Source organism: Williamsia sp. CHRR-6, from assembly GCF_018474015.1.
Lineage (GTDB): Bacteria > Actinomycetota > Actinomycetes > Mycobacteriales > Mycobacteriaceae > Williamsia_A.
The window spans coordinates 345,479-1,268,224 of record NZ_JAHCSG010000001.1; the positions used below are offsets into that span (position 1 = coordinate 345,479).

Genomic DNA, 922,746 nt, shown 5'->3' on the forward strand with positions numbered 1-922,746 from the left:
CGACATCGGGTCACTGCAACGGCTGCCTCCGATCATCGGTGAGGGACATCTGCGCGAGCTCGCCTACACCGGCAAGGACATCGACGCCGAGCGTGCCGCGGCGATCAACCTGGTCAACGACGTGGTGACTGATCCGCTGGCCACCGCACACGCCACCGCGCAGGAGATCGCCGCCAACCCGCCGTTGGTGGTCCAAGGTGTCAAAGACGTCCTCGACCGTGAGCGGGCCGCGGTGGTGGCCGACGGGCTCAAGTACGTGTCCGCCTGGAACGCGGCCTTCCTGCCGTCGAAGGATCTCGTCGAGGGGATCGCGGCGGTGTTCGAGAAGCGAGCGCCCACGTTCCGTGGCGAGTAGAGCCCGCGCAGCCTCGGCTCAGGCCTCGAGCTCGCCCGCGACCTTGCGTTCGACGTCGGCGTAGGACGCTGCGGGCAGCGACACCAACCCGTCGAGTTCGGCGCGTGCCTTGCGGTATGCCGTCTGCCGCTCGGCGGGAGTGCCCGCCGAGTCCAGCGCCACCCGCAGCAGCGACTGGGCCCGCACCAGCCGATCCCGTTCGGTCTCACTGAAGTCGCCGCGCTTGCGACGGCGGGCCTCCGATTCCGCCGCGTCGAAGGCGATGGCATAGTCGTGCACCGCTGACCGGTAGGCCGTCAATGCGCCCTCCCGACCGACCAACTCCTCGGCGGTGTCGGGTCTGATCGCGTCGGCCTCACGCTTGGCTCGATGAAAAGCCACCGTCAGCGACTCACGCATGTCGGTCATCATCGGGTACTCCAGCATCGTCACCACGTCGGTCTCGTAGCCGAACCATCTCTCGTCCACCGCATCGTGCTCGGCGAGAACCCTGTTCGCAGTGCGCAGTTGGACCTCGCGATCCATCGACTCGCGCGCTCCTGCCTCCAGCACAGCGGCCTTGGCCGCGTGTTTGATGCGGTATCGCTCGAGTCGACGCTCCTCGCGCCGGTCGTTGGCGGCCATGATCGCCCGACCGCCCCCAGCGATCGAACCACCGAAGACGAACAACAACCACCAGTACGAACTGAGGAATTGCACAACGCTCACTCGGCTACCCAATCATGTGTCCGCCTGCGAGGCGACCCAGTTCGACCGCCGGGATCACCGATCTAGCGAAGCGGCGGGTTACCCGGCGAGGTGAAGGGGTTGGTGCCGTTGAAGACGATCCAGATGGCCACAGGCACCGCGATTCCCACCACCAGGCACGCCACCGAACCCACGCCGGGCCGTCGGGCCCAGCCCCGACCGAAGTCCAACGACCACCGACCTGGCCCCGCCACGATGATCGCTGCCGCGGCCGCGGCGATGAACAGCTCGTATTCGACACCAGCGTGCTGAAAGTCGGGGTCACTGGCGAAGAACCACACGCCACCGGCCAACGTCGCCTTGTACGTGGCGGCGATGATCATCACCCCGAGTACCGCGGATCCAGCGACGGGGGTGAGCAGACCGAGCACCAACATCAGTCCGCCCAGCGACTCCGAGAGGGCACCGACGATGGCCAAGGGCTTGGCGGCGTCGGAGCGGAACCCGATGTCGGTGTTGGCGGGGTTGGTCAAGAAGTCCTCAAAACCGCTCAGACGCGGCCCGTTCCACCACCCGAAGAGCTTCTGCGCGCCGTGCGCCATCGCGATCATCCCGACGGCCACGCGCAACAGCAGCAGACCGAGGTCGGTGGTCCCGCGGCGTGCGGCCAGCGTGGCCGCCGCCAGGTCTTCCTCGAGCTGACCGCGCGTCCGGGCCTGGACGGCAGCGGCGTCGGCGCGGGTGACTGCAGCCTCGTCCGTCGCGCTACGTGCACCTCTGCGGCCACGCTTGTCTATGGTCACCGGGCGGGTGGCCGACTCGTCGATGTCGTCAGGTGCCGTGGTCGAGGATGCCGCGGCCGCGAAATCCTCGTCGAACACCTCGGTCACCGCATCGTCGTCGATCCCGGCGGCATCGCGCCCTGCCTGCTCGGCACGGTCGGACACCGCATACCGGTTGTGCTCACGATGGAAGGCATCGCGATCGACCGGCGCGGCTCGCCCGGCGCGCGGTGCCACGATGGCGGTGGTCTCGGCGTCGGTGTCGTCGTCCCAGTACGGCGGGCGTTTGGCGCGCCCGGCCGAGGCCGTCAGATGACCGGGCTCACCGTCGGCGATGGCTCCGGGGTCGCGGTCATCGCGTGGACCGCGAGCCCCACGCCGGTACGGCTGGTATCCATATACGCCGTCGGGGTCGGTCGATGGTCCTTGATCGGCCGGAGCACCGGCGTCTCGCGCCTCGGCGGCGGGGATGCGAATGGTCCCCGTCGGCTCGTCGTACGGACTGCTGCCCTGCGCGCGGTCGCGATCTCGTTCGCTCACCAGTTCACCATATGCCAGGCCGCCATCGGCCAGGGCCGACCGCGCCCGCGCCAACCGGCCCGGAACGCGAGATCACCTACCCTGGGTTCATGTCCGCACTCGCGCGCCGGATCCGCGCCGCCACCATCGCTGTGGTGGCCTCCAGCTGCCTGCTCGCCGGGTGTGCCGACTTCAGCGCCACCGACCGCAGCCGGTCGGCAGGTGAGTTCTCCCCCGACGACAAGACCGCAGTCCTACCCTCACCGCCGGCGCCGTCGATTCCCAGCGAGACGCCCGACGGACCCCAGCCGACCGGCCCCTGTGTGGATCCCGACCCGGCGGTCATCGCGACCTGCCTCGACAGCACCTCTGCGGTGCTGCCTGGCCAGGACCCGCAGGGCACCGCGACGGTGGTGTCCGAGCGTCGCACCGGCAACATCATCGCCACCCGCCGCAACGGGCCCAAGACCATACTGGCCACCATCCCGGTCGATGCTGGTGGCGACGGTGGTCTGATGGATTTCGCACCGTCTCCTGCCTACCAAGAGGATCGGCTGTTCTACGCCTACATCTCCACGCCCACCGACAACCGGGTGGTGCGCGTGGCGCCGGGCGATGCGCCCAAACCGATCCTCGTCGGCATTCCCAAGGGCCCCACCGGGAACGTGGGTTCCCTCCGGTTCCGGTCTCCCGACGAGTTGCTGGTGGCCACCGGTGACGCCGGGAACCCCGCCGCCGCAGCCGATCCGGCGTCGCTGGCCGGCAAACTGCTCTCGATCACCGACCTCACCTCGGGCAACTCCACCCGACCCAAGATCGTGGCGTCGGGACTCGGCACCAATGCCACCATCTGCAGCAACGTCACCACCGGGCGTCTTTACCTCACCGATCGAGCCCCCACCGAGGACCGACTACAGGTGATCGACACCAGCGGCACCCTGCGGCCGTTGTGGACGTGGCCGGACAAGCCGCAGATCTCCGGGTGCGCCGCGGTGGGTGACACCGTGGCCGTGACCACCGCGCGGACCCAACATGTCGAATTGCTCAGCGAACCCACCCGAGAGAAGCCGACGGTCACCAAACCTGTTGTGGCACTGGAGAAACGCTACGGGGCTCTGGGGCGGATGGCGGCGTTGCCCTCTGGGGTGTTCCAGATCGGCACCGTCAACAAGGACGGTGGCCGACCCGGGCCCACCGACGAGCGCGTGTTCCGCTTCATCCCGCCCACCCAGTCGCAGAGCAACGTCTGATCGAGCGCCATCGCGCTGGGCCTGCGGTTCACCCGCCCTGTGTGACCCGGCCCCGGTTCACGCTCCCCTCGTGACTCGCGCTCCGGGTACACCAGGAGCGCACGGCACAGGGTGGAGCGAGAACCGTTGGGGTCAGGAACGGTGGTGTAAGCTGCAGGCGGCGAGGACGAGTTCTTTTACTCGGGCCGGATCTGCCTGTCCCCGGGTGGCTTTCATCACGTCGCCGACGATCTTGCCGGCGGCAGCCACCTTGCCCGAGCGGATCTTCTCGGCGATGTCGGGGTTGGCGGCGAGTGCCTGATCCACCGCGGCCTGCAGCGCAGAGTCATCACGAACCACCTCCAGGGCGCGGTCGGCGACGATCTGCTCGGGTTCGCCCTCCCCGTCGATAACGGCCAACGCGACCTGCTGGGCCAGCTTGGTGGTCAGCGTGCCCGCCTCGACCAGGCCGATGAGGGTAGCCACCTGAGCCGGCCTGATGGCCAGCTCCGGGAGTTCCACCGAACGCGAGTTGGCCTGCTGGGCAAGGAAGCTCACCCACCAGCTGCGAGCCGCCTCGGGCGGTGCGCCGGCGTCGGCGGTGGCGATGATCAGGTCGACGGCGCCGACGTTGATCAGGTCGCGCATCACCTCGTCGGAGACCCCCCACTCGGTCTGGATGCGCGCGCGCCGCAGCCACGGCAGCTCGGGCAGGGTGGCGCGCAGCTGCTCAACCCACGCCGGGTCCGGTTGCACGGGAGCGAGATCGGGCTCCGGGAAGTACCGGTAGTCATCGGAGGTCTCCTTGCGGCGACCGGCCGAGGTGGTGCCGTCGGCCTCCTGGAAATGCCTTGTCTCCTGGGTGATCTCGCCACCCGCCTGCAGAATCGCCGCCTGCCGACACATCTCGTATCGCACTGCGATCTCCACGCTCTTGAGCGAGTTGACGTTCTTGGTCTCGGTGCGGGTGCCGAATTCGGTTGCGCCCCTGGCCATCAGCGACACGTTGGCATCACACCGCAACGACCCCTGATCCATCCGTGCGTCCGACACACCCAAAGACTTCACCAGGTCGCGCAGCGCACCGACCAGCGCGCGGGCGATCTCGGGGGCACGTTCGCCGGTCCCGGTGATGGGCCGGGTCACGATCTCCACCAAGGGAACTCCGGCGCGGTTGTAGTCCAGCAACGAGTGGCTGGCTCCGTGGATACGTCCGGTTCCGCCGATGTGCAGCGACTTGCCGGTGTCCTCCTCCATGTGGGCGCGCTCGATCTCCACGCGCCAGGTGGTCCCGTCGGTGAGCGGCACGTCGATGTACCCGTCGTAGGCGATCGGATCGTCGTACTGAGAGATCTGGTAGTTCTTGGGCTGATCGGGATAGAAGTAGTTCTTGCGGGCGAACTGGCTCGACGCGCGGATCGAGCAGTTGAGCGCCAACCCGATCCGAACCGCGGACTCGATGGCTGCGGCGTTGGCCACCGGCAACGCCCCAGGCAGCCCGATGCACACCGGGCACACCTGCGTGTTGGGCTCGGCCCCGAACGCGGTGGGGCATCCGCAGAACATCTTGGTGGCCGTGCCCAACTCGACGTGCACCTCCATACCCATTACGGGGTCGAAGGCGGCGATGACGTCGTCGTAGTCGAGCAACGAGGCGGTGGCGGAAGTCATGCGGATCAGTTTATGCCGGTCACCGCCCACGTCAGTTCCTCGGTCACCATCGGCGGGGTCGGCGATCCCGGACTGAAGACCGCAGCTGCTCAGCGGCAGACGGCTCGAGGGGAACAGGTGGATTTCGCCTGAAAGCGACAAATGGTAGTTACTTGCCCGAGTGAACGATTCCTGTGGTCAACTGGTCGTCACCCACCATGGACTCGGTGGGTCCACCAGGACGAGAGAACACATCTGCCCATGACATTCACCTCACGTGCTGTCGCCGCGATCGCGGTCGGCTGCAGCGTTGCGGCGTTCGCGCTGCCCGCCACCGCCACCGCGGCTCCTGGCCGCAGCATCTTGGCCGACAGTCAGCCCGGCTGGGCGACACCACGTGCCCTGCGCTCGCACCTGGCGGGCACCGAGCCCGTCCACGCTCGCGTGTACCTGCCGTGGCGCAACCGCACCGAGCTGGCCCGGATCTCGCGGGCCGTGAGCACCCCCGGTACCTCGGCCTACGGCCGCCACCTGAGCCCCGCGCAGTTCCGATCAGCGTTCTCGCCGACCTCCGAGTCGGTGGCCGCGGTGCAGAAGTGGTTGCGCGGAGCCGGTTTACGCGTCGTCGACGTTCCCGCCGACCGGCAGTACGTCGCCGTGGAAGGCAGCGCCGCAGCGGCCACCCGGGCCTTCCACACCACCTTCGCCACCTACACGGCGTTCGGTCGTGTTCTACGTGCCGCCGTGTCAGCTCCCAGCGTGCCCGCAGCGCTCGCAGGCACCGTGAGCGCGGTCGTCGGTCTCGACGACGGCAGCGAGGTGGACCCTGCCGCCGGTACCGACACCGAGCCCCCATCGGGAACGAGCCCGGCCAAGGTCGCTGACCCCAGCGTCGGATTCCGAGCCGGCACACCGTGTTCGACCTACTGGGGCGAGAAGACGGTCACCCTGCCCACCGCCGTCGGCGGGAGCACCACCAAGCCACTCGCCCCGTGTGGTTACACCCCTGCGCAGGTGCGCGGCCTGTACGGACTCGGTACCGCCGACACCGGTGCGGGTCAGACGGTCGCGTTCGTCGGAGCCAACGCCAGCCCTACCATCGCCGCCGATCTCACCCAGTACTCCCGCCTGCACAATCTGCCCGACCCGCAGATCCAGCAGATCGTGCCGCCGGGCGTCTACCAGCACCCCACGACTCCCAAGAACGACCCGAGCGCGTTCTTCGGGGAGCAGACCCTCGACGCCGAAGCCATCCACACGACGGCACCGGCAGCAAAGCTGCTCTACGTGGCCTCGTCGAACGCACGCCAGGACTTCGATCGCAGCGTCAAGGCGATCGTGGACAAGCACCTCGCGCCGATCATCTCCATCTCCTACGGCTTCAGCGGCGAGTCGGTGCCGCAGGGATTCGTCAACAGCCTCAACAACATCTTCATCGAGGCAGTGGCGACCGGCATCGGTGTCTTCGTCTCCACCGGCGACGACGGCGACGAGGTGGGCACCCTGAACAAGACCTCGGTGGACTTCTACGCCAACATCCCCAACATCACCGCGGTTGGCGGCACGTCGGCGGCCATCGTGAAGGGTGCGGGCGGGTCGGTGTTCACCACGGCCGGCGCCCCGGCGTCGATCCCCGCCCTCTCCTCGGCGGCCAAGGGCGGGCCCTATGGCATCGACGACCCCGCCAACCCGGTGAACCAGCCGGGCTGGACTCGGGCGTTCGAGGTGGGCTGGCAGACCGGCCGGGTGAGCGCAACCGGCACCCTCACACCGCTGCCCGCCGACACGTCGGTACCGGCCGCGACCACCTACACCTTCACCGGCAGCATCGATTCGGCTCCAGCGGTCTTCGGTGGCGGCGGCGGAGGTGGGATCAGCACAGTCTTCCCGCAACCGAGCTATCAGAAAGGCATCACCGACTCGGCCAAGGACGGCACCTCCGGTGCGCCGGGCACCAGCGGACGTTCGCTGCCCGACATCGCGGCACTCGCTGATCCCAACACCGGATTACTGGTCGGGCAGACCCAGAAGTTCACCGACGGAACCTATTACGACGAGTACCGCATCGGTGGCACATCCTTGGCTGCGCCGCTGATGGCGGGCATGGCCGCGGTGGCGAACCAGAAGGCAGGCAAGGATCTGGGATTCCTGAACCCGCGGATCTACGCTGCCTACCGGCAGGCGTCGTCGACGATCTACGACGTGGACGAGGCCGACCTGAACAGCGCCGCCGAGTTCGGCTCCACTCCTGCGGTGTTCCGGGTGAACTTCACCGACAGCGAGTCGGCCACGGGTGGCCGCGGATACAGCGTCCGCTTGTTGGAGTCACCGCTGCAGAGCCTGCAGTCGGTTCGCGGCTACGACACCGCCACCGGCGTCGGCTCCCCGAAGGACTCCACGTTCCTCACGGCTTTGGGAACGGTCACCCCGCTGTCCTACACCCCCGACCCGAAGTCACCGAACGTCGGCTGAGACAGCAACGCGCGCACCCTCACCCGAAGATGACCCGGACCTCCTGATACTGGGCGTCGGGCACCGTCTTGTGGTTGGCCAACGCATCGTCGAACCCGACGCGCACGATGTCGGTGCCGCGCAACGCCACCATGTGTCCCCACTCGGCGTCGGCCACCACGTCGGTGGCCGCCATCCCCAGCCGCGTCGCGAGCACCCGATCGAAGCCGGTCGGGGAACCGCCGCGCTGGATGTGTCCGAGCACGGTGGCGCGGGTCTCCACACCGGTCCGGGCCTCGATCTCGGGGGCCAGCACCTCTGCTATCCCACCGAGGCGGGGACGGTTGAACCCGTCGAGCCCCTTGGTCGAATGCGCAGAATCCATGTGCGGCAGGGTGAATCCCTCAGCGACGACCACCATCGGTGACCGTCCGCGGTCTCGGACGCTGCTGACCCATTCGCAGATCTGCTCGATGGTCTCGGGTTGCTCAGGGATGAGGATGGCGTGCGCTCCCCCGGCGATCCCGGAGTGCAGCGCAATCCAGCCCGCGTGGCGTCCCATCACCTCGAGCACCATGCAGCGCTTGTGAGAGTTGCCGGTGGTCCGGAGCCGGTCGATGGCCTCGGTCGCGATCTCCACGGCGGTGTCGAATCCGAAGGTGTAGTCGGTGGCGTCGAGATCGTTGTCGATGGTCTTGGGCACCCCGACGATGTCGATCCCGTCGGCGAACAGTCGTTTCGACGCTGATGCGGTTCCCTCGCCGCCGATGGCGATGATGGCGTCGACCCCCAGTTCGGCCATCCGCCCCCGGATCACCTCGGGTCCGCCACGCTCGCAGTAGGGCCCCACCCGGCTGGTCCCCAGGATGGTGCCGCCCTGATGGGACAGGCCACGCACCGAACTGCGGTCCAGGGCCATCACGTCACCGTCCACGAGGCCTCGCCACCCGTCGAGGAATCCCACGAAATCCTGACCGTGCACGGTCTCTCCCTTGAGCACCGCGCCTCTGATCACCGCGTTCAGGCCGGGACAGTCACCGCCCGAGGTGAGGATGCCGATCCTGGTCACGTTGCCATTCCTCTCGCCGCACGAACACCCTGCGGGTCAACGCTGACCGTCGGCCCCAAGACTAGGGAACCGACGCCGCGAGTGCGACCGTCTCTTCTCAGTTCGCCGCGATCGGACCGCGGGCGGCCTCGTACGCAGCGCCCACCCGATAGAGGCGATCGTCGGCCAGCGCCGGCGCCATGATCTGCAGCCCCACCGGCAGACCGTCGTCAGAGGACAACCCCGACGGCACCGACATGGCGCAGTTGCCGGCCAGGTTCACCGGCAGCGTGCACAGGTCGAAGAGGTACATCGCCAGCGGATCATCCACCTTCTCCCCGATCGGGAACGCCGTGGTGGGGGTGGTCGGGGAGACCAGTACGTCGACGCTGCCGAAGGCCGACGCGAAGTCGCCTGCGATCAGGGTGCGCACCTTGAGCGCCTGACCGTAGTACTGATCGTAGTAACCCGAAGACAGGGCGTAGGTGCCGATCATGATGCGGCGCTTGACCTCTGGACCGAAGCCCTGGGCTCGGGTCAACGCCATGACCTCTTCGGCCGAACGGGTGCCGTCGTCGCCGACGCGTAGTCCGTAGCGCATCGCGTCGAAACGCGCGAGGTTGCTCGACACCTCCGACGGCAGGATGAGGTAGTAGGCGCCCAAAGCGTAGGTGAAGTGCGGGCACGACACCTCGACGATCTCGGCGCCGCGCGCCCGCAGCACCTCCACTGCGGCGGTGAACGATTCGAGGACCCCGGCCTGATAGCCATCGCCCTGCAACTCGGTGACGATGCCCACACGCACCCCGGTCAGGTCGCCGGCGGCTCCGGCGCGGGCCGCACCGACCACGTCGGGAACCGGGGCATCGATGGATGTGGAGTCACGCGGGTCGTGCCCGGCGATCACCTCGTGCAGCAGCGCGGTGTCGAGAACCGTTCGCGCACAGGGCCCGCCCTGATCCAGCGACGACGCGCAGGCCACCAGTCCGTAGCGCGACACGGTGCCGTAGGTGGGCTTCACGCCGACGGTGGCGGTGACCGCCGCGGGTTGCCGCACCGATCCGCCGGTGTCGGTGCCGATGGCCAGCGGGGCCTGATATGAGGCCAGCGCCGCGGCACTGCCGCCACCGGAACCACCGGGGATCCTGCTGGTGTCCCACGGGTTTCGGGTGATCTGGTAGGCCGAGTTCTCGGTGGAACTGCCCATCGCGAACTCGTCCATGTTGGTCTTGCCCAGGATCGGGATCCCAGCTGCCCGCAACCGGGTCGTGAGGGTGGCGTCGTAGGGCGGTACCCACCCCTGCAGGATCTTGGAGCCGCAGGTGGTCGGCGCATCGGTGGTGGTGAACACGTCCTTGAGCGCCAACGGGACTCCCGCCAACGCCGACGCCGGAGCATCTCCGGCCGCCAGTGCGGCATCGACCTCGTGGGCCGCAGCCAGCGCCGCCGACCCGTTGACGTGCAAAAAGGCGCCCAGGTCGGAGTCGATCGACTCGATCTGATCGAGGTGGGCCTGGGTGACCTCCACCGAGGAGAGCTCGCGCGCATGGATCTTGGTCGCGAGCTCGGCCGCCGACAACCCGGTGATGGGTCCGGCCGGGCGTAGGGCGGTCACTGGTCCTCCCCCAGGATCTGCGGGACGGCGAAACGGTCCTGTTCCACCGAGGGCGCACCCGAGAGTGCCTCAGACGGGGTGAGCCCGGGCACGATCGCATCGGGACGCAGCACGTTGGACAGCCCCGCCGGATGGGCGGTCGAGGCCACTCCCGTGGTGTCCACCTCGGCGATCGAGGCCACGTGGGTCAGGATCGAGTCGATCTGCCCGGCGTACTGATCGAGCTCGTCGTCGGTCAGGGCCAGGCGCGAGAGCCGCGCCAGATGGGCGACCTCGTCCCGGGAGATGGCAGACACCGGTGGTTCCTCCTGCAGGTGTTGTTCCGTCGCACGCAGACGTACGGCGATGTCGGACCGGCAGCGCTCGGGATGGAGCCGCTCGGCGACTCGGTCAAGCCTAGTGCGTTGACCGGCGGCCACCACCGACCGCACCGACGCCGTCGGCGCCGGCACTGTTGCCGCGGCCTGCGCCGCCGACCCCCGCCCGCAGCGCAGTCGATCGGCGCAGGTGGGACAATTCCGCGCGTGTCCTATCTGTTGCGGGTGTATCTGGCCGACCGACCGGGGAGTCTCGGTCTGCTCGCGGTGTCGCTCGGGTCGGTGGGCGCCGACATCCTGGCCCTCGATGTGGTCGAGCGCGGCGAGGGGTATGCCGTCGACGACATCGTGGTCGACGTGCCGCGGGGGTCGCTGCCCGACACGCTGATCACCGCCGCCGAGAACGTCGACGGGGTCCGCGTCGACTCGATCAGGCCCTACATCGGGATGCTGGAGACCCACCGCGAACTCGAACTCGTCGACCTGATCGCCACGGCCGCCCCCGGCGATCGACTGCAGGTCTTGGTCGACCACGCTCCGCGGGTGCTTCGGGTGTCGTGGGCGACGGTGATCACCCAGGGAGGCGGTGAGGTGATGCAACTCTTCGGCAGCTCCGGTGCACCCGAGACGCAACTGACTGCGGTGGACTGGCTGCCGATCGCCGCGGCGGCCGAACTCGACGCCGACGCCTCGTGGGTGCCGGGCTTCTGGCGCGACACCGACACCCGGATGGCCGCCGCACCCATCGGATCACCGAGCCGGGCCCTGCTGCTCGGGCGATCGGGGGGACCCGACTTCCGGCCGTCGGAGATCGACCGCGTCGGCTACCTCGCCCGCATCGTCACCACTGTGCTCGGCCTGCCCTGACCGCCGCCGCACCCCCAGGGCGGTGCGATCACGGCTCGTCTACCGATTCGTCGTCGGAGCCGGCTGTCCCCTCGGAGTCACCAGCCGGGGGTGGACCGTCTCTCAGCAGCGCCTTGAAGCCGTCCTCGTCGAGGATTCGAACCCCGAGCTGCTGCGCCTTGTCGGCCTTGGTGCCCGGCGCGTCGCCCACCACCACGAAACTGGTCTTCTTCGACACCGAGCCCGACGCCTTGCCGCCGCGCGCCAGGATGGCTTCCTTCGCGCCGTCGCGGGAGAAGTCCTGCAACGACCCGGTGACCACGATGCTCAGCCCCTCCAGGGTGCGGGGGATGGAGTCGTCACGTTCGTCGGCCATGCGGACACCCGCGGCCCGCCACTTGTCGACGATCTCGCGGTGCCAGTCGACGGCAAACCAGTCGATCACGCTGGCCGCCAACGTCTCTCCCAGACCCTCGGTCTGGGCCAAGCGCTGTGCGTCGGCATCCATGATGGCGTCCAGGGTGCCGAACTCGGTGGCCATCGAACGCGCCGCCGACGGCCCGACGTGACGGATCGACAGTGCCACCAGCACCCGCCACAGCGGTACCTCCTTGGCCTTGGCCAGATTGGCCAGCAAGCGCTTGCCGTTGGCCGAGAGCGAGCCCGATTTGGTCGTGAACAGCTCGACCCGCTCGAGGTCATCGGCGGTGAGGGCGAACAGGTCTCCCTCGTTCTCGATGACGCCGGATGACAGCAGGGCGCTCGCCGCCTCGTACCCCAACGCCTCGATGTCGAACGCTCCCCGACCAGCCAGATGGAACAACCGTTCGCGCAACTGCGCCGGACACGAACGCCGGTTGGGGCAACGGATGTCGGCGTCACCCTCTTTTTCCGGAGCGAGTTCGGTACCGCATTCGGGGCAGTGGGTGGGCATCACAAAGGCACGCTCGGTACCGTCACGCAGATCGACCACCGGCCCGAGCACCTCGGGGATCACGTCGCCTGCCTTGCGGATGGTGACGGTGTCGCCGATCAACACACCCTTGCGCACCACTTCCGAGGCGTTGTGCAACGTGGCTCGCGACACCTCGGACCCGGCCACCACAACGGGTTTCATGAACGCGAACGGGGTGACCCGGCCGGTGCGGCCCACGCCCACCCGGATGTCGAGCAACGTGGTGGTGGCCTCCTCGGGCGGGTATTTGTAGGCGATTGCCCAGCGCGGCGCCCGCGAGGTCGAACCCAGCCGACGCTGTAGCGCGGTGGCGTCGACCTTGACCACGATGCCGTCGATCTCGTGTTCCACGTCGTGGCGGTGTTCGCCCCAGTAGGCGATGCGATCCAGGATCGCCTGCGCCCCGGCCAGTTTCATCGTGTGCTGCGACACCGGTAGACCCCAGGCACCCAGCGCGAGGTAGGCATCGTGCAGCGACTCCGGCGACCATCCCTCTATCCGCCCGATGCCGTGACAGATCATCCCGAGCCGGCGCTGGGCGGTGATCTGCGGGTTCTTCTGGCGCAACGATCCAGCCGCCGAGTTACGCGGATTGGCAAACGGCGCCTTGCCCGCCTGCACCAATGAGGCGTTGAGGGCCGCGAAGTCTTCCACCCGGAAGAACACCTCGCCACGCACCTCCAGCAGCGCGGGCATCGGGTGATCCGGCGACGCCGTGAGCCTGCGGGGGATGTCGTCGATGGTCATCGCGTTGAGGGTGACGTCCTCACCGGTTCGACCGTCGCCGCGGGTGGCGCCGCGTACCAGCACCCCGTCCTCGTAGACGAGGCTCAGGGCCACCCCGTCGATTTTCAACTCGCACAGGTACTCCAGGCCCACACCCGCGTCGGCCTCCACCCGATCCACCCAGGCACGCATCTCGTCGGCGTCGAAGACGTTGTCCAACGACATCATTCGCTCCAGGTGGTCGACCGAGGCGAAGCCGGTCTCGAACCCACCGCCGACCAACGCCGTGGGCGAGTCCGGGGTGGCCAACTCGGGGTGATCGGCCTCGAGTTGTTGCAGACGCTTGAGCAGGGCATCGAACTCGCCGTCGGTGATGACGGGGGCATCTTTGACGTAGTAGCGGAACTGATGCTCGCGTACCTCGTCGGCCAGCTCCGCCCACTGCGCACGCACCTGGTTCTCGGTAGAGTCGTCCACCTCCGAGAGGCTAGTGCAGCGGTGTGACGGGGCAGCCACGACGACGACCTCGCCGCCCGCCGCGAGAGAAGGTGGGCCGATGCCTCATCCGTTGATGTTCGACCCCACCGACCCGGTGCTGAGCCGGGTCCGCGAGATCGCCTTGGCGCTGCCGGAGGCGATCGAGAAGGTCGCGCACGGGCAACCGACGTTCCGCAGCAGCAAGGTGTTCGCCTACTACGGCGGGTCGGTTCGTGCCGGTGAGCCGCGCGCCGGGCACCGGCACGGCCAGTCGGTCCTGATCGTCCCCGACCCGAGTGAGCGAACTGCGCTCGAACAAGATCCAAGGACATTCGTGCCGGCCTATCTGGGTCCGTCCGGCTGGCTGGGCATCGACCTGTCCGGGAGCGTCGACTGGACCGAGATCGCCGAGCTGATCGACGCCAGCTTCCGGCAGACCGCGACCGCGCGCCTCATCCGACTACTCGACGACCAGGGACCTGCCATCGACAAGACGCGGTGATCACGCATGTGGACGAGGATCGGAAACTCCACCGAGCTGTGACATCCTGGTGGCATGCCCGGCTTCATCCGCGACTACTGGTGGGCGGCCCTCGTGGTGCCGCTGGCCACAGCGGTCACGGCGGTGTTGGTGGTCGGGCTGGTGTTCTCCGACCAGGGCACCGGTTCGAGCCGGCGCACTCAGGCCGCGGTCCCGGCCGCGGTCACCTCCGGGGTGGCAGGCACCCCGAAAGCGCCCGTCGCGGCACCCGGTCTGCCGCCGTCAGCGCGCGCGATGTGTGCCTCGAACCGGGAACCGCGCGCTGTGGTCGTCAGCATCTCCCAGCAGACGATGTGGATGTGTCAGGGTCCTGAACTCTTCGGCGACAGCCCGGTCACCACAGGTATCGACACCCCCAAGAACCGCACTCCCACCGGCAGCTGGCGCATCGTGGCCCGCGAGACAGACCGCTTCCTCACCGGCCCGGACTACCGGGTGTTCGTGCACTTCTGGATGCCGTTCTTCGGGGACTTCGGTTTCCACGACTCGCCGTGGCAGCGCTTCGCCTACGGCACCGCGATGTACAAGACCGCCGGCTCGCGTGGATGCGTGCACGTGCCCGCGCAGGCGATGGGCGTCCTCTACCGCTGGGCCACCGTCGGCACCCTGGTCACCATCCGCAGCTGATGACCGCCGACAGGGCGAATTCACATCCGCGGTAACTCGGTCGCAACAGCGGTGGCGATCGCCAGTGCGGTGCGCGACCACGACGTGGATGCCTGGGCCAGACCGCAGGTCGGCGTGACGAGCATCGAGTCGCTGAGCACGCGGCGGTCGAGTCCGATGGTGTCGACCATGCGCACGATCTGTGCTGCGACCGCCTCGGCGGTCACCTCGGGACCCGGTTCGGTCGCGGGCACCGCCCCCACTGCGAGGACCGTGGCGCGGTCGAGGAGTTCACCGATCCCGTCCAGGTCGGCCCGACCGACCTGCGCGAGGTCGAAGGCCACTCCCCACACCGAGCTCTGGGCCGCCACCGTCCACGGGATGGTGTCGCTGCACAGATGCAGCAACACCGGTCGACCGACCACGTCGATGAGCCGGTCGTAATGTTCGGCGATGGTCGCAGCCGGGATCGGGTCGATCACGTCGAACCGCGACAGCGGCTTGACCGCACCGTCGATCACCCGGTCCAGCAGCGGCTCGTCGATCTGCACCAGCACCGGGACCCCCAGGCGCCGTTGGAGTTCGGCGGCGTGTACGGCGACACCCTCGGCGAGCGAGTCCACCAGGTCGGCCCAGGCACCGCGGTCACGGACCGCCTTGTGGCCGGCAGAGGTCTCCACCGAAGCCGCCAACGTGAACGGGCCGCACACCTGCGTTTTCACCCACGCGTCTGGGCCCCCGTGCCCACCGGTCTCCCAGATCTCCTCCAGCGCATCGACATCTGTGCGCAACAGATCACGGGCGCGTCGGCTCATCGCCGACGGCCGCGCCGAAAGCCGGTAGCCGGTGGTGGCCACCTCCATCGGCATGTCGGCCAGGACAGCGCACGCGCGACCGATCATGTCCGCACCGAGTCCGCGCCCGGGCAGCTCGGGCAGGTGGATGAGACCGACCTCCCCGGCGATCACCTCGACCGCAGCACGTGGGTCGTCCCCGGGCATCGACCCCACCCCGGTGGCCACGCCCACCGGCGGCACGTTCACGTGGCGGCGATCCGACCGCAGGCGATCACTTCGTCGCCCTCGGCCGCGTCATCGCGGTAGAGCACCGCGGCCTGTCCACGAGCCACTCCGGTGAGCGGTTCGAGAAGCTCGATCTCGATGCCGCGACCGTCATCGACAGCCTGGGCTCGCGCAGGCGCCAGCCCGCCGTGGGCACGTACCTGCACGGTGGCGTCGAACGGCTCGCGCGGCGCATGACCAGATGTCCACACCGCTCGCTCGGTCCGGATCGTCCACACCGTCAGGTCCTCCGCCGGGCCGACGGTGACCGTCGCCGAGTCGGGATCGATACCGGTCACATAGCGCGGTCGGCCATCGGCGGCGGGCGCCTGCACACCGAGGCCCTTGCGCTGTCCGATCGTGAAGCCGTGCACGCCATCGTGTTCGGCCAGCGGGGTGCCGTCGGAGTCGATGACCAATCCGGGCCGCAACCCGATCCGGGCACCGAGGAATGCTCGGGTGTCCCCGGACGGGATGAAGCAGATGTCGTGGGAGTCGGGTTTGTCGGCGACGCTCAGTCCACGGCGTGCCGCCTCGGCACGGATCTGCGCCTTCGGTGTGTCACCCACGGGGAACATGGCTTTCGACAACTGCCCGGCGGTGAGCACCGCCAACACGTAGGACTGGTCCTTGTCGGTGTCCACCGCGCGACGCAGCCGACCCTCGGACAGCCGGGCGTAGTGCCCGGTGGCCACCGCGTCGAACCCCAGCGCCGTGGCCCGATCGGCCAGGGCGGAGAACTTGATCTTCTCGTTGCAGGTGAGACACGGGTTGGGGGTGTCGCCGGCGGCATAGGACGCGACAAACTCGTCGATCACGTCTTCGCGGAATCGTTCGGCGAAATCCCAGACGTAGAAGGGGATCCCGAGTACGTCGGCCGCCCGGCGCGCGTCAGCGGCGTCCTCTTTGGAACAGCAGCCACGGCTACCGGTGCGCAACGCCCCGGGTGCCGTCGACAGGGCGAGGTGGACTCCGACCACATCATGCCCGGCGTCGACGGCACGTGCGGCCGCCACGGCCGAGTCCACCCCCCCGCTCATCGCCGCCAACACCCGCATCAGCGCTCACCCACCGCGACCGAGGCCATGCCGGCACTGCGCGCCCGGTCGACCACCTCGCCGATCACCTGCGCTACTCGGTCGATGTCGGCTGCGGTGGTCGTCGGCGAAAGGCTGAACCGCAGACTGCTACGCGCGTCCGCCGTCGACATCCCCATCGCCAGCAGCACGTGACTGGCGCGAGCGACACCTGCGGTACAGGCCGACCCGGTCGAGCACTCGATGCCGTGGGCGTCGAGCAGCATCAACAGCGAATCACCCTCGCAGCCGGGAAAGGACACGTGTGCGTTGCCGGGCAGCCGCCGAGAATCCCTGGGACCGTTGACGACACATCCATCGATCCGCGACAACGTGTCCAGCAGCCGGTCCCGTAATCCGGTCACCCACCCGACCGTCGAGTCGAGCCGACTCACCGAGACCCGAAGAGCAGCCGCCATTCCCGCGGCCGCGGCCGCATCCGGGGTGCCCGAGCGGACGTCACGCTCGTGACCGCCGCCGTGCAGCAACGGCACACACGCGACGTCGCGACGCAGCAGCAACGCACCCACGCCGTGCGGACCGCCGAACTTGTGGCCGGCGATGCTCAACGCCGAGAGCTCCGAGGACCCGAAGTCGACCGGGAGGTTGCCTGCCACCTGGATGCCGTCGGTGTGCATGGGGACCCCGAACTGCGCTGCGATGGAGGCGAGTTCGGCGATCGGCTGGATCGCGCCCACCTCGTTGTTGGCCCACATGATGGACACCAGCGCGGTGCGCTCGCCGTGATCGGCCAACTCGGTTCGAAGGTCGGCGGGATCGACGAGACCGTCGGAGTCGACCGGCAGGACCACGAGTTCGGCACCCTCGTGTTCGACCAGCCACTGCGCGGGATCGATCACCGCGTGGTGCTCCACGGCCGAGATGACCAGCCGAGTGCGAGCGGGGTCGGCGGCTCGCCGGGCCCAGTAGATGCCTTTGACGGCGAGGTTGTCGCTCTCGGTACCACCGGCAGTGAAGATGACCTCGGAGGGACGAGCCGACAGGGCTGCGGCGATGCTCTCGCGCGCCTCTTCCAGATGGCGGCGGACTCGCCGACCAGATCCGTGCAGCGACGCGGCGTTACCCGCCTCACCCAGCAGTTGCGTCATCGCCTCGACCGCCTCGGGGAGCATCGCGGTGGACGCGGCATTGTCGAGGTAGACCGGCGTCTGACCTGTGTTGGGCATGATCGTCCCAGGATAACGCTCCGGTGACGCCGACCGAATCCATGCCCCACAGGGTCAATGGTGGAAGCGACCGAACCGGCGACAGGTCACCCGGCCAGCCGCAGCTCGGCGTGATCGATCACGACCGACGGGTGCTCGGTCACGGAGCCGACGGTGCGAGTTCCACCGGCGCCGGTATCGGTGGTCACGTGCTCGTTCGCAGATGCGAACACCAACCGTTCACACCGTGCGGCCAGCGCGCGACGATCCTCACCGGGCAGCTGGGTCTCGTGAACCCGCACCCGAACCGTCAGCCCAGCAGATCGGATCACCCTGCGCATCGTGTCCAGTAGATCGTCGCCGCCGATGAAGCTGGCCTGGGTGCACACGTCCCCGTCGGCGCAGTGGTATCCGACGTGCATCGGGATGACCGACGAGCGGGCGGTCACCGCCGCCTCGAAGGTGGCCGGGGTGAACGTCCCCGCAGTCCGCCCGCAGTAGGTGGTGCCCTCTGGGAAGACGCCCACCGCATCGTCGCGATGCAGCCGGTCGACCATCGCCGCGATGGTGTCGGGCAGGTCGCGCAACGATTCCCGACGCAACCCGATCACCCCGACCCGCCGAGCCAGCGTTCCCACGCCCGGCCACGTCAGCAGTTCGGCCTTGGCGACGAATCGAGCCGGTATCACCGCCGCGACGGCCAGGATGTCGAGGAACGAGGTGTGGTTGGCCACGATCAACCCCGCTCCCCGCCCCGCGTAGGGACGTCGGTCGTCGATCTGCAGAGCGATACCCAACGATGCCAGCAGCGCACGCGCAGCCATCCGGGCGAAACGTCGACGAACCGGGCGTGGCGCCACCACCATCGCCGACCCCACGGCCAGCAGGCCGAGCGCGGTCACCCCGAACCGCAGGATCCGCCCCAGCATCCGGACCGGACTCACCGACGGATGAGCGCCGATGCAGCCTGCATCGCAGGTGCTGATGGGAAACCACGGATGCCGCGGTGGCGCCACATCGGCGGCTGAGCCCGAGACTGAGGTCAGTGGGGTCATGTCGGTCCTCTCGATCACGGTGGACACCTGGGCGCTCGGGTGCGAACGAAGCGAGGGTCAGCCGAGCTGGGCGGGGTCGTATCGCTGGGCGGGGTCGTATCGCTGGGCGGCGTCGGCCGCCGAGCGCAGGCGCTGCAGGTAGCGCTGGTTGGCGGCGGTCTTGTCGAGCACGGTGACAAAGTCGCCGACCCCGAAGTCGATGTCGTGGGCGGGTTCACCGCAGATCTGCGCACCCAAGCGGAGGTACCCCCGCAGCAGGCCCGGCACCACCACCGCGGCCGGCGGCTCGATGTCGTCGAGCCGGCGGCCGTCGATGACCACGTGCCGATAGGGGAAGGCCTGCCAGGGTGCACGATGGCGATTACGGACCAGGTCACGTACGCCGCGAATGGTGGCACCGGGGACGTCGTCGACGTCGGCGCACACCGGCACCGAGGTGCAGCCGAGCACGTAGCGATAGCCGGTGGCGTCGAGGTAGCGCAGGATGCCCGCCCACATCAACGCCATCACCGAACCGGACCGGTGAGCCGACTCGACACACGCGCGTCCCATCTCCACGGTCTGCGAGGCGAACCCCGCCAGTTCGCCGAGATCGAACTCGGTGGCCGTGTACAGGCCGCCGGTCGCCGCCGCTCCGGGCGGAGGCAACATGCGGTAGCACCCGACCACCTCCTCGGTGAGGTTGTGTCGCACCAGGATGTGGTCGCAGTGTTCGTCGAACCGATCGGCGTCTCGGCCGTCGGTGACCGCCGACATCGCCGACCCGAAGCCGGGCTCCTCGGCGAACACCCGGTAGCGCAGACGCTGCGCGGCCTCGATGTCGGCAGCGGTGTTCGACACCACGAGGTGATAAACGGGGCCCGCGAGCAGCGGGCGCGCCGGCGCCTGGATCCTGGGTGGGGGTGACACGATCGAGTTGGTCATGGCCACAGGTGTAACGGCCGGATCGAACTATGCCGCGCACGCTGTGTGACGTGTCGATGGAGACCTCGTGAACAGCCCTGAGCTGGGTGAATGACACTCGACACGGGTATGTCGCAGGAACCAACCACAAAAACAACCGACCCCCGGAGAGTGATCTCCGGGGGTCGGTTGGATGAATCGTCCAGTGGGCAGGCCGTGCGGCCTGCGGTCACACGGTAACGGTCACTTGCGCGCCTTGACCGCCTCGGCAAGCTGCGGGGCCACCTCGAACAGGTCACCCACCACCCCGTAGTCGGCGATTTCGAAGATGGGAGCTTCCTCGTCCTTGTTGACTGCGACGATGGTCTTCGAGGTCTGCATACCGGCCCGGTGCTGGATGGCACCGGAGATCCCCAGCGCGACGTACAGCTGCGGCGACACCGTCTTGCCGGTCTGGCCGACCTGGAACTGACCCGGGTAGTAGCCGGAGTCGACCGCGGCACGCGACGCGCCGACGGCGGCACCCAGCGAGTCGGCCAGCTCTTCGACGACCGAGAACTTCTCGGCGCTGCCCACACCGCGGCCGCCGGAGACCACGATCGAGGCCTCGGTCAGCTCGGGGCGGTCACCGCCGACGATGGGCTCGACCTTGGTGACCTTGACGGCGTTGCCGGCCGGAGCCGGAACGGCCACGTCGACACGCTCACCCGCACCGGCCTGCGGCGCTGCCTCCACGCCACCGGGGCGGATCGAGTACACGGGCACCGCACCCTTGGCCTTGGCGTCGACAGTGAATGCGCCGCCGAAGATCGAGTGGATCCCAGTGCCGTCGTCCTTGATGCCGACGATGTCGGTGAGGATGCCCGAACCCAGCCGTACGGCCAGACGGCCGGAGATCTCCTTGCCGTCGGCAGTGGCTGCGACCACCACACCAGCCGGGGACGCCTGCTCGGCGACTGCGGCCAGGATGTCGACCTTCGGGCTGATCAGGTAGCCGTCGACGTCGTCGGATTCGGCCACATAGATCTTCTCGGCGCCGAGTTCGGTGAGGCCACCGATCAACGGGTCGGCCGTCCCGGGCTTGCCCGCGACGACAACCGACGGCGAGCCGATCGCGCGTGCAGCGGTGATGAGCTCGCCGGTGACCTTCTTCAGGCCACCTTCAGCGTCGAGCTCGGCGAGAACCAGTACTTCAGCCATGTTTGTTCGCTCCTTCTCGATGTCTCGTGTGGCCGGGTCAGATGATCTTCTGGCCGACGAGGAACTCGGCGACCTTGGTTCCACCGTCACCCTCGTCGGTGATGCGCTCACCGGCGGTCTTGGGCGGCTTGGGAACCGATGTCAGAACCGAGGAGCCGGCGTTCTCCAAGCCCACATCCGACGGCTCGACTCCGATCTCGGCCAGGGTCACGACCTGGACTTCCTTCTTCTTTGCGGCCATGATGCCCTTGAAGGACGGGAAGCGCGGCTCGTTGATCTTCTCGTTCACGCTCACGATCGCGGGCAGCTGCGACTCCACGTGGGTGATGCCCTCGTCGGTCTCGCGCTCCCCGATCAGACGCTCGCCCTCGATGGTCAGCTTGCGCAGATGGGTCAGGTGCGGCAGCTCCAGGTACTCGGCGATCATCGCCGGGACGGCACCGGAACGACCATCAGTCGCCTCGTTGCCGGCGATGACGAGCTCGACGCCCTCGACGGTGCCCAGCGCACGCGCCAGAACGTAGGAGGTCTGAACGGCATCCGAGCCGTGCATCAGGTCGTCCTTGATGTGGATGGCGCGATCGGCCCCCATCGACAACGCTTTGCGGATGGCGTCGGTGGTGCGCTCGGGACCGGCCGACAGGACGGTCACCTCGCCACCGTTGGCTTCTTTGATCTGCAGCGCTTCCTCGACGGCTCGCTCGTTGATCTCGTCGAGCACGGCGTCAGCCGCCTCACGGTCCAGCGTGTAGTCGCCATCGGAGAGCTTGCGCTCAGACCAGGTGTCCGGAACCTGCTTGATCAGTACGACGATGTTCGTCATGGTCCTCATCGACCTCCGCTCGGAATCTGTGAACCAACCGTAAACTTACCGGCCAGTAAGGTAAACCCTCTCTTCCACTGTAGCTCTCCTCGAGCCTCGGTAGAACCCCACGTCAGACCTGGTGGGCACAGGCCCGATGAGTTGCGTCACACAGTCCCTCGGGGCACCGAGGCGCATGAACGGAATCCCGGCATCACCCCACCCACTAGGCTCTTCGGGATGACCAACGCAACCGACGGTTCGCACCACACCGAGCGGGGTGTGGTGACCGAACCGATCGGCGACTCCGGGCCGGGCTGCGCCTCCGGGCCGGTCGAATCGGTGCCCACCCTCGCACTCACCGGCGAGCGCACGGTGCCCGGGATCGCCGAGGAGAACTACTGGTTTCGTCGGCATGAGGTGGCCTACCACCACGTGCTGCAACGCTGCGTGGGCCGGTCGGTGCTCGAGGCGGGCTCGGGTGAGGGCTACGGCGCCCACCTGATCAGTTCGGTGGCCACCGATGTCGTGTGCGTCGATTACGACGCCACCGCCGTGGCCCACACCCGCGCGCGATACCCGTCGGTGACCGTGCACCAGGGCAACCTCGTCGATCTGCCACTGGCCGACGACAGCGTCGAGGTGGTGGTCAACTTCCAGGTCATCGAGCACCTGTGGGATCAGGCCGCGTTCGTGGCCGAGTGCGCCCGCGTGCTGCGACCGGGCGGGGTGCTGCTGATCAGCACACCCAACCGGATCACCTTCTCTCCGGGCCGCGACACCCCACTCAACCCGTTCCACACCCGCGAGCTCGCAGCATCAGAGCTCCAGCAGTTGTTGACCGACGGCGGTTTCCGGGTCGCCGAGATGCTCGGTATACATCACGGACCGGTGCTGCGTGCGCTGGACAAGCGGTGGGGCGGCTCGTTCATCGACGCGCAGATCCAACGGGCGCTCGACGGTGAGCCGTGGCCGGCGACGTTGACCGCCGACGTGGCGACCATCCGCTCCGACGACTTCGAGATCCACGCCGAGCAGATCGACGCCAGCCTGGACCTGTTGGCCGTGGCGGAGTTGGTGTGAGGTCGCGTGCGCGCATCGGTCGCGACCCAGCCGTGGCAGCGGGCATCGGTTGCCACCCCATCACGGCAATCGGGGCGCGATGACCGTTCGGGCAGTCCCCGGCCAGTTCACCCTCGTCCTGCACTCCCATCTGCCGTGGTTGGCCAACCACGGCAGATGGCCGGTCGGTGAGGAGTGGCTGTACCAATCGTGGGCGGGCTCGTATCAGCCGGTGTTCGAGGTGTTGCGCGGCCTGGCCGACGACGGCTACTCGCACTGCATGAGCCTAGGAGTCACCCCGGTTCTGGCCGCTCAACTCGACGACCCACACTGCGGCGCGTCGATGTTCGAGTGGTTGGCGTCGTGGCAGTTGCGCGCCCAGGAGGCCGCGCTGGCCCGGCGACCGCATTGCGCTGCGCTGGGCGCACGGGAGTTCCGGGCGGCCGAGCACGCGCTGGCCGACTTCGAGACCCATTGGCGCCATGGAGGTTCGGCGGCACTGCGATCCCTCGTGGATTCGGCGACCATCGAGCTGCTCGGCGGGCCGCTGGCCCATTCATTCGGACCACTGCTCGATCCGCGCCTGCGACGGTTCACCCTCACCGAGGGCCTGGCCGACACCGCCTTGCGCATCGGCGATGCGCCCCAGGGCATCTGGGCACCGGAGTGCGCCTACGCCCCGGGCATGGGCGAAGAGTACGCGGCTGCGGGCATCACCCACTTCATGGTCGACGGGCCCGCGCTGCGCGGCGAGACCGCGATGGGGGCGACGGTGTCTGGGGACGTGGTGGCGTTCGGTCGTGATCTGGAGATCAGCTACCGGGTGTGGTCGCCGAGATCGGGGTACCCCGGACACGCGGCCTACCGCGACTTCCACACCTACGATCACGACCACGGGCTCAAACCCGCGCGGGTCACCGGCCGCGGCGTGGCCGGACCCGACAAGGCACCGTATGACCCTGACCGCGCACGGTCCGCGCTGACAAACCATGTCGAAGACTTCGTCGACCGCGTGCGACGACGGCTGATCGAACAGTCCGCCCGTATCGGCCGACCCGCACTGGTCGTCGCAGCGTTCGACACCGAACTGTTCGGCCACTGGTGGTTCGAGGGACCGCAGTGGCTGGACGCGGTGTTGCGTCGACTCCCGGAGGCAGGCGTACAGGTGGGCACCCTGGCCGATGCGCGGGCTGGTGGATTCGTTTCCGGCACAGTCGATCTGGGTCCCTCGTCCTGGGGTTCGGGCAAGGACTGGCGGGTATGGGACGGACCACAGGTGGCCGATCTGGTCGCCGTGAACTCCGAGGTGGTCTCCACGGCACTCGACACCGTCGCCAAACGGCTCGTCCACACCGACGGCGTCCGGGACCCCGTGTCGGATCAGATCATTCGCGAGGCCCTGCTGACGGTGTCCTCGGATTGGGCGTTCATGGTCTCCAAGGAGTCCGCTGCTCAGTACGCCCGCGATCGGGCCTTCACCCATGCCCACGCCACCCGCGAGATCTGCGCCGCGGCCGACCGCGGACGCGACGGCCAGGCCCGCCGACTCGCGCAGGGCTGGCAGCGGGCCGACAACCTGTTCGGCGCTCTCGACGCCCGACGCCTCGATCCCGGGTACACCCGATGAGGATCCTCATCGTGTCGTGGGAGTACCCGCCGGTCGTGGTGGGCGGACTGGGCCGCCACGTGCACCATCTCGCCGTGGCCCTGGCCGCCCGCGCCGACCACGAGGTGGTGGTCCTCAGCCGCCGCCCCACCGGGACCGACGCGCTGACCCACCCCACCGACGATCGCCTCGTCGACGGCGTGCGGGTGATCGCCGTGGCCGAGGATCCACCCGCCTTCGACTTCGGCAGCGACCTGATGGCGTGGACATTGGCCATGGGGCACAGCATGATCCGAGCCGGCTGGCGGATCACCGATCCCACCGGGGTGCCCTGGGTGCCTGACGTTGTGCACGCTCACGACTGGCTGGTGGCACATCCCGCAATCGCCCTGGCCGAGTTCTACGACGTGCCGTTGGTGGCCACCATCCACGCCACCGAAGCCGGTCGCCACAGCGGTTGGGTGAGCGGTGTCATCAACAAGCAGGTCCATTCCGTCGAGTGGTGGTTGGCAGCCGAAGCCGACGCCCTCATCGCGTGCTCGACGTCCATGCACGACGAGGTGAGCCGACTCTTCGGACCCGACATCGCCGAGATCCACACCATCCACAACGGCATCGACCTCTCCACCTGGCCGTTCGCGCAGCGGCGCGGCGGTTCGCAGGCACCGTCACTGCTCTACGCCGGGCGCCTCGAGTACGAGAAGGGCATCCAAGACCTGATCGCCGCCCTACCCCGGATCCGGCGCGATCACCCCGGGACGACTCTCACCATCGCCGGCGACGGCACCCAGGAACAGTGGCTGCGGGAGCTGACGCGAAAGCATCGGGTCGCGCGGGCAGTGCGGTTCGTGGGTGCGGTGGGCCACCACCAGCTCGTCGAGCTCATGCACGGCTGCGACGCGATCGTGCTGCCGAGCCGCTACGAGCCTTTCGGCATCGTGGCGCTGGAGGCGGCGGCGACCGGCGCTCCCCTGGTCACCTCCACCGCGGGCGGTCTGGGCGAGGCGGTCACCGACGGGATCACCGGACTGAACTTCGCCCCCGGCGACGTGGCCGGGCTGACCGCCGCAGTGTGCGGGGTGGTGGGCGATCCGACCGCCGCGGCCAGGCGGGCCCGGCAGGCGCGGGCCCGGTTGACCGAGGAGTTCAGCTGGCCGCTGGTGGCCGAACGCACCGCCGGGGTCTACCTGGCCGCCAAACGCCGGATACGCCATCCCATCGGGCGTCCGCACATCATCGAGCGGCCACTACCCGACCGCGACCTCGCGACCTGAGCTCGCCCGACGCGGGCCGCGGCGCGGCGCGCAGACTAGGTTTGGCTGCATGACCACCGAGATCGACACCTCATCGCCCGTCCTCGTCACCGGCGCCACCGGATATGTGGCGGGTTGGATCATCAAAGAGCTGCTCGATGCAGGCGCCACGGTGCATGCCGCCGTGCGTGATCCTGCCAACGCCGACAAGATCGCCCACCTGGATGCGCTGGCCGCCGACGCCCCCGGCACCATCACCTACTTCAGGTCCGACCTGCTGCGCGACGGTTCCTACGACGAGGCGATGGCCGGCTGCGCGGTGGTGTTCCACACCGCGTCGCCGTTCACCTCCGACTTCACCGACCCGCAGCGCGATCTGATCGACCCCGCCGTCGAGGGCACCCGTACTGTCCTGGAGTCGGCCAACCGCACCCCGTCGGTCCGCCGGGTCGTGCTGACCAGCTCCGTGGCCGCCATCTTCACCGACGCCGCAGACGGCGCCGAGGCACCGGGCGGTGTGCTGACCGAGGACGTCTGGAACACCAGCGCGAGCCTGACCTACGAGCCGTACAACTACTCCAAGACGCTCGCCGAGAAGAAGGCCTGGGAGATCGCCGAGGCCCAGTCCCGCTGGTCGTTGGTGGTCATCAACCCGTCATTGGTGATCGGGCCCGGCATGCAGCGCCGACCCACCTCGGAGAGCTTCGCGATCGTCAAGCAGCTCGGCGACGGCACGATGCGCCTGGGTGCCCCCAAGGTCGCATTGGGCGTCGTCGACGTCCGGGATGTCGCCACCGCCCACATCGCGGCCGCCTTCCGGCCCGACGCAGCGGGCCGCCACATCACCTCAGCTGAGAACACCACGATCCTGGATCTGGGTCTGACCCTGCGCGAACGCTTCGGCTCGAAGTACCCGTTGCCGCGCACCCCACTCCCCAAGTTCCTCATGGTCGTCGCGGCTCCGTTCGTCGGACGCGACCGACGGTTCGTCTCACGCGGCATCGGGGTGCCGCTGCGCCTGGACAACTCCAAGAGCCGATCAGCGTTGGGCGTCACCTACCGCCCGATGAAGGAATCGCTGGAGGAGATGTTCGAGTTCATGATCGAGCAGGGCTACTTCAAGCGCTGATCCGCCCAGCTGGCTCAATCACGGTGCTGGGCAGCCTTTTTGCGTTCGATGTCGGCCAGCGCGCGTTCGAGTTCCGCGCGCTGGGCGGCACCGGCCTCCCAGGCCTGCGCCCGGTTCTTGACCACCTTGGCCGGGGCACCCACGGCGATGGAGAAGTCGGGTATCACCCCACGCACCACCGCATGCGCCCCCAGCACCGATCCGCGTCCGACGATCGTGTTGCGCAGCACGGTCACCTTCGCGGCCACCCACGTGTCCGGGCCGATGCGCACCGGCCCCTTGACGATGCCCTGGTCTTTGATGGGTGTGGTGACGTCGTCCATCTTGTGGTCGAAGTCGCAGATGTAGCACCAGTCCGCGATGAGGGTGGATGCGCCGATCTCCACGTCGAGGTAAGCGTTGACGACGTTGTTCGCCCCGAACACCGCTTTGTCACCGATCTTCAGCGAACCCTCGTGGCAGCGAATCGAGTTGCCGTCCCCGATGTGGACCCAGCGACCGATCTCCATCCGCGACAGCTCGGGGGTTGCGTGGATCTCCACGTTGCGACCGAGGAACACCATGCCGCGCAGCACGATGTGCGGATTGGCCATCCGGAACCGGGCCAGCCGCGCGTAGCGCACCAGATACCAGGGTGTGTACGCGCGGTTGGCCAGCACCCAGCGCAACGAGTCGCGCGTCAGGAAGCGCACCTGCGCCCGATCGCGACGACGACCTGCTCGGACCCGCGACCGCAGGGAGGCGTTCCACATGCTCGTCATGGGATCTCACCCTAGTGGCGAGCGTCGCAGGCGGGCCGGGCGGCGTGGGTGCGGCGCGATAGGCTCGGCGCCAGCAATCGATCCGACCACGTCCCGGAGGAGCACAATGCCGCCCCGTATCCCGCAGTTGCCGACGCGCCCGTCGGGAACCGGTCGGCGACGGCGCGGGGCCGTGCTGTTGCTGGCCGGTGCGGTTCTGGCCACGGCGTGTACCGACGGTCAGATCGACGTGCGTTCGGTGGCCGCGGCGGGGTGGTCGAGCTTCGGCGGCAACGCCCTCAACTCCAACTTCGCCTACCCTGCCAGTCCGAAAGACCTGACGCTGTCGTGGTCTCGGCCCACCGGCGGACCGATCACCGCTCCGGTGACCATCTCGGGTCGTTACAACGTCGGGGTCACGTCGGCAACGGCCAACGGCTGCAACACCTTCATCTTCGACCCTCGGGCCGGGCGCAAGACGATCTGTCGTCGGATGGGTGCCGGGGTCGAGTTGGACTCCATGCTCACCGACCAGTACGACAACACCTATCTGGGCGAGGCAGGCACCTTTTACTCCTACAACGCGGGCGGCACCGTGCGGTGGCGAGTACCCACCATCGGGCTCGCGGTGTCGGCGAAGTTCGCCGCTCCGGAGCTGGTGCTGGTGGCCACCACACAGGGCCAGCTCATGCTGATCAACACCCAGACCGGGCGGCGGGCCGCCCCCGACCTCGTCCTGCGCGCCGAGACCTTTCCCGACCAGCCCAAGGCCGGGTTGGGCGACTGCGTGACCGCCCGACCCAACTGCCCCATCGCGGCCAGTCCCGCCGTCGACGACCGACGGGAACGGTTCTATCTCAACTACTGGCCCCAGAATTCGCTGGCATCGGAGGTGCGGGCCCTGGAGTACGGCACGGTGCGCGGCACCCGCGTCATCCGTTCGGCCTGGACCACGCCGATCGCCGGTGGGGTCATCGGTACCCCCACCCTGTCCGCGGATCGGGCCACCCTTTACGTCTTCGACCGCATCGGCAACATCCACGCCCTGGCCACCGACACCGGAAAGCCGCGCTGGTCCTTTGCCATCGGCTCCTATGGCTTCGGGACGATGTCGGTCTCCCCGGACGGCCTGATCATCCCCACCGGGGTCATCGGGGCCCCGCTGACCGCGATCCGTGACCGCAGCACGAAAGCCGAGATCGCCTGGCAGCGAAACGATCTGCAAATCGTCAGCCTGTCGACGCTCACCTCGGCCGCCACCGCCTGGACGGTGACGCGGGTGGGCCCAGAGCAGCGGCTCGAACTCACCGAGGTCTCGGCGAAGGACGGCTCGACGCGCCGCGCACTGCCGATGCCGGGCGCGGTGGGGTTCGCCACGGGTGTCGCAGTGGCACCCGGCGGTGAGATCGCCACCGCCACCAACCTCGGCGAGGTGTACTACTTCGATCGCCCGGCCAAGAACCGGGACTGAGCACGGCTGGCCCGGTGGCAGTCCGCGTCCGGCGGCACCGCAGGATCAGGGTTTGCGGCCGGTGACGATCACGTTGTAGAAGAACTTCGGGGGGACCACCTTGCACAGCAGAGTCTCGTCCAGCCAGGTGAGGCGCTTCCAACCACCGAACGCGAATCGGGCCCAGCCCCAGCCCAACTTCTCCGGGGGCACGGCCGCCTCGAACGTACGTACCGGCCAGCCCAGCATCGCGGCAGTGAACTCCTCGGTGGTGGTCGACACCTCGCAGGCACCTGCGCTACGCGCCAACCCGGCCAACTCGTCGGGGTCGAAGGTGTGGATGTCGACCACGGCCTCCAATGCGGCCGCGCGCGAGGACTCGTCGAGTTCGGCCTGCGGGCGACGCCACGACTGCAGCGGCCCCAGCTTGGTGACCGTGGTGGTCACCGCCCACGTGGCCCGGCTGAGCCAGCGGGCGTAGAAGTCGCCGATGGTCGACGGCTCGCCGGCGAAGATGAAACGCCCCCCTGGCTTGAGCACGCGCAGCACCTCGCGCAGCGACTGCTCGACGTCGGGGATGTGGTGCAGCACCGCATGTCCCACCACCAGGTCGAAGGTGTTGTCCTCATACGGGATCGTCTCGGCGTCGGCGACGCGACCGTCGACATCGAGGCCGAGGTTCGTGCCGTTGCGCAGCGCGACCTTGACCATCCCCGGCGACAGATCGGTGACCGACCCCCGCGTGGCCACCCCACCCTGCATCAGGTTGAGCAGGAAGAATCCGGTGCCACACCCCAATTCCAGCGCCCGATCGTAGGGCAACGCCTCATGCGCACCGGCAGCGTCGAAACGTCCCCGGGCGTAGTCGATGCAGCGTTGGTCGTAAGAGATCGACCACTTCTCGTCGTAGGTCTCGGCCTCCCAGTCGTGGTAGAGCACCTGCGCGAGCTTCGTGTCGGCGAGGGCGGCCTGCACCTCGTCGGCGGTGGCGTGCGGGTGGGGCGCAGGATCGTCGATCGGGTCGATCGGCTGGGGATCAAACGGGGTCATCGGACGGGTGCTCACTTCCCGGTGAACTGGGCCTTGCCCGGTCCGTTGTCGATGAACGACTGCATCCCGATGCTGCGATCGTCGCTGGCGAACAGTGCGGCGAACTGTTGGGCCTCGATCTTGAGGCCGGTGGCCAGGTCGGTGTCGAGGCCCTGGTCGATGGCGGCCTTGGCCGCGGCCAGCGCCACACTGGCGCCGCCCGAGAACTGCGACGCCCAGGCGACCGCGGCGTTGTAGACCTCGTCGGGGGCGACTACCTGGTCGACCAACCCGATCTCCAGCGCTTCGGCGGCACCGACGAACCGTCCGGTGAACACCATGTCCTTGGCCTTCGACGGGCCGATCAAACGGGCAAGTCGCTGGGTACCACCGCCACCCGGGATGACGCCGAGCAACACCTCGGGCACACCGAGCTTGGCATTGTCGCCGGCAATCCGGCGGTCTGCGCCCAGCGCCACCTCCAGGCCACCGCCGAGCGCGTAGCCGGTCACCGCGGCGACCGTGGGCTTGGGGATGGTGGCGATTGCGCCCAGTCCGTCCTGCAGCTTGGTGGCCACCTTGCTCATCTCGGCGAACGACATCGCGTTCATCTCCTTGATGTCCGCGCCGGCGGCCAGCACCTTGGGACCGCCGTAGACCACGACCGCCTTGACGGAGTCATCCTCGGAGACAGCTGCGGCGGCCTGCAGCAACTCGGCCTGCACCTGCCGGTTGAGGGCGTTCATCGGTGGCCGGCTGATCAGGATGGTGGCCACACCGGGATGCTCGGCGTCGGTCTCGATCGTCACGAATTCAGGCATGTGGGGAGGTTACCGTCTGCCGTCGACTCAGCTCCATCTCGCCTAGGGTCGAGTCCATGTCCTCGACATCTGCCGGTGAACCGGTCGAGCTGAACGTCGGTGAGCGGACGATACGGCTGTCGAGTCCCGATCGCGTGTACTTCCCCGCGCGCGGGGAGACCAAACTCGACCTGGCGCAGTACTACCTGTCGGTCGGCGAGGGCATCGTGCGCTCGCTACGTGACCGGCCCTGCATGCTGCACCGGTATCCCAAGGGCGTTGCGGGCGCGAAGGTGCACCAGAAACGGATTCCGGCCGGGGCGCCGCAATGGCTGCAGACGGTGTCGATCTACTTCCCCCGCTTCGGGCGCACCGCCGACGAGCTGTGCGTCACCGAGCTCGCGTCGGTGATCTGGGGGGTGCAGATGTCCACCGTCGAGTTCCATCCGTGGAACTCCCGCCGGTTGGACACCGAACGGCCCGACGAGTGGCGGATCGATCTCGACCCGATGCCCGACTGCTCCTTCGACCGGGTGCGCCGCACCGCAGCGATCGCCCACGAGGTCCTCGACGAACTGGGAATCCGCGGTTTCCCGAAGACCTCGGGCGGGGCCGGGTTGCACATCTACGTCCGCATCCGCCCGGACTGGGGATTCGGCGAGGTTCGCCGCGCCGCGCTGGCGTTCGCGCGAGAAGTGGAGCGGCGCAACCCATCCGAGGTGACCACCACCTGGTGGCGCAAGGACCGTGACCCCGGCGCCGTGTTCGTCGACTACAACCAGAACACCCGCGATCACACCATCGCCGCGGCCTACTCGGTGCGTGGCAACCCTGAGGCCACGGTGTCCACGCCGGTCAGCTGGGCCGAGATCGACGCGGTCCATCCGCGCGACCTGACCATCGCCACCGTGCCCGCGCGGTTCGCCGCGCTCGGCGACCTACACGCCGAGATCGACGATGTGGCCCATGATCTGAGCCCGCTGCTGGAGTGGGCCGAGCGCGACGGCATCGCCACCGACGACCCCGACGAATGACCGCCGATCAGCGTCGGTGATAGCGGTCGGCGGCGTCGAACTCGATACGAAAGGCGCTGCCGTCGGAAACGATCTCGGGCATGACCGTGCGGATGAGGCGCGGGGCCGTCATCGCCTGCGCGACGGTGTCGAATCGGCTCAGATCATCGAGTTGCGCCCAGGTGGGCGGCAGCAGCAACACCTCGCCGTCCTGCCACTGCTTCAGCAGGGCCGCCACCGGATGCCACTGCCCAGCAACGGCTTCGGTGGTGTGGTCGTCAGCCTGCTGCCCCTCGGGCAAAGCCGCCAGGAAGAATCGGGTGTCGTAGCGGCGACGTTCGCCGATCGGGGTGATCCAATGCGCCATCGGGACCAACAGGTCCGCGCGCAGGCTCAGGTCGTGGGAGGCCAGGAACCCGGCGAGCGACTGCGACTTGTCCACGAGGGCTGCCCGGGCGGGGGCATAGGGCCCGGTGTCGGTGAGTACCCCCTCGGCGCCCCCGGCCAACAACACCCCACACTCCTCGAAAGTCTCCCGCACCGCGGCACACACCAGCGACTGCGCAGTCGCCGTCGGACGCGTCACTCCACCGGCCCGTTCGGCGCTGGGCCCGGCGATGTCGTCGTCCACGCTGAACCGGTGCGCCCACCACCCGGGCTCAGGTCCCACCCAGCTGATGTCGGCGTCACCATCACGGGGGTCCACTCCCCCACCGGGAAACACCGTCATCCCACCCGCGAACGCCATCTGGGCCACCCGCTGCAGGGTGAACACCTCGATGCCCTCGGCGCCGTCACGAATCAGCACCACCGTGGCCGCGTCACGCACCGGCACCGAGTCGGGATCGGCGACCGGCGTGAAGTCCGGGGTGGTCACGGACGGTTCCGACGATGCGACCCGGCTCGCCGCGTCCGGCGGGCGAAGTACCGACCGTCGACACTGTCCAGAGTGATCGACTGACTGAACGCAGTCGACAGGTTCTCCGAGGTCAGCACATCGGGCAGCAGACCCGAGGCCACCGCCACACCTTCAGCCAGCAGCAACGCGTGGGTGAACCCCTCGGGGATCTCCTCGACGTGATGGGTGATGAGCACGATGGCAGGCGCGTCAGGATCGGCCGCCAACTCACCCAGGCGCGCCACCAGTTCCTCGCGTCCACCGAGATCGAGTCCGGCCGCCGGCTCATCGAGCAGCAGCAGTTCCGGGTCGGTCATCAACGCCCGGGCGATGAGCACGCGTTTGCGCTCGCCCTCCGACAGCGTCCCGAACCGCCGGTCGGCGAGGTGTTCGGCGCCCATCGACTCCAGGGTCTCCACGGCTTGGGCGCGATCGACCTCCTCGTACTGCTCACGCCAGCGCCCCAACACCGAATAACCGGCCGAGATGACCAGATCGGTGACCAACTCGTCGTCGGGGATGCGGTCGGCGAGCATGGAGCTGGTCACCCCGATGCGGGTCGAGAGATCCCGAACATCGGTGCTGCCCAACACTTCTCCCAGCAGCACCGCCGACCCTGCCGTGGGGTGGGTCTCGGCGGCAGCCATGCGCATCAGCGACGTCTTGCCCGCGCCGTTGGGTCCCAGGATCACCCACCGTTCGTCGAGTTCCACCTGCCAGGTGATCGGCCCCACCAGAGTGCCCCCGTCGCGCACGAGGTGAACGTCGGTGAAATCGATGAGTAGATCAGGATCGGTGTCGGCCACGCCCCCATGGTGCCCCACAGACTGCCGGTCACCGCCAGCACCCGAGCAGACACGGAGGGCGTGTCGCGACCACGGTGCCGATCCGCGGCCGCGAACTCAGAGCAGCGCGAAGTCGGCGAAATCGAAGCCGGGCACCACGATGCAACTGACCAACGCAGCCTCCTCGGTGGCCCGCGCCCGTTGCCACACCTGTGCGCCCACCACGTGCTGCGGGCGCTGTCCGGCGAGGATGTCGGGCCCGAGTTCGACGGTGGTCTCGTGCCCCGGTGCGCTGCCGTCCCCGCCGAGGGTCAACTCGACCGGTCCACCCCGATGGTGCAACCAGATCTCGGCTCCGCGCACGGTGTGCCAAGCCGATTCCGCACCCGCGGGCAACACGAACAGGATGGCGGTCCCCGCCTTTCGCTCACCCGAATAACCCTGCGGGAGAACACTCTCCGGTAGGACGATGTCACTGGCCCAGGTCTCGCGGTACCACCCACCCTCAGGGTGAGGTTGTAGGTCGAGCCCTGTCGCCCAGTCCGGGAGTTCACTCATCGGCTCAGCCTATCGAGGTCGGTGAGATCGCGACGGCGCGCGATCACGGTCGTCGACCCGGGGGCGACCTCGGTGTATCCGGCATCGCGCACCACCGCCACCGTGGCCGGGTCGGCGGCGCTCAGCCGGCGCCAATGATCCGGCTCGGCCATGGTGACCTGCAGCGGCGCACCGGCCACCCACCACCGGTACGCCTCGTCAGGGTCATAGAGGCCTACCGCCAGCATCGCAGCATGGCCCACCTGCGCCGCCAACTTGCCCACCGTCATCGACAAGCCCGGGTTCACCCACAACGTCAGATCCTCGGCATCGCCGGCTGACGCACCGGACAGGTCACCGTCGACCTCGGTGCCGCTGATCTGCAACTTGGCGATCCGGCGGTCCACCTCTCCCACCGGGCAAGGCACGATGGCCCGGGCCGCAGCGGCGCCGGTGTCCACGGTCACGCCCCAGACCTCTTGGGCCGCAACCCAACCCGCTCCCCGAGCCCGACGGCTGATCTTGCGGATCCGCGCGTCCATCCAGCTGTGCACGGGTTCATGCCAGGGGCCTGGCACCGCGCTGTCGGGGTCGACGTCGACCCGCTCGTCGAGACACAACAGGACCGCGGCACGCGCGGCAGCCTCCAACAGCCCGCGGCGCGGCGGTGGCGTGGCCTTTTCGATCCGCAGCACGATGGGCATCGCCAGTATGCGGGTCGGATCCTCGGGATCGGTCCCGCCACCGACGTAGTCGGCCAGCATGCGGTGTCGGTCGGCAAACACCATGTCCTACCGCTGGATTCGATCGAGGGTCAGGCCAGCGGGACGCGGCGCAGCGTGCCGTCGGTGGCGTCGGCGGCCTCGATCTCGTCGCGGGTGACACCCAGGATGAACAGGACCGCGTCGAGGAACGGATGCGACAGCGCCGCATCGGCCACCTCCTGCAGCGCAGGCTTGGCGTTGAACGCGATCCCCAACCCTGCCGCAGAGAGCATGTCGATGTCGTTGGCGCCGTCCCCCACCGCGACGGTTTGTTCCATCGGCACGCCCACCTCGTCGGCGAAGGCACGCAGGGCGACGGCCTTACCGGCCCGGTCGACGATGTCGCCGATCACCCGCCCGGTCAGCCTCCCGTCGATGATCTCGAGGGTGTTGGCTCGCACGAAGTCGAGTTCGAGTTCATGCGCAAGCCCGTCGATGACCTGGCGAAATCCCCCCGACACCAGACCGCAGCGATAGCCGAGCCGGTGCAGGGTACGAATCGTGGTGCGCGCGCCCGGCGTCAGCTCCAACGACGCTGCCACCTCCTCGATCACCGAGGCGTCGAGTCCGGCGAGGGCCTTGACGCGTTCGTGCAGCGACGCCGCGAAGTCCAGCTCGCCGCGCATGGCGGCCTCGGTCACCGCGGCCACCTCGGCTTCCCGACCGGCCTTGGCCGCCAGCATCTCGATCACCTCGCCCTGGATGAGCGTGGAGTCGACGTCGAAGACGATGAGCCCCTTGGCGCGGCGCGTCAGGCCCGAACGCTCGACGGCCACATCTACCCCGAATCGTCCCGCCACTGCGGCCAGACCCTTGCGCAACGCCCGATCGGCGGCAACGTTGTCGGCTTCGGCGCGCACCGACAGTTCCAGCCCGGTCAAGGGGTAGTCAGCGACACAGCGAATCGAGTCGATGTTGCCGCCCTGCCCGGCCAGCTCGGCGGCGATCGCGCTGAAGGCTTTGGCCGACAGCGGATTTCCCAACAAGACCACCACGTGGGTGGAAACGGTACGGCCACCGTTGTCGGCGCCGATGTCCACCGAGATGTCCATCCCGACCGACGTCATCGCCTGTTCCACGGTGTCCTGCATCCCCTCGGCGTCACCGGTGCATCGCACCAGCACACCCAGCGTCAGCCGACCGTGGATGACCACCTGCTCGACGTCGAGAAGGATCACGTCATGTCGGGAGAGCGCACCCATCACGATCGACGAGACCCCAGGACGGTCCGGCCCGGTGACGGTGATCAACACCGTTACCGGGCCGGCCTCTGACATCGTGTTCGAGTCGTGGGACGAGCTTCCCGACGTGGCGTCGGGAATCGTCATGTCAGCTGGGGTCTGAATCTGCTGACGACTCGTGCGTGCCCACGGTCAGCGGTTCACGACGGGCCTCCTCGGAGGCCTTGCTACCGGGACCAGCATGTGCCTCGGCATGCATCCGCTCGACCATGTGCGGGTAGTGCAGCTCGAACGCAGGACGCTCGGAGCGGATCCGGGGCAGCTCGGTGAAGTTGTGCCGCGGCGGCGGGCAGCTGGTGGCCCACTCCAGCGAGTTGCCGAAGCCCCACGGATCGTCGACGGTCACGACCTCGCCGTAGCGGTAACTCTTGAAGACGTTCCACAGGAACGGCAGCGTCGAGGCACCGAGCACGAAGGCACCCACCGTCGAGATGATGTTGAGGGTGGTGAAACCGTCTGACGGCAGGTAGTCGGCGTAGCGACGCGGCATGCCCTCGTTGCCCAGCCAGTGCTGCACCAGGAACGTGAGGTGGAAACCGATGAAGGTGAGCCAGAAGTGGACCTTGCCCAGCTTCTCGTCCAGCATGCGCCCGGTCATCTTCGGGAACCAGAAGTAGATGCCCGCGTAGGTGGCGAACACGATGGTCCCGAAGAGCACGTAGTGGAAGTGCGCGACGACGAAGTAGCTGTCGGAGAGGTGGAAGTCCAGCGGCGGGCTGGCCAGCAGCACACCGGTGAGACCACCGAAGAGGAAGGTCACGATGAACCCGACCGAGAACAGCATCGGGGACTCAAACGTGATGTGCCCCTTCCACATCGTGCCGATCCAGTTGAAGAACTTCACACCGGTCGGCACCGCGATGAGGAACGTCATGAAGGCGAAGAAAGGCAGCAGCACCGCGCCGGTGGCGTACATGTGGTGCGCCCAGACGGCCACCGACAACGCCGCGATGCCCAGGGTCGCGTAGATCAGTCCGCTGTAGCCGAACAGCGGCTTGCGGCTGAACACCGGGAAGATCTCGGAAACGATGCCGAAGAATGGCAGCGCGATGATGTAGACCTCGGGGTGCCCGAAGAACCAGAACAGGTGCTGCCACAAGATGACGCCGCCGTTGGCCGGATCATAGAGGTGCGCACCGAACTGCCGGTCGACCTCCAAGCCCATCAGGGCGGCAGTCAGCAGCGGGAAGGCGAGCAGGATCAGCACGCTGGTGACGAGAATGTTCCAGGTGAAGATCGGCATGCGGAACATGGTCATGCCGGGCGCGCGCAGGCAGACCACAGTGGTGACCATGTTGACGGCACCGAGGATGGTGCCCAGACCACCGACGGCCAGACCCAGGATCCACAGGTCGGCGCCGGCGCCCGGCGAGTGCACGGCGTCGGTCAGCGGGGTGTAGGCGGTCCACCCGAAGTCGGCGGCACCACCGGGGGTGATGAAACCACCCAGCACGATCAGCGAACCGAACAGGAACAGCCAGTAGCTGAAGGCGTTGAGACGCGGGAACGCGACGTCGGGGGCGCCGATCTGCAGGGGCAGCACCACGTTGGCGAAGCCGATCACGATCGGGGTCGCGTACAGCAGGAGCATCACGGTGCCGTGCATGGTGAACAGCTGGTTGTACTGCTCGGTGGAGAGGAATTGCATGCCCGGGTGGGCCAACTCACCACGGATCAGCAGCGCCATCAGGCCGCCGATCAGGAAGAACGCGAAGCACGTGACCAGGTACATGATGCCGAGCACCTTGTGATCGGTCGTCGTGATCATCTTGTAGATGAACGAACCCTTGGCCCCCGTGCGCTCCGGGTATGGCCGGTCCGGAACAACCTTGAGAGGTTCTTCTACGGCGGTCACATTTCCTCCTACCTGCGTGGCTCACGCCACGGGAACGATTGCGCTGTACCGATCGTAAACCCATCCGGGCCGCCGAGACGAGTGGGTCCTACAGACTGTCGTACAACGCACGTTCCCATCGGCGAGCATCGTCTAGAAGGTGCTCGGGTGAGCAGCGCTCGACCCCGCATTCACGGTGCTAGCGTGGGCGAGTCGCGGCGCCGGTCGGCCCCGTGTCGTCGCCCGACAGTCACGCCTGGTCCACGGTGTGCACGACCCTCGAGGAGCATCGGTGAGATTTGTGTCCCGACGGCGCCGACGACCGCTGTTCGCCATCACTGCCGCGGCGATCGCCGCATCGATGCTGTCCGCGTGCGGGGACTCCCAGAGCCCTCCAGGCGAGGGAACTGTGATCACCACGACCACCAAGATCGGCCCCGCCAACCTGGTGGCACCCGAACGCAACTTCGACCGGGCCTGCGGTGCGCCGTCTGTTGCCGATCCGGGCCGGCCCGACGTCGATCGCATCGCCGTCACCGATCCGGCCCTGCTGGACCCGATCTGCGCGCTCGGGATCGCGCCGCGGGTGGTGGCGGTGGCTGCTGCGACGGGATCGATCGCCCGCAATCTGGGTCGTGCGGTCACCTCGCTTCCCACCATCGGCGTCTCCCCCACCCCGGCTGCGGCTCGGGCCGCACGCGCTCAGGTCGTGCTCGGTTACGACGCGGCGCGGACCGCGGTCTTCGGTGGACGGTCGGTGATCATCGATCGCCGGGCGCGATGGCAGGACCAGTTCCAGGCCGTGGCCGACGCACTGGGCCGCGGCGACGAGGGCAAGAAGCGGCTGGCCACCTTCGCGGAACTGGCCCGCACGACCGGGCTGCGCATCGACGCCGCCCACAGCCAGGTGGGCCTCGTCCGGTTTGGGGAGAACGACGAGACCATCGAGGGCACGGGTTCGTTCGCGGGCTCCATCCTGGCTGCGGTCGGGGTGCAGCGACCGGCCTCGCAGCGTCAACCCGGCCCGGTCGCAGTCACCGAGGGCAACTTCACCGACGCCGACGCGGACCTGATCTATGTCAGCTTTCGGTCCGCAGCGGCGCAAAAGCACGGCGTCTCGGTGATGAAGAGCGATCGCTGGCGCGACATGGGCGCTCCCAGCTGGAATCGAGTCCTCGTCGTCGATGACGACATCTGGTACGGCACCGGCGGTTTGGCGGCAGCAGCAGTTGTGCTCGGTGACATCGGCACATCGCTCAACAGTTTCTCGACCAGCTAGCCGCGGCGCCGGACCACCCGCAACACCTCGCGGACGGTGAGCGGGGCCCACCCTGCGATTCTCGCTCGCAGTGGTCCAGCACGTCCTGCGCATCGACGTAGGAACGTTCGCGTAGCGCCCAGCCGATTGCCTTGGTGATGAAGAACTCTCGTCGACATCGCGGGTCGTCGAGACACGTCGGGCACTTGAACCCCTGCTGAGCTCAACCATGTCCCGGGTCGCATGCATGCATCACCATTCGTGCATGACCGTCACCGATGACCTGCTGAAGAACAACGAGAAGTACGCCGCCACGTTCTCCGGACCTCTGCCACTGCCACCGAGCAAGCAGCTGGCCGTGGTCGCATGCATGGACGCCCGACTCAACGTCTACGACATCCTTGGCCTCAACGACGGTGAGGCGCATGTGATCCGCAACGCCGGCGGTGTGGTCACCGACGACGAGATCCGGTCGCTGGCCATCTCGCAACGACTGTTGGGCACCACCGAGATCATCCTCATCCATCACACCGACTGCGGGATGCTCACCTTCACCGACGACGAGTTCAAGCGCGGTATCCAGGACGAGATCGGCGTGAAGCCGACGTGGTCACCGGAGTCGTTCCCCGATCTCGATGAGGACGTCAAGCAATCCCTCGCCCGCATCACCAACAGCCCCTTCGTCACCAAGACCACCTCGCTGCGTGGCTTCGTGTTCGATGTGGCCACCGGCAAACTCCACGAGGTCAGGCGCTAGTCGCCGACCTCCGCGTGCCGCAACACGCTCCGTTCATGACGAGGCCCTCCGCTGGTGAGCGGAGGGCCTTGTCATGAGCTGGAGCGTGTTGCGGGGGGACGCTAGAAGTCCCAGTCGTCGTCTTCGGTGTTGACGGCCTTTCCGATGACGTAGGAGCTGCCCGATCCGGAGAAGAAGTCGTGGTTCTCGTCGGCGTTGGGTGAAAGCGCCGAGAGGATGGCCGGGTTCACGCCGGTCTCGTCACGCGGGAACATCGCCTCGTAGCCCAGGTTCATCAGGGCCTTGTTGGCGTTGTAGCGCAGGAACTTCTTGACGTCTTCGGTCAGACCGACCTCGTCGTAGAGGGTCTCGGTGTAGTCGGTCTCGTTGTCGTACAGCTCGAAGAGCAGCTCGAAGGTGTAGTCCTTGAGCTCTTGGCGGCGCTCGGGGCTGCACACCTCCAGTGCGCGCTGATACTTGTAGCCGATGTAGTACCCGTGGACGGCCTCGTCGCGGATGATCAAACGGATGAGATCGGCTGTGTTGGTGAGCTTTGCGCGGCTCGACCAGTACATCGGCAGATAGAAGCCCGAGTAGAACAGGAACGACTCGAGCAGCGTCGAGGCGACCTTGCGCTTGAGCGGGTCATCGCCACGGTAGTAGTCCATGACTATGTTGGCCTTGCGCTGCACGTTGACGTTCTCCTCCGACCAGCGGAACGCCTCGTCGATGTCCTTGGTGGAGCACAGCGTGGAGAAGATCGAGCTGTAGCTCTTGGCGTGCACCGACTCCATGAACGCGATGTTGGTGAGCACCGCCTCCTCGTGCGGGGTGGCCGCATCGGGGATCAGCGACACCGCACCGACGGTGCCCTGGATGGTGTCGAGCAGCGTCAGACCGGTGAACACCCGCATCGTGAGTGTCTTCTCGACCTCGGTGAGCGTGCCCCACGACGGGATGTCGTTGGACACCGGCACCTTCTCGGGCAGCCAGAAGTTACCGGTCAGGCGCTCCCACACCTCGGCGTCCTTCTCGTCGGGCACGCGGTTCCAGTTGATGGCCGAGACACGGCTGACCAACTTGATGGGTGCGCCGTCGGCGGGCGAGTGGCTTTCAGTGGTGGTCATCGCATCTCACCTTTGATCGGGGGTGTGTGACGGGAGCGTCGCGGCCGATTTTCACGTCGTCGAACGCTGCCGTGGGGTGCTGCAAACACTACTCGTTGTGCCTGACATATCGATGGAACACAAGAAGCTGTGTCGCGGCGCGTCTTGATCAGTAATGTGATATCACTTTGATATGACTCCGGTCGCGGAGTCTTGTCCCACCCGAAAGGACTCGCCATGACCACCACCGCGCCGGCCGAGCTCGACGCACCCGTCACGTTCCCGTCGCCCGACATCGACGAACACCCCGGCTGGGACAAGTCGGGGTGGGCGATGTTCGGCGTCGGACTCGGCCTGCTCGCTGTGGGTGGCGCCGGGTTGGCCACGGGTGTCGCGACACACTCGGTGTGGCTGGGCATCGTCGGCGGCATCGGCATCGCCATCGCTGTGCTCGTGTTGGCGGGCCTGACGATGGTCCAACCGAATGAAGCCCGGGTGCTGCAACTGCTCGGCAGTTCCTACAGCGGCACCCTGCGAACGCCTGGACTGCGCTGGACCAATCCGCTCACCTCTCGGCGCGCCATCTCCACTCGTCTACGCAACATGGAGACCGGCTTGTCGAAAGTCAATGACGCCGACGGCAATCCGATCGAGATCTCGGCGGTGGTCGTGTGGAAGGTGGCCGACACCGCACTGGCCACCTTCGGCGTCGACGACTACGAGGAGTTCGTCGCCGTACAGACCGAATCGGCGGTCCGCCACATCGCCGGTAGCTACCCCTATGACGCACAGGATCGGATGTCGTTGCGCGAGAACGCCGATGAGATCACTGCGGCCATGAGCGAGCAGGTTCAGGCGCGGGTACAGGCGGCCGGGGTCGACGTCATCGAGACGCGTATCAATCGGCTCGCCTATGCCCCCGAGATCGCCCAGGCGATGCTGCGCCGCCAACAGGCCGGCGCGGTGATCGCTGCGCGCCAGCAGATCGTGGAAGGGGCCGTCGGCATGGTGGACATGGCTTTGCAACGCCTCGACGAGCGTCAGGTCGTGGAACTCGACGAGGAACGCAAGGCTGCGATGGTGTCGAACCTGCTTGTGGTGTTGTGCGGCGACCGCGACACCCAGCCAGTCCTCAACACCGGCTCGCTTTATCAATAGCTGATGGCGGAACGAAAACAGCTCCTCCTACGCCTCGACCCAGCGGTCCACGATGCGCTCGCCCGCTGGGCGGCCGACGAATTGCGCAGCACCAACGCCCAGATCGAGTTCCTGCTGCGCCGCGCACTCGCCGATGCCAACCGTATGCCCAAGGACGCCAACGCTATCCGAAAGCCGGGCCGCCCCAGGCTGCCCCCAGCCCGTGAGTGAATGTGGACGGCCGGCCCTCCACATTCACTCACGGGCACAGGGGTGCATCGAGCCGGTCCAGCCCTCCCTACGGAGCACCTGCGCCACGTCACGCGCGACGGCACACGGATCGGAATCGACATCCTGCCAGCCGAAGACGAGGCGTGGGCGGTCGGCGAGTTCGGCAGCGTTGTCGCGCCGCCGATCACGGAAGACAACACCAGCCGACGAGTGGAACTGTTGGCCATCGAGCCGAACGATCAGCGGCACACCATGCGGGGTGTAGTCGACGTCCTCGTACAACGTGCGACCGTCCACCGCGACTGGGCTCTGCTTCTTTCCCGACGGCAACCCGTGCGCAAGTTCCACATCGAGGACGTAGCGGAGTTCGAGTACGGACTGCACACCGTCGGCGACCCATTGCACGGCGTCGTCAATCTGCTTGCGGTACCGAAACGGGGGTCGCTTCTCGATCCGGTCGCGAATGTCATGAAGCGACACCCTGCGTGAGGTCAGCGAACCCACCAGGCTGGTCATCGCTGCCCGCGGTGTATCCGCTGCGGTAGCTATGTCCAGCGCAGTGTCGGCCAACGACGTTCGCGGCAACACACTCGCATGAACGATGTGGTTCATGGCCCGTGACCGATGGACAGCGACGCCCGGATGGATCACTTCACCCACACCGCTGACCGGATGGCCGCCATGAACAGCTGCGGAGAGTGTGGTGGGTTCGGCGTTCACGGCCGACCGACCGTAGGGAACCGTGATGTGGATCGGATCCGACATCGCCACTCGCCCGTCTACGCGCGTCAGCCCCCACTCCTCTGCGGCGGTGTCGTGGCTCAGTACCGAACTCGAACCCCCGTACAGGAGAGCCGCTCGAAGCAGTCGACCACGAGTGAGTGGGCCGGCCGACGCCGAATACACCCCGTGCAGAACGCGAACCCATCGGCCGGTGTCGATGTGATGGCGAACTCTCGACCACGGGTAGCCCAGTGGTGCGACCTGCTTCTGGGTGAACAGACCGTCCTGGTCATCGAGCAACCGGACCAACCGTGCGTTTCGCGCATCCATGCCGAGCGATTCTGCGACACGACAACGACCAGAACCGCCTGGAGCAACGAGTTATCCACAGACCCGTGCGCGCTTTTGGAGGGCGGACCCTCCAAAAGCACTCACGGGCGGCGAAGCCGCATCACAGCATGCACGAGACGCAGCCTTCGACCTCGGTGCCCTCGAGAGCCAGCTGGCGCAGGCGGATGTAGTACAGCGTCTTGATGCCCTTGCGCCATGCGTAGATCTGGGCCTTGTTGACGTCGCGGGTGGTGGCGGTGTCCTTGAAGAACAGGGTGAGGCTCAGGCCCTGATCGACGTGCTGCGTGGCCGCGGCATAGGTGTCGATGATCTTCTCGAACCCGATCTCATAGGCGTCCTGGTAGTAGTCCAGGTTCTCGTTGGTCATGTACGGCGCCGGGTAATAGACACGCCCGATCTTGCCTTCCTTGCGGATCTCGATCTTCGCGGCCACCGGGTGGATCGAGCTGGTCGAGTGGTTGATGTAGCTGATCGACCCAGTCGGCGGCACCGCCTGCAGGTTCTGGTTGTAGATGCCGTGTTCACGCACCGATGCCCGCAGCTCGCGCCAGTCGGCCTGCGTGGGGATGTGCACGCCAGCCTGCTCGAAAAGCTCACGCACACGGTCGGTCTCGGGCTCCCAAGCACGATCGGTGTACTTGTCGAAGAACTCCCCGCTGGCGTACTTCGACTTCTCGAACCCCGCGAACGCGCGACCCCGCTCCCGAGCGATCGCATTCGACGCCCGCAGTGCGTGGTAGAGCACCGTGTAGAAGTAGATGTTCGTGAAGTCGATGCCCTCGTCGCTGCCGTAGTAGATGAGCTCACGCGCAAGGTACCCGTGCAAATTCATCTGCCCCAGCCCGATGGCGTGGGAATCGTTGTTGCCCTTCTCGATCGAGGGCACTGAGGTGATCGCGGTCTGATCACTCACCGCGGTCAGGCCACGGATCGCGATCTCGATCGACCTGCCGAAATCGGGTGAGTCCATGGTCTTGGCTATGTTGAGCGACCCCAGGTTGCATGAGATGTCCTTGCCGACATGCGAATACGACAGATCATCGTTGAACGTCGACGGCGTGGACACCTGCAGGATCTCCGAGCAGAGGTTGGAGTGGGTGATCTTGCCGTCGATCGGGTTGGCCCGGTTCACCGTGTCCTCGAACATGATGTAGGGGTACCCCGACTCGAACTGTAGCTCGGCCAGAGTCTGGAAGAATTCGCGAGCCTTGATCTTGGTCTTGCGAATCCGCTTGTCCTCCACCATCTCGTGGTACTTGTCGGACACGTTCACATCGGCGAAGGGCACGCCGTACACGCGCTCCACGTCGTAGGGCGAGAACAGATACATGTCGTCGTTGCGCTTGGCCAGCTCGAAGGTGATGTCAGGGATGACCACCCCCAGCGACAGGGTCTTGATGCGGATCTTCTCATCGGCGTTCTCACGCTTGGTGTCGAGGAAGCGATAGATGTCAGGGTGGTGCGCGTGCAGGTACACCGCACCGGCACCCTGACGGGCACCGAGCTGGTTGGCGTAGGAGAACGAGTCCTCGAGTAGCTTCATGATCGGGATGACACCGGAGGACTGGTTCTCGATCTTCTTGATCGGCGCGCCGTGCTCGCGAATGTTGCTCAGCAGCAACGCGACTCCGCCGCCACGCTTGGACAGCTGCAGCGCGGAGTTGATGGAGCGGCCGATCGACTCCATGTTGTCCTCGATGCGCAGCAGGAAGCACGACACCGGCTCGCCGCGCTGCTTCTTGCCCGAGTTCAAGAACGTGGGGGTGGCCGGCTGGAAGCGACCCGAGATGATCTCGTCGACCAACGCCCGTGCCAACTCGGTGTCGCCGTCGGCCAGGGTCAGCGAGACCATGCAGACGCGATCCTCGAAGCGCTCGAGGTAACGCTTGCCGTCGAACGTCTTCAACGTGTACGAGGTGTAGTACTTGAACGCCCCGAGGAAGGTCGGAAACCGGAACTTCTTCGAATACGCGTATCCGAACAGCTCTTTGACGAAGTCGCGGTCGTAGCGGTCGAGGACCTCGGACTCGTAGTAGTTCTCTTCCACGAGGTAGTCCAGCTTCTCGTCGAGGTCGTGGAAGAACACCGTGTTCTGGTTGACGTGCTGCAAGAAGTACTGGTTGGCCGCCTCGCGATCCTTCTCGAACTGGATCTTGCCGTCGGCGTCGTAGAGATTGAGCATGGCGTTGAGCGCGTGGAAGTCCAGCTCGCCCGGATCGTGGCCGGCCGGGCTGGGGTGCGCGCCGGAGACACTCGCCGACACCTCGGTGGTCGACGCTTCGATGGGGGTGACAGTTGGCGACACGGGGACTCCTGGGTGGTGGGGCGCGGCGAAAAGAGGGGAAGTGGTTGGGGCTCAGCAGCTCACGGCGTGCGCCGCAGCGAACTGGGCCAACCCGCGGCGAACACGGTCGACGTCGTCGGCGGTTCCCATCAACTCGAAGCGGTACAGGTAGGGGACCTGGCACTTCGCGGCGATGACGTCACCGGCGTGGGCGAACTCGGCTCCGAAGTTGGTGTTGCCCGCAGCGATGACGCCGCGTAGCAACGAGCGGTTGTCGGGGTTGTTGAGGAACTTGATCACCTGCTTGGGAACGAACCCACCGTTGGCGTGGATGGGGTCGTTGCCGGCTTCCGACGGCTTGCCGCCGCCATAGGTGGGGGTGATCAACACGAACGGCTCGTCGACGGTGAACCCGTCGACGCCTCCGTCGCGATGTGTCACCGGGATCCGCACCGCAGGCAGGTCGAGTTTGCGTACGAAGCGGTGGGTGTTCTCGGAGATGCTCGAGAAGTAGACGATCAGTGGCGCCTGCACCGGTGTGGTCATCGTGGCCGCCTCCGTTCGTCGGTCGGTGGAGTGGAGAGGATCGGGATCGATCAGGCGGCTGCGGTGGCGAGTGCCTTGATGCGGTCGGGGCGGAAACCCGACCAGTGATCGTCACCGACCACGACAACCGGCGCCTGCAGATAACCCAGGGCCATCACATAGTCGCGCGCCTCGTCGTCCAGGCTGATGTCTACGACGTCGTAGTCCAAACCCTGCTTGTCGAGGGCTTTGTAGGTGGCGTTGCACTGCACGCAGGCGGGCTTGGTGTAGACGGTGATGCTCATCGAAGACTCCTCGGGTGGTGCGCGATCACGGCGGTGATCTCAGGTGGCGAACGACGGCCCCGAGCAGATGCCCGAGGGTCGATCCGGTGTCCCGACACCCCACCTCTCAGACCGTCTCGATGTCGATCGGCGTCTTCCCCGGCGCCGTTCTCGAAGCGGTCCGGCGTGGCCTTGCCGGTTCGCAAAACACTACACCTAGTGTCTGACATCTGTCAGCAACACAAGGGGTTGCGAATCACATTCATGAAAGTCGCTGGTCGCGGGTGTGCAGACGAGTCCGACCCGGCGTGTCACCGCTCACAAACGCACCGCTGCGTCACGGGTACCGACCACAACCGAGGCTCACACCACCAGTCCACCCGGAGACCAGCTCACCCGGAGACGACGAACGGCGCCGCCCCGGTTCCGGGACGACGCCGCCGCGTGCGGTCATGCGACCTCGATGTGCCGCTTCGAGCTCACTGCTTGGTCGCGGCCACCAGATCGGCCACGACGCCGCGGACCGAGTCGACGACCTCGGGGACCTCGGCCACCGGGCGTCCGTCCAGACTCGAGATCGGCAACCCGAACTCGATGCCCTCGACGACGCGGGATCCGGCCACGCCCAGCGAGCGGCGGGCGTCGTCCTGCGACCACTTGCCGCCGTACTGACCCAGCGCAGCACCGATGACAGCGGCGGGCTTGTCCTTGAGGGCGCCGGCGCCATATGGCCGCGAGGCCCAGTCGATGATGTTCTTGATGGTCGCCGGGATGGTGCCGTTGTATTCCGGGGTGACGATGAGAACTGCGTCAGCCGCGTCGAGCTGCGCCCGGACCGACTTCACCTGGGAGTCGCCCGGTTCGATGTCGAGTTCCTCGCTGTAGAACGGCAGCTCGTGCAGGCCCTCGATCACCGAGACGGTGGTCGACTCGGGTGCCACGGAGGCGGCCAGCTGGGCGAGTTCGGCGTTGATCGAATCCTTGCGCAGGCTGCCCACCAGGACGGCAACGGTGGTCGTGTCGCTCATGAATGCTCCTCAGGTGTACCGGCAACGTCGACGTGACGTCGATGGATGGTGTTCACGAGGGCACAAACGGACCAGGGTCCAGATCTATTCCCACCTCTGCGGCCCGATACGCTGCCTGCATGCATGAGAGTGGGGACACACCGCGATGTCCGGCGTCGACGCCGGTTTCGACGGCGACGCCCACGCCGCCGTTGGTCTCACTGTCGGTGGGGCCTGCGCACCCCGCTGCCGCTGCCGCTGACACGGGCCGCTCAGACGCCGCCCGCAACCGCGCCCTGCTCCTACTCGCCGCCCAACGACTGATCGACGCTCGCGGAGCGGCCGCGGTCACCATGGACGAGGTGGCCCGCGAAGCGGGGGTCGGAAAAGGCACGGTCTTTCGCCGGTTCGGCAGCCGCGCCGGGCTGATGATGGCCCTGCTCGACCACTCCGAGACCGAGTTGCAGCGGTCCTTCATGAGCGGGCCGCCGCCGTTGGGACCCGGTGCTGCGCCCACCGAACGTCTACTCGCCTACGGGCGCGCACGCCTGGCGATGGTCTACGCCCACCTCGACGTCCTGATGGAGGCAGACGACGCGGCCGGTCGCCACCGACTGACACACCCGGCTCGGGCTGTCGCGGGCATACACGTGCGAAATCTGTTGTCCGAGCTGGGATTCACGGAGAACGTCACCGTGGCGACCATGGCGGTGCTGGGCCCGTTGGAGGCGACTGCAGTGCACCACCTGCTCCACCACGAGCGGCTCACCCTGGCCCAGATCACCCACCAGTGGGAACTGCTGGTGCACACCCTGTGCGACCAGGGCTCAGCCCTGGACCGGTGAGGTCACCGGCACGACAGAGCGGAAGAACACCGCAGACGTCGACGCCGCCCGCACCACCACGTCCGGATCGGAATCGGCCAGCCAGATCGAGGCTCCGGCAGCGACGGAGGTGGGTCGACCACCGTCGGCTCGCCGCACCTCGACCGTCCCACTGATCACGGTGAGGATCTGTGGCCCCGGCGCATCCAGCGAGATCGACGACGCTCGATGGATCCCGGTGCCGTCGAGCTCGACACGCGACAACCGGAACTCGTGTGCGGGCGTGGTGAAGATCCGCTCCGCGCCCAATGTACGAACCGAGGGCAACAGCTGCTCACGGCTGCTGGGGGTGAAATCGAGCACCGCGAGCAGCTCGGGGACATCGATGTGCTTGGGGGTGAGGCCGCCGCGTAACACGTTGTCCGAGTTGGCCATCACCTCCACCGCCACTCCCCGTAGGTAGGCGTGCAGGTTGCCCGCACCCAGGTAGAGACCCTCCCCCGGGGTGAGCCGGATCCGGTTGAGCAGCAGCACCGTCAGCACACCCGGATCCAACGGGTAGGCCTCGCCGAGTTCCAGGACCGTCTGCAGCTCGGGAGCGAAGCGGCGATCCTCGCGACCGAGGTAGGCGATGGCACCGTCGAGAACCGCCGGGACCAACGTGTGCAGGACCGCCTCGGGCAGGGTGATCCAGGTGGTGAACAGGGCTCGCAGCCCGTCTGAATCCGGTTGTCCGGCAAGCAGTCCAAGGTAGGTGTCAAGTTCGGGAACGGCCAGTGCGCGCAACAGGTCGACGGTGGCGACCGGATCCCGAAAGCCGGCCAGCGCATCGAACTCAGTCAGGGCGACCACCAGCTCGGGCTTGCTCGACGGATCCCGATAGTTGCGGTGCGCGGCGTCGATCGGGATCCCGGCCGCGTTCTCCTTCGCGAACCCGATGCGCGCCTGCTCAGAGCTCGGATGTGCCTGCAACGACAGCGGCTCGTCGGCAGCGAGCACCTTGAGCAGAAACGGCAGCCGGTTGTCGTAGCGTCGGGCGCAGTCGGCACCGAGCTGACCGACCGGATCGGCGTCGATCACCGCCAACAGATCGGTCTGCGCTTCGTCTGCGGTCTCGTCGACGCATCGAGCAGGCGCGGCCGGGTGCGCCCCGAACCACAGTTCGGCCTCGGGATGGGTTGATGGCGTGGGCAATCCACGCAATTCCGACAGCGCGGTACGTGAGCCCCACGCATACGGACGAACGATCCCCTCGAGCAGCCTCATCCGGAGGTGCCGATGAGCCGCAGGTAGACCGCGGCGAGTTCGATGCGCAAGGCCACCACCAACAAGGAGGCAAGATCTGCCGGCGAATCGACCGGCTCGGCCACCGTGTCCACCCCTCGCCCGGGTTCATCAACCGGTGTCGCGGTGAGCAGATCGGCGTCGGCCAGCGTCGACATCCGCCGACGTGCAACCCACTCCCAGGCACTCGACGACACCACCTGCACGCGGGTCGGCAGCGTGAGAGCGCCGTCGATCTCCGGGTCGTGAAAGATGGATTCGACTGCCGTCGAACGCATCTCGGGCACCGCCACCGACGCCATCATCGCCTCCGAGAGCGAACCCCCGACTGCGCTGACCCCGGCGATCGCGTAGAACGTGCGCGCCGCGTGCTCGGCCACGACGGTCGCCGCAGGGGTGTCACCCGCCCACGCGGTCGAACGATCGGCCACCCGGGTGGCCAGCGCTTTGGCGGCGTTGTGGAACATCTCGTGACCCGGGTGGTTACGGGCGGCCTCCTCGTCGAGCAGATCGGCCAGCTCGGACAGCTCCGGCACACCCGACGCGGTCCGCACGTGACGCAGCGCGGTGAGTACCGCCAGCAGCGCCACCACGTGTCCGATGAACCGGAACTCACCCGGGACCGGCACCCGCGGCGAGAGATCAAGCGCCGCACCGGAAGCCGCATCAGCCAGCGGCCCCTCCAGTGGGACGTCGACGACCAGCTCGGCACGCCGACGCGCGGCCCGGGCCGCCGCGTCGGCCAGCACCCGTTCGCCGGCGTCGTCGCCGGTCACCACCACCACATCCAGTGGTCCCACCCAACCGGGAAGGGTGGACGCGGTGACGATCGGCACGTCTACCCACGGCGCCATCACCGCGGACACCAGCTGAGCCGCCCGCGACGCCGTGCCCCGCCCGGCCACGACAACCACGGCGCGAGGTCGCAAACGCGCCAGCGGGGCCAACACGTCTTCACGCACCGCCTCACCGATCGCCCGGACCTGCGCACCGGCCAGCGCGGCAAGCCGGAGACGTCCGTCGACGTCGGCCGCCTGTAGGCCCGCGAGATCATCGAGATCGGGTGTTCCGGTCAGCATGGTTGCCAGGGTATCGACCTCAGGCCCGGACGATGGCAAGGATCCGCTCCACCAGCTCGTCGATGCGTTCGGAGGTGGCGGCTTCGGCGTTGAGCCGCAGCAGCGGTTCGGTGTTGGACGCACGTAGGTTGAACCAGGAACCGTCACCGAGGCTGACCGTGACCCCATCGAGACGATCGACCCCGACGGTCTCGGAGGCGTAGGCGTCGAGGACGTCCTGAGTGCGCGCGGCCGCGTCGGCGACGGTCGAGTTGATCTCCCCGCTGGCGTGATAGCGCTCGTATTCGGCCAGCAGTTCTGACGCGGGAGCCTCGGTCTCACCGAGTGCGGCCAGCACGTGTAGCGCGGCCAGCATGCCCGAGTCAGCACCCCAGAAGTCGCGGAAGTAGTAGTGCGCGGAGTGTTCCCCACCGAACACCGCGCCGGTGTCGGCCATCCGTTGTTTGATGAACGAGTGGCCCACCCGCGTACGAACCGGTGTGCCGCCCAGTTCGGTGATCAGCTCCGGCACCGCCCGCGAGGTGATCAGGTTGTGGATGATGGCTGCGCCCGGGTTCTTGGCCAGCTCGCGCTGCGCCACCAGCCCGGTGACCGCCGACGGCGAGACGGGCTCGCCACGCTCGTCGACCACGAAACACCGGTCGGCGTCTCCGTCGAAGGCCAGCCCGATGTCGGCTCCGGTGTCGCGGACCAACTGCTGCAGGTCCACCAGGTTCTTCGGATCCAACGGGTTGGCCTCGTGGTTGGGAAAGGTTCCGTCGAGTTCGAAGTACAAGGGCCGCAACGTGAGTGCCGCCACCCTCCCCAGCACAGCGGGCACGGTGTGCCCACCCATACCGTTCCCGGCGTCCACCGCCACCACCAGCGGCCGGGTACCCGCCAGATTCACCAGCTCGTGCATGTAGTCGGCGTAGGCACCCAGCAGATCCTGCTCGGTGATCGATCCGGGGGCGCCGTCGTAGTTGCCGCACCCGTCGACCAACGCAGCCGAGATGGTCGCCAACCCGGTGTCCTGGCCGACCGGTTTCGCTCCGGCCCGGCACAACTTGATCCCGTTGTAGGCGGCCGGGTTGTGACTGGCGGTGAACATCGCACCTGGATGGTCGAGTCGACCCGAGGCGAAGTACAGCTGGTCGGTCGAGGCGAGTCCGATGGAGATGACGTCGAGACCGCGTTCGATGACACCGGCCGCGAACGCAGCGGACAGGGTGGGCGAGGAATCACGCATGTCGTGACCCACCACGACCGCGGTGGCGCCCTCTGCGCGCATCAAGTCCGCAAACGACCGACCGACGTCGGCGACGAAAGCCTCGTCGATCTGTTCACCCACCAAGCCCCGGACGTCATAGGCCTTGATGACCGCCGCCACAGACTCGGCGGTACGGGCAACTGCACTGGATTCGGTCACGTCAACGCTCCTGGTTTGGCCGGTGGGCGTTCATCACGTGCGCGCCAGGCGATTCGGGCGCACCGATCGACCACCGGTGATCTGGGCAAGCCTAATGCGACAGACACTCTCAGCGTGCACCGAGTGGCAACCACGCCAGCGTCGGGTGAGCCGACCCCGGCGTCAGTCGACCGGATCGGGCAGGACCCGTAGGTGCCCACGCCGACCGGGCCGTGGACGCGCCGCGGTGGCCGAGGGCAGCGTGTCCAACACCGCAGGGCTCGACGACACCGAGCGAGGCGCTTCGACCGTCCGCACCGTCCGCCGCAGCGCGCCTGCCTCACGGACGGCTTCGGCCAACGCCGTGAGATCGTCTTCGTCGGCCCGCGGTGCACTGAATCCGCCTGCGCTGCGCATCATCTCCCACCCGCGAGGCACGGTGATCCGGCTGGCGTGGTCGTGGCACAGGTCCCACGAGTGGGGTTCGTCGGCGGTCGCGAGCGGACCCACCACCGCGATCGACTCGGCATAGACGAACGTCAAGGTGGCCACCGCGGGTTCGGCGCAGCCGGGTCTGCAGCACTGTCGGGGAAGCCTCACGGTGCGAGATTAACCGTCACCAGCGGGTTCGACGGCGCGACACACCGCCGCCCGGGGCGCGTCCCCACCAGATCGGCGGGTCTACACTCAGCGCCCATGGCCAGGCCCATCCCACCGCGGCGCACTCGCGTCAGCGCGCAGCCACGCGCCGGGCGCGGGGGCAGGCGCCGTGATCGGCGGGGCCGCGGTTTGCGATCGACCCTGCTGCCACCGGGACTGCCCGCCGCCAACACCCGGGCAGAATCCTTCGATCTCGTGGTCCTCGAGGCGTTCGCCGAGATCGACGCCCGCTGGCACGAGCAGCTGCGCGACCTCGACCTCGCGGTCGACGAGATACCACGAATGCTGCCGCGCGATCCCGAGACCATCCAGTGGCCCGACGAGGTGACCGCAGACGGGGCGGTGCCGTTGGCCCGGCTGCTGCCGGCTGGGATCGACGCGACGGGTCGGCCGACCCGGGCGCGGATCGTGGTGTTCCGGCGCCCCTTGGAGAGCCGGGCAGACAAAGGGCTCGACCTGCTCGACCTGGTCCACGAAGTGCTGGTGCAGCAGGTGGCCACCCACCTCGGGCTCGACGAGGACACCATCGACCCCTAGCGCAACGGGATCCGACCGGTGACTCAGTGTCGCCCAGAAGTGAAGCGGGACAGCAGGTGTCGAGCGTTCAGACGATCCCGCGCTTGAGGCGCCGGCGTTCCCGCTCGGACAGCCCGCCCCAGATGCCGAAGCGCTCGTCCTTGTGCAGTGCGTATTCCAGGCATTCGGCTTTCACCTCGCAGCCCTGGCAGATGCGCTTGGCCTCACGGGTCGATCCACCCTTCTCGGGGAAGAACGCCTCGGGGTCGGTCTGCGCGCACAGGGCCCGCTCCTGCCAGGAGTCCTCGGTGTCGTCGAAGAGGATGTCGAAGTCGTTGGGCACCAGGCTGAGATGATTCTTCGGCGTTGCGGGCATGGGCGTGGGAAGGCCGTATGCCATCGGATTCTCGAGGGCCATCGCCGGGCCTCCTGTCTGTGGGTCGTGTCGTGTGTCAAGGGTGACGAGCGCCGACCGCCGATGGCCGCCGTGGCGCACCGCCGTCGGACGGAAAACCATGCCCCGACGATGGTTTGCCAGCATCAGTGACGGTTTCGAACGTGTGATCGATTCCGCTGGGACTCAACGCAACTCGCTCACAAACCGGTAATGACACTGATGTGATTAGACACGTACGACCGTACTGGGGTCAAGCGGAACGGGCGAATTGCATTACCACCCGCCACAGACATTTTCGTGGAGTCGACCGCCACGCGTGTCGCCCGGGCGAGTCCCGTCCCCCTCCACCCCGCAGTGGACGGGCACCGCGCGGATCGGTCGAGCCCGCCAGGCGACCCGGCGCGACCACTAGAGTGGGTCGACGTGAAGATCACCGTCCTGGTCGGAGGTGTCGGCGGAGCCCGATTCCTGCAAGGTGTCCGGCATCTGCTGGGTTCCACGCCCTTCCCCGCATCCGGGTCAGACCCGACCGAAAGCGGCAACTCGGTGACTGCTGTGGTCAACGTCGGTGACGACGCCTGGATGCACGGCGTACGCATCTGCCCCGATCTGGACACCTGCATGTACACCCTCGGCGACGGCATCGACACCGAGCGTGGGTGGGGACGGCAAGACGAGACGTGGAACGCCAAGGCCGAGCTGGCCGCCTACGGCGCCGACCCCGACTGGTTCGGCCTCGGCGACCGAGACCTGGCCACCCACCTCATCCGCACCCAGATGCTCGATGCCGGCTACCGGCTGTCCGACATCACCGCCGCGCTGTGCAAGCGGTGGCAGCCCGGTGTGCGCCTGCTACCGGTCACCGACGACCGCCACGAGACCCACGTCGTGGTCACCCGACCCACCGAGGTCGACCGGTCGGCACAGGAACCCGCCGACCCCGAGCAGGCCACGAGCGAGGGCTCAGACACCAAGGTGGCCATCCACTTCCAGGAGTGGTGGGTGCGCTACCGCGCCGGGATCACCACCCACGGATTCGCCCAGGTGGGTTCGGAAGACGCGCGCCCGGCACCCGGGGTCGTCGAGGCGATCGAGGACGCCGACGTGGTGCTGCTCGCGCCCAGCAACCCGGTCGTCAGCATCGGGGCCATCCTCAGCGTGCCAGGTATCCGGGCCGCGCTGCGGGCCACCGCGGCTCCGGTGGTCGGGGTGTCGCCGGTCATCGGCGGCGCGCCCCTGCGTGGCATGGCCGACGAGTGCCTGTCGGTGATCGGCGTCCCCACCACCGCCGAAGCCGTCGGTGCCCACTACGGCGCACGAGCCCACGCGGGCCTCCTCGACGGATGGCTCATCGCCCCCGAGGACACCGCCCACATCCCTGGCGTGGCCACGGGTTGCGCTCCGCTGCTGATGAGTTCACCCGCAGCGACCGCGCAGATGGTGCGCGATGCCTGTGCCCTGGTCGGAGTCGACACACCGGAGGTGGACAACTCGTGACAACTGCACGCGAGTCGCCCCGCGACCATGCCGTCGAGTCGCCCCGCGACCATGCCGTCGAGTCGATCACCATCGTCGCGGTGAACGGCCTGCCGCGGTTCGCCCCGGGCGACGACATCGCCGCTGCGCTCCTCGCCGCCCATCCCGACCTCCGCGACGACGACGTGGTGGTGGTCACCAGCAAGATCATCTCGAAGGTCGAAGGCCGGATGATCACCGCGCCGGATGATCCCGACGAGCGGGATGCGTTGCGCCGCAAGCTTGTCGAACAAGAGTCAGTTCGGGTGCTGGCCCGCAAGAACCGCACGCTCATCACCGAGAACGCGCTGGGCATCGTGCAGGCTGCGGCCGGGATCGACGGCTCCAACGTCGACACCGATCAGCTGGCACTGCTGCCCATCGACCCCGACGCCAGCGCCCGCGCCCTGCGTACGGCTCTGGCCGAGCAGGCGGGCGTGCAGGTGGCGGTCGTGGTCACCGACACGATGGGTCGAGCCTGGCGGAACGGTCAGATCGATGCGGCGATCGGCGCCGCCGGGATCGCGGTGTCGCACCCCTACGAGGGGGCCGTGGACCGACACGGCAACGAGCTGGTGGTCACCGACATCGCCATCGCCGACGAGATCGCCGCAGCCGCCGACCTGGTGAAGGGCAAGTTGGGCGAGACGCCGATCGCGGTGATCAGAGGCCTACGACCCCGCGACAACGGTTCGGCCGCCACCGATCTCGTCCGCGCGGGCGAGGAGGACCTGTTCTGGCTCGGTACCGCCGAGGCCATCGATCTGGGTCGGCGCCAAGCGCTGCTGACCCGACGATCGGTGCGCCGCTTCGCCACCACCCCGGTCGACCCGCAGCTGCTGACCGACGCATTCGCCGAAGCACTCACCGCACCAGCGCCCCACCACACCCACCCGGTGCGGTTCGTCTGGGTCCGCGACTCCACGCGCCGGGTACTACTGCTCGACGCCATGGCGCAACGCTGGCGCGAGCACCTACGCACCGACGGGCGGTCGGCCGATTCCATCGATCGGCGAGTGGCCCGGGGGCGATTGCTCTACGACGCACCCGAATTGGTCATCCCCATGCTCACCCTCGACGGCGCCCACGACTACCCCGACACCGAACGCGCCACCGCCGAGCACACGATGTTCACCGTCGCGGTGGGCGCCGCCGTACAGGGGCTGCTGGTGGCCCTGTCGGTGCGCGGGGTGGGTAGTTGCTGGGTGGGTTCGACCATCTTCGCCCCCCATCAGGTGACCACTCACCTCGACGTACCCGCTGACTGGGAGCCGTTGGGGGCCATCGCCATCGGCTATCCCGACGCTGATGCGGTCAGCAGCGACCGCCCCGCAGATGCATCACTGCGACCACCTGCCGACACCACGGATATGGTCCACATCCGTTGAGCGAGCAGACACTTCACGACTCGGCCGTGGCGCTGCTGTCGCAGTGGGCGGTCCCAGACATCGCCACCGACGCCATCCGGCACACGATGTTGGCGTTCCTGGCCGCGCGCCCGGACGCGTGTCTGCGGTCCTGTACACCGGGGCATCTGACGGCCTCGACGCTCGTCCTCGATCACACCCGCACCCACGCGCTGCTCACCCTGCATCCGCGGGTGGGGTCGTGGATCCAGCTCGGTGGCCACTGCGAGGAATCCGACGCCACCATCGCTGCGGCCGCCCACCGGGAAGCCGTCGAGGAGTCCGGGATCAGCCACCTGACCATGTCGGCTGATCCCGTTGCGCTGCACACACATCCGATCACCTGCTCGTTGGGAGTGCCCACCCGACACCTCGACGTGCGGTTCGTCGCCATCACCGACCCCACCCTCGACGGATCGGTGCCCCCGGTGGTGTGCAGCGACGAGTCGGTGGACCTGCGCTGGTGGCCGGTGCACGCGCTGCCTGATGACGACTGCGCGCCCGAGATGGACGTGCTGGTGCGGGCGGCGCTGCGCGCCACCGAGCCGGCCGGCTGAGGCGTCGTCGCCGGCGTTCGGGGTGGCGCCGGCCCCACTCAACCCAGGCGGATGCCCTTGCCGACGGCCACCACGCCACCGGCGCTGATGGCGAACCGGGCTCGATCCCGCTCGGGTTCCACCCCGAGGATCTCCCCCGGACCCACGACGACGTTCTTGTCCAAGATGGCCTTGCGTACCACCGCACCCCGGCCGATGCGTACGCCGGGCATCAGGACACTGCCCTCCACGGTGGCCCCCTCCTCGATGATCACGTTCGAGCTGAGCACCGAATTGCGCACCGTCGCAGCCGAGATGATCGAGCCCGCACCCACCACCGACTCCTGGGCCAGCCCACCGTGTACGAATTTCGCCGGGGCCAGGTTCTCTGCGGCCCCGCGAATGGGCCAGCGTCGGTTGTAGAGGTTGAACACCGGGTGCACCGACACCAGGTCCATGTGGGCGTCGTAGAAGGCGTCGAGGGTCCCCACGTCGCGCCAGTAGCCTTTGTCGCGTTCGGTGGCCCCGGGGACCTCGTTGTCGGCGAAATCGTAGACAAAGGCCTCGCGACGTGCGACGAAGGCCGGGATGATGTCGCCACCCATGTCGTGGTCGGAGTCGCTGTCCTCGGAGTCGGCGCGGATCGCCTCCACCAGCGCCGAGGTGGTGAACACATAGTTGCCCATCGAGGCGAACGTGGCCTCGGGGTCATCGGGCGTTCCGGGCGGATCCTTCGGCTTCTCCAGAAACCCGGTGATGAGCCCGGATTCGTCGGAGTCGATGCATCCGAACGCGGTGGCCTCGCTGCGGGGCACCCGAATGCCGGCCACGGTGACCGCAGCGCCCGAGGCGATGTGGGCGTCGACCATCTGTTCGGGATCCATGCGGTACACGTGGTCGGCGCCGAAGACGACGATGTAGTCGGGTTCCTCGTCGTAGACGAGATTGAGTGATTGGAAGATCGCATCCGCGCTTCCGGTGTACCAGCGCGGCCCCAGCCGCTGCTGCGCGGGCACCGGGGTGATGTATTCGCCGTTGAAACCCGACATCCGCCAGGTCTGCGAGATGTGTCGGTCCAGTGAATGCGACTTGTACTGGGTCAGGACGCACAGTCGTTGGTATCCGGCGTTGACCAGGTTGCTCAGCACGAAGTCGATCAATCGGTATGCGCCGCCGAACGGCACGGCCGGCTTGGCCCGATCCATCGTCAAGGGGTAGAGGCGTTTTCCCTCGCCGCCGGCGAGCACGATCCCGAGCACGTGCGGCTGTGATCTCACCCTGCCAACCTATCCGCCGCAGGCATTCGTGGCCACAGGTTGGCCACTTTGCTTGGCGCAGAGCATCGCCCGGGACTAGCGTCGAGTGATGCGAGTGGCGATGATGACGCGCGAATACCCGCCGGAGGTGTACGGAGGCGCAGGAGTCCACGTCACCGAGTTGGTTCGACACCTGGCCTCGCTGGCCTCGGTCGATGTCCACTGCATGGGCGCACCGCGTGACGGGGTGGCGGTCTACGTCCCCGATCCGGCCCTCGACGGCGCCAACGCCGCCCTGACCACCTTGTCCAGCGAGCTGCGGATGGTGGCCGGTGCGTCGGCGGCCGACATCGTGCACTCCCACACCTGGTACACGGGGCTGGCCGGACATCTGGCCGCCGAGCTGTACGGGGTGCCGCATGTGCTGACCGCGCATTCGTTGGAACCCCGGCGGCCCTGGAAAGCCGAGCAACTCGGCGGTGGCTATCGCATCTCGAGTTGGTCTGAGCGCACCGCCGTCGAACACGCCGACGCGGTGATCGCGGTCAGCGCCGGGATGCGAGCCGACGTCTGTGACGCCTACCCACGCCTGGACCCGTCTCGAGTCCACGTGGTGCGCAATGGAATCGACACGAATGCCTGGTCCCCCGTCATCGATCCGTTCGGTCCGGAATCGGCGTTGACGACCCTCGGCGTCGATCCTGACCGGCCGGTGGCCGCCTTCGTGGGCCGCATCACCCGGCAAAAAGGCGTGGCGCACCTGGTGGCCGCGGCCCATGGCTTTCACCCCGACCTGCAGCTGGTGTTGTGTGCGGGTGCCCCCGACACCCCGGAGATCGGCGCACAGATCGCGGCTGCCGTTGCCGAGCTGTCAGCGACCCGCGCCGGGGTGCACTGGGTCCAGCAGATGCTCCCACTACCTCGCGTACGCGAGATCCTCAGCGCAGCAACAGTTTTTGTGTGTCCATCCATCTACGAGCCACTCGGTATCGTCAACCTCGAGGCCATGGCGTGCGGCACGGCCGTGGTCGCCTCCGATGTCGGAGGCATCCCCGAGGTCGTCGTCGACGGCGTCACCGGAGCCCTGGTGCACTACGACGAGTCGGACCCGACCGGCTTCGAACGCGATCTCACCGAGGCAGTGAATCGCGTTGTTGCCGAACCAGATTCGGCGAAAGCGATGGGACGGGCGGGCCGTGAACGGGCGATCGCCGAGTTCTCCTGGGAGTCCATCGCCGAGCAGACCATGGCGGTCTACCGCAGCGCACTCGGATCGTCGGCGACTCGGTAGCTGCACACGGTCACCGACGCGGTGACATCCATCGTGTCCTCGAGTTCTGCAGCACGAGCGGTGATCTCGTCCGCCGTGAGATGGTGGGCTGAGGGCCCCATGGCGACCAGATCCTTCGCGGTGTCGCGGTCGACGGAGATGACGAACTCCACCAGGGTGCGTTCGGTGCGCACAAACGTGCCCGCGAAACTGTTGCCGATGCGCTCGGGTTTGCCCGGATCCACCCCGATCATCCCCATCGGGTCGATCAACTCGGCGAGGTGACGCGGGGTCGGTGAGACCACCACCAGCACCCCGCCCGGGGCCAGCACTCGGGCGAACTCGGCCACGTTGCGCGGGGCGAAGACACTCAGGACGGTGTCCACGCAGGAATCGGCGATCGGGAGTCGCTTCCAGGCGTCGGCCACGACCGCCCCGATCCGCGGATGGGCCCGGGCCATAGCTCGCGCGCAGGTCTTCGACAGGTCCAGGCCCACGCCGCGCGCCGACGGAGCACCCGATGAAACGCAGCGCTGCAGGTAGTGACCCGTTCCGGCACCGACGTCGAGGAACACCCGGCCCACCCCGGCCGCCACCACGGCGGCATCGATGTCGCCGTAGTGTCGGGCGCCGAGCACCCGCTCGCGCGCCGACACCATCTCGGAGGTATCCGACCTCAAGGCCGGATTGTGCCCGGAGAGCAACGACACATAGCCCTGCCGGGCGACATCGAACAAATGCCCGCGATCGCACAACAACCCGTGCAGCCCACGGCCCGGCAGCTCGCCCCCGTCGTCCCCGTCGGGATACAGCTGCCCGTGGCAGACGGGACAGGCCAGCAGATCCAGGATCGTCGACAGCATCAGCTGACCGGCGGCGATCCCACGAGGATCCCGATCAGCCGGCTACGACGCCGCGCAGTTCCTCACCGAGGGCTGCGGCCTCGTCGGCAGTCAGTTCCACGACAAGGCGGCCACCGCCTTCGATGGGGATACGCACAACGATCCCGCGACCCTCCTTGGCTGCTTCGAGGGGTCCATCGCCGGTCCGTGGCTTCATCGCCGCCATGTCAAGTGCTCCTTTCAGACCGTCGCCGCATGCGGGCGCCGCCTGATTCTAGTGGTCAGGTGTCAATGCCTCTGGGGACAGCAACGACCAGGACTCGATTCAACAACGACCATGATACGGGTCACCGGACCTCGGGCTGCGTTCCATCCTTTTCCGGAAGCGAGAAGTCGTTCGCATCACGCCCCTGCAGGTCGCCCACCACGGTGCGCAGCTCGTCGATCTCGCGCGCCAACTTCTCCAGCACCCAATCCACCTCGGACTGTTTGTAGCCGCGCAGCACCACCGCCAAGCGCACCGAACGCACATCCGCGCCGGTGATGCCCGCCCGCGGGAGCCGGGTCAACGTGGTTCCGCGCGGTGTCGGCGGCAGTTCTTCGCCGCGGCCGAACACAAACCACGCCACCGTGAAGACCAACGCCACCACGGCGACCATGACCAGCAAGTACAGCAGCAGTGTCAGCACGCCTCGATCATCGCAGATCAGACCGACCGGACAGGTCGGGCACGGCGGCGGCGCACCGTAGACCGACCGCGAGGTGGGTCAGGAAGCGCGCACGGAGGTGGGTACCCGCGGTCGTAGCGTGTCCATCGCCGGACGATCGGTGAGATACACCTCGGTCGTGTGGGGTGTGAACGAGCCGTCGCTCTCGGCGGTGAACTGCGTCAGCCCCACCCCCGAGTCGACGATCCCGCAGCGCCGCATCAGGGTGCCCACGATCTGCCTGCTCATGACGCCGAGCTCGATGAGTGGACGGTTGCGGTGAGTCCGCACGCCCAGGTTGACCTGTCCGATCCCGGCCATCCCGTACCGGTCGAACGTGTCGACCAGCAGACCGATCTCGACGCCGTACCCGGGTGCGAAGGGCACTGCGGCCAGCAGCTCACGGGTCCCTGCGTACTCGCCGCCCAGCGGTTGCAGGACTGCGGTCAGCTCCGGCTTGAGCGAGGCCAACAGGGGTCGGGCGACCAACTCGGTGACGCGGCCGCCGCCGTTGGGATCCTGGGCGCCGCCGGTGCGCAGCGGCCGCCGGTAGTAGCCCTTGACCAGCTGGATCTCGTCGTTGACCAGCAACGGGCCCAGCAGTTTGGGCACGAACATCGGATCAGGATCGATCAGGTCGGAGTCGACGAAGGCGATGAGGTCGCCGGTGGTGGCGGCGATGGAACGCCACAGCACCTCGCCTTTGCCCTTGACCGGTGAGAGTTCCGGTACGGCCTGCTCCCGGCTGACGACCCGGGCGCCGGCCGCGGTGGCCACCTCGGCGGTGGCGTCGGTCGAACCGGAGTCCAACACGATCAGCTCGTCGACGAGGGTGCCCAACAACGGTTTGATCGAGGCGATCACGTCGCCGACGGTCTCTTCCTCGTCAAGGGCGGGCAGCACCACCGACACGGTGCGGCCACGTTTGGCGGCCACCAGCTCGTCGACGGTCCAGGTGGGTTGCTCGAAGGTGTGCGACACCGACCACTGGTCGGCGTCGGTGGCCGCCGGAGCGGGCCAGATCTGCGTGCCGCGTCGGGGTGCCGAGACCGACGGGTTGTGGGCGGACGAGCTGTGACTGGTCATGCGAGTCCCCTGACTGTTCGTTCAGGCGGTCTGGTCCCCGCGATCGCGGCGACCATGTCGACCACCCGACGGGTGGCTGCCACCTGGTGGACGCGGAACACTCGAGCCCCCTGCTGGGCTGCCAGTGCTGTCGCGGCCAAGGTGCCTTCCAACCGTTCTTCCAGGCCTACCCCCAGAGTCTCGCCGATGAAATCCTTGTTGCTCAGCGCCATCAGCACCGGCCAGCCCGTATTAACGAGATTGTTCACGTGGCGTAACAAGGCGAGCCCGTGATGGGTGTTTTTCCCGAAGTCGTGGGTGGGGTCGATGAGGATTGAGTCCGGTGCCACCCCGACCTCGCGGGCCCGCTGCGCGGCTGCGGTGACCTCGCGGACCACCTCGGCGACGACGTCGTGGTAGCGAACCCGATGCGGACGAGTACGCGGCATGGCGCCCCCGGTGTGCGAACACACGATGCCCGCACCGCATTCGGCGGCCGCCACCACCAGCTCGGGGTCGTGTCCGGCCCAGGTGTCGTTCACCAGGTCGGCACCGACACCACACGCCACGCGGGCCACCTCGGCCCGCCAGGTGTCGACGCTGATGATCAGATCCGGGTAGGCGGTACGGACCCACTCGATGAACGGGACCACCCGGTCGATCTCCTCGGCGGTGTCGACCACCACGCCGGGGCCGGCCTTGACCCCGCCCACGTCGACGAGGTCGGCGCCCTCGGCCACCACCTGATGCACCCGCTGCATCGCGGCCTCGTCGGTGAAGCTGGCACCCCGGTCGTAGAACGAGTCGGGCGTGCGGTTGACGATCGCCATGACCAGCGCCCGTCCGGAGTCGACCGGACGTCCGCACAGAGTGGGCAGCCGGCTCGGCAGTGATGTCGTCACACCTCAACCGTAGCGGTCGCCTACAGCACGACCGCTCAGTTGCGCGGCGCCCTGGCCTCGGCGACGTCGCTCGGATACTCGGGGTAGAACGGCACGTATCCCTTGCTCCGCCCAGCCAGTACGTACAGCGGATCGGAGCCCACCGCGGTGTAGCCCTGTTCGCGCAGTTCCACCTTCATGGTCTTGAAGGTGGAGGTCTGCTCGAGTTGGTCGACGATGCGCACGAACAGCGGGACCGCGTAGTTGGGCAGCGATGCATAGAGCTGGGCCGCGAGCTGCTGCCCGTCGAGTTCGGTGCCCTCGGCGATGGTGACCGCCGCCATGCCGGCCTTGCCGTCACACCCGGGTACCTCCACGCCGTAGACCACCGACTGATTGACCGCCGACGCCGAATCCAAGGCGCCCTCGACCTCGGTGGTGGCCACGTTCTCGCCCTTCCAGCGGAACGTGTCGCCGAGCCGGTCGACGAACGCGACATGAGAGAAGCCTTGGTCGCGCACCAGGTCGCCGGTGTTGAACCAGCGATCGCCGTCCTTGAACGCGTTGGTGACGACCTTCTTGGCGGTCGCCTCGGCGTCGGTGTAGCCGTCGAACGGCACGTGCTCATTGATCTCGGAGATCAGCAGGCCCGGCTCGCCTTTGCGCACCACCCGCACCCGGCCGTCGCTGCCGCGCAGCGGGCCACCGGTCTCGCCGTCGTACTCGACGATCTTGTAGGGCAGCGGCGAGAACCCGGCGGTGCGGTCGACGTTGAAGACGTTGATGAACGCGAGGTTGGCCTCACTGGCGGAGTAGAACTCGACAACTCGCTCGATGCCGAATCGCTCGGTGAATTCGTCCCAGATCTCCGCGCGCATCCCGTTGCCCACCGCGATGCGTACATCGTGGGCGCGGTCGGTCGGTTTGGCCGGTTGGGCCAGCAGGTAGCGGCAGATCTCGCCGATGTAGCAGAACGCGGTGGCCCGGTTGGTGATGACCTCGTCCCAGAACCGCGACGCCGAGAACTGTCGTCCGATCGCCATGCAGGCCCCTGACCCGAGGACCGCTCCGAGCGACACCGACAGCGCGTTGTTGTGGTAGAGCGGCAGCGACACGTACATGGTGTCGTCGCGGCGCAACCGCACGCCCATGCCACCGATGCCGGACATGTTGGCCAGCCACCGGAAATGCGACATGACGCTGGCCTTGGGCAACCCGGTGGTGCCGGAGGTGAAGATGTAGAACGCCACCGTCTTCGCGGGCAAGGTCGCGGTGACGGCGGGGTTGTCCTCCGACAGCCCGGTCGACTGCGCATCAAGCGCATCGAAGTCGAGCACCTCGGCCGGCACCGATTCGGGACCCACGGAGTCCAGCGCCTCGCGGGCGCCTGGATCGAGGATCAACACGTTCGAGCCGAGGATCGAGAAGCTGTGCTCGAGCACGTGGCCGCGCTGGTTGTAGTTGATCATCCCGGCCACGGCCCCGAGCTTGACGGTGGCGAGCATGGCCAGCAGCGTCGTCGGATCGTTCTTGGCCAGGATCGCGACCACGTCGCCGGTCCGGATCCCTTTGGACTCCAACAACGACGCGTACCGGTTGACCCGCCGATTGCATTCTCCGTACGAGAGCGAACGACCCTCGAACCGAATGAACGGGCGCTCTGGATGCTTCGCGGCGCGGTGGGCGAACACCGCGCCCATGGTGGTGGTCGCCGTCGGCTTGCGAGTCAGCAGGCCGGGCGCGTGCTTGACGATCGCAGGTAGGTCGGGAGCCAAGCCGATGACGCCCTTCGCGAGTTCGGTCACGCCGACGCTACGTCGGGTTTCAGTAGTCACTCATGCTCCCTTGCCTATGGTTGATCGCGACGGAGGTTACCGCCTTGGGCAATGTCTCCGGGTGACCGCACCGTGTTACCCGCCGGCGGCCAGGGTGACCGCGTGGTCCACCGATTCGACCACCACCAGTCGCTGCAGCGCTGCCGACGACACGAACCCCGCCTCTCGGAGCTGAGCCAACCACTCGAGTAGAGGTCGATAGAACCCGAACGGGTCGAGCAGGATCACCGGCTTGTCGTGCATGCCCAGGTACCCGCCGGTCCAGGTCTCGAACAGTTCCTCGAGGGTGCCGATCCCTCCGGGCAGCGTGATGAAGCCGTCGGCACGGTCGTCCATCTGCTGTTTGCGCTGCCGCATGGTGTCGGTGACCACCAACTCGTCGGCGTCGATGTCGGCCACCTCGCGTTCGACCAGCGCGGTCGGGATGATGCCGACAGTGTGCCCGCCTGCCGATCGAGTCGCTCGCGCCACCGCGCCCATCATCGACACGTTGCCGCCCCCGGAGACCAGGGTGTGTCCCGCCGCTCCAAGCGCCTCGCCGACCTGCTGCGCCAACCTCAGGTAGCGCTCCTCGACCGGACCCGATGCGCAGTAGACGCAGATCGCACTCATCGGGTGCCCTCGACCGCCTCGGCTCGCGCAGCCTCCTCGGCGCGGGCACGCGCGGCTTCGGACTCCACGACGATGGCCACCGCCTCGTCCACGCTGTCGGTCACCTGCACCAGGGCGACGTCGGATCGCGAGACGGTGCCCGCGGCGACCATCGACGTGGAGATCCAGTCGAGAAGTCCCGACCAGAAGTCCACCCCGATGAGCACGATCGGGAACCGGGTCACCTTGCGCGTCTGCACCAGAGTGAGCGCCTCGAAAAGTTCATCCATCGTCCCGAACCCACCGGGCAGACAGATGAAGGCTTGGGCGTACTTGACGAACATCGTCTTGCGGGCGAAGAAGTAGCGGAAGTTGACGCCGAGGTCCACCCATTCGTTGAGGCTCTGCTCGAACGGCAACTCGATTCCCAGTCCGATGGAGTGGCCACCCGCGTCGGCTGCGCCCCGGTTGGCGGCCTCCATGATCCCAGGCCCGCCGCCGGTGATGACCGCGTACCCGGCGCGCACCAGTGCGGCTCCGAGCTCCACGCCCTGGGCGTACACCGGGCTGTCGTGGGGGATGCGCGCTGATCCGAAAACGCTTACGGCCCTTGTCACCTCGGCCATCGCGTCGAATCCGGCCACGAACTCGGACTGGATGCGCAACACCCGCCAGGGATCATGGTCGACATGGTTGGCGTGCCGGCGAGCCTCGGCCTGCGCGGTCACGGCCACCGTGTCGAGCAGTCGCCGATCGGTGGTCAGTTCCATGCGCCGGGGGTCGGCGCGAAACCGGGTGGGCCCGGAGTAGCAAAGCGGGTCGTCATGCGAGGCGTACGTGGCGTTCTGGTGTTCGTCGGAGGACACGCCACGACGGTAGTCGACCGACCCCGGGGCCTCGGCCGGGCGTTCAGGCCGGCGTGGGCGGGGTGGCCAGATAGCGACGCAGCATCTGCGTCACCTCGGTGATCTGTGCTGTGGGCACCCGCTCGTCACGCTTGTGCGCCAGGCTCGGATCACCAGGTCCGAGGTTGACCGCTGGGATCCCGAGAGCGGCGAACCGGGCCACATCAGTCCACCCGAACTTGGCCCGAAATCTGTTGTCGGCCACAGCCACCAGCGCGGCGGCAGCGGGTTGCGTCAGCCCGGGCAGCGCACCGGGCGCCGAGTCGGTGACCTCCATCGTCACCACGCCGCCCTCGAGATGCTCGGCGAACACCTCTCGCAGGTGCGCCTGCGCATCGGCTTCGGACCGATCTGGTGCGTACCGGAAGTTGACGTCGACAGCGGCCTCGTCGGGGATGACGTTGCCGGCCACCCCACCGGCCACCGACACCGCCGAAAGCCCCTCGCGGTACTCACAGCCGTCGATGTCCACCCGGCGTGGTTCGTAGGCGGCCAACGTTGCCAATACGCCGCCGAGTTTGTGGATGGCGTTGTCCCCCATCCACGCTCGCGCCGAGTGCGCCCGCACCCCGGTGGTCGACAGACGAATCCGCATGGTGCCCTGACACCCCGCCTCGATCTGCCCGCCGGTGGGCTCACCGAGGATCGCCACGTCGCCCCGGAGCCACTCGGGACGTTCCCGCTCGATGACGCCGAGACCGTTGTGGACCGCAGCGATCTCCTCGCAGTCGTAGAAGATCAGTGTCAGGTCGTGGGCCACGTCGGTCATCGTGGCGGCCAGGTGCAAGAACACCGCGTCACCGGACTTCATGTCGACGGTGCCGCAGCCGTGCAGCACCTCACCGTCGAGAGGATCGGTGGTGCGATGGCTCGGGACGTTGTCGGCGATGGGGACGGTGTCGAGGTGCCCGGCCAGGATGACCCGGGAGGGCAGTCCGCGATTCGTCCGCGCCAGCACCCGATTGCCGTCGCGCAGTACCTCGAACCCGGTGGTCTGGGTTCGTAGGGCGTGTTCAACGGCATCGGCGATGCGCGCCTCGTCGTGCGACTCGCTGGCGATGTCGACCAGCGCCGCGGTCAGGTCGATCGGATCAGCGCTCAGGTCGAGGACAAGCGGGCTCATGGAATCTCACGCTAGTGCAGCGTGGGAATCCTAGGCTGGCGATCATGCCCCAGCCCCGCGTTGCCGGATTGTCGATCGTGGTCACCGACATGGCCCGTGCCTTGGCCTTCTACCGGATGTGTGGGGTGGACACACCGGCCTCGGCCGATGCCCAGCCGCATGCGGAATCGGTTCTGCCCGGCGGCTTTCGACTGATGTTCGACACGGTCGAGGTGATCCGATCGTTTCAGCCGGGGTGGCAGGCACCCAAGGGCGGCCACCGCGCCGCATTGGCGCTCGACTGCGGCCGGCCCACGGAGGTTGATGCGCTGCACCAGCAGTTGGTCGCCGCCGGACACCACAGCGAGATGGCGCCTTTCGATGCGTTCTGGGGTCAGCGGTACGCAATCGTGGCCGACCCCGATGGCAACCCGGTCGACCTGTTCGCAGCACTGGACTGAGCGACCGGACCATCCCGGTACAGTCGACAACCGTGACTGCCGCATCAGCAATCGGAATCGCCACCATCACCGACACCGGCCAGGTGCTCGACACCTGGTATCCCGCACCCGAACTGACCGGTTCCGGCGCGGCGGGGACCACCCGGCTCGACGGTGACGACATCCCCGCCGAACTCGCCGATCTGGTGGGCAGCGACTCGGCCCGCGCGGTCTCGACGGTGGCGGTACGCACCGAGATCGTTGATCTCGCCGACGCACCGATCGACGCACATGACGCCTACCTGCGGCTGCACCTGCTCTCGCACCGCCTCATCGCCCCGCACGGGGCAAACATGGACGGGGTCTTCGGACTGCTGACCAATGTGGTGTGGACCAATCACGGCCCGTGCGCGGTGGAGGGTTTCGAGACCACCCGTGCGCGACTGCGTTCGCGAGGGCAGGTGACCGTCTACGGGATCGACAAGTTTCCGCGGATGGTGGATTACGTTGTGCCGTCCGGGGTTCGGATCGCCGAGGCCGACCGCGTGCGCCTCGGTGCCCACCTGGCGGTAGGCACCACGGTGATGCATGAGGGTTTCGTCAACTTCAACGCAGGCACCCTGGGGACCTCCATGGTGGAGGGCCGGATCTCGGCGGGCGTGGTGGTGGGCGACGGCTCGGATGTGGGTGGTGGCGCATCGATCATGGGCACGCTCTCCGGCGGTGGCACGCAGGTGATCTCGCTGGGTCAGCGCTGCCTGCTCGGTGCGAACTCCGGCTGCGGCATCTCCCTCGGCGACGACTGCGTGATCGAGGCCGGCCTCTACGTGACCGCAGGCACCAAGGTCACCGCCCCCGACGGCAGTGTGGTCAAGGCCCGCGACCTGTCGGGCACGAACAACCTGTTGTTCCGGCGCAACTCGACCAGCGGCGTGGTGGAGGTGGTGCCGTGGAAGGGCACGGGCGTCGAGCTCAACGCCGCCCTGCACGCCAACGACTGACGCTCGGCGGGCGGTTGGCGCTGGCGTGTCAGTCCAGCGACAGGCGCGCTGCGGCAGCGGCGATACGTTCGTCGGTGGCGGTCAGCGCCATCCGGACATGCTGGGCGCCGACCGGCCCGTAGAACTCGCCCGGTGCGACCAAGATCCCCCGCTGCGCCAACCAGTCGACGGTGTCGCGGCAGGCCTCGTCCCGACTCGCCCACAGGTAGAGCCCGGCCTGCGAGTGGTCGATCCGAAATCCGGCGTGGCTCACCGCCGTGGAAAGCACGACTCGGCGATCGCAGTACCGTTTGCGTTGCGCTGCAAGGTGATTGTCATCGTTGAGCGCCGCAGTCATCGCAGCCTGGATGGGAAACGGGACGATGAGTCCGGCGTGTTTGCGTACGGCCAGCAACTCGCCGATCAACGCCGGGTCACCTGCGAAGAACCCGGCCCGGTAGCTCGCGAGGTTGGAGATCTTCGACAGTGAGTGCACCGCCAACAGTCCGCGGGGGTCTCCTTCGCAGACGCGCGGATCGAGGATGGACACCGCTTCGACGTCCCACGCCAGCCCGAGATAGCACTCGTCGGAGACGACGATGACCCCGCGTTCGCGAGCCCAGCTGACCACCTTGCGCAGATGCTCGACGCCGAGCACCGCTCCGGTCGGGTTGCTCGGCGAGTTGAGAAAGATCAGGGCGGGATTGGCCGGTCCCAGCGCCACGGTCGAGTCCGCCCGCACGATCTGCGCACCGGCCAGCAGCGCGCCCACCTCGTAGGTGGGGTACGCCGCCTCCGGGATGACCACCAGGTCGCCGGATCCGATGCCCAGCATTGCCACCACCGAGGCGATGGCCTCCTTGGTGCCGATGACCGGCAGCACCGCCTCGGCGCCCAGCGCGATCACCCCGTAACGGCGGGTCAACGCCGCCGCGGCAGCTTCTCGCAACGACTCGGTGCCGGCGGTGGTCGGGTAGCCGGAGAAATCCGAGGCGTGCGCCAGTGCCTCGCGAATCAGCGCGTCGACCGGGTCGACGGGGGTTCCCACCGAGAGGTCGACGATGCCGTCGGGGTGCGCAAGCGCGCGAGTCTTGGCGTGCGCCAACGAGTCCCACGGAAAGTCGGGCAGTGCGGCGCTGACCGGACGACGGCCGGAGCGGCCTCGCGCGCCACGGTCGTCCCCCTGCACGGCGACCGGTCGGCTCACTCTTCGTGGTTCATCGGCGGGAGGTTCTTCACGAACTCCGGGTCGTTAGCGGTCTTGCCCACCTTGCCCGCGCCGCCCGGCGAACCCAGCGAGTCGAAGAAGTCGACGTTGGCCTTGACGTAGGGCTCCCACTCGTCGGGCACGTCGTCCTCGTAGAAGATGGCTTCCACCGGGCACACCGGTTCGCAGGCGCCGCAGTCGACACACTCGTCGGGTTGGATGTAGAGCATCCGCTCACCCTCATAGATGCAGTCCACCGGGCATTCCTCGACGCACGCCCGATCGAGCAGGTCCACACACGGCTCAGCGATGATGTACGTCAACTCGGTCTCCTTCACTCCTGCGCGTCGGGGCCGGGCGCGCGCGCTGTCGTGGGCAGATCTCGTTTCCACGGACCCCGAAGGACAAGTATCGGTCCCCGACCTCGATGGGGCCAAACCGGGGCGCACCGAGGTGCAAGGCTGCGCGCCCGCGACACGCCGGGCGACCGAAAATCCGGACTTGCTGAGCAAAAGCAGCGATCACATCCGACACTTCTTGGCATGCACATCGCCGTCGGGATCCTCGGTCTGCTCGTGTTCCTGCTGCTGGCCTGGATTCCCAGCAACAACCGCAAAGCCGCGGTCGGCAAGCTCCCATGGATCGCGCTGATGGTCGTCATCCAGTTCGGGCTCGGGCTGCTGTTCTTGCACACCTCGGTGGGCAAGACCGTGATCAACGGCATAAAGGACGGGTTCGGTCACCTGCTGACCTACGCCGGGGAGGGTACGAAGTTCGTCTTCGGCGACCTCGCCACGATCGGCCCCAACGGCGGTCCGTTCCTACTGACGGTGCTGATGCCGATCGTGTTCATCTCAGCCCTCATCGGAATCCTGCAGTACACGAAGATCCTGCCCATCGTGATCACCATCCTGGGCACTCTGCTGTCAAAGGTGAACGGCTTGGGCAAGCTGGAGTCCTACAACTCGGTGGCCTCTGCCCTACTGGGTCAGTCCGAGGTGTTCATCTCGGTCAAGAAGCTGCTCCCAGTCATCCCGCCTCAGCGCATGTACACCCTCGCCGCCTCGGCCATGTCGACGGTGTCGGCCTCCATCCTCGGCGCCTACATCCAGCTCATCGACGCCAAATTCGTCATCACCGCCATCGTGTTGAACCTGTTCGGCGCCTTCATCGTGGTGTCGCTGATCAACCCGTACACAGTGCCCGCTGACGACGAGATCGACCGCAACCCCGGCGGCGTGGACGCCCCGATCTCCAAGCGCGCCGCCGCCGAGAGTGATGCGACCAAGGGCGACGCAGTCGACTCCGATGACGACTACGTGGCGCCCACCAAACCGTCGTTCTTCGAGGTGCTCGGCGAGTACATCCTCGACGGTTTCCGGGTGGCGTTCACCGTGGCGGCCTTCCTGATCGGTTTCATCGCGTTGATCGCCATGCTCAACGGCATCTTCTCGGGCCTGTTCAACGGGACCACGTTCCAAGACGTGCTCGGCCACGTCTTCGCCCCACTGGCCTGGCTGACCGGCATCCCGTGGGACGAGGCAACCGAGGCAGGCAAGTTCATGGCCACCAAACTGGTCAGCAACGAGGTGGTGGCCATGCTGCAGCTCACCGAAGGCGATCAGGACCTCTCGGCGCGCACCGTTGCCATCGTGTCGACGTTCCTGGTGTCGTTCGCCAACTTCTCCTCGATCGGCATCATCGCCGGCGCCGTGCGCAGCCTCAACCGCAAGCAGGGCGCGGTGGTCGCCCGGTTCGGTCTGCGGCTGCTCTACGGCGCCACCCTGGTCAGCTTCATCAGCGCCACGGTCGTGGGATTCATCTACTGACCGCACCCCACCGGGTGCTCTTTCGATCACTGCGCTCACAACCCTGTTCTGGGCAGTCGGTCGGACGCACCCTGGATGCGTGATCCACCATCCGACCTCGCGGCGCTGTCGCAGCTGAGACCACCTGCTGCCGACGCACCTGCGACCGAAAGTCCGCCATGACCGCCATCCTCGAGCCCGCCACACCGTTGTCGTCTCCACTGCGCGTGCTGCCCACCCGCCTGCGCACCGCCGACCTGCTGCGTATCACCGACCAGACCGCTGCCGAAGTGCTTGACGGACGCCACGATGCGGTGTTGCCGCACGAGTGGGACGAGACCCGTCGATGGTCCACCCGCCTGCACGCCGACGACGACGTGGACGTGTGGTTGATCAGCTGGACCCCCGGCACCTCGACCGAACTACACGATCACGCCGGGTCGCTGGGAGCACTGACTGTACTGTCGGGCTCGCTCACCGAATATCGTTGGACCACTCAGGGTTTGCGCGACCGCGTCCTCGACGCCGGTGATCAGGCGGCGTTTCCCCTGGGCTGGGTTCACGATGTGATGCGCACCCCGAACGCGCCGATCACCGTCGATCCGACGCTGAGCGTGCACGCCTACTCACCGCCGTTGACCGCGATGTCGTACTACGAGGTGACTCCGGCGCAGAACCTGCGGCGCGTGCGTACCGAACTCACCGACGAGCCGGAGTGACTCGGGGCGCACACTCCGGTGCACACTGGGTGACCATGGACACGCCTCGCACCATCGACGACATCCTCGACCAGGCGCGGTCGCGCTTGGACCGGGTCACCGCCGACGCACTGCCTGCCGAAATCGCCGCCGGCGCCGTTGTGGTCGACATCCGGCCGGCCGCACAGCGGGCGCAGGAGGGCGATGTTCCCGGCGCCCTGGTCATCGAGCGCAACGTGCTGGAGTGGCGCTGCGACCCAGCGAGCGACGCCCGCATCCCCGAAGCGCTCGACCACGACGTGCGCTGGATCATCGTGTGCCAGCAGGGATATACGTCGTCGCTGGCGGCGGCGGCCCTGCACGATCTCGGCCTACATCGCGCCACCGATGTGATCGGCGGCCAGGAAGCGTTGCGCAAGAGTGGATTCGCGCCGCCGGCCTGATCTGTCGACGTCGTGTCCTTGCCCGCCGCGCCGCGCCGCGTCATCGTTGCACCCATGACAACCCGAAAGGCCGATCCCGCCACCATCGCGTGAGCGCCGCACCCGTCCAGCCCGCTGGACCCATCTCCCCCGAATTTACTCTGCACCGATTGCATGAACACCTGTGTTGCACAACAGGATCACCGCTTGACGAGGTGGGTCGATGCGCCGGTGGCCGGGAACCCACCGCGAGTGACACATGACAGCCCCGCGACCACGTCCTCGGTCATCCGCACCGGCATCTCAGACTCGCTACGCACCAGCCTGTACGACGGCGAGGCGGCCGCGATCCGCACTCTGCTGCCGCAGCCCCTCGGTGCGGTCACCTGGTACGGACAGCAAGAAGCCCACCACATCGCCTACCGCGACATCGCGCGTCGGGTGAGCTGCGCACGGTTCACACCACAGGACGACGAGATCCTCGACGTCCTGGTCACTCTCGCCGCCGCGACCGGATGGTGGTGGGCCTTCGACGACGTGTGCGTGATGGCGGATGGGGAGCCCGCGAACGGATCCTGCTGGTGGTGAACGGATCTGCCGAACGTGACGGTCATCGTCGTCGCTATGGCCTGCCGGTGCCAGAGTGGACCACCTCAGCTCTGCAGGCGGCGGGGTGGACCTACGGCATCAGTGGCGGCGACTACGCCGCATTGGCGCGTCGGACATGACTTCTTGCCCAACACATTTCATCCTCACGACACACGATCAGGTCGCCCTGGGCCTGTAGTCCATCGATGACGGGGATGGTCACCGAGCGATCGAGGTGATCGAGGACATCGAGGCAGGCAGCGCGAGCGTGGCCGTGGCACCGGTGTCGGCTCGATCCGGCTCGTGGCCGACTGAGTCGTGCCCACTCGACGCGGGTTTTCGGCACGCTCGACGCAGGTTTTCGGCACGCTCGACGGTCAGACGCGGACGGGCGCCTTGAGGGAGGCGACTACCGAATCGGTGGCGCGACGCAACGCCGAACGCTCGCCGAAGTAGCCGGCCACAGCGCCCACCACCGGCAGCTCGCCGAGGAACTTCCACGGCTGCTTGGGGGTGGGGCGGCTGGTCAACACGTCGGAGATCGACCGCAACAGACCCACCGTCTCGCGCACTGCCCGGATCACACCTCGCACCCCACCGGGCCGGGTGCGCCCGGTGGCGGCCACGGCCGCAGCGATCTCGGGCGCGGCCTCCACATCGGCCTTGCCCAGCAGGCGGCGCGAGTCGACGATGCGATCGCACAGCACGGCCACCAGCTGATCAGTCTGCAGGTACCGATCGTGTACCCCGTGCACCCGCTGGACCGCGCAGATGATGAACGCCTGCTGGGCGAAGCCGAGCAGATCGCGTAGCGGCAGCCGGTTGGCCAGCGCCCCGAACACCCCGGGGTAGGCGACCAGCACCGAGGTCAGCGACCCGATCCGCGACACCCACCAGTCGGTGCGCTGATCGAGACTCCACCGTTCCCAGGTGGCCGTGCCCGGCGATCCGGTGTGGTCGACGACGCAGGTCAACACCCCAGCCACCGTGTCCAGCACCGAGTCCCCCGCCTCTGGCCTGGCGAAGGTGGCCTTCTTCAGACCCAGCAGGTCGGTGTCCTCGAGTACGTCCAGCAGCGGGTTGATGACGCCGGTTGCGGTGTAGAGCACCCAGCTGATGTCGTGGTCGCTGATCGTGCGGCGGCCCATCGTTCGTCCTCTCCTGACGCGCGCAGCGTCACAGATCCAACCGATTCGTGTGTCTCAGGCGACCGACTCGCGGTGCGCGTGGACGGTGGTGCGTTCGCGGGCAGGGCGTCCGATGCCGTGGGCGATGGCCTGCAGCTGCGCCACCGATTTGGCCGACCCGTGTTCTGATCCGGCCATGCGCGAAATGGTCTCCTCCATCAACGTGCCACCCAGATCGTTGGCCCCACCTTGCAGCATCACCTGGGTTCCCGCATCACCGAGCTTCACCCAACTGGTCTGGATGTGATCGATCCGACCGTGCAACATCACCCGCGCCAACGCGTGCACCGCCCGATTGTCACGGTGGGTGGGCCCCGGTCGCGAGGCACCCGCCAGGTACAGCGGCGAGGACTGGTGCACGAACGGCAGCGGCACGAACTCGGTGAAACCACCGGTCCGATCCTGGATACCACGCAACACATTCAGGTGTGCCACCCAGTGATGGGGTGCGTCGACGTGGCCGTACATCATCGTCGAGCTCGACCGCAGACCCACCTCGTGCGCCGTGGTCACCACGTCGATCCAGGTTGCGGTGGGCAACTTGCCCTTGGTCAACACCCAGCGCACCTCGTCGTCGAGTATCTCGGCGGCGGTGCCGGGAATGGTGTCCAGCCCGGCTTCGCGCAGCGCGGTCAGCCACTCGCGCACACTCTGTCCCGATCGCGACGCACCGTTGACGATCTCCATGGGGCTGAAGGCATGCACATGCATCGAGGGCACCCGCGCCTTGACCGCTCGCACCAGATCGGCGTAACCGGTCACCGGCAACTCCGGGTCGATGCCGCCCTGCATGCACACCTCGGTCGCCCCGGCCACATGCGCCTCCCACGCACGGTCGGCCACCTCCTGCGCCGAGAGGGTGTAGGCGTCGGCGTCGCCTTTGCGCTGCGCGAACGCACAGAAGCGGCAGCCGGTGTAGCAGATGTTGGTGAAGTTGATGTTCCGGTTCACCACGTAGGTGACGTCGTCACCGACCACGGATGCGCGCAACGAATCAGCCAGCGCCACAAGCGCTTCTAGCTCCGGACCATCGGCCGTGGCCAGCGCCAGGTAGTCGGCATCGCTGCAGCCCGCTGGATCGGATTCGGCGTGCCGCAGCGCGTTCACTACGTCGGAGTCCAACCGTGGGCCCCTACGCGCGGCCGAATCATTGAGCGCCAGAACCTGTTCGCGCACGGTCTCCCAGTTACCGAAGGCGCTCCCGAGGTCACTGCGAGTGTCGGTGGCGCGGCCGTCGGTGTCGATGGCGGTGTGCAGATCCACCCGCCCGCTGGACTGCCAGTCCTCGTCGGGTTCTTGCCACGGTCGGCCCTGCGGGATGACATCGGCGGCCAGCCCGGTGTCGGGATCGGCCAGCGCCCGCACGTGCCCAGCCAGCCGAGGATCGATCCACGGCGAACCCGCCAACACGTACTGCGGCTGGGCCGCAACACGTTCGGTGAGGACATAGCCGGTGGCTGCGGTGATCTCGGCGAGGGCATCGAGGTTGGGCCAGGGCCGCTCGGGGTTGACGTGATCAGGGGTCAGGGGCGACACCCCGCCCCAGTCGTCCACGCCGGCGCCGATCAGCGCCGCACATTCCCTCGCCGACACCAGGTTCGGCGGGGCCTGGATCCGCATGGCCGGGCCGAGCAGGATGCGGGCGACCGCCACCGTGGCCAGGAACTCGTCGATGTCGGCGTCAGGCGTGGCGCTCATCGCGGTGTCAGGCTTGGCCCGGAAATTCTGGACGATCACCTCCTGGATGTGCCCGAACGCCTTGTGTGTGGCGCGAATCTCCAGCAGCGACTCGGCCCGCTCGGTCCGGTTCTCACCGATACCGACCAGGATCCCGGTGGTGAACGGCACCGACAGCCGACCCGCGTCGACCAGTACCCGCTTGCGTACGTCGGGATCCTTGTCGGGGCTGCCGTAATGGCATTCCCCCTTGTCGGTGAACAGCCGAGATGCGGTGGTCTCCAACATCATCCCCATCGACGGGGCCACCGGCTTGAGACGGGCGATCTCCTCCCAGCTCATCACGCCGGGGTTGAGGTGCGGCAGCAGGCCGGTCTCCTCGAGGACCCGAATCGACGCCGCCCGCACGTAGTCCAGAGTGGAGTCGTAGCCACGTTCGTCGAGCCACTGCTGCGCCTGCGGCCACCGATCCTCGGGACGGTCCCCCAGGGTGAACAGCGCTTCTTTGCAACCGAGTTGGGCACCGCGCCGCGCGATGTCGAGTACCTCGTCGATCTCCAGGAACGCACCGGTGCCCTCGCGGGCGAGCTTGCCCGGCACGGTCACGAACGTGCAGTAGTGGCAGCGATCACGACACAGCCGGGTCAGCGGGATGAAAACCTTGCGGGAGTAGGTGATCTGGCGATCGCGCCCGGCGGCGATCAGACCTGCGTCGCGTACCCGGGCGGCACTGACGCACAGGTCGGCCAGGTCGTCACCACGCGCTGCGAGCAGCACTGCGGCCTCGTCGAGGTTGACCGTCGCGCCGTCGCGCGCTCGTCGTAGCGCGCGTCGCATCGCCGACGGGCTGGGAGCAACGTCACCGGGGACTGCGGTGGCGCGAGCGGGGAATGCGGGCTCGGGCAGATCGGTGGGGTAGGCGGTCACCTCTCGATCATGCGCCATCGCAGCCGGCTCCGGGCGCACCTGCCCCCGACCTGGACCGCCGCCCGTCACCGCGGCCCCACCACCGGACGTGGCGGGGTGTCGCGGGTCGGCGTCGGCAGCCGACCCGACCAGGACGCGATCACCGGCACTCCCACCCCGAAACCGATCAACGCCAGAATGCGCCAGTCCTGCAGTACCCCGTCACCGCCGGGCCCGCCGAGAAGCGCCGCGAACACCACGACCGACCAGGCCGCCAGCGGGGCGAAGCGGGCCGCGCCATGCGTGGTCGCCGCTGCCAGCCACACCAACCCCAGGTTCAGCAGTCCGCCGATCACAGTCGCCGCGGGAAAGGGCACCGAACCGACGTAGACGTAGGTGAAGGCGATGCTCAGCACGGCAACGATCGCCCCGTCGAGCGTCAACGCGGCCAGCAGCACCCGATCGATCGATTTCACGTCACCGACCCGAACACGTCCACTTCGCGCCCGTCGATCAGGGGTCCCGACGTTCCGGCCACCAGGATGAGGTGTTCGACGGCGAACACCGGCTGCAGGATGTTGTTGGACAGGGCGTACTCCGTGCGACTGGGGGCCACCGTTATCTGGGTGGCGTGCGCGGCCAGCGCGGCGACCTTGCGGTCGAGCACCGAGCGCACGTCGATCGCGGTGGTGATCTCGGAGTCGGGACAGGACGGCAGCTCACCGGGTTCAGGCATCCGCCACCCTGCGGGCACGCGATCGGCGGCGGCAGCCAGTCCCGCCTGTAGCGCCGAGTCCTCGCTGACCGACCAGTAGTGCTTGGTCACCGACGTCCCACGGCGGGTGGCCTCGGCGATGGCCTCGGCGCAGATGCGGTGCACGGTCACATGATCGGGATGACCGTAGGTGCCTGCGGGGTCGTAACCGATCAACACCTGCGGGGCCCGCTCGACGATGAGGTCGGCCAGCGCCGCAACCGGGGCGGCGCCTGCGTTGCTGAACGCCCGCGGGTGCGCGGCCGCCGGCGAACCGGCCATCCCCGAGTCTCGCCACCGACCGGCGCCTCCGAGGAACAGCGGTTCCAGCGGCCGGTCGTCTGGGCTGAGGGCCGCCAACGCCTGCGTCAGTTCCAACACCCGGTAGCCACCGAGCTGATCGGCACCACCGTCGGCGACCAGGCCCGCCCAGGTGGCCCCGATCACCTCGCCCTCTTCGCCGAGCGTGCAGGTCACGACCGTGACCTCGGCACCCTCGGCGAGATATCGGGCGATGATGCCGCCGGTCATGATCGACTCGTCGTCGGGGTGGGCGTGCACCACCATCAATCGCAGCGGCGCGGGGTCGGCCGCAGCATCGAGATCCGCCGCTGCGGCGTGGGTGGCGCTCACGGGTTCACCAGGCCCCAGGTCGCGGCGTTGCCGAAGATGAGACTGGCCACCGGGCCCTGCAGTCGCACCCCGGTGATCCCGGGACCGACGGCGGTCAGGATCGAGTCCTGATAGATCGGCAGGTCGGTGAACTGGGCCGCCACCAACGGCTCGGCGGTACGCAGCAGATCCAACGGGTCGGCAACGGTCATCGCGCGAGCGGCCAACTCGGCCAGGCGCGGGTCGCACAGACCAGCCGGTGTCGCCGGGAACCTCGCGCGCGGGACCGCCGACTGACCCGGTGCCGGCACCGACGACGAGGCGACGTCGGGCGTGGTGGGACTCGCCTGCGACGGGGCCGGCGTCGGGCTCGGTGGAGTCCCGGCATCGTCGGCGCGCGGGTCGCAGTTCTGCGACGACGCCAATCGGGTGGCCGGCGAGATCGCCGAGCTACGCCACCCCACCACCAGGTCCACCCCGCCGTCGGTGAGCACCGGCCCGTAGAGCTCATCGCTGCGCAGGACCCGCACCCCGGTGCTGATGCCTGCCGCGCGCAACTGGTCGGCCAGGCTGTCGGCTGCCGACCGGGTGCGCAGATCGCCGGCCACCACACCGATCCGCAGGGTCAGGGTCGAACCCGCGCGCTGCAGCGGGACAACGCCTGTGGGGAGTCGGGTCGCCTCGGTGCCCTCCGACCCGGGTTCGACCGACGGTGTGCTCGTCGTGGGGACCGAGGCGGTCGACCCGCTCGATCCGACCGCCGAGGACGGCCCGGTCGGGTTCGGCACGCTGGCAGTGGTGGTCGACGGAGCCGAGATGGGTTGCACCGCTGCAGGTTCCGGCCGGTAGCCGGCAGCCGCGAACAGCTCGGCGCGGCGGGCAGGGTCGGGACGGGGCCGAAGCACCGGGAAGTACCCGGGGTCGGACGGATCGAGAACGGTGTTCGCCGAGGGCGTCACCACCGCGTCGCCGGCGCTGGCGTCGATGATCGTCTGCGGGTTGATCGCACCGAACACGGCCTCCCGCAACCGGATGTCGGCCATCGCCGTGCTGCGGACGTTGGCGGTTATCCCCAGTGAGCGGGCCACGGGCATCCGCGACAGGGTCACTCCGGGGATCGCCGACAGCGTCCCGGCGATGGCGGGTCCTCCGGCGAGGGCGACGACACCGGTGTCACCTGAGCGCACCGACTCGGCGAGCTGACTCTGCGTGCCCACCCGATGCAAGACGATCTTGTCGATCACCGCAGCGGTACGCCAGTAGCGGTCGTTGCGCAGCAACCGCACCTCGTCGCGACTGGTGTCGTTGACGATGACCGTGTACTGCCCACCCGAGGCGGGCAGCCCCGGACTCATCGCGGTACGGAACCCGTTGGGGATGCCGCGCAGGATGTGCGACGGGAGCAGCGCCGAGAAGAGTTCTCGCCAGGCCGGATACGGGCTGGCGAACCGCACGACGGCCTCCTTGCCGCCCGCGCGCGAGGCGACGTCGTCGATCAGCCGATAGCCCGCGGGTGCCACCACCCCGTCGGACTTGCTCATCATCTGCCACAGATAGGCAAAATCGTCGGCGGTCACCGGCAACCCGTCCGACCACTGCGCATCCTGGGTGATCCGATAGGTGACGGTGAACGGCTCCTGGGAGGTGACCTCGGCGCTGATCAACACCGCCGGATCGAGGACCCACGCCATCCCGTTCGGGGTCTGGACCGGGTCGAACGCGCTGGGCAGGGTCAACGCTGCGACGGCGGCGGTCATCGGCGATTGGTCGGAGATCAGATGGGGGTTGAGCCCCACCCCGATGCTGTCGGTGGCCACCGAGATCTTCAGCCCCGTCGCCACGTCGGTGGGCGGGACCGGGGTGGCCGACTGTCGGACCGGCGGCGGCGGATCGGCCGCGCACGCGCCGAGCACGGTCACGGCCGCCAGCGCACCGGCCACCACCCACGCGCGGCGACTGCGCGTGCGGGTCGCCCCAGTGCGGGTCGAGGGAGTGCGGCGCACCCTAGCCATTCACCTACCGATCAGCTGACGCTCTGATTGCGGGCTTTGGCGCGCGACCGCTCACGGCCACGCGCTGTCGCATCGAGTTCCACCTTGCGCACCCGCACCACCTCCGGAGTCACCTCGACGCACTCGTCGGCGGCACAGAACTCCATCGCCGCCTCGAGGTCGAGTTGCATCGGCTTGGCGAGGGTTTCCATCACGTCGGCCGAGGACTGACGCATGTTGGTCAGCTTCTTCTCGCGGGTGACGTTGATGTCGAGGTCCTCCTGGCGCGGGTTGATGCCCACCACCATGCCCTCGTAGGTGTCGGCACCGGGTTCGACGAAGAACGTGCCGCGGTCGGCGAGCTGGATCATCGCAAACGGGGTGACCGAACCGGCCCGGTCGCTGACCAGCGAACCGGTGTGACGCGCCCGGATCTCCCCCGCCCACGGGGCGTAACCGTCGAACACCGCGTTGGCGATGCCGGTTCCGCGGGTCTCGGTGAGGAAGTCGGTGCGGAAACCGATCAGGCCGCGCGAGGGGACGATGAACTCCATACGCACCCAACCGCTTCCGTGATTGTTCATCTCACCCATCCGACCCTTGCGGGCGGCCAGCAGCTGGGTGACCGCACCCAGGTACTCCTCGGGCACGTCAACGGTCAGGTGCTCGAAGGGTTCGTGCAGCTTGCCGTCGACCTGACGGGTGACCACCTGCGGCTTACCGACAGTCAACTCGAACCCCTCGCGCCGCATCTGCTCGACGAGGATGGCCAAGGCGAGCTCGCCTCGACCCTGAACCTCCCAGGCGTCAGGGCGACCGATGTCGAGCACCCGCAGTGACACGTTGCCCACCAGTTCGGAATCCAAGCGCGACTTGACCATTCGCGCAGTCAACTTGTGACCCTTGACGCGACCGACCAGCGGCGAGGTGTTGGTGCCAATGGTCACCGAGATGGCTGGCTCGTCGACGGTGATGCGCGGCAACGCAATTGGGTTGTCCGGGTCGGCGAGGGTGTCGCCGATCATGATCTCGGGCATGCCCGCCACGGCGACGATGTCGCCGGCGACGGCCGTCTCGGCCGGTGCGCGCTCTACGCCCACGGTGGCCAGCAACTCGGTGATCTTGGCGCGTTCGGTGACCGGCTCGCCGTCCACCTCGCGCAGCCACGCCACCGTCTGTCCCTTGCTCAGGGTGCCGTTGTGGATGCGGACCAGCGCCAGTCGACCCAGGAAGGCCGAGGCGTCGAGGTTGGTGACATGCGCCTGCAACGGCGCGGACACATCACCCTTGGGTGCGGGCACGTAGCTGAGCAAGACGTCGAAGAACGGGTCGAGGTTCTCGCCCTCGGGCACGTTGCCGTTCTCGGGGGCGACGGTGCTCGCGATACCCGCACGACCTGAGGCGTAGAGCACCGGCAGGTCCAGGGCCAGCTCGGCGGCCTCGGCGGCTTCGTCGTCGAGATCGGAGGCCAGGTCCAGCAGCAGGTCGTGGCTCTCGGAGACCACCTCCTCGATGCGCGCATCGGGCCGGTCGGTCTTGTTGACCACCAGGATCACCGGCAGCGACGCCGACAGCGCCTTGCGCAGCACGAAACGGGTTTGCGGCAGTGGACCCTCGGAGGCGTCGACCAACAACACCACGCCGTCGACCATCGACAGTCCGCGTTCCACCTCGCCACCGAAGTCGGCGTGGCCAGGGGTGTCGATCACGTTGATGACCACCTCGGTGCCGTCGGGCTGACGACGGTGCACCGCGGTGTTCTTGGCCAGGATGGTGATGCCCTTCTCCCGCTCGAGATCACCGGAGTCCATCACTCGGTCGACCACCTCGGCACGTTCCTCGAATGCACCCGACTGGCGGAGCATCGCATCGACCAGGGTGGTCTTGCCGTGGTCGACGTGCGCGACGATCGCGACGTTGCGGAAGTTCGGAACAGCATTCACTGGAGGAATCTTTCGGGTGGTGGGCATGCGAGAAGAGCCGAGCCTCGCTCGACCGCCATAAGGGTATCGGTAACCACGACCGGCGAGCGCATCGCGTTTGCGCACCGAGGCGCCGCCACCCACAGGTAAGGCTACCCACATTTAGGTTCTGCTAACCTATGGTCCAGTCGTTGCTGCAGAGAGGTTCACATCCGAGATGGCCAAGCTCACCCCGTCGACCTTCACCTCGGTCCGACCGAAGAAGAAGTGCTGCAAATCGTCCACGCGGTGTTCGAGTTGCCCACTGGTGCTGCACCGACTGTCGAAGATGGGTGCCGAGGACTTCTCGAAGAAGGAATTCGCCAAGGCGCTCAAGAAGGTTCGCGCCGCCTGATCACGAGCCGGTCACCGTTACCTCGCAGAGTCTGCCTGCGCATAGTGGGACGTGTAGGACATTCGGTCGATCCGCGGCCCCTGGCGCTGCGGGCGGTGCACTCGACGCCGCTTCGGCTCCAGCGGCCTCGGGACCAGCTGGGACAACGGGTCTGGGCAGACCCTGATGGCCTTCGGCGACGCGATCGGCAACTGCACTGGCGCGCGGCCAACAGTGACGTGATGGCCTCAGCAGGGGCTCGATTCTCCGATCTTGACCACCGAGAGCACGGCCTCACCCTCGCCCACCGGCGAGCCTGGCGCAGGGGTCTGTGCCACCACGATCCAGTTGCGATCCATGAGTTGCCGCCGACCCTGGCCCGTGGCGTCGACGCTGCGCGAGAAGAAGACGCCGTTCTCCTGGATGAGGTCCTGCGCGGACTGAAGGTTCATGCAGACAACCGCAGGCATCACGCCGGAGCCGCCGCTCTGTGTGGACAACGGCGCGGACTCGGGGGCCGATGAGACAGGCGCCGTGACCGCCGGGGCGTCCGCGCTCGCGGGCGGAGAAACAGACGTCGCCACCGCGGTAGACGTTGTCTCATCGGTCGACGCAGACCCACCCGATGACGAAGAATCCCCCGCCGAACAGGCGGTCAGCAGCGACAACGTCACACTTGCCCCGATCGCCACCAGCATCCGGCGGACACGCCGACCGTCGCGCTGCGCGAGCTCTGTGACCTCGACCATCATGGCCTCCTGACCGCTGTGTTCTCTGGAAATGTGACACAGCAGACCACGCCAGATCGATGAAACCGGGCATGAGAGCCCCAGAAGCAACCCAATTCCTACGATCGGACGACAGGTCACCCGGTGAGCAGTGCGATCAGATCCGGCAGCCAGGTGCGGTCGGCCGGGACCAGCGTGCCCTCGGCGGCCATCACCCGTAGCTGATCAGCGTCCACCCAGCGCACGGCGAGATGCTCACCTGCGGTGGGCTCGCCCCCGAGCAGCTCAGCAGCGAGGGCAATGAGAACGAGATCGTCGGCCAGGGGTACGGGGTCGCCGATCACCGAGCCGACTCTGACCTCGATACCGAGTTCCTCGACAAGCTCTCGACCCAAAGCCGCACTTCGAGTCTCCCCCGGCTCGACCTTGCCCCCGGGTAGTTCCCACAGCCCGGCCAGGTGCGCCGGTCGTGCCCGTTGGGCGAGCAACAGTCGCCCTCCACCGAAGACCGCACCGGCCACCACCTCACGGGTCATCCGATCACCGCCACCCGGTCGGGATCGACACGCAACCGCACCTGATCACCCCGCGCCACCGACGCAGCTGACACCGCTTGGGCGCGTTGCCCATCGGCGAACTCCACCTCCACCACCACGTCGTCGGGCAGGACCGTCACCGCGTGCACGCGCGCGGTGATCGCCGAGGAACGACTGTCATCGACCAGCAGCGAGCGGGCTCGCAATCCGACCAGCACCGGCGTGGCGAGGTCGGCGGGCGCACCCGGCAGCGGGATCGGTCCCACCGCGGTGTGTACCGCGCCGTCACGGTAGTCGCCACTGACAACGGTGGTGCATCCGATGAACCGCGCCACCGACTCGTCGATCGGATTGCGCCACACCTGATCCGGCGTTCCCGACTGCACGATGCGCCCGCGATCCATGACCGCGATACGGTCGGCGATCACCGCCGCCTCCTGATGGTCATGGGTCACCAGGATCGTCGGAGTTCCTGCGCGACGCAGGATCTCGGCGATCTCCCCGGCCAGCCGTTCCCGCAACAACCGGTCGAGCGCCGAAAGCGGCTCATCGAGCAACAGCAGTCGTGGGCGCGGGGCCAACGCTCGGGCCAACGCCACCCGCTGCGCCTGCCCACCGGAGAGCGCACCCACCGGCCGATCGGCAAAACCGGCCAGTCCGACCAACTCCAGCAACTCCGCCACCCGCTCGGTCACCGAACGTCTCGACCAGCGCCGAGTTCGTAGGCCATAGGCCACATTCCATCCGACCGAACGTCCCGGCAGCAGGGCGGCGTCCTGGAAGACGATCCCGATGTCGCGTCTGTGCACCGGCACGCCGATTAGATCGACACCGTCGAACGAGATCGCTCCGGCCGCAGGGTGTTCCAGTCCGGCCACGGCTCGGATCAAAGTGGACTTACCGCATCCCGACGCCCCGAGCAGCGCGGTGACCTGCGACCCGGTGCCGCCAAGGATCAGGTCGAACCCGTCGATCACCACCGACGATCCGTACGCGACACGGAGATCCGAGATCACCAGTCCCGCAACATCGTTCGCGGACGCCGTAGCGGTCACAGCGCGCTCGCCTCGACGCCGCGCGCGAGCTCCATCACGGCCACGGCCACCGCGGTGGCGGCGATGAGCAACACCGAGGCGGCCATCGCGGTGGCGAGGTTGTCAGCTCCCGGACGGTTGAGGGCCGATCCGATCAGCACCGGCAGCGTGGTGGTGCCCGGCCGGGCCACGAATCCTGTCGCCCCGAACTCACCGAGCGCGATGATGTAGGCAAACGCCGCACTGGCCACCACGGCCCGCCGGATGATCGGGAAATCGACTGTGCACCACACCCTCCACCCGCTCGCGCCCAGCGTGGCCGCTGCCTCCCGTAGCCGGGTCGGCACTGCTTGGATCGCCGGCCCGAGCACGCGGATGACCACCGGGACGGCCACCACCGCCTGCACCGCCGGCACCACGCCCGGCCAGTCGGCCACCGCCCGCGGCAACGACGCCAGCAGAATTAGGTAGCCAAAGCCCACGGTCACCGCACTCACCCCGAGCGGCACCATCGCGATGACCGAGGCGATGGTGCCGACGAACCCCGACGCGCGATGGAGCGCCACCGCTGCGAGCAGACCGACGGCCACCGCGGCCACTGTGGCCCACACCGCGCTCACCGCGCCGTATCGCAGTGTCGCCAGCGGGGTGTCGCCGTTGATCGATCGAGCCAGCGACCGGTAACCGGCCCACGTGAACGCCCCACCCGTGGTGGGTCGCACCGACCGCACAACCACCACCGCGATCGGGCCCAACACCACCAGGACGAGCCACAGTGTGCTCAGCTCGACCACCACCGCGCGCATCCCGCGCACGGGCGCGACGACACTGTCACGCACCGCGGCGCTCGCGGTCGCGATGGGCACGCGGGTGAGGGCCACCACCACCACGACCAGGAGTATCTGCACCATCGAGACCGCCACGGCCGCAGGCAGATCGAAATAGCCGATCGCCTGGGTGTAGACAGCGGTCTCCAACGTCTGCCAGCCACCGTTGCCCAGGATGAGCACCACACCGAAGCTGGTCGAGCAGAACAGGAACACCAGACCTGCCGCCGACACCAGTGGCACCACCAACCGGGGTGCGACGACCGAGGTGAACGCACGCATCGGCGATGCCCCCAGGGTGCGGGCCACCTGTTCGGGCCGGGGATCGAGGTTGCGCCAGGCCGAGCCCACCACCCGGACCACCACCGCCACGTTGAGGAACGCGTGCGCGGCCAGGATGGTCAGAAGCGAACCATCCCAACCCAATCCACCCAACGGACCACCGGGGGAGAACAGGGCGCGAAAGGCAATCCCCACCACCACGGTCGGCATGACGAACGGGACCGTCACCGCCACCATCACCAGCGAGTACCGTCGCGGACCCGCCACCGCCGCCAACCAGACCAACGGCGCCGCGACCACCATGGTGACCACGGTCGACGCCCCGGCCTGAGCAACGGTCGACCAGAGCAGGCGAGCCACGTCGGCGCGCGCGAGCAGCGACCCGAAACCCTCACCCGCAGAGTCATTCAAAGCACGACGGACCAGCGCTGCCACCGGCGCGAGGAAGAAGATGGCCAGGAACAGCACCGGCAGCAGCGCGATCGCCGCGGTGACGGCCGTCGCGCGCGGGCGCTGCGACCCGGTCGGGCTGAGAACCCCGGCCGGGGCGTCGGACACGGGCGGCCTCAGCGACCCATGATCGAGCGCCACTGCTTCTGCCAGTTCTCCCGGTTCGCCGCGATCGCGTTCGGGGCCAGCTCGACCGTCGAATCAGGCAGGGGAGCACTCTTTTGCCAGGCCGCAGGCAGCGCCACGCCGTCGCGAACCGGGTAGACGTACATCGCGTCGGGCAGGGCCTGCTGCACCTGCGGGCCGAGCATGAAATCGATCAGCTTGCGGGCACGGTCGGGGTGGGCGGCACCCTTGAGTACCCCGATGTACTCCACTTGCCGAAAGCAGCTGTCCAACAATGCTTTCGTTGCCGGGTTGGCGGCCGGCGACGAAGCGTAGGAGACCACGATCGGTGATGGTCCCTTGCCCTGGCCACCGGAGAACTGCTGGTTGTATCCCTCTTCCCAGCCCGAGACGATCTTCACCCCGTTGGCGCGCAGCTTGGTCCAGTAGCTCTGCCAATCGGAAGGGTAGGCGGCGATGGTCGCCAACAGGAATCCCAGACCTGGCGACGAGGTCGATGGATCCATCGCCACCAGCTGGCCTGCGAACCGGGGATCGGTCAGGTCGGCGATCGAGGTCGGCGGCTGCTGATTGCGCGCGGCGTACCACGCGTTGTCGACGTTGACGCAGACGTCACCACGATCGACCGGGGTGAGCAGGTCCGCCCCACCGGGCAGCTTGTAGTCGCGAGCCGACCCGGTCAGCGCCGGGGAGGCGTACCCGTCGAGCGCCTTCGCCGAGATCACCCGCGAGGCAAAGGTGTTGTCGATGCCGTAGACGGCGTCGGCCTTGGGGCGCCCGGGGGTCAGGGCCACCGTGGATGCCACCTGTCCGGCGTCGCCGGAGGAGACCACCTTGATGGTGAGTCCGGTCTGCTTGGTGAACTCGGCTCGGACCGAGTCGGGCAGTGCGAAAGAATCATGAGTGAGCAGGGTGACCGTGTCACCGCCCCCGGAGCTGGAGCTCGAACACGCTGCGCCCGACACCACCATCGTGACGCCCACCGCCAGCACGACCCCGCGTCGAATCAACCGCTGCACCGAGTTTCCGCCTCACCTTCGCGCCCGCACGGGCTCCCTCTGCCGTCCTAGGTGATCTAACCAGTGCCGTGCGCACGCTGTGGGGTGACACCATGGCCCCCATGGCGACATCACTGTTGACGGCCGAGGAGATCGAGCGGGCGCGCGCGGCGGCACCCACCTGGACCTGGCATCAGACTGCGGCCGAGCGGTCGTTTCAGGCGGTGAGTTTTCTCGACGGCGTCGACTTCGTCCGGCGGGTCGCCGAGGTCGCCGAGGCCGCCGATCACCATCCCGACATCGACATCCGCTGGCGAACAGTGCGCCTGGAAGTCAGCACGCACTCGGCCGGCGGACTGACGGCGCTCGACACGAGCCTGATTGCCGCCATCGAGCGCATCGTCGATGAACTGGACGGAAAGATCCGCTGACATGCGGTGACGAAGCGATGTTGACCGCATAACGATGTGATCACCAGTCACTTCCGTCACTCTGGTTTCACGCTATGGTCCCTGGGCGGTGCCGGTGCAGCCATCACCACCTACACTGACCCGCGACGCGAATCGAGAAACGTGCGGCGTCTGCCCTCCTCGGCGCCACGCATCGACCGCACTCGACGTCCGCGTCGGGGGAAGAACAACACGAGCAACACGGATCGGCCATCACGACCGAGGACCACGTCCTGCGGGGCTCGGGGCACTATCCGAACAACGATGGGATGTGATTGTGCGTTTCACTGACGCGCGCACGGGGTCGACGACCCGCCGCCTGATCTGCGCAGCCGCACTGACGGTGCTGGCCATGACCGGCGCGCCGACCGTGGCCCACGCGGCTCCGGCACCGGCGCCGCCCGCAGTCCCCAAGGTCGACCTCACGACGGTCAACTCCGTCGGGTCGCTGGTGCCGGCCCTGCTGGGGTCGCTGGCCACCAAGGGTCCCGACGGCAAGGTCAACACCGACCTGATCAGGGAAGCCACCGCGATGTCGACTGCCCCCGGCATGCCGCCGCAACTGGGCGCAGTGTGGACGCAGATTGCCCGCTTCCTCGAGGGAACCGCCACCCCCACGCAGGTCGCCAAGGTCGCCGACACCAACAACAAGAGCGCCGACCCGACCATCCCGACCGGTCCCAACGCTCCCAAGATCCAGCAGTTCCTCTACCCGACCATCGGACTGGGCTGCATCCCCGGCGGCGGCTCGGTGGGCAAAGCCCTGGTCACCGCAGGTCCGCAAGAGGCGCCCGCGCCAGGACCGAAGCGCGGCCAGGCCGGCTTCGTCTACACCTCGCTCGGTACCGGCCCGGCGGTGAACAACCTACGTGCACCGCTGACCGCGATCTGGATCAACATCGACACCGGGCGCTCGGGACAGCTCTCCCTCAAGCGCAACGAGCGGATCAATGCGACCAACGGACCGGGCACCTTCACCGGCATCGCCACCACCGGCCGGGGCCGCGTCCTCGCCGCGATCTACGGCACCGTCACCACCACCATCAAGAAGGCGCCGGTCGCCTGCACCATCTTCCCCACGGTGGGCCTGGCGTTCATCTGATCGACCCGCACTCCCACGAACAGCCGTCCCGACCGGGGCGGCTGTTCGTAGTTTTCCGGGCAAACCCACTGTGCCCCTTGATGATCGACACCGTCACCGACGAACGCCCGAATCATCCACCCCGGTGACGTCTCAGTTCGGTCACACGACTTGTTCCTGCGCATCAGGTCATGCAACTCTCACATGAGTCACATGCGTCTCATCTGTCACAGCAGGTGGCGCCACCCGAGGAGAACCCATGTCCAGGACCGTCCACCCGACACCGGCCCACCATCGCGTGCGCGCATCGGTCACCGTCGCCGCCGTCTGCGCCGCGCTCGCACTCGGGATCGCCACCCCGGCCACCGCCGCGCCCACCACCACCCAACCCTCGCCGCCGGCGTCCGCCGCACAGTCGGCGCTGAGCCTGGCGACACCGTCGGCCGCATCGGGCCCCGATGTCTTCGCCCTGATCAGCCAGGCCAACGCGGCCCTGCGGGCCTTGGGCATCCAGTCCTTCCTCAACCCATCGGTGTCGTTCAACTGCGTCACCCCTACCGCAAGCAACCCGCTGGGACTCGCCGGTGCGGTAGGCGGAGCCGTCGCCGGACCGTGGTCGGCTCCCGGCCTGGCCCTGCCCACCATCCCGCTGCTCAACATCGACCCCAACGTGGTCAAGGACGGGCAGACTCTCTACGGGTTCGTGCCGGCCGGGATCACCCCGACCGGCGGTGCCACCACAGGGATGCAGGTCGCGTGGTTCAACATCTCCACCGGCAAGGGTGGGTTCGCGGCGATGAGATCGGCGGGCGCCACACTCGTCGACACCTGGCTGGCGGCCGTCCCGGCCGGTCCCCTGAAGGATCTCGCCGCCACCGCCCTGGGCAACCTCGTCACCACCCTGATCCCGCCGGGCACCCGCCTGGCCCCGGTGGACACCGGCAAGGGCACCGTTCTGTCTGCGGTGTTCGGCACCGTGGCCAATGGGTCCCGAAGCTGCTTCTTCCTCCCGATGGTCGGCATCACCAGCGTCTGACTCGATCTCCCGGCGGCGCAGGCCTGAACAGTAGAATCGGGACCATGGTCACGCTCCAGATCGCCCAGGACCCCGCCGCAGACGCTCTGCTGTCGCGCGATTCGTTTGCCCTGTTGGCCGGCATGTTGCTGGATCAGCGGTGTAGTTAGCCGTGAGAGCAACCGTAGGAGCACGAGTATCTGTCCTGACCGGACGCCAGAAGGTCTCACACCAGGCACCGGCAGGAGTGCCGAACGTGGGCTGAGAGCCACGGACACGACGTAGTAGGCGCCTTCGAGGACCCGGGTGTGTGTCAGCGACTGTAGGGCCCGCTAAGTGGCCGTCTCTGGGCCGGTGGCTCACCTAAGCATCAGGCTGTCACTGTCTCGTACGATTAATGATCGGTGGATGCACAGCCACCTGTTCTCATCCAATACTTGGATTAACATCGACGGGATCGACACGGCAGAATCTACAGCAAACAAACCAAACCTCCTGAGGGATATTTCCAGGCTCAACCGGAGGGAACCGCCATATCATGCGGCCAGCCTCGGTCAAGTTGGTGTACTCGTTGACTCGGATAAGCAGATCGGCGTCCGATTCGACCCGCGGCCGATAGGCCCATCCACCGTGCTTGCCGAAGCCTTTAGCGGGCGGGATGTTCGGGTCGAACTCGATCACCAGGTGCTTATCGCGAAGCATCTGGTAGAACGAACGCAAGCGAGAGAGTTTGTTCTCGCTCATACCTATTCCATCGGTAGCGACGTACTCCCCATGGTCGCGTAGCCGTTTGAACTGCGTGCATTGGCCCTGCTCGGTCGAGACGACGAACGGAAAGTGCTGGTTCACCATCTCTCGCGGGCTCAACTTCCCCCCGTAGTGGCGCTTGATCCACGAGATGTACTGCCGCGTCACGCCGTAATGCCTAGCGATGTCGGACTGAGACCAGCCTTGTTCTTTCAACGACTCGACATCTGACAAAGACATGATCGGTTTGGCAGGCAATGCAACTCCTTCGTTGTTAGTTGGCGTGGTGAATCAATCCCTACACTAGACACGTCTCGAACGTCAACCCTTGTATAGCAAGTAGTCGTTAGACAACACCATACAAATGGCCAGAGCGAACACAAAATATGGTGCATCGTCGACAAACCCTAGGGTGTTTGAACCACACCCATCGCTAACTTAGCGAAACCTTCTTCCTGTGCATCTCAAGAATTTGTTGCCCGAGCTGGCAATAGCGGGTAAGTCGCGTATTTTAAACCGGCCGAACCTGCTTGCGGTGCAGTGTCAAACGACACTAATCCTGCTTGGTTAGTCATGCCATGTCAAGCCTCCTTTACACTTTACCGATCAGTCCCACAACTCGCCGTTAAGCCAAAGCTGGGGGAAGTCTCCGATGAGTCGCCCTCGTCTCGCTCCAGCACAACTCGGCCTGAGTCAATACCCACAAATACGGTAATGAATGTCTTGCGGGCGCGGACCACGTCGGGGTGTGAGCGGACCTGCCAGAACGCCCACACCCCAGGTCCGTGATTAGACGAACAAGTCCTGGTTGATCCACTGGAACCGGCCACGGCCCGGGATCTCCAAGAACGTCGTCTTGATTGGTATGCAGGCGTTGGCCTCGGTGATCGTCGAGAAGTACGACGGCGAGACCGCCCGGATCTGGACCGAGGCGACCACCGGTGCCGACCTGGTGGCGCGACTGCAGGAGCTACCCGGCTTCGGTGCACAAAAGGCCAAGATCTTCACCGCCCTGCTGGCCAAGCAACTCGGCGTGACACCACGCGGCTGGACCACTGCGGTCGGCGACTACGGCAAGAAGGGCTATCGATCGGTAGCCGATGTCGTCGACGCCGATTCGCTGGTCAAGGTTCGGGCCTTCAAGAAGGAGCAGAAAGCGAAAGCCGCAGCCGGATAACCGGTTCACGCGAGGTGCTCGGCCAGACACGGTTTGCGCCACCGATGCGGCTTGGGTCACACCGCGATGACATACGCTGTCACCCATGGATGTAAAGCTCGCCTATGAGGTGCCCTTCAAGGTCGGCTTCGCCGTCACCGGGGTGGCGCTCGCAGCCGTCGAATCCAGCGTGACCATCGCCCGCCTCACCTTCGAGAACGTCGCACACGAGGTGAATGCGCTGATCGGCGTCGAAGACGACAACTTCTCGGCCCGCACCCCGCTGCAACTGATCGGTCAGATCGCCGAGCTGCTGGGTCCCGATCGCCCCATCGGCCGCATCCTCGCCGCCGGCGGGCCACTGGATCGACTGTTGCAGCCAGGCGGTGTGGTGGACCGGCTCACCGAGAAAGACGGTTCGCTGGAGAAGCTCACCCAGCGGGGTGGGCTGCTGGATCAGATGGCCGATGACCACGGCATCCTGCAACGGCTGGTGGCCAAGGACGGCCCGCTGGATCGGTTGAGCCGCGAGGGCGGGGTGATCGATCAATTCACCGAGAACGAAGGCATCCTGGAACGGCTGACCAGCAAGGGCGGCATCGTCGACAAGCTGACCGCCGAAGAGGGTCTCCTGAAGAAGATGACCGATCAGGGTGGCATCATCGACCGACTGGTCGACGACGGCGGGCTACTCGACCAGCTCGTGGGCGAGAACGGCGCGGTGGAACGGGCGATCGCGCACGGCGGTCCGATCGACCGGATCACCGAGCTGACCGAGGTGATCACCATGCTGGCGCCCAGCATCATCGCCATCCAGGAAACGGTTCACGAGCTGCGCGACGCGGTCGACATCCTCAACAATGCCGTGACACCGCTGAGCGATCTGGCCGGCCGGCTGCCCAAACGCCTCAGCCGGGGCCGTCCGTCCACTCCCGAGCTCAACGGCTTAGCCCAACACTGAGCTCACCGCGCCGCGCGTGGCGGCCGTCGGCCGTCCGGCTCAGGTGTCGTTGGAGGTGCAGCTGCAGGTGGGGCCGCAGTTGCAATCAGTACAGGTGCAGTTCGGGTTTGCGCAGGCCGTAGCCGATTCATTGTCACTCATGCATACAAGTGTGCCAGATGGCCCCAGCGCTCGACCATGGTCCGACAGTGCCCCCGGTGCGTTGCTGTCATCGGCGTTCGGCGGCTGCGGCGAGCAGAGCTCGATAATGTGCGACGTCGACGACATCGGGGCTGGCACACACCGACAACGCGACCGTGTTGCCGATCCCATGCACCCCGTGGGTCAGCGACTGCATGGGTGACAGGGCGGGGAATCCGGCCGTGAGCTGCACCCGGCCCTCGCCCAGTCGCAGATCGGCCGCGCCCCGATCGACGCTGGAGACCACGGTGTTGCCGGTGACGGTCTCGGGTCGCACCGAAGCGTCGAAACTTCGCACTCCGTGGCGGACCAGCACGGCCGGTAGCGCCCGCAGCACCGCCGCCTCGGCCACCACCGCAGGGTGTGTCCCGCGCCGGCGTGCCGCGTCGAGATCGGCGCGGATCCGGGCGGCTCGACGATCACGGTCTGGTTCGTCGACCGCCAGATCCACCCCGACCATTCGAAAACTGTTGCCCACGTTGCCCTGAGAGCGCGGCGGCAGCGCCATCGCCACCTCGGCCCGCAGGCCCGAGTCCACCTCGAGGTAGCTCGACAGGGCCTCCCCCACGATGACCAGGGCGCCCACGGTGACCGACCCACCGATTCGCCGCAGCCGTGCCGCGGCCACCGGCACCACCGCCAGTCGGCGACGGTCACCAGGGTGCACGTTCACCACACAGGGCGTGGCGCCGCTGTCGGCGGCCGACATCCGCCCGGCGGCGATGTCGGCCTCGCGCCTGCGGTGGGCACGATGGGCGCGTGGCGCACGCGCCAGCACCGATCCCAGCGCCACCGGCGTCCGGAGCACACCCGTCAGCGCCGCAACCACAGCCAGGCCTGGGAGTCGTTCGAGGACAGGCGTGGACACCGAGCGCCCGGTCCCCAAACCTGTTGTGCCCGAACCTGCTGTGCCCGATGCTGTTGTGCCCGAACATGTTGTGGTGGAGAACAGCTCCCGCGCAATCGCAGACGCGCCGGTTCCGTCGGCCAGCGCATGGGCCATCTGCACGACCACCACCGTCGACTGCTGACCGCGCGATCCGGGCACATCACCCACCGGGGTGAACACGTGCAGTCGCCACACCTGGCGACGGGTGTCGAGCTGATCGCCCATGGCCTGTGCGAGCAGACTCAGGCAGTGCGACCAATCATCGGCCGTGTGCACTCGAACCTGCTCGGCCTCCGGCTGTGCCCGAACCCAGTACGGATAGTCCAACGATCCGGGCACCTCGAGAACCCGCAGCCGCAGTTCGGCGAGCCCGGCCGCACGCTGGGCCAGGGTTGATGCCACCTCTGCCGGCGAGAGGTCAACGCCGACAAAGGAGTACAGCAGGAATTGGTCATTGGGGATGACCGCCGACATCCAGTGGGTGGTGACGTCGGTCGACGACATTCGCTGCACGTCGACCGACGCTAACAGGTGCGAGGAACCTCTCGACGGGTCAGGCCGACGGGCGCGCTCCCGCGCTCCACGCGTAGGGCAGGTCCTCGCCGTTGAGCACGTGTGCACCCACCGACTGCAGCTTGTAGATCAGCGGGTTGTGCACCGAGATCGTGCGAGCGTTGCGCCAGTGGCGATCCAGGCGCAGGCGCTCGGAGACGATGGAAGCCCCACCCACCTCGAACAGGTGGCTGGTGGCCGCCACCACCTGATCGATGACGGTTGCCTGGGCACGCGCGGCCGCCAACTCGGCGGTGTCGAGCAGGGCGTCGTCGAAGGAACCACGCGCCTGCGCGTCATCGAGCGCAGCATCCAGGGTGTCGGCGACGGCCAGCACGGTGGCCCGTGCGGTGAACGCCACGCTGGACAGTCGCCCGATCACCTGTTGTACCAACGGATCGTGGCGCGGCAGGTCAGCAACGGCATGGGTATAGCTGCGTGTGCGGTCACGGACCCAGGCTGCGGTGTCATCGGTGGCGCGCTGGGCGATCCCGGCCAGCACGGCGAGTTGTACCAGCTGCAGATAGGACGTCCCGTAGGTGCGGCCGGGCGCACCGTATCCCGGCCCGAGTACCCGATCGGCGGGCACCGCCACATCGCTGAACTCGGTGGTGCCCGAGGCGGTGAGTCGTTGACCGAAGCCGTCCCAGTCATCATGCTGGGTCACCCCGGGCGCATCGCCGTCGACCAGGACACCCACCCGTTCGCCGTCCCGATCAGCGGCGACCAGGATGTGGTCGGCATACAGGCTGCCGGTGCTGTAGTACTTGGTTCCGTTGAGCCGCAACGCATCGTCGGTTCCGGTCAACGTCGTGCGGTAGCGATCCACCGCACCCACGCCGGGTTCGGTGATCGCGTTGCCGACCAGCCGACCCTCGGCGACCGCACGCAACCACTGCTCGCGCGATCGCGAGTCGGTGCTCAGCCGCTGATCCTCGACGAACGACCAGTGCACTCGAAGTGCCTGCGGCAGATTCGATTCCGCCGCCGCCAGATCGATCAGCAGCGAGAACAACTGACGCACCGACGCGCCATACCCACCGAACTCCACCGGCACCCGCAGGGCACCGAACTTGGCTTCGCGGAGAAGCGCCACCTCGTCGAAGGCGAGGCGACGATCGATCTCGCGGTCTACGGCGCCCTGGGCGATCTGCGCGAACACGGGCGCGAAGACCGCGGTGAGATCGGCGTCGGAGTAGGTCTGAGCGGCAGAAGAAGTAGTCACCGCGTCAGTCTGTGCTCGCGACCCGAGACCGACGAGGGTTGCGATCAAGGCAGGTCCAAATGGTCCGAGCACGACACCCGGCCGGACTTCGGCGCACCCCGGCGCCGGGGCGATAGCGTTGCCTCATGCGCTACGGCATCTGCATCCTGCCTGAACACCGCTGGTCGACGGCGCGGCCGAACTGGCAGCGGGCCGAGCAGCTCGGCTTCCACCACGCCTGGACATACGACCATGTCGTGTGGGGCGGTCTGCCCGAGTCGCGCTGGTACGCCGCCACTCCCACGCTGACCGCCGCCGCCTTGGCCACCTCCACGATCAAGCTCGGAATGTTCGTCGCCTCACCCAACTTTCGCCACCCGACGCCGTTCGCGCGTGAATTACAAACCCTCGCCGACGTCTCCGGCGACCGCTTGCTGATCGGGCTCGGCGCCGGCGGCGATCCCGACGCGGCCATCCTCGGCGAGCCCGGTCTGCCTCCCGGTCGCCGGGTGGATCGATTGCAGGAGTTCACCGAGTTGCTCGACCGGGTGTTGCGCGAGGATCACGTCACCGTGGCCGGTGACTACTTCGCCACCACCGACATGCGACTGAATTCTGAGCCCATTCGTCCACAGAACCCGTTTCTACTCGCCGGTAATGGACCACGCTCCGTCCGATTCGCCGCACGCCACGGCGACGGCTGGATCACCACCGGGCCTCGATCGGACACCGCGAGCGAATGGTTCGCGGCGGTGACCGCAGCGAGCACAATCCTCGACGAGGAGCTGGCCGCGGCCCAACGTTCCCGAGCCGACTTCCCCACCTAAGTCAGCCTCGACTCCGGGCCCGCGAATTCCCTTGCCGGCAAACAACAATTCATCGACATGACCGGCCGCGCCGAAGAGCTCGGCTTCAGTGATGTGATCTGCCACTGGCCCCGCGACACCGAGCCGTATCGCGCCAGGCTCGACGTCCTCGACGAGGTGGCCGCTGAGGTCCTCGGGAGCTGAGATCGATCGGGTTGCACCGCAACCCATACTGGAATTCACCCGTGAGCGGGTTGACACGGATCACCGCGACCTGTTGACTGTTCCTCGGTACAAGTTTTTGTGTTCGATTGTCGCTCGCAAGAATTTACACGCGAGCGCGTCGGGACCATTCCAGGATCTCCTTCGCACCCGTTGTGGACGCACCCGAGAAGTCGCACACGGTGACCTCTCGACCATCACGTAACAAAAGGAAATCTCCCATGACTCAGGGAACTGTCAAGTGGTTCAACGCTGACAAGGGCTTCGGCTTCATCACCCCCGACGACGGCGGCAAGGATGTCTTCGTCCACTACAGCGAGATCCAGGGCGGCGGATTCCGCAGCCTCAACGAGAACGATCGCGTGAGCTTCGAGACCGAGCAGGGTGCCAAGGGCCCGCAGGCCGTCGGCGTCAACGCCATCTGAGCCTCGTCTCACCCGTAGCAACCCCGCAGCAGCCGGTGACGGCAGCTGCGGGGTTGTTCGTTTTCATTCGAATGCTGCCGCCGACAAAGGTTTTCGGTCTGCTTGTACGCGACCGGTCGGATCAGGGTCGATGCCGACCATCCCCAGATCCCCGGTGTGCACAGTGACTCGATCACTCGCGTGGACTCCGCTGACATGCGCGGTACGGTCGTGGTGATGAGCAGCCCAGCACCGCAGCCCGCCGCCGACACCGGCGGCGAACCCACCACAGTCACCCCCACCCCCGTCGCGGCCCCCTGCGCCGATGGGGCCGGGCTGCCGGCGTCGTGGACATCGCAGCGAGCGCGGACCGCCGATGCGGTGATCGTCGCGCTGGCCGGTCGCGACGCCGGCCTGCGGGCCGACCAACGGGTCGCCGTGGCGGCGCTCAGCGACCCTGGTGCGCGGGTCCTCGTCGTGCAGGCGACCGGATGGGGCAAGTCTGCGGTCTACTGGGCGGCCACCGCGATCCGGCGGTCCGAGGGGGCCGGGCCCACCCTGATCGTGTCTCCGCTGCTGTCGTTGATGCGCGATCAGGTGGCCGCAGCGCAGCGCGCCGGGCTGCGTGCGGCCACCGTGAACTCGTCGAACATCGATGACTGGTCGGCGATCGAAGCCGATCTACGATCCGGTGACCTCGATGTGCTGCTGGTGTCTCCCGAGCGACTGGCCAACCCTGGTTTCGGACGGCGAGTCCTCGACTCGTTGCGAGACCGGTTGGGCCTGTTGGTGATCGATGAGGCACACGCCATCTCCGACTGGGGCCACGACTTCCGCCCCGACTACCGTCGAGTGGCCGACGTCCTGGCCGGGGTCGACACCTCGCTGTCGGTCCTGGCCACCACCGCGACCGCCAACGCGCGTGTCAGCGCCGATGTGGCCGCGCAACTCGGCTCGGCCACCCTGGTGTTGCGCGGGCCGCTGGCGCGGCGATCGTTGCAGCTCAACGTGATCGAGGCGATGAGCCCCATCCAACGCTACGGCTGGGTGATCGACCATCTGCCGACGCTGCCGGGATCGGGGATCGTCTACGTGCTGACCGTCGCCGATGCGGGACGGCTCGTGGACGCCATCACAGCGGTACACGGCGACCAGGTCTCGGTGGCCGCCTACACCGGCCAGCTCGACGCACAGGTACGCCACGAGCTCGAAGACCGATTGCGCGACAACGACATCAAGGCGTTGGTCGCCACCTCGGCCCTGGGGATGGGCTACGACAAACCTGACCTCGGATTCGTGGTGCACGTCGGTTCGCCCCCCTCGCCGGTGTCCTACTACCAGCAAGTCGGACGTGCCGGACGGGCGATCGACCACGCGGTCGTGGCCTTGCTCCCCTCTCCCGCCGACGCGGGGATCTGGGACCATTTCGCCACCGCAACCATCCCCGATCCCGATCAGATGGCCCGAGTACTAGACCACATCACCGCCGCCGACGAACCGTCGTCGGCGATCGCGATCGAGGCGGCCACCGGCATCCGGCGCACCCGCGTGGAGTTGATGCTCAAACAGTTGGCGGTCGACGGCGCCCTCGATCGGGTCGAGGGCGGCTGGACGTCGACCGGGGTTCCCTGGCATCACGACGCCGAGCACTACGCGGGCATCATCGCCACCCGCAAGCGTGAGGCCGACATCATGCGCGCATACACCCGTGGCGAGCGCTGCCTGATGGCACTGTTGGTCGAATCGCTCGACGACCCCGACGCAGCGCCATGCGGCCGCTGCTCGGTCTGCCGGGGCACGTTGTCCGACGGTATGACCCAACGCCCCCGGGACGACACGGTGCGCACCGCAGCGGCCGCCCTCCGCAGCGGCGCCGTGGTGCTCGAACCGCGAAAGATGTGGCCTGGAGGCACATTCGGGACCAGGGGTCGCATCCCGCCCGATCAGGCCGCCGACCCTGGACGCGTACTCATCCACGCCGACGCCCCCGAATGGATCGACACGCTGACCGCGGCCCGCTCCGGCGACTCCGCCGCGGTCGACGAGATCGCCCGCGCAGCGGTGTCGGTCCTCAGTCAGTGGCGGGCGACCTGGAGCACCCGGCCCGATATCGTGGTCTCACTGACACTCACGCCGAGTCCGCTGGGTCCGGCGGTGGCCGAGCATCTGGCCACGGTCGGCAAACTCGCACGCGCCACCCTCGAAGTGAACACCGAGGGTTCACCAGGACGACAGTCCTCGGGCGCCGACGAAGCCACGTTCTGGCGATCGGCACTGCACGCTTCGCCGGATGTCGCGGGCAGTTGTGTTCTGCTGGTTGTGGATTCGACCTCCACCGGCTGGCCCACCACAATCGCCGCCGCCCTGTTGCGATCGGCAGGTGCACACGCGGTGCTCCCTCTGGTTATCCACCGCCCTGCCTGAGCAAGCTATCGACGCCACGCGCCTCGGCGGTACTGCGGACGGTAGGGCGCATCGTCGGGGTGCAGACCCAGTGTGTGCGCGGCCCGCAGCGGCCAGCCGGGTTCGCGCAGGGCTGCACGTGCGAGCAGCACCGCGTCGGCCAGTCCGGTGGACACGATGGTCTCGGCCTGTGCCGGTTCAGTGATGAGTCCGACTGCCGCCGTGGCGATCTTGGCGTCGCGCCGAATGGTCTCGGCCGCCGCCACCTGATAGCCGGGGCCGATCGGGATGTCAGCCAACACGTTTCCGCCACTGGAGACGTCGACCAGATCCACGCCGTGCTCGCCCAGCACGGTTGCGAGTTCGACACTGTCGGCGACCGTCCACCCGCCATCGGTCCAGTCGGTGGCCGAGATCCGGACGAACAGTGGTTTCTCATCCGGCCACACATCGCGAACCGCATCGACGGTTTCTATGAGTAGTCGGGTACGGCCGGCGAAATCGCCTCCGTAGCCGTCGGTTCGCACGTTCGACAGCGGAGAGTAGAACTGGTGGAACAGATAGCCGTGCGCGGCGTGGATCTCCACCACGTCGAACCCAGCGGAATCGGCACGTCGAGCGGCCTCGGCGAATTCTCCTACCAGCTCGGCGATCTCGGGTTCGGTGAGCTCACGCGGCGGGTCGAAGCCCTCGAAGGCGATGGCTGAGGGTGCCACCGTCGACCAGCCACCTTCGGCCACCGACACAGTTCCGGTTCGCGGGTCGAACGGAGAGTGGTTGGAGGCCTTGCGTCCGGCGTGGGCGAGCTGAATCCCGATGGCCGAGTCCTGGGCGTGGACGAAATCGGTGATCCGCCGCCAGGCCGCGACCTGCTCGTCGTTCCAGATTCCGGTGTCATGCGGGGTGATCCGACCATCGGGGCGTACTGCGGAGGCCTCGGCGATCAGCAGCCCGAACCCGCCGATCGCAAACGAGCCCAGATGAGCCAGATGCCAATCGGTGGCAACGCCGTCGCCGTCGAAGCAGCTGTACTGACACATCGGCGACAGCCAGATGCGGTTGTCGATGGTGAGATCGCGAATCGTGATGGGCTCGAACAGATGTGGTTTGGTCACGCCTATGGGCAACTCGTTACGACGGCACCGCATTCCCGCGTCGGCTGCGCGAGCCGTCGGCGACGGAATCGACATCGCGCGGTGCGGCGATACGCTGAGCCTCGTGCCGACTCCGGATTTCATCCTCGAACTGCGTGCCACCATCGGTCACGCCCCGTTGTGGCTGTCGGGAGTGACCGCAGTGGTCGAGCACGACAATCGGGTACTGCTGGTCCGGCGGGCCGACAACGGCGAATGGACACCGGTCACCGGGATCATCGATCCCGGCGAGCAGCCCGCAGACGCGGCCGTACGCGAGACCGCCGAGGAGACCGGGGTGCGCGCCGTCCCCGTCCGCCTGGCCGGAGTCGGGGTGACCCCGGTGGTCACCTACGACAACGGCGACGTGACCCAATATCTGGATCTCACCTTCCGAATGCGTTGGCTGGCAGGTGATCCCGTCGTCGGCGATGACGAGAACACCGAATGCCGATGGTTCCCAATCGAGACGTTGCCGCCGATGTCTGCCCACATGCGCGACCGGATCGACACCGCGTTGAGTGACGATCCAGCCGCGCACTTCACTGTCACCCGACGGTGACGGTTCAGCAGGTCGGCGCCCCCGAGCTGGGGATGGTGGTGACAGGGACGGTGGTCGGGGGCGTGGTGGCGCACGTCGATGCGCCGACAGAACTTGGCACCACAGTGGCCGACTGACCGGTGGCCGACTGATCGACGCCGGTAGTGGTGGTCGGCACCACGCTGCTGGGTACCGAGCCACTCGGGCTGCCCGGTGACGACGGGGTCGCCCCGGCCGGCGTCGACGCCGGCGAGCCCGAGGACGACGGCAAGCCCGAAGACGACGGCGCGGGCGCACTCGAGGACGCCGACCCGGGCTGACTCGACTGGGCCGAACTCGACGGGCTGGTGCTCGACTGGGCCGACTGGGCCGCGCCGGCGGCAGCGATCTGCTGCGCGGTCAGGACCGTGGTCTTCTGGGTGACCGGCGGAGCCGCTTTCATCGCATCAAGGACCTTGTCACGACCAGCCTGCAGGCCCCGGTTCCAGTTGGCCCAGTTGTGGCCGCCGAAATTGGGCAGCGAGATGGTCGAAACCCCCGCCTGCGCGCTCTGCAGCTGGAACAACACCGTCGACACCGCCGACAACACCTCCAGCAGCACTGCACTGATCCGGTCCTGGGGTGACAGCCGCGCCATGTCCTGCGGGGTGAGAAAGCCGTTGCCCGACGAGACGATGAGCACCTGGCCGTTCTGCTTGAGCTTGTCGAGATTCTGCGACGGGTCGTTCTGCTGCCACTGGGCGCTACCGGGCGTCCCCCACATGTTGGTGATGCCGTTGGTGTAGTTCGACACCAGGCTCTGGGTGGCGAAGACACCGAGCGCCCCGAGGGGGTTGTTGATCTGGTAATACCCCGACATCGCCTGCACCACCTTGAACTGCTCAGGATGCTTCTGCGCCAACGTCACCGCCGGTCCCGCCGACATCGAGATCCCCACGATCGCGTTGCCCGACCTTGCCACCCCGAAATTGCGCTCGAGGTAGTCAGGCAGTTCCGCGGTCAAGAAGGTCTCCTGCTTGATGGTGGTGTTGGCCGCACCCGCCCCGGCGTTCCAGTCGGTGTAGAACGAGGATGCCCCACCGACCGGCATCACCAGGGTGACGTTGGACTTGCCGTCATAGACGCGGCTGGCCTGCACATCTGTCGTCCAGGCGGAACGATCCTCACGAGCCCGCATCCCGTCCAACATGTAGACCCCGCGGGTGCTGTCGTTGGATGCGCGGATCTGCACGATCACGGTCTTGCGCTGCGACGGTGAGTACACCTTGCAGTTCTGTACAAAGTTCCCCGACGAATCCCAGGTGCACCCCGGACGCAGGACCTCGGCATGACCGACGAGGGCGGACGCGCGGTTGCTCGTGGAGAACAACGTGGTCGCGGCGAACAACAGCACACTCAGCGACACCACGATGACCGCTGGACGCAGCACCCGAGGGTTGGACCGGAACAATCGGAACGCTGCAGTACCGCTCGGTTGCGTGTGAATGGTCCAGCTCATGGCGGTGCCCCTTGGTGTCGGATCGGACCCGATGCGTGGTCATGTGATCGGCGACCACGCGGTCTGCCGACTATGTCGGATTCGCGCGCCCTGACGTTACCGGGAGAAGTGTCGCCGTCGCGGCTGTGGTCCGCGCGCATCAGCCGATCACCCCAACCCGGTGTGATACCCATGAACCCATGGACCGCACCGGCACACACATCGTCGAGGTCGGACCCCGCGACGGGCTGCAGAACGAGGCCACGGTGCTGTCTGTGGCGACCCGGGTCGACTTCATCAATCGCGCCGTCGCCGCCGGTCTGCGCCGCATCGAAGCAGTCAGCTTCGTCAATCCGGCCCGAGTTCCGCAGATGGCCGGAGCCGAAGACGTGATGGCCGCACTCCCCCGACGCGACGACGTCTCCTACATCGGACTGGTCCTCAACGAACGCGGCCTCGACCGAGCACTGGCTGCCGGCGTAGACGAGGTGAACGTCGTTGTGGTGTGCAGCGACGAGTTCAGCATGCGAAACCAGGGGTGCGACGCAGCCGAAAGCGTCGCCCGTTGGGAACGGATGGCCACACACACCCGTGCGGCAGGCATCTTCACCACCGTCACCCTGGCCGTGTCATTCGGATGCCCGTTCAGCGGCGAGGTCCCCACCGACCGGGTCGTCGACATCGCTGCGCGCGTCGCAGCAGCCGGCCCCGACGAGATCGCCATCGCCGACACCATCGGCGTAGGAGTGCCCAGGCAGGTCCGGGCCATTGCCACCGGGTTGACGCGCGTCGCCCCCCACACCTCGACCAGGTGGCATTTCCACAACACCCGCAACACCGGCTACGCCAACGCGTTGACTGCGCTGGAGCACGGCGACTGCGCCCTCGACTCCAGCATCGGCGGGTTCGGCGGATGCCCGTTCGCCCCCGCAGCCACCGGCAACATCGCCACTGAAGACCTCACCTACCAGCTCGAACGCTCAGAAGTAGCCACCGGCATCGACGGGGTAGCCGTAACCGACACCGCCCGCTGGATCGGCGAACGACTGGGCTCACCGGTCACCGCGCTACTCGGCCGGGCGGGCGGCTTTCCCTAGTTCCGTGTCCGTCCGGACACGAGCGCGCGCAGGCCACCCCCCTCGCTACCCTCGGTGCAGTGAACACAATCGATCGTGCGCTCGACACGCTGCTCGACACCACCGTGCTGCCCGGTTACACCAAGATCGGTTCCAGCGTCCGCCGACGATTCTGGGCACCCGACCCTCCAGCGTTTGACACCCCGGTCGACGTGGTGATCACAGGTGCCGGTTCGGGCCTGGGGGCAGCCGCCGCTCTCGATCTGGCTCGCCTCGGCGCGCGTGTCCACCTCATCGGCCGCACCGCATCGCGACTCGAGACCACCGCCGCCGACATCCGGTCAACCGTGCCCGGCGCCGAGGTGGTCATCCGTCCAGCCGACCTGAGCGACCTGGATTCGGTGAGTGTCCTCGCCCGCGACCTGCGCGCTGACCTGCCCCGAATACAGGCACTGGTCCACAGCGCGGGCGTGATGCCCGACAGTCGGACTCTGTCGTCCCAGGGGCACGAATCTGCCTACGCAACACACGTTCTCGGACCAGTAGCTCTCACCGCAGCGCTGCGCGGCACCTTCGACCACAGATCGCGGGTGGTGTTCGTCTCCAGCGGAGGCATGTACCCGGTGCCGCTGCGCTTCACCGATTTCAAGTACACCCAGGGCACCTACAAGGGAATGACCGCCTACGCGCGAACCAAACGTATGCAAGTCGTCATCACCGAGCAGCTGGCCGAAAGACTCACCGCACCAGACGATCCGGTCGTCCACAGCATGCATCCGGGTTGGGCGAAGACACCCGGTGTGACAGCGGCAATGCCCGGCTTCAACACGGTGCTGGGGCCACTGCTGCGGACCGCGAGCGACGGGGCCGACACTGCTGTCTGGCTGGCCGCGTCACCGCTCGCACTCGACTCGACGGGCAAGTTCTGGCACGACCGACGGGTCCGACCCACTCACTTCCTGCCCTGGCAATCCGACGATCCCACAGCTCGCCACGCCCTGTGGGACCACGTCGCCGCCGCGACCGGCGTCACCTTCTAGCGACAACGCGTCGACCGCGGTATCCGGATCGGCGGCCGTCGCCACACAACTGCGGCGGACGGGTTGCCCCCATCCGCCGCAGTTGTCAGCGTGAACCGGACGATCAGCTGGTCGCAGCTGCAGTTGCCGGAGCCGGCACCGTCGCGAACGTCGGGTTGTAGACACGCACGCTCAGCGTGTTGCCCCCACCGGCGATGAGGCTGTTGATGATGCCCTGTGCCGCACCGCATCCACCGAACGGCGGGATGGTGTAGGTACCGGTGACCGTGCCGCTGGTGCCCGGCTTCTGGCCGACGAAGTCGGCCGCGTCGAGCTGCCCAGCCAAGCTCGCTGTGATCGGGGTGGTCACGCACTGCCCGTTCGACACCAGGTTGAGGTCAGCCGAACCGGTGCTCAGACCCAACGGCACCACGCTGTCCAAGCGGATCTGGAAGGTCTGCTTGACGTCGAGGTTGATCGCGGGCTTGCCGTTCAGCGTGCCCTGGGTCAGCGTCCCGGTGACCGGCGATGCGTTGATGACCGAGATCTTGAAGCTCGCCGCCTGCAGCGGTCCCAGGTTGAGGCTCGACGAGGTCTGCGCCAGCTTCAGGGTTCCGGTGAGCGTCTTGAGGTCCGTCGTCGACACCAGCTGAGTGGTCGGAAACGTCACTGTCTGTTTGGTTTTCGCGATCACCGTCGAGGTGTCGGCCTGGAAGGTCACCTGCAGGATGTCTGCGGCCTGGGCACCGCCGGCGGCAAACCCACCCACGAGTGCGGATGCTGCGGCCATCGCGGCAGCAACAGCGAACCCTCTACGAAGTCTCATTCAGATTCTCCCGAATTGTGTTGTTGGTCTCAGGCTGAGGCCGACTGGATCGGGACGCTAGCAGCGCGAACTTTCACCTGATGCAGGTTTGTGAAATTTTATTGACTCGCCGGTAACTTTCGGTCCCGTATTCCGGGCAAATCCGACAAAACCGGAGTCTGATTCTGGCGCAATCACTCTCAGCGTCGCGGCGTGCCAGTCTCTCGAGCATCGAGCGACGCCTCGCCACCTCGTCCTCCGCCGAACGCCGGCCGCTACATCTGCGGGCCGGCCTGTGGCCGTCGGTCTATGTCGTACCGATGCACGACACGTCGGGCGCGAAACCGGGCCGCGATCGCGGGTGATCCCAATCCTTGGCTGAATCGCAACCTTGCCGCCGACGCTGAGCGCCATCACGTCGATCCAGCGAAACTCATTGAGACAGCGGGTTTTTCACCGATGAGGCGACCGCCGTTCGTTACCGTTTTGTTATATTGCGCAGTCATGTCCGTCGGACCGGGCGATCTGCACGCTCGACAGGCGCCGACCGGGCGCGAGCGGCGTACTCTGTACGTAGTGACATCCGTCACATGCATGGTCTGCATTGACCGAGGAGAGAACATGACAAACGCGACTACGAATCACCGTTCAGGATCGTCGGTGCCGTTGATGGTCGCCGGGTATCTGTTCGGGATGCTCGGAACAGTGGCCCTGGCCCTGTCACTACTGGCCGGAGCCAGTGGCTACACCACATATGCGCTGGCTGCAGGCGGGCTCAGCCTGCTGTTCTTCGCCAGCGGATACGGCACCTACCGGCTGCTCTTGAGTCGGGTGCACGACGACCACAACCGCGAGACCATCGTCGAAACGCAACGCGAGTCCTACGAGCGTCGCTGGCGCGCCACAGCCTGAGGACGCGACCAGCGCGGTAACCTGCCCGTCACCCTGGCCCAACGGCGCGTCGGGGTGACGGGCAGGCTGCTTGTGTAAGCGAGTCAGCTCACCGGAGTTGTTGAGCGTGAATCAGATCCAGCCAGAACAGGGCCGCACCCTGCACGATCACCGCGCACCCGTGGCCGCGCGCCTGATACCGGGTGACTCGCCCACCAAAATCTGGTGTGCGAACCGCAATGTGGGCACCGGCAGCGACATATCCGGCGTCGAGGCCCGTGTTGATCAGGAGCACGGTGCGCAACCGCCCGGCGGTCGGTGGTGTCGCTGCGGCCGCGCCGACGGCGGCGATACCCAGATCGATCGCGCCCCACACCGCGTTCTGCAGTCCGAACGCGCGGACACCCGCCGAAGTGCCCTTCACCGCGAGTACCGCCCCGCCGAGGGTGCTCACTGCCCCCCACGTTGCGAGTCGGGCGCTCAGTCGACGAGCAACTCTCGGGCCCTGGTCGCCCATCTCCACGATCTCGGTCATGGCGTCCATCGTGCCGTACGGGCCGTGCGACCTCAGCTCAACTCGGGGATGACCTCCTCGGCGAAGAGCTGCATCCCGGTGCGGTCGTAGGCGACATCGACGAAATTGGTGATCGCGTACGTCATGCCCAGCTGCTGCGCCGCCCGTAGGCGCTCGACGATGACCTCCGGAGTGCCGACCAACGGCCCGTTGGCGAGCATGGTGGTGTAGTTCTCCAGCGAATCGGCCGGGATGAGCGGCCGATAGTGCTCGGCGACCCAGGCGAGCTTGTCGCGCACGTCGGCGTCAGTCTCGCCGATGATCACGTTGTAGTTCGAGGAACGCGTGATGGCGTCGAAGTCGGTGCCCAGATCACGGCAGTGCCCAGCGAGGATCTCGGACTTGTGCGCGAACACCTCCGGCGTGCCGTCGAAGTTGGTGTATCGCGCGTACTGCGCGGCGATGCGTAGCGTCTTGCGCTCACCGCCACCGGCGATCCACAGCGGAATGCCGCCGTCCTGCAACGGAAGTGGTCGACCGATGGCGCCGTCGACCTGATAGTGCGTGCCGTCCAGGGTTGCGGTGCCGATGCTCCACAGCTGCGACATGATCTGCACACCCTCGTCCAGCATCGCCAGTCGCTCGCCCGCGCGGGGAAAGCCGTATCCGTAGGCCTTCCACTCGTGTTCGTACCAGCCGGCCCCGATGCCCATCTCCACCCGTCCACCAGAGATGACGTCGCAGGTGGCGGCGATCTTGGCCAGGTACGCCGGATTGCGGTACCCCATGCAGGTACACATCTGACCCAGCCGCACCCGGGAGGTGGATGCGGCGAAGGCAGCCATCAGCGACCACGCCTCCAGCGTGGCTTCCTCGGTGGGCACCGGAACGGTGTGGAAATGGTCGTAGACCCAGATCGATTCCCACGGGCCGCTTTCCGCGGCCGTGGCGATCTCGAGCATGGTCTGCCATTGTGCCGCGGGCTCGATGCCCACCAGATCCAGACGCCATCCCTGAGGTACGAAGATTCCAAATCGCATGTCCCTCAATCTACCTCGCGGCTCGAGTGAAACCTCGACGGTGTGTCCGACGGGCGGGGCCAAACCATGGCGTACTCGGTGGCGTCTGCGGCATGATCGCCACCATGAAGCTGACCGACGAACAGGCCCGGTCACGGCTGGGCGAGCACACCCACGGGGTCTTCTGCACCATCCACCCGCGACGCGGACCCGATCCGATGCCTGTGGTCTACGCGGTGACCGACGACGGCTTCGTCGGCGTACCCATCGACACGGTGAAACCCAAGTCATCCACCCGGCTGCGGCGCGAGGACAACCTGGATCTCGACCCTCGTGGGTCGCTGTTGATCGAACACTGGGAGACCGAGGACTGGTCGAGGTTGTGGTGGGTTCGGGCGCATCTCGAGCACGTAGCCGACCCGGGTGAACGCGTGGTCGAGGAATTGAGCGCGCGCCTAGAACACGCTGTGCCCCAGTACGCCGGCCGCCCGTTCCATCACATCCTGGTGTGTCAGATCGTGAGCATCACGGGGTGGTCGGCGCAGGATCGGTCGGCCACCACCGCGCCTGCGTGACCGCAACGATCCCCCGCCGCGTGGGGGTGTTCTCGGTGATCCAGTGCTGCTGGGCGTCGACCATCAGGTGCGGGGGCAGTGTGCCGTTGGCGCGCACCACCCGCCACCACGTGACCGCCGCGCCCTCGCGGGCCATCACCCCGCCCACACCGCGCGGACCACCCCGCTGCAGGTATTCGGCAATGTCGCCGTAGGTCATCACCCGACCGGGCGGGATGGCATCGACCACGTCGAGCACCATCGCGGTGAACTCTTCGCGCGGCCCGAGCGCCGAGGCATCGATCGCCATGAATTCACGCTAGCCGTACCGCCGACATGGCAACCACCACCCGGGGCATACTGCTGCTGGTGAACATTGCTGCCATCGACAGGCCACGCGTGTGGACGATCATCCGGTTCGTTCAACGCGGCGCGTGGTGGGTCTTCGTGGTCACGGCCCTGACGGCAGGAACGGTGAGCTGGCTCGGCTCCGGTCACCAGGCATTCGTCACCGACACCAACGGCGATCTGTCGAGCACGAGCGCCTTTCAGACTCGCGTCGACATCAGCTACTACGTACTCGGCAGCGACGACCAATTCGCCGGTCCTCTCACGTTCGTCGCTGCGATCGTGGCGGTGGGGGCAGCAGTGGTTGCCGCGCTGCTACTCGGCGCGTTCTCGTGGAGCGTGGCCTGGGGGATTCTCGTCCCGCCGGTGGCGATCACGGCGGTGGCCTTCGCCTTGAACGGCACAGGTACGGTCCGCCTGCGCCTGTCACTGATCGTTCTCGTCGTGCTCGCTGCGGTGGCCCTGTACGAGAGCGCGTTGTGGGCGACCGAGCGGCGCCGGCGATCACGGGTGGGTCCGGTCAGGCGTGGCCCAGCCGAGTGATCTCGGCCGTCAACTGCCCGCGCAACGAATCGTGTTGCGGTCCCAACGCCGTGGCTGGATCAGCCCAGTTCTCCGAGGCGTACAGCCACACTGGCTTACCCACGAGGTCGGTTGGTTCCCAGTCGTACCGAGGCCAGATGTGGCAGTGCAGGAACGCATCTGTGTTGCCCAGGATCTCGATGTTCAGACGCCGGAACTGGGGATCGGCACGGCGACAGACGATTTCGACGGCGCAAGCGATGAGGTCGACATCGGCCAGGAAGGCCAAGCGCTGCGCCCGCGGAAGATCCGACAAGCGGTCCACACCAACGGTTTTCGTCAACGCCAGCGTGTAGCCGGGAAGAAACTGCACATCTCCGATGACCGCGAATGATGCCGGCAGCTCAGCCAGAACGGTCGGGTTGTCGCCCGACAGAGCAGAGCCCACCCGATCAGCGCGCCAGTCGATCCCTTCTCCCATCACAGAGCCCGGAAGTCGCGGAGCGAGCTGTCCACATCATTGGGCCACCCCCGCCGGATGTCAGTGACCAAGTCTGTCGTCCATGGCACGTCCCACGATCGATACTCGTCCCAGTACGTGTGATTCGCGCCCCGAAACGCCTGTCCGACCAACTCCATCCTTGCCCTACGCTCATGCGCATCAAGAAGTCGTTCGATCAGCGCGGCGGCGGACACACCCCGCACCCGCGCATCACGATTGATGCGATGGCGCACCTCTTCGGACACTGTGATCGTCGCACTCATGGCAGAAGTATGCCTTTCGGTATACCTGCGGTGGTCAGCCCGACTGCAACGCTTGGGCGAACATCACGATGATGCCGCTGGGTCCACGTACGTAGGTGAGCCTGAAGATGTCCTGATACGTGGCCACGCCGCGTAGCGGATGACAGCCGTGACGCGCAGCGATCGCCAACGCCGCGTCGATGTCGTCGACCCGAAATGCTATGCGGTGCATACCGATATCGTTCGGCTGCGTCGGGCTGGTCGCGTTCGCCTGCGGGTGGATGTACTCGAACAGTTCGATCATCGCTGCCCCGTCCGGCGCCTGCAGCATCGCGATCTTCGCATGGTTGCCGTCGAGTCCCACTGCAGTGTCGGCCCATTCACCGCTCACCTCGTCGCGCCCGAGGACGGCCAGTCCGAGATCGGTGAAGAACGCGATGGCCGCCTCGATGTCATCAACTGCGATTCCGACATTCTCGAATGCGATCGACATTCCTCAGATCCCTGTGGTGCCGCGCGGAGTTCGGTTCCACAGCTGATGGGTGAGTCCACTTGTGGTTCCGATGGTCTCGACGGTGAACCGGTCCTCGAGGCCGACGAGGTCGTCGAAGAGTCGAACGCCCGCTCCCAGCACCACCGGGACGATGGCGAGGTGGAGGAAGTCGACGAGGTCGGCCTGCAGAAACTGGCGAATCGATGACGGCCCCCCACCGAGACGGACATCGAGCCCGCCGGCAGCGTGTTGCGCCATCGTCACCGCGTCTTGGGCGTTGGCGTCGATGAAGTGGAAGCTGGTGCCGTTGTCGAACTCGATCGGCGGTCGCCGATGGTGGGTCAGCACGAAGACCGGTGTCCGGAAGGGCGGTTCGTCACCCCACCATCCCGCCCAGCCGTCGTCGGGCCACGGTCCGGTCTGCGGACCGAACTTGCGGCGGCCCATGATCTCGGCACCGATGCCCTGGCCCCACATGCTGAACAACGCGCGATCCACCGTCACCGGGTCGTCGATTCCGTTGATTCCGTGGATGACTCGTCCGTCGAACTTGCTGAACAGTGCTCGCGCATCGCCGATCGGCGCGTCGAAGGTGACCCGGTTACCTGCGGCGTACCCGTCCGACGACACGAACAGGTTGTGGACTCGTGTGCGCGACATGTGTTCTCCCCACTCACTACGGACTGCGAACGTTAGTCACTCGCGTTCATGGACTGTGTAGCTACGGCGAATTCCCTGCGTCACCCGACCCCATTCGCTGTCCGCCACCCGCTGTCGGTGCGCCTCGAACGCGGCCGCGTCGAGGAAAGCCTCATCGACGTGCCACACCTGCAGGTCATCGGTCTGGACCCCATCAAACCGCAGGCAACCAGCCTCGCTGCACGTGAGCTCGATGTGGCGTGGAAGGTGTTGGCGCACAACGGCGGCCTGCGCAGCGCTATCGCACTCGAGCCGTCCCCGGACGATGATGGCCGGGCTGTTCACGGACGTGACTGTAGCGCGGCAGACGGCGTGGTGACGGTTGCTGCATCGGCGGTCGCGTTCCCGGCGTCACCAGAGCACGATCAGTCGACGGTGATGCGCGCCTGGATCTCGCGGATCGTGTCGCCGAGGATGCCGCGGCTCAAGAGTCCTGGTCCCAGCGGGCCACCGGATTCGGCGCCGACCGGCGGCAGCAGTCGCAGGATCGCGCGCTCACCTTCGCTGCACTGCGTCACCTGCCAGTCGATCTCGTCGGCGACCGCGCCGTCGTCACCGGGGTGCCAGCGACACCGCCTTCACCGCGTAGGCCGCGGCGCCGAGCGCATGGGCACCCATGTGGGCGACCCCTGACGCCTGGGCCACCGACCGGGCGGCCGCCGCACCGGCGGGGGTTGTGGCAGCCCCGGCCGCCTTCACCGCGATCATCCGTTTCCCGATCTCGACGGCCGCATTGCTCTCCCCCGCACTGAAGGCACGCGTCCGAGCCAGGGCGTCGTGAATCGCGTGTGCTGCCTCGGGCTCGGCGTCAAAGAGCGGGAGCACACGCTCTGCGCACGCGGCCGCCCACCGCGCGATCACACGCCGGTCGGTGTCGTCGAGGGTCTGCGTCGAGGTCACGGGTTCATGCGTAGCAGTTCTTCCCGCTGAGCGGGAAGAACTGCTACGGATCTGTGCAGGGGTGGGTCGCATGGACGCCGAGCGAATCCTGACCGGTGCACGTCGCCTTCGACGGGCGTCGTGGTGGGTGTTCGTGATCGTCGCGCTGGCCGCGGGACGGGTGTCGTGGGTGGACCTCGGCAATGGACGAACGGTCACCTACAGCGGCACGTACGCGCCGCTCGAGGCTGTCGACATGTCGAAGTCCTACTCCACCTCGCTCGAGATCAGCTATGCGGTGCGTGGGGGAATCGAGTGGACGGCGATCGTGACCGTCTGTGCGGCAGCACTTGTCGTCGTCGCAGCTATCGTGCAGGCCGCCTACGCGCGACCGCGACCGATGGTGGCCGTCCTCACCGTGCTCGCGTCACCCGTCGCAATCCTCGCCGTGGCCGCCGCCGTGGACGGCATCGGCGGCATCACCTTCCGTCTGTCCCTGGCCGTGCTCATCGTCCTCGCTGCGGTCGCGGTGCACGGGTGCGCGACCACGGTGGCGGCCGGTCAGCTCGGGACGAGAACAACTTCAGGTCGTCGCCGGAGAAATAGTTCTGAGTGACGCACCGACGCGGACGAGATAGCGACCGCGTCCCTCGTCGATGTGGACCACAGTGCCGACGTTTCCGGTCATCACGCCGCCCGTGATCTGCACGGTGTCGTTCGGGTGCGAGGTTGACGAACAGCATCCGGCCTGCTCGACCTGCGCGGCCGTCCGGTGCGCGGTCTGCCGATCGCGAATGCTGCCATGAGGTTGTCCGATCGATCAGACGTTGAATCTGAACTCGACCACGTCGCCGTCGGCCATGACGTAGTCCTTGCCCTCCATGCGCACCTTGCCTGCGGCCTTCGCCGCGGCCATCGAGCCCGCGGCGTCGAGGTCGTCGAACGACACGATCTCGGCTTTGATGAAGCCCTTCTCGAAGTCGGTGTGGATGACCCCGGCGGCCTTGGGGGCGGTGTCGCCCTTGTGGATCGTCCACGCGCGCGACTCTTTCGGTCCCGCCGTGAGGTAGGTCTGCAGGCCGAGGGTGTGGAAGCCGGCACGGGCCAACGAGTGCAGGCCGGGCTCGGTCTGGCCGATCGAGTCGAGCAGCTCTTGGGCGTCCTCGGCATCGAGCTCGAGCAGCTCGCTCTCGACCTTGGCGTCGAGGAACACCGCATCCGCCGGGGCCACCGCGGCACGCAACTCGTCTTTGCGAGCATCGTCGGTCAGCACCGACTCGTCGGCGTTGAACACGTACAGGAACGGCTTGGTGGTCATCAGATGAAGTTCGCGCAGCGGCGCCAAATCGATCGAATCCTTCTGCGCGAACAGGGTTTTGCCACTGTTGAGCAGGTCGTTGGCCTGCTGGGCCACCGCCAGCGTCTCGGCGAGGTCCTTGTTCTTACGGGCGTCCTTCTCCAACCGGGGAATCGCCTTCTCCAACGTCTGCACGTCGGCCAGGATCAACTCGGTCTCGATCACCTCGATGTCGGCCAACGGGTCCACCCGACCGTCGACGTGCACCACGTCGTCGTCGGCGAACACCCGCACCACCTGACAGATGGCGTCGGCCTCACGGATGTTGGCCAGGAACTGGTTGCCCATCCCCTCGCCCTCCGAGGCGCCTTTGACGATGCCCGCGATGTCGACGAACGACACGGTGGCGGGCAGGATGCGTTCGCTGGAGTGGATCTCGGCCAGCCGACCCAGCCGTGCATCGGGCAACTCCACCACACCCACATTGGGTTCGATGGTGGCGAACGGGTAGTTCGCTGCCAACACATCGTTACGGGTCAGCGCGTTGAACAGGGTGGACTTGCCGACGTTGGGCAGTCCGACGATTCCGAGGGTGAGGCTCACGAGGGATCAGTCTAGGTTTACCCCGCCACCGGTTCTGCATCGCTGGGTCCGGAATCCTGCGCCGGGTCACCCTCGCCGGGAGGGTCGGCGCCGTCGGGTGCCTGCGGCTTACCGCCGGTCTTGCCGTCGACGAACTCTCCGTAGTACCGCGCGATCACCGCCAGCGACGCCGCCGCAGGAACCGCGAGAAACGCTCCGACGATGCCGAACAGACTGCCACCGATCATCACCGCCAACAGCACCAGCACCGGGTGCAGGTTCATCGACTTGGCCTGCAGCCACGGCTGCAGCACGTTGCCCTCCAGCTGCTGCACCGCGACGATGATCGCCAGCACGATCAACGCGGTCACCGGTCCGTTGGCCACCAACGCGACCAGCACGGCCAGCGCGCCCGCGACGAATGCACCGACGATCGGCACAAAGCCACCGATGAAGGTCACCACTGCCAGCGCGTAGGCCAGCGGGACGTCGAGGATCACCAGACCGATCCCGATCAGCACCGCATCGACCAGGCTGACGATGGCCTGGGTGCGGATGAATCCGCCCAGCGTCGTCCACACCCGGTTGAGAACCTCCGCAAGATGGTCGGCCGCGGGGAACCCGGCCGTCCGCTGCAGCCACGGCGTGAAACGTCGACCGTCCTTGAGGAAGAAGAACACCAGCACGACCACGGTGAACGTGGTGACCACCGCCGACCCGGCCGCACTCACCCCGGTGAACACCCCCGCCGCGATCTTCTCGCCGTTGGACTGCAGCCGTTCGGTGATGGAGTCGACCACCGAGTTCAGCTGGTTGTCACTGATGTTCAACGGCGGTCCGGCCAGCCAGTCCTCCACCTTGGTGATGCCGTCAGATGCCTTCTTGGCCAGGTCGTCGGATTGCTCGAGGACCGACGGCGTGATGGCCGCGATCACGCCGGCGAAGATTGCCACACCGCCGAGAACTGCGGTCAGTGCCGCCACCGATGGTGACACTCCTTTGTCGAGCAGCCACCGCACCAGCGGCCACAACACCGTCGAGACGACAACCGCGAGGATGACCGGCAGCACCGCCACCCACAGGCTGCCGACGATCTGGCCGATCAGCCACAGCGCTGCGGCGACCACCACGACCTGCAATCCGACGATGGAGGTGGACCTCAAATGCGCGCCGTACACCGCACCGCGACTGAGAAAAGGCATGGCTAGATGGTCACACATCGCCATCGCCACACCGGTCCGAGCGCCACCATCAGAAGATCACGTACCGGCAACGGATCACGTACCGTCGAACTGTGATCGCTCATGCAGCATCAGCGGTGCCCTCGCCTCGGATGCGGACCCCGATTGCGCTGCTGTGCGCGGCCATCGTGGCGGTGGGCACGGCAGCGTGCGGCTCCGACTCCACGCCCAGATCCCCCTCAGCCGGACCGGCCGCGTCCACCGGCTCGACCGACAGTGTGTCGGTGACAACCCTCATCAGCGATCTGGACCATCCGTGGGACGTGGTCATCGACCCCGCCGGAACGATCGTCACCGACGAACGCGGCGGCCGGATCATGGCGCGCTTCGCCGACGGTCGGGTGGCCCAGGTACGCGCAGACCTCCCCGACCTACAAGCCCGTGGCGAGGGCGGCCTCATGGGGATGGCCCTGGCCCGCGACTTCGCCACCACCCGGTCGGTGTACACCTGCTTCGCCAGCACCGAAGGCGATGTCCGGGTGGTGCGCTGGACCGCGGCGGCGGACTGGTCGGCGATGACGCGGGCCGACAACGTACTGATCGGCATCCCGCTCAACCCGTCGGGTCGCCACAGTGGCTGCCGCATCCTGCCCGCCCCCGACGGCACGTTGTACGTGGCCACTGGTGACACTGCCGATCCCATTGCGCCACAGAGCTTGTCGAATCTGGGCGGCAAGATCTTGCACGTCGACAGCCGTGGCGCCGGGGTGCCCGGCAACATCGGCGACACCGCGATCCACAGCCTGGGTCACCGTAACCCGCAGGGGATGGCGTTTGCGCCCGGAACAGATCGGCTCTACACCAGCGAACACGGTCCCACGATCGACGACGAGATCAACCTCGAAGTGCCCCAGGGCAACTACGGCTGGGACCCCGACACCGCGGCAGCCGGCTACGATGAGGACGTCCCGATGACCGACACCGACCGGCACCCCGGTTCGATACCTGCAGTCTGGTCGTCCGGTCGACCCACCCTCGCCGTGGCCGATATCGATTTCCTGGGGCCGCAGTGGGGACCGCGCGCAGGCATGGCCGTGGTGGCCACCCTCAAGGCCAGCCGCCTGATGCTGTTGCGGCTGCGCCCGGACGGGCGCTCCACCACCGAACGGGTGGACCTGTTGGCCGGGGTGCACGGGCGGCTACGGTCGATCACCACGGCGCCAGACGGCGCACTGCTGGTCACCACCGACAACGGTGACAAGACCGACAGCATCCTGCGGGTCGCACCGCGCAGCTGAGCGGGGCGATCAGCTCCGCCGAGACCTACGCCGCTGACTTCGACTTCCACCACTGGCCGCCGAGTCGGTGTCCGATGACGTCGGGGTGGCCACAGACGCGTCTCGCGGCGCGCGCGGACGCTCGGCTCTTTCGGCCAGAATTGCCTGCTTGACCTGCTCTTCGCCGTAGAGACCCATCATGATCTCCACACCCCACGCGGGTAACTCCGACACCGGACAAAGCTGTTCTCTCCTGCGTTTGGCGCGCATGCAGGACACCATGCCACGCGATCCAACCGGTGTCGGCGAAAACCGCGCGAAACCATGCGAGCGTCGCAGATGCGCCGCGGCCGACGACGGTTAGCGAGGACCACTACCGGAGGTATAGTGACCCACGCCACAACGGCAGCCATGTCGCGAAAGGACACCGGTGACCGCCACCCCTGAAGCCGTCGACGACCCTCATGTCGAGCTGATCAAGACCGATCCAGACCTTCCGCCGGTGGCGATCGTCGACCGGTCCCCGATGACCGTCGGCAAACGCCTGCTCTTCGCGGCCATCGGACTGCTCGGCGCCGTCGCCTGGGCGGTGATCGCGATCGTGCGCGGCGAGAACGTCAACGCGGTCTGGTTCGTGATCGCCGCACTGTGCACCTATGTCATCGCCTACCGGTTCTACGCACGCTTGATCGAGATGAAAGTGGTCATCCCGCGCGACGACCACGCCACCCCGGCGGAGATCCTCGACAACGCCAAGGACTACATGCCCACCGACCGGCGGGTGCTCTTCGGTCACCACTTCGCCGCCATCGCCGGTGCCGGCCCACTGGTGGGACCGGTGCTGGCTGCGCAGATGGGCTACCTGCCGGGCACCATCTGGATCATCGTGGGTGTCGTGTTCGCCGGCGCGGTCCAGGACTACCTGGTGCTCACCATCTCCACCCGACGGAGAGGCCGATCGTTGGGCCAGATGGCGCGTGACGAACTCGGCCCGGTGGGCGGGGTCGCGGCGATCGTCGCCGTGTTCGTCATCATGATCATCCTGATCGCCGTGCTGGGCCTGGTGGTGGTCAACGCGCTGGCCGAAAGCCCCTGGGGCGTCTTCTCGTTGGCGATGACCCTGCCGATCGCGGTGTTCATGGGCATCTATCTGCGCTACCTGCGTCCCGGTGCCATCACCGAGGTGTCCCTGATCGGGTTCGTGCTGTTGATGCTGGCCATCATCTCCGGTCGATGGGTGGGTGAATCCTCGTGGGGCCAGGACTGGTTCAGCCTGTCCCCGGTGTTCCTCAGCTGGGCCATCATCATCTACGGTTTCGCCGCCGCCGTACTGCCCGTCTGGTTGGTCCTGGCACCCCGCGACTACCTGTCGACGTTCATGAAGGTGGGCACCATCGCGCTGCTGGCCGTGGGCATCCTCATCGCACGCCCGGTCATGCAGGCACCCGCGGTCAGCGATTTCGCCCACAACGGGCAGGGTCCGGCGTTCGCAGGATCGTTGTTCCCGTTCCTGTTCATCACCATCGCCTGCGGGGCGCTGTCGGGCTTTCACGCGTTGGTCTCCTCGGGCACCACACCCAAGCTGCTGGAGAAGGAGAGCCAGGCGCGCATCATCGGCTACGGCGGCATGCTCACCGAGTCGTTCGTGGCGGTCATGGCGTTGATCACCGCCTGCATCCTCGATCAGCACCTGTACTTCGCGATGAACGCACCCAAGGGCGTGACCGGCGGAACTGCCGCCGGCGCAGCCGAATACACCAACGGGCTCGGTCTGCGCGGCGACCCGACCACCGCCCAGGAGATCGCCGGCTACGCCGCAGGCGTCGACGAGAAGTCGATCGTCTCGCGCACCGGTGGTGCCCCGACCCTGGCCATGGGCATGTCGGAAACCCTGCAACGGGCCTTCGGCGGAGACTCCCTGCGCTCGTTCTGGTACCACTTCGCGATCATGTTCGAGGCCTTGTTCATCCTGACCACCGTCGACGCCGGCACGCGGGTGGCGCGCTTCATGCTTTCCGACAGCCTCAGCAACATCAAGGGCGGCAAGCGATTCGCCGATCCGTCCTGGCGGGTGGGCGCCTGGCTGTGCACGTTCGTCGTGGTCGCCGGCTGGGGCGGCATCCTGCTGATGGGGGTCACCGATCCCCTCGGTGGCATCAACACGCTGTTCCCGCTGTTCGGCATCGCCAACCAGCTGCTGGCCGCCATCGCGCTGACCGTGGTGCTGGTCGTGGTGGTGAAGAAGGGCCTGCTGAAGTGGGCGTGGATCCCTGGTCTCCCGCTGGCCTGGGACCTCACCGTCACCATGACCGCGTCGTGGCAGAAGATTTTCTCCGACAACCCGGCCATCGGCTACTGGGCGAATCACCGCGCCTTCGTGAACGCGAAAGACCAAGGGCTGCAGACGTTCAAGACTGCCAAGACGCCCGATGAGATCGACGCAGTCATCCGCAACACCTTCATCCAGGGCACCCTGTCGATCGTGTTCGCCGCCCTGGTGCTGATCGTGGTGGCGACCGGTGTGTGGATGTGTGTCCGCTCCATCCGGGCCGGCGGCCTGCCCACCACCGAGGACGAGACCGTGCCGTCGAAGATCTTCGCCCCCAGCGGCATGATCGCCACACCGACCGAGAAGAAGGTGGCCGCCATGTGGGCCGAGCATCACGCCCACGCCGCCGACACACAGGGCACACGAGCACGGGTGCACACGTGATCACCACCTGGGCGGCGCGCGTGGCACGATCGGTGCGGGATTACGTTCGCGCCGTGCTCGGTGAGGACCACTATCAGCGCTACCTCGAGCACCATGCGCGCCGCCATCCCGGTGAGCCGGCGATGACCGTGGGCGAATATTGGCGCACCCGGCATTCCGAGCAGGAGCGCAACCCCGCGACCCGCTGCTGCTGAGATCCCGCGCCGCCGCGATGGCCGATTCCCGCCAGCACACCGCCGGGTGAACCTGCCAGGGTGGACGCCATGACCTCGATGACTCCGCCGAGCCTGGACTTCGACCGCTGCTACGCGGCCGTGTCGGCGCGTGACCGTCGCTTCGACGGGCAGTTCATCGTGGCCGTCCGCAGCACCGGGATCTACTGCAGGCCATCGTGTCCGGCGCGCACCCCCACACCCACCAACGTCGACTTCCTACCCACGGCCGCCGCGGCGCAGCAGCGCGGGTTCCGGGCCTGCCGACGGTGTCGGCCCGATGCGGTGCCGGGATCACCGGCGTGGGATCTGCGTTCAGACGTCGCGGCACGGGCGATGCGACTGATCGGCGACGGGGTGGTCGACCGAGACGGCGTGGCGGGCCTGGCACGCCACCTCGGGTACTCGGCGCGACAACTGAGCAGGGTCCTCACCGAGGAGCTCGGCGCGGGTCCGCTGGCGCTGGCCCGAGCTCGCCGCGCCACCACCGCGAGAACCCTCATCGACAACACCACGCTGAGCATGTCCGAGATAGCGCTGGCCGCAGGGTTTTCCAGCATCCGGCAGTTCAACGACACGATGCGAGCGGTCTACGGCGTGGCGCCGACCGCGTTGCGTTCCACTCGTCGACCCACGCAGCATCCCACTCATGGCCGTATCCGATTGAACCTGCCTGTGCGACAGCCCTTCTCGGTTGCCTGGCTGCACTGGTTTCTCAGTGCACACGCGATCGACGGTCTCGAGGCCGTGCACCACGACGGCGAAGTGCCCGTCTACACGCGCGCGCTGACCCTCCCGCACGGGCCCGCCGCGATCGCCCTGGCGGTGTCCGACGATCATGTGGCCGCCGACATCGCCTGCACCGATCTGCGTGACCTCAGTGCTGCAGTCCAGCGGATCCGCCGCCTCCTCGACCTCGACGCCGACACCGAGTCCATCGACCGCGCCCTGCACGCAGACCCGGTGTTGGCCCCGCTCATCGATCGCTGCCCAGGTATCCGTTCACCAGGCGCGGTGGATCCGTTCGAGACGCTCATCCGCACGATGGTGGGCCAACAGATCAGCCTGGCCGCTGCGCGCACGCACGGCCGGCGGCTCGTCGACGCTCTCGGTGAACCGCTGCCCGTGGCCGCTGATCACATCGGTCCTGCGCCGCGGCTGTTCCCCACCCCTGCGGCGATCGCCGAGCGCGGACACCAGGTGTTGACCGGGCCGCGGCGTCGCGTGGACGCCATCATCGGCGCGGCTCGTGCGGTCGCCGAGGGGACCGTGGACCTGCACGCGGGGCTGACGACCGCGCAGATCCGCGCGCACGTCCTCGCCCTGCCCGGGATCGGTCGCTGGACTGCGGACTATCTGGCGCTGCGGGTCCTCGGTGATCCCGACGTGTTGCTCGACACCGACCTGATCCTGCTGCGCAGCGCCGCTCGGCTGGACATCGATCTCACCGACACCGCGCACTGGGCGCCGTGGCGGTCGTATGTGTCGATGCATCTGTGGCATGACGCGCTGCGCGAGACGGAACCGATCCTCGCCGCAGCCCGTCCATAGAGACAAGGGTTCTGGACAGACCCGAACCCGTCGACCTGTGAAGGAGCATTCATGACCACCTCGACTCCGATCGCCACCTGCGCGACCCTCACGATGGCCACCGGCGAGTTCACCGCCATCGTCGACGCCGACGATCGTGTGCTCGCCTCCGGGTGGACGGCTGACCCCGACCCCCTGCTCGAGTTGATCCATCCCGATCTGCGACCGTCAGGGGTGCGCACGCTGCCCGACCTCGGAGCGATCACCCGTGCGGTGCGCGCCTACGACCGGGGTGACGTCACCGCGATCGACGACATCAGCGTGCACCAGCGTGGCGGCCCGTTCATCGAACATGCCTGGACGGTGCTGCGTACCGTCGCCCCGGGTACCCCGATCACGTACTCGGAGTTCGCGGTTCGCGCAGGCAACGACCTGGCCGTGCGCGCCGCGGCCACCGCCTGCGCACGCAATGCCGCCGCGTTGTTCGTGCCCTGTCACCGCATCCGACGTCGCGACGGCGGACTCGGCGGTTTCCGCTACGGCCTCCACATCAAGCAGGCGCTGATCGATCACGAGAGCAGTCACGGCCTCGCCGCCGCCTGATCGTCGCGGGCCACATCGTCGTTCCCCACGATGTCAGACCCGGTGGGCACCATGAACTCCATGAGTGACATGGGCATTACCGGATGAGCATCGCGACGCTGATCGCACTGGTGGTGGGGCTGGCCGTGGGCTTCGGTGCGGGCTGGTGGGTGTATGCCACCCGCACCGCGGCGATACGGGAGAGTCACGCGCTGGTGTCGCAGGCGTTGGCAGCCGCCAGCGAGGACGCCGCGCGTCGGCAGTCCGGTGCGATCGGGTCGCAGGTGGCGACCATCGTCGGCCCGCTACGTGACACCCTCGACCGCCTCCAGGACGACCTGCGTCGCGCCGAGCACGGCCGGATCACGTCGATGGCCGGACTCGGCGAGCAGGTCAACGGGATACGTACGTCGGCCGCCCAACTCGGTGCGCACACCGCCCGCTTGGCCAACGCCCTGCACACCCCGCAGCTGCGCGGACGGTGGGGTGAGCTGCACCTGCAGAAGGTGGTCGAGGTGGCCGGGCTCAGCCGCCACTGCGACTTCTCCACCCAGCAGACCACCGACTCGGGACGTCGTCCCGATCTGATCGTGCACCTGCCGGGCGAGCGGGAGATCGTCGTCGACGCCAAGGTGCCGCTGCAGTCGTATCTGGAGGCGGTGGCCACCGACGACTCCGTCGCACAGCGGCGCCTACTCGGCGATCACGCCCGCGCGCTACGGGCGCATGTGATAGCACTGTCGGGCAAGGACTACTGGGCCACGGTGGCGCGGTCGCCGGAGTTCACCGTCCTGTTCGTGCCCAGCGACACCATCCTGGAGGCCGCCTGCCGCGCTGATCCCGACCTGATCGAGTTCGCGTTCGCGCGCAACGTGGTGCCGACGACACCGTCATCACTGGTGGCGTTGTTGCGCACGGTAGCTCTCACGTGGCGTCAGGATGCGGTGGCCCGCGATGCCGAACAGATTCACGATCTCGGACGTGAGCTCTACAAACGGCTCGCCACGATGACCGAGCACCTCGACAAGCTGGGGTCCTCCATCGGACGCACGGTAGAACAGTTCAACGCCACCATCGGCACTCTGGAGTCGCGCGTGATGGTCACCGCCCGCACATTCGGCGACCTCGACGCGTTCGCCTCGTCCGGGGAGTCCACGCCGAAGGCGGTACGTGAGGTCTCCGCGCACGTCCGTCCGGTTCGCGAGCACTCGGTCTGATCGACATCTCCCAGGTAGCGCGCCCCCTCTCGCGCCGGGCCGGTCCTACCTGCACACGGCACGCCGCCATACGGGAAAACTCAGGTGCAGCCGGTACCGTCAAGAGGTGCTCTCTGCCCAACAAGCCCGTTCCGGGGTGCCGACTGCCATGCAGTCGGTGTTGCCGACCGTGCGGGGCATCCCGTGGTGGGCGGCAGTGCTGGTCGGGCTGGTGCCTGCGGTCGCGGGTGCGGTGATCGACGCCCAACGCACCGACCACCTCGCCGGATTCTTCAAGATCCTGTACTTCCTCGGGTGCGTCACGGCCGTGCTGGCTGTTCGCCGGCGATCGCTGTTCACCGCGATCGCCCAGCCCCCGCTCATTGCGTTCGGCGTGTCGCTGGCCACCTATTACGCGATCAAAGGCGACACATCGTCGGGTCTGCGGACGTTCATCATCGACGTGATGTTGCCGATCGCCAAAGACTTTCCCCTGATGGCGTGGACATTCGTGATCGTGGCCATTCTTGGCGCGGGACGGTGGGTGTTCACCAACGACAAGAAGTCGGCGCAGTCGCGCCGATCCGCCCGCTCCGGCACTCCCAGCCGGCGCCGATCCTCGGCGACCGGCGACGACCGGCCCCGGTCTTCACGTAGCCGGCGCGCCGCCGGTGCCCGTTCCTCTGAGTCGGCCTCGACCGACGGCGATCGGGTGGCCGCGTCGGCGGTGAGCACCCGCCGGACAGGTTCGTGGCGTGACAGCGGGGACCGTAGCACCCGACGTGCCACGTCCGACCCCGACCGGCCGAGCTCCCGGCGTGCATCTGAGCGCGAGTGGTCGGTGCGGTCGACACCACGCTCGGGGCGGCCCGATGCCGCGCGTGCCGAATCCGGTCGCAGCGAGGTGAGCCGGACTGCGCTGCCGCGAACCGCGTCGGGACGCCGTCGACCCGAGACCACCACCCGTGATTCCGATGCCACCCGTACGCGCAGCACTGGACGGGCACCGCGCCGTTCCGAGGAGCAGCTGCCGCCGATCACCCCGCCCAGCCGACACCCCGGCCGCGACGACGCGCCGCCCATCCCACGCGCCCGCTACCGCGACGCGTGAGAGCGCCGCGTCAGCTCTTGGCCAGGGCGGCGAACCGATCGTTGGCCACCCGCATACCGAACGCGTAGAGCGGCGGACAGACGCGCGACACCCAGAACCCGAAGCGGATGTCACGCGAGGTGTAGACCATGTACCGGTTGCGCAGGACACCCTCGATGATCGCCGCAGCCGCGAACTCTGGTGTCACGGCGCGATTCTCGAAGTGCCGGACGGCGGCCTTGATGCGGGGGTTCTCGCGGTCCACCCCGGCGATGTCGACGGTGCCGACCAGGGGGGTGGCCACGGCGCCCGGGCACACCAGCGACACCCCGATGCGGTGGCGGGCCAGATCGAACCGCAGCACCTCCGAGACGCCGCGGATGCCGAATTTACTTGCGCTGTAGGCGGCGTGCCACGGCAGGCCCAACAGCCCGGCCGCCGAGGAGACGTTCACCAGGTGACCACCGGCGCCGCGCGCCACCATGGCAGGCACGAACGTCTCGATGATGTGGATGGGTCCCATGAGGTTGATGTCGACCATGCGTCGCCACGTCTCGTGGGTGAGGTTCTCCACCGTTCCCCAGGCCGACACACCGGCGATGTTCATGACCACATCGGCCACACCGACCTCGTCGTGGACACGCCGCGCGAACTCGACCACCCAACCGTGATCGGACACGTCTCCGGATGCGCTCAGCGCCACCGTGGCACCGGCCGCCTCGAGATCGGCCACCGTCGACGACAGGGCGGCTGTGCTGATGTCGGTGAGCACCAGGCGCGCGCCGAGGCGCCCCGCCTCGACCGCGGCCGCACGACCGATCCCGCTGGCCGCACCGGTGATGACCACGATGCGATCGGCCAGGGTGGGAACCGGCGGCCGCGAGCGCAGGCGTACCCAGCCGGGGAGTCGAGTCGTCATCCGGGCAAGCCTAGTGGAGCGTTCAGAACGGCAGCTTTCCACCGAACATCGCGTAGATCACCGACAACACCGACTTGAGGACCTGGGCCGAGACATCTGATCCCTGACCGGCCAACAGCGCCTGGATGTCGGCCGGGTCCTTGGTCGCGATCAGCTTGCTGATCAACGGGATCAACGATCCGAGGCCGGTCAGGTCCACACCTGCGCGTGCAGTGGGGCTCGCCGCGTTCGGCACCTCGCCCTGGTTCGCGGTGGCCGCGTTCTGGCTGCCCTGGGGCAGGCTCGGGGTGGCGGCGGGCGCGGCGCCGGGACCGGTGAGCAGGAACTTCACGATCCCGTCCAGCACCGCGCCGGCGTATTTGGCCTGACCGGTCGGCGACGCCAGTTGCGCGGCCTCGGTGGGGTTGGCGAGGTTGCCCATCTCGATGAACACTGCGGGCACCTTGGTCAGGTTCACCGCAGCCACATCCGAGCGCGTCTGGAGGCCGTCGACGACCCCGGCGTAGTTGGCCGTTGGGAATCCGGCGGCCTTGAACGAGTCCCGCATCTGGGTGGCGGCCGCACGGCCGGTGGTCCCCTGCACCGCCGACACCGTGGGATCGGGCACGGGTAACTGCGGCACGATGATGTGGAAACCCTTCTTGCCCGGGTCTGCGGTCAATGCGGTGGAGTCAGCGTGAATGCTGACCGCGAGGTCGGCCTTCGCAGCGTTGGCGGCCGCGGCACGCTCGTCGACGCACCCGCCCCAGCCCACGTCGTCGGGTCGACTGAGCACCACCGTGGCGCCCTGACTCTGCAGTCCGGCCTTGATCAGCTGCACGACATCCCAGTTGACCGTGTGCTCGGTGGCACCGTTGACCCCGGTGGCGCCTGAGGTCTGACAGTCCTTCATACCGCCACGCCCATCGGGGACCTGCCGGGTGAGACTGTGCCCGACCGCTGAGGCCTGATGGCCCGGGTCGAGGAAAACCGTCTTGCCGACCAGCGCGTTCCGGATCGGTGTTGTCGCAGAAGGTGTTGTCGCAGAAGGGGTTGATACCGACGGGGCGGGTGCGGGTGCGGCAGGCGCAGGTGGGGCGGGCACGGCGGCGGCCGGCGAACTCACCGCGCCCAGCATCAGCAGGGCCGAGGTGAGGGCCCCGAGCGCCGGCGCGATTCGGGTCGTGCGGAATGGGCGTCGGGTCATCGTGGGGTGCGCAGCGCCGCCGTCGGCAGTGCTGCGACGCTCCTCTCTCGTCGGAAGACGGCCCGCGCGCCCAGAATCACTCGAGTCACACGTGCCACATGCGTAACAAGTGAACCAGTCGGCCCGCAGACGCAGCAACCCACGCCCACACCATCGGGCTTTCGTGAGGTCACCGTGATCTGGCCGATACACAAACGTGGTGTGACGGGTCAGGTCTCCGGGCGACGTCGCACCCGGCGGATCCGGATCGGGCCGCGAGCCGACGCCGGATCCACCACGTGTCCACGCTGGGTGATCTCCACGACACCCTCCTCGACCAACTCTCGCGCCACCGCACGGACCGCGTCCATCAGCCGACGCCACTGCGCAGGAGCGATGGCGCGGGCCACCTCCGAGGGGCAGATGGTGGCCCCGTCGCGTCGGGCGTCGAGCAGAGCGAGGATCTGCTCACGCAGCCGCTGTGGATCCTCAGGCGTCGACATCGATCTCTCCGTCGTCGGCGTCCACCCAGCCCAGGTCCGTGTCGGCCCACAGCGCGTCCGGGTGCGCGTCGGGTGTCCACGCGAGGTATCGGGTGAGGGCGAGCATCGCCTGCGGCTGCGGCGGTGCCCCGACCACCGGCAGGTCTGCGGCCGCTGCGGTGACTGCATCGGGATCCATTCCCGCACCGATGACCATCATCTGTGAGGTCGTGACCATCGTCGGATGGCGCACGACACCGACGTGACCGCCCACCGCATGCACCTCGAGCGACTCGGAATCATCCTGAACCCCTACCTGCACAACACCTTTGATCCGATACACACCTACCGGAGGTCGTTCGAGAAACGCCGCCACTCGACGCGGGTGCAACGGGCCGTCCCAGCTGAGCACCTGAGATCGATAGTCGGCGTGCAGATGTGGTGCCGCATGCCGTGAATGATCATGCCCATCAGCACAATCGGGATCATGATCGTGGCCAGTGTCTGCCGTCGACTCCCACAGCAGGTCTGCGAGTTCAAGTTGCCGCGGTCCGGCGTCCACTCGATTCGGCAGGTCGACGATCATCGCTGGATCGATCTGCCCGTGCGACACGGCCAGCACCGCGGCTGTCGGATTGTGCTGACGCACATCGTCGATCAGCAGATCGAGGTCGGGCGCCTCCATCCGGTCGGTCTTGGTGACGGCCACCAGGTCAGCCAACGCGATGTGTCGGTCGACCTCGGGGTGCCGCGCCCGGGTCCAGGCGTGCTGCTCACCGTCGAGAAGGTAGATCAGCCCGCCGTAGGCCACCGCAGGCGATGACGCGGAGGTGACCAGACGTACCAGCGCCGACGGTTCGGCCAGGCCGCTGGCCTCGATGACCACCACGTCCAACCCGGCCGCCGGTGCCACGAGATCGGCCAACACCGCTTCCAACGACTCGGCGTCCACCGAGCAGCAGATGCACCCGTTTCCCAGCGTCACCTTCTGATCAACCGCGCCGGCCACCAGCAGTGCGTCTATCGACACCGCACCGAAGTCGTTGACCAGCACGCCGATCCGCGCGCCCCGGGCCGCGCGCAGGAAGTGGTTGAGCACGGTCGTCTTGCCCGCACCGAGAAATCCGGCGAGCACCACCACCGGAACCGAACGCCGCGCCGACATCACGCCGGCCCGTCATCGCATCGTTGGCACCGCACGGTCAGCGCCCGACCTCGATCCTTCGGAAGGTTGATCACCCGCGTACTCGGCGTGGCGCAACGATCACAGGTGGAGATCACCGCAGCGTTGTCGCTGAAGGTGGTGCTCATCCGACGATCGAAGACATACATCGCGCCGCGCCACCGCCCACGGTCACCAAACCGTTTGCCGTAGTTCATGATTCCCCCATCAAGCTGATATACCTCCGAGAATCCGCGGCGGACCATCAGGGCGCTGAGGACCTCACACCGCACTCCCCCGGTGCAGTAGGTGACCACCGGTCGACCCTTGAGATCATCGAAAGCGCCTCCATCGAGCAGGTCGACGAACTCGCGGGTGGTCGTCACGTCGGGACGCACCGCCCCCTGGAAATGACCGAGGCGGGATTCGATCGCGTTGCGGCCGTCGAACATCACCACCTCGTCCCCGCGCTCGTCGAGCAAACGATGCAGCTCGTCGGGAGCCAACCGGATTCCGCCGCCCACCACGCCTCCAGCGTCGACATCGACGACCCCGGGCACCCCGAAGCTGACGATCTCCGGGCGCACCCGCACCTGCAACCTCGGGAAGTCGTCTGCACCTCCGTCGCTCCACTTGACGTCTGCATTCCCGAACGGGGCGTACCCGCGCGTGGCCGACACATAGCGCTTGACCGCGGCGATCGGGCCGCCGACGGCCGCGTTGATGCCGTGGGAGGCCACGATGATCCGTCCGCGCAGGCCCGAGGACTCGGCGAGGACCTGTTGCCACAACCGGATCGCCTCCGGATCGGCCAACGGGGTGAACACGTAAAACAACGCGATCTTCGACTGCGTCACGCGACAAGGATACGGACGCCGACGGCTTCCCCTGCTGCGCGCACACGGGGGCGGGGAGTCGGGCCCGGGGATGGCGGGCCACCGGCGATGGTGGACCCCTAGAATCACCTCGCGCACGATTGCTCCGGTACGGGGCGAGGACGGCCTCGTCGCGCAAGCCCCTTCATCCGGTCCGGATGAGCAGACGATGGGACGACACACATGACCTATCCACCCACGGGCGCGCCCGGTGGCCCCAATCCGCCGGATGAGTGGAAACCCTCGCTACGCAAGGACTCCGGTGCGCCCGGGTCGGACGACCCGACGACCGCCTTCGGATCTGCAGGCAGCGCGTACGGCAGCTACCCGGCCGGATACGGCGACGACACGTCGGTGCCGGGCGCACCGTTGAGTGGATATCCCACCCCGCCCTACCCCCAGCCGCAAGCACCCCGGTCGGGTCCCGGCGAGGCGCCCTATGCCCCAGCCGATTTCGGTGCTCAGCCTGGACCGGGCCAGCCCGGATACGGGCCGGCAGGGTTCGGTCAACCCGGCTACGGACAGCCGGTGGGCCCGGGATACGGCCCCTACGGCGGGTTCCCGGTTCAGCCGGTCACCAACACCAAGGCGATCCTGTCGTTGGTGTTCAGCGTGGGCGGGCTCATCCTGTGCTGCGGGCTCGGGGGCATCCTCGGCGTGGTGTTCGGCACGATGGCGATGAACGAGATCGATCAATCGCAGGGCACCCAGGGTGGCCGCGGCATGGCCAATGCGGGCCGGATCATCGGTTGGATCGGGATCGCCATCGTCGTGGTGGCGCTGGTGTTGTACCTGGTGGCCGCCATAGCCAGCGCGTGAGCTGACGCTGATCGACCCGGGGTGGGCCGATCAGCGGTCACCTCACGCGCGGGGACTCTCGACGCTCAGCGAGAGGTGCGGGCGGGACCGGCGGCGCGGCGAGCGCGCGACGGCTCAGAACGCACCGCCCCGTGCGGAGCCGCAGCCCGCTGGACAGACGAACGCTGGGTGGAAGAGCGCTGGGTCGACGAACGCTGGGTCGACGAACGCTCGGTCGAGTCGGCGCGGGCGCCCGCGCGCGATCCTGAGTTGCGACCTGAACGGCTCCCGTCGGACGCACCGGACTCACTGGTGTGCATCGGGCGCGAACCGCGGCGCGGCGCACCGGCACGCGACCCGGTCGAACGATCACCACGCGGCTGCGCCGAGCGACCGGACCCGCCGCCGCGAGTCGATCGGGCGCCGGCACCGGCCGGGCGACGCCGCGACCCGGAACCGGCGGGCGCGGGCGCCTTCTCGGGAGCCGGGGTGACGTGCGGGGCCCGGTCGCCGACGAGGTCGACAACCTCGGCTGACGCGGCGCTCACCCGGTGCGGGGCCACGTCGATGTCGGCCTTCTTCAACAGCCGACGCAGGTCCGCGCGCTGCTCGGGCAGGGCGATGGTCACCACATCGCCTGCGTTGCCTGCGCGGGCCGTGCGGCCCGAGCGATGCAGGTATGCCTTGTGTTCGGCGGGCGGATCGACGTGGATCACCAACTCCACGTCGTCGACGTGCACGCCGCGCGCGGCCACGTCGGTGGCCACCAGCACCCGGACTGATCCCTCACCGAACGCTGCGAGGTTGCGATCCCGTTGCGGCTGAGAGAGATTGCCGTGCAGATCGACCGCAGGGATACCGGAAGCGGTCAGCTTCTTGGCCAACTTCTTCGCCTGGTGCTTGGTGCGCATGAACAGGATGCGCCTGCCGACGCCCGAGGCGAGGTATTCGACGAGATCATTCTTCGATGCGGTGTCGGCGACCTCGAAGACGTGGTGGGTCATGGCGGCCACCGGCGAGTTCGCCTCGTCCACCGAGTGCATCACCGGCTGCTGCATGAATCGGTGCACCAGCTTGTCGACACCGTTGTCCAACGTGGCCGAGAACAGCAGCCGCTGCCCACCCTGCGGGGTCTTGGTCAGAATGCGGGTGACGGCGGGAAGGAATCCGAGATCGGCCATGTGATCGGCCTCGTCGATGACGGTGATCTCGATCTCGTCGAGGGTCAGGTGCCGCTGATCGAGCAGGTCTTCCAGCCGTCCCGGGCACGCGACGACGATGTCGACACCACCCTGCAGCGCATCGACCTGACGTTTCTGGTTCACGCCGCCGAAGATCGTCGTGGTGCGCAGGGAGTAGGCCGCAGCCAACGGATCGATGACGGCTTGGATCTGCGTGGCCAGTTCACGCGTGGGGGCCAACACCAACGCGCGCGGGCGACCTCGACGGCGGGTCGGGCCACTGCCGTCGGCGATCCGAGCGACCAGCGGAATGGAGAACGCAAGCGTCTTACCCGAGCCGGTCTTGCCTCGTCCGAGAACGTCTCGGCCCGCCAGCGTGTCGGGCAGGGTGTCGACCTGGATGGGGAAGGCGGTGGTCTTGCCGTCGGCGCCCAGCGCGTCGACGAGGGCGGCGGGAACGCCCAGGGTGATGAAGTCAGTGGAGGTCACGGTATGCCTTTCGGGCATCGGACTCCCGGGCCGACATCTGCGTCTGGCCCTCGTGAGGCACACGCCGTCGACCATGGAGTCGGTGGCGAACACGCGGGATTGCGCGTCCGTTCGCCGTACGAAGGAATCGACAGCCGACCTGCTGCGGCAATGAAGAAGCGTTTCTACGACGCGAATCGCCTGCGACGCAGCCGATTTTCATCTCCCACCCTAGCCGAGATCCCGCGCGCGACCGACATCGTGGCCCGTCGGGTACGCCACACCGATTCGGCGTAACGAATCCCGGGCAATTCCGATAGGCGCGCTCAGTGGAGCCGGGCGTTCGCCGGGGGCGCATTTTCCCCACCCCCGCCGAGGCGGCTTTCGCAGCTGAATTCACGGATGCAACCACGCAGGTGACGCATCTGCTTCTCCACAATCACCGGACAATCGCGCGACACGGAAACTACAAAGTGAGAATGTTTGCCGAACTCATCGGTGTGAACTAACCTCAGCGTCAGCACATCATCATTTGATTGAGAGGGCAGTACGAGCATGGCCAAGAAGCAGATCGTTCAGTTCATCGACGACATCGACGGTAAAGTGCTGGACGAATTCGAAACCGTCCGTTGGTCGCTGGACGGTCGGAGCTACGAATTCGACACCTCACCCAAGCATGCGCAGCAGTTCCGCGACCTCGTGGCGAAGTATGTGGAAGCGTCTCGGACCGTCAACGGACGAGGCGCCGGCAAGCGCAAAACCGTTGGCAGCACCGGGGGTACGCGCTCGAAGGAGCAGACGCAGGCCATTCGTGACTGGGCGAACAGCAACGGCTACGAGGTGAGCAACCGCGGGCGTATCCCAATCGAGGTCGTCGAGGCTTTCGAGGCCGCGCACTGAGACCACGCCACCGCGTCTGCGACCGTCTGTCCGCTACTGGACAGGCGGTCGTTTTTGGTTACCGGCCTCCTCCACAGCTAATTCCGGTGCGCGGGCGCGGCGCACCGACACCTCCCGCATTACCCCTCCGGTGACCCATTCCATGGACGTGGGCGGGTGGCTCGCGGGATAACTTCACCTATGCCCGAGGCCGTTTACCGCTCCGATTCCGTCATTCACGGCAGTGGGTACCCCCGGCGACAAATGGGTGTCGCTCCGCACGCGTTGGGCTCCCTCGAGCTGGGTTCTTCCATCGCGTGCGCGGCACCAGCCTCCCGATCGCGTCGGGGGGCTGCTGGCAGGGGGGCCGGTGGGGCATCGAGGCGCGGTCCGGCGCCGATGAAAAACGCCCCGACCCGTATGTCTACGGGGCGGGGCGATCGTCGTTTCGGAGTGGAGCTAAGGGGACTCGAACCCCTGACCCCCACACTGCCAGTGTGGTGCGCTACCAGCTGCGCCATAGCCCCGCAAGCATTGCGATGCACTGCCGGTGAACTCCGGCGGTACGGCAACCTGGTTGAAATTACACCATCGCCTGATACGGCTCCAAATCCCGCGACCGGCTTCGGCGGTGTCGGCAGCGGCCGACCTCAGGAGGCCAGTAGCTTGGTCAGCCACGCGGTGTCGTCGCCGACATCGGACACTGATCGGCCGGCGCTGAGCACCGACGGGGTGGCCACCGAGCCGCCCAGCGCGATGGAGAGCTGATCGTAGGCGAGGGTGGCCGACTGCTTGGCGTTGGGCACCTGCGACCCTGACGAGATGCATTGCTGTACCGACGAATCCGCGCCCACAGCGGCGGCCTTGGCGGCCAGATCGGTGTTGTCGTGATCGGTCTTGCCCTCCTCGGGCTGTTGCCGGTACAGCGTGCCGTGGTAGTCCAGCGCCTTCTCCGGTCCGGCCCCGACCTGTACACACCGCAGCGCTGCTGCGGCCCGCGTCGAGTAGTCACCCGACTTCGACCGCTTGTCGAGGAAGGTCAACATGTGGAAGCGGATACGCAGCTCACCCCTGGTGGCTGCGGCCGTCATCGCCTCGCCGTTGGTGGCCTCGAATTTCCTGCAGGCCGGGCACGAGAAATCCTCGAACACGTCGATGGTGTGCCGCGCCCCGGGCGTGCCGATGATCAGCGCCGCGTTGGTCTCGAGGATCTTCTCGTCGGCAGTGCCCTTCACCCCACCCTTGTCGCGGATCAGCACCGCGACCACGATCGCCACGATCACCGCCACCGCGGCCGCCCCGAGAATGTAGGCAGCCCGACTGGAGGTGGATCGTGGCTGATAGCCCGGCGCCTGCCGGGACCGCGGCTCAGCCACCACACACCGCGCAGGGGGCACGGTCACACATCACAGGGTCCTGAATCAACATGTAGCCCAGCCTATCCAAGGTGGACTCAGGGTTGGCTGACTCAGCTCCCACCTCGCACCGACGAGTAGATTCCCGGCTATGACGTCTTCTAACTCTGAGTCAGCGCAGGGGGCCTCCCCGACCTCCGATTCCGCCGACCTCACCCCGATCGTCGGCGCCCACGACGACGGCAACGGCACCGACGAGGTCGGGCACACCCACGCCGACGTCTCGGGCGGATTCCTGCGGGCCGCCACCTTCGGCGCCATGGACGGACTGGTGACCAACATCAGCCTGGTCGCAGGTGTCGGCGGATCCGGCGCCAGCGGTCACACGGTCATCCTCAGCGGTGTGGCCAGCCTGGTGGCGGGTGCGTTCTCGATGGCTCTGGGTGAGTACACCTCGGTCTCGACCCAGAACGAGCAGGTCGACGCCGAGGTGCGCACCGAGCGGCGCGAGCTGGCCACCAATCCCGAAGCCGAGACCGCCGAGCTCGCCGAGATGTTCATCGACATGGGTCTGACCGAAAAAACCGCTCGGACCGCAGCCGAGGAGGTGCACCGCGACCCAGAGCGAGCGGTGAACCTGCATCTCACCCAGGAACTCGGCCTCGATCCGAACGAGAAGCCCTCACCGATGTTGGCCGCGGTCTCGTCGTTCTTCATGTTCTCCCTCGGCGCGGTGTTCCCACTCATCCCCTACTTCTTCGGCAGCGAGCTCCTGTGGTTGGCGCTGCTGGTCGGCGGGATCGGACTGCTGGGTGCGGGTGCACTGGCGGCACGCTTCACCGACAAGCCGATCTGGTGGGGCGCGGTTCGGCAGTTGCTGTTCGGCGTGATCGCCGCCGGCGCCACCTACCTGGTGGGCTATCTCATCGGGACGCCCACGGCCTAGGCGTGCCCGTCCGCAGAGACCGGTCAGTCGTGTAGGGCTGCGTCGACCACGGACTGGGCCTGCGCCTGCACCTGTGCGAGATGCTCTGCGTCGACGAACGACTCGGCGTAGATCTTGTACAGGTCCTCGGTGCCCGAGGGTCGGGCGGCAAACCAGGCCCGATCGGTGACCACCTTCACGCCACCGATCGGTGCCCCGTTGCCGGGAGCCTCGGTCAGCACGGCGGTGATGGGGTCACCGGCCAGCGAGGTCGCGGTGATCGCCGACGCCGACAACGTCGCCAGCACCGCCTTCTGCTCTCGGGTCGCGGGGGCGTCGATGCGCGCGTAGACCGGATCGCCGTAGGTGGCCGCGAGTTCGCGGTAGCGCTGCGACGGGGTGCTGCCGGTGACGGCGAGGATCTCCGAGGCCAGCAGCGCCATGATGATCCCGTCCTTGTCGGTGGTCCACACCGAACCATCACGCTGCAGGAACGACGCCCCGGCGCTCTCCTCCCCACCGAAGGCGATCTCACCCGAGAGCAGGCCCGGGACGAACCACTTGAAGCCGACCGGCACTTCGACCAGCCGACGCCCGTGCCCGGCGACCACCCGGTCGATCATCGAGGAGCTGACCACCGTCTTGCCGATGGCCGCTGCCGGATCCCACTGCGGCCGGTGGGTCAACAGGTAGTCGATGGCGACGGCGAGAAAGTGATTGGGGTTCATCAGGCCGCCGTCGGGTGTGACGATCCCGTGCCGGTCCGCGTCCGCGTCGTTGCCGGTGGCGATGTCGAAGCTGTCCCGCGCTGAGATCAGCGATGCCATCGCATCGGCCGACGAGCAGTCCATCCGGATCTTGCCGTCGGTGTCGAGGGTCATGAACGCGAACTGTGGATCGGTGAGGGGGTTGACCACCGTCAGGTTCTGCAAGGTGTACATGAACCCGATCTCGGCCCAGTAGCCCACCGACGCCCCGCCCAGCGGGTCGGCGCCGATCCGGATCGCCGAGGTGCGGATCGCATCGGTGTCGATCACGTTCTTGAGACTGTCGATGTAGGTGGCACTGAACGGGTACTCCCGCACCCGATCGGAGGCCTGGGCGTCGGCGAACGGGATGCGAGGCACCTCCTTGACGCCACTGCGCAGCAGGTCGTTGGCCCGCGCCGCGATCGGCGCGGTGATCGTCGAGTCCGCAGGCCCCCCGTTGGGCGGGTTGTACTTGAACCCACCGTCGCGCGGCGGATTGTGCGACGGGGTCACCACGATGCCGTCGGCCCGATCGGGGTCATCGGCCGCCAGACCTGCGTTGTGCTGCAGGATGGCGCGACTGATCACCGGGGTCGGGGTGTGCCGGTCGAGTTGGTCGACGTAGACCAGCACGTCGTGGGCGACGAGCACCTCGATGGCGGTGCGCCACGCGGGCCGCGACAACGCATGCGTGTCGACGCCGATGAACAGTGGGCCGCCGATGCCTGCCGCCTGCCGGTGTTCGACGATGGCCGCGGTGGTGGCGATGATGTGCGATTCGGTGAACGCGGTGTCGAGGCTCGATCCGCGGTGCCCCGACGTACCGAAGACCACCTGCTGTGCGGGGTCGTCGGGGTCGGGAATGTTTCGGTAGTACGCGGCCTCGAGTTCTTCGAGGTCGACGAGATCTTCTGGCCGTGCCGGGGTGCCGGCCCTCTCATGCGCCATGGTGTGTGACCAACCCTTCCGGTGGTGGCGCGGGGTCGGCGCCGTCGACGATTCTGCCAAAGATGACCGGTCGGTATCGTGTGTGGCGTCCGTGTGGTTGTGCTGCGGACCGGCGTTGCGAACAGTTGCACCCCGACCGTCCGCACGCCATCCGACGACCCGTCCGAAAGGCCCTCTCCCGTGGCTCTGTCCTGCCCCGCCTCGAGTTCGAGCCGGGTTCGAGCGGCCGTGCTGGTGCTGCCCGGCGGAACCGATTTCAGCTACCGACCCTTCTCCTGGCGGTCCCCCTCTGCCTTGCGGATGTACCCGTTCACGCTCTCGATCGCCGCGCGCTTCGGCGGTCGGGTGGCTGTGGAGCAGGCCGAGTATCGGGTGTACGGCTGGAACGGCGAGCAGGCCAGCCCGATGCCGTACGCGCGGGCCGCGCTCGACCGGTTGGCTGCCCGTCACCCCGGGGTGCCCATTCATTTGATCGGCCATTCGATGGGCGGACGGGTGGGTGCGCATCTGGCCGGCGATCCCCGTGTACACGGGCTCCTCGCGCTGGCCCCGTGGTGGCAGTACGCGGATTGGCGGTTCATCGGTCGCAGCGTTCGTGTGGTGGCGATGCACGGCACCGCCGACACCCGCACATTTGCTCGCCGCACCGAGCATGGGGTCGCCGAACTGCTCCGGGCAGGAGTGGACGCCACGTACATACCGGTCGCGAACGGGGGACACGCGATGCTCGATCACATCGGCGACTGGCACCGCACCGCGATGGGCTTCGTGTCCACCGCCCTCGCCCGCTCGGCTGCACCGTCGGCCTCGCAGTCCCAGGCTCATCCGGCGGCACCCCGGTGAACGCCGTCCACATCAACCTGTTGACCGGGTGGTTTCCCATCGTGGTGCAGGTGGTGGCCGGGTCGGCGTTGCTCGCCGCGTTGGCCTGGCGACCGCGCCGATGGATCGCGCTGTGGGGCAGCGGATCGCTGGCGGTGGGCACCATCGGTGCCATCGCGATCTACTCGTACTTCAGCACCAACGACATGTCGCCGGACACCGCGCCGAGTGGTTTCTGGATCTGGATCGCCGTGGCCATCGCCGCTCCGGTGTTGCTGCTCGCAGGGGTCCGGAGCCGCCGCGTCACCGATCATCTGGCTGCGGTCATCACCATCCCGCTGGCGTTGCTGTGTGTCGCGGTGTCGGCCAACCTGTGGACCGGCTATTACCCCACCGCCTATCGAGCGTGGCAGGGCCTGACCGACGGCCCGTTGCCCAACCAGATCAGCGCCACCGAACTGCCCGCGCAGCGGGGCGTGCCCACGCCGGTCGGAAAGATCGTCGCGCTACGAGTTCCGCACGCGTTCAGCGGCTTTCATGCACGTACCGAGTTCGCATATCTGCCGCCGGCTTGGTTTCGCGGGCCGATCCCTCCACAGCTGCCGGTGGTCGTGATGCTCGGTGGGGTGATCAACACCCCCGACGACTGGGTACGCAGCGGGAACGCCGCACACACCGTCGACCGCTACGCGCGGACCCATGGCGGCCGGGCACCCATCCTGGTGCTGGCCGATCCGTCGGGCAGCATGAACAACGACACAGAATGCGTGAACAGCGCACGCGGCAACGTCGAGACCCACATCCTCGACGAGGTGCGCCCGGCGGTCATCGCGCAGTTCGGCACCGCCACCGCAGCGCGCGATTGGGCGCTGGCGGGCTGGTCGATGGGCGGTACCTGCGCGGTGACGATGGCGACCCGACACCCCGAGGCGTTCGGTTCGTTCATCGACATCTCCGGCGACATCGCACCCAACCTCGGTGATACCAAGAAGACGATCGCCGGCCTGTTCCACGGCGACGTGGGTGCCTGGGAAAGCTTTGATCCCAGCATCGTCATGCAGCGCCACGGACGCTACGACGATCTGGCCGGATGGTTGCAATCCGAGGGTCATCGCGGACGGCGGGGTCACCTGCACTCCTCGCAGATCACAGCCGCACGACACCTGTCCGAGATCGCCCGGGCGCAGGGCGTCGAGGTGGTCGAGCGTGATCTACCGGGTGCGCACACGTGGGAGTTCGCCGGCCGGGCCTTTGCAGATGCATTGCCGTGGTTGATGTCTCGCCTGGATGTGCCGCACGCGGTCTGATCTTCTAGACGCGCCGACACGGGGCCGCCGACGCGCTGATGCGTCGACGGCCCAGTTCGTTCAGATCATTCGGCGGGCCGAATCATGCAGGGACGTAGTCGAACACATCCGGGTTGGGTCCGGTGCGTCCCGACTCGCCCTGATCGAGGGCGTCGATGGAGGCCATGTCGGCGTCGGTCAGCTCGAAGTCGAAGATCTCGAAGTTCTCCCGCACCCGACTCGCGGTGGTGGACTTCGGAAAGACGATGTACCCGTGCTGGATGTGCCAGCGCAGCGTGACCTGTGCGGTGGTCTTGCCCAGACGCTCGGCGATGGCCGACAGGATCGGATCTCCCAGCACCCCGCCCTGGGCGATCGGAGACCAGGCCTCCACGGCGATGCCACGGCCGGTGCTGTCGGTGCAGACATCGCGGTTGGCGAAGTACGGATGGACCTCGATCTGGTTGATCGCGGGCACCACACCCGTTTCGGCGGCCAGCCGATCGAGGTGCGCGGGCTGGAAGTTGGAGACACCGATAGAGGTTGCGCGGCCGTCCTCGGCGAACTCGATCATCGTCTTCCAGGTCGACACGAAGTCCCCGTCGTACAGGGTGGGCAGCGGCCAGTGGATGAGGAACAGGTCAACGTGGTCGGTGCCCAGCTTGCGCAGGCTCTCATCGAGGGAGCGCCGCGCGTCATCGGGGCGATGGAAGCCGTTGTTGAGTTTGGTGGTCACGTAGATCTCGCTGCGGTCGACACCGCTGTCGGCGATGCCCTGCCCGACACCGGCCTCGTTCTGGTACATCTGCGCGGTGTCGATATGCCGATACCCGATCTCGATCGCCTGCCGGGTGGCCGCGGCCGTCTCCTCCGGCGCGATCTGGAAAACGCCGTAACCGAGCTGGGGAATGGTGGTTCCGTCGTTGAGGGCAATCAAAGGAACTGAGGTCATCTACGTCTCCTCGTTTGGGCTCACGCTGAACCCAATTGCGGGTCCTGTGCTGATGCCAACACGATGGCGGGCGAAGTGATTCCCGTGCGGCGGGCGGTCCCGATGACGGTGGGTTCAGGCGGTGGAAGCATTCTGGCTGGTGATGGCGGGTGAGGATGTGGGTATGCGCAGGATGTTGACGGCTGTGAAGTGCCCCAGGATTAGTTCCTATGTGGTTGCAAGGGCCGGGGTGGCGTGCCCGCGGGGGTGTGAGGCTGATCCTCGTGCGGCGCGCAGCTCTGGGCGGGGGTCTGCGCCGAGCTGGCCAACCGCGGCGTCGCTGATGTATTCGTCGTGTGCTGGGACGGACTGACCGCGCTGCCCAAGGCCATCGAGGCGAACTGGCCCGATTCGCTGGTCCAGACCTGCGTGGTGCACCCGATCCGCACGGCGATACGGTTCGTGACCCACGGGCCACGTACAGCCGTCGTAGCGGCCCCGCGGGCGCTCAACAGGAGTGACGGACAGGTGCCTCGCTTCGGAAGCCTGGTCCTTGCGCTCGGGTTGTCGGTGCCGCAAATATCCGGTTGGGGAACTTCAACGACAGACCTCTATTGACACCGCCATCCCCTTGCTTTACTTTCGCTTTACTAAAGTCCGTTCCAGGCAACAAAAGGCCCAAATGCGACATCACTTAACTATCTTCATCGCACTTATGACCTCACTCGCCATAGCTGGCACCGTCCTCGCGGGTCCGGCAGGCGCGACTCCAGACGCCGCCCCCGCGATCCCTGGAACAGTGACTGTCGATCAGCGCACATTCATTGAGTCCAGCCTGGGTTCACAAGCTGTAGAGGATCTTTCGGACGCGATATCAGAAACTAAGGCACTGCCAGTCGCAGCGGTTGCGATCGCTGCAGCAGCGTGGTGCGCACGCGGAGCGTTGGCAAGCGTGCCGACATCGGTTCTCGACGACATTTCGAACGGCGGCGCTGGAACAGCCTACGCACGCAACGCGATCATCGGCTGCCTAGGCGGCGAGATCGGAGGACTGGTCTGGAAGTTCTTACCCGCTTATCTGAAGAAGAAGGCGATCGAAGCCGTTGCCGCCTTCGTCATTCGGTACATACGCTGACCCGTGGGCTCAGCTATCGCACTGACGCTTGGCGGAGCCGTGGCGTGCGTCGTGCTGATGCTCGCAGCCGACACCGGCCGCCGTGGCGAGGCCACCAATGCGTCGATCGGCTACTCGGTCCCCGAGCACGTGAAGATCGACCCGGAATTGCGAAAAAGGGCAAACCAAATTCTTTTTCGACATTGCGCCACTGCCGCAGTGATCACCGGACTGATCGCCGTATTAGGAGCGCCGTACGCCCTGGGATTGATCGATGCAGACATATCGACAGCTGAGTTGGTGATAGCCGCAGGGATGGCTGGCGTTGCGGCGTTCATAGCGTTGCTGGGATTAGAGAGAATCAAGCAGCTGTAATTGTCTGCACCAAAAAAAGCGTCGCCCCGGCCGATGGCCGGGGCGACGCGGTGGAGCTGCCGGGAATCGAACCCGGGTCCTTCGTCATATCAGCAGGGCTTCTCCGTGTGCAGTTCGCTACGCCTCTACTCGGATCTCTCGGTCACGCGAACAAGCCGAGATGACGATCCCAGTCGCTGTTGGGTGTCCCGTCTGGCTCCGCGACCGAGCCAGACGGTGAGCCCCCTGAATGATGCCGGTACCCGGGGCGGGAGCACACCCGGGCCGACAGACACGCGCTCGCTCAGGCGGCGAGGGCGTAGTCGCGCTGATTGGAATCGGCGCTTAATTGGTTGCAATGACGCTTACGGTGGTCTCTTGCCTGCACCGACACGCTTCCCCTACATCAACGCACGCAGTCGAAACCGTTCAGCCCCGTGTAGGTGCCCGCCCGTATGACTCAGGCGGACACCTCATGGTAACAACCGACACCGACGAGATCATCCGAGTTTCGATCTTCGCGAGGTCACCCGCGAGTCCCTTCACCGCTCGGGGCTCAGCCGGGTATCCCTTTGACACGGCGGCCGAGTTCGCGGACCACCTCGCGGTTGGCGGTGCGTTCGGCGAGAGCACGTCGTTTGTCGTGGGCTTGCTTGCCCTGGGCCAGCGCCAACTCGACCTTCACCTTGCCGTCGTTGAAGTACATCGACAGCGGGACCAGAGTGAGATTGCCGGTCGCGATCTTGCCGGCCAGGGTGTCGATCTCGCGCCGGTGCAGCAGTAACTTGCGATTGCGGCGCACCGCGTGGTTGGTCCACGAGCCGTTGCCGTACTCGGCGATGTGCAGCCCGCGCAGCCACACCTCACCGTCGTCGATGGTGGCGAACGCGTCCACCAGCGAGGCCTTGCCGTCGCGCAGGCTCTTCACCTCGGTGCCCACCAGCGCCACCCCGGCTTCGTAGGTGTCGACGATGCTGTAGTTGTGCCGCGCCTTACGGTTGGTCGCGATGGCTTTGCGACCCTTCTCCTTCGCCATGGGTGTCACCTCTTCTCACTGGTCGTCGGTCATCGGGGGCGCCGGTGTGCCGGGCTGACTCTCCAGCCTACTGACCCGCGTCATCGGTGGGGAAATCGATTTCGGCTCCGACTGCGATGATGTGGTTCATGTCCGAACCCGTCCCCCTTCCCCCGCTCCGGCCGGCGCAGGTCGGCGACGCCGAGGCCATCGCCGACCTCCGCGACGACCTCGCCCGCTGGCTGATCGACTCCGGCGTGCACCAATGGCAACCCGGTGAGGTGACAGTCGCCGAGATCGCCGCAGGCGTGGGCGACGGGCAGTGGCATGTCGCCACCATCGATCACGAAGTGGTGGCCTGCGTGAAGCTGTCGTGGTCCGACCCCGACTTCTGGGGCGCCGACAACGCACCGGCCGGATACATCCACGGGTTGATGGTGCACCGCGATCATGCCGGCTCGGGCTGGGGCCGACAGATCATCGACTGGTGTGCTGACCGAGCCCGCGACGCCGGTCACGACCGTCTCCGGCTCGACACCGCCGCGCACAACACCACGATGGTCGACTACTACCGCGCGCGCGGATTCGACGTGGTCCGCGAGGCCGACCTGCCGCCGATGTACGGCCGCGAGATGCGCATCGTGTTGTTCGAACGCGTCATCGGCTGACCGGCCCGCTCAGATGCGGACGTAGAACCGCAAGGTGGCGTAGCCGGTCACGGTGGCCAGCCCGATTCCACCGAGCAACAGCCACGGCGACACGTACACCACGTCGCCCACGGTGATGCGGGCCAGGATGTTGACCCCATAGAGGTCGGCGAGCGCGCGGTCGAAGAACACCACCTTGGCGGCGAACAATCCGGCCACCGCCAACACCGATCCGATGATCGACGACACCACCGCCTCGAGGAGGAACGGTAGCTGGGTGTACCAGCGGGTGGCCCCGACCAGTCGCATGATGCCCACCTCGGTGCGCCTGGTGTACGCCGCGATCTGAACCGTGTTGGCGATCAACAGGATTGCCGCGATGGCCAGCACTGTGGCGATGGTGAACGCGGCGTTGCGGGTGCCGTCGAGCACGCTGAAGATGCGTTTGACCAACTCGCGTTGGTCGAGCACCCCGTCCACCCCCGCCGCCCCGCGGTACTTGTCCAACACCGTGCCGAAGCGGTCGGGGTCAGACATCCGCACCTTGAACGAGGCAGGCAGCGTGTCCTCCCGGATCATCGAGGCGATGTCGGGGTTGTTGACGAAGGTCTTGGTCTTGGCGTCGCGGAACGCCGCAGCCCGGTCGATGAACTGCACCGACTCGACGCCGTTCTCGTTCTCGATCTGCGAACGCAGCGTGGAACACGGTGCCGCGCGACACTCTGGATCGGCGTTGGCAACCTGATCGGAGATGAAGAACTGCATCTCCACCCGGTCGAGGAAGATGGTGCGGCTCTTGTCCGCCATCTGCACCACCAACAGACCGCCACCGAACATGGCCAGGGTGATGGCGGTGGTCAGCACCATCGCCAACGTCAAGGTGATGTTTCGGCGCAGGCCGGTGAGGACCTCTTTGAGGATGAAGCTCGCGCGCATGCGGTTCGGTGTCCCTTCGAACGCGGTGTCGGTCGGTGCTGGAAGTCGCTGCGGTCCTGGACAGTTCAGCCCACGCCGTACACGCCACTCTCGTCGTCGCGAACGAGGTGACCGAGGTTGAACTCCAACACCCGACGACGCATCGCGTCGACGATGTGGCGGTCGTGGGTGGCCATCACCACCGTGGTGCCGCGCCGGTTCACCCGGTCGAGCACGTCGACGATCTCTTCACTGGTCTCGGGATCGAGGTTTCCGGTCGGCTCGTCGGCCAACAGCAGCAACGGACGGTTGGCGATGGCGCGTGCGATGGCGACCCGCTGCATCTCACCGCCGGACAACTCGTGGGGCATCCGGTCGGATTTTCCGGCCAGCCCCACATAGTCGAGGACCTCGGGCACCACCCGTGCGATGGTGCTCTTGGGTTTCCCGATCACCTCCAGGGCAAAGGCCACGTTGTCGGCCACCGACTTCTGTTGCAACAGACGGAAATCCTGGAAGACACAGCCGATGGACTGACGCAGCAACGGAACTCGCCGACTGGGCAACTTGTTGACGTGGTAGTCGCCCACGTGCACCTCGCCGCGGGTCGGCTTGTCCTCCTTGAGCAGCAGCCGAAAGAACGTCGTCTTGCCTGAGCCCGACGGCCCGATCAAGAACACGAACTCGCCCTTGCCCACGTCGAGGCTCAGGCCGTCGAGGGCCGGGCGGCCGGCGGCCTTGTACTTCATCGTGACGTTGTCCAGGCTGATCACGGTGAGCCAGTGTAGACACGAAAGCTGAGTCCACGGCCCAAGCGCGCGGGGCGTCGGGGGCGGGGCTTGTCGGGAGCGGGGGTTGACCGGAGCGGGGGTTGTCGGCGGGTACCGCAGACCCGGGGTCGGGCTCAGGAGGTCGGGGGCACGGTGACCGTCGTCGTGGGCACCTCACCGGGTGCCGGCCCCGGGGTGATCGCCGACGGTGTGATGCCGGCGGGCGCTGACGATGACGATGACGCAGGGCTACCTGAATCCTGCGGTGGCCGAGCAGCACTCGCCGACGACGGCGTGGAGGTGACCGTGGTGACCGGCGAATTCTGTTGCACGGGTTCGGTGACGACCGGCAGCGTGATGCTCGGCGGCCGGTTCTGCTTGTCGATCTTGTCGTAGTGATCGACGCGCTGCCCGTAGAGCGTGAGCAGGCCGACGAACAACAACACCAGGATGACTGTGCCGGTGCGCGCACGGCCACCGAACAGGTGGCGCGGCAGGAGGCGCCGCAAACGGGTCCCGGATACGGGTGCCGCAGCAGGCCGCGATTGCCCAGACGAGTCCGGCCCCACCGCGGCAGGCGCTTCCCCAGGGGTGGGGCGCGGATCGGGTTCGGCTGTGGGAATGCTCATTCGGCCTGCTCCGTCGATCGTGGCGGGACGGGCACACCCGATCCGGTCAAGGCGACGGTCACCTCGGGGCTGCCGGTGGCCAATGCGATCCCGGCGCGTCCGAAGGTGCGCACGATCCGCGCACGCAGGTCCCGGCTCACCTCGAACTGCTTGCCCGGCAACGTTCGCGCCACGATCCGGACCGTGACCGCGTCGATGTCCATCTCGACGACACCCATCGCGGTCGGCGCGTCGAGCAGCAGCGGACGCATCCGTTGATCGGCGAAGGTCTGTTCACCGATGGTGTGCAGCAGATCGTTCACCCGGCTCAGGTCGGTGCCTGGGGGCAGCGGGATGTCGACCACCGAGCGCGCCCAGTCCTTGGACAGATTGATCGCCTTGACGATCTGGCCGTTGGGCACGGTGATCACCTCACCGTCGATCGAGCGGATCTTGGTGATCCGCAGCGTCACGTCTTCCACCGTGCCCGAGGCGGTCTCGGGTGAACCGATGACCGCGAGCTCCACCACGTCGCCGAACCCGTACTGCTTCTCGGTGATGATGAAAAAGCCCGACAGCAGGTCTTGCACTATGCGCTGCGCACCGAAACCCAACGCGGCCCCGATCACCGTCGCCGGAGCGACGAATCCGGTGATCGGCACGTCGAAGATGCGGATGATGTTGACTGCGGCGAACAGGTACACGATGACGATGGCAACCCAGGAGACGACCTGCGCCATCGAATGCCGGTGCTTCGAGGTCTCCGACCGGACCAACTCGTCGCTGGTGGTGAAGTCGTTGTCGATGCGGGTGGTGATCCGCTTGGACACCCATTGGATGAACCGGGTGGCCAGCAATGCGCCCACGATGAACAACAGGACTTGCAGACCTTCCAGCGAGAGCCATCGGATCAGCCGATCACTGCCCGCAGGACCCGTCGCCAACACGTGCACCATGTCGCGCCTAGCCGTCCTGAGTGGCCATGCGCCACCGGATTCCGGCTTCGATGAAGCCGTCGAGGTCACCGTCGAGCACCGCCGAGGGGTTGTTGACCTCGAACTCGGTCCGCAGGTCCTTCACCATCTGATACGGGTGCAGCACATAGGAACGCATCTGATTGCCCCAGCTCGAGCCGCCGTCACCCTTGAGCGCGTCCATCTCGGCGCGCTCTTCCTTGCGCTTGACCTCCAGCAGCTTGGCCTGCAGCACCTTCATGGCGGCGACCTTGTTCTGCAGCTGGCTCTTCTCGTTCTGGCAGGTCACCACGATGCCGGTGGGGATATGGGTCAGACGCACCGCGGAGTCGGTGGTGTTGACCGACTGTCCGCCGGGACCCGACGAGCGGTACACGTCGACGCGCAGATCGTTCTCGTCGATGTCGATGTGGTCGGTGGTCTCGACCACCGGAAGCACCTCGACCTCGGCGAACGATGTCTGCCGCCGTCCCTGGTTGTCGAACGGGCTGATCCGCACCAGGCGATGAGTGCCCATCTCCACCGACAGCGTTCCGTACATGTAGGGCGCCTTGACCGCGAAGGTCGCGCTCTTGAGCCCGGCCTCCTCGGCGTAGGAGGTGTCGTAGACCTCTACGCCGTAGTCGTGTTTCTCGGCCCACCGGATGTACATGCGCATCAGCATCTCGGCCCAGTCGGCGGCATCGACACCGCCGGCGCCTGAGCGGATGTTGACCAGCGCGTCGCGGGCGTCGTACTCGCCGGCGAGCATGGTCTTGACCTCCATGGCCTCGATGTCGGTACGCAGTGTGCTCCGCTCGGCGTCGGCATCGGCCAGCGCCGCTGTCTGGGCGTCGCCCACTTCGTCCTCGGCGATCTCGTAGAGCACCGGCATGTCGTCGAGCCGCGACCGCAGCTCACGAACCCGACGCAGTTCGCTCTGGGCATGACTGAGCTCGCTGGTCACCTTCTGCGCGTGCTCCTGGTCGTTCCACAGATCAGGGTCGGCGGCCTGGTGTTCGAGTTCGTCGATGCGGCGGGCCAGCTCGTCGAGGTCGAGCACCTTCTCCACGGTGGTCAGAGTGGTGTCGAGGGCCTCGAGGTCTGCCTGTACGTCGGGTTGCACGGTTCACCAGGCTACTGCGCCGGCGCGCCGGACCGAATTCGCGACCGGCCGCAACGGCGCGCGGGGTTCAGAACAGTTCTTTGGGTGGCTGCAGCTGGCCGAAACTCCAGGTGGAATCGACCTTGCCGGGCTTGTAGACCACCGGCAGGTCATCTCCGAGCTGCGGCCAGCGTGCCGCAGCCGCCACCACCATGTGCCCGTAGACATCGGTGGGGTGGGTCTCGGGCCCGATGATGGTGCCCGAGATGGTGCAGAAGACCTCGCCGTTCTTGTCGCCTTCGCCTGGACGATCACTGACCCCGGTCACGGTCAAGGTCCCTTCGCGCAACTGCGCAGCAGCTGCGGCGCTGAGCCCACCACCGGTGCCGCGGGAGCGCTGGAACTGCCGCACCGTCAGCACCAGCAGAGCCGCGAACGCCAGGATGAACAGAAAAGTGATGAACATCGAGCGCTCCTCTCGGTGCGATGCCCGCATCTGAGGCATTGGCGACGGTGTCCTCTACTCTACCGGCATGACCTCCTCCGACCCTGGTGTCGCCGGGTCCTCGTACGCCGCTGACCTCCAGCTCGCCATCGAGCTGGCCGACCACGCCGACGCCATCACCCTGGACCGATTCGGCGCCCTGGACCTGCAGGTGTCGGACAAACCCGATCTCACGCCGGTCTCCGACGCCGACCTCGCCACCGAGACCGCGTTGCGCGGCGCACTGGGCCAGGCCCGCCCCGATGACGCGATCCTGGGTGAGGAGTTCGGCGGCGCGGTGGCCCTGACCGGTCGCCAGTGGGTGATCGATCCCATCGACGGAACCAAGAACTTCGTCCGCGGGGTACCGGTATGGGCCACCCTGATCAGCCTGCTCGTCGACGGCACCCCGGTGGTGGGGGTGGTCTCGGCACCGGCCCTGACCCGCCGCTGGTGGGCGGCCACCGGAGCCGGCGCCTACGCCCGCGACCCGCACGGCGTCAGCCGCGCCATCTCGGTGTCCCGGGTCGATGCGGTGTCCTCGGCGAGCCTGTCGTTCTCCAGCCTCACCGGGTGGGCTGATCGCGGGTCCCGTGAGCAGTTCATCGAGCTGACCGATCGGGTGTGGCGGGTGCGCGCCTACGGCGACTTCTACAGCTACTGCCTGCTCGCCGAAGGAGCGATCGACATCGCGCTGGAGCCAGAGGTGTCGTTGTGGGACCTCGCGCCACTCGATGTCCTGGTGCGCGAAGCCGGTGGACGCTTCACGGATCTGACCGGCCGCGCCGGCCCCCACGGCGGCAGCGCGGTGGCCAGCAACGGCCACCTCCATGAAGCCGTGCTCGCCGGTTTGGCGTGAGCTGGACCTCGGTTCCTCGGCTCAGCTGACCGACGGGAACAGGCCACTGCCGGTCGCGGCAGCCACCGCCCGCACCACGCCGTAGCCGATCCAGACCGCGGCTACGGCGTAGACCAGCGGGTTACTGACCAACCGCCCGACCGGTGCCAGGTCACGACGGGCCAGCAACAACGCACCCGACGCCATCACCAGCACCGCGACGAAGGCCATACTCAACGACCCGAATGCGTTGTAGGAGAAAGCGGCGCCGAGGTCACCGTGGGCGGTGGCGATCCAACTGCGGGTGAGTCCACAGCCCGGACACGGCAGTCCGGTGAGCAATCGGACCGGGCACATGATCGGCCCCGACGAACTGAGTGACTCGGGGATGACGGCGGCGGCGACGAGCGCGGCTGCGCCCGCCGCCGCCGCAGCCGATACGGACGGGTTGTCACGGACCACGTCGACACGCGAAGCACTCACGCAATCCACGGTGCCACGAACCGACGTCATCGGGTGGGGCTTATTTGAGCGGCAGGCCGTTGGAGTCCGGCAGCTTGCGCAGGACGATCAGGATGAAGTCGATGATCGTCCAGATCCCCAACCCACCACACGTCAGCAACTTGGCGATGCCGAGCCCGGTGTATCCGAGGTAGAAGCGGTCGATCCCGAAGCCTCCGAGGAAGAACGACAGCAGCACGGTGGTCAGCCATTCCTTGCCGGAGAAGAGTCCTGGGACCTGGCTGACCGGGAACCAGTTGCTTGAGGCGGTGCGCACCTGGGTCTCGGGTTTGATCTGCCCGGTGCGGGTCAGATTCTGCAGGTCAGTGAAGGTCATGGGCCCTTGCTCCTGGCCCAGGATGGATGCGAAGAAGGTGTCGCCATGCGGGTTGGGCGCCGGCGGCGGACTCATCGGAGGTTGCGTCATGGCGCACACCATATGCGACATATGACCGTTTTAACCAGGGGTGTCGACGCGCGGTTCACCGCATGTTCTCCAGACCGCGGGTGTGACCCTCGTGACATCTTTCTTACTCCCCGGTAAGATGGACCTTACCGCCGAGTAAGGTCGGGACCGTCCGTGGGAAGACCACACCACATCGTCAACGAAAATGCAGGTGCGAAATGTCTACTCAAACCGAGCCTCGCGACACCTCTGCGGTGGGCAAGGCGCTGCCCAAGCAGAACGGCTTGGGCGCGGCCATGCGATTCCTCTCGACCCTCACCGGGTCGGACCTCGCCGAGAAGTTCGGGCTGCGCGAACCCATCAACCGGATCGCCTACCAGGCCACCAAGACCGGATTCCAGACCCTGGGCGCCGCCAACCGCACCTTCAAGTCGGCCCAGGGCGGTAGCCAGCCCAAGCGCCTGCCGTCGGCATCCAAAGACGTTTTCAGTCTCGCCCCCGACGACGAGCAGAAGATGATCGCCGAGACGGTGCGCGAGTTCGCCGAGGAGATCGTGCGCCCTGCGGCTCACGACGCCGACGAGGCCGCCGCTGCCCCCGAGGACCTGCTGGCCCGCGCGGTCGAGCTCGGCATCACCATGATCAACGTGCCCGAGGAGTTCGACGGCGCCGCCGATGAGCGCAATGTGGTGACCAACGGCCTGGTCGCCGAGGCGATGGCATACGGCGACATGGGGCTGGCCCTGCCCCTGCTGGCTCCCAGCGGCGTGGCCTCCACCCTCACCCAGTTCGGCAGCGAAGGTCAGCAGAAGACCTACCTGCCCGACTTCGCCGGCGAGACCGTCCCGCAGGCCTCGGTCGTCATCGCCGAGCCACGCGCGCTGTTCGACGCGTTCGACATCACGACCAAGGCCACCCGCGTGCCCTCGGGCTACAAGCTCGACGGCGTCAAGTCGTTCGTGCCCGCCGCCGGCTCGGCTGAGCTGTTCATCGTCGGCGCCGTGCTCGACGGTCGTCCGGCCCTGTTCATCGTGGAATCCGACTCCGACGGCCTGATCATCGAGGCCGATCCCGGCATGGGAGTGCGCGCTGCGGGCATGGGTCGCCTGCTGCTCAACAACGTGTCGGTGCCCACCTCGGCGCTGCTCGGTGAGCAGGAGGGTGACGCCGCGTTCGCCGCCTACCGCGACGTGGTGCGCCTGGCCCGCCTGGGCTGGTCGTCGCTGGCCGTGGGTACCGCACAGGCCGTTGTCGACTACGTGGTCCCCTACGTCAACACCCGTGAGGCGTTCGGCGAGCCCGTCTCCAACCGCCAGGGCGTGGCGTTCACGGTGGCCGTCATGGCCACCGAGGTCGACGCCTTGCGCATGGTCACCTTGCGCGGCACCTCGCGCGCCGAGCAGGGCCTGTCGTTTGCCCGCGAGGCCGCGCTGGCCCGCAAGCTGGTGTCGGACAAGGGCATGCAGATCGGCTCAGACGGTGTGCAGATGCTCGGTGGCCACGGATTCACCAAGGAACACCCGGTCGAGCGCTGGTACCGCGACCTGCGCGCCGCGTCCATCGGCGAAGGCATCGTCGTCCTGTAGATCTTCGAACGCCCACTGTCACAACCTTTTTGAGAGAGAAACATCATGGCAATCAATCTCGAACTGCCCAAGAAGTTGCAGGTCACCGTAGACCAGGCGCATCAGGCGGCGGCGAACATCTTCCGTCCCATCTCCCGCAAGTACGACCTGCGTGAACACGACTACCCGGTGGAGCTCGACACGCTCGCCAGCCTCTACGACGGCCTCAACGACGCCGGTCAGGCCGGAGCCGGAGCCGACGGCGGGCGCAAGCAGCCGCACAAGGAGGTGCCCGCGGGCACCATCATCAACGGCGGCAACATGCAGTCGGTCCTCAACTCGATGGAGGTCGCCTGGGGCGATCTGGGGCTGATGCTCACGCTGCCCTATCAGGGTCTGGGCAACGCCGCGATCGCCGCGGTGGCCACCGACGAGCAGCTCAAGCGTTTCGGCAAGGTGTGGGCCGCGATGGCCATCACCGAGCCCAGCTTCGGTTCCGATTCGGCCGCGGTGTCGACGACCGCCGTCCTCGACGGCGACGACTACGTCATCAACGGCGAGAAGATCTACGTCACCGCCGGATCGCGGGCCACCCACATCGTCGTGTGGGCCACCGTCGACAAGAGCCTGGGCCGTGCCGCCATCAAGAGCTTCGTGGTGCCCCGGGAGCATCCGGGCGTCACCATCGAGCGCCTGGAGCACAAGCTGGGCATCAAGGTCTCCGACACCGCGCAGATCCGTTTCGAGAACTGCCGCATCCCCAAGGAGAACCTGCTCGGTTCGCCTGAGGTCGACGTGAAGAAGGGCTTTGCCGGCGTCATGCAGACGTTCGACAACACCCGCCCGATGGTGGCCGCGATGGCCGTGGGTGTCGCTCGTGCCGCCTTGGAGGAGCTGCGTCGGCTGCTCGAAGACGCCGGTGTGGAGATCGACTACGACAAGCCCGCCAACAGCCAGCACGCCGCCGCCGCCGAGTTCCTGCGGATGGAGGCCGATTACGAGGCCTCGTACCTGCTGATGTTGCGCGCTGCCTGGATGGCCGACAACAAGGAGCCCAACTCCAAAGAAGCGTCGATGTCCAAGGCCAAGGCTGGACGCAGCGTCGTCGACATCACCACGCGCGCAGTGGAGTTGGCCGGCACGCTGGGTTACTCCGAGCGTCTGCTGCTGGAGAAGTGGGCCCGCGACTCGAAGATCCTCGACATCTTCGAAGGCACCCAGCAGATCCAGAACCTGATCATCGCGCGCCGTGTGCTGAACAAGACCAGCGCCGAACTGAAGTGATCACGATCGATCGGCGACGCTGATCTCGTCGCCCCCATCGAGCCCGGGTGCACCGCACGGTGCACCCGGGCTCGGTGCTTTCCGCCACCACCGGGACGCTCGACCTGCTGTTATGAGCCCGCCGACGGCAGCGGCGACAGGCCGAGAGTCTCAGAAGCGTCTCAAGATCCCGAAACGGGTGGATAATTCCGTGCAGATGGGCGTTTCCCGGCGTGTTTGTGGATCGCCGTTGTTCCATTGGTTACTGTCAAAGCGGGCTGCGGTCCACACGGAGTGCAGCGAGGGTGAGGAACACACATGAAGACACGTCGAGCGACAGTCGCCCGCGGAACCGGTCGCGACGTGCTGCTGGATGCCACGTTGCGCCTGATCGGAGAGCGGGGGCTCCACGCGATCACGCTGCGAGAGGTGGCCGATGCAGCTGGGTTATCGCTGGGATCGACGACCTACCATTTCGCCGACCGCGACGCGCTGCTGACTGCAGCGCTGTCCCGGTACGCCGACTCGGTGGTCGCACACTGTGACGAGATCAGCGGGCGCTACGAAGGCTCCGAGCTCGATCCTGTCGAAGTGCTGCGGTCGGTGGTCAACGACTTCGGCAACTCGTACTGCACGCCGAACCGGATGATGGCGCAGCTGGAGCTCTACACCGAGTCGGGCCGCAATCCGACGGCGTCGGACATCAGCGCACGGTGCCTCAACGCCTACCGTCGCATGTTGGTGTCCGCCTGTGTCCGCGCCGGGATCGATGAAGAGACCGCCCGGACGCGCGTGGGCCGGATCCTGGTCTACGCAGACGGCTTGGCGCTGCAGAGCGCAGCCACCCGCACTCCGTTCGCTCTCGGGGACGAGGCGAACGAGATGCTGCTGTCAGTGGCCACCGCCACGCTCTGAGCGCAGCACCCGACCACGTTCACCGCCCACAGCGCACGTCACGAGCTGATGTGCGCTGTGGGCGATGGCCGATCGGGATGGAGCCGGGTCAGAAGGCGACGCGGGTGATGGTCTCGGCGACCAGCGACGGCTTGGGTGCATCGCGCACCGTCACCGTCACCGTCACCACCAGTTCCAGCATGGCCCCCACCTCCTTGGCATCGGTCAGCGTTGCCGACAGTTGCACGTCGGAGCCGACGAGCACCGGCGCGGGGAAGCGCACCTTGTTCGATCCGTAGTTGATGGCCAGTTTGGTGCCGTCGATGCGGTAGACCTGCGCACCCAGGAAGGGCACCAGGCTCAAGGTCAGATATCCGTGCGCGATGGGCCCACCGAAGGGGCTCTCGGCGGTCGCGCGTTGGGCGTCGATGTGAATCCACTGGTGATCGCCGGTGGCATCGGCGAACTGGTTGACCCGCTCCTGGGTGATGGTGAGCCACTCGCTGGTCCCGAGCTCGTCGCCGACCGCGGCCAGGATGTCTGTTGCTGATGTGAATACTCGCATGGCCTCAAGTTACCGGGGCCCGGCCTGGCGGCAGATGCAGATGTCACATTCGCGCCAGCGTGCGCAGGTCTCCCTGGGATCCGCTGTATCGATTCATGTCGGCGCGTCCGGGGATACCAGGCACCACCGCGGTGCTGGTGTACTGCCAGAAAGTCCAGTTCGGCCATCCGCCGGGCAGCGGGCCGGGCGAGGATGCGCCGTTGTAGTCGGCGATCCACAGCGGGTAGCGCGTGAAACGGGTGGTGTTGGCCATCGCGGTGCGCCAGAAGCTGGGATATGTGTAGATGATCGGCATCCGCCCGGTCAGCGCCTGCACCGTGTCGAGGTACTGCTGGGTCCAGGTGGCCAGGGCTGCCGGGCGCAGACCTCCCGTCTTCTCCAGGTCCAACACCGGCGGCAGATCGCCGTAGCCGTTGATTCCCAGTGTGACCAGAGCGAACAACGCGGCCTGGGGTGCGGCGGGCAGCGCCGGGTCGGCGTAGTGGTAACTGCCGCGGGCCACTCCGGCCAGCCGCATGCCGATCGAGTCGGGCACGAAGTAGGGGTTGACGTAGGTGAGTCCCTCGGTGGCCTTGACCATCGCGAACTGTTGCCCAGACGCCCGCACCGCGAACCAGTTGATCAGGGTGCCGTCGACATGCTGCCACGACGAGACGTCGGGACCGCTCTGCGCGTACGCGGTGGTGCCGCCCGTGATCAGCAGTCCGGACACTCCGATGGACACCACCAATGCTTTGCACGAAACTCGCCATCGTGAACTCATGAGAGAGACGGTAGGTGCTGATGGGGCTGGTGGGGTAATCGAGGTTCGATTGTGACGGTCAGGTTAGCCTTCGCCCATGCACCTGTATCTGTCGTCCTTCGGCATCGGTGACCATCCCGACGCGCTGGTGGAGCTGGTTGGGGTCGGGGCCCGGATCGGGGTGGTGCTCAACGCGATCGACGATCGCAGTGCATCCGATCGCACGTTGGCCGGCCGACTCGAGAGCGACGAGCTGCGGCGACTGGGTCTGGTTCCCACCGAACTCGACCTGCGCGTTGCGACCGACGTGGACCGGCTGGCCGAGGTGGCCGCCGTGTGGGTGCGCGGCGGAAACACCTTCGTGTTGCGCGACGCCCTGGCCGTCGCCGGCGCCGACGAGGTGATCAGCGCGCGGGTGCGTGCGCAGACGATGACGTACGCCGGCTACAGCGCCGGCGGCGCGGTGCTGGCACCAGATCTCGATTGGGTTGCCGAGGTGGACGATTCGCGCGCCGTCGCCTCCCCACGATTCGACGGGCTGGGGCTGATCGATCGGCCCGTCGTCCCGCACGTCGGCGGCCGCTACCCCGAAGCGCTCGAGTGCAGCGCGCTCAGTGCGCGACTGGATGCAGCAGGGCGTGCGCACGTGGCGCTACGTGACGGTGACGTGCTGATCGATCGGGGGGCCGGACCGATGATCCTCCCCCGCCACTGACCCGCGACCAGTGACCTCACACAGGGCGAGAACGGTGACAAACCGGGCAGACGACGAACCGGGGCCGGTCCGTACGGACCGGCCCCGGGGAGTGGGCACCTCAGATCATCAGGCCTTCTCGGGCATGGCCGAGGAGTGGTGCTCCTCGATCTTCCACTGGCCGTCTTCCTTCTCGTAGACGAAGGTGAAGCGCGCCGGCACCACGGACTTGGTGCCGTCGGTGTTGGTCAGCGTGAAGTCGTAGACCCCACTGTGCACCGCGCTGTTCTCGTCCATCACGTTGACGAAGGACTGGACCACCTTGCCCTGCGGCTTCTTGGGCAGGAACTCGTTCTGGAAGTAGTTGACGATCATCTCGCGATCGGTACGCGGGGTGTTGCTGACCGTCGGCAGCAGCACGGCGTCGTCGTCGTACTCGTCGGCGACCTTCTGGGCGTCGAGGGTGGCGAGCTTGCTGTTCCAGCGATCGAAGAGGGCCGCGATCTCAGCCTCGCTCGCCTTACCGTCCGAGGAAGCGTTCTGCACCGCTGCCGTGGTGCCCTTCTTCTCGTCGGACTTGTTGTCGTCCGAGCTGCAGGCCCCGACCATGGCGACTGCGGCGACGGAAGCGGTTGCGACAGCTGCGATTCGGGTGAACTTCCTCATGGGATTTTCCCTCTCCTTCTCATCCGGCGGTGTTGCCGTTTGGTTGATGACTCAAGATTGCGCCTTCGCACGTCAAGAGCCGTCCAACAGTTAGGTCGGAGAACGAAAGCCTTCCGCCAAGATCAGGTAAAGACACTGGGCCGAATGTAAAGCCGCACATCACAGCGCTGCAGTCGGGTCACCGAAACCAAAGCACTTGTCCCACTACGCGGCCAACCGGCACAATCTGCACATCCGAGCAATACAGACCCGCGCTGCGGCGCCGTGAAGGGGGTGGTGGTGAACGGTCAGCCACCGCCGCCGAATCAGCCCGACGGCAGGTATCCGTACGGGCCAGGCCCCGAGAACCACGGTTCACCGGACCATCCCCCGCCCGCAGCTAGCGGCCCGCAGGACTTCTACCAGCTCTATCCGCCGCCGGCGTATCCCGACGCCCCGGTCGCCGTACGCGGTGCCTACACCGACTTCCCAAGCGCCACATCGAAGCCGCGAACGCTGCCCCTCGTGCTGATCACCGCGGCCGCAGCCATTCTGTTGACGATCGTCGTGATCGCGGTGGTCGTGGTCAGCAACCATCGCAGCTCGTCGTCCACCGCCGACGACACCGGACCGGGGCCGGTCGGCAACGGCGCAATGCCCCAGACGACCACCGACGACTCAACGACCACCGATCCGGCGCCGACCACCGATCCGAATGATCCGACCAACCGCCCAGTGGTGGTGCCGCCGTTGATCACCGCGCCCGACGCCTACAACCAGACCTGCGGCGCCGGATACAAGCTGCCCGATCGCACCGGGTGGGCAACGCACTCCGGACGGGCCAGTGAGGCCACGTCGTGTCAGTTCGCAGCCAACGTGCTGCTGGCCTACGCGCGCACCTATCCGCAGCCCTCGGTACAGAGTCGTCCGGTCGTCGCACCCGGGACAGTGCCGTGTGATCCGCAGTACGGGCCCTGTCGCGGAAACGATTTCGTGATGACCTGCGCAGTCCTGGGTTCTGATCCGTGGATCACCTGCATCGGCGGGAACAACGCGCGTGTCTACATCTACTGAGCCGACACGCACCACCTCATCCACCTGGCCGCTCGCTGTGCTGCTCACCAGCGTGCTGCTGCTGGCGGGATGTTTTGCGGCGCCACAGGATTCCGCCGCACCGCCGTCATCGGGCGCCCGTACGACGGGTTCTGGCGCCCCGCCGTCCAGCGATCACTCGACCCCATCGACGGGCGCGTCGACCACGCTGGTCGATCCGACGGCTGCAGGCACATCCTCGGTGCCGGCCCGGGTGGCTGCCTCGTTTCGCACGCTGGATGCCGGCCTGGACGCCGAGGTCGCGGTGGTCGTGGTCAGCGGATCGCGCACCCTCACCTTCGGGGTGCCGATGACCGGTCCGGCGTGGTCGACCATCAAGGCACCCTTGGCGATTGCCGCGATCGGTCACGGCGGCGGCGCGGTGTCGGGTCTGGTGCGACGGGCCCTCACCGCCTCTGACAACGCCGCCGCCGAAGATCTCTGGACCTCGCTGGGGACCCCGACCCAGGCGGCCGCAGCGGTCACCGCGGTGCTGGCGCAGTCCGGCGACACCACCACCTCCGTCCAATCAGCGCGCATACGAACGGGATTCACCGCGTTCGGGCAAACTCGCTGGCCGCTGGCCGCCCAGGCCCGGTTCGCGCGCCAGCTCCCCTGCATCACCGGATCGGCCTCAGTGATCGCGGCCATGCGCGAGATCGAACCAGGACAGCAGTGGGGGTTGGCCGGGACGGGCACTGTCGCAGCCAAGGGCGGCTGGGGCCCCGACCCGGACGGCAAGTATCTGGTGCGCCAGATCGCCCTGGTGTCCGACGCCGCGGGCACTTTCGGGGTCGCTCTGGCCGCACGCCCACGCGACGGCTCGTTCTCCTCCGGTACCGCCACGCTCTCAGCGCTGGCGCAATGGGTGCTGGCCAACCGGGCGGCGTTCGACGGTCCCACCTGCCAACGTTCGGCAGCGGCATCATCTCACCGCGACACCCTCCACGCCCAGACACCGGCGACATCCGCGATCGGAACAACCCCGTAGTCGACGAGCTCGGAGTCGATGGTCGCACGCGAGACCACGTGCGCAGGAAAGCAGACCGAATCCTCGCCCACCAACCGATCAGCCTCGTAGGTGCGGTAGGTCATGCGCCACTGCACCATCGGGCGGCCGGCAGGATCGTCGTGCACCGTTGCTTCACAACAGCTTTCGTAGCGACGCCGACCCAGGATGCGCCCGGGCTGCACCATCGCAGGCACCGGCATAGGCTGCTCTGGCCACAACGGGTCGGCCACGATCAGCCCGCCGTCGACGAGCTGCGGAATCCAGATCGACCACAGTCGAGCGCGAGCCTCGGGCGAGAAGTGGCTGAGTACGTGCAGCAAGACCAGGGTGTCGACTCCACCGATGTCTGGGGGCAACGTCGCGGTAAGCCCATCGGCGTCGATGATCGTCAGGCCATCTGCGCGGGGGTGGTGAGCCAGCCTCGTGGCCAAAGCGGCGCGCATCACCGGAGACGGTTCGACAGCGAACACCTCGGCACCGGCGGACAGACGGTCCAAGATGAGTCGGGTGAACATCCCGGTACCCGCACCAACTTCCACCACAGTTCCGGTGCTGGACAACAATTGGGTCAGCCCTGCGCCCACCGACTCGATCACCTCGTCGGGAAAGATCAGCTCGTAGTACTGGGCATTGGTCGCATAACCCTCTGAGTGCTGGTCGGCGACGTGCGGATCGGCGAATTGCGAACCGGTGGCGATCATGTCGTCAACCATAGTGCGGCGAATCCGTGCAGCCGCATTGATCGCTGAATTGATTGTGTCGCAATATGCAGATCAATTGATAAATTTTCCACGGTTCGCCAACCCGCGAGATGTTGGGTATCGTCCTGCCCCACCCGGGGCAATCGTCCCCGAATACCATGCGCCACAGGCGATATGTCGCGCATGCCGCATCTGAGGTGAGAGTTGTCAGAGTACTGAACATGGATCGTCGTCAATTTCTTCGCATTGCCGCGGCCGCAACTGCGAGCCTCTCGGTCGCCCTCCCAGCCACATCATGTGCTGACGCCGGCAGTTCCGCTCGGTCGTCGTCTGATCGCAGAGTTCGCGTTGCCGCGATCGGTAATCCCGCCGATTCTCTGGATCCGGGTACCGCATCGGCTGTGGCGACCTACATCGCGATGTATGCGATGTACGAGTCGCTGGTCGCGGTACGGCAAGGACGTACCGAGCTGCTCCTCGCCGAGGAGATCACCCCGAACAGCGACGCACGCGTCTGGACGATCAGACTGCGTGACTCCATTCGCTTCAGCGACGGGTCACCGGTGACCGCCACCGATGCGCTGGCCAGCCTCCGACACTTCGCAGCCAGTCCCGTACTGGGCAGCTTCTTCACCGACGTGGACCTCGCCGCGAGCCGCGCTGTTGACCCCACCCGACTCGAGCTGACCCTCACCCGACCACGGGCCGACCTGATCGAGTCGGTCCTCACGCAGGCATCATTGGTGATGAAGGACGGCGATCCCACGGCGACCATCGGGTCCGGGCCGTTTCGGCTCGCCGGAGGAACCGCCGCCGAAGGATGGAGCCTGGATCGTGTCGACGGCGCCCGCCTACGCGCACAGATTCCCGGACTCGATGTTCGCGCCATCAATACCCCAGATACGCGCGCGAATGCGTTGTCAGGCAACCAGGTCGACTATGCCTACGACTTGTCACCGACATCGGCACGAACCCTGTCCAGCCGCCGCGACCTCGCCATCGGATCCTCCGGCCCGGCCAGCTCGAAGGCGCTGGCGGTCATCCTCAACACCAGGGTGGCCCCGTTCGACAACCCGTCTGTACGGCTGGCCGCGAAACTTACCGTGGACCGAGAAGCATTGGTGAAGAATGTTTTTCAGGGCTACGGCACGGTCGGCAACGACCTCTTGGGTCCGGGCCTGCCGACCTATCCGACCGGCCTTCCCGCACGCACTCGCGATGTGAGCAAGGCCAGGGCGCTCTTCGCTGCGGCCGGCGTTCGGAAGATCGAGTTCACCGTGGCCGAGGTCTCTGCCGGTCTCACTGCCGCCGCCGAACTGATGGTGACCCAGTTCGCGCAGGCAGGGGTCGCTCTGACCATCGTCACCGCCGACCCGGCCGGCTTCTACGCCGACACGAAAGCCCTGGCGCGGCTGCCCATGTTCACCACCTACTATCTCAACCGCACCACCAGCTCGGCATTGCCCTTCATGACCGGCAGCGCAGGCTTTTTCAACCTCAGCGGATTCGGCGACGCCGACTACGACAGCCGGCTCACGCGGATGGCGCAAGAAGTGGACCCGGCCACTCGCCAGCGCCTGATCGATGAGACAGCGCAGATCGCAGCCGAACAGGGTGGCGATCTGATCTGGGGCTTCCAAGAGATCATCGACGGACGCGTTCGGGCACTGGGTGAGGTGTCCGTGGGGCAGTCGGCCCCCATGTTCGGTTCCGCCGCGTTCAGCTGACGTCGACCACCACGATGGGCCTGAGTAGGGATCGCAGTCGCGCACTGCTGGCTATCAGCACGCGCTCGGTGGCCGTGGTCGCTCTGGCGGCGCCGACGGTCTACTGGGCGGTCGACCTGTTGCCCGGTGATGCGGCCACGCAGTCGCTGCGCACCTCCTCGGCGAGCGCCCTCGATGCCCGCCGCGACGCGCTGGGCCTCGATCGGCCACGCGTCGACCGATTCCTCGAGTGGCTGGGCGGGCTGGGCTCAGGTCACCTCGGACGCACCCTCGACACCGGAACACCGGTGTCGGAGGTGATCGGGATCCCGATCCGAAACTCGGTGGTGTTGGCGTCGTGCGCGGTCATCCCTGCACTGGTGCTCGGGGTGGGACTGGGGATCTGGACGGGCACGCGGGCGGGCCGCCGGGCCGACCGGGTCATCTCCACAGCCGCCACCGCCGTACTGGCCACCCCGGAGTTCGTGGTGGCCGTGGGCTTGCTGCTGGTGTTCGCCCTGTGGACCCGATTGCTACCGCCGGTGTCACTCACCCAACCGGGCTCACCCCCCTGGGACACCCCCGAGATCCTGGTCTTGCCGACGATGACGGCGGCCATCATGTGCGCGGTGATCGCCACCCGGTTGACCCGCGCGGTGGTGGCGACCGAGAACCTGCGCCCGCATGTCGAGGCGGCACGGCTGGCCGGGGTGCCCGAGCGGGTCGTCGTCTTCCGGCATCTGATGCCTGGTGCCGTGGGCCCTTTGGCGCAGGTGGCCGCTGCAGTGGTCCCCTATCTGGTCGCCGGGACCGTGGTCATCGAGAACGTCTACGGCTACCCCGGGATCGGTAGCCTGCTGGTCTCCCGGATCGCAGCCCGCGACAGTACTGCGGTGGCGTCCATCACGATGATCCTGGTGGTGATCGTGGCGATGGCCTACGCAGTGGCCGACATGGCCGGATCACGCGGCGATCAGGTCCTGGCGCCCCGATGAGGTTTCCGACCCTGCCGGTGGGCGCGTGGCTGTGGAGTTGTCTGAGTCTGGGCATGATCGGGGTCGCCCTGGGGGGCGGGCACCTCGCCGGGTGGCTGGGCCTTCCCGAACGCGATGTGGTCGTCGGGGCACCGTTCACCGACACCGGGGTCCTGGGAACCGACTACCTGGGGCGCGATGTCGCCGCCCGCACGCTCGCAGGTGGCGCGCCGCTTGTCCTCGCTCCGTCAGCAGCTGCGTTGATCGCCGAGATCATCGGCGCCGCAATCGCGTTGCTCACCGCATGGCCCGGGTGGTGGCGGGTCCCCGTCCGCGTGGTGACCGATGTGGCCTTGGTGGTGCCTGCGATGATCGTCATCCTGGTCCTGGTTTCGGGTCCCGGCCTCGGTCCCGCTTCGTTGGTCATCGTGGTGGTCGCCGCCACCGTCGGGTTCACCAGTCGATACCTGGGTCGCGTCGCGGAATCGATCATCAGCCGGGGCTTCGTCGAGACGTCGCTGGCCGCCGGTGATTCCCGACTGCGCGTCAGCATCGCCGACATCGCACCCTGCATGCTGCGACCGATGCTGACCGATGTCGGGATCCGATTCGTCGGGGCGGTGCAGCTGGTGGCCACCGTCGCGTTCCTCGGCGGCGCCACCACCGACGGCGGCGCGAATTGGGCGGTGGCCATCCAACGAAACCTCTCGGGCATCATGCTCAACCCCTGGGCGGTGTGCGCGCCTGCAGCGATGATCGCGCTGCTGTGCGTGCCGGTGAGCATCGTCGCCGATCGCTGGTCGGATCGATGACGCCGGCCATCGTGGTTGACGACCTGTGCATCGACAGCCTGGCCGGAGCGGCGGTCCTGGACTCGATGTCCCTGCGGGTCGACGCCGGGACCACGACAGCTCTGACAGGTCGGTCCGGATCGGGGAAGACCACCGCCGCACTGGCGATGGTTGGTCACATTCGCCCCGGACTTCGTCTGCGGTCGGGTGGGGTCAGCGTCGGTGGTGTCGATCTCATCGTTGACGGGAGACTGGCCGCGCCACGAGTGCGCCGCACGTTGCGACGGACCACCGTCGGGTTCGTCGGGCAGGATCCCGGTGCCGCGCTGACCCCCACGATGACGGTGCGCTCGCTGATCGGCGAGCTGGGCGATTCCGACGACGCCGCCCAGTTCGCCTGCGCCACTCTGGGTTTACCTGGCGACCGCGACTTCCTGGAACGCCGACCGCATCAGCTCTCGGGCGGGCAGCGGCGGCGAGTCGCACTGGCCCGGGCACTGGCGGCGTCGCCGTCGACACTCATCCTCGACGAACCGACAGCCGGTCTCGACTCGCGGGCGATCGCCACGGTCATCACCGAAATACAACGACTGCAATCGATCTCGGGCCTGTCGGTGGTTCTCCTCAGCCACGACCAGCGCGTCTGTGACCAGTTGGCCGATCAGGTGATCGAGTGCCGTGGCGGCCGGGTGGTGTCGGCGCGTGCGGCGACGCCCCGTCCTTCGTCTATGGTCGCGCCACCGGTCCGGCCCCGCCGCCCAGAGCCTGACCGTCGAGTTCGGACTCCCGCGCTGACCGTCACCGGCCTGTCGGTTCGTCATCTGGGGCAGTCATCGGGCTTCGGCACGATCGACCTGACGATCGCGGGCGGGCAGGCCCTGGCCCTGTGCGGACCGTCGGGATGTGGCAAGACGACCATCGCCCGCGGGATCGTCGGGCTGCACCGGCCCGTTGCCGGCCGCATCGAGCTCGCCGGTTGCCGCCTGGCCCCGACTGTCGGCGAACGAACTCGTCTGCAGGCGTTGGCCATTGCGTTGATTCCACAGGATCCGGCCACCACCCTCAATCCCTCGATCACCGTGGGACAGACGCTGCGTCGAGCAATCGTGCGACGCGGAAGAGTTCCGGCGGCGTCGCTGAAGGCGCGGGTGGCGGAGGTGCTTTCCGACGTCGATCTCGATCCCGAGCTCGCGCGGCGGCGACCCGACCAGCTGTCGGGCGGACAACGACAACGGATCGGCCTCGCCCGCGCAATGGCCATGCGGCCGCAGGTGATGATCTGTGATGAGGTGACCGCGTCACTGGACGCCGTCACCACCGACCTGATCCTGACCACACTGGCCCGCCTCCGGGACGACGGGATGGCGTTGTTGATCATCACCCACGACGACGACGTGGTGCGTCGGCTGTGTTCGGCACAAATCGACATGGGCTAACGGGCCCGACGCCCTGCCCAGCTGAGAACACTCACCCCGGAGCGTTGTCGGGGTCGGTTTACCATCGGGTGAGGACCACGAGCGCCTAGGCGAGGAGAATCCGTGACGACGATGCAGGCCGTGTTCAACGATCAGGTGATCGCCGAGAGCGATGCGACCGTGGTGGTGGAGGGCAACCACTACTTTCCCGCCGAGTCGGTGAAGCAGGAGTTCCTGTCCCCCAGCGACACCCACACCGTGTGCGGCTGGAAGGGCACCGCCTCGTACTACTCGGTTGCCGTGGACGGCCAGGTGGCCACCGACGCCGCCTGGTACTACCCCGAACCCAAGCCCGACGCCGCACAGATCAAGGATGCGGTGGCGTTCTGGAAGGGCGTCACCGTCCGAGAGGCCTGACCCGTCCACTGGGCGGAAACCGGCGTCCGCTGGGCGGAAATCCCCATCGAGTGGGCGGTAAACGGCGTCCACTGGGCGGAAATCCCCGTCGAGTGGGCGGTAAGCCCTATCGAGTGGGCGGAAGTTTCGCCTCGCCAGCCTCATTGCGGGCTGATCGCCGCTTAAGTCGGGTAACGTCGCGCAGCCTCTCTCGCTGCGGCTTCGATTCGTGCGCAACGGTTTTGCCAATACAGGCGGTCACGCTCCTCCGGTTCGGGCACCTCCGGGTAAGCCCCGGTCGTACCGTCGAGACCTTCGCGCAGGATGTCGGCGTGGCCGGCGTGACGCAACGTCTCGCCCAGGACATGGACCATCACGTTGAACAGCGTCACGTGTGGGCGCGGCCAGTGGGGCACGAAGCCGGGGGTGTCGATCGGCAGCTCAGCGATCGTGGCGTCAGTGTGTGTGCAGACTCGTGCGCAGCGTTCCAGCACCTCGGATCGTGACTCGTCGGTGGGCACCCACGAGTCCGACCCGGCCTCGGAGTCTGGATGATTCCACGGCAATAGTTCGTCGAGAGGTCGACCGAACACGTCACTGAAATACAGCGCCTCGGTCATCGTGAGATGCCGCACCAGGCCAAGCAGATTGGTGCCTGTGCCGGTCAGCGGGCGCCGAATGTCGCACTCCCCCAACCCGTCGAGCTTCCACACCAGCGCCCTCGAGCATCGCGCAGGTCATCGTGGAGATAGCTCTTGGCGAAGGCGCGAAAATTCTCGGTCATCTGCGCGGACGCTACACCGCAACTCAACAGATGCTGCCGAACTCGACGAGCTCGTACCGGGTGCCGTTGACAGTGAATGCCGCGAGTGCCACCGGCTGAACCTGTCGGGGGTCAGGCGCTGAGGGCCTTACGCCGCACGGCTGCGAGGTCGGTCTCCAGTTTGTCCAGTGCAGACTTGAGGTCATCGGCCGGAGCGATCGCCTGGAGCACGAGAGAGCGCACCACCGTCGAGATCGGCAGGCCACGCTGTTCGGCGTACTGCGTCAGATCATCGAACTCGTCGTCGCGGAAGCGGACCTGGAGGTTGCGTGCGCGCGGATGTCCGCGCGTGACCTTGACGTGGGCAGGCAACGGCTCATTCGGGTCGCTTCCCGCCTCGGCCTCCTCGACCGCCTTTGCCTCGGCGGCGAGCAGGTCGTCGATCTTCTTGCTCATGGGTCTTCTCCTTCCTCGTCGGCGTAGCTGCCTTCGTGGTAGATGCGGCGGTCCTTTTCGCGTTGGCTGACCACCCGTTCACGCCGTAATCGGTTCCCTCGTGGTGAAGCACGATGACCGTGATGATGTCGTCGGCGACGGTCGAGAAGCCGACGATTCGGATGCTTTCGCCGCTTGTGCTGTTGTAGTCGGGATCAATGACGATCCGGTTTGGGTCGCCAAGCGCGTCGTCTGCCACCGTGGCGTGATGCAGTGCTGGCGTTGCATGTAATCGCCGCGCTTCGACCAGTCGACGCGCTCGAACACACGCCAATCGTAATGCATTTCATTACGCAGCGGTAGGGCCATAAGCTCTACTCGGTCTTCTACCGCTTCCTCCTGGTCAGACGGCATCTTGGGACCTTCGACATCGGTGCGGCAGTCGCGAATCGTTGTGACTGGCACGTCGAGATTACTCGGCAAGAGCCTCGATCCTCAGCCGTGGCTCCAGGCCGTTCATGGTGGTGGTGTTGTCCACGACCAACAGGTGTGCTGGCCGTTCCACGCGCCTCCGTGGCGCTTAATCATCCATCCCGTTCGCCGCACGGGGGCTCCTGGAGGGCGCCTCGGCCGAGTTTCTGGCCGGATTTTGGCTGTCGAATCAGATCTCAAATGTTTTCAGGCCCGGAGATCTACGATCTCCGAGCCTGAAAGTGGTAGCGGGGACAGGATTTGAACCTGCGACCTCTGGGTTATGAGCCCAGCGAGCTACCGAGCTGCTCCACCCCGCGTTGGTGAACGCAACGTTACACAGCGGCGCGCACAGACCGCAAATCGCGCCCTGAGCTGCAGTATCAGCGGTGATGGTCGTCCCACCAGGCCAGCACTCGGGTCCCGATGAGTGTGAGCCAGCGGGACGGCTCGCCGGGCGGGACATCGGTCTCGAACCACACCGCGCCTCTATGCCGGCCACCCTGCATCCACCTACCGTCGGCGCGGCGGGCGGCGCGGATGAGAGCGATCGCGTCGGCCATCCGCGGGTCGGGATCGACGCCGTCCACGCAGGCGGCCATCCGCAGGTGATCGGCCGCGCCGAGCACGCTGTAGACCCAACGCGCCGGGTACACGAACCGGGCCGCCCACGGGCCGACGATCTCGCCGGTGCTGGCCCGGCGGAACAGATTGCGCGACAACAGGTATTCCTCGCCTGCTCGGCGGATCGACGCAACGCGAACGTCGCCCGTGGCGATCTCGTAGGACAGCAGACCGCGCAGTGCGTTGAGCGTCGAGTGGAACGAGGAACGCTGCGCGCCCTCAACCCATTCGCAGTTCCATCCCCCGTCGGCGAGTTGGTGATCGACGAACCAGTCCACGAGCGCCGCGACGTCGGCGCCAAGCCACTGCCCGTTGGCGAGCGTCATCGCGTTGATGCACGCATCCACCTCGCCACCCCAGTAGGGCAGATCGTCGTACTCCCACCGGGCGTTCGCGGCGAGAAGCTCTGCGGTCCCGCGCCGTCGCAGCGGTTCGGCATCGACGCCCCACTCCCTCAGGGTGGTCAGGGTCCATGTCGTCGCCGTCCACGGCTGACCGTCATCACCACCATCGACGAACCCGGCCGGGAAGTACGCTCCGCCGGCCCATCGCCCGTCGGGGTCTTGCAGCGACAGCAGCCGGGCCCCGTGGCCAACGACCGTGGTGCGGGCCCGTGTCGCCTCCCAGACGGCCTGTGGCGCACCGATGATGTCGCGTTCGACCTGCCATCGCAGCGTGGGGTCGGCATCGAGCAACCAGTCGACTCCGACGTCGGGTAGCGCCATCAGAGGAACGCTAGTTCCCGGCCGCCGCCTGATCAACGACGGCCGGGACGTCGGTCACTTGGGCAGCGCCTCGTACTTCTGCACCGCCGCGCGCAGCCGATCGAGCGCCTGACCGTAAGCGGTGAAGTTGCCGCTGTTCTGCGCCTGCTGCAGCGCCGTCAGCGAGTCGTTCAGCTCCTTAACCGCGGCATCACGGGCCGGATCGGCTCCACCGGTCGACGGTGGTGCGGTGGTCGAGCTCGGCGGCGCCGTGGTGGTCGGCGGAGTCGTGCCTGCACCCGTCGGCGGTGTCGTGCCACCCTGCCCGGTGGAGCCACCGGTGTCGGCGGGCGGGGTCGCGTTGCCACCGATCGGCGCGGTGGCCGACGCCGGGTCGATCCCCACCTGTTGCAGCGCACCGGCAACCGTTGAGGCATAACCGATTACGGCCACACCCGCCCGCTGGTACTGCACGATCACCTTGAACAACTGCGGGAACGATGCGTCATTGTTCTTGGCCTGGGTGTACACCGGCACCACGTTCAAGATGCCGTTGGTGCCCACCGGCAGCGTCAACAGGTTGCCGAACTGCACGTTGGCGTTGTTCTCCAACGACTTTCGGTCAGCAGCCAGACGACTGTCGCGTTCCATGTTGGAGAACACCTGCGTCGGACCATCACGCTGCGGCCCTCCGCCCACCTCACGAACCGTGATGCGACCGTAGTTGTTCGGGTTCGACGACACCGTCATGTAAGCGGCCAGGAACGGACGACGCAGGGTGTTCATCACCGTGGTCAGCTGGAACGAGGCCCCCTGCCCTGACGGATCACGCGCCACGAAGTAGTACGGCGGCTGATCCAGGCTCTGGGTCACCGCATCCCGGTTGGTCGGATCATTGGGCACCGACCAGAAGTCGTTGCCCTGGAAGAACGTCTGCGGATCCTTCACGTGGTACTTCTCGAGCAATGCCCGCTGGATCTTGAACAAATCCTCGGGGTAGCGCACATGATCGACCAGGCTCTGGTTCTTCAACAGTTCCGAGCGCGGCTTCACCGATCCGGGGAACACCTTCATCCAGGTCTTGAGAACCGGATCCTTGTCGTCGAACTGATACAGCGTCACCTTGCCGGTGTAGGCATCCACAGTCGCCTTCACCGAGTTGCGCACGTAGGCGATCTGCTTGTTCACCTGGGTGCGTCCGGTCTGACCCTGATTGAGCTCCTGGGCGTCGATCGTCGCGTCCTGCAACGACGTCTTCTGCGCGTACGGGTAGGCATCCAGGGTGGTGTACCCGTCGACGATCCACTTGATGGAACCGTCCGCCATCACCGCGGGGTAGGTCTTGGAGTCGACGGTCAACCAGGGCGCCGCCTTCTTCACCCGGTCGCGGGGGTCGCGGTTGTAGATGATCTTCGACTTCGAATTGATGGCGCCCGAGAGCAGGATGTTGCGCTCGGTGTACTTGATCGAATACGCCAGCCGGTTAAACACGTTGCCCAACGACACACCCGCACCACCGGTGTAGGCGTAGTTGGGTGCATTCTCGGTGTCGTACTCCTTCTTCTCACCCTTGTCTGAGCCGACGATGGCGTAGTCGGGGTTGACCTTGGCGATCAACTCTCCGAAATAGATCCGCGGCTGCTTGACCTTGATCGGCGAGTTGGCGTAGCCGGGCGCCTGGATGCTGCTGATGTCACTTACGACGAACACAGGCTGTCCGCCACTGCTGGAACCAGATTCGTCGGTCACGTCCACCTGGTTTGCCGGTGCGGCGATGAAGCCGTTGCCGTGGGTGTAGACGGTGTGCTTGTTCAACCAGTTCTGCTGGTTGGCTGCGAACCGGGTGGGATCGAGCTCACGCACGGCCACCACGTAGTCGCGCAGCACGCCGTCGACCTTGTACCGGTCGATGGCCAACTGCGTGGGGAACCCATAGAAGTTGGGACCCTGTTGCTTCTGGGTGAATGCCGGCGAGATCACGTTCGGGTCCAGCAGACGGATGTTGGACAGGGTGGCCGAATCGTTGTCCACACTGGCCTGATCAACCGGGCCCGATGTCCAGTTCCGTTGGTAGGACACCTGATTGCTGCCGATGTTGTAGGCCGCCTCGGTTGCCCTGATGTTGCGCTGGATGAACTTCGCTTCCTTCTGCGCGGCGTTGGGCTTGACCGAGAACTGTTCGAGCACCAGCGGCCAGCCCACCCCGACCACCATCGCCGAGAGCACCATCAAGGCGGTGGCCATCGCGGGGATCCGCAAGTCACGCAACACGATTCCAGCGAAGAAAGCCAGGCCGCAAATCGCGGCGATGGCCAACAGGATCAGTTTCGAGGGCAGCACCGCATTGATGTCGGTGTAGCTGGCCCCGGTGAACACGTCTTGTTTACGCGTGCTGGACAACAAGGTGTAGCGGTCGAACCAGTAAGCAACTGCCTTGAGCAGCAGGAAGGTTCCTGCAATGACAGCGAGCTGGATGCGCGCCGCCCGGGTGAGGGCGCCGTTGCGACCGGCGAGATGGATCCCGCCGAAAATGTAGTGGGTCACCAGGTTCGCGAGGAAAGCGATCACCACCACCACGAACAGGAAATTCAGCACCAGCCGATAGAACGCGAGATCGAAGGCATAGAAGCCGACATCGAGGTTGAACTGCGGATCGGTGACCCCGAACGGCTGCGAGTGCAGGAACACCTGCACCGTCGACCACGAACCCTGCACCACGAGGCCGGCGATGATGCCCACCAGCAGCGCGGGCACCAGCGAGAACCACCGGATGCGGCTCATCACCACCGTGCGGTACCGGGCGATCGGGTCGCCGGGACCCGAGGTGGGCACGAAGACTGGACGCGCGCGGTACGCCAAGGCCAGACCGCCGAACACGATCCCGCCCGCGATCACCGCGCCGATCAGGAACAGCACCACCCGAGTCCAGATGATGGTCGAGAACACGCTCGAATAGCCGATGTCGTCGAACCACAGCAGGTCGGTGTAGAGGCTGACGAATCGTGGCCCCACCAACAGCAGGAACAACACGAACACCGAGACACCGATCAGAATCTTGCTTCGCCGCGACAGTGTCGGCATCGCTGCCGGACCCCGTACTCCCACGTTCCACGCTCCCATTGGTCGATCCACCGTGGCTGACACGGGGTCTTTGGCCTCACTTTACTGACGTTGGCCCCCGACCCTGCCGCCCTTGCCGTGCGGCCACCGGCCCCGCCACATCGCCGCAGCTCAGCGCGGGTACTTGCACTTGATCACGGCCACGCACGCGATCTCGGGGCACTCGATGCGAGTATGGGCGGGTGTTTGACGACGAGTTGCCGCCCCTGTCCCCCGACGCCCTGGGCATCGCCGTGCGTGAGGTGGTGGAGTTCGTCGACGCCGGCGGGTGGGAGCAACCGCCGACGCTGTTCGCGTTGGTTCCCACAGCACTGCTGATGCAGGCGCGTCCCGACCTCATCGACGACTTGGACGACCGCGAACTGACCCTGATCGAGCAGGATCCGTTGCCGGTGGCCGACGACAGCGAGATGAGCGAGGTGGAGCATCTCCTGGGCACCACCAGTTGGCCGCAGACCGTGGCCGGATGCGTTCTGGTGCAGGAGATCATCGTGCTGCCACCGGAAGCCGAATCCGATCTCGACGACGCGTTGGCGCCTTTGCTGGCCGATCGTGCCGCCGCCGACCGGGCTGCCCGGGCGGTCGCCGTCGACCATCCCGACTCGACCAGCGCACGTCTGGTCGTGGCGGTGACCCGCGACGGCCAGGAGCTCAGCCTGCTGCAGCTACGGCCCGACGATGACGACGAGGGCCCGCTGGAGCTGTTGAGCCATCCCAACCTCGCCCCCAATCTCGTTGCCGCACTGGCCGCCACGATGGAACACGACCACGACGAGTTCTACTGACGGTCGGCCACCCTCCTACCACCGCTTCGGTGGACAAGAAGTGGAGCGTGAATGCAAGCGTCAGCAGCGAGGCGCTGTACCGCTGCCTCGGATGGCAGCCAGCGCTGTGATCGCGTCGTCGAGTTTGTCGACCTTGTAGAGGGTGAGCCCACCGGGCTTGTCGGACAACGCTTCTGGACAGTTGCCCGCAGGGACCAGGAACGCGGTCGCACCGGCGTCCCGCGCTGCCCGCATCTTGTGGGTGATGCCGCCGATCTCGCCCACGTCGCCGTCATCGGCCATGGTCCCGGTCCCGGCGATGAACTTGCCGCCGGTGAGGTCCACACTGCCCAACTTGTCGATGATCGCGAGGGTGAACATCAGTCCCGCTGAAGGACCACCGATCCCGTCGACGTTGAAGTCGATCGTCAACGATGGATCAGCGTTGACGAACTGTGGCGTCACCCCGACGTAGCCCTTGGACTTGTCATCGGGGCGCGCACCCAGGGTCACAGGTACCGACATCGGCGTACCCGCGCGCACGATGTCCACCACGATCACCGCGCCCGGCGTGAGACCGGAGATGGCCGTCCGCAGGTCGTTCGGTGTGCTGACCGCACGACCGTTGACCGCTTTCACCACATCGCCACTTCTCAGCGCCTTGGAGCCCGGGCCTTTCGGGTCCACGCCGACACTCAACGCCACCGGTCGTTTGAGGTAGCGCAACGCCGCAACCGTGGCAGTCGACTCCGAGCCACCCATTTGCTGCAGATCGTTCTCCCGCACTTCCTTGGGGCTCTTGTCCGGCGGAAAGTAGATCTCGCGCGGCTCCACCGCGTCACGACCGGAAAACCAACTGCCCAGCGCCTGGAAAAGGGTCAACTTGCTGGTCACCGACACCGTGGTGAGGTTGAGATGACCGTCGGTCGCCCGCGTGGACGCACCCTTGATCATCACGACGTCTTTCGACCCGTTCTTGGCCAGCGTGTTCAGCGTAGGACCGGGTCCCACGCTGACGTAGGGCACCGTGACGAATGAGCCGACGGTCACCAAGACCACCAGCAACACCAGGGTGAGCGCCAGCGTCACCACACGACGATTGGCCGGATTCACGTACACGGACCCAGCCTACGAGGTGCTCGGACCACGGTCGTGGTGCCCTGCGGTTCAGCCGATCACGACTGCGGGCGCAGGATGACCGTCTGACCCGGTCGCGACAGCACCGTGGTGCGGATAGGGCGTCCCTTTGCCGCTGCGATGATCTGGCCCTCCCACGCGACCAGGCACGCTGCGGCCGGGGTCTGATAGGCCCGGGTGAGCACCGGGGCCAACATCGCCGCGAACTGCCCCTCGGCCTTGAGGAACTGCTCCCGATACGGCCCGTAGAACGGCAGGATCGCCTTGAGGACCACCGCACCGGCGGCCTGCACCCGATCGAGGATCGGCCGGATCCACGGCAGGTTGGCGTGGATGATCGGTTCGAGCTCGGCCAGGAACGGGCCGACCAGCTGCAGCAGTGGCTGCATCACCGGAGCCAGTGCGAACACCTCCGAGGAGAACACCCCGAACATCGGGGCCAGTTCCACGATCGAACCCAGTCCCCCGCTGCGCTCGGGTGCCGGCCAGCCCAGCGGGCACTTGGGCTGGGTGGCCACCGGCACCGACCCGAAAGCACCTGCGCCGGTGTCTGTCCCGATGGCCACCGAGGCACCGGGTACACCTGCGCCCGCGGCGCCGGGTGCCATCGGGGCGGATGTTCCCGGCGCACCTGGGGTGATGGGTGTGGCGCCGGGCAGGGTGACACCCGAGCCCGGGCTGATGGCGACTGCGGCCGCGGGAGCCCCCACCGCGGGTGCTGCGGGCGCTGGGGCTGGGGCGGCGGCGGCCGGGAGTGGCGGTCCCGGCTGCGGCACGCTGGGCACCACGATTCGTGGACTCACCTGGGCCACAGCCTGTTCGGCAGCGGGGACGCTGACCACGCGGTGTCGCCCGGCGTCGGCGTAGAAGGTGGCCGCGATCACCACCGCCAGTACGGTCAGCCCCGACACGGTACGCAGCACAGCCACCGCCGACGGGCCGCGCCGGCGAGCCTGGGCAGGGGGCAGGGTCTCGAAGGAGTCGGTGGGGTGTTCGTCGTTGGTGCTCATGGCTTTTCGTTGCTCCAGAGTCGATGGGTCAGCGTGCGGTGGACGGTGCGGCTGCGGTGGGCTCAAAGACACCCTCGAGATGCCACACCCCGGTGAACCCGTTGAACGGGCCGCCGACGATGGCGCTGGTCCATTCCAGGGTGTACTCGCGCGTCTTGGCGTCGTAGGTGCCGGTGGCCGAGGGACCCGATCCCGGCGTCGCCTTGTCCTGTCCGAACCACCTCTGCGACACCCAATCCCACGCCCGGGTGGCCTGCGCGGCCACCGGGACCTCCGGCCCCTTGGCCGGTGCGACCTTGGGTGCGCCCTGGTTGAACTCCTGGTTGTTCCATGACGCCGCCCACGCGGTGACGTTGGCGGTCAGCTTGCCGCCGGACACGGTGACCGTCGGTGCGACGACGGCGTTGCGGGTCTGCGGGTCCACCGGGTTGGTGGACGCACCGAAGTCGACACCGAAGAACCGGGTCGGCTTCATGATTGCGCCCGCGAGGGAATTGCCGTTGTCGAAACCGGGTTTCGGCTCGGACTGGAACGCGCCCGACCGCAGCCCCCCGTCGGTTCCGGGCGCGAGCAGTGTGATGGTGCCGCCGTTGACCGGCGAGTCACCGTTGGGCATGTACGGGCCGGCCTCGACGGTGCCGCCAGGCTGGACCATCTTGAACCACGATCCGGTCACCTCGCTGCCCTTGGTCGCGCCCGCCTGCAGGCGAAACAATCCCACCAGCGGGCCAGACGCCGACGGGGTCGACTCCGATGAGCCGCAGGCCGTGAGCAGGCCTGCGGCCAGCAGCAGTCCGACGCCTGCGGCCACCGCGGTGCGCCGGGCACGATCGACTCGGCGTGACATGTTGTGCAACTTCATCATTCCCCTCGTGTTCCCGCCGACGCAGCGCGACGTCGAGACGTGACCACGTCCCATACACCCACGCCGGCAACCAGCAGGCTGATGGCGCCGAGGCCACCGAGGGCCCACGGCAGTGCTTCAAACGCCCCGAATCCCACAGCGCGCGTTCGTTTCTCCAGATCGGCGACCCCGTCGAAGTTCGCCACGTTGTCGTTCATCACCCCGACCAAGCCGGCGAAGTCCGACGACATCGGCTGCCACCGGGCGCTCAGCCGTTCGACCGTCGCGAGATCAGAACGATCGATGCGCGAGCCGGGTGCGTCCACGCGCGAGCGGAGGTCGCCGAGGTAACGGCTGTCGATCTCGCCGACCGCGCCCACCATCACCACGAAATAGCCCTGCACCTCACGCACCTTCTGCGTGGTGAGAACAGGTGAGAACCGGTCGACCAACGGCCCGGCCGCACTCGCATTCGCCGCCATCGGCGTGATCACCGGAACCACGGCGAGTACTCCGGCAGTGACCACCGCGAGCAGCGCGGCTCCGATCGGTCGGCGCCTGTTGTGCGCTCGCCAGAAGCCCCAGATGCCCGCACCCAGCAGCAGCAGACCGGTGCCGAGCGGGATGAACGGCACCCAACTCAACGGCTGCAGCCGCTGCAGCCGGTCGTAATCGCCACGCGCTGAATCGATCTGCTTGAGCAGATCGGTCATGTCGGCGTCGATCGCGGGATACCGCTGCGCGAAGGTGGCCAGCTGCGGGTACTGCCCCGGGCTGATGTCGGCGGCCGCATCGATGCGCACCGTCGCCGATCGCACCGACTCGAGCAGACGAAGGTCGTCGTCGAAGCTGCGCAACGTCGACGGCGACATGTAGGGAGCGAAGTCGGAGATCATCGCGTCGCCCTGCGCTGCGGGATAGAACATGGCCCCGGCCACGGGGATGGCGGAGATCACCAACCCCATCACCGCCAGCACGGCCCATGGCCACCGTCGGTGCCGGTGTGACGACGGCCCCGGCGTGAGGCCGACTGAGCCGGAGTCGGCACTCGATTCGGAGTACCGCGGCAGCGTCGCCCTGCCCGAGTACGTGGACAGCCCCGATCCGGCGGAGACCGGATCAGGAGTGGTGGTCATTCGCTACGCCGCCGACGCACGAGGCGATCGGCGTTGGTCAACAACGCCGTCGCGATGGCGGTCACCGCCACCAACACCGGCAGCAGCCAGCGCGGATGGTCGTCGGTGACCTCGATGGTCTGGGCGGCCAGTCGCGGGTCACTCGTGGTCGCATTCGACTGGGCTGCGGCTGCATTCGCCGGCCCAGCCGCGTTCGGGGCCGACGCCTCGCGTGCCGGGGCATTCGGGGCCGGGGCGTTCGGGGCCGACGCCTCGCGTGCCGGGGCGTTGGGGGCCGGGGCATTCGGGGCCGGGGCGGCAGGTGCGGCCGGCGCCGCACCGAGTCCACTGCCGCGGTAGGTACCCGACAGGTGCCACAGCCCGGTGAAGTTGTTGAACGGGCCGCCGACGATCTGGCTGGTCCACTCGATCACGTACGCCCCGGTGGCGCGGTTGATGGTGCCTCGCACCGGGGTGGTCTTGCCCGGCAGTCCACCGCCGGGCTTGGGCGCCCCCTGGTTGAACACCTGACGGTTCCAGGTGACACCGAAGCTGCTGAGGTCGCCGGTGATGGTGGTCCCGTCGACCCGTAGCTGCGGGGACGCTGCGGCCTGGCCAGTCTGCGGATCGGTGCTGTTGGTGGAGGTGGCGAACCCGACGCCGTAGAACTTCACCGGCCGAGTGACGCTACCGGCCACCGCGTTGCCCGAACCATCGAACGGCTGCGCAGGCTGCGGCTGGAACGATCCGCTGCTCAGACCACCGGAGCTGCCGCCGGCCAGCGGCGTCACCGTCTTGTCGCTGCAGGTGGAGTCGCTGTTGGCCAAGAACGGACCCGACGTGGTGCCCGCGGGCAGGATCATCCGGAAGAACGACCCGGTGACCGCCGCACCCGAGCACACCCCGGCGTCGATGGAGAACAGGCCGTTCAGCGGCGCCGGAGCAGCGCAAGCACTGCCTGCGAACGGGACCGACAGGGCGACCAGCGCCGCCGATCCGACGATCGCAGCCCGGCCACGAGCGCCGCCGACGGGGCGGTCACCGGTGCGCAGCGCGCGTAGGAGATGCGTTTTCATGGCGTCGATCAACTCCAGACAGCTGGGCGCGAAGGATCTCGCGCTGGACAAACCACAGCGACGCTATGGATGCGTCCGCCTGAACAGAAGGCTTCGGCGCAGCGTGCGCCGAATGGCCCACCTCACACCCCGCTACGGTTGTTGGTCCGCTGGGAGCGAAAAAAGCGGCCGCCACCACGGCAGAACCGGATTCGACAGCCTCAGCGCCGGTACCGTGGTCGGCATGAATGACCTGCCGTTTGGTTTCAGCTCGTCCAGCGATGACGACCCGAACAAGAAGGATCCCGACAAGAAGGACCGGTCGTCGGACTCGTCTGGTCCCAACGATCCGTTCGGCCTCGGGGCCATGGGCACGGGAGGCTTCGACCCCAACGCGTTGGGTCAGATGCTCTCGCAGTTGGGCTCGATGATCAGCGGCATGGGCGCAGGTGTCGGCTCGGGGGGCGGCGGCCCGGTCAACTATCAGGTGGCCACCTCGTTGGCGCGCAACCAGATAGGCGACTTCACCCCGATCGACGACAACCAGCGCACTGCGGTCGCCGATGCGGTGCGGCTGGTGGAAGTCTGGTTGGACGGCGCCACCACCCTGCCTGCGGGCGTCACCACCACCACGGCGTGGACACCGGTGCAGTGGCTGGAGGAGACCCTGCCCACCTGGAAGACGATGTGCGACCCGGTGGCCAAGCAGATCTCCGGCACCCTGAGCAAGGGTCTACCGGCCGAGGCCGCAGCGCTGGCCGGCCCCATGATGGGGATGATGACCCAGATGGGCAGCATGGCGTTCGGTAGCCAACTGGGCCAAGGCCTGGGCCAGCTGGCCAAAGAGGTGCTCACCTCCACCGACGTCGGGATCCCACTGGCCCCCACCGGGACCGCGGTGTTGCTGCCCGAGGCGATCGCGGCGTTCTCCGACGGGCTCGAGCAGCCTGCGCAGGAGATCATCGTGTTCCTCGCCGCACGCGAAGCCGCCCACGTCCGGTTGTTCGCTCACGTCCCGTGGCTGCGGCAACGCCTGCTGTCCACGGTCGAGGAGTACGCCAATGGGATCTCGGTCGACTTCTCCGGCATCCAGGAGGCCGCCGCGGGTATCGACCCGATGCAGCTGCTGTCGGATCCGTCGAAGATCGAGGAGCTGATGGCCAGCGGAGCCTCGTTCGAACCCACGACGACCCCCGAGCAGCAGGCGGCACTGAATCGCCTCGAGACGCTGCTGGCGCTGATCGAGGGCTGGGTGGAACACGTTGTGGCCCATGCACTCTCTGATCGAATCCCCAGTGCACCGGCCTTGGCGGAGACCATGCGCCGGCGTCGGGCCACCGGCGGACCCGCCGAGCAGACCTTTGCCACCCTGGTCGGTCTGGAGCTACGACCGCGCAAGCTGCGTGAGGCCGCCGACCTGTGGGAGCGGCTGTTGACCGCCGGCGACAGCGCATCGCGGGACGCAGTGTGGGCGCACCCGGACCTGATGCCCGATGGCGAGGATCTCGATGCCCCGGCCGCGTTCGTCGACCGCGTCATCAGCGGCGGTGAGACCGGCCAGTTCGACGACCCCATCGCGGAGCTGGAGAAGACCATCGCCGCCGAAAAAGATGCCGCCCGGAAGAATGTCGCCGAGAAGAATGTCGCCGAGAACGATGGCACCGCCCACGAATCGGCCACCGGTACAGCCGCCACGGGTGACTCGTCGGATGCATCGTCTACCGACTCCGAGGACTCCACCGACGGGTCGACCGACGAACCCGACCCGCCCACCGGGGACCGCTGAGCAACGCTGAGGCGAACAATCTGTCGCGCCGCCCATCGGCCCTGCTCACAGGCGTCTGGGCCTGTGGACAACCTGCTTTGGCGCACTGATCACAGCCGCGACGGGCGGTACATCTGGTCCCCATGACCAGTTCTTCGCGCCGCCGGCCCGTTCTGCGTTCGGGTGTGGCGATCGTGCATCGCGGTGGCGGCCGCATCCAGGTGGGATGCGATCCCGAACGCGGTCTCGTCATCGCGCTGCCCACGCGGGTGCGCGCCGACGAGTTCGTCTCGTTCCTCGGCCTGCTCGCCGACTCGACCAGCCCCCGACACGTGGAGCGACAGGCCCGAGCGATCGGTCTCGACGACGCCGAGGTGGACTCGCTGATCGACCGGCTGTCGACCGTGGACGGACTCACCGCAGCGAGTCCCTCCGCGCGGATGCGAATCCGGGTCCACGGCAACGGACCGTTGGCGCACCGCATCACCCCGATGCTGCGTGAGCTAGGCATGGCGGTCACCGGTTCGGTACAGCGTCCCCGCTGCGGACCGGGGCCCCGACCTACCCCCTTGGAATCGTGGACCGAGGAGTTGGTGGTGCTCACCGATGTGCTGGCTCATGATCCGTCGGTCATTTCCGGGTTGATGCGACGCAAGATCCCCCACCTGCCGGCCGCCATCCGCGACGACGTCGCACTGATCGGGCCGCTGGTGCTGCCGGGGCGCAGCACGTGTCTGCGATGCATCGACCATCACCGCTGCGATCGCGACCCCGGCTGGGCCGCGGTGTCGGGACAACTGGTCGGCCATCTTGGCCACGGCACCCCTGCTGCTGTGAACGTCACCGCCGCACTGGTTCTCGAACAGGTCGAGCAGATCGCCCACGGCCTGGCCGACGCGGCCACGCGCCCGGCCCCACAGACCATCGACCGCACGCTGGAGTTCCGATCGCGTCCTGCGCGACTTCGGACCCGACAGTGGACGCCGCACCCGCTGTGCGGCTGCGGCGACGAGCGGTGAACTACCCTGGAGCCGAGGAAGGGACATCGCCGATGGCTGACATCACCGAGGGACGCGGACGCCGCAACGCCAAACTGGCGACACTCCCGCTGGGCATGGCCGGGCGCGCCGCCAAGGGATTCGGCAAACGTCTCGCCGGTGGTGACAGGGAAGAGATCAACGCCGAGTTCATGGAGAAAGCGGCCGAGCAACTCTTCGCCGTTCTCGGTGAACTCAAGGGCGGCGCGATGAAGGTCGGGCAGGCCATGTCGGTGATGGAAGCCGCGATCCCCGAGGAGTTCGGCGAACCCTTCCGGGAGGCCCTGACCAAACTGCAGGCCGAGGCACCACCCCTGCCGGCGAAAAAGGTCCATCAGGTCCTCGACACCCAACTCGGCACAGCGTGGCGGGAGCGGTTTTCGGAGTTCTCCGACACCCCTGCCGCGTCGGCCAGCATCGGGCAGGTGCACCGCGGTGTCTGGAAAGACGGGCGCGAGGTGGCGGTCAAGATCCAGTACCCCGGCGCCGACCACGCCCTGCGCGCCGACCTCAAGACCTTGTCGCGCATGTCCAGCCTGCTGCAACGCATGTCGCCGGGCACCGACGTGCGGTCGTTGATGGACGAGCTGATCGCACGGACCGAAGACGAGTTGGATTACCAGGGCGAGGCCGCCAACCAGCGGGCCTTCGCCGCCGAGTACGACGGCGACCCCGACTTCGTCATTCCGAAGATCGTGGCGAGCGCACCGAAAGTCGTTGTCAGCGAGTGGATCACGGGCCGACCCTTGTCACAGGTGATCAGCAACGGCACCAAGGCCGAACGTGATTCGGCCGCTGAAAAACTCGCGATCTTCGAGGTGAGCGCCCCGTATCGGGTGGGCCTGCTGCACGGCGATCCACATCCGGGCAACTTCCAGGTCCTCGACGACGGGCGGCTGGCGGTGTTCGACTTCGGCGCCGTGGGCATCTACCCCGACGGCCTGCCCGCCGCGACCGGGCCCATCTTGCGGCTGGCCCGCGACCGGGACTACCCGGCCCTCGTGGACGCCATGATCGACGCCGAGTTCATCCTGGAGCGCAACCGAGATCGAGTGGCTCCCGAGGACATCGAGAGTTACCTACGCACCTACGTCGACCCGTTGATGAGCGAACGGTTCCACTTCACCCGAAAGTGGTTGCAGAAAGCGGCCGGTCGGGCCACCGACATCAAGGGCGACGTGTACAAGACGTCACGGCTGCTCAACGTGCCCGCCGAATACGTGATGGTGTTCCGGGTGCTGGGTGGGTGCGTGGGAATCGCGGCCCAGCTCGACGCCGAGGCCCCCTACCGCGGGATCATCGAGCGGTGGGTCCCCGGCTTCGTCGAGAACTGACCAGTTCGTCGCGCGCACATACGAAACGCCGCCCGCGCCGGATCGGCTCGGGCGGCGTTGCCGTTCCCATGGGCTCGGGTCCCGTGATGGCCGGACCCAATGGTGGTGGTGGACAGTACTTCTCGTGGTCGTCGCTGATCATGCGGCGACGGGGTGCTTACGTGGGCGTCCGCGGGGACGCTTGCGGGCGATGATCACACCCTGATCGAAGATTTCGCCACCCCATACGCCCCACGGCTCGCCGCGTTCCAGTGCGGCGGCCAGACAGGCTGCGCGCAGCGGACATTGAGCGCACAGGGTCTTGGCCGCTTCAAGGTCCGCAGGGCTCTCGGCGAACCACAGGTCCGGGTCAGCCACTCGGCACGGAAGTGTCCGGTCGCGGCTGGCGCGGGCGCAGAAGTCATCCGATACGGGGGTGTCGGTGGGCGTACATCGGTCGTCGATCTGGTCGGTCAGCTTTGTGGCCGGCGCGGTCATGTCAAGTCCTCCACTACAGATGGGTCGGGTTGGTGTGTTTGCGACCCGGGTCTGCGCTGCGAGGATGCTGGTCTCACACAACAGGCCACGGGTTTCGCGTGTGCGATTCGCCGTGGCCTCGTGTGTTCTCGTGGCTGGGACTCAGCCGGTGAGAGGAAGCGGTACGGGAATCGCGGAGCGGGAGCGGTGGGCGGGCAAGCTTGCGGCGATGGCCGATGCCGGGAATCCGGCACCTGCGGTCCACGCCGACGCCTGAGCACCCCGCGCGTACGCCGAGAATGCGCCCATGGGGAGCAGGCCGGCACGCTCACGCACGACTGCGACGCCGGTGGTGGCGTTCGCACTGCGGGTGGTGAAGATTGCGTTGTTCATCGGTCTGCTCCTTCCTTGACTCGAAATCCGCTACGTGAGGATCGAGTTCGACCCATCTCGTACTGACTGGGCAAAGCGTACGAGATCGTTCGCAGATCGCACAACCCATTTTTGACCTGGGTTTTTCCCGACCGCGGCGAGGGATCTCCGCCGCGCTGACGTCGCCACCTCAGTCGGAGGTAGCGGCGACAAGCCCGAGGACCATCTCCCCGTACTGGTCGAGCTTCTTGGGACCGATGCCGGGGATGGCCACCAGCGCAGCGACGTCGGCAGGACGCTGTTCGGCGATGGCGATCAAGGTGTTGTCGGAGAAGATGACGAACGCGGGTACCTTCTGCTCGCGCGCCTGTTCACTGCGCCACTCCTTGAGCGCGAGGAACAGATCCTCATCGAGGTTGCTCGGGCAACTCTCGCACCGCCCCAGCAGCGACGCTGTCTTGCCCAACAACTGTTTTCCGCACACCCGGCACTGTGGCCGTGCGCGGTTGCGCACCGGTTGGGCGATGCGTGAGGCCGGCGAGTCGTCGGGCACCAGACCTATGAGGAATCGAGATCGCCTGCGGCCCTTACGTCCGCCCGCCGCCCGAGCCAACGCCCACGAGATGTGCAGGTGTTCGCGAGCGCGGGTGATGCCGACGTAGAACAGGCGTCGTTCCTCCTCGACCTCCTCCTCGGAACCGTTGATGGCCTGGTTGATCGGAAGCGACCCGTCGGTCACCCCGACGAGGAACACCGCATCCCACTCCAGTCCCTTGGCCGCGTGCAAGGACGACAGCGTGACGCCCTGCACGGTCGGCGGATGACGCGCCTGCGCCCGCATCTCCAACTCGGCCGACAGCGCACCCAACGTCAGATCAGGGGTGTCGGCCAGCAGGTCTTCGGTCAGGGTCACCAACGCGCGCAACGACTCCCACCGTTGTCGGGCCTGGGTACCGGCAGGCGCCTCGTCCGACAGACCCAACGGCACCAGGATCGCGGTCACGATCATCGACAGGTCCCCGTCGGCGGGCAGGTCATCACGGGCGGCGGCCTGGGCGATCGATCGGGTGGCCTGACGGATCTCGGTGCGCTGGAAGAACGCTTCCCCGCCACGCACCTGATACGCGATACCGGCCGCGGTCAGCGCGTCCTCGTGGACCTGAGCCTGAGCGTTGACGCGGTAGAGGATGGCGATCTCGGATGCCGGAACACCTTGGGTGAGAAGCTTTTTGATCTCCTTGGTGACGGCGACGGCCTCACTGGGTTCGTCGTCGAACTCGGCGAACACCGGCTCGGGCCCTGGTGGCCGTTGCCCGATGAGCGCCAGCCGCGTCCCGGCCACCCGGCCGCGGGCCGCTCCGATCGCACGGTTGGCCAGTCCCACCACCTGTGGCGTGGAGCGGTAATCGCGTTCCAGGCGCACCATCTCGGCGTCGGGAAACCGCCGGGTGAAGTCCAGCAGGTACTTCGGGCTGGCGCCGGTGAAGGTGTAGATGGTCTGGTTGGCGTCGCCCACCACGGTCAGGTCGTCGCGCGCGCCCAGCCACGCGTCCAGCAGTCCCTGCTGCGCCGGGGTGACATCCTGGTACTCGTCGACGACAAAGCAGCGGTAGCGGTCGCGGAACTCCTCGGCGAGGGCGTCGTTGTCCCGCAGGATGGCCGTGGTCATCAGCAGCAGGTCGTCGAAGTCGAGCAGTCGGTCGCCGTCGCGGGAGATCTTCGCCTCCTCGTACGCGGCGTAGACCGCCGCGACCTTGGCCGGGGGCTGCGGGGTCTCGCGTCGCCGTGCCGCCACCGCGGTCACGTAGTCCTCGTGACCGATCAGCGACGCCTTGGCCCATTCGATCTCCGAGGCCAAGTCGCGCAGGGTCTCGGTGGAGGTGTCCAGGCCGGCCCGACGCGCGGCACGCGAGACCACGGGGAACTTGTTGTCCAACAGCTCCCACCGGGTGTCGCCGATGGCCTGGGGCCAGAAATAGCGGAGCTGACGCCTGGCCGCAGCGTGAAACGTCATCGCCTGCACGGTGTTACCGGATTCGGCCAGACCCAGCGACCGCAGCCGCCCACGCATCTCGCCCGCCGCCCGTGCGGTGAAGGTGACGGCGAGCACCTGACTGCCGCGCACGTGCCCCTCGGAGACCAGGTGGGCGATGCGCCGGGTGATGGTGCGGGTCTTGCCGGTACCCGCGCCGGCCAGCACACACACCGGCCCGCGTGGCGCGAGGACTGCGGCCTGTTGTTCGGGATCGAGGCCCTCGAGCGTGCGCATGGACTCCAGTATCGCAACGCCGTGTGACACCGCGCCGACGTGGGAACATTTCTGGTGTCTGACGGTGTTGGCCCTGCCATGAGCACTGACACCGCCCTGACCATGTACACCACCTCATGGTGTGGCTTCTGCGCGCGACTCAAGACCGGCCTGCGTAGTGAGGGCATCGAGTGGAACGAGATCGACATCGAGGCCGATCCATCGGCCGCTGAGTTCGTCGGCAGCGTCAACAACGGCAATCACGTGGTCCCGACAGTGCGCTACGCCGACGGCACCACCGCCACCAATCCCTCCGTCGGCGACGTGAAGGCAAAGCTCGGTCTCTGAGGCAGCCCGGTCACGGCGTGGGGGTCAGGGGCAGTGGTACGCCCACGCCGCGATCAGCTGGCGGGCGATCGAGATCGACCCCGGCAGCAACAGCCGCGGGCCGTCCGGGTCGTCCTCGGCGGGTGACTGGCCGCGCAACCACTCCGAACCAGCCTCCAGCGCTTCTCGAATCTCAGCGCGGGAGAACCAGATGGCCTCGACGATCTCACCGTCGATGAAATGCAGCGGCTGGTCGCGATCGGCCCGGGCCTCGAACCCCATCATCAACGACCGCGGGAACGGCCACGGCTGACTGCCCAGGTATCGCGGATTGCTGACGTCGAGCCCGGTTTCCTCGTGTAACTCGCGGATTACACACTGCTCCAACGACTCTCCCGGCTCCACGAATCCGGCGAAGGTGGAGAACCACCGCGCAGGCCAGCCCGACTGCCGACCGAGCAACGCGTGGTCGGCGCCGTCGTGGACGATCGTGATGATCGCGGCATCGGTGCGCGGGAACTCTTCGGCCCCGGTGACCACGTTCTTGCGGGTCCACCCAGCCCGCGCAGGCTCGGTGGGGTGCCCGTCGACCGGCGAGAACTGAGCGGCGTCATGCCAGTTCAGCACCCCCAACGCGGTGCCCACCAAGCCCGCCTCGTCGCCGTCTAGCCCACCGGCCCCGACCCGTGCGTCGACGCTCGACCCGTCGATGGTCGCCACCCGGATCGCCCAGCGGTGCACCCCCTCGTGGATGCCGAGGAACACCGCGTGCGGCGGGATCTCGTCGGCGATGTCGCTGCTCGGTCGCCACTTCAGCCGGTCGCCGTCGACCTCGAACCGGCCGAGGGCATCGAACTCGACCACCTGCGCGCTGGGCCAGTGCGCCGCCAAGGTGTCGGTGTCGTCGCGAAGCTCATCAGCTCGGGCGACCGTGGAACGCGACAGCAGGGGAGGTTCGGGGAACTCGAAGGTGGCCACGCGACGAGCTTAATGACCGACGACGACGATCGTGCCGTCGGCGCTGGGCCGATGTCAGGGTCGATCAGGCGGGGCCCTTGCGCACGTAGAGCAGCCGATCGCCCGATTCGATGGCGTCCACCTCTTTGTCGTCGACGCGGTAGAGCACCCCGCCGCGTGCGACACCGAGAACGATGTCGACGAGGTGGCGCGGGGAAGCACCGAGTTCCTCGGGCTCCACGTCGCGTTCAGCGATGGCGTATCCGGCGTCCGGGGTGAGCAGATCCTCGATCACCTCCACCACGGCAGGGGTCGAGGTGGCCAGCCCCAGCAGACGCCCGGCGGTCTCCGACGACACCACCACCGAATCCGCACCCGACTGTCGGATGAGGTGGGTGTTCTCGGCCTCCCGAATCGAGGCGACGATCTTGGCCTTCGGTGCCAGCTCGCGTGCGGTCAGGGTGGCCAGCACCGCAGTGTCGTCGCGGTTGGCCGCGATGATGATCGCTGCGGCGTGTTGCACCCCCGCCAGCCGCAGGACATCGGATTTGGTGGCGTTGCCGCGCACCGTCACCAACCCCTGCGCTGCGGCGCTCTCCAGCACCGCCGAGTCCACGTCCACGACCACGACCTCGGCCGGCTTCACCCCGTCACCGAGCATCGCCTTGACTGCCGTCTTGCCCTTGGTGCCGTATCCGATGACCACAGTGTGTTTACGCACTTTGCTCCTCCAACGCTGGATCTTGAATGCCTGGCGGGACCGCTCGGTGAGCACCTCGAGGGTGGTCCCGACCAACACGATCAAGAACATCACCCGCAGCGGCGTGATCACCACGACGTTGATCAGCCTCGCCTCCGGGGTGATGGGGGTGATGTCGCCGTAGCCCGTGGTCGACAGCGAGACGGTGGCGTAATAGAAGCAATCCAGGAACGACAGCGGATTCTCCTGGGCGTCGCGGTACCCGTCGCGGTCGAGGTAGACCACCAGCACCGCCGCCAGCAGCGCCGCCATCGCAGCGAACACGCGTTTGGAGATCGCGCGCACCGGACTGGTCTGCATCTCCGGGATCCGCAGCACGCCGACGAGGGCGTGATCAGGTTTGGTGGAGAGATCGTCGGGTCGCAACCGCCGACGCAGTGGTCCAGTCATCACCGCGCAGCGTATACAAGGCGTAAAGATCGACGCACGGTAAGGCAGAGTGGGGGCCATGGCATCTGCACTGATCTCCACGCTCTCCCAGCGACTCGGCACCGGCACCACCCGGCCCGCCCGGATCATGGGTGGTGCACTGATCGGGATGGGCATCCTGCATCTCGCGGTGCCCGCGCCGTTCGACGCGCAGATCCCCGCCGAGATCCCCGGTGATCCGCGCGCCCTCACCTACGCCTCCGGGGTGGCCGAAGCGGCCATCGGGGCCGGATTGTTGGTGCCGGCCACTCGCCGGGCATCCGCACTGAGTGCCGTTGCGCTCTTCGTGGCCGTCTACCCGGCCAACATCAACATGTGTCGGCTGTACTGGCACCAACCGGTGCTGCGCGCGATCACGCTGCTGCGGCTACCCCTACAGATCCCGATGATCACCACTGCGCTGCGCATCTACCGCAACGCCTAGACATCTCGGCTCGCATCGCCACCGGTGGCGATGTCGAGCAGGCGTGCGAGCTGATCGCGGCCGGGAAGCGGCGAGGGCTCGACCGTGGCCCCGTCCCTCACATAGTGAAACGCCGCGCGAACCTTCTCCAGCGGCAGACCGCTGAGCTCGGCCCACGCGATTCGATAGGCCGCCAACTGCACGGTGACCGAATGATGATGCGCCGCAGCCGGTTGCGCGCCGGTCTTCCAGTCGACCACGATGGCACCGCCGTCGGGCTCGGCGAACACCGCGTCCATCCGGCCACGGATCACCGTCGACCCGATCACCGTCTCGAACGGGACCTCCACCTCGATGGGGCTGCGGCTGGCCCACGCGGAGGCCAGGAACGCCTCGCGCAACACGGCGAGGTCGCCGTCGACGTCGGCGCCCTCGTCCGCAGCACCCGGCAACTCGTCCATGTCCAACAGTCGGGTGGCCCCGAACTGCCGTTCCACCCAGGCGTGAAACGCTGTTCCCCGCCGCGCCAACGGATTGGGTTTGAACGGCATCGGTCGCCGCAGCCGTCGGGCGAACGCCCCCTCGTCCTTGTCGAGCTCGACCAAGTCGCTCACCGACAGGTGCTGCGGTAAAGCCACTTCCAGATCAATCGAATGTTCACCAGCCCGCTCGGCCAACAGGGCGTCCACCTCAGCGCGCCACTGCGCCACCTCGTCCGACTCGTGCGGCGACGACGATTCCGACACCTCGAACAGGGACGGCTGGCCACGCTTGCGCATCACCTCGAGCACCCGATCGGCACCGGCACGCACCTGAGCGCGCCTGGTCCCCAACGGATCCGGCGGCCAGATCGCCGAGATCACCCTCTCCGACATCGGATTGGCCGCGTCGTCGACCGGCGTCGGCTCCCAATGCGCAACCGTCAACCCGGCGGCCAGCTCGGGATCGGTGCCGGGATCGGCCAGCATGTCCTCGACGATCGCGTGCAGCTCGGTCATGAACATCGAGGGACCCTTCGGGCGCACACCCCCCGCAGCCCAGTGATGCGCCGAGACCAGCAGGGCGCGTTTGGTTCTCGTCAGCGCGACGTAAAGCAGGCGCCGATCTTCCTCCAGCTTGCGCCGGCGCAGCGCCTCTTTGTGTTCGTCGACAAGGGCGGACAGCTCCTTGCGATCGCCGGCGCCGGTCGGATCGAAGCGGGGGAAGCCTTCGCCGTCGACGTCGGCGAGGTCGCCGCGCAGCTCGGCGGGCAACTCCGCGGCGCTGCCCAGCCAGGTGCTGTCGGACTTTCCGCCGGGAAAGATGTTGGTGGACACGTGCGGGAGCACCACCATGTCCCACTCCAAACCCTTGGCCGCGTGCACGGTGAGGATCTGGACCCGGGCCTCAGCGATCTCCACCTTGCCCGGGGTCAACCCCTTCTCGATGGTGGCCGCCGACTCGAGAAACGCCAACAGCCCCGGCAACGACGGCGCCGACCGTTCGGCGTATTCGGCCACGTACTCAGCGAATGCATCGAGGTGCTCGCGCCCGGTGGTGTCGCCGCGCATCCGACGCGCTCGGATCTGCGCTTCGATCCCCACGCCCAGTACCTCTTCGACGTCGGCCACCAACTCGGTCAGCGGCTGACCGACCCGACGGCGCAGCCCGTCGAGCTGACTCGCGAACTCCTTGATCCGACGCAATCCCTCAGTGCTGTAACGATTCTCATCACCCGGATCGGCGATGGCATCGCCCAGCCCCGCGACGTCGGCAACCTCTGAGGGCACCGCCGCATCCAACGCGGCGTCGAGAGCCTCCGGGGTGGTGACGGTTCCGGAGACGGCATCGAACTCGACGACAGCGAGCGCCCGGGCCCGGCGCCACAATGCGTCGAGGTCGGCCGCCCCCAGCTGCCATCGCGCCCCGGTCAGCAACCGCATGGCCGCGGTTCCGGCCATCGGGTCGACCATCAAGCGCAGCATCGCCACCACGTCGACCACCTCGGGCACGTGCAGCAGCCCACCGATCCCGACCACCTCGACCGGGATGCCTCGAGCCTCCAGCTCAGCCGCCAACGGTGCGGAATCCTCGTTGCGGCGTACCAGGATCGCCACGGTGGGTGGCGTCTGCCCGGCCTGCTCGGCGGCGCGGTACTCGTCGGAGATCTGCTCGGCACACCAGTGTCGCTCGGCGTCGATGGTGTCGAAGAGACCGAGCTCCACCGTTCCCACCGGGGCATCTGATCGCGCGCGCAGCACACTCACCGGCACCCCGACCGCCCGTAGCTCCTCGGAGGCCGTGTTGGCCAGTTCCAGTGCGGTGCGCGGGTTGCGCCAGCTAGTCAGCAGTTCCATCCGGGCCGCGGGGGTACCGTCGGCACACCGGAAGTCGTCGGCGAACCGGGGCAGATTGGCGGCCGAGGCACCGCGCCAGCCGTAGATCGACTGGATCGGGTCGCCGACAGCGGTGACCGCCACCGCAGGTGCGTCGGGCCGGGGCACGCCACCGAACAGCGTGGACAGCAGCACCCGCTGGGAGTGACCGGTGTCCTGATACTCGTCGAGGAGCACTGCTCGGATGCCGGCCCGCTCCCCCGCCGCCACCTCGGGATGATCACGAACGAGCCGCGCCGCCAACGACATCTGGCTGCCGAAGTCGAGCACATTCTGTTCCCGCATGGTGCGGGCGAGCCGACTGACCAGCGGCAACAGCCTGCGGCGTTCGACGATCACGTGCTGGAGCTTGCGCAGCTCACCCGATGGTTCTGCGCGTTGCCCTCTGGCGCGGGGCAGGGTGTCGACGAGGTCGTGCAGCGTCTGCCCGGCGGCGGCGATGTCGTCGATGTCGACGAGGTGTTCGGCAGCCTCGGAGTACAGCGAGAGCACCGCTTCGGTCACCCCCGATGGCGTCTTGGTCACCTCCAGGTCCTCGTCCCAGGCGGCCACCACCCCGAACGCCAACTGCCACAACTCGGTTTCCGACAGCAGTGTCGACGACGGCTCGACCGGCAGCAGCAGGCCATAGTCGGCGATCAGCCGACCGGCATAGGCGTGATACGTGCTCACCTCGGGGTCGGCGCTGCGCAACAGCAACCGCAGCGATCCGTCCGGGTCCCAATGGGTCATCGCTGCCGACGACGCCAGCATCGCCAAGCGGCGCCGGATACGAACGGCCAACTCGGCCGCAGCCTTTCGAGTGAAGGTCAGACCGATCACCTGATCGGGGCTGACGAGTCGGTTGGCCACCAGCCACACCACCCGGGCGGCCATCGTCTCGGTCTTGCCCGCCCCCGCACCGGCCACCACCAGCACCGGATCCATCGGCGCCTCGATCACCGCCACCTGCTCGGCGGTGGGGGCCGGCAGATCCAGCGCCGCCGACAGCGCAATGGCCGAGATCCGCCGATCTGCCGCGCCGAGTTCGCGGTCAGTCATCGGCCACCGACCGTCCCCGCGTCTGCGCCGGGCACGAGGTGTGCAACGGACAGTAGGAACAACTCGGGTTGCGCGTCGCCTCGAAGCGGGGGCCTACCGCAGCACGGGCGGCCGCCCGCACGATGTCGGTCCATTCGTCGATCTGCTCGGGAGTCAGCGGGTCCTGGCTTCGCACAGTGGCGCCGGTGGTCCGCGACGGCGCAGCCACGTAGACCAACTGCGCACCACCGGTGTCCACCGGGCCCAGGGTGGGTTCACCGCCGAGGGTGAGCGCGAGTTGGTAGGTGGCCAGCTGCGGATGCACCTGCGCATCGGCAGCAGGAATGGCCGACTTGGCGGTCTTGACGTCCACCACGACCGGTCGACCCGCCGCGTCGCGCTCCAACCGGTCGATGCGGCCACGCAACCGCACCGGGATGTCGCCGGATTCCGGATCATTCTGCGCTGCAACCGGATCGGCAGGAACGATGACGTCCACCTCCACTTCCACCCCGATCTCGGTCAACTCGTCACGGGTGCGGCGCAACCAGTCCGAGAAGGTGGTCAGCATGGCCTCGGTGCGCTCGAGTTCATGCGCGGAGTACCAATCGGCCCCGAGGTCGACCTGCTCCCACACTCGGCGCAGCGACTCGGTCACCTCGGCCGGCGGGATCTGCCCGGCCACCGCCTGCACCATCGTGTGCACCAGGGTCCCGGCCACCGCCGGCGCCGCGTCCCCGTCGCGGCCGCCGGCGCGCTCGAGCATCCAACGCAATGAGCAGCGTGACAACGACTCCACTCCCGACGGCGACAGGACAAGCGGTCCGCGGTCTGGATTCCACAGCGCGACATCAGTGCTGGGACCGGACAAGCCGTACCACTGGGCCGGATGCGCCCCCTCCACCGCAGCGTCGGCCAAGCGGGCCAGCAGTTCCGCGGCGGCGGCCACCGTGGGCTTGTCCGACGCCGGATCGCACACCGCGGCCCGTAGCGTGGCGGTCAGAGACGGCAGCGACAGCACCCGTTTGATGGCCGGCTGCACCGGCAGCTCGACATCGCCCAGCTCCCGCTCCTCACAGTCGACATCGGGGTCACTGTCAAAGGAATCCGATTGCAGCAGAGCCAGTTCGGAGACGAATCGCGAGGGTGCACTGTCGCCGCTGCCGTCATCGACGGCGGTGACCAACAGCGCTCGGCGGGCCCGCGTGCACGCGACCAGGAACAGTCGGCGCTCCTCGGCCAGCGCCACCGCGCCGCGCGACACGGTGTCCAGTGCATCGGCCGACATGCCGTCGAGGAGGTCGACCAGGGCCGGCGTCGACAAGATGCTCCCGCGGCTACGCAACGACGGCCACAGGCCGTCGACCACCCCAGCAACCGCCACCACGTCCCACTCACGGCCCGCCGCCGAGTGCGCCGAGAGCACCGTCACCGCGTCGGAATCGGCTGTGACACGGCGGGTCTCGGTGGGGATCTGCAACTTCTCGATGTGTTCGACGAAACCGACCACGGTGGCCGCGGGCAGGTTGTCGGTGAAACTGGCTGCGGCGTCGAACAGCGCGACGACCGCGTCGAGGTCCCGGTCGGCCTGATCGGCCCCCGCGCCGCCACGCAAAGCCACTGCAGCCCAACGGCGTTCGAGGCGAGTGGCCTGCCAGGCAGACCACAGCACGTCCTCCACACCACCGCCGCGCTGCACACTGGCGCGCACCGCGGCGATGACGTCGAGCACACGGACCAGGGGCAGGCTTTCGGGGTCGGTGAGCCCGGCCACCACCTCCGACGCCGGGCGCGGGTCGGCGAGCATGGCCGCGATCACCTCGCCCGAATCACGGGGCATCACACCCGTGGCCGCGCGCGCCGCCTCGACGCGACGTACTCCGCGTCGCAGACGTCGAATCGCGGTGGGGTCGGCTGCACCGATGGGACCGGCGAGCAACTCGAACGCCGAATCCGGGTCGATCGGCTCCTCGGCCGCGCGTAACGCCCCCAGCAGGGCGCGCACGGCACGCTGTCGATGCAACGGCAGCTCGGTGGCCGAGGTGGTCACCGGCACCCCCGCCGACCGCAGCGCCCGGCGCAACGGCGTCAGGGCCCGGGGCACCGACCGCACGATGACCGCCATCTGCGACCACGGCACCGCGTCGAACAGGTGCGCGCGACGCATCATGTCGGCGATCGCGGTGGCTTCCTTGGCCGCCGAGGAATGCACCTGCACGCCGAGCCCCGACCCACGCACAGGGTCAGGGCCGGCCGGACGTGATGCGGTGCGACGACCACCGGGCAGTCGCGCCGCGATCGTGGTGCCGACCGCGGTGATCGCCGCGCCAGAGCGGAAGTTGTCGGTCAACCGGATGTCGCGCGCCGAGCCGGGCTCGGCCAGCGAATCGAGGAATCGCGAACTGGCGCCGCGGAATCCGTAGATCGCCTGATCCGGATCACCGGCGATGACCACTGATTGCGCGCCGGTGCCGATCAGTCTGATGAGAGCTGCGGCGTGCGGGTCGAGGTGCTGGGCGTCGTCGACCAGCAGGTGTCGGATACGCGCGCGCTCGCGGTTGCAGAGCACCTCGTCGGTGGACAGGGCGGTGAGCGCTGACCCGATCAGTTCGGCGGCGTCGACGGCTGGGGCACTGGCGTGCGGCGACTCGACCCCGACTGCACCGCGCAGCAGGGTGGTCTGTTCGTACTGCCGGTAGGCCTGTCCGGCCGCAACCCACTCGGGTCGATTGTGCTTGCGCCCCAGAGCGATCAGACCTTCTGGACCAACCCCGCGCTCGGCCGAACGCAACATGAGGTCGCGCAGGGCCTGGGCGAATCCGTCGGTCGGCAGCGCCGGGCGCAGATGCGCAGGCCAGTAGCCTGCGCCGTCGTCGATGTCACCGGCCAACAGTTCGCGGATGACCGCGTCCTGCTCGGAGCCGGTGATCAGTCGCGGGGGCGGGTTGCCCAGCGCCGCCGCCTGCAGTCGCAACACGGCGAAGGCATACGAGTGCACCGTACGCACCAACGGCTCACGGGTGGCCAGTGGGCGGTCAGCTCGATATGCCTGTGCCACGCCGAGGACTCGGGCACTGATCTGCTCACGCAACGCCGCAGCCGCGCGGCGGTTCGCGGCTAGGACCATCACCGACTCGGCAGCGGCGGATGGGTCGGTGAGCCGTGCCACCGCGATGTCGACCAACAGTGCGGTCTTGCCGGTACCCGGCCCACCCGACACGCGATGCGGAGCCCACCCCGCCGGTGTCTCCACCGGGCCGTCGACCAGCGCCTGCACCGGCTGCGGCCAGACTCGGGGCGGCGGCGAGTTCCCAGGCGCAGCCACCAGACGCGCGCGGACCTCGCTGCGCCGACGACCGTCGCGCTCGGGCCGGTCTGGCAACGACACGATGAGAACTCCTCGGCATCTGGACGGGTGGGGCAGTCTCGGATGTGCAGATCAGATCATCTGACCCTGACAGTCCTACCGCAGAGCGCGCGTCGGAGGTCGACAAGCCGGGGCTCAGGGCAGGATGGGGTGATGAGCGCGATGTCGGTGACCACGTTCGGACCGCCCGACGCCCCAACGGTGCTGGCCCTGCACGGGCTGACCGGGCACGGCAAACGGTGGGCTGCGTTGGCGCAGCGTCACCTGCCCGATCTACGGATCGTGGCACCCGACCTGCTTGGCCACGCATATTCGTCGTGGGCGGCACCCTGGCGGATCGAGGACCAGGTGGCCGCCATCGTCGAGGTCCTCGACCGGCACACCGACGGCCCTGTGGTGGTGGTCGGACACTCCTACGGCGGCGCGCTGGCGGTCCACCTGTCGCGCGCGGTGGGTGACCGAGTACCGGGGCTGGTGCTGCTCGATCCGGCGATCGGACTCGATGGCGCCCGGATGGCCGAGGTGGCGGCGGCCAACATCGACACCTTCTACCTGCGCGATGCCAACGATGCCTTCGACCGCAAGCGGTCCGAAGCGTGGTGGGAGGTCCCCGAGGAGCAGCTACGCACCGAGATCGCCGATCATCTGACCACCGACGCCGCCGGTCGGGTCTGCTGGCGTATCCATCTCGGCGCGGTCACCACGTCCTGGAGTGAGCTGGCCCGACCGTTCGTCACCCCCGATCCCGGTGCGGTGGTGCGGATCGTGGTGGCCGACAAGGTTCAACCGCCCTACGCCACACCCCAGTTCATCGATGCGGTGATCGCGGGCGCGCCGGACCGGGTGCAGGTGCACCACGAGGATTGCGACCACATGGTGCCGCAGTCGCGCCCCGAACTCACCGCGCAGATGATCCGCGAGGTGGTGTCGCTACTCTCCCCGTGAGCGAATTTGGAGGGCCGGCCCTCCGAACTCGCGCACGGGTGAAGCGGTGGACCAGCAGGTCGACGATGGCTGGGTCGGCGCCGATCGGTTCGGTGACCGCATCGGCGCCCACCTGTGCCAGCCGAGTGTGAAACAGTCCGGGCGCCAACAGATATGCCGCGATGACCACCCGACGGGCGCCGTTGATGCGCGCGGCGGCCACCGCGCAGGGCACCCGCGGTGAAGCCGAGGTGATGAACGCGGTGTCCACCGGGGAATCGGTGAGCAACGCCAATTGCGCTGCGGCCGTGCGCACATCGTCACACGCCGAAGGGTCCGAGGAGCCCGCCGCCGCCAAGATCACCGCATCCCCAGGCTGCCAACCGGCCGCCACCAACCGCTCGCGCAGCACCGACGCGATCACCGGATCGGGCCCCAGGCTGTCGGTGACCGTCACCTCGGTATGACCGCTGGCGGCAATGTTGTTCGGGATGTCTTGTCGCACATGATATCCGGCAGCGAGGAAGGCCGGCACCACGATCGCGGGCCCGGCGGTCTCGCGCAACACCTGCTCTGGACTGGGCCCCAGCACGTCTACGAACGCCACCCGCAGCGGGCCGATCTGTGTCGCCACCAGGTCGGCCAGCGCGTGGACGGTGTCCACACCGGTCTGCGAGCGAGTGCCGTGCGCCACCAGGATCGGGGTGCCGGGCACGGCACACCGATGGTCAGTCATTCTCGCGCATCCTCGTATTCGAGATCGACCGCGATGCGGTAGCCGCGTTTGACGACGGTTTGGATGATCGTGGGGTCGCCGAGCGCGGTCCGCAGGCGAGCCATCGCGGTCTCCACGGCATGGGTGTCGTCTCCTCCGCCCGGTAACTCCGCCAACAACGCCTGCCGACCGACCACCCGGCCGGGCACCCGGGACAGTCCCTTGAGCAACGCCAGGCTCGCCGCGGTCAGCGTGCGCACCTCGCCGTCGACCACCACGGTACGGCTCAGGATGGCCATGTCGTGTCCGGCCACCCGCAACATCTGGGTGCGACGCGGCAACTCGTCGGCGATCAACCGGGCCAGCGCCCCGAGCCGGAACCGCATCGGTTGCACGGTGGGAACCGCCAGGGCGTGCAACGGACCCGCGGTCACCGCACCCACGCACAGCACCGTCACCGACGTGCGCAGTGCGTGGAGCAGGTCCTCCAGGCGTCCGCTGGTGCGCGCCCGATCCAGCATCGAGGCCACCGCGGGCGCGCTGGTGAAGGTGATGGCGTCGATCTCAGAACAGATTGCGGCCGAGATCATCTGGTCCATCGGCGTGGTGTCGGCGGGCGGGATCCAGCGGTACACCGGGATGGGCACCACCTGCGCACCCGCGGCGCGCAACACCTCACACAGATCCGGCAGTGGTTCCCACTCGGTGGTCGCGCCGTGCAGCTGTACCCCGATCCGCACCCCCTCGACGCCTTCGGTCAGCAGGTGATCGAGCACCTCGCTGGAGGACTCGTTGGGCGGAGACCATTGTTCGTGCAGACCGGCAGCTCGAATCGCGCCCTTGGCCTTGGGACCGCGCGCCAGCAACGCCGACTTCGCCAACGCTTCGAGGAGATCTTCGGCCAGGCCCCACCCGTCGGCGGCCTCCATCCAGCCCCGGAAACCGATCCCGGTGGTGGCCACCACGACCGCGGGCGGATCGGCGATGATCTCGCCGGTCACGCGCTGCAACTCGGCGTCGTCGGCCAGGGGGATGATGCGGATGGCCGGAGCGTGCAGCACCGCAGCGCCTCGTCGGGTCAGCAGCGCCTCGAACTCGTCGGCGCGACGCGCCGCGGTGATCCCGATGGTATATCCGGCCAGGGGTAGATCGGTGCCGACCGAAGGCGCCGCACCGGCGCCGGCGCTCATCGGTGCGACTCGTCACCGGCTATCTCGACCACCCCGTCGATCAGCCGCACCGCGAAGGTGCCCAGCTGAGCGCGGTCATCGTCGAGGCACACCCCGGTGCGCAGCGAGAAGACCTGCTTGAGCAGCGGTGATGCCACCACAGGTTCACCCGCGCGGTCACCGACCAGGCCGCGTGAGATGACTGCGGCCGGCCCGAACGGGTCGATGTTGCCCACGGCATAGAGGGTGTCGTCGGGCATCCGGAACAGCGCCGCCTGCGCGAAGCCGGGTAACAGCACAGCCACTCCCCGACCGGGGATGAGTTCCGACAGCGGGCAGGCCGGCGTCCACTGCGTCGCGGTCTGGCTGCTTGCCTGGTCGATGACGGTCATGGGATCTCCTCGGTTGCACGATCGCGGGGGCGCGATGACCGACGGATTCGCCCGCCGGCCGGTGTTCGGTGGGACCGCACACATTGTTCAACTGCCATGTGAAGTCAACGTTTCGGTTGTGTGGTGCGCGGTAACGCCGCTGCTCACGCCGCGATCACGACCAGCCCGTGGGGCTGATGTCATCGGGGATCCACACGGCCGGGGATCACGTGACCGGAACTGTGGGCATCGACAACATCACCGGCGCCATCCGTTCTCGCGACTCGTCGAACGCGATGGTCGGATCCGGGTGCTCGGGTGCGTTGACAAACGAGACGAACCGTTTGAGTTTCTCCTCGTCGTCGAGCACGGCAGCCCATTCGTCGCGATAGCCGGCCACATGCCGGTCCATCGCCGCCTCCAGTTCCTCGACGATGTGCAGGCTGTCCTCGCAGATCACCTCGCGCAGATGCTCCAGCCCGCCGGGCAACGACTCCAGCCACGGCGCGGTGCGTTGCAGCCGGTCGGCGGTGCGGACGTAGAACATCAGGTAACGGTCGATGTAAGCGATCAGGGTGGCGTCATCGAGGCCGGTGGCCAGCAACACCGCGTGCACGGGTCGTTGTCCACCGTTGCCGCCGACGTAGAGGTTCCAGCCCGCTTCGGTGGCGATCACGCCGACGTCCTTGCCACGCGCCTCAGCACATTCGCGCGCGCACCCCGACACCCCGAACTTGATCTTGTGCGGCGAACGCAGGCCGCGATAACGCTTTTCCAACCGCACAGCCATGCCCACCGCGTCCTGCACCCCGTAGCGACACCAGGTGCTGCCCACACAACTCTTGACCGTGCGCAGGCTCTTGCCGTACGCCTGGCCCGACTCCATGCCCGCCTCGACCAGACGTCGCCAGATCAGCGGCAGCTGCTCCACGCGGGCACCGAACATGTCGATGCGTTGGCCGCCGGTGATCTTGGTGTAGAGCCCGAAGTCCTTGGCCACCTGGCCGATGACGATCAGCTGATCCGGTGTCACCTCGCCACCCGGCATCCGGGGCACCACCGAATACGAGCCGTTGCGTTGCAGATTGGCCAGGAAGTGGTCGTTGGTGTCTTGCAGTGCGGCCTGCTCACCGTCGAGGATGTGATCGCTGGAGGTGGACGCCAGGATGGACGCGACGGTGGGTTTACAGATGTCACAACCGGTTCCGGTACCACACCGTGCGATGAGCCCAGAAAACGTACGGATTCCGGTGGCCGCGATGATCTCGAACAACTCTGCCCGCGACTGCGAAAAGTGCTCACACAGCGCCTTGCTGAGCGTGATGCCCGATTCGGCGAGCAGCGTCTTGACGCTGGGAAGACATCCGCCACAGGTGGTTCCGGCCCCGGTCACGTCTTTGAGCGCGGCGATCTCGCAGGCACCGGCCGCGATCGCCGAACAGATCGACCCCTTGGACACGGCGTTGCACGAGCAGATCTCCGCCTCGTCCGGCAAACACGCCAATCCACCTGCGGCCGAACCCGATCCGACCGGGGCGATCAGCTCACCCGGATCACCGGTGAGCGGCGACCCGACCATCGGCTTGAGCAGCGCGTAGGCGTCGGCGTTGCCGACGAGGATGCCGCCGAGCAACGTTCGGGCGTCATCGGAGACCACGACCTTGGCGTAGGTGCCGGCCACCGGATCGCTGTAAACCACCTCCAGCGCACCGGGGGTGGCGGCCATCGCGTCCCCGAAACTGGCCACGTCCACGCCGAGCAATTTGAGCTTGGTGGACATGTCTGCGCCGGGGAACACACTGTCACCGGCCAACAGTCGGTCGGCGACCACCTCGGCGGTGTGGTAGCCGGGGGCCACCAACCCGTAGCACCGGCCCTCGACCGCGGCCACCTCTCCGATGGCGTACACGCGCGGATCGGTGGTCTGACAACCGGCATCGACCAGCACACCGCCGCGTTCACCGACCGCCAGTCCCGCATCGCGAGCCAGCGCATCACGCGGCCGAACTCCAGCCGAGAACACGAGAAGTCCTGCGGTGATGGTGGATTCATCACTGAGGGTGACGCGCAGGCCCGCATCGATCGACTCGATCGCGGTGGTGGAGACACCGGTGTGCACGGTGAGCCCGAGGTCGGTGACGAGATTCTTCAACAGGGCGCCGCCGCCCTCGTCGACCTGTAGTGGCATCAGTCGCGGCGCGAACTCCACCACGTGCGGGGTGAGGCCGAGCAGCGCGAGGGCGTTGGCTGCCTCCAATCCCAGCAACCCACCACCGACCACCACACCCACCGTGCCGGTGGGCAGCGCCCGGGCCGCCGCACCAATCCTGTCGAGGTCATCGAGCGTGCGGTAGACGAAGCAGCCCGGGGTGTCGTGCCCGGGCACCGGCGGCACGAACGGATACGAGCCGGTGGCCAACACCGCCGCGTCGTAGCCGATCTCGTCGCCGTCGGCGGTGACGACGCACGCGCGGTCCCGATCGATATGCGCAGCAACCACCCCCAGCCGCAGATCGACGCGGGTATCGCCGGGGTAGTCGTTGCCCGCCAACGCCAACGCGGTGCGATCCGGGTTGCTCACGTATGACGACAGCGCGACGCGGTCGTAGGCGGCGTCGGCCTCCTCACCGAGCACCACGATCTGCCATTGATCGGTGGTGTCTCGCGCCCGCAGCGCAGTGACGAACCTATGTCCGACCATTCCGTGGCCGATCACCACGACTGTCTTGTTGCCCACGATGTCTCCTGGTCCGGTCGCGCTTGAGGATGGTTGACGTCGGTGATCAGACGGTGGCCGCAGCCGGAACCGACGACGGTTGCGCAGCAACGGCATTCGCGGCTTTCTCACCGCGGGCGTAGAACCACCAGGTGACCACCGCGGCCAGCACATAGAAAGCGAGGAAGACCCAGAAGGCGGTGGTGGCCGACTTGTCGGCCTTGTAGCTGGCACGCAGCACCAGGTTGATGGCCACGCCGCCCAGACCCCCGAAGGCGCCTGCGATACCGATCAACGCCCCCGACATCGAGCGGGACCACGTGCTGCGACCGAGCGCGCTGAGCCCGACGTTGGCCTGCGCCTTGGCCTCGAACACCGCCGGGATGATCTTGTACACCGATCCGTTGGCAACCCCGGAGATTCCGAACAGCAGGATGAAGCCGACGATGAAGCCCAGCAGCTGACTGTCACCGATCCGGTGGCCGTTGGAGTCTGCCGACATGCCGGCGACCACCAGGATCGACGACGCGGCAACCATGGCCACGAAAGCGTACGTGGTGACCCGTCCGCCGCCTACGCGGTCGGCCAGCTTGCCGCCGATGGGGCGGGCCAACGAGCCCAGAAGCGGTCCGATCCAGGCGATCTGAGCCGCAGCCAGGGCCGGCTTGGCGGCACCGGCGGAGGTGTAGCTGATGTTGAGCACCTGGCTGAACGCGAAACCGAAACCGATGAACGAGCCGAAGGTTCCGACATAGAGCAGCGAGATCAGCCACGTGTCGCGATGCTTGAGGCACTCGATCATCGCCCGACCGCTGGAGGTCTGGTGATCGAGGTTGTCCATGAACAGTGCCGCCCCGATGCCGGCCAGCACCAGCAGGACCAGGTAGACGGCGCACACGATCTCGGGACGATCGGAGGCGACCGCAATCACACCGAGACCGACCAGTTGCACCGCAGGGACGCCGATGTTGCCGCCGCCTGCGTTGAGGCCCAGCGCCCACCCCTTGAGCCGCTGTGGGTAGAAGGCGTTGATGTTGGTCATCGAGGATGCGAAGTTGCCGCCGCCCAGTCCGGTCAGGGCGGCCACAGCGAGGAACCAGCCGAAGCCGAACTCACCGGGGTTGAGCATCAACATCATCGTCAGCCCGGTGGGGATGAGCAGCACGACGGCGGAGAAGATGGCCCAGTTGCGCCCGCCGAAGCGGGCAGTGGCCTGGGTGTAGGGGATGCGCAGGCAGGCGCCCACGAATGTGGCGGTGGCGGCGATGACGAACTTCTGGTCGATGGTGATGCCGTACTGCGGTCCCATGAACAGGGCCAGCACCGAGAACAGCGACCACACCGAGAACCCGACGTGCTCGCAGATCACCGACCAGATGAGGTTGCGCTTGGCGATCGCGGCGTTGCCGTTGTCCCAGGCGTCCCGATCTTCGGGATCCCAGTCGGTGATGTGGTGTTTGCGGTGGCTCTGCGTTGTCGTCACGATCGAGTCCTCTCAGGGCCGACGGGGCTCGGGGCCACATCGGGGTGCGTATCACCCACGGGATCGTCGGTGGATGGGCAAACCATAGGAATCGGTTGTTTCCGCAGCTTGTCGCGGCGTGACCGTCGAATCACAGTGTTCTCACCTGCACTGCCAGCGCCCGGTGAGATCGCAGTTGCCCGGCTTGTGGGTATCTGCTCGCCCGGCCCTCTACAGTCAGCGCGAGGGAATGGGTCATGATGACCACGACGATGATCGATCGCTGATCGAACGTTTGACTGCGTGAGGAGTTCTGGATGTCTCGAGCCAGCAGGCGCGCCACCGCGCTGGGAACCATCGTCATGGCTGCGGCAGCCACGTTCCTGGCCACGCCGACCGCATCGGCGGCGCCGCTGCCCCGCAACTGCACGCAGGCGCTGTTCCAGAAGAGCATCCGCTGCGTCTACACCTTCACCGGGACACCACAGCGGTTCGTGGTCCCCGCCGGCCTGCGCAGCCTGCTGGTCACCGCGGTGGGCGCGGGCGGCGCGCGGCCACCGGGGGCGAAGGTCGAACCGACCCGCGCCAACCTGATCTCGGCCTACATCCCTGCACGCGCCGGTCAGACGCTATGGGTGTTCGTCGGCGGAGCCGGGCAGCCCGGTCGACCCGGGCGAGGTGGCTACAACGGTGGCGCCACCGGCTACCCCAGCGGCGGGGGCGGCAGCAGCGACGTGCGCACCAACCCGGTCGACCCCCGCAGCACCGCATCCCTGGCCACACGCCTGATCGTGGCGGCCGGGGCGGGTGGCACCGCGATCACCCGTGGCGGTGACGGCGGGCGTGGCGCCGACAACAACTTCGTGCGCTCTGGTGGCGGCCCGGCGGGATTCGTGCGGGGCGGCACCGCCGACGGCGACGCCCAGCAGGGCTTCTTCGGTGCCGGTGGCGCCGGATCACCGACCACCGGCGGTGGCGGTGGTGGCGGCGGGTTCTTCGGCGGCGCAGGCGGATACCTCGGCGGCGGGGGCGGCGGCGGGTCGAACCTGCCGACCACCATCCCACCGAAGATCACCTCGAAGGGCGCCAGCGTCACGTTCATCTTCGACGGACGGTGCAACATCATCTGTCTGGGCTGAACCAGTCCGGGTTGAACCGGTCTGGGCTGGATCGGGCTGAATCGGTCTGGGCTGACCAGACCCCGGAAAACGGTCCCGGATCAGTCGATGAGGCCGGCGCGGACTGCGTGCACGGCTGCGTCCACGCGGTTGGCCGACCCGAATTTGGTGTAGATGCTCTGTAGGTGGGCTTTGACGGTGGTCTCCCCCAGATGCAGGGCACGCGCGATGACCGCGGTCGCCTGCCCACGCGCAACCTCGGCCAACACCTCGCGTTCGCGTGTGGTCAATGCGTTCACCAACGTCGCGCTCCGCGCGTCTGCTGCGGCCTTGGTCGGCGATTGCACCGCGACCAGCATCCGTAGGCATTGCTCGCTGAACACCGTGGTGCCTGCGGCCACCGCTGTCACGGCCAGCGCGAAGGTGTGGGGCGGCTCCACCTTTCGCAAGAAGCTATGCGCTCCGGCCCGGATGGCGTCGGCAACCAGGCCATCGACGTCGAGTGCGGTCATCGCGATCACCCGGGGCGGATCGGGGCGGTTCAACACCGCGGTGATGGCCGCGACGCCGCCGACCCGCTTCATCACCAGGTCGACCAACAGCACGTGCGGGCGATGGCGGTCCACGGCGTCGAGCACCTGATCGCCGTCGTCGACGCACGCCACCACCGTCAGATCGCCGGCCGCTTCGAGGATGGCGGTGAGGCCGCGGTGGACGAACGGATCGTCGTCGGCGATGAGCACCGAAAATCGTTCGGCTCGACGGGGCTCGACCACCGCGGTGTCACTTGTCATCATCGCCTTGTCCTCGGTTGTTCGGTCAGCTGTGCCACGGCAGCCAACTTCGGACCACGAATTCGTCAGGGGCGGCGACTACCTCGAGTGTGCCGCCGATCTCGGCGACGGTGCGCCCCAGACCCGACAGACCGGTTCGGGTGCCGTGCTCGGCGCCGACCACTGCGGCGGCCAAACGGTTGCGCACCTCGACGCGTAGCCCGTCGTCGGGTCCACCGTGCACGCTGACCATGAGCGGTGCGCCCGCGGCGTGGCGTTGCGCATTGGTCAACGACTCCCGCACGATCCGATAGGCGGTGGCACCGGCCAACGGTCCCAACGGATCCGGTGCGAGGTCGGTGTGCAGAGCGATCCGCCCGCCGACCGCCCGCGCGGACGCCACCAGGTCAGCGATCCCGTCCAACGACTGCCGGCGACCGCCACCGGACGCCTCACTGCCGTCCCGCAACACCCCGATGATCTGGCGCAGTTCCATCAGTCCGTCGTGGGCGGTGCTGTGGATCAGTGATGCCATGTTGGCGACCTCTTCGCGACTCGAGTTCGCACCCACCTGTAACCCACCGGCCAGCAACGCGATTCGGCTCAGCGTGGCGGCCAGGGTGTCATGCATCTCGCGCGCGATGCGGTCTCGCTCGGCAGCCACGATCAGCTCGGCCGCCACCACCTGGGCCTGCGCCTGCTGGGCGTCGAGCGCCGAAGCCGCCACCCCCAGCGCCGACCGATCCCGCCGAAGCACCGCCGCACCCACCACCACCGTCACCAGCACAATCGCGACAACCCACGGAATCCACAGCGGCAGTGGCCAGTTCGGAACATCCGACCCCACTTGGTGGCGCACTCCGAGGGTGAGCACCGAGTAGTCGCGTCGGCGCAGTGCGTCGTAGGTGAGGGAGACACCGCACGCCACCACCACCGGCAGCGCCGCGAGGAGCAATCGCCGACCGCGCACCGTCGACCCGAGGGCGTACAGCGCGATGAGTGCTGCGGTGGCATCGGTGGCGAAGAACAGCGGACCCGCGAGGGCGCAGCCCCACACCACCCACGGCGCGTGGTGTCGCCAGACGAGTGCGATTGCGGCGATCGCGTTGAGCAGCAACCCCAGGCCGTAGTTCCAGGCCGGGGTGCCCGCGGTGGCGGCGAGTCCCAGTGTCATCAAGGACAGGAACAGCGCAAAACACACCACGGTGACCGACCACGCGGCCCGCCGGACGGCGATGCCGCGGCGTGTGGTGGTGATCAGAGCTGTGGTCATCGGCTCACGGTAGCCAGTGGTTCTGACATATCGGACGAGTGCGCGACGGCCGCGGCGCGACACCGACCGAAGGGAGGAGTCGACTGCGACCGAGTGGAGGAGGCGCGAGCCCATGCGGTCACGGTGTGCTCGCAGTCATTGCCCATCGAAAGGTCCTGCCCGGATGACAGTTCCCCCGCCCCCGTCCGCCCCGCCCCCGCCGACGCCTCCCCCGCCGCCTTATGGCGGCGGTTCGCCGTATCCGCCTCCGCCGCCCAAGAAGAACTTCTTCGTGCGCCACAAGGTGTTCACCGGGTTCCTCGCCGCGATCGCGCTGATCGTCGTGATCTCGGTGGCGGCCGGTGGCGGCTCATCGAAGAAGGACGACACCACTGCCGCCCCCTCCACGGCAGCGGCGGCACCCGCCGCATCAGCTGCCGGCGGTCAGACCGACAAGCCCGCGCCCACCACGAAGGCCAAACCTGCCCGGCCTGGGCTGGGCCAGCCGGCGCGAGATGGCAAGTTCGAGTTCATCGTGCGTGGCGTGCGCGACGGTGGCACCACCATCGGGCCCGACTTCATGGCGGAGACCGCACAGGGTCGCTTCCAGATCTTGGAGGTAACGGTGCGCAATGTGGGCAAAGAATCCAAAGCGCTCGATGTCACGTCGCAGAAGCTGTTGGGCAACAACGGTTCCGAGTACTCAGCGGATACCTCAGCCAGCATCAGTCAGGGCGACAAGGCGATCCTCTACGAACCCATCAACCCGGGCAACACTCTGGAAGCCAGCATCATCTACGACCTTCCCGTCGGGGTGGTGCCGACGGCGGTGGAACTGCACGATTCGATATTCTCCGGCGGCGTGACGGTGAACCTGAAGTAGCCGGCTCCGACGTCCGCCAGAAGTGACAACGCCCCACTCCGCGGTGGGGCGTTGTCGTGCGTGCACGTCAAGGTCAGATCGAGGCGGTCACAGGATGAGCCGCACCACGTCGACCACATGGGACAGCCCCACCAACGCTCCCGCCGACGACCGGGGATGCAGTGCGTGAACCGCGAGCCGGAAAATCAACGCGCGCAGCATCATCTGAGGCCATTCGGGAAGATCGGACCAGCGTTCCACGAGGTCCTCGTCGGCGCCGCCCCAGGCCAACGCGTCGACCACCACCACTGCTGCCGCCCACGGCGCCGGCCGCCAGTAGGGCACGATGTCGGTGATCCCGGGAGCGGCGGCACCGGCGAACAGGACTGTCCCGAACAGGTCGCCGTGCACCAGTTGCGGCTTGGCTTGTACTGGCTTGCGCAGGGTGGCAAGGGTTTTGAGCATTTCGATGCTCTTCGCACCGTCGGGCGAGGTCGGTTCGGCGAAGCCCGCGCCGCGGGCCGAGCGCATGGGCACGTCTTCCCAGGCCGCACGATCGGCGGCGTTGAACACATCCACGTCGGTGAACGGCGGCGCGGGTGGCTGGGTGAGGAAGCGTGGGCGTTCAAGGTCTGCAGTGGCCTGGTGTAGCCGGTTGGCCAGCGACACCACCTCGTCGTGTCGCGGTTCGGGTGACCCGGCGATATAGGTGTCGGCCCGCCATCCGGAGACGACGTAGCGGCCGTCGGTGCCGCGCAAGGGCCGAGCCACCCGCAGGCCGTCGACGTAGAGGTCCTCGCGGATCTTTGCCGACCACGCGGCGCGCGGATGATCTGGCACCAGCGACAACACCACTTCGCCGATGCGCCACCCGCCCTCCCATTCCCGGGTCAGCGCGATGGGCGCCGGGCCGGTGAGACCGAACGCCTTGACGACGTGGTCGGGTGGTTCGGGCGCGTTCACAGCGCTGAGATTACCGAGCAGCGCGCCTGAACTGCGGGAGGCGCGAGGGTCACTCCCGGGCCCCCTGCAGGCCGATTGGTCGTACTTGCGGGCTTTCGGTATGTTGTCCGAGTTTATTAGGGTTGCGAAGCTTCGAAGTACCTGTTAATTTCAGCCGTCCGTACAAGCAACAAGGAAAATTTCTTGAATCTGATCCGAAGCGGGCCATCGCATTACTCTCCGATCACTGAAAAGTACACCGCGTGGAGCACAGCACGGATGAACGCTCTGCCCAAAACAGACCCGGCTCTCAACTCCTGCGACGAATACCCATTCGCTTCAACCGTCGAGGGTGGTGCGTCGGCATCTATCGCCTGGGTACCGCTTGCTGAACAGGTACGAGTTGACGGAGATGATATCGATGTAGCTCAGGGGACGCTTCTCTCGACTTTCTATCGAGAAAACCGTGTCATCGAGGGCGACAAGTTCTTCGTTCAGCCATGAGTACCGTTTCAGTTGATGTCTACGGGTCGCTGATGCCAAATGATTGGACATTCGAGCTGACGCCTTTTGGGCCGGACTCTCCAGGCTATCTTATAGGGTCTGGACCGTATCGTGTCGGAATCAACTGCGTGTGTTCGCCGGTCCTGTGCGGGGTCAGTGAGCAACTCCTGAGCTTCACCGCAATGAGTGATCTCCGGTATGTAGGTGTTCGGTCGCAGTTGCATGACAGTGCGCCCACGCTTGAAATAGAGAACTGGGATGATTCCGGTGAAGTCTCGATAACCTATGACTTCGCCGCGACATTCGGTTTTCAAGAGTTCGCGGGACCCGCCGAGTATGTGGACGGTGTGCTGAAGACGTTTCAGGTCCCACCCGGCACATACCGTGTCCGCGTCTATTCCCGCGGCCGCGGCGAGGTGAGCAGGGATATCCCAGAGGTTCCCGACCAACCCCGCACACCCGACACCCACGTCGAGCAATTCCTCATCCAACTCTGGCCCGACACGACAATCCGACCACCGGAAACCTTCAAGTCACTCAACCAGACGTGACCAACCGAGCAGGTGGACACCCGACCCTTCCGGGTTCAGTACACCGGCAGCGAGGTGTCCACCTGTTTGGCCCAGGCCACTATCCCACCCTGCAGATGCGCTGCATCAGCAAAACCGGCACGTTTGACCGCCGCCAGCGCCTCAGCCGATCGGATGCCGGTCTTGCAGTACAGGACCGGGGTGCGGTCATGCGGGATCTTGGCAAGCGCCTCACCCGATTCGAACTCGCCCTTGGGGATCAATGTGGCACCGTCGATGTGGACGATGTCCCACTCCACCGGCTCGCGCACGTCGATCAATGCGATGGCGTCACCGGCATCGATCTTCTCCTTCAGTTCGATCGCGGTGAGCGTGGAATCGCCTGCGGCAGCGGCCGCTTCGTCGGACACCACGCCGCAGAATACCTCGTAGTCGATGAGTTCGGTGATCGGCTGGGCCTGCGGATCCTTGCGGATGCGGATGGTGCGGTAGTCCATGTCCAGTGCGTCGTAGACCATCAACCGACCCAGCAGCGTCTCCCCCACACCGGTGATCAACTTGATGGCCTCGGTTCCCATGATCGATCCGATGGAGGCGCACAGGATCCCCAACACGCCACCCTCGGCGCACGAGGGCACCATGCCTGGGGGCGGGGCCTGCGGGTAGAGGTCGCGGTAGTTCAACCCGCGACCGTCGGGAGCGTCTTCCCAGAACACCGACGCCTGCCCCTCGAACCGGTAGATCGAGCCCCACACATACGGCTTGTGTGCCAACACCGCAGCATCGTTGACGAGGTAGCGGGTGGCGAAGTTGTCGGTACCGTCCACGATCAGGTCGTAGCGGGAGAACAACTCGATCGCGTTCTCGGGCTCCAACCGGACCTTGTGCAGTTCGACCTTGACCAGTGGATTGATCTCGGCGATCGAGTCGCGGGCGCTGTCAGCCTTGGACCGCCCGATATCGGACTGGCCGTGGATCACCTGCCGCTGCAGATTCGACTCGTCCACCTCATCGAACTCAACGATCCCGATGGTGCCCACCCCGGCGGCGGCAAGGTAGAGCAAGGTAGGCGAACCCAGACCACCGGCACCGATCACCAGCACCCGGGCGTTCTTGATCCGCTTCTGCCCCTCCATGCCGATGTCGGGGATGATCAGATGCCTGCTGTAGCGCGCCACCTCGTCCCGGGTGAGTTCCGCGGCGGGTTCGACAATCGGTGGCAGCGCACTCATCAAGTCCTCCAAGACGACGTTTCGCTCCGCGACGATCAGCGGCGGAGGCTACCCGAGTCAACGGCTCAGCACGGCCCACCATTCCGACATGACGGGCGCGCCCAGCCGGTGGACGCTCACGCGGCGCCGCGCGGCCCCACGCCGCGTCACCAGAGTGGATCCGCTCAGGGATAGGGCCACGGGTTGACCCGACAAACCAGGGTCGGGTCACCCTTGGCGTCGGGGTCGAGCGCCTGGATGTCACGGTTGGCCACCCCGAAGCTCTGCTGCATCATGATCGGCGCCAGCCCACCCTGCTGCGCGCACGGCTCATGCTTCTCGTAGCCGATGGCGTGGCCCACCTCGTGGTTGATCTGGTACTGCCGGTACGACAGGTCATCACCTTGGAACGACACCGCACCCCGCACCCACCGGGCCTCGTTGAGCACCACGCGGGTGTTGGGTGGGTAGTAGCACGACGACTCCAATTTGATCTGGTAGCCGCACAGTTCGCGCGTGGTACCCGACGACGTCAGCGAGATGGTGAAATCGGGTGTGCCGGTGTCGATCCGCCGAAACGACACCGCGCCCCGCCCAATCCAGCTCTTGGGGCTGGCCAGGGTGGCGTCGACGAGTTTGGCGAAAGTCTGGTCTCCGCCGTAGTTCTCGGGTATTAGGCCGTTCTCCACCTCGACGGTGTAGCGGTAGACCTTCTGGGCCGTCCCCACCACCGGCGTGGTTCCCGGGACCACCCGAAAGGTTTTGGCGCCATTGGTCGAGAACGCTCCACCGGCCGGCAGTTGCCCGGCCGGCAGCACCACCGCGTTGGCGGCTCCGGCGGGGGCACCGACGGCGGTGGTGATCTTGTTGACATCGGTGTTGCGCGCCCCGAGATCCTGGACCACCCCGGTCGAGGACGACGACGGGTCGGGCGAACCGCGTTCGCGCACCGTGGCGATGACCAGCAGGACGGTGAGAACCAGCAGCACCGGGATGGCGTAGGCACGCCATCCGTAGGTGCCGATGAACCGACCGACCGCGCTGCGTTTCTTGCGTTCTGGCCGGGGGCCCCGGGGCCGCCGCGGCACCACCGAGGTGGGATCCCAGTGCGCACGCAACGGCTGGTCGTCGGCGGGGCGGGGTCGACGGGGGCGCGGGCTCTCGGTGGCCGGATCTGCGCCCGATGCGGCCGGCGGACCGGCGGACTGGGCGGCGATCGGCTGCGACTGCGGTCCCGACGGTGGGCGCTGACGCGGCGACTCCGGCACTCCTGGACGTGACCGAGGGTCTGGCGGGTAGCCGTCAGGCGGGTTCATCGGACGCTGCCCGGACATACCGGGTCCGCGGGGTCCGCCGCCTGCGGTGCTCACCGACTCACCTTCTCACAACCGACACGCCCAAACGTGGACGCACACGCCCGTCACCACCAGCTCGGTGATCGATGTCGCGCCCCGGATCGGCCGTCTCGGTCCAGAATTGACGATCCGTGATCGCCGATGACGGATCCCGGCGAGTCAGGTGGCGGATGCGGCGTGCGTTTCGACGTGGCGCGCGATCTCGCGCGCGGTCTCCACCGGGATCTCCATCTGACAGACATGTCCGACCGCACCGAACATGACCAGCCGCGACCCGACGATAGCCCGCACCAGGCGTGGAGCGATGGCCGAGCTGACCAGTTTGTCCCGACCACCCCACATGACCAGGGTGGGAACCGAGATCGTCGCCGCCCGGCGCCAGTGATCCCGGCCCGACATCCACAACCAACTGGCCACCAACTCGGTGAGGCTGCCCGACAACGCCGCTGGAGCCCACGGCATGTCGGCGCGGGCCACCGCGTGCTCGACCGCCTGCTCGATTCGGGTGGGACCCAGGACCTGGGGACGTTCCATGATCTCGTTGAGCGTCTGGGCGACCTGAGCGCGTGCGTGCACCCGACCCAAGTAGCCGAACACCGCAGGCCCCACCCGCGGCACGGCGGCAAGAGTGAGCGGGATGAACGAGAGCCGCTTGAGGCGTGGCCGCAAGTCGGGGAACGCCGGGGAGATCAACGTCAGGGTGGTCACCAGATCGGGTCGCTGCGCAGCCACCCGGGCCGCGACCGCACCGCCCAGCGAGTTGCCGACCAGGTGCACCCCGCCAGCGGAATCAGACTGTGCAACAAGGTGTTCCAGGACCGCGATGACCGCATCGGTCATGGTCGTCAGCGAATAGCTGCCGTCGACAGGCGGGTCGGAGAAGCCGAACCCGGGCAGGTCCATCACGTGACCGTCGAGCACCGGCGAGAGCACCTGCGCCAGATCGGTCCAGTTCAGCGACGAACCACCGAGCCCGTGCACGTACAGCGCTCGACCGGTCGACACCTGCCCCCCGGGCGCTGCGGCGCGGGCCGCGGATCGCTCCCGGGCGCGTAGGTGGCGGACGAACACCCGGAACCGGCCGACGACGATGTGCTCACCCGGCCACAGGTCGGTGCTGCGATCCAACGGCGCCAACTGATCGCGCACCGCCGATCCACCCGAGCCCACCGTCGCCTCGGCCGCCTCGGACTCGTCCACCGACGCCCCCTCTGTCATCGACACCTGTCCAGCATGCCCGAACCCGCGACACCGCTGCGAGTAGTGTCGTCGCCATGCCCGGGGCCGCCGATCGTCTGTCCACCGATTCGACGAACCGTCGCAACACCCGGATGCCGCGCAGCGCACGCCGTGTTCAACTCCTCGACGCCGCCAGCGAGATCTTCGTCGAGCGTGGCTACCATTCGGCGGGCATGGACGAGATCGCCGTACACGCAGGTGTGAGCAAACCCGTCCTCTACCAACACTTCCCGGGCAAGTTGGATCTTTATCTGGCGGTGTTGGAATCACATGCCGAACAGTTGGTGACCGGGGTGCGCAAGGCGCTGGAGACCACCACCGACAACCGTCGACGGGTGCACGCCGCCGTCAACGCGTTCTTCGACTTCATCGACCAGGACCACCAGGGTTACCGGCTGATCTTCGAGTCCGACGCCCTGGACCCTGCGGCGTTACGTCGGGTGGAAGGGGCCACCGAAGCCTGTGTGGACGCGGTGTACGGGCTGGTCATGCACGATTCCGGGCTCGATCCGCACCGGTCGCGGATGCTGGCGGCCGGGTTGGTGGGAGCCAGTCAGACCAACGCCCGATACTGGCTCGACGCCAAACGCCCCATCAGCAAGCAGGACGCGGTGAACACCACGGTGGCGCTGCTGTGGGGCGGTCTCTCACATGTGCCACTGACCACCTCGACCGGCGAGGCCGAGCCCCCGAACTGACGGCGACGCTCAGCCGGCGCCGAAGCCGACCTTCGGGCGTTCGGAGGTGCCCACCTCGACGTAGGCGATCTTGGTGACCGGGACGAGGAAACGTGCGCCCTTCTCATCGGTCAGGCGCAGCAACGATTCCCCTCCGGCCAACGCGGTCTCGACCAGGGCGTGCACCGCGTCGCTGCTCTGATCGGTCTGCACCACCAGTTCACGGGGGCTGTCGGTGATCCCGATCTTCACGTCAACCGTCACGGTGGTCCTCCTGGGTTCGGCGCTGGGCGCGAGTGGCGATGTGTGTCATCGAACGCCCTACGCGCGCCGATGCCTCTGGGACAAGGCTAGTGGAGGGCGACCACGACCGGTCGCCCGCTCCGCTGAGGGCGGATCTGACACGGCTTGAGCGCCCGAGCTCTTCCCAGGCGGGTCTCACCACAGGCCGAACTCATCCCAGGCCGAGGTCGGCCATGCGCGCGGCGTGTCGCTCCTGGATGGACTCGAAGAAATCTGAGACCCGCGTGAGGTCGGCGGCCTGCGCGAACAATAGGTCGGTCAGCTCCTCCTCGGCAGCCAGGACGTGCTGGGCCTGGGTGATCGCCTCGCCGAGCAGTCGGCGACCCCACAGGGTCAGCGGCGACCGGACCGCCGGATCGGCGGCAACCGCGGCGCGCACCTCGGTGCGCGCAAAGTCCGAATGCTGGGTCTCCGACATCACCTGACGGACGATCTGCTCGGCCTCGACCGGCAGCGTGCCCGCGATCTCGAGGTAGAAGTCGGCGGCCAGGCCGTCCCCGATGTAGGCCTTGACCATCGATTCCAGCCAGGTGCTGGGCGTGGTCGAGCCGTGGTAGCGATCCAGGACCGGGGCGAAGGTGGCCACGGTGTCGGTCACGTCGCGACCGCGACGTACCAGTTCTCCGGCCAGCAGGTCGAAGTGGTTCATCTCGGCGCCGGCCATCTGCGCCAGCGCCACCCGGCCCCGGATGTCAGGCGCCATGGCCGCCTCGCCGGCCAGCCGGTAGAACGCGGCGAGCTCACCGGCCGCGAGCACACCGAACAGTGCCGTGATCCCCGGGTGATCGGCCGGCAACGATGACGCGACGGGGCCGACGGACGACGAATCGGGGCTCGACATGGGCCTGATGGTACCGGCGCCGGTCACACCCGTGATCCACCGAATGCGGCATCTGCGCCACTGCGCACGTACGATTGCGCGGGTACGGGCAATGCCGTCGGCCTCCGGCCGCCAAGCGTCCGCCCTACACCCGCAATTGTGCGCGCACTTGTTGCCCGATCTCGAGCCGCGAATCACCTTCCGGCTCCCGCCCCCGGTCTCCCGGCCGGTGCAGCGGTTGGTAGAGCCCGTCGTGCGTGCTCGCCACATCGGAAGGCACCACCATCAGTACCGACAACTCCACTCTTGACAGCACCACCCCCGAACCGACAGGTCCCGAACCGACCGGCTCCGAGCAGACCAGCACATTGACGACCAGCACATTGACGACCAGCACGGACGAACCGTTGACCACGGTCCTCGACCCCGACACCCACGTCGCCCCGACGTTCGCCGAGCTCGGTGTCAGCCCGCAGATCGTGGCCGCACTGACCGAGAACGGTAAGACCCACACCTTCGCCATCCAGGAGCTGACCCTTCCGCTGGCCATCGCCGGCGACGACCTGATCGGTCAGGCGCGTACCGGGATGGGGAAGACCTTTGGCTTCGGAATCCCGCTGCTGCACCGCATCTCCCAGGTCGCGGTCGGCTCCGACGGACCACTGCGCCCACTGGACGGGACCCCCCGCGCACTGATCATCGTGCCCACCCGCGAACTGTGCCTGCAGGTGACCGGCGACCTGCAGATGGCCGCCGCCCAGGTCGATGTGGATCCCGCCCCCAAACCCAAGCGCAAACTGTCGATCACCGCGATCTACGGCGGCCGCCCGTACGAGTCACAGATCGCCGAGCTGCAGGCGGGCGTCGACGTGGTCGTGGGCACCCCAGGCCGTCTGTTGGATCTGGCCAACCAGGGCCACCTGATCCTGGGCAAGGTGCAGATCCTGGTCCTCGACGAGGCCGACGAGATGCTGGACCTGGGCTTTCTGCCCGACATCGAGCGCATCATGCGGGCCCTGCCCGAGCAGCGGCAGACGATGCTGTTCTCGGCCACCATGCCCGGTCCGATCGTGACGCTGGCGCGTACGTTCATGACCAAGCCGACCCACATCCGGGCCGAGCACGCTCACGATTCGGCGGTGCACGACCGCACCAAGCAATACGCGTACCGCGCGCACGCGCTGGACAAGGCCGAGTTGGTGGCGCGGGTGCTGCAGGCGGAGGGCCGCGGCGCCACCATGATCTTCACCCGGACTAAGCGGACTGCACAGAAGGTGGCCGACGACCTCGCCGAACGTGGCTTCAAGGTGGGCGCGGTGCATGGCGACCTGGGCCAGGTGGCACGCGAGAAGGCACTGGGCCGATTCCGCGACGGCACCATCGACGTCATCGTGGCCACCGACGTGGCCGCGCGCGGCATCGACATCGACGACGTCACCCACGTCATCAACTACCAGTGCCCCGAGGACGAGAAGGCCTACGTCCATCGCATCGGCCGCACCGGTCGGGCCGGACGCACCGGCATCGCGGTCACCCTGGTCGACTGGGATGAGCTGCACAAGTGGGAACTCATCGACAAAGCGCTGAGCCTGGGCATGCCTGAGCCGGCGGAGACGTACTCCAGTTCTGAGCATCTGCGTGCCGATCTCGGGATCCCCGACACCGCCACCGGCCGGTTGGCCACCGCGCGGCCGACCAGCGACGCCGAGGGGTCGTCGCGGTCGGCCGGCGGCACGCGGGAACCCCGCGAACGTCGTGCCCCGCGCAGTGATCGTCAGCGTCGGCGCACCCGTGGCGCCCGCAGTAGTGGCGCCGATTCGACCCCGGATTCAACTGCGCCGGTGTCGGTCTCGCGGCCGGAGAGCCAAACGTCGGCCTCCACGGCCGACGATGTCGATGCGACCGAGGACGGCGGCGCCGGTACTCGGCCGCGTCGCCGACGTCGCCGCCGGGGCTCGGGGTCGGCCGCAGCCGGCCAGCAGGATTCGGCCGCTCAGTCAGCGCCTGCGAGTTCCACCGGCGAGTGAACGGCGGCGCCGACGTCGAGGTGCCCTCCTCGACGACCGATCGACGTCCCATCCGACCGGAGCGTCGGACGCGGGGCGACCTGATCGCCGTCGGGGTGATCATCGCCATCATCGTCGTGGTGGGCGCTTCCATCGTCTACGTCAGCCCCACCCGACGGACCGTCAGTCAGGCCAGTGGCGTCGCGCTGCCTGCGGTGGCCGAAGTCGCTGAGACACCGACCGGGTTTGTCAACGGATGGCAGGCCGACTCGGCGAACACCGCAGCACCGGTGGTGACCGCCAGCACCGTGGTGACCGGCGACGACGGCGCGGTGCGCGGGCACGACCCGGTCACTGGAGCCGTCCGCTGGTCCTATCGCCGCGATCGTGCACTGTGCGGGGTTGTCGCTGCGTTCAACTCGCTGCCGCGGGTGGTCGCGGTCTACCGGAACTCGCGGGGGTGCAGCGAGACGACTGCGTTGGCGGCCGACAGCGGCCGCCGAGCGTCGGCGCGCAGTAGCGACGCCGACGCCCGCGTCACCCTCTCGGCCGGATCGAACTTCGTCGTCTCTCAGGGTGCCACCCGCTTGGAGTCCTGGGGTTCGTCGCTGGTGCGCGGGGTGGAGTACGGGCGCGTCTCGGCCCCCGTGCAGCCCGGCAGGCAACCCCGCTCGGGATGCGAACTGCTCTCCAGCGCAACGGGTTCCGATCAGATCGCGGTGATCGAGCGGTGCGGCGACGAGCCAGGCTACCGGCTGACGATCTTCGCGGCCAACCAGGACAAGGACGAGAAGGTGGCCCAGTCGGGGTCACGGATCATCACCAGCGGCACCACCGCCCCACCGCCTCGGGTCATCGCCGTCGGTTCGGCCGGCGCGGCGGTGTACGCGGGAACCCAGGGGGCGGTGAACGATACCGCCGGCCCCCGGGTCGAGGTGTACGGCCCTGATGCCGCACTGGTCAGTCGACACGACGTGTTCGGCACACCCGCGCCACCAGCGGACTCCTACCCCACCAGTCCAGATCCCAACCGTCCCGACACCGGGTTGTCGTTCTTCACTGGCAAAGCCACCGTGATCCTGGATCAGACGACGTTGGTGCCGCGGTTCCAGGTGCCTGACACCGTCGGTCCGGCCACCCCGATGGGGGCCGATCTGTTGGTGCCCACGATGGCTGGGATCGATGTCCTCGATCGATCCACCGGCCGCCGAAACCGGTCGATCCCGGTGTCGCGCACCGACTATCGCGGCGGCACCATCGCATTGGCCGCGATCGGCAACACCGTGGTGCAACTGTGGGGCGGACGGGTGCACATGCTGATCGGCACGTCGTCGAGGTGACGGGAGGGGTCAGACAGCGGTCTCGAGGACACTGAGTTTCTTGCCGCCGTCCCAGTGCTGCCACAGGTTGTCGGCCAGTTCCCGGTAGGCCACCGAGCCCTTGTTCTTGCGGCCGGTCATCACGGTGGCGCCCGACGCCGAGGCCTCGGCAAAGCGCACCGTACGTGGGATGGGCGGGCTGAGAACCGGCATGTCGTAGCGATCGGAGACATCAGCCAACACGTCGCGACTGTGGGTGGTGCGCGCGTCGTAGAGCGTGGGGATGACGCCGAGCAGTCGCAGACCCGGGTTGGTGATCTGCTGCACCTCGGTGACCGTGCGTAGCAGCTGACCCACACCGCGGTGGGCCAGCGTCTCGCACTGCAGCGGCACCACCACCTCGTCGGCGGCGGTCAGGCCGTTGAGGGTCAGCACACCCAGTGAGGGCGGACAGTCGATGATGATCACGTCGTAGTCCTGTGCCACCTGCGCCAGCGCTCGCTTGAGGGCGTACTCGCGGCCGGGCCGCATCAGCAGCAGCGCCTCGGCCCCGGCGAGGTCGATGGTGGCGGGAAGCAGCGTGACACCGTCCTCGGTGGAGACGAGAGCATCGACTATGTCGACCTCCCCGAGCAGCACCTCGTGCACCGAGACCGTCAGGTGGTCGGGGTCGTGGCCGAGCGAGAAGGTCAGGCAGCCCTGCGGGTCGAGGTCGACGACGAGCACCGACAGATCCATGGCGGCCAGAGCCGCCCCGATGGATGCGACGGTGGTGGTCTTGGCGACCCCACCCTTCTGGTTGGCGACGGCGAGGGTTTTGCTCATCGCAGGCGGCTTCTCGGTCCGGTCAGGTGCATGCGTGGACTCCTCGTCGGCCGAAGTGGTCGTAGGCCCCTGAGGATAGGCGTCGATACGGCACCATGGATTCAGTGGGCGACAGAATGCACCGACTGATACTCATCCGACACGGCGAGACCGAATGGTCGCGAACCGGACGGCACACCGGCTCGACTGACATCGATCTCACCGACGAGGGCGTGGCGCAGGCTCGCAGCCTTGCCGGGCCCGTCGGCGAGCTCGCGCTGGTGCGCCCGCGGGTGTTCACCTCTCCGCGGGTACGTGCGCGACGGACCGCAGAGTTGGCAGGGCTCACCGTGGACGCGGTGGACGAGCGATTGTGCGAATGGGATTACGGCCGCTACGAGGGGGTGACGTCGCGGCAGATCCACTCCGACGATCCCGGGTGGAACGTGTTCACCCACGGCGCGCCTGATGGCGAGTCACCGCAGCAGATGAGTGCCCGGGTGGACGCGGTGATCGCGACGGTTCGGTCGCTGATGACCGAGGGCGATGTGGTGTTGGTGTCGCATGGCCACTTCTCGCGGGCGGTGCTGGCCCGGTGGACCGACAGCCCGATCACCTTCGGCCAGCACTTCGCAATGCTGCCGGCATCGATGGCGGTGTTGGGCATGGACCGCGGGACATCGCAGGTGATGACGCTGGGACGGACGGGCTACGCCAGCGACTCGTATGTCGACGGGCCCGCACAGGTGTGACGGCCGCCCGGTCTGACCCGCCGGCTCAGCGGCGTCGTTTGGGCTTCTGGGCAGTCGAGGAGGGCGTGCTGGGGTCGGACACCTCGGGTGGCGCGGCGTCGGGGGCGTACTCGGCGGCCAACCAACGCACCGACGACGGGGAGAACAGCAGTGCCAACGCCGCCAGGGCAACCAGCAACAGTGGAACGCCATAGCCGGGCTGACCGGAGTCGACGATCAATGCGTAGGAGACCGGCAGCAGCAAGATCTCGGCCACCACCGCGATGGCTCGTCCCCAGCGGCGGCCGGTGATCAGCGCGATGCCCCCTGCGAGCACTCCGCCACCGAGGATGGCAAACCAGGCGGCGGTGCCGTAGCTGCTGATGAAGGCCTCTCCGGCCCCTTCGAATCCACGGATCACCAGGACCAGCGCGATCACGATGGCCGCGGCACCCTGCACGGCAACGATGGCACCGGCGCGGCGGATCGACTTCGGCGGGCGACGATCAGGGCTGGTCTCGGTCACATGCTCAAGGGTAGTTCGCGATGTGCACGTTGCCTCGCGTCTGAGTCGGCCATCACCGCACCGACGTGCATGGTCGTGGGTGCGGGGGCGCATCTCACCCGTCGGCGTGCCCGTGAGCGTGCGGGCACTAGGCTCGGGTGTCGTGCGCGCCCTGCTGATCACCAACCCGTTCGCGACGTCGACCACCGACGCCGGGCGCGACGCGCTGGCGCAGACCCTGGCAAGCCGAGTCGATCTCACCGTGGAGCTGACCACCCATCGGGGTCATGCTGGTGAACTGGCGGCGGCGGCTCGGGTCGGCGGCACCGACCTGGTCATCGTGCACGGGGGCGACGGGACGGTGAACGAGGCGGTCAACGGCCTGCTCGACGGGCCGGGTCAACCAGAGACCGGGCGTTCTACGCCGACGCTCGCCGTGGTGCCCGGGGGTAGCGCGAACGTGTTCGCCCGATCGTTGGGCATCCATCCTGACCCGTTGCAGGCCACCGGCCAGCTGGTGAATCTGATCACCGACGGCGCCCGGCGCCGGGTCAGCCTCGGTCACGCCGACGGGCGATGGTTCCTGTTCAACGCCGGTATGGGCGTGGACGCCGAGGTGGTGCACGCGGTGGAGCGTCAACGCGTGTCGGGCAAGCCGGCCAGTGATGCCCGCTACGTGTGGACGACCATCCGGCAGTTCATCGCCTCGGCGAAACGCCCCGCGACCTTGACGGTTGCCATCCCCGGGCAGGAGCCGGTCACCGGTGTCCATTTCGTCTTCGTCAGCAACTCCAACCCGTGGACTTTCATCGGTGAGCGTCCGGTGCTGACCAATCCGGGAACCACCTTCGACTCGGGACTGGGCGTGTTCGCGTCACGGTCGATGGCGTTCCTGCGCAATCTGCCGTTGGCCGCGCAACTGCTGACCAATCGCACCCCCACAGCCCGTCACCTGTTCACCGACGATGATGTGGAGTCGGTGCGGGTGGTGGCCGACGAGCCGATCGACATGCAGATGGACGGCGACTTCATCGGACCGCGGTCGGATGTGGCCTTCGCGTACTGCGCCGATCGCCTCGAGGTGGTGGCACCCGCACCGCAGGCCTAGCTGGCCGGGCGGGCCGCTGCTGGACAGACACCCGGGAAAGCGTCACACGGATATCACGAGCGCCAAACGTCTGACTGTAGTAGAACGGTCGTTGGCCGTCGTCACAGGCCCCCCACTCGGGGAGTGACTTTGCCCACGTGTTATCGGAACTCCATTGACTTGTCATGGATTCGTGAAAGCATTCACAAGCAACAGTGCGGAAACATTCGAGCCGCACGGGTTAACCGAAGGTAACGATTCGCGCATCGGTGCGCGCATAGAAGGAGCAGGAATGGACTGGCGTCACAAGGCAATCTGTCGCGATGAGGATCCGGAGCTGTTCTTCCCCGTGGGAACCAGCGGTCCGGCCATCGCGCAGATAGCCGATGCGAAGCTCGTCTGCAACCGCTGCCCGGTCACCGCAGACTGCCTGTCATGGGCGTTGGAGTCGGGTCAGGACGCAGGCGTGTGGGGCGGCATGAGCGAGGACGAGCGTCGCGCACTCAAGCGCCGTAACGCGCGCAACCGCACTCGCAGCACCACTGTCTGACGTCACCCGACGTCTCGAACACCTGACGAAACCCGGCGGCGTACCGCCGGGTTTCGTCGTATCTGGGGTCTCGGCGGCCGGATCACCGCAGCGGGACGGTTAGCACCGCGTCGGTGCCGCCATCGGCGCCGGGCGCCAGCTCCAAAGTCCCCGAGAGTTCGATGGTGACCAGGGTGTGCACGATCTGTAGACCCAATCGTTCCGATGCTCGTAGGTCGAATCCCGCCGGCAGACCCACCCCGTTGTCGGAGACGGTGATCACCAGCCGACGAGTGTTGCGGTCGGCGTGCACCACCACTTCCCCGGCACTGCCCGAGGCGAAGCCGTGTTCCACCGCGTTCTGGATCAGCTCGGTCAGCACCATCACCATCGGCATCGCCAACTCCGATGGCAGCACTCCCAGCTGACCGGCTCGGCGGACCACGGCGTTGCTGTCCCCGGGGGCGACGTCGGCCATCACCGGCACCAGCTGGTCGACCACGACGTCGAGGTCGACCTCTTCGTCGACACTTCCCGACAACAATTCGTGCACCAGCGCGATGGCAGCCACGCGTCGCACCGCCTCGGTCAACGCGCTGCGCGCTTCGGGGTTGTCGGTGCGGCGCGCCTGTAGCCGCAGCAGCGCCGACACACTCTGCAGGTTGTTCTTCACGCGGTGGTGGATTTCGCGGATGGTGGCGTCCTTGCTGATCAACGCACGGTCGCGACGTTTGAGCTCGGTCACGTCGCGCACCAACACCGCTGCACCGGTGCGTTGTCCACGCGGGATGAGCGGCACCGCGCGGATCAGCACGCTGGCCCGCCGCGCGTCGGCTTCGATCCGCATCCCCGACCGGCCGGCCACCGCGTCGGAGATCATCCGTTTGGCGTCCTCGGCGACGAAACGGTCGGTCACCAGTTCGGTCAGCACCGCGTTGAGTTCGTTGCCGGTGAGGTCGGCCGTCCAACCCATCCGGTGCACCGCCGAGAGTGCGTTGGGGCTGGCGAACACGACGGTCCCGGTGTCGTCGATGCGGATGAAGCCGTCACCGGCGCGGGGCGTGGACAGGCTGCGCGGGTTGCCTTCGTGTTGGGGGAACGCGCCGTCGGACATCATCTGGAACAGGTCGTTGGCGCAGTCCTGATACGCCAACTCCAGCGGGGACGGCATGCGTAGCTGCGCAAGGTTGGCGATCCGGCTCATCGTGGCCACCACCACCCCGCCGAACCGCACCGGGATCGCCTCGCGCCGAACCGCGGTGGGCCCAAGCCAGGTCGGGTCTTCCTCGCGGAGGATGCGCCCGCTACCGAACGCGCGGCGGACCTGTGGATTCGATCCGGGCACCGCGCCGCCATCGCGCCCAGACCCCACGGGACGGCCGGAGCGCTCGGCGGGGTCGGTGGACTCCGCCGGTTCGACGAGCAGCTCCCCCACCTGGTCGGCCGGAAAAACCGTGGAGGCGGTGTTGGGGCGACACTGCGCCACACAGATCAACCGATCGGCGTCGGTGCGCACGTACATCAGCAGGTCGGCGAAGGACAGGTCGGACAACAGTTGCCATTCGGCGACCACTCGTTGCAGATGCGCCGCGTCGGCCCCCGACAGCGAGGTGTGTTCGGCCAGCAGGTCGGTCAGCGTGGACATCTGCACCCTGGGATCGAGCGCGCCGGTCCTGCCGAGGGATACACCTGAGGTCAGTCGTCGAGGGTGGCGATGACGTGGCCGGCTTGGATCACGTCGCCCACCGACACCTGCACCTCAGCGATGGTGCCGGGCTCCTCAGCGAGTACCGGGATCTCCATCTTCATCGATTCCAGCAGCACGATGGTGTCGCCCACGTCGACGCGTTGGCCGGGGGTGACACGCACCTCGAGCACGCTCGCCACGATCTCCGCCACGATGTTCTCCGCCATGTGCCGACCTCCGCGTTGTGGATGGACCATCTGGGGGGCCGACGCGATCACCGATCGCGGTGTCCCTCTCTCGCCGATCAACCTATCCCAGAGCGTCGAGGCGTCGACGATGCACCGCTGGGCTGAACACGGATTGGGTGCCAGGCAGGTGGCGTGGGAGTATGGCGGTATGTGCGCACCGATCGCGCACGACAGTCAGAGGAGGAACCATGGGAAAGCGTGGACGCAAAAAGCGCGCTCGTAAGAAGAATGCCGCCAACCACGGCAAGCGCCCCAACGCCTGACGAGCCGAACGACGCTCGTACGCAACATGATCGAAGGGCCGGATTCCCGTTGGGAATCCGGCCCTTCGTCATCACTCGGCTGTGGTGTCAGGCCTCGCGCACGTGCTCGATCACGGTCTGACGGATCTCCAGGGTGAGGCGCTCCTTGAATCCCGCCGGTGCGGTGTCGCCACCGCATTTTCGGCTGATGAGGCTCTTGAGCTTGGCCTCGATCCCGTAGTGCGACAGACATGACGAGCAGTTGTCGAGGTGTTCCTGCAACCGCTCTCGTGCGTGCGGTTCACATTCGTCGTCGAGCAACAGCCAGACGTCGGCGATGACCGCAGAACAGTCGAGCTGCTCGAACTCGGCGGCTTCCTCGGCGGTCTGCTCGATGCGCGGTGGCAGGATCTGGTCGGTCATCGAGTTGCCTCCTGAGCTCGCGATGAACGGTTGAAGCCGCGGTCAGCGGCCACGTCGGCAAGGAGCTCCCGCAGTTGCTTGCGGCCACGGTGCAGACGCGACATCACGGTCCCTATGGGCGTGTCCATGATCTCGGCGATCTCCTTGTAGGGCAGGCCTTCGACGTCCGCGTAGTACACGGCCATGCGGAAGTCCTCGGGTAGTTGTTGCAGCGCGTCTTTGATCTCGTCGTCGGGCAGCGCATCGAGCGCCTCGATCTCCGCCGACCGCAGTCCGGTCGAGGTGTGTTCGGCGGTCGCCGCCAGCTGCCAGTCGGTGATCTCATCGGTCGGGTACTGCGCGGGCTGACGTTGCCGCTTGCGGTAGCCGTTGATGTAGGTGTTGGTGAGGATGCGATACATCCAGGCCTTCAGGTTGGTTCCGGCCTTGAACGAGTGGAATGCCGAGAACGCCTTGACGTAGGTCTCCTGCACCAAATCTTCGGCATCGGCGGGGTTGCGCGTCATCCGCAAGGCCGCCCCGTACATCTGGTCGAGCAGCGGCAACGCGTCGCGCTCGAACCGTTCACCGCGCTGTTCTGGCGTTTCCTGCACCTCGTCGCCGTGGTCGGCGTCTGTGGGCTGCGTATCGGTCACCGCGGCTCCTCCCTGTCGAGCACGAGACGCCGGGATCGGCGAATCGGCATCGGTCAAGCCTACTGACCCGGCGGGTGTGAACAGAGTCGGTGCGGGCGCAGCCGGGGAATCGGGACGTGTCCCGTTTCGTTCCAGCGTGTGCACCGTCATCGGTATCGCTCCTTCGCAGTGTCGCGTTGTCTCGGGCGCGATGTGGGCACGCCCGAGATCTCGATCCGGTCACGACCCCGTAAACGATCACAGCGCCACGACACGAAATGATGTCATCTCATCCCAACACTCGCTATCCGATGATTGTTCCGTTGGCGCCACACCGATCGGAAAACTGAGCAGACATGGCCGCAACAGCTGCGATTCGCGCCCTGCAGAAGGCGGGAGTCGAGTTCACCGAGCATCGCTACCGCAGCACTGGATCAGACTTCGGCGACGAAGCCGTCGAGGTGTTGGTCGAGCGACTGTCGATCGCGCCTACACGCGTGCTCAAGACCCTGGTCATCGCGGTCGACCCTCGGCCAGGGGTTCGCGCCGAGTTCGCCGTCGCGGTGCTACCGGTGGACCAGCGCCTGTCGGTGAAAGCAGCGGCCGCGGCCCTTCATGCCTCGCGAGCTCAGATGGCTGATCCGGCGGCAGTCACCCGGAGCACCGGGTACGTCCTGGGCGGGGTGTCCCCGCTCGGACAGAAGACCACCTGGCCCACGTTGATCGACTCCTCGGCGCTCGACTGGCCGACGGTGTTCTGCTCCGGCGGTCGACGCGGATTGGAGATCGAACTCGCCCCGGGCGATCTGATCAGGCTCACCGCGGCCGTCGCCGCCTCGATCACCGCGTAAGGCCCACGGCGTCGACTGGGCCGACATTCGCCTCGACTGGGCAGAAACCCGCGTCGACTGGGCGTTCATCACATCGGCAGGGTGGGTTTGTGACGTCAGTGACACGCGGTGGAGATGTCGCTCACTCGGCCGAACATCACCGCCCGAAGAGAAACGACCCCACGGTGGGGAGGACCCAAAGACGGCCCGAGGGACGAAGCGCCGCCGCAGCCGCCGCCCTCTGCGCAGCAATCGTCGGCAGAGGGCTGGCGGCTGAAACGGGATCGTGTCGACTCGCTGCGGCGGATAGGTGCCTATAGCAGCGTGCCCTGTTCTGGTTCGGGGTCGACCGGGGCCAGCAACTCGGGGCCGTTGTTGGACACGCGATTGACCAGGGGCGCCACTTCGCGGATCGCGATGGCTGACACCAGATCCGGGGTCGGCGGAGCCAACAGCTCAGCTGGTGCCGGCGCATCGGGGTCCAGCCATTCCTCCCAGCGCTCGGTCGGCATGATCAGCGGCATCCGGTCGTGGATGTCGGTGAGGGCACCGACGGAATCGGTGGTCAGGATGGTGCAGCTGAGCAGCGGCTGGTCGTGATCAGCTGCGGACCGGTCGTGCCACACCGCCCACAGCCCGGCCATGAACAGCCGCGTCCCGTCGGTCGGTGACATGAAGAACGGTCGCTTCAACGGCTTGCCGTCGATGCCAACGTCCTTGCGCCACTCGTACCAACCGTCCATCGGTACCAGGCAGCGCCGTGACTTCAGCGACGACTTGAACGACGACTTCTCTGCGGCGCTCTCGGCACGAGCGTTGAACAACAGCGGCGCCCTGGCCAGCTCCTTGGTCCATGGCGGCACCAGACCCCACCGCATGGCCCGAACCCGCATCGTCGGGTCGTCGTCGGGGGTGTCGCGTCCGTGCCGGCGCACCACGGTCATGACCGTGGTCGTGGGAGCAACGTTGTAGTTCGGTCCGGGTGTGCGACTGGACGAATCAGGTGGCGCCGTGTCGTCGAGCACGGTCACCTCGTCGACTGCGTCGAGCTCTGCGGCCAGCAGGGCCGGGTCGGTTGTCACCGCATAGCGTCCGCACATGTGCTCATCGTCGCATCACCCACCGACGCTGGACGCGAACTCGCCGCCGCCCACGTGGACGCGGGACGACGGCGAGTCGGGCATGGATCAGGAGTCGGCGTTGATGACCTTGGCGATCTGCTTGTTCAGCAGCTCCACCGACTGGGCGTTCTCCTCGTCGGAGATCGTCCCGCCGATCTTGGTCACACTCACCGACACAGTGCTGCCGTTGACGTAGCTACCGATGGTCAGCAACTGCATCGCGGCGGTCTCGGTGCCCAGCTTCGCCGTACCCTCGCTGATCACGGCCAGCGCGGGTTTGTTGGCCCCGCTCACCTCGGCCACCCGGTTCTTGAGGGTGGCGGTCACACCGTTGGAGTCGCCGGGCTTGGGGGTGAAGGTCATCTCCGGGCAGGACGCCACATCGTTGCGCACCTTGTCGAAGGAGTCATCGATGCCCAACTCCACGGTGACCGCGTACTGCACGGCCTCGCCCTCCCACTTGGCCTTTGCCTTGTCGAAGTCACCTTCGTCTTGGTTGCCCACCTTCTCGCAGGCGGCGGGGGTGATGACGGGTTTGTCGTCGGCGGCGTTGTCCTTGTCGATGGCCGCCTTGTCGTCGACGCTGAACTTGCCGCCGGTCGGAAAGTCCGATTCGGCCAACGCCAGCTCGGTGGCGGCGACGTCGGGCGCTGCCTCTGTCGCCGGAGACGCCGGGTCGGAGGCGGCATCCGACGAGGAGTTGTCGGAGTCAGAACATCCGGACAATACGAACGTCAGTGCGGCCCCGACCGCGATGGCAGCGGTCGCGGCGCGCCCGATGCGGTTGGTGGGTCGTGACGAGATGGGTGAAGTGATCATGGCGGGATCATAAGGGGCGTTTTGTCCGTTTTGCGAATATCTCCCTCAGCGAGAGTCTCTGTCCGCTCGTGACAGAATCGAGCTCATGATCCCGTGGCCCGCTCCCCGTCTGACGACGCCGGTGGCGGCGACGGTGGCGATGCCGGGGTCGAAGTCGATCACCAACCGCGCGCTGATCCTCGCGGCGTTGGCGCAGGGCCCCTCGCACTGCCGCGGGGTACTGCGCAGCCGCGACACCGACCTCATGCTCGACGCCCTGTCCGCGCTCGGCGCAACGGTGCACATCGATGCCGCCGATCCGACCACGATCACCGTGATCCCCCGCGCGGCCGACACCCCAGATCTGGGATCGGTATCGGTCGACTGCGGGCTGGCCGGCACCGTGATGCGCTTCGTACCACCGCTGGCCGCGCTGAGCCCCGGCGCGGTCACCGTCGACGGCGACGAACAGATGCGGGCGCGACCGATCCGCGTCATGGTGGATGCGTTGCGCCACCTCGGCGTCGAGATCGATGGCGACACATTGCCGTTCACCATCACCGGACGAGGCGCCGTTGCAGGCGGCAGCGTCACCATCGATGCCTCGTCGTCGTCGCAGTTCGTCTCCGGCCTGCTGCTCTCGGCGGCACGGTTCGACCACGGCGTCACCGTGCACAACGGCGGCACACCGGTCCCCTCGCTTCCACACATCGAGATGACCGTTGACATGCTGCGCACCGCAGGCGTGGTGGTCGACGACGCCACGCCCGAGACCTGGTCTGTCACACCAGGACCCGTTGCTGCGGTGGACTGGGAGATCGAACCAGACCTGTCCAACGCCGCAGCGTTCCTGGCGGCCGCGGCCGCCACCGGTGGCCAGGTCTGCATCCCCCGCTGGCCGGAGCGGACCACCCAACCAGGTGCACAGATCGTCGACATCCTCCTGCAGATGGGTTGCACCGCACAGCGATCCGGCTCGACCCTGACCGTGTCGGGCGGGTCATCACTACCCGGCCTGATCGCAGATCTCTCCGATGTCGGCGAGTTGACCCCGACCATCGCCGCCCTGTGCGCACTGGCCGAGGGCCCCTCGACGCTCTCGGGCGTGGCTCACCTGCGCGGGCACGAGACCGACCGGCTTGCGGCCTTGAGCACCGAGATCAACCGGCTCGGCGGGCAGTGCACCGAGACCGCCGACGGTCTGCACATCACCCCAGCCCCGCTGCACGGGGGAACGTGGCGCGCGTACGCCGATCATCGGATGGCCACCGCGGGCGCGCTGATCGGGTTGCGGGTGGACGGTGTGAAGATCGATGACATCGCCACCACGGCGAAGACATTGCCCGACTTTCCGGCCATGTGGACGGCCATGGTGGCGGGGAGCACCCGCTGACCCGCCGACAGCTCGACGAATCCGACGTCCGAGTGCGCCCGGGCAAGGGGACCCGTCCGCGGACCAAGACCCGCCCCGCCCACGACGACGCCGAGTCGGCGACCGTGGTCTCGGTCGATCGTGGTCGGTGGGGATGTGTGCTCGACGGCCCCGACCGGCGTCGGCTGGTGTGCATGCGGGCACGAGAACTGGGCCGCACCCCGATCGTGGTGGGCGATCGTGTGTCGGTCGTGGGTGACCTGTCCGGGACCACCGACACGTTGGCGCGCATCGTGAAGGTGGAAGAACGGTCGACGGTGTTGCGGCGCACCGCCGATGACACCGACCCCTACGAGCGGGTGGTGGTCGCCAACGCCAGTCAACTGCTGATCGTGACCGCATTGGCTGATCCCCCGCCTCGGACCGGTTTCGTCGAACGCGCACTGGTGGCGGCGTACGTGGGCGGGTTGACCCCGGTGTTGTGCTTGACCAAATCCGATCTGGCCGCACCCGACTCCTTCGCCGCCGCCTTCGCCGACCTCGACCTGCCCGTGGTGGTGGCCGGACGCGACGATCCGCTCGAACCGGTGGTCGAGTTGTTGCGCGGCAAGCTCAGCGCGCTCATCGGCCACTCCGGGGTGGGCAAGTCGACCCTCGTCAATCGCCTTGTCCCCGAGGCACATCGGGCCACCGGCGCTGTGTCAGGAGTTGGCAAGGGGCGCCACACATCCACCCAGTCGGTGGCGTTGGAGCTGCCCGGCGGCGGATGGGTGGTCGACACCCCTGGCATCCGGTCGTTCGGGCTGGCCCATGTCGCCGCCGACGACATCATCGACGCCTTCGACGACCTGCGTGCGGCCATCGCCGAATGTCCGCGTGGCTGTACACATCTGGGCCCACCTAGTGACCCCGAGTGCGCGCTGGACTCCCTGCAGGGCCATACCTACCGACGGGCGATGGCCGCCCGCGCACTGCTGGAGGCGGTGCTGCACAGCGACCCTGCGCCCGAGGAGCAGCCCGACGACTCGGTGTGACCGACGTCGTGGCAGCGCGGGTCAGACGGCGACGCGCCGGCGCGAACGGCGTTCGGCGATGGCCGTTTTCAGGCCACGACGCACCCGCGGACCGAACTCACCCGACCGCAGCCCCTCCATCCGCTGCGCCACCGCATCGACTGCACCCTCGAACTGGGCAGTCACGGCGAACCGACGCTCCGAGGCGGTCTCGGGGGCATCGTCGGCTGTGGCGGTCAGAAAACGATCCGGCAGCGTCAACTTCATGATGGTGCGCAGGGTCTGCCAGTACTGCCGACCCAGCGAACCGGTCGTGTAGGGCAGGTCGTATTCGGCGCACAGCCGCTGGATCTCCACCGACATCTCGGCGTACCGATTACTGGGCAGATCCGGGAACAGGTGGTGTTCGATCTGGTAGCACAGGTTGCCGCTCATGAACGCCATCGCCGTTCCGGCCCGGAAGTTGGCCGTTCCCAACATCTGTCGCAGGTACCACTGACCGGGTGTCTCGTCCTGCAATGACTCGACCGTGAACTTCTCGGCCCCGTCGGGGAAATGTCCGCAGAAGATGACCACGTAGGCCCACAGGTTGCGCGCCACGTTGGCCGCGAGATTGGCCGACATCGTCCGCGCCGCGCGGCGGCCCGACAACGCCGGGAACAGTGCATAGTCCTTGACCAGCTGCTTACCCACCTTGGCCAGGAAATCCTTGAGCTGCGGCTTGGCCACCGACCATGGCTTGTTGCCCATGACCACTTCTTTGAGCTCGAGGTCGTGCAGGGCGATACCCCACTCGAACGTGGCCGCGAGGATCAGGTTGGCCACCGGTTGCGCGATGTGTTTAGGCGTCCACGGCTCGTCGCGGGTGACCCGCAACAGGCGGTAGCCCACATCGTGATCCATCCCGACCACGTTGGTGTATTTGTGATGGACATAGTTGTGCGAGTGCTTCCAGTGCGGCGCCGCACACACCATGTCCCACTCCCAGGACGTCGAATGCACCTCGGGATCGTTCATCCAATCCCATTGCCCGTGCATCACGTTGTGGCCCAGCTCCATGTTCTCGATGATCTTGGCCGTCGAGAGGAGAGCGGTACCCATCACCCATTCCAAGCGCGACCGGTTGTTCCACAACACCAGCCGACCCGCCGCCTCCAGCACCCGCTGGGCCAGGATGGTCCGCCGGAGGTACGTGGCGTCACGCACGCCACGATCGGTCTCGACCCGACGGCGCAGTGCGTCGAGGTCGGCCCCCAAGGCAGCCACGTCGTCGTCGGTGAGGTGTGCGTAAGCGTTGATGTCAGTGATGGCCATAGGCCGGTGACTCCTGTCGAGCGGGCAGCGCACAGTCGTGTGGCGCGAGTGCCTCGTGGGCGTTGCGGCTGCCCGACCACTTCGGAAGAGCACCGACCGCGCAGGACGTCGCGCGGACACTTTTCATTGTCCCGACTCTGGGCTGTGATTGCCAACATCGCCGCACGCGGTGTCGGCGATGTTGGCAATCGGTGACGCTGGCCGCCTCGGGCCGACGATCGCGTCGGTGACGATCACGCCGCCTGACTGGACCTCTCACGGTGGCCACCGACGAGGGGCGTCAGTGTCCGCAGCCCGCGCCGACGACGGTCACGCACGTTTGCGATGGCGGTACGCAGACCCCGGCGGCGACCCGTTCGGGGGTCGATCGTCGCGGCGATCCCGCTGGTGCCGGTCTCGAAACGACGCTCGGAGGCGGTCTCGGGGGCATCGTCGGATGACGCCTTCAGGTACTTGTCGGGCAGCGAGAGCTTGGCGATGGTGCGCCACGCCTTGGCGTACTGGAGCAGGAACGGACCGGTCGTATAGGGCAGATCGTATTCGTCACACAGTGCGCGCACCCGCACCGAGATCTCGCGCAGCCGGTTGCTGGGCAGATCCGGGAAGAGGTGATGTTCGATCTGGTAGCACAGGTTGCCGCTCATGAACTCCATGGGGAAACCCGCGTGGAAGTTGGCGCTGCCCAACATCTGACGCAGGTACCACTGCGCCTGCGACTCGCTGTCGACGTCCTGGCGGGTGAACTTCTCGGCCCCATCGGGAAAGTGTCCACAGAAGATGATCGCGTTGCTCCACACGTTGCGGATCACGTTTGCCATGATCATCGCGGTGAACGCCGCGCGCGCACCCTCGGTCGATCGGGTCGCCACACCGGCGGCCGCAGGCGACAGCACGTAGTCCTTGACCATCTGCTTGCCGACCTTCTCCAGGACCACCGCCGACTTGGCCTTGAACTCGTCTCGATCGACCTTGCCGCGCACTGCCTTGCCCAGCTCGAGGTGCTGCACGGCCACGCCGTACTCGAACGCGGCGGCCAGCAGCGTGTTGTAGACCAGGTTGCCCAGGTAGAACGGGTGCCAGCGCTGGTCGCGGGTGACGCGCAGCAGGCCGTAGCCCACGTCGTCGTCCATCCCGAGAACGTTGGTGTACTTGTGGTGGATGTAGTTGTGAGTCTGCTTCCAGTGCTCGGACGGATCGGTGTTGTCCCATTCCCAGCTGGAGGAGTGCACCTCGGGATCGTTCATCCAGTCCCACTGGCCGTGCATGACGTTGTGGCCGAGTTCCATGTTCTCGACGATCTTCGAGACTCCGAGCGCCGATGCGCCGAGCCACCACAGCCCGCGCTTGCGGGAGCCGAAGGTGATCAGGCTGCGACCGGCGAACTCGAGTCCACGCTGGAAGCGGATGGCGTTGCGGATGTAGCGGGCGTCGCGCTCTCCGCGTGACGCCTCGATGTCGCTGCGGATCTCGTCGAGCTTGCGCCCGAGCTCGGCGACGTCTGCGTCTGTCAGATGTGCATATTCGGGAATGCTGTGGATCGCCACGGGCACCCTCCGTTCCTCGTTGCCCAACCTATACCTACGTAGCCGTAGGTTACGCACCCGTAGGTCGCCCTGTCCACCACGTGGCGACGTGAGTGTTTCGACACCCGCGCGATCGCCTCGCACCATCCCGGTCCGTTCGCACGGTTCCGGTCCGTTCGCACGGTGCCGGTCCGTTCGCACGGTGCATGCGCCGTGCGAACGATCACCAACCATGCGAACTGGCGTCAGGAGTGCGAACGGTCGACAACCATGCGAACGGCAACTAGAGCAGTTCGAGCAGGAACGGCAGTTCCTGGGTGGCGTACCAGCCGAGGTCGTGATCGTCGACGTCACCGACCGCGAGTTCGGCTTCCTCGTCACCGAGATCGGCCTCGTCGATCACGGCCACCGCGGCGCTCACGAACGGTTCGGCGTCGCGCAGGTCGACGTGCACCGACGCGATCGCCTCCAGTGGCACCGCCGGGTCGACCCGCACCACGGCGGTGTCGAGATCAGGACGCAGGGTCGCGTCGAGATCGGCCGCCACCACCACCCGCCGCGCCGGCAGAACGGGCGACTCCGATCCGGACTCCGACTCCGATCCGGACTCGAGCTCGGCGGCCAGCAGTCGCAGCGAGGCACGCGCCGCCTCCCGCATCGCTGCCTCCGCGAGTTCCTCGTCGTCGCCGGAGGTGTAGTGCTCCCGGAGCGCGGGGGTCAACGCGAAACCCGTTCCCCCGACCGCATCGAACTGGCCGGTGTCGTTGAGTCGCATCAGCATCGCCAGCGTGGCCGGCAGGTAGACCCTCACGTGCACTCTCTCCTCATCACATCTCTCAGGGCAGCCGGTCGAGCAACTCGTCGAACGACTCCGCGAGGAACTCCGGCATCGCACCGAGGTCCCACATGATGTCGCGGTCGCCGTTGAAAGCGAAGCACACCGCGCTGTCGTAGGACGTGAGCCCGACGGCCAAGGCACGGTTGGGCACCAGGGTGGGCACCGGGTAGATCGCCGAGATGCGATGTCCGGCAAGATATTGCGCCGCGCCAGGACCGCGCGCGATGCTGACCGGGAGATTGAACGAACGCCCCGACATGGTGGCGGCCGCCCGTGAACTCATCGCGTGGAAGGTGGCAGGCCCCACCTCGGGCAGCCACGACCGTGCACCCATCGACACCCGACGGGTGGAATGGGCGTGCCGTTCGGTGAGATGGGCGACCTGCGACAATCGCACCGTCGGATTCGGTTCTCCGACAGGCAGGTCGGTGACGAACCCACGTAGCCCCTCGGCCATCCATTCGGCGTCGCTGGTCAACTCGTCGAAGCGCCCGTCGTCGGGAAACGCGCTCAGCGGGATCATGGCGCGCACCGTGGCGTCGGAGTCCAGCGCCACGTCACGGGCCAACAACCAGCGTCGCAACGCTCCGGCGATCACCGCGAGCACGACATCGTTGACCGCGCAGTCGAACTCGCGCGCGATCCGGGCGCACCGCTGCGCCGGCACCGAGGCCGTCGTGAACCGTCGGCTGCCGCTGGTCGATCCGTTGAGCGGACTGTCGGGAGCGCCGTCGGCCAACTGCAGCATCGACCCGATGCGCCGGATGGACCCGGTCACCACCGACCCGAGCGCGGTGACCGGCGCCGACACCGCCCGTGCGGTGTCCAACAGCTCCCACGGCCGGGTCACGGCCTCGGTCAGCGCGCCCACCACCAGCTCGGCTCCACTGGGTGCGCGGGCGGGCAACCACAGGTCTTCGGGCATGGTCTCGGCGGTGGCGTCGTCGTCGAGGATCACCTGGTTGATCTCCAGCGCTGCGCGGCCGTCCACCAGTGCCCGATGGGTCTTGGTCAACAGGGCCATCCGGTTGCCGGCCAGCCCCTCGACCAGATACATCTCCCACAGCGGCCGGTGCCGGTCGAGCGGGCGCGACATCAGCCGCGCCACGAGGTCGTTGAGCTGATCGTCGGTGCCGGGTTCGGGTAGTGCAGATCGGCGCACGTGATAAGTGATGTCGAAGTCCTGGTCATCGACCCACACCGGTCGGCCCAGCCCAAGGGTGACCTCCCGGATGCGGCGCCGATACCGCGGCACCAGCGCGAGTCGACTCTCCACGCTCGCCAGCAGACGCTCGTACCTCAGGCGTTGCTCGCCGGGCTCGATCATCAGCAGCGACCCCAGGTGCGTGGTCGATCCCTGCTCGTCGCGGTAGTAGAACGCAGCGTCCTCTGGTGACAGCCGGTTCACCACAGCACAGCCCGCCGTCCCGACGCCCCGGTGCGGTCGGTGCTGCAGATGTCGTCGGGCACGAGTGCGATCGTAGGCCAACGACCGCGCTGACATGGGCGGTCACGACGACGGAGTTGCCGCGACCGCGACGCGCCTGAGGTGTTTTTGATGGGTTGAGCACGTTGATCGACGGCGCGAACCCATCAAGACTGGTGACATCCGAACGACCATCGGTGCCACGTCGGGCGATCGACACAGGCCACGGATGCGGCTGCGGCCGAGACAGGGGTGACATGGGCGTCGCGCTCGGGGTGATCGGGCTGGGCCGCATCGGGGCCTTCCACGCGCACACGCTGACCGAACTGCCCGGCGTGGACCGGCTCGTGGTGTTCGACGAGCGGCCCGAGGTGACCGAACGGGTGGCCGGCGAACTCGCGGCGAGCTCGGCGCCCTCGGTGGCGGCCCTGCTCGACAGCGACATCGACGGGGTGGTGGTGGCCGCCGCCACCCCGGCGCACTCGGAGTTGGTGGTGGCCGCAGTCGGTCGGGGGCTGCCGACGTTCTGCGAGAAGCCGATCGCGGCGACCGCAGCCCAGAGTGCCGCCACCGCAGCCACGGTGACGGCGAGCGGGGTGGCGGTCCAGGTGGGATATCAGCGCCGCTTCGACTCCGCGTTCGCCGCCGCGCGCGCCGCTGTCGAGGCCGGTGAGCTGGGCTGGCTGCACACCGTGCGCTCCACGACCATGGATCCCAGTCCGCCGCCGATGTCCTACATCGCGGGGTCGGGCGGGATCTTCCGCGACTGCGCCGTCCACGACTTCGACGCGCTGCGCTGGATCACCGGCCAGGAGCCGGTCTCGGTCTTCGCCGTCGGCGCCAACCAGGGCGACCCCGGGTTCGCCGCGGCCGACGACGTCGACACCGCTGCGGTGGTGGTCACCATGTCCGGCGGAACCCTGGGGCTGATCTCGAATGCCCGCTACAACGGGCGCGGGTACGACGCGCGTCTGGAGGTGCACGGCGATCGTGACGCAGTGGTGGCCGGATGGGACTGCGGGATCCCGGTGCGAAACACCCATCCGCACAGCACCTTTCCGACAGGGCCCAGCCACGACTTCTTCATGGATCGGTTTCTCGACGCGTACCGAACCGAGCTGGCGGTGTTCTGTGACGTGGTGACCGGAGCCGCCGAGTCGCCATGCACCGTCGCCGACGCGGTGGAGGTGGCCTGGATCGCCGAGGCGGCCACCCTGTCTCGCAAGCAGAGTCGCCCGGTCGCCATCGCCGAGGTACGCCGGTGACCATCCCGACCGTGTCAGCGTCGGCGTGGACACCGCCGGCTGGGACAACTCCGGCAGAGCTACGGCTGGCCGGGGCTCCCATCTCGTGGGGCATCTGCGAGGTGCCTGGGTGGGGACATCAGCTCACCGCGCAGCGGGTGCTGCGTGAGCTCGGCTCGGTCGGCCTCAGGGCGGCCGAGTTCGGCCCCGACGGTTTTCTGTGTCCAGTTGCCATGGTGGCCAACGGCATCACCCCGGTGGGCGGGTTCGCACCGGTGGTGGCCCACCGAGACGACCACGATCCCCTCGAGGCGCTGGCGCCGCAGATCGCTGCGTTCGCCGCGTGCGGGGCCGACGTCCTGGTGGTCGCCGCGGTCAGTGGCTGCGACGGCTACGACCAGCAACCCGTGCTCGACGATGCAGGCGCCGCGACGTTGGTGAACAACCTCGATCGCATCGATGCCGCCGCGGCGCAGGCCGGTGTCCGTGCGGTCCTGCATCCGCATGTGGGCACCATGATCGAGACCACCGGCCAGGTGCAGCAGGTGCTGGACGGGTCGCGGATCGGATTGTGTCTGGACACCGGGCATCTGATGATCGGCGGCACCGATCCGATCGACCTGCTCGATTCCGCGGCGCATCGCATCGCCCATGTTCACCTCAAGGACGTCGACGCCGCAGTGCTGGCCCGGGTCCGCAGCGGCGAGTTGACCTACACCGACGGGGTCCGGGCAGGGATGTACCGGCCGGTCGGGCACGGAGACGTCGACATCGCCGGGGTGGTGGCGCGGCTGCGGGCGGCCGGGTACGCGGGATGGTGGGTGCTGGAACAGGACACCATCCTCGCCGGCGAACCCGACGGGCCCGGACCGGTGACCGACGTGGCCCGTAGCGTGAACTTCCTGCGCGCCCTGCCCTGATCGGCTCACACTGGCCGCCATGCCCCATCCGTATCCGATCCGCGAGATCGCCCGACAGGCCGGGGTGAGCCAGGCAACCGTCGACCGCGTGCTGCATGGACGTCCTGGCGTGCGGGCAGGCACCGTCTTGCGCGTCGAGCAGGCCATCACCGACCTCGACCGCCAGCGGTCGGCGCTGGCGCTGTCCGGGCGCAACTTCATCATCGACGTGGTGATGGATGCGCCGAAACGCTTCTCCACCATGGTTCGTCGCGCGTTGGAGGCCGAACTGCCGGGACTGCGGCCTGCGGTCATGCGCGCCCGTTTCGAACTGCATGACCGCTGGACGGTCGGCGAGATGGTGGCCGTCCTGAACTCGATCGCCCGGCGCGGAAGCAGCGGGGTCCTGCTCAAGGCACCAGATGTCCCCGAGGTGGCCGAAGCGATCAACCGACTCACCGCCGCGCGGGTCCCGGTGCTCACCGTGGCCACCGATGTCCCCGCCAGCACCCGCATCGCCTACGTGGGAATCGACGACCGTGCGGCCGGCGCCACCGCGGCGTATCTGATGCATCATCTGTTGCGCGGCAGCGACGCTCGTGTACTGGTGCTGACCACCCGCGACTTCTTTCGCAACGAGGAGGAACGCGAGATGGGGTTCCGTGCGGCGATGCGCGGCTACGACACCGAGCGCCGCATCGTCGAACTGTCCGACACCGGCGGGTTCGACGACGCCAGTCGCTTGGTGGTCGGTGCTGCGCTGCGTGCCGATCCCCTACTGCGGGCGGCGTATTCGATCGGCGGCGGCAACACCGGCATCGCCGCAGCATTCGCCGACGCCGACCGCACCTGCGAGGCGTTCATCGGCCACGACCTCGGCGAGCAGAACGTGGCGCTGCTGCGCTCGGGGGCGATGACCGCTGTGCTGCACCATGATCTGCGCGCCGACATGCGCGCGGCCACCCGATCGATCATGGCCCACCACGGGGCGCTGCCCGGTCCGGTGTCGGTGCCACGGTCGGCGATCGCGGTCATCACCCCACACAACGTGCCGGGTTGATCACCGCGCGCGGCGCCGCCCGTCGCAATTCGTGTCCGAGCGCTTCGAGTTCGGCACCGCCGGCCATCTGCCGGGTCAGCTCGTCGAGATCGATCTCGTCGTATCGGCAATCGAGTTGTTGGCGGCCACGATTGAGCAGCACGAAGTGATCCCCGACGAGGTGGGCATGGTGCGGGTTGTGGGTGATGAACACGACCCCGAAACCGCGCGCCTTGGCGGCCGCGACGTATCTCAGCACCATGCCCGACTGTTTGACCCCGAGCGCTGCGGTCGGCTCGTCGAGGATGAGCACCCGGGCCCCGAAGTAGATGGCCCGGGCGATGGCCACACACTGTCGCTGCCCACCAGAGAGCGATCCGATGGGCGCGTCCACGTCAGGCAGGTCGATGCCCATCTTGCGCAGTTCGGACAGGGTGCGGGTGCGCATGGTGGCGGTGTCGAGCGATCGCAACACCCCCGATCTCAGTTCCTGACCGAGAAAGAAGTTGCGCCACACCGGCATCAGGTTCACCACGGCGAGGTCCTGGTAGACCGTGGCGATACCCTTGGCCAGCGCGTCCTTGGGTGAGGAGAACCGCACCACCTCGCCGTCGACCAACATCTGCCCGTCGCTGGGCTGGTGCAGCCCGGCCATGATCTTGATGAGCGTGGACTTGCCTGCGCCGTTGTCACCGAGCACGCCGGTCACCTCACCGGCGCAGACCCGAAGGTTGATGTCGGACAGGGCGGTGATGTTGCCGTACCGCTTGCCCACATGGCGCAACTCGATCAGCGCAACCGCCTCCGGGGAGCGGTCAGATGGCGCCGACGCGGTAGCCGGCTGGGGATCGGGGGTGCTCATGGACACATCGCTTTCATACCTCGACCGTTCGGTCACCGGCGCGCCGCGAAGGCGCGGAATCCGTTGTTGGCCAACACCGCGAACAACAACATGGCCCCCAGGAAGAACTTGAACCAGTCGGGGTTCCACCCGGCGTAGACGATGCCCTGGTTGGTCATCCCGAAGATGAAGGCGCCGATGGCCGCGCCCACCGCGGTGCCGTAGCCGCCGGTCAACAGGCAGCCACCGATGACCGCGGCGATGATGTAGAGGAACTCGTTGCCCACGCCCTGCCCAGACTGCACCGTGTTGTACTCGAAGAGCAGGTGCATCCCCAGGAACCAGGCACAGAAGCCGACGAACATGAACAGCCCGATCTTGACCGCGGTCACCGGGACGCCCACCGCACGGGCGCTGTCCTGGTTGCCGCCCACGGCAAAGATCCAGTTGCCCACCCGGGTTCGCATCAGCACGTAGCTGGCCACCAGCGTCAGGATCAGCCACCAGATGATGGTGATGCGCACCGACACACCTGCGATCCGGAAGGTGGACGCGAAGACGCTGTGCGCGGAATCGAAACCCTGGATGTCGGAAATGTTAGGTGTGGCAACCTGTTTGGTGACCAGGCGGGTCACGGCCAGGTTGATCCCGGTGATCATGAGAAACGTCGACAGCGTGATCAAGAACGACGGGATCTTGGTGCGCATCACCAGGTAGCCGTTGGCGAATCCCACCGCCAAGGCCAGCACCAGCGACAGCAGACAGGCCGTCCACACGTTGAGGTTGAACTGAAAAGCCAACAGCGAGGCCGCGATCGAGCTCAGGGTGACCGCGACACCGGTGGACAGGTCGAACTCGCCGCCGATCATCAACAGTGACACCGCGCACGCCATGATCCCGATCGTCGACGAGGCGTAGAGGACGGTGGAGAACGAGTCGAGGCTGCGAAAGGGTGCTGCGACCACACAGAAGAACACGAAGATGGCCACCGCGCCGAGCAGCGCACCCACCTCGGGTCGCAGCAGCATCCGCTGGACCGGGCTACGCCGACGCACTCGCTCGTCGGTGCTGGTGCCCGCCTCCTCGGCGACCGGGGTACTCGTGGTCACCGAGTGCCACGCTTGGCGTACTCGGCGATCGCGGCGATGTTGGACTTGTCGATGAACGATGGTCCGGTCAGGGACGGCTGGCCACCACCCATGGTGTTGCGGTTGGTCAGGTACAGCCACAGCGAGTCGACGGCGAGATAGCCCTGCAGGTAGGGCTGTTGGTCGATGGCCCATTCCACGCTGCCGTTCTCGATGGCGCCGACGAGTTCGGAGTTGGTGTCGAAGGTGGCCACCTTGGCTTTCGATCCGGCTGCACTCACCGACTTGACCGCCGTGAGCGCGAAGGGGGCGCCGAGGGCGATGATGTGATCGATGGATGGGTCCTGCTGAAGTTTCGCGGTGATCGCCGACTCCACCGACGGGATGTCGGTGCCGGCGACGTTGAGGTTCTCCACGCCGGCGCCGGGGGCAGCCGGAGTGCTCCCGCTCCCGGCGAGCAGACCGTCGCGCACTCCGGCGCACCGATCCTCCAGTGCCACCGAGCCCTGCTCGTGCACGATGCAGATCACCTTCTTGGCACCCTCGGACGCCAGCCGCTCGCCAGCCGCCTTGCCCGAGATCTTCTCGTCCTGACCGAAATACGCGAGTGCTCCGGTCGGCTTCCAGGCGTTGATGCCACCGTTGAACACCACGGTCGGGATGCCTGCCTTGACCGCGGAGGTGATCGTCGGGGCGATCGCGTCGGCGAAGGACATGGTGACCGCCAGACCGTCGACCTTGGAGTCGATGGCCGACTGCACCAGCGTGGCCTGATCGGGGCCAGAGTTCTTCGACGAGTACTTCAGGGTGATGTTGTCCTTGGCCGCAGCCGCTTGCGCGCCTTTTCGGATGAGGTCCCAGAAGGTGTCGCCGGGGGCTCCATGGGTGACCATGGCGATGGTGTAGTTCTTGCCGGTGGCCTGGGACTGCGTGGCCTTCTTGCCGCCGGTGCTAGAGCATCCGGCGACCGCGAGCACGATGGCTGCGGTGACCGATGTGCCCACCACGGTGCGCCGCCAGGCGCGCGAGCGCCCGATGCGCCCCGGTGACGTCCACGGCGTTGTGGTGTCCATGTCGTTCCTTTCCCATCGGGACTCCCCTGCGAGATCACCCGAATTGGTGCGAGCCTGTCGTCATGGAGAGCTACGTCACTCTCGAATCCGTCTGATGAAATACCCGCACCCGCCGCCGTGTCAAGGATTTGTCCTTACATGTTGTCGGCGCAACGTGTCCACCTCTCACCGGCTGACCACGGTGGTCTCGAAAAAGTACCGGTTCGCGAGGTAGACGTGCTGGCCCACCTCCACCACTCGACCAGAGTCGTCGAAGGCGGTGCGACTCATCGTCAGCAGCGGGGCCCCGACGGCCACCCCGAGCAACTCGGCCTGCTGAACCTCCGCCGCGCGGGCGCCGATGCGCTGGCGGGCCAGTCGGATGTGTATGCCCCGCGCCCGCAGCGCTCGGTACAGACCGTCGGACTCCAACTCGCCAGGGGCCGGGGAGAGGTCGGCAGGCAGGTGGTTGGTCATCACCGCCAGCGGTTCACCGTCGGCCCGGCGCAGTCGGGTGAAAGACACCACCTCGGTGGTGTCGGCCAACTGAAGTTCCCGACGCAAGTCGGGATCACCCTGGTGCACACGGTATTCCAGCAACTGGGTGGTGGGTGTCAAGCCCGCGTTGGCGAGGTCGTCGTAGAGGCTGGTCAGTTCGACGCAACGCTGCACCGGCGACTGCACGACCTGGGTTCCAACGCCCCGTTTGCGGATCAACACCCCTTTGTCGACCAGCTCGCCGATCGCCTGCCGGATGGTGGGCCGCGACAGACCCAGCCGTTTGGCCAGATCCACCTCGTTCTCCAGGCGATCGCCCGGAGACAACTCGCCGGCCACGATGGCGCTCTCGATCGACCGGGCCAGCTGGTGATACAGCGGCACCGGTGTCGTCCGATCGATCCGGATCGACAGCGGGGCGGCCATGCGCCGACGCTAACACAGCCGCCTCTATACGTCCTGATGTCCTGACAAAGTATTGACAGCGCGGAGCTGCTGGCGCACAGTGGCGGCGTGACCGACCGACCACCCGTTGCGCCGACCTCGCCCTCTGCGCCGGTCTGTGACGTGCTCGCGATCGGGCGGTGCGGGGTGGATCTGTACCCGCATCAGATCGGGGTGGGTCTGGAGGATGTGAGCAGCTTCGGCAAGTTCCTCGGCGGCAGTGCGGCCAACGTGGTGGTGGCCGCAGCCAGACTCGGACACTCGGCCGCGCTCGTCTCCGGCGTCGGCGACGACCCGTTCGGTCGCTACGTGCGTGGCGAGTTGACGCGGCTGGGCGTCTGCGATCGCCACGTGGTCACCGATCCGCACCTGCCGACCCCGGTGACGTTCTGCGAGATGTTCCCACCTGATGATTTCCCGCTGTACTTCTATCGCCGGCCGAGCGCCCCTGATCTGCAGGTGCGAGCCGATCAGATCGACACCCGGGCCGTGGCGGGCGCTCGCCTGCTCTGGTCCACGGTCACCGGATTGAGCCAAGAACCCTCTCGCAGCGCCCATCTCGCGGCATGGGCCGCTCGCGCCGCAGGCCCGTTGACCGTCCTGGATCTCGACTACCGCCCGATGTTCTGGACCTCGGCGCAGGCCGCTACCGACCAGGTCACACGAGCGCTGGAGCAGGTGAGCGTGGTGGTGGGCAATCGCGATGAATGCGCCGTCGCCGTCGGCGAAACCGACCCCCATCGCGCCGCCGACGCTCTCCTCGAGCGCGGCGTGGAACTGGCGATCGTCAAGCAGGGACCACGCGGGGTGTTGGGCAAGACTCGCGAGGAATCGGTGGAGGTGGCTCCGGTCGAGGTCGATGTGGTCAACGGATTGGGCGCAGGCGACGGCTTCGGCGGCAGCCTGTGCCACGGGCTGCTGGCCGGGTGGTCGCTGGACAAGACGTTGCGGCACGCCAACGCGGCGGGGGCCATCGTCGCCGGCCGTCTCGAATGTTCCACGGCCATGCCTACATCCGACGAGATCGCCGCCGCCGTTGCGGCCGGTCGCGTACCCACCAGCCTGCAGGACGGATCAGATGTCCGATAGCACCACCCGCGGCGCGCTGTGCTCGACGTACCGCGAGATCAGCGAGCTGCGCGCCACCGACCCTGGCGCGGTGGCACACGCCTGGGCCACGCGGTGCACCCGCGCCACGGTGCGCGGCGACGGTCGGTTGATGATCGTCGCCGCCGACCATCCCGCCCGCGCGGCACTGCGGGTGGGAGCCAACGCAACCGCGATGAACAGTCGTAGCGAGTTGCTGGACCGGCTGGCCATCGCACTGAACGTGCCCGGGGTGGACGGCGTGCTGGGCACCTCCGACATCCTCGAGGATCTGCTGTTGTTGGGCCTGCTGGAGGACAAGGTGGTGTTCGCGTCGATGAACCGGGGCGGATTGGCCGGGGCCACATTCGAACTCGATGACCGCATGACCGCAGCGACCGCCCGCTGGACCAGCGGGTCACGTCTCAACGGCGCGAAGATGCTGTGCCGCTTCGACTTCCACGACCCCGCCACCGTCGCCACGATGGCCGCCTGCGCCCGCGCCGTCGACGAACTCGCCGCAGGCGAGGTGATCGCGATGCTGGAGCCGTTCGTCTCGGTCCGCACCGATGGCGTGCTGGCCAACGACCTGAGCACCGACGCGGTCATCAAGTCGATCCACATCGCCCAGGCCCTGGGGTCCACCTCGGCCTACACCTGGCTGAAGTTGCCCGTGGTCGAGCACATGGATCGAGTACTCGACGCCACCACCCTGCCCAGCTTGCTGCTCGGCGGCGACCCGTCCACCGGCGCACAAGAGACCTTCGCATCATGGGAACAGGCGCTGGCCTTCCCCGCCGCGCGGGGTCTCATCGTCGGGCGAACCCTGCTGTACCCGGCCGACGACGACGTGGCGGGCGCCGTACGCACCGCGGTCTCGCTGATCCGATGACCGGCGACCTGCACATCCGCGCGGGCAGCGCGCCCGCCCCGTTCAGCATCGCCGTCACGCCGCAGACCGCCGGCTGGACCGAGTCGTCCATGCACATCCTGCATCTGCCACCCGCAGGCGTGCACACCCACCACAGCGGTGACGAGGAGATCATCGTGGTACCGCTGGCGGGATCGGTGACCGTGGCGTCGGCAGGCAGCGAGTTCACCCTCGCCGGGCGGGCATCGGTGTTCACCGGACCCAGCGACTTCGCCTACGTGGGAATCGATTCCGAGTTCACGCTGACCAGCGCCGAAGGCGGACGCTTCGCGCTGCTCGGTGCGCGGGCCACCCGTTCGCACCCGCTGCGCCACATCCCGGCGCACGCCGTGCCGGTGGAGATCCGAGGTGCGGGCCAGTGCACCCGGCAGGTGCACAACTTCGGTACCCCCGAAGCGCTGGAGGCCGACTCCATCATCGCCTGCGAGGTGATCACCCCAGGCGGCAACTGGTCGAGCTACCCCGCGCACAAACACGACGAGGACACCGACGTCGAGTCACGGCTCGAGGAGATCTACTACTTCGAGATCGCCGACGGCCCCACCGGTCCCGGCGTCGGATACCAGCGGGTGTACGGCACCACCGAACGACCGATCGAGGTGTTCGCCGAGGTACGCACCGGCGACGTGGTGTTGATCCCGCACGGATATCACGGGCCCACCATGTCGGCGCCGGGCTACCCGCTGTACTTCCTCAACGTGATGGCCGGACCGGGACCACAGCGCGCCTGGAAGATCTGCGACGACCCCGCCCACACCTGGCTGCGCGAGGCCTGGGCCGATCAACCGATCGATCCACGCGTCCCCATCCGACCGGGGTCACCGCCTCTGTCGGGACCCCACCGCTGAGCCCGACCACCACCACCGCGCTTGCACCGCAACACCGACTGTGTCGTCGCCGACCGGCCAACCGATGGGAGTGCCGCCATGACAGCAGGATCCGACCCGACCGTCCGCCTCACCGTGGCCCAGGCCACGGTGAGGTTTCTGCGCGCGCAGTACGTGCAGCGCGAGCGAGTACGCACCCGGTTCATCGCGGGTTGCTTCGGGATCTTCGGGCACGGCAATGTCGCCGGCCTGGGACAGGCGTTGCTGCAGGACGAGATCGACGACATCGATGCCGGCCGGACACCCCAGCTGCCCTACATTCTCGGCCGCAACGAGCAGGCGATGGTGCACTCGGCGGTGGCCTACGCCCGGATGCGCGACCGGCTGCAGACCTGGGCGGTCACCGCCTCGGTGGGTCCCGGCGCGACCAACATGGTCACCGGCGCAGCCTTGGCCACCATCAATCGGCTGCCGGTCCTGCTGTTGCCCGCCGACACCTTCGCCACCCGCGTCAGCGCACCGGTGCTGCAGGAACTCGAGCGGCCCGACAGCGGGGACGTCACGGTCAACGACGCATTCCGGCCGGTGTCCCGATTCTTCGATCGGGTGGCGCGCCCAGAACAGCTGCCCGCAGCTCTGCTCGGCGCGATGCGGGTGCTCACCGATCCGGTCGAGACCGGCGCGGTCACCATCGCCATGCCCCAGGACGTGCAGACCGAGGCGTTCGACTGGCCCACCACGTTGTTCGAACCGCGCACCTGGCGAGTGGGGCGCCCGGCCCCCGACGCCGACGTCGTGGCCGACGCGGCCCGGCTGATCGCCGCGGCAGCGTCGCCACTGGTGGTCGCGGGCGGCGGGGTGATCTACAGCGGTGCTCAGGATGCGTTGGCCGCGTTCAGTTCTCACACCGGGATTCCGGTGGGACACACCCAGGCCGGAGTGGGTGCACTCGCCCACGACCACCCCGGATGGGTGGGTGGTATCGGGGCCACCGGAACCACTGCGGCCAACGCGTTGGCCGCCGACGCCGACGTCGTGATCGGGATCGGTACCCGCTACAGCGATTTCACCACCGCCTCACGAACTGCGTTCGCCCGCCCCGACGTCCGGTTCGTCAGCCTCAACGTCGCACGGCTCGACGCCGTCAAACAGTCGAGCCTCGCGGTGGTGGCCGACGCCCGCGCCGGCATCGAGGCGTTGCACACCGCGCTGACCGGCCATCGGGTGGATCCGGTGTACGCCGACCGGATCGCGACCCTGAGGTCGCGATGGAATGCACTGGTCGACAACGCGATCCATCCACAGCACCGGGGTGTCACCGTCGGCGACGGCCGGTCGGCGATGACCCAGTCGCAAGTGATCGGGGTGGTCAACCAAGCCATTGACCCTCGGGATGTCGTGGTGTGTGCGGCCGGCTCGATGCCCGGCGATCTGCACAAACTGTGGCGGCCCCGAGACGCGAAGGGTTACCACGTCGAATACGGCTACTCGTGCATGGGGTACGAAATCGCCGGTGGGGTCGGCGTGGCGTTGGCGTGCCCCGACCGCGACGTGGTGGTGCTGGTCGGCGACGGGTCGTACCTGATGATGGCCACCGAGATAGTCACCGCCGTACAGGAAGGCCTCCCGCTGATCATCGTCGTGGTGCAGAACCACGGATTCGCCTCCATCGGCGCCCTGTCGGAATCAGTTGGCTCCCAACGCTTCGGCACGCGATACCGACGCCGCAGCGACTCCGGTCGCCTCGACGGTCCGGTGTTGCCGGTCGACCTCGCCGCCAACGCAGCGTCGCTGGGAGCACACGTGGTGCACGCCGCCGACACCGACGCCCTCGCCGCAGCCCTGCGTGTGGCCAAGACCGCCGAGGGGCCCACCGTCATCCACGTGGAGACCGACCCGCTGATCGGGTCTCCCGACAGCCGATCGTGGTGGGACGTGCCGGTGGCGCAGACGTCCAGCCTGAGCAGCACGCAGGCCGCACGCGTCGCCTACGACGCGGCCAAACGGGCCCAACGCACATACCTGCGTCCGACCGATACCGACGCCTGACCCGCATCCACCGCCGCGAACTCAGGCGGTGGTGAAGTTCACCAGCATCCACCGAAGCTCAGTGCGCCGCGGACCGTCCACCCGAACAGGTCTGACCCGCATGGGAATTCGGCCAACCCGCGCGGCCACGGCATGCACTCGCCCGCCTCGGGTGTAGGTGGCGGCCACCTCGGCCGCATCGGGCCCCACCCACTGCATGTGCACGCGACACAACACGCTGGTGGCCGGGCGACGACCCGGCGAACCCACCAGCGGTGCCTGCATCAACGTGGTGACCTGATCGATGATGTGCGGTAAGACGATCGGGGTGAGATGGGCGACCGGCCTGCGGCGGTCGAGAACCTCGAGGACGGTCGTGACCGTGGCCACCGCGAACGCTCGCGCGGCCGGGTCGGTGCGGGCCGCGATCGAGCACCCCTCCCCGGCGGGGGCCAGCCCACGATGTACCGCCAGCTGCCGAGCCACCTGAGCCACCACCATCGGGTCGGGATCATGCGGCGGAATGGGTTCGAACGCCAGCGAATCCACCACCGAGTCGCCCACCGAGTCGTCGCCCACCGACGCGACATCCTGCACACCCGTTTCCATCGACACTCCCGCTCCCCCACTGCCCGGGAACGAGGCTCCACCTCGACGACGACCCGGCGTGTTCACTTGCCGGTAAGACGCGCTCAACCGGCAAACGGTTCCGTCGTGCGGCGACAGTGCCGACTGCACTGTCAGCGGCGGCGGCGCGGCAGCACTGTCAGCGGCGGCGGCGCGCCTTGGGCGGCTTGGTAGCCGACCCCTTGTTGGCCCGTGCCGCAGCCCGACGCTCGCGCCGACTCGCCGACAATCCGGCGGTGTCGGCACCGTCGGACAGCTCGGTGGTGGTGCCGTCCTCCGCCGGACCGGTGTAGACCAGATCCTTCTGCTCCTCCTCGAAACCTTTGGCGCGCAAGGCTGTCGGAGCGGCAGATCGGCTGGCCGCGCGTTCAGCCGCAGCCTCCTCGGTGGGCAACGGACGGGCCTTCTCCACCGACACCGGCGGGGCCGCGGGCGCCTGCGCGTCCGGGCCCGCCTCGACGACGACGTTGAACAAGAACCCGACCGACTCCTCCTTGAGGCCTTCGAGCATGCCCTGGAACATGTCGTAGCCCTCACGCTGGTACTCCACCACCGGGTCACGCTGGGCCATCGAGCGCAGGTGGATGCCTTCGCGCAGGTAGTCCATCTCGTAGAGATGGTCACGCCACTTGCGGTCGAGCACGCTGAGCAAGATGGTGCGCTCGAGCTGGCGCATGGCACCGAGCCCGGCGATCAACTCGATCTCGGTCTCGCGCTTGTCGTAGGCCTTGTGCGCATCGGCGATGAGCAGCTCGGTCAGTTCCTCGGCGCTGATGTCCTCGCGCTCGCCGAGGTCGTTGACCGGCACCAGGTCGGTGGGGTCGACGGTGATCGGGTACAGCGACTTCAACGCCTTCCACAGCTCATCGAGGTCCCAGTCCTCCACGTACCCCGTCGCCGTGGCGCCCGCGACGTAGGCGGTGATCACGTCGGCGATCATCCGCAGCACCTCGTCGCGGTGGTCCGCGCCCTCGAGGATGGTGCGGCGCTCACCGTAGATGACCTTGCGCTGCTCGTTCATCACCTCGTCGTACTTGAGGACGTTCTTGCGGATCTCGAAGTTCTGCTGCTCGACCTGCGTCTGAGCGCTGCGGATGGCCCGGGTGACCATCTTCGCCTCGATCGGCACGTCGTCGGGCAGGTTCACGCGGTTCATGATCGATTCCAGCGCGGCACCGTTGAAGCGGCGCATCAACTCATCACCCAACGACAGGTAGAACCGCGATTCGCCCGGATCACCCTGGCGGCCCGAACGTCCCCGCAGCTGGTTGTCGATGCGGCGGGACTCGTGGCGCTCGGTGCCCAGCACGTACAGGCCACCGGCCTCCTTCACCTTCTCGGCGTCGGCAGCCACCTCCGACTTGACCGACTCGATCACGTCGTCCCAGGCGGCCTCGTACTCTTCCGGCGTCTCCACCGGGTCGAGGCGTTGCTTGCGCAGCCGCACGTCGGCGATCACGTCGGGGTTGCCGCCCAACACGATGTCGGTGCCACGACCAGCCATGTTGGTGGCCACGGTCACCGCGCCCGAGCGACCGGCCTCGGCGATGATCTGGGCTTCCTGCTCATGGAACTTGGCGTTGAGCACGGTGTGCTTGATGCCGCGCTTGGTCAGCAACCGCGACAGGTACTCCGAGCGCTCCACACTGGTGGTGCCGATGAGGACGGGCTGACCCTTCTCGTGGCGTTCGGTGATGTCGTCGACCACGGCGGCGAACTTGGCCTCCTCGGTCTTGTAGATCAGGTCCGACTGGTCCTTGCGGATCATCGGCTTGTTCGTCGGGATGGGCAGCACACCCAACTTGTAGATCTGATCGAGTTCAGCGGCCTCGGTCTGCGCCGTACCGGTCATGCCGGCCAGCTTGTCGTACATGCGGAAGTAGTTCTGCAGGGTGATGGTGGCCAGGGTCTGGTTCTCGGCCTGGATCTCCACCCCCTCCTTGGCCTCGATGGCCTGGTGCAGGCCTTCGTTGAACCGGCGACCGTCGAGCACACGGCCGGTGAACTCGTCGACGATGAGCACCTCACCGCTGCGCACGATGTAGTCCTTGTCGCGCTCGAAGAGCTCGTTGACCTTGATGGCGTTGTTCAGGTAGCTGACCAGCAGCGAGTTGGTGGCGTCGTAGAGGTTGTCGATGCCGAGCTGGTCCTCGACGAACTCCACACCGGCCTCGTGCACGCCGATGGTCTTCTTGCGGATGTCGACCTCGTAGTGGACGTCCTTCTCGAGCTGCTTGGCGATCCGCGCGAACTCCAGATACCACTTGCTCGACGAGTCGGCGGGGCCGGAGATGATCAGCGGGGTACGCGCCTCGTCGATGAGGATCGAGTCGACCTCGTCGACGATCGCGTAGTGGTGACCACGCTGCACCAGCTCGTCGAGCGAGTGGGCCATGTTGTCACGCAGGTAGTCGAAGCCGAACTCGTTGTTGGTGCCGTAGGTGATGTCGGCGGCGTAGGCCTCGCGCCGCTGATCGGGGCTCATCCCGGTCAAGATCACCTCGGTCTGCAGCCCCATGAAGCGGTGCACACGACCCATCCACTCGGCGTGGAACTTGGCCAGATAGTCGTTGGTGGTCACCACGTGCACGCCGTCGCCGGACAGTGCGTTGAGGTAGGCGGGCAACACGCAGGTGAGGGTCTTGCCCTCGCCGGTCTTCATCTCGGCGATGTTGCCGAAGTGCAGCGCCGCGCCGCCCATGAGCTGGACGTGGAACGGCTTCTGCCCCAGCACCCGCCACGCCGCCTCGCGAACCACCGCGAACGCCTCGGGCAGCAACTCGTCGAGGGTCTCGCCGTCGATGTAGCGCTGCTTGAACTCGTCGGTCTTGGCCTGCAGCTCCTCATCGGAGAGCGCCTCGATGTCGTCGGCGAACGACTCGACATGCGTCGCGATGGCGTCCAGCCGTTTGACCATCCGGCCTTCGCCGACTCGCAGCAACTTGTTGAGCACGTCTGTGACTTCCTGTCGTCGGTGGTGGAGCGTCGTCTGTGGTGAGCGCCGTAAGTGGTGGGCGTCGTTCGCGCGTCGTCGACGCGTGAACGCGTACCTCCCCCGATCGCGGGCAGCACGACACACGATCGGACACGCCGTCTACTGACGTACATGGTAGGTCACCGCAACAGAACGGCCGCCGGGTCCAGCACGTGCGTGCTGGTCGACGGCCGTTCTGCTGTGTTTGCCCGATTGGACTCGGGATCTCTCAGGCCAGGCGGATCAATCCGTAGTCGAAGGCGTGGCGCCGGTACACCACCGACGGGCGGTCGGACTCCACATCGTGGAAGAGGAAGAAGTCGTGCCCGACCAGCTCCATCTCGTAGAGCGCGTCGTCGACGGTCATCGGCTTGGCCGGATGCTCTTTGATCCGGACCACCCGACCGGGGCCGTCGTCGGGGATCGGGGTCTGCACGGCGGACTCGTCGGCGATGGCCTCGTTCACCTCATCAATCTGTGCGGTGGCCCGCGCCACCGAGATCGGTGTGCGGGAGCCGTGGTGGACCTGACGCCGTTCCTTGGAGCGACGAAGACGCGACTCCAACCTGTCCACCGCGGTCTCCAGAGCCGCGTAGAAGTTCTCGGCACGAGCCTCGGCACGCACCACCGGACCGCGGCCTCGCACGGTGATCTCCAGGCGCTGACACACCTTGGCCTGCCGCCGATTGCGTTCGTGATGCAACTCGACGTCGAAGGCGTAGATCGAGGAGTCGTAACGCTCGAGCCGAGCGAGCTTGTCGCTCACGTGAACTCGGAAATGATCAGGCACCTCCACGTTGCGTCCGGTCACCCGCACAGTGGCGGTCGCGGCGGACGATCCCGCCGTGTCCGCCGACTGCAGGTACGCGGAATCACGCGCAAAGGGGTCGGGCTCAGGCGGTTGCGGCTGCCGCACCCGGGGTGGAACCGGGGGCGCCGACGGCGACGGAGCCGAATACTTCGGTGTGGACGGGGATTTCGGCGTGACCGGGGACTTGGCTGATGCATGGACGACGGTCGACATGGGCAGTACCTCCTGGGTTTCGTGGGTCTCCGCGACGATGTCGAGCGATCACCCGGGCCGGGAAGTCACACCGTGATGTCCTGGCGGGAGCGAGGCCGATCGAACGCGCGAATCGGGGTCAGTGCCGCCACGTGATCGTGACCGATGGTCCGCCGATGGAACCAAACCCGGTGCACCGCAACGACACCTCTGTGTGAAGTGGCCTCACCTCCGAGGGTTGCCGGTTGGGATCAACGGTAGTCGCTCCACCGCCCTGTCGCCACGCTTTACGTCATCGAGATTTCACCCACGCGTCACCGGAAACCGCACACCGAATCCGCGCTGCGAGCTGATGTTTCGCCATTCTCACGAACATCGGTCGCTCGTTCACGCACCGGCCAGCACCACCACGGCATCGACCCGCACCCCCACCGACCGCAGCGTGGCGATGGATTCTGCGGCGGTGGCGCCGGTGGTCAACACGTCGTCGATCAACACCACCGCACAATCAGGACCCACGGGCAGATCACTGACCCCGCGTCGCACCGACACCGCGCCGGCGAGGTTGAGCACGCGGTCGTGCGCCGACAACCCGGCCGAGTCCCGCGCCCACATCGACGTGCGCAGCAGCGCCGCCACCCGCACCGACGAACCCAGCTGGGCGGCCGCCGAGCGTGCGATCGCAGTGACCGGATCCCCACCACGCCGACGCGCCGCGACCGACCGGGTGGGCGCCGGGACCAACACCAACGTCGTGGTGTCGGGGAGTTCGCACCACCGCCACAGCGCCACCAGCCCCCGCGCCAGCAGCGTCCCGAACATCGGCGTCAGGTCGGTGCGACCGTGTTCTTTGAGTTCGAGCAGGGCCGATCGTCGAGGACCGCCGTAGGGTCCCATCGCCCACGCGCCGACCGGTAGCTCGACCCGCGGGGCGAGCCGGACGGGGTCGTCGAGCAGCGCCCGCGCGCACCGATCGCACCACCGCGTCCCACCTACCGCACACCCCGCACAGCGCAGCGGGACCACGAGATCGATTGTGGCCATTGCGGTCTGAGCGATCGCGGCGAACACCGAGCTGATGCCGCCGGGCGTTGCCGATCTGCGCTGGGTGCGTTGCATGCGACCAGCGTGCCCCACCCCACCCTCGTCCGAGTCGCCACAGCGCATACGACCGGCGGTACTCCACAGCTCGGCCACCGACGCGTCGAGCTGTGGACAGTACGCGAGCAGAAGACCCCGAACAGGTGCCCCATCCTCGGCGACCCGGCAGCTCAGGTGCTCAGGTGCTCAGGTGCTCAGGGCAGGACGGGTATCGCAGCCGAACCCATCGTCGCGCCGACTTCGTTCCAGTACTGGTCGGGCTCGCCGTTGGTTCTGCCCAACCGCAGGATGCCTCGGCTGTCGGCGACGTAGATGTTGCTCTTGTCGCCCACCACCGCTCGCACCGGCGGGGTGAGGTTGCCGCTGAGCAGACCGACCGCAGGCGTGCCGTCGATGTTCACCTGCAGGATCGGGGTGTCGGCGACGTCACGGGCGATCACCAACGAGTCCGCCGAGATCCAATCCACCGACACTGTTCGCCCGCTGAGTCCGACCGCAGCCTCACGCACTGAAGAGACCAGCTCGCTGCCCTCGGCGTCGGTGCTCAGGGTGCCCACCAGCGCCGTGCCGTCTACGATCGCCGCGATCCGGGCGCCATCAGGTGACACGCGGAACTCGGTGAGCACACCGCGACTGGTCAGCGGGCCGGCATCGACCCGGGCCGGCGCCTGTGGTGCGCCGGTCGCATCGCGCGCCCAGCGCAACACCTGACCGTCGACCACGGCCCACACCGTCATCCGATCTGCCGCCAACGAGGGTCGCGTGATCGACAGACCGGTGGCTGCGGTGACCAGCGGACCGCCGTAGAGACCGATCTGCAGCGTCAACCTCGGATCCGGCAGCGGCGCCGCCACCACCGCCGCGATCCGCGCCGAGGAGTCGGTGGAGATGTCGGCCGAGCGGACGGTGGTGGCCGAGCCGAGTGGCCCGGGAATCGGGCGCAGCGTGTCGCCGTCGACCACCACCAACGAGCCGTCCCGGATGGCGTGCAGGTCCAACGAGGTGGTCGCGTCCGCCTCGGGGTCCAGCGACTCCACGTCGCCTGACCGCCATCCACTGGCGTACCGATCGATCAGTGGGCTCCCGTCGGACTCGATCAGGTAGGGCCCGCCGATGTCGGCGTAGGTCAAGGTCCACACGATCTGCGCGGCCAGCAACGTGCGGTCACGTTCGGACAGCGAGCTGATCCCGGTGAACTGTATCCGCACTCCACCGGAGGCCACATCAGTGATGGACCCGCGCAGCGCTGCGGTGTCAGGGAAAGCCGAGCGCACCGCCCCGGCCAGATCCGACGACGGGCCCGAGACCAGCAGATCGACCAGCTGATCGGAGTGGTCGCCCGACGAGACGAACACCCACCGCGGATCGGGCACCAGCCGGTCGCTGGCCCGCGCCGGGAAGTACAGCGATCGGGCCCGATAGCTGGTGGTGAACTGGGTGCGGTCGATCAACGTTCCGCTGGGCAACGGACTGCTGATCCGCCACTGCCCGTTGACGTTCTCCACCGTCACCGCGATCTCGATGCGCCCGGCCGAGGGCACCAGCTCCCCGTTGGGCTGCAGCGCGCCGGTGGTCTCGGCGATGATCCGCGCCGAGAGCATGGTGTCGGTGCGGGCGTCTCCGAGCACCGAGATCTGCTCGAGGATCATCGCCGACCCGCGATCATCCCAGCGATCGGAGGCCTCGCGGGTGAGGTACTGGCGGGCGGCGAGGTGCCCGGAGGTGGGGTTGGCCGATGCCTTCAAGAAGTCGCGGATCAACGATTCCGGGTCCATGCCCGCGCGCGGCGAGGGAACGCTGGCCGTCGGGGTACGTCGCTCCAGGGTGCCGATGGGTTGTGGGCTCGACGAGTCGGGGATGGACACGCATCCGGTGAGGACGGCGGCCAGCGCGAGAACCAGCGCCAGCGGAGCCAACCACCGCGATGGCGCGCTCACTCGTCCACCGCCTGAGCCGACATCTTGAGCGGCAGCGGACTGCCCAGCACCTTGTGCCCGCGCACCAACGGCAGGGTCAGGCGGAAGATCGCACCCTTGCCCGGTTCACCCGATGCCTCCAGGCGACCGTTGTGCAGGCGTGCGTCTTCGATGCTGATGGCCAAGCCCAGACCCGTTCCACCCGAACGCCGGAACCGCGACGGGTCCGACCGCCAGAACCTGTTGAAGACCAGCTTCTCTTCCCCGGGTTTGAGGCCAACCCCCCGGTCGCGCACGGTGATGGCCACCGCGTCGCCGTCCGAACGCATGGTGAGGGTGACCGGTTTCTGCTCACCGTGATCGATGGCGTTGGCCAACAGGTTGCGCAGGATGCGCTCCACCCGGCGGGGATCGATGTCGGCGATCACCGGTTCGGCGGGCAGATTCACCTCCAGGGTCGTGTCGGTGTCGTCGGCGAGATGTCGCACCGTGGCCAACGCGGCCTCGATCGGCACGGTGAGATCGAGCTTCTCGGTGGACAATTCGGCCACCCCCGCGTCGTGCCGCGAGATCTCCAACAGTTCACCGAGCAGGGTCTCGAACCGGTCGAGTTCCTTGTCCAACAGTTCGACCGAACGCTTGCGCATCGGATCGAGTTCGTCGCGTCTCTCGTAGAGCACGTCGGCGGCCATCCGCACCGTGGTCAACGGTGTGCGCAGTTCGTGGCTGACGTCGGAGGTGAACTGTCGCTGCAGACCCCCGAACTCCTCGAGCTGACTGATCTGTTTGGACAGGCTCTCGGCCATGTCGTTGAACGACATCGCCAGCCGCGCCATGTCGTCCTCGCCACGCACGGGCATGCGTTCCTTGAGTCGACCGTCGGCGAACCGCACGGCGATGCGTGCCGCCGACCGCACCGGGATCACCACCTGCCTGGACACCAGCAGCGAGATGGCCGCGAGCAGACCGAGCAGGACCAGACCGCCGGTGAACAAGATGCCGCGAACCAGCGACAGGGTGTTCTCCTCGCTGGAGAGTGGGAAAACCAGATACAGCTGCAGGTCGCTCACACCCGCCGACGTCGGTGTGCCGATCACCAACACCGGGGTCCGCGTTCCCGAGTCGTTGGTGATCGAGCTGTATTGATACGCGATCCGACCCCCATCGACCGTGCGGCGCAGCGTGGCGGGGATCTCGCTGATCGGCCCCACCGACGCCGTCTCCTGCGGGCCGCCGGCGGGCACCACCAGCACGGTGTCGAAGGTGCCGACGACACCGGAGGCATTCGCATCGACATCACGATCGGTCAGGATCGACCGGGTCTGGCGCAGCCGGTTGGTGATCGAGGCGCTGGTGTCACCCCCGACGAGGTCGCGCTCGACTGCCACCCGCGCTCGATCGACCACCTCGGTGGCCGCGCGAAGTTTGAGGTCCAACAGTCGATCGGTGATCTGGCTGCTCAACACGAACCCGAGGATCAACAGGACCATCAACGAGAGCACCAGAGTGGACACGACGACTCGCAACTGCAGCGAACGACGCCACACACGACCGAGGAACCGCCCCGCCGCGGAGAGCCGACGGAGGATGCGTGGGTGGGCCGGATTGATTCGTCTCCGAGAACGACCGATCACGGCGGGCCGGCCTTGTAGCCGACCCCCCTCACCGTCAACACGACTTCAGGGTTCTCGGGATCGGTCTCCACCTTCGCGCGCAGTCGCTGAACGTGCACGTTGACCAGGCGGGTGTCGGCGGGATGGCGATACCCCCAGACCTGCTCCAGCAGGACGTCGCGGGTGAAGACCTGCCGCGGCTTGCGGGCCAACGCCACCAAAAGGTCGAACTCCAACGGCGTCAACGAGATCGCGGCACCGTCACGGGTCACCTTGTGAGCGGGCACGTCGATCTCGATGGGCCCGATCGAGAGCAACTCGGCGGGCTCGTCGTCAGTGCGGCGTAGACGCGCGCGCACCCGGGCCACGAGTTCCTTGGGTTTGAACGGCTTCACCATGTAGTCGTCGGCACCGGACTCGAGACCGAGCACGATGTCGACGGTGTCGCTCTTGGCGGTCAGCATCACGATCGGCACTCCGGAGTCGGCGCGCAGCACCCGGCAAACGTCGATCCCGTTCATCCCGGGCAGCATGAGATCGAGCAGGACGAGGTCGGGTCTGATTTCCCGCACCGCCCCGAGCGCTTGAGTTCCGTCGCCGACGACGAAGGGTTCGAAACCCTCACCTCGCAAGACGATGGTGAGCATCTCGGCCAGAGCGGCGTCGTCGTCGACGACAAGAATTCTGGGCTTCATGGGCTACATGGTGACATCGAGTCGCCACCGGCGCCAACGCCACGCCGCAGCGTCGGTGTTGTCGAGACCCGGTGGGCTGCCCGCTCGCCGAACTCAGGGCCACCGCCGCACAGGGGTCGCCGATAACATCAGCGGCGTGGGTGAACTCATCGCGGTGGAGGGGCTCGACGGCGCCGGGAAACGAACCTTGGTCGACGCCTTGACCCGACGGTGGCAGGCGCGCGGTGCGCGGGTGTCGACGCTGGCCTTCCCTCGCTACGGCCAGTCGATCCATGCCGACATCGCCGCCGAGGCCCTACGCGGAGGGCATGGCGACCTCACCGACAGCGTGTACGCGATGGCCATGTTGTTCGCCCTCGACCGACGCGCGGCCATCGGTGCCATCGAGTCTGCGCTCACCGGGTGTGACGTCGTGCTGCTCGATCGCTACGTCGCCTCCAACGCCGCCTATTCTGCGGCCCGGATGCATCAGGATGCCGACGGCGCGGTGACGCGGTGGGTGGGTGAGCTCGAGTTCGGCCGGTTCGGCCTGCCGATACCCGATCATCACGTGTTCGTCGACGTCTCCCCTGCGGTCGCCATCGACCGAGCTCGCGCCCGAGCCGACTCCGACACCTCCCGCGCGCGCGACGCCTACGAGCGCGACACTGGGCTACAGGACCGCACCGACGGCGTGTATCGCCAGCTGGCGCAGGCGAACTGGTACTCGCCCTGGGTCCTGCTGGACACCGCCAGCGCCATTGATGTCGCCGACCGCCTACTGGGGTGACAGCGGGCCGAGGACACCGGGGGTACGGACAGCCAAACGCCGCCCGGGGACGGGAAGTCCCCGGGCGGCGTTCGGTGGTCAGGGCCGCTCAGTACCGGATCGGCGATCAGTACCTGTAGTGCTCGGGCTTGTAGGGGCCCTCGACGTCGACGTTGATGTACTCGGCCTGCTCCTTGGTGAGCTTGGTCAAGGTGCCACCGAGCGCTTCGACGTGGATCTTGGCGACCTTCTCGTCGAGGTGCTTGGGCAGGCGGTAGACCTCGTTGTCGTACTCGTCGTTCTTGGTCCACACCTCGATCTGGGCGATGACCTGGTTGGAGAAGCTGTTGCTCATCACGAACGACGGGTGGCCGGTGGCGTTGCCGAGGTTGAGCAGACGACCTTCCGAGAGCACGATGATCGACTTGCCGCTGTCGAAGATCCACTGGTCGACCTGCGGCTTGACGACGACTCGCTTGGCCCCGGAGCTCTCCAGCCCAGCCATGTCGATCTCGTTGTCGAAGTGGCCGATGTTGCCCAGGATGGCGAAGTTCTTCATCTGCTTCATGTGGTCGAGCGTGATGATGTCCTTGTTGCCGGTCGAGGTGATGACGATGTCGGCGTCGGCGATGGCCTGCTCGACGGTGACCACGTCGAACCCGTCCATCAGCGCCTGCAGGGCGTTGATCGGGTCGATCTCGGTGACCTGCACGCGCGCGCCCTGTCCGGCGAGGGACTCCGCGCAGCCCTTGCCCACATCGCCGTAGCCGGTGATGAGCACCTTCTTGCCACCGATGAGGACGTCGGTGGCGCGGTTGATGCCGTCGATCAGCGAGTGGCGGGTGCCGTACTTGTTGTCGAACTTGCTCTTGGTGACCGAGTCGTTGACGTTGATGGCCGGGAAGGCCAGCTCACCGGCGGCGGCGAACTGGTAGAGGCGCAGCACACCGGTGGTGGTCTCCTCGGTGACACCCTTGACCGACTCGGCGATGGTGGTCCACTTGGACTTGTCGGTCTCGAAGCGCTCACGCAGCACGCCGAGGAAGATCTTGTACTCGGCGGAGTCGTTGTCATCGGCGGGCGGCACGACGCCGGCCTTCTCGAACTGGGCACCACGCAGCACCATCATGGTGGCGTCACCGCCGTCGTCGAGGATCATGTTGCAGGGCTCGCCCGGCCAGGTGAGCATCTGCTCGGCACACCACCAGTACTCCTCCAGGCTCTCGCCCTTCCAGGCGAAGACCGGGACGCCCTTGGGCTCCTCCGGGGTGCCGTGCGGACCCACGACGACCGCGGCCGCAGAGTGGTCCTGGGTCGAGAAGATGTTGCACGAGGCCCAACGGACCTCGGCTCCCAGCGCGGTCAGCGTTTCGATGAGCACCGCGGTCTGGGTGGTCATGTGCAGCGATCCCGAGATCCGGGCGCCCTTGAGCGGGGCCACCTCGGAGTACTCCCGACGCAGCGCCATGAGACCCGGCATCTCATGCTCGGCCAGCTCGATCTCTTTGCGGCCGTAGGCGGCGAGCGAGAGGTCTGCCACCTTGTAGTCGATCCCGTTGAGAACGTCTGGGGTGAGGCCCGCCTGCACCGATGTCATTGATAACTCCTGGTTGCCGAATCGATACCCGAACGGGATCGAGAATGTGTCGATGAACAGGCTAACCAATGCAGCCTGGAACCGCGAAGCCGCGGGTGATCGCTCGGGCGCGCTGTGACCTGCGGGTGCGACGTCACACCATGCGCACCGGCCTGCTTGTCACCCCGACGTGGGCCGGGCGGCCGACAGCAGGACCGGGGCGAAGATGCCGGCCAGGTCGTCGGCGACGTCGCGGTCGCCCTCGGGCGGCATCGCGATGTAGCTCAACGCCATTCGCGAGATGGCGCGACCCACCCGCTGGGCGTCGGTGTACTCCAACGCCAGCCAGCTCTGCTGCAGCATCGAGGCGAGGCGTTCGCTGGCGCGCGTGATGAGCGGCGCAGCGTCGGTGGTGATCAGCTTGAGCAGATCCGGAGCGGCATCGCCGGAGAGCAACGATTGGACCAGCGGGTCGCCGGCCGAGGTGAGGAAGAATCCACCGAATCCGTCGCGCAGCGCCTGATGTACGTGCCCGATGTTGTCGGCGATGGCCTCGGAGACCACTCCGACGAACTCGTCGGTCAGTCGTACCGCGTAGGCCTGGGCCAGTCCGGCCCGCGAACCGAACTCGTTGTACACGGTCTGACGGCTGACCCCGGCGGCGGTGGCCACATCGGTCATCGTCACCGACGACCAGGGACGGCCGACCAACAGTTCCCGCACCCCGTCGAGCAGCGACGCCCGCAGCATCGCCTTGGACGCCTGCGCGTAGCCGCCGCGACCAGCCGACCCCCGGCGTGGCGCGGTGGGGCCTGCGGCGTCGGACACCCCGATCACGCTACCGGCTCGTCTCCGCGTGGGGAGACGAGCCGGATCACGCAACCGCTGGTGCGCGCTGGTCAGGATGCCGAGAGTGCGTCGATTCGAGCCAACGCCGCGGCCCGACGGCTCGGCTCGATGTTGATCTTGGTGGCGTCACCGCCGTAGTGCTCCACCACGCGGCGGTCCATCACCTTGCGCCACAGCGGCGGGAAGTAGGCGACGGTGATCATGCTGGCGTACCCGCTGGGCAGGTTCGGCGACTCCTCGAAGCTGCGCAGCGTCTGGTAGCGCCGGGTGGGGTTGGCGTGATGGTCGCTGTGCCGCTGCAGGTGGTAGAGGAAGATGTTGGTCACGATGTGATCGGAGTTCCACGAGTGCTGCGGGGTGGTGCGCTCGTACTTGCCGTTCTCGCGCTTGGCGCGCAACAGCCCGTAGTGCTCGAGGTAGTTGACGGTCTCCAGCAGCGAGAAGCCGTAGATCGCCTGAATGATCAGAAACGGCAGCACACCCCAGCCGAACACCGCAGTCAGGACCGCGAACAGCGCGATGGACATCACCCACGAGTTGAGGACGTCGTTGCTGGGGTGGAAGAACGACCGCTCCAGACGCTTCATCCGGCTGCGCTCGAGTTCGACCGACGACCGCAGGCTGCCCCACACGCTGCGTGGCAGGAACCGCCAGAACGACTCACCGAAACGCGAGCTGGCCGGGTCCTCCGGCGTGGCGACACGCACGTGGTGACCGCGGTTGTGCTCGACGTAGAAGTGGCCGTAGAAGGTCTGCGCGAGGGTGATCTTGGACAACCACCGCTCCAGGGAGTCCTTCTTGTGACCCAGCTCGTGGGCGGTGTTGATGCCGACGCCGCCCATCAGGCCGATCGAGAACGCCAGCCCGATCTTCGAGACCAGTCCCAGGCCACCGTCGATGCCCAGCCAGCTCAGATCCGACGCCGTCCACAGGTAGCAGGCCATCACCAGGCTGGCGATCTGGAACGGGATGAAGGCGTAGGTGCAGTAGCGGTAGTACTTGTCGTTCTCCAGTGCCTCCATGACCTCCTCGGGCGGGTTCTCGCCGTCGGGTCCGAAGAAGCGATCGAGCACCGGCAAGATGCCGAAGATCAGGATCGGACCGATCCACCAGAACACCGGGGAGATGGCGTCGAGCCCGACGGCGTTGAATCCGGCGACCAGACCGATGGCCAAGAACACCGCAGTCGGGGCGACCAGGCCGAACAGCCACAGATGGCGTTTGCGGTCGTGCCACTCCTCCACCGGCACAGGGGTCCGTTCATGCGTCTGACTGCTCATGGCCACTCCTTCGTCGTTGATCAGTGTCCTACGTCACCGCTTTCCTTGACAATATCCGATGACACGTCGAAAAGCTATACAAATCTCGTGGAATGTAAATCAACCAGCGATGTCACATTCGTGACCTGGTCGAACACGAGGACCCGACAGACGACAGCGACCGCCCGCAGCGGCTGCTGCGGACGGTCGGGGTCGGGTCGGTGCGTACGGGTGGCAGGCGGGACGGACCCGATGATCAGGTTGCGGCGGCGCCGGCGCGGTCGATGTCGGGTTCGAGATAGATGATCCGCGCGGCCGGCACCGCATCGCGGATGCGCGCCTCGGCGGCGTCGATGGTCTCGGCGATCTCGATGGCCGTGGCACCCGGCCGCGCGGCGAACTTGGCCGCCACCAACAGCTCGTCGGGTCCTAGGTACTGCGTCCGCATGTGGATGACCCGTTGCACACCCTGCTGCTCGAGGGCCGCGAGCAGGTGCGCCTCCTCGGTCTCGGTGGCGCCCTCGCCGATCAACAGGCTCTGCATCTCCACGATGAGCACCACCGCGATCACACCGAGCAGGACACCGATGGCCACCGTGCCCACCCCGTCCCACACCGGATCACCGGTGATGACCGTCATCCCCACCCCGAACAGCGCGAAGACCAAGCCGATCAGCGCGCCGGTGTCCTCGAGCAACACCACCGGCAGCTCGGGGTTGCGGGAGTTGCGGATGAACCGCCACCACGACGCCCGCCCCTTGAGAGGCCGCGACTCGCGCATCGCCGTGGCGAAGCTGTAGGACTCCAGGGCGATGGCGACGCCGAGGATGACCAGCGCCACGACCGGCGCATCGAGGTCCTCAGGGTGCTCAATCTTGTGGATGCCCTCGTAGATGGCGAACAGCGAACCCAGCGTGAACAGCACCAGGGCGACGACGAACGAGTAGAAGTAGCGACTTCGTCCGAAGCCGAACGGATGCAACTTGGTCGCCGCTTTCGCGGCCTGGCGTTGCCCGATCAGCAACAGACCCTGATTCGAGGTGTCGGCCACCGAGTGCACCGCCTCGGCCAGCATCGACGACGAACCGGTGATGGCGAACCCGACGAACTTCGCCGCCGCGATCCCCGCGTTGGCGGCCAGCGCCGCGAGAATGGCCTTCTTGGAACCCTCGGTCGACATCTTCGCCTCTCGTCGGGCGACGATCGCCGCCTCGCCATCAGTGGGTGCGACTGGCCACGCGCCCGCCAGATTCGCGATGGAACACTAGCGCGGCGCCCTCGACCCGACTCCCACCCAGGTGAAAAGCTCAGCTCAGGAGACCTTTCGCACACGTAACACAGCCGCACTGCTGTGCGATAGTAAACTGACGTTGCCCGGCTGAAAGTCGACCATCGACGCGGCGTCTTGCCGTGCCGGGCGGGGGACGAGCGGATCGAACCAGATCTGCCACCACGAGGTCCTATTCTCGGGGTGACCAATTGATGTGTCAGGGGATTGCCAACCGTGAGCTACGACAACAAGAGTGCGCCGACCACGCCGCCGTGGCTGCAAGGTGCCGCCATCGGCGACGAGCCGTCGCCGGCCGAGAACGGGGGCAAGCACGGGTCGAGCGCACCGCAGGCGCCGGCCTACGATCCTCTGGCAGACGACGCATCAGCACCGTCCTGGTTGCCCGAAAGCGCTGCACCCGCGCCCGCAGACACCTCCGATCCGTCCCGCTGGATTCCCACCGGGGGGCAAGCCGAAAGGGCTGACGCGATGCCCGAGTCCCCGTCCGACGAACGCCCCGAACCCGCAGGCGGCGCGCCGACCCCGCCGCCCCCCGGCCCACCGGTGACACATCAGCCACCGCCGTGGATGACGTCTGGCGACCAGGACGGCCCCGGTGCACCCTCGGCACCGGCGGACGGCGCGCCCTCGTTCACCTCCGGTCCGCCGCCGCAGTTCGGTCCCCGGACCGATGGCCCCAACGCCCAGTTCATGAATCAGGGTCCCGGTGATCGTCCGCCCTTCGATCAGCGCCCGAACACCGGCGGATTCGCGTCCCCCACCTCGGGCCAGTTCGGTGCACCAGGACCACAGACACCGGGTCCGCAGGCGCCCGGACCCCAGACATCCGGACCCCAGACATCCGGACCCCAGGCACCCGGACCCCAGGCGCCGGGTCCGCACGCACCCGGACCCCAGACACCCGGTCCACACGCCCCCGGACCGCAGGGCGGCGGGTTCACCGGCCCACCTCCCAACGATTTCGCCGGCCCACCGGCCGGTTTCGCCCCACCACCGCCCGGGTACGACAACGGTCCGGGCCCCGGTGCCGGACCCGGCGCGCCCTCGGGGCCTCCGATGGGACCCCCCATCAGCCCGATGTCGGATCCTTTCGCCGCGCCCGGCCCACAGTTCGGTGCCCCGGACATGGGCGGCGTCCCCGGTGCATCGCCGGGATCGCTCGACGAGGTGGCGTTGCTGCGCAAGGCGCGCCGCGCACCGCACAGCGGGTGGCGTCGCGCAGTGCACAAGATCTCGGCCGGCGCCATCAACCCTGGCGACTCCCCCGACGACATCTACTACCAGCAGCTCGTCGAGCGGGTGAATCGCCCGGTGCGCGGGGATTACCGCATCGCGGTGCTCTCGCTCAAGGGCGGCGTGGGAAAGACCACCACCACCGTCGGACTCGGCTCGGTGTTCGCATCGCTGCGCGGTGACCGCGTGATCGCTGTCGACGCCAACCCCGATCTGGGCACCCTGGCCCAGCGGGTTCCCCAGCAGACTCGCTCCACCGTGCGCGATCTGCTCGCCGACACCTCGATCTACCGGTACTCCGACGTGCGAGCGCATACCTCACAGGCACCAAGCCGCCTGGAAGTGCTTGCCTCCGAACGGGATCCAGCGGTAGCCGAGGCTTTCAGCGATGAGGACTACCGCGGCGTGATGCGGGTGCTGCAGCGTTTCTACAACATCATCATCACCGATTGCGGCACCGGACTGAGCCATTCGGCGATGAACGGTGTGCTCGACCTGGCCAACGCGCTGATCTTGGTGAGCTCGCCGGCCATCGACGGCGCGCGCAGCGCCGGCGCCACGCTGGACTGGTTGCAGGCGCACGGCTACGGCCACCTGGTGAGCCGGGCCGTGGTGGTGCTCAGCTCATCGCGTTCAGGCGCCTCGACCATCGACACCCAACAGCTCAGCCAGCACTTCCTCACTCGCTGCCGCGCGGTGCAGATGGTGCCGTTCGACGATCACCTGGCCGAGGGCGCCGAGGTCGATCTGGAACTGCTGTCCAAGCAGGCGCACCGCGCACTGGTCGAGCTCGCCGCCGTCGTCGCCGACGACTTCTCGGGCACCACCATGCGCCGCAACGACCCGTTCATGGGCTGAGCGCACCCACCTGATCCCGCTCGGCGCGATCGACTGAGCGCACCACACCGGTTGGATCGCAACCGATCTCAGGCGTCAGATCCTCTCAGTCGCTCAGATCTGCGTCCGCACTGCGAGCTGCGCCGAGCGAGTGCACGCGGCTACCGGTCTCGGCGATGTCTGCGCTGATCGTGGGCTCGCGGTCGGCGCCACGGGCGCGCCGACGGGCCAGACCACGGCGCAGCAGGTGGACACCCAGGGGCACCACGACGGTGGCCACCGAGGCCATGATCATGATGTCGATGTTGTCTGCGATCAGCGGGACGCCGCCCAGAAAGTAACCGAGCACGATGATCCCCGCGCCCCACACCACGCTGCCCAGGATGGAGAAGATCGTGAAGTCGCGATGCCGCATGCCGGTGAAGCCGGCCAGCAACGGCACCAGGGTGCGTACCACGCCGATGAATCGGCCGAAGAACACCGTCAGCGGGCCGTACCGCTCGAAGAACGCGTGGGTACGTGCCACCGGCTCGGCACCGATGAACCGCATCAGCCGACCCTGCATCACACCGACACCCAACTTGCGGCCGATGAAGTACCCGAGCTGGTCGCCCAACGCCGCCGAGATCGGCACCAACAGACACGGCACCCACAACGGCGCGTACGGATCGGGTTGGGCGGCAAGGATGCCCGCGGTGAACAACAACGAATCACCGGGGAAGAGGAACCCGATGAGCAGGCCGGTCTCGATGAAGATCAACACACACAGCCCGACCAGCCCACCCGACGCCATGAACGAACTCACGTCGAACGGATTCACGTCTCCGACGATACGCACGCACCGCGCCGGGTCACGGGCCGTGAGCAGCGTTCATCGACTCCTCGATGAGCGTTCATCGATCCGTCATCGGCGCGGTCGACGTGGCCGGTTGCGTGGCGGCTGGGCTGCAGCTGCGGTTTACTCAGGGGACACCGCTTGTCCACCGTTGGGCGCGCCATGATCCTCAGGAGGGGCCCGATGACGAAGTCGATGGCTCTGCGGTCAGTGCCGACCAACAGCGCGCGGGTGCAATATCGGACGATCCACGGCTACCGGCGCGCGTTCCGGATGGCGGGCTCAGGCCCGGCGCTGTTGCTCATCCACGGCATCGGGGACAACTCGTCGAGCTGGAGCGAGGTCATCGACCTGCTCTCCCCCCACTTCACCGTCATCGCACCAGATCTGTTGGGCCACGGCCTCTCCGACAAACCACGCGCAGACTACTCAGTCGCCGCCTATGCCAACGGAATGCGAGATCTGTTGTCGGTACTGGGGATTCGTCGAGTCACGGTGATCGGCCACTCTCTGGGCGGCGGGGTCGCCATGCAGTTCTGCTACCAGTTCCCCGAGTACGTCGAACGCCTTGCGTTGGTCGCCGCCGGTGGGGTCACCAAAGACGTCAATCCGGTACTGCGGCTGCTGGCGATGCCCGGTTTCAGTCAGGTGCTCGCCGGGCTTCGGGTTCCCGGTGTGTTACCCGCAGGCGAGCGGGCCGCCCGCTACACCACCGCCCTGGCTCGAGCCACCAGAGCCGACCGACTGGCCGGACCGATCGGCCTGCGCGCGGTGATGCACGAGATGCCCGAGATCGGCCGCATCGTCAGCGGTTTGGCCGACCCCACCGCCCATTCGGCGTTCATCCGGACCCTGCGCGCGGTGGTCGACTGGCGCGGCCAGGTGGTCACCATGCTCGACCGCAGCTACCTCACCGCACGGCTTCCGGTTCAGGTCATCTGGGGCACCAGGGACACCGTGATCCCCTACGACCATGCGCTGCTGGCACATTCGGCCATCCCGCATTCGCTGCTGGAGACCTTCGACGACGCCGGCCACTTTCCACACCACGACGACCCGACCCGGTTCGTCACGGTCATCGAATCGTTCATCGCCTCGACGGTGCCACTGGTGCACGATCCGCACGAATGGTCCCGGATGCTGGGCCAGGGTGCGATCGCGGCCGACCTCAGTGGCGACCACGACGTGCAGGCCGCAGTTCTCGACGCAATGGCCGACGAGCGCAGCGCCACCTGAACCGACCCGCGCCCCGGCTGAACCGACCGCCGTCCCGAGCCGCACCGTTGTGCGAGAATCCCCGGCATGACCGACTCACAGCCCGACGACGCGCGCGTCAACCTGGACAAGCCGACCGGCCCCGCCGTGCCTCCCGCTGCCGCACCGCCTGGAGACGCACCACCTGTTCCGCCCACCGCCCCGGGCCCAGTTCCCCCGCCCGGTTACGGTCCGCCGCCGGGAGCATTCCCGCCCCCGGTCACCCACAGGCACAGTCCGCCGCCGGTCCGGCAGTGCTGGTCAGCATCGGCGACATCATCTGCACCCAGACCGAGGTCATCACGCCGTCGGGCACCATCCCGATCGCGGGCAGTCAATGGTGGGTCAGCGACATGTCCTCCACCACGGAGGCGATCTCCACCACCGGCATCGTCCTGACCGTGGTGCTGTTCTTCTTCATCTGCCTGTTCAGCCTGCTGTTCCTACTGCTGAAGGAAACCAAGACCAGCGGCTACCTCCAGGTGACCGTCAGCGGCAACGGGGTGACCCACGTGACCACGATCCCGGCTCTCACGTCGTTCACCGCCGCGGACATCCATGGTCGCGTGGCCTACGCCCGTAACCTCGCGGCCCAGTCCTGACCCATCCCGGTCCGGTAAGGCAGCACGACGTCAGTCGCCGCAGCAGCGGTCGACGCTACGGCTGGCGCGGGTGGCGAGATTGCGCGCCGCCAACTCGTCGTCGTCGGGGTAGTCGACCCGCTGCAGACACAGTCCATGAGCGGGTGCGACAGTGATCGCGCTGGACCGTTGCCTGGTCTGCAACAACTCGGCACACCAACCCACCTGTCGGCGACCCTGTCCCACCGCCAGCACCGCGCCGACCAGTGAGCGCACCATCGACCAGCAGAACGCGTCGGCGCTGACGTGCGCGATCAGCAGGTCCCCGTCGCGTTCCCAGTCGTAGCGTTGTAGCTCGCGCACCGTGGTCGCACCCTCCCGGCGCTTACAGAACGCAGCGAAGTCGTGCAGGCCCACCAGAGTCTGCGACGCTGCCTGCATGGCCGCCAGGTCGACCGGCTTGGACCACGGCACCACGTCGCGGGCCCGCAGCGGATCGGCCCCGTGCGCGGCGGTGGTCAGCCGGTACACGTAGTGCCGCCGCAGCGCCGAGAACCGGGCGTCGAACGCAGCTGGGACGGCCGCGACCCGAAGCACCCGAACGTCGGTGGGCAGGAACCGGGCAAGGCGTCGAACCAGGTCCGCGGGTTGGCGATGGCGTCCACGCGGGTCGATGCGGTGCATCACGGTCACCGGTACATCGACGTGGGCCACCTGACCGGTGGCGTGCACGCCGGCGTCGGTGCGTCCGGCCACGGTCAGCTGCACCGCCACCCCGAAGATCGCCGTCAGTCGGTCCTCGATGACGCCGCAGACCGTGCGTTGATCACGTTGGCGCGCCCAACCGGCGAAATCGGTTCCGTCGTAGGCGATGTCGAGTCGCAAACGAACGAACCCGCCGTCGACATGGTCGGCGGCGGGCTCGTCTGCGGTCATCTCGCTCAGTCGTCAGATCCCTGCTGCGACTTGGGCAGCGAGTATCCGGCGGCCTCGGCGTCGGCCTCGGTCGCGAACCAGATCTCGGCGACGGTCGAGTCGTAGAACCGGGTGCCGGGACGGTGGTACAGCTTGGAGCTCTCGTTGCCCTTGATGGGGAAACCCTCGGGCTGGGAGCCGTCCTCGAGCGGGGCGTGGCTGCCCGCCGGGGCATCGCCGCCGGCGGCTGCGGTCTCGGTCGCCGGAGCAGCGGTCTCGGTCGCGGCGGTCTCGGCCACGGCGTCGGTGGTAGCCGCCTCATCGGCATCAGATGCCTCGGTGACCGCCGGCTTCTCGGCCGCCTTCTTCGATGCGGCGACACGAGTGGCGCGGCTGGCCTCACTGGACGCCGTCGACCCCTTGACCAGCTCGATCACCGCCATGGGGGCGTTGTCGCCCTTGCGCGGCAGCGTCTTGATGATGCGGGTGTAGCCGCCCTCACGCTCGGCGAACGACGGACCGATCTCGGCGAACAGCTTGTGGACGATGTCCTTGTCGCGGATGTCCTTGAGCACCTCACGGCGGTGGGCGAGGTTGCCCGCCTTGGCGTGGGTGATCAGCTTCTCCGCGTACGGGCGCAGTCGCTTGGCCTTGGCCTCGGTGGTGGTGATCCGCTCGTGCTCGAACAGCGAGGTGGCGAGATTCGCCAGGATCGCCTTCTGATGCGACGCCGAACCGCCGAGGCGGGCACCCTTGGTGGGCTTGGGCATTGGTTTCTCCTGTAAGAGCTCACGGCCTCTCGGCCGGGAGAGAAAGGGTGGTTAGAGCTGCTCGGTTTCTGCGTAGTCCTCGCCGGCGTCGTGGTCGCCGAGCGTGGCCGGGTCGGTCCAGGTGCCGGTCGCGGCGTCGTAGCCCGCGACCTGCGAGGGATCGAAGCTGGCCGGGCTGTCCTTGAGTGCGAGGCCCAGCGTGTGCAGCTTGACCTTCACCTCGTCGATCGACTTCTGACCGAAGTTGCGGATGTCCAGGAGGTCGGACTCGGTGCGGGCCACCAGCTCGCCCACGGTGTGCACGCCTTCACGCTTGAGGCAGTTGTACGACCGCACCGTCAGCTCGAGATCCTCGATCGGCAGGCTGAACGACGCGATGTGGTCGGCCTCGGCGGGCGAGGGACCGATCTCGATGCCCTCGGCTTCGACGTTGAGCTCTCGGGCCAGCCCGAACAGCTCCACCAGCGTCTTGCCGGCCGAGGCCAGCGCATCGCGAGCGGTGATGGAGTTCTTGGTCTCCACGTCGAGAACCAGACGATCGAAGTCGGTGCGCTGCTCGACGCGGGTGGCCTCCACCTTGTAGGTCACCTTCAGCACCGGCGAGTAGATCGAGTCGACCGGGATACGGCCGATCTCGGCGCCGGAAGCCTTGTTCTGCACGGCGGGCACATAGCCGCGACCCCGCTCGACGACCAGCTCGATCTCGAGCTTGCCCTTGTCGTTCAGCGTCGCGATGTGCAGGTCCGGGTTGTGCACGGTGACACCGGCCGGGGGCACGATGTCGGCACCGGTGACCGAACCCGGACCCTGCTTGCGCACGTACATGGTGACCGGCTCATCTTCTTCCGAGCTGACCACGAGCCCCTTGAGGTTCAGGATGATGTCGGTGACGTCTTCCTTCACACCGGGGACGGTGGTGAACTCGTGCAGCACGCCGTCGATACGGATGCTGGTGACCGCTGCGCCGGGGATCGACGACAGCAGCGTGCGCCGCAGCGAGTTGCCCAAGGTGTAACCGAATCCCGGCTCGAGGGGTTCGATGACGAACTTCGACCGGTTCTCGGCGACGATCTCCTCGGAGAGTGCGGGTCGCTGTGAGATGAGCATGGGTGGTGATTCCTCCTGTGAGGGCGTCCGCTATTTGACGCCCGTTCGCGCCCAGACCGCTTGTGCGGCTGTGGCTTTGCGCAAACCCCGCCCGGTCACCCGGACGGGGATCGCTGGACTACTTCGAGTAGAACTCGACGATCAGCTGCTCGGTGAGCGGCACGTCGATCTGCGCCCGGGTGGGCAACTGGTGCACCAGGATGCGCAGGGTGGAGGGGACCACCTGCAACCAGCCGGGCACCACGCGATCGCCCTGAATCTCCTTGGCGATCTGGAACGGCACGGTCTGCAGCGACTTGGGACGCACGTCGATGATGTCGTACTGCGCGACGCGGTAGCTGGGCACGTCGACCCGCACGCCGTTGACGGTCAGATGGCCATGGGTGACCATCTGACGCGCCTGGCGCCGGGTACGGGCCAGACCGGCCCGGTAGACGACGTTGTCCAGCCGACTCTCGAGGATGGTCAGCAACTCGTCGCCGGTCTTGCCGTTGCGACGGTTGGCCTCCTCGTAGTAGCGACGGAACTGCTTCTCCATCACGCCGTAGGTGAAGCGAGCCTTCTGCTTCTCCTGCAGCTGCATCAGGTATTCGCTCTCCTTGATCCGCGCGCGACCGTGCTGGCCGGGCGGGTAGGGGCGACGTTCGAATGCCTGGTCTCCGCCGACGAGGTCGACGCGCAGGCGGCGCGACTTCTTGGTCGCGGGTCCGGTGTAACGAGCCATGGTGAGTTCCTTGCCTTCCCGCTAGACCCGACGCCGCTTGGGCGGACGGCAGCCGTTGTGCGGGGCTGGGGTGACGTCGGAGATGGTGCCCACCTCCAGGCCGGCGGCCTGCAGGGAGCGGATCGCGGTCTCGCGGCCGGAGCCGGGACCCTTCACGAACACGTCGACCTTCTTGACGCCGTGCTCCTGGGCCTTGCGGGCAGCGTTCTCCGCGGCGAGCTGCGCGGCGAACGGGGTGCTCTTACGCGAACCCTTGAAGCCGACGTGACCTGAAGACGCCCACGAGATGACGTTGCCGGCCGGATCGGTGATCGAGACGATCGTGTTGTTGAACGTGGACTTGATGTGCGCAGCGCCGAGCGGGACGTTCTTCTTCTCGCGACGACGCGTGCCCTTCTTGGGGCCCGCACTACGTGACTTGGGGGGCATGGATTACTTCTTCTTCCCGGCGATGGTCTTCTTGGGGCCCTTACGAGTGCGGGCGTTGGTCTTGGTGCGCTGTCCACGGACCGGCAGGCCACGGCGGTGCCGCAGCCCCTGGTAGCAGCCGATCTCGATCTTGCGACGGATGTCGCCCTGCACCTCGCGACGCAGGTCACCCTCGACCTTCACCGAGGCTTCGATGTACTCCCGAAGCTTGGCGACGTCGGCGTCGGTCAGGTCCTTGGCGCGCAGATCGGGGCTGATCCCGGTCGCGGCGAGGATCTCCTTGGAGGTGGTACGACCCACCCCGTAGATGTAGGTCAGTGCGATCTCCAAGCGCTTCTCGCGCGGGAGATCGACACCAGAAACACGTGCCATCTGGCATTCCCTTTTCGTTTCGAAGGTCTGCTCCCAGTCCGTCCCCGAGTGGATACCTCTTGGTTGGGGCTCCGGCCTTCGTCCGGAGGTGGGCGTGATCGCGTGTGATCACGCTGGTGCTGGAAGTTTCATGGGTGAAGCTTCACGACGATGTTCAGTTGTGTCTCAAGCGATCTGATGTGGTGCAGATCAGCCCTGGCGCTGCTTGTGGCGCAGGTTCTGGCAGATCACCATGACCCGTCCGTTACGGCGGATCACCTTGCACTTCTCGCAGATCGGCTTGACGCTCGGGTTGACCTTCACGTCAGTGCCTCTCGGTGGTTGGGTGCCTTGGACATGCGAGAGCGTGTCGTCGGCGTGGTGGTGCTCACCCGGATCGCCACGGCGGCCGGGAAAGTCGCTACTTGTACCGGTAGACGATGCGACCGCGGGCCAGGTCATAGGGCGAAAGCTCCACGACCACGCGGTCTTCGGGCAGGATGCGGATGTAGTGCTGCCGCATCTTGCCGCTGATGTGCGCGAGGACCTTGTGCCCGTTCTCCAGCTCAATGCGGAACATCGCATTGGGCAGGGGTTCGACCACACGACCCTCGACCTCGATGGCGCCGTCCTTCTTGGCCATGTCCTCCACAATCTCGTCCCCGCGCGAGCGCGACGACGTTCGTCTACCGTGTCGGTACGCTGATCGTCGCGCCCGGACGTCCACCGCGCATGCGAGCGCAACGGATCCCGGTGCGACAGCGCACCAGCGGTTCAGTCTACGCGCCACCTGACCAGGTGACCAAATCCCTGCTCACAGCCCACGTGGGCCTCCGGCGACGGGCGCCAGCACCTGCCCCGGGACGTGACCTCAGATCACACCGGCGGCAGCTGCAGATCACACCGGCGGCAGCTGCCGCAGCACCCCGACGATGTCGGCGGTACCGAGCACCTGCAGGCACACGTGGTCGGCGCCGGCGGCCAGGTGCTCGTCGACCGCAGCCCGGATGGCAGGGCCGTCGCCGTGAGCGACCAACGCGTCGATCAGATCATCGCTGCCGTCGTCGGCGATGTCGACGTCGGTGTAACCCAGTCGCTTGAGGTTGTTGATGTAGTTGGTCAGCTTCAGATACGGGGTGGCCACCGGTGGGCGGCCGATCTCGCGGGCAGCGACCGGGTCGGTGTCGAGCACGATCTTGTGTTCGGGGGCGAGGAACGCATCTGGGCCCATCGTCTCGCGCGCGATCCGCGTGTGGGCCGGGGTGGTCAGGTAGGGGTGCGCACCCAGCGACCGGTCGGCGGCCAGCCGCAGCATCTTGGGCCCCAGCGCGGCCAGCACCCGGCGATCGGCCGGCACACCGTGGGCGTCGAGCCCGTCGAGGTAGCTGACCATCGACTCGTAGGGCGACGCGTACTCCTGGGTGGCTTCCCGATGACCGACGCCCACACCGAGGAAGAACCGACCCGGGAAGTCGCGCTCGAGGTCGGCGAACTCGGCGGCCACCGCCTGCGGCTCGGTGTTCCAGATGTTGGTGATGCCGGTGGCCACCCGGATGGTCGTGGTCGCCTCCAACAGTCGGCGAGCCGGGTCGAGCGTGGTGGGCGACCCGCCCAGCCAGATGGTCCCGTAGCCCAGCTGCTCTATTTCTCCGGCCTGCTCCGGCGAGATCGCCTTGAACCAGCCCCACACCCCATGCGTTCCGAATCCAGTCATGCCGTGATCAACCGTTTGCCCCCGCCATGTCTTCCACCACCCGACGCCGGAACCGACGCGGGGCGCTGGGAACACAGTGCACCCGCGCCACCAACGCCGGCGTGTGGACACCGAGAGCCCGCTCGAGGTCGCCGCCGCGGGCGGCCGACATCGCCTTGAGCAGCGGGTCACCGTCGTCGTCGGCCAGCACGACGAGGATGTCGTCGGTGTGGGCTCGGATGGCAACCCAGGCGACCAGCGGGTCGACGAAGTCTCCGTCGATGACGCCATCGAGCTCGACGAGCTCGACCAGCGGAAAACGCTCACGCCACCGAATTCGATAGGCGTCCCGATCCTGCGTGGGACCGAACACGTGCACCGCCACCATCATCCGGCCGAACCCGCGCGCCCGCGTCAGCGCCTCAGCACACACCGAGGATGCCTCGCCGACGGGGACGACCACCACTCCGCGGCCCGACATCGACAGGTGTGGTCGCGACCCGATCGCACCCGCCTCGGCGCCGGTCACCCGCTCGGCGCGTGCGGCCGTCCGATAGATGCGGCGGATCTGCGACATCGCCGCCACCAGGATCACACCGATGACCACCACCAGCGGAGATCCCTCGGTGAACTTCATCGAGAAGGTGACCACCGTCGCCGTCGCCGTACATATGGCCCCGAACGCATTGATAGACAATCGAATTCGCCAGCCCGCGCCTCTGGTGAGCCACCAGTGCCGGACCAATCCCGCCTGCGCGATGGTGAAACCGACGAAGACGCCGATCGCGAACAACGGCACCAGGACGTTGGTTCGCCCGTCGGCCAACACCAGCAGGACCCCAGAGGTCACTGCCAGCAGCAGAACGCCGTCGCGGTACACCCCGCGGCGAGTGACGCGACGTAACCGATGGGGCAGGTAGTCGTCCCCGGCCACCACCGTCATCAGCTGCGGTAGGCCACCGAACGAGGTGTTGGCCGCCAACGCCAACAGCACCACCGTGGCGAACTGCACTGTGTAGTAGACGATTCCGCGGCCCACCGACTCCTCGGTCACCTGCGACAGGATGGTGACCCCGTCGCGTGGGCGGATGTCGAACTTTTCGATCAGCGCCGCGATCCCCAGCATCAGCAGGCCCAGGGTCACGCCCAGCGCCACCTCGGCGCGCTGGGCGCGCCGGACCCGGTTCCGCCGGAACTGCGGCGTTGCGTTGGCAATGGCCTCCACCCCGGTCAGCGCCGAGCACCCGGCGGAGAACGCCTTGAGCAACAGCAGCGCACCCACCGTGGACACCGCCGGCGCCGACACCTCCGCCGGCGGTAGCTCATGCCGAGAGCCGAGCAGGCCCGAGACGATGACGCCGAGGATGCAGACCACGAAGATCACGGTGGGAACGATGAACAGTCGCGCCCCGGTGACGATCCCATGCAGGTTGACCCCGGTCACCACGGCGAGGATGCCCAGCGCGATCCACACCGTGTGCGGCGCTGCACCGGGGAAAGCCGAGACCAACGCGGCGGTGCCCGCGGCGATCGACACCGCGACGTTGAGGACGTAGTCGATCACCAGAGACGCTGCCGCCACCAGGGCTGCGCGGTCGCCGAGGCGGGCTTTGGCCACAGCGTAGGCCCCGCCGCCGTCGGGGAATGCCGCGATCAGCTGGCGATAGCTGGCGATCAGCACGGCGAGCAACACGACGATGGTCAGGGTGACCGGGATGGTGAACCCGATGCCTCGGGAGCCTGCGGCGACCAGGACCAGGACGATGGCCTCGGGCCCGTAGGCGACCGAGGCCATCGCGTCCAGGGACAGGGCGGCCAGTCCGCTGATGGTGGTGAGTTTGCGTTTTTCGGCTTCGGCTTCGGCGTCGGGCGGCTCGTCTGCGCCGTCGATCCCTGTGGTCGGCGTCGGGGTCGGAGTCGGGGTGGCAGCCGGACGGGCCGGGTCCGTCGAGTGTGCGGTCATGACGTCGGACTCTCGTCGCCCGCACGGGCGATCGCCCAGTGCGTTCACGCAATCTTGATGCCGCCCGCGCCGATCTTGATACGTTTTCGCCTGCCGCGTGTCCCCGAGTCCGCTGCCACACGCTGGGTACAACCGGGGTCGGGGATCGACCGCGCGCACATCCAGGAGGAGAAGTGATGGCCACCGTCTACTACACCGCGTCGAGTCTGGACGGCTTCATCGTCGACGAACACGACAGCCTGAACTGGTTGATGCGCAACGACATCGATGGCTCGGGGTTCGGCGGCTACAACGACTTCATCGCCACGGTCGGCGCGATCGTGATGGGTGCCGCAACCTACCGATGGCTGATCGACAACCAACCGGACTGGCTGTACACGCAACCGACCTGGGTGGTCACCCATCACCCCGAGACCGTCACCACGCCGCAGGTGCAGACGTTCTCCGGCGACGTCAGCGAACTGCACCCGATGCTGGTGTCGGCAGCCGGCGACCGCGATGTGTGGGTGGTCGGCGGTGGCCGGCTGGCGGCCCAGTTCACCGACGCCGGCCTGGTGGACGAGCTGGTGGTGCATTTCGCCCCGTGCACACTCGGTGCGGGACAACCGGTGCTGCCCACGCAGTCGCGCTGGCGGCTGGCCGACACCGGGCGCAACCGTGACTTCGTCGGCGCCCGCTGGCTGCGTGCCGCCGACTGAGGTCTGCGGCCACTACGGTGATGCCATGCGTGCGGTGGTGACCCGGGTTCGGTCGGCGAGTGTCACGGTCGACGGCGAGGTGGTCGGGCACATCGATCCCGGCACCGGCCGGCAGGGGCTGCTGGCGCTGGTCGGCGTCACCCACGACGACACGCCCCGCAACGCTCGCGCGCTTGCCGACAAACTGTGGCACCTACGCATTCTCGACGGGGAACGCAGCGCCGCCGATCTCGATGCGCCGCTGCTGGTGGTCAGCCAGTTCACCCTCTACGCCGACGTGCGCAAAGGTCGGCGCCCGTCCTGGAACGCCGCCGCGCCCGGCCCGGTGGCCGAGCCGCTGGTCACCAACGTGGTCGAGTCCTTGCAGACGTACGGAGCCACGGTGGCAACCGGCCGATTCGGTGCCCACATGCAGGTGCTCAGCGTCAACGACGGACCCGTCACCATCATCGTCGAGACCTGACGAGGATCACCCCGACGAAGGTCCACCCCCGGCGAGGTCAGACGAACGCGACGTTGTTGCTCAGGTCCGGGTCGGAATCAGATCCCGTCACGTACACCAGCTGTGACGCCGAGGATCCCGACGACGAACAGGTGATCACCGGGACTCCCAGGGGCACGCCCGGGAACACCTCCCCGATGGTCTGATCAGATCCGCCCGCGACGTGCAGGGTGACGTTGACGCTGTCGGCGCCGCTGACCGAGATGGTCACCGTGCACGGCGACGATCCCGGGCGCACGCTCAGATCGGTGACGCCGATCGCCGACGCCGATCCGCTGACGACTCCGACGAGGCCCACCACAACCAGCGCCGACCAGGTGGCGGTGAGCGTTCGGAAGCTCCGCCGTGAACTCAGGTGTTTCATCCGCCCATCCCGACTGTTGCACGAACCAAAATGCGCGACCCCGCCACAGGCAGTTCACGATCGCGCACTGTCAACGTCTCACACACCGGAGGCAGATGTCACCGGAACGGGTTTCAGATCGCAGGAACGCGTGCCGCCGGATCCAGTCAGGGGCGGGTGGTGAGGATGCGAGGTCCGTTGTCGGTGACGGCGACGGTGTGTTCCCAGTGCGAGGCCCGCGATCCGTCGTCGGTGACGATGGTCCAGTCGTCATCGAGTACGGAGGTCTCAACGGTGCCCAGCGTCAGCATCGGCTCGATGGCCAGCGTGCTGCCCACCACCAGCGTCGGGCCCTTGCCGGGTTTGCCTTCGTTGGGCAGGAACGGCTCGAGGTGCATCTGCTGTCCGATGCCGTGGCCGCCGTAGCCGGCGACAATCCCGAAGGACCGTCCCCGCTGCTTTTCCTGTGCACGCGTGGCGGTTTCGATCGCATACGAGACGTCGGAGAGGCGATTACCGGGGACCATGGCGGCGATTCCAGCCTCCATGGCGATCCGGGTCGCCTCGTTGAGGTCGTTGTCGTCGGCGCTGAGCTCTCCCACCCCGAACGTCCAGGCGGAGTCGCCGTGCCATCCGTCGACGATCGCGCCGCAGTCGATGGACACCAGGTCACCGGGCGCCAGGACTGTCTCACGGTTGGGGATGCCGTGCACCACGACGTCGTTCACCGAACTGCAGATCGAACCCGGAAACCCGTGGTAGCCCTTGAACGACGGCACCGCACCGGCGTCGCGGATCACCGTCTCGGCGATCGCGTCGAGTTCCAGGGTGCTGACACCGACGACCGCGGCCGCCCGCACCGCGACCAGCGCCTGCCCCACGATCGCCCCGGCCGCAGCCATCACGTCGAGTTCATCAGCGGTGCGGAAAGGGACCGGTTTCGGTCTGCGCAAGCCCATCGGAGTCGGTGGTCGGATCGGTCAGCTGCGTAGAGCCCGAAGCACCCGCTGGTGCACCTCGCCCACATCACCGATTGCATCGATGACGGTCACCTGCTCGCCGTAGTAGTCGAGCAGCGGCGCGGTCTCGGAGATGTAGACCTGCATGCGGTTGCGGATCACGGCCTCGGTGTCGTCGGCGCGGCCACGAGCCAACATGCGCTCGACGACGACGTCCTCGTCGACCACGAACGACAGCACGGCGTCGAGCGCGGTGCCGTGCTCGGCCAGGATCTCGGCGAGCGCATCGGCCTGCTCGGTCGACCGCGGGAAGCCGTCGAGGATGAAGCCGCCCGTGGCGTCGGGCTCGGCGACTCGGGCCCGGACCATGTCGACGGTGATCTGCGACGGAACCAGATCGCCTGCGTCGAGGTAGCGCTTGGCCTCCAGCCCGATCGCGGTCCCCTCGGAGATGTTCGCGCGGAACAGGTCGCCGGTGGAGATGTGCGGGATGCCGATGCTCTCCGACAACATCTCGGCCTGCGTCCCCTTGCCCGCCCCCGGCGGGCCCAGGATCACCAATCTCACTTCAGGAACCCTTCGTACTTGCGCTGCATCAACTGGCTGTTGATCTGCTTGACGGTGTCAAGGCCGACACCGACCATGATCAGCACTGCGGTGCCACCGAACGGCAGGTTCTGCACGCCGCCGTTGTTACCGATCTCGAGGAACAGGTTGGGCAGCACAGCGATCACGCCGAGATAGATGGACCCGGGCAGGGTGATCCGACTCAACACGAACCCCAGATAGTCCGCTGTGGGCTGTCCAGGACGGATGCCCGGGATGAAGCCGCCGTACTTCTTCATCTCGTCTGCCCGCTCCTGCGGGTTGAAGGTGACCGCCACGTAGAAGTACGTGAAGAAGATGATCATGAAGAAGTACACGGCGATGTAGACCGGGTTCGAGGGATCCACCAGATAGGTCTGGATGAACTGATGCCACGACGGCTGCTCGCCGCTGCTCTTGCGGGTCAGCTGCACGATCAGGTTGGGCAGGTACAGCAGCGACGACGCGAAGATCACCGGGATCACGCCGGCCTGGTTGACCTTCAGCGGAAGGTAGGTCGACGAACCCCCGTACATCTTGCGACCGACCATGCGCTTGGCGTACTGCACCGGGATCCTGCGCTGACCCTGTTCGATGAACACCACGCCGGCCACGATCAGGAGCGCGGCCAGGATCACCAGCGTGAACACCAGCCCGCCGCGCGTGTCGAGGATCTGCTTGCCCTCGGCCGGGATGCGGGCGGCGATGCCGGAGAAAATCATCAGCGACATGCCGTTGCCGATGCCGCGTTCGGTGATCAGCTCGCCGAACCACATGACGATGCACGCACCGGCCGTCATCACCAGCACCACGATGATGAGGCCGAAGATCGACTTGTCGCGCAGGATCTGGTCCCCGCCGTTGCAGCCCTGTAGCAGGTCACCGCGTGAGGCCAGCGCGACGATGCCGGTCGACTGCAACAACGCCAGTGCCACGGTGAGGTAGCGGGTGTACTGCGTCATCTTGGCCTGCCCCGACTGGCCCTCCTTGCGGAGCTGCTCGAACCGCGGGATGACCACGGTGAGCAGCTGCACGATGATGCTGGCGGTGATGTAGGGCATGATGCCGATCGCGAACACCGACAGCTGCAGCAGCGCGCCACCGGAGAACATGTTGATCAGGGAATAGATGCCGGCCGAGTCACCACGGTTGACCTGGTCGATGCAGTCCTTGACCTGGCGGTAGTCGACGCCAGGAGACGGGATGGTCGCGCCGAGGCGGTACAGGATGATGATCCCGATGACGAAGAGGATCTTCCGTCTCAGGTCCTGGGTACGCAAGGCCGAGACAAAGGCGGAACGCACTAACTCCTCCTGTCGAACGGGCCGAAATCTGCGACTGCGATGAGAATGGACTCACGGGAGACCCCGGGGCCGACCCATCGCATCGAGACGTTCCGCCGTTCTGTTCGGTCGTTCCCGTCCGCGTTCGCGGTGCCGGGGGGCGACGATGATCTCGGTGGCCTGGGCTCGGCGAGCGATCCGATCGGACCGATCCCCGCCCCGTGGGCCGGACAACTCTTGAACTCTAACAGCGGCCAACACACCGCCTGATCGCGCGTGGAACGCGCACGCGACCCTTCGGACAAATCGCCCCCACCGACTCGGCGGGCGGTGTACCTGCAGTACACCGCCCGCCGTTTCAGTGACGTCGAATCATGTCCGAGGGTCCCCGGGGAGTCACAGCACCGTGGTGCTGCCACCCGCTGCCGTGATCTTCTCGGTGGCCGACTTGGAGAACTTGTTCGCCGAGATGGACACCGCGACGGTCAGCTCTCCGTCGCCGAGCACCTTGACCAACTCGTTCTTGCGCACCGCCCCCTTGGCGACCAGCTCGGCCACGCCGATGGCACCGCCCTCGGGGAACAGCCGCGCGATGTCGTCGAGGTTGACCACCTGGTACTCGACTCGGTTGCGGTTGGTGAAGCCCTTGAGCTTGGGCAGCCGCATGTGGATGGGCATCTGCCCGCCCTCGAAGGCGGCCGGCACGTTCTTGCGCGCCTTGGTGCCCTTGGTGCCGCGACCTGCGGTCTTACCCTTGGACCCCTCACCGCGACCGACTCGGGTCTTCTCGGTCTTCGCACCCGGGGCGGGGCGAAGGTGATGCAGTTTGATCGTCATGACTTCTCAACCTCTTCGACGGTGACGAGGTGACGGACCACGTTGATGAGACCGCGGTTCGCCGGGGTGTCCTCGCGCACGACGCTCTGGCGGATCTTGCGCAGACCCAGGGTGCGCAGGCTGTCGCGCTGATTGCTCTTGGTGCCGATCGTGCCCTTGATCTGGGTGATCTTCAGCTCTGCCATGTCGCTACGCTCCTTGGCCGGCTCGGGCCCGCAGCATGCCTGCCGGGGCGACGTCTTCGATGGGCAGGCCGCGGCGAGCCGCGACCTCTTCGGGACGCTGCAACATCTTCAGTGCGGCCACGGTGGCGTGGACGACGTTGATGGCGTTGTCACTGCCGAGGCTCTTGGCCAGGACGTCGTGGACGCCTGCGCACTCGAGCACGGCACGCACCGCGCCACCGGCGATGACGCCGGTACCGGGCGAGGCCGGACGCAGCATCACGACACCGGCCGCCGCCTCACCCTGCACGGGGTGGGTCACGGTGGAACCGATCAGCGGGACGCGGAAGAAGTTCTTGCGAGCCTCTTCGACACCCTTCTGGATGGCTGCGGGGACCTCTTTGGCCTTGCCGTAACCGACACCGACCATGCCCTGGCCGTCACCCACGACCACCAATGCGGTGAAGGAGAACCGACGTCCACCCTTGACCACCTTGGACACGCGGTTGATGGTGACGACCCGCTCGAGCTGGTTCTTGTCCTGCTCACGTCCGCCGCGCTGGCCGTCGCGGCCACCGCCACGTCGGTCGCCGCCGCGACGATCGCCGCCACGGTTGTCGGCACCGCCTGCAGCTGCGGCAGTGTTGTTGTCGGTGGTGGCGGGTCCGGTGCCGCCGTCACGCCGTTGACGTCCCGGCATCAGATGGTCCTTCCGTTCGCGCTGAGCGCGGAGATCATGTGTGAGTTGGTCATCAGAACTTCAGGCCTCCCTCGCGGGCGGCGTCGGCCAGGGCCGCGATACGACCGTGGTAGTCGTGCCCACCGCGGTCGAACACGACCGTGTCGACACCGGCGGCCTTGGCACGGGCGGCGATCAGCTCGCCGACCTTGCGGCTCTGCGCCGACTTGTCGCCACCGGCGCTGCGCACGTCGGCCTCGATCGAGGACGCCGCGGCGAGCGTCTTGCCGGCCAGGTCGTCGACGAGCTGCACGTGGATGTGGCGCGAGGAGCGCTTGACCACGAGGCGAGGACGCTGCGGGGTGCCGCTGAGCTTCTTGCGAAGCCGGAAGTGGCGTCGGGTGGTGGAGCGACGGCGACGGGTCGAGACGTCCTTGCCGATCGGCTCACGCTTGACTGTGCTGGTTTCACTCATGTCACTTACCCGTCTTTCCGACCTTGCGGCGGATCTGCTCACCCTCGTAGCGGATGCCTTTGCCCTTGTACGGGTCCGGGCGCCGCAGGCGACGGATGTTGGCCGAGATCTGACCGACCTTCTGCTTGTCGATGCCCGAGACCGAGAACTTCGTCGGGGACTCCACCGCGAAGGTGATGCCCTCGGGAGCCTCGATCGGCACCGGATGGCTGTAGCCGAGGGCGAACTCGAGGTCCTTGCCCTTCAGCGCGACGCGGTAACCGACACCGAAGATCTCCATCTTGGTGGTGTAGCCCTGGGTCACACCGGTGATCAGGTTGGCCACCAGGGTGCGGCTCAGCCCGTGCAGGGCACGGCTGCGGCGTTCGTCGTTGGGACGCGACACCACGACGGTGCCGTCTTCGGCTGCGATGGTGATGGGCTCGGCGACGGTCAGCGACAGCTCACCCTTGGGGCCCTTCACCGAGACGGCCTGGCCGTCGATCTTCACGTCGACTCCGGCCGGGATGGGGACCGGGTTCTTTCCAATACGCGACATTGTTGTTTCGCCCCTTACCAGACGTAGGCGAGGACTTCGCCGCCCACGCCCTGGTTGGCTGCCTGGCGATCGGTCAGCAGGCCCGAGGACGTGGAGATGATGGCCACGCCCAGGCCGCCGAGAACCTTCGGCAGGTTGGTGGACTTTGCGTAGACCCGCAGGCCGGGCTTGGAGACGCGCCGCAGGCCGGCGATGCTCCGCTCACGGCTGGGGCCGTACTTGAGGGTGACGATGAGGTTCTTGCCGACCTCGGCGTCTTCGGTGCGGAAGTCGGTGATGTAGCCCTCGCGCTTGAGGATCTCAGCGATGTTCACCTTGATCTTCGACGACGGGAGCGTCACCTCATCGTGGAACGCCGAGTTGGCGTTGCGCAGACGAGTCAAGAAGTCTGCGATGGGATCAGTCATGGTCATGAGTGACCGTCAACCTTTCTCGTGGCGGTTCCCATGCAGCACGCTCGTGCCGGTTCCGTTGGTGCGAACACCGCGGGCCTGTCACGCCACGTCGTGGGCCTACTACGAAGCGAGTCATGTCCTCACCGGCTTGTGCCGGTGAGGGGCCGTGCCCCGCCAGTGCGATCGGAGGTATCGCGACGCACTGTCGGTCTTTCAAGCTGTGACGCCAGAAATGTGTGGTCCCGAACCGGACGACTGCACGCGGCAGCCCCCGACGAGGTCCGGGCAACCCTGCAAGTGTAAGGAACCGCACGGTAAGGGCCAAATCGTCGCGGCTCGGCACGGACGTCGTCCGAACATGCGGCCACCGTGGACGCTGTGTCCACCGCGCCCCCACAGTCCGACGATCTCAGTAACGCGCGCGGTCAGGATGTCGCATGGCACGGTGGACCGGTGTGCGAACCGGAACCACCCGCATGGCCCACGGTGCCGGTCGGCTCGGTCCGCCGAGTCAGCGAGGCGACCGCGGCCGCCGTCCTGCGTCGCGACCCGGCGCCGGCGGACTGGCCGCTGCTCATCGGCGTCAGCGTCGATTGCGGCCCCGCGCGGCAGCTGGTCACCTCGGTCATCACCGAGCTGCATCAGGTGGCCGTGCGCGTGTTCCCCGCGTGGTTGGACACCGCTGCGACCGTGGACGGCAGCACCGATCTGGACGTGGCGGCAGTTCGCGCGCTGGCGACCCGGTTCTGTCAGGAATCCCTCGACTACGCGCCCTACCTGGGCGAACTGGCCGCCACCGCGGTCACCGGCGCGGACTGGAGGGTGGACTGCGGTCTGGACCTCACCGCCCAGATCCTCGGGGTGGCACGGGTGCTGGCGCGCGCCTACGCACGGGAGTCGATCGTGGTGATCCTCCAATCGAACGAATCGCACGCGGTGTCGATCGCGGATCAGACCGCGCTCGCTCAGGCTGCGAGCTGGCTGGCCGAACACGGGCGGATCGTGGTGTGGCTGACCCAGTCCACCGCACCCGACATCGACCGCTTCAGCTGGCTGAACAGCCTGTCGGCGCATGCTCGCGCCGATCGCCCGGACGTAGCCGACGAGCCGACGGGGTCGGCCGTGTCCATCGCGCCGCTGCGGGGGATGCCTGCACCCAACAGCCCCGCCGAGCAGGCTCTGGAGCGGGCGCTGGCGCGCACCACCTGGGCCGGCGCGCGATGCTGGAACACACTGCTCGACAATCGATCCCACCTGGACGCACCGATGCGCATCGACGTGTTGTGGCGCGACGCCCGGCTGGCGGTAGAGATCGACGGCCCCGATCACCGCGGCGTCGACAAGTACGCCGCGGATCGGCGCCGAGACAATATGCTGCAACGGGTCGGCTACGTGGTGCTGCGGTTCACCAACGAGCAGGTGCTCGACGATGTCGGACTCGTGGTGGCCGAGATCGAGTCGATGGTCGCCGTCCGCACATCCGGCCCGACATCCTGACACCGCATCACCCCGACCACCTGACACCCGATCCCCGACCGACGAGAGGACGACGCCACGTGGTGCACCCGAGGCTGACCGGAAACCAGAGCGCTGTGCTGTTCGTGCTGATGTCACAGGCGCGGGAGGTGCCCAACCCCGACCTCAAGACGCTGGGCCCCGAGCTGAAGAGGACCGACCGCGACAAGCTCGCCGGGTTGGGGCTCATCGAGGTCACCAAGGGCCCGCGCTCGTCGAACATCGTGGCCCTCACCGACGCCGGATGGTCCTGGTGTGCACACGAATTGACCCAGGGTCCCCCCGAGCGCGCCACACCCCAGATCAGAGCGCTCTACTCGGTGCTGGGCGGCTTGGGCCGACACCTGGCTCGCTCGGATGCGCGTCTGTACGAGATCTTCACCGCCGAAGCCGTCGGCGCGGCCACCGCACCGGTGGAAGCGGTCCCCGACTCGGTCGACGAACGTGGCGCCACCGCAGATGCGATCGAACTCGTCCGCGCGACCTATCGGCGCCTGGCGCCGCACGCCGGCGCCTGGGTGCCGCTGGCGCAGGTGCGCGACGTGCTGGGCGAGCTCTCTCGCGACTCGCTCGACGCCGCGCTGCGCGACCTCGAGCGGCAACGCGAGGTCGGACTCATCCCACAGGAGGACCAGGCCCGGCTCACCGCGGCCGACCGCGCCGCCGCGGTGACGGTGGGAACCCAGACCTGCCACCTGCTCTCGATCGCCTGAGGTGTGTCGATGACTGATCCACGCACCGCCCTGGAATCGATCCGACTCAGCTGGGCCCCGACTCCCGACGACGTCTGGGAGCCGCAGTCGGCACTGCATGTCGACGGGCTGCACGACGACGTCATGTTCGATCTCACGCGCGCGGTCGCCGACGCCGAGGCGAGCGCGGCGGGCTCGCCGCTGGGGGTGGTGGTCCAGGGACCAGCCGGGGCGGGCAAGACGCACCTGCTGGGACAGCTACGCGAACACGTACAGACCCGCGGCGGCTACTTCTTCCTCGTCAAACTCCTCGACGGGTCGGACTTCTGGCGGTCGATGGTGGTCGGGATCCTCGAAGACCTCGCCCGACCCACCCCCGCGCACCGCTCACAGCTGGTGGACCTGCTCCACACGCTGGCCGGTGCGGCCGAGCTGGCCCCGACCGAACGCGCGGAGATCACCGGGGACGCGCCACTGACGCGTCCCACGCTGGAGAAGTTCATCACCGCCGTTTATCAACGTCACCCCAAGAATCGCCGCCGGTCGCAGCATGTGCTGCGCGCGTTGGTGTTACGCAATGCGCAGTCCTTCGAGCTGCAAGACCTGGGTGACACCTTCCTGCACCTGGATCCGGGTTTCGAAGACGAGCTGGCGCAATGGGGTATCACGCAGGTGCAGCTGGGGTACGTGGAGATCGTGCAGAACATCTCCCGGTTGCTGGCGTTGGGCGGACCGGCGGTGGTGGCGATAGATCAGATCGACACCCTGATCGCTCTGGGCAACTCGGATCGGCCCGAGGCCCGCCACGCCATCGAAGAGCTGGCCCACGGCCTGATGGCGCTGCGGGAAACCTTCAGTCGCACAGTCTGTGTCGTGTCCTGCATCAGTGCCTCGTGGAGCTATCTGGAATCGCATGTCGCGCGATCGGTGATCGACCGTTTCCGCTTGCCTGCGCCGCTGCAGCGGCCCGACGGCCCCGATTTCGGGCCCCGCATGTTGGCCAAACGCTTTGCCCCCGGCTACGCCTCGGTTGGATTCACACCCCCGCATCCCACCTGGCCGGTGGCCGTCGGAGCCTTCACCCCCGAAGTCCGCTACACCCCTCGGGAACTGCTGATCCGGGTGGACCAGCACATCAACACCTGCCTGCGTACCGGCGTGGTGGAAGAGCTGACGACGCTGGTCGCACCGCAATCGACGGCGCCGGTACCGACCATCGACCAACCCGAATTCGCCGATCTGGAACGACGATTCGACCAACTGCGAGCTGCGGCTGATCCATCGGCGGCACTCTCCGGCGACACCGAGGACGCCGTCGTGCCCGATCTGCTGCGGACGGCCTTCACGGTCTGGCTCGACCAGCTCGGCGGCGGCGACGGCGCCTACCGCCAGGAGCCGACACCGAGCAGCAAACCACCGTTGCACGGCCGGCTACGCACGATCATCGACCCCGACACCGAACGCGAGTTCTTGTGGTCGTTTCGCGCGGTCGCGAGCACCAATGCCGTCGCCACCCAGTCCCGAATCCGTAAGGCCGCCACGGCCGCAGGCATCACGACCGGGGTCACCGATCGGCGCCTGGTCCTGTTGCGCGCCACCGAGTGGCCCACCGGGGCGAAGACCCAGGCAACGCTCGAGGAGGTGAGCGCCGCGGGTGGGGTGCTCGCCCGCTGGACCGAGGAGGACGTGCGTACGCTGATCGCGCTGTCGCACCTGCTGGCCGAGCGATCCGATCATCTGGTCGCGTGGATTGCCCATCGCCGCCCGGTCGATTCCATCGACTTCCTGTCGGTCCTGGACTCGACCGACATCGACTCCCCCGCGCCCGACTCCCCCACCCTCGATCCCCCCGGCACCGTGTCCAGCAGCGTCGAGTCCAGCAGCGTCGAGTCCAACGGCGCCGAGTCCAACAGCGCCACAGCACCACGACCACCGGCACCCTCCCCTGATCCACAGACCGCCACCGCTGCCACGAAAGCCCCAGCGGGAGCATCGATGCCAGCCACTGGACCGGTCTCGGTGTCGACACCGGCGTCGGCTTCCGCTGCCGACGCAGCCGCAGACGCAGAAGCAGAAGCAACGGTCACCGTCGGTCGCACAGCCGCAGGCCCGGTGACGATGGCGCTGGAGGCCTTGCGTAAACACACCGCACTGTTCGCCGGATCGGGTTCGGGCAAGACCGTTCTCATCCGTCACCTGATCGAACAGTGCGCGCTGGCCGGGGTGTCGTCGATCGTGTTGGACGTCAACAACGATCTGGCGCGCATGGGTGAGCAGTGGCCATCCGGTTCCCGGGCGTGGACCGATCTCGAACGGGCACAGGCTGATCGATATTTCGCCGGCACCGAGGTGGTCGTCTACACACCGGGCCGCAGCTCCGGACGGCCACTCTCGTTCCAGCCTCTTCCTGACTTCACCCAGCTCCTCGACGACCCCGACGAGTTCGCTGCCGCTGTGGATTCCGCGGTCGCATCGTTGGCTCCCCGTGTCAACGCCGACGCCTCGACCGATCGAGCCAAACGACGCAAAGCGATGCTCACCCAATCGATGCGCTACTTCGCCCGACGGGGCGGTGGCACCGTGGCCGACTATGCGGCCCTGCTCTCGGCGCTGCCGCCGGAAGTGAGTGACCTTCGTGACCCGGGTCGGCTGGCCCTGGATCTCGCCGACGGGCTACGGGTGGCGATGGCCAACGACACCATGCTCGGCGGTGACGCCGATCCGATGGATCCGGCCGCATTGCTCACGCCGTCACCGGGATTCACCGCGCGGGTGTCGGTGATCAACCTGGCCGGGTTGACCACCGAGGACAAGCGCGACAACTTCGTCAACCAGTTGCAGATGGCGCTGTTCGCCTGGATCAAGAAACACCCCGCCGGCGACCGTCCCCTCGGCGGCCTGTTCGTGATGGACGAGGCCCAGAACTTCGCTCCCGCAGGTCGTTTCACCGCCTGCACGCAGAGCACGTTGGCGTTGGCGTCGCAGGCTCGCAAGTACGGCCTGGGGCTCATCTTCGCCACCCAGGCCCCGAAGGGGTTGAACAACAAGATCCCCGGCAACGCCTCCACCCAGTTCTTCGGCAAGTTGTCCAGCCCCACCCAGATCACCGCCGCCAAAGAGGTCGCGGCGTCCAAGGGCAGCGAGATCGGTGACGTCGGCCGTCTCACCGCCGGGCGGTTCTACGCCTCGTTGGACGGGGCCGGATTCGTCGAGGTCACCACGCCGCTGTGCCTGACGCATCATCCGGCCAGCCCACCCACCGAAGAACAGGTACTCGAGATCGCTCGCGGTCAGCGCTGATCAGGTCGGCCACCACAACGGCGCATCACGAGCCCGGCGACTCCGATGCCCTACGCCCGACCAGGAACACGTAGGCCACCAGCATCGACAGTGCGCATCCGCCGAGCACCATCCGGATGACGTTCGGCAGCCCGCTGGGGGTGACGAACGCTTCGACGGCCGCGGCTATGAAGAAGAACGGGATCAGACCCACAGCCACCAGCAGGCCGCTGCGACCGGCCTCGGTCAACGCCGCACGGCGGGTGCGGTTTCCCGGCGCCAACGCCGCCATACCCATCCGCAGCCCCGCCGCACCGGCCAGGAAGATACAGCTGAGCTCCAACATCCCGTGCGGGAGAATGTAATAGAAGAAGACGTCGAGGCGACCAGCCTCCGACATCACCGCCCCGGACAACCCCAGTTGCATGGCGTTGGTGAACAACACCCACACCGACGGCACGATCAACACTCCGGTGAACAGGGCCAGCACCCCTACCCACGCGTTGTTGGTCCACACATGGGCACCGAAGAAGGTGGCCGGATGTTCGCTGTAGTACCGCTCGAAGTCACCTCCGGGTCCGGCGTACTCCTCGAGCGAGCGATCACCGATGGCCGCCGACCGGGCCCCCGGACTGGTCTCGACCCAAATCGCCATGGACGCGGCGACCAACAAAAACGCCAGCGCCACCCCACCCCACCAGCGGCGCGCCGAGTACATGGCGGCCGGGACATCCCGAATCGCGAAGTCGCGCAACGTGTCCCAGACGCCGGCGCGCACCCGGGTGATCCGCAGCCGCGCCGAGAAGACGAGTGAGGCCAGCATGGCCACCGTCGCGTCGTCGAGATGGGCCTCCTGGGCACGCGCGAGTTGGGCTGAGACGACGCGATAGAGCGCGACCAACTCGTCGACCTGCGACCCGGTCAGCCGCCGCTGGGCGGTCAGCGCCCGCAGCCTCGACCACTGCGCGCCGTGGGCGACGATGAACAAATCCACGTCGAGCATCCGTTGCTACCCTTCTCCTGTGCATGTGACCGGCGATTTCACCACGGGTGAGGCTGTCGATGTCCGCATACCCATCGCGCGGGTCGGCACCCGCGCGATCGCACAGTTCGTCGACGGCTTCCTGCAGATGGTCGGCTTCCTCGGGGCGCTTGCTGTTCTCGTCGCGTTGTCACTCGACCCGGCGCTGGAGGCCGCGCTCGCCATCGTCGTGTTCGTGGCGGTGTTCGTCGGGTACCCGTTGGTGTTCGAGACGGTGACGCGCGGGCGCACGGTCGGCAAGTTCGCACTGGGCCTGCAGGTGGTACGCGACGACGGGGGTCCGATCGGGTTGCGCGAGGCCGCGATTCGTGCGCTGTGCGCGGTGGTGGTGGACATCTGGATCTTCGGGGCCTTCGGCGTCGTCGCCACCATCACATCGCTGAGCTCCGACCGGGGTCGCCGCATCGGCGACGCACTGGCCGGAACCACCGTCGTCGCGCTCGATCGCTCGATCGGCGTTGCGCCTCGCCGGTTCCCGCCGCATCCCATCCTGCATCCCTGGGCGATGTCGCTGGCGCTCGATGTTCTCGACGCGCAGCTGTGCAGCGATCTGCGCACATATCTGCTGCGGCTACCCGACCTCAGTCCGCCTGCACAGTACGAACTCGGCACCGCCCTGACCCATGCGCTACAGCGGTCGTTGCGGGTCCCGATGCCGACCGGATACCCACCCGCGGAGGTGGTCGGCGCGATCCTGGCGGCCCGAGCAGAACAGGCGATCATCGACTCGCACCGAGTCTGACTCGCTGCAACGCCGCCACCAACTCCAGCGGAAGTCGTTGCGGCGCAGCAGAGACGACGGTGACGCCGCTGCGTTGCAGCGTCTTGCGCACCAATTCCAGATCGCGGCCTCCGGCGGCGAGCACCGCTCGTCGTCGAAGGTCGCTCGGCGTCGGCGTCGGATCGGTGGCCGCCACCACAATCACTTGATGGCGACGCGCCAACGTACGCGCTGCGCCCGACAGTGAGACACCCTCCGTCGCAACGCGGTCGGGGCCGGCCGAACCGGGATCGAGACTGGTGAACCAGATGACGATGGCCCGTCGGGCGGGGCGGGCGAACACCTCGCGCACCACAGCACCAGGGTCAGAGGTGATCAGGTGCGGACGCAACGGTGCCACGGCCGCCCCCACCGAGGACAGGGCACGCGCACCGCGGATCCCGCGCACCGATACGCGGATCTCGCGGTCGATGCCGAGCACGTCGACGGTGTCACCGGCTGCAGTCGCCAAGCCGCCCACCACCATCGCGGCCTCGGCGGCGATGTCGAGTTGGGTCTTGTCCCCGATCCGCACCGCCGACCGCCGCCCGGTGTCGATGATCAGCAGCACGTGCCGGTCGTGCTCGGGCCGCCAGATCCGCGTCATCACGTCGTGGCTGCGCGCGGTGGCCCGCCAGTCGATGGACCGCACGTCGTCACCGGGCACGTAGGCACGAACGGAGTCGAAATCGGTTCCGGTACCACGGATCGTCGTCGGGTTGGCACCCTCGAGCCATCGCAATGACGAGACCTTGGTGTGGACGAGTTCACCGTCGCGCACGCTCTCGTTGACCCGGATGACGGTGAGCAGATCGACGCGCCGCTGCACTCCGGCCAGTCGCCACGGCCCGGTGGTGCGCACGATCACCGGGCCAGCGTGACGGTCACCGGCTCGGGTGGGACGCAGCTGGGTGGCGACGGCGACGGTGTCGCCGGGCGGGATGACGAACGCGTGCTCGGCCTCACTCGCGTTCACACTCGGTGGCCAATTGTCGAACACCGTGCCCTGGGCCACCGCGGCGCCGGAGTTGTGCAGTTGCACAATCGATGTCGTGGACTCACCGACGGTCACCGCAGCGGCGGCGGCACGAGTGACCGTCAGCGACGCCCGCGCCGCCACCACGTCGATCGCGGCCAGGGCCACCACCGAGGTCACCCCGATCAACAGGGCCACTGCCATCGGCAGGATCAGCGCGAGGACGACGGCGACGGCGGCGGCGGCCACCGCGACCCACACCAGGCGCAAGGTGACGAACATCGGATGTGCCCGCCGCCTACACCGGAGCCGGGACCGTGCGCAGGATGCCGGTCAGAACGACATCGCTGAGGAGTCCGTCCACTTCGGCCTCGGGCCGCAGGATGAGTCGGTGCCGCAGAGCCGGAATCGCCACGGCCTGCACGTCGTCGGGCGTGACAAAGGACCGACCCAGCAGCCAGGCGTGGGCACGCGCAGCGAACATCAGCATGGTCGCGCCACGCGTGGACGCACCGAACAGCACTGGTGGCGCCATGCGCGTCGCCCGACACAGATCCACCACGTAGGCAAGGACTTCGGGGGCGTAGGTGGTGCTCGCCACCGATTCGCGGGCTGCGGTCAGCTCGGTCGGGCCAGCCACCACGCGAACTCCGGCAGCGTGCAGATCGCGAGGGTTGAACCCGGCCGCGTGGCGCCGCAGGATGGTGAACTCCTCATCCCGGTTGGGCAAAGCCATGTCGATCTTGAACAGGAAACGGTCGAGTTGCGCCTCGGGCAGGGAGTAGGTTCCCTCCTGCTCGACCGGGTTCTGGGTGGCGATCACCATGAACGGCTCGGGTAGTGGGCGCGGGGTGCCGTCCACCGACACCTGCCGCTCCTCCATCGCCTCGAGCAAGGCGGCCTGCGTCTTGGCCGGAGTGCGGTTGATCTCGTCAGCCAACAGCAGGTTGGTGAACACCGGGCCCTCGCGGAACAGGAAGTCGGTCTTGCTGGGGTCATAGATCTGCGAGCCGGTCACGTCGCCAGGCATCAGGTCGGGAGTGAACTGCAGCCGGGCATGATCGACGGCCAGCGCGTCAGCCACCGCGCGCACCAGCAACGTCTTGGCCACGCCCGGAACACCTTCGAGCAACACATGTCCCCGACACAGCAGCGCGATCAGCACCAGCGTGACTGCTCGTTCGTTCCCGATGACCGCCTTGGCCACCTCACCGCGCACCGCCTCGAGCGCCGCCCGCGGATCGGCGTCGGACCGCGATGACCATCCCGGTGGCGCCTTCTCGATGTTCACCTCGGACGGGCGTGACTCTGTCATCGGTTACGGACCCTTTCTTCGATCCAATCCAAGCGGGCTGCCACATCGGACAATTCGTCGTCGGTGTCGGGGACACTCGACAACGCCCACCGCACCCCCTCGACGTCGGTGGCCGCTGCGGTTGCGATCACCTCCACGAGATCGCCTGGTGGTGCGGTGGCGTCGATGCCCAGAACGGGGGCGATACGCCGAATGGTGGCACCGCGCAGCACATCTGCGAGGTGGCCGCGATCGCCTGAGCGTCGGTAGAGCTCCGCGTGTCCTGCGGTCAGCTCGTCGGCGGGGACGACGACCGGAAGGTCCTCGGGTACCGGCACCAGCCCGCGGCGGGCGACCGCGAACACCGAGATCGCCACCGCCAGTGCGAGCACACCGCTGCCCGCCCACACCGGATCAGCGACCTCGTCGAGCAGGCTCCGGCGCTGCGGGGAGGGCGCCCCGGACTCGCGATCACCTGAACGGTCGCCGCTATAGGTGCCGCCGGAGTCGGGGTAGTCGCTCGACACCGACTGTGTCGGCGGCGACGGGGGGCTGCAGGAGGCGGCACCGGCAATCACGGCCCCGACGATGGCGACGAGCATCAGCGCAATCCACAATCGATGCGAGACAAGCCAATCGGGCATTCTCCGGGAGGTCCGCTCGGCACGATAGTCGGCGGGCTCGTCCAGCGGCGGTGGGGCCACCATGGAGAACCGGTCGGCGCGATCCATCGTCGCCAGGTCGGCCTCGGTGGCTGGGCGCGCCCCGTACACCACCTCGTCGAAGGTCTGCGCGGCGGCGGCGAGGGCATCCCGCTCGTCCGGGAGACTCTGCGCAGCAACCGATCCGGTACAGACGGCGGTTCGGGTCCGATCAACCGGAAGGATGCGCGACTGTTCTAGTCCGCGGTTCAACGCCCGGAAACGTTCTCGCACCGCGGTGGGGAAATCCCGCTGCGCGGCCGCCGAATCCGCAGCAGTGCGATGCACCTGCGCCGGTCGAGCCGGCGCCGGAGGCGGCGGGGCCTGTGCGGTTTGGCGCTGATCCTGCGGCGCCCCCGGTTCAGTCACTGCGCAGCCCGCATGATGAGGTCCAATCCCTCACGGCGACATCGGATGTCGAAGTAGGCCGTCACCCGCACGCACGCCATCACGGCGGTGCAGAACTGCAGCAACACCGCAATCAGCACGCTGAGGGTGACGATACCCACCCAGTCGGGATAAAAGCTTGCCGCAACCAGGGGTGGTCCCACACAGCCGGCCAGCACCAGGAAGGCCAGCACCGCCCACTGGGTCAGCAGCAGCCCGACACACCGCATACGCAGGTTGCCCACCAACGCCGCCGATCGTCGACTCGCGGCGCGAGCCCCGGACCCTTCCAGCAGCAGGACCGGTTGCGCCAGAATCTGATTGGCGCCTACGAAAGCGGCTCCCGCGGGTGCGACCACGGAACCGACACACGTGATGGCCAACGCCAGCAAGGCCAACAGTTGCGCAGCCATGATGAGCAGACGGACACCGGCGAGCTGCACCACGTTGCTGCGCAACAGCATCCATGGCTGCGACCACGTGATCGGGCGCCCGGTCACCGCAGCGGCGGCGGTAAGGGTGAGCACCCCGGCGGTGAGCATCCGGAACGGGATGGACACCAGGACTGCCACCACAACCACCCACACCACACTGTCCCACCGGTCGCCGCCGGAGTCGATCCACGAGCTCGCCCACACCGTGGTGGCTGCCGCCGCGGCCATGATGAGCAGCATCGACCATCCACCCGAGCGCACCAACGCATACGGCGCATCGAGTAGTTCGCGGAACTGTAGTGGGCGGATGTCGCGCAGATCCTCCCGCGCACCACTCGCCATGGTCATCGCACTCTCTCTACTCGCCCGCTCGTGCCACCGGAAAACCTCACGGCGACAGGTCTGTACGAGCGTACTAGCTTCACTCGCCTCAGTGGTGGAGTCACCCGCGAGGCGGCGATCACCCCGATCGTGACGCCCCCGCCAACCGAGTTGCCAGAGTCGCGCAGGCACTGCGCAACTCCGCGGGTTCCACCTCGCTGAGATCTGCGTCGAAGGTGGCGAGCAGACCCGCGACTCCCGCCCAGGACCAGGCGCCCAGGATCAGACGTGAGCTCACGTTCGTGACCCATTCCACCACCGAACCGCCCGGGGCGAATTCGGCCACGACGGCGGCCGGAAGCTGCATCAGCACCGACCCCTGACACGGCCATTTCGCGGGCGTGTCCCCACGATCGTGGGAACGCATCACGTAGCGTGCGACATCGCGGTCCGGCAGCGGCCGGCGGACGAACGGCGTACCGGTGGGCGTCGACGGACGAATGCGATCGACGCGCAACACCACCCAACCCGGCGTTCGACCTCTGGGCGGATTCGGTTCGTAGGCAACGAGGTACCAGCGACCCGCCCACACGAGAAGGTGGTGCGGTTCGACGTGGCGCGGGGGTTCGAAGTTCGCCTCCGACGGGTGCGGTCGGCCTCCGTCTGCATCGAGATGTTCGAAACGCAGAACGTGGCCGTTGCGGATGGCACGCCCAACCTCCGTCAGCGTCGCCGCCGCGATGGGAGGGGCCGGGAACTCCCAGTAGTTGCGCACCGTAATCAGGTGCATTGCGTCCACCTCCAGCCGGAGACGGGCAGGCATGGTGGTACGCAGCGCAGCGAGCGCGCCTGCGGCGGCATCATCGATTCCGGCGATGGTGGTCGGTGCGGTCTGCAGCGCCACCGCGATTGCCACGGCCTGGCCATCGTCGAGCAGCAGCGGAGGCAGTTCACGTCCGGCCCCGGATCGACTGGCCGCCGCTGCGCGCAGCGCATACCCACCTCCACGTCCGGAGACGGCAACGACCGGGTATCCGATGTCGCGCAGCGACTCGATGTCTCGTCGCAGCGTTCGCGCGCTGATCCCCAGTCGGTCGGCGAGGTCGGCACCCGACCATTCGGGGCGCGCCGTCAGCAGTGACAGGACGCGAAGCAGTCGAGCAGAGGTGGCGGCCATGAACAGATTGTCGACCACATTCGCGGCCATTCGGTGTCCTCAACTGCTGTGAGTCTTGCGCCCATGACCACAAACAAAGCTCTACCCACCACCCGATCGAGTGACCCCATGACCGGCGGGCCGGCTCGCCTTGCCCTGCTGGTTGTCTTGTTCGCCTCCTTCATGGACCTACTCGACGCGACCATCGTGACGGTCGCGGCGCCATCGATCACACGTGACCTCGGGGCGAGCCCCGCGCAAGCGCAGTGGTGCGTCGCCGCCTACGTTCTCGCACTCGGCAGCGGGTTGATCGTGGGCGGCGCCCTCGGCGACAACCACGGCCGACGGCGTGTCTTCCTCACGGCGCTGCTGGCATTCGGCCTCACCTCGGCGGCGTGTGCGCTCGCCGTCACGCCTGAGATGTTGATCGGATCCCGGGTGCTACAGGGCCTGGCGGCCGGGATGATGGTGCCGCAGGTGTTCGGCATCATCCGAGGTTCGTTCGCGCCCAAGGACATGGCCATGGCTTTCGGCGCCTACGGCGGCGTCCAGGGACTCGCCGCAGTCGCGGGACCGTTGCTCGGCGGGTTCGTCGTCGACGCTGATCTCGCGGGAACCGGATGGCGGGCCATCTTCTGGATCAACGTGCCCATCGCGGGCCTTGCGCTCGTCCTCGGCGCGCGCGCACTCCCTTCGGACGCCCCGCATCGGGTGGACGCGAACAGAGCTCAGTTCGACTGGTGTGGAGCGGTTCTCGCCGGAACCGGGGTGACCTTGGTCCTGCTGCCGCTCATCCAGGGCCGCGACTGGGGATGGCCGTGGTGGGGATGGCTGATCGCAGGTGCAGGCCTGGTCGTGCTCGACCGGTTCCGGGCCCGCCAGGTCGCCGTCGCGGCACACGGTGGCCACCCGCTGGTGCAACCGAGCCTGATGCGGGTCGCCACCTTCGTTACCGGTCTCGCCGCATCGACGGTGTTTTTCGCCGCGATCGGCGGCTTCTTCCTCACCCTGTCGTTTCACCTGCAGATCGTCACCGGGCGCAGCGCCTGGGAGACCGGCCTCGTCATGCTTCCCTACGCGCTCGGGTCAATTGTCACCTCGGGTGTGGGCGTCGCGCTCGCGAACCGATTCGGCCGGGTCCTACTGGTCGCGGGGTCCCTGACCCTCGCCATCTCGCAACTGATCCTGTGGGCGGTGGTGCGCACCGACGACCCGGGGTTCTGGGCGCTGGGTCTGCCGATGTTCGTCGGTGGACTCGGCGTGGGTCTCGCCGCGCCGATCCTGGTGTCGGTGGTGCTCTCCGGGGTGCCCGGCCAGTTCGCCGGGTCGGGTGGTGGGGTTCTCTCGACCGCCAATCAGATCGGTGGGGCGATCGGTGTCGCTGCACTGGGCACTCTGTACTTCGCCCATGGGCTGGCACCGGTCCTGCTCGTGGGGGCAGCCTCGTACGGCGTCGCCGCGGCGCTGATGGCGGCGTTGCCGAAGACCGCTGCCTGACTCCACTGTCACCCAGCCTCATCGGGGTCACGTGCTCCGATCAGGCTGGGTGATTGCTACGCGGACCGGCCTCGTCGATGTCGTGCCGGACCGTTGACAGTTCGCTAGCGTAGCCAAGAATCACTCGTTGAGATTCGCGAACAGGACCAGCCTTCGTTGAGCACCGACACCACTCCTGACTCACCGTCAGACCCCAAGAACTCGGTCTCGGTGGACAGATCGGCCGCCATCTCTCCCTGGCGCAACGGCTCTTATCGCGCCTGGTTTGTCATCGACACCACCTCGGCGCTGGCCGCCTCGCTACGCGGTCTGGCGTTCACGTTGCTGGCCGTCGCGGTCACCGGTTCGACCACCATCGCCGGTCTGTGCGGCTCGCTGACGATCGGATCCGGTGCCATCGCCGCACTCTTCGGCGGGATAGTCGCCGACCGTTTCGATCGGCGCCGGGTGTGGACCCTGGGCCTGGCCACCGGCCCGATCATCTACGGCACACTGGCGATCCTCGTTGCCGGCGGCGCGATCTCGACACCGTTGATCCTGGCTTTCGCCGTGCTGGCAGGTGTCCACGACGGCCTGTTCGGGTTCGTGTCCGAGGTGGTGCTGCGGACCATCGTCGCGCCAAGCCAGTTGGCTGTGGCCACCGCGACAAATCAGGGCCGCGATTCCGCCATCTCGCTGGCCGGCCCGCCCCTGTCGGGAACTCTGTTCGCACTCGGCCACGCCATCCCGTTCGCCGGGCAGGCGATTCTCGATTCGATTGCGGCACTGATGGTTCGGTTCGTCCGCCACGACCTGCGCCACACGCCCGACCGTACAGTCACCGAGGGGACCATCTGGTCGAACATCACTCACGGGTTCCGATGGATCTGGGGTCAGCGGATCATCCGCGCCATCATCTTCCCGGCGTTGTTGCTCAACCTGTTCGTCAATGCACTCATCACCAACCGCATCCTGCAACTCAACGCCGAGCACACCAACCCCACCGTGATCGGTCTGATCGGGGCAGGTGCGGCTGCGGGAACTCTGATCGGTGCTGCGTTGGCGCCCGCGCTGGTGTCACGGCACGGCGACGGCCGCCTGGTGTGCATCGGGTTGGCCTGGACGGCAGTTTTTTTCCTCGGCTTCTCGCTGGTGACCACACCCATTCCGTCTGTCGTCACCATTGTGGTGGCCATGATCACCAACCCGACCGTCAACGGAATCATCCAGGGCTACGCCTACCATCTGATGCCAGCCGGCGAGTTGGGCCGCATCGGCGCGGCGCTGAGCGTCGGCTCCATGTCGCTGACGACGGTTGCACCGGCTCTCGCCGGACTCGCCGCAGGCAGTGGCCTACCACTGTCGGGCGCGCCGATCTTCGGGATCGGGCTCGCGGCCACCGCGGTGTTCGTCATCATCCACCCAGCCATGCGCTCGGTACCACCCGCCTCGACATGGAACTCACCCATTACAAATGAATCTCCTGACACCACAGGCTGATTCGCCATCCCGGTATCCACCGGCCACCACGTGCCTGTGGACCACACCGGATCTGTGGACAACTGCCTCGATCAATGACCTGTGGTCGTCTCGAATTCTGCTGAGATCGTCCGCGTGGCGGGCTGCCGTGGTCACCATGACCACGGCAGCCTTCTCAGCAGACGATCTCGGTTACCGAAGCCGGTGCCGCCTCGCGACGGTGACAGCCCGGATCGCCTCAAGGGTCTCGTCCCAGCCGAACACCACATCGTCGTAGGTCAATCGGATCTTCAACCACCCGTGGACCAGCGCGGCGCGGTCTCGTCGCCGATCGTTGCGGTAGTTCGCGAGGCTGGTGTGGTGGGCCACGCTGTCACACTCGATGAGCAACGCGCCCACGCGCAGGTCAACCCGCCCGACACCCTCGATCTGCGGTTGCACGATCACCGCAAAACCCACGGCACGCAGGCGAACCCGGGCCAGCGACTCGGTTCCCGACTCGGAGCGGGCATCGCAGCGGGCCAGCAGGTCGCGACCACGGGGGCCGAGTTCGGCCACGATGTCACCACCGTGGGCCAGGCCCTGGTTCAGTGCCGAATCGCACGCAGCGATCCAGTCCTCGGGGCGCATACATCGCACCGCGCATCCAAGCGCCACCGCCACCGAGTCGATCGCGCCGGTGGTCGGTCGCGGCGGTCCGACTGCCTGACAACTCCGCTGCCCGTCCCGCAGCGCTTTGCTCCGCCGCACGTGCAGGTCGGAATACCCGGGTGACACCCACACGCCGTGGTGAGCCAGCGCCGACACGCAACTCAACACACCACCAGCGGTCACCGCCGCGACGACACGGGGGTCGGCCCCCACACGCGCATACCAACCGGGCCGTAACCGGATGAGATCGCCGGCGGCCACGGCTCGCCGGATCTGATTGTCGGTCGATCCCCCACGATGCAGCTGCGCGGTGGTGAACACACCGGTCGAGAACACGGCGTCGGCGGGGTGTAGGAGGCTCATACCGATCAGACGTCGACAGGTGCCCAGCCGGATCCACCGACATCGTCCGAATCTGGCGCCAGCGTGGTCACCACGACCACGTCGACCGCCTGCGCGGACGATCTCAGCAGCAAGGCCGACGACAAAGGCCCGAGTCCAGCAGGACTCGGGCCTTTGTGGAGTGATCAGCGGGTCAGGTCACCAGCTGGACTTCTGCACACCGGGCAGCTCGCCGGCGTGGGCCATCTCGCGCAAGCAGATCCGGCACAGGCCGAACTTGCGGAACACCGCGTGCGGACGCCCGCACCGGTTGCACCGGGTGTAGGCGCGCACGGCGAACTTGGGCTTCTTGTTGGCCTTGTTGACCAGAGCCTTCTTTGCCATCTCAGTTGTCCTTCACGCTGTTGTCTTTGAACGGGAACCCGAGGTGACGCAGCAGCGCACGGCCCTCGTCGTCGTTGGTCGCCGTGGTGACCACGGTGATGTCCATACCGCGCGGCCGATCGATGTTGTCGATGTTGATCTCGTGGAACATCGACTGCTCGTTGAGGCCGAAGGTGTAGTTGCCGTGGCCGTCGAACTGACGGTCCGACAGGCCGCGGAAGTCGCGGATACGCGGCAGCGCGATCGACACCAGACGGTCGAGGAACTCCCACATCCGGTCGCCGCGCAGGGTGACCCGAGCACCGATCGGCATGCCCTCACGGAGCTTGAACTGCGCGATCGACTTGCGGGCCTTACGGATCTCGGGCTTCTGGCCGGTGATCAGCGCGAGGTCGGCGACCGCACCGTTGATCAGCTTGGCGTCACGAGCAGCGTCACCGACGCCCATGTTCACCACGACCTTCACGACACCGGGGATCTGCATCACGTTGTCGAACTTGAACTGCTCGTTGAGCGCAGGCTTGATCTCCTCGCGGTAGCGAGTCTTCAGGCGTGGCTGGACCTTGTTCTCAGTGCTGGTCATGTCAGATGTCCTTCCCGTTCTTGCGGGAAATGCGCACGCGCTTGCCGGTCTCTTCGTCCGTGCGGTACCCGACGCGGGTCGGGTTGCCGTCGGAGTCGACGACCATCACGTTGGAGACGTGGATGGGGGCCTCGGTGACGACGATGCCGCCGGCCGAGACGCCGCGCTCGCTCTGCGCTGCGGAGGTGTGCTTCTTGATGCGGTTGACGCCCTCGACGAGGACGCGGTTGCGCGCGGGGTAGGACTCGATGACCTTGCCCTTGGCGCCCTTGTCCTTACCCGAGATGACGATCACGGTGTCGCCCTTGTGGACCTTCATGTCAGAGCACCTCCGGGGCGAGTGAGACGATCTTCATGAAACGCTTGTCGCGCAGCTCGCGCCCGACGGGGCCGAAGATGCGGGTACCGCGCGGATCGCTCTCGTTCTTGAGAATGACCGCAGCGTTCTCGTCGAAACGGATGTAGGAACCATCCGGGCGACGCCGCTCTTTGGTGGTGCGCACGATGACGGCCTTGACCACCTCGCCGCGCTTGATGTTGCCGCCGGGGATGGCGTCTTTGACGGTGGCGACGATGACGTCACCGATGCCGGCGTACCGGCGTGACGAGCCTCCGAGCACGCGGATGCACAAGATTTCCTTGGCTCCGGTGTTGTCGGCGACCCGCAGGCGTGACTCCTGCTGGATCATTCGTAGATCTCCTCAGACCTGGATGGTGTGTACGCCGGATTCCGACCCGACGCACGCGGTCTGCTGCCGCCGTTGCGCGCCTGACCACGGCCGATGAGGGCCGTAGAGGGTTCGCGCTCGGGTGCGCGACACAACTGTGCCGCAGGCAACCGCACAAGAGTAGGCGAAACCGCAGGTCAGAATCAAATTGGTCACCGCCACAAGCTCGCTGTGTACTTTTGACCGGGACGGATCACCGCGACGTCGGACAGAGGAAGGCCCGTGCATCCAGCGCTCGAGACCCGTGAGCTCACGAAAGTCTACGGCGAGAAGACCGCCGTCTACGAGGGGATCCGCGCAGTCTCGGATGTGAGCCTGAGCATCCCGCGCGGCGCGTTGTACGGGCTGGTCGGTGCGAACGGCGCGGGCAAGACCACCTTCCTGTCGATGGCGACCGGCCTGTTGCGGCCGACCACAGGTACCTCACTGATAGACGGCGTGGATGTGTGGGCCGACCCGATCGCCGCCCGCGGCCGGATCGGGTTGCTTCCCGATGGGCCCACCATGTCAGAGGCGCTACCCGGACTCGTCGGGCTGCGCTACGTCGGGGTCCTACAGGGCCTCTCTCCGGATGTCGCCGACCGCCGCGCCCGCCAACTCCTCGCCGTTCTCGACATCGCCGACGCCGCCGAGAAGCCGGTCAGCAACTACTCCGCAGGCATGAGGAAGAAGATCGGATTGGCTGCCGCCCTCATCCACTCGCCTGCGCTGCTGGTGCTCGACGAGCCATTTGAGGCCGTCGACCCGGTCTCGGCGGTGACCATCCGAAATCTGTTGCAGCAGTTCACCTCAACTGGCGGCACCGTCGTGCTGTCGAGTCACTCGATGGGCCTCATCGAGCAGTTGTGCACCCACGTCGCCATCCTGAACCGTGGGGCGCTCTACGCAGCGGGTCCCACCGAGGAGGTGCGCGCGGGCGGCAGCCTGGAATCGGTGTTGATCGACTCGGTCGGCCCTCGCGTCGGCCTCGACACCCCGCACCTGGACTGGTTGGCCGACCGTGCCGCCGCCGATCCCCCGGTGCGCAGCGATTCGCCCGATCCGCGCCAGGTCGATTCGACCGACCACGCGCCATGACCGCCACAGCAACTGCTCCCGACACCGTCGCGACCCTGGTCGAGTTGGATCGCGAGCTGTACCGCAACGCGAACCGGTCGGTGGCGGTCCGCGCGGTGGTCTACGCGTTCCTGGGATTGTTTGTGCTCGGCATGATCGGACTGGTGATCATCGCCGAGGCTGGATCGGCCCGCGTCACCACTGCATGTCTGCTGTCGGCGGTGCTGCTCGGATTCAGCGCGCTGTCGCCGCTGATCGCCGGCCGGGCCACCGGCCTGCAGCCCGAACACGTTCGCACACTGCCGGTCTCAGCCGATCAGTACCGGGCCGCCATCACCCGTCGCGCACTCCGACAACTGTGGGCGGCACTGGTGCCCGCCATGCTCATCGCACTCGCTGTCGCCACCAGCGGTGACTCCCCGGCAGCGATCGCGCTCGCCGTCGTCGGCGGAATCGGCAGTGCCATCCTGCTCGACCTTGCGCCACGGGTCACCGGCCTGCGCTTCGCGGGACTGATACGCACGCAGCTCGGGAAGGTGATCGGGGTGGTCAGCGGCGTCGTCGGCATCGTGACGGTCTACGTCGTGTACGTCTTGACCGCCAACCAGTCCATCGACACCGACAACCGCGCTCTGCAGGCGGTGGTGCGAGTGCTACCCAGCGGGTGGCCTGCGGTCGCCGCGGAGGGCGCCTCGCGCGGCCGATGGTGGCCGGCCGTCCTCGCGCTCGCCGGTCTCGTCGCAGTCATCCTGCTGATGCGCCGCGACTGGTCCCGGCAGATCGACCTCGCCGTTTACAACAACGCGCTGGCCGCACCGAGCACCGGCTCGCGCGCGGACCGCTCCGAAGCCAGACGTTCTTCACCGGTGGCACTGATCATTCGCACCGAGGCGCGCATGCTGGTCGGTGACTCGCAGCGGCTGGGGCTGCTCATCACCCCGGTCGCATTCATCGCGATCGGCATCGTTCTCGTGTTCACCGGCTTCGACAGCTACGGGATGCGATACGGCGCTCCGCTCGTCGTGTTCCTGATGACCTCGACCATGGCCAACAGCTACGGACTCGACCGGTGGGGGTTCGCCACCTTGCTCACGTCCCGGCGAGCGGCCCCCCTGATCATCCGTGCGCGGATGATCCTGTTCGCGTCGGCGGCGTTGCTGGTGGGCTTGGCCGGAACGGTGATCGCGCGCATCGTGCGTGACACCGACCCGGACACGTGGCCGGTCACCGTGGCCGTACTCGTCGGTGGCGTCGTGTCCGGTGCCGCAGCCACCGCGGTCCTCCCGGCGCTGGCGCCCTACCGGGTGCCCACCGGGTCGGGGATGGGATCGATCAACTCGCGCGGCTCGATGTCAGGACGGTCGCTGGGAATGTTGTTCGGCTACCTGGCGGGCTTCGCACTCGTCTGCTCCCCCGGCATCATCATCGGGCTGGCCGTGTCGGGTCCGTTCGCGTGGGCTGCGGTGATCGTCGAGGTCGCGATCGGGATCCCGATCGTGTGGGTGGCCTATCGGTGGGGTGTGCGTCTGGTCCACGAGCACGGACCCGAGATCCTTGCGACGGTGACCGCGACCGCGTGATCGGCGGCCGTCACCGACCCGGCGTGGTTGACGGCCGGATCGCTCATTGACATGCTTCGTGGTGGCGGATTCGCAATTCGGGATCTTCCATACGACGGGGGACGCGACTGCCACCTCGCCACGGAGGAATCGAGGGTCCGCGATGCGCTCAACCATCACCGCACTGACCGGCGCTGTTGCGCTGCTGGCCGCGACGGCAATGACGACCGCAGGCATCGCAGCCGCAGCTCCGACTGCTCCGAGCGCGCCCCCGACCATCGGCAACGGTCCCGCTTCGACCACGTTCCTGCCCGCGTTCGCCTTCAGCCTCACTCAACCCGACGCCGCGCCGGCGGGGACCAACGACTTCTCCTGTCGCCCGACCGCTGCCCACCCGCGTCCGGTCGTGTTGGTCCACGGCACCTGGGTCAATCAGTACAACAGCTTCGCCCGCTTGGCCCCCGCCTTGAAACGGCAGGGTTACTGCGTGTTCGCCGTCGTCCACGGCAAGGAGACTCGGTCGTTGATCGGCAAGATCCCGGCCATTCGCGGTACCGACGACATCGACGTCTCGGGTGAACAGGTCGCCCGGTTCGTCGACACTGTCCTGCTGTCCACCGGCACCACGCAGGTCGACATGATCGGTTACTCACTCGGCGGACCGGTGATCCGCGACTACTTGAGATTCCACGGCGGCGTGGACACAGTGGCACCGGCAAAGAACAAGGTGCGCAACGTGATCACCATCGGCGCCACCAATCACGGCACCACCCTCTCCGGGATTGCAACGTTGGGCAAGCAGATCAATGCACTGGGCATCGATGTCCTCGGGTTCGCACCTGCGATCATCGGAACCTCGCCGATCCAGCAGGTGGTGGGTTCACCGTTCATGACCCGGCTCAACACCGACGGCGACACCGAGGCAGGCGTCCAATACACCGTCATCGGGTCGAAGTACGACGAGATCACCACGCCGTCCGAGCTCACCTACCTCACCGCCGGCAAGGGTGCGGTGACCAATGTCCGCCTGCAACAGGGATGTTCGGCCGACCTGTCCGATCATCTGGCCTTGCCGTACTCGCCACGCACACTCAGCATCGTCAGCAGCACGCTCGCCAACGGCGGTGTCCCGAACGCGAAAGACTTCACCTGCTCACCGGTGCTGCCGATTTTCGGCGGATAGCTCGGCGCGTCTGCGTGCCTCATGCCACACTCCCACCGACGCCACGTTTTTCCGGCGTCGCCGACCTCAGTCGAAAGGCACCTCGTGTCACGCTCGTCCATGATTCACCGGTCCACCATCGCGCTCGGCGCACTGATCCTGGCGATGTCGGGAACGCTCCTGGGCACCGCGACTGCCGACGCTGCCAAGGCGCGAAACTGCGCCGCACTGAACAAGACCTATCCACATGGGGTCGGGCAGCCGGGCGCGCGCGACAAGGTGGCCGCAGGCAAACGACCGGTCACCACCTTTCGCGTCAACCGCGCGGCCTATCTGGAGAACCGAGGCCTCGACCGCGACCGTGACGGCATCGCCTGCGAGAAGAAGTGAGGCCTGCGACCAAGGTCTGAACTGTTCGACCGGTAGCGGTATCGAGCCCTGTCGGATCAGACTTTCTGCAACACTGGGTTGTGTGATCAGCGACATCGTGGCACCGACACCTCACCGAGTTCGGAGATGACCGAGCTGGCCCAGGGCGAGAACCGGCCGTTGCCCGCGCCCAGCGCCGCGGTCACCGTCACCTGTCGCGCGGCGGTCGACGTCTCGGCGTTGCTCCTCGCCGCACACGGCAAGGTACGCACCGACCGCGACCTCATCTTCTTCAACAACCCGGTGGGCCCCGGAGTGTCCTACCTACACGGGGCAGGTGGGCCCGACCGCGTCACCATCGACGTGACGGCACTGCCTCCCGACGTCACCAGCGTGGTGGTGACCGCCAGCCTCGACGGATCTGGTCCGTCGACCTTCGGCGCGGTGGGCGGCGCACTGGCCACGGTCGCGGCCGGAAATGAATCGCTCACCTTCGAGATGACCGGCCTGACCACCGAGACCGCACTGGTCTGTGTCGAGGTCTATCGCCGCAACGACGCCTGGAAGGTCCGCGCGGTCGGGCAGGGTTACGCCAGCGGATTGGCAGGCATCGCAACCGATTACGGCATCGATGTCGACGACGAGCCGGCGCCGGCACCCCCGCCCCCGATTCAGGCCCCACCCACCCAGGTTCGGCCAACCTCCGCACCGCCGATGCCCCCACCTGCGGCTTATACGCCGCCGACTACGCCTCCGCCGGCCACACCTGTTGTCCCCCAATACAATCCGGGAGCCCATGCCATGCAAAGCGAACTGTTCGCCCCTGCCTTCGCCGAGACGACAGGCGCAGGCATCCAAAAGCAGGGCTCGAAGATGGCCAAGGTCGCGCTCAACGGCGAGATCATGGCGCGGTCGGGTTCGATGGTCGCCTACCAGGGCAACATGCGGTTCGAGGCCCTCGGTTCGGGCGGCATCGGCAACATGATCCGTCAGAAACTCAGCGGCGAAGGTGTACCGCTGATGAAGGTGAGCGGCCAGGGTGATCTCTTCCTGGCCAACGCCGCCTCAGATGTCCACCTGATCGACCTCGACGGCAGCGACGGTCTGACCATCAACGGCGCCAACGTGCTGGCGTTCGAGACCGGGCTGAGCTACAAGATCGAGATGGTCCGTGGCGCAGGCGCGTTGAGCAGCGCCGGTTTGTTCAACTGTGTGTTCACCGGGCGGGGTCGCATCGCCATCACCACCGAGGGCACCCCGGTGGTGCTCACCGTCGACCAGCCGACCTACGCCGACCCCCAGGCGGCGGTGGCGTGGTCATCGAGCCTACGAACCGGTGTGCAACAGAATGATTCGTTCAACCTGGGCACCCTGATGGGTCGAAGCACCGGCGAACGCTTCACCCTGTCGTTCTCCGGCCAGGGGTTCGTCATCGTGCAGCCCTCCGAGCAACCGCCGGGCGGGTTCATCGGCGGCACCGGCGGTGGACAACAGTCCGGCGTCGGCGGGGCGTTGGGCGGGCTGCTCGGCGGGCGCTGACGCCTCGCCGCCCGCCCCACCCGACGGGCCCAGGCACCACTGAGCACCCACACCCGTCGACGGCGGCCGCCGGCGGTCAGACCACGGGCACCCAGCAGCCCAGGAACCAGAAACCCCACCCCTGGTGAGCTGCGTCGTAGACCGGCGTCACCGTGTGCCGTGGAAGTCGAACGGTCTGCGATCCGGCCGATCGACCGAGGCCGGGAACGACGTCGGCTTCTGCGTCGCTCTGGGCTGAAGGTGTGGTTACGGCTTCTGGGTCGAAGAGCTGCCGTGCCTGACAGCGCCACCGTGGGCGCCGGCGGCGGTGTCCGCCGCGATCCACACCGGACCGGGTGCATCGCGACTGACCGCCACGCTAGAGACGCTGGTTGCGAGAACACTGTGCGCCGCACTGGGAAAATCCTGTGCACCAACGATTCCCGGCATCTGGCACCGCCCACGACATAAGAGCGGGACCAGGTGGGAGCCGCGCGGATAGAATCGAGGGGTGAACATCGCAGAGCAGTCGGTGGGGACACCGATGACCGTGCGCGCAGGGATCGTGGTGACGGGAACCGAGGTGTTGTCCGGCCGCGTCGCCGACAAGAACGGCCCATATCTCGCCGAGGCACTGCTCGGCCTCGGCGTCGAGTTGGCCCACATCACCATCTGCGGCGATCGCCCCGCCGATCTGCTGGCTCAGATGAGGTTCCTCGCCGACGACGGTGTCGACCTCATCATCACCACCGGTGGCCTCGGGCCCACCGCCGACGATCTCACCGTGCAGATGGTCGCCGAGTTCACCGGCCGCCCGCTGCTCCTCGACGCCGAACTCGAGGTCCACATCACCGCCATCGTCGATCGGTGGCTGGCCGCGCGCGGTCAGACCTCCACACCGGACTCCGTACGTGCGGCCACCCGCAAACAGGCCATGGTCCCTCAAGGTGCGCGCTGGGTGCCCCCAACCGGCACCGCACCGGGTGTGGTGGTGCCGGGCACGCCCGCGGTCGTGGTGCTCCCGGGGCCACCGCGAGAACTGCAGGCAATGTGGCCGGCCGCGATAACCACACCCGAACTCTCGCAATTGCTCTCCGGTGCAAACGATTTTGAGCAGGCCACCATTCGTGCCTTCGGACTTGCCGAGTCGGAACTGGCCGAGAGTCTGCGCATCGCCGAGCAGACCATCCCCGGCTACGCCGACCTGGAGGTGACCACGTGCCTGCGACGTTCGGAGGTGGAGATGGTCACCCGGTTCACCCCCACCACCGCCGACACCTATGCCGCCGTGCTGGAGTTGTTGCTCGCACGCCATGCCGCGCAGATCTTCTCCACCGACGGCACCACCATCGATCAGCAGATCGCCGATCTGCTGCAGGGCCGCACCATCGCCACCGCCGAATCATGCACGGGTGGGATGATCGCCGCCCGGCTCACCGATCTCGCCGGTTCGTCGGCGTATGTGCTCGGCGGAGTGGTCTCGTATGCCGATGAGGCCAAGACCGAGGTGCTCGGCGTCGATGCGACATTGATCGCCGAACACGGGGCGGTCAGTGAACCGGTGGCCGCCGCGATGGCGCGCGGGGCCCTGGCCCGCCTGGGTGCCGACACCGCGGTGTCCACGAGCGGTATCGCCGGACCAGGCGGTGGGAGCGCCGAGAAACCGGTCGGCACGGTCTGCTTTGGAATCGCGCTGGCGGGGCGTCCGGTGGTCACCCACACTCTGCGCCTGCCTGGGGACCGCGCAGATGTGCGTGAGCGGGCCACCAGCATCGCACTGCACCTACTGCGCCGCGAACTGCAGAGGTAGTAGAGGTCGCGCCGGTCGCTGCGCAGTTCTGTGCTGGATCGGCGCCCGCGCACGCTCTGGTACTCACGCACGGCCCGGCACGCCGAAACGTGTCGTGTCGTGTCGTGTCGTGGCAAGAGGTGTTCGATCCGGACATCCACTGTCGACGCGGTCGAGGCCGGTTCCAGGTGAACCAGGTCACAGAATCATCGCGGCGAGATGAACGGCAGGCGTTCGCTGCGTCGGTCGGGCGGCGAAGTCGTCGAATGTCGGATTTGTACCTAATTGAGCTTGTGTGAGTGCTTCCGGAGTGCGAGAGTCTCTCGTGAAGGCAATCGCCTCTCATCCCGTAAAGCAAAGGCTCCCAAATGTTTTCACGATCCATCGCAGCAGCTTCCACCCTCGCCATCGCAGCCGTCATCGGTGGAACGGTGTCCGCGCAAGCCGGAACCGCCTCTGCTGCAGAGGGTTTCACCCTTCTCTGCTTTCAGAAGCAAGGAAACAACGTCGAGCGCTACACCTACACCGGACAGCTTGACCGTCTCGCCGGCGGCGCACTCCAGGTCAACGGAGCCGATCTCCGTTCGGACATCTGGGATGGGAACTCGAACTACGGCCCGTCGACCTTCCGCGGTCATGTCGCCAGTCTCCACATCGCCCAGGGCGACGCCAACGCGTCGTGCTACTACCTGAACCAGGCACTGCGGGTCAGCGACTACCGCTACGGCTACTGGGTCTGATCGTTCACCATCTGATGAATAGGGCTCGGCGCGAGGATGATTGATCCCGCTCGCGCCGAGCGGGGCGCATCACCGATTGGCTGCGCCCCATCGCGCGGCCTGTGGACCAGGCGCGAACGACAGGTCGATCGCTTGCCAATTCATTTCGTGCGCAACGGATCGGATCAGGCTGTGCGCTTCGATGACAAGCGGATCGGTACCGGTCATGTGGGCCACCGAGACGAAAGCGCCTGCGCCCGAACATGATGCAGCATACGGCGGGAGTGCCGACCGCCGTCCAGCAGTAAGCCTCGGCCGAAATCAATCACGACAGCTCGGGCCCTCGAGCCACGCACGCCCGGCCCACATGGGTGATTAGATGCTCGATTCCAAATCGCTAATTCGACTACAGGACAGTAGTATTCACCCGCAACTCAACTAGATCGGCTTGGCCGCAGACTGTTCCGAAATACGTGGTGTACCCAGCCAGGCGCAGACACTCTCGGCCCCCCACCTCCTGCGAAGTGCACCTAGCGGGAGGGCGATGTCGACACCGCGCTGGAGCCTCCTTCACCCCGCGCACCCCGAGACCGCCCAACTGGGTGCGGTTGTTCGCGTCGTCCTGCATCGACGACGTCTCATCAGGCGCGCCGTCGGCATCACGGTGCGCCTGTCCGACGGCATGCTGTAGAGCAGGGTGTGGCCAGTTCTGTCGCCTCCGAGCTGTGCCGGATGTGTCGCGTCCTCGAGTCGTGGCTCGACGTCGAGCTGCGAAGCGCAGCCTCGCAGGTCGCGGAGCAGGTGTCGGATTCCGACATTCTGCGCCACACGGCCCAGGCCTCGGGGCCGCAGATCACGGAACCGACGGGGCTAGGTGAACAACAGGTATCAGCTGCGTCGGTCGGGTCGCGATGCCTCGCAAAAGCCTCTTTGTGCCCAAATCGGGGTTGTGCCACTGCTTACCGAGTGCGACAGTTGCCCCGGAGGCAGACGCCTTCCAGAACCGTAAAGTAAAGGGCCTTTTATGTTTTCACGATCCATCTCAGCAGTGACTACGCTTGCCGTCGCGGCCGCCATCGGTGCAGCGGTGACCGCGCAAGCAGGAACCGCAAGCGCTGCACCGAGTTTCCGACTTCTCTGCTTCCAGAAGCAAGGCAACAACGTCGAGCGCTACACCTATACGGGACAGCGCGAGCATCTGCCCACCGGTGCCTACGTGCTCAGCAACGTGGAACTGCGATCGGACATCTGGGACGGGTACTCGAAGTACGGACCGGCAACCTTCCGTGGCCGGGTGGACAACATCCACATCGCACAGGGCGACGCCAACGCAAGCTGCCACTTCCTGAACCGGGCGCTGGGGGTCAGTGACTACCGCTTCGGGTACTTTGTCTGATCGTCCACACCTGATGGACAGGGCTCGGCGCGAGACGCAGCGAAGGCTCGCGCCGAGCGGAGCGCATCACCATGCTTCTGCGTCACATCGCGCCGGCTCATAGACCGGCCGCGATGTGATGGTAGACAGCGTTCCACTTCAATTCCCGGGCAAACGATTTCGTCGTGGTGTCCCCGTCGATGTCGAGCAGCTCGGTGCGGGTCATGGTGGCGAAGTGATCGAGCGTGCGGGCGTCGACCGCGGTGCTGAGCACCGTGTGATGCGGCCCGCCGGCCATCAGCCAGGCCTCGGTCGAGGTCGACCACGACGGCTCGGGCTCCCATACCGCACACGCCACCGGCAACTCGGGGATCGGCGCGTTCGGGCCGACCACCCGGATCCGGTTGGCCACCAACCGGTTCGGATCATCGGCGCCGACTGCCGCCCGTACCCAGGAACCCACGGCGGTCGCGGTCCGCGGATCGTCGAGGCGACCGGCCACCGTGGCCGTGGCACCGACAGCCGGGTCTGGATGTAGCCGAACTCGCGATCACCGTGCGCGGCCTGGTTGAGGTTCATGACGTCCATGTCGATGCTGTCCCAGGGGATCTGCGCTCCCACCTGGGTGTGCAGGTGCAGCAACGGCTTTCGCAGCAGGTTCAGACCACGGATCCACATCTTGGCCGACGAGAAGGTGTGCATCCACGCCACCACGCCCACGCACTGGGTGGTGGTGTCGGCCTAGGACAGCACGATGGAGATGGCGTCGGCGACGGTGACCACCGGCATCCACCGCACCCGCACCGGCACTTCGGATGCAGCATCGAGTTTGCCGACCAGACAACGTGATTGATCGGCCACCTGATCGAGGATCTCGGGACCGTAAAGTCCCTGGCTTGCAGTGATGAATCAGATCTCCCTCTCGGCGAACGCCGTCGGGGCCACACTGCCGGCCATGTCAGCCTTCCTGTCCGCCAGCGGCGACCCGCTGACCGTAGACGCTCTGATAGCGGTCATTCAGCGCCGTGAAGTCGGCGGGATCGTGAGTGCCGACGTAGCGCAGCACAGGGCACGCGTCCGGCGAAAAACCGATACAGGTCTCAGATTCTGTCGGTCATGACGGAACCGATGCCAACAGCACCGATTGTTAGCATCAACATCGCGGCCGCCGATGCCATCGGCAGGAACTCGACCGATCACATGGGCTGATCGTCGTCGAAAAACGCCCCCGCCGCGTCGCCCGCACACACGTACGATCCATCTGGTCGCCCTGTGGTAGAAGGATCCCATGAGCACACCGACAGGGCCGGGATCGAACGATCCGAACATCTCCCTCAGCAAGCCCGGCCCGCCGATCCCCGGGTCACCACCCGCCTACCCTCCACCGGCGCAGGATCCGTACGTCGAGAACCGGTACGGGTCCAACCCGTACGACCAGACAACGTACGGCCAGCAACCCTTCGGCGCACCCTCCGCCAGCCAACCCGATTACGGTCAACCCGGCTACGCCCAACCCGCTTACGGCGCACCCCAATACGGGCAGCCTGTCTATGGACAGGCGCAGCCCTTCGGTACGCCCGGATACGGACCGGCAGCATTCGGGCCACCCCCGAACAACACTCTCGCATTGGTGTCGCTGGTCCTGGGCATCCTGTCGTTCCCGATGATGCTGGCCTGCTACCTGGGGTTGCCGCTGGCGATCGGGGCGATCGTGTGCGGGTTCATCGGCCGCAGCCAGATCAACGCTGAACCCAACCGCTACCGCGGATCCGGAATGGCGCTGGCCGGAATCATCTGCGGCGCAGTGTGTCTCATCCTGGTCGCGCTGCTGATCGGACTCATCATCGCGTTCGGTCTGAGCTCACCCACCTACTCCTGACCTGGCCCAACGCCACAACGACCCGCCACCGAGGAATCGGTGGCGGGTCGTTGTCGTTGTCGGCGAAAGGCTTACTTGGCCTTCTCGAGCACCTCGACCAGACGCCAGCGCTTGGTGGCGCTCAGCGGGCGGGTCTCCATGAGTCGCACGCGGTCGCCGATGCCGGCGATCTCCTGCTCGTCATGCGCCTTCACCTTGGACGTGGTGCGGATGATCTTGCCGTACAGCGGGTGCTTCACGCGGTCCTCGAGCTCGACCACGATCGTCTTCTGCATCTTGTCGCTGACCACGTAGCCGACACGCACCTTGCGGCTGCCACGCGGCTTCTCGGTCGGCGGGGTCTTGGCCGGACCCTTCTTGGTGTCGGTCACCTTGTCTCCACTCATGCGTTGTCACCGTCCGGTCCAGCAGCCAGACCCAGCTCGCGCTCCCGCAGCACCGTGTAGACACGTGCGATCTCGCGCCGGACCAGCCGCAGGCGGCGGTTGTTGTCGAGCTGTCCGGTCGCCATCTGGAAACGCAGGTTGAACAGCTCTTCCTTCGACTCCTTCAGACGCTCGAGGAGGGCTTCGTCGGTGAGCTCACGCAGCTCGGCTGCGGCGATTCCGATAGCCATCAGAACTTCTCCTCTCGTGTCACGATGCGAGTCTTGATGGGCAGCTTGTGCTGTGCGCGGCGCAGGGCCTCGCGAGCGGTGTGCTCATCGGGGTAGCTCATCTCGAACAGCACGCGACCCGGCTTGACCGGCGCCACCCACCACTCCGGCGAACCCTTACCCGAACCCATGCGGGTCTCGGCAGGCTTCTTGGTCAGCGGACGGTCGGGGAAGATGTTGATCCACACCTTGCCGCCACGCTTGATGTGCCGGTTGATGGCGATACGCGCGGACTCGATCTGACGGTTGGTGATGTAGGCACTCTCCAGAGCCTGGATGCCGTAATCACCGAACGTCACCTTGGTGCCGCCACTGGCCTGCCCCTTGAGGCTGGGGTGGTGCTGCTTGCGGTGCTTGACCCGGCGAGGGATCAGCATGGGTCAGCCCTCCTGATTCTGGGTGGGAGCCGCGGCCACGTCGACGGCCACGGGGGCCTCGGTAGCTGCGGTGTCCGCGGCGGCACGACCCGCCTCGGTGCTGGTGGCGGTGGTGCCCGAGGCGCCGCTACGACGCGGACGCTGCGGACGCTCACGGCGGGGACGGTCGCCGGCGGGGGCCGCGGCGGCGGTCAGCTCACGCTTACCACCGACGATGTCACCCTTGTAGATCCAGACCTTCACGCCGATACGGCCGAAGGTGGTCTTGGCCTCGTACAACCCGTAGTCGATATCAGCGCGCAGCGTGTGCAGGGGCACGCGGCCCTCGCGGTAGAACTCGCTACGGCTCATCTCGGCACCGCCGAGGCGACCCGAGCACTGGACTCGGATGCCCTTGACGTTGGGCTGACGCATGGCCGACTGGATGGCCTTGCGCATGGCGCGACGGAACGCGACACGGTTGGACAGCTGCTCGGCAACACCCTGTGCCACCAGCTGCGCCTCGGACTCGGCGTTCTTGACCTCGAGGATGTTGAGCTGCACCTGCTTGCCGGTCAGCTTCTCCAGGTCGCCACGAATCCGGTCGGCCTCGGCGCCACGGCGACCGATGACGATGCCCGGACGGGCGGTGTGGATGTCGACGCGGACACGATCACGCGTGCGCTCGATCTCCACCTTGGCGATGCCGGCCCGCTCGAGGCCAGTGGCCAGGAGCTTGCGGATGGCAACATCCTCTTTCACGTAGTCCGCGTACTGCTTGTCGGCGTACCACCGCGACTTCCAGTCGGTGGTGATACCCAGACGGAAGCCGTGCGGGTTGATCTTCTGGCCCACTACTGAGCTCCCTTGCTGGTCTTCGCGGTGGCCTTTTGAGCCTCAGCCTTTTTGGGGGTCTTGGCGCGGCTGCGGGCGGCCGGGGCCGCCGAGCTGACGCTCTCCACCACGACGGTGATGTGGCTGGTGCGCTTGCGGATCCGGAACGCACGCCCCTGGGCACGCGGACGGAAGCGCTTCATGGTCGGACCCTCGTCGGCGAACGCCTGGGTGACGACCAGCGTGCGCCGGTCGAGGCCGAGGTTGTTCTCCGCGTTGGCCGCCGCACTGGCGACCACCTTGGCGACGGGTTCGCTGGCCGCCTGCGGGGCGAACAGCAGGATGTCGAGGGCTTCGTCGACGCTCTTGCCGCGCACCAGATCGATGACGCGACGCGCCTTCATCGGGGTGACGCGAACGAACTTCGCGGTGGCCTTGGCCGTCGGGTTCTGGGCGGCCGCCTCGGTCTTGGCTGCGCTCATCGCCTCTTCGCCTTCCGGTCGTCCTTGATGTGGCCCTTGAACGTGCGCGTCGGCGCGAACTCGCCGAGCTTGTGTCCCACCATCGACTCCGAGACGAACACCGGCACGTGCTTGCGCCCGTCGTGGACGGCGAAGGTGTGGCCGATGAAGTCGGGGATGATGGTCGAACGGCGCGACCAGGTCTTGATGACCTGCTTGGTGCCCTTCTCGTTCTGCACGTCCACCTTTTTCAGGAGGTGGTCGTCGACGAACGGGCCCTTCTTGAGACTGCGTGGCATCTGCTAACTCCCTCCTGGGCTATCGCTTGTTCTTGCCGGTGCGGCGGCGGCGGACGATCAGCTTGTCGCTGGCCTTGTTCTTGCGGGTGCGGCCCTCGGGCTTACCCCACGGGCTGACCGGGTGGCGACCACCGGAGGTCTTGCCCTCACCACCACCGTGCGGGTGGTCGACCGGGTTCATCACGACACCACGGACGGTGGGCCGCTTGCCCTTCCAGCGCATACGGCCGGCCTTGCCCCAGTTGATGTTGCTCTGTTCAGCGTTGCCCACCTCGCCGACGGTGGCGCGGCAGCGCACGTCGACACGACGGATCTCGCCTGAGGGCATACGCAGGGTGGCGTAGGCGCCTTCCTTGCCCAACAACTGGATCGAGGCGCCAGCGCTGCGCGCCATCTTGGCCCCACCACCGGGACGCAACTCCACCGCGTGCACCTGGGTACCGGTGGGGATGTTGCGCAACGGCAGGTTGTTGCCCGGCTTGATGTCGGCGTTGGCGCCCGACTCCACGACATCGCCCTGACCGAGGCCCTTGGGCGCGATGATGTAGCGCTTCTCGCCGTCGAGGTAGTGCAGCAGCGCGATGCGTGCGGTGCGGTTGGGGTCGTACTCGATGTGAGCGACCTTGGCGTTGACGCCGTCCTTGTCGTGACGACGGAAATCGATCAACCGGTAGGCGCGCTTGTGGCCGCCGCCCTTGTGACGGGTGGTGATGCGACCGTGGGCGTTGCGTCCACCGCGGCCGTGCAGCGGGCGCACCAGCGACTTCTCCGGGTGGTCACGGGTGACCTCGGCGAAGTCGGCGCCACTGGAGCCACGGCGGCCCGGTGTCGTCGGCTTGTACTTACGAATGGCCATGAGTCTTCTTGTCCTCTACTTCCTCGAAGGGAGTTCCGGTGCGGCGTCAGCCGACCGGTCCTCCGAAGATCTCGATGGGCTTGCTGTCAGCGGTCAGCGTCACGATCGCGCGCTTGGTGTCCTTGCGCTTGCCGTAACCGAACTTGGTCCGCTTGCGCTTGCCCTGTCGGTTGGCGGTGTTCACGCTGACGACCTTGACGTCGAAGATCTTCTCGATCGCGATCTTGATCTGCGTCTTGTTCGAGTCCGGGTGGACGATGAACGTGTAGACGTTGTCCTCGATCAGTCCGTAGGACTTCTCCGAGATCACCGGCGCGAGGATGATGTCGCGCGGATCTGCCTGGATGGTCATGCTCAGGCCTCCTTCTCGGCTGAGTCCGACGCGCCCGTGGCCCGCGCGATGAACGCGGTGAGGGCCTCGAGGCTGAACACCAGTTCGTCGGAGTCCAGCACGTCGTAGGTGTTGAGCTGATCAGGCGTGATCGGCAGGACGTGGGGCAGGTTGGCCACGCTCTTCCATGCGGTGACGTCCTCGCGGGGGATCACCACGAGGAACTTGCGGCGATCGGAGATCGACTCCAGGAAGGTGCGTGCCGACTTGGTCGACGGGGTCTGCCCGGCCACCAGCTCGTCGATCACGTGGATGCGTGCGTTGCGCGCCCGATCCGACAGGGCCCCACGCAGGGCGGCGGCCTTCATCTTCTTGGGGGTGCGCTGGCTGTAGTCACGCGGCTTGGGACCGTGCACCACGCCACCACCGGTGAACTGCGGAGCGCGGGTAGAACCCTGACGGGCGCGACCGGTTCCCTTCTGGCGGTACGGCTTTGCGCCACCACCGGACACCTCGGCGCGGGTCTTGGCCGAGTGGGTGCCCTGACGGGCGGCGGCCTGCTGCGCGATGACGACCTGGTGCATGAGGGCGATGTTGGCCGGGGCGTCGAAGATCTCGGCGGGGAGATCAACGGTGCCTGCGGTCGTGCCCGCAGCGGTCTTGACGTCGAGCGTCAGGTTGGTGACGGCGTCCTTCGTGGTCTTGACACTCATGCGGTCACACCGCCTTTCACAGCGTCGCGGATGATGACGACGCCGCCCTTGCGACCCGGGATGGCTCCCTTGATCAGCAGCAGGCCGTTGTCGGCATCCACCTTGTGCACGGTCAGGTTCTGGGTGGTGACGCGCTCGTTGCCCATCCGGCCGGCCATGCGCATCCCCTTGAACACGCGACCCGGGGTGGCGCAGCCACCGATCGAGCCGGGTGCGCGGTGCACGCGGTGCGCACCGTGGCTGGCGCCGAGACCGGCGAAGCCGTGGCGCTTCATGACGCCGGCGAAGCCTTTGCCCTTGGAGATGCCGGTGACGTCGACGGTCGCGCCGTCGGCGAAGATCTCGGCGGTCAGCTCCTGGCCCACGGTGTAGTCGGAGGCGTCGAGCAGGCGGATCTCGGCGATGTGACGGCGGGGGGTGACCCCAGCCTTCTCGAACTGCCCGGCGACCGGCTTGGTCACCTTGCGGGGATCGATGGCGCCGTAGGCGAGCTGCACGGCGGTGTAGCCGTCGGTCTCGGGGGTTCGGATCTGGGTGACCACGTTGGGTCCGGCCTTGACGACGGTCACCGGGACGACCCGGTTGTTCTCGTCGAAGACCTGGGTCATCCCGAGCTTGGTGCCCAGGATTCCCTTCACGTTCTTCTGAGTCATGTCTGCTGTGTCCCTATTCGCGCTGAAGGCTCGTCTACTGGATGTTGACGTCGACGCTGGCCGGCAGATCGATGCGCATCAGGGCGTCAACGGTCTTCGGCGTCGGGTCGAGGATGTCGATGAGCCGCTTGTGCGTACGCATCTCGAAGTGCTCGCGCGAGTCCTTGTACTTGTGCGGTGAACGAATCACGCAGTACACGTTCTTCTCGGTGGGCAGCGGCACCGGGCCGACCACGCGCGCCCCGGTCCGGGTCACGGTCTCCACGATCTTGCGCGCCGAAGCGTCGATCGCCTCATGGTCATAGGCCTTGAGCCTGATGCGGATCTTTTGTCCCGCCACGCTGTGTCCTCTTCCGTCGGTATCAAGTTCGTCAGACGTCCCGCGGTGCGGGGCACAGATGGACCACCGCGCATGGCTGCATGCGCGTGCCTCACCCGAGGCCGTGATCGACGCTGTTCATCTGACGTTGTTCATGTGGCCCGCCCCCTCGCGGGGAATCGAACCGGTCGTGCGGTATCGGAGCTGGTGGCTCCGGCACCCGAGGTCGGGCGTGTCGGGCGCCGAGGACAAACCTGTGCGCTGCCGAAACTCTCGACTCTGGCGGTCCCCATCACCCTCGCGGGCGAGTAGGACGGTCGTGCGGGTGATCGTGTGGCCGGGGCTCGGGACAGTTCGGTGACCGCTTGTCCCGCCGGTTCGATCTCGCCTCGATCAGCCGTCGGTGGGCGCATGAGCACACTACGACGCCTCTCTGGGCAACCCGAACAGTATGCAACAGATCTGCGGTCGCGCCAAATTGCTGGTCACCGTACTAGCGTGGTCCCCCATGACCAGGTCAGCAGACATCGACCGGGGCTCGGTGAGCGTCGGATCCACCTATGCGTTTCGGCGCCGCCTCCCGCAGAACGCGCTGGGCGCGGCCATCTTCTCCCTCGGCATGGTGGCCAAGGTGCCCTACTTCGGGACCATCCTCCCCTACGTCCGCCGGATGGAGCCCGGTCACTGCGAGGTGGTGGCACCGAACTGGTTCGGGGTGCACAACCATCTGGGCACCTTTCACGCGATCGCCGCGTGCAACCTGGCCGAGACGGCAATGGGGATGCTGATGGAGGCCACCGTGCCGGCCGATCTGCGTTGGATTCCCAAAGCCATGTCCTCGCACTACCTGGCCAAGGCGGCCACCCGGCTGACCGCGGTGGCCCACCTCGACGAGGTGATCACCGCCGCTACGGTGGGCGAGGGTGCCGAGATCGTCGTGCCCATCACCATCACCGACACCCGCGGCATCGAGGTGGTGCACTGCGACATCATCTGCTGGGTCACCCCGAAGTAGATCGGCCTGGCGGGACCGACGGCTAGATCAGTCCTTCCTCGAGCTCGAAGAGCACGTTGTCCCAGTAACTCTCCTCGCCTTGGCCGGTCGAGTCGATGGCCAGCAGGTCGGCGCGCAGCTTCGCGACCACCGGCTCGCGGTCGATCTCGGACGCCGTGGCGCCCTCGGCCAAGGACTCCTGGACTCCGGCGTACGCGGCGAGCGACGCGACGAACGCAGGCAGGCTGGCGTTGATCCGCGCATTGTCGTCGGGTGCGGGGCCGTAGCCGATGAACTCCCCGGTCTCGAGGATCACGCCCAGGCGCAGCTCTTCGGCCCACTTCTCCTCTCCCACGTCGAGCACTGCGACCTCGTCTCGACCATCCCATGAGATGGTGACCGGTCGCGGCGTGACGAAGGTGATGCCCAGCAGCTGCCCGTCCAGCTTTGGCAGACCTGGATCGCTCAGCCAGGCACCGAGGTCGGTGGGCAGTGCGAGGCCGGCGAGCGCGGCCGCATCGATCGGCACGCGGCCGTCTTCGTACAGATCGAAAAACACGGTGCACACTCCCCTTGTTCGCATGGTGGTCATTGATCGAGGCGAGGTTATCGCCGAGCCCTGCAGTTCGCGGCATGAGCTGTCATCATCAGGTGTCGGCTGGTGGGAAGGACTGCGCCATGGTGTCGTCACGACGCAGTGATCGCCTGATGGCCGCACTGACCGAGATCACCAGCGGCACCCCGCCGACCGTGGTCGACGGACTGCGCCAGGTGATCCTCGACGGTGGGGCACCTCCGGGGTCACCGCTACCGGTGGCCACCATCGCCGACAAGTTCAAGGTGAGCCCCATCCCGGTGCGCGAGGCCTTGAAAAGGCTTGTGGGCGAAGGACTTGTCGGCCACCAGACCAACGGTGGCTATTTCGTGGCCCAGCTGACCGCCGACGAGTTGCGTGAGATCTACTTCGTACGTGGCGTTCTCGAGCAGGCCGCTCTGGCCCGAGCCGCCGAGACCGCCGGGCCGGCCGACATCGAAGCCGCGCGCGCCGCCCACGAATCCCTGCTGCGCGCTTCGGAGTTCAGCGATGCCCGCGCATATCACCAACAGTCCCGGGTGTTCCATCGAGCTCTCATCGCCCCGTGCGGTATGCAGCGGTTGCTGCACATGGTCGAATCCACCTGGAACGTGACCGAGCCCTTTCAGCTGATGCGGGTGGCCACCCCGGAGATGGTGGCGCAGTTGCACATCGACCATGAGCAACTACTGACGGCGATGACCGGGCGGGACGCGCAGACCTTGATCGCGGTGGCCAAGTCCCACCATGCCCACCTCGAGTCGATCATCGTCGACTCGGTGACCAAACTGGGGGTGGCCCACCCCGAGACGTGAGCGGTCAGGACCCAGCGGCGAGCTGGCGGGAAAATATATGTTCACCGAAACGCGCGAGTAATAACCCGCTCCTAATCTCCTGTTCACCCCCACACGTCGGACATCACGGACACCGCACGTGCACCGGAACCGACCACCTCACAGGAGAACCCATGACCGACATGTTGAAATCGGGTGCGGCGCCCAGCGACATCGCGGAGCCCACCCGAGCCAGCGCGGCGGGCGAGAGTGTCATCAAGCTCAGCTACGACCAACGGCTGACCAACGAGGACCTTGCCCCGCTCAAAAAGCAGACCTGGACCTGGTACAACATCTTCGCGTTCTGGATGTCCGACATCCACAGCGTGGGCGGCTACGTTTTCGCCGGGAGCCTGTTCGCCCTGGGCATCACGGCCTGGCAGGTGTTGATCGCCCTGCTTGTCGGCATCGTGTTCGTCAACGTCCTGTGCAATCTGGTGGCCCGGCCCTCCCAACAGGCCGGTGTGCCCTACCCGGTGACCACCCGGATCGCTTTCGGTGTGCGCGGGGCAAACCTGCCCGCGATCCTGCGCGGCCTGATCGCTGTGGCCTGGTACGGCATCCAAACCTATTTGGCCTCAGTCGCTTTCGGACTGCTGGCCATCAAGTTCTTCCCCTCGCTGGCAAAGTACGACAGCGTCGGCGACTACGGTTTCCTCGGCCTGTCGGCGCTGGGTTGGGCCGGGTTCATCCTGATGTGGATCCTGCAGGCCATCGTCTTCTGGAACGGCATGGAGACCATCCGCAAGTTCATCGACTTCTGCGGTCCCGCGGTGTACGTGGTCATGATCGCGCTGGCCGGCTACCTGATCTTCAAAGCAGGTTGGAGCAACGTCAGCCTCAACCTGTCCTCCGGTCCCGACAAGTCCGGGTGGGCAGCGGTCTCGGCATCAATCGGTGCGGTCGCGCTGGTGGTCTCCTACTTCTCTGGTCCGATGCTCAACTTCGGTGACTTCTCCCGGTACGGCAAGTCCTACGAGGAGGTCAAGAAGGGCAACTTCCTGGGCCTGCCGGTGAACTTCCTGTTCTTCTCGCTGCTGGTGGTGTGCACGGTCTCAGCCGGGGCCACCGTCATCGGGCGCGACGAAAACGGCAACATCATCACCGACCCGGTGCACATCGTCGACAAGATCGACAACACCACCGCTGCGGTGCTCGGCGTGCTCACCTTCGCCATTGCCACCATCGGCATCAACATCGTGGCCAACTTCGTCTCGCCCGCATTCGACTTCTCCAACGTGGCGCCCACCAAGATCTCCTGGCGCATGGGCGGCATGATCGCCGCCATCGGTTCGGTGCTGATCACCCCGTGGAACCTGTTCAACAACCCCTCGGCGATCCACTACACACTCGACACCCTCGGCGCGGTCATCGGTCCACTGTTCGGGGTGCTGATCGCCGACTTCTACCTGGTGAAGCGCAAGGAGATCGTCGTCGACGACCTGTTCAGCATGTCCCCGACCTCGCGGTACTGGTTCCGCAGCGGGGTGAACCCGGTCGCCGTGGTGGCCACCGTGGTGGCCGGTGCGGTCGGGGTGGCCGTCGTGGTGGGCGGCACCACCTACATGAGCAGCTACACCTGGTTCATCGGCGCCGGACTCGGGTTCGTCCTCTACTGGCTGGGTATGCGTTACGTGCCGCAGTCGCTGATCCACGACAACCCGCCCGCCCCGGCAAACCTCGGACGCAGCACAGCCGACGAATCCGCCACGCGGTGAGGACACCACTGTCCTGATGCGGATCTGTCTGATCAATCCGAACACCACCTCCGCCATGACCGACGTCATGGCGGAGGTGGCGCGTGCGGCGGCGATGCCCGACACCGACCTGGTGGCGCTCACCTCGACCATGGGTCCAGCATCCATCGAGAGCCACTACGACGAGGCCTTGTCGGTCCCCGGGGTGCTGGCTGCCATCGTCGCCGACCGCGCGTGTGACCATCCCAGCGACGGCTACCTGATCGCCTGTTTCGGTGACCCTGGGCTCGACGCCGCCCGGGAAGTGGCCCAAGCGCCGGTGCTGGGCATCGCCCAGGCGTCCATGCATCTCGCCGCACTGATCGGGGGCCGGTTCTCGGTGGTGACCACCCTGACCCGAACCATCGGCCGCGCCGACGAACTGACCCACCGTTACGGCGTCGCCGGACTGTGCGCAGGTCTGCACGCCTGCGAGATCCCCGTCTTGGAACTGGAGACCAACCCGCACACCGAACAGATTCTCACCGAGGCCTGTCGGCAGGCGCTGCACCAGGACCGGTCCGAGTCGATCGTGTTGGGCTGCGGCGGGATGGCCGATCTGGCGCACCGCATCTCCGAGGCGATCGGGGCCCCGGTCATCGACGGGGTGGCCGCGGGGGTTCGCCTGCTGCAGGCTCTGATCCCGATCGGCGGTAGTCCCGGCAAGGCCGGGATCGAGTTCGCCCCGCCGCCGGCCAAGCCCTACACCGGACTGCTGTCGGGGTTCGGCGAACCGACCGCCCGCTGAGCGCCTGGTCGCTACCTGCGCAGGTGACAGCTGTGTGACGATCCGTCCCAGCACTCACCGCCGCCCGTTTCTCAGGCGAACGAAATGATACGTTCGGGTGGTTGGTCCGCATATGCGGAAACGCCTGTCGGGGGCACACGGGGTGATCGGTATGCCGGCTCTGGGAGAGTCGCATTTCGTCCAGGTCGACGACGGCCGACGGTTGCACTTCTGCGTGGCCGGATCAGGTCCGGTGACAGTGTTCTTCGAGGCCGGTATCGGCCGGTCCCGTAACACCTGGGCTGCGGTGGCTCCCCTGGTCGCACGGTTCGCACGCATCGTCACCTACGACCGGGCCGGGCACGGGCTCAGCGACGTCGACCTCTGCGATCGCGGTCTGGACCGACTCATCTCCGACCATCTCGCCGTCCGAAACGCCGCTGTCGACGGCCCCTGCGTGGTGGTCGGCCACAGCTACGGCGGCCCCATCACCCGTGGCGGCGCGGTACGCGACCCCGACGACGTCGCCGGTGTGGTCCTGGTCGACGAGGTCTCCGAGCTGTGCGACGAACTCGTGGGACTCGACGGTGGCCTCACCGACGCGGTCTACCAGTCACGTCTGCTGCTGGCGAGACTACGACTGCTACCCCGCATCGCCCCGCGACTGCACAACCGACTGCTCCGCGACACCGGTGACGAGGCGCTCGATCAGCAGACCGCGCAGGTGCTGGCCGAGGCGATCACCGAGGTGCGTGCCGAAGATGGCGGGGTGACCGCAGCCAAGACATTGGTGGTCGAGTGGGAGCAGTACGGCGAGAGCATCCGCGACTTCGCCGAGACCGGCCCCTGGATCCCGGAGGCACCGCTGGTGGAGATTTCGTCGAACCGGGTGCCAGAGGACAAGCTGGCCGACGACTACATCGCGCAGTCCCACATCGAGACCGCCGAACGCGCCGAACGGGGCAAGCACGTGTTCGCCTCCACCTCCAGCCACTACATCCAGCTCACCGAACCGTCGCTGGTGGTCGACGAGATCCGGCTGCTGGTGGAGTCAGCGTTGGTCGCCTGACCGCGCCTTCCCCGTGCGAAGCCGATCGCTTCAGATCACGGATCGGCCTCTGTTGGATCTCGAATGCCATGGATCGTATTCGTGGCTGGATCGTGCGGCCCGCAGCCCGATAGCGTTCGCCAACGGGTGGGGAACCCACGCACTGGAGGCCACGTCATGCGGTTGCACCGCACTGTGTCTGCCCGCTCGACGTCTGCCCGCTCGACGTCTGCCCGCTCGACGTCTGCCCGCTCGACGTTTGCCCGCTCGCTGATCGCGCTGGGCGCGGCCATCGGAGTGAGTGTGGGCGGGATGGGTGTGGGCGGAGTGGGGATGGCCTCAGCGCAACCGGCCCCGGCCTCGCCGCCCGGGTCCAACGACTTCTCCTGTCGGCCGAGCGCCGCTCATCCGCGCCCGGTGGTGTTGGTGCACGGCACCTGGTCTGACCGCGCGGGTACCTGGAAGACCCTCTCCCCCGCCCTGGCCGACGCCGGCTACTGCGTGTTCGCGGTCTCCTACGGGCAGCACCAGCCCGGCAGCACCGACAACCTGCTGAACATGTTCGGCGGCAACAGCATCGAACGATCCGCTCACGATCTGGCCGCATTCGTCGACCGGGTACGTATGCGCACCGGCGCCCGGCAGGTCGACATCGTCGGCCACTCGCAGGGCGCGGTGGTCACCCGGCAGTACCTGCGATTCGCCGGCGGCACCGACGCGAAGGCGCCGTGGCGCAACATCGTTCACACCGTGGTGAGCCTGGCCGGCACCAACCATGGCACCACCTTCAACCGCAATCAGGCCATCGGGGCGATCGGACAGATGCTGGGCATCCCGGTCATCACCCTGGCCGCCACCGCGGTCGGTCCCTCCTACGTGGAGCAGATGGTCGGCTCGCCGGTGTTGATGCGACTCAACGCCGGTGGCGACACCCGACCCGGGGTGCGCTACGTGGTTGTCGGCACCCGTGACGACAACGTGGTCACCCCTGCGGCCACCACGTTCCTGCGGGCCGGTCCGGGGGCCACCGTGGACAACGTGTGGGTGCAGACCGGATGCCCCAGCGCCCGCGTCAACCACATGGAGGTCACCACCGACCCCCGCGCGGTGGGCCTGGTGTTGCGCGGGCTCGATCCTGCCAACGCCACCGCCATCCCCCTGCCCTGCCGGTGAGCTCGGCCGACGCCCGAATCGAACCTGCCCCTGATCGAACCTGTCCCTGATCGAAGAGGGCCCTGGATCGAACGGGCCCCCCATCAGAGATGGGCTCAGGCTCAGGCGTTCCCGATCGCCTCGAGCCAGCGCAGCCAGCGAGCCAACAGGTCGTCGATCTCGTCGTCGTCGAACGCATCCGGCAGGTAGGAGGCGAAGACCGCGATCGTCGGCCCGTCCGGTCCGGGCATCATCGCCGACTGCAGGTCGATCTCGGCCTGCGGGGGCATCGGGTTCACCAGGTCGATCAGGCGATCGTCGGACACCGGTGCCTGCGTCGCCTGTGAGGTGTCGGGCAACCACGGGGAGTCGGCGGGCAGCTCGGCCACCTCAGTGGCCCCCACCGACCCGATGTAGTTGAACACCACCTGCGGCTCGGGGCGACCCGACAGCGCCGCACGCCCCTCGTCGTCGAGGTAGCGCAGCATCCCGTATCCGATCCCGTTGTCGGCGTTGATCGCTCGCGCCGCGACCGCACGAGCCACCAGCTCATCGATGTGACCGACATCAGCGGCGGCGTCGTCCTCGAGAGCAACGCCGGACAGGTCCACCCGGATGGGGAACATGGTCGTAAACCAGCCGACGGTGCGTGACAGGTCGACGCCGGGCACCACGTGCTCCTCGCGCCCGTGGCCTTCGACGGTCAGCAGCACCGAGTCGTGCACGACTCCGCGATCCGCGCGCCACCCGGCAAGCGCCGCAGCCAATCCCGCGGTCAACACATCGCCGACGGTGACTCCGGCGGCGGTGCCGCTGCCGTGCGATGCCGCCGCACGACGGGTCAAAGCCTCGACCAGCGGTGCCGGCACCCGCACCAGGTGTCGACGATGGGCGTCGGCTCGGTCGGTACTCAGGTCGAGACGGCGCCGCCCGAGGTCGGGATCGGGGTGCGAGGTGATCGCCGCCCAGTGCGGGATCTCGGTGCGCCGCTGTGCGGCTGCCTGCACCAGACCGTCCATCCAGTCGATCCAGGAGGTGCTCGCCGGGGTCAGCTCGGGCGTGGAGCCGCCGTCCACCGCGACACCGGCGGCCACGATGTCGGCGACCAGCACGCGCCAGCCCACGGCGTCGACCACGAGGTGATGCGGCACCAGCAGCAGTCGGTCGGCCACCTCGCCGCCGCAACGCAGCCACACCAGGCGCAGCAACCCGCCACCGTCGAGGTCGAGCTGCGCGGCCGCGGCGTCCAGCGCTGCGCGCGTTGCGTCGTCGAACCCGGCCGTCCCCGGACGCTGATCGGCGGCCAGTTCCACCTCGTCGGTCACGGCGTCGACGTCCAGGGACGTCTCGTCGATCACGAGTTCCTGTGTGCCCGTGTCCAGTCGGGCCCGCAGCACGTCGTGGCAGTCGGTGACCGCCCCGATGACGGTGACGATCTGCTCGCGGGTCACGTTGTGCGGCAACGTGATCAACAGCGGCATCGCGAATCGAGAGTAGTCGCCACCCCGCTGAACCATCTTCGCTGCGATCGGCGACAACGCCGCTCGGCCGGTGCGCCGACCCGGGCTGCGGTCCCCCACCTCGGTGGCCACCGCCGCCAATGCGGCCACCGTGCGTTCGACGATCACGTCGCGGGCGGTGATCATCACGCCCGCCTCGCGGGCCCGGTTCACCAGCACCATCGAGGCGATGCTGTCACCGCCCAGGGAGTGGAACGAGTCGTGGCGGCCCACCTGCTCCGCCCCGGTCAGATCGGCGAACAGCCCGGCCAGCAGCCGCTCGGTGTCGGTCTGCGGGGCTTGGTAGCCCACGGCGACAGCGCCGGCCGGTTCCGGCAACGCGCCCCGGTCCACCTTGCCACTGGCGTTGAGCGGCAACGCATCCAACACCTCGATGCTCTCCGGCACCATGTACTCCGGCAGCCGGTTGCGCACCGCAGCCAACACCTGCGCCGGGTCGCCGGCCCCGTTGCGCCACTCGACGAACGCCACCAAGCGTCCGGTCGGGGTGCGCTCGTCGATCACTGCCGCCGCGTTGCGCACCTCGGGTGCGTCGGTGAGAGCAGCCTCCACCTCGCCGAGTTCGATCCGCAGCCCGCGCAGCTTCACCTGGAAGTCGGCGCGGCCCACATAGTCCAGGCCGCCGTCGCGCCACCGCACCAGGTCGCCGGTGCGGTACATGCGACCACCGCCCATCGGGTCGGCGACGAAACGTTCAGCTGTCAGGGTGGGTGCGCCCACGTATCCGCGCGCCAGTTGTGTTCCGGCCAAGTACAACTCGCCCACCACGCCGGGGGGCACCGGGCGCAGCGCCGTATCGAGGACCCGGATCGCGGTGTTCCACACCGGCACCCCGATCGGGGTGGGCACCGGGGTGTCGGAGGTGACGGTGACCGCGGTCGAGTCGATGGTCACCTCGGTGGGACCGTAGAGGTTGACCACCTGCGCCGAGGTCACCTCACCGACCCGCAGGGCCAGCTCACGCGGCAGCGCCTCACCACCGCTGAACACTGTTCGCAGATCGGGATGCGTTGCGGTGCGCTCACTCGCGGCGGCGAGCTCGTCGACGAAGTAGGCCAGCACCGACGGCACGAACTGCGCCACCGTCACCCCGTGCTCGAGCGTGAGACGCGCCAGCTCGGCCGGGTCGCGGTGGCCCTGAGCCGACGCCAGCACCAGCTCAGCACCCACCGACCCCGGCAGCAGCAGCTCCCACACCGAGGCGTCGAAGGTGAACGCGGTCTTCTGCAACACCACGTCGGTGGCGTCGATGTCGTAGGTATCGGCCAGCCACCGCAGCTGGTTGGTCAACGCGCGGTGACTGATCGCCACACCCTTGGGTTCCCCGGTCGAGCCGGAGGTGAACAACACGTAGGCGAGGTGATCGGGGGTCAGTCGGCCACGACGATCGGCATCGGTGATCGGTGCGGCGTCCTCGCCGCCGGTGGTCAGTTCGGCGTCGACGATCAGGGTGGGCAGCGACACGTCCTCCTGCGGAGCGTGGGCCACCAGCACCGCCACCGGCGCGGCCACCGCCAGCACCCGCTCTCGACGAGCGGTCGGCGCGGCCGGATCCAGCGGCACGTAGGCGGCACCGGCGCGCACCACGGCGTGGATGGCGACAAGCTGCCACGGTGAGCGTTCCATGGCCACGGCCACCAGGTCGTCGGGACCCACCCCGGTGTCGATCAGGCGGCGCGCCAACCGGTTTGCGTATGTATCGAGCTCGGCGAAGGTGAACGTCGATGTCTGCGAACCGCTTTCGAAGCGCAGCGCCACCGCGTCGGGGGTGGCGGCGGCCTGCATGGCGAGCATGGCGGCCACATCTGGTTCGCTGACGACGGCCGGATGTCCGGTGGCCAGATGCGCGATCTCGGCGTGTTCCTCGGCCAGCACCAGATCCACGTCGGCGATGCGGCGACGACCGTCGACCATCGCCCGCAACACCGTCGCCACCCGATCGGCGATCCGACGTGCCTCGTCGGCGGGCACCACCGACGGCTGGTGCTTGACGGCCAGTTCGAGGCCGTGATCGACGATGGCGACCAGACTCAGCGCGTAGTGCGAAGCGTCGGCACCCTGGGCCCCCAGCACGCGCATCCCGTCGATGTCCTCGGCGCGAGCTGCGGCCTCGGTGTCGATCGGATACGACTCGAAGATGGTCAGGGTGTCGAACACCGCGCCGGCACCCACTGCGCGCTGCACCTCGGTGAGGGTGACGTGGTGGTGGTCCAGCAGGTCGGCCTGCTCGTTCTGCACCCGACGAAGCAGGTCGTCGGTGGTCTCCGACAGATCGGTGCGTACGCGCACCGCGATGGTGTTGATGAACAGACCCACCATCTCCTCGACGCCCTCGAGGTCGCCGGGACGGCCCGACACGGTGGCACCGAAGACGACGTCGTCGCGGCCCAGGATCGCCCCGACCACCAGGCCCCACGCCACCTGCACGACAGTGTTGAGGGTGACGTCCAGGCGCGCGGTCACCGTCTCGAGCGCGGCCCGCAGCTCGGTGTCGATCGGCACGGCCACCTCCTCGGGGGTGGCCGAGAGAACGGCGTCGACCGCAGCCGGGACGACGACGGTGGGCTCGGTCAGCCCATCCAACGCCGCCATCCACGCGGTCCGCGAGGCCGTCGCGTCGCGGCGCGCCAACAAGCGCAGATATTCGTCGAAACCGCGGGGCGCCGGCAGACCGGTCAGCGAACCGGAGGTGGCGTAGAGCACCAGCAGATCGCGCATCACCAGCGGCAACGACCACCCGTCGAGCAGGATGTGATGGTTTGACACGGCCAGCTGCGCGCGATCATCGGCGGTGCGCACCAACAGGAACCGCATCAGCGGCGGACGCGTCATGTCGTAGGGAGCGGTGCGGTGCTGCTCCAGCAGGGCGGCCAGCTCGGCGCGCGCCGACTCCTCGTCGCGACCCCGCAGGTCCACCTCAGACCAGTCCGGGCGGGCACCGTCGACGACCACCTGCACCGGCCGCCCGGTCTCGTCGGGCACCACGGCCACACCGAGGTTGCGGTGCCGCCGGATGAGGGCATCGGCGGCGGCGTGCCAGCGCGCCGGGTCGATGACGCCACCGACCTCCAGCGCCACCTGTGCGGTGTAGGCGTCGAGTCCACCCGCACCACCGTCGCCATCACCGGCCACCATGGCGTGGAAGTACATGCCCGACTGCAGCGGTGCCAGCGGCCACACGTCCAGCACGCCGGGGTAGGTTGCCTCCCATCGCGCGAGATCGGCCGCGGTCACCGAGACCAGCTCGACGTCGGACGGGGTGAGGCCACCGGCGTCATCGCTGCGAGCGTGGGTGACCAAGGCGGACAACGCATCCTGCCAATCGGCGGCGATCGCGGCGACCGCCTGCTCATCCAACACTCCGTCGACGTAGGCGAACACCGCGTGCAGACTCTCGCCCGGGGCGGTGTCCGCGTCGGACTCAGCCCCCAGCGCCGCGCGAACGTCGACGTCCAGGGTCAGCGCGGCAGCTGCGCCGATGTCGAGGGTGAGGGTGGCGTCGACGTCGTCGCCGGAGGGCACCCAGCCGTGTCGACGCAGTTGCCGATCCAACTCGCCCCCACCGAAGCGGCCGAGATAGTTGAACGCGACCTGAGCGGGCGCGGCGTCGGCCAGCGCGGCGCCAGCGGTCTCGTCGAGGTACCGCAGCAGCCCCCAACCCAGACCGTTGTCGGGGTGCGCTCGCAGGGATTCCTTGACGCCCTTGAGGATTCGACCCGCCGCGCCGCCACCGGAGAACGCGTCGTCGACATCGTGGGCGGTGGGCACAGGCAGCCGCACCGGGTGCACGGAGGTGAACCAGCCGACGGTGCGCGAGAGATCCGAGCCGGCGATGGCGTCGGTCTCGCGGCCCATCGCCTCGAGATCGACGATCAGGTGATCGGCGGTGGCACCGGAGCGATCAGCCTGCCGGATGCGGTGGCGGGCCACCGCGAGCGCCAGCGCGGCGAGCAGCACGTCGTCGACTCCGGCGCGGAACGTCTCGGCCACCTCACCCAGCACAGCTGCGGTCACCTGCGGCGAGACATCCACCTGCACCCGACGCATCGAGCCGATGGTGTCGCGCGTGGGATCGACGCGACGGGCACCCAGCACCGGCTCATCGCCGGCCACGGTGGCCAGCCAGGTCTCCAGCTCGGCCTGACGGCCTGCGGTGGCTGCCTCGTCGGCCAACGCGTGCAGCCACCGCCGCATCGACGTACCCACCGGGGCCAGCTGCACCGGATCACCTGCGGCGACGGCGGCACCGGCGGTGGCCAGGTCGGTCACCAGGATGCGTAGCGAGACCGCGTCGACCACCAGGTGGTTCGCCACCACGAGCAGGCGGCCGTTGTCGTTCGCATCGGCCGGCTGCAACCAGACGAACTCCACCATGCGCCCGGCCGCCGGGTCCAGGGCGTCGGCGGCACGCAGCATCTCCGCACCCACCACCGATGCCACCGACTCCTCGGCGGCCAGTCGACGCACCGTGACGATCTGCGAGACATCCAGTGCTGCAGGCACTCGCAAGATCTGCTCGTCGACCAGCAGCGCCGCCCGCAGCATGTCGTGTCGCTGCACGACGGCACCGATCACGGTCATCAGGTCGGCCTCGGTGATCCCGACCGGAGTGGTGAGCACCATCGGCATCAGGAAGTTGTGCAGCGATCCGCCCCGACCGAGCATCCAGGCGATGACCGGGGAGATCGGCATGTCGCCCACCCCGCCACCGTCGAGCTCGGCCAGCACCACCTCGGTGCCTGCGTTCACCTCACGGGCGACAGCGGCCAGCGCGGCCACCGTGCGGTGCTCGAAGATGTCGCGGGTGGCGATCGACAGACCTGCGGCTTTGGCGCGGGCCACCAACTGGATGGCCACGATGCTGTCCCCGCCGAGGGCGAAGAAAGAGTCGTCGGCGCCCACCTGCTCCGCCCCGAGCACATCGGCGAACACCGCAGCCAGACGCCGTTCGGTCTCGGTGCGGGGTTCGGTGAACTCGCCGGTCGCGCCGAGCAGGGATTCGTCCACCGGGGGCAGCGCTCGGGCGTCGAGCTTGCCCGATCCGGTCAACGGCACCTCGTCGAGCACCATCAGCGCGGCAGGCACCATGTGCTCGGGCAGTCGGCGAGACACCGAGTCCAACACCGCGGCGGGGTCCAACACCGCGGGGTCCGACACGGCGGGGTCCAGGTCGGGTCCCGGCGCGACGGTGACGTAGGTGACCAGCAGCGTGTTCCCGGCCGCGCCGCGCACGCCCACGGTGTGGGCGAACGACACCGACGGGTGGTCGGCCACGGCGGCGTCGATCTCGCCGAGTTCCACCCGCAGGCCACGGATCTTGATCTGACCGTCGCCACGGCCGACGTACTCGAACTCGCCGGATGCATTGCGGCGCACCAGGTCACCGGTGCGGTACATGCGGGAACCGGATGTGGTGAACGGGTCGGCGACAAACGCCGAGGCGGTCAGGTCCGGCCGGTGGTGGTAGCCCAGTGCCACCGCCGGTCCGGTCAGGTACAGCTCGCCCACCACACCGTCGGCCACCGGGGTGAGCCACTGATCGAGCACCAGCGCCCCGACTCCGTCCAGGGCGGTGCCCATGGTGACGGAGACACCGGTGCGCAGGCGACCCCCGCTGGCCACGATGGTGGCCTCGGTGGGTCCGTAGAGGTTGTACAACGCGACCCGATCGGCCCAGCGCGCCACCAGATCCGGCGAGCAGGCCTCACCGCCCACGTAGAGCGAACGTAGCTGCGGCAGACCATCGGGCTCGATCGTGGCGAGCATCGTCGGCGTCATGAACCCGGCACTGACATCGTGGTCACGCAGGATGGTGGCCAGTTCGTCGCCGCCCACCACACCCGGCGGCACGATCACCGCGGTGGCCCCCTGTCCCAGCGACATCACGAACTCCATCACCGAGGCGTCGAACGACGGCGACGACAGCATCAGTAGGCGATCGGTGGCGGAGATGCTCAGGCGTGCACCCAGTGCCGCCCGCAGTCCGGCCAGGCCGCGATGGCCCACCGCCACACCCTTGGGCGTACCGGTGGAACCGGAGGTGTAGATCATGTACGCCACCGCATCCACGGGCACCGTCGAACCCGGGAACACCGTTGTGGCCCAGTCAAAGTGGCCGTCGATGGCATCGAGGTCCACGCTCATCCACCGCAGCGCACCGGGCAGCGTGTCGGCCACCGCGGCAACGGTGAGCCCCCGCTGCGCGCCGGAGTCGACGATCATGAGCTCCACGCGATCGGCCGGGTAGTTCGGGTCGACCGGCACGAACGTGGCCCCCGTCAGGGTCACCGCGATGGTTGCGACCACCGATTCGACCGAACGCGGGATGGCAACGGCCACCACCGATCCCGGCATCAGCCCGTCGGCGATGAGAGCGCCCGCCAGCCCCGCTGCGCGCGCGAACAACTCCGCGTAGGTCCAGCGCAGGTGACCGGCGATCAGAGCCGTCTCGTCGGCGCGGTCGCGGGCGGGACCCAGCAGCACCTCGGCATAGGTAAGCGGCGAGACCGGTTGCGGGGCAGCATCAATCGCCGCACGCGCCGCCGCAGCCGGATCGCCGACGATGGTCCGCATGGGGGTGTCGGCCCCGTCGGCCACCGCAGCCAACAGCGTGCGCAACCGCCGTTCGATCGCGTCGATCACAGTGTCGCCGTACACGGTTCGCGAGAACTTGAGGTCCACGACCAGCTCGTCACGCAGCGCCACCGACATGGCCAGCATGTAATGGGTGGAGTCGACACCGTCGGCGCCGGTCACCCGCATACCGGCCAGATCCAGTTCGGAGGTCGCCTCGGTCGAGGAGACCGGATAGGACTCGTAGACGGTGATGGTGTCGAACAGTCCCTCCACCCCGGCGGCACGCTGGATCTCGGCCAACCCCACCTGGTGATGGTCGAGCAACGCCGACTGCTCGGTCTGCACACGATCGATCAGATCGGGCAGCGTCTCCTCGGGCCGCAGGGCCACCCGCACCGGGATGGTGTTGATGAACAGACCCACCATCGACTCCACGCCGGCGACCTGTGGGGGTCGGCCCGACACCGTCGAGCCGAACACCACGTCATGGGTTCCGGTCAGCTCGGCGACGACCACCGCCCAGATGACCTGCAGCGCAGTGTTGACGGTGAAACCGCGGGTGCGGGTGAGCTCGAGGAGGCGGTCGGTGACGCCCCGGTCGACCACGATGGACCGGGCGTCGAACTCGTGCTCGCCAAGTGCGGCCGCCGCCGGCGCCACCAGCGTGGGTTCGGTGACGCCGTCGAGCGCACGCGCCCACGCCTGCCGGGACTTCTCGCTGTCCTGGCGCGCCAACCACTGCAGGTGGTCCCGGTAGGGCCGCACACCCGCCAGATGGGTGGCGTCGCCGTCGGTGACGTACAGGGTCAACAGATCTCGGATGAGCAGCGGGGTCGACCACCCATCGAGCAGGATGTGGTGGTTGGACAAGGCGAAGCGGTAATCGTGCTCGGCGAGCCGGATCAACCGGAACCGGATCAGTGGTGGCGCGGCCATCGTGAACGGGCGCCCCACCTCGTCGGCCAGGATCTCGCGGAGCCGCTCGGCGCGGGTGGCCTCGTCGAGGTCGCGAAGGTCGTCGTAGCCCATCGCCAGGGTCGCCGCGGCCGGGATCACCTGCATACGCCGACCGGTCACCTCGTCGAAGACGAATGCGGCCCGCAGGTTGTCGTACCGCGCCAACAGGGCTTGGCCGCTGCGCCGAATCCGTTCCGGATCAACGGTTCCCGCCAGCGACAGCACCACCTGCGCGGTGTAGAGATCGCGACTCTCCCCCGCCAGCGTGGCGTGGAACAGGAACCCGTCCTGCAGCGGCGAGAGCGGCCACACGTCGGTCAGCGGCCCGAACCGGTCCTCGAGGCGCTCGATCCCCGCCTGGTCGATGGTGACCAGCGGCAGATCCGACGGGGTCAACCCGCCGATCTCGACGGTGGCCACATGCGCAGCCATCGCCTCGATCGCCTCGGTCCACAGTTGCGCGACCCTGGCCACCGTGTCCTCGTCGAAGAGCGTGCCGGGGTAGCTGAAGGTGGCCTCGAGTCGATCACCGATCGCGATGCCGGTGAGGTCGAGCGCCGAGATGGGCATGTCGTCGTCCAGGGCACCCCACACCGCGGCCACCGAGTCGTCGGGGGCGAATCCCAGTGCGGCCACGTCGGTGTCGGCGTCGGCGCGCGCCGAGCGGCCGAGGTAGTTCACGGTGACCTGCGGCTGTGTCGGCGCGTCGAACTCCACTCCGGCGAGGTACCGGAGGATGCCGAACCCGATCCCCCGGTCGGGGACCGTCGCCAGGATCTGCTTGACCGTCTTGAGGATCGACGCGTTGGCCGCGCCGCCGGCCAGGGCGTCGTCGAGGTCGATGTCGGCCAGATCGATGGCCACCGGGTAGATCGAGGTGAACCAGCCCACGGTGCGTGACAGGTCGGCGCCGGGCACCACCTGCTCTTCCCGTCCGTGACCTTCGACGTCGACGATCAACGGTGCGACCGCACCGTCGCGTTCACGGCGCAGCCGGGCCACGGCCACGGCCAACGCCGCGATCATCACCACGTCGGTGCCGGTGCGGTAGCCCGCCGGGATCGTCGACAGCGCAGCCGCGCTCAGCGACTCCGACAACACGACCTCGTGGCGGCGCATCGTCGACGCGGTGTCACGGGTGGGGTCGAGAGCCCGATCTCCCAGCGGCGCATGGCCGTTCGCCAGCACCGTGCGCCAGTACTGCACCTCGTCGGTGGCCGCGCGTGCGGCGGCCGACTCGCTGATCGCGTGCGACCAGCGCCGCATGGAGGTGGGAACCGGAGCCAGGCTCGGCTGCGCGCCCGAACTTCGGGTCCACCAGGCGGTGGCCAGATCAGGCAGCAGGATCCGCCACGACACACCATCGACCACCAGGTGATGCGCCACCAGCAGCAGCCGTCGGCCCCAGGGGGCGACGAACAGCACCGCAGTGAACACGGTTCCGGCGTAGGGATCGAGTTCGCCTGCGGCGGTGTCGAGTTCGGCGGCCACCAACGCGGCGAACTCGTCACTGCCCGCCGCGGTGTGGTGCTCGACCACCCGAACGACCGTAGCCGGATCGACGCTGCCCACCGGGGCGACGACGACGGTTGCCGTGCCGTCGGCGGCCACCGCGAGCCGCGCCCGCAACATGTCGTGGTGATCGATGAGGTCGCCGATCGCAGCAATCATCGACGGCCCGTCGGAGCCGTCGGGAGCGGTGATCAGGTTGGCCTGCGAGTACCGCTGATGGGCACCCGGCCGCTGCCGCATCCAGGCGGTGATCGGGGTGATCGGGAACTCTCCCACGCCACCGCCGTCGAACTCGGCAAGCCTGGTCTCCTCGGCTGCGTCGGTGCGGGCCACCTGCGCCAGTCCGGCCACCGTCTTGCGGTCGAAGACGTCCTTCGGGGTGATCACCACCCCCTGTTCGCGAGCCCGGGTGACCAGCTGGATCGAGACGATGCTGTCGCCGCCGAGGGCGAAGAACGAATCGTCGAGGCCCACCTCGTCGAGTCCGAGGACCTCGCAGAAGACCTGCGCCAGTGCGGTTTCCACCGGTGAGCTCGGTGCCCGCAAGCCCGCGCTCGATGCGGCGGCGGACAGATCCGGGGCGGGCAGCGACCGCCGGTCCAGTTTGCCGTTGGGGGTCAGCGGCAGCGCGTCGAGCACCACGACGGCGGTCGGCACCATGTAGCCGGTGAGGAACTGCGCCGCGAAGTCGAGCAGGTGCGCCGGTTGCAGGTCCTCGACACCGGCTTGGGCCACGACGTAACCCACCAGCACCTCGCCGCCCGGACCGTCGTCGCGGACGTGGGCGATGGCGTCGGCGACACCGTCGGCCCGGCGCAGGACCGCGCCGATCTCGCCGAGCTCGATGCGGAAACCACGCAGCTGCACCTGCGAGTCGCTGCGGCCGGCGTACTCGAGTTCCCCGTCTCGGTTCCACCGAGCCACGTCGCCGGTGCGGTACATCCGTGCACCCGGCACGCCGTAGGGATCAGCCACGAAACGGGTGCTCGACAGATCGGCGCGGGCAAGGTATCCGCGGGCCAGTTGTGCACCGGTCACGTAGATCTCACCGGGCACCCCCACCGGCACCGGGCGCAACCGACTGTCCAGGACGTAGGTTGACAGGCCGGGCAGCGCCCGGCCCACCACACTCGACGAGGTGGCGGCCACGGTGTGCGCGTCGAGCGCCTTGAAGCTGACGTGCACCGTGGTCTCGGTGATGCCGTACATGTTCACCAGCCGTGGCGCGCACGGCTCCTGCAGCGCGTAGAAGCGGGTCAGCTGCGAGAAGTCCAACGCCTCGCCACCGAAGACGATGTGGCGCAGGCTCAGCTCGGATGCGTCACCACGATCACGAACGGCCTTGCGGGCCTGGGTGAACTGGTAGAACGCCGACGGCGTCTGGTTGAGCACGGTGACACCTTCGGCGGCCACCAACTCGACGAACGCGATCGGGTTGCGCGAGGTGTCGTAGTCGACCACGACCAGACGACCGCCGTGCAGCAGCGGGCCCCACAGCTCCCACACCGAGAAGTCGAAGGCGTAGGAGTGGAACATCGTCCACACCTCGGCCCCTGCGTCCCCGCCGGTCGCGTCGGTCGCATCGGTGGGCGTGACCCAGCCGAACAGCGGGTCGGCGTTGTCGAACAGCGCCAGCACCTCACGGTGGGTGATGGCCACGCCCTTGGGTCGACCGGTCGACCCCGAGGTGTAGATGACATAGGCCAGGTTCGAATCCCGCAGCGGCGCACGACGATCGGCGTCGGTGACCTCATCGCCGACCGGCGGCGCGGACGGATCGAGGAACACCGTCGGCACCGCGCGGACCGCGGCAGGCAGTTCGACGGCCTGAGCGTGGGTGGTCAGCAACGCCACCGGGCGTGCGTCGGTGACCGTGTACTCGAGGCGCTCGGCCGGGTAGGTGACGTCGATGGGCAGGTACCCGGCACCGGCGACCAGGACCGCCAGCAGCGCCACCACCAGGTCGTCCTCGCGCGCCATGGCGACGGCCACCAGGTCATCGGGGCCAACTCCGGTCGAGATCAGTTGCCGCGCAACGCCATCGACCCGGGCCTGCAGCTGCGCGTAGGTGATGGTCGCGCCTCGGCGACCGAGAGCCTGGGCGTCGGGCCACGACCGGCAGGCCGCGTAGAACCGGTCGACGAGGGTGTCACCGCTGATCGGGGCACCCGGCGTGTTCCAGGCCGCCAAGACCAGGTTCCGCTCGGCGTCGTCGAGGATGCTGATGTCGCCGACCACCCGATCGGCCTGCGCGGCGCGGGTGAGCTGATCGAGCACCGACAGCAGCGCGGCGCCGATCCGGGTGACCGAGGCGGCGTCGAACAGATCTGTCGCGTACGTGATGGCGCCGGTCAGTCCACCGACCGACGAGCCGGCTGCGATGTCCCTGTCGGGACCCAGCGTGAACTGCAGGTCGAACTTGGCCACCTCGACCTGCTCAGGCAACGGTGTCACCGTCACCCCGGGCAGCTCAACGGCAGCCTGTTCGGTGTTCTGCAACACCACCATCCACTGGAACAGCGGCGCGAACGCCGTGGACCGCACCGGCGCCAACTCGTCGATCACCCGCTCGAACGGCAACTCGGTGTGCGACAGCGCGGCGGCATCGGCGGCCCGCACCCGGTCGAGCAACGCAGACACCGACTCCGCGGGGTCCAGCTCGGTGCGCAGCGCGACGGTGCCGACGAACATGCCCACGAGATCGTCGAGATCGGGATGGCCACGACCGGCCACCGGGGTGCCCACGGTCACGTCGTCGCTGCCCGACAACGTCGACAACAGAACGGCGACCGCGGCGTGCAGCACCATGAACGGGGTCATGCCGTGCGCGGTGGCCACCGCCACGATCCGCTCGTGGAGTTCGCTGTCGACCGCCAGCGGCACGGTGGCGCCACGCAGCGACGCCTGCGCCGGGCGCGGGCGATCGAAGGCGACGTCGAGTACCTCGGGTGCGCCGGCCAATGTCGTGCGCCAGAAGTCCATCTCACGTGCGGCCACCGACTCGGGATCGTCGAGGTCTCCGAGCACGTCTCGCTGCCAGCGGGCGAAGTCGGTGTAGGCCACCGGAAGTGGCGTCCACTGCGGGCGGCCACCCGCGGCGCGCGCCAGGTAGGCGGTCATCAGGTCCCGAGCGGCGACCGCGGCCGAGGCGCCGTCGATGGCGATGTGGTGCACCACCATCACCAGCACGACGTCGGTGTCGGCAGTGGTGGTGCTCGAGCTGTCGGGGTGCGCGATCGACAGTGCCGTCACCCGCACGGGAACCGTTGCGGTCACGTCGAATCCGGCCGTCACCAGAGCGCGGACCCGATCAGGCACCTCCTCGATGCCGACCGTCTCGCGCGCCAGCACCACCCCACTGTCGGCCACCGACCGCACCACCTGCATCGGGGTGCCATCGATCGACGGATACACCGTGCGCAGGATGGCCTGACGCTCGAGCAGGTCGGCCATCGCCGCCTCGAGCGCGTCGAGATCGAGGGTCCCGGTCAACCGCAACGCCACCGGCACGTTGTAGGCACCCGAGACGGTGTCGTACTGGTTGATGAACCACATCCGGGTCTGCGCGGACGACAGCGGTTGCGGACCGTCGTGTGGACGGGCGGACAGCTGCGGTGCCGCCGGACCCGACGTGGGCGCGTCGAGACCGCCGAGACCGTCGACCACCCGCGCCAACTGCTCCACGGTCGGGTTGTCGAACACGTCTCGTAGCGGGATACGGTTGCGCGACAACGCGGTTCCCAGTCGACCCGCCACCTTGGTGGCCGACAGCGAGTTGCCACCGAGGTCGAAGAAGCTGTCGTCGACGCCCACCCGCTCGGTGCCCAGCACCTCGGCGAAGATTCGCGCCACCAACTGCTGAGCTGCGGTCTGCGGGGCCCGGTAAGCGCGTTCGAGCGCTGCGAACTCCGGTTCGGGCAGGGCGCGGCGATCCAGTTTGCCGATGGGGGTCAGCGGGATCGAGTCGAGCACCACCACCGCCGCGGGCACCATGTGCGCAGGCAGCCGGGCGGCCACGAACTCCAGCAGCGCGGCCACGTCCAGGCCGGTCGCGTCGCGTTGCGCCTCGTCGGGCAGGGTGACGTAGGCGGCCAGCGCGGTATGACCGGTCGGGTCGGGCACCCCGACGGTGACCGCATAGTTGACGAGTCCGGAGTCGACCAGCGCACGGTCGATCTCGCCGAGCTCCACCCGGAAGCCGCGCACCTTCACCTGAAAGTCACTGCGCCCCAGATATTCCAGCGAGTTGGGCGCCACACTGCGATCCAGGCTGACCCGAACCAGGTCACCGGTCCGGTACATCCGGGACCCGGGTGCACCGAACGGGTCGGCGACGAAACGTTCAGCGGACAGATCGGGGCGGTTGTGGTATCCGCGCGCCAGACCCGGCCCCGACAGGTACAGGTCACCGGGCACCCCGCGCGGCACCAGACGCAACCGGGAGTCCAACACGCGCAACGTCACTGCGCGCAACGGCGAACCGATGGTGATGCGGTCGCCGGCGTTGATCCGCTCGGTGATGGTGTCGATCACGGTCGCCTCGGTGGGGCCGTAGGCGTTGCTGAGCCGTCCGCTCCACCGCTGGGCCAACTCCGGTGGGCACACGTCGCCACCGACGATCACCGTGGTGACGCAGTCGAGGCCCTCGGGGTCCACGGTGAGCAACGCCGTCGGGGTCATCACCACCGTCGACACCTGCTCGGCGCGGATCAGCTCCGCCAGCTCGTCGCCACCGAAGACGTCATGGGGCGCGACCACCACCGTTGCCCCGGCTCCGAATCCGGCCAACAGCTCACCGACAGAGGCGTCGAAACTCGGCGACGCGACATGCAGCACCCGGGCCTGAGGACAGATGCCGTAGTGCTCGTCGACGTCGGCGGCGAGGTTGGCCAAGCCGGCGTGGGTGACCACCACCGCCTTGGGCGTGCCGGTCGAGCCCGAGGTGTAGATGTAGTAGGCCGCATCGGCGATCCGCAGGGGCCGAAGGCGATCGGCGTCGGTGACCGGGGTGCCGGGATGGTCGTCGGCGTGATCGATCAGCTCGTCGATGTCGATCCAGTCGATGTCGTCAGGCAGCGCGACGCGATCGGCTGCGGTGGTCAAACCGACCACCGGAGCGGCGTCGGTGAGCATCGCGGTCACCCGGTCGGCCGGGTAGTCGGGGTTGATCGGCACGTACGCCGCACCGGTCTTGGCCACCACCCAGATGGCCACCACCGACTCCAGTGATCGGCGCATCCCCAGGGCCACAACCGAATCCGGGCCTACCCCGAGTTCGATGAGCTCGCGGGCCGCCTGCGAGGTCAGGGTGTCGAGCTGGTGGTAGGTCAGACTCTGTCCCCCACCGACCACCGCCTCGCCGGCCGGGTTGGCCGCCACGCCTGCGGTGAGCAGGTCGGGCAGCAGGGTGGGCGGCTCGTCGCCGGCACCGGTGAGGCTCAGCAGGTCGTCGCGTTCGGCGTCACTGATGATCTCCACTGCCGCCACCGGGGCGTCGACGTCGATGACGAACGACTCCAGCACGCGCAGATAGCGATCGGCGAACTCGGCCACGGTCGCCTCGTCGTATAGGTCGGTGGCGTAGGTGAGGGTGGCCGGGGCCGGCTCGTCGTCGGCGACGTTGTCGCTGATCGACAGCTGCAGATCGAACTTGGCCACCTCGATGGCCGCCTCGACCGGGGTGACCCGCAGATCCGGGAACTGCACCTCCGGAGATGCGTTGTTGTCGAACGACAACGCCACCTGGAACAGCGGATGGTGAGCGGTGGACCGCGCTACGTCGAGCACCTCCACCAGCCGCTCGAACGGCACGTCCGCGTGCGCCATGGCAGCCACGTCGGTCTCGCGCACCGCGGCGAGCAGCTCGGCGATCGTCTGGTCGGGATCGACGTCCACGCGCAGTACCAGCGTGTTGACGAACATGCCGACGAGGTGGTCGAGTGCCTCGTCACCACGCCCGGCCACCGGGGTGCCGATCGCGATGTCGGTGGACCCGCTCAACCGGCCCAGCAGCACCGACAGCCCGGCGTGCAGCACCATGAACAAACTCACGTCGTGGGCCTGTGCCAGCTCGATCAGCCTGTGCCGCAGATCCGCATCGATCTCGAAGGCCAACGCCGCGCCGCGCAGCGACTGCTCGGCCGGGCGCGGCCGATCGGTCGGCAGATCGAGGAACTCGGGCAGTCCCCGCAACTGGCGCGCCCAGAAGTCGATTTGGTCGTAAGCGATCGACTGCGGATCGTCCTCGTCGCCGAGCAGCGCACGCTGCCAGATGGCGAAGTCGGCGTACTGCACGCTCAACGGCGCCTGCTGCGGCGGATGACCTTCGCGCCGAGCCTGATACGCGATGAAGACGTCGGCGAACAGCGGGGCCAGCGAGGCGCCGTCGGCGGCGATGTGGTGCAGCACGACGATCAGGACGTGGGCCCCAGGGGCGACGGTCAGCAACGTGATCCGGGCCGGCAGGTCGACGGTGACGTCGAAACCTGTTGCCGCCTCGGCGCGTATCACCTCGACGACATCGGCTGCGGCCACTGTCCGTTCGCGGTACATGACGTGTGCGGCGGTCTCGGGATCGGTGATCACCTGCACCGGCGTGCCGTCGACGTCGGGGTAGATGGTGCGCAGCGATTCGTGGCGGGCCACCACGTCGACGACCGCGGCGCGCAGGGCGGCGGTGTCGAGGTCGCCGTCGAGCCGGATGGGCAGCGGCAGGTTGTAGGCCGGTGAGGTGGTGTCGAACTGGTTGATGAACCACATCCGGTTCTGCGCCGGCGACAGCGGGATGGTCTGCGGCCGTGGACCGGCGGTGAGTGCCGGGCGACGTGACACGCTTGCGCCGTCGCTGTCGATCATCGCGGCCAGGGCGGACACGGTGGGGTTGTCGAACACCTCACGCACACCCACCTCGACGCCCACCGCGGCCGACAGGCGCGCAGCCACACGGGTGGCGCCGATGGAGGTGCCGCCGATGTCGAAGAAGGAGTCCGTCGCGCCCACCCGCTCGGTGCGGGCGACGTCGGCGAAGACCTGAGCCACGGTCCGCTCGGTGGGGGTGCTCGGGGCCACGTGATCGCTTGCGGTGGAACCGAACTGCGGCACCGGCAGCGCACGGCGATCGAGTTTGCCGTTGGCGGTCAGCGGCATCTCGGCCAGCTCGATCAGCAGCGCGGGCACCATGTAGGCCGGCAACCGGTCCTGTAGATGTGCGGTGATGGCGGCGGTGTCGAGAACCCGAACATCCCCCGCTGCATCAGATGTGGGGGAATCCGGCCGCGATCCGGAGCCCGAGGTGGGTGTGGGGCGCGACATGGGGACGAGATAGGCCACCAGGTACTGCTCGGACTCACCCGAGGCGGGGTCGGGGGCGTCGTGGACGATCACCACGGCGTCGGCGACATCGGGCCGCTCGGTCAGCGCCGCCTCGATCTCACCGAGCTCGATGCGCAGGCCACGCAGCTTCACCTGGAAGTCGCTGCGTCCGATGTACTCCAACTCACCGTCGGGGCGCCGACGCACCAGATCGCCGGTGCGGTACATGCGTTCGCCGCCGGTCGAGGCGACGTCGGCGACGAACCGCTCGGCGGACAGGTCTGGGCGGCCCACGTAGGCGCGCGCCAACTGCACACCGGTGATGTAGAGCTCGCCCACCACCGTCGGCGGCACCGGGCGCAGCCGGTCGTCGAGAACGTGCAGACCGGTGTTGGCCACCGCGCGACCGATCGGCACCGTTTCGGTGTCGGCGGGGACGTACTGGTGGTAGGTCACGTCGACTGCAGCCTCGGTGGGCCCGTAGAGGTTGTGCAGCTGGGCATCACACAGGGCAGCCAGTCGCGCCGAGGGGGCCGGACCCAGTGCTTCGCCGCTGGCGAAGACCAACCGCAGCGAACCCAGGTCCGACGACTGCGCCGAGGCCACGAAGACCGACAGCATCGACGGGACGAAATGCAGTGTGGTGACGCCGGTCTCGGCAATGACTCGGCCGAGATAGACCGGGTCGCGATGACCGTCGGGGATGGCGATGACCAGTTGCGCACCGACCTGCAACGGCCAGAAGAACTCCCACACCGACACGTCGAAGGTGGCCGGGGTCTTCTGCAACACCACGTCCCGCGCACCGAGCTGGTACTCATCCTGCATCCAGCGCAGCCGATTGACGATGGCGCGGTGGGTGATCGCCACCCCCTTGGGTTTGCCGGTGGAACCGGAGGTGTAGATGACGTAGGCGGTGTTGTCCGCGAGCAGCGGACGGACCCGGTCGGTGTCGGTGATGGGGGCGTCGGAGTATCCGGAGACGTCGACGACGTCGAGTTCCACGACGACGTGGGCCTCGCCGGATTCGGTGGTCGGGGCTAGAAATCCGTCGCCGGTGGTGGTGAGGACCACAGCGGGGCGAGCGCTGTCGAGCACGTAGGCGATGCGCTCAGCCGGGTGGTCGAGGTCGACCGGGACGTAGGCTGCACCGGTCTCGATCACCGCGTACATGCCGATCAACAGGTCGACCGAGCGCCGCATGGCCAGCGCCACATGCACTTCCGGGCCCACCCCGGCGTCGATGAGGTGGCGGGCGAGCCGGTTGACCTGGCTCGCCATGTCGGCGTAGGTGAGGGTGCGCCGCTGGAACACCAGCGCCGTCGCCTCCGGGGTGCGACGGACCTGCTCGTCGAACAGGGTCGCCAGGGTGAGGCTGTCGGCCGCCGGGGCCTCGCCTGACTCGGCGATCACCTTGGCCAGCATCGCCGAGAAGCGTTCGGCGAACGCACCTCCCGAGGAGTCGTCGAGCAGGCCCGGCAGCAGGGTCGACAGTGCCACGGTGACCGCCGCCTCGGGACCGACACCGACGGCGGCCAGCGTGGCGTGCAGTTCCCGGGCCTTGGCCGACAGGGCCCCGTAGGTGACGTCGGTGCCCTCGTGCGACAGTGCCACCCCGTCGGGGTTGATCCGCGCTGCGGTCTCCAACAGCTCGTCCAGCGAGGAGTTCTCCAGCCCGCCGATCCCGACGGTGTCGTTGTCCTCGCCCGATTCCAGTTGCAGCCATTCGGCTTCGGTGAGGATGTCGATGTCGCCGACCACGATGTCGGGATCGGCGGCCACTGCGGAGAGCACGGCCAGGAACCGCTGGGCCATCGCCTCGATCGTGGCCGCGTCGAAGATGTCGACGGCGTAGTCGAAGACGGCCGCGATCCCCCGGCCTCGGCCGTCGGCGCCGAAAGTCTCGGTGATGCCGAGGGTGATGTCGTTCTTGGCCACCCGAATCGACGAATCGAGTTGTCCCACCGTCATACCCGGCAGCTCCACCTCAGGGATGTCGATGTTCTGCATGGTGAGGCTGGCCTGGACCAGCGGGGCGTGGGTGCGGGAGCGCGCGGGCGCGAGCGCCTCGACGACCTGCTCGAACGGCACATCGGCGTTGTTGAACGCCCCCAGGTCGGCCTCGCGGGCGGTGGCCAACACGTCGACGAACCGCTCGCCGCTACCCACCCGCGTGCGCAGGACCAGCGTGTTGACGAACATGCCCACAAGCCCCTCGACGGCCGAGGCGCTACGGCCGGCGATCGGGGTGCCGATGGCGACGTCGTCGGTGCCACCGAGGCGCGCCAGCAGTGTCGCGAACGCGGCGTGCAGGACCATGAACATGGTCGAGTCGTGACTCAGGGCGATCGCGCGCAGGCGATCCTGGGTCGCGGCGGGCACGGTGAACTCGACCTCGCCGCCCACGATCGAGCGCGGCTCGGTGCGCGGCCGATCAGTCGGGATGGCCAACAGCTCGGGCATGCCGCGCAGCTGAGCGCGCCAGAACTCGATCTGCTTGCCCGCCAACGACTCCGGATCCTCCACCGAGCCCATCACCGACTGCTGCCAGATGGCGTAGTCGGCGTACTGCACCGCCAACGGTCGAAACACCGGTTCGACGCCCTCGACACGGGCCCGGTAAGCGGTCATCAGATCGGTGGCCAACGGCATCAACGACGATCCGTCGGCGGCGATGTGGTGGATCACCAACAGCAGCGCGTGATCGTCACCAGCGCCGGCGGCGTCGGCGTCGCCGCCCAGCGAGAACAGGCAGGCCCGCAGCGGCGGTGCGGCGGTCACGTCGAAACCCTGCCCTGCCAACTCGATACAGGCCGCGATCAGTTCGTCGTCGGATGCGACCGATCGTTGTTGCAACGGCAGGTCGAACTCATCGAGAGCCAACACCTTCTGGGTGGGTCCGTCGACCGAGTCGGGATAGATGGTGCGCAGGATCTCCTGGCGCGCAACCACATCGGTGAGCGCGGCGGTCAGCGCGGCGACGTCGAGCCGTCCTCGCAGACGCAGGCCCAGCGGGATGTTGTAGTCGGCGTCGTGCGGGTTGAGCCGGTTGGCGAACCACATCCGTTGCTGGGCCAGCGACAGCGGGATCTGCGCGCCGCGCTCACCTGCGGTCAGCGGCTGCATGGCCAACTGGTCGAGGTCGGGCAGTTCGCCGATCGCCGTCGCCAGCTGCGCCACCGTCGGCGACTCGAACAGCATCCGTACGCCCAGGCGCACGCCCAAAGTCTCGCTGAGTCGGGCGATCACCCGGGTCGCGGCCAGTGAGTTGCCGCCGAGGTCGAAGAACGAGTCGTCGGCGCCGACCTGCGCACGGTCGAGGACCTCGGCGAAGGCCGTGGCCACCGCCCGCTCCATCGGCGTCGCGGGCACCCGATCGGATGCCGCGCTCACCAGGAACTCCGGCGTGGGCAACGCCCGGCGGTCCACCTTGCCCGCCGGGGTCAACGGCACTTCGTCGAGCACCGTGATCGAGCTGGGCACCATGTAGCCGGGCAGGAATCGGGCGGCGTGCGCGGCCAACTCCGCCGGCCCGACCTCGACGGCATCGGATGCATTGTCGGGCACAGCAAGTCGCACGTAAGAGGCCAACGCGGTGTCGCCGGTGGGTCCAGGCACACCGAGAGTGACCGCGAAGTCGACCGCCGGGTGCCCGGCCAACACGGCATCGATCTCCTCGAGTTCGATGCGGAACCCGCGCACCTTCACCTGATGGTCCGACCGACCCATGAACGCGAGAGACAGCGCCTGCGGCGCGTCCGGGTCCAAGCGCACCCACCGCACCACGTCGCCGGTGCGGTACATCCGATCTCCCGGCGCCCCATAGGGATTGGCGACGAACCGCTGCGCGGTCAGCGACGATCGGTTGCGGTAGCCGCGGGCCACACCGGGTCCGCTCACGTACAGCTCGCCGGGCAGCCCCACCGGCACCGGCGCAAGCCGATCGTCGAGCACGAGGGCGCTGACCCCGAGCACTGGCGGTCCGATGGTCACCGGGACGTCGGCGGTCAACGGCGCGCTGACGTTGGTGGCGACCGTGGCCTCGGTGGGCCCGTAGGCGTTGATCAGTCGACGACCGGCCGACCAGCGGGTGATCAACTCGCTCGACGGCGCCTCGCCACCGACCACCACCGCGTCGAGGTCGGGCAAATCGTCGGGGGTCATCAGGGCCAGCGCAGCCGGGGTGATGAAGGCGTGGGTCACCGCGGCGTCGTGCAGCAGCTCCCGCAGCTCCTCACCGCCGTAGACCGACACCGGCGCGATGACCATGGTGGCCGCCGAACCCAGCACGAAGACCAGCTCGAACACCGAGGCATCGAAGCTCGGCGAGGCGAAATGCAATACCCGCGAACTGCTGTCGGTGTTCAGGGCAATCCGCATCGACTCGGTCAGCGCGGCCAGCCCGCGATGGGTCACCTCGGTGCCCTTGGGGAGACCGGTGGTCCCAGAGGTGTAGATCAGGTACGCCAGGTGATCGAGAGCGACCGGCCGCAGACGTTCGTCAGGTTCGATCGCGGTGTCGGCGCGAGTATCGATGACCGGGTCGTCGATGGCGATCCATTCGACGTCGTCGGGCAGCCCTGCACCGGCGTCTGCCGTGGTCGTGATGCCCAGGCGGGCATGAGAATCGGTGAGCATGTGGGCGATGCGATCGGCCGGGTAGGTCGGGTCGACCGGGACGAACGCAGCTCCGGCGCGAGCCACTCCCCACACTCCGAGCACCGACTCGATGCTGCGCGCCATGCCGAGCGCGACCACGTCGTCGGGTCCGACACCTCGCGAGATAAGTTCGCGCGCAAGCTGATTGGATCGACGATCCAACTCGGTGTAGGTGAGCTGGCGATCGCCGGCCACGATCGCCACGGCATCGGGGTGCACGCGCGCAGCCCGGTCGAGCAGATCGGCCAGCGTGCACGCAGGCGGCGGAGTGCCGCCGCGCACCGAGACCAGCGCACGCGCCTGCGCATCGGTCAGCAGCCCGATGTCGCCCACGGTGGCGGCGTCGTCGGCGACGAAGCCGGCCAGCATTCGCAGCAGTCGCTGACCCAGGTCGGCCGCGGTGGAGGCGTCGAAGATGTCGGTGGCGTAGCCGACGAACCCGGTGACCCCGGCCGCGGCACCGGACTCGTCGAAGCTCTCCGCCAGGTCCACGGTGAGGTCGAACTTGGTGTATTCGGTGTCGATGGCACCGATCTTCACGCTGAGCTCGCCGACGTCGTAACCGGTCTGCGGCGCTCCGTTGACCCCCAGCACCACCTGGAAGATCGGGGTGTGCGACGCCGAGCGGGAGGGCGCGATGACGTCGACGATGCGCTCGAAAGGCACGTCGGAGTTGCTGAACGCGTCGAGGTCGACCGCACGCACCGAGGCGAGCAACTCCCCCACCGTGGCCGCGGTGTCCACCCGTGTGCGCAGTGCCAGCGTGTTGACGAACATGCCCACCAGCGCGTCGAGCTCACTGGCCCCACGACCGCCGATCGGCGCGCCCACCACGATGTCGTCGGAGTTGCTGTACCGGGCCAGCAGAGCGGCAAAAGCCGCGTGGTACACCATGAATCGGGTGACGCCGTGCCGGTTGGCCAGCTCGCCGATGGCCGCGTGCAGCGCGGGGTCGATGGTGAAGACCTCGGTGGCACCCACTCCCGGTCGCGTCTGTCCCCGGGGGCGATCAGTGGGCAGACCGATGATCTCCGGCGCCCCCGCCAACACGCCCTTCCAGTGCTCGAGCTGACGGGCGGCCGGCGATCCGGAGTCGGCATCGTCGCCGAAGGTGGCCGACTGCCAGCGGGCGAAATCGGTGTAGTGCGCCGCCAGCGGCGCCCAGTCCGGGCGCTGTCCGGCGACGCGACTGCGATAGGCGGTCAACAGATCTGCGGCCAACGGCTGCATGGACAGACCGTCGGAGGCGATGTGGTGCATGACGAACACCAGGACGTGCTGCGTGGGAGCCGACGAGTCGCCCGCCTCGATCACCGCGTCGTCGAGCACCCCACTGTCGAGCACCCCACTGTCGGTCACTGCGTCGTCGAGAACTGTGCTGTCGGCGGGCACTGTGCTGTCATCCTGCACCACCCGGGTCGACCGGTCGCCGTCGGCGATCCGCGGCGCCGTGGGGTCCAGACGCAGCAGGGCGGTGCGCACCGGGACGGTGGTGGTGACGTCGAATCCGGGGAACACGAACTCACGCAGACGGTTCCACAGATCGTCGGGGTGCACCGAATCGACCCGAACCGGCGGTAGCGCGTCGATGATGGGCACCACGACCTGCTCGGGGCCCTGCGGTCCGCCCGGGTAGATGGTGCGCAGCACCCGCTGACGATCCACCAGGTCGACCAGGGCCGAACTGAGGGCGTCGATGTCCAGCTCGCCGGTGAACACGAACGTCAACGGGATGTTGTAGGCACCGGAGGTGGGTTCGTAGGTGTTGATGAACCACAACCGCTGCTGGGCCAGCGACAACGGGATCCGTTGCGGCTGCGGCCCACTCGGGATCTCGAACCGCGGGACCACCGTCGACCCGGTGGCCTGCGCGGCCCGGATCTCGGCCAGCTCGGTCAGCTGCGCCACCGACTGCGCTTGGAACACATCACGCATGGTGATGTCGACCGACAGCGCGTCGGACAACTCCGAGACCAGCCGCACAGCCGCCAGCGAGTTCCCGCCCCGATCGAAGAACGAGTCGTGGACGCCGACGCGCTCCACGCCGAGGACTGCGGCCATCACCCCGGCCACCATCTCTTCGCGGGCGGTCCGTGGCGCCACGTACTGCGCCACCGGGGCGTCGGGGACCTCGACCTGGGCCAGCGCAGCGCGGTCGAGCTTGCCGTTGGCGTTGGTGGGCAGCTCGGGGATCTCGACCAACGCAGCCGGAACCATGTACTCGGGCAGGGTGTTCGACAACGAGGAACGCAGCGCTGCGACATCGATGGTGTGGCCCGCCGCAGGCACCACGTAGGCGACCAGCCGGGCACCCACCTCCGAATCCGCGAGCAACACCGCAGCAAAGGCGACCGACGGATCGGTCAACAGCGCCGCCTCGATTTCGCCCAGCTCGATGCGCAGACCGTGCAGCTTCACCTGGAAATCGGTGCGGCCCAGGTACTCCAGCTCGCCGTCGGCTCGGGCCCGCACCAGGTCGCCGGTGCGATACATCCGCGCACCGGCCGGCGCACCCACCGCAGGCGGGGCCGCGACGAACCGGTCGGCGGACAGGTCCGGGCGCGATACATAGCCGCGCGCGAGCTGCACACCGAGCAGGTACAGCTCACCGGCGACCCCCACCGGCACCGGACGCAGCCGCCGATCCAGCACCGCCACCGCGGTGTTGGCCACCGGCCGTCCGATCGGGACGCTTGCGGTGTCGGCGGGAACCCACTGGTGGTAGGTGACATCGACCGCGGCCTCGGTCGGCCCGTAGAGGTTGTGGATCTCGGTGTCGCACAGCGCATCGAGGTCACGCGCGTAGTCGGGCACCAACGCCTCACCGCTGGTGAAGACCAGCCGCAGCGACGTCAGGGCATCGCGATCGGCCCCGGCCACGAACACCCCGAGCATCGAGGGGACGAAGTGGATCACCGCGATCGACTCGGCGGCGATCAGTCGGCACAGATAGGCGACGTCGCGGTGCCCGCCCGGGGCGGCCACCACCAGGCGGGCGCCGATCTGCAACGGCCAGAAGAACTCCCACACGGACACGTCGAAGGTGGCCGGGGTCTTCTGGACCACAACATCTGCAGCACCGAGTCGGTACTCGTCTTGCATCCAGCGCAGCCGGTTGACGATGGCACGGTGGCTGACCGCCACACCCTTGGGTTTACCGGTGGAACCCGAGGTGAAGATGACGTAAGCGGTGTTGTCGGGGCGCAACGGGCTGTTGCGGTCGCCGTCGGTGATCGGCGTGCCGTCACGGTCGGAGACGTCCAGCGTCGACAACTCGACGAGGGCATCCACCTGCACCCCATCGGGCAGGTCGCTTCGAGCCCAGGCCAGCACACACACCGGCTCAGCGGTCGCCAGAGTGTGTTCCCAACGGGCCCTGGGGTGTTCAAGGTCCAGCGGAACATACGCGCCGCCGGCGGCGATGATCGCATACATCCCGACCACCAGGTCCAGGCTGCGCTCCATGGCCAGCCCCACCAACGATTCCGGGCCCACGCCACCGGCGATCAGATGACGGGCCAGCCGCGACACGCGCTGCGAGAACTCCCGGTAGGTCAGCGTCTCACCCTCAAAGGTGAGCGCAGGCGCCTCGGGCGTCTGCGCCACCGCATCGGTGAACATCGCCCACAGGTCGGTGTCCGCCGTGTGCGCCGCCGGGCCCGCGGCCGCTGCGGTCCCGACTGAGGCGAGTGACTCGGTGAGACGGGTGATCAACGCGGGCAACGCATCTGCTGAGTCCGGGGCCGCGACAGCGGCGGCGGGGATCAGCGTGGACAACGCAACCGAGACCACGGCGTCTGCGCTCAGGCCACCAGCCGCCATCGGCGCCAGCGGGGCCAGCCGCGCGGCGAGGTCGGCGAAGGTGACGCTGCCGCCGTCCCAGCGCAGCGCCACCCCGTCGGGGTCGGTGGCGGCCGCATGATCGATGTCGGCGAGCAGGTCGCGACGTGGATCCACCACCGGGACAACCAGATTCGGTGCAGGCGCACCTGACCCACCGGAAATCGACACGGCGATGGGTGCCGCCGGTGCCGTCTCGCCCCACACGTCGAGGTCACCGATCGTGGGCCCAGCGGGTCCGGCACCCATCTCCAGGGCCTCGACCAGCGAGCGCAGCGTGGTCACGAAGCGCCGGGCCATCAGGTCTGCGGTGGCCTCGGTGAAAAGGTCGGTGGCGTAGGTCAGCGTGCCGCCCAGCGAGGTGGGGCTCCGGTCGGCACCGGTGACGGCGTCAGCATCGTCGGGGGTGTCGAACCGCTCGGACAGGTTGACCGTGATGTCGAACTGGGCCGAGGCGGTGACGTTGTCGTCGTTGATCTCCGCGCGCAGACCGGCGAGGTCGAACACCACCCGCTCGGTGTTCTGGAACGACAGCAGGACCTGGAACAGCGGGGAGTGTGCCGCGGTGCGCGGTCGACCCAACGCGTCGACCACCGTCTCCAGCGGGACGTCGGCGTGGTCGAAAGCCTCCAGGTCGGCCGCGCGCACAGCGGTGAGATGGTCGATGACCGAGCGTGATTCGTCCACCCGCACCCGCAGGGGCACGGTGTTGACGAACATGCCGACGAGTTCGGCCAGCTCGTCCACCGGGCGACCGGCGACCGGGGTGCCGATCACGATGTCGTCGGTGTCGGTGGTCCGCGCCAACAGCACCGCGAGCGCGGCGTGGGCCACCATGAACACCGATGCCCCCACCGAACCCGCGGCCGAGTTCATCCGGCGGTACAGCTCGGGGTCGATGTCGAAACGTACCGCCGCACCACGGCCGGTGCGAACCGTGGGCCGCGGCAGGTCGGTCGGCAGAGCCAGCAGGTCGGGGCTGCCGTCCAACGCGACTCGCCAGTGATCGAGCTGGCGACCCGACACCGAGGTCGGATCGGAGGGATCACCGAGATGGCGACGGAACCAGGCGGCGTAGTCGACGTAGGACACCGGCAGCGGCGACCACTGTGGCGCACTCCCCTGCGCACGTGCGGCGTAGGCCACCATGATGTCGCGGGCCAGCGGGGCCAACGAGGCGCCGTCGGTGCTGATGTGGTGGATCACCAGGCTCACGTAGACGTCGTCGGACGCCACCTCGAACAGCCCGAATCGGGTGGGCACCTCGGCGGTGAGATCGAAACCACGTGAGGCGAACTCGCCGATGGCGGCGCGCACCGACGACGACGTCACCGACTTCTGGTGCACCTCGATGTCGAGGGTGTCGATCGCGCGGACGTCCTGATAGGGCCCGGACCCGCTATCGGGGAAGACCGTGCGCAGAGTGGCGTGTCGAGCCACCACGTCGCGGGCAGCGGCGACCAACGCGGCGCGGTCCAGCGGACCCTGCAGATGTACCACCAGACCGATGTTGTACGCGGCGCCGGCGGTGTCGAAGCGGTTGAGCAACCACATTTGCTGCTGGGTGGGCGAGAGCACCGGGTGCTCACCGGCCAGTCCGGGGGTCAGCGGCGGGTAAGCCGAATCCTGTTCTCCCACATTCGTGGTGACCCCGTCGATGTGCGCCGCGAGGGCGGCCACGGTGGAGTGGTCGAAGATGTCGCGGACCGGCAGCCGACGCCCGAGGACCGCACCGATCCGCGCTGCGGCCTTGGTGGCGGTCAGCGAGTTGCCGCCGAGATCGAAGAAGGTGGCATCCACACCCACCGAGTTGAGCCCAAGCAGGTCTGCGAACACTCCGGCCACGAGCACCTCGGTGTCCGACTCGGGCATACGCCCCACCTCGGCCAGCCCGGTGAGATCGGGTTGGGGCAGTGCGCGCCGATCCAACTTGCCCGCACTGGTCAACGGGATCTCATGGATGGCAACGATGATCGCGGGCACCATGTGTGCGGGCAATCGTTGCGCCACCCACTCCCGGACCACGTCCATGTCGTCGATCTCAGGCGCCAGGACATAGGTGACCAACGCCGCACTGCCCGAGGGCAGCGTGGCGCCGATGGTCGCCGCGAACTCCACGTCGGGATGGGCGGCGAACGCGGCGTCGATCTCGCCGAGTTCGATCCGGAATCCGCGGATCTTGATTTGGAAGTCTTTGCGTCCCACGTACCGGATCTCGAGGTGATCACCCACCGGGGTCCACGCCACGATGTCGCCGGTCCGGTACATGCGGTCGCCGGGCGCGCCGTGTGGGTCGGCGACGAATCGTTCCGCGGTCAGTCCGTGACGTTCGTGGTACCCGCGTGCCATCGCCGGTCCGCGCAGGTAGAGCTCACCCTGCACCCCGATCGGCACCGGCTGCAGGCGTCGATCGAGGATCTGCGAGGTGAGACCACGGACGGGGTAACCGATGGTGATCGCCTCGCCCACCGTCATCGGGCCGGCCACGTCGGCGAAACACGTTGTCTCGGTGGGCCCGTAGCAGTTGAAGAAAGCGCGACCCGGTGCCCACCGCGCCACCAGCTCGGGCGGGCAGGCCTCGCCGCCGACCGCGACGCAGGCGAACTCGTCGAGGCCGGTCGGATCGACCGAGGCCAGCGCCGCGGGGGTGATGAACCCGTGGGTGACCCGATACGAGATCAACAGATCCCGCAGCTCCTCGCCGCCGTATACCTCGGTCGGCACGATGACCATGGTGGAACCGTGCGCGAACGCCAGCAGCAGCTCGAGTACCGACGCGTCGAAGCTGGGCGACGCGAAGTGCAGCGTGCGGGAGTCGGGGGTCAGTGCGAAACGCTCGGCCTGTTCGGCGCTCAACGCGGCGAGTCCGCCGTGGGTGACCGCGACCCCCTTGGGATTGCCAGTGGTCCCCGAGGTGTAGATCATGTACGCCAGGTTCGAGACCCGCAGTGACGCAATGCGATCGGCGTCGGTCACGGCCTCCGACGACAGCGTGGCGATCGCCACGTCGTACTCCGGCGACCCCTCGGCGGCGGTGGACAGCTCCAACCACTCGACCAAGGCGGGCCGCTGCGCGCGCCACCGCGCGGTCGACAACCCGTACACCGCACCGGAATCGAGGAGCATGTGCTCGATCCGGTCGGCTGGATACCGCATGTCCACCGGCAGGTACGCCGCGCCGGACTTGGCGACCGCCCACACCGCCACCATGAACTCCACCGACCGGCCCATGCCGATGGCCACGACCTGCTCGGGCCCGATACCCCGAGAGATGAGCAAGCGCGCCAACGCATTCGAGCGTCGATCGAGCTCGGCATAGGTGATGGAACCGTCGGGACCGTCGACGGCGAGGCGCTGCGAACCGACCTGCGCGGCGTGCCCCATCAGATCGGCCAGGGTCGCCGGGGTCGGTAGCCACACCTCGTGACCGTCGCGTGCCTCGGTTCCGTCCTGGGCGAGCAGCCGCGACCGGTCGCCGGGATCGAGGACGTCGAGGTCGAGAACACGCGCGCCGGGGTCGGTCCCGATCGCGTCGAGGACTCGCACCAGTGCATCGAGAATGGTTCGGGCCGTAGCCGACTCGACGATCCCGGGCAGGTACTTCACCGAAAGCCGCAGAGTCGGGTCGGTGATCGCGATGACGGTGAGCGGGTAGTGGGTGGCGTCGCGGACGTCGGCGTCGGTGACCGCCATCCCGTCGATGGTGGCGGCTGCGGCCAGCGCTTCGCGGTCCAGCGGGTAGGACTCGTAGACCATCATCGTGTCGAACAACGAATCGGCGTTGGTGGTCGCGATGATCTCCGCCAGACCCACCGTGTGGTGGTCGAGCAGGTCGGCCTGCTCCTGCGACACCCGCTTGAGCAGGCCGATGACGTCGTCGCCGTCCTCCAGCCGCACCCGCACCGGCAGGGTGTTGATGAACAACCCCACCATCGTCTCGATGCCTGCGACCTCGGCGGGCCGACCGGACACAGTGGTGCCGAAGACGACGTCGTCGGTGCCGGTGAATCGCGACACCACCACCGCCCAGGCGCACTGCAGGATGGTGTTGAAGGTGACGCCGGCATCTCGGGCGTGTTCGGTGAGGCGGGTGGCCACGGCGTCGTCGACGGCGACCTCGATCACCTCCGGCACCGCGTCGGCGGCCGCGGCATCGCCGTCGGCGAACATCAGGGTCGGCTCGGTGACCCCGGCCAACGCCGACGACCACGCCTGCAACGAGGCGACCGGCGAGTGAGAGGCCAACCAGGACAAATAGTTCCGATAGGCCGGCGGCGACTGCAGGCCCTCGGCCGCTCCGCCTGCTGCATAGAGTGCGAACAGGTCACCCATCAGCAACGGCATCGACCAGCCGTCAAGGAGTACGTGATGGTTGGTCAGGATCAACCGGAATCGGTTCTCTCCCAGAGTCAACAGCGTGAACCGAAGCAGCGGTGGCGAGTCCATGTCGAACGCCTCGACGCGGTCGGCGTCAACGATGGCCGCCGCTCGGGCATCCCGCTGCTCGACCGGCAGAGCGGTCAGGTCGTGTTCCTGCCAGGGCACCGCGATGCCCGCGATGACCACCTGGGTCGAGGTACCCCGATCGTCGGTGACGAAGGCGACACGCAGCGTGGGGTGACGATCGAGCAGCGCCTGGGCGCTGCGATGCATGCGGTCGGCGTCGACGCCGGTCAACTCGAGCACGGTCTGCGCGGTGTAGAGGTCGACCGACCCGGTGGCCAACTCGGCGTGGAACAGCAGCCCGTTCTGCAGGGGAGCCAGCGGCCAGACGTCCTCGATGTCGTCGTAACGCCCTTCGAGGGCGTCGATCTGGGCCTGATCGATGCTCACCAGGTCTAGATCGGACGGGGTCCACCCACCCGCCTGCGGCGAGACAGCATGCCGGGCAACGGCTTCCAGCGCCGCCAACCACAGGTCGACCAACTCGTCGATTTGATCATCACGCAACAACCCCGCCGGGTAGTCGATGGTGGCGCTCAGCTGTGACCCACCGTCGCCCTCGGTGACCATGGCGTTGACGTCGAGGGCGTGACGCACCGGCACCGCCGCACCCCGGTTGCCGCGCAATGCATCTCGGCCATCGGGGATCCACGGCCCGGTTCCCTCGGTGCCGGCCAACCGACCGAGATAGTTGAAGCTGATGGCGGGATCTGCGTACTGGCCCAGCGCCGCAGATCCTTCGGAGGTGAGGTGGGCCAGCAAACCGAAGCCCACCCCGCGGCGCGGCACCCCGGCGAGCTGCTCCTTGACCGCCTTGAGCAGTTCCCCGGCCGACCTCCCGCCCGACATCGCGTCGGCCCGGTCGATCCCGGCCGTCGACAGCGACACCGGATAAATGGTGGTGAACCACCCCACGGTGCGCGACAGGTCGGCACCGGCGACCAACTCTTCCTCGCGCCCGTGGGCTTCAAGCGACACCAGCACACTGGGATCGCTCAGATCATCGTCGGCGGTGACTCGATGTGCGGCAGCCCATTCGGTGACGGCCAGGGCCAGCGCGGCCAGCAAGCCGTCGTTCACGCCACCGTGGAAGGCCTGCGGGATGCGGGTCAGCAGTGTCTCGGTCAGCTCGGGGGCCAGCGACAGTTCGCGGCGCGACAGGGTGCCTACGGTGTCACGCTCGGGATCGGGCCGCAGATCGAACACCCCGCGCTGCGCAGAGATCGACTCCCAATAGGCCAGCTCGTCGCGCAGACCGTCGGTCCGGGCGAGTTCGGTGAGCGCGTGCGCCCAGCGCCGCATCGAGGTCCCCACCGGGGCGAGGTGGGTGGCCGAGCCCGACGCCACCTGGGTGTAGGCGGTGGCCAAGTCGGGCAGCAGAATGCGCCACGAGACCCCGTCGACCACCAGGTGATGGGCCACGATCAGCAGCCGCGCCGAGGTCTGCGCACTCTCCCACGGGCCACGCGCCACCACCAGCGACAGCACGCGCCCGGCGGCGGGATCAAGGCTTTCAGTGACCGATTTTGCCTGTGCGGCAAGCGCATCGGCGAACGCGACGGTTCCGGGCGCCGCCGCCACCGTCACCTCGACAATGTCGACCCCCGGACGGTCAGCGCTGTCGACCGGGTCGATCAGGTGGGTCACGGTGCCGTCGTCGTCGACGGTGAGCCGCGATCGCAAGACGTCGTGGTGCGCCACCAGCGCGGCAACGGCAGCGTGCAGGGCGGCCGGGTCGTGCGGGTGGGGCAAGGGCAGCTGCACCGACTGGGAGTACGGGCCCACCCCGGCGGGGATCTCGGCCATCCAGGCGACGATCGGCGTCAGTGGCACCGGTCCCACTCCGCCGCCGGGCAGCTCGGCCAGCGCGCCGCCGTCGGCGTCGTCACGCGCAGCTGCGGCCAGCGCACCGATCGTCTTGTGCTCGAACACTTCTCGTGAGGTGAAGTGCACCCCGGCCGCCCGCGCGCGCGAGACCAGCTGGATGGACATGATGCTGTCGCCACCCAGGCCGAAGAACGAGTCGTCGAGCCCGACGCGCTCGTGTCCGAGCAGACTCTCCACCAGGGCGACGATGGTGCGCTCGCGTGGTGTGGTGGGGGGCCGGAAGGCCACCGCATGCGCCGAGAAGTCGGGTTCGGGCAACGCTTTTCGGTCCACCTTGCCGCTGGCACCCAGGGGCATGGCGTCGAGGACCACCACGGCGTCGGGCACCATGTACTCGGGTACGGCGGCTCGCACAGCGGTGATCACCGATGCGGTGTCGATCTGCCGGCCGTCGACAGCCACCGCGTAGGCGACCAAGCGCTGGCCATGCGCGCTCTGGTGCACCGTCACCACGGTCTCGCGCACCGCCGGATCCGACAGGATGGCGGCCTCGATCTCGCCGAGCTCGATCCGCAACCCACGCACCTTGACCTGGAAGTCGGTGCGCCCCACGTACTCCAGGTTCCCGTCCGGGGCCCAGCGGACGAGGTCGCCGGTGCGGTACATGATCGTCCCGGGGGCACCGAACGGCGACGCCACAAACCGCTCGGCAGTCAGATCGGGACGCTGCAGGTAGCCGCGCGCCAGCTGCGCTCCGGCGAGGTAGAGCTCCCCCACCGCGCCGGCGACACATGGCCGCAGCCGTCGGTCGAGCACATAGGCCTGGCAGTTCCACGCCGCCGACCCGATGGGCACCACCTCACCGCGGACGGTGTCGATCGATGCGCCGGTGGCATGGACGGTGAATTCGGTTGGACCGTAAAGGTTCTCGATGGCGACCTGAGGCAGCGCGGCGGCTGCGGTCTGGGCCAGCCGGGCCGGGAACGCCTCACCGGCGATCAGCAACACTCGCAACGTCTGCGGTGCCGCAGTGATCTCGGCGACGAACAACGACAGCATCGCCGGGACGAACGACGTGGCCGTGGCACCCACCCGATCCATTTCCGCCACGAGATAACCGGGATCGAGGTGTCCGTCGGGCCGAGCCATCGCCACCCGCGCGCCCACCGAGGGTGAGAACAGCTCCCACACCGACACGTCGAAGGTGACCGGCGTCTTCTGCAGCACGACATCGTCGGGCCCGATGCCGTATTCACCTGCCACCCAACACAGTTGGTTGGCCACGGCCGAATGCGGCACCGCCACACCCTTGGGCGCTCCGGTCGATCCCGAGGTGAACAAGGCGTAGGCGAGGTGTTCGGGCCGCAGCGGCGCCAGGCGGTCGGTGTCAGACACCGGAGCCTCGGACCGGCTCGAGACGTCGCTCTCCACCGCCATGAACTCGACATCGTGCGGGTTGGCGGTCGCGAAGCGGTCGCGGTCGGCCGCGAAGGCGATCAGCAGTGCCGGTTGGGAGGTGGACAGGACATCGGCGATGCGGCCGGCCGGATGATCGGGATCGATGGGGACGTAGGCACCACCGGCTTTGGCGGTGGCGTAGAGCACGGCGAGCAATTCGGCGCTGCGTCGCACGGCGACGGCCACCCGCACATCCGGCCCCACACCGGCGGCGATGAGGTGGCGGGCCCACCGGTTGGTCCAGGCGTCGAACTCGGCGAAGGTGAAGGTGCGCTCGCCGTCGACGACCGCGATCGTATCCGGGGTGGCCGCCACCTGCCGGGCGAACAACTCCACCACAGTCGGGCCTGCGATCTCGTGATCGGTGGCGTTGTGGTCGACGACGAGCTCGGCGATCTCCGCCGACGAGCCGAGGACCAGTTCGGAGACCGTGCGGGTGGGGTCGGCGAGGGCCTGACCGAGCAGGTCGACGAACCGATCGAGGTGGCGCGCCAGGTCAGCATCGGAGTAGGCCTGTGGGTTGGCCTCGAGCTCGACGCGCAGCCTGCTGCCGTGGGCGCCTGGATAAATGTTGACCGACAGGTCCTCCACCGGTCCGGTGGTCAAGATGTTGGGCACCCCGAGCGCCTCGCCGAGGGTGAGCGAGGACTGGAACATCATCAGGTTCACCGACGGACCGAACAGGCCGCGCTCCCCGGTGCCCTGGCCGATGTCGCGGCGCATGTCCTCGTGCCGGTAGAGCTGACGACGCAACGCGCCGGTCACACCGGTCTGCACCGCGGTGATCAGCTGGGCCACGGTGACGTCGTCGTGTACGGCCACCCGCAACGGCACCACGTTGGACACCATCCCGCCGGCGTTGCGCAGCTTGGCCGTGTTACGAGCACTGACCGGCAGGCTCAACACGACGTCGTCGGTGTCGGCCATGCGGGCCAGGTAGCAGGCGAAGGTGGCGATGACGGCCGGCGCGGCACTGCCTGTTCCGTCGGTCTCGGAGGCTCGGTCGATCAGCTCGACCAGATCGTCGGTGAGCTGCATGGTCGCCAGGCGCGAGAACCGTCCGGGTGTCTCCCGCCGCGCCGAGAGCGAGATCGCCGCCGGCAGGCCCTCATTGCGCTCGGCCCAATAGGTGCGGTCCTTGTCGAACCGAGATGACGTGCGGTACGTCCGCTCCCCGTCGACGACCTCCTGCAGTGACGCGCCCGCCCACGGACCGGGCTCGGTGCCTGCCAACAGTGCGGAGTAGACCTCGGCCGCCCGGGTGAGCAACGTGAACGCCGCGAATCCGTCGAGCACGATGTGGTGGGCGCGGAAATACCAGAGGTGGTGATCGGGCCCGATGGTGAGCAAACTGCTCACGGTGAGTCGATCGGTGAGCACATCGATGGGGCGGCCATAGTCTTCGTGCATCCACCGCAGAGCCGCGGCGCGCGGATCGGCGTCGCCGGTGAAGTCGATGGCTTCGATCGTGTCCTCGACGCCGGTCACGACCTGCTGCATGGGCACGTCGCCGGTGTCGATCAGGCGCAGGAACCCCGACCCGATCTCCGCCGCAGCGATGTTGCACGCCTGTGTCAGGGTGGCGAGATCGATGGGGCTGGTCAGCTCGATGTACTCGGCGATGTTGATCGGGACCGACCCAAGCGCCTGTTGCGCGAACCAGATGCCGCGCTGCGCGGTCGACAACTCGAACGCGTCACCCGGCACTGCTGCTGGTGGCGGCACTGCTGCGGATGCAGGTGAGCGACCGGCAACCAAGTCCTCTTGCTCCAATCCCGAACGTTCGCTCGCCAATCCCCCGGGGACCATGATCGCACGTCGGTACTGCGGCGTGTTCTCCGGACCACAATGGTCTCATCGGGCATCGGTCGCGTCCGATGGACACGCCCAGCCGCCCGATCTCGACAGCGTCTTGGCCGAATATGACCAGCTCACGCCACATGTGGCGAGCTGACACAGCGGGCATCTCCCGCCACTCACGACGCCCCTCGCAAGTGACTTAACGATGTCGAAAAGATGCTTACCGATGCTACACGAGAGTGAGGACCTCAACAGATCTCGTGTAGACACACGGACTCGCCGGACGACGCATGCGACGTCCGGCGAGGTCAGGAGTTGATGTGAAGGGCGCTGCTCACGACGCAGCGAGGCGGCTGGCGATGTCTCGCAAGTCGATCTCGTTGGTCCGCAAGGCCCCCTTCGGCGCGTTCGACGCGTCGTCGAGCTCGGCGAGGTCGGCGAAAACTCGCGCGAACGTGCCGTCGACGACGGCTGCGACCGTCGCCGGGTCGCATTCCGACGACAAAGCAGGCATGCCGGCGAAGACCGCAGCCACCACTGCGGCCCGATCGTCCATGCTCTGGCTGCGAGTGACCGGGACCATCAGATCGATGGCCGACGCCAGCTCTCGATAGGTCAGTGTTCGATGGTGGTAGCGGACCACCACTCGATCCGGACCGGTGTCGGCGATTCGGCGAACCGCGGCCAAGAGATCGGCTGCGTCCACCTCAGTCGACATGGCCCTGATCCCGTTCGTTGATGCTGCGGTCGTTCCCCCCGACCGAACTGCTGCAAATGACATGTTCACCCCTGTGCGTTGCTTCCACCGTGCGTGCGTGGGAAGAGCGTAACTCTCGCCCGTGCCGATCGGATTGAAAGAATGTTACACAACGTAACCGTGACCTACGCCACAACACGAGCTGAATTGCCGTCTACCAGCAGAAAAGGCCCCAACGACCAGTGTTTGCCAGCTCAAAGCGCGTGTGTTCTGACGCACATCCGTGGCCCCGCAGTGTCATGGCCGTTATCAAAGTGGCCAGTGTTACAGGAATGAACGATGTGACTACTGAGACGAGTCGGCTTCCATGGCGTCGATGAGGCTCTGCGGACGCAGATCGGTCCAGTTCTCCGTCACGTAAGCCAGGCAGTCCGCTCGGGATGCCTCGCCGAAGACCTTGTTCCACCCCGCGGGGATGTCGGCGAACGTCGGCCACAGGGAGTGCTGGTTCTCGTCGTTGACGAGAACGAAGAAGCGACCCTCTTCGTCGTCGAATGGATTGCTCATGGTCGAACCATCCCCTCTCGGTTCTCAACAGGGCGGCAGGGCCACCGGTACGCCCCCGATGTGGCCACGTCGATCGTGGTCACACCTCTCGTGCGCCGGCGACGGCCATCGTCGCCTGGACTCGGACAGACGACAGCGTAGCGGCCAGACCGTCGGGTCCGGACACGGCCAGACCGGGAACACACATCATCAGGGCCATGGTCAGCGCCGAGTCGTCGACCACCTGCCCGCCGGACAACGCCAGCGCCGCCCCCTGCGCACGAGCGTGGAGTTCGGCGAAGCTGACCGGTCGGGCCGGTGTGATGACCGACGGGGCATCAGGCGCGACCCGCGCCGCCGCCGAGACCAACGACCCGAGCGAGGTGTCGGCCTCCGAGCGAGTCGCCACGGCGGCCGACGTGCGGTGCAGCGCGTTCGGTGTCTGCCGGTTCACCGGCTGGGAGTTCGAGTTCTGGGGCATCGCGGTGGTGATCCGACGCGATCGATACATCGACGTCACGGAAGCTCTCCTCACTGGCGCTTACAGGTCGGTGAGTCTCCACCGACATGGGCGCGACGAATGCCCCCAGACGTCGCAGCTGTGTTCGGTGCTCACTGTATCCGAGCACGCCGACACCCGGAGGACGTCGGGCGGTTCACCTGTTCGACGGGGATGTCGCATCCGCGTCGACTGACATGTCGCATCCACGCTGCTGAGCGTTACAGGTGTGGCGTCTGAGCTAAGTTCTTCTCATGACCTGGCACAGCGGCGTCGGCGGAGTCCGGGCGGGCGAACGTCGAGGCGGCAGTCGAGTCGGGGGTCACGCGGATGCGTGATGACCCGACGCCCGCGACCACGTACCGTACGCCCGTGGAGTCGAACAGGCCCGTCACCGGCCCGTGGTCCCTGCCGGAGAAGATCGACACCGGTCGGCGATCGGCGCACGCGCAGGGTGTCGATGCGGCGCAGGGTGTCGATGCGGCGCACGCGCACGGGAGCGCCCGCGGACCCGCAGTCGTGGCCGACGGGCTGGTCAAACGCTTCGGTGAGTTCACCGCAGTCGACGGCGTCAGCTTCGAGGTACCCGCCGGAACGGTGCTCGGATTGCTGGGCCCCAACGGCGCAGGCAAGACCACGACGGTGAACATGCTGGCCACGCTGCTGCTGCCGGACGGTGGCAGTGCCCGGATCGCGGGCTACGACGTGGTCTCCCAGCGCAGCGAGGTGCGCAAGTCGATCATGCTGACCGGCCAGTTCGCCGCCCTCGACGAATCGCTGACCGGCCGCGAGAACCTGGTCCTGTTCGGACGACTGCTCGGATTGGACAAGGCTGCGGCCCGGCGGCGAGCCGAGGAACTGCTGGAGGCGTTCAACCTCACCGAGGCCGCGACGCGCCGGGTGGGCAAGTTCTCCGGTGGCATGCGCAGGCGCATCGACATCGCCTGCGGGTTGGTGGTGCGTCCAGAGGTCGTCTTCCTCGACGAACCGACCACCGGCCTCGATCCCCGCAGTCGCCAGGACGTGTGGAACATCGTCACCTCGCTGCGCGATCTGGGCATCACCACCTTGCTGACCACGCAGTACCTCGAGGAAGCCGACCTGCTCAGCGACAACATCGTGGTCATCGATCGCGGGCGGGTGATCGCCGAGGGCACCGCAGACGAGCTCAAGGACCGCGTCTCGGGCACCTTCTGCGAGGTGGTGCCCAGCTACCCCGACGATCTGGTCAAGATCGAAGAACTGCTGGCCGACCTGGCTCCGAAGGGCGAGCTGCGGATCAACCCGACCCGCACTGCCCTGACCGTACCGGCCACCGACGGCACCACGACTCTGGTCGAGATCGTGCGTCGGCTCGACGCGGCCTCCATCGCGCTGACCGACGTGGGGCTGCGCCGACCCTCGCTCGACGACGTTTTCCTCAAATTGACCGACCGGACCGCAGGCGAGGCAACTGATCTCGCCGCATCCGACCAGTCGGGCCCCAGCGACCAGGATCGCGCAGACCTCGCTTTCCGACCCGATCCCGGAGCCGCCCGGTGACGGCGGTGACCTTTGCGCCCGAACTGCACGGCGCCGACCTGCGACCGTCGATCTCGGTGATCGGGCAGGTGGCGGCACTGACCAACCGCTCGATCCGCGGCATGTGGCGCCAGGGCGAGTTCTTCCTCGGCATCGTCGCGCCGATCATGCTGACGATCTGCTTCTACGTGCCGCTGCGCAGCATCTTCGACTCGTTCCCCGGGGTGAACTACGCGCAGTTCCTGATGCCGGTGATCTGCCTGCAATCGGTGGGATTCGTGGCGACCTCGGCCGCCATGCGCTCGGCCAACGACGGCACAGTCGGGATCACCGAGCGGCTTCGCAGCATGCCGGTGAGCCCCGTGGTGCCGATCGTCGCGCGCCTGTTCGCCAACGCGGTGCTGCTGGCCATATCGCTGGGCTGGGCGATGCTCTCCGGCCTGGTCATCGGATGGCGCCCCAACCACGGTCCGCTGAACCTGCTGGGGTTCCTCGCGGTGGCGTTCGCGGTGGGTCTGCTGTTGGCGTTCGGCGCCGACATCATCGGCGTGCTGGCCAAGAACCCCGAGGCGACCAGCCAGGCGTTGGCGTTGCCACAGCTCATCCTGGGCATGCTCTCGACCGGGTTCGTCCCCGAGGCCAGCTTCCCCGAGTGGATCCGACCCTTCGCCCGCAATCAACCGATCTCGCAGTTCACCGAGCTGATGCGTGGTTTCGACAACGGCAACGTCACCGCATCGATGGCGATCGGCCCCCTGGCCTGGGCCGGCGGGATAGCGGTGCTCGCCGTCGGTGGCGGGGTGCTGCTGATCGTGCGGAGTTCGCGCCGATGAGCTGGGAGATCACCGGGACCCCGGAACAACCACCTCGCCGCGGCTCACGTACCCCGCCGCCGAGTGACGACGACTCCGCCGGGCGAGCCGAGTCGGGCCGTAGATCTCGCCACCGCTCGCCGGACTCGACCCCCGACGATCGGTGGTGGAGTACCGATCGCAACGCGGCGTTGCGAGCCGAGAACGCCGGCGAGGCGCTGACCCGGCCCATCATCCGGGTGCGTTCCGATGCGACCCCACCGGGTCCACCGTCCGGGCCGGGCGCGCAGCCACCGTCCGGGCCGGGCGCGCGCACACCGTCCGGGCCGGGCGCGCGCACACCGTCCGGTCGGGTGGTGCGACCGCGTTCCGTGCCGGGTTGGGGACCGCGGCCACCCGGGGCACCTGTCGCAGACCGACCGCTGCGGCCACACCGCGACGGTCCGTACCGGGACGCGGCGTATCGGGAAGGTCCGCCCGAGCGGCAGGTGCTGTTTCCCGGCACGGGCTCGATTCGCGCAGTGGTCGGCCCGTGGACGGTCCTCAACGAACGGATGACCGGCGAGCGCACCGGTCGTGAGCGCGCCCGCACAGACTCCGGTGCGCTGCGGGAGAGCTCCCGGCCCCAGCAGGTCGACACCGATGCGGCCACGGGGGCCGACGACGCACCGACCATCAGACTGACCGCCATCAGCGCGGCCGCGCTCGCTGCGGACACCGCCACCCCTACGACGACCGGCGTCACCACCCGCGCCGCGTGGTCTGCGGTCACGCGGTTCCCCCCGGCGGCTGCCCTCGGTGAACGCGGGTGGACCGCCTACCGCAAGCACACCGCCGCGCTCAGCGGGCGACAGCTGATGGTGGTGGGTCGCGACCGGGTCACTCTCTTGCAGACCCTGTTGTTCCCGGCCTTGAGCATGATCATGTTCAAGGTGGTGCTCGGTGATGCCATCGGTCAGGCCACCGGCCAGAACAGCGCGTTCGGCACCGTCCCACTGGTCGTCCTCGTCGGCGCGATGTTCGGTTCGTTGGCCGGAGGTGTCCGCCTGATGACCGAGCGACGCACCGGCCTGCTGACGCGTCTGTACGTGCTGCCGATCCACCGTGGCGCCGATCTGAGCGCTCGAATCATCGCCGAGTTGGCGCGCATCCTGCTGGGCACGGTCATCCTCACCTCGTTCGGGATGATCATCGGCTGGCGGTTCAACCAGGGCCTGCTACCCGCCCTGGGCATCTTCGCGGTCGCCCTGCTCTATGGGGCCGCGTTCTTCAGCATCGTGCTCACGGTGTCGCTGTCATCGTCGAAAGTGCCCCTGGTGCAGGTGATGTCACTGGTGTCGAGCCTGTTGATGTTCTTCAACTCCGGCTTCTCCCCGGTCAGCGCGTATCCGAAACTGTTGCAGCCGTTGGTGTCCAACCAACCGATGACCACCGCCATCGACACCATGCGCGCCCTGGCTGTCGGTGGCCCGGTCGCCGACAGCCTCGTCAAGACCCTCGCCTGGGCCATCGGCATCATGGTCGTCTTCGCTTACCCGGCCCTGCGCGGCTACCGTAAGGCGGCGGCGTCACCGTCCTGAATCCATAAAGGGGTCAGGCCAACCCGCCCCAGGAACCGCATCTCGTCTGAATTGTCCGACGTGCTGGTCGGTGGATGTGGCGAAGTTCAGATGAACGAGTGACACCGAGCGGTTGCGACCCCCTACGGGCGGTGAGAGCCTCGAACGACCATGAAAATGCACACCCTGTCGGTGGTCATCCCCGTCTACAACGAGGCGCAGAGCATCGAACGCTGCCTGGAGCAGCTGTGTGCGCAGCGCGCACCGATCCACGAGATCGTGGTGGTGGACAACAACTCCACCGATGACACCGCCACCATCGTCAAGGACTTCGCGACCGATCACCCGCAGGTGAACCTGATCTCCGAGCAGCGGCAGGGCGCATTGCACGCAGCTGCGCGCGGGCTGGCCGAAGCCACCGGCGACCTCATCGCCAAGATCGACGCCGACACCCTGGTGCTGCCCGCCTGGTCTGACAACATCGCGGCGTTCTTCGCCGTCGCCCCCGCCGACATGGCCGGCGGAAGCGGGATGTGCACCATGCACGACATGCCCTGGCAGCGGCCCTTCGCCGCCCTGCAACGACGCATGTCCTCGGCGCTGACGGCGAAACTCGCGCGGGGTGAGTTCTCGGAGATGGCCGACTCTTTCGGCGCGAACTTCGTGATGCGCGCCCAGGCGTGGCGCGACATCGCGGACAAGACGAGCACCCGCAACGACATCCAGGACGACCTCGACATCGGGATCACCGTGGTAGCCGCCGGTTGGCGCCTGGCGTTGATCCCCGGCATGGACGCCACCATCTCCGGTCGGCGGCTGTGCACCAGCCCGCGCAGCTACTGGCGCTACAGCGCACGCACGCCGCGCACCTTCCGGATGCACGGTCGCACAGGCGATTTCGTTCGATCGATGATCGGCGTGACTGCCGCCCGCATCGCTCACGCGCTGTGCTGGCCCGCGCTCCGGCTGTGGGACCCGCAGGCACATCGGTTCCGGTTGCGCTCCACCCAGACCGACCGCGTCCTGCCCTGACTCAGCCGGACACGTCCAGCCCGGCGATCACCTTGGTGGGCTCGATCCACACGACCAACTCACCGGGCACCCCGTTGCGGGCCCCGAACTCCTCGGCCCGATCGGCCCCCATGTAGCGGCCCCCGGCCGCGGTCGCGATGCGACGGACCTCGGCGAGGTCGTCATCGAGGGTCGCGATGCCCTGCACCTGGACGAACCCGTACGGCGGCTCGGGCAGATCCACGCTCAGTGCCACCCGCCGATCGCGCCGCAGGGCGCGGCCTTTGGCGCTGTCGGCGCCGGTGTTGAACGCCAGCCGGTTCCCGTCGAGCACGAACCAGATGGGTGCGACCAGGGGCCGTCCGTCGGACGCGGTGAAGGCGAGGTGCCCGGTTCGTGTGCCGGTGGTCAGGAAACGGCGCACGTCGGGATCGTCGAGGCTGCTCATCTGACCAGCGTAAGCGCATTGTGAACCGAGATTCAGGTACTTCGTCGAGGTATGCGATGCTAGCCCGACGGCTTGCCACCGACGGGTGGCGACAGGACACGTCGGCCCTGGTGGGTCGATCCGGTGACAACGAGGTGACCCGTGACAGAACCCGACCCGACCCAGCCCGCCGGCACCGGACCTCTGTCGGGGGTGAGGGTGGTCGAGTTCGCCGGCATCGGACCTGGACCACACGCGGCCATGCTCCTTGCCGACCTGGGTGCGCAGGTGGTGCGGGTGCAGCGGGCGGGGTCGCTCCCGATCGCCGGCGCCCCGGCAGATCAGTTGCTGCGTGGTCGATTCGCGGTCGTGGAAGCCGACCTCAAGTCCCCCGCCGACCGGGAGCAGGTCGTCGGTCTCGTGACTCGGGCCGATGTGATCCTCGAGGGATTCCGCCCCGGGGTGATGGAGCGCCTCGGTCTGGGCCCCGACGATCTGTTGGCGGTCAACCCTGGCCTGATCTACGGCCGGATGACCGGGTGGGGACAAGACGGCCCGCTGGCCCAACGCGCGGGACACGACATGAACTACCTGTCGCTGACCGGCCTGCTGCACGCGATCGGCCGAGCAGGGGAACGGCCCGTCCCCCCGTTGAACCTGGCCGCGGACTTCGGTGGTGGCTCGATGTTCCTCGTCTTCGGGGTGCTCGCGGCGCTGGTGGAGCGCAACCGTTCCGGCGCAGGACAGGTGGTGGACGCGGCCATGGTCGACGGCGCTTCGGTTCTGGGACAGATGATGTGGGCGTTTCGTGGTCTGGGCATGTGGCGCGACACCCGCGGGGTGAACATGCTCGACACCGGCGCCCCCTACTACGACGTGTACGAGACCTCCGACGGCAAATACATGGCGGTGGGTGCGATCGAGCCGCAGTTCTACGCCGCCCTGGTGCACGGGCTCGGGCTCACCGACACCGACCTTCCCGGCCAGAATGACGTGGCCCGCTGGCCCGAACTGCGCCAGATCCTGACCACGACGTTCGCCACCCGCACCCGCGACGAGTGGGCTGCGGTGTTCGACGGCACCGACGCCTGCACCACCCCGGTCCTCACCTTCGCCGAGGCACCGACACATCCACACATGGCTGCACGAGCCAACCTCGTCGAACTCGACGGCGTGACCCAGGCCGCCGTGGCACCACGGTTCTCCCGAACCGTGCCCGGCACTCCGACGCCGCCGGTACGCACGGCCACCGACCCGGCCACCATCTGGGTCTGACCGCACGGCCGAGCGCCGCGTCCCTGACGCGGCCCGTCGGCCCTGTGGCTGTCCGCCGGCCCAGTCGCTACGCGCCGCCCCTGTCGCTACGCTCGGACTCGATGAGCACCACAGCACCGACGCACTCTCGCCGCAGCGCCATCCTGACCGTCACCGATGTCGTCGCCGAGACCCCCCTGGCCACCTCGCTCACCTTCGAGGTACCCACCGAGGCGATCGACCGCTTCGGTTACGCACCCGGACAGTTTTTGACGTTACGGATCCCCAGCGAACGCACGGGATCGGTGGCACGCAGCTATTCGCTGTCGTCGTCGCCGTTCGACGATCCGCGACCGACCGTCACCATCAAGCGCACCGATGGCGGGTATGCGTCGAACTGGTTGTGCGACAACATCTGTGTGGGCGATCAGATCGAGTCGTTGCCGCCCGCAGGGGTGTTCACCCCGCGTGATCTCGACGTGCCGTTGCTGCTGATCGCCGGGGGCAGCGGGGTGACCCCCATCATGTCGATCCTCACCGCCGCCCTGTCCCAGGGCCACGCGCCGATCACGATGGTCTACGCCAACCGCAGCGCCGATGACGTGATCTTCGCCGACCGACTCGATGCGCTGACCGCCGCGAACCCCGACCGGCTGACCGTCGTGCACTGGCCGGCCGATCAGCGGGGCCTGCCCACCGCAGCCGCATTGGCGCCGGTGCTACGGCCTCACCGCGACCGCGAGGTGTTCCTGTGCGGACCGGCCCCGTTCATGGAGGTGACCCGAACGGCGTTGTCCGACATCGGCGTAGAGCGCGCAGCAATCCACACCGAGGTCTACCTGTCACTGACCGGTGACCCGTTCACCGACCCGGCCCCGACGGCATCGGACACGACCGGAACCGGCACTGACACTCCCGGTATCGACACCGCTGACGCCCCCGGGACTGACACGGCCGACGCCGCGAAAGTGGCCGTGGAACTCGACGGCACGGTGCACCAGCTCGACTGGCCGCGCGACCAGACGCTGGTCGAGGTGATGCTCGCCGCAGGGATCGACGTCCCGTATTCCTGCCAGGCCGGCGAGTGCGGATCGTGCACCGCCACCATCAGCGCGGGCACGGTGGAGATGACAGCATGTGAGGCGCTGGACCCCGACGACGTGGCCGACGGTTACATCCTGGGTTGCCAGGCCCGGCCCACCGCCGACCGGATCGAGATCGCGTTCTGAATCAGGCCGGAGGACAGCCTGATCCGGCCACTATCAGAGCAGATCGGCGATCGGTGGTCGCGCGGCCACGGTGGCCCGCATCTTCATCACCGCCCCGGCCCGACCGCCGCCCACCACGCCGGTGAGCACGCCGTCGCGGTGAAAGTAGGCCAGGAACTTGTCCCCGTCGGAATCGACGATATGAACCTCATCGTCGGCCGACGGATCGCCCAGGCTCTGGATCTTCAGATCGAACTGATCGGTCCAAAAGTACGGCACCCCAAGCACACTCGGAGCCAGATCGGTACCCGCGATGGCGTCGGCGACCACCTTGGCCTCCTCGACCACATGGTTCCAGTGCTCCACCCGGCGCACCCGACTGCCGTCGGCGCGGGCCCAGTTGGCCACGTCGCCGAGGGCGTAGATGTGCTTGCGAGACGTGAGACCCTGTGTATCGCAGGCGATCCCACCGGCCAGCGAGGCGTCGGCCAGCTCTAGACCCAGCTTCTCGGCCACCGCGGTCGTCGGAGTGGACCCGATGCCCACGACCACCAGGTCGGTGGCCAGGGTGGTGCCGTTGTCGAGCACCACCGCGGTGACCGCCCCGTCGGACACGTCGATGCGTTCGATGCCCACGCCGGTACGCACCCCCACTCCCCGACTGGTGTGCAGCTGCGCCACCCGGGAACCGATCACCGGACCCAACGCGGCATACAGCGGGGTGGGCGCAGGCTCGACGATGGTGACCTGGGTACCCAACGACTGCAGTGAGGCGGCCACCTCGCAACCGATGAACCCGGCGCCCACGACCACCGCCGACACCCCGGGCCCGGCGGCCTCACGCAGGGCGACGGCGTCGTCCTGGGTGCGCAGCACGTGAACCCCGCGCACCTGCTGCGTGCCGGGGAGATACCGGGCGTCGAGGCCGGTGGCCAGCACCAGGGTGTCGAAGTCGAGGGTCGTCCCGGAGGCGAGAGTGACGGTGCCCGCGTCGGCATCAGCGTCGACGACCTCCGCATCGAGCAGCAACGTCACGTCGTTGTCTGCGTACCACCCCTGCGGCTTGAGCTCGACGATGTCGCGGTCACCGCGCAGCACCGCCTTCGACAGCGGCGGCCGGTCGTATGGTGCATGACGTTCGCGGCTGACCAGCGTGATCGGATCGGAAAACCCTGCCAGCCTGAGGTTCTCGGCCACTCGTGCGCCACCCAGCCCGGCTCCGACGATGACCACGGCGTTACCCATGAGCGCTTCTCCTCACAATCGACTGACCTGCGGCCGACTCTACGCAACCGTCCCGCCTGCGCGAGAACACCTCCGCGTCCACCTCAGCCACCACAGGTCGGCGTCCGCCTCAGCGACGACACGGCGGGTCGTAGGCCTGCCCGGGCAGGTAACGCTGCCATTCGGTCTCGGTGATCGCAGCGGTGCCCGACGAGCACACCGAGGCGGCGATCGCCTCGGCGTCCAGCGCCCACGACTGGATGACCCCGGCGGCACCGGCGGCCAACACGGTGCGGTCGTCGGGCCCGAACATCACGTCGTAGATCCGGCCGGGGTAGGCCTGCAGGCGGTACTTCTCCACCGGATGTCCGCGGCGACTCACGTCCCACACCCACACCTGATTGTCGGCTCCGCCGACGGCGACGAGTCGACCGTCGCGCGAGAACGTGGCGCCGTAGATGGTGCTCGACGGTCCGGTCATCTCGCTGGTGACCACCGGCGTGGTGGGTCTGGAGATGTCGATGATCTTCACCTGCCGGGTGGCCGAGGACACCACCAGCGACCGCTGATCGGGACTGAACCGGGCGGCCAAGGCAAGGGTGGCGAACAGCTGCTGCCGGAACAGGATTCGGGGTCGGCGAGGATCGGAGAGGTCGATCAGCAAGACCGCGCCGCGATCGGTCGTCACGACCGCCCGGCGCCCATCGGCCGACATGGCCGCCCACGCGGGGCCGTTGCCCGTCCCGACGTCGACGGTCGAGACGGTCGTCGGGCGACTGGGATCGGTCACGTCGAGTACCGCGACGCTCGACGAGGCCAGGGTCGCCGCCACCGCAAGATTCGATCGGGTGCTGACGTCGACCGTCTCCACCAGGCCGGGTACCGCGGCCACGCCCGGCCCGGCCAGCACCGGCCGCGTCGGATCGGAGTAGTCACCGAAGTAGACCCGACCGTCGACACCACCGACCACGGCCAGCCGCCCGTCGGCCGAATACGACAGGGACGTGAACTTCGTACCCGCGGGGGCGGAAAGCAATGGCCCGCGCGACTGCAAGTCTGCTCCCGGGCCTACCCGCCACTGCGACAGCGATCCGTCGGTGCGGGCGTTGCCTGTGATCAGCGCGGTGCCGTCGCCGGTGAACGCGAACTGGAAGCTCTGATCGACCGCGGACTGCACGCCTGGTCGCGCGGCCGGCCAGACACGCAGGGCCCCGTCCTCAGACACCGAGGCGATCCGCTCGCCGACATAGACCGCCGAGGTGACCACCGCACCGGCCCGCAGTGCCTGAGGGCCGGCGATGCCCGTGCGGTCGACGACGCGAACGGTGTTGTCCGAGCTGGCCCCCAGTAGGTGGCTACCGTCCGGGCTGTAGTCCACCGCGTTGACGTAGCTGCCGAAATCGGAGTAGTCCTCGACGAGTCGGGGTCGCGCTGGGTCACCGATGTCGTAGACCCTCATGTCTCGCGACTTCAGACCCACCGCGATCTCGGGGCGCTGCGGCGCAAAGGCGATGTCGGTCGCGACGATGTTGCTCGATCCTGGCAACGGAACCGTGGCGAGTACGCGCAGTTGGTCACCGGCGACGTCGTAGAGCTCGAACCGTTGCTTTCCACTGGCCCCGGCCAGCCGTCGCCCGTCGGGTGAGAACGCCACCGCCGAACCGTCACCGGCCACGTCGGCAGGCACCCCCAGCCGAACCCACGGGGCCTGCGCCGTGGCGGGGATGCGGTAGACGACGATGCCGACGGTGTCGGCGGCCACCGCCAGCAGTTGCCCGCTCGGATCGACCTCGAGGTCACGCACTGCCGCCGAGATCGGCGGGGGCCCCGGAAGTTGTTTCGGCGCAGCCGGATCGGAGATGTCCCAGCGTTGCACCTCGGCCTGCCCGGCGACGTAGAGGGTGGCGCCATCGGGTGCAAACGACACCGCGTAGAGCTCCTTGTCCGGTTGCGCGCCGCCGAAGACACTCACCGGCCCGCTGCTGCGCGAGTCGGGACGGAACAGTCGGATCTTGTTGTCGGAGTTGACCACTGCCAGCAACGAATTGTCACGGTTGTGTGCCACGCGACTCGACCCCGGAGCGGTGAGGTGTCGAACCGGCAGTGGACCGGCGCTGCTGTCGACGAGCGCGGATCGGGCTTCCTCCGTCGGCGCGATGCGGTTGGCCACCATGGCCAGCTGCACCGACAGCGCCGGGTCGATGGCACGCTGTTGGTCGGCCACCGCCGCCAGGCGGGCGCTGAGCGCGTTCTTGCGCAACTGTTCGGCGGTGTTGCGTTGGGCGAGGGCATCCGAGCGGGCTGAGACGGCGAACCCTGCGGCCACCAACGCCAGCACCGCCGAGATGGTGGCCAGAAGTGCGATCGCACCCAGCACCCGGTTGCGCCGTTTCCCCTCCTGCTCGCTGCGATCCTGTTGCGCGCGAGCTCGATCCAGGAACCGCCGGTCGGCCGGATGGATGCGGCTGGCGTTCACCGGGTCGTCGGCGAAATCGGTGAAGATGTCCAGGCGTCCACCCCGGGGCAACAGGTCGTCGGTCTCGTCGGCCTCGGTCCACATCTCACGCGCCACCCGCAGACGCCGCAGGATCAGCAGGTTGCCGCGATCGTCGTCGATCCAGGCGGCCAGCCGGGGCCACGCGCTCAGCAGCGCCTCGTGGGTCAGTTCGGCGTGGGTGTCGGACACCGTGACCAGTCGCGCCGAGGCGAACAGGTTCACCACCCGCGCCGCTCGCCGTTGCCGCACGTCGAGCCGTTCGACGTCGACGGCGGCGGTGCCCTCGATGCCCAACTCGGCGAGCTCGGCGCGCCGCCGCGACGCGAAGTCCTCGTCGACGTGGGTCATGGCCAACAGTTGCCGCCGCGCCACCACCTTCTCGGCATAGTCCAACCCCGAGTACACCCGTTCGGCTGTCTGCTCCACCGCGCCGCGAATACCACCGGTGGCGAGGTAGTCGGCCACCGTCAGGCGACGCCGATCCGAACGCGACCAGGTGGCGTGCAGGGCATGCGAGAGCAGCGGCAGCGCTCCGGTGCCGGTACCACGCTCGGCCCCGGGACGTAGATCGGCGAGCATCAGGTCGACCAGGCCGTCGCCCAACTCCAACCCCGCCTTGTGTGCCGGAGCGGTGATCACCTCACGTAACTGCTTCTCCCCCAGCGCAGGCACCAGGACGTGGGCGTTCTGCAGGGCGTAGGTCAGTCGCGGGCTCGACGCGATGGACCCGTAGAAGTCCGCGCGGATCGCGGTCACCACCACCAGCCGCGGCACGGTGTCGGCAAAAGCGATGATGGCCTCGGTCAACGCGCCGCGCACCACCCGATCCGATGTCTGGGTCCACAGCTCCTCGAGCTGATCGATGGCGACGATCACCGGACCCGTGCCCTCCGACAGCGACTCGCGCGCCGCCTCGAACGCCGCCAGCGGGTCACGACCTGGGCTGAACAGCAGGTGCCGCCACTGTTCGAACGGTCCAGGCAGGCCGGTCTGCGACAGCAATCCAGCACGCAGCACCGACGACTTGCCCGCACCGGATGCCCCCACCAGGGTGACCACCGGCACCTTCGGTCCGTCGACCAGGGCGGCGGTCGGGTTCTCGGCCTGTTCGAGCACCGTGGCGGCCACCAGATCCACGATGTCCTCACGTCCGAAGAACCAGTCTCGGTCGCCGATCCCGAAAGCCTCGAAACCACGGTAGGGCGGCGGGGTGACCGTCGGCGAGGGCCTGCGGTTGTTGCGGCGACGAACCCCCTCGGCGGCGAACACCCAGGCGTCCTGCTCCTGCGGATCACTCACCCCACACACCGCGAGGACCCTGCGGAACGGTTCGAGGTTGGCCCCTCCCGGCACGTGATTGCCCGAGAACCACCCCGACACCGTCCCGAAGATCGCATCCGCGTTGGTGGCGACCTGCCGGATGGACAACCCGGCCTCGGTGCGTAGCTCGGTCAGCCCCCGCGCCAGGTCCTCATGTGTGCGGACCTCGTCTGGCCTCATCGCAATGCACTCCTCTGAGCTGCGCAAACAGCGCCGAATGTATGGACCTGTGTATGGACCTGCCGAAAACTTGGCAACTAGCTGGCCGCCGATGGTCCTGCCCGAGATTATGGGCACCACCGCACGAGCGTGCGACGAAGGTCGATGGAGGAATGTCTCATGTCAGTTGCCCGCCCACTCGGGTCGACGTCATCTGCTCGGATCCCGGCCGGCGGCGACCCGCGCGCAGGTGCTCGATCGGGCGCGAATCTGCATCTGGTGTCCACCCGGGTGCCTGCCCTCTCCGATCGTGAGGTGGAGGTCCTGCTGGCCTGGCTGGCCGCCGAGTCCAAATCCGAGGCCGCCGACGCGCTGTTCATCAGCGCCTCGACGGTCAACACCCACCTCACCCGGATCCGAGCCAAGTACAGCGCCGCGGCGCGACCGGCCCGATCGAAGGCCAGCCTGTTCGCCCGGGCCATCCAGGACGGCTACACCACCCTCGACGAATGGTGAGGGCGTAGCCGACCCCGAGCGACGCCGCATCAGACAGCCGCGACGCCCCCCGCACCTGCTCGGTACGGGGGGCGTCGTGGGCTTGTGGGGGCTCGCCCGACGGTGCCGGGGGTGCCGGTGGGATCAGGGCGCGCCGGTGGGTTCCTGCTCGCCGGTGACCCGCTTGAGGTACTCCGCACGTTCGGTCTCGTCGTAGGACATGAACATCGTGTCGGTGCCGGTGAGCTTGAGGGTGGAGCGCTTGAACTTGCGCGGCAGCACCGAGTTGCCGTGCACCCACGCCAGCGAGGCGGGCACAGTTGCATGCATCTTCTTGCCCTCGATGCTGCGCAGCACCTGCGCGGCCACCTGCTCGGGGCTGACGGTCTGGATGAACTTGTTGGTCTTGATGCCCGAGATCAGTCCGGTGCGGGTGAACGTCGGGTTGACGGTCTTGATCGTGACTCCCTGGCCCGACAGTTCGGCGTCGGCGGATTCGGAGAACGCGATCACTCCGGCCTTGGCGCCGTTGTAGATGGTCAGCCCCGGCACGAACAATCGACCCGCCACCGAACCGATGTTGATCACCTGGCCACCTCCGCGCGGGATCATCCGCTTGGCGGCGAGCTGGGTTCCGATGACGACGCCGAGCAGGTCGATGTCGAAGTTGCGCTTGATCACGTTGAGGTCATAGTTGAGCAGCGGGCCGGTGGGCATGATGCCGGCGTTGTTGATCAGCACGTCGATCGGGCCGGCCACCTTCTCCACCTGATCGAGGAACGCCTCGAAGGAGGTGGGGTCGGTGACGTCGACGACGAAACCGTCGCGACCGAGGTCGGCGTTGGCTTTACCCACGGCCTCGCCGTCGATGTCGCCGATGACCACGTTGGCGCCGGCGTCGAGCAGGGTGCGGGCGGTCTGGAACCCGATGCCGCGGGCGGCTCCGGTGATGGCGATGGTCAGGCCGCGGACCTTGTCCTGTCGAACCTTGCCCGCTGCGGTCTTGTTGGCCATGAGTCGTTCTCCTCGATAGGTGTGCGGATCCGATCCGCACGGGGGTGGGCCGGCATGGGCCGGGGTCTGTCGAACACCGGTGGCGACCAGCTGGTCACCACACCATCGGTGCGAAATACCGGGTGGCGTAGCCGCGCACGTACTCCGGCTCCCTGGTCTCGGGATCGCCCGAGGGCACTTCGAGCAGCGAGATGATGAGCCGGATCATCAACTCGACCACCTCACGCAGCTCGTCGTCGGCGCGGGTGGCGCCCAGCGAGCGAAGGGTGGCCACCGTGCGGTCGGTCACCGCGTCGATGAACATCGCTGTCACCGACGAGGAGATCACCGAACGCATCTCCTCGTCGTCGACCACCAGCCGGTGCATCAGCGGATCGGAGGCGATCAGCGCCGCACCCACCGCAAACGCCTCGGCCACAGCCTCTTTCGGCGTCAGGCCCACCATCGCGTTTTCGAGCTGCCGCATCCCACGCAGGTACAGACGGGTGGCCACCGCCAGCAGCAACGACTCGCGGTTGGGGAACCGGCGATACAGGGTGCTGCGACTGACCTGCGCGCGCCGCGCGATGTCGTCGATCGACGCGCGGCGGACACCGAACTCGGTGAACTCCGCTGCGGCCGCGTCGACGATCGCGTCTTCCTGATCCCGTGGACTGGCGGTGTTGCGGATCTTGCGCCCGCTCGCCGAGACCATCGGCCCCGCACTCATCCTGAGATCACCTGTGCCGCAACGTGACCTGGAAGCCACGCTTGGGAATGGGCAGCGACGCGTAGTTCATCGGGAGTACGTAGCCCTCGGGTACCGACCACTCGTAGTCGCGCACGAGGTGATGCATGATGGTCTTGATCTCCATCTGACCGAAGTAGAGGCCGATGCACTTGTGCACGCCACCACCGAACGGCGCAAAGCCCATTCGGAACTTCTTGTCCTCTGCCCGGTCCGGGGCAAATCGGTTGGGATCGAAGACCAGCGGGTCGGTGTAGACGGTCTCGTCGTAGTGGTTGGCGTACACCGGGACGGTGATCATCGTGCCCTTGGGCACGAAGTATCCCGACACCTCGGTGTCCTCGATGGCCATCCGCGGATGCGCAGGCACCGGGGTGCACATGCGCAGCGACTCCTTGAAGATGACGTCGAGGTCGGTCAGCGCGCCGAGGTCGTCGTAGCTCAGCGTCGCGTCGAGCTGCATCGACTGGTCGTGGGCCCGTTGCTGCCACTGCGGATGAGTGGCCATCCGGTAGCACATCTGGGTCATCGAGATGGTCGAGGTGTCATGAGCGGCCATCAGCACGAAGATCATGTGATTGACCACGTCTTCATCGGAAAACGTCTGTCCCTCATCGCTTTCCGCGTGACACAGGACCGAGAAGAGATCATCGGTCTTGGTGGCCCGCTTGGCCGGGATGTGGGCGTAGAAGAACTCCTCGAGGATCTTGCGCGAACGCAGGCCCTTCCACCACCGGGTCCCTGGCACCGGTTTGCGGATCACCGCGACGCCGGCCTGCACCGTCTCCAGGAATGCCTTGTTGATGCGATCCGCCTCGGCCTTGGGCAGTTCGAGACCGAGGAACACCTCCAGGGCCACGTCGAGGGTGAGTGCCTTGAACTCCTTGAACAGGTCTACCTTTCCGGTCGGGAAGGCGGCCATCCGCTCGGCGATCATCGGCTGCATGAGGTCCATGTACTTGCGCAGCACCGCCGGGTTGAATGCTTGCTGCAGGATCAGTCGATGGCTGCGGTGCTCCTCGAAGTCGAGCAGCATGACGCCCCGATTGAAGAACGGCCCGATGAGATAGGTCCAGGCCGGCCCGTTGGCGAAGGTCTTCTTCTTGTTCATCAGGATCTCTTCGGCCGCCTCGGGTCCCGACGGGACCACCCATGTCCGCCCGAATGCGTGATACCCCGACACCGGACCCAGCTGCGCGATCCGCTTGCGTTCAAATGCCAGCGGGTCCCGCCGCGAGCTGAGGACCTCGACGATCCCCGGTTTGCTCGAGATCGGGATTTCCTTGAGCTCGCTGCCGACCGGAATCTGGGAGAAAGCGGTTGTGGTCATCTCGGTTCACCCTCCATTGGAACAGATGCCGGTAACCGTATCTTTGAGGCGCGAAAATGTCTACTACGTCACATGGCGGGCCGCCGGGTGGCCGTCGACCAGCAGGGCGTGGACCCGTTCGAGGCGGTGGACCCACCACCGTCGTCGCGCCCGCGACGCCAGCGGCGCCCGACCGTCGGGACGGACCAGACGCGGGACGAGATGCCCGCTGACCACGGCGAACGGCTCGGCCACATCGGTGACGAACATGCTGCCGGTGCCCAGCCCGCACGCCGGCGGCTGAGCGGGTAGCGCTGCGGCGGTGGCGACGCCCGCCGACAACCCGACCGCGGTGTCGAGGGCACTGGAGACGACGACCGGCAGCCCTGTCTCCTGCGCCAGCCACAACACCCGCCGCATCCCACCCAGCGGTGCCACCTTGAGCACCGCGACGTCGGCCGCGCCTGCTCGCACCACGCGCAGCGGATCCTCGGCGCGGCGGATGCTCTCGTCGGCGGCGATCGGCACCGACACCGCCGCCCGCACCTGCGCCAACTCCGCCACGGTGGCACATGGCTGCTCGACGTACTCCAGCTCGCCGAGTGCGGCGATGGCCCGGATCGCCTGCGCCACAGACCATTTGCCGTTCGCATCCACCCGGACCGTGGGTACCAGCTCGCGCACCGCGGCCACCCGCGCCACCTCGTCGTCGAGGGTGTCGCCGGGTTCAGCCACCTTCACCTTGGCTGTGTGCGCGCCGGGAAACCGCGCCAGGATGGCCGCCACATCGGCGGCCGGGACGGCCGGGACGGTGGCGTTGACCGCCACACTCTCGCGCACGGCCGCGGGCGGTCCGAGGTAGGCGGCCTCGATTCCCGCTGCCAGCCACCAAGCTGCCTCGGCGTCGTCGTATTCGACGAACGGCCCGAACTCGCCCCACCCGGCGGGACCGGCGAAGATCATCGACTCACGCACCGTGATGCCTCGGAACCGTTCGCGCATGGGCAGTGCGACCACGATGGCCGAATCGAGGATCTCCGCGAGTGCGGGCAGTCGCATCGAACCTCCGTGTGGGTTGCCGGCCACCGCGATTGCGGGCTCCGGATGCTCGTGAGACGGTGATCCGCACCGTCTCACACGATTCGGAGGAATCACCGATGTCCGAGAGTATCGAGACCACTCCACCGACTGGGCGACCCGACTTCGACACGCGGATCCGTGAGGCGCAACCGGTCATCGACATGTCCCCGCAAAGGAGCGGAGCACCACTGGGACCAGAATCGTTGACCTGGAAGTTCTTCGGCGACGTACGCGGAATACTGGGATTTCAGCGGGCCGCAGGCACCGAGAACTGCATCGAACAGCTGGGCCAGGGCGTGCTGGACCACTCGGTGATCTTCGACGACTTCATCGGGCGGGCCAAACGCACCGGACCGCCGATCATGAAAACCGTCTATGGGGCCGACGACACCGACTGGGGTCACACCGTGCGCGATTTCCACCGCGACATCAAGGGCACCATCAGCGACGGATCGCGGTATCACGCGCTCAATCCCGAGCTGTACTACTGGGCGCATGCGACTTTCGTCGAAACGCTGATCTTCGTGACCGACACTTTCATCCGGCGGCTGTCGTACGCGGAGAAGTGCCAGATCTTCGACGAGAGCAAGACCTGGTACGCCCGCTACGGCATCAGCGCCCGGGACCAGCCGGCGACCTACGACGAGTTCTGCGACTACTTCGACTCCATGTGTCAGCGCTTCGTCCCGCACAAGACCGTGGTGTATGCCACCGGATACATCCGCAAGGGTGTACCTCGGCCTCGACGGATTCCCGCGCCGGTCTGGGCCGTGCTCTCGGCACCGCTCAACGAGTTCATCCGCACCGTGATCGTGGGCACCGTTCCGCAGGAGATGCGCGATGTCTGCGATCTGCCATGGAATGCCAAGCGCCAGAAACGTTTCGATCGTTTCGCCGCCGCGATGCGACTAGCCAACCCGCTGTTCCACCGGCTACCCCTGGCGGTGTTGTACACCCCGTGGGCGCATGAGGCCTGGGTGGCCGCCGGGGTGGATCCACGCCGATTGCACAATCGCACCACCTGAGTATTCAGGGTCGAGATGGCTTGCAATCACCACGAATTGAACCGTTGAGGTCGACGAGCAGCGGTGGTGTCGTTGAACGCACCGTCGCATGCTGACATCGAAAGGCCCCTGACATGTTCACGCAGACCCCCACCGTCACCAAACTCGGCGCCCATATCGGTGCCCGCGTCGACGGGATCCGGCTCGGTGGCGACCTCGACACCGGATCGGTCGAGTTCATCCGTCGTGCCCTGCTCACCCACGGGGTGATCTTCTTCCGCGATCAGCAGCACCTCGACGACGAGGCCCAGTACGAGTTCGCGGCCCGGCTGGGTACGCCCACCACCCCGCACCCCACGGTCACCTCGCAGGGCACCCGCACCCTGGCCATCGACTCCGAGCACAGCAAAGCCAACAGCTGGCACTCCGATGTCACGTTCGTCGACCGGATTCCCAAGGCGTCCATTCTGCGCTCGGTGGCGCTGCCTGAATACGGTGGCAACACCACGTGGGCATCACAGGTGGCCGCCTACGAGTCGCTGCCGGTGGGCCTGCGTCTGCTGGTGGACAACCTGTGGGCCACCCACACCAACCTCTACGACTACGCCGCCACCGCCGAGGACCACACCAACCCGAAGAACGCGGCCTACCGGCGGGAATTCGAGTCGTCCTACTACGAGGTGCAGCACCCGGTGGTGCGCATCCATCCCGAAACCGGTAAGCGCACACTGCTTCTCGGCCATTTCGTCAAGAACTTCGTCGGCTACTCCACCAAGGAGTCACAGACGCTGTTCAACCTGCTGCAGGATCGCATCACCCGGTTGGAGCACACCGTGCGCTGGCAATGGTCACTGGGCGACGTCGCGATCTGGGACAACCGTGCCACCCAGCACTACGCGATCGCCGACTGGGACGATCAGTACCGACGCCTGGAACGGGTGACTCTGGCCGGCGACGTCCCGGTGAGCCTGCAGGGCGAGTCGAGTCGAGTGATCGCAGGCGACGCCACGCACTACTCCCCCATCGAGACCCCGCACCTCGTCGCCGTCTGACGCGGGGATCGGCCACACCTCAGCGGACCGAACTGAGCCCCAGCTCGTCGGCGCGCGGGTCGATCGCAATCGTGGGCGCACCGGGATCTGGGTCGCCGAACACCCTGACCGGGCGGACCGATCCCACCGGCGCCCAACCGGGTTCTCCGTCGGTGGCGAAACGCACCCACGTCGAGTGCATCTCGTCGGCCAACACCTGCGGTGGGTTCTCGCCGGTGAACTTCGCCGAACCGCCCAGGGTGTCGAATACGAACGGCAGCTCCAGCGCGTGGCAGGACCCCAGATCAGACACCGTTGTGCGCCAGGCAAACTCGTACTGCCAGGCGCGCGCAGTCCGGCTGCGGGCCACCATGTCGACCAACTGCGCGGTGGGTGACCGGAAGGCGTGATCGGTGAGCAACGCGCACAGCACGTCACCCTCGGTGGCGGCGGGTCGATTGCGCCGGTACGTCGCAACAACCGCCGGGTCCACCCCGAAGCGCGCCAGCAGCATCGGCATCATCTCCGCGGTCACCATCCCGGCCAGCCCGGTAGGCACCAGGAAGAAGCGGAACTCCTCACGCGTGGTACCGGCCAGGATGTCCACCGAGGTGGACGTGATCCCGTCGATCGGCACAGTGGGCAGCACATCTGCGTCGATGGTCGGGAACTGACTCATCACTCCCAGACCGCGCGCGATGACCGTGGCACCCCAGCGCGACGGCTCCGGTCCCCCGACCACGGCCAACGCCAACCGGTCCTGCGCCTGCAGCAGGTCGTCATCGGAGACGGCTCCCAGCGCCTCCGCGGTCGGTTCCACGCCCAACACCCGCGCATACTCCGCCGTCACCAGCCGCGCATCGGCCTGCTCGGCAGCGGCAACAGCGTTGCCGCTCTGCAAGATTGCCCGAGCGAACAGTCCCTGCGCGGCAGGTGACGCGAGCAGTGCGGCGATGCTCATCGCGCCGGCCGATTCACCGAACACCGTCACCCGATCGGGGTCACCGCCGAATGCGGCGATGTTGGTCTGCACCCACCGCAGCGCCGCGATCTGGTCGAGCAGACCGCGGTTGTCCGGCGCGCCGTCGACCGAGAGGAACCCGGTGACCCCCAACCGATAGTTGATGCCCACCAACACCACACCGTCACGCGCGAACGCGGTGCCGTCATAGGTGGGCAGCCGATGAGTGCCCCGCACAAAGGCCCCGCCGTGGATCCACACCATCACCGGCAGGCGGTTGGCCCCCGGATCGGGCGTCCACACCGACAGGTTCAACGCGTCCGCGCCGGGCACGATCACGCTGTCCAGCAACGCCGAAGTCGGCCGTGCATAGGGTGATTGGATCGGGGTGGGCCCGTGCTGCACCGCGGGACGCTCGCCGTCCCACGGCGACACCGTGCTCGGCGCGGCGAACCGGCTCGGCCCGCGCAGGCCACCGGCAAACGGGATGCCGAGAAACGCGTGGACCGCGCCGCTGCGCGTGGACACCGTCGTACCCCGCACCAGCCCGCGGTCGGTGCGCACCAGCGCTGACTGATCGTTCATGGCTCCCCGTTCCTGGATTTCCGGTGGTGGACGTCCGGTAGTGGAATCCACTGTGCCACCGACGATCAGGTCGCGGGCGGCGCGACCCGATGCTCGCTGAAACGATCGTCGACGCGGGCCACGCGGTAGTAGACCAGCGCCGTGATCCACACGGCCACGAACACTGCGACCACAACCATGCCGATCCGCTCGAGGTCGATCGCCGCCACCACGTCCCACAGGCCGCCGCTCAGGCCGAGCTCGTCGCTCAGCAGGGACAGCAGCTGCAGGGTGCCGATGACGAAGGCGACGAAGACCGACAGCCCGGTCATGGTGATGTTGTAAAAGATCTTGCGCGCCGGGGTGACGAAGGCCCATCCGTAGGCCTTGGCCATGAACACCCCGTCAACGGTGTCCATCAGCGTCATGCCTGCTGCGAACAGGATCGGCAATGCGATGATCGCTGCGGGCGGTAACCCACCGGCGATGGCCGAGGTCCCGGCGATCGCGAGCAGACCCACCTGGGTGGCGGTATCGAACCCCAACCCGAACAGCAACCCCAACGGGTACATCTGCCAGGAATGGTTGATCACTGCCGCGTAGCGGCCCCGCAACAGCCGGTTCATCAGGCCCCGCTTGGCCAACACCTCGTCCAGGGAGTCGTCGGTGAACTCCCCGCGCGCAGCACGCCGCCACACCCGGATGATCCCGAGCAGCACCGCCACGTTCAGCGCGGCGATCACGTACAGAAACATCCCCGACACCAGCGTCCCGATGATCCCGCCCGGACCGGCGAACACGTCGGCAAACGCGGTGGCTTTCGCGGCGACCAGCGCGATGGCGGCGACGAACACCAGCACCACCGTCGAATGTCCAAGGGAGAAGAACAATCCCACCGACAACGGGCGCTTGCCCTTCTGCAGCAGAAATCGCGTGGTGTCGTCGATGGCGGCGATGTGATCGGCGTCGAACGCGTGTCGCATCCCCAGCGCATACGCCAACGCCCCGGCTCCGGCGTAGACCAGGCTGCCGTCGGGGCCGGTGAGGGAATGGATGCGTGGGATGGAGTTGTAGTGGGTGAACAGTCCCCACCCGAGCACATGCAGCACCACCAACACCGCGGCGATGCCGAGAAGGCGCGGCATCTCGGCACGGCGCACCAGCGCCGTCGGCGAATCGGTTCGATCGGTGAAGGTCACGGCTGTCGACGATATTCGACGCGACCGAGCCATGCGCGTCGGCGACTCCCCGCACGCGAGAACGCCCGACCCCTCGACAGGGATCGGGCGTTCTCGGTGGTGCGTTCCCGCTGGGCGCGGGAGGTGTCACGTGTCGAGCAGCGTCACGTGTTGATCCGTGACTCAGGTCCGCGCTAGCGGACCTGAAGTCACTTGTTGATCTTGGTGACGCGGCCGGCACCGACGGTGCGGCCACCCTCACGGATCGCGAAGCGCAGGCCCTCGTCCATGGCGACCGGCTGGATCAGCTTGACGCTCATCTCGGTGTTGTCGCCCGGCATGACCATCTCGGTGCCCTCGGGCAGGGTCACGACGCCGGTCACGTCCGTGGTGCGGAAGTAGAACTGCGGACGGTAGTTGTTGAAGAACGGGGTGTGACGACCACCCTCGTCCTTGCTCAGGATGTACGCCTGGCCCTCGAACTCGGTGTGCGGGGTGGTGGTGCCGGGCTTCACGATGACCTGGCCACGCTCCACGTCCTCACGCTTGAGGCCACGCAGCAGCAGACCAGCGTTGTCGCCGGCCTCGGCCGAGTCGAGCAGCTTGTGGAACATCTCGATACCGGTGACGGTGGTCTTGGTGGACTTCTCGCGGATGCCGACGATCTCGACGTCCTCGTTCACGTTGACCGAGCCACGCTCCACGCGACCGGTGACCACGGTGCCACGGCCGGTGATGGTGAAGACGTCCTCGACGGGCATCAGGAAGGGCTTCTCGGTCTCGCGGACCGGATCCGGCACCGACTCGTCCACCGCAGCCATCAGCTCGACGATCGACTCGGCCCACTTTTCGTCACCCTCGAGGGCCTTGAGGGCCGACACCTTGACCACCGGGGCGTCCTCGTCGAACTCCTGGGCGGCCAGCAACTCGCGGACCTCCATCTCGACGAGCTCGATGATCTCCTCGTCGTCGACCATGTCGGCCTTGTTCAGCGCGACCAGGATGTAGGGCACGCCGACCTGGCGGGCCAGCAGCACGTGCTCACGAGTCTGGGGCATCGGGCCGTCGGTGGCCGCCACGACCAGGATCGCGCCGTCCATCTGGGCGGCACCGGTGATCATGTTCTTGATGTAGTCGGCGTGACCGGGGGCGTCGACGTGCGCGTAGTGACGCTTCTCGGTCTGGTACTCGACGTGGGAGATGTTGATCGTGATACCACGAGCCTTCTCCTCCGGCGCCTTGTCGATCTGGTCGAACGCGAACGCGGCGTTGAGGTCCGGGTACTTGTCGTGCAGAACCTTGGTGATGGCCGCGGTCAGGGTGGTCTTGCCGTGATCGACGTGACCGATGGTGCCGATGTTGACGTGCGGCTTGGTCCGCTCGAACTTCGCCTTACCCACTTGATGTCCTCCTGGACTGTTGTTGCGCCTGAGGCCTTCTCAGCCGCAAAGTTTGATACTTGCAGTGCCGTTCACGGCAGGCGCCGTGAACGGCGTGATCACTCGCCCGTCGCCTTCGCGATGCAGTTGGCTCGACTCCGGACTCGCTCCGCTCCTCGGACGCTGGCGCGTCCTACGATGCTCACTCGCCCGTCGCCTTCGCGATGATCTCCTTCGAGACGTTCGCCGGAACCTCGGCATACGAATCGAACACCATGGAGTAGTTCGCCCGGCCCTGGGTCTTCGACCGAAGGTCTCCGATGTAGCCGAACATCTCCGACAGCGGGACCTGCGCCTTGACGACACGAGCACCGCTGCGCTCTTCCATGGCCTGGATCTGACCACGGCGTGAGTTCAGGTCACCGATCACATCACCCATGTAGTCCTCGGGGGTGATGACCTCGACGGCCATGATCGGCTCGAGGATGACCGGTCCGGCCATCCGCGCCGACTCCTTGAGGGCCTGCGCACCGGCGATCTTGAACGCCATCTCCGAGGAGTCGACGTCGTGATACTGGCCATCGAGCAGGGTGAACTTCAGGTTCACCAGCGGGTAGCCGGCCAGCACGCCGTACTGCATGGCGTCCTGGGCACCGGCATCCACCGACGGGATGTACTCACGCGGCACGCGACCACCGGTCACGGCATTGGTGAACTCGTAGGTGGCGCCGTCCTCGGCGTCGACCAACGGCTCGAGCTTGACGACGACCTTGGCGAACTGGCCCGATCCACCCGTCTGCTTCTTGTGGGTGTACTCGTGCTTCTCCACCGTCTTGCGGATGGTCTCGCGGTAGGCCACCTGCGGCTTGCCGACGTTGGCCTCGACCTTGAACTCGCGCTTCATCCGGTCGACCAGGATGTCCAGGTGCAGCTCGCCCATACCGCCGATGACGGTCTGGCCGGTGTCCTCGTCCAGCTTCACCGAGAAGGTGGGATCCTCTTCGGCCAGCTTCTGGATCGCGGTGCCCAGCTTTTCCTGGTCGGACTTGGTCTTGGGCTCGATGGAGACCTGGATGACCGGGTCCGGGAAGGTCATCGACTCCAGGATCACCTGATCCTGCGGATCGCACAGGGTGTCGCCGGTGGTGGTGTCCTTGAGCCCGATCACGGCGTAGATGTGACCAGCCGACGCGGTGGGAACCGCGTTCTCCTTGTTGGAGTGCATCTGGAACAGCTTGCCCAGACGCTCCTTCTTGCCCTTCGTCGAGTTGATGACCTGGGCGCCGGAGTCGACCTTGCCCGAGTACACACGCACGTAGGTCAGCTTGCCGAAGAACGGATGCGAGGCGATCTTGAACGCCAACGCCGCGAACGGCTCGTCGGCCGACGGCTTGCGGATGATCTGCTTGTCCTCGTCACCGACGGCGTGGCCGACGGTCTCGGCGACGTCGAGCGGCGAGGGCAGGTAGTCGATCACGGCGTCGAGCATGGGCTGCACGCCCTTGTTCTTGAACGCCGAACCGCACAGGATCGGGTACAGCTCAGAGCCGACCGTCAGCTTGCGGATGGCGCCCTTGATCTCTTCGATCGAGAGCTCCTCGCCACCGAAGAACTTCTCCAGCAGCGCTTCGTCGGACTCGGCGACGGTCTCCATCAGCTCCTGGCGGTACTGCTCGGCCTTCTCGACGAGGTCGGCGGGAATCTCCTTGACCTCGTACTTCTCGCCCAGCTTGGTCTCACCGGTCCAGACCTTGGCCTTCATCTCGACCAGGTCGACGATGCCCTCGAAGCTGTCCTCGGCACCGATCGGCAGCTGGATGACCAGCGGCTTGGCCCCGAGGCGGTCCTTGATGGTCTGCACGGTGAAGTAGAAGTCCGCGCCCAGCTTGTCCATCTTGTTGACGAAGCAGATACGCGGCACGTCGTACTTGTCGGCCTGACGCCACACCTGCTCGGACTGCGGCTCGACGCCTTCCTTGCCGTCGAACACCGCGACCGCGCCGTCGAGGACGCGCAGCGAGCGCTCGACCTCGACGGTGAAGTCGACGTGGCCGGGAGTGTCGATGATGTTGATCTGGTTGTCGTTCCAGAAGCACGTCGTGGCAGCAGAGGTGATGGTGATACCCCGCTCCTGCTCCTGCTCCATCCAGTCCATCGTGGCTGCGCCGTCGTGGACCTCACCGATCTTGTACGAGATACCGGTGTAGAACAGGATTCGCTCGGTGGTGGTGGTCTTGCCGGCGTCGATGTGGGCCATGATGCCGATGTTGCGGACCTTGTTGAGGTCGGTCAGCACGTCCTGTGCCACTTTGTGTGCCTCGCTCTTTCGCGTTGGAACGTCAGGATTGGGGTCGGTCTGCGGGCCGCCGGTCGGGCCGCCCGCAGACCGGGGAGATCACCAGCGGTAGTGCGCGAACGCCCGGTTGGCCTCAGCCATCTTGTGGGTGTCCTCGCGGCGCTTCACGGCAGCACCAAGGCCGTTGCTCGCGTCGAGCAGTTCGTTGGCCAGACGCTCGACCATGGTCTTCTCACGACGCTGACGGCTGAACGTCACCAACCAGCGCAGCGCTAGGGTGTTGGCCCGGTTGGGCTTGACCTCGATCGGCACCTGGTAGGTGGCGCCACCGACGCGGCGGCTCTTCACCTCGAGGGCGGGCTTGACGTTGTCCAGCGCGCGCTTGAGGGTGACGACCGGATCGGTGCCGGTCTTCTCACGCGCCTGCTCGAGTGCCTGGTAGACAATCCGCTCGGCGGTCGACTTCTTGCCGTCGAGGAGGATCTTGTTCACCAGCTGGGTGACCAGCGGCGAACCGTAGACGGGATCGGCGATCAGCGGGCGCTTGGGGGCGGGTCCTTTACGTGGCATCAGCCCTTCTCCTTCTTCGCGCCGTAACGGCTGCGGGCCTGCTTGCGGCCCTTGACGCCCTGGGTGTCCAGGGAGCCACGGATGACCTTGTAGCGCACACCTGGGAGGTCCTTCACACGACCACCGCGCACGAGCACCATCGAGTGCTCCTGCAGGTTGTGACCCTCACCGGGGATGTAGGCGGTCACCTCGACCGAGCTGGTCAGTCGCACACGGGCGACCTTGCGCAGCGCGGAGTTCGGCTTCTTGGGGGTGGTGGTGTACACGCGGGTGCACACGCCACGGCGCTGGGGGCTGCCCTTCAGAGCCGCCGTCTTCTGCTTGGCGGTCTTGTCGTGGCGGCCCTTGCGGACCAGCTGATTGATTGTTGGCACTGAGTGTTTTTCCTTCAGATCGGCGTTCGTCGTTCGGCTCTGTGGTTGGTGCTCCGGGCAGGCCCACCGACCACGTCCGGTCGGCGAATCTCCACAGATCGCCCCACCAGGACGAATGCCCTGGTCAGTAGTGCTATGTTCACCCCACTGTCGGGCGTGTCGCGATTGCCCGCACGAGGATGGGTTCGTCACCCGCACGCTGCCCACACCAGCAGGAACAAGACCGGCGATCGATGGCATACGGATCAGCCCAGCTGTTGCCAGGCACCAGCGGCCAACTGTACCGACCGCCCCAGATGAGGTCAAAAAACGTTGCCGCGTCCGGCTCACCCGGTCGACACTGGTCGACCATGAGCCTCTCTGACACCCAGATCGCCGATTTCGAGCGGGACGGATTCGTCGCGATCCGGGGCGCGGTGGACCGCGCGACCATCGACGACTGCCGTCGGCAGCTGTGGGAACTGCTGGCCGAGGATCCCGCCGACCCGACGACCTGGACCGAACCGGTCCGACGGCTCAGCAGCCCGATGACCAGGCCTTTCACCCGGGCCGCGCACGCGACTGCGCTGAGCGAGGCCTACGACCAGTTGGTGGGCTCGGGTCGATGGCAGCGACGCATCGAACTCGGCAACGTGGCAGTGCGTTTTCCCACCGGCACCGATTCGAGCGACACCGGATGGCACATCGATGCCAGCTACCTGCCCGACGGTGCCCGCCGGTACTTCATCAACGTGTCCTCACGCGATCGTGGCCTGCTGATGCTGTTCTTGCTCTCCGATGTCGACGACGACGACGCGCCCACCCGCATCCGAGCCGGCTCACACCTCGACGTCCCACGCCACCTCGCCCCGTATGGACCCGCCGGTGTCGACATGTTCGAGCTCGCCGACGTCCTCGACCGCATCGGCCGCACCGAGACAGCCGATCGTCGCGAGGTCCTGGCCACCGGATCGGCCGGCGACGTCTTCCTGTGCCACCCGTTCCTCGTCCATGCCGCGCAGCTGCATCGCGGGACGCCTGGGCGCGTCGCGTCCCCTCGATTTCTGGCGCAGCCGGGTCTGATGCTGAGCGAGCAGTTCGATCTCGATCACCCGAGCAGCCCTGTCGAACGGACCATCGCCGCAGGGCTCACATAGCCGGCGCAGAAATCATCGGAAGGTTCGACAGCGCAGCGGCGTTGGTAGGACTGTCGCGTCGCACCCGCAGGCGCCGACGCAAGCCGCTGGCCTCCGACCTCGCCGCAGGCACTGTGGTGTTGTGGGAGCACATCATCCCGATCGTCGTCCTGGCTCCGTTCCTGCCGTCCGCGTTGCGCGCCTTCGCGCGACTCACGCGCCGCGACCAGGCCGCTGTCGTGCTCATCGGCATCGGTTCGTCGGCGGTGGCGACAGCTCTGTTCACCCGAGCATTCGCGATCGCAGGCGCCGACGGCGACTACATCACGCCGCTGGTGCTGCAGAAGCTGCAGCCCGTCCTGGCCATCGCCCTGGCCGTTCTCGTCCTCGGCGAACGGTTGCGTCCCCATTTCGGCCTGTACGTGCTACCTGTCCTCGTCGGTGCGTGGTTGTTGGCCTTCGCCGACCCGATGCAGGTGCGGGTGTCCGAACTGGAGCCTGCCCTGCTGCGCGCTGGTGTTGGGCACCCACCTGAGTGGGTCGCAGTGGGCCGGCCTGGCCGTCATCGCCGCCACGGTCACCGCCATGGGTCTGCGTGAGGCCCGCAGCGCCACCGAGACCTGAGGCGATGGCGTTCACCGAATCGTCATCTCACGCACGGTTCCACGGGGGTAGACGTCTCTAGTCTGTCGGGATGTTCACCGCTGCCGCACCCGGCCTGCTGCCCGATGAATCGACCTCAGAGCTGGGCGGCGTGGCCCTACCGCCGGGGAGCATCGTGCGTTCCGACCCCGGCTTCGACCAGACCGGCGAGAGCCGGCCGGTGGCATGGATCAGCCGCGACATCCTCAGCGAGGATGCGCTGTCGAAGTTGGTGCGGTCGCTGGTCGAGGTGTTCCCCACCACCGGACTGTGGCCGCTGGCAGCCGCCGGCCTCGGCGGCGACTCGCTGGAACGCCCGTGGACCGACGGCGAACTGGCCGGCCCACCGGTCGAGGCCGTCGCCCCTACGCCTGATGACGTGCTGTCCGGACGTGGGGTCACCACGTTTGCCGACGCAGTCACCGGCCCCGACTACACCGCCAGCGATGTCTACACGCCGCACGGGGGCCTGTTGCTGGTCCCGGCCCGACGACCCTCCGATGTCCCCGGCGCCCTGGGATGGATGGGACCGGTCAACCACGACCTGTCCGGCGCCGACATCTCGGCAGTGCTGGCCTCCTGGGAGGACCGATTCGGTGCGGTGCTGGTGCAGATCGGCTTCGCCGAGTTGGCTCTGCTGGTGCGCCGGCCCCCAGCAGCGGAAAATCAGGTGGAGCGGCTGGTCGACGAGCACTATGCCTTCTGCCCAGACAACATCGATCAGGGCCTTGATCGGGAGACCTACACCGACATGCTGACCGTCCGAGACGTCTGGTCCTTCTGGTGGGATTGACCGATGACCCCAGATGACCAACCGCTGACCACCGACCTCGAGGACGCGATCGCCCATGGCCTCGCTGCGCGTGATCGCGCGAACGTAAACGACGCCGCCATCCGCGGCAACGCCGCCTACCTCGCCGGGCTCGACTGACTCGCTTGCGTCTTGCGGTCAGCTCTCCGCCGCGTCGGGGTGCAGGGCACGCTGAACCAGCTCGGCAACCCCGCGACGGTCGATCTTGCCGGTCGCGTTGCGGGGTAGCTCGTCGACGAAGATCACCTCGCGTGGCACCTTGAATCGCGCAAGGTTCGCGCGCACATGATCTTTCACCGTATCGACGTCGAGGTGGGTTCCTGGTTCGACGACCACGATGGCACAGAGGCGCTGTCCGAAGTCCCTGTCGTCCACCCCGATGACCGCGACGTCACAGACGTCGGGGTGGGCGTGCAGCAGGTTCTCGATCTCGAGCGGATACACGTTCTCGCCGCCCGAGACGATCATGTCGTCGTCACGCCCCACCACGAACCACAGACCGTTGTCGTCGACGTAACCCATGTCGCCACTGGACATCAGCCCGTCGATCATCTGCTTGGTTCGCCCGTCGGTGTAGCCGCCGAAGCTCAACGAACTCGACACGAAGATGCGCCCGGTGGTGTGCGGGGTGGTGATCGCCTGTCCGGCATCGTCATACAGAGCCACCCGGCAACCGGCCGGCGGGCGACCCACCGTGCCCGGCGCCAACTTCAGGTCGTCAGGCCCGGCCACTGTGGCCACCGCCACCTCGGTGGACCCATACAGGTTGTGCAGCACGTCGCCGAACTCGACGCGGGCGCGCTCACACAGGTCCGGAGCCAACGCCGACCCCGCCACCAGGATCACCTCCAGCGACGAACAGTCATAGCGCCCCCGGATCTGCGGGTCGAGATCGAGAATGCGTTGCAACATGGTCGGCACCATGACGGCCATGCGGGCCTTGTTGTCGGAGATGAGTCGCAGAGTGCGCTCCGGATCGAAACGTCGCTGCAGCGCAATGGCATTGCCCAACGCCATGCCGATCAGACCCATGGCCAGACCGGTTCCGTGGAAGATGGGGGCCGCCGAGACCACCACCCCACCGCGCGGCACCGGCACCCGATCCACAAGTTGCGCGGTGACCAGCGGGTTCACCCGATCCCGCGGCGCACCCTTCGGGACACCGGTGGTACCGCTGGTCAACAACACCAGCCCGCCCGGCGCAGGGGGTCGGGGCATCGGTGCGCTCGACCGTCCGACCAGCAGATCGTGCACCGACACGTCGCCATCGGTTGCACCCCAGGCGATCACCCGTTCGACCGTGTCGGGCACCACCGACAACAGACCGGTGAACTCGGTGTCGGCGACGATCACCGTCGCGCTCTCCCGGTCCACCACCGCAGCCAGCGCCGGGGCACCGAACCCCGTGTTGAGCAGCAGCGCCCGGGCACCGATCCGGTTGGTGGCCAGCGTGGTGGCCACCAACCACCGATGATCGCGACACATGATGCCTACCACCCCGCCGGCGGTCACGCCGCGCTCGATGAGACCGCGCGCCAACGCATTCGACACCGAATCCAGTTCGCCGTATGTGATGGTGCCGGCGTCGTCGATGACGGCGGGAGTGGACGGGTCGCGGGCCACCGCGTTGGCCACCACCCCCGCGAGCGGGCCGAACTGCTTTGCCGTCCGGAACGAGAGCACCGCCAGATCGGGTCGGGTCAACTCCAACACACCGCGCCGCTGCAGGACCACGATGCTGCGGGCGGTGTCGGTCACGGACCTCAGCAGTGCTGTCGGCATCTCACTCCTCATCGAAGGGCGTCGTATGAACGGTAAGGGCCGCAGCTGTTCTCCCGCGCCTGTTCGGCGACATCGACACCTGATCGGCGGTGGGGTCGACTCTTCGACCGGTATGGCGACGAGGTTTAGCGCAGGGCGGCGGCGAGAACCTCCGACCAAGTCTCGATGACCTGCGCCCGGCGCGCCGAATCGTCGGACAGGGTGTCGGCCAGACCGAGTCCGCGCGCCATGTCGAGGGTCGCCTGCACCAGTCGGTGGATTTGTGGATCAGCGTGATCGCCGGCCAACGACCGCACTGTCATCTTGTGCGCCGCCCGAGCGAATTTCCGTTCCATCGGTAAGATCTCGGCCCGCAGCGTGGCATCGGATGCCGCCGCGCTCCACACCTGTAGCGAAGCCTTGAAGTGCATCCCCGTGTAGATGGCCACCGCATGCTCCACCACCGTCCGGACCCGGTCCGGGCCGGCCGGGAAGTCCTGGTCGATGCCTGAGGCCCGCAGGGTCATCTCCTCGAAGGTCTGTTCCAACGCCGCGGTGATCAGCCGTTCACGGGTGGGGAAATGATGTTGCGCCGCACCGCGAGACACCCCGGCCCGCTCGGCAACCGCCGCCACTGTCGCCGCAGCCCAACCATCAGATGCCAACACCTCGATCGTCGCGGTCAACAGTCGTTCACGGGTGGCCCGAGACCGATCCTGCTGCGGTGCACGCAGAATCGACCGACGGGTCCCCGCCGCCGCTACGGTGCGCTCACCCATCGCGGGGGCCTCTTCTGTAGAAACGACGCCATCCCCTCACGCGCCTCCTCCGAGGAGAACAACGCGGCCGAATGCGCAGCCCGCTCGTCGGCCCACCGGTCGAACTCTTCCCGGATGGCGGCGGTGGCAAGCCTTTTCGACTCTCGAAGCCCCTGCGGCGAGCCCGCCGCCAGATCCGACACCCAGCCCGCCACCCTCGCGTCGAGGTCGGGCGGCGAATCGGCGGCCACGGTGATCACCCCGGCTGCGGCGGCCTCCTGCGCACCGAACTTCTCACCGGTGACGAAGTAGCGACTCACGGCTCGAGACGTCATGCGCGACAGCAGGGTCAACGAGATGACCGACGGCGCCAGCCCCAATCTCGCCTCGGTGAGCGCAAAGGTGCTCGACGGCCCGGCCACCACCATGTCGCAGGCGCCGAGCAACCCGAACCCACCGGCACGGACATGGCCGTCGACGCGTCCGATCACTGGGATCGGCAACTCGAGCATGGCACGCATCAACCTCACCAGGCCCTGCGCTCCCGCCGCCGACGCCTCGTCCGGCGACATACCCGTCTTCAGCGCCCCCGCCAGATCGGCTCCTGCGCAGAAGGTCCCGCCGGTGTGGGTGAGCACCACGCACCGCACCGATGCGGTGGCGGCTGCCGTTTGCAGGTGCCCCAGCAGTCCGGACACCAGGTCGGTCGACAACGCGTTGCGGTTGCTCGGTGAATCCAACGTGATGGTCGCGGTGGTGCCGGCGACGTCGAGGTGGACGAGTTCGTCGGTCATGAGCTGGGTGGTGCCTCTCGCATCGATCGGGCGCGGTGACGGGTTGGTCTCAGTACGACTTGGGTAGGCCCAGGCTGGTCTGCGCCACGAAGTTGAGCACCATCTCCCGACTGACCGGGGCCACCCGCCCGATCCGACACAGATTGAGCAACGGCGCCACCCCGTACTCGGTCGACAAACCGTTGCCACCCATCGAGTGCACAGCCTGATCGACCAGTTTCACCGACGCCTCGGCGGCGGCGTACTTGGCCATGTTCGCCGGTTCAGCGGCACCCCAGTCATCACCCGCGTCGTAGAGAGTGGCGGCTTTCTGCATCATCAACTTGGCCATCTCGAGCGCGATCTTGCCCTCGGCCAACGGATGTGCGATCGCCTGGTGCGCACCGATCGGGGTCTTCCACACCGTCCGGGTGCTCACGTAGTCCACGGCCTTGCCCAACGCGAACCGGCCCATGCCGATGGCCGAGGCCGCGGCCATGATGCGCTCGGGGTTGAGTCCGGCGAACAACTGGCTCAGCGCCGCATCGGCCGAGCCCACCAATGCGTTGGCAGGCAGCCGCACGTCGTCGAGGAACAACTGGAACTGCTTCTCCGGGTTCAACAGTTCCATCGAGATCTGCTTGTACTCGAAGTTGGGACTGTCGGTGGGCACGATGAACAGCGCGGGCTTGAGCTTGCCGGTCCGCGCGTCCTCGGTGCGGGCCACGATCAGCACCGCCTGCGCCTGATCGACACCTGAGATCCACACCTTGCGCCCGGTCAACAGCCAGTCGTCGCCGTCACGACGCGCGGTGGTGATGATGTTGTGCGAGTTGGACCCGGCGTCGGGTTCGGTGATGCCGAACGCCATGGTGATCGAGCCGTCGGCCAGACCCGGCAGCCACGTCTGCTTCTGCTCGTCGGTGCCGAACCGGGCGATGACGGTGCCGCAGATGGCCGGGGACACAACCATCATCAGCAGGCTGGTGCCTGCCGCAGCCAGTTCTTCCATCACGATGGCCAGCTCGTACATCCCGGCACCACCGCCGCCGTACTCCTCCGGGATGTTCACCCCGAGGAACCCGAGCTTGCCTGCCTCACTCCACAACTCGTCGGTCTTCTGGTCGGTGCGGGCACACTCGAGGAAGTACTCCTGGCCGTAGTTCTTGGCCAACGCCGCCACCGACGCACGCAACGCGGCGCGCTCGGGTGTCTCGACGAACGGGTTGACGGTGGCGGGACGTTCCGACGTAGCGGTCATGATGCTCTCCTGTGGCGGACGGTGTGATGGTTGATCGAGTTTCTCGGATGGTCGGGGATCGAGTGGTCGGGGTCAGGTGGCGGCCGGGCTGGGGTGGATCTCGGTCTCCGATTCAGATGCGATGACGGCCAACACATCACCCACGGCGAGCTGTTGACCGGTGGCCACCGAGATCTCGGCCACCACCCCGTCGGCGGGGGCGTGCACGGTGTGTTCCATCTTCATCGCCTCCAACCACAGCAACGGCTGCCCCTGGGTCACCTGATCGCCCACCGCAACCCCGATCCGGATGACCGAACCCGGCATCGGCGCCAGCAACGACCCTGGGCGTCCGACGGTGGACGGATCGGTGAACCGAGGCACCTCACTGAAGGCCACCGAGGCGGTGTCGGAGTCGACGTGGTGAGCCACCGAACCGTCGGGGCCGACATATCGAGCCACCGCGAACCGCCGCAGTACCCCGGCCACCTCGAGAGCGACCTGATCAGCCTGGGCGTCAACCACAGCGATCGCCTCGTCGTCGGGCAATTCCACGTCGGCGCGGCGGTGCCGATAGCGTACCGCCACCTCATCGCCCCCGGCCGTGACGAGCGATCGGGTCTGATACTGCGAGAACAGGTTGCGCCAGCCGGCCGGGATGTCACGGTGCACCGGTGCGGCCTCGCGCTCGGCCGCTGCGGCCGCCAGCGCCGCGGCCACCGCCGCGAGCCGTACCTGGTCGGCGTCGGCCAGTGGGCGCGCCAACACCTCGAGTCCGACCTGATCGAGGTATCCGGTGTCGGTGTCGCCGCCACCGAACACGCGCTCGCGCATGATGTTCACCAACAGATCGCGATTGGTGCCCGGCCCGTGCAGCCGCGCGCGGGTCAGCGCCGCCGCCAACATCGCGGCCGCTCGAGCCCGATCAGGAGCCCAGCTGATCACCTTCGCCAGCATCGGGTCGTAGAACACCGAGATGTCGCTGCCGTCCTCGATCCCCGAATCGACCCGCACCCCAGGACGATCCAGTCGATCGAAGTGCACGTCGGCTGGGATGTCGATGGTGTGCACGTGACCGGACTGCGGCGCCCACCCTGCGGCAGGGTCCTCGGCATAGAGCCGCGCCTCGATGGAATGCCCGACTATCGGCGGCGGATTCGGTGGCAGTTCTTCACCGGCGGCCACCCGCAGTTGCCACTCCACCAGATCGAGGCCGGTGGTGGCCTCGGTCACCGGATGTTCCACCTGCAGACGGGTGTTCATCTCCAGAAAGTAGAACCGACCCTGCCCGTCGGCGAGGAACTCCACGGTGCCCGCACCCACGTAGCCGATGGCGGCGGCCGCCGTGCGGGCCGCTTCGAAGAATCGTTCACGCAGATCACCACCGATCCGCTCCACCAACGGCGACGGAGCCTCTTCGATGATCTTCTGGTGGCGGCGTTGGATGGAGCACTCGCGCTCCCCCACTGCCCACACCCGACCGTGAGTGTCGGCGAGGACCTGTACTTCGATGTGGTGGCCGCGTTCGACATAGGGCTCGCAGAAGACCGTTGCGTCGCCGAAGGCCGACTCCGCCTCGCGTGCAGCACCGTTCACCTCGTCGCTCAGCGCGCCGATGTCGCGCACGATGCGCATGCCGCGACCGCCGCCGCCGGCCGATGCCTTGATGAGGACCGGCAGATCCGAGGCCTGGAGGGTGGCCGGGTCGAGATCACCGAGGATCGGCACTCCCGAGTCGGCCATGATGGCCTTGGCGTTGACCTTCGATCCCATCGAGACGATGGCCTGCGGCGTCGGCCCGATCCACACGAGACCGGCGTCGAGCACCGCCTGAGCGAATTCGGCGTTCTCCGAGAGGAATCCGTAGCCGGGGTGGATGGCATAGGCCCCGGCAGCCCGGGCCGCTGCGATGATCGCCGAACCCGACAGGTAGGTCTGCGCCGAGGTGTCGCCCGGCAGTCGGACCGCGCGATCAGCGGCGGCGACATGCGGGGCACGGGCATCGGGATCGGAGTAGACCGCCACGGTGGCGATCCCCATCCGAGCGCAGGTGGCGAAGACCCGACGTGCGATCTCGCCGCGGTTGGCCACCAACACCGAGCTGATCGGCCTGCGGTGGGGGGTGCTGTTCTGGATTGTCATCTGCCCCATCACATCCGGAAGACGCCGAAGGTGGACGTGCCCTGCACCGGCGCGGTGTCGATCGCCGAGAGGGTGATGCCGAGGACGGCCCGGGTGTCGCGGGGATCGATCACGCCGTCGTCGTAGAGCATCCCGGACAGGAACGCGGGCACCGACTGGGCCTCGATCTGGGCTTCGATGGCTGCGCGCATCTGCTTCTCGGCCTCGGGATCGACTGAACCACCGCGTGCTTCGGTGGCCGCGCGTGAGACCATCGCGATCACCCCGGACAGCTGCGCGGCGCCCATCACCGCCGATTTCGCGCTGGGCCAGGCGAACAGGAATCGCGGGCCGAACGCACGGCCACACATGCCGTAGTGACCCGCGCCGTAACTGGCCCCGATCAGCAGCGAGATGTGCGGCACGGTGGAGTTGGAGACTGCGTTGATCATCATCGAGCCGTGCTTGATGATGCCACCCTGCTCGTACTCCTTGCCCACCATGTAGCCGGTGGTGTTGTGCAAGAACAGCAATGGCGTGTTAGAGCGGTTGGCAAGCTGGATGAACTGGGTGGCTTTCTGCGCCTCGGCGCTGAACAGCACGCCCTGTGCGTTGGCCAGGATGCCTACCGGATAGCCGTGGATGCGGGCCCAGCCGGTGCACAGCGACGATCCGTACTCGGGTTTGAACTCGTCGAAGTCGCTGTCGTCGACCACGCGCGCGATCACCTCGCGCGGATCGAACGGGATCTTCAGATCACCGGGCACGATGCCGAGCAGTTCGTCGGGGTCGAACCTCGGCTCGATCACCCCGGCCACCGGCCCAGGACCTTGCTTGCGCCAGTTCAATCGGGACACGATACGACGCCCGATCCGGATGGCGTCCTGCTCGTCGCGGGCGAAGTAGTCCGCCAGCCCCGACTGACGCGCGTGCATCAACGCTCCACCCAACGACTCGTCGTCGCTCACCTCACCGGTGGCCATCTGCACCAGCGGCGGGCCACCGAGGAACACCTTGGACTGGTTCTCGATCATCACCACGTGATCGGACATGCCCGGGATGTAGGCGCCGCCGGCGGTCGAGTTGCCGAAGACCAATGCGATGGTGGGGATTCCGGCCGCCGAGAGCTGAGTCAGGTCGCGAAACCCACGACCCCCCGGGATGAACACGTCCTTCTGAGTGGGCAGGTCGGCACCACCGGACTCGACCAACGCGATGCAGGGAAGTCGGTTCTCCATGGCGATCTCGTTGGCCCGCAACGTCTTGCGTAACGTCCACGGGTTCGATGTGCCGCCGCGTACGGTCGGATCATTGGCGACGATCATGCACTCGATCCCCGACACCACGCCGATGCCGACCACCACCGACGCACCCACCTGGAAGTCCGAGCCGTAGGCGGCCAACGGACACAGTTCCAAGAACGCACTGTCGCGATCGATCAGCAGCTCGATCCGCTCCCGCGGCAGCATCTTTCCCCGCTTGTGGTGACGAGCCACCTTGTCCGGGCCACCACCGGCCAGGGCGGTGTCGAACTCGGCGGAGAGCGCGGCCAGCTTCTCCTCCATCACCGTCGCCGCGTCGACGAACTCCGGCGACGCGGGGTCGACGGTTGATCGCAATGTCGTCATGCCTGATATCCCAACCGCTTGGCGGCCAGTCCGGTGAGGATCTCGGTGGTGCCGCCGCCGATCCCCAGGATCCGCATGTCGCGGTATTGCCGCTCGATCTCCGACTCACTCATGTATCCCAACCCTCCGAACAGTTGCACGCACTTGTTGGCCACCCACTCGCCCGCCTCGACGGCGGTGTTCTTGGCGAAACACACCTCGGCAATCAGGTCGTCGGCCGGTGTGGTCACCTTCCGTTCCACCACGGCACGGGTGTAGACCCGGGCGACGTCGATGCGCCGCGCCATCTCGGTGATGCTGTCCTGCACCGACTGTCGCGCGATGAGCGGTTTGCCGAAGGTCTCACGACTGCGCACCCAGTCGAGGGTGATGTCCAGGCAGCGCTGGGCGCTAGCGTAAGCCTGCGTGGCCAGACCGGCGCGTTCGGAGACGAATGCCGTTGCGATCTGCGCGAATCCGGTGTTCTCGAACCCGACGAGATTTTCCACCGGCACCCGGGCGTCGACGAAGCTGAGCTCGCCGGTGTCCGAGGAGCGCCAGCCCATCTTGTCCAGCTTGCGGCTGACGCTGAATCCGGGTGTGTCGGTGTCGATGACCAGAAGCGACACCCCGCCTGCTCCGGGACCACCGGTCCGTACGGCGGTGACGATGAAGTCGGCCCGCACCGAGGAGGTGATGTAGGTCTTGGCCCCGTTGACCACGTAGTGATCCCCGTCGCGCACCGCGCTGGTGCTCAGATGGCCGACATCGCTGCCCCCACCGGGTTCGGTGATCGCCAGGCTCCCGATCTTCTCCCCCGCCAGGGTCGGGCGTACCCAGCGGTCGATCTGATCGGTGTCACCGGCCGCGATGATGTGGGGCAACGCGATCCCGTTGGTGAACAGCGAGGCGAACACCCCGCCCGCACCGCCGCGCTGGTGGAACTCCTCACACAGGATGGTCGCGTCGATGTGGTCACCGCCGGCGCCGCCGACCGATTCGGGCACCCCGAGCCCCAGCAGACCGAGTTTGCCTGCCTCGATGTGCAGCTCGCGCGGGATCAGTCCCTCACGCTCCCACTCGCTCTGGAACGGAAGGACGTGGCGCTCCACGAAGCCGACGACGGTGGAACGCAGTTCACGTCGTTCGTCGGTCTCCCAGGCGGGGGTGGCCAAGCTCATGCGGATACCTCGAATCGGGTGGGGACGTCGATGATGCGGGCGCGCAACCACTCCCCGATGCCCTTGGCCTGCGGGTCGAAGCGCACATTGTCGGCCACTCCGCGACCGAGGATGCCCTCGATCACGAAGTTGACAGCCAGCAGGTTGGGCAGGCGGTACCGGTGGACGGCCAGATCGGCGGTCTCGGGCAACAACTCGGCGAGTCGAGCAACCGTCAGCACTTCATCGAGCCACTCGAAGTGCTCCCGATCGCGCACCCAGACACCGACGTTGGCGCTACCGCCCTTGTCGCCGCTACGCGCCCCAGCGATGCGACCCAGCGGCATCGGGGTGCACGGACCCCAGTCCCGTTGTGGCGTAACCGGATCAGCGGGAAGCGCAGGGAGATCAGCCCGGGTCGGACTGGGGTCGATCACGCGCACCGATCCGTCGGGCAGGGTCACGCGGTGCTCCACCGCCTCGGCGGCGACGTAGGCGGGTTCGAACACGCCGTAGGGCCCGCCCGCGCCCGGCGGGCCGGTCATGGTGAACCCCGGGTAGCTGGCCAGTGCCAATTCCACTGCGGTGGAGGAGAAAGCGCGACCCACCGCAGCAGGGTCGGTGCTGCGCGCCACCACCTGCAGCAGTGCACTCCCCTGTGCTTGGGTGCTCGGATCAGGACGGTCGAGTCGCGACAACTCCCAGGTCAGGGAGTCCGGCTTGACTGGCAGCGCACCCTCGAACTGTTCCCGCACCAGAGCTGCCTTGGCTTCGATGTCGAGCCCGGTGAGCACCATCGTCATCTCGTTGCGGAATCCCGCGAGGTGATTCAGCGACACCTTCAGCGTGGTCGGGGGCGCTTCCCCACGAACCCCGGAGATCTGCACCCGATCGGGTCCGACCTGGTGCAGCGCAACCGAATCCAACCGGGCGGTGACGTCGGGGCCGAAGTAGCGGGGTCCGCCCACCTCGTAGAGCAGCTGCGCGGTCACCGTGCCCACGCTCACCGCGCCGCCGGTTCCGGAGTGTTTGGTGATCACCGAGCTCCCGTCGGCGGCCACCTCGGCGATGGGGAACCCGGGGTGGCGCAGGTCTGCGATCTCGGTGAAGAACGCGTAGTTGCCACCGGTGGCCTGCGCCCCGCACTCGATGACGTGACCGGCCACCACTGCGCCGGCGAGAGCGTCGAGATCGTGTGGCGTCCAACCGAAATGGCTGATCGCGGGGCCGACCACCAGCGATGCGTCGGTGATCCGCCCGGTGATCACCACGTCGGCGCCGGCATCGAGCGCGGCCGCGATCCCGAAGCCACCGAGGTAAGCGTTGGCGGTCAACGGTGCGCCCAACCCGAGTTCGTCGGCGCGGGCCATGAGGTCGTCACCGTCGACGTAAGCGATGGCCGCCGTCAGGCCCAACTCCTCGGCGAGGGCCGCCAGCGCGTCGGCCAGACCGCGCGGGTTGACCCCACCGGCGTTGCTGACGATGCGCACCTTGCGTTCCATGGCCAGCCCCAGACAGTCCCGCAGCTGCCGGACGAACGTGGTCGCGTAGCCGCGGGCGGGGTCCTTGAGTCGGTCGCGACCCAGGATCAGCATCGTCAGCTCGGCCAGATAGTCGCCGGTCAGGTAGTCCAGGTCGCCGCCGGTGAGCATCTCCCGCATGGCCGAGAAGCGGTCTCCGTAGAACCCCGACGAATTGCCGATACGCAGCGGCGTGTGTGAGGTGGTCATGCCGGACTCGTCTCGGTTGTGTGGGCAACGCGACCGGCTCCAGGTGGGCCGGCGAAACACTGGGCGATGGTGGACCATTCGATCGCCTCAGGTCCCTCGAAGGTCAACGCCAGGTCGGCCAGAGCGCGACGCTGAGTGACCAGGAGGCAGAAGTCGAGCGCAGGACCGCTCACCCGTTGGGCAGCCTCGACCGGCCCCCAGTCCCAACACTCGCCGCCGGGGCCGATCAACTCGACCCGGAACGGCTCGCCGGGCGGCGTGGCGCCGTTGACGAGGAACGAGAAGTCACGGGTGCGAACACCGATGTGCGCGACTGCCCGCAGCCGCGCGGTCGGCTCCACCGGGACACCCAGGGCGTCGGCGACGTCGAGTCCGTGTGCCCAGGTCTCCATCAGTCGTGCAGTGGCCATCGAGGCCACCGACATCGGGGGGCCGAACCAGGCCAGCGAGGTACCGGCGGCAAGCGCATTCAGCGCGTGCGCCAACGCCTCTCGTCCGGTCCGCCACCGGGCCAACAGCTCGGCCGGCTCCAGCGCCGCGGCCTCCTCGGCCGCGCGATCGACGAAACCATCAGGATCGGTCGCCTGCAGGTCGGCTGCGAACTTCTCCGGTTCGGTGACCGAACGCAGCGCCACCTCGTCGGTCCACATCAGGTGGCCGATCTGGTGGGCGATGGTCCAGCCCGGCGCGGGCGTGGACCGCCGCCACTGATCGGCGTCGAGGTCGGCCACGAGACGATCCAGCGCATCAGCCTCGGCGAGTAGGTCGGCGACCAGGTCGCGCGCGGCACTCATGAGAGCAGCGTCACATCAGGCGTCGAAAAAAGCAAGCGCCATTGATTGTTTCTCCGCCGGCACCGTTGCCCAAGCAGCATCTACCCAGGTGATGGCGTGTGCGCGAGGTACGGGAACCAAACTCGCGTCGGATGCATCCAAGTGTGTGTGCAGTCGCTCGACGGCACACACACCCGATGAGAGGACCGTTCCGGTGAGCCACGCCGAGATCGCCGCGCCCGTTGAACTCCGCTTCGACGCCGTCCACCCCGATGCCGTTCTCGTCATCGATGTCCGTCGCACCCTGCGGCTGGGACCCGGTGCGGTCACGACACGAGCCCTACCCGACCTCGGGCCGTGTGATCGCGTCGACACCGACAGCACGACAGCGGTGGCCGTCTGGCCCACCGACGCCGCCTGGCTCGACCTCACCTCACCGACGGGATATCCCTTCGCGCTCAGCGTCCACCGTGCAGGCAGCAGCTCGGGCGCGTGGGTGCTGGTTCCCGACACCACCTCCATCGACACGGTGGAGGGCCGGCAGATCACCGACGACACGACCGCCCTGCACCTCACGGTCTGCCCGATCCGATCCAGCGAGTGGGAGGCCGATGTCGACGAGGTGGCCGTGCACCCTACTTCCTGGGACGTGGCGGCGAGCCGATCGGTGACACTGCGCTTGACCTCAGCGGTCGGCCATCACCCGGACCGGCTGGGCACCACGCCGCTCACCCGAGCCGACTACGCCGACCATGGAGTGCCGTGGCCGCACAGCCACGACCCGGTGAGGCGCAGCGTCACTCGAAACGAACGCTCGCGCTCGTCTGCGCCAGTGGGGTGCCGTCCTCGGTGGTCATCGTCGCTGCCATGGTCGCCACCCGTCTGCCGACGCGGACGGGGTCGGTGACCACCACGACATCACCGGCATCGAGCGCCGGCGACCGAAAGAAGTCGATGGTCAGGTCTGACACCCGATAGTCGCCGCCGGGTGCGGTGGCCAGCTGCCCGGCGAACGACACCGCCTGGGCGGCCAACGCCGCGATCACACCGCCGTGCATGGTCCCCAACGCGTTGCTCATCCACTGCTGCGGCGTGCACCGCATGGTCAGTTGCTGTTCGGCGCGAGTCAGGCTGCACCCCAACAGCTGCGCAAACGGTCCGATGGACATGCGTTGCGCAGCAATGGCATCGATGATGCTCACACCGTCGAGGACCGGGTCGATGGCAGGCGGCAGCTCGACCGCGTGTGCACCGTCGCGTGTTCGGGCAGCGCCTTGGGGTGCGGCGAGCGTGGCAGCTGGTTCCAGCGCGATCCCAGCGGCACGCAGCAGTTCGGGATCGAACATCCGCCCGGTGCGCACACTGCGCACCTGCACTGCCGCGACCAGCCGATCGGCCGTCGACACCTCCACGGTCGTGCATCCGAAGTCCGCCAGCCGATCCCGCAGAGTGGCGGTGGCCACGATCGCGGCATCGGGCGCGGGCGGGTGACCTGCGGTGGCGAACGACAGTCGCGACTGCACCACCCCGAACCCGGGTTCGATGTGGGCGACAAACGGCATCCCGCCCACCGTGTCCACCAGCACGGCGTAGGAGCCCAGTTCGATCCGACCGCGATGATCGGCGACCCCGTTCGACAATTGCTGGGCCAGTGTCACCGTCGCGAAGTCGTCGCTGTGCGAGGTCAATGCCCGGGCCACCCCGCATGCGTCGAGGGGATTAGTAGCAGTTGTCATCCAATGTTCGTACCCGAGCCCCGGTAGCCACCCACTCAGGGGAAGGCGCAATTGAGATCGGGGCCACAGTTCATCACCGGCGGGGACCCCCGTGTGGATTGGGTGAGGACATGCCACACTGACAGAACCGGCGCTCGACGCGCGGGCCGACGGCAGCAGGAGGAGGCGACGTGCTGCGGACTCTACGGGCAACGCCGCTCTCACCGCTCACCACCCCGATCCTCACCGTCGTCCTCACCCTCGACTGGCTGTTGCTCGACGCATGGAGTACCGCGTTGATGTCGGCGGCTGCGGCCCTGTTCGCAACGGTCGGGATCGGGATCGTCGGGGGCCGCCACACCGCGCAGGCCATCGCCCGCCTCATCGTCAGAGTCGATGGGCGTCGACCTGTCAGCCGATCATCGCGGCCACGACGAACGAGGAACCGGGACAGGCAACTGTTCTCGGCGATTCTCAGCGCACTACATCAACCCCGCGCGCCCGGGTGGTCACCATCGACCGCCCGAACCTGCTGCTGAGCTAAACCCTCGGAGTCGGGTGGTCACATGCCACCCGAAAACTACTCCGACACAAAGGCTTTGCCATGCTCTCAATCAACAAGTTGAGCGTTGAGGTCAACGATCGACCACTGATCGACAACCTGTCGATCGATGCCCATCCCGGGCAGATCGTTTGCGTCACCGGCGCGAACGGCACCGGAAAAACCACTCTGCTGGAGTTCATCTGCGGCCTCCGACAACGCAGCAGTTCGAGCACGGGTTCGATCACGGTCGACGGCATCGTCGCCGATGACACCGACCGCCACTTTCGGCAACTCGTTGCTTTTGACCTGGGCGAAGACGCCACGTTCGCAGAACTGACCGTCGTCGAACACCTTCGCCTCATCGCCCGCCTGTGGTCTCTGTCCGATGATGCTGCCGAGGTCGCGCTCGCCGACTGCGGCCTTGTCGATCACGCAGACCGCCTGCCCCACAACCTGTCCCGCGGCCAACGCCACCGGTTCGACCTCGCCTCAGCGTTCCTACGACCAGCCGCCGTCATCGTTCTGGACGAGCCCGAGTCAGCGCTCGACATCGACGGGCGCGCATGGCTGATCGACTCGCTGCTCACCCGAACTCGACGCCGAACCACAGTTGTCATGGCGTCGCATGCACCAGACCTGCAAGCGATCGCCGACATTCGAATCCCGCTGGGGCCACGGTGAGGTCCCTCCCGCGGCGCAGCGTCCACTCATCAGCCACCAGGACCCGGCTGGTGGGGCTGATCCGAGGGATCGGGATGACTCGACTGGTGGAGCTGATTCGCGCCCATCGCGACGAGGGCGTCGGTCTGATGCTCTGTGCCGCTGTTGCGGTCGGCCTATCCCACAGCGTCCTCACACATCACCCGTTGGCACAGTGGGTCACCTGGTCGCCTGCGGCGAGCACCCACCCAGTCCTGAGTCTGATCTCTGCGGTGTCGGGACTTGTTGTTGCGACGGTGATCCCGCTGGCCGTCTGGTGGGGCCCGGTCCGCGTGCGACCGGCGCAACTACGCTGGCAACTCGGCGGCCCCGACGGCCGACGCACGACATTTCTCCGCGCGCGACGACGTGCCACTGTTGTGCTCACCATCGGCTCGATCGTGGTGGCTGAGTCGTTCGCGATCGTGTTGTCCAGCAACGTCTGCGTTGCCGCAGGCACAGGTGCGGCGGTGGGACTCTTTGGGTTCGCACTCGCCACGGTTGCTCAGCATCGACGGTCGGCACGTTCGATCGGGCGCAGGTGGGTGACGACCGAGCAGCTGTCACGCACCGCGGTGGCACCGCGCGACGGACTGGAACCGTCGCTGCTGCTGGCTGCCACCACCCTGGACCTGGACTGGCTGAGCGACACTCGGACGCTGCGATGGCTGCAGAAGCCCTCGCGCCGAAGGTCGCGCCGGTGGCCGACCGGACGGTGGGCGGCGCTGGTGGCGGCCGACGCCGTTCGACTGCGCCGAAGAACCGATGAGATCTGCAATTGGCTACTGCTTGTGGCGATCAGTCTTGCTGTGCCGCTGGTGATCTCGGCGCCGATCGCCGCACCGACAGTGGCCTGCCTGCTGGCCTATCGCGCCGGGCGGATCGCATCAGGTGGTTTGCGTCGGACGGCCACCAACCGCGCGATCGGGCGCACGCTGGGCATCAGTGACCACGCAGTTGTCGCCGCGTTCGCCGTGCTCCCGGCCGCAAGCATCGGCGCCTGGGCGCTGATCGTCGGTTGGACCTGGCCGCTGTCGCTGCCACAGCTGGGCATCATCTGCGCCGGCGCCGTCGTCGGCACGCTCCGGCGGGCCACGCGCGGACCGGTGCCACTGGATGCCCCGTTCTATCTGACCGGCACCGGTGGCGTGGTGCAACCGCTGCTGTGGGCATCCCTCGTGCGCGGACTCGGTGCGGTGGCGTGCACGGCAATGATCGCAACCGCTCTGCAACCCATCGCCGACGCGTCATCGCAACGCGCGAGCTACGACCGGTACCGAACGCACAGCGCGCGCCACGACGGAATCGGGCGAAATGCCTACCCACAACCGACGTGAACCGTAGTGTGTGGCCCAGGTCACTTGCGGCCTGCTTATCGTGGCCGACCGCGTGCGACACCTGAACCACGTCCATCGCGTTGCGACAGGCCCGCGATGGCCACGCCCGTTTCCGATCGGAAACCATCCACCCCTCGGCCGTTCGGTCCGAGGGGTCGCCAGACCCTCCGGGGACCCTGCGCGCCGCCAGGATCGGCGCGCGGAACGAAAGGATCGACATAGTCATGCGTCGTACACAACTCTCTCGCAGCACCCGACTGCTGAGCATCGCTGCGGTCGCAGCGGTGGGCGCGGCGTCGCTGGCCGCCTGCAGCGATGACAAATCCGACTCGGGTGGCGGAGACAAGGTGGGTGTCATCCTGCCCGACTCCGCGTCGTCGGCACGCTGGGAAACCGCCGATCGACCTTTGTTGGAGAAGGCATTCAAGGACGCCGGGGTGGGCTACGACATCCAGAACGCCGGCGGCGACGTCAACAAGTTCTCCACCATCGCCGACGGGATGATCTCGTCGAAAGTGAAGGTGCTCATGATGGTCAACCTGGACTCCGACTCCGGTGCAGCGGTGATCAAGAAGGCCACCGCCGCAGGCATCCCGGTCATCGACTACGACCGCCTCACCCTCGGTGGCGGCGCCAACTACTACGTCTCGTTCGACAATGTGTTGGTGGGCACCAAGATCGGCGAGGGTTTGGTCAAGGGCATGAAGGCCAACGGAAAGAACAACGGCCCGGTGGTGTTGCTCGACGGCTCACCCACCGACAACAATGCGACCCTGTTCAGCACCGGCTACAAGAAGGCCATCACCGACGCCGGCTACACCGTCGCCGCGCAACAGGCCGTCAAGGACTGGGACAACCAGCAGGCGCTCACCGACTTCGAGCAGATCTTCACCAAACTCGGCGCCGGCGGTATCGACGGTGTGGCCGCTGCCAACGACGGCCTCGCCGGTTCGGTGGCCTCGGTGCTGGCCAAGAACAACCTCACCGGCAAGATCCCGGTCACCGGTCAGGATGCGACCGATGAAGGGCTGCAACGAGTTCTGCTCGGCTCGCAGTACGTGACCATCTACAAGGCAATCAAGAAGGAAGCCGACGCCGCGTCCCAGCTGGCCATCAAGATCATCAAGGGCGACAAGGCCGGAGCCGATGCGCTGGCCACCGCCAAGTCCGATGACACGGTGACCAAGAAGCAGGTGCCCTCGATCCTGCTCACCCCGCAACCGATCTACAAGGAGAACGTCAAGGACGTGGTGGCCGACGGTTTCACCACCAAGGACAAGATCTGCACGACCGCTGAGCTGAAGGCGGCCTGCGCGGCCAACGGCATCAACTGATCCTCCGCTCCGCCCACGGTCGTCTGCCCGGTCCGGGTCTGGTTCCTGCGCAAGCGAATCGACCCGGACCGGGCGCTGTCACGAAAGAAGTCGCGATGAGTCAACCATCAGGTCCCGGGCCGCTGCTGAGCCTGCGCGGGATCCACAAGAGCTTCGGGCCGGTCGACGTGCTCAAGGGCGTCGATCTCGATGTCTTCGCCGGGCAGGTCACCGCGCTGGTCGGTGACAACGGCGCCGGCAAGTCCACCCTGGTGAAGGGCATCGCCGGAATTCACACCTTCGACCGAGGGCAGTACCTGTTCGACGGGACGCCGGCATCGCCGAGCAACCCCAAACAGGCCAACGCGCTCGGCATCGAGGTCGTGTACCAGGACCTCGCGCTGTGCGACAACCTCGACGTGGTGCAGAACCTGTTCCTGGGGCGCGAGACCACTGCCTCGGGGCTGCTCGACGAGATCACCATGGAACGTCGGGCCGCCGAGACATTGGCCGGATTGTCGGTGCGCACCCTGAGTTCGGTACGCATGAAGGTGGCCAGCCTGTCCGGTGGTCAGCGTCAGACGGTGGCCATCGCGCGAGCGGTGCTGTGGAACAGCAAGGTGGTCATCCTCGACGAGCCGACCGCCGCACTCGGGGTGGCGCAGACCGAACAGGTGCTGCAGTTGGTGCGCCGCCTGGCCGACAACGGTCTCGGCGTCATCCTCATCTCGCACAACATGAACGACGTGAAACGGGTGGCCGACACGATCGCCGTGCTCTACCTCGGCCAGATGGCCGCGCAGGTGCGAGCCGCCGATGTCAGTCACGGGCAGATCGTCGAACTGATCACCTCCGGACGCATCGGTTCAGCCGCCGGCGACATCGATTCGCCGGTCCTCACGAAAGGCGTGGTCGAATGACGACCGACTCCGACTCCACCACAACCACACCCTCCGACACTCCGCCGCCGGCCGCGACGTCGCCGAACACCGGGCTCGCCGGCCTGCAGGACGAGTTCAGAGCGTGGGTCGTCCGCATCCGCGGCGGCGACATCGGATCGGTGCCCGCCGTACTGGGCATGCTGGCGCTGGTGGTGTTCTTCACGGTGCTGCGCCCGGATTCGTTCGCCAACAAGGGAAACTTCGCCAACCTGCTCGCACAGTCGGCGCCCTACATCGTGATCGCGATGGGTCTGGTGTTCGTACTGCTGCTCGGCGAGATCGACCTGGCCGCAGGATTCACCGCCGGCACCTGTGCGGCGGTGTTGGCCGTGGTGGTCACCAACAACGGATTCCCCTGGTGGGTGGGCATTCTCGCGGCTGTGCTCACCGGTTCGGTGATCGGGTTGACGATGGGTGCGCTGGTCGCATTCCTGGGTATCCCGTCGTTCATCGTGACCCTGGCCTGGTTCCTGGGGTTGCAGGGTGCGCTGCTGCTGATCATCGGCAACGGCGGCACCATCACCCTGCGTGACAACAAGCAGATCGTGGCCATCGCCAACAACAACATGACGCCGGTGCTGGGCTGGTTGTTCGTGGTGATCCTGGTGGGCGGGTACGCCGCGGTCACGCTGCTGCGCGCGGCAGCTCGCCGCAAAGCAGGGTTGCCCACCCAGTCGGTCACCCTGATCGGACTCAAGATCGCCGGGTTGGCTGTGCTGTTCGGCGTGGCCACCGCCGTGTTGAACACCGAACGCGGCGAGGTCTCGGCGTTCGTGTCCAACTCCCTCAAGGGTGTGCCGATCGTGGTGGCCATCGTGGCCGGCCTGACCGTGCTGATGACGTTCGTGTTGACCCGCACCGCTTTCGGTCGCCATGTCTACGCCGTCGGCGGCAACACCGAGGCCGCCCGCCGAGCCGGCATCAGCGTCACCGGCATCAAGATCAGCTGCTTCGTCATCTGTTCCAGCCTTGCGGCGTTCGGCGGAATCCTGCTGGCGTCGCGGTTGAGTTCGGTGTCGCCGCAGACCGGCGGTTCGTCCATCCTGCTGCTGTCGGTCGCGGCGGCGGTGATCGGCGGGACGTCACTGTTCGGCGGCAAGGGCCGGGTGATCGATGCGGTTCTGGGCGGCTTGGTGATCGCGATCATCCAGAACGGTCTGCCGTTCATCACGCAGGAGGCGGGCATCCAGTTCACGGTGACCGCTGCGGTGCTGCTGCTGGCTGCCGGGGTGGACGCCATCGCTCGCCGCCGCGCGGCAGCCACCGGCCGCTAGCGGCCGCTAGCGGCGTCGAGTGGGCGGTAAACCCCGCCCACTGGGCGGAAACCGGCGTCGATTGGGCGGTAATTCGCGTCCACTGGGCGGAAACCCACGTTCACTGGGCGGTAATTCACATCCATTGGGCGGAACGGATGGCCGCGAGGGACAGAGTGAACCTCTCGATCACCAACTGTGAACTCCACCCGCAGGTGACACGAGACTTCCGCCCAACCGACGCGGGTTTCCGCCCAACCGACGCGGGTTTCCGCCCAACCGACGCGGTCAGTGGGTACCTCGCGCGGCGATGCGGGCCTGGACCTCAGGTCGGCGCAACGGCGGAACCGTACGAGGTGGTTGACGCCGCGGCGGTAGGGCGGCGAGCAGGGTGTGACTGGCCGCGGTCACCGCTGCGACCGCGGCTTCGAATGCCTCGACGTTGGCCGGCGAGGTCTTCTGCACCCCGCTGATCTTGCGCACGTATTGCCGTGCGGCGGCTTCGATCTCGGCGTCAGTGGCTGCGGGCTCGAGTCCGCGCAGCTCGGTGATGTTGCGGCACATGATGATCCTCCCAGATCGCGCGCATCCGGCGCGGGTCAGTCAGCGATGTGGATGACAGCCTTGCCCAGGATCTTGCCCCCGGCAAGGTCGTGCAGCGCCTCTTTCAGCTCGGCGAAGGGGTAGATGACGTTGACCGGCGGGCGCAGGCCCTCGGCGATCATCCGGGTCAGTTCGTCGTGGACGTCGCCGATGACCGTCGGATGCGCTCTGATGTACTCACCCCAGGCCGCACCCACCACCGAGATGTTGCGGAACAGAACACGATTGAGCTTCACCGACGGGATCCCGCCGGCGGCGAACCCGATGACGACGAACCGCCCGTCGACGGCGACCTGGCGCAGCGCCTCGTCGAACACCTCGCCGCCCACCGGATCGAGCAACACGTCGGCGCCGCGACCGTCGGTGAGCTCCTTGACGCGGGTACCCCAGCCGTCGGTCAGAGCCACCACCTCGTCGGCACCCTCGGACCGCAACAGTTCCTCCGCACCGCTGCGATGCACCACCGCGATCACCCGCGCGCCCAGTGCCTTGGCCACCGCGATGCAGGCCACACCCACCCCGCCGGCGCTGCCCAGCACCACCACGTTCTCACCGGCCTGCACCGCGGCCCGCATCTTGACCGCGAACCAGGCGGTCGGGAAGTTGAGACCCATGGCGGCCCCTTCGTCGAAGGTCAGGCTCGGCGGCAGCGGCAACACCATCTCCACCGGCACAGCCACCTTCTCGGCGAAACCGCCCACCATCGACATGGCGACCACCCGGTCGCCCACCGCATACGGCGACCCCGCCGGCGCCGCGCTCACCACCCCGGCCACCTCGGTTCCCGGAGTGAACGGCGGCGGCACCCGCAGCTGGTACTTGCCCTGCGTCATCAACAGGTCTGGGAAACACAGGCCGCACGACTTGACGTCGATCAGCACCTGACCGTCTGCGGGCACCGGGTCGGCGACGTCGGTGAAGGTCAGTGCGTCTGGTCCGGTTTCCTCGCTGAGGACGTGTGCTTTCATGCCCTCACGGTACGTGAGAGTCAGACCGCCGCAGCGCTTTCCAGCTCGTCGATACGCACCAGTTTGACGCGACGGCGCCCGGCATCGCGGCCCGCCGCCTTCTCGGCGTCATCGATGCTCTTCCATCCCGCCCCGTCGATCCTCTTGGCGCCCCGGCCGGCCGCCAGCGCGGGGATCTCGTCGCGGGAGGCGGTGGGATCGGCGATGGTCCCGTCGATGAAGTCGGCGAGCACCGCGCGCGCGGTCTGCTGCCCGTCCCATCGGTTCATCCCGATCCCGCCGGTGGCACCGCGCTTGATCCACCCGGTGACGTACACCCCGGGCAGCGGGGCACCGCCGGCCTCGGCGAGCACGCGACCGTCGGCGTTGGGTACCACCGACCGCGCGTCGTCGAACGGGAGATCAGGGATGGGGACTGCCCGATATCCGATGGCCCGCAACACCATCGGGGTCTCGATGGTGAACGTGTCGTCGGTGGCCGACACCGCCCCGCCCTCGGCACCGGTGAACTCGTTGCGCACACACCGCAGCGCCGAGACCGCGCCGTCGCCGGTCAACTCGGCGGGTGACACCAGATAGCGGAACACCACGCGGCGATGTCCGTCGGTGGGGGTCCGGTCGGCGAACTCGCGCGCGATGCGGATCTTGGTGGCGATGGTCGAGTCCAGAGATCCGGCGGATTGCGCTGCGGCACTGGAGGGGTCGAGGATCAACTCGTCGGGGTCGATGATCACGTCGACACCGGGCAGATCACCCATGGCCAGGAACTCCGGGTTTGTGTAGGCCGCCTGCGCGATGCCGCGCCGACCCAGCAACACCACCTCGCGCACCTGCGATGACCGCAACCGTTCGATGGCGTGGTCGGCGATGTCGGTGCGCGCCAACGTATCCGGTTCGGTGAGCAGGATCCGCGCGACGTCGAGGGCCACGTTGCCATTGCCCACCACCACCGCACGTTCACCCGAGAGGTCGAAGTCGAGGTCGGCGAAGTCGGGGTGGCCGTTGTACCAGGCCACGAACTGGGTCGCGGGGATCGATCCGGGCAGGTCCTCGCCGGGGACGCCGAGCTTCTTGTCGGTGGGCGCGCCCACGGCGTAGATGACGGCCGAGTAGCGCGAGGTGAGTTCGGCGTGGGTGACATGCGTTCCCACCTCTACGTTGAGGAAGTACTCGAACGACTTCTTGCCCGCCACCGCCGCAAAGCTCTTCTCGACGTTCTTGGTCGACGGATGATCGGGGGCCACCCCGGCGCGCACCAATCCGTAGGGGGTGGGCAGCCGGTCGAACATGTCCACCCGCGCCGCGGAATGCCGCAGCAGTTCTTCGGCGGCGTAGAACGCGGCCGGCCCCGCTCCGACGACCGCGACGTGCAGTTCACGCCCGGCAGGCAGCGGCGGCTGTTTGCGCGGTGGCACCAGCCCACCGGAGACGTCGTGATCGAGGTAGTAATCGGCGTTGATCTGCAGGTAGCGCTCCCCGCGTGCGTCGAGCTGATCGTCGGGGAAGATCGCCTCCACCGGGCACTCGTCGATGCAGGCGCCGCAGTCGATACACGTGTCGGGATCGATGTAGAGCATCTCGGCGGTGGCGAACTCCGGCTCGTCCGGCGTGGGATGAATGCAGTTCACCGGGCACACGGCGACGCAGCTGGCATCGTTGCAGCACGGTTGGGTGATCACATGCGCCATAGGGGCTTCGACCTCGGCTCGTCTCTGACGCCCCCGTCGCGGGAACGTGTGGTCGATCTCAACATTAATTGATGTCAGAGTCGACGCCGCGCAGACCCCGCACGCTGAGCCCGTCCACCTGATCGAGACCGAGCACCGCCGATCGTGATGCCTATGCTGAGCACCGACCGAGAGGACACCCGTGACCGAGCAGACCACCCCGCCCGCACCCGACCGGTTCGATCCACCGCTGGCTCCGCGCGCGGAGAAGGCGCAGTACTTCGAGTCGCGCTATCGGGTCCGCACCGGCGACGTGGACCAACACATGCGCCTGCGCCTTGACGGCACCGCGCGCTATCTGCAGGACATCGCCAACGACAACATCGAGGCCACCGAGTTCCACGCCACCGACCCGTTCTGGATCGTGCGACGCACCGTCATCGACGTCATCTCACCCATCAGCTGGCCGGCCAACCTCACGTTGCAGCGGTGGTGCGGGGCGTTGTCGACCCGATGGACCAACATGCGGGTACGGGTCACCGCCGAGCATGAGACCAACCGGTTCAACACCGAACCGCGACCGCCCGGGCTCATCGAGAGCGAGGGATTCTGGATCAACGTCAACGATCAGGGCCTGCCCTCACGGATCACCGACGAGGCATTCGAGATGCTGGCGGCGATGACCGACGAGCACCGGCTGCGGTGGAAGACCATGATCCCCGATCCGCTGCCCGCCGACGACGGCACCGACCGGCCACATGTGTTGCGTAGCACCGACTTCGATCCGTTCAAGCACCTCAACAACGCCGCCTACTGGGCCGCGGTCGAGGACGAGTTGGTCGAGCATCCGGATCTGATCGCCGGACCGTTTCGCGCGGTGATCGAGTACCTGCGACCCATCACACCTGGCGCCACCATCACCATCCGCCGAACCCGCGAGGGCAACAGACTCCTCATGTGGCTGATCGTCGAGGCACAGGTGGCTGCCACCGTCTCAGTACAGCCCCGGGCCTACGCCTGATCCATGATGTGCGCCACGGTGTTCTGGCCGGTCACTGACCTCCGTTGAGCACCAACTCCATCAGCTTGGTGGGCGCGGCGCAGGGATCGCCAGATGCGGTCTGCGTGCGCGGTTCCACCCACCAGGTGTAGGTACCCCGAATGGGCGACTTCGCGGTCACCCCACACATCGCAGGCCGCCGGGGGTCACGACTGGTGAACGCCGCGGTGGAGGCCACCCGTACGTTCTCGGTGGTGTAGCCGAGCTTCTTGGCGGTGTCCTTCTCCACCTGCAGCGTAGACGTCTCGAACCAGTTGAAGGTCACCCCCGTGATCACCGGTCCACTGACCACCCAGCGGCAGATCGCTCCGTTGAAACTGCTCTCGGCGGTGACCCCGCCGACCGCCTTGGCCAGCACGTCCGGCGCCAGCAGCCGACATTCCAGCGTCAGCTTGTCGAACTGGTCGGTGTCGACGTCGCCTTTGCCCGAGGAGCCACCGGCGTCGACCGAACGGGGCTCCCCGGACACCGCACGGCTGCACCCCGATGCGGTCAGGACAACCGCCAGCAACAGCACTAGGGCTGCCAGCGCCCGCCTCATTTCGACCGCTCGATGGTCAAGGTGGACAACGTCTTCGCTGCCTCGCACACTTTTTCGTCCGCGGTCGCCGACGGACTGGGTGCGGTGGAGGTGCGTGCGGTGGTGCCCAGCGAGACCGACCACTCGAAGAAGTCGGCCCCGAAGGCGATCCCGATCTCGCAGATCCCCAGATCGGAGGCGATGAAGCCTGAGTGTCCGTTGATGGTCAGGTTCTCCACCGAGGCCCGCGCGAGTTGTTCGGTGGCGCGTTCACGTCCGATCGGGCTGCCGCGGTACCAGTTGAACGACATCTGTGGACCCAATTGATCGGCGCCGGTCACCCATTCACACGCCGAGGGATTGTTGACGGTGTTGGTCAGCCCGTTGACACCGGTTGCTTTGGACACGTCGCTGACGTCCACGCCGCCGCATTCGCCGAAGAACGGCCCCGATCCGGCCGGTTCGGTGGGCAGGGCGATGGCGGTGCCACCCGAATCAGACCCGCCGCCGGAGTCCGAGCAGCCGACGGTGAGCGCGGCGGCGGCGGCGAGCACGGCGAGCAGACCCACCGCTCGTCGACCGGCGGCGGCGCGGCGATCACGGCATGTGTTCACGCCCGCAAGTGTAGATGCGTACGGCCCCGGCCGGTCCGCGCTGAGCGGACCCGTCGCGACCTCAGGCGTCTCGCCCGAGCAGTCGTTGTATCTCACGCCGATCGCGTTTGGTCGGGCGCCCGGCCCCACGATCGCGGACCGGGACGGCGGCGAGCAGTTCCCGAGGCGGGGGCGGCGGGCTACGGTCGATCAGCGCTGCTGCGGCGACGGGCGGACCGACGCGCTTGCGCAGCAACTCCACCACCTCGACGATGCGATCGCGGCCGCCCGCCCGCAGCCGCACCTCGTCGCCGACGGCCACCTGCTGGGCAGGTTTGGCCGTCACGCCGTTGACCTTGACGTGCCCGCCGCGACACGCGGCAGCGGCCTCTGACCTCGTCTTGGTCAGCCGCACCGCCCAGATCCAGGCGTCTACCCGCACACTCGACACGCTGCCGAATATATCCGGCGACACCGGCGCGATCTGGGTCGATGCACCCGCGCGGCCGCAAGCGGTGCTCTAGCGTCGAAGCAACTCCGACGTACTCGAGGGATGGTGAGGGCGATGACCCAGATCGATGCCCGCGACAGCGTCCCGACCATGAGCGGTTCGCCTCACTCGCCCGATTGGACGGCGATCTCGGCAGCTGTCGCCGACCTCGACGGGCCGGTGGTCGTCGTCGACGTGGACGCGTTGGAGTTCAACATCGCCGACGTGGCGCGCCGCGCGGGCGGCGTGCCGATCCGCGTGGCGTCGAAGTCGCTGCGGGTGCGCGGGATCATCGAGGACATCCTCGCCCGCGACGGGTTCGCCGGGGTGCTGGCCTACGACCTGGCCGAGGCACACTGGCTGGCCACGGCATCGTCGATCACCGATGTCCTCGTCGGCTACCCCACCGCCAACCGCCACGCCATCGCTGCGCTGGCCGCCGATGAGGTGGCCGCAGCGCGTGTCACTCTGCTCGTCGACAGCATCGAAGGCATCGACCTGATCTGTGCGGCAGTGCCTGCACCGGCTCCGCCGATCCGGGTGGCCATCGATGTCGATGCGTCGCTGCGCGCACCGGTGGTCGGACACATCGGGGTGTGGCGTTCCCCGGTGCACGACACCGCGCAAGCGTCCGCATTGGCGCGCGCCATCATCGCGCGTCCACAGCTGCGACTGGTGGGGGCCATGTCGTATGAGGCACAGATCGCCGGGGTGGGCGATGCGGCCGGTAACCTGTTGCACCGCAGCATGATCCGAGTGATGCAACGACGATCAGCGGCGGAGCTGCGCACCCGGCGGGCGAGGGTGATCGCCGCGATCCAGGAGGTGGCCGATCTGGAGTTCGTCAACGCCGGCGGCACCGGTTCAATCGAGTTCACCGCGACTGACCCGTCGGTGACCGACATCGCGGCGGGCAGTGGATTTTTCGGCGGGCACCTGTTCGACACCTACCGCCACTTTCAGCCGGCCCCGGCGATGGCGTTCGGGCTCACCGTGGTTCGCCGACCGGCCACCGACGTCATCACCTGCCATGGTGGCGGCTGGGTCGCTTCTGGCCCGCCGGGACCGGACCGATTACCTCGCCCGGTGTGGCCGGCAGGATTGCGCTACTTCGACCGCGAGGCGGCCGGCGAGGTGCAGACACCGCTACGCGGACCCGCAGCGGCCACCCTGTCCATCGGTGATCGAGTGTGGTTTCGCCACAGCAAATCCGGGGAGACCGCCGAGCACACCGATGAGATCGTGCTGGTCCGCAGCGGACAGATCGTCGGACGCCACCGCACGTACCGAGGCGAAGGGAAGTGTTTTCTGTGACCCACACCGACTCCCCCACAACGGTTCTCGGCGTACCCGGGCGACGCTTACGCAACTGGGGTCGTACCCAGACCATCAGCCCGACCCGCGCGGTCACCCCGCGCGACACCGACGAGGTGGCCGCTGTCGTACGTGCGGCCCTGGCCCGCAACACCACCGTCAAGGCCATCGGTGCAGGACATAGTTTCAGTGCCATCGCCGCCACCGACGCCATGCTGATCGACACCCGCCACCTGCGCGGGCTGATCGCCACCGACGTGCCCCGAGGCCAGGTGACCCTGGGTGCGGGAACACACCTGTACGAGGTTCCCGGCCTGATCGATCCACTGGGCCTGGCCATGCCCAACCTCGGCGACATCGACCGCCAGACCCTGGCCGGCGCCGTCTCCACCTCCACCCACGGCACCGGTGTCGGGTTCGGCGGACTGGCCACCCAGGTGATCGGGGCGACTATGGTCACCGGCACCGGCGACACCCTGCGGATCGGCCGTCACGATGGGCGGCTGCTGGCCGCCATCGCGCCTGGGCTCGGCGCGCTGGGGGTGCTGGTGGACATCACCCTGCAATGCGTGCCCGCATTCGATCTGAGCGCCGTCGAGGAGATCACCGACTTCGATTCGGCCGTAGCCGATTTCGGTACCCGCATCCGGGAGGTCGATCACCACGAGTTCTACTAGTTCCCCCACACCGACGTGGTGCAGAGCAAGTCCAACACCCGCATGACCCCCGATCCCGCGCGGCGCACCGGCGGCGGCGTGAGCGGATTCATCAACGACGAGGTGGTGTCCAACGCGGCGTTCGGGGCGTTGTGCGCAGTGTCGTCGATGATGCCTGCTCTCACCGCACCGCTGGCCCGGGTGGCCGGTCGGGTGGCCTCGGGCCGCGAGTTCACCGACCGATCCGATCGGGTGTTCACCGCACCGCGCCGCGTGCACTTTCGCGAGATGGAGTACGCGCTGCCCCTCGAGCAGGTGCCTGATGCGATCGGCGAGGTGCGCGCGCTCATCGAACGACGCGGGTACCGGGTGTCGTTTCCCATAGAGGTGCGGGCCACCGCAGCCGACGACCGGATGATGTCGACCGCGTACGGACGCGAGACCGGCTACATCGCCGTGCACCGCTACCACCGAGATCGTGACCACGCCTATTTCCGCGACGTCGAAGACGTCATGATCGGTCGCGGCGGTCGTCCGCACTGGGGCAAGATGCACACCTGCGACGCCCGTCAGCTGCGCGCGGTGTATCCACGATTCGACGAGTTCTGTTCCATACGAGAAGAACTCGATCCGCATCGGGTGTTCACCAACCCCCATCTGGCCACGGTGCTCGACGAGGCGTGAACCACCTCCGCGACGCCTGGGGACGAGCTGGCCTGGCCGCACTGTCTGGGCCAGTTCCCGGTCGGGGTGACTGGTCCCGCGCGGGCGTGTTGGCCGGCGCAGTCACCGCGCTACACGAATTCGACTCCGCTGTTGCGGAATTGGATCTGACCGGCGGCCGGTCCGTGGCGGGCGAGGAAAGCCGATCCACTGTTCGAACACGCGTGCATCACGATGCGGCGACTCTGTTCTCCGGACGAGCCGGCCTGACCGGGGCGGTGCGCAGTGGCACGATCTCGGTGGGTGGAGCCACCCGACTGATGTCGGCAGGCGATGGCGCCTGGTGGGCGTTGACGCTGGCCCGTGCCGCCGACCTGGATCTGGTTCCGGCCCTGGTGGAGGCCGAGGTGACACCGGGAGAACAGTGGCAGGCATTGCACCGCACAGTATCCCGACGGAGTGCGGCGCAGTGGGTGGCGCGGGCGCGGCTGTTGGGCCTGCCTGCGGCCGCCCTGGGCGAGGCCCGCCCGCAGGCCCCGAGCCGCACCGAACGGGGCAGCCCTGCGGTGCTGGGCGACTACCTACTGGTGGCCGACCTGTCCTCGATGTGGGCAGGCCCGCTGTGTGGTCATCTGCTGGCAACTGCGGGCGCGACGGTGGTCAAGGTGGAGAGTACCCGCAGACCCGATGGGACCCGCGCGGGCGACAAAGCCTTCTTTCGGTGGCTGAACGCGGGAAAGCTATCCTACGCAGTTGATTTCGATCGCGATCGACATCGGCTGGCGCGCCTGCTGGCGGTCGCCGACGTGGTGATCGAATCGGCGCGACCACGTGCGCTACGCCGGTTGGGACTCGACGCTGCGAGCATCGCACCCCGACCGGGCCAGGTGTGGCTTCGTATCACCGGGCATGGCGCCACCGGGGACGCAGCGAACTGGGTGGGATTCGGCGATGATGCCGCGGTGGCGGGCGGGTTGGTGGTGCCCGCGTCCCAGGCCCACCCGCCGACTTTCTGCGGCGATGCCATCGCCGACCCACTCACCGGAATCGACGCCGCACGCCTGATCGCCCAGCAACTGTCGGTGGGCGGCGGCGGACTGATCGACATCTCGTTGGCCCACATCGCAGCTCGCTACGCAGAGCTCTCAAGCGACCCGGCCGGCGCGCCGGTGCACACCGGTGAAGAACCCGCACCGCCACCGCCTGCACCCACCGACATCCCCGTGAGCACAGTTGAACTCGGAGCCGACACGTCACGGGTCGAGGTGTTGGTCGAGCAGCGGCTGAACCCGGCCAGGTGACCAGGCCGCCGAGGTTCGGGTCAGCCGACGGCCATCCGCCCACCGTCGACCGCGAGCAGCGATCCGGTGGTGTAGGACGAGTGGGATCCGGCGAAATACAGTACAGCGCCGGTGATCTCGTCTGGTCGACCGCCGCGCTGCAGGGGCCAGGTCGCGGCCATTTCGTCGAAGGCCGCCATGTCCCACCCCGCGCTGATGTCGGTGAAGAACGCGCCCGCCATCACCGTGTTCACCCGCACGGTGGGTCCGTAGGCCGCGGCAAGACCCATCGTCAGCGCATTCATGTCTGACACCGGCCGGTGACGGCCACATTGCACCCGCGCGCCCCGTAGGATCTGGCGCATATTCGTGCCGAGGAATCGCTGCGCGCGCCAGTCACGACCGGAGGTCACATGGGCGTTGGATCGAACACCGGGCCCCATGTCGGTCTGCCGATCGTTTATCACCCCACGAGTTCGGCGGCCGCGTCGCTGCCCACCGAGGCCGGAGCGACCCGGTCTCCCAAGGCATCTGAGGGTACGGCCGCTCGTATCGTGGCCGACGTCGTGGCGCGTGGGCTGCAACCGGGTGACCGGCTTCCCGCCGAGTCCGAGATGCTCGAGGACTATCAGGTGAGCCGGGAGACACTGCGGGAAGCGCTGCGAATTCTGGAGGTCCAGGGCTTGATCACCCTCAAGCGCGGCCCCGGCGGCGGACCGTTCGTCGGCGCGCTCAATGCCCGATACCTGGCCCGCACGGCCACCCTGTTCCTGCATTTGGCCGGCGCGACCTACGACGAGGTGTTCGACACCTGGCAGATCCTGGAGCCGCAACTGGCCGCGCAGGTGGCGCGGATCGATGACCGGGCGCTCAAACAGGCGGCGTTCGCGCCGTTCCTCGACTACGACGTCGCCGCCCACGACGAGGACGAGGTGGTCGCCGACCTGAACAACTTTCACGCGGTGATCGCTGATCTCAGCGGGAACCGGGTCCTCACGCTGCTCACGCAGTCCATCACGCACATCGTGGTCGAGCACGTGCTGGCCTCCAGCGAACGAGTGGCCGAGAACGATGAACTCAACCATGCACACGTCGACATCGCCCAGGCGATCATCGCCGGGCAACCCCGCAAGGCCTCCACACTGATGGCCGACCACATAGCCGAGGTGGTGTCCCGGTTCCGGGAGCGCTACCCGCAGCGGTCGACCGAACTGGTCAAGTGGCTCTAGTACGACACCGGGCGGCCGCTTCTGCGTTACCCCGCGTTTGCTGAGCTGTCCTAAGGTTCTCCGCATGCGTAGCCCCCGTTTCTCACGAACGGTCGTCGTCGTCGCGATAACGTTTCTGGCCATGAGTGGCGCCTCGACCGCAGCAGCGGCCCCCGGTTTCGGGTCGTCGGACTTCGGGACCACCGGTGGTTCAACGGTTCGGTTCGCCACCTACAACGCCAGCCTCAACCGCCCCGCTGCCGGCGGGTTGCTCACGGACCTGCAGTCCGGCGACAACGCCCAGGCCAAGGTGATCGCCGAGATCGTGCAACGCAACCATCCAGACGTGTTGCTGCTCAACGAGTTCGACTACTATCCGGATCTGGCTGCGGCACAGGCGTTCTCGAACAATTACCTCAAGCGGTCGCAGCGGGGGGCCACCCCGATCGACTACCCGTACCTCTACACCGCACCGGTGAACACCGGCGTGCCCACCGGGGTCGATCTGAACAAGGACGGCAAGACCGACGGACCAGACGACGCCTACGGCTTCGGGGCGTTCCCCGGCCAGTACGGGATGCTGGTCGCCTCGAAGTTCCCCATCGACACCGCCAACGTGCGCACCTTCCAGAACTTCTTGTGGAAAGACATGCCGGGCAACCTGATTCCGCGGGACTACTACGGGGCGTTCGCCGACAAGCTGCGCCTGTCGAGCAAGTCGCACTGGGATCTGCCCATCGATGTGCACGGCCGCACCATCCACCTGTTGGCCTCCCACCCCACCCCGCCCAGCTTCGACGGGCCCGAGGACCGCAACGGTCGCCGCAACCACGACGAGGTGCGACTGTCGGCGGACTACATCGCCGGCGGTACACGAGCCGACTACATCTACGACGACAAAGGTGTGCGCGGCGGACTACCGCGTGGCGCGAAGTTCGTGATGGTGGGCGACCAGAACAGCGACCCCAACGACGGCGGAGCGCCCGGACCAGGTGTCGGAGCCATCAACCAGGTGCTCTCGCTGCCCCGCGTGCAGGACCCCAAGCCCACCTCACTGGGTGCGGTGATCGACAGCGCCGGCGAGACCGGTCACAAGACCCCGCCGCAATACCGCACCGCCGACTTCTCCGATCCCGAGCCGGGCAACCTGCGCGTGGACTACGTGCTGCCCTCGCGTGGCCTGCAGATCGTCGGGTCGCAGGTGTACTGGCAGGCGCCGGGGCAGCCGCTGCGCGAGTTCATGCCGCCGACGGTCAGCAGCGATCACCGACTGGTGTGGCTCGACCTGCGGCTCTGAGGTGCGTCGCGTCGATCGTCGGGGCCAGCTGACACACTCCTGCTCATGAGCCAGTCTGCCACCGAGCCCGATCCTGTGATGGAGCAGATCACCGCCGCGGTCACCGCGCATCGAGCGGGATCAGGACAGCCCCGCGATGACCTGATCGCGTTGTGGTCGCGGCTCACCCCAGCCGGGGACCCGTTGCACCGATGCGTGCTCGCCCACCACCTCGCCGACAGGGTCGACGACCCCGCACAGGCCCTGATGTGGGACGTGCGTGCACTCGACGCCGCCGACCTCATCGATGACGCACGGGCCGCCGAGCAACGCCTCAGCCTGCAGGTGGCGGCCTTCTACCCGTCGCTGCACCTCAACATCGCCGACAACCTGCGTCGTCTCGGATCATTCGGTGCCGCAGGTGATCACGTCGCCGCCGCCCGCGCCCGCGCCGGAGCCCTGGCCGATCTGGGTCCCGAGCACTCGGACTATGTGACGCTGCTCCGCACCCTCATCGACGAGATCGCCGCGCTGGTCACCGAACGCTCGTCAGCACCGCGCGACACCCGCGCCTGATGACGCGGCGTGCTGGTCGGTATCAGCGGATCTGCACGATCGTGGTGGGAACGGCCAGCTGTGACCACGCACGATCTGCGGTCAGCACCTGCGAGTCAGCGACCCGGAGTGCAACTGCGAGGCAGCAGCGGTCGCCCAGGGACAGTTGGCGCGCCCCATCGAGCACAAGCAGCACCGCCGCAAGCTGAGCGTCGTCGACCGTGATCTCGGTGTAGGCAACCCCTGCGGCAGCCAGCTGGGCCGTGACGGCTCGTGGATCTCCGCCAACGTCAACGACTTTCGTCAAGATCTCCGCCAGATTGACCGTAAAGACCGTCGCCCCGTCGAGTCGTTCTGCGACCATCGACGCACCAGGCTCGTCGTTGAGCAGCGCCAACACTGCCGAGGCGTCGAGGACTCTCATTCGCTGTCGCGTGCAGCCTCGGCTGCGCGCTCGGCCAGCAATTCCTCGACCAGCGACCGCCCATCGGACGAGGCCAGCAGAATCCCGCGGAGACCGGCACCGGCATCCCGCGGAGGTTCGATGACAATTCGGCGCCCTTCCAGGGCGACATGGACGACATCCCCTTCGCCAAGGCCCAGATCGCTGCGCAGCTCCGCTGGGATGACAATCCGACCTTGACGACCCACCGTCGTAGTGCCATGCATTGCGGCACTGATGCACTTCTTGCGCCTTAACATCACTCCCGCACATGGCGGGCCGCTGACCGAAAGGCGGCTGAGCCTTCAGGCTCCGATGGCCGGTCCGATCACCCGCCAGCTGTCGCGCATCTCGGCCTCGAACAGCGACCAGGTGTGCGCGCCCTGCCCGAACACGCGATAGGTGTGTCGCACACCCGCACCGCGCAGCGCGGCCGCGAGCTGATCGGTGCAGAACTTGGTGACCTGCTCCACCTGCGAGGGCCCCAGCGCCAGTTGCGGATTCGCTCCGCCGTCGATGGCTCCGGGCACACCGGTCGTCGAGGCGAGGTACACTGCGACGCCACGCAGTCGAGCAGGGTTGCGCGTGGGGTCATGGTCGACCCAGGCCGGATTGCTGGGAGCACCGAACATGTTCAACGCGTTGCCTCCCCCGAAAGCGGTGGTCGCGGTGACCGCCGCGATACCTGCCGGCGAACTGATGGCCGGGCATCCGCTGTAGGACGCCGCAGCACGGTAGGCACCTCTCGATCGTCCCGCGAGGTCGAGCGCCGGTCCCCCACTCAACGACAGTCCCGCGATCGCCTTGCGACCGGTGGTGGGGAACCGAGCCGCCAGCGCCGACGGGAGCTCGGAGTTCAGGTATGTCTCCCACCGGTTGACACCCAGGCGAGGGTCGGGCCGCTGCCAGTTCGCGTACCAGCTGAACGGACCACCGAGCGGTGACACCACCATTATCTGACGGCCGGCGAAGAACTGCCGATAGCGCGTCTGCTTGACCCAGCTGTCGCCCTCGATCCCACCCGAACGGCCGTTGAGCAGGTAAAACACCGGCGCAGGTCCGGGCCTCGGCGCAAGCAACACCTGGTTGGGGATGACGCGGCCCATCGACGGCGAGAACACCCACACGGTGGCCAAGCCGGCATCGACGCGGTCGATTCGGGTGACCGCAGCCGCCGGCGCCGCGGCGGCCGTGGGCGCCACCACTGCCGCGGTAGCAGCCACCGACAGCAACGCCACGCATCGGCTCAAGGTTCGCAATATCGCCACGACACGTAATGGAACTGTCCCGTACCGGACAAGTCCAGAATGACCGACCGTTCGTTACCCAACCGAGATGTATTGCCCTGCGGGCATCCGTGAGGCAAGGGTGTCGACACCGACCGTTGTCCACGAGACCTCATCCTGACGGTCCGCGTAGCGTCGTCGTATGTCTGCACGTAGTGACCTCGCTGCGCTCGATACGGCGGTGTGTGAGTGCCGGGCGTGTCCCCGGCTGGTGGCCTGGCGCGAGCAGGTGGCCCGAGAGAAGAAGCGCGCCTACGCCGATCACATCTACTGGGGCCGAGGAGTTCCCGGATTCGGTCCAGCGACCGCACGCCTGCTCATCGTCGGGTTGGCCCCAGCCGCGCACGGCGCCAATCGCACCGGGCGGATGTTCACCGGTGACCGCAGCGGCGACGTACTTTTCGCGGCACTACACGCGGTCGGGCTGGCCAACCAACCGAATTCAGATTCCGTCGGCGACGGGATGGCGCTGCACGACGTACGTATCACTGCGCCGGTTCACTGCGCTCCCCCCGCCAACGCACCCACCCCGGCCGAACGGGATGCCTGCGCGCACTGGCTGCAGTCCGAGCTGACGATCCTGGCTCCGCGGCTGCGCGCGGTGGTGGCCCTGGGCGCGTTCGGCTGGCAGGCCGCGTTGACTGCGTTACAGACGCACGGTCGCGTGATCGGCGTGCCCCGGCCACGATTCGGGCACGGCAAGCACGTCGATCTGCCCTACGCCGACCGCCCTCGGGCGCGGCCGCTTCGGCTGTACGGCAGCTACCACGTCTCGCAGCAGAACACCTTCACCGGGCGGCTCACACCGGCGATGCTGGAGTCCGTTCTTGCCGACGCAGCCGAGTTCGCCGGAATCCGCGCCGGCTGAGCCACAGAACCGTCCTTCTGCGCGACAATGAGGACATGCCCGAGCAGCCACGCAAGGTCGACCCGATCGAGAAGGCTCGTGACAACTGGGTGGCCGCGGGGTGGGGCGATGTGGCCGACGGCATGGTGGCCGTCACTTCGGTGATGCGAGCACACCAGATACTGCTGGCGCGGGTGGAGGCCGCGCTGCGACCTTTCGAGCTGACCTTCGCGCGCTTCGAACTCCTGCGCCTGCTGGCTTTCAGCCGCACCGGTTCGCTACCCATCACCCGCGCCAGCGACCGTCTGCAGGTGCACGTCACCAGCGTCACCCACGCCATCCGGCGACTGGAAGCCGCCGGCCTCGTGCGTCGGCTTCCCCATCCGACCGACGGTCGGACCACGCTGGTCGAGATCACCCCGGTGGGACGGTCGACGGTCGAAGAGGCCACCGCCCGACTCAACGACGAGGTGTTCTCCGACATCGGGCTCTCACCGCAACACTCTGCTGCGCTTGTCGATTCGATCGAAGCCTTACGCCGCAACGCCGGCGACTTCTGACCCGTGAGTGAATTGCACCCCCCGGCGGGTGCAATTCACTCACCCGACGCGCAGCGTCTCGATGACCGCGCTGAAATCCTTGCCCGCGTTGTCTTTCGCGAACTCGGCGTAGATCTCGGCCGCGTGAGTGCCAAGTGGCGCGGTGGCGCCGGTGGAGTTCACCGCATCCATCGCCAGCCCGAGATCCTTGTTCATCAGGGCGGTGGCAAATCCCGGCGTGAAGTCGTTGTTGGCCGGTGAGGTGGGCACAGGACCGGGCACCGGACAGTTGGTGTGCACCGACCAGCAGTTGCCGGTGGCCCCGGTGATCACATCGAACAGCGATTGCGCCGACAACCCCAGTTTCTCGGCCAACACGAACGCCTCACCGATGGCGATCTGCTGCACCGCCAACACCATGTTGTTGCACACCTTGGCCGCCTGGCCGCTGCCGGTGGCACCGCAGTGGATGATCTTGCCCGCCATCGGCTCCAACGCCGGCTTGGCCTGCGCGAAGGCCTCGTCGCTGCCCCCGACCATGAAGGCCAAGGTCCCCGCAGCGGCACCCTTCACCCCGCCCGACACCGGCGCATCCACCTGGGCGAAACCATGCTCGTCGGCCAACGCGTTCACCGCGCGCGCATCGTCGACGGAGATGGTGGAACTGTCGATGAACACCGCACCGGCCGGGGTGACGGGCAGGATCTCGGCGTAGGCCGAGCGCACCAGCGCTCCGTTGGGCAGCATCGTGATCACCACGTCGGCATGCGCCACCGCTTCGACCGCCGAACCGACCACCGACACACCGGCTTCGGTGGCCGCAGCCTGCGCGGCCGGGACCGGGTCATAGCCGTCGACCGTGTGACCCGCAGCGACCAGGTTGGCCGCCATCGGCCCGCCCATGTGGCCCAGACCCAGAAATCCGATCCGATTCATCTCGAACGCCCTCCCCCGGTGGCATCGGCGGCAACCGCGCGTCCGATGACCAACCGCATGATCTCGTTGGTGCCCTCGAGGATTCGATTCACCCGCAGATCACGGACGATCTTCTCCACCCCGTAGTCGTGCAGGTATCCGTACCCGCCGTGTAGCTGCAGTGCCTTGTCGGCCACCTCGTAACAGTGCTCGGTCACGAACTTCTTGGCCATCGCGCACAACGCCACCTTGTCGGGGTGATCGTTGTCCAAGGCGGTCGCCGCGCGCTCCAGGATGAGTCGCGACGCCTCGATGTCGGTGGCCATGTCGGCCAACGTGAACCGGATGGTCGGCTCGTCGATGAGGCTGCCGCCGAACGCTTCCCGATCACGCAAATAGGACTTGGCCAGATCCAACGCCTGACGGGCACCGCCCAGCGAGCAGGCCGCGATGTTGAGTCGGCCGCCGTTGAGCCCGTTCATGGCGATCCGGAAACCCGTGCCCTCACCCGCGGGGCCACCCAACATGTTGGCGGCCGGCACCCGCACCCCGTCGAACACGACCTGCGCGGTGGGCTGGGCATTCCAGCCCATCTTCTTCTCCTGGGCACCGAATGACAGTCCAGGCGTTCCGTTCTCGACGATGAACGTAGAGATGCCCTTGGGTCCGTCACCACCGGTGCGGGCCATCACCACGTACACGTCCGACACCCCACCACCGGAGATGAACTGCTTCACCCCGTCGAGAACGTAGTGGTCGCCGTCACGAACGGCCTTGGTGCGCAACGCTGCCGCATCCGACCCGGCCGACGGCTCGGTGAGGCAATAGCTGGCGACGAGCTCCATGGGGGCCAGCTTGGGAATCCACTTGGCGCGCTGCTCCACGGTGCCGAACTGATCGATCATCCAGGTGGCCATGTTGTGGATGGACAGGAACGCCGAAGTGGTCGGATCGGCCACCGCGAGTTCGGTGAAGATCCGCACGCCGTCGAGCCGGGTGAGCCCGCTACCACCGAACTCTTCGTCGCAGTAGATGGCGGCCATCCCCAACTCGGCGGCCTCGCGCAGCTCATCGATCGGAAAGTGCTTGCTCGCATCCCATTCCAACGCGAACGGGGCGATCTTCTTGGCCGCGAACGCGGCGGCGGTCTCGGCGATCACGTCACTGACATCGTCGGTGGCCGATCCGTGGGCGCTTGCGGTGGTTGCGACAGCCATGCTCACTCCATCGTCGGGATGACGAACTCGGCGCCATCCTTGATTCCCGACGGCCACCGCGTGGTGATCGTCTTGACCTTGGTGTAGAACTGGATCGATGCGGTGCCGTGCTGGTTGAGATCGCCGAATCCGGATCGCTTCCAGCCGCCAAATGTGTGGTAGGCCACCGGAACCGGGATCGGGACGTTGACGCCCACCATCCCCACCTGCACGCGTGACACGAAATCCCTTGCGGCGTCACCGTCTTGGGTGAAGATGGCCACGCCGTTGCCGTATTCGTGCTCAGACGGCAGGGCAAGTGCCTCCTCGTAGGTCTTGGCCCGCACGATGCACAGCACCGGGCCGAAGATCTCATCGGTGTAGATCGACATGTCCTTGGTGACATGGTCGAACAGGGTGGGGCCGATGAAGTAACCGCCCTCCAGCGAGGCGTCACCGAACGTGAGGTCGTCGGCGGCCCGCTCGCGACCGTCGATCACGATTTCGGCGCCGGCGTCGACGCCCTGGCGGATGTAGTCGCGCACCCGCTCCAACGCAGCCGAGGTGACCAGCGGACCGTAGTCGGCTTTGGGGTCGTGACTGTGGCCGACGCGCAGCGCCCGGACGCGGTCGACGAGCCTGGCGCGCAGGCGGTTTGCCGTCTCCTCGCCGACCGGCACGGCCACGCTGATGGCCATGCATCGCTCACCGGCGCTGCCGTAGCCGGCGCCGATCAACGCGTCGACCACCTGGTCGAGGTCGGCGTCGGGCAGGATGATCATGTGGTTCTTGGCGCCACCGAAGCACTGGGCGCGCTTCCCGTTGGCGGCCGCGGTCGAGTAGATGTACTGCGCGATGTCGGAGCTTCCGACAAAACCGAAAGCCTGCACGTCGGGGTGGTTGAGCAGCGCGTCGACGGCCACCTTGTCGCCGTGCACAACCTGGAAGGCCCCGGCGGGCAGGCCGGCTTCGAGAAACAGCTCGGCCAGGCGCAGCGGCACCGACGGATCACGCTCGGACGGCTTGAGCACGAACGCATTTCCACACGCGAGCGCCGGACCGGCCTTCCACAGCGGGATCATCGCGGGGAAGTTGAACGGGGTGATGCCGGCGACCACCCCGAGGGGCTGGCGGATGGAGTGGACGTCGATGCCGGTACCGGCACCCTCGGTGAACTCGCCCTTGATGAGGTGCGGGATGCCGATGGCGAACTCGATGACCTCCACGCCGCGCTGGATGTCACCCTTGGCGTCGGCGATGGTCTTGCCGTGCTCGATGGAGAGCAGCTCGGCGAGCTCGTCGACGTTGTCGTTGACGAGCTGGATGAACTTCATCATCACGCGAGCACGTCGCTGCGGGTTGTATGCGGCCCATACCTTCTGGGCGTCGACGGCCACGGCCACGGCGGCGTCGACCTCCTCGACCGACGCGAGCGGCACGGTGGCCTGGACCTCGCCGGTGCTCGGGTTCAACACGTCGGCACTGCGGCCGGAGGTGCCGGCGCGCCGGGCGCCGGAGATGAAGTGCGGAATCTCGTTGGTCATTGCGGTCCCCAAGTTCGGTGTGACGGCGGCCTGCACCGCTTACTTGGATATCCTAGTGACAGAACACTTGCATGTCCAAGTTTCTGATCATGTGACTGCCGTCACGTATCGTTTTCATCAGATGTCGTCGGCCTGCCACCCGGGCCGTTCGGAACCGACGAGAAGAGGCGTCGCAGATGGCAGGCAGCACAGGACCGAGCGGGATCGGCGGCACCGGGACCACACGCTTCCTCGCAGCCCGCAACCTCCTACTGGACCACCCAGAGGACTATCAGCGCGCCGTCACCGACTTCACCTGGCCCGAACTCGACGAATGGAACTGGGCCACCGACTGGTTCGACGTGATGGCCACCGGCGCCGCCGCCGAGGGGCCGCACGGCGTGAGCCCCGACAGCCCGGCGCTGTGGATCGTGGAGGAGGACGGTAGCCAGACGCGGTTCACCTTCGCCGAGATGCGGGAGCGCTCCATCCGCCTGTCGGCCTGGCTGCATCACACGGTCGGCGTACGTCCCGGTGATCGCATCCTGCTGATGCTGTCCAACCAGGTGGAGCTGTGGGACGCGATGCTGGCCGCGATGCGCCTGGGTGCGGTGGTCATCCCGGCCACCACCCTGCTCTCGGAGTCCGACATCGCCGACCGGGTGCAGCGTGGCGGGGTGGCGCATGTGATCGCGCGCAGTGAACTGGCTCCCGCGTTCGACACCGTGGGCTCTGCCCACAACCCGAACACCGTGGGCTCTGCCCACACCCGCATCAGCGTGGGCCCACCGGTGCCCGGTTGGCTCGACATCGCCGACGCCCGTTCGGCCGCAGTCGATTTCGTCCCCACACACCGTACCCACGCCGACGACACGCTGCTGCTCTACTTCACCTCGGGCACCACCTCCAAGCCCAAGCTGGTCGAACACACTCACGCCTCCTATCCCGTGGGGCATCTGTCGACGATGTACTGGATCGGGTTACGTCCTGGCGATGTCCACCTCAACGTGTCGTCGCCGGGCTGGGCCAAGCACGCGTGGTCGAACGTGTTCGCGCCGTGGATCGCCGGCGCGTGCGTCTTCGTCTACAACTACGCCCGCTTCGACCCCGCGGCTCTGCTGCGGGAGATGCAGCGTTGCGGGGTGAGCAGCTTCTGTGCGCCACCGACGGTGTGGCGCATGTTGATCCAACATGATCTGAGCGCGCTGACCACCCCGCCGCGCGTGGTGGTCGGTGCGGGCGAGCCCTTGAACCCCGAGGTGATCGAGCGGGTCCGCGCGGCCTGGGGTGTGACCATCCGCGACGGGTTCGGGCAGACCGAGAGCACGGTGCAGATCGCCAACACCCCCGGACAACCGGTGCGCGACGGCTCTATGGGGCGGCCCTGCCCCGGCTATGTGGTCACCCTCGTCGATCCGGCCACCGGTGCGACTGGAGTCGCGGAGGGCGAGATCTGTCTGGATCTCTCCGCGCGACCGTTGGGGCTGATGGTCGGTTACCACGGTGACCCGCAGCGCACCGCCACGGCGATGGCGGGCGGGGTGTATCACACCGGCGACGTGGGCAGCCGGGATGCCGACGGCTACATCACCTACGTGGGTCGCACCGACGACGTGTTCAAGTCCAGCGATTACCGCATCAGTCCGTTCGAGCTGGAATCGGTTCTGCTGGAACATGATGCGGTGGCCGAGGCAGCCGTGGTGCCTGCTCCCGACGAACTGCGCCTGTCGGTGCCCAAGGCCTACATCGTGTTGGCCGCAGGCCACGAGCCCACCGAGGCGACCGCGGAGTCGATCTTCGAGCACAGCCGCACGCACCTGGCCGCCTACAAACGCATCCGGCGGATCACTTTCGCGGAGTTGCCCAAGACCATCTCCGGCAAGATCCGCCGGGTGGAGTTGCGGCGGATCGAGCAGGGTCGCCTCGAACACGCTCAGACGCACGAGTCGGCGACCGACTCTCCCGAACTCCCGGTCCTTCCCGAGTTCCTCGACACTGCGCGCGCCGACCGGGGTGGCGCGCCATCTGACACGAACGGTAGTCTGAATCAATGACCAGCACTCTCGCCCTCGATGACCTCATCGCCGCGCTCCCCGAGGGGACCGTCGTCACCGATCCCGACATCATCGGTGGATATCGGCAGGACCGAGCCCTCGACCCCGACGCCGGGATGCCGCTGGCGGTGGTGCGCGCCAACTCCACCGATGACGTGGTCGCCGCCGTGAAGTGGGCGGCGGCCCACCGGGTGGCCATCGTGCCGCGTGGCGCGGGCACCGGGCTGTCCGGCGGCTCCAGCGGCGTGGGCGGCGCCATCACGATCAGCACCGAGCGCATGCGCGACATCACCATCGACACGGTCACCCGGGTGGCCGTGGTGCAGCCCGGTCTGCTCAACGTGGAGGTCAAGAAAGCCGCCGCCGAGAACGGACTCTGGTATCCGCCGGACCCGTCGTCGTATGAGATCTGTTCCATCGGCGGCAACGCCGCCACCAACGCCGGCGGACTGTGCTGCGTGAAGTACGGCGTCACCACCGACTACGTGCTGGGCATGCAGGTGGTGCTCGCCGACGGTCGGGTCATCCGCCTGGGCGGGCCGCGGTTGAAGGATTCGGCCGGTCTGTCGCTGACCAAGCTGTTCGTGGGCAGCGAGGGCACGCTGGGCATCATCACCGAGCTGACGCTGCGGCTGCTGCCGCCGCAGCCGGCCAAGTCGACGGTGGTGGCCAGCTTCGCCGACGTCCGCGACGCGACCTCGGCCGTGCTCGACATCGTCAACCAGATCCGACCGGCCATGTTGGAGTTCATGGATTCCGTGGCGATCAACGCCGTGGAGGATGACCTGAAGATGGGTCTCGACCGTGAGGCGGGCGCGCTGATGGTCGCCCAGAGCGACGCACCCGGTGCCGCCGCCGACGAGGAGATCCGCATCATCACCGAAGCGTTCGAGGCCCACAACGCCTCGGAGGTGTTCGCCACCGACGATCCCGACGAGGGTGAGGCGTTCACCGTGGCTCGGCGCGTGGCCATCCCGTGCGTGGAGAAGAAGGGGATGCTACTGCTCGAGGATGTGGGCGTGCCGCTGCCCAAGCTGCCCGACCTGGTGGAGGGCATCGCCGACATCGCAGCTCGCCGCGAGGTGATCATCTCGGTGATCGCCCACGCCGGGGACGGCAACACCCACCCTCTGATCGTGGTCGATCCCGACGACGAGGACCAAAAGCGCCGCGGCGACATCGCTTTCGGTGAGGTGATGGATCTGGCGATCGCGCTGGGCGGAACCATCACCGGCGAGCACGGCGTGGGCCGGATGAAGAAGGCGTGGCTGCCCAATCAGGTGGGCGAAGATGTCATGGACATCACCCGCAAGATCAAGGCTGCACTCGACCCCGACGGTCTGCTCAACCCCGGGTCCATCGTCTGATCGGCACCTCAAGCGGCCCAGCCGGCTCAGTACCCGAAATACTTCTCCAGCAACCGAAGCCAGATCTCGCTGCCTGTGGGGTACGAGGGCACCGCATGCCACAGATCGTCGACGGTGAGCCTGCCGACGATGGCCACCGTGGCGGAGTGGATCAGTTCGCCGGCCTCGGGCCCGACGAAGGTGGCACCGACGATGGTGCGGCTGGCCTCGTCGACGACGATCTGCGCGGTGCCGCCCGCGTCGTCGCGTAGCAGCCCGATCCCCGAGGCCGACCGCATCGGTTGGGTGATGACGCTGTGCGCACGCCCAGACCTGCCGGCCGCGCGCTCGGTGAGCCCGACGCTGCCCACCGGCGGATCGGTGAACACGGCCTGAGGCACCGGCACATCGGGGCGTTGCGGTGGCGGGGTGGCGCCCTCGGCGCGCGCTGCGATGCGCTGACCGACCAGGCGCGCCTGATACTTGCCCCAGTGGGTGAGCATCGGACCGAAGGACACATCACCGACCGCGTACAGCCAGTCGTGGGCGGCCAGATCACGCGGGTCGCCGACACCGATGGTGTCGAGCCCGAGTCCCTCGACCGCCGGGCGCCGACCGGTGGCCACCAGAACTTCTGCGGCGGTGAGGGTTTGCCCATCGGCGAGCGTGATGGTCACCGGGCCGCCGTGCACCCGACCCACCCCGGTGTCGGCGGCCTCCGGACGCGTGGCGGTGTCGATCACGACACCGGTGCGCACCGCTACTCCGGCCGCCCGCAACCCCTCGGCCACCGCGTCGCCGACGAAGTCGTCGAGGGTGGTCAGGACTCGGCTGCGGACCAGCATGGTGACCCGAGAACCCAACGCCGACATCCAGATCGCCGCTTCACAGGCCACCACGCCCCCGCCGATCACGACGAGGGATTGCGGGATCTCGATGACCCCGGTGGCGTCTCGCGACGTCCATGGGTGGGTGGCGGCCAGGGCATCAGGCACAGCCACCACGCTGCCGGTGGCCAGGACCACCGCGAGCCCGGCGGTGAGGACGGTCTGCGCACCGCCGTCGTCGACGACGACCCGACGTTCGCCGTCGATGCGCCCCCGGCCATCGACCACCGTGATGCCCGCACCGGTGGCCCACGTGCGCTGCCCGGCATCGTCGTAGTGGCTCACCCACTGATCGCGGCGCGCCAACAGGGCGGCGGAATCGAGTGCAGACACCTCGAACCCGGCCAACGAGCGGGCTGCGGCGGCCACCTCCAGCGGTCGCAGCAACGCTTTGCTGGGCATGCACGCCCAGTAGGAGCACTCGCCGCCCAACAATTCGGCCTCGACGATGATCGCGGTGCGGTCGGACCCGGAGATGGCGAACTGCGCCGCCACCTCACCGGCGGGCCCACCTCCGATGACGATGATGTCGGCGTCGGGCGTGGCGGTGTCGGTGGTCATGGCACCAGCCTGCAACGATCCCGGGCCCGATCACAGGTGTTCGGGCGAAATGTGGTGTTCAAGCCGGTGGCGGGGACTGCGTGGCCGAGTCGACGGTGTTGCGCGATCCGCGCGCGTCTACGGCGTCGGCCGAGCCCGCATCCGATGCCCAGGGCTCGTTACGCAACGCAGACTGGCGGGCCAGGATCACCACCGCGTACACCATGCCCACCAGCGCGATGATCATCACCGGGGTCTGCCACCAGCCGACCTCCACCGACTCCCCGAGCAGGCTCACCCCGAGCACCATCGACACGGCAGGCTCCATCACCGTCATCGCCGGAAACGAGGTCTGTAGTTCACCGGAGACGAAGCTGCGCTGCTGGGCGATGACGCCGCCGCCGGCTACGAGCACGAAGAGGTACAGCTCAGGGCGCATGGCCAGCGCCAGCGGGTCGTTGAGCGACACATCGACCACCGTCTTGACCAACAGGGCGCTGATACCGAACAACGCACCCGCCACCAGCCCGTAGTACAGCGCCCGATTGTGTCGATCGGCACGTTCGGCCGCGAAGACCAGGCCCACCAGCAGTGCGATGAGGCCACCGATGGTCACCACGATCAACAGGTGATCGGGCCTGCGCGCGACGTCGTGCGGGGACGCGGCGCACAGGAACAGCCCGACGCTGCCGACGAGGACGCCACCCCACATCCACTCACGTCGGGTGGATCTCCGGTGGTCGAAGTAGGCCTCCATCGGCAGTGCGAACAGCACCGCGAGCACCACCAGCGGTTGGACCAGCAGGATTGACCCCAAGCCCAGCGCGGTCGCCTGCAAGGTGAAGCCACAGATCGCGACCATCGCTCCGGTCCACCACATCGCCGCCGCACCCGAACGCATGGAGGCGCGTTGCCGAAGCACGGTGCCGACGGCTATCAGCGCCGCGGCACCGATGGCCAGCAGTGCGGGAAGCCAGGTGTCCACCGACTCGAGGGTAATGGCTGCCGCGGCCGCGCGGCGATGATCCCCGTCGGTGGGGCATTGGTCCGATTCGCCTCACGACACCCCGAACACGATGCTTGGGCGGTGTCGGTACCTGCGCATACGGTGGTGTCATGCATCACGTCCAGCCCGCACTCGCCGTCGAGCTCGAGGCGCTTGCGACGCTGTCGCGCGCTGACATCGACCGTGTGATCGCCGATCCCCGGGTGTGGCAAGAACTCGCGGAGTTCTGCCTCGACGAGGAGATCGACCACCTCGAATCCGCCGACGACGCCGAGTACGCCGGCGACGGCGACCTCGCCCGTCACCACACCCAGGAGGCGGCGGCGTGGCGGCACACCGCGCGGGTGTTGCGGCAGGCGTCGGTGTACGTGACCCCATCGTTGCGCTCGCGTCGCCGCGCCGGGTAGGGCCACCATGACTCGCACCCTCGTCCTGATGCGTCACGGCAAGTCCGGGTATCCCGACGGCGTGTCCGATCACCAACGTCCGCTGGCCGAACGCGGGATCCGGGAGGCGGCCCTGGCCGGCGACTGGATGCGACGCGACGGGATCGTCGTCGATGCGGTCATCTGCTCCACCGCCACGCGAACGCGGGAAACGTTGCTGCGCACAGGCTTCGCAGACGCCGCGGTCGTCGTCTACCTCGATGACATCTACGGCGGTGCGCCCGAGGAGATCCTCGAGGCGATCCGCGTGCATGCGCCCGCCGACGCGCAGACCGTACTGGTGGTAGGTCACGAACCCGGGATGCCCTCCACGGCACTGTATTTGGACCCAGCAGGCGATATCGATCGGTTTCCCACTTCGGCGTATGCGGTGGTCAGCGTCGCCACAGACTGGGCGTCGATCGGACTGTCCCCCAGCCCCCCGGCGAGGGTGAACGGATTGTTCATCCCTCGCTGATCCGGCCGAGGCAGGCGCGACCACGACCAGTCGAGCGGTTACTGCATGGCAGGCAGCCGCACGTCCTCACGCAGCAACGACTGCTCGAGCCAGACCGCTGCCCGCTGCCCGTCTCCCGAGCCGGTTGCCGCGAAGCCAGACGGTCCAGGCGCCGAGTCGACACGCGCACAGTCCCCGGCAGCGTAAACGCCTGCAACACTTGTCATCTGACCGCCATCCACTGAGACCGACCCCTCAGGCGTCATCGCCAGCCCAAGCGCGGCGATCAACGTGCTCTGCTGCACCACATCTGCTTTGTGGAAGACGGAGTCCACTTTCACCTCGCCATCGGAGGTCCGCACCACCATCCCGGATGCGGCCGGCTCGACTGCCGCCACCGGTGCGGGTTCGTGCACCACGCCCACCTCATCGAGGAACCGTTGCATGTCGGGCGCGAGTACGACGCCGTCGTGGGAGAACCATGTCACGTTGTCGCTGAACCGATCACGGATGTAGCCGGCCAGCGTGGCCCCGAAGTAGCCGCCTGCGATGACCGCGATCGAGTGGCCGCTGACCTCGTAGCCGTGGCAGAACGGGCAGTGATACACACCGCGGCCGAAGTTCTCGGCCAGCCCCGGGATGTCGGCGGGGAGGTCCCGGACCCCCGTTGCCAACAACACCCGCCGCACCTCGATCGGGTCAGCACCCAAGGGCTCGACCTGCGCCGTGAAGGCCACGCCCGGCGCGGCCGCGACCACCGACGCCACGCGGCCGGTGACCCGTGTGACCGTCTCCAACGCGTCGATCTCAGCGGCGACGCGGGCCCGAAAATCCGCCGGCGCCATGCCCTCTCGGCCCGGCAACATGTGGATCGCCGATGAGTTGACGTTGCGGGGCGTGTCGGCGTCGACGAGCAGCACTCGTCGACGCTGTCGTCCGAGTACCACCGCGGCAGTGAGTCCGGCGGGACCACCGCCCACGATCAAAGCATCGTAACTGGACAAATCCGTCTCCTTGTGGCGTCGTCGCGTGCTTAATGATAACAATTTTCATTATCAACACCACCGGGAGTTCAACTGTGCCGCTGTCGCCGGGAGAGATCGACGAGTTCCTCACCGAGGGTCGCGCGCTGGACGCGATCGCACTCGACGTGATGACGCTGGCGTTGGCGCGGCGTGTCTCCCCAGATGCGCCGACCTTTCCGCTGACCGTCGACGCACTGCTCGACGGTCTGGGCTGCGCCACCATCCATCGGCCGCTGCTTCGGCGTTGGGTCAGCACCCTGGCGGCAGCGGGTCGAATCACACTGGAGGACAACGTCATCGTGTCCATCACCAATGTCCGCGCTTCTACCGTTGAACGCGCCTGGCGTGGTGTCGACACCACGCGCGCCTACCCCGGCTACCTACGCCGAGCGCTCGCACAAGTGCCAGATCTGCTCACCGGCGAGCTGTCGCCGCACACTCTCATGTTCGGCGGCCCGGAGTCCGCCGGCGGGCTCGACCTGAGCATCGCCTACGCCATCTACCGCGACAACCCGTCGAGCCGGATGGTCAACGAGGCGGCCGGGGAGTGGGTCGCGGGCCACCTGAACAGCCTGCAACGCCGAGGGCGGATCGTGGAGCTCGGCGCGGGAACCGGTGCCACCACCGAGTCTGTTGTGCTTGCCACCCAACACATCTCACCGGCACCGCACTACCTGTTCACCGATGTGTCAGAAGAATTCCTACGGCATGCCCACGCACGGTTCGGGGACCTGGTGGCGACCGCCATCGTCGACATCGCGCGCCCTCTGGGACCACAGGTGCACGCAACCGGGGGCGCCGTAGACGTGGTAGTGGCCGCCAACGTTGCCCATAATGCCAACGACATCAACGCATTCTGCGCCGAGGTCCGCGCGGTACTAGCCGACGACGGACTACTGGTCCTCATCGAGACCAGCGTCGAGCGACCACAACTGCTCGCCTCGGCCGAGTTCCTGATGTCTGGTAACGAGGCCTCGCACCGCCCCCCGACCGACGCACGGCGCACCAGTGGCGCCATGCTTCCCGCCGTCTCGGAATGGACATCTGCATTGCTCTGCGCCGGTTTCACCACCATCGAACGACTACCGCACGATGATCACCCACTCGCCGAGACGGGGCAGTTCGGGTACGCCGCACGCGTGGGATCCGCCCGATGAGCGATCGCCAACAGCGGGCCGAACTCGTCGCGGTGGTCGGCTGCGCAGTTCGATACCCAGGCGCGGCTGACCTCGATGAGTTCTGGGATCTGTTGCGTACGAGCCGAAGCGGACTCAGCAATGTAGACGCAAAGCCTGGGCGGATCGGCGTGGCGGGTCTGCTACCGCATCAGTTGGAGTTCGACCCAGCTCCGTTCGCGATGACCCCGTCCGAGGCGGCACGACTCGATCCACAACACCGCGTCTTCCTCGAATGCGCCTGGCACGCCATCGAACACGCCGGTTACGGGGATCTCACCCAGGCCGGCGAGACAGGCGTGTTCGCCGGGGCGGCCAACCCACATCACCTGTGGCGAGCGCACCCGGACTTCGATCCGTCCGGTGGCGACGATCCAGTCCGTAACCTCGACATCCACGCCAACCACATTGCCGACTACCTGCCCCTGCGGGTGGCGCATCGACTCGGCGCCACCGGCCCGGCACTGTCGGTCGGCGCCACGTGCGCCACATCGTTGGTTGCGGTCCACCTGGCATGCCAATCGCTGCTGTCCGGCGAGACCGACACCGCGCTCGCCGGAGGCGTCAGCCTGCGGCTCCCCGAGGAGCAGGGATACGTCGCCGTGCCCGACGGCCCCTTCGCCCCGGACGGGCGCACCCGCGCGTACTCCGCGCACGCAGCCGGCACCGTGTTCAGCCAGGGCTGCGGCGTGGTGGTGTTGCGGCGCCTACGCGATGCACTCGACGACGGTGACACCGTCCACGCCGTCATCCGCGGGAGCGCCGTGACCAACGACGGCGCCAACCGGATGGGATTCACCGCACCCACGAGCACCGGGCAGGCGCGAGCCATCGCGCAAGCGTTGGCGATGGCCGAGCGTTCCCCGCGAGACATCGAATACGTGGAGGGTCACGGCACCGGCACCGCCCTGGGTGATCGCATCGAGATCGAGGCGTTGCGCACCATCTTCGGTTCGGCGCCGCAACCATGGTGTGCCTTGGGTTCGGTGAAAAGCTCGATCGGCCACGCTGACTCTGCGGCCGGAGTGGCCGGGCTGATCAAAGCGGTACTGGCCGTCGAACACGGCCTCATCCCGGCCACTCTGCACTGCGACCCTGTTGCCGAGGACCTCAACGCACCCGGATCACCGTTCCGCGCGGCGCTCGCCCCCCTCGACTGGACGGCTCCGACGCGCACTGCCGGCGTGAGCTCGTTCGGCTTCGGCGGCGTCAACGCCCATGTCGTGGTGGAGAACTGGCCTCAGACCCCACTTGCGTCGCGTCCGGCTGGGCCGGTCACGCTCATGGTGTCCGCCGCCACGACCCGGGCTGCCGACACCACCTCCGAGGCGATAACGACCTGGTCGCGTGAAAATCCAACCCTGCTCCCACACGCAGCACACTCGCTACGGGTCGGGCGAAAACCACTGCCGCACCGCGTGGCGACCGTGATCGACGGCGACCACCACACGCAGTTCCGGGATCGGTGCGACACCGAGGCCCGGGTGGTGTGGGCGTTCCCCGGTGGCGGCCGAGGCGTCGCGGGAAGTGCCTGCGACCTGTATGGCCAGGACCCCGATTTCGCGCGAACCCTCGACTCCGCAGCAACAGCTCTACGGGCCCACGGTGCTCCTGATGTTCGCGACCTCTTGCTGGCCACAACCGATCTCGACACCTGGCGTCGACGCGAACGCGATCCCGGGCAGGGCCTGCCGGCGATCTTCGCACTGTCTGTGGCCACGGCAGCCGCGCTGACCGGGCGGGGGCTCCGGCCCGACGCCGTGGTGGGCCATTCGCTCGGGGAGTACGCCGCCACGGTGGTGGCCGGGATGGCCGACCTGGCCGATGCCGCGCTGCTGGTCGCCACCCGAGCGGCAGGTATGTCGGCGATGCCACCCGGGTCGATGGTGGCGGTGAACATGCCCGAAGAGCAGGCGCGCGCCGTGGTCGACCGCCATCGCGAGGTGGAGATCGCAGCGGTCAACGCGCCGCGGGCGATCACCTTGAGCGGCCCGCAAGCTGCGGTGGATGCAGTGGTGACCGAACTCGAAGGCCAGGGCGTACACGTCGATCGCCTCGACATAGCCGTAGCCGCGCACAGCGCGGCGGTTGATTCGGTCCGCGCCTCCCTCGACACCGCAGCTCGGCGAATCACATTCCGGCCAGGTCATGTTCAGTTGATCTCCACACTGACATCAGCACCGGCGTGCGCGGCCGAGCTGTCGCGGGACGGACGCTGGGGCGAGCATCTACGCGCGACGGTCCGGTTCGACCAGGCCATCTCCGCCGCCCTGGCCGCCTACGGTGTCGACCGCGCGCCGAGCGCGGCCCGAGCGGTCGTGGTCCAGATGGGTCCAGGCGCCGCGCTACTGTCGGCCGCCCGGGCCGTCGACTCCACAACGGTCACCGTTGCCGCGGTGTCGGCCGACGACCGGACTCACGCGCACGACCTCGACGCAGTGATCGCGCAGGCATGGGTGTCGGGCGCGCCGATACAGCTCGCCCCCGACACCGGGCTACGGCGGATCCCATTGCCTGGCTACCGGTTCGACCGCCGGCGCTTCGATGTGCCCACCACAGCCACGACGAGCGTGGGACCACACCCGAGCCCCCAGCTGTGGCTCCCCACCTGGGTGGTGGCGCCCCTGCCCTCGGTGCCGACGACCGAGGCGTGCGGCCCGGACCGGGTGCGGGTCGTCGTCTGTGACGGGCAGTCGCGCATCGCCGGTCAGGCCGTGCGCCTTGACTTCACGGCAACGTCGGCCGGAGTCGCCGACGCATTCGGCGGCCACGACGCCGCGTCGATCATCATCGACTGCACCGACACCGTGCCCACGGTCATCGACGCCATGCGGGTACTCGGGCGCATCGCAGAAGCCGCCCGCACCTCCGGGACAGCGGTGGAGCTCACGGTGCTGACCGAACGTTGCGAAGCGGTCCAGCCGGGCGAGGTAGCCGAACCCCTCGGCGCGGCCATTCGCGCGTTGCCCCGGGTGGCGGCGCAGGAATGCGACCACATCTGCTGGCTCAGCATCGATCTCGATGACCCCGAGCGGCTCGACGCGGACCTCGTCGAGGAACTGGTCACCACCGAACATCGCGTTCTGCGCGCCGGCGTCGACGGGTCCAACGAAATCGCCTGGCGCGCAGTCGGTGCCACGCGCAGCCGGTTTCGACGGACCTTCACACCGTGGGCCGCAGCGCCCATCCGGTCGGCACGACGCGACTCACCGACCGTGGTCATGACCGGCGGGGTGGGCAACCTGGGTGCAGCACTGATCGCCCACCTGGCCGAGACCGCCGTCCCGGCGCGGGTCGTCGTGACTTCCCGACGCGCACACGCCGGCCTCGTCGGCGACCGCCGCGATCGTTTGGACGATGCGATCAAACGTCTTGCCGACAACGGGGGTTCGGTGGAGGTCAGATCGGTCGACAGCACCGACGCCGACGCGGTGCGCGGGCTGCTCACCGATGTGACCACATCGCACGGAGCCATCGACGTCGTCATTCACGCCCCCGTCACGGTGGAGCCGGCGTTGCTCGCCGAGGACGATCGCGTAGTGACCCAGACACTCTGGGGCACCAAGGTCGACGGTCAGCGTTTCCTCGCCGATGCGTGCGCCACGATGACCACCGAGATGAGGCCCCACCTCGCGGTGGCGATCTCCTCAGTAGGTGCGACGGTGGCCGGCGCCGGACTGGGGGCCTACACCGCAGCCAGCCGCTACCTGGAAGCTGTTCCGGCCCAGACGATGTCACCGGAGAGCACACCGTGGGTCACGATCAGCCTGGATCGTCTCAGAACCGGGACGGCACAGGAGGCCGAAAGCGCCGCCGAGGTATCCATGCGATACGCGATATCACCAGCCGCGGCCGCACAGGCCGTGTGGACGATCGTGGAGACACATCTGGCGGGCCGGCGGCTGGCACCACCCCCGGCGGTTGTGAGCGTCTCACCGGGAAATCTGGAGCAGCGCTCGCGTGCACGTCCCGAGCGCACACCACGACTCACCACCACCGCAGCATCACCTGCTGCGCTCGGGGCGACCGAACGCGTTGTGGCGCGCATCTTCTCCGATAGCCTCGGGGTTGCGGCACAGCACCCCGACGACGACTTCTTCGCGCTCGGCGGCCATTCACTGCTGGCCACGCGAGTGCTGCGCGACCTCGAGCCGATCGTGGTCACCCCGCTACGACTCCGAGACCTGTTGCGCGCCTCCACGGTCGCAGGGGTGGCCGCCCTCATCGACTCCTCCGGCGGACTCCGCTCCGACGCCATCGGCGATGACGTGAGGGAGAACCGACCCGACCCTGGATCGGGTGGACCGTCACCGTCACAAGGCTTTCCCCTGACGTGGGTCCAGCACGCCTACCGCGTCGGCCGCACGCGAGCTCGCGCCGACGGGGGCCAGGTGGGCTGCCATTTCTACGTCGAGCACCTGTACTCGTCAGATGCTGCAGAGCCCTTCGACATCGTTCATTACGAGGCCGCCTGGAATGCGGTCATCGGCGTGCACCCGATGCTGCGTGCGGTGGTGGGGCCAGATGGCACCAATCGCGTCCTGACCGCTGTTCCGCGCTACCGCCTCCCGTTCCGGGACGTCCACACCGAGCCGATCGCCGACCAGGACGCCGCCCTCACCGCTTTCCGCGCGCGGCTGTCCACCCGGGTTGCCGATCCGGCGGTGTGGCCGTTGGTGGTCCCAGAGGTGCTGCGCTGCGCCGACGGCTGGCACATCGGGATCTCGGTGGACGTCATGGTTTGCGACAGCGCCAGTTACCTGATCGTCGACGCCGCGGTTCGTTCCGCCTACACCCAACTGCAGTCCGGCCTCGGTCGCATAGAACTGGCCTCACCGGCATCGGACTTCGCTCAGTGCGTGGCGGCTCTGTCCGCCCGCGAGGCCACCGAGGCCTACCGGCGGGATCGAGCATATTGGCAGGCGCGACTGGACACCCTGCCCGCCGCCCCCGCCCTACCCCGCACCACGCAACCACCACACGCCGATCCGGCCGGGCGGTTCCACCGGCTCGCCGCGCGTGTCAGTGCCCAGGACTGGTCGGCGATCATGCAGCGCTGCGCGCGCGAGAACGTCACGCCGACAGCGGCGTTGCTGTGGTGCTACGGGATGACGCTGGCCCGCTGGAGCGGTGACGAGCATTTCACCGTGACCCTGACCGTCTTCGATCGGCCCACCGACATCGCCGACGCCGACGCGGTGGTCGGCGAGTTCTCCTCCCTCGTCCTGCACGAGATCGATCTGCGCACAGACGAACAGAAGAACCCGCGCATCGGGATGCGTTCGGTGACCGAGCAGCTCTTCGACGATCTCGATCACCGCAGCTATCCCGGCCCCGCCGTGCTCGCCGACCGTGCCCGACGGACCGGGGTCGACGGCTCCATCCCGGTGGTGTTCACCGGGATGCTGGGTCTGCACAAGATTGCAGATCTGGCTCACGACGGTGAGCACGACTCGGAGTGGTTGGGCCCCATCGTCGCCGGGATCAGTCAGACCCCACAGGTGTGGCTCGATCACCAGGCGTACGAGCATCGTGGCGAGCTGGTGCTGCAATGGGATGTCGACACCGACCATCTCGACCCTGCGGTCGCCGCCGAGCACTTCGCCGGCTACCGCGACGCCATCGAGGCACTCGTCGCCGGAGAACCGCCGCACTCACCGGACAACGGTGAGGTGGTGGTGACGGCGGTGCAGCAGATCTGGGCCGAGCTGCTCGACCGCCGGATCGCCGACATTCCCACCACCGAGACCTTTCTGACCCTGGGCGGGGACTCATTGCTGGCGGTTCGGATGGCCTCAGCGATCCGGGAACGCCTCGGCGTGATCCTGCGGATGACCGATGTGCGAACCGACACCACTGTCGAACAGCTGGCTGCCCTGGTGTCGCAGCGGGCGTCGGGGAGCCTTCGCTCCCCTGCGCTCACCCTGACACCGCGTCCGGATCCGACTGCGCCCATTCCCCTCCCACCGCTGGCCCAGGCATACTTCGTCGGCAACCACCCCGGATGGGAGCTGTCCTACCCCACCGTTCACCATCTCACCGACGTCGGCCTCTCCGACGTCGACAGCGACATCATCGCCGACGAGCTCGAAGACGCCCTCGATCGACTGGTGGCTCACCAGGCCGGCCTGCGCATGGCGATCACCGACGACGGCTACGGGGTCATCCGTGATCTCGATGACGCCGATGCCCGGGTGGAGCTCCACGTGCTCGATCTGCGTGCTCTCTCACCCGAGCGACAACGCCTGGTGTGCAAAGAGACTCGTGACGACGCGGCCCGCTGTGGACCCAACCCACGCACCGGCCCTGGAGTCATCGTGCGCCTGATCCTTCTCGGCGAGGGCAGGGCCCGCCTGCTGTGCGCGTTCAGCCTGCTGGTGGTCGACGGTTGGTCGGCCGCGCTGTTCGAACGAGAACTGCTGAGCATGCTGGCCGATCCCAACGCCATCCTCGCGCCACTGTCCGTCGACGCCGCCGACTACGCGGTCGCCCTCAACGCAGTGCGCAGCACCGAGGCCTGGCGCGCAGATCAACTGTGGTGGCGGGCTCGGGTACCCGGTCTTCCGCGCCCGCCCTCGATCCCCCTGCACCCCTTGACTGTCGACGCAGCTCCGGCCGTGATGTCGGGTACCCATCGCACCGTGGCCGGTGAGGTCACCGCCGCCATCGCCACGGAATGCGGAGCTCACGGCGTGAGTCTGTCCAGTGCTGCGTTGACCGCCTATGCCATCGCCCTGGCCGAGGCGGCGGGCCACCGCCGGTTCCTGCTGACCACCCTGCAATCACACCGCCAGCCGCTGCACGCCGATGTCCCACGCATCATCGGCGCCTTTTCCTCCACCACCGTCCTCGACATCGACCTTCCCGCAGCGTCATCGGTCACCGAGGCCTGCCGGGCGGTGCACTCCGAGCTCGCCCAGGCCACCGCACATGACCTCTACGGGGGTGTGGAAGTGCTACGCGACCTGCGCGCACATCGGCGTGCTCACGACGACACCGAGCATCCCGTGTTGTCACCCTTCGTGTTCCAGTCCACCCTCGGGCTGTCTGGCGCATTGGGCCAACGACCCACCGATGCCGGGCCTTTGGGCCGCATCGACCCTGACGACATCGCTCACCACATTCGCACCCCACAGGTGGTGTGCGAGCTCCGGACGTTCGACGGTCCACGTGGCGAGTTGGTGCTCGACCTGGCCTACGTCAGCGAACAACTCGACGATGCCACCGCCGTCACCGTGGTGGAGCGAGTCGAGTCGCTGATGCGCATGCTCGCCAACCCCGAAGGCTGGCAGCAGCAGCTGTCGTCACCGCCGACGCGGACCTCACCCGCTCGCCCCGACCCGATGCCGCTCGTCGCCCCGCCCGCGCCAGAAAATGCCGCGTCCTCGGCCCTGGTGCGCTGGGTGAGCGACCATTTCGCCGGGCAGGTGACCGACGCCGGGACCGGTGAGATCGGCCCCGACACCGACCTCTTCACCGCCGGCGTGGACTCCCTGTCGTTGATCAGACACCTCGGGGTGCTGATCCGAACGGCGCACTGCCCCTGTGCGGTTGCCGACATCGTCGCCGGCCCCACTCCCCGCGCGATCGCAGGCGCGATGGCCGCTCGAGCCGTGTTGGTCCCGTTTGCCGACCCTCCCGACGCAGACGCGACCGTGGTGCTCGTACACCCCTCCGGAGGCGACGTGTCGCTCTATCGCGACCTCGCCACCGCTCTGGGTTCCCGGCTCTGCGTTCTCGGATTGGCCGACAACGGTTTCCGTGACCCGGACCGACCAGACGACCGGCCGGCCCGCTATGCCGACGCGATCGCCGCCCTGGGTGCCACGCGCCCGGTCCTGCTGGGCGGCTGGTCGATGGGCGGCATCGTGGCCCATGACATCGCGCGCCGCCTGCACGAGCGCGGGGCTCAGGTGACCGGCGTAGTGATGATCGATGCCGAGTCGCCGGATCGGATCACCCTCACACCGACTCCAGATCTGGCGCGCACCTTGTATCTGCGTTCAGTCCAGGCCTTCGGCTCGTTGTGCGAACCCGACGCAGCCGCGGTGATCGCCACTCCGAGCGCGAACGACGCGCTGCGACCGCGGGCGGATCTGCTCGGGGAACATCTGCATTTCTTGGCCGGACACCACGCACAGCCACTGCCCTCCGACATACCGGCCGTGCTGATCCGGGCCACAGCGCCCGCGCCACAGAACGCCGGGCTGGGGATGGGAGTGGGCGACTGCACCGATCTCGACGATCACGGCTGGTCTGCCGTGACGCCCTCACTTGGGGTGATCGATGTTGCTGCCCATCATTATTCAATTCTGGATCCGACGCATCACGACGTGATCGTCGCCGCGATGGACCCCATGCTGTCGATGGTGCGCGATGCGATGTGACGACGTGTGGGTGGTCTCGGTGGCCGCGGAGCTGGGCCGGCTGGTGCCGGTGGCCGATGCCGTGGCTGCGGGACAGTACGACGCCGAGGTGGCACGCCGATCCGGGATGATCTCCTCGTCGATCGCCGACGGTCCGGGAATCGAGATGGTGACACGCTGTGGGGCCGCAGCGCTGGATGCGGCCCCCGAGGTGCCGCGGTCGCATGTCCATGCCTCGGGCCTGCCCCAGGGCCCGCCGATGTGGTCGGTGGCGCCATACCTGTGGGGCCGGTTACGTCCCGGTGACCGAACCGGTTTCGCCGGACTGTCGACCAGTGTGTCAGCGGCCTGCGCCGGATCGACGGTGGCCCTGGAGAACGCCATCAGGTCGGTTGCGGTCGGTACGGGGCCGGTGTTGGTGACCGCGGTCGACACCTTCGGCGACCCGGCAGACTACGGCCCGGGTTCCCCAGCCGCGTTGGACCGCTACCGATCTGATCACGGACTCATTCTCGGAGACGCCGCCGCGGCGGCCGTGATCGGTACCGGCGGCGGCCTGTTCCGGGTGGCTGCGGTGTCGGGTTACACCGTCCCCGCGCTGGAGGTCCTGCAGCGCGGCGACGACCGGCCTGACCCGCAGCTGTGGCCGCCGGCCGCGCCGATCTCGCAGCGCACCCGCACCGCATTCGCATCCGGGATGTTGACCGGCGAGCAGGCTCGTCAACTACAACACCGGGGAGTGCAGGGTGCGGTGTTCGCCGTCCTGCGTGACGCGCAGTGGGGCATCGACTCGGTGCGATGCTTCGCGCTGCCATTCGTGGCGCCGTCGGTCGTCTCCGTCGGTTATCTGCAGCCGCTGACCCTCACCCCGGACCGAACTCTCGCCGAACTCGGCTCCCGCACCGGGCATCTGGGTGCCGTGGACCACCTCGTCGCACTCGACCACCTGTGTCGCTCGCGCCTGATCCGACGCGGCGATCGAGTTGTGCTGCTGGGAGTGGGCAGTGGGTTCACCTTCGTGGCGATCGCCCTAGAGGCCACTGACCTCGCCGGTGAGCGCACCGGCAGGCGCAGACGCCGGACCGTACACACCATCACAGATGAGGATGTGACCTGAGCTCGTGGCCGAATCGACAGACACCACCATCCAAGGTCCGATACCGCAGGACACCACCGCGATGCGACGCCTACTCGACACCATCACCACGGCCGTCGGGTCGTCCGATCACCCGAACCCGAGCAACCTCGGCCGGACACCCCCTTCGCCAGCCGACCTCGCCGAGCTCACCCTGGGTGAGCTCGGGCTGGATTCGATGGCCGCGCTGCGCCTTCGTGCCCTGCTGATCGAGACGTTCGGGGTCGAACCGGCCCTGACCGATCTGCTCGGACACCTCACCCTCCGAGAGGTGGCCGACACGCTGGCCTCGAGTCCCCGGCCATCTGCACCGATCAGGCCCGAGAACCGGGGCAGCGGGGACTGCCCGGCGGCACCTGTTCCGACGCTGACACCGGTGCAGCAGGCGTACTGGGCGGGGCGCCAGGACGGGATGGGCGACGGCGGGCTAGCGTCGTGGTGGTACATGGAATACCGACGAACTGCCCCCGGTGACCCACTCGCCGAAATCGAGCGCCTGCGCCGCGCCTTCGCCGTGGTGGTGGGCCGCCATCCGATGTTGCGACTCACCATCACTCGGGACGGTCAGCCCCGCATCAGCGATTCGATGCCCGTGGCCGTCGAGGTGATCGACCTTCGCACCCAGCCACCGGCAGAGGTGGGCGCCACCACCACGCGCACCCGAGAGGAGTGGTCGCATCGTCGATGCTGCACCGAGACCGGGCCCCTGTTCGACCTCCGGGCGGTGGTGGAGTCGACCGACACCATCCGTTTCTGCGTCGGATTCGACGTCCTGGCAATTGATTTCACCAGCTGGCAGTTGATTCATCGGGACTGGGAGAAGGCCTACCGCCAACCCACCGCGGCGTGGCCGGCCTCCCAGCTCAGCTTCTTCGACGCGGTGGCCCGCGCCCATGAACCACACCGACGTATCCGCGCCCAGCGCTACTGGTCGCGGCGAGTACCCACTCTGCCTGGCACCCCGCGACCCGCGGCGATCGCCGCGCCACCGACGACCACCACTCGGCGACGCTTCGCACGGGTCCAGCACCGTCTCGATGCAGCAACATGGTCGGCACTCATCGGTCAGGCACGCGCACACGGAGTCTCACGCACCGCACTGATCGCGGCCGCCTTCGGACTACTCCTCGATCGCTGGGGTGCACGAGAAAGGTTCTGTCTCAACGTCACCCTCCTCGACCGCCCGCTCGATCTCGACGGGGCGGACGAACTGGTCGGCGACTTCACCACCACGGCCCTGCTGGCCATGCCCGAGCAACCCACCGGCAGGACTTTCGCCGAGATCGCCACACTGGTGAACCACGAGTTGTGGGAGGCGATCGATCACCGAGAGTACTGCGGCGTGGAGGTGGCCCGTGATTGCGCTGTGGCACAGGGTGATCCGCTGAGCCCAACGCACACTGTGGTGCTCACGTCTGGAATCGGTCTCGGACGCGACGGCAGCGCAGACGGCACGCGATGCCTCGGACCGGACAGCGATCGATCACCCGGCCCGGTCGGCGGTTGGCTGGGTGAGGAGATCTACGGTGTGTCGCAGACTCCGCAGGTCCACCTCGACCATCTGGTGTGGGAGGAGTCCGGCGAGCTCCGGCTGATCTTCGACCACGCCGTCGATCACTTCGACACCGCAGCGGTGACGGCGATGATGCAGGCCTACCGCAGGCTCCTGGTCCGCCTGGCCACAGATCCGCGAACCTGGGATGACGCCACAGTGGGTTGGGACCCATGTTTCGCCACCCCCCAGACACTGCCCCACCCTCTACCCGCCATCCTCGATGACAGCGATGGGTTGCTCGACGGCCCGGTACGCCGCGCGGCCCAGGTGCACGCCGACAGGACGGCCCTGATCACTCCTGCCGGTCGCCGCAGCCACCGACAACTCGCCGAGCTCGCCGCCGGCGCGGCCTGTCAGCTGCGGTACCACGGTGTACATCCTGGTGATCTCGTCGGGGTCGCCCTCACGAAGTCGATCGAACAGATCATCGCGGTGCGAGCGATCCTGGCCATCGGCGCCGCCTACGTCCCCATCGACCCGGCATGGCCGGCCGAACGAATCTCGCGCGTGTGTCACCGCGCCGACATCACCCACATGGTCATCGACGACCTGGGCACTGACGGCTCATCGGTGCCGGACGCCGTGACCGCAATCCCCGCAAGCGAACTCGCCGACGTCGGTGCCTCTGCCCGCCCAGACATCGACTCGCCGGCAGCCGACCCCACCGAACTTGCCTACGTCATCTTCACCTCGGGCTCAACCGGCGAACCCAAAGGTGTAGCCATCGAGCATCGGCAGGCCCGGGTCACCCTCGATGACGTGGTGACGCGATTCGGGATCCGTCCGCAGGATCGGGTGCTCGGTTTGGCCGCGTTGACCTTCGACCTCTCTGTGTTCGACGTGTTCGGCCTCCCAGGATCAGGCGGCGCCCTCGTCCTGCCCGATCCCGACCGTGCCCGCGACCCTCAACATTGGTTGGACCTGATCGCCACTGAGCAGGTCACGGTCTGGAACACCGCGCCTGCGGTACTGGAGATGCTGATGGAGTACTGCACTCTGGTCCCCGGTGCGGCTCGGCTGTTGCGGTCTCTGCGGTTGGTGATGCTGTCGGGGGACTGGATCCCGGTCACCCTGCCCGATCGGATACGAGCAGTGTTGCCCCACATCGAGTTCCACAGCCTCGGCGGGGCCACCGAGGCGGCCATCTGGTCGATCTCACACCGGGTGGACCGGGTGGACCCGGATGCGCCGAGTATCCCCTACGGCCGCGCGCTGTCACGGCAGCGGTTCTTTGTTCTCGACGATGCACAGGCACCCTGTGCCATGGGCGAGACCGGTGAACTGTTCATCGGGGGCGACGGAGTGGCGCGCGGCTACGTGGGTGCCCCAGACCTGACCGCGCAGCGGTTCGCCATGCACCCCGCCATCGGTCAACGCCTGTACCGCACTGGGGATCTCGGCCAGTGGTGCACCGATGGCACCATTCGCTTCCTCGGTCGTAACGACCGACAGGTCAAGATCCGCGGACATCGGATCGAGCTGGACGAGATCGAAAGCGTTCTCACCCGACACCCCGCCGTCCGGCGCGCCATCGTCGCTGTCACCGGTGCCACGTCATCACAGTCGATCGTTGCCTACTGCTGCCCCACCACGCCGGTCTCGGCCGCCGAGCTCCGAGCCCACATCGCCGCGCACGTCCCAGAATACATGGTGCCCAGCATGATTCGCCGCGTCGCGAACATCCCGCTGACCGCCAACGGAAAGGTGGACCTGACGGCGTTGGCCAACGCGCCGGAGTGGGAGAGCCTGGTCACCGACATCGCCGAACAACCCGACGTCGCATCGGATCACCCAGCTGCGCAGCTGTGCAGCGAGATCGGCTTTGGCAACATCGTGATCGGCGGCGACACCCTCGTCACACAAGGGTTGTCGTCGGTGGACCTGGTGCGACTGGCCAACCGGATCGAGGACACGACCGGGATTCGGCCATCGCTGAGCCAGCTGGCGACCGGATGGGAATGGCTCGACTCGGTCAAGGACACCGACTCCGTCACCACAAGCTTTGCGCACCATCCGATTCCATCGGAAGAGCCGACCACCCCACCCCTCGTGTATGCGGCGACGATGGTCGGGGTGCGGCTGCCCGAAGCCGTGCCCGCCATGCACGCCTCAGCGTTTCTTCGGTCCGCCGCAGCGTGGATCGACGCCAACGTGACCCCCCATTCCCGGCTGCGACTGTGCCCCGACCCAGACACCCTGGTGGTCATCGATCATCCGGTGGGCGGCACCGCTTCCCCATCGGTGGCCACCGCCGCCGCATCGGACGGCTCCCCCTGCGCGGTGCCGGCAGTCGGTGCATCGACTGAACGCCAGACCGACACCTTTGCGCTCACCGAGATGCAGCTCGCCTATCTCGTCGGTCGCGCCGACCGCGAATGGGGGCCTCCGGTGGCCCCGCACTACTACACCGAGATCGAGGTGGACGGCCCGGATCTGGACCTCGACCGGTTGGCCGCAGCGTTCACGACGGTGCAGCGACATCACCCGATGTTGCGAGCCCGAGCCACCGCCGACGCACGCCAGCGCATCGACGCCGAGCCGCGGGCCCACCTGGTGGTGGCCACCGATCCCGGAGCAGCCCAGTCGTTGCGCCGCAGCATGTCTCACCGAGTGGCCAACCCGATGACTGATCCCCTGATCACATTGGCCGCCAGCATCGACGGTGATCGCGCACGCGTCCACGTCAGTCTGGATCTGCTGTTCTGCGACGCGCACAGTGCCGTGATCATCGCTCGCGACCTCGCTACCGCCTACGCCGGGCAGCCACTTCAGGCGCCGCAGCGACACTTCAGGGAATGGATCGGCGACATCGCGCTCGCCGCTGATACCCGATCGCGGCGCCAGAACCTGGCCTTCTGGCGCGACAGCATCGACTCGCTGCGTCCAGGGCCGCGACTTGCGATCGGCACCCGACGTGCTCGCACACCGGAGGTGACTCGGCGCCGGTGGTGCAGTACCCCGCAGCAGCTGCAGTCGATGACCGCGGCGGCGCGTACCGCAGGCGTGTCGTTGGACGCACTGGTGCTGGCGTGCCTCGGTGCCGCCACAGCCGAGTTCGGGGCCGACGGAAACACCCTCGTGGTCACCATGTTCGGCCGCCCGGAGGCCCACGCCGGCGTGGTGGGCGACTACACACAGACCATGCTGATCGAACCCCGGCCCGATCGATCCGCGACGGAGGCCGAGTACCTGAGGGCGGTGGCCGGTGATCTCTTGGCCGGCTGCGATCACAGCACGGGCGCTGCCGGGGTACACGCAAACGAGGTGATGCGGATGGCCCGCGACAGGTTCCCGGCGACAGCCGAAACTCGCTTCCCGGTGGTCTACTCCAGTGGGATCGGCACCACCGACGAGGTGGACGCATCGATGCTGCTCGAGGGGTTCGCCGGCGGCCGCACCGTGCACGCGATCAGCCAGACGCCACAGGTCCTGCTCGACACCCAAGCGTTCGTTGCCGCGGGCACCCTGCGCCTCAACGTGGACGCGCGCAGCGATCTGCTGGATTCAGCAGTGCTGAACCGGCTGTGGAACACGCTGATTCAGCATATCGAGCGGTATGCCGGAGATGCTGGTTCGGTGCCGGAGGACTCGGCGGAGATGGTTGATCGTGCCGCTGCACCAACCACCCCGACCACCAGCGTGCATCGCCGGCGTGCGGCCATCGTCGACCTGCTCGCCCGGCGCCATCCGACTGTCACACCACCGGTGAGTGCACACCACACCTTCTTCGAGGTGGGCGAAACGTCACTGTCGCTGGTCGAGATGCTCGCGGAACTGAGCGAGGTGACTGGATCTGACGTCGGCGTGCTCGACCTGTTCGCCTTTCCCACCGCAGATGCCCTCGCCGCAGAGCTCGATCGACGTAACCCAGCCCACGGCGCCGTCGACCACGCGGCCGCCCAACCGCAACTGTCGGCTCACTCGCCGGCGAGTACGCCACCGACGCTGGACGATCCGATCGCCGCGGCCCGGAGCCGGGGCGCTCGCCGCCGTGCGCTCATCGAAGAGCGCCCGTGAACTGCGGAAAGTCCGGGAGCTAGGAACGTGCGGCGACGATCGCGGCTGCGAGGTCGGTCCCTGAACGCCAGGCGCTCTCGACTCGCGGAGCCCCCTGCGGGCACCATTGATCCCCGGCCAGACCGATCAGACGACCCTCGGCCATGCTCAGGTGATGTGACGACTCATGCTGTGCAACGGGTTTGGCGAACGTCCACCGGTGCACGTGGGTCCAGTCGGGCGTGTCGATGTCGAACAGCTCCGAGACCGCCGAGGTGACCGTGGGGGCCACGTCGTCGGGCGCGGCGAGGTGCGCTGCGGCCAGCTCACCGGTGGTGTGGGCCACCAGCACCGGGGCGCCGTCACCGCGACGCGCGCCATCGTGGGCCACGAACGACAGGTGCGGGTGACCGTTGACGAACGCGGCGTCGGTGAACGGCAGACCGCCGAGATCGCGGTACCCGCAGGCGACTGCGATCACCGGCTGGTAGTCGACGGCGTCGGGCACCGCCAGCAGACGAGCGGCCTGCGGGTCGGGCATGGCCACAACCACGTCACCTGAGGGCAGGGTGTCGCAGGTGCTGCTGGTCACCTCGATGTCGCTCAGCAGTTCGCGGACCAGCGACCGCAACCCGGCCGGGGTGCCCCACCGCGTGGGGCCGCTCGATGTCCGCGGCGGCTCACCGGCGTCGAAGACCGCGAAGGTGTCGGTCCACCGATGCACCAGACCAGCTTTGTCCCACCGCGCCACCAACTCGGCGAATCCTTTGTCGCGCACGGTGAAATAGCCGGCACCGAGATCTACCCGACGATCATGCAGGGCGGGCGACGACATCCGGCCACCGGGCACCCGACCGCGATCGAGAACGCGCACCTCCACCCCGGCAGCGCGCAGCGCCACAGCGCACGCGGCGCCGGCCATCCCGGCCCCCACGATCGTCACGCCACGCTCAGTTCTCATCTGACCACCGTACGTCGACGGGCACTACTTGACCGCGATGCGTTCGAGGACGGGTGTGAGATCTGTTCCAGCGGGCAGGGTTCCGTACGCACCACCCCAATCACGACCCAACCGCGTGGCTGCGAACGCCTCGGCCACCGCCGGATGGCCGTGACGCAGCAGCAACGCCCCCTGCAGCCCGATGCACAGCGACTCGGCCAACCGGCGCGCACCGACGAGCAGATCCTCGGGCCGCGACAACTGCGCTTTGATGGCGGCCAGATGCTGGTCGTAGCGCTGATCCATCCCCGCGGCGGCATCCAACTCGTCGAAGACCGCCTCCACCGACTTCGGCGCGGTGGCCATGGCGCGCAACATGTCCAGGGCGCTGACGTTGCCGCTGCCCTCCCAGATGCCGTACAGCGGCGACTCCCGGAACATCCGGGGCAGCCCGGAGTCCTCCACATACCCGTTTCCGCCCAGACATTCCATCGCCTCGGCGACGAAGCCCGGCGACCGTTTGCACAGCCAGTACTTGGTGGCCGGCAGCCCGATCCGACGGATCAGCCCCTCGCGTTCGTCTCCGCGTTCGGCGGCGTCGGTTGCACCGGCCATCCGCATGGCCACCGCGGTGGCCGCCTCCGCTTCGACGGCCATGTCGGCCAGCACATTGCGCATCAGCGGCTGGTCGATCAGCGTGGAACCGAAAACACTGCGATGACGGGCATGATGCACGGCCTGGGTGAGTGAGGTGTGCATCAGCGCGGCGCCGGCCACCGCACAGTCGAGCCGGGTGAGGTTGACCATCTCGATGATGGTGCGCACCCCACGACCCTCCTCCCCGACCAACCACGCGGTGGCGCCGTCGTATTCGACCTCGGATGAGGCATTGGCGTTGTTGCCCAACTTGTCCTTCAGGCGCTGCAACCGCATCCGGTTACGGGTGCCATCAGGCAGCACCCGAGGTAGGAAGAAACACGACAGGCCGCCGGGGGCCTGGGCCAACACCAAGAACACGTCGCTCATCGGAGCCGAGGTGAACCACTTGTGCCCGGTGATCGTGTAGCTGCCGTCGGAATTCGGTTGCGCCGTGGTGGCATTGGCGCGCACATCCGATCCACCCTGCTTCTCGGTCATCGACATACCCGCGATCAGGCCTGCTTTCTCGGTGGGCACGGCGAGGACGGGATCGTAGGCGCGCGAGGTCAGCAACGGCTCGTAGAGCGCCGACAACTCGGCGTTGTGCCGCAACGACGGGATGACCGCATACGTCATCGAGATGGGGCAGACATGTCCCGCCTCGACGTTCCACACCGACACCTTGGCCGCTCGCACCACGTGCGCCCCGGATCGCGGGTCGGTCCACGGTCCGCTGTGCAGGCCATGTTCGGTGGCCACCGTCATCAGCCGGTGGTACGCCGGGTCGTACTCCACCTCGTCGATACGGTGGCCGTAGCGGTCGTGGGTGCGCAACACAGGTCGGTTGCGGTCGGCCAGGGTGCCCCACCGCTGGGCTTCCTCGGTTGCGGCAACTGCACCGAGCGCATGGACCTCCTCGACGCCCCACTGCCCGCCCTCCCGAGCCAGCGCCTCGAGCAACGCGGGATTGTCGGCCGGGTTGTGGCCGATCAGCGGCGGAACCTGGTTGAACACGGCGTGGGTGTCGGGCATGGCTCCCATACTGGCACCGTCGCGACCCGGGGCAGGCCCGTTTTAGGCTGGCGCCATGCAGACCGTGTTGTTCCTTGCCCACGAACCGTCGGTGGAACGTGGGCGCGACGAGGCGGGCACCCTCGCCGATGCCGCCGCCGACCTCGGGTACGACGTCGCCATCGGGTTGGTGGGTTCCGACGCCCTCCTTCCCGATCCGAGCTCTGTCGATGCGGTGGTGGTGTTGGGATCGCTGGAATCGGCCTACGACGACACCCTGCGGTGGCTTGGCACCGAGATCGACTATTTACGAACAACTCTCGCTGCCGGGACACCAACGCTCGGGGTGTGCTTCGGCGGGCAGCTGCTCAGCCGGATCCTCGGGGGCGTAGTGGCACGCTCACCCCGTCCAGAGGTCGGGTTCGTCTCGATCGACGCCGAGCAGCCTGGCGTGATCGAGTCGGGTCCGTGGATGCAATGGCATTTCGACCACTTCACCCTTCCGCCCGGCGCACGACGGTTGGCCTACAACACCGCCGGCGAGCAAGCCTTCGCGCTCGGCCGCGCGGTGGGTCTGCAGTTTCACCCCGAGATCTCCACCGCCGCCTTCGCCAACTGGCGGCTCAGCGCCACCGTCTAGTCCGAGGCCGCGGTGCACGCGCAGTTCGGGGTGCATCCTGACGAGTTGGCCGCACGGATCGAGGCTGACGCCGACGATCTGGCGGCCCGTAGCGCGCGATTGTTCGCAACCTTCCTGGAGATCACCCACCGGTCCGCCGGGTGAATCCGACGACGTGCTGAGGAGCCGGGGCTCTCAAGTGGGTTTCCTGAGTCAGGGATCGGTGAGTTCGTAACGCACACCCAACAATCGGACCGGGCGACCCTCGGTGCCCGGGTCGGTGGCGAACCGGTCGAGCAACGCGTGCAACGGCGGTTCGATGTCGTCGAACTCGAGTGTCGGGGCCGGAAGCTTCTTGGATTTGGTCCGCGTGTAGAAGGTGGAGGTGCGCAGGGTGACCGCCACCCGGAACACCTCGCGACCCCCATCCCGGATCTGTCGGTGCAGCGCGGCAGCCATCTCACCGAGCCGGGCGTGCAACTCGTCGGAGTCGGTGACGTCGGCGCTGAAGGTCTCAGCCTTCGAATGCGATTTGGGCACATACGGTTCGGCGGTGATCAAGGCGTCGCCACCGCCACGGGCCAACACGTTGAGCCAGTTGCCCTGGTGCGGACCGAACATCGCGATCAGCTCTGCGCGGTCGGTGTCGGCCAGTTCAGCGACGGTGGTGATGCCGGCATCGGCAAGTCGCGCCGAGGTTTTCGCGCCCACACTCCACAGGTCACGGGTGGGTCGCTGGCCCATCACCGGCATCCAGTTGTCGGCGTCGAGGACGAAGATTCGGGGTCCGTCGCCGGTGCGTTGCGCCTTCGCCTCGTTGGTGGCCATCTTGGCCCGCTGCTTGTTGTCGCTGAGCCCCACCGCGCATCGCAGTCGCGTCACCTGCGCCACCCGCTCGATGACCTCGGCGGCGAAGGCGTGCACGTCCGACGGTGGGTCGAGAATCCCGATGAACGCCTCGTCGAAACCCCACACCTCCACGGGGTGTCCGAAGCTGCGCAGGGTATCCATCACCTGGGCCGAGGCAACCGCATAGGTGTCGAGGTCAACGGGTAGGAACGTTGCCTCCGGTGCCTTGCGGTGCGCGGCACGCAACGGCATCCCGGCGCGCACCCCGAGATCGCGTGCCTCATACGATGCGCAGGTCACCACGGTGCGCGGCTGGGTCGGATCGCCGGTACCGCCGACGATCACCGGCCTGCCCTGCAACTGCGGCGTGCGCAGGCGCTCCACCGCCACCTGGAACTGGTCGAGGTCGACGTGGGCGATCAGACGACACGGCAGACTGTCGGTCATGGCAACCATCCAATCCGATGTCGTGGGGTATCTGCGCAGCCGCAACGTGGACGCGCTCGTCGGGACGATCGTCAGCCCGGCGGGGGTGACGCAGGCAAAAGTGGTCGACATCAACCGGGTTCCCGAATTCGCCCGCGACGGCCTGTCCGCGGGACCAGCCTGGCACACCACCGCCGCCGACGGGATCGGAACGGCATCGGCCCCGACCAGTGGAGCGTTCTCGGTGGTGGGCGATCACCACATCCGGATCGACCTCGACGGCCTACGGGTACTCGAGGACGGTCTGGCCTGGGCGCCTGCGGGTTTCCACAATCATGACGGTGAGCCGGTGGCCGCGTGCGCGCGTGGGACCCTCGATCGGGTCACCACTGCGCTGGCCGAGTCGGGTTTCACTGCCGTGGTCGGACACGAGTTGGAGTTCCTCGTCCTCGACGCCGACGCCGAACCGGTGCCGTCACCGGCGTGGGCGCAGTACGGGGTGGCCGGGGTGCTGGATCACGAACGCTTTGTGCGCGACCTGATCACCGCTGCCCGGGCCGCCGAGGTCGACATCGAGGCCGTGCACCCGTCGTATGGGGCCGGCCAGTTCGAGGTGTCGTTGGCGCCACTGTCTCCGGTCGCCGCGGCCGATCAGCTCGTCGCAGCACGACTGGTCGTGGGACGCGTGGCGCGAAACCACGGCCGCCGAGTCAGCATGTCACCCACCCCATTCGCCGGTGGCGTGGGAATCGCTGCGCACCAAAATCTCTCGATCAAGGGCCGCCACGGGCCGCTGTTCTCCGGGGGTGGCTCGACCGCGGGTCTCACCGAGTTGGGGACCGCCGCGCTGGCCGGGATCGTGGGCGGACTCGCGGATCTCCAGGGCGTGTTCGCCGGCTCGATCGTGTCCGGGCTACGGCTGTCCCCGGAGCTGCGCGCCAGCGTCTTCACCTGCTGGGGCAGGGAAAACCGCAGTGCTGCAGTACGTTTCATCCCAAAACAGGACACGCACGGCCACGGGGCCCGGGTGGAGATCCGGGTGATCGACCCGTCGGCCAACCCGTATCTGGCCACCGCCGCGCTGCTCGGATTGGCTGTGGACGGGATCAGTCGCGGGGCCACTCTGCCCCCAGAGACCGCCGTCGATCCGCAGGTGCTGTCAGACGCCCAGCGGCACAGTGCGAAAATCCACCGACTGTCCACCGACCAGTCGACCGTCATCGATGCCCTGGAACACGCGCCGCTGGCGCGATCGGTCCTGGGCGATGATGTGGTCGACGCGGTGGTCGCGGTGCGCCGCTACGAAACCCGCCACTACGGGGAGATGGACACCGACGACCTGACCGAGCGCTTCCGGATGGCCTGGAGCGTGTAGCTCTCACGCACCCCGAGCCGCGTTGGCCGCGCCGATGAACTCCATCTGTTCGCGGGTGGGTCCGGCGAACATCGACTGCGCGGTGTCGGCGTTGTCATCAGCGATCCGTTGCAGACCGGCCGCGATCTGCTGATTGCCACCGTGCGCGGCGGCCAGCAGGCCCATCCATTCGGTGGCCAGCACCTGCGCACGGTCGCCGGTCGGCGGTTCGCCGTCGTCGATGGCCTGTTGCACCTCGGCCATCAGCGTGGGCCACCGGTTCTCCACCGCGGCAATCGCCGCATCGCCCAGTTCGGCTCGGCGCGCTGCGAATTCGGCCAGCACCTCGGGCTCGAAATACGATGCGATCTTGTCGTCCATGGTCACTACCTCTCGTACGATGTCGAGGAGGTCCGGGTCGAGAAGGTTGGGGTCGAGAACCCCTGCGCCCGAATCACGTTCGATCCTGGTCCGCACCGCCGTCAGACGACGTGCCACCGCTTGCAGCGCCGTGATCTGTTGATCGATCCGGTGTGCGTGGTCGGCCAACGCTTTGTCTATCGGTGCGCGCCGGTCCAGGACTGCGGCGATGTCGTCGAGAGCGAAGCCGCACGACCGCAGGGCCACAATCTGATACAGACGTTCCACGTCGCCGCCGGTGTAGCCTCGATATCCGGCTGCGGTGCGGTGCGTGGGTGTCAACAACCCGATTGCATCCCAATGGTGCAGCGTGCGCACGGTCAGACCTGCCATCTGCGCAAGCTGTCCGATTCGATAGGACATCATCGTGCGCTTCCTGCCCGTCGTCTCCTCACCGTCGCGGTTGCGGCGGTACACCTCACGCTAAAGCCTGACGCGACGTGAGGGTCAAGTCCCGTTTCTGATCGGGCTACGGTTGTGCGATACCGGCGCGAAAGGACACTGAACTGTGGGCGATGAACGCGAGATCCTCACCTGGTCGTTGTACGGTACGGCCTGCCGCGAATTGGCTCGAGCGGTGGCCGACAGCGGCTTTCGACCCGACGTGGTGCTGGGTATCGCGCGCGGTGGGCTGATCCCGGCGGGCTCGCTTGCGTATGCGTTGGACTGCAAGAACCTGTTGTCGATCAACGTCGAGTTCTACACCGGTGTGGGCGAGACGCTGGCCGAACCGGTGATGCTGCCGTCACTGCTGGATGCCGGCGAGTTGAATGCGGCGAAAGTGCTTGTGGTGGACGACGTTGCCGACACCGGTAGGACGCTGGAACTGATCGACGGGTTTTGTCGCGAGCAGGGTCAGGTCGCGCAGGTCCGCCACGCGGTGCTCTACCGCAAGTCGCAGTCGATCATCGATCCGACCTATGTCTGGCGACACACCGACCTCTGGATCAATTTTCCCTGGTCGGCGGAGCCGCCGTTGGTGTGACGGTCGGCGGAGCCGCCGTTGGTGTGACCGTTTCGTGGGGCCGGTCGAGGCGCAGCACAAAGTGCAGTGGGTTGTCGATCGGGTTGTCGGGCGCCAGCTCGGTGTCGGCGATGATGCGAAAACCCGCGTTCTGTAGGGCTCGCCACGACCGGCGATTGGCCGCGACCACGGGCACCAACAGGAAGTCTGCGTCGGCGACGGTGGCGAACAGGTCGGCGGCGGCGTGGGCGACGATGGCCGTTCCCAGTCCCCGCCCGATGAGCTCAGGTTCGCCGATCAGGTAATCCATGCTGTAGGCCCCCGGCGGCATGGGGTCGATGACGGCCGCGAGTTCGATGGCGTACTCGGCGTAGTCGACGAGGCGGTATCGCAGGAGCAATCCGATTGCCTGGGAATCGCATTCGACGATAAGGGTCTCCCCTGGTTCGGTTCCATCGACCCCCGCCCCGAAGTCACGTTCCACCGCCTCGGGGGTGACGTCGTGGTTCCACCAGCGTCGCACCTCCGGCGTGGCCAGCCACCGAGACAGATCCGGGAAGTCGTCGCGGGTCAGCGGTCAGAATCGGATGTCCGGCGGATCACTGCTGACCATCTCGTCAGGCTACAAAGACTCGGGTGCGGTCGTGGCCGTTCGTGTGGGATGGTCCAGTTCGGTGTGCACGAACACAGTTCTGATCGCCATCACCGGCGCTCGTAGAGTTCTCGACCCTGTTCGACGCATTCATCCTGTCGACTGCACCGTGGCTGAGCCCATCCGCTTGGTCGGACAAGTTGTTGTGGGTCCACAGATACTTCGGTGCGGAGGAGGGCACCCCTACTCACAAGCGGCTGATCCTGTCGCACAACAGAACCTGAACCACCTGCGACTTCATCGTCAACGACCGGGTTCACAATGGCGTCAAAGACTTCACGCGCGAACACATCCCCTCCGGACAGGGCGGGTTTCGATGTGGTCCGTCGTTCCCGGCGGACACGACGATCTCGGATCAGTAGCCCGTGACGCTCTCCGCAGCAGCCCTCGTCAGTGAAGGCCCGGCAGAACTGTGTCGGCGAGGTAGGAACGCAGCGCGGGCACATCGAGGGTGGCGGTCCGCCACACCCGTTGCGGCTCGAGATCGTCGTACTGGTGGGCGGCGAAGTTCCGCATACCCACGATCTCCCGCCACGGCTGGCCGTCGAACCGCGCAAGAACCCCGTCAGGGACTCGGTTGATCCCCTCGCCGATGCGAATGAGCCCCATCTCGGTGGCCCACTGACTGCGGGTGTCCTGCCGAAAGTACTCGAATCCGACGTCAGTGAGCTCGATCAGCCTGTCGCACACAGCGATCACACCATGCACTGCGTCGCGGGCCTTGGAGTTGTCGCTCACACAGCCACCGCTTCGTTCAGCAGCCGGTCGCGGATCTCACCGCGCAGGGAGTCCGACGCGATGACGTCGACCTTCACGCGTAACAGGTCGGTGAGCGCGAGGCGCATCCCGACCTCGTCGAGCAGAGTCGCTTCGTCGGTGAAGTCGACGAGGATGTCGACATCGGACCCCGGGCGATCGTCCCCCCGAGCGATGGAACCGACGATTCGGGGACGAGTACCGCGGAATCTCTCTACGGTGGCACGGATGTCATCACGATGGTGCTCGACCCGCGCGGACGGTCGGCCCGCCAGCGCAGCCGCAATTCGCGAGAGAACTTCCGGACTGGGGACTCTGCGCCCGTTCTCATAGGCCGACAGATTGGGTTGGGACACATTCGCGGCCCGGGCCAACTGCGACTGGCTCAACCCAGCCGCCAATCGTTCCGCGCGTACGTCCACACCACCAGTTTAGCCACGTGTTATCGAGTGCGATATACGTTCAGATCTGTATCGCCAGTCGTTTCGGCAACGTTGTCCGAGTCCTGCGCTTGTACGTACATGCGAGGGCGTCGACAACCTCTGCGGTGGTCAGGAGCGAGATGGGCCTACTTCGCCGATCCGGACGGCAACACCTGGAAAGTCCAGCAATTGCCGTGTCGAGCGCAGTCCTGACCCGCCTCGGACGGTGGGGGTCGCCTTGCACGGTGCATGCAGCGTGCGACACGCAGTAGACCGTGCGAACGGCCGGTCCGCGTGCGAACCCTGTGGTGCAGCACGCGCCGCGGTTACAGTTCTCGGGTGAGCAGCAGCGACTCCGACCGACGCCTGCATCGGCCACGCACGGTCCTCCGCGACGGCGAGACAGTCACCTTCCTCGAGTTGTTCTTCGATCTCGTCCTCGTGTTGGCCCTCACCCAGGCCACCGCGATCATGGCCGCCGATCCCACCTGGCAGGGCCTGGCCAAAGGGGTGCTCGTGCTCGGTGTCATGTGGTGGGCGTGGGTGGGATATGCGTGGTTGACCAGCGTCGTCGATCCCGAGGAGGGCATCAACCGGCTGGTCATCGCGGGTGCGATGGCAGCCCTGCTCATTGCCGCGATCGCTCTGCCCGAGGCCTTCGACGATCGAGCACTGCTGTTCGCCGGCGCGTACGCCGTGGTGCGGTACTGCCAACTCGGCCTGTTCTGGCTCGCCGCCTCGACAGACGATGCGGCAGCCCTGCGGCGTTCGGTGACCGGACTGTTCGTCAGCACCACCATCGCGGTAGCGATCATCATCGGGGCCGCCTTCGCCGACGGCCCGATCCAGGGCGCGCTCTGGCTGCTGGCGATCGGACTCGACCTGGCTGGTCCCTACGTGTTCGGCAGCGAGGGCTGGCGACTGTCCCCCAAGCACTTCGCCGAGCGGCACGGGCTGATCATCATCATCGCCCTCGGCGAATCGATCGTGGCCATCGGTATCGGCGCCGAGGCCCGACTCGGGTTTCGCGAGGTGGTGGCGGTGATCGTCGGGGTGGGGGTCGCCTTTGCCATGTGGTGGCTGTACTTCGACGTGGTCGAGAAGGTCGCCTCGCACCGCCTACAGAAGGCCACTCCGGGGGCCGAACAGAATCGCATCGCCCGCGACAGCTACTCCTACCTGCACCTGCCCATGGTGACCGGGATCGTGCTGGTCGCACTCGGCATGAAGAAGACCATCGGAGCTGCCGACGATCATCTCAAGCTGGTGGTGGCCGTGGCGATGTTCGGCGGCATGGCCATCTATCTGCTCGCCCACGTGGCCTTTCGGTGGCGCAACGTGCACAGATTGTCCACACAGCGGTTGGTCGCTGCGGTGATCTCCGTGGCCGCCATCCCCGTGGCGCTGGTGATCCCCGCCCTGGCTTCGCTGACGTTGCTCGCCGTGATCGCAGCGACGCTGGTGGTGTACGAGACAGCGCGGTTCCGCGACGCGCGAAACTCCATGCGCGCGCAGCTCGCACACTGACGGTGCCTTCGCACGGGTGACGACCGTTCGCACGGTGCATGCAGCGTGCGAACGAGCGCCGAACGTGCGAACAGCAGCAAAGGGTGCGAAGCGCGACCGGTCCGACGGAGAACAGAACGGCCCCCACCCGAAAGGTGGGGGCCGTTCTGGTTCGAGCTGGTGACTACCGGTAGTCCGACGAGAAGCCGTAGTCGTCCAACGGCACCGCAGCACCGGCGGGGGCCCCGAAGGTGCCGTCCGGGCTGTAGTAGGTGTCGTCGTAGGCGGGCACGGCGTAGGCGGCCGCGCGAGCCTCTTCGGTCGGCTGCACCGTGATGTTGCGGTACTTGTTGATGCCCGTACCAGCGGGGATCAACTTACCGATGATCACGTTCTCCTTCAGACCCACCAGCTTGTCGCTGCGGCTGTTGATGGCCGCATCGGTGAGCACACGGGTGGTCTCCTGGAACGACGCCGCCGACAACCACGACTCGGTGGCCAGCGATGCCTTGGTGATACCCATCAGCACCGGGCGTCCGGCCGCGGGCTCGTTGCCCTCGGCGACGACGCGACGGTTGGCCGCCTCGAACTCGGCGCGCTCGGTCAGCGAACCGGGCAGGAACTCGGTGGCACCGGAGTCGATGATGGTCACGCGACGCAGCATCTGACGGACGATCGTCTCGATGTGCTTGTCGTGGATCGACACACCCTGGCTGCGATAGACCTCCTGGACCTCGTTGACCAGGTGCACCTGCACCTGACGGGGACCCATGATGCGCAGCACCTCGTGCGGGTCGGCGGCACCTTCCATCAGCTGCTGTCCGACCTCGACGTGGTCGCCGTCGGCCAGCAGGCGCTCGGTGCCGTCGTCGTGCTTGAACACACGCAGGCGCTGACGCTTGGAGATCTTGTCGTAGACAACCTCTTCCGAACCGTCGTCGGGGACGATGGTGATCTTGTAGAAGCGGTCGTCGTCTTCGAGCCGAATGCGACCCGAGACCTCGGCGATCGGGGCCTTGCCCTTGGGGACACGGGCCTCGAACAGCTCCTGCACACGCGGCAGACCACCGGTGATGTCGTCGCCGACGCCACCCTGGTGGAAAGTACGCATCGTCAGCTGGGTACCGGGCTCACCGATGGACTGCGCGGCGATGATGCCCACAGCCTCACCGATGTCGACGAGCTTGCCGGTGGCCATCGAACGGCCGTAGCACATCGCGCACACACCGGTGCCCGTGGTGCAGGTCAGCACCGACCGCACCTTCACCTCGGTGATGCCCGCGGCGAGCAGCGCCTCGATGGCCGGATCACCCAGGTCGTGACCACGCTCGACCACCACGTTGCCCTCGGCGTCGACGGCGTCGGAGGCCAGGGTGCGGGCGTACGACGAGGTCTCGACGTGCGCATCACGGATCAGGGTGCCATCGGCAGCCTTCTCCGCCAGCGTGGTGATGATGCCGCGCTCGGTGCCGCAGTCGGTCTCGCGCACGATGACGTCCTGGCTCACGTCGACCAGACGACGGGTCAGGTAGCCCGAGTCGGCGGTGCGAAGTGCGGTGTCGGCCAGACCCTTTCGTGCACCGTGAGTGTTGATGAAGTACTCGGCCACGGTGAGGCCCTCACGGAACGAGGACTTGATGGGACGCGGGATGAACTCACCCTTCGGGTTGGTCACCAGACCCTTCATGCCCGACAGGTTACGAACCTGGGTCATGTTGCCCGTCGCACCCGACTTGGGGATCATCGCGATCGGGTTGTCCTCGGGGTAGTACGCCTCCATGGCCGCACCGACCTCTTCGGTCGCCTGCTTCCACACCTCGACGAGGGCGTCACGACGCTCGTCGGCGGTCAACGCACCGCGCTGGAACTTACGCTCCAGACCGTCGGCCCGCTCCTCGTACTTGTCGAGGATCGCACCCTTGGTCGGAGGCACCAGCACGTCGGCCATCGACACGGTGACACCCGAACGGGTGGCCCAGTAGAAGCCGACGTCCTTGAGCTTGTCGACGGTCTGGGCGACCACGATCATCGGATACCGCTCGGCGAGATCGTTGATGATCGCCGACTGACGCTTCTTGGGCATCTGCTCGTTGACGAACGGGTAGTCCCGCGGCAGCAGCTCGTTGAACAGCACCCGGCCCAGCGTGGTCTCGATGGTCCACGCCTGACCGTGCTTCCACCCGTCGGCGAACTGTGCTTCCTCGATCTCGGCCGGCGGCCGCTGATCGGTCAGACGCACCTTGATCGGGGCCTGCACCGACAGCACGCCACGGTCCATCGCCATGATGGCCTCGGCCGGGGTGGAGTAGACCCCACGCTCGACATCGTCCTTGGTGGCCCCGACGTACGCCCCGACCTTGTCCTGCTTGAGGGTGGTCAGGAAGTACAGGCCGGTGACCATGTCCAGACGCGGCATGGCCAGCGGACGACCCGATGCCGGCGACAGGATGTTGTTCGACGACAGCATCAGGATGCGGGCCTCAGCCTGCGCCTCCGCCGACAGCGGCAGGTGCACGGCCATCTGGTCACCGTCGAAGTCGGCGTTGAACGCCTCACACACCAGCGGGTGCAGCTGGATGGCCTTGCCTTCCACCAGCTGCGGCTCGAAGGCCTGGATACCGAGACGGTGCAGCGTGGGTGCACGGTTGAGCAGCACCGGATGCTCGGCGATGACCTCTTCGAGGACATCCCACACAGCCGGACGCTGACGCTCGACCATGCGCTTGGCCGACTTGATGTTCTGCGCCTGGTTGAGATCGACCAGACGCTTCATCACAAACGGCTTGAACAGCTCGAGTGCCATCAACTTGGGCAGACCACACTGGTGCAGCTTGAGCTGCGGGCCGACGACGATGACCGAACGGCCCGAGTAGTCGACACGCTTGCCCAGCAGGTTCTGACGGAAACGACCCTGCTTGCCCTTGAGCAGATCGCTCAACGACTTCAGCGGGCGGTTGCCCGGCCCGGTGACGGGCCGACCACGACGACCGTTGTCGAACAGGGCGTCGACCGACTCCTGCAGCATCCGCTTCTCGTTGTTGACGATGATCTCGGGCGCCCCGAGATCGATCAGTCGCTTCAACCGGTTGTTGCGGTTGATGACGCGGCGGTACAGGTCATTCAGGTCGGAGGTGGCGAAGCGGCCACCGTCGAGCTGAACCATCGGACGCAGCTCCGGCGGGATCACCGGCACCGCGTCGAGGACCATGCCCAGCGGAGAGTTGCCCGACTGCTGGAACGCCGCGACCACCTTGAGGCGCTTGAGCGCACGCAGCTTCTTCTGGCCCTTGCCGCTGCGGATGGTCTCGCGCAGGATCTCGGCCTCGGCGGCGATGTCGAAGGTCTCGAGCAGCTTCTTGATCGCCTCGGCACCCATCGCACCGGTGAAGTACTCGCCGTAGCGATCCTGCAGCTCACGGTAGAGCTTCTCGTCGATGATCATGTCCTTGGGCGCAAGCTTGGTGAACTTGTCCCAGATCTCTTCCAGATCGTCGAGGGCACGCTGGGCAGTGTCACGGATCTTGCGCATCTCGCGCTCACCGGCGTCCTTGACCTTGCGACGCGCATCGGCCTTGGCGCCTTCGCGTTCCAGCTCAGCGAGATCCTCTTCGAGCTTCTTGGCGCGCTCCTCGAGGTCGGCGTCGCGGGTGTCGGCGACACCCTTCTTCTCGACCTCCATCTCGGCCTGCAGCGTGGACAGCTCGTTGTGACGGAGCTCGTCGTCGACTGCGGTGATGACGTAGGCGGCGAAGTAGATGATCTTCTCGAGATCCTTCGGCGCCAGGTCCAGCAGGTACCCCAGGCGCGAGGGAACGCCCTTGAAGTACCAGATGTGGGTGACCGGCGCGGCCAGCTCGATGTGGCCCATCCGCTCACGGCGCACCTTGGCGCGGGTCACCTCGACGCCACAGCGCTCACAGATGATGCCCTTGAAGCGGACGCGCTTGTACTTGCCGCAGTAGCACTCCCAGTCCCGGGTGGGCCCGAAGATCTTCTCGCAGAACAAGCCGTCCTTCTCGGGCTTGAGCGTGCGGTAGTTGATCGTCTCGGGCTTCTTGACCTCGCCGAAGCTCCAGTTGTGGATGTCGTCGGCGGTGGCCAGACCGATCTTCAGTTCGTCGAAAAAGTTGACGTCGAGCAAGTTAGTACCTTCCCTAGCTCATGGGCCAGATCCGGTGAGGGCCGCTGCGCGGCCCCCACCGGGGGTGAGATCAGTTGGCGAGGTCGTCCACGGTGGCGGATTCGTTGCGGGACAGGTTGATCCCGAGGTTGGCCGCTGCGCGCTCCAAGTCCTCGTCGTCGCCGTCGCGCATCTCGATCGCGGCACCGTCGGAGCTGAGCACCTCGACGTTCAGGCACAGCGACTGCAACTCCTTGAGCAGCACCTTGAACGACTCGGGGATGCCGGGCTCGGGGATGTTCTCGCCCTTGACGATGGCCTCGTAGACCTTCACGCGACCCACCACGTCGTCGGACTTGATGGTCAGCAGCTCCTGCAGCGTGTACGCCGCGCCGTAGGCCTGCATGGCCCAACACTCCATCTCACCGAAGCGCTGGCCACCGAACTGGGCCTTACCGCCGAGCGGCTGCTGGGTGATCATCGAGTACGGCCCGGTGGAGCGAGCGTGGATCTTGTCGTCGACCAGGTGGTGCAGCTTGATGATGTACATGTAGCCCACCGACACCGGGAACGGGAACGGCTCACCGGAGCGACCGTCGAGCAGCATCGCCTTGCCATCGCCGTTGACCATCACCTCGCCGTCACGGTTGGGCAGCGTCGAGGACAGCAGTCCGGTCAGCTCCTCCTCCCGTGCACCGTCGAACACCGGGGTGGCGGTGCGGGTGTCCGGACCGGCCGAGAGCATGTCCTCGGACAAGCCCTGCGCCCACTCCGGGGTTCCGCCTGCGACATCGATGTTCCAGCCGGTTTTGGCGATCCACCCGAGGTGGGTCTCCAGGATCTGGCCGATGTTCATACGACGCGGCACACCGTGGGTGTTGAGGATGATGTCGACCGGGGTGCCATCGGGCAGGAAGGGCATGTCCTCGGCGGGCAGGATCTTGCCGATCACGCCCTTGTTGCCGTGGCGGCCGGCGAGCTTGTCGCCGTCCTGGATCTTGCGCTTCTGCGCCACGTACACCCGGACCAGCTCGTTGACACCCGGCGGCAGATCGTCGTCGTCGTCGCGGCTGAAGACGCGCACGCCGATGACCTTGCCGGTCTCACCGTGCGGCACCTTCAGCGAGGTGTCACGCACCTCGCGGGCCTTCTCACCGAAGATGGCCCGCAGCAGGCGTTCCTCGGGGGTCAGCTCGGTCTCGCCCTTGGGCGTGACCTTGCCGACCAGGATGTCGCCGTCGCGGACCTCGGCGCCGATACGCACGATGCCGCGCTCGTCGAGATCGGCGAGCACCTCGTCGGAGACGTTGGGAATGTCCCGGGTGATCTCCTCGGCACCGAGCTTGGTGTCGCGGGCGTCGATCTCGTGCTCCTCGATGTGAATCGAGGTGAGCACGTCCTCTTCGACGAGGCGCTGGCTCAGGATGATCGCGTCCTCGTAGTTGTGACCCTCCCACGGCATGATCGCCACGAGCAGGTTCTTGCCCAGCGCCATCTCACCGGAATCGGTGCAGGGGCCGTCGGCCAGGACCTGACCCACCTCGACACGCTGGCCCTCGTCCACGATGGGACGCTGGTTGGCACACGTGCCGTGGTTGGAGCGGGCGAACTTGCGCATCCGGAACGTGTCGCGGGTGCCGTCGTCGCCCATCACGGTGATGTAATCGGCCGAGACCTCTTCCACCACACCGGTCTTGGTCGACAGGATCACGTCGCCGGCGTCGACGGCGGCACGCAACTCCATGCCGGTACCGACCAGCGGAGCCTCGCTGCGCACCAGCGGCACCGCCTGACGCTGCATGTTGGCACCCATCAGAGCGCGGTTGGCGTCGTCGTGCTCGAGGAACGGGATCATCGCCGTGGCCACCGACACCATCTGACGCGGTGAGACGTCCATGTAGTCGACCTGGCTCGGCGCGACGAACTCGACCTCGCCGCCCTTCTTGCGGGCCAGGACCTTGTCCTCGGTGAGGCGCAGGTCGTTGTCGAGCACCGCGTTGGCCTGGGCCTTGACGTACCGGTCCTCCTCGTCGGCGGTCAGGTAGTCGATCTGATCGGTGACCTGGCCGTCGACCACCTTGCGGTAGGGGGTCTCGATGAAGCCGAACGGGTTGACCCGCGCGTACACCGACAGCGACCCGATCAGGCCGATGTTCGGGCCTTCGGGGGTCTCGATCGGACACATGCGGCCGTAGTGCGACGGGTGCACGTCACGGACCTCGAGGCCGGCGCGCTCACGGGACAGACCACCGGGGCCCAGCGCCGAGAGGCGACGCTTGTGGGTGAGCCCCGACAGCGGGTTGTTCTGGTCCATGAACTGCGAGAGCTGGGAGGTTCCGAAGAACTCCTTGATCGCGGCGACGACGGGACGGATGTTGATCAGGGTCTGCGGCGTGATGGCCTCGACGTCCTGGGTGGTCATCCGCTCGCGCACCACACGCTCCATGCGGGACAGGCCCACCCGGATCTGGTTCTGGATCAGCTCACCCACGGTGCGCAGACGACGGTTGCCGAAGTGGTCGATGTCGTCGACCTCGACGGGCACCTCGACGCCACCAGGCACAGTCATCGTGGAGGTGATGTTCGGCTCAGCCTCGTGCAGCCGCACCAGGTACTCGACGGTGGCGACGATGTCGTCCTCGGTCAGCACCGACGAGCCGCGCATCGGGTTGTCGGTGAGGCCGAGCTTCTTGTTGAACTTGTAGCGACCCACGCGCGCGAGGTCGTAGCGCTTCTCCTTGAAGAACAGGTTCTCCAACAGGGTCTGCGCCGACTCCTTGGTCGGCGGCTCGCCCGGACGCAGCTTGCGGTAGACCTCCAGCAGGGCCTCGTCGGTGCCTGCGGTGTTGTCCTTCTCCAGGGTCGACATCATGATCTCGGAGAAGCCGAAGCGCTCGGTGATCTGCTCGGTGGACCAACCCAGCGCCTTGAGCAGCACGGTGACCGACTGACGACGCTTGCGGTCGATACGCACGCCCACGGTGTCGCGCTTGTCGATGTCGAACTCCAGCCAGGCGCCACGACCCGGGATGACCTTGACGCTGTGCAGGGTCTTCTCGGTGGTCTTGTCGATGGTGGCGTCGAAGTAGACGCCGGGGCTGCGCACAAGCTGGCTGACCACGACACGCTCGGTGCCGTTGATGATGAAGCTGCCCTTGTCGGTCATGATCGGGAAGTCGCCCATGAACACGGTCTGCGACTTGATCTCACCAGTGTTGTTGTTGATGAACTCTGCGGTGACGAACAGCGGCGCCGCGTAGGTCATGTCCTTGTCCTTGCACTCCTCGACCGACGCCTTCACCTCGTCGAAGCGCGGGTCGGAGAAGGACAGCGACATGGAACCGGAGAAGTCCTCGATCGGGGACAGCTCGGCGAGGATGTCGTCGAGGCCACCGCTGGGGTTCTCTTCGCCGCGCGCGAGAGCGCGGGCGTGCCACTCGGGGGAACCGACGAGCCACTGGAACGACTCCAGCTGGACCTCGAGCAGGCCGGGAACCTCGAGCGGCTCGGAAAGCTTGGCAAATGAAGCACGGTGTGGTGCTCCGGGAATTGTCCGACGGTTCACGTCGTCTGTGGTTGCGGTGGACTGGCGGGAGACTGCCAAGATGCGTCCTTCCAACACGAATCTCTACAAGGGGCCGAACTCTGGCGCGGGTGGCGCACGGTGGCGCTGGTACCGACCCGACGTCGTGCACCAGAGGATCACCAGAACGCAGCACACAGGGGTGGCCGAGCAGGGGAATCGTGATGTGGACAGGAGGCAGCCAGCGCAACGTCCAACTGTATCAGAAATGAGACCGGATGGGAACCGGTTGCACATGCATCGCCAGTGGCTGCCGGAGATGTCGCAGGGACCGAACGCCAGACAGGCCGTTCGTCTGCCGACAAGCTTGCGACCACCTCACGCGCTAGTCAAGAGGAACGCGCGGACAGCGTCCGATCAGTCGGAGTCTGCGCGGCCGCCGCGATCATCTCCGTCGTGCGGCCGACGGTCCCGACAACGACGGTTCCTAGGTCCCTCGATTCGGGCAAAATGGCCCGTGAACAGCACTTTTAATCACGATGACGCTAGGTTTGGAGTGCTCCGAACCACCTTGAGATAGTGACGCCCGTGCTGAACCGACCGCGCCGATCGTGGGCCCCGATCCCGATGTCCACCCTCGTCGCGCTCTCCGTCGTCGCCGTGTTCGTGCTGGTGGCGGTGTTCGCCAAACAGGTGACCGAGTTGTTCGGCGACAGCCCGTACACCTACCACCCGGACACGCTGGGGCCCGACAGCGCACCCAAGGGCAGTTTCGGCGGGATCAGCCTGGCGCATCCGTTCGGGGTCGAGCCGCTGAGCGGCCGCGACATGTTCGCCATCGTCGTCTACGGCGCCCGCACCTCCCTCTTGGTGGGCGCGGCGGCCGCAGTCATCACCACGGTCGTGATCGTGGCGATCGGGGTGAGCGCCGGCTATTTCGGCGGCTGGCCCGATCGGATCATCTCCGCGGTGACCAATGTGTTGTTCGGGTTCCCGACCCTGCTGTTCATGATCGCCGTCGGCGCGGTGATCTCCATCGATGTGCCGCGCGTGGCGATCGTCATCGGCGTGCTGGCGGTGTTCGGGTGGGCCGGTGGCTCGCGAGTGATCCGAGCGCAGACACGCACCATCGCCGGCCGCAACTACGTGCGCTACGCCGCTGCGGTGGGCGCCTCGCGGCGGCACATCATCGTCGGCGAGATCGTGCCGAACCTGCGCGGCACGGTGATCGTCTTCGCGACCACCTACGTTCCGGGTTTCATCGGCACCGAGGCGGCCCTGTCGTTTCTGGGCGTGGGGGTGCCGCCACCCACCCCGTCCTGGGGCCGCAGCATCGGCGACGCCATCAACTGGATCCAGACCGACCCGTGGTATCTCCTGTTCCCCGGCGGTGCACTGGTGTTGATCACGTTGAGCCTCAACGAGATCGGCGAGTTCCTGCGCGCCCGACTGGCCGATGTGTCCACCGTTCGGGTGGCCCCGTGAGCGGCCCGACCCGCGCGGCGGTGTCCTTCGGGCGGGCGGTGGTGGCCTCGGTGGCGGTGCTGTTGGCGGTGGCGTTGCTGACGTACCTGGTGTTCTTCTTGTTGCCGTCGGATCCCGCGCAACTCTCGTGTGGCAAACCGTGCACACCGGAGAACCTGGCCCGCGCCCAGGAGTTCATGGGGTTGAACAAAGGGTGGTTCACCCAGTTCACCGACTTCGTCACCGGCGTCGTCTCCGGCCGCACCTTTGGAACCGGCGGCAACCGAATCCATTGTCCAGCACCATGTCTGGGCTATTCTTTCCAGCAGAACGAGACGGTGCTGCGGTTGATCACCGACCGGATGCCGGTCACCCTGTCGATCACGGTGGGTGCGGCGGTGTTGTGGATGGTGTTCGGTATCGGGGCAGGCCTGGTGGCTGGTGTCCGGCCGGGCTCGGTGACCGATCGGGTGGTCATCGCGGTCACCGCCGTCGGCTCGTCGACGCCGGTGTACCTGACCGGGCTGTTGGCGGTGTACGTGTTCGGCTTTCAACTGAACATGATCCCGGTCAGCGGTTACGTCCCCTTCACCGATGACCCGGTGCAGTGGGCCTGGCACCTCGTCACGCCATGGCTGGTGTTGGCCTGCTCCGGCGCATGTCTGTATGCGCGTTTGATGCGCAGCAACATCATCGATGCCTACGCGCAGAACTACATTCGCACCGCTCAGGCGAACGGGCTACCGGCGCGGCGCGTGTTGCGCCACGCTGCGCGCAACGGTGCGGTGCCGGTGGTGACGTTGTTCGCGATCGAGGTGAGCCTGCTGCTCGGCGGTGCGGTGATCACCGAGACGGTGTTCGGGATGGCCGGGTTGGGCCGCCTGTTGATCGATGCGGTGGCCAAGGTGGATCTGCCGATCGTGGTGGGCCTGACGGTGTTCTCGGCGTTTTTGGTGCTGGTGGCGAATCTGGCGGTGGACGCGGTGACGCGCCTGTTGGATCCCCGCGTCGGAGACGCGCAGTGATACCGCATCGCCAGACGCTCAGTGATGTCGACCTTTCGTTCCTCCTACCAAGAAATCGGAGTCTGATGAACATCTCGCGCACGTTGGCTGTGGCCGCGACCGCGGTGGCGGTGATCGCCACGGCGGGTTGCAACGCAAACTCGAATTCCTCGGGTGGGTCGTCCACCTCGTTCGTCAAGGGCGGCACCTTGACCATCCCGGTGAGCAGCACCGAGCTGGATCTCGATCCGGCGAAGTCGCAGAACTTGGCGATCACCACCCAGTCGTTGATCAACCGTCGGTTGACCACGTGGCAGGCGGTTCCGGGTAAACCTGTTGTGCCGGTTCCTGATCTGGCCACCGACACCGGTACCCCCAGCAACGGCGGCGCCACGTGGAAGTACACGCTGAAGCCGGGGTTGAAGTTCTCCGACGGCACACCGATCACGTCGAAGGATGTGAAGTATGCGGTGGAGCGCAGTTTCGCGCCGCTGCTCTCGGGCGGGTTCACCTATCACAAGCAGCTGCTGGTGGGTGGTGCCGACTACACCGGGCCCTATGACGGTAAGCAGCTGGATTCGATTGCCACACCCGACGATTCGACAATCATCTTCACTCTCAAGCAGCCGTTCGGCGATTGGCCGTGGATCGTGTCGCAGCCGGCCTTCGCCCCGGTGCCCAAGGCCAAGGACAACCCGCAGACCTACGGCAAGTCGCCGGTGGCCAGTGGTCCCTACCAGGTGGTCTCCAACGGCAACGGCAAGATCGTGTTGGATCGCAACCCCAACTGGAGTGCCGCGACCGACAGCAACCGCACCGCCGGGCCTGATCGCATCGAGTTCGCTCTGGGTGTCACGGCCGAAACGGCTGTGCAGCAAGTGATCTCCGACTCCACGGTGGGCCGGTTCTCGTTTGGCGGTCCGGTGCCGTCGTCTCAGGTCGCAGCTCTCAACGCCAATGCGAACGCCAAGAAGCGGTCGGTGACCGTGGGTGGCGGGTCGGTCGATCAGGTGGCCATCAACACCTCGCGCGGTGCGCTGCGTGATCTGCGGGTGCGTCAGGCGCTGAACTACGCCACTGACAAGACCTCGTATCTGGTGGCCAGCGGTGGCAGCGCGCGCGGCACGGTGGCCACCACCAACATCCCGCCCGCCATTCCCGGGTTCACCACGTTCGATGCGCTGCCCGCAGCGCCCACCGGCGATGTGGACAAGGCGAAAGCGCTGCTGGCACAGGCAGGTTTTCCCAACGGAATCGACCTGGTGTTGGTCACTCAGAACGGTGCCCAGCAGGTCGCGCAGAGCGAGAGTCTGCAGGCCGGTTGGAAGCGTGCGGGCATCCGGGTGAAGCTGCGACCACTGGACAGCACCGCCTACGAGGATGTGACCACCCAGCAGGACGGTTCGGGCTACGACTTGGCGTTGGCGAAGTGGCAGGCCGACTTCCCGTCGGCGTACTCGATGTTGCAGCCGTTGTTCGCCGGCACCGAGGTGGGTCGCGGTGGCTACAACATCTCCCGGCTGAGCGATCCGACGGTCGATGCCGCGATCGCGAAGGCCACCGCAGAAGTCGACACTGCGCGTGCGAACGTGTTGTGGGGTGAGGCCGACAAGTTGATCACCGGCTTGTCTCCCACCATCCCGTTGGCCAACACCAACAACACGTGGGTGTACGGCAGTAGGGTGTCGAACTTCTATGCGCCGCCGTTCCCGTCGTACCCGAACTACTTCCGGATCTCGTTGCAGCCGTGAGTGATCCGCTGCTGAGCCTGCGCTCGGTCGGGATCACGGGTCCGCAGGGTCCAATCGTCGGATCGGTGTCGTTCGACGTGTCGCGCGGAGCCACGGTGGCACTGGTGGGCGAATCCGGGGTGGGCAAGTCACTGCTCACCCTCGCCCTGCTGGGCCTGCTGCCGGCTCAGATGACGACCAGCGGTGCGGCGGTGTTCACCGAAACCGGAACAGCGCAGGATGATTCGGCGCCACCGACGCCGATTGACCTGCTGGCGTTGAAACCGGATGCCGCACGCCGCTTTCGACTCGACTCGGTGGGCGTGGTGTTCCAGGAGCCGGGCTCGGCCTTCGATCCGCTGCATCGGATCGGCCGCCAGATCGGCGAGGTACTCGGTGTGCGCACCGGCATCCGAGGGTCGGCTCGGCACGACAAGGTGGTCGATCTGCTGACTCAGGCCCGCCTCGACGAACCGGAACGTATCGCCCGATCCTATCCGCACCAGGTGTCGGGTGGACAGTTGCAGCGGGCGATGGTGGCGATGGCGTTGTCGCACGAGCCGGCCCTGTTGATCGCTGATGAGCCGACCACGGCGCTCGACACCCGGGTGCAGGCCGAGATCCTGGACTTGTTGCGCACGTTGCAGTCTGAGCGGGATCTGACCACGCTGTTGGTCACCCACGACATGGGTGTGGTGGCCGATTGCGCCGACTCGGTGGTGGTTCTCGCCGCCGACAGTGCATCGGGCAGCACCGTGGCCGAATCGGGTCCGGTCGAGCGGGTCCTGTTGTCGCCGCAGCATTCTCGCACCCGCGAGCTGGTCGATGCGGTGGCTCGACTGGACGGCTCGGCGGCTGCGGTCGCGGTGAAGAAGGCGGTTCCGGCGCCGGGGTCGAGCACATCAGTACCAGTCGCCACGCTGACCGACGTCACGGTGCGATACGCCAAAGATGAGGCCCCGGCCTTGGATTCGGTGAGTCTCACCGTCGGCGCAGGTGAGACCGTGGCGCTGGTCGGCGAGTCAGGGGCAGGCAAGTCGACGTTGGGGCGCATCCTGATCGGGTTGCAGCAGGTGAGCTCAGGAACAGCAACGGTGGCCGGGGTGGACGTGCGACGCCTGTCCACGCGTGCCCGCCGATCGTTGGCTCCACACATCGGGGTGGTGTTCCAGGATCCGGGGTCATCACTGAATCCTGAGCATTCTGTGGGTGATTCGCTGGAGCTGCCACTGCGGATCCACACCGACCTCGACCGAGGGCAGCGAGCAGAGCGAGTCGCCGAGTTGCTGGGCGAGGTGGGGCTCGATCCGGCGTTTGCCACCCGCCATCCCCGCGAGCTGTCCGGCGGGCAACGGCAACGGGTGGCGTTGGCGCGGGCGTTGGCCACCGGGCCGTCGCTGCTGGTGGCTGATGAACCCACCAGTGCGCTGGACGCCAAGACGCAGCGCTCGGTCTTGGAGTTGTTGGCCCAGTTGCGAATGCGACATGGGTTCGCATCGGTGATCATCACCCACAACCTGGCTGTGGCCGAGGCTGTCGCCGATCGGATCGTGGTGCTACGCAACGGGGTGGTGGTCGAAGACGGCCGCACCGCCGACGTCCTGACCAACCCGGATTCCTCCTACGCGGCCGACCTCATCGCCGCCACCCCGGTGGCCGACCCGATCGCCCAACGCGAACGGCGAACGGCGCGCCGCTGAGCCCAGCTGCATGAGCGACCTCACCTACCCAGCGGTGCGACGACGGTGTGGGCGCACTCGGAATCCGTGCGGTTTCAGGGTCAGCGATTCGGCAATGCGAAGCCGGTAGTCTGGATCAGGTTCCAGGTCGTACCGATGCACGATGAGCGCAAGGGCAAGCACCGCTTCGTGGATTGCGAACTGTCGACCGATACACGCCCGTAGTCCGCTACCAAAGGGCTTGTACGCGTGCGGCTGTCGCGACCTCGCCGCGCCCGGGGCGAAGCGGTCGGGATCGAACCGGTCTGGTTCGTCCCAGACCGCCGGATCCCGATGCAAGAGCGGTAACAGCACCAATGCCCAATCGCCCGCCCGCATCTGGCGGCCCCCAAGCGTGGTGTCGTCGCGGGCGACGCGCGCGTAACCCGGCGCGGTAGGCCACAGACGAAGCGCTTCGTCGAGCACTGATCGCACGAGTCTCAGTTTGGCGACATCAGCGTAGGCGGGTTGCACTGCGTCGCAGGCACCCCACACGTCATCCACCTCCTGACGCACCCTACTGAGGGTCTCGGGTTGGGAGAGGAGGTAATGGATCGCGAATGCCAAAGCACCAGAGGTCGTTTCGTGTCCAGCAATCAGGAACGTGATCACCTGATTTCGAATGTTGACCGGGTCGAGTCGTTCTGCGTTTACCGGGTTGCCAGCCTTGAGCATCTGTCCCAGCAGATCGGGAGCATCACCCTGCGCACCTGCTCTGCGTGCTGCGATGACCTCGTCGACCGTACGCTCCATCAAAGCGATGTCGGACCGGTTCTGACCCGCCGAGCCCGCGAGAACTCGGCGTATCGGCAGCCAGGGCGGAAGCAATGACAAGTCGGCGTATCGCAGCACCCGAACCATGGCGGCAACGAACGGGTGCGGGCGTTCGTTGCCGAACGAGGTGAAGCGATGGCCGAATCCGGCCCGTCCGATTGTCTCCAAGGTCAGCCGTGTCATGTCCGCAGCGACATCAGTCGAGTGACCGACTGCAGCCAGCGCATCCCACCGATCCAACAGCTCCCACGCCACCTCCAGCATGATCGGGTGATACGCCATCATCGCTTCACGGGTGAATGCAGGTGCCAAAATGTCATGCGCCAGTTGCCAATTTGGTTCATCAGTGTCGGCGGTGAACAGCGCGTCCCCCACGACTCGACGCAGCGGGGGAAGGTGAAAGCCCACGTACTTCGCAAACCTGCGGTCGTCACTCAATTCCGCCACCAGTTCCGCGCCGCCGACAGTGACGATCTCGCTGGCGAACATCTTGCGAACCGAGATCGGCCCGAGCTCACGGACTTGCCTCAGCATCGATTGGATTGGCCGACGCGGATCCATACCCCACACGTCGCCGACAATCGGCACGCGATACGGCGGGTGGGGAAGAAGGGTGGTGTCCACGTGGCCTCCAGCTAATGAATCCGATTCATTAGACTGGAAGTCTGTCTCTTTCCAGGCACGGCGTCAATACACTCGCTGCATGCGGACCCGGATGACCACCGATCAGCGGCGCGCACAACTGCTCAGCATCGGTGCCGAACTGTTCGCTTCCCGACCACACGAGGAGGTTTCGATCGAGGAAGTCGCAGCGGCGGCCGGGGTGTCATGCGGGCTGCTCTATCGCTACTTCCCCAGCAAGCGGGCATTTTTCTTGGCGGTTGTCGAAAACGAGAGCGCGCGCATGCTCGACGCCACAACACCCGACACCACCCTGGATCCGTTCGACCAGATCCGGGCGGGCGTCAGGGTGTACGTCGACTATGCCGCCGCGCACCCCGACGGATTTCGCGTCGCCCACCGCTCCGCCCTCTCCGACCCGGAGCTGCTCGGCATTCATGAGGGCCGTGGAGCAGCACATCTCGACCACATCCTCGCCGGCGTCCGCTCGCTGTCGGAGCCCGATGCCGCCAACGTGATCGCCGTGACGGGATGGCTCGCCTTTGTTCCCGCCGCCATTCTCAGCTGGCTCGACACTCCGACGATCACCCGCGAACAGCTGAGCAACCTCTGCGCTCACACCCTGTGGGCTGCACTCGGCCTGGCTTCACCAGCCGAACACAACCGTTGAAGCCCAACGCATCCGATGTCGTCCTCAGAGGCGGCCGGCGGACGGAGTTCACCGCTCAACCGACCCGGGTCCCGCTTAGCCGGCGAGGATCACCGGCCAGTCGACGGGGTGTTCCGGCACGGTCGACGGGGTGTTTCGGCACGGTCGGTGGGTTTTTTCGGCACGCTCGGCGGGCTGTTTCGGCACGCTCGGCGGGCTGTTTCGGCACGCTCGGCGGGGTGTTTCGGCACGGTCGACGGGGTGTTTCGGCACGGTCGGTGCAGGTCAGTTCAGGTGGCGGGCCAGGAACGCGGCCAGCCGAGGGCTGCGCGGTGCGGGGCCTGCTGGTCCTCAACTCACGTTGATCTCGGGCCGATCCACCGGCACGGTGATCGTCGCCGCGGTCCGCATCGGCGAGTTCGGGGTGCTCACCGAGTCGGTCACCCGGATCTCGGTGCGCCAGTTCGTCGGGCTCAGCGTGGCCCGCGCGTAGCCACGCCGGGCGTTGCCGAACTTCACGTGGGGTGACGCTGCCGCGATCGCCTTTCCCTGCGAGTCGACGTCGGCACCGTCGCCCGCCGAGGAGATGGAGGTGGCGGAGATCTCCACGCCCTGCACCGGCGCGGAGGTGTCGACGTAATCACGCTTGAGTTCGGAGACCACGGTGCGGTGGATGTCGCCGACGATCGAGGCCAGGTTGCTCACGCCGCGTTCCCGTGCCCCGTCGAGGATGCGGTGCCGCGACGCCTCGTAGCCGCCCCACTGGTCGACGTCCACCTTGCGCTCGCCGCCGGTGGTCCGCGCGAGGTCGCTGATCACCGTCTGGTGCGCCAGGAACTTCCACCTCGATCGGGACGTGAACCCGTCGAGGATCCACTTCTCCTGTGCCGCACCGGTGATGGTCCGAGCCGGATCGGCGGTCACCGCATCCTGCTTGTGCACACCGTCTCCATCGGCCTGATCACTGCGGTATTGCCGGGTGTCGAGCACCGAGAAGTCGACCAGGTCACCGAAGGTGAAGCGGCGGTATGCGTTCAGGTCCGGCCCCACCGGGCGCAGGTTGGCGCGCACCGGGGTGTTCTCCCACCAGGCCTTGAACGCGTTGGCCCGCCGCGCCAGGAACACCCGCGGGTCGACGTCGTCCTCGCTGATCTGCCCGGCCCAGTTGTTCTCCACCTCATGGTCGTCGAAGGCAGAGATGAACGGCGACGACGCATGTGCTGCAGCAAGATTCGGGTCAGACTTGTACAGTGCGTAGCGATCGCGGTAGTCCTCCAACGACATCTGCTCGTGGGTCACCGACTCCGGCCGTGGCTGCCCGGCCCGTGGTCCGGTCGCCGGGATCGGGTACTCGTAGATGTAGTCGCCCAGGAAGAACACGACATCAGGGGCGGCTTGGGCCAGGTCGGCCCATGCGGTGAACAGACCCTGATCCCAGCGCTGGCAGGAGGTCCAGGCGAAACTCAGCGAGGACAGTGGCGCACCGAGCCGGGGTGCGGTACGGGTGCGGCCGACGGTGCTGCGATGTGGCCCAGCGATGAAGCGGTAGAAGTAGTCTCGAGCCGGATCGAGCCCGCGTACGTCCACGTGGACCGACCAGCCGTCGAGCTCGGTGGCCAGCTCTTGGCCGTTGCGGACGATCGAGGTGAACCGGGGATCGGTGGCCAGTTCCCAGCGCACCGCCACCGACCCCGGTGTCATGCCGCCGCGTGGTGCGGTCGGGTCGGTGGCCAACCGGGTCCACAACACGATCCCGTCGGGCAGTGGATCGCCGGAGGCCACGCCGAGACGAAACGGGTTGTCCCGGGGCGCTGGAGCGAAGAGGTCGGCTGACCCCTCGGCCGACGCCGTCCCCGGGCACAGCTGTGGGGTCATGGCGATGCCGGCCACCACGGCCGACCAGGTGAGGAAGCGACGGCGCGTGGTGCCCGCACGCAGGGTGCGGTCGGCGCCGACGGTCAGTGCGTGGGGCAGGGTTACACCATCGTGATCGGGCATACGCTGAATCGTTGCCCCGGCTAATTGCGAGCGGTCAGCGCCCGGGTGGCGGGTCGGTGAACGTCTCTTGATCGCCAGATACATTAGTTGGCAACAGGTCTCGACTCCGGCAACCCTGGGTTCATCTCTCACCCGATACGTTCCGTCGGGCTGCGTGGGCCACCGATCGCACGCGGAGTGGTTGCCAGTGAGCTGAGTCACGCCTATCGTGGGAGTCGGGCCAACGATGGCCCACAGGATTGTCACCCGACTCGAGCGGGGCAAGACCTGAGCGGCCTCGCGCTGCTCGGGTCTTTTTTTGTGCCCGCTCGGGGCCGAGCGTATTCGGTTGTCGGGCATGGTCCTTCGGCCGCCACCTGGTCGAACCCACGAGACGGAGGTCGCAATGACGCGAACAGATCTACCGACCCTGGCCGCATCCATCCTCGACAAGGTGGGGGGCGCGGACAACGTGGCGAGCGCTGCCCATTGCGCCACCCGGCTGCGGCTGCAGCTGCACGACGAATCCCGCGCCGACGCCGACGCCGTGGAAAAGCTGCCCGGCGTGCTGACCGTGATGCGGGCCGGCGGACAGTTCCAGGTGGTCATCGGCACGAACGTCGCCGACGTCTACGCGGCGTTCACCCCGCTGCTGGGCCAGGACCACGACGCAAGCACCGCCACTGCGCCTGCCAAACCCACGCCCAGACCCCGCACCATCGGCCAGTTCTTCGGCTCCGCACTGGAAGTCATCGCTGCGTTGCTCTCGCCCATGTTGTGGACTCTGGCCGGTGCCGGTCTGCTGAAAGCGTTCGTCTCGGCAGCCGATCAGTTCAACTGGTTGGAGACGACGAGCTCCACCTACAAGATCCTCGATGCCACCTCGAACTCGCTGTTCTACTTCCTGCCGATCATCCTGGCCGTCACCGCAGCTCGACGATTTCGGGCCGACGAGTTCACCGCGATGGCCATCGGCGGCGCGCTGGTGTACCCCTCGGTGGTCGAATTGGCCTCGGCGAAGGGCGATGTCGACTTCTTCGGCATCCCCGTCGCGACCTTCAACTACACCAGTTCCCTGATCCCCATCATCATCGCGGTGTGGGTGCAGGGCCACCTGGAGCGGTGGCTGCGGCGCTGGGTCCCTGAGGTGGTCAAGAACTTCGCTGTGCCGATGATCGTGTTGATCGTGATGGTCCCGTTGGTGTTGTTGACCATCGGACCCATTGCCAGCCACCTGTCGGACTGGATCTCCTCGGGCATCTCCTCGGCCTTCGACGCCGTGCCCTGGCTGGCTGGAGCGCTGATGGGCGGGCTGTGGCAGTTCTTCGTGTTGTTCGGGCTGCACTGGGCGTTCCTGCCGATCATCGCCGGCGAGGTGACGAGCAACAAATTCTCGCTGCTCGGTGGCCCGTTGCTGCCTGCGGTGTTGGCTCAGGCCGCAGCCACGTTCGCGGTGTTCCTGCGTACCCGCAGCGCCAAGCGCCGCGCGGTGGCCGGCCCGGCCACCTTCTCCGGTTTCCTGGCCGGCATCACCGAGCCCGCCATCTACGGCGTCAACCTGCCGCTGCGCCTGCCCTTCGCCTTCGGCATGCTCGGCGGTGCGGTGGGTGGCGCGATCGTGGCGTCAGGTGGCACGGCGGTGTCCTCGCTGGTGCTGCCATCACTGCTGGCCATCACCGGCTTCACCGCGGTCGGCAACATCGTCACCCTGATCATCGGAACGGTGACCGCCGTCGCGGTGGCCTTCGTCCTGACGTTCATCTTCGTCGACCGTGAGCGCCCCGACCCTGAGTCCACCGAAGCCGACCTGGACGGATCCGGCCAGGCCGACACCGACGCAGCCGACACCGATCACCACGACTCAGTTGCCCTGTCGCCCAGGGTGTCTCAGACCACCCCGTTGACTGTCGAAGCTCCCGTCGCCGGGACGACCGTGGCCATGGCCGATCTGCCCGACCGGGTGTTCGCCTCCGGGGCACTGGGGCCGGGCCTGGCCGTCACGCCCGAGGACGGTCGCATCCTGTCCCCGGTGGACGGCACGGTGGTGGTGGCCACCAACACCGGTCACGCTTTCGGCCTGACCACCGCCGACGGCGTGGAGGTGCTGGTGCACGCGGGGATCGACACCGTTCGACTCGGCGGCTCCGGGTTCACTGCGCTGGTGCAGCGCGGCGACACCGTGCACGCCGGCGACCCACTGGTCGACGTGGACCTCGATGTGGTGCGCGCTGCCGGCTACGACACCTCCGTGATCGTCGCCATCACCAACTCAGCGCGACTCGGTACCGTCGAACCCGCGCCGCCCGGAGTGCACCTCGAAGCCGGTGACCCGCTGCTGAGGGTTGCCGCCGCCAGCATCGATGAGGAGATCAACGCGTGAGCTCCACTGAACCACAACTGTTCCCGAGCGATTTCCTCTGGGGAGGCGCCACCGCGGCCAATCAGATCGAGGGCGCCTACGACGTGGACGGGAAGGGGTTGTCGATCCAGGACGTGATGCCCCACGGCATCACCACCCCACCCACCGACGGCCCCACCCCTGAGAACCTCAAGAACGAGGCGATCGACTTCTACCATCGCTACCCCGAAGACATCGCCCTGTTCGCGGAGATGGGCTTTCGGGTGTTCCGGTTCTCCATCGCCTGGAGCCGCATCTACCCCAATGGTGACGACGCCGAACCCAACGAGGCCGGCCTGGCCTTCTACGATCGCGTACTCGACGAGCTCGAACGGCACGGGATCGAGCCGCTGATCACCATCAGCCACTACGAGACGCCCCTGCATCTGGCGCGAGAGTACGGCGGCTGGACCAACCGGAAACTGATCGGGTTCTACGAAAAGTACTGCCACACACTGTTCACTCGCTACGGGCATCGGGTGAAGTACTGGCTGACGTTCAACGAGATCAACTCGATCATCCACGCCCCGTTCATGTCCGGGGCCATCCCCACGCCCAAGGAGCAGCTGTCACCGACAGATCTGCATCAGGCCATCCACCACGAGCTGGTGGCCTCGGCCCGGGTGACCCGTTTGGCCCACGAGATGATCCCTGGCGTCCAGATCGGTTGCATGCTGATCGCGATCCCGGTCTACCCCCTGACCCCGGACCCCGAGGACGTGGTGGCCGCCATGCACACCGACCGGGCCAACTTCGCATTCGGCGACGTGCACTGTCGAGGCGAATACCCCGGGTACCACCTGCGGTGGTTGCGCGACAACGGTGTCGAACTGCAGATCACCGACGAGGATCGGGCCGACCTGCGCCACACTGTCGACTTCGTGTCGTTGAGCTACTACATGAGCACCTGCGCCACCGCCGATCCCGATGCCACCGCCGGTGCGGGCAACCTGATGGGTGGCGTCGCCAACCCGACCCTGCCCGCATCGGAGTGGGGTTGGCAGATCGACCCGCAGGGGCTGCGCGTCATCCTCAACACCTTCTGGGAACGGTGGGGCAAGCCGCTGTTCGTCGTCGAGAACGGCCTGGGCGCCCGCGACGAGGTGACCGAGGTCGACGGTGTGGCCACGGTGATCGACGACTATCGGATCGACTACCTGGCGGCGCACCTGCGTCAGCTGCGAGAGACCCTCGTCGACGGCGTCGAGGTACTGGGCTACACCAGCTGGGGGTGCATCGATCTGGTGAGCGCATCGACCGCCCAACTGAGCAAGCGCTACGGGTTCATCTACGTCGACCGCAACGACGACGGGAGTGGAACCGGAAACCGATTGCGTAAGAAGTCGTTCGGCTGGTATCGCGACGTGATCGCCTCGCGCGGAGCGCGTCTGGGATGACCGGGGTCACCGGCGGCGTTCCGGCCCGAATTCTGCGTGTGTTCAACAACAACGTGGTGTTGGCCCGGGACCCAGACCGGGGTGAGGTGATCCTGACCGGCCGAGGCGTGGGGTTTGCGGCCCGGCCCGGCGACCTGATCGACGCGGAGAAGATCACGAAGGTCTTTGTGCCCGAACACGGTCGCGACCCGGACACGGTGGCAGCGATGGTGGCGGCCATCCCCGCCGATGTCATCGAGCTGACCACGCAGGCCCTGAGCACAGCCCGACTCGACTCCGTCCCCGCCTCCACGGTGATCGCCATCGCCGATCACCTCGCGGTGGCGATGCGGCGGCGCCGAGAACTCGACGAGCACGAGCCGGCCCACCCGCTGCAGGCCGAGGTGGCGCACCTCTACCCCGCTGAGCTTGACGTCGCACGCAGGGTGGTGGCCGCGGTCAACACCGCCGCCGATTTCGACCTACCCGATGACGAGGCGACGTCGGTGGCCCTGCACCTGGTCAACTCCGGCTTCACCGGCGGTGATCTCACCCTGACCTACCGGATGACGGGACTGTTCACCCAACTGCTGGACATGTTGGAGCAGCTGGTGGGCTGGCCCATCGCCCGTGACTCGATCGATGCGGCCCGATTCATCACCCACATGCGATATTTCGTGGTGCGCGCGCACACCGACCGGCAGCTCGACCGGGGGATGTCGGCCGCCGCGGAGGCCATCCGCACCTCACTGCCGGAGGCCTACCAAGCGGCCACGCGGCTACAGTCTCTGCTGGAGCTGCGGCTGTCGATCACCATGACCGACGACGAGGTCACCTATTTGGCACTGCACGTCGCCCGACTGACCCGTGCGTGAGGTACGTGGGTCCTGACCGATGTGCGTCACGTACGGGTCAGAAGTCGACGAAGTCGGAGATCAACCAGTCTCCGTTGACCCGCGCCACCGAGACCTGATACCGCTTGGTGCCGCTGCCGGCTGCGGTTTGCCCGTCGGTCTGACTGAACAGCAGGTTCACTATCAACACCGCCTTGTCACCGTCGATCGAACGCACACCGACGGTGTCGACCCGACAGTCCACCGCGCCCTGGGTGAGCCCGGCCTGGGTCAACGCATCGCGAACGCTCTTGCTGTACTGGCCGAACCGCTGAGCTGCGGTACCGGTGACGTTGCCGCGGGCGTTGCGCTCCCACTCGTCGAGCTTGTCGTACTTGACGCCGAAGATCGAGCAGATACGCGACTTGGCCTGGCCGCTGATCTCGTTGGTCAACGCGGAGTCGACGAACGCCTTGTTCGACCCGATGGACACGCCCGGCTTACTCGTCGCGATCAATCCGATCACCGCGATCACCGCCGCGGCCACCGCCAGCGCGATGACTGTCTTCCAGGTCGGCCGGCGACGCACGCGACTGGTGGCCGGAACGGGCACGCGTTCGATCGCAGGCCGGGTGGCCGCCGGTTTGATGGTGGACACGCGTGCCGCCGGCGGCCGCTTCTTGCCACGCGGCCCTGCAGGTGGCTTCGCCAGCGAGATGGACCCGGTGGCGGGGGCCGCGTCGAGGGCGGCCGCGTCGGTGTCGGGGGCAGGAGCATCGGCCTCGGTGACAGCAGTGTCGGCCTCGCCGGCGGCGAGACTGATGGCAGCCGTCTCGGCCGTTTCGGCACCCTGGGTGTCGGAGAGATCGTCGGCGGCGGTGGGCGGCGGCGCCTTCTTCGCCGGGGCCGCAGCCTTTTTCGCCGCCGGCATCACCTTCTTCGCCGGGGCCGCAGCCTTCGTGGCCGGAGTCCCAGCCTTTGTGGCCGGGGCGACCTTTTTGCCTGGAGTCCCAGCCTTTGTGGCCGGGACGACCTTCTTGCCTGGAGTCCCAGCCTTCGTGGCCGGGACGACCTTCTTGGCCGGGGTGGGCGCAGTGTGCTCACCTGCGGGTGTGCGTCCGGCGACCTTCGGGGTCCGGCGCGGAGGGGTGGCCTTGCGGGGCGGGCGGGGTCGGGTCATGGTCAGTTGCCTCCCGGCGCGGCCGGCACCTGCGGGGCGGCGGGAACCTGCGGTGCGGCCGGATCGGCGGGCGCAGCCGGTGCCGCCGGATCGGGGGTTGCCGCGGGGGCGGCCGGGTCCGGGCTTGCCGCGGGGGCGGCCGGGTCCGGGCTTGGCGCGGGGGTGCCCGCAGCCGGATCCGTGGTGCCCGGGTTGTCGATGGCCACCGCATCAAGCGGTTGGATGTTGCTGGCCTTCCACGCCGATCCCTGCTTGGTCACCTCCACCTGGAAACCCATGGACTGGGTGGAGGGCTGCTCACCTGGCCGGGCCGCAGTCACCTCGAGGAACACCACGGTCTTGGCGGTCTTGTCTTCGGTGTCGAGTTCGACGACCGCGCTGCGGACCAGCTTGGCCGTCAGCTTGGCCGGGTCGGTACCGGTGGCTGCCTTCTGGATGGCCCCGAACCCGTCGCTGCCGAGCAGCTGGGTGCGCGCGTTGCCGGTCACCGATTCGCGAAGCCGCTTCTGGTAGGCGGCCGAATCTTTCAGATCGATGTTGAGGACGTTGAGCATGGCCTGTTCGGCTCCACTGAGGGCGTCGTCGCGCGCAGTCTGCACGGGCTCCCGGTTGAATGCGGCGTCGTACCAGCGGTAGCCCGACACCGCGGCGAACACCACTGCCGCGACCAACGCCACCACAGCCGCAGCTGTCGCCAAGGGCAGTCCTAGGCGGGACAAGGCGCTGGGCTTCTCATCGGTCTCGGTATCGGTGCTCACCGCTGGGGTGCGCACGGAATCAGATTTCTTCATCGCAGGCCACTGTAACCATCGAAGCTGTGTGCGCCATCACCCGCGCGAACGCAGGTGGTGGGCTCACTTCTGCCGAACGCCCAGCAATGCGGCCAGCTGGGTGGCCAGTGGGTTGAGGTCCAACTTGTCCGGATCACGCTTGGGGAGCGAATCCCACGGCTGTGCGATGTAGGGGTCTGAGTACTTCGCGTTCTGGGCACCGCGCACACTGGTCGGATTGCCCTGGGCCACAGCACACTTCGCGTTGGTGTTGAAGGGGAAGTCGTCGTAGCGGATGTCGAAGTCGGGGTTCTTCTTCTTCATCTCGTCGATCATCTTCTGGGTGCCCTCGTACCCGAGCGTGCACGACGGCGGGTTGTTGGTCTCCAACACGATGCCGAAGTGGATGGTGCCATCTCCCGGGGCGGGAGAATAGCTGCCGGTGGACAACGCCCCCACCATCGCCAGCACCGGCGAGATGCCGCTGTAGGTTCCCTTCACGTTGCGCACGTCGAGCGCGAGGTTGCGCACTGCGGTGGTGATGTCGCCACCGCTGCGCGTCAGCAACGCCGAGAGCTGCGTCGCCGAGGTGGTGCCGGTGGTCAGCAGACGCCGCAGGTCAGGATCGCTGGTGGCCAGCTGCGCGGTGATCAGGCCGAGGTTCTTCGACCAGTCCAGGATCGCATCGGACACGTCGGCCTGCGTACCCAGCACGGTGTCGGCGTTACGGATCAGCGAGATGGTCTGGGGCAGGTTGTCGTTGCCCGATCTCGACAGGTTGACCAGCGAGTCGACGAGGTTCTTCAAGTTCTCCGCGCGGCCGTTGAACGCCTTGCCCAACTCGGTGACCACCGTGTTGAGGTCGTCCAGCGGAACCGACGAGGTGAGGTCGATGGCACTGGAGAGCACGTCTTGCACCGGCACCGGGATGGGCTGGTCGCCGATGCCGACGCTCGAGCCGTCCTTGAGGAAGGGACGTCCCGCCGAGGTGGGGCGCAGGTCCACATACTGTTCACCGATGGCCGACCGGTTGGCCACGACCGCCTTCGCCGACGCCGGGATCTTCGGCCCGCCGGACTCGAGCTTCATGACCACCCGGACCCCGTCACGCTGCAGTTTCAGCGACGACACCCGTCCCACGGGCACACCCTGATAGGTGACCTCGGCGTTGCTGAAGATGCCCCCGGAGTCCGGGAAATCGGCGTTGACCGTGTAGTAGCCGACCCCGACGAGGCGACCGAGCTGCGCGTACTTGGCGCCTACGTAGACCACCGCCAGCACACCAACCACGGTGAACGCGATCAGCTGCCAACGCACCAGCTTGGACATCATCGTCCCGGTGCTCCTGTCTTCGGTGCCGGGGCCTTGGCCGGGGCTTTGGGAGCCGGCTTGGGGCCGAAGAGCATCCCCAGCGGACCGCTCAGCGGCGACTGGTTCTTCTTCGGGGCCGGCAGCACCGGATACCGACCACCCGACGGCGGCGTGTTGGGGCCGGGGCGAGCGTTGAGCAGCGGCAGCAACGTCACCGTCGGCCAACCCGCCCGCGGGCCGTTGCCGTTGGTGTAAGGGTTGCGCGGGTCGAGCACCGGCTGCGGACCTGAGCCCACCGGCTGGTAGCGCGGCTGCGGCTGCCCCACACCGAGCGCCTCGAGCTGATTGAGCAGACGCAGGTCGACCGTGGCGAACAGGTTGGTCGAGTCACCACGCACACCCGGAAGCAGCTGGTCGGGGAACGGATAGGTGGGCAGCAGCGGCAGCGCCGTGATGATGTCGGGCGCCGCCTTTGCCAAGGCCTGCAGCGTCGGCCGCAGCGACCGCAGGTCGGTGATGATCTCCTCGCGCGCCCGCCCGAGGATGTCCACACCCACCTGGCCCAGACCGTCGAGCTTCTGCAGCAGGGTGACGAACTGTGGACGCTGATCCTCGAGCACCTTCACCCCCGCGGGCAGCTGATCGAGGATCCGGTTGATCTGCGTGGTCTGCGCCTGCGCGCGGGTGGACAGCGTGGCCAGACCGTCGATCGCCTTGGTGATGTCGGCCTTCTGGTCGTTGAGGCTCTTGATCAGCTTCTCGGTCTGGTTGAGCAGCGAGTTGACCGTCTTGCTGCGGGACCCGCCGAGCGCGATGTTGAGTTCCTTGACCACCGGCGTCAGCTGGGCGATGCCGCCACCGTTGAGCAGCATCGACAACGCACCCAGCACCTGTTCGATGTCGGTGGCGGTGCCGGTGCGCAGCACCGGGATCGGGGTTGCCGAGTCCTGACGGGGCGCGGAGCTGCGCAGTTCGGGATCGCTCAGCGAGATGAACTTCTCACCCAAGAGGTTGGTCTGGGCGACCTTGGCCTGCGACTTGGTCGACAGGTCGATGGTCCGCTTGACCGACACCTCGATCTGAGCCGACCACCCGTCGGGCGCCACCTCGACCTTGGTCACCTTGCCCACCGTCACGCCGTCGAACTTGACCGCCGACTGCGGCACGAGGTCCAACACGTCGTTGAACTGGATCTTGTAGGAGCGCGGGTTGTCGCCGGTGTCGGCGCCGCCGGGCAGCGGCAACGAGTAGATGCCCCCGGATGAACACCCGGTCACCATCACCGCGGTGGCCACCGAGACCACGCCCAGCGCGACTGCCGCGCGCCGTGGGAGATCGAATCGCGTCATGGTCTACCCACCTGTCAATCCGGGTGACGGCGTTCCGGGAACGGTTCCGGGCACAGGTCCACGCTTCTGCTGGTTCTCGCCGCTCATGATGCCGAACGGCAGGTTCAGAGTTGGGGTCATCGAACCCTTGGTGATCTGGGTGGCGATGGCCGAACACTGGTTGAGCAGCGGGCGCAGCGTCTTGCTGAACTGCTGGAACTGCGGGTCGCCGGGCTTGAGCTTGCCAAGGTCGAGCAGCTTGCAGCCGGCGCCGGCGAGGTCCTGCAACTCCGGCAGCACCACACGCAGGTCGAGGGTGCCCGACTCGGCGTTGTAGGCGTTGATGAGGTTGTTGATCGTCACCGGAAGGACGGTCAACAGTTCCTTCTGCGAGTCGGTGGTGTCGGCCAAGGTCTGGGTGGTGGGGATCAGTTCCTTGACCCGATCGCCGAGGGCGATCCGGTTGTCCTGGACGAACCCGGCCACGTCGCCCAGGGCGATCGACAGCTTGTTCAGCGCCTGACCCAGTTGCTGGCGTTCGCCGGAGAGGAAGCCGGTGAACGACGCGAGCTGGGTGTTGAACTGGCGCACCTGGGCGTCGTTGTCGGCCAACGCCTTGACGAACACGTCGAGGTTCTTGATGGTGTCGACGATGTTGCCGCTGGAGTCGCTGAGCGTGGTGGCGGCCTTCGACAACTGCTCGATGGTCTGACCGAGCTTCTCACCGTTGCCGCCGAGGTTGGCCGCGCCGGTCTTGATGAGCTGGCTCAGCGCTCCGTCCTTGTTGGCGCCGTTGGGCCCGAGTGCGGTCGACAACTTCTGCACGCTCGCATAGAGCTGGTCCACCTCCACGGGGACCATTGCCTTGTCCTCGCCCAAGGTGATCCGGCTACCGGCCTTGGGGCCCTCGGAGTACGTGGGGGTGAGCTGGATGTAGCGGTCTGCTACGAGGGACGGAACCACCTGCACGGCCCCCACATCGGCGGGCAGGTCGTTGTCGCCGTCGATGGTCAACTTCACCCGGACGCGATCACCCTGCGGGGTGACCGAATCGACGGTGCCCACCTTGACCCCGGCGATACGCACGTCGGTGCCCGGGTAGATGCCCACCGAGCTCTTGAAGTAAGCGGTGATCTTGGTCTGGTTGATGGTGCTGAACAACCACCACAGGGAGCCGACCACGACCAGGGCCAGCACCAGACCGATCACCCCGATGACGATGTGGCGCGGGGTGAACCACCGTCCGGGACCGGCCGAGTCGCGCAGATCGTGTTGCGCTGCGGACATCATCCGGTCGCCTCCGTTCCACCGATGTTGAGATTGCGGGTCCGGTTGGGCGGACGCAGCGTGTTCTGCGCGGGCAGACCCGGCGGCAGGATGTTGGTGATCACCGAGTCGAACCAGCGGCCGTTGCCCAGCACGTTGGCGTAGAGCCGGTAGAACGGCGCGAGGTTGATGATCGCCGACCGCAGGTTCTTGTCCTGCTTGCGCAGCAAATCGGTGACGCCCTTGAGCGACTCCAACGCCGGCCCGATCTGCTTCTCGTTGTCACGAACGATCCCGGTCAGCGTGGTCGAGAGCTGGGTGGTGCTGCTCAACAACCGCGAGATCGATTGCTGCCGGTTGTTCAACTCCGCCAACAGATCTCCCGCGCCGGCGATCAACCGGGTGAACTCGACGTTGCGGTCGGCGAGGATCTTCGACGTGCCCTTGGTCGCCTCGAGCAGCTTGCGCACCTCGTCATCGCGACTGGCGATGGTGGAAGACAACCGGGTCAGCCCGTCGAGTGAGTTGCCAAGTTCTGCCGGGGTACCGGCAAACGCGGCGGACAGCGTCCGGAAGCTGGTGGCGAGCTGATCGGAATCGACGTCCTTGATCTGCTTCGACGCGGCGCTGAAGGCATCGATGACGTCGAACGGGGACGTGGTCTTGGTGATCACCTTGTTCGGGTCGGCCTGCTTGTCGCCGCTGGGATCGACGGCCAGGTACTTCTGACCGAGCACGGTCTTGATCTGGATGGACGCCGAGCTGTTGTTGCCGATCCAGGTGTTGGCGACCGAGAACTTCACCCGCACCTTGTTGTCGTGCAGGGCGACGCTGGTCACCGAACCGACCTTGATGCCCGCGACCCGCACCTCACTGCGCGGTTTGAGTCCGGCTGCTTCGCTGAAGTCGGCCGTGTAGATGGTCGAGGCGCCTACCAGGGGAAGGCTGCCGAGATAAAACGACGACACCGCCGCCATCAGCAAGATGAGCACGCCCATCGATCCGATGCTCACCGGGGTACGCCGCGGTGCGTCCGGGCGTTTGTTGACTTTCTGATCAGCCATGGTTGTCCTCCTCCCTCACTTCGGCGGCTTGTCGTCGGCCCAGCACCGTGTGGCCACGTTGGTGTAGAGCACGTAGTTGATGTCGGGCAGCGGGATCAACGGCTGACTCAGCAGCGTGGACTTGCCGTTGCCCGCCGAGATGTCCAGGCCGCAGAGGTAGAACTGGAACCACGAACCGAACGTCGCCGCGCGGCCGATCTTCTGGGCCTTGATGGGCAGGTTGGTCAGTGTCTTCTCCACCTCGCCGCGACGATCGTTGATCGTGTCGCTCAGCTGCTTGAGGCCTGCGATGGAGCCCTGCAGGGACGGTCCGACCGGGGTCAGGATCGAGCTGGTGACCGAGGTCAGGTTCGACACCGAGGTGATGGCCGAACCAACCGAGTTCTTCTGCGCGGCAAGGCCACTGACGAACTTCTCGGTGGTGGTCAACAGGGTGGTCAGCTCGTCGTCGTGCTGGTTGATGTTCTGCAGCACCGCGCCGAGGTTGGTGATCAGTTCCCCGATCACCCGGTCCTTGTCGGCGATGGTGTTGGTCAGCTCGGCGGTGTTGGACAGCAGGCTGGTGATGGTGCCGCCCTCACCCTGGAACACCTGGATGATCTCGTTGGCCAGCTTGTTCACGTCGTCGGCCGACAGGTCCTGAAACAGCGGCTTGAACCCGTTGAACAACTCGGTCAGGTTCACCGCCGGGTGGGTCTGTGACAGCGGGATGGTCGACCCCGCCGAGATGGTGGAGTCGATGTCACCGGGACCCTTCTCCAGGGCGACATATCGCAGACCGGTCAGGTTGCGGAACCGGATGAACGCCTGCACCCCGTCGGGCAACCGTTTGCGGTCGATCGAGAAGGTGACCTTGGCCTTGTTGCGGTCGTAGATCTTCACGTCGCGCACCTCGCCGACGCGTACACCGGAGATGCGCACGTCGTCGCCGGGGTTGAGAAGGGCGGCGTCGGTGAAGATCGCCTTGAAGTCGTTGCCGCCGCCGGTACCGGAGTTGGCGATGGTCACCCCGAGTGTGGCCGTCGCGATCACGGTGATCACCGTGAACACGATCAGTTTGATCAGCGGCGAATAGAAGTTGTTCTTCACTTGATGGTCACCTGCGCTCCCTGCAGGCCCGGCGCCACGATCTGGGCGATCCAGCTGGGCACGTCGCCAGGGTTCACACCGGCCTCGGCCGCCATAATCGCCTGCAGGGCAACCTTGTTCTGCGGATCGTCGTACACGCTGGGCTGGATGACTCCAGCCGGCTTGCCCGAGAAATCCGGGATCGGAAGGGTGGGAAGGTTACGCGGACCGGGGTTGCGCGACGGCGGCTGGTAGGAGCCGTCGTTGAGAGATCCACCCGGGTACTGCGGGAACGGGCGGCCACTCTGGTAGTGCTGCGGGTAGCAGCGCGGTCCGCGGTCGTCGAGCAGACGCGGTTCGTCCTGGTTGGGCAGGTAACGACCACGCGGGTTCGAGAAGCTCAGGTTCACGCGCACACCGGGGTTCTTGGTCCCCACACCCACGATGTTGCCCACCTCGGGGACCAGTCCGGCGAAGTTCTTGAACGTGCACCCGAAGGCCGGCGAATGCGTGGCCAGCGCAGTGAGCAACGGCTCGGAATCGATGGCCAGGGTCAGCAGGTCGCGTCGGTTGGTGCGTAGGAAATCGGTGGTCTGGATCGCGGTGGCGGTGACCGTGGAGATCAGTGTCTTCAGATCGCCCTGCTTCTCCACCAAAGTGTTGGTGGTGGTGCGCAGGGTGTCCAACGAGTCGACGATGTCGGGCAGCGCCTGTGAGTAGGTCTGGGAGAACGTCGCCAACCCACGCAGGGTGCCCTGCAGCTGCGGCATGTTCGCGTTGACCTGGGTGAAGATGTTGTTGAGTTCCTCGAAGCTGGCTCCGAGCTTCTCGCCGTTGCCGTCCAGGGCCTTGGCCAGCGCGCCGAGCGTGACGCTGAGGTCCTGCGGCGGGATGGCCTTGAGCACCGGTAGCAACTTGTCGAAGAACGTCTGCAGCTCCATCGCGTTGCCGGTGGAGTCGGTGGCGATGGTCGCCCCGTTGCGCAGTGGCTCGCCGCTGTCCCCCGCGGGCAGCTGCAACGCCACATAGCGCTCACCGAAGAGCGTCTTGGGCAGGATGCGGGCAGTGGTTCCCGCCGACAGCATCTTGGCCTTGTCCGGGTCGAGACCCAACTTGACCGCAACGGTGCCGTCGGGACGGGTGGTCACCTCACGCACCTGTCCCACCAGCACCCCGCGGACCTTGACGTCGGCGTTGTTGGGCAACGCGTTGCCTGCCGAGTCGGTGGTCAAGGTGACGTCGGTGAAGGTGGAGAACGTCTGGTTGAACTTCAGGATCGACCCGCCGATGACCAGGGCCAGCACCAGGAAGAACACCAGACCCAGCAGACGTCTACGCAGTACGGCCATGGCTCAGCCCGCCACTCGGACAGTCGTGGTGGTGCCCCAGATGGCCAACCCCAGGAAGAAGTCGAGCACCGCGATGAGCACCAGGACAGCTCGCACAGCGCGTCCCACGGCCACGCCCACACCGGCCGGTCCGCCGCTGGCGTAGTAGCCGTAGTAGCAGTGCACGAGGATGGCGACGAACGCGAAGACCAGCACCTTGCCGAAGGACCACAACACGTCCGCCGGTGGCAGGAACAGGTTGAAGTAGTGGTCGTAGGAACCCGTCGACTGCCCGTTGAACGTCGTGTTGATCAATCGGGTGGCCAGGTAGGCCGACAGCAGGCCCAGCACGTAGAGCGGGATGACCGCGATGAATCCGGCGACCACGCGGGTGGTCACCAGGAACGGGACCGACGGCACGGCCATGACCTCGAGGGCGTCGATCTCCTCGGAGATACGCATGGCACCGAGCTGGGCGGTGAAACCGCATCCGACGGTGGCCGACAGGGCCAGACCGGCGACCAGCGGGGCCACCTCACGGGTGTTGACGTAGGCCGACAGGAAGCCGGTCAGTGCCTGCGACCCGATCTGATCGAGGGCGGCGTAGCTCTGCAGGCCCACCACCACACCGGTGAAGCCGGTGAGCAACACCATCACACCGATGGTGCCGCCGATGACGGCCAGTCCGCCGGCGCCGAAGGCCACCTCGGCGAGCAGGCGCAGCAGCTCCTTGGGGTAGGCCACGATGGTGCGCGGCGCCCAGGCGACGGCGCGACCATAGAACGACATCTGCTCGCCGGCGCCGTCGAGCACCTTCAGCGGCGCGTCGACGGTCTTGCGGATGCGGTAGGTGAACAGGTCGGCCCTGCTCTTGGCGATCGTCATTGCTCAGTCCTCCCCTACGAACCCTTGGCCGGGACGATCTGCAGGTACACGGCGGTGATGATCAGGTTCGCGAAGAACAGCAGCAGGAAGGTGATGACGACACTCTGGTTGACCGCCTCGCCCACGCCCTTGGGTCCACCCTTGGGGGTCAGCCCCTTGTAGGAGGCGATGACACCGGCCAGGAGACCGAAGATGGCGGCCTTGACGGTGGCGACGTAGAGGTCGGGCAGCTGCGCCAGCGCACTGAACGAAGCCAGATAGGCGCCCGGGGTGCCGTTCTGCACGACCACGTTGAAGAAGTAGCCGCCGCCGATACCGACCACACAGACCAGTCCGTTGAGCAACGCTGAGACCAAGACCATGGCCAGCACACGCGGGACGACCAGGCGTTGCACAGGGTTGATGCCCAGCACCCGCATCGCGTCGATCTCCTCGCGGATGGTGCGCGAGCCCAGGTCGGCGGCCACGGCCGAGCCGGCCGCGCCTGCGATCAACAATGCGGTGATGACCGGCGCTGCCTGCTGGATGACCACCAGGACGCTGGCCGCGCCGGTGAACGACTCGGCACCGAGCTGCTTGATAAGCGAGCCGGTCTGCAGCGACACGATCGCGCCGAAGGGGATGGCGATCAACGCGGTCGGCAGGATGGTGACGCTGGCGATGAACCAGGCCTGCTGCACGAACTCGCGGAGCTGGAACGGTCGGACGACACTCTGGCGCGCCACATCGACGAAGAGCTGGACGATGTTGCCCGTCTGCGCGAGAGCAGACGTTCCTGCCTGTGTCACCCGATCGACGCCACGTGTGGTGGCTCCGCTCATCTGGTGGCCTCCAAGGATTCTCGTGTCATGTCAGGCGTCTCCACCCGCGCGATAGGCCGGGAACTGCTCGGTCTGGGCCTCGGAGCCGCCGAATCCCTGCCCACCGGCGAACTGGGGCGACTTCGCGAGCTCGGCCCCGCGGGCGAGGTTCGCGTTCTTGATCTCGTCCTCGGCGGCCATGCTCTCGCGGATCGCCTTCTGGGCCCCCTCGGGCAGGGTGTGCAGCAGGTCGTGGACACGCTGACGGTGGCGGATGGCCGCCCGACGCTCAGGCATGCCGGGGTTGGGCTGCACCTGCGGGATGATCTCGGAGAAGTCGTCCTTGGTTCCGCCACCGGAGACGCCGGCCCGTGCCAGCTGCGCCTCCTGGGCAGCGGTGGCGTCGTCCTTCTCCTCGGACATACCGATGGGGCCGAAGCGGTCACCGGAGAGGAACTGCTTGACCGCAGGCTCGTCGGAGGTGAGCAGCACCTCGCGGGGACCGAACATGACCAGCTCCTTGCGGAACAGCATGCCGATGTTGTCGGGGATGGTGCGGGCGATGTTGATGTTGTGGGTGACGATCAGGATCGTCGCGTCGATCTGCGCGTTGATGTCGATCAACAGCTGCGAGATGTAGGCGGTGCGCACCGGGTCGAGACCCGAGTCGGGCTCGTCGCACAGGATGATCTGCGGGTCCAGCACCAGGGCTCGGGCCAGGCCCGCGCGCTTACGCATACCGCCGGAGATCTCGCCGGGCAGCTTCTCGCCCGCATCGGCCAGACCGACGAGGTCCAGCTTCTCCATGACGATCTTGCGGACCTCGGACTCTGACTTCTTCGTGTGCTCGCGCAGCGGGAAGGCGGTGTTGTCGAACAGGGTCATGGAGCCGAACAAGGCGCCGTCCTGGAACAGCACCCCGAAGAGTTTGCGGATCTCGTAGAGCTCCCGTGACGAGCACTTGGTGATGTCGGTGCCGTCGACGATGACCGAGCCCTGTTCGGGATGCAGCAGGCCGATGAGGGCCTTGAGGAACACCGATTTGCCGGTACCCGAGGGCCCCAGCAGAGCGCTGACCTCACCTTCGGGAAGGGTCAGGGTGACGTCGCGCCAGATGTTCTGCGAACCGAAGGACTTGGTGAGCCCTTCGACGCTGACCTCCACACCCACGTTTGACTCCTCATGCTCTGCCGTCTCCGGCCTGTGGTTGGAGTCACTGTAGCCCACAGTCTGCGATCTACGAACTTCAACTCCGCAATTGGGGATCACAAACACAGAAATGCCTTCTAGCTGCAGAAACGACAGAACCACCCTGGTCTCAGGGTGGTTCTGCCGTGTCTGTGTTGCCCGAAATCCGGGCTCGACCTTACTGCGCGGTAAGCACGACGATCCGGGCTCGGCCGCAGGGTGTCACTTGATGGAGATCTTGGCGCCGGCCTCTTCGAGCTTGGCCTTGGCAGCCTCGGCAGCGTCCTTGTCGACCTTCTCCAGGATGGCCTTGGGGGCGCTCTCCACGAGGTCCTTGGCCTCCTTCAGACCCAGACCCGAGACGACCTCACGGACGACCTTGATGACCTGGATCTTCTTGTCTCCGGCACCCTCGAGCACGACGTCGAACTCGTCCTGCTCGGTGGCGGCCTCGGCGGCTGCGGCCGGGGCACCGGCGGCGGCGACGGCAACCGGAGCAGCCGCGGTGACCTCGAAGACCTCTTCGAACTTCTTCACGAAATCGCTGAGCTCCAGCAGGGTCAGTTCCTTGAACTGATCGATGAGCTCGTCAGCGCTGAGCTTCGCCATGATGGCGTCCTTCCTGTTGTCCCCCGTGGGGGGTGTTCATCCGCGCCGGCGCGTGCCGGCGAGTGGATCGGGTGGGGTGCGCGGGTGCGCTATTCGGCAGCGTCGGCGGGTGCGTCGGCGGCGTCCGCCGCGGGCGCCTCGCCTGCGGCAGCCTTCTTCTCCTGCAGGGCCGCGGCAAGACGCGCGACCTGCGATGCGGGCTGGTTGAACAGCCCAGCAGCCTTTGCCAAGTTGCCCTTCATGGCACCGGCGAGCTTGGCCAACAGGACCTCACGGGTCTCGAGGTCGGCGATCTGCTCGATCTCCGCCACGGACAGCGCGCGACCGTCCATGTACCCGCCCTTGATGACGAGGGCCTTGTTGTCCTTGGCGAACTTCTTGATCGCCTTCGCCGCGTTGACCGGCTCGCCCTCGATGAAGGCGATCGCGGTCGGTCCGACGAACAGCTCGTCGAGACCCTGAACGCCCGCATCACTGGCGGCGCGCTTGACCAGGGTGTTCTTGGCGACGGAGTAGGTTGCGCCCTCGCCGAGGGAACGACGCAGCTCACTGATCTGCTTGACCGACAGGCCACGGTATTCCGTGATCACTGTGGCCGTGGAGCCCTTGAACTGCTCGGCGATCTCCGCAACTGCGGCGACCTTCTCGGACTTGGCCATACTTCGCCTCCTCTCATGTCGATTCCAGTGGTGCACAGACCGTCGGAGCTTTCCCGACCCCACTGAATGACAAACGCCCCGGGCGCAGGGCACCGGGGCGTGGAAGCGGTTGCGGGCGAACAGGAATCGCGCGCATGCTCATCTCACCTCGTCCACCCTGCGTGGGCCGCCGACATACGTCGGGCCTTCGAACCCCCACCGGGTGGGAGTCGACCAACGGTCTCTGGTTGAACCGGTAACCAGACCACACGGCCTGATTTCCACTGGCGACGGTACCCGCCGACCCCGCCGGCGACCAAATCCGCCCTGGTCGGACGGCCTGAGCGTCGTGAGATGCCGTCGTTATGAAACACCCCAGCGGGATTCACTCCGGTCACGAAGTCTCGGGCACGGGCATACAGGCGTCATAGGTTGGGTTACATTCTGCGATGGCCCGTGACACAACGCACACGTGTGTAACGCATCACGGCCTGACCACGACGAAGTGGCGGGGTACCGATGTGCCCACCCGACAGGAAGACGAGGAGGTGGGCCACCATGAGCGTCCCAGCAGATCCGCAGGTGGACCGGGGCGACGATCCCCGTTTCGACACCTCCTACGCAGGGTTCCCGCTCCCGGCGCTCGCCAGCTCCGTCGCTGACGGCGACCCCGCCGAGTACACCGTCGGACCCTTCACCCCCGGCCTGCCCGGCCCACGTCGCCGACCGCGCATCGGAGCACTGCCCACGCTGCCGCTCGGTGATCCCACCGGCGGTGCCGATGCGTTGGCGTGGCGCCAGCTCGTCGACGGGCCGTCGCGCTACCCGCACGTGGCCATCGATCGCGACGTCCACATCCGCATGTCCGACGGAATCGTGCTGCGCGCCACGGTGATCCGACCGGCCGGCGTCACCCGCGCGGCCGCGCAGCGCGCCTACCCGGCCGTGGTCAGCATCAACCCGTACAACCGGGCGATACTCGATGTCATCGATCAGCTCACCCACGCCCACGGCCTCGGCCGACTGGTGCGCGGCGTGGCCGGACGGGCCGACCTCTCGGGTACGCCACTGGCCGGGATCACCGATCTCACCCGGATGATCTCCGGTGGCGCACTCGACGTGTTCGGCGTGAACCGCAACCTGGTGCGCAGCGGATACGTGCAGGTGATCGTCGATGTCCGCGGAACCGGTGCCTCCCATGGCAAATGGCAGATCCTGGGCCCCCGCGAACAGCAGGACTCGGTGGAGATCTGCCGGTGGGTGACCGAACAGGACTGGTGCGACGGCACTTTCGGCCTGGCCGGCTGGTCGTATTCGGCCATCACCTCCCTGCAGGCCGCCGACAAGCGTCCACCCGGACTCAAGGCGGTCTTCGCCATCGAGGGCTGCGAGGACATCGTCCGCGACATCTACATCACCGGCGGTCTACCGTCGGCGTTCATCCCGCTGTGGATGTCGGTGGTCAACGGCCTCAAATGGATCCCCAACCCGGCCCACGCTGTTCGCGACTTGATGCGCGGCACCACCGCCAAGTGGCTGCTCGACCGCATCGCCTCCCCCGCCACCGAGGCCGCCTCCCTGGGCTGGGGTTTCCTCACCGGACACGACCCGCGTATCTACGACGACCCGTATTTCCGTGAGCGTAACCCGGTCATCTCGCGGATAGACGCGCCCACCTTCCTGTTCGGCGCCTGGCACGACCTGTTCGGTCGCAGCGCCACCTCGATCTACCAGAACCTGCAGATGGAACCCGGCCGCAAGCAGCTCATCGTGGCCGACGGCTACCACCTCGACGTCGGCTCGGGCTTTGGCGAAGGCAGCGCCCCGCCGCGGGTCGATGTCCTCGAGCGCGCGTGGTTCGACAAGTGGCTCAAGGGAATCGACAACGGGGTGGACGCCTACGGCCCGGTCACCATGCAGCAGCAGGGGGGCTCGTGGACGGCGGGCGAGAGCTTTCCACGCCCAGGCGTCTCGGTGCGCCATCTGCACCTGGGCGCCTCGCGTAGCGGTACCGCCGCCCACTCCACCTTCGACGGGAGTCTGGGGTCGCAACCGTCCCCGGCTGGGCGCACCAACCACACCGTGTCGCCTGACCTGCGTGGTCTGCGATCGCGCGACATGACCCAGGTGACCGCGGGGCTGACGGTGATGTTCGGCCGCGACTTCACCCATGACGCCCGCTATCAGGAGCGGGGCGCCCTGTCGTTCACCACGCCCCCGGCGCTTGCGCGCACCCAGATCAGCGGTGCGTTGAACCTGCACCTGTTCGTCTCCACCTCCGGCCAGGAGGGCATCTGGGCGGTGACGGTCAACGATGTGGCCCCCGACGGCAGTTCACGGGTGGTGACCAACGGCGCCCTGACCGTGTCCAACCGCGCCTTCGACCGGGAACGGTCGCAGTACGCCCCCGACGGCACCCTGCTGGTGGCTCATCACTACCTCTCGCGCAAGCGGAAGTTGCCGGTGCCCAAGGACGTGCCGCTGCCCATCGACGTCGATCTGGTGCCCACCGACGCGGTGATCGAGATCGGCCATCGGCTGCGCGTGGACATCTACGCGGGCAGCGTGCCCCGCTACCTCACCGTGGTGCCCGACCTGATCCGTGCGCATGGCCGTAAGCAAGAGCTGGTGCTCGACCCCGATCACCCCAGCTACCTCACCCTGCAGGCCACCGGCGACCCCGCCTGGTGAGTGCGGCGGCGGGCGTCGCGGGCGATCTGCCCGTTTCGGCCGATACGCCGGAATCTGTTGCTTACCAAGTCTTTACCATCTGGTGAACCCTGAGCACCGCGCGGTGTGCAGACCCTCGGATCGCACTACGTTTCCGGGTGCGCACCCGACCCTCGGGTGTCGATGATCGGTAAGGAAACCTGGTGACGACATCACTCCCCCGCCGTAGCGCCCGGCTCAGCACGTTGCTGTTGGCCTGCGTTCTCACGATGACCTTCGGCTTCGGACAGGCTGGTAGCGCTCTGGCCGAACCACAGACCCCCGGTGTGACCGCGCCGGAGGCGCCGATCGTGGTCGTACCCGACGGCGACCCGCTCAACGCCACCACCACTGCGGACGAGGACGCCCAGATCGCGGAACTGACACCCATCGTGGCCGAGCTCTTCGAGAAGGTGTTGACCCGCAACGCCGATGGCGCATACGTCTACGACTACGACAAGACCACCGCCACCCTCGGGCGCGAGGTGGCCGACGAGATCGCCGCGCAGACCACCGCATTGACCACGGTGGGTGAGTCGAAGCTGTCGGGGTACTTCAAGTGCGTGCTCGAGAAGGCCGGCTACGGCGGTCTGGTCGGACTGTTCGCCGGCGCCTACAAGGAGCTGATCGAGAAGAAACTGTGGTCGGAAGTGGCCAAGGTGATCATCAAGACCGTTGGCAGTTCGGCCGTCAAGGGCGGCGTCGTGGGCCTGGCGGCCGGGCTGTCCGCCGCCGCCATCTGGTGCAAGTTCTGGGGCTGATCGGCGGTGACCGGCGGCGGCGCTCACCCAGCACCGCCGTCGGTCGCAGGTCCACCCGCTCCCGCATCACCCGTGTCATGCTGGAAAACGATCTGCGACAAAGCCTTTCGATAGGCGCGGAACTCACGTTCACCCTGCTTGGTGAGGAACACCGTCACCGGCGCACCGCGCCCGCTGCGCACACTGGAGCGCACCAGACCACGTTCGCGCAGCACCTTGAGATGCTTGGACAGTTCCGGTGCGCTCAGGCCGACGGTCTGGGCCACGACTGCGAAGTCGGACTGGGCGACGGCGAACAGGTACGACATGATCTTGAGTCGTGGCGGCGAGTGCAGCGCGGCATCGAGGTCATCCACCGCTCAGCGCCGGAAGCCGAAGTAGATCGCCAGCGGCACCACCGAGACGACGCCGGCGATGACGGCCGGCACCAGACCAACGGTGGCCGAACGCCATCCGATGGCCAGGACCACCGACACAGCCAGGAAGGCGACCGCCAACGCTGTCGAGCCGTTACCCACCCGGGGACGATCGAGACCGTTGACGTGCACCGCGATCCACGCCGCGAACGCCGCCACCGCCGCGACCGCCGCCACCCACCAGCTCACCACCCCCGTAGCGGCCAGGCCCTGCACGGTGCCACAGCCGAGCACAGTCAGGATGGCCAGCGCACGTTCGACGCTGGAGGACGGTCGGACCGGAACCTGTTGCATGACAATCCACCTCGGGGATCTGGAGTATTTGTTGCCAAGATAGCAACAAATGGCTGCCGCCGGTAGCCGTTCATCAGGTGATCACCCGACCCTCACCCCGGCATCACCGAAGACCACCCGGAACACAAACCCCGCCTCCGGCCCCATCACATCGGTCACCAGATCGATCAGGGTGGCCGCGAACTGCCCGCCGTGGGCGGGTGTGCCCGGTTCGGCGAGGTGGTGCGCCAACTCGTGCAGCACCACCAGCTCGCGCAGCGCCCACCGTCCCGCTGACGATTCCGGGAGCGCTATCACCGCCGGCGGACCCGGCTCGTAGTGGGCGCTGCGGTGCCCTCGGCGCGTCCGCACCGCCACCGGCCGCGTGGCCCGGGGAAACGCCTCGCGCACCGTGGGCCGCTGCAGCACTCGCGCGACGTGGTCGGTCACGGCCTGCACCGATCCGAATCGCGCCTCGGCTGGGCGGGTGATGGTGGTTCCGGCCACCTGCAGCATCGACGTCGGCGCGTCGAACATGCTGTGCACCAACGCCTCTGCCGCATACAGCGCCGCTCGCTGGTGATCGCGCCCGTCCTGACCCATGACCGCGACCCTACCCAGCGCATCCGTCCCACCCCCACCCCTGCCCAGCGGGCCCCTCAGCGCTCGAGCGCACCTCGCGATCCGTCGAGCCCGGGGTTCTCCCCGAGACGTGCCCGGCGACCCGCACGGTCTCCGGCCCGTCGGGCCGCCTCCGAGTAGCCCGCCGACGCGCTCGACCCACGCCACGTCCCACGCGCGGACGACTGCGAACGATGCAGGTCCAGGATGGCCACCTCCTTGTCGCGCAGCGCGATCTGGGTCGAAGACGCTCGATGTCCGGCATCGGCGGTCATCGCCTGCTCGCGCGCCTCGTCCCGGGCGTTCGACAGCCGCACCCCGATCCGCTCGGCGAACGCGGACTGAAAGTTCAACCGGGCGGTGATGGGCGAGAGTGGCGTGGTCTCGACCACTCGCCGAGTCATCCAGCCCGACTGCCGCGTGACCACCTTGCGGGCGGTCTCCTCGCGATAGGCACCGCTCTTGAGGTACGCGTCGCTGGCCGCCACCATCTGCACCACCAGCGAGCTGTACAGCGCCTCCACACTGTCGATGTCGCCGGCAAAGCCGTAAGCGATGACGAACGTGGAGTTGTGCGCCACGTCCACCTTCACGTCGTTGGCGTGCGCGATCGCCGCGAAAAGAGCCACATACGTGCGTAATCCGCGTTTCCCGGCCGTCCCGATCGCAACCTGGCGCACCACCGGGACGCTGCGTGAGCCCACCGGATCGTGCGCCCGCGCCACCGCTAGATCGATCGACGCCGCCGTGGCCAGGCGTTGGGCGGCCGCCATGAACGTGGCCGCCTCGTGCTCGTTGTCGGTCCCCTCGGCTTGGCGCAACAGCCCGGCGATCCGGGTCAGCAACTTGTCGTCTCGCATACACATGAGACTAGGCACACGCGCATTCGGTTCCATCGAGTCGCGACATCGCTTCCCAGGCAGGCGGGGCGGTTAGGTTGGCGCGGTGACATCTGCGTTGCTCGGGCTCGGCGTCGGCCTGTCGCTGATCGTGGCCATCGGCGCACAGAATGCCTTCGTGCTGCGCAGCGGCATCGCCGGTCAGCACGTGGGCGCGGTGGTGAGCGTCTGCATCGTCTCCGATGCGGTGTTGATCGCTGCCGGTGTGGCCGGTGTCGGGGTGGTGGTCAGCCGCTTCCCGTCCGCGGTCACCGTGGTCACCATCCTCGGAGCAGGTTTCCTCGCCGTCTACGGCCTGACCGCGCTACGCCGCGCCCGACACCCCGGGGCGATGACCATCGGCGGTGCCACCGCGGTCACCCGCGCCTGCGCCATCGGCACCTGCCTGGCGCTCACCTGGCTCAACCCACACGTCTATCTCGACACCGTGGTGTTCGTCGGGTCGGTGGCAAACCACGAATCTGGCGCAGGCCGTTGGTGGTTCGCCCTCGGCGCGATGGGCGCCAGTGCCATCTGGTTCACCGCCCTGGGCTACGGCGCACGCCTGCTACGTCCGGTGTTCACACGTCCGTCGGCCTGGCGCGTCCTCGACATCGCCATCGGGGTGCTGATGCTGACTCTGGCCGCCACCCTGGTGGCCCGCCTGCTCTGATGCGACCGCCCAGACACCGCAACCCCCGACCGTTGGTGCGGTCGGGGGTTGCGGGCAAAGATCATCAGGGTGTGATCAGCTCTCGGTCGGCTCCGCGTAGTTGCGGTTGATCGACGGATCGACCGGGATACCGGGACCGGAGGTGGTGGAAACGGTGACCTTCTTCAGGTACCGGCCCTTCGCCGCCGACGGCTTGGACCGCAGGATCTCGTCGAGCGCGGCGCCGTAGTTCTCGGCCAGCTTCTCCGGCGAGAACGACGCCTTCCCGATCACGAAGTGCAGGTTGGCGGCCTTGTCCACGCGGAAGTTGATCTTGCCGCCCTTGATCTCGTTGACCGCCTTGGTGACATCGGGGGTCACGGTGCCGGTCTTCGGGTTGGGCATCAGGCCGCGCGGGCCCAGGACGCGTGCGATACGTCCCACCTTGGCCATCTGATCCGGCGTCGCGATCGCGGCGTCGAACTCCAGCCAGCCGCCCTGGATCTTCTCGATCAGGTCCTCGGCGCCCACCTCGTCGGCACCAGCGGCGGTGGCCTCGGCGGCCTTGTCGCCCACGGCGAACACGATCACACGCGCGGTCTTGCCGGTGCCGTGCGGCAGGTTGACGGTGCCGCGCACCATCTGATCGGCCTTGCGCGGATCGACGCCGAGACGAACTGCGACCTCCACGGTCGCGTCGTACTTGGTCGATCCGGTCGCTTTGGCCAGGGCCGCAGCCTCCAGCGGGCTATACAGCCGGTCGCGGTCCACCTTCTCGGCGGCGGCGCGATAGGTCTTACTGGTCTTGCTCATGTGCTCTTTCCTTCTCTGCAACTCACGCAGATCGGTGGTGTGCGGGCCGAGTCAGGCCCTCCCACGGGGGTTTTTGATTGTCGACGGCTGCGCCGTCGGTCCCTGTCAGCCGTTGGTCGTTGTCAGCCGTCGGTCCCTATCAGCCGTCGACCGTGATGCCCATCGAGCGAGCAGTACCGGCGATGATCTTCGCGGCCTGGTCGATGTCGTTGGCGTTGAGGTCTTCCTGCTTGGTCTTGGCGATCTCACGGATCTGGTCCATGGTCACCTTGCCGACCTTCTTGCTGTGCGGCTCGCCCGAGCCCTTCTGCAGACCAGCCGCCTTGAGCAGCAGCTTGGCCGCGGGCGGGGTCTTCAGCTTGAAATCAAACGAGCGGTCCTCGTACACCGAGATCTCGACCGGCACGACCGTCCCGCGCTGCGACTCGGTCGCGGCGTTGTAGGCCTTGCAGAACTCCATGATGTTCACGCCGTGCTGACCGAGCGCCGGACCCACCGGCGGCGCAGGGTTGGCCTGGCCGGCCTGAATCTGGAGCTTGATGATCCCGGCGAGCTTCTTCTTCTTGGGGGGCATCTTCTTCGTTACCTTTTGTTGTTCGTGTCTGTCCGACCCCGACCCGATCGCACCAGGTCGCGCTCAGACGTTTCCGCGCCCGCTGGAGACGCGAAAGTCTGGGAAAACTCTCGTCAGATCTTCTCGACCTGGGAGAAGGCGAGTTCGACCGGGGTCTCGCGACCGAAGATCGACACCAACACCTTCACCTTGCGCTGCTCGGCGTTGACCTCGCTGATCGACGCAGGCAGCGTGGCGAACGGACCGTCCATGACGGTCACCGACTCGCCCACCTGGAAATCGACCTCGATCGTCGACGCCGCAGCGGCCTCGATTCCCTCGGCGACGCTGCCACCGCGCCCGGCGGCGACCTTCTTGGTCTCCACCCGCGGCGCGAGGAACTTGAGCACCTCGTTCATCGACAACGGCGACGGTCGCGAGGTGAGACCGACGAACCCGGTGACACCCGGGGTGTTGCGCACCGCGCCCCACGACTCGTCGTTGAGCTCCATGCGCACCAGGATGTATCCGGGCAGCACCTTGCGGTTGACCTTCTTGGGCTGACCGTTCTTGATCTCGGTGACCTCTTCGGTCGGGACCTCGACCTGGAAGATGTAGTCACCGACATCGAGGTTCTGCACGCGGGTCTCGAGGTTGGCCTTCACCTTGTTCTCGTACCCGGCGTAGCTGTGGATCACGTACCAGTCACCCGGCGCGCGACGCAGCTCCTTCTTCAACGCCTCGACCGGATCGAGCTCTCCCTCCGGCTCGGCGGGCGCGTCGGGCTCGACGGCGCCGGACTCGTCGGCGTCCTGCGCTCCGGAGTGGTCGTCGTCGGCGGCGGACTCACCGGTGGCGGAATCGTCGGTGGCAACCGCATCCGACGCCTCGTCAACCTCCCCGACAGACGCGTCAAGAGCATCGGTGCCCGGCTCGACGACATCAGTGTCGGTGTCGGTGATGCTCTCGTGTTCGGGGGTGCTCACTGCAGCCCACGCTCCCTTTCGTTGCGGTCACACCCAAGCGGTGCACCGTTGTCGTGCTGGTCCGGGCCGGTGGCCGGGACCGATGTTCGCGGCCTCGATCAGCCGAACATCCAGAGGACCACCTTGGCGAAGCCAAGGTCGATCCCCGAGATGAACGCGGTCATCACGATCACGAAGATCAGCACGATGATCGTGTAGCGGATCATCTCCTGGCGGGTGGGCCAGATGACCTTCTTCAGCTCCGAGACGACCTGCCCGAGGAAAAGCCACAGCCGGGCGAACGGGTTGCGTGAGGCATCCTTCTGGTCCGCCGTCGACTCTGCGGTGCGCTCCTTGAGCGCCACTCCCGAACCGGCTCGCGCGGCCGCCCGCTTACCGCGCGGTGCTGCACGCTTGCCGCTCGGGGTGGACTCGTCGACGTCGTCGGTCAACGCGTCGGCGTCCCGATCGTCATCGACCCCGGCATCGGTGGCGTCGACCCCGGCTGCTCCCTTGGCCCGAGCAGCTCTATCGCGCTTCTCCACCTGCATCCTCTCGTCACGCTGCGTGTGATCGTGTGCGGCGGACCGCCCGCGAAGGAGATCCGCCGACCGACGCGATTACGCCGGCCACGGGCAGGGGCGACAGGACTTGAACCTGCAACCTGCGGTTTTGGAGACCGCTGCTCTGCCAGTTGAGCTACGCCCCTTGGTCGGGCATCACGCCCATCCATCGGACAGTCGTCGTCGATGCCGTCATGCTCTCATCGGCGAGTCGATGCCCGTCTGCGTTCCACAAAACCAACGCGCCACCCTGCAGGGCAGCGCGCAGTATGAGTAACCCCAGACAGTTCAGTGTACGACACGCGGCCAGACGAACTCCAATCACCGATATCGGCCGTCGGCGTGAATTCCCTGCGCACAAAGCCGCAGCTCGGCTGGGCTGTCACGAAAGAATCGAAAAAGGCGGCGCGGGTCAGGAGAACTGGACGTGCGCCAAGGCGCGGCCGAAGATCTTGCGCCCGTCCTGCTTGGCCACCAGCGCGATCTGTCCGGTGCGCGTCTGAGGATCCAGCGACCGCACCTTGCCGGTGAGCTCGAACCGGCCGTAGCCGTCGGCGGGTACGTAGACGGGGCTGGTGAAGCGCACGTTGTATTCGAACACCGCACCCGGGTCACCGACGAACGCCGAGATGTAGCCGGCCGCGATCCCCATCGTCTGCATGCCGTGGGCCACCACGTTCTCCAGACCCACCGCCTTGGCGATCTCCTCGCTGAAGTGGATCGGGTTGGGGTCGCCGGCCACACCCGCGTAGTTCACCAGGTTGCCGCGGGTCAGTCGGACCGTCCGCGGCGCCAACTCCTGGCCCACGGTCAGGCTGTCGAAGCTGACGGCACCGAAGTGTTCGGGACGCACCTCGGAGTCGGGGGTCTCGAACCGGCCAGAGTGCTCGGGGATGGTGCGGCCGGGGTCGAACGACGCGCCCTCGACCAGCATGGTGTGTCGAACCATGTCCATGATCTCGACCGACGGGTCCTCGCCCGCCTTGCCCACCAGGGTCGTCCACGTGGTCAGCACTGGATCGCCGTGCTGATCGGTGATCTGGTTCTTGGTCACCAACATGTCGGCGTCGGCCACCCGACGGAACGAGTCCAGCGAGACCTCTACGACCAGGCGGTCACCGACGGCCAACGGACGATGGAACACCAGCCGCTGATCGGCCTGCAATACCTGCGACACGTCGTAGCCCTGCAGGATCTCGTCGAAGAGGCGGCGCTGGGCGAGCATGCCGAAGATCCCGACGAACGTCAGCGGCGCGATGATGCCGGCGTGGCCGTTGGCTTGCGCGGCCGAGTCGTTCCAATGGCACGGGTGACCGTCCTGCACCGCGCGGGCGTACTCGCGGATCTTCTCGCGACCCACCTCGTAGTAGTCCGCGCAGGTGTAGTGGTAGCCGACCATCTGCGCGGTGCGTACCGCGTTCTCCTCCGGCGTCAGCTTCTGCTCGGTGGCCATCACAGCCAGGCGATCTTCCACCGAGGAGTAAGAGGACTCACTGACGTTGGTCACAGAACCCGACCCTTCGACTACAGACATGTCGTCGCGGTGAGCTCGGGTGAACCATCCGAACGGACTCGGCGTCGTGACGACATCATCTTCTCCGGTCTGGGACGGATGTAGGTGGTCCCGGCCGGACGACTTCTACGATTGGCAAACGCTACCAGCTGGCAGTGGCAAGGATCCCACGCCAAAACGCCCACCGCGCGGCGATGGGCGTTGTCGAGGTCAGCGCGACTCTTTGTGCGCCTGGTGGGTGCCGCAGTTCGGGCAGAACTTCTTGATCTCGAGGCGGTCGGGATCGTTGCGACGGTTCTTCTTGGTGATGTAGTTGCGGTGTTTGCACACCTCGCAAGCCAGGGTGATCTTGGGGCGCACATCTGTTGAGGAAGCCACGGGCTTGCCTTTCGGGTGGGTCTGGTCGTTGCGGGCGGCGAACTCGATCGCAGGTGGCGTTCGCCGACTCACGCCGTCGTTCTCGCTGTAGCGATGGCCGGACTCGAACCGGCGACCTAACGATTATGAGTCGTTCGCTCTAACCAACTGAGCTACACCGCCTTGGCGCCCGGATCAGTGACGACCCGGGAGTCCAGCGAGCCCCCTAACGGAATCGAACCGTTGACCTTTTCCTTACCATGGAAACGCTCTACCGACTGAGCTAAGGGGGCGGGATCCTCGGCTGCGCTGACGCTGCCGGAGAGCCTCGTCGAGGTTACACAGCCGCCCCGAGTGCCGCCAAATCGCTTGCGACCGGCGGCCCCGGAACGGCGTGTGCAACTCCGAAATCCCTGTCCACCGGCGGTTTCACCGACCGTCGTCGGTGATCCCGCAGGTGGAAGGTGGCACGTGTAGGATTCGAACCTACGTAGCTTTCGCGACGGATTTACAGTCCGCTCCCATTGGCCGCTCGGGCAACGTGCCGTGTGCCCAGACCCCGCCGGAGGCGGTGTGTCTGCGCGCAACACAGGTTACAACGACGCCCCCGCGGTTGCGAAAACCCCTGCTCCAGCCCCGTTTCGCACGGTTGTGGCCGCTTCGCACGGCCTGTGTCCGTTCGCACGATCTAGGCCCGTTCGCACGGTCTAGGCCCGTTCGCACACTGCATGCACCGTGCGAAACGATCACAACCGTGCGATATCCCGCTCGCCATGCGAACCGAGGGCAGCCCGATCAGTGCCGACGGGCGGCCAGCGCGTGCGCGACCCGGTCGATGACCACACTCGGGCCGCGCTCCAGGTCCCGAATGTTCCACCGCACGATCCCCAGCCCCAGATCGAGCAACTGCTGGGTACGGATCTTCTCGTCGTTGACGACCTCCTGAGCCGACCGTTGCGTATAGGCGCCGAAGTACTTGCCCATCCCGTCACACTCCCCCACCAGGCCCAACTCCTCCCAGAAGAAGTCGACCCGCGCCATCAGCCGGCCCCACCGATCGAAGAACTCACGTTGCGGCTCCGGCTGCGGCAGCCGCGTCCCGGCGAACACGATGCGACTCCACGACTCCAGCGGACTCTCGGCTCGGTGATCCGCCCGCTCGATGGTTTCCGCCGCCCGCGACGCACCCCACATCCGCGTCATCGACCCGAGCTGTCGAGCCAATTCCGTTCGGGTGCACAGCTTTCGATGCAGGGCGGCGTCCAGCGCAGTCACTGCGCACCGCACCGACGCGGTGCGCGCGAGATCGACCAGAGTGCGTGCCGGGGTGGTGACGGGAACGCCGTCGACGAAGCAGACATCCGACGCCGCGACATTGCGGTGCATCACGCTGATCGACGACGCGCGCGAACCCGACACGGTCCCCGCGACACGGGCCAGATGCACGCGGGACAGGTCGGCGTCGACGATCGGCAGGCCCCAGGCGGCCGCCGCCGTGATCCGCGCCAATGCGCTCGGCGCCGCAGTCGCACCCAGCACCCCGCGCCCCAGCGCCAGATGCCTGTCCTCGGGGAACTCCCCCACCTCGGCAGACGGCAGAAAGTAGCCGGGCGCCAACCTGGTCAAGACCCCCTCTGCCACTGCCCGCTCGACCTCGCCGCGGGTCATACCGAAGTGTCTGAGCTGCGCGGCAGTGCGCGCGGTGGCCGGCCGTACCGTCTCCCGCGCAGTGATGTCGGTGATCAACATGTTCTCGACGATGACCGATCCGCCAGCCGGTCTTACCCCACCTGGGGGTAACAACCCATAGTTGTCCACCGCTCAGACAGATTCCGTGGATCTGTGGATCGCACGGTTCCCGGCAACTCGCACGGTGCGGTCAGGTTCGCACGCCGAAGTCGCGTTCGCACCCTGAAGTCGCGTTCGCACCCCAAAGTCGCGTTCGCACCCTGAAGCGAAGTTCGCACGCTACGTGCAGCGTGCGAACGCAGACAAGTCGTGCGAAAACGACCGACCCATGCGAACGCACACAAGTCGCGCGAAAACGACCGACCCATGCGAACGGGCCTACACCGAGCGAACTGCCTCCAACAGCACGAACGCGACCCGACCGCGCGACAGCGACGCAACCATGCGACCGGCGATGACATCCGCGCGGCGATGGTGGGCCGGTGCCGCCAGGCTGGCTACCCTGATCGCATGGCAGATTCATCGTTCGACGTGGTCAGCAAGGTCGATCGGCAGGAGGTCGACAACGCGCTCAACCAGGCGGCCAAGGAGCTCACGCAGCGCTACGACTTCCGCGGCACCGACACCACCATCGAGTGGTCGGGCGAGGAGGGGATCGTGATCACCTCCAGTTCCGACGAGCGGGCCACAGCCGCGCTCGACGTCTTCAAGGAGAAGTTGATCAAGCGCGACATCTCCCTCAAGGCGTTCGACGCCGGTGAGCCCGTCGCCTCGGGCAAAGGGTTCAAGCTCACCGGAACCATCGTGCAGGGTATCGACACCGAGAAGGCCAAGAAGATCACCAAGGCCATCCGCGACGAGGGACCCAAGGGCGTCAAGGCCCAGATCCAGGGTGACGAACTACGGGTGTCGAGCAAGAAGCGCGATGACCTTCAGGAAGTGATCGCCCTGCTCAAGAGCAAGGATTTCGACGTCGCACTGCAGTTCGTCAACTACCGCTAGCGGTCGGACTCAGCGGTAGTACCCGCCCCCGCGGGCCATCTCCTCCAGCCGCGCCACCCGATCCTCCATCGGGGGGTGGGTGGAGAAGATGCGCCCTATCTTCTCGCCGGCCCGAAACGGGTTGGCGATCATCATGTGTGATGCGCTGGCGATCTGGGTGGTGGGTGGCAGCGGAGCCACCGCCACCCCGCCGGAGATCTTGCGCAACGCGTTGGCCAGGGCCAGCGGGTCGCCGGACAACTCGGCCCCCGACTGGTCGGCCTGATACTCGCGCGACCTCGACACCGCTAGCTTGACCACCGTCGCCGCGATCGGGCCCAGCAGCGAGACCGCCAGCAGCCCAAGGGGACTCGGCCCGCCGTCCCGGTTACCACCGAAGAAGCCGGCGAAGTAGGCCAGGTTGGCCAGCCCACTGACCACTGCGGCCATCGCCCCCGCGATCGACGAGATGAGGATGTCGCGGTTGTAGACGTGTGAGAGTTCATGTCCCAGAACGGCTCTCAACTCACGCTCGTCCAGGATTTGCAGGATGCCCTGGGTGCAGCACACCGCGGCGTTCTTCGGATTCCGCCCGGTGGCAAACGCGTTGGGCGCATCGGTGGGGCTGATGTAAAGGGCGGGCATGGGTTGGCGTGCGGTGGTGGCCAATTCGCGCACGATCCGATACATCGCTGGCGCCTGGACCTCGGTGACCGGCTGGGCGTGCATCGCCTTGAGCGCCATCTTCGCGCTGTTGAAGTAGACGTAGGCGTTCATGCCGACGGCGAACAGCACTGCAAGACCGAGGATCACCGGGCTGCGGAAGATCGCGCCGATGCCCACGATGATGGCTGACATGAACGCCAGCAGCAACACCGTTTTCAGTCCGTTCGCGTGGCCGCGCATGGCAATCGACTCCTCGGCTCGTCACCCTCACGATGGTGGTCTCTACGGTGAACGAACCGACGACCGGCTGTGTTCCGAGGCCCTGCCACCCACCCGCGCCGTGCCCGCACCGGAAGCGAGCATCCTCAGCCCACCGCCGTGACCAGCACCATCGTCCCGAACACCAGTACCACTGCACTGCCGAGCAGCACTGTCACCTGGCGCATCCGCGAGCTCACATTGGCCCCCAGCAACGCACCCACGGCGATCAGACCCATCTGCCAGGTCAGCGAGACGACCGCCACCCCTGCGACGAAAGCCGCGCCCGCGACCGCATCGAGCGACCGGGTGAGCGGCAGCGCGATGGCGGCAAAGTAGACGAAGGTGGCGGGGTTGACCGCGGTCAGACCCAGGAACAGCCCGAACCGGCGATATCCCCGATGATCAACGGGCGCAACCCTTTCCGGGCTGATGCGCATCGACCGGGCGATCGAGACCACGGCCACGACGACCAGCGACAGCCCGCCGATTACCGCAGGCCATCGACCGAGCTGATCGATCACCGGCGCCACGAGTCCGCCGGCGACCACCGCCAGGGTGCAGTAGACGATGTCCACGCTCGCAACCGCGACGGCGGCAGGCACACCACGCCGCACCCCCCGGTGCACCCCTTCGCTCACCACCATCACACCGATGGCGCCCAGCGGAACGACCAGGCCCAATCCCGCCCAGGCGCCCAGCCCCAGCGCCGCGACAATCGAGGTCATCGCAGGTGGAGATGGGTCAGCCGGTGCGTTCCACGGTATAGCGGACCAGCGAGGTGAACGCGTCCTTGGCCGGCGAGTCGGGCAGCTGCGTCAACTCGGCGTCGGCCTTGTCCACGAAGCCCTGCAGCGTGGCACGCGCCTGGTCCATCCCGGCCGAGGCGTTGAGCAACTTCAGCGCCTCGGAGACCTCGGCGTCGGTGACCAACGGGCGCCGCTCACCACCGCCGGTCAACAGCAGCTCACGCAGCCGGTCGGCGTCGGCTCCGGTCTCACGCAACGCGTAGAGCACCGGCAGGGTGTGCACACCCTCCCGCAGGTCAGTGCCTGGTGTCTTGCCGGAATCGCCTGAGTCCGAGGCGATGTCGATGATGTCGTCGGACACCTGGAAGGCGGTCCCCACGGCGTCGCCCAGCCGGGAAAGTCGTTCGATGTCCTCGGCCGCCGCCTGTGAGGTCATGCCACCGAAACGGCCGGCGGCAGCGATCAGGGAGCCGGTCTTCTCCCACACCACCCGCAAGTAGTGATCCACCGGGTCGGTACCCGGCTGCTGGCCGATGGTCTCCCGCATCTGACCGGTGACCAGCTCGGCGAACGTGTCGGCGATGATGCGCACCGACTCCGGCCCCAACGTCGACACCAGGCGCGAGGCGCGGGCGAACAAAAAGTCGCCGGCCAAGATCGCAACGCTGTTGTTCCAGCGGGCGTTGGCACTGGGCGCACCGCGGCGCATCGAGGCTTCGTCCATCACGTCGTCGTGATAGAGCGTGGCCAGGTGGATCAGTTCGACGACGGTGGCCGCGGTGATCACGTCCTGGTGGTGCGGTCGGGGACCGAATTGCGCCGCCAGCAGGGCGAAAAGCGGGCGGAACCGCTTGCCGCCCGCCTTCAGCAGATGGGTGGCGGCCTCGGTCAGGAAGTCCTCGCCCGAGGACAACTCGGACAGCAACAGGTCTTCAACCTGGGCGAGTGACCCACCGATGTCGGCGGAGAACTCGTCCGATCCCAACGCCAGGCCCATGAACGTGGTCTTCACGGCTCGCCCTCGCTCCATCTCTTGGCCGACGCGGCCGGCGGACAGAACCGTTCGGTCTGCCTGGACCCGAGGGTAATCGCACCGGCTTGGCTTCGGTGATACTGGCTGGGTGACCTCCATCGCGCAGCTCCCCCGCCACGCCGACGTGCTGGTCGTCGGTGCAGGTCCAGGCGGTGCGGCGACAGCGGCTCACGCTGCCCGCGCCGGGCATCAGGTGGTCTTGCTCGACTCGGCGGTGTTTCCCCGCGACAAGACGTGTGGCGATGGTCTCACCCCACGCGCGGTGGCCGAGATGTCGCTGCTCGGGCTGGATGCCTACCTGGCCGATCGGCCGAAGATCGTCGGGTTGCAGATGCACGGATGGGGTGCCACCCAACACATCCGGTGGCCGTCGGGACGCTTCCCCGCCCACGGCAGCGCGGTGGCCCGCACCGAGCTCGACGACCGGATCCGCATCGCGGCCCTCGACCGCGGGGCGTCGATGGTCGAGGGTGTGAAAGCCGTCGGGGTGGATGTCTCCGACAACACCGTCCGCTCGGTGCAGGTGGCCGCCGATGACGGCACGGCATCGATCCGGGTCGGACAACTGATCGTGGCCGACGGTGTCCGCTCGCCGCTGGGGCGGATGCTGGGCCGAGAGTGGCACCGCGACACCGCATATGGGGTGGCCGCGCGGGCGTATGCGTCGTCCGGGCGCGCCGACGACTCGTGGATGGGATCAGACCTCGAGCTGCGTGACGCACACGGGACCCTGCTGCCGGGCTACGGCTGGGTGTTCCCGCTGGGTGCTGCCAGCGGGAGGATCAACATCGGCGTGGGCGCATTGGCCACCGGGAAACGTCCGGCGCACATGGCGTTACGCCCCACCCTCGAGCACTACGCCCGCGCACAGACGGCCGACTGGCAACTGTCGGGGCCGCCGGTGGAGATCGCATCGGCGCTGTTGCCCATGGGCGGCGCGGTGTCGGGGGTGGCCGGAGGCAACTGGATGTTGGTGGGCGACAGCGCCGCCTGCGTCAACCCGCTCAACGGCGAGGGAATCGATTATGCGTTGGAGACCGGTCGTTTCGCCGCGGCACGCCTGCAGGACGGCGACCACAGCCACGCCTGGCCCGCGCTGCTCGCCGAGCACTACGGCACCGCATTCTCTGCGGCGCGCCGCCTGGCCGGCCTGCTGACGGTGCCGAAAGCGGTTCCGCTGCTTGGTCGTCCGGGTATCCGATCGACCACCCTGATGTCGATGGTGGTTCGGGTGATGGGCAACCTCATCTCCGAGGAGGACGACGATTTGATCGCCCGCGCCTGGCACACCGCCGGGGTGGCCTCGCAGCGGTTCGACCATCGTCGACCATTCCACTGACCCACCCCTGCTGGGCCAGACCCCTTGTCAGGCTCTCGGTTTGACCGCGTGATGCAGCGCCGCGATGCCGCCGGTCAAGTTCTGCCACCGAACGTTGCGCAGGCCGGCCGCATCGATCTTGCGTGCCAACGCCTCCTGATCCGGCCACGCCCGAATCGATTCGGCCAGATAGACATACGCCTCGGGGTTGCTGGCCACCCGCGTGGCCACCCACGGCAGCGCCTTCATCAGGTACTCCATGTACAGCGTGCGAAAGGGCCCGAAGGTGGGCGTGGAGAACTCGCAGACCACCAGCCGCCCACCGGGTTTGAGCACCCGACGCAACTCGGCCAGCGCCACCGACACGTCGGCCACGTTACGTAGACCGAACGAGATGGTTGCCGCGTCGAAGGTCTCGTCCCCGAACGGTAGCGACAATGCATCAGCGGTCACCTTCGGGACGTCGCGACGATGACCCGCCTTCAACATCCCCAACGAGAAGTCCGCGGCCACACAGTGTGCTCCCGACTTCGCCAACTCCTCGGTCGACACGGCCGTACCGGCGGCCAAGTCCAACACCACATCACCGGGGTGCAGATCCAGCGCCTCCCGGGTGGCCTTGCGCCAGCCGCGATCCTGCCCGAACGAGAGCACCGTGTTGGTGATGTCGTAGCGGCGTGCCACCCCGTCAAACATCCGAGCCACGTCGGTGGGCTGCTTGTCCAGTCCCGCCCGGCCGGTCTGATCACCGGAAACAGCTGAAGTCATGTCTCAACGGTACGGGTCGCTGTCGCCGGCAGCGAGGAGACACCGACCACAGCCGGTGCGACGGTGAAGCGGGCGTCGATCAGGCGGTGCGCCGCTGGGCGGACAGTCCCGGATCGAGCACCGCAGCGTAATGGCCCAGCAGTTGATCACAGATCACCGGCCACGTCTTGCCCAACACTCCACGTCGACCCGCCGCGCCGAACGCAGCACCCACCGGCCCGACCAGGGTGTCGACCGCCTCAGGTAACCGATCGGAGAAGCTGGGCACATCCAGCAGGTAACCGGTCCGCATGGGGGCGATGAGGTCTTTGGGGCCGCCGGCATCTGGGCCGATCACCGGGATGCCACTGGCCTGGGCCTCCTGCACGGCCTGGCAGAAGGTCTCGTGCTCGCCGGTGTGGACGAAGACGTCCATGCTGGCGTAGGCGCGCGCCAGTTCCAGCCCACCGAGTTCGCCGGTGAACACCGCGTCAGGCATCAGTTTTTGCAACCGCTCCCGCTCGGGGCCGCCGCCGACGATGACCAGCTGCCGGTCGCGGCGACCAGAGAGCACCGCGAGGCGTTCGACGTGCTTCTCCGGGGCCAGCCGACCCACAAACCCGACGATGGGCGCTCCCGACGGGCTCCAGGCGCGGCGCAACTGGTCGTCGCGGCGGTCGGGGTGAAATCGTTCGATGTCCACTCCTCGTCCCCACCGGTGCACCCTGGGCACGCCGTGATCCTCCAGCGCCTGCACCGACACCGACGACGGGGCCAGCGTGCGGTCGCAGGAGGCATGCAGCCGCCGCGTCCACGACCATGCCGCGCGAGCACCCAACCCGATGCCGTAGCTCTCGGCGAATCCGGCGACGTCGGTCTGGAACACCGCAACCGACGGCGCCCCGATCCGCCGTGCCGCGTGCGCACCGGCCGCCCCCACCACGAACGGCGACGCCAGATGCACCACGTCTGGGGCGAATTGGGCCATCGCCCGGTACATCGCACGGGTGGGTACCCCCACCGGCAACGACGAGATCTTGGGCACCATCATCGACGGGATGGTCTGTACGGCAACACCGTTCACCTCGCGCGGAGCCGGTTGCTGACCGCGCGGGGTGTCGGGGGCGAACACCATGGCCTCGTGACCTGTGCGCTCGAGATGGTCGAGAACGCGCAGGACAGAGTTCACGACGCCGTTCATGTTCGGCAGGAAACTCTCGGTGACTATCGCTACTCGCACGGGCCTCAGTGTCGGCCGCGCAGCTGACCGTCGAGACTCGGTGACGTGACACGCCCCGGAATGCCCGGTGAACGTCCGCGCGGCCGGTTCACCCCATGTTCGTGCAGCGCTCGTTCGCTGATCATGTGGGTGTTCCACGTCTGCTCAGGCCAGCGCATCTGCCGGGGTGGACGCCGTTTCGGTGTGCTGTGACCTGCGGCGACGGCTCCACTGCGCCAGCAACACCATCACGGTTGCGACGATGACCCAGGTGTATCCCGCGATCGACAACGCCGGGATCCAGGCCAGGCTCGCATCGCGGCCCGCCACCCGCACCAGATCGGGTTTGCGGGAGTCGTACTCCACGGTGATCCGTTGTCCAGCAGTCAGTTCCGATGGATAGAAGACACCCAGCCGCGGACTCTGCACGGTTCCGTCGGGGGTGGTGAACCGCACGGTCGACTTGGTGGCGCCGGCCACCACCACTTCGGCGACTGCGGTGGCCTTGTGCGATTCGATGGACGCATCGTCGCGGTAACACCCGGCGACCATCACCAGCACCAGCAGTGTGACGATCACGCCCACTGTCAGCAGACCCAGCTGGGTGCGACGCAGGATGACCGGTGGCATGTGAGTCACGATACCGATCCCCCCACCCGTCGGTCGGGCGGAAAACCGGCGTCGGTTGGGCGGAAAACCGGCGTCGGTTGGGCAGAAACCGGCGTCGGTTGGGCGGAAACCGGTGTCGACTGGGCGGAAACCGGCGTCGACTGGGCGGAAACCGGCGTCGACTGGGCGGAAACCGGTGTCGACTGGGCGGTGGTCAGACGATCCCGGCGGCAATTGCGGCGTGTAGGTCCCGCAAGCTGTCGCGTTCGGTGGGGACCTCCACCACTCGGATCCCATCCGAATCACGGGCCAACACTGCAGGCAGCTCTGCCAGCGAGACGCGCTGGTGGACCACTCCGAAGCCAGAACACAGCGCGCCGATGTCGGTGTGATGCGGGGTGCCGAAGACGCGCTCGAAGGCACCGTCGTATTCGGGGCCGCGGAAGCGCCGTTCTCCCTGCTCCAGCAGACCGAAGATTCCCCCACCGTCGTCATTGGCCACCACGATGGTCAGCGAGCGCGGCCGAGGCTCGTTCGGGCCGATCAACAGGCCCGACGCGTCGTGCACGAAGGTCAGATCACCCATGAACGCCACCGTGCGGGTGTCGTCGGCGGCCAGGGCCGCACCGATCGCGCTGGAGACGGTGCCGTCGATTCCTGCAACGCCACGGTTGGACATCACCCGCACCTCCGGTGACACGCGGCCCGCAAGGGCTACGTCGCGGATCGGGTTGGACGCACCCACCAGCAGTTGTTCTCCGGGCCGTAGCGCCGCACTCACCACCCGCGCCACATGCAAACCCGTTGCCGGGCCTGGCTTGTCGAGTTCAGCGTCCACAGATCCCAGGGCCCGCTGATGGGCCTGACCGCACTCCTTGAGCCACTCCTCACGTGCCGCACCCACCACCTCAGCGCGCGTGCCGGTGGCCAACACGTTGCCCGAGACGTCGGGCCACCGCGGCCCGGTGGTCAACGCGTACACCGCGACCTTTGGATCGGCGAGCAGCCGTGAGACACCGCGGTGCAGCGTCGGCCGCCCGCAGATGATCGCTTGCGCCGGCCGGATAACGTTGAGCGCCAACGGATGTAGGGGCGTGTGCGGCGCCGGTGCGGTGGGCTCGGCCACGGTGGGGATGCCCGCGAGTTCGGGACGAACACCCGCCCCATGCCCAGACACCACCACGGTGTCAGCGCTCAGGTCGATCTCCAACGGAACATCCAGGCGACCCACTGCAGCTGTCGTCCACGGCGCCCCACCGGGACGGCCTTCGTAATCGCCCAGCGAATCACGTGGTCCCACACCACTTTCCGGTACCAACGGTTCGCGCAACGGGATGTCGAACTGAACGGGTCCGGCGTTGCCTGTGCGCGCGCCCCGGGCTGCGGCCAACGCTCGACCCACACCTGATCGCCACTGCGAGTTGGTGTCCAGATCCTGCTCGGCCAAACCGAGACTGAGGGCAGCGCGTACCTGGGTGCCGAAGATCCCGTTCTGCTCGATGGTCTGGTTGGCGCCGGAGCCGAGCAACTCGTAGGGACGGTTGGCGCTCACCACGATCAGCGGCACCCGGGCGTAGTTGGCCTCGAACACCGCAGGTCCCACGTTTGCCACTGCGGTACCGCTGGTCATCACGATGGGTACCGGTTGCCCCGACGCCATCGCAAGCCCCAACGCCAGAAATCCCGCGGTCCGTTCATCGATCCGCACATGCAGCCGCAGGCGCCCCTCGACGTCGGCGGCGTGGAGCGCGAACGACAACGGCGCGTTGCGCGATCCGGGGCACAACACAGCCTCGCGCACGCCGCCGCGAATCATCTCGTCGACGATCACTCGGGCCTGCACGGTGGACGGGTTCATACTTCCAGGTTAGACGCCGGTTTAGTCCGCTCCGCAGCGATGTCGACCACACCACACCAGCCATCTACAGTTGGTGCCCATGACCGATACGCGCGAATTCGATGTCGTCATCTACGGTGCCACCGGCTTCGTCGGCGTCCTCACCGCCGCCTACCTCGCCGAACACGCACCTGCAGGCACACGCATCGCACTGGCCGGACGCAGTGAAGCGAAACTCGCGCGTACCCGAGCGTCACTGCCTGCGGCCGCACACGACTGGCCGTTGATCGTCGCCGACGCCGATTCTGCTGCAGCCCTGGACGCGATGGCCGCCCGCACGCGGGTCGTGTGCACCACCGTGGGCCCCTACCTGAAATACGGCGAGCTGGTGTTGGCCGCCACGGTCAACGCGGGCAGCGATTACGTCGACCTGACCGGTGAGGTGCCGTTCGTGCGGATGTCGATCGACAAGTACCACGATCAGGCCGCAGCCAACGGCGCCCGGATCGTTCACTCCTGCGGATTCGACTCGGTCCCCTCCGACATCGGCGTCTACCTGCTGCATCGCGCGGTCAGCGACGCCGAGGCCGGCGAGCTGACCGACACCACGTTGGTGGTCAGTTCCTTCAAGGGCGGGGTGTCGGGCGGCACCATCGACTCGATGCGCGTGATCGCCCAGCAGGCAAAGGATCCCGCTGTCCGACGCACCCTGCTCGATCCGCAGTCGCTGTCGACCGGCCCCGGCGAGCATCGCGTCGGGGGCGGCGTGAAACAGCCCAGCGATGTGCAGTTGGTGCGCGGTTCGACGATCGATCCGTCGATCAGGGGCGTGCTCGCCCCGTTTGTCATGTCGTCGCACAACACTCGAATCGTGCGGCGTAGCAACGCATTGCTCCACGGCGCGTACGGGAAGGACTTCCGGTACGGCGAGGTGATGGCCGTCGGACGCAACCCAGTGATCTCGGGTGCGATCGCTGGTGCGATAACTGCACTCACACCGATCATGTTGGGCGCGATGGCGTTCGGCCCGACCCGCAGATTGTTGGACAAGGTGCTACCCAAGCCTGGTGACGGTCCCAGCGAGAAGACCCGCACCACAGGACATTTCACCACCGACGTCTACACCACGACCACCACCGGTCGACGGTTCAGCTCACGGATGCGCGCCAAAGGCGACCCGGGCTATCAGGCCACCGCAGTGATGTTGGGCGAGTGTGCGCTGACCTTAGCCCTCGACCGCGACAAGCTCCCTGCCGGTGGCGGCGTACTGACCCCAGCGGCCGCGATGGGTGATGCACTCATCGAACGCCTGCGCGGCGCGGGCATCAGCCTCACGGCCGGCCCCACCGGCTGACCAGATCGCCGAGCGGGCGGAAGATCCCGTCGACTGGGCGGAAAACCGCAGCTCTGAGGGCTTGCGGCGCGAGTTGTCCACAGGCCGTCGAATCGAGTGAAACCAACTACGCCTCGCCGACGTCCCATTGGTATGACTTTCACACCACACGAGTTCTGGGGACCGAGCGCCCACCTGTTCCGGTCGAGCGAGCTGATCGAGCCGAACCACGGCCTCCGTCGGATCCATCGCGGCGTATTCGCGGACGCGACTGCGCACCTCGAGGCAGTGGATCTCATACGAGCCGCGGTCATGCGGGCCGGTCCGGGCGCAGTGGTGGCCGGGACCAGCGCGGCCATCTTGCACGGCACGCATTACGTAGAGCAGACCGATGTCGAACTCCTTCGCGACCTCAAAGGCCAAGGGCGGAACTGTAATTCGGTCCGAATCATGCGCACCGACGGGCTCGCCCCCGAGGATGTCACCACCGCGCAGTCCATGGCGGTGACCAACCCGATCCGCACTGCATATGACCTGGGCCGACGCTTCCCGGACTGGCTGGCGCTGGCCCACCTCGACGAGCTGACCGCAGTGACCGGAATGGACCTCAAACTGCTGTGGGTCTATATCCGAGATCATCCGCGATCACGCGGGATCTGCCAGGTCAGAGAGCTCATCAGGTGGATCGATCCGCTGGCCGAGTCTCCGGGTGAGAGCTGGCTGCGATACGTGATGATCAAGGATTCACTGCCCCGACCCGAGTTGCAGATCGAGTTGCGCGACCGCACCGGGCGGGTGTTCGCCCGACTCGATCTCGGGTACCGCCGCTACAAGGTGGCCGTCGAGTACGACGGCGTCAACTACCACTCGACGACCGACCAAGTCGCATACGACGAGCAGCTGGACCGTGCCGCCGAGGCGCTCGGATGGATCGTCATCAGGGTGACCGGCGCCGAACTGGCCTCGGATCCGCATGCGGTGACCGCCCGGATTCGCCGCGCGCTGGAGGGCAGGGGGTGGAAACGGTGATCGGCGGGTCGACTTCCGCCCACTCGACACCGATTACCGCCCACCCGACACCGATTACCGCCCACCCGACGCCGGTTTCCGCCCACTCGACGCCGGTTTCCGCCCACTCGACGGGTCAGGTGAGCCAGGTGGCCAGTCGGGCGATCATCGGATCCAGCTCGGCGTAGAGCCCGTCGAAATCGTGGGCCGGCCCCGATATGTCTCAGTAGGCACCGTGGCGACCAAGCACCGCGCGAGCGGTGCGCCACAGGATCATCGCATCGGACATGATCGACCAGTTCTCCACGTAGGTGAGGTCCAGGCGCACCGATTCCTCCCACGACAGGTCCGAGCGCCCCGACACCTGCCACAGACCAGTCATTCCGGGGCGCACCAACATCCGCCGCACGATGGGACCGTCGTAGGTCTCCACCTCGCAGGGCAGCGGCGGACGCGGGCCCACCAGACTCATCGACCCGCCGATCACGTTGAACAACTGCGGCAGCTCGTCGATGCTGTAGCGCCGGATGATGCGCCCCACCCGGGTGACCCGTGGGTCGTCGCGGATCTTGAACAGCGCGCCGGCCCCCTCGTTCACCTCGGCGAGGTCGGCCCGCATGGCGTCGGCGCCGGTCACCATCGACCGGAACTTCCACATGGCAAAGGCAATGTTGTTCACACCCACGCGCTCAGACTTGTAGAACACCGGCCCACGCGAGTCGAGTTTGATGGCCACCGCACACACCAACAGCAGCGGCGACACCGCGATCAACAGTGCCAGCGCGCCCACCCGGTCGACCGCCGCCTTGACGAACTTGTTGGCCCCGTTGTAAGTGGGTTTGTCGATGTGCAGCAGCGGCAAACCCGCGACCGGACGCATGTGCATGCGGGGGCCCGCCACGTCCACCACACCTGGCGCCACCAGCATGTCGACGTCGAGACCCTCTAGTTCCCAGGACAGTTCACGCATCGCCGAATGCCCCAGCGCTTCGGCTGAGGCGACGGCCACCACACCTGCCCCGGCCCGCGACACCACCTCGCGCACTTCACCGAAGTGCCCGAGTATCTCCACGACTCGATCGCCGACGGTCAACGGGCTCAACGGATCCGGATGGTCTGCGGGCACGCACACCCCGATCACCTCGTAACCCAGCCCCGGCATGCTGTGCAACCGATCGATCAGCGGCAGCGCCGAAAGGACCTCGCCGACCACCACCACCCGATCGAGATCGAGGCGGCGCCCACGGCGACGGTTGAGGTGTCCGCGCCACAGCCAGTGCGAGGCGATCAGCCCCACCGTGCCCACCGGCAGCGCGATGGCGATGTAGATGCGGGCGATCCCCAGGTCGAACAGCAGGTCGGCGATCGCCAGGGTGCCGAACACCCCGAAACATGCGGCCACGATGCGCGCGTATTCGGTGGGACCGGAGGCGATGATCCGACGATCCGTGCACTGCCGGATACGCAGAGCTGCCACCCACGCCGCGATCAGAAGGAGACTGACCACCCACACCGGAACGTGTGAGCGGCCCAACCTCTCGTCGAAGGACACCGGCCCGTAACGCAGGAACTGAGCCCCCAGGACTGCAGCCACGATGACCACCACGTCGGTAGCCCAGACCGAGCGGATGTAGCGAGACACCCACGACTGCGGACTGCTGACCCGCGATTCGATGTCACGTGACCGCGACCGCCGTCGATCGTGAGGTCGCGTCTGCGTCAACTCGTCATGGGTCACCGTGCGAACCTTCACTCCTCCTGTACTGGCGTGAAATCTACTCCTCGACTGCCCGTGGCATGGCCGGGGTCGCACAGTCGGTCACTGTGACGTGCGGCGGCCGACCACCACGGGCGAGAAACGATCGCTATCGTGAGTCCTCGTGATCGCAATCGCGAGGAGGCTGGTGCTCTGGGGCCTGCTCGTGGTGCTCCTCATCGGTGCGGCGGGCCTACCCGTCTACGTCTATCCGGTGGCCGCCGACAAACCACACCGCTCCGACGTGATCATGGTCCTCGGTGGGCGCCAGGACGGACGTGAGCGCTACGCGATCTCACTGGCCGAAAAAGGCCTCGCGCCTACGGTTCTCATCTCCAACCCGTACGGCACCGATGACGCCTACGCCAATTCCATTTGCGACGGCACGTATTCGGTGCGGGTGGTCTGTTTTGCCCCCTCGCCCACCACCACTCGCGGGGAGGCCCGTTACCTTCGCGCCCAGGCCGCCATCCACCACTGGCGATCGGCGATGGTGGTCACCTTCACCCCGCACGTCGCGCGCGCTGAATACATCGTCGGCCGCTGCTTCACCGGCGATCTGCGGGTGATCGACTATTCCCCGCATCTCTCGCCGTACTACTGGGGCTATATGTACCTCTACCAGACAGCGGGTTTCGTTCGGGCATTCGCACAGGATGGCTGCTGACCCTCTCGCCCGTTTTGCCTTTGTTTGCCGGACATTATCCAAATCCGCGTGAACATTATTGGGACACAACACTTTGCGTACACTGAGTGGCACCATCTGCCCGGCCAGAGCCACCTGGCCGCCTCGGAAAAGTCGTGGGACGCCGCAGATGGACATCAGTGCCACAGCCAGCATCAGGGGAAAATCGTGGTCATCACGACGAAATGGCATCGCGGTCTCGTCACCGCCGTATCGATTGCAGTTGCCTGCGTATTCGTGCTCGGGACAGGTTCAGCTTCGGCCGTCTCCGACACGCCGCTGCCCGCCTCGACGCTGCCCACCCCAGTGGGCACCTCACCGGTGGCGCGTGGCGCCATCATCGGGCCCACCCAGGATCTGACGTGGATCGACAAGACCACTGTCTCGCTGGCGAAGTTCGCCTCGTACAGTTCGACCGATGCCACCCGCGGTTCCGCGGTGACGGTCACCGGTTCGTTCGTGATCCCGCAGGGCACGCCACCTCCGGGCGGATGGCCGGTGGTCGTTATCGCTCACCCCACCATCGGGCTGACCAACAATTGCGGCATCCCCAACCTGCCGGTGGCCGCCTACGTGGCCCTGCCCATCGTGACTCCGTTCACCTCGCTGGGGTACGCCGTGGCGATTCCCGACTATGAAGGACTGGGCCCCAACGGAACCCATCGTTATCTGGACCCACGTGCCGCGGCGTACAACGTGATCGATGCCGTCCGAGCGTTCGGCAAGCTCTCACCTGCGGTGTCGAAGCGATGGCTGGTCGTCGGAAACTCCCAGGGTGGCCATGCGGCCTGGGCCGCAGACGAATACAACTCGCTCTATGGGCAGGGTCTTTCCATGGTCGCAGCGGTGGCGATCAACCCCGTGGCCAATGTAACCGCTTTCCCCGCACTGGCCGCGGCGGGTCGACTCTCGGCCAATCAACGTGCCCTCGCGACGGCTCTCGCGTATGCGGCAGTCCAGTCGTCGAACGGCACCTTGACTCTCAAGCAGCTCATTCCTGGCGTCACCCAGGATCAGATCACCTCGTTGATCGGCTGCGGACCTGATCGACCCGCCGTGGCGGCGAGCATCACCGCGGCACAGGTGACCCCGGCCGACTCCTCCGCGGTCACGTCGTATCAGGCGGCATTGAGTCGGCTGGCGCTGCCCCAGCGCCGTCTGTCCGTCCCGCTGCGGGTCATCCAGTCCGATCGTGACGACGTGATCCTGCCGTCCTGGAACACTTTTGCGATCCGAGCGGCGCGAGCCGCAGGCGGCTCGGTGTCCCAGCGGGTGCAGGTGGGCGGCGACCACCAGTACGCCAAGCTCGACGCAACCGACTTCGCCTGGATCGCAGGCGTTTTCGCCCAGCGCTAGCGGCAAGCAGGAAGGTCAACCTGCACTGTCGGCTTGTCGACCAAGGGCTGCACCGGAACCAACGGTGCACCCTTGGCCGAGGTCGGCTCCAGCATCTTGATGACCACGGTGGATGTCTTGCCCGGCAGCGTGGTCACCTGTGCCGAGGCCCGGCGGTGGCCGCGTTCTTCGCCGACCAGATACAGCACGGGTTGACCGTTGAGGGTCATGTTGGCCACCTCCGACCCAGCAGTGGCCAGCAGGGTGACCTCGGACAGCATGGTGCCCTTGCGCAGCTTCAGTTGCGGGTTGCCCAAGCCGCCGATCACGTACTCGGGCAACGTCAGATCGGTGACGGTGTTCTGCAGTGTCACCGTGATCGTGGTGATGCGGGTGGGGCCGGAGCCACATTCGGGTCCGGTGTAGGTGATGGAACGCCGAAGGTAGTAGTCGATCTTGTTGCCGGCGAGGTTGCCGATCAACACCTCGGCGTACGGACGGTTCGTCTCGGTCACCTCGTGCGCCAATCCCGCCTGCCGCAACACGTTCTGTTCGTCGGCACGGGCGCTGTAGACCATCAGTCGCCGTTCGAGCACCGCCCGACCCAGCGCTTCGAGCACCCCGGCGGTGTTGCCGCGCGCCGTCGACACCTTGCTGATGGCTTGCGCGGCGATCTCCTGCAGAAAAGCCTTACGCGCCGGGTTGTCCCCACCGAACCGGCGATATGACGACGACAACGTCACCTCCACCACGTTGGCCCCGGTGATCTGCTCGCCCGAGGGCAACACGATGGGGCCGGTCGCGGTGAGCAGATAGCTCAGCGCGATCGGGTCGGCGGCCACCGCACCGTCGAGCCGCTGCCCGGATTGCTGCTGCCACATCGACATCCAGATCTGCGCCGCATACGGGAAGTTGCCGCTGATGTTGCTGTTGCGCGAATCGGTGTAGGGCCGGCTGGCCAGGTAGTTGGAGTCGAAATCGGCTCCGAGGTTGATCGGACGCGCCGGAGCCCGCAGCGTCGAGTTGGGTCCCAGCTTGTCGACGGTCACCTTGCCGCCGCGGGCGCTGAACACCGCGTACGCCCCCAACAGTCCTCCGGTGCCGCGTGATTCGGCCGGGGTCTGGAACCCGAAGAAGTATCGGCGTGGCTCCTGCCTGCCCAACATCGGTGGCAGCAGGCGCGCGGCATAGTCGGTGCCGGCGACGAACCGGTTGAGCTTCACCAACTGCGTCACCAGTGCGTCGCGGGCGTTGGCGACTGTGCCCAACCACGATGGATCGATCCCGGACGCACGGGTCTGCAGACGCGCGGCGCTCGCCGCGATCGGGGCCAGCTCGGGTTGGGCCGCGGCCAACGCATCGACGTTGATGCCCTTGTCGCCGCTCCGCAACGTCTCGGGATTCAACGTGTCGGCCAACGCCGATGTGGGAGTGAGGACGTCGGTAGCCACGTCATCGACCACCCCGGCGATGGCACCGGCGGTGGCCAGCGGATCACCGAGGTAGGGCACCGCCGCGGCGGCCCGGAAAACCATGTCACGCGTGCGGGCGTGGGCTGTCCGCGCCGCCGAGGATGCCTGCGCAGCTTGCGCTTTGGCAACACCCACATCGCCGGCGAGGATGGCCTGGCGGGCTGCGTTGGCGTGGGTGCGAGCCGACTCGAGGTTCGTCTTCGCCGAATACGTCAGATAGCCCAGGTAGGCCCCGGCGATGAGCAGCAACCCGAGGACCACGGCGACACCGATGAGGACGGGGCGGCGACGTCGGCGCCGCATCGCGCCAGTCGCCGGCTGCCCGGCACCCACATCAAGGACGCCATCGTCGGATCGGGATCCATCGGAGCTGAGTTCACCAGGGCTGGCCTCTTCGGGGCTGGGTTCATCAGGGCTGGATTCTTCAGGGCTGGATTCTTCGGGGCTGGGTTCGTCGGGTCGGGATTCATCCGAGCCGTACTCGTCGGTCATCGCCACTCCCTGTTGTTCGGCCTCATGTCACTGTTCAACCCCACCCAGCCCGCCCGGCCCACCTCCGGCCGAGAGATCCAGAGCGGCAAGCATCTCCCCGATCTTCTTCATCGCTTCCCACTCGCCCATCTCCGCGTGATCCACTCCGGACGACACCGCGATCATCGATCCGCCCACGTGCGCAGCCCAGCGCTGTGGGTTCGGATTATCCTGCGCCGCAACGTAAACCGTAGAGGTAGGGGTGGCCGACCCGGGGGTGTCCTGCCCGGCGGCCTGGATCAGCAGGTTGACTCGGCGTAGGTAGTCGGCATAGCGACGCGCGTCGAGCGCCTGCAGCAGGCTGGCCACCTCAGGTTCAATGCGGGCGGCGGTGCGGGTCGCGATCTCGTCGGGATGCCGGGCGTCGAGCAGCACCAGCAGTTCCACCCGTTCGGCGAGACGCTGCAGCCGCTGCGCCATCGCGTGGGCGAGCTGTCCACCCACCGACCAGCCCAACAGCCGGTACGGACCGTGCGGCTGACGCCGCCGCAGCGTGGCCAGATGCGCCTCGGCCAATGCACCGATGGTGGCGGGCATCGGGAGATCGGGATCGACGAGTCCCGGAAGTTGAAGCCCCAGTATCGGTCCGGGCAGCGTCGAGACCAACGGGGCGTAGTTCCAGGCCAATCCGCCGCCAGAGTGCACGCACCACAGCGCGCCGGGAGACACCGATTCGTCGACGGGCACCGCGCGGGGACCCGTCTTGGTCAGCTCAACCACCGCAGCCAGAGCGTCGGGGGCCTGATCGCCGGCATCGATGGCGGCGGCCAGTGCGGCCGCGGTGGGGTGCACGAACACCGCGGCCACCGCCACGTGCGCCCCCAGGCGCTCCCGCAGCCCCACGGCCACCCGCGCAAGCTGCAGCGACGTGCCGCCGGCCGCGAAGAAGTCGTCGTGTACTCCGATATTACTGGCGTCCAACACCTCTCGGAACACGTCGAGTACCGCGGCTTCGGTGGCCGTGACCGGCTGACCACCAGCCGGGCTCGACCAGTCCACCGCGGGCAATGCGGCCACGTCCAACTTGCCCACCGGGGTGCGCGGTAGCTGATCGATCTCGATCAGCCGGGCCGGCATCGACGTGGACGGCAGCAGTCGCGCGGCCGCTGAGCGCAGCCGGGCGAGGTCGCGTCCGTCGGTCGGCGCCACTACGTAGGAGACCAGCACCGCACCCAAGGGGCCGGCGCTCACCACGGTGGCAGCGTCACGAGCCCCCACCCGACGCAGCACGCTGTTCACCTCACCGGGTTCCACCCGCACGCCGCGCACCGTGAGCTGTTCGTCCACGCGGCCACAGAACTCCAACCCACCGGTGGTGGTGCGCACCCGATCACCGGTGCGATACATGCGACGACCACGTGGTCCGGCGACGAAACGTGTTGCTGTCAGCGCGGAATCACTGTAACCCTGCGCCAACGCCGGACCGTGCAGGTACAACTCGCCCACCGTACCGTCGGGCACCGGCCGCAGATGCGTGTCCAGCACGCTCACCCCGACATCGGCGTACGGCGAGCCGATCAACACCGACCGCTCGGCCACCACCGGCCATCGGGTGGCGAAGATCGTCGCCTCGGTCGGTCCGTAGACGACAAACACCACCCGCCCAGAAGACCAGCGCTCCAACAGATCTCGCGACATCCGTTCACCGCCCACCCACACTCGCCGCAGACGCGGCAACTTCGCGGGGTCCAGGCTCGACAGCACCGTGGGGGTGAGGAACATCGCGGTCACACCGAGTCGTGCCAACTCGGCCGTGCCCACGTCGCCGCCGACCAGGCCCGGTGCGATGACCGACAGCCGGGCTCCGGATCCGGTGGCCAGCAACACATCCAGGATGGCGGCATCGAAACTGGTGGCCGACATCATGGCGACCCGGTCCAGCGGGGTGAGCGGGAACTCGTCGGGATCGGTGAACGTCGACAGACCTCGATGCGTCACCCACACCGGGTTGGGCACCCCGGTGCTACCGGAGGTGAAGACGAGGTAGGCGGGCGCATCGACCCCGGTGTCCACCGGCGGCTGCGGGGTCACCGCATCCAGTGCACCCGGATGCACCGGTATGTCCACGCTCACCCGCCCGGCCGCGAGGTCCCCCAACGGATCTCCGATCACCACCCGGGCGTCCACGGTCTCGAGCATCAGGGTGATCCGCTCAGGCGGATAGGCGGGATCGATTGGCGCATACACCGCGCCGATCCGCACCACAGCCCACAACGCCACCAGCGAGCGCACCGAGCGCGGCAACAGCACCGCCACCGGCTGTCCCGCGCGAACACCGTGCGCACGTAGTTCGTTGGCGATCAGCCAAGACCAACGGTCGAGATCACGGTAGGTCAGGGTGAGGGTGCCGTCGTCCACGGCCACCGCAAACGGATGCTCGGCCACCGCCGCGGCCAGGATCGATCCGAAGCTGACCGGGGTGCGTTCTGGTTCGGCCAGCAACGACAGCGACTGCAGGTCGGCCTCGTCGTCGGTGCGCAGGTCGATCGCGTCCACCGGCGCGGCCAGGCCCCGGTCGGTGATCTGGGTGAGCGCGCGGCGCCACCGGTCGGCAAACACGGCCACCGTCGACCGGTCGAACAGCGACTCGGCGTAGCCGAACGCGACGGTCATCCGACCGTTGAGCGGGTCGACGGTCACCGTCACCTGCAGGTCGAATTCTGATGCGGGACTGTAGATCTGCGAATCCGAGCTCTCGGCACCGGACTCAGCAGATCCCACGCCACCTGCCAGTTCCACTACCGACAGCATCACCTGCACCAACGGATGGCGCCCGGCATCACGGGGAACGCCCAGCGCACCGACGATCTCGTCGAAGCCGATCAGCGCGGCATCGAGTGCGGCGGCATCGGTTTCACGCACCAGAGCCAGCAGCTCACCCACCCGCAGGCCTGGACGCAGCCGGGTACGCAAGGCGACGGTGGAGACGAACATGCCGACCATGTCGCGGGTCTCGGGTTGGCTGCGCATCGACACCGGGGTCCCCACCAGCACATCGTCGGTGCCCGCCCACACGCTCAGCGTCAACGCCAACGCGGCGTGCAGCACGTGGAAGTCGGTCACCCCCGCCGAGCGGGCGGTGTGGGCGATCATCGCCATGGTCGCCGAGTCCAGGTCGAGGGTCACCAGTGCGGTCTCCAACGAGCGCTCGGGCAGACGCACCGTGTCGGTGGGCAGCTCCAACACGCCGGGGTGACCCTCGAGAGTTCGCCGCCAGAAGTCGATCTCACGGTCGCGACGAGTCTGTCCCACTGAGCCCGAATGCTGCGAATCGGCGTCCGCGCCGGGTTCGGCGAGATCCCACTGGGCTGACTCCCACACCGCGAACTGCGGGTAACCCACGGCCAGGGGCGTCAGCCAGCGCCCGTTCAGCGCGGCGGTCAGGTCTGCGGTCAGCAACGGTACCGACTGGCCGTCCATCGAGATGTGGTGCACCACCACCACCAGCACACGGTGCGGATCGGTGCCCACCACCGCGGCCCGAACACCGGGTGTGGTGGTGATGTCAAACGGTTGGCGCACCAACTGACGCACGGCCGCAACGGGATCCACGTCGGCGGCCACCTCGGTCACCTCCAGTTCCAGCCGACGCAGCACCTGTGCGCGCGGTCCGTCGGGGGTGTCGGGGTAGACGGTGCGCAACGGCGCGTGGCGATCAGCCACCGCGGCCACGGCCGCGCTGATCGTGGCCGGCGACACCCCGGCGGGTAGCGCCACCGCCACCGGGATCACGGCCGGCGCCATCCGGGCGCCACCGACCTGTGCGCGTTCGGCATCGGCAGCGAGTCGGTCGACAAACCACATGCGACGCTGCGCAGACGTGAGCGGTAGCAGGGTGCCCGGCGGCGGCGCGGCGATGCTGCGCAGACCCACTTCGGCTGCAGCCGTGGCCACCTCGTGGCGTACCGCACGGGCCAGACTGCGCGGGGTCGGGTGGTCGAACACAGCGGACACGCGAATCGTGGTGTCCCAGCGGCGCGAAAGCACCGACACCACCTGCGTCGCCGCCAGCGACGATCCGCCGGCGGCGAAGAAGTCGTCGTCGGGACCGATCGCAGCGGGGTCCACCCCGAGTACGTCGGCGAACACCGCGGCCACCCCGTCGACCATCGCCGGATCCACACCGTCGGCACGCGCCATCGGGATCTCCGAACCACTGATGCTCGCACCGCCCTCTCCGAGGGCATCGGGGTCTACCACCGCCGGGGCCGCCGCGCTGCGATACGGGAACGGCGCGTCGGGGTTGGTGGCCGCCGCACCCAGCAGAGCCATCAGCTCGTCGATGAAGTCCTCGGCGATGTCGGCCGGCACCGCTCCGGAGTGCACCAGCGTCAACGACAGCGGTCGACCCGGCATCTGACCGATCACCACTTCGAGATCGAACTTGGCGCCCAGCAACGCTTCTGGACCTATCACCGGCTCCACCGACACCCCGACCACGGTCGGCGGCATCACGTCTCCGGACAGAGCCGCGACCTCCTGGCGCACCAGCAGCACCGAGATCAGCGGGTCCTGGCGACCGCTGTGAGCGGGTTTCACCGCGCGGGCCACCACGTCGTAGGGCAGCTCATCGTGTGCCGATGCGGCCAGATCGGTGTCACGGACCCGCTTGACGGCGTCGCGGATCGATTCCCCGGACCGCGAGATGGTCCGTAGCGCAATGGTGTTGACGAACATGCCCACCACCGGCTCCCAGGCGGGATCGCTTCGACCGAGCACCGGTGCACCGATGACCAGATCGGGTCGGCCGGTACGGTTGGTCAGCAACCCGGCCAACGCGGCATGGGTCACGTGGAACAGCGACGCCGAGGTGTTGTCGGCCAACGCCTTGAGACCGGCCGCCACCGACTCGTCGAGGGTGCGGACTGTGCGGCCACCTGGTCCGATGGCGGTCTGCGCTGGGGCCGTGCCGGGCAGTCGGACCGGGCTGCCCACGCCCGCCAGGGTGCTGGTCCAGAAGTCCAGGTGCCGTTGGTATTCGGAGAATGCATCCTCGGGGTCGCCGAGGCGCCGCAGTTGCCAGCGGGTGAAGTCGGCGTAGGTGAGGTCGGTGTCGCGGGGCCGATCGGTACCCCCGTGATAGCCGGCGGCCAGGTCGGCCAACAGCGTCCGCATCGACCAACCGTCCACGGCCACATGGTGGATGGCCATCACCAGCACCCAGTGACGATCGGTGTCCCAGACCACGGTGCCCGCACCGGGGGCCTCACTGCCGATGTCCTCGCCACCGGCGTCGGTGCGCTGGCCACGCTCGGGCACCACCTGTAGCACCACCGCCCGGAATCCCGGCTCGGACACCAGGTCGAAAGGCGCGGTGATGATCTCGGCGACCGCGTTGGGCACCTCCGATTCGCTGACCGAGCGCACGGGTACCGCAACACGCTGCGCCGGGCGCACCACTTGCCGTGGGCCGTGCGGCGTCTCGGGGAACACGGTGCGCAACGTCTCGTGACGGACCGGCAGCTGCGCCACTGCACCGGCCAGCGCGGCCGGGTCCACATCACCGGCGACCTTCAACACCAACGGCACCGTGTACGCCGTGGACATCGGGTTCATCCGATGCAGGATCCACAGTCTGCGTTGCGGATACGCCAACGGCAGGTCGGCTGGTGTCGGCATGTGGTCGGGCCGCAGGCGGGGCGCAGTGGCCAGGTCGCCCTGGAGCACCGCGGCCAACGCGCCCACCGTGCGGGCATCGAAGAGGTGGCCGACGGTGACCGCGCGACCGGTGCGATCGCGCAGCCGGGCGATCACGCGGGTGGCACTCAAGGAGGTACCGCCGAGGGCGAAGAAATCTGAGCCGGTGTCCAGGGTGGACGGCGAGATGCCGATGACCGTGGCGAATTCGGCAGCCACCGCCCGTTCGTAGGGGGTGACCGGTGCCGTTCCGGCCGCCGCCCCCAGCCGGGTAGGGGTGGGCAACGCAGCCCGATCCACCTTTCCCCCGCCGGTGCGCGGCAAGTCGTCGAGCACGCTGAACACCGTCGGCAGCATCCGCCTGGGTAGCAGCGCGCTCAACTGTGCGGTGAGCACCTCGCTGGACACCGACCGCGATCGGTGCGGGGTCACCGCCGCACCGGATGTATCAGGATCGGCTGAGACCTCCTCGCCCACAGGTCGATCCGCGTTGCTCGGCACCACCCACGCCACCAGCACGTCGTCGCCGCGCGGGGTGGGATGCAGCCCGACTGCGGCGTCGGAGATCTGGGGCAGGGACGTGATGGCGGCCTCGAGTTCGGCCGGCTCCAACCGCACCCCACGTAGCGTCAGCTGAGAGTCGGTGCGGCCGTGAATCACCAGGTGGCCATCAGAACCTCTGCGGTGCACCACATCTCCGGTGCGATACATACGCTCCCCCGACCCGAAAGGGTCGGCCACGAACCGCGAGGCGGTGCGATCGGACAATCCCAGGTAGCCCCGGGCCACCGCGCGGCCCGCGATGTACAACTCGCCCACGGTGTCATCGGCCACCGGACGCAGCCGCTCGTCGAGCACATACACCGACACCCCGTCGAACGCCGTGCCGATGCTCACCGGATGCGCACCCACCGCCGTGTCCCCGGTGACCGCGACGGTGGTCTCGGTGGGCCCGTACAGGTTGACCATCCGACGACCTCGAGACCAGTTGCGCGCCAACGTCTCCGGCAGGGCCTCACCGCCCACCACCAGGCTGGTCACCGACGGCAGCGAACCGGTTTCCATGGTGGTCAGCACCGACGGGCTGGTGAACAGCACCGATACGGTGGCCCGCTCGATCAGCTCGACCAGTTCCTCGCCGCCGATCACCTCCGGCGGGCACACCACCACCGCAGCGCCGACGTGGAAGGCCGGCAGCAACTCGATGAGGTGGGCGTCGAAGGTGGTGGCGTAGTTGTGCAATACCACGCTGTTGGCGGTGATGCCGGTGGCGGCCACCGCAGCATCGATGAGACCAGACAGACCGGCGTGGGTCACCAGCACCCCCTTGGGTGCCCCGGTGGACCCGGATGTGTATGTGAGATAGGCCAGTTCGTCTTCTCGAGTGGGTGCGCGGGTCACCCCTACGTCATCGGAGATGACGTCGGTCTCGATGGGCAGCCACCGACCGGGCAGATCTGCGGGCACCCCGGTCCGGTCGTAGATCCCCAGCACGGGGGCGGCGTCGGCGATGATCGCCTGTCGACGCGCCAGCGGATCACGCACGTCGAGGTGGACGAACGCGGCGCCTGCGGTGGCCACGGCCCACATGCCCAGGATCGACCACGGCGACCGCGACCCGTGCACGGCCACCACGTCGCCGCGGCGCACGCCGGCCGCGATCAGGTTGCGCGCCAACTGATGTGCCTGCGCCAACAGGTCCCGGTAGGTCAGGGTGTACCAGCCCGACACCCCGTCATCGTCAGCGTGGTGTCGACGCGGGGGCACCGCCACGGCCACCCGATCGGGGTGCTCGCGCACCGCGGCCTCCAACAGTTCACCGAGTCCGACCGGTGCCGGGTGCGCCGCGGCAGGCACCGGACGCGGCGCGGCGAGCAGCACCGCGACCGGCGCCTCGGGTGCGCTGGTCGCGGCAACAAGCAGCGTGGCCAGCTCGTCGAGCAGGCCTCGAGCGACCTCCGGTGACACCACGCTTCTGCGGTGGACCAGACCGATGGTCAACCCCGCCTGATCGTCGGATGAGCCGACGAAGAAGTCCAGTCCGAATCGCGCCTGTGGTCCGGGGAGCGCAGCGCGCAGCTCCTCGAGCTCGACACCCCACACGGCACTGCCCCCGGGCCGGTGTTCCTGACTCAGGTCAGCCAGGAACACATCCCAGATCGACTGTCCCACTTCGACAGTGGCGGGATCCAGGTACCCGGTGACCGCACTCGACGACAGCTCGGCGTGGGCGAATGTCTCCAGGTCGTCTGCGGTCACCGCCGCCAGCACGTCGCCGAACCCACGCTCGAGGTCGATGCGGGTGCGCAGCGGCACCGTGTGGGCGAACATGCCCACCGTGCCCACCAGGGCCTCGTGCACGCGGCCCGAGGTGGCGGTCCCGATGACCAGATCGTCGGTGGCGCCCCGCCGGGCCAGCAGACTCGCCAGCGCGGCGTGCACGGTCATGAACAACGTCGAGTGGTGGGCGGTTGCGAAGTCGGACAGCTTGGCTCGGGTGTCGGCGGGCAAGTCGATCGAGACGAACTCGCTGTCGTCGATGTCGGTGCCGATGGTCACCGGCGACCGCCAGGTGACGCCGGGCAGACGCAGGGGCGGCACCGGCGTGGCGAATCGACCTGACCAGAACTCCCGCAGCTCCTCGGCGCGTACCCGCGTCAGTTCGGCCAGCCACTGTGTGTACGAGCCGAAGTCGAGCGGCGCTGGACCCAGGGAGCCGGGGCCGGCGATCTCGGCGGCCAACTCGTGTTCGATGATGGCCAACGACCGACCGTCCACGGCGATGTGGTGCACCACCACACCCAGGATCTGCAGATCAAAGCCATCGATGTCGAAAACGCCCATCCGCCAGGGAATCTCGGTGGGCAGGTGGAACGGGCGACCGATCATCGTCAACGCCTGCGCGACATCGGAGGCCTGACGCGGAATGAGGTCGACGGCCACGTCGTCGACCTCCCAGAGCAACTGATACGGCCCGTCGGCATCCTCGGGGTAGCTGGTACGCAACGCGTCGTGACGCGCCATCACCGTGCGCACCGCCCGCTCCAACCGTTGGGCCACATCGTGGGTGGCGGGCAGCGGCACCGCCGCAGCCAGGTGATATCCCGTGTCGGTGGGATCGATGCGCCACAGCAGCCAGAACTCTCCCTGCTGCGGGGTGACCGGCAGCCGGTCTGGACGCGGGCGCGCCTGCAAGACCGGAAGCGCCTGTGCCGCACCGGGCTGCGCCTGATCGATCAGCCCGGCCAGCATGGCCACGGTGGGGTTGTCGAAGATGTCGCGCACGCTGATCACGGTGGCCCGCACCGACAGTGTCGAGGCCAACCGCGCCGCCGACAACGAGTTGCCGCCGACATCGAAGAAATTGGAGTCGGCACTCAACGCCGATGACTCCAGCCCCACCACTGCAGCGAAGGCGGCAGCCACAGTGCGCTCGGCCCCGATCATCGGTGGGCGTCCCCCACCCGATGAGGAGGCCAGCGCCAGCAGCGCATTGCTGTCCAGCTTGCCCGAGCTGGTCAGCGGCCATGCTCGCACCACGAACACCCCGGCAGGCACCAGATGGGCCGGCAGGGTGGCCGCACACAGCTCCCGCAGCCGACGGCCGTCCAGCGGTGTCGGAGTGGAATCGGTGGCGATGGACCCGGTGGGACCGGTCACGCTGTGGCCGATGACGAATGCCACCAGCACCTCGTCGCGGGGACGCGCACCCGGGCGCAACAGCACCCGCACATCGGCCACGCCGGGATCGGCACGCAACGCCGAGGCCACCTCACCCAACTCGATGCGGTAGCCGCGCAACTGGATCTGCTGATCCACTCGGCCCAGGTACTGGAACACCTCAGCACTCAGGCGCCGGGCGTGATCGCCGGTGCGATACATCCGCCCGCCCGCCGGACCAAACGGTGCGGCCACGAACCGTTCCGAGGTCAGCGCGCTGGCGCCCAGGTAGCCATGTGCCACCTGCGGACCAAGCGCATACAGCTCGCCGCGTGCACCGACGGGTACCGGGCGTAGCCGACGGTCCAACACCACCAGGCCCACCCCCGGCAGCGGCCGCCCCACGATGCTGCGCCGGTCGGCGGTGTCCACCTCGCCGTGGGTGAGGTGCACGGTGGTCTCGGTGATGCCGTACATGTTCAGCAGCGTGGCGCCACGCATCCGAACCTGGGCGGCCCGCAACGATTCCGGGGTCACGGCCTCGCCCCCGAACACCACTGTGCGCACCGCGGCGTACCGCGCCGGGGGCACCTCCAGGTCGGCCAGGCGGGCGAACGCGGTGGGCGTCTGGCTCAACACACTGACGCGCTCGCGCTCCAACAGGTCGAGCAACGACTGGGGATCCTGGGCGGCGTCGGAGTCGACGGTGACCACGCGACCACCGGACACCAACGCGCCGAACACCTCCCACACCGAGAAATCGAACGCCGGTGAGTGAAACCACGACCACACGTCCGAGCGGCCGGGGGAGACGACGGGCAGCGCGGCGTCGAGCATGGCGGTCAGGTTGCGGCGGCTGACCACCACGCCTTTGGGATCGCCGGTGGAGCCAGAGGTGTAGATGACATACGCCGGGGCACCACCGGCGATGGCACCCATGCGACCGCGACCCGATCCACGCCGGGCCGCCTGGATCACCAGATGCTCACGGCCACCGGCGATCTCCACGGTGTCCGTCGCGTAATCGGGCCCCTGTGCAGACTCGGTCTCGGTCTCGGTCTCGGGGTTCGGCGTCGCGGGAACCTGGGCGTCGACGGTGATGGTCACCACCGGGTCGGCGGCCGCCAGCAGGGTGGCCACCCTGTTCTCGGGGTAGACGACATCGATCGGGACGTACCCGGCACACGCGGTCATCACAGCCAGCAACGCCACCACGGTGCCCGTGGTGCGACCACCGATCACCGCGACGAGGTCACCGACGCCCACCCCGTGCGCCTGCAGGCGGTCAGCCACTTCCCGCACCGCGCCCAGCAGTTCGCGGTAGCTCATCGTCGTCGCGCCGTCCACCACGGCGATGCTGTGGGGCGCGCTCACCGCGTTCTGGGCGATGGCCGCGATCGGGTCGCCGATGGACGATCGCACACTCAACGCACCCGCAGCGATCGGCTGCGGATCGACCAGGCCGGGAATCGGTTGGTGCAGCGGCGATCCGGCCATCAAACCGATCGCCTCCACCAGTGCCTGCAGGATGCGTCCGGCCAACGCCACATCCACCCGCCAGGTACCCACCACCAGCGTGATCGACAGTGCACCGCCCGACCCGGAGTCGGTCACGCTGAACTCCAGCGGCACCCGAGCGTGCGGAACCAGCAGAGGGGTGACCGACCCGTTACGCCCGATCATCGATGCGGCCGCGTCGGTGGGAAATCCGAAGGCCAACAACACGTCCAGGTACGGATCGGTGTCGCTGGTGCGCGCGGGCGCCAGGGCCTCGACGAGGCCCTCATACGACAGCGTGCTGTGTGCCACCGCTTCGCTCAACGCGGTCACGCTGGCCCGCAAGGTCTGCGACAAGCTGGCGTTCGCGTCGATCCGGCTGCGCAACAACACAGTCCGGACGTACATGCCTACACCGCCGAGCTCGTCGGCGGTGTCGCGGCCGGCCGTCGGGGTGCCGATGACGATGTCGTCGCTGCCGGTGAACACGGCCAGCGTGTGCGCCAGCGCCACATGCACCACGTGGAAGACGGTGCTACCGGTTGCCGCAGCACAGCGGGACACGGCCTCCCGGGTGGCGGGGTCGATGGTGGCCTGCAGGTGATCAGCCGGTTCGGGATCGGAACGATCGGTCGGCGCCCACCCCGGGGTGGGCAGCGACAGGTGCAGCGGTGCATCGGCGAGAGCCTGTGTCCAGTAGGCGATGTCGTCGGTGTGATCGGCGGCCGCCAGTCGTTGCGCATGCCGGTGATAGGGCACTGCTGCGGCCGCCCACCGCGGTGCCAGACCCGCCCGCCTCGCCTGCAGGGCGTGGTGGAAGTCGGCGGCCATCAGGTCCAGCGACCAGCCGTCGGCCACGATGTGATGGGCCACGAACACCGCGGCCGAGCGCACCCCGGCGGCGCCGTCGACTGTGAACAGCGTTGCCCGCCAACCCAGATCACGCTGCAGCTGGAACGGGACCACGGCGGCTTGGGCCGCCGCGCGACCCAGGCCCGCCGCACTGACCCGCCGCGGATCGGCGGTGGCGGCGATGATGCGGGTCCGGGCGTCGTCCACCCGCAGCACTCGTGCGATGGGCGCACCGGCTCGCTCCGAGACCACGGTTCGCAGGATCTCGTGGCGGGCCACCAGATCGCCGAGGGCGGCCACCATCACATCGCGGTCCAGTTCCTCGTCCAACTCCACCAGCACAGGTAGGTGGTAGACGGTGGAGCGGGCATCGATGCGGTTGAGGATCCACAGCCCCTGCTGCTGCGGGCTGGGCACATAGTCCAGTGGCCCGTCGTCGCCGTGACCGGCGGTGTCCTCCCGATGCCCGGGCAGTCGCACCGCGGTCTCGGGCTCCGGTGTGGATTCACTTGTTTGCGAGGACGCTTCGGCCTCAAGGGCTGCGGCCAACGCGGCCAGCGACGGTGTGCCGACGATGGTGGCCACCTCCACCGGCCGGCCGGTGGCCTGCCCGATCACCACCGCCAGATGCATGTAGGTCAGCGAATGGGCACCCAGGTCGGCCAACGATCGCTGCGGATCGACCTCGGCCGGGTCGATGCCGAGCACCGTGCCCACCGCCGCCAGCACCGCACCGGGCACCGGGGCGGCGGGGTCGAACACCACGGGGCTGGTGTGGGGGGCCGGTAGGGCGGCCATGTCCACCTTGCCGCTGGCCGTCAGCGGCCAGGTGTCGACGTCGACGAAATGGGTGGGGATCGCGTAGGCGGGCAACGTCTGTCGCAACGCGGCCCGGGCCGCGGCAACATCGAAGGTGCCGTGACTGCTGACGTAGGCGACCAGTTCGGCGCCATCGAGGCGCTCGCCGGTGCGGGCGATCACCTGCGCGTCGGTGACCCGCGGGAGCGCGCGCACCGAAGCGGCCACGTCGCCGAGTTCCACCCGGTGGCCGCGGATCTGCACCTGCGTATCGGTGCGCCCGCCGTACTCGAGGTAGCCGTCGGCGGTGCGCCGCACCATATCTCCGGTGCGGTAGCGCCGCACACCCTGCGGTCCGGCCACGAAACGTTCGGCGGTCAGGTCGGTGCGGCCGTGATACCCCAGCGCCAGATGCGGTCCGTGCAGGTACAACTCGCCCCAGGTGCCCACCGGGACGCTGCGCAACCGGTCGTCGAGGATCTCGGCCCGCATGCCGTCGAGCAACACGCCCGCGATCAGCGAACGGGGGTCGGCCGTGTTCACCTCGGCCGCGGTGGCGTGCACGGACACCTCGGTGATGCCGAACATGTTGTGCATCCGCACATAGGTGCCCAACACCGACGGGACCGCATCGAATCGGGCCGGCGCCAGTGCCTCGCCGCCGAAGACGAGGTGGCGCAACCATAATTGGCCCAGACCCGGCGTGTCTGCCTGGGCCACCAGCTGCGCGGCCAACGGACCGAACGCAGACGGCGTCTGGCTGAGCACGCTCACCCGGTCGGTGCGCAGCCGGTTGCTCAGGGCCGCAGGGTCGGTGAGGATCGGGTGCTCGATCAGGGCGACGGTGGCACCCACCCGCCAGGCCCCGAACACCTCGAACACCGCGAAGTCGAAGGCGAGTGAATGGGTGCAGGAGAAGACGTCGGAGGACTCCGAGCCCAGGTACACCGCGGTGGCGTCGAGCATCGAGACCACGCTGCGATGGCTGACCGCAACACCTTTGGGTCCTCCGGTGGAGCCGGAGGTGTAGATGACGTAGGCAGGCGCGTCGGCGGGTACCGGCACCGGGGTGAACAGCGGTGCCGACGGATCCAGCGGGGCGCCGCTGTCGCACATCACCTGCGGGTAGCCCACCGGGATGACCGCCGGTGTCTGCGGCGAGACCAGCACCGCCGACACCGCCGCCTCGGTGAGGACGGTCCCGATGCGCACCGCAGGCGCGGTCATGTCCACCGGGACGAAGGCCGCCCCAGCCATCAGCACCGCGAGCTGGGCCACCACCGCGTCCACACTGCGTGGAAGCGCCACGGCGACAGTGCTGTTGGGTTGCACCCCGGCGACCACCAGCCGCCCGGCCACGGTGCGCGCCACGGCGTCGAGTTCGGCATAGGTGTGCCGGCGGGGGGTGCCGTCGGCGCCCAGCCCGTGCACGGCCACCTGTTCAGGATGCACACCGACGCTGCCGGACACCACGTCGAGCAGGGTGCGCCCCGACCGGCCCGCCGGGGTGGGTGCAGTGAGCACCCCCACCCCAGCCACCAGCACCTCGACGGTTGCGGAGGTGTCGGCGACGGCCACGGCCAGCGCGTCGAGGTAGGTCTGTAGCAGCCAGGCCGCGGTGCCCACCGACACCGTCGACACCTGATGGGTGAGCGTGACGGCCAGGCTGTCGCCGGTGCGATCGATGTTCCACTGCAACGGAACCCGTGGATCGACGGCCGACTCCTCGGTCACCTCGATGGTCAACCCGTCGACGGCGAGCTGCCGGTGATCGGTCTCGCGGAAACTCAACAGCACATCGGTCAGCGGCGCCTCGTTCAGATCGCGATCCGGTTGCACCGCCCGCACCACCTCGGCGAACGGCAGGTCGCCGTGCAGCTGGGCTTGGCGTGCGGTCTGCGCGGCCGCGGCGGCGATGTCGGCGATGGTGTCGGTGGGCGCGATCACCGTGCGCAGCACCACCGGGTTGACGTACATGCCCACCGCCGGGCGGGCGTCCAGGCGGTCGCGGCCGGCGGCGGCAACCGCGATCCACACGTCGTCCACCCCGGTGTGGCGCGCCTCGACCACCGCCAACACCGCGTGCAGCAACCCGAAGGTGCTCACACCCAATCGTGCTGCGGTGGAATCGATCTGATCGGCCAGCTCCGGCGACAAGAGCGCGGCCTGGGTGCCTGCGGCGGCGGTGGGCACGTCATACTCGCGGCGCACATCGGTCGGCCGCCGGGGCCGTGTCGTGCGGCCGGCGAGCTGAGTGCGCCAGTACTCACGCTGGACGCCGGCCTCGCTGTCCCGATCCTCGACATCACCGAGCCAGGCGGCGGTGACCAGGGTGGCGTCGGCGTACGGCAGCGCCGCCTGCGACCACTGCGGGACGTGGCCGTCGCGACGAGCCGTCCACGCGGTGATGGCGTCTGCGGTCAGCACTGCAGCCGAGGCGTCGTCGACGAGGATGTGATGGGCGGCGACCACCACCTCGACCCCGCCGATCGAAGACTCAGAAGTTCTGTCGCGCAGCATGATGCGCAGTGGGATACCACCCACCGGGTCCACCACCGCAGCGCCGAGATCCGCCCCGGTCAGGTCAGTGTCGGTGACGATGATCTGCGCGCACGCGGAGTCGACGTCGATCACGTCCTGCCACAGCTGCCCGGAGGTCTCGTCGATGCGCAGCACGGTCCGCAACACCTCATGGCGCGCCACCAGATCGGCGATCACCTGTGCCACCACAGCCACCGACAGGCCCACTGCGGTGAGAGAAATGCTGCCGCGCAACACATTCACCTGTGACTGTGGATCCAGCCGATGCTGAGCCACCAACGCCTGCTGCTGTGCTGAGGCCGGCGGGTGTTCGGGGCGGATCGGGGACAGAGGCGTCATCCCGGCGTGTGCCTGCACCGTGTCTGCCAGCTCACGCAGGGTGGTGGCGGTCAGCACGTCGCGAACGGAGATGAAAGCCCCTGTGCGCCGGGAGATCTCCGAGGCGATCTGCGCGGCGTTGAGCGAGCTGGCCCCCAGCTCCACGATGTCGGCGAGCATCGAAGGGCGTCGTACCCCGACCACCGAGGAGACCACGTCGGCGACCACGAGCGCGGCGGTGCCCGACGGGGCCTGATACGTCACCTGGGATTCGGCAAGCGGCAGCTGCGCCAGGGCGTCACGGTCGATTTTGCCGCTCACCGTCACCGGCATCGACTCGATCACCACGATGCGCGCCGGCCACATCGCGGGCGGCAGGTGTTCGGCCAGGTGCCGTCGCACCGACGACCGCAGTGCCACTGCAGCGGTCACCTCAGCCGCCGCACCGACCGCCCCGCCGATGTCTCCAGCCCCGCCCATCACATCCGACCCGGACCCCACGACGTAGAGGATCAACGCGTCGTCGACCACCACGGCCGCGGCTGCGATCACGTCGGGATGCCCGGCCGCGGCGGCCTGCACCTCCGACAGCTCCACCCGCACCCCACGCACCTTCACCTGCGCGTCGGCCCGGCCGAGGTAGCGCAGTTGTGCTGCGGCCGGTTCACCGTCCCAGGCCACCAGGTCGCCGGTGCGGTACATGCGGGCACCGGCCACACCCCACGGGCACGGGACGAACCGGGTGGCCGTGGCGGCGGGGTCGTCGACGTAGCCCAGAGCCAGGGCGGCCCCGGCCAGATACAGTTCGCCCGCCACCCCCACGGGCACCGGTCGCAGTGCGTTGTCCAGCACATATGCGGCAAATCCGGTGATCGGCGTCCCGATCACCGACTCCACGGCCCCGGCCGGGACGGTGGCGTCGTCGGCTCCCACCCGGGCCGCGGTGGCCATGATGGTGGTCTCGGCGGGACCGTACAGATTGCGCAGGTCAACCCGCTGCCCCCAGCTGCGCGCGAGGTTCGCGGGCAGCGACTCACCCGCCGCCATCACGATGGTGAGTGTGCCACCGGTCAACGCGTCGGGGTTCATGGTGGCCAACACCGTCGGGGTGATCACCAGGTGGGTGATCGCGTTGCGCCGAGAGAACGCCACCAACGCGTCGCCGGTGGGCGTCTGCAACGGCGCAGGCACCAGCGTGGCGCCCAACGCCACCGCCAGCAGATGTTCGAAGTAGGCGGCGTCGAAGGTGGGTGCAGCCAACTGGGCCACCCGCGGGGCCCGCACCCCACCGCGCAGGCGCACCGCCATGTCGGCGGCCAACGCGGCCAGACCACGGTGGGTGACCGCGACACCCTTGGGAGCACCGGTGGTGCCGGAGGTGTACACCAGCCAGGCGGTGTCGTCGAGGGCGGGTCGCGCCCGGACCGCAGGCCCGGCGGGTGCCAGGTCCTCGGGCACCAGCCAGTGTTCATGGCCCACTGCGCGCCGCAGCGTGGTGCGTGCGGTGGTGATCACCAGGTCGGGGCGGGCGTCGGCGATGATCGCCTCGATGCGGGCGGCAGGCTGGGCCGGATCGATCAGCAGGATGGCGGCACCGGTGTGGGCCACCGCCCACAGATACCGCGACTGCGACAGTCCGCGACCGGCCACGATGGCCACCACCGTGCCGGCTCGGGCACCGCGCTGGGCCAGCCGAGCAGCCAGGTCGATGCTGTCGGCGGTCAGCTCCCGGTAGGTCCAGGCGCGCGCACCGGCGTCGGTCAACGCCACGGTGTCTGGAACGCGCGCGGTGGCCGCGGCCAACAGATCGGGCAGCACGCACGGACCCGGCGCCGGTGAACCCACCCGGTTCAGCAGGGCCTCGGCTTCCCCAGGGGCAAACAGGTCGAGGTCGTCGACTGCGGTGTCGGGGGCCTGGGCCAAGGCGCGCGCCAGGGTGGCGATCAGTTCGATGATGCGCCGGTGGTGGGCGGCGGCCTCGGTGCGGGTGTAGCGGTGGGGGTTGGCGTCGATGTCGAGGTAGAGGGTGGGTTCGGCGCCGGTGTCGCCGTGATAGACGGTGATGGCGATGTCGTCCACCGGCCCGGTGGACAGCACTCGCACGGTGCCGACAGCCGCACCGAACTGCACGCTGGGAACCACCAGCATCAGGTTCACCACCGGTCCGGCCACCACCGCGCCGGCCACCGGGATGCCCTGGGCGGCAGCATGATCGGCGCGGATGTCCTCGTAGCGGTAGCGCTGATGCCGCAGCGCCCCCATCAGCGAGGCCGAGGTGGCGGCCAACGCGTCAGACACCGTGGCCTCGGCGCTCAACGCGGTGCGGATGGGCACCACGTTGGACACCGGTAGCGGCGTGGTCCGCAGCGCGGCGGTGGTTCGCGCCGCCACCGGCAGCGCGATGGACACGTCGCGGCGACCGGTCATCCGCGCGAGGTAGACGGCCACGGCTGTGCTGATGATGGCGGGAAGGCTGGTGCCTGCTGCCTTTTCAGCGGCGGTGAGGTCGGCCGTCTGAGCGGCGTCGATGGTGCCGGTGAGGTGGTGTGCGGTGGGTGCCGGTGGTCCCCATCGGCGCGACAGGCTGACCGTCTGCGCCAGGTCGTCGAGTGTGTCGGCCCAGTACTTGCGGTCGCGGCGACGTCGCGGCGAGGTCAGGTAGTCGGTGTCGGCGGCCAACGCGCCGGCCAGATCGGCCGGCGGCGGGAAGTCGGGCTGGTCACCGGCCATCCGCTGGGTGTAGCACTGCGCCCATCTGTTCATGTAGTGCATGGCGGCACCACCGTCGATGGTCATGTGGTGCATGCAGAAGTAGAGGAAGTGCCGCTGGTCGGACAGTCGCAGGATGGCCACCGTGGCCAACCGGTCCGACAGCGGGTCACGCGGGCGTGACCAGTCCGCGGCCATCCAGTCCTGCGCCGCACGCAGCGGATCGGGCTCGTCGCCGAAGTCGATGGAGGTCAGGTCGTCGGACAGCGTCGGGTCGTAGACCATCACCACGTCGCCGTCGACGCGTTCGAACCGCAGGAACATCGCCGCCATCCGACGGACGAACACCCGACCCACCTCCAGCGACACCTCGAGGTCGAACGGACCGACGAGGTCGAGGTAGTGGGCGATGTTGAGTGGGTTCTTGGGCAGCGTCTCCTGGACATGCAGGAGCGCCTGCTGAGCGCAGGTCAGACGTTGGCGCAACTCATGTGACAGGTCAATCCCCTCCGACTCAATGCCCTGAGCCGACCCCGCGCGTCACGTGCGGCCGCGATCGGGGTTCACGCCTGCTCGGTGGCCTTCTTTCTTCGGCCGCAGCCGAAGAATCCCATCTTCCCTGATAAAGAAGTGCCGTAGCCGCGCGGGCAGCGGACGGAGTGTGCCACAGCGGCGGGCTCGACTGGTCGACCTTCAGTAGGCGCCGGACCGCACGAAAACCGCCCGCACCGTGCGCCACAGGATCTGGACGTCGGTCGCGATGGACCAGTTCTCTACGTACCTCAGGTCGAGGCGCACCGATTCCTCCCACGACAGGTCGGACCGACCGGAGACCTGCCACAGCCCGGTGATGCCGGGCTTGACCAACATGCGGCGCATCACCGGACCTTCGTAGCGCGCCACCTCGGCGGGCAGGGGCGGGCGGGGCCCCACCAGGCTCATCGATCCGCCCAGCACGTTGAACAGCTGCGGTAGTTCGTCCAGGCTGTAACGCCTGATGAACCTGCCGACCCGCGTGACTCGTGGGTCGTCACGGATCTTGAACAACAGTCCCGACCCCTCATTCAGCACTGACAGCTCGGCCAATCGGGCGTCGGCATCGACCACCATCGATCGGAACTTCCACATCCGAAACGGCACGTTGTTGATGCCCATCCGGTCCGCCTTGTAGAAGACCGGACCCTGGGAGTCGAGCTTCACCGCGATGGCACAGGCCAGCAGGACCGGCCACATCGCCAGGAGCAGGGCCAGCGCACCCACCCTGTCGACAAGGCTCTTCAGGATGCGATTGGCCCCGCTGTAGGTGGGCTTGTCGATGTGCAGCATCGGTAAGCCGGCCACCGGTCGCACCAACATCCGCGGACCAGCTACGTCGATGACGCCCGGGTCCACCAGCATGTCCACCCCCAGGCCCTCGAGTTCCCAGGACAGTTCACGCATCGCTGAGTGGCCCAGGACTTCGGCAGAGGTGACGGCCACGGTCGTGGCACCGACTTGCTGCACGGCGATGGCAGCCGCACTGAAGTCGCCCAGGATCGGGATGGGCCGCTTCTCGATGGTGATCGACGCGGCGGTGCGGGAGTCGACGGTGGGCAGGCATACGCCCACCACTTCGTAACCCAGTCGCGGGTTGCGTTCGAGGTGGCTCAGCATCGGTCGCGCCGAGCGCTCGTTGCCGACCACCAGTACGCGACTCATGCAGCGCAGATTCGCCCGTTCACGACGAAGATAAAGGCGCCACGCAAGGTGTGAGGACATCAAGAGGAGTGTTCCCAGAGGTAGTGCGAGAGCTATGAATCCGCGTGCCACATTCAGTGCGAACAACAGATCGATGATGGCCATCAACCCGAAAACCATGAGGCTGGCCGTTGCCACTCGGCTCAGCTCGGCAGTCCCCGATCCGATGATCCGGACATCGCATACGCGCGTCACGTGCAAGACCATGATCCACAGGGCGGCCAGCACCGCGGACACCAAGATCGCAGGGGCCTGCACCGAAGCGACCCCTACCTCGAAGTCGAAGCCGAACCGCGCGAACTCGGCCGCGAGCACCACTGCGATCACGACGATCGCGTCCGACCAGATCAGGCGGCGCCGGTAGCCAATCACCCAGTGCGGCTGTGGCTCTCGCATTGGACATGCGGGCCGCGGCAGAGCCGCCGTCCCTGCAGACCTCTCGTTCGGAGACTGCGCAGCAGCCAACGACATGTGAACCCCCCAGTTCAATGATCACTACCCGGTCGACCGCGATCGACGCGCGGCGTGCCGCGCCTCAGCCACACTGACTCTCGCGGGAAAACCCGAGCTGTGCCGCCCCGTACGAGCAGAGTCCAGCGTGCCGAAGCCGCTTTCGCATGTTCGCCTACCTAAACGTATGGCTGTGGTTGTCGAACTGCAACTCATGAGAATTCGACCACATTGCGTAGTGGACGAGAGCGCGCAGTCCGCAGAAAGGTCTCTCGAGGATCAGGAATCTGACGAGGGGCACTTTTCTGAGCAGATCACGGGCCCTACGCCCGGGTGACGTCCGAGGTCGCCTACGGCTGACCGGGTTTTAATATCACAAATAATGCATCCGCTTCAGCGCACAATTGCTCGCCGGCGCGCATCTTCGCCTCCACGAACACCTTTCGCCCATCGACGCGTGTGACAGATGTCTCCACCGTGTGTTCGATGTGAAGCTGGGTGATGGAGCGGTAGTTGACGTTCAGGTAGGCGGTTCGGGTGATCTTGCGTGTGGCCAGGGCCGAGGTCATGCCCAGCAGGTCGTCGAAGACGGTGCCGATGTAGCCGCCGTGGGCAGCGTTGTTGCCGCCCAGGTGAAACCGGCGAAACGTGACGCGCGCGGTGATCCCGGTGGCATCGGCGCGGTCCATGACCATGGGTGGCAGCATCACGTTGCCGCGCGCAGTCAGGTCGATACGCCGGCCCGACGGTGAACTCCATTCGTCGGTTTCGGCCGTGGCGAGCTGCGCGTTCACTGCTGTCAGCTGGTCGATGAGCCCGTCCACCAGCTCTGGTGTGGGGTCGGCGGCCCGCGCCAGGTCCATCAACACGCGAAACTGTTCCACCAGCTCGCCGTAGCGTGGGCCTCCGCGTTCGGTGTTGAAGCCGAAGTCGTCGCGGAATCCGCCGACGTGCGGGTTGGCCGGTGAACTGTCGTCTGTCGATGTGGCTGCGGGGCCGTCGGTTGTCATCCGCTCAGGCTAGCGACCCGGCGATGAAAGCCCTCGTGAGCAGCGCATTACGCTGCGGGCATGACTGATCACGCTGCGCAGCCGTTCAATCCGCAGAACTGGGACATGGTCGCGAGTTTCGAGGATCTGACCGACATCACCTACCACCGGCACAACGGCACCGGACGCGAGAACGGGATCGTACGAATCGCTTTCAACCGACCCGAGGTGCGTAACGCGTTTCGCCCGCACACCGTGGACGAGCTGTATCGCACGCTGGATCATGCGCGACGCTCCCCCGACATCGGCACGGTGTTGCTGACCGGCAACGGCCCCAGCCCCAAAGACGGCGGGTGGGCGTTCTGCAGTGGCGGCGACCAACGGATCCGCGGGCGCTCGGGCTACCAATACGCCGACGGTGAGTCGACAGAGACAGTCGATGCTGCGCGAGTGGCCGCCGAAGGTGGACGGCTGCACATCCTGGAGGTGCAGCGGTTGATCCGCACCATGCCCAAGGTGGTGATCGCGGTGGTGAACGGCTGGGCGGCTGGGGGTGGGCACTCGCTGCATGTGGTCTGTGACCTGACCATCGCCTCGCGCCAACATGCGCGGTTCAAGCAGACCGATGCCGACGTGGGCAGCTTCGACGCCGGCTACGGCAGCGCCTACCTGGCCAAGCAGGTGGGCCAGAAGTTTGCCCGCGAGATCTTCTTCCTCGGCCGGGCATACGATGCCGAAACGATGCAGCGTATGGGGGCTGTGAACGAGGTGGCCGACCACTCTGACCTAGAGGATGTGGCCATCGAGTGGGGCCGTGTGATCAACGCAAAGTCACCCACCGCTCAGCGGATGCTGAAGTTTGCGTTCAATCTGACCGACGACGGACTGATGGGCCAGCAGGTGTTCGCCGGGGAGGCGACCCGGCTGGCGTACATGACTGACGAGGCAGTTGAGGGGCGGGATGCATTTCTTGAGAAGCGGGAACCCGACTGGGATCGGTTTCCCTATTTCTACTGACATGACGACCTGCGCGGAAACGCCTCACGACCTGGTCACCTTCGTTCCCGCCGAGCGCGTCCACACGATCTGACCACGCTCGAATCGGCACGCAGCCACACCTCCATCCTCACTCTGCTGCTGATCGCCTACGGGAAATCCCAAACTAGGAGACCACGCCGCCAGGATCGCACCGTAAATGGCGTACGCGGGCTGCCCTGGGCGAGCAAAGATCCTGAACCCGCCCGGCACCGCGCAGTCCACGATCCCCCGGGCGAACCGCGACGACGCCGCTACACGAAACCGTCGTGCCACTTCGGCAACTGCGGTGTCGACCACCACGAACCGCGTGCCGACCCGAAACACGGTGCCCCTCTCGTGTTCGTAGGCCAACCCGGCACCCTGTCGGCGTACCGGGGCCACCGGGGCGCCGATGCCGAGATCACCCCTGTCACGAAACAGCGCAAACTCTGGACGCATCGCCCCCGGAGAGGCGACGAGTCCGGCGACTGCCTCGACCGCAGGCTTGGGAGCGAACGCGAAGGTGGCGACACCGTAGTTGTGTTCCGGGTCCGGGGAGTTCGCCTGATCGTCGCGGATCCCGTAGACGAACATCGGGCCGGCGTACGACACCTCCGTCCACTGCCTCGCGGTCGCCACGATCAGATCGGCCTGGCGCTGCGGCGTTATTGCATCCACCGTTGGCGCCCCGTATTCGGTCAGCCACACCTTCTTTTCGCCGTCGCCGTGAGCCGCCATGAGTGCGTGGATCGCGATCAACTGCCGACATGGCGACTGGTCGTACAACCCACCGGTCGCAAGGTCAGCCCCGAAGTCGTACGGGTGGAACGACATCGCGTCGAGATGCCCTGCCACTCCGGCCGCGTACATCTGCGCCACGAACTCAACGGCGGCCACTCCGATCGAGTTGGTTCCGGTCAACGGACCCAAGGCTCCAACGACCACCGGCATCTCGGGCGCGCCCGATTTGACCCTGCGGTATGCCGACACCACCATCGCGGTATAGGCCCCTGCGTTGGGCTCAGGCCGGAAAAAGAGTGTGCCGTTGGGTTCGTTCCAGATCTCCAGCGCAGCCAGTCGGCCGCGGTAACGCGCTGCGACGGCACCGCAGAATTTCCCGAACTCTTCAGGATCGGCAGGCTGAGTTTGGGCCACACCGCTCCCGCCCAGAGCAGCCCACTGGGGAGTCCCGACTACCGAACACAAGACCGAAAGATTCCGGCGTCTGGCGTCGTCGATCACTTGATCTACGAAATTCCATTCAAAACGTCCACGGACCGGCTCGACGAACTGCCATGGAATATCAAAGCGGACTATTCGAACACTCGTGTTGGACACGATGTCGAACATCGCCGCCCGTGTCACAGGATCGGCGTAGACCAAGGCCGAACCGCCGGCCAGGCCCAACATCGGGAGGGAACCACGGCGGGGTTCCGTGACATCAGCCCGCCGTGGCGCCGATCCAGTGGTGGACCCCGACCGATTCGACGTGGTCGCACAGCCAGCGGAAAGCAGGAGCGCCGAGCTCAACGCTCCGTGAAGGAGCTGGCGCCTACCGAATGGCTCTCGTCCGATCACCGACGTCCTCCCCGCTCGGCAGCGCCGCCCACCTGTGATTCGACGCGCTGTACGGACAGTCTCATCGTACGGCGACACGAGATGGACTGCCCGCCAGGAAAATCGGAAACAGTCCGCAAACGTTACACGTGATCTTGATCTCTAAATTTCGCTAGACGTGAACCGAGCGACCGTTTATTCTGGAATCGCTGCGCTGATCAATCAGCATCGGGTTTTCTCCGTTGCCGTTCGCACAGTGGACCGTACAGATATTCGGTATTCGACCGAACCGCAAGCAGGAATCATCATGCGCATCTTGCACATTTCAGAGGCTTTCGGCGGCGGCCTGCGAACCGCGATTGTCAACTACGCAACCGCCACTCCCGAGCACGACCACCACATCTTCGCCCGCGCGCGAGACGGACACGAAACGCTTCAGGTTCCCGAACTCGCCAGGTACGAGCAACACACGGGCTCGCTCGTGGCCTTCGCGGCCCGGGCACGGCAGATGGCAGCATCTGGGCGCTACGACATCGTGCATCTACATTCCAGCTATGCGGGCGCACTGCGGTTGGTGATGCCCAAGAACATCGCGGTCGTCTACTCGCCGCACTGCTACGCGATGGAGATGGGTCTCACGCGCACCCGCCGGCTGGCCTACTGGGCGGTGGAGAAATCCATGGCGCAACGTCGGCAGTTGTTGATCTCGGTCAGTCCTCACGAGACAGCCATCGGAGCACGACTGAGAATGACCATGCCTATTCGCTTCGTGCCCAATGCGGCCGCCGAGCACTCACATGTGGCTCCGCGAACCGCAGGTCAGCCCCTCAGAAACAGGCCGACGCGACCCACTGTCGTCACCGTGGGGCGAATCTCGGCGCAGAAGGATCCGCACTTCATGGCTGCAGTGGCCAGACTGCTACGTGACGTATGCGACGTGGTGTGGATCGGCGACGGCGATGAGGGCCGCACCGAACTCATGACGGCCGGAGTCACGGTGACCGGGTGGGTGGCGGCAGATCAAGCGCGCACCCTGATCCGCCGCGCCGACCTCTACGTCCACACCGCGGCCTGGGAGGGCGGGCCGCTCGCGACCATCGAGGCCGCCGACGCCGGATGCCCGGTCATCTCCCGCGACATCCCGAGCATGCGTTCACTGGGATATCCCCTCGGGGGATCGACGCCAGACGACATGGCCGACGCGGTGCGCGCGTTCTTCAGCGACCCGGGCTACCGGCAGCACGTCGAGATCGTGACCAAAGAACTCTCCGCAGCGTTCTCCTTCGAGCGGATGACCGCTGAACTTGCAGATGCGTACCAGTTCGCGGTGCGCCAACTGACCTGATCACAATCCGAACTGAGAGAATTCGTACGTGACTCCATCCCAGCCTCCGCCGCCTCCGCCGACCCGTGTTCCGGAAACCAGCACGGTCTCGCCCACCTCAGCCAAGGAGCAACTGGTGGAACGGCTGTACAACATTGTCGGCCGGCGACTGCCCTCCCATCGGATACGAGCAACATGGTTGCGATTCGCGGGCGCGGCAATCGGAGATGGAACCGTCATCGGCCTCGGAACCCGAGTTCATGGCCCATCGCACCTGTCGATCGGGCCACACTGCAGCATCGGAGATCACTGCCTGCTCGATGCTCGTGGGGGAATCACCATCGAGCACGACACCGTCTTCGATCACGACGTGCAGTTGATCGCCGGTCACCACGACGTGCACTCGTCCGACTTCGGAAACGTGTTCATGTCGATCGAGATCGGGCATCACGCGTGGGTGGCGTGTCGCGTGCTGGTCACTGGCGGCGTACGCATAGGTGATGGCGCGGTTGTCGAGCCGTGCTCGATGGTGCGCTCAGATATCGCCGCCATGGCCATCGCGTCTGGCATTCCCGCCACCGCCACGGCTACGCGCACATCCCCGCTGTCCTACCGTCCGGTCTGACTCGGCGCGCTGCCCGGGCAGTTGTTGGGCGCCGGACGACCGGCCAGCCGCTGCCCGAGCCATTCCACAGCGCTACTGGAATCCACGGTTTCATGCCCTTTGTTGGGCTGAAACTGAGAAGTCACCACCGATCCGAGCGCGCAGCTCGAAGCGATGGCATCCCGTGTCCACTCAGGACGAATGTAGGAGTCGCGTCCCCCGTACAGGACCAGCAGAGGCGCGGAGGTACGCCTTTGCGGTAGGGCCCACCGCTGCAGGATCGTTCGAAGTCGTTGCGCGGCAGAAGCAGTTGCGGGACGAAGATCCGATGCCTGCAGTTTGGCCAGCACGTCCGCGCGCTTCTTCGCCCGAGGGCCTGCACACACCGACAACGTCTCCCAGTTCTCTGCAGCCGCACCGCGCCGGTATGCCTCGAGGTCGAAGTCCGGATAGGTCTTGCCCAGCGAGTACAGCACCCAGATGTAGGCCGCCTGTTGGTCGCGGGTCAACGTGCCCGCTTGCGCCAACTGCACCAGCCCGGACATGTCTGCGGCCGGGACCAAACTCACCGCGCCCTGCAACGCGAGTTCCGGAGCGTAGGTCCCGGCCTGTTCAGCCGCAGCCCAGGTGGCACCACCACCTTGCGAGCCTCCGAAGGCCACCCATTTCGGACCGGCCACTCCCCCGGCCACTCGCCTTGCCGCGCGAACTGCGTCGATGACGTTCAACCCGGCGGTCTTCGCGTTCAGGTAGGGGTGCACACCGGGCGCGCCGAGCCCCTGATAGTCCGAGACCGTGACGACGAAACCCAGTTTCAGATAGGCGACGATGAGTGCGGCCTGACCGCCGATTGTCGGTGTGAGCGAAGGCGCGCACTCGGTTCGAACCCCACTGGTGCCGTGGGCAAGCGACATCACGAATCGACCACCGGTCGGAGGCGGTCCCGACGGCACGAAGACCGCGCCCGACACCGTCGTGGCCCGACCATCGAGACCCGATGTCGAACGGTAGACAACACGGACCGCCCGCGCCCCCGCTGCGGCTACAGATCCGTCGATTCCGGGCATCGTCTGCGCCTGCACCAACGTCCCGGGACCCGAACCCGAGAAGTCGGCATCAGTCACCGCGCGGGGCGCTTCACCTCGCTGCTGGTTGTCAGAGTTGCAGGCAGTCAGCGTCAGGACTGCAGTGATGACCACTACGCACAGGCGCTGCCAGGTTGTGCCCGCCGCTATCGGCATGTGATCAGCTCCTTGGGGGCAGTCGGTCGCACATGGTGACGGCGCGGCGGCCTTCAAACATCCCGCGTACCCACGGTAACGCTGCTGTCGCCTGGATGTCGCCGTGGCCTTCACCGAGCCGAAGTTGCCACTCGATTGTGTCTCCCAGCGCACAGCCCTGACGCAGCGCCGTCTCCACCCACTGCTGATCCACCAGCTTGTCGGCTGAGCCGTACACCACGAACATGGGTGCCGCCATCTTCACCTTCGGCACCGAGAAGTCATCCAGCCACGTCTTCATCTGTCTGGCCTCAGCGTCGCTCGACGGGACCAAGTCAGCGGGTTTGGCTTTGTCCAATATCGACAATGCTTCGTTCACTCGCGGGCCAACGCAGAGCCGCAGCAGCTCACGGTTGCGTAGATAGGACCCCCGCAAGTAGTCACTCAGCTCGATCTCGGGATGCGTCGTCAGCTTCATCGACGTGACCGCCAGAAAGTACAGGTGGCGTTGATCTTTGGTCAGGGTGTCCATCATCGCCTTCTCGGGAAGCAACGAAGTGTTGACCACCGGCACCCACGCCGCCGCTCCCACCAACTTCAGACCCGATCCGTAGCTCGCCGCTTGTTCGTTGGCGGCCCAGGTCGCCAGACCACCCAGCGACCCACCGAAGGCAGCCCATTTCGTCGACAGGTCCGGTCGCAAGGACCGCGCAGCCCGCACCCCGTCGATCACGTTGCGCCCCAGCACCGGCGCGTTGAGGAACGCGTGAACCTGAGTTGGCACTCCACCTAGTCCGGCGTAATCCGAGGCGACCACAGCGAACCGATTCATCAGCAGCGCTGCGATCGGGATCACCTGGTTCAGCAGACCGTCATACAGCGACGGCCCACAGTCGTAGTTGGTACCGGTGTTGCCGTGGTTGAAGGCCACGACCGGCCAACCACCCTCGGGCGCAGGACCGTTGGGAATCGCAACGACACCGGTGACCGGTGTCGGCCGCCCCGTATCGTCCTGCGAAACGTACCGGATGCGGTAAGCAGTGGCGTCGGCGTCAGTGATCCGACGATCGATGGTGGAGAACACTGATGCAGACAACAGCGAGCCCATACGGTTCGGCGAACCCAACTTCGGGTAACCGGGGGGTAGAAAATTCGACGTCGACGGCGCAGCAGCTCCCGGCGTTGGCAACTCGATCGACGTATTGGGTCGGTAGTCGCGAGCAGGGGCCGAACACCCTGTCGCCGCAGCGACAATCGCGCACAGCCCTACGAGCAACAGCCGTCGACCACCACCGCGCCGGAGTCCACCACCGCGAGCGCGCTCCAGCGGCACGGTACTCACGGCTGCGTGCGACAGTCGTTGTCGGACGGCTTCACGCCGGCAAATCGATTCCGTATCCATGCAAAAGCAGACTCTTCCTCAGCGCCGTTCTCGGCTCGGCCCGTGCGCCGGATGATCTCGATCTCCGAGCCCAGCTTGCACGATTCAGTGATGGCGGCGTTCATGGCGCTCTCAGGGCTGAGCGGATCGTCAGTCGGCACCGTGACCTGTACCGGGCCCGACGTCACCCGGGTTGGCAACGCGTAGTCGGACAGCCAGGCGCGGACCCTGTCGGCTGCCTGCCGCGAGGCGGGAACCCAGGCTGATCGGCTGGTCCGGTCCAGCAGGGCCGCAGCTTGAGCCACTGCGGGCCCCTTGCAGGCGGTTATCTTGGCCCCGTTGGCGACCACATCAGACGGCATGTAGTCCGTCAGCACGATGTCGGGGTGCGCGCCCCTGCGAAAACTCAGCAGCTGTTGTACGTACAGATCCCGCTGCGGGTCGGTCAGGGTTTTCTGCGCGGCACGGTCCACCAGGGATGACATGTCCAACGTCGGAGCGAGCGCGACCGATCCCACGAAGTTCAGGCCCGCGCCGTAGGTCGATGCCAACTCGTTGGCCGCCCAGGCAGCCGCACCGCCCTGCGACGCCCCGATGGCCGCCCATTGTGAGGACACCAACGGGCTGACTTTCGTGGCTGCGCGGACGGAGTCGATCATGTTCAGGCCGAAGGTCTGCGCGTCGAAGACGCCGAACACCCCGGGGCCGCCCAGACCCTCGTAGTCGGTAATGACCAACGCGTAGCCATTGCGTACGAACTCACTGATGGCATCGCCATAGTTCAGCAGGTCGGGGAACTGCGATGGCCCACACCCTGGTGCTGAACCGGTGTTTCCGTGTCCGTAGGCCACCACCGGCCACCCGTTGGCCGGCGGTTTGCCCACCGGCACCCAGACCATCCCTCCTACCACGGTGGTGCGGCCGGTCCTGGCGGAGGTGGATCGATAACTGATCCTGACACCTGCGGCGCCGGTCGCGGCCACCCGCGGATCGGCTGCGCGAATGGGACGAGCGCTGACCAAGCTGCCAGGGCGGTCACCCGAGATGTTCGGAAGGATGACCGACGGCAGCGACGTCGCGGCAACGTCACCACCTATCGTTGGTAGCCCGCTGATCTCGCGCGGCGAGTAGTTCTGCGTCGGCTGCGAACAACCGGCGGTGACCAGTGCAACCGCCGCCGCCGCGGCGCATGCACGTCGAACACGGGCCCACTCAACACTGGACACTGACGAAAGCCACATAGCTGCAGTCCGGTCAGACAGCCAGGATTCGACGCCGAACATCGGCGAGGAGGACTCCGACAACCGTTGCACCGGCTGCGCGGAGCCGGGTGGCAGCAATGTCGATGTGGGGTCGGCGGGTATCGCCGAACCTGGCCACAAGCACCACGCCGTCGACCGATTGGCCGATCATGGCGGCTTCGGCACCAGCGAGCACGGGAGCTGACGAAACCAGCACGTATTCGAACTCCGCCAGCATCTGCTTGATGAAGTCCGTGAAGCCGCTGTCGCCGAACGGATCGTCGATCCCGGCACGTCCCGCCGGCGCGAGGGACAGGTTGGGAACAGTCGTGCTCTGCACGACAGACTCAGCGCGGGCCTCGCCGACGAGGACATCAGCCAGGCCCGGTGAGTCGGCGTCGAGACCGAATTGTGGTCCGAGGTCGCGGTTGTCGAAGTCCGCCTCGACAAGCAGCACGGTGTGCCGCGCGTCGGCAAGTGCGACAGCAACGTTGGCAACCAGCGAGGACGCCACCCGCCGAACCTTTCCGCCCGCATCGTCACGAACCGCGGCGAAGGCGAAACTGCGTGCCGACGACGACCGCGCGTAGGCGAAAAGCGTCGTTCGGAACTGACGGACGGCAATCGCGAAGCCCTCGTGCAAGCGATAGGCGACGTCGGAGCCCTTCGCCGCTGCGCGTGGCACCTGCCCGAGAGTCAGCGGAAGCGTCCTGTCGAGGTCGGCCAACCCCCGCACGCGTCGGTCGGTCTTGTCCCGAACTATCGCCAGCGCCAGGCCAACCAGGAGCCCGCCGGCTGTGCCCAGTGCCAGGAGCATCGTCCAGTTGGGGGACACGGCCGCGCTCGGGCGGTCAGCCAGGTCGACGATGGTGGCCGCGGCCGCGGGCAGTCCACCCCGAGATGACGTCTCGAGCTGGGCGATGACCTGCGCGGTCTGAGCGGCGACGGTGTTGGCAAGATCCTTGGCGAGGTCCCGGTTTGCGTTCCGGGCTGTGATCTTGAGCAGAACGGACTCCGGAACCGGTTTGGCGGTGATGCTCGCCGACAGCGCGTCTGGCGACATCGAGATCCCCAGCTGCTTGATGGTCCGCATCGCGACATCGCGCCCGGTCGCCACCGTGGCGTAGGAGGTCACTCGATCCTTGGCGAACAGGTTGCCCTGATAAGCCTCGGTGACCGACGCGCCACCGGTGGTGTTGACGAAGAGTGTGGCGCTGGCTTCGTACTGCGGCTGCTGGGTGAGAGCAAACCCTGCCGCCGCTCCGGCTCCGACCACCGCGAGTACCAACGGGATCACCCAGCGTCTCCGCCAGATCGCGATGTACTCCCTGAACTCCATCCGAGCCTCCAGTTCTAACCGTGTCCCGTGGCCCGCTCGACCAGCCGGCTGAAGGCCTGCCCCTCGGGCCGGTTGAACTGAAAACCAAACGCAGCCGCTACGTCCACGAGATTAGCGACCCGCCGAAGTCAGGCACCCCGCATTTCAGGGCTGTCGGCGTGATCATAAACGATCACCGGCGGACCTGTGCGGCCCGAACGAGTCCTCCCGGCAAGAGGCGCGTGGGATTCTTGTCACAGCGAGATGACCGGTTACGGACAGCTAAACCCTCGCTAGCCACCTACACTAACCCGAGCTAGAGTCAGTTGCACAGGTCGTGGCTCCGGGGGGAGCCCTCCTCTCGCAGAGCTCGACTCTCTGGGTAATCCCGCGCAGCGCGGGCCACGACAACCCGAAAAGGACAGCGCCCATGAAGACTGCGCTCATCACCGGAATCACTGGCCAAGACGGTCTTTACCTCTCCGAGTTACTGCACGATAAGGGATATAAGGTTTTCGGTCTTGTACAGGGACAAAACAACCCCAAGGGAGAAAGCCTGGCGCGCACTCACCCTTTCGTCGAAATCCTCAGCGGTAACCTTCTAGATCTGTCGAGCCTGATGCGCGCCGTCGCCGATTCCGAGCCCGATGAGGTCTACAACCTCGGCGCAGTGTCGTTTGTCGCGTATTCATGGCAAAACGCACGTCTGACAAGCGACGTGACCGGCGCAGGCGTGCTCAACATGCTGGAGGCCGTGCGCTTCTACCGCGACCGCTCCGGGAAGGATGTTCGCTTCTACCAGGCGTCCAGCTCGGAGATGTTCGGCAAGGTCCAGCAGGTGCCCCAGTGCGAGTCCACTTTGCTGTGGCCCCGATCGCCTTACGGCGTGGCCAAGGTGTACGGGCACTACATGACCATCAACTACCGCGAGTCCTACGACATGCACGCCAGCTCGGGAATCTTGTTCAACCACGAGTCACCGCGCCGCGGCCCCGAGTTCGTCACCCGCAAGGTGAGTCAGGCCGTCGCGCGGATACATCTAGGACTGCAGTCCGGCATCACGCTGGGCAACCTTGACGCCAAGCGTGACTGGGGTTTCGCAGGCGACTACGTGCGCGCGATGTGGTTGATGCTCCAGCAGGACACCGCCGACGACTACGTCATCGCCACCGGTGAGACTCATTCGATCAAAGAGCTCCTTGACGTGGCCTTCGACGAGGTCGGTGTCTCCGATTGGGAGCGATACGTGAGCACTGATCCGCGGTTCATGCGCCCGGCCGAGGTGGACCTGCTGATCGGAGACGCCACCAAGGCCCGCAAGGTACTGGGGTGGGAACCTGAGGTCGACTTCGATTCATTGATTCGGATGATGGTGCGCCACGACCTCGACGTGCAGACCGCAGCAGCGGCGGCCACGAACCCATGACCACGGGCCACGGGCCAGCGCTGATCACCGGCGGCGCCGGCCAGGACGGAACGCTGCTCTTGGCGCAACTCGTCGCCAGCGGTCAGCCGTGTGTGGCCACCATTGCTCCCGGCACACCGGCCGAATCCCTCACCCGCAGCCCGTTGGTCACCTGGGTCACCGTGGACCTCACAGATACCGAAGCCTGCGCGCAACTCGTCGCGCAGCACCGCCCGTCACGAATCTTTCACCTCGCCGCCTTGTCCTCGGTGGGGCAATCATGGTCCGATCCGGTCGAGACCACGCGCGTCAACGCATTGGCCACCGTGGCACTCCTGCAGTCGGCTGCCACCTATTCAGCACAGGCCGACCCGATCCGGGTGGTCGTGGCCTCCAGCGCAGAGATCTTCGCAGGCACCGATCGGGTACCACAGAATGAGCAGACCCCGCTGTGTCCCACCAACCCCTACGGTGCGACGAAGGTGTTCACCCACACGATGACGCAGGCGCTTCGTGCGTCCGGCCTGTGGGCCAGCAACGCCATCCTCTACAACCACGAATCTCCGTTGCGTCCCAAAGCCTTCGTGACCCGCACCATCAGTTCCGGGGTTGCGGCCATCGCAGCGGGCGTCAGCGATCACCTTGCACTCCGGTCCCTGGGTTCGCGTCGGGATTGGGGCTGGGCCCCCGACTACGTCGACGCACTCGTTCGGATCGCCGACCACGATCGGCCGGATGACTTCGTGATCGCCACCGGCGTCTCGCACTCGGTCGGCGACTTCGTCGCTGCCGCTTTCGAGGTCATCGGGATCACCGACCCGACGCCGTACCTTTCTGTGGGCGATCAGATGGCCCGACCGACCGATGCTGCAGAACTCGTCGGTGACGCCAGCAAAGCCGAGCGTGAACTGCGCTGGACTCCGACCGCATCGTTCACCGACATCGTCAAGGCAATGGTCGAGCACGACATCGCCGAGATACGACACAAGTCCACCAGCCACGCAGACCACGAGGTGACGCCCTGATGACTCGACCAGAAGCTCACTCACACAACGACATCGCCGACACCGGAGCCGTACCGACGTCACGGTCGGATCAGTTCGCCGAACGAATCTACAACTTCCTCATCACCCACATCCCGTTTCATGCCGTGCGTCAAAACTTTCTACGGCTCTTTGGGATGAAAATCGGCCGCGAGACGTCAATCATGATGGGCACCCGAGTCTTTGGCCTGCGAGGAATCACGATCGGCAACAACTGCTCGATCGGATTCAACGTTCTACTCGACGGGCGGGGACGGATCAGGATCGACGACGACGTGGTCATAGCCTCCGACGTACACATCATCACCGGCAAGCACCTGGTCCACAGCCCGGATTTCGGTATCGAGCTGCGTCCGGTCACAGTTGGTCACCATGCGTGGCTGGCCAGCCGCAGCACCATCCTGCAGGGTGTCACCATCGGCGTCGGCGCGGTGGTGGCGGCATGTTCGATGGTGACCACCGACGTCGACGAGATGGCGATTGTCGGCGGACTGCCGGCCAAGCCGCTCGGTGTTCGCAAGTCCACTCTTGAATACCATCCGTTCTTCCGACCGCTGCTGTACTGATCGCCTCGCCGGCGCAACCATGGAGCAGGAGCAACCCTCACCGACCGCATCCGACACGCCTCGAGGACAGGAGCACACGACATGACCGAACTGAGGTCCACCACGGTGGTGTACGTCGCACCGGCCGCGGGCCGCAGCGGAGTCGGCGACTACGCCGACGACGTGGTCGAGGCGATCAGGCCGCATGTGGCCGGGGTGCGCGAATACCGGATTACCAGTGATGGTTCCGAAACCGTACGCACCGTCATGGCCGATGTGCGCGCCATACGGCAACTGGTGACCGACGCGTCGAACAGCGGGCCCGTGGTCGTGCACTTCGAGCAGAGTGCCGGATCACTGGCCGCCTTCTGGGGGTCGTTCCTGCCACGACACGTCCCGGTGACCGCCACCGTTCACGACGCCCCACAGCCGGTGTGGTGGCCGTGGCGTACGCGTCTGCTGATGCGGTACCGCCTGCTACATCACCTGATGCATTACCCGTTTCGGGTTGTCACCAACTTCCTGCAACGTAAGTCCACCGACGGCCGGATTGTGTTCGCCCTCACGGGAATAGGGGCCCAGAACCTGGGCGCGCGGCACCCAGGCACCGATGCGCGCGCGACTCGGATCCACATCCCCAAGCGGCGCGAACTTATTGACATCACCGAGCGTCCGGTGGCGGTCGGCATGTTTGGCCACGTCTACAAGGGCAAGGGATTCGACTTGCTCGGCGGCTTACGCGAGCGACTCCCCGCACACATCGGAATCGTTGCGGCCGGACGTGGAACCGAGCAGCTCGATCCCGTCAACGGTGTCACCGTTCTCGGTGAGGTGAATGACGAGGACGAGGACAAGTTCTTCGAATCCATTCGCCTGCTGGTCGTTCCGTACTCCAAGAACAATCGCTACGGCAAGGCGTGGATTGCCTCGAGTGCTGTATCGCGGTCCTTCGCCTACCGCACACCGATCGTGTGCATCCTCGACGGTGCGCTCGGCGAAGTGGTGGCAGAGGGTGGTGCAGTCGGAGTCGAGGGCGGACTGGACGCGCTTGCACGCCGGATCGCACAGGTGGTTGAAGACACCGAGACGCTGCGCGGACTCGGCGCAGCCGTGGACGATCTACGGACCGCTCGGACCACCGAACGCTGCGTGGCACCACTTCTCGACGCCTGGGCGGAGTTGGCGGCCCGCTGATGAAACTGCCCAGCCCATCGTCGAACCTGATGCGAACAGCCGTCGCCTCGGCCTGGAGTTACAGCGGTCGGGTGGTGGGACTGGGCTGGACGATCGCGCTCATCCACACCCTGGGATTCGGCGACTACGGCCTGTATTCCATTGCGGTGGCAGCTGGCTCGATCATCAACGCAGGGATCGACAACGCGTTCTTCGTACGATCCCTACGCCTCGACGAGGCACGCTACCAACGCGAGCGGGCCGCCCGCGTCCTCTTCGGCAGCACCGTGGCGATTGCAGGCATCATCACGTTCACAATGTCGTTCGTAGCGGGGTACGCGCTCATCCTGGCCGCCGGCGAACTCCTGTTCAACTGCTACAAGAGTCAACAGATGCGGCGTAGCCGACCAGACCTCACCATGCGATACGAGACGCTGAGGCAGGTCACCAGCATCGGCCTCGGTATCGCCTACCTCTACAGCGTCAACAGTCCCAGCCTTCAGTGGGCCGCGACTCTGTATCTTCTTCCTTACCTTGTCATCTGGGCGCGTTGCCTCTGGTTTGTCCCCGGCCATCGACCGGCCTTCCCCGGTCGGGCGAAAGAGTTCGGCCTGCTGTCAACTGAGGCCTTCGCTGTTGCGCTCTACTCCCAGGGCGCCCTGCTGGTGATCGGCGCGGTCGCTGACAGCACGGTGGCCGGCTACTACTCGGTAGCCCAGGTCACCGCGATGGCGATCGCAATGATCGGCCAGAACTTTGCCGCGACCTACATCGATTCGCTGCGTGCCGGAGCCGGCCGCGTCGAGAGTGGCCCGTCGCGCGCGGCTGTCCTCAGGGTCGCATCCTTCACCGGAGCCACGATGGCCGTCATCGCGGTCGGGATCCTGATGTTCGGTGGACCCACGGTCGGGATGATCGCAATCATCATGTCTGGCTTCGTGTTCCTGCGGACGATCACGTTTGTGTACACCATGATCCTGTCGCTCCAGCACCGGGACGCTCTGCGGGTGCGCACCACCGTCACCATCTCGATAGTCCTGATGGCCTTGCTGGTGCCGCTGGTGCATGCGTGCGGCGGCTGGGGGGCTGCGATTGCGGCCGTCTTCTGCGAGCTGGCTCTGGTTTCCGTCTACCACCGGGCTCTGTACTCGCATTCTGCCCGCCCCGCCGGTGCCACGGAGAGCGCTGCGACCGCAGGCTCACCGCCCACCGCACGCCCCGATGTCAATGAGGAGGTTGTTCGCGGATGAAGGCGACGTTCCTGCTGAGCAAGGACCCCAGCTTCGAGTCGACCGGCGACATGACCATGGCATCGCTGGTCATGTCACTGGCTTCCCAGGCGATGAGCGTCAACGTGATCTGTTTGTCCGGCCGTCCCCACTCCCGAGAGGACGGACATGTGCGGGTGGCCAAACCGGCTCCCAAACCCACCAGCCTGGTGATCAACAGCGTGCGACGGCGACAGAGCCTGGTCCACACCCGATTTGCGCTACCTGAGCTGACGCGCGCACTCGACGCCTGCGACACCGACATGGTTGTCGCGGACCACAGCTACATGGCAGAGGCCGTGATGGCCTCGCGCCGATATCGGCCATCAGAGGTGTTGGCGGTCAACACTGTGGTGCCAGAAGCTCTGGTGTGGAAGGCAACTCGAGGGGTTGTCGGCCGCCTAGACGCACGACGGATAGTGCGCGACGAGATCAAGATCGCTCGTAACGCCCGCACCCTGGCAACCTACGACCGCAGCGAGACCGAGTTCTACCAATCGCTGGGAATCCGCCGCTCCCATTGGTTGGATCTGACGTTGCCACCACGTGCCCAGATCCCGGTTTCCGACACCGACCGGCGTTTAGTGTTCGTCGGAGACCGTCGTTGGGGGCCCAACCAGGAGGCTTTCGAGCTCATCCTACGTTGGTGGCCGCAGATCAGCGCTGGTATCGCGGGCGCAGAACTGTTCATCGTGGGCGCCGCTGATCCGGCCGCACCCACCCCCTCACTCCCAGACGGCGTGACCGATGTCGGGTTCGTCGATGACCTCGACGGATTCTTGGCCACCTGCCGCGCGCTGCTCGCGCCGATCCAGACCGGCGGAGGCGTTCGGGTGAAGATCCTCGACGCGGCCAGCCGCGGCCTTCCCGTCGTGGGGACCACTGCGGCTGTCGGCTCGCTGAGCGAGGTACTGGGTGTGCACGTCTTCGACGACAAAGATCGATTCATCGCGCAGGCGCGGCAATACTTGGCGAACAAGGCGGACGCCACCTCCGCAGGCGATGCGCTTTACGAGCGCAACCACAGTCGATGGACCGATGAGGTTCCACACCGGTCGGTGGCAAGATGGCTGACCTAGGGACGCGCGAGCCGAGTCCGATTCGCTTCGTCATCGCGGGGGTCGGAGCGGTCGCGCTGACGGTCGGGGTGGGGGCGCTGGCGGCTTCGCCCACACCCAAAGTTCAGGTCCTCGGTATCGCGGTTCCGCTGCTCCTACTCGGCGCGGTGGTCGCCGTCGCCAATCCGCGCGCGGTGTACGGATCGCTGGCCTTCATCCTGGGTGCCGCCCCGCTTGCCATCGTTCCCGGGATCGCACTGCCCGCATTCCTACTCCTGACCTTGGCCACGTGGGTCACGGTCCTCATCCACCGACTCGAACAGACGCGCGTTCGAGCCATCGAGGTGACGGTTGTGGGTTTCGTCGCGGTGTCCGCCATCTCAGCAGTCGTCACAACTCAAGGTAGCGCCTACATCAGCGAATTCATCAAGTGGGCGATCGCCACATCACTGGTTTTCGCACTACTTCGACTCGACCGCACAACGTTACGATTTTTCGGCCGAACGTACGTCTACGGCGCCGCCGTCGGAGCCACCTTTGCCCTGGGGATGTTCGCGTTCGACAAAGCGGGAACGATCATCAATCGGCTGTCGATCATCGGCTACGGCCAGACCGGAACCATCGGGACACACCTGCGCTTCTACAAAACCGACGATGTCAGCGTGGTTCGCTTGACCGGGACGTACGTCGACCCCAACGCGGCCGGAATCTTCCTCTTCGTAGGCTTGGTCCTCGCCGTCGCGCTCCTACGCGGATGGAGCCGCGTGCTCTTGGGCGGGATCATCATGATCGCACTGGTGGTGACCCTGAGCCGATCGGCCATCTTCTCCGTCGTCGTCGCCCTCATCGTGTTCTTCCTCTTCCAACGCATGCGTGGCGGCCTACGTCTCGGCATTCTGGCGGTGGGGATCGGTGCTGTTGCCACCGCGCTTGCTGTGCCATCGATCAACCGTCGCATCTTCGACTCCTTCGGCTCGCAGGACAAGGGTTCCCGTGACCGGGCCGACGCACTCGACAACTTCATCCCGTCGATGAGCGGACATTGGTGGTGGGGACGCGGTTGGGGCGCACCGGAGTTCACCGATGAGGTGATCGGCTACAAGACCAACTACGTCGCGAACACGCCACTACTCACCACCTACCGTGGCGGAATCCTGGTCGGCATCGCGTTCATCGTCGTGTTGCTGGTGACCATCGTTGTCGCGTCGCGGAGCATGCGTGAAAATCGCTGGGAACGCGGCGTTCTCGTGGCCGGCTTCATCGGCTTCTCGGTGGTTGCGCTGCAGCTGGACTTCCCCGTCGTCACTCAGGCACCGATGACATTGGTGTTCAGCGTATTCATCGCGATGGTCGCGGCCAACCCCGTCGAACGTTTCGCCGGCGCGGGCAAACACCGCGCGCAGACCGACGACGAGCCCACTCCACGTGCCCTCGGCCGCAGTACGCCACCGACCCGCATCCGATCAGGCATTCCCCGAAGCGTCTCCACCAATTCTCCAGCACTCCGTGAGGTAGCCAGTCATGTCTGACCAACACACGCCGCCCGTTGCCACGACATCGGCGACCTCTGCCCCGACCCGACAGTTCCTTGCCGGCCTGGAAGGCCCCCGTGGCGTAGCCATGCTGTGCGTCATCTTGGTGCATGTCACCGTGCACTTCACGCCGAGCGTGTTGGCCGCAACCCGCCTGGACTTCCTCGGGCAGGCGCTGACCTTCTTCTTCGCTCTGTCCGGATTCCTGCTCTTCATCCCGATCGTGTCAAAGTTCGCCAGCGGCGGCGCCCGTCCCGACACCGGCCTGTACCTGGCCAACCGGGTGAGGCGGGTTTTCCCCGCCTACCTGACGATCTTCCTGATCGCGAACTTCGTGTTGCAGGCCGTTTACGTCACCAACCCGATCACCGTGTCCTGGTCGCGCACCGACGTCGGGACCGGGATGATCACCGACCCGCTGAAACTGCTCGCGTCGCTGACCCTCACCCAGTCCCTCTTTCCCGATACGTTGCAGACCGGGCTCAACCCAGCATGGTCGTTGACCACCGAGTTCGGTTTCTACCTGCTGCTACCGGTCTTGGGCGCAGGCCTGTTCGCGCTGCGCCGACGTGGGCATACTCGCGTGTGGTGGGCGCTGGTGCCTGCGGGGGTACTCCTGGTGACCGGCCTGATCGGAAACGCGGTGGTCGCCATGGTCCAGCAGGCCAACCCACAGTATTCCGGCCTTACCGCGTACTGGGGCCCCAACTGGGTTGCTGTGTTGTCGCGCAGCATTTTTCCCCTCGCCGACACTTTCGGCTACGGAATGGTTGCCGCAGTCGTGTTCGTCGCCATCGGGCGCGGCGCCTTCGCATCGGTATCGACCGCGCGACTGCAGCTCACCTTCGGCGCGCTGACGGTCGCGGGAACAGTCGCTTCCCTGGGACTTTTCGTCACGTCACCGCGCTACCTGGCAACAGTTTTCGCCTTCGCGTCGGCAAACCTCATCTTGTTCATCGTGACTCCGAACGCGCGCGGCGAACGTTCAGCGGTGGCACGAGTCACCGACTGGGCCCCCTTGCGTTACTTGGGCATGATCTCGCTGTCTGGCTACCTGTGGCACTATCCGGTTCTCATCCTGCTGGGTCGGGCAGACATCTCTTTGCCCGACAACATCATCGGAACCGCCATTTCCTTCGCGATCGTCACGTCTGCTTCGGTACTGCTCGCATCGATCACCTACCGATATGTGGAAAAGCCCGGTATGAAGCTCGGTGTCGCCACCCGTGCGAGGAAGAAGCGGGAACCGGCGACGGCCTGAGGGAGATGTCCCCTGCGGAGGGAGTCTGACGGCTCCGGGCCCTGTCCTCCCATCGCCGCGGCCTGCGTAGCCACGGTTTGCATCACGTTCGCCACCCCCCAGTGCCGCCGCCGAACTGACCGGCATCACGGCAGTGAAGGCCGCGCGCTTCGACTGATGCTTAGAAGCTCCGAATCACTTGTGGCACAACAAGGTCGAGAGGACAACCCGATGAGTCGACAGATCAGGATCGTTCTCGAACTCGTGCTGCTGGTCGGTGGGGTGATCGCCTACGTGCTCAGTGGCCAGGTGCTGATCCTCGTGGCTGTGGCGGCGTTCCTGGTGGTGTCCCGGTTGTCGACGTTTCGCTCGATGCTCGGCGACACCACCAGGGTCGCCGAACTGCGTGCCGACCGCATCAGCCCGGACGGCTCGCGTACGCCACTCCTCGATGTCGGGGACCTCGACACCAGTGAGATCAAGCGGTATCGAAAGGAGTATCCCGGCGCGAGCATCTCGGATGCGATCGTCGCCCTGAACGCACGCGACTGACCGACCGCGACCAATGATGCCGGCGGCATCGGCACCCCACTCGACCCGAGCGTTCATCGCTCTCGTGTGGAGGAACACGAACATCATGACCTGGCCACTGACGCCGCGTGAGGTCAGTCGGTCATCTCTTGGAACTTCTCGAACATCCGCGCCCCGATGATTCGACCGGCGCCGGCGTTGAGGTGGGGATCGTGGGCACCATTCGACATGCCGTCCGGTGACTCGACGAACCCCACGTTGGGGTGGCGGTTGGGTGAATCGCGATGCACCGCATCAATTCCGACCAGCTTCGGCGATCCGCGCCGGATCAGCTCTGGATTGAGTGCGCCCACGATGAACGGCACCGGCCCGTAGCGCACCCGCAGCGACGCGATCAGCAGATCCAGTTGCGCCTGATATTCCTCCGGCGGGGTCAACGGGCCATCGGACTCACCCTGATGCCACAGGATGGCCGACAGTGGTTCGCCGGTGAACTTCAGAGCAGAGTCGATCTGGGCCACGGCGTAGCGGAACAGGTTGACCCGCACCGACGTGTTCTCCGGGTTCCACGAGTACCCGTTCTTCGGGTAGAACGACGTGTCGCCGCGCGCAGTGGGCACCAGCAGCACTGGATCGCCGGTCGCCTCGGCCAGCCGCGACCCGAATTCGGTGGCGAAACCCACTCCGCTGGTGGGCACTTCGTGCAGCAGCGGGTCACGCGCCTGCAACACCCGACGCCCGCGGTACCGACCACAGCCGGGCCACTGGTGCACCCGCGGGTTGGGTGGCGGCGGACTCACCCCCGGCTCCTCGATCCCGGCCCCGGCCGCATTCGACTGCCCCAGGATGGCCACCACCTGATAGGGCTGGTCGAACGGCTCGGCAGGCACCCCGGTGGCGATCAGCTTCTTGACCGTGGTCTTGGCGCGCTGCAACAACTGCAGCTTCAGTGGGAAATCGCCGTGGACCTTGCGGTCCTCCTCGTAGGAGCGCAGTACCGGATCGAACGGAGATGGCATGAGGTGGTCTTTTCCGTGTCAGGGGCGCGGCCGAGCGGGCAGTGCAGAGGGCAGGTCAGGCAATCATCTCCTTGAGGAGCCCGATCTGCTTGACGTTGCCCTCGTGGTCGGGTGCCATCGGGCTGGCCAGCACCATCGTCACCCCGCCATCAGAAAAGGCCTGCACCCGATCCTTCACCTCGGCCGGGGTCCCGATCAGCGAGATCTGACGCACCAGGTCGTCAGGCACGGCCGCAGCCGCCTCCACCTTCTTGCCGTCGAGATAGAGGTCTTGGATGGTCTTGGCCTCATCGACGTAGCCGTAGCGCACCGCCAGGTCGTTGTAGAAGTTCTTGCCGCGCGCACCCATTCCTCCCACGTACAGGGCGACGTTGTGCGACACCGCAACTCGCGCATTGGCCAGCGCGGCCTCGTCCTCGGAGATGAGCAGCGCCGTGGTCACCGAGATCTGCAGCGGACCCAACTCGGGGTCGCGCTTGGCGGTGCCGGCGCGCAACGACTCACCGAAGGCCGCATCGACGTGGTCGGGGTGGAAGAAGATCGGCTGCCACTCCTCGAACTTCTCCGCCGCCAGCGCCACGTTCTTGGGGCCGATGGCCGCCAACGCCATCGGGATACGTTGACGCACGGGATGATTGATCAGCTTGAGGGCCTTGCCCAGCCCGGTGCCGCCGTCCTCTTTGGTCAGGGGCAGCTTGTAGTACTTGCCGTCGTAGTTCAGCGGCTCGCGACGCCATACCATGCGGCAGATGTCGGCGTACTCACGCGCCCGGCCCAGCGGAGCGTCGTACTTCACGCCGTGGAAACCCTCGATGACCTGTGGACCGGAGGCTCCGATTCCCAGCACCATCCGCCCGCCCGAGATGTAGTCGAGTCCGGCGGCGGTCATCGCGACGTTGGTGGGGGTGCGTGAGAACATCGGCAGGATGCCGGTGGCCAGCTCCAGCCGCGAGGACTTGGCGGCGATGTAGCCCAGCTGGCTCACCGCGTCGAAGCTGTAGGCCTCGGGCACCGCGACGCGGTCCAGGCCGGCCGCCTCGAACTGCAGCAGGTTGTCGATCGTCTCGCTGAAATCGCCTGCGTAGTTGATCCCCATACCGATCTTCACAGTCGCTACCGCCCTTTCGTCGACGTCACCGTCGATCTTGCCTCAGACCGCTGTGGCCCAGCTCTCAGGGTCAGCATAACTGGGGTTATGGCAGTGATATGTGGGTTTCGGAGCCAACCACCCTGGTAGACCGTGCACATGGAGATCCTCAGCGCACGAGTGTTGCTGCGACCCCGCGACCCAGCAGCGACCCTGGCGTTTTACCGCGACCAGTTGGACCTGGCCATCGCCCGCGAATACCCCGGCGGCGTGGTGTTCTTCGCTGGATCCACGCTGATCGAGGTGGCCGCGCACCTGGCCGCCGACACCGCTGTGGAACCCACCACCGCGCTGTGGCTACAGGTGCGCGACGCCGACGCCACCGAAGCCGACCTACGGGCCGCAGCGGTGCCGATCACGCGGTCGGCTCGCACCGAACCGTGGGGTCTGCGTGAGCTGCACGCCACCGACCCCGACGGGCGCACCCTGATCTTCGTCGAGATCCCCGCCGACCATCCGTTACGCGTGGACCAACGACCAGCCCCCTGAACACTGACGGTCGGTTGAACACTTCATCTACTCAAGGTGAACTGCCAGGTCAGCCGCTTTCCGGGCGCTGTGTGATCCTTGGACACGGCCACCGCCACAGGATCACACTGACCGCCATGAGTGCAGAAACACTGATCCTGGTGCTCCTGGTCGTCACCGCCCTGGGATTCGACTTCACCAACGGCTTCCACGACACCGGCAACGCGATGGCGACCTCGATCGCCACCGGGGCGCTCCAGCCCAAGACCGCGGTCACCATCGCCGCGCTCCTCAACCTCGTCGGGGCATTTCTCTCGGTGCAGGTGGCTGCGACCATCACCAAGGACGTGCTCAAGATCCAGCAGACCAAGGGACCTGGTGCCGGCGAGCTGGTCAGCGGCCTGGACGGGCAGAAGGCACTGATCATCATCTTCGCCGGGCTCATCGGCGGCATCCTGTGGAACCTGTTGACCTGGCTGCTCGGCCTACCCTCGAGCAGCTCGCATGCACTGTTCGGCGGACTGATCGGGTCGGGGTTGGCCGCCATCGGCACCTCCGGCGTCAACTGGCACGGCATCACCCAGAAGATCATCATCCCAGCGTTGCTGGCCCCGGTGATCGCGCTGGTGGTGGCGGCACTGGGCACCTGGCTGATCTACGCGATCTCCGCCAAGATCGCAGAGTCGGTCAAAGACAGCGGTTTTCGCGCCGGACAGATCGCCACCGCCTCGCTGGTATCGCTGGCCCACGGCACCGGCGACGCCCAGAAGACCATGGGTGTCATCGCGTTGGCGCTCATCGCCACCGGACACCTGTCGGCATCCACGGTCAGCGACGGACTGCCCGTCTGGGTGATCCTCTCCTGCGCCATCGCGATCGCTCTGGGCACCTACCTGGGTGGCTGGCGCATCATCCGCACGCTGGGCAAAGGCCTGGTGGAGATCAAGGCACCACAGGGCATGGCGGCCGAAGCATCCTCTGCGGCAATCATTCTCACCTCCAGCGCCGCCGGTATGGCGCTGTCGACCACACACGTCGCCACCGGTTCCATCCTGGGCTCGGGTGTGGGCAAACCGGGTGCGGCCGTGCGCTGGGGCGTGGCCGGACGCATGGTGGTGGCCTGGGTGACCACACTGCCGCTGGCGGGCCTGGTCGGTGCGGCCACCTACTACATCGCCCACCTCATCGGCGGGTCGGCGGGAGCCATCGTCATCTTCGCCATCCTGGTGGCGCTGTCGGGCTACATGTATTGGCGCGCACAGCAGCAGAAGGTGGACCACACCAACGTCAACGCCGACTGGGACGACGAGTCGAACTCGGTGCTGCCCGCCGAGGTGGCCGGTCGATCCACCGTCGCATCCCGCTGAGCAACGCCTACTCTCACAGACTGACAAGGATTCTCATGGACACCCTCGAATCGATCGTCAAGGTCCTGGTGGTGGGGCTGGCGCTGGGCGCTGGACTACCGGCCGTGTTCGCCATCGGACTTCGCCTCTACGCCAACGGCTCGGGCGCCACCGACGCCGACGGCACCACGCATGCACCCAATCCGGCGCTGCGCGCACTCGGAGTGGCGCTGTTCGTCCTCATCTCCGCGGTGATCGTCGTCGGCATCCTGTGGATTGCCCGCACCTCGATCAACTACCACTTCGGCGTGAACCTGTTCCCGTTCGCACCGGTGAAATGAGAGATGCACATGGCTGACACCAACACTTTCGACGCCATCCTGAACTGGCTACGCAAGGGCTATCCCGAAGGGGTGCCGCCCACGGACTACTTTCCACTGCTGGCTCTGTTGAAGCGCTCGCTGGACGAAGAACAGATCACACGCGCCATCCTGATCATGTTCAAAGAACACGGCACCGACGATCCGGTCACCGAGGAACAGATCCGCGGTGCTATCGCATCGGTGATCGAGAAAGAACCCAACCCCGAGGAAATCCACCAGGTGGCCTCCCGCCTGGCGTCGGTCGGATGGCCGCTGGCGTCTCCTACGCCGTAGCTCCACCGACCGCACGGTGTGTGAAGATCGGATCACATACCGCAAGGAGGCCAGGTGGATCGCCCGACGATGCTGCGTTCGATCATCACCTGGCTGCGTGCGGGAGACCCGCATGGTGGTCTGCGGGGCTACCACATCCCACTGCTGCCACTGCTGCCACTGCTGGGTCGACGGCTGACCGACGACGAGGTGCGTGACGTCGCCGCAACCGTCATCGACCAGACCGAACAACCGCCGACATCACGGGTGGACATCGCGGTGCAGATCAGTCAGATCACCGAGAAGATGCCGTCGCAGGAGGACACCGAGCGGGTGCACTCGGTTCTGGCTGCGGCCGGTTGGGATCTCGACGAGCCGGGTCCGCCCGGTGGGGCCTCATCGTGAAAACGCTTGAGCTGCTGCCCATCGGGACCGGACCGGCCGCGTTGACCGCGCTGGACACCCTGGCGCAGGTGCTGGACGGATCGGTGGCGGTGGTGCCTGCACCCGCCGACGACCCCGTCGAGACCCACCGGCTGACGTCAGCTCTGGGCGTGGGTGAACCGATCGACAACGCAGTGAGCCTGGTGGTGTCCACCTCGGGGAGCACCGGAATTCCCAAGGGCGCCATGCACACCCCGTCATCACTGGCCGCATCGGCTGCGGCCACCGAGGCGCGGCTGGGTGGCCCCGGTGGGTGGTTGCTGGCCCTACCCACTCACCACATCGCCGGGCTGCAGGTGTTGCTGCGCAGCATCCGATCCGGTCATCCTCCGGTAGCCATCGACGTGGCCCATGGCTTCGACCCGGGCGATCTGATCGCGGGTCTCGACGCCCTGGACGCACCGCGCCGCTACACCTCGTTGGTTCCGACGCAGCTGGTGAAAGTGCTCGACCACCCCGGCGCGGTGGGCGCACTGCGCGAGATCGATGCGGTGCTCGTGGGCGGTGCAGCCACGCCGGTTCCTCTGCTGCACAGGGCAATCGAGGCCGGGATCCCGGTGGTGCGCACCTACGGGATGAGCGAGACCGGTGGCGGATGCGTGTATGACGGGGTCCCGCTCGATGGTGTCGAGGTCAGCATCGTCGATCCGACCCTGGACGGAGTGGGCCGGGTGATCATCCGCGGACCGGTGGTGGCACAGGGCTATCGAGGTCTCGACCACCCGGCGTTCGCGGTGACGGGCGAGTTCGGCACCGACGACCTCGGACGCCTCGACAACGGTGTGCTCAGCGTGGTCGGGCGCGCTGACGAGGCGATCAGCAGCGGCGGGTTGACCGTCGTACCGCAGGTGGTGGAAGCGGCGATCCTCACCGATCCCACGGTGGCCGAATGCGCGGTGATCGGTCTGCCCGATGAGCGCCTAGGTGAGCGGGTGGTGGCCGTCGTCGTGGCCGCCGTCGGTGCCCACATCTCCCCAGATCGCCTGCGGGAAAACGTGACTGAGCGTCTGGGCCGGTTCGCGGCGCCACGTGAGGTTATCGAGGTGGACGCCATGCCGTTACGTGGTCCGGGCAAGATCGACCGACGCGCGTTACGCGCCCGCTACGCGTCGGGGTGAGTGGACAGCCACTGACGGAGCTGATCACCCACCCCAACGGCCGTCAGCGGAAGGACCAGTCCACCCCGTAGTAGGTGTAGTTGCGGTCGGCTCCGTAGACCGTCATGGCGATCTGCGTGCTACCTGAGCTGAGGAAGAAGCACTTCACATACCGAGTGGCGTGGCTGGGGCAACCGCCGTTGCTGCCCACCTGATCGAAGATGTAAAACACCTCTTTGGGCTGCGGGGCATACGTCGAGTCGAACTGGTTGCTGGAGTAAGAGTTCGAGCAGTCGATGTCGCTGCCGACCACACCGAACTTGTAGTTCTTCCACGCGGCACAGTTCGCGAACCGAAGCATGAGCTGCTCGAGAGTGGAGTCCGCCGGCGACTGGTTGAACTGGGAACGTGCGCTCCCGACCGCAGGGCCGGTGTTCTCATCCACCGCCTGCGCAGGCGCATGCAACGCCAGTCCCAAGGTGCACGCGATGATTCCGACCAACAGCGATCGCAGTCTGATTGACATGTCATCCCCCTGAATCGTGATGTGGCCGAACGCTTTGCTCGGCTGTCGTCACGGTAGCCCGAGGATTGAGCTGTGGCGAGCGTCACATTGTCCGCATAGCGTTCAAACCGGACGAATTGAAGCGGTCCGCCCCAACGCTTTCCACCACATGCTGCTCACCACCGGTCGATGTGCAAGACGTCGTCGAGGGGTGCACGCGGGGCGGGTTTGAACGTCTCGCCGGTGTAGTACGCGGTGGGAATCAACGCGCCCTGCAGGAAATCGTCTGGGATACCCAAGATCTCGGCCACCTCGGCGTCGCGCATCAGGTGCAGGGTGGTCCAGGCGGTTCCCAGTCCCCGCGCCCGCGCGGCCAACATGTAGCTCCACACCGCCGGGAACAACGATCCCCACACGGCGGCTTGGCCGGCCAGATTCATCTCCCGGCCCCCGCGGATACAGGGAATCAGCAACACCGGCACCTTGCCCATGTTCTCCCCGAGGTATTCCACACTCGTACCGATTCTTTTTTGTACTTTCGAACGGTCCGGATCGTCGACGAATTGTTTGGTGACCGAGATACGCGAGTCGAGATAGGCCTGCGTTTGTTCTCGATAGATGTCGCCGATGCGGCGACGCTGCTGTGGATCGGTCACCACAATCCACTGCCAGCCCTGCATGTTCGATCCCGACGGCGCCTGCAGCGCGATCTCCAGGCATTCGCGAATCACCGCCATCGGGACCGGCGTGTCCAGGTCCAGGCGCTTTCGCACGGTGCGGGTGGTGGTCAGCAGTTCATCGGGGGTGAGATCGAGGGTTGCCATGGGACCCATGGTGCCAGGCGAGGTGGGTGAACACATCAGACAGCGCGGGGCCATCGATTGTCGTCCGATCAGATGACTTATCGTCCTATCCCGGGTCGTGATTGGTTGCCGATCACTGATCCGGGGTATGAATCTGGGTGGGCAGCATTGCCATTCGCTCGACGGAAGGGGACGCAGGTGGTGCCGACAGCACAATCCCACGCACCCTTTCGCATCGGCGTCGTCGACGATCACGAGATATCGATCATTGGATTGAAATCGATTCTCGACACCACCGACGATGTGGTGTTCGCCGGCGGTGCACCGACGGTCGCCATGTTCTTGGACACCACGCATGATTTGGACCTGGTGTTGCTGGACCTCAGGCTCGGTGACGGGACGTCACCGGGAGAGAACGTCGAGCGCCTGCGGGCACACGGCCTCGAGTCCCTGATCTACAACGGCGCCGAAGAGCCCTTCCTGGTGCGGTCTGCGGCCGCCGCAGGGGTGCTGGGAGTGATCCGCAAGTCGACCCGAACCACCGTGCTGCTGGACGCGATCCGAGCGGCCGCCCGCAGCGAGCAGGTGCCCACCATGGACTGGGCCGCAGCCATCGACGCCGACAGCGAGTTCGTCAGCGTGGTCCTCAGCCCCCGCCAACGGGAGGTGTTGGAGCTGTATGCCGCCGGTGAGCCCGCGGCGCGGGTGGCAACCCTCACCGGTCTGGCCAGCGATACCGTGAACATCTTCCTCGCCCGCATCCGCCAGAAGTACGCCTCCGTCGGTCGCCCCGCCCCCACCAAGACCGACCTGTACAAGCGCGCCCTGGAAGACGGCATCCTGCCGTTCCCGACGCGACCGCGCGACGCAGTCATCGAAGCGGTCGATGCGCGCACCGGGACCACACCGGACGAGCCCAGCCCGAATTCGCGCGGCGATCGCCGACGGTGATGCGTTGGGGTCACGCGGCGGCCACCGGCGACCTTCCAGCCCCGGCGATCCGTTGCCGTTGCGCTGGACGATCCCGATCTGCCTGACGCCTGCGCTGCTGGGCTGGGTGTCCTTGCAGGGCGGCCCCATGGTCGTCGAGCTCAGCGAGGGCTGGGGCCGAAGTATCGGGGTGCCATTGCTGTGCTTCATGTGCGTGCTCGGCCGTACCCGCTACGCATGGCCGGGTTTCCTTGCCGTGGTCGCGGTGTTCGCCATCCACTACGCCCACTCCATCGGGCCGCTGGCCGGTGCAGCCCGCTGCCTCACCGACGGTGCGGTGCTGGCCATCGCGACCGTATTCGCTGTGACCATCCGGCCCACCGCCCAGACGATCTTCGCGTTGCGGGCAGCAGGCGCCCGGCGTGCGGCTGAGGTGGCCGCGCGTGAAGCCACCGCGATCGAACGGGATTCCCAACTGTCCGAACTCGACACCCTGGCGCGACCGCTGTTGGCGCGCATCGCGTCCGGGGCCGCTCTGAGCGCCGCCGAACGTCTGCAATGTGAACTGCTCGACGCCGAACTGCGCGATCGGCTGCGCGCCCCCGGTTTGCACAGTGCCGCGGTGGCCGCCGCAGCCGCCCGCGCCCGCGCGCGTGGTGTCGGCCGGGCGACCGGCACCCACCAAGGCATCGCTGCTCGCCCGCGCCCTGCAAGACGGACACGTCGATCTCGACGAACTCTGACACCGGGCCCGCGGTGGTGGGCGACCTGCGTCCCGAGCGGGCAGCTGCATCCGGGGCGGCTGCGGACCCGCCCGGATTCGTAGGCAAGTATTGCCACATGGCAACACCGCGACAGTGGCTTGACGGGGCGCGCCCCCGCACATTTCCCAACGCGATCGCACCGGTGATCGCCGGGACCGGGGCCGCCGGCTGGTTGGGCGCGGCGGACTGGTGGAAGGCTGTCGCAGCCATGGTCGTAGCCCTGGCCCTGGTGATCGGCGTCAACTACGCCAACGACTATTCCGACGGCATCCGCGGCACCGACGATGCGCGGGTGGGGCCGATGCGGCTGGTCGGGTCGAGAGCGGCGGCACCGAACGCGGTACGGGCGGCGGCATTTCTGTCCTTCGCCGTGGCGGGGATCGCGGGTGTGGTGCTGGCCGCGACCACCGCGTGGTGGCTGGTGCTGATCGGCGTGGCCTGTGTGGCCGGCGCATGGTTCTACACCGGCGGGAAAACCCCCTATGGCTACCTCGGCTTCGGTGAGGTGGCGGTGTTCGTGTTCTTCGGCCTGGTGGCGGTACTGGGCACCCAGTTCGTACAGGCGCAGCGGATCGACTGGGTGGGCGCGGTATGCGCTGTGGCGATCGGCTGCTATTCGTCAGCGGTGTTGGTGGCCAACAACCTTCGCGACATCGCCTCCGACACCGACGCAGGCAAGATCACCCTGGCGGTGCGGTTGGGTGATGCACGCACCCGCCACCTGCATCTGGGCCTGGTGGCGCTGCCGTCGGTGCTGTCGCTGGTGCTGGTGGCCGCCACCCCGTGGGCCCTTGTGGGACTGGTGGCGATACCGCTGTCCTACCGCGCCAACGCCCCCGTACGCGCGGGAGCGTTGGGGCCGGCGTTGATCCCGGCGCTGGCGGCAACAGGATTGGCGATGATCGCCTGGGCCGGCGGAACCGCGGTCGGGCTGTTTCTCGCCTGACCGCACCTGCCACGGCCTGCCCACCCGCCCGGTCGGGTCAGGTCGGCTTGGCTCGATACGCGGTCCGCAGATGATCGAGGTAGCTCTGCGGGTCGGGCCACCGGCCGTCTTGTGCACCAGGGCGATGCAGTGTGAGCTGCCCGTCGGGCTGAACCCGGACGGTGGTGGTCGAGCGTCGGTTCACATCCGTCACCTGCGCGCCGGCCCCGCAATCGTGGATGCACACGCTCTCGCCGAACATCGAACGGGCCGAACCCATATCGACGGCAGCGGCAGATCCCGTGCGGTTGGCGCTGCTCACATAGACGACCCGATGACCGTCGAGCACTGCCGACGTGCCCGGCCACCGCGACCCGAACAGCAGCACCCAACCGTCTCGGTGCGCAGGAGCCATCCACTGTGGGATGGCGGCACCGGGGCGCACGGGCAGCAACACCGTCGCCCGCTCCTCCACCAGCAGGTGGTCGACCAATGGTCGGTCCACAACCGCGCAGAGGTCGATCACCGCGTCGACTGTCTCAGCGGTGTGCACCCACAAGGCAACCGACTGCTCGAGTGGGCGCCCCTTCGCCGAGTTCACCACGCGCGGATCGGTGGCGGCCACCACCCACGCCAGGGGCGCGGGATTGCCAAGGACCACCGCAGACCCAGCAGCGAGCTCGCTGCGCGCCGTCATCAGATCGCTGCTCACTGCCGCGGGGGCAGCGCTCACCGGGACCGGGAAGGTGTTCACACCGCCACCGCCGACATCACACCGGCAAGGTAGTCGGCAAATTCATCCCGAGAAACCACAGCGTGGTTGGCGGCGAAAGCCGATTCCTTCACCCACTCCATCGCCGCCCGCGCCTGTGCGCGATCGAGGCGGTATCCGAGTTGCCCAGCGACTGCGTCGATCACACGCAAACTGGCCAGATGCGTCAGCACGATCGTCGGCTCGATACCGAGGTCGGCCTCAGGATCGAAGGGCGCAAAAAGCTGGGGGTCGACGAACGGCGTGCCGGTGGAGATGGTCCCCACCCCAGTTCCGACGATCGGTGTCGTCACTGTCAATGGCGTTCCGGTCTCCCGTGACACCGCACGCGCCAGTCGGGGCAGGAAGCTCAGATCGACTGGGCCCCACCACAGGTCATCACCGGCACCCAAGAGCGCAGCTGCCCGAGTCCGGTCGTGCGCCAGCAGAAACATCAACTGCTCGGTGTGCACCAGCCCGGAACGTTCAGCCAAACCGAGGATGGATGAGGACACCACCCGGGTTCCCGTCCGCAGCGCCTCGAGGGTGTTGCTCAGACCAAGACCGAGATCGTTGTGCAGGTGCGAGCCCACGACCACCGAGTCGTCGGCAGCCGCCTGTACCCCGGCGAACATGGCGGCAGCGTCGGCAGGCAGTTGGGCTCCCACCGTGTCAGCCAACAGAACCGCTCCGGCCCCAGCGGCTGTCATCCACGACGCCGCCGCGCCCATGAGGCCGTAGTCGGCGCGTGAGGCATCGGCCATGCAGATATCCACGGCCACATCGGCATTGCGCGCTTTCGCCGCATAGATCAGATCGCGCGCGGAGGCCAGCACTGACTCGGCTCGCTGGTGGGTCATGCATTGCGCCATCGCGTCTGATGCCGGAACCACCACCATCACGCGCGAATCAGGTGCTCCCGCAACGGAATCAACAGCCTGCAGTACGTCACCTTCAGTGCTGCGACACACGGCGGCAACGCTGACCGAGTCAGATGCTTCGTCCGCCACGGCGCGGACTGCGGCGAACTCTGCCGCACAGATCGCCGGAAAACCCGCAGCGAACACGACGTGGCGAGCACCGTTCGCACCGAACATCGCACCCATCTCGCACGCCAGCTGCACTCGAAATGCACTGCTCATGAGCGTCTTAGCTTGCGCACCGTCGCGAGCGGACTCTTCCCAGATCACCACCCGGCCCGATCGTGCCGACTCTCTGATCAGGTCGTGTGATGCCATGGTGCCTCCTGTGGACACCCCGCGCCCCACGGACCCAGGGTGCGTCGTCGCCGACAACTCCGATCGGAGAAGTCGGCAAAAGCATATCAACCAATTTAGTTTACGAAGATATATTTCCCCGGCCGAGGCCCACCTCAGTCGGAGGACTGGACGCCCGAGTCATGACGGTGCGCGAACCACGGCATCAGATCCGCGCGGTCATCATCTCTCGCAACGACGCGACGGTCGTCACCGATTCGATCAACGAGATCGTCTGTGCGTCACCGGCGTCGAGGATGCCCATCAGAATACCTTCCGACGTCAGGTCGGAACCGCCGGCGGTGCGCGCCGAGGCGACCGCAGCTGACAACGCCGCTCGCGCCGAACCGGAGAACCGGGGTCGACCCCACGGTCCGCCGCGCCCGCGTGGGCCGCGACGCCCACGCCCCGGCTCCCACGGACCAATCTGTCGAGGGTGATCATGGCCATCGCCCCACGAGCCGCGCGCGTGCGGTCCACCTCGTCCGTCATGACGACGAGGTCCACCCCGTCCCCCGTGGCGGTGCGGACCGCCTCGGTGGTTGTCACCAGAGCCGGATCCGCCTGCGGGACCACGTGATCCACGCTCGCCCCACCCGGCGATCAGGTCGGCTCCAAAGTTCTTCTTGATCGCTGCGACCACCGCATCGAGGTCGATGCCGATCGATCGCAGCGCGTCCCGATCCTCCTGCACCCGAGAATCATCGTCAGGATCTAGGTCGTAATCGTCGGTGGCAGAATGGATCTCACGCACTTTCTCACGAGAATTGTTCAGCGTGAAGCCTTCTGCGGTCAGCAACTCGAACAGCGGGCTACGCGCATTGCACAGCATGCCGAGGATCAGGTGGTCGGGGCCGAGGTGGGTGTGCCCAAGGTCTGCAGCCTCCTCCATGGCGAAGCCCAGGGTGTGTCGGGCTTCGCGTGTCAGGTGTTCGAACATGTCAGGTCTCTTTTCTTTGGTGTGAGTGCTTCTGGTGCACGGCCTGCCGACTGATCTGCAACACGTCTGCGATCGCCTGCCAGCTCCAGCCCTGCTCACGCGCATTGGCCACCTGAACCGATTCGAGGCGGTCGGCCAGGGTGCGCAGAGCGCGGACGGCAGCCAATCCACGGGCGGGATCGGTGCTCGCGGCAGCAGCGGTGATGTCGGTCGGCTCGTCGTGCATCGTGTCAGGTTATGTTGACGAAGCACTGCTGTCAATATTTATTGACAGCGCACCCGGGGCGATTACCCGTCGGTTGGGCGGAAACCCGCGTCGGTTGGGCGGAAACCCGCGTCGGTTGGACGGTAGTCCCCGTCCACTGAGCGGAAACCCGCGTCGGTTGGGCGGTAGTCCCCGTCCACTGAGCGGAAACCCGCGTCGGTTGGGCGGTAGTCCCCGTCCACTGAGCGGAAACCCGCGTCGGTTGGGCGGTAGTCCCCGTCCACTGGGCGGAAACCCGCGTCGGTTGGGCGGTAGTCCCCGTCCATTGGGCGAAAAGCTCACTTCGGCACGGTCGACGCCCCACTTCGGCACGGTCGACGCCTCACTTCGGCACGGTCGACGGGGGTGGCCGGGTCACTCCTCGAGGATGGACTCGCTGATGTTCATCCGCGCGGCTCGGGCCGCGGGCAGAAACGATCCGGCGAAGCACAACAGGAACGCGGCCACCACGTACAGCGCGGTGGACAGCTGCGGCCGATAGGTGATGTTGACCGCCGTGGTCACCTCCAGCACCTGATTGCTGATGAAGTGCAGTAGCTCGCCGCTGCCCACCCCCAGCACCGATCCCACTCCGGCGATGGCGGCCGCCTCGGCCAACACCATGCGGGAGATGAATTGTCGCGATGCGCCCATGGCACGCAGCACCCCGAGCTCGCGGCGGCGTTCGACCACCGACAACAGCAGGGTGTTGAGCAACGCCACCGCGGCGACACCGGCGACGATCCACTGGATGGCGATGGTGAACGATCCGAGCTGCTGCACCTGCGCGCGAGTGGTGCTCACCGTCTCGGCGCCGCGGAAGACGAAGATGCGGTCGGTGTGTCGCAGCGCGGCCGCCTTCACCGCCGCGCGCACCGCCGCCTGGTCTGCACCCGGCGCATAGGTGATCTGGAGGAAAGAATCACCCGGTCGGGAAAACCACTGTGACAGCAGGGTGTTGGAGATGGCGCCGGTTCCCGAGTCGAGGGCCACGTAGTCGACCGCCTGCAGGATCGTGGCCCTCTGGTATCCGGTGGGGGTGGTGAAGGTGACGGTGTCGCCCACACCTTTGCCCAGGGTGCGCCCGAGCACTTTGGAGATGATGATGCCCTTGCCGTCGAGCACCTGACGCAACACTGCGGGGTCGGCACGTTTGACGAACGGCGCCTGCACGCCAGGGGTCAAGCCCTGCATCAGGATTCGCTTGCCCTCGTAGTTCAGGTAGGCCCACTGGCCTCCGACCACCCGACCCACACCGGGCACCGCGGCGACCGCCCGTTTGACGGCCGGATCGAGGATGGGACCGGCCGGGACCTGGGTGACCGGCTGCGAGCTGACATAGACGTCGGGGTCGCCGAGCCCGTCGAGGGCGTCGGAGACCGAGCCGATGAGGTTGCTCATCGCCCCCGAGGTGCCGATGCCCACCGACACCGCCACCGACACCGTCATCAGGGTCGCCCACGTGCGGCGGGGCGAGCGCTCGGTGGTGACCGAGGCCAACCGACCCGGTCCGCTGAACTGTCGGGCGAGCCAGGTGGTGGCCGCAACAAGGATGGGTGAGAGCGCGAAGAACACCAGCAGCGAACCGATGGCGACGGCCACCGCGGCGAGGAACACCACCCGACCGGTCACGGTGAACGCGACCACGAACCCGCCGATCACCGCGAGTACCCCGACCAGCAGCGCCGCGTACTCCAGCCAGCCGGCACGCCGGTCCCGGGTCACCATCTCCCCCGGCACCATCGCCTCGATGGGCGAGAGCGAGAACACCGACCGCGCGGCGAGCAGACTGGCCGCCACACACGCGGCCACACACAGTCCCACCGCGACCGGCACCACGTACAGCGGCAACGAGTAGGTGACCGTGGCACCCACCTGCCCGGTGGTGTCCTGCGGCAACGTCTTGATCACCGCCCACCCTGCCAGCGCCCCCAGCGGCACCCCCAGCAGGCCGCCGACCACCCCGAACAGCGCCGACTCGGCGATGAGGTCGCGCACCAACGGCAACCGGCGACCACCGATCGCCCGGATCATCGCCATGGTCTTGCGCCGCGAGGCCACCGTCATGTTCATCGTGTTGAACACCAGGAAGGTGGCGATGACCAGCGAGATCATCGACACCAGCAGGGTGGAGTCGCGGGTGACGGTGCTGGCGTCCTCTACCTGTGTGGCACGGAACGCCGGGTCGTTGACCCCGGCGCGACCGGCCACCACCTTCTCCAAGGCGATGCGTAGCTGCGCTTTGGACACCCCGTCGGCCTTGCGGATCAGGATGGAGTCGAGCCGCCCCTGCATGCCGGTGATCTTCTGCGCCAGCGGCAGCAGCGCCGCCACGAATCGGCCGTTGTTGATCGGGTTGGCGCTCGACGACTTGACCACCTGAGCCACGGTGACCGTCACCCCGCCCAGGGTGATCTGCTGTCCCACCGCGTATCCCAGTCCGTCACCGACGGCCACGCTGGTCGCCGGATCGGCATCGGGGACCTGCGTCGGGCCCCCGGTGGCCGAGCCCAGGGCACCGCTCACCGCGCCGCCGAGACTCAAGATGGAGATGTCGGAGCCGAGGACGGTGACGGCTTTTCCGTCGACGAAGATCGGTCGCTGGATGAGCGGGGCCACCACCCGCGCCTGCGGCACCTGATCGCGGATCGCCGGTTCGAGGGATGCGTCCAGGCCGCTGTCGCCCACTGCGGTGACGTCGAAATCAGCTGAGCCGGAGACGGTTTGGCTCAGCTTACGCACCGAGTCGGTGACCGAGCCGTAGGCGCTGAGGACGGCGACGAGCAGCACCGAGGACACCGTGATGACCAACAGCGAGGTGATGACGCGCAGCTTGTGGCTGCGCAGGTCACGCAGGTTGAGCACCGCGATCCGACTCAGCGCCACCCACGGCGCCATCAGGCGATACGCCCGTCTCGCACGGTGATGGTGCGGTCGGCGTACTGCGCGGCCGAGGTGTCGTGGGTGACCATCAGCACCAGCCGGGTGGCATCGTCGTGGGCCACGTCGCGAAGCAGTTCGAGGATCGCCGCACCGGTGGCGGAGTCGAGGTTGCCGGTGGGCTCATCGGCCAACACGATCCGCGGATCCATCACCAACGACCGCGCCACCGCCACCCGCTGCATCTGCCCACCAGACAGTTCCGAGGGCCGATGGTCGGCGCGATTGCCCAGCCCCACGCGCTCCAACAACGCCAGCGCATCGGATCGGGAACCGCGCAGCGACTGACCGTCCAACAATCGCGGAAGGGCGACGTTCTCCCATGCCGACATGGTGGGCACCAGGTTGAAGAACTGGAAGATGAACCCGATCTTGCGCCTGCGGAACTCGGACTGCTCATCGTCGGACATGGCGCCGAGGTCGGCGCCGTCGACCACGATGCGTCCCGAGTCGGCGACATCGAGCGCCCCGATCACGTGCAGCAGCGTCGACTTTCCCGCGCCTGAGGGGCCCACGACCGAGACGAACTGTCCGCCATCGAGTCTCAGCGTCAGCTCGTCGAGGGCGCGCACCGTCTCCTCGCCCATCGTGTACTCGCGCACCAGATCGACAGCCTCGATCAGCGGGGTCATCCGGTCCACCTTCCAGAAGCGAAGAACTCGTCGAGCACCGCCGCCGGTTCCTGCAGCGACCAGCCCTGCGCCGAGACCCAGTCGTCGTCGAAGTAGGTGTCGCCGTATCGATCCCCACCGTCACACAGCAGCGTCACCACGCTCCCGCCGCGCCGGTGGGCCACCATGTCGGCGATCACGGTGAACGCACCCCACATGTTGGTGCCGGTGGACGCCCCGACGCGTCGGCCCAGCGTATCGCCGACCAGACGAGCGGTCGCCACCGAAGCAGCGTCGGGCACCCTGATCATGGCGTCGATCACCTGACCGACGAACGACGGCTCCACGCGCGGGCGACCGATGCCCTCGATCTTGGAACCGACCGCGGTGACCGCGGTGGCGTCACCGTTGCCGTAGCCGAGCAGAAACGCCGAGTTCTCCGGGTCCACCACACCGAGCCACGTGGGGTGGCGTCGGTAGCGGATGTAACGCCCGAGGGTGGCCGAGGTACCGCCGGTGCCCGCACCCACCACGATCCAGGTGGGCACCGGATGCCGCTCGGATGCCAGCTGCGAGTAGATGGACTCGGCGATGTTGTTGTTGCCGCGCCAGTCGGTGGCGCGCTCGGCCATCGTGAACTGATCGATGAAGTGACCGCCGCACTCGCGGGCCAGCTTGGCGGCCGCGGCCACCACCTGACCCGGATCGTCGACGAAATGACAACGGCCACCCTGCCGTTCGATCAACGCCACCTTCGATCGCGAGGTGGTGGTGGGCATGACGGCCACGAACGGTACGCCGATCAGGGCCGCGAAATACGCCTCGGACACCGCTGTCGACCCCGACGACGCCTCGATCACCGGGGTGCCCTGGGTGATCCACCCGTTGCACAGGGCGTAGAGGAACAGCGACCGCGCCAGCCGGTGTTTCAGCGATCCGGTGATGTGGGTGGACTCGTCCTTCACGTACAGGTCCACGCCGGTGTAGACACCGGAGTCGTCGATGAACTGCGACCATTCGGGCAGTGGGAAACGCAGCAGGTGGGTGTCGGCGCTGCGGGTCGAATCGGCCTCGATCAGCCGGACCGCGTTGTCGACCCACCCACGATCACCCCGACGATCGATCCAGCGGGCCGCCGGTGGCATTCAGCGACCGGTGCCGTCGGCCGGACCGCGCAGCCGTGCGTTGAGGGCCTCACGCTTGACCCGCCGTTGCTCGTCCACCTCGGCGATGGCGGTGTTGAGGTTGATCCGCAGCCGCTTGAACACCAGCATTCCCAGCGGGAGCGCGATCACCACCGCGAAGATCGCCGCCACCACCACCGGCACCTGGGCTCCGAACACCTGGCCCAGTCCGTAGATCGCCGCACCCAGCAGCACGACCAGGCCGAGTCGGGCCAGCGTGTACAGCACGACGGCCTTGGCCAGGCGACCGCCCGCCGGCTGGGATGGGGACGACTCCGGTGCAGCTCCGCCGGAGGAGCCCGCCGGCGGTGTCTTCTTCGTCTTGTGGGGCTCGTTCACACCTCAAGACTACGGTCCGCGACCTCGACTGCGGGGTTCCGTCGCCCACGGACGACCCTGCGGCAGCGATGTCCTGGGCCACCCGGGAATGTGCGGCCCGGTCCGACGAATGATCGGCGACCTGTCCGAAGGATGAACGCACGGTGAACTGAGGCGGTGCTACCACGGAGACTCATCCGAGGGCCACTGTGTGCTGCAACAGTTCATGACCCGACCTACCGGACATAACCAGTTGGACCCTCGACACGCCGTTCCACCGCAGGTAGGGCGCATGTTGACCAAGTCGGACATCCCGGACATCTGTCCATCCGAGGGGTGGCGAGCCTCCGAAACCCGGGCCGGGCGGCCGATCGCGCCCGAGATGTCCGATTCCTACTGTGTATTTACCAACAGCTTATGGTTCGAAAAACCAACCATCTCTGTGTAAACATGGTTCGTGGGTGAAACGAACCACGCATTTCGCCCACGACCACACCGCTCCACCACACCGCCATACGACGAGGAGTCATCTCGATGACAACACTGCAGCACGCCACCTCCCTGCCCATCACCCCTCGGGTCGCCAGCCAGCACACGCTGACCCCTGGACAGGTGGCGGCCATGTTCAACGTGAACCCCAAGACCGTCGCACGATGGGCCAGCTCGGGCCTGCTCGGAGCCATCCGCACCCCCGGTGGACACCGCCGCTTCCGCGAGGCCGACGTGGTCGCGCTGCTCAACCGCAAACTCGACTGACAACTACAACACTCGTCGTGTCGTCCCGCCGCCACCACGGCGGACCGGATCGCCGATGCACCACCTGAGCGTCTGATCAGCCCTAGTCGGGGGGGTACCTGTCATGCAGGTGTCTCCAGCTGCCAGCTCTCACCGGGTGCACCAAAGATTGCGACGCCGCATGCCAGAGTCGTCTGTTATCGATAACCGCATGCGGCGTCGCCGCGACGTTCGGCCGCCGCTCACCTTCCCGACACCTCCCGTAGGCTGGTGTCCGGAGGGAATGGAGGCTTCACCGTGATCTATCTGTTGGCCCTCATAGGGGCCGTCGCCGTCATCTACCTGGTCTGGAAGGCGTTCGGACCACAGACCACAACCGCGCCCACGCGGCGTGGACCGATCGGTCCTGACGACGACCCGGACTTCCTGCTCGATCTCGGTCGCTCCGAACCCACGCGTCCGCAGCGGCCCACCACACGACCCGAAGGCTCCGGGCCGCACGCCGGCCCGAAAACCCCGGGTTCTGAATCCACACCGCCGTCGACACCGCCACCAACGGAGTCGTCGCGGGTCGAAGACGAGTCAGCTGACGAAGTGCAGCGACACGACGATCCTCGACCCGGAGCATCGTAACTTACGATTCCGCAGATTTAAACCACACCGACAGGCGATTCCGTCTGCCCCACGCAGATTTGAATCCGCAAACGGTACGATAGCCACACGTCCAACGCGGACATGCCCTCGCGCGCGTCCGGGGGAAACAACTGCACCGGCACGCCTCGGGCCCGTCGGTGCTGGATCGGGGAGAGCGCGATATGACAAGCACGAGCACGGTGGACACCAGCCGTTCCTTTGCCGACTGTCTGAACGAATTGTTCGACACCGTGCGGGATGAGAACGGCATCCCGTACACCGGAAAGAAGATCGCACTCAAGGCCAACCGCCTGGGCTACACGCTCAGCGACGCCTACATCTCCCAGCTCCGCACGGGCAAGGCCAAGACGCCGAGTTTCCGCACGGTGGAAGCGATCTCGCGCGCCTTCGAGATCAGCATCACCTACTTCTTGTCCGACCCGGACGAAGACCTCAAGCGCGTCGAGCAGCAACGCGAGTACGTGGCAATGGCCGCCGAGACCGGCGCTCATCTCGCCGCGTTTCGCCACGGAGAACTCTCCGGTCCCACCATCGACGTGGTCATCGAGCTGCTCAAGCTGGTCAAACGTCAGGCGGGTTCGGACACCCCGACGGACTGACCGCTGCGGCCTGCGGGTGATCACCGGTCGGCGATCACCCGCAGCGCGTCACAGACCTGCGTAGGAGTGCAGGCCGGACACGACCAGGTTGATGATGAAGAGGTTGAACAGCATCGCCACGAAACCCGCGATGTTGATCCACGCCGCCGCCGTGTGACGCCACCCCGCCGTGGCCCGGGCGTGTAGGTAGGCCGCGTAGATGACCCAGGCGATGAACGAGACCGTCTCCTTGGGATCCCAGCCCCAGAACCGACCCCACGCCGACTCGGCCCAGATGGCACCGCAGATCACGCCCAGCCCGAACAACGGGAAAGCGAAGACGACGGTCTTGTAGGCCAGCCGGTCCAGGGTCTCGGCATCAGGCACGCGATCGAGGATGCGACCCCAGAACGAGTTCCCACCGCCCTGCGGGTAGCGCATCTTGAGCAGGTACAACCCGCTGGCCACACCGGAGACCAGGAACACCCCGGAACCGACGGACACGATCGACACGTGGATGGCCAGCCAGTACGACTTGAGCGCAGGCACCACCGGGGCGGCCTGGGTGTAAAGCCACGTACCGGCCACGAACATCAACAGGGTGACCGGGACCAGTACGAACGACAGCAGCGGGCGATACTCCTCACGGCGCAGTGCCACGATGCCCGCCAGCACTCCGGCCGCGCACGACAGGCTGATGAACTCGTACATGTTGCCCCAGGGGATGCGGTCGGTCGCCCAACCGCGCAACACGATCGACCCGATGTGTGCGATCACCCCGACGATCACGACCGGATAGGCCATCCGGGCCAGCCGCTCACCGAGTCCCGGGCGCACCTCGCCGACCACCTTGCCCGGCACCCGCATCGGCGGTTGCCCGCCCCCGCCCCCGGCCTTCACCAGCGCCAGCGCCTGCGCGGACTCGGCGTCGGCCTTGCTGACCACGCGGCGGCTCGACGCCAGGGAGACCAGGAACAGGATCATCGCCAGGACGTAGACGGTCAACGTGGTCCCGAACAGTAGGTCGGAGTACCGGGAGACGTTCTCATCGATGTGCATGGCTCACCTTTCGCCATCGGATGTGGTCGTGGGGGTGTTGGTCGCCGCGGCGCCGCCGCGTCCGGTCGAGGCGGGTGGCTCCACCAGTCGACGCGCCAGGTCACCGAAGCCCTCACCCCAGCCGGCCTGGTCGGTGCGGGCCAACCCCGCGATGCTCACCACTGTAATTCTGTTGCCGTGGGCGTCGGTGGACGGCGTGAGTCGAGCCCACACCCGGCGCCGCTTGATCAGCAGCGACACCAACAGTCCGACCAGCATCGCGATGGCCGAGATGAGCACATAGTCCTGCGCCGGGTCGTGCGAGACCTGCAGCGACACCCAGGGCTTGTAGCCGTCGAAGCTGATCGAGGTGCCGTCGGGCAGCCGGGTGGACTGGCCGATGGTCAGGTTGGTACCGCGTTGGGTACCGCCGGTGGTGACCTGCTGACGTAGCCGACCCTGGTTGATCAGGTTTTGATCCAGGGAGTAGACGTTCTGCGGGCGACCGGTGTCCAGACCGATGTCGCCCTGGTAGATCCGGATGGCCACCGCAGGGTCACGCGCATCGGGAAACCCCGAAGACAACAGCGAGTTGTTGGGTCCGCTGTAGACCGCGGTGGGCGCGAAGATGCCCTCCAACGCGATCTGGTTCTTGCGGCGTTGCGTCTCGTCGGGGTAAAGCCCCGCAGGGGTGTCGAAGCGCGCCGCCCCCGACGACAGCAGGGTGATTGCCTCGTTGGGCGTGAAAGGCACTGTCTGCGTTCGCTTCTCGCCACCGGGGAAGGTGACGGTGAAGGTGGGCGCGTAGCCATGGCCCAGCAGGTACACCCGGTCGCCGGCCACCCGCAGCGGCTTGTTGACCGCCAGCCGGTCGTCGCGGGTGCGCCCGGTGTCGAGGTCGGTGCCCACCTGATAGCGCACCCGTGCCGAGTACGAGTCGGCCTGTCCGGTGTCGAGGTATTTCGCGGTGAAGCTGTCGACCTCCACGCAGAACGGGTTGAGCGCGGTCCCGTCGACGAGGTTGCCGCCGCGGAACGAGTCGTATACCGCGGTCGAGGTGTTGCACAGTCCCTGATTGTCGCCGGCCACCAAGATGCGGGTGCCCTCGTAGCCCCACATCTTGCCCGCCGCGATGGCCACCAACAGAGCCAGCAACGCGAAGTGGAAGACCAGGTTGCCGAACTCGCGCAGGTAGCCCTTCTCAGCCGAGACCTCGACGGTCTGGGCGCCGCCGTCTCCCCGAGTGACCGATGCCTTGCGCCACCCGCGCAGGTTCGCCATGATCCGCTCGCCGACCTCAACCGGACTGCCCGCAACCTCTAGCCGCTCGTGGCGGGGCAGACGCTCGAAGTTGCGGGGCGCGGCCACCGGCTGAGCCCGCAATTGCTTGGCGTGCTCGATCATCCGCGGGGTGAGACAACCCACCAGCGACACGAACAACAACACGTAGATCGAGGTGAACCAGACGCTGGAGAACACCTCGAAGAACTGCAGGCGATCGAGTATCCGCCCCACCACACCGTGGTCGGCGATGTAGGCGGCGGTCTTCTGCGAGTTGAGCTCACGTTGGGGCAGCAGCGCTCCGGGCACTGCGGCCAGCGCCAGCAGGAACAGCAACGCCAGGGCGGTGCGCATGGAGGTCAACGACCGCCACAGGTTGCGGACCGGCCAGGCCAGACGCCGCTTCCACACCGGCGCAGCGGCTGCTGCGGGAGGTGGGGTGGCCGCGGGGCGCACCTCGGTGTCGGTCATACCGGTAACTCCGTGTTCGAGACGAAAGCGTCACGCACCCAGGTGATGAAGTGATCCCAGGCGCCGGTCACCAGGGCCACACCCACGGCGATCAGCAGCATGCCGCCGACCACCTGGATGGCCCGGGCGTGTCGACGCATCACACCGACCGCACGTAACGCGGTGGCCGACCCGAGCGCCAACACTATGAACGGTAATCCCAATCCCAGGCAGTAGGCGATGATCAACGTCACCCCCCGCAGTGCGGTGCTGCCCTCGGTGCCGCTGGCGGTGGCGATCACCGCCGCCAGCGTGGGACCCAGACACGGGGTCCACCCCAGGGCGAAGACGGCACCGAGCAGCGGCGCGCCGATCAGGTTGGACACCAGTCGCGGCTGAAAACGCGCCTCCCGCTGCATCATCGGGATGAGACCGATGAACACCAGGCCCATCACGATGGTGATCACACCGCCCACCCGTTGCAGCAGCTCACGATTGAGTACGAACGCCGAGGTGATACCGAACACGGTGGCGGTGGCCAGGACGAACACCACCGTGAACCCCAGCACGAACAGCGCGGCCGCACCGGCCACCCGCGCCCGACCAGAGGACGCCTTCTCCCCCGGTGACACCGGCGGCGCCTCGGCTCCCACCAGCCCAGCGAGGTAGGAGAGGTATCCGGGCACCAACGGCACCACACACGGAGAGGCGAACGACACCATCCCCGCCAGCACACATGCCCCCAGCGCCAACAGGATGGGACCGGAGGAGACGGTGGAGGCGAACGACGACCCGACCGACGCGACGACGTCGGCGCTCACGGGACCCTCGGCGTCGGCGGCGATTCGGCGGCCAGTCGACGCACCAGAGCGCTGAGTTCGTCGGCGGTGACAGTGCGCAGGAACACCGCGGCGGCCCGATGCGCTCGATCGAGCACCACCGTGGTCGGCACCACCGAGGTGGGCGTGGTCAGGTCGACCAGCGTGCGGCCCGGATAGTCGAAGATCGAGGGATAGGTGATCTTGCGGTTGGCGATGTAGTCCTGCGCGTCCTGCCGGTTGTCGCGCAGGTTGATGCCCAGGAACTCCACACCAAGATCCTTGGTGGCGGTGTAGGTGTCCTCCAGCCCGGCGGTCTCGCCCCGACACGGGCCACACCACTGACCCCACACGTTGATGACCACCACCTTGCCGGTGAAGTCGTCGAGGGACAGCTGCTGCCCGGTCACCACGTCGCTGCCGCGGATGACGCGGACCTTCTTGCGTGAGGTGGGCGGGTCGTAGGTGATGGTGGTCTTGCCGCCCGGTGAGACGAACTCGAACGTATCCCCTTGGGCCACCGCATCTTTGCCGGTTCCGCAGCCCGCCACGGCGATCACGATCGACGCCGCGGTCACGGCCACCACAGCGGCGCGCAGGCGGGAACGGGTGCGGGCGATGACAGACATGGCAGCGCGGGTCACGCCCCCGTGGCGAGTGGGTCCGACGCGCCGGCGGGTTCGGAGTAGACGATGTCGACCAACGCGTCCCCGTCGTAGAGCAGGCTGGTCAACGAGGCCAGCGAGCACTGCCGACGACGCGGGTCGTGCCACAGCCGTTTGCCCTCGAGGAAACGGCGCAGCGTGTAGACCGGCAACTGGTGGCTGACACACACCGCCTCATGGCCGCGGGCGGCGTCGCGGGCACGGGTGGCCACGGCCAACATCCGGTGGGCGATCTGGATGTAAGGCTCTCCCCACGACGGGGTGAAAGGGTCGTGCAGCTTGGTCCAGTGCCGAGGCCGCCGCAGCGCCCCGTCGCCCACCGAGACGCGCAGTCCCTCGAAGACGTTCTCGGCTTCCAGCAGGCCGTCGTCGGTGACGATCGACAGCGCGTGGCGCGCGGCGATGGGGGTGGCAGTCTCCTGCGCACGTTGCAGCGGCGAGGCGAACACCGCCGTGATGTCGTGGTCGGCGAGCGCGTCGGACACCATGGCAGCCTGCTTGGAGCCGGTGGTCGACAACCCGAACCCGGGCAACCGCCCGTAAAGGATGCCTTCGGGGTTGTACACCTCGCCGTGGCGCATCATGTGCACGATCGTGCGGGTCATCTGGGCAGCTCCTGTGACGTCACGGTCTGGGTTCTCACGATCTGGGTTGTCGCAATCTGGGTCACGGTCACACCGAACCCGCCGGCGCCGAGGCAGCTGCGGCGGCCCGCGCCGCATGCGGCATGGCCTGGGCGATCTGGTCGAAAGCATCCTCGTCCAGCGCCGCCGACACAAACCACGCCTCGAACGCGCTCGGCGGCGGGTAGACGCCGCGTTCGAGCAGCGCGTGGAAGAACGGCGCGAATCGCCAGGTCTGACTCGCCTTCACCGCGGTGTAGTCGGTGATGGGGGTGTCGGGGTCGGAGGTGAAGAACACACTGACCATGTTGGCCGCGTACTGCACCCGATGCCCCACGCCCGCAGCGGTGAGGGCCTCGGTGATGAGGTCGCCGAGCCGGCGAGCATTCGCATCCAGAGCTGCGTAGACGGCGTCGTCGGCCAGTCGTAGCGTGGTCAGTCCGGCCGCCACTGCCACCGGGTTCCCCGACAACGTGCCCGCCTGATAGACCGGCCCGATCGGGGCCAGGTAGGACATCACATCGGCGCGTCCACCGAACGCAGCCGCAGGCAGGCCCCCGCTCATCACCTTGCCGAAGGTGTAGAGGTCGCCGGCCACCCCGTCGACGCCGAACCAACCCGAGCGCGACACCCGGAACCCGGTCATCACCTCGTCGATGATCAGCAGGGCGCCGTGGGCGGCGGTGAGGTCTTTGAGGCCCTGGTTGAAACCGGGCTGCGGGGCCACCGCGCCCATGTTTCCCGCCGCCGCCTCGGTGATGACGCAGGCGATCTGGTCGGGGTACTCGGCGAACGCCGCAGTCACGGCGGCAAGGTCGTTGTAGGGCAGCACCAGGGTGTCGGCAGCCTGTGCCCCGGTGACACCGGGCGAGGTGGGCAGTCCCAGGGTGGCCACCCCCGACCCGGCGTCGGCGAGCAGCGCATCCACGTGGCCGTGATAGCAGCCGGCGAACTTGATGATCTTGCTGCGGCCGGTGAAGCCACGCGCCAAGCGGACCGCCGACATGGTGGCCTCGGTGCCGGAGTTGACCAGGCGGATCCGTTGCACCGGCGCCACCCGCCCGATGATCTCCTCGGCCAGCTCGATCTCGGCCTCGGTGGGGGCGCCGAAGGACAGGCCGGTACTTGCTGCACGTTGCACCGCGGCGACCACCTCGGGGTGGGCATGGCCCAGGATCATCGGGCCCCACGAGCTGATCAGGTCGATGTAGGTGTTGCCGTCGGCATCGGTGAGACGGCACCCGGTGGCCGAGGCCATGAAACGCGGGGTGCCCCCGACCGCCGAGAAAGCACGCACCGGGGAGTTCACCCCGCCGGGGATCACGCCGCCGGCTCGGGCGAACAGGGCGGCGGAACGATCGGTGCTCTGGTGGGTCTGCGCGGCGGTCACCTCACCAGTGTTCCAAACCTGCCGCGGTGGACCGTCGCTGCGGGCCCTCACCAGGGCTGTTGGCGTTGTGCAGTGAGACAGACAACACCGGACAATGAGGTGAAACCGGACACTTCTGCATGTTCGTGATCCCGTCCGGCGGCTCACACTATTGAATGATGTGACCGGACGAGTCGAATCGGGCGATTCGTCGGGCGGAGATCGAGGTGGAGATGCAGTCGTCACGCGATTTCGCGCAACGCGCCTTCGAGGCCGAGATGGTGCCCGCCTTCCAACCGATCGTCGATCTGCAGACCCGCACCGTGGTGGGGTACGAGTCGTTGGCGCGCTGGCCGTCGGAACCGACGGCATCCCCGCCCGAGGTGTTCGACCACGCAGAGTCGCTGGGCAAGATGGGTGACCTGGACACCGTCTGTCGCCACACCTCGATGCGAGTTGCGATTGGCCACGGGATGCGTTGCCCACACACGCTGTTCCTCAACCTCGAGCCCCGACGGCTCGACACCACCGAGTCGACGGAGTTCCCGGTGTCGCGGGTGCGCGCGGAGATGGGCGGTGTCCTCGACGTAGTCCACGAGCTGACCGAACGCGACCTGCTGACCGACCCCGCTGCGGTGCTGCGGGCGGTCGCGTGGTCGCGCCGCTTCCGGTTCGGGGTGGCGCTCGACGATGTGGGCGTGACGCCGGGATCGTTGGCCATGCTGCACCTGGTGTCCCCCGACATCGTCAAGCTGGATCGGCGACTGGTCCACGGCTACGAGCATTCCGGGGTGACCATCAACGCGGTACTGGACTACGCCAGCGAGAGCGGGGCGAGCATCGTCGCCGAGGGGATCGAGACCGAGGACGACCTGGCCGCGGCCCGCATCACCGGAGCCACGCTGGGTCAGGGGTACCTGTTCGGTCGGCCCGGACCGCTGCCCGACCCGATGCCTGTCGCCGATCCCGACCTGGCGATCCGGCTGATCAGCGTCGACGATCCACCCATCCTCGACTCGCCCGCCGAGATCATCGAGCGACTGCCCTCGCACGTCACCGACCACGAGACGATCATGCGGGTCGCCGACACCCTGGCCGACCGAAGCGGCGGCGGATACTCCACGCCCGGCTGCATGGTCACCGCTGTGCAGTATCCGGAGGTGTTCGCGCAGCGGTTCGCACGGTTCTATCCGGCGTTCGCGGCCAAACACACCATCGTCGGGGTGGTGGGCGCGGGCGACGTCCAGATCGCCGGGGTGCGCACAGCCGCCGATCCGCGCGAAGGGTTCACCGGCCAACTGGCCATGGCGATCCTCAACCAGAACTACGCCAGCGCGCTGGTCGCGGTCGACCTCGGCGACTCCGGACCGCTGGCCCAGCGCCGATACCGTTGGGTCTACACCCATCAACGCGCCGCAGTGCGGGAGGTGGCGCGGTCGATCGTGGCCCGGCTGGCACCGTTGGCCGGCACCGACGGCGACTGATCGCACGCCGCACCTCACACACCGCACCGATATCGCCGACAACACGGATACGGTCGTCTGATTGCGCCTAAGCTGAGCAGATCGTCAGTGCCACACCCGCCTGACCACTCGAATCGCAGCTCACCCCGGCACGGAAGGCAGCCATGAGTTCCTCGACCGTCCTGCAGAACTGGATCAACGGCGCGTTCGTCGCCTCCGGTTCCACCGAGACCCTCGACGTGATCAACCCGATCGACGAGACCGTGGTGGCGGTGTCGCCGATCTCCACCGACGCCGACGTCGACGCCGCCATGGCCGCGGCCACCGCGGCGTTTGCCACCTGGGGCAAGACCACCCCGTCGGTGCGGCAGACCGCGCTGTTGAAGTTGGCCGACGCGCTGGAGGCGAACTCCGATCGACTGGTGGCCGCCCAGGCCCGCAACACCGGCCAACCCGCCCAGCAGATCGCCGACGAAGAGGTGGCGGTGGGCGCCGATCAGATCCGGTTCTTCGCCGGCGCGGCGCGCATGTTGGAGGGCAAGGCCGCCGGGGAGTACATGGACGGGTTCACCTCGTATGTCCGCCGCGAACCGATCGGCGTGGTCGGGCAGGTGACGCCGTGGAACTACCCGTTGATGATGGCGCTGTGGAAGATCGGCCCGGCGCTGGCCGCAGGCAACACCATCGTCCTCAAACCCAGTGACACCACCCCCGAGTCCACCCTGGTGCTGGCCGAGCTGACCAAGGGCATCCTGCCCGACGGGGTGTTCAACGTGGTGCTGGGCAACGGCGCCACCGGCGCGGCGGTGGTCAGCCACAAGACCCCGGGACTGGTCGCCATCACCGGGTCGGTGCGCGCCGGGATCGCCGTGGCGGTGGCCGCAGCGCAGCAACTCAAGCGAGCCCACCTCGAACTCGGCGGCAAGGCACCTGCGGTGGTGTTCGCCGACGCCGATCTCGACACCGCGGTGGCCCCGATCGCCGACGCCGCGTTCTTCAACGCCGGGCAGGACTGCACCGCAGTGACCCGCATCTTGGTGCACTCCTCCATCCATGACGCGTTCGTCGAGAAGCTGGTCGCCTACACCGCCGGGGTCACCACTCCCCCACTCAACAACGTCAACCACTTCGGCAAGGTCACCTCGGTGCTGGCAGGAGTGCCCGCGCACGCGACGGTGGCCATAGGTGGAAAGCGCAAGGGCGACAAGGGCTTCTTCGTCGAGCCCACCGTGATCACCGGGGTACACCAGGACGATGCGCTGGTCCAGGAGGAGACCTTCGGACCGGTGGTGACCGTGCAGGCCTTCGACGACGAGACGCAGGCGGTCGAGTTGGCCAACGACGTGAACTACGGTCTGGCGTCGAGTGTCTGGACTCGCGATCACGCCACCGCCACCCGGATGACCGCGGCCCTGGACTTCGGGTGCGTGTGGATCAACTGCCACATCCCCTTGGTCGCCGAGATGCCACACGGAGGGTTCAAGAACTCCGGCTACGGCAAGGATCTGTCCGGGTACGGGGTGGAGGACTACACCCGCATCAAGCACGTGATGAGTTCCACCAGCTAGTTGGTCTGTCGGGTTGCTCGAGACCGGGGCGCTCGCTTCTGAGATGGAGGTACCCCCGATGTCGCTGTCGCATCCCCTCGATCCGCTCGACGCCGACGAGTTCCGTTCGGTGACAACCATTCTGCGGGAGCACCGGGGGGTGGGTCCGGGATGGCGGTTCTGCTCGGTGGAGATGATCGAACCGAGCAAGGCCGACTTGCGCGAGTTCGATGCCGCCGGAGCCGTCCCGGCCCGGCGCGCCCTGGCCACCCTGCTGCACTCGCCGCGCAACCTCACCGTCAAAGCGGTGGTGTCGCTGACGGCGGGCACAGTGGAATCGTTCGACGAGATCCCCGGGGTACAGCCGAACTTCACCGTCGACGAGTACGAAGAATGCGATCAGGTACTGCGTTCGCACCCGGATGTGGTTGCCGCCCTGGCCCGGCGCGGCATCACCGACCTGGATCTGGTGTTCATGGACACCTGGACCTACGGCGCCGCGGTGATGCCACCGGAGTGGGCCGACCGACGGTTGGGCTGGTCGGACACGTGGATGCGGGGTGAGGCCGGCGGCAACCTCTACGCGCACCCGGTCAGCGGCCTGCACTGTGTCATCGACGTCAACACGATGGAGGTGTTGCGTATCGAGGACAGTGCCGATCGCCCTGAGGGTTTCGTGGAGCCGGCCCCGGTGATGGGCGAGTACGTGCCGTCGTTGATCCCCGAACGCATCCGGTGCACCTGGACGCGGGAACCGCTCAAGCCGTTGAAGATCACCCAACCCGAGGGTCCGTCTTTCACGCTGGAGGGCAATCTGCTGCGGTGGCAGAACTGGTCGATGCGTGTGGGTTTCAACCACCGCGAGGGAATGACGTTGCACACGGTCAGTTTTCGCGACGGAGATCGGGATCGGTCGGTGGCGCACAAGATGTCGTTCGCCGAGATGATGGTCCCCTACCGCGATCACTGCGAGGACCACTACCGCCGCACCGCCTTCGACATCGGCGAATGGGGTCTGGGCTTCATGACCACCTCCCTGGAACTGGGCTGCGACTGCCTGGGCGAGATCCGCTATCTTGATGCCACCCTGCACAATTCGGCCGGCGAGCCGTACGTGATCCGTAACGCGATCTGCATCCACGAAGAGGACAACGCGGTGCTGTGGAAGCACGTGGACCACAACGGGACCGCCGAGGTGCGCCGTATGCGATTGCTTACGGTGTCGTTCCACGTGACCGTCGCCAACTACGAGTACCTGGTCTATTGGCGGTTCTACCAGGACGGCAACATCCAGTGCGAGGTGCGCGCAACCGGGATCATGGTCACCACCCCGGTCCGGCCCGGCGAACCGCATCCGCACGGCACCCTGGTCGACCATCGCACCTACGCCCCGTTTCACCAACATTTCCTGGTTGCGCGGCTCGATCTCGATGTCGACGGCACCAACAACACCGTGGTGATGAGCGAGACCGAGGCGGAGCCGATGGGCCCAGGCAACCCGTACGGCCTGTCGCTGGTGCAACGCAACACGCCGCTGCGCACCGAATCCGAGGGCGCACAGGACATGAACTGGGCCAGTCAACGCAGTTGGAAGGTGACCAACCCCAACGTGACCACCGGGTTGGGGCTGCATCCGGCGTACAAGTTGGTGCCCGGTGACGCCATCCCACCGCTGTTCGACCCAGCGTCACCGATCTTCCAGCGCGCCACCGTCATCGGGCACACTCTGTGGGTCACCCCGAACGATCCCGAGGAACGTTGGCCGGCAGGCGAGTTCGTCAACCAGTCGGCCACCGACACCGGGATCGGGGCGTGGACCAAGGCCAACCGACCGATCGAGAACACCGACGTGGTGCTGTGGTACGTCTTCGGCATCCACCACATCACCCGCCCGGAGGACTGGCCGGTGATGCCGAGTGACACGGTGTCGTTCTGGCTCAAGCCGTTCGGGTTCTTCGACCGCAACCCGGCCCTGGACGTAGCCCCCACCGAAAAGGCGTGCGCCACCGACGACACCTCCTGCCACTGACTCGTCGGTTGGGCGCAAACCCGCGTCGGTTGGGCGCAAACCCGCGTCGGTTGGGCGGAAACCGGTGTCGGTTGGGCGCAAACCCGCGTCGGTTGGGCGGAAACCCGCGTCGGTTGGGCGGAAACCGGTGTCGGTTGGGCGCAAACCTATGACGCCTCGTCCACCGTTGCCCGCCAGCCGGCGATCAGCACCGCCAGCCCGGAATCGAACGCGCGGTCGGCCCGGTCGGAATCTTTGGCGTGCGCCAGCGCACCGAGGAGATCGGGATCATCGGTGGCTTCGGCGGACCATACCTCCTGCGGCGCTGCGAGATCGAGGGCCGACCCGAGCACGAAGGCGTCGCGGATGGTGATCGCGTCGAGGGTTGCAACATCGGTCAACCCAGCGGCGCGGAAGGCTCGGGCCAAAGTCTCATACGTCGCCACCGCCATCCGACTACCTACGGTCTGCCCGGTGAGCAGCGGGATCAGCCGCGGGTGCGCACAGTAGGCGTCCCGAGAGGAGCGGGCGGCCGCACTCACCGTGTCGCTCCACGACTGCGCCTGCGCCGCAGTGCGAACCAGCACCGATGCCATCACGCGGTCGCGTAGCAGCTCGATGATCTCGCCGCGCCCCCCGACGTGGTTGTACAACGACGACGGTCGAACCTGAAGCGCCGCAGCAACACCCGGCTCGGTAAGTCGCCGGTACGGTCCACCACCGCCAACGCCGCATCGACGATGAGTTCGACCGACAAGATCGGTGAGCGCGAACGAAGCTTGCGATGAGGCTAGGCAGCGCTCACGGCGCGACGAGGACCTTCAACGCTTCACGGTCGGCCATCTGCTGGTAACCCGCAGGTACCCCGTCGATCCCGACCGTCACATCGAACACCCTGCCCGGGTTGATCTTTCCCTCGAGGATGTCGGGCATCAGTTGTTCGATGTAGGCGCGCGCAGGGGCGACGCCGCCGGTCAGGGTGATGTTGTTCATGAAGAACTGCCGCCCGGCCGTGACCTGTTGGTACTGAGGCACACCCACGCGGCTGACGGTGCCACCGGCGCGGACCACGCCGAACGCGGTGTTGAGCGCGTCCTCGTAGCCAACGCATTCCAGCACCTGACGGGTACCGTCGCCGCCGGTCAGCTCACGCACCTTCGCGATGCCTTCCTCGCCGCGTTCAGCCACCACGTCGGTGGCACCGAATTCGCGTCCGATGTCGGTACGCACCGTGTGGCGACCCATCAGGATGATCTGCTCGGCACCGAGCCGTTTGGCGGCCAACACAGCCGAAAGACCCACTGCGCCATCGCCGATCACCGTCACGGAGCTTCCCTGGCTCACCCCTGCGGTCACGGCGCAGTGGTGTCCAGTGGGGAAGACATCCGACAGCGTGAGCAGCGAGGGCAGCAACGCCGAGTCCGGCGCGACGGGCAGCTTGACCAAGGTCCCCTGGGCCTGGGGCACCCGTACAGCTTCGCCCTGACCGCCGTCCACCCCGCCGAAACCCCAGCCGCCGCCGTGGCGACACGACGTGTGCAGGCCTTCGGTGCAGAAGTCGCAGGTGTTGTCGGCCCACACGAACGGGGCGACCACCAGATCGCCGCGCGACAGACCGTTCACGTCGGCACCCACGTCCTCGATCACCCCGAGGAACTCGTGCCCGATGCGCTGGCCCTTCTCCGACGCAGGCTTGGATCCATAGGGCCACAGGTCGCTGCCGCAGATACACGACCGAACGACCCGCACCACCGCATCGGTCGGGTCGACGATGACTGGATCAGGGACCTCCTCGACCCGTACGTCACCGGCTCCGTAGATAAGTGTCGCCTTCATTGCCACTCCTGTTCGTGTCGTCGAGAACCTCTCGCGCGGTGGCCTCTGCGGACATCACCCATCCGCCGACGACCAATGCACTCCCGCTTATGAGAGTACGGACGCGCGGACTCGGTTTCCGACGCTTCCAGTGGTCGCCGACGATCACCGCGTCGTTCCGCGCCACCCGGCGAGCTGTCCCACGACGCACGCGCTAGATGTTTCGACTCCGTCGAACCCGGGGTTTGGCGCCCAACCGACGGGGATTAGCGCCCAACCGACGGGGATTAGCGCCCAGTCGACGGGGTTTGGCGCCCAACCGACGGGGTTTAGCGCCCAGTCGACGGGGTTTAGCGCCCAACCGACTGGGTTTAGCGCCCAACCGACGGGGATTAGCGCCCAACCGACGGGCCATCCTCGCCGAGGGCCTACCCCGGCGCCGCGTGGTGGGCGTCGATGCCTGCAGACTGTTCGCCCGAGGTGGCGACATCCACTGCATCACCTGTCAGCAACCCGCCCGAGACACAACACAACGAACGCTGCCCGCATCGAACCTCGATGCGGGCAGCGTGTTTCGTCGCGGCGTGATCTACGTCAGTGCGCCGGGGCCTCGATGGTTTTCGGTGCATCACTGTGTGCCACCGTGATCTTGCGGGGCTTTGCCCGTTCAGCCAGCGGGATGGTCACGGTGAGTACCCCGTTGTCGTAGTCGGCGCTGATGCGATCGGAATCGACGTTGTCGCCCAGGGTGAGCTGGCGCCGGTAGGTGCCGTAGAACCGCTCACTGGTCAACCACGAGACCGAGTCGTCCGACCGCGAGGTGCGCTGAGCCGAAATGGTCAGGGTGCCGTGGTCGACGTCGATGTCGATCGACCCGGGATCGACGCCAGGCAGGTCGGCGGTCAGCAGAAAATGGTCGTCCACCTTGTACAGATCCATCGGCATGAATCGCGGTGTACGGGCCGACCCGGTCTGGCCGGACAACAGTCCACGGGTCAGGGAATCCAGTTCGTTGAAGGGATCAAAACGCAGCACAGCCACCACCTCCGGTCGTCTCTCGGGCCCGCCCTCGTTGTCGGGCTCTGTTCTCTGTGCACTACCGATATTAGCACTCTCGACAGGAGAGTGCCAGGTCTTGGGGACGCGGCGAGAATCACCAAAGCTGCACCGCACCAACCGTTCCAGACGACCGCGACTTCGACATGGCAACGGCGCGTGATGCTTTCGTTGTCTGACCAACGACATCGGTAACGGCGCCGTGTCGAATTGTGACCGAGGTGTCTCCTCCGCGGGGTGGTGCGTCCGTACGCTGGAATCATGACCATCACAGACGCGAGCAACCGTTCAGACACAGACCAGGCCTCGTCCGGCGTCGAACCGGCGAGCCGCCTCTTGGTCGACAACCTGCGAGTCACCCTCGACGGCCGCTGGGGCGAGACCCGCGACTACGTGCGCGCCAACATCGACCGCGAGGACCTGCTGCCCGACCCCTCGTTGACCATGCAGCAGGCCCGCGACCGCACCTTCGAACACGTCGAAGAACTTGCGCGCCTTGACTTCCCATCCGACGGCTTCCGTCGCGATCATGGCGGTACCGGTGACGTGGGCGCCGCGATCACCGCCATCGAGATGCTCGGCTACGCCGATCTGTCGCTGATGGTGAAAGCTGGTGTGCAGTGGGGGCTCTTCGGTGGCGCGGTGGAAAACCTCGGCACGAAGATTCATCACGACAAGTTCGTCAAGGGGATCATCAACCTCGACATCCTCGGTTGCTTCGCGATGAGCGAGATGGGCCATGGCTCCAACGTGCAGGCGCTGGAGACCGAGGCCACCTATGACCGCGCCACCGGGGAGTTCGTCATCCACTCCACCACGGCCGGCGCCACCAAGGAGTACATCGGCGGAGCCGCCCAGCACGCGAGGTTCGCGTCGGTGTTCGCCCAGCTGATCACCGCCGGGCCCGGCGAGGAGCCACAGAGCCACGGGGTGCACTGCTTCGTGGTGCAGATCCGCGACAACAAGGGCAAGCCCATGCCCGGCGTCACCATCGGTGACTCCGGCTACAAGGGCGGGCTCGCCGGCGTCGACAACGGTCGACTGCGGTTCGACAACGTGCGTGTTCCCCGGGAGAACCTGCTCAACCGCTACGGCGACGTGGCCGCCGACGGCACCTACAGCTCACCGATCGAGAACACCAACCGGCGCTTCTTCACCATGTTGGGCACCCTGATCCGTGGCCGTATCAGTGTCGCCGCGACGTCGGGTGCCGCAGCCCGCAAGGCATTGGCCATCGCCACCCGCTACGGCACCACCCGGCGCCAGTTCGAGGCCCCGGGCAAGCCCGAGGAGACGGTGCTGCTGGACTACCTGGTGCATCAGCGAAAGCTGTTGCCGCTCATCGCCAAGTCCTACGCTCTGGAGTTCGCGATGAACGACGTGGTGGAGGAGTTGCACGAGGTGCAGTCCGCCGACCCTGACCTCGCTCTGCACGACGCCGAGTTCGCCAAGCGGCAGCGGCGGTTGGAGGCCAGCGCCGCAGGCATCAAGGCCATCACCACCTGGCACGCCTCGCACACCATCAACGTTGCACGCGAAGCATGCGGTGGCGCAGGCTATCTCGACGAGAACCAGCTCTCGATCATGCGCGGCGACATCGACGTCTTCACCACCTTCGAGGGCGACAACACCGTGATGACCCAGCTGGTCGGCAAGGAGCTGCTCTCCGCCTACGCCGAAGAGGTCCAGGGCATGGACATGGTGGGATGGGCCGGCTTCATCGCCAACACCGCTCGCGACATGTTCCTCGAGGCCACCGGTAGCCGCCAGCTCACCCAGACCCTGTTGGACGCGGGCGAGGACGACGGCAAGTCCGACTTGGCCAGCCGCGCAACGCATCTGCAGATGTTCCGCAACCGCGAGGAGCACCTGCTGCGCACTGTCGCGCAGCGGATGCAGCGGGCCAAGGAGCCCGACGCCGACGGCTTCGAGGTGTTCAACTCCGCGCAGGACCACCTGCTGGCTGCAGCCTGGGCCAGCATCGAACGGGTGGTGTTGGAGAGCTTCGTGACCCACATCAAGGATTGCGACAGCAAGGCCGCCGCCGACCTTCTGAACAAGGTGTGCGACCTGTTCGTCTACTCCACGCTGGAGAACCATCTGTCGTGGTACCTGATGCACAAGCACGTCTCGGTGGAGCGCGCCAAGGCGATTCGACGCAGCGTCAACACCGCCTGCCGGGAGCTCCGACCCCACGCCCGCACGCTGGTCGACGCGTTCGGCATCCCGGAGAAACTGCTCACCGTCGAGATGAAGTGAGACCGCCGGCGTCGCCGATCAGAGTCGGCGACGCCGGAAGCGGGACACGGCGGCGGCGACGAACACCGATGACGCGATGACCAAGACCGTACCGAGGGCGATGAGGTCGCCACGGTAGGTGGTCAACTCATACGGACCGGCCACCTGCCGGCCACCTGAGGTGAGCGGTGGGTAGGTGGCGCTGCTGGGCGCGGCGGCGAAGAGCACGACCGCGGCCACCACTGCGAGCACTGCGGCCAGCACGTATACACAACCGATGCGGCGGTCAGTCGTCATCGTCGGCTCCCTTCGCACAACCCTTGGGGCCCAGGCCCATCTCAACGGCGAGGTGGGCCTGGACCAGCTCCGAGCGCAAGCGTTGGGCATCGCGCGCCCACGCCTGAGCCAGCTTTCCCGACGTCAGCTCGAGCCCGATACCCGTACGCCGCCGCGGCACTGCACTCAATTCACCCAGAGCGGGGGCGCTCTCCCAGTCTTTGGCCCGATGACCGTGGTTCTCGGGATAGATGGTCGCGATGTCGCTCAACGCGATGGTGACGGTGCCCTGGGTGAGGGTGGTCTCGGTGAGCGTGACCGACACGTGGGTGCGCGCGGCGTACACCTGCACCGCAGCGAAGCCGGTGAGGATGACGAAGAAGATCGACAGCACCGGCCAGTGGATCTGTCCGGGGCCACTCGCCTCCACGGCCACCACCGCACCCACCAGCAGCGGTCCCACCGTCAGCGCCCACCAACTGCCACCGCTCTCGTGGAACAACACCTCGCCGCGCTCGTCGGCCCCGCGATCAGCCATCGCCCACGGTTCGACGACTGAACCATGCGTCGGGTTCGGGTCGATACGCCATCATCGAGGCGACCAAACCGATCAGACCGCAGATCAACATGATGGGGTTGATCGCGAGCACCGAGAGCAACATGCCCAGCACGGTGGCGATCAGGGTGAGCATGGCCAGCGCCGAACGCCACCGCGGATCCTCGCGCTGAGCCACCCGACGCGCCAGCACCCCGATGCCTACTCCGATGAGCACCGACAGCGTCCCCACCCCGATACCGAACGCGGCACCGGCGAACGCCGCGGCCACCGCGATGATCGCCCCGGTGACGGCGAACAGGGCACCCGAGGCAAACCACAACCGCAGCGACCACGTAGCCAGACTCGGCGCGATCACCGGATCAGGGTTCGACTCGTCAGGGTTGGAGACCGGCTCGCTCATCCGGTCGTCTCCTCGTCGACCTCGCCGACCGCCACGTCGCGCACCGCGCGTTCGCGCACGTTCTCCCCGCGGGCGCGGCCGTCGGAGGTGCCTGGATCGACGGTGCCCGACTCGGCCTTGGCCAGGCTGGGTCGGGCTTCGGTCGGCCCCGGCTCGGCCGAATCGCTGGACCCCGTCGCCTCCACCGACCCCGTCGGGCCCGCGTCGGACTCCGGGTCACCCGTCTGGTTGGTGCCACCGTTCCAGGGCGCGGGCGGCGACTCGGGCATCGGCGAATCCGGTTCCATCAGCGACGACGACGGCAGGTCGGCGGCCGGTGCCGCTTGCTCGGCGCTCGGGGCCAGCGGATAGGACTGGGGTGGGTAGGACTGGGGTGGGTAGGACTGGGGTGGGTACGGCGGAGCCGGGTAGGACTGGCGCGGGTACGGCGGGGCCGGATACTGCTGGGGCGGGTACGGCGATCCCGGGTAGGGCGCGGGTGGGTACGGGCCACCTGGACCCGACCCCGACCCCGCGAACGGTCGACGAGCCTGGCGATAGGCGGCCATCTCGGTGCAGTAGGTCTCACACTCCTTCTGCGCCAACAGATATGCCGCCCCCAGTGCCGCCACCCCACTGAGCACCGACGGAACGGTGACCCACCGGGGACCGACCGAGTCGAACAGGGCGAAGACGGTCTGGATGACCAGAAACGCGCTGATGAAGGTGAGGGTGAGGCGCGCCCACTGGTACCCGTTGCGGGCCAACCACACCAGGAACAGCGAGATCACAGTCAACACCAGGGCGCCGGCGATGTAGATGGCGATGATGAACGCGGTGTTGCTGCCCAGGTCACGTTCGGCCTGGGTGGTGGCCTCGCGCGCCGAGCGACGTACCGAGTCGGCCAGAGTGGAATACTGACCCAGGTAGGCCACAGCCTGCCCCAATATCACCACCAGCCACAGTTCGGTGGCGATGGCCATCGCGGTCGCCAGCGTCGGCTTGGTCCGCTCCGGTTCGGGCGGGCCCGACGGGGTCGACCACGGTTGAGGGGTGGACATGGCTACAGGGTAATGCGGGGCGGTCGGTGGCCCCGTACGCCCTCGCGGTCCGCCCTCACCGGTGACACCTCACAGCAACCGGTCGGCCAGCTCGGTCGCCCAGTAGGTCAGCACGATCGATGCCCCCGCCCGCCGGATGGCGGTGACCGACTCGACGATCGCCGCGTCACGGTCGATCCATCCGCGGTCGGCGGCCGCGGTGATCATCGAGTACTCCCCCGAGATCTGGTACGCCGCCACCGGCACGTCGGCGACCTGCGCCACGTCGCGAACGATGTCGAGGTAGCTCATGGCGGGTTTGACCATCACGATGTCGGCCCCCTCGGCGAGGTCGTGGGCCAACTCGCGCATGGCCTCGTCCCGATTGGCCGGATCCTGCTGATATGTGCGGCGATCACCGGACAGCGTCGAGCCGACAGCTTCGCGGAAGGGACCGTAGAAGGCCGATGCGTACTTGGCGGTGTAGGCGAGGATGCCCACTTCGCTGTAGCCGTTGGCGTCCAACGCTTCTCGGATGGCACCGACCTGTCCGTCCATCATGCCGCTGGGCCCCAACAGATGCGCTCCGGCCCGCGCCTGCGCCAACGCCATCGAGACGTATCGGGCCAGCGTGGCGTCGTTGTCCACGCGGCCACCCGCATCGAGGACGCCGCAGTGACCGTGGTCGGTGAACTCGTCGAGGCAGGTGTCGGCCATCAGGACCGTGTCCTCGCCCAGGTCGGCGCGCAGCGCGCGCAGCGCCCGGTTGAGGATGCCTTCGGAATCGTCTGCTGCAGAACCGATGTCGTCTTTCGATTCCGGCGTGGGCACCCCGAACAGCATCAGACCGCCCACGCCTGCGGCCACCGCCTCGGCGGCCGCGGCCCGCAGCGAATCCATCGAGTGCTGCACCACACCGGGCATCGAGGCGATCGGGTGAGGTTCGTCTCGGCCGTCGGCGACGAACATCGGCAACACCAGATGCCGAGGCTCCAGCGACGTCTGCGCCACCAACCGACGCATCGACGCACTACTGCGTAGTCGGCGCGGGCGGATCGGCAACGGGGTCATGCGTTCTCGCCGGTCATGACCGCGAACGTCGCGCCTTCTTGCGCGGCGGCGGCAACGCACCCTCGGCACGCAGCCGGGCGGCGTGCTCGGCCAACGCATCCACCAGATCGGGCACCGAGGCGGTCTCGGGCTGCACGTCCACCCGCAGCCCGAACTCGATCGCGGTCTCGGCGGTCTTCGGTCCGATACAGGCCACGATGGTGCGCGCGTGCGGCTTTCCGGCGATGCCCACCAGATTGCGCACCGTGGAGCTGGAGGTGAAGCAGACCGCATCGAACCCACCGGTCTTGATCATCTCGCGGGTGGACGCCGGCGGCGGAGCGGCACGAACCGTGCGGTACGCGGTCACGTCGTCGATCTCCCAGCCCCGATCACGCAGACCCTCCGACAACGTCTCGGTGGCGATGTCGGCGCGCGGCAACAGGATCCGGTTCACCGGGTCGAACACGTCGTCATAGGGCGGGAAGTCCTCGAGCAGTCCCAGCGACGACTGCTCGCCACTCGGGATGAGTTCGGGGTTGATGCCGAAGGTGCGCACCTTGGCGGCGGTGGCCTCGCCCACACAGGCGATTTTGACACCACTGAAAGCGCGTGCGTCCAAACCGAATTCGGCGAACTTCTCCCACACCGCGCGCACTGCGTTGGTGGAGGTGAACACCACCCACTGGTAGCGGCCGTCCACGAGGCCCTTGACCGCACGTTCCATCTGCGCCGGACTACGCGGCGGTTCCACGGCGATGGTGGGCACCTCCATCGGGATGGCACCGTGGATCTCCAGCCGCGAACTCATGTCTCCGGCCTGGTCTTTGGTACGCGGCACCAACACGGTCCACCCGTACAGCGCCCGCGATTCCCACCACGACAGCTTGCCGCGCTGGGTGACCGCCTTGCCGATGGTGAGGATCAGCGGCCCGGGCAGCCCGGCCGCGAGGTCGTTGAGGGTGGCCAGCGTGGCCTCGACGGTGCGCTGCTGGCAGGTGGTGCCGTGGACGGTGACCGCGACCGGGGTCTGGGCGGCCACCCCGTACTCGGTCAGCGAGCTGGCCACCTCGGTCAGGTGGCTGGCGGTGGCGTGCAGCACCAGCGGCGCCGGTGAGGCGGCCAGTGCCGCCCAGTCCACCTCGCCGCGCACGTCGGCCTCGGTGTGCGATGACCCCAGTGCCATCCCGGCGTAACTGGGCACCGCGGTGGTGGCAGGCAGACCGGGGATGATCTCGAATCCGACCGACGTGCGGGCCACGGCGTTGACCTCAGCGAGCACCGAGTCGGTGGTCAGCGGGTCACCGGAGACCAGCCGCACCACATCATCACCGGCCTTGGCCATGGCGATCAGCGCCTTGGCCACCTCGGTCGGATCGCCCAGCGCCGGACGCACACGTCCACTGGGAGTCGACCCCTCGGGTGAAGAATTCAACTGCGCGACAACAGGATCGGCAGCGGACCCGGGAGCCGTCGACGCGGCGGTCTCGTCGGACGCGGCGGGGTCGGTGGTGGTCGCCGGCTCGGGGTGCGTGGGTGCCGGGGCGGTGACGGGCTCGGCCGCCGGGAGTTCGGGCAGGTTGGCGCCCACCAACTCGATCACGCCGGCGGCGACATCGGAGTCGACGAACACCATCCCGGCGTTCTGTAGCGCGTCACGGGCGCGTACCGTCAGCAGCGCCGGGTCACCCGGACCCGACCCGACGAACAGAACTCGGCCGGGGTTTGTCCTCTTCGTGCGACTCATGCGCCTGCGCTCTCCTGACCCGTGGCAAAGGTCCTTGCGGGTGGCTACTACGAGCGCATGACCTCCGCGGCCCCGCGATCGAGTAGTTCTGCGGCGAGCTCCGCACCGAGTTCGACGGCTCGCTCGACCGGCCCGACCACCGAGGAACGGATCACGTCGGATCCGTCCACCGCCGCCACCGCTGCGCGGAGCGACAACTCGGTGAAGATGCGCCCGTCGTCGTCGATCGACTCCACCACCTCGGCGATCGCGCCGATCGGAGCGGTGCATCCGGCCTCCAGGGCCGTCAACACCGCGCGTTCGGCGTCGACCGACGCCCGGGTGGGGGCGTCGTCCAACTCGGCGAGAATGCTCACCAGTTCGGCATCGTCGGCGCGACACTCCACAGCCAGGGCACCTTGTGCGGGTGCCGGAAGCAACACGACCGGATCGAAGGCCTCGGTCACCTCGTCTGCGCGACCGATCCGAACCAACCCGGCACGGGCTACGACCACTGCATCCAGCTCGTTGCCGACTTTGCCCAACCGAGAATTAAGATTGCCTCGTAGGGGGCGGATTTCCAAACCCAGACCCAGTGCGTTAAGCTGCGCGATCCTGCGCGGGGCCGAGGTACCGACCGTCGCACCGGGCGGCAACTCCCCCAACACCCGTCCGCCGGAGGCCACCAGCGCGTCGCGGGGGTCGACCCGCGGCGGCACCGCAGCGATCACCAGGTCGGCCTCCGGTGCGGTGGGCAGATCCTTGTAGGAGTGCACGGCCACGTCGACCTCGCCGGCCAGCAAAGCAGCGCGGATGGCGGTGGTGAACACACCCACCCCGATCTGGGCGACGGGGTCGGCGGAGCGGTCACCGTCGGTGCTGATGACGACCAGCTCCGCGCGATGCCCGGCCGCATTGAGGGCCTCGGCGATGCCACCGGCCTGGGTGGTGGCCAGCAACGAGCCGCGCGTCCCGATCCGGATCGCTCGCGCCGCGCCGCCGGTGGACTCGGCGCCGGCGGTCACCGTCGCGTCCGTCCGGAGGCCGATCCGCGACCGGTCTCTGGAGCCGTGACCGATTCGGCCGCACCGGGTTTCAGTTCGAACAGTTCACGCAACGCCTCGGCGTAGTGGTCGCCCTGCGGGGTGGAGGCGAGCTGTTTGACCCGCACGGTGGGGGCGTGCAGCAGCTTGTCGACCACCCGACGCACCGCCTTGGCCACCTCGTCGCGTTGGGGATCGTCGAGATCGGGCAGCCGCGACTCCAGCCGCAGGACCTCGGCCTCGACCATCTCTGCAGCCCGCTGCCGCAGGGCGGTGACCGTCGGGGTCACCTCGGCCTGACGCTGCGCGGTCAGATAGTCGTCGAGTTCGGCGGCCACGATCTCACGGGCGGCAGCGGCATCGGCGACCGCGGCCTGGGTGGCGCCGTCGGCGCGCAGGCTCTCGATGTCGACCAGGTGCACGCCGGGCAACCGGGCCGCAGCCGGATCGACGTTGCGGGGCAGGCCGAGGTCGCAGATGACCAGCGGAGTGGTCATGGTGCGCTGGGCCAGCGCCGAATGCACCTCACCGACGGTGACCACCGCGCCTACGCTGCCGGTACAGCTGACCACCACATCTGCGGTCGACACCGCCTGCGCCAGGTCGTCGATACCCACCGCGTGCACGCTCAACCCGTGATGGGTGGCCGCGCTGTCAGCCAGTTGTCGGGCCCGTTCGAAGGTGCGGTTGGCCACCGTCAGATCGGCCACCCCCTCGCGCACCAGGTGAGCCACGGCCAGTCCGCCCATCGCACCCGCCCCGACCACCACGGCCGAGGAGATGGTCCCGGGCACGTCGTCGCGTCCGAGCAGGCGCCGAGCCCGATCAAGCGCCACCGACACCACCGAGGCACCGGCGCGGTCGATACCGGTCTCGCTGTGCACCCGTTTGCCCACCCGCAGCGCCTGCTGCGCCAGCTCGTGGAGTACCCGACCAGCCGAGGAGTGTTCGTCGGCGCTGGCGTAGGCCGATCGGATCTGTCCCAGGATCTGCTGCTCGCCGATGACCATCGAGTCCAGCCCGGCGGCCACGGTGAACAGATGCTCGACGGCAGCCTCGGAGTAGCGGACGTAGGCGTGGCGGGTCATGTCCTCCACGGTCACCCCGGAGTACTCCCCGATCACCGCTCCGACGGCCTCCAACGCCGGGTGGAAGGCGTCGACCACGGCGTAGATCTCGATGCGGTTGCACGTCGAGACCAGCATGACCTCCGAGATCTGCGGGGTCTCCAGCAGTTTGTCGACCAGCTTGGGCCGGTCCTCATCGCTGACCGCGAGCTTCTCCAGCACCGACACCGGGGCACTGCGGTGCGACATCCCGAGCAGGAAGATGCTCATGCCGTCACCACCGCACCGCTGCGCTGTGCCTGCGATCCGGTCTCCTCGCAGGAGGCGTTGAAGGCCAAGATCTGCAGCTCGAGGCCCAGGTCGACCGGGCGGATGTGTACGTGCGGCGGCGCGTCGAGGGTGACCGTGGTGAGGTCGAGGATCTGACGCACACCCGCGGTCACGAACGCATCGCAGGTCTGCTGGGCGATGTCGTCGGCGGTCGCCATCACCGCGATGCCGACATCGGCGGCGCGGCAGCGGTCTACGAGTTCGGTCATGGGAGCCACGGTGAGTGCAACGTCAGGCATGGCGAAGGTCGTCCCGATGAGGTGTGGATCGGTGTCGAACATCGCAACCACCCGGAATCCGCGGCCCAGACCGGCGTGCATCAGCAGGGTGCGCCCGAGGTTGCCTGCGCCGGCCAACGCCACGTTGTGCAGGTCCTCCGAGTGCAGGGCCATCGCGATCCGAGCGGTCAGGCGAGCCACGTCGTAGCCCACGCCACGCACCCCGTTGGCGCCGACATGAGAGAGGTCTTTGCGCAGGATGGCGGGGTTGACCCCGGCCGCACCCGCCAACTGCCCACTGGAGGTGGAGAAGATGCCCGCCGCGCTCAACGACCGCAGGATGTGCAGGTAGCAGGCCAGGCGAGCGACCGAGGCTTCCGGGATGGACGCACCCGAATCGGCGGTGGATCTCGGCATCGGCACGCTTTCGACGGTGGGCAGCCCCGCATCGTTGCGAGGACCTCAACCGAGGCTATACCCGCTTGTGAACACCTTCACAAAAGGGTTGCCGTTCTCACACCCGAGCTCAGGCCCCCTGCCGCCGGGTGAGATCGGCGCGCAGCCGGGGCACGTCCACCTCGCCGTAGCCGTGTTCGGCACCGTCGATCAACACCACCGGGATCAGGTCGCCGTACTCGGCGCGCAGCTCGGGATCGGTGGCGGCGGCGGCGTCGATGTCGATCACCGACAGCTCGACCTCGAACTCGGTGCAGATCGGCTGCAGCTGCGCCAGGGCAACGGCACACGCTGAGCAGCCCGCACGCGACAGCAGGGTGATGGTCACCTCACGATTGTGCCGCGACCGTCCACCACGGGTGGTGCGACTAGGCTGAGCTGGTGAGTGAGGGAGGAGGCGATCAGGTGTCCGACACGCCCGAGGGCCCCAACCAGATCGACGCCGACCAGAACGGCCCCGGAACCGGGGCGTCCGAGCCCGCCACCACGCCCCCGGCGTCGTCGCCGGAGGTGGCGACACCCGACGGCGAACGCGACGCCGGCGGAACCGTCAGCAATTGGATCACCAGTCGCGCATCACGGTCGGTGCACAGCGCGCGTGCCGGCCGATTCCGGCAGACCGCGGCCGAGCTGCGCCACTCGTTGGCCGGCGAGGCCAGCGCGCAGGCGGCCTACGCCGCGCTGCGGGAGCGCGTGCGCGCCGACGACACCGACGACGAGCCCGGTTCGCCGACCGAGGTGCCGCCGGATCTGACCGCAGCGGCCTTCTTCGACGTCGACAACACCCTGGTGCAGGGTGCCTCGATCGTGCACTTCGCCAAGGGCTTGGCCGCCCGCAACTATTTCTCCTACGGCGACATGCTCGAATTCCTTTGGGCGCAGGCAAAGTTCCGCATCACCGGCCGCGAAAGCGCCACCGACGTGGCCTCGGGTCGAGAGAAGGCGCTGTCGTTCATCGCGGGTCGTTCCACCGAGGAACTGGTGCGTCTGGGCGAGGAGATCTTCGACGAGACCATCGCCGATCGCATCTGGCCGGGCACCCAGGCGTTGGCGCAGATGCACCTCGACGCCGGCCAACAGGTGTGGCTGGTGACGGCCACCCCGGTGCAGCTGGCGCAGACCATCGCCAGCCGGCTGGGTTTCACCGGGGCGTTGGGCACCGTGGCCGAGAGTGTCGACGGTGTGTTCACCGGCCGCCTGGTCGGCGACATCCTGCACGGGTTGGGCAAGGCGCATGCGGTACGCACCCTGGCCGTTCGCGAGGGCCTCAACCTCAAGCGCTGTACCGCCTACTCCGACTCGCACAACGACGTGCCGATGCTGTCGCTGGTGGGCACGGCGGTGGTGATCAACCCCGACACCGACCTACGCGAGGTGGCGCGGGTGCGCGGCTGGGAGATCCGTGACTTTCGGACCGCCCGCAAGGCGGCCAAGATCGGCGTGCCCACCGCGTTGGCGCTCGGCGCCATCGGGGGCGCGGGCGCCGTGATCGCCCGCGGCTGGAAGAAGTAGCCAAGCGCACCGAATTAGGCTGTGGGCGCAGCGAATTCGCACCTGAGGTCTGCTCTGGGTACGGGTCAGCCGAAGTAGACCGAACCGCGCCGCGACAGCATCCGGAACAGGGTCTGCTGTATCTCTTCACGCACCTGATCGGTGAGGTCGAAGACCACCATCGGGTCTTCGGCGGCCTGGTCGTCGAACTGGTTGGTCTCGATCGGCTTGCCGAAGTGGATGTGCCACTTCGAGGGCAGCGGCACCAGCCCCAACGGACCCAGCGCCGGGAACGTCGGTGTCACCGGCAGATACGGCAACCCCAGCACCCGGGCCAGCGGCTTGAGGTCGCTGATCATCGGGTAGATCTCCTCCGAACCCACGATCGACACCGGGATGATGGGCACCCCGGTGCGTAGCGCGGTGGTGACGAACCCGCCGCGGCCGAAGCGCTGCAACTTGTAGCGGTCCTTGTACAGCTTGCCGATGCCCTTGAAACCCTCGGGCCACACGCCGGCGAGTTCACCACCGCGCAGCAACCGTTCGGCGTCGGCGGTGCAGGCCAGTGTGGAGCCGGTGCGCCGTGCGAGTTGGCCGACGAACGGCGACTCGAAGGCCAGATCGGCAGCCAGCGGACGCAGGAACCGCTTACGGGGATGGTGATCGTGGATGGCCACCGACATCATCAACGCATCGACCGGGATCACCCCGGCATGGTTGGCCACCAGCAGTGCGCCGCCGTCGCCGGGGATGTTCTCCACCCCGGTCACCTCCACGCGGAACCACTTGTCGAACAGGACCCGCATCGCGGGCAGGAACACGTTCTCGGTGAAGTGCTGGTCGAAACCGAAATCGTCGACCTCGTAGTCGCCGGTGAGCCGCTCACGCAGATATCCGGTGCTCGCGATGATGCCGTCGGCGATGGCCGATCGGATGCCGCCGAGGCTGAACAGCGGGCTACCGGTGCGGTGGACGGGCAACCCGGCCGAGTCGAGTCGACTCGCCACATCCGGGGAGATGGGGGTGATGTCGGCGTCGGGCAGATCGTCGGGGACCGACGCCGGCGCGAACGCCGCGATCACCTCACGCTGCGACCCGACACCCGAAGGTGGTGTCCCGACTGACTTCTGCTGCGACGGATGGCGTCGGCGCACCTGATCTCGACTCGCCGTGTCGCGCACCGGGGGGGCAGGTGGCGGTGACGAGTAGAGCTGGATGACCTTGGCCGTACGTGCATCAGACGCGCCATTGTTCTTGACCACGCCAAGCACTTCCCTTGATCGATTCCCGCTGGTCCTTCACCGCTTGGGGGGGTCGCGGTGTCGGTGTGGACAAGTGTAGAAGGTCGCAGCGATGTCCGCTTTACGGCAGTGCGAACCGATGCCGTGAGATCGGACGCATTCTGCTCGAACGTAATTCGGCTTACGGCAGGCGGATCGTAATCGGCACCCGACCCCTGGCACGGGTCGGCTCACGCCGAGGCGACGAAGGACCGTGCTGCGTCGGTGATGCGACGTTCGAGCCGATGCCACGCCGCCGCCGACACCACCGGGTCCAGCGGTCGGCGCGCGATGAAGTCGTCCATCGTCTCCACGCTGGTGTAGCGGGGGGCGAACCCGAGCTCGGTGCGCATCCGGGTGGTGTCGAGCACCCGACCGTAGGTGAGATAGCTGGCCTGATCGCCGTGCATGGTGGCCACCCGGATGTTGCGGAACACCCCGGCCACCGGACCCAACAGGTTGGCCGGCACCGGCAACTCCACTCGACCGGCCCGACGGATCGCCTGGGTCAACGAGATGACGCCGTCGGCGGCGAGGTTGTAGGTGCCCGCCCGACCGAGCAGCGTGGCGTGCTCGATGGCGGCCAACGCGTCCTCCTCATGCAGGAACTGCAGGCGTGGCTCGTGTCCGAGGACCACCGGGATCAGCGGGGACGAGAAGTAGATGCTCATCCGGGTGGAGATCTTGGGTCCCAGGATGGCGGCCGGGCGCAGGATGGTGACCGCGATGTCGGGCCGCCGCCGGGAGAGTCCGCGGGCGTAGCCCTCCACGTCGAGCAGGTCGCGCCCGTATCCGGTGGTCGGTTCGACCAACGCCGGGGTCTCCTCGGCGAAGTGGGCCGGGTCTGATGCGGTGGACCCGTAGACCATGCCGGTCGAGCGCACCACCACCCGGCGCACCGACGGCGCCCGCTGGCAGGCCGCGATGACCTGCATGGCACCGATGACGTTGAGTTCCTTGATCGCGGGCGTGTGCCCCACGGTGTCCATCACCGAGGTGGCCGCGTGCACCACGGTGTCGACCTGTGCCGAGTCGATGATGCGCGCGATGCTGGGCCGACGGATGTCGGCGCGCACGAACTCTGCGCGCCCCATCCGCCGCAGCATGTCTTTGCTGGGTACCCGCGAGTCGACTGCAAGCACCCGCTCGATGTCGGGGTTCTGGGCCAATCGGGTGGTCAGGTATCCGCCGAGGAACGTCGACGCACCGGTCACCAGGATGACCCGGGGCGGCGCAGTGGCGGTGTCCATGCGCCCACCATAGTCAGAGCGCAGAAAACCCGCCGACCAGCGGCGGGTTCTCTACGTGGAACAGGCGGCTCAGTGAGCCGAACTCACTTACCGAGTTTCCTGCGCTGCACGCGAGTGCGACGGAGCAACTTGCGGTGCTTCTTCTTCGACATACGCTTGCGGCGCTTCTTGATTACCGAACCCATCTGGGCATCCTCACGATCTGACCGAGCGGTCGGGGGCGGTGGTGCGGGGTGCGCACCTCTCGCATGGAGCGGGCCGAGATGACACGACACGCGCGCCGGTGAGCACAACGGTTATCGACATTACCGTCTGACACGGCGGGAAACGAAATCCCTCGCTTGCCCACCGCACCGGCAGCGATGTCGGTTCGACCTGTGACGCTGCCCGTCACCTCATCCGACGTCGAAGTACGAGGTCTCCAGGTAGTCGTGAACCGCCTTGGCGTGCACACGGAACGACCGCCCCACGCGGACGGCGGGCAGTTCACCACTGTGTACCAGTCGATAGACCGTCATCTTGGAGACGCGCATCAGCGCGGCCACCTCGGCGACGGTCAGAAACTGCGTACCCGAACCGGCATTGGTGGCCGGCACGCCGCTGGGCGTGTTGCTCCGGTCGCCGGGAGTGCTTGCAGGCGCCATTAAATTCACATACCTCCGGCACGCGTCGCGGCCGCGGGCTTCCCCTCCCACGGACTCCAGACACGCACGTGCTGTGGGGAGCCTACCGTGGCGGGTGGTGTCAATGCGACATGAGTGGACAACGTTTCGTGACTTTCACACCTCACCTGTCCCAGCTCACGGCGTGTCGGGACGATTGTGCGGCGTGGCGTGTCGCACAGCGAGCCTCGAATCGGGCAGATCGGGCCGCGGTCAGTCCTCGTCGTCGGTGCCGACCGAGCCCGATCGGCTCGATCCGCCCTGCGCGCGGGCCAACCCGACACTCGCCTTGACGTTCGCGCGCAGCGCCTCGTAGAAGCCATGGCGGAAGCCGTTGGCCTCGAGTTTGCGGATCGCCTCGGCGGTGGTGCCCGCCGGCGAGGTGACCGCCGCGCGCAAATCGACCGGGGACAGTCCCGAATCGGTCAACAGCACACCGGCACCCCGGATGGTCTGCGCGGCCAGCTCGGTGGCCATCGCTCGGGTGAGACCGAGACCGACGCCCGCGTCGATCAGCGCCTCGGCCATCAAGAACACATAGGCCGGCCCCGACCCCGACAGCGCGGTGACCGCATCCATCTGTTTCTCGCCGATCTCCACGACGCGCCCGACGGGTTCGAGCAGAGCGACCACGGTGGCCACGTGGGCGGCGTCGGCGTAACGACCCGGGCACACCGCCGACATCGCCTCGTTGACGAGCATCGGGGTGTTGGGCATCACCCGCACCACCGGAGCCCCGGCGGGCAGGGCGTCCTCGTAGTGCCGGGTGGGCAGCCCGGCCACCAGGCTGACCAGCAGGCGTTCGGTCTCCCCGGTGTCCTCGACGTCGGCGATCTGATCGAGTACGGCATCGACGTCGGCGGGCTTGACCGCGAGCACCACCACCGCTGCCCCGTCCACCGCGTCGGCGATGTCGGTGACGCGCACCGCGTACTCGGCGTTCAGCTCGGCCGCCCGATCGGCGAACCGCTCGGCCACCACCAGCTCGGTGACCGGACGCCCGGACCGGATCAATCCGGCCAACAGCGCCTCGCCGATCTTGCCGCCGCCGATGATGGCCACCCGCTGTGTCATGTCAACCGTGTCCCTTGTCTGGTCACCGTGTCGGAAAACCGTGGTGATGTCTGGTTCGCCCCCCGCGCGGCGGGCACGTCGCCACGATAGACGCGGGCGGTTCGGAGATGTCCACCGTCGGTGCCGGGTCGCTCCACGCCGACGAACACGGTCTGGGAATCGACCTCATCGCCGACGAGAAGCTGCGCGCCGACGCCCCCGCGCGCGCTCAGACCGCCGTGGGGATCATCGCGAGCTGCCGGGACTGGGCCACCACCGCACCGGTCGAGTCGAGGATGCAGTGATCCTCGTCGAACAATCCCTGGCCCACCTCGGTGGTGGTGGCCTGCACCCGCAGCCAACCCGGCGCAGGCACCCGGCGCAGATAGGTGGTCATCTGCAGGGTGGGTGCCCACCCGTAGAGCTGCAGGTTCATCACCACCGGCACCGACAGGTCGGCGGCGATCATCGCGAACCATTCGTCGGGTTCGGCGCCGATCGGGCGGGTCCAGAACCGGGTGGTCGGCTCGCCGCGGGAACCGTCGAGGAACGCCACGGTCGAGGCGTCGTAGTGGACGTCGAGCACCCCGGCGAGGTTGAACAACGACGCCGTCGGCCCTTCCCGCACCGAGACGGCGTCGGCGGGCGGGGTCGGGGCCATGTCGGCCACCGCACCCGGCCGACGGTGATGCACCTCGCCCCGGTCGGGGCGGGCGAGGGTGACCGCTGAGCGCACCATCGTCCGATCCCCCTGGCGCACTTCGACATCCACCTGCGACACCCGGCGTCCACGCTTGCCCACCCGGGCCAGCACCGTCACCTCGGCCGGGTCGGGCGCGCCGAGGTACTCGGTGGACACCACCACCGGCAGCAGTTCGGCCGCCTCGGCGCGCGCTGCCGGATCACCGATGGAGTCACCGAATGCGCGCACCGCGGCATGGCCACAGATGGTCTGCAGGGCGCCGCCGTGGACCTTGGGTCCGATGGTGAAGACCGGGTCGACGGTGGCCGTGTACGCCACCGCGACCTCAGGTGACGTGCGCTCGGGAGACACCGGATGTTCCCGGTGTAGGACGATCAGATCGTCGAACGAGACAGCCACGGACACAACGCCTTTCGTCACATGCTCACCGAGCACGGGGGTAGTGGCTCAGCGAGCCAGGTGTTCACGGGCAAAGGCCAGCGAGCGGGCCAGGATCGCGGCCCGCTCGGGTTTGGTCTTGGCCGAACTGGTGGTCACCTCGAGCACCACCCCACCGGCGAAGTCGCTCTCGGCCAGCCGCCGGCAGATCTCCACACACGGTTGGTTGCCGTCGCCGGGCACCAGGTGTTCGTCCACCGCGGCCCCGTTGCCGTCGGTGAGATGCAGGTGGGTCAACCCTGAACCCATTCGCTGGAACATCTCCAGCGCGTCCACGCCTGCGGTGGCGGTGTGCGAGAGATCCAGTGTGTAGTGGGCGAACCCGTCGTCGGTGGGGTCGATGGAGGTGCCGAAGGCCGACACCCCCGGCCCCGGACCGCCGCGGCGTGACATCCGCTGCGCCGCCTGGTCGTACTTGCCGAAGACGCGGTCGAGTCGCATCGGGAACATGTTCTCCACCGCGACGGCCACCCCCACGGTGTCCTCGAGTTCCCCGACCACGTCGGCGAACTCGCGCACATAGCGGCGCTGCCACCGAAACGGCGGATGCACCACCACCGTCGCTGCGCCCAGGTCGGCGGCTGCCTGCGCCGACCGCGCCAGCTTGGCGATCGGGTCCTTACCCCAGACCCGTTGGGAAATCAGCAGACACGGGGCATGCACCGACAGCACGGGCATCGCGTACCGGTCAGACAGGTAACCGACATGGTCGATGTCCTGGGACACCGGTTCGCCCCACACCATCAACTCCACCCCGTCGAAACCCAACTCGGTGGCGTATTGGAATGCGGCTTCGGTGTTCTGCGGGTACACCGATGCGGTGGACAGCCCGATGGGGATGTCGAGCTTCACGAGTGGGTCAGCCCCCTGCCGCGAGCAACACCAACGGCCCGATGGTCACGATCAACCCGACCCCCAACGCCAACAGCGTGCTGATCAGGTCCTGGCTGCGCCGCACCACGTGCACGGTGGTGACCAACCCGAAGATGACGACCGCACTGAGCACCAACGCGAAGTAGACGTTCCACCGCCACAACTCTGCGAACCCCAGGAACAGTCCGACCCCCAGCAGCAGACCGACGCCCACCTGGGCGCCGAGGACGGCCCACTGACGACCCGGGGAAGCCTCGTCGCCGCCGGCCCGGGCACCGACGCGCTCGCGTCGCACCGACACCCCCGGCCCGGCGGCGCGAACCGGCTGGGTGACCGCGGTGTCGGGGCCACCGCTGTCGTGGCCGGTGTCGCCGTAGGGACCGAGATGGGCTCGATCCAGGTCGACCACCTCGGTGTCGGGGTCACCTCCCGAATCCGACCAGCCGACGGTGCTCGGGGTGTCAGACCAGCCGACGGTGCTCGAGGTGTCGGGCCGGCCGACGGTTCTGGTCGCGTTCTCCTTCGACCACGGCGACGCATCTGCCGCCGCCGGCTTGTCGGTCGCCCGGTCTGGGGTCGGTCGGTCTGGGTTCGCCCGATCTGGGGTAGCGGGTCGGGCGAAGTCGAAATCGCTGGAGTCGCGCAGTTGATCGTGCAGGCCCACACCTGCTCCCCCGGCCGCAAACCGGCCCTGTGGGTCGGTCGGGAAGGTCTCGTCGGGCCCGAGATCGGGTTGCGGAGCGCGGTTCCAGGCGGGGGTGCCGGCCGGGTCGGGGGCCGAGCCTGGCTCGGTGCCCTCGTCGGGGCTGCTGTCGTCGGACCGCAACAGCGACCGCAAACGACCGAACAGTCGACCCGACGCGGGGGCGGGATCGGGCTCGGCGGGGATGTCCTCGAAGTTGCGGTACCGCTCGAACTCCCGCTCCCGCTCCTCCGGTGAGAGCCGATCCAGATCGGGCACGTCCACCAGCGGACGCGCGTCGTCGGCAACCGTCCGGTCCGCGGGGGTGTCGTAGCGCGGGATGATGCCGGTCCGTTCCTCGGCGTCGGTCTGGCGGAACCTTTCGGCGATAGCCCCCCGGTTGATGTCGCGCGTGGCGGGCTGTTCGGTCCAGCCGGGCTGCAGGTCACCGCGGACCGGGACATCACGGTGGGTCGAGGTATCGCGGCGGACCGGGGGCTCGGACGGCAGCAGCGCGTCCGGCTCGTCGGTGGGCAGCGGCGGATCGGCCCGCGGGAACGGCACCGCGGCTCCAACCGGTCCGAAATCGGTGGAGTACCCCCCAGTCGCAGGATTCGACACCGGCGGGGTGGATGCAGGCGGGGTGGATGCAGGGGCAGTGGACGCGCCGGCCGAGCCGACCTCGGGAGCCGGGTGAAACGATCGCGGCGGCTGCACCGACGGCGCCGGCGTCGGGTCGAACGCCGGTGGCAGGGGTGATGCGGGTTGGGCAGGGAATCGGCCCGAGTGGGTGCCGGGCCGATCGGAGGAGCGGGGCACCTGCCCGGTCAGGTCGGACACGCTCAGCGACCCCGATCCGCCGCGTCGCCGACGACCGCCGGCGTCGTCGTCGGAGTCGGTGGGGTCAGACGGTGCCGGCGCGCCGCCACGTGCGGCCGCCTCGGCGTCGGCCCGACCGCGCGCCAGGATCTCGGCGACGGAGATCGGCCGCGACTCGGGGTCGGATTCTCTGGCCATCACGTACGACCGCCTTTCGGTGCGGAGTGGACGGCTCTCACGGGGTCGAGCCGATCTCCAAGTCGAGCCTGCGCAGGATCACGCCCTCACGCAGAGCCCAGGGACAGATCTCGAGGATATCGACCGAGAGCGCCCGCATGGCCGCCTCGGCGACCAGCGCGCCCGCCACCAACTGCCCGGCGCGATCCTCGCTGACACCTTCGAGCTCGGCACGATCGCGCACCGACATCCGTGAGATGAACGAGATGAGTTGGCGCAGACCGTTACTGGTCAACGTGCGGGTCACCCGGGGCCCGGCGCTCGACGGTGCGGCGCCGGTCAGCCGGGCCAGACTGCGAAAGGTCTTGGACGTGCCCACCACCAGATCGGGTTTTCCGGGTTCGCGTAGCTCCTTGGCCGGACCAGCCAGCTCGGCGTCCAACCAGTCGCGCAAGACCGACACCCGGCGCTTGCCGGGCGGGTCCTCGCTGAGCCACTCGCGGGTCAGCCGGCCCGCACCCAGCGGCAGCGACAACGCCACGTCGGGTTCCTCGTCGACGCCGTTGGACATCTCCAAGGAGCCGCCGCCGATGTCGAGGGCCAGGATGCGGCCCGCGCTCCAGCCGAACCAGCGGCGCACCGCCAGCGAGGTGAGACGAGCCTCGTCGGCCCCGGTCAACACCTCCACCCGCACACCGGTGGAGGCCTGCACCTTGGCCAACACCTCGTCACAGTTGACGGCGTCGCGCACGGCCGAGGTGGCGAACGCCATCACCTGCTCACACCCTGAGGACCGCGCGATGGTGGTGAACTCGCCCACCGACTCGATCAGCGACCGCGACCCTCCCGCGGTCAAGCGCCCCGAGGCGTCGATCTGCTCGGCCAGCCGCAGCGTCGACTTCGACGAGCTCATCGGGGTGGGGTGCCCACCGCGGTGCGCATCGACGACCAACAGGTGGACGGTATTGCTGCCCACATCCAGAACTCCTAAGCGCACGCACTACAACCTAGTGCGTCTACGGTTGGCAGTTGTGCAGGCAGGTAACAACTCATCGGGCCGATCCGCGACGCCGACGCCGGAGGTGCCGCTCGATTTCCCCCGCGAGTGGTTCGAGTTCATCGATCCCGACAACTCCGAACACCTCATCAGCGCCGACCTCACCTGGTTGCTGTCGAACTGGACGTGCGTGTTCGGCACACCCGCCTGCCAGGGGATCATCGAAGGCCGCGAGACCGACGGATGTTGCAGCCACGGCGCGTACCTGTCCGACGACGACGACCGCGCGAAGCTGGCGGCCGGGGTGGCCATGCTCACCCCCGCCGACTGGCAGTTCCACCACAAGGGCAGTGGCCGTGACCCGTTGGGCAAACGCGGCTACCTCGTCGAGGACGACCTCAACGACGAGCCCGCCATCAAGACCCGAAAGCACAAGGGCGCCTGCATCTTTCTCAACCGCCCAGGGTTCGACGGCGGCCCCGGATGCGCGCTGCACTCGATGGCGCTACGCAAGGGGCTCGAGCCGCTGACGGTCAAACCCGAGGTGTGTTGGCAGCTTCCGGTGCGCCGCGAACAGGATTGGGTCCAGCGCCCCGACGGCACCCAGATCCTCAAGACCACCATCACCGAGTTCGACCGACGTGGCTGGGGCGAGGGTGGGCACGACCTGCAGTGGTACTGCTCGGGTTCCCCTGATGCCCACGTCGGGGCCACCCAGGTGTGGCAGTCCTACGCCCCGGAGCTGACCGAGCTGATCGGCGCGGCCGCCTACGCCGAGCTGGCTGCGGCGTGTCGTCGCCGAAACGGTTTGGGGCTCATCGCCATCCACCCCGCCACCGCCGCGGCCACCACCCGCCGCGACACCGACATCAAATACGAGCTCCACCCCGAGTGACCACCCGCAGCTGCTGAAAACTGCGCCCTGACGACTGGCGGAGGGACAGTTCCCCTCCGTCGCTGCCTACTCCGGATTTTTCGGCAGGGGTGGAACCGGAACCCTGTGTCTAGGCGTCCAACCCGAGATGACCACCAACGTGTATTCCCGCTCGGAGCTGCTGTGCCGCGGCACCGACGACTCCGACATTCGCGCTGCGATACGCGACGGACATCTCGTCCGGCTGCGACGAGGCTGGTACGCCACCCCCGAGGCCGACCCGGACACCGTTGCCGCCGTCCGGGCCGGCGGGGTACTGGCGTGTGTATCCGCGCTCGCCGCGCACGGCCTGTGGATCCCGCCGGGCCACGACCGTCTGCACATCAGGTTCTCGCGCCACGGCGAGCGCGCCGGCCGGTGGGGTTGCCACGGATACGGCTCGACATTGCCGTGTGCCGCAGCGGTCGACACTGTGCCGGTGGCGTTGGACTGCGCGGGGCGCTGCCTGGGCCGAGAGGACTGGATCGTGGTCTGCGATTCGGCCCTGAACAGCACCGGGATGTCGCCGACCGAGCTGCGATCACAGCTGCCCGCATGCGCTGCGCACGTAGGGCGGTGGATCAACGACAGCGACCGACGCTCACAGTCGGGCACAGAGTCGATGGTGCGCCTGCGCCTGCGCGCCCTGGGATACGCCGTGGAGGTGCAACCGGAGATCCCCGGGGTCGGTCGAGTCGATCTGCGCGTGGGACGACTGCTCATCGAATGTGACAGCCGGGCTCACCACACCGGCCTGGACACCTACTGCACGGACCGGCGGCGGGACCGCGCCGCATTGGTCGGCCGATGGATGACCATGCGGCTGACCTATTCCGACGTCGTATCCGACTGGGACGCAGTCCTCGCTGACATCGCGGCCATTGTTCGCCGAGACCGACATCGCCTGCGCCCCGGCCGAAAACTGCCGCTGGGTGTGCACTGAAGGGGAATCGTCCCCCCAGACCCCGCCACGGCGCAGTTTTCAGCAGCGTCAGGGCTCCAGCTTGTAGCCCAGGCCGCGCACGGTGACCAGGTGTTTGGGGTTGCCGGGGTCGGCTTCGATCTTCGAGCGCAGCCGTTTGACGTGCACGTCGAGGGTCTTGGTGTCGCCCACATAATCCGCACCCCACACCCGGTCGATCAACTGTCCGCGCGTCAACACGCGTCCGGCGTTGCGCAACAGATACTCCAGCAGGTCGAACTCCTTGAGCGGCAACGTGACCGGCTCGCCGGAAACCTGCACGATGTGGCGGTCGACGTCCATGGTGACCGGTCCGGCCTCCAGCAGACCGCCATCGATGCCCAGGTCGTCGGTGTTGTCCACGCCGCGTCGCAACACCGCGCGGATACGCGCGATCAGCTCGCGCGCCGAATACGGCTTGGTCACGTAGTCGTCGGCGCCGAGCTCGAGGCCCACCACCTTGTCGATCTCGCTGTCGCGCGCAGTCACCATGATGACCGGCACACTCGACTTGGCGCGCAACGCTTTACACACCTCGGTGCCCGAGACCCCGGGCAGCATCAGGTCCAGCAGCACGATGTCGGGGCCTACCCGGTCGAACTCGCCCAGGGCCCGGGACCCGTCGTTGACCACCGTGGTCTCGAAGCCTTCTTTGCGCAGCAGAAACGCCAGCGGATCAGCCAGAGACTCTTCGTCTTCGACAATCAGGACATGGGTCACCTGTTGATTTCCTTCGTCTCGAGAACCCGACGATCCGGATTCGGTCGCATGGTCACCGGTCGGATCCGACCGGACGTCTCGGCCGCGGGGGTGGCGGCTCGCTGATCGACGGCGCGCCCGTCGGCCGACCCCGTCGCCGTACCCGACCCAAGCGAGCGCGGGATGGACAACGTGAACGTCGACCCGGTGCCAGGCTTGGACCACAGTCGGATGGACCCGTCGTGGTTGGCGGCGACGTGTTTGACGATGGCCAATCCCAGACCGGTGCCGCCGGTGGCGCGCGAGCGCGCCTTGTCCACCCGGAAGAACCGTTCGAAGACCCGCTCCTGATCGCGCGGGGCGATGCCGATGCCGCGGTCGGTGACCGCGATAGCCACCATCTGCCGGGTGGTGTCGCTGCCGGGGACCAGCTCGGCAACCACTCGTCGACTCACCGACACCGGCGAGTTGGCCGGTGAGTAGGCGATGGCGTTGGCGATGAGATTGTTCAACGCGGTCAGCAACAGGGTCCGGTCACCGCGGACCACCAGCCCGGTCGGCGGGTCGGTGGTCAGAGTGATCCCGGCAGCCTCGGCGCCCACCTGCGCGCGGTGGATCGCATCGTCGAGCAGATCGTCGACGTCGACGTCCTCGGTGTCGGGCAGCTTCTCGGCACCCTGCAGCCGCGACAGGGCGATCAACTCGTTGACCATGTTGCCCATTCGGTTGGCCTCGGTGATCACCCGTTCCCCGAAGTGCCGCACCGACTCCGGGTCGTCGTGCGACTCCAGCAGCGCTTCGGTCAGCAACCCGATGGCCCCGACCGGGGTCTTCAGTTCGTGGGACACGTTGGCCACGAAGTCGCGCCGAGTGGCCTCCAGCCGCACCGTGTCGGAGTCGTCGTCGCCGAAGGCCACGGCGTACCGCTCGGTACCGTCACCGACCAGTCGGATCCAGACCCGAACGGCCACGGCGTGATCCACGGCGCGACCGGTGGAGACGAAACCGCTCACCGAACGCTCGGGGGCGAGCTCGAGATCTGCGTCGGTGCCGGTCCGCAGCACCGTCTGCGCGGCCTCCCACACCTGGTCGTTGAGCAGTCGGGCGTGCACCAGTCCGAGTTCGTCGGCGCGCCGGTTGTAGAGCACCACGTCGCGGTGTTCGTCGACGACGGCGATGCCGGTGTCGTCGGACTGCATGATCAGCGCCAGCAGCGCCGCCTTGGACATCCGCCCGTGCACTGCCTCGGCACCGGGTTCGAGGAGTTCGTGGGGGCGCAGATCGGCACCGACCTCATCGCCGGCAGGCGCGGGGCTGGAGGTGGCGGCGTGCAGGCGGGTCAGCGCCGACGCTGTGGCCTCACCCGAGCGTCGACCCAGCCGCCAGCCCACCCAGGCTGCGACACCGATCAACGATGCGACGCCGATCAACAGCACGACGCCGGGCCCGATCGCCACGGTCATGCCGTCAGCTCATCGATCTTGCGGCTGGCTGAACGCGACACCACGCAAGAATGGGGCCTGGGGGCCGTCGGTAACAAGCCAGGTCTGTCTTGTTGGCACGAAGTTCACCGTGATTTCGCCAGGAGTCCCTCGCGGAACGCGGTCGACGTGGATCGAGGGGTCGCGAGGTGCGCGAGGAGCTCAGCGCGAGGACGAGACCTGCACGGCCGCGTACTGCGGGTTCTTGTCGATGAACTCGGCGACGTAGGAGCACAACACCAGCACCGAACGCTGCGAGGCGACCATGTCGTCGAGCACCTGGCGCACCAGCTCCGCGCCGTGACCGTGGTGGGCGTGCAGGTCGTGGATGACGGTGTGGGTGATGACGACGTGCTTGTCCCCGCCGGACTGGTCGTGTTCGTCGACGTAGTCGAGATAGCCGATCAGCTCGTCGCCCAGGAACGCCTCGTACCGCTCACGCGCGGCCGAATGCGAAACCCGCAGCGACTGCTCTCCGTTCGATGAGTGTGTGATCTGCGCCATATCCCATCGTAGCTACTTCTGTCCCTGCGCGGCTACCGCTGCCGCACCCTTTGCCGCGGCCTCGGGGTCCAGGTACTCCCCGGCCCCGGTGGGGTTCAGGGCGTCGTCGAGCCGATACACCCGCGGGTTGCCGGTGGGGATGTTGAGCTCGGCGATGTCGGCGTCGGAGATGTTCTCCAGGTGTTTCACCAACGCGCGCAGAGAGTTGCCGTGCGCGGCCACCAACACCGTCTTGCCCGCACGCAGATCGGCGGCGATCACGTCGGTGAAGTACGGGATCATCCGGGCCACGACGTCTTTGAGGCATTCGGTGAGCGGGACCGCGGCCAGTCCGGCGTAGCGCGGGTCGTCGGTCTGGCTGAACTCGGCCTCGGCGTCGATGGCCGGCGGCGGGGTGTCGTAGCTGCGGCGCCACTTCTGGAACTGCTCGTCGCCGTACTTCGCCTTGGTCTCGGCCTTGTTCAGACCCTGCAGCGCACCGTAGTGCCGCTCGTTGAGCCGCCAGTCACGGATCACCGGGATCCAGTGCCGGTCGGCGACATCGAGAGCGATCTGTGCGGTGGAGATCGCGCGTCGCAACAGCGAGGTGTACAGGACGTCGGGCAGCAGATCCTTCTCGACCAGCAACTCCCCTGCGCGCCGCGCCTCGGCCTCGCCTGCGGCGGTCAGCCGCACGTCCACCCACCCGGTGAACTGGTTGGAAGCGTTCCATTCGCTCTCGCCGTGCCGCATCAGGATCAGGGTTCCGGTAGCCATGGGAAGCAGTTTTGCACATGTGACGTAGAGCATAGTAGTTGCTTGTAACCCCCACCTACGTGCAACATACAACTAATGAAGATCTCGACTACGACTCATAAGCCTCAGGCCTCCCCGACCACGCTGATCATCGTGCTGTGTCTGGGCGGTCTCCTCGCCTCCTACATGCAGACCCTGGTCGTGCCGATCTCCGGACGACTACCCGGATACCTGCACACCTCCGCCGACAACGCGTCCTGGATCATCACCGCCACCCTGCTGGCCGCAGCGGTCACGATGCCCATCGCGGGTCGACTGGCCGACATGTTCGGCAAGCGCCGGGTGATCCTGGTCAGCCTGTCGCTGCTGGTGCTGGGGTCGGTGGTGTGCGCCACCTTCACCGGACTGCTGCCGATGATCGTCGGTCGCACCCTGCAGGGGCTGGCCATGGGGATCATCCCGGTGGGCATCAGCCTGCTGCGAGACGAGCTGCCGCCCAGCCGCGTCGCCGGTGCGGTGGCCACCATGAGCGCCACCCTCGGTGTCGGAGGCGCCATCGGCCAACCCATCGCGGCCTACATCGCCGAGCACTACAACTGGCACCTGCTGTTCTGGACCGCGGCCATCCCCGCCGCCATCACGTTCGTCCTGGTCTTCGCCCTGGTGCGCGAGTCGCCGGCCCGCTCGGGTGGGACCTTCGACGCCGTCGGCGCGATCGGGCTGTCCGCAGCACTGATCTGCCTGCTGCTCGCCGTCAGCAAGGGCCACACCTGGGGCTGGACCAGCACCACCACCATCGGCCTGGCCGTCGCCGGCGCCGTCGTACTCGCCGTCTGGGTGGTCCACCAGCTCAAGGTCACCTCGCCCATGGTCAACATCCGAGTGGCCTGCATGCCGCGGGTTGCCCTGACCAACCTCACCTCTGTACTGGTCGGCTTTGCGCTGATGGGCATCACGCTCGCCGCCCCGCAGCTGCTGCAGATCCCGCACATCCCCGGCGTGCTCGACTACGGCATGGGCCGCTCCATCCTGGAGGCGGGCCTGTGGATGGCCCCCGGCGGCATCATGATGATGCTGCTCTCGCCGGTCTCGGCTCACCTCAACATCTCCATCGGCCCCAAGCTCACCCTGATGATCGGTACCGCCGTCATCGGCGCGGGCTACCTCTTCGGCATCTTCGAGACCAACCATCCGTGGGAGATCGCCGTGGCGGTGATGATCGTCAGCTCGGGCGTCGGCATCGCCTACTCGGCCATGCCGTCGCTGATCATGTCGTCGGTCCCGCTGGCCGAAACCGCCTCGGCCAACGGACTCAACTCACTGATGCGCACCCTGGGCACCTCCATCTCCTCGGCTCTGCTGGCCACCATCCTGGCCAGCTCGACGGTGTCGGTGGCCGGTCGCTCGGTGCCGGATCACTCGGCGTTCCGGATGGTCTTCATCATCGGAGCCATCGCAGCGATCCTGGCCCTGGTCGTGATCGCCTTCATCCCCAAGGACCCCACTCCCGAGGCGGTCACCCATGCTGTCGTCGACCCGCCGGTCAAGGGCAGCTTCGACGACGAGTCGCTGGCCCAGGAGATCGACGAAGGCCTGGTGCGTCCCAACGGGGTCCCCACCCGCGGCTGAGCGAACAACGGCGCCGAGGGCAAACCTGGATCAGGGCACGGGCAACCACCGCACGGGATCGGAGATCACCTGCGCCAGCAGGGAATACGCCACCCCGGTGGCTCCGCCGGCGATGTCGACCCGGTCCACCTGAACCCGAGGGGGCGTGGTGTGTGCCGAGAGCACCCGAGGGTTCAGGTGGGCGCTGATCTGCTCGCTGAGCTCGTCGGCGAGGTCGGCGAGGTGCCCACCGAGCACCACCACCGGCAGGTCCAGCACGTTGATCGCACCGGCCAACGCCACGCCCAGCGCCCAGGCCGCCCGATCCAGGGCGGCGCGGGCACGCTCGTCGCCGCACCGCGCGCGCGACACCACCTCGCGCATCGTGGTGTCGGGGTCGGCTCCGGCGGCCCCCACCACCGCACGGTGTCCGGCGTAGACCTCCAGGCAGCCGGTCGACCCGCAGCGGCAGCTCGGACCGTGTGGATCGACGGTGAGATGTCCAATCTCCCCCGCGAAACCGTTGCGGCCGCCGAACACCTCACCGCCGAACACCGCAGCGCCACCGATCCCGGTCTCGCCGGACAGGTAGAGGAAGTCCTGCAGCGGACCGGGCCGTCCGGGCGCGGTCTGCGCGACGGCCACCGCCGCACAATCGGCCTCGTTGCCCACCCGTAACGCCAGGTCTCCCACGGGCAGCAGCGTGGGTACGTGCACGTCGGTCCACCCGAGGTTGGCCGCCAGGGCGACCGTCGAGGTGTCGGCGACCACGATGCCCGGCACGGCCAGCCCGACGCCGACCACCCGCGTCCTGGGATCGAGGTCGGCGCGCAACTGCTCGGCCAGCGCGGCCGCGCGCGCCAACACGACGACCGGATCCGAGCTGCGGAAGTCGCCGGGGTGCACGGTCTCGGCGATCACCTCGCCGGTCAGCGCGATCACCCGCCCCACCAGCGAGGCGGTGTTGATCTGCAGACCCAGCGCGGCCACCCACGGAGAGGGACCCAGCGGGGTGGCCGGGCGGCCGCGTCCACTCGGCGGCGGCGGGTCGGATTCGACCAACAGCCCCGCAGCCACCAGGTCGTCGACCAGCCGGGCCGCGGTGGCCCGGGTGATCCCGGCCGTCTCGGCGACCCGGGCACGCGAACACCAGCCGGTCGCGGTGATCACCGCCGACATCGCCAGCGCTAGGTTGCTGGCCCGCAGAGTGGATTGGCGGGCGCCCATCCGTTGACCTTAACCCCGCGCGACGTTTATGTTCTACGCAAATACTTAATAGTGCTCGACGACCCAAGGAGCCCGCGATGACGCGCGTCCCCACCCCCTCGGACAAGTTCTCCTTCGGCTTGTGGACGGTCGGCTGGACCGGGGCCGACCCGTTCGGCGTGGCCACCCGCCCCAGCCTGGACCCGTGTGAGTACGTCGAACGCCTCGCCGAGATCGGCGCGTGGGGAATCACCTTCCACGACAACGACGTCGTCGGCTTCGGTGCCGACGCCGCGACCCGCGAGAAGCTGCTCACCCGCCTCAAGGACACCGCCGACCGTGTGGGCATCACCATCGAGATGGTCACCACCAACACCTTCACCCACCCGGTCTTCAAGGACGGCGCGCTCACCTCCAACGACCGCGGGGTGCGCCGGTTCGGCCTGCGCAAGGTGCTGCGTGCGGTCGACACCGCAGCGGCGATGGGCGCGCAGACCTTCGTGATGTGGGGCGGACGCGAAGGCGCCGAGTACGACAGTTCCAAGGATCTGCACGCCGCGTTCGACCGCTACCGCGAGGGCATCGACACCGTCGCCGCCTACATCAAGGCCCAGGGCTACGACCTGCGAATCGCGTTGGAGCCCAAGCCCAACGAGCCCCGCGGCGACATCTTCCTGCCCACCGTCGGGCACGCGCTGGGGCTCATCGCGCAGCTCGATCACGGCGACATCGTGGGACTCAACCCCGAGACCGGCCACGAGCAGATGGCCAACCTGAACTTCACCCACGGCATCGCCCAGGCGTTGTGGGCGGGCAAGCTGTTCCACATCGACCTCAACGGCCAGAAGGGCCTCAAGTACGACCAGGACCTCGTCTTCGGCCACGGCGACCTGCTGTCGGCGTTCTTCACCGTCGACCTGCTGGAGAACGGGTTCCCCAGCTGCCCCGACGGACCGCGCTATACCGGCCCCCGCCACTTCGACTACAAACCCTCACGAACCGAACACCTTGCCGGCGTGTGGGATTCGGCGCGCGCCTGCATGCAGACCTATCTGCAGCTGGCCGAGAAGGCGCACGCGTTTCGCGCCGATCCGGCCGTCAAGGAGGCCATGGCATATGCCGGCATCCACGATCTCGCCGCACCCACCCTGGGCGACGGCGAGACCATCGAGGCATTCCTGGCCGCCGACGACGACTTCGATCCCGAGCGGGCCGGGTCGCGCGACTACGGCTTCGTGCGCCTGCACCAGCTGGCTCTGAGCCACCTCATCGGCTGACTTCTCCAGGCACCCCGCCCAGCAGGCTCGGGCCTGCCTGGCTCAGGCGCGCACCCGCAGATCCTTGCGCAAGATCTTGCCCGAGGCCGACTTGGGGATGGCGTCGATGAACTCGACCTGGCGGACCTTCTTGTAGGGAGCCACGTGCGCGGCGACGAACTCCATCACCTCCTCGGCGGTGATCTCCTCGGTACCGGCCTGGCGCACCACGAACGCTTTGGGCACCTCCTCGCCCTCGGCGTCGTGCGCGCCGACCACGGCGGCGTCGGCGATGCGGTCGTTGGTCAACAGCAGCGCCTCCAGCTCGGCCGGGGGCACCTGATAACCCTTGTACTTGATCAGCTCCTTGAGCCGATCGACGATGTAGACGCAGCCGAACCGGTCCACCTGCGCGATGTCGCCAGTGTGCAGGAACCCGTCGGAATCGATGGTCTCGGCGGTGGCCGACGGATTGTTCAGGTACCCGGCCATCACGTTGGGCCCCCGGAACAGCAACTCGCCGGGCTCACTGAGTCCTTCTGTGGGCAACGGGATCTCGGCTCCGGTGGCCGGATCGATCAACTTGCTCTCGGCGTTGGGCACGGTGAATCCCGACGAGCTCAGCGGCACCTCCTCGCCGGCCACCGCCACGCCGCCGTCGGAGGGGATGACATGGCTGACCGGGCTGAGCTCGCTCATGCCGTAGCCCTGCACCATCCGACACCCCAGTCGGGTGGCCACCTTGGAACCCAGCTCGGCGTCCAGCGGCGCCGCGCCCGACATCATCACCTTCATGGAGGACAGGTCGTAGTCGTCGACCACCGGGTGTTTGGCCAACGCCACCGCCACCGGCGGGGCGATGAAGCCCATCGTGATGCGGTAGGTCGCGATGTTGGACAAGAACTCCACCAGGTCGAAGCGCGGCATGATGACCAGCCGCGAGCGCGCGTGCAGGGCGGCGTTGAGCAGCACCGTCATCCCGTAGATGTGGAAGAACGGCAGCACGGCCAGGATCACATCGTCGGGTGTCATGCCCTGCAGCGGGCGGATCTGGGCGACGTTGGCCACCAGGTTGCGATGGGTCAACATCACCCCCTTGGGATCGGCGGTGGTCCCCGAGCTGTAGGGCAGCACCGCCAGGTGCGTGGCTGGATCGAATTCCACCTGCGGCGCAGGCAGATTCGGCCCAAGCAGGTCGGCCGCACCGGGGTGACCCGACTCGGCCTCACCGGGTCCGTCGAGGACGATCACCGCTGCGACCGGGATGCCGACCTGCTCGGCGGCTACCCGCGCGGTGTCGGCCAGGGCACTGATGGTGACGATCATCGACGCCGCCGACGCCGTGAGCTGCTTGGCCACATCGGCCGGGGTGAACAGCACGTTGATGGTGGTCGCGGTGGCCCCGGCCCGCAGGATGCCGTGGAAGGCCACCGCGAACGCCGAGGAGTTGGGCGCGAGCAGCCCCACCACCGACCCCACGCCGATCCCGCGCGCGGCCAAGCCACCGGCAAAGGCATCCACCCGCGACCGCAACTCGCCGTAGGTGGTGGTGGTGTCGGAGAGGGCGTCGGTCAGCGCGGGCAGATCCAGCTCTGCATCACTCAGCCCGCCGAACAGGTAGTCGTAGACGTTCGACTCCGGAATGGTCACCGGGGGGTGCGGACTGGCGAAAGTCATGGATCCTCCATCGTCGGGGTGTGCCGCCCACGTTAGCAACGTCACACCGCCCACCCGACGCTTCTCAGTCGAACGAACTCGACTCCGGTGCCGCAGTTGCCTTCTCGGTCACCGACGGCACCACCTCAGCTGGCCCCGACCCCGCCGGCCCCGACCCCTTGAGCGGCGGTATCTCCGGCAGCGATTCCTTGTCGATCAGGTGCTCGAAGGCGAGCAGATTGTTCAGCGACTCGCCCCGCGCGGTTCGCCACGCCCATTCCCGTCGGATGCTGGTGTGGAACCCGATCTCCAACAGGGTGTTGAAGTCGCCGTCGGCTGCCTCGAGGACCTGACCGAGCAGCCGATCGAGCTCATCGGCGGTCACCGAGTCCGCCGCCACCCGACCCACCAGGTAGATGTCGCCGATGTTGTCGATGGTGTAAGCCACGCCGTAGAGCCGCCGGTTGCGCTTGAGCAGGAACCGGTAGACCTTCTCGTGGTCCTCGTCGGGTCGGCGACACACGAACGCCTCGATCCGCACACCCGGCTTGCCCACCGTCAGCAGCACGTTGGTGCGCAGCTTGCGTTCGCCGGGCAGCTCCACCAGCAGGTGCTCGGTGTCGGCACCGCCAGAGTTCTTGAGCTCGAAGATGATCCCGCGATCGAAGAGTGCCTTCTGAATGCGGTCGGACTGTTCGACGATGCCCGGTGGTCGTTGCGAACTCATGCTCGTACTCCTGACCGGCGACGTCCCCATCGCCGTGTTGCGCGCCCGGGTGCTGCAGGCGCGGTGGTTCGATCCGATCGCGGTGCCGCCGACGACGCGAACGACGTCATCGCACGGCGGTAGCTGTCCAGCAACGCATCTGCGGTGCGCTGCCAGGAGAATCGTCGGGCGTGCGACACCGCCGCGCGGCCCATCGCGGCCAGGCGTTGCGGGTCGGCCAACATCGCCTGCAGGGCCGCAGTCCAGTCCTCGATCCGGTGCCCGTCGACCAGGACCCCGGTCTCCCCGTGCGCCACCGCCACCCCGAGCCCGCCCACGTCGGCGGCCAACACCGGGGTGCCACACGCCTGGGCCTCGATGGCCACCAGGCCGAAGCTCTCCGAATAGCTGGGCACCACAACAAGATCCGAAGCTCGGTACACCTGGGCCAGTTGCTCGGGGCGTTGCGGCGGGATGAAGGTGACGGCGTCGGCGACACCGAGTTGCCCGACCAGATCGATCAGGGCGGTGGGTCGCGCCAACCCCGACCCCGACGGACCACCGACGATGAGAACGCGAACCGGATGCTCGGTGTCGCGGCGCGCAGCGATGATCGGCGCCGCCGCCTTGATCAACACATCCGGCGCCTTGAGCGGCTGGATGCGCCCGACGAAGGTCAGCACGCTCTCGTGCTCGGCGAGGCCGAACTCGGCGCGCGCCGCCGCCCTCGATCCGGGCCGGTAGGTGTCCAGGTCGACTCCGGGGGTGGCCACGTCCACCCGCTCGGGCGCTGCGTCGTGAATGGAGATCAGTTGCTGCGCTTCGGTGTCGGTGTTGGCCACCAGTCGATCGGCCTCGGCCACCACCTGCTGCTCACCGATCTGACGCAGCATCGGTTCGGGTTCGTCGCCCTCGGCCAGCGAGGCGTTCTTGACCGCGGCCAGGGTGTGCGCGGTGTGCACCAGCGGCACACTCCACCGATCACGCGCCAGCCACCCCACCTGACCCGAGAGCCAGTAGTGCGAATGGATGACGTCGTAGTGCCCGGGGGGATGCATGGCCTCTGCCCGCAACACCCCCGCGGCGAAGGCGCACAGCTGGGTGGGCAGGTCCCGCTTGTCCAACCCCTCGAACGGCCCGGCCACCACGTTGCGCACGGTGATCCCGTCGCCCGCGGCGACCACCGGGGCATCGGCCGACGAGGTGGCGCGCGTGAAGATCTCCACCTCGATTCCCCGGCGGGCCAGGTTCACCGCGGTCTGCCAGACGTAGACGTTCATGCCGCCGGCGTCGCCGGTCCCGGGTTGGGCCAACGGCGAGGTGTGCACCGAGATGACCGCAACTCGGCGGGGATCGGCCGCGCCCCGTGGGATGCGGGCGCTCACTCGCGGCTCCCCAGATCGGCGACGAACGCCTCGATCTCGTCGGCGAAACGCGCCGCGTCCTCCACGAACGGCGCGTGCCCGGCACCCTGCCAGTAGCTCGGACGCGGGTCGGTCAACAACGACTCGGCGTGGCGCGCGGCCGACACGTCCACCACCTGATCGTCGGTCCCGTGCAGCACCAGCACCGGCATCCCCAGCTCGCGCAGCAGCTGATCGTAGGCCGCGGTGCGGGCGAACAACCCGGCTCGCGCCGAGGGCGCGGTGGCCAACGAGGTACCGAAGAACAGTTGGCTCTGCGCACCGAGATCGGGGCGACCGGCGGGCACCAGCGCGGTCCCGAACGCACCGAGCGCACCGATGGCGGTACGCGGATCGGGCGAACAGGCATCAGGCAGTGCGGCTCGCATCGCTGCGCCCACGCGGCCACCGGCCTGACCGCGGCCGATGGAGGTGATGGCACCGACCAGGACCACCCCGCGCACGTCGGCGAGGTCGCCGCCGTGGGCCATGCGATGGGCCAGGTGGTCGCATATCACCAGTCCGCCATAGGACCATCCGATCGGCACCACGCCGCCCACACCCACCGCCGGCAGGTCGAACAGGGCGGTGTCGGCGCTGGTCTCGGCCGCCAGAACCGCGGCCACATCGGCCGCGAAATCGATTGCTGCGTAACCACTGTCATCAGGCAGCCCGGACGCACCGTGACCCCGCAAGTCCAGGGCGATCACCCGGTGGCGCGCGGCCAACCGTGCCAGCAGCCCGGCCCCCCAGGCGGCCGAGGACTGCGCCCAGCCGTGGATCAGCAGCAGGGTGCTCGATTCAGCGGGCTCGAGCAGAGCCGACGGGGAACTGACGCGGTAGGCGATCTCGACGTCGCCGGCACCACGCGTCGACCCCAGCCGAAATGCGCTCATGTGGTCCACCCTAGTCAGCGCGGCGCGATCACCACCGCGAGTGGATCTGCGCGCGTAGCCGGGTGTCGTAGAGGTCGGTGACCGCGGCCAGCAACTCGGCCGACAGCGGTGGCAGCTGCGCGGCGGCGGCGTTGGCCTGTGCCTGATGCGGTGAGCGGGCGCCGGGGATCACCGTGCTCACCCCGGCCTGATCACGACACCACGCCAGCGCGACCTGCGCGGGGGTGGCATCGGGCGGGCCCAGCCGTGCGACCAGCTCGGTGAACGCCTGCGCCACCTCCAGACCACGCGCAAAGCCCAGCCCGCTGAACGTCTCGCCCACGTCGAAGGCGGCACCGGACTCGTTGTAGTTGCGGTGGTCGTCTGAGGCGAAGGTGGTCGCCGAGGTGTAGCGCCCCGAGAGCAGCCCCGAGGCCAACGGCACCCGCACGATGATGCCCACCCCGGCGGCCTGCGCGGCCGGCAACACCTCCTCGAGTGGCTTGTGGCGCACCGCGTTGCAGATGATCTGCACGCTCGCGACGTGCGGACGCGCGATGGCTGAGAGCGCCTGGGCGCAGGTCTCCACGCTCACCCCGTAGGCAGCGATCACGCCGTCGGCGACCAGGGTGTCCAGCGCGTCGTAGGTGGCGTCGTCGTCGATCACCGCACTCGGCGGGCAGTGCAACTGCACCAGGTCCAGGGTGTCGACGCCGAGGTTGGTGCGGGAGCGATCGGTCCACTCGCGAAACGCCTCGAGCCGATAGTTCGCCGGCACCTGCTCCACCCGCCGCCCCATCTTGGTGGCCACCATCAGCCCCGGGTGCGAGCGCAGGAAAGCTCCGATGACGGTCTCACTGCGACCGTCGCCGTAGACATCGGCGGTGTCGAGAAAGGTGACTCCGGATTCGACGGCGGCCTCCAACACGGCCAGCGCGTCGGAGTCGCTCACCTCACCCCAGTCCGCGCCGAGCTGCCAGGTGCCCAACCCGATGACCGAGACGTCGCGGCCGGTGCGTCCGAGGATTCGCTGTTCCATGCCTCGTTTCTACTCGCCCGCCGAGTCGGGGGAATGAAACGGACCAAGGTCCGGTTGAGTCGGGCGTAGGGTTTGCCACATCGGATTTCCAGGAGGTCGCCATGCCCGCCATCACCGCCGACACATTGACGCTGGACCGGATCGCCGGACCCGCCGCCGGCGACACCGAACGGCCCGTCCGGTCGGTCACCACCGGCCCCCGCGGCCACGAGGGTGAGGGCTTCCCGGTGGTCCGCGCGTTCGCAGGCGTCGACCACGCCGACCTCGACCCGTTCATCCACATGGACCAGATGGGTGAAGTGGACTACGAGCCCGGCGAGCCGCGCGGCACCAGCTGGCATCCCCACCGCGGCTTCGAGACCGTCACCTACATGATCGACGGACGCTTCGAACACCAGGACAGCCACGGTGGCGGCGGACTGATCGAGAACGGCGCCACCCAGTGGATGACCGCGGGCTCCGGCATCTTGCACATCGAGACCCCGCCCGCCGAGCTGGTCGCCAGCGGCGGGTTGTTCCACGGCGTGCAGCTGTGGGTGAACCTGCCCCGCACCGAGAAGTTCGCGGCCCCGGCGTATCAGTCCATCGAGGGCACCGAGGCCACGCTGCTCGCCTCGGCCGACGGCGGCGCGCTGGTGCGCATCATCGCCGGCGAGATCGACGGTCACCGCGGCCCGGGTAGCACCCGGACCCCGATCACGTTGTCGCACGCCACCGTTGCGCCCGGCGCACAGGTGAACCTGCCGTGGAACCGCGACTTCAACGCCCTGGTCTACGTGCTGTCTGGGGCCGGCACGGTGGGTCCGTTGAAGAACCCGGTCCGCGAGGGCCAACTGGTGGTGCTGGGACCGGGCGATCGGATCACGGTGGCCGCCGACGCCGACCAGGATTCCCACCGGCCCGCCCTCGAGGTGTTGTTGCTCGGTGGACGACCCATCCGCGAACCGGTGTTCGCCTACGGACCGTTCGTGATGAACACCAAGTCCGAGGTCGTCGCCGCCATCGAGGACTTCAACGCCGGCCGGTTTGGCGTCATCCCACCCGACGCCCTCATGCCGCACCACCACGTGCGCTGAGCGTGTCCGAATTGCCCGATCAGGTTCAATCTGTGAGGTAGATCACCGCCGCAGCGCTGTCGCGTGGGTCACAGCGCTGCGACCTGGTGTTCTTTACATTCCCTTTACTTGAAACTGACGATTCGATTACCGACGCTGACCGTTTTGCAACCTTTGGTAAAGACTTTAAGAATCCTTTAACTTTGCGGCGGTACGTTCCCCTGCATGCATCTGACAGCAGCTGCCCGAACCCCCGCTCTACGTGATCTGATCCGCTACGACCTACCCGCGTCGCTGGTCGTATTCCTTGTGGCGCTACCACTTTCGCTCGGTATCGCCATTGCCTCGGACGCACCGGTGATGGCAGGCCTGATCGCCGCAGTGATCGGCGGCATCGTCGCCGGTGCACTCGGCGGCTCGGCTCTGCAGGTCAGCGGACCTGCCGCCGGCCTGACGGTGGTGGTGGCCGAACTGGTCGCCAGCGTCGGCTGGAAGGTGACGTGTCTGATCACCGTCGGCGCAGGCATCCTGCAGATCGTGTTCGGCCTCAGTCGAATCGCCCAGTCTGCCTTGGCCATCGCCCCGGTGGTGGTGCACGCGATGCTGGCCGGTATCGGCGTGACCATCGCCCTGCAACAGATCCATGTGCTGCTCGGAGCCACCTCGCAGAGTTCGGCGATCGAGAACGTGCTCGCCCTGCCCGGCTCGATCAGCTCGGTGCAGTTGCCCGAGTTGCTGATCGGCGGCCTGGTCATCGTCACGATGATCGTCTGGCCCAAGCTGCCTGCGGGAGTCCGCAAGATCCCCGGCCCGTTGGCCGCCATCACCCTGGCCACCGTCGTAGCCCTGATCGCCGGCCTCAACATCGACCGGATCACGCTGAACGGCGACTTCTTCGACGCGATCTCGCTTCCCGAGCTGCCGTCGGGCAACTGGGGCGCGGTGGCCCTGGGCGTCGTCACCGTCGCGCTGATCGCCAGCGTCGAGTCGCTGCTGTCGGCGGTCGCGGTGGACAAGATGCACACCGGACCACGCTGCGATTTCAACCGCGAACTGCTGGGTCAGGGCAGCGCCAACATCCTGTCCGGCCTGGCCGGTGGGCTGCCCGTCACCGGCGTGATCGTGCGCAGCTCCACCAACGTCGCCTCCGGTGCGCGCACCCGCGCCTCAGCGGTCCTGCACGGCGTGTGGGTGCTGGTGTTCGCGGTGCTGCTCACCGGATTGGTCGAGCAGATCCCGATGGCCGCCCTGGCCGGGTTGCTGGTCATGATCGGTGTGCAGCTGGTCAAGATCGCCCACATCACCATGGCTCGCCGCACCGGCGACCTGCTGGTCTACCTGACCACCATCGCCACGGTGGTGTTTCTCAACCTGCTCGAAGGGGTGGCGATCGGCCTGGCGCTGGCGGTCATCATCGTGGTGTGGCGCGTTGTCAGGGCCGGCATCACCTCCGAACCGTTCGGAGCTCCCGGCTCGCGTCAGTGGGCGGTGCGCATCACCGGCTCGATGAGCTTCCTGTCCCTGCCACGCTTGTCCAAAGCGCTGAGCATCGTCCCCGGCGGCGCCCACGTCACCCTCACGATCGACGCGGACTTCCTGGACAACGCGGCCGGCGAGATGATCGCCGACTGGCGACGCGCCCACGAGGCAGGTGGCGGCACCGTGGCGGTCGAGGAACTGGGCAAGGCCCGACTCGCCGACGCCCCCGTGGCCCCGCCCAAGCGACATCCGGTGAGTTCGACCCTGGTCGGGTTCACCCCGTGGAAGGAGAAGTCCCGCAGCCCGGTCGATCCCGCCGAGCCGGCCACACTGCGCACCCTCAAGAGCGGCATCGCCGAATACCACCGCGACGCAGCCGATTTCATGCGGGAGCTGATGACGGGCCTATCCGACGGTCAAGATCCCGACACGTTGTTCCTCACCTGCTCGGACTCGCGGTTGGTGCCCAACGTGATCACCTCCAGCGGTCCCGGCGACCTGTTCACCGTGCGCAACGTGGGCAACCTGGTGCCCACCGACGCCAGCACCGACGTCTCGGTCGCCGCGGCGTTGGAGTTCGCGGTCGGTCACCTGGGCGTCAGCTCGATCGTGGTGTGCGGGCACTCCGGGTGCGGCGCGATGAACGGCCTGCTCGCCGACACCCCGCCCGCCGGGGCGGTCGGGGAATGGCTGGCCAACGCCACCCCCAGCCTGGCCGCGTTCCGTAGCGGCCACCCGGCCGGACGCAGCGCCGCCGAGGCCGGCTACGGGCCCGCCGACCAGCTGGCCATCGTCAACGTGGCCATCCAGGTGCAGACCCTGCAGCGCCATCCGCTGGTCGGACGCGCCATCGCCGACGGGATGGTGCGGGTGGTGGGACTGTTCTTCGACATCGCATCGGCCAAGGTGATCGAGGTCAGCACCACGGCGGTGTCCATCCCGGCCTGAGCACCTCACCGACCGTCCACACGAACGGCGCCCGCGACTCTCGCGGGCGCCGTTCGCCGTCCCACACCCGTCGACTGGGCGGAAAACCCCGTCCAGTGGGCGCTAAACCCCGTCGACTGGGCAGTAAACCCCGTCGGTTGGGCGCCAAACCCCGTCCAGTGGGCGGAAAACCCGGTCGACTGGGCGGAACCATCGCCTCGGACGACACCTCAGGTCGGCGGCTCTGTCGGAAACGGTTACCATTAGCATCCATCCTCACTCGAATGGAGTCATTGCCGATGTCGTCGCGTCGCTTGCCCCTGCTCTCCGCCGTCGTCACCGTGACGGTGGGCGCCTCGATTCTCAGCGGTTGTTCCAACTCCGACGGCGACGGCACCAGCGGTGGCAAGGTCTCGGTTGTCACCTCGACCGACGTGTGGGCCTCGGTGGCCACCGCGGTCGCCGGGGACAAGGCGACCGTGCAGGCCCTCTACACCTCGCCCGACGGCGACCCGCACGAGTTCGAACCGACCGCCAAGGACACCGCGAAGGTCTCCGACGCGGGCATCGTGGTCCTCAACGGCAACGACTACGACCCGTACATGGAGAAGGCCCCCAAGGGTCAGCGGGCCACCGTCATCAACGCCTTCGACGTCTACAAGTCCTCCGGCGGTGACGGCTCCACCAAGGCCGGCGAGGTGAACGAACACTTCTTCTACAACCTGTCGGTAGTGGGCAAGGTGGCCGGCCAGATTGCAGATGCGTTGGGCAAGAAGGACTCCGACAACGCCGCAACCTACACCGCCAACGCCAAGGCCTTCACCGACAAGCTCGACGCCTTGCAGACCAAGCTCGCCGCGGTCAAGGCCGCGCACGCCGGCGACAAGGTGGCTCAAACCGAGCCGCTGGCCGCCTACCTGCTCGCCGACGCCGGGCTCACCGACGCCACCCCCAGCGCGTTCACCGACGCCGTCGAGGCCGGCCAGGACCCGCCCGCCTCGGCCATTGCCACCACCGAGGACTTGATCAACAAGAAGACGGTCAAAGCGCTGCTGTACAACACGCAGGCCGTCGACGAGACCACCAAGCGATTGCTCGCTTCCACCGCCACGGTGGGCCTGCCCGTGGTGAAGTTGACCGAGACCCTGCCCGCCGGGGTCACCGACTACGTGGCCTGGCAGACCGCCAACGTCGACGCCATCGCTGCCGCCGTGAACAAGTGAGAGCATGATCGACCCCCATCCATCCGCCCCTCCGAAGGCTCCCGCCTCGCCTGCTCCGGCGATCGAGATCACCGGGGGACGTCTGGCATTCGGTGATCGCGTGCTGTGGAGCGACTTCGACCTGTCGGTGGCCCCCGGCGAGTTCGTCGCGATCCTGGGCCCCAACGGATCTGGTAAGACCTCGTTGCTGCGCACGCTGCTCGGTCAGTACCAGCTCGACGCAGGTCACATCACCATCGGCGGGCGCCGCCCCGGCAAGGGTGCGGCCATCGGCTATGTGCCCCAACAACGTCCGCACGACGAGGGCGTTCCGTTGCGCGGTCGCGACCTGGTGGGCTTGGGTGTCGACGGACGGTCGTGGGGTATCGGATTCCGACATCGCAAGGCCCGCAAGGACATCGTCGACCACGCCATCGCCCAGGTCGATGCCGGAGCATTTGCCGACGCGCCGCTGGGCCTGCTGTCCGGTGGCGAGCAGCAGCGGCTGCGGGTGGCCCAGGCCCTGGCCGGCGACCCGGTGGTGTTGCTGTGTGACGAACCGCTGCTGAGCCTCGACCCGGCCAACCAGGCCCGGGTGGCCGGCCTGATCGACCGCCGCCGTCGAACTGCGTCCACCGCCGTCGTCTTCGTGACCCACGAGATCAATCCTGTTCTGCCGTATGTGGATCGGGTGGTGTACCTGGTGGACGGGCGGTTCCGGATCGGTACCGCCGACGAGGTGATGACCTCGGACACCCTGAGCGAGCTGTACCGCACCAACGTCGAGGTGGTGCGGGTGCAGGGACGTCTCATCGTGGTCGGCGCCGACGAGGACGTACTGGCCGCCGACCACCACCATCCGGTGGCCGGGATCGATCGGTCGGTGACGCGGTGAGTGTCACCTGGTCGTCGTTTTTCGATGTAGCCACCACCGCCGATCTGTTGCAACGTCCGTTCGTCCAGCAGGCCCTGGTCGCACTCGCATTGCTGGGACTGCTGGGCGGGGTGCTGGGCACCCTGGTGGTCTCGCGGCAGATGTCGTTCGCCGTACACGGCACCGCAGAGTTGTCGTTCACCGGCGCCGCCGCGGCGTTGTTGGCCGGGGTGAGCGTGAACCTTGGCGGTCTGCTCGGCTCGATCGTGGCCGCGGTGGTCTTCGGGCTGCTGGGAAACCGTATCCGCGAACGAGATTCGGTGATCGGCGTGGTGATGGCCTTCGGGTTGGGTCTGGGCGTGCTGTTCATCGCGCTCTACGGTCGCACCGGCACCGGGTTCAACCAGCTGACCGGTCAGGTGGTCAGCGTCGGATCCGGCGGGCTCACCGCGGTGTCGATCACCGCGGTGGTGGTGCTCGGCGTGCTGGCGGTGGTCTATCGGCCGCTGTGGTTCTCCAGCACCGACCCGGTGGTCGCCGAGGCGCTCGGCGTGCCGATGCGCACGATGTCGATGGTGTTCGCCATCCTGTTGGGCGCCACGGTGGCTCAGGCTGCCCAGATCATCGGTGCCCTGTTGGTGATGTCGCTGCTCATCACCCCCGCCGCCGCGGCCGCGCGGGTCACCTCCAATCCACTGACCGTGGTGGTGCTCTCGGTGGTGTTCGCCGAGATCGCCGCAGTGGGCGGGGTTCTCATCTCGCTGGCCCCGGGCCTACCGGTGTCGGTGTTCGTCACCACCATCTCGTTCGTGATCTACGTGATCTGTCGCATCGCCGGACGCCATCGCCTCGGGCGAAGTGGGCGTTCCGCCCCCGTGCGTGAGTCTGGAGGGCCCGCCCTCCACATTCACGCACGGGGGTAGGCGTGCACCAACACGCTGGTCACCCGCGGGATGTGTTCGGTCAGCTCATGTTCGGCTTGATGAGCCACCGCGTGGGCGTGGGCCAACGTGATCTGTTCGTCCACGTCGAGTTCGGCCTCGGCGTGCAACGTATGTCCGACCCACCGCATCCGAACCCCGGCCACCGCCTGCACCCCCGGCACCGACGCCAGCACCGACTCCGCTGAGGTGACCAACGCCGGATCGACGGCATCCATCAAGCGCGCGAACACGTCTCGGGCCGCCGACCGTAGCACCACCAGGATGGCGAGGGTGATGATCAGTCCAACGACCGGATCAGCCATCGGCAATCCCAGCGCCACTCCCCCCGCCCCGAGCACCACGGCCAGCGAGGTGAACCCGTCGGTGCGAGCATGCCGGCCGTCGGCGACCAGCGCCGCCGACCCGATCGCACGACCCACCCGGATGCGGTACTGCGCCACCACCTCGTTGCCGACGAATCCGATCACACCGGCGGCGGCCACCCACCCCAGGTGATCCAGGGGTCGCGGATCGATCAGTCGTGAGATCGCCTGCCACCCAGCAACAATGGCCGACAACGCGATCATCGCGATGACGAACAGGCCGGCCAGATCCTCGGCACGGCCGTAGCCGTAGGTGTGTCGCCGGGTGGGTGCGCGGCGACCCAGGACGAAGGCGATCCACAGTGGCACCGCGGTCAACGCGTCGGAGAAGTTGTGGACGGTGTCGGCCAACAATGCCACCGATCCCGACGCGGCCACCACCGCCGCCTGCGCCAGCGCGGTGATCAGCAGCACCGCCAGGCTGATCTGCACCGCCCGGATGCCCACCGCGCTCGATTCCATTGCGTCGTCGACCTTGTCGACAGTGTCGTGGGAATGCGGCCGCAGCGCGTGCGGGATGAGCCGACCCCAGCCTGACTCATCATGGTGGTGCCGATGATCGTGATCGTGCGGGTGATCCGGCCGGTGCGGATGGCTCATGCGCCGCCCACCTCACGCACCACCGCGATCGACGGTTCGATGGGCGGGGCGGCCTCCACCCCGCGATGAGCGTCGGCCCGGTGATGGCCGGGCACCCCAGGTCCGGCGTGCTCGGCGTTGCGCACCGCGTCGAGAACCACCTGACGGATGTGGTCGTTCTCCAGACGGTAGAAGACGCTGGTGCCCTCCTTGCGAGTGTGCACCAGACGTGCCATCCGCAGTTTGGCCAGGTGTTGACTCACCGATGCCGCCGGTTTGCCCACCCGCTCGGCCAGATCGTTGACCGAACGCTCGTCGTCGATCAGCGCCCACAGCAGCTGCACGCGGGTGGCGTCGGACAACATGCGGAACACCTCGACCACCAGCGCCACCTGGTCGTCAGCCAACCGCCGTCGGCAGACCTTCTTATCTGCATTCATATGCAGATAGTAGACCGTGCGCGAAAGTGGAGGGCCCGCCCTCCACACTCACGCACGGGTCACTCCTCGGCGCCGCCGGGATTACATCGGGTGGCGATCATCTCTTCAGCGCTGACCACCGGCCGCCAGGGTTCCAGGTTCCAGCTCGGCTTGTCGGGTGCGACCAGCCGCGCGAACGTCCAATGGCAGTCGAACTGCGCCCGCATACCCGGAGAGTCGGCGGTGGCATCATCGGCCACCACCTCCGCCCAGGCCCGGTCGTCGTCATCGGCTCCCGCCGCCCGCCGACCCGACGGCGTGGGATACACCTGCAGGCTGCGGCCCGACGCCAACGTCACCCACGTGACGTGGTCGATGAACGGCGGACGCGCCGGCGGCGCGGTCACCACATCGGGAACGAACGTGGCCGTCGGACCGGCCGCCGCACCCGAGTTCGGGCTGTCCCCGCAGGCCGTCGTCGCCACCAGCACCGAGCCGAGCATCACACTCACGCCGATGTGCTTGCGCAACAAGCTCATCCGGCCGAGACGTCGTCGAACGTCAGATGGTTGTGGCCGCGGTAACCCGCCCACGCCTCGCGGCGCACCCGGTCGGGGTCGACCTCGATGTGCGAGGGGTCGTTGAACACCTTCACCGCTCGGTGCTCGACGCGGTAGGGCTCCCAACCCGCTGCAGGCGCGCCGGTCGCGGCGAATCGCGTCCAGTCACCCTGGATTTCGGCGGTCACCCGACGTGCACCGGCCCGACCACCCGCAGCCAACAGCGCGCCCGCGCCGGTGGCGTAGAAGTCGAAGATGGCCAACATCTCGGTGCCGTGGGTGGCGCCGAAGCCGGTGGCGCGCAACAGGGTGGTGGCGAAGTCGTAGCGGTAGAACCAGGTGGGCGCGAATCCGCTGTGCGCGTCGGCGAATCGGGTGGCCGGCGCCCAGAAGATCATGTCCCCCATGATCGCTCGGCAGGCGGCCTCGCCGGGGTAGCCCGGATACCCGTGGACAACCCGGGCCCCCACCTCGGGGTCGGTGGTGGCGAACACCCGCTCCACGGCCTCCGGGGTGGTCTTGAGGATGGGAAAAGCCTTGGCGAACAGGTTGGCTTCGTCGCGGTTGCTGCCGATGATGAGCGGCACCCGATGTGTACGCCCGGCCTCGGCGGCCTCGGTGGGATCCATCGGTAGGAAATCGCCGTCCACACTGGGACCGAACGGCAGTGCGCCGGGCACCTCACGGCTCAGCCGCCGGGCCAATCGCTCACCCGCAGCACCCAACGCGCCCGGGGTGGCCTGGTGCAGCGCGGCCACCGGGTCGTCGTGCTTCTCGCCGAGGACCTCCAGAAAGGTGCGAGCGTTCAACTGCGCCAACGCATCCGACATCGTCAGGGCCGGAGCGGTGCTCTGGGCGATGGCCCGATGAAACAGCCCCGCCGCCGCCGGGGTGGCCATCAGGGTGGTCACCGCGTTGCCGCCGGCACTCTCACCGAAGATGGTCACGTTGTCAGGGTCGCCACCGAACGCGGCGATGTTGCGTTGCACCCACTGCAGCGCGGCCACCTGATCACGCAGACCGAGGTTCGAGTCGTATTGCCGTGTGCTGGTGGAGTAACGACTCAGATCCAGGTACCCAAGCGGTCCTAGCCGATAGTTGATCGACACGTAGACCACATGGCCCGCTCGCACCAGCGCATCGCCCCGGTACATCAGCGACGAACCCAGGATGTAGGCGCCACCGTGGATGAAGACCATCACCGGTAGCGGGCCGGAGACATCCGCCGGCGCAGTGACGTTGAGGGTCAGGCAGTCCTCGCTGGTGGGCTGCTTGGACAGTGGCCCGGTGATGGTGTAGCGCGGGGCCTGAGGTGCGGCGTTGCGGAAGCTGGTGGCCGAACGCACCCCGGTCCACGGGGTGACCGGCTGCGGCGCCCGGAACCGCATATTCCACTGCGGCGGTGCGGCGTAGGGGATACCGCGCCAGCTGATCAAGCCCGCGTGGGCGACACCATCGATGTCGCCGTCGCAGGTGCTCACCCGTGAGGTCGGTTCAACCATGTAGCGAGGTTAACGCCTGTCTGCCGAACCGGTCTCTAAACTGGGCCGATGTCACGCGGGCGGATCGACCTGAACGCCGATCTGGGCGAAGGATACGGTGCGTGGCGCCTCGGCGACGACGAGGCGATGCTGGGCGTGGTGACCAGCGGCAACCTGGCCTGCGGCTTCCACGCCGGCGATCCCGCGGGTCTGCGCCGCACCTGTGCTGCCGCGGTGGCGGCCGGGGTGCGGATCGGCGCTCAGGTGTCCTACCCAGATCGGGTCGGCTTCGGCCGTCGCTACATCGACATCCACCCGGCGGATCTACGCGCCGACGTGATCTATCAGGTCGGCGCCCTCGACGCCATCGCCCGGTCGGTCGGCGGGCGGGTCGAGTACGTCAAACCCCATGGGGCCCTGTACAACACCATCGCCGTCGACGAGTCCCAGGCCGCCGCGGTGGTGGGTGCACTCACCGATCTCGGCGGCGACCTGCCGCTGCTGGGGCCAGCCGGCTCGGTGAGTGCGCGCCTGGCCGCCGGCGCCGGGCTGAACGTGGTGGCCGAGGCCTTCGCCGACCGGGCCTATCGCCCCGACGGCACCCTGACCCCGCGCAGTGACCCCGGCGCAGTCCTCGTCGACACCGACAGCATCTGCGCGCGCGTGTTGCAGATGGTCACCGAGGGCAGCGTGGTCACCGACGATGGATCGGCGAAATCACTTGCGGTCCAATCGATCTGCCTGCACGGCGACACCCCTGGGGCGGTGGACCACGCGCGGGCGGTGGCCGAGACCCTGCGCGGTGCCGGTATCGACATCGTCAGTTTTCTCGACTGATCGCCCAGTCGACGGGATCTTCCGCCCAACCGACAGGATCTTCCGCCCAGTCGACGGGGTTTACCGCCCAACCGACGGGATTTACCGCCCAGTCGACGGGATTTACCGCCCAGTCGACGGGATTTACCGCCCAGTCGACGGGATTTACTGCCCAACCGACGGGATTTACCGCCCAACCGACGGGTCAGGCGGTGGTGCCGAAGTGCGCGCAGTGCAGGCGGTAGTAGGCGCCGCGGCGGGCCAACAGCTGATCCAGGGTGCCCTTTTCCCGGATGCGGCCCTTCTCCATCATGATCACCAGGTTCGCGTTTTGGATGGTCGAGAGCCGATGCGCGACAACAAAACTGGTTCGCCCCCGCTGCAGTGAGCCCAGCGCGTCGCTGACCAGGGCCTCGGTGCGTGAGTCGACCGAGCTGGTGGCCTCGTCCAACACGATCACCGACGGCTGCCGCAGGAAGGTGCGGGCCACGCTGATCAGTTGGCGCTCACCGACACTGAGCTGTCCACCGTCCTGCTCGAGGATGGTGTCGTAACCGTCGGGCAGGCCTTCGATCACGTGGTCGGCGCGCGCCATCTTCGCCGCCGTCCGGATCTCGCGATCGGTGGCGCCGGGCCGACCGAACGCCAGGTTGTCGCGCACCGACGCCCCGAACAGCCAGGTGTCCTGCAACACCACAGCCATCTGCTTGCGTAGGGTGCCGCGGTCGAGATCGCGGATGTCTCTGCCGTCCAACGTGATCCGGCCGTGGTCCACGTCGTAGAACCGCAACAGCAGGTTGATCAGCGTGGACTTGCCTGCACCGGTCGACCCGACGATGGCCACGGTGGAACCGGGCTCGGCCACGAACGACACCTCGCTGACCACCGGGGTGATCGGGTCGTAGCCGAAGCCGACCCGATCGAACACCACCCGACCGTTGGACACCGGTCCACCGAGCAGCACCGTCTCGGGGTCGGGGTCGGCGGGGATCTCGATGAGGTCGAGCCCGTACTCGTCGTCGTGGTCAGCGGCAGCGCGGGCAGCTGCGGGACGGCGACCCAGGAAAGTCAGCATCCGGCCCAGCATTCCCGCCGGCGCCACCTCCTCGGTGGTGTCGAGGTAACCGAAGAGCCGCTCGGCCGAGGCGATACCGGACTGGATGTCGTTGGCGGTGGAGGCAAGGTCGCCCAGTGGCTGCCCGAACTCGCGGGCGTACTGGATGAAGGCCTGCACACTGCCCAACGTCAGGCTGCCGGTGGCCACCCGCATACCGCCGACCACCGCGATGGCCACGTAGACCAGGTTCCCCACCAGGGTCAGCGCGGGCAGGATGAGGCTGGACAGGAACTGCGCCTGATAGCCGGCGTCGGTGAGTTCGTGGTTGATGTCGTCGAACTCCTCGACCACCTCACCGGAACGGCCGTAGGCGGCCACCGCGGCGTGCGCGGTGTAGGTCTGTTCGACGTGTGCGGTCAGTCGCCCGGTGGCGTCCCACTGGCGGGTGAACCAGCGCTGCGATCGTGAGGCGATCACCGCCACCACCACCACCGACACCGGGATGGACACGACGGCGATCAGCGTGAGCATCGGGGAGATGACCAGCATCATCGACAGCACACCGATGATGGTCATCGTCGAACCCAGTACCCCGCTGACCGATTGGTGCAGGGTGCGCGAGACGTTGTCGATGTCGTTGGTCACGCGGCCGATCAGCTCGCCGCGTGCGACGGTCTCGAAGTAACCGACCGGCAGTCGGTGGATCTTGGCGACCACGTCGCCGCGCAGCCGCCGCATCGACCGCTCGACGATGGTGTTGATCATCCGGCCCTGCCACCACAGTGCGGCCGCGGCGATCACGTACACCGACAACGTCAGCAGCAACGTGATGGCGAGGGCGCGGTAGTCGATCCCCACCCCGGCGCGCGCGCCCATCCCGGTCACCAGATCCGACGGGGGCCGGTCGGAGGAGTCGATGGAGCGTCCGATGACGCCCCGGAACACGATGTCGGTGGCGTGGCCCAGCAGCCGTGGGCCGGCCACGGTCAGGGCGACGCTCAGGGCGGTGAGCCCGATGATGACAAGTGCATCGGTGCCGGTGGCGTCGAGGCTGCGCAGCAACCGCATGACGGTGGCCCGCAGGTGCAGCGGCCGGTCCTTCTCGTCCTTCTCGTCCTTGGGCTTGTCGGACCTGGCCTTGTCGGAGGTGGGCTTGTCGGAGGTGGGCTTGTCGGAGGTGGGCTTGTCGGAGGTGGGCTTGTCGGACCTGGGCTTGTCGGAGGTGGGCGTGTCGGCACTGATCTCCCAGGGGGGCGTTGCGAGCCCGCGGGGTGGTGAGCCCCGGTGTGGCGGTGCCACCTCCTGGGGCGGTGCCACCCCGTGTGGCGGGGTACGGCGATGCGGAACCCTCGGACCCGGGTTGCCGGTCGGGTCGGCGTGGGTGGTCATGCCCACTCCCGACTGGAGATCTGCGACATGGCCAGCTCGGCGTATTCGGGGCAGGACCGCAGCAACGCCTGATGCACCCCGGTGCCCACCACGCGGCCGGCCTCCAGCACCACGATGTGGTCGGCGTCAGCGATGGTGGAGATGCGTTGGGTCACCATGATCACGGTGGCTCCGGCCAATCGGGTGCGCAGCCCCGCGCGCACGGCTTCCTCGGTACGCGAGTCCAAGGCCGAGAAGCAGTCGTCGAACAGATAGATCGGCGGGCGCCGGATGAGGGCTCGGGCGATGGCCAAGCGCTGGCGCTGTCCACCGGAGAGGTTGCCGCCACCCTGGCTCACCTCGGCGTCGAGACCTTTGGGGTCCGCGCGCACGAAGTCGGCGAGTTGGGCCACCTCCAGGGCGTCCCACATCTGCGCCACGCTCGCCTCGGGAGCCCCGAACCGCAGGGCGGATGCGATGGTGCCGGCCAACAGATCTGGTTGTTGGGCAACGTATCCGATGCGACGGCGCAGATCGTCACCGCGGCGACCGCGGACGTCGACCCCGGCCACGAACACTGCGCCGTCGGTGGCCGACATCAGCCGCGGGATGAGGGCCAACAGGGTGGACTTGCCCGACCCGGTGCCCCCGACGATGGCGGTCAGTTCCCCCGGACGCGCGGTCATCGACACGTCGTCGAGGATCGGGAGCTCCGCACCCTCGAGGTGCACGGTCACATGTCGCAGCGCCACGACCGGAGGAGATCGATGATCGCCGGCCAGCGTCGAATATCGGGTGTCGGTGGTGGACGACTCGGTGTCGAGGACCTCCAGGATGCGCTCGCTGCACACCGCCGCCCGCGGGTAGACGACCACCAGCGCGCTAACGATGAGGACGGCGATCAGCACCATCAACAGGTAGCTGAGGAACGCCGTGAGGTCGCCGATGCCGATCGATCCCGACTGCACCATCGGTGCGGCAAACCACACCACCGCGACGGTCGCAGAATTGATGATGATCATCACCGTCGGATACAGCAATGCGTTCAGGCGTCCGACTCGCAGGGTCGAGTTCGTTAGTTCATCGTTAGTTATTGCAAATCTTTGCTGTTCGCCATCTTCTCGCACATATGCACGTATCACGCGGACGCCGGTGATCTGCTCACGGACGATCTGATTGACCGCGTCGATTCTGGTCTGCATCCGCGAGAATTCCGGCATCATCTTGCGCGCGATCACCCCGATGGTGACGAACAGGACGGGGATGCAGATCGCGATCACCCACGCCAGTTTCGCACCCTGGTACAGCGCCATGGCCAGCCCACCGAGGCCGAGGATGGGCGCGGTGACGAAGATCGACAGACCGATGTGGACGAACACCCCGAACTGCTCGACATCGTTGGTGGTGCGGGTGATGAGACCGGCGGTGCCGAAGCGACCGAACTCACGCGCCGACAGCGCATGCACGCGCCGGAACACCCAACCGCGCAACTCCCGCGCCATCCGCAGGGAGACCCGCGCCGACAGCCAGACCGCGGCCACCGACAACAGCGCCGCGAGCGCGGTGACGACCACCATGACCAGGCCATATCGGCCGATGTAGCCGGTGTCGCCCACGGCCACGCCGTGATCGATGATCAGCGCGCCGAGCAGCGGCAGGAGCAGTCCGGTGACGGTGGCGGCGATCTGCAGCACCATGATTGCGGCCACTGCCCCCCGGTGCGGGCCGACGAGGTCGCTGAACAACGTCAGCAGGGCGCCGCGCCTGGACCCCGAGGTCCCCGACCCCAAGATCGCCCCATCTGCACGCGTCATCCGTCGAAACTAACCGAAACCGGACCCCTGAGCCGACCGCTATGACCCGTGACAGCCAGATACGGCAGGAACTGGGTCATTTCATGACCGGCTGTCACGCGTCCCAATCCGTGCGCCGGCGGCCGTGGGCGCTACGAAACGGACATTTGCGCCAAAATTCATCGAGATCGGCTTGTGATCCACCCCAACCCCGCCCGCACAGGTGTCGATTCCCGCCTCTGAGCAGGGGTTTCACCGCCACCGAGCGAACAGGTCCGGGCGATCTGGCGACCGGGGGCCGATTTGCCAACCTGCCAATATTGCGGTGTCATAACGAGGCATTCGCCTGGGTGGAAGTTATGGGGGGACCATACGTCCAGGCGTTGGCGGTCGGGCTTTCTACAGGGCGGTTCCAGGGTGCACCCCTGCAGCCGCGCGCAAAATATCCTTCGACTGCCGATGCACGTATCGGTAATGGAAGGACTCGCTGTGTCCCACCAAACGACGGTGTTCGCCACCATCCCGCTGCGGTCGACCGCAGCGCGGCGGCTCGCCCACGGACCCCACGACGATGCGCGCTCGGTGGTGAGCCTGGGTCCCGCCGACCGACACGCACGCCGCGCCCTTGAACGTCTCGCGGCCGCCGGACCAGTCGCGGTGTCTATCGAGCCCGACAGCGCCTGGACCGATGCCGACCTGCCCGCCGCCGTCGACACCGTGCTCGTCGGTGCCCGCCGCGGCCAGGTCACCACCTCGCTTGCCGACACCTTCCCGGGTCGCACCGTCATCCTCACCGTCACCGACGTCGAGCAGGCCCGCGCGGCTGCTCTACACGGCGCCTCGGGCCTCATCGCCAAGGGCAACGAGGCCGGCGGCCTGGTCGGCGAGATGTCGACCTACCTGCTGATCCAGCAGCTCGCATCCGACCCGGTGATCTCGGTGCCGTTCTGGGCGCAGGGCGGGATCGGTGTGCACACCGCGGCCGCCGCGGTGATCGGAGGCGCCAGCGGAGTCGTGGTGGACGCCGCGCTGATGCTGCTCGACGAACTCGACCCCACCGCGCCGCTGGACGACCTGCTCTCGCGCTGCGACGGCTCGGAGACCACCGTCGTCGACGGTGTACGCACCCTGTCCGGGTCCACCCCGGCCACTCAGGGCCTGCCGATCGGCCAGGACTGCGCGTTGGCCCCGGTGTTTCGTGATCGGTACCGCGACGTCGCCGGCTCGGTACGCGCGGTGCTCGAGTCGATCACCGCCGCACTGGCCGAGCCAACATCGCCGCACGATTCGGTCGCCCTCTTCGACGGTGCGCTGCCCATCGCCCAGGGGCCCATGACTCGCGTCAGCGACGTCCCCGGCTTCGCCGCAGCGGTCGCCGACGGTGCCGGGGTGCCGTTCATCGCGGTGTCGCTGTCCACCGGCGCACAGACCCGCCGCATGCTCACCGAGACCCGTGCACTCGTCGGCGACAAGCCGTGGGGTGTCGGGATGCTCGGCTTCGCCCCCGAGGACGTGCGCGCCGCGCAACTTGAGGTCATCACCGAGATCCGTCCGCCGTACGCCATCATCGCCGGTGGCCGCCCCGCGCAGTCGGCTGAGCTCGAGGCCGTGGGCATCTCCACCTACCTGCATGTGCCCTCGCCGGGACTGCTCACCCAGTTCCTCGCCGCCGGCGCGCGCAAGTTCATCTTCGAAGGCGCCGAGTGCGGTGGCCACACCGGTCCGCGCAACTCTTTCCCACTCTGGGAAAGCCAGCTGCAGGTCCTCGCCGACCACGTGGCCGCCCACCCCGGTGGCGAACCGGTCCGGCTGTTGTTCGCCGGCGGCATCCACGACGCCCGCTCGTCGGCGATGGTCACTGCGATGACCGCCGAACTGCAGGCCGCTGGGGTGCTGGTGGGTGTGCTGATGGGCACCTCGTACCTGTTCACCGCCGAGGCCGTGGCCACCGGCGCGATCGGTGAGGTGTTCCAGGAGCGCGTCATCGCCGCCACCGCGACCGCCACCCTGGAGTCGGCGCCGGGCCACGTCACCCGTTGTGTGGCAAGCCCGTTCGCCGACGAGTTCACCGCCACCCGACGCACCCTGACCGAGCAGGGCGTGGCCCCGCGCGAGATCTGGGAGCGCCTGGAGAACCTCAACGTCGGGCGACTGCGCCTGGCCGCCAAGGGAATTGAACGCATCGGGGACCGACTCGAGACCGTCGACGAGCAGCGTCAGCTGGCCGAGGGCATGTTCATGGCCGGCGGCGTGGCCGCCCTACGCGACGCCGTCATCACCATCGACGAGCTGCACGCCTCGGTGACCACCGGCGCCGACGAGCACCTGGCCGATCGCCGCGCGCAGTTCTCCGCCCAGAGTGCACCCGAGGCCACCCCCCAGCCCGCCCCGGTCGACATCGCGATCGTCGGCATGGCGTGCGTGTTCCCGGAATCGCCTGACCTGCAATCGTTCTGGGCCAACATCTTGGCCGGCCGGGACTGTGTCACCGAGGTCCCCACCGACCGCTGGGACCCGGAGATCTTCTACTCGGCGGCCGGCCGCTCCACCGACCGCGACGTCACCCCCTCGCGCTGGGGTGGCTTCCTGCCGCAGATCGACTTCGACCCACTGTCCTACGGCATCCCGCCGTCGTCACTGGGCCACATCGACCCGGTCCAGCTGCTGGCCCTGCACGTCGCCGACGCCGCCCTACGCGACGCCGGTCTGCGTACCGGCGGTGACCGCGAACGCATGTCGGTCATCTTCGGAGCCGAAGCCGGTGGCGATCTGTCCAACGCCACCACTCTGCGCACGGTGCTGCCCGCCTACCTCGGTGAGCTGCCCGCCGAGATCGCCGCGCAGCTGCCCGAGCTGACCGAGGACAGCTTCGCCGGCATCTTGGCCAACGTCATCGCCGGCCGCATCGCCAACCGCCTCGATCTCGGTGGCGCCAACTACACCGTCGACGCTGCCTGCGCCTCCTCGCTGACCGCCGTCGACGCCGCCTGCAAGGAACTCGTCAGCGGCACCAGCGACGTGGTGTTGTGCGGTGGCGCCGACCTGCACAACGGCATCAACGACTACCTGCTGTTCTCCTCGGTCGGTGCGCTGTCGCCGTCGGGTCGCTCGGCCACCTTCGACTCTTCCGGCGACGGCATCGCCCTCGGTGAGGGTGTCGGGTGCGTGGTGCTCAAGCGCCTCGCCGACGCCGAACGCGACGGTGACCGCGTGTACGCCGTCATCAAGGGCGTCGGCAGCGCCAGCGACGGTCGCGCCCTGGGCATGACCGCCCCGCGTCCCGAAGGCCAGCGCCGCGCCCTCGAGCGGGCCTACGGGCAGGCCGGAATCGCCCCGGCCGACGTCGGCCTCATCGAAGCGCACGGCACCGGCACGGTCGTGGGCGACAAGACCGAGTTGGCTACGCTCACAACGATGTTCATCGACGCTGGTGCCGCCGTCGGCGCCACCTCGATCGGTTCGGTGAAGTCGCAGATCGGTCACACCAAGTGCGCCGCGGGCTTGGCCGGACTGATCAAGGCCGCCATGGCCATCCACACCGGTGTCCGCCCGCCCACCCTGCACGTCAGCAACCCCAACGCGGCCTGGTCGTCGGCCACCAGCCCCTTCGGTTTCCACTCCCAGCCCGTGCCGTGGGTGGCCGACACCGCCGACCGCGTGGCCGGTGTCTCGGCGTTCGGCTTCGGCGGCACCAACTTCCACGTGGTGCTCAGCGGTCACGCCGACACCCCCGCGCCGGTGGCCACCGCCACCCGCTGGCCGGCCGAGCTGTTCTGCTTCCGCGGGGTGGATGCCACGACCGCCACCGCAGCGGCCCGCACCCTGCTGGAGAAGGTGCGCGCCGCCCACGCCGACGACGACGCGGTGCTGGCCGAGTTCGCCTACAGCGCAGCACGAACCGCCGATCTCGCCGGGGCCCGCGGTCAGCGGGTGCACCTGGCGGTGGTCGCCACCGACGTCGACGACCTGATCACCAAGCTCTCGGCCGCGGTCGAGGCGGCCGGCACCGAATCGCTGCCCAAGGGCGTGTTCTCCTCAGCCGGAGTCGATCTGGGTGTCGAGCCCGGTGCGGCCCCCACCGTCGCGGAGATGTTCTGCGGTCAGGGCAGCCAGACCGCAGGCATGTTCGCCGACCTGTTCGTCACCTTCGGCGATCTCGACCCGATCCTGCAGGCCGGCGCGCATCTGATCGATCGCATCTACCCGCACGACGCCTTCGACGACGACAGCCGCGACGCCCAGCGTCGGGCGTTGACCGACACGCGCACCGCGCAGCCTGCCCTCGGCATGACCGGGCTGGCCGCGCACACGCTGCTGACCAAGGCCGGGGTGATCCCGGACATGTACGGCGGTCACAGCTACGGAGAGCTGGCCGCGTTGGCCGCCGCAGGCCTCTGCGACATCGACACCCTGATCACTCTCAGTGAGCAGCGCGCCGACGCCATGCTGCAGTCCATCGACGCCGACGCCGGGACCATGGCCGCGGTGTCGGGCTCCCCCGACCGGGTGGCCGACCTCATCTCCGGTGTCTCCGACGTCGTGGTGGCCAACCGCAACTCACCGAGCCAGACCGTCATCTCCGGGTCGACTGTGGGCATGCAGGCCGCGGTGGAGGCACTACGGGCTGCCGGACTGACCACGCGAGTCATCAACGTGGCGTGTGCATTCCACAGCCCGCTGGTGGCCGGGGCGGGCGATCGGTTCCGCGCGTCGCTGCACGCGGCGTCGCTGTCCAAGCCCGAGGGTCAGGTGTGGTCCAACCGCACCGCCGCCCCGTACGGCGCCGATCTGGCCGCCGTCATCGATGAGCTCGGTGAGCAGCTGGCGTCGCCGGTGCGGTTCGTCGAGCAGATCGAGGCCATGTACGCCGCAGGGGCCCGCGTGTTCGTCGAGGCCGGCCCGGGTCGGGTGTTGTCCTCGCTGATCGGGGCCATCCTGGGCGACCGTCCGCACCGCACCGTCAACTTCGCCGGCGCCGGGCTCTCGGGTACCGCCGCCTACCTCGGGGTGCTGGCCCAGCTGGCCACTCTCGGCGTCGACATCTCGCAGTCGTGGATGTTCCACGGCCGCCGCCCGGCCCCGGCAGGCAAACGCTCGCGCTGGACCGTGGACGGCCAGCTGGTGCGTACCCGGGGCGCAGGCCCCATCGCCGGCGGTCTCGTTCCCGCCCAACCGATCTCACTTCAGTCCGCCCAACCGATGGGATACTCCGTGACCTCAGCTTCCAACGGCTCCCCCGCGCCCCAGTACGGCGCACCGGCCCACTTCGACGGCGCCGAGGCGCTGGTGGCCGAGTTCCTGCGCAGCAGCCGCGAGATGATCTCGGCACAGCGCGACGTGATGATGCAGTACCTCGGCGCCGACGCCGGCGTGGTCTACGAGCGTCCCGCTGCCCCCGCCGTCACCGGGCAGTACGTGCCCGCTGCCGCCCCGGCCGTAGCCGCCGCACCGGTCGCCGCCGCACCCGCTGCGGCGGCCGTGGTCACCGAGCCCGTGGTCACCGAAGCCCCCGCCCCGGCCGCCGAGTCGGTGGACGTCATGGGGATGGTGCTCGAGGTGATCGCCGACCGCACCGGCTACCCGGTCGACATGATCGAACCCGACCTCGACCTCGAGGCCGAGCTGTCCATCGACTCGATCAAGCGGGCTGAGATCGCCGGTGAGATCGCGATGCGCCTGGGCCTGTCGACCGCAGGCGCCGAGGTGGAGGACGTGGCCAAGGCCCGCACCGTCGCCGAGATCACCGCCCTGCTCGGCGGCGGCAGCGACGCCCCGGCCACCGAGACCCCCGCTGCTGCGCAGACCCCCGCCGTCGAGACCCCGGCCGCTGCACAGGCCGCCGGCGAGTCGACCGAGTCGGTGGCCGCGGCACCGGTGCACAGCGCCGCAGCCGACTCCGGCGACGTCGACGCCCGCATCATCCCGCCGGTCCGCCACGTGCAGCGGCTGCACCCGCTCGACGCGGTCTCGCTGCCCGACACCCTGTCCGGACGCACCATCGTGGTGATCGGCTCGGGCGAGTCGGTGCAGGCGGTCACCACCAGGCTCAGTGCTCTGGGCGCGCAGACGCAGGTCATCGAGCCCGAGGCGCTGGCCGCCGGCGAGGCCACCATCGCCGACCCCGTCGACGGTGTGCTGTACCTGGCCGGCTTGGACGGCGACGCCACCCTGGAATCACCTGTCCCGCAGCTGTTCTCACTGGCCAAGCAGGCGTTGGCACTCGATCTCACCTGGTTCCTGGCCGCCGGGCCGGTGGCCGGTCTGCACGGCTTCTTCCGCACCGTCGCCCGCGAGTACCCGTCGGTCATCGCCCGTGTGGTGGATCTGCCCGCCGGTGCTGCGGCCGCTGATCGCGCCGACTGGCTGATCGCCGAGATGTCGCGTCCGGCCGGTGTTCCCGTGGTCATCGTCGAGGCCGACGCCGCCGACGGGGCGAGCATCACCCGCCACGGCATCGAGATGGTCTCGCAGCCGCTGGGCATCCTGGGCAGCACCGGCGCCGGACCGTCGGCCGACGGCCACGCCGAGGCGACTGCGCTGGGCCTGGACCGTTCGTCGGTGGTCATCGTGGTCGGTGGGGCCAAGGGCATCGCCGCGCATGCCGCCTCGGTCATCGCCCGCGCCAGCGGCGCCACCCTGGAGCTGGTCGGTCGCACCGAGCTGAGCAGCGAGCTGGAGCCGCCGCACTTGGCGGCCGCGCTCGACGCCGACGCACTGCGCAAGGCCCTGATCGCCGCCGGCGGTCTCACCCCGCGCGAGATCGAGCGCAAGGTGGCCACCATCACCGGCCACCGCGAGATCCGCTCGACCATCGAACGTCTCACCGAGCTGGGCAGCGATGTGCGTTACCGCAGCGCCGACATGCGGTCGACCGAGTCGGTCTCGCAGGTGATCAAGGCGATCCACCACGAGCACGGCCGCATCGACGGGATCATCTACGCCGCAGGCATCATCGAGGACAAGTTGATCGCCGAGAAGACCGCCGAGTCCTTCGACCGCGTGTTCTCCACCAAGGTCGACGGCGCCCGCGCCCTGCTCGAATCGGTGGACCGCATCGAACGTGGCCCGCGGTTCGTGGTGTTCTTCGGCAGCATCTCCGCTGTGCTGGGCAACCGGGGCCAGATCGACTACTCCTCGGCCAACGACGCCCTGGAGACGATGGGTGCCCAGTGGGCGGCCGGTCACCCCGAGCGTCGCGGTCTGACCGTGCATTGGGGTCCGTGGGCGCCCACCGGTGTCAACAACGGCATGGTCACCCCGGCTCTGATGCGCAGCTACGCCCGCCAGGGCATCGACCTCATCGAGCCCGACGCCGGCGCGATGAGCCTGCTCGGTGAACTCGCGTGGGGTCCCACCGACGACACCGCAGTGGTGCTCACCGCATCGGGTTGGTGATACCCACGGTGAATCAGTCCTCTCGTAGCGAGCCCATCGCCATCACCGGCATGTCGGTGATGTTCCCGGCGGCGCCGGACCTGGACTCCTACTGGGCCAACATCATCGGCGCCGTCGATGCGATCACCGACGCCCCCGCCCACCGGTGGGATGAGTCGTATGCCACCAACATCGACTGCCGCCGTGGTGGTTTCGTCGACGACCTGGCCGAGGTCGACATCTTGTCGCACGGCATCATGCCGGCCTCGGTGGGTTCGATCGAACCCGATCAGCTGATCGCGTTGAAGGTGGCTGCGGCCGCTCTCGCCGACGCCGGTGGCGAGCGCGCCATCCCCGCCGACCGCACCCGCGCCGGAGTCATCTTGGGCCGCGGCGGATACCTCACCCCCGGCATGGCGCGCCTGGATCAGCGGGTGCGCACCGCATCTCAACTGGTACACACCCTGGGTGAGTTGGTGCCGGGACTCGACCGCGAGCAACTCGAGGCGGTGCGCACGGCGTTCACCGACAAGCTGGGCCCCGAGGCGCCCGAGTCGGCGATCGGCCTGGTGCCCAACCTGGCCGCGTCCCGACTGGCCAACCGGCTGGACCTGCGGGGCCCGGCCTACACCGTCGACGCCGCCTGCGCCTCATCGCTGATCGCCGTGCACAACGCGGTGCGCGAACTGTCCTGCGGCGCTTTGGACGTGGTGTTGGCCGGGGGCGTGCACCACTGTCACGACGTGACCCTGTGGAGCGTGTTCAGCCAGCTGGGCGCCCTGTCGAAGACCGACCGGATCCGGCCGCTGCACCGTGACGCCGACGGTGTGCTGATCGGCGAGGGCACCGGCATCGTGGTGCTCAAGCGGCTCTCCGACGCCCAACGCGACGGCGACCGCGTGTACGCGGTGATCACCGGCACCGGCATGTCGAGTGACGGGCGGGTGGCCGCGTTGGCCACCCCGGACTCCTCGGGTCAGGTGCGGGCGGTCCGTGCGGCCTGGGATGCCGCCGGACTCGACCCCAGCGCACCAGATGTGATCGGCCTGCTCGAAGCCCACGGGACCGCCACCCCGGCCGGTGACTCGGCCGAGTTGACCACGCTCGCCGAGGTTTTCGGCCGTCCAAACGACGCGACGGCACCGGCGATCGGGTCGGTGAAGTCGATGATCGGCCACACCATGCCCGCCGCGGGCGTGGCCGGGCTGATCAAGGCGGCGCTGGCCGTCCACCACGGCATCATCCCCCCGACCCTGCACTGCGACGAGCCGAATCCGACTCTGGCGCAGACCCGTTTCGCCCCGGCCCAGGCGACCGCGGCCTGGACCGGCGACACCATCCGCCGCGCCGGGGTCAACGCCTTCGGCTTCGGCGGCATCAACGCCCACGTGGTCATCGAGCAGTCCCCCGAGCAGTTCGCCGCTCGCACCGTGCACCACCCGATCTCGGTCACCGAACCCGACGTGATGCTGCTGCTGGCCGCCGACACCCACGACGAGCTGGCCGCCCGCCTGGACCACGACGATTCCGAGATCCGTTCGCTAACACCGGGTTCCGGTGATGTCCGCATCGCCATCGGCGATCCCACCGCCAAGCGGTTGGCCACGGCGCGCAAGGTGATCGCCCGCGGCAAACGCTGGCACGGGCGCAATGACCTGTGGTTCGCCCCGCAGCCGCTGCTGCGGGGCGGCGAACTGGCCTTCGTCTACGCCGGCCTCGACGCCGACTTCGATGCTGATGCAGCCGATCTCGCTCACCGCCTGGGCCTGCCGTGGATCGACTCCGACGCACAGGTGGGCGATGTGGCCCGCCACGGTCTGGCCGTGATGCGTCTGGGCCGACTGCTCACCGACGCACTCGACCTCGTGGGCGTGCACCCGGATGCGGTGGCCGGTCACAGCATCGGCGAGTGGAACGCGATGGTCACCGCCGAGATCTTCGATCGTGCCGAGATCGACGCATTCATGGGTGATTTCGATCCCGACCAGCTCGACGTCCCCGGCGTCGCGTTCGCCGTGGTAGGTGCCTCGGTCGACGAGGTGGCCCAGGTGATCGCCAACCGTCCCGGCGTGGTGGTCTCCCACGACAACGCCCCCCGACAGAGCATCATCTGCGGCCCCGAGGCCACCATCGCCGATCTGGTCGACGGCTTCCGCGCCAAAGCCGTCATCTCCTCGGTGCTGCCGTTCCGATCCGGGTTCCACACGCCGATGTTCGAGCCGTTCATGGCGCGGTTCGTCGACAACTCCGCCCAGCTGAGCGTGCGCAGTGCCCGGCTGCCGATGTGGTCGGCCACCACGCTGGCGCCCTACCCCGCTGACCACGCGGGCATGCACGAGGTGTTCGTGCGACATCTGTTGGAGCCGGTGCGTTTTCGGGGCATGGTGCAGGCGATGCACGACTCTGGCATCCGCGGTTTCGTCCAGATCGGCGACGGCCAGCTCGGCTCACTGATCGGCGACTCACTGGCCGAGCGCGACCACGTCGTGTTCACCACCCACTCACCGCAGCGCGGGGTGCTGGCCCAGCTGCAACGGATCTGCGCCGCCCTGTGGGTGGAGGGACGCGCCAGCGCGCCGTTCCCCATCGCGCGCACGGGATCGTCGCCCGCCACCGCCGCCCCGGCGCGCCGTCTGACCAAGCTGGATCTGGGCAGCGGCCTGATCTCCATCGAGCCCGCCGACCGGCCCCAGCTGCTGCCGCCCACCCCGATCGCGCCCGCCCCGATCGCGCCCGCCCCCATCCCGGCGGCGCCGAGGACGCCACTGCCGCAGACGGTTCCGGTGGCCTCGGTGAATGCCGGCCCGTCGGCGTTGGGTTCGGAGTTCAGCGCGTTCGTCGCCGAGAGCACCGCCACCGCCAACTCGCTGATCGAGGCGCTGCGGGCGCGCCGGGCCAATCCGGTTGCGCCCCGCCCGGTCTCACGTCCAGCGCCTCGAGGAGTTCGGGGTCGACGCGCGGTCGCGAGTCCTTCCACGCCCGCACAGCAGGTGCGTTCGGTGTTGCGCATCGACGTGCAGGCGATGCCGTATCTGATGGACCACTGCTTCTTCCGGCAGCCAAGCGGCTGGCCGTACGCCGAGGACAGCTGGCCGGTGGTCCCGGCCACCACCTCGCTGCAGCACATGATCGACGCAGCCGGCAGTACGGTCGCCACGCTACGGCCCGAGGGGGGCCTGTTCCCGGTGTCGCTGACCAAGACCCGCATGATGCGCTGGATCACCGCCATCCCGTCCACCGACGTGCCGGTGCGCGTCGACGTCCCCGAGCTGCCCGCCGCCGTGGCCGCCGCGGAGATCGCGGTTGCGCTCGAGGGTTATGCGGCGGGCACGGTGTCGGTGGCCACCGCCTACCCGCAGGCGCCGGCGGTGTGGCCGCACCCGAGTGAGCCCGACGTCGAGCCGCAGATCACCGCCGAGCAGATGTACTCCCAGCACTGGATGTTCCACGGCCCGCAGTTCCAGGCCATGGTAGGACCCACCCGGATCGGGGCCCGTCACATCTGGGGTGCGGTGGTGGTGCCGCAGGCTCCGGGCGCGTTGCTGGACAACGTCGGACAGCTGATGGGCCACTGGATCACCAGCGAGCATCCCGAGCGCACGGTGATGTTCCCGGTCGGCTTCGAGCGCATCGACTTCTACTGCGCCACACCGCCGGTGGGCACCCGCCTGCAGGTGGGGGTGCGCATCACCGAGGTGACCCACCAGGTGGTGCGCGCCGATGCCCAGCTGGTGACCCCAGCCGGCGAGGTGTTCGCCCAGATCACCGGGTGGGAGGACCGCCGCTTCGACTCGCCCGCGCGGGTGCGCACCAGCGACCGCTACCCGGGCGCGGCCACCCTCAGCCACGCGATGCCGGGTGAGTGGATGGCGTGTTTCGAGCAGTGGCCCGACCTGGCCACCCGCGAACTGATCATGCGCAACATGCTGGGCGAGCCCGAACGGGTCGTCTACGACAAGCGGCCACCGCGCGGCAAGCGGCAGTGGCTGTTGGGTCGCATCGCCGCCAAAGATGCGCTGCGACAGCTGATCTGGGGCGCCCCCACGCCGTCCGACGAGGCCGACGAGATCTACCCGGCCGAGCTGGTGGTGGGCAACGACGAGGTGGGTCGCCCCCACATCACCGCCCGCCGTGATCGCGCCCTGCCCGCACACACGGTGTCCATCGCCCACACCCATGAGGTGGGGGTGGCCATCGCGCGGCCGTGGCCATGCGGCATCGACGTCGCCGTGGTGGAGCCGCATCCGCAGAGCACCCTGGATCTGGCGCTCGCGCCGGCCGAACAGGAGCTGCTCGCCGGTGTGGTGGCCGGTGACGCCACCGTCGCCGACCTGTGGTTCGCCCGGTTCTGGGCGGCCAAGGAAGCGGTGGCCAAGGCCGCAGGAACCGGATTGGGCGGCGCGCCACAGCGTTTCGCGGTGATCGCCGCGCCCGCCGAGGATCAGCTGGTGGTCCGACACGACGGCGTCGAGCACACCGTTCGCCTGCACCGCATGAACAACCCGGCCGATTTGCCCCAACGCGACTATGTCGTGGCGTTTACCGAGAGGGAGAGATGAGCAGTCCCACACCACACACGGTGACCGAAGAGGCGGTCTTCGCCGATGTGAAGCAGCTGATCGCGCAGGTCCTCGAGGAGTACGGCGTCGACGACGTCGAGATCGAGATGGAGACCCGCTTCCACGAGGACCTCGAGCTCGAAAGCATCGACCTGGTGACCATGAACGGGCTGCTGCGCGAGAAGTACGGCACGCGCGTCAACTTCGCCGAGTTCATCGCCGCGCTCGACCTCGAGGAGATCCTGGGTCTCACGGTCGGAGACCTGGTGGCGTACTCGGTCAGGGCGCTCTCGGAACCGGTGAACCCATGACCACGTCGCTGGAATCGGTCGGCTCGCACATTCAGGCCAACGGCATGCGCCTGCACCTGCAGACCATGCGTGCCACCACCGCAGACGGCTCCGCCGCGGGTGGGCGCGATGGCAAGCGCGAGACCATCGTGCTCATCCACGGTCTGCTGACCGACAGCCTGGCCAGCTACTACTTCACGCTCGGACCCGGGCTGGCCGAAGCGGGTTTCGACGTGGTGATGTACGACCTGCGTGGCCACGGTCGCAGCGAGCGGCCCTACGCCGGGTACCGACTCGACGACTTCACCACCGACCTCGTCGCTTTGCTCGACTCCCTTGGTCTCGATCAGCCGGTGCACCTGGTGGGCAACTCTTTCGGCGGTGCCATCGGGTTCGCCGTCGCCGCCGCGCATCCCACCCGGGTCGCCTCGGTCATCGCGATCGAAGCCCAGCCGCCGGTCGAGAGTTGGCTGGGGCAGATGAAGGTCGGTTTCGAGGACGCGGTCACCTGGCTGCCCGACGACAACGTCATCAACTACATCGCCGAGGTGGCCAGCCCGCACACCGCGCGGCTGTGCCGTAAGGCGTGGGGTGTCATGCAGCGCACCGACATCGCCGCCGACATCATGTCCTCGGACGTGCTCGACGACTCGCTGCCCGGCCTGCGGTGCCCGGTGCTGGCGTTGACCGGCTCGGAGACCGGCATGGCCAAGGAGTACCTCAAGCTCAGCCGCAACCTCGACGACTGGAAGGTCGTGGTGATGCCCGAGCAGGGTCACTCGGTGCTGATCGAACGCAGCCAGGAGACGTTGGAGTACATCACGGCGTGGGTGGGCGGCGAGTACGCAGAGCACGCGTCCGCGTCGTCGGCCGCCTGAGGTTCGCGACATGCGCATCCTGTTCGTGGTGCCCCCGCTGACCGGGCACATCAACCCCACCATCGGGGTCGGCCAGGCGTTGATCGAGGCCGGTCACGAGGTGGCCTGGGCCGGTCACCAGCCCACCCTGCACCGACTGCACCCGCAGGCCCGGATCTTCCCGTGTGGCATCGGCACCGATCTCGGTGACCGGACCACCGAGGTGACCGGTATCGCCGCACTGCGGTTTCTGTGGGAGGAGGCGCTGATCCCGCTGGCCGAGGTGATGGCGCCTGATCTCGAGCGCGCCATCGACGAGTTCGAGCCCGATGTGATGGTCTGCGATCAGCAGGCCTTCGCCGGGTCGATCATCGCCGAACACCGCGGTATCCCCTACCTCACCTCGGCGACCACCTCGGCCGAGCTGACCGACCCGTTCTCCGGGATGCCCAAGGTGGGCGACTGGGTGCGTGAGCAGCTCGCCGGCCTGCGTACGCGCATCGGTATCACCGACGGCGTGCACGACCCCCGGTTCTCCCCGCACGGCATCATCGCGTTCACCACCGAGGATCTGGCCGGGACACCGGAACTCGCCGCCGACCGCGTGCATTTCGTGGGCCCCAGTTTCGCGCCGCGCCCGCCGATCGACTTCGACTTCTCCCGCCTCGACGACAACCGTCGCCTGGTCCTGGTGTCGCTGGGAACGGTCAACGGCGTTGTCGGGGAACGGTTCTTGAACGAGGCACTGGCCGCGGCCGATCTGCTGCCCGAATACCAGCTGGTCATCGTCGACCCGATGGGCGTGGTCGATCACAGCGACCCCCGCGCGATCGTGGTGGACCGGGTGCCGCAGCTGGAGTTGCTGCCGCTAGCCGATGCGGTGGTCTGCCACGGCGGTCACAACACGGTGTGCGAATCACTGTGGCACGGTGTGCCGTTGGTGGTGGCGCCGATCCGCGACGATCAACCCGTGGTGGCCGCGCAGGTGGCCGAGTCGGGTACCGGGCTGCGCGTCCGCTTCGGCCGGATCACTGCAGCGAAGCTGGCCGAGTCGATCGTGGCCGTCTCCGACCCGTTGGGTCCGCACACCGCAGCCGCCCGTCGGGTGGCCACCGCCTTCCAACAGGCCGGCGGCGCTCAGGCGGCCGCCGACGCGGTGCTGTCGGTAGTCCGCGAGGGCAATCTCACCCGCACCTAACCCGTCGAGTGGGCGGAAACCCCGTCGGCTGGGCGGAAACCCCCGTCGAGTGGGCGGAAACCCCCGTCGGCTGGGCGGAAATCCCCGTCGAGTGGGCGGAAGCTGTCCCGCGACTCGCCGCGTTGTCACGTGCTCGCCGCCCTCAGACCGCATGCGCGCTGCGGTACGAGGGACGAGGTGATGCGGACCTTGCCACGCGGGCAGCTTGCCGACCTGTCGTTTCAATACCCCACGGGGTATGCTTCGGGGACCCTCAGGAGGTGCCCGATGACCCATGTCGATTGCCACGTCGATCTCGCCTGCCCGTTCGCCTGGGCGACAACACTCTGGCTGCGTGATGTCGGCACCCGCCGACACCTCGAGGTCACCCTCCATCAGATGAGCCTCGCGGTACTCAACGAGGGCCGGGACCTACCGGCTCCGATGCAGTCCCACATGCAGACCTCGCTGCGTGGGGGCCGGCTGTTGGCCGCGTCCGGGGATCGCTTTGGCGACCTCTACCTGGCCCTGGGGCGTCGCCTTCACGAACAGGGTGAGGCACTCGACGACACGATGGCTCGCGCGGCACTCATCGACTGCGGACTCGACCCCGGCCTCACCGCCGCGCTCGATGATCCCGCGTTCGACGACGCCGTGCGAGCAGCCCACACTCGCGCCCAGGACACACTCGGCGAGGCGGCCGGCAGTCCGATCATCGCGATCGAAGGTCACCCGTTCTTCGGACCGGTGTTGTCGGCGGTACCGGACCCGCCCGAGGCCGACGCGATGTTCGACGCGATCGCTGCCCTCGGCCGGTCGACGTCGTTCTCCCAGCTGCAGCGACCCCGAGCCGGTCGCCCGGCCTTCGCCGGAGGGAGCTGACGCCATGTGCAACCCGGTTCGTTGCCGCGTGTGCGGAAAGACCACCTGGTCGGGCTGCGGCGAGCACGTCGACGCAGTCAAAGCCCGGGTGGCACCCGATCAGTGGTGCGACGGCCACGCCCCAGCCCAGGAACCGACCGCACGGCGGTGGACTCGACGCTGAGCAGCGTTCTACTTGCTGCGGTCGGATGTGGGGTGCTGTTCGGCCAGCCAGACCGCCTCGGCGATCTGGCGGTCGTTGAAGCCGAGCCGTTCGACGATGCGCCGAGAGTAGCCGGCCGCCTTGGCCACGATCGTCAGTCGGCGCGGCACCACCACGATCGCGCGGCGACCACGGATCCCGCTGATGACCCCACCGACCACCGAATCGATGGGCACCATGCCCCAGATCAGGCCCTTGTTGCCGTTCCACAGCGCCACCCCGGCCGGGTCTCGGTGCACGGCATCCATCATCGGGGTGGAGAAGAAGGTGGGATGCACACTGCCCACCGCCACCCCCTGATGCCGCAACTCCAGCCGCAGGCTGTCACACATCGCCCAGATCGCGGCCTTGCTGGAGGTGTAGGAGGCGTGCATCGGCGAGTGGATGAACGCGGCCATGGACGAGATGGCCTGCAGGTAACCACTGGCCGCACGGACGTGAGGCAACGCTGCCTTGAAGGTGCGCCACACCCCGAGCACGTTGATGTCGATGACGCGTTCGAAACTCTCCTCGGTGGCGATCTCCATCGGCGCGGTCACCTCGATACCCGCGTTGGCGATGACGATGTCGATGCCGCCGAAATACTCCGCAGCAGCGTCGACAGCCGCGGTGATGCTGTCCATCGATCGCACGTCGACCACGAAGCCGTGGGCTACACCGGGTCCCCCGAGAGCGATGGCCTGCGCTTCGACGGCCGCCTCGTCGAGGTCGAGCAACGCCAGCCGAGCGCCCCGCGCGCGCAACTCGGTGGCCACGGCCGTGCCCAGACCACCGGTCGACCCGGTGAGCAGCACGGTGCGCCCCGAGATCTCGTATCTGCTCATCCTCGGTCCTCCTCACGCACCGGCACGTGCCGCTGCAGGAAATCGATCTGGTCGGCCACCACGGCCTCGAAGTCGGCCCCGACGTAGATGTCGAAATGCCCAGTGTCATAACGGCGTATCTCGCCGCGCGGCGCGCGCGCAGCGTGGCGTAAGGTGGCGCGCGCCGGGGCCACGGTGTCGCGATTGCACACGGCGAACAGCACCGGGACCGTGATCGCGGGGATGGACTTGCCCGGGAAGTGAAACGGGATGTCCAACCCGATACGCGCTATCACCTGGTTGGGAACCGAATTGTCATCAGGCTTGATCGCCAGATAGCCGGGCAGGGCATCCGGGGCCGTCATCAGTGCTCGCTCGTGCGGCGCACCGGCGGTCGCGATCATCAACGGCGCCTTGCCGCGGCGGGCCCGCACCTTGTCACGCAGCGCGCGGGCGGCCACCTTCACCGAGGTGATGGGGTCGAGCGCCAGCGTCGAGGCCAACCCGTCGGTGAACGGACACTGCGAGATCACCGCTGACACGTGCTGGTCGCGGGCGGCGGTGATCAACACGTGTCCACCGCCGAAACTGGTTCCCCACAGAATGATTCGCCGGGTGTCCACGCCATCGCAGGTGCGCGCGAAGGCCAGCGCGGCGGCCCAATCGGCCAGCTGGGCGTCGATGTCGAGCAGCTGGCGCGGCTGGCCGTCACTGTCGCCGAAGTAGCGGTAGTCGAAGACCAGGCAGGCGTAGCCGGCGGCGACGAAACGCTGGGCAAAGGCATCCAGGCGCATGGTCCGCACTCCGCCGAGACCGTGGGCCATCAGGATCACCGGGGCAGGCGTGTCACCGTCCGGCCGGTACAGCCAGGCCCGACAGATCACCCCGTCAGAGGTGAACTCCACGTCCACACGCTGCGACATCGACGTCCCCCCGGCCGAATGTTGGATGCATTCCATCAATTGACATAAGTACACTGATGGGACCGGTTACTGTCAACTCGTGACGCCCCCGGACGAGTCCAAGGTCTCGCTGACCCGCACTCAGCGACGCGCGCAGCAGATGCGCCGCGTCATCGTCGACATCGCCGAATCGCTGTACATCGACGAGGGCGTGGCGGCGGTGAACGCCGAGACCATCGCCGCACGTGCCGACATCTCCGTGCAGACCGTCTACAACCGGGTGGGGGTGCGCGACGCGCTGCTGGTGGCCATCACCGAGAAAGCCCTGTCCACCAACCGCGCCTTCATGGACGAGACCTTCACCACCACCGAAGGCAACGCCGAGCAACGAGTTCTCGCGGTGGCGTCGGCCTTCATCGAGTTCGCTCGCACGCATCGCCGACAGTTCCGCCTGCTCACCACGCCACCCGGCCCGGCCGCCCAAGCATTGGTCAACGCTCAGGCCGAGATCCAGATCGGCCAACTGGCCCAGATCCTCGACGCTGGAATGGACGAAGGCCTGGGCACGCCGGGCCTCAACACCCGCCACGTCGCGATCGCGCTGTGGGCGATGCTCAGCGGACTGCTGGCCATGACCTTCGCCGACGACACCATCATCGGCGAAGAGGAGAGCGAGGCGGTCATGACGACGGCGCTTAACATCCTGCGGGACGGACTGCTGCACCGGCAGTGAGATGCGACGCCCCCGCTCCGGTCACCTGCGCGGTCACCTCGACCGCGCGTTGGGGTCAGCGATCGTTCGGGTTGAGCACGATGAACGCCGACGACGGCGATGGGCGTCGGTGCCGCAGGCTCGGGTGTGGGGGTCGTGGGCAAACTTGCGCCTACAAAGCCTTGCCTCACCAAATCATGCTGCCCACAGGGCCATTCGGGACCGGCATTGGGAACCGTGCACATCGGTGGACCGCACCGCCGGACCGCTGTACACTCGAACGTATGATCGAATCGGCGAACCACGCGGCTGCACGCGCCCTGCAGTCGTTCCTGTCGTCTCTCGCCGACCTTCCCGCGGCAAGCGATGAGGCAGACGCCGTCAACAGGATCGCGCTCCTGGAATCGATCAAAGCCGGATGTGCTGCGGCACAGGTGGTCGAGACCATGCGCCTGGAAGAACTGCGATTGCAGGCGCAGACGCAGGCCGGCGTCCCGACGGCACGCCGGGGTCGCGGCCTGGCCGCCGAGGTCGCGTTGGCCCGCAGAGCCTCTGGATCCACTGGTGGCCGCCACCTCGGGTTCGCGCGAGCACTGATGCGCGAGATGCCCTACACCCGAGCCGCTTTGGCGGCTGGAGTACTGACGGAGTGGCGCGCCACCATCCTCGTACGTGAGACCGCTCATCTCACCCGCACAGACCGCGAGGAGATCGACCGTCGCCTGTGCGCCGACGTCTCATCCCTCGACGGCCTGGGCGACCGAGCGCTCGACGCCGAGGCCAAACGCTTGGCCTACGAACTCGATCCACAGGCCGTCGTCGACCGCCACACGCTGGCGACATCTGATCGTCGCGTGTCCACCCGACCCGCCCCCGACGGGATGGTGCGCCTGTCTGCACTGCTGCCGTTGACCGCGGGGATCTCGGTGTACGCGACGTTGAAGAGGCACGCCGATGCCACCGTTGGCGCCGACGAACGCACTCACTCCCAGGTCATGGCCGACGCCCTGGTCGAACGGGTGACCGGCGTCTCATCGGTCGACCAGATCCCGGTCGCGGTGAATCTCGTTGTCTCCGATGAGGTCTTGTTGGGATCGGGCTCCGCCGCTGCGCAGGTAGCAGGCCATGGTCCCATTCCCGCCGCCATCGGGCGCGCGATCGTGCAGACCGCGGTGGACGCGAACGCACGGACCACCCTGCGTCGCATCTATACGGCACCCGCCTCGGGCGCGCTGGTGGCCATGGACTCCGCTGCACGCCTGTTCCCCGCCGGACTCGCACAGTTCCTCGACACCCGCGACCAGGGGTGCCGCATCCCCTACTGCGACAACCCCATCGGCGAACACGATCATGCGCAACCCCACGCCGACGGCGGAAAGACAACGGCAGCAAACGGATTGGGCATGTGCCGAAGTCACAATCGAGCCAAACAGAACCCCGGCTGGTACGTGGCCACCCGAGATGGCACCCGCACCGCACGTCACACGGCCACCGTCACCACCCCGACCGGACACACCCATGTCTCTCATGCCCCGCCACCACCGGGCCATCACGACCCCGAGGACAGTGCTGTCGAGCGCCGGGTCCGAGAGTGGTTGAACGCTGCCTAGATTCGTCTGCGCTAGATTCGTCTGCGCTGGCGGGCGAACTCGGCGAGCACCACACCGGCGGCCACCGATGCGTTGAGGCTCTCCACCGGCCCGGCCATGGGGATCGACAGAATCGAATCGCAACTCTCCCGCACCAACCGCGACAAGCCCTTGCCCTCCGAGCCGACCACGATGACCGTGGGTCCGGTGCCGTCGTAGGAGTCCAGGTCGGTGTCACCGTCGGCGTCGAGACCCACCAGCTGCGTCCCGTCGGCAGCCCAATCCTTGAGCGTCCGAGTGAGATTGGGTGCCTGCGCCACTGGAAGACGAGCTGCGGCACCAGCACTGGTGCGCCACGCCACCGCGGTCACACTCGCGCTGCGCCGCGCAGGGATGACCACGCCGTGCCCACCGAACGCGGCCACCGAGCGGATCACCGCACCGAGGTTGCGTGGATCGGTGATGTTGTCCAAGGCCACCAGCAGCGGCGGCGTACCGCTGGCCACCGCAGCGGCCATCACATCGCCAGGATGGGCGTACCGATACGGCGGAACCTGCAATGCGATGCCTTGATGCAGCCCGTTGGAACTCATCCGGTCCAGCTCGGACTTCTGCGCCTCGAGGATGGAGACCCCCGTGTTGCCCGCGATCGCCACCGCCTCGGACACCCGCTCGTCGGGAGTGCCCCCGACCATCACGTACAGCGCGGTGGCCGGAACGCCCGCGCGCAGACATTCCACCACCGGGTTACGACCTACCACGTACTCCGGCGCGTCCTCGTCGCGGCGGCGCGTGGCACCCGAGCGCCCCGCACCGGCACGCCCCACACCCGAGGTCGCCTTCGCCGCAGCCTTCGCCCGCTTGTGCGCGGCGTGATACGGCCGATCCTCGGCCTTCGGGGTGGCGCCACGACCTTCGAGGCCACGGCGACGGTTGCCGCCCGAACCGGCGACCTGCCCCTTCTTCGTACCGTCCTTGCGGACCGCACCCTTACGTCGCGAATTGCCCGCCATCAGTTGCGTCCCTTGAGGTTCCATTGCGCACCGTCGGGGGTGTCGGTCACTTCCACCCCGGCCTGCGCCAGTCGGTCGCGCACCGCGTCTGCGGTGGCGTAGTCCTTGTCCGCACGGGCGGTGGCCCGGCGATCGAGTTCGGCGCGGACCAAGACATCGAGTGCCTCGATCGCCGGCGAGTCATCACCGACCGACACCCACTGCGGGTCGAGCGGATCCACCCCGAGGATGCCCGCCATCGCCCGCACCGACGCCGCCGCAACCAGGGCGCCGACCGTGTCGCCGGACTCCAACGCGGTGTTGCCCACCCGAACCGTGTTGTGCAGCACTGCGATTGCCGCCGGCACCCCCAGATCGTCGTCGAGCGCGGCGACGAAATCGTCCGGCAGATCCCCCACCGACACCTCGCCGACACGCGAGACCACCCGCTGCACAAAGGATTCCACTCGCCGGTAGGCCGCAGCGGCATCATGCAACGCGCCCTCGGAGTACTCGATCATCGACCGGTAGTGCGCACTGCCCAGGTAGTAGCGCAGCTCCACCGCGCGCACCCGCTGCAGCATCGCCGGAATCGACACCACGTTGCCCAACGACTTGCTCATCTTCTCCCCACCCATGGTCACCCAGCCGTTGTGTAACCAGTAGGCGGCGAAACCATCCCCGGCACCGTGGGCCTGAGCGATCTCGTTCTCGTGGTGCGGGAAGATGAGATCCATTCCCCCGCAGTGGATGTCAAACTCACCACCCAGTAGCGAGGTGGCCATCGCCGAGCACTCCAGGTGCCAGCCCGGCCGACCGTCACCCCACGGGGTGGGCCAGGACGGCTCGCCCGGTTTGGCCGCCTTCCACAGCGTGAAGTCCCGGTCGTCGCGTTTGCCGGTGCCCGCGCTCTCCCCCTGGTGCACGTCGTCGAGCCGATGGCCCGAGAGCGCGCCGTAGTCGGGGAGGCTGCGCACGTCGAAGTACACGTTGCCGTCGGCGCAGTAGGCGTGACCACGGTCGATGAGCCGCTGCATGTAGGTGACCATCTGGGTGATGAAGCCGGTGGCGCGGGGCTCGGCCGAGGGCGCCAGCACCCCCAGCGCGCGGTAGGCGTCGGCGAAGGCACGTTCGTGGGTGGCCGCCCACTCCCACCACGGGCGTCCCGCGTCGGCGGCCTTGCTGAGGATCTTGTCGTCGATGTCGGTGACGTTGCGCAGGAACAGCACGTCGTACCCGCGGTGGGCCAGCCAGCGCCGCAACACGTCGAAGGCAATTCCACTGCGCACGTGGCCGATGTGCGGGACACCCTGCACGGTGGCGCCACACAGGTAGATGCTGGCCTCACCGGCACGCAGGGGCGTGAAGTCTCGCACGTCACGTGCGGCGGTGTCGTACAGGCGCAGGCTCACGACACCGAACCTTACTGGAGCGACACGCCCGGTCCCGCGCGCTGTGGCCTGCGTGGACACCGGGACGCCGTTAGCCTCTGCCCATCGCAGCGTCAGCAGACCAGGCCAGGTGAGAGGGCGATCAGATGAAGACGATGTTCGGGTGGCAATTGCACGGCGACGGCAAGACGGTCGCAGCGACCGGCATCGTGCGTCCCGGCGAGCGACTCAGCTGGCCACGCACCATCGGTCTGGGCGGCCAGCACATCATCGCGATGTTCGGCGCCACCTTCCTGGTGCCCGTCCTCACCGGCTTCCCGCCGTCGACCACCCTGTTCTTCTCCGGCGTGGGCACCCTGCTGTTCCTGGTCATCACCGGCAACCGGCTGCCCAGCTACCTGGGCTCGTCGTTCGCGTTCATCGCACCGATCACCGCCGCCACCGCCTCCGACGGGCGCGGTGGCGCACTGTTGGGCATCCTGGCCACCGGCGTGCTGTTGGCGCTGGTGGGGGTGGTGGTGATGGTCACCGGCACCGGTTGGATCGAGACGCTCATGCCGCCGGTGGTGGCCGGGGCGATCATCGCGCTGATCGGCCTGAACCTGTCCGGCGCCGCGACGACGAACTTTCAGAAGGCGCCGTGGACCGCGGTGGTCACCCTGACCGCGGTCCTGGTGCTCACCGTGGTGGGACCAGGCCTCGTCTCGCGGCTGGCCATCCTCGCGGGTGTGGCCGTGGGTTACGCGTTCGCCGCGCTCGCCGGCGACGTCTCTTTCGATGCAGTCGGCGCGGCGGACTGGGTGGGGCTGCCCGATTTCGCCCATCCCACGCTGGCGTGGTCGGTGCTGCCGGCCTTCCTGCCGGTGGTGTTGGTGCTGGTGGCCGAGAACGTCGGTCATGTGCGCAGCGTCGCCCACCTGGCCGAGGACCCCTCCATCAACCGCGCGACCGGTCGTGCGCTGTTGGCCGACGGTCTGGCCACCACGCTGGCCGGCGCCGGCGGCGGATCGGGCACCACCACCTACGGCGAGAACATCGGCGTGATGGCCGCTACCCGCGTCTACTCCACCGCCGCCTACTGGGTGGCCGGTGTGGTGGCTGTGCTACTGGGCCTCTCACCCAAGGTGGGCGCACTGATCAACACCATCCCGCCGGGCGTGCTGGGCGGGGTGACGGTGGCCCTCTACGGCTTGATCGGCGTCATCGGCGTCAAGATCTGGATCGACAACAAGGTCGACTTCTCCCGCCCGGTCAACCAGCTGACCGCCGCGGTGGCCCTGGTGATCGGCATCGGCAACCTCACCCTGTCGTTCGGCCACGACATCGTGCTCACCGGTATCGCGCTGGGCTCGGTGGCGGCGGTGGTGGTCTTTCATGCGATGACCGCGCTGCAGCGCCTGACACGCGGAAAACCGGACGCCGGCGTTCTGTCTGCCAGAATCTGATGCCTGGTTCGGGTTCGCCGGATTGATCGTGTGCGTATGTCAGCCACGTCACATTCCCGCTCGGCACATTCCCGCTCGGCCCTGTGGGTCGTGGTGCTCTGCTGGTCGCTGGTCATCTTCGACGGCTACGACCTCATCGTCTACGGGGCCACCATCCCCGCGCTGCTGCGTGAGCCCGGCTGGCCGCTGACCCCCGACGACGCCGGACACCTGGGCAGCCTCGCCTTCGCAGGCATGCTCGTCGGCGCCCTGTGTGGCGGTGCACTGGCCGACCGGTTCGGTCGCCGACGCGCGATCATCGGCGCCACGCTGTGGTTCAGCGTGTGGACCGGGGTGTGCGGATGGGCCACTGGGCCCGAACAATTCGGTCTGATGCGCTTTCTGGCCGGGCTTGGCCTGGGTGCACTCATCCCGTCGGCCAACGCGCTGACCACCGAGTTCGTCACACCCCGATGGCGTTCGGTGGTGACCACGGCGATGATGTCGGGGGTGCCGTTGGGTGGTGCGCTGGCCTCGGTGGTGGCGTTGCAGGTCATCGACGATCATGGCTGGGCGCCGTTGTACCACTTCGGATTTCTCGGTCTGGTGCTCGCGGCGGCGGCCGCCGTGGCGTTGCCGGAGTCACCGACGTGGCTGCGCAGCCGCAACCACCTCGAGCAGGCCGCGCGCATCGAAGCCAACTACCGGTTGCGGCCCACACCAACGCTTGTCGGCCCCGGCCCCACGGCGGCGCGCACCGTGCTGCGGCGCCCGTACGCGTTGAGCACCGCACTGTTCGTCCTGGCCACCACCGCCACCATGTTCACCTGGTACGGGTTGGGCACCTGGCTGCCCAAGCTGACCCGCGCCGACGCCCGCTTCGACCTGGGCAGCGATCCCGTCACCTACCTGCTGGCCCTCAACCTCGGAGCGGTGGCGGTGTCTGGGGTGACCGCCTGGAGCGCAACACGTTTCGGCGCGCTGCGGGTGGCGGTGGTGGCCGCCTCGGCGGGGGCGCTGAGCCTGGCCGCGCTCACCACCTTCCCGTCGTCGGTGGGCCTGGTCTACGGGCTGTTGATCATCGCGGGTGCCGGCAGCCACGGCACTCTGTGCCTGGTGATCGCGGCCATCGCCGGGCACTACCCCGACGGCGTGCGCGGCACCGCGCTGGGTGCGTCGCTGGGTGGCGGGCGTATCGGAGCGGTGATCGCCCCCACCGCCGCAGGATGGATCCTCACTCGAGACCCCACCAGCGCGACGGGCAGCATCGGATTGTTCGCGGCGGCGTCGGGGGTCGCCGCGGCACTGTTGCTGCTGCTGTACCTGCGGTCAGCTCGGCCGCAGGTACAGCCGACGCCGGTGACGGCGGCGCTGGCCCGCTGACGACACGGGGTCGACGCGGTCAGGAAGTCTCGGTGAGGTGGCCCTCGATCTGGGCGGCCGCCCGCCGTAGCCGTTCCACCAGCCACGGCAACCGGTGTCGGTCGTAGCGGACGCTGGGCATGGCCACGGCCAGCCCCGCCACAGGTCCGTCGGCGCCTCGCACGGCCACCCCCACCGCCACGATGCCCCGTTCGGAGCGTTCAGAATTGAGCGCGAACCCCGCACGACGCACCTTGGCCAACTCGCCCTGCAGACGGGTCGGGTCGGGCCGTTCGGCCAGTTCCTCTGGGTCGGCGGGTGCTGCGGTGTACAGCTCGTGCACCTCGGTGGGATCCAACGCCGCCAGCAACACCATGCCGCCGGAGGTCAGGTGAGCGGGGAACGCCATACCTTCGCGCGAGGTGACCCGAAGTGCGGCAGCACATTCCACGCTGGCGGCAAACCGAACCGAGACTCCCACGCGCACAGTGAGATTGACCGTCTCACCCAACACCTCCATCAGCTCCAGCATCGTCGGCAGTGCCACCGTTCGCAGCCGCGAGGTCTCCACATACGAGTGGTGGGCCAGCGCCAACACTCGACCGGGTCGATAGCGGCGACGGTCGTCTTGCTCGGCGAAGTCACGAAACACCAACGTGGACAACAGCCGATGCGCGGTGGAGCGGGCCACCCCGAGGCGCTGCGCCACCTCGCTGACGGTCAACGCGCCCTCCATCTGCAACATCACCGCGATGCGCAGGGCGTGGTCGACGCTGGTGACGACGTAGGCCGGTGGAGTCTTGATCTCCCGCATCCCGCCACCTCCGTTCCGCCCAGCAGAATCCTAGACGGCATCGGGCTGCCACCGTCGAGCCTTGAACGATGACGACAGTCGATCAGCCGGGGCTCGATCCGGCGCTCGCGGACCCCGCGCTTGCCGACCTGCATCGCGGGTTCGCCGCCGAGCACCTGGTGCCACTGTGGACCGAGGTGGGTGACCTGATGCCTGCGCATCCGCGCTCGCAGGCGTGTGCGCACCTGTGGCGGTGGAACCGCCTGCTGGAGTTGGCCGATCGCGCCGGACACCTGGTGCCGGTGGGTCGCGGCGGAGAGCGACGCGCGCTGGCGTTGGCCAACCCCGGCTTGCCGGGGCGTCCCTTCGCCACCCCCACCATCTGGGCCGCCATCCAGTACCTGATGCCACACGAGGACGCCCCCGAACACCGACACAGCCAACACGCGTTCCGGTTCGTCGTGGAGGGTCACGGCGTGGCCACCGTCGTCGAGGGTGACCCGGTGGCCATGCGGCGCGGCGACTTCCTACCGCAGGCCGGGCTGAACCGGCATGCCCACCACAACACCGCCGACCGACCGATGGCATGGATCGACGGGCTGGACATCCCGCTGCAGTACGCCTTGGACACCCAGTTCTTCGATGTGGGTCGCGATGCCATCAGCGCCGCCGAACGCGTCCTGCCACCGCGGTCACGATCGGAAAAGCTGTGGGGCCATCCGGGATTGACCCCCGTGGGGCACCGATCGCAGCGACCGGGAAGCCCGTTGTTGGCCTACCGCTGGGAGCACACCGATGCTGCGTTGACCGATCAGTTGGAGTTACAACGCACCGGTCACCCCGGCACCGTCGAACCGGGGCACGCGCTGGTTCGGTTCACCGACCCCCGCACCGGCGGCGATGCGTTGCCCACCATCCGCGCGCAGTTCCATCGGATTGCGCGCGGGGTCACCACCGCACCGCGGCGCGAGACCGGATCGAGTGTCTACCAGGTGTTCGACGGGTCGGGGCTGGTGCGCGTGGGCGAGAGCACCTGGAGTGTCACCCGCGGAGACCTGTTCGTGGTGCCCAGTTGGCAGGCGGTGTCGGTCACCTCGCAGGCAGGCGCGTCAGACTCCGATTCCGGCGCCCTGGACCTGTTCCAGTTCGGCGATGCACCGGTGCTGCACCGGTTGGGGTTGTTCCGCAGCGAGGTGGACGCCTGATGAAGCTCGCCACCCTGCGCCTCGCCGGTCGCACCCAGGCAGTGCGGGTAGACGCCGACATCGCAACCGAATTGGACGCCCCTGATGTGGGAACCCTGTTGGAGCAGGATGATTGGCGAGAACGAGCCGCCACGGCCACCGGTCGCCGTCACGACCTGTCCGCCGCCGAACCAGCACCACTGGTGACACGCCCGGGCAAGATCGTGTGCGTCGGCTTGAACTATCGCACCCACATCCTGGAGATGGGCCGCGACCTGCCCACCCATCCCACGCTGTTCGCCAAGTACACCGATGCGTTGATCGGTGCCCACGATGCCATCCACCATCCGGCCGAGACCGATGCGCTGGACTGGGAGGCGGAGTTGGGTGTGGTGATCGGCGCCTCGGTGCGCCGCGCCGACGAACAGCAGGCGGCCGCCGCCATCGCCGGCTTCACCGTGGTCAACGACGTGACATGTCGCGACTGGCAGTTCCGCACCCGAGAGTGGTTGCAGGGCAAGACATGGGAGCACACCACACCGGTGGGTCCGGTGCTGGTGACACCCGACGAGCTGCCCGGTGGGGTGCGTCCGGTCGTGGCGATCACCTGCAGTGTGGACCAGCAGATGATGCAGGCCGACACCACCGGCGATCTGGTGTTCGATCCGGTGGCGCTGGTGCAGTACGTCTCGACGATGGTGCGCCTGGCTCCAGGCGATCTGATCGCCACGGGCACGCCCGGCGGCGTGGGCCATGCACGCACGCCGTCGCTGCGGTTGCAGCCCGGTCATCGGGTGATCACCGAGATCGAGGGCATCGGGCGGCTGGACAACCTGGTGGTGACCGAACCCCGATGAGCGATCGCGAGCAGACCCTGCGATGGGTTGCCGAGGGAACGTTGTTGTGGGCCAGGGCATTGGATGCGATCGACGACGCCGCGCTGAGTGGCCGGTCAGGTCTGCCCGGCTGGTCTCGAGCACACCTGGTGGCCCATGTGGCGGCCAACGCTCGCGCACTACGCAACCTGGTGCACTGGGCCGCCACCGGCGAGCAGACCCCGATGTACGCCTCGTCGCAGCAGCGGGCCGACGACATCGAGGCCGGTTCCCGCCTACCGGCCGCCGAACTACGCGACCGGTGGGCCAGCGAGGCCACCGCACTCGACGCCGATCTGGCCGCACTCGACGACACCGCCTGGGGCGCAACGGTTCGCACTGCACAGGGTCGCGACCTACCGGCCACCGAGATCCCGTGGCTACGGGCTCGGGAGGTGATGGTGCACGCCGCCGACCTGGCCTCCACGATGTCGTTCGCCGATCTCCCGGTGGAGTTCCTGCGGGCACTTGAGGTCGACATCCGCGCCCGACGGGGACCCATCCCTGAGGTCACCGGGGCGCTGGAGGATCGGGTGGCGTGGCTGGCGGGACGTCGACACCACGGGGTGACGCGCAACGGGGTAGAGGTCGGCCCGCTGGCGCCCTGGCTGTGACCACCACCTGACGAACACTGAATCATCGGTGACTGTCGGCGCACAAACGTGCCGTGCGGCGATCACCACGGACGCCGACGTGCTCACATTCACCCCCTTGCCTATGGCGTAGGTCACATGTTAGAACCGCTTCTGACAAAAGTGATTCTCGGTGAACGGATGTGAGCGTGACGGCGGAGCGGGATCGAGACCAGCTGGTGAAAGCGGCGCGGATGTACTTCGTCGACGGCGCCTCGCAGCAAGCGGTAGCCGACGCCCTGGGCACCAGCCGGTCGAACGTGTCGCGGATGCTGACCGCCGCCCGACAGCAGGGCATCGTCGAGATCCGGATCATCGACAGCGCTCGGCGCCGCCCCGACCTGGAGGCCGCGCTGTGCGAACGCTTCGGCCTCGACGACTGCCAGGTGGCCGGGTTCGAAGCCGGCCTCAGCCCAGCGTCGGCGGTGGCCAGCCTGTCCTCGCAGTGGCTGCTGGACAACCTGCGCGAGAACCAGCGGGTGGCCCTGTCGTGGGGAACAGCCCTGCAGGCGATGGTGTGGGAGACCACCGCCGCCCGCAGCTACGACGTGGAGGTCCTGCAGCTGGTGGGCGGGTTGTCGTCGGTCAACACCGGGGTCACCGGCCAGGAACTGGTGCGGGAGTTGGCCACTCGGCTGGGGGCGACCTACCGATACCTGCACGCACCGGCCCTGGTGACCAACGCCGCAGCGCGCGATGCGTTCTTGGGTGAACGCTCCATCGCCGGGGCTCTGGAGGCGGCCAAGCAGGCCGACATCGCCCTGGTCGGCATCGGAACCTTCGGCGACAGTTCGTCGGCAGCCATCATCGACGCCCTGTCGTTGTCGCCGACCGATCGTGCTGCGCTGGAGGCACTGTCACCCGCCGGCGACATCTGCGCCCGCTACTACGACATCACCGGCGCCCCCATCACCTCACCGCTGCTGACCGACCGCGTACTGGCCGTCGACCTCGCCGACCTGCGCCGCATCCCCACCGTCGTGGGCGTCACCTCCGGGCGCGTCAAAGCCGCCGGCCTGCTGGGGGCACTGCGCGGCGGCTACCTCGATGTCCTCGTGTGCGACGAGAGCGCCGCCCGCGCCACCCTCTCCCTCGACACCGGCACCCATCCCAACGAACAAGGAAACCCGACATGACCCTCACCTTCGCCGCGATCTTCGTCGTCCTGTGGATCGGACAGATGTTGTTGGTGTACCGGCAGTCTCAGCGGTATATGCGTGCGGTGGCCACGTTGCGCGCCGTGGGCGACACCGCCACCGGGCGACACCGCAAGACCGGGCTGCGCACCTTCGTCTCCATCGCCGTCGTCGACGGCGCCGTGGCCGACGCCCGGGTGCTGTCGGGGTTCACCGTGTTCGCCTCACCCAAGCCGCAACCGGCGCTGATCGGCGCCCGCATCGATGACCTGATCGCCGGCCCGGTCGACGGAGTGACTCCGCGGGTGGCTGCGGCCGCCACCCACGCCGCCGAGCTGTACCGAGGCCAGATCTCCACCGCCGCACGCAAACGCCGCAGCCGGGCGCGTGCTTCGCACCCGCGTTCGCTGGCCTCGGCGAGCTGACCGCTTTCTCCCCATCCATTCGACAGAGGACTCCTCATGTTGCAACACACCGTGCAGTTTCTCGCCGAGACTGCGCCCACCCAGCCCGATCCCGGTGGCATCAACGGCATCCTGGCCAACTGGGCCGAACACTTCATCGGGGTGTTCCAAGAAGGGGCCAAGCAGTTCACCGCCCTGCTCACCGGCATCGTCCCCCTGCTGGTGGTGCTGCTGACCGCGGTCAACGCGTTGATCCGCCTGATCGGCACCCACCGCATCGAGAAGGTGGGCGAACTGGCCGGCCGTGACGGCCTGCAGTACTACCCGCTGCGGTACCTGGTGCTGCCGGTGCTGTCGATGTTCTTCCTCACCAACCCGATGGCCTACACGCTGGGACGCTTTCTGCCCGAACGCCGTAAACCCGCGTTCTACGACTCGGCGGTCAGCTTCTGCCACCCCATCACCGCCATCTTCCCGCACGCCAACCCCGGCGAGTACTTCGTGTACGCCGGAATCGCTGCGGGCATAACGAAATTGAACTTGCCGCTGTCCGACCTCGCCGTCCGCTACTTCTACGTCGGGCTGCTGGTCATCTTCATCCGAGGCATCGTGACCGACATCCTCACCGGGGTCCTGATGCGCCGCCGCGAACGAGCCGTCGCCGCCGCTGCGGCCACCGCGTGATCGAACAGGAGCCACCACAGTGAACATCGCCAGCCCCGAGGCCACCCCGGTCCTCAAGCGCACCAACACCATGTTCGAGAAGATCACCACCGCCCTGACCAAACTCGGTCGAGGTGTGGGCGGGGTGGTCGCCGTGTTCTACCAGTCCGGCCGCGACAGCGTCGACACCGTCATCAAGAACGTGTTGCCGTTCATCGCGTTCATCTCGTTCCTCATCGGTCTCATCACTGCCACCGGCGTGGGCAAATGGATCGCCGACACGCTTTCGCCGTTGGCGGGCAACGTCTTCGGCCTGCTGCTCATCTCGTTCATCGTGTGCCTGCCGTTCCTGTCACCGGTGTTGGGGCCGGGTGCGGTCATCGCGCAGGTGATCGGCACCCTGCTGGGCGTGCAGATCGGGATGGGCAACATCCCGCCCCAGTACGCCCTGCCCGCCCTGTTCGCCATCGACGGACAGGTGGGCTGTGACTTCATCCCCGTCGGCCTGGCGCTGGCCGAGGCCGAACCGGAGACGGTGGAAGTCGGTGTGCCCGCGGTGCTGTTCTCCCGGATGCTCACCGGACCGTTGGCGGTGGTGATCGCCTACTTCGCCAGCTTCGGGCTGTTCAGCAGCTGACCAGATCGACCAGCCACCAGACGTTTTCGCAATCATTCGAGACCAGGAGAGACATCCATGACCGAGTATTCGGCAGTCACCATCACCAAGGGCAACGGCGGCTGGGGCGGTCCACTGACCGTGACCCCCACCGCAGACAAGCCGCTGATCTATTCGGTGACCGGCGGCGGCATCCATCCGGTGGCCCAGCGCATCGCCGAGCTGACCGGCGGCGAGACCTTCGACGGCTTCAAGAGTTCCGCGCCGTTCGACAAGCTGGCGGTGGCCGTCATCGACTGCGGCGGCACCGCCCGCATCGGGGTGTATCCGATGAAAGGTGTGCTCACAGTTGACGTGCACGCCACCACGCCGGCCGGGCCACTCGCATCGTTCATCACCGAGGCCAACTTCGTCTCCGGGGTGGGACCCGACCAGGTGACGGCGGCCGGGCAGTGACGGCCACAACACCGATGCCCGACATCGAACCGGTGACCGACACCCCCACCCACACCCCCGCCGACAACACGGTGCGCTACGACACCGCCGTCACCCGCGTGGGCTCTATGGTGGCCGACTTCGTCGAGCAGAAGATCCTCATCTTCTTCGGCGAGGGCGCACCCGAAGAGCTGCACGACATCTCGGTGCTGCACCAGCCGGTGGTCAACGTCGGTGGCATCCAGACCGGTGACGTGCTGCTGCTCGACGAGCACGAGTTCGAAGTCCTCGCGGTGGGGGCGGTGGCCAACGACAACCTGGTCAACCTCGGCCACATCGACCTCAAGTTCAACGGTAAGACCTCCGCCGGACTCCCCGGCGACGTCTGCCTGCCCGACGTGGTGCCGCCCCTGCTGATCCCCGGCAGCCGGTTCCGGATCGTCAGCGCAGCAGCACATTCGGCAACTGTCAGTCAGGAGCAGTGATGAGCTACACCCAACGACTTCTCGAACGTCAGGCCGCCCTGGGTCACCCGGTGCGGGTGGGGCTGGTGGGGGCCGGTCAGATGGGCCTGGGGTTCATCGCCCAGGTGGGCCGCATCGACGGCATGACCATCGCAGCCGTGGCCGACGTGATTCCCGGACGCGCCGCCCAAGCGCTGCACAAGGCCGGCGAAAGTCCGGTGACCGCAACCGATCTCGACGAGCTCTCGGCGGCCATCGACGCCGGCACACCGGTGGCGGTCACCGACGCGGCGCTGCTCACGCGGCTGCCCGTGGAGATCATCGTCGACGCCAGCGGTGTACCCGAGGTGGGCGCACAGGTGGCCTTCGCCGGCCTGCTGGCCGGCAAAGACGTGGCCCTGCTCAACGTGGAGTGCGACGTCACCATCGGCTACGTGCTCTCGGCCATCGCCAAGCAGTGCGGGCAGGTCTACACCGTCTGCCGTGGCGACGAGCCGGCCGAGGCCAAACGACTGGTCGACTTCGCCCGCGATCTCGCGTTCGAGGTGGTGTGTGCAGGCAAGGGCAAGAACAACCCCCTCAACCCGCACGCCACCCCCGCCGACCTCGCCGACGAGGCCGCGGCCAAACACATGAACCCGAAGATGTTGGCCAGCTTCGTCGATGGGTCCAAGGCGATGATCGAGATGGCGTCGCTGGCCAACACCACCGGCCTGCAGGTCAGCACCCGCGGCATGTACGGCCCGGCCTCGACGGTGCAGACACTGTCACAGACGTTCCGGCCCGTCGCCGAGGGCGGCGTGTTGGATCGACCGGGCGTGGTGGACTACTGCACCGGCCCGGTGGCGCCGGGGGTGTTCGTGGTCATCAAGTCCGATGATCCGATCGTGGCCTCGGAGATGACGTACCTGAAGATGGGCGACGGGCCCTACTTCACGCTGTACCGGCCGTATCACCTCGCCAGCATCGAGGCACCGCTGTCGGTGGCCGAGGCGGTGATCGACCGGGTGCCGTCGCTGGCCCCCACCCACTGGAACGCCGAGGTGGTCGCCGGGGCCAAACGTGCACTGTCGGTGGGCGACACCCTCGACGGGATCGGCGGCACCAGCGTGTACGGGGTCATCGAGTCGGCCGAAACGGTGCGTGCCGAGAACCTGGTGCCGCTGGGGTTGCTCGACGGCGCCCGCGTCATCCGCGATGTGCCCATCGACGCGATCATCACCGCTGAGGACATCGAGTTGCGTCCCGGCACCACCATCGAAGCCCTTCGTCTGCTGCAGGATCGGATGCTGGCCGGTGAGCGGCTACCCGAGTCCATCGGAGCTGTGGCCCATGTCGCTTGAGTCCGCGTCCCGCGAATCAGTGCTCGAGACAACCACTCTCGTTGCCGGTGACACAGAGCTGGCCCGCGACGCGTTGCACACGATGTGGCGTATCCGCCGGTTCGAGGAGGCGGTGGACGATCTGTTCGCCCGCGGTCTGATGCACGGCACGATGCATCTGTCCATCGGTCAGGAAGCGGTGCCCACCGGGGCGTGTCTGGCGTTGACCGACGACGATCTGATCACCTCCACCCACCGTGGGCACGGGCACTGCATCGCCAAAGGTGCTGACCTGACACGGATGATGGCCGAATTGCTGGCCAAGGAGACCGGGTACTGCCGGGGCCGGGGCGGGTCGATGCACATCGCCGACGTGGCCACCGGCAACCTCGGCGCCAACGGCATCGTGGGCGGCGGCATCCCGATCGCGGCGGGTGCCGCCCTGGCCCAACAGATGCGGGGCACCGCGAACGTGGTGGTCAGCTTCTTCGGCGACGGCGCCACCAACGAGGGCGCTTTTCACGAGGGCCTCAACCTGGCCGCCGTATGGGATCTGCCGGTGGTTTTCATCTGTGAGAACAACAAATACGGCATGTCGATGTCGACCAGTCGGTCGATGAACGTTGCGCGCGTGAGTGATCGGGCCGCCGCCTACGGGATGCCGGGGGTGACGGTGGACGGCAACAGCGTGCAAGAGGTGTACGACGCGGTGGCCGCCGCGGTGGTCCGTGCCCGTGCCGGGGCCGGACCCACCCTGGTGGAGGCCGAAACCTATAGATACAAGGGTCATTCCAAGAGTGACCAGAACCTGTACCGCACCCGCGAGGAGATAGACGCCTGGCGGGAGCGGGATCCGATCACCCGGTTCATCGACGAGATACGCGCGGCCGGATCGCTCACCGATGCTGACACCGATTCCATCGCCGCCGCCGCGCGCGACGAGATCCGCGCCGCCATCGCCGCAGCGAACGAGGCCCCGCCGTCACGGTCGGACGAGTTGCTCTCCGGGGTGTTCCGCAGCGCAGACGACGCTGCAGAAGTGGAGGTTTCGAGATGACCACGACAATTGCCGCGCCCGCCCCCAGCACGGCCAAGACCACCGACATGACCTACTCCGATGCCGTTCGGGAGGCGCTGAGCCTGGCCATGGAGGCCGACGAACGAGTCTTCATCCTCGGCGAGGACATCGGCGTGTATGGCGGTGCGTTCGGGGTGACCAAGGGGATGCTGGATCGCTTCGGGCCGCAACGCGTGCGTGACACCCCCATCTCCGAGCTGGGCATCGTCGGCGCCGCCGTGGGCGCGGCGATGGTGGGGATGCGCCCGGTGGTAGAGATCCAGTTCTCCGACTTCACCAACCAGGCGATGGACCAGATCGTCAACCAGGCCGCCAAGATCCACTTCATGCTGGGTGGGGCGGCGCATGTGCCGATGGTGCTGCGCGCCCCATCCGGGTCGGGAACCGGTGCTGCAGCACAGCATTCGCAGAGCCTGGAAGCGTGGTTTGCTCACGTCCCGGGACTGAAGGTGGTGCTGCCCGCGACCGCGGCCGACGCCAAGGGTTTGCTGCTGGCCGCGATCGACGACCCCAACCCGGTGATCGTGCTGGAACACAAGCTGCTCTACCGGACCACCGGCTCGGTACCGGTCGGCAATGCCCGGGTGCCGTTGGGAAAGGCGAATGTGGCCTGCCGTGGTGACGATGTGACCATCGTGGCCACCGGGGTGATGGTGTCCCGGGCGCTGGCTGCCGCAGAGGTGTTGCGGGAGAGTGGGATCGGGGTGACGGTGGTCGATCCGCGCACCCTGGTGCCGCTGGACGAGCAGACCATCCTCGAGGAGGTGAAGGCCACCGGCCGGGTGCTACTGGTGCAGGAGGCCCCCCGCAACGGCGGCTTCATGAGCGAGATCGCCGCGCGGATCGCGGGATCCGATGCGATCTATCACCTGCTGGCGCCCATCGAGCGGCTCTGCGGGTTGGATGCCCCCATCCCGTATGCGCCGGAGTTGGAGAAGGCCAGCGTCCCGCAGATCGACGACATCGTGGCCGGGGCCAAGGCACTGATGGAGAACAGCTATGCGTGAGGTTCCCCTGGTGATGCCCAAGATGTCGATGACCATGACCGAGGGCACGTTTTTGTTGTGGCGCAAGCAGACCGGCGACACCGTCCGCAACGGGGATGTGGTGTGCGAGGTGGCCAGCGACAAGGTGGACATGGAGGTGGAATCACCGGTCGACGGGACTCTGGGGCGGCTGGTCGCTGAACCTGATGACGTGATCGCCGTGGGAGAGCCGTTGGCCTACATCAGCACCGACTCCGACGACCTGCTGGGTGGGCTGTTCGACGCCGAGCCGACCACCGAGACCACACCGGCCGCGGCCGATGTGGGTGTGCTGGAGCCGGCAGGGGTGGCAGCAGGCGCTACGGCCGCGGTGCCCCGGGCCACCCCGCCGTCCCGACGCGGACCGCAGCCCGCGGTGCCGTTCGCCCGGCGTCGCGCCAGTGAGCTACAACTGGATCTGCGGACCGTGATCGGTTCCGGGCCAGGCGGTGTGGTCACGGTGAGTGACGTGGAGACCGCAGCGCAGACCCGCACCGCTGCCACGGCACCCACCGCCGCGCCTGTTCTGGCGCCCACCGAGGCGTCCACGCCAGCGCCCACCGAGGCGTCCACGCCAGCGCCCACCGAGGCGTCCACGCCAGCGCCCACCGAGGCGGCGACCAGCCCGTTCGGTCCCACCGAGGTGGTCGCGTTGAGTCGCATCGCGCGGGTGGCCGGTCCGGCCCTCACCCGCTCGTGGACCACCATTCCCCATGTCACCCATCACGATTCGGCGGACATCACCGAACTCGACGCGTTCCGGCGGGAGATCGACGCTGGCACCGACGGCCATCGGGTGACACTGCTGGCGTTCATCATGGTGGCGGTGGCGCGCGCCCTGCGGGAGTACCCACGGGTGAACAGTTCGCTGTCGGCCGACGAGAAGTCGTTGGTGCTCAAACGGTTCTGCCGACTGGGGGTGGCCGTCGACACCGACGACGGGCTGGTGGTGCCGGTGATCGGCGACGCCGACCGCAAAGGCGTGCTAGAGCTCAGCGGCGACCTGACGGATGTGTCGACACGGGCCCGAGCGGGCACGCTGACCGGCGACGACCTGTCCGGGGCCACGTTCACCATCTCCAGTCTGGGCGGTATCGGCGGCACCGGGTTCACCCCCATCGTCAACGGGTCCGAGGTGGCCATCCTCGGGGTGTCGCGCGCAGCCATGCAGCCGGTGTGGGACGGGTCGCAGTTCGTGCCGCGGTTGATGCTGCCGTTGAGCCTGTCCTACGACCATCGGGTGATCGATGGGGCGTTGGCGGCACGGTTCACCGCGCATCTGGCGCGTTCCCTCGGTGATGCCCGCCGCCTGGTCCTGTGACGACGATGGCGACGCGTCCGGGCAGGTCACACGGCCGGGTAGGCTCGTGCGATGGCATTCCTGCGACAGCGACGCGGCAGCGTCGGGGTGGTGTTGGCCGCCGGCAAGGGCACCCGGGTGGGTCGCGACACCAACAAGGCCTACATTTCGTTGGCGGGTCGTCGGATGGTGTCGTGGAGTCTGCACGCCCTGGCCGCCGTACCGGAGTTGAGCCGACTGCTGTTGGTGGTGCGCGAAGCCGAGCTGGAGCGTGCCCGATCAATCGTCGAACGCGAATGCCCCGATCTCGGGGTGGAGCTGGTGGTGGGCGGCGCCACCCGGCATCAGTCGGAGTTGGCTGCGCTGCAGCATATCTCCGACGACATCGCGTCGGGCCGGGCGGACATCGTGCTGATCCACGACGGTGCCCGTCCGCTGGCGGGCACCGAGATGATGCGGGCGGCGCTGTCGGTTGCTCGCGAATTCGGTGGTGCCATACCGGCGTTGGAAGTCAGTGGGCTGGTGGCGGTGAACGACGAGGGCGCGGTGGTGCCGGTCAGTGGCGGCGAGGCGGTGGTGCGGGTGCAGACCCCGCAGGCGTTTCGAGCGCCGGAGTTGTTGCGCGCCTACCTGGCTGCCGACGCGGCCGGCTTCGAAGGCACCGACACCTCATCGTGCATGGAGAACTTCTCCGACACCGAGATCCGCACTTTCGCCGGCCACGAACGAAACCTCAAGGTGACCTACGCCCACGACGTGTTCTTGGCCGAGAAGCTGCTGGCCATGCACCACTACCGTTTGTAGCGAGGCTGTTTCGCCGTCAGGAGGATGACCGTGGACGGGCGTGAGACCGCGGTGCTGCAGTGCGATCACTGTGGTGTAGAAGCCGACCACGTCCTGCAGTATGCGGGTCGACTGCTTGCGTCCACCGAATGCTCGAACTGCGGATTCACCTGGCACCGAGGTGAAGCCGACCTGCGTGAGGAGTACGTGAAGGATCTGCTGTCGCGGGTGTGGACCAAGCCGGCACGCTGGCAGCGCCGACTGCGACGGCGGCCGGTGAGCACACTGCTGGAACTACCCGCGGCCATCGCCACCCAGCCCCTGAAGTTTGTCCGGGAGTTCGTGGCTGTGCTGCGGCGGTGATCGTCGAGTCGGCTGCCCCCGGGCACCAGCGAAGGTTGGGATCAGTGGATGTCGAGCCGGCGAGCGAGTTCCGCGCCACCGACCTCTCGGATGAAGGCAGGGTCACCGCAGACCACCAGTTGCTCGCGCGCGCGGGACAATCCGACGTAGAGACGTTCTCTGGCGCGATCGTCGGCGGCGGTCTGGTTGAGGGCCAGCACCACCACATCACGTTCCAGGCCCTTGAAGCCGAGCACGTGGCCGTAGAACACCTGATCGCCGTCCCAGAATGTGTCCCAGTAGGCCGCATTTCCCGCGGCCTGGCGTTCAGTCTGTTCGGGATGTCTACTGCCGGTGGCCAACAACGCGATGTTGATCGGCTGCCACCCTTCATCGAGCAGTGGGTCGATCTGATCGTCGGCCACAGCCAGTGCCTCGGCCGCGTCACACGGCACGAACCGGACGTCGGGCCCGTCGCCTCCGTTGAGTCGCATTCGTTGTCCGATCAGCGGTGAGAACGTCTCGGCGATCTGTCGGGTGTTGCGGATGTTGGCGTCGAGCACCAACGGCACCAACGGAACTGGCGGCGAGCCTTGCCGCTGGAACACCCGTTGTCCCTCATCGCTGAACACGTAGACCCCGCCGTTGTCCGGGTCGCGCAGACACGCCAGCAGGGGGTGCCACCACTGGTCGGCGAAGTCTTGGGCTTCGTCGACGATGATCGCGTCGAACCGGTGTCCCGGCGGCAGGGCCTCAGCCAAGTTCAGCATGGCACTGGGCAATTCGTGCTCCCAGAACCGCACGGTCTCCTCGGTTCGCAGGCTCTCGTCCGGACCGGCTGGGGCACCCCACAGTTTGCCCAACTCGTGGAACTCACCGACGTAGGCGGGCTGCTCACGCCGCGACCATCCGCTGGTGGTGCGACGCAGATACGAGGCCAGGCCATGCGAATAGCAGATCAGCGCCACCCGACGTCCATCGCGGCCGAGGCGACGGGCCTGCTCCATCGCCAGATACGTCTTGCCGCTACCGGCACCGCCGCGCACCTCCACCCGTGGCAGCAGCGCGGCGGCCTGCAGGATCATCACCTGCTGCTCGGACAGCAGGTCGGCAGTTCCAGCGGTCTCCAACGCCCGCGCCACCACATCGTGTTGCGGCAGACCGCGGCCGCCCAATGCCGTGCGTAGCTCCGCGATCCCATCCACGTCCAGCTGCGCTTCGCGATCGGAGCGATTCATCAACGCGTGGTGCAGGATCGAGACGAACTGGTCCAACTGATCGCGGTCGATCACCTTCCACCGCGGGCAGTCGGACACCGCGAAATCGGCTGGCACCGACGAATGCGGAAACACCACCAGGTGCGTCCAGCGCACCCGTCGCCCGGTCCATCGCGGGTCAGACTCGACGAAAGACCTCAGGGCATAACAGGAGCCACGGGCCTGGGCGACGGGGTCAATTCGATGCCGGGTGTCGCCCCGGCCCTGCCACCACCCGGTGCCGTCGTGGGTGATCTCGCCGGCCTTCACCTCCAGACACACGATGCCCGCGCCGGCCATCGCCACCACGAAATCGGCCTCACGGTCCTTGACGTGGTCGGTCACCCGTTGCCCGACGACGATCAGATCATCATCACCGAACTGCTCGATCAGCCTGCGGTAGACCAACTCCTCGGCCGAGTTGGCGAAACGGGGATGGGGCGGAATCGTCTGCGCCATGTCATCACTGTGGCATGTCGGTGGTCTGGAATCGGGCAGATCGCCGATGTGCACCCCACACCTCGCAGAATCCGTGCCGGTCACCACACAGAGGAAGTGCGCGGTTGGGAACCCAGACACTCGGACCGAATCGGACCACGAATGTGTCGAGCCCGCTAGGGTTGCCGGCATCGACACCCACACCGGTTCTCGCGCGCTATGACCGATCGTCTGCCCGAGGGGCTATACGAGTCGGTGGTGAGCCGGCGGCTGCTGCAACGGTTAGCTGCCACCCACTCTGACGCCGAGTTCGAGGCGTTGCGCGACGATGCGGCCACCGTGCTCAGCCGACATATCGCAGAAGCTGCGCTGCGGCACCTCACCGCCGGAACCCCGGAAGAACAACGGGTTCGGGCCAATGAAGTGCTGGCGATGCTCGATTCAGCCGGTCCCGACACCGTGGAACGCGCAGAGGTGTTGCGTGCGATACGCGCGGCCGATCACGCGGCACCGCCACGACCACAGACCCCGCTGGCCGATGTCACCCTGCTGACGAATGCACGGGGCGAGCCGAACATGGCTGGGGAGGTGGCGAAGGAACTCGCCAGCGCCGATCACGTCGACCTGCTGTGCGCCTTCATCCGATTCGCCGGCATCACCGTCCTCGACTCGCAATTGCGGCGCCTGCGCGATCGGGGAATCACACTGCGGGTGCTGACCACCACGTATCGAGGTGCCACCGAACGCCGCGCCCTCGACGCCCTCGTCGACATCTATGGCGCGCAGGTCAAGATCCGGTACGAAACCGCTTCGACCAAGCTGCACGCCAAAGCGTGGCTGTTCCGGCGGGACAGCGGATTTCACACCGGATATGTGGGTAGCTCCAACCTGTCGCGTTCGGCCATGGTGGACGGCCTGGAGTGGAACGTCCGCATCTCCGGCATCGCCACACCCACGCTGATCCGCAAGTTCGAAGCGACCTTTGACACCTACTGGAACGATCCAGCTTTTGTCGACTACAACCCCGCGGCCGACGCGCCCCGACTGGACCGGGCGCTGCACGAAGCCGGGGGTAGCGGGTCGGGGCGGGAAACGCTGACGCTCTCAGGGCTCGATGTGATGCCGTTTCCCCACCAGGAACGCATCCTCGAAACCCTGGCGGCACAACGTGCAGTACACGATAGTCACGCCAACCTTGTGGTCGCAGCCACGGGAACCGGCAAGACAGTGGTTGCGGCGTTGGACTTTCGCGCGCTCGCTGACGGCAATCCGGCGTCACTGTCGCTGCTGTTCGTGGCCCACCGTAGGGAGATTCTCGAGCAGTCGCTACGGATGTACCGGGAAGTACTGGGCGAGGGCACCTTTGGTGAGCTACTGGTGGATGGGCAGCGACCGTCGTCGTGGCGGCACGTGTTCGCCAGCATTCAGTCGCTGACGCCTGCAGTCCTGGAAAGCATTGCCGCCGAGCAGTTTGATGTGGTGGTCATCGACGAATTCCACCATGCGGCCGCGCGTACCTACCGGCGCCTGCTGAATCACCTGCAGCCACGCGAGTTGCTGGGGCTAACGGCAACCCCGGAGCGGGCCGATGGCACCGACATCCTGGGCTGGTTTGGTGGACGCACCGCCTACGAACTGCGGCTGTGGGATGCGTTGGAACAGGACCTGTTGTGCCCGTTCCACTATTTCGGCGTGGCCGACAACACCGACCTGACAGCGGTTGCCTGGTCGCGCGGCGACTACGTGGCATCGGCGTTGTCGGAGGTCTACACCGGCAACGATGCGCGGGTGCGAATGATCCTCAAAGCGTTGCAGGACCGAGTGGCTGATGTGTCGCGGATGCGAGCCCTGGGGTTTTGCGTCTCGGTGAAGCACGCCGAGTTCATGGCCGATGCCTTCACTCGGCAAGGGGTGGAATCGCGGGCAGTCACCGGTGACACCCCGTCCGACGAGCGCGCCGCTGCTCTTGCGATGCTGCGCGAAGGCTCGGTGCAATGCCTGTTCGCCGTCGATGTGTTCAACGAGGGCTTGGACATTCCCTCGGTGGACACGTTGTTGCTGCTGCGCCCCACCCAAAGCCCCACCATCTTTCTGCAGCAGTTGGGTCGTGGCCTACGCCGCAGCCGAGGCAAGGCTGTGGTGACGGTGCTCGATTTCATCGGCATGCAGCGCGCCGAGTTCAGATTCGACGCAAAGTTTCTGGCGCTTAGTGGATCCACCCCCGACCGGCTGGCCGCCGATATCGCCGACGAGTTTCCCTACCTGCCTGGGGGAAGTCGGATTGTGCTGGACCGGGTTGCGCAAGAGACAGTGCTGGGCAACCTGCGCACCGTGCTGCGCAAGCCCACCCGCAAGCAACTGGTGCAGCAGATCCGCTCGCTCCAACCCGACTCTCTTGCTACGTATCTCGCGGCGACGGGCACGTCACTGGTGGATGTTTATTGCGGTTCTGGAACGCGGGCGTGGACTCCCCTGCTGCGTGACGCCGGACTCCCCACGCCCCCGGAAGGCCCGGCGGAAAGCGAACTACTGGCACGGATGCGGGCGTTCACCCATATCGATGACCACCATCGGGCAGCGGCTTATCTGCGGTTGATGGGATCGACAAGCACCCCCTACGAGCAGCTTTCGGCAGTCGAGCAGGCGTTGGCACGGATGCTGATCTACCTGGTGTGGCCAGACCGCGGCGGTTTCGCCGATTGGGACAGCGCGCTACGACGGCTTCGCGCGCACCCGGCGATCGTTGGAGAGGCGAAACAGATCGTCGACGTGACGCTCGCCGGTGTGCGGCACATTCCCGAGACACTGCCCGGTATCGCGGGGCTAGCCACCCACGCCCACTATCGGCGCGAGGAAGTGTTGGCCGCCATCGGTTTTGCCGATCTGGACCGTAAGGCCCGGGGGCAGGCTGGTGGAGTGACGTGGAGTCCAGATGGGTCGGTGGCAGCCCTGTTCGTCAACTTCCACAAGGCTGTAGGCGAGTTCACCCCGTCGACGATGTACCGCGACTTCCCCATCAGCCGAGAGTTGTTCCACTGGGAGTCACCCAACACCACCACCCCAGACTCGGAGACGGGTCAACGTTACGTTCGTCAACGCGAAACCGGCAGGACTGTGCTGCTTTTCGTTCGTGACCGGCCGACCGGACCCATGGGCGCCAACCCGTTCCTCTGCCTGGGACCTGTCGACTATGTGAGTCACGAAGGCGAACGCCCCATCGCCATCACCTGGAAACTCCAGCGCCCCATGCCTGCCGATACGTTCGCCAGCGGCTCGGTCATCGCAAGCTGAATCGCGGCCGCTGCGGGCACCCTGTACATCCGATACGTTATGCTGCGACCGTACACGCGTGGGGAGCCAGAGAAGCAAGCGATGACCGACGTAAATTCGCTCGAACCAACCCCGCCGGATGAGCAACCCGACGAGGAGGATGCGCGGACTGCGCGTCGCAACGCGCGGATCGACTTCTGGTTTTCGTCGGTGGCCTGGGGCACGCTAGTTGCCTACCTGACCATCAGCGGGATTCTCATCGTTGTCTTCGTGCGCCAGAACCTGGCCGATCACGCCTCGGCCGGAGAGATGGGCACATCCATATTGGCCGCGTTTCTATGGGCACTTCTGGGACTGATCGGCACCTGCTACTTCTCGATTCCGTTGGCTACGTTGGTTGTTGCCGCTGTCCGGGGGGCACGACGGAAGCTACGAAAATCCAGCGTCGAAGCCGACCCGGCCGATACCCGGACGACATGACGACAGACCTGCAGCCCGATTCGACTGGTTGGGCGTTAGCCACGTGGGTGGGCATCCTCGCCGGTGTCGCGTCGTCGCTGGTCTTTCTGACAATCGAGTTCCCACCGTGGTTGGGCGTTACCGCATCCGACCGCCTGTGGACGGGATTGGCGGGGCTGAGCATGATGGCCTGCAGCTATCTGGTCACCCGGTCACGTCGTGAACGCACCCGGCGGTGCGGAATCTCGGCGTGCGTGTTCATCGGGGTGGCCACAGCCTTGTTCGTGGTGGCGCCGCGGTGACCACTGACGGTCGGGGCACCTGGTTCGGGCCGGCCAGTATTCCGTGCGCCGCCTTCAGTTTTGGACTCATCACTCTCGCCACGATCACCGACCTCGGAAACCTAGGCGTGATACTCCTGCTGAATCTCGCGATTCTCGCTCTGGCGTTGTCGTACTTTCGTGGGCGGCCTCGGCACGCCGGTATCGGATTGTTCGCCGGGTTCGCCACCTTGCCAATCGGTTCGGCCGCCTACCTCGCGGTCATCGCGATCGCGCAGCTCATTTCGTAGCCTTGATCCAAATGCGCTCAGCCAGAGGCTGTTCCAGCGATCGCCGGTAGCGCGGTCGCTGCTGTCGACCGGATGGTGATGTCGCAGACCTCAGACAGTTCGGTCTCCTGCGGGTTGATCTCGATGACTGTGGCGCCGGCGTCACGCGCAGTGTGCGCCAAGCCCGCCGCCGGATACACCACTCCAGATGTCCCGACCAGCACAAACACATCGCACCCGGTCGCGCGGGCAGTCGCCTCGGCGAACGCATTGTGCGGCAACTCTTCCCCAAACCACACGACCCCCGGGCGCACCTGACCCCCGCACTCGCACTCCGGCGGCGTGAGCCGATCACCGTCGGGGTCGATGACGGCCACCGAATGCGGGCGTTCACACATGTCACACCGGCATGCGAACAGGCTGCCGTGCAGATGAATGACATCGCTGCTGCCCGCACGCTCATGCAGATCGTCGACATTCTGGGTCACCACCCCGACATCAGCGCGAGATGCCCAGCGCGCCAACGCATGATGGCCGGCATTCGGCTGCACCGCCTGCACCAGCGCCCGCCGACGCTGGTACCACGCCCACACCAGTGCCGGGTCCGCCTCCCACGCCTCCGGTGTCGCGACGGTCATCGGGTCGTACTTGGCCCACACACCGGTCGCCACGTCACGAAACGTCGGCACCCCACTTTCGGCCGACATACCTGCCCCGGTCAGCACCGTCACCACGTCTGCTGCGCGAACCGCCTCGACAGCGGCGGCGATCGCAGCATCAGTCATCCCCTCATTGTGACCACTCTGAGGCGATTTGGACAGCGCTCACGCTGACCAAGATACTTCGCCGCGCGTACGGTATCCTCAGCCGCCAGGACAGTTGACCGAGGAGGGGCGATGTCTGATCTGACCGTCACTCCGGCGGAGGTCACCAGCGCGTCGCAGGGCATTCGTAGTGCCGCTGACACGCTGGACGACCGGGTTCGGGCGTTGACCACACGTGTGGAGGCACTGCTCAACGGCGGGTGGAAGGGGCAAGCGGCCGATGCCTTCCGCCGCGACTGGCAGCAGTGGCTGCACGGCGCAAAGGACGTTGTCGGCGGTCTTGATTCGATGGCCGCGCTGCTCGCGTCGAACGCCCGACAGCATGACCTCCAGCGCGCGTTCGGTTCACGCTGCCCTCACCTCACTCACCGGAAAGCTGGGCGCCTCGTCAGGGATGGGCGGATCAGACAACGCCGGCACCGAATGGGCACACAGCTATGACGAGGGTGCCCGCGCCGCACTTGATGCTGCCGCCTCGGCAGTCGGGGCGATAGGTAACATCGCCACCCGCCTCCACGCCACCGGCGAGAACCACGCCCACGCCGACGCATCATCGGTGATCGGCGGGGGCGGGGACGCCTCTGTCGGCGCGGCACCCACTCCCCCAACACTTTCCACACCCACGGTGCCCTCGGCAGCCGGCGGCAGCGGCGGCGGACCGCCCGGCTGGTCGCTGGTCGAAGGTCTGGTCGGATACCTGTGGCCCAACGGTCACCAGGACCGCCTGCACGCAGCCGCCCAAGCCGTCTCAGCACAGCAAAGCCCAGAGGTCGCACCCGCCGCGCAAGCATGCACCGACGCCGGATCCCACCTCCGCGACCTGGCGTCAGTCTTCACCGACCTCGGCTCGTCGTGCGCGCAGTACGCCGCCCACCTCGACCAGGCCCACCACGACATCATCCACGAACTCGAAGTGCTGCTCGCACAAACAGTCGCCATCGAGACTGTGAGCGCACTCGTCGGCGTCTTCACCGCCGGCACAGGAGAACTCGCCGGACAGGCAGTAGAGGCTGGACGCCTCGCCGCCGCCGCTGCCAAGATCCGCAGGATCATCGAGGCACTCATCGAAACTGCGCGCGCCGTAGCAGCATCGATAGGACGAGTCGCAGGCAGAGCCAGCGAACTACTCAGCAAGCTCAAGCCGATGGAAGAGGCTGCTGTTAAGCGGGTGGGTGCCGCGACGGAAGCCGAGGGAGCGTCAGCTTCCAAGGCGTACGAATACAACATGATCGAGAACCCCGGTCCTCTGGCGGACGCGCGCTTCGGCGACCGTCCCCAAGCTGCAAACTTCGCAGGCGGTCGCTCAACGCAGAAACGCTCGAATCACCCAAGACGCTCTACCGCGGGGGTGATGCGAACCAACCGTTCGGCCGGTGGTTCACTGACGAGCCTGCACAATCGGCCGCCCAAGTGCGCATCGACACCGCCGTCAAACCGGTGTGGACCGATGCGGCGACTGGCGCTTATGAGGGAGCGTCGCCGGTGAATACGGTGTACGAGATCGAAATGCCAGCGGGCACAACCATCTATCGTGGGCCTGTGGCCAACCAAGGTGGCGTGTATGTCGGCGGTGCAGACCAAGTCTATGTTGAGGCCCCATGGACCGGTGGAAAGGTGGTTGACAGTTGGCCGCTGAAATAGCTGATGGGCGAGAAGCACTTCGCGATGCCGTCGATTCGCTTCAGCAGATCGTCGACATACTGCAGAAGCACGGGCCATCGACAGCCAACCCTGGTCTGCGGTCCCTCATCGAGTTGGGCCGCACGGCTGTAGACGAGAACGATCACATTGCCGCTACGGCAAGTGAAATCCGTCGCCGGATGCGTTCGAACAGCAGGCTCTACACCGATATTGTCGTCCACTCCGGTGATGTAGACGAACGCACCCGTCTGAATCAGCAGTTCGAGCAATTGAACGCAAGGGTCTACGAGGGGCTCCGAAAGGCCAGCGAATGACGGCGGAGGGCAGCTTGTTCAGCTCGGTATCAGCCGCGCGGGCAGCATTGGAGGACGGACGTCTCTCGCGCGACGGTTTTCTGACCGTACTTCGTTCCGGCGAGCTGATTGTCCCTTTGGATGGCCCGATCGGGGCTCTGAGATTCGCCGTGTTTCGCTACGGAGAGCAGCTCTGTGGCGCCGTCTTCACCAGCGATGACATGGTCCCGCCGAGCTTGGTCAATCATCAACGTATCCGCATGGACGGCGCGGCCCTGGCTCAACGGTGGCCATCGGATCTTGTTCTTTCCCTTGATATGAACGATGCTGGACCAGGTCTCCGCATACCAGCGTCCGAGGTGCAACGGATGGCCAGTGACCGCCTTGACCGCGTGGTGCCGGCAGGTGAAACGCTGTTCGTCGGCGCCCCGGCACACGAGCCACCGGAAGCGATCCGTCGTGCCGCCTCAGAACTCGTGAAGGTCTTCCCGCAGATCGACCGCGCGTATCTGTTTCAGATGGCGAGCGGCCAGGAGTCAAGCCTCGTACTGGGCGTGGTCCTCCATCCCGGCACTCCACCTGAAGCCGTCTTACCGTTTGCCGCGAATTGGATGTCAGAACGAGCATCACGCGCAGATTCGACCGAATTGCTTGCGCTGAACGGAAGTTTGCTTGCATCGGTGAGCCAATACGTCAGTCCGGTATCAACAAGGGAAATGAGATAGCACGCGGCTTGCTCGCCTACTCCCATCACCATCTCGATGTCACCAGCGACTGGGGGGCTGAAGAGGAGCCCTCAAGTTTCTCCCCCATGTCACCTATCTTCGTACAGCAGCACCCGCCTTTTGACCTACCCGCCTGATCGGCCAGCGGGATAGCCGTCGCCAGTCGCTACAGGGCCACAAAGACATCGTCGAGAATGCGCGGCCGGCCAGCGCGCTCGGCAGACTTCCGGGAGGCGATGTTGCGATGGTCGATGGTCCCGACGAGGTAAGTTGCCGGGTCGGTCGCGAGGCTGTGCGCCCACACCGCCTGCGCCGCGGCCGCATACCCATGGCCGCTGAAATCGTCATCGATCACTTCCTCAGCCACCACATCGCCTGAAATCCAGTCGACGGCATCGGGGACTGTCGCCAGCAGACCGACCAGAGCGTCGTCGGCGATGATGGCGCGGAGTTGACCATCGGCGTGCCATTGCATGATGTCGTCTGGGTCGGCGGCGGGGACACCGGCGTGCAGCGCGGGATCGATTCGCCCGCATGGTGTCGTACCGCCGCTGCACCACGGCGACCGCATCGGCCGGGTCGGTGAACGGCTGCAGCGCCACACGGCCGTCCGGCGGTGTCATGTCTGAGTACCGGGCGGCGTGAATGGTGACGTCGAGGCGCGCATGCGGCCCGAGAAGTCGGCCAGGGCGCACTCGTAGTCGAAGGTCGTTGGGGGCGAACATCTTCCACTCGGTACGAACGCAGTCTCGTAGCGCCTCAATGTCGTCGAAACTGTGGGCGATGACCTCGACGAAGGGGCGGGCAAGGTCGCGGCAGTAGAAACGTATGCCGCCCAACAGTTTTCCGGCACTGGATTCCACGACACGGTGAGCGTAATCGAGGGAATTCACGCCGGGGATGTCGATGTGATCAGAGAACAGCCGGGCGAAGCCGGTGTTGTCGACCTTGGCGGCCTGTTCGTCCAACCACTGCGCCAGCAGACGGTCGCCGCCCGCACCGAACAGCTCGATAGCCACATCTCGTTGGTCAGTCAACGATGGCCAATCGGCGGCGTTCACTCGGCCGAGCCTAGCCTTGTCCGCGACAGCGCCTTGCGAGTTGCGCGACACCCACGTCGGTGGCCTCCGCTAGATTACGCATACCCGTTCATTCGCCCAGGAGCCCGATGACAGACCACCACCAGCTTGAAGCCGTAGGCGACGACAAGCGTGATGTCCCAGGAGTGGTCACAACAATGGGGCGTTCAGCTGTGAACCACCGCGGGCGAGCAGTGGCGGCATGGTCGGTGGCCGCGGCAGCTTCGATCAGCGCGTCCGCCTTGTACGCAGCCCAGGTGGTTTCGGCATTCGCGCTGCGCACAGAAATGCTGAAGACCTGCGACTCACACGAGCCACCCCTCATCACGCACTTCTTCTGGCTCACAATGATTTTGGCGGGAACAGGCGCAATCGCAGCGAGTGTCGCCCTCTCGACGTCGCGGCGTCGCCTTTGGACCATTCTCGGTGTCGTCGTGATCGTGGTGTGTAGCTGCCTGTTCCTGCTGAGCTGGTACGGCACGTCCGTCGCCGACGACACAATCATGCCACCATGCAGCAACTTATGAGAGAGAAAGCTCTGTGACACAACAACATACAGACATCGACATACACCAGGTTGCGCAGCCAGGCTGGTTGACGTGACATCACGTGATCCTGAGCTCACAGAGGCCTGGGATGTGCAGGCGGGCGATCGGAAATTGGCCTCGAAAGAGGCGAAGTCAACCATGGTGCACGACACTGCGGCACCTGACGTGGACGGAGTGGCGATGAAGTTTCCATGGACATCCTTCTGCAAGAAACCCAGGTTCGTGCTCGACATCGTCGATCTAGTCAGAGTCCCTGCTGTCGACGAGTACACGGTGGCACGCGACCCCGGCTTTGCCCCGGGCGCAGTGAAAGCAAACCCGATTCCATGACCGCCGACGATGGCACGGGCAGCCGGTCCCGCAGCGTTGGATGGCTGTTCGCTCCTGCCGGCGCGGCGGCGATGGGATTTCAGGCAGGGGCAGTGTTCGCGATCAACCAGTTCTACCCACGCAGCGCTCTGGCACTCGTGGTCATTCTGATGCTCACCGCATTGACGGGCGCGATCGCGCTCGTAGGGTGGAGAACGCGCGGACTATTTGCTGACATCGCACTCGGGGTTGGTGCAGGCGGCCTGCTGGCAACTGTTGTGGTCGGCCTGGTCACGTCGGGCGGGGCGTCGTGACCGCACCCGACGATAGCCCTATCTACCCGCGGCGCAAATGGTTGTCGGCCAAGTTCAGGATGCAGGAGCAAGTGGCGGGGTTCGCCGTCGGCCTGCTGTTGCTGGGTATCACGGTGATCACATACGGGGCGGGGCTGCTGCTCTGCCTCATCCCAGCAGCCGGATTGGCCAGTGACCGTTGGCGTGGACACAGTTTCGCGGCGATCGCACCACTTCTCGCGTTTGCGACGGTGGGACCCGGCTATTTGCTGGTCCAGTTCCTCGCGGGGCGCTAGGTTTTCGACCAGGTCCCCCACGGTGATGAGGCCCGATTCGAGTGAAAGTCTAAGCAAAGCACAATCATTCGTAGAACTCGCCTCTGGCTAGCTGCGGCCTCGCCGCTGGCTCCGTCAGCGCGCGGAACGGGTGTCGATCGTCGGTGTCAGGGCGCCCGCTATCATCCGCTGGTCGCTGGCGGCGATCACAAGCCCTCGCCTCAGCGCTTGCGCCACGACCATGCGGTCAAACGGATCGTTGTGCTCCCACGCCAGGCGACAAGCCGTCACGCTGTCAGCGGCGTCGATGGCGAGATCATCTACTCCCATCGCCGCCAAAGTCTCCGACCACGCAGCGAGGAGCGGCTCGGCGTCGAGGCGACCCAGGCGCGACTTGACCGCGATCTCCCACGCAGGTGCCGCAGAGACCGCAAGGTCGTTGCTTCGATCGGAGAGGGCCGCACGCGCCTCAGGCGCCACCCGATCAGGATTGGTCGCCAGCCACAGCAGCGCATTGGTGCCCAGGAGTATCGCGGTTACCCGTCGTCGCTGCTCCAGCCGCGGAGCTCCGACTCCGGCAGGCCGTCGTCGAAATCAGATTCCACGACATCCACCGCACCGGCAACCTGGCAACACTGGCTCGGCTCATCGTTACTGCACTCCGCCGGAACGCTCACCTGCTCGACAACATCGAGCTCTCGCGGACCATCGCCAGCTGAACGAACCCGACGCCATCGTCCAGCCTGCAGCAACGCACGCTCTGATCCGTGGCGCCCGCAGTCTCATCTTTCGTCGATCACGCGGCATCGCTGACCCCACGGTGTCGTTGCCCAACGCTCGATCGAAAGGCTCAGCAAAGCAGGATCATTCGTAGAACTCGCCCTTGGGTAGCCGCGGCCTCGCCGAGTCGGGCCAGCCTCCGGGCGAACGGTCGATGGTCCAATTCGCGGGCGGCTCGGTGAAGTTCATCCACCGGCCATCCCCAAGCCACAGCGACCACAGTTCCTCGTCGGGAAAGTTGCCCATCCGCAGATAGATGCGTTCGCGTCCAACGGAACCCACCAGCCAGCCCCAGTCCTGTGGGTCCTCAACGAACGTAACCGGCGTGCCGAGTACCGATTCCAGATCGTCGACGCCATCCGACCGTCTCACCATCCCCCGGACCTTTCAGTCGACGAAGTTCACTGTCTGGACGGTTTCCAGCAGATCGGCGTGATCGGCCGACCCATCCAGCACAGTGGCCGTGGCGTGCACCAGATACCCCACGTTGCCACGCTCATGCACGGCCAGGGTCGACGCGGCGAGCAGATTCAGGTTCCCCAAGGAATATGTGCCGCACTGCAACGCCCACCCAGAGTGCCGGCCTGCTGGCGGCCACCGGCGCGCAGTCGTCTCAACCCACGATTGCATGGCGCGCGATTCGACGAAGGCATGATCGATCAGATCGGATACAGCAACACCGTGATCGAAGATGAATCGACAGACAACAACAGCCACGCTGTTGCGAAACGCGGCCGTGGATGCGGAGTCAACAAGCAGGAGGAAAAGTCCGTCAGGGCTACCGTCCACCTCATACCAGCGATCCGCTGGAAAGTCATGATGAATAGCACCCGGAAGGCTCCGGCCGTCAGTTACCCGGTTGCACTGCACCGACATCAAGGCCAAGCGCTGGTACACCGTCAGCACCGCGCTCACTCCTCCCGTCTTCCCTATTTGAGTCAGCGACCTTGGACCACGAGAGCCACCGCGCCCTCCACTATCCAGGGAAACCTCAACAGCTTCTGGGTCACTTCCGCGGCCGAGTCGGGACGGCACGTCCACGCCCAGCCTTCGCGTCTCGAGACTACTGACGGTGCACCGGAATGATCGTGAGACTTGCGTAATCGCTGTCGTCGCGACGCGGCACACGTTTTCCCGTTGCCGCCTCAAACTCTTCAATCGAGACGTATTGCTGTAGCGAGGAGAACACGGCGGCTGCCAACGTTCCGACGATGAAGATCTGTGCGATCAGGACGAGAGGCCCAGCGACAATGCCTGCCCCAACCCCGGACCACCCTGCTCTGGTTCGAGACTCGCTCGATGAGCGTGCACGCATGATGGGCGGGACGCCAAGTTCCTTCTCAGCCGCCGTTCTACGCGTCAACGCAAAACCGTAGGCGAGGCTCCACGCCAATGCGAGCAGCAAGAACACGAGCAACGTTATCCGGCCGGTTCCGCGCATGTGTGTCGCTACGAGATGGATGATGACCGCGGCGCCCCACACCGACAAGGCGAGCAGCGCCGCGAGGAAGGTCGTCATCACGACGCGCTTGCGCCAGTACGTGAACCCGCGGCTCGCCCAACTCGTTCCAAAGTATTTGATCGACTGAGTTCCATGCGAGGAACTCATCCGAAGACCGATTTCCACAGCGACTTCGCCGAGTGGCCAACAGTAGTTCCCATGTCCACAAGGTCGCCGCCCGTGTTGGCGAACGTGTTCCCGGTTCCGTGCAGGACCCCGGCGAACACCCCGTGATCGTGAATGTCCTCCGAACAGTGCTCGTGAAACGACTCATAACCGACTCCGCCGACTCCGACAACGGCAAAACCAGCGATACCAGCTACCACAGCGGCGGGTACCTCGACGGGCAACGCTGCTATGCCCGCAGGTGTCGCGGCACCTGCAGCCGGGCCTGCGGCCGCCGCGCCAGAATCGTTGGTGCGGGCGACGGTTTCGTTCGCGTGCTTTTCGTGGTCATCGACTACCATTCGCCGCGATCGAGTCCAAGGCGTTGCGGCGATTTCCGGGGTGGGGTCAAGCACGATCGGCACCGGTTGCTGCGTCGCCCACCCATGCACCTCGAACCACTGCTGTTGTAGCTCGTTGACCGATAGGAAGGCATCGCCGATCAACTGACGTGGTCCTCTCCGTCGTCAGGCAGTTTTCATTAGGCGATCAAAATAGCAGGTGCAAAACCGCTTCTGCCACGGCGCGAATTGGCCAGCACAGCGCGCAACGGCCCGGTCGTGCCGCGCCCGGCATGCAGCCCCAGCTTCTTGCCATCGTCGGCGACCCCCGTCGCGTGGCCCCTGCCTCATGCACCGCGTTTCAGGGAACAGGCTCAGGTGACGGGGTGGCGGTGGAGGTATTCATTGACGGCGCGTCGGATGATCTCGGCGTCGGGGACGTCGTCGGCTTGTGCGCGGCGGTGGATGTCGGCGCGCATGGTGTCGGGGAAGCGGATGGACATGGCGGGGGTGTTGCGACCTTTGCCGGCGCCGGCTGGTGGACGGCCCATGGCCAGCGCTGCGGGGTTGAGTTCGACGGCTCTTACTTCGTCGGCTGTAGGTGGCGCGGTGGCGTAGTCCTCAGCCATCGCCGCGTAGTCCTCGTCGCGTAGCGGGTGTGCCATGAGCTGTCTCCTTGTCTTGGTCGTGTCGGTCATCGTCGTTGGCTGCTGTAGACCGGGGTGATGAGGTGATCGAGGCCGAGGTTGGCGACCAGGGCGGGGCGCAGCATCATCGCGTGGAATACGACCGCGACCGCGGGGCCTCGAAGGTCGGCGATGACTTCGATCCACGGTTCGGACTCGGCTGCAGGTGCGATGTAGAGGAACGGTTGCGCCCCCACTACCCGCGGCGTCAGCGAGATCCGCACGACGTAGAACGACACCACTGCGCGGATCTCGTCGTCGGTGATGCCGTGCGCGCGGGCGCTGGATGTCACCGTGATCCGCACACCGAGAAGTGTAACCGACTTTACGCGAAAGTGGATTACCGGGGTCTTCCTGATGGAGCGTGCCCGAATGGTGATTTCAGCATTCGTGACGGTGCTCGTCGACCTCACGCCCGTCATCGACGGCATCGGGTCGGCCCGGCTGATCGACATGGTGGCGGGGCGTTCCAAGGCCGCGTTGGCCGACTGGCTCGCCGCGCGGGATCAAGGGTTCCGCGCCCGCATCCGGGTGGTGACGATGGTGTCCCGCACGCGGGAGGTGCACCTAGGATTCGCGGGCTACCGCACCGCCTCCGCAGAATCCCTCGGCCAGGCGAGGGCGGTGATGGATCCGTTCCATGTCGTACACCTCGCGGCCGAGAAACTCACCGCCTGTCGCCAACGCATCCACCAGGACACCTGTTGGCACCAGGGCCGGGCCGGTAACCCGCTGTACCGAAGCCCGCGGACCCTGCTGACCAGGACAGGCCTGCCCATCGAGATACAGGCCGCACGGCTGCGTGCGGGACTCGACGCCCACGACGAGCACCTCGCCGTCGAAGTCACCCACGCGGTCTACCAGCAGCTGATCGCCGCCTACGACCACCCGAACAAACGACACGGCGAAATCGCAATGTACAAGGCACTCAAACGAATACACACCGGACTACCCGAACTAGCCCAACTGGGCCGATCCCTGTGGGACCGCCGCGCGCAGATCCTGGCCTACTTCGACACCGCCGCCTCCAACGGGCCCGTAGAAGCCATCAACGGGCGTCTGGAACACCTCCGCAGCATCGCCCTCGGATTCCGCAATCTCAACCACTACATCTTGCGGTCACTCATCCACTCCGGCCAACTCGCCACACACCTCCACGCACTCTGAATCAGCAAGAGCCGTCAAACTTGTCAGTATCGCGCGAGACAATGAGTGCATGAGCAGCGGGACCAGCAGACGTGGCAAGGGTCGGTCGGGCAACCAGAAGAAGCAGGGTTCACCACCTTTGCCGCTGGCGAGGGAACTGTTCCCCGAGCTGAACGCCACCTTCTACACGGCTGACCCAGCCGCGTTCCTTCACCTCAGAATCGAGATGCTGTCGTTGATGGCGCTGAGCATGGCTGACCTAGCACCCGTGTTAGCTAAGCATCGCCGCATTGGCGCAGTTGAGTTCAACCCGACTGGTCCACCGGACGACGATCAACGACAGCGCTATCTTGTCGCGGAAGCGCAGATCGTCTTTCACCATGCGGCTGAGATGATCCTGCGCATGTTCTTTGCCCACGTCGAAGCGCCCGACTGTCCGTGGCTCGGCATGGCATCGTCGACGAGCTTCGTGGAGTTCAAGCATAAGGTGGAGGCCACGCTCAAGGCCGGCTTCGATGAGGCCGACATCGCCAATGTGTTTCTTGGTGGCAGTGACCCGATTGACGCTGCGATACGTGTTACCGACGGAGAATTCGCCGATTCAGTGAAGGCTGTGCGGCTGCTGCTCGGCTTCTGTGCTGACCGACTGCTAACCGAATCGTTCCTGTACAACGCGGCGAAGCACGGACTGACTACCGTTCAGCTCGATGAGAGTACGAAATTGAGCTGGGGGGCCAAAGATAAGGACCGTATCACGATCCACACGGGCCCTATGCTTGCCTACCTGCACAAACCGGCTGCTCCCAACGCACCCAAGGAAGGACCGAAGTGGCACATCTCCACGACGGGTCCATTGCCAGACCAAGACCTCGCCGTCTCTACACTCGTGTATCGCGCACTTCGTAGTCTATGGTCCGTAGCCAAGCGGAGGTACACTGCTGAAAGTGGAGAACTCATTCTGTTCACACATCAGGACGTTGAGACTTGTATCTACGGCCCGATCGCGAGCTCAATGAATGTCGTTCGGACGGCAGTGATGGAGCTTCAGAAGAAGAAGCCAGACGGGTCGCTGACTAGCATCGGAATCGAATTTAGGGGTCCGCAGATTCCAGAATCATGGTCGACTCGAGATGTCAGCAACTCACCAGCAAAGACGGTGAATCTTCCAGTCAGACAGCGCGACAGGCGCTTTTCATACGACAGCAGCCGCGCTCTCCTCCCATTCTCGCCCAAGGGGTCATCTCGCGTCTGACGGTTGGCGGTGCGCTCGCGCCGTTTAAGGGCTCTTCCTGATTCAGAGTGCGTGGAGGTGTGTGGCGAGTTGGCCGGAGTGGATGAGTGACCGCAAGATGTAGTGGTTGAGATTGCGGAATCCGAGGGCGATGCTGCGGAGATATTCCAGACGCCCGTTGATCGCTTCGACGGGCCCGTTGGAGGCGGCGGTGTCGAAGTAGGCCAGGATCTGCGCGCGGCGGTCCCACAGGGATCGGCCCAGTTGGGCTAGTTCGGGTAGTCCGGCGGGTAGTCCGGTGTGTATTCGTTTGAGTGCCTTGTACATTGCGATTTCGCCGCGTCGTTTGTTCGGGTGGTCGTAGGCGGCGATCAGCTGCTGGTAGACCGCGTGGGTGACTTCGACGGCGAGGTGCTCGTCGTGGGCGTCGAGTCCCGCACGCAGCCGTGCGGCCTGTTTCTCGGTGAGCGTCCGGTGCGGGTGAGCAGGGTGCGGCGGATCCGATACAACGGATCACCGGCCCGACCACGGTGCCCACACGTGTCCTGTGGTGTGAGGATGAAAGTTCCTACACCAGCACCGATCACCTCCCCGGTCGAGGCGCTGACTCGATGGACCTGCCGGTTGAGCTCGCCCACGTCCCCACGTTACCTCCGCTCGCGGCGCTCCTCGACGTTACGTGGCGTGCACGATGCGAGCAGTTCTCCGCAGTCGAAAGCGCGTCTGTTCCGAATGATCACGTGCGCAATACCGACCCCCTCACCGACACGACGCCCAAATCGCGAACTTCACAGGTTCAGCGAGGCGTATGTCCGTGCGCTCGGATAGATTGCGCTTGCACCTCGTTCACGCGCACAGGAGACCGATGACAGACCATGGAATCAAAGCCATACCCATGTGGACCCTCGCGACCGAGAAGGCCGACCTCCCGGCAGTGATCGGCGAAAAAGGCCTGTTGCCTGCCCGGCTCAACGATCTCCGCGACGCACTCGCTGTTCTCAGCGACACGCCCATCGCCACACTCGAAGCCCACTCCGTTCCATCCTCGGTCGACCGCAGCCGGGCGGTGAACTTGGCTAGCGCGAGCCCCCTTGCCCAGCACCTGACCCAGCTCGTCAAACAGACGCCGAAGGTTGCCACCGACGGCGGAGAGACCCTCTATCGCATGGTCGTTCCAGCCAAATTCGCAGCGCAGATGGGAAGCGGCATCGTCGCCCCGATGAAGTCCAGTGCAGTCTCCGGCGGGCTGCATTCGGCCCTCATGAGCGGCAACAAGATCGTCGGGCAGACAACGATGGTTCCCGTGTCAGCGGGGGCGGCCGGTGGTGCGGCTGTGGCCGGCGCAGGGGCACTGACAGTTGCGGCGCCGCTCATTTTGATGGCCGTCGCTGTCGGCCTGACCGCCCATGCCGACCAGCAACGGCAGAAGGCGATCGAACGGATCACCGAGCTGCTCGAAAAGCTGCATGCCGACAAGCTCGCCGACGAGCAACACACCTTGAACGGCTGCAGGAGCTCCATCACGAAGGCCGCGGCCATCCTCCTCGACAAAGGTCAACTCGGTGCGTCGCTGGGCCTGGATTCAGCGGTTCACAGCATCGACACTGCGTTGGAGCGCGCACGGTCTCGCATCGCGAAGTGGGAGAAGGCCCTCGACGGACTCGGCGAAGGGCGTGTGGAGCTGCAAAAATTGACCGCCGCGATCCCGACCGTCGATCAGGAGGACGGCGAGTTCAGCGTGCATCGTGAGCTCGCCACCGCCGCGCTGGCTATGAAGCGACGGGTACTCGTCCTCCAGGCCGTCGATCACGCGCAGAGGGATGGCGAGAATCACTTCGAGAGATTCGTCGAGACGCTTCGCTCGGAGCAGCACGACCTCGACGAACTGCAGCAGGGTCTCGACCGCGTGCTGAACCGACTGTCCACGCTGCAACTCGACCGCAGCCACGGGGTTCGAGACTTCATGTTCACGTCGGGTGACGTGGACAAGCTATTGCGGGCGTCGGAGCGGATGCGTCAGCTGGGTACCTCCAGCCAAACGTCGCTGAGCAAGGCTGATGTGGTGATCGACATGATTCAGAATCAGGACGGCTCCGTCACAGTGCTCCCCGCCGTCGCCGCTTGAAGTTCGCGGGCCGCCACTCGGTGCCGATGCGTCGGAGGAGCTCCCGCACGGCCACCTCGGTACTGAACCGTCGATCGCTATCAGACGGTGAGATGCTCGCGCACCGGGAAACCCGACTTTCGGCCACTTTCTCGGGCGGTCGCGGGCAACTGTTCGGTTCGAGCGGCGTGGTCGACAATGTTGCGCTCGGGGCACTCCAACTCGAGCACGTCAATCACTCCTACGAAGGGATCTCCCATGAAAAAGGAGGAGAGGGCCGGTCTGGGGCTAGAGAGCCGCTCTTCCCGGCTGATCTTTGGATCCGGATGGAAAGAAGTCACTCCACTGCTTCATCCGTATTCAAAAACCATCTCTGCCGCGATTGCTTACGTGGGAAAGGACGCCGAGAGATACCTACCACTCGAGCAAGGTTCATCGATTATTGTTGACGCCAGCGAAATCGCGGTGCGCCGAGGGCTAACCGACCCGAACGCGCTGTACTCCTGGCACAAGATCGGCGTCATGGTCTACTCACTTCCAAATCTACACGCCAAACTCATCCTGGCGGAGTCGCCGAACGCAATCAATCCAGCATTTCTAGCAATCGGATCGGCGAATGTTTCACGATCGTCGTCCAGCAAATTGAAGGAGGCCATCCTTCTGACGGACCCGGAAGAAACACTTCAAGACGCGCGCCAAGCGTTAGTCTCGTGGAAGGCGCAATCGGGGCAGCCGCTCAGCGCTACCAAAATAGCGTACTTGCAGAGCATCTTCAGAGCGGATGCCGACGATCCGCCCAGCGGGGACGGGACCGGACCGGATAGCGGCGGCGCCGACGGCGACGAGGACGACGAAGAAGCTGCCACCAAAGACGTGGACGAAGAGTCGTGGCCGCGTCCGACACGGATCTATGTTGTTCCAGTCAGTCCAACTGACGATGCGTCCGAGGAGGCACTTTACATCGCAGACGACCTAGCGGAACAGCACGGGGTCGAGGACGGCGAAGATGCGCAAGCAGGCGAGCTAGCACTAACAATGTTTTGGGTCGACGATTTCGAGGACAACGAAAACTGGACTTACCCAGAAAATGCTCACGTAATTGCCATCAGAACCACTAAATCGATGAGGATCATCAGAACACTAGAGCTCGATGAACCGGGTAGAATAATCCACAGATACACGGACAAGTTTTCTTCTCCGTCGCGGAATTACTACTATCTTCTCACCAAAATTTCTAATGAGCGACGGACCGTTGCGGATCTTCACGAAGCAATGAACAATGTTGGCGAGAAGATTAATTTTGAGACTGGCTACATGAGATCAAAAGTCGTAGACGCACTCGTGGGTATCTGGACGGACATCCAGTACAACTAGAGTGTTCGCGCACCCGCCCTACTTGCAGTTCCGAACTCTTGGTCACAAGATCGCACGGGCAATGACGTATGCGGAAAATGATCGACAGAAGATCGACTCCACCCGCGACACCCGCTCCCCCGTCGCCTTCGAGAGCAACGAGGCGTAGATCCCCAGCTGGGTGAAGTAGGCATCAACGGTTGCCGCGGTGACACCGAGGTCGGTCTTGTAGTCGGCGATGACGAGGTCGTCGCCGTCACGGTAGACGAGATCGGCGATGCCCTCGATGGCGGTCTCACCGTCGGGCGCCATCCCGTACAGCGGCATCTCAGTCCAGTGCTCAGTGGCCGCCGCTCGACGCACGACCTCGCACGCCAGCGTCGATCGCACCATCGCTGTAAACGACTCAATGTCGGTGACGCCCGCTCTTCGGCCGATGGCCTCGGCGAACTCCGCCACCGACGGATCATCTGGCTCCACCAGCCCGATCGTGTCGAGGACAGCGTGCAGAGCGGTCCCGACCTCCTCGCCGTGGTCGACAGCCGCCGTAGCCGAAGGCAACACCTCGTCGCCCGGACGGGCCGGCACCGCGTAACCACCTTTCACCGCAGTGTGCGCCGCCGCGGCCCCGTGCACGATCGATGGCACCGACATCAGCGATACCTTCGACGAGTTCTCCTCCACCAGAGCGGTTTTCGCGAGCCACTCGTCCCACGTCTCGCCCACCGTCGACCGCTCGACGACAGGCTCCTCCAGCCGCACAACGTCACCGAGCTCCGGCGTCACCGGATCGACGACCGCGTCGAGCCCCGGCTGCAGCACCGCGCCCCACGAATCCCGAGTGGCGCCATACCCGGACACGGCGAGCTGCGATTCGGCTCGCGTGCAGGCGACGTACAGCAGCCTGATCCGCACGGCCGTCGCATGCTGCTTCTGCCACGCGCTTGCGGTCTCGTAGTCGACGCTCTTCGCGCCCTTCGATTTATGGGAATGCACGACGCCGTCGTCGTCGACGATCAGCGCCTCGGCCGCGCGCCGCACGCCCCCACTCATCCCGGCCAGCACCACCATCGGGAACTGCAGGCCCTTCGCGGCGTGAATCGTCATGATGCGAACCGCATTAACGCCGATCTCCGGCAACACCGCCTCGGCGACGCGCGCAGTCTCCTCCTGCCGCGCCGCCGCCCAGTCGAGGTACTCGCGCAACGATCCGCGGTCCTCCTCGTACCAGGCGTGCGCCTGGTCGACGACAAACCGCAACCGCCGCCACACGTCGCGGTGTCGCGGCGAATCCATCGACACCTCGAACACCCGCCGGTCGACGGCGAGCCTGCTCAGCAACCGACCCGGCGTCAGTTGCCCCAGCTTGGACCACACCTCACGCAGGTAGAACAGCCCGGCGGCTACAGGCGAGTCCTCCTGTCCAGCGGGCGGATCGCCATACCAGTGCCACCGCCCACCGGCGGCCTTCCAGCGCAACAGGTCGTCGTCACCGCATCCGAACAACGGCGTCCGCAATGCTCCGACGAGGGCCGCTTCGTCGGCCGTGTTCGCCAGCGCCCGCGCGGTCAGCAACAGGTCGTGGGCCTCCTGCGTCGAGTACACGAGAGACGATGCTTCGCAGCGGAACTCAATACCTGCGTCGGCGAGCGACCGTTCGAGGTAGGGCAGCACCGTGCGCGACGGGATGAGGATGCAGATGTCCCGCAGCGCGATGGGGTCGTGGGCGTACCCGTCGTCGGCACGCACCTCCTTGCGCCACCCGCGATTCACTGCGGTGTAGATGATCTGCGCTACGTCGCGGGCCTCCCGCGTCCTCGCGAGCTCGCTGCTGCTGAGGTTGGCCTCGTCCTCGGTGACGGCGGCCGTGTCCACGAAGACGAACGCTCCTGGGCCGTCGGCGGGATCCCAGTGCGGACGCCCCGGCGCAGCATCGAAGGGCTGGTACTCCGGTTGGATCCGCGGCTCGTCGGCGATCAGCGCACCGAACACCTGGTTCACCCAGGAGATGACGGGCACCGTCGACCGGACGTTCGTCGTGAGGCTGACGATGTCGGTGGGCGGTGTCGTCTCCCGCGCAGTCACGTAGTCGGCTCGGCGGAAGCGATAGATGGACTGTTCGAGGTCGCCAGGAAGCGGATCGATCTGCGGATCGGCGTCGGGGTCGTCGAGGACGCTGCGCATGGCCATGCCCACGGTGATCACCGGGTCATCGAGGACGCCACGGCGCTCGCGAGCCGGCACTACAGCAAGGGCGCGTTGTCGCCATTCGGTGGCCGACGCGGCACCAGCCCCAGGCCACGGATCAACGAGTTGAACTGGTGCGTAGAAGGATTCGACCCCGATGATGGAATCGGCACCGCGGGTGTCCTCGCCCCAGCTGACGATGCCGACCGGGCTACCGGCGAGGTGTTCCAGCGTACGAAGCAGCCAGCGTGACGGGACTCTCTCCGCTCCGCCCCCGAGGCTGTCGCGGGGGAACGTGATGACGCGATGGTGAGCGCCCGCGGCGAGAGTGCGCTCGAAAACCATTCGCTGGTAGGCGATGTCGTCGGCGGGCGTGATGCCGGTGACCTCGGGCGGGAGCAGCGGGTTCGGGGCGCGGCGTGCCGGCATGATCCCCTCGGCGGCGCCGACGATGATGCTGACGTCGAGGTCGCGCCCGACGCCGTCGCTGAGCGGTCCGATGCTGACGCCGACGCCCCTTGTGCCGACGCGTCCGACGTGCGACCGAATCCGGCGGTTCACCGCGTCCGCGATGCGGTCCGCGGTCGGGGCCGGCGCGATGCCCTCGATCTGCGTGAGGTCGGCGATGACGGAGCGGATGGCCTCGAGGTCTCTCGCTGCGAGCTCGTCTGCGGGTGGTCGGAACATCGCGTCGATCAGCCCGGCCAGCGCGTTCGACACCTCGGTCCAGTTCGCGGCCTCGTGAATGTCTCGAAGGTGACGTCGAAGTTTGGTGACCCATGCGTGGAGGGCCTCAGCTGCGGTTGCGTGGCTGCCCTCCACCCGTCCGGGCGCGAGGCGTTCCCAATCGTCACCGCGGACAATCGGAACCCTGTTGCGAGTGAGCCTTTCGATAAGCGGCTGACCCATCACGCCGTCGGCCAGCGGCGGCGAGGTCAGCGCGCGTTCTGACATCACGTCGAGCAGTTCGCGTCGCGGGATGTCGTCGGGATCGAAGCTCAGCAACGTCCGGAGGGCGCGCGCGACGGGGCGGTCTGCCAGGCCTTCCGCAGCCGGCCCGTTGACCACAACGCCAGCAGCCGCGAGATGCTCGTGCAACAGACGTAGATACGGCTCACGGGATCCGTAGTGGAGTCCGATGCGATGGGCCGGAGTCCCGTCAGTGAGATGCCCCCGCACCAGTCGCGCCACCGCTCGCACCTCGTCGTCGGCGTCCGACGCGTGGATGACCTGCGTCCCGAACTCCGGCTTCGGCGCTTCGATCACCGTCCCACGGGCTGCGAGCGCGCCAACCAGTTCCTTGTCCTGCCGGGTCCGCGGCGTCGGGCAACAGACGATCACATCGCCGAGCGCGTCGAGATTGTCCATCGCGGCGCTATGCGCTTCGAACGGCAGGTAGTAGGTGTTGCCGAGAGACGCAATTGCTGCGTCATGGATTCGGAGGAGCTCAGCGAACAGTGACGTCGACGCCGACACTGTGGATCGCTCTAGATGCGCAATCTCCCACGACGCCGCAGCCAGAGCATCTGCGGTGATCGGCTCCTCGGCAGTCTCATTCAATCGGAACGGCGACGTCGCCAGAACTGCATCGATGGCTGCCGCATGGATCTGCGCCGTCAACTCCAACCTAGGCGCCAGCCGTCTGCCCCCAGCGCGCCGACGCAATGCCGACGGTCCGGCAACCGCCACGTTGGCTGTACCCACCGCGGCGAGCGCACGGACAGCGTCACTCCGGCTCGCCGTATTCGGAACAAGGACGGTGCGTCCACCAAGATCGAGCACGTCGCAGAGCACTGCGGCAAGAGATGGCGACGTCTGCATCGCTCATTGGTATCGGAGGACACCGACAGAATCTAAGCTGCCAGCAGAACCTTTGAACGGGGCCGGCCTCGTAAGCAGCACGGAAGGACTACGGATGAATCAACCTTGGGTGCTGCCGACCATCCTGTCGCAGCCGCGAGAAGCCGAGGCCGCGCAGTTGCTTCGTCAGTACTTCGCCGCACCCGCGGGACAACCAGCCTTCTCGGGCTCACGGTTCGAGCGATTCGCTGGTGGAGGCGACCGCGAGCAGGTGGCGAATGTCGTCACTGCCGACGACGTCATCGCCGTATCGATGTTGAGTGTTCACGTTCCGGGCGGTTCTGCTCTTCGATTGCTCGGAGACGTCGAAAAGGCAGTATCGGAGGACATTTCGCGGCTGCTTGCTCTGTTGCCCACTGATCTCGAGCTCGCCGACGCATCCGACGACCAGCTGGCTCCAGCCGACGAACTGTGGACCGTTCTCCGGCGACAGGGAAAATTGGGACCCACAACCACCAGCAAGCTACTCGCGCGTAAGCGTCCGCAACTTCTACCAGTCATGGACAGTGTCGTGCTCAACGCCGTGGGACATCGACGGAGCACGAAGACCAACTTCTACCGCAGCCTCCGTGACAGCCTGAAAGCCGACGATTCTGTACTGCTGAAACGCCTACATAGGTTGCGGACCGAATCAGGTGTCGGCCCCGACATCAGTGACATCAGGATCTTCGACGTGGTCGTCTGGATGGACGGGACACGGCACCGCCGCGAATGACGGATTGCGGGCTCCCCCAGGGAACTTGCTCTGTACTGCCACGGATGGCATGGAAAGTCGTGCCATGTCGTAGCCGCCGGGTAGCCTCCCACAATGCTAGCTCACTTCGCAAAAGTGATTCGCGGCAAGCTCAAAAGGAGCGCTCATGACCGTCCTTTATCGCGCGGTACGGTCGGATTCGGCAACTACAGATCCAGTGTCGACCGCTGTTCGGTTCGCGGGCCTCGCTGCATCATGGGTCCTTGAGTGGCCCGACTCACCACCGCTGGTCGACGGAGCTACAGAACTAGCGGTATCTCAGGGTAGGACGCGAACAATCCAGTCACGCCGCTTTGGTGACACTGGGTTCGAAGTTGTCGTTCAGGACCGGAAGTCAGGAGAAGCGACCGACTGGACGACGGTGATCACGGTCGTGACGAAGAACGATGCGATTCACTGCCTGATCGAGACGCGAATGGAATCCGCGGACCTCACGCAGCGCGTTTCGGTCGAGCGCCCAAGGATCGTCCACCAATGCTTAACGTGGCGGCGAAACCCTCTCTCGGAGCCAGCTTACTCTTGACTGAACCGCAACCGATACCCACCAGCGGCGTCGAGATCCTTACTTCCATTCTGGCTAACCCAAGCCGCACTGTCCCCGTTATTGCATGCTCGGAACCAGGAGGCGCACACGACAACAGCTGGCTAGCGTCGCAGATCGCCGCCCGTGTAGAGGGGATTGCGGTAGTTGTAACGCTCGATGAGGCCGCGGTAACTGCTTTCAAGGGAACGCTCGGCGATCTTGCAATTTGGGGCGGAGGCATAAGAGTCTACGTACCCGTCCCGGTGTCAACGGGATCAGAGGGTTGGCGCCACAGGTACTACCTTCAAGACCGCATCCAGTCTGCGCGCTACGCCACTGTGGACCGGATCATAGATTCGGTCGCCCAACTCCCAGCACGCCGACGAGTGCCCAATGCCTTTGAGATGTTCAATGATCCGTCGGAGGCCGCTGCGGTGCTTGAACTTGTCAGGTGGATTGACCAGGAAGTGGAAGATTCCCTGAGCTCTATTCAGCTTGACCGATTCATGTAGCTGAGACTCACTCTCGTATTTCGCCCCACCTACGGTTCACTACGCCTTAGATATCGAACGTTGATGCGAGAGGAACAACCTGCGGCGAACTTGGCCATGCTTGCATGTGATCGGGATACAGTCTGGTTCAGCCCCGGCACCGACGCACACCAGAAAGTGGAACGTGACTTCGATAGACGACTCAGCCCCCGCCTCAGGCTCAGTGTTGCTCATTCGCGATGAGGAATGGCTGGTCACCCGCGCCGAACGGGCGAGTGACGGCGAGTGGTTCGTCACCGCTCAGGGCGTGTCCGAACTCGTCCGCGACACGTCCGCGACGTTCTCGACGGCGTTGGATGAGATTCAACTACTCGATCCCGCCGAGGCGCAGGTGGTGGGCGATGATTCGCCCGGGCACCGGCGATCACGGCTCTGGCTCGAGGCGATGGCCCGCAAGACGGCGGTGCCCATCACGGATCCGACCCTGACCGTGGCCACCCGCGGTCTGGCGGACAGCCTGCCGTATCAGCTTGCCGCCGTGCGCAAGGCGCTGGCGCCCGACAACCTGCGCCCTCGCATCCTGCTCGCCGACGCCGTCGGGCTGGGCAAGACTCTCGAGATCGGGATGATCCTGGCCGAGTTGGTTCGTCGCGGCCGCGGCGAGCGCATTCTGATAGTCACCCCGCCTCACGTCCTCGAGCAGATGCAGTTCGAGATGTGGACGCGGTTCGCGTTGCCCTTCGTCCGGCTCGACTCGCTGGGGATTCAGCGGATTCGCCAGAAGCTCCCTGGAAATCGAAACCCGTTCGCCCACTTCACCCGCGTCATCATTTCGATCCACACGCTCAAGAACGACCGCTATGTCAGCCATCTGCGCAAACAGCACTGGGACGCCGTGGTCATCGACGAAAGCCACAACGTCACGGGCGCCTCTCTGAACAATCGCCTCGCCCGCCTGTTGTCCACTCGCACCGACGCATTGATCCTGGCCTCGGCAACTCCGCACAACGGCCGCAAGGAGTCCTTCGCCGAGTTGATCCGCATGCTCGAGCCCAGCGCCGTCACGCCCAGCGGTGACCTGGTCGAGGAGGAGGTGCGGCGCCTGGTCATCCGCCGCCACCGGCACAGCCCGGAGGTGGCCGGCTACGTGGGAGGCGATTGGGCCGAGCGGCTCCCTCCGGACAACCAGGTGATCGCGGCATCTGCCATCGAGAACGAGATCGCCCGGGAACTCGACGAGGTGTGGCTGCACCCGTCCACCGGGAAAAGTCCCTATTCGGGCCCGAGTTCGTCGCTGTTCCCATGGACGCTCGTCAAGGCCTTCCTGTCCTCTCCCGCCGCGCTGGAGGCATCGGCGTCCGAGCGGCGTAAGCGCCTGGGGACCAATCTCACCGCCGCGCAGGAGCCTGAGAAGGCGGCGCTGGTTCGGCTGGAGGAGTTGGCTCGGCGAGGCCTGGTGGAGCCGAACGCGAAATACGACGCCCTGCGCGCACACCTCACCGATATCGGGGTCGGGAAGGGCTCACCGATGCGCGCTGTGGTGTTCGCCGAGCGTGTCCCCACACTCCACTTTCTGCGAGAGAAGTTGCGCAAGGACTTCCGGTTCGCCGCCAACGAGGTGGCGGTGCTGCATGGCGGGCTGACCGATACCGATCAGCAGGAGGTGGTGGAGTCCTTCAAGATGCAGTCCTCACCGATCCGGGTGCTCGTGACGGGCGATGTGGCCTCCGAGGGAGTCAACCTACATCTGCAGTGCCACAACCTGATTCACTACGACATACCCTGGTCCCTTATCAGGATTCAGCAGCGCAACGGCCGTGTGGATCGGTACGGGCAGAAGCACCCGCCGCGCATCACCACCCTGCTCCTCGACCCCGATGTGGAGAACTCGCTCGGTGATCTGAGAGTTCTGACGCGCTTGATGGAGCGCGAGCACGAGGCACACAAGGCCCTCGGTGATTCCGCGTCGTTGATGGGTAAGCACGACGTCAAGACCGAGGAGGACGAGATCCGCAAGGTCCTCGCCGGACAGCAGAGCTTTGACGAGACAGTCAAGGAGGTCCGTCAGGTAGGCGCGGGGGACAGCTTCGACGATCTGTTCGCGCGGTTGTTGGGTGGTGCGGACGAGGGCGCCCCCGGGGTGGTGAACGATGGCCCGTCCACGGTGTACGCGAGCGAGCTCGATTTTCTCGCCGACACCCTCAACGAGGTGTTGGAGACGCCCGGGCTTCCGTGGCCGGACGGTGTGTCGTGGAAGGACGAGCCCACGCACCAGATCGCCGATCTCACGCCATCACCGGATCTGCGCAAGCGCCTCGAGGTTCTCCCGCAGTCGTACATCAGCGACCGGGGCGTTACGGAGCGGCTGCGGCTCGCAACCACGCTGAGCCGGGGGCAGGCGTCACTCGATGCTGCACGGGGCGCCGGGGAGCACACCCTGTGGCCGGAGGCCCACTACCTCTCACCCCTGCATCCGGTTGTCGAGTGGGCTGCGGACCGTGCCCTCGCGAAGCTTGGACGCAATCAGGTGTTTGCGGTGCACGGTCCGGTCGACGAGGTGGCGGTGCTCCTGCACGGCACGCTGAGCAACCGACGCGGCCAGGTTGTGGCGTCCTCGTTTCTGCTGACGAGGTTCGTCGGGGGCGCGCCGGACCGGCTGGCGATCAGCGAGCCGCATCCGACTCTGCGCAGGGCGCTCGAGGCCCTCGGCATTGCGAGCAACCACGTCAATTCCGGTGCTCCCGCCGACCTCGAGGACCTGACGGCCTATGTCGGGCCAGCGGTTCGCGCGGCGCGCGAGACACTCACCGCGGTGGTCGATGCCGCAGAGAAGGACACCCGTGCCCGCGTGCAGGCGTGGGCGGATCGGGTGACGAGGTGGGACGACGAGGCCGATGCGCTGGTGCAGCGAACCGAGATCCGGGAGCGACGCTCGCTGGTGGTCGGGGAGAAAGAGATCGCCGAGTCGCTGCTGCCTGATCAGCGACTGGTTCGCCCGCTTCTTGTAGTGGTTCCGAAGGGAGACGCTCAGTGAGCGCGAGCGATGCAATTCTGATCGGCGAGGGCTGGATCAGCGAGCACTACTTCACCACCGACGCCACCCGCCAGTCGTTCAAGGCCCGGGTGCTCGCGCGGCGCAAGATCTGGGAGGAACAGAAGGACACCGGATCGGTCCGCTCGCGCTTCACCGCTGTGCGCGGATCGCTACTGTCCCGGCTTGCGTCGCTGGACGACAACCCCGACCTCGCCACGGAGGTCCGCAAAGACCTGGTGGATGTTCTCGGCTACACCGCACTCGGTCTGAGCACCGTGGTCGCGGGGCCGGTGACCACCGTCCGGCAGGTGAGCCTCGCCGGCGGACCCGCCGTGGCGGTGGTCGCGGCGGTCCCGGTGGGGACGGCCGACGACCTATTGGACAAGGATGTCGCCACCCTCGTCGAGCCTTACGACGTGGACGAGTCGACGCAGATCACGGCGGTCTCGCGGCTGCTCTCTGCCCTGTTCGTCACTGACGACGCACCGGACTTCGCGCTGGTGCTGGCGGGTCGGGTCGCGCTGGTTGCCGAGCGTGAACGCTGGCCCGAGGGCCGGTACCTGGCCATCGACCTCCAACTCGTCGGCGAACGCAACGACGACAAGAAGGGCGGCGAGATCGACACGGCCCTGGCATGTCTGTCGGCCGAGTCGCTTGCACCGGACGCCGAGGGCAACATCTGGTGGCACTCGGTGCTCGAGGAGTCCATCAACCACACCGTCGGTGTATCCCAGGACCTGCGCGAGGGTGTGCGCCTGTCCATCGAGATCATCGCCAACGATGTGGTGACCCGCCGAGCCGCCCGCGGTCTGGCCCCGCTGCCGAGTGAGCAGGCACAGCCACTGGCCATCCAGTCTCTGCGCTTTCTCTACCGAATCCTGTTCCTGCTCTACGCCGAGTCGTCGCCCGAGCTGGGCGTGCTGCCCACGGGCGCATCCGAGTACGAGCAGGGCTACAGCCTGGATCGGCTGCGCGACCTCATTCAGATCCCGCTCACCTCCCCGCAGGCAGAAACCGGCTCGCACCTATACGACTCCCTGGCCGTGCTGTTCAGGCTGGTCGACCGGGGATATGCGCCCACCGAGTCCGAAGAGGACGAGGGATTGCTCGAGGCGCTCACGTTCCGGCCGCTGCGGGCCGACCTGTTCCGCCCGGCCACCACAGCCCTCATCGACGAGGTCAAGCTGGGTAACGCTGAACTTCAGCGGGTGCTCCAGCACCTGCTGCTGAGCAAGGAGAAGCGGGGCAGCGATCGCGGGTTCATCTCGTACGCCGAGCTCGGAATCAACCAGCTCGGCGCTGTCTACGAGGGGCTGATGTCCTACACAGGACGTTTCGCCGACACCGATCTCTACGAGGTGGCGAAAGGCGGTGACGGGTCGAAGGGCTCCTGGCTGGTCCCCATCGACCGTGCAGCCGGGATAGACGACAAGGACTTCGTCCGCCACGAGGACCCCATCACCAGCGAGCGCAAGCCGGTGTTGCATACGCGCGGCTCGTTCGTGTTCCGCTTGGCCGGGCGTGAGCGCCAACAGTCTGCGTCGTACTACACGCCGGAGGTGCTGACCAAGTTCACGGTGGGCCAGGCCCTCGAAGAGCTGTTGGACCAGGACGGCGCGATCACATCGGCCGGAGAAATCCTGAACATGACGGTTCGGGCGTTGAACCGGGGCTGAAGGACGACGCCGGGAAGTGGGACCTGCGGCCCCACGCCAGCCGAATCCAGGTCATCGACCAATCCGCCCTCAGTATCTGGCACGCGATCCTCGAATCCGACGCAGTACCCGTCGGGCAGTCCCGCATGGTCTACACGGTCAACCGCTCCACCGCCGCAGTGCTCGACAAACTTGCTGCAGCGCCTCGGATCGGCGATCTGGGGTTGTTCTTCTCACCCGGCTGGCACGAGAAGAATGACCGGACTGAGGGCTACTTCGATGCAGAATGGGGTGTTCCTGAATCGTGGGATTCGGCTATAATTCAGGGGCCACATTTACACGTCGCGAATCCGCTCTACAAGCAGCCGAACCCGACGATGCTGAACAACAAGGATTGGACGAGCATCGACCTGGAGGCACTCGCCATCGATGCGATACCTGCCACTCAGTACAGACCGACGGGCAACAGTTCCGACTACGATGAGGCCTATACACGATGGTCCGTGACTGAGGGTTCGGTACCTGCGCGCCACTACTTTCGGATCGCGTGGCGGGCTATGGCGGCCAACACCGGCGAACGCACTTTGATCCCCGCGATCATTCCGCCGGGTACGGCGCACCCTCATACAGTATCTGCCGTTGGCGGGCCGAATATTCCCCTCAAGCGCATCGTCGAGGCAGCGGGATTCATGACATCGATCATTGCCGATTTCGTGATCCGGGCGGTGCCAAAGTCGGGCATCCTCATGTCCTCAATAGACAAACTACCGATGGTGCCTGATGGGCCGTATTCTGAAGCAATCGTCGAACGTGTCCTCCGGCTCACCTGTTTGACCGCTGCATGGGCCCCCATGTGGGAGACAGTGACAAAGACTGAATGGCAGCCTACTGTCGCATGGCGCATCGCCCGTGACCGCCGCCTCGGCTTGGTGGAAATCGACGCCCTTGTTGCACGCGCACTACGCATCGGAATTGACGACCTTATCGGCATTTATCGATCACAATTCCCGGTTCTGAGAGGCTACGATTTCGACGAGTACCTATTCGACGCGAACGGCCGACTTGTCCCACTCTCTATTCGACAATCGTGGAAACGAGATCCCTCAGCGGTGTCAACTCCTGCCGGTCGAACGTTCAAGCATCCCGGCTCCGGTCGCACGTACACCTACGAAACTCCCTTCGTCCATCTGGACAGGGAGGCTGACATGCGGAAGGCTTACAACGATTTTGGATAGTTGCTGGCGGTAGCCTCGTATGCAATTCGCAGCTCCTCCTCGCGGTCGCAGTTGACGAACGGCAAGTCGTAAGTGTAGGCCGTCCCCGAGGTGGGATGCATCGAGGTTCGGGCGTCCACAGGGAATTCTTTCTCCGATGTCGGTTTGCCCGATTTCGTCCAATTCTGCCTGATTTCCACAGGCACTGGGCGACCTCTTGAGTCATACAGATACTCGTCGCCGTCATAACCGCGCAACACGGGGAACTGGGTACGATAGATCGTCAGCAGGTCCTCCAAGGGAACGCCAAGTGCATAGGCGACAAGTGCGTCGATTTCATTCTGAGCCACCCGTCGCTGGTGTGCTAGAAAATAGGGGACACCCATATCCCAGCTATTTCCGGACACATCCTCCCAGAACTCGGAATAAGCCTTGGTTAAGCAGTTCAGCCGTGCCACCTGCTCGGCAATTCGATCGCTCACGGGCCCCGAGGTCGCGACCATCGGTAACCGCTCTACGGTGCTCATCAAGATATCGGACTTCGGCACTGCTCGAACCAGGAAGTCCGACACCAACGAGGACAGGACACCGAGCACAACTGCCAGAATTCGCGAGTTCACCTCGGGGCCGCCGATCGAGGAGACGCGGTGAACATGAGCTGTCCCCGGAGGAATCAGCGCAGGGATCAGGGTGCGCTCGCCAGTGTTGGCCGCCCTGGTTCGCCATGCGATTCGGTAGGCGCTCCGGGGCGAAACGGTCCCGCCGTTGTTAGTCCACCTGCCATATGCACTGCCGTACATGGTGGCATCGCCGCATGGCCGGTACTGCGTCACGGGGATCGCATCGACGGCAAGCGCCTCTAGATCGACCGGCGTCCAATCCTTGTTGTTCCGCATTGTTGGGTTCGGCTGCTTGTAGAAGGGCGTTGACACGTATAGGTGCGGCCCTTGGAGAATCACCGAATCCCACGATTCAGGGACTCCCCACTCAGCGTCGAACCGCCCTTTGCTTCGATCGATTGTCTCATTCCACCCGATCGAAAGCTGGAGCCCGATCGCTCCGATCCTCGGCGCCTCTGCCACCCTTGACAAGACAGCGGCCGTCGCCCTATTGACCGTATACACCATGCGGGACTGCCCGACGGGTACTGCGTCGGATTCGAGGATCGCGTGCCAGATACTGAGGGCGGATTGGTCGATGACCTGGATTCGGCTGGCGTGGGGCCGCAGGTCCCACTTCCCGGCGTCGTCCTTCAGCCCCGGTTCAACGCCCGAACCGTCATGTTCGAGTGAGCGTTCTACCGTGTCCGGGTGGTAGAGGGAGGTGGCCTGCAGGAATGAAACCACCTCGCGCGCAAAACCATAGACGTGCACCCCGTAACTCACGAGGTTATGGACTTCGAAGAGCGAGAGTTCATTGATGAACTGCCAATGTCTGCGCAGACGGCGGTAGGTGGCCGAGCGCAGCGGGCCTGCCTTCTCGTCGGTGAAGTGGGTTTCGGGGTGGATGAGACCGACCGAACCTGTTGATTTGGCATGGTCCCATGTTTGAGACATGAAGCTGCGGTATAAGTCGGGCGCCAACCCAGCCGTTGCTGGATACACGACTTCGCTGCCAAGGAACGCGGCGGTCGCTGCTACTTCACCATTGGCCTCACGTACCAGGGTTGCGACGCCAGGAGCGTCGAGGGCGAGCCTGCGGTGTGCGGCGTCCTCCCTTGCGGTCGACTTGGACTTCAGCTGCCACCAGGGATCACCCTCCGCAAGCAGGGCCTCGACGTCAGATCGCGGCCGCACCCACGGGGGATTTCCGACCTGCAGGTCGAAGCCACCTCGGGAGAATACGGGGGCGAAGTCCAGCTCCCAGTGGAAGAAGCCCTGCTGCGCAGCCACGCGCTCCGCCGCCGCGAGCCACGGATGCTCGTCCAACACCTTGGCTACATCACTCACCATGGCGAAACCAAGGTCGCTCTCCTCGGCGATGCCGAGGTCCTTCCAGTTCGCGGCGGAAGCGAGTGAGAGTTGCCCCAGCGGTTGCTTCCTCACGTTGCCGACGCGACCGAGGAGCTGCTGGAGGGTCTCGATCCACTCATCGAAGGATGGCGGCGCTGTCTCCTCGGTGAGCGGCCAGAACCACAGGGCGCACCAGGCGTCCATCACCCGACGGAGACGGCGATACGCACCGTTCGGGTCGGCGAGGCTCTGCTCGATCTGCTCGCGGGTCACCGCACCGCCCACGGGCAGATCGTCCGCCCCCCAGACCGCGATGGATCGTCGGATCTCACTCTCCGCGATCGACAGCCGGCGCCAGACGAGTTGCCAGAGCACCTCTACACGCCGACCGAGCCCCACCAGGGTGTCCACCTGCGCCTTGGTTGGCTGTACCAGCACCTGCTTGCGCCACTGTTTCAGCTTCTGCAGCTCCTCGGGCGCAAGTTCCTTGGCCTCCTTGGCGTTGATCGCCGAGCCCCACCCCTCTGCTGGAAGCAGGAAGTGATGGATGCCGCCACTGGCCGCGCCGTCCCTCCCTTCACTCACATCACCGGGAATGTCGCTGAGCGACAGGTCGTTCGGGACGGCCTTGAGCCAACCCCTTTTCTTCTCCACCACGAAGCGGGGGTAGATGGCGTGCCGTGCACCGATGAGCGAGTTGCCCCGGCGCAGATGCAGGCCGAACCAGGGTGCCTGCAGCCCTTCCATCATCGTGTCGAGCCACAGCGAGATCTCGGCCAATTCGACTGCCGTGGAATTGAGGTCGACTCCGTAGACGTTGTGGAGGGCGAGGTACGCCTTCACCTTCTGCAGTTCCTTGGGGTACTCCTCAGGGTCGATGCGCTCACCCACCTCGTCCTGGCGCCGGGTGAGATACTCGGCCGCCAGTTGCCGCACCGCCTCGATGGCGAATGCGCCCGATCCCAGTGCGGGCTCACACACCGTCATGTTCGAGTGAGCGTTCTACCGTGTCCGGGTGGTAGAGGGATGTCGCCTGTAGGAAGGAAACTCGCCCTCGGTCGTCCGAGTAGACATGAATTCCGTAGGTAACGTGGTTGTCGATCTCGAAAAGCTTGAGTTCGTTGATGAACTGCCAGTGCCTGCGTAGCCGCCGGTAGGTGGCCGAGCGCAGCGGACCGGCCTTCTCGTCGGTGAAGTGGGTTTCGGGGTGGATGAGTCCGACCGAACCTGTTGGACGGCGTAGGCGGCCTTGGCAGAAGCTGGGTTCCATGAACAACACCGACATCGGCCCAGCGTGGGCGAAAGAGATCGAGTCCTGGCGTGTCGCGATGAACGCTATGCGTCTGTCCCCGCAGACAATTGAGCTCCGCACCTACCACCTGCGCAGACTTGCGGGAGCAAATCTGGCGGCCACTCCATGGCGGGTTACTCGAAGCGAACTGCTGGAATGGACAGGGCAGCACGATTGGCGGCGTGAGACGGCGCGGGCGGTCCGGTCGTCCTTCCGTCGATTCTGGGCATGGGGTGTCAGTACCGGGCGCACCACCGACAACGTGGCGGAGGTGCTGCCGATGGTCCGGCCCGAGCAACCGCTGCCACGCCCGGCCGCACCGTCGACGGTCGTCAAGGCCATGAGGGCCGTGGATTCCCGCGTGGGCTTGATGGTGCGACTGGCCAACGAACTGGGGATGCGCCGCGGGGAGGTTGCGCAGGTGCATCCGGAGAACGACATGGTGCAGGAGTCCGGGGGGTGGGCGCTGGTGGTGCACGGGAAGGGCTCTCGCACGCGCATCCTGCCGCTCCCGGACGACATCGCGGCGCTGCTCCGGACAGCGCCGGCAGGCTACCTCTTCCCGAGCCCGATCGGCGGGCACCTGTCGCCCCACTGGGTCGGCACCCTCGTTTCCCGGGCGCTCTCCGACGGCACCACGATGCACCAGCTCCGTCATCTGTGCGCCACCGAGGTGCACCAGCAGACCCACGATCTACGGCTCGTGCAGACCCTTCTGGGCCACGCGTCGCTGGCGACCACCCAGCGGTACGTCGCGGTGGACGACGACAAGATGCGCGAGGCGTTGGCAGCTCGTTCCCGGCGGTGGCACATGTGAACACACCGGTCGGGCTTTTCTCCAGCGTCTGTCGGTGGCGGCCAATAGAGTTTGGCGGGTGAGCGAGCTACTCCCCGGCGTACAGGCGCCAGTAGTCCAGGACGGAATCCTGGATTACCTGTCCACCACGTTCGCTCTCGCCGACGAAGAGGCGCGCCTCTCGCTCGCGGAGTTTCTGGCCGACCGCGCCAATGGCATCTTCAAGGGCCCCTACCTTCGTCTGCGGCTGCCGTTCAAGGCGGCCGCAGACGGTTGGCGTGACAGCCTGGAGTGGTATTCGGGCTTCCCGCCGTACGGGCATCAGGCCAGGGCTTTCGCCCGGCTGAGCAGCCTCGATGTCGGCGAGGCGAAGCCTCGACCGCTGCCCACGCTCGTCACCACCGGGACCGGCTCGGGCAAGACCGAGGCATTTTTGTACCCGATCATCGATCACGTGCTGCGCGCGAAAGAGCGAGGCGTGACGGGCATCAAGGCGCTCATTCTCTACCCCATGAACGCGCTCGCCAACGACCAGGCGCAGCGCCTTGCCTCGATTCTGACGTCAGATGACTTACTTGCCGGTGTGACGGCCGCGATCTACACCGGAGAGCAAGGATCACAACGGTCCAAGGTGTCCAGTGATGGGCTGATCACCCGCCGCGACGTGATTCGCAGCGATCCGCCGGACATCCTGCTCACCAACTACAAGATGCTCGACCAGTTGCTGCTGCGCGACTCCGACGCCGAGATCTGGGCCAAGAGCGCCACGAGTCTGCAGTACCTGGTGCTCGATGAGTTCCATACATACGACGGTGCGCAGGGCACCGATGTATCGATGTTGCTGCGGCGCTTGGGAATCGCACTCAAATCGTATTGGCCGACCGAGTTGTTCACGGAGGCGGATCGGGTGCGGCCGCTCGGTGTCATCACCCCTGTCGCAACATCGGCCACCCTCGGTGACAAGGGTGACCCGTCCGCGATGCTCGAGTTCGCCGGCACGGTGTTCGGCGAAGAATTCGATGAGTCTGCCGTCGTCACGGAATCCCGACTGACCGTGGACGAGTGGGCCAAGGACATCTCGACGCTCGACGCGCGCACCGACCGAGAAGCGATCGAGACCACGGTGGAGCGCGCGTCGCTGCTCACCGATGGTCGACAGATCGCCGAAGCGGTATTTAGCAGCCTGTTCGTCACCGCCGACGGTGGAACTCCCGCCCTGAACCAGGCGTCTGCGGACGAATTGCTTTCTCTGGCCAAAGCTCACCCGTTCACACGCACGCTGGCCACTGCCGCGGAGCAGGCGCAGCCACTGGGTGTGCTCATCGATGCCATCCTGCCCGCGTTCGCCGTCGATGAGCGCAGCCGCGCTGTGGCCGAGCAGTTCGTGCTGCTGTTCGCCTCGGCGCTGAGCCATGTCCGCAAGGTCGTCGGGCGCGACGCGCTCTCGGTGGATCTGCACCTGTGGGTGCGTGAGCTGAGCCGGATCGACCGCGTCGCGCTCGGCACACCGCAGTACCTCTGGTCCGACGACACCCACCTCGGTGACATCGGCGCCGACGGCAGCGGCATGGGCGCTCTGGCGTTCCCCGCGATCTTCTGCCGACACTGCGGCCGATCGGGTTGGGCCGTGATGCGCGCACCGGTGGGCGGATTCGACCTCAGTGCCGCCAATTCGAGCGACATCCGACGCGGCCGCCTCGCAGGCAACCACGAGTTTCGCGCTCTCATCCACGCACCGAGCGAGGCCGAGCAGGAGGCGCTGCTCGATGTTCCCGTGGCGCGGGATCGTGACGAGCCGAAGCTGATGTGGTTCCACACCGCCGAGCGTCGCGTGGTCGCCGAACGCCCGGAAGACGACGCCGAGTCGGCCGCGAGCCGAGTGCTTCCCGTGCTTGTGCACAACGGACCGTCGGCGGCAGAGTTCTCCACCAACGACACCTGCCCATCGTGCATGCAGAAGAACGGGATTCGCTTTCTCGGCTCGGCCATCGCCACCTTGCTGTCGGTCGGCCTGTCGACGATCTTCGGCAGTGACGAGCTGGACAAGGTGGAGAAGAAGGCCCTCGTCTTCACCGACAGCGTGCAGGACGCCGCGCACCGCGCCGGGTTCGTCCAGAGTCGCTCGCACAGCCTCACCCTGCGAGCGGTGTTGCGCGGCGCGGTGGGAGACGATCTGGTGAGCCTCGATCTCCTCGTCGACCGAGCCATGCAGCAGGCCGGCGACGATCCGCACCTGCGCTATCGCCTCATCCCACCGGATTTCGCCGATCGCGCGGAGTTCGACGACTTCTGGCGACGCGCGAAGCAGAGCCAAGTGCCCGCGAAGGTGCGCACCCGCGTCAAGCGGCGCCTACTCCTCGACACCGTTCTCGAGTTCGGGCTCCAAGCTCGGCTCGGTCGCACCCTCGAACTCACCGGAAGCCTCGCCGTCGAGGTCGACATCTCGCGGGAGGTGATGCTCAAGGCCGCGCGGGAGGTCCACCGCGTGGTCGGGCCTGAGGCGTTCGAGGGCCTCGGTGCCACCGACGCCCAGCTCGTCGGTTGGGTGCGCGGCGTCCTTGAACGGATGCGCACCGACGGTGCGATCGAGCACGAATGGTTCCGCACCTATCAGCGCGAGGACGGCCGCCGCTATTCGATCTGGGGTGGTCGCCCACGCTCGGACGGCATGCCCGCCTTCCCGCGAGGCCGGGGCGCTCCGGCGTACCCCCGAGTGGGTGGTGGCGGTGGTGCCCGGGACAGCGATCTGATCTCGGTGGGATCGTCGAAGAGCTGGTACGGCGTCTGGACTTCGCGCATCCTGCACTGCACCGCGGGCGAAGGTGCGTCGCTGGCCGTGACACTTCTGGACCAACTGGCCTCGCTCGACATCATCAATGTGGTCAACACGAATTCGGGCGGGAAGGTCTACGAGATCCCCCAACAGAGCATCCTCGTGGGACCGGTCGGCGACGACGGCTACAGCCGCGGCGACCACCTCCTCGAATGCGAGGTGTGCCGCTCCGCAGTGCCGGGCACCCGGCGTGTCGTCGACGAACTCGTCGGCGGCCCCTGCTTCGTGCTGCGGTGCACCGGCGCGCTCGCTCGGACCGGCGGCCGCCCCGACAACTTCTATCGGCGGCTGTACCGAGCCTCCGAGATCACTCGCGTCGTGGCCCGCGAACACACCAGCCTGCTCGACGATGCGATCAGGCTCGATTACGAGAACCAGTTCAAGTCCAGTTCCGAGAACCCCGAAGCGCCCAACGTTCTCGTTGCTACCCCCACCCTCGAGATGGGTATCGACATCGGGGATCTGTCCACCGTCATGCTCGCCTCCCTTCCGAAGAGCGTCGCGTCCTACCTGCAGCGAGTGGGCCGCGCCGGACGGCTGACCGGAAGTGCGCTCAACCTCGCCTTCGTCTCCGGTCGCGGCGAGCAACTCCCACGACTGGGCGACCCGCTCTCGGTGATCAACGGGCAGGTGCGACCCCCGGCCACCTATCTCGACGCCGAGGAGATTCTCCGGCGGCAGTACATCGCCGCGGTCGCCGACCAGCTTGCCCGCCGAGTCGACGCGCCGCACCCCGCGTCCGCCCGGCAGGCCATCGGTGTGATCGAACCGGGCAGTTACCTGCACACGATCATCGAGTCGGCCGAGAGCAGCGCGAGCCTGGAGCCGTTCCTCGCCTCGTTCGACTCGTTGACCGAGCAGGCGCAGGTGCGGCTCAAGCAGTGGGTCACACCGGCCGCCGGTCCGCTGTCGAGCGAGTTGTCGGTATACCTCCACGAACGCCGTCACCTGTGGGCGAGCCAGGTGGAGTCCCTCGAGCACCGGGTACACGAGATACAGGCGAGTTTGCCCGAGTTGCAGGTGCGGGCCGATCTGCCAGCCGCAACCGATGACGACAAGGTGGCCCTGCGGACCGCGAAGGCTGCCCTCGCGCTGGCGAGGAGGCAGCTGGCCGACCTTCAGGGGGAGTACTGGATCGGCGTGCTCGAGCAGCACGGAATCCTGCCCAACTACACGTTGCTCGACGATTCGGTGACCCTGGACGTGACCCTGAGTTGGATCGACCCGGACACCCAGGAATACAGGTCCGAGCCCGCCACATTCGACAGGGGCGCCTCCTCCGCGCTGCGCGAATTCGCCCCCGGCGCCACGTTCTACGCTCGCGGCTTCAAGATCCAGATCGACGCGGTCGACCTCGGTTCCGACGGAGATTCGATCGAGCGTTGGGCCTTCTGCCCGTCGTGCGGGTACGGCAAGCACCTCGAGCAGGGAGACCCGCCCTCGTCATGCCCGCGCTGTGGCGCCGTGGGGATCTCGGATGTGCGGCAGATCCTCGACGTGGTCGAGCTGGAACGTGTCTCATCAGCCATGCGGCGCGAGGAGGCTGCCATCGACGACGGCCGCGACGAACGCGATCGCGTCAACTTCCAGATCGTCACCGCCGCCGATGTGGACACCCCGCGTCACCAATGGTTCGTCGAGAACTATCCGTTCGGGCTCAAGCACCTCTCCAACATGACGATTCGATGGCTCAACATCGGCAAGATGTCCGAATCGGGGTCGGGTCACCGACTGCTCTCCGGCGAGGAGTACAACGCGGCACTGTTCCGTGTGTGCACCGGCTGCGGCAAGCTCGACGGCCGCACCGGACAGAACCTGCCCTCCGAGCACCGGCCCTGGTGCAAGCACCGCAACGCCGTCGAGGAAAACGTGCGACAGGTGGCGCTGTCGCGAACACTGCGCACCGAGGCCGTGGTGATCCAGCTGCCCGCTGTCATCTCCATCGGAGATAGGTTCGCCGTACCCAGCCTGCTCGCCGCTCTCCAGCTGGGTTTGCGTGAGCACCTGGGCGGAGCGCCCGACCACCTCGCGTTCGAGCGGATCATCGAGCCTCACCTCAGCGACGGCACAGAGAACCGCGAAGCGCTGCTGATCCACGACACCGTGCCCGGTGGCACCGGCTACCTCGCCGAACTGGCCGACCCGATCAAGTTCTACGCCCTGCTCCACCGCGCGTGGCTGCTCGTTCGGGACTGCCCGTGCAAGGACGAGGGCCGCGCATCGTGCCACCGGTGCCTGTCGCCCTACATCAACAGCTACACCCAGAAGTGGGTCTCGCGGGCGTCCGCAGAGCGGCACCTGAGGACGATCCTGCTCTCCGGCGCGGCGGAAGGAGAACCGAGCGAAGGATTCGGATGGACGGTAACCGAAACGGCGACCGTCCCCGCGGATCAGGAGACGCACATCGAGCAGAAGTTCCGCACCGTCCTCCACACCCGGCTGACCAGGGGTCTCGGCGCGAGTGTGCACGAGCAACCCGGTCCCAACGGCAACCGCTGGACAATCAACCCCGGCGGTGGCCGCACCTGGGTTCTCGAGCCTCAGCTCGGCCTCGGCCCGGTCAAACCCGATTTCGTGCTCTACAGCAACGACCAGAGCATTCCCCGTGTCGCCATCTTCTGCGATGGCTGGCAGTTCCACGCGAGTCCGGTGATCAACCGCATCGCCGATGACGCCACCAAGCGCGCCGCTTTGCGCGACCGAGACTACGTCGTGATCGGTCTGACGTGGCAGGACCTCGTCGACGCAGAATCGGACGCAGCCCCGCCGCCACTCTGGTTCTCCGAGCAGCGCTGGACACGCACCATGGCCGAGACCGCCGGAACGCTCAATCCGGGTCACGTCGAGCTGGTCAAAGGTGGTCCTGTCGACTACCTCGTGCGGTGGATCAGCAACCCCGATCCGAAGGGAATCGCGGCACTCGCCGAGGCCCTTCCACTCCTGCTGGTCGGTGCCGGACCGTACGGCAAGGCCGAAGCTGCCCGACGGTTGCTGGATCTAACCACGGCGATACACGACGGCGGAACCCTGCCGACCGACGGCGACCGCCATGTGTGGGGTTGGCAGCACGACACACTCACGGTGCTCGCACGCACTGTCGCCGCGATAGGGCGCGACACCGAGGTGGCCGTCCTCCTCGACGACCGTGACAGCCGTCTGGGCCAGAACCACAAGAGCGCGTGGCGTGAATGGATTCGGCTCGCCAACCTGCTCAACTGCCGCCAACAAATCGCGCACATCACGACGCGAAGTCTTGCCGAGTCGATTCCGGCGCAGGCGGCCCCCGGCGGTGTCGAGTTGGCCGAACCGTGGGCGACGCTCTATCGGTCGGCCCTGACCGACGCGGAGAAGTCGTTGATCGCACTCCTCGCGAGCACGGGAGCACCCGCCCCATCGGTGGGATTCGAGACCCCGAGCGGCTTGCCTCTCGACATCTCTTGGCCGGAACACCGCATTGCCGTCGACATCGACCTGGCGGATGACGACCGTAGTGAGTTGAGTGCCGATGGTTGGACGATCATTGACGCCGACCTGACGACAATCCTGTCCACACTGTCTGCAGCGGGAGCCGACTGATGTCCCAGATCATCCTTGGTCCCCAGCAACACGCTCCGCAGATCGACGGTTCCGTCAAGAGCAAGGCCTACAAGTTCCTCGAGAAGCTGGCCGAGAACGACACGCTGCCCGGCCTCCACATCGAGCCGATCAACAACTCCATCGACCCTCGGGTGCGCACAGGGCGGGTGGACGACTTCTGGCGCGCCGTCGTGTTCAAAGTGCAGGGCCGGGAGCAGGACGCGATCTACGTCTACCTCGGCGTATGGCCACACGACGCCGCCATCGAGTTCGCGCGGAAGGCTCGACTCGAGGTCAACCCTGTCAACGGCATCGCCGAACTGCTGCTCTCCGACACCCCTGTCGTCGCGGCGCCCCCGTCTTTCGTGGCGGCTTCCGAGCCGGCTTCACCCGCCGAACCGCTCTTTGCCCGTCTCGGTCTGGGCGTCGATGCGCTCGTCGGCGAGTTGGGACTCGATGCCGAGGTCGCTGAACTCGCCGTGGAGTGCACCGCAGCCGAGGACGTCGTGGAACTCGCGTCACTGGTGACCGGCTGGCAGGGCGTCGCGCTGATCGACCTCAGCGCCGGGCGTTCTGTCACGGCTGTGAAGGAATCCCTTGCCATCTGCGACGAGGTCCCGCCGCCTCCTGCTCAGGACCCGGACACCGCGCTGGCAACCGCCCTGCGCCACCCGGCTGCGCGCCTGCAGTTCGCGTTCATCGAGGACGACGACGAACTCCGCCGCGCCATCGAGGACGCCGACTTCGCAGCATGGCGAGTGTTTCTCCACCCTGAGCAGCGCACGTACGCGGAGTCGTCGTGGAAGGGCTCGTTCCGTCTCTCGGGTGGAGCGGGCACCGGCAAGACCGTCGTGCTTCTCCATCGGGCCCGGCACCTTGCACGGAAGAATCCCGATGCGCGCATCGTGTTGACGACCTACAACAAGACCCTCGCCGACGCGCTGCTCCGCGATCTCAAGATCCTCGACCCTACGATCACCATCGCGGACAAGCTCGGTGACCCCGGCATAGTGGTGCGGGGGGTCGACTCCGCTGTTCGAGGGGTGCTGCACTCAGGGTCGTCGTACGTCGAACGTGCAGTCGAGCGGGTGCTCGGCTCCCGAACCAGCCAGGTGGGCACGATGACCGACCGCTACGCATGGCGCGACGCCATCACCGCTGGTGGCTCGGAGCTGGGCCCGAATCTCAAGAGCCCCGCCTTCTTCAAATCCGAGTACGAACTCGTCGTGCTGGCCAACCGTGTGCGGACTTTCGGGGAGTACGCGAAGGTCCGGCGCGCCGGCCGCGGCGTGCCACTCGATCGCCGAGCACGGTCGGCAGTGTGGGAGGTCATCAATGCCTACCGGCTCAACGCTGCAATCCACGGCTCGGTCGACTTCGCCGAATCCGCGGCTATCGCTGCCGAGGTTCTCGATCTATCCGGCGAGCGCCCGGCCGATCATGTCCTCGTCGACGAGGGCCAAGACCTCGGCCCGACGCACTGGCAGTTCCTCCGGGCGCTCGTACCCGTGAGCCGCGACGACCTCTTCATCGCCGAGGACTCGCATCAACGCATCTATGGCAACAGGTTGATCCTCAAGAATGTCGGAATCGAGATCGTCGGCCGATCCCGGCGTCTTCGGCTGAACTACCGCACCACGGCTCAGAACCTGCGCTACGCGGTGAGTGTGCTCACCGGGACAGAGTTCGTCGACCTCGAAGAGGCCGCGGAGGATACGAGCGACTACCGGTCGGCACGCACCGGTCCGGTGCCGCGGCTGATCGCGGCCGCCAGCGTGGCCGAGGAGCTGGACCAGGCAGCAACCGTTGTGAGGACCTGGCTCGAGGAACTCGCGGATGGCGTGGGCCAGGAGACAATTGGCATCTTGGTCCGCACCGAGCGGGCGGGTGAGCAGTTGGTACGCGCATTGGACGAGCGCCACGTGCCCTCCCGTTTCGTCTCGGACAAGACAGTGCCGTCCGGCAAGCCCGTGGTGATGACGATGCACCGGGCCAAGGGAATGGAGTTCGCCCGAGTCCTGATCTTCGGTGTCGATTCATCCGCTCTGCCCGCGCAGTTCGCGCTGAAGAACGTCGCTGAGGCAGAGAGGGCGGATATTCTGCAGCGTGAGAAGTCCCTGCTCTACGTCGCTGCCACCAGGGCGCGCGACGAGTTGGTCATCATCTGGGCGGGGGAGCCGAGCGAGCTGTTACCGGAGGACGAAGCGACAGCCACCCCCACGTAACATAGAGCGCGGACCGTAAACTAAGCGAACCCAAATCCCAGATCCCCCGCGTGCGGGGCCGCCGACTCCGGATCATCCCAAAGGCTCGAGCGAAGTTCCCAGGGTAGCCAGTAGTCGGGATCGAATTCGTTGCTTTCGCTCCTCGAAAAATACAGCAAAGTCGTCGAGACCGAGGGGCAGTGCGTCGAGATCGTTATCAGCGAGATAGGTCGCTCGCTTGCCCTCGTCTGGAAAGGCTTCGGGGATCCAATCTGCAGGGAGGCTATCCTGCTTCTCGATGTTAGCGGTGCCCGGGAGCAGCTGAAGGTTCGGCAGTAGGTTCACGGCGGCTAGGTAGTCGTCGACCTGGGCGGCCGGGATCCCAGCATCGAGAAGCTTCCTCCTTGTGAACCTAGACCTGGGAAAAATATGGTCCTCGTGGAATTTTTTACTCAGATCAAGTCCCGGATACAGAACCGACAGAACCGAGAAGGTCCGCTGGCCCGCGTATTTCAGATTTAGCAATTCATCAACTTCAGCGTGGTCGAAAGTGAGGCTCTTTCCAACCGCCGCCATGGCGTCCTCAACCGCGGCTACCGGAAACCCGGTGCCCGCATTGATTAGGAGCACCTCTCGAATACGGGTGAGAAGCGTATCCAGGCCGGATCCCCAGATGCCCCGTTTCACCAGAGAGCGAGTCACCCAACGCTGCAGGGCGAGCCTGTCAGTAGAATCTGCGGTGGAGTCGAGATAGGAGTCGGTCGCGCCTCGTAAATGTAAGTAGTGCGCTACCGGGATGATTACGCTATTAGCGGTGAGGTTCCGTTCGTTGTAACCAAACTGCTGAAGCAGTGTTGCAGCTCGAAGCAACGCGCCCTTGATCTGGGGCCACGCCGCCTCGACCTTCGCCATGTTGTCCTGCGTGAAATTGGTGACCTTGAACCTCACATCGAGATCGGCGATCGTTAGCGCAGTCTTGAGCACGACATCTTTAGAGAAGGAGAATCGTCGCCCAGCAGTAGTGTTTATCTCTGAAACCAACGACCGCACCTCCTCTCGAGCGTCGAGTTCCTGCCACTGGTTCGTAGCCATCGACAGTAGCAAGTCCGAATACGAGAGAGTCGTTCCGCCACTGTTCACGCGAACAAAAATCTCGAGCACTTTGTCTGGGTCCTGATCATTCACCAGGAAGTAATTCATCGGCTTCAGGACGCGTACAGCCTCGTACAGGTCGTAGAGTCGCTGAAACGCGTCCGCCGAACCGGCAATTCCACGCCCGTGCAGTTCCTTCATGATCGCCGGCCCTGCATTTCCGAGGTCAAGTACTGCACCCACTCGGAACCATCGGCTTATATGACCATCGGCTGGCTCAGCCTCCAATTTCGTCAGAAACCTCAGATCATACTTAGCTCCGAGCTCTTCATCATCAGGCTCGTCGACAAGATTGAGATAGAGTCGCTTCACAGGGAACGCATCTGCGCTATTCCACCATGCATACTTTTTCTTTTCGGCGAAGCTTCCATACAACGCTATGTTGAGTGCGGTAAGCCGCTGCTGGCCATCGAGGACTGCCGTTGTACCGTTTTTCGCCGGAACGGTCGCCTTCTCCGCGTATGGGTTGTCACGCTCGTGGTAGTTGGTCAAGAATTCGTAAAAGGTGTACCCCTGCGCTGTTTCCGGCTTGACGTCCCAGAGCAGGAAAGACCCAACTGGGTATCCACGCATCAGACTGTCGACCAGTTTTATAATCTGATCGGCACCCCAAACGAATTCACGCTGGATAGCCGGCATCAGGTATTCGTGCCGATGGATCGCAGTTAGCATTTCCTCTATGCTTCGAGGAGTCTGAAAGGACATATCCTTACTTTCGTTCAAGCTGACAGATGGTCAGGTTTTCACGCCGCCCGAGGACCATCAGGTAGTTGCGCCGTCTTTCGGGCTAGCGAACTGAGCGTTGCCGGTTGAATTCCTCAGCCCCGCAACCGCTTTCGTATCCCCGCAAGCACCTTCGGTAGTCGCGTCTGGGTGGTGTCGTCGTCTACGCGCTGAACCTTCAGCTCGTTCGCGCGGTTCAACACAGCCGCAGCCAGCTGCGGGCAGTGGGATTCTCGATAACGCCCGACGCGGCCGGTCCGCATCCGATCCAGCGCAAACCGGGCCGCTGCTCGGCGCAGTGCCGCAGACTCTTCGAGCGCGCGCCGAAAGTCTTCGACCGAGGCGAACTCGACGACCTCTTCGAACGGCCCGCCGGAGGGATGCACCTTGCCGCGTAGGCGCATCTTCAGCGACTTGACCACACCCTTGGCCGGCAGCGACCGATAGTCCACACCCACCTGCACCGACACCCGTCCGGTCTTGCGGTCCTGGGCAAACCACAGCACCTCCAAGAAGGAGATGCTGACTGTGCAGACACGCTCGAACGCGGCGTTCTTCCACCCAGGACAGGTAACCACCCACCACTCGTATTCGGTGGCCGCCGCCGACGGAACGCACAGCCGCGCATATAGGGCCACCGCATCGATGATCGACTCGGAATCATCGCGGCCATCGAACTTCACCCATGCATTCTCAGCCGCTGCGCGCCGCTTCTCCGTGGCCCGCGATTGCGTGAACGGCGTCCATTCGGCCACCGGGTCGTCCAACCATGCCTGCTGCGTTTCCGGACGCACCTCGGCGTCGAAGACCGAATCACCGAACACCACAGCCGCGTGTTCACGATTCATCACCACGAACTGCGCATCGTCGTCCGCAGCGGAATGGACCAGCTCCCGTTCGCGGGTCCGCAGCTCGGTGCTGGTCCCAGTGTCGGGCAGATACCGAAACGACTGGATGTTCGACACCGGGCGAAAGTTGCGGATGTGGGCGCGGATTCGCGTCGCCACATGCTTCTCGGAGATCCCGATGTAGATGCGATGGTTCTCGTCTTCCCACAGATACAGGCCAGGCGCTGCACCTGAATGGTCCCGCGAGAACTCGCGCAGCTCACGGTCACCCGCCGAGTACGGCTCGCTGAACTTGTGTTTGCGGGCCCACCTCGCCACATCAGGCGAGGATTGCCAACCAGGGACGAGGCTGTTCGGTAGCGAAGGCATGGAACACACATTAGGACAGACAACTGACAAACCGGGCGGGAATGCCGACCCCAGCCACCACGGCCGAAGCCAACCGCAGGTTTCTGGGGTGCAAACGTTGTGGCTGGTATTGGCGGGCGGGAGTACCGCTTTCATGACCACGATACCAATCTCGGTATCGCAGAACCTTTGCGGCGCTTGCGATATGAACTTCGGGCAGTTGTCCAGGCGCAATACCCGGGGCGGACCACCCACAGGTCGAACCCTGTGTCGAGTTCGTCGATCAGTCGGGCGGCGGAGATGGACCGGTCCAGGATGTCCGGATTGACCACAATGTCTTCGAGGCATCGGCCTCAATGTGACGAGCCAAACCTCTGACCGACGAGTCAACGGGGTTGCTGGGTCCGGACTTGGGGGCCATCCTCGACCCAGACACGAATGGATCTTCTTGTTGACCACCATCGCCCGCTATTAGCGCAGGTCGGCGTCAGGGTTGGCCGCGGTCTGCGCGATCGAAGTCCAGGCTTAGGCCGCGCCCGCAGACGGCGTCGGCGCGGGGTGCAGGGGTGTCCGCCTAAGCCATCCGGTCAACGCGAATGAGCGCGCTAGGGCGAAGACCGCTACGCAACGTAGCCATTCATAGATCTCACACCGGGCAGCTCCTTATCGCGGCGCGCAGATCTTCGACGCTGAGACGGAGTGCGTCCGCTGAGTGCGCGCCACATCCGAGAGCTGCCGTCACTACTTCCCGTGCATCACTGACGCTCTTGGCCCACTCCTCGAGAGCGGTCGCTGTTGCGTCAGCCAGCAGGCTATCGGCAAACAGACGCGCCTCGTGCTGCGTCGCTGCGCGCTTCGATCGATAATCGTCCACCAGCCGAGCTATTCCTATCATCATCTGAACGACGAGCTTCGTCGCCTTCGCCTTGTCGCTCACCGTCAACCCACCGGTATTGTTTTTGGATCCAGAACCTGGACCCGAGCGCTTGCGGTAGAGGCGCTCAATCTCCAGCAGCGTGCTGGCGATCTCTTGCCCGTGCTTCTCAAGGAAGGGAGCCAAGCGCCTTACTTCAGGCCCCTCGATCGCCCCGCTCTCGCTTCGCGCACTGGACACCAGCGCGTCGAGTTGCGCCCATGCCGGCTCTGAACGCGTCCGCTCTGCGGATTTCTCGACGTCCTGGAGAATGAGATCTAAACGCCTGCCGAAATCGAGATACCACAGGTCGAGTGCCGACCGAATAACGGACACAATCTCGTCCTGACCACTGTCAGGGTTGACGAGCGCATGTCGGATCGATTCGGAAAGCGTCCCTTTCAGATTCGCTTGTGCAGCTTTGTCTAGCGTGCCCAGCTCGTCACTCCATTGCTGGCCGCGGACGCGTTGATTGGCGGCCTCAACCGATGCGGCTTCGAGCGCAGGGAGTGCGTCGCGCAGATCTGACGCGACGGACGCCGCCGCGCGCGACCAGAACCGCTCCTCAGTCGCGGTGCGCAACGCGCTGACGTCACTGTTACCCAGGTCCTCGATGGCCACGGCGAGGCTGTCCATCTCATCCCACGCTCGCGAGTCGTCCCAGATGTCTCTATCGACATCGCGGTCTGCGCCTGCGAGCTGAAAAGGATCTTGAGCAACCACGAAGACCGGAGTTGCATCGGACAGGCCGAAAGACTCGCGGAGTTCCACGATCTTGCGATTCGCGAGCTCACGATAGCCTCCGAGGTCGCTGTCGGGATCGCGGCCGGCTTCGTCGAAGCGGGAGATCGCAAACCATAGCGCGGCCGCAGGCCATCGCCCTCCGATTTGGTCGCGAACCACCTCGAACTCACCGGTGGCAAGCTGCGGCGTTACGGTGACAATCGCAACGTCTGTCAACTCGATTGCCGACTGCGCAGCCTGGCTGTTGGATTCCCCCCGGACGTCATCGGCGCCGACCGCCAATCCAGGCGTGTCCCGCAGAAGACAGCCTCCCAACTCGATCTCTCGCACCTCGAACGTTTCGTGGCGGGCGCTGATCGTCAACCACTCCGGCACCTGTACGCCGGAGTCGACGAGAAGTCGTCGAATGAGACTGCTCTTTCCCGTGTCATACGAACCGAACACCGTGATCACCGGCTTATGATTCTGATCAAACCTTCGCCACTGATCTTCGAATTTGTCGATCGCCGGGTCGCCGGGAACTGCCGCGATCCACTCTTTGGCGGCCGCAACAATTTCGGTAGTCATTCGCCACTCCTTCGTGAACTCAACAGCTCAGTCGCTCGATCGAGAAGGCTACTAATCACGTCGACCTCGGCCAACATCGAATCTGCGTCGTCTGCCAGCCGCTCACGGGTCGCCTCTAGAGCGGCCCGTTGCTCAGCAAGAACGACACGCCTGTCGCGAAGAGCCGGCACCGGGCCAGTGGAACCATCACCTTCGAGGAGTTCGAGCTGGATCTTTTCGAACGATTCTGCCAGGAATCCGATCGCATCCTCCCGTAATTTATCCCTACCTTTTGCAGACTTCTGCGCGTTGTACATCGCGCGCGCGTCGGCCGCAGTACCGATCGCGGCAAGGATAGGCGCCGCCTTTGCCACGCGGCTACTAGCTTTCACTGCTCCCCATGGCTTGAACTTCACACCTAGATTCTTACCGATTGCGTATACGGTGTCTCTATTTCCGACCAATCTGGCCACTTTGGCGGCGCCATTTGCCGAACCGGCGACTATCTTCATCGAATCGACACCGCTTGCTCTTTTTGGCGCAGAGAATTTTTCATCCGCCAAGGCGGCGTTTCTCTCGGAATACAATGAGCCGAGCTGTCGGCTGATGGTAGACGAGTGCTCGGCGTACCAATCGTCGATGTCTTGCCCTATCAGCGTGGTGAAGCGATCCAGTTCCAGAGTGAGCTGCGGATCATCCAGCCACGCCGTTGCGGACTCTGCGACTTTGTCCAGGTCCTCGCTGCCTGCAGAGCGAATCCGGCCGCGCGCCTTCTCCACGAACGGATCGACGATCTGCGTCAGCTTGTTTCGCATCGCGCTTTCGAGCAGCTCGGCCGCGCTCTCTCCGTTGGCGAAGGCCTGGACCGGGCGTGCGAGCACGGCCACCTCAGCCTCCAGCTCGGCCACGTTGGCGCGCAAATCTTCGCGTCGACTGAGTAGAGCGTTGATCGTTTCGTCAATAGCGGCACGTTCACGTCCGGCCAGCGACAACTTTCGCGAGAACGAATCGAGTGTCCGAACAACGGGCTCGATACCATCCCACTCGCGGTTACCGTCATAGTCAGCCCGCGTGACGTCCAAGTTGTTGCCGACTTCACCAAACGGGTCGCCGGCGACGGTATGCACCTCGGACTCGTTGAGAGCGATACCTCGCGAGCCCAGCGCGGCGATCAGCTCTGTGGATTTGCGGCGCCGCAGCAGCAGGTATGCCTCCGGATCTGAGGTCGGATCGACACCTAGCTCATCGGATCTGTTGATGAGAAAAATGATGCGCCCTGCCTTCGGAACCGTCCTGGCGGTTCCGTTCACTATTGCCTCCAGCAGGGTGACGTCACCGAGTAGCAGATTGACATGCACAACCACCACCACGAGGGCCGCGCCAGCAGCGGCAGCGAGCGCCTGCTCATCATGATTGGCTCGTCCGCTCTGAAATCCTGGGGTATCGATCAGCCGAATATGACCGAGTTCGTAGGTGCGAGCAGCGTTCGTGCTGACGCTCCCCCGGACGCCCAGGTCCGGGGGGGCGGACCCACTCATCTCTACCAACAGCCGCTTGACGAGACTCGACTTTCCGGCGCTGTAGTCGCCGAGGATTGCCACGGCAGGCTTGGAGCGCGTCCCATTTCGAGCACGGTTGACCTCATGAGAGAGTTCGTCATCGTTTGACATGGCCTCGCCGACTGCAGTGAACCACGCTCTGACTTCGTGGTCCGGCGGGATGGACCAGGCTGAGCTCAGCCACCTCCCTAGCTGTATGCGTTCTTGTTCCATCTGCGTTGCGAAAATCGCGCGGTGCGCCTCAACGATCTTCGGCGGTTGCGTCGACCCCCCATCTGTGGCCTCAAACCAGTTTTCGCCCAACCAGACTTCCGCCCCACCTCTGGACCTCGCACCCCGCGAATCCAGCACACGGGCGGCAGCGCTGTCCAGTAGTCCAGTGCTTGAAGGTGCCTCGGCGATGCCACGAGATTGGGCTTCGAGGATATCGATTAGCCGCGTGGCTTTCGCCCTTCCCCGACGGATCGCCAGGCTCTGTTGCAGCAACTCAATGAGAACTGGAGCTGCAACGCGCCACGTCTCAGCGCGACTACGATTTCGGAGCTTCTCCTCGATCGCGTCGAATGTCTCGTGCACCGCCGCCCTCGCCTCATGTGCGGCTGTGGCTCGTCGGCTGGCTGTCTCGTCTTCTCCACTCTTCGCCAGCCGCGAGCCGGCGAATTTGCCGACCTGAGAACCGACACCTAGGCCGATGGCGACGGAGGTACCCACCCAGCCGACGGGGTTCCAGATTGAGGCCACAGAGGGGACCGCGATGGCGCCCGAGACAGCTCCGGCCGCCAGCCCGGCGGACTGTAGTGCCAGGCCTGCCTTAGCCTTGGCGCTGCTGATCGCATCGAACGACATGCCCTTGATCATGTACTCGGAAAGCCCGGGATCGATCTCCGATACCGCCAGTTGGATCTCCCGTTGCAGGAACTCCTTCCTGGCCGACCAGATCTCGTCGGTTGCGGCTTGGAGTTCGGACGTCGAATACACCGCGCGCTGGAAGTCCGAGTCGGTGAGCGGGGAGTTTTTGGCAATTGTTTCGCTCACCAGCACATCAGCCCTGCGCAGCGCGCCTTCCCGTGCCTGTAGGAGGTGAGATTCAAGTAGTTGGTTAAAGTGCCTGTCGAACGTTCCGCCGCGGGAGGCAGTGAACGGCCGGCCCCGTTCGCTTTCCACTGCGGATATGAGGTCGGCACCGTCCTGAAGGAATACTTCCCTCTCCGCCTCTTCGAGATAGCCCAGTGTGTCGAAGAGCTGCTCGAGTCGGTTTTCGATGACTCGAATTTGCGGCTCGACCTCTTCTCTGCTTTTGGAAAGCTTCGACACATACGAAGCCACGATGGCGCGGAGGCCCTCCCGCAAGGACGTCTGGCGAAGTTCCATCCCTCCTTCGGTGATCGATGCGGCGACGAGATCTTCAAGTGCGGAAAAATTCGACCACTGAGCGAGATATTCGGTGCCGAACAATTCTCGATCAGAAGCGAGATCATTAGACGCGGGTCCACGAAACGGCGTTGCGGCTCGCGCGAACAACGCTCGGCGACTCTGGATCGCGACTACCGGAGTCCCGCCCAGCTCGATCTTTGCCAGCTCGGTTCGGATGTTGTTCGCGTGTTCGGCAACGGCTCGCGACAGAGACCTCCGGACAGACTGGCTCTGGACCTTCGCAGGGTGCCGCCATCGCAGATTGCGGACGTTGAGGACCGCGATCGTCGGCTTGCCGTATGCCTTTACCCACTCAGCGATCTTGCCGAACTCGGACGACTGCTGGCTCTGCGTGTCGAAGCACAGCAGTACAACGTCAGCGATTTCGACGGCGCGACGTGCAGTCTCCTCAAGTTCAGATCTCGCCCGCGTCCTCCCCCAGCCGTTGATTCCCGGCGTGTCCCACAGGGAGCATCGCTGCCATTCGATCGGCATGACTTCGGTCGTCCAGTCGCTATCACCTGGCGACACAAGTAATCCATCGAGTTGCCCGAAGGCGGACAGAAGGGTGCTCTTGCCCGCACCGGTGCGACCAAAGAACACGATGTTGAAGGTCGACAGTATCTGACGCTGATCATCCAGATGTCGGCGGACCTTCTCGGCAAAGGCATCGGTGAACGCCGACAAGTCCGCGAGCAGTTGATCTCTCTCGCCGGAGTCCGACAACGCGACCTCGCGAAGCTGCTGCAGCGCTGCTTCGACCGAGAGCTCGAGCTGCTGGAGCTCTCGTTCCCCTGTCCTTACTGCCTCATTGACAGCATCTGCCAGTCCGGCAACCTCACCCATCACGTGCCACCCCTCCTGACCACCGGATCTTTTTGATCTTTCACGTCACGTGAAGTGTAGGAGAGCCAACTGACATCAGCGGCATTTCCCGCTACAGGCGGAGATCAGCCGCCTTATTTCGACGGACCCATCCCGGTCACAACGCAGAATTTGTCAACACCGAGGCCAGGCGTCTGACAATTCGGGCGGAAATGCCGGCACCAGCCACAGGCTGTGGGAGCCCAGTTCAATCGAGCGGAAGCAGCTCGTCCGGGAACTCGTAGTTGCATCCGAGCGCACTAGGGGTAGCGACGCACCCACTGCCCCGGAACCACGACACCACCTCGCCGTCCAGCCACTCCTCCAGCGGCAGACCATCGGCCGAATGATCCCCAATATTCGAGCGGTGCAACACCATTCGAATCCGGCACAGCGACGGAACATCATCCTGCAAAACTACGACCTGCGCACAGATCGCCCCACACCCCTGCTCTTCCTCGGCCCGGCTGTAGTCGCGCGGGCCGAGATCACACCGGTCAGACGACCCCTACACGCCTACAACGCTGCTGTCATCCGCGCGTGTGCCACCGGTGCAATGATGGTCGACGAAGTTGGGCAGTTGAGGAGGACGTGATGGCAGGACTGTGCGTAGCTGACATCGACCGGTGGGACGTCGGCGAGATCAACCGGGTCTTCGGCATCTGCACGAACGTCGCTGACCACTGCGATGCGACATCGACAACGCTGGCCAACCTCGATGCGTTCAAAAGCTGGGGTGGAGATGCTGCAGAAGCGGCGAAAGATTCGGTCCACAAGACCCGTCTCGATCTCGATCGACACGGCGACGCTGACAAGAAGGTCGCACGTGCAGCCAGGAAGCCATCACCAATGAGGGTGTCGGCCTCGTGGCAGGCATGGTCGCCGGCGGCGCGGCCGGTGCAGCGGTGGGTACCCTCGTTCCCGTGGCCGGCAACGCCGTCGGCGCTGTAGTGGGGGCAGGAGTCGGCGCGATCGTCGCCTTGGAGACGTCAAAAGGAATCGCTTGGCTGTGGAGCAACTCGTGACTCAGCCGTCAGTGATCCAGCTCAACTGGACTCGTCGAGTTGCATACCGGGACAAACCTATTCGCGACATCCTTCCGTTTGCTATCGGCGGGATCATTCTGATGGCGGTGTCGTTGCTAGTCGGGCAGCCGCTGCTATCAATCGCATTCCTGGCGTTGGCTGGGATCGGGTTCCTCAACTATCTGCGACCGCGTATGCGTCTGCGTATCGATGCGGATTCGGTACTGCTCCTGCCGGAGACACCGCTGCGTAACGCGATGACTTTTCTGTCTGCGATCTTTTTTCTCATGGCCGCTGCCGCCGTCGCGCAGGTAGTTGTCGGCTCGCAGCCGGACCTGCGCTTGGCCCTGGTTGCCGCCGGCCTGTGTGGTGTTGCTGTGTTGCTGGGTGTGATGGCTGTTCTCACGTCGGGTCCCGTCCGCATCAGCGGCACAACCGTGACCCTGTTCGGGGATCGGAAGTTCAGCATCGCCGACGACTCTTTCGCCGTGGCAGCCATGCCACGGGGTCCGCCCGTGGTGAAGTTCTCGCACACGTCGCGCTCCGGGGCACGTCCTGTCAATCTGACCCGCGGTCAGTTCGGAATCGACGCCGAGACCGTGGCTGCGACCTTGGAGCATTTGCGGATGTGGACGCGGCAGGGCCGCATCGGGACCGCCGCCGAGATCGCCGCCATGCTGTCAGTCGCACCCCCACAGGGCCTAGACGTGGGCCAGTCTGTTGTCATCGAGGTCGCTGTGCCGAATGAAGCTGGAACCGAATGAATTTGGCTGACATGCTCGCCGCTTCGCCAGACGCCGCATGCGACCCGATCACCAATCCAATGTCGCTGGGCTACGTCATCGTTGACCTTCCGCCGGAGTGGCGGAAGACTCGCGCCAATGCCATCGGCGATACACCTGCGGTCTCGTGGATAGACGGCTCCCACGTGGCGCCGAATCCCGATGACGTGGGAGGCACCGGGCTCTTCGTATCGGTAGCAGTGCTGATCGGGTGGCGATTGCAGAATCTGAAGGCTTCTTTGAACGAGACCGCCGAGTTGTTCGCCAGAATGACCCAAGACGTGCCCGGCTGGGCGCGCCGCACTAGACAAGACGAACTTGCCATGCCGCAGTCCGTATCCATTCGGCTGCTCGGAACACTCGAATCACCATACGGGCCACTGATCTCAAATTCTCACAGCATCGTAACCCGCAGCGGCTCAACGGAACTGACAGCGATCCAACTGTCGGTCACTGCAACTCGTCGCTGGGAAGCGGCCGCTGACCAGATCCGGTGCCACCCTGAGAGTGCGTAGGCCGACCGCAGCAGGAGCCCATCTCAGTCGAGCGGAAGCAGCTCGTCTGGGAACTCGTAGTTGCATCCGAGCGCATCGGGTGTGACCACGAGACATATGTCCCGGAACCACGAAACCACCGCATCAGCAACCAGTTCGACATCCTGGGTGAACATGTACCCGTCGGTGCAGTCCTCGAAATGCTCGCCGTCCAGCCACTCATCCAGCGGCAGATCATCAGCCGAATGGTCGCCAAGGTTCAAGCGGTGCAACACTATTCGAGAACGGCGCAGCAACAGCACGTCATCTTGCAACACCACGACCTGCGCGCAGATCGCCTCACACCCCTGCTCTTCGTCGTCCGGGCCGTAGTCACGCGGGCCGAGGTCGAACACGAAGCCCACCGGCTTGTCCGAGACAGATTCGACCACCCACTCCGCCATGTCTGACCATTCGCGTGTGCCCGCCGGCTCTGCGTCTCGCATGCCCTGTCCCTCCTCGCCTCGACGCCCTCACGGTAACGCCGACCACTGACATTCCACCCGCGCTGACAGCGGTCGCTCGTGCAAGGTGCGCTGGGCCGGGAACCTTTCCGTAACTGACCGCATCTCACTTTCCGTACCGTCTGGCAGCCCGCCGGGCCCTGGAATGTGAAAGACAGGGCGGCATAACCGCCGACACAGCCAACAAACTGGCCAAAGCACACACCCAGGTCCGAGACCTCGGTGAGCAATTCGGTAAAACTGTAGCCCGCGACCGAATCCATCGGATGTACCCTGACAGCGAATACGCCGTCGAGGAACTGACCGATCCGACCACTCCCAGCGGGCCCGGCGAAGCCGACCAGGTCTACCTGATCACCCCCAAAAACGGCGGCCCCGAGGAACCGATCCTCGTGGAAGCCAAAGGCGTCAACGCCGACCTCGGATCGAAACTGGTCCGCGATAAGCGAGTACAACAAGGAACACGTGAATACGTCGAGGATCTCGCCGAGAACGAACCGTCAGCAAAGGTGTCGGACGCGATCGACAAAGCTCTACGTGACGGCACCCTCAAGTACGTCGTCATCCGTCCCACCGTCGACAGTTCCGGCCGCTGGACAGGATCCGTGGTCCAGCAATTCAATATCGACAAATACGGAGGAACGAATGAATACAATCGAGCGGCACGAATTCGATCTTGACCGAGCTCGGGAAAATGTTGACGCTGCCAAAGGAATACTCGAGGAGCAGCTCCAAGAAGCCCCCACCGATGTCGACAGCCCGATGTTTGACCCCTTGATGCCAGCATCGGCCGTCGGGTGGTTCAGCACGCGTGATCCCCACGCCCAGCAACCCGAAACCCGATGGGCCGCAACCATGGCGACCGACCTCTACGCCGGATTGTTCCTCGGCGCCGCAACACCACCCGACACCACCATCGACATCACCGTCGCAGGCAGGCCACACACACCCAACGGCACCGGACCCACCCGCAAAGCCACCCTCGACGACTGGATCCAGTTGTTCTGGTTCTATGCCCTATCCCGATCACCACAATCCCAACGCGCCATCCACGCCCTCCCCGAACACCACGTCATCCCCACCGGGAAATGGCCCGAGTACCGCATCCACCGCTACCGCGCCCTCACCGCCCTCGACAACAACGACCCCACCTGGACCACCCACCTCACCGCCGCCCAAGAAGCAATCACCACCCCCAGCTACGTCGAACCCGACGAAGCCACCCTCCTCGAAGCACCCATCCTCGCCATCCTCACCACCATCGCCAACCACGACCAGACAGCATTCACCACCGCCGTCACCGATGCCCTCCACGCCCACCGCACCTACTACACCGCCCACGACCACCGATCACGCGACTGCGCCGGCTACACATCCATCCCCATAGCCGCCACCTGCGCCCTCGCCACCGACCACGGACTCACCCTCACCATCGAATCCGACTACCTCCCCACCGGACTCATCCACCCCGGCTGGTACCCCACCACCACACCCAACTGACAAAAGGTCCTCGACAGCACCAACAGAGGGCGCTACACCCCCTACTCCGCGACCACTCACAATTCGAGGTGCGCAGGCCACCAATCAACGCATACGACAACGGGTGTCGCACGTACAGCTTATACTGCGCATATGAACGAGATGGTGGCCACCAAGAAAGTTCTCTACATCGACATGGACAACGTGCTAGTCGACTTCCCGTCGGGAATCAAACGGCTGAGCCCAGATGTGCAGCAACGCTACAAAGACAATTTCGACGACGCACCGGGGATCTTTGCGCTGATGGATCCTGTGCCAGGGGCCATCGACGCCTACGTCACGCTGGCGCACGTGTACGACACCTACATCCTTTCGACTGCACCGTGGAAGAATCCGTCGGCCTGGTCCGACAAGGTGCGCTGGGTGCAGAAACACTTCGGCATCGAAGAGGGCACGCCCGCATGGAAGCGGCTGATCCTGTCGCATCACAAACACCTCAACAAGGGTGCCATCATCGTCGATGATCGGGTCCACAACGGTGTCGACAAGTTCGACGGCATCCACATTCGATTCGCGAGTGAACGCTTCCCCGACTGGCCCGCCGTGACCAGCGAATTGTTGCGACTCCCCCAAAGTGGCGCCTGACCACCCGGCTCTTACATAACTGATCTTCGTGGGTCGCATCTGAATCCGTTGCGCAGCGGCAGGTCTCGGCGATATCGCTGAGCATGTGACTCAGCTCGCGACGCAGGCGTGTGCACGAAGCAGACCTGATCCCATGTACACGTTCATATATGGCCTTCCTCGGCATAGACGATCACCGCACCGAGCGCGTCGTGGTTGTCCATCGCGACGGATCGAGCACCACCGATCTGACGACCAGACCCATCTCGTGCATACTGACCGCTCGTACCGGGGAGGTCATATCACCCAACACGCACCGGACGCGACCAACTCCTCCGTCCGGGGACGTAGTGCAGAGGAACAACAGAGTGAGGGACAACAGAACGTGATCGTCGTCCGGCCGAAGCAGACGTGGTGACTGGTCGCCGGCGGCGCATTTCTGCGTACAGAGACAACCGGGCGCCCTTGCCGCTCGTTGCGATGCTATGGGTGCTTGCCATCGCACTGTTCTCGGCAGCCATCACGGCGTGGTTGATCCAGACCGCCCAATACAACGAATGTTTCGACCGCCTCAAAGAGTGTCCGAGCGATCGCTATGTCCCAAACTTCATCCGAGATTCCACCGTGCACACGTGGATTGCTGCGCCCATGGTTGTTCGCGCTGTCTCAGCCCGATCCTCAGCCCGCGCCATCCGCTCCGAGTGGCGCGAATCGCATTTGTAGTCGCGTGCCTGCTTCTACTGATCGTGGCCGTCTACGTGTACGGAAGGCCCTCAGGATTGCCAACATATTGTTTTCCCGGCTGAATTACCATTGTGGATGACGCCAAAGCCAACTCTCTCAATCGGATCGTGGACGCACTCGATGGCGCGAGGTGACCGCGGTCGACGACAGCGCCTCCGTGCGCGCCACGTGACGTAATCCCGCGTACACGTGCGCGAAAACGCTTCCCAAGTCGCGTCTGACGTGCTCGGTAAAAGCGAGTCAGGACAACAGCCGACGTCGGTGCTCAGCCGCGAACACCATCACGATTTGAACCGCGTTCCGCTGGCGGCGCCGCCGGGACTGACCCGACGGCGCCGCCGCAGAAACCTTCGCCCGACCGGTCAGGCCCAGACATCCTCGACGAAGACGCCCGCCGCGATCTGCTCGCTCAGCCACGCACGGCCACCCTCGAGGTCGGTGCCGGCGCGGTCGGCGTAGATCTGGGCAAACGCCTCACGCACAGCCGGAGCCATGAACCGCCCGTCCCCGCACACGTACACCTTGCCGCCCTGGCTCAGCAGGCTCCACACCTCGTCGGCCTCCCGGGCGATGCGGTGCTGGACGAAGGTGACGTCACCGTCGGGGGCGTGCAGGAACGTCGGACGCATCGACACCGCACCCGCAGCCTCGGCGGCCTCCAGCTCGTCCCGGTGCAGGTAGTCCACATCGGGGTGATCGAACCCGAAGTAGGCCAGCGCCGGACCGGTGAACCCGGCGTGCTGACGGTCGAGAATGCCACCACGGAAGGGAGCCACGCCGGTACCGGCGGCCACCATGATCACGGGCACCGAATCGTCGGTGGGCAGCCGGAACGCCTCCGCGCACGCCAACACTCGCGCCTGCAACACATCACCCTCGCGCACGTTCTGCAGGTAGTTCGACGCCACGCCGCGGTAGCTGCCCTCCCCCTTGCGGTGCGGAGCGTCCACAAGCGACACCATCAGATCTGCGGCCGTGGGCGAGGCCGCCGCCGACGACGAGATCGAGTACGACCGCGGCTTGATGGCCGGCACCAATTCCAGGAAGCGCACGAACGGGATCTCGATCGCCGGGTGCGGCTCCAGCAAATCGAAGACGCTCACGTTCTTGGCGGTGACCTCGGCGGCGAACTCCTCGTCGGACAGACCCGAAAGCGCCTCCAGTCGCGCGCGATCAGGCGGGCATTGGGTGTGTTCGAGCAGTGCCGCCACCGCCTCTTTGGTGGCGGGCAGCTGAAGTTCAACCACCTCCGAGAGCAGCGTGCGCACCGACAGCGGTCGGTCGACCGGCAGCACATCGCTGCCGCGGCGCCGCGGGGTCAGCCGGATGACCGTTTCCGGATCGAGCGAGAAACGCGCGGCCACGCGGGTAACCAGATCGTCGCCGTTGACCGGCAGCACAGCCAGGTGGTCACCGGAGCGGTAGGTGACGCCGTCGGGGAGCTGCACCCGCACAAACCGCTTCGAGCGGCCCAGCTCGTGCTCCATATCGACCAGCTCACGCGTCTCGATCACCGTCATCGGCGTCAGCGAATGGGTGCTCACCAACTTGCCTGTCACCGTGGGCGAGGCCTCCGTGATGGTGTAAAGCGGGGCATCGTCGGGCTCGGCGGCCACTGCCTCGGCCGTGGTTTCGGTGCCGTACTTCTCCAGCAACACCCCGATGGTCTCCGCCGTCCACCGGTTGACGTCGCCGACGAAATCCCCGGCGACATCTGTTACACCGCGCGGTGTCAATGCGGTCGCACCAGCAGCGTCCAGCGCGGCCTCAAGCCGTTTCGGTACTGCGTGATAGGTGTTGGGCCAGTTACGGTCACCCACGCCGAGCAGCGAGTACGACACCCCATCCAGCGAGGCCGGCTGCAGGCCCTCGACCCAGGAGAGGAACTCGGCCGCATCACTGGTGGGTTCACCGTTGTAGGACGCAGCGACGATCAGCACCGGACCCTCGCTGTCGGAGAGCGTGTCCACAGCCGAGTTCAGCGGGGCCACGGTCGGCTCGAATCCGCCTTGCTCGGCATTCGCGGCCAGATCCTCTGCGATCCCCGAGCACGTTCCCAGGTTGGACCCGTGCAGCACCCGCAGTGCCGTGCCGGTGGCACGGCGAGCAGTGCCGACGGAGGTGGTCTTCTCCTCGACCTGCGCCGGCGCGGCCCGACGCTCCTCGGAGGTCCGCCGCTCGAGCTTGAGCTTGAAGCCGGCGGGGTGCACCGTGATGGTCCCGGTGTGGCTGAGCTGGTAGTTCTCGACGTCGAACAGGTTGTAGCGGTGTACCACCTCGGTGAGGGTCATCATCGCCTCGTGGATGGCGAACTGGCGCCCGATGCAGGCACGCTTGCCGTTGCCGAACGGCTTGAACAGATGTGGTGACCGACCCGCCGACCGCTCGGGACTGAACCGGTCGGGATCGAACAGGTGGGCGTTCCCGCCCCATTCAGGCTGCCGGTGCAGCGCCGCGATGTGAACGATCACCGGCTGATCCTTGGGCACCAAGTATTTGCCCAGCAGCACAGCGTCCTCGTAGGGAGCGACCTGGTAGAGCGGCACCGAGGGGGTCAGGCGCAAGGTTTCGTCGATGACGCGGCGCATGTAGGTGAACTGGCCGATGTCGTTGTAGCTGACCTCCGGGTGGTCCTCGTCGCCGAGGATGGAGTCGACCTCGGCCTGCGCGCGCGCCAAGGAATCGGGGTGTTTGACCAGATGCATCAACGCGTAGGCGATCAGACCGCTGGTGGTCTCGTGGCCGGCGAGCAGGAACGTGATCGTCTGGGCGCGAATGTTGGCGTCGTCGAGGTACTCCCCGGTGTTGGGGTTGGGCGTGGTGAGCATGCGACCAAGCACATCGTTCGTACTGGTGTCACCGGTGCGTCGGCGCTCGGCGATTACGTCGTCGACCGTCTTGTTCATCGTCGCGATGTCGGCCTCGAACTGCGCGAGACCTTTGCGCTGGAACAACTCCTCGCCGGGCAGACTCCGCGACCGCAGGTTGGCGAACGCCATCACGCGCGTCATGGCCGCGACGAATGGGTGCAGTTCGTCCTTGTCGAAGGATTGGAAGTCGTACCCGAACCCCATCAGGCCGATCATGTCGAAGGTCAAGCGTGTGGTGTCGGCATTGACGTCGATGGTGGTGCCGTCGGCCGCGTACTGATCCCATTTGGCGATAAGCTTTCGCAACACTTTCGACATCGCGTCGTGATAAATGCGCATCGCACCCTGAGAGAATGCGGGCAGCAGGATCTCGTGGGCCTTCTGCCAGTTGGGCTCCCACTCTCCAGCCGAGAGCAAGCCGTCTTGCAGCAGAGGCCGCAGTTCCGCGAAGTCGCCAGTGAGGAGCTTGTAGAACTTGGCGTCGTCAGTCACTTCCGAGACGACGTCGAGTCCGGTGAGAACGTTGACGGTGAGGTCGGCGACGCGCATGCGAAAGATAGGGCCGAGCTCGGTGGCGCGCTCACTGAGCCATTCGAAGCTGTTACCTGGGCCCTCCGGAACGGAGAAGGTGTGACCGACCAGGGGAAGGCCGGCAGGTTCTGGAATGGCTTCGTACTTCGAGGCTTTGGTCATCGAATCTCCCTGTGCAAGCGCGTCAGCGCTGGTCGCCGAGTTTTCGCCTTCAAGATACCTGCCCCGTCGGGGACGACCCGGCGCTAACTATTACAAACGTACGACAAATCGGACAAAGATTCTCGACGCAGATTTCGGCACCGGCCGAGTAAAGGCGCGTGCAGACCAGCAGAAACAGCTGGTCTGGGAACTCGCCGCAGCATCCGAGCTCACCGGGAGGCGCAACGAGGCCACACGTTGCGGCACCACGCGGTCGCCGAATCTGCAACCAATTCGATATCTTGGGAAAGGATGTAACCGTCGGTGCAGTCCTCGAAGTGCTCACCGGCACACCACTTATCCAGCGGCAGGTCAGCGGCCGATTGGTCGCCAAGGTTCAAGCGGTGCAACACCATTCGGGAGCCAGGCCGCAACAGCACACCATCTTGCACAACACGACCTGAGCGCAGTCGGTGTCTCGTGACATCTGTTCCTGCTCGTCGCAAGGCCCTGACGATTGCGTCGCCCACTGCCGATCGCGGCGCTCAGAGCACAAGAAGGTGACACATCGATCCGTTGTGCGGCCGGTGTCGCATTCGCGCGTACTTGCCACCTGGACGAAATGGTCAGAACCAAACAAGTTTTCAACATCGACATGGACATCGACAACGTGTTGGTCGATGTCCCGTCGGGAATCATCTGGCTGAGCCCCGACGCGCTACAAGGGCAATTTCGACGACGCACCGGGGATCTTCGCGTTGATCGATGCCGTACCCGGGGCCGTCGACGGCTGATCACTGCGGCTCGGCATCTGTTGGCCTTACAGGGTGAGGAGGGAAAGGAAAGCACACAACGAAATACCACGGAATTATCAGACCCGCGTTTTCCGCCCCGCCACGATCTAGGCGGATAATTCAGCGAATTCGTACCGAGCGCACAGACTCACTCCGCAATCGGAACAACCACCTCGTTGCGACGACGGAACGGCACCGTCCACGGCGGGTCATAAAACCAGCTGACCGGCTCTCCGGCGGTCTCGATCCCGTTCACGGCCAACGTATTCAACAACTCTGCGGTCTTGGCGGCCACCGCATCGCTATCGCGCGACCCGGTGAACCGGATCGCCGCCACTGATTCCGCAGGCACCTCCACCAGCCGTACCCGACTGTCGTTGGGCGTAGGCAACGTCTCCATCGTCCACTTGGCCGGCATGAAAAACCTGATGGTCCAACCACCGTCGTGCACCGCGGTGGCCACCGGAGCAGTCATCGCAATCTGCTGACCTTTCGCCGGTGCGACCGCGCCCTGGCTGACAGGTGCGGTCATCGCAACCTTCTCCCCAGCCCCGTTGCCGCCGAAGATGTAGCGCGCCAACACCCGGAACCCGTCCGATCGGGCCTGCTGCTCATCAGTCCCCTGCACCGTGGTCTCCGCAGCGACGCGCGGGCCGTACCTGCGGATCTCCACACTGTCGGTCAGTCGGCGCTTGGTGTGTGCTGGCTCCTCGGTCAACGCCCGCACCCCCATTATCCCCAACACCGCATCGGCCACCTGCTCGACAACGTTCACAACTTTCGACAGCATGTCGCGTCCTCTCCTGGGTTGCTCCTGATGTCTTGGACCACTCATCGGATCAACAGCGGCGCCCGCTGTTTCGTTCCGTCGTGCATCGGTCCATCCCCAGGCAGGGCATCGCTCGCTCGCCTACGGTCGCCCCTGCAGAGCCCAGCCCACGGACACGCCGCATCGCTTTACGCAGCCACCGGCCGCACGAAAATCACGGTCGACGACAGAACCAGCGGACGAGTGTCAGTGGTCGGCGCTAGCTTCAGGCCAACACCGAAGGAGTTGAAATCACATGTCAGTTGCCACCGTCGCTGGAGGACTCGAGTTCACTTTCCCCCAGATAGCGCCCGACGCATCGATGCGGGTCATTTTTCACCGCACGCTACGTGTTCCCGACGACGAGTCCACCTACGGTCTCCCGCCGACACTGGGGCACTTCGACCTGTCGTCCACCGCCCGCGACGGGATCATCATGCCAATGTGGCAGTCCGAAGCATGCTGGCTCAGTTTCGATACCCGCAATCCCTTCCTGGTCATGGTGGGCGCCGGATCAGTGAACGCTGTCACCGGAGAAAAGTGGAACCCGCAACCCGATTTCGCATCCGAGAACTACTTCGAGGTCCCCACCCAGCCGTGGCTCGACGGGTTCTGCACCGGGCGCGGCGTGGTCCGTCAGTTCGTCGCGATGCCGTTGGGCCAGGGTTACACCGCTGAAGAACAGCTTTCCGATGAGCCTGCGCGCGGTGGCATCTGGCTGTCGGTGTATCCGCTACGCACGTCGGTGTGGGCACAACGCTCGCAGCTCCGTATGTGCGAGGTCGGCGTCGATTTCTGTGCGCCCCCGGGCGGAATGGGATTGGGCGCCGGCGGCTCGATCAAGCAGTCGATAGCAACACCGATGGAGCCGTCGGACAACTGGGATCTGACGGCTGGGATCTCTGCGTTCGTCCGGACGGTCAACACCGAACAGTGGCGTTCGATCACCGGCGTCGCGCCACACCACCGGCCGGCCACCATCGAGGAGTACCAGAGGTACGGGTTGCCCTGGTTCGAGTGGTACGACGACTCCATCGCCCGACAGGGATCCGCGACGCTGGCCTCGGTGTCCACCGTCCGCGAGGTGGGCGAGAAGAAGGGCCATCAATCGCTTCCCGACAACGGCAGCTTCGACCCCCCGATTCCGATCGGCGTCGGACCGTGACCCGTTGCCCACCCCGAGCCGGCGGCTACTGTCAGTCGTTGGCCCTACCTGGGCGTAATTGGTGACTGCGGCGGTCGGTCACACCGACCTCACGCGCGCCCAGACCGCTATCGGCGGCCTTCCAGCCGACACGACAGAATCGCCTCGGCCAGCAGCACATCGCGGTCGCCCACCGAGAACCCGTCGGGGTCACCATCAACGGTGATCACGGTGATCCCGTGCGCCAGGGCGACATCCACCTCGTCGGTGGTGCCCTCGCCGGCCGCCGCTTCGTCAACCACTGTGCGCAGCAACGACATCGACATCCCACGCGGATACTGCACCATCCGTAGGTGGCTGCGGTCGATGGTGGAGAGCACGGATCCGTGCCCGTCCACCGACTTCACGCTGTCCACCATCAGCAACATCGGCACCACCAGCTCAGCTCCGGACCCCAACGCATCCAGAATCCGGTCGCGCACCTCGAACGACACCAGCGGCCGCGAAAGATCATGCACCACAATCGATTCTGATCGGGTACCCAGGTGATCCACGGCCGCCCGGAGGCAGTCCACCCGCCGACCGGGATCGGGTGCGGTGATCAGTTCGACGTCGGGGTGCCCGTGGTTGGCCAACACGCTGCGCGCATCGCCGCGATGCAGCTCTGCTGCCACCACAAGCACCCGATCAAACCCCCGCCCCGGCGCGCGCATCGCATCCAGGCAATGCGCCAACGGCGACGCGTCGGCGATATGGGCAAACCGCGGGAGATGCGCTGCGTGTGAACGGACCGGCACCGGGATGACCAGCGACACCCCGGCCGACCCGGCCAGCTGATCGGGGGGCATGGGCTCTGATGCTAGCGATCACGGCCACCGATCAGCGAAACCATGTGACGCCGATCGCTGTTCGTGCCAGAATCGGCCTAACGCACGAAGGTGCACGGACTGTCACAAATGTGACAGTCAGGTGAGCTGGCGAGGTGAAGCGATGACAGACGACTACGACGTGGTGGTGCTCGGCGGCGGCAGCGGCGGCTACTCGGCGGCCCTGCGCGCGGCCGAGCTGGGCAACACCGTGGGTCTCATCGAGGCCGACAAGGTGGGCGGCACCTGCCTGCACCGCGGCTGCATTCCCACCAAGGCGCTGCTGCACAGCGCGGAGGTGCTCGACACCGTGCGCGAGGCCGCCACCTACGGCGTGCGCGCCACCCTCGAGGGCATCGACCACTCCGCCGTCGCCGCCCATCGCAATCGCGTGGTCACCGCCATGTTTCGCGGGCTCACCGGGCTCATCGCCGGGCGCGGCATCACCGTCATCGACGGGTTCGGCACGCTGAGCTCCCCCACCAGCATCGAGGTGTCCCGCCCCGACGGCTCGACACTGACCGTCACCGGCCGCCACCTGGTCATCGCCACCGGGTCGGCCCCGCGCGAGATCCCCGGCGTGACTGTCGATCACCACGCCATCATCACCAGCGACGATGCCCTCACCCGCGAACAACCCCCCGCCTCGGCGATCATCCTGGGTGCCGGCGCCATCGGCTGCGAGTTCGCCTCAGCCTGGCACTCGTTCGGCGCGCAGATCACCATCGTCGAGGCGTGCGATGAACTGCTGCCCGCCGAAGAGCCCACATCGGGCACCCAGCTGCGGACGGCGTTCACCCGCCGCGGCATCACCAGCATCACCGGCATGCGGGTCGCCGCGGCCACAGCCACCGCCGACGGCGCACAGGTCACCCTGGCCGACGGACGCAGTCTGACCGCAGAGGTGGTGTTGGTGGCCATCGGACGCGCTCCGGCCACCGCCGGGCTGGGCCTGGAAAAAGTGGGTGTAGAAATCGACCGCGGGTACATCGTCACCGACGCCAACGGTCAGACCAGCGTGCCTGGTGTTCACGCCGTCGGCGACGTCATCGCCACCCCGCAGCTGGCGCACGCGGGTTTCGCGGAGGGAATCCTGGTGGCCGAGGCCATCAATGGACGCAACCCCGCCCCCATCGACTACACCGGCGTCCCGCGGGTCACCTACTCGCATCCAGAGGTGGCCTCGGTGGGCCTCACCTCCACCCAGGCTCGCGAGCAGGGCCACGAGATCATCACCGCCACATATGATCTCGCGGGCAACGCGCGCGCACGTATCCTGGGCGCCCACGGCTCGGTGACGGTGATCGCCGCCGCCGACGGGCCCGTCCTGGGTGTACACATGGTGGGTGAACGGGCCGGCGACCTGATCTCCGAGGCGCAATTGATAGTCAACTGGGAGGCTCGACCTGACGAGGTGGCGCCCCTGATCCACGCCCACCCGACCATGTCGGAGGCATTGGGTGAGGCGCATCTGGCGCTGGCGGGCAAGCCGCTGCACGCGCACAGCTAGTGAGCGCCAGCGCGTTACGTCAGTCGGCAGAAACGGTGAAAATCAACGCTGTCGCGACAGCGGCTATCCCCTCACCGCGACCGGTCAGCCCCAGTCCATCGGTGGTGGTGGCCGACACCGAAACCGGCGCCCCCACCAGATCAGACAGCACCTGCTGTGCCTCGGCGCGTCGGGGCCCGATCTTGGGACGATTGCCGATCACCTGAACGGCCGCATTGCCGACACGAAAACCGTTGTCGGACAGTAACTCACGCACATGGGTGAGCATCCGAGCCCCGTCGACCCCAGCCCACTCGGGCCTGCCGGTACCGAACACTGAACCCAGGTCGCCCAGCCCGGCTGCAGACAGCAACGCGTCGCACAGTGCATGCACGCCCACGTCACCGTCGGAATGACCCTCGCACCCGTCGGCGTCGGTGAACAGCAATCCCACCATCCAGCACGGCTTGCCCGACTGGATGGGGTGGACGTCGGTGCCGACGCCTACCCGCATGTCCATCAGGACGCGGCGGCAAGAACCTCGTCGAGGATGACCGACGCCTTCGCGTCGTCGGTGCCCTGCGCCAACGACAGCTCATCGACCAGCACGCGGCGGGCGCGGGTCAGCATGCGCTTCTCACCGGCCGACAGACCACGGTCCTGCTCACGACGCCACAGGTCACGAACAATCTCGGCCACCTTGATGATGTCGCCGGAGATCAGCTTCTCCTGGTTGGCCTTGAATCGACGGGCCCAGTTGGTGGGCTCCTCGGTGTGGGGGGCGCGCAGCACGTCGAAGACCTTGCCCAGGCCTTCTTCACCGACAACGTCGCGGACACCGACGTACTCGAGCTTCGTGGTGGGAATCTGCACGGTCATGTTGCCGTCCGCGATCTTCAAGACGAGACACTCAACCTGCTCGCCTTTGATGGTGCGGATGACGATGTCTTCGACCTTCGCGGCACCGTGATGGGGATAGACAACGGTGTCACCGACTTTGAAATTCAATGTTCCAAGCCCCTTTCGATAGGGCCAGTCTAGCACGGGTCACGAACAGGCATCGGCCAACGGTGCAGGTCAGCGGCCTACCAGCGGCGATCGCTTCCGTGAGGTCTCGAAACGGCCTCACCGAGCACCGTGGTGACGCAGCTCATTCCACGACCCGAGCGCGCTCTGCAGCATGGCGGCCACTACTCTGCGTAGAGCAGGCGGGGGTTGAGATCCGCGCCGTCGTAAAGTCCGGCCCGTCGCGGTCCCGAGCTGAAGAGGAATCCCGGTGTCAGAGCTCACCAACCTTCGCACCCTGGCCCGCGCCGTCGCCGTTGTCGCCACCGGGGCCGCGCTCACCTTCGGGATGACCGCCTGCGGCGCCGGTCAGGTCTCGCAGTCGGCCGGTCAGCAGGCCGCGGTCAACGGCACCAGCGGCAACGCAGGCAAGATCGCCCTGCGCGACGTGCACATCATCTTCCCCGAGGCCGACGCCACCAATGCCTTCGCCTCCGGCGGGCCGTTCGAGCTGGCGTTCCTGATCTCCAACAACAGCCCCGACGAAGACGACGCGCTGGTCTCGATCACCCTGCCCGGCGGCGGCACCGCCACCATCACCGGCAGCAAGGAACTCAAGGCCACCCGCTCGCTGCGTGCGGGCAACCCCTCCCTGCTGCTGACCACCGCGCCGGAATCTTCGGCTGCCAGCAGCCCGCAGAGCTCCACCCCGGCCACCGCCGATTCCGCAGAGGCCCCCGGCGAAACGCGCATCGACGTGACGATCTCAGGTGCGGGCAACCAGATTCGACCCGGGCTCACCGTCCCGATGGACTTCACCTTCGCCAAGAGCGGCAAGGTGACTGTGAACGTGCCCGTCGACGCCGGCGCGACGATGGAGCGCAACGGCGGCTCCACCCTCAACCCCGGGGTCGGCGAGGAGAAGAAGGAGTCCGCCGGCGAGGGCGGTATGGAGATGGGCGGCTGATCCGAGTCCGGATCACCGCAGCTCACAGCACTGTCGCACCCCAACGCTAGGGTTTGCCCGTGGCCAAACCCCGCGCGTCCTTCCGTTGCTCGTCTTGCGGGCACCAGTCCGCCAAATGGGTGGGTCGTTGCGGCGATTGCGGTGAATGGGGTTCGGTCTCCGAAGTGGCGGTGGCCCAGATCGGAGCCACGGCCCGCGGCGCAACCGCGGTTGCACCCTCATCCCCGGCGCTACGCATCACCGAGATCGACCCGGCGGCAGCCGCCGCATTTCCCACCGGCATCGGTGAACTCGACCGCGTGCTAGGGGCAGGCGTGGTCCCCGGATCGGTGGTGCTGCTGGCCGGTGAGCCCGGGGTGGGCAAGTCCACGCTGCTGCTCGAGGCGGCCAAGCGTTGGGCCGAGCAGGGTCGCACCGCGCTGTACGTGACCGGCGAAGAATCCGCCGCCCAGGTTCGACTGCGGGCGCAACGCACCGGCGCCGTGCACCCCGAGGTGTACCTGGCCGCCGAAACTGACCTGGACACCGTCCTCGGTCATGCCCAACAGGTGTCTCCCACCCTGATGATCGTCGACTCGGTGCAGACCATGATCGCCGGCGGCGCCGACGGCGTGAACGGTGGTGTGACACAAGTACGTTCGGTGACCACAGCGCTGGTGTCACTGGCCAAGAACTCCGGCATCTCGGTGATCCTGGTCGGTCACGTCACCAAAGAGGGTGCGGTGGCCGGTCCGCGATCACTGGAACACCTTGTCGACGTGGTGCTCTCGTTCGACGGGGACAAACACTCCTCGCTGCGGATGGTGCGCGGCATCAAGAATCGATTTGGTGCCGCCGACGAGGTCGGCTGTTTCGAGCAGCGCGGCGACGGTATCCACGAGGTGCCCGATCCGTCTGGACTGTTTCTGCACCACAGGGATTCTGACGTGCCCGGCACCGCCATCACGGTGTCGATGGACGGCAAACGTCCGATGGTCGGTGAAGTGCAGGCGTTGGTCTCAGCCACCCAGAACGGATCGCCCCGACGCGCGGTCAGCGGGCTGGACTCAGCGCGGGTGGCGATGATCCTGGCCGTGTTGGAGGGTCGACTGAACGTGAAGGTGTCACACGTGGAGGTGTACGTGGCCACCGTGGGCGGCATGAAGATCACCGAACCCGCCGCCGACCTGGCCATCGCGTTGGCGATCGGATCGATCGTGCGTGACCGTCCGCTGCCGAGGTCCACCGTCGCCATCGGCGAGGTGGGGTTGGCCGGCGAGGTGCGGCGGGTGGCTGCGGTGGGACGCCGGGTGGCCGAGGCCAAGCGACTGGGGTTTCGACACGCCATCGTGCCCACCGGCTCCACCGATCTGCCCACGGGCATCAAGGTGACTCAGGTTTCCGACCTGCACGAAGCGGTCCGGGCCGCGCTGACCGGACCCGCCGACGGCTTCTGATCTCGGCACGCTCGACGGGTCATTTCGGCACAGTCGACGGGTCATTTCGGCACGGTCGACGGGTCATTTCGGCACGCTCGACGGGTCAGGTGCGGTCCAACCGGAAATGCGAACGTGGATCGATCAACACGAACAACGCTCTCGCCGCCGAGACCTCAGCGCCCAGCGCACTTTCACTCGCCCCACCGTCGTCGACCACTCGCGCCACCCCGGCGGTGTACACCTTGCGACCTGCTCGACCCAGCACCGCCACGTCGAATCGCACCCGGGCACCCAGTGGCACCGGCCGACTGTAGTCCACCGACAGCGCCACGGTCACCCCGATGGCCCCCGCCGCCAGCGGCACCGCCAAACCCATCGACTCGTCGAACACGCTCGCCAGGATGCCGCCGTGGATCACCCCGGGTCCGCCGAGATGTGTTGTCGCAACGGTGATCTCGACGTGCGCATCGGCTGCCGACCCGGCCAGCACATCCAGGTGCAACCCGTTCGGCGAGTCGGGGCCACAGCCATAACAGCCCCGATTGTGGAACAACCGGGTGCCTGCGGGCGGCGCGTCGGCCGCCCGCGTCACCGGTTCCAGATCGTCGGGGACGACGAACCCGCGACTCACTCGGCACCGTTGAGGACCGTCTGGTCGGCCTTGGCCACGCCACCGGCCAACGCCTGTATCACCAACGGCATCTGCTCGATCAACTGCTGGTCCAACGTAATTCGGTTGTTCGCGGCCGCCGCCTCGGACTGGATGCGCAGCGCTTCGGCCGCGGCCTGCGCCGAGATCTTGGTGGCCTGCGCCGGTGTGACGATCTGGGAGATCAATTCCTTCTCCCGCGGTTGCGCAGTTCGCCCTCGCCCCCAGACTTCTGTTCCCAGATCAGCATCGCAAGGTCGGGATCGGGACGTGATGGCCGAGCATGTGAGGGTCCTCCTGGGACGGTTGTGTGGGCAGCGTGGGGAACACCGATGGCGGCGAGGCATCGCCTGCCACAACGAAGGTACGAGACCGACGTCGGTCGCGGGAAGGGCGGGCGGAATCGAGGTGCTGTTCATCGAGGACCTATGTGATCGCCGGGTGCGGATCATCGCGTGGCCCACGCCAGAAACCGCAGGTCTTGTCACCGGTTAGGCTGTGGGCGCGCGCGTCCGAATGCCCGTCCCGTCAGAGAGGAACTCGCGATGGCCGAGCAGGCCCACAGCGAACTGTTGCGCGAGACCATCGTGCGAGTGGCCCCGGGAACCGGCCTGCGTGACGGGCTCGAACGCATCTTGCGCGGGCGCACCGGTGCCCTGATCGTGCTCGGTCACGACGAAGCGGTGGAACGCATCTGCGACGGCGGCTTCCACCTCGACGTCGAGTTCGCCCCCACCCGGCTACGTGAGTTGTCGAAAATGGATGGGGCCGTGGTGCTCTCGACCGACGGCACCCGCATCGTACGAGCCAACGTGCAACTGGTCCCCGACCCCTCCATCCCCACCGAGGAATCCGGTACCCGGCACCGCGCCGCCGAACGCACCGCCGTGCAGACCGGACATCCGGTCATCTCGGTCAGCGCGTCGATGTCGATCGTCAGTGCCTACGTCGACGGCATCCGGCACGTGGTGGAAGGCTCCGATCCCATCCTCTCGCGCGCCAACCTCGCCGTAGCCACCCTGCAGCGCTACCGAACTCGACTCGACGAGGTGAGCACGGCACTGTCGCGGGCCGAGATCGAGGACTACGTGTCGCTGCGGGATGCGATGACCGCGGTACAACGCATGGAGATGGTGCGCCGGGTGTCGGTGGAGATCGAACAGTACGTGTTGGAGTTGGGTACCAACGGGCGACAACTCAGCCTGCAACTCGAAGAACTGGTCGGCGACAACGATGCCATGCGCGAGTTGATGATTCGCGACTACTACCCCAGCCCCGAGCCCGCCACGGCCGAAGAGGTGGCCACCGCGCTGACCGCCGTCGAGGAACTCAACGACACCGACCTGTTGGATCCGACGCTGGTGGCCGGCGCGTTCGGCTACCCCACCACCCTCGACGCCCAAGACACCACCATGAATCCGCGCGGATACCGTCTGCTGGCCCGCATCTCGGGTCTGCAGTTCGCGCACCTCGACCGGCTGGTGCACAGCTACGGCACGTTGCAGGCGTTGCTGGCGACCAGCTCAGCCGACCTGCAGGCCATCGACGGAATCGGCGAGATCTGGGCCCGTCACATCCGAGAAGGCTTGTCCCGCTTGGCCGAGACCACCATCGAACGCTTCGACTGACTACGGCCGCGCCGGAGCCGCGGGCGGTGGATCGGTGACGTTGAAGGTGATGGGTGCGCTGAGGCGCTCACCGATCTGGCCGATCGCCTGGTAGGCGCCCGGCGCGACCGGCTTGCGCGGCGTCTTGCAGCCCGGGGTGCTGGTGGTGCCCGACCACACCAGGGTGTCCTTGAACTGTTGAGCTGGCTTGAGCAGCAGGTTGTTCGGGGTGTTGATGGGCGCGCAGTCGGTGGCCGACCACTGGTACCGGGTGCCGTCGAGGCTGCGCACGGTGACGTTCTGCATGTCCTTGCCCACGTTGCGGGTGCATTCGGTCAACCCGGCGTTGGTGACGACGATGGTGAACGTCGGCTTCTCGCCCACCACGTAACTGGGCTTGTCGGTGTAGAGCACCACCGAGATGTTCTGATCCGGGCACAGACCACTCGCGGGCACCGCACCCGGCGCGGGTTGCGCGTTGGGGGCACCCGGGGCTGCCGACGTGCTGGGCGCGGCTGATGAGCCCGACCCGCCGGTCCCCGAACCGGTTGCACCCGTTCCGCTTCCGTTCGACCCGGTGCCGCCGGAGGTGCCACCGGAGTTGGTGCCACCCGAACCGGGGGCGGCCGAGTCGGCGGTGATGGACGGGTCGGCCGGTGCCGACGGACCAGACGAGGAGTTGGCGGTGTTCCGCGGTTTGTCGTCCGAACCACTCGACGCCCACACGATGATGCCGATGGTCACCACGATCACAGCCACCACGGCACCGATGGCGATCATGCGGCGGCGCCAGTACACCTCCGGCGGCAACGGTCCCTGTGGCTCCAACACAGTTCCAACGCTAAGCGGCCAGACGCCGCCCCGGTCCCAGCCGGGGCGGCGTGTCGGTCACTTTGTGGCCCGCGTGTTGGTCACACGGGGCTCGTGAGCGTGTGAGTCACACGGGGCCCATCAGCGTGTGAGTCACACGGGGCCCATCAGCGTGTGGCTCACACGGTGGCCGGGGTGTCGTCCACGTCGCCGATCGCCTCACGCAGCAACACCTTGCCCTCGGCCAGGCTGTAGGTGAGTCCCACGATGCCCAACTTGCCCGCCTCCACCGCCTCAGCGATGGTGCGGCTGCGCTCCAGCAGGCGGGCGGCCGTCTCCTTGACGTGGCGAGCCTCGAACTCCTCGGGGGTCGAAAGTCCTTCGCTGCGGCCGGCCAGGATGCTGGGCGCCACCCGCTCGACCACATCGGTGATGTAGCCGCCGGGCAACTCCAGCTTGTCCAGCGCCTTGATGGTGGCCGACACCGCACCACAGCTGTCATGGCCCAGGATGGCGATCAACGGGACGTTGAGCACCGCCACCGCGAACTCGATGGATCCCAGCACCGCCGAGTCGATGGTCTGCCCCGCAGTGCGCACCACGAAGAGGTCGCCGAGCCCCTGATCGAAGATGATCTCTGCCGCCACCCGAGAGTCCGAGCAGCCGAACAGGATTGCCTTGGGGTGCTGCCCGGCGGTCAGCCGATCACGGTCGCCGATACCCTGACTCGGATGAAGGGGATCACCGGTCACGAATCGATCGTTGCCTTCGCGCATCTCGCGCCATGCCTGGGCGGGGGTTTTGTCTGCCATGGCTGACATTGTGCCCAACGCATATCCCGCGCACGACCGCAGCGCTTACCAACGACAGCTGTTGGCGTGGTTCGACGTCCACGAACGCGATCTGCCATGGCGAAAGCCCGAGGTCACCGCGTGGCAGATCCTCATCAGCGAGATCATGCTGCAGCAGACCCCCGTGGTGCGGGTGATCCCCAAGTGGACCGAATGGGTGGCGCGGTGGCCGGTGCCCTCGGCCATGGCCGAGACCGGTGTCGGCGAGGTGGTGCGAGCCTGGGGCAAGCTCGGATACCCGCGGCGAGCCATGCGGCTGCGTGAATGCGCGGTGGTGCTGGCCGAGAGGTTCGACGACGTGGTGCCCGCCGACGTCGAGACGCTGCTGACCCTGCCCGGGATCGGTGACTACACCGCGCGCGCGGTGGCCTGCTTCGCGTTCGGGCAGTCGGTGCCGGTGGTCGACATCAACGTGCGCCGGGTGATCGCCCGATCGATCCACGGCGTCGGCGACGCCGGTAACGCGGCGAAATCCGATCTGACCGACGCCGAGCGGTTGTTGCCCGCCGAACGGGCGCGGTCCACCCGGTTCTCCGCAGCCATCATGGAGCTTGGTGCGCTGGTGTGCACAGCCAAGAACCCCAGCTGCCATGCGTGCCCGCTGTCGCACTGCCGGTGGGTGGAACTCGGTCGGCCCGCCGTGACCACCCCGAAGAAGGTGCAGAAGTTCGCCGGCACCGACCGGCAGGTGCGGGGGCTGATCCTCGATCAGCTGCGAGGCAGTGCAGAACCGGTGTCACGCAGTCGAATCGACGCCGTCTGGACCACCGACGTGGGTCAACGCGAACGCGCCCTGGACTCGTTGTTGACCGACGGGCTGGTGGAGGCGTTACCCGACGGTCGGTTCGCGCTACCCGGCGAAGCCTGACCCGTCGAGTGGGCGGTAAACCCCGTCGAGTGGGCGGTAATCAGCGTCCACTGGGCGGAAGTCTCAGTTACCGCCCAACCGACGAGGGTTTCCGCCCAACCAACGCGGATTACCGCCCAACCAACGCGGATTACCGCCCAACCGACGCGGATTTCCGCCCAACCGACGGGGGTGTCATCGGGCTGGGGCCGATGTCAGATCGGTGCGCGAGAGGAACGCCTCCACCGCACCCCGGTAGGTGTCGGGGGCATCGTCGTGGACGAGGTGTCCGGCGTCGGACACCCGCAGATACGCTGCGCGACTGTGCATCTGCGCCATCCGCTGCATCTGACCGGGTGGGGTGACGGTGTGCTGGGCCTCCAGCAGCAGGGTGGGTGTGCCGTCGCACGCCTGCCACTGGGCCCAGAAATCTCGCCCACCCCACTCCTCGGCGATGGCCGCCCAGATCGACAGGTCACCGTGCAGTCGGCCGTCGTCGAAGGCCTCGTAGAAGTAGCGTCCGGCTACCTCACCAAACATCGCGGCGGCCTGGGCCGGTGACTGGAAACGGTCGGGCCAGCTGGCAAACCACGGCGTCCAGTCCTGCGTGGTCTGTCCCCGAAAGTCCGGCGCCATGTCCTCGACGACAAGGGCGGCAACGAGTTCGGGGTACTGCGCGGCGGTACACCACGCATGCAACCCACCCATCGAATGTCCGATCAGCACCGCCGGACCCCGGTCGATCCAGGTGAGACATTCGGCGACGTCGGCCACAAACCGTTCGGTGGCTATCTCGTCGGCGGCGATCTCGTCGATGTCCCACGGCGTGCCGTCGGGCGACAGGGCGCCGGTGTGGAACGCGGCGTCGAAGGTGAACACCCGCCCGTAGCGACGCAGCCACGGGATCTGGCGTCCCCACGTGCGGCCGCGACCCATCAGTCCGTGCAGCAGAACGATGGCCGGGGCGTCATCACCGCGGCTGGTGCCGTGATCGCGCAGGCCCGTTTCGGTCACGATCGATAGGATAGGAGACATGGCCGTGGTGAAGATCAACGCAATCAGTGTTCCCGAAGGCGCAGGCCCCGAGCTGGAGAGGCGATTCTCCAATCGTGCCCACACCGTCGACGGCACCCCCGGGTTCCTCGGTTTCCAGCTCCTTCGTCCCACCGCAGGGGAGAGCCGCTACTTCGTGGTCACGCAGTGGGAGACCGAGGAAGCGTTCCAGACGTGGTCGGCGGGGCCGTCGCGCGAGGCCCACGCCGGCGAGCGCGCCAACCCGGTGTCCTCGGGCGCTGACCTGCTCGAGTTCGAAGTCGTCCTCGACGCACGACCCAGCAACTGACCGCCGTCTCGGCGCCGAACCGACGCGCCGAAGGAAGCTGGCCGAGCCTTCCAACATCGAGGCTGGTGGACGGTACGCACCAGGGTTACCTTGGAAGAATGCGCAATGGTTCGTCTCGATGAAGGATCCTTCCGAGGAGTCCAGGGCGGTTTCGCCGACACCATCGTTCCCCATGTTCCCACTGGGGATGGCGCTTCTACCTGGGGAGATCCTCCCCCTGCAGATCTTCGAGCCGCGGTATCGAACCATGCTCGTCGACTGTCTGGCCCGGCCCGAACCCGCGTTCGGGGTGGTGCTCATCGAACGAGGCCATGAACTCGGCGGCGGCGACGAGCGCCACATGATCGCCACCGACGCCCACATCGTCGAACACCGCGTACGCGACGACGGCCGCGCGGTGTTGCGCTGCGTGGGGGCCGAGCGCCTGCGGGTGGTGGAGTGGCTACCCGACGACCCATACCCGGTGGCGACGGTGCAGCCGTTCCCCGACGGTGCTGTGGCCACCGCCGACACCCCCGCCTTGGAGGCCCGCTACGCCGCAGTGGCCGAGGACATCCGCAACCTGTTCGAGCTGGTCCGGTCGGCTGGGCAGGCGCAAGCCACGTTCGACGACACCGTCTACGGCGACATCGACCGCAGCTACGCCTGGGCCGGGCAACTCCCGTTGGGCCAGGCCGACCGGTATGCGCTGCTGGCGGCCGAGTCGCCGGTCGAGCGGATCGGGGTCCTGGCCGAGGCGGTCGAATCCGTCACCGCGGCCATCCAGTTCCAGTTGATGGACTGACACCACATAGGGTCGTGGTCATGCGACGCAGCCTGAAGATCTTCACCTCTGCCCTGGCCCTGACCACCACCGTCGGCCTCATCGCGGCCTGCGGATCGGACTCGAACGACTCGTCCTCTTCGTCGAGCACCGCGGCCGCCTCCACCGAGGCCGACACCACCGCCGCGCCTGCCCCCGAGCAGGCGCCGGCCCCCAAGGTGGGTACGCCCGGTTCGGCGGGGATCCCGGCCATCAAGGGCGGCGGCACCGACACCGAGACCGAGGCCACCATCGAGGCAGGTACCGGCACCCCGTCGGCGGACCTGTTGATCGCCGACATCAAGGTGGGCACCGGAGAGGTTGCGGCACTGAGCGATTCGGTCGACGTGCGCTACACCGGCGCGCTCTACACCGACGGCACCGTGTTCGACTCGTCGTGGAAGAACGGCAAAGACCCCGTCAACTTCCCGCTCAGCGGCGTGGTACCTGGTTTCGCCAAGGGCATCGAGGGCATGAAGGTGGGCGGCCGCCGCGAGATCGTGATCCCGCCGAACCTGGGCTACGGCGCCCAGGCCAACGGGCCCATCCCGGCCAGCTCGACCCTCGTCTTCGTCGTCGACCTGGTGAAGCTGACCAAAGGCTGATCAGCGCCGGAGGTTGATCACCTCGTCTGCTGATCGACCTCCGGGTGGCTCACTCGAGTGAGAGAGCCGCCTTCGGACAGTTGGCCACCACTTGGCGCAGCTCCTCGACGCGGTCGGCGGGCACCTCCTCCTGCAGGATGACCAGGTAGTCGTTGTCGTCGAGATCGAAAACGTCCGGGGCCATCCCGACACAGATGGCGTTGGACTCACACAGGTCGAAATCTGCCTTGATCCGCATGCGCGACGCACTCCCTTCACGCCCGGCGCCGGTCGCGCCGGGACTTCTCTCACACTAGTTCTCGCGCGCCCGCGGCGAGGGCCGACCGCACGCCGCGACTCGCCGAGCACGGTTGTCGTCAAAGCACCTCCGACCGATCGGCAACCGGACACAATGGTCCGGTGAACTACGTGCCGCCGACTGACGCGATCTTCCTGCTGGCCGAGTCGAGGGAACGGCCGATGCATGTCGGCGGGTTGCAGTTGTTCCGCACCCCCGACGGTGCGGGCCCCGACTTCGTCGCAGGCCTCATCGAGGAGATCCGCTCGCACCCGGTGCAGTGGCGTCAGTTCACCCGACGTCCCGCCGACCCGGTCGCCAGCTTCGGCAACGTGTGGTGGACCGAAGACGACGACGTGGACATGGAGTACCACGTACGCCATTCCGCGGTGCCCCGCCCGGGTCGCATCCGCGAACTGTTCCAGCTCACGTCCCGCTGGCACGGAACACTTCTCGACCGTCATCGCCCACTGTGGGAGATGCACGTCGTGGAGGGCATCGAGGACAACCGCTTCGCGGTCTACACCAAACTGCACCATTCGCTGTTCGACGGGGTGTCGGCGCTGCGCATGAACGAACGCGCGCTGTCCGAGGACCCCGACGACCCCGATTTCCGCACCCCGTGGGACCGCACGGTGAAGAAGTCGTTGCCCGCGACCACCAACGCCGGGATCACCCCGTTGTCGTTGATCCGCAACGCCGCCGCGCTCGGTGGCACCGCCCTGTCCGCCGGTGGGACCGCCGCCAGTTTCCTGCCCGCCTCCCTGAAGTTGCTCAACTCGGCGCTGCGCGACAACCACTTCACCACGCCGTTCGACGCGCCGCGCACCATCCTCAACACCCCCATCGGCGGCTCGCGACGATTCGTGGCGCAGTCGTGGGAGATCGAGCGGGTGCAGTCGGTGGCCACCGCAGCCGGGGCCACGCTCAACGATGTGGTGCTGACGATGTGCAGCGGTTCGATCCGCCGATACCTGGTGGAGCACAACGCTCTTCCTGACAAATCGCTTACCGCGCTGGTGCCGGTGTCGTTGCGACGCAACGATCCTGAGGATTTCGGTGGCAACGCGGTCGGCGCCGTCATCGCCTCGCTGGCCACCGACGTCGCCGATCCCTTCGACCGGCTGTTGGCCATCCGCGAGTCGGTGCAGTCGGCCAAGCGGGTGATGTCCGAGCTCACCCCGCATCAGATCCTGATGATGAGCCTGTTCAACATCTCTGGGCTCACCTTCACCCCCATCCCAGGATTCGTGTCGGTCACGCGACCACCGTTCAACATCATCATCTCCAACGTGCCCGGCTTCCGAAATCGCAAGTATTGGAAGGGCGCTCCGCTCGAGGGCGTGTACCCCGCGTCGATCGTCATGGACGGTCAGGCGTTGAACATCACGTTGACCAGCAACGTCGACAAACTGGATTTCGGTATCACCGGGTGTCGGCGATCGGTGCCCAGCCTGCAACGGTTCATCCACCACCTGGAGGATTCGTTGGCCGAACTCGAAAAGGCCGTAGGCGCATAGCTACTGGCCGGTAACGATCTAGAGTGACCTCTATGACCGATCATGACCGCGCTGCCGCTCGCCGAGAGATCACCCACGCGCTGCTGACCGCCCTCGAACGGCGGCACGAGGTGCTCGACACCATCGTCGAGGCCGACGACCGCGCCGCGTCGGTGGGCGCGGTGGCCCAGCTACTCGGGGTGTCCACGCTCGGAGCCGAGGCGATCATGGGGATGTCGTTCGCGGACCTGACCAAGACCGCGCGCAAACGCAACTCCGAGGAGCTCGACGACCTCAACTCGCAGCTCAGCTTCACCCAGGCCGAGCGTCCGGCCAGCACCGCCGAGAACTTCGACCTACGGCCGTTCGACCCCGACGCCGACTCTGACCTCTTCGCCGCCCGCACCACCGAGATCGGTTCGGCAGGTGACGGATCTGGTTCCCCCGCAGGCGTTCTCGACGATGAGATCGCCTCGGCGAAGGATCGGATGTTCGCCGAGGAGGCCGCCTGGTTCGTCGCACTCGAGGGGTCGGACAAGGTGGGGCTGGTGTTCGGTGAACTCACCGACGCCGGTGAGGTGAGCGTCCGCATCTGGATCCACCCCGAGCACCGCAAGAAGGGCTACGGCACCGCCGCACTGCGCAAGTCGCGTAGCGAGATGGCGTCGGTCTTTCCCGGTGTCCCGATGGTGATCCGCGCTCCCGGCGCACCCGCCTGAGACCGCTCGCCCAGGTCGCGGCCGGTGTGCTGATCCGCACACCGGCCGCAGACCTTGGTGCCGTTCTCAGGTCATGAACGTAGAATCCATGGCCTGAGGAGGGTGGATGATGGCCGAACCGTTCGCCGTACGGCGTCGACTTCCCGCGCGCGCCGACGAACTACTCGATGGCGCCATCCGCGCCTTCAGCCGCGGCGGCTACGACGGCACCTCCACCGCCGAGGTGGCCAAAGAGATGGGCGTCTCGCAGCCGTACGTGGTGAGCGCCTTCGGCAGCAAAGAAAGCCTGTTCATCGAGACACACCGCCACGCCACCGACAAGATGCTGGCGGCCTTTCGTTCGGCGAAGTCAGACGAGTTCGATCCATCCCGGGTCGGCATGGCCTACAAGGAGCTGGTGTTCAACCAGCCCGAGGCGCTGCGCATCTACAACTACGGTTTCGCGGCGGTGAAGTACCCGGCCATCGCCGCCGAGGTGCGCCGCGTGTTCGGGGAGGTGTGTCGCACCCTGGAGGACCTGGGCGCCACCACCGTGCAGATCCGTGACTTCCTGGCCCGCGGCTTCCTCATCAACGCCGTCCTGTCCTCCGAACTGCCCTCGCACGCAGACGATCTGGGCCTCACCGACTTCATCCTCGAAGTCTTCGGCAGCTCGAACACCGTCCACAATCGTTGACTCTCGCGGTATGGCACGATACCGTTATTGAGCAATAACAAGATCGCGGGAGGGTCCCTCCCGTCGTCGGCCACCCCACGGGTCGACACAGTGAGCCTGATCGGTAGCCCCCACCGATCGGGCTCACTTGCATATGTGGCGACTACGCTGAAGCTGTGTCCGAACCCGCACCGCTGCTGCACACCAACCGCGACATGGCTTTGAGCTTCGGGGCCGAGGCCGAGAACTACGAGAAGTACCGACCCGACTTCCCCGACGACATGATGGACGCCGTCGCCGCCCTGGTCCCGGATGGATTGCGTCGTGCCCTCGACGTCGGCGCCGGAACCGGGAAGGCGGCCCGCGCGCTGATCGCCCGCGGGCTCGATGTGCTTGCGGTGGAACCAGATCCGAAGATGGCCGCCATCGCCACACACTCCGGGGTGCGCGTGGAGATGGGCACTTTCGAGGACTGGGATCCCCGCGGGCGACAATTCGACCTCATCACCTTCGCCCGGTCGTGGCACTGGGTCGACCCGGTGGTGGCGGTGGGAAAGCTGGGGACGATCGTGGCCCCGGGCGGTGCGGTGGCGCTGCTCTCCCACGAGACCAGCTGGACTGCCTTCGACCGCCCCGCTGTCCGGGCGGTGGTCGATGAGCTGTTACCGCAACACGATTCGAAGAAGCGGCGACCCGACGACGAGACCGCGTCCCAGTTCACCGCGGCCGGGTTCGAGGTGCGATTCGAGCGGTTCGAGATGAGTCAGACCACCTCCACCGAGGACTGGCTCGACACCGTGTTCACCTACTCGCGGTTCTTGATCCTCGACACCGACACCAAGGCGCGGCTGCGTTCGGCGCTACGCGAGGCCGTAAACGCCGACACCCTGGAGCTGACCGGACACCCCACAGCGCTGATCGCCCGGGCCGCCGCATGACGTGCGAGCGGGTTCAGGCGGAGGGGTCGGGCGGCTGATTCGCCTGTGCCACCCGACCTTCCAAGCGAGCTGTCACGATGTCGAGCACTGCGATGGCCGCTGCCAGCGTCGCCCGCTGATCGGCAGAGAGGTCGTCGATGATCTCGTCCAGAAGTCGACGACTGGTGGCGTCGTAGCGATCGAGCATCCGTAACGCCAGCGGCGTGGGCGCGAGCAGGACGCGCCGCTGGTCGCCGACGCCGGGCACCCGGGTCACATAACCTGCGGCGGTCAGGGCCCCGACGACATTACTCACCGTGGGTCGAGCCAGATGCAGTTCGGTGGCCAGCTCCCCCGAGCCCTGCGGTGAGCGTGCCGCCAACGCCCGCAGCACCTGGATCTGGGCTTCGGACAGGTCCAGCAGGCCGCCCGCCACGCGGGTGGACCGCAGGATCGCGCGGCGCAGCGGACCGATACTGCGGCCCAGGCCTGCCGCGATGTCGACCGGCTGTGACGTTCCCATCGTCGACCTCCCACTAGTTTTGTGACAAAATTACCTTATGGAACTTCACACGAGCGCCCACAACCCCACTCCCCCTCAGGATCTGTCGGGAATCGTCGGCCACCGGCTGATCTACACCTACGCCAACGGCTGGCAGTACGAGATGTACGTGAAGAACGCAACCACCATCGATTACCGCATCCACACCGGAAACGTGGGCGGCCGCTGGGTGAAAGACCAGAAGGTCGAGATCTCTCAGCTCGTCGACGACGTGTACAAGATCGCCTGGGTGGAACCCACCGGAACCACCGTGTCCAACAACATCATTCCCAGCAGGCGACTGGTCCACGGCAACGCCTTCTTCCCGCGATGGGTGGAGGACGATCCGAAGAAGACGGTGTGCTTCCAGAACGACCACCTCGACCAGATCCAGGAGTACCGCGACGCCGGACCCACCTACCCCATCTGGTTCCTCACCGAGTTCGGCTACATCACGCTGTTCGAATTCGTTGGGGTGGACGACGAGTCGATCGTCTCGGTGGCACCGTCAGAGTTGCCCGCAGACTTCCTGGACCGCACCAACTGAGGTGACGCGAGCAGGTGCGGGTCAGCGGGCCAGCCAGTGGTCCACGTCCAGGGGGTTGCCGTCGGCGGCGGCCTGCTGAGAGCACCCGAACCCGATGATCGAGGATCCGTCGGACAGGGTGATCGCCCCCAACATCATCGGCTCGGGTAGTGCCGCCAGGAACGACCCCAGCGCGGCCGCCGACACCACCCACTTCTCGCCGCGAATACTGCGTCCGACCGAGATGTCCTCCACCAGACCCGGTTTGGGGGGTGTGGTGTCCAGCGCGAGAAGTCGGTAGCGCGGCGCGGTCACGATCTCACCGGCCCACCGGGCCCCGCGCTCAGTCAACTGCCATTGCAGCGGTTGCCCTTTCAGGTGCGCACCGAACACCGCCAACTCCACCACCTCGGCCACCGCCTCCGGCCACGCCGGGGCGGGCGCGCTGATGGTGAACCGGCGGGCCAAGTCCATCACCACCGCATCGTGATGCGCCGGCGCCAGCAACGTGATCCCGAATTGCGCTGTCCCAGCGTCTCCCTCGTCCACCTCACCGGCGGGTACTGCGACCGCGCACAGGTCGAAGAGGTTCGCAAAGTTGGTGTAGGTGCCCAGGGTGGCGTTGACACCCACCGGGTCGGCGGCCACCTGGGCGAGCGTGGGGTGCATCGGCGCGGTGGGCACCAGCAACGCATCTGCGCCGTCGAGGGCCGCCATTGCCGAGGCGCGACACTCGGCCACCCGACGCCGGTCGGCCAGCAGGTCGGTGGCGGTGAAACGGTCGGCGGCACCGATGATCCCGGCCACCGTCGGGTCCACCCCGGCGTCGGGTCCTGCCGTGGCGAGGAACCCGCCGACCGCGTCGTACCGTTCGGCCACCAACGCGCCCTCGTACAGCAGCCGCGCCGCGGCCAGGAAGTCGGTCATGTCGATGCGCACGATGTCCCAGCCCATCGAATCGGCCTGCGTCACAACGGCGTCAAACGCCGCCACCCAGGCCGATGACATCGCGGTCAGCGTCGCTGGTACCGCCACCCGGGGTGCTTGCGGTGCCGCCAGCACGGTGTCGGACGGGAAGGGCCGCCGACCAACCGCCTCGGGGTGAAAGGCGCCCGACATCACCGTCATGGCCAGATCGGCGGTGTCGATGTCGGCGGCGAAGATGCTGACGCAGTCATAGCTGGCGCACGCCGGCACCACCCCCGCCGTGCTGATCGCCCCGACCGTCGGCTTCACCCCGACGATGCCCTGCAGGCCGGCGGGTATCCGACCCGACCCAGCTGTGTCGGTGCCGATGGCGATGTCGGCGAATCCCAGCGCCACCGCCACCGCCGAGCCCGAACTCGATCCGCCGCTGATGTGGTCGGGTCGACGCGAATCCCGCACCGCACCATGGGGACTGCGGGTACCCACCAGGCCGGTGGCGAACTGGTCGAGGTTGGTCTTGCCGATCACCACCGCACCGGCTGCGCGCAGTGCCGCCACCGTAGGGGCGTCGTGCTGGGGCACGTAGGTGAATCCTGGGCAGGCTGCGGTGGTGGGTAGACCGGCCACATCCACATTGTCTTTGACCGCCAGCAACATTCCGGCCAACGAGAACCCCGCTGCCAGGGCCGCAGCATGCTCGGCGGCGACGTCGGCTTGGGGCCGCAGATGGATGAACACCTCGGGACGATCAGCGGCGGCGATGGCCGCGTAGGCGCGCGCCACCCGATCGGAGTCGGCCACCACGCTCACGCGACACGTCCAGACACTTCGCCGCCATCGGACCACCGTTGCCGTTCGGCGTCGCGCGCAGATTCCATCTGCGCGCGGGTGGCTGCGATGTCGTCGGCGTGTTCGGCGAGGTAGGCCTGATGCTGCGCGATGGAGAAGGTGCCGTCGGTGATGTGCACCGCTCCACCGCCCCGGGCCACATCGGCCCGCATGTCCACCAGTTCCTCGGCGGTCACCGGATACCAGCTGATCTTGTCGAAAAAGCGCAGCAGCCAGGGATGTTGCGGGTCGAACCCCATCGTGGCCTGTGGGTGCCGATGATTCCACACCTGGGTGGTGCGGCCCACGAACTGGTACCCGCCGGGGCCTTCCATGCCGTAGATGCACAGGTATGCCCCACCGATGCCCACGGCGTTCTCCGGGGTCCAGGTGCGGGCGGGGTTGTACTTGGTGGTGACCAGCCGGTGTCGCGGGTCGAGCGGAACCGCAACCGGCGCACCCAGATACACATCGCCCAGGCCAAGCACCAGGTACTGCGCGTCGTAGACGATGCGGTGCACGTCGTCGACCGAGGCCAACCCGTTCATCCGCCGGATGAACTCGATGTTCCAGGGACACCACGGCGCATCGTCGCGCACCCCCAACATGTACCGCTCGGTGGCCTCGCGGGTGGCCGGGTCGTCCCACGACAGCGGCAGGTGCACGGTGCGGCTGGGCACCACCAGATCGGCCACCGACGGCAGCTGGGTCTCACACTCGCGCAACCACTCCAGCACCGTGGGCTGACTGATCCGGGTGGGATCGAACTTCACCTGCAGCGACCGGATGCCGGGGGTGAGGTCGATCAGCCCGGCCGGTTGCTCGGCGGCAATCCGCTGCGCCAACGCGTGCACCCGGGCGCGGGAGGCCAGATCCAATGACATGGAACCGTATTCGACGAGGACGTTGTCGTCGCCGCTGCGTCGATAGGTGACGCTGGACTGGCCGTCGGCGGTGTCGGACCGACCGAGCACCCCGCCGTCGGGATCGCCACCGGCGGAGACCACCGGCAAGAACTGGGACCGGCGACGGGGTCCGATGGCCGCGGCGTCGGCCGCTTGCGCGGACTTGATCGGCACGAACCGCACCGTGTCGCCCGGGGCGATCTGACCAAGCTTCCAACGGTCGGCGGTGGTGACGGTGACCGGGCAGACGAAACCACCCAGGCTGGGCCCGTCGGGACCGAGCAGGATCGGGGTGTCGCCGGTGAAATCAAGGGCACCAACCGAATATGCGGTGTCGTGGATGTTGGACGGATGCAGTCCGGCTTCCCCGCCGTCGGTGCGAGCCCACTGCGGTTTGGGCCCGATCAGTCGAATCCCGGTGCGATCGGAGTTGAAGTGCGCCTCGTAGTCGGTGGCGTACAGCGTCGCGATGTCGGCTGCGGTGAAGAACTCGGGTGCACTGTGCGGTCCCACCGTCACCGCCAGATGCCAGGTGTTACCGATCGCCGGCTCCTCCTCGTGCTGGATACGCCGCGGCGTGCTCACCGGTTCGATTGCGGCGGTGCCGAGTTCATCGCCGAGCGCCAACACCCGACCCTGATGCCCACCGAACCTGCCCAGGGTGAACGTGGCGGCGCTACCCAACACCGAAACCGCAGCGATCCCACCGGCCACGGCGAGATAGACCCGCAACCCCACCCCCTGCACCTGACCGACATCGAGCACCCCGCCGGCGGGAACCGAGATCGGGACGCACTGAGCCACTTCCACGCCGTCGAGGGTGACCGGGGCGGGCGCGCCGGTCACCGCGACCACCGCGGGCTCGGTGAACCGCAGCGCCGGGCCGATCATGGTGGCCTCCAGCCCGGGTGCCCCCTGCGGGTTGCCGACGGCTATGTTGGCCAGCCGGAACGACAGGTCGTCCATCGGACCCGATGGCGGCACCCCGACGTTCCAATACCCCACGCGACCCGGCCAGTCCTGCACCGTGGTCATCGGACCGGGACGGGTCACGACGATCGCCATCACGCGGTCCACTCGACGCCGGGACGGGTGACGATCGCCCGCACGGCAGTGGGATCGAAACCGTTGCAGGGGTTGTTGATCTGCGGGCAGTTGGACACCAACACCAGGGTGTCCACCTCGGCGCGCAACGCCAACCGTTTGCCCGGCGCCGACAGTCCGTCGACGATGCCCAGGGCACCATCGGGGTCGACCGGCACGTTCATGAAGAAGTTCACGTTGCCCACCATGTCGGCCTTGTCCAGCCCGTGTCGAGCCCCCTCGATGAGAAAGTTCTCTACGCAGGCGTGTTGGTGTTTGGTGTGGTGGCCGTAGCGCAGCGTGTTCGACTCCTGCGAGCACGCACCGCCGAGGGTGTCGTGGTTGCCCACCTCGTCGGCGACGATGGTCATCAACGGCGCAGATTCGTGATCGCGCAACACACTTCCGGTGGTGAGGAAGATCGATCCCTGCGCGACGATGGTCGCCTGCGCGGAGTATCGGGCGCTGTGGTCATCGGCCCGATAGAACAGCGTGTCGACGGCCTGGTTGCCGTGGAGGTCGACGATGGTCAACACGTCACCGGCGGCGATCACCGCCGACCACGGTCCGCGCCGACCGATCTCCTCGTCGAGGACGACCGCACCGGGGACCAGCGCCACCTCGGCTGCATCCGGCACTCCCGGACCCGTCACTGTCACACTCCCACTCATGAGCTTGCCGCCGCGTGGACGTCCTCGGAATTGGCCACCGCCCGTTGGTATTCGGGATCGGTGTTGACAGACCCCGCGATCACCCCGGCCAGGTCGTCGGGCGCCGACCACGCCAGCACCTCGCACGAGCCGGTGTCGAAGGTGGGCGACGGGTCCAGGGGGTGGGCGGTGTTGGCCACCGCGAACACGCACGGCAGGTGCAGGATGAGATCGACCTCGGCACCCGCTCCCGCCGACCCGGTGGACACCAGTCGACCTGCGTCATCGACCCGCACGCCGTGGAAGAACGACAGTGAGGGTGCTACGTCGCGAGGCGTCAGGCCATGCTTGGCCGCGGCGAGGATGAACAGCTCACGCCCGGCCGGCGAGTCCGAGAACACGGTGCCGGCACCATATTTGGCGGTGTTGATGGCCGCTGTGGTGGTCCCGCACAGTGCATCGTGATGGCCGGAGTCATCGGCGACCACGGTGGCCAGCACCCGACCCTGATCCGACAACAGCGGATGCCCGGTGCGCAGGTAGGCCTGCCACGGCACCTTGACGGTGTCGGCGACGTTGAGCCGCTCCCACGGCGCATCGGCCCGCCACAGCAGCAGATGCGCACATGCCGTTCCGGTGATGTCGCGCAACCGGATTCGGGTGCCCCGCGCCAGCACCTTGACGGTGTAGCGACCGCCGGGCACCGTCTCGGCCCAGGTCAGGCGTTGGGCGGGGATGTCAGCGGGTGGCTGCGGCCACGCCGAGGCGGGTACCACCGGCATCGAATCGGTGATGGCCCCCGCCTGCGCACGCGCGTGCGCTTTGGCGCCTGCGGTAGACGACGTGGTGGCGGTCATGCGTCCTTCTTCGTCGAGGCGACCAGAGCGTCGGTGGGTTCGGGGGCGCCGGGCAGGTTCTTGACCATCTGGAAGGCCACGAACCCGACGATGAGGGTGGCTGCGGTGAAGATGATCGAGAAGTAGTGCAGGAACCAGGATGTGCCCTCGGGGTCGTAGACCTCCGCGCGCGGCCACCCCACGTTGATGGTCAGCGCTGCGCCCATCACCACGGCGATGATGTTGACCGGCAGCCCGAAGCGACCCAGGTCGAGGATGGGTTTGCCGTAGCTGAGGCTGGTGCCGCGCAGCCGGTGCAGCAACGCCGGGACGGTGACCATCAGGTAGGCGATGTAGACGATGACCACCGACACGCTGGTCAGTGCGGCGAACAGGCCGGCCTGACCGTAGTTGACCAGCAGGATGGCAATGGCCAACGCGCTGACCACGATTCCGGTGTTGATGGGTGTGCCGGTGCGGACGTTGACCTGGGCCAGGAAAGATCCGAACGGTAACCGGTTGTCGCGCGCCATGGAGAACATGACGCGCGAGGCGGAGGCCTGGATGGCCAGGGTGGCCGAGAAGATGGCGATGGCCACGATGATCAGCAAGATCTTGCCCAGCACGGTGTCCAGTTGTGAGGTGATGACCCAGGCGATGCCGTCGGTGGACAGCTCGGGTGCACCGAGGCTGGGGGCGGCCATGAGTGCGGCCAGGATCATCAACCCGCCACCGACGAACGACACCAGCAGCGCGTTGATGATCGCCTTCGGTGCGGTCTTGCGGGGGTTGTTGGTCTCCTCGGAAAGCTCTGCGGCGGAATCGAACCCGTACATCACGTAGGCGGCCATCACCATCGAGGCCAGAAACGCCCAGATGTAGTGCGACCCCGAGCCGTGGCCCTCGGTGCTGGTGACGGCCGCGGCCGGGGACCGCTGCGCGGTGAAGAACAGTGCACCGACGAGCACCACCACCCCGATGATCTCGATGGTCACCCCGATGACGGTGATCTTGCCCATCAACGACACCCCCAGCGCGCTGATCACCGTGCAGATGGCAATCGTGATGCTGCCCAGGATGATCCCGTTGGTGGCACCAGAGGTGGAGGACAGTGCGGTGTCGGAACCGACCAGCTGGAACCCCGACCAGATCGACGGCAGCACGCTCTGCATCGCGATGGCCAGCGCGGCGACGCTGACGATGTAGCCGATGAGCATGAACCATCCGGCAAACCAGCCGACGGTGTTTCCGGCCAGCCGACGCGACCACTGATAGATGGCCCCCGCGACGGGGAACTTGCCCGACAGCTCTGCGAACACCAGGCACACGCAGAACTGGCAGACGAACACGATGGGCCAGGTCCAGAAGAAGGCAGCCCCACCCAGTCCGTAGCCGAGGGCGAACAGCGCGAACACCGTGGTGAGGATGGAGACGAACGAGAACCCGGACGCGAACGACGCGTATGGCCCGATGCCGCGGTGCAGCTGTTGGGTGTAGCCGAGTTCCGACAACGACGCGGCATCCTCCGGCGAGGAGATGCTCGGCGGTGGCGTGGGGGTGTCCGACGGACCGGATGACGTGGATGGGTCGATGGTCGTCATGGTGGCTCCTGGTGGCGTTGGATCGCGAATACCTATCAAGTGATCGAAACCTAACACCAGGTTTTCGCCGGCGCGTGTCCACGTTGTTTCCACTGTGTTTCGACGCACCAGTGACACCCCCGCGGCGTCGGCTGGTCGGAAACCCGCGTCCACTGGGCGGAAAACCGCGTCGGCTGGGCGGAAACCCGCGTCCACTGGGCGGCACACGGTCCACGGCGCGCGAGGGTGCCGTGCGAGGCGACCGATAGGGTGGCGCAGGTGTCGACCAACCGCGCCGAGGCCAGCACCGGACCGGGCCGTCCGCGGTTGGTGGAACAGCGACGCACCGGCGGCAACCCCCGCGAGGAGATCCTCGACGCGGCCGGAGAACTGTTCTCCCGCCAGGGATATGCCGGCACGTCGACCCGCGCGATCGCCGAGGCGGTCGGACTCCGGCAGGCCTCCCTCTATCACCACTTCGCCACCAAAGACGACATCCTGGCCGCGCTGCTGGAGACCACCGTGGCACCCACGTTGGCGTGGGCCCAGACGCTGGATTCGACGTTGCCGCCGCTGGAGCAGTTGGTGGCCCTGGCCGAATTCGACATCACCGCGCTGGCCACCTCGCGGTGGAACCTCGGGGCGCTCTACCTGCTCCCGGAGCTGCGCGGCGAGCGGTTCACCTCGTTTCGCACGGCCCGGCTGCGTCTGGCCGACATCTACGCACAGTTGGCCGCCGAGGCCATCGGCACCACCGACGACGGACGGGCCCGGCTGCCGTTCCGGCTGGTCGAGTCGGTGATCTCGATGCGCTCCGACGGCCAGCTGCCCGACCCCACGCCCGAGTCCGATGCCGACGGGGCGAGCGCCGTTCGCATCGCCGTCACCGCCGCCATCACCGACGCGATCCGCCGGATGTTGAGCACCGACTAGCCTCAGAGGTGGCTCCGCGACCGTGGAGCCACGCCCACTCGAGGAGCACCACCATGAGCGAGTTGCACGTCGTCGCCACCATCGCCGTCAAACCGGGTACCGAAGCCGAGGTGGGCGCGGCTCTGCGCACCCTGGTCACCGCCACACAGGCCGAAGAGGGCTGCAACTACTACGAGGCATTCGAATCGGCCTCCACCCCAGGAACTTTCGTCACCGTGGAGCGGTGGCGGTCGCAGGCCGACCTCGATGCGCACATGGCCAGCCCGCACGTCGCGGCTGCTCTCGGCGGGCAGGAGGCCAACTTCGTGGAGGTGAAGATCCACCCGCTGACCGCGCTGTAACCGCCGCGTCCGCGCCTGCTCAGCGGTTCTTGCGGGTGGCCCGGGCGGTCAGCGCTCGCCACAACCGCAGCTGCAGGTCGCTCGAGCGGGTGTCGGCGGCGGTGAACGGAGCCGACATGAGGTTGGCGAAGCTGATCGGCATCCGCGAGTAGGTGACCGCGCGGGCGTGGGAGAACGTGGCAAACCCGAATTTGCCGTGGTAGCTACCCATTCCACTGGTCCCCACGCCACCGAAGGGCAACTCGGCCGAGAGCAGGTTGATGGCGAAGTCGTTGCCGTTCACCGATCCTGAGCGGGTGGTGCGCTGCAGCATCTCGTAGCGCGCGTTGTCCGGGCCGAACCAGTAGATGGTCAACGGGTGGCTGTGAGCGTTGATGTGGCCCACGGCCTCGGCGAGGTCACGGTAGGGGTAGACGGTGAGCACGGGTCCAAAGACCTCGTCCTCCTCGATCTTCATGCCGGCCTTCACCCCGGTCAGCACGGTAGGCGCGATCTTGCGCTTGTCGGCGTCGGGTAGCCGTTCACCGGCGGGGATCCACTGACGTTGGGTGGCACCGAGATTCACCGCGTCCTCGACCAGTTCGACGATGCGCGTGTAGTTCTTCTCGTTGACCGTGGAGGTGAACTGATCGTTGTCGACGATGGTGGGCAGCGTGGTTCGCCAGCGGTCGATCACCAGGTCGACGAACTGCTGCAGTTTCGCCTCGGGCACGAACGCGTAGTCGGGGCACAGACACACCTGCCCGCTGTTGACCATCCGCGCGTCGGCCACCCGAGCCGCGGCGTCGGCGATGTCGGCGTCGACGTCGACGACCACTGGGTTCTTGCCGCCGAGTTCCAGGGTGACCGGCACCAGGTTGCGGCCGGCCTCCACCGCCACCGACGCACCCACCTCCGGTGAGCCGGTGAAGAACATGTGGTCGACCCGCAGCTTGGAGAAGTCGGCGCCCGACCCGTGGGCACCGGTCACGATCGCGAACTCCTCGAGCGAGAAGTAGTCGGGGGCGTGGCGGGCCAGCACGGCGGTGGTGCGATGGGTGACCGACGACGGTCGCATCATCACCCGGTTGCCGGCCGCGAAGGCCGCACCCGCAGGCACAACGGTCAGCTGCAGCGGGAAGTTCCACGGCCCCATGATCCCCACCACTCCGAGCGGATCGTGGCGGATGCGCTGAGAGAACCCCATGGCACCCATGGCCGGGGCCACCTTCTCGGTCTTCATCCACTCGCGCAGATGTTTGCGCTGATGCGCCAGGTCGACCATGCAGCCGGCCACGTCGGTGGCCATCGACAGGTCCCGCGGCCGGGTACCGAAGTCTGCGTCGAGTGCCTCGGTGATCTCCTCGGCGTGGTCGAGCAGCAACGACGCGAGCCGATTGATGCGATCGATGCGGGTATGGGCATCGGGGATGCCGTCACGCAGGAACGCAGCGCGTTGCAGCTCGAGAAGCTCGACGAGGGTCTGCTCGTCGGCCGACCGGACGGGCGCCGCCGGGGCCGGGCGCGTGCTGGGTGTGCTCATGCGTCGATCTCCTTCGATCGTCAATGACACAAACTCGTCGATGTGTCGCTTTGCAGTATGCGCCACGTCACACCGACTGCGCCACCGGGTCGCCCGGACCGTAGAGTGCGCCCCCATGAGTGACCTGTTGCCCGTCATCGGACTGTGGTCGCTGGCGCTGGGCGCGCTGGCCGGTTTCGCGATGATCCTGGTGGTCGACGCACCACACCGGCTGCGAAAAATCGGCATCGCCCATCACCGACGCGTGTTCCAGACACACCTGGACTGGATACTGATGGGCCTGTTGCTGATCGGCGTGGGACTCGTCGCCACCGACACCCCGACGTGGGTACTGGTGGCGGTCACCGTGGGCGCGATCGTCAACCCGCTGCTGTTCGTCCCGCTTGCCTTCGACGAGACGATCCAGAAATCCCTCGTCTACCGAGTGGTGTCGGGGCTGTCGTTCGTGTCGTTGTCAGGCGGACTGATCGGCGTCGCCGCGGCCCAGACCCTGGCCTACTGATGCGAACAATGAATGTTCACATGAACGCGATGAGCGATGGTGAATCAGTGCGCCTGGTTGTAGAGGTCGACGATTTCTGCCGACACCCGACCACGCGCTGACACCTCATAGCCGTTCTCGCGCGCCCATTCTCGAATTGCCGCCGTGTCGTTGGCCGGCGCGGCCGCTGCCGCCGCTTTTCCGCGCCGACGACCGCCGACGCGACGTGCGCTCTCGATCCATTCTTCGAGCTGTCCGCGCAACTTCTCGGCATTGTCGGTCGACAAGTCGATCTCGTAGGTCACTCCGTCAAGGCCGAATTCGACGGTCTCATCAGCGGACTTCGACTCGTCGGTGTCGTCGACAATGGTGACAGTGACTTTCTTGGCCATGGTCTTCCCCAAATCGCAGTAGGTGAAACGGCACACATTCCATCCCCGGGTAGGAATGAACATCCCCCAAAAATGTGACGCCAGCTCTCACACTGTAACCACACTTCTTGGCAATGGCCACAAACGTGGCCGTGAAATCAGTCGTTCGGCTTCACCAGCGGGAAGAGGATGGTCTCGCGGATACCCAGGCCCGTGAGTGCCATCAGCAATCGGTCGATGCCCATTCCAGTGCCGGTGGTGGGGGGCATCCCGAATTCCATCGCGGTGAGAAAGTCCTCGTCGAGCGGCATCGCCTCGTCGTCACCGGCCGCGGCCAGTCGGGCCTGGTCGACGAATCGGGCCCGCTGGATCACCGGGTCGATCAACTCCGAATACCCCGTCGACAACTCGAACCCGCGCACGTAGAGATCCCATTTCTCCACCACCCCGTCGATCGAGCGGTGATCCCGGGTCAACGGGGAGGTCTCGACGGGGAAATCCCGCACGAACAGCGGCGAAGAGATGGTCGAGCCCACCCGGTGTTCCCACAGTTCCTCGACCAACTTGCCGTGGCCGTACCCCTTGTCGCGCGGCACCTGCAGGCCCACCCGGTCGGCGAGGGCGAACAGGTCGGTGACGGACGCGGTCGGGGTGATCTCCTCACCCACCGATTCCGACAGCGACGGATACATCGACACCGTCGTCCACTCACCGGAAAAGTCGTATTCCGAGCCGTCGGCCAGGGTTGGTGTCAACGTGCCCAACGCGCGCTGCGACACCTCCTGCACCAGTTCCCGGATCATCCGCGCCGAATCGTCGTAGGTGCCGTACGCCTGATACGTCTCCAACATGGCGAACTCCGGCGAGTGCGACGAATCCACGCCCTCGTTGCGGAAGTTGCGGTTGATCTCGAAAACGCGCTCGATCCCCCCGACGACGCACCGCTTGAGGAACAACTCCGGGGCGATCCGCAGGTACAGGTCGAGGTCCAACGCGTTGGAGTGGGTGATGAACGGACGCGCCGCGGCCCCGCCGTGCTGGGTCTGCAGCATCGGCGTCTCCACCTCGAGAAAGTCGCGCTCGGCCAGCGCCGCCCGCAACTCGCGCACCACCGCCACTCGCAGCCGCGCGTTGTCGCGTGCGGCCGGCCGCACGATCAGATCCACATAGCGCTGCCGAACGCGGGTCTCCTCGTTGAGATCTTTGTGCGTGACGGGCAAGGGCCGCAACGCTTTCGACGCGATCTCCCAGTGCTCGGCCAGGACGCTCAGCTCGCCGGTGCGCGAACTGATCACCTGCCCACGCACGAACACGAAGTCACCGAGGTCGACGTCGGACTTCCATGCCGCCAACGCTTGTTCACCCACCCCGTTGAAGCTGACCATCACCTGCAGCTGCGTCCCGTCGCCCTCCTGCAAGGTGGCGAAGCACAGTTTGCCCTTGTTACGCAGGAAGATCACGCGACCCGCGACGCCGACATGGTCGCCGGTCTCGGTGTCGGCTACGAGATCGGGGTACTGCGCGCGGATCTGGGCCAGCGAATGGGTGCGCGCCACCGACACCGGATAGGCCTGCCCGCCGTCGTCGATGATGCGAGCCCGCTTCTCCCGTCGGATCCGCAGCTGTTCGGGCAGATCGGATTCGGCCGCCGCGGGCGGGCGCGGCTGGGATGCATCACTCACCGCGACAGCCTATCGGCCCGCCCCGCCGGCTTCTCCGGCAAGTGTGGTGACCCCGATCAGCCGATCAGTGCGCGGCGATGGTGGCCAGGTCGCGCCGCGCGGTCGCGGTCCATGCCGCAGGTCGACGCGAGGCCAGGCCCGCCACCCCACCGAGCAGGTACCGGGCCCCGGTCACCCCGCGGGCGTGCAGATGCCACACCCACCACTCGGCGTCGATGCCGTCGGCGCTGAGCAACACCCACCGCGTCTCGGCGGTGGCGCTGCACAGCGCCGCCGGTCCGCCGGGGGTGAGGCGGTCGAGCACCAGGTCAGGATCGATGGCCAGAGCCCCGGCGATGACCCCGCCCGCCGCCCGTTGGGCGTGAGTGCGCACGTCGACGAGGACGACATCGGAACCGGCGCGCTCGAGCGCGTCGATGGTCAGGGAGAGGGGGTGCACAGACGTGGCCGTGATCGGCATGAGAAACCTCGAGGGATGTGAGCGGCGGGCAGCAGGACGGGCGGGGCGGTCAGCCCCGACAACACTCCTGCGCACACATTCCGGTCACGCCGTTCATGGTGACACGCCACCCTGGTCGCCGTCACGACCCCGGCCGGGTTTCGATTGCGCCGGGTTTAAGGCGACCCACTCACCGCTTCTTGGCGCGGGGACCCTCGTCTTGGCGTTCGAACACCCGTCGCAGACCGTCGAGGGTGAGATAGGTGTGGTGGACATCGAGCGTGCGGCACTCGTCGAACACCAGCGGCGCCAGGTATCCGGTGGCCACCACGGTCACCTCGTCGTCGGGTCCGAATCCGGGGACCTCGCGCCGCACCCGACCCACCAGCCCATCGACCTGCCCTGCGAACCCGTACAGCACCCCCGACTGCACGGCCTCCACGGTGTTCTTGCCGACCACGCTGCGCGGTGGCAACAGCTCGACGGTGCGCAACGCCACCGCGCGAGCGGCCAGCGCGTCCACCGCCAGATCGATACCCGGCGCGATGGCCCCACCGAGGAACTCCCCTTTCGCCGAGACGACGTCCACCAGCGTGGTGGTTCCGAAATCGACGATGATGCAAGCGGTTTCGTATGTCCCGAAGGCGCCCAACGCGTTGGCCACCCGATCGGTACCCACCTCCTTGGGGTTGTCCACCAGCAGGGCCACCCCGGTACGCAGGCCCGGTTCAAGCAACACGTGTGGTCCCGACCCGAAATAGCGCGGCACCATCACCCGCAGCTCGCGCAGCAGCGCGGGCACCGTGGACAGACCCACCACCGACACCACGCGCTGCACATCGTCACCGAGCAGTCCACGCAGCGTCAGCGCCAACTCGTCGGCGGTGGTCCGGGGTTGGGTGTGAATACGCCAGTCCTGCACCAGCTTCGCGTGATCTCCGCGGCCGGCGAACACCCCGATGTGGATGTTGGTGTTGCCGATGTCGAGCGCCAGCAGCATCGATCAGCCTCGGCGCGCGCCGGCGGTGCTGACGAGGTCACGCGGGTCCGACAGCCCCGAGCCCGCCGGGGCGTGCGCCGGATCGACCCCGAGCTCGGTGATCGCGTTGTGCGCGTCGACGAACACCACGTTGGGACGGTAGTCGGCCACCTCCTCGGGGCTGAGGATGCCGTAGGCGATGATGATCACCAGATCACCTGGATGTACCAGATGCGCTGCGGCACCGTTGATCCCGATCACCCCGCTGCCGGGCGCACCGGCGATGGCGTAGGTCTCCAACCGCGCACCGTTGTCGATGTCGACGATGGTGACCTGTTCGCCCTCAAGGATGTCGGCGGCGGCCAGCAGATCGGAGTCGATGGTCACCGAGCCCACATAGTGCAGGTCGGCCTGGGTGACCGTGGCCCGATGGATCTTCGCGGTCATCATGGTTCGGAACATGGTCGGCTACTTCCCTTCTGAGGCGGTCTTGGCGAGGAACCCGGTGCCCACCGCGACACCTACGTTGTCGATGAGCCGGGTGCGGCCCAACCGGGCGGCCACCAGCAGGCGGCCGTCACCCTGCTTGGGTGGTTCACCCAGATCGGTGCCGCGCACCTGCAGGTAGTCGACGTCCAGCTCGGGTTGGGTGGCCAGAACCGACTGTGCCGCAGCGACTATCGCCTGCACGCCACCGGCAGCGGCGTGGGCGCCCGCGATGAGGGCGGCCGACAGGGTGGTGGCGATGTGGCGTTGCTGGGCGTCGAGGTAGGCGTTGCGGCTCGACAATGCCAGCCCGTCGGCTTCGCGGACCGTGGGCACGCCGACGATCTGTACGTCGAGGTTGAGGTCAGTGGCCATCTGCCGCACCAACACCAACTGCTGGTAGTCCTTCTCCCCGAAGTAGGCCGCGTGCGGAGCGGCGATGGTCAGCAGTTTGGCCACCACCGTCAGCATCCCCGCGAAATGCCCTGGGCGCGAAGCTCCTTCGAGGATGTCCCCGACCGGTCCGGGGTGCACGGTGGTGCGCGGGCCATTGGGGTACATCGCGGTGGCGGTGGGCGCGAACACCAACTCCACCCCCAGAGTCTCCAGCAGCGCGACGTCGGCGTCGAAGGTGCGCGGGTAAGCGTCGAGATCCTCACCGGCCCCGAACTGCAGGGGGTTGACGAAGATCGACACGATGACCACCGCGGGGCCCTGGGCTTTGGCCGCACGCACCAGCTCGGCGTGGCCGGCATGCAAGGCGCCCATGGTCGGCACCAGCACCACCCGCTTTCCGGTGGCGCGCAACGCCCTGGAAACCCGGTTGAGTTCCGCCGGGTCGCGGTGGACCGTCAACGATCCGGGCACGTAAGGACGTGGGTTCACGACAGGTCGCCTTTCAAGACGTCGATGAGGTCGGCCGGGGCGTCGGTGTAGGAGGCCGCGCGCAGCGACATGGCCTGATAGTTCTGCGCCAGAGGCGGATCGGCGTCGAGCAACGCCTGCAGATGGCGCGCGACAGCCGCTGCGTCGCCACGAGCCACCGGGCCGGTGAGCGCACGCGGACCCAACTCCAGAGCGTTGCGCAAGGCGGCGGTGACCAGTGGCGCCAGCAGTCGCTGCGCCAGACCGTCGGCGAGGTGGTCGCTGGGCGCCGCGCTGTAGCGCGCCTCGTCGGGAATCTCCTGACCCACCAGAGCGATTCGCAGCGCGGCCACCGAATCGCAGATGAGGGTGACGAGATGGTTGGCCCCGTGCGCCAACGCCGCGTGATAAAGCGTGCGGGCTTCTTCGCGTACCCGCACCGGCTCGCCACCCATCTCGATCACCAGCGACGACCCGATGGCGTAGCCCACCTCGTCGGCGGCAGTCACCCCGAAACATGCTGAACGCAACCGCAGTACATCGTCGTCGGTGTCGACGAACGTCATGGCCGGGTGCAGCGCCAGTGGGATGACACCGAGGTCGGTGAGCGGGGCGAGGACGGTGATGCCGTGGGCGCCTGCAGTGTGGGCGACGATGGTGCCCGGCCGCACCGCGCCACTGGCGGCGAGGTCGGCGATCACCGCGACGAGTTGATCGTCGGGGACGCTGATGAGCAGCAGTTCCGAACGGGCGGCGACGGTGCGGGCGTCGAGGAGCTGCGATTCGGGGAGGCGACGGGCGGCGCGAGCTCGAGAGGCCTGCGAACGGGCTACGACCGAGCCGACGACGTGGTCGGCGGCTTCCAGAGCGGCCCCCAAAGCGGTGCCGACACGTCCGGCCGAGATGATGCCGACGCTCAGGCGCGCAGGCGCAAAAGCCGGTGAGGTCACCGTTGTCCTCCGAAAGGTCGTTCCAGTCCCGATGTCGCGGGTACCGGACGTGAAACCAGCCTAAGCGCTGTTCGCGACCCTCACCCAGCCGCTGTGAGCGGTGTCACCTTCGAGCACCAGATGAACTCACCCTCGTCCTGGCTGGTGACGATACCCATGCGGATGAACCCGCACTTGCCCAGGACACGCCGGCCGGCGAGGTTGTCGGGTGTGGTCAGCTCCACCCCGTCGACAACACCGAGCGTCAGGCGTCGCGACGACGGCGTCCACCGCCACGGCCGCCGGTGCTGCCGAACTGTTGGATCAGATCGGCGACCGACCGTCCCGCGACGTGCGCTCCGGGGTCGACGGGCTCGGGTTCAGGAGCGGGCGGCTGGCCGTTGACCGCGCCACCGCGTCCGTGGCGACCACCGGTGTACGGCGGCTCTTGAGTGGGTAGCGGCTCTTCGACCACGTCGATGATCGGCTCGGCGGCGACGGGCTCGGGCGCGCGGGCCGGAGCAGGTGGCGCTGCGGCTGCCGCTTGCTCTCGACTGATGGGCTCCCACGAGTCGGTGGGCGCGTCGTCGGTGAACTGCGCGGTGGCAGGCACCACCGGCGGCGCCTCGTCGGTGACCACTGGGATCACCTCGGTCATCTGATGCGGCTCGGCGATGGGAACCGGCGTGGACCCGGTGTCAGGTTCGGTGCTCGCGAAGTCACGTTCGGCAGCCGCGCCGTCGGCGGCGAAACCACGCGCGATCTGGCGGAGCCGCTCGTTTTCCAACGCGGTCCGCTGCTCGGGCAGATCGCCCATCAGGTTCTGCAGGCTGGCCCGCAGCGCCTCCACCTGGTTTTTGAGCTCGCGCAGCTCTTCGTTTGTCTCCGAACGCACCTCGCGACGGATCTGGGCCTCCACGCCCAGCTCGTACTGGCGGCGCGCGGTGATCTCACGTTCGAGCTGCAACTCGTACACCAGCCGCAGATCACGCGCCTTGGCCTCGGCCGAGTCGGCGGCGCGCCGGAACTTGGTCACCAGGATCGCGCCGATCACCGCCGCCCACAACGCCGCGATGACCGCGATGCTGGCCGCGATGTTGCGGGTACCGCTGATGACCAGCGCGACGCTGGCACCGATCGACAACAACAGCAGCAGACCGAGCAGCCACTGAGCCGGACCGCGTCGGACCCGACGCGAGTCTGCGGTGCGTGCCGACGAGGACGTCATGGGGGTCAACTTACCCGCGAACCGGACTCCGACACGCGACCCGACCTCGGAGAGTCACACAAATGATGCACTTTGTCGGATCGACAGTTCAGGCTGCCGCTTCGTCGGTCGGATCGTCGGGAGTGCGGCAGGTGTACTCCAGCCACAACGCCGCCGCACCCAACGCGATGGCCCCGATCAGCCCGATGATCGCCGCCGGGCGGTCGTGCGCGGCGGCTGAGGAGTCGCGCAGCGACAGCAGATAGATCAGCAGCCCCGTCCACACCCCCACAGCCAAGGCAGACAACAATGCCGACGACTTGGCCAGGGCCACCACCCGCGCCGCGGTGAGTGGGTGCAGTTGCCCGCGGGCCGCGCCCACCTGCGACTCGGAGATACGCGCACGCACGATGAACGCTATGACCAACTCCACCACCGCCAGCACGTAGAGCACCACCCCGGCCAACAACGGCAGCGGAGGCAGGCTGCCGTAGTTGACCCGCACCAACAGCCAGGTGATCAGCGCGACCACCGCGGCGATGCCCACCAGGTCACGCACCCGCGTGGGGGTGAGGGTCGGCTCGGGTTCGGGTCCGTCGCCGGGTCGAGGACGAGGGGCATCGGGGTGAGGGCTCACCCGAGATCCTCGCGCCGCTGACTCGACCGGGCCGCAGGCAGGGTGACCGGATCCCACCCGGGTGTCGACAACGGTGTCACGGCCGCCACCTCCCCAGGATCGAGTAGGTCGATCAGCTCTGACACCGACCGCTCGCCCCGCGCCGTCCACAGCCGCGCGGCCGGATCGGCATCGAGCCAGGGAACCAACACGAATGCCCGAAGGTGCGCACGCGGATGCGGCAGCGTCAACGTCTCGTCGTCGCTTCGCACCGCCACCCCGTCGATCTGCGCGCTGATCACGTCCACATCCAGCGTGCGCGGCCCCCACCGCACTGCACGGGTGCGTTGCGCGGCGCGTTCGAGCTCGAAGCCCAGCTGCAACCAGTCCATCGGGGTGACGGCATCGTCGTCGACGATCAACACCGCATTGTGAAAGTCTTCCTGCGACACCGGGCCCCACGGAGGGGTGGAGAAGATCGCAGAGGCAGCAACCACATTCGGCGCCAACCGGGCACGCACCGACGCCAGCAGCTCGGTTCGGTCACCCATGTTCGACCCGATCGACAACACTGCGCGACTCACGCCGACATCGCCTTACGGGACCGTCGCGCCACCACCGCCACATCGGCGAAGGTCAGCGGGATGGGCGCAGATGGCTTGTGCAGCACCACTTCACACGCCGCCACCCGCTCGTCGCGCATGATGTCCTCGGCGATCTCGGCGCTGACCGTCTCGATCAGATCGCGGGGTTGCCCGGCGATGATGTCGTGTGCGCGTTGGGCCAGACCGCCGTAGTCGACGGTGTCGGCGAGGTCGTCCGACGCTGCCGCGGGACGCAAGTCCACCCACAGCGTGATGTCGACGATGAACTCCTGACCGTCGCGCCGCTCATGGTCGAACACCCCGTGGTTGCCACGTACAGCCAAGCCGCGCAACTCAATTCGATCAGCCATCCACCAGTCCTCGTCGTCCTCCGTCGGTCCAGGCCGTCGCGACAGCGATCGCGTCACGACTCGAGACCACATCATGTACCCGTACACCCCACGCCCCGTTGACCGCGGCCAACGCGCTGATCGCCGCAGTGGCCACCTCGCGGCCGTCGGGGGGACGCGGGTTGCGCGGGGTGCCCAGCAACGAGCCGAGGAACCGCTTACGCGAGGCCCCCACCAGTACCGGGAATCCCAGACCCACCAGCGTGGGCAAAGCGTTGAGCAACGCCCAATTGTGTTCGGCGGCCTTGGCGAAACCCAGTCCAGGGTCCAGGATCAGGGCGGTGGCATCCACCCCGGCAGCCACCGCGGCATCGACCTGGGCCAGCAGCTCCCCGCTCACCTCGGCCACCACGTCACGGTAGCCGCCCACATCGTCGACGCGGTGGGCGAACTTCGCGTCGTCATCAGGCTGGGCATCTCCGACGCGGTGGGGCCGCCAGTGCATCAGGATCCAGGGAACCCCGGCGTCGGCCACCACCCGCGCCATGTCCGGGTCGGCGCGACCGCCGGAGACGTCGTTGACCACCACGGCCCCGGCCGCCACCGCCGCCGCCGCCACCGAGGCGCGCATCGTGTCCACCGACACCGCGATGCCCGCCTGCGACAACGCCGCGATCACCGGGACCACCCGAGCGCGTTCGGTCTCGACATCGACCCGGGTGGCCCCGGGTCGCGTCGACTCGCCGCCCACGTCGACCAGGTGGGCCCCGGCGTCCACCAACGCCCGCCCATGGGCGATGGCGACGTCGGTGTCGAGGTAGCGACCGCCGTCGGAGAACGAGTCGTCGGTGACGTTGAGGACCCCGACGATGCGGGTCGGCCCCGGGCGGGTCAGGTCACCGCCGAGCGGTGGGGTGGGTGGGGAGTTCACAAGCGATCCGACTCACCGGGAGGTGACCTACGAGCTCCGGGCGATCAGGTCCAGGGCCTCGCCGCGACTGACCGCACTGGTCTTGAACAGTCCACGCACCGCAGAGGTGGTGGTCTTGGCGCCTGGCTTGCGGATGCCGCGCATCGCCATGCACAGGTGCTCGGCCTCCACCACGACGATCACGCCGCGCGGGTCGAGGCGACGCACCAGGGCGTCGGCGATCTGGGTGGTCAGCCGCTCCTGCACCTGCGGACGCTTGGCGTAGAGGTCGACCACGCGGGCCAGCTTGGACAGACCGGTCACCTGGCCGGTGGCGCCGGGGATGTACCCGACATGGGCCACCCCGTGGAATGACACCAGGTGATGTTCGCAGGTGGAGTACATCGGGATGTCACGCACCAGCACCAACTCGTCGTGGCCCACGTCGAAGGTGGTGGCCAACACGTCATCGGGGTTGCAGTGCAGGCCGCCGAACATCTCGGCGTATGCCCGCGCCACCCGCCCGGGGGTCTCTTTGAGACCGTCGCGGTCGGGGTCCTCGCCAACGGCGATCAGTAGTTCGCGAACCGCCGCTTCGGCGCGCGCGGCGTCGAAAGGTGCGATGGCAGAACGGTTTTCGGATCGGGTCATCAGCTTTCTCGCTCTTCTCGTGAGGCAAGACCGATCCGTCGCGGTTCGGCCCGGAAGCGAGGGACCCCGTGTCTCGGGATCCCTCGCCAGTCGATCAACGGTCGGGGTGAGACGAGCCGTCCTGGCCGTTGCGCGGTTCACCCGGCCAGCCCGGCGCCGACCACCCCTCCGGGGCGCCGTAGTCCGGTCGGGTTCCGGCGCGACCGTCCGGGCGCGGGGCGCCGGGCCGGGTGGGACCCGGATATGCGGTGCCACCGCCTGGGTTCGCTGGCGGAGCGTGGCCTCCCGCAGGCGGATAGCCCTGGGGATACCCCGGATACCCGTTCGGGGGATACCCGTTCTGGGGATACCCGTTGTGGGGGTGACCGTTCTGGGGATACCCGTTGTACTGCTGTGGGTATCCGTGTCCATTCGGTCCGGGCTGCTGTGCAGGCGGCTGACCGTAACCGGTGTAGCCGTGCTCGGGCGCCGGTGCGCCCGACGACCCCACACCGACCGGCTGCTTGGTCAGATCCGGGGCGGGCTCGGGGGGCCACGGCTCGCCACGCTCGGTGGCGAGTTCGCGTGGCGTCTTGACCGGCGGCTTGTCGCTCGGGGTGCGCTCGCCGAACTCGTCGAAATCGGTGATCCGCGGCCGCTTGACCACGTCGGCGAAAATCTCCTCGAGGTCCTTGCGCGTCAACGTCTCCCGTTCCAACAGCTGAGTGGCCAGGTCGTCGAGCGTGTCGCGGTACTCGTTGAGGATGGCCCACGCCTCGGTGTGGGCGGCCTCGATCAGGCGCCGCACCTCGGCATCGATCTCGGCGGCCACCTCGGTGGAGTAGTCGGTCTGGGCGCCCATGCCGCGACCCAGGAACGGGTCCCCCTGCTCCTGGCCGTAGCGCACCGCACCCAGCTTGGCGCTCATGCCGTACTCGGTGACCATGGCTCGGGCGATCTTGGTGGCCTGATCGATGTCCGACGACGCGCCGGTGGTCGGCTCGTGGAACACCAACTCCTCGGCGGCACGTCCACCCATCGCCATCACCAGCCGCGCGATCATCTCCGAGCGGGTCATCAGGTCCTTGTCCTGCTCGGGCACGGCCAGCGCATGGCCGCCGGTGCGGCCGCGGGCCAGGATGGTGACCTTGTAGATGGGGTCGAGATCGGGCATCGCCCACGCAGCGAGCGTGTGTCCACCCTCGTGGTAAGCCACGATCTTGCGTTCGTGCTCGCTGATGATGCGACTCTTGCGACGCGGTCCGCCTACCACCCGGTCCACCGACTCCTCCAGCAGTTCGGCGGTGATGGTGGTCTTGTGTTCACGCGCGGCCAACAGCGCGGCCTCGTTGATGACGTTGGCCAGGTCGGCACCCGACATTCCCGGGGTGCGCTTGGCCAGACCGTCGAGGTCGGCGTCGGCGTCGATGGGCTTGCCCGCGGCGTGCACCTTCAAGATGGCGCGGCGACCCGCCATGTCGGGGTTGGTCACCGGGATCTGGCGGTCGAAACGACCCGGTCGCAGCAGGGCGGGGTCGAGGATGTCGGGGCGGTTGGTGGCTGCGATGAGGATCACGCCCTGGCGATCGCCGAACCCGTCCATCTCCACCAGCAGCTGGTTGAGGGTCTGCTCACGCTCGTCGTGGCCACCGCCGAGGCCGGCCCCGCGCTGACGCCCGACGGCGTCGATCTCGTCGACGAAGATGATGCAGGGACTGTTCTGTTTGGCCTGCTCGAACAGATCACGCACACGGCTGGCACCCACACCGACGAACATCTCGACGAAATCGGAGCCCGAGATGGTGAAGAACGGCACCCCGGCCTCACCGGCCACCGCGCGGGCCAGCAACGTCTTGCCGGTTCCGGGCGGTCCGTAGAGCAGTACCCCGCGCGGGATCTTGGCCCCCAAGGCCTGATAGCGCGTCGGGTTCTGCAGGAAGTCCTTGATCTCGTAGAGCTCTTCGACGGCCTCGTCAGCACCGGCCACATCGGCGAAGGTGGTGGTCGGCATGTCCTTGGACAGCTGCTTGGCCTTCGACTTGCCGAAGCCCATCACCCCGCCCCGGCCGCCCTGCATACGGCTCATCACGAAGAAGAACAGCCCGAACAGCAGGATCATCGGCAGGATGAAGATGAGGATCTGCCACAGCACCGACTCTTGGGTGACGTTGGTCTGATACTTGGCACCCGACTTGGTCACCGAGGTGAACACGAAGTTGGTGGCGTCGGAGGGGTACTTCGCCGAGATCTTCTTGCTGCCCTGCACCTCGTTTTTCAGCGTGATGCGCAGCTGCTGCTCGCGGTCGTCGATCTGCACCGACGACGCGTTCTTGATGTTGAGCTGGGTGAGCGCCACCGAGGTGTCGACGCTCTTGTACTCGCGGTTGCCATCACGGAGCACCGTGAAGCCCCAGATCGCGAGCACGACGACGGCCACGATGGCCAGATTGCGGAAGACAGTCTTTCGATTCATCACGTCCCAGCCGGCGCCGGCGCGTCCCTTCGCAGAAGTTCCCTGAGAATGCCCAGGCTACCTGTCAACGCCTCAGGACACCTCTGCGTTCCCGATCGGTAACCTTGAACTCATGCCACGCACGATTGCGACGACGACTCAGGTCGACCGCGACACCCTTCTGGAGTTCCTGCGCACCCGCCACGACCTCATCCTGTTGACCACCCGCAGCGACGGATCGCCACAGATGTCCCCGGTCACCGGCGGTGTCGACAGTGAAGGTCGCATCGTCATCTCGACGTACCCCAGCCGGGCGAAGACCCGCAACGCCCAGGCGCGCCCGCAGGTGTCGGTGCTGGCGCTGTCGCCGGAGTTCAACGATCCTTGGGTGCAGGTCGACGGCACCGCAGAGGTGCTGCACCTGCCCGAGGCACTCGACGGGCTGGTCGACTACTTTCGCTGCATCGCAGGCGAACACCCCGACTGGGACGAGTACCGCGCCGCCATGACGACGCAGAACAAGTCGCTCATCCGGATCACGCCGGTGCGGTGGGGTCCCATCGCCACCGGCGGATTCCCCGCCGATGTGGCCGCCAAGCTCGACAACCACGAAGGTTGACCCGTCGACCGTGCCCAAATAGCCCGTCGACCGTGCCGAAATAGCGCGTCGACCGTGCCGAAGTAGCGCGTCGACCGTGCCGAAACTCGACGCCTCGCCTGCGACGGGCACGAGAACCGTGCGCGAGCGGCGACCCCGGAGTGACCACGACACGCTCGATGGTCATCTACCGCCCACTCGACGGGAGTTACCGCCCACTCGACGGGAGTTACCGCCCACTCGACGGGAGTTACCGCCCACTCGACGGGTGATGGGTCAGGCGTAGGTGGGTGCCACGCGCGGCCACGGCTGGGCCGCCTCGATCTGCGCGGCCAACCCCAGCAGAGTGGCCTCGCTCCCGGGGCGCCCCACCACCTGCACCGACATCGGCGTACGCGATCGCGGATGCATGCCGAACGGGATGGCGATCCCCGGCCAACCCACCACGTTGAACGGCGCCGCGAACGGTGCGTAGGTGCTGTTGGCCAGCATGTTCGCCGACCATGGCGCTCGCACCCAGCGACGAGCCCGCAGCGGCGAGCACGCCAGGGCCGGGGTCATGATCAGCTCACACCCCAGCTCGTCGAGGTGACGCGCATAGCCCTCAGCGGCCACGCGCGCGTGGCCTGGATCGATCCAGCCACGCTGGTTCACCTGTCGACCGATGGCACCGTGCACGCGGGTGCGCCACGCCAGCCCCGCTCCCCGACGCTGCGCGGCGGTGTGCAGCCCGATGTCGTCGAGATCGGCCGACACCCCGCCGAACCACCGCGACAGCATTGGCAGGATGTTCTTCGGATAGGGCAGGCGGGTGTCGTGGATCCGATGCCCCAGCGAGGCGACGAGTGTCGCGGCCGCTCGCAGCGTCGACGCCCAGTGCGGATCGACCACACCGACGGTCAGCGAGTGGTTGGCCGCCACCGCGACCGACGTGGCGGCCAGATCGGTACGCGCTGCGGCCACGGCGAACGACATGTCCCCGGCCATGACCCCGAACATCAGCCCGGCGTCGGCGACGGTGGTGGCCAGCGGACCGTTCTCGATCATCCCGTGCCAGCCGCCACCGCCCGGGATCAGTCCTGGCCCCGGTTTCAGCCCGACCAGGCCGGTGCAGGCGGCCGGGATACGTATCGAACCCATGCCGTCACTGCCGTGTGCGATGGGCACCACACCCGCGGCGACCGCGGCCGCCGACCCACCCGAGGACCCTCCCGGCGTGCGAGCCCGATTCCATGGGTTGCGTGTGATGACCTCGGTGGTGTCGGTGGCGCCGAACACACACATCTCGGGCACAGCGGTGATGCCCACGACCACCGCCCCGGCCGCGCGCAGGCGGGCGACCACCGGATGGTCGGCGGGCTGCGGGGTGTCGGGAGTGGCGGACGTCCCGATCCGCATCGGTTCACCGGCCACCGGCACACAGTCTTTGATGGCGACCGGCACCCCGGCCAGCGGCAGCGTGGCGCGATCGGCTCGCCGATCCACCACGTCGGCCTCGCCCAACGCGGCCGCGGCGCGCACCCGCACGAACGCGCCGAGTTCGCGGCTGCGTTCGATGCGATCCAACGCGTCCTGCGTGACTGCGCGCGCGGTCGTGCGCCCGCGCGCCACCTCGCCGGCGATGGTGACCGCGGTGGTGCTCACGGTAGGCCGACCGTTGCGGTCACGACTGGTAGACCTGGGGTTTCAATCGGCCGATGAACGGCAGGTCCCGATACCGCTCGGCGTAGTCGAGGCCGTAGCCGACAACGAATTCGTTGGGGATGTCGAAGCCGACCTCGGTCACCTCGACGGTGGTGCGCACCGCGTCGGGTTTACGCAGTAGGGTGCACACCGCGATCGACTTGGGCTGGCGCGAGTTGAGGTTGCGCATCAACCACGACAACGTGAGACCGGAGTCGATGATGTCCTCGACGATCAACACGTCGCGGCCGGCGATGTCGCGGTCGAGATCTTTGAGGATGCGGACCACGCCGGAGGACGAGGTGGAGCTGCCGTAGGAACTGACGGCCATGAACTCCATCTGACACGGGATGGGTAGCGCCCGAGCGAAGTCGCTCATGAACATCACCGCACCCTTGAGGACACCGATCAACACCAGGTCGTCGGTGGCGTCGGCATAGCGCGCGGCGATCGCGGTGGCGAGTTCGCCGATGCGGTTCTTGATCTGTTCCTCGGTGATGAGAACGGCCTCGATGTCGCCTGGGTAGGCGGTATCCGAAGGGTTGTCGAGGCCGCGTTCGTCACGGTTGTCGCTCACGGTGATCAGCTTGTCACGTCTGCGCTACACCACACCCATCGGTCCACCCGATGGGAGAACTCCACAAGTACGAACGCACGAATCTGGACCACCCGGCTGGCTGTGTCGGTCTGGCAACCGTTAATGTGTGCGGTGCCATAGTCCGGCGGAAGCTGGGGAAGCGAAGGCACGTGATGACGGGGCCACCACGTGTCGACGGGCCAGGAACGGTCTTGACCATTCGTTTTCCCCGGGGGGGCACGCTTCTCTCGGGCCCACTTCCACACGGACGGAAAACATCACACATGAGAATGCGTATCGCGCTAGCTGCGGCTGGGGTTTCGCTGGCAACCGTTGCCGGACTGGTCACCGCCGCACCCGCATCGGCCGCCCCCGCGCCCGAGAAGATCAACTACACGGCCAAGGTTCAGGGGCAGTCCATCCTGTTCACCACCACCGCGGGCAGCCTGCGCACCGCCAACGGCCAGTTCCAGGTGGTCGACTCGGTCGGACGCGTGGTCGTCGCCTACCCGTTGACCTACTCGTTCAACAATGTCGCCCTGCCCATCAAGGTCTCGGCCAAGGGCCGCAGCGCGACCCTCACCCCGCAGCTACCGGACTTGCGGCGCAACGCGGCGGCGCCGACCACCCGGGCCGAGCGTGATCAGCAGGCGCTGGCCGTCCTGGGCAGCAACGTCTCGACGTCGGTGACCATCGGATCGCTGGTGGGCACCATCCTCGGGTGTGTGGTCGGTCTGCTCGGTGCGGTGGTGGGTTGTGTGCCCGGAGCCGGCATCGGCGCCGTGGCCGGCACCATCATCGCCGGTGGGCCCACGCTGATCGCGGCGGCCGTGCAGTACTTCAACACCATCCGCGCACCGTTCAAGGCCCCGCCGAAGGTCGCAGCCGGTCGGTGATCGGCCCCTGTTCGTTCGACGCGGCGCCCACCGTCACCGGTGGGCGCCGTGTCGTCACCGGCCATCCACACTGTGAGACTCGGGCGAGACTGCCACGGGCCTGCACACCTGTGTGGTGACCGATACCATCCTCAACGAACCGTCGACCGGAGGACAACCCCTGTGATGAAGATGCGCACCGCTGCGATCTCGTTCCTGGCCATCGTGGCCACCGCCCTGGGCCTGGTGACCGTGGCCCCGGCCAACGCCGCTCCCGCCCCCATCCGCTACACCGCCAAGGTGGTCGGCCAGAGCATCGTGTTCAGCACCGATCTCGGCTCACTTCGAGTGGTGGGCAACACCTTCCAGGTGCTCGACACCCGCGGGAAGGTGGCGATCTCCTACCCCCTGACCTACCGCTTCAACAAGACGGCATTCCCGATCAAGGCCACCGTCGCCGGGCGTTCGGCCCGGCTGACGCCGACGCTGCCTGATGCGGCGACCCTGCGTCGCACGGTGGCCGCGCCCACCACCCGCGCCGAGCGCGACCTGCAGGCTTACCAGAAGTTCAACACCTACCTGACCACCTCGATCACCATCGGTTCGCTGATCGGGACCATCGTGGGTGCGGCCATCGGATGCATCTTCATCCCCGGAATCCCCATCCCCTGCCTGTCCGGTGCGGTCACCGGGGCCGGTATCGGCGGCGTGGCCGGCACCATCATCGGCGGTGGGATCACCCTCGCCGTCGCCGGTGTCGAGTACCTCAACACCACGCGCGCTCCGTTCAAGGCACCGGGCGCTCCTGCTGCCCGCAAGCCCGCACCGCGCCCCACGCGCTGACAAGGGTTGCACCGCACGTGAAGCGGCTGCTCAGCGTGGTTCGAGAGCCACACTGAGCAGCCCTTCTGCGTTGCGCACCACGCGTCGATGACTCGCGCCACCCCCGATCGCCACCGTCGCATCCCGTCTCGGCACATCCCCCAGCGGACGACGCACCAGCGTGTCCACAGCTCGAAGCAGTCGCTCGGTGATCTCGGTGGCCCCGTTGTCCCCCAACCACCGCCGCAGCACCCGCATCCGGATGGCGTGGGGAACCCCGATGAGCGGGGCACACACCAGCTCGTGCGTTCCCGCCCGGGTGCACTGCGGCCACACCGCCTGCGCCCACTGATCCAGGGCGTCGGAGTCGGATCGGAGCTGTTCGGCGGTGCGCGCCAACGCCGGGGCCACACCGCCCTGCAGCACGTCCTCCAGCAGCGGCAGCACCTCGCTGCGCAACCGCGACCGCATGAATCGCGGGTCGGTGTTGTGGGCATCGAGGTGGGCGCGCAGACGCAGCTCCGCGCAGGCGCGGTGGGTGACCGTTCGTCGCACCCCCAAGAGTGGACGCCCCCACGGCTCGTTCCACGCCACCATGCCCGCCAGGGACCGCGGCCCCGATCCGCGCGACAAACCCAACAACACCGTCTCGGCTTGATCGTCGAGGGTGTGGGCCACCAGCACCGGCCGACCGTCACGCGCGGCCTCCAGCGCGGCGTAGCGGGCCGTGCGTGCGGCCGCCTCGGGCCCCCCGTCGGTGCCCACCTGCACCGACACCACCCTGGCGGTGGCGCCCAGTTCGCGGGCGTGATCGGCCGCGGTGTCGGCCACCGTCGCCGAATTGTCCTGTAGCCCATGGTCGATGACCACGGCATGGACGTCGAGGCGCGCGCCCACGGCGGCGGCGGTCAGGGCCAACGAGTCGGCACCACCGGACAGGGCCACACACACCGACCGGGCCCCGTCGAGGTGAGCGGCCGCGAAACCGCGCACGGCGGTGATCAACTCACCGAGCGCCGGTCCCGTCACAGGACCCGGTCCACCCACCGGCGCGGTTCGTCGATCTCGTCGGGCCGCGGCATGGTCTCCGGACCGGTCCAGATGGCGTTGAACCGGTTCATCCCGACCGTACTCACCACCTCGTCGACGAAGGCCTTCCCGCGAATGTATTGCGCCAGTTTGGCATCCATCCCGATCAACGCCCGCACAAGGCGCTGCAGCGGGCTCTGCGAGCGGGTGCGGCGGCGATCGAAGGCTTCGCGGATGGTGGCGACGGTGGGCACGTGGGCGGGTCCGACGGCGTCCATCACGTGGTCGGCGTGGCCTTCGAGCAGGGTGCCCAGCATCATCAACCGCGTGAACGCCTCGTACTGTTCGGGCGTCTGCAGCACCTGCATCGCGCCGAGAATCCCCTTCTCGCGCTTGACTCCTGAGCGCAGAGACGCGGTGAGCCGAGCCACCAGTTCGGCCCCGGTCTCGGTGTTGTCGGTGCTGACCACGGCGATGTTGTCCGACATGTAGTCACGCAACCACGGGTTGGCCGAGAACTGCACGCGGTGAGTCACCTCGTGCAGGCACACCCACAGCCGGAAGTCCGAGGGCACCACCCGCAGCGAACGTTCCACCGCGATGATGTTGGGGGTGACCAACATCAGTACCCCGTCGGTGCCGCTGTGCGGGTCGGGCGAGAACGGATCGTATTGGCCCAGAATGGCTCCCGAGAGGAATCCGAGCAATCCACCGGCCTGGGCTCCGGCGATGCGACCGGCGATGTTCAGACCGGGCGGGGGGTGGTCGGAGCCGCCGAGCATTGCCGACATCGACCGGGCCGCAGCAGTGATCCACTCGCCCCGGTCGAGGACCGACGCAGCGGGCACGGGCAGGCCGTCGCCCAGTCCGGTCACCTCCCGCACCGGGGCCTCGGCGCGCACCGCGGACGCACTCAGTTCAGCCCGAGCGGCATCGAGGGTGTACGCGGTGGTCGATGGGCCCGCCCGGGCCACCCGACGGCCGACCGCAGCCGCCAATGACCAGTCGATCCGGTTGCCCGGCAACAGGTTTCGATCCCGATCACCCATGTCGGTCATCGGCAGCCACAGGCGCGTAGGCGAGAGACCACGGTGTCGAGTGCGGGGCGCGCCTGGTCCGGGGAGGTCCCGGTCGACATCAGGGTGAAGGTCAGTACCCGGTTGTCCTTGGTCTGCACGATCCCCGCGAGGGTGTTGACCCCGGTGAGGGTGCCGGTCTTGGCCCGCACCCAGCCGGCCGCGGAGGTGGCGGAGCCGGCGAAACGTTCCGACAGGGTCCCGGTGGCCCCGGAGATGGGCAGTAGATCCAGCAGCGGACGTAGCTTCGCGTTGCCCGACCCCGCCGCAGCCAGCAGCAGCTTGTCGAGGATGACGGCGGGGATGCGGTTGTCGGTCGAGAGCCCGTTGGTGTCGGCCAAGCTCACCCCGGTGAGGTCGATCCCCGCGCCCCGCAACACCGACGGCACCGCCGTCGCCGCGCCCTCGAGGCTGGGTTGCCCGCCGGTGGCCTGGGCCACCTCGATCGCGATGGTCTCGGCCAGCACGTCGTCGCTTTGCACCATCATGTCGCGCAGCCGCGTCATCAGCGGCGCCGAGCGCACCGAGGCGATCTGGCGCGCGGCGGCTGGGGCGAGGGCGGTACTCACCGTCGCATCGGGCAGACCCAGCGCATCGGCCAGTGCCCGACCGGCGGCCAGCGCCGGGGCGGGGGTCCGTGGGGAGATGTCGGTGGGCTGGATGCGCCCGGAGTCGGTCATCACGGCCTGCACGGGCGCGATGGAGCCGCCGGCGATGTCGGCGCGCTCCCAGCTGGGCGCGAAGTCGGGTCCGGTGAATCGGCTGGTGTCCACGGCCAGCGACGTGACCCGCACGCCGGACTTCTTGATCTGGGCAGCCAGATCGGCGATGCGTGCAGCGTCGGTGAACAGGGTGTCGGCACCGATCGGGCGGGTGGAGATGGTCGGGTCGCCGCCACCGACTAGGACCGCGCGTCCGGCGGCGTCGACCACGACGGTGGTGGTGAGGCGTTGATCGGCGGGCAGCGTCAGCAGGGCTGCGGCGGCGGTGAGGATCTTGGTGGTCGACGCCGGTGTCACCGGGCGGGCGGGGTCTTGCGACCACAGCACCTCACCGGTGATGGCATCGGCCACCTGACCGGTCACCGTGCCCAGCGCCGGAGCGCGCACCGCCGGGGTGATCGCGGCGGTGACCCCGGCCGCGGTCGGTTGGGGGGCGGCGGCGCCCACCGGAGCCACCTCGGGGGAGAACACCACCGGTTGCGGGCGCGGCGGCGCGGTCGATGCCGGAGTGGACGACGAGTCGGAGTCGACCGAGATGGCCACCGCCAACACCACCCCCGCCACCACGAGCAGTGCGAGCACGGGAAGCACGGTCCACCAGACGCTGACGCGTCGCCCTGGCCCCACCTTCACCGGTGCTCCCCTCTGCTCGATCGGCGATCTCCCACAGTATCCGCCACCAGTGCGGCCGGCCCTTCGCGAAGGTGGTGGGTCGGCTTGGCCGGTTGGGCCGCACGCGAGCGCCGGCGGGGATACACGGTTGCCTGGGTCGCGTTTGCCACTGCGGTTGCTGTGGTGACAGTGGGAAACGCCATCTGAGCACCCGCGCCGGGCGTGGCTGATCTCCAAGTATGGTGATCGGCGGACAGTCATGGATCGGTGTCGGCAGAAGGGTGTTATCAGTGGAGTTCGAGGTCACGATCGAGATCCCCAAGGGCCAGCGCAACAAGTACGAGGTGGATCACGAGTCGGGGAAGGTCTACCTCGATCGCTACCTCTACACCTCGATGGGCTACCCCGCGGACTACGGCTACATCGACGGCACCCTGGGCGAGGACGGCGACCCGCTGGACGCGATGGTGCTGCTGCCCGAGTCGGTGTTCCCCGGCGTGATCGTCAAGGCACGCATCGTCGGCATGTTCACCATGACCGACGAGGCCGGCGGGGACGACAAGCTGCTGTGCGTACCCGCCGGCGACGTGCGCTGGGATCACATCACCGACATCGGTGACGTCTCCGAGTACGAGCTGGGCCCCATTGCCCACTTCTTCGAGCACTACAAGGACCTCGAACCCGGCAAAGAGGTGACCGCCGGCGGTTGGGTAGGTCGCGAAGCCGCCGAGAAGGTCGCCCAGGAAGCCATCGAAAGGCTTGCCGCACAGGGTCACTGACCCAGCCGGATCGGCCGAGGATCTCCGTGCAGGCCGACCGCGCGTGCACCGAAGTGCGTTCGGAGACCGAATGGTTCATCGGTGCATCCACACCGCAGAACGAGGTGGCCGCACCTAAGACCCAGGTGCCCGAGGTGACCTTCGTCCTCGACCACTGCGGCAAACCGGCGATCGACGACGTCGACGAGTTCAACAGGTGGGCAACCGATCTCGGCGAGCTGGCCCGGCGTCCAACCGTCTACTGCAAGCACTCCGGGCTGGCCACGGAGACCTCCAGACACCCGGAGCGGGTCGGTGTCCGCCTGGCTCACGCACTGGACGCCTTCGGTGCCGATCGCTCGATGTTCGGCTCGGACTGGCCGGTGTGTACCGAGGCGACGACGTGGTCGCCTCACACCCTCGTTGCGCGTCCGACTCGCCGCCGGATGCACGAGATGTGGGCCCACTCCGCAACCAGCAAGCGGCGACTCGACCGGCATTGCGCTGCGGCCCCCTCGGCGCGGTAACGATGGTTTGCCAAAGCCACCGAACAGCGCCGATGCCGTGATCAGGTTCGGCTGTCACCTGAATCCTCGGCGAGGTGGCGCGCATAGGGCCGGTCGGCCTCATGCTTACCGACTTTGTCGTCGGCCGGTTCGGTCGACCCGGTGACCACATCGGTTGCCACTGCGAGTTCGGCGGCCTGCTCCTCGGCCGCAGCCTGAGCACCGGAGGCACCGCGTAGCGGGACCTCTTTCCACAGGAACACCACGATCATCGCGACCACCGACATGATCGACACGCTGAGGAACACGGTGTCCATCGAATGGGCGAAACCCACCTTGATCGGTTCGGCAACGGCGCTGGGCAGCTTGGGGATCACCGAGGTGTCGTTGAGCACCGACCCCGCTCCGCCTGCACCGCTTCTCAACGCCTTACCCAGAGCGGCCACCGACGGATCACTGCTGGCCACGGCTTCGGCGACACCCTTGCGGAAGTCCGGGGTGGTCGCGGCCTGCTCGATCTCGTCCCTGATGTTGGGGCCCAACCGCGAGAACAGGATCGAGAAGAACACCGCGACACCCAAGGTGCCACCGATTTGGCGGAAGAACGTGGCCGAGCTGGTGGAAACGCCCATGTCCTTGGGCGGCAACACGTTCTGCAGGGCCAGCGTCAACGGCTGCATCAGGTTGCCCAAACCGAAGCCGAGGAAGAACGCCATCACCATCACCAACCACAGCGGGGTGTCGATGCTGATCCAGTGCATCAGGTAGGTCGTGACGGTGATCAAGATGACCCCGATGATCGGGAAGATCTTGTAGCGGCCGGTCCGCGAGATCGCCTGTCCCGACACGATCGATGCGCTCATCAGACCCAGCACCATCGGCAGCAGCTGCAGGCCGGCCACCGTCGGGCTGGACCCGCGCAGCACCTGGAAGTACTGCGGGAGAATGGAAATGGCACCGAACATGACCGCACCGATGATCACCGAGATCACGATGCCCTGTGCGAACACCCGGTTCTTGAACACTCGCAACGGGATGATGGCCGCCTCGCCCATGGCCTTCTCCACCGCCACGAAGGCCACCACGCCGATCGCGCCGATGATGAAGCAGGCCACCGTCTTCGGATCGCCCCAGCCCCACTCGCGACCTTGCTCAGCGGCGATCAGCAAGGGCACCAGACCCACCACGAGAGCCGTGGCTCCCCACCAGTCCAGCGGACGCTTCTCGCCGCGGATCTGGTCGTAGTTGAGCACGCGGTAGACGATGACCAAGGCGATGAAACCCAGTGGGACGTTGACCAGGAACACCCAGCGCCACCCGGTGATGGCCAGGATGGACGACTGTCCGGCGAACAAGCCACCGAGCACCGGCCCCAGCACGCTGGAGGTACCGAATACGGCCAGGAAGTAACCCTGGTACTTGGCGCGCTCCCGCGGCGGCACGATGTCCCCGATGATGGTGAGCGCCAACGAGAACAGCCCGCCGGCACCCAGACCCTGGACCGCGCGGTAGACGGCCAGCTCGTACATCGACGTGGCCGTGGCGCACAGCAGCGACCCGATGATGAACAGGGTGATGGCGGTCATGAAGAACGGCTTGCGGCCGTACATGTCCGACAACTTGCCGTACAGCGGGGTGACGATGGTCGAGGTGATCAGATAGGCGGTGGTGACCCACGCTTGCAACGAATAGCCGTTGAGATCATCGGCAATGGTTCGGATGGCCGTGGACACGATGGTCTGGTCCAGCGCGGCCAAGAACATCCCCATCAGCAAACCCGTCATGATGGTGAGGATCGCCCGATGGCTCAACTGGCCGGATGCGCCGGCCCCGTCCGACGTCGACTCCTGTGCAACAGCATCCTGACTCACCGAGATGCCTCCTGTTCTTCTCGTTTCGGGGTGGAACCTGCGGGAGAACGGCCCGCAGGGACGTGGGCGGACGGCTCGGCCTCGAGATGCGAGCTGGTGTTCGCGGGGGCGATCACCTGGTGGTCGTCGACCTGGTTGGCCAGCACCTCGCAGGAGTCGACGAACTTCGACATCAGGTGCGTCAGCGTCTGGATGTCGGCGTCGGTGAACTCGCCGAGCGCGTCGTCGAGGGTGCTGACCCGGTGTTCACGCACCGATCGCACCTGTGCGTGGCCGGCGGCGGTGAGCACCAGGATGGTGGCGCGCCCGTCGCGTGGATCGGCCTGTCGCTCCACATAACCAAGGTTCACCAGGCTGGCGACGTGCCTGCTGATGGTGGATGGATCGGCGAACAGCACATCGGCCAGCTCACCCGACCGCAGTGGCTGCGCGGCCAGGGCGAACAGACACTGGAACGCAGCGGTCTCCACCACGCCGTCGGCAGTCTTGAGCTTGGTGTTGACCAGCCGCTCCTTGATGCGGCCGTAGCGCCCCATCACGCCGAGCAGCTGATCGACGTGGTCGCGTCGTGACATTGTTTACACCTCAAACAAGTTTTGACTAGCAAGTACTTGGACAGCGCAAGTATGCACCCGAGCCGGTGGCTTCGCAAACACGCCCGCCACCAGCGTCGACTACCTTCCTGTGGGTGACCTCTCCTGCACCGTCGCCCCGGCCACATTTCACCGCTATGCCCGACCTCGCGTTGCGCACCCTCGGCGGGGCGGTGATCTGGAGCAACGACGACCTGTTCGCCGAGGCCCAGAACCTCATCACCGCCGAACCCGCCGAGTACCGTCCCGCCACGTTCGGACACAAAGGCCAGATCTACGACGGCTGGGAGACACGCCGCCGACGTGAGGATGGCGTCGACCAGGCCGTCATCCGGCTCGGTGTCCCCGGCGTCGTTTACGGCGTGGTGGTCGACACCGCCTGGTTCAAGGGCAACTACCCGCCGATGATCTCGGTCGAAGCCGCGGCGGTGCCGGGGTATCCGCACGCCGACGAAGTGGCGACTTCAGCCGACTGGCAGACCATCGTCGAACGCAGCCCGGTCAACGGTGACACGCGAAACCCGTTCCCGGTCAACACAACCGAACGGTTCACCCACGTAAGACTGACCATGTACCCCGACGGCGGTGTGGCGCGGTTGCGGGTGCACGGGCGCGGTGTGCCCGACCCGGAGTTGCTCGGCCACGGCCCGGTCGACCTGGCCGCCCTGGAGAACGGCGGCATGATCACCGCCTGCTCCAACATGTTCTACAGCTCACCCAACAATCTGTTGATGCCCGGTCCGCCGCGCACCATGGGCGAAGGATGGGAGACCTCCCGACGCCGCGATGCCGGCAACGACTGGGTCCAGGTGCGACTGGCCGCCGAGGGCGTGGTGCGACTGGTCGAACTCGACACCACCTATTTCATCGGCAACGCACCGGGCGCAGCGCGACTACAAGGCCGCAACGGGACCGACGGCGAATGGATCGACCTGATCGCGCGCACTGCACTGCAGCCCGACACGCGGCATCGACTGGTGGTCGACGATGACGCACCCGCGATCAGCGAGGCACGTCTGGACATCTACCCCGACGGTGGGATGGCGCGACTGCGGATGTTCGGTGCCCTGACCGACGCCGGTCGAACCGATCTCACCCACCGCTGGGAATCCGGCGAAGCCTGACCGGCGTCGGTTGGGCGGAAAACCTCGTCGAGTGGGCGGAAACTGCGTTCGGTTGGGCGGAAAACCACGTCGGCTGGGCGGAAACTGCGTTCGGTTGGGCGCGACCGGCGGTTGCCGCCCACTCGATCGGGTTTTCCGCCCACTCGATCGGGTTTTCCGCCCACTCGACGTCAGGCAGCGTGGGTGCGGCTGTGGCGGGCCCGCAGTCGCGGCAGCACCTGGTCGGCCACCAACGCTGCGGTGGCCAACCCGTTCACCGGGGTGATGATCACAGCATCGGCCACCTCGGCGACGTACAGGTCGTCGATGAGGCTCAGCAGTCCAGCCGGGGTGCCCACGTATTGAACGGTCGGTCGCGTGGTCGCGGGTGGGTCACCGGCGCGCAACCGGGCCGCAGCGTATTCCGATCGGGCGTCGGCGGCCCGCTCTGCGATCACCGCCTCCACCTCCAATGCCACCACCAGATCGGCTGGGTCGCCGTCGAATTCGGCACGCAGCCGGGCTCGTTCGGCGATGCCGTCGGCCAACCGCCCGCGCCTGATCCGCACCACCCGGGCCGGACCGGCGCTCGTCGGGCGTGGCCCGCTCCACGCGATGGGGTGGTCTTCGCCGTCGATGGCGACGGTAAGTTCGGGTCGGGTGCGGGTCATCAGATGCCTTCCCATTCGGTCTCGTCGGTGAGTTCGACCAGGGCCGCCAGCAGACGGTCGAGGTCGGCGCGGTCGGTTCCCAGTCCGAAGCTGACCCGCACCGCACCGTCGGGACAACCCAACTTGGACAACAACGGGTGGGCGCAGAAACGTCCATCGCGCACCCCGATCCCGTGAACGTCGTTGAGGTACTCGGCCACGGCCCGCGGAGAGTGTCCGGCCACGGTGAACGCTGCGATGCCCACCCGATCTGCGTCGCACGCAGACGACCAGAGGGACAACCGCGCCACGCCGGCGATGCTGTCGAGTCCGGCTTCGAGGTGGCGGCGCAGATCTCGTTCTTGGGCTTCGATCGTCGCGAAGCCGATGACCTCGATCGCCCGGCATGCCGCAGCGATGGCGATGGCGCCCAACACGTTCGGAGTTCCTGCCTCGTGACGCGCGGGTCCGTTGTGCCAGCGCACCGACACCTCGGCGTCCACGTCCACCGTCGCCCCGCCGCCGGCGAGGTAGGGCTGGGCCGCGTCCAACCAATCGCCCCGCCCGGCCAGCACCCCCGCACCGAACGGCGCGTACAGCTTGTGTCCGGAGAACACCAGGTAGTCGATGTCGTCATCGACCAACGACACCGCCCGGTGCGGCGCCAGCTGAGCGGCGTCGATCAGGATGCGGCTGCCCGCCGCGTGCGCGAGCGCGGCCAGACGTCGCACCGGCAGCACCTCGCCGGTCACGTTGGATGCTCCGGTGACGGCCAGCAACGACGTGGGTGCGGCCGCCAACGCCTCGCTCAGCCGCGCACATGTCTCGTCGATGGTGGCACCGGAGGCAACGACCCGCGCACCGTATCGCTTCCAGGGCAACAGGTTTGCGTGGTGCTCGATGTCGAGGACCACCACCGAGCCCGGCACGGCCCCAGCCAGCAGGTTGATCGCGTCGGTGGTGTTGCGGGTGAACACGACATGATCACCCGCGCGGGCCCCGATGAACTCGCGCACCGTCTCTCGCGCCGCCTCGTAGCGAGCGGTGGTGCGCTGTGAGAGGTATCCGGCGCCCCGATGCACGCTGGCGTACTCGGTGAGCGCCGTGCCGATCTCGGCGGCCACCGCGGTCAGCGCCGGCGCGCTCGCGGCGTAGTCGAGGTTGGCGAATCGCACTGTCGCGCCACGGCATTCGACGGCGGTGTCAGCGCCGACGACCTCGGCCAGCGGGCGACGGTCGGAAGTCGCAACAGCGGTGGTGGGGCACGCCAGACGGCGCAGGGTGGGGGTGCTCACAGCACAGTTCCTCTCGGGTCGTGGGACCCGATCGAGACGATGCGGATCCGCGCTTGTGCGCGTCGAGGCTCCGACGCTCACCTGGTCGTCACCCGGAGCACCCCACCGCGGAGGAGGGTTGCCGATCAGCAAGCCGGGGCTGTGCGCTGATACTCATGACCTGGAGACGAGGATGACGGCTGCGTGGTCGATGTGTCAACTCCCACGTCCGGGTTGCGATCACCGTGATCTGATCGGCCCACGGGTAGCGTCGAGGTGTGAGGTTTCTGTTGTCCCGCCCACACGGGCGCACCACCGCGTCGACGGTCGATGCGCGGTTCGACCGGGCGCAGGACGCGGTGGCCGCCATCAGTGCAGCCCGGAGGGCTGGTCGGCGGATCGCGGTGGTGGGGGCGCTGTCATTCGACGCGGGTTCACCCGAGCGCATCCATCCCGACGCCCTCTACGCAGTGGCTGATCTATCCCATTCGGGCACCGACATCATTGCCCCGCAATCATTCTCACCGTCGGTCAGCCTGCTTCAATCGGTTCCGGCCCCGGCGGTACACCGGGATCGGGTGGCCCGCGTCATCGAGCGGATCGCAGCCGGTGAAGCGTCGAAGGTGGTACTGGCCCGCACCCTGCGGCTGAGGGCCGACGAACCGCTGGACGTCGATGCGCTGGTGGCGGCCCTGGCCGCAACCAACCCCGAGCGCAACGCTTTTCGGGTCGACCTCGATGCCGCCGGGCCGACCTTCCTCGGCCACACGCTGGTGGGCGCGAGCCCGGAGTCTTTGGTACGCAAGGTGGGCGACACGGTGACCTGTCATCCGTATGCCGGGTCGGCGGCCCGCTCGACAGATCCGACTCTCGACGCCCAGCGCGCCGAGTCACTCCTGGACTCGGCCAAGGACCGCCACGAGCACCGGATCGTGGTGGAGCACATCCGAGAGGCGTTGGCGCCCATCGCCGCCCAACTCAGCGTCCCCGACGAGCCGGTCCTGCTGAGCACCGGGGAGATGTGGCATCTGGCCACACCCATCGAAGCTCGGCTGCGCGACGGGTCGTTGAGCGCGCTGGACCTCGCGCTGCGGCTGCATCCCACTCCGGCCGTCTGCGGCACTCCGACCGCGGTGGCCCGCCACATCATCACCGAGGTGGAGGAGCCGCGCGGATTTTACGCCGGTGCGGTGGGTTGGTGTGACGAGGCCGGGGACGGCGAATGGATGGTGTCGATCCGATGCCTGGAACTCGACGCCGACCGCCAGACGATGTCGGCCTCGGCCGGCGGCGGCATCGTGGCCGCATCCGACCCAGCTGCCGAACTGGCCGAGACTGGAGCCAAGTTCGCCACCGTCCTACGGGCGTTGGGATGCCCCGACCTGCTGCGCGACGAGGCCTGACCTACAGGGCCTGATCGAGGTCGGCGAGCAGGTCGTCGACCCCTTCGAGCCCCACCGACAGCCGAACCACGCTGTCGGACAGGCCGATCGCCGCGCGGCCCTCAGGTCCCATCGCGCGATGGGTGGTGGTCGCCGGGTGGGTGATCAGCGACTTGGAGTCTCCGAGGTTGTTGGAGATGTCGACGATCCGCATGCGATCGAGCACCTCGAACGCACGTTGCTTGCCCACGACACCACCGCGTCCGGCGAGCTCGAAGGTGACCACCGAACCGCCGCCGGTCATCTGCCGCAGCGCCAGGTCATGCTGCGGATGCGACTGCAGGAAGGGATATTTGACCCACGCCACGCGCGGGTCGTCCTCCAGGAACTGCGCCACCTGCAGCGCGGAGGCGACCATCGCATCCACCCGCAGCCGCAGCGTCTCCAGGCCCTTGAGCAGGGTCCATGCGTTGAACGGACTCAACGCGGGTCCGGTGTGACGCATCAGCGTCTGCACCGGGCCGTCGATGTACTCCTTGGACCCCAGCACGGCGCCGCCCATCACCCGACCCTGACCGTCGATGTGTTTGGTGCCGGAGTAGACGACCACATCGGCGCCCAGCTCGAAGCCACGCTGCAGCAGCGGGGTGGCGAAGACGTTGTCCAACACAACTTTTGCCCCGGCCGCGTGGGCCAGCTCGGTCACCGCGGCCACGTCGACGAGCGTCTGCATCGGGTTGGAGGGGGTCTCGAAGAAGACCGCGGTGGTGGGCACCGAGAGCGCCTGCTCCCACTGTGCGAGGTCCTCACCGTCGACGAACACCGTCTCGATGCCCCACCGCGGCAGGATCTCGTTGCACACCACAAAGCACGATCCGAACAGACTGCGGCCGGCGACCAACCGGTCACCGGCTTTGAGCAACGCACCCAACGCCACGAACACCGCAGCCATGCCACTGGCGGTGGCGAAGCAGGCTTCGGCGCCGTCGAGCAGCCGCAGACGCTCTTGGAACATGGCCACGGTGGGATTGCCGTAACGGGAGTAGACGAATCGTTCGTCCTCGCCGGTGAAGGCACGTTCGGCCGCTGCGGCCGAGGAGTAGACGTAGCCGGAGTTGAGGAACATCGCCTCAGAGGTCTCCTCGAAACCTGAGCGCATCAGGCCACCGCGCACCCCGATGGTCTCCGGCGACACCCCGTCGGGCAGCTCAGCGCCGTTCACGACTGCCGCCAGGGCAGACCGATGGCCTTCCACCCGACCGCACCGCGGTGCCCGTCGGCGTCGAGTCCACCTTCGAATCCCTCGGACACGTTGTACGCCTTGGTGATCCCGTCGGCGGTGGCGGCTTGGGCGGCGCCTACCGACCGTTGTCCAGACCGGCACAGGAACAGCACCGTGGTGTCGTCGGCGACCCCGGCGTCACGCAGCTGTTCGACGAAGTAGGGGTTTCTGGCCCCGTCGGGGAAGCTGACCCACTCGACCAGCACGACCTGTTTGTCGATCTCGGACAGCTCGGGGAGGCCCACATAGGCCCATTCGGCACGGGTCCGTACGTCCACCAGCACGGCCGAAGGGTCGGACACCAGCATGTCCCACGCCTGTTGCGGGGTGACATCTCCTGCGTAGCTCATCGGGCAAGCCTAGGGGACCTTGGGCGCGCCGCAGACCTTCCAGGTCTCTCCGTCACGCGCAAGGGTGAGCGGGAAGATGGTGGTGTCGGGCTTGTCGTTGTAGTGCCAGTGCACGTTGGCCGTGGCGGTGGTGCCGTTGATGGCCGTCTCGGTGATGTCGGTGATGACGATGTTGCCGTTGCCCGCACGCGCCGCGCGGGTGTCGTCGGCGAACTGCTGCTGAGTGGGAAAGCCGCTCGCGGCAACATCTTTCGAGCAGGACGCCTTCTGGAAGTTCTGGTAGTTCAGGGCGTTCTTGGCGGTGTAGTAGTCGTTGATCGCCCGGGTCACCTTGGCCGGTTCGGTGAGGCGGTCCGACGCCGGGCGCACGATGTGCATGATGCCGACCGCACCGACCACGATCACCACGACGGCCACGGCGATGATGAACGGCAGCGCCGCTTTCCACCCGGGGGTCGGTTGGTCGGCGTCATCGGTGAGCGACGAGGAATCGGTGGCCATGACGGCATTCTATCCACCGGCCAACACAGCGAGCAGGTGTGGTAGTAAGTACAGGCTTACCTAAATTAGGCAACCCTGAGGAGACCGATGATCCACCGCACCCGATCACCCCGACGCATCGCCACGGCAGGTGCGATGGCCGCCGTCGTGGTCACCGCGATCGCCACCGGATGCGCTGCGCCCCGAGATTCTTCCGGCGGATCGGCGGTGAGCATCGAATCGGGCGCTTTACCGGTGACCGTCGAGCACCGCTACGGCACCACCACCATCAGTCGTGCACCGGCACGGGTCGCCGCACTCGGCGCGGGCGACGCCGACACTCTGTTGGCGCTGGGCATCGTGCCCACCACGATGGTTCCGTTCACCGACCCCGCCGCCGCCCGCATCGTGGAGCCGTGGAACGAGAAACTGCTCGGATCGTCGCGACCGGTGATTTTGGGTCAGGCCAGCTCGGATCTGGGCTCGGTGCTGCCGGCTGCGCTGGCCACCGACCCCGACCTCGTCATCGCGATGAACAACGCCGTCAGCCGTGGCCAGTACGACACGCTGAGCAAGGTGGCCCCCACCGTGGTCCGGCCCGCACAGGCTCAGGACTGGCAGATCCCCTGGGCCACACAGGCTTCAGAGATCGGGAAGGCCGTGGGCAAACCCGCCGAGGCGGCTCAGCTGGTGCGCGCGACCGAGCAGGTGTTCACCGATGCCGTAGCCGCTCATCCGCAGCTACGCGGACGGACCGGCGCGGTGGTCACCGCATCGGCCGATGGCGGGGTGTCGATCTACAGCCCTGGTGACGGTCGCGGACAGATGCTGAGCGCGTTGGGTCTCACCTTCCCCACCACCCTGCAGGGCACGCTGACCAATGGGTTCTACGGCTCGATCTCGGCCGAGAACCTGGGGCTGCTGGGTTCGCTGGACAAGCTGGTGGTGGTCGACTGGCAGGGGTCCAGCGATCGACTGCGGGCGAATCCGGCTTTCGCCGCACTCGACGTGGTCACGCGTGGCGACGTGGTGTTCCTCGACACCCAGGCCGGCAGTGCGATGTCGGTGCCCACCGTGTTGACCATCCCGTGGGTGGCGGCAAAGTTGGTGCCCGGCCTGGCCTCGTGACCCCGCGCCCCCGTCGACCGTGCCGAAAACACGCGTCCACCGTGCCGAAAACACGCGTCCACCGTGCCGACGGGTGCGCCCGGGAGGCTTTCGGCACGGTCGGCTGGACGTTTCGGCACGGTCGACGCCTTACTTGGGCACGGTCGGCTGGACGTTTCGGCACGGTCGACGCCTTACTTCGGCACGGTCGACGCCGGTCAGAACAGGCCGCGCAGCGTGAGGAACCGGAACAGCCCAGCCGCTGCGGTGGCGCTGATCACCACCGCCCCCGACAGCAGCACGCTGGGGTGCGTGGTGGTTGCGTGCAGGGTGGCCAGCGCCGCCGAACTCAGGATCAGGCCCACGACAGCCAACCCGCCACCCTCCCACTGGGCGGTGAACCAGTCGACGCGGTCACAGGCCCGGAAGGTGATCTGGCGGTGCAACTCGGTGGCCAACGCTGTGGAGGTGATGGTCCCGACGAGGTTGGCGATCATGGCGCTGCCGGGCGCCAGGGTGACGAACAGGGCCAGGTAGACGATGTTGCTGGCTCCGCCGACCGCGACGAAGCGGGTGAACTGCGCGCCGGCCCGATTTGATCGCAGCCACGCCATCGCAGCTGCAGACGCGTGGTCGACGGGTGTACCGACCGGCACCGAACCCGCGACCTGCGTGCTCATCGCTCACCTCGAACCATGCCGCAACGATACTTGTGCTCTACACATTTTTCCACCGCGGGTACCGAGCACCTGCCCGAACTGCAGATTTCGTTCGCAATTTATGCTGAAGACACCACCGAACCCCGATGACAGGCAGATCCGAGTCCCATGAGTGATCAGACCACGAGTGATCAGACGCAGTCCGACACCGCGACGACCCCCGCCGACCGCCCGTTGCGCGTGGCCATCGTCGGAGCAGGACCGGCAGGCATCTACGCCGCCGACGCGCTGATGAAATCCGAGCTCCCAGCCGGGGTGTCGATCGACCTGTACGAGCGGATGCCTGCTCCGTTCGGCCTCATCCGATACGGCGTGGCACCCGATCACCCCCGGATCAAGGGCATCATCACCGCGCTGCACAAGGTGCTCGACAAGCCGCAGGTGCGACTGTTGGGCAACGTCGACTACGGCACCGACCTCACCCTCGACGACATCCGCGCCCACTACGACGCAGCCATCTTCTCCACCGGCGCCACCGACGACCGCAGCCTGGACATCCCCGGGATCGACCTCGACGGCTCCTACGGCGCAGCGCATTTCGTGGCCTGGTACGACGGTCACCCCGATTTCCCACGTACCTGGCCGCTGGAGGCCGAGAAGGTGGCGGTGATCGGGGTGGGCAACGTCGCACTCGACGTGGCGCGAGTGTTGGCCAAGACCGGGGACGAGTTGCTGCCCACCGAGATCCCACCGAACGTCTATGAGGGACTCAAAGCCAACAAGGCTCTTGAGGTGCACGTGTTCGGTCGCCGTGGTCCAGCGCAGGCCAAGTTCACCCCGCTGGAACTCAAAGAACTCGACCATTCACCGAACATCGAGGTCATCGTCAACCCTGAGGACATCGACTACGACGAGGGTTCGGCGGTGGCGCGACGTAGCTCGAAGATCACCGACCAGGTGGCCACCATCATCGAGGACTACGCCATCCGCGAGCCCGGCGACCGCCCGCACAAACTGTTCCTACACTTCTTCGAATCCCCCGTGGAGATCCTCGGCGAGGACGGCAAGGTGGTCGGGATCCGCACGGAGCGAATGGAATTGGACGGCACCGGCAACGTCAAGCCGACCGGCCGAACCACGGACTGGGAGGTGGGTGCGGTGTACCGCGCGGTGGGCTACCACTCGGACAACCTGCCGGCCATCCCGTTCGACGATCAGGCCGGTGTCATACCGAACGAGGCCGGTCGTATCTTCGACGAGGGCGAGCACCTGACCGGGCTGTACACGACCGGGTGGGTCAAGCGCGGTCCGGTGGGGCTCATCGGCCACACCAAGGGCGATGCCAACGAGACCGTCGAATGCATCCTCGAGGACATGCGTGAGGGTCGGCTGAACACCCCCTCGGCACCGGATGAGGCCGCGGTCGTCGACCTACTGGAGTCGCGGTCCATCCCCTTCACCACCTGGGACGGCTGGTATCGGCTCGACGAGCACGAGCGCGCGTTGGGCGAGGCCGAGGGCCGCGAACGCATCAAGGTGGTCGAGCGTGAGGAAATGCTCGCCGCCTCCGAACCCGACAAGGTGTGACCGAACCAGACAAGGTGTGACCGAACCAGACAGGGTGTGACCGAGTCACTCGATTCGCGCGCGACGGTAGAGCGTGGCGGGCCGGCCACGTAGCCCGTCGGAGCGCACCGGTTCGCCGTCGCGCAGCAGCGGTTCGAGGTACGGCTTCATCCGTCGGGCGAAGTTGTCCTTGTGCAGCGACGTTCCGATGACCGCTTCGTGCACCTTGCGTAGCTGGTGGAGAGTGAACGGCTCAGGCAGAAACCCGTCCGGGTCGGGAAACGTGTCGACGTACCGGTATCGGAACTCGTAGCGTTCCCGCAGCGCGCTCACCGCTGCCGCGACGATGGCGTCGTGGTCGAACATCAGCCGACCCTCCCCGCGTAGGGTGCCGTCGCGCGCCACCTCGACCAGGTCGCCGGTGGCCGCACCGAGGGCACTCTCGGTCAGCGAGATGGAGTGCGCCACCGAGATGGCCCAGGTGCGGTCGTCGCGAGTCGGGTCGTCGAAGACCCGCAGCAGCCGGGGATGCAGCCCGTCCGACGGGTTGATGCCCACCTTGCGGCGCAGCACGTCGTCGACGGTCTGCGCCACGGTGGCGCGCTCGCGCATGAACCCGCCCGGCAGCGCACGCCCTACCGGATCGGTGCGGTCTTGGACGAGTAACCGCAGCTCAGGATTGATGTCAGTGGGTCGGACTACAGTCAGGATCGACAGATCGACGGTGACACCGGGGCGCGGGAACGAGTCCAGGTCAGCCGACACCATGCCGCTGATATTAGCGCGGTTAGCGTGCTTATAATTAGCGACAGCTGAGTGCTAAAGGAGTCACGATGACGAGTCCCATGCCTGAACCGTTCAACACCGACCGCGGCGACGGCTCGGCCGCCGCCTGGATGACTTTCGAGAAGGACCTGACGTCCTACCTCGGATCGATGACCGAGGACGACACCCTGACCATCGAGCTGGCCGGCTCCGGAGACCCCGAGGCGGGTTGCCTGCCCTACGCTCAGTTCCGGGTCCACGACGACGGCAACTCGTTGCGCTGCGAGATCGTCGGAAACGCCTATCTGGCTGCGGGTTTCGACCTCGGCGACGATGGCTGTGAGCTGCTGGAACTGCTCGGCTGGAAAGGCAACGACGAGTCCGCGCCCAACTGGTTCCTCGACATCCCGACAGCGAAGGCGCACTGTCCGGCCCAGCACATGCGCATCGTGTTCTCCCATCACTTCCACGTGGCACACCCACACCTGTTGTCCTACAGCGCATCTGGTTCTGCGGCCGAGAACATCGCCGTGCTCGGACTCGCGGCCACCGCCGACGTCCCCACCGAGGATTTCGACGACCGGCACGAGGCCCCGGCGGTGTTCACGCCATCAGGCCGAGCGGAGCTCTGCAGCATCGTCGGCGAGTTCTTGCGCGAGCGATTCGACACCGAACCGGAGGTCGATGACGACGGCGACTTCGTGATCGACCGGAACCGGCGGATCTGGATCCGGGTGCACGACGATCAGCCTGCCGTCGAGATCCTGGCGTGCGTCACGCCGCGGGTGGCAACGATGCGCTCGGCGGCGATCGAGGTCGGGATCCTCAACCGCGATCATCACTGGGTCAAGTGGACCCTGCGCGGGAAGTCGGTGTGGCAGAGCGTGTTGGTGCCCGGACTCCCGTTCGTCCCACACCACCTCGACTCGATGCTGACCGGGTTCATGCATGCGTTCGACCGGACGCGCGACGACCTGATCCTGCGCACCGGTGCCCAGAAATAGTCGAACCCAGAAGTAGTCGAGCTCAGAGATAGAACTGGGCAGTCTCGGTGGCCACCGCCGAGACGTGCTGCGCCACATCAGCATCCACACCCTGCTCGACGAGCGCTGCGGTCAGCGGTGCACCCCGTAGGTCGTCATCGCGCACCAGCTCCCACGCCTGGGTCACCAGCCGCACCGAGGTGGGATGGTCGAGTTCGGGAACATTCGAGCGCAGCGCAGTTGCCGCCCAGTCGGCGTCGAAAGTGCCCCGCGGTGGCCCGAACACCCGCTCACCCGACGAATACGGCGCCGGTTCGGGAGGGTTCGGCTGGTCGCTCATCCTTTGAACGTAGCAGCGTCACGCTGCGATTCGGCCTGCGGTGATTCCAACCCTCGACCACCTCGGTGACCTGCCGATTCGACGAGCCCACAGCATCGTGGCGCACCGATGTCCGAGAAGCGTCGGGCTTTGCCGACCACAATTTCCTCGGGTCTGCCATGTCGGTGGACCGCCCCGAGGAGGAATCGTGTCCACACCCCGTCGCATCGTCGCGTTGATCGCCGCCGCCCTGGCCGCCACCACCGTCGTGTCGGCGTGTTCGTCGGACTCCGGCTCGTCAGACAACGCGGGCAGCGGCTCGACCACCCTCATCGTCGGCGATCAGGTGAAGCAGACCCAGTCGCTGCTCGAAGCCTCCGGTGAGCTGAAAGACCTGCCCTACAAGATCACCTGGGCTGCCTTCGAGTCCGGGCCACCCCTGTTGGAAGCCGCATCGGCGGGCAAGATCGATGTCGGTGGCACCGGCGACGTGCCTCCGGTGTTCGCTCAGGCCGGCGGCGCGAAAGTGAAGATCGTCGGCGTGCAGCAGCGCACCAAGGCCAACGATTTCCTGCTGGTACCGGCCGGGTCGAGCGCGAAGTCCATCGCTGACCTCAAGGGCAAACGCATCGGTGTGGCAAAGGGATCCAGCTCGCATGGCCTGTTGCTCGGGCTGCTCGCCCAGGCCGGCCTCAAGCCCACCGACGTCAAAGCCACCTTCCTGCAACCCAGCGAGGCCCTCTCGGCGTTCACCGCCGGACAGCTCGACGCCTGGGCGGTGTGGAACCCATTCGCCACCGTGGCCCGCACCCAGGCCAAGGCGCAGGTGATCGCTGATGGCACCGAGGTGACCACCGGGCAGTCCTACACCTTGGCGTCGGACACCGCCCTGGGCAATGCGGCCAAGAAGAAGGCGATCGCCGACTACCTGGCGCGGCTGGGTCGGGCCCAGAAGTGGGCGGTCGACCATGCGTCGCAATGGGTTCCGACCTACAGCAAGCTGACCAAGCTGTCGCAGCCGGTGGCCGAAGCGACCTTCGCCACCACGCAGGGCCAGCTGGTGCCCATCGGCACCACCCAGATCGACAAGCACCAGAAGCTGATCGACCTGTTCTACAACGGCGGCCAACTGCCCACCGCACCCAAGGCCGCCGACGTCTTCGACAACGAGTTCAACACCTCGGTGAGCACCTCATGACCAGTGTCCTACAGCTCCAGACATCTACCGCCGCAACGCCATCGGCCGCCGGCCGGCCCGACAGCGGCGGCGAGCACGAAGAAGTCGTTTCAGTGGCGCAAACTACGTCCACTGCTGCGGCTGGTCTCCCCGATCGCACTGCTGGTGGCCTGGCAGATCGCGTCCACCTCCGGGCTCATCTCCGAGCAGAAACTGGCCCCGCCCAGCAAGGTGTGGAGTGCCGCGCGCGAGCTGTGGGCCGATCACAGCCTGCAGGACGCACTGGGGGTGTCGCTGCAGCGTGTGGGAATCGGCCTGGCCCTGGGTGTTTCGGTGGCGTTGATCCTGGGCCTGCTGGTCGGGTTCTTCACCGTCGCCGAGTTCGCCATCGACCCGCCGCTACAGATGCTGCGCACCGTGCCGTTCCTGGGTCTCATCCCGTTGTTCGTGGTGTGGTTCGGTATCGGCGAGGAACCGAAGGTGCTGATGGTCGCCCTCGGTGTGTTGTTCCCGCTGTATCTCAACCTGGTCTCGGGCATCAAGGGTGTCGACCCCAAGCTGATCGAGGCGGGCCGTTCGCTGGGGTTGGGCCGGTTCGGTCAGGCGGTGGCGGTGGTGCTGCCCGGCTCGCTGCCCAGCGCTCTCACCGGGTTCCGGTTGTCCCTGGGCGTGGCGTGGCTGTCGCTGATCGTGGCCGAACAGATCAACGCCGACGCCGGCATCGGCTATCTGGTCATGAACGCGCGCACCTACTTTCGCAACGACATCATCGTGCTGGGCCTGGTCATCTACGCCTTGTTGGGCCTGATCACCGACAGCCTGGTCCGCGGCCTGGAGGCCTACCTGTTGCGCTGGCGGGTCGCCCGATGAGCGCCGGACACAGCGACGCCCACGACATCGTGGTGCAGGCCACCGGGGTGCGACGGCAGTTCGGCGACGACGTGGTCCTCGACGGCATCGACCTGACCCTGCGGCGTGGCGAGATCGTGGCGCTGGTAGGCAAATCAGGTTCGGGAAAGTCCACCCTGCTACGCGCCATTGCAGGCCTCGATTCCGGTCACGGCGGACAGATCGAGGTGAACGGTTCGCGCGCAGTCGCTTTCCAGGAACCACGCCTGTTGCCGTGGCGGTCGGTGCGACGCAACGTCTCCCTCAACCTCAAGGGGGCCAATGCCGCAGGAAGACTCAGTCGGGCCAATGCCGCCGAGCGAGCCCGCGACGCCCTGCACGAGGTGGGTCTCGATCATCGGGTGGACGCCTGGCCGCTGACCCTGTCCGGCGGTGAGGCGCAGCGGGTGTCGTTGGCGCGGGCCCTGGTTCGCGACCCCGACCTGCTGCTGCTCGACGAGCCGTTCGGCGCGTTGGACGCACTCACCCGGCTTTCCGCCCACGACCTGGTGGTGCGCTTGTGGGAGCAGCACCAGTTCGCGGCCCTGCTGGTCACCCACGATGTCGAGGAGGCCGTGGTGTTGGCCGACCGCATCCTGGTGCTCGCCGACGGTCACATCGGCCATGAGGTGGCCGTCGATCTGCCGCGGCCGCGCTCACGGTCCAACCCGGTCGTCGTCGAACTGCGTGAGCAGGTCCTGGGCCACCTCGGGGTGTCGAGCTACGCCGGCCACGACTGAACGGCGGCATCATCGCTCCGTCGTTTGCTAGTTAGGTAACCCTACCCATACTATCGCCGGGTGATCGTCACACCGACGCCGCCGAAGGCGCCACCACGCGCCACGCTCGGTCATGCACCGCCACTGGGTCTCGCCGCCCTGGTCGCGCTGCTGATCATGGTCATGGCGCTCTCCGTCGCGGTGGGGTCCCGGTCGCTGACGCCCGGCGAGGTGTGGCACGCGCTGTGGCATCCCGGCAGCGGGTCGGCCGCCGACATCGTGCACTCGCTGCGCATCCCCCGCACCGCGCTCGGGGTGCTGGCCGGGCTGGCCATGGGCGCGGCGGGCGCCCTCACCCAGGCCCTCACCCGCAACCCCATCGCCGATCCGGGTCTGCTGGGCATCAACGCCGGCGCCGCGTGCGCGGTGGTCATCGGGGTGTTCGTCGCCGGCATCGGCGGACCGCTCCCCACCATGGCGTTCGGGCTGATCGGGGCGTTGATCGCCGCCACACTGGTGGTGGGCATCGCTGCGGCCACCCGATCGGCAACACCGGTCACGCTGGTGCTGGCCGGCTCGGGTCTGTCCGCGATGCTCATCGCGCTCACCTCCGGCATCGTGTTGATCGACACCGCATCACTGGACGCGTGGCGGTTCTGGAGCGTCGGGTCGATCGTCGGACGCGGCGGCGACGTGGCCTGGGCGGCAACACCTCTGGTGACCATAGGCGTGCTGGTCGCGCTACCGGTGGCCGGGAAGCTCAACGTGGTGGCCCTCGGCGACGACCTGTCTCGCGCACTGGGCACCCGCCTGGTGGCCGTGCAGATCACCGGGATCGCTGCGGTGGCCGTGCTCGCCGGCGCGGCCACCGCAGCATGCGGACCCATCGTGTTCCTGGGCCTGGTGGCACCACACCTGGCCCGCTTCGCCGTCGGCGCCGACAACCGTTGGGTCATACCGTATTCGGCAATCATCGGCGCCATCGTGCTGCTGTGCGCCGACATCGCGGGCCGCATCGTCGCCCGGCCAGGTGAGATCCAGGCAGGCATCATGCTCGCTGTCATCGGCGCCCCGTTCCTCATCGCCCTGGTGCGCCGGCGCCACCTGGTCGCGACGTGACCCGCCGCATCACCGTCGCGTGCCTCGGGCTGATCGGCGTCACGATCGTCGCGGTGGGATCGCTGCAGCTCAGCGACTTTCCCATGGGCACAACGGATGTGTTGCGCACCCTGCTGGGTGGGGGAACGCGACTGGAGAACGTGGTGGTCTTCGACATCGGCCTGCCACGCACCCTGGTGGCCATCGCCGTGGGCGTCGCGTTCGGCCTGTCCGGCGCGCTGACCCAGACCGTCGGCCGCAACGCCCTGGCCACCCCCGACATCTTGGGCATCACCGCAGGCGCGGGTGCCGCAGCGGTGCTGGCCATCGCGCTCGGTTCGGGATGGGCACAACCGTTGCGCGACATCGGGATCCCACTGGCCGCCATCGTCGGCGCCGCAGCAGCCGCGGTCGCGCTCTACCTGCTGAGTTGGCGCGACGGCCTGGACCCGGTGCGCCTGGTCCTCGTCGGGGTGGCGTTGACATGGCTGTTCGGTGCAGTCGTCGGCTACACCCTGACCCGCGCGCAGATAGCCGATGTCGCACGCGCACAACGCTGGTTGGTCGGATCGGTGTCGGATGCCACCTGGGCCGGCGTGGTGTCGGTGACGGTGGCGGTGGCGGTAGCCACTGCGATGCTGGTCTGGATCCGACGCGATCTGACCATGCTCGACCTCGGTGACGACCTGGCCAGCGCTCTGGGCGTTCCCGTGGGTCGGACCTCGGGGATCTCGGTCACGGTGGCCGTGGCGCTGTGCGCGGTGGCGGTCGCCGCAGCCGGTCCCATCGCCTTCGTGGCGTTGTTGTCCCCGCAGATCGCCGTCCGACTGGCGGGCACCCCGGCTCCCCCGCTCGCGCTGTCGAGCGTGGTGGGCGCGCTGCTGGTGCTGGGTTCAGACCTGTTGACCCGCAGCGTTCTTCCGGGTGGGTTGGCCGTCGGGGTGGTCACCGCTGGGCTCGGTGGACCGCTCCTACTCCACCTGCTGATCCGTTCGACCCGAAAGGCATCACTGTGAACTCCGTTGCCACCCAGATGATCCAGAACATCGCACCCCAGATGACGCTGTCGGCCAGCGGGTTGTCGGTGGGCTACGGCGCACAGCCCATCCTGGCCGATCTGGAGGTCGAGATCGCGCCCGGTGTGGTGACCACCGTCATCGGCCCCAACGGGTGCGGCAAGTCCACCCTGCTGCGGGCCCTGGCCCGACTGCTACGACCCACCTCAGGAGCGGTCACCCTGGGTGACCGCGATCTGAACCGTTGGGGTGCCCGCGAACTGGCCCGCACGGTCGGTGTGCTGCCGCAGAACCCCACGGCTCCACCCGGGTTGACGGTCACTGAGTTGGTGGCGCGCGGTCGGCATCCACATCAGGGACTGTTCGCCCGAGCAACGCGCGCCGACGCAGACGCCGTCGCTGCGGCCATGCACCGCACCGACACCGCCGATCTGGCCGACCGCCCGATCGAATCCCTCTCGGGTGGACAGCGTCAGCGGGTGTGGATCGCGCTGGTGTTGGCCCAGGACACCGAGATCCTGCTGCTGGACGAACCCACCACGTTCCTCGACCTGGCCCACGCGATCGACGTGCTGAGTCTGGTGCGACGACTGGCCGACGATCACGGCACCACCGTGGTGATGGTGCTCCACGATCTGAACCTGGCGGTCCGGCACAGTGATTCGCTGATCGTGATGCGCGACGGCGGCATCGTCACCCACGGCCCACCCGAGGAGGTGATCACCCCGCAGACCCTCGCCGACGCGTTCGATCTCTCCGCAACGGTGATCACCGATCCGGTGACCGGCGGACCGCTGATCGTGCCGCTGGCCCCCTGACCCATCGAGTGGGCGAAAAACCTATGCTGCCCAGCCGAAGTCAGAGTGCGATAGCGCCGATCAGCCACGCCGACGCCGCGAACAACGCCGCCGCCAACTCGATCAGCACCGCCAACCCGGCCGCCTTGGTGGCCGCGACCGCACCCCGCCATCCCCGCTGCAGATCTCGGGTCTCGACGTATTCGGCGCCGAACGCCCCGGCCACGAAGCCCAGCGGCAACCCGATCACCGGGATGACGAAGAATCCGACGATGCCCACCAGCCCACCGATCATGACCGTGCGCCGTGAGATACCGGATCGGGTCATGGACCTTTCGGCCGCAACGTATTTGGTCACCATGGCCACCACGGTGAACACCACTGCCACCGCAACCACGCCCCAGGCCCAACCGCCCACGAACAGCGCCCACACCACGATGGCTGCCACCACCAGTAGCGGACCGGGCAGCACCGGGACCACAGTCCCGACCAGCCCGATGAGGATCACCACACCGACGATCAGCTCACCCCAGAACGGCATCGGCTACTTCTCGGCCGCGACGATCCGACCCGACGGCACATCATCGGGCTCACCGGTCTGAGCTGAGTCCTCGACCGCGGCGTCGGGCGAACCAGACGCGGATGCAGCATCGGCAACCCCGACGTCAGGTACCGAGGCATCGGGGGCACCAGCGTCAGCGGCACCAGCGTCAGGGGTCACACCATCAGAAGCAGCAGCCGAAGCCGGAGGCGCCGAATCGTCTTCCGACGCTGCGGCTTTCGGCGTGGCCGCCTCTGATTCGGGCTCGGGCTCGGCGTTCGGTGGCGCCGTACCCGAATCCGGTTCGCTGTCGTCGGATGTCGACGGCAGCGGCATCTCTGCGATGTCGACCGCTGCGGTCTCCACGCGCGGGCCGTCGGCCGGTTCGATCGGGGCCTCGACGGGGGCGTCGGCGGCGGCTGCGGCCGCCTCGATGTCATCGGCGATCTGCACCCAGATGCGGTCGGTCGAGGGACCCTGACTGCGCGCCAACGAGATCGGACCAGACGCAGGACCAGACGGGGCAGCCCCAGCCGGCGCGTCAGGCGCAGACGAGGCAGGCTTGTCCACCCGGACCCGATCCGATGGCGGCGCGGGCGCGGCCGCGACGGGTGCAGGCACCGCCGGGACGGGTGCAGGCACCGCCGCGACGGGTGCAGGCACCGCGGTGCTCACCGGGCGGACCAGTCGAGCCGCGTCGACCGCACGCCTGCGAGCGCTGTCGGTGTCGTCGGCGGTGGCGATCACCACACCCATCCGGCGGCGGGTGTAGCTCTCCGGTTTGCCGAACAGCCGGATGTCGGTCTCGGGCACCGCCAAGGCAGCCGCCACGTTCTCGAAGGCGATGGCCGGTTCGTCACGGCCGCCGTAGATGACCGCCGAGGCGCCGGGGCTGGCCAACGTCACGTCCACCGGTAGACCCAGGATGGCGCGGGCATGCATTTCGAACTCCGAGAGCCGCTGGGTGCCCAGGGTCACCAGACCGGTGTCATGCGGGCGCGGACTCACCTCGGAGAAATAGACGTCGTCCCCCTTGACGAACATCTCGACACCGAAAACGCCACGGCCACCGAGCTTTCCGTCGCCCAGCGCCGAGGCGATGCGCGCCGCGATGGACATGGCGGCACCGTGGGCCACCTGACTCATCGGCTGCGGCTGCCAACTCTCCACGTAGTCACCACGCTCCTGTCGATGCCCGATAGGCGCACAGAAGTGGGTGGTGAGGCGACCGGTGGCCGGATCGATCGCGCGCACGGTCAGCAGCGTGATCTCGTAGTCGAAGTCGACAAACCCCTCGACGATCACCCGCCCGCCACTGACGCGCGCACCGGACGCAGCCGTCTCCCAGGCCGCATCGAGATCGGCCGGTCCACGCAGCGTCGACTGACCCTTGCCCGAGGACGACATGGTCGGCTTGACCAGACACGGGTATCCGACCGTGGCGGCGGCGACGGCCAACTGCTCACGCGAGTCGGCGAAGGCATACGCCGAGGTGGGCAGGCCCAGCTCCTCGTCGGCCAGCCGCCGGATGCCCTCGCGGTTCATCGTCAACGCGGTGGCCCGCGCGGTGGGGATCACCTCGGAGATGCCGCGCTTGTCCACCTCCAGCAACGCGCCGGTGGCGATGGCCTCGATCTCGGGGACCACGTAGTCGGGGCGTTGATCCTCGATCAACGCCAACAGTGCCGCCTGGTCGGTCATGTCCATGACGAAGCCGTGATGGGCCACCTGGTGACCGGGAGCGTTGTGGTAGCGATCGACCGCGATCACCTCCACACCGAGCCGCTGGAAGGCGATGACGACCTCTTTGCCCAACTCACCGGCACCGAGCAGCATCACGCGGGTGGCCGAACGCGACAGCGGGGTCCCGATGCGGGGTGTGTTCATCAGTGGGTACTCATCCGATCATCCGAGTTGTTCGTCCACATAACACCACCGCCATGTCTCCCCGGGTTCGGCCGACCGCATCACCGGGTGCGCGGTCTCGGTGTAATGGTTGGTCGCGTGGCGGCGCGGGCTGGAATCACAGCAGCCGACGTACCCGCAGCTCAGGCAGCGCCGCAGGTGAGCCCAGTGCTCCACGCCCTCGGCCGCACATCCCGCGCACCGCGCCGGCTCGCCCGGGTCATCGGGCTGCGCGTCCTGCGCCTGCGCGAGGTGCACGCACGCATCGTCGACCACATCCGCGGGCCGGATGAGGCGATGCATCACCGAACGTCGAATCGCACGCACATCCGTATTGTCACGTATCGGCGGGTCACCAGGCCACCCGGTGGGCCTTTCGGTCCCGATCGATCAACCCCGGGGTACCTGGAGGGGCGGAGGAGCGCGCGACATGAACTCATCGATCCTGATCGTCATCGCCATGTCGTTGGCCGTGGCCGCGTTGGCCCGCCGCTACGAGGTGGCCCCGCCGCTGGCACTGGTGTTGGTGGGTCTGGGGGTCAGCTGGATACCGGGGCTGCCGATCACCACGCTGGACCCCGACCTGGTCCTCTACGTCATCCTGCCGCCGCTGCTCTACTCCGCCGCCCAAGACAGCTCCTATCTCGCGCTGCGCCGCAACATCCGGGCGGTGTCACTGCTGGCCGTGGCGTTGCCGCTGATCAGTACCCTCGCGGTGGGGCTGGTGGCCTACTGGTGTCTGCCGCAGTTGCCGTTGGCGGCGGCGATGGCCCTCGGGGCCATCGTGGCCCCGCCGGACGCGGTCTCGGCCACGGCCATCGGCCGCCGCCTCGGCCTACCCCGCCGGATGACCACGCTGCTGGGCGGGGAGAGTCTGCTCAACGACGCCACCGCGCTGACTGCCTATCGACTGGCGTTGGGTGCGGTCATCGGCGCCACCACCACCGTGTGGGGCGGGTTGTGGCTGTTCGCGGTGGCCGCGATCGGCGGGGCCCTGGTGGGTTTGGTGACCGCCGCGGTGGTGGCCAAGATCCGCGCCTGGCTCGACGATCCACCGATGGAGACGGCGGTGGGCATCGTCATCCCGTTCGTCACCTACGTTCTCGCCGAGGAGTTCCATGCCTCCGGGGTGATCGCGGTCGTGGTGGTCGGATTGGTGTTGGGGCAGAAGTCCACGCGGCAGGGCTACGCCACCCGACTGCAGGACAACGCGGTGTGGCGCTCGATCGACGTCCTGCTCGAGTCGTTCGTGTTCCTGTTGATCGGGCTGCAGCTGCCGACCGTGTTGGACGGACTGCACGGACGCCCGGTCGCGACGATGGTGTGGACTACCGCGGCCGTGCTCGCGACGGTGATCGTGGTGCGCATCGTGTGGATGTACCCGGCCACGTATCTGCCGCGGATGATCTCCCGTCGCATCCGTGACCGAGAACCCGCTCCCCGACCGGCCGCAGTGTTCATCGTGGCGTGGTCGGGAATGCGGGGCGTGGTGAGTCTGGCTGCGGCCTTTGCCATTCCACTGACCACCGACGGCGGCGCCCCCTTCCCGGCCCGTGACGAGATCATCTTCCTCACCTTCGCTGTGGTGGTGGGCACCCTGCTGATCCAGGGCACCAGCCTGCCGTGGCTCATCAGGCGGCTCGGGGTGCGCGGCGACGAGCGCCGCGGCGATCTGGTGGGCCTGGCCGCGGCGCAGGACAAGGCCGGACGTGCTGCGCTGCAACGCCTCGACGAGATGGCGCAAACACTGCCCCCCGGCGATGCGATGGGTGAACAGGTCGCGGCCCTGGCCCGTTGGATCCGGTCACGGCAGAACCTGGCGTGGGAGAAGCTCGGTCGAAGCGAAGACGAAGTGGGCGAAAGCCCCACCGCGGCCTACACCCGGATGCGTACCGAGCTGCTCCGCGTGCAGCGCGAGGTGTTCATCACCGAACGCGACGCCGGGCGTATCGACGACGAGGTGTTACGCCGGGTGCTGCGACAACTCGACCTGGCCGAAGGGCTCTACGACCGCTCCAGCCGCTTGGGCACCTGATCGCTCAGCCCGTCACCGCAACGGCGTCGCGCGCGAACAGGCCTGCACCCGAACCGATCTCGTAGTCACCCTGTTCGGCGATGCGGGCGAAGACATGGCGCAGATGCTGGTGGTAGCGGGTCAACACCTCTTGCGCGTACGGGGTGTCGGGGGTCTGGGTACCCACGTACATGGCGCGGGCGTCGCGGTTGATCCACATCGATGCGTTGGAGGTGAACCCGTCACCGGAGAACTGGAAAGAGTTGTCGAACTCTTCGCGACCCGCGCCGGGAAACCGGCGAAAGTCGATGTAGGACAACACATGCGGCACCTTGATCATGCCCTGGTATTCACCGGTCGACTCGATCACCGCCTGCGCGATCGCGTTCACCGGGGCCCGCGAGATGGTGCGGCCACGGGCGTAGGCCGCGTGCGCACGCTTGGCCAGCTCGGTGAAGGTGGCGGTGCCGGCCACCTCGAACGCCACCGGCGCGAACCGACAGAACCAACCCTGCGACAGTCCCTGTCGTCGTAGGTTTCTGGCGTTGAGCATGGTGAGCCCGAAGTACTTCTCCACGCCCTCGAACTCGTAGTCGGTGATGGCCACCGCCGCGAACAGGCCACCGACGATCCCGCCGGTGGGCGTGGTGATCTCCTCGAACCGATCGGCGGCGTCAGCGTCGAGCAGATAGAACGCATGCCCCTTCATCGGCGCCTGCTCGCCGTCGGCGAGCCCCAGATCGATGGGACACGTGGGCATCGCGTTGCCGTTGTCACGGAAGATCTCCAACGCGTCCTGGATCTCGGGAGAGTCCCTGGTGAACTCGGCCCCCTCGGCGCGATCTTGAGCCGCGAAATCCAGGAAGCTGCCGAACTTCATCCGGTTCACCCGGTGCAACTCTTCGCCGAGGACCTGTTCGCGGTAGTAGTCCATGATCTCCGAGATCGCGAAGCCCTGGGAGATGCCGTCGTTGACGCTGTGGTCGGTGGCGGTGAACAGCGCGAAACCCCGGGGCCGTCGCACCACCCCGAAGACCACCCCGGGTGACCCGAGGGCCAGCGCCTCGACGCTGAACAGGTTGCGGGCGTAGTCGTACATCTCGCCCGACCAGCGGCCGCGATCGTCGCTCCCGTTGAGCTGCACCTGGACCTCGGGCAGCACGTCGCCGACGACCACCGGCTCGAAGGCCACGTCCTCGGGTGCCACCACGTGGGTACGGATCTGTCCGTCGACCATCTCGAACCAGGCGCGCAGGGCCTCGTGACGACGAACGAAACGTTCGTAAGACCGGGCCAACGCATCCACGTCGTCGAGGTTGATCGTCTCCACCTCGGCGTAGCTGCCGCAGTACGACTGGTGCTGCAAGCCGGCCGCGGCCGCCATCGTCACCCCATGGAAATGCGTCTCCTGCAGGAACGACACCGGCCCCTCGCGCAGCGGGGCGGCTGCGATGGCGGCCAGATAGCTTGCGGTGGGCCGAAACTCGATGAGTTCACCTGGCTGCGGGCGGAAACAAGCCTGCTCGACGATCATCATCGGCGTGCACCTCCTTCGGCCAGGGCACCGACGCGATCGCGCACCACGGCCGACCGCACCGCCCCAGCTTGCCTGTCACCGGCTGCGCGGGCAATGTGCGCAGCGGTGGCGCGCGGGCCGACGGCCGGAGCGAGATCGACCGCGTCCAGTGTGGCCAGGGCGGTCAGGATCCGGTTGAAGGTGGACAAGAACAACTCCACGGCCGCCGCGCGCGCGGGATGCGCAGGGTATCGAGCCGACACCGACAGGCCGTGCGGGGTGCGCCCGAACCACAGGTACACCTCGTCAGCCGAGGTGGCGGCACCGCGCAGCAGTCGCGCGTTCCAGTCGGGCCACTGCGTGGACTCCTCGATGTGGCGACCCTCCAGGAACGACACCGCAAATCGCGGTGCGGGCGCGCCGTCGAGGTAGCGGGCCACGCAGGGGAACGGCTGGTTGGCGATGCTCTTGCCGTTGAGGCATGCGGTGGCCGCCGCTGTGAGCACCTGGGCCACTGAATCCGAGCGTGAGGTGTCGATCGACACCGGCGCGATCCCCACGAACCAGCCCACCGAGTTCGCATATTGCAGCTCGTGGCGGGTGTGCATGGGCATGACGAACCGGAAGGCGGGGTCGCCGGTGAGGTAGCGCGAGGTGAGCGCAAGCGCCCCGATGATCGCGGTCTGCAGCCCGCGGCCCGAGGCCGTACGAGCGAAGTCGGAGATGGTGGTGCACTCGTCGCGGCTGAGCAACCAGTACGCCTGACCGGTCTGGCCGATCCCCGCATCAGGCAGCGCGGCCTCATGCGACCACATCGGGAACGCCGGCATGGTTCCGCCGGAGTCCGCGATGAACTCGCGCCACATGGCCACCGTCACGTCGTCGGCGACGATCGCATCGCCCAGCGCCCGCTCGTGGGTACTGAACTCCACGTGACTACCGGTTGGCGCCAAACCTGTTGGCTCACCGGTCATCTGCTCCCGATAAAAGTGCTCGATCTCGCCGATCGACAGGGCCATGGAGTACGCGTCCATCACCGAGTGATCGGCCCCGAACACCACGGTGAAGCGCTCGGCACCTGCTGCGGGCTCGATGGTGGCGATCAGGCAGTGCGGCCAGTGCTGTGGCGTGAGCGCGGTCTCGAACAGAGTCGACAGGTAGCTCTGGGCCGCCGGACCGGTGTCGACGTGATCGACGACCGATGGCACACAGGTGAACGGGGCGACCAGCGACCGTCGGCTGAACTCCACCGTGCCATCGGCGCCGGGGCGCGCGGCGACCGTGCAGCGCAACACCTCGTGACGCTGAATCCAGGCGGTCAGGGCCCGGTTGAGAGCCACCGGGTCGAAGCAGAAGGGCACCTCGAACGCGGCGCCGAGCCAGGACCCGTTGGAGTGGCTGTACTGCTCGTGCAGGTGGGTCAGCGGGCGGTCGTCGTCACGCCATGCCGCGCCGGAGCCCACCTCGGCGGTGGGCGTCCAGACGGTCAGTTCACCGTCGGGCAGGCGGTGTTGCGACAGTTCGGTGAAAATCATGCGGACCCCTCCAAATCCGACACGCTTGGTCCCCGTACTACGAAGACGGCAAGCACGTCTGCACGTGTGCTCTTCTGGCGGCACCACAGCACCGCTGGCCGAACCGGAAGTCCCCCGCGAACCTCGAGCCCCGACGTGCATTCAGTGGTGGAGATCTCGTCTTCACCACGACTCCATAACCTGAGTTATGAAAGTAACAAATACACCGAAGCTCCTGTAGTTATACCAAGCGAGCCGTGACATCTCCTCACGTAGTGACGATGTTCACCGCAAAGATGTTCGTCTCCTGGGTACGCCCGCGGAGCAGCAGTGCGCCGTCGGGCGTCCAGTTCGCCCGCTCCGAGCGCGCCGCGGTGATGGCCGCGCCGGAGGCCAGCGGACGTCGCGGATCACGCTTGGCCACCTCGCTGAGGCGAGCCGACTCGTTGACCGCATCGCCGATGACGGTGTACTCGAAACGCTCGATGGCTCCCACGTATCCGGCCACCACCCGCCCGAAACTCACCCCGATCCCGGCGCTGAGCTCGGGGACCTCGGCGGTGAGCCGGGTCGAGGTGGTACGGGCGGCCGCCAGTGCGGCCCCGGCCGGATCGTCGATCTCGGTGGGCGCACCGAACACCGCCAGCACTGCATCACCCTCGAACTTGTTGACCAGACCGCGGTTTCGTTCCACCTCGCCGACGATCACCGCGAAGAACCGGTTGAGGATGCCCACCACCTCCGACGGCGAGCGCGTGGCGGCCAGGGTGGTCGATCCGATGACGTCGACGAACATCACCGCCACCGTGCGCTCGGCGCCGCCGAGTTCGGGGTCAGCGTCCTCGGCTGCCTCGGCGACCTCGCGGCCCACATGACGTCCGAACAGGTCGCGCAACCGTTCCCGCTCCTGCAGGCCGGCAACCATCGCATTGAACCCGGCTTGCAGCTCCCCGAGTTCGGTGTCGTCGTAGATCACCAACGCCACATCGTCGAGCCGGCCTTCGCGAACCTGCGCCATGCCCGAACGGACCGCACGGATGGGGTGCAGCAGATGGCTGGTGTTGAGCACCGTCAGCAGCAACCCGGTCAGCAGCGAGATCCCCACCAGCACGGTCACCCCGATGAACACGTCGGTCTTGGTGGTCTGCGACCGGGCCAACGAGAAGATGACCACCAGGAAGATCCCGACCACCGGGATGCCCGAGCCCACCATCCACGACACCAACGCCCGCGTACGCAGCGCACTGCGGCGCCGACGTCGCGTCATCGTGGCGTTGATGACCTGGGCTGCGATGGGCCGCAACGCGAACTCCACCAGCAGATAGGAGGTGGCACACACCACGGTGCCGCTGAACATCACCACGAAGAAGATCTTCGGGATCAGCTCCGGGTCGGTCACCCCATAGCTGGTGGTGAACAACGCAACGCCACCGATCCAGAACATCGCCTGCAGCGCAGTGAATTTCAGCGGCATCCAGCGGATACTGCGCGCCTGCTTGGCGGTGGGCTCGCGCCGCGCGATGGCCCACCTCAGCTGTCGCAGCCCCAACGAGGTCCCGATCACCACCCCGATCAGCAGTGACGCCCCGATGTAGACGGGGACGGCGACGTAGTTGATCCACCAGAACTCTCGGCCGAACACACTCGGCTGCGGGATGCCCACGGTGGTCAACACCACCGAGACGATCGCGCCGATGGCATTGGGCACCACGATCGATGCGGTCAACAGGATCTGCACCCGGATGCGGGTGACGCGGGGGCTGTCGGTGACCGATCCGAGCAGCACCGATCCGAAGTCGGCACTGCGGCGTAGCAGACCCATCGCGACCCTGTCGTGGCGGCGTCGTCCCGATCCCGGCGTCAGAGGATCGGGTGGCGGACGATGGTCTGATCGCGTCCGGGACCCACCCCGACACACGAGATACGGGCTCCGGCAAGCTCTTCTAGGCGTAGCACGTAATCCTGCGCGGTGGCCGGCAGTTCGGCGAAGGTACGGGCACCAGAGATGTCCTCCCACCAGCCGGGCATCTCTTCGTAGATGGGCTTGGCGTGGTGGAACCCGGTCTGCGTCATAGGCATGTCGTCGACCCGCTCACCGTCGACCTCGTAGGCCACACAGATGGGCACGGTGTCCAAGCTGGACAGCACGTCGAGTTTGGTCAGGAAGTAGTCGGTGATTCCGTTGACACGCGTCGCGTATCGGGCGATGACTGCGTCGAACCAGCCGCAACGCCGAGCCCGACCGGTGGTCACACCCACCTCCCCACCGGTCTTGGCCAGGTAGGCGCCCCATTCGTCGAACAGCTCGGTCGGGAACGGTCCCGACCCCACCCGCGTGGTGTAGCACTTGAGGATGCCGAGCACCGTGGTGATGCGCGTCGGCCCGATCCCCGAGCCGACCGCCGCCCCTCCGGCAGTCGGATTCGACGACGTCACATAGGGATACGTGCCGTGGTCGACGTCGAGCAGAGTGCCCTGGGACCCTTCGAGCAGTACCGTCTCGTCACGTTCGAGAGCCTGGTTGAGCAGCAGTCGCGTGTCGGCGATGCGGTGGGTGAAACCCTCGGCCTGCGCGAGCACCTCCTCGACCACCTGCTGGGGGTCAAGCGCGCGACGGTTGTAGATCTTGGTCAGCACCTGGTTTTTGATCTCCAGGGCCGCCTCGACCTTCTGGGTGAGGATCTTCTCGTCCAGCACGTCGGCCACCCGTACGCCCACGCGCGCGATCTTGTCCTGGTAGCAGGGGCCGATACCGCGGCCGGTGGTGCCGATCTTGTTGTTGCCCAAGAAGCGCTCGGTCACCTTGTCGATGGCCACGTGGTACGGCATCAACAGGTGCGCGTCGGCGGAGATCATCAGGCGGCTGGTGTCCACACCACGCTCCTCGAGCCCCCCGAGCTCGGCGAGCATCACGCCCGGATCGACCACCACGCCGTTTCCGATGACGTTGTTGACCCCCGGGGTGAGAATCCCCGAGGGGATGAGGTGCAGGGCGAACGTGTCGCCGTTGGGGAGCACGACGGTGTGCCCGGCGTTGTTGCCGCCCTGGTAGCGCACCACCCACTGCAGCTTCTCGCCGAGCAGGTCGGTGGCCTTCCCTTTACCTTCGTCGCCCCACTGGGCACCGATCAGTACGATCGCAGGCATCTGGCACGCGCTCCTTCCGGCCGGGAACACCCGAACCGTGGGACAACCCTACTGGCTCAACCCGTCAGATACCCCCAGGCGCCGAGAAGCGGCGCGAACTGGGGCCGTGCGGCCACCGGAAGACGATCGAGGCGAACATGACGGTGAGTGTGATCTGTTCGACCGATGTGGATCTGCCCGCGGAGTTCTCCGACCGGGCGGTCACGCGCGCGGCGAACACACGCGACTCCATGCGCGCGGCCGTGGCCAAAGCAGTCGCGGGTTCTGACGTGACGCGACTGGTGGTGCTGGCGCCTGCCGAGGGCTCCGATGCGTTCTGCGCCGCCGTGGCGAGTCGGCTGCTGGTGGCCGAGCGCCTCGATGTCGAACTCGCCTATGTGGCGCCGAAGGCCACGGCAGGCACCGCCGTGTGGGGACTCCCGCACGGCCACGACGCGATCACGTTGGCCGGCAACGGAACCGCGCAGGAACTGCCGTTGATCCGCGACGATGCCGCGGTGGTCATCATCGGCAGCGCTCGCCATAGCGGAGTCGACGGCGAACTGACCGGGGAATCGATCGTCGACAACGAGCGACTGTTCCTGGGTACCTCTCGCCGCGACGTGCTGATCCGGCCCACCCGACACCAGCCGGGGGTGCAGGGCGCCCTGGCGCGCCGTTGGCGTTCGCCCCGATGGGTGTCGGGGCGGGCGGTGCAGACCGGGGGTGTCGACATCGTCGTCGAACGCGACGGTGTCCGCGCGCCCCGGCCGGTGAAGCGATCGACCATCTACTGCCACCACGAACCCTGGAAGCTGGTCTGCCCATGAGCACCACCACCGAGATCATCCGTGCGGTTCGACCCGGCCCGGTGTTCCTCGGTCTGGTGGCCGGTGCCACCCTCGGCGGTTTCCTGCTCTACGACTCGACCCCCGGGCGCAGCCTGGTGTCGATCAGCGGCACTCTGTTGTTGGTGGTGGGCGGCTGGATGATCTCGTTGGCGCTGCACGAGTTCGGGCACGCGGTCACCGCGTTCTCGTTCGGCGACAAGAACGTCGAGTTGCGCGGCTACCTCACCCTCAACCCGCTGCGCTACACCCATCCGGGGCTGTCGATCGCGCTGCCGGTGGTGATGATCCTGTTGGGCGGCATCGGGTTTCCCGGTGGGGCGGTCTATGTCAACCAGCACGGGTTCACCCGCGCGCAGCGCACCATCGTGTCGTTGGCCGGTCCGCTGGCCAACATCGCCATCGGTGCGGCCATCCTCGCGTTCATCCCCACCAGCTACACCCCGACCAACCTCAACCTGTACTCGGCGCTGGGAATGCTTGCGCTGCTACAGATCACGGCGGCGTTGCTCAACCTGCTCCCGATCCCCGGCTTCGACGGCTACCACGCCATCGAGCCGTACCTGTCCGACCAGACCCGCCGGAACCTGGCGCCGATCGGGCAGTACGGCTACCTGATCGTGTTCGTGATCCTGCTGGTACCGGGGCTCAACCGCATCTTCTTCGACGCGGTCTACTGGCTGTTCGAGCTCAGCGGCGTCGACTCGATCATCGCCTCCTACGGCTACGACCTGCTGGTCTTCTGGCGCTGAGGGCTGCTATCCGCGCAGTCGGCGCACCGACTCGGGGATCTCGGTGCCGGTGGCGGTTATCGGATCGTCGTAAACCATCCGGGTGGGTACCACGCCGGTCCACATCGGCGCGTCGGGGACACCCGGATCTCCGCTGCGCGCCTTGACAATCCAGTTGTCGTCGGTGATGTCGAGGGCCAACGTGACGATGGCGGCGAGATCCTTCGCCGAGTGCGGCGGCATCTCCGCGCTGCGCCCGGGCACCAGCCGGTCGGACAGGATGGTGAGCAGTTCGGCGGCGTCGGTGGTCACCTCGGTCAGCGTGCCGCGCACGGTGGCCGAGCGATAGTTCGCCGAATGGTTGAACAGGGTGTCCGCCAACACCAGACCGTCGAGGATGAAGGCGGACAACACCACCGGGGCTCCGGCGGCCACGTGGCGCAGCGCTCCGGCGCCGGTGGACCCGTGCAGCAGAATGCGGTCGTCGACGCGAGCGAACAGTTGCGGCACCGCCCAGGGCTGCCCGTCGAGCACCGTCGAGAGGGTGGCCACCAGCGCGGTGTCGAGCACCTCGTCCAGCAGCGTGCGGTCACCCTGGCGGTCGCGTTTGCGGGTCAGTTCGGTCAGCGCGGTCGAATCCATGCCGGTCATCATGGCCGGTCGCCGCGGGCGGCCGCCAGCCGATTGTCTCGCCCGCCCTCGAGGGGTGGTGTCACCAGGTCAGTTCTCGTTGGCACCGCTGGTGTGCGCCGACCGACTCCACCTGCACCGTGGCGTGGGACAGCCCGTGGGCGTCGAGAACCGAACGCGCCGCGGCCAATACGTCGTCGTTGGGATGATCGCTGCCCAGATGCACTGTGGCCACGTCCATTCCGGTGGTCAGGGTCCACACGTGCAGATCATGCACGTCGTGCACCTGCGGCAGCGCGGCCAACTCGGCGCGCACCACCTCGACGTCGACGTGGGCCGGCGCCCGCTGGGCCAGGATGCGCAGCGCGTCCAGCGCGAGTCGCACCGCCCGCGGCACCACCCACACCGCGATGAGCACCGCCACCACGATGTCGGCGTACCCCCACCCGGTGGTCATCGCGATGACACCGGCGACGAGGACGCCGACGCTGCTCACCGAGTCGGCCACCACCTCCATGTAGGCCCCGCGCACCGCGATGCTGCCGTGGGCGTCGCCCCGCAGCAGCAGCATCACCGCGATGTTGGCCAGTAACCCCAGCGATGCCACCACGATCAAGGTGAGTCCGGGCACCTGCGGATCGGTGCCGATCCGCGCGATCGCCTCCACCACGATGTATGTCGCGACACCCAGCAGCAGCACCGCGTTGGCCACGGCGGTGAACACCTCGGCGCGATGCCAGCCGAACGTCTTGCCGCCGTCGGTACCACCGTGGCGGGCCAACAGCAGGGCGCCGAGTCCCATCCCCATGGCGATGACGTCGGTGAGCATGTGGCCGGCATCGGCGATGAGCGCCAGCGAGTCGACGACTATGCCCGCGATCAGCTCCACCACGAAGAACCCGCCGATGATGGCCATCCCGATCGCCATCCGCCGCAACCGGCCGGTGGTCACCGGGCCCGCGGCCGGACCGTGCGCGTGGCCATGTGAATGTCCCATCCCGACAAGATATGCGTGGATATGCATATATGACAAGTGATCGGTCCGGACACCACGCCGCTCAGCGCAGGGTGGCCACCGCCGACTCACGCTTGAGCCCGGCCACCATCAGCAGGTCCACCAGCATCGAGCGCAACTGGGCAAGGATCACCGTCTCGGAGAGTTCGCCGCCCGCGGCCAGGTGCGGACCGGCCCGACGGGCGATGGTTCGCAACGCGCGCGCAGCATCGGCCTCGTCGGGCTTCTCACCGGGGTCGGCCAGCAGCATGTTCTGCAACACCTCCAACACGCTCACCAGATCGGCGACCACGTCGACGATCTCGGGTCGAACGGGTTCGTCGTTGGCGATGGCCGCCCGCGCCCGGCGCGCCAGGACCCGCAGGTTGCGCACCGCGTTGTCGATCGGATCGGCGGTGGCCTCCAACCGCGACAACCGGTGCCGAGAGTTCCAGTACAGCGGTGAGATGTGGCTGATCTCCCGGCCGCCCAACATGTCTGCGCGCATCATGTCGATGGCGCCCTGGGTGCCGCGGGCGCGTTGCAACGCCTGCTCCACCTCCGCCACGTCCCGCGTGCGCAAGCCGTGCACCACCGCAGCCACCACCCCGGCCATGGTGGCCATCACCGCAGCGGCATCGCGACGGGCCCGCAGCACCGGGTGGGTGGGGATCACCGCGACGATGAGGATGCCGATCACGCCGCCGGTCAACGCATCCACGGCACGGTCGACACCCCCAGATCCGCCGGGCGGCAACAGCGTTGCCACCAGCACGGCCGAGCTGGCCGCCTGCATCGGGACCAGTGGGCCACCATCGACGGTGACCGCCACGGTCATGGCCAGCGCCACCACCAGGACGATTTGCCATGCCCCGGAACCTATCTGGCTGATCAGCAGGTCACCGACGATGATCCCCAGCGTCACGCCCAACACCAGTTCGAGTGCGCGCCTTGTCCGTTGACCCAGCGACAGCCCGAGGGAGAGGACAGCAGCCACCGGGGCGAAGAAGGGACGCTGGTGGCCGATCACGTGCAGGGCGACCGCCCACGCGACCCCGGCCGCGATGGAGCACTGAGCGATGGGCAACGCCGACAACCACACTCGGCGCACCCGTTCACGCACCGGCGCGGGCCACCGGCGGTAGCGCACCCGCGCAGCCGTGTCGATCCGATCGACGAGGCCGCGCAGCGAGCCGGTCACCTTGCCACCGGCTGTTCTGATCAGGCCAGGCCGAGCTCGGCGGCCGCGGCGGGGTCGCTGTCGTTGAGCAGGTCGAGGCAGCGCACGTACTCGTCGTTCTCGCCGATGGTCTGCGCGGCGCGTGCCAGCACGGCCACACACCGCAGGAAGCCGCGGTTGGGCTCATGGCTCCAGGGCACCGCCCCGAATCCCTTCCACCCGTGTCGACGCAGCTGGTCGAGGCCGCGGTGGTAGCCGGTGCGGGCGTAGGCGTATGCGGTGATGGTGGCGCCCGATTCGAGCGCGTCCTGCGCGAGGTGCGCCCACGCGATGGAGGCGGTGGGGTGCGCAGCGGCCACCGCGGCCGGGTCGGCCCCGTTGAGCAGTTCTGATTCGGCGTCGTCGTCGCCGGTCAGCAGGGTGGGCGGGGGGCCGAGAAGATCTCCGAAGGACGTCACCTGCTTGATTGTGCCCTCGTGGACCCACAGAATCGACCTCCGGGTGGGGGTTGTGGGACCGCCCGTCATGGTCGGCGATCGTTCTCGCGTCCGATTCGCTAGGCTGACCCCGCGCCGTGGTGTCGCCTCGGGGCGACGGCCAGACGGCCCCCATGCGTGGTCACCCCCGATGACACCCTGGACGACGAAGGCGAGGTGTGCGATCCATGTCGCATCCGGACGACACCGGAAATTCTGCAGCAGCCAAAGCGATCTCGGCGCTACGGAAGCTGCGCACACGTGGCCGGCAACCAGCCGCGACTTTTCCGCCTGCGACGTCACCGCGCGTCACCGATGTGACACCAGCGCCGCCTGCGACAGATGAGACCGACACTTCTGAGACCGACACATCGCAGCCTGCCGACGCAGTGGCCGAGGCGCAGACGGAGTCCGGGATCGAACCGACCGCAGCCACCGACTCGCCAGAGTCCGAGCCCGCCGAGAACCCCGAGCCCGAAACCGAGGTTGGCGCCGAGGTCACCGAGGATGCCGGCGTTGTCGCCGAAACCGAGGATGCCGCCGAGGTCACCGAGGATGCCGGCGTTGTCGCCGAAGCCGAGGATGCCGCCGAGGTCACCGAGGATGCCGGCGTTGTCGCCGAAGCCGAGGATGCCGCCGAGGTCACCGAGGATGCCGGCGTTGTCGCCGAAGCCGAGGTCGCAGAAGCCGAGGTCGCCGAAGCCGACGAAACCCCCGAGCCGGACGTGACAGCGGGGCCCGACCTGCCCGAGGACCCCCCACCGCCGGTACCCGAGGCGATCGAACCTGCACCCGCCATCGAGGCGATCGAACCTGAACTCTCGGCCGATGAGCCCTCTGCAGCCGACGAGCCCCCGGTCGACGAGGCCCCGGTCGGCGAGGCCCCGGTCGGCGAGGCCCCGGTCGAGAACCCCCCGGTAGACGAGGCTCCAGCCGAGGACGATCCCCAACCTGCACCGACCGCCGAGCCCGAACCCGCGCTGAGCAAGAAGGCTCTCGCTGCGCAGGCTGCGTTGGCGGCGGCCAACGCCAAGACCGCTGCAGCCACCGCCTCCGCTGAGGCCACGACCACTGGTGCGGCCACCCCTGTTCTCTCCGCGGCCGAGGTCGCGGCTGCCGAGGCACCCACACAGACCATCCCGGCACAGCCGTCCGCACCCACCGACAGCCGTGACGCACGTGCTGCGGGCGCCGACTGGCGGTCGGATTCACCTGCGCCGCAGTACATCCCACCCACCCAGGACCCCGTTGTCGCGCCCCGATCGTCGAAGAAGGTGGCGGTGTGGATCGCCTCGCTGGCGGTGATCGTGGTGGCGGTGGCCGCGGTGATCGGGGCGGTGCTGCTCACCCGCGACGACCCGGCGAAACCGGAGGCCGACGTGGCTGCGGAGACAGCCACCAAGTACACCTCGGCGCTGGCGGCGGGTGATCTGACCACCCTGCGCGCGATCAGCTGCGGTGAGCGAAAGCAGTTCTACGACAGGGTCGATCCGGCAGCATTCAAGCAGCAGTTCGAGACGCAGAAGGCCAACAACGAGTTGGTGGCGGTGCGCGATGTGCGGGCCGCCAAGGTGGTCGATCCAGAGAACGCGGTGGTGGAGGTGCTCGCCTTCGTCACCAAGACCCCGGAGAAGACGGTGCCCGTGGTGCTCAAGCTGCGCAAGGAGAGCAGCGGGTGGAAGGTTTGCAGCGCCGGATGAGGCTCTGACCGGCTACGATTTCGTCGTGACAAGCCATTCGGGCGACCCGGTCGGGGGTCTGCACGCCGATGATGAGCGTGGTCGTGCGCTGCCGCTGTCGGAGCCCGTCACCCGTCGGATGGCCGCACAGCGCAGGCGCCCGGTGGCACCGCAGCACCCCGACAGCATCGTCACCGATCGGCATCGGGTGGCCAGTCCAGCGCGGTCGGTGGCATCGCCGGAGCCGTCCACCTGGCAACGCGTCGCGCCGACGGCGCCGCGCCGACCCACATCACGCCCCGCCCCCCTCCCCGTCGACGACGACGACATCGCGTTCAATCTGGTGGTGCCGCCAGATCTGGTGAAGCGACGCCGCGTCGATCTGTCGGTGATCATCGCCGGAATCGTGATGATGCTGCTCGGACTCGGCGTGGTCGTCGGCCTGCTCATGCTCTGACCCGTCGGTTGGGCGGTAGTTCCCGTCGGTTGGGCAGAAACTCCCGTCGGTTGGGCAGAAACTCCCGTCGATTGGGCGGTAGTTCCCGCAGAAGACCGACGAACCCCGCTCCGAGATTCTCGGAACGGGGCCCGTGTGCACATCAGGGTCGCGAAAAGCTCAGGCGCTAATCGACTTTCCGGCGGACTTCAGGTCGTTGCAGGCCTCCACCACGCGCTCGGCCATACCGGCCTCGGCCTTCTTCAGGTAGCTGCGGGGGTCATAGACCTTCTTGTTGCCCACCTCGCCATCGACCTTCAACACGCCGTCATAGTTGGCGAACATGTGGCCAGCGATGGGGCGGGTGAACGCGTACTGGGTGTCGGTGTCGACGTTCATCTTGATGACGCCGTAGCTCAGCGACTCTTCGATCTCACTCTTCAGCGAGCCCGAACCGCCGTGGAAGACGAAGTCGAACGGCTTGTCGCCGGCGCCCGCGCCCAGAGCCTTGACGGCTACTTCCTGGCCCACCTTGAGCACCTCGGGCTTGAGCTTCACGTTGCCCGGCTTGTACACGCCGTGCACGTTGCCAAAGGTGGCGGCCAGCAGGTAGCGGCTGCCCGAGTCGCTGGCGCCCAGCGCGGCCACGGTCTTCTCGAAATCCTCGGCGCTGGTGAACAGCTTGTCGTTGATCTCGTTCTCCACGCCGTCCTCTTCACCGCCGACCACGCCGATCTCGATCTCGAGAATGATCTTGGCCGCGGCGGCCTTGGCCAGCAGCTCCTTGGCGATCTCGAGGTTCTCCTCGAGCGGGACCGCGCTGCCGTCCCACATGTGTGACTGGAACAGCGGGTCGCGGCCGGCGTCCACCCGCTCCTGGCTGATGGCGATCAGCGGGCGGACGTAGGTGTCGAGCTTGTCCTTGGGGCAATGATCGGTGTGCAAAGCCACGGTGACGCCGTACTTGGCGGCCGCCACGTGGGCGAACTCGGCCAACGCCACCGCCCCGGTCACCATGTCCTTGACACCGAGGCCTGACCCGAATTCGGCACCGCCAGTGGAGAACTGGATGATGCCATCGCTGCCGGCATCAGCGAATCCCTTGAGGGCGGCGTTGATGGTCTCCGACGACGTGCAGTTGATGGCGGGGAATGCGTACCCGCCCTTCTTGGCGGCGTCGAGCATCTTCGCGTACTGCTCGGGCGTGGCGATGGGCATGGGTCGGTCCTCCAACCGGTCGGCGTTTGCGTGGTCTCAGTATGTCAAGTGCGCTGCGGGCCGGGGACAGCAGTCGCAAAGCGGCCGGCGTTGGCGTGATTCCCGCTGAGATCGTCCGACGTCGGGGCCTGCGTGGACATGATGACCACAGAGACCTTCCAGTCGGACGATTTCAGCAGCACCCGGTTCTAGGCGCACCAACCACCGAGCTCGGCGCAGGCGTCGCGCCAGGTGTGTGATCTGTAGGCCGAGCCGTTGTCGGAAAGGACGCGATCGATGGTGACCCGATCGACGTAGCTCAACCGGTTGATCCGGCAGCGGGTGCGTACCGCGTGCACCGTGGAGGCCGACTGCCCGGTCTGTCCTGCGAGCTTCATGAGGCGATGGAACCGATCTGCCATCGCTGACGTCTGAGAAGTAATGCGTTGGTAATCTTCGCGGCTATTTGTCTGGATCAAAGGGGGTCATGTCTGATTTCAAGGTCGATCTCGACATGTTGCACAGCATGGGCAAGCGGTACAGCCAGACCGCCGAGTCGCTCGCGGCCATCGCCGACGCCGGCACCCGGTTCGGTGAGATGGCGCAGGCCTGTCGGATGGCGGCACTGTTCTACGACGTCACCGAACAGGCCACCGTCGACTCGTTGACGGCGGATGGCGGAACCGACACGTCGAGGCGGTCTGCCCGTCCTGCCACGACATCCTGCATCTGCCCATCGCGCCCACCATTGATGAATTGATGTTCTCCGGACGTCCCGCCTGTCCCGAATGCGAATCACAACAGACGCACGTCCTGCTGCGCGGGTTCCCTCCCGGCCCGCCGCCACCAGGCACCACGTTGCGCGGTTGCACCATCATCATCGTCGACGGCTCGGCGCTCACCCAGTGGGAATGCGGTGTCTGCGGATCAGAATGGTGACCAGACAACGGGCACTCGTCGTGGGAGCATGCTCGCTCTAAACGGACAATTCGAGCAGTCGATTATTATCGAAAAAAGACGACCTATCCGAAGTAATCTCGTTCATGGCCGCCTTCACCAGCGTCATGATCGCTCTCAGGGCAAGTCCGGGAGCCCAAGCAGGACCCGGTGGACCCGCCGTCATGAGATTCGACATGACCTCTCCCGAGGTTGTCGAGATCAATGAACTCGCCGTATCCGTCGAGGCTCCAACCATGCCCGAGGCGACGGTGGCGTTCCAGGTGATCGCACCCGACCATCCGCAGTCCGATCGACAGTGCAGGTCAGTCGCTTGCAGGGGCCGTTGGAGCCGCTCCTACCGGGTTCTTCGACGTGGTGCGATGCACAGCCGCGATCGCTAAGTTCATCCTGTCCGACTCGGCGCTACCGGGCCGGCTCGCCAAGGCCGGCGGAATTGCAAAAGTCGCCAAGCGACTGGTCAGTGCAGGCATTGCATCGGAGGTTCGCAAGATTCTGATCGAGATCTTCAGAATTGCGACCGGCATCAACAATGTAATTGAATCCTGCTCGTAGATTATCCCGCCACCGCGGCCGCCCACCAAAGTGGGCGGCCGTGCTGGCAATTCAGGTGAACATGACCATTCCGCGAGTGGACAATAATCCGAGGTCAATACTCAGAGAAGTGCGATGACCTCACAAGTATCGGGGCCGTGCATAGCCCTCACCTGATCGTGTGAGCACACGCCAACCGTGAGATCTCGGCCCGATGGTGCCCGGCGCTGAATCGCCTCGCCCAAAGCCACGACACGTGGAAACGCGAAGGATCGGCAACTGTCCGATACGAGTGGTTCACTTGATGGATGAACGTTCAGTATCGGATGCACGGCGCACAAGGACAATGACATGACAAGCCCCGCGCCCGCATGGGAACATGCCACTCACGTGCTGGTCCGCGAACTGCACGGCGAGGACTACGAGCTGCCGCCTCGCGTGCAGGTAGGTCACACCGTGATCGGGATGCTGGCCACGTCGACCTGGGCCATCGAAGGCGTGTACCTCGCGACGGCCGGGCTCAACGGTGTCGATCTCACGCTCACCGAACCCCTCGTCCCGCACTGCGGCGTCTCGGTGCCGGCGCTGGAGCTGCGGATGCGCGAACCCGTACCTCGCGTCGCCAACACGCCACACCCACAGTGGGCCAACCGGATGCTCGCGGCCATCGCTGCCGAGGTCATCTCCCCCACACCGTGGTATCGCCTAGACCATTCCTGCGCCGGACATCACCTCGGCGAGTACGACCTGCTGACTGCACGCACCTGGGGCTGCAACACGTGCGGGCGCGACCCAGCCACCGAGTACGCGCCGCGATTCGAGGCCCACGCCACCGGGATGCGGCTGGACCCCAGCATCGACCTCGACATCACGATCGCGGTCTGTCCGTCGTGCCACGAGATCTTGCATCAACCGATCGCGCCGTCGGTGAACGAACTCATGTACGGCCTTCGCCCCGAATGCCCACAATGCGGCGACCGGCAGGCCGACGTCGTCACCCTCAACACCGCCCTACCAGCGCCGGTGGGCGTCATCGCGCTGGCCGAGCTCAACCCTGCCGAAGCGCCCGACTTCGTGTGTCGACATTGCCACCATCAGTGGTGAGCGATCACCTCCACCTCGCCGCCCAGTGGACGCCGAGTTTCCGCCCAGCGGACGGGATTTTCCGCCCAGTCGACGCGGGATCGGCTTGCCAAGTGGCGGAGTGTCCGGGTGGACTGAACGGATGAGCGCCGATACTGAAACCAACACTCCCGCCTCGCCCGCCGACCATTGGGAGGCCCGGTACGCACAGAGCACCCGCGTGTGGTCGGGCCGGGTGAACGCCACCATGGCCGCAGTGGTAGCTCCATTACCCAAGGGCACCAACGGAACTGCCTTGGACTTGGGCTGCGGCGAGGGTGGCGATGCGGTGTGGTTGGCCGAACACGGCTGGCAGGTGACAGCGGTCGACATCTCCCCGACCGCTGTCGCTCGGGGTGCGCAGGGGGCAGCTCAGCGCGGTGTCGCTGAGCGCATCACCTGGATCGCGCATGACCTGTCCACGTGGACCACTGAGCAGACCTTCGACCTGATCACTGCATCCTTCTTCCATTCGACCGTCGAGTTCCCACGCACCGAGATCCTCAGACGAGTTGTTGCACAGGTGAACCCGGGTGGTCACCTGGTACTCGTCACCCACGTCTTCGAGTCCGAGGCCGACATCCCGCCGTGGGCGTCGCGTCGTGATGATGGCACCCCCCACATGCCACACATGCCCGGCCCCGACCACGACGTCAACGAACTGGCTCTCGATCCCCGCCACTGGCAGATCGTCACCAGCGAGATCCGCACCCGCGAGGCCACCGGACCCGATGGCGTTCAGACAGCGACATTGAAGGACGGAGTTGTCGTCGCCACACGCCTCAATTGATTCGTCGCAGCGCCGCATCTCGTAGAGTCGCCTCGACACTGTTCGCCTGCCTAACAAGGAACCCGTGCCCGAACTCGCCGTCGACGACATTCGCCTCAGCTGGGACACCACCGGCATCACCGTGCACCGTCCCCCGCGAACCGGGTCCGGCCACAAGGCGACGTTCAGCGTGGTGTTTGCCCAACTCAGTGGCGTCTCGTTCCGTCGGGCCGGCGTGGTAAAGCCTGGCTGGATCGAGTTCGTGCCATACGGCACCCAACCTGCCACCAGATGGTGGGACGCAGTCGATCGCAACCACTGTGTCAGCCTCGTGAATACTCACAACGCCGCAGTCGAGGAAGTAATGCCGTTGTGGCAGAACCTGATCGCCTCCGCGAACCAGGCTCCTGCACAGGAGCGCTCGATCACCTGCATGGCAGCACAGTCGAGCTCGCTGGAATTGGGCACCGGCCATGTGACCGTGCAACTCGAGTCGAAGGGCGCTCCGTCAGCCGTTGTCGCATTGAGCGACGTCACTGCGTTCGACGTGGACCCTGCGGGCCGTCGAGTCGACCTCGCATGGAGACGCCGAAACCCGGACGGCTCAGTCACGACCGAGGCAGCCGGCTTCACCAAATGTCAGGATCCTGGTTTCACCGAGATCGTCGGCGCGGCACAGCGTCGACTGCCATCGCACACGTTGAGCAACCCGGTCTATCGGGGCCTCGATCTCTGGGTTGCGTTGCACGACAACCAGATCACCGTCACCGAGGGTAGGGGTTCCAAACGCCGTAGCCGAACGATCGAATGCGACGCTGTGACGTCGGTCGACTACTCCTTCCGACGCCACGACTACACCGTCCGCCTGCAGCTCACCGACGACCGGCGCGAGAAGCTGACCTTCTCCCACCCCCGGGATGCCGCAGCCTTCGCAACCGCTGTGGGTGGTGTCAGTGACGACATCGATCGCCGGAAACCCGCACCTGCACAGCCTTTGGCCGCGCAACCCGAAGTCGACCTCACCACTGTCGGACCCTCCGACCTGAGTCCACGCGCCTATCGGCTTGGGCGTGCGGGTCACACCGTGACCGCCGTGCCGTTTCTCAGCACATCAGACACCGGGATCAATCTGACCGGTGCCGGACCTGATGGTCAGCGGTGGCTGAGGGCCCATCGCGACGCATCTCCTACACCCCCGTCGCCGCGACGCGGGGCGTGCTCAGTGACCACCACTGATGGTCGCCGCCTGCTCGAGATCGGGAAACGCCCTGCGTGGAGACCATGGACCGCCCGACCCATTCACTGTGGACCACACCGCACTCCGCTCACCGTGCAAGTGCGGGCGGCGACGGTGTGGTTCCACACCTCCTGGCGCACTGCGTATTCCGACAACAGCACTATGATCACGATGTCAGAACCGCTGCGCGACGCGTTCCTGCGGCGAGTGCTTCGGGTGCCGGCGCGTGGCTTCACCAACACAAGTGGCGGGGGTGGCGGAAGTCTTGCCGACGTCGTGCTCTCCACGCTGCTGTTGATCGCAACGGTTGCGGTCGGTGCCGCATTTCTGTATCCGTTATCGCTGCTCAAGCGCAATTTTCGATTCATCATCCGCGACGCCGATGGACGACGCATCGGGGTGGCTGAACACCGCACGTGGTCGCCACGACCGTCTGACGCCACCACCGTGTGGCTGGACGTGGACGCGCTACGTCGTTACGACGCAAACGAACTCCTCGCCGCCACCTACACCCCCATCGTGTCGATCTGGGCGTGACAGCACCCCGGAACCCATAGGCACCGATCATGTCGAGGGATCACATGCTCACATCGCAAGAACCGCAGCTCATCACCTGCCAGTCGTCAGGGGGTGCAGCGGTCACCGTCTCCGCTACCGATGTCATCGTCACCGTCCCACGAGGGATCATCGGTACCTATCCCGTCACTCTTGCGCCGCACGAACTCACCGCCTTCGTTGTCGACGAGTCGACGCGATCGCTGATCGTCGGCTGGCAGACCATTGCGCACACCGGCGAGATCTACCACGACGTCCTACTGATCAGTGACTGCGAGGACCCGGGGTGGTCGCTGCTCCTCACGGCGGGACTACCGCGACTGCCTGCTGAGCCACAGCGGGCCAGGACTTTTCGAACCCGTAACGGCGCGGTGCTGCTGCTGGACGACCGACTGGTTGTGGACACCGGTTCGTGGCGGCCCAGACACCGATCGGTGACCATCCCCCTGCACCTCATCACCGCGGTTGATCACGATCTGCGACCAGACTCCACCACGCGGGAAGTAGGACTGAGGTGGCATCCAGGCCGCGGCAAGCGGACACTGTCGTTTCCCGACCACGCGCAGGCGCGCCGGTTTTTCATCGCGTTGGATCCGCCTCGATACACGATCAAGCCGCAATGGCGCGACGTGAAGCGTGAGCAGCTGGTCGACACCGGAGCCGACCGCATCCACGCCGAGGTCCGACAGCATTGGACCACAACGATCTTCGATCGGATCGCCCATCCCGATCCCCGACCTCGACAGCGCCGACTAGGCCGGATGGGACGACGCGCCACCGTGGTGCCGTTCCTGTCCACGGGTCCTGGCGGTCTGATGGTGGGTGTCGGCCCGGACGGGCAGCGCTGGCTGGAAGCCGACAGGACGTGGGGCGAGGACAGCGAAAGGGCTTCCCTCACCGCGCGCGACGGCAGCGTCATCACCGAGATCGAGGCACCTACGTGGAGTCTGACGCGGACGGTGCGGCTGGGGACCCACCACGGTGCCGATCTGACCGCCAGGGTCAACGCGATGGTGTTCTTCTACACGCGCTGGAACGTGCGCGACCACATGAGAAATCGGTTCATCACCGTCACCGAGCCGATCCGCGATGCCGCACTGCGTCGTGTGACGCGCGGTCTGATCGGGGTCTTCGGCCTTCTCGGCAGCGACATCGGCGGCATCGTGATCATGCTGCTGGTGTATTCGCTGGTATGGCCGCTGTCGGTGGTGAAGCCCAAGTTTCGCTACATCATTCGCGATTCCACCGGCCGCCGGATCGGTGTCGCCGAGTCACCGGTCCGCTCGTTCGATGCCGCCGCGGCGATGACGGTCTGGATGGATGTCGATGCGATCGCTGCTGTTTCGCCCCAGCGGCTTCTCGGGGCAATCCATGTGCCCGTCACCACCATCACGCTGTGGTGATCGTTTCAGGATGCTCGGCCCACCAGCTGTTCCAGGATGGTCGGATCGGTGATCTTCGAGTCCCGGGCCAGCAGAACGACTTTCGAGATGATCTCGGCAGTGCGTGGATCGTCGTCGGCGAACGGCAAGAAGACGCGCCCCCGATGTTGGGCTGACACTGCGATGATGCACACCGCGTTGCCGGGCAACAGGTGCACCTGACCGGAACCGAGATGGATCGAATAGCGCCCCAACGAGCCCTCGATCAGCACGTGGTGGGCCCCGACATCCACGTTGTCCAGCGACAACATCTCGGCGGTCTCGGCCACCAGTCGCGCCCGCACCTCGATCGAGGACTCCGAGGTCTGTGGGTCAACCCCGCCGGCGTGCGCCACCGAGACCACCAGGTCCAGGTCCCGCATCACTTCCGAGAACACCCGCGGCGCAACATCATCCAACACGACCGGATGGTTTGTGCCGGAGGGGACGAAGTACAGGTTGCCCAGCGTGGGCAGTTCCACGTCGCCGGGAGTGCCCCACGCCGAATCGAGCATCACCCACGCGGTGAGCTTCTCGGCATGGAAGGTGCGCGAATATCCGCTCCCCTGGTCAGCCACCCAGCCACGTTCGGTGAACAGCGCTCGCGCTTGGGCCGGTTGGACCTGATGGCCCGCGTAGCGCCGTGAGCGGATGCCTGCCTCGTCACGCTCGTTTGCGTTGAGTGTGTACAGCTCTCGGAACAGCTGCTTGAACGGCTGGGTGCGGCGCTGTGCCATCACCGCATGCTGAAGCGCGGGCCATTCACCCGAGGCCAGCAGATCAATCGGGTGGGCCACCCGCACCGCCCCCATCGCACGCTGCGCCTGGCCATCACCGTCCATCAGGGTCACCGATGTGGTGCCATCACTGCCGCCGAAAAACCCGACGAAACCCTCGGAATCGACCATCACCAGATCGGCCAGCATGGGCGCGATGATCGGGTGCTCTGCCAGCGCCGCGATCTCGCCCGGCTCGCACGGATCGCCCAGCACAGCAGCATCTTCCAGCGACCGACGCATTCGCTTACGCTGCGACCGCAGCTCGGCGGCCCGCTGCCGCAACGCAGCGATCTCAGGGACCTTCGCCGACTTCGTCGGCACCGCCGCCAGGGTCTTGGCACCACGACGCACCTGCAGCTCGGGGTTGCCCTCGGCGTCCACCGACAGACTCACTTCAAGGTCACCGTCGGTTGCGCTGATGGGCCCAGCCATCAGGTCTTTCACCGCCGCAGTCTCCATCGCCCACCGAAGTCGTTGCGGATCACGATATCCCGCAGTACGGGCCAGGTTGTCCAGCCCGATCAGCATGGCCGTACGTTCGGAGGCGCGTCGCTGCGAACCCGAGGTGCGGTCCGAGCGCACGAAGTCTGAGATCAGCTCGTAGCGGGCCAGCAGGTCGCTCTCACCCGCCAAGGGCACCAAGCCCAGCGCCCGGACCGAATCCTGGTGTCGCTTGGTTGAGATCCGCTGCTGCAGTTCATCAGTGGTCACCGAGGCCAACAAAGCGGTGGCGAACAGTTCAGCGCGCTTGTGACCGCCGGCCGAGGACGCGTACTTCCCCGCCGCCAGTATCCGCCGGAACTCTTTCTCCCCCAGAGTATCCAGCATCTCGGTGAACCACGCGACGTCGGTGGCCCCATTCACCAGGTCATCGGCGGCCAGCGGCGTACGTTGGCTCACCTCACTGGTCCATTCGCTGCGGGTGTCGGCGTCGACCGACCACGACGAGTCCTTGGTGTGCGCGTGGATCCACCACACCGCCGATTCCAGACCGGCCAGTCCCAGGTGCTGCTCGATCAGCGCTGCCCACTGGGGCGCATACACCGCCACCTCGACCTGCCTGCCCACACTCACCCCCGCCGCCGCGAGTTCGGCGCCCAGGGTGGCTGCGGTGTCCTCCGCATCCGGCCAGGTACCCCGAACCAGTTGCGAGAGAATCGATTCCCTGGTGGTCGTCCACACGTAACCGCGCACAAACGGGCGCTTACCCAGCGCCGCCACCGCACGCACCAGATTGGCGGCGCCGTACACGGTGCGGATCCGGTCAGCCAGGTAGGTGACCGGGGTGGGCAGGTCTCCGCGCTCGAACTCGATGTCGAGCACCACCGAGCGCACCTCGTCGACCACCTCCTGCAGCCGGGGGGCGGTGGCCCACGGATCGGGTCGCCGCCGGGTCACGCTGTGCAACATGATCGAATGGCGACCGCCGAACTCATCGGGTCGGACAAGGGCTTCGAGCAGATCGTCGCGGGTGGCCAGGCCGCGGGTGAAGACATCTGCGACGAGACGTTGGGACGCCGGTACGCGAAATGGCCGGTCGGGCGCGGTCTCGCCGGAATCGGAGTCTGGGACCGGCACGCGTGGGCCATTCCATTCGTCGTATGCGCCTTCAGGCTCGTCCACGAAACGCGCGCTTGCCCACAGCCGTTGACGCTGGGCGTCGGAAAGACCCTCCGGCATGTCACACAGCGGCTCCAACAGATTGCGCAGCGCGCTGCGCGGTTCGGGTACGGCCACCGATCCCCAGCTGTGGCGCTTCAGCTCGATCCCCCGGTGCGCGAGGAACGCATCCGATCCGTGACACGTCCCGACATCCAGCGCCGCCGCCATCGTCTCCAGGTGATCGAGCATCACCGGCACCCAACCACGGTGCCGCAGCGAATCGCTGAGGTCGTAGATGAAGCTTCGTCCGATCCGCGGTAGCTCCCACCATGCCTCGACTGCCGCCGAACCGACAACGATCTCCGACACCCGGTGCGTCCACAGGTCGGGATGTCTCATCGCCGCAAGCAGTTCCAGTTCCACTCCCCCCTCGGTGAGAGTGGGTTGCACGCGTTCCCACCACGGCCCGAACACCTCGGCCAATGGAACTTGTCCGGCTGGGACCGACGGGATCCACCGCAGGTTGACCAGCAATTCCGGGTCGCTGAACACCTTCACCTCGGTTTCGGCGTGCTCTGCGAAAAAGGCTTTCAACGATGTGATCAGGCTCAGGCAGCGGTCATGAAACCCCGCCCACACAGCTGGATCCGGCGGCGTGGGACGCACCGCCGGAGTACGCAATTCGACGTTGGGTGTCAACACGGCAGGGAAGGTGGCTTCGGTCTCTGCCTGGGCGCTTTCGCGCAACTCCTGCGCCGCGCGCTTCTGTTCGGCAGTACCGGATTCCAGCCGGGCGATGCTGGCCGCCACTGCGTCGGGTTCCTGAGACTGCAGACGCCGCAACACGATGGTGCGCACGTCAGCGGACTTACGGGTCAGGTACTTCTCGATCTGGCGAGCCTCGTCGTCGGTGATCGACGCAAACGCCTCGATCGACCCGCCCACCACCTTGCGCACGTCAGCGCTCTTGTCAGCGAGCATCGCGAACAACTCGCTCCGATAGGTCGCGGGCTTGAGGCAGAACCGGAGCGCCATCTTGCGTCGGCCCACCGGGCTGGCCAGGTCGATGATGTCCCAGCGTGATTCCAGACCTGTCCCGTGGGTCACCAGCACATCGGCCGCAGCCGATTGCGAGATCTCGATGGTGTTCTCACCGATGATGGCCACGTCGATCTTGGTGGGCTTGCCCAGCGTCGGTAGGCGCTTGTCCAGTGCCGCAATCCCTTCTGGCGGAAGCGGGTGGTCGGTCCAGCCATTCCACAGCCCCAGTGCCACGGCGAACACAGCGGGATCAGGGTCGCCCAGGGCGGCCGACAACGCCGCAGCCGCTGTGGGGGTGTTGATGTCGCGCAGCATCCGAGCAGCCGCGAGTCGCTGCCCGGGATCACCGTGAGCCAGGATCTGCGCAGCCACATCGATGGTCGGCACGATGTCGTGCAGCGCGCAGGCCCACAGCCCGACGAACACGTCGAGCGCGGGCTCGGCGAGCAGTCGATGCGCGAGATCATCGGTGCTGGAATCGTATTCGTCCAGCCATCGGATCATCGCCGCGACCAGGCCGGCCACCTCGCGCTCTTTGGCCACGGTCAACTCCTCGCCCACCCACACCCCCACCGCACGAACGGTGGCGGCGAAGCGGATCAGCCCATGGTCGGCCACGGCCTGCAACAGGGTGCGCAGGCCACCGGGATGCGCCAGGTCCGCCGACTCCAGGATGACCTGTCGCAGGCCCTCGGAGCGTTGCGCGGCCACCAGGTTCTCGGCCACCAGCTGCCAATACCGAGGCTCGGGAACAGCAAGCAACGCCGAGTAGGCGACTCGAGATGGACCACAGATCTCATGTTCACCGCGCAGCTGTGACGCCAGCTCCTCGGCGATCGCGCTGTGGCCGTTGATGATCGCAGTGGCGAACACTGCGGCCATCGAAAAGCCGTACGGGTAGGCGTGCTGATGCCATCGCACGTGCCAACTCAGCGGCTGCGCAAACTCCGCCACGTCATAGAGCGTCGAACGAACCATGTGCCAGCGCGCCTGCGCGGAGTCGGCGGGGTTGCTCGAACGGTATCCCCGACGCATCCATCCCTGCTGATACGGCGCGTCCACACCCCACGTCCACGTCGCGGCGAGTTCGCGTGACATCTCCGGGACCATCGCGGCGAAGACTGCCGCTCGCTTGCGGTCGTCGAGCTCGTCGAGCCGGGCACACAGGTCGGTGGTGGGCAGTCGCGAATCATTCATCGCCGCCGCCACATTGCGCGCCAACGCTGATGCCCGCGGTTTCGCACGAATGGTGCGAAAGGTTTCATCGGTGGTCCGGTACTGCGCGAGTTGTTCGCGTGCTTGCTCATTCGAGAGCATGCTCAGCCTCCGACCAGCGCGACCAGACGCACCAACCGCAGGGTGCTGGCGGTACCTAGTGGCACGGGCGCATCCAGGTCCTCGATCTGGGTGCCGTCGACGAAGACGAAGAACAGCCCATCGCCGAACGCCTCGATCGCGCGCTCGATGGCCGTGTCGAGCGGTGGTGGGGCGGGCAGCGTGCGCTGCTCGCGACCGTAGGACCCCGACTCCACGCCGCGCGCGAGATCGGCGGGGGTGAGCACCCGCAATGTTCGACTTTGCTCGCGGTGACGTTCGTAGTCGGCGATCTCTTGGCGCACAAGGTGTGTCAACACCTCTCGCAGCGTGGACACCTCCGGCCCGATCTCGACATCGCGTACCTCAGCGGGCCCGGCCCCGACCACCCGTGTCTCTACGATCACGCCGCCACTATGGCAGGTCGCGACGAACTACACGAGAGGAACTAACGAGAACATTCGGTCACCGACGTGGTGCCGCCGGGCAGCACCACGGTGAACACCGCGCCACCACCGTCGGCGTTGTCGACGGTGATCTCACCGCCCATGGCGGCGACCAGCCCGGAGGACAACATCAGCCCCAACCCGTAGCCGTCGACGTCGGATGCGGTCTCGGCGCGCGCGAACGGGGTGAACATCTGCGGCAGCTGCTCTGCGGCGATGCCGGGGCCGTCGTCGGTGACGGTGATGCGCACTGTGTGCGCCGACCGGTCGGCCCGGATCTGCACCAGGCCGGCACGGCGGCCATGCCGAATCGCGTTGCCCACGATGTTGAGCAGCACCTGTCGAAGTCGCCCGCGGTCGCAAAGCACGGTCACCGTCGCCTCGATGTGCGAGTCGATGGTCACTCGCCGAGCGGTGGCCTCTGCCGCCAGCAGGTCGACGACCGAACCCGCGACCTCGGCCACGTTCACCGGCTCACGACCCACCGTCAGGACACCCGCTTCGGCCCGGCTCACGTCGAGGACGTCGGTGACGACGCTGAGCAGATGATCAGCGGCGACGTTGATCCGGGCGAGTGCCTCGCGCCGTTGATCACCACTGAGGTCCAGGGTGGACAGCAGCTCGGAGAACCCTTTGATGGCCTGCAGCGGGGTGCGTACCTCGTGGCTCACCGCCGAGAGCAGCGCTGATTTTGCTCGGCTGTGCTCCTCGGCGATCCGGCGCGCCAGGTCGGCCTGGTCGCGAGCGGCGCGGGCGGCCTGCGCGGCCCGCTGCGCGGTCAAGTCCACCACGTCGAGGGCGACATGGGCGGGCAGGTTGTCGCGCCCGCGCACCAGCGAGAAGGTGACCTCCACCGGGCGCCTCGTCCCGTCGGCGGCGTGAACGGTCAACAGCTCGGTGATCACCGCTTCGTGAGACCCGTTGAGCACGTTCCGGATTCGCTTCTCAACCGGCGCCGCCACCGGCAAGACCGTGTGCAGCGGTGCACCGACCATGGTCGCAGCGGGACACCCGCTCATCCGGGCGAACGCAGAGTTCACCCGCTCAAATCGGATGTCGAGCCCCAGCAGCGCCGCCCCAGCGGGGTTGTCGTCGAAGAAGCGCCGGAACAGTTCGGCCGTCTCGGTCAGCTCACCCATCAGGCGACCGTGTTCGAGGGCCACCGACGCCAATGCCGTGACCCGCTCCACCAGACGCCGCTCACGCGCCGTGGGATGGTGCGGCACATCGTGATACACCGCGAACGTGCCGATTGTGTCCTCTCGGGGGTCAAGGATCGGTGACGACCAGCAGGCCACCAACCCCGAGGCCATCGCGACGTCGCGAAACGGCGTCCACCGGTCGTCGTCGCGGACATCGCTGACGATCACCGGCTCACCCAGAAATGCTGCGGTGCCGCATGATCCGGCCTTCGGCCCTATCCTGATCCCATCGATGGCCCGCAGGTAGGTGGCGGGCAGGCTCGGTGCGGCGCCGTGGGTCAACGCCTGACCGGAGGCGTCGACGACGAGGATCGAACAGCGGGCGCCCGGCATCAGAGCTTCGAGCGCGCTGATGATCTCGTCCAACACCTCTTCCAGCCGCGCCGCCCGCGCCACCAGCTCGAGCACCCGCATCTACCGGCCCAACAGCACCGCGACATCGCCTGGGTGTAGTTCGTCGACCGATGCCGGTGGGGCGAGGCGCGCGGTCACCCAGCCCCTCCACAGTCCGGGTCGAAACGGTAGCCGACCCCGCGAATCGTCCGAATACAACTGCTGCCGTGCGCTTTTCCGATCTTCGTGCGCAGCCGATGGATGTGTTCGGTCACCGTCGCCTCACCCAGCCACTGCGCCGAGTGCCACACCGTGTCCAACAGTTGATGGCGGGTGAACACCTGACGTGGATGGCTGGCCAAGAACAGGAGCAGGTCGAACTCCTTTGCTGTGGCGTCGATGTCACGACCATCGACACTCACCTCGCGGCTAATCGAGTCGATGCGCAGGGGCCCGGAGGCCAGCACCGACGTGGTGGCCGGCCGGCCCGCTCGACGTAGCAGTGAGCGCACCCGGGCTGCCAACTCGCCCGGCGAAAACGGCTTGATCAGGTAGTCGTCGGCCCCGCTGTCCAGCCCTGCGATCCGATCGCACTCACCGCTGCGGCCAGACAGGATGATCACCGGTACGTCGACCGGAACCCCGGCCCGTCCCGACCTGATCGCACGGATCAGGTCCATGCCGCCGACCACCGGAAGCGTGAGGTCCACGACGATCAGCCGCGGCACCTCGCGGGAGAGAATCTGCAACGCCACGGCACCGTCGTCGGCCTCGACCACGTCGAACCCACACTCGTCGAGCTGCCAGTGCACGACGGTGCGGATGCTGGAGTCGTCCTCGACCACCAGGATTCGTGGCCGCACAGCGCGGACGGCCGGAGTGGCTGCACCGTCGGGCTCCACCGGCGACATCGCAGACCTCTGTGTCACACGTCACACTGTACCGGCGATCGGCGGCGGTGCGGCCAGGGTCAGGCGGCGTTCACGTTCGGCATGATCTCTTCGTTGATGCGCTTGAGATCGTCGAGGGTCTTCGAGGTGGGCACATCGCGGAACGGCGGCCAGAGCAGCGGCATCGTCATACCCGCCTCCTTGTACTCCTTGAGTCGGTCCTCGATCTGCTGTGCCGTCCCGGCCAGCAGGTTGGTGGCCTTACCCGCGTCGGACATGTCGGTCGGCTCGTCGGTGATGACAAACCAGATCATCGAGCACATGTCGAAGTTCTCCGGGAAGTCACGACCGAGTTCATTGAGCTCGCGCTGCATCTCGCCCTTCCACCGGGCGATGTCGGCAGGCGAATCCTGGATGCCGATCCAACCCTGCAGCCCGTACTTGGCGATGCGCTTGGCCGAACGTTTGGGATCCTTGAGTCCCGAGAAGTAGATCGGCGGGCCGGGCTTCTGCACCGGCTGGTGTCCGAAGCCGGCGGGCTCGAAGTCGGCGAATTCACCGTGGTATTCGAACAGTTCGTTGGACCAGATGCCCTGCATGATCTCGATCGACTCACGCACGTGGCCGTGTCGGCGCGGAAAGAGTTGCGGGACACTGGCCGCGGCGAACTCCTCGGGCATCCAGCCCGAGCCGATACCGACATTGAGGCGACCGTTGGACAGGTGGTCGATGGTGGCGAACTCTGCGGCCATCACCCCCGGCGATCGGAACGGGGTGTTGGTGATGGACATGCCGATGCGCACCTTGGAGGTCTTGGCGGCCAACCAGGGGATCAGTGGCATGCCCTGGAACCACTTGCCTTTCGCCACCACCGGCATCTGCAGCGGGAAGTCGGTCATCATGCCGAACGGATACTGCATCTGTTCGCGGTCCGACGCCTCGGGCACGATGATCCGATCCAGCGTCCACACCGAGTCGAACTCCAACTCCTCGGCCAGCGCCGTGAGGTCTTCGAGTTCCTGAACGGTCACGTGGTCACGAAAATTGGGAAGGTAGAGAGCGAGTTTCATCGGTTGGTCTCCTGTTCGTGAGTGCGACGGATCGGCTACCGCTGGCCACAGACCATACGAAGCAACCATCACCGGCGGCTCAGGCGAAGATCAACGCATCATCAACTCGCCGACGCCAACAGCCCGATGGCCGTGATGATGACCCCATGGCGGGTGAGCACCCACAACCGCCGGAGGTGCTGTGGGCACCTTCGGACGAGCGGATCGCGGCCTCGGCGTTGCGCGAGTACCTGGACTGGCTGGAGGATCGCGAGGGACGCGAGTTTCGGGATCATGATGCGCTGTGGGCCTGGTCGGTGGCCGACCTGGACCGATCCTGGACCTCGATCGTCGACTACTACGAGATCGGGCTGTCGCGACCGTGGGCGCAGGTGCGCACCACCGAGGCGATGCCGCGCACCCGGTGGTTCCCTGGTGCGCAACTGAACTGGGCTCGGGAGGCACTCCGGCACGGCCGCGACGACCAGCAGGCGCTGGTGTGCGTGCGCGAGGGCGACGGACCCACCCGCCACGTCACATACACCGAACTTCGCCGGTCGGTGGGGGCGTTGGCCGGGTGGCTGCGTCGCGCCGGGGTTCGACCGGGCGACCGCGTGGCCGCTTATCTGCCCAACACCGAGCACGCGGTGATCGGCGTGCTCGCCACCGCGGCGGTGGGGGCCGTATGGGTTTGTTGTGCACCTGATTTCGGCCCGGACGGCACCGTCAGCCGACTGTCCCAGCTGACGCCGAGAGTGTTGATCGCAACCGACGGCTACCACTGGAACGGCAGGACCGTCGACCGCAGCGATGTGGTGGAGTCGTTGCGGGAGAACCTGACCGGGCTCACCCACGTGGTGAGTGTCCCTTACGCATTCGGTCGCCCCGTCCCGCCGGACACAGTGTCGTGGGACGAAGCGATTGCCACCGATGCCGCCCTGGACTTCGAGCCGGTCGAGTTCTCCCATCCCCTGTGGGTGCTGTTCACCTCGGGAACCACCGGGCGGCCCAAAGGGCTGGTGCACGGGCACGGCGGGATCACGCTGGAAGGCTCGAAATGGGCGGGACTGTATTGCGGATTGCGGAATGGAGAGCGGATTTTCGCCTGCACCACCACCGGCTGGGCGTTGTGGAACATGCAACTGGGCGCACTGCTGCGCGGTGCGAGCATGGTGTTGTACGAGGGCAGCCCCGGCCATCCGGCGGGTGCGGTGTGGGCTGCGGCTGCCGACACCTCGACCGAGGTGATGCTGCTGGGCGCTGCGGTGGTCACCGCCACCGCCAAGACCGGCGTCTCGCCACGGGCCACCCACGATCTGTCGCGGCTACGACACCTCATGGTCAGCGGTTCGGCGCTGCCACCAGCGGGCTATCACAGGGTGTACCAGCATGTCTCGCCCGATCTCCGTATCGACTCCACCAGCGGCGGCACCGACATCTCCGGGTCGTTCGTGGGCAGCAACGAGTATGCGGTGGTGCGGGCCGGACGCATCGGTGGGCCACTGGCCGGGGTGGACTGCGCCGCCTGGGACCCCGACGGATCCCCGGTGATCGACGAGGTGGGTGAGCTGGTGGTCACCGCACCGATGCCGTCGATGCCGGTGATGCTGTGGGACGACCCTGATCACACCCGTTACATCGGCGCCTACTTCGACTGCTGGCCCGGGGTGTGGCGTCACGGGGACTGGACCACCATGCACTCCGACGGCTCGGTCACCATCCACGGCCGCTCCGACTCCACCCTCAACAGGCAGGGAGTTCGACTGGGCAGCAGCGACTTCTATGATCTGCTCGACACGATGCCTGAGATCGCCGAAGCGCTGGTGGTCGGGGTGGATCGTCCAGAAAGCGACTACTGGCTGGGATTGTTCGTGGTCACCACCCCTGGGCACACCCTCGATGAAGCCCTGCGTGAACGCATCGTGTGTGCTCTTCGCACCCGACTGACCCCGCGCCATGTGCCCGATGACATCGTCGCCGCACCCGCGGTCCCTCACACCCTCAACGGTAAGAAGTTGGAGGTGCCGATCAAGAACATGCTGTCGGGAATGCCACTGGCCCAGGCGGTTACGATGGCCTCGGTCGATGACCCCGACGCGGTCGCCTGGTACGCCGAGTTCGCGGCGCACCGATTCGGAGCACACCCACGCTGATCTGACCGCCGATTCACTCATCGATGGGCGGCGGCGGGTCATCAGAGATCGCCCGCGCGATTGCCGGCGACGCGAGTCGCCCACGGTTTCGGCCTGCTCCACGCTGGTGTGGGCCGAGTAGGACCGGCACCAAGACCCGCGAAGACGGCTACGCTCCTGGGCCATGGCGACACGTAACCAGACGTTCGACACCCCCGACCCGGACGATCCGCTGGACATCCACACGCGCGACTCCAACAACCACACACCGCTGCTGGCGGCCGCCTACCGCCTCGATGTGGCTGCGACTCGAGCGCAAATCGTCGCCGGTGCCGATGTGCACGCCGTCGAGGACCCGTCGGATGACGACAGCTACAACGCCATCGATCTCGTTCTCTCCGTCACCCGCAACGCCTACATTCCACAGACCGCCCAGATCTGTCGGATGTTGCTCGACGCCGGTGTGCCGGCCACCGAGCGAATGCGAACTGCGGTGCGCGGCATCGGAACGGAGTTCGAGTTCGGACGTTCCGGCTTCAATCCGGACTACGTCGCGCAGGTGGATGCAGGCCTGGCCGAGCTGTATGCGATGTTCGACGTCACCCCGGCCCCGGCGCATCAGACTCACGACGGTGTAAGCCCGATCAGCGTGGTCGCCACCACCTGGACGGAGCAGTTCAACGAGCTGTGGGACCTACTGGTGCCACCGTCGGGGGCGGCGCTGTCCGCTCAAGGTGAGGTGATTCGCATCTGCGGGCGCATCAACCGCGAACTACTGGGAACCGGTGGGGCCAACTGGGACCGGCAGTTTCGCGCCATGGTCGATACGGCAGTGGAGATTGTCAGCGGCGGGACCACGCTGCCTGCGGCGGACTTCAAGGACTACCGCGCTGCGGCCAAGAAGGTCCGCAAAGGCCGCATCGACGAGGAGGCCATCATGCGCATGATCGAACTCTCCGTCTCGTGGGTGCTGGCAAATCCCACCCCGCAACCCTTCTCGACCACCCGCTATACGCGCTGATCGGCGCCCACTGGACGAGATTTAGCGCCCAGTGGACGGGGACTTCCGCCCAACCGACGCCGGTTTCCGCCCAACCGACGCCGGTTTCCGCCCAACCGACGCCGGTTTCCGCCCAACCGACGTCAGGCGGCTCGCGCGGCCAGCGCTCGGGCCAGGTCGTCGCGGCCTTCGCTGACGTAGCGTCGGGTGGTGGCGTCGATGTCGGCTGATGCCAGCCAGGCATCCACCCTGGCCAGGGTGTCGGAGCTGGGATTGGCCAGCGGGAACAACGACTGCAGCGCAATCTGGCCGATCCACACACCCAGCTTGGGTACCACGGTCGCGGCCATCTCGAGATAGGTGTCGACGAACGGCGCCAACACCTCCGCCTGCCCGGCCACCTGGAACCCACCGGCATACGAGCGTCGAGTCTCGTTGGGGGTGGCCGGATCGATGGCCTTGTCCCACGCCAACTGCTTGGCCTCGGTGGTCGGGCGCATCGCGCTGACACGTGCTCCGCGCTCGGCACCGGAGTTGGTCGGGTCGTTCTTCAGCTCTGTCGCCAACTCGTCATCACTCAGGTCACCCAGGCGCGCCAGCCCGCCCACCAGCACCCAACGCAGATCAGGATCGATGGCCAGGCCGTCCAGCGAGCCACCCAGCAACTCCCGCAGCGGCGCGGGATCGGTTGCAGCGTCGGCGAATCCGCGTGCCAGCGCCAACTGGTGATCGCTGCCGGCCTCGGCGGCGCTGAGCAACGCATACACACCGTCAGACCAGCGGGTGCGCAATGCCGCGACAGCCGACTCCGGGGTGAACAGGTTGACTGCCGAATGCCCCTGGCGCAGCAGCGAAGCCACCGCGGTCAAGTCCGTTTCCGAGGCCACTCCGGCCAACACCAGATCGACGAACCGGGCGCCGGGCAGTTGCGCATCACGGGTCATGTCCCACGCCGCACCCCAGCACAGGGCCCGCGGCAACGAGTCGGCGAAGTGCGGGATGTGTTCGAGCAGAGTGCCCAGCGACCGCTCGTCCAGCCGGATCTTGGCGTAGGTGAGGTCATCGTCGTTGAGCAACACCAGATCTGGCTGCGGCAGCCCTTCGAGCTCGGGTACCGACGTCTGCGCACCCACCACATCGGTCTCGACGCGATGGGTACGCACCAGCGCGCCGTCGACAAGGTCGTAGAAGCCGATCGCGATGCGATGCCGTCGCAGCGTCGGATGATCGGGGTGGGCCGACTGTTCGACGACGAACGAGGTGAACGCACCGGAGTCGTCTACGTCGAACCGAGCCTGCAGCGTGTTGACCCCGGTGGTCTGCAGCCATTCCGCCGCCCAGCTATCCAGCTCGCGACCGGAGGCAGACTCCAACTCGCGCAACAGATCTGACAGTTCGGTGTTGCCGTAGGCGTGCTTGGTGAAGTAGGCCCGCAACCCGGCGGTGAAGTCCTCGAGACCCACCCACGCCACCAACTGCTTCAAGGCCGACGCGCCCTTGGCGTAGGTGATGCCGTCGAAGTTGGCCTCCACCGCGTGCAGGTCGTAGTTGTCGGCGGCGATCGGGTGGGTGGAGGGCAACTGATCCTGTCGATAAGCCCAGTTCTTGCGCTGGTTGGTGAAGCCGGTCCACGCGTCGGTGAACCGGGTGGCCTGCGCGGAGGCGTGGTGGGCCGCCCATTCGGCGAACGACTCGTTGAGCCACAGGTCATCCCACCACTTCATGGTCACCAGGTCTCCGAACCACATGTGCGCCATCTCGTGCAGGATGGTGTTGGCGCGTTGCTCGTAGGCGGCCTGGGTTTGGCGGCTGCGGTAGATCATCTCGTCGCGGAAGGTGACGCACCCGGCGTTTTCCATTGCGCCCATGTTGTATTCGGGCACGAACAGCTGGTCGTACTTGCCGAACGGGTAGCCCATGTCAAAGGTGCCCTCGAAAAACTCGAAGCCCTGCTTGGTGATCAGCAAGATGTCGTCGGCGTCGAGGTACTGCGCCAAGGACTGTCGACAGAACACACCCAGCGGAATCTCGCCGAACTTGCCGCTATAAGAGTCGCGCACCACGTGGTACTCACCGGCGACCAACGCGGTGATGTATGTGGACATGGTCTTGGTGGGCGCGAACTTCCACAGCGCGCGCCCCGAACCGAGATCGTCGGGCTCGGGGGTGGGCGAGTTGCTGACCACCTGCCAATGCGAGGGCGCGGTGATGTGGAAGGTGAACTGCGCCTTGAGATCAGGCTGCTCGAAGGTGGCGAACACGCGGCGCGCGTCGGGCACCTCGAACTGGGTGTAGAGGTACACGCGGTCATCGGTGGGATCGACAAAGCGATGCAGACCCTCACCGGAATGCGAATATGCACAGCGGGCTTTCACCACCAGCTCGTTGTCGGCGGCCAAGTCGGTCAGCGCGATCCGGCTGTCTGCGTAGGCATCAGTCCCGAGTTCGCGACCGTTGAGGACCACCGAGTCGAGTTCGGCGTCGACGAGGTCGACGAACGTCGAGGCCCCCGGGGTGGCCGAGAACGTCAGGGTGGTGATCGACCCGAACCGGTGGGTGCCCGATTCGGGGGCGTCGAGGGTGAGGTCGAGTGCGACCGCATACGTCGGGGTGCTGACGGTGGCGGCGCGCTGCTGAGCTTCTTCACGGGTGAGGTTGGTCCCTGGCATGCCCTCCACTCTGGCATAGCCACGCCCGATCAGACCGCTGACCTGCATCGGTAATGAATCCTTGACCCGTGGCGATACAGCCACTACCAATCACTAATGGTCCTCGTGCGTACCAGTCGCGGGGGCACGACTGAGGAGAGTCACATGAATCGCACGATCACCCGTCTGAGCAGCACCGCTGTTGCCGTCGCCGCCACCGTCGGCGCCGTGTTGGCCGCAGCACCCACCGCCACCGCGGCACCTGTCCCAGTGCGCGTCGACCAGATCCCGGCCACGTCTCTCACGTTGAACGGCCTGGTGGTCCCCAGCCTGTGGCTGGTGTCGATCAAGGTCACTTCGCCGGCACGGGGGGTGATCGAGATGTCGGTGCCCACCGGTCCCGAGCGGTGCGCCACCACGGCAGCACGCACGTCGATCCGACTGGACTATCTCAACACCGGTAACGGTCGCTTCGGGTCGATCGAGGTCAAGCCCTGCGACAACCGATTCATCAAGGCACCTCAAGTCGCCCGCGTGGCCATTGGGAGTGGCCGAGTCGTGGGCACCATCAATGTGCTGCCAACCGAACGAATCCAGGACGAACCCTTCTTCGGCCCCGGCCAGCCGTCGGGCCCGGGCTACGCCACCTTCGTGGTCCCCTGATCGCGCCGCGCTCACAGGTTCCCCACAGTCGGCGCGGGCTATCCTCATCTGCGTGAATACCGCCCTGGCCGACACCGCCGCCTCGACGACCACCCAGCTGGCCCTGCTGCCCGGCTTCCTCGACCCGATCACCCTGCTGGGGTACTTCGGGACGTGGGCGCTGGTGGGCCTGCTGGTGGTGATCCTCGTCGAGTCCGGCGTGCTGTTCCCGGTGCTACCCGGTGACTCGCTGCTGTTCGTGGCCGGCCTGGTGGTGGCGGGCAACTCTGACAAGGTCGAGAAGTTCGCGTCGCTGTGGCAGCTGCTGCTGTTCATCCCCATCGCTGCGATCATCGGTGGCCAGATCGGATATTGGATCGGCCGCTATGCGGGCACCACGATGTTCGGCGAGAACAAGCGCTTCCTCAAGAAGCGCTATCTCGATGAGGCGCACGAGTTCTTCGAGAAGCGCGGACCCATCACCATTTTCCTCGCGCGTTTCGTCCCGATCGTGCGCACGTTGGCCCCGATCGTGGCCGGCGCCGCCCGCATGAACGCAGCCCTGTTCACCGCCTACAACGTCGTCGGCGCCATCGTCTGGGGCTGCGGCATCACGCTGCTGGGGTATTGGCTGGGCCAGTTCTCGATCATCCAGAAGCTGATCGAGCCGATCTTCATCCTCATCGTGGTGGTGTCGATCCTGCCGATCGTCTGGGAGTACTACCAGCGGCGCAAGGCCGGTGGCGCCGACCCCGAGTCGTCCGAGCCTGCCGCCTCCTGAGGTGACCGAACGGCTGCGAGAAGCCGTGCGGGCGTTGGTGATCGACGCCGATGACAACGTGCTGCTGGTCCGGCTCATCTTCGATCGCGCCAGCCTGCCCGAGGGTTTCTGGGTGTGTCCCGGCGGCGGGGTGGAACCGGGCGAGACGCATGCGCAGGCGCTGCGCCGTGAGCTGGCCGAAGAAGTGGGGGTCGAGCTGGAGTCCCTGGGTCCGCTGCTGTGGCGCAAACGCACCATCTTCGACATCGGCGACTACGACGGGCAGCTCGACCACGTGTATCTGCAGCGGTTCACCGGAGCGCACACCCGCGGTTCCGCCGGACGACCGACGCTGGCGTCCTCGGCGCGCGCCGCCGAGGGACTGGTCGAGGTGCGCTGGTTCTCACCGGACGAATTGTCCTGCAGCACCGACGTTTTTGCACCCCGTACCCTGCCGCAGCTGATGCGCCACGTGGTCGAGCACGGCCCACCCGAGCAGCCCTGGGAACTCACCGGCTTCTGAGCCGACCGAACCCCGGCACGCGAACGCACCGGGGTTCGGCTTGGGCCGGTGAACCGGGTCGATCAGTGCTCGGCCACCGCCTTACGACCCAGATCCACACCGGCACTTCCGTAGTACTGCCGGAGGAACGGTGCGAAATCGTGCTCGAACCCACCGAGCGCCAACAGATCCGAGGTCGCCTCGGTGGCAGCACGTGCCGCCGCGCTGGGCTGCAGGACGGCGGGCCGTTCACGACCGTTGGGCCCCAGGGTCCCCCACATCTCAAAGGTCTCGGTCTCCTTCGGCAGCGGCTTGGCCGAGCAGATCGTCACCTTCTTCGACGGGCCTTTGCCGGTCAGGAAGTAGTCGATGATCGGCCGGTCGACACACTCGGTGCTGTAGGGAAACGCCCCGTGGGAGCTCTCGTTGTCCGTGGCGATGAAGCGCGCACCCGGCAGCCTGGTTCCGGTCACCGATCCCGCCTCGTATGCCGTCGCACCGTCGAGTTCATCCTGCAGGACGATCACCTTCGGGAAGGTCGCAGCGTTGACCGTCGGGTTGGTGTTGGGGCTACGCCAGAAAGCGCAGGCGGGTGGGGCGACGAAGCTGCCCAGCGATGCGGCGAACGGTTCCTCCTTTGTCTTGCGGGCGTTGAGGTCGTTCCAGTACTGCAGACCTTGCGTCCACTGCCCGTCGTTGCAGGCCACGAAGTCGAACACCGACTCGTACTTCACGTTGTCGGGGTCCACCGCCGAGCGGGAGACCTGCGACAGGTCAGTCAGAGGGGCCACCAGGGCGCTCAATCGCTGCGCCGAACGCTTCTGCGCTTGGGTGGACGTCGAATCGGCGACGATCTTCGACATCGTCGCGCGCACCTCGCCGGCCGGATCCGCTGGCTGGATCTCGGCGGTCGAACTCGTCATCGGATCCGATGACGACGGCGGGCTCGACGGGGTGGTGCCCGCCTTCTCGCCGGCGTTGATCAGATCGACCACCACATCGGCGGCATCGGTGATCGCAGAAGACTTGTAGAACAGGTTGCTGGCACCACTGAAGATCCAGGTGATCTTCACCGTGCTCGCCGACAGCTTCGACGTGGCGGCAAAGTAGCGCTTGTAGAGCGCATTTCGGTCGGTACCGAGCTTGTAGAGGTCGTTGTGCCGGGTGATGTAGGGCAGCAGTTCCTCGGTGAAGATGCGCTCTCGAGCGGTTGTCTGGAAGCCGAAGGTGCGCTGCATCGTCGGCTCGGTCACGTCCAGAGCCGAATCGAGCAGCACCTTGTCGGTATGTGCGGCAAAGGTGTTGGCATACCGGGTGCCCAGCCAGGTGCCGTAGGAGTACCCGACGTAGCTGATCTTGCGTTCGCCGAGCAGCACCCTGATGAAATCCATGTCGTAGGTGGTCTGTTCGGTGTTGACCAGCTTCACATCCGGTGTCTCAGAACACAGCTTCGACTGGTCCTGCAGGCGCTTGATCGCGTCGCTGAGCACCTGGGAGATCTCGCAGCCCGCGTGGGTCGACTGCCCCACGCCGCGCGGATCGAAACCGACATAGTTGTAGTACGGCTGCAGGTCGGGCGTGCGAATCTGCATGCCCGCGGCCCACGGCAGGCCATCACCGCCGGGACCACCCGGGTTGACGAAGATCGTCCCCTTGTGGCGGGAGTCGGTGAGTGCGCTGTTGAACGCTTGCGACACCCGGATGTTCCAGGTCTTGCCGTCGCGCGGATTGTGCCAATCGCGCGGGACCTTCACGGTCGTGCAATTGACGTTGGGTTGCGCGAATTTGGCATTGGTGTCGGGATCACCGTAGTCGCAGGCTCCCCAGGTCAGTTTTTGCTTGGTCAGGGAACCCGCCAATGCGGCCGTGTCCGGGGTGGCCGGCACGGATGCAGTGGGGGCCGCGGTAGCCGCCGCGTAGGTGGAAACGCAGGTCAGGGCAGTCGCAGTCACCACAGTGAGGGCACGACTCAGCCCGCGAGCAGTAATCATGGATGAGTACTTTCTCTACGCTGTGCGGCGTTACCCGGGTGGCCACACGAAGGTGTCGAGCTCGTGAATCAACGGAATTGTCGAGACGGAAGAACGTTAACTCCGGAGCGGGAGGTGATCGTGACGAAAACCGTATTGTCCTGTTGATTCATAACATCTGATTCGCGCGAAACGTCGGTGATGTCGGATTGCCTCACCACGCGGTCGAGGGGTCAGCGTGCTGACGGATCCAGGCGTGCATGGCGATCCCGGCCGCCACTCCGGCGTTGATCGATCGGGTGGACCCGAACTGCGCGATCGACACCGTCAGATCGGCGCGCGACACCGCATCGGGACTCACCCCAGGGCCTTCCTGCCCGAACAGCAACACACATTCCCGCGGCAGCTCTGCGGTCTCCAACGGCACCGAGCCCGGCGTGTTGTCCACCGCCACCACCGAAAGATGTTGTTGAGCTGCCCATTCCATCAACGAATGCACATCGGGATGGTGGTGGAGATGTTGGTATCGGTCGGTCACCATGGCGCCGCGCCGATTCCAGCGACGGCGACCCACGATGTGCACGGCGGATGCGGCGAAGGCATTCGCGGTGCGCACCACCGTGCCGATGTTGGCGTCGTGCGCGAAATTCTCGATGGCAACGTGGAATTGGTGTCGGCGGGTGTCGAGGTCGGCGACAATCGCCTCCCGCGTCCAGTAGCGGTAGGCGTCGACGACGTTGCGGCGGTCGCCTTCGACGAGCAGCTGCGGGTCATACCGGGGATCCTCGGGCGGTGGAGTACCGCGTTCGAGGAGCCATGGCCCCACCCCGACGAGATCATCTGCGGGCGTGGTCCATTCGGTGGGACCCGGCTCAGCCGAGTCCGATGTCATCCAACCCCAGCAAGTATCGGTAGGGCACGCCTTCGGCCTCGATGACCGCCTGGGCACCGGTGGCCCGATCGACCACCGTGGCCACCCCGACCACCTCGGCACCGATCTCGCGGGCCGCGCGTACTGCGGTGAGCGGGGAGTTGCCGGTGGTGGTGGTGTCCTCCACCACCAGAACCCTCTTGCCGACGATGTCGGGACCCTCGATGAGCCGTTGCATACCATGGGTTTTCGCGGACTTACGGACCACGAAGGAGTCGATGGGGCGGCCAGGCGCATGCATGATCGCGGTGGCCACCGGGTCGGCACCCAACGTCAGACCGCCGACGGCGGCGTAGTCCCAGTCGGCGGTCAACTCTCGCAGCAGGGAGCCGATCAGCGGCGACGCCTCGTGATGCAGAGTGGCCCGGCGCAGGTCCACGTAGTAGTCGGCCTGGGCACCCGAGGACAGGGTCACCGCCCCGTGCACCACGGCCAGTTCGGCCACCAGCTCGGCCAGGCGTTGCTTGCTCACGCGTTCACGCTCTCAGTCCTCGGTCGGGCCACGGTCGGGGCGGCGGCGTACCGGCATCGGTTGCATCCGGCGACCCGAGTCCGGTGCCGCAGGCGGTACCGGCGGCCGCGTCGTGCGCATGGACCGCTCACCGGTCGCGGCAGGCTCCCGGATCTTCTCGCGCCCGATGGACTCGGTCTTCTGTTCCACCAGTCCACGACGAGCCCGACCGGTGGGACTGGACGGATCACGAGGATCGGGGCGCGGAGCCGGATCGACGGTGGGTGGCAGCACCCGCAACAGATCTGTGAAGCGACGCACCGTCTCCAACGCGGTGTCCAGGCGTACCGGGTCGTTGGTCAACGCCATCGACGCCACCGACCAGTGGCCTTCGTTCCAGAGGATCTCGATGAAATCCGGTGCGTTGGTGGCCAATGCGACCATGCGGCGATCGCAGACGCGGCGAGCGATGTCGAGGTGGGTGGAGAACATGACCCGGCGACCCATCGCACCGAGCAGTTCGAGGTCGTCGTCGGTGGGGGCCAGCACCTTCTCCTGGCGCACGTCGATGACCACCGGCGAGGCGATGGATCGGCGGATGGCCACGATGGTCGCGGTCTCCGCGAGATCGAAGGCGACGGCCTGATCGCCGTAGTGGCGACCGAACACGATGTCGCAGATCTCGACGTGATCACCGATGTCCATCGTGGCGCGGGTCAGCTCGCGGCGCAGCGCAGGCACACCGTCGGCCGACGAGTCCTCGGCCGCGACATAGGTGAACCCGTGGCCGTCACCCCACACCGCGCGTTCCTTGCGTACCCCGGCCACCCGCCGACGGTCCAGCCACAAAAGAGCGACCGCACCGGCCAGGGCCACGGCGGCGATCACGAAATAGACGGCGGTCATCGCGTGCCAGCCTAGTCAGTTCGGCGCCGAGGAGAACGCCCAGGCGGACATGTGTGTCGCAGTCATCTCGTCCACTGCGTCCTCAGGGGTGGGATCCGGACTTGACCGGCGGCGCCGGGGTGGTCACCCGACCGTCGACGACGAGGTCGGCGGTCATGGTGTCCCCCGCGACCAGCACATGCACCACCACCAGATCACCGACGGCCGGAGCCGGCTTGGTCTGCTTGTCTGCAGACTCGTAGTGGGTATCGCCGTTGAGCACGATCCGGTGGCGTCTGCCGTCGCTGACGTGCAACACCAGAGAGGTGGGCGTGAGGGTCTCGACGGTGCCCAGGATCATCTTCGAGCGAGACACCACGCTGGGCGCCAGCGGGGCGGTGCTGGGCAGCTGCGCACCGATGGGCAGTGGGGTGCCGTCCGGGCTGGGGGCGAGCATCTTCATCTGGGCGGCGGAGGTGGCGTCGGAGTCGTCGCCGCGATCGGCACCCACGTGCACGCTGTAGGCCAGTCCGATCCCCGCGATCAGCAAGCCCAGCAGCGACAGCATCGTGGTGGTCGACGCCCAGCGACGCCGACCGTCGGGGTCACCGGCGCGTGACCGCTTCCACAGCAGACGCATCGGTGCCACCTCCTCCATCCATCGGTTTCGCGACCGAGGCTAGGAGCACACCCTGAGATGCGGCTGTGAGTGATAACGATTCGGTCTCAGCGCACGTAGCCGACGCTGGTGTCCACCGCCCCCACAAGCGGCTCACCTGCAGCGTAGGTGCGCAGCCGACGCAGGAACTGATCTGCCAACGCCTCGCGCCACCCGGTCACGTCCCCACTCATGTGCGCCGACAATGACACCTGCGGCAGCGTCCACAGCGGTGAGTCCGCGGGCAAGGGCTCCACCTCGGCGACGTCCAACGACGCCGCGGCGATGGTGCCGGCCTGCAGCGCGGCCACCAGATCGGTCTCCACCACCAGGTGTCCGCGACCCACGTTGATCAGGTGCGCAGAGGGTTTCATGGCGGCCAGCACGTGGCCGTCGACCAGACCGCGGGTCTGGTCGGTCAGCGGCGCTATGAGCACCAGGTTGTCCACGTCGCCGACGTGATCTGCGAGATCGGCAGTGGCGATCACCGCGCCGAAGTCAGGATCATCGGATCGGGGCACCCGCCCAGCACCGCGCACATGCAGACCCGCGGCGCTGAGCAGCCGGGCGATCTCGCGACCGATTGCCCCGGTTCCCACCACCAGCGCGCTCGACCCGGTCGTACGCCGCGTCTCACGCCACTGCCAGCGTCGTTGTCGCTGCAGGTCGCGAGACTCCAACAGCCGTTTGTCCCAGGCCATGATCGAGGCCAGCACGAACTCCGCGATCGGCCGGTCATAGACACCGCGCGAGTTGGTGACCACCACCGGCGAGGCTCGCAGCTCATCGAACATCAGCTTGTCGACACCCGCGGCGCTGACGTGCAACCACCTCAGATCCACTGCGGCGCTCCAGTTCTCGCGGATCGCCACCGGGTCGTTCTCCCACAGGAACAGGGCATCGGCACCGGGCAGCGCCGTACCCAGATCGGCCGCGGTGGCCACGGTGACCGAGGCCAGCGCCTCGATCTCGGCCATGTTGTAGGGCAGTGGTTCGCCCGGGCGCGTCAACATCACCAGACCGACTGGGCGCGTAGGAGTGCTCACCGCCGCCACCCTACTTCGCACAAATGTAGATTGTTGACAATCTGACCCTCGGACCGGCACGGTGGTGCCATGACATCCACGCTGTCCCCGGCCACCACCGCGCGCCCGCGCGCCACCTTGAGCCCGGCCCTCAAGCAGGCCACCCCGGTGGTGGTCGACTCCGCGGCCGGATCGTGGATCCACGGCACCGACGGCCGCGACTACCTCGACTTCACCACCGGCATCGGGGTCACCAGCACCGGGCACTGTCACCCCCGGGTGGTGGCCGCAGCCCAGGAACAGTGCGCCCGCGTCATCCACGCCCAGTACACGACCGTGCTGCACACTCCCCTGCTGGAACTGACCGACAAACTCGGCGAGGTGCTGCCCACCGGGCTGGACTCGGTGTTCTACGCCAACTCCGGGTCCGAGGCGGTCGAGGCGTCGATCCGGTTGGCGCGCATGGCCACCGGGCGACCCAACATCGTCGTGTTCCAGGGCGGATTCCACGGTCGGACGGTGGCCGCAGCCAGCCTCACCACCGCAGGCACCCGGTTCTCGGCCGGCTTCTCCCCGCTGATGGCCGGGGTGCACATGGCTCCGTTCCCCTACGCCTTCCGTTATGGCATGGACCAGCAGGCCGCCGTCGATTTCGCCCTACGCGAACTGGACTACCTGTTCGCCAGCCGAGTAGCCCCCGCAGACACCGCCGCCCTGCTCATCGAGCCGGTGCTCGGCGACGGGGGCTACCTGCCGGCACCACCGGCGTTCCTGCACGGCCTGCGTGAACGGGCCGACCGACACGGCATCGTCCTCATCGTCGACGAGGTGCAGTCCGGGGTGGGCCGCACCGGACGATTCTGGGGCCACCAGTTCACCGACGGCCTCATCCCCGACATCCTCATCACCGCCAAAGGCATCGCCTCGGGGTTCCCCATCTCCGCCATCGCTGCCCCCACACCGCTGATGGCCCGCGCCTGGCCGGGTTCACAGGGCGGCACCTACGGCGGCAACGCCGTGGCCGCCGCCGCCGGGGTGGCCACGCTGGCGGTGATCGCCGAGGAGAACCTGGTCGACAACGCCGCCCAGCGCGGCGATCAGATGCTGGCCGGCCTGCGCGCGCTGGCCGCCCGCGTACCCGCCATCGGTGATGTCCGCGGGCTGGGCCTCATGGGCGGCATCGAGTTCGTCGATCCACACGTCGGCGGTTCGGTGCCCACCGCCGACGCCGGGACCGCCGCCGCGGTCCAGAAAGCCTGCATCGACCAGGGCTTGCTCACACTCACCTGCGGTCCGTTGGGCAACGTCATCCGGTTGATCCCACCGCTGACCGTCACCGACGATGAGATGTCCACCGGACTGTCCCGCTTCGCCGCCGCCGTCGACGCGGTCGTGGGCTGATACTGGACCTCATGACCATCTCAGCCGAGCTCGACCCCAGCCGGTCGGCGTCGGCGCTGCAGGCCCTGGGTCTGCAGGTCGACGCGTCCTCGCGCCGCCGCGCCGAGTACTCCTACGATGCGTCGAACTACCGTCTGTCGCCGCTGTGCGTGGTGTTCCCGCGTACCGACGCCGAGGTGGCCACCGCGGTCAGCTGGTGTCACCGCAACCGGGTCCCGATCATCGCCCGTGGCGGCGGAACGGGTATGGGCGGCAACAGCATCGGCGAGGGTGTGGTGCTCGACCTCTCGCGCCATCTCAACGCCGTACTCGAGGTGGACGCCGAGGGCGGCACCGCACTGGCCCAGGCGGGGGTGGTGCTCACCGAATTGGCGCGTCAGATCCGCGAATCCAGCGGCGGCACACTCACCTTCGCCCCCGACCCATCGAGCCAGTCCCGCGCGTGCCTGGGCGGTGCGATCGGCAACGATGCCTGCGGCAACCATTCGGTCCGGTACGGTCGCACCACCGATCACGTGCTGGAGATCAACGTGGTGACCGCGCAGGGACATCGGCTGACCGCCGACCGCACCGGGGTGCGCGCCACCGACCCCGCTGATCACCTCGCGCGCCGGCGAGCCGAGGACATCAGCGACGAACTGCGGGCACTGGTGGCCGACAACCTGGCCGCATTCCGTACCGAACTCGGTCGCATCCCCCGCCAGGTGTCGGGGTATCACCTGCGGCATCTGTTGCCGGAGAACGGTTTCGATGTGGCGCGGGCCCTGGTGGGCACCGAGGGCACCTGCGCGGTCATCGTCTCCGCCCGCGTCGCCCTGGTGCCGGTGGCCCACCATCCGCGGCTGCTGTGCGTCGGCTACGACACCGTCGTCGACGCCGCCCGCGACGTGCCCACCATGCTCGAGTTCTCCCCGTCGGCCATCGAAGGCATCGACGAGGCGATCGTGGCGACGATGCGGGCTCGGCGCGGACGCTCGGCGGTGGACGGTCTGCCGCAGGGGCGCGCCTGGATATACGTCGAACTCGACGAGCACAGTTGCAGCGACGTCGAGCAGTCGCTGCGCGACCTGCAGGACAAACTGCGGGCCGCCGGACGGATGATCGACTCCACCATCGAGACCGACCCGACCCGACGCGCCATGCTGTGGCGGGTACGCGAGGACGGGGCCGGACTGTCGTCGCGGCTGGTCGACCTCGACGACCCGGACGCCGGCCACGGTTACGAATCCTGGCCGGGCTGGGAGGATTCCGCGGTGGCACCGGAGAATCTGCCCGAGTACCTCGAAGGGTTCACCGCCCTGCTGCAGCGCCACGGACTGACCGGGGTGATGTACGGCCACTTCGGGGCCGGATGCATGCATGTACGCATCACCTTCGATCAGCGCACCGCGGCCGGTCGCGCGGTGATGCAGGCCTTCGTCCGCGACGCCGCCGAACTGGTCGTCGCCCACGGCGGCTCACTCTCGGGTGAGCACGGGGACGGCCGAGCGCGATCAGAGTTGCTGCCGATCATGTACTCGCCCAGCATGATCGCGGCGTTCGCCCGGTTCAAACAGATCTGGGACCCCGAGAACCTGCTCAACCCGGGCAGCATCGTCGACCCCGACGCCATCGGCGACCACCTGGCCCTCGACGGCGTGCCCGACCGCACGTGGGCGACCACGTTCGACCTGGGTATGCCGATGCAGAACACCGACGGCAGCACGCTCGATCCGTTCGTCCACGCCACCCAGGCGTGCATCGGGGTGGGTCGTTGCCGCACCCACACCGGCGGGGTGATGTGTCCCAGCTACCGGGCCACCCGCGACGAGAAGGACTCGACCCGCGCCCGCGCCCGGGTGCTGCAGGAGATGCTGCGCACCGCACCCGACGTCGAATCAGGTTGGCGCTCAACCGACGTCCGCGAATCGATGGACCTGTGCCTGTCGTGCAAGGCGTGTAGTACCGACTGCCCCACCGGGGTGGACATGGCCACCTACCGGTCGGAGTTCTTCCACCACTTCTACCGTGGTCGATTGCGGCCGAGGTCGCATTACGCACTGGGCTGGATGCCTGCGTGGCTGCGTCCGGCCACCGCGATGGCCCCGCTGATCAACGCGGTACTGGGCTCGCCGCTGGCGCGCCCGGCGGCCCGGGTCGCCGGACTCGATGCCCGCCGCGCGATGCCACGCTTTGCGCGCCGGAAAACTGTTCGTGCCCAGCTCGGTTCATTGCAGCGGCACGACACCGCCGACGTGGTGTTGTTCCTCGACTCCTTCACTCGCGCCTTCCGACCCCACGTCGGGGCCGCGGCCGCGCGTGTCCTGGAGTCCGCGCAGACCACCGTCAGCTGCGAACAGGAGAACTGTTGCGGGCTCACCTGGATCTCCACCGGACAACTCGATCGCGCGCGAAAAGTGCTCACACGCACCGTGACCGCGCTCGATGACGGCACCACGCGCCCGATCGTGGTCCCCGAACCGAGCTGTGCGGCCGCCCTGGCCACGGACCTGCCCGAGCTGGTGCACACCGACGCCGCCCGGCGGGTGGCCGCGCGAGTGCGCAGCTTCGCCACCCACGTCGGGGTGATGCTCGACGAGGGGTGGACGCCACCGGCGATGCCCGAAGCGGTGACCGTGCAGACCCACTGCCACGAGTACGCCGCGTTCGGGCCGCAGACACAGGCCGCCGTCCTGCGGCGCCTGGGGGTGACCCAGGTGCGAAGTGCCGACGGATGCTGCGGTGTGGCAGGAAATTTCGGCTTCGAGCGGGGCCACTACGAGGTGAGCATGGCCGTCGGCGAGCAGGCGCTGGCCCCGGCGCTACGGTCTCGAGACCCTCGGCATCCGGTGCTCACCGACGGTTTCAGTTGCGCCATGGCCGTCGACCAGTTCGCCGCCACCGACCCGACGGTGGGGTCCGCGGCCGGCCGCCACCTCGCCGAGCTCCTCGACCCCGACCCCAGCCCAGAAAGGCACCCATGACCACGTTGCACACCGACCTCTTCATCGACGGCACCTGGAGCCCGGCCGCCTCGGGTGCTCGGTTCGCGGTGGAGAACCCGGCCACCGGTGTGCAGATCGCAACCGTGGCCAACGGTGACGCCCACGACGCGCAACGAGCCATCGACACCGCGGCGGCCACGCAGCCGAGCTGGGCAGCGACCGCACCGCGCTTCCGCAGCGAGATCCTCTACCGCGCACATCGACTCATCCTCGACCGCGCCGACGACCTGGCTCGGATCATGACCACCGAGATGGGCAAACCACTCGCCGAGGCCGCGGGCGAGGTGGCCTATGCCGCCGAGTTCTTCCGCTGGTTCGCCGAGGAGGCGGTTCGGATCGGTGGCGATCACACCACCACCGGCGACGGCGCCAGCCGCATCCTGGTGACCAAGGAGCCGGTTGGCCCGTGCGTGTTGATCACCCCGTGGAACTTCCCGCTGGCCATGGGAACTCGCAAGATCGGTCCGGCCGTGGCCGCCGGCTGCACCATGGTGTTCAAACCCGCCGAACTGACCCCGCTGACGGCGTTGGCCCTGGCCGACATCCTCGCCGAAGCAGGCCTGCCCCCCGGTGTGCTCAACATCGTCACCACCGACACCCCCGGCCCGGTGGTGAGCACCTGGATGGACAGTGGCCTGGCCCGCAAGATCAGCTTCACCGGGTCGACCGAGGTGGGCAAACTGCTGCTGCGGCAGGCCGCAGAGAACGTGATGCGCAGCTCGATGGAGTTGGGCGGCAACGCGCCGTTCATCGTGTGCGCCGACGCCGACATCACCGGCGCCGTGGACGGTCTGATGGTGGCGAAGATGCGCAACATGGGTGAGGCGTGCACGGCAGCGAACCGAGTGTTCGTGCACCGCAGCGTGATCGATGAGTTCGGGGCGGCGCTGACCGAGCGCATGTCGGCGCTGGTCGTGGGTGACGGATCGACCCAGGGCACCCAGGTGGGCCCGCTGGTGGAGGCCAAGGCCCGCGACAAGGTGCAGCAGTTGGTCACCGACGCCGTCGCCGGCGGAGCCACCGTTTTGTGCGGCGGTGCGACACCGGACGGTCCGGGCTATTTCTACCCGCCCACCGTGCTGACCGGGGTACGCCCCGACGCGGCCCTGATGCACACCGAGATCTTCGGACCGGTGGCGCCGCTGATCCCGTTCGACGACGAGGACGAGATGGTGACGCTGGCCAACGACACCCCCTGGGGTCTGGTCGGTTACCTCTACACCCGCGACATCGATCGCGCGCTGCGGCTGTCGGCGGCCATCGAGGTGGGCATGGTCGGTCTCAACACCGGTTTGGTGTCCAACCCGGCCGCACCGTTCGGCGGGGTGAAGCAGTCGGGGCTGGGCCGGGAAGGTGGCCGCGTGGGCATCGAGGAGTTCCTGGAGACCAAATACCTCTCCATCCCCCGGTGAGGATGAGTGCGAAGATGGGGGCGTGAGCCACCCGACCTCCGCCGAACAGCGGGTCCTCGAACGCATCGACGAGCAGCTGATCATCGATCTGACATGCGCATTGGTGCAGGCGCCCAGCGTGAATCCCGGTGGCACCGAGGCTGATGCGGTGGCCGTGCTCGCCGACGCCGCGCGCGGTGTCGGTCTCGAGGTGGACGTCTACGACGTGTCACCGCAGCGCCCCAACCTCATCGCCACCTACCGGGGTGGACCTGAGCCGAGATCCATCGGGCCCGGTCTGATGTTCCTCGGGCACTCCGACGTGGTGCCCACCGGCCCCGGGTGGACCGGCGACCCATTCGTCGCGCGACAGCTCGAGCAGCGGATCATTGGTCGCGGCGCAGCCGACATGAAGGGCGGATTGGCGGCCATCATCGCCGCGCAGGCCGCGCTGATCGGTGAGAACCTTAGCGGTCCAGTGCAATTGGTGTGCACGGTCGATGAGGAGGAACGCGGCACCGGGGTGCGCGAGTTGGTACGTCGAGGCGGCACCGGCGGTGGCTTCCTGGGGTGCGTGGTGGCCGAGCCAACCCAGTTGCAGACCGTGATCGCCTGCCGCGGAGCGTCATACATCGAGGTTGAGGTGACCGGTCGGGCCGCGCACTCGGGCCGCCCGGCCGACGGTCGCAGCGCCATCGACGCGGCCGCCCGCATCATCGAGATCATCCGCACCGACCACGACACGATGCAGCAGCACCTGGACCCGTGGTTGGGGGCAGGAACCTGGAACGTCGGGACCATCGTTGGTGGACAGGGCATCTCGGCGGTGGCCCCCAGCTGCTCCCTGGGGATCGATCGGCGGCTGATGCCCGACGAGGACGCCGAGGCGATCGCGGCCTGGCTACGCACGCAGGTGCAGGCGGCGGGTATCGACACCGACGGGATCGCGGTGGATGTGGCGATGACCATGCAGATGCCGGGGTTTCGCACCGACCGCGATCACCCGTTGGTGACCGCGTCGATGCAGGCCGTGTCCGCAGTGGGCGTCACACCGTCGGTCGGCGGGTGGACTGCGGCGTGTGACGGCGGATTCGTCAGTCGAGACCTGGGTATCGACTGCATCGTGCTGGGCCCCGGCGACATCAACACCCAGGCCCACCAACCCGACGAGTCGGTGGCGATCACCGAGCTGGTGGCCGCCGCGCAAATCTATGCGTTGCTGGCGCTGCGGCTGCTCGGACGCGGCTGACGCGGTGACGCGGTGACGCGTCGGCGGGTCACCTTCTCGCCAGACCAGCACATCGCGCGCTCGCGAGCGCGGTACGCGAGCACGGCCTGGCCGTGCGCTGCGGCACACTGGAACCGTGAACATCGAACGCATCGTCCGCGATTCATCCAACACCGATCCGGGACAGTTCTACCTGCTGCTGACCGCCTCAATCGTGCCGCGGCCCATCGCCTGGGTGTCCTCGCGCAGCGCTGCCGGAGTGGACAACGTGGCCCCCTACAGCTTTTTCTCGGTGGCCTCCACCGCACCCCCCATCATCTCGTTCACCTCGGTCGGCGGCGCCAAGAACAGTGCGGCCAACGCCATCGAGACCGGCGAGTTCGTGGTGAACGTCGTCACCGAGTCACTGACCCGCAAAGCCAATGCCAGTTCAGCCGGATTCGACTCCGACAGAGATGAATTCGTCGAGGCGGACATCGCCTCGGTACCCGCCGAGACAGTGAACTGTCTACGCGTGCGCGACTCCCCCGTCGCACTGGAGTGCCGCCTGCACCGCCACCTCGAGGTGGGCAACTGCGTGGTGGTGATGGGCGAGGTGGTCGCGGTGACGCTGGATGCCTCGGTGGTGGCCGAGGACGGTCTGCCCGACTTCGCCCGACTGGCACCGATGAGCCGCCTCGGCCGCCAGGAATGGGGTTTGCCCAGTCGCACGATCGAGATCGACCGCCCCACCTAGGAGTGGGGCTACGGATTCAGCTGCGGCGCAGTCGCGCTCGGCCATCGTGCATGTGCGCCAGCAACAGCGCGTCGGCTCGTGCCAGATCGCCGGCGGCCACCGCATCGACGATGGCGGCGTGTTCATCCACCCGTTCGGCGGCGGATGTGTAGCTGCTGCCCATGGCGCGCAGGCACATCCGGGTCTCCACGATGATCGTTTCGTGAAACCGCGACAGCCGGGGACTACCGGCACATTCGACCAGCCGCTCATGAAAACCCATGTCGGCGTTGCCGATCGCCGTGCCGTCGGGTTCGTCGACGAACACGGCCATTTGCGCCACCGCATCCCGTAGCGCCGCTACGTCGGCCGGATCGGCACGCCGGACCACCGCCGCCAGCGCCGCACGTTCCACCGCGGTACGTGCCACGTACATGTCGTCGATGTCGGCATCGTCCATCGCGGTGACGAAGATCCCGCGGTTGCGGTAGCTGACCAGCAGTCCTTCCTGGGTGAGGCGCTGCATCGCCTCACGCAACGGACCGCGACTGACTCCCAGGTCGGCGGCCAGCCCGGTCTCGGTGAGTTGCGCGCCCGGCGCCAGATCTCCGTCGGCGATGGCCGTGCGCAACTTGCGCGCGATGATCGACGGCGTCGACTCGACCACCACGGGTTCGAGAACGCGTTTGCGCGTCGCCTCACCCATGGACTCCCCCAGAGCTGTCCATCACTCGCCGAGAACACGCTCGCGCAGCTGTGGGGTGAACGGCTGGGTGCGGTTGCCACCGGCCGCCTTGGCCTGATACATCGCCAGGTCTGCGTCGCGCAGCAGGTCGTTGATGGTGCGGCGATCGTCTCGGGGGACCACCAGTGAGCCGATGCTGGCGCTGACGGTGACCACACGTCCGTCGATGTCGATGGGTTGCGCCAGCGCCTCGTGCACCGCCGCCGAGGTCCGCTCCACATCCAACGCATCCGCCACCACGGCGACGAACTCGTCGCCGCCCACCCGGCCGACCAGACTGTTCTCGTCGACCACGGACCGCAGTCGGCACGCCACCATGCGCAGGACGTCGTCGCCGAAGCTGTGGCCGCGCGAGTCGTTGACCGACTTGAGATTGTCCAGATCGAGGAAGAGCACCGCGAAATCGCAGTCCCGCTCTGGCTTCTCGATGATCGCGCGGATGGCGTTGACCACGTGTAGCCGGTTGGGCAGGCCGGTCAGCGAGTCGTGGGTGGCCTGATACTCCAAGCGCACGCTGGCTTCTCGTGCGGCGGTCACATCGTTGAGGGACAGCACGAACGGCGAGTTGTCCGAGTCGTCGAGGAACCGACAGCGACCCGCCAGCCACTTGTGCTCGCCGTTGGGACTGGTCACGCCGATGGTGAATGACACTGGGGCACCCGAGGTTCGAGCGCGAACATGCGGCAGCTCGTCGTAGTCCAGCACGCGCCCGTCGATGTCGCGGACCTGTAGGCGACGCGCCAGCTGCGGCAGGGTGATGGTGCTCATCTCGGCTTCGCTGACCCCGGTCACCGTGGCCGCAGCGGGATTCCACGATTGCACGGTGCCGTCCCGCGAGGTAATGATGACGCCTTCGACCAGACCGGTGACCACGCTGGTGAACAACCGTTCGGCGCGGCGGGTGGCCGCCTCGGCCTCCTTCTGAGCGGTCAGGTCGCGCAGGATCACCTGATAGGCCTCGCTGCCCTCCCACATCGTCAGCACCGACACCGCCTGCACCGGGACCTCCACCCCGTCGAGCCGGATGATCGTCAACTCCGTGGGCTCCGAGGTGGCGCCGAGATGATCCAGGCGCCGAATCCGCGAGATCAGCCCGCGCACGTGATCGGGATGGACGAAATCGGCTAGCGACTTTCCGATCACGGAGTCGGCGGTGTCGGCACCCACCAGCCGGACCCCGGCCGGGTTCACATAGACCAGATCGGCGCCGCCGTGCACACAGATCGCGTCAGGGCAGTAGTCGACGAGGGCTCGATAGCGCTCGTCGAGGTCGCTGACGGCCACCGACGTCGCGAAGGGGGACTGCTCGCGCACGCCCTCACCACCCTTCGTCTCAGACCACCAAACCTCATTGAACCACCTGCTGAGGACACGTTCCGGCGTGGTGGGACCAGGTCGGACAAATCGCCGCTACCGAATAGGCGGTTCACCAACGACGTCCCGATGGTCAACGACCGCGAAACCGGGGTTAATCGATGTCGGAGGGTGTCGCGCGCCGCGCACCCCCGCACCGCCAGGTGCCCGACACATGAGGAGAAACACAGTGATGACCAGAGGTTCGACGACGAGCAGACGCACACCGCAGATCATCGGGATCGGCGCGGCCACCGGCTACGGGTGGGGTCGCGACGCCCTGTGGAACGGTGTGAGCAGCGGAAAGCCGGCCGGAGTGTTGTACGGCGGATACGGCCGCAACCAGGATGAGGAGGTGTGGCTGGCGCGGGTCACCGAGGGCGGTGATCCAGCCGACAGTCCCAGTCGGTTCTCGCGCGCCATGCGTGGGGCCGCTCGGGAGGCCATCGCCGACGCCCACGACCGTGGCTGGACACCCGGGCGCCGGGTGGGATTGCTGCACGCGGTGGTCCTCGGCGACGTGGAGGACTGGCGCACCTTCTACCTCGACGACGGCGGCCAACGGCGCATCCGGGACTACATGCGGCTGCTGCCGTCCACCCCGATCTCCACGCTGATGCAGGAGTTCGGGTTCCACGGGCCGGCGATGAACGTCTCGGCCACCTGCAGTTCGGGCAACGTGGGGTTGCTGACGGCCAAGATGTGGCTCGATGCCGGACTCGCCGACGACGTCGTCTGCATCACCACCGATCTGTCGCTCACCCCCGAGAACGTCGAACACTTCGTGCGGCTGGGAGCCGGCGTGGTCGATGTCGAGCCGCTGGAGGCCTGCCGCCCGTTCCAGGAAGGCAGCCGCGGCTTCGCGATGGGAGAGGCCTCGGTGGGTATGGTGGTCACGAAATCGCCTGCGCGAGGCTATCTCTCGATCGAAGGTGGTTCCATGACCCACGACGCCTATCACGTGGCGTCGGTCGATCCGGCGCACACCGAGATCATGCGGTGTGTGCACGAGGCCCTCGACGATGCCGGGGTGTCGGCCCGCGACGTGCGTTATCTCAACGCTCACGGCCCGGGCACCGCACAGTGCGACGCCGCCGAGCGCGCCATCCTGGCAACGGTGCTGGCCCCGGGTGCCCCGTCGGTGTACTCGATCAAGCCGCTCACCGGCCACTGCCAGGGGGCGGCGGCCGCCGTTGAGATCGCTGCGGCCGCGCTCGGTGCCGAGCACGGCGTGGTGCCCGCCCCACCGCAGGTGGCGCCCGCCCATCCGCAGTTGCTCAACGGGGCCACCCCGATGGTCGACGGCCTGATCGTCAAGCCGTCGTTGGGCATGGGTGGGCACAACTCGGTGGTCGTGTTGGCACCCGTCGGCTGATCGATGCCGCCACGCCAGGGTGGGTCATCGGCCACTCCCGGTCGCCGAAGTCCGGTGGCCCACCCTTGGTCGGGCGCTAGTGTTCCTCGGGTGACCGACACCCGACGCCTGCATGCCTTCACCGACGATGCCCTGGGCACCCTCGATGCGACCGGCGTGGCCGAGGCCGTCGCCGCCGGGGCCATCTCGTGTGAGGAAGCGGTGAGCGCCGCGATCGACCGCGCCGAGGCCGTCGAGGCGTTGGGTGCGGTGGCGTTCTCCGACTACGAGCGGGCCCGAGGTTTGGCTCGCAGCGCCGGAGTCGGGGTGTTCGCGGGTGTGCCCACCTTCATCAAGGACAACACCGACTACGCCGGATTGCCCTGTCGCAACGGCTCGTTGGCGGTGCCGGATCGGATCGTGGAGCGCAACGCCGCGTTCACCGACCAGTTCTTGTCCACCGGGCTGATCTGCCTGGGCAAGTCGGCGATGCCCGAGTTCGGGTTCAACGCGTCCACCGAGTTCGCCGACGACCGCCCACCCACCCGCAACCCCTGGGACATCAACCGCTCGTCTGGTGCATCGTCGGGCGGATCGGCGGCACTGGTGGCCGCCGGGGTGGTTCCCATCGCCCACGCCAACGACGGCGGCGGGTCGATCCGCATCCCCGCGGCGGCGTGTGGGCTGGTGGGCCTGAAGCTGACCCGCAACCGCGAGGTGCTCGACGCGCACGCCGCGCAGATGCCGGTCAACATCGTCTCCAACGGCGCGCTGACCCGAACAGTCAGGGACACAGCCGCTTTCGTCGCACAGCTGGAGCGCTACCGACCGGCACCGAAGTTGCGACCGGTGGGATCGGTGACCGGTCCCAGCGCGCGTCGGCTGCGGGTGGGGGTGATGTATCAGGCACTTCCCGGCGCCCAGGTGGACGTGCCCACCACCGACGCCGTCAGCGACACCGCGCACCTGTTGAGCGAGCTGGGCCATCACGTCACCGACATCGGGTTGCCGCTGCCTGCCGCCGAACTCGAACGGTTCGCCGACGACTTCGCCCACTACTGGAAGCTGCTGGGGTTCTCCCTTCAGCATTTCGGTTCGGCGACCATGGCCAAGGGATTCGACGGATCCAAGACCGAGTCGCTGACCAGGGGGCTGGCGGCCAGCTTTGCCCGCAGCTTCTGGCGCACCCCGAAAGCCGTTCTGGGCCTGCGTCGTACGCAGGCGCGCTACCACGACATCTTCGCCGACATCGACGTGCTGGTGTCGCCGGTCTTGGCCCACATCACCCCGGAGTTGGGTCACCTGTCGCCGACGAACCCGTTCGACGTGCTGTTCCCGCGGCTGCTGGCCTACGTGGCGTTCACCCCGTTGAACAACGCCAGCGGCGGCCCGGCCATCTCACTACCGTTGGGCCGAAGCGACTCCGGGCTACCCATCGGTGTTCAGGTGGCCGCCGATCACGGTGACGAACGCACCCTGTTGGAACTGGCCTACGAGCTCGAGGCCGCACGCCCGTTCGCCCGGATCACCGACGCCTGAGTCACTTCTTGCGGGTGCCGGGCAGCATCCCGGAGTCGATGACCCCCTTGACGAACGGGCGCACCGTGGCGATCAGGTGATCGAAACCGTCGAACGTCGCCCAGGGCGCGGCGGCCGCATCGTCGGTGATCATCTCGAGCTCGTCGTAGAGCAGACCACCCGCAGCGGTCAGCTGGTCGGTGTCCTCGGTGACGACCAGCAGTCCACGCTGCACCAACGCCGACTGCGCTGTCTCCCAGTCCGAGTCGGACCAGCCACGGGAGAACTGCGAGATCCGCCGCCCCAGCCCGCGTTTGCGTAGATCTGGGTTCGGGTGGGTGGCTTCATGGAACACCAGGGCCTCCACCCGACCCAGCCCGGCGGCGGTCAGGGCAGCAACGTGCCCGTCGCCGCGCCATTCTCGAACGATGGCCAGCGCGTGCCACAGCTGCAGGTGCAGCCCGTCGGGGCGCGGCGAGTGCGCCCACGCCGCGGCCAGCGGACGACCGGGCATCGGTAGGTCGGCGGCGATCGCGTACACCGTCTGCACCAGTTCGGGCAGTTGCGGCGACTCGATGCGCTCCCCCAACGCCACCCGGAGCATCTCGTCGAGCATCTGGAAGCGGCGATCTGAGACCTTGTGCAGACCAACGGCTTTCGCCCGATCCCAGGCCGGGTGCACCACGTCGGGGTTGAAGTTGAAGAACGTCGAGGACACCACGGGGCCGGTGCAGTCACCCAGCGGGGCGCCGCGTGCACCCACGTACCAGGCGTAGCCGTCGAGGCCGGTGTCGGCCATCGCGGCGTCGAGTCCGGAGTTGAAGTAGGCGAGAACGTGCAGGGGTTCGGTGGTCTCGTAGAAGGTGCGGGCTCGGGCCCGCGCGGCGTCGTCGAACCTCAGCGTCATGTCACCACTTTCTGCTCAGCCGTCTCGGCCGCTTCACACTACTGCGATGAGAATGGGCGACGTGGGAACCCGGAGAATCGTGGCAGGACTGGCCTGGCTGCTGGGTGCAGGGACGTTTGTGATCTGTGAGGCGGTGACCGCGGCCGCCACACCGGGATACAGCTATCTCGGCGACGTCATCAGCGACCTCGGCGCCCACGGCCCACTACGGTCGCTGATGAACGTCGCGTTCGTGGTGCACGGCGCGGCGCTGCTGGTGGGTGCGCTGGGTGTCCGCGCGGCCCGCCGACCCGTGTTCGTCGCCGCCGCGACCATCAACATGATCGGCAACGTGGCTCTGGCACTGGTGCATTCGAACTCGCACCTGTCGCAGATCCATGTGGCCGGGGCCGCTGCAGCCATTGTCGGCGGCAATGTCGCCGTGATCGTCGGGGCGGGTGTGGTGGGCATGCCGAGGTGGTGGCCTGCGGTCAGCATCGCATTCGGCGCGTTCGGTTTGGGGTGCGCGGTGGCGTTGACGACCGGCGGTTGGGGCGTGGCGACCGGGGCGGTCGAACGCGGTTCGGTCTATCCGATCGTGGCGTGGGAGGTGCTCGCTGGAGCGCTGCTCGTCGTCACCGCCCGGGCTCATCGCGCGGGCTCGGGCACTATGGAGTGATGACTGATCTCAACGGCAAGGTTTTCGTGGTCGTCGGCGCCACCGGCGCTCTGGGTTCCCGGATCGCCGGGCTGCTGGCCCAGCGGGGCGCGGCGCTGACGGTGACCGGGACATCGGCGCAGTCGTTGGCGTCGGTGTCGATCCCCGGCGCGCACACCGTGGTCACCGATCTGCGGCTGCCCGACGACCCGCGATCGCTGATCGCCGCGGCCAAGGCGCAGCACGGACGGATCGACGGAGTGATCAACGCCGCCGGGGTGGTGGCGTTCGGGCCGCTGGCCGAGATCGACGACGACACCGTCGACGACCTGGTGCTCATCGACTTTCTCGGTCCACTGCGGTTGCTGCGCGCAGCATTGGGCGAGGTGGAGCAGGGCGGTGTGATCGCCGGCATCTCCGCGGTACTGGCCGAATCGCCGATGGGTGGGATGGCCACCTACTCGGCGGTCAAGTCGGCCACCGCCGCATTGTTCGCCGCCGCAGCAAAAGAGGCGCGCCGCAACAAGATCCGCGTCCTGGACATCCGACCCCCACACACCGAGACCGGCTTGGCCGAGCGTGCCATCGCCGGCACCGCTCCCAAGATGCCCACCGGCCTGGACCCCGACGCGGTGGCTCAGCGCGTGGTCGATGCGGTCACCGGTGACGAACGAGACGTTCCCAGTAGCGCGTTCGCCTGAGCAGAGCCCGGCGAGTGCGGACATGAGTGCGTGGTTCGAGTTCGACGCCCCCCTGGAACTGTTGCCGTGGAAGGCGCACACCTATCCGATCTTGCGACTGCCCGGCGATCTGGTGGCGGCGGCGAAAGTGGAGAAGACCCGGCGGATCGAAGGCACCATCGACGGCGTCGAGGTGAACCTCGGCATCAACCGAACCGACGTGACGCCCGACTCGTTCATCTACCTCGGCCGTGGTCAGCAGCGACGCCTGCAGGTGGAGGTCGGCGAGCTGCTGTCGTGTCGGCTGCGCCCGGTCGACCCCGACATCGTGCCGGTCCCCCAGGATGTCGCCGACGCCTTGGCCACCGCCGGGCGTACGGCGGCGTTCGAGCGCATCCGGCCGGCTCAACGGCGGCGGATGATCAAACCGATCATCGATGCCGTCCGCGACGACACCCGTGCCACACGCATCAGCGCGCTCATCGCTGCACTCGATGACCGATGACCGTCGACCCCTGCTGAAAACGTCCCCGTGGTGGGGGGCCGAGGGCACATTCCCCTCCACCCGGTGCCACGGGGACGTTCTCAGCAGGGTCACGCGTGTCAGCCCAGAACCAGGCTCTCGCCGTCGGCTGCGACGTTGACCGGCACCACGTCGCCGTCGGTCACCAGACCAGCCAACAGTTGTTTGGCCAGCTGGTCGCCGATCGCCTGCTGCACCAGCCGCCGCAGCGGCCGCGCCCCGTAGAGCGGGTCGAATCCCCGTGCCGCCAACCATCTTTTGGCGTTGTCGGAAACCTGCAGGGTCAGTCGGCGCTGCGCCAACCGGGTCTGCAACGACCCCAGCTGGATGTCGACGATGCGAGTCAGTTCCTCCGGGTTGAGCCCGTCGAAGATCAGCACGTCGTCGAGCCGGTTGATGAACTCCGGTTTGAACGCCGCGCGCACCGCGTTCATCACCATCTCCTCGCTGCCCCCGGCGCCCAGGTTGGACGTGAGGATGAGGATGGTGTTGCGGAAATCGACCGTCCGACCTTGCCCGTCGGTCAGCCGGCCCTCGTCGAGCACCTGCAACAGCACGTCGAACACGTCCGGGTGGGCCTTCTCGATCTCATCGAACAGCACCACCGTGTAGGGACGCCGACGCACTGCCTCGGTGAGCTGACCACCGGCCTCGTATCCGACGTACCCCGGAGGGGCGCCGACCAGCCTTGCGACGGAATGCTTTTCGCCGTACTCACTCATGTCGATGCGCACCATGGCCCGCTCGTCGTCGAAGAGGAACTCCGCCAACGCCTTCGCCAGCTCGGTCTTACCGACACCGGTGGGTCCAAGGAACATGAACGACCCCAGCGGCCGATTCGGGTCGGCAACGCCTGCGCGAGAACGACGCACCGCATCTGAGACCGCCTCGATCGGCTTGCGCTGACCGATGACCCGTTGCCCCAGTTCGTCTTCCATCCGCAGCAGCTTGGCGGTCTCACCTTCGAGCATGCGTCCGGCCGGCACGCCGGTCCACGCCGAGACCACCTCGGCGACGTCGTCGGGGCCCACCTCCTCCTTGAGCATCACCTTCTCCCCCGCCGGCGCGCCCTTGGCCTCGGCGGTGGCGAGTTCCTTTTCCAGAGAGGGGATCTGGCCGTAGCGCAGTTCCGCCGCACGCCCCAGGTCGCCGTCACGCTCGGCGCGTTCGGATTCACCGCGCAGTGATTCCAACTTCTCCTTGAGCACCCGTACCGAGTCGATGGCCGATTTCTCACCCTGCCACCGCGCCGAGAGCTCGTTGAGCTTCTCCTGCTGATCGGCCAATTCGCTGCGCAGCTTTTCCAGACGCTGTTTGGACGCCTCGTCGGTCTCCTTGGCCAGCGCCATCTCCTCGATCTCCAGGCGCCGCACCGACCGCTCCACTTCGTCGATCTCCACCGGGCGCGAGTCGATCTCCATCCGCAGCCGGGATGCAGCCTCGTCGACGAGGTCGATTGCCTTGTCCGGCAGGAACCGTGAGGTGATGTAGCGGTCACTGAGCGTGGCCGCCGCGACCAGCGCGGAGTCGGTGATACGCACACCGTGGTGCACCTCGTAGCGCTCCTTGAGTCCACGCAGGATGCCGACGGTGTCTTCCACCGAGGGCTCACCGACATAGACCTGTTGGAAACGACGTTCCAGGGCAGCATCCTTCTCGATGTACTTGCGGTATTCCTCCAGGGTGGTGGCCCCGACCAGTCGCAGCTCACCGCGGGCCAACATCGGCTTGATCATGTTGCCCGCATCCATCGCCGAGTCGCCGGTGGCACCGGCCCCGACGATGGTGTGCAGCTCGTCGATGAAGGTGATGACCTGCCCGGCGGCCGAGGTGATCTCCTCCAGCACGGCCTTGAGTCGCTCCTCGAACTCGCCGCGATACTTGGCGCCGGCCACCATCGAGGAAAGATCCAGGCTGACAACGGTTTTGCCGCGCAGGGACTCGGGTACGTCGCCGGCGACGATGCGCTGTGCCAGCCCTTCGACGATGGCGGTCTTGCCGACACCGGGTTCGCCGATGAGCACCGGGTTGTTCTTGGTGCGCCGCGAGAGCACCTGCACCACCCGGCGGATCTCGGTATCGCGGCCGATGACCGGGTCGAGCTTGCCCTCACGCGCCCGGGCGGTGAGGTCGGTGGAGTACTTCTCCAACGCTTGATACGTCGACTCGGGATCAGGCGAGGTGACGCGCGCGCTGCCGCGGACGGCGACGAACGCATCGCGCAGCGCCTGCGGGGTGGCGCCGAGGTCATGCAGCAGCGTGGCCACATCGGAGTCGCCGGTGGCCAGACCCACCATGAGATGTTCGGTGGAGACGTAGTCGTCGCCGAGTTCACCAGCGAGTTCCTGGGCGGCGGTGACCGCGCGGATGGAATCGCGGGTGAGTTGCGGCGCGGAGTTGGCGCCCGAGGCCTGCGGCATGCGAGCCACCAGGTTGGCCGCCGATGACCGTACGGCCGCTGGATCGACTCCGACTGCGGTGAGCAGTGGTGCTGCGATCCCGTCGGGCTGTTCGAGCAGTGCAACCAGGATGTGCGCCGGGCGAACATCCGGGTTGCCTGCGGTGGTGGCAGCCTGCAGCGCAGCCGACAGTGCAGCCTGCGCCTTGGTGGTCGGGTTGAAGCCACCCGGGTTGGGAACAGACATGTGACACCTTCCTCACGCCGGCCAGGCGGGGAGACTCCAGAAAACCTGAGCCGGATACGCTTAAGTTACTCGGACCGAGTGGTCCGTCGCAAGAGTCAACCGTCTATTTCTTGAGTCTATTCCGCTCAAGTGTGGTCGCTGCGGTGTCTCGACAGCTCAGCTGCCAGGTCCATCGAGGGTGGTCGCTTGCAGCCTCTCTGGGTGGGTCGACGGCATCCTCTGCTCTCGACGACATGCGCAACGAGACGTGGTCTACCTCGACACCTCAGCGCTGGTGAAACTGTTGTTCACCGAGAACGAAACCCGATCGGGTAATGGTGGCCACCTACGATCACCGGTTGCGCGCAGCCTGCGACGCAACGGGCCTGTCGACGGTGGCACCTGGAACGTGAATCATCCTCTGCCGCAGCCGATCAGCCACGCCGCGACCTGCCCGGCGGTGCCCGGCGATGCGGGGACGGCGGTGTGCGCGGCGGGATGCACGGCCATGGCCACCCGGTTGCCGCGTGCCCGGTAACGACGAACGAGGGCGTCGAGAAACGGCAGTGGGGCCACCGCATCGAAGGCACCAGCATCCACCCGGATGGGTATCGACGTCGGGATATTGAGGTGGGCAACGTCGTTGGCGTCGACGATGCGGGTCAGCCGGGTCAACGCGGTCGCGCCGCGGGGACCCAGCAACTCACTGGGGGCCAACGCCCCGAACACCCTCGGTGATCCCAGCTCGCCGAAACACCGGGTGTCCACCGCCGGCAGCAGCCGCGTGGCTCGGGCACTCAGTCCGCCGCCGGTGACCAGCGCGGCGAAGGCGGGATCGACCGTGGCCGCGCCGGTGACGATGAGCGCCGCCAGACCCACCAGATCGCCGGTGGCCGCGCCGGCGCGCACCCCCACGGTGCTGACGGCCCGCACGATGGCCGCCATCTCGGTAGGCGGGGTGATGGCCGCCACCCCGCGAACCCGCATCCCCCGCCACTGTTCCACCGGCGCTGCCGCAGCGAACAGCGCAGCGACCGCACCCTCGGAGTGCCCGGCCAGCACCACATCTCGCCCAATCCGCCGATCGGCCCCGCGCACCGCGACCGCCATGTCGATGACCGAGCGGGCCAGCGACCGGCCGATCAGGTAGGGATGCCGACCCGGACCACCGATGCCCTCGAAATCGGGCCGGGCAACAGCGAATCCGGCAGCCAGCAGGCGCGCGACGATCGGGTCGCCGGTGGTCATCCGAACCAGTTCGGGGTCGCCGACACGCGCGGTGGACGGCGCACACCGATCTGCGGCGCCGACGGTCATGTGGCTCCACACCACCAGCGGCCAGCCACCGCGTGGCACGGGCCCACGCGGTAGCGCCAACGAGCCGGTCATCGTGGTGGGCGTCGCGGTGATCGACGTCGATGAGTACCGCAGCACGGCGGTGCTCGCCGCACCCGGCACCACCACCGGCCCTGCGGTGACCGTCCGTGAGGCGAGCACCACCGGGGCCACCACTGCCGACGCCGGTGTCCCCGAGGCCGGAACCAACACCCCCGCAACGACACCGGCGACGACCAGCGCGACCGTGAGCGGCCGCGTCATCGTCGGGCCGGAATCAACCCGATGCCGGCGCTGGGTTCGCGGTCCAGCCGGTCGAGGGTGTCGCGGTAGAAGCGCGCCACCGGTACCAGCTGCGACACGTCGACCTTGTCGAAGGTGTCGGCATCGTCGTACATGTAGCGCGGTCCGGAGATGAAGCTGACGATCGGCACCCCGGCCCCGAACACGAACGAGGCGTCGGTGGGGATTCCGCCGATCAGCTGCGCCGGGGTGGCGTTGAGTAGGGTTGCCGCGCGAACGTTGTTGCGCACCAACGACTGCGCCAACGCGACCTTGAGATCTAGGTTCAAGTTCTCGAAGATCCCCTTGGGCTCGGGCAGATTCGTGGTGATCAGCCGCCCGTCGCGTGCACGGCGGGCGTGTCTGCCGATGTGTTCGATGGTCGCGTTGGCGACGATACGCCATGGGGTGGAACGATTTTCGATGTACTTGCGTACAAATGCCTGATGGGACTGGTATCCGGTGAAGTGGGTGTCGAAGGTGACGAACATCAGTGACTTCTGCCGTGGTCGGTAGCCGGGCCGCGCAGCAAGGCGGCCATAGTGCTCGGCCAGCGCGATCACCTCCGCAGTACCGGTCCCATCCTCCACTGCCCCGGCCGACACCGAATCGTGGTGCGACTGCACCATCACGGTGTCGCGGGTGCGTCCGGGCAGCATGCCGACCACGGTGCGTCCGGTCACCGCCCGCCGGTTCACCGTGAGGTCGAGCCGCGCACGATGTCCGTTGCGGGCCAGGCTTTGTCGTAACCGGGCGCCTTCGCGCGCGGTCACCCACATCCCGGGGATGGTGATGGCCAGACGTCGGTAGTACTCGTTGTGATAGCGGTTGGAATCGAAGTAGTCGGCCAGGACACCGACGAAACCCACTGCGCCACCGGCGATCGCGGCTCGCACCGTCGACTCCAGCGAGGTGACGTACGGGTTGGCCGCCAACATCACCTCAGGATCGAAGCGGGTGTTGTCGGGGTCGTGGATGTACTCGGCCAGCGCCAGCAGAGCTGCGGTGGGCAGGGTGAAGTTCAGATCGAACAGCACGATCTTGCCGCGCACATCGCGGCCCTGCACCCTGCCCTTACCGATGTCGACGACCGGCGCGCTACGTCCGCCGCGCCCGGTGGTGCGGTACGACGCGCGGGCGTCGGCACCGATGAACGAATGGGCGACGGGGAACACGTCGAACCGGGTGTCGCCCACGCGCAGGGCGGCATTCGACGGTGTCCAGTCATAGGAGGTGACCTCCTCGTAGTGCACGTCTGACAGGCCCGCCTGGCGGAAACGGTGCGCTACATACGATGCTGCCTGCGCACCGCCCGGCGATCCGGTGGCCCGCGGAGCGATGTCGACGAGGTCGCGCACCGTCTGCGCGATGCGCGTGGTGCGCAGTGGGTCATCGGGTGCCGCGTTGACCGAGGCGTGACCCGCCACCGTCAGAGTCATCGACGCCGCCAGCGTCACCACCACACACCGCATCGCAGATCGCATCTGCCGAAGACTAGTTGTTGAGGATGAGGGTGGTGGCGACCAGTGCTCCGCTGGAATCCCTGGTGCCCGACACCGCCGCCCGAACACCGACCGTGACGGGGACACGGGCCGTCCCGGCACTGGATATGAAGTTGGTCGTCGCGACGATCTTGATCGTGGTCCGCCCCCGGGCGATGTCGTCGACGACGAAGGAATCCCCGGTCACCTCCAGCACCGGGCCGACCGCGAAAGCAATGGTGCCGTCCGGGGTGTCAGCCGTGGTCGGCAACGACTCCTCGGGGGTTTCGTCCGGGGTCGAGTAGTCCGGGGTCGAGTAGTCAGGCGTCGTCTGCTCGGCGACTGTGGCGGGTGACGAGGCGTCATTCGATGAATCGGAGTCGTCGCCGCTGACGAGGACGACGGTGAGCACCACGGCGACGATGGCCAGCACCGCGACCACCGCGCCGATGATGATCAGCGTGTTGTTGTTGCCGCCACCCTGACCGGGTGGTGTCGAATTATATTGCGGCGGAACATATCCGTGCGGAGAAGGATAGGGTGCCTGCTGGTGTCCGGGCTGCTGACCGTATCCGGGCTGCTGGTAACCGGACTGGCCGTTCTCGGGCGGAGCGGCACCGGGCGGCACATATGACCCCAGCGGCGGGTACTGCTGGCCCGGCTGCGGCTGGGGGTACAACTCGCCCGGCCCGCTGTAGTACGGCCCGGCCGTCGACGGCGACTCGGGCGGGGGCGTGCCGTAGGGGTTTGGGGAGCCGTACGGGTTCGGGGAGCCGTACGGGGACGGCGAGCGCCGCGCGGGGTCGCCGTTCGGGTCGTTCGGGTACGTCATGGGTGAGACGGTACGGATCGAGGCGGTCGCTGTCTCGGCGCCACCGGCCCCACCGTCATTTGCGGCCCGACGTCCATTTCAGCCCCCATCCGTAGGCCGCGTCGATGGCTGACTGGCTGCCCTGGATGTAGTTGACCTGTCGGGTAACCGTCAGCTCGCCGTTGACCACCTGCAGCAGCGCGATGGCGCAGGAGTAGGCCGAGTCGTCGGGGCTGTCGAGACGGACCTCCACCTCGCCTGCGTTCGGTGGGTGCATGGTGACCACAGCATCAGCGGCCGACCAGTTGGGGATGCCCTCGTAGATGTGGGCGAACACCAGGAGTCGCGTGAACTGGTCCAGGTGGGCGAGGTTGATGAGAAGGTTCTCCCCGCCCACCGCGGTCCCGGTGCGGTCGTCGCCGTCGAGGAACACATACGGCGGTGCGTCCAACGATCCGAACCTGTTCCCCAACGCCTGCACGATGCCCTTCGAACCGTCGGTCAGCTCGTAGAGACAGCCGATGTCGAGATCGACCGGCTTGGACGCCTTGCGGAACAGCCCGCCCGATTTTCCGCGCGCCCAGTTGAGGTTCACCCGCATGTGACCACTGGGCCGATTGGCCGACTTGGCTAGGGAGATGGTCGGATTCGTCTTGGTCAGGGTGATCTTCGACAGATTGATCGCTGGGGCGGCCGAGGGTGTCGGCGCTGTGGGGGTCGGGGCGGGCGGTGTCGGGGCGGGCGGTGTCGGGGCGGGCGGTGTCGGGGCGGGCGGTGTCGGGGCGGGCGGTGTCGGGGCGGGCGCCGACTGGTCCACGCTCACACCATGTTCGGTGACCAGGCGGTCCAGTCCGCCGTCCCAGCCCTCGGAGACGTTGCGCAGCTTCCACGCGCCGCCGCGACGGTAGATCTCCACCAGTACGGCAGAACGTTCACTGGTCAAACCGACGGCGGGTGCGCTCACCGAACCCACAACAACACCCAGGCCCGCGATGCCCGCGAGATTTCCGGGCACCGAGTCGTCGAGGGTCACAGCCAGCCGCAAAGTGGCCACATCGGCGGGAACCTGCCCCAGATCGACCGACACCTCGGCCGGACCTGTCAGCCGCACCGCACCCTCGGGTGACGTCGGATTGTTGAAGAACACCAGGTCGGCGTCGCTACGCACGCGCCCGGCCTCACTGACCTGGAACACCAGGAGATCAACCGAACCCGGCATCACGCCCGCGACCGAGGCCACCAGCGCCGACGCCTCGATCGGACAGTTCTGACCACGCGCCAGTGACTCCATCGCAATTCCTTCGGTCGACTCCCGCGCCGCGGACAACGCGCCGACACCCATACTAGGCGCCACGCCGCACGCCTGAGCGACGTCTGCACCCGGTCTGGGCCACACTCATCTGGTGATGTCCGACGATCCTCCACCACACCGGTCGCTGGCCCGCCGCATCGAAGACGAGGCGATGCCCACGTGGCGGTCCATCACCGCTGAGGAACCTCGGTGGGCCGCCTCGGTGGCGGTGGTCGCGGTGATCGGACTGCAGCTGGCGCTGCCCGCGCACCTGCATCTGGTGTCGCGGTACCTGTTGCCGACCATCGAAGCCGGGCTGCTGGTGACCCTCATCGTCGCCAATCCACTGCGCCAGGACCGTCATTCGCGATCGTTCCGAGCCCTGGGACTGACGCTCATCGCGGTCGCGAGCCTGGCCAACGCGTACTCGGCGGCCCAGCTGATCGCCGACATCGTCAACGCGCGCCACCAGTTGACCCCGGTGCAGCTGCTGGCCACCGGCGGCGCCGTCTACGTCACCAACATCATCATCTTCGGGCTCTGGTACTGGGAACTCGATCGTGGCGGGCCCGCAGCCCGCGCAGCCGGAGAGCACGCCCACCCCGACTTCCTGTTCCCCCAGATGACGACTCCCGACCTCGCCCCCGTGGACTGGGAACCCACCTTCACCGACTACCTCTACGTGTCCTTCACCAACGCAACCGCTTTCAGTCCGACTGACACCATGCCACTGAGCCGCTGGGCGAAGTTGACCATGATGGGGCAGTCGGCGGTGGCGCTGGTGACCCTGGCGATGGTGTTGGCCCGAGCTATCAACGTCCTCAACTGAGCTGCCGCGTGCAACACTGATCGCGCCATCTCACGTCTACCAGGAGCGTCCCATGAAGAAGATCGCCATCGGACTGCTGGCGGCCACCACCCTGGTGCTCGCCGGCTGTTCGGACTCCAAGGACTCCAACGACTCCAACCCCGGGGCGGCGGCGTCGAAAGCCGTCAACAGCCTGGCCGCACAGGCCAGTGCCGCAGCATCCGGTGTGGCCGACGGGGCCGCCAACACCCGCGACGCGGGGTTTGCTGCGGCGGTGTCGGCGAGTGGCCTCACGCTGGGCGACCAGAAGCAGACGGTCGCCGCAGCCGAGAAAGCATGCACGACGCTGGCCGATTCCACGTTGGCCGACGCCGTGGACGAGGTGAAGGACAAGTACGACGGCGACACCACCAAGGCCACCAACTTCATCCGCCTCGCCGTGCCGGTCTACTGCGCGGGCCAGCTCGGCAAGGTGATCGGCTGAGCCGACCGGTGCCCGTCGGCCCCGATCAGCGGCCCGCCGCCACGCCGGTCCGCACCGAGTCGTCGATGGTCGAGTGCGGTGCGCCCGGCCGGTACCCGGCCCCCCGATGACGGTCGGGCAGAAGATCACCTTCGCCGAAAAGCTTGTGCCGCAACGTCCCCGGCACATATTCGCGCTGATACGCCCCGCGACGCTCGAGCGCGGGGATCACGTGCTCGATCACGTCGAGAAATGAGCCGGGGGTGATCGCGTAGGCCAGGTTGAAGCCGTCCACGCCGGTCTCGTCCACCCACTCGGACAGCAGGGCGGCCACCGTCTCCCCCGACCCGACCAGCACCGGACCCATACCGCCGATACCACCGAAGGCTGCGATGTCACCGACGGTCCACTCGCCGCCGTCCTCGGTGGCCTGCTGGAAACTGGCCACCGCCGACTGGATGGCGTTGCTGTGCACGTTGCCGATCGGCTCGTCGAGGTCGTAGACCGACAGGTCGATGCCCATCCAGCCCGACATGAACGTCAACGAACCCTCCGCACTGGCATAGCTGCGGTATTCGGCGGCCTTCGCGGCGGCTGCTTCGTCGGTGGCGTCGGTGATGATGGTCAGCAGGGTATAGATGCGGGCGTCATCAGCGTGCCGCCCGGCCGCCACCAACTCCGCCCGGATGTTCGTGACGGTTTGCCGCAGAACATCTTTCGTGGGTGCGGCGACGAAGATGGCCTCGGCGTTCTGCGCGGCGAAACGCACCCCACGCGGCGAGGCGCCGGCCTGGTAGATGACCGGCGTGCCCTGCGGCGACGGCTCGGACAGGTGGATCCCGGGAACCGTGAAATGCGTTCCGCGGTGGCCGATGTGGTGCACCTTCGCCGGATCGGCGAACCCGGCGCCGGACTTGTCGCGGGTCACCGCGTCGCGTTCCCACGAGCCTTCCCACAACTTGTAGAGCACCTCCAGGTACTCGTCGGCATGGTCGTAGCGCGCATCGTGGGCCAGCTGATCGGCGTCGCCGAAATTGCGTGCGGCTGAGGGAAGGTAGCCGGTGACCACGTTCCACCCGATCCGGCCGCGGGTCAGATGATCAAGCGTCGACAGGCGCCGCGCGAACGGGTACGGGTGCTCGAAACCGGTTCCGGTGGTGATGCCGAAGCCGAGGTGTTCGGTGGCGTGCGCCATGGCCGAGACCAGCAGCAACGGATCGTTGACCGGGATCTGCGCGCCTTGGCGGATGGCCGCTTCGTCGGTGCCGCCGTAGACGTCGTAGGTGCCCAGCACATCGGCGATGAACAACCCGTCGAACCCGCCGGACTCCAGCAACGTCGCCAGGTTCACCCAGTAGTCGAGGGTGTTGTAGTCCCACGAACGGTCCTGCGGATGGCGCCACAGACCGGGCGACTGGTGGGCCACACAGTTCATGTCGAAGGCGTTGAAACGGATGGGGCGCGACATGGATTCCTCTCGGTGGGTCGACTTCCCATGCTGGCCGCGACCGGGGGATCCGCACCAGACTTGCACCCACCGTGGATCGAAGTCCCGCCGATCAGGTGTTGATCCCGTAGACCCGTATCGCGTTGTCGCGCAATATGTTCCGTACCAGATCCGCGCCCAGGGAACCGGTCACGTCCAGCACCGAGCCGACCAGCATCACCATGCTGGCGTTGGCCTTGTCGATGGGAAAATTCGAACCGAACACGATCCGATCGGGTCCGAACACCTCCACGCAACGTGCGATGAGCGGTCCCACCATGTCGGTCAACACCGACTGATCAGCGATGTTGCCGTCGGCCTGATCGCCGTAACCGAGCAGCGCGAACCCCAGACCCGAGATCTTCATGACGACGTTGGGGCAATCGGCCAGCGCCGCAACCTGATCACGCCAGCGTGCGCGGATCGAGGCGCGAGCCGCCGCGCTGCGCCCGGTGTGGCGACCTACCGGACCGAAGATCCCGACGGGGCAGGCCAGGTGGTCGACGACGATGGTCACCTCGGGGAACTCACGAGCCAACGCCACCACGTCCGGCGTCTGGTCGGCGTAGACGCACGCCTCGAAGATCAGACCCCGCTCGGCGAGGTGGCGGAAGCCACGCAGAAACGCCGGACTCTGATACAGCGAGTCCTCGTCACACCAATCGCGGACCTCCGGATCCGGGTGGCGCCCGGCGACGATGCGGATACCGCTGAACCGCCCGTGCACCACCGCGGCGATGTGCGCATCCAGCAGGGCCGCGAACACCTCGTCTCGGGGATCGGCGAAACCCACCAACCCAGCGATCGGCGTCCCGGGGAGCTCGTTCAACGAATCGATCCAGGCCGACTCGGTGGCTGCGTGCAACGGGGAATGGCCGGTCCAGGACGACGCCACATGGACTACCCCATCAACGGTGGCGCCGACGGCGTCGAGCAACCCTTCGGCGTCAGCGCGGTGATCGGGGGGCAGATACGGCCGCACCACATGCCGAGGTGTGACGATCACGTCGCGGTCGGCGCGAGATGCGCGTGCGGCGAACAGCAGATCGGCGATCACGTTCGGCGCCAAACGATAGGTGGTCGAGCCCGGCAGGCCCCCGTCGCGATCGAACGCACCGGAATCCCAGAAATGGGTGTGCGTGTCGATGATGCCGGGCACCGCTGCGCGCGGTGGCGGGCCGTGACCGGCGGGCGATGACATCATGTCACTGTACTTTTCGCATCGATCGCGTACACAAGGTATGGCGAGGACGTCGACGACCAGGAGGGGATCAGCAGCCGTGGCAGCCACCGCCGACGAGGGTCTGGGAGCCGTCGCCGAGGCGATCGCGCACGACCCCGACGGGTTCGTTGCCGACTTCTACACGCGGCTGTTCGCCACCCGACCCGATCTTCGCGAGCTGTTTCCCGCCACCATGGAGCATCAGCGGGCCGCACTGTTCGGTGTGCTGGACCACATCTTGGCGACTGTTCCCGACCTCGACGCCCACCCTGATCTGATCGCGCTGCTCACCCAGCTCGGACTCGACCACCGCAAGTTCGGTGTGGCGCCGCAGCACTACGAGGTGTTCCTCGACACGCTGCTTACCGAGATCGCCCGGCTGATGGGCGAACGCTGGAAGGGCTCCACCGCAGACGACACCACCCAGGCGATGATGCTGGCGACCGGGGTGATGCGGGGCGCGGCAATGACCGCTACCGGGCCGGCCACCTGGCACGCCCGGGTGGTGGAGAAGTACCGCATGTCAAGGGATCTCGCCGTGGTTCGACTCATCTCGCAGGCGCCGGGGGTGTACGTGGCCGGGCAGTATCTGGAGGTCCAGGTGCCGCAGTGGCCGCGCGTGTGGCGGTCACTGTCGCCATCCATCCCACCGAATCCGCAGGGCGAGTTGGAGTTCCACGTACGAGCCGTTCCCGGCGGCTCGGTCTCCACCTCCATCGTGTCCGAGACCGCCGCAGGTGACGTGTGGACGTTCGCCCAGAGCCACGGCACGTTGGCCATCGATCCCACGCTGCCCACCCTGTTCGTGGCCGGCGGCACCGGCTTGGCCCCGGTGCGGGCGCTGCTGACCGACATGGCCTATCGCGTCGACACCGCTCCCACCCACGTCTTCTACGGCACGCGCTACCCGGGTGAGCTCTACGACCGGTTCTCACTCGCCCGGCTGGCCGGCACCAACCCGTGGCTCACGGTCACCACGGTGTCGGAGGAAGAACACAACCCGTGGTGGCTCGAGGTCGGGTTCTCCCCGATACCAGGAGTGGACCACCACATCGGCCGGGTGGCCGATGTGGCTGTGGCCCAGCGGGATTGGAGCGATCACCAAGCCATCATCGCCGGCTCGCCGGAGATGATCGACTACACACGGCGCGCGCTGATCATCGCTGGGGTGCCCGCGAGCCGCATCCAGCACGATCCGGTCTGACCTACGGTTTGGGGCTCGTGGTCGTCGTCGACGTGGTGGTCGTCGTGGTCGTGGTGGTTGTGGTCGTCGTCGGTTTCGTAGTGGTCGTCGTCGGCGTGACCGTTCGGGTCTGGGTGAGCGTCGACGGCTTCTGCGTGACGGTCACCGTCGACGGTGCGGGCGGCGGTGGGGGCGGCGCCACCTGCTGGTCCTCGGTGGTGGTGGTGGTCGGAGTGCGCGTGCGGCTCGAGGTGGTGGTGGTCGGCTCGACAGTCGTCGTCGTGGTGGTGGCGCTCACCGACGCCCCGGTCGGATTGGGGTCGTCGCTGGATTCGTTGCCGCCGAGCAAGATGGCTGCAGCGACCACGCCCGCGAGGACCGCGGCACCCACCGCGGCACCGATGAGGATGAGCCAGCGGCTCTGACCTGCGGCTGCGGTACCGCGGGAACGCCCGTGCAGCGCCGCTCCGTGCGCGGCCGAGAAGGTCGGTTCGGGCGCAATCTGCACCGGCAGCTGCGTCTCGTACTCCAGCGACGGACCGACCCCGGGCACGTCGCCGCCGGGCCCGACGACGAACACGCCGCTGCGCCCGGCTTCGGTGCGCGGGAGCAGATCGAAAGCGGCGGCCACCGCGGCGGCGCCACCGATCTCGGTCACCGGTTGACGGACACCGCCCGACGGCAGCTGCACCGCCCCGACCACGGTGGCGGCCTCGGTGTCGACAGCCGCGATGGACAGTTCGTTGAACGGCACCGCATCGGAGGCGAGGTCGATGACCACCACCACCCCACGCTGATCCGACTGTGCCGCAGCGACATTAGCGAAAGCGAACGGGGTGTCGGTGACGATGGTCCGTTTGAACCAGGACGGCTGGCCCGACTCGCCGGAGGTGATGGTGTTGTGCAGGGCGACCTGCATGCGTCGCTGAGCGCAGGCGATGGTGACCGAGTCCACCTCGAAGGGCACCGACTCCACGAGCTGGCTGATCGCATCGAACACGGTGGCCTGGCTGTCGTCGTCGAGGTCGACGACGTTGCGGGCCAACACATTCCCGGTGGACACCTCCATGATCACCGACGCGATCTGAAGGTCGGTGACCGAAACGCCCATCACCTGGCTCATCGATCGGTACCGCACGTCATGTTGGCCACCTCGGGTCAGCGGAGTCCGGACCGGCGTCCGGATCGTTCACGACAATATCGGGACATCCACGCCGCAGGTTACATAACCCGCTGCGACCACCGATCAACGATCGTTAGACATCGCTGGTGGCTCTACAGTTGCCCCATGTCCGACCAGACGCCGCCGCGCCCGCCGCGCCCCGCGATCGCCGTCACGCCGATGCGTGAGCCGATATCTGACGAACGTCCGCGAATCGTGGATGTAGCCCTAGTGACCTGGGCGTTCACGCTGATCACCCTGCTGGTGACCGCCGCGTTGGTGGGCGTCAAGCACGCTGCGGTGCGCGCGGAGTTGATCCGGTCGCTGGCCGAGGACAATCGCTCCACCTCGGGTCAGGACATCCGCAACACCGTCGACATCTCGCTGGTCGCATCAGCCGGTGGCGCGGCGATCGTGCTGATCGTGGTCAGCTACGGCTGCTACCAGGTGCGCGATCGTGTGATGGCCGGGCGGGCCGTGTTGAGTGTGATGGGTGTGCTGACCGCGGCGGGTGCCATCGGCTTCGGCACCGTGATCGCTCCAGCCCGCGACGCGGTGAACGTCGCCGCCCTGGTCCTGCCCTACGTGGTGGCGGGGTTGGCCGTGGTGGCCACAGTTCTGCTGCACCTGGGCGCGGTGACCGCGTGGTTGCGCGCAGCGCCGATCCGCCGCTGACTCCTGCCCCTGAGCCGGAGTTCCCAACCCTGCGCTGCTGAAAACGTCCCCGTGGCCTCAGGTGGAGGGAAATATGCCCTCGGCCCCCCGCCCAGGGGACGTTTTCAGCAGCGGGGTCAGCGCAGAGGCCCTGAGATTGTTCTCCGTCCGTATCGCCGAGACCATTTGTCGGAAGAATCGGCATTTTCCTTTGTGCACGCCGCTCCGCGAAATCCACAATCGGTTGATCAAGTCCGAATCGAGCATTTTTCGACCGTGGTCGAGCCGGGTCATGATTTCACCGCACCGACACCCGGCGGGCTCAGTCATGGCATTTCTCCGCCTGGATCATCGATTCGGTCGATGTGACTCATACACACTCCCGACCTCCGCGCCTGTCACGAACAATGTTTCATCGCAACATGATTGAGCTCGAACGGCGGAGAGTACAACCTTCCGGGCGCGCCGCCGATCGGTCCCGCGACGGGGGCGGCCCCGGCAATCCCAACCATGACCGGGGCGGTTTTTCATAATTGCCGGTTTTGTCGGCCCTCGGGAACTTCCCGACAAACCAACATGCGGCCAGGAATCCTGCTACTTTCCGTTGGCCAGTCATCCACGGCCCAAATACCAATCTGAATTCAGGAGACACGATAGTGAATTCGTCAAGATCCGTCAGCCGCGTTGCCACCTCCTTGGTTCTGACGCTCGCAGCAGCGCTCGGCCTCGTGGTCTTCCACGCCGGCGACGCATCGGCGTTGACCAATCGGCGCGTATGCGTCTACGCGGACTACGCCACCCGCCACAACGGTCAGCGGTTCATGTGGAACAACAAGCCCGCAGACGCCTACCCGTACCGCACCTGGATCATCGTCAACTACAAGAAGGGCGGGGAGTGCCCTGGGATTGCTCCGTACAAGATCCATCTCAAAGATCCCTACGCGGGAACCCCCAATCAGGAGCAGGACTACATCAAGCCGACGGGGCTGTCCAAAGAGACCTGCGAGGGCATGCGAACGATCATGGGTCCCTACGCCTTCGACTGGGTCAATGACATCTGTGAGGCGATGTTCGAGGACACGCTCTACCGTGTCCGGTCGGGACTCGCCTTCAGCGGGGCGCCCACCCGCGATGTCGTCATCAACGACCTGGAGCAGACGATCTGGGACGTCCGCTGACGTCGGTGTAGCGGGGAAGCCGGCAGCGAGCGAGGTCACCCTGTCGAACTGGGCGACGGAACTGATCGGAACATCCTGCGGTACTGGCTAAGGGGCACCGCGCTCGGAAACGCCGATGCCCAGTCGACGCCGGTTTCCGCCCAACCGACGCCGATTTCCGCCCAGTCGACGCCGGTTTCCGCCCAACCGACGCGAGTTTCCGCCCAGCCGACGTCAGGGGTGGGGACGGTCGGCGAGGATGCCTTCGGCGCTGCGGGCGGCCGCGGTGCAGGCCAGCGCGGTGGTGCGGTCCAGCAGCGGATGCGCCGCCCATTCCCGCCACCCCTGCACGGCTTCGATGGCGGCCGAACGGATCTGGGCTGGTGTGGCGTCGGGGTCGAGACCCAGGCGCAGCGTGGGCTCGATGCCGAAGCCACCGATGATGCGGGTCATCTCGGCCAGCGACTCCTCGGGCAGACGCAGCGCGCCCGAACGCAGCCGGCCCAGCAACCGCAGCTCGGTGAACCCGTGCACATCGGCAAGCATGCGGTCCACCTCGGTGGCGATCACCCCGGCCGCACCGGATCGGCCTGCGCCACCGATGATCCGCAACAACGAGAGCAACGCGGTGTGGGTCTTGAGTTGATCGGCGCGCTGGCCGAACTGCACGTCGATCACCTCGCGCAACTCGCTGAGTCCACTGCGTTGGACGAGTTCGGCAGCCAGCGAGGGTGAATCGGAGACGCCGAGCCGAATCAAGGTGACCGCCAATCGGATTCCGAACATCCCGAACCGGTCCAACAACACCGCACGCAGCGCCGCATCGACCGGCAGCCCGGTGGTCGGCGCGGCGAACCGGTCGGCCGAGAGCATCGCCGTGGTCAACTCATCGGGGTGCACCCCAGCCAACTCCACCAGCGCCCGGTACTCCACCTCACGCAGCGTGCGCGCACCCAACGCCACTAACCCGGCCACCGGCACCACGGCCTGGCACAACCCGGTGCGTTCTAGTTCACCGGCAAAGCGCGCCGCCACCTCACCGGCCGACATCATAGCGTCCATCCGCCCCGCCCCGATCTCATCGGCGCGCGAGACCACCCCCACCACGCCGAGCGGACCGGACTCCCGCCCGATCGCCTCCCCGATCCGGGCCAGAAAGGCGGTATCGGTGTTGGTGAGCGAACGCAGCAGGTAGACAACGGCATCGGCGCCCGACTCGCCGTCTTGCGGGGTCAACATGTCAACGGTCAACGCCGACACGTCCGTCGACAGCGACGCCGTGCCAGGGGTGTCGATGATGGTGAACGAGCGCAGGGTACGCGCCGGCCAGGTGACATCGAGTCGATCGACCCGATCCGCGGTGAGGCCACCGAAGTCGAACGTGAGCCGACCGTTGGGACGCAGCACCGGGATGTCGGTGGTGCGGTCACCGTCGTAGACGGCGGTGACGCGGGCGGTGGCCCCTCGCCGATACCAGGTGACCACCCGCGTGCACTCGGTGGCGTCGGTGGGTGCGATGTCTTGACCCACAAGCGCATTGAGCAGTGTCGACTTGCCCGCCTTCAGCGATCCGGCCAGTGCCACCCGCAGCGGCTCGTCGAGGCGGTCGAGGCAGTCACTGAGCTGGCGATGGGTCGCGGCGTCACCGCGGAACACCTCCTGCGCCTCGCGGATCAGGCCCCGAGCTCGCTCGACGCTGTTCATGCCGGATCAAGCTGTTGGGCAACAGTTCTCAACGACGCCACCGAACGCAGCTGCTGCTCCAACTCGGCGATGCGAGTGGTGCGCTGCGACCCGGCCACCGCAGCCGCCTCCTGCGCGGCCCGCAGCGACTCGCCCACCGACAGCGCGGTCTGCTCGGCCACCCCGGCGAAGTGATCACGCAGCGTGCGCTGGATGAACCGCAGCCGGTCACGCGACTCCTTGCCAACCTGAAAACTCACGTCGTCGGTGAACTTGGCGATCGCCATCTTCGCCTTGGCGCGACGCTGCTCCACCCGGGCGGCGGTCTCTTCGCGATAGGCTTTGGTGCCCAACAACAATCCGGCACCCACCGAGATCGGGTTGATCAGGGCCATCCCGGCGAACGTGGTGATCAGCCCGAACATGAGCACGCCACCGTAGGAGCCGCGCATCCCGATCAACGCCTTCTGTCCCAGCCCCAGCCGACCTGACTCCAGGTCGGACAGCTCGGTGACCGGGTCGAAGACCCCGTCGATGTCGGCGATGTCGACCTCGGGCAACGAGATCTCGGCGTGATCGGCGAAATGATCGGCCACCCGCTGGGCCAACCACTCCGATTGCTGGTGGGCCCACACGAAGTTGTCGCCCACCACCACCGCGATCTGCTCGGCCAACCAGTCCGACAGTTGCGGCCAGTCCTTACCGGGATCGCCGTCGTCAACGGCCTTCTCGGCCTCGCGGGTGACCGCGCGCAACCGGTCACGCAGGTCGTGGTCGATGTCGTTGGCCAGATCGGTGATGCCGTCGTTGAGGGTCTGCTGCCACAACGCACTCTGCTTCTGCAGGGCGCTGGCTGCGGTCTGCGCCTGCTGTAATCCGCCGACCGCAGCCGCAGCGGTATCTGGATCACGCAGTGCAGCAAGCTCACTGCCGAGTGTGAGCGCGAGATGTTCAGACACCGACCGCAGATCGACCGCGACTGCAGCGCGCGTGGCCACATCGGCCCGCGCCACCACCCGCTCGCGTAGATGGTCGTACAGGGCGACGAAACCCGACTCCTCGTTGAGGGCGGCGTCGTCGAGACGTAAAGCGTGCGAACGTAACAGCGAGGAGATGGGTAGCAACTCCACGTCGATGCCTGCGCGCTGCAGGTGCGCCCGATCGGCCTGCACCACCGACCGCCAGTGCGGGTACAGGTCGATCTTGGTGATCAGACAGGCCACCGTGGGGCACAGGGTGGTCACCTGCCGGAGGAAACCCAGCTCGGGTTCGGTGAACTCCTGGCTGGCATCGGACACCACAAACACCGCATCCGCGGACGGGATGAGCCCCAGAGTGCTTGCCGCATGCGGGTTCCCGTGACCCCCGACGCCGGGGGTGTCGACGACGACGAGGCCGTCGGCGAGCAGCGCGTTGGGCACCCCGATCTCCATCCGCACGATGTCGCGACCACCGGCCAACGGACTCGCCGGGGTGATGTCGTGGATCTGCTCGATGGGCACCGAGACCCGAGTGGGCTGCCCGCCGGGCTGATCGAGCACCAGATGCGCAGCGGCCTCCTGGGCATGAGCCACCAGGGTGGGCACCGCGGTGGTCTCGTCGTCGCCGACCGAACACACCTCGAGGTTGAGCAGCGAGTTCACGAACTGGCTCTTGCCCTGCTTGAGCTGACCGACCACCACGATCCGCAGCCGCGGATCGGTGACGCGGGTGCGTGCCCCGTCGAGACGGTCGGCCAGATCGGGGCGGTGTACGCCCGAGGCGATCTGGCTCATCTGCGCCAGCAGGTCGGCCAGCTGATCCGACGGCGTGGCGGGCCTGCCGGGGACGTGATCGGGGTGAGTCGGGGTGGGCTGCATGGGGTGTCGGCGACCTCGCGTGTCGGTGTGTGTCGAGACGACTCTCGGTGGGGCAAACGTGTCCGGTGTGAACCCCGCGAACCGCATCGGCCCCGTACGCCATCGATCAGCGTACGGGGCCGACGCTGTCAGATCTGGCACGCCTCGGCAGTTCGGGGCAACCGAGTGGTCCAGCTGACAAGCCTTGCGGTTCACACCACCGGGTCAGGGCACCAGGCCGTGCCCGGTGTCGGTGGTGTGGTGGGTGGTCACGCCGGCATCGGTGTGACCCGGCGCCGAGGCGTCAGGCCCGGTCAACCCACCGGTCAGACCGCTGGTCAGCCCGCCGGTGAGACCACCGAGCGCAGAGTGCGCATCGGCGCCGAAGGTGCTGTTGGCGTCGAGCCCCGACCACCCGGTGTGGGGGGTCGGCTGCCCGGTGTCGGCGGTCGGGGTGGATGCGGTCGGGGTGGATGCCGCCGGGGTGGATGCCGCCGGGGTGGATGCCGCCGGGACGGCAACACCGCCGGGCAGGGCCGCGTCGATGCCCGACCCCAGACCCAGACCGGTCTGCACCACGCTGTCGACCTGCCCCGATCCGACCTGTCCCGATCCGATCAGGGGGCCCGACCCGGTGGCACCAGCGGCGAGGGGAGCGCCGATGGTGCCACCGAGGGCGGTACCGGAGGTCAGCGTGGGGTCCAACGCTCCGGCGGCAGGGGCAGAGATCGAGGGGGAGAGTCCCAGCCCGGTGGTCAGTCCGGCACCCAGCGACGACGCTGTGGCACCCGAGAGCGGAGCAGCGAGCGTGGCCGCGGCCCCGGTGGTGGCAGCCGTGGTGACGGCGGGCGCGGCCAGCGCCCCGGTGAGGGCGGTGCCCAACGATCCGGCCAGTCCGCTGTCGAGGTTCAGCGCAGTGCCCAGCCCGCCGCCGAGTGCGGTGCCGAGATCGGCGCCACCGGCCAGCGAACCGACAAGCGAGGAGCCCAGACCACCCTGCGCAGCCGACCCGAGGACGGTGCCCAGCGAGGCACCCACCCCGGCCGCCGCGGTGCCACCGGCACCCAGCGCGCTCGACAGTGCGGTCTGCAGGCCGGCGCCGGCCGATGCACCCGCCGACCCGGCCAGCGCGGAGTCCAGGGAAGCGGCCAGCTGACCGACCCCGGCGGCGTTGAGGGCGGCCGGATCATCGGCGGTCAGACCCAACCCGGTGGCCAGCGACGTGGCCAGCGAGGTGCCGATGGACACGTTCGGGTCGATCACCGCAGAGGCACCCAACGCTGACCCGAGTGCGGCACCGAGGCCCGCGCCGACGGATCCGCCGGCTCCCAGCGCTGCGCCAAGGGTGCTCGACAGGCCCGCGGTCAGCGAGCCGTCCAGCGCCGATCCCAGCCCTGCACCCGCTGAGCCACCGAGGGCGGTGCCCAACACACCGGTGAGCGAAGTACCCAGCGACACAGCCGGATCGAGTCCCACAGCGCCACCGAGGGCGGTGGACAGCGCAGTCTGCAGACCGGTGCCGCCGGCCACCAGACCGGCGACCTGGGCGCCCAGGCTGCCGTCCAGCGCGGTGCCCAGCACGGTGCCCAGCGAGGCGCCGAGACCGGCCCCCACGGTGCCGCCCGCACCGAGCGCCGTCGACAGCGCGGTGGACAGGTCGGTGGTGCCGGCCACCACAGAGCCCAGGGTGGCCCCGGCGACACCGCCGCCGGCCAGCACCGCATCCAGCGATGCGCCCAGCGCGGTGACGCCGATCCCGTTGACGCCGATTCCGTTGACGCCCAAAGCGGTTGCGAGCTGGGTGGCCAGCCCACCGCCCAGGCTCAGCGCCGGATCCAGGGCAACCGAACCGCCCAGACCGGCCGCCCCGGTGAGCAGGGTGCCCAAGGTGGCACCCAGCTGCGCGCCCAGGGCGCCGCCGGCGCCCAGGGTGCTACCCAGCGCACCGGACAGCCCGCCGGCCAGACCACCCGAGAGCGCAGTGGTCAGGGTGGTCACAGACAGGCCACCGGCCTGCAGTGCCGCCGCCAGCGACGACCCGAGATCAGCGGCCCCGGAGAGCCCCAGCGACCCGCCCAGCACGGTCGACAACGCAGTGTTCAGCCCGACCCCGCCGGCGAGCAGTCCGTTGAGTTGTGTGCCCAGTGCCCCGGTCAGTCCGGTACCCAGTGCCGCACCCAGGGTTGCTCCGAGGGTGGCGGCCAGCGGGCCACCGGCGCTCAGCGCACCCGACAGCAGCCCTCCGAGGTCGGCGTTGCCCGCCAGCAGCGTCGACACGTCGGCGCCGAGCAGCGTGTTCAGTGCCGCGCCGAGCGGTCCGACCGCGAGCGTGCTGCCCAGACCCAACGCCGGATCGACCGACAGCGCCCCGCCGAGGGCCGCACCGAGGCTGCCCGCGACCGTGCCGCCGGCACCGAGCGCGGCGCCCAGCGCGGTGGACAGCTGCGCCGACAGGCCGGTCCCCAGCAGCGCCGAGAGGTTGGCACCGGCCACGCCACCGGCGCCGAGAGCCGCCGACAGTGCACCGCCGAGGGACCCGACACCACCGAGTCCGAGAGCACCCCCGAGTCCGAGCGCCCCGCCCAGGACCGTCGACAGGGCCGAGCCCAGTCCGACACCCCCGGCGAGCAGACCGGACAGCTGCGCACCCAGCACCCCACCGGCGCCGACCGTGGTGCCCAGCGCCCCGCCGAGTACGCCACCGAGGGCGACACCGAGGTTGGCCGCGATCGGGCCACCGGCGGCCAGTGCACCGTTGAGGGTGGTGCCCAGCGCCAGTCCGAGGTTGCCGCCGCCGGCCAGCACGGCAGCGAGGTCAAGGCCACCGCCTGCGGTGAGTGCGGCATCGAGCGCGGCGCCCAGGGCTGCGGTCACACCGCCACCCAGACCCAGCGCACCGGTCAGCGCACCGGCCAGGCCCGCGCCCAAGCCGGCGGCAGCCGAGAGATCAAGCAGGCCGGTCACATCGGTGACCGCACCCAGTGTCGCGCCCAGCGCGGTACCGAGGTCGGCGCCCAGCACGCCACCAGCCCCCAGCGTGGTGCCCAGGGCACCGGCCAGTGTGGTGCTCAGAGTGCCGCTCAGTCCGGCCAGCACGGTCGGGTTCAGCACCCCGGCCACCGCGCCGCCCAGTCCACCGGTCACACCCAGCGCACCGGTCAACGCCGACCCGAGCTGTCCGACGACACCAGCACCCAGACCCAGTCCAAGCGCACCACCGAGCACACTCGACAGCGCGGTACCCACACCCAGACCGCCGGACAGGGCCGCAGCCAGATCACCGGCCAACGCGCCCGATGCACCGACCGTCGCGCCCAGCGCAGCGCCCAGGGCGGCACCGACGTTGCCCGACAGGGCACCACCGGCACTCAGCGCCGTCGACAGGGCACCACCGATGCCGACGGCCGAGGTGACCGTCCCGACAAGTGCTGGGGTAGCGGCGAGTGCGGCGTTGATGGTTCCCGCCAGCTGCGCGCCCAGACCTGCGCTCAACCCCAGCCCACCGGTGAACAACGATGCGATGGCCGCACCCACGTTGAGGGCACCACCGAGACCCAGGGCCCCGGCGATCGCACTGTTGAGTGCGGCGGCCGCGTTGACCGCAGCCCCCAGGGATGCACCGAGTGCAGCCGCAACGCTGCCGCCGACGTTGAGCGCGCCGGCCAGCGAGGCCGCCAACACCGCCGAGAGCTGCGCGCCCAATGCCAGATCACCCAGCGCGACGGCGCCGGGGGCGAGAGCGCCCACGTTGAGGCCACCCAGACCGAGGTTGACCAGGTTGCTGAGGTTCACCGCGGGAAAACCGATCGCGCCGAGATCGATGCCGCCGAGGTTGATGTTGCCCAGCGACAGGTTGCCGAAGTTGATGCCGCCCAGGTTGATGTTGCCCAGGGCGATCGGGCCCAGACCGCCGAACGCCAGACCGCCCAGGGCGATGTTGACCCCGCCGGCTGACACCCCGCCGACGTTGACGCCCACACCACCGGCGGCCACGCCACCGACGTTGACGCCCACACCGCCGAGTGCACCGCCACCGACTCCGACGACAGTCGCCGCCGGGGTGGGGTTGCCCAGCAACGACACCAACTTCGACGACGCCGGGAACAGTCCCGACTCGGCGACCATCGGTGCCGCGGCGGCGATGTCGGCGCCACACAGGTTCGACAGGCCGGCCGCGTCGAGGGCCGCCTGCGGGTCGCGTAGGTAGGCGGCAGCAGCTTTGTCATCGCGCAGCAACCGGAGGATGAAGTCGAGGATCGCATTCGTGGTGGGCATCGGAACTCCTTAGGGACCGTGGGGCAGGTCGTGCAGACCGCGAGCGACCGGGGGAGCAGCCGAACGGATCCGTTGGCACAAACGCTAGGTTTCGCCGCGCCCCGGGCCAACGGGGTCGATCCCCCTCCCATCCCCCTGCCCGCTCCCCCACCGCCGAACGCGCCCCGTTAGGGGGTTAGGGGATCTGCCCTCTGCTCGCCGAGCGCACGTAACGCGCGATGTCGGAAATACGACATGGCGAAGGAACATGTACGCACGCATGCAGGGGGTATGCGTTGACACCGCAGGCGGGGGGCCGCGCTGTCGCTCACCACTACGTAGGAGTCGACGACCATGGCCGCTGGACTCGGGCTCAAGATCGGTGCTGCCACCTCGGTGGCGGTGTCGAGCACGCCGTCGCACACGTTCGACGCCGTGGTGCGCGACACCGCTGACGTCGTCGCCGCACAGCTGGCCACGCGCAGCGGCTCGGCCACCTCGGCCTCGACCTCTCTGGTCGGCTTCACCCAGCGCGTCGGTGACCCGGTGGGTCTCATCGACGCAGGAGGTCATTCACACCAGGCCGCCGAGGTGTACGCCCGTGCGCTGACGATGCTGGAGACCGAACTCGGCGGTGACGCTGTGGTGGTAGCCGTTCCCAACACCTGGCAGCCCTACGCCATCGATGCCCTGCGGGCCGCGGCGAACAAGGCCGGTCTCGTCGACATCACCATCGTGCCCGAGGCGATCGCGACCATCGCTGCGGCCTACGCCACCCGCGACGACCTGATCGCCGCCACCGACTCCCCGGCGGCCGGCCGCGACGACATCGTGGTCGTCTACGACCTCGGCGCCACCGCTGTGGACATCTCGGTGGTGGCCACCGGCGCCGAGTCGGCGATCATCGGTCGCCCGCTGCACGTCGAGGACATCAGCGGCGCCGGATTCGATCAGCAGATCCTGGCCCACGTGCTGGAATCAGTCGGCGCGGTCGATGTCATCGACCCGTTCGACCCGACCACGGTCAGCGCGTTGTCGCAGGTACGTGCCCGCTGCGCGAGCGCAAAGGAGAACCTCTCGACCGACACCGAGACCACCGTCGTGGTGTCGCTGCCGGGCCTGCGCACCGAGACCCGGCTGGTACGAGCCGAACTCGAGGACCTGCTGCGTGAGCAGGTGACGGCGTCGGTGGCCATGGTCAGTGAAGCTGTTGCCGCAGCGGGTCATTCGATGCAGGATGTGACCGCGGTGGTGGCCGCAGGCGGCGGCGCCTCGGTGCCGTTGGTCAGCGAACTGCTCTCGGCCACGCTGCGGGTACCGGTGATCGTCGACGCCGACCCGGTGACCACCTCGGCGTTCGGCGCAGCCCTGTTGGCCGACGAGATCGCCGGCGCTGCAGCCGCTGTGGATACGATCCCGGTCACCGGTGTGGAGGGTACCCAGCGACCCAGCACCAGCCGAGCCATCGCACCGGCCCCCCGGTCGACACTTGCCACGGCCACGCCCGCGATGGGAAAGGCAAAGCGGCTCACACTCATCGGCGGTATCGCTGCGGGCCTGGCGGTGCTCACCGCCGGTGGCCTGTCGGTGGGGACGGCCTTGACCGAGAAGTCCGGTCCCACCACCACCACCGAGCCGGCCGCAGAACCCACCGCGTCCACCCCGTCGACGGCCCCGCGCACCACCGCGGCACCGGCGAGCACCGCAGCCGGGCAGGGCGCCGCGGCGAGCACGAGCGCACCGGTGGCCACCCCCGCCCCTGCGCCCGCCGCCGCCTCCCCCCGACCCGGCGCCGCCTCGGTGCCCACGTCGGTCCGCAACACCATCCCGCCCAGGTCGTCGGGCACCTCACCGGGATCCGGTGACAACGGCAACTCGGGCGGAACCGATTCTGGTGGAGGCGATTCCGGCGGTAACGTCCCCACAGTTCCGGACGCACCTGCCGTGCCCACCCTGCCGCGACCCACCTTGCCGGCGCTGCCCGGGTTGGCCGAGATCCCAGGACAGATCGGTCAGGGCATCAGCGGGCTGCTCACCGGGACCGGAACGGGTACCGGGACCGGGAACTGACGCATCCGATGACCGTGCCCACCGAACGCGAGACGATCATCACCTCACCACCCAGCCGACGCAGCGCACTCGCCGGGATGCCTGATGCGCAGGCTCTGGTGGTCGAGTTGGCCGCCGCCGCAGGCCATCCGAGCGCAGTGGCTGTCGTCGGCGTGGGCGGCAGTGGCAAATCCATCGTGCTGCAGGCCATCGCGCGGGCGCTGGACGACGACGTCATGCTGGTCGACGACGCCCACCGGCTCGACGACGAGACCTTACGTGCCACCACCACAGCGGTGACGCGCGGCGAGGTGACCGTCGCGGTGGCCTGCGAGCCGCGCGATCATCACCCCGCCCTCGACCATCTACTCGCAGCCGTCCGGGGCCGGGGTCGGGTGCTGATGGTCGCACCCCTGACCACCAGCGGCGTGGTGGCTCGTTCGGGACATCAGATCCTGGCCGCATCGGCCGCCGCCGTCGTCACCGACGTGGCGGGCAACCGCGAGGTGATCGACGCGGTGATCGCCGCGGTGGGTGAGCGTGCCGATGACGCAACCGATCTCGATGACCTGGTGCGTCGCACCATCAACGGCACCCTGCACCGCCGCATTCGGCGGCTGGATCCGACCGTGCTGGTGGCCTTGGTGATCGCCGGCACCGGCGCCGGACTGGACATCGACACCGTGGCCCAGACCGCAGCAATCGACACCGACGCCGCCCGACATGCGATCGACGAGGCCCGCGGCAGCGGAGTCCTCGACGCCGCCGACGCGCTGGTCCCCGCGGCCGCATCCGTACTCGATGCGGTGCTGGGGTCAGCTCGGCGCGCCGAGCTGGACCGGATGCTGATCTCGGTGCAACGCGCCCACCGCACCCTGACCGCCGACCGCGCGTTGGCCGCGGCCGAGGCGGGCATGGTCGACGGCGAGCTGGCGCAGGCGCTGACCGAGTTTGCCGCGGCCGCCCGCGGGCACCGCGCGGTGCTGCTGTGGCAGGCTGCTCGAGCCGCCGGTGCCACCGACGTAGATCGCGCGTTGGCGAGCGCGGCCCTGGCCGCCGACGAGTTGGAGATCGCCGAACAGGTGGCCGACGAGGCGATGCAGGCGGGTACTCCCGAGCGGGAGGCCATCGGGGTCCACATCGCCGCTGCGGTGGCGATGCGGCGCGGGAACTGTTCGCGGGCAGTGCAATTGTTCCGCTGGCTGGGTGTGGATCGGATCGGTGCCGACGCCGCCCGTGCCGTGGTGGCCGCCATCGCCACCGGCGATCGGCACGCCGCCACCGAGTTCTTGGCCGCCACCGGATCGGCCCCACCGACTGCGGAAAACGCTGCCGCCGAGCTGATCGCACGGGGCCTGCTGGACTCGGTGGATGCCGCAGCCGGGCCGGCCCTGGGCGCGGTGCTGCGCGCGGTGTCGATGCGCGGCGGGTCACCGATGGACCCGGAGGGGGCGCGCGGGGTCGCGGTGGCGATGTGTCTGCACGGTGGGGACCTCGACGGAGCGCGCGCAGTCCTCGACCGCTCCGGCGGTGACGGCGAAACATCAGCTGTCCAGAATGAGCTGATGCGCGCCTGGGTGGCAATGGCGGCAGGTGACCTCACCGAGGCCGCCGCACGCGCAGGCTCGGTGACGGCCACCGTGCAACGCGACGCACTGGTGGCGCACGCATTGACTGTCGGGATCGCCCGGCGCCGTGGGGATTCCGGCGCATTGGCGCAGGCGTGGCGGGACGCGGCCCCGGTGGTCGCCGAGGCGCAGGCGGATCTGTTCACGCTGCTCGCGTTGGGTGAGTTGTGGTTGGCGGCCATCCGCTGCGACGACGTCGGTCGGATGAGCCACCTGGTGGCCGATGCCGGTGCGTTGCTGGCCGCCCTCGGTGATCCGCCGTCGTGGGCGGCGGCCTGGCATTGGTACGGCGTGCAGGCGGCGTTGCTGGCCGACCGACCCGACGACCTGGTCCCCCACGCTCGCGCGCTGGGTGCGGCGGCGGGGGCAAGCTCATATGCGGCGACTCTGGCCCAGGCCGGGCGGGTGTGGCTGCGGGTACGGCAGGGTGTGGACGCCGACCCACCGGTGAGCGGCGCCGAGATCGATTCCGCTGCGCGCAGTCTCGAACGCGTGGGTCTGGCGTTCGACGGTGCCCGGCTGGCCGCCGAGGGCGCTCTGCGCGTCGACGACACTGCTGACGCCACCAGCCTGTTACAGACGGCGCGCTCGATCGGGTCGGCCCCGAGCTCCGCCGCGAGCGCCACCGGCCTGAACCTTTCCGAACGCGAGTCCGAGGTTGCGCAACAGCTGGTCTTGGGCCTCACCTACCGCGAGATCGGTGCGGTGCTCTACATCTCGGCCAAAACCGTCGAGCACCATGTTGCCCGCATCCGACGCCGCCTCGACGCCCGGTCCCGCTCGGAACTTCTGTCCATCCTGCGCGCCGCCGGCTACGGAGACCCCGACCGCACCCCCTGACCGGAGGTGTACCCCGGCTTAGGCTCTGCCCCGTGGTTTATGACGTCGATGGGCGGGCTGCTGCGTGTGCCCCGGCTCAGGCGTGCCCCGTGTGCCTACTACGTCGAGTGGGCGGAAACCGTCGTCGAGTGGGCGGCAAAAAGCGCCGCCCACTCGACGACGGTTTCCACCCACTCGACGACGGGTTTCCACCCACTCGACTTCAGGGGCGTTTGCGGCGCGGTTGCCAGACCACCAGGGCGCTGGTCCGGGGCACGGGGACCAGCTCGCCACCGGTGCGGCGGCGTGCCGCACGCTCGGCAGCAAGTTCGTTTTCCAACTCCCGCACCCGCTGCTGCAGGGCGTCGACGTGATTTGTCAGGTCGATGATCCGTTTGATGCCTTCGAGGTTGACGCCCTCGTCTTGGGAGAGCCGCTGCACCTCGCGTAACAGGTCGACGTCGCGTCGCGAGTAGCGCCGTCCCCCACCGGCCGCCCGCTGCGGACGCACCAGACCCAGCCGGTCGTAGGTCCGCAGGGTTTGCGCGTGCATCCCCGCCAACTCGGCGGCCACCGAGATCACGAACACCTCGTCGCTGCGCTGGGTGTCGCTGCGGGGGGTGTCGTCGTTGTCGCCGATGGTCATCACGCACCCCATCCGGCTCTCGGGTCGAACCCGGCGGCGCGCTCGGCCTCGGCGTAGTCACGCAACCGGTCCAACGACGTGTGGTCGAGGTTGGTGGGCACCTTCACCCGTACGGTGACCAGCAGGTCACCGGCCCCACCAGCGCGTTTGGTCACGCCTCGACCCCGCACGCGCAGGGTTCGGCCCTCGGAGGTGTTGGGTGGGATCTTGACCCCGACGGTGCCCTCCAGGGTGGGCACCGACACGGTGGCACCCAGCACCAGCTCGGTGAAGCTGACCGGCAACTCGACCTTCAAATCGTTGCCCGACCGGGTGAACACCGGGTCGGGGCGCACGGTGACGGTGACGTAGAGGTCGCCCGAGGGTGCGCCACGCAGACCGGCTTCACCCTGCCCAGCCAGCCGGATACGCTGCCCGTCCTCCACCCCCACCGGGATGCGGACGTTGATGGTGCGGGTTCGCACCGACACCCCGTTGCCTGAGCAGTCGGGACACGGATCATCGATGCGCGAGCCGGTGCCCTGACAGTCCCGGCACGGTTCGCTGAATCCGAAAGCACCCTGGTTGCGGCTGACCACACCGGCGCCGTTGCAGTTGGGGCACACCCGTGGGCTGGTGCCGGGTTTGGCGCCGCTGCCGTGACAGGTGGTGCACGGCGCGGGGCTGGTCAGCGACAACGAGCTGGTGGTGCCCCGTGCGGCATCGCGGAAACTCAGCGTGGTGGTCGCCTCGAGATCGTTGCCACGCCGGGGACGGCTGGTGGTGCGTGGCGAGCGGTTGAACAACCCGCCGAACAGGTCACCGATGCCGTCGCCGCCACCGGCCCCGCCGAACAGGTCGCCCACGTCGAAGCCACCGACGTCTCCGCGACCGGGCGAACCACCGAAACCGTTGGGCGCACCCCGGAATCGGCCACCGGCGAACATGCGGCGGGTTTCGTCGTACTCCTTGCGCTTGGCCGGATCCGACAGCACGCTGTGCGCCTCGGACACCCGCTTGAAGCGCTCCTCGGCGGCGGTGTCGCCGGGGTTGGCGTCGGGATGCAACTCGCGCGCGAGCTTGCGGTAGGCCTTTTTGATCTCGTCAGGCGTAGCAGTGGAGGAGACGCCGAGGTCGGCGTAGAAATCCTGTTCGAGCCATTCACGCTGGGGAGCCATCGGGCGTCACCTCCTTGGGTGAGTTGAAACCGGGTGAGTCGGGACTGGGTGGGTCCAGACCGGGGTGGGTCGAGACCGGGGTAGGTCGAGACTGAGTTAGTTGAGCCTAGGG

At 67.2% G+C, this 922,746-nt stretch carries 806 protein-coding genes, 6 tRNA genes, 1 other RNA gene, 15 pseudogenes and 1 riboswitch (1 of these 829 running past the window's edge); of the genes and pseudogenes, 352 read left to right on the forward strand and 476 right to left on the reverse strand.

Features of this window, described 5'->3' with window-relative positions; translation table 11 throughout:
* Positions 1-355, forward strand: the 3' end of a protein-coding gene (locus KIK15_RS01550) for a crotonase/enoyl-CoA hydratase family protein (protein WP_214242402.1). It extends 458 nt beyond the left edge of the window; only the last 355 of its 813 coding nucleotides appear in the window; the start codon falls outside the window, past its left edge; its stop codon occupies positions 353-355.
* 18 nt (positions 356-373) lie between these two features.
* Here KIK15_RS01550 and KIK15_RS01555 read toward each other — a convergent pair whose 3' ends face one another.
* Both KIK15_RS01555 and KIK15_RS18675 read right to left on the reverse strand, forming a co-directional pair.
* The gene (locus KIK15_RS01555) at positions 374-1,063 is read right to left on the reverse strand and encodes a hypothetical protein (protein ID WP_307851688.1); all 690 of its coding nucleotides are present in this window, start codon (positions 1,061-1,063) and stop codon (positions 374-376) included.
* A gap of 62 nt (positions 1,064-1,125) precedes the next feature.
* On the reverse strand, positions 1,126-2,364 hold the full coding sequence (locus KIK15_RS18675) for a DoxX family protein (RefSeq protein WP_307851689.1): 1,239 nt from the start codon (positions 2,362-2,364) through the stop codon (positions 1,126-1,128).
* A gap of 89 nt (positions 2,365-2,453) precedes the next feature.
* Between KIK15_RS18675 and KIK15_RS01565 the strand changes: the two genes are divergently transcribed.
* The gene (locus tag KIK15_RS01565; RefSeq protein WP_214242403.1) at positions 2,454-3,593 is read left to right on the forward strand and encodes a PQQ-dependent sugar dehydrogenase; all 1,140 of its coding nucleotides are present in this window, start codon (positions 2,454-2,456) and stop codon (positions 3,591-3,593) included.
* Positions 3,594-3,725: 132 nt separating this feature from the next.
* Here the strand turns inward: KIK15_RS01565 and gatB are convergent, their stop codons facing one another.
* The gene (gatB, locus tag KIK15_RS01570) at positions 3,726-5,243 is read right to left on the reverse strand and encodes an Asp-tRNA(Asn)/Glu-tRNA(Gln) amidotransferase subunit GatB (RefSeq protein ID WP_214242404.1); all 1,518 of its coding nucleotides are present in this window, start codon (positions 5,241-5,243) and stop codon (positions 3,726-3,728) included.
* Between the two features lie 240 nt (positions 5,244-5,483).
* On the opposite strand from gatB, the gene KIK15_RS01575 reads away from it, so the two are divergent.
* Positions 5,484-7,694, forward strand: a complete 2,211-nt coding sequence (locus KIK15_RS01575) for a protease pro-enzyme activation domain-containing protein (protein ID WP_214242405.1) — start codon at positions 5,484-5,486, stop codon at positions 7,692-7,694.
* 19 nt (positions 7,695-7,713) lie between these two features.
* Here KIK15_RS01575 and KIK15_RS01580 read toward each other — a convergent pair whose 3' ends face one another.
* The 3 genes from KIK15_RS01580 to gatC all read right to left on the reverse strand — a co-directional run bounded on the left by KIK15_RS01580 (position 7,714) and on the right by gatC (position 10,632).
* Positions 7,714-8,742, reverse strand: a complete 1,029-nt coding sequence (locus KIK15_RS01580; RefSeq protein ID WP_214242406.1) for a 6-phosphofructokinase — start codon at positions 8,740-8,742, stop codon at positions 7,714-7,716.
* A 97-nt stretch (positions 8,743-8,839) separates the two neighbouring features.
* Positions 8,840-10,336 carry an Asp-tRNA(Asn)/Glu-tRNA(Gln) amidotransferase subunit GatA gene (gene gatA / locus KIK15_RS01585; RefSeq protein ID WP_214242407.1) on the reverse strand — a complete coding sequence of 499 codons (1,497 nt, stop codon included), beginning with the start codon at positions 10,334-10,336 and terminating at the stop codon, positions 8,840-8,842.
* Positions 10,333-10,632: an Asp-tRNA(Asn)/Glu-tRNA(Gln) amidotransferase subunit GatC gene (gatC, locus tag KIK15_RS01590; RefSeq protein WP_214242408.1), complete on the reverse strand. Its 300-nt coding sequence runs from the start codon at positions 10,630-10,632 to the stop codon at positions 10,333-10,335. The genes gatA and gatC overlap by 4 nt, the downstream gene beginning before the upstream one ends.
* A gap of 219 nt (positions 10,633-10,851) precedes the next feature.
* Between gatC and KIK15_RS01595 the strand changes: the two genes are divergently transcribed.
* A complete protein-coding gene (locus KIK15_RS01595) occupies positions 10,852-11,520 on the forward strand; it encodes an amino acid-binding protein (RefSeq protein WP_214243190.1) in 669 nt (222 codons plus the stop codon).
* Between the two features lie 28 nt (positions 11,521-11,548).
* Here KIK15_RS01595 and ligA read toward each other — a convergent pair whose 3' ends face one another.
* Positions 11,549-13,657 carry an NAD-dependent DNA ligase LigA gene (gene ligA, locus KIK15_RS01600; protein WP_214242409.1) on the reverse strand — a complete coding sequence of 703 codons (2,109 nt, stop codon included), beginning with the start codon at positions 13,655-13,657 and terminating at the stop codon, positions 11,549-11,551.
* A gap of 79 nt (positions 13,658-13,736) precedes the next feature.
* Between ligA and KIK15_RS01605 the strand changes: the two genes are divergently transcribed.
* Both KIK15_RS01605 and KIK15_RS01610 read left to right on the forward strand, forming a co-directional pair.
* Positions 13,737-14,159 carry an MmcQ/YjbR family DNA-binding protein gene (locus KIK15_RS01605; RefSeq protein WP_214242410.1) on the forward strand — a complete coding sequence of 141 codons (423 nt, stop codon included), beginning with the start codon at positions 13,737-13,739 and terminating at the stop codon, positions 14,157-14,159.
* A gap of 54 nt (positions 14,160-14,213) precedes the next feature.
* Positions 14,214-14,825, forward strand: a complete 612-nt coding sequence (locus KIK15_RS01610) for a L,D-transpeptidase (protein WP_214242411.1) — start codon at positions 14,214-14,216, stop codon at positions 14,823-14,825.
* A gap of 20 nt (positions 14,826-14,845) precedes the next feature.
* Here the strand turns inward: KIK15_RS01610 and KIK15_RS01615 are convergent, their stop codons facing one another.
* The 7 genes from KIK15_RS01615 to KIK15_RS01645 form a co-directional block, all read right to left on the reverse strand.
* Positions 14,846-15,847: a vitamin-B12 independent methionine synthase gene (locus KIK15_RS01615; RefSeq protein WP_307851690.1), complete on the reverse strand. Its 1,002-nt coding sequence runs from the start codon at positions 15,845-15,847 to the stop codon at positions 14,846-14,848.
* Positions 15,844-16,923, reverse strand: coding sequence for a tRNA 2-thiouridine(34) synthase MnmA (gene mnmA / locus KIK15_RS01620; RefSeq protein WP_214242412.1), 1,080 nt, complete (start codon positions 16,921-16,923; stop codon positions 15,844-15,846). Before mnmA ends, KIK15_RS01615 begins: the two co-directional genes overlap by 4 nt.
* Positions 16,923-18,128 carry a cysteine desulfurase family protein gene (locus KIK15_RS01625; protein ID WP_214242413.1) on the reverse strand — a complete coding sequence of 402 codons (1,206 nt, stop codon included), beginning with the start codon at positions 18,126-18,128 and terminating at the stop codon, positions 16,923-16,925. The genes mnmA and KIK15_RS01625 overlap by 1 nt, the downstream gene beginning before the upstream one ends.
* Before the next feature lie 86 nt (positions 18,129-18,214).
* Complete coding sequence (locus tag KIK15_RS01630) at positions 18,215-19,162, reverse strand: 1-acyl-sn-glycerol-3-phosphate acyltransferase (RefSeq protein WP_214242414.1); 948 nt, start codon at positions 19,160-19,162, stop codon at positions 18,215-18,217.
* Between the two features lie 57 nt (positions 19,163-19,219).
* Entirely contained in the window at positions 19,220-20,086 is an 867-nt protein-coding gene (locus tag KIK15_RS01635) for a GNAT family N-acetyltransferase (protein ID WP_214242415.1), read from the reverse strand.
* Positions 20,087-20,308: 222 nt separating this feature from the next.
* Positions 20,309-21,265, reverse strand: a complete 957-nt coding sequence (locus tag KIK15_RS01640) for an electron transfer flavoprotein subunit alpha/FixB family protein (RefSeq protein ID WP_214242416.1) — start codon at positions 21,263-21,265, stop codon at positions 20,309-20,311.
* Between the two features lie 37 nt (positions 21,266-21,302).
* Positions 21,303-22,088, reverse strand: a complete 786-nt coding sequence (locus KIK15_RS01645) for an electron transfer flavoprotein subunit beta/FixA family protein (protein ID WP_214242417.1) — start codon at positions 22,086-22,088, stop codon at positions 21,303-21,305.
* 219 nt (positions 22,089-22,307) lie between these two features.
* Here KIK15_RS01645 and KIK15_RS01650 point away from each other — a divergent pair, with 219 nt between their 5' ends.
* The 4 genes from KIK15_RS01650 (at position 22,308) to KIK15_RS01665 (ending at position 27,117) form a co-directional block, all read left to right on the forward strand.
* On the forward strand, positions 22,308-23,150 hold the full coding sequence (locus KIK15_RS01650; protein ID WP_214242418.1) for a methyltransferase domain-containing protein: 843 nt from the start codon (positions 22,308-22,310) through the stop codon (positions 23,148-23,150).
* 79 nt (positions 23,151-23,229) lie between these two features.
* Positions 23,230-24,756 (forward strand): glycoside hydrolase family 57 protein, encoded by a 1,527-nt coding sequence (locus KIK15_RS01655; protein ID WP_214242419.1) that lies wholly within the window; start codon positions 23,230-23,232, stop codon positions 24,754-24,756.
* Positions 24,753-26,009 carry a glycosyltransferase family 4 protein gene (locus KIK15_RS01660; protein ID WP_214242421.1) on the forward strand — a complete coding sequence of 419 codons (1,257 nt, stop codon included), beginning with the start codon at positions 24,753-24,755 and terminating at the stop codon, positions 26,007-26,009. Before KIK15_RS01655 ends, KIK15_RS01660 begins: the two co-directional genes overlap by 4 nt.
* 49 nt (positions 26,010-26,058) lie before the next feature.
* Positions 26,059-27,117 carry an NAD-dependent epimerase/dehydratase family protein gene (locus KIK15_RS01665; RefSeq protein WP_214242422.1) on the forward strand — a complete coding sequence of 353 codons (1,059 nt, stop codon included), beginning with the start codon at positions 26,059-26,061 and terminating at the stop codon, positions 27,115-27,117.
* 14 nt (positions 27,118-27,131) lie between these two features.
* Here KIK15_RS01665 and KIK15_RS01670 read toward each other — a convergent pair whose 3' ends face one another.
* A complete protein-coding gene (locus KIK15_RS01670) occupies positions 27,132-27,878 on the reverse strand; it encodes an acyltransferase (protein ID WP_214242423.1) in 747 nt (248 codons plus the stop codon).
* Positions 27,879-27,984: 106 nt separating this feature from the next.
* Here KIK15_RS01670 and KIK15_RS01675 point away from each other — a divergent pair, with 106 nt between their 5' ends.
* Positions 27,985-29,328 carry a PQQ-binding-like beta-propeller repeat protein gene (locus tag KIK15_RS01675; RefSeq protein ID WP_214242424.1) on the forward strand — a complete coding sequence of 448 codons (1,344 nt, stop codon included), beginning with the start codon at positions 27,985-27,987 and terminating at the stop codon, positions 29,326-29,328.
* A gap of 45 nt (positions 29,329-29,373) precedes the next feature.
* On the opposite strand, the gene KIK15_RS01680 is transcribed toward KIK15_RS01675, so the two are convergent.
* Together KIK15_RS01680 and KIK15_RS01685 are read right to left on the reverse strand one after the other, a co-directional pair.
* On the reverse strand, positions 29,374-30,357 hold the full coding sequence (locus KIK15_RS01680) for a class I SAM-dependent methyltransferase (protein WP_214242425.1): 984 nt from the start codon (positions 30,355-30,357) through the stop codon (positions 29,374-29,376).
* Between the two features lie 11 nt (positions 30,358-30,368).
* A complete protein-coding gene (locus KIK15_RS01685; RefSeq protein WP_214242426.1) occupies positions 30,369-31,157 on the reverse strand; it encodes an enoyl-CoA hydratase/isomerase family protein in 789 nt (262 codons plus the stop codon).
* A gap of 56 nt (positions 31,158-31,213) precedes the next feature.
* On the opposite strand from KIK15_RS01685, the gene ligD reads away from it, so the two are divergent.
* Positions 31,214-32,170 carry a non-homologous end-joining DNA ligase gene (ligD, locus tag KIK15_RS01690; protein ID WP_214242427.1) on the forward strand — a complete coding sequence of 319 codons (957 nt, stop codon included), beginning with the start codon at positions 31,214-31,216 and terminating at the stop codon, positions 32,168-32,170.
* Between the two features lie 7 nt (positions 32,171-32,177).
* Here the strand turns inward: ligD and KIK15_RS01695 are convergent, their stop codons facing one another.
* From KIK15_RS01695 to ctaD, 6 genes are all read right to left on the reverse strand, one after another.
* A complete protein-coding gene (locus KIK15_RS01695) occupies positions 32,178-33,026 on the reverse strand; it encodes an NUDIX hydrolase (RefSeq protein ID WP_214242428.1) in 849 nt (282 codons plus the stop codon).
* A complete protein-coding gene (locus KIK15_RS01700) occupies positions 33,023-33,853 on the reverse strand; it encodes an ABC transporter ATP-binding protein (RefSeq protein WP_214242429.1) in 831 nt (276 codons plus the stop codon). Before KIK15_RS01700 ends, KIK15_RS01695 begins: the two co-directional genes overlap by 4 nt.
* A gap of 96 nt (positions 33,854-33,949) precedes the next feature.
* Positions 33,950-34,390: a cupin domain-containing protein gene (locus KIK15_RS01705; protein WP_214242430.1), complete on the reverse strand. Its 441-nt coding sequence runs from the start codon at positions 34,388-34,390 to the stop codon at positions 33,950-33,952.
* Positions 34,387-35,157, reverse strand: coding sequence for an aminoacyl-tRNA hydrolase (locus KIK15_RS01710; RefSeq protein WP_214242431.1), 771 nt, complete (start codon positions 35,155-35,157; stop codon positions 34,387-34,389). Before KIK15_RS01710 ends, KIK15_RS01705 begins: the two co-directional genes overlap by 4 nt.
* Positions 35,158-35,183: 26 nt before the next feature.
* Positions 35,184-36,410: a phosphoserine phosphatase SerB gene (serB, locus tag KIK15_RS01715; protein ID WP_214243192.1), complete on the reverse strand. Its 1,227-nt coding sequence runs from the start codon at positions 36,408-36,410 to the stop codon at positions 35,184-35,186.
* 52 nt (positions 36,411-36,462) lie between these two features.
* A complete protein-coding gene (gene ctaD / locus KIK15_RS01720) occupies positions 36,463-38,142 on the reverse strand; it encodes a cytochrome c oxidase subunit I (protein WP_250323885.1) in 1,680 nt (559 codons plus the stop codon).
* A gap of 358 nt (positions 38,143-38,500) precedes the next feature.
* Here ctaD and KIK15_RS01725 point away from each other — a divergent pair, with 358 nt between their 5' ends.
* A complete protein-coding gene (locus KIK15_RS01725; protein WP_307851691.1) occupies positions 38,501-39,487 on the forward strand; it encodes an ABC transporter substrate-binding protein in 987 nt (328 codons plus the stop codon).
* On the opposite strand, the gene KIK15_RS18815 is transcribed toward KIK15_RS01725, so the two are convergent.
* Positions 39,465-39,626: a hypothetical protein gene (locus KIK15_RS18815; protein ID WP_214243194.1), complete on the reverse strand. Its 162-nt coding sequence runs from the start codon at positions 39,624-39,626 to the stop codon at positions 39,465-39,467. The two genes, KIK15_RS01725 and KIK15_RS18815, sit on opposite strands and share 23 nt — an antisense overlap.
* 105 nt (positions 39,627-39,731) lie before the next feature.
* Between KIK15_RS18815 and KIK15_RS01735 the strand changes: the two genes are divergently transcribed.
* On the forward strand, positions 39,732-40,223 hold the full coding sequence (locus KIK15_RS01735) for a carbonic anhydrase (protein ID WP_214242433.1): 492 nt from the start codon (positions 39,732-39,734) through the stop codon (positions 40,221-40,223).
* Between the two features lie 101 nt (positions 40,224-40,324).
* Here the strand turns inward: KIK15_RS01735 and nrdF are convergent, their stop codons facing one another.
* Positions 40,325-41,329, reverse strand: a complete 1,005-nt coding sequence (gene nrdF, locus KIK15_RS01740; protein WP_214242434.1) for a class 1b ribonucleoside-diphosphate reductase subunit beta — start codon at positions 41,327-41,329, stop codon at positions 40,325-40,327.
* 216 nt (positions 41,330-41,545) lie between these two features.
* Between nrdF and KIK15_RS01745 the strand changes: the two genes are divergently transcribed.
* A complete protein-coding gene (locus KIK15_RS01745; protein ID WP_250323886.1) occupies positions 41,546-42,466 on the forward strand; it encodes an SPFH domain-containing protein in 921 nt (306 codons plus the stop codon).
* A 3-nt stretch (positions 42,467-42,469) separates the two neighbouring features.
* Positions 42,470-42,676, forward strand: coding sequence for a hypothetical protein (locus KIK15_RS01750; RefSeq protein WP_214242435.1), 207 nt, complete (start codon positions 42,470-42,472; stop codon positions 42,674-42,676).
* A 24-nt stretch (positions 42,677-42,700) separates the two neighbouring features.
* Here KIK15_RS01750 and KIK15_RS01755 read toward each other — a convergent pair whose 3' ends face one another.
* The 5 genes from KIK15_RS01755 to KIK15_RS01775 form a co-directional block, all read right to left on the reverse strand.
* Positions 42,701-43,729 carry a type IV toxin-antitoxin system AbiEi family antitoxin domain-containing protein gene (locus KIK15_RS01755; RefSeq protein ID WP_214242436.1) on the reverse strand — a complete coding sequence of 343 codons (1,029 nt, stop codon included), beginning with the start codon at positions 43,727-43,729 and terminating at the stop codon, positions 42,701-42,703.
* A 121-nt stretch (positions 43,730-43,850) separates the two neighbouring features.
* Positions 43,851-46,055, reverse strand: a complete 2,205-nt coding sequence (gene nrdE, locus KIK15_RS01760) for a class 1b ribonucleoside-diphosphate reductase subunit alpha (RefSeq protein WP_214242437.1) — start codon at positions 46,053-46,055, stop codon at positions 43,851-43,853.
* Between the two features lie 51 nt (positions 46,056-46,106).
* Complete coding sequence (nrdI, locus tag KIK15_RS01765; RefSeq protein ID WP_214242438.1) at positions 46,107-46,580, reverse strand: class Ib ribonucleoside-diphosphate reductase assembly flavoprotein NrdI; 474 nt, start codon at positions 46,578-46,580, stop codon at positions 46,107-46,109.
* 50 nt (positions 46,581-46,630) lie between these two features.
* Entirely contained in the window at positions 46,631-46,864 is a 234-nt protein-coding gene (locus KIK15_RS01770) for a redoxin NrdH (RefSeq protein WP_214242439.1), read from the reverse strand.
* A 458-nt stretch (positions 46,865-47,322) separates the two neighbouring features.
* Positions 47,323-47,871, reverse strand: a complete 549-nt coding sequence (locus tag KIK15_RS01775; RefSeq protein WP_214242440.1) for an NAD(P)H-dependent oxidoreductase — start codon at positions 47,869-47,871, stop codon at positions 47,323-47,325.
* 119 nt (positions 47,872-47,990) lie between these two features.
* Here KIK15_RS01775 and KIK15_RS01780 point away from each other — a divergent pair, with 119 nt between their 5' ends.
* Positions 47,991-48,695 carry a TetR/AcrR family transcriptional regulator gene (locus KIK15_RS01780; RefSeq protein ID WP_214242441.1) on the forward strand — a complete coding sequence of 235 codons (705 nt, stop codon included), beginning with the start codon at positions 47,991-47,993 and terminating at the stop codon, positions 48,693-48,695.
* Here the strand turns inward: KIK15_RS01780 and manA are convergent.
* The 4 genes from manA to KIK15_RS01800 form a co-directional block, all read right to left on the reverse strand.
* Positions 48,678-49,940, reverse strand: coding sequence for a mannose-6-phosphate isomerase, class I (manA, locus tag KIK15_RS01785; protein WP_214242442.1), 1,263 nt, complete (start codon positions 49,938-49,940; stop codon positions 48,678-48,680). The two genes, KIK15_RS01780 and manA, sit on opposite strands and share 18 nt — an antisense overlap.
* A complete protein-coding gene (locus tag KIK15_RS01790; RefSeq protein ID WP_214242443.1) occupies positions 49,937-51,037 on the reverse strand; it encodes a hypothetical protein in 1,101 nt (366 codons plus the stop codon). Before KIK15_RS01790 ends, manA begins: the two co-directional genes overlap by 4 nt.
* Before the next feature lie 19 nt (positions 51,038-51,056).
* Complete coding sequence (locus KIK15_RS01795) at positions 51,057-52,445, reverse strand: phosphomannomutase/phosphoglucomutase (RefSeq protein ID WP_214242444.1); 1,389 nt, start codon at positions 52,443-52,445, stop codon at positions 51,057-51,059.
* 162 nt (positions 52,446-52,607) lie between these two features.
* Positions 52,608-53,024 (reverse strand): DUF3499 domain-containing protein, encoded by a 417-nt coding sequence (locus KIK15_RS01800; RefSeq protein WP_214242445.1) that lies wholly within the window; start codon positions 53,022-53,024, stop codon positions 52,608-52,610.
* A gap of 96 nt (positions 53,025-53,120) precedes the next feature.
* On the opposite strand from KIK15_RS01800, the gene KIK15_RS01805 reads away from it, so the two are divergent.
* Positions 53,121-53,621 carry a metallopeptidase family protein gene (locus KIK15_RS01805; RefSeq protein WP_214242446.1) on the forward strand — a complete coding sequence of 167 codons (501 nt, stop codon included), beginning with the start codon at positions 53,121-53,123 and terminating at the stop codon, positions 53,619-53,621.
* A gap of 67 nt (positions 53,622-53,688) precedes the next feature.
* Here the strand turns inward: KIK15_RS01805 and KIK15_RS01810 are convergent, their stop codons facing one another.
* A complete protein-coding gene (locus tag KIK15_RS01810) occupies positions 53,689-54,018 on the reverse strand; it encodes a WhiB family transcriptional regulator (protein WP_250323887.1) in 330 nt (109 codons plus the stop codon).
* A 402-nt stretch (positions 54,019-54,420) separates the two neighbouring features.
* Here KIK15_RS01810 and KIK15_RS01815 point away from each other — a divergent pair, with 402 nt between their 5' ends.
* The 3 genes from KIK15_RS01815 to KIK15_RS01825 are packed head-to-tail and all read left to right on the forward strand — an operon-like array spanning position 54,421 to position 57,475.
* Positions 54,421-55,494, forward strand: coding sequence for a 2-phospho-L-lactate transferase (locus KIK15_RS01815; protein ID WP_214242447.1), 1,074 nt, complete (start codon positions 54,421-54,423; stop codon positions 55,492-55,494).
* Positions 55,491-56,900 (forward strand): coenzyme F420-0:L-glutamate ligase, encoded by a 1,410-nt coding sequence (locus KIK15_RS01820; RefSeq protein WP_214242448.1) that lies wholly within the window; start codon positions 55,491-55,493, stop codon positions 56,898-56,900. Before KIK15_RS01815 ends, KIK15_RS01820 begins: the two co-directional genes overlap by 4 nt.
* Positions 56,897-57,475: an NUDIX hydrolase gene (locus KIK15_RS01825; RefSeq protein WP_250323888.1), complete on the forward strand. Its 579-nt coding sequence runs from the start codon at positions 56,897-56,899 to the stop codon at positions 57,473-57,475. The genes KIK15_RS01820 and KIK15_RS01825 overlap by 4 nt, the downstream gene beginning before the upstream one ends.
* A gap of 38 nt (positions 57,476-57,513) precedes the next feature.
* On the opposite strand, the gene glgC is transcribed toward KIK15_RS01825, so the two are convergent.
* The gene (glgC, locus tag KIK15_RS01830) at positions 57,514-58,731 is read right to left on the reverse strand and encodes a glucose-1-phosphate adenylyltransferase (protein WP_214242449.1); all 1,218 of its coding nucleotides are present in this window, start codon (positions 58,729-58,731) and stop codon (positions 57,514-57,516) included.
* A gap of 88 nt (positions 58,732-58,819) precedes the next feature.
* Here glgC and glgA point away from each other — a divergent pair, with 88 nt between their 5' ends.
* Complete coding sequence (gene glgA / locus KIK15_RS01835) at positions 58,820-60,001, forward strand: glycogen synthase (protein ID WP_214242450.1); 1,182 nt, start codon at positions 58,820-58,822, stop codon at positions 59,999-60,001.
* Here the strand turns inward: glgA and KIK15_RS01840 are convergent.
* The 9 genes from KIK15_RS01840 to dapE all read right to left on the reverse strand — a co-directional run bounded on the left by KIK15_RS01840 (position 59,965) and on the right by dapE (position 67,929).
* Positions 59,965-60,843, reverse strand: a complete 879-nt coding sequence (locus KIK15_RS01840; RefSeq protein ID WP_214242451.1) for a methyltransferase domain-containing protein — start codon at positions 60,841-60,843, stop codon at positions 59,965-59,967. The genes glgA and KIK15_RS01840 overlap by 37 nt on opposite strands.
* Positions 60,844-60,877: 34 nt before the next feature.
* Entirely contained in the window at positions 60,878-61,048 is a 171-nt protein-coding gene (locus tag KIK15_RS01845; RefSeq protein ID WP_082501978.1) for a DUF3117 domain-containing protein, read from the reverse strand.
* A gap of 121 nt (positions 61,049-61,169) precedes the next feature.
* Positions 61,170-61,511, reverse strand: a complete 342-nt coding sequence (locus KIK15_RS01850; protein ID WP_214242452.1) for a DivIVA domain-containing protein — start codon at positions 61,509-61,511, stop codon at positions 61,170-61,172.
* Between the two features lie 78 nt (positions 61,512-61,589).
* Positions 61,590-62,615, reverse strand: a complete 1,026-nt coding sequence (locus KIK15_RS01855) for a glucosyl-3-phosphoglycerate synthase (protein ID WP_214242453.1) — start codon at positions 62,613-62,615, stop codon at positions 61,590-61,592.
* Positions 62,612-63,424 (reverse strand): dihydropteroate synthase, encoded by an 813-nt coding sequence (folP, locus tag KIK15_RS01860; RefSeq protein ID WP_214243198.1) that lies wholly within the window; start codon positions 63,422-63,424, stop codon positions 62,612-62,614. The genes KIK15_RS01855 and folP (KIK15_RS01860) overlap by 4 nt, the downstream gene beginning before the upstream one ends.
* A 107-nt stretch (positions 63,425-63,531) precedes the next feature.
* Entirely contained in the window at positions 63,532-65,310 is a 1,779-nt protein-coding gene (locus KIK15_RS01865) for a long-chain-acyl-CoA synthetase (RefSeq protein ID WP_214242454.1), read from the reverse strand.
* 75 nt (positions 65,311-65,385) lie between these two features.
* A complete protein-coding gene (locus tag KIK15_RS01870) occupies positions 65,386-65,922 on the reverse strand; it encodes a TIGR00730 family Rossman fold protein (protein WP_214242455.1) in 537 nt (178 codons plus the stop codon).
* Positions 65,919-66,671: a TIGR00730 family Rossman fold protein gene (locus tag KIK15_RS01875; RefSeq protein WP_214243199.1), complete on the reverse strand. Its 753-nt coding sequence runs from the start codon at positions 66,669-66,671 to the stop codon at positions 65,919-65,921. Before KIK15_RS01875 ends, KIK15_RS01870 begins: the two co-directional genes overlap by 4 nt.
* A gap of 139 nt (positions 66,672-66,810) precedes the next feature.
* The gene (gene dapE, locus KIK15_RS01880; protein ID WP_214242456.1) at positions 66,811-67,929 is read right to left on the reverse strand and encodes a succinyl-diaminopimelate desuccinylase; all 1,119 of its coding nucleotides are present in this window, start codon (positions 67,927-67,929) and stop codon (positions 66,811-66,813) included.
* A gap of 44 nt (positions 67,930-67,973) precedes the next feature.
* Here dapE and KIK15_RS01885 point away from each other — a divergent pair, with 44 nt between their 5' ends.
* Both KIK15_RS01885 and dapD read left to right on the forward strand, forming a co-directional pair.
* On the forward strand, positions 67,974-68,369 hold the full coding sequence (locus KIK15_RS01885) for a VOC family protein (RefSeq protein ID WP_214242457.1): 396 nt from the start codon (positions 67,974-67,976) through the stop codon (positions 68,367-68,369).
* Positions 68,370-68,401: 32 nt separating this feature from the next.
* Complete coding sequence (gene dapD / locus KIK15_RS01890; RefSeq protein WP_214242458.1) at positions 68,402-69,349, forward strand: 2,3,4,5-tetrahydropyridine-2,6-dicarboxylate N-succinyltransferase; 948 nt, start codon at positions 68,402-68,404, stop codon at positions 69,347-69,349.
* 28 nt (positions 69,350-69,377) lie between these two features.
* On the opposite strand, the gene dapC is transcribed toward dapD, so the two are convergent.
* On the reverse strand, positions 69,378-70,517 hold the full coding sequence (dapC, locus tag KIK15_RS01895) for a succinyldiaminopimelate transaminase (RefSeq protein WP_214243200.1): 1,140 nt from the start codon (positions 70,515-70,517) through the stop codon (positions 69,378-69,380).
* Positions 70,518-70,531: 14 nt separating this feature from the next.
* Positions 70,532-70,858, reverse strand: coding sequence for a ferredoxin (fdxA, locus tag KIK15_RS01900; protein ID WP_214242459.1), 327 nt, complete (start codon positions 70,856-70,858; stop codon positions 70,532-70,534).
* A gap of 219 nt (positions 70,859-71,077) precedes the next feature.
* Here fdxA and KIK15_RS01905 point away from each other — a divergent pair, with 219 nt between their 5' ends.
* The 5 genes from KIK15_RS01905 to KIK15_RS18200 all read left to right on the forward strand — a co-directional run bounded on the left by KIK15_RS01905 (position 71,078) and on the right by KIK15_RS18200 (position 74,191).
* Positions 71,078-72,364 carry a NupC/NupG family nucleoside CNT transporter gene (locus tag KIK15_RS01905; RefSeq protein ID WP_214242460.1) on the forward strand — a complete coding sequence of 429 codons (1,287 nt, stop codon included), beginning with the start codon at positions 71,078-71,080 and terminating at the stop codon, positions 72,362-72,364.
* Between the two features lie 158 nt (positions 72,365-72,522).
* Positions 72,523-73,062, forward strand: a complete 540-nt coding sequence (locus KIK15_RS01910; RefSeq protein WP_214242461.1) for a cysteine dioxygenase family protein — start codon at positions 72,523-72,525, stop codon at positions 73,060-73,062.
* A gap of 35 nt (positions 73,063-73,097) precedes the next feature.
* Positions 73,098-73,484 carry a rhodanese-like domain-containing protein gene (locus KIK15_RS01915; RefSeq protein WP_214242462.1) on the forward strand — a complete coding sequence of 129 codons (387 nt, stop codon included), beginning with the start codon at positions 73,098-73,100 and terminating at the stop codon, positions 73,482-73,484.
* A gap of 231 nt (positions 73,485-73,715) precedes the next feature.
* Positions 73,716-74,051, forward strand: coding sequence for a hypothetical protein (locus tag KIK15_RS18195; RefSeq protein WP_250323889.1), 336 nt, complete (start codon positions 73,716-73,718; stop codon positions 74,049-74,051).
* On the forward strand, positions 74,048-74,191 hold the full coding sequence (locus KIK15_RS18200) for a DUF6745 domain-containing protein (protein WP_250323890.1): 144 nt from the start codon (positions 74,048-74,050) through the stop codon (positions 74,189-74,191). The genes KIK15_RS18195 and KIK15_RS18200 overlap by 4 nt, the downstream gene beginning before the upstream one ends.
* A 237-nt stretch (positions 74,192-74,428) precedes the next feature.
* Here KIK15_RS18200 and KIK15_RS01925 read toward each other — a convergent pair whose 3' ends face one another.
* From KIK15_RS01925 to typA, 6 genes are all read right to left on the reverse strand, one after another.
* Positions 74,429-75,199, reverse strand: a complete 771-nt coding sequence (locus KIK15_RS01925; protein ID WP_214242463.1) for a hypothetical protein — start codon at positions 75,197-75,199, stop codon at positions 74,429-74,431.
* A 54-nt stretch (positions 75,200-75,253) separates the two neighbouring features.
* Positions 75,254-77,860 carry a bifunctional FO biosynthesis protein CofGH gene (locus tag KIK15_RS01930; protein ID WP_214242464.1) on the reverse strand — a complete coding sequence of 869 codons (2,607 nt, stop codon included), beginning with the start codon at positions 77,858-77,860 and terminating at the stop codon, positions 75,254-75,256.
* 47 nt (positions 77,861-77,907) lie between these two features.
* Positions 77,908-78,297 (reverse strand): facilitated glucose transporter, encoded by a 390-nt coding sequence (locus KIK15_RS01935; protein WP_214242465.1) that lies wholly within the window; start codon positions 78,295-78,297, stop codon positions 77,908-77,910.
* Positions 78,294-79,142 carry an N-acetyl-1-D-myo-inositol-2-amino-2-deoxy-alpha-D-glucopyranoside deacetylase gene (gene mshB / locus KIK15_RS01940; RefSeq protein ID WP_214243201.1) on the reverse strand — a complete coding sequence of 283 codons (849 nt, stop codon included), beginning with the start codon at positions 79,140-79,142 and terminating at the stop codon, positions 78,294-78,296. Before mshB ends, KIK15_RS01935 begins: the two co-directional genes overlap by 4 nt.
* A gap of 62 nt (positions 79,143-79,204) precedes the next feature.
* On the reverse strand, positions 79,205-81,199 hold the full coding sequence (locus KIK15_RS01945) for an ABC transporter family substrate-binding protein (RefSeq protein ID WP_214242466.1): 1,995 nt from the start codon (positions 81,197-81,199) through the stop codon (positions 79,205-79,207).
* 11 nt (positions 81,200-81,210) lie between these two features.
* A complete protein-coding gene (gene typA / locus KIK15_RS01950) occupies positions 81,211-83,121 on the reverse strand; it encodes a translational GTPase TypA (RefSeq protein ID WP_214242467.1) in 1,911 nt (636 codons plus the stop codon).
* Between the two features lie 196 nt (positions 83,122-83,317).
* Between typA and KIK15_RS01955 the strand changes: the two genes are divergently transcribed.
* Both KIK15_RS01955 and KIK15_RS18820 read left to right on the forward strand, forming a co-directional pair.
* The gene (locus KIK15_RS01955) at positions 83,318-83,494 is read left to right on the forward strand and encodes a hypothetical protein (RefSeq protein WP_214242468.1); all 177 of its coding nucleotides are present in this window, start codon (positions 83,318-83,320) and stop codon (positions 83,492-83,494) included.
* 69 nt (positions 83,495-83,563) lie between these two features.
* Positions 83,564-83,698, forward strand: a pseudogene (locus tag KIK15_RS18820) (DUF4185 domain-containing protein); the annotation flags it as partial.
* Between the two features lie 23 nt (positions 83,699-83,721).
* Here KIK15_RS18820 and KIK15_RS18210 read toward each other — a convergent pair.
* From KIK15_RS18210 to KIK15_RS01980, 5 genes are all read right to left on the reverse strand, one after another.
* A complete protein-coding gene (locus KIK15_RS18210) occupies positions 83,722-83,925 on the reverse strand; it encodes a PASTA domain-containing protein (protein ID WP_250323891.1) in 204 nt (67 codons plus the stop codon).
* Positions 83,926-84,338: 413 nt separating this feature from the next.
* Positions 84,339-84,737, reverse strand: a complete 399-nt coding sequence (locus KIK15_RS01965; protein WP_214242469.1) for a (deoxy)nucleoside triphosphate pyrophosphohydrolase — start codon at positions 84,735-84,737, stop codon at positions 84,339-84,341.
* A complete protein-coding gene (locus tag KIK15_RS01970; protein ID WP_250324058.1) occupies positions 84,734-85,756 on the reverse strand; it encodes an ABC transporter ATP-binding protein in 1,023 nt (340 codons plus the stop codon). The genes KIK15_RS01965 and KIK15_RS01970 overlap by 4 nt, the downstream gene beginning before the upstream one ends.
* A gap of 32 nt (positions 85,757-85,788) precedes the next feature.
* Positions 85,789-87,438 (reverse strand): iron ABC transporter permease, encoded by a 1,650-nt coding sequence (locus KIK15_RS01975; RefSeq protein ID WP_214242471.1) that lies wholly within the window; start codon positions 87,436-87,438, stop codon positions 85,789-85,791.
* A gap of 8 nt (positions 87,439-87,446) precedes the next feature.
* On the reverse strand, positions 87,447-88,475 hold the full coding sequence (locus KIK15_RS01980) for a thiamine ABC transporter substrate-binding protein (protein ID WP_307851693.1): 1,029 nt from the start codon (positions 88,473-88,475) through the stop codon (positions 87,447-87,449).
* A 116-nt stretch (positions 88,476-88,591) separates the two neighbouring features.
* On the opposite strand from KIK15_RS01980, the gene KIK15_RS01985 reads away from it, so the two are divergent.
* The 4 genes and pseudogenes from KIK15_RS01985 to KIK15_RS02000 all read left to right on the forward strand — a co-directional run.
* Entirely contained in the window at positions 88,592-88,885 is a 294-nt protein-coding gene (locus KIK15_RS01985; RefSeq protein ID WP_250323892.1) for a 4a-hydroxytetrahydrobiopterin dehydratase, read from the forward strand.
* A 295-nt stretch (positions 88,886-89,180) separates the two neighbouring features.
* Positions 89,181-90,005 carry a hypothetical protein gene (locus tag KIK15_RS01990; protein ID WP_374222800.1) on the forward strand — a complete coding sequence of 275 codons (825 nt, stop codon included), beginning with the start codon at positions 89,181-89,183 and terminating at the stop codon, positions 90,003-90,005.
* 238 nt (positions 90,006-90,243) lie between these two features.
* Positions 90,244-91,020 (forward strand): hypothetical protein, encoded by a 777-nt coding sequence (locus KIK15_RS01995; protein ID WP_214242474.1) that lies wholly within the window; start codon positions 90,244-90,246, stop codon positions 91,018-91,020.
* A 44-nt stretch (positions 91,021-91,064) separates the two neighbouring features.
* A pseudogene (locus tag KIK15_RS02000) lies at positions 91,065-91,160 on the forward strand (Fe-S cluster assembly protein HesB); the annotation flags it as partial.
* Between the two features lie 265 nt (positions 91,161-91,425).
* On the opposite strand, the gene KIK15_RS02005 reads toward KIK15_RS02000, so the two are convergent.
* Positions 91,426-92,004, reverse strand: coding sequence for an XRE family transcriptional regulator (locus KIK15_RS02005; RefSeq protein WP_214242475.1), 579 nt, complete (start codon positions 92,002-92,004; stop codon positions 91,426-91,428).
* 607 nt (positions 92,005-92,611) lie between these two features.
* On the opposite strand from KIK15_RS02005, the pseudogene KIK15_RS02010 reads away from it, so the two are divergent.
* Both KIK15_RS02010 and KIK15_RS02015 read left to right on the forward strand, forming a co-directional pair.
* A pseudogene (locus tag KIK15_RS02010) lies at positions 92,612-92,923 on the forward strand (HhH-GPD-type base excision DNA repair protein); the annotation flags it as partial.
* Positions 92,924-93,008: 85 nt separating this feature from the next.
* Complete coding sequence (locus tag KIK15_RS02015; RefSeq protein ID WP_214242476.1) at positions 93,009-93,863, forward strand: hypothetical protein; 855 nt, start codon at positions 93,009-93,011, stop codon at positions 93,861-93,863.
* Positions 93,864-94,071: 208 nt separating this feature from the next.
* Here the strand turns inward: KIK15_RS02015 and KIK15_RS02020 are convergent, their stop codons facing one another.
* Both KIK15_RS02020 and KIK15_RS02025 read right to left on the reverse strand, forming a co-directional pair.
* Positions 94,072-95,436 (reverse strand): wax ester/triacylglycerol synthase domain-containing protein, encoded by a 1,365-nt coding sequence (locus KIK15_RS02020; protein WP_214242477.1) that lies wholly within the window; start codon positions 95,434-95,436, stop codon positions 94,072-94,074.
* Between the two features lie 49 nt (positions 95,437-95,485).
* Positions 95,486-96,709: an acyl-CoA dehydrogenase family protein gene (locus KIK15_RS02025; RefSeq protein WP_214242478.1), complete on the reverse strand. Its 1,224-nt coding sequence runs from the start codon at positions 96,707-96,709 to the stop codon at positions 95,486-95,488.
* A gap of 125 nt (positions 96,710-96,834) precedes the next feature.
* Here KIK15_RS02025 and KIK15_RS02030 point away from each other — a divergent pair, with 125 nt between their 5' ends.
* The 4 genes from KIK15_RS02030 (at position 96,835) to KIK15_RS02040 (ending at position 100,544) form a co-directional block, all read left to right on the forward strand.
* Positions 96,835-97,515 carry an LLM class flavin-dependent oxidoreductase gene (locus KIK15_RS02030; protein WP_307851694.1) on the forward strand — a complete coding sequence of 227 codons (681 nt, stop codon included), beginning with the start codon at positions 96,835-96,837 and terminating at the stop codon, positions 97,513-97,515.
* 57 nt (positions 97,516-97,572) lie between these two features.
* Positions 97,573-97,698: a hypothetical protein gene (locus KIK15_RS18680; protein WP_307851695.1), complete on the forward strand. Its 126-nt coding sequence runs from the start codon at positions 97,573-97,575 to the stop codon at positions 97,696-97,698.
* A 239-nt stretch (positions 97,699-97,937) separates the two neighbouring features.
* Positions 97,938-98,141 carry a cold-shock protein gene (locus tag KIK15_RS02035; RefSeq protein WP_214242479.1) on the forward strand — a complete coding sequence of 68 codons (204 nt, stop codon included), beginning with the start codon at positions 97,938-97,940 and terminating at the stop codon, positions 98,139-98,141.
* Positions 98,142-98,357: 216 nt separating this feature from the next.
* On the forward strand, positions 98,358-100,544 hold the full coding sequence (locus tag KIK15_RS02040; RefSeq protein ID WP_214242480.1) for an ATP-dependent DNA helicase RecQ: 2,187 nt from the start codon (positions 98,358-98,360) through the stop codon (positions 100,542-100,544).
* Between the two features lie 5 nt (positions 100,545-100,549).
* On the opposite strand, the gene KIK15_RS02045 is transcribed toward KIK15_RS02040, so the two are convergent.
* The gene (locus tag KIK15_RS02045) at positions 100,550-101,638 is read right to left on the reverse strand and encodes an NADH:flavin oxidoreductase/NADH oxidase (RefSeq protein ID WP_214242481.1); all 1,089 of its coding nucleotides are present in this window, start codon (positions 101,636-101,638) and stop codon (positions 100,550-100,552) included.
* 103 nt (positions 101,639-101,741) lie between these two features.
* Here KIK15_RS02045 and KIK15_RS02050 point away from each other — a divergent pair, with 103 nt between their 5' ends.
* A complete protein-coding gene (locus tag KIK15_RS02050) occupies positions 101,742-102,218 on the forward strand; it encodes an NUDIX domain-containing protein (RefSeq protein ID WP_214242482.1) in 477 nt (158 codons plus the stop codon).
* A gap of 4 nt (positions 102,219-102,222) precedes the next feature.
* Here KIK15_RS02050 and KIK15_RS02055 read toward each other — a convergent pair whose 3' ends face one another.
* Positions 102,223-103,695 (reverse strand): alpha/beta hydrolase family protein, encoded by a 1,473-nt coding sequence (locus tag KIK15_RS02055; RefSeq protein ID WP_214242483.1) that lies wholly within the window; start codon positions 103,693-103,695, stop codon positions 102,223-102,225.
* Positions 103,696-103,874: 179 nt separating this feature from the next.
* Between KIK15_RS02055 and KIK15_RS02060 the strand changes: the two genes are divergently transcribed.
* Complete coding sequence (locus KIK15_RS02060; RefSeq protein ID WP_214242484.1) at positions 103,875-104,771, forward strand: hydroxymethylglutaryl-CoA lyase; 897 nt, start codon at positions 103,875-103,877, stop codon at positions 104,769-104,771.
* 59 nt (positions 104,772-104,830) lie between these two features.
* Positions 104,831-105,790 carry an SDR family NAD(P)-dependent oxidoreductase gene (locus KIK15_RS02065; protein WP_214242485.1) on the forward strand — a complete coding sequence of 320 codons (960 nt, stop codon included), beginning with the start codon at positions 104,831-104,833 and terminating at the stop codon, positions 105,788-105,790.
* Between the two features lie 103 nt (positions 105,791-105,893).
* On the opposite strand, the gene KIK15_RS02070 is transcribed toward KIK15_RS02065, so the two are convergent.
* A complete protein-coding gene (locus KIK15_RS02070; protein WP_214242486.1) occupies positions 105,894-106,595 on the reverse strand; it encodes a hypothetical protein in 702 nt (233 codons plus the stop codon).
* A gap of 600 nt (positions 106,596-107,195) precedes the next feature.
* Here KIK15_RS02070 and KIK15_RS02075 point away from each other — a divergent pair.
* Positions 107,196-107,486 carry a hypothetical protein gene (locus KIK15_RS02075; RefSeq protein ID WP_214242487.1) on the forward strand — a complete coding sequence of 97 codons (291 nt, stop codon included), beginning with the start codon at positions 107,196-107,198 and terminating at the stop codon, positions 107,484-107,486.
* Positions 107,487-107,574: 88 nt separating this feature from the next.
* Here the strand turns inward: KIK15_RS02075 and KIK15_RS02080 are convergent, their stop codons facing one another.
* Entirely contained in the window at positions 107,575-108,000 is a 426-nt protein-coding gene (locus KIK15_RS02080) for a hypothetical protein (protein WP_214242488.1), read from the reverse strand.
* Between the two features lie 32 nt (positions 108,001-108,032).
* On the reverse strand, positions 108,033-109,019 hold the full coding sequence (locus KIK15_RS02085; protein WP_214242489.1) for an LLM class F420-dependent oxidoreductase: 987 nt from the start codon (positions 109,017-109,019) through the stop codon (positions 108,033-108,035).
* A gap of 92 nt (positions 109,020-109,111) precedes the next feature.
* On the opposite strand from KIK15_RS02085, the gene KIK15_RS02090 reads away from it, so the two are divergent.
* On the forward strand, positions 109,112-109,573 hold the full coding sequence (locus tag KIK15_RS02090; protein ID WP_250323894.1) for a hypothetical protein: 462 nt from the start codon (positions 109,112-109,114) through the stop codon (positions 109,571-109,573).
* On the opposite strand, the gene KIK15_RS02095 is transcribed toward KIK15_RS02090, so the two are convergent.
* Positions 109,524-109,862, reverse strand: a complete 339-nt coding sequence (locus tag KIK15_RS02095) for an MGMT family protein (protein ID WP_214242490.1) — start codon at positions 109,860-109,862, stop codon at positions 109,524-109,526. The genes KIK15_RS02090 and KIK15_RS02095 overlap by 50 nt on opposite strands.
* Before the next feature lie 26 nt (positions 109,863-109,888).
* Between KIK15_RS02095 and KIK15_RS02100 the strand changes: the two genes are divergently transcribed.
* Positions 109,889-110,443: a hypothetical protein gene (locus tag KIK15_RS02100; protein WP_214242491.1), complete on the forward strand. Its 555-nt coding sequence runs from the start codon at positions 109,889-109,891 to the stop codon at positions 110,441-110,443.
* On the opposite strand, the gene KIK15_RS02105 is transcribed toward KIK15_RS02100, so the two are convergent.
* The 6 genes from KIK15_RS02105 to KIK15_RS02125 form a co-directional block, all read right to left on the reverse strand.
* Positions 110,421-110,903, reverse strand: coding sequence for an HIT family protein (locus KIK15_RS02105; protein WP_214242492.1), 483 nt, complete (start codon positions 110,901-110,903; stop codon positions 110,421-110,423). The genes KIK15_RS02100 and KIK15_RS02105 overlap by 23 nt on opposite strands.
* 318 nt (positions 110,904-111,221) lie before the next feature.
* Positions 111,222-111,659: a VOC family protein gene (locus KIK15_RS02110; protein ID WP_214242493.1), complete on the reverse strand. Its 438-nt coding sequence runs from the start codon at positions 111,657-111,659 to the stop codon at positions 111,222-111,224.
* Positions 111,660-111,662: 3 nt separating this feature from the next.
* Positions 111,663-112,319 (reverse strand): dihydrofolate reductase family protein, encoded by a 657-nt coding sequence (locus KIK15_RS02115; protein WP_214242494.1) that lies wholly within the window; start codon positions 112,317-112,319, stop codon positions 111,663-111,665.
* Between the two features lie 36 nt (positions 112,320-112,355).
* Positions 112,356-112,643 carry an antibiotic biosynthesis monooxygenase gene (locus tag KIK15_RS02120; protein ID WP_307851696.1) on the reverse strand — a complete coding sequence of 96 codons (288 nt, stop codon included), beginning with the start codon at positions 112,641-112,643 and terminating at the stop codon, positions 112,356-112,358.
* Between the two features lie 80 nt (positions 112,644-112,723).
* Positions 112,724-112,876: a hypothetical protein gene (locus KIK15_RS18215; RefSeq protein WP_250323895.1), complete on the reverse strand. Its 153-nt coding sequence runs from the start codon at positions 112,874-112,876 to the stop codon at positions 112,724-112,726.
* A gap of 34 nt (positions 112,877-112,910) precedes the next feature.
* Positions 112,911-113,258 carry a putative immunity protein gene (locus KIK15_RS02125; protein ID WP_250323896.1) on the reverse strand — a complete coding sequence of 116 codons (348 nt, stop codon included), beginning with the start codon at positions 113,256-113,258 and terminating at the stop codon, positions 112,911-112,913.
* Between the two features lie 70 nt (positions 113,259-113,328).
* Between KIK15_RS02125 and KIK15_RS02130 the strand changes: the two genes are divergently transcribed.
* Positions 113,329-113,853, forward strand: coding sequence for a hypothetical protein (locus tag KIK15_RS02130; protein ID WP_214242495.1), 525 nt, complete (start codon positions 113,329-113,331; stop codon positions 113,851-113,853).
* Positions 113,854-114,057: 204 nt separating this feature from the next.
* Here the strand turns inward: KIK15_RS02130 and ychF are convergent, their stop codons facing one another.
* The 3 genes from ychF to KIK15_RS18220 form a co-directional block, all read right to left on the reverse strand.
* Positions 114,058-115,137 carry a redox-regulated ATPase YchF gene (gene ychF / locus KIK15_RS02135; protein WP_214242496.1) on the reverse strand — a complete coding sequence of 360 codons (1,080 nt, stop codon included), beginning with the start codon at positions 115,135-115,137 and terminating at the stop codon, positions 114,058-114,060.
* A gap of 17 nt (positions 115,138-115,154) precedes the next feature.
* On the reverse strand, positions 115,155-116,318 hold the full coding sequence (locus KIK15_RS02140) for an AI-2E family transporter (RefSeq protein ID WP_250323897.1): 1,164 nt from the start codon (positions 116,316-116,318) through the stop codon (positions 115,155-115,157).
* Between the two features lie 100 nt (positions 116,319-116,418).
* Complete coding sequence (locus KIK15_RS18220; RefSeq protein WP_250323898.1) at positions 116,419-116,595, reverse strand: hypothetical protein; 177 nt, start codon at positions 116,593-116,595, stop codon at positions 116,419-116,421.
* On the opposite strand from KIK15_RS18220, the gene KIK15_RS02145 reads away from it, so the two are divergent.
* The 7 genes from KIK15_RS02145 (at position 116,582) to KIK15_RS02175 (ending at position 124,918) form a co-directional block, all read left to right on the forward strand.
* Complete coding sequence (locus KIK15_RS02145) at positions 116,582-117,595, forward strand: PQQ-dependent sugar dehydrogenase (protein WP_307851697.1); 1,014 nt, start codon at positions 116,582-116,584, stop codon at positions 117,593-117,595. The two genes, KIK15_RS18220 and KIK15_RS02145, sit on opposite strands and share 14 nt — an antisense overlap.
* A gap of 409 nt (positions 117,596-118,004) precedes the next feature.
* Positions 118,005-120,287, forward strand: a complete 2,283-nt coding sequence (locus KIK15_RS02150; protein ID WP_214242498.1) for a carbon starvation CstA family protein — start codon at positions 118,005-118,007, stop codon at positions 120,285-120,287.
* Positions 120,284-120,481, forward strand: a complete 198-nt coding sequence (locus KIK15_RS18225) for a YbdD/YjiX family protein (protein WP_307851698.1) — start codon at positions 120,284-120,286, stop codon at positions 120,479-120,481. The genes KIK15_RS02150 and KIK15_RS18225 overlap by 4 nt, the downstream gene beginning before the upstream one ends.
* A gap of 69 nt (positions 120,482-120,550) precedes the next feature.
* Positions 120,551-122,050, forward strand: coding sequence for an AlkA N-terminal domain-containing protein (locus tag KIK15_RS02160; RefSeq protein ID WP_250323899.1), 1,500 nt, complete (start codon positions 120,551-120,553; stop codon positions 122,048-122,050).
* Between the two features lie 69 nt (positions 122,051-122,119).
* Entirely contained in the window at positions 122,120-122,632 is a 513-nt protein-coding gene (locus KIK15_RS02165) for a methylated-DNA--[protein]-cysteine S-methyltransferase (RefSeq protein ID WP_214243210.1), read from the forward strand.
* Between the two features lie 83 nt (positions 122,633-122,715).
* A complete protein-coding gene (locus tag KIK15_RS02170; protein WP_214242499.1) occupies positions 122,716-123,828 on the forward strand; it encodes a DNA recombination protein RmuC in 1,113 nt (370 codons plus the stop codon).
* A gap of 106 nt (positions 123,829-123,934) precedes the next feature.
* On the forward strand, positions 123,935-124,918 hold the full coding sequence (locus tag KIK15_RS02175) for a DUF6542 domain-containing protein (RefSeq protein ID WP_214242500.1): 984 nt from the start codon (positions 123,935-123,937) through the stop codon (positions 124,916-124,918).
* 10 nt (positions 124,919-124,928) lie between these two features.
* Here KIK15_RS02175 and KIK15_RS02180 read toward each other — a convergent pair whose 3' ends face one another.
* The 5 genes from KIK15_RS02180 to KIK15_RS02200 form a co-directional block, all read right to left on the reverse strand.
* Positions 124,929-125,816 (reverse strand): SDR family oxidoreductase, encoded by an 888-nt coding sequence (locus KIK15_RS02180; protein WP_214242501.1) that lies wholly within the window; start codon positions 125,814-125,816, stop codon positions 124,929-124,931.
* A gap of 22 nt (positions 125,817-125,838) precedes the next feature.
* Positions 125,839-127,002 (reverse strand): N-acetylmuramoyl-L-alanine amidase, encoded by a 1,164-nt coding sequence (locus tag KIK15_RS02185; protein WP_214242502.1) that lies wholly within the window; start codon positions 127,000-127,002, stop codon positions 125,839-125,841.
* Positions 127,003-127,211: 209 nt separating this feature from the next.
* Positions 127,212-127,484, reverse strand: a complete 273-nt coding sequence (locus KIK15_RS02190; protein ID WP_214242503.1) for a DUF3253 domain-containing protein — start codon at positions 127,482-127,484, stop codon at positions 127,212-127,214.
* A complete protein-coding gene (locus tag KIK15_RS02195) occupies positions 127,471-128,628 on the reverse strand; it encodes a GTP-binding protein (protein WP_214243211.1) in 1,158 nt (385 codons plus the stop codon). The genes KIK15_RS02190 and KIK15_RS02195 overlap by 14 nt, the downstream gene beginning before the upstream one ends.
* Positions 128,628-129,482 carry a rhodanese-related sulfurtransferase gene (locus KIK15_RS02200; protein WP_214242504.1) on the reverse strand — a complete coding sequence of 285 codons (855 nt, stop codon included), beginning with the start codon at positions 129,480-129,482 and terminating at the stop codon, positions 128,628-128,630. Before KIK15_RS02200 ends, KIK15_RS02195 begins: the two co-directional genes overlap by 1 nt.
* A gap of 201 nt (positions 129,483-129,683) precedes the next feature.
* Here KIK15_RS02200 and KIK15_RS02205 point away from each other — a divergent pair, with 201 nt between their 5' ends.
* Complete coding sequence (locus tag KIK15_RS02205; protein ID WP_214242505.1) at positions 129,684-130,319, forward strand: DUF4190 domain-containing protein; 636 nt, start codon at positions 129,684-129,686, stop codon at positions 130,317-130,319.
* Between the two features lie 65 nt (positions 130,320-130,384).
* Here KIK15_RS02205 and KIK15_RS02210 read toward each other — a convergent pair whose 3' ends face one another.
* Positions 130,385-131,986, reverse strand: a complete 1,602-nt coding sequence (locus KIK15_RS02210) for a DEAD/DEAH box helicase (protein ID WP_214242506.1) — start codon at positions 131,984-131,986, stop codon at positions 130,385-130,387.
* Positions 131,987-132,502: 516 nt separating this feature from the next.
* On the opposite strand from KIK15_RS02210, the gene KIK15_RS02215 reads away from it, so the two are divergent.
* On the forward strand, positions 132,503-132,847 hold the full coding sequence (locus KIK15_RS02215) for an Lsr2 family protein (RefSeq protein WP_214242507.1): 345 nt from the start codon (positions 132,503-132,505) through the stop codon (positions 132,845-132,847).
* Positions 132,848-133,280: 433 nt separating this feature from the next.
* Here the strand turns inward: KIK15_RS02215 and KIK15_RS02220 are convergent.
* Both KIK15_RS02220 and KIK15_RS02225 read right to left on the reverse strand, forming a co-directional pair.
* A tRNA-Ala gene (locus KIK15_RS02220) sits at positions 133,281-133,353 on the reverse strand.
* Positions 133,354-133,476: 123 nt separating this feature from the next.
* A complete protein-coding gene (locus KIK15_RS02225; RefSeq protein ID WP_307851699.1) occupies positions 133,477-134,229 on the reverse strand; it encodes a thioredoxin domain-containing protein in 753 nt (250 codons plus the stop codon).
* 103 nt (positions 134,230-134,332) lie between these two features.
* On the opposite strand from KIK15_RS02225, the gene KIK15_RS02230 reads away from it, so the two are divergent.
* Positions 134,333-135,127, forward strand: coding sequence for a VIT1/CCC1 transporter family protein (locus tag KIK15_RS02230; RefSeq protein WP_214242508.1), 795 nt, complete (start codon positions 134,333-134,335; stop codon positions 135,125-135,127).
* A gap of 23 nt (positions 135,128-135,150) precedes the next feature.
* On the opposite strand, the gene pgm is transcribed toward KIK15_RS02230, so the two are convergent.
* On the reverse strand, positions 135,151-136,803 hold the full coding sequence (pgm, locus tag KIK15_RS02235) for a phosphoglucomutase (alpha-D-glucose-1,6-bisphosphate-dependent) (protein ID WP_214242509.1): 1,653 nt from the start codon (positions 136,801-136,803) through the stop codon (positions 135,151-135,153).
* A 228-nt stretch (positions 136,804-137,031) separates the two neighbouring features.
* Between pgm and KIK15_RS02240 the strand changes: the two genes are divergently transcribed.
* Together KIK15_RS02240 and KIK15_RS02245 are read left to right on the forward strand one after the other, a co-directional pair.
* Positions 137,032-137,646: an alpha/beta hydrolase gene (locus KIK15_RS02240; protein ID WP_307851700.1), complete on the forward strand. Its 615-nt coding sequence runs from the start codon at positions 137,032-137,034 to the stop codon at positions 137,644-137,646.
* The gene (locus KIK15_RS02245; protein WP_214242510.1) at positions 137,643-138,932 is read left to right on the forward strand and encodes an alpha/beta hydrolase-fold protein; all 1,290 of its coding nucleotides are present in this window, start codon (positions 137,643-137,645) and stop codon (positions 138,930-138,932) included. The genes KIK15_RS02240 and KIK15_RS02245 overlap by 4 nt, the downstream gene beginning before the upstream one ends.
* Before the next feature lie 82 nt (positions 138,933-139,014).
* Here the strand turns inward: KIK15_RS02245 and KIK15_RS02250 are convergent, their stop codons facing one another.
* Entirely contained in the window at positions 139,015-139,863 is an 849-nt protein-coding gene (locus tag KIK15_RS02250) for an aldo/keto reductase (protein WP_214242511.1), read from the reverse strand.
* Positions 139,864-140,130: 267 nt separating this feature from the next.
* Between KIK15_RS02250 and KIK15_RS02255 the strand changes: the two are divergent.
* The 3 genes and pseudogenes from KIK15_RS02255 to KIK15_RS02265 form a co-directional block, all read left to right on the forward strand.
* Positions 140,131-140,340: pseudogene (locus KIK15_RS02255) on the forward strand (transposase); the annotation flags it as partial.
* A 301-nt stretch (positions 140,341-140,641) separates the two neighbouring features.
* On the forward strand, positions 140,642-140,977 hold the full coding sequence (locus KIK15_RS02260) for a hypothetical protein (RefSeq protein ID WP_214242512.1): 336 nt from the start codon (positions 140,642-140,644) through the stop codon (positions 140,975-140,977).
* A 3-nt stretch (positions 140,978-140,980) separates the two neighbouring features.
* Complete coding sequence (locus tag KIK15_RS02265) at positions 140,981-141,331, forward strand: hypothetical protein (RefSeq protein WP_214242513.1); 351 nt, start codon at positions 140,981-140,983, stop codon at positions 141,329-141,331.
* Between the two features lie 48 nt (positions 141,332-141,379).
* Here KIK15_RS02265 and ssrA read toward each other — a convergent pair.
* Both ssrA and smpB read right to left on the reverse strand, forming a co-directional pair.
* Positions 141,380-141,747: a transfer-messenger RNA gene (gene ssrA, locus KIK15_RS02270) on the reverse strand.
* 119 nt (positions 141,748-141,866) lie between these two features.
* On the reverse strand, positions 141,867-142,346 hold the full coding sequence (gene smpB, locus KIK15_RS02275) for an SsrA-binding protein SmpB (RefSeq protein WP_214242514.1): 480 nt from the start codon (positions 142,344-142,346) through the stop codon (positions 141,867-141,869).
* A 128-nt stretch (positions 142,347-142,474) separates the two neighbouring features.
* On the opposite strand from smpB, the gene KIK15_RS02280 reads away from it, so the two are divergent.
* Positions 142,475-142,993 (forward strand): GNAT family N-acetyltransferase, encoded by a 519-nt coding sequence (locus KIK15_RS02280; protein ID WP_214242515.1) that lies wholly within the window; start codon positions 142,475-142,477, stop codon positions 142,991-142,993.
* 9 nt (positions 142,994-143,002) lie between these two features.
* Here the strand turns inward: KIK15_RS02280 and ftsX are convergent, their stop codons facing one another.
* The 6 genes from ftsX to KIK15_RS02310 all read right to left on the reverse strand — a co-directional run bounded on the left by ftsX (position 143,003) and on the right by KIK15_RS02310 (position 147,789).
* Positions 143,003-143,908, reverse strand: a complete 906-nt coding sequence (gene ftsX, locus KIK15_RS02285; RefSeq protein ID WP_214242516.1) for a permease-like cell division protein FtsX — start codon at positions 143,906-143,908, stop codon at positions 143,003-143,005.
* A 65-nt stretch (positions 143,909-143,973) separates the two neighbouring features.
* The gene (ftsE, locus tag KIK15_RS02290) at positions 143,974-144,660 is read right to left on the reverse strand and encodes a cell division ATP-binding protein FtsE (RefSeq protein WP_214242517.1); all 687 of its coding nucleotides are present in this window, start codon (positions 144,658-144,660) and stop codon (positions 143,974-143,976) included.
* Positions 144,661-144,791: 131 nt separating this feature from the next.
* Entirely contained in the window at positions 144,792-145,286 is a 495-nt protein-coding gene (locus KIK15_RS02295; RefSeq protein ID WP_214242518.1) for a hypothetical protein, read from the reverse strand.
* A complete protein-coding gene (locus KIK15_RS02300; RefSeq protein ID WP_214242519.1) occupies positions 145,283-146,221 on the reverse strand; it encodes a mechanosensitive ion channel family protein in 939 nt (312 codons plus the stop codon). The genes KIK15_RS02295 and KIK15_RS02300 overlap by 4 nt, the downstream gene beginning before the upstream one ends.
* 7 nt (positions 146,222-146,228) lie before the next feature.
* Positions 146,229-147,344 (reverse strand): peptide chain release factor 2, encoded by a 1,116-nt coding sequence (gene prfB, locus KIK15_RS02305; protein ID WP_214242520.1) that lies wholly within the window; start codon positions 147,342-147,344, stop codon positions 146,229-146,231.
* Positions 147,345-147,411: 67 nt separating this feature from the next.
* Positions 147,412-147,789, reverse strand: coding sequence for a hypothetical protein (locus KIK15_RS02310; protein WP_214242521.1), 378 nt, complete (start codon positions 147,787-147,789; stop codon positions 147,412-147,414).
* Between the two features lie 67 nt (positions 147,790-147,856).
* On the opposite strand from KIK15_RS02310, the gene hisN reads away from it, so the two are divergent.
* Complete coding sequence (gene hisN, locus KIK15_RS02315) at positions 147,857-148,666, forward strand: histidinol-phosphatase (RefSeq protein ID WP_214242522.1); 810 nt, start codon at positions 147,857-147,859, stop codon at positions 148,664-148,666.
* Between the two features lie 21 nt (positions 148,667-148,687).
* On the opposite strand, the gene KIK15_RS02320 is transcribed toward hisN, so the two are convergent.
* The gene (locus KIK15_RS02320; protein ID WP_214242523.1) at positions 148,688-149,128 is read right to left on the reverse strand and encodes a DUF2752 domain-containing protein; all 441 of its coding nucleotides are present in this window, start codon (positions 149,126-149,128) and stop codon (positions 148,688-148,690) included.
* A gap of 40 nt (positions 149,129-149,168) precedes the next feature.
* A complete protein-coding gene (locus KIK15_RS02325) occupies positions 149,169-149,573 on the reverse strand; it encodes an NINE protein (protein WP_250323901.1) in 405 nt (134 codons plus the stop codon).
* 197 nt (positions 149,574-149,770) lie between these two features.
* Between KIK15_RS02325 and KIK15_RS02330 the strand changes: the two genes are divergently transcribed.
* The 3 genes from KIK15_RS02330 to KIK15_RS02340 all read left to right on the forward strand — a co-directional run bounded on the left by KIK15_RS02330 (position 149,771) and on the right by KIK15_RS02340 (position 153,295).
* Positions 149,771-151,138 (forward strand): acyl-CoA dehydrogenase family protein, encoded by a 1,368-nt coding sequence (locus KIK15_RS02330; RefSeq protein ID WP_214242524.1) that lies wholly within the window; start codon positions 149,771-149,773, stop codon positions 151,136-151,138.
* A gap of 45 nt (positions 151,139-151,183) precedes the next feature.
* A complete protein-coding gene (locus KIK15_RS02335; RefSeq protein ID WP_214242525.1) occupies positions 151,184-152,401 on the forward strand; it encodes an acyl-CoA dehydrogenase family protein in 1,218 nt (405 codons plus the stop codon).
* A gap of 297 nt (positions 152,402-152,698) precedes the next feature.
* Complete coding sequence (locus KIK15_RS02340) at positions 152,699-153,295, forward strand: TetR/AcrR family transcriptional regulator (RefSeq protein ID WP_214242526.1); 597 nt, start codon at positions 152,699-152,701, stop codon at positions 153,293-153,295.
* Positions 153,296-153,383: 88 nt separating this feature from the next.
* Here the strand turns inward: KIK15_RS02340 and KIK15_RS02345 are convergent, their stop codons facing one another.
* A complete protein-coding gene (locus tag KIK15_RS02345) occupies positions 153,384-153,839 on the reverse strand; it encodes a MaoC family dehydratase (RefSeq protein ID WP_214242527.1) in 456 nt (151 codons plus the stop codon).
* 43 nt (positions 153,840-153,882) lie between these two features.
* Complete coding sequence (locus KIK15_RS02350; protein WP_214242528.1) at positions 153,883-154,602, reverse strand: glycoside hydrolase family 25 protein; 720 nt, start codon at positions 154,600-154,602, stop codon at positions 153,883-153,885.
* A 76-nt stretch (positions 154,603-154,678) separates the two neighbouring features.
* Here KIK15_RS02350 and KIK15_RS02355 point away from each other — a divergent pair, with 76 nt between their 5' ends.
* Positions 154,679-155,296 (forward strand): Type 1 glutamine amidotransferase-like domain-containing protein, encoded by a 618-nt coding sequence (locus tag KIK15_RS02355; protein WP_214242529.1) that lies wholly within the window; start codon positions 154,679-154,681, stop codon positions 155,294-155,296.
* Positions 155,297-155,404: 108 nt separating this feature from the next.
* Here KIK15_RS02355 and KIK15_RS02360 read toward each other — a convergent pair whose 3' ends face one another.
* Entirely contained in the window at positions 155,405-155,941 is a 537-nt protein-coding gene (locus KIK15_RS02360; protein WP_214242530.1) for an SgcJ/EcaC family oxidoreductase, read from the reverse strand.
* A gap of 279 nt (positions 155,942-156,220) precedes the next feature.
* On the opposite strand from KIK15_RS02360, the gene KIK15_RS02365 reads away from it, so the two are divergent.
* Positions 156,221-156,994 (forward strand): hypothetical protein, encoded by a 774-nt coding sequence (locus KIK15_RS02365; RefSeq protein WP_214242531.1) that lies wholly within the window; start codon positions 156,221-156,223, stop codon positions 156,992-156,994.
* Positions 156,978-158,003 (forward strand): hypothetical protein, encoded by a 1,026-nt coding sequence (locus tag KIK15_RS02370; protein WP_214242532.1) that lies wholly within the window; start codon positions 156,978-156,980, stop codon positions 158,001-158,003. The genes KIK15_RS02365 and KIK15_RS02370 overlap by 17 nt, the downstream gene beginning before the upstream one ends.
* On the opposite strand, the gene KIK15_RS02375 is transcribed toward KIK15_RS02370, so the two are convergent.
* Positions 157,943-158,725: a class I SAM-dependent methyltransferase gene (locus KIK15_RS02375; protein WP_214242533.1), complete on the reverse strand. Its 783-nt coding sequence runs from the start codon at positions 158,723-158,725 to the stop codon at positions 157,943-157,945. The genes KIK15_RS02370 and KIK15_RS02375 overlap by 61 nt on opposite strands.
* 401 nt (positions 158,726-159,126) lie before the next feature.
* Here KIK15_RS02375 and KIK15_RS02380 point away from each other — a divergent pair, with 401 nt between their 5' ends.
* The 5 genes from KIK15_RS02380 to KIK15_RS02400 all read left to right on the forward strand — a co-directional run bounded on the left by KIK15_RS02380 (position 159,127) and on the right by KIK15_RS02400 (position 164,028).
* Positions 159,127-160,452, forward strand: coding sequence for an ABC transporter substrate-binding protein (locus KIK15_RS02380; RefSeq protein WP_214242534.1), 1,326 nt, complete (start codon positions 159,127-159,129; stop codon positions 160,450-160,452).
* A gap of 68 nt (positions 160,453-160,520) precedes the next feature.
* Complete coding sequence (locus KIK15_RS02385) at positions 160,521-161,426, forward strand: ABC transporter permease (RefSeq protein ID WP_214242535.1); 906 nt, start codon at positions 160,521-160,523, stop codon at positions 161,424-161,426.
* A complete protein-coding gene (locus tag KIK15_RS02390) occupies positions 161,423-162,217 on the forward strand; it encodes an ABC transporter permease subunit (RefSeq protein ID WP_214242536.1) in 795 nt (264 codons plus the stop codon). The genes KIK15_RS02385 and KIK15_RS02390 overlap by 4 nt, the downstream gene beginning before the upstream one ends.
* A complete protein-coding gene (locus KIK15_RS02395) occupies positions 162,214-163,632 on the forward strand; it encodes an ABC transporter ATP-binding protein (protein ID WP_214242537.1) in 1,419 nt (472 codons plus the stop codon). The genes KIK15_RS02390 and KIK15_RS02395 overlap by 4 nt, the downstream gene beginning before the upstream one ends.
* A gap of 111 nt (positions 163,633-163,743) precedes the next feature.
* The gene (locus tag KIK15_RS02400; RefSeq protein ID WP_250324077.1) at positions 163,744-164,028 is read left to right on the forward strand and encodes a DUF427 domain-containing protein; all 285 of its coding nucleotides are present in this window, start codon (positions 163,744-163,746) and stop codon (positions 164,026-164,028) included.
* 161 nt (positions 164,029-164,189) lie between these two features.
* Here KIK15_RS02400 and KIK15_RS02405 read toward each other — a convergent pair whose 3' ends face one another.
* From KIK15_RS02405 to KIK15_RS02425, 5 genes are all read right to left on the reverse strand, one after another.
* Positions 164,190-164,720, reverse strand: coding sequence for a DinB family protein (locus tag KIK15_RS02405; RefSeq protein WP_307851702.1), 531 nt, complete (start codon positions 164,718-164,720; stop codon positions 164,190-164,192).
* Positions 164,721-164,902: 182 nt separating this feature from the next.
* Positions 164,903-165,226 (reverse strand): CopG family transcriptional regulator, encoded by a 324-nt coding sequence (locus tag KIK15_RS02410; RefSeq protein ID WP_214242539.1) that lies wholly within the window; start codon positions 165,224-165,226, stop codon positions 164,903-164,905.
* A 693-nt stretch (positions 165,227-165,919) separates the two neighbouring features.
* Positions 165,920-165,996 (reverse strand) — tRNA-Met (locus KIK15_RS02415).
* Between the two features lie 63 nt (positions 165,997-166,059).
* A complete protein-coding gene (locus tag KIK15_RS02420) occupies positions 166,060-167,025 on the reverse strand; it encodes a squalene cyclase (protein ID WP_214242540.1) in 966 nt (321 codons plus the stop codon).
* A 54-nt stretch (positions 167,026-167,079) separates the two neighbouring features.
* Complete coding sequence (locus tag KIK15_RS02425; RefSeq protein WP_214242541.1) at positions 167,080-170,124, reverse strand: UPF0182 family protein; 3,045 nt, start codon at positions 170,122-170,124, stop codon at positions 167,080-167,082.
* Positions 170,125-170,306: 182 nt separating this feature from the next.
* Here KIK15_RS02425 and KIK15_RS02430 point away from each other — a divergent pair, with 182 nt between their 5' ends.
* Positions 170,307-170,909 (forward strand): PPA1309 family protein, encoded by a 603-nt coding sequence (locus KIK15_RS02430; RefSeq protein ID WP_214242542.1) that lies wholly within the window; start codon positions 170,307-170,309, stop codon positions 170,907-170,909.
* Positions 170,910-170,969: 60 nt separating this feature from the next.
* Here KIK15_RS02430 and KIK15_RS02435 read toward each other — a convergent pair whose 3' ends face one another.
* The 5 genes from KIK15_RS02435 to KIK15_RS02455 are packed head-to-tail and all read right to left on the reverse strand — an operon-like array spanning position 170,970 to position 176,070.
* Complete coding sequence (locus KIK15_RS02435; RefSeq protein ID WP_214242543.1) at positions 170,970-172,007, reverse strand: PDZ domain-containing protein; 1,038 nt, start codon at positions 172,005-172,007, stop codon at positions 170,970-170,972.
* 56 nt (positions 172,008-172,063) lie between these two features.
* Positions 172,064-173,035 carry a hypothetical protein gene (locus KIK15_RS02440; RefSeq protein ID WP_214242544.1) on the reverse strand — a complete coding sequence of 324 codons (972 nt, stop codon included), beginning with the start codon at positions 173,033-173,035 and terminating at the stop codon, positions 172,064-172,066.
* A gap of 28 nt (positions 173,036-173,063) precedes the next feature.
* Entirely contained in the window at positions 173,064-173,897 is an 834-nt protein-coding gene (locus KIK15_RS02445) for a hypothetical protein (protein ID WP_374222801.1), read from the reverse strand.
* Positions 173,897-175,015: a hypothetical protein gene (locus KIK15_RS02450; protein ID WP_214242545.1), complete on the reverse strand. Its 1,119-nt coding sequence runs from the start codon at positions 175,013-175,015 to the stop codon at positions 173,897-173,899. The genes KIK15_RS02445 and KIK15_RS02450 overlap by 1 nt, the downstream gene beginning before the upstream one ends.
* Entirely contained in the window at positions 175,012-176,070 is a 1,059-nt protein-coding gene (locus KIK15_RS02455; RefSeq protein WP_250323904.1) for a hypothetical protein, read from the reverse strand. The genes KIK15_RS02450 and KIK15_RS02455 overlap by 4 nt, the downstream gene beginning before the upstream one ends.
* A gap of 223 nt (positions 176,071-176,293) precedes the next feature.
* Here KIK15_RS02455 and KIK15_RS02460 point away from each other — a divergent pair, with 223 nt between their 5' ends.
* From KIK15_RS02460 to KIK15_RS02470, 3 genes are all read left to right on the forward strand, one after another.
* The gene (locus KIK15_RS02460) at positions 176,294-177,835 is read left to right on the forward strand and encodes a zinc-dependent metalloprotease (RefSeq protein ID WP_214242546.1); all 1,542 of its coding nucleotides are present in this window, start codon (positions 176,294-176,296) and stop codon (positions 177,833-177,835) included.
* Positions 177,836-177,957: 122 nt separating this feature from the next.
* Entirely contained in the window at positions 177,958-178,833 is an 876-nt protein-coding gene (locus KIK15_RS02465) for a hypothetical protein (protein ID WP_214242547.1), read from the forward strand.
* A 32-nt stretch (positions 178,834-178,865) separates the two neighbouring features.
* Complete coding sequence (locus KIK15_RS02470) at positions 178,866-180,185, forward strand: AarF/ABC1/UbiB kinase family protein (RefSeq protein WP_214242548.1); 1,320 nt, start codon at positions 178,866-178,868, stop codon at positions 180,183-180,185.
* A gap of 138 nt (positions 180,186-180,323) precedes the next feature.
* Here the strand turns inward: KIK15_RS02470 and KIK15_RS02475 are convergent, their stop codons facing one another.
* From KIK15_RS02475 to KIK15_RS02485, 3 genes are all read right to left on the reverse strand, one after another.
* Positions 180,324-180,662, reverse strand: a complete 339-nt coding sequence (locus KIK15_RS02475; RefSeq protein WP_214242549.1) for a WhiB family transcriptional regulator — start codon at positions 180,660-180,662, stop codon at positions 180,324-180,326.
* A gap of 141 nt (positions 180,663-180,803) precedes the next feature.
* Positions 180,804-181,034 carry a hypothetical protein gene (locus tag KIK15_RS02480; RefSeq protein WP_214242550.1) on the reverse strand — a complete coding sequence of 77 codons (231 nt, stop codon included), beginning with the start codon at positions 181,032-181,034 and terminating at the stop codon, positions 180,804-180,806.
* A gap of 169 nt (positions 181,035-181,203) precedes the next feature.
* Positions 181,204-183,282: an ATP-dependent DNA helicase UvrD2 gene (locus tag KIK15_RS02485; RefSeq protein ID WP_214242551.1), complete on the reverse strand. Its 2,079-nt coding sequence runs from the start codon at positions 183,280-183,282 to the stop codon at positions 181,204-181,206.
* 78 nt (positions 183,283-183,360) lie between these two features.
* Here KIK15_RS02485 and KIK15_RS02490 point away from each other — a divergent pair, with 78 nt between their 5' ends.
* Entirely contained in the window at positions 183,361-183,609 is a 249-nt protein-coding gene (locus KIK15_RS02490; protein WP_214242552.1) for a mycoredoxin, read from the forward strand.
* A 24-nt stretch (positions 183,610-183,633) separates the two neighbouring features.
* Here the strand turns inward: KIK15_RS02490 and nudC are convergent, their stop codons facing one another.
* Positions 183,634-184,566 carry an NAD(+) diphosphatase gene (gene nudC, locus KIK15_RS02495; RefSeq protein WP_214242553.1) on the reverse strand — a complete coding sequence of 311 codons (933 nt, stop codon included), beginning with the start codon at positions 184,564-184,566 and terminating at the stop codon, positions 183,634-183,636.
* A 64-nt stretch (positions 184,567-184,630) separates the two neighbouring features.
* The gene (locus KIK15_RS02500; protein ID WP_214242554.1) at positions 184,631-185,695 is read right to left on the reverse strand and encodes a TrkA family potassium uptake protein; all 1,065 of its coding nucleotides are present in this window, start codon (positions 185,693-185,695) and stop codon (positions 184,631-184,633) included.
* A gap of 58 nt (positions 185,696-185,753) precedes the next feature.
* Between KIK15_RS02500 and KIK15_RS02505 the strand changes: the two genes are divergently transcribed.
* Complete coding sequence (locus KIK15_RS02505) at positions 185,754-186,158, forward strand: hypothetical protein (protein ID WP_214242555.1); 405 nt, start codon at positions 185,754-185,756, stop codon at positions 186,156-186,158.
* On the opposite strand, the gene KIK15_RS02510 is transcribed toward KIK15_RS02505, so the two are convergent.
* The gene (locus KIK15_RS02510) at positions 186,155-189,553 is read right to left on the reverse strand and encodes an ATP-dependent DNA helicase (protein WP_214242556.1); all 3,399 of its coding nucleotides are present in this window, start codon (positions 189,551-189,553) and stop codon (positions 186,155-186,157) included. The two genes, KIK15_RS02505 and KIK15_RS02510, sit on opposite strands and share 4 nt — an antisense overlap.
* Positions 189,546-192,920 carry an ATP-dependent DNA helicase gene (locus KIK15_RS02515; RefSeq protein WP_307851703.1) on the reverse strand — a complete coding sequence of 1,125 codons (3,375 nt, stop codon included), beginning with the start codon at positions 192,918-192,920 and terminating at the stop codon, positions 189,546-189,548. The genes KIK15_RS02510 and KIK15_RS02515 overlap by 8 nt, the downstream gene beginning before the upstream one ends.
* Positions 192,921-193,052: 132 nt before the next feature.
* Here KIK15_RS02515 and KIK15_RS02520 point away from each other — a divergent pair, with 132 nt between their 5' ends.
* Positions 193,053-193,844: an alpha/beta fold hydrolase gene (locus KIK15_RS02520; protein ID WP_214242557.1), complete on the forward strand. Its 792-nt coding sequence runs from the start codon at positions 193,053-193,055 to the stop codon at positions 193,842-193,844.
* Here the strand turns inward: KIK15_RS02520 and KIK15_RS02525 are convergent.
* The 5 genes from KIK15_RS02525 to KIK15_RS02545 form a co-directional block, all read right to left on the reverse strand.
* Positions 193,798-194,559, reverse strand: a complete 762-nt coding sequence (locus KIK15_RS02525) for a sirohydrochlorin chelatase (protein WP_214242558.1) — start codon at positions 194,557-194,559, stop codon at positions 193,798-193,800. The two genes, KIK15_RS02520 and KIK15_RS02525, sit on opposite strands and share 47 nt — an antisense overlap.
* Entirely contained in the window at positions 194,556-195,728 is a 1,173-nt protein-coding gene (locus tag KIK15_RS02530; RefSeq protein WP_214242559.1) for a uroporphyrinogen-III synthase, read from the reverse strand. The genes KIK15_RS02525 and KIK15_RS02530 overlap by 4 nt, the downstream gene beginning before the upstream one ends.
* Positions 195,725-196,099 carry a nitrite reductase small subunit NirD gene (nirD, locus tag KIK15_RS02535; RefSeq protein ID WP_214242560.1) on the reverse strand — a complete coding sequence of 125 codons (375 nt, stop codon included), beginning with the start codon at positions 196,097-196,099 and terminating at the stop codon, positions 195,725-195,727. Before nirD ends, KIK15_RS02530 begins: the two co-directional genes overlap by 4 nt.
* Before the next feature lie 205 nt (positions 196,100-196,304).
* A complete protein-coding gene (nirB, locus tag KIK15_RS02540) occupies positions 196,305-198,815 on the reverse strand; it encodes a nitrite reductase large subunit NirB (RefSeq protein WP_374222802.1) in 2,511 nt (836 codons plus the stop codon).
* Positions 198,816-198,861: 46 nt separating this feature from the next.
* Positions 198,862-200,277 carry a NarK/NasA family nitrate transporter gene (locus tag KIK15_RS02545; RefSeq protein WP_214242562.1) on the reverse strand — a complete coding sequence of 472 codons (1,416 nt, stop codon included), beginning with the start codon at positions 200,275-200,277 and terminating at the stop codon, positions 198,862-198,864.
* Positions 200,278-200,573: 296 nt separating this feature from the next.
* On the opposite strand from KIK15_RS02545, the gene KIK15_RS02550 reads away from it, so the two are divergent.
* A complete protein-coding gene (locus KIK15_RS02550; protein WP_214242563.1) occupies positions 200,574-201,395 on the forward strand; it encodes a glycine-rich protein in 822 nt (273 codons plus the stop codon).
* A gap of 80 nt (positions 201,396-201,475) precedes the next feature.
* Here the strand turns inward: KIK15_RS02550 and KIK15_RS02555 are convergent, their stop codons facing one another.
* Both KIK15_RS02555 and KIK15_RS02560 read right to left on the reverse strand, forming a co-directional pair.
* Positions 201,476-202,168 carry a response regulator transcription factor gene (locus KIK15_RS02555; RefSeq protein WP_214242564.1) on the reverse strand — a complete coding sequence of 231 codons (693 nt, stop codon included), beginning with the start codon at positions 202,166-202,168 and terminating at the stop codon, positions 201,476-201,478.
* Between the two features lie 25 nt (positions 202,169-202,193).
* Positions 202,194-203,420: a sensor histidine kinase gene (locus KIK15_RS02560; protein ID WP_214242565.1), complete on the reverse strand. Its 1,227-nt coding sequence runs from the start codon at positions 203,418-203,420 to the stop codon at positions 202,194-202,196.
* 163 nt (positions 203,421-203,583) lie between these two features.
* On the opposite strand from KIK15_RS02560, the gene KIK15_RS02565 reads away from it, so the two are divergent.
* Entirely contained in the window at positions 203,584-204,282 is a 699-nt protein-coding gene (locus tag KIK15_RS02565; RefSeq protein WP_214242566.1) for a DUF4352 domain-containing protein, read from the forward strand.
* Positions 204,283-204,369: 87 nt separating this feature from the next.
* Here the strand turns inward: KIK15_RS02565 and KIK15_RS02570 are convergent, their stop codons facing one another.
* On the reverse strand, positions 204,370-205,224 hold the full coding sequence (locus KIK15_RS02570; protein ID WP_214242567.1) for a TIGR02569 family protein: 855 nt from the start codon (positions 205,222-205,224) through the stop codon (positions 204,370-204,372).
* A 258-nt stretch (positions 205,225-205,482) separates the two neighbouring features.
* On the opposite strand from KIK15_RS02570, the gene KIK15_RS02575 reads away from it, so the two are divergent.
* Both KIK15_RS02575 and KIK15_RS02580 read left to right on the forward strand, forming a co-directional pair.
* A complete protein-coding gene (locus KIK15_RS02575; protein ID WP_214242568.1) occupies positions 205,483-205,707 on the forward strand; it encodes a NucA/NucB deoxyribonuclease domain-containing protein in 225 nt (74 codons plus the stop codon).
* Entirely contained in the window at positions 205,704-206,258 is a 555-nt protein-coding gene (locus KIK15_RS02580) for a hypothetical protein (protein ID WP_214242569.1), read from the forward strand. The genes KIK15_RS02575 and KIK15_RS02580 overlap by 4 nt, the downstream gene beginning before the upstream one ends.
* 35 nt (positions 206,259-206,293) lie before the next feature.
* Here the strand turns inward: KIK15_RS02580 and moeZ are convergent, their stop codons facing one another.
* The 3 genes from moeZ to KIK15_RS02595 form a co-directional block, all read right to left on the reverse strand.
* Positions 206,294-207,469: an adenylyltransferase/sulfurtransferase MoeZ gene (gene moeZ / locus KIK15_RS02585; protein ID WP_214242570.1), complete on the reverse strand. Its 1,176-nt coding sequence runs from the start codon at positions 207,467-207,469 to the stop codon at positions 206,294-206,296.
* Positions 207,470-207,633: 164 nt separating this feature from the next.
* Positions 207,634-208,818, reverse strand: coding sequence for a DUF3152 domain-containing protein (locus KIK15_RS02590; protein ID WP_307851704.1), 1,185 nt, complete (start codon positions 208,816-208,818; stop codon positions 207,634-207,636).
* 144 nt (positions 208,819-208,962) lie between these two features.
* Complete coding sequence (locus KIK15_RS02595) at positions 208,963-210,021, reverse strand: alpha/beta fold hydrolase (RefSeq protein WP_214243220.1); 1,059 nt, start codon at positions 210,019-210,021, stop codon at positions 208,963-208,965.
* Positions 210,022-210,077: 56 nt separating this feature from the next.
* Between KIK15_RS02595 and KIK15_RS02600 the strand changes: the two genes are divergently transcribed.
* Positions 210,078-210,740 carry a TetR/AcrR family transcriptional regulator gene (locus KIK15_RS02600; RefSeq protein ID WP_250323905.1) on the forward strand — a complete coding sequence of 221 codons (663 nt, stop codon included), beginning with the start codon at positions 210,078-210,080 and terminating at the stop codon, positions 210,738-210,740.
* 9 nt (positions 210,741-210,749) lie between these two features.
* Here KIK15_RS02600 and KIK15_RS02605 read toward each other — a convergent pair whose 3' ends face one another.
* The 3 genes from KIK15_RS02605 to KIK15_RS02615 form a co-directional block, all read right to left on the reverse strand.
* Entirely contained in the window at positions 210,750-210,983 is a 234-nt protein-coding gene (locus KIK15_RS02605) for a DUF3107 domain-containing protein (protein ID WP_214242571.1), read from the reverse strand.
* Positions 210,984-211,173: 190 nt separating this feature from the next.
* Complete coding sequence (locus KIK15_RS02610) at positions 211,174-211,863, reverse strand: ferritin-like fold-containing protein (protein WP_214242572.1); 690 nt, start codon at positions 211,861-211,863, stop codon at positions 211,174-211,176.
* 124 nt (positions 211,864-211,987) lie between these two features.
* Complete coding sequence (locus KIK15_RS02615; RefSeq protein WP_214243291.1) at positions 211,988-212,257, reverse strand: hypothetical protein; 270 nt, start codon at positions 212,255-212,257, stop codon at positions 211,988-211,990.
* Between KIK15_RS02615 and KIK15_RS02620 the strand changes: the two genes are divergently transcribed.
* Positions 212,250-213,869, forward strand: a complete 1,620-nt coding sequence (locus KIK15_RS02620) for a DEAD/DEAH box helicase (protein ID WP_250323906.1) — start codon at positions 212,250-212,252, stop codon at positions 213,867-213,869. The two genes, KIK15_RS02615 and KIK15_RS02620, sit on opposite strands and share 8 nt — an antisense overlap.
* Positions 213,866-215,188: a hypothetical protein gene (locus KIK15_RS02625; protein WP_307851705.1), complete on the forward strand. Its 1,323-nt coding sequence runs from the start codon at positions 213,866-213,868 to the stop codon at positions 215,186-215,188. Before KIK15_RS02620 ends, KIK15_RS02625 begins: the two co-directional genes overlap by 4 nt.
* A gap of 9 nt (positions 215,189-215,197) precedes the next feature.
* Here KIK15_RS02625 and KIK15_RS02630 read toward each other — a convergent pair whose 3' ends face one another.
* On the reverse strand, positions 215,198-215,992 hold the full coding sequence (locus KIK15_RS02630; protein ID WP_214242573.1) for a ParA family protein: 795 nt from the start codon (positions 215,990-215,992) through the stop codon (positions 215,198-215,200).
* A gap of 104 nt (positions 215,993-216,096) precedes the next feature.
* Here KIK15_RS02630 and KIK15_RS02635 point away from each other — a divergent pair, with 104 nt between their 5' ends.
* The gene (locus KIK15_RS02635; RefSeq protein ID WP_214242574.1) at positions 216,097-216,723 is read left to right on the forward strand and encodes an acid phosphatase; all 627 of its coding nucleotides are present in this window, start codon (positions 216,097-216,099) and stop codon (positions 216,721-216,723) included.
* Between the two features lie 25 nt (positions 216,724-216,748).
* On the opposite strand, the gene KIK15_RS02640 is transcribed toward KIK15_RS02635, so the two are convergent.
* The gene (locus tag KIK15_RS02640) at positions 216,749-217,228 is read right to left on the reverse strand and encodes a hypothetical protein (protein ID WP_214242575.1); all 480 of its coding nucleotides are present in this window, start codon (positions 217,226-217,228) and stop codon (positions 216,749-216,751) included.
* 142 nt (positions 217,229-217,370) lie between these two features.
* On the opposite strand from KIK15_RS02640, the gene KIK15_RS02645 reads away from it, so the two are divergent.
* Entirely contained in the window at positions 217,371-218,315 is a 945-nt protein-coding gene (locus KIK15_RS02645) for a diacylglycerol kinase family protein (protein WP_307851706.1), read from the forward strand.
* A gap of 271 nt (positions 218,316-218,586) precedes the next feature.
* The gene (locus tag KIK15_RS02650; protein ID WP_214242577.1) at positions 218,587-218,844 is read left to right on the forward strand and encodes a WhiB family transcriptional regulator; all 258 of its coding nucleotides are present in this window, start codon (positions 218,587-218,589) and stop codon (positions 218,842-218,844) included.
* A gap of 82 nt (positions 218,845-218,926) precedes the next feature.
* Here the strand turns inward: KIK15_RS02650 and KIK15_RS02655 are convergent, their stop codons facing one another.
* Entirely contained in the window at positions 218,927-220,468 is a 1,542-nt protein-coding gene (locus KIK15_RS02655) for a sensor histidine kinase (RefSeq protein WP_214242578.1), read from the reverse strand.
* Between the two features lie 50 nt (positions 220,469-220,518).
* Positions 220,519-220,737: a biotin/lipoyl-binding carrier protein gene (locus KIK15_RS02660; protein WP_214242579.1), complete on the reverse strand. Its 219-nt coding sequence runs from the start codon at positions 220,735-220,737 to the stop codon at positions 220,519-220,521.
* Between the two features lie 209 nt (positions 220,738-220,946).
* On the opposite strand from KIK15_RS02660, the gene KIK15_RS18825 reads away from it, so the two are divergent.
* Complete coding sequence (locus KIK15_RS18825) at positions 220,947-221,021, forward strand: 50S ribosomal protein bL37 (protein WP_369758845.1); 75 nt, start codon at positions 220,947-220,949, stop codon at positions 221,019-221,021.
* Positions 221,022-221,108: 87 nt separating this feature from the next.
* On the opposite strand, the gene rsrA is transcribed toward KIK15_RS18825, so the two are convergent.
* Positions 221,109-221,423, reverse strand: coding sequence for a mycothiol system anti-sigma-R factor (gene rsrA / locus KIK15_RS02665; RefSeq protein WP_214242580.1), 315 nt, complete (start codon positions 221,421-221,423; stop codon positions 221,109-221,111).
* Positions 221,420-222,208 carry a sigma-70 family RNA polymerase sigma factor gene (locus KIK15_RS02670; RefSeq protein ID WP_374222803.1) on the reverse strand — a complete coding sequence of 263 codons (789 nt, stop codon included), beginning with the start codon at positions 222,206-222,208 and terminating at the stop codon, positions 221,420-221,422. Before KIK15_RS02670 ends, rsrA begins: the two co-directional genes overlap by 4 nt.
* Positions 222,209-222,393: 185 nt before the next feature.
* Here KIK15_RS02670 and KIK15_RS02675 point away from each other — a divergent pair, with 185 nt between their 5' ends.
* Positions 222,394-222,888 (forward strand): aminoacyl-tRNA deacylase, encoded by a 495-nt coding sequence (locus KIK15_RS02675; protein WP_214242582.1) that lies wholly within the window; start codon positions 222,394-222,396, stop codon positions 222,886-222,888.
* A gap of 293 nt (positions 222,889-223,181) precedes the next feature.
* On the opposite strand, the gene KIK15_RS02680 is transcribed toward KIK15_RS02675, so the two are convergent.
* Both KIK15_RS02680 and KIK15_RS02685 read right to left on the reverse strand, forming a co-directional pair.
* Complete coding sequence (locus tag KIK15_RS02680; RefSeq protein ID WP_214242583.1) at positions 223,182-223,967, reverse strand: SOS response-associated peptidase; 786 nt, start codon at positions 223,965-223,967, stop codon at positions 223,182-223,184.
* An 87-nt stretch (positions 223,968-224,054) separates the two neighbouring features.
* Positions 224,055-224,807, reverse strand: a complete 753-nt coding sequence (locus KIK15_RS02685; protein WP_214242584.1) for a hypothetical protein — start codon at positions 224,805-224,807, stop codon at positions 224,055-224,057.
* A gap of 85 nt (positions 224,808-224,892) precedes the next feature.
* Between KIK15_RS02685 and aroA the strand changes: the two genes are divergently transcribed.
* Together aroA and rsgA are read left to right on the forward strand one after the other, a co-directional pair.
* Positions 224,893-226,179: a 3-phosphoshikimate 1-carboxyvinyltransferase gene (aroA, locus tag KIK15_RS02690; protein WP_214242585.1), complete on the forward strand. Its 1,287-nt coding sequence runs from the start codon at positions 224,893-224,895 to the stop codon at positions 226,177-226,179.
* Positions 226,146-227,192 (forward strand): ribosome small subunit-dependent GTPase A, encoded by a 1,047-nt coding sequence (rsgA, locus tag KIK15_RS02695; protein ID WP_374222804.1) that lies wholly within the window; start codon positions 226,146-226,148, stop codon positions 227,190-227,192. Before aroA ends, rsgA begins: the two co-directional genes overlap by 34 nt.
* Before the next feature lie 21 nt (positions 227,193-227,213).
* On the opposite strand, the gene KIK15_RS02700 is transcribed toward rsgA, so the two are convergent.
* The 4 genes from KIK15_RS02700 to KIK15_RS02715 form a co-directional block, all read right to left on the reverse strand.
* Positions 227,214-228,485, reverse strand: a complete 1,272-nt coding sequence (locus tag KIK15_RS02700) for a fatty acid desaturase (protein ID WP_214242586.1) — start codon at positions 228,483-228,485, stop codon at positions 227,214-227,216.
* Positions 228,486-228,718: 233 nt separating this feature from the next.
* Entirely contained in the window at positions 228,719-230,029 is a 1,311-nt protein-coding gene (locus KIK15_RS02705; protein WP_214242587.1) for a fatty acid desaturase, read from the reverse strand.
* A gap of 262 nt (positions 230,030-230,291) precedes the next feature.
* Complete coding sequence (locus tag KIK15_RS02710; protein ID WP_214242588.1) at positions 230,292-230,819, reverse strand: hypothetical protein; 528 nt, start codon at positions 230,817-230,819, stop codon at positions 230,292-230,294.
* 25 nt (positions 230,820-230,844) lie between these two features.
* Complete coding sequence (locus tag KIK15_RS02715; protein ID WP_307851707.1) at positions 230,845-232,254, reverse strand: wax ester/triacylglycerol synthase family O-acyltransferase; 1,410 nt, start codon at positions 232,252-232,254, stop codon at positions 230,845-230,847.
* A gap of 275 nt (positions 232,255-232,529) precedes the next feature.
* Here KIK15_RS02715 and KIK15_RS02720 point away from each other — a divergent pair, with 275 nt between their 5' ends.
* The 3 genes from KIK15_RS02720 to KIK15_RS02730 are packed head-to-tail and all read left to right on the forward strand — an operon-like array spanning position 232,530 to position 235,475.
* A complete protein-coding gene (locus tag KIK15_RS02720) occupies positions 232,530-233,537 on the forward strand; it encodes a Gfo/Idh/MocA family oxidoreductase (protein WP_214242589.1) in 1,008 nt (335 codons plus the stop codon).
* Positions 233,538-233,539: 2 nt separating this feature from the next.
* Positions 233,540-234,436 carry a TIM barrel protein gene (locus tag KIK15_RS02725; RefSeq protein WP_307851753.1) on the forward strand — a complete coding sequence of 299 codons (897 nt, stop codon included), beginning with the start codon at positions 233,540-233,542 and terminating at the stop codon, positions 234,434-234,436.
* 19 nt (positions 234,437-234,455) lie between these two features.
* The gene (locus KIK15_RS02730; protein ID WP_214242591.1) at positions 234,456-235,475 is read left to right on the forward strand and encodes a LacI family DNA-binding transcriptional regulator; all 1,020 of its coding nucleotides are present in this window, start codon (positions 234,456-234,458) and stop codon (positions 235,473-235,475) included.
* Here KIK15_RS02730 and KIK15_RS02735 read toward each other — a convergent pair.
* The 4 genes from KIK15_RS02735 to KIK15_RS02750 form a co-directional block, all read right to left on the reverse strand.
* Positions 235,450-236,316, reverse strand: coding sequence for an ATP-binding cassette domain-containing protein (locus KIK15_RS02735; protein WP_214242592.1), 867 nt, complete (start codon positions 236,314-236,316; stop codon positions 235,450-235,452). The two genes, KIK15_RS02730 and KIK15_RS02735, sit on opposite strands and share 26 nt — an antisense overlap.
* A 32-nt stretch (positions 236,317-236,348) precedes the next feature.
* Positions 236,349-237,323 carry an ABC transporter permease gene (locus KIK15_RS02740; RefSeq protein WP_214243226.1) on the reverse strand — a complete coding sequence of 325 codons (975 nt, stop codon included), beginning with the start codon at positions 237,321-237,323 and terminating at the stop codon, positions 236,349-236,351.
* A 77-nt stretch (positions 237,324-237,400) separates the two neighbouring features.
* Complete coding sequence (locus tag KIK15_RS02745) at positions 237,401-238,456, reverse strand: substrate-binding domain-containing protein (RefSeq protein ID WP_214242593.1); 1,056 nt, start codon at positions 238,454-238,456, stop codon at positions 237,401-237,403.
* Positions 238,457-238,621: 165 nt separating this feature from the next.
* Positions 238,622-239,359: a GntR family transcriptional regulator gene (locus KIK15_RS02750; RefSeq protein WP_214242594.1), complete on the reverse strand. Its 738-nt coding sequence runs from the start codon at positions 239,357-239,359 to the stop codon at positions 238,622-238,624.
* Positions 239,360-239,446: 87 nt separating this feature from the next.
* On the opposite strand from KIK15_RS02750, the gene iolC reads away from it, so the two are divergent.
* The 4 genes from iolC to iolD all read left to right on the forward strand — a co-directional run bounded on the left by iolC (position 239,447) and on the right by iolD (position 244,270).
* Positions 239,447-240,466, forward strand: a complete 1,020-nt coding sequence (gene iolC, locus KIK15_RS02755) for a 5-dehydro-2-deoxygluconokinase (RefSeq protein ID WP_214242595.1) — start codon at positions 239,447-239,449, stop codon at positions 240,464-240,466.
* Positions 240,456-241,355 carry an aldolase gene (locus KIK15_RS02760; RefSeq protein ID WP_214242596.1) on the forward strand — a complete coding sequence of 300 codons (900 nt, stop codon included), beginning with the start codon at positions 240,456-240,458 and terminating at the stop codon, positions 241,353-241,355. The genes iolC and KIK15_RS02760 overlap by 11 nt, the downstream gene beginning before the upstream one ends.
* A complete protein-coding gene (gene iolB / locus KIK15_RS02765) occupies positions 241,352-242,242 on the forward strand; it encodes a 5-deoxy-glucuronate isomerase (protein WP_214242597.1) in 891 nt (296 codons plus the stop codon). Before KIK15_RS02760 ends, iolB begins: the two co-directional genes overlap by 4 nt.
* A 78-nt stretch (positions 242,243-242,320) precedes the next feature.
* Complete coding sequence (gene iolD, locus KIK15_RS02770; RefSeq protein ID WP_214242598.1) at positions 242,321-244,270, forward strand: 3D-(3,5/4)-trihydroxycyclohexane-1,2-dione acylhydrolase (decyclizing); 1,950 nt, start codon at positions 242,321-242,323, stop codon at positions 244,268-244,270.
* Between the two features lie 21 nt (positions 244,271-244,291).
* Here the strand turns inward: iolD and KIK15_RS02775 are convergent, their stop codons facing one another.
* From KIK15_RS02775 to mtrA, 7 genes are all read right to left on the reverse strand, one after another.
* Positions 244,292-244,858 (reverse strand): Rv3235 family protein, encoded by a 567-nt coding sequence (locus tag KIK15_RS02775; protein WP_214242599.1) that lies wholly within the window; start codon positions 244,856-244,858, stop codon positions 244,292-244,294.
* A 157-nt stretch (positions 244,859-245,015) separates the two neighbouring features.
* A complete protein-coding gene (gene secA / locus KIK15_RS02780) occupies positions 245,016-247,829 on the reverse strand; it encodes a preprotein translocase subunit SecA (RefSeq protein ID WP_214242600.1) in 2,814 nt (937 codons plus the stop codon).
* A gap of 250 nt (positions 247,830-248,079) precedes the next feature.
* Positions 248,080-248,874 (reverse strand): ribosome hibernation-promoting factor, HPF/YfiA family, encoded by a 795-nt coding sequence (gene hpf / locus KIK15_RS02785; RefSeq protein ID WP_214242601.1) that lies wholly within the window; start codon positions 248,872-248,874, stop codon positions 248,080-248,082.
* Between the two features lie 366 nt (positions 248,875-249,240).
* Positions 249,241-249,972, reverse strand: coding sequence for a ComF family protein (locus KIK15_RS02790; RefSeq protein WP_250323907.1), 732 nt, complete (start codon positions 249,970-249,972; stop codon positions 249,241-249,243).
* Positions 249,973-250,148: 176 nt separating this feature from the next.
* Positions 250,149-251,891 (reverse strand): LpqB family beta-propeller domain-containing protein, encoded by a 1,743-nt coding sequence (locus tag KIK15_RS02795; protein ID WP_307851708.1) that lies wholly within the window; start codon positions 251,889-251,891, stop codon positions 250,149-250,151.
* Entirely contained in the window at positions 251,888-253,504 is a 1,617-nt protein-coding gene (gene mtrB, locus KIK15_RS02800) for an MtrAB system histidine kinase MtrB (RefSeq protein WP_307851709.1), read from the reverse strand. Before mtrB ends, KIK15_RS02795 begins: the two co-directional genes overlap by 4 nt.
* Positions 253,501-254,178 (reverse strand): MtrAB system response regulator MtrA, encoded by a 678-nt coding sequence (mtrA, locus tag KIK15_RS02805; RefSeq protein WP_214242602.1) that lies wholly within the window; start codon positions 254,176-254,178, stop codon positions 253,501-253,503. The genes mtrB and mtrA overlap by 4 nt, the downstream gene beginning before the upstream one ends.
* 136 nt (positions 254,179-254,314) lie before the next feature.
* Here mtrA and KIK15_RS02810 point away from each other — a divergent pair, with 136 nt between their 5' ends.
* Positions 254,315-254,947 carry a dTMP kinase gene (locus KIK15_RS02810; protein WP_214242603.1) on the forward strand — a complete coding sequence of 211 codons (633 nt, stop codon included), beginning with the start codon at positions 254,315-254,317 and terminating at the stop codon, positions 254,945-254,947.
* A gap of 106 nt (positions 254,948-255,053) precedes the next feature.
* Here KIK15_RS02810 and ahcY read toward each other — a convergent pair whose 3' ends face one another.
* From ahcY to KIK15_RS02830, 4 genes are all read right to left on the reverse strand, one after another.
* Entirely contained in the window at positions 255,054-256,523 is a 1,470-nt protein-coding gene (ahcY, locus tag KIK15_RS02815) for an adenosylhomocysteinase (RefSeq protein WP_214242604.1), read from the reverse strand.
* A gap of 159 nt (positions 256,524-256,682) precedes the next feature.
* On the reverse strand, positions 256,683-257,252 hold the full coding sequence (locus tag KIK15_RS02820; protein WP_214243230.1) for a TetR/AcrR family transcriptional regulator: 570 nt from the start codon (positions 257,250-257,252) through the stop codon (positions 256,683-256,685).
* A 149-nt stretch (positions 257,253-257,401) separates the two neighbouring features.
* A complete protein-coding gene (locus KIK15_RS02825; protein ID WP_214242605.1) occupies positions 257,402-258,631 on the reverse strand; it encodes an alkane 1-monooxygenase in 1,230 nt (409 codons plus the stop codon).
* Between the two features lie 235 nt (positions 258,632-258,866).
* A complete protein-coding gene (locus tag KIK15_RS02830) occupies positions 258,867-259,790 on the reverse strand; it encodes a cation diffusion facilitator family transporter (RefSeq protein WP_214242606.1) in 924 nt (307 codons plus the stop codon).
* A 678-nt stretch (positions 259,791-260,468) separates the two neighbouring features.
* On the opposite strand from KIK15_RS02830, the gene KIK15_RS02835 reads away from it, so the two are divergent.
* On the forward strand, positions 260,469-261,992 hold the full coding sequence (locus KIK15_RS02835) for an AAA family ATPase (RefSeq protein ID WP_374222814.1): 1,524 nt from the start codon (positions 260,469-260,471) through the stop codon (positions 261,990-261,992).
* Positions 261,993-262,077: 85 nt separating this feature from the next.
* Here the strand turns inward: KIK15_RS02835 and KIK15_RS02840 are convergent, their stop codons facing one another.
* Positions 262,078-262,791 (reverse strand): DedA family protein, encoded by a 714-nt coding sequence (locus KIK15_RS02840; RefSeq protein ID WP_214242607.1) that lies wholly within the window; start codon positions 262,789-262,791, stop codon positions 262,078-262,080.
* Between the two features lie 198 nt (positions 262,792-262,989).
* Here KIK15_RS02840 and KIK15_RS02845 point away from each other — a divergent pair, with 198 nt between their 5' ends.
* A complete protein-coding gene (locus KIK15_RS02845; RefSeq protein ID WP_250323908.1) occupies positions 262,990-264,042 on the forward strand; it encodes an alpha/beta fold hydrolase in 1,053 nt (350 codons plus the stop codon).
* 272 nt (positions 264,043-264,314) lie between these two features.
* On the forward strand, positions 264,315-264,662 hold the full coding sequence (locus KIK15_RS02850; protein WP_214242609.1) for a hypothetical protein: 348 nt from the start codon (positions 264,315-264,317) through the stop codon (positions 264,660-264,662).
* A 30-nt stretch (positions 264,663-264,692) separates the two neighbouring features.
* Here KIK15_RS02850 and truA read toward each other — a convergent pair whose 3' ends face one another.
* The 10 genes from truA to KIK15_RS02900 form a co-directional block, all read right to left on the reverse strand.
* Positions 264,693-265,577: a tRNA pseudouridine(38-40) synthase TruA gene (gene truA / locus KIK15_RS02855; RefSeq protein WP_214242610.1), complete on the reverse strand. Its 885-nt coding sequence runs from the start codon at positions 265,575-265,577 to the stop codon at positions 264,693-264,695.
* Between the two features lie 5 nt (positions 265,578-265,582).
* On the reverse strand, positions 265,583-266,326 hold the full coding sequence (gene rplQ / locus KIK15_RS02860) for a 50S ribosomal protein L17 (protein ID WP_214242611.1): 744 nt from the start codon (positions 266,324-266,326) through the stop codon (positions 265,583-265,585).
* 51 nt (positions 266,327-266,377) lie between these two features.
* Positions 266,378-267,433, reverse strand: coding sequence for a DNA-directed RNA polymerase subunit alpha (locus KIK15_RS02865; RefSeq protein ID WP_214242612.1), 1,056 nt, complete (start codon positions 267,431-267,433; stop codon positions 266,378-266,380).
* 118 nt (positions 267,434-267,551) lie between these two features.
* The gene (rpsD, locus tag KIK15_RS02870; RefSeq protein ID WP_214242613.1) at positions 267,552-268,157 is read right to left on the reverse strand and encodes a 30S ribosomal protein S4; all 606 of its coding nucleotides are present in this window, start codon (positions 268,155-268,157) and stop codon (positions 267,552-267,554) included.
* Positions 268,158-268,178: 21 nt separating this feature from the next.
* Complete coding sequence (gene rpsK / locus KIK15_RS02875) at positions 268,179-268,586, reverse strand: 30S ribosomal protein S11 (protein WP_214242614.1); 408 nt, start codon at positions 268,584-268,586, stop codon at positions 268,179-268,181.
* 3 nt (positions 268,587-268,589) lie between these two features.
* Positions 268,590-268,958 carry a 30S ribosomal protein S13 gene (rpsM, locus tag KIK15_RS02880; RefSeq protein WP_214242615.1) on the reverse strand — a complete coding sequence of 123 codons (369 nt, stop codon included), beginning with the start codon at positions 268,956-268,958 and terminating at the stop codon, positions 268,590-268,592.
* 189 nt (positions 268,959-269,147) lie between these two features.
* The gene (gene rpmJ / locus KIK15_RS02885; protein ID WP_214242616.1) at positions 269,148-269,261 is read right to left on the reverse strand and encodes a 50S ribosomal protein L36; all 114 of its coding nucleotides are present in this window, start codon (positions 269,259-269,261) and stop codon (positions 269,148-269,150) included.
* Positions 269,262-269,358: 97 nt separating this feature from the next.
* Entirely contained in the window at positions 269,359-269,580 is a 222-nt protein-coding gene (gene infA, locus KIK15_RS02890; RefSeq protein WP_007616247.1) for a translation initiation factor IF-1, read from the reverse strand.
* Between the two features lie 255 nt (positions 269,581-269,835).
* Positions 269,836-270,651 (reverse strand): LLM class F420-dependent oxidoreductase, encoded by an 816-nt coding sequence (locus KIK15_RS02895; RefSeq protein ID WP_214242617.1) that lies wholly within the window; start codon positions 270,649-270,651, stop codon positions 269,836-269,838.
* Between the two features lie 7 nt (positions 270,652-270,658).
* Positions 270,659-272,593, reverse strand: a complete 1,935-nt coding sequence (locus KIK15_RS02900) for an APC family permease (RefSeq protein WP_250323909.1) — start codon at positions 272,591-272,593, stop codon at positions 270,659-270,661.
* 176 nt (positions 272,594-272,769) lie between these two features.
* Between KIK15_RS02900 and KIK15_RS02905 the strand changes: the two genes are divergently transcribed.
* Entirely contained in the window at positions 272,770-273,291 is a 522-nt protein-coding gene (locus KIK15_RS02905; RefSeq protein WP_214242618.1) for a dihydrofolate reductase family protein, read from the forward strand.
* 25 nt (positions 273,292-273,316) lie between these two features.
* A complete protein-coding gene (gene dtd, locus KIK15_RS02910) occupies positions 273,317-273,754 on the forward strand; it encodes a D-aminoacyl-tRNA deacylase (protein WP_214242619.1) in 438 nt (145 codons plus the stop codon).
* Between the two features lie 37 nt (positions 273,755-273,791).
* On the opposite strand, the gene KIK15_RS02915 is transcribed toward dtd, so the two are convergent.
* The 10 genes from KIK15_RS02915 to rpsH form a co-directional block, all read right to left on the reverse strand.
* Positions 273,792-274,157: a hypothetical protein gene (locus tag KIK15_RS02915; protein ID WP_214242620.1), complete on the reverse strand. Its 366-nt coding sequence runs from the start codon at positions 274,155-274,157 to the stop codon at positions 273,792-273,794.
* Positions 274,158-274,303: 146 nt separating this feature from the next.
* Entirely contained in the window at positions 274,304-275,095 is a 792-nt protein-coding gene (gene map, locus KIK15_RS02920; RefSeq protein WP_214242621.1) for a type I methionyl aminopeptidase, read from the reverse strand.
* Between the two features lie 21 nt (positions 275,096-275,116).
* On the reverse strand, positions 275,117-275,662 hold the full coding sequence (locus tag KIK15_RS02925) for an adenylate kinase (RefSeq protein WP_214242622.1): 546 nt from the start codon (positions 275,660-275,662) through the stop codon (positions 275,117-275,119).
* Complete coding sequence (gene secY, locus KIK15_RS02930) at positions 275,659-276,984, reverse strand: preprotein translocase subunit SecY (RefSeq protein WP_214242623.1); 1,326 nt, start codon at positions 276,982-276,984, stop codon at positions 275,659-275,661. The genes KIK15_RS02925 and secY overlap by 4 nt, the downstream gene beginning before the upstream one ends.
* Before the next feature lie 375 nt (positions 276,985-277,359).
* The gene (gene rplO / locus KIK15_RS02935) at positions 277,360-277,800 is read right to left on the reverse strand and encodes a 50S ribosomal protein L15 (RefSeq protein WP_214242624.1); all 441 of its coding nucleotides are present in this window, start codon (positions 277,798-277,800) and stop codon (positions 277,360-277,362) included.
* Complete coding sequence (rpmD, locus tag KIK15_RS02940; protein ID WP_214242625.1) at positions 277,797-277,985, reverse strand: 50S ribosomal protein L30; 189 nt, start codon at positions 277,983-277,985, stop codon at positions 277,797-277,799. Before rpmD ends, rplO begins: the two co-directional genes overlap by 4 nt.
* A gap of 4 nt (positions 277,986-277,989) precedes the next feature.
* Complete coding sequence (rpsE, locus tag KIK15_RS02945) at positions 277,990-278,664, reverse strand: 30S ribosomal protein S5 (RefSeq protein WP_214242626.1); 675 nt, start codon at positions 278,662-278,664, stop codon at positions 277,990-277,992.
* A 52-nt stretch (positions 278,665-278,716) separates the two neighbouring features.
* Positions 278,717-279,118 (reverse strand): 50S ribosomal protein L18, encoded by a 402-nt coding sequence (gene rplR / locus KIK15_RS02950; RefSeq protein WP_214242627.1) that lies wholly within the window; start codon positions 279,116-279,118, stop codon positions 278,717-278,719.
* A gap of 1 nt (position 279,119) precedes the next feature.
* Positions 279,120-279,656 (reverse strand): 50S ribosomal protein L6, encoded by a 537-nt coding sequence (gene rplF, locus KIK15_RS02955; RefSeq protein ID WP_214242628.1) that lies wholly within the window; start codon positions 279,654-279,656, stop codon positions 279,120-279,122.
* Between the two features lie 14 nt (positions 279,657-279,670).
* Positions 279,671-280,069 (reverse strand): 30S ribosomal protein S8, encoded by a 399-nt coding sequence (gene rpsH / locus KIK15_RS02960; protein ID WP_214242629.1) that lies wholly within the window; start codon positions 280,067-280,069, stop codon positions 279,671-279,673.
* Positions 280,070-280,429: 360 nt separating this feature from the next.
* Here rpsH and KIK15_RS18685 point away from each other — a divergent pair, with 360 nt between their 5' ends.
* From KIK15_RS18685 to KIK15_RS02975, 3 genes are read left to right on the forward strand one after another with little or no spacing between them, the layout of a single operon-like run.
* The gene (locus tag KIK15_RS18685) at positions 280,430-281,548 is read left to right on the forward strand and encodes an endonuclease domain-containing protein (protein ID WP_214242630.1); all 1,119 of its coding nucleotides are present in this window, start codon (positions 280,430-280,432) and stop codon (positions 281,546-281,548) included.
* A 59-nt stretch (positions 281,549-281,607) separates the two neighbouring features.
* Positions 281,608-282,279: a MarR family transcriptional regulator gene (locus tag KIK15_RS02970; protein ID WP_214242631.1), complete on the forward strand. Its 672-nt coding sequence runs from the start codon at positions 281,608-281,610 to the stop codon at positions 282,277-282,279.
* A 9-nt stretch (positions 282,280-282,288) separates the two neighbouring features.
* A complete protein-coding gene (locus KIK15_RS02975) occupies positions 282,289-285,558 on the forward strand; it encodes an AAA family ATPase (protein WP_214242632.1) in 3,270 nt (1,089 codons plus the stop codon).
* 25 nt (positions 285,559-285,583) lie between these two features.
* Here the strand turns inward: KIK15_RS02975 and KIK15_RS02980 are convergent, their stop codons facing one another.
* Positions 285,584-286,540 carry a stage II sporulation protein M gene (locus KIK15_RS02980; RefSeq protein WP_214242633.1) on the reverse strand — a complete coding sequence of 319 codons (957 nt, stop codon included), beginning with the start codon at positions 286,538-286,540 and terminating at the stop codon, positions 285,584-285,586.
* 19 nt (positions 286,541-286,559) lie between these two features.
* Between KIK15_RS02980 and KIK15_RS02985 the strand changes: the two genes are divergently transcribed.
* Positions 286,560-287,321 (forward strand): RDD family protein, encoded by a 762-nt coding sequence (locus KIK15_RS02985; protein WP_214242634.1) that lies wholly within the window; start codon positions 286,560-286,562, stop codon positions 287,319-287,321.
* On the opposite strand, the gene KIK15_RS02990 is transcribed toward KIK15_RS02985, so the two are convergent.
* The 5 genes from KIK15_RS02990 to KIK15_RS03010 form a co-directional block, all read right to left on the reverse strand.
* Positions 287,299-288,597 carry a DUF58 domain-containing protein gene (locus KIK15_RS02990; protein ID WP_214242635.1) on the reverse strand — a complete coding sequence of 433 codons (1,299 nt, stop codon included), beginning with the start codon at positions 288,595-288,597 and terminating at the stop codon, positions 287,299-287,301. The genes KIK15_RS02985 and KIK15_RS02990 overlap by 23 nt on opposite strands.
* Positions 288,598-288,613: 16 nt before the next feature.
* Complete coding sequence (locus tag KIK15_RS02995) at positions 288,614-289,630, reverse strand: MoxR family ATPase (protein WP_214242636.1); 1,017 nt, start codon at positions 289,628-289,630, stop codon at positions 288,614-288,616.
* Positions 289,627-290,679, reverse strand: a complete 1,053-nt coding sequence (locus KIK15_RS03000) for a DUF4129 domain-containing protein (RefSeq protein ID WP_214242637.1) — start codon at positions 290,677-290,679, stop codon at positions 289,627-289,629. The genes KIK15_RS02995 and KIK15_RS03000 overlap by 4 nt, the downstream gene beginning before the upstream one ends.
* The gene (locus KIK15_RS03005) at positions 290,676-291,479 is read right to left on the reverse strand and encodes a hypothetical protein (RefSeq protein WP_214242638.1); all 804 of its coding nucleotides are present in this window, start codon (positions 291,477-291,479) and stop codon (positions 290,676-290,678) included. The genes KIK15_RS03000 and KIK15_RS03005 overlap by 4 nt, the downstream gene beginning before the upstream one ends.
* A gap of 112 nt (positions 291,480-291,591) precedes the next feature.
* Positions 291,592-292,659, reverse strand: a complete 1,068-nt coding sequence (locus tag KIK15_RS03010) for a YafY family protein (RefSeq protein ID WP_250323910.1) — start codon at positions 292,657-292,659, stop codon at positions 291,592-291,594.
* A 33-nt stretch (positions 292,660-292,692) separates the two neighbouring features.
* Between KIK15_RS03010 and KIK15_RS03015 the strand changes: the two genes are divergently transcribed.
* A complete protein-coding gene (locus KIK15_RS03015) occupies positions 292,693-294,105 on the forward strand; it encodes an MFS transporter (protein WP_214242639.1) in 1,413 nt (470 codons plus the stop codon).
* Positions 294,106-294,261: 156 nt separating this feature from the next.
* Positions 294,262-295,584, forward strand: coding sequence for an MFS transporter (locus KIK15_RS03020; protein ID WP_214242640.1), 1,323 nt, complete (start codon positions 294,262-294,264; stop codon positions 295,582-295,584).
* Positions 295,585-295,755: 171 nt separating this feature from the next.
* Here the strand turns inward: KIK15_RS03020 and KIK15_RS03025 are convergent, their stop codons facing one another.
* The 5 genes from KIK15_RS03025 to rplN all read right to left on the reverse strand — a co-directional run bounded on the left by KIK15_RS03025 (position 295,756) and on the right by rplN (position 298,212).
* The gene (locus KIK15_RS03025) at positions 295,756-296,577 is read right to left on the reverse strand and encodes a type IV toxin-antitoxin system AbiEi family antitoxin domain-containing protein (protein WP_214242641.1); all 822 of its coding nucleotides are present in this window, start codon (positions 296,575-296,577) and stop codon (positions 295,756-295,758) included.
* A gap of 177 nt (positions 296,578-296,754) precedes the next feature.
* Entirely contained in the window at positions 296,755-296,940 is a 186-nt protein-coding gene (locus KIK15_RS03030; RefSeq protein ID WP_019510998.1) for a type Z 30S ribosomal protein S14, read from the reverse strand.
* A 1-nt stretch (position 296,941) separates the two neighbouring features.
* Positions 296,942-297,523: a 50S ribosomal protein L5 gene (gene rplE / locus KIK15_RS03035; RefSeq protein WP_214242642.1), complete on the reverse strand. Its 582-nt coding sequence runs from the start codon at positions 297,521-297,523 to the stop codon at positions 296,942-296,944.
* A gap of 1 nt (position 297,524) precedes the next feature.
* Positions 297,525-297,842, reverse strand: coding sequence for a 50S ribosomal protein L24 (rplX, locus tag KIK15_RS03040; protein ID WP_214242643.1), 318 nt, complete (start codon positions 297,840-297,842; stop codon positions 297,525-297,527).
* A 1-nt stretch (position 297,843) separates the two neighbouring features.
* On the reverse strand, positions 297,844-298,212 hold the full coding sequence (gene rplN, locus KIK15_RS03045) for a 50S ribosomal protein L14 (protein WP_214242644.1): 369 nt from the start codon (positions 298,210-298,212) through the stop codon (positions 297,844-297,846).
* Positions 298,213-298,473: 261 nt separating this feature from the next.
* Between rplN and KIK15_RS03050 the strand changes: the two genes are divergently transcribed.
* The 7 genes from KIK15_RS03050 (at position 298,474) to KIK15_RS03080 (ending at position 306,444) form a co-directional block, all read left to right on the forward strand.
* Complete coding sequence (locus KIK15_RS03050; protein ID WP_214242645.1) at positions 298,474-299,328, forward strand: ABC transporter ATP-binding protein; 855 nt, start codon at positions 298,474-298,476, stop codon at positions 299,326-299,328.
* Entirely contained in the window at positions 299,325-300,887 is a 1,563-nt protein-coding gene (locus KIK15_RS03055; RefSeq protein ID WP_214242646.1) for a hypothetical protein, read from the forward strand. Before KIK15_RS03050 ends, KIK15_RS03055 begins: the two co-directional genes overlap by 4 nt.
* 142 nt (positions 300,888-301,029) lie before the next feature.
* Positions 301,030-302,049 (forward strand): triacylglycerol lipase, encoded by a 1,020-nt coding sequence (locus KIK15_RS03060; RefSeq protein WP_214242647.1) that lies wholly within the window; start codon positions 301,030-301,032, stop codon positions 302,047-302,049.
* A 99-nt stretch (positions 302,050-302,148) separates the two neighbouring features.
* On the forward strand, positions 302,149-302,418 hold the full coding sequence (locus tag KIK15_RS03065; protein WP_214242648.1) for an excalibur calcium-binding domain-containing protein: 270 nt from the start codon (positions 302,149-302,151) through the stop codon (positions 302,416-302,418).
* 126 nt (positions 302,419-302,544) lie between these two features.
* On the forward strand, positions 302,545-303,936 hold the full coding sequence (locus KIK15_RS03070) for an AIM24 family protein (protein WP_214242649.1): 1,392 nt from the start codon (positions 302,545-302,547) through the stop codon (positions 303,934-303,936).
* Positions 303,937-304,459: 523 nt separating this feature from the next.
* Positions 304,460-305,725: a competence/damage-inducible protein A gene (locus KIK15_RS03075; protein ID WP_214243234.1), complete on the forward strand. Its 1,266-nt coding sequence runs from the start codon at positions 304,460-304,462 to the stop codon at positions 305,723-305,725.
* A gap of 347 nt (positions 305,726-306,072) precedes the next feature.
* Complete coding sequence (locus KIK15_RS03080; protein ID WP_214242650.1) at positions 306,073-306,444, forward strand: hypothetical protein; 372 nt, start codon at positions 306,073-306,075, stop codon at positions 306,442-306,444.
* A gap of 69 nt (positions 306,445-306,513) precedes the next feature.
* Here the strand turns inward: KIK15_RS03080 and KIK15_RS03085 are convergent, their stop codons facing one another.
* On the reverse strand, positions 306,514-306,651 hold the full coding sequence (locus KIK15_RS03085; RefSeq protein ID WP_214242651.1) for a hypothetical protein: 138 nt from the start codon (positions 306,649-306,651) through the stop codon (positions 306,514-306,516).
* Positions 306,652-307,471: 820 nt separating this feature from the next.
* Between KIK15_RS03085 and KIK15_RS03090 the strand changes: the two genes are divergently transcribed.
* A complete protein-coding gene (locus tag KIK15_RS03090; protein ID WP_214242652.1) occupies positions 307,472-307,819 on the forward strand; it encodes a hypothetical protein in 348 nt (115 codons plus the stop codon).
* A 97-nt stretch (positions 307,820-307,916) separates the two neighbouring features.
* Here the strand turns inward: KIK15_RS03090 and KIK15_RS18235 are convergent, their stop codons facing one another.
* Positions 307,917-308,300, reverse strand: coding sequence for a hypothetical protein (locus KIK15_RS18235; RefSeq protein WP_307851711.1), 384 nt, complete (start codon positions 308,298-308,300; stop codon positions 307,917-307,919).
* A 65-nt stretch (positions 308,301-308,365) separates the two neighbouring features.
* A pseudogene (locus tag KIK15_RS18690) lies at positions 308,366-308,659 on the reverse strand (L-arabinose isomerase); the annotation flags it as partial.
* Between the two features lie 427 nt (positions 308,660-309,086).
* On the opposite strand from KIK15_RS18690, the gene KIK15_RS03100 reads away from it, so the two are divergent.
* Positions 309,087-309,677, forward strand: a complete 591-nt coding sequence (locus KIK15_RS03100; protein ID WP_214242653.1) for a DUF4190 domain-containing protein — start codon at positions 309,087-309,089, stop codon at positions 309,675-309,677.
* Positions 309,678-309,748: 71 nt separating this feature from the next.
* Here KIK15_RS03100 and rpsQ read toward each other — a convergent pair whose 3' ends face one another.
* Genes rpsQ through rpsJ form a run of 11 tightly spaced genes read right to left on the reverse strand, consistent with a single transcriptional unit; the run spans position 309,749 to position 315,175 of the window.
* Positions 309,749-310,063 carry a 30S ribosomal protein S17 gene (gene rpsQ / locus KIK15_RS03105; RefSeq protein ID WP_214242654.1) on the reverse strand — a complete coding sequence of 105 codons (315 nt, stop codon included), beginning with the start codon at positions 310,061-310,063 and terminating at the stop codon, positions 309,749-309,751.
* Positions 310,060-310,293: a 50S ribosomal protein L29 gene (gene rpmC / locus KIK15_RS03110; RefSeq protein ID WP_250323912.1), complete on the reverse strand. Its 234-nt coding sequence runs from the start codon at positions 310,291-310,293 to the stop codon at positions 310,060-310,062. Before rpmC ends, rpsQ begins: the two co-directional genes overlap by 4 nt.
* The gene (rplP, locus tag KIK15_RS03115; RefSeq protein WP_214242655.1) at positions 310,293-310,709 is read right to left on the reverse strand and encodes a 50S ribosomal protein L16; all 417 of its coding nucleotides are present in this window, start codon (positions 310,707-310,709) and stop codon (positions 310,293-310,295) included. The genes rpmC and rplP overlap by 1 nt, the downstream gene beginning before the upstream one ends.
* A 3-nt stretch (positions 310,710-310,712) precedes the next feature.
* Positions 310,713-311,543, reverse strand: coding sequence for a 30S ribosomal protein S3 (gene rpsC, locus KIK15_RS03120; protein ID WP_214242656.1), 831 nt, complete (start codon positions 311,541-311,543; stop codon positions 310,713-310,715).
* On the reverse strand, positions 311,543-312,004 hold the full coding sequence (rplV, locus tag KIK15_RS03125) for a 50S ribosomal protein L22 (protein ID WP_214242657.1): 462 nt from the start codon (positions 312,002-312,004) through the stop codon (positions 311,543-311,545). The genes rpsC and rplV overlap by 1 nt, the downstream gene beginning before the upstream one ends.
* Positions 312,001-312,282, reverse strand: coding sequence for a 30S ribosomal protein S19 (gene rpsS, locus KIK15_RS03130; RefSeq protein WP_026917259.1), 282 nt, complete (start codon positions 312,280-312,282; stop codon positions 312,001-312,003). Before rpsS ends, rplV begins: the two co-directional genes overlap by 4 nt.
* A 19-nt stretch (positions 312,283-312,301) precedes the next feature.
* Entirely contained in the window at positions 312,302-313,138 is an 837-nt protein-coding gene (gene rplB, locus KIK15_RS03135) for a 50S ribosomal protein L2 (RefSeq protein WP_214242658.1), read from the reverse strand.
* A gap of 46 nt (positions 313,139-313,184) precedes the next feature.
* Complete coding sequence (rplW, locus tag KIK15_RS03140) at positions 313,185-313,490, reverse strand: 50S ribosomal protein L23 (protein WP_214242659.1); 306 nt, start codon at positions 313,488-313,490, stop codon at positions 313,185-313,187.
* Between the two features lie 2 nt (positions 313,491-313,492).
* The gene (gene rplD / locus KIK15_RS03145; protein WP_214242660.1) at positions 313,493-314,182 is read right to left on the reverse strand and encodes a 50S ribosomal protein L4; all 690 of its coding nucleotides are present in this window, start codon (positions 314,180-314,182) and stop codon (positions 313,493-313,495) included.
* Positions 314,179-314,835: a 50S ribosomal protein L3 gene (rplC, locus tag KIK15_RS03150; RefSeq protein WP_214242661.1), complete on the reverse strand. Its 657-nt coding sequence runs from the start codon at positions 314,833-314,835 to the stop codon at positions 314,179-314,181. The genes rplD and rplC overlap by 4 nt, the downstream gene beginning before the upstream one ends.
* Before the next feature lie 34 nt (positions 314,836-314,869).
* Complete coding sequence (gene rpsJ / locus KIK15_RS03155; protein WP_003938093.1) at positions 314,870-315,175, reverse strand: 30S ribosomal protein S10; 306 nt, start codon at positions 315,173-315,175, stop codon at positions 314,870-314,872.
* A 487-nt stretch (positions 315,176-315,662) separates the two neighbouring features.
* Here rpsJ and KIK15_RS03160 point away from each other — a divergent pair, with 487 nt between their 5' ends.
* Positions 315,663-316,169: a hotdog fold domain-containing protein gene (locus KIK15_RS03160; RefSeq protein WP_214242662.1), complete on the forward strand. Its 507-nt coding sequence runs from the start codon at positions 315,663-315,665 to the stop codon at positions 316,167-316,169.
* Positions 316,170-316,191: 22 nt separating this feature from the next.
* On the opposite strand, the gene KIK15_RS03165 is transcribed toward KIK15_RS03160, so the two are convergent.
* The gene (locus KIK15_RS03165; RefSeq protein ID WP_214242663.1) at positions 316,192-316,707 is read right to left on the reverse strand and encodes an SUKH-4 family immunity protein; all 516 of its coding nucleotides are present in this window, start codon (positions 316,705-316,707) and stop codon (positions 316,192-316,194) included.
* Positions 316,708-316,826: 119 nt separating this feature from the next.
* On the opposite strand from KIK15_RS03165, the gene KIK15_RS03170 reads away from it, so the two are divergent.
* The 5 genes from KIK15_RS03170 to KIK15_RS03190 all read left to right on the forward strand — a co-directional run bounded on the left by KIK15_RS03170 (position 316,827) and on the right by KIK15_RS03190 (position 322,239).
* Positions 316,827-317,537: a GntR family transcriptional regulator gene (locus KIK15_RS03170; protein WP_214242664.1), complete on the forward strand. Its 711-nt coding sequence runs from the start codon at positions 316,827-316,829 to the stop codon at positions 317,535-317,537.
* 161 nt (positions 317,538-317,698) lie between these two features.
* Positions 317,699-319,273: an NCS1 family nucleobase:cation symporter-1 gene (locus KIK15_RS03175; RefSeq protein WP_214243236.1), complete on the forward strand. Its 1,575-nt coding sequence runs from the start codon at positions 317,699-317,701 to the stop codon at positions 319,271-319,273.
* 16 nt (positions 319,274-319,289) lie between these two features.
* A complete protein-coding gene (locus KIK15_RS03180; RefSeq protein ID WP_214242665.1) occupies positions 319,290-320,039 on the forward strand; it encodes an aspartate/glutamate racemase family protein in 750 nt (249 codons plus the stop codon).
* Between the two features lie 151 nt (positions 320,040-320,190).
* Positions 320,191-321,087, forward strand: coding sequence for an alpha/beta fold hydrolase (locus KIK15_RS03185; RefSeq protein WP_214242666.1), 897 nt, complete (start codon positions 320,191-320,193; stop codon positions 321,085-321,087).
* Between the two features lie 156 nt (positions 321,088-321,243).
* Positions 321,244-322,239, forward strand: a complete 996-nt coding sequence (locus KIK15_RS03190; protein WP_250323913.1) for a triacylglycerol lipase — start codon at positions 321,244-321,246, stop codon at positions 322,237-322,239.
* Between the two features lie 101 nt (positions 322,240-322,340).
* Here the strand turns inward: KIK15_RS03190 and KIK15_RS03195 are convergent, their stop codons facing one another.
* From KIK15_RS03195 to KIK15_RS03210, 4 genes are all read right to left on the reverse strand, one after another.
* A complete protein-coding gene (locus KIK15_RS03195; RefSeq protein WP_214242667.1) occupies positions 322,341-358,046 on the reverse strand; it encodes a non-ribosomal peptide synthase/polyketide synthase in 35,706 nt (11,901 codons plus the stop codon).
* Positions 358,047-358,455: 409 nt separating this feature from the next.
* On the reverse strand, positions 358,456-358,839 hold the full coding sequence (locus KIK15_RS03200; protein WP_214242668.1) for a hypothetical protein: 384 nt from the start codon (positions 358,837-358,839) through the stop codon (positions 358,456-358,458).
* A 324-nt stretch (positions 358,840-359,163) separates the two neighbouring features.
* Positions 359,164-359,385, reverse strand: a complete 222-nt coding sequence (locus tag KIK15_RS03205) for an MbtH family protein (RefSeq protein WP_214242669.1) — start codon at positions 359,383-359,385, stop codon at positions 359,164-359,166.
* 79 nt (positions 359,386-359,464) lie between these two features.
* Positions 359,465-359,884: a hypothetical protein gene (locus KIK15_RS03210; protein ID WP_214242670.1), complete on the reverse strand. Its 420-nt coding sequence runs from the start codon at positions 359,882-359,884 to the stop codon at positions 359,465-359,467.
* Positions 359,885-360,235: 351 nt separating this feature from the next.
* Here KIK15_RS03210 and KIK15_RS03215 point away from each other — a divergent pair, with 351 nt between their 5' ends.
* The 4 genes from KIK15_RS03215 to KIK15_RS03230 all read left to right on the forward strand — a co-directional run bounded on the left by KIK15_RS03215 (position 360,236) and on the right by KIK15_RS03230 (position 364,787).
* Positions 360,236-361,405, forward strand: a complete 1,170-nt coding sequence (locus tag KIK15_RS03215; protein WP_374222805.1) for an ATP-binding cassette domain-containing protein — start codon at positions 360,236-360,238, stop codon at positions 361,403-361,405.
* A 5-nt stretch (positions 361,406-361,410) separates the two neighbouring features.
* Positions 361,411-362,217, forward strand: a complete 807-nt coding sequence (locus KIK15_RS03220; RefSeq protein WP_307851712.1) for an ABC transporter permease — start codon at positions 361,411-361,413, stop codon at positions 362,215-362,217.
* Positions 362,214-363,776, forward strand: a complete 1,563-nt coding sequence (locus tag KIK15_RS18695; RefSeq protein ID WP_307851713.1) for an ABC transporter permease — start codon at positions 362,214-362,216, stop codon at positions 363,774-363,776. Before KIK15_RS03220 ends, KIK15_RS18695 begins: the two co-directional genes overlap by 4 nt.
* 150 nt (positions 363,777-363,926) lie before the next feature.
* A complete protein-coding gene (locus KIK15_RS03230) occupies positions 363,927-364,787 on the forward strand; it encodes a glycosyltransferase family 2 protein (RefSeq protein WP_214242672.1) in 861 nt (286 codons plus the stop codon).
* A gap of 1 nt (position 364,788) precedes the next feature.
* Here the strand turns inward: KIK15_RS03230 and KIK15_RS03235 are convergent, their stop codons facing one another.
* A complete protein-coding gene (locus KIK15_RS03235; RefSeq protein ID WP_214242673.1) occupies positions 364,789-365,214 on the reverse strand; it encodes a PPOX class F420-dependent oxidoreductase in 426 nt (141 codons plus the stop codon).
* 141 nt (positions 365,215-365,355) lie between these two features.
* On the opposite strand from KIK15_RS03235, the gene KIK15_RS03240 reads away from it, so the two are divergent.
* Positions 365,356-366,468: a CaiB/BaiF CoA-transferase family protein gene (locus KIK15_RS03240; RefSeq protein ID WP_214242674.1), complete on the forward strand. Its 1,113-nt coding sequence runs from the start codon at positions 365,356-365,358 to the stop codon at positions 366,466-366,468.
* Between the two features lie 101 nt (positions 366,469-366,569).
* A complete protein-coding gene (locus tag KIK15_RS03245) occupies positions 366,570-367,676 on the forward strand; it encodes a ferredoxin--NADP reductase (protein ID WP_214242675.1) in 1,107 nt (368 codons plus the stop codon).
* A 33-nt stretch (positions 367,677-367,709) separates the two neighbouring features.
* On the opposite strand, the gene KIK15_RS03250 is transcribed toward KIK15_RS03245, so the two are convergent.
* Both KIK15_RS03250 and KIK15_RS03255 read right to left on the reverse strand, forming a co-directional pair.
* Complete coding sequence (locus KIK15_RS03250; RefSeq protein ID WP_214242676.1) at positions 367,710-368,900, reverse strand: NAD(P)/FAD-dependent oxidoreductase; 1,191 nt, start codon at positions 368,898-368,900, stop codon at positions 367,710-367,712.
* 109 nt (positions 368,901-369,009) lie between these two features.
* Positions 369,010-372,876: a PD40 domain-containing protein gene (locus KIK15_RS03255; protein WP_214242677.1), complete on the reverse strand. Its 3,867-nt coding sequence runs from the start codon at positions 372,874-372,876 to the stop codon at positions 369,010-369,012.
* 159 nt (positions 372,877-373,035) lie between these two features.
* Here KIK15_RS03255 and KIK15_RS03260 point away from each other — a divergent pair, with 159 nt between their 5' ends.
* A complete protein-coding gene (locus KIK15_RS03260) occupies positions 373,036-373,371 on the forward strand; it encodes a response regulator transcription factor (protein ID WP_214242678.1) in 336 nt (111 codons plus the stop codon).
* Positions 373,372-373,494: 123 nt separating this feature from the next.
* Here the strand turns inward: KIK15_RS03260 and KIK15_RS03265 are convergent, their stop codons facing one another.
* From KIK15_RS03265 to KIK15_RS03280, 4 genes are all read right to left on the reverse strand, one after another.
* Positions 373,495-374,364 (reverse strand): SDR family oxidoreductase, encoded by an 870-nt coding sequence (locus KIK15_RS03265; RefSeq protein ID WP_214242679.1) that lies wholly within the window; start codon positions 374,362-374,364, stop codon positions 373,495-373,497.
* Between the two features lie 94 nt (positions 374,365-374,458).
* Entirely contained in the window at positions 374,459-375,073 is a 615-nt protein-coding gene (locus KIK15_RS03270) for a TetR/AcrR family transcriptional regulator (protein ID WP_250323915.1), read from the reverse strand.
* Between the two features lie 7 nt (positions 375,074-375,080).
* Positions 375,081-376,421 (reverse strand): cytochrome P450, encoded by a 1,341-nt coding sequence (locus KIK15_RS03275; RefSeq protein ID WP_214242680.1) that lies wholly within the window; start codon positions 376,419-376,421, stop codon positions 375,081-375,083.
* Positions 376,422-376,484: 63 nt separating this feature from the next.
* Complete coding sequence (locus KIK15_RS03280) at positions 376,485-377,459, reverse strand: o-succinylbenzoate synthase (RefSeq protein ID WP_214242681.1); 975 nt, start codon at positions 377,457-377,459, stop codon at positions 376,485-376,487.
* 98 nt (positions 377,460-377,557) lie between these two features.
* On the opposite strand from KIK15_RS03280, the gene KIK15_RS03285 reads away from it, so the two are divergent.
* On the forward strand, positions 377,558-378,505 hold the full coding sequence (locus tag KIK15_RS03285) for an oxygenase MpaB family protein (RefSeq protein ID WP_214242682.1): 948 nt from the start codon (positions 377,558-377,560) through the stop codon (positions 378,503-378,505).
* A 113-nt stretch (positions 378,506-378,618) separates the two neighbouring features.
* Complete coding sequence (locus KIK15_RS03290) at positions 378,619-379,536, forward strand: TauD/TfdA family dioxygenase (RefSeq protein ID WP_214242683.1); 918 nt, start codon at positions 378,619-378,621, stop codon at positions 379,534-379,536.
* Between the two features lie 19 nt (positions 379,537-379,555).
* Here KIK15_RS03290 and KIK15_RS03295 read toward each other — a convergent pair whose 3' ends face one another.
* The 6 genes from KIK15_RS03295 to rpsL form a co-directional block, all read right to left on the reverse strand.
* Positions 379,556-381,061, reverse strand: coding sequence for a carboxylesterase/lipase family protein (locus KIK15_RS03295; RefSeq protein ID WP_214242684.1), 1,506 nt, complete (start codon positions 381,059-381,061; stop codon positions 379,556-379,558).
* Between the two features lie 65 nt (positions 381,062-381,126).
* Complete coding sequence (locus KIK15_RS03300) at positions 381,127-382,185, reverse strand: HoxN/HupN/NixA family nickel/cobalt transporter (protein WP_250324125.1); 1,059 nt, start codon at positions 382,183-382,185, stop codon at positions 381,127-381,129.
* 242 nt (positions 382,186-382,427) lie between these two features.
* The gene (gene tuf, locus KIK15_RS03305) at positions 382,428-383,618 is read right to left on the reverse strand and encodes an elongation factor Tu (protein ID WP_214242686.1); all 1,191 of its coding nucleotides are present in this window, start codon (positions 383,616-383,618) and stop codon (positions 382,428-382,430) included.
* A gap of 181 nt (positions 383,619-383,799) precedes the next feature.
* On the reverse strand, positions 383,800-385,905 hold the full coding sequence (fusA, locus tag KIK15_RS03310; protein ID WP_214242687.1) for an elongation factor G: 2,106 nt from the start codon (positions 385,903-385,905) through the stop codon (positions 383,800-383,802).
* A gap of 87 nt (positions 385,906-385,992) precedes the next feature.
* Positions 385,993-386,463 carry a 30S ribosomal protein S7 gene (gene rpsG / locus KIK15_RS03315; RefSeq protein ID WP_214242688.1) on the reverse strand — a complete coding sequence of 157 codons (471 nt, stop codon included), beginning with the start codon at positions 386,461-386,463 and terminating at the stop codon, positions 385,993-385,995.
* Positions 386,463-386,837: a 30S ribosomal protein S12 gene (gene rpsL, locus KIK15_RS03320; RefSeq protein WP_214242689.1), complete on the reverse strand. Its 375-nt coding sequence runs from the start codon at positions 386,835-386,837 to the stop codon at positions 386,463-386,465. Before rpsL ends, rpsG begins: the two co-directional genes overlap by 1 nt.
* Positions 386,838-387,187: 350 nt before the next feature.
* Between rpsL and KIK15_RS03325 the strand changes: the two genes are divergently transcribed.
* The 4 genes from KIK15_RS03325 to KIK15_RS18530 all read left to right on the forward strand — a co-directional run bounded on the left by KIK15_RS03325 (position 387,188) and on the right by KIK15_RS18530 (position 389,525).
* Positions 387,188-387,973, forward strand: coding sequence for a phytanoyl-CoA dioxygenase family protein (locus KIK15_RS03325; RefSeq protein ID WP_214242690.1), 786 nt, complete (start codon positions 387,188-387,190; stop codon positions 387,971-387,973).
* A gap of 41 nt (positions 387,974-388,014) precedes the next feature.
* Positions 388,015-388,551, forward strand: coding sequence for an EamA family transporter (locus KIK15_RS03330; protein ID WP_214242691.1), 537 nt, complete (start codon positions 388,015-388,017; stop codon positions 388,549-388,551).
* 95 nt (positions 388,552-388,646) lie between these two features.
* Positions 388,647-389,387 carry a DUF4253 domain-containing protein gene (locus tag KIK15_RS03335; RefSeq protein WP_214242692.1) on the forward strand — a complete coding sequence of 247 codons (741 nt, stop codon included), beginning with the start codon at positions 388,647-388,649 and terminating at the stop codon, positions 389,385-389,387.
* A 3-nt stretch (positions 389,388-389,390) separates the two neighbouring features.
* Complete coding sequence (locus KIK15_RS18530; RefSeq protein ID WP_284149926.1) at positions 389,391-389,525, forward strand: hypothetical protein; 135 nt, start codon at positions 389,391-389,393, stop codon at positions 389,523-389,525.
* 18 nt (positions 389,526-389,543) lie between these two features.
* Here KIK15_RS18530 and KIK15_RS03340 read toward each other — a convergent pair whose 3' ends face one another.
* The 9 genes from KIK15_RS03340 to KIK15_RS03380 form a co-directional block, all read right to left on the reverse strand.
* Entirely contained in the window at positions 389,544-391,187 is a 1,644-nt protein-coding gene (locus KIK15_RS03340) for an AMP-binding protein (RefSeq protein ID WP_214242693.1), read from the reverse strand.
* A gap of 125 nt (positions 391,188-391,312) precedes the next feature.
* On the reverse strand, positions 391,313-391,945 hold the full coding sequence (locus tag KIK15_RS03345; RefSeq protein WP_214242694.1) for a TetR/AcrR family transcriptional regulator: 633 nt from the start codon (positions 391,943-391,945) through the stop codon (positions 391,313-391,315).
* The gene (locus tag KIK15_RS03350; protein WP_214242695.1) at positions 391,927-392,718 is read right to left on the reverse strand and encodes an enoyl-CoA hydratase family protein; all 792 of its coding nucleotides are present in this window, start codon (positions 392,716-392,718) and stop codon (positions 391,927-391,929) included. The genes KIK15_RS03345 and KIK15_RS03350 overlap by 19 nt, the downstream gene beginning before the upstream one ends.
* Positions 392,719-392,767: 49 nt before the next feature.
* Positions 392,768-393,958, reverse strand: a complete 1,191-nt coding sequence (locus KIK15_RS03355) for an acyl-CoA dehydrogenase family protein (protein WP_214242696.1) — start codon at positions 393,956-393,958, stop codon at positions 392,768-392,770.
* A 72-nt stretch (positions 393,959-394,030) separates the two neighbouring features.
* Positions 394,031-396,079 (reverse strand): biotin carboxylase N-terminal domain-containing protein, encoded by a 2,049-nt coding sequence (locus tag KIK15_RS03360; protein ID WP_214242697.1) that lies wholly within the window; start codon positions 396,077-396,079, stop codon positions 394,031-394,033.
* An 8-nt stretch (positions 396,080-396,087) separates the two neighbouring features.
* Positions 396,088-397,686, reverse strand: coding sequence for an acyl-CoA carboxylase subunit beta (locus tag KIK15_RS03365; RefSeq protein WP_214242698.1), 1,599 nt, complete (start codon positions 397,684-397,686; stop codon positions 396,088-396,090).
* Entirely contained in the window at positions 397,683-398,846 is a 1,164-nt protein-coding gene (locus tag KIK15_RS03370; protein WP_214242699.1) for an acyl-CoA dehydrogenase family protein, read from the reverse strand. Before KIK15_RS03370 ends, KIK15_RS03365 begins: the two co-directional genes overlap by 4 nt.
* Positions 398,843-400,555 (reverse strand): acyclic terpene utilization AtuA family protein, encoded by a 1,713-nt coding sequence (locus KIK15_RS03375; RefSeq protein ID WP_214242700.1) that lies wholly within the window; start codon positions 400,553-400,555, stop codon positions 398,843-398,845. The genes KIK15_RS03370 and KIK15_RS03375 overlap by 4 nt, the downstream gene beginning before the upstream one ends.
* Positions 400,552-401,349, reverse strand: coding sequence for a TIGR03084 family metal-binding protein (locus tag KIK15_RS03380; protein WP_214242701.1), 798 nt, complete (start codon positions 401,347-401,349; stop codon positions 400,552-400,554). The genes KIK15_RS03375 and KIK15_RS03380 overlap by 4 nt, the downstream gene beginning before the upstream one ends.
* A gap of 193 nt (positions 401,350-401,542) precedes the next feature.
* Between KIK15_RS03380 and KIK15_RS03385 the strand changes: the two genes are divergently transcribed.
* Positions 401,543-402,235 (forward strand): hypothetical protein, encoded by a 693-nt coding sequence (locus KIK15_RS03385; protein WP_214242702.1) that lies wholly within the window; start codon positions 401,543-401,545, stop codon positions 402,233-402,235.
* On the opposite strand, the gene KIK15_RS03390 is transcribed toward KIK15_RS03385, so the two are convergent.
* On the reverse strand, positions 402,126-403,064 hold the full coding sequence (locus KIK15_RS03390; protein ID WP_214242703.1) for a PaaI family thioesterase: 939 nt from the start codon (positions 403,062-403,064) through the stop codon (positions 402,126-402,128). The two genes, KIK15_RS03385 and KIK15_RS03390, sit on opposite strands and share 110 nt — an antisense overlap.
* A gap of 170 nt (positions 403,065-403,234) precedes the next feature.
* On the opposite strand from KIK15_RS03390, the gene KIK15_RS03395 reads away from it, so the two are divergent.
* The 6 genes from KIK15_RS03395 (at position 403,235) to KIK15_RS03420 (ending at position 409,151) form a co-directional block, all read left to right on the forward strand.
* Entirely contained in the window at positions 403,235-403,582 is a 348-nt protein-coding gene (locus KIK15_RS03395) for a hypothetical protein (RefSeq protein ID WP_214242704.1), read from the forward strand.
* Between the two features lie 65 nt (positions 403,583-403,647).
* On the forward strand, positions 403,648-404,268 hold the full coding sequence (locus tag KIK15_RS03400) for an ATP-binding cassette domain-containing protein (protein WP_214242705.1): 621 nt from the start codon (positions 403,648-403,650) through the stop codon (positions 404,266-404,268).
* A 74-nt stretch (positions 404,269-404,342) separates the two neighbouring features.
* Positions 404,343-405,623, forward strand: a complete 1,281-nt coding sequence (locus tag KIK15_RS03405) for a DUF6297 family protein (RefSeq protein WP_214242706.1) — start codon at positions 404,343-404,345, stop codon at positions 405,621-405,623.
* Positions 405,624-405,847: 224 nt separating this feature from the next.
* The gene (locus tag KIK15_RS03410) at positions 405,848-406,957 is read left to right on the forward strand and encodes a sugar ABC transporter substrate-binding protein (protein ID WP_214242707.1); all 1,110 of its coding nucleotides are present in this window, start codon (positions 405,848-405,850) and stop codon (positions 406,955-406,957) included.
* Between the two features lie 95 nt (positions 406,958-407,052).
* Positions 407,053-407,856 carry an ATP-binding cassette domain-containing protein gene (locus KIK15_RS03415; protein WP_214242708.1) on the forward strand — a complete coding sequence of 268 codons (804 nt, stop codon included), beginning with the start codon at positions 407,053-407,055 and terminating at the stop codon, positions 407,854-407,856.
* Positions 407,853-409,151 carry a sugar ABC transporter permease gene (locus KIK15_RS03420; RefSeq protein ID WP_214242709.1) on the forward strand — a complete coding sequence of 433 codons (1,299 nt, stop codon included), beginning with the start codon at positions 407,853-407,855 and terminating at the stop codon, positions 409,149-409,151. Before KIK15_RS03415 ends, KIK15_RS03420 begins: the two co-directional genes overlap by 4 nt.
* 267 nt (positions 409,152-409,418) lie before the next feature.
* Here KIK15_RS03420 and KIK15_RS03425 read toward each other — a convergent pair whose 3' ends face one another.
* Genes KIK15_RS03425 through KIK15_RS03435 form a run of 3 tightly spaced genes read right to left on the reverse strand, consistent with a single transcriptional unit; the run spans position 409,419 to position 412,389 of the window.
* Complete coding sequence (locus KIK15_RS03425) at positions 409,419-409,694, reverse strand: DUF2277 domain-containing protein (protein ID WP_214242710.1); 276 nt, start codon at positions 409,692-409,694, stop codon at positions 409,419-409,421.
* A gap of 35 nt (positions 409,695-409,729) precedes the next feature.
* Complete coding sequence (locus KIK15_RS03430; RefSeq protein WP_214242711.1) at positions 409,730-410,701, reverse strand: NADPH:quinone oxidoreductase family protein; 972 nt, start codon at positions 410,699-410,701, stop codon at positions 409,730-409,732.
* A gap of 20 nt (positions 410,702-410,721) precedes the next feature.
* Complete coding sequence (locus KIK15_RS03435; RefSeq protein ID WP_214242712.1) at positions 410,722-412,389, reverse strand: FAD-dependent oxidoreductase; 1,668 nt, start codon at positions 412,387-412,389, stop codon at positions 410,722-410,724.
* A 229-nt stretch (positions 412,390-412,618) separates the two neighbouring features.
* Here KIK15_RS03435 and KIK15_RS03440 point away from each other — a divergent pair, with 229 nt between their 5' ends.
* Positions 412,619-413,389, forward strand: a complete 771-nt coding sequence (locus KIK15_RS03440) for an acyl-[acyl-carrier-protein] thioesterase (RefSeq protein WP_250324134.1) — start codon at positions 412,619-412,621, stop codon at positions 413,387-413,389.
* Between the two features lie 31 nt (positions 413,390-413,420).
* Here KIK15_RS03440 and KIK15_RS03445 read toward each other — a convergent pair whose 3' ends face one another.
* Together KIK15_RS03445 and KIK15_RS18830 are read right to left on the reverse strand one after the other, a co-directional pair.
* Positions 413,421-413,969, reverse strand: coding sequence for a DUF3558 domain-containing protein (locus KIK15_RS03445; protein ID WP_214242714.1), 549 nt, complete (start codon positions 413,967-413,969; stop codon positions 413,421-413,423).
* Positions 413,966-414,992, reverse strand: a pseudogene (locus KIK15_RS18830) (DUF3558 family protein). The gene KIK15_RS03445 and the pseudogene KIK15_RS18830 overlap by 4 nt, the downstream one beginning before the upstream one ends.
* A gap of 150 nt (positions 414,993-415,142) precedes the next feature.
* On the opposite strand from KIK15_RS18830, the gene KIK15_RS03460 reads away from it, so the two are divergent.
* The 4 genes and pseudogenes from KIK15_RS03460 (at position 415,143) to KIK15_RS03470 (ending at position 418,965) form a co-directional block, all read left to right on the forward strand.
* A complete protein-coding gene (locus KIK15_RS03460; RefSeq protein WP_214243242.1) occupies positions 415,143-416,345 on the forward strand; it encodes an alanine racemase in 1,203 nt (400 codons plus the stop codon).
* A complete protein-coding gene (locus KIK15_RS18700; protein WP_307851716.1) occupies positions 416,342-417,022 on the forward strand; it encodes an FAD-binding protein in 681 nt (226 codons plus the stop codon). The genes KIK15_RS03460 and KIK15_RS18700 overlap by 4 nt, the downstream gene beginning before the upstream one ends.
* Before the next feature lie 12 nt (positions 417,023-417,034).
* Positions 417,035-417,685: pseudogene (locus KIK15_RS18705) on the forward strand (D-arabinono-1,4-lactone oxidase); the annotation flags it as partial.
* Positions 417,682-418,965 carry a CoA transferase gene (locus tag KIK15_RS03470; RefSeq protein ID WP_214242716.1) on the forward strand — a complete coding sequence of 428 codons (1,284 nt, stop codon included), beginning with the start codon at positions 417,682-417,684 and terminating at the stop codon, positions 418,963-418,965. The pseudogene KIK15_RS18705 and the gene KIK15_RS03470, both read left to right, overlap by 4 nt.
* A gap of 20 nt (positions 418,966-418,985) precedes the next feature.
* Here KIK15_RS03470 and KIK15_RS03475 read toward each other — a convergent pair whose 3' ends face one another.
* A complete protein-coding gene (locus KIK15_RS03475) occupies positions 418,986-419,249 on the reverse strand; it encodes an SDR family oxidoreductase (RefSeq protein ID WP_250323916.1) in 264 nt (87 codons plus the stop codon).
* A 108-nt stretch (positions 419,250-419,357) separates the two neighbouring features.
* Here KIK15_RS03475 and KIK15_RS03480 point away from each other — a divergent pair, with 108 nt between their 5' ends.
* The 3 genes from KIK15_RS03480 (at position 419,358) to KIK15_RS03490 (ending at position 422,004) form a co-directional block, all read left to right on the forward strand.
* On the forward strand, positions 419,358-420,173 hold the full coding sequence (locus KIK15_RS03480; RefSeq protein WP_214242718.1) for a FadR/GntR family transcriptional regulator: 816 nt from the start codon (positions 419,358-419,360) through the stop codon (positions 420,171-420,173).
* 121 nt (positions 420,174-420,294) lie between these two features.
* A complete protein-coding gene (locus tag KIK15_RS03485) occupies positions 420,295-421,449 on the forward strand; it encodes an endonuclease/exonuclease/phosphatase family protein (protein WP_214242719.1) in 1,155 nt (384 codons plus the stop codon).
* 45 nt (positions 421,450-421,494) lie between these two features.
* Positions 421,495-422,004, forward strand: a complete 510-nt coding sequence (locus KIK15_RS03490; protein ID WP_214242720.1) for a hypothetical protein — start codon at positions 421,495-421,497, stop codon at positions 422,002-422,004.
* Between the two features lie 22 nt (positions 422,005-422,026).
* Here the strand turns inward: KIK15_RS03490 and KIK15_RS03495 are convergent, their stop codons facing one another.
* Genes KIK15_RS03495 through KIK15_RS03505 form a run of 3 tightly spaced genes read right to left on the reverse strand, consistent with a single transcriptional unit; the run spans position 422,027 to position 423,693 of the window.
* Positions 422,027-422,407, reverse strand: a complete 381-nt coding sequence (locus KIK15_RS03495) for a PIN domain-containing protein (RefSeq protein ID WP_214242721.1) — start codon at positions 422,405-422,407, stop codon at positions 422,027-422,029.
* Complete coding sequence (locus KIK15_RS03500) at positions 422,404-422,685, reverse strand: AbrB/MazE/SpoVT family DNA-binding domain-containing protein (protein WP_214242722.1); 282 nt, start codon at positions 422,683-422,685, stop codon at positions 422,404-422,406. Before KIK15_RS03500 ends, KIK15_RS03495 begins: the two co-directional genes overlap by 4 nt.
* 45 nt (positions 422,686-422,730) lie before the next feature.
* A complete protein-coding gene (locus tag KIK15_RS03505) occupies positions 422,731-423,693 on the reverse strand; it encodes an alpha/beta hydrolase family protein (protein ID WP_307851717.1) in 963 nt (320 codons plus the stop codon).
* Between the two features lie 160 nt (positions 423,694-423,853).
* Between KIK15_RS03505 and KIK15_RS03510 the strand changes: the two genes are divergently transcribed.
* Positions 423,854-424,579: a uracil-DNA glycosylase gene (locus KIK15_RS03510; RefSeq protein WP_214242723.1), complete on the forward strand. Its 726-nt coding sequence runs from the start codon at positions 423,854-423,856 to the stop codon at positions 424,577-424,579.
* Positions 424,580-424,614: 35 nt separating this feature from the next.
* Positions 424,615-425,118, forward strand: a complete 504-nt coding sequence (locus KIK15_RS03515) for a MarR family winged helix-turn-helix transcriptional regulator (protein ID WP_214242724.1) — start codon at positions 424,615-424,617, stop codon at positions 425,116-425,118.
* A gap of 39 nt (positions 425,119-425,157) precedes the next feature.
* Here the strand turns inward: KIK15_RS03515 and mmsB are convergent, their stop codons facing one another.
* The 3 genes from mmsB to KIK15_RS03530 are packed head-to-tail and all read right to left on the reverse strand — an operon-like array spanning position 425,158 to position 428,752.
* The gene (gene mmsB, locus KIK15_RS03520) at positions 425,158-426,033 is read right to left on the reverse strand and encodes a 3-hydroxyisobutyrate dehydrogenase (RefSeq protein WP_214242725.1); all 876 of its coding nucleotides are present in this window, start codon (positions 426,031-426,033) and stop codon (positions 425,158-425,160) included.
* Positions 426,030-427,229, reverse strand: a complete 1,200-nt coding sequence (locus KIK15_RS03525; RefSeq protein ID WP_214242726.1) for an acyl-CoA dehydrogenase family protein — start codon at positions 427,227-427,229, stop codon at positions 426,030-426,032. Before KIK15_RS03525 ends, mmsB begins: the two co-directional genes overlap by 4 nt.
* A gap of 2 nt (positions 427,230-427,231) precedes the next feature.
* Positions 427,232-428,752 (reverse strand): CoA-acylating methylmalonate-semialdehyde dehydrogenase, encoded by a 1,521-nt coding sequence (locus KIK15_RS03530; protein ID WP_214242727.1) that lies wholly within the window; start codon positions 428,750-428,752, stop codon positions 427,232-427,234.
* Between the two features lie 176 nt (positions 428,753-428,928).
* Between KIK15_RS03530 and KIK15_RS03535 the strand changes: the two genes are divergently transcribed.
* Both KIK15_RS03535 and KIK15_RS03540 read left to right on the forward strand, forming a co-directional pair.
* On the forward strand, positions 428,929-430,785 hold the full coding sequence (locus KIK15_RS03535; RefSeq protein WP_214242728.1) for an AMP-binding protein: 1,857 nt from the start codon (positions 428,929-428,931) through the stop codon (positions 430,783-430,785).
* A complete protein-coding gene (locus KIK15_RS03540) occupies positions 430,782-432,152 on the forward strand; it encodes an FAD-binding oxidoreductase (protein ID WP_214242729.1) in 1,371 nt (456 codons plus the stop codon). Before KIK15_RS03535 ends, KIK15_RS03540 begins: the two co-directional genes overlap by 4 nt.
* 26 nt (positions 432,153-432,178) lie before the next feature.
* Here the strand turns inward: KIK15_RS03540 and KIK15_RS03545 are convergent, their stop codons facing one another.
* On the reverse strand, positions 432,179-433,579 hold the full coding sequence (locus KIK15_RS03545) for an NAD(P)/FAD-dependent oxidoreductase (RefSeq protein WP_214242730.1): 1,401 nt from the start codon (positions 433,577-433,579) through the stop codon (positions 432,179-432,181).
* Between the two features lie 58 nt (positions 433,580-433,637).
* On the reverse strand, positions 433,638-434,543 hold the full coding sequence (locus tag KIK15_RS03550) for a DMT family transporter (RefSeq protein WP_214242731.1): 906 nt from the start codon (positions 434,541-434,543) through the stop codon (positions 433,638-433,640).
* Positions 434,544-434,674: 131 nt separating this feature from the next.
* Between KIK15_RS03550 and KIK15_RS03555 the strand changes: the two genes are divergently transcribed.
* Together KIK15_RS03555 and KIK15_RS03560 are read left to right on the forward strand one after the other, a co-directional pair.
* Entirely contained in the window at positions 434,675-434,971 is a 297-nt protein-coding gene (locus KIK15_RS03555) for a hypothetical protein (protein ID WP_214242732.1), read from the forward strand.
* A 7-nt stretch (positions 434,972-434,978) separates the two neighbouring features.
* Complete coding sequence (locus KIK15_RS03560) at positions 434,979-435,467, forward strand: histidine phosphatase family protein (protein WP_214242733.1); 489 nt, start codon at positions 434,979-434,981, stop codon at positions 435,465-435,467.
* Between the two features lie 38 nt (positions 435,468-435,505).
* Here the strand turns inward: KIK15_RS03560 and KIK15_RS03565 are convergent, their stop codons facing one another.
* Entirely contained in the window at positions 435,506-436,450 is a 945-nt protein-coding gene (locus KIK15_RS03565; protein WP_214242734.1) for an NAD(P)/FAD-dependent oxidoreductase, read from the reverse strand.
* A 74-nt stretch (positions 436,451-436,524) separates the two neighbouring features.
* Between KIK15_RS03565 and KIK15_RS03570 the strand changes: the two genes are divergently transcribed.
* From KIK15_RS03570 to KIK15_RS03585, 4 genes are read left to right on the forward strand one after another with little or no spacing between them, the layout of a single operon-like run.
* Complete coding sequence (locus tag KIK15_RS03570; protein ID WP_214242735.1) at positions 436,525-437,628, forward strand: methyltransferase; 1,104 nt, start codon at positions 436,525-436,527, stop codon at positions 437,626-437,628.
* A complete protein-coding gene (locus KIK15_RS03575) occupies positions 437,625-446,033 on the forward strand; it encodes a type I polyketide synthase (RefSeq protein ID WP_214242736.1) in 8,409 nt (2,802 codons plus the stop codon). The genes KIK15_RS03570 and KIK15_RS03575 overlap by 4 nt, the downstream gene beginning before the upstream one ends.
* Positions 446,023-447,129 (forward strand): 3-oxoacyl-[acyl-carrier-protein] synthase III C-terminal domain-containing protein, encoded by a 1,107-nt coding sequence (locus tag KIK15_RS03580; RefSeq protein ID WP_214242737.1) that lies wholly within the window; start codon positions 446,023-446,025, stop codon positions 447,127-447,129. The genes KIK15_RS03575 and KIK15_RS03580 overlap by 11 nt, the downstream gene beginning before the upstream one ends.
* A gap of 4 nt (positions 447,130-447,133) precedes the next feature.
* On the forward strand, positions 447,134-452,719 hold the full coding sequence (locus KIK15_RS03585; RefSeq protein ID WP_214242738.1) for a non-ribosomal peptide synthetase: 5,586 nt from the start codon (positions 447,134-447,136) through the stop codon (positions 452,717-452,719).
* Between the two features lie 19 nt (positions 452,720-452,738).
* Here KIK15_RS03585 and KIK15_RS03590 read toward each other — a convergent pair whose 3' ends face one another.
* Positions 452,739-453,659, reverse strand: a complete 921-nt coding sequence (locus KIK15_RS03590; RefSeq protein WP_214242739.1) for an NAD(P)/FAD-dependent oxidoreductase — start codon at positions 453,657-453,659, stop codon at positions 452,739-452,741.
* Positions 453,660-453,683: 24 nt separating this feature from the next.
* A complete protein-coding gene (locus KIK15_RS03595) occupies positions 453,684-455,309 on the reverse strand; it encodes an acyl-CoA dehydrogenase family protein (RefSeq protein WP_214242740.1) in 1,626 nt (541 codons plus the stop codon).
* Positions 455,310-455,364: 55 nt separating this feature from the next.
* On the opposite strand from KIK15_RS03595, the gene KIK15_RS03600 reads away from it, so the two are divergent.
* Together KIK15_RS03600 and KIK15_RS18535 are read left to right on the forward strand one after the other, a co-directional pair.
* Complete coding sequence (locus KIK15_RS03600; protein ID WP_214242741.1) at positions 455,365-455,928, forward strand: type 1 glutamine amidotransferase; 564 nt, start codon at positions 455,365-455,367, stop codon at positions 455,926-455,928.
* Positions 455,929-455,940: 12 nt separating this feature from the next.
* Positions 455,941-456,072, forward strand: coding sequence for a hypothetical protein (locus tag KIK15_RS18535; RefSeq protein ID WP_284149927.1), 132 nt, complete (start codon positions 455,941-455,943; stop codon positions 456,070-456,072).
* 48 nt (positions 456,073-456,120) lie between these two features.
* Here the strand turns inward: KIK15_RS18535 and KIK15_RS03605 are convergent, their stop codons facing one another.
* Entirely contained in the window at positions 456,121-457,203 is a 1,083-nt protein-coding gene (locus KIK15_RS03605) for a DNA polymerase IV (RefSeq protein ID WP_214242742.1), read from the reverse strand.
* On the opposite strand from KIK15_RS03605, the gene KIK15_RS03610 reads away from it, so the two are divergent.
* On the forward strand, positions 457,202-458,557 hold the full coding sequence (locus tag KIK15_RS03610; protein WP_214242743.1) for a glutamine synthetase family protein: 1,356 nt from the start codon (positions 457,202-457,204) through the stop codon (positions 458,555-458,557). The two genes, KIK15_RS03605 and KIK15_RS03610, sit on opposite strands and share 2 nt — an antisense overlap.
* A gap of 3 nt (positions 458,558-458,560) precedes the next feature.
* Here KIK15_RS03610 and KIK15_RS03615 read toward each other — a convergent pair whose 3' ends face one another.
* A complete protein-coding gene (locus tag KIK15_RS03615; RefSeq protein WP_214242744.1) occupies positions 458,561-459,322 on the reverse strand; it encodes a MerR family transcriptional regulator in 762 nt (253 codons plus the stop codon).
* 142 nt (positions 459,323-459,464) lie between these two features.
* On the opposite strand from KIK15_RS03615, the gene KIK15_RS03620 reads away from it, so the two are divergent.
* Positions 459,465-459,941, forward strand: a complete 477-nt coding sequence (locus KIK15_RS03620; RefSeq protein WP_214242745.1) for a phosphoribosyltransferase — start codon at positions 459,465-459,467, stop codon at positions 459,939-459,941.
* Here the strand turns inward: KIK15_RS03620 and KIK15_RS03625 are convergent.
* The 3 genes from KIK15_RS03625 to KIK15_RS03635 form a co-directional block, all read right to left on the reverse strand.
* On the reverse strand, positions 459,904-460,494 hold the full coding sequence (locus KIK15_RS03625) for a GNAT family N-acetyltransferase (protein WP_214243244.1): 591 nt from the start codon (positions 460,492-460,494) through the stop codon (positions 459,904-459,906). The two genes, KIK15_RS03620 and KIK15_RS03625, sit on opposite strands and share 38 nt — an antisense overlap.
* A gap of 468 nt (positions 460,495-460,962) precedes the next feature.
* Positions 460,963-461,310: a HepT-like ribonuclease domain-containing protein gene (locus KIK15_RS03630; RefSeq protein ID WP_214242746.1), complete on the reverse strand. Its 348-nt coding sequence runs from the start codon at positions 461,308-461,310 to the stop codon at positions 460,963-460,965.
* On the reverse strand, positions 461,307-461,750 hold the full coding sequence (locus tag KIK15_RS03635) for a helix-turn-helix domain-containing protein (RefSeq protein ID WP_214242747.1): 444 nt from the start codon (positions 461,748-461,750) through the stop codon (positions 461,307-461,309). Before KIK15_RS03635 ends, KIK15_RS03630 begins: the two co-directional genes overlap by 4 nt.
* Positions 461,751-462,089: 339 nt before the next feature.
* On the opposite strand from KIK15_RS03635, the gene KIK15_RS03640 reads away from it, so the two are divergent.
* On the forward strand, positions 462,090-463,277 hold the full coding sequence (locus KIK15_RS03640; protein ID WP_214242748.1) for a low temperature requirement protein A: 1,188 nt from the start codon (positions 462,090-462,092) through the stop codon (positions 463,275-463,277).
* 163 nt (positions 463,278-463,440) lie between these two features.
* Here the strand turns inward: KIK15_RS03640 and KIK15_RS03645 are convergent, their stop codons facing one another.
* Positions 463,441-467,397: a DNA-directed RNA polymerase subunit beta' gene (locus KIK15_RS03645; RefSeq protein ID WP_214242749.1), complete on the reverse strand. Its 3,957-nt coding sequence runs from the start codon at positions 467,395-467,397 to the stop codon at positions 463,441-463,443.
* Between the two features lie 70 nt (positions 467,398-467,467).
* Positions 467,468-470,998 (reverse strand): DNA-directed RNA polymerase subunit beta, encoded by a 3,531-nt coding sequence (locus KIK15_RS03650; protein ID WP_214242750.1) that lies wholly within the window; start codon positions 470,996-470,998, stop codon positions 467,468-467,470.
* 489 nt (positions 470,999-471,487) lie between these two features.
* On the opposite strand from KIK15_RS03650, the gene KIK15_RS03655 reads away from it, so the two are divergent.
* The 4 genes from KIK15_RS03655 (at position 471,488) to KIK15_RS03670 (ending at position 476,797) form a co-directional block, all read left to right on the forward strand.
* Positions 471,488-472,384, forward strand: a complete 897-nt coding sequence (locus tag KIK15_RS03655) for an ABC transporter permease (RefSeq protein WP_214242751.1) — start codon at positions 471,488-471,490, stop codon at positions 472,382-472,384.
* Complete coding sequence (locus KIK15_RS18710; RefSeq protein ID WP_214242752.1) at positions 472,381-473,388, forward strand: ABC transporter permease; 1,008 nt, start codon at positions 472,381-472,383, stop codon at positions 473,386-473,388. The genes KIK15_RS03655 and KIK15_RS18710 overlap by 4 nt, the downstream gene beginning before the upstream one ends.
* Positions 473,389-473,453: 65 nt before the next feature.
* Positions 473,454-475,118: an ABC transporter substrate-binding protein gene (locus KIK15_RS03665; protein ID WP_214242753.1), complete on the forward strand. Its 1,665-nt coding sequence runs from the start codon at positions 473,454-473,456 to the stop codon at positions 475,116-475,118.
* Positions 475,115-476,797: an ABC transporter ATP-binding protein gene (locus KIK15_RS03670; RefSeq protein ID WP_214242754.1), complete on the forward strand. Its 1,683-nt coding sequence runs from the start codon at positions 475,115-475,117 to the stop codon at positions 476,795-476,797. The genes KIK15_RS03665 and KIK15_RS03670 overlap by 4 nt, the downstream gene beginning before the upstream one ends.
* Before the next feature lie 24 nt (positions 476,798-476,821).
* Here the strand turns inward: KIK15_RS03670 and KIK15_RS03675 are convergent, their stop codons facing one another.
* Positions 476,822-478,213, reverse strand: a complete 1,392-nt coding sequence (locus KIK15_RS03675; protein WP_307851718.1) for a cytochrome P450 — start codon at positions 478,211-478,213, stop codon at positions 476,822-476,824.
* 79 nt (positions 478,214-478,292) lie between these two features.
* Here KIK15_RS03675 and KIK15_RS03680 point away from each other — a divergent pair, with 79 nt between their 5' ends.
* Positions 478,293-478,880 carry a TetR/AcrR family transcriptional regulator gene (locus KIK15_RS03680; RefSeq protein ID WP_214242755.1) on the forward strand — a complete coding sequence of 196 codons (588 nt, stop codon included), beginning with the start codon at positions 478,293-478,295 and terminating at the stop codon, positions 478,878-478,880.
* A 330-nt stretch (positions 478,881-479,210) separates the two neighbouring features.
* Here the strand turns inward: KIK15_RS03680 and KIK15_RS03685 are convergent, their stop codons facing one another.
* Positions 479,211-480,857, reverse strand: a complete 1,647-nt coding sequence (locus tag KIK15_RS03685) for an alkaline phosphatase (protein WP_214242756.1) — start codon at positions 480,855-480,857, stop codon at positions 479,211-479,213.
* 385 nt (positions 480,858-481,242) lie between these two features.
* Between KIK15_RS03685 and KIK15_RS03690 the strand changes: the two genes are divergently transcribed.
* The 3 genes from KIK15_RS03690 to KIK15_RS03700 are packed head-to-tail and all read left to right on the forward strand — an operon-like array spanning position 481,243 to position 485,485.
* The gene (locus KIK15_RS03690) at positions 481,243-483,216 is read left to right on the forward strand and encodes a beta-glucoside-specific PTS transporter subunit IIABC (protein WP_214242757.1); all 1,974 of its coding nucleotides are present in this window, start codon (positions 481,243-481,245) and stop codon (positions 483,214-483,216) included.
* The gene (locus tag KIK15_RS03695; protein WP_214242758.1) at positions 483,213-484,631 is read left to right on the forward strand and encodes a glycoside hydrolase family 1 protein; all 1,419 of its coding nucleotides are present in this window, start codon (positions 483,213-483,215) and stop codon (positions 484,629-484,631) included. The genes KIK15_RS03690 and KIK15_RS03695 overlap by 4 nt, the downstream gene beginning before the upstream one ends.
* A complete protein-coding gene (locus tag KIK15_RS03700; protein WP_214242759.1) occupies positions 484,628-485,485 on the forward strand; it encodes a PRD domain-containing protein in 858 nt (285 codons plus the stop codon). Before KIK15_RS03695 ends, KIK15_RS03700 begins: the two co-directional genes overlap by 4 nt.
* A 37-nt stretch (positions 485,486-485,522) precedes the next feature.
* Here KIK15_RS03700 and KIK15_RS03705 read toward each other — a convergent pair whose 3' ends face one another.
* From KIK15_RS03705 to rplJ, 13 genes are all read right to left on the reverse strand, one after another.
* A complete protein-coding gene (locus KIK15_RS03705) occupies positions 485,523-486,623 on the reverse strand; it encodes a hypothetical protein (RefSeq protein ID WP_214242760.1) in 1,101 nt (366 codons plus the stop codon).
* Positions 486,624-486,625: 2 nt separating this feature from the next.
* Positions 486,626-487,414 carry a hypothetical protein gene (locus KIK15_RS03710; protein ID WP_214242761.1) on the reverse strand — a complete coding sequence of 263 codons (789 nt, stop codon included), beginning with the start codon at positions 487,412-487,414 and terminating at the stop codon, positions 486,626-486,628.
* Positions 487,415-487,477: 63 nt separating this feature from the next.
* Positions 487,478-488,725 carry an MCE family protein gene (locus KIK15_RS03715; protein WP_214242762.1) on the reverse strand — a complete coding sequence of 416 codons (1,248 nt, stop codon included), beginning with the start codon at positions 488,723-488,725 and terminating at the stop codon, positions 487,478-487,480.
* Entirely contained in the window at positions 488,722-490,053 is a 1,332-nt protein-coding gene (locus KIK15_RS03720; protein WP_214242763.1) for an MCE family protein, read from the reverse strand. The genes KIK15_RS03715 and KIK15_RS03720 overlap by 4 nt, the downstream gene beginning before the upstream one ends.
* 3 nt (positions 490,054-490,056) lie before the next feature.
* On the reverse strand, positions 490,057-491,322 hold the full coding sequence (locus tag KIK15_RS03725; RefSeq protein WP_374222806.1) for an MCE family protein: 1,266 nt from the start codon (positions 491,320-491,322) through the stop codon (positions 490,057-490,059).
* Positions 491,319-492,362, reverse strand: coding sequence for an MCE family protein (locus KIK15_RS03730; protein ID WP_214242764.1), 1,044 nt, complete (start codon positions 492,360-492,362; stop codon positions 491,319-491,321). Before KIK15_RS03730 ends, KIK15_RS03725 begins: the two co-directional genes overlap by 4 nt.
* A 15-nt stretch (positions 492,363-492,377) precedes the next feature.
* The gene (locus tag KIK15_RS03735) at positions 492,378-493,451 is read right to left on the reverse strand and encodes an MCE family protein (protein WP_214242765.1); all 1,074 of its coding nucleotides are present in this window, start codon (positions 493,449-493,451) and stop codon (positions 492,378-492,380) included.
* Positions 493,448-494,779 (reverse strand): MCE family protein, encoded by a 1,332-nt coding sequence (locus tag KIK15_RS03740; protein WP_214242766.1) that lies wholly within the window; start codon positions 494,777-494,779, stop codon positions 493,448-493,450. The genes KIK15_RS03735 and KIK15_RS03740 overlap by 4 nt, the downstream gene beginning before the upstream one ends.
* A gap of 3 nt (positions 494,780-494,782) precedes the next feature.
* On the reverse strand, positions 494,783-495,643 hold the full coding sequence (locus KIK15_RS03745; RefSeq protein WP_214242767.1) for an ABC transporter permease: 861 nt from the start codon (positions 495,641-495,643) through the stop codon (positions 494,783-494,785).
* Positions 495,644-495,657: 14 nt separating this feature from the next.
* Positions 495,658-496,464, reverse strand: a complete 807-nt coding sequence (locus KIK15_RS03750) for an ABC transporter permease (protein ID WP_214242768.1) — start codon at positions 496,462-496,464, stop codon at positions 495,658-495,660.
* Between the two features lie 30 nt (positions 496,465-496,494).
* Positions 496,495-497,613 carry an ABC transporter ATP-binding protein gene (locus tag KIK15_RS03755; RefSeq protein ID WP_214242769.1) on the reverse strand — a complete coding sequence of 373 codons (1,119 nt, stop codon included), beginning with the start codon at positions 497,611-497,613 and terminating at the stop codon, positions 496,495-496,497.
* Between the two features lie 240 nt (positions 497,614-497,853).
* Entirely contained in the window at positions 497,854-498,240 is a 387-nt protein-coding gene (gene rplL, locus KIK15_RS03760; RefSeq protein ID WP_214242770.1) for a 50S ribosomal protein L7/L12, read from the reverse strand.
* An 89-nt stretch (positions 498,241-498,329) separates the two neighbouring features.
* Positions 498,330-498,899 (reverse strand): 50S ribosomal protein L10, encoded by a 570-nt coding sequence (gene rplJ / locus KIK15_RS03765; protein WP_214242771.1) that lies wholly within the window; start codon positions 498,897-498,899, stop codon positions 498,330-498,332.
* A 537-nt stretch (positions 498,900-499,436) separates the two neighbouring features.
* Between rplJ and KIK15_RS03770 the strand changes: the two genes are divergently transcribed.
* Positions 499,437-501,569 (forward strand): CocE/NonD family hydrolase, encoded by a 2,133-nt coding sequence (locus KIK15_RS03770; RefSeq protein ID WP_214242772.1) that lies wholly within the window; start codon positions 499,437-499,439, stop codon positions 501,567-501,569.
* A gap of 182 nt (positions 501,570-501,751) precedes the next feature.
* On the forward strand, positions 501,752-502,348 hold the full coding sequence (locus tag KIK15_RS03775) for a hypothetical protein (RefSeq protein ID WP_214242773.1): 597 nt from the start codon (positions 501,752-501,754) through the stop codon (positions 502,346-502,348).
* Between the two features lie 23 nt (positions 502,349-502,371).
* On the opposite strand, the gene KIK15_RS03780 is transcribed toward KIK15_RS03775, so the two are convergent.
* The 4 genes from KIK15_RS03780 to KIK15_RS03795 all read right to left on the reverse strand — a co-directional run bounded on the left by KIK15_RS03780 (position 502,372) and on the right by KIK15_RS03795 (position 504,518).
* Positions 502,372-502,704 carry a transcriptional regulator gene (locus KIK15_RS03780; RefSeq protein ID WP_214242774.1) on the reverse strand — a complete coding sequence of 111 codons (333 nt, stop codon included), beginning with the start codon at positions 502,702-502,704 and terminating at the stop codon, positions 502,372-502,374.
* Positions 502,705-502,707: 3 nt separating this feature from the next.
* Positions 502,708-503,058 carry a hypothetical protein gene (locus tag KIK15_RS03785; protein WP_214242775.1) on the reverse strand — a complete coding sequence of 117 codons (351 nt, stop codon included), beginning with the start codon at positions 503,056-503,058 and terminating at the stop codon, positions 502,708-502,710.
* Positions 503,059-503,139: 81 nt separating this feature from the next.
* Positions 503,140-503,640: a TIGR04338 family metallohydrolase gene (locus KIK15_RS03790; protein WP_214242776.1), complete on the reverse strand. Its 501-nt coding sequence runs from the start codon at positions 503,638-503,640 to the stop codon at positions 503,140-503,142.
* 56 nt (positions 503,641-503,696) lie between these two features.
* Positions 503,697-504,518 (reverse strand): DUF2786 domain-containing protein, encoded by an 822-nt coding sequence (locus KIK15_RS03795; protein ID WP_214242777.1) that lies wholly within the window; start codon positions 504,516-504,518, stop codon positions 503,697-503,699.
* Positions 504,519-504,603: 85 nt separating this feature from the next.
* Here KIK15_RS03795 and KIK15_RS03800 point away from each other — a divergent pair, with 85 nt between their 5' ends.
* Complete coding sequence (locus KIK15_RS03800; protein WP_214242778.1) at positions 504,604-505,209, forward strand: LysE/ArgO family amino acid transporter; 606 nt, start codon at positions 504,604-504,606, stop codon at positions 505,207-505,209.
* Between the two features lie 75 nt (positions 505,210-505,284).
* Here the strand turns inward: KIK15_RS03800 and rplA are convergent, their stop codons facing one another.
* The 11 genes from rplA to KIK15_RS03855 all read right to left on the reverse strand — a co-directional run bounded on the left by rplA (position 505,285) and on the right by KIK15_RS03855 (position 511,701).
* The gene (gene rplA / locus KIK15_RS03805) at positions 505,285-506,001 is read right to left on the reverse strand and encodes a 50S ribosomal protein L1 (protein WP_214242779.1); all 717 of its coding nucleotides are present in this window, start codon (positions 505,999-506,001) and stop codon (positions 505,285-505,287) included.
* A 139-nt stretch (positions 506,002-506,140) separates the two neighbouring features.
* Entirely contained in the window at positions 506,141-506,575 is a 435-nt protein-coding gene (gene rplK / locus KIK15_RS03810; RefSeq protein WP_214242780.1) for a 50S ribosomal protein L11, read from the reverse strand.
* A 113-nt stretch (positions 506,576-506,688) separates the two neighbouring features.
* Positions 506,689-507,540: a transcription termination/antitermination protein NusG gene (gene nusG, locus KIK15_RS03815; protein ID WP_214242781.1), complete on the reverse strand. Its 852-nt coding sequence runs from the start codon at positions 507,538-507,540 to the stop codon at positions 506,689-506,691.
* A 98-nt stretch (positions 507,541-507,638) separates the two neighbouring features.
* Positions 507,639-508,064, reverse strand: coding sequence for a preprotein translocase subunit SecE (gene secE / locus KIK15_RS03820; RefSeq protein ID WP_214242782.1), 426 nt, complete (start codon positions 508,062-508,064; stop codon positions 507,639-507,641).
* Between the two features lie 91 nt (positions 508,065-508,155).
* Positions 508,156-508,228 (reverse strand) — tRNA-Trp (locus KIK15_RS03825).
* A 266-nt stretch (positions 508,229-508,494) separates the two neighbouring features.
* Positions 508,495-509,616: a fused (3R)-hydroxyacyl-ACP dehydratase subunits HadA/HadB gene (locus KIK15_RS03830; RefSeq protein WP_214242783.1), complete on the reverse strand. Its 1,122-nt coding sequence runs from the start codon at positions 509,614-509,616 to the stop codon at positions 508,495-508,497.
* A 189-nt stretch (positions 509,617-509,805) separates the two neighbouring features.
* A complete protein-coding gene (rpmG, locus tag KIK15_RS03835) occupies positions 509,806-509,973 on the reverse strand; it encodes a 50S ribosomal protein L33 (RefSeq protein WP_005188102.1) in 168 nt (55 codons plus the stop codon).
* Positions 509,974-510,061: 88 nt separating this feature from the next.
* Positions 510,062-510,135: transfer RNA gene (locus KIK15_RS03840), tRNA-Met, on the reverse strand.
* 37 nt (positions 510,136-510,172) lie between these two features.
* Positions 510,173-510,245 (reverse strand) — tRNA-Thr (locus tag KIK15_RS03845).
* 172 nt (positions 510,246-510,417) lie between these two features.
* A tRNA-Tyr gene (locus KIK15_RS03850) sits at positions 510,418-510,498 on the reverse strand.
* A gap of 249 nt (positions 510,499-510,747) precedes the next feature.
* Positions 510,748-511,701, reverse strand: a complete 954-nt coding sequence (locus KIK15_RS03855; RefSeq protein WP_214242784.1) for a type IV toxin-antitoxin system AbiEi family antitoxin — start codon at positions 511,699-511,701, stop codon at positions 510,748-510,750.
* 450 nt (positions 511,702-512,151) lie between these two features.
* Between KIK15_RS03855 and KIK15_RS03860 the strand changes: the two genes are divergently transcribed.
* The gene (locus tag KIK15_RS03860; protein WP_214242785.1) at positions 512,152-512,643 is read left to right on the forward strand and encodes a YajQ family cyclic di-GMP-binding protein; all 492 of its coding nucleotides are present in this window, start codon (positions 512,152-512,154) and stop codon (positions 512,641-512,643) included.
* 9 nt (positions 512,644-512,652) lie between these two features.
* On the opposite strand, the gene htpX is transcribed toward KIK15_RS03860, so the two are convergent.
* The 3 genes from htpX to KIK15_RS03875 form a co-directional block, all read right to left on the reverse strand.
* Positions 512,653-513,528 (reverse strand): zinc metalloprotease HtpX, encoded by an 876-nt coding sequence (gene htpX, locus KIK15_RS03865; protein ID WP_214242786.1) that lies wholly within the window; start codon positions 513,526-513,528, stop codon positions 512,653-512,655.
* Between the two features lie 125 nt (positions 513,529-513,653).
* Complete coding sequence (locus KIK15_RS03870; protein ID WP_214242787.1) at positions 513,654-514,274, reverse strand: LysE family transporter; 621 nt, start codon at positions 514,272-514,274, stop codon at positions 513,654-513,656.
* Positions 514,275-514,290: 16 nt separating this feature from the next.
* Positions 514,291-515,307, reverse strand: a complete 1,017-nt coding sequence (locus KIK15_RS03875) for a polyprenyl synthetase family protein (protein WP_307851719.1) — start codon at positions 515,305-515,307, stop codon at positions 514,291-514,293.
* A gap of 109 nt (positions 515,308-515,416) precedes the next feature.
* Between KIK15_RS03875 and KIK15_RS03880 the strand changes: the two genes are divergently transcribed.
* Positions 515,417-516,667 (forward strand): geranylgeranyl reductase family protein, encoded by a 1,251-nt coding sequence (locus KIK15_RS03880; protein WP_214242789.1) that lies wholly within the window; start codon positions 515,417-515,419, stop codon positions 516,665-516,667.
* Positions 516,668-516,694: 27 nt separating this feature from the next.
* Here the strand turns inward: KIK15_RS03880 and KIK15_RS03885 are convergent, their stop codons facing one another.
* From KIK15_RS03885 to menD, 4 genes are all read right to left on the reverse strand, one after another.
* Complete coding sequence (locus KIK15_RS03885; RefSeq protein WP_214242790.1) at positions 516,695-517,414, reverse strand: demethylmenaquinone methyltransferase; 720 nt, start codon at positions 517,412-517,414, stop codon at positions 516,695-516,697.
* Between the two features lie 79 nt (positions 517,415-517,493).
* Positions 517,494-518,633, reverse strand: coding sequence for a glycosyltransferase family 1 protein (locus KIK15_RS03890; RefSeq protein WP_214242791.1), 1,140 nt, complete (start codon positions 518,631-518,633; stop codon positions 517,494-517,496).
* Positions 518,634-518,777: 144 nt separating this feature from the next.
* Positions 518,778-519,242 carry a DUF3592 domain-containing protein gene (locus KIK15_RS03895; RefSeq protein WP_214242792.1) on the reverse strand — a complete coding sequence of 155 codons (465 nt, stop codon included), beginning with the start codon at positions 519,240-519,242 and terminating at the stop codon, positions 518,778-518,780.
* A gap of 193 nt (positions 519,243-519,435) precedes the next feature.
* Positions 519,436-521,079 (reverse strand): 2-succinyl-5-enolpyruvyl-6-hydroxy-3-cyclohexene-1-carboxylic-acid synthase, encoded by a 1,644-nt coding sequence (gene menD, locus KIK15_RS03900; protein WP_214242793.1) that lies wholly within the window; start codon positions 521,077-521,079, stop codon positions 519,436-519,438.
* Between the two features lie 79 nt (positions 521,080-521,158).
* Here menD and KIK15_RS03905 point away from each other — a divergent pair, with 79 nt between their 5' ends.
* Entirely contained in the window at positions 521,159-522,412 is a 1,254-nt protein-coding gene (locus KIK15_RS03905) for a trans-acting enoyl reductase family protein (RefSeq protein ID WP_214242794.1), read from the forward strand.
* Between the two features lie 132 nt (positions 522,413-522,544).
* Entirely contained in the window at positions 522,545-523,420 is an 876-nt protein-coding gene (locus KIK15_RS03910) for a DUF559 domain-containing protein (protein WP_214242795.1), read from the forward strand.
* Between the two features lie 202 nt (positions 523,421-523,622).
* Here the strand turns inward: KIK15_RS03910 and KIK15_RS03915 are convergent, their stop codons facing one another.
* Entirely contained in the window at positions 523,623-525,137 is a 1,515-nt protein-coding gene (locus tag KIK15_RS03915) for a sugar transferase (RefSeq protein ID WP_374222807.1), read from the reverse strand.
* A gap of 142 nt (positions 525,138-525,279) precedes the next feature.
* Here KIK15_RS03915 and KIK15_RS03920 point away from each other — a divergent pair, with 142 nt between their 5' ends.
* Both KIK15_RS03920 and KIK15_RS03925 read left to right on the forward strand, forming a co-directional pair.
* Positions 525,280-525,822, forward strand: a complete 543-nt coding sequence (locus tag KIK15_RS03920; protein ID WP_307851720.1) for a YdcF family protein — start codon at positions 525,280-525,282, stop codon at positions 525,820-525,822.
* 255 nt (positions 525,823-526,077) lie between these two features.
* Positions 526,078-527,196 carry a lipase family protein gene (locus KIK15_RS03925; RefSeq protein WP_214242796.1) on the forward strand — a complete coding sequence of 373 codons (1,119 nt, stop codon included), beginning with the start codon at positions 526,078-526,080 and terminating at the stop codon, positions 527,194-527,196.
* On the opposite strand, the gene KIK15_RS03930 is transcribed toward KIK15_RS03925, so the two are convergent.
* From KIK15_RS03930 to KIK15_RS03945, 4 genes are all read right to left on the reverse strand, one after another.
* Positions 527,193-529,139, reverse strand: a complete 1,947-nt coding sequence (locus KIK15_RS03930; RefSeq protein ID WP_214242797.1) for a DUF4012 domain-containing protein — start codon at positions 529,137-529,139, stop codon at positions 527,193-527,195. The two genes, KIK15_RS03925 and KIK15_RS03930, sit on opposite strands and share 4 nt — an antisense overlap.
* A gap of 27 nt (positions 529,140-529,166) precedes the next feature.
* Positions 529,167-547,676 (reverse strand): non-ribosomal peptide synthetase, encoded by an 18,510-nt coding sequence (locus KIK15_RS03935; RefSeq protein WP_214242798.1) that lies wholly within the window; start codon positions 547,674-547,676, stop codon positions 529,167-529,169.
* Positions 547,677-547,883: 207 nt separating this feature from the next.
* On the reverse strand, positions 547,884-549,299 hold the full coding sequence (locus tag KIK15_RS03940) for a sugar transferase (protein WP_307851721.1): 1,416 nt from the start codon (positions 549,297-549,299) through the stop codon (positions 547,884-547,886).
* 428 nt (positions 549,300-549,727) lie between these two features.
* Positions 549,728-550,387 (reverse strand): PaaI family thioesterase, encoded by a 660-nt coding sequence (locus KIK15_RS03945; RefSeq protein WP_214242800.1) that lies wholly within the window; start codon positions 550,385-550,387, stop codon positions 549,728-549,730.
* A gap of 60 nt (positions 550,388-550,447) precedes the next feature.
* Here KIK15_RS03945 and KIK15_RS03950 point away from each other — a divergent pair, with 60 nt between their 5' ends.
* Positions 550,448-551,383: a 1,4-dihydroxy-2-naphthoyl-CoA synthase gene (locus KIK15_RS03950; protein WP_214242801.1), complete on the forward strand. Its 936-nt coding sequence runs from the start codon at positions 550,448-550,450 to the stop codon at positions 551,381-551,383.
* A gap of 24 nt (positions 551,384-551,407) precedes the next feature.
* On the opposite strand, the gene KIK15_RS03955 is transcribed toward KIK15_RS03950, so the two are convergent.
* Positions 551,408-552,538 (reverse strand): hypothetical protein, encoded by a 1,131-nt coding sequence (locus KIK15_RS03955; RefSeq protein WP_374222808.1) that lies wholly within the window; start codon positions 552,536-552,538, stop codon positions 551,408-551,410.
* A gap of 709 nt (positions 552,539-553,247) precedes the next feature.
* Between KIK15_RS03955 and KIK15_RS03960 the strand changes: the two genes are divergently transcribed.
* Both KIK15_RS03960 and KIK15_RS03965 read left to right on the forward strand, forming a co-directional pair.
* Positions 553,248-554,285 carry a glycosyltransferase family 4 protein gene (locus tag KIK15_RS03960; protein WP_214242803.1) on the forward strand — a complete coding sequence of 346 codons (1,038 nt, stop codon included), beginning with the start codon at positions 553,248-553,250 and terminating at the stop codon, positions 554,283-554,285.
* A gap of 115 nt (positions 554,286-554,400) precedes the next feature.
* Positions 554,401-554,889, forward strand: a complete 489-nt coding sequence (locus tag KIK15_RS03965; RefSeq protein ID WP_214242804.1) for an acyltransferase — start codon at positions 554,401-554,403, stop codon at positions 554,887-554,889.
* Here KIK15_RS03965 and KIK15_RS03970 read toward each other — a convergent pair.
* From KIK15_RS03970 to KIK15_RS03985, 4 genes are all read right to left on the reverse strand, one after another.
* Entirely contained in the window at positions 554,874-556,109 is a 1,236-nt protein-coding gene (locus tag KIK15_RS03970) for a lipase family protein (protein WP_214242805.1), read from the reverse strand. The two genes, KIK15_RS03965 and KIK15_RS03970, sit on opposite strands and share 16 nt — an antisense overlap.
* A gap of 4 nt (positions 556,110-556,113) precedes the next feature.
* Complete coding sequence (locus KIK15_RS03975) at positions 556,114-557,184, reverse strand: lipase family protein (RefSeq protein WP_214242806.1); 1,071 nt, start codon at positions 557,182-557,184, stop codon at positions 556,114-556,116.
* A 242-nt stretch (positions 557,185-557,426) separates the two neighbouring features.
* Positions 557,427-558,368, reverse strand: a complete 942-nt coding sequence (locus KIK15_RS03980) for a lipase family protein (RefSeq protein WP_214242807.1) — start codon at positions 558,366-558,368, stop codon at positions 557,427-557,429.
* Between the two features lie 355 nt (positions 558,369-558,723).
* Positions 558,724-560,049 carry a polysaccharide biosynthesis tyrosine autokinase gene (locus KIK15_RS03985; RefSeq protein WP_214242808.1) on the reverse strand — a complete coding sequence of 442 codons (1,326 nt, stop codon included), beginning with the start codon at positions 560,047-560,049 and terminating at the stop codon, positions 558,724-558,726.
* A 409-nt stretch (positions 560,050-560,458) separates the two neighbouring features.
* Here KIK15_RS03985 and KIK15_RS03990 point away from each other — a divergent pair, with 409 nt between their 5' ends.
* The 9 genes from KIK15_RS03990 (at position 560,459) to KIK15_RS04030 (ending at position 569,844) form a co-directional block, all read left to right on the forward strand.
* Positions 560,459-561,454 carry a GDP-mannose 4,6-dehydratase gene (locus KIK15_RS03990; RefSeq protein WP_214242809.1) on the forward strand — a complete coding sequence of 332 codons (996 nt, stop codon included), beginning with the start codon at positions 560,459-560,461 and terminating at the stop codon, positions 561,452-561,454.
* Positions 561,451-562,458, forward strand: a complete 1,008-nt coding sequence (locus tag KIK15_RS03995) for a GDP-mannose 4,6-dehydratase (protein ID WP_214242810.1) — start codon at positions 561,451-561,453, stop codon at positions 562,456-562,458. Before KIK15_RS03990 ends, KIK15_RS03995 begins: the two co-directional genes overlap by 4 nt.
* Complete coding sequence (locus KIK15_RS04000) at positions 562,458-563,042, forward strand: acyltransferase (protein WP_250323921.1); 585 nt, start codon at positions 562,458-562,460, stop codon at positions 563,040-563,042. The genes KIK15_RS03995 and KIK15_RS04000 overlap by 1 nt, the downstream gene beginning before the upstream one ends.
* A gap of 81 nt (positions 563,043-563,123) precedes the next feature.
* Positions 563,124-564,215: a glycosyltransferase family 1 protein gene (locus tag KIK15_RS04005; RefSeq protein WP_214242811.1), complete on the forward strand. Its 1,092-nt coding sequence runs from the start codon at positions 563,124-563,126 to the stop codon at positions 564,213-564,215.
* A gap of 29 nt (positions 564,216-564,244) precedes the next feature.
* Complete coding sequence (locus tag KIK15_RS04010) at positions 564,245-565,444, forward strand: lipopolysaccharide biosynthesis protein (protein WP_214242812.1); 1,200 nt, start codon at positions 564,245-564,247, stop codon at positions 565,442-565,444.
* Positions 565,441-566,541, forward strand: a complete 1,101-nt coding sequence (locus KIK15_RS04015) for a glycosyltransferase (RefSeq protein WP_214242813.1) — start codon at positions 565,441-565,443, stop codon at positions 566,539-566,541. Before KIK15_RS04010 ends, KIK15_RS04015 begins: the two co-directional genes overlap by 4 nt.
* Positions 566,529-568,049, forward strand: a complete 1,521-nt coding sequence (locus KIK15_RS04020; RefSeq protein ID WP_214242814.1) for an O-antigen ligase family protein — start codon at positions 566,529-566,531, stop codon at positions 568,047-568,049. Before KIK15_RS04015 ends, KIK15_RS04020 begins: the two co-directional genes overlap by 13 nt.
* A complete protein-coding gene (locus tag KIK15_RS04025) occupies positions 568,042-569,313 on the forward strand; it encodes an acyltransferase (protein WP_214242815.1) in 1,272 nt (423 codons plus the stop codon). The genes KIK15_RS04020 and KIK15_RS04025 overlap by 8 nt, the downstream gene beginning before the upstream one ends.
* 210 nt (positions 569,314-569,523) lie before the next feature.
* Positions 569,524-569,844: a hypothetical protein gene (locus KIK15_RS04030; RefSeq protein WP_214242816.1), complete on the forward strand. Its 321-nt coding sequence runs from the start codon at positions 569,524-569,526 to the stop codon at positions 569,842-569,844.
* 113 nt (positions 569,845-569,957) lie between these two features.
* On the opposite strand, the gene KIK15_RS04035 is transcribed toward KIK15_RS04030, so the two are convergent.
* Both KIK15_RS04035 and KIK15_RS04040 read right to left on the reverse strand, forming a co-directional pair.
* A complete protein-coding gene (locus tag KIK15_RS04035) occupies positions 569,958-570,842 on the reverse strand; it encodes a sialate O-acetylesterase (protein WP_214242817.1) in 885 nt (294 codons plus the stop codon).
* 55 nt (positions 570,843-570,897) lie between these two features.
* The gene (locus KIK15_RS04040; RefSeq protein WP_307851722.1) at positions 570,898-571,950 is read right to left on the reverse strand and encodes an LLM class F420-dependent oxidoreductase; all 1,053 of its coding nucleotides are present in this window, start codon (positions 571,948-571,950) and stop codon (positions 570,898-570,900) included.
* Between the two features lie 138 nt (positions 571,951-572,088).
* Here KIK15_RS04040 and KIK15_RS04045 point away from each other — a divergent pair, with 138 nt between their 5' ends.
* From KIK15_RS04045 to menE, 6 genes are all read left to right on the forward strand, one after another.
* Positions 572,089-572,478 (forward strand): VOC family protein, encoded by a 390-nt coding sequence (locus tag KIK15_RS04045; protein WP_214242818.1) that lies wholly within the window; start codon positions 572,089-572,091, stop codon positions 572,476-572,478.
* Positions 572,479-572,594: 116 nt separating this feature from the next.
* A complete protein-coding gene (locus KIK15_RS04050) occupies positions 572,595-573,824 on the forward strand; it encodes an inorganic phosphate transporter (protein WP_214242819.1) in 1,230 nt (409 codons plus the stop codon).
* Between the two features lie 35 nt (positions 573,825-573,859).
* Positions 573,860-574,144, forward strand: a complete 285-nt coding sequence (locus KIK15_RS04055; RefSeq protein ID WP_214242820.1) for a hypothetical protein — start codon at positions 573,860-573,862, stop codon at positions 574,142-574,144.
* A 9-nt stretch (positions 574,145-574,153) separates the two neighbouring features.
* The gene (locus KIK15_RS04060) at positions 574,154-574,459 is read left to right on the forward strand and encodes a DUF3349 domain-containing protein (protein ID WP_214242821.1); all 306 of its coding nucleotides are present in this window, start codon (positions 574,154-574,156) and stop codon (positions 574,457-574,459) included.
* A 54-nt stretch (positions 574,460-574,513) separates the two neighbouring features.
* Complete coding sequence (locus KIK15_RS04065) at positions 574,514-574,843, forward strand: DUF3349 domain-containing protein (RefSeq protein WP_214242822.1); 330 nt, start codon at positions 574,514-574,516, stop codon at positions 574,841-574,843.
* On the forward strand, positions 574,837-576,000 hold the full coding sequence (gene menE / locus KIK15_RS04070; RefSeq protein ID WP_374222815.1) for an o-succinylbenzoate--CoA ligase: 1,164 nt from the start codon (positions 574,837-574,839) through the stop codon (positions 575,998-576,000). Before KIK15_RS04065 ends, menE begins: the two co-directional genes overlap by 7 nt.
* 43 nt (positions 576,001-576,043) lie before the next feature.
* On the opposite strand, the gene KIK15_RS04075 is transcribed toward menE, so the two are convergent.
* Positions 576,044-576,505 carry a hypothetical protein gene (locus KIK15_RS04075; protein WP_214242824.1) on the reverse strand — a complete coding sequence of 154 codons (462 nt, stop codon included), beginning with the start codon at positions 576,503-576,505 and terminating at the stop codon, positions 576,044-576,046.
* A 155-nt stretch (positions 576,506-576,660) separates the two neighbouring features.
* Complete coding sequence (locus KIK15_RS04080) at positions 576,661-577,317, reverse strand: nitroreductase family protein (RefSeq protein WP_214242825.1); 657 nt, start codon at positions 577,315-577,317, stop codon at positions 576,661-576,663.
* A 171-nt stretch (positions 577,318-577,488) separates the two neighbouring features.
* On the opposite strand from KIK15_RS04080, the gene KIK15_RS04085 reads away from it, so the two are divergent.
* The 3 genes and pseudogenes from KIK15_RS04085 to KIK15_RS04095 all read left to right on the forward strand — a co-directional run bounded on the left by KIK15_RS04085 (position 577,489) and on the right by KIK15_RS04095 (position 579,927).
* Positions 577,489-578,238, forward strand: coding sequence for a LuxR C-terminal-related transcriptional regulator (locus KIK15_RS04085; RefSeq protein WP_307851723.1), 750 nt, complete (start codon positions 577,489-577,491; stop codon positions 578,236-578,238).
* Between the two features lie 641 nt (positions 578,239-578,879).
* A pseudogene (locus tag KIK15_RS18245) lies at positions 578,880-578,960 on the forward strand (LuxR family transcriptional regulator); the annotation flags it as partial.
* A 97-nt stretch (positions 578,961-579,057) separates the two neighbouring features.
* Positions 579,058-579,927, forward strand: coding sequence for a 1,4-dihydroxy-2-naphthoate polyprenyltransferase (locus tag KIK15_RS04095; RefSeq protein ID WP_214242828.1), 870 nt, complete (start codon positions 579,058-579,060; stop codon positions 579,925-579,927).
* Positions 579,928-579,964: 37 nt separating this feature from the next.
* Here KIK15_RS04095 and KIK15_RS04100 read toward each other — a convergent pair whose 3' ends face one another.
* The 8 genes from KIK15_RS04100 to KIK15_RS04135 all read right to left on the reverse strand — a co-directional run bounded on the left by KIK15_RS04100 (position 579,965) and on the right by KIK15_RS04135 (position 588,171).
* Positions 579,965-580,660 (reverse strand): hypothetical protein, encoded by a 696-nt coding sequence (locus KIK15_RS04100; RefSeq protein ID WP_214242829.1) that lies wholly within the window; start codon positions 580,658-580,660, stop codon positions 579,965-579,967.
* Positions 580,657-581,895 carry a hypothetical protein gene (locus tag KIK15_RS04105; protein WP_214242830.1) on the reverse strand — a complete coding sequence of 413 codons (1,239 nt, stop codon included), beginning with the start codon at positions 581,893-581,895 and terminating at the stop codon, positions 580,657-580,659. Before KIK15_RS04105 ends, KIK15_RS04100 begins: the two co-directional genes overlap by 4 nt.
* A gap of 184 nt (positions 581,896-582,079) precedes the next feature.
* Entirely contained in the window at positions 582,080-582,853 is a 774-nt protein-coding gene (locus KIK15_RS04110) for a Clp protease N-terminal domain-containing protein (RefSeq protein WP_214242831.1), read from the reverse strand.
* Position 582,854: 1 nt separating this feature from the next.
* Positions 582,855-583,079 (reverse strand): helix-turn-helix domain-containing protein, encoded by a 225-nt coding sequence (locus KIK15_RS04115; protein WP_214242832.1) that lies wholly within the window; start codon positions 583,077-583,079, stop codon positions 582,855-582,857.
* Positions 583,080-583,472: 393 nt separating this feature from the next.
* Positions 583,473-585,995 carry an FtsX-like permease family protein gene (locus KIK15_RS04120; protein WP_214242833.1) on the reverse strand — a complete coding sequence of 841 codons (2,523 nt, stop codon included), beginning with the start codon at positions 585,993-585,995 and terminating at the stop codon, positions 583,473-583,475.
* Positions 585,995-586,669, reverse strand: coding sequence for an ABC transporter ATP-binding protein (locus tag KIK15_RS04125; RefSeq protein WP_214242834.1), 675 nt, complete (start codon positions 586,667-586,669; stop codon positions 585,995-585,997). The genes KIK15_RS04120 and KIK15_RS04125 overlap by 1 nt, the downstream gene beginning before the upstream one ends.
* On the reverse strand, positions 586,666-587,793 hold the full coding sequence (locus KIK15_RS04130) for a PLP-dependent cysteine synthase family protein (protein WP_214242835.1): 1,128 nt from the start codon (positions 587,791-587,793) through the stop codon (positions 586,666-586,668). Before KIK15_RS04130 ends, KIK15_RS04125 begins: the two co-directional genes overlap by 4 nt.
* Entirely contained in the window at positions 587,794-588,171 is a 378-nt protein-coding gene (locus KIK15_RS04135) for a DUF4229 domain-containing protein (RefSeq protein WP_214242836.1), read from the reverse strand.
* A 513-nt stretch (positions 588,172-588,684) separates the two neighbouring features.
* Here KIK15_RS04135 and KIK15_RS04140 point away from each other — a divergent pair.
* The 3 genes from KIK15_RS04140 (at position 588,685) to KIK15_RS04150 (ending at position 590,138) form a co-directional block, all read left to right on the forward strand.
* A complete protein-coding gene (locus KIK15_RS04140; protein ID WP_214242837.1) occupies positions 588,685-588,906 on the forward strand; it encodes a BldC family transcriptional regulator in 222 nt (73 codons plus the stop codon).
* A 249-nt stretch (positions 588,907-589,155) separates the two neighbouring features.
* Positions 589,156-589,518, forward strand: coding sequence for a hypothetical protein (locus tag KIK15_RS04145; protein ID WP_214243292.1), 363 nt, complete (start codon positions 589,156-589,158; stop codon positions 589,516-589,518).
* A gap of 182 nt (positions 589,519-589,700) precedes the next feature.
* Entirely contained in the window at positions 589,701-590,138 is a 438-nt protein-coding gene (locus KIK15_RS04150) for a helix-turn-helix domain-containing protein (RefSeq protein ID WP_214242838.1), read from the forward strand.
* A 48-nt stretch (positions 590,139-590,186) separates the two neighbouring features.
* Here KIK15_RS04150 and ccsB read toward each other — a convergent pair whose 3' ends face one another.
* From ccsB to hemL, 6 genes are all read right to left on the reverse strand, one after another.
* Positions 590,187-591,176: a c-type cytochrome biogenesis protein CcsB gene (gene ccsB / locus KIK15_RS04155; protein WP_214242839.1), complete on the reverse strand. Its 990-nt coding sequence runs from the start codon at positions 591,174-591,176 to the stop codon at positions 590,187-590,189.
* A 3-nt stretch (positions 591,177-591,179) separates the two neighbouring features.
* Entirely contained in the window at positions 591,180-592,907 is a 1,728-nt protein-coding gene (locus KIK15_RS04160; protein WP_214242840.1) for a cytochrome c biogenesis protein ResB, read from the reverse strand.
* The gene (locus tag KIK15_RS04165; RefSeq protein ID WP_214242841.1) at positions 592,904-593,707 is read right to left on the reverse strand and encodes a cytochrome c biogenesis CcdA family protein; all 804 of its coding nucleotides are present in this window, start codon (positions 593,705-593,707) and stop codon (positions 592,904-592,906) included. The genes KIK15_RS04160 and KIK15_RS04165 overlap by 4 nt, the downstream gene beginning before the upstream one ends.
* A complete protein-coding gene (locus KIK15_RS04170; RefSeq protein ID WP_214242842.1) occupies positions 593,704-594,333 on the reverse strand; it encodes a TlpA disulfide reductase family protein in 630 nt (209 codons plus the stop codon). The genes KIK15_RS04165 and KIK15_RS04170 overlap by 4 nt, the downstream gene beginning before the upstream one ends.
* 11 nt (positions 594,334-594,344) lie before the next feature.
* Positions 594,345-594,974 carry a histidine phosphatase family protein gene (locus tag KIK15_RS04175; protein ID WP_214242843.1) on the reverse strand — a complete coding sequence of 210 codons (630 nt, stop codon included), beginning with the start codon at positions 594,972-594,974 and terminating at the stop codon, positions 594,345-594,347.
* A 67-nt stretch (positions 594,975-595,041) separates the two neighbouring features.
* Positions 595,042-596,382, reverse strand: a complete 1,341-nt coding sequence (gene hemL, locus KIK15_RS04180) for a glutamate-1-semialdehyde 2,1-aminomutase (protein WP_214242844.1) — start codon at positions 596,380-596,382, stop codon at positions 595,042-595,044.
* 212 nt (positions 596,383-596,594) lie between these two features.
* On the opposite strand from hemL, the gene KIK15_RS04185 reads away from it, so the two are divergent.
* The 3 genes from KIK15_RS04185 (at position 596,595) to KIK15_RS04195 (ending at position 601,400) form a co-directional block, all read left to right on the forward strand.
* The gene (locus KIK15_RS04185) at positions 596,595-597,845 is read left to right on the forward strand and encodes an EAL domain-containing protein (protein ID WP_214242845.1); all 1,251 of its coding nucleotides are present in this window, start codon (positions 596,595-596,597) and stop codon (positions 597,843-597,845) included.
* A 143-nt stretch (positions 597,846-597,988) separates the two neighbouring features.
* A complete protein-coding gene (locus tag KIK15_RS04190) occupies positions 597,989-599,392 on the forward strand; it encodes an aminobutyraldehyde dehydrogenase (RefSeq protein WP_214242846.1) in 1,404 nt (467 codons plus the stop codon).
* Between the two features lie 58 nt (positions 599,393-599,450).
* The gene (locus tag KIK15_RS04195) at positions 599,451-601,400 is read left to right on the forward strand and encodes a primary-amine oxidase (protein ID WP_250323922.1); all 1,950 of its coding nucleotides are present in this window, start codon (positions 599,451-599,453) and stop codon (positions 601,398-601,400) included.
* 146 nt (positions 601,401-601,546) lie between these two features.
* Here KIK15_RS04195 and KIK15_RS04200 read toward each other — a convergent pair whose 3' ends face one another.
* Positions 601,547-602,032, reverse strand: a complete 486-nt coding sequence (locus KIK15_RS04200; RefSeq protein ID WP_307851724.1) for a TetR/AcrR family transcriptional regulator C-terminal domain-containing protein — start codon at positions 602,030-602,032, stop codon at positions 601,547-601,549.
* A 148-nt stretch (positions 602,033-602,180) separates the two neighbouring features.
* Positions 602,181-603,215 (reverse strand): zinc-binding dehydrogenase, encoded by a 1,035-nt coding sequence (locus KIK15_RS04205; protein ID WP_214242848.1) that lies wholly within the window; start codon positions 603,213-603,215, stop codon positions 602,181-602,183.
* Between the two features lie 130 nt (positions 603,216-603,345).
* Between KIK15_RS04205 and KIK15_RS18835 the strand changes: the two are divergent.
* A pseudogene (locus KIK15_RS18835) lies at positions 603,346-603,546 on the forward strand (DUF1720 domain-containing protein); the annotation flags it as partial.
* Positions 603,547-603,604: 58 nt separating this feature from the next.
* A pseudogene (locus KIK15_RS18255) lies at positions 603,605-603,709 on the forward strand (agmatine deiminase family protein); the annotation flags it as partial.
* 79 nt (positions 603,710-603,788) lie between these two features.
* On the opposite strand, the gene KIK15_RS04215 reads toward KIK15_RS18255, so the two are convergent.
* Positions 603,789-604,229 carry an Hsp20/alpha crystallin family protein gene (locus KIK15_RS04215; protein WP_214243251.1) on the reverse strand — a complete coding sequence of 147 codons (441 nt, stop codon included), beginning with the start codon at positions 604,227-604,229 and terminating at the stop codon, positions 603,789-603,791.
* A 282-nt stretch (positions 604,230-604,511) separates the two neighbouring features.
* Here KIK15_RS04215 and KIK15_RS04220 point away from each other — a divergent pair, with 282 nt between their 5' ends.
* Complete coding sequence (locus KIK15_RS04220) at positions 604,512-606,509, forward strand: acyl-CoA dehydrogenase (RefSeq protein WP_214242850.1); 1,998 nt, start codon at positions 604,512-604,514, stop codon at positions 606,507-606,509.
* Positions 606,510-606,527: 18 nt separating this feature from the next.
* On the opposite strand, the gene KIK15_RS04225 is transcribed toward KIK15_RS04220, so the two are convergent.
* From KIK15_RS04225 to KIK15_RS04270, 10 genes are all read right to left on the reverse strand, one after another.
* On the reverse strand, positions 606,528-606,785 hold the full coding sequence (locus tag KIK15_RS04225) for a hypothetical protein (protein WP_214242851.1): 258 nt from the start codon (positions 606,783-606,785) through the stop codon (positions 606,528-606,530).
* Positions 606,775-607,302 carry a DUF3093 domain-containing protein gene (locus tag KIK15_RS04230; protein WP_214242852.1) on the reverse strand — a complete coding sequence of 176 codons (528 nt, stop codon included), beginning with the start codon at positions 607,300-607,302 and terminating at the stop codon, positions 606,775-606,777. The genes KIK15_RS04225 and KIK15_RS04230 overlap by 11 nt, the downstream gene beginning before the upstream one ends.
* On the reverse strand, positions 607,295-607,723 hold the full coding sequence (locus tag KIK15_RS04235; protein ID WP_214242853.1) for a hypothetical protein: 429 nt from the start codon (positions 607,721-607,723) through the stop codon (positions 607,295-607,297). Before KIK15_RS04235 ends, KIK15_RS04230 begins: the two co-directional genes overlap by 8 nt.
* Complete coding sequence (locus tag KIK15_RS04240) at positions 607,720-608,763, reverse strand: 7TM-DISM domain-containing protein (protein WP_214242854.1); 1,044 nt, start codon at positions 608,761-608,763, stop codon at positions 607,720-607,722. Before KIK15_RS04240 ends, KIK15_RS04235 begins: the two co-directional genes overlap by 4 nt.
* A 69-nt stretch (positions 608,764-608,832) precedes the next feature.
* The gene (gene hemB / locus KIK15_RS04245; RefSeq protein WP_214242855.1) at positions 608,833-609,813 is read right to left on the reverse strand and encodes a porphobilinogen synthase; all 981 of its coding nucleotides are present in this window, start codon (positions 609,811-609,813) and stop codon (positions 608,833-608,835) included.
* A 13-nt stretch (positions 609,814-609,826) separates the two neighbouring features.
* On the reverse strand, positions 609,827-611,539 hold the full coding sequence (locus KIK15_RS04250; RefSeq protein ID WP_214242856.1) for a bifunctional uroporphyrinogen-III C-methyltransferase/uroporphyrinogen-III synthase: 1,713 nt from the start codon (positions 611,537-611,539) through the stop codon (positions 609,827-609,829).
* Positions 611,540-611,586: 47 nt separating this feature from the next.
* Complete coding sequence (gene hemC / locus KIK15_RS04255; RefSeq protein ID WP_307851725.1) at positions 611,587-612,543, reverse strand: hydroxymethylbilane synthase; 957 nt, start codon at positions 612,541-612,543, stop codon at positions 611,587-611,589.
* Entirely contained in the window at positions 612,540-613,898 is a 1,359-nt protein-coding gene (locus KIK15_RS04260) for a glutamyl-tRNA reductase (protein ID WP_214242857.1), read from the reverse strand. The genes hemC and KIK15_RS04260 overlap by 4 nt, the downstream gene beginning before the upstream one ends.
* Positions 613,895-614,593: a redox-sensing transcriptional repressor Rex gene (locus KIK15_RS04265; protein ID WP_214243253.1), complete on the reverse strand. Its 699-nt coding sequence runs from the start codon at positions 614,591-614,593 to the stop codon at positions 613,895-613,897. The genes KIK15_RS04260 and KIK15_RS04265 overlap by 4 nt, the downstream gene beginning before the upstream one ends.
* Positions 614,594-614,702: 109 nt before the next feature.
* Positions 614,703-614,960: a glutaredoxin family protein gene (locus tag KIK15_RS04270; RefSeq protein ID WP_214242858.1), complete on the reverse strand. Its 258-nt coding sequence runs from the start codon at positions 614,958-614,960 to the stop codon at positions 614,703-614,705.
* 53 nt (positions 614,961-615,013) lie between these two features.
* Between KIK15_RS04270 and KIK15_RS04275 the strand changes: the two genes are divergently transcribed.
* Positions 615,014-616,144, forward strand: a complete 1,131-nt coding sequence (locus tag KIK15_RS04275; RefSeq protein ID WP_307851726.1) for an HAD-IB family hydrolase — start codon at positions 615,014-615,016, stop codon at positions 616,142-616,144.
* Between the two features lie 65 nt (positions 616,145-616,209).
* Here KIK15_RS04275 and KIK15_RS04280 read toward each other — a convergent pair whose 3' ends face one another.
* The 9 genes from KIK15_RS04280 to KIK15_RS04320 form a co-directional block, all read right to left on the reverse strand.
* A complete protein-coding gene (locus KIK15_RS04280) occupies positions 616,210-617,385 on the reverse strand; it encodes a lysophospholipid acyltransferase family protein (RefSeq protein WP_214242859.1) in 1,176 nt (391 codons plus the stop codon).
* Between the two features lie 209 nt (positions 617,386-617,594).
* Positions 617,595-618,653, reverse strand: a complete 1,059-nt coding sequence (locus KIK15_RS04285) for an NAD-dependent epimerase/dehydratase family protein (RefSeq protein ID WP_214242860.1) — start codon at positions 618,651-618,653, stop codon at positions 617,595-617,597.
* A gap of 83 nt (positions 618,654-618,736) precedes the next feature.
* Positions 618,737-618,838, reverse strand: coding sequence for a 30S ribosomal protein bS22 (locus tag KIK15_RS04290; protein ID WP_003402602.1), 102 nt, complete (start codon positions 618,836-618,838; stop codon positions 618,737-618,739).
* A gap of 210 nt (positions 618,839-619,048) precedes the next feature.
* Positions 619,049-619,297, reverse strand: coding sequence for a helix-turn-helix domain-containing protein (locus KIK15_RS04295; RefSeq protein ID WP_214242861.1), 249 nt, complete (start codon positions 619,295-619,297; stop codon positions 619,049-619,051).
* Between the two features lie 231 nt (positions 619,298-619,528).
* Positions 619,529-620,389, reverse strand: a complete 861-nt coding sequence (gene proC / locus KIK15_RS04300) for a pyrroline-5-carboxylate reductase (protein WP_214242862.1) — start codon at positions 620,387-620,389, stop codon at positions 619,529-619,531.
* A 208-nt stretch (positions 620,390-620,597) separates the two neighbouring features.
* The gene (locus KIK15_RS04305; protein WP_307851727.1) at positions 620,598-621,470 is read right to left on the reverse strand and encodes a thioesterase family protein; all 873 of its coding nucleotides are present in this window, start codon (positions 621,468-621,470) and stop codon (positions 620,598-620,600) included.
* Between the two features lie 48 nt (positions 621,471-621,518).
* Positions 621,519-622,361, reverse strand: a complete 843-nt coding sequence (locus KIK15_RS04310; protein ID WP_214242863.1) for a sugar phosphate isomerase/epimerase — start codon at positions 622,359-622,361, stop codon at positions 621,519-621,521.
* 7 nt (positions 622,362-622,368) lie between these two features.
* Complete coding sequence (locus tag KIK15_RS04315) at positions 622,369-624,081, reverse strand: hypothetical protein (RefSeq protein ID WP_214242864.1); 1,713 nt, start codon at positions 624,079-624,081, stop codon at positions 622,369-622,371.
* A gap of 37 nt (positions 624,082-624,118) precedes the next feature.
* Complete coding sequence (locus KIK15_RS04320) at positions 624,119-625,057, reverse strand: Ppx/GppA phosphatase family protein (RefSeq protein WP_214242865.1); 939 nt, start codon at positions 625,055-625,057, stop codon at positions 624,119-624,121.
* 34 nt (positions 625,058-625,091) lie between these two features.
* Between KIK15_RS04320 and KIK15_RS04325 the strand changes: the two genes are divergently transcribed.
* Both KIK15_RS04325 and KIK15_RS04330 read left to right on the forward strand, forming a co-directional pair.
* On the forward strand, positions 625,092-625,952 hold the full coding sequence (locus tag KIK15_RS04325) for a hypothetical protein (protein ID WP_214242866.1): 861 nt from the start codon (positions 625,092-625,094) through the stop codon (positions 625,950-625,952).
* Between the two features lie 127 nt (positions 625,953-626,079).
* Positions 626,080-626,913, forward strand: a complete 834-nt coding sequence (locus tag KIK15_RS04330) for a hypothetical protein (RefSeq protein WP_214242867.1) — start codon at positions 626,080-626,082, stop codon at positions 626,911-626,913.
* A gap of 48 nt (positions 626,914-626,961) precedes the next feature.
* Here the strand turns inward: KIK15_RS04330 and KIK15_RS04335 are convergent, their stop codons facing one another.
* The 4 genes from KIK15_RS04335 to KIK15_RS04350 form a co-directional block, all read right to left on the reverse strand.
* The gene (locus KIK15_RS04335) at positions 626,962-627,651 is read right to left on the reverse strand and encodes a response regulator transcription factor (protein WP_214242868.1); all 690 of its coding nucleotides are present in this window, start codon (positions 627,649-627,651) and stop codon (positions 626,962-626,964) included.
* Positions 627,648-629,093 (reverse strand): cell wall metabolism sensor histidine kinase WalK, encoded by a 1,446-nt coding sequence (locus KIK15_RS04340; RefSeq protein ID WP_214242869.1) that lies wholly within the window; start codon positions 629,091-629,093, stop codon positions 627,648-627,650. The genes KIK15_RS04335 and KIK15_RS04340 overlap by 4 nt, the downstream gene beginning before the upstream one ends.
* Before the next feature lie 180 nt (positions 629,094-629,273).
* The gene (locus KIK15_RS04345) at positions 629,274-629,615 is read right to left on the reverse strand and encodes a GNAT family N-acetyltransferase (protein ID WP_214242870.1); all 342 of its coding nucleotides are present in this window, start codon (positions 629,613-629,615) and stop codon (positions 629,274-629,276) included.
* A gap of 12 nt (positions 629,616-629,627) precedes the next feature.
* On the reverse strand, positions 629,628-630,371 hold the full coding sequence (locus tag KIK15_RS04350; RefSeq protein ID WP_214242871.1) for a phosphoglyceromutase: 744 nt from the start codon (positions 630,369-630,371) through the stop codon (positions 629,628-629,630).
* A 75-nt stretch (positions 630,372-630,446) separates the two neighbouring features.
* Here KIK15_RS04350 and KIK15_RS04355 point away from each other — a divergent pair, with 75 nt between their 5' ends.
* A complete protein-coding gene (locus KIK15_RS04355) occupies positions 630,447-631,979 on the forward strand; it encodes an MFS transporter (protein WP_214242872.1) in 1,533 nt (510 codons plus the stop codon).
* A 30-nt stretch (positions 631,980-632,009) separates the two neighbouring features.
* On the opposite strand, the gene KIK15_RS04360 is transcribed toward KIK15_RS04355, so the two are convergent.
* Entirely contained in the window at positions 632,010-633,185 is a 1,176-nt protein-coding gene (locus KIK15_RS04360; RefSeq protein WP_214242873.1) for an ROK family protein, read from the reverse strand.
* Positions 633,186-633,262: 77 nt separating this feature from the next.
* Here KIK15_RS04360 and xylA point away from each other — a divergent pair, with 77 nt between their 5' ends.
* Entirely contained in the window at positions 633,263-634,441 is a 1,179-nt protein-coding gene (xylA, locus tag KIK15_RS04365) for a xylose isomerase (protein WP_214242874.1), read from the forward strand.
* Between the two features lie 42 nt (positions 634,442-634,483).
* Here the strand turns inward: xylA and KIK15_RS04370 are convergent, their stop codons facing one another.
* The 5 genes from KIK15_RS04370 to KIK15_RS04390 all read right to left on the reverse strand — a co-directional run bounded on the left by KIK15_RS04370 (position 634,484) and on the right by KIK15_RS04390 (position 640,099).
* Positions 634,484-636,097: an AMP-binding protein gene (locus KIK15_RS04370; protein WP_214242875.1), complete on the reverse strand. Its 1,614-nt coding sequence runs from the start codon at positions 636,095-636,097 to the stop codon at positions 634,484-634,486.
* Positions 636,098-636,161: 64 nt separating this feature from the next.
* A complete protein-coding gene (locus KIK15_RS04375) occupies positions 636,162-636,803 on the reverse strand; it encodes a YbjN domain-containing protein (RefSeq protein ID WP_214242876.1) in 642 nt (213 codons plus the stop codon).
* Positions 636,800-638,167 (reverse strand): D-inositol-3-phosphate glycosyltransferase, encoded by a 1,368-nt coding sequence (mshA, locus tag KIK15_RS04380; RefSeq protein ID WP_307851728.1) that lies wholly within the window; start codon positions 638,165-638,167, stop codon positions 636,800-636,802. The genes KIK15_RS04375 and mshA overlap by 4 nt, the downstream gene beginning before the upstream one ends.
* Positions 638,164-639,081, reverse strand: a complete 918-nt coding sequence (locus tag KIK15_RS04385; RefSeq protein ID WP_214242877.1) for an alpha/beta fold hydrolase — start codon at positions 639,079-639,081, stop codon at positions 638,164-638,166. Before KIK15_RS04385 ends, mshA begins: the two co-directional genes overlap by 4 nt.
* Before the next feature lie 28 nt (positions 639,082-639,109).
* A complete protein-coding gene (locus KIK15_RS04390) occupies positions 639,110-640,099 on the reverse strand; it encodes an aldo/keto reductase (protein ID WP_214242878.1) in 990 nt (329 codons plus the stop codon).
* Between the two features lie 101 nt (positions 640,100-640,200).
* Here KIK15_RS04390 and KIK15_RS04395 point away from each other — a divergent pair, with 101 nt between their 5' ends.
* Positions 640,201-641,175, forward strand: coding sequence for a pirin family protein (locus KIK15_RS04395; protein WP_214242879.1), 975 nt, complete (start codon positions 640,201-640,203; stop codon positions 641,173-641,175).
* A 204-nt stretch (positions 641,176-641,379) separates the two neighbouring features.
* The gene (locus tag KIK15_RS04400; RefSeq protein WP_214242880.1) at positions 641,380-643,581 is read left to right on the forward strand and encodes a bifunctional SulP family inorganic anion transporter/carbonic anhydrase; all 2,202 of its coding nucleotides are present in this window, start codon (positions 641,380-641,382) and stop codon (positions 643,579-643,581) included.
* A gap of 5 nt (positions 643,582-643,586) precedes the next feature.
* On the opposite strand, the pseudogene KIK15_RS18840 reads toward KIK15_RS04400, so the two are convergent.
* Positions 643,587-643,754, reverse strand: a pseudogene (locus tag KIK15_RS18840) (DUF1720 domain-containing protein); the annotation flags it as partial.
* A gap of 105 nt (positions 643,755-643,859) precedes the next feature.
* Here KIK15_RS18840 and KIK15_RS04410 point away from each other — a divergent pair.
* Genes KIK15_RS04410 through KIK15_RS04420 form a run of 3 tightly spaced genes read left to right on the forward strand, consistent with a single transcriptional unit; the run spans position 643,860 to position 646,559 of the window.
* Positions 643,860-644,783: a metal ABC transporter solute-binding protein, Zn/Mn family gene (locus tag KIK15_RS04410; RefSeq protein ID WP_214242881.1), complete on the forward strand. Its 924-nt coding sequence runs from the start codon at positions 643,860-643,862 to the stop codon at positions 644,781-644,783.
* 4 nt (positions 644,784-644,787) lie between these two features.
* Complete coding sequence (locus tag KIK15_RS04415; RefSeq protein WP_214242882.1) at positions 644,788-645,657, forward strand: metal ABC transporter ATP-binding protein; 870 nt, start codon at positions 644,788-644,790, stop codon at positions 645,655-645,657.
* Positions 645,654-646,559, forward strand: a complete 906-nt coding sequence (locus KIK15_RS04420; protein WP_214242883.1) for a metal ABC transporter permease — start codon at positions 645,654-645,656, stop codon at positions 646,557-646,559. The genes KIK15_RS04415 and KIK15_RS04420 overlap by 4 nt, the downstream gene beginning before the upstream one ends.
* Here the strand turns inward: KIK15_RS04420 and KIK15_RS04425 are convergent.
* Genes KIK15_RS04425 through KIK15_RS04440 form a run of 4 tightly spaced genes read right to left on the reverse strand, consistent with a single transcriptional unit; the run spans position 646,544 to position 650,002 of the window.
* Positions 646,544-647,542, reverse strand: coding sequence for a cation diffusion facilitator family transporter (locus tag KIK15_RS04425; protein WP_214242884.1), 999 nt, complete (start codon positions 647,540-647,542; stop codon positions 646,544-646,546). The genes KIK15_RS04420 and KIK15_RS04425 overlap by 16 nt on opposite strands.
* A complete protein-coding gene (locus tag KIK15_RS04430; protein ID WP_214242885.1) occupies positions 647,539-647,961 on the reverse strand; it encodes a metalloregulator ArsR/SmtB family transcription factor in 423 nt (140 codons plus the stop codon). Before KIK15_RS04430 ends, KIK15_RS04425 begins: the two co-directional genes overlap by 4 nt.
* Positions 647,962-648,020: 59 nt before the next feature.
* Positions 648,021-648,479: a DUF2599 domain-containing protein gene (locus tag KIK15_RS04435; protein WP_214242886.1), complete on the reverse strand. Its 459-nt coding sequence runs from the start codon at positions 648,477-648,479 to the stop codon at positions 648,021-648,023.
* On the reverse strand, positions 648,476-650,002 hold the full coding sequence (locus KIK15_RS04440; RefSeq protein ID WP_214242887.1) for a carboxylesterase/lipase family protein: 1,527 nt from the start codon (positions 650,000-650,002) through the stop codon (positions 648,476-648,478). The genes KIK15_RS04435 and KIK15_RS04440 overlap by 4 nt, the downstream gene beginning before the upstream one ends.
* Positions 650,003-650,050: 48 nt before the next feature.
* Between KIK15_RS04440 and KIK15_RS04445 the strand changes: the two genes are divergently transcribed.
* The gene (locus KIK15_RS04445) at positions 650,051-650,818 is read left to right on the forward strand and encodes a LamB/YcsF family protein (RefSeq protein ID WP_214242888.1); all 768 of its coding nucleotides are present in this window, start codon (positions 650,051-650,053) and stop codon (positions 650,816-650,818) included.
* Positions 650,819-651,002: 184 nt separating this feature from the next.
* Here KIK15_RS04445 and KIK15_RS04450 read toward each other — a convergent pair whose 3' ends face one another.
* From KIK15_RS04450 to KIK15_RS04460, 3 genes and pseudogenes are all read right to left on the reverse strand, one after another.
* Positions 651,003-653,153 (reverse strand): ABC transporter ATP-binding protein, encoded by a 2,151-nt coding sequence (locus KIK15_RS04450; RefSeq protein ID WP_374222816.1) that lies wholly within the window; start codon positions 653,151-653,153, stop codon positions 651,003-651,005.
* Positions 653,035-653,316, reverse strand: a pseudogene (locus KIK15_RS18845) (hypothetical protein); the annotation flags it as partial. The pseudogene KIK15_RS18845 and the gene KIK15_RS04450, both read right to left, overlap by 119 nt.
* The gene (locus KIK15_RS04460) at positions 653,240-655,036 is read right to left on the reverse strand and encodes an ABC transporter ATP-binding protein (RefSeq protein ID WP_214242889.1); all 1,797 of its coding nucleotides are present in this window, start codon (positions 655,034-655,036) and stop codon (positions 653,240-653,242) included. The gene KIK15_RS04460 and the pseudogene KIK15_RS18845, both read right to left, overlap by 77 nt.
* Positions 655,037-655,504: 468 nt before the next feature.
* On the opposite strand from KIK15_RS04460, the gene KIK15_RS04465 reads away from it, so the two are divergent.
* The 6 genes from KIK15_RS04465 (at position 655,505) to KIK15_RS04490 (ending at position 670,154) form a co-directional block, all read left to right on the forward strand.
* Complete coding sequence (locus tag KIK15_RS04465; RefSeq protein WP_214242890.1) at positions 655,505-662,410, forward strand: type I polyketide synthase; 6,906 nt, start codon at positions 655,505-655,507, stop codon at positions 662,408-662,410.
* Positions 662,411-662,418: 8 nt separating this feature from the next.
* Positions 662,419-666,948, forward strand: coding sequence for a polyketide synthase (locus tag KIK15_RS04470; RefSeq protein WP_307851729.1), 4,530 nt, complete (start codon positions 662,419-662,421; stop codon positions 666,946-666,948).
* The gene (locus KIK15_RS04475) at positions 666,945-667,259 is read left to right on the forward strand and encodes an acyl carrier protein (protein WP_214242891.1); all 315 of its coding nucleotides are present in this window, start codon (positions 666,945-666,947) and stop codon (positions 667,257-667,259) included. The genes KIK15_RS04470 and KIK15_RS04475 overlap by 4 nt, the downstream gene beginning before the upstream one ends.
* On the forward strand, positions 667,256-668,116 hold the full coding sequence (locus tag KIK15_RS04480; RefSeq protein WP_214242892.1) for an alpha/beta fold hydrolase: 861 nt from the start codon (positions 667,256-667,258) through the stop codon (positions 668,114-668,116). The genes KIK15_RS04475 and KIK15_RS04480 overlap by 4 nt, the downstream gene beginning before the upstream one ends.
* Before the next feature lie 10 nt (positions 668,117-668,126).
* A complete protein-coding gene (locus KIK15_RS04485) occupies positions 668,127-669,293 on the forward strand; it encodes a glycosyltransferase (RefSeq protein ID WP_214242893.1) in 1,167 nt (388 codons plus the stop codon).
* 267 nt (positions 669,294-669,560) lie between these two features.
* The gene (locus KIK15_RS04490; protein WP_214242894.1) at positions 669,561-670,154 is read left to right on the forward strand and encodes a hypothetical protein; all 594 of its coding nucleotides are present in this window, start codon (positions 669,561-669,563) and stop codon (positions 670,152-670,154) included.
* Positions 670,155-670,325: 171 nt separating this feature from the next.
* Here the strand turns inward: KIK15_RS04490 and KIK15_RS04495 are convergent, their stop codons facing one another.
* Positions 670,326-671,180: an SDR family NAD(P)-dependent oxidoreductase gene (locus KIK15_RS04495; RefSeq protein WP_214242895.1), complete on the reverse strand. Its 855-nt coding sequence runs from the start codon at positions 671,178-671,180 to the stop codon at positions 670,326-670,328.
* The gene (locus KIK15_RS04500; RefSeq protein WP_214242896.1) at positions 671,177-672,082 is read right to left on the reverse strand and encodes an alpha/beta hydrolase; all 906 of its coding nucleotides are present in this window, start codon (positions 672,080-672,082) and stop codon (positions 671,177-671,179) included. Before KIK15_RS04500 ends, KIK15_RS04495 begins: the two co-directional genes overlap by 4 nt.
* A 79-nt stretch (positions 672,083-672,161) precedes the next feature.
* Between KIK15_RS04500 and KIK15_RS18715 the strand changes: the two genes are divergently transcribed.
* Positions 672,162-672,794, forward strand: coding sequence for a TetR/AcrR family transcriptional regulator (locus KIK15_RS18715; protein ID WP_214242897.1), 633 nt, complete (start codon positions 672,162-672,164; stop codon positions 672,792-672,794).
* A 263-nt stretch (positions 672,795-673,057) separates the two neighbouring features.
* Positions 673,058-674,383, forward strand: coding sequence for an HNH endonuclease signature motif containing protein (locus KIK15_RS04510; RefSeq protein ID WP_214242898.1), 1,326 nt, complete (start codon positions 673,058-673,060; stop codon positions 674,381-674,383).
* Positions 674,384-674,394: 11 nt separating this feature from the next.
* Here the strand turns inward: KIK15_RS04510 and rlmB are convergent, their stop codons facing one another.
* The gene (rlmB, locus tag KIK15_RS04515; RefSeq protein ID WP_214242899.1) at positions 674,395-675,375 is read right to left on the reverse strand and encodes a 23S rRNA (guanosine(2251)-2'-O)-methyltransferase RlmB; all 981 of its coding nucleotides are present in this window, start codon (positions 675,373-675,375) and stop codon (positions 674,395-674,397) included.
* On the reverse strand, positions 675,375-676,766 hold the full coding sequence (cysS, locus tag KIK15_RS04520) for a cysteine--tRNA ligase (protein ID WP_214242900.1): 1,392 nt from the start codon (positions 676,764-676,766) through the stop codon (positions 675,375-675,377). Before cysS ends, rlmB begins: the two co-directional genes overlap by 1 nt.
* A 125-nt stretch (positions 676,767-676,891) precedes the next feature.
* Between cysS and KIK15_RS04525 the strand changes: the two genes are divergently transcribed.
* The gene (locus tag KIK15_RS04525) at positions 676,892-678,190 is read left to right on the forward strand and encodes a uracil-xanthine permease family protein (RefSeq protein ID WP_214242901.1); all 1,299 of its coding nucleotides are present in this window, start codon (positions 676,892-676,894) and stop codon (positions 678,188-678,190) included.
* Positions 678,191-678,226: 36 nt separating this feature from the next.
* Complete coding sequence (locus KIK15_RS04530; RefSeq protein WP_214242902.1) at positions 678,227-679,552, forward strand: MFS transporter; 1,326 nt, start codon at positions 678,227-678,229, stop codon at positions 679,550-679,552.
* Positions 679,553-679,571: 19 nt separating this feature from the next.
* Here the strand turns inward: KIK15_RS04530 and KIK15_RS04535 are convergent, their stop codons facing one another.
* Positions 679,572-680,345 (reverse strand): IclR family transcriptional regulator, encoded by a 774-nt coding sequence (locus KIK15_RS04535; RefSeq protein WP_214242903.1) that lies wholly within the window; start codon positions 680,343-680,345, stop codon positions 679,572-679,574.
* Between the two features lie 68 nt (positions 680,346-680,413).
* Here KIK15_RS04535 and KIK15_RS04540 point away from each other — a divergent pair, with 68 nt between their 5' ends.
* From KIK15_RS04540 to KIK15_RS04610, 15 genes are all read left to right on the forward strand, one after another.
* The gene (locus KIK15_RS04540; protein WP_214242904.1) at positions 680,414-681,529 is read left to right on the forward strand and encodes a cupin domain-containing protein; all 1,116 of its coding nucleotides are present in this window, start codon (positions 680,414-680,416) and stop codon (positions 681,527-681,529) included.
* The gene (locus tag KIK15_RS04545) at positions 681,529-682,365 is read left to right on the forward strand and encodes a fumarylacetoacetate hydrolase family protein (protein ID WP_214242905.1); all 837 of its coding nucleotides are present in this window, start codon (positions 681,529-681,531) and stop codon (positions 682,363-682,365) included. The genes KIK15_RS04540 and KIK15_RS04545 overlap by 1 nt, the downstream gene beginning before the upstream one ends.
* A complete protein-coding gene (locus KIK15_RS04550; RefSeq protein ID WP_214242906.1) occupies positions 682,362-682,997 on the forward strand; it encodes a maleylpyruvate isomerase N-terminal domain-containing protein in 636 nt (211 codons plus the stop codon). The genes KIK15_RS04545 and KIK15_RS04550 overlap by 4 nt, the downstream gene beginning before the upstream one ends.
* Before the next feature lie 167 nt (positions 682,998-683,164).
* Entirely contained in the window at positions 683,165-684,151 is a 987-nt protein-coding gene (locus KIK15_RS04555) for a sugar-binding transcriptional regulator (RefSeq protein ID WP_214242907.1), read from the forward strand.
* Positions 684,148-684,576: a transcriptional regulator GutM gene (locus KIK15_RS04560; protein WP_214242908.1), complete on the forward strand. Its 429-nt coding sequence runs from the start codon at positions 684,148-684,150 to the stop codon at positions 684,574-684,576. The genes KIK15_RS04555 and KIK15_RS04560 overlap by 4 nt, the downstream gene beginning before the upstream one ends.
* A gap of 36 nt (positions 684,577-684,612) precedes the next feature.
* Positions 684,613-685,239 carry a PTS glucitol/sorbitol transporter subunit IIC gene (locus KIK15_RS04565; protein ID WP_214242909.1) on the forward strand — a complete coding sequence of 209 codons (627 nt, stop codon included), beginning with the start codon at positions 684,613-684,615 and terminating at the stop codon, positions 685,237-685,239.
* Positions 685,240-685,258: 19 nt separating this feature from the next.
* A complete protein-coding gene (locus KIK15_RS04570) occupies positions 685,259-685,855 on the forward strand; it encodes a hypothetical protein (RefSeq protein WP_307851730.1) in 597 nt (198 codons plus the stop codon).
* A gap of 57 nt (positions 685,856-685,912) precedes the next feature.
* Positions 685,913-686,290 carry a hypothetical protein gene (locus KIK15_RS04575; protein ID WP_214242910.1) on the forward strand — a complete coding sequence of 126 codons (378 nt, stop codon included), beginning with the start codon at positions 685,913-685,915 and terminating at the stop codon, positions 686,288-686,290.
* Positions 686,287-686,754, forward strand: a complete 468-nt coding sequence (locus tag KIK15_RS04580; RefSeq protein ID WP_214242911.1) for a PTS glucitol/sorbitol transporter subunit IIA — start codon at positions 686,287-686,289, stop codon at positions 686,752-686,754. The genes KIK15_RS04575 and KIK15_RS04580 overlap by 4 nt, the downstream gene beginning before the upstream one ends.
* Positions 686,754-688,076: an NAD(P)H-dependent oxidoreductase gene (locus KIK15_RS04585; protein ID WP_214242912.1), complete on the forward strand. Its 1,323-nt coding sequence runs from the start codon at positions 686,754-686,756 to the stop codon at positions 688,074-688,076. The genes KIK15_RS04580 and KIK15_RS04585 overlap by 1 nt, the downstream gene beginning before the upstream one ends.
* Entirely contained in the window at positions 688,066-689,112 is a 1,047-nt protein-coding gene (locus KIK15_RS04590) for a thiamine pyrophosphate-dependent dehydrogenase E1 component subunit alpha (RefSeq protein WP_214242913.1), read from the forward strand. Before KIK15_RS04585 ends, KIK15_RS04590 begins: the two co-directional genes overlap by 11 nt.
* Positions 689,109-690,140, forward strand: coding sequence for an alpha-ketoacid dehydrogenase subunit beta (locus tag KIK15_RS04595; protein ID WP_250323925.1), 1,032 nt, complete (start codon positions 689,109-689,111; stop codon positions 690,138-690,140). The genes KIK15_RS04590 and KIK15_RS04595 overlap by 4 nt, the downstream gene beginning before the upstream one ends.
* On the forward strand, positions 690,133-691,479 hold the full coding sequence (locus KIK15_RS04600; RefSeq protein ID WP_214242914.1) for a 2-oxo acid dehydrogenase subunit E2: 1,347 nt from the start codon (positions 690,133-690,135) through the stop codon (positions 691,477-691,479). The genes KIK15_RS04595 and KIK15_RS04600 overlap by 8 nt, the downstream gene beginning before the upstream one ends.
* Before the next feature lie 51 nt (positions 691,480-691,530).
* Positions 691,531-692,262, forward strand: coding sequence for a 2-C-methyl-D-erythritol 4-phosphate cytidylyltransferase (locus KIK15_RS04605; RefSeq protein ID WP_214242915.1), 732 nt, complete (start codon positions 691,531-691,533; stop codon positions 692,260-692,262).
* Positions 692,263-692,286: 24 nt separating this feature from the next.
* Positions 692,287-692,604 (forward strand): hypothetical protein, encoded by a 318-nt coding sequence (locus KIK15_RS04610; RefSeq protein ID WP_214242916.1) that lies wholly within the window; start codon positions 692,287-692,289, stop codon positions 692,602-692,604.
* A 41-nt stretch (positions 692,605-692,645) separates the two neighbouring features.
* Here KIK15_RS04610 and KIK15_RS04615 read toward each other — a convergent pair whose 3' ends face one another.
* Positions 692,646-694,298 carry an NERD domain-containing protein gene (locus KIK15_RS04615; protein ID WP_214242917.1) on the reverse strand — a complete coding sequence of 551 codons (1,653 nt, stop codon included), beginning with the start codon at positions 694,296-694,298 and terminating at the stop codon, positions 692,646-692,648.
* Between the two features lie 198 nt (positions 694,299-694,496).
* Between KIK15_RS04615 and KIK15_RS04620 the strand changes: the two genes are divergently transcribed.
* From KIK15_RS04620 to KIK15_RS04635, 4 genes are all read left to right on the forward strand, one after another.
* The gene (locus tag KIK15_RS04620) at positions 694,497-697,568 is read left to right on the forward strand and encodes a DUF3427 domain-containing protein (protein WP_214242918.1); all 3,072 of its coding nucleotides are present in this window, start codon (positions 694,497-694,499) and stop codon (positions 697,566-697,568) included.
* A gap of 81 nt (positions 697,569-697,649) precedes the next feature.
* Positions 697,650-698,027, forward strand: coding sequence for a hypothetical protein (locus tag KIK15_RS04625; protein ID WP_214242919.1), 378 nt, complete (start codon positions 697,650-697,652; stop codon positions 698,025-698,027).
* Positions 698,024-698,308 (forward strand): hypothetical protein, encoded by a 285-nt coding sequence (locus KIK15_RS04630; protein WP_214242920.1) that lies wholly within the window; start codon positions 698,024-698,026, stop codon positions 698,306-698,308. The genes KIK15_RS04625 and KIK15_RS04630 overlap by 4 nt, the downstream gene beginning before the upstream one ends.
* Positions 698,305-698,577, forward strand: a complete 273-nt coding sequence (locus KIK15_RS04635) for a hypothetical protein (protein ID WP_214242921.1) — start codon at positions 698,305-698,307, stop codon at positions 698,575-698,577. Before KIK15_RS04630 ends, KIK15_RS04635 begins: the two co-directional genes overlap by 4 nt.
* 17 nt (positions 698,578-698,594) lie before the next feature.
* Here KIK15_RS04635 and KIK15_RS04640 read toward each other — a convergent pair whose 3' ends face one another.
* Positions 698,595-699,341 (reverse strand): NAD-dependent deacylase, encoded by a 747-nt coding sequence (locus KIK15_RS04640; RefSeq protein WP_214242922.1) that lies wholly within the window; start codon positions 699,339-699,341, stop codon positions 698,595-698,597.
* Between the two features lie 111 nt (positions 699,342-699,452).
* Between KIK15_RS04640 and KIK15_RS04645 the strand changes: the two genes are divergently transcribed.
* The 4 genes from KIK15_RS04645 (at position 699,453) to KIK15_RS04660 (ending at position 702,039) form a co-directional block, all read left to right on the forward strand.
* On the forward strand, positions 699,453-699,821 hold the full coding sequence (locus KIK15_RS04645; RefSeq protein WP_214242923.1) for a WXG100 family type VII secretion target: 369 nt from the start codon (positions 699,453-699,455) through the stop codon (positions 699,819-699,821).
* Complete coding sequence (locus KIK15_RS04650; RefSeq protein ID WP_214242924.1) at positions 699,775-700,866, forward strand: hypothetical protein; 1,092 nt, start codon at positions 699,775-699,777, stop codon at positions 700,864-700,866. Before KIK15_RS04645 ends, KIK15_RS04650 begins: the two co-directional genes overlap by 47 nt.
* 139 nt (positions 700,867-701,005) lie before the next feature.
* On the forward strand, positions 701,006-701,335 hold the full coding sequence (locus KIK15_RS04655) for a hypothetical protein (RefSeq protein WP_214242925.1): 330 nt from the start codon (positions 701,006-701,008) through the stop codon (positions 701,333-701,335).
* On the forward strand, positions 701,332-702,039 hold the full coding sequence (locus KIK15_RS04660) for an enhanced serine sensitivity protein SseB C-terminal domain-containing protein (RefSeq protein WP_214242926.1): 708 nt from the start codon (positions 701,332-701,334) through the stop codon (positions 702,037-702,039). The genes KIK15_RS04655 and KIK15_RS04660 overlap by 4 nt, the downstream gene beginning before the upstream one ends.
* Positions 702,040-702,205: 166 nt before the next feature.
* Here KIK15_RS04660 and KIK15_RS04665 read toward each other — a convergent pair whose 3' ends face one another.
* Positions 702,206-702,514 (reverse strand): hypothetical protein, encoded by a 309-nt coding sequence (locus KIK15_RS04665; RefSeq protein ID WP_214242927.1) that lies wholly within the window; start codon positions 702,512-702,514, stop codon positions 702,206-702,208.
* A gap of 301 nt (positions 702,515-702,815) precedes the next feature.
* Between KIK15_RS04665 and KIK15_RS04670 the strand changes: the two genes are divergently transcribed.
* From KIK15_RS04670 to KIK15_RS04690, 5 genes are all read left to right on the forward strand, one after another.
* Positions 702,816-703,211, forward strand: a complete 396-nt coding sequence (locus KIK15_RS04670; protein ID WP_214242928.1) for a hypothetical protein — start codon at positions 702,816-702,818, stop codon at positions 703,209-703,211.
* On the forward strand, positions 703,208-703,645 hold the full coding sequence (locus tag KIK15_RS04675; protein ID WP_214242929.1) for a hypothetical protein: 438 nt from the start codon (positions 703,208-703,210) through the stop codon (positions 703,643-703,645). Before KIK15_RS04670 ends, KIK15_RS04675 begins: the two co-directional genes overlap by 4 nt.
* Before the next feature lie 72 nt (positions 703,646-703,717).
* Positions 703,718-703,996: a hypothetical protein gene (locus KIK15_RS04680; protein ID WP_214242930.1), complete on the forward strand. Its 279-nt coding sequence runs from the start codon at positions 703,718-703,720 to the stop codon at positions 703,994-703,996.
* Positions 703,993-704,289, forward strand: a complete 297-nt coding sequence (locus KIK15_RS04685; protein WP_214242931.1) for a hypothetical protein — start codon at positions 703,993-703,995, stop codon at positions 704,287-704,289. Before KIK15_RS04680 ends, KIK15_RS04685 begins: the two co-directional genes overlap by 4 nt.
* Positions 704,286-704,564 carry a hypothetical protein gene (locus KIK15_RS04690; protein ID WP_214242932.1) on the forward strand — a complete coding sequence of 93 codons (279 nt, stop codon included), beginning with the start codon at positions 704,286-704,288 and terminating at the stop codon, positions 704,562-704,564. The genes KIK15_RS04685 and KIK15_RS04690 overlap by 4 nt, the downstream gene beginning before the upstream one ends.
* A 114-nt stretch (positions 704,565-704,678) precedes the next feature.
* Here the strand turns inward: KIK15_RS04690 and KIK15_RS04695 are convergent, their stop codons facing one another.
* The 7 genes from KIK15_RS04695 to KIK15_RS04725 form a co-directional block, all read right to left on the reverse strand.
* Positions 704,679-705,101: a type II toxin-antitoxin system VapC family toxin gene (locus KIK15_RS04695; RefSeq protein ID WP_214243261.1), complete on the reverse strand. Its 423-nt coding sequence runs from the start codon at positions 705,099-705,101 to the stop codon at positions 704,679-704,681.
* Positions 705,102-705,407: 306 nt separating this feature from the next.
* Complete coding sequence (locus tag KIK15_RS04700) at positions 705,408-705,698, reverse strand: hypothetical protein (RefSeq protein ID WP_214242933.1); 291 nt, start codon at positions 705,696-705,698, stop codon at positions 705,408-705,410.
* Between the two features lie 12 nt (positions 705,699-705,710).
* The gene (locus KIK15_RS04705; protein ID WP_214242934.1) at positions 705,711-706,238 is read right to left on the reverse strand and encodes a hypothetical protein; all 528 of its coding nucleotides are present in this window, start codon (positions 706,236-706,238) and stop codon (positions 705,711-705,713) included.
* 148 nt (positions 706,239-706,386) lie between these two features.
* Positions 706,387-706,932, reverse strand: a complete 546-nt coding sequence (locus KIK15_RS04710) for a hypothetical protein (protein ID WP_214242935.1) — start codon at positions 706,930-706,932, stop codon at positions 706,387-706,389.
* Positions 706,929-707,435: a hypothetical protein gene (locus KIK15_RS04715; protein WP_214242936.1), complete on the reverse strand. Its 507-nt coding sequence runs from the start codon at positions 707,433-707,435 to the stop codon at positions 706,929-706,931. Before KIK15_RS04715 ends, KIK15_RS04710 begins: the two co-directional genes overlap by 4 nt.
* 209 nt (positions 707,436-707,644) lie before the next feature.
* A complete protein-coding gene (locus tag KIK15_RS04720) occupies positions 707,645-707,968 on the reverse strand; it encodes a hypothetical protein (protein ID WP_214242937.1) in 324 nt (107 codons plus the stop codon).
* Complete coding sequence (locus KIK15_RS04725) at positions 707,965-708,261, reverse strand: hypothetical protein (RefSeq protein ID WP_214242938.1); 297 nt, start codon at positions 708,259-708,261, stop codon at positions 707,965-707,967. Before KIK15_RS04725 ends, KIK15_RS04720 begins: the two co-directional genes overlap by 4 nt.
* Positions 708,262-708,337: 76 nt before the next feature.
* On the opposite strand from KIK15_RS04725, the pseudogene KIK15_RS04730 reads away from it, so the two are divergent.
* Positions 708,338-709,123 (forward strand): annotated as a pseudogene (locus tag KIK15_RS04730) (transposase); the annotation flags it as partial.
* Between the two features lie 49 nt (positions 709,124-709,172).
* Positions 709,173-710,354: a hypothetical protein gene (locus tag KIK15_RS04735; RefSeq protein WP_214242939.1), complete on the forward strand. Its 1,182-nt coding sequence runs from the start codon at positions 709,173-709,175 to the stop codon at positions 710,352-710,354.
* A gap of 42 nt (positions 710,355-710,396) precedes the next feature.
* On the opposite strand, the pseudogene KIK15_RS04740 reads toward KIK15_RS04735, so the two are convergent.
* Positions 710,397-710,881 (reverse strand): annotated as a pseudogene (locus KIK15_RS04740) (transposase); the annotation flags it as partial.
* Positions 710,882-711,198: 317 nt separating this feature from the next.
* On the opposite strand from KIK15_RS04740, the gene KIK15_RS04745 reads away from it, so the two are divergent.
* A complete protein-coding gene (locus KIK15_RS04745; protein ID WP_214242940.1) occupies positions 711,199-712,458 on the forward strand; it encodes a hypothetical protein in 1,260 nt (419 codons plus the stop codon).
* Between the two features lie 80 nt (positions 712,459-712,538).
* On the opposite strand, the gene KIK15_RS04750 is transcribed toward KIK15_RS04745, so the two are convergent.
* On the reverse strand, positions 712,539-712,697 hold the full coding sequence (locus KIK15_RS04750) for a hypothetical protein (RefSeq protein WP_214242941.1): 159 nt from the start codon (positions 712,695-712,697) through the stop codon (positions 712,539-712,541).
* On the opposite strand from KIK15_RS04750, the gene KIK15_RS04755 reads away from it, so the two are divergent.
* Positions 712,696-713,811, forward strand: a complete 1,116-nt coding sequence (locus KIK15_RS04755; protein WP_214242942.1) for a hypothetical protein — start codon at positions 712,696-712,698, stop codon at positions 713,809-713,811. The genes KIK15_RS04750 and KIK15_RS04755 overlap by 2 nt on opposite strands.
* 42 nt (positions 713,812-713,853) lie before the next feature.
* Here KIK15_RS04755 and KIK15_RS18720 read toward each other — a convergent pair whose 3' ends face one another.
* Complete coding sequence (locus KIK15_RS18720) at positions 713,854-717,681, reverse strand: 3'-5' exonuclease (RefSeq protein WP_214242943.1); 3,828 nt, start codon at positions 717,679-717,681, stop codon at positions 713,854-713,856.
* A 211-nt stretch (positions 717,682-717,892) separates the two neighbouring features.
* Here KIK15_RS18720 and KIK15_RS04765 point away from each other — a divergent pair, with 211 nt between their 5' ends.
* From KIK15_RS04765 to KIK15_RS18275, 4 genes are all read left to right on the forward strand, one after another.
* Complete coding sequence (locus tag KIK15_RS04765; protein ID WP_214242944.1) at positions 717,893-718,552, forward strand: DUF6308 family protein; 660 nt, start codon at positions 717,893-717,895, stop codon at positions 718,550-718,552.
* 1,237 nt (positions 718,553-719,789) lie between these two features.
* Entirely contained in the window at positions 719,790-722,639 is a 2,850-nt protein-coding gene (locus KIK15_RS04770; RefSeq protein ID WP_307851731.1) for a DEAD/DEAH box helicase, read from the forward strand.
* Complete coding sequence (locus tag KIK15_RS18270; RefSeq protein WP_250323926.1) at positions 722,636-724,315, forward strand: hypothetical protein; 1,680 nt, start codon at positions 722,636-722,638, stop codon at positions 724,313-724,315. The genes KIK15_RS04770 and KIK15_RS18270 overlap by 4 nt, the downstream gene beginning before the upstream one ends.
* Positions 724,316-724,440: 125 nt before the next feature.
* Positions 724,441-725,529: a type II restriction endonuclease subunit M gene (locus KIK15_RS18275; protein ID WP_250323927.1), complete on the forward strand. Its 1,089-nt coding sequence runs from the start codon at positions 724,441-724,443 to the stop codon at positions 725,527-725,529.
* Here the strand turns inward: KIK15_RS18275 and KIK15_RS04780 are convergent.
* Both KIK15_RS04780 and KIK15_RS04785 read right to left on the reverse strand, forming a co-directional pair.
* Positions 725,511-728,441, reverse strand: coding sequence for a class I SAM-dependent DNA methyltransferase (locus tag KIK15_RS04780; RefSeq protein WP_374222817.1), 2,931 nt, complete (start codon positions 728,439-728,441; stop codon positions 725,511-725,513). The genes KIK15_RS18275 and KIK15_RS04780 overlap by 19 nt on opposite strands.
* The gene (locus tag KIK15_RS04785) at positions 728,434-728,745 is read right to left on the reverse strand and encodes a hypothetical protein (RefSeq protein ID WP_214242946.1); all 312 of its coding nucleotides are present in this window, start codon (positions 728,743-728,745) and stop codon (positions 728,434-728,436) included. Before KIK15_RS04785 ends, KIK15_RS04780 begins: the two co-directional genes overlap by 8 nt.
* On the opposite strand from KIK15_RS04785, the gene KIK15_RS04790 reads away from it, so the two are divergent.
* Genes KIK15_RS04790 through KIK15_RS04800 form a run of 3 tightly spaced genes read left to right on the forward strand, consistent with a single transcriptional unit; the run spans position 728,729 to position 738,181 of the window.
* Positions 728,729-729,568, forward strand: coding sequence for a tyrosine-type recombinase/integrase (locus KIK15_RS04790; protein ID WP_214242947.1), 840 nt, complete (start codon positions 728,729-728,731; stop codon positions 729,566-729,568). The two genes, KIK15_RS04785 and KIK15_RS04790, sit on opposite strands and share 17 nt — an antisense overlap.
* A 58-nt stretch (positions 729,569-729,626) precedes the next feature.
* Complete coding sequence (locus KIK15_RS04795; RefSeq protein ID WP_214242948.1) at positions 729,627-735,956, forward strand: DEAD/DEAH box helicase; 6,330 nt, start codon at positions 729,627-729,629, stop codon at positions 735,954-735,956.
* Positions 735,956-738,181 (forward strand): 3'-5' exonuclease, encoded by a 2,226-nt coding sequence (locus KIK15_RS04800; protein WP_214242949.1) that lies wholly within the window; start codon positions 735,956-735,958, stop codon positions 738,179-738,181. Before KIK15_RS04795 ends, KIK15_RS04800 begins: the two co-directional genes overlap by 1 nt.
* Before the next feature lie 72 nt (positions 738,182-738,253).
* Here the strand turns inward: KIK15_RS04800 and KIK15_RS04805 are convergent, their stop codons facing one another.
* The 4 genes from KIK15_RS04805 to KIK15_RS04820 form a co-directional block, all read right to left on the reverse strand.
* The gene (locus KIK15_RS04805) at positions 738,254-740,017 is read right to left on the reverse strand and encodes a DUF262 domain-containing protein (RefSeq protein WP_214242950.1); all 1,764 of its coding nucleotides are present in this window, start codon (positions 740,015-740,017) and stop codon (positions 738,254-738,256) included.
* A 113-nt stretch (positions 740,018-740,130) separates the two neighbouring features.
* The gene (locus KIK15_RS04810; RefSeq protein WP_214242951.1) at positions 740,131-741,252 is read right to left on the reverse strand and encodes a hypothetical protein; all 1,122 of its coding nucleotides are present in this window, start codon (positions 741,250-741,252) and stop codon (positions 740,131-740,133) included.
* Between the two features lie 625 nt (positions 741,253-741,877).
* A complete protein-coding gene (locus tag KIK15_RS04815; RefSeq protein ID WP_214242952.1) occupies positions 741,878-743,455 on the reverse strand; it encodes a GTPase domain-containing protein in 1,578 nt (525 codons plus the stop codon).
* A complete protein-coding gene (locus tag KIK15_RS04820) occupies positions 743,452-747,252 on the reverse strand; it encodes a GTPase (protein ID WP_214242953.1) in 3,801 nt (1,266 codons plus the stop codon). Before KIK15_RS04820 ends, KIK15_RS04815 begins: the two co-directional genes overlap by 4 nt.
* Before the next feature lie 609 nt (positions 747,253-747,861).
* On the opposite strand from KIK15_RS04820, the gene KIK15_RS04825 reads away from it, so the two are divergent.
* From KIK15_RS04825 to KIK15_RS04835, 3 genes are read left to right on the forward strand one after another with little or no spacing between them, the layout of a single operon-like run.
* Complete coding sequence (locus KIK15_RS04825; protein ID WP_214242954.1) at positions 747,862-748,221, forward strand: hypothetical protein; 360 nt, start codon at positions 747,862-747,864, stop codon at positions 748,219-748,221.
* 58 nt (positions 748,222-748,279) lie between these two features.
* Entirely contained in the window at positions 748,280-749,059 is a 780-nt protein-coding gene (locus KIK15_RS04830; protein ID WP_214242955.1) for a hypothetical protein, read from the forward strand.
* Positions 749,056-749,592, forward strand: a complete 537-nt coding sequence (locus tag KIK15_RS04835) for a hypothetical protein (RefSeq protein ID WP_214242956.1) — start codon at positions 749,056-749,058, stop codon at positions 749,590-749,592. The genes KIK15_RS04830 and KIK15_RS04835 overlap by 4 nt, the downstream gene beginning before the upstream one ends.
* A gap of 23 nt (positions 749,593-749,615) precedes the next feature.
* On the opposite strand, the gene KIK15_RS04840 is transcribed toward KIK15_RS04835, so the two are convergent.
* Positions 749,616-749,975 (reverse strand): hypothetical protein, encoded by a 360-nt coding sequence (locus KIK15_RS04840; RefSeq protein WP_307851732.1) that lies wholly within the window; start codon positions 749,973-749,975, stop codon positions 749,616-749,618.
* 365 nt (positions 749,976-750,340) lie between these two features.
* Here KIK15_RS04840 and KIK15_RS04845 point away from each other — a divergent pair, with 365 nt between their 5' ends.
* From KIK15_RS04845 to KIK15_RS04855, 3 genes are all read left to right on the forward strand, one after another.
* Positions 750,341-750,754: a hypothetical protein gene (locus KIK15_RS04845; protein ID WP_214242958.1), complete on the forward strand. Its 414-nt coding sequence runs from the start codon at positions 750,341-750,343 to the stop codon at positions 750,752-750,754.
* A 97-nt stretch (positions 750,755-750,851) separates the two neighbouring features.
* Positions 750,852-751,574 carry an immunity 49 family protein gene (locus KIK15_RS04850; RefSeq protein WP_214242959.1) on the forward strand — a complete coding sequence of 241 codons (723 nt, stop codon included), beginning with the start codon at positions 750,852-750,854 and terminating at the stop codon, positions 751,572-751,574.
* Positions 751,575-751,715: 141 nt separating this feature from the next.
* Complete coding sequence (locus KIK15_RS04855) at positions 751,716-752,198, forward strand: hypothetical protein (RefSeq protein ID WP_214243263.1); 483 nt, start codon at positions 751,716-751,718, stop codon at positions 752,196-752,198.
* Between the two features lie 1,085 nt (positions 752,199-753,283).
* Here the strand turns inward: KIK15_RS04855 and KIK15_RS04860 are convergent.
* Positions 753,284-756,484: a cytochrome P450 gene (locus KIK15_RS04860; RefSeq protein WP_214242960.1), complete on the reverse strand. Its 3,201-nt coding sequence runs from the start codon at positions 756,482-756,484 to the stop codon at positions 753,284-753,286.
* A gap of 921 nt (positions 756,485-757,405) precedes the next feature.
* On the reverse strand, positions 757,406-758,047 hold the full coding sequence (locus KIK15_RS04865; protein WP_214242961.1) for a heme-binding protein: 642 nt from the start codon (positions 758,045-758,047) through the stop codon (positions 757,406-757,408).
* A 274-nt stretch (positions 758,048-758,321) separates the two neighbouring features.
* Here KIK15_RS04865 and KIK15_RS04870 point away from each other — a divergent pair, with 274 nt between their 5' ends.
* A complete protein-coding gene (locus tag KIK15_RS04870; RefSeq protein ID WP_214242962.1) occupies positions 758,322-759,230 on the forward strand; it encodes a hypothetical protein in 909 nt (302 codons plus the stop codon).
* A gap of 107 nt (positions 759,231-759,337) precedes the next feature.
* Here the strand turns inward: KIK15_RS04870 and KIK15_RS04875 are convergent, their stop codons facing one another.
* Positions 759,338-760,057 (reverse strand): 2-C-methyl-D-erythritol 4-phosphate cytidylyltransferase, encoded by a 720-nt coding sequence (locus KIK15_RS04875; protein WP_214242963.1) that lies wholly within the window; start codon positions 760,055-760,057, stop codon positions 759,338-759,340.
* 142 nt (positions 760,058-760,199) lie between these two features.
* Between KIK15_RS04875 and lpdA the strand changes: the two genes are divergently transcribed.
* The gene (lpdA, locus tag KIK15_RS04880; RefSeq protein ID WP_214242964.1) at positions 760,200-761,585 is read left to right on the forward strand and encodes a dihydrolipoyl dehydrogenase; all 1,386 of its coding nucleotides are present in this window, start codon (positions 760,200-760,202) and stop codon (positions 761,583-761,585) included.
* A gap of 19 nt (positions 761,586-761,604) precedes the next feature.
* On the opposite strand, the gene ispF is transcribed toward lpdA, so the two are convergent.
* Positions 761,605-762,078, reverse strand: a complete 474-nt coding sequence (gene ispF / locus KIK15_RS04885) for a 2-C-methyl-D-erythritol 2,4-cyclodiphosphate synthase (RefSeq protein ID WP_214242965.1) — start codon at positions 762,076-762,078, stop codon at positions 761,605-761,607.
* Between the two features lie 5 nt (positions 762,079-762,083).
* Positions 762,084-762,572: a CarD family transcriptional regulator gene (locus tag KIK15_RS04890; RefSeq protein ID WP_214242966.1), complete on the reverse strand. Its 489-nt coding sequence runs from the start codon at positions 762,570-762,572 to the stop codon at positions 762,084-762,086.
* A 268-nt stretch (positions 762,573-762,840) separates the two neighbouring features.
* Between KIK15_RS04890 and KIK15_RS04895 the strand changes: the two genes are divergently transcribed.
* Complete coding sequence (locus tag KIK15_RS04895) at positions 762,841-763,536, forward strand: hypothetical protein (RefSeq protein ID WP_214242967.1); 696 nt, start codon at positions 762,841-762,843, stop codon at positions 763,534-763,536.
* 59 nt (positions 763,537-763,595) lie between these two features.
* Positions 763,596-764,972, forward strand: a complete 1,377-nt coding sequence (gene radA, locus KIK15_RS04900) for a DNA repair protein RadA (protein ID WP_214242968.1) — start codon at positions 763,596-763,598, stop codon at positions 764,970-764,972.
* 85 nt (positions 764,973-765,057) lie between these two features.
* On the opposite strand, the gene KIK15_RS04905 is transcribed toward radA, so the two are convergent.
* Together KIK15_RS04905 and KIK15_RS04910 are read right to left on the reverse strand one after the other, a co-directional pair.
* Positions 765,058-765,585: a PaaI family thioesterase gene (locus KIK15_RS04905; RefSeq protein ID WP_214242969.1), complete on the reverse strand. Its 528-nt coding sequence runs from the start codon at positions 765,583-765,585 to the stop codon at positions 765,058-765,060.
* The gene (locus KIK15_RS04910) at positions 765,582-765,791 is read right to left on the reverse strand and encodes a hypothetical protein (protein WP_214242970.1); all 210 of its coding nucleotides are present in this window, start codon (positions 765,789-765,791) and stop codon (positions 765,582-765,584) included. The genes KIK15_RS04905 and KIK15_RS04910 overlap by 4 nt, the downstream gene beginning before the upstream one ends.
* A 357-nt stretch (positions 765,792-766,148) precedes the next feature.
* Here KIK15_RS04910 and disA point away from each other — a divergent pair, with 357 nt between their 5' ends.
* Positions 766,149-767,231: a DNA integrity scanning diadenylate cyclase DisA gene (disA, locus tag KIK15_RS04915; protein ID WP_214242971.1), complete on the forward strand. Its 1,083-nt coding sequence runs from the start codon at positions 766,149-766,151 to the stop codon at positions 767,229-767,231.
* Here the strand turns inward: disA and KIK15_RS04920 are convergent, their stop codons facing one another.
* The gene (locus KIK15_RS04920; RefSeq protein WP_214242972.1) at positions 767,232-768,041 is read right to left on the reverse strand and encodes a hypothetical protein; all 810 of its coding nucleotides are present in this window, start codon (positions 768,039-768,041) and stop codon (positions 767,232-767,234) included.
* 158 nt (positions 768,042-768,199) lie between these two features.
* Positions 768,200-768,832 (reverse strand): carbonic anhydrase, encoded by a 633-nt coding sequence (locus tag KIK15_RS04925; protein WP_214242973.1) that lies wholly within the window; start codon positions 768,830-768,832, stop codon positions 768,200-768,202.
* Positions 768,833-768,893: 61 nt separating this feature from the next.
* On the opposite strand from KIK15_RS04925, the gene KIK15_RS04930 reads away from it, so the two are divergent.
* Entirely contained in the window at positions 768,894-769,739 is an 846-nt protein-coding gene (locus KIK15_RS04930; RefSeq protein ID WP_284149952.1) for an A/G-specific adenine glycosylase, read from the forward strand.
* Between the two features lie 174 nt (positions 769,740-769,913).
* On the opposite strand, the gene KIK15_RS04935 is transcribed toward KIK15_RS04930, so the two are convergent.
* Positions 769,914-770,753 (reverse strand): alpha/beta fold hydrolase, encoded by an 840-nt coding sequence (locus tag KIK15_RS04935; protein ID WP_214242975.1) that lies wholly within the window; start codon positions 770,751-770,753, stop codon positions 769,914-769,916.
* On the opposite strand from KIK15_RS04935, the gene KIK15_RS04940 reads away from it, so the two are divergent.
* The 3 genes from KIK15_RS04940 (at position 770,752) to KIK15_RS04950 (ending at position 772,467) form a co-directional block, all read left to right on the forward strand.
* On the forward strand, positions 770,752-771,060 hold the full coding sequence (locus KIK15_RS04940) for an antibiotic biosynthesis monooxygenase (RefSeq protein WP_214242976.1): 309 nt from the start codon (positions 770,752-770,754) through the stop codon (positions 771,058-771,060). The genes KIK15_RS04935 and KIK15_RS04940 overlap by 2 nt on opposite strands.
* A 172-nt stretch (positions 771,061-771,232) precedes the next feature.
* Positions 771,233-771,844, forward strand: coding sequence for an LON peptidase substrate-binding domain-containing protein (locus KIK15_RS04945; protein ID WP_214242977.1), 612 nt, complete (start codon positions 771,233-771,235; stop codon positions 771,842-771,844).
* Between the two features lie 20 nt (positions 771,845-771,864).
* Complete coding sequence (locus tag KIK15_RS04950; protein WP_214242978.1) at positions 771,865-772,467, forward strand: FKBP-type peptidyl-prolyl cis-trans isomerase; 603 nt, start codon at positions 771,865-771,867, stop codon at positions 772,465-772,467.
* A gap of 49 nt (positions 772,468-772,516) precedes the next feature.
* Here the strand turns inward: KIK15_RS04950 and KIK15_RS04955 are convergent, their stop codons facing one another.
* On the reverse strand, positions 772,517-772,705 hold the full coding sequence (locus KIK15_RS04955; protein ID WP_214242979.1) for a ferredoxin: 189 nt from the start codon (positions 772,703-772,705) through the stop codon (positions 772,517-772,519).
* Positions 772,706-772,866: 161 nt separating this feature from the next.
* On the opposite strand from KIK15_RS04955, the gene KIK15_RS04960 reads away from it, so the two are divergent.
* The 4 genes from KIK15_RS04960 (at position 772,867) to KIK15_RS04975 (ending at position 776,555) form a co-directional block, all read left to right on the forward strand.
* On the forward strand, positions 772,867-774,264 hold the full coding sequence (locus KIK15_RS04960) for a wax ester/triacylglycerol synthase family O-acyltransferase (RefSeq protein ID WP_214242980.1): 1,398 nt from the start codon (positions 772,867-772,869) through the stop codon (positions 774,262-774,264).
* Positions 774,265-774,296: 32 nt separating this feature from the next.
* Positions 774,297-774,962: a GNAT family N-acetyltransferase gene (locus KIK15_RS04965; RefSeq protein WP_214242981.1), complete on the forward strand. Its 666-nt coding sequence runs from the start codon at positions 774,297-774,299 to the stop codon at positions 774,960-774,962.
* Positions 774,963-775,068: 106 nt separating this feature from the next.
* Positions 775,069-775,638, forward strand: a complete 570-nt coding sequence (locus KIK15_RS04970) for a TetR/AcrR family transcriptional regulator (RefSeq protein WP_214242982.1) — start codon at positions 775,069-775,071, stop codon at positions 775,636-775,638.
* 155 nt (positions 775,639-775,793) lie between these two features.
* Positions 775,794-776,555 (forward strand): bifunctional 2-polyprenyl-6-hydroxyphenol methylase/3-demethylubiquinol 3-O-methyltransferase UbiG, encoded by a 762-nt coding sequence (locus KIK15_RS04975; protein ID WP_214242983.1) that lies wholly within the window; start codon positions 775,794-775,796, stop codon positions 776,553-776,555.
* Positions 776,556-776,568: 13 nt separating this feature from the next.
* Here KIK15_RS04975 and KIK15_RS04980 read toward each other — a convergent pair whose 3' ends face one another.
* Positions 776,569-777,057, reverse strand: a complete 489-nt coding sequence (locus KIK15_RS04980) for a MarR family winged helix-turn-helix transcriptional regulator (protein ID WP_214242984.1) — start codon at positions 777,055-777,057, stop codon at positions 776,569-776,571.
* 37 nt (positions 777,058-777,094) lie between these two features.
* Here KIK15_RS04980 and KIK15_RS04985 point away from each other — a divergent pair, with 37 nt between their 5' ends.
* Positions 777,095-777,622, forward strand: a complete 528-nt coding sequence (locus KIK15_RS04985) for a phenolic acid decarboxylase (RefSeq protein WP_214242985.1) — start codon at positions 777,095-777,097, stop codon at positions 777,620-777,622.
* Positions 777,623-777,643: 21 nt separating this feature from the next.
* Here the strand turns inward: KIK15_RS04985 and atzF are convergent, their stop codons facing one another.
* Genes atzF through KIK15_RS05010 form a run of 5 tightly spaced genes read right to left on the reverse strand, consistent with a single transcriptional unit; the run spans position 777,644 to position 784,422 of the window.
* Entirely contained in the window at positions 777,644-779,338 is a 1,695-nt protein-coding gene (atzF, locus tag KIK15_RS04990) for an allophanate hydrolase (protein ID WP_307851734.1), read from the reverse strand.
* Positions 779,335-781,326, reverse strand: a complete 1,992-nt coding sequence (locus KIK15_RS04995; protein WP_214242986.1) for a 5-oxoprolinase/urea amidolyase family protein — start codon at positions 781,324-781,326, stop codon at positions 779,335-779,337. The genes atzF and KIK15_RS04995 overlap by 4 nt, the downstream gene beginning before the upstream one ends.
* Positions 781,326-781,997, reverse strand: a complete 672-nt coding sequence (locus tag KIK15_RS05000; protein ID WP_374222809.1) for an urea amidolyase associated protein UAAP2 — start codon at positions 781,995-781,997, stop codon at positions 781,326-781,328. Before KIK15_RS05000 ends, KIK15_RS04995 begins: the two co-directional genes overlap by 1 nt.
* Before the next feature lie 14 nt (positions 781,998-782,011).
* Positions 782,012-782,851, reverse strand: coding sequence for an urea amidolyase associated protein UAAP1 (locus tag KIK15_RS05005; protein ID WP_214242988.1), 840 nt, complete (start codon positions 782,849-782,851; stop codon positions 782,012-782,014).
* On the reverse strand, positions 782,848-784,422 hold the full coding sequence (locus tag KIK15_RS05010; protein ID WP_214243265.1) for an amino acid permease: 1,575 nt from the start codon (positions 784,420-784,422) through the stop codon (positions 782,848-782,850). The genes KIK15_RS05005 and KIK15_RS05010 overlap by 4 nt, the downstream gene beginning before the upstream one ends.
* Before the next feature lie 267 nt (positions 784,423-784,689).
* Between KIK15_RS05010 and KIK15_RS05015 the strand changes: the two genes are divergently transcribed.
* Positions 784,690-785,343 carry a TetR/AcrR family transcriptional regulator gene (locus KIK15_RS05015; protein ID WP_214242989.1) on the forward strand — a complete coding sequence of 218 codons (654 nt, stop codon included), beginning with the start codon at positions 784,690-784,692 and terminating at the stop codon, positions 785,341-785,343.
* 53 nt (positions 785,344-785,396) lie between these two features.
* Entirely contained in the window at positions 785,397-785,684 is a 288-nt protein-coding gene (locus KIK15_RS05020) for a putative quinol monooxygenase (protein WP_214242990.1), read from the forward strand.
* Between the two features lie 19 nt (positions 785,685-785,703).
* Here KIK15_RS05020 and KIK15_RS05025 read toward each other — a convergent pair whose 3' ends face one another.
* Positions 785,704-787,206: an aldehyde dehydrogenase family protein gene (locus KIK15_RS05025; protein ID WP_214242991.1), complete on the reverse strand. Its 1,503-nt coding sequence runs from the start codon at positions 787,204-787,206 to the stop codon at positions 785,704-785,706.
* 115 nt (positions 787,207-787,321) lie between these two features.
* Here KIK15_RS05025 and KIK15_RS05030 point away from each other — a divergent pair, with 115 nt between their 5' ends.
* A complete protein-coding gene (locus KIK15_RS05030) occupies positions 787,322-787,708 on the forward strand; it encodes a hypothetical protein (protein ID WP_214242992.1) in 387 nt (128 codons plus the stop codon).
* Between the two features lie 44 nt (positions 787,709-787,752).
* Here KIK15_RS05030 and KIK15_RS05035 read toward each other — a convergent pair whose 3' ends face one another.
* From KIK15_RS05035 to ftsH, 15 genes are all read right to left on the reverse strand, one after another.
* Positions 787,753-788,079, reverse strand: coding sequence for an Lsr2 family protein (locus tag KIK15_RS05035; RefSeq protein ID WP_214242993.1), 327 nt, complete (start codon positions 788,077-788,079; stop codon positions 787,753-787,755).
* A gap of 137 nt (positions 788,080-788,216) precedes the next feature.
* Positions 788,217-789,740, reverse strand: a complete 1,524-nt coding sequence (gene lysS, locus KIK15_RS05040; RefSeq protein ID WP_214242994.1) for a lysine--tRNA ligase — start codon at positions 789,738-789,740, stop codon at positions 788,217-788,219.
* A 64-nt stretch (positions 789,741-789,804) separates the two neighbouring features.
* Positions 789,805-790,200, reverse strand: coding sequence for a hypothetical protein (locus KIK15_RS05045; protein ID WP_214242995.1), 396 nt, complete (start codon positions 790,198-790,200; stop codon positions 789,805-789,807).
* Between the two features lie 169 nt (positions 790,201-790,369).
* Positions 790,370-791,179: a type III pantothenate kinase gene (locus KIK15_RS05050; RefSeq protein WP_214242996.1), complete on the reverse strand. Its 810-nt coding sequence runs from the start codon at positions 791,177-791,179 to the stop codon at positions 790,370-790,372.
* Between the two features lie 3 nt (positions 791,180-791,182).
* Entirely contained in the window at positions 791,183-791,620 is a 438-nt protein-coding gene (panD, locus tag KIK15_RS05055; RefSeq protein WP_214242997.1) for an aspartate 1-decarboxylase, read from the reverse strand.
* A 6-nt stretch (positions 791,621-791,626) separates the two neighbouring features.
* Complete coding sequence (panC, locus tag KIK15_RS05060) at positions 791,627-792,529, reverse strand: pantoate--beta-alanine ligase (protein WP_214242998.1); 903 nt, start codon at positions 792,527-792,529, stop codon at positions 791,627-791,629.
* Positions 792,526-793,458 (reverse strand): DUF2520 domain-containing protein, encoded by a 933-nt coding sequence (locus KIK15_RS05065; RefSeq protein ID WP_307851735.1) that lies wholly within the window; start codon positions 793,456-793,458, stop codon positions 792,526-792,528. The genes panC and KIK15_RS05065 overlap by 4 nt, the downstream gene beginning before the upstream one ends.
* An 80-nt stretch (positions 793,459-793,538) precedes the next feature.
* Positions 793,539-793,682: a hypothetical protein gene (locus KIK15_RS05070; RefSeq protein ID WP_214242999.1), complete on the reverse strand. Its 144-nt coding sequence runs from the start codon at positions 793,680-793,682 to the stop codon at positions 793,539-793,541.
* Between the two features lie 20 nt (positions 793,683-793,702).
* Positions 793,703-794,665 (reverse strand): DUF6779 domain-containing protein, encoded by a 963-nt coding sequence (locus KIK15_RS05075; RefSeq protein ID WP_214243000.1) that lies wholly within the window; start codon positions 794,663-794,665, stop codon positions 793,703-793,705.
* An 88-nt stretch (positions 794,666-794,753) separates the two neighbouring features.
* Positions 794,754-795,281 (reverse strand): DUF3180 domain-containing protein, encoded by a 528-nt coding sequence (locus KIK15_RS05080; protein WP_214243001.1) that lies wholly within the window; start codon positions 795,279-795,281, stop codon positions 794,754-794,756.
* The gene (gene folK, locus KIK15_RS05085) at positions 795,278-795,844 is read right to left on the reverse strand and encodes a 2-amino-4-hydroxy-6-hydroxymethyldihydropteridine diphosphokinase (protein WP_214243002.1); all 567 of its coding nucleotides are present in this window, start codon (positions 795,842-795,844) and stop codon (positions 795,278-795,280) included. Before folK ends, KIK15_RS05080 begins: the two co-directional genes overlap by 4 nt.
* Entirely contained in the window at positions 795,841-796,215 is a 375-nt protein-coding gene (gene folB / locus KIK15_RS05090; RefSeq protein WP_214243003.1) for a dihydroneopterin aldolase, read from the reverse strand. Before folB ends, folK begins: the two co-directional genes overlap by 4 nt.
* Positions 796,208-797,065 carry a dihydropteroate synthase gene (gene folP / locus KIK15_RS05095; protein ID WP_214243267.1) on the reverse strand — a complete coding sequence of 286 codons (858 nt, stop codon included), beginning with the start codon at positions 797,063-797,065 and terminating at the stop codon, positions 796,208-796,210. The genes folB and folP (KIK15_RS05095) overlap by 8 nt, the downstream gene beginning before the upstream one ends.
* An 87-nt stretch (positions 797,066-797,152) precedes the next feature.
* Positions 797,153-797,755 (reverse strand): GTP cyclohydrolase I FolE, encoded by a 603-nt coding sequence (gene folE, locus KIK15_RS05100; RefSeq protein ID WP_214243004.1) that lies wholly within the window; start codon positions 797,753-797,755, stop codon positions 797,153-797,155.
* A 94-nt stretch (positions 797,756-797,849) separates the two neighbouring features.
* Positions 797,850-800,207 carry an ATP-dependent zinc metalloprotease FtsH gene (ftsH, locus tag KIK15_RS05105; protein ID WP_214243005.1) on the reverse strand — a complete coding sequence of 786 codons (2,358 nt, stop codon included), beginning with the start codon at positions 800,205-800,207 and terminating at the stop codon, positions 797,850-797,852.
* Positions 800,208-800,319: 112 nt separating this feature from the next.
* Here ftsH and KIK15_RS05110 point away from each other — a divergent pair, with 112 nt between their 5' ends.
* The gene (locus KIK15_RS05110; protein WP_214243006.1) at positions 800,320-800,805 is read left to right on the forward strand and encodes a PPOX class F420-dependent oxidoreductase; all 486 of its coding nucleotides are present in this window, start codon (positions 800,320-800,322) and stop codon (positions 800,803-800,805) included.
* A gap of 255 nt (positions 800,806-801,060) precedes the next feature.
* On the opposite strand, the gene KIK15_RS05115 is transcribed toward KIK15_RS05110, so the two are convergent.
* Together KIK15_RS05115 and hpt are read right to left on the reverse strand one after the other, a co-directional pair.
* Positions 801,061-802,428 (reverse strand): amidase, encoded by a 1,368-nt coding sequence (locus KIK15_RS05115; RefSeq protein ID WP_307851736.1) that lies wholly within the window; start codon positions 802,426-802,428, stop codon positions 801,061-801,063.
* Between the two features lie 19 nt (positions 802,429-802,447).
* Positions 802,448-803,044 carry a hypoxanthine phosphoribosyltransferase gene (hpt, locus tag KIK15_RS05120; protein WP_214243007.1) on the reverse strand — a complete coding sequence of 199 codons (597 nt, stop codon included), beginning with the start codon at positions 803,042-803,044 and terminating at the stop codon, positions 802,448-802,450.
* 284 nt (positions 803,045-803,328) lie between these two features.
* Here hpt and KIK15_RS05125 point away from each other — a divergent pair, with 284 nt between their 5' ends.
* Positions 803,329-803,940 (forward strand): hypothetical protein, encoded by a 612-nt coding sequence (locus tag KIK15_RS05125; RefSeq protein WP_214243008.1) that lies wholly within the window; start codon positions 803,329-803,331, stop codon positions 803,938-803,940.
* A 165-nt stretch (positions 803,941-804,105) separates the two neighbouring features.
* Complete coding sequence (locus KIK15_RS05130; RefSeq protein ID WP_214243009.1) at positions 804,106-804,762, forward strand: ammonium transporter; 657 nt, start codon at positions 804,106-804,108, stop codon at positions 804,760-804,762.
* A gap of 30 nt (positions 804,763-804,792) precedes the next feature.
* Here the strand turns inward: KIK15_RS05130 and tilS are convergent, their stop codons facing one another.
* The 3 genes from tilS to dacB are packed head-to-tail and all read right to left on the reverse strand — an operon-like array spanning position 804,793 to position 808,150.
* Positions 804,793-805,746 carry a tRNA lysidine(34) synthetase TilS gene (gene tilS / locus KIK15_RS05135; protein ID WP_214243269.1) on the reverse strand — a complete coding sequence of 318 codons (954 nt, stop codon included), beginning with the start codon at positions 805,744-805,746 and terminating at the stop codon, positions 804,793-804,795.
* 20 nt (positions 805,747-805,766) lie between these two features.
* On the reverse strand, positions 805,767-806,828 hold the full coding sequence (locus KIK15_RS05140) for a zinc-dependent metalloprotease (protein WP_214243010.1): 1,062 nt from the start codon (positions 806,826-806,828) through the stop codon (positions 805,767-805,769).
* Positions 806,825-808,150 carry a D-alanyl-D-alanine carboxypeptidase/D-alanyl-D-alanine-endopeptidase gene (dacB, locus tag KIK15_RS05145; RefSeq protein WP_307851737.1) on the reverse strand — a complete coding sequence of 442 codons (1,326 nt, stop codon included), beginning with the start codon at positions 808,148-808,150 and terminating at the stop codon, positions 806,825-806,827. Before dacB ends, KIK15_RS05140 begins: the two co-directional genes overlap by 4 nt.
* A 320-nt stretch (positions 808,151-808,470) precedes the next feature.
* Here dacB and KIK15_RS05150 point away from each other — a divergent pair, with 320 nt between their 5' ends.
* Together KIK15_RS05150 and KIK15_RS05155 are read left to right on the forward strand one after the other, a co-directional pair.
* Entirely contained in the window at positions 808,471-808,959 is a 489-nt protein-coding gene (locus tag KIK15_RS05150) for an inorganic diphosphatase (protein WP_214243012.1), read from the forward strand.
* 26 nt (positions 808,960-808,985) lie between these two features.
* Positions 808,986-809,465 (forward strand): amidohydrolase, encoded by a 480-nt coding sequence (locus tag KIK15_RS05155; protein WP_214243013.1) that lies wholly within the window; start codon positions 808,986-808,988, stop codon positions 809,463-809,465.
* Between the two features lie 41 nt (positions 809,466-809,506).
* On the opposite strand, the gene KIK15_RS05160 is transcribed toward KIK15_RS05155, so the two are convergent.
* Complete coding sequence (locus KIK15_RS05160; RefSeq protein ID WP_307851738.1) at positions 809,507-811,315, reverse strand: MDR family MFS transporter; 1,809 nt, start codon at positions 811,313-811,315, stop codon at positions 809,507-809,509.
* On the reverse strand, positions 811,312-811,890 hold the full coding sequence (locus KIK15_RS05165; protein WP_214243014.1) for a MarR family winged helix-turn-helix transcriptional regulator: 579 nt from the start codon (positions 811,888-811,890) through the stop codon (positions 811,312-811,314). The genes KIK15_RS05160 and KIK15_RS05165 overlap by 4 nt, the downstream gene beginning before the upstream one ends.
* 113 nt (positions 811,891-812,003) lie before the next feature.
* Between KIK15_RS05165 and alc the strand changes: the two genes are divergently transcribed.
* Positions 812,004-813,032, forward strand: coding sequence for an allantoicase (gene alc, locus KIK15_RS05170; RefSeq protein WP_214243015.1), 1,029 nt, complete (start codon positions 812,004-812,006; stop codon positions 813,030-813,032).
* A gap of 170 nt (positions 813,033-813,202) precedes the next feature.
* Here the strand turns inward: alc and KIK15_RS05175 are convergent, their stop codons facing one another.
* Positions 813,203-813,697, reverse strand: a complete 495-nt coding sequence (locus KIK15_RS05175) for a hypothetical protein (protein ID WP_214243016.1) — start codon at positions 813,695-813,697, stop codon at positions 813,203-813,205.
* Complete coding sequence (locus KIK15_RS05180; protein ID WP_374222818.1) at positions 813,682-814,941, reverse strand: aminotransferase class V-fold PLP-dependent enzyme; 1,260 nt, start codon at positions 814,939-814,941, stop codon at positions 813,682-813,684. Before KIK15_RS05180 ends, KIK15_RS05175 begins: the two co-directional genes overlap by 16 nt.
* A gap of 59 nt (positions 814,942-815,000) precedes the next feature.
* Positions 815,001-815,117, reverse strand: a riboswitch (SAM riboswitch).
* A gap of 96 nt (positions 815,118-815,213) precedes the next feature.
* Here KIK15_RS05180 and KIK15_RS05185 point away from each other — a divergent pair.
* Positions 815,214-816,338: an isochorismate synthase MenF gene (locus KIK15_RS05185; RefSeq protein ID WP_214243018.1), complete on the forward strand. Its 1,125-nt coding sequence runs from the start codon at positions 815,214-815,216 to the stop codon at positions 816,336-816,338.
* Between the two features lies 1 nt (position 816,339).
* On the opposite strand, the gene KIK15_RS05190 is transcribed toward KIK15_RS05185, so the two are convergent.
* The 3 genes from KIK15_RS05190 to KIK15_RS05200 are packed head-to-tail and all read right to left on the reverse strand — an operon-like array spanning position 816,340 to position 818,450.
* Positions 816,340-817,539 carry an O-succinylhomoserine sulfhydrylase gene (locus tag KIK15_RS05190; RefSeq protein WP_307851739.1) on the reverse strand — a complete coding sequence of 400 codons (1,200 nt, stop codon included), beginning with the start codon at positions 817,537-817,539 and terminating at the stop codon, positions 816,340-816,342.
* Positions 817,536-817,949 carry a rhodanese-like domain-containing protein gene (locus KIK15_RS05195; protein WP_214243019.1) on the reverse strand — a complete coding sequence of 138 codons (414 nt, stop codon included), beginning with the start codon at positions 817,947-817,949 and terminating at the stop codon, positions 817,536-817,538. The genes KIK15_RS05190 and KIK15_RS05195 overlap by 4 nt, the downstream gene beginning before the upstream one ends.
* A 9-nt stretch (positions 817,950-817,958) precedes the next feature.
* Entirely contained in the window at positions 817,959-818,450 is a 492-nt protein-coding gene (locus tag KIK15_RS05200) for a hypothetical protein (protein WP_214243020.1), read from the reverse strand.
* Positions 818,451-818,537: 87 nt separating this feature from the next.
* On the opposite strand from KIK15_RS05200, the gene KIK15_RS05205 reads away from it, so the two are divergent.
* Positions 818,538-819,557: an ABC transporter substrate-binding protein gene (locus tag KIK15_RS05205; RefSeq protein WP_214243021.1), complete on the forward strand. Its 1,020-nt coding sequence runs from the start codon at positions 818,538-818,540 to the stop codon at positions 819,555-819,557.
* A gap of 197 nt (positions 819,558-819,754) precedes the next feature.
* On the opposite strand, the gene KIK15_RS05210 is transcribed toward KIK15_RS05205, so the two are convergent.
* Complete coding sequence (locus tag KIK15_RS05210) at positions 819,755-820,216, reverse strand: GtrA family protein (protein ID WP_214243022.1); 462 nt, start codon at positions 820,214-820,216, stop codon at positions 819,755-819,757.
* Positions 820,217-820,363: 147 nt separating this feature from the next.
* Here KIK15_RS05210 and KIK15_RS05215 point away from each other — a divergent pair, with 147 nt between their 5' ends.
* Positions 820,364-821,782 (forward strand): FAD-dependent oxidoreductase, encoded by a 1,419-nt coding sequence (locus KIK15_RS05215; RefSeq protein WP_214243023.1) that lies wholly within the window; start codon positions 820,364-820,366, stop codon positions 821,780-821,782.
* A 45-nt stretch (positions 821,783-821,827) separates the two neighbouring features.
* On the opposite strand, the gene KIK15_RS05220 is transcribed toward KIK15_RS05215, so the two are convergent.
* Complete coding sequence (locus tag KIK15_RS05220; protein ID WP_214243024.1) at positions 821,828-822,529, reverse strand: NUDIX hydrolase; 702 nt, start codon at positions 822,527-822,529, stop codon at positions 821,828-821,830.
* A gap of 65 nt (positions 822,530-822,594) precedes the next feature.
* Between KIK15_RS05220 and KIK15_RS05225 the strand changes: the two genes are divergently transcribed.
* Positions 822,595-823,530, forward strand: a complete 936-nt coding sequence (locus KIK15_RS05225; protein ID WP_214243025.1) for a hypothetical protein — start codon at positions 822,595-822,597, stop codon at positions 823,528-823,530.
* 22 nt (positions 823,531-823,552) lie between these two features.
* Here KIK15_RS05225 and KIK15_RS05230 read toward each other — a convergent pair whose 3' ends face one another.
* Positions 823,553-823,849: a hypothetical protein gene (locus KIK15_RS05230; RefSeq protein WP_214243026.1), complete on the reverse strand. Its 297-nt coding sequence runs from the start codon at positions 823,847-823,849 to the stop codon at positions 823,553-823,555.
* 187 nt (positions 823,850-824,036) lie between these two features.
* On the opposite strand from KIK15_RS05230, the gene KIK15_RS05235 reads away from it, so the two are divergent.
* The 6 genes from KIK15_RS05235 to KIK15_RS05260 all read left to right on the forward strand — a co-directional run bounded on the left by KIK15_RS05235 (position 824,037) and on the right by KIK15_RS05260 (position 829,544).
* Positions 824,037-825,026, forward strand: coding sequence for an ABC transporter substrate-binding protein (locus tag KIK15_RS05235; RefSeq protein WP_307851740.1), 990 nt, complete (start codon positions 824,037-824,039; stop codon positions 825,024-825,026).
* Between the two features lie 3 nt (positions 825,027-825,029).
* Positions 825,030-825,875 (forward strand): ABC transporter permease, encoded by an 846-nt coding sequence (locus KIK15_RS05240; protein ID WP_307851741.1) that lies wholly within the window; start codon positions 825,030-825,032, stop codon positions 825,873-825,875.
* Positions 825,872-826,633, forward strand: coding sequence for an ABC transporter ATP-binding protein (locus tag KIK15_RS05245; RefSeq protein WP_214243027.1), 762 nt, complete (start codon positions 825,872-825,874; stop codon positions 826,631-826,633). Before KIK15_RS05240 ends, KIK15_RS05245 begins: the two co-directional genes overlap by 4 nt.
* A gap of 156 nt (positions 826,634-826,789) precedes the next feature.
* On the forward strand, positions 826,790-827,731 hold the full coding sequence (locus KIK15_RS05250) for an iron ABC transporter permease (RefSeq protein ID WP_214243274.1): 942 nt from the start codon (positions 826,790-826,792) through the stop codon (positions 827,729-827,731).
* Positions 827,728-828,726, forward strand: a complete 999-nt coding sequence (locus KIK15_RS05255; protein ID WP_214243028.1) for an iron chelate uptake ABC transporter family permease subunit — start codon at positions 827,728-827,730, stop codon at positions 828,724-828,726. Before KIK15_RS05250 ends, KIK15_RS05255 begins: the two co-directional genes overlap by 4 nt.
* Positions 828,727-828,743: 17 nt before the next feature.
* Positions 828,744-829,544 carry an ABC transporter ATP-binding protein gene (locus tag KIK15_RS05260; RefSeq protein ID WP_214243275.1) on the forward strand — a complete coding sequence of 267 codons (801 nt, stop codon included), beginning with the start codon at positions 828,744-828,746 and terminating at the stop codon, positions 829,542-829,544.
* 40 nt (positions 829,545-829,584) lie between these two features.
* On the opposite strand, the gene KIK15_RS05265 is transcribed toward KIK15_RS05260, so the two are convergent.
* From KIK15_RS05265 to KIK15_RS05275, 4 genes and pseudogenes are all read right to left on the reverse strand, one after another.
* Complete coding sequence (locus KIK15_RS05265; RefSeq protein ID WP_214243029.1) at positions 829,585-830,064, reverse strand: DUF456 domain-containing protein; 480 nt, start codon at positions 830,062-830,064, stop codon at positions 829,585-829,587.
* A 3-nt stretch (positions 830,065-830,067) separates the two neighbouring features.
* On the reverse strand, positions 830,068-830,244 hold the full coding sequence (locus KIK15_RS18850; RefSeq protein WP_374222810.1) for a hypothetical protein: 177 nt from the start codon (positions 830,242-830,244) through the stop codon (positions 830,068-830,070).
* A pseudogene (gene purT, locus KIK15_RS05270) lies at positions 830,241-831,951 on the reverse strand (formate-dependent phosphoribosylglycinamide formyltransferase). The gene KIK15_RS18850 and the pseudogene purT overlap by 4 nt, the downstream one beginning before the upstream one ends.
* An 18-nt stretch (positions 831,952-831,969) precedes the next feature.
* Positions 831,970-832,272, reverse strand: coding sequence for a UBP-type zinc finger domain-containing protein (locus tag KIK15_RS05275; protein WP_214243031.1), 303 nt, complete (start codon positions 832,270-832,272; stop codon positions 831,970-831,972).
* Between the two features lie 127 nt (positions 832,273-832,399).
* Between KIK15_RS05275 and KIK15_RS05280 the strand changes: the two genes are divergently transcribed.
* Complete coding sequence (locus tag KIK15_RS05280; protein ID WP_214243032.1) at positions 832,400-834,004, forward strand: Na+/H+ antiporter; 1,605 nt, start codon at positions 832,400-832,402, stop codon at positions 834,002-834,004.
* Between the two features lie 4 nt (positions 834,005-834,008).
* On the opposite strand, the gene KIK15_RS05285 is transcribed toward KIK15_RS05280, so the two are convergent.
* From KIK15_RS05285 to KIK15_RS05300, 4 genes are all read right to left on the reverse strand, one after another.
* Positions 834,009-835,520 (reverse strand): hypothetical protein, encoded by a 1,512-nt coding sequence (locus KIK15_RS05285; protein WP_214243033.1) that lies wholly within the window; start codon positions 835,518-835,520, stop codon positions 834,009-834,011.
* A complete protein-coding gene (locus tag KIK15_RS05290) occupies positions 835,517-837,034 on the reverse strand; it encodes a condensation domain-containing protein (RefSeq protein WP_214243034.1) in 1,518 nt (505 codons plus the stop codon). The genes KIK15_RS05285 and KIK15_RS05290 overlap by 4 nt, the downstream gene beginning before the upstream one ends.
* A gap of 247 nt (positions 837,035-837,281) precedes the next feature.
* Positions 837,282-838,835: an adenylate/guanylate cyclase domain-containing protein gene (locus tag KIK15_RS05295; protein ID WP_214243035.1), complete on the reverse strand. Its 1,554-nt coding sequence runs from the start codon at positions 838,833-838,835 to the stop codon at positions 837,282-837,284.
* A 38-nt stretch (positions 838,836-838,873) separates the two neighbouring features.
* On the reverse strand, positions 838,874-840,160 hold the full coding sequence (locus tag KIK15_RS05300; protein ID WP_214243036.1) for an adenylosuccinate synthase: 1,287 nt from the start codon (positions 840,158-840,160) through the stop codon (positions 838,874-838,876).
* A 137-nt stretch (positions 840,161-840,297) separates the two neighbouring features.
* On the opposite strand from KIK15_RS05300, the gene KIK15_RS05305 reads away from it, so the two are divergent.
* Both KIK15_RS05305 and KIK15_RS05310 read left to right on the forward strand, forming a co-directional pair.
* Positions 840,298-840,969 carry a hypothetical protein gene (locus tag KIK15_RS05305; protein ID WP_250323931.1) on the forward strand — a complete coding sequence of 224 codons (672 nt, stop codon included), beginning with the start codon at positions 840,298-840,300 and terminating at the stop codon, positions 840,967-840,969.
* Positions 840,966-841,739 (forward strand): site-2 protease family protein, encoded by a 774-nt coding sequence (locus KIK15_RS05310; RefSeq protein ID WP_214243037.1) that lies wholly within the window; start codon positions 840,966-840,968, stop codon positions 841,737-841,739. Before KIK15_RS05305 ends, KIK15_RS05310 begins: the two co-directional genes overlap by 4 nt.
* Positions 841,740-841,745: 6 nt before the next feature.
* On the opposite strand, the gene KIK15_RS05315 is transcribed toward KIK15_RS05310, so the two are convergent.
* The 4 genes from KIK15_RS05315 to KIK15_RS05330 form a co-directional block, all read right to left on the reverse strand.
* Entirely contained in the window at positions 841,746-842,369 is a 624-nt protein-coding gene (locus KIK15_RS05315; RefSeq protein WP_214243277.1) for a pyridoxamine 5'-phosphate oxidase family protein, read from the reverse strand.
* Between the two features lie 61 nt (positions 842,370-842,430).
* A complete protein-coding gene (locus KIK15_RS05320; protein WP_214243038.1) occupies positions 842,431-843,345 on the reverse strand; it encodes a cation diffusion facilitator family transporter in 915 nt (304 codons plus the stop codon).
* Between the two features lie 61 nt (positions 843,346-843,406).
* The gene (locus KIK15_RS05325; RefSeq protein WP_374222811.1) at positions 843,407-844,543 is read right to left on the reverse strand and encodes an FUSC family protein; all 1,137 of its coding nucleotides are present in this window, start codon (positions 844,541-844,543) and stop codon (positions 843,407-843,409) included.
* Between the two features lie 20 nt (positions 844,544-844,563).
* Entirely contained in the window at positions 844,564-844,980 is a 417-nt protein-coding gene (locus KIK15_RS05330) for a DUF3151 domain-containing protein (RefSeq protein WP_214243039.1), read from the reverse strand.
* A 206-nt stretch (positions 844,981-845,186) separates the two neighbouring features.
* On the opposite strand from KIK15_RS05330, the gene KIK15_RS05335 reads away from it, so the two are divergent.
* Together KIK15_RS05335 and KIK15_RS05340 are read left to right on the forward strand one after the other, a co-directional pair.
* Positions 845,187-846,698, forward strand: coding sequence for a hypothetical protein (locus KIK15_RS05335; RefSeq protein WP_214243040.1), 1,512 nt, complete (start codon positions 845,187-845,189; stop codon positions 846,696-846,698).
* A gap of 25 nt (positions 846,699-846,723) precedes the next feature.
* Positions 846,724-847,134, forward strand: a complete 411-nt coding sequence (locus KIK15_RS05340) for a hypothetical protein (protein ID WP_214243041.1) — start codon at positions 846,724-846,726, stop codon at positions 847,132-847,134.
* 159 nt (positions 847,135-847,293) lie between these two features.
* Here the strand turns inward: KIK15_RS05340 and fbaA are convergent, their stop codons facing one another.
* Both fbaA and KIK15_RS05350 read right to left on the reverse strand, forming a co-directional pair.
* Positions 847,294-848,331 carry a class II fructose-bisphosphate aldolase gene (fbaA, locus tag KIK15_RS05345; protein ID WP_214243042.1) on the reverse strand — a complete coding sequence of 346 codons (1,038 nt, stop codon included), beginning with the start codon at positions 848,329-848,331 and terminating at the stop codon, positions 847,294-847,296.
* Positions 848,332-848,519: 188 nt separating this feature from the next.
* A complete protein-coding gene (locus KIK15_RS05350; protein WP_214243293.1) occupies positions 848,520-848,708 on the reverse strand; it encodes a hypothetical protein in 189 nt (62 codons plus the stop codon).
* Positions 848,709-848,797: 89 nt separating this feature from the next.
* On the opposite strand from KIK15_RS05350, the gene KIK15_RS05355 reads away from it, so the two are divergent.
* The 5 genes from KIK15_RS05355 to KIK15_RS05375 all read left to right on the forward strand — a co-directional run bounded on the left by KIK15_RS05355 (position 848,798) and on the right by KIK15_RS05375 (position 854,887).
* Entirely contained in the window at positions 848,798-849,070 is a 273-nt protein-coding gene (locus KIK15_RS05355; RefSeq protein ID WP_214243043.1) for a hypothetical protein, read from the forward strand.
* Positions 849,071-850,152: 1,082 nt separating this feature from the next.
* The gene (locus KIK15_RS05360; RefSeq protein ID WP_214243044.1) at positions 850,153-850,905 is read left to right on the forward strand and encodes a hypothetical protein; all 753 of its coding nucleotides are present in this window, start codon (positions 850,153-850,155) and stop codon (positions 850,903-850,905) included.
* A gap of 121 nt (positions 850,906-851,026) precedes the next feature.
* Entirely contained in the window at positions 851,027-851,713 is a 687-nt protein-coding gene (locus tag KIK15_RS05365) for a bifunctional 2-polyprenyl-6-hydroxyphenol methylase/3-demethylubiquinol 3-O-methyltransferase UbiG (protein WP_214243045.1), read from the forward strand.
* A gap of 64 nt (positions 851,714-851,777) precedes the next feature.
* Positions 851,778-853,466, forward strand: coding sequence for a hypothetical protein (locus KIK15_RS05370; RefSeq protein WP_214243046.1), 1,689 nt, complete (start codon positions 851,778-851,780; stop codon positions 853,464-853,466).
* 44 nt (positions 853,467-853,510) lie between these two features.
* A complete protein-coding gene (locus tag KIK15_RS05375) occupies positions 853,511-854,887 on the forward strand; it encodes a hypothetical protein (protein ID WP_214243047.1) in 1,377 nt (458 codons plus the stop codon).
* Positions 854,888-854,892: 5 nt separating this feature from the next.
* Here the strand turns inward: KIK15_RS05375 and KIK15_RS05380 are convergent, their stop codons facing one another.
* The 5 genes from KIK15_RS05380 to KIK15_RS05400 all read right to left on the reverse strand — a co-directional run bounded on the left by KIK15_RS05380 (position 854,893) and on the right by KIK15_RS05400 (position 863,582).
* The gene (locus KIK15_RS05380) at positions 854,893-859,644 is read right to left on the reverse strand and encodes a DUF4132 domain-containing protein (RefSeq protein ID WP_214243048.1); all 4,752 of its coding nucleotides are present in this window, start codon (positions 859,642-859,644) and stop codon (positions 854,893-854,895) included.
* Between the two features lie 2 nt (positions 859,645-859,646).
* Positions 859,647-860,048, reverse strand: coding sequence for a hypothetical protein (locus KIK15_RS05385; RefSeq protein ID WP_214243049.1), 402 nt, complete (start codon positions 860,046-860,048; stop codon positions 859,647-859,649).
* A gap of 41 nt (positions 860,049-860,089) precedes the next feature.
* Positions 860,090-861,703 (reverse strand): ATP-binding protein, encoded by a 1,614-nt coding sequence (locus KIK15_RS05390; RefSeq protein WP_214243050.1) that lies wholly within the window; start codon positions 861,701-861,703, stop codon positions 860,090-860,092.
* A 74-nt stretch (positions 861,704-861,777) separates the two neighbouring features.
* Positions 861,778-862,551, reverse strand: a complete 774-nt coding sequence (locus tag KIK15_RS05395) for a response regulator transcription factor (protein ID WP_307851742.1) — start codon at positions 862,549-862,551, stop codon at positions 861,778-861,780.
* 41 nt (positions 862,552-862,592) lie between these two features.
* On the reverse strand, positions 862,593-863,582 hold the full coding sequence (locus tag KIK15_RS05400; protein ID WP_214243051.1) for an LLM class flavin-dependent oxidoreductase: 990 nt from the start codon (positions 863,580-863,582) through the stop codon (positions 862,593-862,595).
* A gap of 146 nt (positions 863,583-863,728) precedes the next feature.
* Here KIK15_RS05400 and KIK15_RS05405 point away from each other — a divergent pair, with 146 nt between their 5' ends.
* Together KIK15_RS05405 and KIK15_RS05410 are read left to right on the forward strand one after the other, a co-directional pair.
* Positions 863,729-865,714 (forward strand): acetoacetate--CoA ligase, encoded by a 1,986-nt coding sequence (locus tag KIK15_RS05405; RefSeq protein WP_214243052.1) that lies wholly within the window; start codon positions 863,729-863,731, stop codon positions 865,712-865,714.
* A gap of 163 nt (positions 865,715-865,877) precedes the next feature.
* Positions 865,878-866,714 carry a hypothetical protein gene (locus KIK15_RS05410; RefSeq protein ID WP_214243053.1) on the forward strand — a complete coding sequence of 279 codons (837 nt, stop codon included), beginning with the start codon at positions 865,878-865,880 and terminating at the stop codon, positions 866,712-866,714.
* A 122-nt stretch (positions 866,715-866,836) separates the two neighbouring features.
* Here the strand turns inward: KIK15_RS05410 and pepN are convergent, their stop codons facing one another.
* Positions 866,837-869,362 (reverse strand): aminopeptidase N, encoded by a 2,526-nt coding sequence (gene pepN, locus KIK15_RS05415; protein ID WP_214243054.1) that lies wholly within the window; start codon positions 869,360-869,362, stop codon positions 866,837-866,839.
* Between the two features lie 144 nt (positions 869,363-869,506).
* Between pepN and KIK15_RS05420 the strand changes: the two genes are divergently transcribed.
* The 3 genes from KIK15_RS05420 to KIK15_RS05430 all read left to right on the forward strand — a co-directional run bounded on the left by KIK15_RS05420 (position 869,507) and on the right by KIK15_RS05430 (position 871,266).
* Positions 869,507-870,004: a hypothetical protein gene (locus tag KIK15_RS05420; RefSeq protein WP_214243055.1), complete on the forward strand. Its 498-nt coding sequence runs from the start codon at positions 869,507-869,509 to the stop codon at positions 870,002-870,004.
* 64 nt (positions 870,005-870,068) lie between these two features.
* Positions 870,069-870,764, forward strand: coding sequence for a VTT domain-containing protein (locus KIK15_RS05425; RefSeq protein ID WP_250324244.1), 696 nt, complete (start codon positions 870,069-870,071; stop codon positions 870,762-870,764).
* A 1-nt stretch (position 870,765) separates the two neighbouring features.
* Positions 870,766-871,266, forward strand: coding sequence for an NUDIX domain-containing protein (locus KIK15_RS05430; protein WP_214243057.1), 501 nt, complete (start codon positions 870,766-870,768; stop codon positions 871,264-871,266).
* Positions 871,267-871,328: 62 nt separating this feature from the next.
* On the opposite strand, the gene KIK15_RS05435 is transcribed toward KIK15_RS05430, so the two are convergent.
* From KIK15_RS05435 to KIK15_RS05460, 6 genes are all read right to left on the reverse strand, one after another.
* Positions 871,329-873,197 (reverse strand): alpha/beta fold hydrolase, encoded by a 1,869-nt coding sequence (locus tag KIK15_RS05435; protein WP_214243058.1) that lies wholly within the window; start codon positions 873,195-873,197, stop codon positions 871,329-871,331.
* A 232-nt stretch (positions 873,198-873,429) separates the two neighbouring features.
* Complete coding sequence (locus tag KIK15_RS05440; RefSeq protein WP_214243059.1) at positions 873,430-874,107, reverse strand: RNA methyltransferase; 678 nt, start codon at positions 874,105-874,107, stop codon at positions 873,430-873,432.
* Positions 874,088-874,618 (reverse strand): orotate phosphoribosyltransferase, encoded by a 531-nt coding sequence (gene pyrE / locus KIK15_RS05445; protein ID WP_214243060.1) that lies wholly within the window; start codon positions 874,616-874,618, stop codon positions 874,088-874,090. Before pyrE ends, KIK15_RS05440 begins: the two co-directional genes overlap by 20 nt.
* Positions 874,619-874,630: 12 nt before the next feature.
* On the reverse strand, positions 874,631-875,503 hold the full coding sequence (locus KIK15_RS05450) for a hypothetical protein (protein ID WP_214243061.1): 873 nt from the start codon (positions 875,501-875,503) through the stop codon (positions 874,631-874,633).
* A gap of 82 nt (positions 875,504-875,585) precedes the next feature.
* On the reverse strand, positions 875,586-876,122 hold the full coding sequence (locus tag KIK15_RS05455) for a hypothetical protein (RefSeq protein WP_214243062.1): 537 nt from the start codon (positions 876,120-876,122) through the stop codon (positions 875,586-875,588).
* A gap of 86 nt (positions 876,123-876,208) precedes the next feature.
* Positions 876,209-877,195, reverse strand: a complete 987-nt coding sequence (locus KIK15_RS05460) for a D-2-hydroxyacid dehydrogenase (protein WP_374222819.1) — start codon at positions 877,193-877,195, stop codon at positions 876,209-876,211.
* Positions 877,196-877,255: 60 nt separating this feature from the next.
* Here KIK15_RS05460 and KIK15_RS05465 point away from each other — a divergent pair, with 60 nt between their 5' ends.
* From KIK15_RS05465 to KIK15_RS05485, 5 genes are all read left to right on the forward strand, one after another.
* A complete protein-coding gene (locus tag KIK15_RS05465; RefSeq protein WP_214243064.1) occupies positions 877,256-878,566 on the forward strand; it encodes an aspartate aminotransferase family protein in 1,311 nt (436 codons plus the stop codon).
* An 11-nt stretch (positions 878,567-878,577) separates the two neighbouring features.
* Positions 878,578-881,529: an FAD-binding and (Fe-S)-binding domain-containing protein gene (locus tag KIK15_RS05470; protein WP_214243065.1), complete on the forward strand. Its 2,952-nt coding sequence runs from the start codon at positions 878,578-878,580 to the stop codon at positions 881,527-881,529.
* A complete protein-coding gene (locus tag KIK15_RS05475; RefSeq protein ID WP_214243066.1) occupies positions 881,526-882,962 on the forward strand; it encodes an NAD-dependent succinate-semialdehyde dehydrogenase in 1,437 nt (478 codons plus the stop codon). The genes KIK15_RS05470 and KIK15_RS05475 overlap by 4 nt, the downstream gene beginning before the upstream one ends.
* Positions 882,963-882,984: 22 nt before the next feature.
* Positions 882,985-884,190 (forward strand): M20 family metallopeptidase, encoded by a 1,206-nt coding sequence (locus tag KIK15_RS05480; protein ID WP_214243067.1) that lies wholly within the window; start codon positions 882,985-882,987, stop codon positions 884,188-884,190.
* Positions 884,191-884,305: 115 nt separating this feature from the next.
* The gene (locus KIK15_RS05485) at positions 884,306-884,905 is read left to right on the forward strand and encodes a flavin reductase family protein (protein ID WP_214243068.1); all 600 of its coding nucleotides are present in this window, start codon (positions 884,306-884,308) and stop codon (positions 884,903-884,905) included.
* A gap of 16 nt (positions 884,906-884,921) precedes the next feature.
* Here the strand turns inward: KIK15_RS05485 and KIK15_RS05490 are convergent, their stop codons facing one another.
* Both KIK15_RS05490 and KIK15_RS05495 read right to left on the reverse strand, forming a co-directional pair.
* Positions 884,922-885,590 carry a GntR family transcriptional regulator gene (locus KIK15_RS05490; RefSeq protein WP_214243069.1) on the reverse strand — a complete coding sequence of 223 codons (669 nt, stop codon included), beginning with the start codon at positions 885,588-885,590 and terminating at the stop codon, positions 884,922-884,924.
* A gap of 21 nt (positions 885,591-885,611) precedes the next feature.
* Positions 885,612-886,943: a diguanylate cyclase domain-containing protein gene (locus KIK15_RS05495; protein ID WP_214243070.1), complete on the reverse strand. Its 1,332-nt coding sequence runs from the start codon at positions 886,941-886,943 to the stop codon at positions 885,612-885,614.
* Positions 886,944-887,175: 232 nt separating this feature from the next.
* On the opposite strand from KIK15_RS05495, the gene KIK15_RS05500 reads away from it, so the two are divergent.
* Together KIK15_RS05500 and KIK15_RS05505 are read left to right on the forward strand one after the other, a co-directional pair.
* Positions 887,176-888,357, forward strand: a complete 1,182-nt coding sequence (locus KIK15_RS05500; protein WP_214243071.1) for a beta-ketoacyl synthase N-terminal-like domain-containing protein — start codon at positions 887,176-887,178, stop codon at positions 888,355-888,357.
* A gap of 90 nt (positions 888,358-888,447) precedes the next feature.
* Positions 888,448-889,875, forward strand: coding sequence for an amidase (locus tag KIK15_RS05505; RefSeq protein WP_307851743.1), 1,428 nt, complete (start codon positions 888,448-888,450; stop codon positions 889,873-889,875).
* A gap of 1 nt (position 889,876) precedes the next feature.
* Here the strand turns inward: KIK15_RS05505 and KIK15_RS05510 are convergent, their stop codons facing one another.
* Complete coding sequence (locus KIK15_RS05510; RefSeq protein ID WP_214243073.1) at positions 889,877-890,761, reverse strand: hypothetical protein; 885 nt, start codon at positions 890,759-890,761, stop codon at positions 889,877-889,879.
* A 61-nt stretch (positions 890,762-890,822) separates the two neighbouring features.
* Here KIK15_RS05510 and KIK15_RS05515 point away from each other — a divergent pair, with 61 nt between their 5' ends.
* The 3 genes from KIK15_RS05515 to KIK15_RS05525 are packed head-to-tail and all read left to right on the forward strand — an operon-like array spanning position 890,823 to position 892,583.
* Entirely contained in the window at positions 890,823-891,419 is a 597-nt protein-coding gene (locus tag KIK15_RS05515) for a DUF998 domain-containing protein (RefSeq protein ID WP_214243074.1), read from the forward strand.
* Positions 891,419-892,099: an SDR family oxidoreductase gene (locus KIK15_RS05520; RefSeq protein ID WP_214243075.1), complete on the forward strand. Its 681-nt coding sequence runs from the start codon at positions 891,419-891,421 to the stop codon at positions 892,097-892,099. Before KIK15_RS05515 ends, KIK15_RS05520 begins: the two co-directional genes overlap by 1 nt.
* Before the next feature lie 22 nt (positions 892,100-892,121).
* Entirely contained in the window at positions 892,122-892,583 is a 462-nt protein-coding gene (locus tag KIK15_RS05525; RefSeq protein WP_214243076.1) for a YdeI/OmpD-associated family protein, read from the forward strand.
* 98 nt (positions 892,584-892,681) lie between these two features.
* On the opposite strand, the gene clpB is transcribed toward KIK15_RS05525, so the two are convergent.
* From clpB to KIK15_RS05550, 5 genes are all read right to left on the reverse strand, one after another.
* Positions 892,682-895,246, reverse strand: a complete 2,565-nt coding sequence (clpB, locus tag KIK15_RS05530) for an ATP-dependent chaperone ClpB (RefSeq protein WP_214243077.1) — start codon at positions 895,244-895,246, stop codon at positions 892,682-892,684.
* Positions 895,247-895,639: 393 nt separating this feature from the next.
* Positions 895,640-896,824: a lipase family protein gene (locus KIK15_RS05535; protein ID WP_214243078.1), complete on the reverse strand. Its 1,185-nt coding sequence runs from the start codon at positions 896,822-896,824 to the stop codon at positions 895,640-895,642.
* A complete protein-coding gene (locus tag KIK15_RS05540) occupies positions 896,821-898,326 on the reverse strand; it encodes a M28 family peptidase (protein ID WP_250323933.1) in 1,506 nt (501 codons plus the stop codon). The genes KIK15_RS05535 and KIK15_RS05540 overlap by 4 nt, the downstream gene beginning before the upstream one ends.
* A 10-nt stretch (positions 898,327-898,336) precedes the next feature.
* Positions 898,337-899,155, reverse strand: coding sequence for a hypothetical protein (locus KIK15_RS05545; protein WP_214243079.1), 819 nt, complete (start codon positions 899,153-899,155; stop codon positions 898,337-898,339).
* A gap of 55 nt (positions 899,156-899,210) precedes the next feature.
* Positions 899,211-900,425 carry a TerD family protein gene (locus KIK15_RS05550; RefSeq protein ID WP_214243080.1) on the reverse strand — a complete coding sequence of 405 codons (1,215 nt, stop codon included), beginning with the start codon at positions 900,423-900,425 and terminating at the stop codon, positions 899,211-899,213.
* A 115-nt stretch (positions 900,426-900,540) separates the two neighbouring features.
* Here KIK15_RS05550 and KIK15_RS05555 point away from each other — a divergent pair, with 115 nt between their 5' ends.
* Together KIK15_RS05555 and KIK15_RS05560 are read left to right on the forward strand one after the other, a co-directional pair.
* The gene (locus KIK15_RS05555; RefSeq protein WP_250323934.1) at positions 900,541-901,254 is read left to right on the forward strand and encodes a DUF1345 domain-containing protein; all 714 of its coding nucleotides are present in this window, start codon (positions 900,541-900,543) and stop codon (positions 901,252-901,254) included.
* A 52-nt stretch (positions 901,255-901,306) separates the two neighbouring features.
* On the forward strand, positions 901,307-901,717 hold the full coding sequence (locus KIK15_RS05560) for a DUF732 domain-containing protein (RefSeq protein WP_214243081.1): 411 nt from the start codon (positions 901,307-901,309) through the stop codon (positions 901,715-901,717).
* Between the two features lie 25 nt (positions 901,718-901,742).
* On the opposite strand, the gene KIK15_RS05565 is transcribed toward KIK15_RS05560, so the two are convergent.
* Together KIK15_RS05565 and KIK15_RS05570 are read right to left on the reverse strand one after the other, a co-directional pair.
* Positions 901,743-903,164: an LLM class flavin-dependent oxidoreductase gene (locus KIK15_RS05565; RefSeq protein ID WP_214243082.1), complete on the reverse strand. Its 1,422-nt coding sequence runs from the start codon at positions 903,162-903,164 to the stop codon at positions 901,743-901,745.
* A 91-nt stretch (positions 903,165-903,255) separates the two neighbouring features.
* On the reverse strand, positions 903,256-904,383 hold the full coding sequence (locus KIK15_RS05570; RefSeq protein ID WP_214243083.1) for an amidohydrolase: 1,128 nt from the start codon (positions 904,381-904,383) through the stop codon (positions 903,256-903,258).
* Positions 904,384-904,462: 79 nt separating this feature from the next.
* On the opposite strand from KIK15_RS05570, the gene KIK15_RS05575 reads away from it, so the two are divergent.
* Entirely contained in the window at positions 904,463-905,608 is a 1,146-nt protein-coding gene (locus KIK15_RS05575; RefSeq protein WP_307851744.1) for an FAD-binding oxidoreductase, read from the forward strand.
* Position 905,609: 1 nt separating this feature from the next.
* Here KIK15_RS05575 and KIK15_RS05580 read toward each other — a convergent pair whose 3' ends face one another.
* Positions 905,610-906,698 (reverse strand): hypothetical protein, encoded by a 1,089-nt coding sequence (locus KIK15_RS05580; RefSeq protein ID WP_214243085.1) that lies wholly within the window; start codon positions 906,696-906,698, stop codon positions 905,610-905,612.
* A gap of 177 nt (positions 906,699-906,875) precedes the next feature.
* Here KIK15_RS05580 and KIK15_RS05585 point away from each other — a divergent pair, with 177 nt between their 5' ends.
* Positions 906,876-907,424 carry a hypothetical protein gene (locus KIK15_RS05585; RefSeq protein WP_214243086.1) on the forward strand — a complete coding sequence of 183 codons (549 nt, stop codon included), beginning with the start codon at positions 906,876-906,878 and terminating at the stop codon, positions 907,422-907,424.
* A gap of 635 nt (positions 907,425-908,059) precedes the next feature.
* Positions 908,060-908,581, forward strand: a complete 522-nt coding sequence (locus tag KIK15_RS05590) for a hypothetical protein (protein WP_214243087.1) — start codon at positions 908,060-908,062, stop codon at positions 908,579-908,581.
* Between the two features lie 213 nt (positions 908,582-908,794).
* Here KIK15_RS05590 and KIK15_RS05595 read toward each other — a convergent pair whose 3' ends face one another.
* The 3 genes from KIK15_RS05595 to KIK15_RS05605 all read right to left on the reverse strand — a co-directional run bounded on the left by KIK15_RS05595 (position 908,795) and on the right by KIK15_RS05605 (position 916,356).
* Positions 908,795-910,264 (reverse strand): dynamin family protein, encoded by a 1,470-nt coding sequence (locus KIK15_RS05595; RefSeq protein ID WP_214243088.1) that lies wholly within the window; start codon positions 910,262-910,264, stop codon positions 908,795-908,797.
* Positions 910,261-912,102 carry a dynamin family protein gene (locus KIK15_RS05600; protein ID WP_214243089.1) on the reverse strand — a complete coding sequence of 614 codons (1,842 nt, stop codon included), beginning with the start codon at positions 912,100-912,102 and terminating at the stop codon, positions 910,261-910,263. The genes KIK15_RS05595 and KIK15_RS05600 overlap by 4 nt, the downstream gene beginning before the upstream one ends.
* A gap of 204 nt (positions 912,103-912,306) precedes the next feature.
* The gene (locus tag KIK15_RS05605) at positions 912,307-916,356 is read right to left on the reverse strand and encodes an S-layer family protein (protein WP_214243090.1); all 4,050 of its coding nucleotides are present in this window, start codon (positions 916,354-916,356) and stop codon (positions 912,307-912,309) included.
* Between the two features lie 333 nt (positions 916,357-916,689).
* On the opposite strand from KIK15_RS05605, the gene KIK15_RS05610 reads away from it, so the two are divergent.
* Both KIK15_RS05610 and KIK15_RS05615 read left to right on the forward strand, forming a co-directional pair.
* Positions 916,690-918,405 carry an Hsp70 family protein gene (locus KIK15_RS05610; RefSeq protein ID WP_214243091.1) on the forward strand — a complete coding sequence of 572 codons (1,716 nt, stop codon included), beginning with the start codon at positions 916,690-916,692 and terminating at the stop codon, positions 918,403-918,405.
* 8 nt (positions 918,406-918,413) lie between these two features.
* Positions 918,414-920,852 (forward strand): LuxR C-terminal-related transcriptional regulator, encoded by a 2,439-nt coding sequence (locus KIK15_RS05615; protein WP_214243092.1) that lies wholly within the window; start codon positions 918,414-918,416, stop codon positions 920,850-920,852.
* Positions 920,853-921,054: 202 nt separating this feature from the next.
* On the opposite strand, the gene KIK15_RS05620 is transcribed toward KIK15_RS05615, so the two are convergent.
* Both KIK15_RS05620 and dnaJ read right to left on the reverse strand, forming a co-directional pair.
* The gene (locus tag KIK15_RS05620) at positions 921,055-921,477 is read right to left on the reverse strand and encodes a heat shock protein transcriptional repressor HspR (RefSeq protein ID WP_214243093.1); all 423 of its coding nucleotides are present in this window, start codon (positions 921,475-921,477) and stop codon (positions 921,055-921,057) included.
* Positions 921,477-922,634 (reverse strand): molecular chaperone DnaJ, encoded by a 1,158-nt coding sequence (gene dnaJ / locus KIK15_RS05625; RefSeq protein ID WP_214243094.1) that lies wholly within the window; start codon positions 922,632-922,634, stop codon positions 921,477-921,479. The genes KIK15_RS05620 and dnaJ overlap by 1 nt, the downstream gene beginning before the upstream one ends.
* Positions 922,635-922,746 lie beyond the last annotated feature (112 nt).

What these genes read in the sequence shown, in the direction of transcription:
- truA (WP_214242610.1), bottom strand. Translation starts at nt 265,577, where the DNA reads ATGACCGCAGACGAGCCCGCCGCCGACCATGTCGACGGCGGGTTCGTT.
- KIK15_RS02750 (WP_214242594.1), bottom strand. Translation starts at nt 239,359, where the DNA reads ATGGCCGCCCCGCTGTCGATCCGGATCGATCGGACGACACCGGTGCCG.
- KIK15_RS04345 (WP_214242870.1), bottom strand. Translation starts at nt 629,615, where the DNA reads ATGGCGCAGATCACACACTCATCGAACGGAGAGCAGTCGCTGCGGGTT.
- KIK15_RS03345 (WP_214242694.1), bottom strand. Translation starts at nt 391,945, where the DNA reads ATGGGTGAGCGCACCGTAGCGGCGGCGGGGACCCGTCGGTCGATTCTG.
- KIK15_RS02660 (WP_214242579.1), bottom strand. Translation starts at nt 220,737, where the DNA reads ATGGCGGAGAACATCGTGGCGGAGATCGTGGCGAGCGTGCTCGAGGTG.
- KIK15_RS02630 (WP_214242573.1), bottom strand. Translation starts at nt 215,992, where the DNA reads ATGAGCAAAACCCTCGCCGTCGCCAACCAGAAGGGTGGGGTCGCCAAG.
- rplD (WP_214242660.1), bottom strand. Translation starts at nt 314,182, where the DNA reads ATGAGTGTCAAGACCACGAAGGACGCCGTCACCAACCTGACGCTCGAC.
- KIK15_RS05540 (WP_250323933.1), bottom strand. Translation starts at nt 898,326, where the DNA reads ATGCGATCTGCGATGCGGTGTGTGGTGGTGACGCTGGCGGCGTCGATG.
- KIK15_RS02335 (WP_214242525.1), top strand. Translation starts at nt 151,184, where the DNA reads ATGGCAATCAATCTCGAACTGCCCAAGAAGTTGCAGGTCACCGTAGAC.
- KIK15_RS02865 (WP_214242612.1), bottom strand. Translation starts at nt 267,433, where the DNA reads ATGCTCATCTCACAGCGACCCGCACTCTCCGAGGAGATCGTCGCCGAG.
- KIK15_RS01605 (WP_214242410.1), top strand. Translation starts at nt 13,737, where the DNA reads ATGCCTCATCCGTTGATGTTCGACCCCACCGACCCGGTGCTGAGCCGG.
- KIK15_RS01635 (WP_214242415.1), bottom strand. Translation starts at nt 20,086, where the DNA reads ATGACCAACTCGATCGTGTCACCCCCACCCAGGATCCAGGCGCCGGCG.
- KIK15_RS05565 (WP_214243082.1), bottom strand. Translation starts at nt 903,164, where the DNA reads ATGTCGCGCCCCATCCGTTTCAACGCCTTCGACATGAACTGTGTGGCC.
- KIK15_RS04665 (WP_214242927.1), bottom strand. Translation starts at nt 702,514, where the DNA reads ATGCAATGGCACGCCGATGGTCAACTCCGCGCCATCATCGCCGACGAC.
- KIK15_RS02280 (WP_214242515.1), top strand. Translation starts at nt 142,475, where the DNA reads ATGTCCGAACCCGTCCCCCTTCCCCCGCTCCGGCCGGCGCAGGTCGGC.
- KIK15_RS05075 (WP_214243000.1), bottom strand. Translation starts at nt 794,665, where the DNA reads ATGACGTCCTCGTCGGCACGCACCGCAGACTCGCGTCGGGTCCGACGC.
- KIK15_RS04290 (WP_003402602.1), bottom strand. Translation starts at nt 618,838, where the DNA reads ATGGGTTCGGTAATCAAGAAGCGCCGCAAGCGTATGTCGAAGAAGAAG.
- KIK15_RS04475 (WP_214242891.1), top strand. Translation starts at nt 666,945, where the DNA reads ATGAGCAGTCCCACACCACACACGGTGACCGAAGAGGCGGTCTTCGCC.
- KIK15_RS03985 (WP_214242808.1), bottom strand. Translation starts at nt 560,049, where the DNA reads ATGGAGTTCAGGGAGTACATCGCGATCTGGCGGAGACGCTGGGTGATC.
- KIK15_RS03405 (WP_214242706.1), top strand. Translation starts at nt 404,343, where the DNA reads ATGACTCGACTGGTGGAGCTGATTCGCGCCCATCGCGACGAGGGCGTC.
- KIK15_RS02340 (WP_214242526.1), top strand. Translation starts at nt 152,699, where the DNA reads ATGAAGACACGTCGAGCGACAGTCGCCCGCGGAACCGGTCGCGACGTG.
- KIK15_RS05245 (WP_214243027.1), top strand. Translation starts at nt 825,872, where the DNA reads ATGAGCGCCGGACACAGCGACGCCCACGACATCGTGGTGCAGGCCACC.
- KIK15_RS03380 (WP_214242701.1), bottom strand. Translation starts at nt 401,349, where the DNA reads ATGAGTGCCGCGCGCGACCTGGTCGCCGACCTACTCGCCGAGGCTGAT.
- KIK15_RS03980 (WP_214242807.1), bottom strand. Translation starts at nt 558,368, where the DNA reads ATGGTCTGGGTGCCGGTGGGCAAACCGCCGGCCAACGGGTGGCCGGTG.
- KIK15_RS04005 (WP_214242811.1), top strand. Translation starts at nt 563,124, where the DNA reads ATGACCGAACTGAGGTCCACCACGGTGGTGTACGTCGCACCGGCCGCG.
- KIK15_RS02510 (WP_214242556.1), bottom strand. Translation starts at nt 189,553, where the DNA reads ATGACTGACCGCGAACTCGGCGCGGCAGATCGGCGGATCTCGGCCATT.
- KIK15_RS03340 (WP_214242693.1), bottom strand. Translation starts at nt 391,187, where the DNA reads ATGCCGACAGCACTGCTGAGGTCCGTGACCGACACCGCCCGCAGCATC.
- KIK15_RS03785 (WP_214242775.1), bottom strand. Translation starts at nt 503,058, where the DNA reads ATGCAACAGGTTCCGGTCCGACCGTCCTCCAGCGTCGAACGTGCGCTG.
- KIK15_RS04750 (WP_214242941.1), bottom strand. Translation starts at nt 712,697, where the DNA reads ATGGGAGATCCCTTCGTAGGAGTGATTGACGTGCTCGAGTTGGAGTGC.
- KIK15_RS04460 (WP_214242889.1), bottom strand. Translation starts at nt 655,036, where the DNA reads ATGACGCGTGCAGATGGGGCGATCTTGGGGTCGGGGACCTCGGGGTCC.
- nrdI (WP_214242438.1), bottom strand. Translation starts at nt 46,580, where the DNA reads ATGACCACACCGGTGCAGGCGCCACTGATCGTCTACTTCTCGAGCATC.
- aroA (WP_214242585.1), top strand. Translation starts at nt 224,893, where the DNA reads ATGATCCCGTGGCCCGCTCCCCGTCTGACGACGCCGGTGGCGGCGACG.
- KIK15_RS04370 (WP_214242875.1), bottom strand. Translation starts at nt 636,097, where the DNA reads ATGACTTTCGCCAGTCCGCACCCCCCGGTGACCATTCCGGAGTCGAAC.
- KIK15_RS03175 (WP_214243236.1), top strand. Translation starts at nt 317,699, where the DNA reads ATGTTGAAATCGGGTGCGGCGCCCAGCGACATCGCGGAGCCCACCCGA.
- KIK15_RS02085 (WP_214242489.1), bottom strand. Translation starts at nt 109,019, where the DNA reads ATGCGATTTGGAATCTTCGTACCTCAGGGATGGCGTCTGGATCTGGTG.
- KIK15_RS04815 (WP_214242952.1), bottom strand. Translation starts at nt 743,455, where the DNA reads ATGACTACCGAAATTGTTGCGGCCGCCAAAGAGTGGATCGCGGCAGTT.
- KIK15_RS02345 (WP_214242527.1), bottom strand. Translation starts at nt 153,839, where the DNA reads ATGCGAGTATTCACATCAGCAACAGACATCCTGGCCGCGGTCGGCGAC.
- KIK15_RS03360 (WP_214242697.1), bottom strand. Translation starts at nt 396,079, where the DNA reads ATGACAATCCAGAACAGCACCCCCCACCGCAGGCCGATCAGCTCGGTG.
- KIK15_RS03750 (WP_214242768.1), bottom strand. Translation starts at nt 496,464, where the DNA reads ATGAGCGGAGCCACCACACGTGGCGTCGATCGGGTGACACAGGCAGGA.
- KIK15_RS02195 (WP_214243211.1), bottom strand. Translation starts at nt 128,628, where the DNA reads ATGTCGGCGCGGCGTTCGGTTCCGGTGGTGGTGCTCGCCGGATTTCTC.
- KIK15_RS02070 (WP_214242486.1), bottom strand. Translation starts at nt 106,595, where the DNA reads ATGAGACTTCGTAGAGGGTTCGCTGTTGCTGCCGCGATGGCCGCAGCA.
- KIK15_RS04625 (WP_214242919.1), top strand. Translation starts at nt 697,650, where the DNA reads ATGACCGACGTAAATTCGCTCGAACCAACCCCGCCGGATGAGCAACCC.
- infA (WP_007616247.1), bottom strand. Translation starts at nt 269,580, where the DNA reads ATGGCCAAGAAGGACGGCGCCATCGAGGTCGAGGGTCGTGTGGTCGAA.
- KIK15_RS01930 (WP_214242464.1), bottom strand. Translation starts at nt 77,860, where the DNA reads ATGGCGCATGATCGAGAGGTGACCGCCTACCCCACCGATCTGCCCGAG.
- KIK15_RS04385 (WP_214242877.1), bottom strand. Translation starts at nt 639,081, where the DNA reads ATGAGCGCATTTCGGCTGGGGTCGACGCGTGGTGCCGGCGACGTCGAG.
- KIK15_RS04610 (WP_214242916.1), top strand. Translation starts at nt 692,287, where the DNA reads ATGACCGTGGACGGGCGTGAGACCGCGGTGCTGCAGTGCGATCACTGT.
- KIK15_RS01565 (WP_214242403.1), top strand. Translation starts at nt 2,454, where the DNA reads ATGTCCGCACTCGCGCGCCGGATCCGCGCCGCCACCATCGCTGTGGTG.
- KIK15_RS03430 (WP_214242711.1), bottom strand. Translation starts at nt 410,701, where the DNA reads ATGAAAGCACACGTCCTCAGCGAGGAAACCGGACCAGACGCACTGACC.
- mmsB (WP_214242725.1), bottom strand. Translation starts at nt 426,033, where the DNA reads ATGAATCGGATCGGATTTCTGGGTCTGGGCCACATGGGCGGGCCGATG.
- KIK15_RS02520 (WP_214242557.1), top strand. Translation starts at nt 193,053, where the DNA reads ATGAGCGCGATGTCGGTGACCACGTTCGGACCGCCCGACGCCCCAACG.
- KIK15_RS04095 (WP_214242828.1), top strand. Translation starts at nt 579,058, where the DNA reads ATGGCAACACCGCGACAGTGGCTTGACGGGGCGCGCCCCCGCACATTT.
- KIK15_RS04525 (WP_214242901.1), top strand. Translation starts at nt 676,892, where the DNA reads ATGAAGACGATGTTCGGGTGGCAATTGCACGGCGACGGCAAGACGGTC.
- dtd (WP_214242619.1), top strand. Translation starts at nt 273,317, where the DNA reads ATGCGTGCGGTGGTGACCCGGGTTCGGTCGGCGAGTGTCACGGTCGAC.
- KIK15_RS03055 (WP_214242646.1), top strand. Translation starts at nt 299,325, where the DNA reads ATGACCGCCACAGCAACTGCTCCCGACACCGTCGCGACCCTGGTCGAG.
- KIK15_RS02650 (WP_214242577.1), top strand. Translation starts at nt 218,587, where the DNA reads ATGGACTGGCGTCACAAGGCAATCTGTCGCGATGAGGATCCGGAGCTG.
- KIK15_RS04575 (WP_214242910.1), top strand. Translation starts at nt 685,913, where the DNA reads ATGACCGAGTATTCGGCAGTCACCATCACCAAGGGCAACGGCGGCTGG.
- KIK15_RS04710 (WP_214242935.1), bottom strand. Translation starts at nt 706,932, where the DNA reads ATGAGTTCCTCGCATGGAACTCAGTCGATCAAATACTTTGGAACGAGT.
- KIK15_RS03930 (WP_214242797.1), bottom strand. Translation starts at nt 529,139, where the DNA reads ATGACCGACGAGTACGGCTCGGATGAATCCCGACCCGACGAACCCAGC.
- KIK15_RS18530 (WP_284149926.1), top strand. Translation starts at nt 389,391, where the DNA reads ATGACCCCAGATGACCAACCGCTGACCACCGACCTCGAGGACGCGATC.
- KIK15_RS02905 (WP_214242618.1), top strand. Translation starts at nt 272,770, where the DNA reads ATGGCCACCGTCTACTACACCGCGTCGAGTCTGGACGGCTTCATCGTC.
- KIK15_RS02760 (WP_214242596.1), top strand. Translation starts at nt 240,456, where the DNA reads ATGTCCGATAGCACCACCCGCGGCGCGCTGTGCTCGACGTACCGCGAG.
- KIK15_RS02020 (WP_214242477.1), bottom strand. Translation starts at nt 95,436, where the DNA reads ATGTCGTCGACCGACGTCACCACCCACTGGATGTCGGCGGTCATCCCC.
- rplF (WP_214242628.1), bottom strand. Translation starts at nt 279,656, where the DNA reads ATGTCGCGTATTGGAAAGAACCCGGTCCCCATCCCGGCCGGAGTCGAC.
- KIK15_RS05140 (WP_214243010.1), bottom strand. Translation starts at nt 806,828, where the DNA reads ATGACCGACATGGGTGATCGGGATCGAAACCTGTTGCCGGGCAACCGG.
- KIK15_RS01705 (WP_214242430.1), bottom strand. Translation starts at nt 34,390, where the DNA reads ATGAGTGAACTCCCGGACTGGGCGACAGGGCTCGACCTACAACCTCAC.
- KIK15_RS02730 (WP_214242591.1), top strand. Translation starts at nt 234,456, where the DNA reads ATGCCCCATCCGTATCCGATCCGCGAGATCGCCCGACAGGCCGGGGTG.
- KIK15_RS04175 (WP_214242843.1), bottom strand. Translation starts at nt 594,974, where the DNA reads ATGACCCGCACGATCGTGCACATGATGCGCCACGGCGAGGTGTACAAC.
- KIK15_RS04860 (WP_214242960.1), bottom strand. Translation starts at nt 756,484, where the DNA reads ATGACCAAAGCCTCGAAGTACGAAGCCATTCCAGAACCTGCCGGCCTT.
- KIK15_RS03685 (WP_214242756.1), bottom strand. Translation starts at nt 480,857, where the DNA reads ATGCCCGATCACGATGGTGTAACCCTGCCCCACGCACTGACCGTCGGC.
- KIK15_RS02475 (WP_214242549.1), bottom strand. Translation starts at nt 180,662, where the DNA reads ATGACCGCGCCGGCCACAAAGCTGACCGACCAGATCGACGACCGATGT.
- KIK15_RS02900 (WP_250323909.1), bottom strand. Translation starts at nt 272,593, where the DNA reads ATGACCGCACACTCGACGGACCCGGCCCGTCCGGCTGCCACCCCGACT.
- KIK15_RS04060 (WP_214242821.1), top strand. Translation starts at nt 574,154, where the DNA reads ATGGCTGACACCAACACTTTCGACGCCATCCTGAACTGGCTACGCAAG.
- KIK15_RS04785 (WP_214242946.1), bottom strand. Translation starts at nt 728,745, where the DNA reads ATGTCGGTGTTGTTCATGGAACCCAGCTTCTGCCAAGGCCGCCTACGC.
- KIK15_RS02550 (WP_214242563.1), top strand. Translation starts at nt 200,574, where the DNA reads ATGTCTCGAGCCAGCAGGCGCGCCACCGCGCTGGGAACCATCGTCATG.
- KIK15_RS02685 (WP_214242584.1), bottom strand. Translation starts at nt 224,807, where the DNA reads ATGATCACTTCACCCATCTCGTCACGACCCACCAACCGCATCGGGCGC.
- KIK15_RS05375 (WP_214243047.1), top strand. Translation starts at nt 853,511, where the DNA reads ATGCTCACATCGCAAGAACCGCAGCTCATCACCTGCCAGTCGTCAGGG.
- KIK15_RS03745 (WP_214242767.1), bottom strand. Translation starts at nt 495,643, where the DNA reads ATGACGATCGCCAAGAGCAGGGCCGACCTGTTCACCTACCGCATCCGC.
- KIK15_RS04600 (WP_214242914.1), top strand. Translation starts at nt 690,133, where the DNA reads ATGCGTGAGGTTCCCCTGGTGATGCCCAAGATGTCGATGACCATGACC.
- KIK15_RS05365 (WP_214243045.1), top strand. Translation starts at nt 851,027, where the DNA reads ATGAGCGCCGATACTGAAACCAACACTCCCGCCTCGCCCGCCGACCAT.
- KIK15_RS04055 (WP_214242820.1), top strand. Translation starts at nt 573,860, where the DNA reads ATGGACACCCTCGAATCGATCGTCAAGGTCCTGGTGGTGGGGCTGGCG.
- KIK15_RS05300 (WP_214243036.1), bottom strand. Translation starts at nt 840,160, where the DNA reads ATGCCTGCGATCGTACTGATCGGTGCCCAGTGGGGCGACGAAGGTAAA.
- KIK15_RS03070 (WP_214242649.1), top strand. Translation starts at nt 302,545, where the DNA reads ATGACCGAGCTGGCCCAGGGCGAGAACCGGCCGTTGCCCGCGCCCAGC.
- KIK15_RS05390 (WP_214243050.1), bottom strand. Translation starts at nt 861,703, where the DNA reads ATGCGGGTGCTCGAGCTGGTGGCGCGGGCGGCGCGGCTGGAAGAGGTG.
- KIK15_RS03275 (WP_214242680.1), bottom strand. Translation starts at nt 376,421, where the DNA reads ATGACCACAACCGCTTTCTCCCAGATTCCGGTCGGCAGCGAGCTCAAG.
- KIK15_RS04430 (WP_214242885.1), bottom strand. Translation starts at nt 647,961, where the DNA reads ATGAATGCAGATAAGAAGGTCTGCCGACGGCGGTTGGCTGACGACCAG.
- KIK15_RS05475 (WP_214243066.1), top strand. Translation starts at nt 881,526, where the DNA reads ATGACCACGTTGCACACCGACCTCTTCATCGACGGCACCTGGAGCCCG.
- rplK (WP_214242780.1), bottom strand. Translation starts at nt 506,575, where the DNA reads ATGCCCCCCAAGAAGAAGAAGCTCGCCGGGATCATCAAGCTCCAGATT.
- KIK15_RS02740 (WP_214243226.1), bottom strand. Translation starts at nt 237,323, where the DNA reads ATGCTGCTGCGACCCGAGGTGGGTGCGCTGCTCGGCGCGGTGGCCATC.
- KIK15_RS02820 (WP_214243230.1), bottom strand. Translation starts at nt 257,252, where the DNA reads ATGCTGCGGGCGTCGCTGCTCGACGGGGTGCGGGAACTGTTGGTCGGC.
- KIK15_RS03740 (WP_214242766.1), bottom strand. Translation starts at nt 494,779, where the DNA reads ATGGCCGTACTGCGTAGACGTCTGCTGGGTCTGGTGTTCTTCCTGGTG.
- KIK15_RS02555 (WP_214242564.1), bottom strand. Translation starts at nt 202,168, where the DNA reads ATGACAAGTGACACCGCGGTGGTCGAGCCCCGTCGAGCCGAACGATTT.
- KIK15_RS04205 (WP_214242848.1), bottom strand. Translation starts at nt 603,215, where the DNA reads ATGAAGGCGACACTTATCTACGGAGCCGGTGACGTACGGGTCGAGGAG.
- rlmB (WP_214242899.1), bottom strand. Translation starts at nt 675,375, where the DNA reads ATGGCGGGCAATTCGCGACGTAAGGGTGCGGTCCGCAAGGACGGTACG.
- KIK15_RS04615 (WP_214242917.1), bottom strand. Translation starts at nt 694,298, where the DNA reads ATGGCGCAGACGATTCCGCCCCATCCCCGTTTCGCCAACTCGGCCGAG.
- hisN (WP_214242522.1), top strand. Translation starts at nt 147,857, where the DNA reads ATGACCTCCTCCGACCCTGGTGTCGCCGGGTCCTCGTACGCCGCTGAC.
- KIK15_RS04835 (WP_214242956.1), top strand. Translation starts at nt 749,056, where the DNA reads ATGAATTTGGCTGACATGCTCGCCGCTTCGCCAGACGCCGCATGCGAC.
- KIK15_RS02480 (WP_214242550.1), bottom strand. Translation starts at nt 181,034, where the DNA reads ATGAACAACGCAATCTTCACCACCCGCAGTGCGAACGCCACCACCGGC.
- KIK15_RS02035 (WP_214242479.1), top strand. Translation starts at nt 97,938, where the DNA reads ATGACTCAGGGAACTGTCAAGTGGTTCAACGCTGACAAGGGCTTCGGC.
- KIK15_RS02140 (WP_250323897.1), bottom strand. Translation starts at nt 116,318, where the DNA reads ATGCCTTTTCTCAGTCGCGGTGCGGTGTACGGCGCGCATTTGAGGTCC.
- KIK15_RS03460 (WP_214243242.1), top strand. Translation starts at nt 415,143, where the DNA reads ATGAGCGGTTCGCCTCACTCGCCCGATTGGACGGCGATCTCGGCAGCT.
- KIK15_RS04050 (WP_214242819.1), top strand. Translation starts at nt 572,595, where the DNA reads ATGAGTGCAGAAACACTGATCCTGGTGCTCCTGGTCGTCACCGCCCTG.
- KIK15_RS01875 (WP_214243199.1), bottom strand. Translation starts at nt 66,671, where the DNA reads ATGGAACTGACCACCGATCGGCGACTGCTCGACACGGTGGCCGTGACC.
- KIK15_RS04510 (WP_214242898.1), top strand. Translation starts at nt 673,058, where the DNA reads ATGATCGAATCGGCGAACCACGCGGCTGCACGCGCCCTGCAGTCGTTC.
- KIK15_RS03830 (WP_214242783.1), bottom strand. Translation starts at nt 509,616, where the DNA reads ATGTCTGTAGTCGAAGGGTCGGGTTCTGTGACCAACGTCAGTGAGTCC.
- rplW (WP_214242659.1), bottom strand. Translation starts at nt 313,490, where the DNA reads ATGACCATCCAGGCAGATCCGCGCGACATCATCCTCGCGCCGGTGATC.
- rplQ (WP_214242611.1), bottom strand. Translation starts at nt 266,326, where the DNA reads ATGCCCAAGCCCACCAAGGGTGCCCGCCTCGGCGGTTCGGCGTCGCAT.
- KIK15_RS02230 (WP_214242508.1), top strand. Translation starts at nt 134,333, where the DNA reads ATGACGTCTTCTAACTCTGAGTCAGCGCAGGGGGCCTCCCCGACCTCC.
- dnaJ (WP_214243094.1), bottom strand. Translation starts at nt 922,634, where the DNA reads ATGGCTCCCCAGCGTGAATGGCTCGAACAGGATTTCTACGCCGACCTC.
- KIK15_RS04195 (WP_250323922.1), top strand. Translation starts at nt 599,451, where the DNA reads ATGTCGCTGTCGCATCCCCTCGATCCGCTCGACGCCGACGAGTTCCGT.
- KIK15_RS03075 (WP_214243234.1), top strand. Translation starts at nt 304,460, where the DNA reads ATGACCGTGCGCGCAGGGATCGTGGTGACGGGAACCGAGGTGTTGTCC.
- ispF (WP_214242965.1), bottom strand. Translation starts at nt 762,078, where the DNA reads ATGCGGGTAGGCGTCGGCACCGACGTCCACCCCATCCAGTCGGGCAAG.
- KIK15_RS04545 (WP_214242905.1), top strand. Translation starts at nt 681,529, where the DNA reads ATGAAGCTCGCCACCCTGCGCCTCGCCGGTCGCACCCAGGCAGTGCGG.
- KIK15_RS03860 (WP_214242785.1), top strand. Translation starts at nt 512,152, where the DNA reads ATGGCAGATTCATCGTTCGACGTGGTCAGCAAGGTCGATCGGCAGGAG.
- rpsK (WP_214242614.1), bottom strand. Translation starts at nt 268,586, where the DNA reads ATGCCCCCCAAGTCACGTAGTGCGGGCCCCAAGAAGGGCACGCGTCGT.
- KIK15_RS01650 (WP_214242418.1), top strand. Translation starts at nt 22,308, where the DNA reads ATGACCAACGCAACCGACGGTTCGCACCACACCGAGCGGGGTGTGGTG.
- KIK15_RS05360 (WP_214243044.1), top strand. Translation starts at nt 850,153, where the DNA reads ATGACAAGCCCCGCGCCCGCATGGGAACATGCCACTCACGTGCTGGTC.
- KIK15_RS04805 (WP_214242950.1), bottom strand. Translation starts at nt 740,017, where the DNA reads ATGTCCTTTCAGACTCCTCGAAGCATAGAGGAAATGCTAACTGCGATC.
- KIK15_RS01750 (WP_214242435.1), top strand. Translation starts at nt 42,470, where the DNA reads ATGGCGGAACGAAAACAGCTCCTCCTACGCCTCGACCCAGCGGTCCAC.
- KIK15_RS02830 (WP_214242606.1), bottom strand. Translation starts at nt 259,790, where the DNA reads ATGTCGACCGAGGGTTCCAAGAAGGCCATTCTCGCGGCGCTGGCCGCC.
- KIK15_RS04980 (WP_214242984.1), bottom strand. Translation starts at nt 777,057, where the DNA reads ATGGGAACGTCACAGCCGGTCGACATCGCGGCAGGCCTGGGCCGCAGT.
- KIK15_RS02895 (WP_214242617.1), bottom strand. Translation starts at nt 270,651, where the DNA reads ATGACTGGATTCGGAACGCATGGGGTGTGGGGCTGGTTCAAGGCGATC.
- KIK15_RS01885 (WP_214242457.1), top strand. Translation starts at nt 67,974, where the DNA reads ATGCCCCAGCCCCGCGTTGCCGGATTGTCGATCGTGGTCACCGACATG.
- KIK15_RS02500 (WP_214242554.1), bottom strand. Translation starts at nt 185,695, where the DNA reads ATGACTGGACCACTGCGTCGGCGGTTGCGACCCGACGATCTCTCCACC.
- KIK15_RS02655 (WP_214242578.1), bottom strand. Translation starts at nt 220,468, where the DNA reads ATGTCCACGCTGACCGACCTGCTGGCCGAACACACCTCGCTGTCGGGG.
- KIK15_RS02670 (WP_374222803.1), bottom strand. Translation starts at nt 222,208, where the DNA reads ATGACGGTGCACACGCTGGAACGAAACGGGACACGTCCCGATTCCCCG.
- KIK15_RS04565 (WP_214242909.1), top strand. Translation starts at nt 684,613, where the DNA reads ATGTTGCAACACACCGTGCAGTTTCTCGCCGAGACTGCGCCCACCCAG.
- KIK15_RS02675 (WP_214242582.1), top strand. Translation starts at nt 222,394, where the DNA reads ATGGCCGCAACAGCTGCGATTCGCGCCCTGCAGAAGGCGGGAGTCGAG.
- KIK15_RS02030 (WP_307851694.1), top strand. Translation starts at nt 96,835, where the DNA reads ATGCGCTACGGCATCTGCATCCTGCCTGAACACCGCTGGTCGACGGCG.
- KIK15_RS04440 (WP_214242887.1), bottom strand. Translation starts at nt 650,002, where the DNA reads ATGGTTGAACCGACCTCACGGGTGAGCACCTGCGACGGCGACATCGAT.
- iolD (WP_214242598.1), top strand. Translation starts at nt 242,321, where the DNA reads ATGACAGCAGGATCCGACCCGACCGTCCGCCTCACCGTGGCCCAGGCC.
- KIK15_RS03285 (WP_214242682.1), top strand. Translation starts at nt 377,558, where the DNA reads ATGTCCGAGAGTATCGAGACCACTCCACCGACTGGGCGACCCGACTTC.
- KIK15_RS03885 (WP_214242790.1), bottom strand. Translation starts at nt 517,414, where the DNA reads ATGACTTCAGCTGTTTCCGGTGATCAGACCGGCCGGGCGGGACTGGAC.
- KIK15_RS04355 (WP_214242872.1), top strand. Translation starts at nt 630,447, where the DNA reads ATGAAGATCTCGACTACGACTCATAAGCCTCAGGCCTCCCCGACCACG.
- KIK15_RS04240 (WP_214242854.1), bottom strand. Translation starts at nt 608,763, where the DNA reads ATGTCCACCCCTCAACCGTGGTCGACCCCGTCGGGCCCGCCCGAACCG.
- KIK15_RS02530 (WP_214242559.1), bottom strand. Translation starts at nt 195,728, where the DNA reads ATGAGCGCCGGCGCCGGTGCGGCGCCTTCGGTCGGCACCGATCTACCC.
- KIK15_RS05205 (WP_214243021.1), top strand. Translation starts at nt 818,538, where the DNA reads ATGATCCACCGCACCCGATCACCCCGACGCATCGCCACGGCAGGTGCG.
- KIK15_RS05260 (WP_214243275.1), top strand. Translation starts at nt 828,744, where the DNA reads ATGATCCAGAACATCGCACCCCAGATGACGCTGTCGGCCAGCGGGTTG.
- KIK15_RS03290 (WP_214242683.1), top strand. Translation starts at nt 378,619, where the DNA reads ATGTTCACGCAGACCCCCACCGTCACCAAACTCGGCGCCCATATCGGT.
- KIK15_RS05210 (WP_214243022.1), bottom strand. Translation starts at nt 820,216, where the DNA reads ATGAGCACGCAGGTCGCGGGTTCGGTGCCGGTCGGTACACCCGTCGAC.
- KIK15_RS03350 (WP_214242695.1), bottom strand. Translation starts at nt 392,718, where the DNA reads ATGACCGACGAACTCGTCCACCTCGACGTCGCCGGCACCACCGCGACC.
- KIK15_RS04660 (WP_214242926.1), top strand. Translation starts at nt 701,332, where the DNA reads ATGACGGCGGAGGGCAGCTTGTTCAGCTCGGTATCAGCCGCGCGGGCA.
- KIK15_RS03025 (WP_214242641.1), bottom strand. Translation starts at nt 296,577, where the DNA reads ATGAGCCTCCTACACCCCGCCGACGCCGTGTTCTCGACCGGTGTGTTC.
- KIK15_RS01625 (WP_214242413.1), bottom strand. Translation starts at nt 18,128, where the DNA reads ATGCCCAACACAGGTCAGACGCCGGTCTACCTCGACAATGCCGCGTCC.
- KIK15_RS04675 (WP_214242929.1), top strand. Translation starts at nt 703,208, where the DNA reads ATGACAGACCACCACCAGCTTGAAGCCGTAGGCGACGACAAGCGTGAT.
- KIK15_RS02445 (WP_374222801.1), bottom strand. Translation starts at nt 173,897, where the DNA reads ATGAAGTTGCACAACATGTCACGCCGAGTCGATCGTGCCCGGCGCACC.
- KIK15_RS03960 (WP_214242803.1), top strand. Translation starts at nt 553,248, where the DNA reads ATGCGCATCTTGCACATTTCAGAGGCTTTCGGCGGCGGCCTGCGAACC.
- KIK15_RS04810 (WP_214242951.1), bottom strand. Translation starts at nt 741,252, where the DNA reads ATGCCTTCGCTACCGAACAGCCTCGTCCCTGGTTGGCAATCCTCGCCT.
- KIK15_RS01735 (WP_214242433.1), top strand. Translation starts at nt 39,732, where the DNA reads ATGACCGTCACCGATGACCTGCTGAAGAACAACGAGAAGTACGCCGCC.
- KIK15_RS02420 (WP_214242540.1), bottom strand. Translation starts at nt 167,025, where the DNA reads ATGGCGCTACCCGACGTCGGAGTCGACTGGTTGCTCGATGCCGACCCC.
- KIK15_RS04110 (WP_214242831.1), bottom strand. Translation starts at nt 582,853, where the DNA reads ATGTTCGAACACCTGACACGCGAAGCCCGACACACCCTGGGCTTCGCC.
- KIK15_RS04350 (WP_214242871.1), bottom strand. Translation starts at nt 630,371, where the DNA reads ATGGCTACCGGAACCCTGATCCTGATGCGGCACGGCGAGAGCGAATGG.
- folB (WP_214243003.1), bottom strand. Translation starts at nt 796,215, where the DNA reads ATGGCTGATCGAATTGAGTTGCGCGGCTTGGCTGTACGTGGCAACCAC.
- KIK15_RS05550 (WP_214243080.1), bottom strand. Translation starts at nt 900,425, where the DNA reads ATGGAGTCACTGGCGCGTGGTCAGAACTGTCCGATCGAGGCGTCGGCG.
- KIK15_RS05130 (WP_214243009.1), top strand. Translation starts at nt 804,106, where the DNA reads ATGAAGATGCGCACCGCTGCGATCTCGTTCCTGGCCATCGTGGCCACC.
- KIK15_RS01925 (WP_214242463.1), bottom strand. Translation starts at nt 75,199, where the DNA reads ATGGGCCGCCGCACGATCAGCGACCACGACATCAGCTGGGTGCTCTAC.
- fbaA (WP_214243042.1), bottom strand. Translation starts at nt 848,331, where the DNA reads ATGCCCATCGCCACGCCCGAGCAGTACGCGAAGATGCTCGACGCCGCC.
- ccsB (WP_214242839.1), bottom strand. Translation starts at nt 591,176, where the DNA reads ATGCACATCGATGAGAACGTCTCCCGGTACTCCGACCTACTGTTCGGG.
- gatB (WP_214242404.1), bottom strand. Translation starts at nt 5,243, where the DNA reads ATGACTTCCGCCACCGCCTCGTTGCTCGACTACGACGACGTCATCGCC.
- KIK15_RS04945 (WP_214242977.1), top strand. Translation starts at nt 771,233, where the DNA reads ATGTTCCCACTGGGGATGGCGCTTCTACCTGGGGAGATCCTCCCCCTG.
- KIK15_RS03270 (WP_250323915.1), bottom strand. Translation starts at nt 375,073, where the DNA reads ATGAGTGCGGGGCCGATGGTCTCGGCGAGCGGGCGCAAGATCCGCAAC.
- KIK15_RS04765 (WP_214242944.1), top strand. Translation starts at nt 717,893, where the DNA reads ATGAATCAACCTTGGGTGCTGCCGACCATCCTGTCGCAGCCGCGAGAA.
- KIK15_RS03010 (WP_250323910.1), bottom strand. Translation starts at nt 292,659, where the DNA reads ATGGCCGCGAATGTGGTCGACAATCTGTTCATGGCCGCCACCTCTGCT.
- KIK15_RS05450 (WP_214243061.1), bottom strand. Translation starts at nt 875,503, where the DNA reads ATGACCGCCGTCTATTTCGTGATCGCCGCCGTGGCCCTGGCCGGTGCG.
- KIK15_RS05535 (WP_214243078.1), bottom strand. Translation starts at nt 896,824, where the DNA reads ATGACGCGGCCGCTCACGGTCGCGCTGGTCGTCGCCGGTGTCGTTGCG.
- rpsM (WP_214242615.1), bottom strand. Translation starts at nt 268,958, where the DNA reads ATGGCACGTGTTTCTGGTGTCGATCTCCCGCGCGAGAAGCGCTTGGAG.
- KIK15_RS04235 (WP_214242853.1), bottom strand. Translation starts at nt 607,723, where the DNA reads ATGAGCGAGCCGGTCTCCAACCCTGACGAGTCGAACCCTGATCCGGTG.
- KIK15_RS02845 (WP_250323908.1), top strand. Translation starts at nt 262,990, where the DNA reads ATGACGAAGTCGATGGCTCTGCGGTCAGTGCCGACCAACAGCGCGCGG.
- serB (WP_214243192.1), bottom strand. Translation starts at nt 36,410, where the DNA reads ATGTCAGAGGCCGGCCCGGTAACGGTGTTGATCACCGTCACCGGGCCG.
- KIK15_RS02190 (WP_214242503.1), bottom strand. Translation starts at nt 127,484, where the DNA reads ATGTCGACGCCTGAGGATCCACAGCGGCTGCGTGAGCAGATCCTCGCT.
- rpmC (WP_250323912.1), bottom strand. Translation starts at nt 310,293, where the DNA reads ATGGCTATCGGAATCGCCGCAGCCGAGCTGCGTGAGCTCACCGACGAA.
- KIK15_RS05420 (WP_214243055.1), top strand. Translation starts at nt 869,507, where the DNA reads ATGAATCGCACGATCACCCGTCTGAGCAGCACCGCTGTTGCCGTCGCC.
- KIK15_RS02105 (WP_214242492.1), bottom strand. Translation starts at nt 110,903, where the DNA reads ATGGGAGAAGGGATCGACTGGCGCGCTGATCGGGTGGGCTCTGCTCTG.
- KIK15_RS01855 (WP_214242453.1), bottom strand. Translation starts at nt 62,615, where the DNA reads ATGACCAGTCACAGCTCGTCCGCCCACAACCCGTCGGTCTCGGCACCC.
- KIK15_RS05250 (WP_214243274.1), top strand. Translation starts at nt 826,790, where the DNA reads ATGGTCATGGCGCTCTCCGTCGCGGTGGGGTCCCGGTCGCTGACGCCC.
- KIK15_RS05440 (WP_214243059.1), bottom strand. Translation starts at nt 874,107, where the DNA reads ATGACATCGGACTCGGCTGAGCCGGGTCCCACCGAATGGACCACGCCC.
- KIK15_RS05350 (WP_214243293.1), bottom strand. Translation starts at nt 848,708, where the DNA reads ATGAAGCTCGCAGGACAGACCGGGCAGTCGGCCTCCACGGTGCACGCG.
- KIK15_RS03260 (WP_214242678.1), top strand. Translation starts at nt 373,036, where the DNA reads ATGTCAGTTGCCCGCCCACTCGGGTCGACGTCATCTGCTCGGATCCCG.
- KIK15_RS04330 (WP_214242867.1), top strand. Translation starts at nt 626,080, where the DNA reads ATGACCACCAACGTGTATTCCCGCTCGGAGCTGCTGTGCCGCGGCACC.
- KIK15_RS05490 (WP_214243069.1), bottom strand. Translation starts at nt 885,590, where the DNA reads ATGGGTGAGGCGACGCGCAAACGCGTTCTCGAACCCGTGGTGGTCGAG.
- KIK15_RS04965 (WP_214242981.1), top strand. Translation starts at nt 774,297, where the DNA reads ATGACCGATCATGACCGCGCTGCCGCTCGCCGAGAGATCACCCACGCG.
- KIK15_RS04605 (WP_214242915.1), top strand. Translation starts at nt 691,531, where the DNA reads ATGGCATTCCTGCGACAGCGACGCGGCAGCGTCGGGGTGGTGTTGGCC.
- pepN (WP_214243054.1), bottom strand. Translation starts at nt 869,362, where the DNA reads ATGCCAGGGACCAACCTCACCCGTGAAGAAGCTCAGCAGCGCGCCGCC.
- KIK15_RS04160 (WP_214242840.1), bottom strand. Translation starts at nt 592,907, where the DNA reads ATGACCGACACCGAGGTGCGCCCCGCGGCCACCCCACCTCCCGCAGCA.
- KIK15_RS04560 (WP_214242908.1), top strand. Translation starts at nt 684,148, where the DNA reads ATGACCCTCACCTTCGCCGCGATCTTCGTCGTCCTGTGGATCGGACAG.
- KIK15_RS03370 (WP_214242699.1), bottom strand. Translation starts at nt 398,846, where the DNA reads ATGAGCTTGGCCACCCCCGCCTGGGAGACCGACGAACGACGTGAACTG.
- KIK15_RS04415 (WP_214242882.1), top strand. Translation starts at nt 644,788, where the DNA reads ATGATCGACCCCCATCCATCCGCCCCTCCGAAGGCTCCCGCCTCGCCT.
- KIK15_RS05470 (WP_214243065.1), top strand. Translation starts at nt 878,578, where the DNA reads ATGACCATCTCAGCCGAGCTCGACCCCAGCCGGTCGGCGTCGGCGCTG.
- KIK15_RS05050 (WP_214242996.1), bottom strand. Translation starts at nt 791,179, where the DNA reads ATGCTGCTGGCGCTCGACATCGGCAACACCAACATCCACATCGGGGTG.
- KIK15_RS01780 (WP_214242441.1), top strand. Translation starts at nt 47,991, where the DNA reads ATGCATGAGAGTGGGGACACACCGCGATGTCCGGCGTCGACGCCGGTT.
- KIK15_RS05580 (WP_214243085.1), bottom strand. Translation starts at nt 906,698, where the DNA reads ATGGGCGTTTCGGTCACCGACCTTCAGATCGCGTCGGTGATCATGGAG.
- KIK15_RS05585 (WP_214243086.1), top strand. Translation starts at nt 906,876, where the DNA reads ATGTCCGACCAGACGCCGCCGCGCCCGCCGCGCCCCGCGATCGCCGTC.
- KIK15_RS04220 (WP_214242850.1), top strand. Translation starts at nt 604,512, where the DNA reads ATGACCATCACAGACGCGAGCAACCGTTCAGACACAGACCAGGCCTCG.
- KIK15_RS02455 (WP_250323904.1), bottom strand. Translation starts at nt 176,070, where the DNA reads ATGAAAACGCATCTCCTACGCGCGCTGCGCACCGGTGACCGCCCCGTC.
- KIK15_RS05355 (WP_214243043.1), top strand. Translation starts at nt 848,798, where the DNA reads ATGTCTGATTTCAAGGTCGATCTCGACATGTTGCACAGCATGGGCAAG.
- KIK15_RS05295 (WP_214243035.1), bottom strand. Translation starts at nt 838,835, where the DNA reads ATGGGTCTGCTACGCCGCAGTGCCGACTTCGGATCGGTGCTGCTCGGA.
- KIK15_RS02180 (WP_214242501.1), bottom strand. Translation starts at nt 125,816, where the DNA reads ATGACGACTCGACTCCCCGGCTGGGTACGCCTGCGCTCGCGGCCGCCG.
- folP (WP_214243198.1), bottom strand. Translation starts at nt 63,424, where the DNA reads ATGGCGATCGTCAACCGCACGCCCGACTCGTTCTACGACCGGGGTGCC.
- KIK15_RS04035 (WP_214242817.1), bottom strand. Translation starts at nt 570,842, where the DNA reads ATGCCATCTCCGTTCGATCCGGTACTGCGCTCCTACGAGGAGGACCGC.
- KIK15_RS18210 (WP_250323891.1), bottom strand. Translation starts at nt 83,925, where the DNA reads ATGAACCTTCAGTCCGCGCAGGACCTCATCCAGGAGAACGGCGTCTTC.
- KIK15_RS05545 (WP_214243079.1), bottom strand. Translation starts at nt 899,155, where the DNA reads ATGACGTACCCGAACGACCCGAACGGCGACCCCGCGCGGCGCTCGCCG.
- rplR (WP_214242627.1), bottom strand. Translation starts at nt 279,118, where the DNA reads ATGAGTGAAACCAGCACAGTCAAGCGTGAGCCGATCGGCAAGGACGTC.
- KIK15_RS03425 (WP_214242710.1), bottom strand. Translation starts at nt 409,694, where the DNA reads ATGTGCCGCAACATCACCGAGCTGCGCGGACTCGAGCCCGCAGCCACT.
- mshB (WP_214243201.1), bottom strand. Translation starts at nt 79,142, where the DNA reads ATGGTGGTGCACGCCCACCCCGACGACGAGTCGATCATGACCGGCGGC.
- KIK15_RS04735 (WP_214242939.1), top strand. Translation starts at nt 709,173, where the DNA reads ATGAGCAGCGGGACCAGCAGACGTGGCAAGGGTCGGTCGGGCAACCAG.
- KIK15_RS04340 (WP_214242869.1), bottom strand. Translation starts at nt 629,093, where the DNA reads ATGACCGTGGCGATCGGGCCCGGCGTCGTGCTGTTGATCGGCGTCGCA.
- KIK15_RS04800 (WP_214242949.1), top strand. Translation starts at nt 735,956, where the DNA reads ATGTCCCAGATCATCCTTGGTCCCCAGCAACACGCTCCGCAGATCGAC.
- KIK15_RS04870 (WP_214242962.1), top strand. Translation starts at nt 758,322, where the DNA reads ATGTCAGTTGCCACCGTCGCTGGAGGACTCGAGTTCACTTTCCCCCAG.
- KIK15_RS05410 (WP_214243053.1), top strand. Translation starts at nt 865,878, where the DNA reads ATGGCGACACGTAACCAGACGTTCGACACCCCCGACCCGGACGATCCG.
- KIK15_RS03295 (WP_214242684.1), bottom strand. Translation starts at nt 381,061, where the DNA reads ATGAACGATCAGTCAGCGCTGGTGCGCACCGACCGCGGGCTGGTGCGG.
- KIK15_RS05335 (WP_214243040.1), top strand. Translation starts at nt 845,187, where the DNA reads ATGTCGCATCCGGACGACACCGGAAATTCTGCAGCAGCCAAAGCGATC.
- hpf (WP_214242601.1), bottom strand. Translation starts at nt 248,874, where the DNA reads ATGTCGACCGTCGTCCATGCATCAGCCAAGTCCCCGGTCACGCCGAAA.
- KIK15_RS04020 (WP_214242814.1), top strand. Translation starts at nt 566,529, where the DNA reads ATGGCTGACCTAGGGACGCGCGAGCCGAGTCCGATTCGCTTCGTCATC.
- KIK15_RS03615 (WP_214242744.1), bottom strand. Translation starts at nt 459,322, where the DNA reads ATGATGTCCTATCGAATCGGACAGCTTGCGCAGATGGCAGGTCTGACC.
- rplX (WP_214242643.1), bottom strand. Translation starts at nt 297,842, where the DNA reads ATGAAGGTCCACAAGGGCGACACCGTGATCGTCATCTCGGGTAAGGAC.
- KIK15_RS04500 (WP_214242896.1), bottom strand. Translation starts at nt 672,082, where the DNA reads ATGTCGCAGCGTGTGGACGTGGAGTTCACCTCTGACGGGGTGATCTGT.
- KIK15_RS05315 (WP_214243277.1), bottom strand. Translation starts at nt 842,369, where the DNA reads ATGACCGGCATGGATTCGACCGCGCTGACCGAACTGACCCGCAAACGC.
- KIK15_RS05005 (WP_214242988.1), bottom strand. Translation starts at nt 782,851, where the DNA reads ATGACCGCCACCACGTCGTCTACCGCAGGCGCCAAAGCGCACGCGCGT.
- KIK15_RS03540 (WP_214242729.1), top strand. Translation starts at nt 430,782, where the DNA reads ATGACCAGCACTCTCGCCCTCGATGACCTCATCGCCGCGCTCCCCGAG.
- KIK15_RS02440 (WP_214242544.1), bottom strand. Translation starts at nt 173,035, where the DNA reads ATGAGCACCAACGACGAACACCCCACCGACTCCTTCGAGACCCTGCCC.
- clpB (WP_214243077.1), bottom strand. Translation starts at nt 895,246, where the DNA reads ATGTCTGTTCCCAACCCGGGTGGCTTCAACCCGACCACCAAGGCGCAG.
- KIK15_RS05230 (WP_214243026.1), bottom strand. Translation starts at nt 823,849, where the DNA reads ATGAGCGACCAGCCGAACCCTCCCGAACCGGCGCCGTATTCGTCGGGT.
- KIK15_RS04150 (WP_214242838.1), top strand. Translation starts at nt 589,701, where the DNA reads ATGACAAGCACGAGCACGGTGGACACCAGCCGTTCCTTTGCCGACTGT.
- mnmA (WP_214242412.1), bottom strand. Translation starts at nt 16,923, where the DNA reads ATGCGGGTGTTGGCGGCGATGAGCGGGGGGGTGGACTCGGCCGTGGCG.
- rplC (WP_214242661.1), bottom strand. Translation starts at nt 314,835, where the DNA reads ATGACTCAGAAGAACGTGAAGGGAATCCTGGGCACCAAGCTCGGGATG.
- KIK15_RS01995 (WP_214242474.1), top strand. Translation starts at nt 90,244, where the DNA reads ATGTCCAGGACCGTCCACCCGACACCGGCCCACCATCGCGTGCGCGCA.
- KIK15_RS02040 (WP_214242480.1), top strand. Translation starts at nt 98,358, where the DNA reads ATGAGCAGCCCAGCACCGCAGCCCGCCGCCGACACCGGCGGCGAACCC.
- ahcY (WP_214242604.1), bottom strand. Translation starts at nt 256,523, where the DNA reads ATGACATCGGTGCAGGCGGGCCTCACCCCAGACGTTCTCAACGGGATC.
- KIK15_RS18680 (WP_307851695.1), top strand. Translation starts at nt 97,573, where the DNA reads ATGACCGGCCGCGCCGAAGAGCTCGGCTTCAGTGATGTGATCTGCCAC.
- KIK15_RS03690 (WP_214242757.1), top strand. Translation starts at nt 481,243, where the DNA reads ATGACGCGAACAGATCTACCGACCCTGGCCGCATCCATCCTCGACAAG.
- KIK15_RS01755 (WP_214242436.1), bottom strand. Translation starts at nt 43,729, where the DNA reads ATGGATGCGCGAAACGCACGGTTGGTCCGGTTGCTCGATGACCAGGAC.
- KIK15_RS04590 (WP_214242913.1), top strand. Translation starts at nt 688,066, where the DNA reads ATGTCGCTTGAGTCCGCGTCCCGCGAATCAGTGCTCGAGACAACCACT.
- KIK15_RS05275 (WP_214243031.1), bottom strand. Translation starts at nt 832,272, where the DNA reads ATGCATCGCCTCATCCGGCCCGCGGATGTGGTCGACGATGCGTGCGTG.
- KIK15_RS04585 (WP_214242912.1), top strand. Translation starts at nt 686,754, where the DNA reads ATGAGCTACACCCAACGACTTCTCGAACGTCAGGCCGCCCTGGGTCAC.
- KIK15_RS01685 (WP_214242426.1), bottom strand. Translation starts at nt 31,157, where the DNA reads ATGCCTGAATTCGTGACGATCGAGACCGACGCCGAGCATCCCGGTGTG.
- KIK15_RS02325 (WP_250323901.1), bottom strand. Translation starts at nt 149,573, where the DNA reads ATGACGCAACCTCCGATGAGTCCGCCGCCGGCGCCCAACCCGCATGGC.
- KIK15_RS02680 (WP_214242583.1), bottom strand. Translation starts at nt 223,967, where the DNA reads ATGTGCGGACGCTATGCGGTGACAACCGACCCGGCCCTGCTGGCCGCA.
- KIK15_RS05215 (WP_214243023.1), top strand. Translation starts at nt 820,364, where the DNA reads ATGAGTGATCAGACCACGAGTGATCAGACGCAGTCCGACACCGCGACG.
- KIK15_RS03580 (WP_214242737.1), top strand. Translation starts at nt 446,023, where the DNA reads ATGCGATGTGACGACGTGTGGGTGGTCTCGGTGGCCGCGGAGCTGGGC.
- KIK15_RS03100 (WP_214242653.1), top strand. Translation starts at nt 309,087, where the DNA reads ATGAGCACACCGACAGGGCCGGGATCGAACGATCCGAACATCTCCCTC.
- map (WP_214242621.1), bottom strand. Translation starts at nt 275,095, where the DNA reads ATGGGCTTGCGCAGACCGAAACCGGTCCCTTTCCGCACCGCTGATGAA.
- KIK15_RS18220 (WP_250323898.1), bottom strand. Translation starts at nt 116,595, where the DNA reads ATGAGGGTTGTCACCGACACACTGTCGGTCGAGCCGGTGGACGCGGCC.
- KIK15_RS05225 (WP_214243025.1), top strand. Translation starts at nt 822,595, where the DNA reads ATGACGAGTCCCATGCCTGAACCGTTCAACACCGACCGCGGCGACGGC.
- KIK15_RS04495 (WP_214242895.1), bottom strand. Translation starts at nt 671,180, where the DNA reads ATGAGCAGATACGAGATCTCGGGGCGCACCGTGCTGCTCACCGGGTCG.
- KIK15_RS02090 (WP_250323894.1), top strand. Translation starts at nt 109,112, where the DNA reads ATGATCGCCACCATGAAGCTGACCGACGAACAGGCCCGGTCACGGCTG.
- KIK15_RS05555 (WP_250323934.1), top strand. Translation starts at nt 900,541, where the DNA reads ATGTCCGACGATCCTCCACCACACCGGTCGCTGGCCCGCCGCATCGAA.
- KIK15_RS04530 (WP_214242902.1), top strand. Translation starts at nt 678,227, where the DNA reads ATGTCAGCCACGTCACATTCCCGCTCGGCACATTCCCGCTCGGCCCTG.
- KIK15_RS04030 (WP_214242816.1), top strand. Translation starts at nt 569,524, where the DNA reads ATGAGTCGACAGATCAGGATCGTTCTCGAACTCGTGCTGCTGGTCGGT.
- KIK15_RS04485 (WP_214242893.1), top strand. Translation starts at nt 668,127, where the DNA reads ATGCGCATCCTGTTCGTGGTGCCCCCGCTGACCGGGCACATCAACCCC.
- KIK15_RS03190 (WP_250323913.1), top strand. Translation starts at nt 321,244, where the DNA reads ATGCGGTTGCACCGCACTGTGTCTGCCCGCTCGACGTCTGCCCGCTCG.
- KIK15_RS04620 (WP_214242918.1), top strand. Translation starts at nt 694,497, where the DNA reads ATGACCGATCGTCTGCCCGAGGGGCTATACGAGTCGGTGGTGAGCCGG.
- rpsS (WP_026917259.1), bottom strand. Translation starts at nt 312,282, where the DNA reads ATGCCACGCAGTCTCAAGAAGGGCCCGTTCGTCGACGACCACCTCCTG.
- KIK15_RS03355 (WP_214242696.1), bottom strand. Translation starts at nt 393,958, where the DNA reads ATGACCGCTACGTCGGAACGTCCCGCCACCGTCAACCCGTTCGTCGAG.
- KIK15_RS03535 (WP_214242728.1), top strand. Translation starts at nt 428,929, where the DNA reads ATGGCAGGCAGCACAGGACCGAGCGGGATCGGCGGCACCGGGACCACA.
- KIK15_RS04850 (WP_214242959.1), top strand. Translation starts at nt 750,852, where the DNA reads ATGCCAGCATCGGCCGTCGGGTGGTTCAGCACGCGTGATCCCCACGCC.
- KIK15_RS05610 (WP_214243091.1), top strand. Translation starts at nt 916,690, where the DNA reads ATGGCCGCTGGACTCGGGCTCAAGATCGGTGCTGCCACCTCGGTGGCG.
- ftsH (WP_214243005.1), bottom strand. Translation starts at nt 800,207, where the DNA reads ATGAATCGAAAGACTGTCTTCCGCAATCTGGCCATCGTGGCCGTCGTC.
- KIK15_RS03575 (WP_214242736.1), top strand. Translation starts at nt 437,625, where the DNA reads ATGAGCGATCGCCAACAGCGGGCCGAACTCGTCGCGGTGGTCGGCTGC.
- KIK15_RS01630 (WP_214242414.1), bottom strand. Translation starts at nt 19,162, where the DNA reads ATGACCCCACTGACCTCAGTCTCGGGCTCAGCCGCCGATGTGGCGCCA.
- KIK15_RS03495 (WP_214242721.1), bottom strand. Translation starts at nt 422,407, where the DNA reads ATGAGAGTCCTCGACGCCTCGGCAGTGTTGGCGCTGCTCAACGACGAG.
- KIK15_RS01680 (WP_214242425.1), bottom strand. Translation starts at nt 30,357, where the DNA reads ATGACCCCGTTTGATCCCCAGCCGATCGACCCGATCGACGATCCTGCG.
- KIK15_RS03480 (WP_214242718.1), top strand. Translation starts at nt 419,358, where the DNA reads ATGGGCGTTGGATCGAACACCGGGCCCCATGTCGGTCTGCCGATCGTT.
- KIK15_RS03770 (WP_214242772.1), top strand. Translation starts at nt 499,437, where the DNA reads ATGAGCGTCCCAGCAGATCCGCAGGTGGACCGGGGCGACGATCCCCGT.
- ctaD (WP_250323885.1), bottom strand. Translation starts at nt 38,142, where the DNA reads ATGATCACGACGACCGATCACAAGGTGCTCGGCATCATGTACCTGGTC.
- KIK15_RS04595 (WP_250323925.1), top strand. Translation starts at nt 689,109, where the DNA reads ATGACCACGACAATTGCCGCGCCCGCCCCCAGCACGGCCAAGACCACC.
- KIK15_RS05285 (WP_214243033.1), bottom strand. Translation starts at nt 835,520, where the DNA reads ATGATGATCGTCGAGCAGGCTTGTTTCCGCCCGCAGCCAGGTGAACTC.
- KIK15_RS03700 (WP_214242759.1), top strand. Translation starts at nt 484,628, where the DNA reads ATGACCGGGGTCACCGGCGGCGTTCCGGCCCGAATTCTGCGTGTGTTC.
- KIK15_RS04845 (WP_214242958.1), top strand. Translation starts at nt 750,341, where the DNA reads ATGTACCCTGACAGCGAATACGCCGTCGAGGAACTGACCGATCCGACC.
- rplV (WP_214242657.1), bottom strand. Translation starts at nt 312,004, where the DNA reads ATGAGCGCAGCCAAGACCGAGGCGGCCGCCCAGAACCCGACGGCCAAG.
- KIK15_RS04535 (WP_214242903.1), bottom strand. Translation starts at nt 680,345, where the DNA reads ATGCGGGAGATCAAGACTCCACCGGCCTACGTCGTCACCAGCGTCGAC.
- rpmD (WP_214242625.1), bottom strand. Translation starts at nt 277,985, where the DNA reads ATGGCAGAGCTGAAGATCACCCAGATCAAGGGCACGATCGGCACCAAG.
- KIK15_RS03795 (WP_214242777.1), bottom strand. Translation starts at nt 504,518, where the DNA reads ATGCGAGACGACAAGTTGCTGACCCGGATCGCCGGGCTGTTGCGCCAA.
- KIK15_RS04010 (WP_214242812.1), top strand. Translation starts at nt 564,245, where the DNA reads ATGCGAACAGCCGTCGCCTCGGCCTGGAGTTACAGCGGTCGGGTGGTG.
- KIK15_RS02575 (WP_214242568.1), top strand. Translation starts at nt 205,483, where the DNA reads ATGAACGCTCTGCCCAAAACAGACCCGGCTCTCAACTCCTGCGACGAA.
- KIK15_RS05620 (WP_214243093.1), bottom strand. Translation starts at nt 921,477, where the DNA reads ATGACCATCGGCGACAACGACGACACCCCCCGCAGCGACACCCAGCGC.
- KIK15_RS01645 (WP_214242417.1), bottom strand. Translation starts at nt 22,088, where the DNA reads ATGACGAACATCGTCGTACTGATCAAGCAGGTTCCGGACACCTGGTCT.
- KIK15_RS03910 (WP_214242795.1), top strand. Translation starts at nt 522,545, where the DNA reads ATGACTTTCACACCACACGAGTTCTGGGGACCGAGCGCCCACCTGTTC.
- KIK15_RS04685 (WP_214242931.1), top strand. Translation starts at nt 703,993, where the DNA reads ATGACCGCCGACGATGGCACGGGCAGCCGGTCCCGCAGCGTTGGATGG.
- KIK15_RS01905 (WP_214242460.1), top strand. Translation starts at nt 71,078, where the DNA reads ATGCACATCGCCGTCGGGATCCTCGGTCTGCTCGTGTTCCTGCTGCTG.
- nrdF (WP_214242434.1), bottom strand. Translation starts at nt 41,329, where the DNA reads ATGACCACCACTGAAAGCCACTCGCCCGCCGACGGCGCACCCATCAAG.
- KIK15_RS04360 (WP_214242873.1), bottom strand. Translation starts at nt 633,185, where the DNA reads ATGGGCGCCCGCCAATCCACTCTGCGGGCCAGCAACCTAGCGCTGGCG.
- KIK15_RS04480 (WP_214242892.1), top strand. Translation starts at nt 667,256, where the DNA reads ATGACCACGTCGCTGGAATCGGTCGGCTCGCACATTCAGGCCAACGGC.
- KIK15_RS02100 (WP_214242491.1), top strand. Translation starts at nt 109,889, where the DNA reads ATGGCAACCACCACCCGGGGCATACTGCTGCTGGTGAACATTGCTGCC.
- KIK15_RS05320 (WP_214243038.1), bottom strand. Translation starts at nt 843,345, where the DNA reads ATGGGACATTCACATGGCCACGCGCACGGTCCGGCCGCGGGCCCGGTG.
- KIK15_RS02055 (WP_214242483.1), bottom strand. Translation starts at nt 103,695, where the DNA reads ATGAGCTGGACCATTCACACGCAACCGAGCGGTACTGCAGCGTTCCGA.
- KIK15_RS01870 (WP_214242455.1), bottom strand. Translation starts at nt 65,922, where the DNA reads ATGAGTGCGATCTGCGTCTACTGCGCATCGGGTCCGGTCGAGGAGCGC.
- KIK15_RS04015 (WP_214242813.1), top strand. Translation starts at nt 565,441, where the DNA reads ATGAAGGCGACGTTCCTGCTGAGCAAGGACCCCAGCTTCGAGTCGACC.
- mtrA (WP_214242602.1), bottom strand. Translation starts at nt 254,178, where the DNA reads ATGAAGCCCAGAATTCTTGTCGTCGACGACGACGCCGCTCTGGCCGAG.
- KIK15_RS01840 (WP_214242451.1), bottom strand. Translation starts at nt 60,843, where the DNA reads ATGCTGTCGACGATCCTGGATCTGCTGGCCTGTCCCGTCTGCCACGGG.
- KIK15_RS04955 (WP_214242979.1), bottom strand. Translation starts at nt 772,705, where the DNA reads ATGCGGATCAAGGCAGATTTCGACCTGTGTGAGTCCAACGCCATCTGT.
- KIK15_RS04550 (WP_214242906.1), top strand. Translation starts at nt 682,362, where the DNA reads ATGAGCGATCGCGAGCAGACCCTGCGATGGGTTGCCGAGGGAACGTTG.
- KIK15_RS03085 (WP_214242651.1), bottom strand. Translation starts at nt 306,651, where the DNA reads ATGACCGGTACCGATCCGCTTGTCATCGAAGCGCACAGCCTGATCCGA.
- KIK15_RS03400 (WP_214242705.1), top strand. Translation starts at nt 403,648, where the DNA reads ATGCTCTCAATCAACAAGTTGAGCGTTGAGGTCAACGATCGACCACTG.
- KIK15_RS03065 (WP_214242648.1), top strand. Translation starts at nt 302,149, where the DNA reads ATGATTCACCGGTCCACCATCGCGCTCGGCGCACTGATCCTGGCGATG.
- KIK15_RS02470 (WP_214242548.1), top strand. Translation starts at nt 178,866, where the DNA reads ATGGCTGACATCACCGAGGGACGCGGACGCCGCAACGCCAAACTGGCG.
- xylA (WP_214242874.1), top strand. Translation starts at nt 633,263, where the DNA reads ATGACGCGCGTCCCCACCCCCTCGGACAAGTTCTCCTTCGGCTTGTGG.
- KIK15_RS04985 (WP_214242985.1), top strand. Translation starts at nt 777,095, where the DNA reads ATGGAACTTCACACGAGCGCCCACAACCCCACTCCCCCTCAGGATCTG.
- KIK15_RS05615 (WP_214243092.1), top strand. Translation starts at nt 918,414, where the DNA reads ATGACCGTGCCCACCGAACGCGAGACGATCATCACCTCACCACCCAGC.
- KIK15_RS04490 (WP_214242894.1), top strand. Translation starts at nt 669,561, where the DNA reads ATGACCCATGTCGATTGCCACGTCGATCTCGCCTGCCCGTTCGCCTGG.
- KIK15_RS03235 (WP_214242673.1), bottom strand. Translation starts at nt 365,214, where the DNA reads ATGAGCAGCCTCGACGATCCCGACGTGCGCCGTTTCCTGACCACCGGC.
- dapE (WP_214242456.1), bottom strand. Translation starts at nt 67,929, where the DNA reads ATGAGCCCGCTTGTCCTCGACCTGAGCGCTGATCCGATCGACCTGACC.
- KIK15_RS04260 (WP_214242857.1), bottom strand. Translation starts at nt 613,898, where the DNA reads ATGAGCATCTTCCTGCTCGGGATGTCGCACCGCAGTGCCCCGGTGTCG.
- smpB (WP_214242514.1), bottom strand. Translation starts at nt 142,346, where the DNA reads ATGGCGAAGGAGAAGGGTCGCAAAGCCATCGCGACCAACCGTAAGGCG.
- KIK15_RS01915 (WP_214242462.1), top strand. Translation starts at nt 73,098, where the DNA reads ATGGACACGCCTCGCACCATCGACGACATCCTCGACCAGGCGCGGTCG.
- KIK15_RS03325 (WP_214242690.1), top strand. Translation starts at nt 387,188, where the DNA reads ATGAGCCTCTCTGACACCCAGATCGCCGATTTCGAGCGGGACGGATTC.
- KIK15_RS03605 (WP_214242742.1), bottom strand. Translation starts at nt 457,203, where the DNA reads ATGACCGACAGTCTGCCGTGTCGTCTGATCGCCCACGTCGACCTCGAC.
- KIK15_RS04120 (WP_214242833.1), bottom strand. Translation starts at nt 585,995, where the DNA reads ATGGCGCCGTGGGTGGCGCTGAGTCGGATCGCGGTGCTCAACCTGCGT.
- KIK15_RS02205 (WP_214242505.1), top strand. Translation starts at nt 129,684, where the DNA reads ATGACCTATCCACCCACGGGCGCGCCCGGTGGCCCCAATCCGCCGGAT.
- KIK15_RS03060 (WP_214242647.1), top strand. Translation starts at nt 301,030, where the DNA reads ATGCGCTCAACCATCACCGCACTGACCGGCGCTGTTGCGCTGCTGGCC.
- KIK15_RS05560 (WP_214243081.1), top strand. Translation starts at nt 901,307, where the DNA reads ATGAAGAAGATCGCCATCGGACTGCTGGCGGCCACCACCCTGGTGCTC.
- KIK15_RS02485 (WP_214242551.1), bottom strand. Translation starts at nt 183,282, where the DNA reads ATGCGCACGCTCGAGGGCCTCGATCCCGAACAACAGGCCGCAGTCCTC.
- KIK15_RS03545 (WP_214242730.1), bottom strand. Translation starts at nt 433,579, where the DNA reads ATGACCACCGACACCGCCACGCCCGACGCCGACATCATCGTCATCGGA.
- KIK15_RS04265 (WP_214243253.1), bottom strand. Translation starts at nt 614,593, where the DNA reads ATGCCGAGATCCACCGCCGATTCGGGTGCGTCCATCCCGGAAGCCTCG.
- KIK15_RS05405 (WP_214243052.1), top strand. Translation starts at nt 863,729, where the DNA reads ATGGCGGGTGAGCACCCACAACCGCCGGAGGTGCTGTGGGCACCTTCG.
- KIK15_RS02015 (WP_214242476.1), top strand. Translation starts at nt 93,009, where the DNA reads ATGGATGTAAAGCTCGCCTATGAGGTGCCCTTCAAGGTCGGCTTCGCC.
- KIK15_RS03595 (WP_214242740.1), bottom strand. Translation starts at nt 455,309, where the DNA reads ATGCCCGACACCCACGCCGTGTTCAACCAGGTTCCGCCGCTGATCGGC.
- KIK15_RS02295 (WP_214242518.1), bottom strand. Translation starts at nt 145,286, where the DNA reads ATGAGCATTCCCACAGCCGAACCCGATCCGCGCCCCACCCCTGGGGAA.
- KIK15_RS04400 (WP_214242880.1), top strand. Translation starts at nt 641,380, where the DNA reads ATGCATCTGACAGCAGCTGCCCGAACCCCCGCTCTACGTGATCTGATC.
- KIK15_RS04390 (WP_214242878.1), bottom strand. Translation starts at nt 640,099, where the DNA reads ATGGAACAGCGAATCCTCGGACGCACCGGCCGCGACGTCTCGGTCATC.
- KIK15_RS03710 (WP_214242761.1), bottom strand. Translation starts at nt 487,414, where the DNA reads ATGAAGAAATCTGATTCCGTGCGCACCCCAGCGGTGAGCACCGATACC.
- pgm (WP_214242509.1), bottom strand. Translation starts at nt 136,803, where the DNA reads ATGGCGCATGAGAGGGCCGGCACCCCGGCACGGCCAGAAGATCTCGTC.
- KIK15_RS03905 (WP_214242794.1), top strand. Translation starts at nt 521,159, where the DNA reads ATGACCGATACGCGCGAATTCGATGTCGTCATCTACGGTGCCACCGGC.
- KIK15_RS02450 (WP_214242545.1), bottom strand. Translation starts at nt 175,015, where the DNA reads ATGACCACCACTCCTGATCCGGTCTCCGCCGGATCGGGGCTGTCCACG.
- KIK15_RS03230 (WP_214242672.1), top strand. Translation starts at nt 363,927, where the DNA reads ATGAAAATGCACACCCTGTCGGTGGTCATCCCCGTCTACAACGAGGCG.
- KIK15_RS02610 (WP_214242572.1), bottom strand. Translation starts at nt 211,863, where the DNA reads ATGTCGAGCCCCGATTCGTCGTCCGTCGGCCCCGTCGCGTCATCGTTG.
- KIK15_RS01575 (WP_214242405.1), top strand. Translation starts at nt 5,484, where the DNA reads ATGACATTCACCTCACGTGCTGTCGCCGCGATCGCGGTCGGCTGCAGC.
- KIK15_RS02700 (WP_214242586.1), bottom strand. Translation starts at nt 228,485, where the DNA reads ATGGCCATCACTGACATCAACGCTTACGCACACCTCACCGACGACGAC.
- KIK15_RS03855 (WP_214242784.1), bottom strand. Translation starts at nt 511,701, where the DNA reads ATGTTGATCACCGACATCACTGCGCGGGAGACGGTACGGCCGGCCACC.
- rsrA (WP_214242580.1), bottom strand. Translation starts at nt 221,423, where the DNA reads ATGACCGACCAGATCCTGCCACCGCGCATCGAGCAGACCGCCGAGGAA.
- KIK15_RS03015 (WP_214242639.1), top strand. Translation starts at nt 292,693, where the DNA reads ATGACCACAAACAAAGCTCTACCCACCACCCGATCGAGTGACCCCATG.
- KIK15_RS02185 (WP_214242502.1), bottom strand. Translation starts at nt 127,002, where the DNA reads ATGACCCGACGCCCATTCCGCACGACCCGAATCGCGCCGGCGCTCGGG.
- KIK15_RS05025 (WP_214242991.1), bottom strand. Translation starts at nt 787,206, where the DNA reads ATGAGCACACCCAGCACGCGCCCGGCCCCGGCGGCGCCCGTCCGGTCG.
- KIK15_RS03680 (WP_214242755.1), top strand. Translation starts at nt 478,293, where the DNA reads ATGCGGACCCGGATGACCACCGATCAGCGGCGCGCACAACTGCTCAGC.
- KIK15_RS04700 (WP_214242933.1), bottom strand. Translation starts at nt 705,698, where the DNA reads ATGGTGAGACGGTCGGATGGCGTCGACGATCTGGAATCGGTACTCGGC.
- KIK15_RS03705 (WP_214242760.1), bottom strand. Translation starts at nt 486,623, where the DNA reads ATGACCCGACCCCGCCCGCCCCGCAAGGCCACCCCTCCGCGCCGGACC.
- KIK15_RS04950 (WP_214242978.1), top strand. Translation starts at nt 771,865, where the DNA reads ATGCGACGCAGCCTGAAGATCTTCACCTCTGCCCTGGCCCTGACCACC.
- KIK15_RS02745 (WP_214242593.1), bottom strand. Translation starts at nt 238,456, where the DNA reads ATGGACACCACAACGCCGTGGACGTCACCGGGGCGCATCGGGCGCTCG.
- KIK15_RS01745 (WP_250323886.1), top strand. Translation starts at nt 41,546, where the DNA reads ATGACCACCACCGCGCCGGCCGAGCTCGACGCACCCGTCACGTTCCCG.
- KIK15_RS04075 (WP_214242824.1), bottom strand. Translation starts at nt 576,505, where the DNA reads ATGTCAATCAGACTGCGATCGCTGTTGGTCGGAATCATCGCGTGCACC.
- KIK15_RS04125 (WP_214242834.1), bottom strand. Translation starts at nt 586,669, where the DNA reads ATGACCCCGCTGATCGAGGCTGTCGATCTGGTGCGCGAGTACACGATG.
- KIK15_RS03945 (WP_214242800.1), bottom strand. Translation starts at nt 550,387, where the DNA reads ATGACAACCGACGGCCCCGCAGCCACATCGACAGACGACAGTTCACCG.
- KIK15_RS03410 (WP_214242707.1), top strand. Translation starts at nt 405,848, where the DNA reads ATGCGTCGTACACAACTCTCTCGCAGCACCCGACTGCTGAGCATCGCT.
- KIK15_RS04250 (WP_214242856.1), bottom strand. Translation starts at nt 611,539, where the DNA reads ATGAGTCGCACGAAGAGGACAAACCCCGGCCGAGTTCTGTTCGTCGGG.
- KIK15_RS02395 (WP_214242537.1), top strand. Translation starts at nt 162,214, where the DNA reads ATGACGCCGGCCATCGTGGTTGACGACCTGTGCATCGACAGCCTGGCC.
- KIK15_RS03950 (WP_214242801.1), top strand. Translation starts at nt 550,448, where the DNA reads ATGACTGATCACGCTGCGCAGCCGTTCAATCCGCAGAACTGGGACATG.
- KIK15_RS04445 (WP_214242888.1), top strand. Translation starts at nt 650,051, where the DNA reads ATGTCACGCGGGCGGATCGACCTGAACGCCGATCTGGGCGAAGGATAC.
- KIK15_RS03205 (WP_214242669.1), bottom strand. Translation starts at nt 359,385, where the DNA reads ATGAGCAATCCATTCGACGACGAAGAGGGTCGCTTCTTCGTTCTCGTC.
- KIK15_RS02595 (WP_214243220.1), bottom strand. Translation starts at nt 210,021, where the DNA reads ATGACAGAGGGGGCGTCGGTGGACGAGTCCGAGGCGGCCGAGGCGACG.
- rpsQ (WP_214242654.1), bottom strand. Translation starts at nt 310,063, where the DNA reads ATGAGTGGAGACAAGGTGACCGACACCAAGAAGGGTCCGGCCAAGACC.
- rpsH (WP_214242629.1), bottom strand. Translation starts at nt 280,069, where the DNA reads ATGACCATGACTGATCCCATCGCAGACTTCTTGACTCGTCTGCGCAAC.
- KIK15_RS04745 (WP_214242940.1), top strand. Translation starts at nt 711,199, where the DNA reads ATGACAGACCATGGAATCAAAGCCATACCCATGTGGACCCTCGCGACC.
- KIK15_RS05455 (WP_214243062.1), bottom strand. Translation starts at nt 876,122, where the DNA reads ATGCGTCTGCTGTGGAAGCGGTCACGCGCCGGTGACCCCGACGGTCGG.
- KIK15_RS04645 (WP_214242923.1), top strand. Translation starts at nt 699,453, where the DNA reads ATGTCTGATCTGACCGTCACTCCGGCGGAGGTCACCAGCGCGTCGCAG.
- KIK15_RS03715 (WP_214242762.1), bottom strand. Translation starts at nt 488,725, where the DNA reads ATGATGTCCAAGCTGGTGCGTTGGCAGCTGATCGCGTTCACCGTGGTT.
- KIK15_RS04935 (WP_214242975.1), bottom strand. Translation starts at nt 770,753, where the DNA reads ATGTCTCCTATCCTATCGATCGTGACCGAAACGGGCCTGCGCGATCAC.
- KIK15_RS03435 (WP_214242712.1), bottom strand. Translation starts at nt 412,389, where the DNA reads ATGGCGCATGTGATCACCCAACCGTGCTGCAACGATGCCAGCTGCGTC.
- KIK15_RS02095 (WP_214242490.1), bottom strand. Translation starts at nt 109,862, where the DNA reads ATGGCGATCGATGCCTCGGCGCTCGGGCCGCGCGAAGAGTTCACCGCG.
- KIK15_RS02360 (WP_214242530.1), bottom strand. Translation starts at nt 155,941, where the DNA reads ATGAGGAAGTTCACCCGAATCGCAGCTGTCGCAACCGCTTCCGTCGCC.
- KIK15_RS04105 (WP_214242830.1), bottom strand. Translation starts at nt 581,895, where the DNA reads ATGGCATCACACGACCTGATCAGAGAGTCGGCACGATCGGGCCGGGTG.
- KIK15_RS01665 (WP_214242422.1), top strand. Translation starts at nt 26,059, where the DNA reads ATGACCACCGAGATCGACACCTCATCGCCCGTCCTCGTCACCGGCGCC.
- KIK15_RS05305 (WP_250323931.1), top strand. Translation starts at nt 840,298, where the DNA reads ATGACGGTGAGTGTGATCTGTTCGACCGATGTGGATCTGCCCGCGGAG.
- KIK15_RS04140 (WP_214242837.1), top strand. Translation starts at nt 588,685, where the DNA reads ATGACAACACTGCAGCACGCCACCTCCCTGCCCATCACCCCTCGGGTC.
- KIK15_RS02075 (WP_214242487.1), top strand. Translation starts at nt 107,196, where the DNA reads ATGACAAACGCGACTACGAATCACCGTTCAGGATCGTCGGTGCCGTTG.
- KIK15_RS02915 (WP_214242620.1), bottom strand. Translation starts at nt 274,157, where the DNA reads ATGAAACACCTGAGTTCACGGCGGAGCTTCCGAACGCTCACCGCCACC.
- KIK15_RS03790 (WP_214242776.1), bottom strand. Translation starts at nt 503,640, where the DNA reads ATGGGTCAGGACGGGCGCGATCACCAGCGAGCGGCGCTGTATGCGGCA.
- KIK15_RS04540 (WP_214242904.1), top strand. Translation starts at nt 680,414, where the DNA reads ATGACGACAGTCGATCAGCCGGGGCTCGATCCGGCGCTCGCGGACCCC.
- KIK15_RS04865 (WP_214242961.1), bottom strand. Translation starts at nt 758,047, where the DNA reads ATGCTGTCGAAAGTTGTGAACGTTGTCGAGCAGGTGGCCGATGCGGTG.
- KIK15_RS05280 (WP_214243032.1), top strand. Translation starts at nt 832,400, where the DNA reads ATGAACTCATCGATCCTGATCGTCATCGCCATGTCGTTGGCCGTGGCC.
- menD (WP_214242793.1), bottom strand. Translation starts at nt 521,079, where the DNA reads ATGAACCCGTCCACCGTGCAGGCCCGAGTGATCGTCGACGAGATGATT.
- KIK15_RS04190 (WP_214242846.1), top strand. Translation starts at nt 597,989, where the DNA reads ATGAGTTCCTCGACCGTCCTGCAGAACTGGATCAACGGCGCGTTCGTC.
- rplL (WP_214242770.1), bottom strand. Translation starts at nt 498,240, where the DNA reads ATGGCGAAGCTCAGCGCTGACGAGCTCATCGATCAGTTCAAGGAACTG.
- KIK15_RS03390 (WP_214242703.1), bottom strand. Translation starts at nt 403,064, where the DNA reads ATGACAACTGCTACTAATCCCCTCGACGCATGCGGGGTGGCCCGGGCA.
- KIK15_RS03415 (WP_214242708.1), top strand. Translation starts at nt 407,053, where the DNA reads ATGAGTCAACCATCAGGTCCCGGGCCGCTGCTGAGCCTGCGCGGGATC.
- KIK15_RS01955 (WP_214242468.1), top strand. Translation starts at nt 83,318, where the DNA reads ATGGCCAAGCTCACCCCGTCGACCTTCACCTCGGTCCGACCGAAGAAG.
- KIK15_RS03445 (WP_214242714.1), bottom strand. Translation starts at nt 413,969, where the DNA reads ATGAGGCGGGCGCTGGCAGCCCTAGTGCTGTTGCTGGCGGTTGTCCTG.
- rplA (WP_214242779.1), bottom strand. Translation starts at nt 506,001, where the DNA reads ATGAGCAAGACCAGTAAGACCTATCGCGCCGCCGCCGAGAAGGTGGAC.
- KIK15_RS02410 (WP_214242539.1), bottom strand. Translation starts at nt 165,226, where the DNA reads ATGAGCAAGAAGATCGACGACCTGCTCGCCGCCGAGGCAAAGGCGGTC.
- KIK15_RS02215 (WP_214242507.1), top strand. Translation starts at nt 132,503, where the DNA reads ATGGCCAAGAAGCAGATCGTTCAGTTCATCGACGACATCGACGGTAAA.
- ftsX (WP_214242516.1), bottom strand. Translation starts at nt 143,908, where the DNA reads ATGCGCGCGAGCTTCATCCTCAAAGAGGTCCTCACCGGCCTGCGCCGA.
- KIK15_RS02115 (WP_214242494.1), bottom strand. Translation starts at nt 112,319, where the DNA reads ATGTCGCGCACACGAGTCCACAACCTGTTCGTGTCGTCGGACGGGTAC.
- lpdA (WP_214242964.1), top strand. Translation starts at nt 760,200, where the DNA reads ATGACAGACGACTACGACGTGGTGGTGCTCGGCGGCGGCAGCGGCGGC.
- KIK15_RS04995 (WP_214242986.1), bottom strand. Translation starts at nt 781,326, where the DNA reads ATGGCGATCGTCGTGACCCGTCCCGGTCCGATGACCACGGTGCAGGAC.
- KIK15_RS05195 (WP_214243019.1), bottom strand. Translation starts at nt 817,949, where the DNA reads ATGAGCTACGCAGGAGATGTCACCCCGCAACAGGCGTGGGACATGCTG.
- rplN (WP_214242644.1), bottom strand. Translation starts at nt 298,212, where the DNA reads ATGATCCAGCAGGAGTCACGCCTGCGGGTCGCCGACAACACCGGAGCC.
- KIK15_RS02460 (WP_214242546.1), top strand. Translation starts at nt 176,294, where the DNA reads ATGAATGACCTGCCGTTTGGTTTCAGCTCGTCCAGCGATGACGACCCG.
- rpsE (WP_214242626.1), bottom strand. Translation starts at nt 278,664, where the DNA reads ATGCCGGGACGTCAACGGCGTGACGGCGGCACCGGACCCGCCACCACC.
- KIK15_RS04230 (WP_214242852.1), bottom strand. Translation starts at nt 607,302, where the DNA reads ATGGCTGATCGCGGGGCCGACGAGCGCGGCGAGGTGTTGTTCCACGAG.
- KIK15_RS03665 (WP_214242753.1), top strand. Translation starts at nt 473,454, where the DNA reads ATGAACATCTCGCGCACGTTGGCTGTGGCCGCGACCGCGGTGGCGGTG.
- KIK15_RS01655 (WP_214242419.1), top strand. Translation starts at nt 23,230, where the DNA reads ATGACCGTTCGGGCAGTCCCCGGCCAGTTCACCCTCGTCCTGCACTCC.
- KIK15_RS03970 (WP_214242805.1), bottom strand. Translation starts at nt 556,109, where the DNA reads ATGCCGATAGCGGCGGGCACAACCTGGCAGCGCCTGTGCGTAGTGGTC.
- KIK15_RS05045 (WP_214242995.1), bottom strand. Translation starts at nt 790,200, where the DNA reads ATGCCGATCACGGCCACGTCTGTGCACCCCCTCTCCCTGACCATCGAC.
- KIK15_RS03365 (WP_214242698.1), bottom strand. Translation starts at nt 397,686, where the DNA reads ATGACGACATTGCGATCAACCGTCGACCCCGCGTCGCCGGAGTTCGTC.
- KIK15_RS04225 (WP_214242851.1), bottom strand. Translation starts at nt 606,785, where the DNA reads ATGACGACTGACCGCCGCATCGGTTGTGTATACGTGCTGGCCGCAGTG.
- KIK15_RS05605 (WP_214243090.1), bottom strand. Translation starts at nt 916,356, where the DNA reads ATGCCCACCACGAATGCGATCCTCGACTTCATCCTCCGGTTGCTGCGC.
- KIK15_RS02310 (WP_214242521.1), bottom strand. Translation starts at nt 147,789, where the DNA reads ATGTTCATCACTTTTCTGTTCATCCTGGCGTTCGCGGCTCTGCTGGTG.
- KIK15_RS02720 (WP_214242589.1), top strand. Translation starts at nt 232,530, where the DNA reads ATGGGCGTCGCGCTCGGGGTGATCGGGCTGGGCCGCATCGGGGCCTTC.
- KIK15_RS05500 (WP_214243071.1), top strand. Translation starts at nt 887,176, where the DNA reads ATGACCAGAGGTTCGACGACGAGCAGACGCACACCGCAGATCATCGGG.
- KIK15_RS05290 (WP_214243034.1), bottom strand. Translation starts at nt 837,034, where the DNA reads ATGATTTTCACCGAACTGTCGCAACACCGCCTGCCCGACGGTGAACTG.
- KIK15_RS02160 (WP_250323899.1), top strand. Translation starts at nt 120,551, where the DNA reads ATGACCTCGATGACTCCGCCGAGCCTGGACTTCGACCGCTGCTACGCG.
- KIK15_RS03080 (WP_214242650.1), top strand. Translation starts at nt 306,073, where the DNA reads ATGTTTTCACGATCCATCGCAGCAGCTTCCACCCTCGCCATCGCAGCC.
- KIK15_RS02350 (WP_214242528.1), bottom strand. Translation starts at nt 154,602, where the DNA reads ATGAGTTCACGATGGCGAGTTTCGTGCAAAGCATTGGTGGTGTCCATC.
- KIK15_RS02170 (WP_214242499.1), top strand. Translation starts at nt 122,716, where the DNA reads ATGAGCATCGCGACGCTGATCGCACTGGTGGTGGGGCTGGCCGTGGGC.
- KIK15_RS02825 (WP_214242605.1), bottom strand. Translation starts at nt 258,631, where the DNA reads ATGAGCAGTCAGACGCATGAACGGACCCCTGTGCCGGTGGAGGAGTGG.
- KIK15_RS01810 (WP_250323887.1), bottom strand. Translation starts at nt 54,018, where the DNA reads ATGGCCCTCGAGAATCCGATGGCATACGGCCTTCCCACGCCCATGCCC.
- KIK15_RS04940 (WP_214242976.1), top strand. Translation starts at nt 770,752, where the DNA reads ATGGCCGTGGTGAAGATCAACGCAATCAGTGTTCCCGAAGGCGCAGGC.
- rpsD (WP_214242613.1), bottom strand. Translation starts at nt 268,157, where the DNA reads ATGGCTCGTTACACCGGACCCGCGACCAAGAAGTCGCGCCGCCTGCGC.
- KIK15_RS04315 (WP_214242864.1), bottom strand. Translation starts at nt 624,081, where the DNA reads ATGGCCAGAGAATCCGACCCCGAGTCGCGGCCGATCTCCGTCGCCGAG.
- KIK15_RS01790 (WP_214242443.1), bottom strand. Translation starts at nt 51,037, where the DNA reads ATGCTGACCGGAACACCCGATCTCGATGATCTCGCGGGCCTACAGGCG.
- KIK15_RS03475 (WP_250323916.1), bottom strand. Translation starts at nt 419,249, where the DNA reads ATGAATGCGCTGACGATGGGTCTTGCCGCGGCCTACGGACCCACCGTG.
- KIK15_RS01640 (WP_214242416.1), bottom strand. Translation starts at nt 21,265, where the DNA reads ATGGCTGAAGTACTGGTTCTCGCCGAGCTCGACGCTGAAGGTGGCCTG.
- KIK15_RS04875 (WP_214242963.1), bottom strand. Translation starts at nt 760,057, where the DNA reads ATGCCCCCCGATCAGCTGGCCGGGTCGGCCGGGGTGTCGCTGGTCATC.
- KIK15_RS05110 (WP_214243006.1), top strand. Translation starts at nt 800,320, where the DNA reads ATGCCACGCACGATTGCGACGACGACTCAGGTCGACCGCGACACCCTT.
- folE (WP_214243004.1), bottom strand. Translation starts at nt 797,755, where the DNA reads ATGACCCGATCCGAAAACCGTTCTGCCATCGCACCTTTCGACGCCGCG.
- KIK15_RS03990 (WP_214242809.1), top strand. Translation starts at nt 560,459, where the DNA reads ATGAAGACTGCGCTCATCACCGGAATCACTGGCCAAGACGGTCTTTAC.
- KIK15_RS03560 (WP_214242733.1), top strand. Translation starts at nt 434,979, where the DNA reads ATGACTCGCACCCTCGTCCTGATGCGTCACGGCAAGTCCGGGTATCCC.
- iolB (WP_214242597.1), top strand. Translation starts at nt 241,352, where the DNA reads ATGACCGGCGACCTGCACATCCGCGCGGGCAGCGCGCCCGCCCCGTTC.
- KIK15_RS02130 (WP_214242495.1), top strand. Translation starts at nt 113,329, where the DNA reads ATGGACGCCGAGCGAATCCTGACCGGTGCACGTCGCCTTCGACGGGCG.
- KIK15_RS04025 (WP_214242815.1), top strand. Translation starts at nt 568,042, where the DNA reads ATGTCTGACCAACACACGCCGCCCGTTGCCACGACATCGGCGACCTCT.
- KIK15_RS01845 (WP_082501978.1), bottom strand. Translation starts at nt 61,048, where the DNA reads ATGGCGGCGATGAAGCCACGGACCGGCGATGGACCCCTCGAAGCAGCC.
- KIK15_RS02735 (WP_214242592.1), bottom strand. Translation starts at nt 236,316, where the DNA reads ATGAGCACCCCCGATCCCCAGCCGGCTACCGCGTCGGCGCCATCTGAC.
- KIK15_RS03160 (WP_214242662.1), top strand. Translation starts at nt 315,663, where the DNA reads ATGACCAGGTCAGCAGACATCGACCGGGGCTCGGTGAGCGTCGGATCC.
- KIK15_RS05310 (WP_214243037.1), top strand. Translation starts at nt 840,966, where the DNA reads ATGAGCACCACCACCGAGATCATCCGTGCGGTTCGACCCGGCCCGGTG.
- KIK15_RS04185 (WP_214242845.1), top strand. Translation starts at nt 596,595, where the DNA reads ATGCAGTCGTCACGCGATTTCGCGCAACGCGCCTTCGAGGCCGAGATG.
- KIK15_RS03730 (WP_214242764.1), bottom strand. Translation starts at nt 492,362, where the DNA reads ATGGCTGATCAGAAAGTCAACAAACGCCCGGACGCACCGCGGCGTACC.
- rplE (WP_214242642.1), bottom strand. Translation starts at nt 297,523, where the DNA reads ATGACCAGCACTGAGAACAAGGTCCAGCCACGCCTGAAGACTCGCTAC.
- KIK15_RS02990 (WP_214242635.1), bottom strand. Translation starts at nt 288,597, where the DNA reads ATGTTCGTCACCTTGCGCCTGGTGTGGGTCGCGGTGGCCGCCGCCGCC.
- KIK15_RS04115 (WP_214242832.1), bottom strand. Translation starts at nt 583,079, where the DNA reads ATGCACGACGAGCCGACCGACATCACCGCTGCTGCCGCGAGCACCGAT.
- KIK15_RS04130 (WP_214242835.1), bottom strand. Translation starts at nt 587,793, where the DNA reads ATGCCACCGGCGGCCCGCTGGATCGATCGTCGGGGTGATCGTGGGTGG.
- KIK15_RS01670 (WP_214242423.1), bottom strand. Translation starts at nt 27,878, where the DNA reads ATGACGAGCATGTGGAACGCCTCCCTGCGGTCGCGGGTCCGAGCAGGT.
- KIK15_RS05380 (WP_214243048.1), bottom strand. Translation starts at nt 859,644, where the DNA reads ATGCTCTCGAATGAGCAAGCACGCGAACAACTCGCGCAGTACCGGACC.
- KIK15_RS02330 (WP_214242524.1), top strand. Translation starts at nt 149,771, where the DNA reads ATGTCTACTCAAACCGAGCCTCGCGACACCTCTGCGGTGGGCAAGGCG.
- KIK15_RS03200 (WP_214242668.1), bottom strand. Translation starts at nt 358,839, where the DNA reads ATGTCGACTGAGGTGGACGCAGCCGATCTCTTGGCCGCGGTTCGCCGA.
- KIK15_RS05600 (WP_214243089.1), bottom strand. Translation starts at nt 912,102, where the DNA reads ATGCAGCCCACCCCGACTCACCCCGATCACGTCCCCGGCAGGCCCGCC.
- KIK15_RS01805 (WP_214242446.1), top strand. Translation starts at nt 53,121, where the DNA reads ATGGCCAGGCCCATCCCACCGCGGCGCACTCGCGTCAGCGCGCAGCCA.
- KIK15_RS03515 (WP_214242724.1), top strand. Translation starts at nt 424,615, where the DNA reads ATGCCCGAGCAGCCACGCAAGGTCGACCCGATCGAGAAGGCTCGTGAC.
- KIK15_RS05220 (WP_214243024.1), bottom strand. Translation starts at nt 822,529, where the DNA reads ATGGTGTCGGCTGACCTGGACTCGTTCCCGCGCCCCGGTGTCACCGTC.
- KIK15_RS18695 (WP_307851713.1), top strand. Translation starts at nt 362,214, where the DNA reads ATGAGCTGGGAGATCACCGGGACCCCGGAACAACCACCTCGCCGCGGC.
- KIK15_RS03255 (WP_214242677.1), bottom strand. Translation starts at nt 372,876, where the DNA reads ATGAGGCCAGACGAGGTCCGCACACATGAGGACCTGGCGCGGGGGCTG.
- KIK15_RS05035 (WP_214242993.1), bottom strand. Translation starts at nt 788,079, where the DNA reads ATGGCCAAGAAAGTCACTGTCACCATTGTCGACGACACCGACGAGTCG.
- KIK15_RS01675 (WP_214242424.1), top strand. Translation starts at nt 27,985, where the DNA reads ATGCCGCCCCGTATCCCGCAGTTGCCGACGCGCCCGTCGGGAACCGGT.
- KIK15_RS03030 (WP_019510998.1), bottom strand. Translation starts at nt 296,940, where the DNA reads ATGGCAAAGAAGGCTCTGGTCAACAAGGCCAACAAGAAGCCCAAGTTC.
- KIK15_RS02300 (WP_214242519.1), bottom strand. Translation starts at nt 146,221, where the DNA reads ATGGTGCACGTGTTGGCGACGGGTCCTGCGGGCAGTGATCGGCTGATC.
- KIK15_RS02980 (WP_214242633.1), bottom strand. Translation starts at nt 286,540, where the DNA reads ATGCTCGACGTGGATTTGTTCATCGTCGCCCACGGCGCGCAGTGGTCG.
- KIK15_RS03725 (WP_374222806.1), bottom strand. Translation starts at nt 491,322, where the DNA reads ATGATGTCCGCAGCGCAACACGATCTGCGCGACTCGGCCGGTCCCGGA.
- KIK15_RS03170 (WP_214242664.1), top strand. Translation starts at nt 316,827, where the DNA reads ATGGTGTCGTCACGACGCAGTGATCGCCTGATGGCCGCACTGACCGAG.
- KIK15_RS03250 (WP_214242676.1), bottom strand. Translation starts at nt 368,900, where the DNA reads ATGGGTAACGCCGTGGTCATCGTCGGAGCCGGGCTGGGTGGCGCACGA.
- KIK15_RS05200 (WP_214243020.1), bottom strand. Translation starts at nt 818,450, where the DNA reads ATGGCCACCGATTCCTCGTCGCTCACCGATGACGCCGACCAACCGACC.
- KIK15_RS01610 (WP_214242411.1), top strand. Translation starts at nt 14,214, where the DNA reads ATGCCCGGCTTCATCCGCGACTACTGGTGGGCGGCCCTCGTGGTGCCG.
- panD (WP_214242997.1), bottom strand. Translation starts at nt 791,620, where the DNA reads ATGTTCCGAACCATGATGACCGCGAAGATCCATCGGGCCACGGTCACC.
- KIK15_RS02835 (WP_374222814.1), top strand. Translation starts at nt 260,469, where the DNA reads ATGACGTCTGGCGACCAGGACGGCCCCGGTGCACCCTCGGCACCGGCG.
- KIK15_RS05400 (WP_214243051.1), bottom strand. Translation starts at nt 863,582, where the DNA reads ATGAAACTCGCTCTCTACCTTCCCAATTTTCGTGACCACGTGACCGTT.
- KIK15_RS04970 (WP_214242982.1), top strand. Translation starts at nt 775,069, where the DNA reads ATGATGGCCGAACCGTTCGCCGTACGGCGTCGACTTCCCGCGCGCGCC.
- KIK15_RS02790 (WP_250323907.1), bottom strand. Translation starts at nt 249,972, where the DNA reads ATGCAACGCACCCAGCGCAGATCGGCAACGCCCGGCGGCATCAGCTCG.
- KIK15_RS01710 (WP_214242431.1), bottom strand. Translation starts at nt 35,157, where the DNA reads ATGGTGTTTGCCGACCGACACCGCATGCTGGCCGACTACGTCGGTGGC.
- KIK15_RS05595 (WP_214243088.1), bottom strand. Translation starts at nt 910,264, where the DNA reads ATGAACAGCGTCGAGCGAGCTCGGGGCCTGATCCGCGAGGCGCAGGAG.
- KIK15_RS03280 (WP_214242681.1), bottom strand. Translation starts at nt 377,459, where the DNA reads ATGCGACTGCCCGCACTCGCGGAGATCCTCGATTCGGCCATCGTGGTC.
- KIK15_RS04045 (WP_214242818.1), top strand. Translation starts at nt 572,089, where the DNA reads ATGGAGATCCTCAGCGCACGAGTGTTGCTGCGACCCCGCGACCCAGCA.
- KIK15_RS02400 (WP_250324077.1), top strand. Translation starts at nt 163,744, where the DNA reads ATGCAGGCCGTGTTCAACGATCAGGTGATCGCCGAGAGCGATGCGACC.
- KIK15_RS03720 (WP_214242763.1), bottom strand. Translation starts at nt 490,053, where the DNA reads ATGACGCGATTCGATCTCCCACGGCGCGCGGCAGTCGCGCTGGGCGTG.
- KIK15_RS02525 (WP_214242558.1), bottom strand. Translation starts at nt 194,559, where the DNA reads ATGACTGACCATCGGTGTGCCGTGCCCGGCACCCCGATCCTGGTGGCG.
- rplB (WP_214242658.1), bottom strand. Translation starts at nt 313,138, where the DNA reads ATGGCCATTCGTAAGTACAAGCCGACGACACCGGGCCGCCGTGGCTCC.
- KIK15_RS04425 (WP_214242884.1), bottom strand. Translation starts at nt 647,542, where the DNA reads ATGAGCCATCCGCACCGGCCGGATCACCCGCACGATCACGATCATCGG.
- rplP (WP_214242655.1), bottom strand. Translation starts at nt 310,709, where the DNA reads ATGCTGATCCCTCGCCGGGTCAAGCACCGCAAGCAGCACCACCCCAGC.
- KIK15_RS01660 (WP_214242421.1), top strand. Translation starts at nt 24,753, where the DNA reads ATGAGGATCCTCATCGTGTCGTGGGAGTACCCGCCGGTCGTGGTGGGC.
- KIK15_RS03005 (WP_214242638.1), bottom strand. Translation starts at nt 291,479, where the DNA reads ATGACCATGGCGAGTGGTGCGCGGGAGGATCTGCGCGACATCCGCCCA.
- KIK15_RS02110 (WP_214242493.1), bottom strand. Translation starts at nt 111,659, where the DNA reads ATGTCGATCGCATTCGAGAATGTCGGAATCGCAGTTGATGACATCGAG.
- KIK15_RS04820 (WP_214242953.1), bottom strand. Translation starts at nt 747,252, where the DNA reads ATGGGTGAGGTTGCCGGACTGGCAGATGCTGTCAATGAGGCAGTAAGG.
- KIK15_RS04285 (WP_214242860.1), bottom strand. Translation starts at nt 618,653, where the DNA reads ATGGACACCGCCACTGCGCCGCCCCGGGTCATCCTGGTGACCGGTGCG.
- KIK15_RS04855 (WP_214243263.1), top strand. Translation starts at nt 751,716, where the DNA reads ATGGTGGCCACCAAGAAAGTTCTCTACATCGACATGGACAACGTGCTA.
- KIK15_RS03555 (WP_214242732.1), top strand. Translation starts at nt 434,675, where the DNA reads ATGCATCACGTCCAGCCCGCACTCGCCGTCGAGCTCGAGGCGCTTGCG.
- htpX (WP_214242786.1), bottom strand. Translation starts at nt 513,528, where the DNA reads ATGCGCGGCCACGCGAACGGACTGAAAACGGTGTTGCTGCTGGCGTTC.
- disA (WP_214242971.1), top strand. Translation starts at nt 766,149, where the DNA reads ATGGCCGAGCAGGCCCACAGCGAACTGTTGCGCGAGACCATCGTGCGA.
- ligD (WP_214242427.1), top strand. Translation starts at nt 31,214, where the DNA reads ATGTCCTCGACATCTGCCGGTGAACCGGTCGAGCTGAACGTCGGTGAG.
- KIK15_RS02375 (WP_214242533.1), bottom strand. Translation starts at nt 158,725, where the DNA reads ATGATCGCCACCGGTTCGCAATTCGCCGATCCGCACGTCGCCGACCAG.
- KIK15_RS04650 (WP_214242924.1), top strand. Translation starts at nt 699,775, where the DNA reads ATGGGCGGATCAGACAACGCCGGCACCGAATGGGCACACAGCTATGAC.
- proC (WP_214242862.1), bottom strand. Translation starts at nt 620,389, where the DNA reads ATGACACAGCGGGTGGCCATCATCGGCGGCGGCAAGATCGGCGAGGCG.
- KIK15_RS03300 (WP_250324125.1), bottom strand. Translation starts at nt 382,185, where the DNA reads ATGCCGCGCCTTCTCGGCATCGCCGCGGTGTTGGTGGTGCTGCATGTG.
- KIK15_RS02060 (WP_214242484.1), top strand. Translation starts at nt 103,875, where the DNA reads ATGGACCGCACCGGCACACACATCGTCGAGGTCGGACCCCGCGACGGG.
- KIK15_RS02080 (WP_214242488.1), bottom strand. Translation starts at nt 108,000, where the DNA reads ATGACCGAGATCGTGGAGATGGGCGACCAGGGCCCGAGAGTTGCTCGT.
- KIK15_RS05175 (WP_214243016.1), bottom strand. Translation starts at nt 813,697, where the DNA reads ATGGGAAGGCATCTGATGACCCGCACCCGACCCGAACTTACCGTCGCC.
- KIK15_RS01945 (WP_214242466.1), bottom strand. Translation starts at nt 81,199, where the DNA reads ATGGCTAGGGTGCGCCGCACTCCCTCGACCCGCACTGGGGCGACCCGC.
- KIK15_RS03530 (WP_214242727.1), bottom strand. Translation starts at nt 428,752, where the DNA reads ATGACCAACGAGATTCCGCACTTCATCTCCGGCGCCCGGCGCGCCGGC.
- KIK15_RS03500 (WP_214242722.1), bottom strand. Translation starts at nt 422,685, where the DNA reads ATGTTAAGGCGCAAGAAGTGCATCAGTGCCGCAATGCATGGCACTACG.
- KIK15_RS02465 (WP_214242547.1), top strand. Translation starts at nt 177,958, where the DNA reads ATGACCAGTTCTTCGCGCCGCCGGCCCGTTCTGCGTTCGGGTGTGGCG.
- KIK15_RS03245 (WP_214242675.1), top strand. Translation starts at nt 366,570, where the DNA reads ATGAGCACCACAGCACCGACGCACTCTCGCCGCAGCGCCATCCTGACC.
- KIK15_RS05520 (WP_214243075.1), top strand. Translation starts at nt 891,419, where the DNA reads ATGACTGATCTCAACGGCAAGGTTTTCGTGGTCGTCGGCGCCACCGGC.
- KIK15_RS04395 (WP_214242879.1), top strand. Translation starts at nt 640,201, where the DNA reads ATGCCCGCCATCACCGCCGACACATTGACGCTGGACCGGATCGCCGGA.
- KIK15_RS05265 (WP_214243029.1), bottom strand. Translation starts at nt 830,064, where the DNA reads ATGCCGTTCTGGGGTGAGCTGATCGTCGGTGTGGTGATCCTCATCGGG.
- KIK15_RS01770 (WP_214242439.1), bottom strand. Translation starts at nt 46,864, where the DNA reads ATGAGCATCACCGTCTACACCAAGCCCGCCTGCGTGCAGTGCAACGCC.
- KIK15_RS05030 (WP_214242992.1), top strand. Translation starts at nt 787,322, where the DNA reads ATGAGTGACCTGTTGCCCGTCATCGGACTGTGGTCGCTGGCGCTGGGC.
- KIK15_RS05570 (WP_214243083.1), bottom strand. Translation starts at nt 904,383, where the DNA reads ATGTCATCGCCCGCCGGTCACGGCCCGCCACCGCGCGCAGCGGTGCCC.
- KIK15_RS03895 (WP_214242792.1), bottom strand. Translation starts at nt 519,242, where the DNA reads ATGCCACCGGTCATCCTGCGTCGCACCCAGCTGGGTCTGCTGACAGTG.
- KIK15_RS18275 (WP_250323927.1), top strand. Translation starts at nt 724,441, where the DNA reads ATGGTCTACACGGTCAACCGCTCCACCGCCGCAGTGCTCGACAAACTT.
- rplO (WP_214242624.1), bottom strand. Translation starts at nt 277,800, where the DNA reads ATGACGATCAAACTGCATCACCTTCGCCCCGCCCCGGGTGCGAAGACC.
- moeZ (WP_214242570.1), bottom strand. Translation starts at nt 207,469, where the DNA reads ATGAGTGCGCTGCCACCGATTGTCGAACCCGCCGCGGAACTCACCCGG.
- KIK15_RS03185 (WP_214242666.1), top strand. Translation starts at nt 320,191, where the DNA reads ATGCCGGCTCTGGGAGAGTCGCATTTCGTCCAGGTCGACGACGGCCGA.
- KIK15_RS04080 (WP_214242825.1), bottom strand. Translation starts at nt 577,317, where the DNA reads ATGGGTCCCATGGCAACCCTCGATCTCACCCCCGATGAACTGCTGACC.
- KIK15_RS03485 (WP_214242719.1), top strand. Translation starts at nt 420,295, where the DNA reads ATGAGTGGCGCCTCGACCGCAGCAGCGGCCCCCGGTTTCGGGTCGTCG.
- KIK15_RS01775 (WP_214242440.1), bottom strand. Translation starts at nt 47,871, where the DNA reads ATGAGCGACACGACCACCGTTGCCGTCCTGGTGGGCAGCCTGCGCAAG.
- KIK15_RS02600 (WP_250323905.1), top strand. Translation starts at nt 210,078, where the DNA reads ATGCCCGGGGCCGCCGATCGTCTGTCCACCGATTCGACGAACCGTCGC.
- manA (WP_214242442.1), bottom strand. Translation starts at nt 49,940, where the DNA reads ATGAGGCTGCTCGAGGGGATCGTTCGTCCGTATGCGTGGGGCTCACGT.
- KIK15_RS02355 (WP_214242529.1), top strand. Translation starts at nt 154,679, where the DNA reads ATGCACCTGTATCTGTCGTCCTTCGGCATCGGTGACCATCCCGACGCG.
- rplJ (WP_214242771.1), bottom strand. Translation starts at nt 498,899, where the DNA reads ATGGCCAAGTCCGAGAAGGTCGCCGCAGTTGCGGAGATCGCCGAGCAG.
- KIK15_RS01910 (WP_214242461.1), top strand. Translation starts at nt 72,523, where the DNA reads ATGACCGCCATCCTCGAGCCCGCCACACCGTTGTCGTCTCCACTGCGC.
- KIK15_RS02425 (WP_214242541.1), bottom strand. Translation starts at nt 170,124, where the DNA reads ATGGGAGCGTGGAACGTGGGAGTACGGGGTCCGGCAGCGATGCCGACA.
- KIK15_RS03265 (WP_214242679.1), bottom strand. Translation starts at nt 374,364, where the DNA reads ATGGCCAACAAGACCGCAGCGGGCAAGGTTCGACAGGACAAGGTCCGC.
- KIK15_RS05510 (WP_214243073.1), bottom strand. Translation starts at nt 890,761, where the DNA reads ATGACGCTGAGGTTCGACGACGCCGCGCGGGCCCGAGCCCGCACCTTC.
- KIK15_RS05525 (WP_214243076.1), top strand. Translation starts at nt 892,122, where the DNA reads ATGAGTGCGTGGTTCGAGTTCGACGCCCCCCTGGAACTGTTGCCGTGG.
- KIK15_RS02975 (WP_214242632.1), top strand. Translation starts at nt 282,289, where the DNA reads ATGACTGATCCACGCACCGCCCTGGAATCGATCCGACTCAGCTGGGCC.
- KIK15_RS03870 (WP_214242787.1), bottom strand. Translation starts at nt 514,274, where the DNA reads ATGACCTCGATTGTCGCGGCGCTGGGGCTGGGCGCCTGGGCGGGATTG.
- KIK15_RS04170 (WP_214242842.1), bottom strand. Translation starts at nt 594,333, where the DNA reads ATGTCTGTCATCGCCCGCACCCGTTCCCGCCTGCGCGCCGCTGTGGTG.
- glgA (WP_214242450.1), top strand. Translation starts at nt 58,820, where the DNA reads ATGCGAGTGGCGATGATGACGCGCGAATACCCGCCGGAGGTGTACGGA.
- KIK15_RS03590 (WP_214242739.1), bottom strand. Translation starts at nt 453,659, where the DNA reads ATGAGAACTGAGCGTGGCGTGACGATCGTGGGGGCCGGGATGGCCGGC.
- KIK15_RS04790 (WP_214242947.1), top strand. Translation starts at nt 728,729, where the DNA reads ATGAACAACACCGACATCGGCCCAGCGTGGGCGAAAGAGATCGAGTCC.
- KIK15_RS02390 (WP_214242536.1), top strand. Translation starts at nt 161,423, where the DNA reads ATGAGGTTTCCGACCCTGCCGGTGGGCGCGTGGCTGTGGAGTTGTCTG.
- nirD (WP_214242560.1), bottom strand. Translation starts at nt 196,099, where the DNA reads ATGACCGTCATCGACCAGGCAAGCAGCCAGACCGCGACGCAGTGGACG.
- rpsG (WP_214242688.1), bottom strand. Translation starts at nt 386,463, where the DNA reads ATGCCACGTAAAGGACCCGCCCCCAAGCGCCCGCTGATCGCCGATCCC.
- KIK15_RS02565 (WP_214242566.1), top strand. Translation starts at nt 203,584, where the DNA reads ATGACAGTTCCCCCGCCCCCGTCCGCCCCGCCCCCGCCGACGCCTCCC.
- KIK15_RS04755 (WP_214242942.1), top strand. Translation starts at nt 712,696, where the DNA reads ATGAAAAAGGAGGAGAGGGCCGGTCTGGGGCTAGAGAGCCGCTCTTCC.
- hemB (WP_214242855.1), bottom strand. Translation starts at nt 609,813, where the DNA reads ATGACCCCGTTGCCGATCCGCCCGCGCCGACTACGCAGTAGTGCGTCG.
- KIK15_RS03600 (WP_214242741.1), top strand. Translation starts at nt 455,365, where the DNA reads ATGCAGACCGTGTTGTTCCTTGCCCACGAACCGTCGGTGGAACGTGGG.
- KIK15_RS04925 (WP_214242973.1), bottom strand. Translation starts at nt 768,832, where the DNA reads ATGGCAGACAAAACCCCCGCCCAGGCATGGCGCGAGATGCGCGAAGGC.
- KIK15_RS03180 (WP_214242665.1), top strand. Translation starts at nt 319,290, where the DNA reads ATGCGGATCTGTCTGATCAATCCGAACACCACCTCCGCCATGACCGAC.
- KIK15_RS04640 (WP_214242922.1), bottom strand. Translation starts at nt 699,341, where the DNA reads ATGACTGATGCTGCGATCGCCGCCGCTGTCGAGGCGGTTCGCGCAGCA.
- KIK15_RS04000 (WP_250323921.1), top strand. Translation starts at nt 562,458, where the DNA reads ATGACTCGACCAGAAGCTCACTCACACAACGACATCGCCGACACCGGA.
- KIK15_RS04410 (WP_214242881.1), top strand. Translation starts at nt 643,860, where the DNA reads ATGTCGTCGCGTCGCTTGCCCCTGCTCTCCGCCGTCGTCACCGTGACG.
- KIK15_RS04295 (WP_214242861.1), bottom strand. Translation starts at nt 619,297, where the DNA reads ATGGCGCCTGCAAGCACTCCCGGCGACCGGAGCAACACGCCCAGCGGC.
- KIK15_RS02490 (WP_214242552.1), top strand. Translation starts at nt 183,361, where the DNA reads ATGAGCACTGACACCGCCCTGACCATGTACACCACCTCATGGTGTGGC.
- KIK15_RS04435 (WP_214242886.1), bottom strand. Translation starts at nt 648,479, where the DNA reads ATGAGCTTGTTGCGCAAGCACATCGGCGTGAGTGTGATGCTCGGCTCG.
- KIK15_RS04375 (WP_214242876.1), bottom strand. Translation starts at nt 636,803, where the DNA reads ATGAGTTCGCAACGACCACCGGGCATCGTCGAACAGTCCGACCGCATT.
- KIK15_RS03610 (WP_214242743.1), top strand. Translation starts at nt 457,202, where the DNA reads ATGGCAACCATCCAATCCGATGTCGTGGGGTATCTGCGCAGCCGCAAC.
- KIK15_RS03375 (WP_214242700.1), bottom strand. Translation starts at nt 400,555, where the DNA reads ATGACCACCTCACACACGCCGCTGCGTATCGGCAATTCGTCGGGGTTC.
- KIK15_RS03510 (WP_214242723.1), top strand. Translation starts at nt 423,854, where the DNA reads ATGTCTGCACGTAGTGACCTCGCTGCGCTCGATACGGCGGTGTGTGAG.
- KIK15_RS01965 (WP_214242469.1), bottom strand. Translation starts at nt 84,737, where the DNA reads ATGACCCGTGAGGTGGTGGCCGGTGCGGTCTTCGGTGGAGGGCGACTG.
- KIK15_RS03490 (WP_214242720.1), top strand. Translation starts at nt 421,495, where the DNA reads ATGAGCCAGTCTGCCACCGAGCCCGATCCTGTGATGGAGCAGATCACC.
- KIK15_RS02580 (WP_214242569.1), top strand. Translation starts at nt 205,704, where the DNA reads ATGAGTACCGTTTCAGTTGATGTCTACGGGTCGCTGATGCCAAATGAT.
- KIK15_RS03420 (WP_214242709.1), top strand. Translation starts at nt 407,853, where the DNA reads ATGACGACCGACTCCGACTCCACCACAACCACACCCTCCGACACTCCG.
- KIK15_RS02775 (WP_214242599.1), bottom strand. Translation starts at nt 244,858, where the DNA reads ATGGAAACGGGTGTGCAGGATGTCGCGTCGGTGGGCGACGACTCGGTG.
- KIK15_RS02505 (WP_214242555.1), top strand. Translation starts at nt 185,754, where the DNA reads ATGGCATCTGCACTGATCTCCACGCTCTCCCAGCGACTCGGCACCGGC.
- KIK15_RS02560 (WP_214242565.1), bottom strand. Translation starts at nt 203,420, where the DNA reads ATGACCACAGCTCTGATCACCACCACACGCCGCGGCATCGCCGTCCGG.
- KIK15_RS04720 (WP_214242937.1), bottom strand. Translation starts at nt 707,968, where the DNA reads ATGACCGACACGACCAAGACAAGGAGACAGCTCATGGCACACCCGCTA.
- KIK15_RS03335 (WP_214242692.1), top strand. Translation starts at nt 388,647, where the DNA reads ATGTTCACCGCTGCCGCACCCGGCCTGCTGCCCGATGAATCGACCTCA.
- KIK15_RS03525 (WP_214242726.1), bottom strand. Translation starts at nt 427,229, where the DNA reads ATGGCTGTCGCAACCACCGCAAGCGCCCACGGATCGGCCACCGACGAT.
- KIK15_RS05465 (WP_214243064.1), top strand. Translation starts at nt 877,256, where the DNA reads ATGACATCCACGCTGTCCCCGGCCACCACCGCGCGCCCGCGCGCCACC.
- KIK15_RS05020 (WP_214242990.1), top strand. Translation starts at nt 785,397, where the DNA reads ATGAGCGAGTTGCACGTCGTCGCCACCATCGCCGTCAAACCGGGTACC.
- KIK15_RS05125 (WP_214243008.1), top strand. Translation starts at nt 803,329, where the DNA reads ATGAGAATGCGTATCGCGCTAGCTGCGGCTGGGGTTTCGCTGGCAACC.
- KIK15_RS03995 (WP_214242810.1), top strand. Translation starts at nt 561,451, where the DNA reads ATGACCACGGGCCACGGGCCAGCGCTGATCACCGGCGGCGCCGGCCAG.
- KIK15_RS04630 (WP_214242920.1), top strand. Translation starts at nt 698,024, where the DNA reads ATGACGACAGACCTGCAGCCCGATTCGACTGGTTGGGCGTTAGCCACG.
- KIK15_RS05165 (WP_214243014.1), bottom strand. Translation starts at nt 811,890, where the DNA reads ATGTCACGACGCGACCACGTCGATCAGCTGCTCGGCGTGATGGGGCGC.
- KIK15_RS02210 (WP_214242506.1), bottom strand. Translation starts at nt 131,986, where the DNA reads ATGCCCGAAAGGCATACCGTGACCTCCACTGACTTCATCACCCTGGGC.
- KIK15_RS02250 (WP_214242511.1), bottom strand. Translation starts at nt 139,863, where the DNA reads ATGACCTCAGTTCCTTTGATTGCCCTCAACGACGGAACCACCATTCCC.
- KIK15_RS02995 (WP_214242636.1), bottom strand. Translation starts at nt 289,630, where the DNA reads ATGACAGAGTCACGCCCGTCCGAGGTGAACATCGAGAAGGCGCCACCG.